Below are 910,329 nucleotides of genomic sequence, written 5' to 3'. Positions count from 1 at the left end.
TCCCCCAAGAGCGGGAAATGCCCGGCCTCCAGCACCTGGGCGGCGCACTGCTCCATGGCCTCGACATTGCGCGCCAGCAACAGCGGATCGTCGCCGGTGCCGGAACGGTAGGGGCCGGCCACCAGCACCGTCAGGCTGCGAGGCTTGAGCACATGCAACTGCAGGTACTGCAGGAGCATGATGGTCTTGCCGTCGGCGATCTCGCCGCTCTTGATCATGTCCAGGGCCTGGTCGATATCCAGCTCCAGGACTTCGATGTCCTCGCCTTCGTGCTCCAGCCCGCCGCCCTCATCGATGCGGTCTTCGGCCTGGTAATGGCCGATGAAGAAATGCACCCGTTCGGTCACCGAGCCCGGACTCATGAACGCGTCGAAGACCTTCTGCACCTCGCCCACCCGGCAACCGGTTTCCTCTTGCGCTTCCTGGCGGATGCGCACTTCCGGGCTGGCGTTGTCCAGCAGCCCGGCGGCCGTCTCGATCAGGTAACCGCTGTGGTCGTTGACGAAGGCCGGCATGCGGAACTGCCGGGTCAGCAGCACCGTGCGCCGTTCCAGGTTGTACAGCAGGATCGTCGCACCATTGCCGCGGTCGTAGACCTCACGCTCCTGGGCCTGCCAGCTGCCGTCGCGGCGGCGCAGTTCGAAGCTGTATTTCTTCAGCACGTACCAGTTGTCGGAGAGGGTCTTCTCGGCGGTGATGCGGATGGTTTCCTCGCTCATGGCTGCTCCTGAGTGTGTAGGCCGGCGGGGCGAAACCCCGACAATTGTTCCAGCAACTGCACCCGGTAGGCCGGGGTCAGGGCGAACCCGCCCGCCACCTGGTGCAGATGACCGTCCGCCAGCCGCGCGCGGAACCAGTCGCGGATGAAATCCGGGGCGTAGCCGCCGGTGCTGAAGCCCTTGGCGAAGGCGATCATGTCCTGATAGACCTCCAGGTAGGCCTCTTGGCTGGGGACCGGGTAGCGGTTCTGGTACAGCCAGAACTGCAGGTCGTACAGCAGGTGCGACAGCGGGTCGGCGTGCAACGCAAAGTAGCGTTTGTCCTGGACGATGCGCAGGGCGATCTGGCGGATCAGCGGCCCCAGGTCAGGCACGTCCGGGCAGTGTTCAAGCAGCTCCTGCAGCAGCGGCGAGAACGGAGCGCTGGCGACCGTGTCCAGGTCGTCGAGGTAATCCTGCTCGGAGGTGTCATACACCTCCCAGGACACCAGACTGCGGACAAAGGCCTCGAAGTTCGGCGCCAGGACAGTCACCTCGTAGTCGCCCTCCTGGTCCACGTGCACCACCCGGGGTTCCCCCTCGGGGCCGCACTCGCGGTAGTCCAACGCGATCATGTCATGCCCTGCGGAGGGGCAATTGCAGATGTACACCCCCAGGTCCGGGTAGCCCCACTCCTCGATCATGAAGCGGCTGCCCAGGTCGCCGCCCAGGGAGTAGCGGCTGTCGCGACCGATGCTCAGGAAACTGTCGATCGCGCAGTGGTCCTCGGCCCAGGAGGTGCCCTGCTCCGTGGGGCAACAGCACAGGTGCGGGCAGCCACCGTTGTAACGCTGCATGAACGCCACATAGGACGGCGGCAGCCGATAGCCCAGCTGGGCTTGCAGCTCGGCGATCAGGGCGGCGCTCGCCGGTGGCTGGTTGATCTTGCGGCTGCTGTCGTGGTCCCAGAACGCGTCCAGGTCGATATCGTGGGGGAAGTTGCTCATCCGATGCATCCGTTGCGGTTGAAGGTCGGCCTGTGCCAAAAGCTGCACAGGCTACCGCAATCCTGCCTCAGAGCCACCAGCGCAGAAGGAAAAAGAACCCCATGCTCAGCAGCATGCTGACCAGGGTATTGCGGGTGTAGATCACCAGCACGATGGCCACCAGGGAGCTCGAAAGGTAGGGATTGTCCCAGTGCAGGTTCAACTGCTGATCGGGCATGAACACGATCGGCCCGCAGATCGCCGTGAGCATGCCCGGCACGGCAAAACCGAGGAACTGCCGCGCGTTGCTGCTCAGGCGCAGCGGCAGGCGCGGTTCGAGAAACACGTAGCGATTGAGAAAGACCAGCAGGCCCATGCCGAAAATCACTGCCCAGACCATCATGCGCGCCCCCGATACAGCTTGTTGCAGACAAAACCCGCACTCATCCCCGCCAGCCCCGACAGCACCAGGGCCGAGCCCCAGTGCCAGTAGCTGAACAGCACCGAGCAGAACAGCGACACCGCGACACAGACCACGGTGGGCACATTGCGCACCAGCGGCGTGATCAGGGCGATGAAGGTGGCGGCGATGGAAAAATCCAGGCCCAGGTGTTCCAGGCCGGGAATGCTCTTGCCCAGCACGATGCCCAGCAGGGTGAACAGGTTCCAGGCCACGTAGAAGGTCAGGCCCACGCCCAGGGCGTACCAGCGGTCGAACTGCTGCTTGTCGTGGGCGCTGGTCAAGGCGAACAGCTCGTCGGTGAGCAGAAAGCCCAGGCCCACCCGCCAGCGCCCGGGCAAGGGCGAGATCACCGAGCGCATGCTCATGCCGTAGAGCAGGTGCTGGGAGGTCAGCAGCAGCGTGGTCAACAGGATCGAGAAGATCCCCGCCCCGCCCTTGAGCATGCCGATGGCCACCAGTTGCGCGGCACCGGCGAAGACGATGCTCGACAGCCCCTGGCCCTGCAGCGGCGTGAGATTGGCCTCGATGGCCATGGAACCGGCCAGCAGCCCCCAGGGCGCGGTGGCCAGGGACAGCGGCATGATGGCAATGGCACCGCGGATAAACGCGGCGCGGGGCAGAAGAACGCTGGACATAACACCCTGCACACAGATGACGGACGCTGACTGTGCCAGCTGGTACGGCGCCTGACTTGAACGATCTTGCGCAATTGCCCACCGCCGCGCTTTTTTTGCAACCACCAAGTAACGCAGGAGCGAGCTTGCTCGCGATGCACTCAAGAACGCCGCGTTGCCCCCGTGAACGCGGCGTTTTCGTTGACCACCATCGCGAGCAAGCTCGCTCCCACCCTTGATCAAGCGCCCGGACTGATCAGGCTGGCGGCGCGAACCGCAGCGGCCGCTGGCTTGCCAGCGAAGGCGTCTCCAAGACCAGCACAAGACCTGCGGGCCTCTTCGCCAGCAAGCTGGCTCCTACGGGAAACAGGGGGATGCAAACGACAACGCCCCTCACGAGGGAGGGGCGCTGGCTGATGCTACGAGCGGATTACAGCTGGATCAGGTTGCTGATCTTCACGTCCGGATCGACGTCGGCTTCGTAGTCGACCCCTTCGATCTCGAAACCGAACAGGCGCAGGAACTCATGCTTGTAACCGACGAAATCGGTCATTTCGTAGAGGTTCTCGCTGGTGACCTGGTCCCACAGCTGCTTGACCCGATCCTGGACTTCGGGTTGCAGTTCCTTGTAGTCGGCACGCAGGCGGCCTTCCTGGTCGATCACCGGCTCGCTGTTGTACAGGCTGTCCTTGTACAGGCCGTAGACCTGCTCGATGCAACCTTCGTGGCTGCCCTGCTCCTTCATCACCTTGAACAGCAGCGACAGGTACAGCGGCATGATCGGGATCGCCGAGCTGGCCTGGGTGACCACGGCCTTGAGCACCGACACCCGAGCGTCGCCGCCCAGGTCGGCCAGTTGCTGGCGCATGCCGATGACTTTCTGGTCCAGGTCCTTCTTGGCTTCGCCAATCGAACCGTTCCAGTAGATGTCGTGGGTCAGCTTCTCGCCCAGGTAGGTAAAGGCGGTGGTTTTCGCGCCTTCGGCCAGGACACCGGCGTCGTGCAGGGCGTCGATCCACATCTGCCAGTCTTCGCCGCCCATCACCGCCACGGTGCCGTCGATCTCTTCCTGGGTCGCCGGTTGCAGGGTGGTTTCCTTGACGATTTCCTTGTCGGTGTCGACACCGCGCAGGGTCACGGACTTGCCCAGGGGCTTGAGGGTCGAGCTCAGCACTTCACCGGTCTTGGGGTGGGTGCGGCGCGGGGCGGCCAGGCTGTAGACCACCAGGTCGATCTTGCCCAGGTCGCGCTTGATGGTTTCGATGGTTTCGGCCTTGACCGCGTCGGAGAAGGCGTCACCGTTGATGCTCTTGGCGTACAGGCCCTTTTCTTCGGCGAACTTGTGGAACGCCGCGGTGTTGTACCAGCCGGCGGTGCCCAGCTTGCCGTCAACGCTGCCGCGCTCGAAGAACACGCCCAGGGTGTTGGCACCGCAGCCAAAGGCGGCGGTGATCCGCGCGGCCAGGCCGTAGCCGGTGGAGGCGCCGAGTACCAGTACGTTCTTCGGCCCTGCGTCGATGGCGCCCTGCTGGGTGACGTAATCGATCTGCTGCTTGACGTTGGCTTCGCAACCCACCGGATGGGTCGTCACACAGATAAAGCCGCGAACGCGGGGTTTGATGACCATTCACAATCTCCCAATTTCAATGTGCCAGGCGCCGGTAACGGCGGCGGCAGTGTCACTTGCTAAGGTCGTAGACGCTCACAATGGCTTCGCGTCACCAACTGATGGAATTTGCCCGGCAGGCCGAGGCTTGGCGCCCCCGTGCCGGCACCCTCGGGGCGACATCCAGGCGGCCAGGGCCGAGACTCTAGCAGCTGCACCGGCAGGCTTGTGCATCCACTCGGCGAAATTTCTGCAGCCACGTTCATCAACAGATGATGAAGTCCGGCCGGCCTGTGCTTCAGGGCATCCTGTCCAGCGGCAGTTGCTGGCCCTGGCTGCGCGCCTCGTACCAGCGCTGTACCACGTCCGGCAGGCGCTGCTTCCACGCAGGCTCGGTGGTGTAGTAGCGCACCCGCACTTCATCGGCGGGGCCCACCACTGCCAGCAGCGCGACCCACAACTCACCCTGGGCACCGCGCACGAAAATCGCCGCATGGGTGGTAGCCAGCCCCTGCAGCCACATATCGGTGACCTCGGCGCCCGGAAGCTCGGCCGAGGTGTCCTGGGAGAACACCGAGCCGCTGTCGAGCAGGGTCTGGTAATCCTGTTGCAGCAGCTTGCGGGCTCGCTGGTCTTCTGCCTCGGTACGCACCAGCGCGGTGGACAGCAAATCGTACTGGTTCTCCAGGATTTGCCGGGAGGCCACATAGAGTCCGTCGTAATACACCCCCGAACCGGCGCCGCAGGCATAGGCATCGCCCTCCTGGGTCACCTGCAACAGACCGTTGCGCGGGGTGAAGCGCAGCTTGCAGCCCTCGACGCCGTAGCGGGCTTCACCGTCCTTGAGCTGCAGCTTGCCCGCCAGCGCACCGGAATTGGCGCCGCCCATGTCCGACAGGTCGAAGCTCAGACGATCCTCGCCGCTGCGCCGGATCACCAGCTCACCGCCGTAGAACGGGCTGACCGAGACCCGCTGCCAGGTGCCCTGCCAGCTGAACGGGATGTTCACATAGCGCAGCACCGTCAGCCGGCTCAGGTATTGGCTGCGCAGACAGCCCAGATCGGCCTGGCACTGGTCGCGCTGCTTGAGCCATTCACGCTGGCCCAGGCGCAGCGCCTTGGGGTCCTTGGCCTCGGCCAGGGCGGCCGTCCAGGCCTTGCCCAACCGGCTGTCCAGCCCGGCGGTATAGGGGTCGGCGCAGATGGCCTTCTCACTGGCACTGGCGGCCTTGGCGCAGTCGAAACTGCTGGCCTGGGCGCCCTGGCCACAGGCCAGCAGCGCCAGCAGCAAGCCACTGGCTCGCAGGGGATGAACAAGGGGGGCGAACATGGGTCGATTCCATTCAACGAAGGCCGCGCCAGGATACCTGCAGCAGAGCCATCTGCCGACGACAAAATCGCCCCGGCATGGCCCGCCAAGGCACGCGGCAGGCCCGCAGTTTTAGCGCGACAGGCGGCAACCAGTCGTACTAAGCTCTGGTTTTTATCCCCCAAGGGCACTGCATGAAATGGATGCTGCAGGCACTGTTGCCGCTGTTGAGCCTCACCGCTCAAGCCGGTGAGTTGCGCATGCTGACCGACAACCACCCGCCGCTGCACTTTCAGCAGGGCCCGCACATGACGGGCTTCGCAGTGGAGGTGGTGCAAGCCCTGGCGCAACGCACCGGCGACCCGGTGCAGGTGCAGCAACGCCCGATGCTGCGCGCCCTGCGCGATGCCAGCGAGGACGCCGACACCGCGGTGTTTACCATCCTGCGCACCCAGGAGCGTGAATCCCGCTACCAATGGGTCGGCCCGCTGATGCGCACCGAAACCGCGCTGTACACCCGCAGCGGCGACACTCCGCCGATCAGCGACCTGAGCCAGGCCCAGGGCCAGATCGCCGTACCGCGCAAATGGCTGGTCTACAGCTACCTCAAGCAGCAGGGCCTGGACAACCTGTGGGGCGTCGACAGCCCGGAAATCATGATGCGCCTGCTGCAGATCGGCCGCGTGCAGTACGTGGTCGCCGACACCATGAGCGTCAGTACCTTCGCCAGCAATGTGGGCCTGCCCTTCGAACAGTTGCGCTACCAAATGCCGCTGATGCACCAGGACGCCTACATCGCCTTCTCGCCCAAGGTCGATGCAGCCCAGGTGGCCCGCTGGCAGCGGGCCCTGGACGCGATGAAAGACGATGGCAGCCTGCAAGCGTTCATGCAGCGCTGGCATATCGATCGCACGCCCCCACAGGTGGGTGAATTCAAGCCATGACCCGCCTTGTCCAATGGAGCGCCATGCCCCATCAACTGGCACTCAACTGCCCGCAATGCGGGGCCCAGGCGCGCTTCGACTTCGTCGTCTCCAGGCCCATCGCGCGCAAGGTCGATGTGCCGTTCTTCGCCGCCCATCCACTGCTGGACTATCGGCAAGAGCAGGACAGCTGCGGGCACTACCGTCACTACGCCCTGTACTTTCCCGGCCTGCACGGCGACCCGACTCACAGCCTGGGTCCGCTGCCCGAAGGCTACCTGGCCAGCCACTGGCAGTGTTCACCCTACTGGTATCGCGATCACGGCCTGGACCTGGGCTCGCTGGCCTGCGAACACTGCCGGTACTCAGCGCGTCACACGCTCAACTGGCCGAGCGAGGCCTATTTTTCCGTGGCCTACAAAGGCCAGATGCTCTGGGCCTTCAACCGCGAGTCGGCGCTGGCCCTGCACGACTACCTGGAGTCAGCGCAACGCGATCCCGGCGGCTATCCCTGGCGCAGCTTCCTGCTGCACATCCCGGGGGCCTTCAAGCACCGCAAGGCGCGCCAACCGCTGACCCGCCTACTTAAACGACTGCTGATGCCGGGCTGAGCCCCGCGCCAAGGAATGTTCCATGCCGACCTTTACCCCTGCCCGCCCGCTGCATCGCCTCCATTGCGCCGGCTGCGGCTGGCACCTGGCGATACTCGGCCAGAGCGAGGCCAGCGTGCGCAAATGCCCCTGGTGCGGCAGCCATGAATTCAGCGACCAGCCCCCCAGCCGCAGCGGCGCCGGGCAGGTCCTGCAATGCAAACACCATGGCCCGGTGGTGGTGCAGGTGCTTGACGACAACATCGACAGCCAGGACTTTCTCGACAATCTGTATTGCCCGTTCTGCCCCTGACCCGTAACGAACTGGCTCGCTGATTCTGCGAAGCGTTTTCTGACGCGCACACGGCACTAAATCTCGTCCACGGCAGCTACATTCGCTACTATGGCGTGCCGATTTCTGCCTTTGCCGACCCGCCAAACCGGAGCTTCAATGCCTACCCCCAAGGACCTTGCCAGCGACAGCGGCGCGCCGATGATTCCCGAGCAGCGCCGCGAGCAGATCCTGCGCCAGTTGCGCAAGCATCAGGTGCTCAGCGTGCATCAGTTGATGGAGATGTTCGACTGCTCGCACATGACCGTGCGCCGGGATATCGCCCTGCTGGAACAGGAAGGCCGCGCCCACTCAGTGACCGGCGGCGTGCGCATCGCCAGCCAGTTGCACAGCGAGCCCAGCCACCAGTCCAAGGCGGTGGTGGAACTGCCGCAGAAGCAGGCCATGGCCAAGCTCGCGGCGGGCCTGTTGCACGCGGACATGACGGTCTACCTGGACGCCGGCACCAGCACCCTGGAGATCGTGCCCTACATCAAGGCGCTGTCGGGGATGACCGTGATCACCAACGATTTCGGCGTGGCCCAGGCCTTGATGGAGGCGCCCCAAGTCACGGTGATTCACACCGGTGGCCAGTTGGATCACTCCAACCATTCCTGTGTCGGCGGGCTGGCGGTGGCCACCCTGCGTCAGGTGGTGACGGACATCGCCTTTATCTCCACCAGTTCCTGGGACCTGCGCCGGGGCATCACCACGCCCTCGGCATTGAAGGTCGAGGTCAAGCAGGTGGCGATGCAGTCGGCGACCCAGGCGGTGCTGGTGGCCAGCAGCTCCAAGTACGGCACCTTCGGCATGTACAAGATCGCCGAGCTAGAGCAGTTCGACATCATCATCAGCGACGCCGCCCTGGCCCCGGCGGCAGCGGACGGGATTCGCAAGCACGGGGTGGAATTGCTGCTGCCGGCACAATCCTGAGTCAGCGGTAACCCCCAACACGTGCAATCCGTGGCGACGGCGCGTGCTCCCGCGCGTCTGCGCAGCAGACGCAATGCCTGATGCCCCTCAACGCCTGAAAGGTTGCGCCGTCCGGGTTTGGGGCGGCTGCGCCGCCCAGCGGGAGCAAGCTCCCTCGCCACCCAGAGCGTGCATGGCCGCTAGCGGGGTTTCTCGGTTTCGGCCATGAACTGCCCCAGCTCGCGGGCGTAGAACCGGGCCATGCCGGTGGTGCCATGCCCGCGGGTTTCGGCGCTGGCGGGAATCAACAGCAGGCGAGCATCTTTCACTTGCTTGAGCGCCGCTTGCAGGGTGCCGGTTTCCGGCGGGTTGCGCTCATCGTCCGCCGAGTTGATCACCAGCACCGGGGCCTGGATCCGGCCCAGGCCCGGCGCGGCGTTGTAGTCCGCCGAGGACTGCCACTGGTAGATAAAGTCGTTGGCATCGGCGCTCTGTGGCGCCTTGAGGCGCTCATCCACCAGCTTGTCGGCCTGGGCCCGGGTCGGCGCCAGCGCCTGATAGGCCAGTGTGCCGCCGCTGGTGCCGGTGGCGAACAGGGCGTTGGCCAGGCGCAGGGACGGCGGCTGGACCCGATAGTTGCCGTTGTCCCAGGCCGGATCCTGCTTGATCGACTCCACCAGCAGGCGGCGCATCATCCAGTTGCGCGACGCCATCTCGGTGGGCTGAGAGGCCATGGGCACCAGGGCGTCCATCATCTGCGGCCAGTTCTGGCCCCAGAGCCAGGTCTGCATGCCGCCCATGGAATTGCCGATGATCAGCCGCAGGTGCTTGATCCCCAGCCCCTCGGTGACCAAGCGGTACTGGGCCTGGACCATGTCGTCGTAGTTGTACTGGGGAAAGCGCGCACGCAGGCCATCGGAAGGCTTGCTCGACTGGCCGACACCAATGCCGTCGGTGGCAATGATGTAGTACTTGCTCGCGTCCAGAGGCTGCCCCGGGCCGAACAGTTCACCGCCAAAATCCTTGCTCAGCAGGTCGCTGGCCGGCCGGTAGGTGCCGTGCAGGTAGAGGATCGCCGGGTGCTTGGGGTTGCCCAGGGTGATGTAGTGCAGTTTCAGGTTGGCCAGCTGTTCGCCGTTGTGAAAGGTGAATTGCGGGGCGACCCAATCGCCCTCGGTGGCCGGCGGCAAGCTCGCGGCCACGGCCAGGGACATACCACCCAGGGACAGAATCAGGCCGAACGCGGCCCGGCAGACAAGACGCTGCATGAAAAAACTCCTGTGTTTATCGCTACGAATCATCGCAAGCCGTTCGTGGCCTGCGTACCCTCTGTAGCCGCTGCCGCAGGCTGCGCAAGGCACCGCAGGGGCCTCGGCGGTCGCGGAATCGCTGCGAGCCTGCGGCTCGTTCGCAGCCTTCGGCAGCGGCTACATAAAGCGATGCGCGAAGGCCCGCAGGGGCCTCGGCGGCCGGGGAATCGCTGCGAGCCTACGGCTCGTTCGCAGCCTTCGGCAGCGGCTACATAAAGCGATGCCCGCAGGGCCTTGCGCGACGTTCCCCAGATGCCTTTTCCTGCGCAACCTGCAGCAGCGGCTACACCGCCGAGCCTTGGCACGCCTGCCAGTCGCGCAGCCATTGCAGGCCGGCGGAGGTGTCGCCACGCGGGCGGTATTCGCAACCGACCCAGCCGTCATAGCCGAGCTCGTCCATCAATTGGAACAGGTAGGGATAGTTCAACTCGCCAAGGTCTGGCTCGTGACGATCCGGCACCCCGGCGATCTGGATATGGCCGATGCCCGGCAGATCCCGCCGCAGTTTTACCGCCAGGTCGCCTTCGACGATCTGGCAGTGGTAGCAGTCGAACTGCACCTTGAGGTTGGCCGCACCCACTTCCTTGCAGAGGGCCTGGGCCTGGTCCTGGCGATTGAGGAAGAACCCCGGCATGTCCCGGGTGTTGATCGGCTCCAGCAGCACGGTGACTCCGACCTTGGCCGCCTGGGTCGCGGCGTGGGCCAGGTTCTCCAGGTACACCCCGTGATGCCGGGCGCGGTCGCTTTCCGACGGCAGCAGGCCGGCCATCACGTGGATCCGTGAATTGCCCAGCACCGCAGCGTACTCCAGGGCCTTGTCGAAACCCTGGCGGAACTCCTGCTCGCGTCCGGGCAGGGAGACGATGCCCCGCTCCCCCGCCGCCCAGTCACCGGGCGGCGCGTTGAACAGGGCCTGCTGCAGGCCGTTATCGTCCAGGCGCTGTTTCAGTTGCGCGGGGCTGTAGTCGTAGGGAAACAGGTATTCCACCGCGCTGAAACCATCGGCCGCCGCAGCGGAAAACCGCTCAAGGAAGTCATGTTGCGGGTAGAGCATGCTGAGGTTGGCAGCAAAACGAGGCATGGGAACTCCTGGGACAAAGGGTCAGACAAACGGCCAGATCAGCAGGGTAATACAGAACCCCAAGGTGCCGAGCAAGGTGGTAATCACGGTCCAGGTGCGCAGGCCATCGGCGACGTTGAGCCCGGCCAGCTTGGTGAAGATCCAGTACCCGGCGTCGTTGATATGGGACATGGCCAGCCCGCCACCGCCCATGGCCAGGCACAGCAGGGCCATGTGGTTGGGGCTCAGGTTAAGGGTGGCGATCAGCGGCGCGATGATCCCGGCCGTGGTCACCAGGGCCACGGTGGTGGAGCCCTGCACGGCGCGCAGCAGCATGGTCAGCAAGAAGCCCAGGGCCAGGACCGGCAGCCCGGTGGTGCGCAGCAGGTCGGAGACCACCGCGCCGATCCCGGTGTCCACCAGGACCTTGCCGAACACCCCGCCGGCACCAGCGATCAGGATCACCATGGCCACGCCGGGCAGCGCCGAGCCGATCACATCGGACACCTGGCTGCGGCTCCAGCCACGGCGCGAGCCCAGCAGCCAGGCACAGAGCAAGGTGTCCAGCAGCAGCGCCACCAGCGGCGCACCCAGTACCGTGAGCACCCCGCGCAGGGCGGACTCCACCGGCAGCAACGAGGTGGCCAGGGTGCCCAGCAGGATCAGCACGATGGGCAGCAGGATCAGGCCGACGATCAGGCCGAACCCCGGTGGTGGCGCCGGCGGCAGTTTCGCCGCCAGGCTGCCGGTGGATTCCTCCAGGCCCATATGGGCCACGGCCGCCACCGCTTGCGGGCTGGCCGGCTGTGCGGCGCCGTTGTTCCAGGCCGCGAGGTCTTCATTGGTGACGTGCGGGCCATAGACTTCGGCGCGGATGTCGTCGGTCATCGGGTAGTTGCGCCGGGTCATGCGCCCCGCCACGCGGTAGCCGACGTAGCACAGCAGCGCGGTCAGCGGCAGGCCGAACATCAGCACCCGACCCAGGTCCGCCCCCAGCTGGCTGGCCGCCGCCACCGCGCCCGGATGGGGCGGCAGGAAGGCGTGCACGGTGAGCAGCGCGGCGCACATCGGCAAGGCGAACACCAGCAGCGGCTTGCGCGCACTGCGGGCCACGCCGTAGGCCAGCGGCATGAGGATGATCACCCCGACTTCGAAGAACACCGGCACGCCGATGATGAAGCCGGCCATGGTCAGGGCCAGGGGCGTGCGGCGGTTGCCGAAGCGCTCGATCAGGGTCTTGGCCAGGGCCTCGGCACCGCCGGACAGCTCGATGATGCGGCCGATCATGGCGCCCAGGGCGATGATGATGGCGATGTGGCCAAGGGTCTTGCCCATGCCGCCTTCGATGGTGGCCACCAGTTCCGCCGGTTTCACCCCGGCCACCAGCGCCACCAGGATGCTCACCAGCATCAGCGCGACAAAGGGCTGGAACTTGTACTTGAGCACCAGAAACAGCAGCAGGGCGATACCGGCCCCGGCGGTGATCATCAGAATCAGCGGGCTCATTGGCCAAGCCCTCCACATAGTGGCTGGCAGGTGTGGCAGGTGACGCTGGAACCCGTAAAGCACATGCAGTCATTCATCTCGGGAAGTCCTGTTGTTATTGTTTTTACCGGCAAGCCGCTCCCCACGGGAGTCCTGTCAAGGCTCCCGGGGACAGGCTTGCATCAAGCGTTGGCAGTCGTGCTGCGTTTACCAGGCGGCGCCGAAGGCGTCCCGCAGTTCATCCAGCGCGGTCTGGTCCAGAGGCGCCGGGCGCGGCTGGGTGAGCAACCACAGGCGCGCGGTTTCCTCCAGCTCCTCCAGGGCGTAGCTGGCCTTGGACACGCTGCTTTCCCAGACCACCGGGCCGAGGCGTTCGAGCATCACCCCGCGCACCCGGTTGGCCAGTTGCGCCACCTGCTCGGCGACCTTGGGCGAACCCGGACGCTGGTAGCCGATCAGTGGAATGTGCCCGACCTTCATCACCTGATACGGGGTCAGCGGTGGCAGGATGTCGTCGTCGCGCCAGACCCCGGCCAGGGTCAATGCCACCAGATGGGTGGAATGGGTGTGCACCACACCGCCCACCCCCGGATTGCGGTCATACACCTGGCGATGCAGGGCCAGGGTCTTGGACGGCTTGTCGCCGCTGACCCACTCCCCCGCCAGGTTGACCTTGGCAATCGCCGCCGGATCGAGGCGCCCGAGGCAGACGTCGGTGGGGGTGATCAGCCAACCATCGTCGAGCCGCGCGCTGATGTTGCCGGCGCTGCCCACGGTGTAGCCGCGCTGATACAGGCTGCGGCCGACGTCGCAGATTTCTTCGCGCAGAGCGTTTTCCCGGCTCATGGCTGACCTCCGGCCAGTTGGCCCAGGGCCTTGCTGAAAAAGTCGCGACCGCCGAAGTTGCCGGACTTCAGGGCCAGGGCCAGGGGCTCGCCGCCGCTACTGACCGTGGCCGGCACTCCGGGGTCGATCTGCGCACCGATCTGCAACAGGCGCACGCCCAGGGCCTTGACCACCGCCCCCGAGGTTTCGCCACCGGCCACCACGAAGCGGCGCACGCCGTTATCCCGCAGGCCCCGGGCGATCTCGCCCAGGGCGTTCTCCACCAGGGCCCCGGCGCGCTCCACGCCCAATTGCCGCTGCACCGCCTTGACCTGCTCGGGGGTGCTGGTGGCGTAGATCAGCACGGTGTCCTGCTGGGCCTGGACAAAGGCCAGGGCCTGGGCCACCACCGGTTCACCGGCCGCCAGGGCCAGGGGATCGATGCGTAGGGCTGGGCGCTCGGCTTCCAGCCAGGCGTCCACCTGGGCATTGGTCGCCGCCGAGGCACTGCCGGCCAGCACCACTTCGCCACCGGCCACCGGCGGCAGGCTCGCGGCGTCCAGGTCCCGCAGCTTGCCGGCGCGGCGGAAGTTCTCCGGCAGGCCCAGGGCCAGCCCGGAACCGCCGGTCAACAGCGGCAGGTCGGCGCAGGCCGCGCCGAGGGTATAGAGGTCGGCATCGGACAGCGCATCGGCAATCGCCATGGCGACGCCCTTGCCCCGCAGTTCGGCGATCTTCGCCCGCACCGCGTCCACGCCCTGGGCGACGCTGTCGTAACGCAGCAGGCCCACCGGCAGCACAGTCTGCGCTTGCAGCACCCGCACCAGGTTGGCGTCGGTCATCGGCGTCAGCGGGTGATGCTGCATGCCGGACTCGTTGAGCAACTGGTCCTGGACGAACAGGTGGCCACGGAAAATCGTCCGGCCGTTCTCCGGAAACGCCGGGCAAGCCAGGGTGAAATCGCTGCCCAGGGCCTTGAGCAAGGCCTCGCTGACCTGACCGATATTGCCCGCCGCGGTGGAGTCGAAGGTCGAGCAGTACTTGAAGAAGATCTGTTCGCAGCCCTGCTCGCGCAGCCAGTGCAGGGCCGCCAGGGATTCGGCCACCGCCTCGCCCACCGGCGTGGTGCGGGACTTCAGGGCGATCACCACGGCGTCGGCGTCCAGGCCGGCGGCCACTTCGGCGCTGGGAATGCCAATGCTCTGCACCGTGCGCATGCCGCCGCGCACCAGCATGTTGGCCAGGTCGGTGGCGCCGGTGAAGTCATCGGCGATGCAACCCAGCAACGGGCGTGGAGTGGAAGTCGTCATCACAGGCTCCTCAAACGGCATCAGGCTTGGCCACGGGCAGCTCGATGCCCGGGAAGATCTTGATCACCGCCGAGTCGTCCTCGCGGCCGAAACCGGCGCTGGAGGCCTGCATGAACATCTGGTGCGCGGTGGCCGACAGCGGCAGCGGGAACTTGCTGGCCCGAGCGGTATCCAGCACCAGGCCCAGGTCCTTGACGAAGATGTCCACTGCGGACAACGGCGTGTAGTCGGCCTTGAGGATATGCGGCACGCGGTTCTCGAACATCCACGAGTTACCGGCGCTGTGGGTGATCACCTCGTACAGGGCATCGGCGTCCACCCCTTCGCGCAGGCCCAGGGCCATGGCTTCGGCGGAGGCGGCAATGTGCACCCCGGCCAGCAACTGGTTGATGATCTTGACCTTGGAGCCCAGCCCATGGGCATCCCCCAGGCGATAGACCTTGCCGGCCATGCCCGCAAGGATCGCCTCGGCCTTGGCGTAAGCGGCCGCCGGGCCGGAGGTCATCATGGTCATCTCGCCGGCGGCAGCCTTGGCCGCGCCCCCGGAGATCGGTGCATCCAGATAGAGCAAGCCCAGGGCCTCCAGGCGCTGGCCCAGGTCCACGGCGTAGGTCGGGGCCACGGTGGCGCAACCGATCACCAGGCTGCCGGGGCGCAATGCCGCGACCGCCCCGCCCTCGCCAAACAGCACGCTCTCGGTCTGCTCGGCATTGACCACCACGGTGATGATCACCTCGCACTGCTCTGCCAGCTGGGCGGCCGAGGCGCAGGCCACGCCGCCTTCGGCGGCGAACTGCTCGGTGACGGCGGCACGCACGTCACAGGCATGCACCTTGAAACCGCTGCGCAGCAACGACCGGGCGATGCCCAGGCCCATGGCGCCAAGACCGATGACACCGACATTGTTGTTATTCATGGGGGACTCCAGTGAAAGACCACGGCCGGACCACGCCAGACAGGCGACGGCCAGCAACCGGGGAAGGCAGGGAAACCCGGGCAGCGGGCCCGGCAGACGAAGGTGAACAGGCAGCAACAGGCACTGCGCCCGAATGGGCAGCGTGGCGGCACAGGGCACCCTGGGCGGGTGCGCTGGAAGGCAGGAGCGAATCGATCATCGTGGCCATCCTGTTGCTGTTGTTATCAGGTTGAACGTTGGCTGTGAACGATCATCCACCAATGAACGGATTATGTGAAGATATTTTTCAATCTAACATTTTTTAACATCGCCATTCCCCGCCGCCCCGCCCCGGCTGCGTGACCGCCACTGGTCGGAACGACGCGGTCCGGGCGCCGCGGACTGCTACAACCATTCACAGCCCTGATCTGGATCAGCATTGAGCGCAGGATCCTGGCCGAGGCTCAGGACAGGTGAAGGCGGACTGGTGGTAGCACCCTTCATCGCAACCCCGTTGACGCCCCCCATGACCAGGGGCTCAATGGCCCATCTGGTTATGCTTGGACAAGGATGATTCAACATGGCAAAGATCGAAGTTCTATCGGGCGATTTTCTGCAAGGCGCCGGCGAGTACCGGCACGGCACCTTCAGGCTCAAGACGGTATTCAACAGCTCCGGTGTCGAGGTCAAGGCGTCGGCGTTCAAGAGCCTGGAGATCGCCACTGAAAGCCCCGTCGCCAACAAGGACGCCTTCGGTTATGGCGTGGCCGGCGCCATGCTGCTGGGGCCGGTAGGCGCCATTGCCGGTTACCTGATGGCGGGGACGGAAAACGAAGTGACCTTCATCGGCACCCTCAAGGATGGCCGGCAACTGATGGCCGCCACCGACAGCGACACGTACAAGGACATCTCCCGGCACGTGTTGAATTGATCATCGGCAAAGTTATATCAAGTGCTCATGTCATCCGGTCTCTGGCATGAGCACTTTTTCATTACCCCTCGTTATATAAGCCCGGCTGTTGCAGCACTAAACTTAGTCTCTTAGCTGAACCTCACCTGAAACTTCATCGCCAAATACTCTTTCAAGACAATTTGACCTTGACTCCCGGGACCCTCCTGAGTAAATTGCGCGGGCCGGTCAAACCGGCCTTTTTTCAACTCACTAAAGAAGCCAATGGACACAGTATCTAGACGCTGTCTGGTCACTGCCGCTGCGCAGCGCCAGGCACCCCTGAACAATGACGGGACTCGACTCCGCGGTCGGGTAAGCTGCGCTAGGGCTTGACGCTCCAACGTAACTTGCCTCCCCGGAACCAGTCCGGTCACGAGGCAAAAGTTATGCACTTCACATCTTCCGTACTGCCAGGCGTACGCGCCTTCGCTGCGACCATGCGGGTCCGGCTGTGCCGTGAGCCCAAGGTTCTGGCGCGCTCCCCCTTCTCCTCTTGCGTGCCCACCGCCAGCACCGCCCTGCGGGCCAATTGGCGCGTCTGCCCGATGACCGGCCAGCTCCAGCAACGCTGGAGCCTGGACGACAGCCAGGACCCGCAGAGTCGGGGCGCAGCCCTGCTGCGGCAGGCCGGACTGATCTTCGGCCTGTACCTCGGGGCGCGCACTTCCGCCTGATTCGACGGTCATTCACCGTTGTTTACCCACGAACTTTCAAGTTTGAAGTTCGACGGTTTCTTATTGCCTGTTAGTTAACTAATTCTGTTGGAGAAAGTTATGGAAGAGGCCAGTAGTAGGTTCGCTGTCCATTCAACTTCACTGTTTGGACAGCGAACGTTAAAACCTGAAAAACGCCAAGATCCTAATCGATCGCCAACCTGCGATTCGACATACTTTCGCTCGTCTTTAATTAGTTGAGTTGTCGGTGTGTCGTGTCGCAGTCAGGCGGCAGGAGCACACGCAATGACTGTAAAAACCGCAACTTCCCGCAACACCAGCGCCAGCCGCGACAGCAACAAACTGTCGATGCGCGCCGCCCGCGAAGCCCAGAACGGCCTGGCCGTGACCCTGGCCAACGTCAACTCCAGCACCGCCGGCCTGACTGAACTGGACGCCGAAGGCCGCCTGCAACGCGACGGCCACAACGAAGTCGCCCACGACCGTCCGCCTCACGCCCTGGTGCAATTGCTGCAAGCCTTCAACAACCCCTTCATCTATGTGCTGATGACCCTGACCGGTATCAGTTTCTTCACCGACTTCTGGCTGCCGCTGCAAGCCGGCGAAGAAACTGATCTGACCGGCGTGATCATCGTCCTGGTGATGGTGCTGGCCAGCGGCCTGATGCGCTTCTGGCAGGAACACCGTTCGGCCAAGGCCGCCGAAGCCCTCAAGGCCATGGTCCGCACCACCGCTGCGGTGCTGCGCCGCGAGCAGATGGGCATGCAGGCCCGGGTTCGCGAAGTCCCCATGCGCGAGCTGGTGGTGGGCGACATCATCCAGCTGTCGGCCGGCGACATGATCCCGGCGGACATCCGCCTGATCGAATCCCGCGACCTGTTCATCAGCCAGGCGGTGCTCACCGGCGAAGCCCTGCCGGTGGAGAAATACGACACCCTGGGCGCCGTGCAGGAAAAATCCGCCCAGGCCCTGGCCGCCGACCAGCAGGACCTGCTGGACCTGCCGAACATCTGCTTCATGGGCACCAACGTGGTCAGCGGCACCGCCACCGCGGTGGTGGTGGCCACCGGCGAGCGCACCTACTTCGGTTCCCTGGCCCGTTCCATCGTCGGCTCGCGCTCGCAGACCGCCTTCGACCGTGGGGTCAACAGCGTCAGCTGGCTGCTGATCCGCTTCATGCTGGTGATGGTGCCCATCGTCCTGCTGATCAACGGCTTCACCAAGGGCGACTGGGCCGATGCCTTCATGTTCGCCCTGGCGGTGGCGGTCGGCCTGACCCCGGAAATGCTGCCAATGATCGTCAGCGCCAACCTGGCCAAGGGCGCCGCGGCCATGGCCAAGCGCAAGGTGGTGGTCAAGCGCCTCAACGCGATCCAGAACTTCGGCGCCATGGACGTGCTGTGCACCGACAAGACCGGCACCCTGACCCAGGACCGGATCATCCTCGAACACCACGTCGACATCAGCGGCAGCCGCTGCGACGCGGTGCTGCAACTGGCCTGGCTCAACAGCCACCACCAGAGCGGCATGAAGAACCTGATGGACCGCGCCGTGGTCGCCTTCGCCGAGGGCAACCCGCACTTCACCCCGCCCGCCGCCTGGCGCAAGGTCGATGAACTGCCCTTCGACTTCGTCCGTCGGCGTCTGTCGGTGATCCTCGCCGACGCCCGTGGCGACCACCTTTTGGTGTGCAAGGGCGCGGTGGAAGAGATGCTCGAAACCGCCACCCGGGTCCGCCAGGACGGCATCGTCGTGAGCCTCGACGCCGAGCGCCGCGCCGCCCTGCTGCAACTGGCCGAGGACTACAACCGCGACGGCTTCCGCGTGCTGCTGCTGGGCACCCGGGACCTGCCCAAGAGCCAGACCCGCAACCAGTACAGCGCCAGCGATGAGCGCGAGCTGGTGATCGAAGGCTTCCTGACCTTCCTCGATCCGCCCAAGGAAACCGCCGGCCCGGCCATCGCCGCCCTGCGTGACAACGGCGTGACGGTCAAGGTGCTGACCGGCGACAACCCCATCGTCACCGCGAAGATCTGCCGCGAGGTGGGCCTGGAAGCGGGCGAGCCGCTGCTGGGTCGCGACATCGAGCACATGGATGACCAGGTGCTCGGGCGCCTGGTGGAAGAACGCACGGTGTTCGCCAAGCTCACCCCGCTGCAGAAGTCCCGGGTGCTCAAGGCCCTGCAGGCCAACGGCCACACCGTGGGCTTCCTCGGCGACGGCATCAACGACGCCCCGGCCCTGCGCGATGCCGACGTCGGCATCTCGGTGGACAGCGGCACCGACATCGCCAAGGAATCGGCGGACATCATCCTCCTGGAAAAGAGCCTGATGGTGCTGGAAGAAGGGGTGATCAAGGGCCGCGAGACCTTCGGCAACATCATGAAGTACCTGAACATGACCGCCAGCTCCAACTTCGGCAACGTGTTCTCGGTGCTGGTGGCCAGTGCCTTCATCCCCTTCCTGCCGATGCTGGCGATCCACCTGCTGCTGCAGAACCTGATGTACGACTTCTCCCAGCTGGCCCTGCCCTGGGACAAGATGGACAAGGAATACCTGGCCAAGCCGCGCAAGTGGGACGCCAACAACATCGGGCGCTTCATGCTGTGGATCGGGCCGACCTCGTCGATCTTCGACATCACCACCTTCGCCCTGATGTGGTACGTGTTCGCCGCCAACAGCGTGGAAATGGCCGCCCTGTTCCAGTCCGGCTGGTTCATCGAGGGGCTGCTGTCCCAGACCCTGGTGGTGCACATGCTGCGCACCCGCAAGATCCCGTTCATCCAGAGCACCGCGGCCCTGCCGGTGATGCTGGCCACGGGACTGGTGATGGCCCTGGGGATCTACGTGCCCTTCTCGCCCCTGGGCAGCATGGTCGGCCTGGTGCCGCTGCCGTGGGAATACTTCCCGTGGCTGGTGGGCACCCTGCTCAGCTACTGCGTGGTCGCCCAGACCATGAAGACCCTGTACATCCGCCGCTTCAAGCAGTGGTTCTAAGGGCCTGGTTCTAAGGGCGTGAGCCCGGCGCGGCCGCCCTCGGACGGCCACGCCCGATACACCTGACCAACGATGCCACCGTCGGCGCGGCCAGCGCCCTGCCGACGGCGACGCTGTTCGCCCGAAAGGAGCATCGCCATGTATCTCAAGCCTTTTTCCATGGTGCAACGCGGCCTCCAGGCCCTGCTGGTCTGCTGCCTGTGCACCAGCGCCCGCCTGCTCACCCGCGTGAGCATCCGGCTGTATGTCCGCGGCCTGCTGAGCGCGGTCGAAATTCGTTTTCTGCTGGGTTTTAGCGCCACCCTCACCCGCGCCTCGCTGCGGGTGGCGATCGCCTGAACCCGTCACCGACCCGGGAGCACACTCATGTCGGGCACCACACTTCTGATCAACCTGGCCGGGGCCATCGCCCTGCTGCTCTGGGGCTCGCAGATGATTTCCGGATCCCTGCTGCGCGGCTTCGGCAGCCCGCTGCGGCACTGGCTCGGACAACACCTGAACAACCGCTGGCTGGCGCTGCTGTGCGGCGTCGGCATCACCGGCGTGCTGCAAAGCAGCACCGCGGTGAGCCTGATGGCCAGCTCCTTTACCGCCGCCGGCACCCTGGGCCTGGCCCCGGCGCTGGCGGTCATGCTCGGGGCCAATATCGGCTCGACCCTGGTGGTCCAGCTGCTCAGCCTCGACCTCTCGCTGCTGGCCCCGGTGCTGCTGCTGACGGGTTTCCTGACCTTGCGCCTGCGGGACGACTCGCGCTTTGAAAGCATCGGCTGCGCCCTGATCGGCCTGGGCCTGATGCTGCTGGCCCTGGGCATGCTCGGCGCGACCCTCGGCGCGGTGGAAAGCACCCCGGTGTTCCAGCTGGTGATGACCAGCCTCGACGGCGACCTGCTGCTGGCGCTGCTGGTGGCCATGCTGCTGACCTGGATGTGCCACTCCAGCGTCGCGGTGGTGCTGCTGATCGCCTCCCTGGCCGGCACCGGCCTGCTGTCGCCGGCCACCAGCATGGCCCTGGTGCTGGGGGTCAACCTCGGCGGCACCCTGCCATCCCTGCTCAGCGCCAGCGGCAACGTGGCCCGGCGCCTGCCCCTGGGCAACCTGCTGGTGCGCCTGCTGGGCGTGGTCCTGGTGCTGCCGTGGATCACCGCCCTGGCCCGCCTGGAGGCGCTGCAAGCCCTGGCACCGGAGTTGCTGGTGGTCTACCTGCACAGCGCCTTCAGCCTGGTCCTGGCCCTGCTGTTCATCGGCTTCACCCAGCCCCTGGGCAAACTGCTGACCCGGCTGCTACCGGCCCCCGCCCCGGTCACCGACCCGGGCATGCCGCTGTACCTGGATCAGGCCGGCCTGGAAGTGGCCAACATCGGCCTGGCCAACGCCGCCCGCGAAGCCCTGCGCATGGCCGACATGCTCTCGGGCATGCTCGACCGGGTGCTGCAGCTGTTTCGCACCTCAAGCATCGCCCATGCCGAGCAGGTGCGGCACATCGACCAGTCCCTGGACCTGCTCAGCGCGGCGATCCGCGCCTATCTGGCGGACGTCGGCAAGGAAGGCATCAGCGACCAGGACGCCGACCGCTCCCAGGAGATCCTGCTGCTGGTGATCAACCTGGAGCACGCCGGCGACATCCTCGCCACCAGCCTGGCGCAACTGGCGGTGCGCCGCCTGCGCCGAGGCGAAGCCTTCTCCGAGTTCGAGCTGGGCACCCTGTACCCGCTGCACCAGGAGCTGCTGGACAGCCTGAGCCTGGCCATCACCGTGTTCCTGCGCGAAGACCTGCCCACCGCCCACCAGTTGCTGGCACGCAAGGAAAACGTGCGGCGCCTGGAAGCCGCCGCCGGCCGCGAGCACTTTCGCCAACTGCGCGAAGACCAGAGCGCCTGGGCCGAGTCCGGGGACATCTTCCAGCGCCTGCTGCGGGACTACCGCCGGGTCCACCATCACATCGCCGCCCTGGCCTACCCGGCCCTGGAGCGCGCCGGTGAGCGCGACATCGAGCACGGCTACCTCAGCGAGCCCCTGGCCGAAGCGCCCGGCGCCGAGCACCCCGTGACCGGGCTCAAGGAGGACAGCCCATGCGCGTCCTGATCTGCGCCGGCCGCTACTACGCCGACAGCCGCCTGTGCCGCCGGGTCCTGGAAGCCTTCCAGCGCCTGCACGAAGTGCGGGTGGTGATCCACGGCGGCAGCCAGTTCCTCGGTGCCCATATCGAGGACTGGGCCCGGGAAACCGGGGCCCACATCGTCCGCTACCCGCCCAACTGGCAACTGCACGGCAAACACGCCGAGCGCCTGCGCAACAGCTTCATGCTGGCCGACAGCCGCCCGGACATCGTCCTCGCCCTGCCCGGCGGGGAAGACACCGAAGAGCTGCTGGCCCAGGCCCGGGTCCGCGGCATCCAGACCCTATCGGTGGACGCCCAGTAAACACCCCACGCAGCACCCACCCGCGCCGGCTCAACAGCGAAGCGATCCGGCGCCCAACAGAACGAGACCTGCCATGTCCAAGCACCGCCCACATCGCTCCTCGCGTTGCGCCTCCTGGGGCCACACCCTGCCTGCCGCGAAAAGCCGCATGCTCAAACGCAACCTGCTGTTCCTCGCCCTCACCGCCGGGGCCACCGCGACCCTGGCCCTGTGCTCCAAGGCCCAGGCCGCCGGCGGCGCCTACGTGGTGGATGACGGCGCCATCAACGCCCCCGGGGAATGCAATGTCGATGTCTGGTACCAGAGCACCCGGCACCAGGGCTCCAGCCACAACAGCGTGATTGCCCCGGCCTGCACCTTCAGCCAACTGCCCTGGGTACAAGTGGGAGCCGCGGTACAGCGCCAGCAGGCTGACGGCCAGGGCGAAACCCAGGTCAGCCCCCAGCTCAAGATCGCCCTGCTAGACCGCGCGGACCTGGGCCTGCAACTGGCCCTGGCCGGCTCCGCCCACTGGGCCCTGAACCGCCACCACAGCTTCGACGGCGGCGACCTCGCCCTGCCCCTGACCTTCAGCGCCAGCGACCGCCTGCGGCTAAACCTGAATGCCGGCTGGACCCACGCCTACGACGATGGCGAGCAGAACCACCGCTGGACCTGGGGCAGTGGTGTGGAATACGACCTCATGCCGAGCCTGACCCTGATTGCCGAGCGCTACGGCCAGCGCGGCGGCGAACAAGGCTGGCAGGCTGGCCCACGCCTGCACGTGGGCCAGCACCTTGACCTGGACCTGATCCTGGGCAAGCACCTGACCGAAGCCCGCGACCGCTGGCTGACCACCGGCGCAACCCTGCGCTTCTGAGCGCCCCTAGAATCACCGCCCCTGTAGCCGCTGCTGAGCCTGCGAAGCTGCGCAAAGGCCCAAAGGGCCTTGCCTGGCGATCTTGGGCAGCCTCAAGATCCCCGCGTCTCCTGCGGAGCCGTTCGCAGCCTGTGGCAGCGGCTACACGAAACGCGGCGAATCCTGTAGCCGCTGCTGAGCCTTAGCGAGGCTGCGCAAAGGCCCGCAGGGCCTTGCCTGACGATCGCCTGCCAAACCTCTATCGATCTTGAGAACCCTGCGTCTCCTGCGGAGACGTTCGCAGCCTGCGGCAGCGGCTACACGAAACGCAGCGAATCCTGTAGCCGCTGCTGAGCCACGGCGAAGCTGCGCAAAGGCCCGCAGGGCCTTGCCTGACGATCGCCTGCCAAACCTCTATCGTTCTTGAGAACCCTGCGTCCCTGCGGGCCGTTCGCAGCCTGCGGCAGCGGCTACAGGGGCAGTGGATGCAGGGAGTCGTCGAATTGGTCCAGGCGCGGGAAGACCAGGGGTTGGTCGTTCGCCAGGTGCTGCAGGCGTTGACGGTAGCTGTGCAGGAAGGCTTCTCGGGCTTCCTGGCTGATGTAGGGCACATGCCAGGCCACGAACGGTTCCAGCACCTCGCACCCGACATAGGCCAAGGTACCCCGCAGCAGCGGGCGCAGCATGTCCTGCAGCGGTCCATGGATCGCGCCTTCGCCAAACATGTGCTCGCGTCCGCCCAGGGTCAGGGTCACCAGGGCTTTCTTGCCCGCCAGCCCGCCCTGGTCATAGAAGCGCTTGCCGCCATAACACACCCCCGACACCAGCACCCGGTCGATCCAGCCCTTGAGCATGGCCGGCACCGAGAACCAGAACACCGGGAAGTTGAGGATCAACAGGTCGGCCCACAGCAGCTTGTCCAGCTCGCCCTGGATGTCGGCGGCAATGCTCTGGTTCTTCACCCCCAGGCGTTGCTCCAGGGCGTACACCAGGTACTCCGGATTATCCCGGGCGGCAAAGTCGGCGGCGCTGGCCACCGGGTTCCAGTTCATCGCGTACAGGTCGCTGACCTGCACCTGGTGCCCCTGGGCCTCCAGGGTGCTGCGGGCCTGGTCGCGCAAGGCGGCGGTGAAGGATTGCGGTTCGGGGTGGGCGTGAACGATCAGTACCTTCATGAAGACTCCTCAAACGGTGGGCAAAGTGGCGGGGGCAACGCGGCGGCTCAGGCAGTGTTCGGCGCACAGGGCAATGCGCCGGCAGGCTTCGCGCAAGTCCTCCGGCTGCAGCACCAGTCCCAGGCGGATATGCCCGGCGGCGCTGGGGCCGAAGGCTTCGCCGGCCAGCACCGAAACGCCCTGCTCGTCCAGCAGGCGTTCGCTGAAAGCCTGGGCGCTGAGCCCGGTGGCGCGGATGTCGACCATGACGAACATGCCGCCATCCGGCTTCAGCGGCCGGGCGCCGGGGCAATCGGCCAGACAGTCGCAGACCAGATCCCGGCGCTGGCGATAGGCCTCGGCCATCTCCCGCAACTGTGGCAAGGGTTGCTCCAGGGCCACGATGGCCGCGTCCTGGATGAATTCCGGCGAGCCGTAGAGCATGCACAGGGCGAGGTTTTCCAGGTGCGCGGCCAGGGCCGTCGGCGCCACCACCCAGCCCAGGCGCCAGCCGGTCATGGCGTGGGACTTGGACAGACTGTTGAGGGTCGCGGTGCGCTCGGCCATGCCCGGCAAGCTGGCCGGGCTGACATGTTCGCCCTCGTACAGCAGCTCGCTGTAGACCTCGTCGCAGATCAGCCACAGGTCATGCTCGATGCACAGCGCCGCCAGGGCTTCCCAGGTGGCCCGGGGGATGCTGGCCCCCGTGGGGTTGTGCGGGCTGTTGAGCACCAGGGCCCGGGTCTTGCCGGTGATGCGTGCGGCCACCGCCTCGGGCTGCACCCGAAAACCGTCCTCGGCCCGCACCGGCAGCGGCACCACCTGGGCATTGCAGGCGCCGAACACCGCTTCATAGGTGACGTACATCGGCTCGGCCACGATCACCTCGTCGCCCGGGTCCAGCAGGCACTGGGCCACGCTGTACAGCGCGCACTGGGCACCGGCCAGCACCACCACTTGCTCGGCCTCCACTAGTTGCCCGCTGCGCTGCTGATGGCGCCGGGCAATGGCCTCGCGCAAGGCGCGCTTGCCGCGCACATCGGCGTAATGGGTGTGGCCGGCCTGCAGGCTGTCGATGGCCGCCTGGACGATGGGTTGCGGCGTGTCGAAATCCGGGTCGCCCACCGACAGCAACCAGACCTCTTCGCCACGTTCGCGTTTGGCCAGGGCCCGGTAATGAATGTCCCAGGCGGCGGCGCCGTCTCCGGCAATACGTTGGGTCAGTTGAGAAAAGCGCATGCTCAGGCTCCAGGCAAAAAGGGATGGTCAGCGCGCACAGGCGTGCTTGAGTTCGATCAGGCTCAGGCCATTGCGGGCAAAGCCGTCGCGCAGTGCCTGCTGCAACTCGTCGAGGCTGGCGGGTTGGCTGACGCTGCAACCGAAGGCTCGGGCCAGGGCGGCAAAATCCGGGTTGCGCGGCAGCACGCCAATGGGCTCGATGTTCAGATCCAGCATGTCGTCGCGGATCTGCCCCAGGGCATCGTTGTTCCACAGCAAGACCACCAGCGGGCTGTCCAGCTCCTCCACCGCCGTGGCCAGCTCCTGCACCGTGTAGAGAAAACCGCCGTCGCCCACCAGCACCAGCCCCGGACGCTCGGGGGCACCGAGCTTGGCGCCGATGCCCGCCGGCAAGCCGTAGCCGAGGGTGCCGTAGCCGGTGGGGTGCAGCCAGCTGCGGGTGGCCCGGCTGGGGTACAGGTAGTTGCCGCTGTAGGCCAGCTGGGTCATGTCGCTGGCGATAAAGCCGTGTTCCGGCAGCTCGGCGGCAATGCGCTGCAGGATCGAACGGTGGATCTGTTGCAAGGGCCCCTGCCCGTTCTGCACCGCCTGACGCAGATCGGCCACCGCGTGAATCGCCGCCCCGGCTTCGGCCGGTGTGGGTGGCAAGGCCTGCAGCAAGGCGTCCAGAGTGGCGCGGGCATCGCCGTGCAAAGCCACCGCGCACGGATAGAAGTCATTGAACTTGCGCGGGTCGATGTCCAGGCGCAGCAGCTCGCCTTTGAGCGGCAAGCGTTCGCGCCAGTAGTCGGTGTCGGCCATCTCGGTGCCCACCGCCAGCACCACATCGGCCTGGCTGATCATCTGCCAGCCGGGCTCCACGCACAGGGTCGACCCGGCATTGAGCGGTGCCTCGTCCGGCAGCAGGCCCTTGCCGGCGACGCTGCTGAAAAACACCGCGCCCAGGCGTGTGCTCAAGGCCCGCAACTGCTCGGCCGCGTGCAGCGCACCGCCGCCGGCAATGATCATCGGCCGCTTGGCATTGCGCAGTGCGTCTGCCGCCTGCTGGATATCTGCCGCCGCGGCCGGGCCACGGGCGGGACGCCGGCGCACCTCGCCGGTCCAGTCCCGGGCGACCCTGGCCGCCAGCACATCCAGGGGCACGCTGATGTGCACCGGGCGCGGGCGCTCGCTGTCGAACACGGCAAAGGCCCGGGCGATCAGCTCCGGCAGGTCTTCCGGGCTCAGGGCCAGGGCCGAGAAGGCGGTGATAGGCGCGGTGATGGCGCGCTGGTCCTGGGTTTCATGCAGCGAGCCCCAGCCCTTGCCCAGGCTGGCGCTGTGGTTGACGCTGGAAATCACCAGCAGCGGAATCGAGTCGGCATAAGCCTGGCCAATGGGCGTTGCGACGTTGGTCACCCCCGGGCCGCTGATGACGAAACACACCCCGGGCTTGCCACTGACCCGGGCGTAACCGTCGGCCATGAAGCCCGCGCCCTGCTCATGCCGGGTCAGCACATGGCGAACGCCGCTGCCGGGCAGGCCGCGATACAGCTCCAGGGTGTGCACCCCGGGAATGCCGAACACCGTGTCGACGCCGTAGCCGGCCAGCAGGCGCACCAGGGCCTGGCCACCGGTCAAGGTCTGATCGTGCATGTCTCTCTCCTCAAGCCTGGCCAAGGCGAATCAACGCATCGACCGCGACGGTGCCCTGGGCACCGACCAACAATGGGTTCACATCCAGTTCCAGCAGTTGCCCGGCGTGTTCGCAGGCGTAGTCCGCCACCGCGCCGATGGCCGCCACCAGGGCATCGAGATCGGCCAGCGGGCGACCGCGAAAGCCTTGCAGCAAGGCGGCGCTGCGCAGGCTGAGCACGGCCTGGCGGATCGCCCCTTCGGTGGTGGGCAGCAGCAGGCTGCGGCTGTCCTTGAGCAATTCCACCAGCACCCCGCCAGCACCGATCACCAGGGCCAGGCCGAAGTCGTTCTCGCGCTTGATGCCAACAATCAGCTCCGCCAGGGGCGGCGCGGCCATGGGCTCCAGCAGCACCCGCTCAAAGGCCACGCCCGGCGCATGCTCGGCCACCCGCGTGCGCATCAGGCGCAGGGCTGCGCCCAGGGCTTCAGGATCCTTGAGATTGAGGGCCACCGCCCCGGCCTCGGTCTTGTGCGGCAACTGCGCGCTGACCGCCTTGAGCACCAGCGGATAACCGACCGCAGCCGCCGCGCTCAGGGCCTGCTCAGGGCTGCTCAGCACCCCGTCCGGGATGCTCAGGCCGAAGCCGCGCAAGGCCTGCTTGGACTGCCACTCGTCCAGCAGCACCCCGGCACCGGGCAGGGCCTGCGGGCACAGCGGCACCAGGGCCGATTCACCCAGGGCCAGCAACGCTGGACGCCGCTGTTGATAGGCGACGATCCGGCCCCAGGCCGCCAGGCCGTCCTCCACCCCTTGCAAGGCGGGAATGCCATGGGCATGCAGACGCTCGCGGGCGCTGGCCGGCAGCAGCTCGGGAAAGGCCGAGGTGACAAAACCGCGCTGGCCGTGGCGTTGCAGCGCGGCGCAGAACAGCTCCAGCAGCAGGTCGCATTCCTTGCGCTCGCCGGTGAACTCGGCCGGGTAATCCAGCACCAGCATGGCGCTGTCGGCCTCGGTACGCAGGGCCGTGTCGAGCATGGCTTGCAAGGCCTGGGCGTCGCCCCAGATGGCGGTGGTGAAATCCAGCGGGTTGACCAGATTGGCGTAACCCGGCAGCACCCGGGCCAGCTCGGCGCATTGCCCGGCCGCAAGCTTGGGCAGCTGCAGGCCGTTGCGTTCGGCGTAGTCGGCGATCAGCCCGGCATCGCCCCCGGAACAGGCCAGGGCCATCAGCTGCGGCCCGGCCGGCAACTGCCCGCAGGAGGCGGCCTTCAAGGTCTCGACAAAACTCACCGGGCCGCTGACCCGGATCACCCCCAGGCGCTGGAACAGTGCGTCGTACAGCGCGTCCGATCCCGACAGCGAACTGGTGTGACTCAAGGCCAGCTCGGCGCCGATCTGCGACACCCCGGTCTTCAGGGCGATGATCGGAATGCCCTTCTCCAGGGCCTTGTGCGCCGCCCGGGCAAACCCTGGCACATTCTTCAGGCCTTCCAGGTGCAGGCCGATGGCGGTGACCCGGGGTTCGTCCAGCAGCACGTCCATCAGCTCGGCAATGCCCAGCTGCGCCTGATTGCCCACCGAGGCCATGTAGGCCACCGGCAGCGAGCGGTCGCTCATGGACAGGTTGTAGGCAAAGTTGCCGCTCTGGGTCAGCACCGCCACGCCCCGCTCCACCGGCTTGCCACCATGGGCCACCGGCCACAGCGCGGCGCTGTGCAGGTAGTCCAGCAGGCCGTAGCAGTTGGGGCCCAGCAGCGCCATGTCGCCGGCGGCCGCAAGCAGTTGCCGTTGCAGGGCCTGGCCCTGGGCGCCGGTTTCGGCAAAGCCCGAGGCGTAGCAGATCGCCCCGCCCGCGCCCTTGGCCGCCAGTTCCTCGACGCAAGTCAGGGTCAGCTCACGGTTGGTGGCGACGAACACCGCGTCCGGGCCGCAGGGCAGTTGGTCGATGCTGGCCACGCAGGGCACGCCATCGAGCTCGGCATGTTGCGGGTTGACCAGCCACATGGGCCCGGCAAACCCGCCTTCGGCGCAGCGCTTGAGGGCCCGGGCCATGCTGCGCCCGCCGACAAAGGCCAGATGCCGGGGCGCCAGCAGGCGCTTGAGGTTGTCACGAAGAGTCTGGGACATGACGGCAGTTCTCCAGGGCGCTCAGCGCATCAGCGGCCGCAGCAGTTCACGGGAAATGATGTGGCGCTGGATCTCCGACGTGCCTTCCCAGATGCGCTCGATCCGCGCGTTGCGCCAGATGCGTTCCACCGGGCCTTCGTCCATCAAACCCATGCCGCCGTAGATCTGCACCGCCTCGTCGGCCACCCGGCCCAGCACTTCACTGGCGAACAGCTTGGCCATCCCGGCCTCGCCGTCGGTCATGCTGCCCTGGTCCATCTTCCACGCGGTGTGCAGGGTCAGCAGCTCAGCGGCGCGGATCTGCGTGGCCATGTCCGCCAGCTTGAACGACACCCCCTGGTAACTGCCGATGGCCTGGCCGAACTGCTTGCGATCCGCCGCCCATTGCAGGGAGGCGTCCAGGGCGCGCTGCGCCTGCCCGACGCAGTTGGCCGCCACCATCACCCGCCCGGCGGTGAGCCAGGCGTTGGCCACTTCCCAGCCCTTGCCCACCTCCCCCAGCACCTTGTTGGCCGGCACCCGGCAGTCGTCGAAGAACATCTCGAAGGTGTGGTAGCCCCGGTTGCTCACGCACTTGGGGCCACGGCGGATGGTCAGGCCCGGGGTGTCGCGGTCCACCAGGAACGCGGTCACCGCGTTGCGCTGGCGGCCGTTGTGCTCATAGGTGCCGGTGACCGCAAAGACAATGGCGAAATCCGCATGCCCGGCGTGGCTGATGAAGTGCTTGCTGCCGTTGAGCACGAAGTCGCCGCCATCGCGCACGGCGCGGGTCTTGATCGCATTGGCATCGGAACCGGCGCCGGGCTCGGTCAGCGCAAAGCAGTCAACCTTGCGCCCCTGCACGCAGGGCAGCAGGTAATCGCCGATCTGCGAGCCGGTACAGGCCATGAGGATTTTCGACGGCCGGGCAACGAACACATGCAAGGCCCAGGAACACTTGGCCAGCTCGCGCTCGATCAGCGCCTGGGACAGGTAATCCAGGCCACCGCCGCCCACCTCCTCCGGCATGTTGAAGGCATAGAAACCGGCGGCGATGGCCTTGCTGCGGATCTCCCCGGCGAGGTCGGCGCTGACCTCATCGGCGCGGTCCACCGCCTCTTCGTGGGGCAGCAACTCCTTGCTGACAAAACTGCGAACCGCGTCCACCAGCATTTCTTGTTCTTGGCTGAGTTGGAAATTCATGGCGCTACCTGTGAGTGAGTGACGGTGCAAAAAACCAGTGATCGGGCAGGACGGCCTGCCGAAAAACTCCTTCCCGTAGGAGCCGGCCTGCTGGCGAACAGGCCCTTGAATAAGGCGCTGTTCTTGCGGGCGCCTTCGCCGGCAAGCCGGCTCCTACAAAATGGGCGCATGGCCCTGGGGCCCTTTCGCCGGCAAACGGAGCGCCGCCCGGCCGCTCCTACATGCCCTGGAAACGTGGCGGGCGTTTTTCCGTGGCGGCGCGCAGGGCTTCGGCGCCATCGGCACTGCGCCCGCACAGCAGGCCGGCGGCCAGCTCGGCCGCCAACTGCTGCGGCAAGCTGCGCTCGGCTCCCTGGCGGATCAGCTTCTTGGTCTGGGCAAAGGCAAAGGTCGGGCCTGCCGCCAAGCGCGCCGCCAACTCGCCGACGTTGCCGATCAGTTGCTCGTCGGCGCACACCTCACCGACCAACCCGGCGGCCAGGGCCCGTTCGGCGCTCCACAACTCATCGAGAAACAGCAGGCGCTTGGCCTGTTCACTGCCGATCAGGCGCGGCAAGTGCCAGCTGGCCCCGGCATCCGGCGAGTAGGCCATGCTGGTGTAGCCGGCCTTGAACCGCGCCGACTGCGCCGCCACCCGCAGATCGCAGCACAGACTCAAGTCCATGCCCGCGCCCACCGCAGTGCCGTTGATGGCGGCGACGGTGGGTTTGTCCAGGCTGTGCAGGCGGGTCATCAAGGCGTGGGCGGTTTCGGTCCAGCCGTAGCTTTCCAGGGCGCCGCGGGCTTCGGCTTCGGCCCACTCCGCCAGATCGGCCCCGGCGCAGAAACTGCGGCCGCTGCCGGTGAGTACCACGGCTCGGACGCTGGGGTCGCTGTTGCAGGTGTCCAGCAGGCTGTGCAGCGCTTTGAGGGTCGGGATGTCCAGGGCGTTGCGTTGCGCCGGGCGGTTGAGGGTGATCCAGGCTACGCCGGCTTCGATCCGGCTGAGCAGCGACGATGAAAGGGTCATGGGCGTCCTCGAATTATTGTGGTTGGCGTGAGGGGGTGGCTTGAGGGTGATACTAAACGAGTGTTCAACAAGGCGGCAATTGGGGGGCTTGAGGGGAGTTTTGGTCGATTTTTTGAAGTATCCCTTTGTTTTTATTAGGTAAAAATCTGGGCACTGGGGGTTGTTGCGTGGGGGTTGTTACAACTTCGAACAAGCCTCGACAAAAGTGCGAGCGGGGAGTTTTTTGTGGTGAGGGAGCTTGCTCCCGCTCGGGTGGGTGGCGGCCGTAAACCTGAGGGGGCGGTCTGATTGGTGGGCATATCCGTTGCTGCGGGTGCGGCGGCTTATGGTTTCGCTTTTACAGCGGGGGTTGGGTACATATCCGTTCCTGCGGGTGCGGCCGCTTACGGTTCCGCTCTTACAGCGGCTCACTTTTGAAGAGCGCAAAAGTAAGCAAAACGCTCTGCCCCTCCACTCGGTGCCTCGCTTAGGCTCGGCATGCCCTCACTCCGGCATTGATCCGTGGGCCGCCGCCACCGGCCATCCATGGCCGGGTGGCGGCTAACCCGGCATCCCTGCCGGGTTACCCACGGATCAATGCCTGCGTTCGGCCATCGTGTTTAAGGGGGCAGGAAGATCAAAAACCAGATCAAGATCAACATCTGACGGCGGCCTACCGGCCGACCTGTTTCATTGCCGTTCGCGTTACATGTAGCCGCTGCCGCAGGCTGCGACCGGCTCCGCAGGAGACGCTAAACCTGCCTCCCCAATGTTCCTGAACCACCGCGCCGCCTGGTTTTGCGAGCGCGAGCGCTCGTTCGCAGCCTGCGGCAGCGGCTACAGGGAACCGGCCTGCGCACCTTGGCTTTAGCTTTGGCTTTGGCTTTGGCTTTTGATCTTCCGGCCCCTTCCCAGCAGGCCGAGCGTAGGCGTTGCGTAGGGGGCAGCTCGGCAGGGATGCCGAGCTAGCCGCCGCCCGGCCATGGATGGCCGGTTGGCGGCGGGCCCCCGGAGCAATGCCGGAGAGAGGGAACCCCGAGCCCCAGCGAGGGGCCGTATGGAGGGGCAAGCGTTTTTGCTTACTTTTTTGGCGTTTGAAAAAAGTAAGTCGCCGTAAGGGCGAAACCCTAAGTGGCCGTAACCGCAGCAACGGATATGTACACAGCCCACCGCTGTAAGAGCGAAACCCTAAGCAGCCATAACCGCAGCAACGGATATGCCCCCCCACTCCCCGCCATAAAAGCAAAACCACCAGCGGCCACACCCGCAGGAATGGATATGTACCCCGCCTCTCTAGCCGCAAAGGCCAGCAAAGGCGTCCGCCCAGGCGCCGCATGTCTCCCGCCCCCCTTCGCCGGCAAGCCGGCTCCTACACGGCGGCGGCAGGTTGCAGTTGGCGTTTACGCTGCATCAGGTAATAAGCGCCATAGCACAGAGCAATAAACCCCGACCCCCAATACAACGACGGCCGCTGGGTTTCATCCAGCGCCAAAAACACAAACAACGAGCTGCACAGCACGATGCACAACAACGGCACCAGCGGAAACCAGGGCGCGCGGTACTTGAGCTGCTCCAGTTGCCCCCCATCACGCAGGAACTGGCGACGAAAGCGGTACTGGGCCAGGGCAATCACGATCCAGGTCACAGTGCCAGCCATGCCGCTCACGGCCATCAGCACCATGAACAGGGTGTCGGCTGCGATAAAGCTGGTCATCAGCGAGATCAGGGCAAAGCACAGAGTGATGAACAGGGCCCGCAGGGGCACCCCCTGTTTGCTCAGGGGCGACAGGGCCTTGGGCGCCATGCCGGATTTGGACATGGCCCAGAGGATGCGCGTCGAGGCATACAACCCGGAGTTGCCCACCGAAAGAATCGCCGTGAGGATCACGAAGTTCATCAGGTCGGCGGCATAGGGAATGCCCACCATGTCGAACACCTGGACGAAGGGGCTTTCCACCAGCCCGGCCTGCTGCCAGGGAATGATCGCCGCCAGCACCATCACTGCCAGGACGTAGAAGATCAGCACCCGGAACACCACGTTGCGCACGGCCCGCGGGATGCTTTTTTCCGGCTGGTCGGTTTCCCCGGCGGCCACGCCCATGATCTCGCAGCCCTGGAAGGCGTAGACCACGGTCATCATCACCGCGAACACCGCCGGCAGGCCGTTGGGGAACAGGGAGTCGCCCTTGAGGTTGTCGAACATCGGCGCCGGGGCGCCGCTGGGCAGGTCGATGACGCCGAAGATCACCAGCGCGCCGACCACAATGAAGCTCAGGATCGCCAGCACCTTGACCCCGGCAAACCAGTATTCGGCCTCGCCAAAGGCGCGGGTGGCCAGGGCGTTGATGCCGAACAGCAAGGCCACGAACAGCGCCGACCAGTACCAGATCGGCACGTCGGGGAACCAGCGCTGCATCAGCATGCCGGCGGCGGTGAACTCCAGGCCCACGGTGGTGGCCCAGCTCATCCAGTAGACCCAGCCGATCATGAAGCCGGTGGCCGGGCCGATGTATTTGGTGGCGTGGGCCTGGAACGAACCGGACACCGGCATCTGCACCGACAGCTCGCCGAGGCAGACCATCACCAGGTACATCAGGAACCCGGCCACCAGATACGAGAGGATCGCCCCCCAGGGCCCGCCCTGGTTGATGGTGACCCCGGAGCCCATGAACAGCCCGGTGCCGATCACCCCGCCCAGGGACAGCATGAAAATGTGCCGGCTCTTCAGCGAGCGCGTCAGGTGTATGCCTTTACGTTCAGTGGTGGTTGTCATGGCGCACCTCAGCAGTCAGTGAGGCGCAGGGCGCGGGTCGAGGGGGTGCAGCGGGAGGCGGAAGCAGCTTGCAGGCGTTTCATTATTATTATCTCCAATAAGCTTCGAAGACCGCGGCGGGCGCGGCTCAAGCGATTATTGGAAAGCCATGTAAGTTCGGATTGAACGCCAGGATCGAAGATGTAAAAAGTCGTAAGGATTTTGTACGTCAGGCCGCCAACAGCTGTTGCAGCAAGGCCCGGGACTGCTGCCAGGACGCTTGCAAATCTGCCGCCAGGGCCGCCAGCGTCGGGCGATCGGCCTGCTCTGCCGCAGCTTCCAGCTGGCGCAATACCTGGGCCAGGGCGCAGAAGCCCAGGGAGTCGGCGCTGCCCGCCAGGCGATGGGCCAGGTGCAGGACTTCGGTGCAGTCTTCGGCGGCCAGGGCGTCGGCCAGCCGTGGTCGTTGCTGATCCAGGGCATCGGCCAGGACCTGGAGCAGGCTGTGCAATTTCTGCTCGCCCAGCAGGCTGCGATGGGTGTCCAGCACGCCCTGATCGAGCAAGCCTTGCCGGGTGTCGGCCGGCGGCACCTGGACCTGCCCGGCCAGCACCTGCCGCAGGCTGGCCAGCTGCAACGGCTTGCCGAGAATGCCCTGCATGCCGGCGTGCAGATAACCGCGCACCAGGGACGGCTGCACGCTGGCGGTGAGGGCGAAGATTCGCGCCTGCCGATTGGGCCCGGGGCGGCGGCGGATTTCCCGACACAGCTCGACCCCACTGATGCCGGGCAGGTGCACATCCAGCAGCAACAGGTCGAAGGCTTGCTGCCGGCACAGGGTCAGGGCCGCCTCGCCGTCTTGCGCCAGCCACACCTGATGGCCGTCACGCTCGAGCAGGCCGCTGGCCACTTCGCGGTTCAGGGCCACGTCCTCCACCACCAGGATGTTCAAAGCCTGCATCGGCAACTCAAGCGCGGGTACCAACAAGGGTTCCTGGCCGATGCCCAACGCCAGCTCGAACCAGAAACAACTGCCCTGCCCCAGCTCGCTGTCCACACCGATGCGCCCGTCCAGTTGCTGCAGCAGGTGCTTGCAGATGGCCAATCCCAGGCCGGTGCCGCCATAGCGCCGGGTCACCTCGTCACTGGCCTGGACGAAACGCTCGAAGATCTTCTCGCGCATCGACGCGGCAATGCCGATGCCGTTGTCGCGCACGCAGCAGCGCAGGCGCTGGCCCTCGGCGCTGCTGTGCAGCACCTGCACCTCGACCCGCACCCAGCCGTCTTCGGTAAAGCGAATGGCGTTGGCCAGCAGGTTGCTCAGCACCTGGCGCAGGTACTGCTCGGCGCCCTGCTGACGCGGCGCCAGTTGTTCGTCGATGTGCAATTCCAGGCGGGTGCGGTTGGCCTCGGCACGGGGCTGCAACAGGGTGGTGACTTCTTCCAGCAACTGACGCAGGGAGAAGTCCCGCAGTTCCGGGCGGCTTTCGCCCTCTTCCAACCGGGCAAAGGACAGCACTTGGTTGAGGATGCTCAGCAGGCCCTCCCCGGCCTGGTGCAAGGCCTGCAAGCGCTGGCGGTCCTGCTGATCCAAAGGCGCCTGACGCAGCAGTTCGGCCATGCCGAGGATGCCGTTCAACGGGGTGCGCAGTTCATGGCTCATGGTCGCCAGAAAGCGCGACTTGGCCAGGTTCGCGGCTTCGGCCTCGTCCTTGGCGTGCATCAGGCTGGCGGTGCGGCGCTGGACCATTTTCTGCAATTCGTCGCGCTTGTCCTGCAAGGCCAATCGGTCGGCTTCGCGGCGCTGCACATCGTCGAGCACTGCCCGGCGCATGTCGTCCAGGGCCCGGGCCACGGTGTCGATCTCGTCGCCGCCGGGGCGCTGGCGCTTGTCCAGGTGCAGGGGCTCATGCAGCTCGCCGGCCGCCACGCGCCGGGCGAAGTCGGCCATCACTTGCAGGTGCCGGGTCACCAGCCGGTAGAACAAACCGGACAAGGCCACCGCCAGCCCGCAGAGAAACACGCTCATCCACAACAGGCTGGCCAGCCCGGTGGCGTACAGGCGCCGGTACACCGCCCCCAGATCGGTGCTGACCTGCAATTCGCCCAACTGGCGCAAGGGCCCGGACGGCGGTTGATAGCTCAAGGGAAAACGCTCCACCCGCAACGGCCCGATCAGCTCGGTGCTGCCCTGCTGCAAGTCGAAATCGTTGCTGATCAGGTGCACCCGGGCCACGTCGGAAAAGTCCACCAGCCCCTGCAACTGCACGGTCAGTTGCTCCTGGTTGAGGTCCCACAAGTTGCGTTCCAGGCTGCCCAGGTAACCGGCGCGGATCAGCTCCATGCGGCTGTCGATCTCGCGCATTTCCCGGCGGTATTCGAAGTACAGCTGCACGCTGCTGGCGAGCACGGTGAAGCACAGGCTGAACAGCAAAATAAACAGCAGCAGGCGGCGCAACAGGCCGGCGGAACGCAGCCGGATCATGGCGCCGTTCCCCGTTGCGCCTTGAGCATGGCGCGGTAGTCGTCCTGGCTTTGCGCCAGCCAGCGCTGCACCGCGCCGCTGTCCACCTGCTGCTGCAACCGCGCGTCGATCTCGGCCATGCGCGGCGCCAGGGGCGAATGGCGCGACACCGCCAGGCGCAGGTAGTCGACGCTCACCGCCTGGGGCAAGGCGACTATGTCCTCGGCCCCCGGCAGTTGCTCGATAAACAGCTGCCCGGTGCGCCGTTCATGGGGGATGAAATCGATGCGCTGGCGGATCAGCTTGCCGAAGTTCTGCTGGCTACTGGAGACCCATTCGATGTTGCCGTGCTGCACCACTTCGCGGTCGAAATCCTGGCCGTAGCTCTCGCCGAACAGCAGGCCGCCGCGATAGGCGCGCAAGTCCTGCAAGTGGTTGAAACGCGGGAGCTGGCGGCGGTTGACGAACAGCGCGACTTCTTCGCGCAGCACCGGCACCTGGGAAAACAGCAGGTCCTGCTGGCGCTGGCTGGTGCTGTAGGCCAGCACCACATCCACCCGGCCGGCGGCGGCGTCCAGCAGGCAGCGCTTCCAGTTGCCCAGCACCACCACCTGCACCTGATACCCCAGGTCCCCCAGCACCTGACGCACCAGGGTCGGCGCCAGCCCGCGCACCTGCTGGCCGTCGCTCCAGGAAATCGGCGGGTACACCGGGTAGTCGCAATAGCGCAGCACGGGTTGGGGTTCAGCGAACGTCGGGCCGGCCAGCAGGATCAAGCACAGGCTCAGGCACAGGTTCAGTGCGCGACGCAGCAATTCAGGCGGCCACGCTGGCGGTGAACAGGTAACCGGCACCGTGGATGGTGATGATCAGCTCCGGCTCGGCCGGGTCGTCGTGCAGCTTGCGCCGCAGGCGGCCCACCAGCACGTCGATGGAACGGTCGCTGGGCACCCATTCGCGGTTGCGGATCTGGTCCATCAACTGGTCGCGGCTCAGGGTGTGGCCGCTGTTGCGCAGGAACACGCTGAGCAACTGGTACTCGCCGTGGGTCAGCAGGGTTTCGCCGCCGCGCGGGTCGATCAGCCGACGGCGGTCGGTGTCCAGGGCCCAGTCGGCGAACTGCTTGACCGGACTCGGGCAGCCGGCCTGGGGCTGGGACTGGCGCGCATGGCGTACCCGGCGCACCAGGTTCTTGGCTCGCGACACCAGCTCGCGGGGGTTGAGGGGTTTGATCACGTAGTCGTCGGCGCCGCATTCCAGGCCGACGATGCGGTCGATGTCGTCGTTGCGCCCGGTGATCAGGATGATCCCCACTTCCGAACGCACCCGCAGTTCCCGGGTCAGGGTCAGGCCGTCCTTGCCCGGCAGACGGATGTCCAGCATCAGCAGGTCCACCGTGTGCTGGCCGAGAAAGCTCTCCGCCTGCTCCGCGGTGGCGGCGCAATGCACGTCGTAGCCTTCCTGAGAGAGATAAGCCTGAAGCAGTTCGCGAATCAGCGGATCGTCGTCGACGATCAAAACCCGAGGAGTCATCGCCTGTTTCCTGATTATTTTTATTGGAAAAGGAACCCTGTGCGCAGCAGCCTAGCCATTACTGAACAACCGATCAACAGCCCTATGTCGGCCTGACGAAACCGCGCCCCCGGCTGGCCAGCAGCCCCTCGACCCAGGCTTCGCAGATCTGCACGCCCTGCTGCGGGCTGAAGGTCCCGGGGTTGAGCCCGGACTCCAGCCACAGGCCGTCGAGCAAGGCGCTGAGGCTGATGGCCGCCAGGTCGGCGTCGAAGCGTTCCCAGCCCTGCTCCCCGGCCAGCCGGGTCAGCAGGCTGGCCAGCTCGTTGCGGTACTCGCCGTAGGAATGTTCATGGGCCAGATTGATCGCCTCGGCGGTCTTCACCGCGCCCCAGAACGCCAGCCAGGCGTCCAGCAGCTTCGGGTCCAGCAGTTCGGCGCAGAACGAGGCGCGAAAGAACGCCGACAACCGCTCCCGGGGATCGGGGGCGGCCTGCTCCATGGCCTCGCGCAGCAGGTTCATGACCCGCCCAGTGACCGCCCGATAGGCCTGGGCCACCAACTCGTCCTTGCCGGCGTAGTGGTGACTGATCAGCCCCACCGACACCCCGGCCTCGGCGGAAATCTTGCGGATCGACGCGCCCTGAAAACCGTGGCGCTTGAGGCACGTCAGGGTCGCCTCGATCAGCTCGGCCTTGCGCAGGTCGGGTTCCAGACGGGAAAAGCGCGCTTCCTGGCTCATGGGGCGGGTTCCTTGGACAGTGGCGGGAAATTGAAACTGAACGACTGTACAACAGGCCTTTCGTGGCGATCCAGCGTTTGTGTGACCGCCCAAGCCGCATCGCTTCCTGTAGCCGCTGCCGCAGGCTGCGCACGGCCCGTAGGGACGCAACGATCTTGAAGACGACACAGGTTCGGCTGGAGATCGTCAAGCAAGGCCCTGCGGGCCTTTTCGCAGCTTCGCCAAGGCTCAGCAGCGGCTACACATGACAAAGCCGGGAGCACCGTGACAAAGACAACAAACGGCGCGGTCCCTGTAGCCGCTGCCGCAAGCTGCGCACGGCCCGCAGGGACGCAACGATCGTGAAGACGACACAAGTTCGGCTGGCGATCGCCAAGCAAGGCCCTGCGGGCCTTTTCGCAGCTTCGCCATGGCTCAGCAGCGGCTACACATGACAAAGCCGGGAGCACCGTGACAAACACAACAAACGGCGCGGTCCCTGTAGCCGCTGCCGCAGGCTGCGCACGGCCCGCAGGGACGCAACGATCTTGAAGACGACACAAGTTCGGCTGGCGATCGCCAAGCAAGGCCCTGCGGGCCTTTTCGCAGCTTCGCCAGGGCTCAGCAGCGGCTACAGGTAGATACAAACCCAGGTGTGGTCAGGCGCGGTAGTCGGGGGCGATACGCTCCAGCAGGCGCAGCAACGCTGCCCAGGCCAGTTGCATGGCGTCCGGGTCGTTGAGTTCGCCTTCCTGCAGTGGCCGGCCCGGGTCGTTGAATTGGCGTTCGGTGTGGGCGCAGACCGCGTCCGGCGGCAGGACGATCTCCCCCGCCGCCTGGGCCGCCAGCTGGATCTCGCAGGCTTTCTCCAGGTAGTACATGCGCAAAAACGCCTGGCTTACGGTTTCGCCCACGGTGAGCAGGCCATGGTTGCGCAGCATCAGCACGCTCTTGTCGCCCAGATCAGCCACCAGTCGTTGCTGTTCGCCCAGGTCCAGGGCTACGCCTTCGTAGTCGTGGTAGGCCACGCGGCCATAGAACTCCATGGAGATCTGGTTCACCGGCAGCAAGCCGCATTTGAGCGCCGCCACCGCGCAACCGGCCTTGGTGTGGGTGTGCAGCACGCATTGGGCGTCTTCGCGGGCGCCGTGAATGGCGCTGTGAATCACGAAACCCGCCGGGTTCACCGGGTACGGCGACGGCTCCACCGCCTCGCCATTGAGGTCGATCTTCACCAGGTTGGAGGCGGTGATTTCCTCGAACATCAGGCCGTAGGGGTTGATCAGAAAGTGATGCTCGGGCCCGGGCAGGCGCACCGAAATGTGGGTGAAGATCAGGTCGGTCATGCGAAAGTGCGCGATCAGCCGGTAGCAGGCCGCCAGCTCTTGCCGCAGGCGCTGTTCGGTGGCGCTGCGCTCGGCGTTGGCGTGGGGGCTGGGAGCGATATTGTTCATTGTTGGAGTCCTCCAGGCGGGTGGGTGGGGCAATCTGGGCGGGCAAACAATAGGACCGGACGCCCGCAGGCGTCCAGCCCGGTGCGCTTACTTGCTGGCCCAGGCGTTGAAGCGCTCTTCCAGCTCTTCGCCATGATCGACCCAGAACTCCACGTTCATTGCCAGGGCGTCCTTGAGGTTCTGTTCCGAGGTCGGCACCCACTGCGCCAGGGCCGGGTCGAGCTTGGCCGCGGCCAGGGTGTTGGTCGGGCCATAGGGGATCTGCTTGACGTAGTCGACCTGGACCTCGGGGCGGTTGGCGAAGGCAATGAAACGCTTGGCCTGATCCACGTGTTTCGAGCCCTTGATGATCGCCCAGTAGTCCATGCCGTACAGGCTGCCGGGCCAGACCACCGCCAGCGGCGCGCCGGCCTGGGCGGCCACGGCGATGCGGCCGCTGTAGGTGGAGGTCATCACCACATCACCGGCGGCCAGCCACTGCCCCGGCTGGGCCCCGGCTTCCCACCACTGGATGTAGGGCTTGAGTTCGGTCAGCTTGGCGAAGGCCCGCTCCACCCCTTGCGGCGTGGCCAGGACCTGGTACACGTCCTCGACCTTGACCCCGTCGGCCATCAGCGCGAACTCCAGGTTGTACACCGCGCGCTTGCGCAGGCCGCGCTTGCCGGGGAACTGCTTGACGTCCCAGAAATCCGCCCAGGACGCCGGGGCCTTGGCCAGCTTGTTGCGGTCGTAGGCGATGGCCACGCTCCACACCAGCACCGCCGAACCGCAGGGCTGGGCGGCGTCGGCAATCAACTGCTCGGCACGGCCCAGGGCCTTCCAGTCCAGGGGCTCGTACATGCCCTCCTCGCAGCCGCGCATCAGGTCCGGGCCTTCGATCTGCACCAGGTCCCAATCGACGTTGCCGGTGTCGACCATGACCTTGATCCGGGCCATTTCGCCGTTGTATTCGCTCTGGATCAGCTTGCTGCCATCGGCCTTGCTGAAGGGTTGGAACAACGCCACGTCCTGGGCTTTTTGTCCGGCTCCGCCGTACGCCACGACCACCATGTCGGGGGCTGCCTGGGCAGTGCCCTGGCCCAGGGACAAACCCAGGGCCAGGCTCAGAGCCAGGAAAGAACAACCGTGCTTGCGGGTGAGCGCTTTCATCTGTGAATCCTCGTCGCGGTGCCACACCGGCAGGCGCCGGCACGGCCCTTTTTTATTGTTGTGAGGTTCGCGCCAAAAGCGGGCGCAAACCAAAGCTACGGCAAGCCTTAGTAAAAAAACAAGTTGATTTTTTACTGGCGGTAAATTTTGATAGGTCAACAATAACAACGCCAAGGCTGTGCTCCCCTGCCCTTGGCCCGCCTGGAGTCACCGCAATGACCAGCGCCTTCCCGCACCTGTTCGCACCCTTGCAGATCCGTGGCAAACGCCTGAAGAACCGCATCATGTCCAGCGGCCACGACACCTCGATGCCCACCGACAACCTGGTCAACGAACAGCTGATTGCCTACCACCGCGCCCGGGCCGAAGGCGGCGTCGGCCTGATCGTGCTGCAGGTGGCCGGGGTCCACGACAGCGCGCGCTACACCAGCCACGTGCTGATGGCCACCGACGACGCCTGCATCGACGGCTACCGACGCCTGGCGGAAACCTGCCACGCCCACGGCACCGTGGTGCTGTCGCAGATCTTCCACCCGGGGCGGGAAATCATGGAGTCCGCCGACGGCCTGCTGGCGGTGGCCTACGCCCCTTCGGCGGTGCCCAACGAACGCTTCCGGGTCATGCCCCGGGCCCTGGACCAGGCCATGATCGACGAGATCATCCAGGGCTACGCCGACGCCGCCCGGCGCCTGCATCAGGCCGGCCTGGACGGCGTGGAACTGGTGGCCAGCCACGGCTACCTGCCGGCGCAGTTCATCAACCCGCGGGTCAACCGCCGCACCGACGGCTACAACGGCGAGCTGGAACAGCGCCTGCGCTTTATCCGGGAAATCCTCGACGCCATGCGCGCCAGCACCGATGCCGAGTTCATCATCGGCCTGCGCATTTCCGCCGACGAACGCGACCCCGAAGGCCTCACCGAAGACGAATCCCTGGCCGCCGTGCAATTGCTGCAAGGGCAACTGGACTACGTGCACATCGTCGCTGGCACCTCCGCCTCCCTCGGCGGCGCGGTGCACATAGTCCCCCCCATGGCGGTGGAAGCGGCTTATCTGGCCCGGGAAGCCGGCACCTTCAAGGCCGGGCTGTCGATACCGCTGTTCGTCACCGGACGCATCAACCAGCCCCAGGAAGCCGAGGCCATCATCGCCAAGGGCCAGGCCGATGTGTGCGGCATGACCCGCGCGCTGATCTGCGACCCGCAGATGCCCAACAAGAGCGAGCGCGGCCACAGCGATGACGTGCGCGCCTGCATCGCCTGCAACCAGGCGTGCATCGGCCACTTCCACAAGGGCCTGCCGATCTCCTGCATCCAGCACCCGGAAACCGGCCGCGAACTGCTCTACGGCCAGCCCAAGCCCAGCGCCCGCGGCAAACGCATCCTGGTGGTGGGCGGCGGCCCGGCCGGGATGAAAGCCGCTGCGGTGGCCGCGCAACGCGGCCACCGCGTCACCCTCTACGAAGCCAGCGCGCAACTGGGCGGCCAGATCCAACTGGCGCAACTGCTGCCCCGGCGCAGCGAATTCGGCGGCGCCAGCACCAACCTGCAACGGGAAATGCAACTGGCCGGTGTCGAAGTGGTGCGCAACACCCGAGTCGACCGCGCCCTGATCGAGCGCGAAAACCCCGACCACGTGATCATCGCCACCGGCGCCCAACCCTACTGGCCGAACTTCGAACGCGGCGGCGAGCTGCAAGTGGTGGACGCCTGGCAAGTACTGCGCGATGAAGTGCAACTGGGCCGCAGCGTGGTGGTGGCCGACTGGCGCTGCGACTGGATCGGCCCCGGCATCGCCGAGCGCCTGGTGCGCGCCGGGCACCAGGTGCAACTGGCGGTCAACGGCACCCACTGCGGCGAAAGCCTGCCGCTGTACGTGCGCGACCAGATGGCCGGCGAACTGCACAAACTGGCGATCCCCATCATTCCCTACGCCCGCCTCTACGGCTGCGACGACAGCACCGTCTACCTGCAACACACCGCCAGCGGCGAACCCATGCTGCTGGAGAACGTCGACAGCCTGGTGCTGTGCCAAGGCCACCAATCCGTGGACGACCTCGGCCAACAACTCAAAGGCCTGGTGCCCTTCCAACGCATCGGCGACTGCCTGGCACCGCGCACCGTGGAAGAAGCCATCCATGAAGGCTTGAAAGTCGCCTGGGCGCTTTGAGGCTGCTTTATACTCCAGGGCTTTTGCAGGACGGGTGCCCGGACGCGCCCGCCTTCCAGGCCTGGAGCCCGCCATGAATCAAAGCAGCAAGACGCCGCCCGAGCCCGGCAGCGACAACCAAGCCCCTGGCGGCCCACAGTTTCTTGGCACCCGCATCCGCGGCCTGCGCAAACGCCGCGGCCTGACCCTGAGTGAACTGGCCCAGCAGAGCGAACTCACCGCCGGCTACATCAGCCAACTGGAACGCAACCTCGCCTACCCCTCCATCCCCGCCCTGTTCAACATCGCCCGCAGCCTGGGCGTGACCATCCAATGGTTCTTCGCCAGCGAAACCCAGACCGCGCCCGAGGATCAGGGCTATGTCGTGCGCAAGAAACAGCGGCTGCAGGTGAATTATGAAAACGGGATTATTGATCAGCTGTTGACCCCGCAACCGACCCGGCAGCTGGAGTTTTTGCACTCACGCTTTCCGCCGGGGACGTACAGCAAGGAGAGTTACAGCCATGAGGGCGAGGAAGCCGGGTATGTGCTGTCGGGGAGCTTTGAGCTGTGGGTGGGGGAACGGTATTTTCAGTTGAGTGAGGGGGATAGCTTTAGTTTCTCCAGCCAGGAACCGCATAAGTATGGGAATCCTGGGGAGGAGGATGCGGTGGTGTTGTGGGTGATTACGCCGCCGACGTTTTGAGGGAGCGACTGAGCGGAAGCGCAATGCACCGCTCTTTCGTTTACTGAAAACTAGCTGTCACGGACTGGGAAGTAGAACTGCTGCCGCAACCACTCGCTGAACTGGGCCTCGGTCAGTGGAGCGGGTTGCTCGCCCATTTCATTCCAGACGCAGTTAATCATGTGTTCTCAGTCTCGGGCGACTTCCATGAGTGGCGCTGCTGCTCCCCAGAAGCGTCCGGCCTCCAGCGTTGCCCTGACTCGACCGTTTAGTTCAGCGAGGGTGGTGGCGCCTCCCAGGTAACGCCGCCCGGCTTCTAGCAATTTTCTGAATTTGGTGATTTCAACATCCATGCTTGCTTCCTTAAACAGTGCTTAGTTAAAAAGCATTTGGATTGGCGTAGAGGATGTCTGCTCTTCTGCTGCCACTTCAGCCAGTGGGCTAGCATGTTCGTGCGCATTACTGAATTTTGCTTCCGGCTAAAAGACGCCCCTTATGACAACACATTGCGCAACACTCGCAACTGCACACAATAGATCACCCTAGGAGACACATCAGATGATATATGTGAAAAGTAGCGCGATCACATCACACCGTAGACAGTAAACAGCCAGAGCCTGTTAGATCTGACTGTTTAATTGTGCTCGATCACGCCACAATGGATAGCTTTATCTTCTCCTTTTCGCTAACGCTTTGCATACTTGTAACCAACTCCAGCACCTTATTGATATTTTTGTGAAAGTCTGACGTATGTAGTTCAGCTGTCATAAAGTCCAAAGAGCTTACGAGCAGTGCAGGAACTACAGGCGAACCTCCGTGAATTGAATAGTTTTCCGAGTGAAAGTGCCGCGTTCTCTCTTGAGTGTCGCTAGTTGGATTGATAATGACTAGTGCTACAGTTTGCTGATGCCCGGTAACCTTATCATGTATGCCGTGAACATATTTCATTGTCAAAGCTGGAAGATGATCTAAAAATGCTTTTTCATTCCCTGTATATTTAGCATCAATAATTATTGACAACGTTTTACGACCGGGCGCTTCTACTTGAATCACTAAGTCTGGACTACGGCGTGCATGAGGCCCTGTAGTTCCTCGCTTACCAATACTGAAATCAACAAGCGGCTCCGAACGGTATTTAAATTTTTGGAGTTTAGATCCAGTCCACGCCTCACTGTTTATCAGTTGCGCACTTGACGAATTATGATGACCGTGAGTCCAATAAGACGGTTCATAAAGCAAATTTATCGTTAGCTCACGGAAAGCATAGCTAAACTTCGAAATATTATCCGTGATCTCGTTGATCGCACTACGAGTGCTATCTTCAATTGAAATAAAATGCTCTATTTTTTCTCTAACAACAAACAAGCAATAATACTCAAACAACTTAGGCACTGAAGTAATAGAAAGCAACTCATCATTCACATCCCAGCTTGGTTTTCCAAAGCGCATAAATTCAATCATGCGCACAAATATCTCTCTGTAAGCAGGATTGGATTTCGCCTTTGGTGTAAGTTGTGGGACCCCAAGATAAAGTACACTGACAGGTATCAGCTTTTTTAATTTTGCCAGTATCGCGCCTAAGCGGAGATCAAGATCTGAACAACGTTGAATTTTGTTTTTGTTTATTATTGCAGAGTATTTATTGATTTGAGTAAAAAAGGATGCATAACCTTTCGGCGGCTCTTTATCTTGAACATGCTTTCGTGATTTCATTGAATCGAGAATAGCTTTCACTGCTCGCTTTAATAAAACCACATATCCATGCACGACTCTATTCTCATAGCAGTCACTACTAGTAGTTACGTATGTTTCTAGAATCTTATTAGCATTAAAGTGAACATCATCAATCTCAAAGAAAGACGAGAGCTGGTCATCTGTTTGATAGACTTCACTGGTATTGTCGTTAATCCAACAAATTGTCGAATCATCAGGGACTGAGTGTTCGTTTGGAACGACTAGGCGAGTTTGCGCTCTAGATTTTACGATCGGACTCTTAAATAGAGCTCTTGTAACTCGTTCCAGGTCTTTAGTGCTTTTCTCTATTCTATCTAAGTACTGGCTATCTGAACGACCTTCATCGCCTATAAAGCCGGCCCTAAGCCGAGTTACACGGAACACGCTCGCAATAAGATTGGAATCTTGCGAACTAAGAAAACTGATCATAGCGTCGACGCGCGATGCATTCTCATTCTTTGCAAGAACCTCGATTTCTTGATACTCAATGAGTTCCTTACTACCTGAAGGTACAATTGATGAATATTCAGATATAGGATGCGATATTTCAAAGTCTTCAATAAGAAGATCTAATGAAGCAAGGCCATAGTAGTTTTGAAAAAAGCAATGGTGTCTATATTCACCTAAGCCTGGCGACCACTCATATATCCAGCTCTCACCTTCTTGCCTTCGACCTGTAGCGTACATTTGTATTTCATGGAGAACTAGCTTAACTCTAGCTTCCCGATCAAGAGTCGCTGTAAACTTTATGACGTCATCTTCACGTATTTGGGGCCGTGAAGTAGCTTCGTCTGAAGCTATGTTCAATATCGCCTGTTCACCCTTTCGGGTACCAGACAGGAATTCAAGTTTAAGCACGATCAAGACCCTCAGAAAAATGAGTATGATTCTGTCAGCTCATCGCCTTGCTCGATAATATTTCCGAGAAGATTACGTGATATTTCATAATTGTAATCCCCTAGCTTCTGATGAAGCTGAACCAACTTATCTCTATAGCCTTTTCCGTACCCATTTATTATTGGGAGTATGTGCTGCGCAATGGCAAAGTCCATGGCTTGGTACCTTTGAAACAGCAGCTCATTCGCAGTTTTACAATATTTATGAATCGATTGAATTTTTCGTGGGCTTATATGTATCGGCGCTGTTCGATTGTGCCCAGACGAAAGCGTTGTGATTATAGATTTTAAGTTATTGTCTTCAGCATCACTTAAAGCAAATGTAATGTCATTTGGATTGAAAGCTTTGTGAAGAGAGCTGTACGGTACTGAGCCAGCAAATAACGATTCAAATTCATTAGCAGTTGGCAGAGAGAACTGGCAGTGAGTTAGAGATATCACTGGCGCTCTATCAAGCAATCTTGGTGACAAACGCTCAGTAGTTTCATCACTATTAATTGTAGCGATGAAACGCAAGCTCTTCGGTATCGTTAAGTACTGATGTTCCGAGCCTTGAATTCCCAAATTTATTCTATTGTCGCTATTGTTGAAGGTATCACTTAATGTTAGGAAATCGCTCCAGTAATGTTCAATGCTAGACAGATTAGCTTCATCAAGCAGCACCATATTCAGGAGATCGTTAGATAACTCGCCACTCTCAACTTCTGCTGCACGCATGAACTCATACAATCCAGAGCGCGAAGGCTGGTATATGTTTTTTAAACCGTTCCAGAACCCGATCAAATCTCGGTTAGACACCCATCCTTTTCCGACAGGGATGTTGAGAAATCTATTTAATTGTTCGGAGTCAGAGTTATCTGGATTGATCAGCCCCATATGCTTTGCCAATCTAGTGACTGTAGATGTCTTACCCGTTCCAGGAGGACCAGCCAGAACAGTTAAAAACGATTGCATAACAGTTATAACAAGATTACCAACTTCGTCAAAATTAAACTGCCGACCATCATCACCTTCAAGGTGCTTTTTGAGGCATTCGATATAGTCTCCCCGAGCATTATCATCTAATTCTTTTGCCGCTATCTTGGGAAAATATGGTTTTATTTTCGGATTATAAGTGGTTTTTTGCCCACTTAGAATTTGACTGATAGTTTTGTGCTCTAACATTACTATACTTAAGTCAGGAGACGAAAGCTTTGCCATCTGTCTTTCGACTAACTTTTCGAGATCATAATTTGTGCGCTCAAGTTCGGATATTTGTTTCTTTCTATCCTCCAGAGTGAATTGAATATGTTGTATTTCTTTTGGCAACTTTAATGTTTCGGTGAGCTGGGAAAACTCTAACTTTATTGCATCCACCCCACTCTGCAAATCCTCCTTGAATTTTTCTAATTGGCGTATTTCTTCTTTTAGCTCCTCCTGCCCCTTCAATGAGTCCTCTTTAATTTGAGCAGCTGTTTTTTTCTTGATTTCTTCAATTTCCTGCTCCGAAATCCTTCTTTGATTTAGTACTTTGTTCTCTTCTAGCTTTAACTCCTGTTTTCTTTGCTCAATCTCAGAAGAAAGCTTTGAAAGCTCAAGATCATTCCTTTCTTTTTGTTCCTCCAGCCTCTTCCTTAGCTCTTCAGCCTTATCCTTTAAGAGGATATCTCTATTTTGCCTAACAAAATTTTCTAGAAACTCTCTCCCATTTTGTGTGTTATTTAAATAGCCATCAATAACTTCAAGACCGACACCCTCGGAGCTAAGGTAACTATCTAGAATTTCTTTGAGGCGATTAAGCCTGTCGTTATTTTCAACTGCTTTATTAGTCTTCTTGTAAGCTTCTACTGCAGCTTTCAGCTTGCCTGCCTCTGTTCTGGAGAGACTATTTTTATCATTTTTTCCAAAACCATTCTTTGTATAATAAGTTATAAGACCCGAATCTGAAATATAGTCTTGCACATCGTGCTCAACATGCTTTGCACGCTCAAGTGAAGATAGGTAGCTCCGTGTAACTCCATTTAGTTTTGTAGTTATTATCAATCCGCTTGAAGACAAGTCACCTTCTGTAAACTGTGCAATGTTATGTGTTTGCAATGAGAGTGGTGTGTTAGTGAGTACTGGTGAGACACTCCATGCGGAACCATTGTGTTGCGCGGTAAATGGGCCACTTATAAATCCTCCGTTCCGGATCATAAAGTGTGTATTGTTAAGCCCGGAATTCGGAATTGACTCTACTGAGCCCGTGCTTATATCAGGCATCACCATGTCAATAATAGGCAGATATGAACTTTTCTCAAGCGGCCTAATCAAGTTACTAAATGATATATATCTCTGCTTACTTGTTGTGGTTTTCCAATCATCTTTATCTGTCTCACTCCACGCAGTTATTACAAATAACTCATCTTCCCTGTAGCTGTCGTCAATCTTTGCCTGATATTCATCTGCAATGAAAATTTTATTTCCATTTTCGAACTCTTCTGAATACACCTCTCTAGGAGGTTTCCCATCCTCTTCAATTATTAGCGGTATAACTACTCCAGTATTACCTTGAAAATGAGAGTGGGATTTTACTGCAATTAATCTAGACATATACATCCTGTATTTTTGTTTATATTTCTTACTTCTGGGTACTTATATCTCGTGTAGCATCAGATCACAGCCATAGAGATACCAAAAAGCCATCACGCGATTTGCTCATCTTACTTCCCTTGTGCCGAAAGGGGAATCCGGGTCAGGTAGGGGTGAGGAGGTAATCTCTTGAGTCTGTGAACGACTTAGGTTCGCAGATTGCGAATGACTTCTATTAGCCCCTCTAGTCATAAAAACGCCGCTTATCAATCAGCAATAAGCAGCGCTCCTAGTCACCTCGTACCATATTGACTTAACTCAGCCCCCTATCTCACTCCCACCTCCCCCCAATCCCAACCCCACATCATCAATCACCGCCTTCCCCATCTCCGCCAAAAAATACGCAGCCCACGCATACCGCTCCCCCTGTTCTTCCATAGCTGCATCCAGTGCAAGTTTCTTGGCGTAGTACAACAGCGTCGAAGCCTGCTCCAGCGCCTGCTGCAAAGGCACATCCGCATTGACGCGAAACAACGTTAGTTCAGGATCGGCGCATTGGCCAAAGGTGACAAAACCTTGGGTTTTGATGGAGTTTGAATGGCTCACCGTGCACCTCCCGCCAAGGTCTGGCAGCAGAGGTTTTTGAGCGGAGGAAGGCGAAAGGAACGGCAGCAAACTTCACACAGATTACCGGCAGACATGATTGAAACTCCCTGATCAACAATGTGCCTGCATCTGATCGGGTTCTCAGGCCCGGTCGCTGATTTTGCAGCGACCGCAGCAGACTAGGCGGCTGTTCGCGTTGAGGCAATGGCTAAACCGTCGCCGGTTATGTCCAGGGCTTTGGCGCGCAGGTATGCTCGGCACGTTATTGCAGATAAGGATATCCAGCCCCCCATGACCGCCTGCGAACAGCTCCACCGCAATGGCTATACCCTGCTGCGCCAAGCCATCCCGCTCGACTGGCTGGCGGACCTGCGCGCCACCTTCGATGCCGGGGTAAAGCCGTCGGATCAATGGCCTGTGCCCCGAGGCTGGGACTGGCGCCATTCGCAGTTGGATACGGATGCACAGGTGCAGGCCCTGTGCCGCTTGCCCCAGGTGCTGGCCGTGGTGGGCGAGTTGATCGGCGAGCGTTTCTATCTGTCCCAGGTGGAGGGCCGTGAGCCCGTGGCCGGGGGTGGTCATCAGGTGTTGCACCGTGACTTGTCGGTGCAACGGCCGGGGGATGTGGTCAATGCCATCGTCTATCTCGACGACTATGGGCCGCACAACGGGGCGACGCGTCTGGTTCCCGGCAGTCATCGCCCCGGTGCGCAGGAGCCGCCGTTCGACTTCGCCGATGAATCCCGCGCGGTGCAGCTGTCCGGTGCTGCGGGGGACATTCTGCTGTTCGATGTCGATCTGGTGCACGGGGCCTGCCGCAACCCCAGTGGCGCGCGCCGGCGTTCGCTGCTGATCAGTTATTCTGCCGAGTCGCTGTACGCCAGCCAGCAGCAAACCGCGAGCCTGCGCAATATTCAGATGGACACCCGCGAGCGCTTCGATCCCAAGGATTTGCCCTCGTGGGCTGAGGGCCCGCCCCCTGTCTTATGAACTCTGGATGATCAGGGCCCCGGCCATCAGGTCTTCGTCATCAATGCCTTGCTTCAATAGCAGATAGCCGGTTCCGCCGACCAAAATGCCCTTGTGCCCTGGAGCGGCCCTGTTCAGCCGGGAGTTGTTGATCTGCAGCACATAGTTCAAGCCTGGGCGTGTCTCTTGCCCCTGAATCCAGGCGGGTATTCCGGCGATCTTGGCCAGGCCGTTTTCGTCGCTGTCCTGCCCCGGATTTTCAATCACTGCGATTCGCCGCGCCGGGGTGATGGGCTGTCCGTAACCATCCACCTGTCGCGCCGCGGGCCTGTAGGCCAGCACCTTGCCGCCCTCTTGCATGGCCTGCTCGATGTAGGTGTCGCTGACGATTGAGTAAGGCGTAAACAGCGAAATCACCAGCTCGTCATTCAATTGCATGCCGGCAAGGTATCGATTGATAACGCTGGCCGGCAGGCTGGCAAGGTGCAGCAAGGGGGCGCCCGTCGAGTCGGTGGGCCAAGGGATGGACTCAGGCAGGTAGGGGTTGCCGCCGAGGTAGGCGGAGTCCTGGTCGGGGTCTTCGGGCAAAAACACTAGTTCGTTAAACAGGGGCTGTTCCTCTCAGGTGTGTCGTTGCCCAGGTAGTTGCGTGGGCGCGGGTCTTGGGGCTGCTTTCAGTCCGCAAGGCGGCTGGCCAGACGTTGCAGTGCCTGGGCCAGTTCCAGGGCCTGTTCTGCCGTCAGTTCCACGGGGTCGTTGTGTTCGGTGCAGGCCTTGAGATGAATGGCACTGCCCTACTCTCTCCATAGGCGCACGGCGCCCTCGCTGCTCTCGACATAATCCGTTGTGCGCTCAGCCGGCATGTTCATTCACCTTGTGCGTAGGCGCTGGCCAGTTCCAGCAGGCGGGTGAAGTCGGCGATGGCGAAATACAGGTCATCGCGGGTGTCGCCGTCCCAGTCTTCGACGGCTTCCCTGTCTGCCTTGAGTGAGGCGATGCGGGTTTTGATCTCGGCGATTTCCGCCGCGCCGCACTGGGTGGCGATGGCCTCCCAGCGTTCCTGGGGAATGTTTTGCTGGACCGACAGCCCGGCTTGGGCTTGGGCGATCAGTGCGGTGAGTTGGCTCATAGGGGTATTCGTCCTGAAAATGCAGCCTTTGAATCGGGGCGCGATCGCGGGCTGGAATGTGCAGAGGCGCAGCTTGTGCGTCAGGCGCTTTGAGGTGGGTCACTTTATCGGTAAGCGTCTGGGCAACACATCTTCCTGACCCCGACGCCAAAGGCGATGGTGTACACCTCAATTTAAGTGGACACCCTCTCTAGCCTTTTAAGCGGGTCTTTCCATGCAGCCACAACGCCGTTCCTATTCCAAATCCTTCAAGGCCCAGGTTGTCCAAGAATGCGCCCAACCCGGCGCTTCGATTGCCAGCGTCGTGCAGAAGCACAGTATGCGTCTGGCCGTCCCATCCTGATGGCATTGTCAAGGCATGAACAACCTTCAGAGAGCTGTGGGACACCTTAATTGGCTCTGTAGAATATGGTGCATTGGGTGGAGGGAATTTTTAACATGCTTTTACTTTTGAGTCTTCGTGACGTTATCGAAGCCCTTGCGACCTGTGATAGCAATAACGATGTCTGGAGCCGCTATTCATGGGTCTATGTCAAGGACGGGGCACCGCTGATCGAAGCTCGCTTTTACCTTTCTTCGCCCGAGGAAGAATCGAATAGCGTACCCGGCGAGAACGGTGAGCAAATGCCGGCCTTTGCCGTAGCACACGGCCTTTCGTATTGCCTTGAAGCTGCCGACTTTGTAGATGTACTGAGCGTACAGAAGCGTCAGCAGCCGCTCTCACAACTTGAGGACTATGCCGCTGCGCTTGAACACTACGCCGAGCGAGACGCCTTTCTAGATCGGGGTGAGTTCTACAGTGGTCGGTGCGTGGATCAACAGCCGTTGCCAGGCATTTCACGCGACTTTTTTCCCGAATACGATCTTCAGCTGGATACGTGTCCGGCTGATCGCATCCGAGATGCTGCGCGCGTCATCGCTAAATTGCTGCACATAAGTGTGGCTGATGCTCTCGCGCGTTGCAGGAGGCTGCCGGTGATTCTAGGGGAACGCACCGACTCACAGGGGCGCGTGCGGATTGAGACACAATTCATCGCTCTTTCGTTGCCGCTGCAAATAACGACACACAGGCCCCTTGCCTGGCTTCCCGGAGTTGATCCGTAAGAAGTCGATGAACGCGTACCGCCACTGCCTATGCGTTGCCAGGGTAAACCCAACACCAAGGCCTGAAGTTGCTCGGTATTCAACTCGAGTTCAGGGCCTTGGCGAATGCCTGGCCAGTGGAACTTGCCTTGGTTCAATCGGCGAGCAGCCAGCCAGATGCCAAACCCATCATGCACCAGCACTTTCATGCGATTGGCGCGGCGGTTAGCAAACAGATAAGCACAGTGCGGTTGCGCCGCACCGAACACGGCAACCACCCGGGCCAGCGCAGTTTCAGTTCCGGCGCGCATGTACATGGGCTCGATAGCCGGGCAGTGCTGACCGGCTATGGGCGGATAGCGAACCTCAACGGCTCGCTTTTAACGTTTCAAGCATCGCCTCGGCGGCCAGGCTGTGGACTTTGCGGGTCGGGTGCCACTCATCCCAGTAGTAATGGCTATCCGGATCCGCACACACGGGTTTGACGTCCGGGTAGGTGGCTTGGCACGGGGTATCCAGATCCTTCAGGCCCGCCACCTCGGGTGCCGCGCGAAGCGCGTTGCTGAAGGCCAGGTGGTCGAAGTAACCAATGCTCACGTGATGGGCATTAGCCAGTGTTGCCAGCACGGCGGGCAGTTTTTGTTCGAGTATCTGCTGGTATTGCGTTGCGTTCTTGACTTGATTGCCCTGCACCACAGCCGGCACATGGCTCAAATCCGTGGTCCCCACCACCAGCACGTGTTTCGCCCCTGCTGCGATCAGCGTCTCGGTGCTCTTCTGTATGTTCGCCACGCTGTTCTGGCCAAGCACGTCAATCGTTTCTGGGTGCGAGAAGTCGGCCCACTCAAAAAAATCGTTGGCTGAGACGAAAATGAAATACAGCGCATCCGGATCCGCTTTGTGTGTTTTAGCGGCTTTCAGGTGATCGGCGATTTGGCCGAAAACCCCAGTGTCGCGAGAGGGCTGCATCCAGGCGTAGTAGTTGCCGTTGCCGCTTTTGGCGCCGCCAATGGCGTAGTCGGTCAAGGAGATTTTCAAGGCCTGCGCCAAGTGCTCGACCGCGGTGGGACCATTGCTCCAGCGTCCCTGCCAATACAACGAACCGGGTAGCGCCTGTGCATCTTTGACCTTCTGCGCGGCCATTGTTCGAGTGAAGGCTTCACCCGCACCGTTGTCGGAGTAGCTGTCACCGAAAGCATAGAGATGATCGTAGCCAGGGCCGCCAAAGGCGGTTGATGCAGTCATTGTCATTAGAGCGACCAAGCACGCGCGTCGAATCATCGAAAGTCTCCCAGGTGGTCGTCCTAGACTACCGCTGGCGACGTTTTGCCTTGCCACGGTTGCGACCTGTATTTAGCCGGGGGCGCAAAGAGTGTGCACGAAGGCCTTTTTTATCCCGCCTGTTGCCTCGGGTGCTTGGCAGCGCCGCACGGGTCGGCTTCAATGAGCGCCCCTTTTTATGTTCAGGAGCTAGAAGGATGCAGCTTTATTACCGTTGGGCGGCCGCATGGGTCATGGCGTGGGTACTGGGAATCGGGCTGGCCCAGGCCGAGGAACGGCCACAGGTGGCGGACAAGATCCTGGCCTACACCGGGCCGCACGGGGTGAAGGTCTGGACCTTGCGCATCGGTGAGCGCAGCGCCAATCAGGCGTTGGTGCAGGTGGAAGACGCCGACCATGACTGGAACATGCGCATTCAGAAAATGAACGTGGAGCAAACCGACCGCGACACCCGTTACTTCACTCAGATGGACGGGCAGAAGTTCGTGGTGCTGCTGCTTCAGGAAGGCTATGGCGAGCTGCATCTGCCGGGTGAGGCCAAGCCGCTGAAGGTGGGTTATGACAGCAACCTGTCCAGCTATGGCGATGCCCAGGCGTTTCTCAATGAGTACCTCAAGGCGCAGTAAAGCGTCTGGCGGCCGCGACCGCTCTGCAACAACGCCTCCCTAGGGAGGCGTTGTCGTTTTACTCGGTGTGCCCCCCTCTCAACGCAGATCAAACCGGTCCAGGCTCATGACGCTGAGGACCCGCCCCCCCTTTCTTATGAACTCTGGATGATCAGGACCCCGGCCATCAGGTCTTCGTCATCAATGCCTTGCTTCAATAGCAGATAGCCGGTTCCGCCGACCAAAATGCCCTTGTGCCCTGGAGCGGCCCTGTTCAGCCGGGAGTTGTTGATCTGCAGCACATAGTTCAAGCCTGGGCGTGTCTCTTGACCCTGAATCCAGGCGGGTATTCCGGCGATCTTGGCCAGGCCGTTTTCGTCGCTGTCCTGACCCGGATTTTCAATCACTGCGATTCGCCGCGCCGGGGTGATGGGCTGTCCGTAACCATCCACCTGTCGCGCCGCGGGCCTGTAGGCCAGCACCTTGCCGCCCTCTTGCATGGCCTGCTCGATGTAGGTGTCGCTGACGATTGAGTAAGGCGTAAACAGCGAAACCACCAGCTCCTCATTTAATTGCATGCCGGCAAGGTATCGATTGATAACGCTGGCCGGCAGGCTGGCAAGGTGCAGCAAGGGCGCGCCCATCGAGTCGGTGGGCCACGGGATGGACTCAGGCAGGTAGGGGTTGCCGCCGAGGTAGGCGGAGCCCTGGTCGGGGCCTTCGGGCAAAAACACTAGTTCGTTAAACAGGGGCTGTTCCTCTCAGGTGTGCCGTTGCCTAGATGGTTGCGTGGGCGCACGGCGCCCTCGCTGCTCTCGACATAATCCGTTGTGCGCTCAGCCGGCAGGTTCATTCACCTTGTGCGTGGGCGGTGGCCAGTTCCAGCAGGCGGGTAAAATCAGCGATGGCGAAGTACAGGTCATCCCGGGTGTCGCCGTCCCAGTCTTCCACCGCTTCGCGGGCGGCCTTGAGTGAGGCGATGCGGGTTTTGATTTCGGCGATTTCCTCGGCGCCGCACTGGGTGGCGATGGCCTCCCAGCGTTCCTGGGGAATGTCTTGCTGGACCGATAGCCCGGCTTTGGCTTGGGCAATCAGTGCTGTCAATTGGCTCATGGGGGTTGTTCCTCAAGGGGCTGGGGTGCGCCTGCGCTAGCCTTCCGCGCCGGGCGGATGGCCAAAGTGGGCCTTGTAGGCGTGGTTGAAATTGGCCGGGTTGGCGTAGCCCAGGCGGTAGGCGATCTGCGCCACGTGCCATTTGCGCTGGCGCAACAGGGTGCGCGCCAGCTCCATGCGTTGGCGCCGCACATACTGCAGCATCGACTGGCCGAATACCTGGGCAAAGGCGCGGCGCAGGGTGGTCTCCCCTACCCCCAGTTGCTGGGCCAACGCCTGGCTGCCGGGCGGGTCCAGCAGGTGGGCGTCGAGCTGGCGGCGGGCTTCGTGGGCCAGGTCCAGTTGCCCGCGCACCGTGGGCGCCGCAGGGCGCTGGCCCTGGAGGTGCACCGCCAGTTCCACCAGCACCGCCAGGCTCAGGCTTTCCTGGTGCAGGCGTTGCAGGGCGCCCTGGTACGGCGCTTGGTAGAGCCGCTCCAGCAAGCTGCCCAGCGCCCGGCAGCGTTGAAACTGGCGAAAGCGGATGCCGTCGTCCAGCAGGCTAAGCAAGGGCTGCAGCGTCGGGTCTTCCTCGGCCAGTTCCCGCAAATAGCTGCCGGCGATGCGCAGGCCGGCCATGCGGGCGTGGCTGCCGGCGGGCATCTGGTCCAGCGCTTCCATGGTCTCGCTCAGGCCCAGGGCCTGAGGCGCGCCGGGGGTGTAGTGGTGGAGCTGGCCGTCGATCCGGTGCTGCCATTGCCCGGCCAGCACCTGGACGATGCACAGGCTGTCGGGCAACACCTTGTGGATGCGCAGCGGATCGGGGAATTGCAGGTTGCAGTCGAAGTACTGCAAGTGCGGGCGCACGGTACGGGCGCGATAGTGGCCGACGGCGCTGCCCATCACCCGCCGGGCACTGGGGTCGAACACCCCGGCGCGGGCCAGGCCAACCGGCCGGTCGAAGCAGAATTGTGTATCGAGGTAGGGGTTCCAGCATTCCATCGGCAAAGCGGGTCCATGGGTGGGGTTGCTACGGCGGCCAATGGTAACTCACTCACACTTTGCGCAGCGGTGGTTGTGAGCGTCGGAATTTTTCTTGTGAATGACGGCCAAAGCGCTTGGCAGGGCCGCAGGTGCCGACTTCAATGAGCGGCTTTTTCAGATGTCAGGAGTTTGAACCATGCAGTTTTATTGCAAATGGACGGCCGTGTGGGCCATGGCGCTGGCCCTGGGAAGCGGTCTGGTCCAGGCCGATGAGCGGCCCCAGGTGGCGGATAAACTGGCGGCCTATGTCGGCCAGCAGGGGGTGAAGGTCTGGACCTTGCGCATCGGTGAGCGCAGTGAGCATCAGGCCCTGGTGCAGGTGGCGGACGTGGATCACGACTGGAACTTGCGCATCCAGAAAATGGCCGTGGAAAAGACCGCAAAGGATACCCGCTACGCCACGACCGTCGACGGGCAGAAATTCGTGGTGCTGGTGCTCCAGGAGGGTTGGGGCGAGCTGTACCTGCCGGGTGAAGCCGCGCCGGTGCGGGTGCGCTATGACGAGAACCTGTCGAGCCAGGGTGATGCCCAGGCGTTCCTTACCGACTACCTCAAGGCCCGGTGAGCCCTGGGGGAGCGCCGGCACCCAGGCGCTCGACCGCTTTGTTTTCTGTGAATCAAGGACTTGTTTATGACTTCATCGCTGCAACCCGATGCATCTCGCGACGCTCAGCGCGAACAGGTGATCACCCAGCTCCAGCAGGTGATCCAGCGTGTGCCCGAGCAGAGCGAATTCACCAATACGCGCCGTTATCAGGTGCTGGGGCCGCTGTTCACCCTGATTTCCCTGGCGATGCTGGCCTGGGGCATCCACCAGGGCAAGACCGGCATGCTGCTGTGCGGGCTGTTTCTGACCGCCTTGTTCGCCCTGGTGACCTGGCAGCATCGCCACGCTGGCCAGCATGCCTTCATGCGCTTGACCCGACGCCAGCTGTTCGTGGATTCCCTGAGTGCACCGGTCAACCTGACGGACGTGGTGGATGTCCATGTCAAGGATGAGGGGCTGCTGACCCTGCAGCAGCTGACCCTGCGCCCGGGCTGCCCACTGCCGACCCACAGGCCCGTGCGCCAGGTGTTCGGCAACCAGGCCATGGCGTTCCACAGCCCCGAACCCCACATTCGCATTCATTCCGCCGGCTTGATGAGCGCGGGGCGCAAACTGGCCATCGATGACATCGCCGCGCTTCTGGATGCCTACTGCCAGGCGGCTAATGCACAACAGCAGCTGGATGAGTTGCAAGGCCGTGGATAACGCCGAAAAAGAAGCCTTGCTGCTGCAACTGCAGGCCGATGCAGATGGCCCCCAGCGCCGTTGCGAGATTCGTGAGCGCTCTCTTGGGCAAGCAGTCATGCTGGCCCTGCTTTCCCTGCTGCTGGTGCTGGTGGGCGGTTGGCTGGCCAGCCTGCCTTCGGCCTGGCAGTTGCGCTCTGCCCAGCTGTGGTTCTGGCTGCCCGGGGCGCTGATGCTGGGCGCCGGGCTTGTGGGCCTGGCGGCGGCCGAAGCCCTGCGTCGGCGGCATGGCCAGCAGGTGCTGGCGCTGACCCCCGACACCCTGCAGTTCGCCAATGCGCCCGAACCCACTCCCTGGGTATGTTTCGATGGTTTCGAACTGGAGCAGCGCCACCTGAGCCTGGGGCTGGTGTTCTCGGTGATGGCCGGTAGCCGTGCACCGACCCTGGCGCCGGCCTGCTTCAAATCCCTGGCCGCGCCCCACGCCTGGCCGGTGGCCGCCGGCATGCGCGTGCGCTTGTGGCTGTTCAACCCGATGCTCGATGGCCAGCGCCTGGATTTCCAAGCCCTGACCGACCTGCTCTACGCCTACCTGAATGCGGCCCAGGCCCGCAGCACCCTGGGCCAGCTGTTCCCGGAGGTGCAACGGGTGGGTGCCGGGCAGTAGCCGGGCCATGAAAAACGCCTCCCTAGGGAGGCGTTGTCGTATTACCCGGTTTGCTCCCCTTTTAGCGCAGATCGAACCGATCCAGGTTCATCACCTTGTCCCAGGCGGCGACAAAGTCCTTCACGAACTTCTCTCCCGCATCCGCCGCTGCATACACCTCGGCCAAAGCCCGCAGTTGCGAGTTGGAGCCCAGCAGCAGGTCGACCCGGGTGCCGCTCCATTTGTATTGCCCGGTGGCGCGGTCGCGGCCCTCGTACAGCTCGCGGGCCTCGGACTGGGGTTTCCATTGGGTGGCCATGTCCAGCAGGTTGACGAAGAAGTCGTTGCTCAAGGTGCCCGGGCGCGCGGTGAACACGCCGTGGGGCGCTTGCCCGACGTTGGCCCCCAGCACCCGCAGGCCGCCCAGCAGCACAGTCAGTTGCGGGGCGGTGAGGGTCAGCAGTTGCGCCTTGTCTATCAGCAGGGCTTCGGCGGTGACGCCGCTGACCGGCTTGAGGTAGTTGCGAAAGCCATCGGCCACGGGCTCCAGCACGGCGAAGGAGTCGACGTCGGTCTGTTCCTGGCTGGCGTCCATGCGCCCCGGGGCGAAGGGTACGCTGATGCTGTAGCCGGCATTGTTTGCCGCCAACTCCACCGCCGCGCAGCCGCCGAGGACGATCAGGTCGGCCAGGGACACGCGTTTGCCAGTGCTTTGCGCGCTGTTGAAGGCGCTCTGCACCGCTTCCAGGGCGCGCAGCACCTGGGCCAGTTGCTGCGGTTGGTTGACCTCCCAGTCTTTTTGCGGGGCCAGGCGAATCCGGGCGCCGTTGGCGCCGCCGCGCTTGTCCGAGCCGCGGAAGGTCGAGGCCGAGGCCCAAGCGGTGGACACCAGTTGCGCCACGGACAGGCCGGAATTGAGGATCTGGCCCTTGAGCTGCTGGATGTCCTGGGCGTCGATCAGTGGATGGTTCACGGCCGGAATCGGGTCTTGCCAGATCAGTTCTTCGGCCGGCACTTCCGGGCCCAGGTAGCGGGCGCGCGGGCCCATGTCGCGGTGGGTGAGTTTGAACCAGGCGCGGGAGAAGGCGTCGGCCAGTTGCTCGGGGTGCTGGTGGAAGCGCCGGGAGATGGCCTCGTAAGCCGGGTCGAAACGCAGCGCCAGATCGGTGGTGAGCATCGACGGCGTGCGGCGTCGGCTCGGGTCGTGAGGGTCGGGCACGCTGTCGGCCCCGGCGCCGGCTTTGGGTTGCCATTGGTGGGCGCCGGCGGGGCTGGTGGTCAGCTCCCATTCGAAGCCGAACAGGTGGTCGAAGAAGTCGTTGCTCCAGCGGGTCGGGGTGGTGGTCCAGATCACTTCCAGGCCGCTGGTGATGGCGTCGCCACCAACGCCCGTGCCGAAGCTGCTGCGCCAGCCCAGGCCCTGCTCTTCCAGGCCGGCGGCTTCCGGTTCCGGGCCGACGTGGGTCGCAGGGCCGGCGCCGTGGGTCTTGCCGAAGGTGTGGCCGCCGGCGATCAGGGCCACGGTTTCTTCGTCGTTCATGGCCATGCGGGCGAAGGTTTCGCGGATGTCCCGGGCCGCGGCCAGGGGGTCGGGGTTGCCGTTGGGGCCTTCCGGGTTGACGTAGATCAGGCCCATCTGCACCGCCCCCAGGGGGTTCTCCAGCTCGCGGTCGCCGCTGTAGCGCTGGTCGCCAAGCCAGGTGGTTTCGCTGCCCCAGTAGACGTGGTCGTCCGGCTCCCAGACGTCCTGGCGGCCACCGCCGAAGCCGAAGGTTTTAAAACCCATGGATTCCAGGGCGACGTTGCCGGTGAGGATGATCAGGTCGGCCCAGGAGAGCTTGCGTCCGTATTTCTGCTTGATCGGCCAGATCAGCCGCCGCGCCTTGTCCAGGCTGACGTTGTCCGGCCAGCTGTTGAGCGGGGCGAAGCGCTGCTGCCCACCCCCGGCGCCACCGCGGCCATCGGCGATGCGGTAGGTGCCGGCGCTGTGCCAGGCCATGCGGATGAACAGCGGGCCGTAGTGGCCAAAATCCGCCGGCCACCAGGGTTGGGAGTCGGTCATCAAGGCCAGCAGGTCGCGCTTCACCGCGGCCAGGTCCAGGGTCTTGAATTCGGCGGCGTAGTCGAAGTCCTCGGCCATCGGGTCGGACAGCTGCGAGTGCTGGTGGAGGATCTTCAGGTTCAGTTGGCCGGGCCACCAGTCACGGTTGCTGGTGCCTTCGCCGGCGGTGTGTTTGAACGGGCACTTGGATTCATTGGACATGGATCACTCCTTCGGTCATCGAAAACCTGCCGCTCGACGTTGGCCCCGGGTTGGACAACCGTGTGAAAAGCGTAGTGAAGGACAAGCGAAGGTAAAAATAGCTTCGCTTGATGACCCTGCCAGAAAAAAACCATGACCCGTGCCAGGCCCCAAGCGGGCGCCCTGCCCCCTGCCGGAGCCTGTTCATCCTTTTGCGAGTGCTGCCCGGGCATGCTCAACGGCGCCTGAGCCAGGCACCGCGATCGTGAACCGCCGCTCAGTCCTGGGCGTCGAGGCGGCGCCGGGTGTCGGCATCGATCTGCTGGCGCAGGGCCTGGAACAACGGGCTGGCGTCGGTGTAGCGGCGGCCGTAATCGAGGTTGAAGCCGTAGTCGAAATCCGCCGGGTTCTGGCCCTGGGTGTGTTGCAGCAGGGTTTCCAGCTTGTCCAGGGCCTTGACCGCGCGCGCCTCGGTGCTGGCGGCGCCTTCGTATTCATCCCACAGCTCCAGCAGACGCTGGCGGGCCGGGGCGTCCAGGGCCCGGGCGAGGTATTGCAGGTCGTCGCGTTCCTGTTGGCTCTTGTCCGGGTGGGCGGCCTGGGCCACCGCCGGGATGTCGCCATGGATGGCTTCCCCCAGGTCGTGGACGATGCACAGTTTCAGCACCCGCAGCAGGTCCAGGTCCCCCAGTTGGTCTTCGAACAGCAGCGCCATCAGGCACAGGCGCCAGCTGTGCTCGGCGGTGCTTTCCTGGCGGCCGCTGGAGGTGTGGGCGCTGCGCAGCACGTCCTTGAGTTTTTCCGCTTCACGGAGAAAGTCGAGACGGCCGCTGAGAAGTTCGGGGGTCATGGACAAGCCTGCTGCACGTGAATGGGCCCGCGCCGTGGGCCGGCGGGCGAAGGCTTGCCAGACTAGCCAGCGGGCAGCAACCGGTCCACGGATAAAATATGCGTGGCGTGCCTCGACAAGCGCGTCAGAGGGTTTCCACCAGCCGCACGGCGTTGCCGTCGGACAGGTTGAGGCGGGTCCAGCGGCACTGGCTGGGGGCGATGGGCACGATGGCCGAATCGTTGTGGCCGCTGAAGAACTCCAGGGACGGCGGCGCCAGCACTGCGCGCCAGCCCAGGTCATCCAGGGCGGCTTCCTTGCGCACGATTTCCTCGGTGCAAAAGCCCCACAGCGATTGGCCCAGCAGCTCGCTCAAGGGCACGCCGAACTGTGCGGCGCGGGTCGGCGAACAGGCCAGCAGGCGGTGGGTCAGGTCGCACACCAGGTGCACGGCGCGCGGGCTGTCATTCACCAGCCGCGCCAGGGCCTGATCGGCAGCGGCGCTGAGGTTGGCCGCCAGCAGGTGCTCCAGGCGCGCACGCTCCGCCGGCTCCATGGCTTGCCGGCCGTTTTCCCAGCGGGAAATGCTCGACTGCGCCACACCGAACAGATCGGCGGCGTGCTGCTGCTTGACCCGGTGCAACAGGCGCCAGCGCCTGAGGGCCAGGCCCAGATGGGGTGAGGTGAACAGGGCTGCGGACATGGCGTGAGCGATGCAAGTCAAGGGGCTGGCAGTTTCGCAGCCACAGCCCTTGGCGGGCAACCGGTGCTGACCAACGCCATTGGCCCGGCGCGTCACAAGTTGCTGGACAGCGCGGCCAAAGCCCCGAAAAATCAGCGCCTTTGCCCCGCCCGTCACGGGCCGGGTGTCTGTGCCAAGGAGTTCGGCCCAATGCTCAATGTCTTGTTTGTCTGCAGCCAGAACAAGCTGCGCAGCCCCACCGCCGAGCAGGTGTTTGCCGACTGGCCGGGGATCCACACCGCCTCCGCCGGACTCAATCACGATGCCGAAGTGCCCCTGGGCCCGGAGCTGGTGCAATGGGCCGGGCTGATTGTGGTGATGGAAACCCGCCACCGGGAAAAACTGCGCAAGCGCTTCAAGGCGCAGTTGAACAACCAGCAGATCGTGTGCCTGAACATCCCCGATGATTACGACTTCATGGACCCGGAGTTGATCCAGTTGCTGCGGCAGAAGGTGCCGCAGTTTCTTCGCGATGGCGGCGCGGCTCGCTGATATGCCTTTGGCATTCAGGGCCCCGCCTGAGCGGCGGCTGGAGCTGCGCAAGACCCCATCGGCTGGCGAGCCTGCGGCTCGTTCGCAGCCTTCGGCAGCGGCTACACGAAGCGGATGCTAGCGCTGGCGTCACGGGCTCCTCTGTAGCCGCTGCCGCAAGCTGCGCAAGGCACCGCAGGGGCCTCGGCGGTTGCGAGATCGCTGGCGAGCCTGCGGCTCGTTCGCAGCCTTCGGCAGCGGCTACACGAGGCGGATGCAGGCGCTGGCATCACGGGTACCCCTGTAGCCGCTGCCGCAGGCTGCGCAAGGCACCGCAGGGGCCTCGGCGGTAGTGAGATCGCTGGCGAGCCTGTGGCTCGTTCGCAGCCTTCGGCAGCGGCTACATGAGGCGGATGCGGGCGGGGTCAGGCGCGGTGTGCGGCGCCAAGGGCGGCGGTCAGTTCGGGGGAGGCGTTGTACAGCGGGGTGCTGCCCTGTAGCAGAATCTGCGCGCTGCGCCGGTAGGCGGCGCCGTCGATCAGTAGCTCCCCGGCCACCTGTCGGACATTGATCAGGGTCTCCAGCACTCCGGCGGGGTTTTCAATCGCCAGCGGGTATTCGCCCTTCCCTTCACCTATTGCCGGTGCCCGCGCCAACAGGGCATGGGCCATGGTGCCTTCGGCCAGGCAGGCCGCCGCCAGGCAGCAGCCGCCGGACACCGCCAGGGACGGGTGGGCGTTCTGTGGGGTGAAGTAGCGAGTGGCGATATCACCGCCTTGCCGCGCCGGGCTGACGATGCAGATCTTGGGGATGGTTTCGCTGCGCCGCAGGTCGTCGGCGCTCATCAAACGGCCATCGCGCTGGCGCAGGCCCATGCGCAACCCGCCCAGCACCATCAGCTCCAGCAGGCGCGCCTTGAACTGTGGGTCGGCGTCCAGTTCAGCCGGGCTCTCCTGCCCGGTCTTGCCCAGGTCCGCCGCGCGCAGGATGACCATGGGCACCGCCACATCGATGCAGGTGGCGGCAATCCCGTCCAGCAGGTCAACCCGTTGCCCGCTGGGAAACAGCGCGCCGGTCTTGGCCCCCACCGGCTTGTCGAGAAACAGGTCGACCCCGGGAAACACCCCGTTGACCCCGGGAATCCGCGTGTCGCTCAGCAGCCGACCGTCGCGCAGGCTCAGGCGCGCATACATCGTGGTCTGGGTGTTGCTGTTGTAGATCTCGATCTGCCCGCCGCCCTCCCCGGGCTGCAGCCAGCCGCGCTGCAGGGCATACAGCGGCAATGCCGCGGACATGTTGCCGCAGTTGACGCTCCAGTCGATGGCGCTCTTGCCCGCCGCCAGTTGCGCCAGGGTGCTGATCATCCGCGTCTCGCCGGGGCGGCGTTCGACGATGAACACTTTGTTGCTGGTGGGCCCGCCGCGGCCCAGGCCGGTGATCTGGGTATTGCCCGGCCACTCGCCGTGCAGGGGCACGCCCATCAGGTGGCGCAGCAGTTCTTCCACCAGGGCTTCGTCCCGGGGCAGCGCTTCGCGGGCCAGGATCAGCCCGGTGGAGGTGCCGCCACGGGCGTGGCACACGGGGAACTCAGGGATAGCAGCGGGCTTTGGCAGATCGGGCATGGCGGGCGCCTCCACGGTGGGCGAAAGGGGCGGCCCCCGCTCGGGCGGGCGACGGGCCGCAGCGCCGCATGATAAACCCTGGCGGCGGGTCCCGGGGCGCCAGCTTGGCGCGCGGCGCTCGCCTGATGCGGCGCTTGCTCACCGTCCCCGAGCACCGTATTTTCTAGCGCCGCCCGGTGGCTCCTGTCCGCGCGAGGGTTCAACCCACCGCCCATGGACCCGGAGCGATGCCATGCCTCAAGCCCCCCAACAACTGCTGTTCCTGCCCGGCGCCTCGGGCAATCGTCAATTCTGGCAACCCCTGGCCGCGCAGCTGCGCCATCCGGCGCGGCAGGTGCACCTGGGCTGGCCGGGCTTCGGCGACACCCCGCCACAGCCAGACGTGCAGGGCATGGACGATCTGCTGGACCTGGTGCTGCAGCGCATCGACCGGCCCACTGCTCTGGTGGCCCAGTCCATGGGCGGCATCCTCGCGGTGCGGGCGGCCCTGGCGCGGCCGGAGCTGATCACCCATCTGGTGTTGAGCGTCACCTCCGGTGGCGTGGACATGGGCGAGCTGGGCGCTACGGACTGGCGTGGCGACTATGCCGCGGCCTACCCGCAGTTGCCCCGCTGGTTCATCGATGACCACAGCGATCTCGGTCCGCGCCTGGGGGAACTGGGCATGCCGGTGTTGCTGCTGTGGGGCGACTGCGACCCCATCAGCCCGGTGGCGGTGGGCCAGCGTCTGGCCAGCCTGCTGCCACAGGCCTGCCTGCGCATCGTGCCCGGGGCCGACCATGACCTGGGCCTGAGCCACGCGGCCCAGGTCGCCCCCTGGCTCGATCGGCACTTGAACGGCGAGTCGATCGGCGCCGCCTAGCCGCGGCCGGCACCGCTCGTCTTGCGCCGCGTTTTTTTGCCAGCGGCCATTTGACTAAGCGTATCGAGGATCTAGATTCCACTCGCGACTGCATGCCAGTGCACCGCGCCCGCTGCCCGTTCGTCCAGGCCCCGAGCGCCGATGCCCAGCAGCCGCGCCATGGAAAACCGATGCAGGCTTGCCTGGGCATTCCAGGCGTCTAACGCGACAGCAGGGAGCTGGACATGAACGACAACATTGTGGACATCCTCATCACCATCGATGTGGACACCATCCTTGAAAGTGCCGAAAAGGGACTCTTCAAACTCAGCCAGGACGCTTCCAACCCTTCCCAGCTTTACAACATCTACGACGGCAACGACCGACTCTCGGACCTGGTGGTCTACATGGTGGTGCGGCGCAGCAATGCCGATGGCGCCGACGGCGGATCCGAGCTGGCGGTCAACCTGCGTCAGGGCGACCAGTTGCGCTGGCGCGCCACCAGCCTGTCCAAGGGCCTGTACTACTCGGTGATCCTCTACCAGTACACCCAGACCCACCCGCCGCTGAGCGAGGACCCCAACCCCTACCTGACCAACGTGGTGCCGACGGTGCTGCCGAGCACACCACTGCCCATCATCAACCGGGACAACCCCGCCGGTCAGCCGATCCCGCAGAACGTCAAGACCTTCTACTGGCAGGCCGACGCCACCCGCGTCTGCACCCGGGTCACCTACACCTGGTCCTTCATGATCGTCGACCGTGACAACACGGTGCTGGGCTACTGCTCCTGGGACCCGTACTTCTCGATCCGCTAAGTCCGCCGCGAAGCACCCTCTCCCTGCCCGGCCAGGGAGAGGATGCACGGGCCCTCTTGCCCTACCCCCGGCCCTGCCACTATTTTTGTCCGTCCCGCCCCAGCAGCGTTCCAGTCATTTGCGCGACTCCCGATGCAGTGGGCCCCACCCCCATGCCCTATTGGAGAGTTTATGGATCTCGCCACCCTGAGCCTGTTCATCCCCGCCTGCTTTGCCCTGAACATGGCCCCCGGCCCGAACAACCTGCTGTCGGTGAGCAACGCCACCCGCTACGGCTATCGCCACTCCTGCCTGGCGGGTGCCGGCCGGCTGCTGGCGTTCGCCGCCATGATCGCCCTGGCCGCCGCCGGCCTGGCGGTGGTCCTGCAAACCTCGGAGCTGTTGTTCCATGGGATCAAGATCCTCGGCGCAGGCTATCTGCTGTACCTGGCCTGGCAACTGTGGCGGGCCCATCCCGGCACTGAAGCGAGCGAGGACAGCGCCCGCGTCGGCCTCTGGGCCCTGGCCCGCCAGGAGTTCCTGGTGGCGGCGGGCAACCCCAAGGCGATCCTGATCTTCACCGCCTTCCTGCCGCAATTCGTCGATCCGGCGCAGTCGATGGGCCCGCAGTTCCTGATCCTGGGGGCGCTGTTCCTGGGGCTGGAGTGGATCGCCATCTGCGCCTACGCTTACATGGGCCTGCACATGCGCCGCTGGCTCGCCGACCCCCGGGGCAAGCGCCTGTTCAATCGCGGCTGTGCGCTGCTGTTGTCAGGGGCGGCGTCGGTGCTGCTGATGGCGCGTCGCGGCTAGAGGATCGTCCCTTCAGTCGGACGGGTACAGCCCATGGATGAGGGGTTCTAGGCATTTTGCTCGGTGCGAGGGCAGGATTAAATCCTATCCAGCCGGAGAAAGTCCCCATGCGTAGCACTCAGCAATTGAGCATCACGCTGCCAAACCAGAGGGCCAACGCGGTGAAGGCCAAAGTCGCGACTGGTGAATATGCCAGCGAAAGTGAAGTCATACGCGATGGCCTGCGGGCATTGATGGCCCGTGATCGAGCCGTGGAAAGCTGGCTCACCGGCCAGGTGGCAACCGCCTACGATGCCTTGAAAGCGGACGCTTCACACACACTCAGTGCCGATCAGGTCCGTGCTCGGTTGTCAGCAGAGCACCAGAACGCCCGCAACAAACTGGAATGACGCACACCGTCGAATTTGCTCCAGAAGCTCTGGAGCAGCTAACCGCGCTTTATCGCTATATGGCCACGGCAGCCTCGCCAGACATTGCCCAACGCTATACCGACGCCATCGTGAGCCGCGGCTCCCGTAGGCGAATGAACACGCCCCGCACTCAAAACACCCGGAACGTCGGCGTCTTGATGGCGGTCGAGGCCCGCCGCCGATGCCCGCCCGCGACAGGATCGAAGGCGCCCATCTGATGGCGCTTGAGGGCGGCAAATAGCTGCAAGCGGGCGCGATGCAACAGCACGCGAACATGACTGCGCGAAATACCCAACTGCCCGCCGATGGCCTCAAGCGCGTGGCCCTGGCGCTCACGGGACAACAAGACCCGGCGTTGCAACAGCGGCAGGCTGCTCAGTGTCTGCTCCAGGCAGCCACGCAGTTGCTCGGCGCACAGCAAGGCTTCCGGGCTGTCTTCGTGCCACTCCAGCGGCGGCGCCCAGTCACCCTCCTCGGCGAAGCGCTGCTCACCCGCCTGGGCCGGCCGCACGAAGCGACCCGCCTCGCGACGGTTCTGCACGTAGCAGCCCTTGGCCGCGTTGGCGGTGATGGTCAGCATCCAGGTCTTGAGGCTGGAGCGGCACTGGAAGCCGCCAAGGTTGTGCACAATCGCCAGCCAGGCGTCCTGCACCACGTCATCGACGTGCCGCTGCCCGACAATCGCCAGGGCCACCGAGCGCATGGCGCCCTGATGCTGTCTGACCAGTTCGCGAAAGGCCCGCTGCTCGCCGGCCAGCAGGCGCGGCAATAACTGCAAGTCGTCGCTGACGGCGGTCAGCGGCAGGTGCTGCAAAGATTCCATGTCGAGGATCTCCATGCTCATCAGCTCGCCCCCTTTACCGCCGAGGCAACAATCCTACGAACAAGCCTAGGAAACGGATGCACACTCGTGCATATATTTCTCTGCGCGCCGCGTCCGGCTCGCTATGATGGTTTCCCATGAGCCCCAGCCCCGCCCTTCGCCAACCCTGTCCGCCCGGCGCCTGCATCTGCGAGCGCGAGCAGTTGCTGGACACCCCCGGAGCCGACCTGCGCATCCTCTTGCTCACGCGCCAGGAGGAAAAGCGCCTGCTCCAACGCCTGGAAAACCTCAAGGACCTGGCGGACCTGGAACACATGCAACGCCAGATGCTGGAGAAACTCGGCATCCGGGTGCAGATCACTCCCAGCGACAACGAAGTGCGCAGCATGCGCGGCATCGCCATTTCCCTGGGCGAGTTGCCCGGGCTGTGCCGCAAGACCCGGCAAGCGATTCCGGCCGCCATTCGCCGGGCCATGGAGAACCGCCCGGAAATCGCCTACCGCCTGCTGGACGCCCAGGACCTGCTGCGCGGCACCTGAACCCCGCTCGTTCAGGCCTCGCGCTAGCCGCTTGAGGCTTGCAGCCTGGCCCGTGAACCCGGAAACTTGCCGCTGCTTTTTCCAGGACTCCCCTCATGCAAAACACCCCACTGAACGCCGCCGACTTCGAACTGATCGAAGACACCCTGCTCAAGTACGGCGACGACCACTCGGTGCTCAATCCCTGCGAGCTGGACGGTTACTTCACCGCGCTGGTGTCGGGCCCGGCTCAAGTCGATATCGCCGAATGGTTCCCGGGTATCTGGGGCGGCGAAAACCCGGCCTGGGAAACCCCGGAGGAATGCCGGCAGTTCATCGACCTGTGCGTGCGCCACATCAACACCCTGGCCGTGCAATTGACCCAGGCCCCGCAAGCCTTCAAGGCGCGCTTCGAACACACCGAGCACCAGGGCCAGGACCTGCTGCTGGCCGAAGAATGGTGCTTCGGCTACCTGCGCGGCGTGGCCGTGGGCAACTGGCCGGAGATGCCGGCGCCGCAGGTTCAGGCGCTGCAGTTGATCATCGACTGCGCCGAACAGGACAACTTCGAACTGCCGGCCGACCTGAACCTGGAGCAGCATCGCCAGCAAGTGGCGGCCATCGAACCGGCCGCGCGCACGCTGCATGCCTACTGGGCGGCGCAGCGCTGAAATAAACCGCGCCCCATGAAAAACGCCGCGGGCTCTGATCGGAGCCCGCGGCGTTTTTTGTCTGTGCCCGGCAAGCGGCGCGAGGCCTACAGCAATTTGCGCTGCACCGCCTCATCCAGGGTGCTGCGGGCCAGTTGCTGGACCACGTCGCGGGTGTCCGCCTGGAAGGGAATGGCGACGATCAGCAGCAATTGCATCCAGGTGCGCACCGATTCGCTCTTGCGAATCCGCCCCAGCTCCTTGCCGTCCTTGTCCTTGAACACCGTCTCCAGGGTGAAGGTGTTCTTCGCCGTGGACGGAATCACGAAGAAGGTGGCGCCGGTGATGATGGCCGAGGCCATGCTGAACTGTTCGTTGTTGTACAGGGTGGCTTCGGCGTACAGGTCCGATTCGACCTTGTCGGTGCTGACCCGGGCAAAGCGCCCGGACTGGCGGTAGGCATCGGCCACCACGGTTTCCCAGGCGGCTGCCGGAGCGCCGGCGGCGGCATTGGCCGGGCCACCGTTGACCTGGTACATGGCGGTGGTGCGGACAAAGGCGCTGGGCTTTTGTTCGGCGGTCTGTGCCGCCGGCGGCCAGCTGCCGACAGCGCTCAGTTCGTGTTGCGAGTAGGACACGCAGCCGCTCAGCAGCAGCGCCGCGAGCACCAGGGTGTGCTTGATGAAACCCGACATGGGACTCTCCTTAGTGTTGCGCCAAGCGGGCAGTGGCGTTGTCCAGCAACTTGGTAACCAGTTCGTTCAGCTGTTTGGCGCCCTGGGTCGGGGCCCAGTACTCGCGGCCATACAGGCCGACGTTGCGCTCGAACTTGAGCTGCTCCTTGGCACTGGCCAGTTCCTTGCCGTTGCGGTCGACGATCGACAGGTCGCCGGCCAGGTCGAAGGTATCGACGTAGATCGGACCGTTGACCCAGATCCACACGGTCAGGGTCAGCAAGGCCCCGGGCAGGTAGCCCGGATGGGGCGCGCGGTGGCCCTTGAGGGAGGTCATGTTGAATTTCAGCACCACGTCTTCCTCGCCCAGGCGGGTGGGGAATTCGCTGAGCTGGCGGAAGTAACCGGCGCTCTTGACGTAGGGAGTCAGCTGGGCCGTGAGGGAACGGCTGATGGCGGTGCGCGTGGCGTCGTCGATACCGCTGGCGGTAACTTGCACATCGGCAATTTGCGCAGTGCGCGGGCTGCTGATGGGTGCAGGATGCAACGGCGCGCCCAGCGGGCCGGTGACGTGGTAGGAGACACAGCCGGTCAGCGCCAGGGTGGCGATGAGGGCGGCGGCCCCGAGCAGGGTTCTGAACACGAAATATCCTTATTGAAAGACAAACAGCACCAACGTCTCGACCCCGGCGCCCAGAACTTTAGGAAAACCGCGCATTGCGTCGAGCGGCACTGGCCCGCTTGCGGCCCCTATTGATAGCCCTCTTCATGGGCCTGGAGCAGATTGAACAAGTGCTCCTGGGGCATCGCGCAGTCCTGCAACGGTTCGGGCGCAACCCCGTTCCACTCCTCATCGGGGTCGCTTTCGACAATCAGCAGCGGCACCTGGGCGCTGTTGAAGAAGGCGAGGATGTCGCGCAGTTCCTGCTCGCGCTGCACATGGTCGTTGTGAAACAGCTTGGCGCTGTAGAAGAAGCCCTCGGCGCCACGGCGCAGATAGCCCTGGGCAACGCTCAGGGACAGGCCCAGGCGCTGATGGAGAAACTTGACCAGCGCCAGGCTGGTGGTGGGCGTCGCCGTGGCGAGGCTGATGCGGGACATGACAGGCTCCTTGAAAAACCGCGGGCAATGACAGCGTGTCTACTCGGGGCGCCACAAGTCGAGCCCTTGCACATGACGCTCGATGTCGTCCATGTCGTCCTCCCCCAGGGTGTGGTCGAAGGGTTCGCTGAGGATCCTGCGCACCCGGGCCAGACGCTGGGTGACCTGCTGGTTGTCGATAAAATCGGTGGTGGCGCGCCGGTAGTCAGCCACGGGCTTGTCCCTGTAGTAGGCGCCCATCTTGTGCAGCGAGATCAACACGAACTCCAGTTCCGCCAGGGCCTCCAGGGCCTGCTCGCCCGAAAGGCTGAGGGTGCGGTTGCTTTCCAGCATCGAATACTTCCTTGGTTCTCAATCATTGGACAGACCGCCGCCACCTGGGTAGCGTGCGGCGCACACTTGAATCCGACAGGCCCCCAAACATGCTGATCAGGGACTTTCAAAACAGCGATATGCAAGCGTTGCTGGCGCTCTGGCTGGACGCCTCGATCCAGGCCCATCACTTTATCGATCCCGACTTCTGGCGCTCCAAGGTCGAGGACATGCGCCAGCTCTACCTGCCCCATGCCCAGACCCGAGTGGCCGAACGCGACGGCCAGCTCCTGGGCTTCTACTGCCTGCATGAGGATCAGCTGGCGGCGATTTTCGTCGCGGTGCCGCACCAGGGCCAGGGCGTGGGCACACAGCTGCTGGCCGATGCCCGCCAGCGGCGCTCACGCCTTGAGCTGGCGGTGTATGCCGCCAACCTGCCGAGCATCGGCTTTTACCGCCAGCAGGGTTTCCAGGTGATCGGCGATGGCATCGATCCCCACACCGCACAGGCCGAACTGATCATGGCCTGGCCGCAATGAAGGACCTGGCTCACGGCGCCTTGGCCGGAGCCAGCTTGAGCCGTGTCGGGTCGATGGCGCAGACCATGTTGCGCAACTCGCCCAGCAATGACTGGCGGGGAAACGCCGCCCATTGCGCCTGATCGGCCTTGCGCGTGACCTCCACGCCCTGGGCGAACGGCTCGGAGAAGTACACCCGGCCGAACTGCGCCGACTCATCCTTCTCGCAGTTGATCACCCGGGTCGCCCGCGAGCTGTGGATCGGCGGCTTGCCAGCGCCCAGCTCGGTAGGCTTGGCGTAGTTGTTGACCAGATAGAACTGCCGCAGGTTCGGGTTGTTCTGGTAGAGGGCCAGCGAGTTGGCGGCAAAGTAGGTGGCCAGTTCCGGGCTTTCCAGCACCTTGAACATGCCGTCCGGACGCTGCGGCGCCGGGGCCTGGCTGCCCGAATGCGCGCAACCGGCAAGCACGAGCGCCGCGCTCAAGCCCAGCAGCTTGTTCATCGGCCCGCTCCCTGGGCCAGGTCCGGCCGCTCCTGGTCGAGCAATGCCTGATCGACCGTGCCCTGCAGCGAGCAGAGCAGGCGGGTCTTGCCGTCTTCGTCGCTGAGCATGAGGATCTTTTCCGCGGAACCCGGCGCCGGAGCGATGCCCGAGGCGGCGGCCGGGTTGTCCTGCCAGGGCGCCGTGGCGTTGAGTTTGATCTGTGGCCGGGAGATGAAGTACTCACCGGCTTCCTGCCAGCCGGCCTGGGGCAGCGCGGCCATCACCGCGGCGCGGCTGGCATCGATGTCGAAGCCCCAGAAGTGGAAGCTGCCCTGCTCGCCCAGGTCGAACTGACGGTCGTAGTAGCCGGTCAGGCGCAGGCCGCCATCCCTCAACGGGCGAGAAAACGCCTGCGCTGCCGTGGCGCTGTTCAGGCGGTCGGTGACCGGCACCCAGGCGATGCCCTGGCGCTGATTCTCGGCCAGCTTGACCACCTGCCCGAGTTCGCCGCGCTGCTGATACAGGGCCTTGAAGAAACCCGGCTGGCAGTCCAGCAGGCTCTCGCTGAGGCTGGCGGCCTGGGCAGCGCCGGCACTCAGTCCCAGGAGCAGGGCCAACAGCGATGAGGTGGCAAGGCGGGGCAAGGGGCGCGTCCGGTGCATGGTCTGGAACATCCTGAGCAGGCGAAAAAAACGCGACTCTACCTGCGCAGGCCGTGCCGAGACAAATCCGCTTGCAGGCGCCCGGCCTGCGCCGCAGAGCGGCGGCGCCGCCTCAGAGGAAAATGCTGCCCTTGAGGTACAAGGCGCCGTAGCCGCTGATGATCACCCGCCCGTTGTCCAGCACCTGACACTCCAGCTGACCCTTGCGCGCCCCGCCCTGCTGCGCCCGTAACTGGTGCTTGCCCAGGCGCTCGGCCCAGTAAGGCGCCAGGGAGGTATGGGCGGAACCGGTGACCGGGTCTTCATTGACCCCGACCCGCGGGCCGAACCAGCGCGAGACGAAATCGAACGCCCGGGACGGTGCCGTCACGGCGATGCCGCGCACATCGAACGCGGCCAGTGCGGCGAAATCAGGCTTGAGCGCCTCCACCAGAGCTTCGTCGTCCACCACCAGCAGATAGTCGTCGGTGCGGTACAGGGCCTCGGCCGCGGTCAGGCCCAGGGCTTGCAGCAGGGCCGCAGGAATCGCCACGGCCTCGGGCTGCTTGGCGGGAAAGTCCATGGACAGCAGGCCGCCCTCGCGGCTCACCCGCAACTCGCCGCTGCGGGTGGCAAAGCGCAGCACGTCGCGGCGCTCGCCCAGTTGCTCGAACAGCACCCAGGCCGCCGCCAGGGTGGCGTGCCCGCACAGGTCGACTTCCACCGTGGGGGTGAACCAGCGCAGTTCGAAGACCTCGCCCCGGGGCACGAAATAGGCGGTTTCCGACAGGTTGTTCTCCAGGGCGATGCGCTGCAGCACCGCGTCCGGCAACCAGGCGTCCAGGGGGCACACCGCCGCCGGGTTGCCACCAAAGACATGGGAGGTAAAGGCATCCACTTGAAAGATATCGAGCTGCATCGCGGTCATTCCTCGGCGCCTTCGGCGCGGATCTGTTCCAGGTAGTTGTAGACGGTGTAGCGGGTCACCCCGAGGGCCGCGGCGGCCTTCTCGATCCCGCCCTTGACGATGAACACCCCGCGCTCCTGCATCTGGCGCACGGCCTCCAGCTTGTGCGACTTGCTCATGCGCGTCGCGCTTGCCGGGCAGGCGCCCTGGATGATCTGCGCCAGCAACTGTTCCATGTCGGGGGCTTCGTCGCGGCGCGGCGCAGGGGCGCTGCCCAGGCCCAGCAACTGGCCCAGGCAGGCGTGGGCGGCGGCGATGCCGCTCAGGTCGCTGTTGCTGCACAGGCTGGCGAAAGGCTGCCCGCTGCGGTCGCGAAAGATCACCGTGGAGCTGCGCAGCTCGCGGCCGTCCGGGGCCAGGGTCGGGTAGTTCTCCAGTACCAGCGGGGTGCTGGCGGAGCGGTCCTGCAGGGCGCGCAGCACGGCGGCAAAGCCCAGGTCCCGGCGCGGCCCGCCCAGCACCGGATCACCCACTCGGCGCCCGGTGACATGGCCGTTGGCGATGGCGACGATCGACGACTCCGGGCGATCAAGGTCATGCAGGACGATTTCCACATGCTGGCCCACCACGCCGGCGAGCATCTGCAAGGTGCTGCCCAGCACCTGCAGGACCAGCTGGCGCTCGGCAAGAAGGGTATCGGAAGGCACGTTCATCGGTGTTTACCAAACTGGGCGGCCGGGAAAAATATCAACACACCGTTGAATATTCAACTTTTAGTTGATTGCACTGCCCTGCCCGGTCAGCCGATTGCGGCAATTGCAGCGCCCGGGACATTGCGGCAATATTCGCAAATGTAAAACATTCTCATTAAATACTTTCCTTCAAGTGCCCCCCATGACCCCCACCCTGCTCCTCGTGGAAGACGACGCCCGACTGCGCGACGATCTGCACCGGCATTTCCACCAGCGCGGCTTTGCCGTCACCCCTTGCAGCGACGGCCGCCAGGGCTTGGCCGCGGTGCGTGCCGGCCACTTCGACCTGGTGCTGCTGGACATCATGCTGCCGGGCATGGACGGCCTGGCCCTGCTGGAAACCCTGCGCCGGGAACAGGGCTCGCCGGTGATGCTGATGTCGGCCCTGGGCGCCGAGCAGGACCGCATCACCGGCTTTACCCGGGGCGCCGACGACTACCTGCCCAAGCCTTTCAGCCTGGCCGAGCTGGATGCCCGCGCCGACGCCCTGCTGCGGCGCATGGCCCGGGTACAACAACCGTCGGCCACCCATCTGGACCGGCTGCTGAGCTTCGACGAACACGCCCAGGACGTGCTGCTCCAGGGCCGCGCCGCGGGCCTCACCGGTTCCGAATACCGGCTGCTGGTGACCCTGCGCGAACACCCCGGGGAAACCCTGAGCAAGCCCTTTCTCTATCAGCACGTACTGCACCGCCTCTATACCCGCCTGGATCGCGGGCTGGATGTGCACGTGTGCAACCTGCGGCGCAAGCTCGCCGAGCTCGGGGTGCAGCACCTGCAGATCCAGGCGGTGCGCGGCGCCGGCTACATCCTGGTGGAAGCGGAGCGCCATTGATGCGCCGTCATCCCCTGCTGTGGAAACTGGCCGGTCTGCAGATCGGCTTCTGCCTGCTGCTGACCTGGATCATCTGGACCTGGGGCCTGTCGGCCGAGCGCAGCACCTACTTCCTCGACCCCGCCGATCGCCAGTACCTGGCCCGCTACGCGCAGCAGGCCGAGGCCGCCTGGCAACAGGGTGGCGCGGCGGCAGTGGATGCCTTCGAACAACGCCTGGCGGCCGAGGAGCACACCTGGGTCGCGGTGCTTGGCGCGCGCCTGCAACGCCTGGGCAGCACCCCGCTGAGTGCCGAGGACGCCAGCCACCTGACCTTCATGCGCAAGCTCGACTGGCCCATGAGCCGGCGCCTGCAGGACGAGCTGCCCTACGTCAGCATCGAATTTCCCGAGCACCCGGAACAGGGCCGGCTGGTGCTGCAATTGCCCGAGCGCCTGCTGCCCGGCGGCCTGACGCCCTGGACCCACCTGCTCAGCCATGGCGTGGTGCCGACCCTGCTGGCCGCCCTGCTCGGCCTGTTGCTCTATCGCCACCTGGTGCTGCCCCTGAACCGCCTGCGCGACCGCGCCGATGCCTTGCGCGCCGACCACCTGGACAGCCAGGGGCTGGGCACGCCGCTGGTGAAGCGCCACGACGAGCTGGGGGAGCTGGCCCTGGCCTTCGAGCACATGGCCGAGCGCCTGCGCCAGAGCCTGGCCCAGCAGCGCCTGCTGCTGCGCACCTTGTCCCACGAGTTGCGCACGCCCCTGGCGCGGCTGCGCATCGCCCATGACAGCCACTTGCCGCCGGAGCAGTTGCGCCAGCGCCTGGACCGGGAAATCGCCGACATGCAGCGCCTGCTGGAAGACACCCTGGACCTGGCCTGGCTCGACACCGAACGCCCGCAACTGCCCACCGAAGCGGTGCAGGTGCTGTCGATCTGGGAAGCCCTGCGCGAGGACGCCTGCTTCGAAAGCGGCTGGCAGGCCGAGCGCCTGCCCTGTCTGCTGGGCCCCGACTGCCGGGTCCAGGTGCACCTGGACAGCATCGCCCAGGCCCTGGAAAACCTGCTGCGCAATGCCATTCGCTTTTCCCCCGCCGATGGCCGGGTGAGCCTGCGCGGCTGGCGCGAAGGCGCCTGCTGGCACCTGTGCCTGGAAGACCAGGGGCCGGGGGTCGCCGAGCAGGACCTGCAACGGATGTTCCAGCCCTACCAGCGCCTGGACTCGGCCCAGGGCGAAGGGTTCGGCCTGGGCCTGGCCATCGCCCGGCGCGCCGTGGAGCTGCACCAGGGGCGGATCTGGGCCAGCAATGGCAACCCCGGGTTGTGCCTGCACCTGCTGCTGCCCGCCGCCTAGGCCCGCGACCTGGAAGTGTTTAGAAAGTTAATGCGCTTTACTCGCAAATAGCAGTCATTATCATTCGTGATCTTCTGTTTCTGCCTCTGTCCCGGAGATCACCGATGTCCATGCCTTCGCTGCGTCCTTTCGCCCCCTTCCTGCTGTCCGGCTGCTGCCTGCTCAGCCATGCCGTGCAGGCCGCCAATGCAGGCGCTACCCAGCCGGTCCTGGAGCTGGAACCGCAGAATGTCATCGCCACCGCCAAGGAAGAAACCAAGCAGGCTCCCGGGGTCTCGGTGATCACCGCCGAGGACATCCAGAAACGTCCGCCGGCCAACGACCTGTCGCAGATCATCCGCACCATGCCCGGGGTCAACCTCACCGGTAACTCCACCAGCGGCCAGCGCGGCAACAACCGGCAGATCGACATCCGTGGCATGGGCCCGGAAAACACCCTGATCCTGGTGGACGGCAAGCCGGTGGGCAGCCGCAACTCGGTGCGCTACGGCTGGCGTGGCGAGCGCGACAGCCGCGGCGACACCAACTGGGTGCCGGCCGATCAGGTGGAACGCATCGAAGTGATCCGTGGCCCGGCGGCGGCCCGCTACGGCAACGGCGCCGCCGGCGGGGTGATCAACATCATCACCAAGCAGGCCGGCGCCCAGCCCCACGGCAACGTCACGCTCTACAGCTCGTTCCCCAGCCACAAGGACGAAGGCGCGACCCAGCGCGCCAGCTTCGGCCTCAACGGCCCGCTGACCGACACCTTGAGCTATCGGCTCTACGGCAATGTGGCCAAGACCGATGCCGACGACGCCGACATCAACGCCGGCCATGAATCCCTGCGCACCGGCAACCAGGTCGGCACCCTGCCCGCCGGCCGCGAAGGCGTGCGCAACAAGGACCTCAACGGCCTCTTGAGCTGGCAACTGACCCCGGACCAGAGCCTGGACTTCGAAGCCGGCTTCAGCCGCCAGGGCAACCTCTACACCGGCGATACCCAGAACACCAACAGCAACAGCACGGTGAAAAACCTGCTGGGCCACGAGACCAACCGCAGCTACCGCCAGACCTATGCCCTGACCCATCGCGGCGAATGGGACTTCGGCAGCTCCATGGCCTACCTGCAATACGAGAAGACCCGCAACACGCGGATCAACGAAGGCCTGGCCGGCGGCACCGAAGGCATCTTCAGCAACAGCGAGTTCTACACCGCGGTGCTGCGCGACCTGACCGCCCACGGCGAAGTCAACCTGCCGCTGCACACAGGCTTCGAGCAGACCCTGACCCTGGGCAGCGAATGGTCGCAGCAAAAACTCGACGACCCCAGCGCCAACACCCAGAGCACCAGCGAAGGCGGCGCGGTCAGCGGCCTGAGCAGCAGCAACCGCAGTACCCAATCCAGCGCGCAGATCTTCTCGCTGTTCGCCGAGGACAACATCGAACTGCGCCCGGGGACCATGCTCACCCCGGGCCTGCGTTTGGACCATCACAGCATCGTCGGCGACAACTGGAGCCCATCGCTCAACCTGTCCCACGCCCTGAGCGACACCCTGACCCTCAAGGCCGGCATCGCCCGGGCCTACAAGGCGCCGAACCTGTACCAGCTCAACGCCGACTACCTGCTCTACAGCCGCGGCCAGGGCTGCTATGGCCAGAGCACCAGCTGCTACCTGCAGGGCAACGACCGGCTCAAGGCGGAAACCAGCGTCAACAAGGAACTGGGCCTGGAGTACAAGGCCGACGGCTGGGTCGCCGGCCTGACCTACTTTCGCAACGACTACAAGAACAAGGTGGAATCCGGCCTGGCCCCGGTGAGCCGGGCCAGCGGCGGCAGCGGCGCCTACCGCAACGCGGCGATCTACCAGTGGGAAAACGTGCCCAAGGCCCTGGTGGAAGGCCTGGAAGGCACCCTGACCATTCCCCTGGCCAGCCAACTGACCTGGAACAACAACTTCACCTACATGCTGCAATCGAAGAACAAGCAGACCGGCGACTACCTCTCGGTGACCCCGCGCTACACCCTCAACTCGATGCTCGACTGGCAGGCCACCCAGGACCTGTCGCTGCAGGCCAGCGTGGCCTGGTACGGCCAGCAGACGCCGAAGAAGTACGACTACCACGGCGACCGGGTCACCGGCAGCGCCACCCAGCAACTGGCGCCCTACGCCATTGCCGGGGTCAGCGGCACCTACGCCCTGACCCGCCACCTGAGCGTCACCGCCGGGGTCGACAACCTGTTCGACAAACGCCTGTTCCGTGAAGGCAATGCCCAGGGCGTGAACAACATCGCCGGGGCCGGCGCCGCCACCTACAACGAACCCGGGCGCACCCTGTACACCAGCCTGAGCGCATCGTTCTGAACCAATAACGAGAAAGCCTGATGAGCACTTTTTTTCTGCCCCTGGCCCTGGCCCTAACCCTGGCCTGGAACCTGGCGGGAGCGGCGCTGGCCGCCCCCGCCCCGGACCAGCCCATGGACCGCAGCCTGCTGCAGCGCCAGGACCTGCCCTATCGCTTCAGCAGCCTGCAACTGGATTCCGCCGACGGCCAGCGCCACTACCAGCTGTGGATCGGCCAGCCGTTGCAGGCGCCGCCGCCCCAGGGCTACCCGGTGCTGTGGATGCTCGATGGCAACGCCGCCCTCGGCGCTCTGGACCCCGAGCAGCTCAAGCGCCTGGACCGGGGCCCGGCGCCGCTGCTGGTGGCGGTGGGGTACCAGACCCCGCTGCGCATCGAGCGCAACGCCCGCACCTACGATTACACCCCGCAGCAGCCGGGCCTGGCGCAGCAGCAAGACCCGCTGACCGGGCAGCCTAGCGGCGGCGCCGAGGCCTTCCTGCAGGTGTTGCGCGAGCGCATGCGCCCGGCCGTGGCGGCGAAGGCGCCGATCGACCCGGCGCAGCAGACCCTGTGGGGCCATTCCTATGGCGGCCTGCTGGTGTTGCAGGCGTTGTTCGCCCGGCCCCAGGAGTTTCGTCACTACGCCGCCGCGAGTCCTTCGCTGTGGTGGGGCGACGGCCTGATCCTGACTCAGGCCCAGGGCCTGGCCGGGCGCCTTCACGGCCAGCGTGCACAACTGTTGCTGATGCGTGGCGGCGCCGAGCCGGGCAACCCGCGTCAGCCAGCGGGGCCCGAGGCCGACCAGCGCGCCCGCCAGTTGCAGGCGCAACTGGCCCAGGTGCCGGGATTGACACTGGACTACCACAGCTTCGAAAAACTCGGCCATGGCGAAACCCTGGCGGCGTCGCTGCACTACGTGCTGCAGCGGCTCTATCTGCCGACGACCAAGGACTGAAAACCCTGCGCCCGGGTGCAAGGCCCGGGCGCCGAGTTCCAGCGCAAGAGACGGGGTGCAAGCCTTGGGACGGCGGGCTAATCTGCCGCTCGCCCCCCCTTGCCCCGGATCGCCAATGCCCACCTGCCCCGCCACTCGTTTTCTTGCCGCACTGGATGCCGACTGGGCCGCACTGATCGCCGTCGTCGGTCCCTGCCTGCACCAGCCCCGCCCGGAGCGCGAGCCTTATCAGGCGCTGGTGCGCGCGGTGGCCTACCAGCAACTGCATGCCCGCGCCGGCGACGCGATACTCGGCCGCCTGCGCGCCTTGTTTCCCGGGCAGGCCTTCCCCACGCCCCGGCAACTGGCCGATGCCAGCCTGGAGAACCTGCGCGGCTGCGGCTTCTCCGCACGCAAGGTGGCGACCCTGCACGGCATCGCCCAGGCCACCCTCGACGGCCGCGTCCCCGATGCCGCCAGCGCCCGCGGCCTGGACGATGAACAGCTGATAGAGCGCCTGACCCAACTGCCCGGCATTGGCCGCTGGACCGTGGAGATGCTGTTGATCTACAGCCTTGAGCGCGAGGACATCTTGCCGGTGGACGACTTTGGCGTACGCGAAGGCTACCGCCGCCTCAAGGGCCTGGAGCAACCGCCCAGCCCCCGCCAGCTGCGCCAGATCGGCCAGGCCTGGAGCCCCTGGCGCACCACCGCCGCCTGGTACCTGTGGCGCGTGCCGCCCCGCCAACCGTAACCCTGTAGCCGCTGCCGCAGGCTGCGAAAAGCCCCGAAGGGGCTTCAGGGGCCTCAAGAACGGCGCCTGCTTCGCAGTCGTTCGCAGCCTGCGGCAGCGGCTACAGATAGCCAGTGCAGCCAGTGCCTTGTTTACATGCCTAGCCAGTTGGGCAAGGCCAGGGAGAATCAGGGGGACGTAAGTCACCAGGATCAGAAACAGCAGCACCTTGGCGCGGTCGCGCAGCCTCATGTCGCGGTACACGAACAGCGCGACTCAGGCCGAGTACACCAGCATGACGATCGACGGCGGAATCAGGATGCCCCGGGGGCCGGCGTTGCAGATGATCTCGGCGCCGAATGCCTTGGGGTAGCCTGAGCGCACCCTGCCCGCCACGACAATCGAGCCCACCGTCGCCACCGTGGCCGGCGACGAACCGGACAACGCAGCGCACAGCATGCAGGCCGGCACCGCGACAATCGCCAGGCCGCCACGGATGTACCCGACGCCAGCGCCGGCGAGGGGGCAATTGAACCGCAGGCGCGGAACCCCTAAAGTCACGCCCCTCGATATCAATCCGAGGTCAACGATGACCGCACTGCGCCTGACGACCCTGCACACCACCCAAGCGGTGCTGGACGCCTTCCGCGGCAGCGAGGTGTCCGCCGAGGTGCTGCTGGAAGGCAGCGGCATCCAGTTGGCGGACCTGGAGCTGCCCAACAGCCTGATCAACATCAGCCAGGAAATGCGCGTGTTCAGCAACGCCGTGGCCTTTCGCCAGGACCTGGGGCTGGTGCTGGGACGCAACCTGCACATCAGTGCCTACGGCATGTTCGGCCTGACCCTGCTGACCAGCGCCACCCTGCGTGAAGGCTGGTCCCTGGCGCTGCGCTACCCCTTGCTGCTGGGCACCTTCTTCCACCTCGACCTGCAGATCCGCGACGGCCTGGCCTGGCTCACCGCCGACCAGTACAGCGAAACCGAGCTTGAGGTGTTCAACACCGACTTCTGCATGTCGTCCTACCGGGTTACCTGCCAGGACCTGCTGGGCTGCAAGCTGCCGCTGCGCGAGGTGCACCTCAAGCACCCGCCGCAACCCTATCTGGACAGCTACGAGCAGGCGTTCAATTGCCCGGTGCAGTTCAATGCCGGACACAACGCCATCGGTTTCGACCTGGAATGGCTGGACCGGCGCCTGCCCCTGGCGGACCTGGTGACCCAGAACGACATGCTGCAACGCTGCATCCGCCTCAACGAGGAGCTCAGCGCGCGGCCGACCTGGATCGATCAGGTGCGGCGCATCCTCAATGAACAGCTGCACGCGGTGCCGGACTTCGACAGCCTGGCGCGCCAGGTGCATTGCTCCCCGAGCACCCTGCGCCGGCGCCTGCGGGCCCAGGACACCAGCTATCAGCAGTTGCTCGATGAGCTGCGCTACGCCCGGGCGCAACAGTTGCTGGGCCAGCACAGCCTGCCCATCTACCGCATCGCCGAAGCCCTGGGCTTCAAGGAGACGGCCAGTTTCCGCCATGCCTTCCAACGCTGGAGCGGCGTCGCGCCCGGACGCTTCCGGCAACTGGCCGGCCAGCTCGGTCCGCTCTCGGACCAGGCGCAAGATTGACGCTAAATATCCCCTATTGACCGTTGCCAACATTCTCTCAGGGGCCCATCCGGCCAAGAATGACTCCCCCGGAAGGTCCCGCTTATTTCAGACATGGAGTTGTCAGATGAAATTGCTGCATACCGCCCTCACCCGCCTGGCCCTGAGCTGCTCCCTGAGCGCCCTGGCCCTGAGCGCCAGCTTCAGCGCCCACGCCGCCCCCGAGCGCACGGTGAACATCTTCAACTGGTCGGAGTACATCGCTCCCAACACCATCAAGGATTTCCAGGCCAGCACCGGGATCAAGGTCAAGTACGACATCTTCGAAAGCAACGAAGTGCTGGAAGCCAAGCTGCTGACCGGCAACAGCGGCTATGACGTGGTGGTGCCTTCCAGCGGTTTCGTCAGCAAGCAGATCGCCGCGGGGGCGTTCCAGCCCCTGGACCGCGCGCAACTGCCGAACTGGAAGAACCTCGACTCGGCGGTGATGAAGCTGCTGGCCCAGAGCGATCCGGGCAACCGCTACGTGATTCCCTACATGTGGGGCACCAACCTGATCGGCTACAACCGCGACAAGGTCCAGGAACTGCTGGGCAGCGAGGCGCCAGTCAACAGCTGGGACCTGGTGTTCAAGGAAGAGAACCTGAAGAAGCTCAGCCAGTGCGGCGTGACCTTCCTCGACTCGCCGGCCGAAATGCTGCCTCTGGCCCTGCACTACCTGGGCCTGGACCCCAACAGCCAGAACCCCGAGGACTACCGCAAGGCCGAGGCCCTGCTGCTCAAGCTGCGTCCTTACGTGCGCTACTTCCACAGCGCCAAGTGGATGGGCGACATCGCCAACGGCAACATCTGCGTGGCCGTGGGCTACTCCGGCGGCTTCCTGCAGGCGGCCAACCGCTCCAACGAGGCCAAGAACGGCGTGCACATCGAAATGCGCATTCCCAAGGAAGGCACCCTGGTGTGGTTCGACACCGTGGCCATTCCCGCCGGCGCCAAGCACGTGGACACCGCCCACGCGGTCCTCAATTACCTGATGGAGCCCAAGGTCATCGCCTCCATCAGCAACTATGTCGGCTACCCCAATGGCATCACCGACTCCAAACCCTTCATCCAGCAGTCGCTGCTGGACAACCCGGACCTGTTCCCCAGCGCCGCGACCATGACCCGCCTGTTTCCCCTGGCACCGCTGCCGGCCAAGGCCGAACGCGTCCGCACCCGCACCTGGGTCAAGGTCACCAGTGGCCGCTGAGTCACTCACCGCGAAGGCTTGCCGGAGCGCCGCCCAGCGCGTTCCTGCAGCCCTTCCATGCCGTGGCGCAGCCTGCGCCCGGCGTGCCTGAACCCAGAGTCGAATATGTCGTTACCCAATTCCCGTCACGTGGCCCTGCACCAGCTGTCGATCGAGGCGCTGCTGCAAGGCTTCGCCAGCTTGCAGTTCACCCCGGTGGACCTGCTGCAGGCCGTCCTGGCACAGATCGAGCGCCACGAGCCGCAGCTCAACGCCCTGTGTGAACGCCAGGATCAGGCCGCGCTGCTGGCCGCCCAGGCGTCCACCGCGCGCTGGGCCGCCGGGCAGCCGCTGGGCCGGCTCGACGGCATTCCGATTCTGGTCAAGGACAACCACGACATTCGCGGCTGGCGCACCCGCAACGGCTCCAGAGCCCTGGCCGAGCGTGCGGCGCTGCCCCACGACTCATCCCTGGTGGCACGCCTGCGCGAGGCCGGGGCGATCTTCATCGCCAAGACCACCCTGCCCGAGCTGGGCAGCACGCCGCTGACCGACAGCCCCCTGACCGGAGTCACCCGCAACCCGTGGAACCTGGCCCTGCATGCCGGTGGCAGCAGTGGCGGCAGCACCGCGGGGGTCGCCGCCGGCTATGCCCCGGCGGCCACCGGCAACGATGCCGCCGGATCGATCCGCACCCCGTCGAGCTTCTGCGGGGTCATAGGTTTCAAGCCCAGCCACGGGCTGGTGTCCGCCTGCCCGAGCATCGACCCCGGCGGCATGCCGGCCGAAGGGCCGATTGCCCGCCACGTGCGCGACATCGCCTTGCTGATGGAACTCATGAGCCAGCATGAACCCGGCGAACCCTTTGCCTGGTCCCATGGCCCGACGGATTTTCTCGCTGCCATCGAGGACGGTGTCAGCGGCCTGCGCATCGCCTTCAGCGCCGACCTGGGCTACGCCGCCCACGTCGACCCGCAGATCGCCGCGGCCTGCCTGAGCGCCGCCCAGCTGCTGCAACAGGCCGGCGCGACCCTGGTCCTGGCCTCGCCAGACATCGGCAACCCGGCGCCGAACTACCTGCGGGCCTGGCCGGTGGAAGTGGCGTGCGCGGTGACCCAGGAAATACCCGGGGAAAACCGCCACCTGGTCGGCGACTTTCTGCAGCAGGCTCAGGTCCGGGCACGCCAGCTCAACGCCCTGGACTACGCCTGCGCGGTGCAGGAACGGCATCAGGTAGCCCAGCGACTGCACGGGTTTCTCGGTGAATACGACCTGCTGCTGACCCCCACCGCGGTGGTCGAGCCGTTCGCCGTGGAGCGCCAGATGCCGCCGGACTGGCCGGAACACGTCAGCGCCATGTGGCAGCCGACCACCTTTCCCTTCAATTTCAGCCGCCAGCCGGCGCTGAGCATGCCCTGCGGCCTGAGCGCCGCCGGCCTGCCCATGGGCCTGCAGATCGTCGCCCGCTTCGGCCGCGACGCTCTGGTCCTGCGGGCCGCCCGGGCCCTGGAAAAACTGCTGCCTGCGGGAGTGTTCAGCCACCCCGCCGGGCTGCTCGACGCCCCCGGGCGCGAATTGCACTGAACAACCCGCTGACGCAGCAACAGCGCGTCGCTTTACGGACAAGGAGGTGGACCATGGACTCTTCAAGCAGTTGGTATCAAGACACCCAATTCGACCATGACATTTACGTGATGATCATCCGCGAGCCCAGCTCACCGAGCCTGTGTGCCCACCAGTCCGGCCCCAGCTTCAGCTACGTGGGACGCCTCACCGGCCATGGCCAGCACCCGTGCTTTTCCGTGCACTTTGCCTGCCCGCCCTACGGCAACGACTACACCAGCACCGAAGCCGCGCTGCAGGCCGGCCTGGCCCATGGCCGCGCGCTGATCGAACACTGGCGCACCCGGGGCAGCAAACCGCCGGCGCGCAACGCCGAAGTGGCCCTCTCCAGCTACAACAGTTGAATGCCTTGCAGGCCCCCGGCTGAGGAGCCGGGCCTGTCAGTCCGCCGCCAGTGAGTTCAGGTAGTGCATGGCCTGGCGGTACTTTTCCAGGCGCCGGAGGTCTTCGGCGCCCGGTTCGGGAATTCGCGACAGGTCGCTGTTATCCGCCAGGTCCGCAAGCTTGACCCGGCGAGCCAGGGGATTGGCCGCCGCGCGCCGGATGAAGGCCGGGTAATCCTCCCCCTCGACCTTGGTCAAGGCCGACAGCGCCGCCAGCACCGCCGCGGAAAAACCTTCGCCGCGCAGTTGCTCCAGGGTCACCGCGCTGTCCTCCAGCACATCGTGCAGCACCGCGACAATGCGCTCCTCGGGCCGCTGCAGACCCAGCATGACCCGCAGCGGATGCAGGATGTAGGGCGCACCGCCCTTGTCGACCTGCCCGGCATGGGCCTGGGCGGCGATGGCGATCGCCCGCTCCAGGCTGCTCATGAGCCGGTACCGCGGCAGGGAGAATGCACAAAGACCTGGGGCATGGCGGACCTCGAACGAAAAAATCGACCGCGCCATGATACCCCCCGGGCCGCGTACCAGGGCGAGCCCGCTCGGGTATCCGCGCAACCGGCCATTGATGCCGGGCCATGACCGATGATCGCCGGCCACCACGCGACTGCAGCAGACATTGATGTCGATCAAGCGCCCGGATCGGCGCCGGGTTAAAGCTTGGGGCAATTGCTTGTCCTTTGCCTTTCCGGAGACTTGATCATGTCCAGCACTGCTCTCGATATCCTCGCCCAACCGCCCTTTCCGGCCCAGCAAGGCCAATACTGGATCGACGCCCTGAGTGACGGCAGCCATGTGCTGATCCGCCCGCTGCGCCCCCAGGACCGGGATCGGGAAAAGGCCTTTATCGAAAACCTCTCCCCCGTCACCCGGCACCAGCGCTTTCTCGGTGAGGTCAAGGAAGTCGGCGATCAGTTGCTGGATCAGCTGATGGACGTCGGCACCCCGCAACGGGTGGCCTACGTGGCCCTGGTCCACGACAACGGCGAACTGCGGGAAATCGGCATCAGTCGCTATGCCCAGGTCGACGACCAGCCCTGGCGCTGCGAGTTCGCCGTGACCATTGCCGACCAATGGCAAGGCAAGGGCCTCGGCGCGCTGCTGATGCAGCACCTGATCGACGAAGCCCGCGCCAATGGCTTCCAGCAACTGTATTCGGTGGACAGCGCCGCCAACTACAGCATGCGCCGCCTGGCCAAACAGCTGGGCATGCGCAGCAGCATCGACCCTGACGATGCGACCCAGGTGATCCACAGCCTGGCCCTGTAACCGCCCACGCACCGCGCCTCGGCTTGAGGCGCGGTGCGCCGCTTAACACTCTTTGACAGTTTCCCGACAAAGCTGCCAAAGACTCCGCAAACGCCCTTCCCTAGCATCCGCCCATCGAATTTCCGGTCGGTTGCGGTATGTCTCCCAAACTTCTTCACCTGCCATTGCTGGGCGTGCTCCTGGGCAGCCTGGGCTGCAATGGCCAACCCCCTGCGCCGCCGACCATCGGCCGCGGCGACTACGCCAGCATCATCGGTTACCTGAAGCAGTACATCCCCCGGGAAATGGCCGAGCATCGGGTGCCGGGGCTGTCCATCGCCCTGGTGGACGGTCAGGAGCTGATCTGGGCGCGGGGTTTCGGTTTTGCCGACCAGGCCCGCGGCCTGCAAGTGACGGAAAACACCGCGTTTCGGGCCGGGGCCCTGTCGCAGTTGCTGACCGCCACCGCCGTCATGCAGCTGGTGGAACAGGGCCGCCTGCAACTGGACGCGCCCCTGCAGGACAGCCTGCGGGAATTCTACGTCCGCTCGCGCTTTCACCAGGACCAGAACGTCGCCGACCAGGCCGTGACCCTGCGCCGTCTGCTCAGCCACCAGTCCGGCCTGCCCACCGAATACCTGCGCGACCGTTACACCACCCAGCCCCTGGGCGAGCTGCCGGGCAAGGTCAGCGGCGTCTGGCTGACCCATTGCCCCGGCACCCAGACCGCCTACTCCAACCTGGGCTACGCCCTGTTGGGCGCGGCGATCGAGCGCAGCAGCGGTCTGGACTTCGAGCGCCAGTTGCAGAAAAGCCTGCTGCGCCCGCTGGGCATGAGCCAGTCGAGCTTCCTCGGCACCAGCCAGGCCCAGCCCTACCGCGCCCGGGGCTATGTCGACGGGGTCGGCAGCGCCGACGAACCGCTGCGCGACCTGTCCGCCACAGGCCTGTGGAGTAGCCCGCGGGACCTGAGCCGCTTTGTGCGGATGCTGTTTGCCCAGGGCCACTACAAGGACCGCCAGGTGCTGTCCCCGGCCTCGATCAGGGAAATGGGGCGGGCGCAGAACAACGGCAACCCGCTGGATTTCGATTGCCAGGTGGGCCTGGGCTGGTACCTCTCGCCCTGTGGCGAGGAGTGGGTCCGCCCGGGGATCCGCACCTGGCAGCACAGCGCGGTGGGCAGCGACTTCCAGGCCCGGGTCAGTGTGCTGCCGGAGCAGCAGCTGGCAGTGATCGTGATGAGCAATTCCGGCTCCGGTGAGGCCGTGGCCAAGCCGCTGGTGCCCAAGGTGCTGCGCATGCTGCTGCAGGCCCACGGTGCCCCCGCGGGCCAGAAGCGCGACGGCGCCCAGCCCCAGGAGCGGGTCACCGCGCGGCGCCGGGTTCCGGAAGCCGCCGACCGCCAGCACCTGGCGGGTTTCTATGCCACCGCCTGGGGCGTATTGCGCATTCGTGATCAGGACCAGCGGCTGTTCGGCGAACTGGCCGGCAAGCGCTTCGAACTGCTGCGCGACGAACAAGGCTGGCTGCGGGCCCAGAAAAAATTCCTCGGCGTATGGCTGCAGGACCTGGGTGACCTCGGCCGGGTGCAGCTGGACCTGGTGAACGTCCAGGGGCGCCGGGTGTTCACCGCCCGGCGTCACGGCCAGCTGCTGGCCATGGGCGAACGCGTCGATCCGGTTCCCCTGCCCGACAACTGGCTGGCCACGGTGGGCACCTACCAGGCCCTCAACGAGGACTCGGCCGCCCCCATCAGCGACATCAGCATCGCCGTGGAAGACGGCTTCCTGATGATCCGCAGCCTGCAACAGGGCCGCGTGCTCACCGATTACATCTTGGCCCCGCTGGACAACGCCCACGCCGTCATCGCCGGCCAGGGCCCGGGCCTGGGCGATACGGTGCGCCGCCAGATCAATGGCATCAGCGTCCTGGGCTACTCATTCAAGCGTTCCTACACCCACCACTACCTGAGGTTCTAAAGCCGTATGAAAACCCTGAAACGCACCACCTCCGTCACCCTCCTGGCCGGCACCCTGGGTTTGATCGGGGCGTCCCCCGCCTTGCACGCCGAGGACTGGAAGTTCAGCGTGCGCGGTGGTGCGGCCAGCGTGCCGCGCTACAGCGGCAGTGACGAACGCAGCATCGCGCCGATTCTCGGCGGCGAGATCGTCAGCCCCTACGGCTTCTTCCTGAGTACCGAAACGGGCCTGGGCTGGGGCAACGAATGGGGCGGCCTGTCCTTCAGCACCTGGGTCGGCGCCAGTGACGAGCGACGCGACAAGAACCACATGGGCCAGGGCTCCAAGCGCCTCAAGGGCATGGGCGAAATCAAGTCCCGGGCCCAGTTCGGCGCTCACCTGGGCTACGACCTGGGGCCGTTCGAGCTGGGGGCCACCGTGACTCACGCGCAGAAGAAAAATGACGATCGCGACACCGGCTCGGCCTACAGCCTGCTGCAACTGAGCATCGCCAGCACCCTGTACGAGGGCAGCCTGGGCAGCCTCGACGCCAGCCTCAGTAGCCTGTACGGCAACGCCGACTACATGCAGACCTGGTATGGCGTGAGCAGCACCCAGGCAGCCAACAGCCGCTTCAGCGCTTACCGCGCCAAGGGCGGCCTGGTGAGCAGCGGCGGCGACCTGACCTGGAGCCTGCCGCTCAATGAGCAGACCAAGCTCTCGACCCAGCTGTCGATGCAGTACCTGAGCAAGGAAGCCGGCAACAGCCCGATCGTCGACCGGCGCCTGCAGACGGTGCTGGGCACCCAGATCGAATACAGCTTTTGAGCTTCAAGCGGCAAGCTGCAAGCGGTGGCGTTTGGCTTGCCGCTTGTAGCTTGCCGCTTGCAGCTGCCTTCAATCCACATGCGCCCAGGTCATGCGGAACGAAGCCCCGCCCCATTCCGAATCCAGCACCTCGACCTTGCCGCCATGCCACTGACAGACCCGGCGCACCAGCGCCAGGCCCAGGCCGAAACCGCCGGTGCGCCGGTCACGACTGGCATCGAGGCGGGAAAACGGTTCGAAGATCTTTTCCCGCCCGTCCACCGGCACTCCGGGACCGTCATCGTTGACCCGCACTTCGTAGCCCTGCTCCAGGCGTACCAGGGACACCTCCACTCGCCGGTCGGCGTAGCGGATGGCATTGCGCAGCAGGTTGATCACCGCCCGGGCCATGAAGCGCGGCTCGATGCGCACGTAGTCCACCTGGCAGCAGCGGATCAGCAGCTGCACCCCGGCGGCCTCGGCCTCCAGGGCCACGCTGCCGACCACGCTGTCGAGCCAGTTCTGGGCCTGGATGTCTTCGCGACTGATCGAGGCCGCGCCGTGCTCCAGGCTGGCATAGGACAGCAGCTCGGAGACCATTTCCTCCAGTTCGCCAAGGTCGGCGTACATGTCGGCGATCAGTTCGCGGTTTTCATCCGGATCGGGCTGCTGCTGCAACTGGTCCAGCTCGAAGGACAACCGGGCAATGGGCGTGCGCAACTCGTGGGACACCGCATTGGTCAACTCGCGCTGATTGGCGATCAGGCCCTCGATGCGCGCCGCCATGCGGTTGAAGTGCTGGGCCAGGTCGCGGATGTTCGAGCGCCGTGACAGGTGCAGACGGGTGCTCAGGTCATTGCCGCCAAAGCGCTCGGCGGCCAGGCGCAGGCGCTCCAGGTCGCGCCAGTGCGGACGGACCCAGAAGTACAGGACGATGGCCAGCAAGGTGCCGAGCAAGGCATAGGCGGCGATGTTGTAGAGCAGGGTCAGCGGCGGGTCTTCCGGCAGCTTGATGCTCAGCAGCTGGGAGCCGCCGTCGATGCTGGAGATGAACTGGTTGAAATCATCCCGGACCACCAGCTGGTTGGAGCTCAGCAGCGCCCGCTCGCGCTCGTTGAGGTCCAGCTCGCCGGCCTGCACCAGCTTGAGCGCCAGCCCGTAATGGGGCTTGAGCAACTCCAACTGGTGCTTGCGTCCGGCCTCGTCGAAGGGCCGCAGTTGCTCACTGAGGCTGTAGGCCGGCCCGCGCACCGCGTCGCGGTTGTAGGCCTCGATCAGGTCGACCGCCAGGTAATTGAGGAAGATGTGTTGCACCGCGGTCATGGCCCCGGCAAAGCCAAGGGCCAGGAACAGGTAAAGCCCCAGAAACAGCCGCAGCATTCAAGCCTCCCAGGCGAATGGATTGAACAGGTAGCCCTTGCCCCACACGGTCTTGATGCACACCGGCTCGCGCGGATTGTCCTTGAGCTTGCCGCGCAACTTGCTGATGTAGACGTCGACGCTGCGGTTCAGGCCGTCGAACTCGATGCCGCGCATGCGATTGAGAATGTCATCCCGGGACAGGGTCTTGCCCGCCGCGCTGGCCAGCAGCCACAGCAGCTCGAACTCCATGGTGGTCAGTTCGATCGGATCGCCGGACAGGCGCACCTCGCGACTGCTGCGGTCGATGCTCAGCACGCCGAACTCCAGGGCGCCGCGCGAGGCGCTCGACTCCGGCACCTGGCGCCGTTGCAGGGCTCGCAGGCGCGCCAGCAGCACCGCCGGCTTGATGGGTTTGATCACGTAATCGTCGGCGCCGGATTCCAGGCCGAGGATGTGGTCCAGATCGTCTTCCTTGGCGGTGAGGATGACGATCGGGGTATCGGCCATGGCGCGGATTTCCCGGCACACGTGCAGGCCGCTCTGACCCGGCAACATCAGGTCGAGCACCACCAGTTTCGGTTTGAATTCGAGATACGCCGCCAAGGCCACATCGCCCCGGTGCACCGTCAACACTTCAAAGCCATGCTGGGACAGGAAATTGGCAATCAGCCCGGCGAGCTTCTCGTCATCTTCCACCAGCAGGACCTTGCCAAGCCCCAGGTTATCCATACCTACCCGTTCGCGAACGCAGAGTTTTGAGTGCGCGCATTATAGAGGGGCCAAGGTTAAAAAAAGGCTAAGGCCGCAGCAAAACCGGGGGCTTATCGCGGTTTTGCGCAAAGTTTCATTCTTTTAAGAGTTTTTAACAATTTGCCCCTGCTTTTACACAAGGGCAGTGCCTTACCAGGCCGGCACGCCACTGTGGAAGCGGAACTCCGGGTCCGGGGACTCGATCAGTTCCTGCTCGGCAGCCCGCACCTTGTCGATCACCTGGGCGATATCCTTGGCGTCGCCGTACTGATAGGCCAGCTTCAGGTAGCCCTGGTAGTGCCGGGCCTCGCTTTTGAGCAGGCCGAAGTAGAACTTGCCCAGTTCTTCGTCCAGGTGCGGCACCAGGGCTTCGAAGCGCTCACAACTGCGGGCTTCGATGAAGGCGCCGACCACCAGGGTGTCCACCAGCTTCACCGGCTCGTGGCTGCGCACCACCTTGCGCAGGCCGGAGGCATAGCGCCCGGCGTGCAACTGGCGCAGTTCGACCTTGCGTCTCTTCATCAGGCGCATGACCTGCTCGTGGTGCACCAGCTCTTCCCGGGCCAGGCGCGACATCATGTTGATCAGGTCGACATGGGAGTGGTACTTGGCGATCAGGCTCAGGGCGGTGCTGGCGGCCTTGAACTCGCAGTTCTTGTGGTCGATCAGCAGGGTTTCCTGATCGGCCAGGGCCGCCTGGACCCAGGCGTCGGGGGTCCGACAGCCGAGGAAGTCATGAATTTCCGGGAGGTTCATCGGCGCATTTCCGAACAATCCGCCAGCGCAAGGCGAGCAATGGCGGCACTATCAGTGATCGATAACATGAGGCTCACGAGACAAATAAGGCTTCACAGCGAAAGGCTGGCGATTATACCGGCCACGCCGCAGACCACCAGCGGCCGCGCTTGATATGCATCAACATGCGGCGCGGGCCCCAGCATCTATAGTTGTGCACGCCAGGGTCTGTTCCCGCTTGGTGACGAGCCGCGTTGCCGGGCCAAACGGGAACAGACCCTAGCCGTTCATCCCTCTCCTGGAGACCCGATCATGCAAAGTATCCGCAGCATCCTGGTGGTCATCGATCCCACGCCTGGCGAAAGTCTCGCCCTCAAGCGCGCCAAGCTGATTGCCGGGGTCACCCAGGCCCATCTGCACCTGCTGGTCTGCGACAGGAAGCACGAGCATTCGGCGCTGCTCAGCGTGCTCAAGAGCAGCCTGATCAGCGAAGGCTACAGCGTCACCACCGAGCAGGCGTGGAACGAGAGCCTGCATGAAACCATCATCGACGTGCAGCAAGCCGAAGGCTGCGGCCTGGTGATCAAGCAGCACGTTCATGAAAACCCGCTGAAGAAGGTCCTGCTGACCCCGGCGGACTGGAAGCTGCTGCGCTACTGCCCGACCCCGGTGCTGCTGGTCAAGACCGCCACCCCCTGGGCCGGCGGCGTGGTCATGGCGGCCATCGACGTTGGCAACATGGACGGCGAGCACCGCACGCTGCATGCCAGCATCGTCGACCATGGCTTCGACATCGCCAGCCTGGCCAAGGCCCATCTGCACGTGATCAGCGCCCACCCGTCACCGATGCTCTCGGCCGCCGATCCGGTGTTCCAGCTCAAGGAAACCATCGAGAAGCGCTATCGCGAAGCGTGCAAGGCGTTCCAGGCCGAGTTCGAGATCGACGACGCTCACCTGCACATCGAGGAAGGTCCGGCGGATGTGCTGATTCCCCATATGGCCCACAAGCTGGGGGCCGTGCTGACCATCATCGGCACCGTGGCCCGCACCGGGCTGTCGGGGGCCTTGATCGGCAACACCGCCGAGGTGGTGCTCGACTCCCTGGACAGCGACGTGCTGGTGCTCAAGCCGGCGGACATCATGGATCACCTGGAAGAAATGGCGGCCAAGGCCTGAGCCCTCCTCCCACCTGCAGCAGCCCGCTTGCTGGCGAACAGGCCCACCGCCTTCGCTGGCAAGCCAACCCCGACAGAACCATTGGCGAGTGACTCAGCCCAGCGCGTCCTTGAGAAAACCGGGGGCGATGTAGCGCTGGTAATGGGCTTCTGACAGGAGGAAGAATTCCCGATCGATGGCGTCGCGCAACTCCGGCAGGCCCCAGTCGCGGAACTCCGGCAACAGCACCATGCCGTAGGCGTCGAGCTGGTTGATCACCCGCGCGCCCCGGGCAATCAGCTGGTAGGCCCAGCAATACTCGGACTGGTGCGGCACGAAACGGATCTTGCGCTGTTCCAGCTGCCCGCGCAGGCGCGCCGGGTCGAAGACTTCCAGCTTGGCCGCCATCACCTGCACCAATAGTTGCTCAAGACGCAGCCAGACCGCGCGTTTCTCCTCTTCGTTGTAACCATTCCAGTTGATCACTTCGTGGTGGAAACGCTTGCAGCCACGGCACACCAGATCGCCGTAGACAGTGGAGCAGAGGCCGACGCAGGGGGTCTTGATGGTCTGATTGGGCATAGATAGACAGCACGCGCAAAAGCAAAACAGGCCGGCATGTTAGCCCTTTGTCTAAGATTGATCACCCCTCAAACTTTAATACGCCAACTTACGTTGAGACTTTTTTTGCCGTAGAATCAGCCAGCCTTTTTAGGCGCCAATGTCCGTTTGAAGCTGTTTTCAAAGCGTCACGAGCACAGTCGTTCCTTCAGAGCGGTGTTGGCGAGGGGTTTTTCCAGCGGGGAAAAATCCAGCGCCAACCCTCATCAGCTCCCCGTTCTGCAGGCGTAAAACTTTGAAAGCAGCTTCTGTAAGGAATTGTCGGTAATTCTGGCTAAGTGGCCCACAACGCCACGCAGCGCATGAGTACGGCAATTTCGGGATGAGCGTCCCGGACACCCATTTGGGACCACTGATGAGGGTAATAACTGTGCTTGAAGCCTACCGCAAACATATCGAAGAGCGCGCAGCACTGGGTATCGTTCCCCAGCCGCTTAACGCCGAACAAACTGCAGGCCTGGTCGAGCTGCTGAAGAATCCCCCGGCTGGCGAAGAAGCTTTCCTCGTTGACCTGATCACCAATCGCGTTCCACCAGGAGTCGACGAAGCCGCCTACGTCAAGGCCGGTTTCCTCTCCGCTCTGGCCAAAGGTGAAGCCACCTCTCCCCTGATCGACAAGAAGCGCGCCGTTGAACTGCTGGGCACCATGCAGGGCGGCTACAACATCGTGACCCTGGTGGACCTGCTGGACAACGCCGAGCTGGCGCCAGTGGCTGCCGCTCAACTCAAGCACACCCTGTTGATGTTCGACGCTTTCCACGATGTCGCGGAAAAAGCCAAGAACGGCAACGTTCACGCCCAGGCCGTGCTGCAATCCTGGGCCGACGGCGAGTGGTTCAAGAACCGCCCGGTACTGGCCGACAAGATCAGCCTGCGGGTGTTCAAGGTCACCGGCGAAACCAACACCGACGACCTCTCCCCGGCACCTGACGCCTGGTCCCGCCCGGACATCCCGCTGCACGCCCTGGCCATGCTGAAAATGGCCCGTGACGGCATCGTGCCGGACGTGCAAGGCTCCATCGGCCCGATGAAACAGATCGAGCAGATGCGCAACGACGGCTTCCCGATCGCCTACGTCGGCGACGTGGTCGGCACCGGTTCGTCGCGTAAATCGGCCACCAACTCGGTTCTGTGGTTCTTCGGCGACGACGTTCCTTACGTGCCGAACAAGCGTGCCGGCGGCTTCTGCTTCGGCAGCAAGATCGCTCCAATCTTCTACAACACCATGGAAGACGCCGGCGCCCTGCCGATCGAATTCGACGTGTCGAAGATGAACATGGGCGACGTGATCGACCTGTACCCGCACGCTGGCAAAGTCACCAAGCACAACAGCGACGAAGTCCTGGCCACCTTCGAAATGAAGACCCCAGTGCTGCTCGACGAAGTTCGTGCCGGCGGCCGTATCCCGCTGATCATCGGCCGCGGCCTGACCGAGAAGGCTCGCGCCGAGCTGGGTCTGCCACCGTCCGACCTGTTCAAGAAGCCTGAAGCCCCGGCTGAAAGCACCAAGGGTTTCACCCTGGCGCAGAAAATGGTCGGCAAGGCTTGCGGCGTGACTGGCGTTCGCCCAGGCACCTACTGCGAACCGAAGATGACCACCGTCGGCTCCCAGGACACCACCGGTCCAATGACCCGTGACGAACTGAAGGACCTGGCTTGCCTGGGCTTCTCCACCGACCTGGTGATGCAGTCGTTCTGCCACACCGCGGCCTATCCGAAGCCGATCGACGTCACCACTCACCACACCCTGCCCGACTTCATCATGACCCGTGGCGGCGTGTCCCTGCGTCCGGGCGACGGCATCATCCACAGCTGGCTGAACCGCATGCTGCTGCCGGACACTGTCGGCACCGGTGGTGACTCCCACACCCGTTTCCCGATCGGCATCTCGTTCCCGGCCGGTTCCGGCCTGGTGGCCTTCGCCGCCGCCACTGGCGTCATGCCACTGGACATGCCGGAATCGATCCTGGTTCGCTTCAAGGGCAAGCTGCAGCCTGGCGTCACCCTGCGTGACCTGGTCCACGCCATCCCTTACTACGCGATCCAGAAAGGCCTGCTGACCGTCGAGAAGAAAGGCAAGAAGAACGCCTTCTCCGGCCGCATCCTGGAGATCGAAGGTCTGGAAACCCTGACCGTCGAGCAAGCCTTCGAACTGTCCGACGCCTCGGCCGAACGTTCGGCAGCCGGTTGCACCATCAAGCTGTCCAAAGAGTCGATCGCCGAGTACCTGAAGTCCAACATCACCCTGCTGCGCTGGATGATCGGCGAAGGCTACGGCGATGCCCGTACCCTGGAGCGTCGCGCTCAAGCGATGGAAGCCTGGCTGGCCAACCCAGAACTGCTGGAAGCCGACAAGGACGCCGAGTACGCCGAAGTCATCGAGATCGACCTTGCCGACGTCAAGGAGCCTGTGCTCTGCGCGCCGAACGACCCGGACGACGCTCGCCTGCTGTCCAGCGTCGCTGGCCAGAAGATCGACGAAGTGTTCATCGGCTCCTGCATGACCAACATCGGTCACTTCCGCGCGGCCGGTAAGCTGCTGGACCAGGTCAAGGGCCAGCTGCCAACCCGTCTGTGGCTGTCGCCGCCGACCAAGATGGACGCTCACCAACTGACCGAAGAAGGCTACTACGGCATCTACGGCAAGGCTGGCGCGCGCATGGAAATGCCGGGCTGCTCGCTGTGCATGGGTAACCAGGCACGTGTAGAGCCGAACTCGACCGTGGTGTCGACTTCGACCCGTAACTTCCCGAACCGTCTGGGCGATGGCGCCAACGTCTACCTGGCTTCGGCCGAGCTGGCGTCGGTGGCTTCGATCCTGGGTCGCCTGCCGACCGTCGAGGAGTACATGGAATACGCCGGCAAGATCGACAGCATGGCAGCGGACGTGTACCGCTACCTGAGCTTCGACCAGATCGCCGAGTTCCGTGAAGCGGCCGCCAACGCCAACATCCCGGTGGTGCAAGCCTAAGGTTGTAGCGTTGTAAAAAAGAACGCCGCGTATTCCACGATACGCGGCGTTTTTTTATGCCCTTGGCCGGTGCTGACGCCCCTGCCGGCTATTGCGCCCTGCGCTCCGGCGCCACAGGCCGGACGCGATACGCGAAGGCGCCAAGACTCAATGCCAGAGTCCCGCCTGGGCCTGACCGCTCCAGCCCTGCAGGCTTTCCTGCAGGGTGTCGTCGACACTGGTGCCACTGAGCAACACCTGATACCCGACACTCGATGGCAAGGCCGCCAGGGCATCCTTGGCCCTGTGCTTGAGCCGGGCCAGGGCCAGATGCTTGTGCTCCAGGCTGACCTGGCGGAAGAACGCGTCCAGGGCTTCGATGCTGGTCCCGTCCAGGTCCGGCGACTCTTCCAGGCTGAGGATGACGGTGTGAATCGGCGCCTGCACCTGGCGGATCAGGCGCAAGGCACCGCCCAGGATGCGCTCGGCGTTGGCGAAGAACAGCGCCTCCCCCGGTCGCAGGATCAGCACGCCCGGCACTTGCCGCGCCTGGGGATGGCGGTTCAGGTCGACAAAGTCATGACCGCTGCCCAGTTGGCCGAGGATCTGGATATCCGCCGCCGACAGCTGGCGCAGCATCAGCAGAATGCTTACCCCCACCGACAGCAACAGACCGTCCAGCACCCCCAGCACCAGCACCGCGGCGACCGCGCAGATCACCAGGAAGCGATCCCGGCGCCAGATGAAGTAGCGCCCCAGAGGCTGCAGGCTCAGGCCATGGCCCAGGGCATACATGACGATCGCCGCCAGCACCGGCTCCGGAGTCAGCGCGATGTAGGGCAATACCGTCAGCACGATCAGCAGCATCACCGCCGCCGCGGTCAGCCCCGCCAACCGCGAGCGCGCCCCGGCCGCCTCGTTGGCGGAAGTCGCCGAGTAGCCGGCACCGGCCGGCATGCCGTGAAACAGCCCCGACACCAGGTTGGCGGCGCCCAGGGCCAGCAGGTCACGGTTGGACGACACCCGGTCGCCATGCTTGAGGGCCAGGGCACTGATGGAGCCGTAGGATTCGGCGTAGAGGATCATCACCAGGGCAAAGGCCAGCTCCCCCAGGCGCAGCCAGTCGGCAAAGGGCAGGTCCGGCAGGCTCGGCACCTCCAGCTTGAGCTCGATGACACCGATCAGCGCCACCCCGTGGGACGGCAGGTCGAGCCATTGTCCGGCGCCAATGCCAATCACCACCGCCACCAGCCCGCCGGGCACGTAGGGAATCCGCGAACAGATCGCCAGCACCAGCAAGGCCAGGGCCGCCACCGCCACGCCCGCCCAGTTCCACTGCGGCCATTGCTCGAGCAACTGCGGCAGGAAGCGCACCAGGTTGCCGGTGCTCAAGTGCACCCCGACCACGGTGGCGAACTGCTTGAGGATGATGGTCACCGCCAGGCCGAAGGCAAAACCGCGCAACACCGGCTTGGCAATGAACGCGGTGACGCCGCCCAGGCGAAACAGCCCCGCCAGGATAAAGAACGCCCCGGTGAGCAGCACCAGGGCGAACCCCAGGCTCAGGCGCAGTTGCGCATCGCCATCGGACAGCGACAGGGTCGCCGCTGCCAGCACCGCCGCCGACGACGAGGTGGCCGATACGATGGCAAAGCGGCTGGTGCCGAACAGGCCGTAGCACAACAACCCGGCGAACAGGGCAATGACCCCGGCCTGGGGCGGCAAGGCGGCGATGCTGGAATAGGCCACCGCTTCGGGCAGCAACAGGCCGGCGATGGACAAGCCGGCCAGCAGGTCGCGGCTGCGCCGCGGTGCGAGAGTGGCAGCGAGCTGCCCTGGATCAGTCGACAATCTGGCCCACCCATCCTGGCAAGTAACGTGCGTCCTGGCTGCGCGCCAGTTTCAGGGCCCGGGCCTGAACCTTGGCCCCCAGCTTGCCCAGCGCCTCGCGGTCGAGGCGCCGGCGAAAAAAGTCCGCCCAGAGAAATTCGCTGAACGGCGTGGTGTCCTTGGCAAAACCGCCGGCGCGCCGCAACAGGCCGGCCAGGCTGCGATAGGGATCATCCTGCAGGTCGAGGAGGCGCGCGGGAATCTGCTCGAAAGCGCGCCGCACGCCCTGGGCATCATAAGGATGAGCCCATTGGTTGAACGCCATCACCTCCCAGAAACTGCCCGCGTCGACAAAGGACAGGTCCTTGAGCACCAGCAACGGCACCTCCTTTACCTGTTCCTGCAGCAGGGCCATGCCGAAGTGATGATGGTCGACGATGTAATAGCGCTGCCGAGGGCCCAGCACGCAGGGGAACCAGTGATCCTCCAGGGCTGCCGCCCGCGCCTTGCGCTTGAGCTGCTGCCACATCCGGCGCTTGGCCTCGACTTCGGCCAGGCCCACCGTGAGTTGGGTCGGGTGCAGCGTATCCAGGCGGGCGCGAATCAACTGCGGGTGAGCACGGGCCATGCAATGACTCCAGACAGGCACAAAATCGTCAGCTTAGACCTTTATTCAAGGCCGCAGACGATCACGGTCAATGCCTTGAACGACAACGCCGCCGATGCTGTGAAGCAACGGCGGCGTTGTCTGTCGAAGCGGGCTTGAGCCCTCCCTTTCGCCGGCACGCCGGCTCCTACCGGGAGGGCGCCGCGGCACTCAGGAGAGCAGCGAGTACACCAGGGCGGTAATCGCCACCAGGCCCACCAGGGTCACGAACACGTTGGACGCCTGGCCGCGATAGCGGGCCATGGCCGGCACCTTGCGAATGGCGTACATCGGCATCAGGAACAGGATCGCCGCGATGACCGGGCCACCGAGGGTTTCGATCATCCCCAGGATGCTCGGGTTGAGGGTCGCCACCGCCCAGCAGATCACCAGCATGAACGCCGCGGTCACGCGGTCCAGGGCCTTGGCCCCGGGACGCCGGCCGCTCTTGACGATCAGCCCCTTGAGGCCTTCGCTGGCACCGATGTAGTGCCCCAGGAACGACTTGGCAATGGCCACGAAGGCAATCAGCGGCGCGGCGAAGGCGATGGTCGGGTTGCTGAAGTGGTTGGCCAGGTAGGACAGGATCGACAGGTTCTGCGCCTTGGCTTCCGCCAGTTGCGCCGGCGACAGGGTCAGCACGCAGCTGAAGACGAAGAACAGCACCATGGCCACCATCAGCAGGTGGGCGCGGGACAGGATCTGCGAACTGCGCTCTTCGGCGTGCAGGCCGTAGCGACGCTTCTGGTCCACGGCAAAGGCCGAGATGATCGGCGAATGGTTGAACGAGAACACCATGACCGGGATCGCCAGCCACAGGGTGTGCAGGAAGGCCGAAGGTGCCGGCACGTCACTGGCGGTGGCGAGGATGCCGCCGTTCCAGTGGGGAATCAGGAACACCGCGAGGAACCCCAGGGCAACGATGAACGGGTAGACCATCAGGCTCATGGCCTTGACGATCACCTGCTCGCCGCAGCGCACCACGGCCAGCAGGCCGAGGATCAGCACCAGGGACAGGATCGCCCGCGGCGGCGGCGCGATGTGCAGCTGGTGCTCCATGAAGCTGCCGACGGTATTGGTCAGGGCCACGCTGTAGATCAGCAGGATGGGGAAGATGGCAAAGAAGTACAGCAAGGTGATCAGGGCACCGGCCTTGATCCCGAAATGCTCCTCCACCACCTCGGTGATGTCCGCGCCATCGCGACCGGACAGCACGAAGCGGGTCAGGCCGCGGTGTGCAAAGAAGGTCATGGGGAACGCCAGCAGCGCCAGGATCAGCAGCGGCCAGAAGCCGCCGAGGCCGGCATTGATGGGCAGAAACAGGGTACCGGCACCGATGGCGGTACCAAACAGGCCCAGCATCCAGGTGGTGTCTTGGCGGTTCCAGCTGCTCAGGGTCGCTGGGGCCGCCGTTTCAAAGCGTTGATCAACGCTGTTGGCCTGATCATTCATCCGGTGGGATCTCCACATTCCGGTCATTTGCCATTCGGTCAGGGCGCGTCGGAGTACCCGACAGACAGAACCCCGACCGAAACAGAGGGGGCGCGATTGTCCGGGATTCCGCAGGCGCTGCATAGACTCAGCTGAGGAACGGTTTGTGCGCTGCAGATATTTTTTTACTGGATGGCGAAGCGTCTGGCCCGGCCCTCTCGCGCCCCCACCCGGGTCCCGAAAGAGCGCTTTTGCCAGCGCCGGGGTCCGCCGGGGCGATGCAGGTTCGATGAATCCGCTCGCCGACGAGGCGGCCCCCGCGGGGTTGCGTTGACAGGGCTCACGGACAGACGGCATGATCGGACCCCATGAATATCTACGCGCTCAACCCTACCTCTACCACCACGACTGCTTCCGGCGGGTCGTGTGGTGGCTGTGCAGGGTAAGGCAAGCACAGTAAAACCAAGGCCCCGCCAGCAATGGACGGGGCCTTTTGTTTCTCCGTCCAACTGGCACTACAAGGAGAGACAAGATGCCTTTATCCAACGCCAAGCGTGCCCTGCTGGTCATCGACATGCAGGTCGGCCTGTTCAACGGACCGGACAAGCCCTACAAGCGCGAACAGACCCTGGAAAACATCAATCAGCTGATCCGCCGCGCCCGCCAGGCCGGGGCGCCGATCTTCGCCGTGCGCCATACCGGTCCTGCCGACTCGCCGATCGCCGCCGGCAGCCCGTTCTGGCAACTGCTGCCGACCCTGGAAGTGGATGAAGAGCTGGACTGCGTGCTGGACAAGACCCGCCCCAGCTGCTTTGTCGGCACCGGGCTGGCCGAGCGCCTGCAGGAGGCCCAGGTCCAGGAGCTGGTGATCGTCGGCATGAAGACCCAGTACTGCGTCGACGCCACTTGCCGCGCCGCCGGCGACCTGGGGTTTGCCGCGCTGCTGGTGGAAGACGCCCACACCTGCATGGACACTCCCGTGCTGGGGGCGAAAAAAATCATCGCCCACCATAACGCCACCCTGAACGGCCCCTTCGTGCGCCTGATCAAGACCCCTGACGTGAGCTTCTGATTCAAAGCGCTTCCGCCACTGCCCCGGGGACGCCGATGTGCGCGTTCGGCCCCGGGAACAGTGCCGGCCGATTGCCAAAATCCCCTGCAACCCCCACCCTTGAGCCCTCGCCCCTGCCCGTATGGAACCCTCCATGAGCGCCACGACGATCGCCGGCTGCCTGCTCTACAGCCTTGATCCACCTGCCCTCGCCCGCTTCTATGCCGAACTGCTGGGCTGGCCCATCACCGAACAGCAAGCCGATGACCAGCAACTGGCCCACCAGGGCTTCGAGCTGACCCTGGTTCAGGTGCCGCCAGCGATTGCTGCGCGCATCGTCCTCCAGGAACCGCCGCTGCCCCGCAGCGATTGCGCCTGCAAGCCGCTGTTCCAGGTGGACGACCTGGCCCGGGCCCGGCAACGCGCTGCCAAGGCCGGTGGTTGGGTGTACGAGGCCGAGCGCGAATGGCAATTCAAGAACGCCCGGGCCTGCGACGGCATCGACCCGCAAGGCAACCTCTTTCAATTGCGCCAACCCCTGCCCCACTAACCCACGAGGAGTACGCCATGCGCGCCACCGTCCTGGTCCTGGTTGAAAACGTCAACGCCTACCTGCCGCACCTCGAAGACCTGGGTTTCAAGCTGATCCTGGCGCCCACTGCGCAAGCCCGGGCCCAGGCGATCCGGGACCACGCCGGGCAGATCGACGCCGTGCTGACCCGCGGCCCCCTGGGCCTGACCGGGGCGGAGATCGCCGCCCTGCCCCGGTTGCAGATCATCTGCGTGATCGGCGCCGGCTATGAACAGGTCGACCTGCAAGCGGCGAGCAACCGCGGGATCGCCGTGACCAATGGCGCCGGGGTCAACGCGCCCTCGGTGGCCGATCATGCCCTGGCCCTGCTGCTGGCCCTGGTGCGCGGCATTCCCCAGGCCGATGCCGCGGTGCGCCAGGGCCAGTGGCCAAAAGTCATGCGCCCGTCCCTGGCCGGCATGCGCCTGGGCATCCTCGGCCTGGGTGCCGTGGGCCAGGCCATTGCCCGGCGCTGCGCCCTGGGGTTCGACATGCCGGTGAGTTATCACAGCCGCCAGCCCCGCGCGGACCAGCCTTATCGCTTCTGCCCGACCCTGGTGGAACTGGCCCGCGACGTGGATGTGCTGGTGATCGCCACCCCCGGCTGCGCCGAGACCCGGCACCTGGTGGACCATCAGGTGCTGGAGGCACTGGGCCCCGAGGGCTTTGTGGTGAACATCGCCCGGGCCAGCGTGGTGGATACCCACGCCTTGCTCCAGGCCCTGCAGCAGCGGCGGATTGCCGGGGCCGCCTTGGATGTGTTCGACGACGAGCCCCAGGTCCCGGACGCCTTCAAGGTTCTCGACAACGTCGTCCTCACGCCCCACGTCGCCGGCCTGTCGCCCCAGGCCAGCCGCGACACCGTGGAGAGGGTCGGCCACAACCTGCAGGCCCACTTCGCAGGCCGGCCGCTGCTGACCCCACTGGTCCTGCCGCCCGCGAACTGACACCGCCCCGAGCAGCGCCTATGCTCCCCCGCTGGCGGGTGTGGGAGCTGGACGCGATCTACCCGCCCGCCTCGACCGCCCTTGCTCCTGCGGGATTGGCGGCCGGGCGAGGCAAATTCAAACGCTTGTATCAAAAGCAATGATTGTCCGGCAACACGCGCACCTATAAAGGCCCGCGGCGATTGTGAGCGGCCGGTAGGCGCATTAGATTAGCCAATAATCTCTGGCCTCCAGAATAAGCAGAAGGGATAAGCATGGCGCTTACAGACCAGTCCACCCGTACTCGCTCCGGCGAGGAACTTGACGCCAACCTGATCGATCCGTACCTCAAGGCCCACATCCCCGGCCTCAGCGGCACGCCGCGGATCAGCCAGTTCCCGGGCGGGGCTTCGAACCTCACTTACCTGCTGGAATACCCTGACCAGGAGTTCGTCCTGCGGCGCCCGCCGTTCGGCCACAAGGCCAAGTCGGCCCACGACATGGGCCGCGAGTTCCGCATTCTCAACCAGCTCAGGGACGGCTTCCCCTACTGCCCCAAGGCGTACGTGCATTGCACCGACGAGTCGCTGATCGGCGCCGAGTTCTATGTCATGGAACGGGTCAAGGGCATCATCCTGCGCTCCGACCTGCCGGCGGAGCTGGGCCTGGACGCCGGCCAGACCGAGGCCCTGTGCAAGAGCTTCATCGACCGCTTCGTCGAACTGCACCGGGTCGACTACAACGCCTGCGGCCTCGGCGACCTGGGCCGCCCCGAAGGCTATGTGCAGCGCCAGATCAAGGGCTGGAGCGAGCGCTACGAGAAGGCCCTGACCCCGGATGCCCCGCACTGGGACACCGTCAAGGCCTGGCTCAACGAGAAGATGCCCGCCGACCACCCGACCTCGAGCATCGTCCATAACGACTACCGCTTCGACAACGTGATCCTCGACCCCAACAACCCGATGCAGATCATCGGCGTGCTGGACTGGGAGCTGACCACCCTGGGCGATCCGCTGATGGACCTGGGCAACAGCCTGGCCTACTGGATCGAAGCCGCCGACCCGGCGCCGGTGCAACTGATGCGGCGCCAGCCGAGCAACGCCCCGGGCATGCTCACCCGCCGGCAATTCGTCGACTACTACGCCGAGCGCTCGGGCATCGAGATCGGCAATTTCGACTTCTACTACACCTACGGCCTGTTCCGCCTGGCCGGCATCGTGCAGCAGATCTACTACCGCTTCTACCACGGCCAGACCCAGGACAAACGCTTCGCGCAGTTCATTCACATGAACAAGCTGCTGGAGCAGATGAGCCTGCAGGTCATCGACAAATCCAGCCTCTGACCGCGCCCCGGCGCTCGACAACCCAACCAGGGAAAAACCATGTCCAAGACTCAGTTGTTCGACCTCGACGGCAAGATCGCTTTCGTTTCCGGCGCCAGCCGCGGCATCGGTGAGGCCATTGCCAAGTTGCTGGCCCAGCAAGGGGCCCATGTGATCGTGTCGAGCCGCAAGCTCGACGGTTGCCAGCACGTCGCCGACGCAATCATCGCCGCTGGCGGCAAGGCCACCGCGATCGCCTGCCACATCGGCGAAATGGAGCAGATCAGCCAGGTCTTCGCCGGCATCCGCGAGCAGTTCGGGCGCCTGGACATCCTGGTCAACAACGCCGCCACCAACCCGCAGTTCTGCAACGTCCTGGACACGGACCTCGGGGCTTTCCAGAAGACCGTCGACGTCAACATCCGCGGCTACTTCTTCATGTCGGTGGAAGCCGGCAAGCTGATGCGCGAGAACGGCGGCGGCAGCATCATCAACGTGGCCTCGATCAACGGCATCTCGCCGGGGATCTTCCAGGGCATCTACTCGGTGACCAAGGCCGCGGTGATCAACATGACCAAGGTCTTCGCCAAGGAGTGCGCGCCGTTCGGCATCCGCTGCAACGCCCTGCTGCCGGGCCTGACCGACACCAAGTTCGCCTCGGCGCTGGTGAAGAACGACGCCATCCTCAAGACCGCCCTGGCGCAGATCCCCCTCAAGCGCGTGGCCGACCCCAGCGAAATGGCCGGCGCGGTGCTGTACCTGGCCAGCGACGCCTCCAGCTACACCACCGGTGTTGCGCTGAACGTGGACGGCGGCTTCCTCTCCTGAGGCCTGCTTGCATCTCCAGACAGGCAGCCCCCGGGCTGCCTTTTTCTTGTCCTGCGGGCGCTGACTGGCCAACGAACAGCCACTTGAACCCGGCGCTCGCCTCACGACGCCTTTTGCCGGCCAGCCGGCGCCTGCAGGGCCGCCTCGAAATTTTAATTCCAGCAATTGCAATTAAAGAATATTTATTCCATAACTAGCACTCCCTAGAACAATAATTCTGCAGGAGCGGTTATGGACGAACTTGGCATTGGCTTGATCGGCACCGGCTTCATGGGCCGGGCCCACGCCCTGGCGTTTCGCAGCGTCGGCGCGGTGTTCGAACTGCCGGTGCGCCTGCACCTGGCCGCCCTGGCCGATGCCGATGCGCAGCGCGCCGAACACTGCGCCGGCGCCTGGGGCTTTGCCCGGGCCCATAGCGACTGGCAAGGATTGATCGCCGATCCCCGGGTCAATCTGGTGGCCATCACCACCCCCAACCATTTGCATTTCCCCATGGCCATGGCGGCACTGGCGGCGGGCAAGGCGGTGTACTGCGAAAAACCCCTGGCGGTCAGCGTCGAGCAGGCCCGGCAGATGCACCACGCGGCCCAGGCCGCCGCAGTGGTGACCCGGGTCGGCTACAACTACCAGCACAACCCGATGATCGTCCTCGCCCGGCAACTGATCGGCCAGGGTGAGCTGGGGCAGTTGGTAAGCTTCCAGGGCGAGTTCAGCGAAGACTTCATGGCCGACCCGGATTCGCCCTGGTCCTGGCGTTGCGACCCGCAGCACGCCGGTGGCGCCCTGGCGGACCTGGGCAGCCACCTGCTGGCCATGGCGCGCTTTCTCATGGGGCCGGTGCAGGCGGTGTGCGCCGACACCCAGACCGTGCACCGGCAACGCCCTGTTCACAGCGCCAGCCAGCAACGTCGCGGCATAGAAGTCGACGATCAAGCCCACGCCCTGCTGCGCTTTGCCAATGGCGCCCGAGGCTGCGTGAGCAGCAGTTGGATCAAGCACGGCTACAAGAACCACCTGAGCTTCGAGATCAGCGGCACCCTGGGCACCCTGGCCTTCGACCAGGAACGGCTCAACGAACTGCGCCTGTACCGGGTCGGACAGAAAGGCTTCCAGCGCCTGCTGGCAGGGCCCGACCTGCCCGGCTACGCCGCCTTCAGCCCGGCCCCCGGGCATCAACTGGGCTACAACGAACTCAAGACCCTGGAGGTTCACGAACTGATCATGGCCCTTTGCGGCCAGGGCCGAGACGGCACGGATTTCGCTGAAGCCTGGGAAATTGAACGCCTGGCCGCGGCAATCCGCACCGCCGCCCAGGAACAGCGCTGGGTCCCCCTCCTGTAGCCGCTGCTGAGCCCGCGAAGCTGCGCACAGGCCCAAAGGGCCTTGCCTGACGATCGCCCGCCGATCTTGGCCGGCCTCAAGATCCCCGCGTCTCCTGCGGAGCCGTTCGCAGCCTGCGGCAGCGGCTACACCCCCCGATCGGCATTGCCTGTAGCCGCTGCTGAGCCACGGCGAAGCTGCGCAAAGGTCCGCAGGACCTTGCCTGACGATCGCCCGCCGATCTTGGCCGGCCTCAAGATCCCCGCGTCTCCTGCGGAGCCGTTCGCAGCCTGCGGCAGCGGCTACACAACCCCGATCGACATTGCCTGTAGCCGCTGCTGAGCCACGGCGAAGCTGCGCAAAGGTCCGCAGGACCTTGCTTGGCAGTCGCCCGTAGCACCCGCAGCAGCCTTTAGTGCGCCGCGGCCCTGCGGGCCGTTCGCAGCCTGCGGCAGCGGCTACAAGGGCAATGCGGCCAGGCGCGCGGCCAGGGCCTTGGCTTGCAGGGCGACGTCGGTGACCGCGGTGCTTTCCCACCACAGGCCGCGCAACGGCGGGCCCAGGGCAAACAGGCGCGCGGATGCCTGGCCCCGGGCATCGTGCACGGCGCCGTCCGCCGTGGCGCTGATGCCCAGGGCCAGCGGACCGGGGGTGACCAGGCCGCGAGCCAGCAGTTGCTGCGGCAAGGGCCGCGCCACCCGGCGCCAGTCGTATTCGATGCCGCTGGAGTTGATCAGGGCATCGCCCGGTACGCGCACGCTGTCCGGGCTGCCGCGATAGCGCAGGCGGATCGCCAGGCGGCCGTCGGCGCCCGCCTCCAGCCCCTGGTAGCACGCGGCATGCACCCGCAACCGGCCTTGCTCCTGCAGGCGCGCCACCAGCGCCGCGCTCAAGGGCGGCGAGCGATGGTGATGGCTCTCCCACCAGGGCCGCACATGACGCACGAACTGGCGTTTCTGCGCTTCGCTGGCCTGGCTCCACAAGCGCCCGATATGGGCCCGCACCGTGTCCAGCGGCGCTTGCCAGTCGATGCCCCGGGCCTGCGCCGCCTGGCACTGGCGCCGCAGCGCCCGGAACAACTGCCGGGGGCTGCGCAGGCTCGGGTCGGCGGCGAGAAAATCCTCCCAGGCCGGCGGCTGGCGACGCACGTGCGGCAGCAGCCCATGGCGGGAGAACACTTCGATCGGCCCGCGATGCCCGGCCTGCTCCAGGGACACCACGGCGTCGACCATGGTCAGCCCGGAGCCAATGATCAGCACCGTCGCCCGGGGATCGAGGCGGGCCATGGCGGCCACGTCCCAGGGGTCCAGCGCGGCGGCGTTGAGGCCGCTGGACCGGGTCTGTGGCGTGCGCGCCGCGGGGAACATGCCCGTGGCCAGCACCGCCCGCGCGCCCCGCAGTTGCCGGCCATCGGCCAGGGTCAGGAGCACGCCGTCAGGTTCGATTTCCAGGTCCACCGCTTCGCCCTGCACATGGCTCACCGAGGAGCCCTGCCCCCGGCCCTGCGCTTGCGCCTCGGCCAGCCGCTGCTGGACATAGACGCCAAACAGTCCGCGGGGCGGAAACAGTTCGCTGACCGGCACATGCTGGCGATCCGACTCGGGCCAGCCGCCCTCGGCAATGTGCCGGGTCAGCCACTGGGTCAGGTCATCAGCGTTGTCCGGGTCGACGCTCATGCGCGCGGCGTTGCCGTTCAGGGTGTGCCCCAGCTCCACGGCGCTGTAGGCCTCGCCACGCCCCAGTTCGTTGCGCGGCTCGATCACCAGGATCCGCCGCCGGCCCGGCCGGCGCAGCAATTGCGCGGCCAGCAAGGCGCCACTCAGGCCTCCGCCGACAATCAGAATGTCCGCATCAGGGTCGGCCGGGATGGTCGGTGGGGTGTGGTTCTGGCTCATGGCATGCTCGCGGTCAGTGTTTGCCCAGGTAGAAATCCTGCAGATCGCCCCGGGCCAGCAACTGCTCGGCGGTGCCGGACAGGGCCACCCGTCCGTTGTCCAGCAGGCAGGCGTGGGACGCGTACTTGAGCGCCAGATTAATGCTTTGCTCGGCGATCAGAAAACTCACCCCCGCCTCGCGATTGAGCTGGGCGACGATCTGAAAAATCTCCTGGACGATGATAGGCGCCAAGCCCATGGAAGGTTCGTCCAGCAGTACCAAAGTAGGATGGGTCATCAACGCCCGGCCGATGGCCAGCATCTGCTGCTCACCACCCGAGGTCAGGCCGGCACGCACCCGGCGCTTGGTCAGCAGCCGCGGAAACCAGTGGTAGATGCGCTCCAGATCCTCGGCCAGCTGCCGACGGCCAAGGCCGCGGACAAAGCCGCCACTGCGCAGGTTGTCCTCCACGGTCAGCTGGCCGAACACGTGCCGCCCCTCCAGCACATGGACCATGCCCTGGCGCACCCGGCGGCTGGGGTCGACCCCGGCCAGGTCCTGCCCGGCGAAGCGGATGCTGCCCCGCCCCAGCTGGGCCCGCTCGGCCCGGCCCAGGCCGGAGATGGCCTTGAGGGTGGTGCTCTTGCCGGCGCCATTGGCCCCCAGCAAGGCGACGATCGCCCCCCGGGGCACGTCCAGGGACACCCCGGCCACCCCGAGGATGGCGCCGTCGTAGATCACCTCGATGTCCTGCACCTGCAACAGGTGCTCGGCCGCGGTGGCCGTGGCGCTGTGGCTCATGCTTCAGTCATCCCCGTTGCAGGTGCGTGGCGTCAGTTGCTTTTCCTTGGCGAAGGCCGCGGCCTTCTCGTCGATCAGCGGCCGCAGCAGCGCGCGGTCGGCGGCGATCCAGTCGCTGATCAGGGTCCAGTTGGCCCCGTCCCATTGCTGCACCCGGGCCGCGCCGCCGCCTTCGTGATCGCGGCACGACAGCTTGAGGTTCTGCATCAGCCCCAGGTAACCCATGTCCTTGAGCCGGGCGTTGTCGATGTTCAGGTGCTCCAGGCCCCAGCGCCCTTCTTCGCCGTTGAGCGGGCGTTTGCCGAACTTGCCCTGGGCGGTGCGGATCGCCTCCACCGCCACCGCGGCGTTCACCAGCCCGGAGTTGTAGTACACGCTGCCGAAGTTCTTCAGGTCCTTGAGGTCGCTCTTGCCGGTATCGAGGATGTACTGCTTCAGGCGCTTGTGGATCTCGAAGTCGCTGCCCGCCGGGTAGGGTGTCAGCGCCAGGTAGCCCTTGGCGGCGACCCCGGCCGGCAGCACGTCCTCGCTGGAACTGGCCCAGATGTCGCCGATGATGTGATCCACCGGGAAGCCGAAGCGCGCCGCGGTCTTGACCGCCACCGGGGTCGACACGCCCCAGGTGCGCAGGAACACCCAGTCCGGGTTCTGCTGGCGGATCTGCCGCCATTGCGCCGATTGCTCGTTGCCCGGGTCGGCCACCGGGATCTGGATGTTCTCGAAGCCGTATTTTTCCGCCAGCAGCTTGAGCGGCCCGAGGGTTTCCCGGCCATAGGCGGAGTCGTGATAGACCGTGGCGATCTTCTTGCCCTTGAGCTTGTCGAACCCACCCTCGCGCTGGGCGATGTAGTTCACCAGGGTCGAGGCCTCGCTGTAGAAGGTCAGCATCACCGGGAAGTTGTAGGGGAACACCGTGCCATCGGTGGCTTCGGTACGCCCGTAGCCCAGGGTAATGAGCGGGATCTTGTCCACCTCGGCTCGCTCGCTCAGGGCATAGGCCGCCGGCGCTCCGTTGGGCTGATAGACCGCCACCGGCGCGCCGTCCAGGCCCTTCTTGAAGCGCTCGTAGCACTCGATGCCCTTCTCCGCGGTCCATTCGGTCTCGCATTCCTGCCACACCAGCTTGACCCCGTTGATCCCGCCTTCCACCTGATTGATGTAGTTCAGGTAGTCGATCATCCCGGCCCACACCTGCACCCCGCTGGAGGCATAGGCCCCGACCCGGTAGGTGGCCAGGGGGAAGAACTGCTGGTCCGGCGCGGCCTGGGCCTGCGGGGTCAGCGCCGCGGACAGCAGCAAGGCCGCACTGGCCAGGGAAGCTTTCAAGGATGCACGCATGTTGTCTCTCTAGGTCTTGAGTGGAATTTCAGAAACGCAGCGGCCAGTGCCGCAGGCGCTCGCGCAGGTTGCTCAGCAGGCGGATCAGGCCCTCGGGCTCCTTGATCAGGAACAGGATGATCAGCACGCCAAAGATGATTTTCTGCAGGTTCTGCAATTGCCCGGCGTCCACCGCCCCGCCCAGCAGCCACTGCCCGGCGTGGCTGAGGAAGATCGGCAGCAGGCTGATGAAGGCCGCGCCGACGAAGTTGCCGGCCACGCTGCCCATGCCGCCGATAATGATGATGAAGAGGATCTGGAACGAACGATTGATATCGAAGCTGCTGGCGCTGGCGGTGCCCAGGTAGGCGAAGGCCCACAGCGCCCCGGCGATGCCCAGGTAGAACGAGCTGACGGCAAAGGCCTGGCGCTTGTAGCGGGCCACCGGGATGCCGATCACCGCGGCCGCGGTGTCCATGTCGCGGATCGCCATCCAGTTGCGCCCGACCTGGCTTTGCACCAGGTTCTGCGCCACCCGGGTCAGCAGCAGGACCACCACCAGGGTCAACAGGTAGCGCCCGGTCGGGGTATTGAGGTCATGCCCCCACAGGCTCAACTGCGGCGCCGAGATGGTGCCCGAGGAGCCGTAGTTGTAAAACCAGGGAAACTTGACGAACAGCCACTCCAGGAAGAACTGCGCCGCCAGGGTGGTGACCATCAGGTAGAAGCCCTTGATCCGCGAGCTGGGCAGGCCGAACAGCCAGCCCACCAGGGCACTGATCAGGCCCCCGCCGAGCAGCGCCACGGGCAGCCCCAGCTCTGGCAGGCGCAGCACGAAGCCGTAGGTGGCAAAGGCTCCGACCGCCATGAAGCCGGCGGCGCCCACCGAGGTCTGGCCGGTGTAGCCGGTCAGCAGGTTGAGCCCGAGCCCGGCCAGGGACAGCACCAGGAAGGGAATCAGGATCGCGTTGAGCCAATAGTCGTTGGCAACCAGGGGCACCACGCCGCAGGTCAACAGCAACAGGCCGCTCAGGCCCAGGGGCAGACGGCGCTGGACCAGCAGCAGCGGCGCGGTTTGCCGGGTCAGGGGGATGGACATCAATTCACACTCGCTCGATGGCCCGCTCGCCGAACAGGCCGGCGGGACGGATGTAGAGGAAGGCCAGGGCCAGGACATAGGCGAACCAGGGGGTGATGCCGCCGCCGATCAGCGGGCCGATATAGACCTCCGCCAGGTTCTCGGCGGCACCGACAATCAGGCCCCCGGCAATCGCCCCGCCGATGGAGGTGAAGCCGCCGATGATCAGCACCGGCAGCGCCTTGAGCACCACCAGCGACAGCGAGAACTGCACCCCCTGGCGCGCGCCCCAGAGCAGCCCGGCCACCAGCCCCACGACCCCGGCCACGGCCCAGACGATCTGCCAGATGCGGTTGAGGTTGATGCCGATGGACAGCGCCGCCGTGGTGTCGTCGGCCACCGCCCGCAGGGAGATGCCGATGCGGGTCTTGTTGAACAGCAGTGCCAGCACCGTCACCAGCACCAGGGCGGCCGCGGCGGCGATCAGGTCGAACTGGCTGACCATCAACGGCCCGAGGAACAGCGGCACGTCGTCGATGCCCAGGTCCAGGGCGCGCACCTGGGAGCCCATCAGTCCCTGGGCCAGGCCCTCGATGATGAACGACAGGCCCAGGGTGGCCATGAACAGGGTGATCTGCGAGCGATTGACCAGGGGCCGCAGCACCAGGCGCTCGATCAGCCAGGCACCGATGATCATCACCAGCACCGTCAGCAGCAGCGCCAGGGCGAAGGGCACGCCCTGGTCGTGCAGGCTGACGAAGGTCAGGGCGGCGAACAGCAGCATCGCGCCCTGGGCGAAATTGAACACGCCGCTGGCCTTGTAGATCAGCACGAAGCCGATGGCCACCAGGGAGTACAGGGTCCCGGCCAGCAGGCCGCCGAGCAGGGTTTCGAGGAAGAAGTTCATCAGTGCACCACCCCCAGGTAGGCGGCGATCACGTCGGGATTGGCCTGGACTTCGGCCGGTGTGCCATCGCCCACCTTGCGCCCGTAGTCCAGGACCACCACGTGGTGGCACAGCTCCATGACCACCCCCATGTCGTGCTCGATCAACACCACGGTAGTGCCCAGGTCACGATTGATGTCAGCGATGAAGCCGGCCATTTCCTGCTTTTCCTCGGCGTTCATGCCCGCCAGGGGTTCGTCCAGCAACAGCAGGCTGGGCCCGGCGATCAGCGCCCGCCCCAGCTCCACGCGCTTTTGCAGGCCGTAGGACAGGTTGCCCACCGGGACATCCCGCAGTGCCTGCAAATCGAGAAACTGCAGGATGCCCTGGGCCAGTTGGCGGAAGGTCGCGGCCTCGCGCCGGGCCCGGGGCAAGCCCAGGGCCTGCTCGATCAGGTAGGTGCGCGAATGCCGCGACAGGCCGGTGAGCAGGTTGTCGATCACGCTCATCTTCTTGAACAGCGCATTGTTCTGGAACGTCCGGCCAATGCCACGGCGAGCGGCGCTCAGCGGGTCGATGCGCGAATAGCTCTGGCGGTCGAAGACAATCGCCCCGCTGTCGAAGCGATAGACCCCGTTGAGCAGGTTGAGCAATGAGCTCTTGCCGGCGCCGTTGGGTCCGATCAGGCCGCAGATTTCGCCACGGCGCACGTCGAACGACAGCTGGTTGATGGCCTTGACCCCCTTGAACGACAGGGACACGGCGCGCACTTGCAGGATGGGTTCGCTGGGGCTCATGCAATGTTCCGTTTGAATTCGGCGATCCAGGCCGGGGTTGAGGGGTGAGCATGCGACGGCGCCGGCTGCCAGATGAACTGCAGGCGGGCAAAGCCCAGCAACCGGCGCACCCGTTGCTTGAGCAGCCGGGGCAGTGGCCGGCGAGGATGGGCGATGACCCACTCGCACAGGCGCCGGCGCCAGCTGCCGGGAGGCGCCAGGCGGCTTTCGATTTCGTCCGCCAGCTGCTGCAGGCGCGGCGGCGACAGCAGCAGGCCGCTGGGCGCCACGTCGCGGCGGTCGCGACTGGCGGATGCCGCGGTTTCGGGGAAGGCCAGGCTGTGGCCGCTGTTCAGCCAGTGCTCCAGCAACACCTGCAGACCCGCCGCCCATTGCGTGCCCTCTTCGCTCCACAGCTGCTCGGCAGTGGCCGGATGGCGCCAATAGAGCTGGCGCTGGGGCGCTTCGCTGGGGCCGAGCAAGTCGGCAAAGCACAGCAGCGGCTGGCGCACCCCGGCGGGCAGGCGCGGCAAGGCTTGCCCGGCGATCAAAAGCCCCGGGGCCGGGCCCTGGTCCCCGGCGGCCACCCAGGCCAGGACCTGGCGCCGCGAGTGGACGAAGGCGTGGCTCGGCTGCAGGCGCCAAAGCGCCTGGCGCAGGGCCTCGGGCGCCAGCTCCGGGTCGAGGCTGAGCACCTCGGCGCCCAGGCTCCGGGCAGCCAGGGCCAGCAGCAACAGGTCCGGCTCGAACGGCCCGCTCAGGGCCAGCCGGGACTGCGAGTCGAGGCCTTGCTGGCGCAGGCCGTCGGCCAGACGCTCGACATCGCGCAGGGCATCGATCCAGCGCCAGGCGTACCAATGGCCGTGGCGCTTGTGGCGCAGGGCATTGTCCAACGGCCGGGCCTGGGCCCAGTGCCGCAACTGTTCCAGGGCACCGCTCAACTGCAAGCGGTCCTCGGGGGCTGACGCATCCGTGGTGGGCGGACGCTTGAGTTCATGCACGCTCATGAATTGACCTCGACAACTTGGCAAACGCGTGCGGTGGTCCGCTGGCTGGAAATAAACGGGGCTGGCCCTGGGACGCAGGTCGTGCGGGCCTCTTCGCTGGCAAGCCAGCTCCTACCGGAATTGGGCGGCTCCCTGGTAGGAGCCGGCTTGCCGGCGAAGGCGTTGCTGAATCCGACGCCTGTCTTGCGGGCCCTTTCGCTGGCAAGCCAGCTCCTACCGGAATTGGACGGCTCCCTGGTAGGAGCCGGCTTGCCGGCGAAGGCGTTGCTGAATCCGACGCCTGTCTTGCGGGCCCTTTCGCTGGCGAGCCAGCTCCTACAGGGGTTGGGTCAGGCGCGGGCGCGTTGCGCGGGTGTTTGGCGTTGCTCGCCCAGGTTGCGCCAGGCGTTGCCCGGGTGGCTTTCGGGCAGGCGCGGGCCGGCGCCGAAGAGTTTTTCCCGCAGGGTGCCGGGGGCGTATTCGGTCTTGTACACCCCGCGTTTCTGCAGCTCCGGGACCAGCAGATCAACCGCGTCGATAAAGGTTTCGTGGGTCAGGGCGTAGGCCAGGTTGAAGCCGTCGACATCCGTCTCCTCGACCCACTCCTGGAGCAGGTCGGCCACGGTTTCCGGGCTGCCGACGAACAACGGGCCAAAGCCGCCGATGCCGACCCAGTCGGCCAGTTCGTGGGGGGTCCAGACCTTGTTCGGGTCCGCCGTGGAGAAGGCTTCCACCGCCGACTGGATGGCGTTGGTGTGCACGTGCTTGAGGGGCTCGTCAGGCTTGAAGCGACTGAAGTCGATACCGGTCCAGCCGGAAATCAGCGCCATGGCGCCCTCGTAGCTGACCCAGGACTTGTATTCCTCAAACTTGGCCTTGGCCAGGGCGTCGGTCTCGCCGAGGATCACCGTCTGCAGGTTGAAGATCAGGATCTTCGACGGGTCGCGCCCGGCCTCGGCCGCGCGGCGGCGGATGTCGGCCACGGTCTTTTTCAGCAGCACCTTGGACGGCGCGGCGACGAACACGCATTCGGCGTGCTCGGCGGCGAACTGCTTGCCGCGGCTGGACGCCCCGGCCTGGTAGAGCACCGGGGTGCGCTGCGGCGACGGCTCGCACAGGTGGATGCCCGGCACCTGGAAGTGTTTGCCGACGTGGCGGATCTCGTGGATCTTGCTCGGGTCGCTGAAGATCCGCCGCTCGCGGTCACGCAGCACCGCCCCCTCCTCCCAACTGCCTTCCCAGAGCTTGTAGCAGACCTCCAGGTATTCCTCGGCGTAGTCGTAGCGCGCATCGTGTTCGGTCTGGGCCTGCTGACCGATGTTCTTCGCCCCGCTCTCCAGGTAGGAGGTGACGATGTTCCAGCCGGCACGGCCTTTCGTCAGGTGATCGAGGGTCGAAAGGCGCCGGGCAAAGGGGTACGGATGCTCGAACGACAGCGAGGCGGTGAGGCCGAAGCCCAGGTGTTCGGTGACCAGGGCCATGGGCGGGATCAGTTGCAGCGGATCATTGACCGGCACCTGGGCCGCCTGGCGGATCGCCGCCTCGCCATTGCCGTTGTAGACGTCGTAGATGCCCAGCACATCGGCGATGAACAGCCCGTCGAACTTGCCCTTTTCGAGGATCCTGGCCAGGTCGGTCCAGTACTCCAGGTCCTTGTACTGCCAGGAGCGGTCCCGGGGGTGGGCCCAGAGTCCCGGCGACTGGTGTCCGACGCAGTTCATGTCGAAGGCATTGAGGCGGATTTCACGGGACATCACACAGCACTCCTGAAACCTTGAGGTAGCACGCCGTTGAGGCGGTAGTTGCCGACCAATTGATACTTCCAGCGCAACGGGTCATGCAGGGCCGGGGGCTGGGGGCTGCGCTGGCCGGTGAGTTCGAACTCGGCGTTGCTCGCCGCCAGCAGGGCTTCGCCGGCGGCAATCGCCGCCTCGGCCAAGGCGACGGTGACTTCGGCCGGTTCCTGGCCTTGTTGCAGGCGCTGCCGGGCCCGCTCGTGCAGGGCAGCGGCCACCTCGATGCGGATCTGCAGGTCGCCGAAGCGGCTGATGACATAGGGGTCGTCACTGGCCTTGCTCAGGCCGCTGCCGGACCAGGGCCGGGCTTGCTGGCGAACGAATTCCAGGGTCCGCTGCAACAGGTCGCGGGCCCGTTGCAGCTGCTCGCCGCTGGCGGCCAGGGCAGCCTGGGGGCTGTCGGGTTGGGTCAATGCGTTCATGGCGGTGTCCTTTCAGTTCCAGGCGTGACGGGGCGGCTTGACGCCGTTGAGCAGGAAGTTGCCGATCAGGTGGTATTTCCAGCGCGCCGGATCGTGCAGGGTGTGGGTGCGGGCGTTGCGCCAGTGGCGGTCGAGGTTGTACTTGGCCGACACCGAGCGGGTGCCGGCCAGCTCGAACAGTTTGCTGGCGGCGAGCAAGGCGTTTTCCGCCGACAGCACCTTGGCCTGGGCCACCACCAGGGAGGCCTGGGCGACGCTGTCTTCGCTGGGGCTGGCCAGGGCCTGATCAACCGCCTCGGCGGCCTTGACCAGGATCGCCTCGGTGCCGTGCACCCGCCATTCCAGGTCGCCGATGGCGGCGATGGTGAACGGGTCCTGCCAGCCGTGATCCAGGCCGCTGTCGATCCACGGCCGCGATTGCCGGGCGTAATGCTTGGCGTCTTCCAGGGCGGCGACGGCGATGCCGGTGTCCACCGCGGCCTGGATGATCTGCGAGATCGGGCCGTCGGCGGTGGGTTGGTCGAAGGCCCGGTGGGCCGGGATCACCGCGCTGCGCGGCACCTGCACCGCCTTGAGGCTGACCCCGCCGCTGGCGGTGGTGCGCTGGCCGAAGCCGTCCCAGCTGTCGATCACCGTGAGGCCGGGGTTGTCGCGCTCGATAAAGGCAATGTGCGCCTGGTTGTGCTCGTCCACCGCCACCGTCGGCACGATGTGGGCGAACAAGGCGCCGGTGCAGTAGAACTTCTCGCCGTCGATCTGCGCCTGCTCGCCGCTGAAGCGGATCCGGGTTTCAAAAGCGCCGACATGCTTGCTGCCGGCTTCGGAAAAGGCATTGCCGAAACGGTAGCCCTGCAACACCTTGGCGAAGTAGTGCTGCTTCTGCTCTTCGCTGGCGGTCTGCAACAGGATGTCCACCACCCCGAGGTGGTTCTGCGGCAGCTGGCCCAGGGACGGATCGGCGGCGGAGATGATCTTGATCACTTCGGTCAAGGTCACATAGGACACCCCGGCGCCGCCGTAGGCCCGGGGAATGGTGATGCCCCACAGGCCGCTGGCGGAGAACTGGTCCAGCTCGGCCCGCGGCAGGCGCCGTTCGCGGTCGCGCACCGCGGCCTCCACGGCAAAGCGCTGGGCCAGGTCCCGGGCGACACTGATGGCCTCGGCATCGCTGCGGATCAGGTGGGCATTGGGTAAGGGTTGGGCTGGGGCTGTCATGGGCCGACTCCACGTCCTGAAGATCAAGATGAACACCGCTCGGGCGCTCGCTATCAGGACAATTGCAGGAGTCGTGCCTAAATATAAAAACCTTTTATTTCAATGACTTGATGACACTTCCAAAGAAAAGGCATCAACTGAAAACAGGCAAAATGTCCAACCGCTGTTGGCTGGCCAACAGTGGCCGGCACGCCAGGGCGATCAGTACACCACGTTGCGCACGAAGCGCGTGGCCAGGGGGCCGTCGTTGCGATAGCCGTGGGGCACGTGACTGGCGAACATGAAGAAATCACCGCTTTCCAGGCGCCGCTCGGCGTCGCCGAAGAACAGCGTCAGGCAGCCCTGGAAGACATAGATCTGCTCGCTCCAGCCGACGGTGTCGCACTCGGAGTGATAGACCTCGCCGGGCTCCAGTTGCCACTCCCAGAGTTCCACTTCACGGCTGGCCTCGGCCTTGGCCAGGAACAGCGCCTTGCTCCCGGGGATGACGCCGGCCCAGGCCAGCTCGTTGATGCGGCTCGGGTCCCGGGAATCCGGGGCCTGGATCAGGTCGCTGAACGCCACGTTCAAGGCCTCGGCGACCCGGTCCAGGGTGCCGAGACTGACGTTCTTCTCCCCGGCCTCGATGGCCACCAGCATCCGCCGGCTGACGGCGGATTTTTCTGCCAGGGCGCTCTGGCTCAGGCCTGCGGCATGGCGCAGGCGTCGCACGTTGAGGCTGACATGTTGCAGGACCGAAGCCCGTTGGACGTTATCTTTGTGCACTATATTGCTCGCTCTCCGGGCCTGCGCAGTATACTGCCCAGCTTCCGGCGCATTGTGCGTCCCCCCTCAGGTAGCACGCAAGGCCATGACTTCAACGCCCTCCCGCGCAATGCGCTTCCCACTCAGCAGGGCCGAAGCGGTGCTGGTGCTGATCACCATGATCTGGGGCGGCACCTTCCTGCTGGTGCAGCACGCCATGAGCGTCAGCGGACCGATGTTTTTCGTCGGCCTGCGCTTCGCCGCGGCGGCGTGCATCGTCGCCCTGTTTTCACTGCGCCACCTGCGCGGGCTGACCCTATTCGAACTGCGCGCCGGGACCTTCATCGGCACCGCCATCATGCTCGGCTACGGCCTACAGACGGTGGGCCTGCAAAGCATTCCCAGCAGCCAGTCAGCATTTATCACGGCCCTGTATGTGCCCTTCGTGCCGCTGCTGCAGTGGCTGTTCATGGGCAAGCGCCCGGGGTTGCTGCCGAGCCTGGGCATCATGCTGGCCTTTACCGGCCTGATGCTGCTGTCCGGCCCCAATGGCGCGTCGCTGGACTTCAGCCCCGGGGAGATCGCCACCCTGATCAGCACCGTGGCGATTGCCGCGGAAATCATCCTAATCAGCAGCTTCGCCGGGCGGGTGGATGTGCGCCGGGTGACGGTGGTGCAACTGGCGGTCACCTCGCTGCTGGCCTTTGCCATGGTGCTGCCGACCGGCGAGGCGCTGCCGGAGTTTTCCTGGCTGCTGCTGGCCAGCGCCCTGGGGCTGGGGGCGGCCAGCGCGGCGATCCAGGTGGCGATGAACTGGGCACAGAAAAGCGTCTCGCCGACCCGCGCCACCCTGATCTATGCCGGTGAGCCGGTGTGGGCCGGGATTGTCGGGCGGATCGCCGGGGAACGTTTGCCGGGGCTGGCGCTGCTGGGGGGCGCCTTGATCGTGCTGGCGGTGATCATCAGCGAATGGAAGCCCAAGGGCCGGGCCACGCCGGCATTGACCGACCAGACAGCGGACGGTGTGTAGGAGACGGCTTGCCGGCGAAAACGGTCTTGCGGGCCTCTTCGCTGGCAAGCCAGCGCCTACGATTGGCAGGGATATCGCAGGGACATGTAGGAGCCGGCTGCCGGCGAAAGCGATCCGGCAGGTTCCCTCGCTGGCAAGCCAGCGCCTAGAACACGGGGTCGCCGGGGGCGTAGAGCCAGGTCGGGGCGGTCAGCGAACCCCGGTGCTTGGGCTCAAGCCGTACCGGGTCATGCTCGGGCGTACCGTGGAAGTAGAAATAGGCGTGGTAGAGCGCATGACCCTCGGCCAGCGCGCGGTCGAAGTAAAGCACCGTGCCCGGCGGCAGCCGGTAGCTGGACTCATCGCCCAACGGCCCTTCGATGATCAGCGCCTGGCGGGTCTGGAGCATGTCGGGACGCTGGAGGTAATGCTCCAGGCCAATGCCCAGCGCCGCACCGAAGGCGGTGAACAGTAAAGCGAAACATCCGCGTCGAATCATCCGACCCATGGTCGTTCCTTGTATGAGGTGCACCGTTATCCATCCTTGCTGCAGGTTGACCTGGGCAGGGCGTTGGCCTTGCAGCACCCGGTGAGCGGGCGCATCCGGCATTTGTCTCCTACCTTTGAAAGCGCATGTAACATTTCTTAGGGGGGCCGAGCCGCCCATGGCGGTTGGTGATCGGGGGCCTGGCACGTATTATGCGTCATACTTTTCCGCAGATTAGAAGCCTATGTCCCTGATAGTTCTACTGCTTCTGCCATTCATTGGCAGCTGTCTGGCGGCCCTGCTGCCGCACAACGCACGTAACACGGAATCTCTGCTGGCTGGCCTGGTGGCACTCATTGGCACCATCCAGGTGGCGTTGCTGTACCCGCAGATCGCCGACGGCGGGATTATCCGTGAGGAATATACCTGGCTGCCAAGCCTGGGCCTGAACTTCGTGCTGCGCCTGGACGGCTTCGCCTGGCTGTTCTCGTTGCTGGTGCTGGGCATCGGCAGCCTGGTGGCGCTGTATGCGCGCTACTACATGTCGCCGGAAGATCCGGTGCCGCGCTTCTTCGCCTTCTTCCTGGCGTTCATGGGGGCCATGCTGGGCCTGGTGATCTCCGGCAACCTGATCCAGATGGTGTTCTTCTGGGAGCTCACCAGCCTGTTCTCGTTCCTGCTGATCGGCTACTGGCACCACCGCTCCGACGCCCGCCGCGGCGCCTACATGGCCTTGATGGTCACCGGTGCCGGGGGCTTGTGCCTGCTGGCGGGGGTCATGCTGCTCGGCCATGTGGTCGGCAGCTACGACCTGGATCAGGTGCTAGCTGCCGGAGACAAGATCCGCGCCCACGCGCTCTACCCGATCCTGTTGCCATTGATCCTGCTGGGCGCCCTGAGCAAGAGCGCGCAGTTTCCCTTCCACTTCTGGCTGCCCCACGCCATGGCGGCGCCAACACCGGTTTCGGCCTACCTGCACTCGGCGACCATGGTCAAGGCCGGGGTGTTTCTCCTGGCCCGCCTGTGGCCGTCGTTGTCCGGCACCGAAGAATGGTTCTACATCGTCAGCGGCGCCGGGGCCTGCACCCTGGTGCTGGGCGCCTACTGCGCGATGTTCCAGAACGACCTCAAGGGCCTGCTGGCCTACTCCACCATCAGCCACCTGGGGCTGATCACCCTGCTGCTGGGCCTCAACAGCCCCCTGGCGGCGGTGGCCGCGGTGTTCCACATTCTCAACCACGCCACCTTCAAGGCGTCCTTGTTCATGGCCGCCGGGATCATCGACCACGAGAGCGGCAGCCGCGATATCCGCAAGCTCAACGGCCTGATCAAGCTGATGCCCTACACCGCGACCCTGGCCATGGTGGCCAGCGCCTCCATGGCCGGGGTGCCGCTGCTCAACGGCTTCCTGTCCAAGGAGATGTTCTTCGCCGAGACGGTGTTCATCAATTCCAGCGCCTGGGTGGAAATCGCCCTGCCGGTGATCGCCACCATCGCCGGCACCTTCAGCGTCGCCTACGCCCTGCGCTTTACCGTGGACGTGTTCTTCGGCGAGCCGGCCACCGACCTGCCGCACACGCCCCATGAGCCGCCCCGCTGGATGCGCGCACCGGTGGAGCTGCTGGTGTTCACCTGCCTGCTGGTGGGCATGTTCCCGGCGCAGATCATCGGGCCGCTGCTGGCCGCTGCCGCGCGGCCGGTGGTGGGCGGCACCCTGCCCGAGTACAGCCTGGCCATCTGGCACGGCCTCAATGCGCCGATGATCATGAGCCTGATCGCCATGTCCTGCGGCATCGTGCTCTACCTGTTGCTGCACAAGCCGCTGGTGGCGGGGCGTTTCCCCTACCCGCCGGTGGTGGGCCGTCTCAACGGCAAGCTGTTGTTCGAACGCAGCCTGGTGGGCATGACCCGCCTGGCCCGGCGTCTGGAGCGGCGGCTGAGCACCAAGCGCCTGCAGACCCAGCTGTTCCTGCTGATTCTGGCGGCGGTGATCACCGGTATGATTCCCATGCTCTACAGCCAGCTGACCTGGGGCGACCGGCCGAAGATCCCCGGCTCCATCGTCTTCGTGACCTTCTGGCTGCTGGCCATCGCCTGTGCCCTGGGCGCCGCCTGGCAGGCCAAGTATCACCGTCTCGCGGCCCTGACCATGGTCAGCGTCTGCGGGCTGATGACCTGCGTGACCTTCGTCTGGTTCTCGGCGCCGGACCTGGCCCTGACCCAGCTGGTGGTGGAAGTGGTGACCACGGTGCTGATCCTCCTTGGCCTGCGCTGGCTGCCGCGGCGGATCGAAGAAGTCTCGCCGCTGCCCAGCAGCCTGCCCAAGGCGCGCATCCGCCGCCTGCGCGACCTGAGCCTGTCGATCGCCGTCGGCCTGGGCATGGCGGTGCTGTCCTACGCCATGCTGACCCGCCCCACGCCCAACGATATTTCCTCGTTCTACCTCAGCCGCGCCCTGCCTGAAGGCGGCGGCACCAACGTGGTCAACGTGACCCTGGTGGACTTCCGCAGCTTCGACACCCTGGGCGAGATCACCGTGCTGGCAGCCGTGGCCCTGACCGTGTTCGCCCTGCTGCGTCGCTTCCGCCCGCCCAAGGAGAGCATGCAGTTGCCGGCGCAACAGCGCCTGCTGGCCCCGGACGTGGTCACCGATCTGGTCAACCCGCGCCAGGCCAGCGACACCGCCCTGGGCTTCATGATGGTGCCGGCGGTGCTGGTGCGCCTGCTGCTGCCGATCGCCCTGGTGGTGTCCTTCTACCTGTTCATGCGCGGGCACAACCTGCCGGGTGGCGGTTTCGTCGCCGGGCTGGTGATGTCGGTGGCCTTCATCCTCCAGTACATGGTGGCCGGCACCCAGTGGGTCGAGGCGCAGATGAGCCTGCGGCCGCTGCGCTGGATGGGCACCGGCCTGCTGTTCGCCCTGGCCACCGGCCTCGGCGCCCTGGCCTGGGGCTACCCGTTCCTCACCACCCACACGGTGCACGTGGACCTGCCGCTGTTCGGTGATATCCATGTCGCCAGCGCCCTGTTCTTCGACATTGGCGTGTACGCGGTGGTGCTGGGCGCGACCCTGCTGATCCTCACCGCCCTGGCGCACCAGTCGGTGCGGGCCCACAAGCCAGCCAGCCAGTCCAAATCCCTGATCAAGAGCGGAGCCGCCTGATGGAAGAAGTCATCGCAATCGCCATTGGGGTCCTCGCCGCTTCCGGAGTCTGGCTGGTCCTGCGCCCGCGGACCTTCCAGGTGGTGATGGGCCTGTGCCTGCTGTCCTACGCGGTCAACCTGTTCATCTTCAGCATGGGCAGCCTGTTCATCGGCAAGGAGCCGATCGTCAAGGACGGCGTGCCCCAGGACCTGCTGCACTACACCGACCCGCTGCCCCAGGCCCTGGTGCTCACCGCCATCGTCATCAGCTTCGCCATGACCGCGCTGTTTCTGGTGGTGCTCCTGGCGTCCCGGGGCCTGACCGGCACTGACCACGTCGACGGCCGGGAGCCCAAGGAATGAGTTCGTTGTCGCACCTGATCGTCGCCCCCATCCTCCTGCCGCTGCTGACCGCGGCCATCATGTTGCTGCTGGGGGAAAAACACCGTCCGCTCAAGGCCCGGATCAACCTGCTCTCCAGCCTGCTGGGCCTGGGCCTGGCCTGCTACCTGCTGTACTGGACCCAGGCCCAGGGCGCCACCGGTTCCTTCGGCGTGTACCTGCCCAGCAACTGGCAGGTGCCGTTCGGCATCGCCCTGGTGGTGGATCGCCTGTCGGCGCTGATGATGGTGCTCACCGGAATCATCGGGGTCAGCGCGCTGCTGTTCGCCATGGCCCGCTGGGACGGCGCCGGGGCCAGCTTTCATGCGTTGTTCCAGATCCAGCTGATGGGCCTGTACGGCGCCTTCCTCACCGCCGACCTGTTCAACCTGTTCGTGTTCTTCGAAGTGCTGCTGGCGGCCTCCTACGGCCTGATGCTGCACGGCTCGGGCCGGGCGCGGGTGTCCTCGGGGCTGCACTACATCACCATCAACCTGCTGGCCTCGTCGCTGTTCCTGATCGGCACGGCAATGATCTACGGGGTCACCGGGACCCTGAACATGGCCGACCTGGCGATGAAGATCCCGCTGGTGCCGGAAGCCGACCGCGGCCTGCTGCACGCCGGCACGGCGATCCTGGCCATCGCCTTCCTGGCCAAGGCCGGGATGTGGCCGCTGAACTTCTGGCTGGTGCCGGCCTATTCCTCGGCCAGCGCCCCGGTGGCGGCACTGTTCGCCATCATGACCAAGGTCGGGATCTACACCGTGCTGCGCCTGTGGACCCTGCTGTTTTCCGGGCAGGCCGGGGCCTCGGCCTACTTCGGCAACCAGTGGCTGATCTACGGCGGCATGGCGACGATCTTCTGCGCGGCCCTGGCGATTCTTCCGGCCCAGCGCCTGGAGCGCATGGCCAGCCTGAGCATCCTGGTGTCGGCGGGCATCCTGATCGCGGTGATCGGCTTCGCCCAGCCGGCCCTTACCGGCGCGGCGCTGTTCTACCTGTTCAGCTCGACCCTGGCGCTGTGCGCGCTGTTCCTCCTGGCGGAACTGATCGAGCGCTCGCGTTCGGCGGTGGAAGTGCCCCTGGAAGACGAAGGCGAAATCCTCCCGCGGCCCATGGAAGGCCTCCCCCCTCCCCGGGGCAGCAACCTCGACGACGAACAGCAAGTGGTGGTCGGCCAGGTGATCCCATGGACCATGGCCTTCCTCGGCCTGAGCTTCATTGCCTGCGCCCTGCTGATCATCGGCATGCCGCCGCTGTCGGGCTTTATCGGCAAGCTCAACCTGATCGCCGCCCTGCTCAACCCCACGGGTCTGGGAAGCAGCGACACGCCGATCCCGCTGGCGGGCTGGTGTTTCCTGGCGTTGCTGATCCTCTCCGGCCTGGCCTCGCTGATCGCCTTTGCGCGCCTGGGCATCCAGCGCTTCTGGAGCCCGGAGGAGCGACCTTCACCGGTGTTGCGGCGTCTGGAATGCGTGCCGATCGTGGCGTTGCTGGGGCTCTGCGTGCTGCTCAGCTTCAAGGCCGAGCCGCTGCTGCGCTTCACCCAGGCCACGGCCGACAGCCTCAATCATCCGGAGCACTATGTGATGGCGGTACTGGGCACCCGCACCGTGCTCAGCCCCGAGTCCAAGGCCGCGGCAGCGACGGAGGTGCAACCATGAAGCGCCTGTTCCCCGCTCCCTTCCTGTCCCTGGCGCTGTGGCTGCTGTGGCTGGTGCTGAACCTGTCCGTCAGCCCCGGCAATCTGCTGCTGGGGGCCATCCTGGGCTTTCTCGCGCCGCTGCTGATGCGCCCGCTGCGGCCGTTGCCGATCCGTATCCGCCGCCCCGGCACCATCCTGCGCCTGCTGCTGCGGGTTGGCTGCGACGTGGTGGTGTCGAACCTGATCGTGGCCTGGGGCGTGCTCAACGAAGGGCGCCGCCCGGTGCGTTCGGCCTTCGTCAAGATTCCCCTGGACCTGCGGGACGCCAATGGCCTGGCGGCGCTGTCCACCATTACCACGGTGGTGCCGGGCACGGTCTGGTCCGAGCTGTCGCTGGACCGCAGCATTCTCTTGCTGCACGTCTTCGATCTGCAGGATGAAGCGCAATTCATCCAGCACTTCAAGGTGACCTACGAGCGCCCGCTGATGGAGATTTTCGAATGAGCGTGCTGTTGACCAACGCGATCCTGCTGAGCCTGTTCCTGTTTTCCCTGGCCATGGTCCTGACCCTGGTGCGCCTGTTCAAGGGGCCCTCGGCCCAGGATCGGGTTCTGGCCCTGGACTACCTGTACATCCTGGCGATGCTGATGATGCTGGTGCTGGGCATCCGCTACGCCAGCGACACCTACTTCGAGGCGGCGCTGCTGATCGCCCTGTTCGGCTTTGTCGGCTCCTTCGCCCTGGCCAAATTCCTTCTGCGCGGCGAGGTGATCGAATGAACAGCCTGGAACAACTGCCCCTCTGGGTGGAAGTGCTGGTGGCCCTGTTGCTGGTGATCAGCAGCCTGTTCGCCCTGATCGGCGCCCTGGGCATCCTGCGCATGAAAAGCTACTTCCAGCGCATGCATCCACCGGCGCTGGCCTCGACCATGGGCTCCTGGACCGTGGCCCTGGCCTCGATCCTGTACTTTTCGGCGCTCAAGTCCGGGCCGGTGCTGCACGCCTGGCTGATCCCGATCCTGCTGGCGATCACGGTGCCGGTGACCACCCTGCTGCTGGCCCGGGCGGCGCTGTTCCGCAAGCGCATGGCCGGCGATGACGTACCGGCAGAGGTGAGCAGCAAACGCAACGAAAGCGGCAACTGAGCACACCACTCCATGTAGGAGCCGGCTTGCCGGCGAAGAGGCCGTTGCGCCTTGCAGCGAATCGGCTGGCGCCTTCGCTGGCAAGCCAGCGCCTACACAAGCCAGCGCCCACAGTGGGCTGGCTGGCCCTTCAGGCCCAGGCCAGCACCAGCAGCCCCGCCCCCAGCACCACGCACAAGGGTGAGTAGAACAGGGTGTCGAGACGGGCGAACTTCGAGTCGCGCACTTGCTTGAAGAACCCCACCAGTTCGGAGTCGCCAATGGCCCGGGCGAACATCAGCAGGGCAATGGCGCTGATCACCCATTGCAGGGACGGATGGGTCACGCTGGGCAGGTAGAGCCCGACCCGCAGGCACACCAGCATGGCCACCAGCAGCAGCCCCACCGCCACCAGCAACGTGGCCAGCGCCGGAGGGCGGAAGGCCGGCTGGCTCTGCCCGGGAAGCGGCCCCGGGACTTCGGGAATCACCGCGCCGCTGCCACGCTTGCCGCCGGCGGCCCAGTACAGATGGATCAGGCTGATGAACAGGAAAGTCCCGGACATTCCCTGTGCGAGCAGAAGATTCATGTTCAGACGTCCTTGTAAAAAATTCGTAAAGAGAATGGACTCGATTTCAGGTTTTTGTAAGTACGTTCGTCGCCTGCGATGGTAAAGTGCCGCCCCATGAAATTGACCCGCGCCGACCGCTCGCTCGTTGCCTGGATGCTTTATTGCTGCGTCCTGTTCAACGTGTTCGCCTGCAGCATCGGTCACGGGCAGATGCTCGGCATGCAGCTCAACGGCATTGGCGGGCAGTTCTGCAGCATCGATTCCGAAACCCGGGCGCCGTCGCAGCAACCGGCCGACCAGGACTCCCTGCCGACCCTGTCCAAGGCCTTCGGTTGCCCGCTGTGCTCCAGCGGCGGCATGGGCCCGGCGCTCAACTCCAGCCTCAATCTGGCGCTGTTGCCGCAACCCCAGGCGCCGCCGCTGGCCCGCCAGCTCCAGCCCCCTCTCCCGACCCGCTTCACCTGGCCCGCCGCCCATCCCCGGGCGCCGCCCTACGCCTGATTCCTGCTGGTGCTCAACCCGCCCACTGCGCTGCTGCGTGGCGCGTTCTGCTGGGCTTTTTTCCTAGTCAAGAATTCAGGATTCACCCATGAAACAGCTTCCTTTGCTGGCGAGCCTGCTGGCCTGCCTGTCCGTCAACGCCTGGGGCCAATCCGCCCTGGAACTGGCCCCCACCACCGTCAACGCCGAGGGCACGGACGTCGAGCCCGGCCTGAACCTGGAGCAGTCCAGCGGCATGGCCTCGCGCCTGGGCCTGAGCCTGCGGGAAACCCCGGCCTCGGTGGCCGTGGCCAGCCGCCAGGACCTGGAGCGCCGCGGCGCCCGGACCTTCCAGGACGCCGCCAATGCCCTGCCCGGGGTCAACGCCAGCGCGCCGCCGGGGTTCGGCGGTTTTGTCTCCTACCGCGGCTTCACCAGCAGTCAGATCACCCAGATGTTCAACGGCATCAATGTCGCCACCGGCCTGGCGCGGCCGGTGGACGCCTGGATCTATGACCGGGTGGAACTGGTGGGCGGGCCCTCGTCGCTGATCAATGGCGCCGGCTCCGTGGGCGGCTCACTGAACTACGTGACCAAGCTGGCGGACCGCCGCGAACAGGCGGCCGAGGGCCTGCTCGGCTACGGCAGCTACGACACCACGCAAACCGCTTTCGGGGTCAATCACGCCCTCAGCCCGGCCGGCGCCGAGGTGCAGCACTACGCACGCCTGGATGTCAGCCACAACACCAGCAACGGCTACATCGACCGCCAGGAGCGGGACGCCTGGAGCCTGGCCTTTTCGCTGCTCAGCGACCTGACCCCGGACCTGTCCCACACCCTGGCCGTGGAATACCAGGACGAACACGAAGACAGCCCCTACTGGGGCACCCCGGTGCGCAACCCCAAGGCCGGCGAGCTGAAGATCGACAAGCACAACCGCTTCAACAACTACAACGTCGCCGACGGCCTGTATGAGCAGCGCACCGTGTGGCTGCGCTCGATCATCGACTACCGGATCAACCCCAGCACCAGCCTGCGCAACACCCTCTATCACCTGGACAGCCAGCGCGACTACCGCAACCTGGAAACCTACCAGTACAACGCCGACAACAGCCGGGTGAACCGCTCCACCGCCTACCTGGTGCGGCACCAGGGCCAGCAGGACGGCAACCAGTTCGAACTGCGCCATGACGATCAACTGTTCGGCCTCGACACCACCTGGTCCGGGGGCTTCGAGTACAAGGTCAACAGCACCACCAACTCACCGTGGAACGTGCCGGCCAGCAACAGCGTCGACCCGGACAACTTCCAGCCGGGGTACTTCTATGACCTCAAGGGCACCCGCCAGGGCTGGGCCAAGGACAAGACCAACCAGGTCACCACCCGCGCCCTGTTCATCGAGAACCGCCTGGCCCTGACCGATGAACTGTCCCTGCTCAGCGGCTTGCGCTATGACGCCATCGACCTGGACGTGACCAACCACCGGGCGCTCACCGCCAGCAACCCGCGCCACCTCAAGCGTAACTGGGAGCCGGTCACCGGGCGCCTGGGGCTGACCTGGCAGTTCTTGCCCAGCGCCAACGTCTACGTGCAATACAGCACCGCCGCCGAACAGCCCAGCGGCACCCAGAACTTCGAGGTATCCACCGGCAAGCAATGGGAAGTGGGCAGCAAGTTCGACTACCTGGACGGACGCGGCTCCGCGACCCTGGCCGCGTACCGTATCGAACGCAAGGACTTTGCCGTCACCGATCCCCTGGACCCGGCCAACAGCATTCCCGTGGGCCAGCAGACCTCCAGGGGCATCGAACTGGCCAACTCGCTGCGGGTCACGCCCAAGCTGCTGGCGGAAGCCAACTTCGCCTGGGTCGAAGCCGAATATGACGAGTTCAACGAGAAGATTGCCAGCGGCGCGGTGGTCTCGCGCCAGGGCAACACCCCGACCAACGTCCCGGCGCGGGTAGCCAACCTGTGGTTGACCTATGACCTGGCCCCGAGCTGGCAGACCGGTGTCGACGCGCGCTACGTGGCCTCGGTGTACGCCGACAACGCCAACACCTTGCGGATGCCCGCCTACACCCTGTACGGCAGCTTCCTGCGCTATCGGGTCGACAGCCACACCGCGGTCACCGGCCGGGTCCGCAACCTGACCAACGAGGTCTACGGCCAGTTCGCCCATGTCTCCCCGGCTTACTACCTGGGCACCCCGCGCACCTTCGAACTGGCGGTGCAGACCCGCTTCTGACCCGCCTTGGGGGCCTCTTCGCCGGCAAGCGGCGCCTACGGGAACATCGCGCGGTGTCAGGGCGAGCGTAGGTGCTGGCTTGCCAGCGAAGGCGTCGCCATGGACGGTGCAAGGCCTGCGGGCCCTTTCGCCGGCAAGGCGGCGCCTACAACAGGGCAGCGGTGACTTTGGCGGCGACGTCCTGGGGCACCCAGTTGCGCCACAGATCAGGATGCTGCTTGAGAAAGGCCCGGGCCGCGTCCCGCGGCGTGCTGTGGTTTTCGCTCATCTGCGCCAGGGCCTGGTTGAGGGGCTCGATGGGCAGCTCGACCTGGCTGAAGAAGCTCACCAACTGCGGGTACCGCTTGTGGAATGGCGCAGACACGCCGATGGACAGTTTCGAGGCCAGGGAACGGCTCGGACGCGGGTTGGGGTTACTGGCGTCGGTCAGGGTCTTCCAGGCTTCGGCATCAAAGGGCGGCTCTTGCAGCTGGACCAGTTTGAAGCGCCCCAGCAGCGGCGTCGGTGACCAGTAGTAGAACAGGATCGGTTTGCCCCGACGGATCGAGGAGGTGATCTCCGCATCCAGGGCCGCTCCGGAGCCGCTGCGGAAGTTCACGTAGCTGTCCTCCAGACCATAGGCCTTGAGCTTTTGCTGGTTGACGATCTCCGAGGTCCAGCCGATCGGGCTGTTGAGGAAGCGGCCCTTGCCCGGCGTTTCCGGATCCTTGAACACGTCCTTGTAGCGGGCCAGATCCGCGACGCTGCGCAACTCCGGCGCCAGCGGCTTGAGGCCTCTGGCCGGATCGCCCTTGATCACGTACTCCGGCACCCACCAGCCTTCGGTGGCGCCCTTGACCGTATCCCCCAGGGCAATCACCTTGCCCTCGGCCTCAGCCTTGACCCACACCGGGCTGCGCCCGGCCCACTCTTCGCCGATCACCTGGATATCGTTGCTGGCCAGGGCGGTTTCCAGGGTGATGGTGGTGCCCGGCAGGGTGTCGGTGGGCAAGCCGTAACCGCTCTCCACCACGATGCGCAGGATCTCGGTGATCAGGCTGCCGCTTTCCCAGTTCAGGTCGGCGAAGTGAATCGGCTCGGCGGCCACGGCCGACGGCAACGGGTTCAAGCCGGCCAGGATCAGCAGGCCGCTGGCCAGCAGCGCTCGGAAGCCTTTCATGGGTTACACCTCTCGGAGTCGGGACCAGGGCCAAAAGGGACAAGCTGCACGAATGCGCGCGGCCCCTGAAGCATTGAGTCAACTGACTGTAGTAGAGGTTCCGTATTTTCCACCGGAGGCGATGCCGGGATCGGCCATCAAGGGTCCGCCGGCTCCTGCAAGCGCTGCAACTCGCGGCGCACCATGCTGGCGTAGGCCGCCGGACGCAGGTGATACAGCTCGCCGGCCACCCAGTTCAGCCAGGCGCCCTGCAAGCGGGGCTTTTCGGCGAACAGGCGCCGTGCCTCTTCGGCGGCGGCCTGTTGATGCTGGCGATGAAATTCGGCGCGGCCCTGGCTCATCACTCGCTGGCCTTGAAACTCACCAGCTCGCCCTTGCGGAATTTGGCGGCCTTGGCGGTGACGGCCTTGAGGGTCTTGGTCAGGCCTTCCTGCAATTGCTCGTTGGCGGCAAAGAGCGTCACCACCGAATGCCCTTCCTTGAAGACGATTCCCTGCCCCAGGGGACTGCTGACAAAGGCATAGTCGCCCAGGCCATAGACGGTGAGCTTGATCTCGCGAAAGCGGATCTCCAGCTTGCCGCCTTCCCGGCTGGGCAGCACGGCGGCGCGAAAATGATCGCCGACCTTGAGCTCCAGGCGTGGCTTGTCGTCCACCACCAGCGCCGTCTCGGTATCGATCTCGGCGACGTAGAAGCCTTCAGCGGATTGTTCGGTGATGTAGACAAAACGAGACTGGAACTGCTTGACCAACTTTGCGCGCAAATCACCCAACACGAACAACGCATGCATTTCAAGATTACTTACTGCCAAGGAACACTCCCCGATACTCAAAAGGGTGCCGCCCGAGAAAAAAGGACAGCACAAAAAACCGCCATGACGGCGTGATCACCCCAATCAGTTACCCAAAAAACACTCAAATGCAGCGGGTACTCCAGGCCACGGCGTTGGCGCCGGCGCTGAGCAACGGGCATTTCGCCGAAGCATCAGGCACAGGTCGAAGGCTGTAGGAGTAGGCTCTGACACCCCGAAAAGTGTGGCGGCGAATTATCTGGGGCGGGTACTGAAACAGGCCGGAAAGCCGGATATACCCTGAGATTGAATCCCCGGATCGGCAGCCACTTCGGGTTGCAGAGGCAATTCTAGAGCAACTTTGTGCATTTCGACCATTTAAAGCGAGCAATCCATGGCTGCCCGGCCGTTCATTAGTACAAAGACTAATGTTGCACACCAGTCGGTAATCTTGCCCGGAGTCGTCCACGCAGGCCCGGCATTCTAACCAGTAATACTCTGGTGCAGTGACGCGGATTGGCAGATTTAAGCGTCAGAAAGTTCAGTTAAGAGCTTCAGAACATTCGTTACCTAAAACCGCAATGACATAACTCAGCCCGTCACAACCCAACAACTGCCATACTCCGCCGCTGGTTGAGCGACCGCGGTACGGGCGCTCAAGCACTCACTCATCTCCAAGGGAAGGCTAGAAGTGACCGAACTAGATATTGGCGAGTTTTTCATTCGTGGCGAGTGCAGAGAAGTCGAAGGCGAATTCCAGGCCGTGATTGCCATGCGCGCCAAACCTCCACTGACTCAGATCACCTTCCACCAGGTGGAACGGGACCGCTGGTTCAAGACCTCGGAAGAAGCCCTGGCCGCTGCCAAGGCCTCGGCCAAGGCCCTCAAGCTGGCCATTGACCAGGGCGCCCTGAACGCCTGATCCCCCCTCTTCGCGCGAACCCACCCGCCGCCCTCGCCGCCCAGGCTCAGGGCGGCGACGGGAGCCCAACGACCCCGCCTCGAACCCCGGCGCCCGGCCAAGCTTCAGGCCGAGTGCCTGAACCCCTGGCGCGCCCCCTGGACCGCCGCCAGTTGCGCCTGCCATGCCTGCCGGCACTCCTCGGCCTCGGCCCGACTGGCAAACGCGGTGCCTCGCTGCTCGCCATTGACCAGCACCACCCAGCACGCCTTGCGCCCCTGGGCCCGCAGCGAAGCGGGAACGCCACTGCCAATCATCACTGCCACATCGACTTTGCTGTGCATGGAGCACCTCGCGGAATTAGTTAGCTCCCTAACGATGTCGAGATACTAATCACTTCCTGGCCTGTGTAACAGCCCCAATCTGCACAGCAGCGTTACCCCACGAGTAACAATCAGCCCCTCAAGACGTGCGCCGGGGGGTTGTCTGCTCGGGTTTGTAGCCCAGGCGCAGGCCGCCCCAATGCCGCCCCTGAACCATGATCGGCACCGACAGGTCATGCATCAGCTCGCCGGTATCGCGGGTGTAGGTCTGCAGCAACAACGGCTGCTGATGACTGCCGCAACGGATGCCGGTGCGGTCGGCGAACTTGCGCTTGCTGCGGTTGTGCAGGTTGTCCACCTGGGGATCGCCGGTCAGCGGCTGGGAGAAAATCTTGTTGTGGGTCGGTACGTAGCCTTCCTGGGTGCAGGCGATGGCGAACACCAGGCCGTCGTGGCGCGGCAGCAGGGATTCCTGGATCGGCGGCAGCACCTGGTCGGTGTAGCGGTCGAAGCGGGTCTGGTACTTGGGTGGGTGGGTATTGGCGATCAACTGATAATGGCGGTCGAACAAGTCATCGAGGCTGATGCGGTTCTGCGCCAGGTCGGTCTCGAACTGCTCGGCGATGCGCCGCGCGCCCTCGCGGGCCAGGTCGTAGATACGCTGGTGGTAGTCGTCCAGGCCCACCGCCGCCAGACGCTCGCTGATGGTCTCCGCCTGCCCTTCCATCTGCACCGCGGCCTCGGCCAGGCTGCGGGTCTGCTGGTCGCTGATGGCCAGGTCGCTGCGCATCTGCTCCACGGCGTGAAACAGGCTGTCGAGCTGTTCGCGATTGGTTTCGGCGCCCCGGGCGATCTCGCTGACCTGCTCCTCCACTCCCGCTGCCAGCCGCGCGATGTTGTCCAGATGCCGACCGGTGTGTTCCACCTGCTCCACTCCCAGGTTCAGGTCGTCGGACAGCTGGCGGATCTGCTCCACCACATCGCTGGTGCGCTGCTGGATATCGGCCACCATCACCCCGACCTCGTCGGTGGCCGTGGCGGTACGTCCGGCCAGCCCGCGCACCTCGTCGGCGACCACGGCAAAGCCCCGCCCGTGCTCGCCGGCCCGGGCCGCTTCGATGGCCGCGTTGAGGGCCAGCAGATTGGTCTGGCTGGCGATGGACTGGATCACCAGGGTCACCCGCTGGATCTCTTCGCTGCGCTGGCTCAAGGCCTCGATCAGCTCGCGGCTACCGTTGGCCCGCTGGCTCAGGGAGTGCATGCGGCTGATGGACTCGCCCAGCACCGTGCGCCCTTCGGCACTGCTGGCGTGGGCTTCGCTGGCGGCGCCCAGGGCCTGCTGGCTGAGCTGCGAGGTGACCTGTTCGGTCTTGATCATCACCTCGGCATTGCCAACGATGCGCGCCGCCGCATCGAGCTGGGACTGCAGCCGGCCTGCCAACTGGGTCACCGAATAGGCCACGCCCGCTGCGGACAGCGCGTTATGGGTGGTGCTGTAGGACAGATCGCGGGTCAGCGCCGACAGCTCATTGTCCGTTGCCACCGGCACCTCGGAGGCCTTGCGCGAGCGCAGCCGGGGCATCCAGATCACCAGCACCGCCAGCGGCAGGCACAGGTAAAGCGGCCAGTCGCCCAGGGCCTGGCCGGCGAACAGGCCCATCAGCGCTGCACTCTGCAACGATGGAAGCCACCAGCGGGCGGCGGTTTCGGGTGTTGCCAGCGACTGCGCGCCCGGCGCCGCTAGAGATCCATCTCTTGACATCTTGATCACCCCACATCGTTCTAATTGTTTGCGGCATTAGACGCCACTATAAGGCCATTAACCATGGTCCCTTAGTAGGAAGAAGAGCAGCGGCAAGCAGCAAGCTTCAAGCCGCAAGCGGCATGTGCGAGGCATTATTCAGAGTCTGCAGAGGCGGATGTTGCAGTAGATCAAGGGAAGTGGAGGCTGGGACATTGTGGCGGGGGCGCTGGCTCGCGCCCCAGTGCGCAGCGCTGGCTAGGCTGCGCACCCGGAGGCAAGGATGCACTTGAAACGCTTGCGGCTTGAAGCTGCAAGCTTGCGGCTGCTTTTAAGCCTGACGCTGATGCTTGTCGATCTGCTCGTGGCGTTCTTGGGCTTCGATGCAGTATTTGGTGGTCGGGCTGATCAGCAGGCGCTTGAGGCCAATGGGCTCGCCGCTGTCGTCGCACCAGCCGAAGGTGTCGTCACTGATCCGGCCCAGGGCCTGCTCCAGTTGCGGCAGCATGCGCTGATCGCGATCAATGGCGTTGACCAGCCAGGTGCGCTCTTCTTCGACGGAAGCGGCGTCGGCCGGGTCAGCCGGGGTGTCCAGGCTTTCAATGGCGATCCGGTTCTGTTCGATGCGCTCGTGGGTTTCCACCTTCATGGCTTGCAACAGGTCGCTGAAAAAAGCGTGCTGCTCGGCATTCATGTAGTCATCCGCCGGCATGGCCAGCAACTTTTCCTTGGTCATTGATTTCTCTATAAAAAATACGTGCATTAAGGCGAATTCAAACTGTTTCCGGTTGACCCGTCAGGTCATCAGAAAGGCGCCATACCTTCCAAGCGCCACCCGGCACTCAATTTACGAGGGGCGGCAGTCTAAGGCCGGTTTGAGGGCGCAGCAACTGAAATGACAGCGAATCTGTCCGACAAAGCGCACAAAGCCCGTAATCACGGGCTTTGCTGGCGCTTATCGGAGTGTGTTTATAACAAAAAATTCCATAAGCACCGCCCTTTTAGAAGACAAACGGCAGTACCGGACGGCGGATTCAAGCTTTTTACCCCTCCTTTCTTCCCCCCCGCAGGAGCCGGCTTGCCGGCGAACAGGCCAGCAAGCGTTGCATCGGTGTGTGGGCACCTGCGCTGGCCGGCCAGCGCCGACAACGGGCGCTGGATCAGCGCTTGAGCTTGCGCTTGTTGCGGTACTGGTCGATGACCACCGCCACCACGATGATCAGGCCCTTGATGATGTCCTGGATGTAGGCATCCACGCCGACAAAGGTGAAGCCGCTGGCCATGACCCCGAGGATCAGCGCACCGATCACCGTACCGGTGATGCGCCCCACCCCGCCGGCCAGGCTGGTGCCGCCGATCACCGCCGCGGCGATCGCGTCCAGCTCGTAGGACATGCCCATCCCCGCCTGCCCGGTGGCGGCCCGCGCCGAGGCCACCACCCCAGCCAGCCCGGCCAGCAGCCCGGCGATGCTGTAGACGATCACCAGATGCCGCTTGACGTTGATTCCCGAGGTGCGCGCCGCCTGCATGTTGCCGCCGATGGCGTAGGTGTACTTGCCATACTTGGTGTAGCGCAGGGCGATGTGGAAGATCACCGCCACCACCAGGAAGATGATCACCGGCATGGCCCCGTGACCGATGGCGGTGTAGGAATCCGAGAGCATGCTCACCGGCTGGCCTTCGGTGTAGTAGCGGGCCAGGCCACGGGCCGACACCATCATGCCGAGGGTAGCGATAAAGGGCGGAATGCCGGTGATGGCGATGATGCTGCCGTTGATCGCCCCCGCCAGCAGGCCCACCCCCAGCCCGGCCACCACGGGTATCCACACCGGCAGGTCGGTCAGGGACGGGAACACCGCCCGGGCAAAGTCCGAGGTCTGCGCCAGGCTGGCAGCGATCATCGCCGACAGCGCCAGCACCGAGCCCGAGGACAGGTCGATACCGGTGGTGATGATCACCTGGGTCACGCCGATGGCCAGCAGGCCGATGATCGACACCTGCAGGATCATCAGCACCAGGCGCTGGGAGTTCAGCAGGAAGCTCTGGTCACGAACGATCCAGCCGAACAGCTCGAACACCAGGCCGATGCCGATCAGCACCAAAAAAATACTCAGTTCGGTGGGAAAGCGCCGGCGCGCTCTGGCGGGCGCCACGGCCGGTTTGTTTTCAGACATCACGTTCATAACCACTCACCTTTGTTATCGCCTGACCGTGGCGCCTCAGCGCGCCGCCGGTTGCCATCGATTGAAGAATCAGTGCACCAGCGACATTCCGGACGCCAGTTGCATCACCCGTTCCTGGGTCGCTTCGCTGCGGTCGAGAATGCCCATCAGCTCACCTTCGTGCATGACCATGACCCGGTCGCTCATGCCCAGGACTTCCGGCAGTTCCGAAGAAATCATGATCACCGCCATGCCCTCGCTGGCGAGGAAGGCGATCAGGCGGTAGATCTCGGCCTTGGCCCCGACGTCGATGCCCCGGGTCGGCTCGTCGAGAATCAGGATCCGCGGGTTGGTCATCAGCCAGCGCGCCAGCAGCGCCTTCTGCTGATTGCCCCCGGACAAGGTGTCGATACATTGCTCCAGGGACGGGGTCTTGACCCGCAGCTTCCTGCACATGTCCTCGCACAGGGCACGCAGGGCCTTCTGCTGGACAAAACCGCCGCCGGCGTAGTGCGGCAGTACCGCCACTTCCATGTTTTCCAGGACCGACAGGCAGGGGAACAGGCCGCTGAGCTTGCGATCCTCGGTGAGCAGGGCAAAGCCCTTCTCGATCGCCCGGTGCGGGTCGCTGATGCGCAGGGGCTGGCCGTCGAGGTGAATCTCGCCGGCGTCACTGGGGGTGATGCCGAACAGGGTTTCGGCGACATTGGTCCGGCCCGAGCCCATCAGCCCGGCGATGCCGAGGATCTCCCCGGCGTGCAGGTCGAAGGACACGCCGTCGAACACCCCGTCCAGGCGCAGGTCGCGGACCTTGAGCAGCAGGTCGCCAATGGGTTTCTCGCGTTGGGGAAACAGCTGGCTCAGCTCGCGCCCCACCATCATCGAGATCAGGCTGTCGCCGTCCAGGCTGTCGGCCCGTTGCAGGCCGATGTAGGCGCCATCGCGGAACACCGCCACCTCATCGGCGATGGCGAACACTTCGTTCATCTTGTGGGTGATGTAGATGATGCCCTTACCCTGGGCCTTGAGGTCGGCAATGATCGAGAACAGGTGCGCCACCTCCTTGTCGGTGATGGCCGAAGTCGGCTCATCCATGATCAGCACGTCGGAGTCGTAGGACACCGCCTTGGCGATCTCCACCATCTGCCGCTCGGCGATGCTCAGGTTGCCCACCTGTTCCTCCGGGTCCAGGTCGATGCGCAGGCGCGCCAGCAAGGCGGCGGTGCAGCGGTGCATTTCGCGGTGATCGATCAGGCGCAGGCCGTTGAGCTGCTCGCGGCCGATCCAGATGTTCTCGGCGATGCTCATGTGCGGCATCAGGTTGAGTTCCTGGTGGATCATGGCGATGCCCGATTGCAGGGCCTGCAGGGGCGTGTCGAAGACCACCGGCCGGCCCTTGAGGCGCAGTTCACCGGCATCCGGCTGATAGATGCCGGCGATGATCTTCATCAGGGTCGACTTGCCGGCGCCGTTCTCGCCCATCAGCGCCAGCACCGTTCCCGGGCGTACCCGCAGTTGCACATCGGACAGGGCCACCACACCGGGAAAGCCCTTGCTGACGTTGATCACCTCCAGCAGGTAAGGCTCCTGGGTCGCCGGGGTGGCAGGCTGGACGGCGGCCAGCGGGGTGCTTGAGGCAGTCGCGCAAGAGAACATGATCAGCTACTCCATCGGCGCGGCGGCCCGGGGCCGCCCCGCTACTTTATTGTTGTGATGTAACAGCCCTTGGCAAAGGCGCGGCGTTACTTGAACTGGTCGATGTTTTGCGGGGTGATCAGGCGATAGGGAATCCACACGGCCGGCTCCACCGGCTCATGCTTGATCATCTTCACCGCCGTATCGATGGAGCCGTCCGCCTGGCCCTTGGCGTCCTGGAACACCGAGATCGCCAGGTCGCCCTTCTTCACCGCACGCAGGCCGTCGGGGGTGCCGTCGACCCCGGCGATCAGCACACTGCCCTTCTCGACCCCGGCCTGCTTCAGCGCCATGGCGGCACCAATGGCCATTTCATCGTTGTTGGACACCACCGCATCGAACTTGCGGCCCTGGGTCAGCCAGTCGTTGACCAGGGTCATGCCCTTGTCCCGCAGCCAGACCCCGGTCTGTTCCTGATCGACCTTGATCCCCGGGTAGCGGGTCAGCACCTCCTTGACCCCCTTGGTGCGGTTGGCGGTGGAGTTGTTCGCCAGATCGCCCAGCAGGATCACGATGTCGCCCTTGCCGCCCATTTTTTCGGCCAGGTACTGCATCTGCATCTTGCCGGCCTCCAGGTCGTCGGAGGCCACGGTGACCACGCCCTTGGGCAGGTTCAGGTCATCCGGGCGACGGTTGACGTACACCAGGGGGATGCCGGCCTTGACCGCGGCCTCGGTGATTTTGCGGGTGGCCGCGGTGTCCACCGGGTTGACCACGATGGCGTCGACTTTCTGGCTGATGAAGTTCTCGACCTGGCTCAACTGCTTGACCACGTCGCTGCGGGCGTCCTCGAACTGCAGCTTGACCCCGTCGGGCAGGGACTTGGCTTTCTGGTCCATCGACTCGCGCAGGTAGGTCAGCCAGGTGTCATCGAACTGCGACATGCTCACGCCGATCTTGATGTCGGCCAGCGCCGCCCCGCTGGTCAGCAGCAGCGACAGCGCGAGCGAGGCAAAACGGATCTTGGTGTTCATAACAGGTCTTTCTCCACATTCTTGTAGGTTTTATGGATAAAGCGCAGAACGACTCAGAGCGGCAGGCGCACCACCGGCGCGCCGGGAACGCAGCACAGCAACGCACCGTTGCGCTCTACGCAGAGAAAGCCGAGGCAGGTCAGGACAATGGCGCAGCGGCGGGCCCGAGGGGTCACAGCGGCGGGCGCAGAGGAGAAGCGGAACGCTGAAGCGACAGCGAGGACAGCGGATTTGAAGGTTTTCATCGACGGTACCTGTTTGTTTTTGTGGGTCGGTGCACACCGCGCTCAAAGCCTGTTCGAGGGGTTTGCAACCTAGCTAGTCGGCAACCTGGAAATGACTTTATTGGAAAATAATTTCTATATCAACTCATTTTAGAATTTTATTCTAAATCGGTTTTCCCCCCGGAAAACCGCTGCTGCACGACGGCTGCACGCCCAAGACCTGCGCTTGATGCAAGGCCTCCTTGGCCGGCCAGCCGGCTTGCCAGCGAAAGCGCCCTGCAAGGGTTGCTTCGCCGGCAAGGCTGGAGCTCAGGCGTAGAAGCCGGGACGCTCTGGCAGCTCGATCTTGACGATCTGGCCGCTGTTCTGCGCTTCGATACAGGCGTCGGCCGCCACGGCGGCAGCAAAGCCGTCCCAGGCCGAAGGCCCGCCCACCCGACCGCCGCGCACGCCGTCGATAAAGGCCTGCAGCTCGACGTCATAGGCGGCGATAAAACGCTCCTTCCAGTCCATCAGGATGGCGTTGGACAGCTTGGCTTGGCTGCGCAACTGCACCTGGGACGGCTCCGGCAATCTGGCGATGCCGCTCTCCCCCACCACTTCGCACTGGATGTCGTAGCCGTACTGGCAGTTGACGAAGACCTCGACGTCGATCCGCGTGCCACGGGCGGTTTCCAGCAGCACGATCTGCGGGTCGCGCAAATGGGCCAGGGCCTTGCTGGTCTTGCGCGGGAACACCACCTGCACCGACACATAGTCGTCGGCCAGCAGCCAGCGCAGCACGTCCAGCTCATGGATCAGGGTGTCAGTGATGGCCATGTCGGTCTTGTAGTTCTCCCCCACCCGCGGGTTGCGGTGGGCGCAGTGCAGCATCAGCGGCTCGCCGATCTGCCCGCTGTCGATCACCGCCTTCAAGGCCTGGTAGCCGGCATCGTAGGGGCGCATGAAGCCCACCTGCACCAGGCGCTTGCCGTGGGCGATTTCAGCCTCGACGATGCGCCGGCAACCGGCGGCGGTCACCGCCAGGGGCTTTTCACAGAACACCGGCTTGCCCGCGGCAATCGCCGCCAGCACGAACTCCTCGTGGCTCGGCCCCCAGGAGGTGACCAGCACTGCCTCGACGTCCGCCGCCTTGATCAGCGCGTGGCCGTCCGGGTAGACCTCGGCAGTGAGTTTGAGGTCGCTGACCACCTTGGCCGCCGACGCCAGGTTGATGTCGGTGACCGCCACCACCTGGCTGCCCAGCAGGGTCTGGCTGCACCGACGGATGTGATCCTGGCCGATGGCCCCGGTGCCGATAACGCCAAGTTTCAAAGACATGCAGATACTCCTGTTGTTGTTCGTTGCAGAGCGATCAGTACTGCCGGGCCTGGGCCAGGCGTTCATTGAGGGTCTTGGCCGCCGCATCGGTGCGCGCGCTGGTGGACACCTGGGCCACGCCCACCCGCCACCAGGACAGGTAGCTGTGGATCATGGTCTTGGGCAGGACCTTGATGTCGATCAGGGTCGATACCGTCTGGGTCCGGGCATCGGCCAGGGCCGCCAGCAACTGCTCCTCGTTGCTGACCTTGTAGGTCTTGCAGCCGTAGGCCGCGGCGCTCATGGCGAAGTCCACCGGCACAAAGCCGCCGTCGAGCTTGCCGCTCGAAGGGTTGCGGTAGCGGAACTCGGTGCCGAAGCTGTCCATGCCGTGGCCCATCTGCAGGTTGTTGATGCAGCCGAAGGTCATGTTGTCCAGCAGCACCACGTTGATCTTGCGCCGCTCCTGGATCGAGGTGACCAGTTCCGAATGCAGCATCAGGTAGGAACCGTCGCCCACCAGGGCGTACACCTCGCGATCCGGCTCGGCAAGCTTGACCCCCAGGGCCGCGTTGACCTCGTAGCCCATGCACGAATAGCCGTATTCCACGTGGTAGCTGTTGACCGCCCTGCTGCGCCAGCTGCGCTGCAGGTCGCCGGGCAGGCTGCCGGCGGCGGCAACGATGATGCCGTCCTCGGGCAAGGCCTGGTTGAGCAGCCCGAGCACCCGGCTCTGGGTCAGGCAGGAGCCGGTCAGTTCGATGAATTCGCGCAGCACCGCCGGGTCCAGGTGGTCGTTGATTTCCGGCACGAAGCCCTGGTCCTGGTATTGCAGCTGGTAGAGCCGGTCGACCTCGGCCTCCAGTTGCGCCCGGGCCTCGCCGATCTGCCCGCCCCAGGCTGCCCGGTAACCGCTGCGGCCCAGGGTTTCGCCCAGGGCCTGCAAACCGGCCTGGGCATCGGCCAGCAGTTGCACGCCCTCCATTTTCAGGCTGTCGCCAGGGCAGACATTGAGGTTGAGAAATTGCACCTCCGGGTGCTGGAACAGCCATTTCGACGAGGTGGTGAAGTCGCTGTAGCGGGTGCCGACGCCAATGATCAGGTCGGCTTCCCGGGCCAGCAGGTTGGCCGCCAGGCAACCGGTTTCGCCGATCCCGCCAACGTTCAGCGGGTGCTCGGAAACCACCGCGCTCTTGCCCGCCTGGGTTTCCGCGAAGGGAATGCCGAAGCGTTCGGCAAAGGCCTGCAAGGCCCGGTTGGCCCCGGAGTACTTGACCCCGCCGCCGCAGATGATCAGCGGCTTGCGCTTGCCCTCGAACAGCGCCAGGGCATCGCTGAGCATGGCCTCGGTGGCCGGGCGGCGGTCGATGCGGTGCACCCGCCGGGCGAGAAAGGCGTCCGGGTAATCGTAGGCTTCGCCCTGCACGTCCTGGGGCAATGCCAGGGTCACGGCGCCGGTCTGCGCCGGGTCGGTGAGCACGCGCATGGCGTGGATCGCCGCGCTCATCAGTTGCTCGGGGCGGTTGATCCGGTCCCAGTATTGGCTCACGGCCTTGAAGGCATCGTTGGTGCTGATGCTCAGGTCATGGAACTGCTCGATCTGCTGCAGCACCGGGTCCGGCTGGCGGCTGGCGTAGACGTCCCCCGGCAGCAGCAGCAACGGAATGCGGTTGGCGCTGGCGGTGGCCGCCGCGGTCAGCATGTTGGCCGCGCCGGGGCCCACCGAGGAGGTGCAGGCGTAGATCTTGCGCCGCAGGTGCTGCTTGGCGAAACCGATGGCGGCGTGGGCCATGCCCTGCTCGTTGCGGCCCTGGTGCACCAGCAGCTCGCCACTGTCCTGCTCCAGGGCCTGGCCCAGGCCGAGCACGTTGCCGTGGCCGAAAATGGTGAAGACCCCGGCGATGAACTTGCTCTGGACCCCATCCACCTCGACGTATTGGTTATCGAGGAATTTCACCAGGGCCTGGGCCATGGTCAAGCGTGTCGTACTCATGGTTTGCACCTTATTCATGATGTGAAGCCAACGGCCCTGCCAATACTCCCGTAGGAGCTGGCTTGCCAGCGAAAGCACCTTCGAGACTTGCCCCCCTGTGGGGCCCCTTCGCCGGCAAGCCGGCTCCTACATGAGGGCGGCGTCAAGTCAGGGATTGCTGCAGGTGGGCCATGCTCGCCCCAATCGCCTGCTGGATGTCCGCCAGCCCGTGCACGCTCTCGGCAAAGGGCTCGAAGGACAGGTAGCCGCTGTAGCCATTGCTGCGCAAGGTATCGATCTGCGCCGCATTGCCAAGGATGTCCGCCTCGCCCACCAGCACCCGATGGCCGTCGCGAATGCGGTTGAGCGGCGCCTGGCGATCCTCGACCCCGGAGATGTGCACCAGCCCGGTCAGCTCGGGGAAGAACTCATGCTCGCCGGCCAGGTGGTGGTGGAAGGTGTCGTGCACCAGGCGCAACACATCCAGGCCGCCGATGGCGCGGATCGCCTCCACCGCCGTGCGCTTGTGGCGCAGCGCGCATTCCTCAAAGCCCAGGGGCTCGATCAACCCCAGCAGGCCGTGCTCCCGCAGGATCGGCGCCAGTTCGCTCAGGGCCGTGCGCAACGCGCTGCTGCGCTGGGCCTCGCCGCGCGGGTCGGCAGGGTCATTGAGCGGGCACAGCACCAGCCCCTCGGCGCCGCAGGCACGGGCATAGGCGGCCAGTTTCAGGGCCTGCCGGCGACGCTCGTCGTTCCACACATCGAAGGGGTACAGGGCGTTGATCGACAACACCTTGAGCCCCTGGGCCGCGCACAACTGGCGGACCCGTTCGGGCGGCGTGCCGTCCTCGATTTCCACGCCCGCAAGGTCATTGCGGATCTCAATGGCATCGACCTTCAGCGTGCGCGCCAGGTCGATGAACTGCGGCAGTGACAAACCCGGTGCAACCATACGATTCAGGGCGAAACGCAGGGGCTGGCTCATTCTTCTTGTTCTCCCAAATCCATACCGTCGAGGCAGTTACTTGGCGGTCGGCATGCTGAATTCCGGGCCCTTGGCGATGCTCTCGGGCCAGCGCTGCATCACGCTCTTGTAGCGGCTGTAGAAACGCAGGCCTTCCTCGCCGTAGGCATGGTGATCGCCGAACAGCGAACGCTTCCAGCCACCGAAGGAATGCCAGGCCATGGGCACCGGAATCGGCACGTTGATGCCCACCATGCCGACCTTGATGCTGCGGGCAAAGGCCCGGGCCACGCCGCCGTCGCGGGTGAAGCAGGACACGCCGTTGCCGAATTCATGGGCGTTGATCAGCGCCACCGCGCTGGCAAAGTCGGGCACCCGCACAATGCCCAGCACCGGCCCGAAGATTTCCTGCTGGTAGATGCTCATTTCGGGAGTGACCTGGTCGAACAGGGTGGCGCCGACAAAAAAGCCCTGCTCCGCCCCCGGCACCTTGAAGCCGCGTCCGTCCACCAGCAGCTGTGCGCCCTGGGCCACGCCCTGGTCGATAAAGCCTTCAACCCGGGCCTTGTGCTCGGCGGTCACCAGCGGCCCCATGTCGCTGTCGCCCTGCAAGCCGTTGCCGACCTTGAGCTGGTCGATGCGCGGCAGCAGCCTGGCGATCAATTCGTCGGCCACCTCGCCCACCGCCACGGCGATGGAGATGGCCATGCAGCGCTCGCCGGCCGAGCCGTAGGCCGCGCCGATCAGCGCGTCGGCGGCCTGCTCCAGGTCGGCGTCAGGCATCACGATCATGTGGTTCTTGGCCCCACCCAGGGCCTGCACGCGTTTGCCTCGGGCGCTGGCCTGCTGGTGGATGTACTCGGCAATCGGCGTCGAACCGACAAAGGAAATCGCCTCGATGTCCGGGTGCTGGAGCAAGCCGTCCACCGCGCTCTTGTCGCCCTGGACCACGTTGAACACCCCTTCGGGCAAGCCGGCTTCGGTCAACAGGCGCGCCAGCAGCAGGCTGGCGGACGGGTCGCGCTCGGACGGCTTGAGGATGAAGCAGTTACCGGCGATCAGGGCGAGGGGGATCATCCACAGCGGCACCATCACCGGGAAGTTGAACGGCGTCACCCCGGCGCACACACCCAGGGGCTGGCGCAGGTTCCAGTTGTCGATGCCGCCGCCGATGTTGTCGCTGAAATCGGTTTTCAGCAGGCTCGGTGCGCCACAGGCGTACTCGACGATCTCGATGCCGCGGGTCACTTCGCCCATGGCGTCGGCCAGCACCTTGCCGTGCTCGCGGGTGATGATCTGCGCCAGCTCCTGGTGGTGCCGATCCAGCAGTTCCTTGAACTTGAACATCACCCGCGCACGGCGCAGGGAGGACTGTTCGGACCAGGCCGGGAACGCCTTCAGCGCCGACGCCACCGCCGCGTCCACGGTCTGCTGGGCGGCCAGCGCCACGCGGGCCTGGACCGCGCCCGTGGCCGGGTTGAACACCGGGCTGAAACGCTCGCCGGCGTCCTGCACCTGGCCGTCGATGTAATGGCCGATTACCGGGGTGTCGCTCATTGTTCTTGTTCTCCGTGATGGGTTCGGTCGAGGCTCAAGGTTCGAGCGGCTTACAGATCCAGCAGCCAGCTGTGCTGCGGGTCGTTATGGAACTGCCAGACCCGCTTGGGCCCGGCCATGACGTTCAGGTAATAGGACTCGTAGCCGTAAGGCACGCTGACCGGGTGATAGCCCTTGGGCACCACCACCAGATCGTTGTTTTCCACGGCCATGGCCTGGTCAATGCTGCGGTCGTCGGTGTAGACCCGCTGGAACACGAAGCCCTGGGGCGGGTTGACCTGGTGGTAATAGGTTTCCTCCAGAAAGCTCTGGTGCGGCAGGTCATCGGTGTCGTGCTTGTGCGGCGGGTAGCTGGAGGAATGCCCGGACGGTGTGCGCACCTCCACCACCAGCAGGGAATGGGCCGGCTCGCTGTCGGGCAGGATGTCGCACACATAGCGGGTATTGGCGCCCTTGCCGCGCACGCTGCGCTTGCACTGCTCAGGGCGAATCAGCCGCGGGCCGGGGCTGCCCTCAAGGGCGCCCGGGGCGGCGCAGACCGCGATCTGCACGTCGCTCAAGGCGCTGACCCGGGCCTGGCTGCCCGGCGGCAGATAGACGGCAAAGGGCGACTTGTCCTCGAACACCGATTGCCGGTCGCCCAGGTTGGACCACTGGAAGGCGCCCTGGGGCGACTCGCCCTGCACGTCGATGCGGCCGCTGAGCAGCACCAGGCACAGCTCCTGGTCTCCGGCCCTGAGCGGCAGGCTGTCCCCCAGGCTCAGGCGGTAGGCACTGAACCCCACGTACGCCAGGGCGCCCTCCGGCAGCTGGACCAGGGTCCGGCCCTGGGTCGCGCTTTTAACCAGCAGATTCATTGGCCTGTCCTCGTAGATGGCACTGCGGCGTCCAGCAGCGCCCGCAGGGTGTCATAGCCTTTTTTCGCGTAGACGTAGCTCGGCGCCACGGCCGGGTCCTGCTCGGCTTCCACCACCAGCCAGCCTTGGTAGCCCGCCTGCAGCAGCACGTCGAGCAAGGCGGCGAAGTCGATGTCGCCATCGCCGGGCACGGTGAAGGTGCCGTTGACGATGCAGTCCGGAAAGCTCCACAGGTTGTTGCGCGCCAGTTGCACCACCGCTTTGCGCACGTCCTTGAAATGCACGTGGCAGACCCGGCGCACATGCTTGCGCAGCACCTCAAGGGGCTCGCCGCCGCCCATGTAGCAATGGCCCGAATCGAACAGCAGGCCGACTTCCTCGCCGCTCAGGCGCATCAGCTGGTCGATGTCCGCCGGCGATTCGACATAGGCGCCCATGTGGTGGTGATAAGCCAGGCGCACGCCCTGGGACAGGGTGAAACGCGCCAGCGTCGTGAGTTTGTCGGCGTAGTCCTGCCAGGCCTGGGCGCTGTGGAAGCGCGGGCGCTCGACCAGACGCACCGGCGAGCCCTGGATCGAGTCGGCCACTTCGCCGTAGACCAGCACCGAGGCGCCGTTGTGCTTGAGCAGCTCGACGTGGCCGGCGATGGCGTCGATTTCCTCGGCCGCCGAGCGCCGGGCCAGGCGCCCGGAATACCAGCCCGACACCAGCGCCAGATCATAGGGGCGCAACACCGCGGCCACGCCCTGGGCGTCCTTGGGGAATTTGCCGTTGAGTTCAAAGCCTTGGTAACCGATGTCGCGGCCTTCGCTGAGTGCGGTGCTCAGGGGCGTTTCACCACCCAGGGCCGGCAGGTCGTCGTTGCTCCAGGAGATCGGGTTGATGCCAATTCGGATCGCGGGCATGGCTGCACCTTTTGTTGTTGTTCATGAAAGCGTGGAGTACGGCCTCGCACTCGTAAGAGCTGGCTTGCCAGCGAAGGCTCCGGCGAGCCTGGCACCAGGCTCAAGACCCTCTTCGCCGGCAAGCCGGCTGCTAAAGTGAGCGGGCGCTGCGCCAGGCGTTGATCAGTTGTTCGAAGGTGCCCTGCACTTGGTGGATCAGGGTGGCGTCGTCGATCTCCCCCGCCAGCCACGCACGGCTGGGCTCCTGGAAGATCGTGCGGCCCACGGCAAACCCGCGGCAGGTGCGGCTGTCGGCGGCTTGGCGAAAGCCCTCGGCGAGGGCCTCGGCCGAGGCATTCAGGCCCAGCAGCACCACGCCACGGCAATACGGGTCGCGTTCCTGGATCAGCTCGTCGAGCTTTTTCCATTCTTCGGCCGACTGCGCCTCGATCTTCCACCACGCGGGGTAGATACCCAGGTTGTACAGGCGCTTGAGGCTGCGGTAGAGCACCTCGGGATGGGCGCCGGGCAGGTCCTTGGGCGGGATGATTTCCAGCAGCAGTTCATGCCCGCTGACCTGGGACGCCTGGTACAGCCCACGGATCTGCGCTTCCTGCTCCAGGCGCAGCAGGGGTTCGTCGTCCGGGTGAAATTGCACCAGGCACTTGATGATCTGCTCCTGGGGCCAGGCGATCAGGTTGCTGCCCACCGAGCGCCCGTGCTCGAAGGCCAGGGGCCGCGAGCCCTGGACTTCCACCGGCCGTGCCACCCACCAGCCGCGCCCGGTGGCGGCGTTCAGCGCCTCCTGGCCAAAACGCTGGTCGGCCAGCAGGCCGACATCGGCCTCGATGCCCCGGCGCCGCAGGTCGGCTTCGACCCGTTGCACCGCCTCTATGAAGAGCTGCTTGAGCTGAGCGATGGCCTTGAGCTCGCGACCGCTGTGCTGCGCCAGTTCCACCAGTTGCCCACGGTGGTCGAAGGCGAAGACGAACAATTGCTTCCAGGCCTTGCGCGGCACGCTGACCTGATGCAGGCGTTGCAGGACCGAATCCTGGTCGGGACGGGTAATCGGCACCGGGCTGCTGAACAGGTAGTCCAGTTCGGCCCGGGTCGGCATCGCCGGGGCGCAGGCATGGCGCGACACCACCAGGCCGCCGCAGGCGTTGGCCAACTGGCAGCAGCGCTCATCGCTGGCCTCTTCCAGCCAGCCACTGAGGAAACCGGACATGAAGGCATCGCCGGCGCCCAACACGTTGAGCACCTCCACCCGCACACCGGGATAGATCGCCCCGTCCTCCAGGCGCGGCGGAATCTCGCCGTGGATCACCGTGCAGCCTTGCGGGCCGAGCTTGACCACCAGGGTCGCGGCGCTCAGGGAGCGCACGGTGCGCAGGGCCGTCAGCAGGTCGTCGCTGCCACCGGCAATCAGGAACTCCTCCTCGGTGCCGACGATCAGGTCGAAACGCCCCAGGATGCCCTGCACATGCTGGCTGACCTGCTGGTCGGCAACGAACCGGGTCTCGCCGTCGGCCTTGCCCGCCAGGCCCCAAAGCACCGGCCGGTAGTCGATGTCCAGGACCCGCCGGACCCCGTGCTTCTCGGCGTAGTCCAGGGCCTGGAGGCTGGCCTGGTAGACGCCGTCGGTGGAGAAATGGGTGCCGGTGATCAGCAGGGCCTTGCTGGAGGCAATGAAGGTTTCGTCGATGTCGGCGGCGCACAGCGCCATGTCCGCGCAGTTCTCGCGGTAGAACACCAGGGGGAAGGTTTCGCGGTCCTTGAGGCCCAGCAGGACCAGGGCTGTGAGGCGCTGCGGATCGACCTTGACCGCGCTGACGTCGCAGCCTTCGCGCGCCAGCGACTCCAGCAGGAAGCGCCCCATGTGATCGTCGCCGACCCGGCTCAGCATCGCCGACTTGAGGCCCAGGCGCGCGGTGCCGAAGGCGATGTTCGCCGACGAGCCGCCCAGGTACTTGGCAAAGCTGCTGACGTCCTCCAACCGCGCCCCGACCTGCTGCGCATAAAGGTCGACGCCCAGGCGTCCGAGGCAGATCAGATCCAATTGACGCCCACTGGCAAAACGAGTCTGGCCCATGCTGGCTCCTGTTATTTTTATCAGCCTGCGCTCGCCGCCGTGACCGGTCGCCGAACACTCTTGGTGGATGCAGACTAAAACGTCTCCGGACCTCAATCAATATTTTTTCTATATATTTTTTACATGGAATATATTTTCCATTAAACTTTTTCAAGCCTGAGCCAGACGCCCTGCATCGTTTCAGCAAAGCCCCGGCCGGCACCGGCCCGAAGATTTTATGGGGCCCTACCCTGTAGACTGCCGGCTGCCCACCTATTGTCAGGGGACGGCTCTCCAGCCTGCCCATCAGTACACGCCAGAAGGATTTTCTATGTCCCGCACCGATCAGCCGGCCCTGGCCGAGAGCACGCCCGAGAGCGACCTCGTCAGCCCCCCGATCAATGCCGAGCGCCTGCTGCAACTGATCACCGAGGAATACGAGAGCCTGCCCCGCCAGCTCAAGCGCATTGCCAGCTACATGAGCCAGCAGAGCGACCGGATCATGGTCGACCGCATCAGCGACATTGCCCGGGAGTGCGAGGTCCATCCTTCGGCCATCGTGCGCTTTTCCCAGCGTTTCGGTTTCAGCGGCTTCAGTGAAATGCAGGCGCTGTTTCGCGAGGCCTACACCCACAAGGCCACGCCGGTGCAGAACTACCAGCAGCGCATCCGCAGCATGATCGCCAACAAGTCGCAGAAGGCCAGCGGCGGCGATCTGGCCCGGGAGTGCGTCAACGCCACGCTCTCGGGAATCGAGCGCCTGGGCCTGGAGCTGGACGACGCGGCCTTCGAGCAGGCGGTGGAGCTGGTGGTCAATGCCGACAACATCTACGTGGTGGGAGTGCGCCGCTCCTTCGCCGTGGCCGACTACCTGGTGTACAACCTGCAGCACACCAACAAGCGCATCCACCTGGTGTCGGGCCTGGGCGGCAGCTACCGCGAGCAGATGCGCAGCATCCGTCCCAACGACCTGGTGATCGCCATCAGCTTCACCCCCTACGCCAAGGAAACCCAGCACTGCCTGCGCATTGCCCAGCACAACCAGGCCCAGACCCTGATCATCACCGACAGCACCCTGTCACCCCTGGCCAAGCGCGCCAACAGCGTGCTGCTGGTCAACGAAGGCAGCTCCTTCGCCTTCCGCTCGCTGAGCGCCACCCTGTGCCTGTGCCAGGCGCTGTTCATCGCCGTGGCCTATCGCCTGGAACTGAAGATGGACGAGATTCACGAACAGGGCGGCTTCGACGACTAGCCCGAAGCCGGCCCATGGCTATGGGCCTGCAGGGCATCGGGCACGCCCCGGCGTTGCAGGCCGCCCTGCTCGACCCAGCCCAGGGTCTGGCGATACGCCCGCTGCAGCAGCGCGTCGGTCTGGTTGAAGTCGAACACCGATACCCCCAGCGGGCACAGGGGGTCGACCACATGGATCGCCACCCGCGGCGCATAGAGTTCGATGTCGCGCACCAGCTGGCGCATGCTCAACAGGTTCAAGGTGTGCAGGGCCAGGGCCAGCATCCCCGACGGCGGCGCCGGGCAGGCGCAACCGAAACCGGTGGGCAGGACAATCACCCGAGTGGCCCCCAGGCCCACCGCGGCGGCAATCGGCGTATTGCTCGCGACCCCGCCATCCACCAGCAGCTTGTCGCCGATGCGCACCCAGGGAAACACCAGGGGAATTGCCGCGCTGGCCAGCAGCGCCTGCTCGGTGTCGCCACTGGAGAGCACTTCCTGGGCCCCCGTCAGCAGGTTGGTGGTGACGATATGCAGCGCCAGCTGGCTGTCTTCGATACGCGCGACCGGCAACGCCCGACGCACCAGCCGAGACAGGGCCGTGGACGGCAGCAGGCAGCCGCGATGGCGTAGCAGGCCCAACATGCTGTCGAACCAGGAAAACGGAAACACGTCGCCCTTGCGCAAGCCGCGCCAGAAGTCCGCCAGCTCGGCCACGCCCCGGGCATCGGGCCGCGCGGCGAAGTAGGCGCCATTGATGGCGCCCACCGAGGCCCCCACCACCAGATCGAACTCCAGCCCCAGCTCCACCAGGGCTTGCAGCATGCCGACCTGGACCGCCCCGAGGCTGCCGCCCCCGGAAAGCACCAGCGCGGTTCTGTCCTGACCCATGACCGACCTCCCGCGCCGTTGTCGACGCCCTAGAAGCTCAGCATAGTCGCCTGCCAACCACCGGCAGCAACCGCCCCAGCGGCCCTACTCGTAGATCTTGCCGCAGTACAGGAACACCGCGAAACGCCGCCAGGGCGAGGCCTGCGCCAACCCCTGGGTGGCGCCCATGCCGGTGGCTTCGGCCCAGGCCTGGGCGCCATCGAGAAAGTCCTCGATGGAATGATTCTGCCAACTGTCGCGGTGCTGCAACTGACGGCGGTCGTCAAGCAGCGTCTGGACGAAGTCGAGGAAGCTCTGCTCGTCATTCACCTGCTGCAAGCGTTGTTCAAGGTCCATGGCCTGCTCCGTTGATTCAGGACACCGCCTGCAAAGCCAGGCCCTTGCGCAGCAGCTCCTTGCGCAGGATCGGCCGGGCCAGGCAATGCACGCCGTCCTGGGCGCTGCACTCTAGCAACCGCTCAAGCTTGCGGGCACTGCCCGGGCTGCCGGTCAGCAGGTAGCTTTTGCCTTCGCTGAGGCTGATCAGGTTCAGCAGCCAATCATCGCCCCACTGCCCCAGCACCTGCTCGATCAGGCTGCGCTGGCGTGCCAGCAGGTCCTCGCCATTCCACAGGGTCAGCTGGGCAAAGCGCCGCGGCAGGTTGCTGGACGCTTCAAGCACCTTCAAATCCTTGAGCAGGGCCTGGGGCAACTGCGCTTCGATCTGCTGCTGGCATTGCTGGAAATACGCTTCGGGCCACTGGGGCCCCAGGCCGGCATGGGCGGCCAGGGCGGCATAGGCCTGGCGGTCGGCCGCAGTACAGCTGCCGCCGCTGAAGTTCAGGGTGTTGTCGAGGATGCCCGCCGCCAGCAGTTGCGCACTGTCGCGGCTGATCCGCGGCAGCAGGCCGGCGTCGCGCCAGCGCTCATAGACCTGAGTGCAGGCGGCGCCGATCGGGCGGATATCCGCGTATTTGCCCAGGCGCTCGTCCCAGAACGCCTCGAACCCCGGGTGATGGTCGATGACCTCCACCACCCGCGCGAGGTCCACCAGCGGGTCCAGGTGCAGGTGGTTGGAAATGTCCACCAGCACGAACTGGTCGGCGCCCTCGGGGACGTGGCTGTCCAGGCCCTTGAGGCGGTCTCTGAAGCCTTGGGGAATGCTCTCGTTGAGCGGCGCGCTGCTCAGGGCCCGGGCCGGGCGCCCGCTGAGATTGAGCAGTTCGGCGTAGGCGATGCAACCGGCGTAGGCGTCGATATCCAGATAGGCCGCGCCGGCGGTGACAATGATCATGACGTCCGTGTAATCCACAAAGGCCGAAGGCCGGGGCGCCGAGGATGCCCGAGCCACATGACAGGCAGATGACAGCCCAGGCTCAGCGCGCTTGCACTTGTTCTTGCGCTTGCCGCGCCGCGGCCACCAGCAGCGCCGCCAGCCGCGATCCGCTGAAACGGATCTGCGCCAGGCTCAGGGCCGCGTAGCCGATGATCACCGCCGCCGGCCGGCGCGCCACCTGACAGTGCTCGGCCAGCCCCTGCAGCAGCAGGCCCTGCTCGGCGGCGCGCTGGCGAAAGCGCGTCTCGTCGCTGCCCGATGGCAGCTCCAGGAGCAGGTGCAGCCCGGCCTGCTGGCCGCTGATGCGGTAGCAGCCCGGCGCCTCCCGAGCGAGGATCGCCAGCAGCAGGTCGCGGCGTTCCTGATAGGCCTGACGCGCCGCCCGCAGGTTACGCAGGAAGGCGCCGCTGGCGATGTAGTCGGCCAGGGCCATCTGCTCGATCACCCCGACCGAGCGCCCGGTGCTCTGCAAGGTCGCCAACAAGCGCGGGCGCAGGCTGTCGGGCAGCAGCATGAAGCCCACCCGCAAGCCGGCGAACAGGGTCTTGTTGAAGCTGCCGCAATAGATCACCCGGTCGTCCCGGTCCAGCGACTTGAGGGCCGCCAGCGGCGCGCTCTGGTAGTTGAACTCGCTGTCGTAGTCATCCTCCACCACCCAGGCCTGGCTGTGCCGCGCCCATTCCAGCAGGGCCAGGCGCCGCGACACCGGCAGGGTCATGCCCAGGGGCGCCTGGTGAGCCGGGGTCACGTAGACCAGGCGTGCATCGCGGTGCTCTTGCAGGCGCGCGGTGTCGATGCCCTCCTCCTGCAGCGGGATCGGCACCAGGCGCGCCCCGGCCAGGGCAAACAGATCCTTGGCCGAGAGGTAGCCGGGGTCTTCCAGGCACACCTTGTCACCCGGGCGCAGCAGGCTGCGGGCCAGCAGGTCGAGGCCATGGCGGATGCCGGTGGTGATCATCACTTGCCCGGCATGGCAGACGATGCCCCGGTGCTGCCCCAGGTACTCGGCGATCTGCTGGCGCAGCGCCGGCAGCCCGCCGGGGTCGGCGTCGCACAGCGACTGCGCCGAGGCACTGCCCAGGGCCCGGGTCAGGGAGCGGGTCCAGTGCGGCAGGGGAAACAGCGCCGGGTCGGCCAGCCGCGCAACAAAGGGCTGGCCGGCACGCACGCCCAGCGGCGGGTACGGCGGTTCAAGGTCACCGGCGGCGGGCGCGGCAACCGCCGCCGGGGCGCTCAGGTAAAGATCCGGCACCACCGCGCAGACCCGGGTCCCGGAACCGCTGGCGCGGCTCACGTAGCCTTCGCTGCGCAGGCGGTCGAAAACCACTTCCAGGGTGCCCCGGGACAGGCCCCAGCGCTGGGCCAGGGTGCGCGTGGAGGGCAAGCGGCAGCCGGCCGGCAGGCGTTTTTCCAGGATCGCCTGGCGTAACGCGGCGTAGGCACTGTCCTGCTTGCCCTGAGCGCCCTCCATGGGCAGCGGCAGGTCGAGGGGCACGGGGTGTTTTCCACGGCTCATAGTGGTCCAGTCGAATGGGCTCTAAACGGTGCTCGGCATTAAACCATAAAGACCTTAATTTCAGCGCCGTACCCACTTGCCCCGAGCCCGCCATGCCCCCGCTTGCCGACGCCCCGCCCCGCTCCATTGCTGTTGCACGCCCCCTCGCCCCCTGGCTCTGGACCCTGTTGCTGCTGGTGGTGGTCTGCCTGCCGCGGATCAGCATCGACCTGTACCTGCCGGCGCTGCCGGCCATGGCCGACCAACTGCGGGCCAGCGATGCGCAACTGCAACTGACCCTGAGCCTGTACATGCTCGGCTACGCCCTGTCGATGCTGCTGGGCGGGCCGCTGTGCGACCGTTATGGCCGGCGCCCGGTGCTGCTGGCGGGCACCGCGCTGTTCCTGCTGGCCAGCCTGGCCTGCATGCTCGCCGCCAGCGTCGAGGTGCTGATGGTCGCCCGCCTGCTGCAGGCGTTGGGCGGTTGCTGCGGCACCCTGATCGGCCGGGTCATGGTCCGCGACCGCTGCGCCCCCGAAGAGCAGCCGCGCCTGCTCGGGCTGCTGTCCATGGGCATTGCCCTGTCGCCGATGCTGGCGCCGCCGCTGGGCAGCCTGATCGACCACCTGCTGGGCTGGCGCGGGCTGTTCCTGTGCCTGAGCCTGGTGGCCGCGGCGGCCTGGCTGCTGATGTACAAACGGCTTGCCGAAACCCGCCCGGCGCAGCTCGCCCCGGTGCCTGGCAAACACCTGCCGCGCCTGTACCTGCGCCTGCTGGGCGAGCGCTATTTCATGCGCTATTCCCTGGCCATCGGCTGCCTGTACTGCACCTATTTCCCTTTCATCCTGCAATCGTCGGCACTGTTGCAGCGCCAGCTGGGGCTGTCACCCACGGCCTACGCCCTGGTATTCGCCGCCACCGTGGCCGGCTACCTGCTGGGTTCGCGGCTGTTCCAGCGCCTGGGCGCGCGCCACGGCGCCGACCGTCTGATAGCCCGGGCCTGCCTGTTGAACCTGGCGGGCGCCGGCCTGTTGCTGTTCGCTCGCAGCCTGTGGCCCGACAGCCTGTGGGCGATCGTCCTGCCGATGCTGCCGCTGATGTTCTCGGTGGGCCTGGCGATACCCGCCTGCCAGCTGGCGATCCTGCAACCCTATGCGGCGGTGGCGGGCACCGCTTCGGGGCTGTTCTTCTTTATCCAGATGGCCCTGACCGCCGGCTGCGGCTTGCTTGCCAGCCTGCTGGCGAACCACCCGGCCGGCTCGCTGCAGGCCCTGACCGGCCTGTCCAGCCTCGCCCTGGGCCTGGTCTGGTGGTGCCTGCGACCACGGCAGCCCTAGCACCTGTGGTAACGCGACGCGCAACCTGCCGGTCGCCGATTACCTGCCTGGCTGTAGCCGCTCTGAGCCCGCGAAGCTGCGCAAAGGTCCGCAGGACCTTGCCTGACGATCGCCCGCCAAACTCGCAGCGGCCTCAAGAACGCTGCGGCCCTTCGTGCCGTTCGCAGCCTGCGGCAGCGGCTACACACCCTCCCGATCGGCATTGGCCTGTAGCCGCTGCTGAGCCCGCGAAGCTGCGCAAAGGTCCGCAGGACCTTGCCTGACGATCGCCCGCCGATCTTGGCCGGCCTCAAGATCCCCGCGTCTCCTGCGGAGCCGTTCGCAGCCTGCGGCAGCGGCTACACAACCCCGATCGGCATTGCCTGTAGCCGCTGCTGAGCCACGGCGAAGCTGCGAAAAGGTCCGCAGGACCTTGCTTGACGATCGCCAGCCAAACTCGCAGCGGCCTCAAAGGCACCGCGGCCCTTCGTGCCGTTCGCAGCCTGCGGCAGCGGCTACACCTATCCCCGATCGGCATTGGCCCGTAGCCGCTGCCGAGCCATGACAAGGAGCTGGGCAAGGCCGATTCAATGCCGCTACATTAGCCGCGCCGTTCCCATCCGTTGCGCCGTGCAAGACAAGGAAATACGTGATGAAACTCATTGGAATGCTCGATTCACCCTATGTGCGCCGCGTCGCCATCAGCCTCAAATGCATGGGCCTGCCCTTCGAGCACCACTCGATCTCGGTGTTCAGCACCTTCGAGCAGTTCAAGGCCATCAACCCGGTGGTCAAGGCGCCAAGCCTGGTCTGCGACGGGGGTGAAGTGCTGATGGATTCGAGCCTGATCCTCGACTACCTGGAAACCCTGGCCGGCCCGCAAAGGAGCCTGATGCCCGCGACCCTGCCGGAGCGTTTGCATGAGTTGCGCCTGATCGGCCTGGCCCTGGCGGCCTGTGAGAAGTCGGTGCAGATCGTCTACGAACGAAAGCTGCGTCCGGCGGAGAAACAGCACGGCCCCTGGCTGGAGCGGATCGGCGGCCAATTGCAGGCCGCCTATGCCGAGTTGGAGCACGAGTTGCAGAAGCAGCCGCTGCCCCGGGATGGAACCCTGAGCCAGGCCGGCATCAGCCTGGCGGTGGCCTGGAGTTTCAGCCAGATGATGCTGGCGGACCAGTTCGGCCCCGAGCAGTTCCCGGCGGTGCGCAGTTTTGCCGAATACGCCGAACAGCTGCCGGTGTTCCTCGACACCCCCGCCACCTGACCCACACAGCGCCATCACCGTAGCCGGCTTGCTGGTGAAGAGCCCCCTGAGCCGTGCAGCGCTCCTGGACACGCTTTCGCTGGCAAGCCAGCTCCTACGCAAGTCCAACAGACCCTGCCGACCGTAGGAGCCGGCTTGCCGGCGAAGAGGCCCGCGAGCCCTGCAGCGCTCCTGGAAACGCTTTCGCTGGCAAGCCAGCTCCTACGCAAGTCCAACAGATCCTGCAGACCGTAGGAGCCGGCTTGCTGGCGAAGAGCCCCCTGAGCCGTGCAGCGCTCCTGGAAACGCTTTCGCTGGCAAGCCAGCTCCTACGCAAGTCCAACAGACCCTGCCGACCGTAGGAGCCGGCTTGCCGGCGAAGAGGCCCGCGAGCCGTGCAGCGCTCCTGGAAACGCTTTCGCTGGCAAGCCAGCTCCTACGCAAGTCCAACAGATCCTCGTGGGGATCTGTCAGGCCGGCTCGGGCTGTTTTTTCACCGGGGCGGTGGCGAAACGCCGGGCCAGGAACGGGGTGATGTCCAGCGGCAGGGTTTCGTCGTTCACCAGTTTGTCCAGCAGCACGCCGGTGATCGCCGACGTCAGGATGCCGGTGCGGAAGTGCCCGCAGGCATTGAGGTAGCCCTCGACCCCGTCCATCGGCCCAAGAATCGGCAGTTCATCCGGCGAGCCCGGGCGCAGGCCGGCCCAGCAGCGCTTGAGGTTGACCTGGGCCAGCTCGGGAATGCAGCGCACCGCCCCCTGCACCAGACCGTTGATTTCCGGGTAGGTGGTGCTGACGTCGAAGCCCTTGTCCTCGGTGGTGCTGCCAATCAGGATCTCGCCGTTGTCCTTCTGCGCCATGTAGCAGTCGCTGGTGGTCAGGCAGCCATTGAGCAGCTTGGGCATGCGCTCGGTGAGGAGGATCTGGCCCTTCACCGGCTTCACCGGAATCTCCACCCCGGTGGCCTGCAGGCTCAGCTCGGCGGCCCAGGCACCGGCGGCGTTGATCAGGGTCGAGCAATGGAACAGCCCGGCCTCGGCGGTCTGCACCCCGCTGACCCGGTTGCCGTGGTGCAGGACGCCGGTGACGTTGGTGTTGAAGTACACATCCACCCCGTTCTGCCGTGCACCTTCGGTGTAGGCATCGGTCAGGCGGAACGGGTTGACCTGGTGATCGCAGAGGAACTCCAGGGCGCCCTGGGCTTCGTGGCTGACATTGGGTTCCGCGGCGCGCAGGGCCGCCTGGTCGAGCCAGCGCACCTGATCGGACAGGTGCGGGATGCAACCGACAATGTGCTCGGCGTACAGCCGGTCTTCATCGTCATAGATGACGAACTTGAGCCCGGTCTGTTCGAACTTGAAGTCCATGCCGTGCAGGCCGATCAGCTCGCGGTGCAGGCGCGGGTAGATCTCGTTGGACTGCAGGGCGAAGTCGAAGAACGACTGCGGCAGGATATGCGGGGTGCTGGAATCCACCACCACCGCCGAGCCCTGGGCCTCGCGCTTGCGGTTGGCCGACATCATGCGAAAGAAGATCACCCCGCAGCCCAGGCCCACCGACTCGCCGATGGCCCACAGGCCGCCGGCCGAGGCACGACTGGCGTTGCCCGGACGCTTGGCGTCGATCAGCGCCACCTTGAGGTTCTTGCGCTTGGACAGCTGGTAGGCGCAGGACGCCCCAATCACGCCGCCACCGGCGATCACCACGTCGTAGTACTTACTCATGTTCGGGGACCTCCTGGTCGGGTGCGGCAAAGGCGGAAAACGGAATCGGGTCCAGCGGGAAGCGCGGGCGAATCCAGCCCACGTCCTTGCGTCCGGTGGCCTGGCGCAGGCGGTCGCTGCAGTAGCCGACGCACATCCGCCCCTGGCAGTCGCCCATGCTCACGCGAGTGCGCATTTTCAGGCTGGCCATGTCCTGTACCCCCTGGGCCAGGGCACGCTCGATATCGTTGCGGGTGGTGTGCTCGCAACGGCAAATCACCGTGTCGCCCTTGGGCAGTTCTATCTGCCCGGTGCCACGCGCGGTATAGCGGTCCACCGCACCGCGAAAGCGCAGGATCGAGGCCAGTTTGCGCTCGTAGCCCTGGCGCCGCTGCAGGGCCGCTTCGTTATCCAGGACATTGCGCTGCATGAGGATCGACAGCGCGGCGATGCGACCGCTGAGCATGGCCGCTTCACCGCCGCGGATCCCGCCCATGTCGCCCGCCAGATGAATGTGCGGCTCGCTGCTCTGCTGCCAGGCATTGGCGTGGGCCCGCAGGTAGCCGTCGTCGCTGAAGCCGTGGTCCAGGCCCATCTGCTGGCTCAGCTGGGTGCGTGGGATGAAGCCGTAGCCCACCGCCAGGGTCTGGGCCGCGATGCGCTGGGCCTTGGACAGGTCCGGCTGCCAATCGGCGGAATAAGGGGCAACCGTGACCACGCTCAGGGCGTCCTGCCCCTGGGCCTCCACCACGCCCCAGCCATAGCGCAGGCTGATGCCGTGGAGCTTGAGGTAGGCCAGCATGCTCAGGCCGTCGAGGAACAGTTGCGGCTTGTTCAGCATGGCCAGGCTCTGCTTGGCGATCTTGCTCAGGGCACTGGCCTCGTAGACCCCGGCCACCCGCACGCCCGAGGCATGCAGCTGGCAGGCCACCAGTGGCAGCAGCGGCCCGGTGCCGGCGATCACCACCGGCCCCTGCGGCTTGACCACCCCGCTCTTGATCTGCAATTGCAGGCCGCCCAGCAACTTGACCCCCGGCAGGGTCCAGCCGGGAAACGGCACGCTGCGCTCATGGCAACCGGCGGCCAGGAGCAGTTGCGAGTAGTCCACCTGCTGCACCTGCTCTTCGGCGTCCAGCAGCATCAGGCTGTTATGGCCTTCGGCGCCGATCACCCGGCTGTTGAGGCGCACCTCGATCATTTGTTCGTGGTCGGAAAAATCACCGTGCAGCTTGGCCAGCATTTCGCAGTAGCGCGGCCCCAGGTAATCCAGTTGCACGCCATCGCGCAGCGGCCCGCGATAGACCACCCCGCCCAGGCGCGAGGCCTCTTCGATCAGGGTGCTGCGCACCCCGTGCTCGGCCAGTTCGATGGCCGCTGCCATGCCCGCCGGCCCGCCGCCGACGATCACCGGGTTCAGGCTCATAGGCTGGGCTCCGTTTCAGTGATGCGGTTGCTCAGGGTCTGCACCTGCATCCCCGGCTTGACCAGGGTCTGGCAGGCGCGGCGCTTGTGGCGGCCGTCGATCTGCACCAGGCAGCAATGGCACACGCCCATGCCGCAGTAGGCACCGACCAACTGCCCGTGATCGTTGCGCGCCACCTGGCGCAGGCCGGTGGCCTGGATCACGCTGAGGACTGTTTCACCCAGGGCGGCAGTGACCGGCTGGCCATTGAGACTGATGGTCATGTCCGCATGCTGCAGCGGCTGAATATCAAAGTTGCGGTCTATCTGACGCATTGCGGTTCATCCGTGAGAAGTGAGTGGAGTTGCCGGCATCCTGCCGCTCAGAGTCCTGGCGCGAGGACGTGGCAACACCGCGGTTCCGATAACGCTGTCAGAACCGAGCGCGGGCCAATCTAGTACTTTTGTCCGACAGGAATATTGATCTGGGCCAAGCAAACTGCCGCAGTGCCCCAACACGTCGCGCCTGCGCTTGCGCGGTGGGGCCCGGGGCACAAAAAAGCCGCTGCCGGTACAAGCCGGCAGCGGCGCGTGAACAACGGGTCACCCCGCGTCGCGGGGGGCGCTTAGTGCATGAAGAGGGCGATCAGAATGATCACCGGGATCGGTACACCGAGAAACCACAACAGTAATGAGCGCATGACAAGTCTCCTGGATCAGTGAACGGGGGTGGGAGCCACGGTGCGCGGTTGCACAGGGCTTTCAAGCCAGAGCACCGCATCCCGGCGCCGGCCGCCGAAGGTGGCGGCCAGACTGGCGAAGAACGCCCCACACAGCAGGGCAACGAACATCCACAACGACGACCAGGCGGCTATCCTGGCGGCGCTGTCGGCGGCTTCCCGGGCCGCCTGCTTGGCTTCATGCAGCGCCTGCTGGGTCTTGGCGAACACCTCGTCCACCCGGCGCTCGGCCTCGGCCCGCGTCAGGTTGGTACGCTGGGCCACCAGTTGCGCCAGGTAGCTGCGGTCGTCGGATGACAACTGGCCATCGTTGCTCAAGGTGCGCACGAAGATCCGCGACACCGTGCCCCGGGCCGCATCCTCAGTGACCGCCACCGGGCGATCGTCACGCAACAGGCTGTCGACGAAATAGCCGTACTCGTCCGGGGAACCCTGGGCAGCGGCATGGCCGGCCACCTGGGTGGCGGCACCAGCGGCCGCGGAAGCGACCTGGGCCCCGGCCTGCACGCCACCGCCAATGACGCTGGTGACCGAGCCCACCACCAGGGTCGCGGTGACCAGGGTCGCCACCGCCCAGGCCAGGAAGCCGTGGGCGGTGTCACGGAAATACACTTCATCGCCATGCAGGTTGGCCCACTTCACCCGCAAGCGTCCGGCGATATAGCCGCCCAACCCGGCGGCGAGAATCTGCGTCAGGGCCAGCCAGACAATGCTGGAAATGCCCAAGCCCTTGGCACTGATGCCGTTGCCGGCCCAGGGCGAAACCGCGGAGAAGCCAAGGCCGAAGCCCAGCAGCAAGAGGATCAGGGACAAGGCCGCGGCCGCCGCCGCGCCGGCGAAGATCGCCGCCCAGGACACGCCCGAGTGATGACTCGAAGCGTCCTCGGTGGCCAGCAGGTGTTCAGAGGGTCTGTTCATTGTTGTTCTGCTCCAGGCAGGAAAGAGACTGTTGCACGTCACGAAGGGACAGAAAGGACAGGTGCAGTCAGCGTGCCAGCAGCAGGAGTCTTATAAACACATGTATTTCAATGACTTGCGATTAGTCATCGGGCCTGGATCGTGCAATTTGCCGCTCCGGGGGTTTTATGGCGGGCGTTCTGCACGGCGTGCGCCTCAGCCGCGCTTGCTCAGGTAGAACACCCGGCCGCGGCTGTAGCACCAGTGCACCAGCAGCCCAAGGCCCCATAGCGCCAGCAGCAGGTTGGCCGCCAGGGTCAATTGCGCGATGCCCTGCCCCCACAGGATAAAGAGCGGCAATGCCAGCCAGGCTGAACGGCGAAAACCCAGCAGGCGCATGATGCCCGGCACGATCACCGCCATCAGGGCAATGACCAGCACGTCCAGGCCGCGATACCCCAGCATCCAGCGCGCATAACGGGGATCGGCGGCATAGGCCTCCAGGTAGCCTGGCAGGCGCAACGCCAGGTCCACGGCCAGACTCAACAGCAGGCTAGCCACCAGCAGCCACAGCAGCCCTTTGAAACGTGATGCGTATTTCATTGCACAACACCTTGATACGAAGAAGCTCAATCGGGGCTTCAATGCCGCTTGTAGCTTTTATTGCCACTGGGGGTCAGGCAATAGACCCCGCCCCGTGGACCGGTGCAGAAGCTACCGCTGCCGCAGGTGCAACCCTGGGTATCACGCAGCAGTGGCTCGGCACGAGGGGTGGAGGAACGCTGGCCGAACATCAGCGCGCAGTTTTTCTTCGAGGCGCTGATGGAGCCGTCATTGCACAGGAACAGCTCGCCATCGCAGCGGGCGATGCCGCCTTTCTTTCCGGAACAGGGCTGATTGGCCGCCTGGGCCGCCGCGCTGCACAGCAGCATCAGGCACACCGCGAAAAAGGGCTTCCAGCCGCCCCGGGTCAGGGCTCTCATGGTGACGCCTCCTGGCAAAAAGTGGCCGGATAATATCAAGCTTCAGCGCCCCTGACCCGCAGGACACCGACGAGCCCCGCGCCTGGATGAAAGTTTTTTTAGAATCCCGCCAGCGGTTTCTTGGCAAAATGCCCGCCTGTGTCACGAACCGCCAAGCAGGTAACACCTATGACCCGCATTCTGACCATCGAAGACGACGCCGTGACGGCCCGGGAGATCGTCGCCGAACTGAGCAGCCACGGCCTAGACGTGGACTGGGTGGACAATGGCCGCGAAGGCCTGGTACGCGCCGTGAGCGGCGACTACGACCTGATCACCCTGGACCGCATGCTGCCGGAGCTGGACGGCCTGGCCATCGTCACCACCCTGCGCACCATCGGTGTGTCGACGCCGATCCTGATGATCAGCGCCCTCTCCGACGTCGACGAACGGGTGCGCGGCCTGCGGGCCGGCGGCGACGACTACCTGACCAAGCCCTTCGCCTCCGACGAGATGGCGGCCCGGGTCGAGGTGCTGCTGCGGCGCAAGAACACGGTCAAGGATTTCGCCACCAGCCTGCGGGTGGCCGACCTGGAGCTGAACCTGATCAGTCGCGAGGCGACCCGCGCCGACCAGTTGCTGAGCCTGCTGCCCACCGAGTACAAGCTGCTGGAATTCCTCATGCGCAACACCGGGCAGATCCTCTCGCGGATGATGATTTTCGAAGAGGTCTGGGGCTATCACTTCGACCCGGGGACCAACCTGATCGACGTGCACATCGGCCGCCTGCGCAAGAAGATCGACCCGCCTGGCATGACTCCGTTGATCCGCACCGTGCGAGGCTCGGGTTATGTCATTGCTGAACCCCTCTAAGGGCTGGCGCTCCTCCAGCAGCCGCCTGCTGGCGCTGTACAGCACGCTGTTCGTGGCCTGGAGCTGCATCCTCATGGGGGTGCTGTACTACGAGGTGTCCACCTACCTGGACAGCCTGGCCAAGCACTCGCTGATGCAGCGCCAGCACCTGTTCGCCCGCTTCGAAGGCGAGCAGCTGGTGGAAGCCCTGGCCACCAGCATGACCTTCGACATGCGCGCCATCGACGCCTATGGCCTGTTCGACGAGCAGCGTCGGCCCTTGAGCGGGCCAATCCGGCAGATCCCCGACGACCTGCCCCTGGACGGCCAGATCCACGAGTTGAAGAACTGCATCGACTCCGACGACACGAGCCTGCCCCGGGACAGCTGCGACGCGGTGGCCACCCACACCCGCGACGGCCGCTGGCTGGTGCTGGTGCGCGACAACGGCTCGCTGTTCGCGGTGACCCGGATCATTCTCCACGCGCTGCTGTGGGGCATCTCCCTGACCATCATTCCCGGCGCCGCCGGCTGGCACCTGCTACGCCGCCGTCCGCTGCGGCGCATCCGCCAGATCCAGGCCAGCGCCGAAGCCATAGTCGCCGGCGACCTGACCCGGCGCCTGCCGCTGTCGGACCGGCGCGACGAACTGGACATGCTGGCGGCCATCGTCAACGCCATGCTCGAACGCATCGAGCGGCTGATGCATGAGGTCAAGGGCGTGTGCGACAACATCGCCCACGACCTGCGCACCCCGCTGACCCGCCTGCGGGCCCAGCTCTACCGCCTGCAGCAACAGGCCGAGGAAGGCTCGCCCCAGGCCCTGCAGATGGACCAGTTGCTGGCCGAGGCCGACACCCTGATGGCGCGCTTTCGCGGGTTGCTGCGCATCTCCGAACTGGAGGACCAGCAACGGCGCTCGGGCTTCCTCGAACTCGATCCGCTGCCGCTGCTTCAGGAGCTGTACGACTTCTACCTGCCCCTGGCCGAGGAAGGCCGCCTGACCCTGCAGCTCGACGTGCCGGCCAGCCTGCCCCGGCTGATCGGCGACCGCGCCCTGCTGTTCGAGGCCCTGGCCAACCTGCTGAGCAACTCGATCAAGTTCACCCCGCCGGGCGGCGAAGTGATACTGCGCGGCCTCGACGACGGCGGCAGCCCGCGCCTGGAAGTGCTGGACTCAGGCCCCGGCATTCCCCCGGCGGAACGGGCGGCGGTGTTCCGGCGCTTCTACCGGGTCGACGAAAGCAACGCCCAGGGCGGCTTTGGCCTGGGCCTGTCGATCGTTGCGGCGATTGTCAGCCTGCACGGCTTCAAGCTCGAAGTGGGCAGCAGCGAACGCGGCGGCGCGCGCCTGAGCCTGGATTGCCGGCCAAGCCTGATCGCCGACCACTGACCCACCCCATCCCTGTAGCCGCCGCTGAGCCCGCGAAGCTGCGAAAAGGTCCGCAGGACCTTGCCTGGCGATTTCCCGACGAACCTCCAGCGGGCTTCAACTCGCCGCGTCTCCTGAGGCAGAGTGCCGCCCAAAGCGTTCGCAGCCTTCGGCAGCGGCTACAGGTGGCCCAGGGAGTTGCTGTCCAGCTCGTAGAGCAACTCGTCAATGAGCCGCAATACGTCGGCCTCGCTCTGCAGGGACTTGATGCGCAACCCGCTGACCACCAGATCGACCCGGCCGCTGTCGGGCTCGAACACCCGCAGGGTCAGGGTGCCGTCGCCGGCATGGCTGAAACTGCAGGCCAGGGGCGCCAGGCGCTGTTCGATACAGGCGCGCCATTGGGCCTGGGTGAGCACCGCCGGTGCCTGATCGGTCACGGTGCCCTTGCTCTGTTCATCACCCATGCGGGCTGTCCTTGTGCTGTGGTTGTGCTCTGCCACAGCCCCATTGACCGGACCTGTGGCGGCTCCAAGGGTAGAAAACACCCACCACGCAAAGAAGGCGCATTTGCACGGGTTGCCCTGGTGCATATGCACCAGTTCAGCGTCCCCGACTGCCGACCGTGCCGACGAACAGCCCGCGCTCCCGGGCCCAGACGATGGCTTCGCCCCGGCTGTGCACCCCGAGCTTGGAATACAGGGTGGCGACGTGGTTGCGCACGGTGTTGGGCGCCAGCTTCAACTGGGCGGCAATCTCTTTGTCTGCCAATCCCTGATAGATCAACCCCAGCACTTCCCGCTCGCGGGCCGTCAGGTCGGCAGAGGACACCCCAGGCGTGTCCCGGGCCTTGGGGCTTCTCACGTTGGCCAGCTTTTCGATCAGGGTTCGGCTGAACCAGGAGGCGTCGCGCATCACTTCCTCGATGGCGCCCACCAGCTCCAGTTCGGAGCGCTTGCGCTCGGTGATGTCCATCAGCACCAGCAGGTAACAGGGGCTGTCCTGGATAAGCACGGTGTCGGCGTAGGCCACGCAATCGATCAGCCCGGCGTTCTTCTGGCGCACCTTGAGGTCCAGGCCATCGACGTTGCCGGCCTTCTCCAGTTGACTGAACAGCTGGCTGGCCGCCGCGGCTTCGGCGATGAAGCCGATGGCCTCGACGTTCTTGCCCAGCAGTTCCTCGCTGCTGTAGCCGCAGGTGTTGAGAAAGGCCTCGTTGACGTCGACGATCTGCTGCTCGGCGCTGCACACCAGGGTCGGCACCGGGGTCAGGCGAAACGACTTGGCAAAACGCTCCTCGCTCTGGCGCAGGGCAATCTCGATCCTGCGCCGTGGCTCCAGGTCCATGAAGGAAAACAGCATGCAGTCTTCATCGTTGATGTCCAGGGGCTGGCCGGCGACGATCACCAGCTTGCTGCCGCCGTCCGGCAGGCGCAGCTCGGCCTGCATCTGCGGGATGGTCGCGCCCTGGCCCAGGCGCTCGATGGCCAGGTCCTTGTGCTCGGCGTCCTCCAGCACATCCAGCTCGTACACCGAACGGCCGATCACCTGGTCCCGGGCATAGCCGGTCATTTCCAGGAAGCCCTGGTTGACCTTGATGTAGCGCAAGTCGCCGAGGCGGCAGATCACCGCTGGCGCCGGGTTGGCGTTGAAGGTCTTCTCGAAGCGCTGCTCGGCGCCAGCCCAATCGCTGGCATCGCTGAGGATCAGCACCAGGGATTCCGGCGCGCCGCTGCGATCAGTGAGGATCATACTGCGCACCCGGTGCACCCAGTGCCGGGGTTCGCCGTCGATCTCGGCCTGTACCTCGACCACCACGTCGCTGAAGGTTTCCCCGGCGGCCACCCGATTGATGGGATAGGCCTCCAGGGCCAGGGGGTGATTGTTGCGGTAGCGCAAGGCATAGCGCCGGGCGTACTCGCGGACATTGGCCCCCAGCTCGCCGACCTCGCTCACTCCATGCATGGCCAGCGCCGCCTCATTGGCCCAGAGCAGGCTGCGGGCCTGGTCGGTTTCGATCAGGATCACCCCGTCGGACAGACCGGCGATGATCTGCTGCAACTGGCGGCGATTGGTTTCGGTAGCAAGGACGGCCTGGCTCATGGCATCTCCGGAAAAAGGGCGATGAAGCTACGACCACGCTCGTTCGCCATCGTGCCCCGGGCGCACTGGAGCACTCGGGCACCAGGCGTTAAGCTGCTGCGCCCGGTTCCGCCCATTCATCTGGAGTCAAGCATGATCACCATCCGTGAAGCCGACAGCCGCGATATCCAGGCGCTCAAGGCCATAGGTTGTGCCACCTACCGCGAGCACTTCGCGGCGATCTGGAGCGCTGCCGGCATGCAGCAGTTTCTCGACCAGGACTTCTCCGACGCCCACCTGCAAGCGTCCCTGGCCGCCCGGGACCGGCACCTGTGGCTGCTGGCCCTGGACCCGCAGCAGCAGCCCATGGGCTTTGCCAAGCTCAACTGGGGGCGGCCGGTTCCGGGCAGCGACCGCTGCGGGGCCGAGTTGCAGAAGATCTACCTGCTCAAGTCCCAGGCCGGCCAGGGCCATGGCCGGCGCCTGCTGGAGCAGGTGCTGCAACGGGCCAGCGCCGCCGGGGAATCCTGCCTGTGGCTGGACGTGCTCAAGAGCAACAGCGGCGCCCGGCGCTTTTATGAAAGCGCCGGGCTGCGACAGATCGGTGAAGTGCCCTTCAGCACCGACCTGGAACAGATCGGCATGTGGGTGATGGCCTGCGACCTGCCGCTGCCCCGGCCACCGGCCGAGGCTTGAACCCGGCTGCGGCCGTCCGCCCGGCGGCTACAGGCCCAGGGCCTTGAGGCGCCGGTACAGCGTGCGTTCGCTCAGGCCCAGGGCCTTGGCCAGTTCGCTGCGCGAGCCGTCGAAGACTTCCAGGGCATGGGCCAGTTGCTCCAGGTCCTTGCCGGCCCGGCGCCGGGTCACCGGGACCGGGGCCTGGGGACGGCGCAGTTCCGCCGGCAGGTCCTGCAGGCGGATCACCCCGTCATCGCTGAACAAGCGCGCCCGTTCGAGGATGTTGCGCAGCTCGCGGATATTGCCCGGGTAGGTGTACAGCTGCAGCTGTTCCAGGGCCTGGGGATCGACTCGCGGCACCACCCCGGGATCGAGGCGGCGCAGCAGGCTGTCGATCAGCAGCGGCAGGTCGTCGCTGCGTTCGCGCAGCGCCGGCAGGCGGATCGGGAAGGCGCTGATGCGGTAGTACAGGTCCTGGCGGAAGCTGCCGGCGGCGACCATTTCCTTGAGCGGCTTGTGGGTGGCCGCCACCAGGCGAAAATCCGAGTGCACGGTGCGCAGGCTGCCCACTGGGCGGAAGCTGCCGGACTCGATCAGGCGCAGCAGCTTGACCTGCATGGCCAGGGGCACCTCGCCGATTTCATCGAGAAACAGGGTGCCGCCGTGGGCCGCTTCCGCCAGGCCGATCTTGCGTTGCAGGGCGCCGGTAAAGGCGCCCTTTTCATAGCCGAACAGTTCGCTTTCCAGCAGGGTTTCGGTGAGCCCGGTGCAGTCCACCACCACCAGCGGCCCGCTGGCCCTGGGGCTGCCGTCGTGCAGGGCCCGGGCGAACAGCTCCTTGCCGGTGCCGGACTCGCCCTGCAACAACACCGGGATCGGCGCCGGAGCCGCCCGCTGCAAGGCGCTCAGGGCTTCATTGAAGGCCGGCGAGCGTCCCACCAGGCCTTTCTGCTGGGGCTGCACCGAAGCCACCGCCACCGAACTCAAGCGCTCGACGTAGGCCACCACGGTGCCGGCCTCGCCGATGATCGGCCGCAGTTCCACGTCCACGTGCTCCGGGCCGCGAGGCGTGTGATGGATGTGCAGCATGCGCTCCGGCACCCGGCTGTCATGGGCCTTGCGCATCGGGCAATGCTCGCCGGCCTGATCGCAGGGCACGGCGAACTGGTGGGAGACGCGGTAGCACTTGGCGCCGACGTGGGGCTTGCCGGCCACGCCGAACTGACGCTGGTAGGCGGTGTTGGCGGCGATGATGTTGTAGTCGGTGTCGAGCACGATGGTCGGTTGCGGATCGTGTTCGAGGTAGGACACCAGGGCAGACATGGACGGCTGGGCAAGGTCGGTGGCGATCAGGGACATGGGCAACTCCGGGGCAGTGGCGGCAGCTTAAAGCACGCCGCGGCTTTCTGCCATTTTCTGCCACAAACTGCCAAACCACTGCCAAATGACGTTGGCAGTCGCGGCACAAAACGCCTGATGGCAGCCTCTGCGGCCTTCTACTTCAATGAACAGGTGGCCAATCCGGGTGTTTGAGGTTGGCACGTTTATTGACAGTCCAAGGGACGAGCGACAGCGCAGACTGTCCTCACCTTCATTGCCTGGAGTGCCCCATGATCATCAGCGACACGCTGCGTGTAGAAGCCTTTTTCGACAGTCAGACCTGGACCATCAGCTACCTGGTGATGGACCAGGCCAGCCGCCGCTGCGCGCTGATCGACAGCGTGCTGGACTACGACCCGAAATCCGGCCGCACCCGCACCGAGTCCGCCGACCGCCTGATCGCCCGGGTGCGCGAGCTGGACGCCCGTGTCGACTGGATCCTGGAAACCCACGTGCACGCCGATCACCTGTCCGCCGCGGCCTACCTCAAGGACCAGCTGGGGGCCCGGGTGGCCATCGGCAATCAGATCACCCGGGTGCAGAAAGTCTTCGGCGCACTGTTCAACGAGGCCCCGAGCTTTGCCCGCGACGGCAGCCAGTTCGACGTGCTGCTGGAAGACGGCGCCGAATTCGCCATCGGCGGCCTCGGCGCCCGCGCCCTGCACACCCCGGGGCACACCCCGGCCTGCATGACCTACCTGGTGCAGGTCGGCGATGAGTGCGTGGCCTTTGTCGGCGACACCCTGTTCATGCCCGACTACGGCACCGCCCGCTGCGACTTCCCCGGGGCCGACGCGCGGACCCTGTACCGCTCCATCGGCAAGATCCTCGCCCTGCCCCCGCAAACCCGGCTGTTCATGTGCCACGACTACCTGCCCAACGGCCGCGAGCTGCAGTACATGACCACCGTTGCCGAGCAGCGCGCCAACAACATCCACATCCATCAGGGCGTCGACGAAGACAGCTTCGTGAAGATGCGCGAAGCCCGTGACGCGACCCTGGACATGCCGGTGCTGATCCTGCCTTCGGTGCAGGTCAACATGCGCAGCGGGCAGTTTCCCGAGCCCGAAGACAACGGCGTGAGCTACCTGAAGATTCCCCTGAACACCCTATAACGATTAACGACTCCACACGGAGACCTTGCCATGCGTCCCTTCAACCCGGCCCTGCGCCCCGTCGACGGCAGCCACCAGGTGCTGATCGTCGGTGGCGGTGCCGCCGGCATCGCCGTTGCCGCCAGCCTCTTGACCCGCGATCCGCACCTGGACGTGGCCCTTATCGACCCCGCCCAGCACCACTATTACCAGCCCGGCTGGACCCTGGTGGGCGCCGGGGTATTCAGCGCCGCGTCCACCGAACGGACCATGGCCGAGCTGATTCCCCAGGGCGTCAAGTGGATCCAGCGCGCGGTCAGCCAGTTCGAACCGCAACACAATGCCCTGGTGCTGGACAACGGCCACGTGCTGGCCTACGACCAGTTGATCGTCTGCCCCGGGCTCAAGCTCGACTGGGCGGCCATCGACGGCCTGCCCCAGGCCCTGGGCAACCACGGCGTGACCTCCAACTACCGCTACGACCTGGCGCCCTACACCTGGCAACAGGTGCAGCAGCTGCAACAGGGCGAGGCGCTGTTCAGCCAACCGCCGATGCCGATCAAGTGCGCCGGCGCGCCGCAGAAAGCCATGTACCTGTCCTGCGACCACTGGCGGCGCCACGGTCGCCTGGGGGCGATCAAGCCGCGTTTCCTGAATGCCGGCGGCGTGCTGTTCGGCGTGGCCGACTATGTGCCGGCGCTGATGGAATACGTGAAGAAATACGCCATCGAGCTGGATTTCGGCCACAACCTGATGGCGGTGAACGGCCCGGCGCAGCGCGCGACCTTCGTCCGCACCCTGGCCGACGGCCGCCAGGAAACCCTGGAGCGCGCCTTCGACCTGCTGCACGTGGTGCCGCCGCAATGCGCCCCGGATTTCATCCGCCACAGCCCGCTGGCGGACGCCGCCGGCTGGATCGACGTCGATCCCCACAGCCTGCGCCACAGGCGTTTCGTCAACATCCACGGCCTGGGCGACGCCACCAATACCAGCAACGCCAAGACCGCCGCCGCGGCGCGCAAGCAGGCGCCGGTGGTGGCCAACAACGTGCTGGTGGCCCTCAAGCGCCTGACCCGGCTGGCCGCCTATGACGGCTACGGCTCCTGCCCGCTGACCGTGGAGCGGGGCAAGATCGTCCTCGCCGAATTCACCTACGGCGGCAAGCTGGCACCGAGCTTTCCGCGCTGGCTGCTGGACGGCCGCCAGCCGACCCGCCGCGCCTGGTGGCTGAAGGAACGGATTCTGCCGCCGCTGTACTGGCGCGGCATGCTCAAGGGCCATGAATGGCTGGCGCAACCGACCCAGGCCACGGACACCCCGAAGACATGAATGAACACAGTCTTTTGGGCGCTGGGCTGGGGGCGGTCATTGGCGCGATCCTGGCGCTGACGGGAGCCGGCGGCGGCATCCTCGCGGTGCCATTGCTGGTGTTCGGCCTGGGCTTGAGCATGGTCGAGGCCGCCCCTATCGGCCTGCTGGCGGTGGGTCTGGCCGCCAGCGTCGGCGCGGTGCTGGGCCTGCGCCAGGGCATCGTGCGCTACCGTGCGGCGGGGTTTGTCGCCAGCATCGGCATCCTCATGGCGCCGCTGGGGCTGTGGCTGGCCCACCGCCTGCCCAACCTGCCCCTGGCCCTGCTGTTTTCCCTGGTGCTGCTGTATGCCTGCGGACGTATCCTGCGCAAGGCCAGCCTGGAATTGAAACAGGGCCGGGCGGCGCCGCGCCCGGCTTTCCTGCCCTGCGTGCTCAACCCGGCCCAGGGCCGCCTGCGCTGGACCCTGCCCTGCGCCCGGGCACTGACCTTCACCGGCATGCTCTCGGGGCTGCTGTCGGGGTTGCTCGGCGTGGGCGGCGGCTTCGTGATCATCCCGGCCCTGAGCCGCTACACCAACCTGGACAGCAAGAGTATCGTCGCCACCTCCTTGGCGGTGATTGCCCTGGTGTCCCTGGGCAGCGTGGTGACCGCCAGCCTCAGCGGGGTGATGCACTGGGCGGTGGGCGCACCCTTTGCCCTGGGCGCGGTAGTGGGCCTGGTGCTGGGCCGTCAGGTGGCCAGCCACCTGGCCGGGCCGCGCCTGCAACAACTGTTCGCCGTCACCGGCATGCTGGCGGCGCTGCTGCTGGCGGGCGGGGCCCTGGGCTGGCTGTCCCATTGAAGTCCTTGCGCCGGCCAGCCGGCTGCCACAACAACAGTTACACGGCAGCTGTCGCCGCTGGCTTGCCAGCGAAGGCGTCGCCACCGACGCCGCGCTTCCAAGGTGGAACAACAGGACCATGCAGAGGAAATCCCCATGCTCTTTGATGCCGTACATTTCACCCCGGGCTCGGCCCTGGCCGGAGGCGCGCTGATCGGCCTGGCGGCCGGGCTGTTGATCGTCGCCAACGGGCGCATCGCCGGAATCAGCGGCCTGCTCGGCAGCCTGCTGCAACCGGGCAGCGACGGCTGGGGCGAAAAAGCCCTGTTCATCCTCGGGCTGTTGCTGGCGCCCCTGCTCTGGGGCCTGTTTCACGCCCTGCCGGTGGCCGAGTTCCAGGGCGGCCTGCTCGGCCTGATCGGCGCCGGCCTGCTGGTGGGCATCGGCACCCGCTATGGCGCCGGTTGCACCAGCGGCCACGGGGTCTGCGGCATTTCCCGGCTGTCGCCACGCTCGCTCGTCGCCACCCTGTGCTTCATGGGCACCGGCTTCGCCACGGTCTGGGTATTGCGCCACGGACTGGGGCTGCTGCCATGAGAAAACTCAGCGCATTTTTTGCCGGCCTGCTGTTCGGCATCGGCCTGCTGCTGGCAGGCATGGCCAATCCGGCCAAGGTCCTGGGCTTTCTCGACCTGGCCGGCCGCTGGGATCCGTCCCTGGCGCTGGTGATGCTCGGCGCCATCGCCGTGGCCTGGTGGCCTTTCCATTGGGCCATGGGCCGCTCGCGCTCGCTGCTCGGGGCGCCCATGCAGATCCCCGCCAAGCGCAATGTCGATCGACGCCTGATCGGCGGCAGCCTGCTGTTCGGCATCGGCTGGGGCATAGCCGGGATCTGCCCGGGACCGGCCCTGGTGCTGTTGCCGGGGGGCCACTGGCAAGCCTGGGTGTTCGTCCTGGCCATGCTCCTGGGCATGCTGCTGTTCCAGCGCCTGGAGGCCCGTCGGCAGCCCTGAACAGCACTGCTACGAGGGAAACCACCGGGGAAATATTGGCCTCTGCCGAACCAGCGCTTAGGTGGCGACCATGACCTGGACCCATGCCCCACCAGGAGTGCGCCATGTCCACCGCCCAGTCCCTTGAACTCTGTTTCTGGCACAAGATCGGCCGCTACGCCTCGCGCATCGGCCGGGCCCTGATCCAGAAAGCCCTGTGGCTCTACTACGCCGCGCAACGACCGCAAACCCCGATCTGGGCCAAGACCACCATCTACGCCGCCCTGGGTTACTTCGTGCTGCCGCTGGACCTGATCCCCGACCTGATTCCCGGGGCCGGGTACGTGGATGACCTCGGCCTGTTGACCGGCTCGGTGGTGACGGTGGCCGCCCACATCAACGCCGAGGTCCGGGAGCAAGCCAGCGCACGCCTGGCCGACTGGTTCGGCAGTGAGCCGCAATGAACCGGAGGGCGGCGCCTGGGTGCGCACTCGACTCACCAGGGCGCTGCGGCAGCCCGGCCAGAGTCGCCGCCCGGCTCACCGCGCCTGCGTGTCCAGGGCATAGAACTCCTGCAGCTTGGCCTGCAGCAGTTGTTTGTCCGGCAACTGGGTCCGGTACTCGGCGATCAACGCCGGAGACAGCGAACGGTTGAGGGCATATTCCACCACCTCGTCTTCCTTGCTGGCACACAGCAGCACGCCCAGGGCCGGTTTTTCGTGGGGTTTGCGCACCTGACGATCCAGGGCCTTCAGGTAGAAGCCCAGCTTGCCCAGGTACTCCGGTTCGAAGCGCCCGACCTTGAGTTCAACGGCCACCAGGCAATTCAACCCACGATGGAACAGCAGCAGATCCAGGACGAAATCGCGCCCGCCAACCTGCAAGGGGTAGCCCGAAGCGACAAAGCAGAAGTCGCGGCCCATCTCGATCAGAAAATCCTTGAGTTGACGCACCAGCCCCTGATGCAGATCGGCCTCGTCATGCCCCGGGGGCAGGTCGAGAAACTCCACCATGTAGGCATCCTTGAAGACCTTCAGGGCCTCGGGACGGGCCTGTTTCAAGGTGGCCGTGGCATTGGCCGGGTGGCTCAGCGTGCGTTCGAACAGCGCGGATTTGATCTGCCGTTCCAACTCGCGCCTCGACCAGTGCTCCTGGATCGCCAAGCGCAGGTAGAACTCACGCTCACGTGGCCCTTTGCTCTGCCCCATCACCACCAGATGGTGGCTCCAGGACAATTGTCGCACCAGTGGTGCGACTTTCTCGTCATCGCGATAGGCCTCATAAAACTGCCGCATGCGAAACAGGTTGGCCCGGGTAAACCCCCGCAGCCCCGGCTGCTGCCGCGCCAGGTAATCGGCCAATTGCTGGACCACGCCATCACCCCATTCCGCCGCCTCGAGCTTGCGGCTGATATAGGCCCCGACCTGCCAATACAGCTCCACCAGTTCAGTGTTCACCGCCCGCACCGCCCGTTGCCGCGCGGCGCTGATCATATGCGCCACTTCGCCAAATGCCACATCGGTGGGGTTAATTGCCGCTTCAGCCTTTTGCTTCATAACGCACGCCCGCTTGCTGGGAGACAGGCCCCCATGATCCCGTGGCTCGCCATGGGCCTGAAGTCAGGCCTGTCTCTTTGTGTTGAGCGAAACGTCCTGATTTGCGCGCGTTAAACAGCCCCGTCAGCCGGGCATGCAACTGAAGTCGTGGGTGCTGGCCACCTGCTTGCCCTGGGCGTCATACAAGCGCGCCGACACCTCGCTGCCCAGGCTCGACTCCACCAGTTTGTAATGCTCGCCGGCCTTGAAGCCGCTGTAGCTGAGATGGCCGTTGCAGTCTTGCTGGTTGGAATCACCGACACTCTCTTCAAACAGGGTCACGTCCAGGCGATGAGTGCCGGGCTTGACCTGAAAATAACGCCCGTCGTCGACCTTGTGCCCATCCACCCGTTCGGCCATCAGGTCGTTGGAACCCTCTTCCTGCAAGCCGATCCAGGCCTCGCTGGGGTCGGGCTGGGGCATGGGGCCAGCGCAGGCAGAAAGCAGGCACACCAGGCCCAGGGCAGGAATCAGCAGCAGCGGTTTAAATGTCATGACGCAGTACCTCGACAGTCGAAAAAAGGCGTTTACAGGCAACTGAACGGCTGGCTCCGGGCCACTGGCCGGCCCTGGGCATCCACCAGGGCGGCGCTCACGTCCTGGCCCTGGCTCGACTCCAGCAGTTGGTAATGCCCGCCCGCCTTGAACCCTGCGTAGTCCAGGCGTCCCAGGCACTCGGGCTGCGCCGAGTTGCCGTTGGCCCCTTGCAACAGGGCCATCTGCAAGCGGTGCTGGCCCGGGCTGACCTGGAAGTAGCGGCCATCATTCAGGCGCTTGCCGTCGACGCTGTCGGCCAGCAAATCGTTGGGCGACTCCGCGGAAAGATCGATCCAGGCCTGCTGCGGATCGGCCTTGGGCACGGGCCCGGCACAGGCCGAGAGCAGGCACGCCAGGCCCAGGCCCGGCAGCAGCAACAGCGGTTTGAGGGACATGAAAAAAACCTCGCAAGTGACAGAAACAGGTGCGACGCCGGCCGGAAAAAATCGGCTGCGTCGATGGTCATCAAGCTTGTCGAGGCCCGGGCGCGAGAACAAATGAATCCACATGAAAGGAAATTCAGGCCTTACCTAAAACTTCCTTCACCTGGCTGAAAGCCGCGTGTTAGGTGGGTCGCTGCAGGCTGCCGAGGTTTGCAATCCCACTCCCTCGGAGGTTTTCGGCATGCTCGGGCTGGTCAAGACCGCACTGCTCAAGCCCTACACGTTCATCGTGCTGGCGATATTCATCTGCATCATCGGGCCCCTGGCGGCCCTGCGTACCCCCACCGACGTGTTTCCCGACATCGGCATCCCGGTGGTGGCGGTGGTCTGGCAGTACAACGGCCTGTCGCCGGACGCCATGGCCGGCCGGGTGATCTACACCTACGAGCGTTCCCTGAGCACCACGGTCAACGACATTGAGCACATCGAATCGCAGTCGCTGCCGGGCATGGGCATCGTCAAGATCTTCTTCCAGCCCGGGGTCGATATCCGCACCGCCAACGCCCAGGTGACAGCGGTGTCACAAACCGTGCTCAAGCAGATGCCGCCGGGCATCACCCCGCCGCTGATCCTCAACTACAGCGCCTCGACGGTGCCGATCCTGCAGCTGGCGTTTTCCAGCCCGACCCTGTCGGAGGCGAAGATCCGCGACCTGGTGCAGAACAACATCCGCCTGCCCCTGAGCTCGCTACCGGGGCTGGCCATGCCCACGCCCATGGGCGGCAAGCAGCGCCAGATCACCCTCGACCTGGACCCGCAAGCCCTGGCCGCCAAGGGCCTGTCGGCCCAGGACGTGGGCAATGCCCTGGCGGCGCAGAACCAGATCATCCCGGTGGGCACCGCCAAGCTCGGCGGCGATGAATACACAGTGCTGCTGAACAACAGCCCGACCGCCATCGACGAGCTCAACGACCTGCCGATCAAGACCGTGGACGGTGCGCTGATCACCATCGGCCAGGTGGCCCACGTGCGCGACGGCTCGCCGCCGCAGACCAATATCGTGCGGGTCGACGGACGCCGCGCGGTGCTGATGCCAGCGCTGAAGAACGGCAACATCTCCACCCTGTCGATCGTCGACGGCATCCGCCAGATGCTGCCGCGGATCAACGAAACCCTGCCGCCGGCGCTGAAGACTTCGCTGCTGGGGGACGCCTCGGTGTTCGTCAAGCAATCGGTGGGCAGCGTGGCCCGGGAAGGCATCATCGCCGCCCTGCTGACCAGCGCGATGATCCTGCTGTTCCTCGGTAGCTGGCGCTCGACATTGATCATCGCCGCCTCGATTCCCCTGGCGGTGCTTTCCGCGATTGCCCTGCTGGCGCTCAGCGGCCAGACCCTCAACGTCATGACCCTGGGCGGCCTGGCCCTGGCGGTGGGGATCCTGGTGGACGACGCCACGGTGACCATCGAAAACATCAACTGGCACCTGGAACAGGGCAAGGCGGTGAAGCAGGCGATCCTCGACGGCGCCAAGCAGATCGTCGGCCCGGCCTTCGTCTCGCTGCTGTGCATCTGCATCGTCTTCGTGCCGATGTTCCTGCTGCAGGGCATCGCCGGTTACCTGTTCCGGCCCATGGCCCTGGCGGTGATCTTCGCCATGGCCAGCTCGTTCATCCTTTCTCGGACCCTGGTGCCCACACTGGCCCTGTACCTGCTCAAGCCCCACGCGCCGGAAGCCGGGCCCGGGCATCACCCGGAAGACGCCTTCATCAACCACCACGAAGGCGAACAGCACGCCAAGCCGCGCAGCGCCCTGGTGCGCGGGCTGCTGGCCTTGCAGCAGGGTTTCGAGGCGCGCTTCTCCAACGTGCGCGACACCTACCACGGCCTGCTGCACCTGGCCCTGGGCCGGCGCAAGACCTTCGTCCTCGGCTTCCTGGCCTGCGTACTGGCCTCCTTCGCCCTGCTGCCGAGCCTGGGCCAGGACTTCTTCCCCGCCACCGACGCCGGGGCCCTGGCCCTGCACGTGCGCCTGCCCCTGGGCACGCGGATCGAGGAAAGCGCGGCGGCCTTCGACCGCATCGAAGCGCGGATTCGCGAAGTGATCCCGGCCGAGCAACTGGACAGCATCATCGACAACATCGGCATCCCCTTGAGCGGCATCGACATGGCCTACAGCAACAGCGGCACCATCGGCCCCCAGGATGGCGATATCCAGGTCACCCTCAAGCCCGGCCACGCGCCCAGCGCCGACTACGTGAAACAGCTGCGCGAAGCACTGCCGGAAAGCTTCCCCGGCAGTCAGTTCGCCTTCCTGCCAGCGGACATCAGCAGCCAGATCCTCAACTTCGGCGCCCCGGCCCCGCTGGACGTGAAAATCTCCGGGCCCAACGCCGAAGCCAACCGCGCCTTCGCCCTGGAACTGCAACGGCGCCTGCAACATGTACCGGGCATCGCCGACCTGCGCATCCAGCAGTCCACCGGCTACCCGTCCTTGCAGGTCAAGGTCGACCGCCTGCGGGCCAACGGCCTGGGCATCACCGAGCGCGACGTGACCAACAGCATGGTGGCCTCGCTCGCCGGCAGCTCCCAGGTGGCGCCAACCTTCTGGCTCAACCCGAAGAACGGCGTGTCCTACTCCATCGTCGCCGCCACCCCGCAGTACCGCCTGGACAGCCTGCCGGCCCTGGAGGCGCTGCCGGTCACCGGCAGCAACGGCCAGTCGCAGATCCTCGGCGGCCTGGCGGACATCTCCCGGGTCGAGAGCCCGGCGGTGGTCAGCCACTACAACATCCAGCCCACCCTGGACCTGTACGCCAACGTGCAGGGGCGCGACCTCGGCGCCGTGGCCCACGACATGCAAAAGGTCCTGGACGACGCCGCGGCCCTGCGGCCCAAGGGCGCCACGGTCAGCCTGCACGGGCAGATCGACGCCCTGCACGAAGCCTTCAGCGGCCTGAGCCTGGGCCTGCTGGGGGCGGTGGTGCTGATCTACCTGCTGATCGTGGTCAACTTCCAGTCCTGGGTCGATCCGTTCGTGATCATCACCGCCCTGCCGGCGGCCCTGGCCGGGATCGTCTGGATGCTGTTCCTGAGCGGCACCTCGCTGTCGGTGCCGGCGCTGACCGGGGCCATCCTGTGCATGGGGGTGGCTACCGCCAACTCGATCCTGGTGGTGAGCTTCTGCCGCGAGCGCCTGGCGGCACATGGCGACGCCCTCAAGGCCGCCCTGGAAGCCGGCTACACACGCTTTCGCCCGGTGTGCATGACCGCCCTGGCGATGATCATCGGCATGCTGCCCCTGGCCCTGTCCGAGGAACAGAACGCGCCCCTGGGCCGCGCGGTGATCGGCGGGCTGCTGCTCGCCACCGTCGCCACCCTGATCTTTGTCCCCGTGGTCTTCAGCCTGGTCCACGGCCGTCACCCCCAATCCGCTGTCGTTGGAGAAAACACCCATGTCGCCTGATCACACCCCTTCGCGCAAACGCCTGATGCTCCTGGGCATCGGCGGCCTGAGCCTGGCCGCGCTGCTGGTCGCCAGCGGCCTGGCGGCGCGCACCCGGCATGAACGGGCCGTGGTCGCCTGGACCGAAACCGCCGCCGTGCCGCAGGTGCTGGTGTTCCAGCCGCAGCACAACCTGCTGGGCGACACCCTGCGCCTGCCGGCGCACCTGGAAGCCTGGAGCAAGGCGCCGATCCACGCCCGGGTCAGCGGCTACCTCAAGGACTGGAGCCAGGACATCGGCGCCAAGGTAGCCGCCGGGCAGGTACTGGCCCATATCGACAGCCCCGACCTGGACCAGCAAGTGGCCCAGGCCCGGGCGCGGATGATCCAGCAGCAGGCCAATGCAAGGCTGGCGCAGACCACCGCCGAGCGCTGGCAGCACCTTTTGGCCAGCCACTCGGTGTCGCGCCAGGAGGCCGATGAAAAAAGCTCCAACGCCGCCGCGGCCAAGGCCAATGCCCAGGCAGCCGCCGCCGACTACGCACGGCTCACGGCGCTGGAAGACTACAAGACCATTCGCGCGCCCTTCGCCGGCACCATCACCGCCCGCCACACCGACATCGGCCAGTTGATCAAGGCCGACAACGACAGCGACCCGGAGCTGTTCGACCTGGCGGACACCCACAAGCTACGGCTCTACGTGCCGATTCCGCAGAACTACGCCAGCGTGATCCGCCCCGGCCTGCAAGCGCAACTGACCGTGCCCGAGCACCCGGGCCAGCACTTCAGCGCGCAACTGGTGGGCGACTCCACCGCCATCGACCCGCGCTCCGGCACCCTGCTGGCGCAGTTCGTCGCCGCCAACCCCGACGGCGCATTGCTGCCCGGCGACTATGCCGAAGCCACCCTGGCGATCCCTGCCGACACCCACGGCGTGAGCATCCCCGCCAGCGCGCTGATCTTCCGTGCCCAGGGCACCCAAGTGGCGGTGATCGACAGTGCCAAACGCGTGCACCTGCGCAGCATCCATATTGGCCTGGACCTGGGGGAACGGCTGGTGATCGACCAGGGCCTGCAAGCCAGCGATCACGTCATCGACAACCCGCCAGACGCCCTGCGCGAAGGTGACCTGGTGCAACTGGCCGACGCCGGAGGTGAGCATGCGCCCAAGGCTTAAGCCCCTCGCCGCCCTGCTGGTGCTGGCCCTGCACGGCTGCTCCCTGGCGCCCCATTACCAGGTGCCGGCCATCGACCTGCCGGCGCACTACCGCGAACAGAGCAGCGACGGCCCCTGGCACCCGGCCGCCGCGCCCCAGAGCCTCGCCGAGCACTGGTGGCGGCTGTACCAGGACCCGCAGTTGAATGACCTGCAACAACGCCTGCTTCGAGCCAACCCGGATCTGGCGGCGGCCCTGGCCCACTACGACGGCGCCCAGGCCTACGCCAGCCAACTGCATGCTGGGCTGTTCCCGCAGATCAGCGCCAGCGCCCAGCCGTTGCGCCAGCGCCAGTCGGACAGCCGCCCCCTGCGCGGCAGCACGCAACCGTCGATCTACAACAGCAACAGCGCCGGTTTTGCCCTGAGCTTCGACCTCGACCTCTGGGGCCGGATTCGCAATCAAGCCGCAGCCGGCGATGCCCAGGCCCAGGCCTCCGGCGACGACCTGGCGGCGGCGCGCCTGAGCCTGCAAAAACAGCTGGCGAGCCTGTATGTGCAACTCAACGGCCTGGATGCCCAGAGCCGGATCCTGAGCCGTTCCCTGGAGGATTACGCCCAGGCCCTGCAACTGACCCGCGACCGCTATCAGGGGCAGATCGCCTCGGAACTGGACCTGACCCGGGCCCAGAGCCAACTGGCCAGCGCCGAGGCGGAACTGGACGAAGTGCGCGCCCAGCGCAACCTCACCGAACATGCGATTGGCGAACTGGTGGGGGAACCGGCCAGCCGCTTCAGCCTGGCGCCCTCTTCGCAACTGCTGAGCCTGCCGAGTATTCCCCAGCAACTGCCCAGCACCCTGCTGCAACGCCGACCCGACATTGCCGCCGCCGAACGCCGGGTGTACGCCGCCAATGCCGGCATCGGCATCGCCCGCGCCGCCTGGTACCCGGATTTCAGCCTGACCGGCATGCTCGGCGGGCAGACCCAGGGCGTGGGCAACCTGCTGTCGGCGGGCAATCGCTATTGGGCCCTGGGCCCCCTGATGAACCTGCCGATCTTCGATGGCGGGCGGCTGAGCGCCAATGAGCGCCAGGCCCATGCCGAGTTCGAAGAAGCCGCCGCCCATTACCGTGGGCAAGTGCTGCGAGCGGTTCGGGAGGTGGAGGACAACCTCGGGCAACTGCGGGACTTGCACCAGGAAGCGCTGGATCAGCAGGCAGCGGTGAATGCGGCGCTGCATACCCAGACCTTGGCCATGAACAGCTATCAGGCCGGGGCGGTGAGTTACCTGGATGTGGTGACGGCGCAGACTGCAGCCTTGCAGGCACAACGGGGGTTGCAGGCGCTGCAGACCCGGGAGTTGCAGGCCAGTGTGGGGTTGGTGGTGGCGTTAGGCGGAGGGTGGAACGGTGGGGCTTGAAACCTGAAGCGCAAACCTTGTGGCGAGGGAGCTTGCTCCCGCTCGACTGCGTAGCGGTCGTGAAATCTGTGTTCGCTATTTGTCGGGAGTCCATATCCGTTGCTGCGGTAACGGCGGCTTATGGTTTCGCTCTTACAGCGAGTCACTTTGGAAAAGCCGGAATCTCGACCCAGCCCAAAGTCACCAAAGGCTTCTGCCCCTCCACTCGGAGCCTCGCCTAGCGAGGCATGCTCGAGCTCCGGCCATCGTGTCTCAGGGGGCAGGAAGATCAACATCTGACGGCGGCCTACCGGCCGACCTTGTTTCATTTGTCCTTCACAGGGCGATGCTGCTCTTGGGATGGTCGAAGGTCCTGCGGACCTTGTCGCAGCTTCGCAGGCTCAGCAGCGGCTACAGAACGCACATACTCTGTAGCCGCTGCCGCAGGCTGCGAACGGCTCAGCAGGAGACGCTAAACCTGCATCCCCAATGCTCCTGGCATACCGCGCCGCCTGGTTTTGCGAGCGCGAGCGCTCGTTCGCAGCCTTCGGCAGCGGCTACAAGGAGCCGGCCTGCGCACCTTGGCTTTGGCTTTTGATCTTGATCTTGATCTTCCGGCCCCTTCCCAGCAGGCCGAGCGTAGGCGTTGCATAGGGGGCAGCTCGGCATGGATGCCGAGCTAGCCGCCACCCGGCCAGGGCCCCCGGAGCAATTCCGAAGCGAGGGAACCCCGAGCCCCAGCGAGGGGCCGTATGGAGGGGCAAGCCCTTTTGGTTCCTTTTTGCTGGGCCGGCACTCCGGCGTTTGACAAAAGGGACTCGCCGTAAGGGCGAAACCCTAAGTGGCCATGACCGCAGCAACGAATATGTACCCCGTCAACCTCGCCACAAAGACAAAACCGCCAGCCGCTACACCCGCAGCAACGGATATGCCCCCCAGCAAAACCAGCCACCAACACCACGAAACAAGCGCTCAAACATCTCCCCAACCACCCTGTTGCAGCGCTATGACGTCGCTCCTATAGTCCCCACTCGCAACCCAATCCGCGAGCGACCTTGGCCGGTCGAATATAGGAACGCATCGACTATCAAACCATCATTGCAGTCGCTTTTTGCGCCAGTGATCGAGGGACATGACGGTGATGCGCGGGACACCTTCTGGTGCACTGCTGTCCTGTCTCCGGCCAGTCTTTCCGCGTACTACCGCCCTACTCCTCCCAATCGGCGAAAAAGGTGACTGCTCTGAAAAAGGAGCCGCAGCTATGACTGACCATCACCTCCCTCGCTTCACCCCCATCGACACCCACGACAGCGAACACCCGGTGTTCTACCTCGACACCCAAGCCCCCTTGAGCGACCTGGCCAGCAGCGCCACTCACCGTTTCACCGTGGTCCGCGACCTGATGGACAGCCTCTCCACCCTGGGGCTGAAAGACATCAGCGATTGCGACCTGACCCGCATCACCCGTGGCGTGCACCTGCTGACACGAGAAGGCTGCGCGGTGTTGGAAGTGATTCAGTGGCGGGTCGCGTAGCAACCCTATTCGCGGACCTGTGGCGAGGGAGCTTGCTCCCGATTGGGCCGCAACCCCATACATCCTGATGCACCGCGTCATCAGGGTTTGGGGCCGCTGCGCAGCCCAGCGGGAGCAAGCTCCCTCGCCACGAAGAGCAGGTAGCAACTAAGACTCCAAGCTTGCGGCTTGCGGCTTTTAGATGTGGCAACTGCTCAGGCCATTCTTCTCTAGGTAACGCTGGTGCGCTTCATCCGCCAGTTCGAAGCGGCCCAGGGGCACGATCACCGTGGCCACGGGTTTGTTGAGGCGTCCGGAGTCTTGCAGGGCGGTCTTGGCCGCCCTCGCCTGTTCGGCCTGTTCGGCAGTGGTGTGGAAGATCGCCGAGCGATATTTCACCCCGCCATGTTCGCCCTGGCGATCCACCGAGGTGGGATCGTGCAGGCCCCAGAAGTGTTCGATCAGGGTCGAATACGCCAGCACCTGCGGATCGAAATCCACCTGCACCACTTCAATTTGCAAGGCTTCATCCGCCGCTTCCAAGGCGTAGCCGACGCGGCTGTCCACTACTCCAGGCAGCGCCCGGAACGCGGCTTCCGCACCCCAGAAGCAGCCGGCACCAAAGGTCGCCTGTTCGAGGCTGTTCACCGGCGCCCCACTCATTGCGCCACTCCCACTTTTTCGCCGCTGGCGCCCAGCCAGCCATCAACGATCTGCGGGTGCGCGGCGACCCATTCCTTGGCCGCCTGCGCCGCCGGTTGCTGTTCCTTTTCGATCTTGAGGATCAGGTCGTTCAAGGCCTGGGGTTCGATGCTGAAGTTCTCCAGGAACGCGGCGATCCGTGGTGCGCGTTTTTGCAAAGCGCTGGACGCCAGGACATACACCCGGGCATCCGGGTAGGCGCAGGTGATCTTGCTCTTGCTCAGCCAGTCGGCGTCCACCGTGGGGCTGATGAATTTCCAGCAGCCGTCGGCCTTGTACAGCGGGTCGCCCTTCTTGTTGTCCTGGGCGTAGCCGTCGAACGCCGGTTCATCCAGGCGGCGCAGGTCGAAGGCGGAGAAGATCCAGTCCGGGGTGTAGGCGTAGAACACCACGCCGCGCTGGGCCTTGTAGGCCGCGGCGAGCTTGGCGTAGGTCACCGAGGCTTCGGTGGACACCGATTCGAATTTATCGGCAAAGCCAAAATCCTTGGCCTTGATCTGGCCGATGTAGGTGGACTCCCAGCCCGCCGGGCCCACCAGCAGTTGGGCCTTGCCGCCGCCCAGGGGTTCGAAGAGTTTCGCCACTTCGGGCTTTTGCAGGTCGTAGACCGACTTCACGCCGTATTTATCTTGCAGGTAACCTGGAATGTAGAAGCCTTGCACCCCCAGGTACGGCTGCTTGTTGGGCACCAGGGAGCGGGTGCCGCCGGTGACGTACTTGGCCCAGGCGGCGGACTGGTTGGGCAGCCAGATGTCGGTCAGCACGTCCACCGAGCCGTCGCCCTTGGCGGCAGCAGCAAACAGCACCGGTACGTCACCGGCGAGGTAGGAAACGTCGCCGTCGAGGCGGCTCTTGATCACTTCGCCGAGGATGTTCTGGATGGCGATGGCGCCGGTCCAGTTCTGTTCGCCAATGACGATCTTGTCCTTGGCCAGCACCGGCAGGGACAGACCCAACAACAGCGCAGCGGCGCCAAGGGTACGGGTAAACGACTTGTTCAAGGGACACCTCATGATTGATGCAATGTGCGATCCCGCTGGCGCAGGGTCGCTTGAATGATTCGATCGGGAATCAGCGCGCAGAACACGATCGCGGCACCGGCCAACATGCCCTCACCGCCCTTGATGTTGCGCAGCGCGGTCATCACGTCGTAGCCCAGGCCACCGGCGCCGATCAGCGCCGCCACCACCACCATCGACAGGCTCATCACCAGGGTCTGGTTGATCCCCAGCAGCAAGGAACCCGCGGCCAGGGGCAGCTCGACCTTGGTCAGGATCTGCCACGGCGTGGCGCCGTGGGCCAGGGCGGCTTCGACGGCGGTCTTGGGCACTTCCTGAATCCCCAGGGCGGTAAGGCGGATCATCGGCGCCAGGGCGAAGATCACCGTGGCGATCACCGCCGGGGTCTTGCCCACCGAGAAGAACGCCACCGCCGGGATCAGGTACACGAAGGTCGGCAGGGTCTGCATCACGTCCAGCAAGGGAGTGATCAGGCGCCGGGCCAGGGCGCGCTTGGCCAGGAGGATGCCGGCGGGCACGCCGATCAACAGCGAGATCAGCACCGAGGAACCCACCAGGGCCAGGGTGGCGATGGTCCGTTCCCAGAAGCCGAACAGGCCGATGTAGAGCAAGGCCGCGGCGCTGGTCAGGGCCAGGGCGGCGCCGGCGCTGCGCCAGGCCAGCAGCACCAGGGCCAGGGCCGGCACCGGCCAGGGCAGCCAGCCCAGCAGGTTTTCGATGCTTTCGATCACCGTGCGCACGGCGACTATCACGCCGACAAAGCTGCTTTCAAAGGTGACCTGGGACCAGCCGATCAACTGGTCGATGGCCGCCGCGGTGCCCAGCAGCACTTGGCGGTCGGCGGGAAACTGCAGCCAGGGGCCAGAGGCATCGGCGGCCAGTACCCGCCACAGCACCAGGGCCTGGGACAGCAGCAACACCAGCCACGGCAGGCGCCAGTCGGAGCGGCCCAGGCGGCTGGGACGGCGGGCCAGGGTCACACTCAACAGGCGGCTGGACAGCAAGCCGATGAGCGCCAAGGCGACCCAGGCGAAACCGGCCGTGGCCAGCCCCTGCCCCAAGGCTGCGGCGGCGCCCAGCTCCAGGGCAAAGCCCAGCCAGTACAGGCTACCGCGACCGCTGGCGGCCAGGGCCGCGGGCCCCAGCAGCAAGGCCTGGGCCAGGGACAATCCGGGGCTGACCGGGGCCGGAGCCGGGGTCGTCGCGCGCGGGTGCGGGGCAATCGCCGCCACCGCAGGTGCAGCGCTGCGGGCGCCGTGCTCCTGGAAGAAGTCCGCCACTTCGGCATCCGCCGGCTGCTCCAGCAGTTCGGCGGGGGTGCCCAGTTGAATCAGCTGGCCGTGGCGCAATACGGCAATGCGGTCCGCCAGGCGCAGGGCTTCGGCCGGGTCGTGGGTCACCAGCAAGGTGGTGATGCCGCGCTCGCGTACCACCCGCAGAAAGTGGCTTTGCAGATCCCGGCGAATGGTCGGGTCCAGGGCGCTGAAGGGTTCGTCCATCAGCAGGATGTCCGGCTCGCTGACCAGCGCCCGGGCCAGCCCGACCCGCTGCTGCATGCCTCCGGACAGCTCATGGGGATAGTGCTCGCCCCAGCCGTCAAGGCCCATGGCCTGCAGTTGCACATCCGCTGCGGCGTGACGCAGGGCCTCGGGCTCGCCGCGCAGTTCCAGAGGCAAGGCGACGTTGTCGCGCACGCTGCGATGGGGCAGCAGGCCGAAGTGCTGGAAGACCATGCCGATGCGCCGGGAACGCAGGGTACGTAGCGCCTGGGCCGAGAGTTGGCTGATGGCCGAACCATCGATCAGCACCTCGCCACTGCTGGGCTCGATCAGCCGGTTGATATGCCGCAGCAAGGTGGACTTGCCGCTGCCGGAGGTGCCCATCAGGCACAGCACTTCGCCACGGCGCACCTTGAGGCTGACCTGCTGCACCGCTGGCGGCGCGCTCTGGCCACGGCGACGGGTGTAGTGCTTGGTCAGGTTGCGCAACTCCAGCACCACGTCGGCGGGACTCGGTGGCGTGGCGGCTGAGGCTGAGACGGCGAAAGCCTCTTGGGGGTGAACGGCAGACACGGGAACTCCTGACGCCGGGCGCGGGATGGCCTAACCGGCGGTGAACAAGAAAAAAGGGGGGGACCTGTTCGCCGGCAAGCCGGCTCCTACAACGGCATCGCGTGGTGCATGTAGGAGCTGGCTTGCCAGCGAAGGCAATCTAACCAGCGATCACAACTTCTTGGGGCTCCACAACTGCACGGCCCGGGCATCCACCGGCTTGGGCAAGAGTTTTTCCTGGTAGAAGGCATCGGCGATTTTCTGCTGCTCGCCCAGGGCGTCGGGCTTGACCGCTTCCACCTGGTAGGTGCGGCGGCTGTTGGCCAGCTCTACCGTCGGCACGTCCAGGTTGCCCCACAGCGGGCCCAGCAGTTTGGCCGCCTCGCTCGGGTGTGCCTTGACCCAGGCGCCGGTCTTCTGCAACTCGGCGAACACCTGGTTCAGCACCTCGGGATGGGCCTTGGCGTAGTCATTGGAGGCCAGGTAATAGCGGCGGTAACTGGCCAGCCCCTGGCCGTCGTGCAGCACCCGCGCGCCCTGCTGGCGCTGGGCGCTGGCGACGAAGGGCTCCCAGGTGACCCAGGCATCGACCTTAGCGGTTTCCAGGGCCGCGCGGCCATCGGCCGGGGTCAGGTACACCGGCTGGATATCGGCGAAGCTCAAGCCCGCTTCGCGCAAGGCGGCGATCAGCAGGTAATGGCTGCCGGCGGCCTTGGTCACGGCAATGCGCTTGCCCTTGAGGTCGGCCAGGGATTTGAGCGGCGAATCCTTGGGGATGACGATGGACTGGGCCGCCGGCGATGGGGTTTCCGTGGCGAAATAGGTCAGTTGGGCCCCGGCGGCCTGGGCGAAGACCGGCACCGTGTCGGCGACATCGGCGCTGATGTCGACGTTGCCCACGTTCAGCGACTCCGCCAGCGGCAGGCCACTGGTGAACTCGTGCCAGGTGATGTTGACGCCCTGCCCCGCCAGTTGTTTTTCCAGGGTACCCTGGGCCTTGAGCAGCGCCAGCAGGGTCGAGGATTTCTGGTAGCCGATGCGCAGGTCGGTATCGGCCTGGGCATTGAGGGCCATGCCCAGCGCCAGACCGGCCAGGGCGGTAATCGACAAGCTACGACGCAAAGCAAAGGGCAGGCGCATGGGGGCGAACCTTCTCGGAGACAGGACAGTCGCTAAAAGCTAATCGATCTAATAAATCGAAAATAAATACTTTTTAGGAATTAGCTTAGGTTCGTGCGACCGACCACCCCTAACGGTCACAAGGCTTGGAACCGCCGAACTCGGTTTTGCGCAGGCAGAAGAAGCCGTTTTTCTTCAAGGTCAGCGGTGCCACGGCGCAAGGCAGCACGGCCTGATTGACCTCGATCGACACCCGCTCGCCCTGCAACTCGCGCTCGTCCAGCCGCAGCTCGCAACTGCCCGCCTGGTCACCTGCCGCGTAGCCGATATGGCTGATCACCCGGTTGTCCAGTTTGATCACCAGGGGGTTCTGCGCCGCCGAACAGGCCGAGAGGCTGGGGTGGCGGGCGTTGATGCTCAGATGGTTGTCATCGCCGGTGGCCGCCGGGACCAGGGGGATGAACAGCAGCGACATCAGGTGGTGGGACGGCGCGGAGGTCAGCTTCACATACAGCGGCTCGGGGCCGCAGGCCAGCTTGAACGAGGTGCCCTGGTCATAGCTTCCCTTGCTGGCGTCCTGCCAACCGCCGAGGCTGTCGGCCTTCCAGTCGTGGCCCCATTTGTAATCGATACAACCCCCCAGGCTCAGAGCCAGGGCCAGACAAAGCGCCATCCTGTGCATAGTCGACATCCCGTGCGAAAAGTTCGCCAGTGTACGCCAGCCGAGCACCTGACGATGCGCCTTGCCGGCGAAGGCGTCGGCGGCCCACCTCTGGCGGGCCCCTTCGCCGGCAGGCCGACTCCTAAGGTTGGCGCTGGGCGATGGATTGGGAGGCGGCGAGCATGGCCCGCAGCAGCACGGCGCAGCCGGCGGCCAGGTCGTCGGGGTCGGCGTTTTCGATTTCGTTGTGGCTGATGCCGCCTTCGCAGGGCACGAAGATCATCCCCGCCGGGCCCAGCTCGGCGACGAAGATCGCGTCGTGTCCGGCGCCGCTGACGATGTCCATGTGGGACAGACCCAAGCCCTGCGCGGCTCCGCGCACGGCGTCGACACACACCGGGTCGAAGTACAGCGGCGGGAAGTCCGCGGTGGGGGTCAGTTCGAAACTCAGGCCGTGCTCTTCGCAGGTGTTGTCGATCACCTGGCGCACCTCGGCAATCATCGAATCCAGGCGCTCCGGCTCCAGGTGGCGGAAGTCCAGGGTCATGCGCACCTCCCCCGGAATCACGTTGCGCGAGCCCGGGTAGGCTTGCAGGCAGCCGACGGTGCCGCAGGCGTGGGGCTGGTGCCCCAGGGCCGCACGGTTGACCGCGGCCACCACCGCGGCAGCGCCCACCAGGGCGTCCTTGCGCAGGTGCATGGGGGTCGGGCCGGCGTGGGCTTCGACACCCCGCAGCTTGAGGTCGAACCACTTCTGGCCGAGGGCGCCCAGCACCACACCGATGGTCTTGCGCTCGTCTTCCAGGATCGGGCCTTGCTCGATGTGCGCCTCGAAATAGGCACCCACCGGGTGCCCGCTGACCGGGCGCGTGCCGGCGTAGCCGATGGCGTTCAGCGCCTCGCCGACGCTGATGCCCTCGGCGTCGGTCTTGGCCAGGGTGTCTTGCAGGGTGAATTTCTCGGCGAACACCCCGGAGCCCATCATGCACGGCGGGAAGCGCGAGCCTTCTTCGTTGGTCCACACCACCACTTCCAGGGGCGCCTCGGTCTCCAGCTTGAGGTCATTGAGGGTGCGCAGCACTTCCACCCCGGCCAGCACGCCAAAGCAGCCGTCGAACTTGCCGCCGGTGGGCTGGGTGTCGATATGGCTGCCGGTCATCACCGGTGGCAACTGCGGATTGCGCCCGGGGCGGCGGGCGAAGATGTTGCCGATGCCGTCCACCGTGACCGTGCAACCGGCCTCCTCGCACCACTTCACGAACAGGTCGCGGGCCTGGCGATCGAGGTCGGTCAGGGCCAGACGGCAGACCCCGCCCTTGACCGTGGCACCGAGCTGGGCCAGTTGCATGAGCGACTGCCACAGGCGGTCGCGGTTGATGTGCAGGTGACTGGATTGCAGAACCTCGACAGCAGCGTTCATGGTGATCCCCTCAGGCTTTATCTGGTTGTGGTTGACGAGATCGGGCTCGTCTTGAGTCTCGCGGTTTTCGGTGCTCACCTGCAGGAGCGAGCTTGCTCGCGATTAGCCAGCAGACGTTACGCAATCCCCAGAGAGACAGGGTTGTTTGTACGTTCATCGCGAGCAAGCTCGCTCCTACAGGGTCGGGGTCTTGACGGTCGCCACCTGCGGGCTGCGCAGGCTGCACAGGCCGTAGTAGATCAAGCCGCCCAGGGCCGAGCCGGTGAACCAGCCGTAGCTGTAGAACCAGTTGAAGGCGCTGCTGCCCAGGGACATCAGGGTCAGGGCCACCGGCACGCCAAAGGCGATGAAACCGTGCCAGTTCCACGCCGGGTAGACGTCGTCGCGGTACAGGCCGGCCAGGTCCAGGCGCTGTTTCTTGATGATGAAATAGTCCACCACCATGATCCCGGCGATCGGCCCCAGCAGGCTGGAGTAGCCCAGCAGCCAGTTGGAATACACGGTCTCCAGGCTGACGTCGGAAATCAGCAGGCCGAGCTTTTTCAGCAGTTCGTGGCCCATCAGCGCCAGCCCCACCAGGCCGGTGAGGATCACCGCGGTGGTGCGACCGATCAGCTTGGGCGCCAGGTTCTGGAAGTCGTTGGTGGGCGAGACGATGTTGGCCGCGGTGTTGGTGGACAAGGTGGCGATGATGATCAGCGCCATGGCCAGGGCCACCCAGCCCGGGCTCTGGATGTGGCCGATCAGGCTCACCGGATCGGAGACGGTGACGCCCACCAACTTCACCGAGGCGGCGGTCATCACCACCCCCAGGGCGGCGAACAGGAACATGGTCAGCGGCAGGCCGAAGATCTGCCCGAGGATCTGGTCCTTCTGGCTCTTCGCGTAGCGGCTGAAGTCGGGAATGTTCAGCGACAGGGTGGCCCAGAAGCCGACCATCGCCGTGAGCCCGGCCATGAAGTAACCCGTGACGCTGGCGCCCTCGGGACGCTTGGGCGCGATTGCCAGCAACTCAGTCAGCGACACGCTGGGCAAGGCCCACACCAGCAGGCCGATGCCCACTGCCACCAGCAGTGGCGCAGACAATGTTTCCAGCCACTTGATCGACTCGGCGCCGCGCAGCACCACCCACAGGTTGAGGGTCCAGAAGATCATGAAGCCGATCACCTCGCCGGTGCCACCCAGGGCCTTCCAGCCCTCGAAGATCGAGCCCAGGAACAGGTGGATCGCCAACCCGCCGAACATCGTCTGGATGCCGAACCAGCCGCAAGCCACCAGGGCACGGATCAGGCACGGCACGTTGGAGCCGATGATGCCGAACGACGAGCGCAGCAGCACCGGAAACGGGATGCCGTACTTGGTGCCGGCAAAGGCGTTGAGGGTCAGGGGAATCAGCACCACGATATTGGCCAGGAGGATCGCCAGCAGCGCCTCGCCGACGCTGAGGCCGAAGTAGGCGGTGAGCACCCCGCCCAGGGTGTAGGTGGGCACGCAGATCGACATGCCGATCCACAGCGCGGTGATGTGCCATTTGTTCCAGGTGCGCTCCTGGACCTTGGTCGGTGCGATGTCGTGGTTGTAACGGGGGCTGTCGAGTACGTCGCTGCCGGCGTCCAGCTCGTACAAGCCGGCGCGCTCGGTCACCTGGGATCTGATCTGTTGCATGGCCGCTCCACTGTTCTTTTGATTATTTTGCTCATCAGGCCAGCGCACCCAGGAACAGTGCGCCGGACGATGGCCGGAGAACTTACGACTTCCGCCCTCCTGGCCAGCGATCTGCGGCGGCACTCAATAACGATGCCAACTACTGCCGGGTACGCGACTGCACAGTGTGCGGAATCCATGTAAACAACTGATGTGATTCAGTTTTATTCAGTCAACTTTGAAGCCTTCGGTTAGTTGCCGGTTCACTCAGGCCGGGTGTTTGGCAAGTTGTCCGTTCGATCAGGTCCCAAAGCGGTGCACGTTTATTTTCTTAGTTGTCTTCTGCTCTTCGCAGCGCCTCCTCAAACGGCTGATTTGACATAGGAAATCTCGACTATTTTTCGATCCTGTCAAGTGCGTCAAAATGGTGATGGCGCGCACCATTTTGCGGATTTTGATTTTTATTCGTTTATTTTCAATGAGTTATAACTAATATAAGCTTATAAAAAATAATCTTGCTGTTTCTTTGAACTGCGACTAGCTTCTAATCCTGACACCGCTGACAGGATTGTTAATTTATCAGCGCGTTCAATAAAAAAGTTAGAACCGGCACCAGCCGGTCATGCCTGCGAGGAACTCGGAATGTCTCTGTTGATCCGTGGCGCCACCGTTATTACCCATGATGAAAGTTACAAGGCCGATGTGTTCTGCGCAGACGGCGTGATTCGCGCCATCGGTCAAAATCTGGATATTCCCGCCGGCTGTGAAGTACTCGACGGCAGCGGCCAATACCTGATGCCCGGCGGCATCGACCCCCATACCCACATGCAACTGCCCTTCATGGGCACCGTGGCCAGCGAAGACTTCTTCAGCGGCACCGCGGCGGGTCTTGCAGGCGGCACCACCTCGATCATCGACTTCGTGATTCCCAACCCCCAGCAGTCGCTGCTGGAGGCCTTCCACCAATGGCGCGGCTGGGCCAAGAAATCCGCCAGCGACTACGGCTTCCACGTGGCCATCACCTGGTGGAGCGAACAGGTGCGCGAGGAAATGGCCGAACTGGTGCAGCATCACGGCATCAACAGCTTCAAGCACTTCATGGCCTACAAGAACGCCATCATGGCCGCCGACGACACCCTGGTGGCCAGCTTCGAGCGCTGCCTGGAGCTGGGGGCGGTGCCCACGGTGCACGCGGAAAACGGCGAGCTGGTGTACCACCTGCAACGCAAGCTGCTGGCCCAGGGCATCACCGGGCCGGAAGCCCACCCGCTGTCACGGCCCTCGCAGGTGGAAGGCGAAGCCGCCAGCCGGGCGATCCGTATTGCCGAGACCCTGGGCACGCCGCTGTACCTGGTGCACATCTCGACCAAAGAGGCGCTGGACGAAATCACCTACGCCCGCAGCAAGGGCCAACCGGTCTACGGTGAAGTGCTGGCCGGCCACCTGCTGCTGGACGACAGCGTGTACCGCGACCCGGACTGGCAGACCGCCGCCGGTTACGTGATGAGCCCCCCCTTCCGCCCTCGTGGCCACCAGGAAGCGCTGTGGCACGGCCTGCAATCGGGCAACCTGCACACCACCGCCACCGACCACTGCTGTTTCTGCGCCGAGCAGAAAGCCGCCGGCCGCGACGACTTCAGCAAGATCCCCAACGGCACCGCCGGCATCGAGGACCGCATGGCCGTGCTCTGGGATGAGGGGGTGAATACCGGGCGCCTGTCGATGCAGGAGTTTGTGGCCCTGACCTCCACCCACACCGCGAAGATCTTCAACCTCTACCCGCGCAAGGGCGCGATCCGCGTCGGTGCCGATGCCGACCTGGTGCTCTGGGACCCCAACGGCAGCCGCACCATCTCCGCCAAGACCCACCACCAGCAGGTGGACTTCAACATCTTCGAAGGCAAGACCGTGCGCGGCGTGCCCAGCCACACCATCAGCCAGGGCAAGCTGGTGTGGGCCGACGGCGACCTGCGAGCCGAACGCGGCGCCGGGCGCTACATCGAACGCCCGGCCTACCCGGCGGTGTTCGACCTCTTGAGCAAGCGTGCCGAGCGGCACAAACCGACCGCCGTCAAACGCTGACCCCGGAATGCCCCAATGCCAATCCACGCTCTGTCACGCTCTGTGTAGCCGCTGCCGCAGGCTGCGAACGAGCGGCACGCTCGCGGCGCTCTTGAGGCCAGCAGAGGGTTGGCAGGAGACCGTCAAGCAAGGCCCTGCGGGCCTTTTCGCAGCCTCGCAGGCTCGGCAGCGGCTACAGGGATTGCGGGGATCAGGGCTTCGTGTAGCCGCTGCCGCAGGCTGCGAACGAGCGGCACGCTCGCGGCGCTCGCGAGGCCAGCAGAGGATTGGCGGGAGACCGTCAAGCAAGGCCCTGCGGGCCTTTTCGCAGCCTCGCAGGCTCGGCAGCGGCTACAGGGATTGCGGCGATCAGGGCTTCGTGTAGCCGCTGCCGCAGGCTGCGAACGAGCGGCACGCTCGCGGCGCTCTTGAGGCCAATAGAGGGTTGGCGGGAGATCGCCAGGCAAGGCCCTGCGGGCCTTTTCGCAGCCTCGCAGGCTCGGCAGCGGCTACAAGACGGCAGGACAGCAGGACAGCTAGCAGTTTCGTGAACACCCATGCCCGTCAGAGGCAGATGAAAAACCGTGAGGCCAAAACCGTGATCAAGACCTTGAACCACTTGCCCCACCCGACCCTGGACGGCGCCACCCTCGCCGGTCATTTCAGCGATCTGGCGCCACCGCTCAACGCCCGCCAAGCCCATCTGGAAGCCTCGCGCTGCCTGTATTGCTACGACGCGCCCTGCGTCAACGCCTGCCCCAGCGAGATCGACATTCCTTCGTTCATCCGCAATATCCACACCGACAACGTCCAGGGCGCAGCGCAGAAGATTCTCTCGGCCAATATCCTCGGCGGCAGTTGCGCCCGGGTCTGCCCCACCGAGATCCTCTGCCAGCAGGCCTGCGTGCGCAACAACGCCCAGGAATGCGCGCCGGTGCTGATCGGCCTGCTGCAGCGCTATGCCCTGGACAACGCGCACTTCACCGAGCACCCGTTCCAGCGCGCCGCGCCCACCGGCAAGCGCATCGCCGTGGTCGGCGCCGGCCCGGCGGGCTTGTCCTGCGCCCACCGCTGCGCCCTGCACGGTCATGAGGTGGTGGTGTTCGAAGCCCGGGAAAAAGCCGGTGGCCTCAACGAATACGGGATCGCCAAGTACAAGCTGGTGGATGACTTCGCTCAGCAGGAGCTGGAGTTCCTGCTGGGCATTGGCGGCATCGAGATCCGCCACGGGCACAAACTCGGCGACAACCTGAGCCTGACCCAACTGCATCAGGAGTTCGATGCGGTGTTTCTCGGCCTCGGGCTGGCCACCAGCAAGCAGCTGGGGCTGGAGCATGAAGACGCCCCCGGGCTGCTGGCCGCCACCGACTACATCCGCGAGCTGCGCCAGGCCGACGACCTCAGCCAACTGCCCCTGGCCGACCGCTGCATCGTCCTCGGCGCCGGCAACACCGCCATCGACATGGCGGTGCAGATGGCCCGCCTCGGCGCCCGGGACGTCAACCTGGTGTACCGCCGGGGCGTCGAGGACATGGGCGCCACCGGGCACGAACAGGAGATCGCCAAGGCCAATCAGGTGCGCCTGCTGACCTGGGCCGCACCGCAACAGGTGCTGCTGGATGATCAGGGCCGGGTGCGCGGCATGCGCTTCGCTCGCACCCGAATGCTGGAGGGACGTTTGCAACACACCGGGGAAACCTTCGAGCTGGCGGCCGACGCGATCTTCAAGGCCATCGGCCAGTCGTTCGACGACTGCGCCCTGGCCGATCCTCTGGCGCGGGAACTGCAGCGTTGCGGGGAACGTATCCAGGTGGACGAACAACTGCGCACCAGCATTCCCGGGGTCTACGCCGGCGGCGATTGCGTCAGCCTCGGCCAGGACCTGACGGTGCAGGCGGTACAACACGGCAAGCTGGCCGCAGAAGCCATGCATGCCCAACTCATGCTCAATGTGGAGGCTGCGTAAATGGCCGATCTATCGATTGTCTTTGCCGGTATCAAGGCGCCCAACCCGTTCTGGCTGGCCTCTGCACCGCCCACCGACAAGGCCTACAACGTGGTCCGTGCCTTCGAGGCCGGCTGGGGCGGCGTGGTCTGGAAAACCCTGGGCGAGGACCCGGCGGCGGTCAACGTGTCGTCGCGTTATTCCGCGCATTTCGGACCGAACCGCGAGGTCATGGGCATCAACAACATCGAGCTGATCACCGACCGCTCCCTGGAGATCAACCTCAAGGAAATCACCCAGGTGAAGAAGGACTGGCCAGACCGGGCGCTGATCGTGTCGCTGATGGTGCCCTGCGTCGAGGAATCCTGGAAAGCCATCCTGCCCCTGGTGGAAGCCACCGGCGCTGACGGCATCGAGCTGAACTTCGGCTGCCCCCACGGCATGCCGGAACGCGGCATGGGCGCGGCGGTGGGCCAGGTGCCGGAGTACGTCGAGCAGGTGACCCGCTGGTGCAAGACCTACTGCTCGCTGCCGGTGATCGTCAAGCTGACGCCCAACATCACCGACATCCGCATGGCCGCCCGCGCCGCCCATCGCGGCGGAGCGGATGCGGTGTCGCTGATCAACACCATCAACTCCATCACCAGCGTCGACCTGGAGCGCATGGTGGCCCACCCAATGGTGGGCAGCCAGAGCACCCACGGCGGCTACTGCGGCTCGGCGGTCAAGCCGATTGCCCTGAACATGGTGGCCGAGATTGCCCGTGACCCGCAGACCCGCGGCCTGCCGATCTGCGGCATTGGCGGCATCGGCAGCTGGCGCGATGCGGCGGAGTTCGTGGCCTTGGGCTGCGGTGCGGTGCAAGTGTGCACGGCGGCGATGCTGCATGGCTTTCGCATCGTCGACGAGATGAAGGACGGCCTGTCGCGGTGGATGGACAGCCAGGGCTACCACAGCCTGCAGGACTTCTCCGGGCGCGCGGTGGGCAACACCACCGACTGGAAGTACCTGGACATCAACTATCAGGTGATCGCAAAAATTGACCAGGAAGCGTGCATCGGTTGCGGCCGTTGTCATATCGCCTGCGAAGACACCTCACATCAGGCAATTGCCAGCATCCGCCAGGCCGACGGCACCCACACCTATCAAGTGATCGACGACGAATGCGTGGGCTGCAACCTGTGCCAGATCACCTGCCCGGTGCAGGACTGCATCGAAATGGTGCCCCAGGACACCGGCAAACCCTTCCTCGACTGGCAGCACGACCCGCGCAACCCCTATGGAGAAGCAGCTGCAAGCGGCAAGTTTTAAGCCGCAAGTCGCAAGCTTCAAGCTCCTGGCTTGAAGCTTGCCTCTGCTTGCAGCTTGCAGCTGCTTCTATGGTTCGAGGCCAATGCCGCGCAGGATGACGCTGGTGACAGTCTGCACCGCGCGTTCGAATTGCAGGTCCGACAGCGGCTGGTGGTCGTTGAGGATCATCACCTGGTGGTCGAAGTCGGCGTAATGCTGGGTCGAGGCCCAGATCATGTACAGCAGGCTGGAAGGTTCCACCGGTAGGATCCGCCCGTCTTCGACCCATTGGCGGATCTTGGCTTCCTTCATCTTCGCCCAGTCGTACAGGCTGGCATCCAGCGCCGCGCCCAGGGTCGGCGCGCCATGGATGATTTCGTTGGCCCAGACCTTGGAGCCATAGGGCCGGCTGCGCGAGTGCTGCATCTTGGCGCGGATGTAGCTGCTGAGCACCACCCGCGGGTCGTCGAACATCTCGAAGCACAGGGCGTCCTGTTTCCACACGTCCAGCAGGTCCATGAGCACGGCGCTGTACAGCTCGTTCTTGGTGCTGAAGTAGTAATGCAGGTTGGAACGCGGCAGTTGCACTTCTTCGGCGATGTCGGCCATGGCGGTCCCGGCATAGCCTTTTTCAGCGAAGATTTTCTCGGCCGCCAGGAGGATCTTTTCCACGTTGCTGCGACGAATCTCGATCTTGTGATTGCCCATGAGGGCTCCTACGAAAACAGTCTGCGGCAAGACTAGCATTCGCCCGAGTCTTGCGGGGGCTGTCAGGGCCGCGACATTGCGCGCCGCCGATGGGTCTTTCGCCGCCCGGCCGGATTGAGTAGGATCGGCCTCCCGCTCATTTGCAGCAGCCACTGCGGTGCTCCGTCCAGGCGTTAACTCGCGACACGGGCATACAGGTCTCTGCCCGAATGCCGGCCCTGCCCCACCGCCGGCCATCTGTCCTGTTACTGATGGAACACACTCATGACGATTCGCCCTCGCGTCGCTGCGGACGACGCCCTGCTGACCGCGCTCTGGGAGCGTTCGGTACGCGCCACCCATGACTTCATTGCTGAAGACGACATCCAGCGCCTGTACCCGCTGGTACGCGACAGCTACCTGCCGGCCCTTGAGACCTGGGTCTTCGAAAACCCCGACGCCAGCCCCGCAGGCTTTATCGCCACCAGCGACAACACCGTACAGATGCTGTTCATCGAACCGGCCCAACGGGGCCAGGGCATCGGTCGAACGCTTCTGGATCACGTTCGCCGTCCCGGCCTCAAGGTCGACGTCAATGAACAGAACCCACAGGCCCACGGTTTCTATCGTCACTACGGCTTCGTCGACTGCGGCCGCTCGGAAACCGATGGCGAAGGCCGGCCGTTTCCGATCATCCACATGCAGTTGCGCGATCGTTGAGCCCCTGCCCTCTACATAAAGGTAACCCTCTCATGTCACTGAAAAACCTGTTCACCACCACCGCCCTGCTCGCCTCGCTGCTGGGCGCCTCCTCGGTATTCGCCCACGCCCATCTGAAAAGCTCGAACCCGGCGGCCGACAGCAGCGTGGTTGCGCCCAACGAACTGCGCCTGATGTTCAGCGAAGGCGTGGAAGCGGCCTTCACTCAAGTGACGATCAGCAAGGACGGTGCGCCCCTCGAAGTGAAAAGCCTGGCCACCGAAGGCGCGGACAAGAAGACCCTGATCGTCACCCCGGCCGCCACGCCGCTGCGTGCCGGCAAGTACCAGGTGCAATGGCACGTGGTGTCGGTGGACACCCACAAGAGCGAAGGCAGCTACAGCTTCAAGGTGAGCCCGTAAGCCGTGGCGTCATGGCTGGTGCTGTGCCGCTTCGTGCACTTTGCGGTGGTGCTGATCCTGGTGGGTGCCTGGGTGTTTCGCCCGCTGTTGCTGGGCCGTGATTCAGCACAGAACGGCCATGGCGCCGTGCATCGACAGCTCGATCGGCTCAGCCGCTGGCTGACGCTGATCGGCCTTTGCAGCGGCCTGTGCTGGCTGTTGCTGATCACCGCCAGCATGGCCGGCTCCTGGTCAGCGGCGCTGGACCCGGCGACCGTGCAATTGGTGCTGGGCAAGACCTTCTTCGGTCAGGTCTGGACCTGGCACCTGCTGCTCAATCTGCTGTTGCTGGGGCTGCTACTGACGCCGCTGGGTCGGCGCCTGCCGCTGCAACTGGGGCTCGGTGCCCTGCTCCTGGCCACCCTGGCTCCGGTGGGTCACGGCGCCATGCTCGATGGGCTGCAGGGGCAGATGCTGATCCTCAATCAGATCGTGCATTTAAGCTGTGTCGCCATCTGGTTGGGGGGCTTGCTGGTGTTGTTGCTGGTGTTGCGGCAACCCGCGGGGCTGTCTGTCGAGCCCTTGTTGAGGCGCTTCAGCGGCGTGGGTTATGGCCTGGTCAGCGGCTTGCTGCTAACCGGCCTGATCAACGTGCGAGTGCTCACCGGGCAATGGTGGCCGACGCCATTGTTCAGCGGCTTTGCCCTGATCCTGCTGATCAAGGTGCTGCTGGTGGCGGGCATGCTCGGGCTGGCGCTGTTCAACCGCTTGAGGACTCAAGGTTGCGACCAGCGCCTGGGGACCTTGCGCAGCAGCGTGCTGGTGGAGTGGTTGCTGGGCGTGGCGGCGGTGGCCGCTGTGTCGTTGCTGGGCACCTTGCCGCCGATGCAGGCGGCATAGCCTCCCGCGCAACGCGCCCCCTGTAGCCGCTGCCGCAGGCTGCGAAAAGGTCCGCAGGACCTTCAGCGATCTCAAGGCCTCCCCCTCCTGGTCTGGAGCATTGCGGTGGAGCGCCATCCTTGGCGTCTGCTGCGCAGCCGGTCGCAGCCTGCGGCAGCGGCTACAGAGGATCCGCGGCAAGAGGGGTCAAGGCGTGACGGAGGTGTCGATGCTGACCACCACCGATAACCCCGGCCGCAACCGCTCCAACTCCGGCTGATCCGGGTCGACGCTGATGCGCACCGGGACGCGCTGGGCAATCTTGACGAAGTTGCCGGTGGCGTTGTCGGCCTGCAACAAGGCGAATTCGGAACCGGTGGCCGGGGAAATCCGCTGCACCTTGCCGGTGAATCTGCGGTGGTTCAGGGCGTCCACGGTGAAGCTCACCGGCTGCCCGACCCGGACGTTGTCCATCTGGGTTTCCTTCATGTTGGCAATCACCCACAACTGGTTCGGCACCAGGGCCATCAGTTGCGCGCCGGAGTTGACGTAGGCCCCCAGGCGCACGCCGATCTGCCCCAGCTGGCCATCCCGCGGGGCGAGGATGCGGGTGTTGGACAGGTCGATGCGCGCCAGTTCCACCGCGGCCTCGGCGCTGGCCACCGCCGCTTCCAGGGAGCCGCGGTTGACGATCACGCTCTGCAGGTCCTGGCGGGCGATGTCCAGTTGCGCCTGGGCCTGAGCCACCGCGGCCTGGGTCTGGGCATTGGCCGCGCGGGTCACGTCCAGCTCACGCTGGGACACCGAACCGTCGGCGATCAGCGCCTGGTTGCGTTGCAGGTCGGCTGTGCTCTTGCGCGCCTGGGCCTGGCTGTCGACCAGGGCGGCCTGGCGCAGCTTGATCGTGGCTTCGGCGCTGTTGCGCTGCTGCAGGGCGTTGGCCAGGGCGGCCTTCTGCACCGCCAGTTGCGCCAGGGACTGGTCCAGGCGCTGGCGGTAGATGCGGTCGTCGAGACGCACCAGCAGGTCGCCGGCCTTGACCTGCTGGAAGTCCTGCACCGGCACTTCGAACACATAACCGCTGAGCTGCGGGCCGATGATGGTCACCTGCCCCCGCACCAGGGCGTTCTCGGTGCTTTCGATAGCGCTGGAGAACGGCGGCAGCTGCCAGGCGTAGAGCACGATCAGCACGCCGACGATGGCAATGGCGGCAAAGCCCAGGGACGAGAGGACGCGCACCGCCAGCGGGCGCGGCTCGGTGGCGGGCATGCTCGGCGGGCCGCCGGACTCCGGAGTCGAGGCGATGGCGTTGGTGGTGGGGTTGACGGTTTCGCTCATGAACTTGGGGCACCACTTTGTTGAACGGGAGCCGTGGGCGCGACCGCTCGGGTCGTGCTCATCAGCCACAGGCTGCGGATGAAGATCCAGAGCATGGTCAGCACGGCAATCACCGCGATCAGCATGAATACATCGTTATAGGCCAGCACGTTGGCCTCGCGGGTAGCGGCGCTGGCCAGGCTGCGAATGCCTTGCAGGGTGCGCAGGTCCGGGTCGGCGATGACCTTGCCGTAGGCCACGCCGCCGCTCTGCACCCGGGCCAGGACCTGGGGATCGAGCAGGGTCAACTGCTCGACGATATGGCTGGAATGGTACTTCTCGCGCACGATCTGGAAGGTCCCGAGCAAGGCCGAGCCGATCAGCCCGCCGAGGTTCTGGCAGATGCCGAACAGCACTGAGAAACTCACCAGGTTGCGCGGATTGGTCAGCACGTTGCGGGTGCCCAGGACCATGGTCGGGCCGAGAAAGAAGGTGCCGCCGAAGGCCAGCAGGAACTGGCTCAGGTACATGTTGGCCGGGCGCGTGAGGTTGCTGGAGAAGCTGTCCATCACCGAGCCCACGGCCATCAGCGCCAGGGAAATCACCAGCGGCATCAGCAGGTGCGCCGGGTTGATGGTCAGGGCGCTGGTGGCCAGCCCGGCGACGCTGCCCAGCAGCATCACCCCGTAGAGCAGGCGCATCTGCTCGCTGCTCATGTTCAGCGCCTGGAGAAAACCCACGGCGCCGGTGGACTGCTCGGACAACACCATGCGAATCAGGATCACCGCCAGCCCCAGGCGGATCATCGCCCCGCTGCCCAGCCAGCGGGTCATCAGCATCGGGTTGCTGCGGTTATGTTCGATGCACAGCCCGGCCAGGATCAGCACGATGGAGCCGGCGCTGGCGTAGCCGATCCACGGCGCTTCCAGCCACCAGTCGATGCGCCCCAGCGATAGCACCGCGCACAGCAGGGCAACGCCTGTGGCCAGCAAAGCGAAGGTCAGGAAGTCGAGTTTCTCGAAGGTGCGAAAACGGTCCCCCGGCGGCAGCTTGAGCAGAAACACGCAGCCCAGGGAGGTCAGCGCCAGGCCCAGTTCGAACAGGTACAGGCCGCGCCATTCGGCGATCTGCAGCAGGTCCTCGGAAAACAGCCGGGCCAGGGGCAAGGCCAGCTGCGAAGTGCCGAGCCCCAGCACCAGGGCCTTGAGCCGCCATTTCGCCGGAAAGGCCTGGACCATGTAGTACAGGCCCAGGGAACTGAGCGCGGCGCCGACCATGCCGTGGGCCGCGCGCACGGCGATGGCCGAACTCAGGTCGTTGACGAACAGGTGGCCGAAGGTCACCAGGGCGTAGAGCACCAGGAACACTTCGGTGAAGGCACGCAGGCCGAACTGCTGGCGAAACTTCACCAGCAGCAGGTTCATCGACACGTTGGTCATCACGTAGGCGGCCGGCAGCCAGGCCATTTCCGCGGTGGTCGCCCCCAGCGCCCCTTGCAGGTACGGCAGGTTGGCGATCACCAGCGAGTTGCCCAGGCCGCCGGTAATCGCCACCAGCAAACCCACCAGGGCGTAGGCCAGGCGCTTGTGGCGGGGATGCAGCGGTGTCGAGGGCGATCCGGGCAGGCTGGGCTTTTCGTGGGGCTGCCAGTTGCGCGGGGCGTAGTGATCCATGCCGTGACCTTGTGCTGTGCCGAGCGCTGTTGCAGCGCCGGGCGATGTTCCCGGTGGTCCGGCAGTGTGCCGGAAAATCCCGCGATCCAGGCAGCAGCGCTGCCCACCGGATGAATTTTATTTTATGGCGCTGGCGCCGGTGGCATTTTTTCGCAATCCTGCCCTCGCTGGCGCCCGGCGAAGCGGGCGTCGCCTGCCCTCGCCCACCGGAGCTCGCATGCCGCTGAACCTTCTAAACATGCCGCTGAACTTTCTCAAGATGCACGCCAATGGCGACGACTTCGTGCTGATCGATGCCCGTGGCCGCGACAACCCGATCAGCGCCGAACGGGCCCGGGCCCTGGGGGATCGTCGGCGCGGCATCGGTTTCAATCAGTTGGTGGTGCTGGGCGATTGCCAGGAGAGCGCGGCGCAACTGACCTTCTTCAATGCCGATGGTTCCAGCCTGGCTACCTGCGGCAGCGCGACTCGCGGCGCCGCCGACCTGCTGCTGAACGAAAGCGGGGCCACCTCGGTGCTGGTGAAAACCGCCCGCGGTCTGCAGCACTGCCTGCGCCTTGAGGATCAGTCGGTGTCCGTGGAGATGGGCCTGCCCTCATTCGACTGGCAGGCCATCCCCCTGGCTCGGAAGCTGGACAGCCTGCACCTGCCGCTGCCGGGAACGCCGGCGGCGTGCAGCATGGGCAATCCCCATTGCAGTTTTTTCGTCGAGGATCTGCAACCGCTGGACCTTGCCACGCTGGGTCCAAGGATCGAGAACGACCCGCTGTTCCCAGACAAGACCAATGTGCATGTGATCCAGGTGCTGGACCGGCACACCATCCGCTTGCGCATCTGGGAGCGCAACGGTGCCATTCCCCTGGGCTCCGGCTCCTGTTCCTGCGCCGCGGCGGTCAATGGCATCCGCCGTGGCTTGCTGGACAGCCCGGTGCGGGTACTGTGCGACGGTGGGCCGGTGACGGTGAGCTGGGACGGCCAGGGCAAGGTGCGCCTGGCCGGCAGTGTGACCCGGGTGTTCAGCGGGTCACTGTGAAGGGCTCTACATCCAGCCCAGCCACTTCCACCAGGTCAGGGCGAACACCAGCATCAGCAGGTAGCCGATCAGCGTCACCAGCAGCCCGACCTTGGCGAACTGCCGGGCATTGAAGGTCTCGGTACCCAGGCAGACCATGTTCTGCGGCGCGTTGATCGGCAGGATGAAACCGTAGCTGACGACAAAGCCCAGGAGCATGGTCATGCCCAGGCGGCTGAACTCGCCCGGTAGGGTCTGCAGCACGGCGATCAGGATCGGCAGCAAGGCCGAGGTCAGGGCCGTGGCACTGGCGAACCCCAGGTGAATGAGAATCAGGAACGCCGCGAGAATCGCGAACACCGCCAAAGGCCCGACCTGGTCCAGCCCGGTATGGGCCACCACCTGCCCGCCCAGCCATTGCCCGGCCTGGGTGCTGAGCAGCGCCGAACCGAGGCTGATGCCGACCCCGAAGACGATCACCGTGCCCCAGGGAATGCGCGACTGCACGTCCTTCCAGGTCATGATGCCGACTCGCGGCAACAGCAGGATGACCAGGCCGGCGTAGGTGGTGGTCGTGGTGTCGAAGGGATGCAGCTTGCCTTCGGTGGACCAGGCCAGGAGCAGCAGCAGGGACACCGCCAGCAGGCGCTTCTGCGGCCCGGTCATGGGCCCGATGTCCACCAGGGACTGGGCCACCGCTTCCTTGCCGCCGGGGATGCTGTCGGTTTCCGGCGGCAGCAGTTTGAGCACCAGCCACAGCAGCACCAGGGACATGATCACCGCCCAGGGCGCGCCGGCGATCAGCCAGTCGAGCCAGGCCACGCGCTGGCCGAGCATCTTGTCCATGAAGCCCACGGTCAGCAGGTTCTGCGCCGCGGCGGTCTGGATCCCGACGTTCCAGATGCTGGTGCCCTGGGCCACGACGATCATCAGCCCGGCGGCGATATTGGAGCGCTTGTCGACGCCGAAGGCGGCAATCACCCCCATCATGATCGGCACCACGCAGGCACTGCGCGCCGTGGCGCTGGGCACCAGCAGGCTGAGGAGGATGGTCACGGCGATGGCGCCGAGGAGGATGCGTCGGGTGCTGGTGCCGACCCGGGTCAGGGTCACCAGGGCGATGCGCCGGTCGAGGCCGGTGTGGGTCATGGCGGCGGCGATGAACAAAGCGCCGGCCACCAGGGCCAGGGCCGAGTTGGAAAACCCGGTGAGGGCCAGGCTGATGGCCGCCGAGCTGCCATAGAGTTGGGTCGGGTCCTGCAGGGTCGGCGCGGTGCCGATCAGGAAGGCCATCAGCGCGGTGATCATGATGGCGCTGGCCTCGTAGGACACCGCCTCGCTGATCCACACCACCACGGCAAATGCCAGGATCGCCAGCATCCGCTGGCCGGCCACCGGCAGGTCGGCGGGCAACGGCAACAGCAGCACGGCGACCAGCGCCAGTACGCCGATCAACAGCCCGACGGGCAAGCGCGCCCGAGCCTCGGAGGTTTGACTGACAGGGGAGTTCATGTGCGGGGTATTCCTTCTCCGGTTGGGCCTGTGCAGCATGCCGGTTTCTGCGGCAAACGGCCTTGATAGAGGTCAAGTCGGGCGGCCCGCGAGCCCTCTAGACTGCCGCAAAGACGCCTGCACAAGCACCTCGCCCGCACTGATCGAATGCCTGAGAAATCCAAAAAAAAAGAAGCACTCTTTTACATTTCTACAGATTTTTCACTTCAATGAGATCAGATTGGCATCAGGGCGACAGGGAGTCGAAGTATCAGTCGTATCACTCCAAAAAAGCAGGTGCCTTATGGTGACAAGAAACATGAAACTGACCTTGCGAGCGCTGCTCAGCTTCGGCTCGATCTGCGTTTTACTGGTAGGCCTGGGAGGGTTGTCCCTGTGGAAGATGGGACAGATCCATGATGCCGCGATCGACCTGCAAACCAACTGGCTGCCCAGCGTGCGACAAGCCACGCTGATCGAATCCAGCACCCTGCGCCTGCGTCTGGAAACGCTGCATTTCATCACCGAGAACAACGGCGAGAAAACCGCTTCGCGGGCACGTCTCGATGCCCTCAAGGACAACCTGAACCAGGCCATCAAGGACTATGCCGTGCTGGTTTCCAGCCCTCAGGAACAAGACATCTACGAGCGCGTGCGCAGTGGCGCCCAAGCCTATCTGGACAAGTTCGCGGTGCTGATGGAGAGCAGCAAGACCAGCACTTCGGAGGAAGCGGTCAACTATGCCAACCAGGTCACGGTGCCCCTGGCCAACACCCTGCAGACCAGCATCGATGAGCTGATCAAGCTCAACGAACGTGGCGCCGCCCAATCAGGCACCGACGCCGGAGCCCAGTTCAGCACCGGGCTGACCGTGACCAGCGTGATCATCGTCCTGGCCATCGTGCTCACCGCGCTGATCGCCCTGTTCTTCACCCGCAGCATCATCCTGCCGGTGCAGACCCTGCTGGCGACCACGCGAAAAATCGCCGAGGGCGATCTGCGCACCCAGGTGGAAGTCAGCGGCCAGGACGAACTCACCGAGCTGCAGACCGCCACCCGGGCCATGCTCGACAGCCTGAAGTCGACCATCCGCCACATTGCCGATTCCTCCACTCAACTGGCCTCGGCCGCTGAGGAAATGAGCGCCATCACCCGCGAGTCCAACGCCGGCATCCAGCAGCAGAGCATGGAGACCGAACAGGCCGCCACCGCGGTCAACGAGATGACCGCCGCCGTTGAGGAAGTGGCGCGCAACGCGGTGTCCGCCTCGCAATCGACCCAGGAATCCGAGCGCTCCGCCGGGCTGGGCAAAGAGCGGGTCGAGCAGACCATCCACTCCATCGAGAAGCTCACCGGCACGGTGGAAAACACCCGGGTGGAAATGGCCGGCCTGGCGCAACAGGCCCAGGACATCACCAAGGTCCTGGACGTGATCCGCGCCATTGCCGAGCAGACCAACCTGCTGGCCCTGAACGCCGCCATCGAGGCCGCCCGGGCCGGCGAGCAAGGCCGCGGCTTTGCCGTGGTGGCCGATGAAGTGCGCGCCCTGGCCCACCGCACCCAGCTTTCGACCCAGGAAATCGAGCAGATGATCCAGGGCATCCAGAGCGGGTCGAACAAAGCCATGCTGTCCATGCAACAGAGCAGCGAGGACGCCAGCCAGACCCTGGCCATCGCCCATGAAGCCGGCTCGGCCATCGGCCACATCACCCAGGCCATCAGCCACATCAACGAACGCAACCTGATGATCGCCACCGCCTCGGAGGAACAGGCCCAGGTGGCGCGCTCGGTGGATCAGAACCTGATGAGCATCCGCGACCTGTCGGTGCAGAGCTCGTCCGCCGCCAGCCAGACCTCCATCGCCAGCAGTGAACTGTCGAACCTGGCGATGGGTCTGAACAAGCTGGTGGCACGCTTCTCCCTGTGAGACGGGCCCAAGCCCGTATAGAAGTCAGGTAGAACAAGCGCTGGCGTGCTTCGCCGCTGATCGGTTCGGCAGGAACCTTTCAGCGGCGACCAGCCGGTGCCCTGAAATGGAGTGCTGGTCATGCTGAAACAAATCTCCATCCACCAGCTGCAAATGGGCATGTACATCCATCAATTCTGTGGTTCCTGGCTGGACCACTCGTTCTGGAAAGCCGGCTTCGTCCTCGACAGCCGTGACGACCTGCAACGCCTGCAACGCTCCAACCTGAGCAGCCTGTGGATCGACACCGCCAAGGGTCGCGACCTGCCCGAAGCCAGTTCGACGCCAGCGCCAGGCGCCCCGCCACTGCCACCGCTACAACCGGCCAGCACGAGCACACCCCGGGTGAGCATGGACGAGGAAGTCCAACGCGCGATCAAGCTCTGCGCCGAATCGCGCAAGGCGGTGATGGCGATGTTCCAGGAAGTGCGCATGGGCCAGGCCCTGGAGATGCAGCAAGCCGAGGAACTGGTGGTGCAGATGGGCGAGTCACTGCTGCGCCATCCCGATGCGCTGATCAGCCTGGCGCGCCTGAAGAGCTCCGATGACTACACCTACATGCATTCAGTGGCGGTGTGCGCGCTGATGCTGGCCACCGCCCGCCAGCTGGGCCTGTCGGAGGACTACATCCGCCTGGCGGGGATTGCCGGGCTGCTGCATGACGTGGGCAAGCTGACCATCCCCGACAGCATCCTCAACAAGCCGCAAAAACTCTCGGACAGCGAATTCGAACAGGTCAAGTTGCACCCCGAAGCCGGTGGCGCGATCCTGCGGCAAAGTCCTGACGTGGATGCGCTGGTGCTCGATGTGTGCCTGCATCACCACGAGAAAGCCGACGGCTCCGGCTATCCGCACCGGCTGGCGGGCAACCAGATCAGCCTGTTCGCGCAGATGGGCGCGGTGTGCGATGTGTACGACGCGGTGACCTCCAATCGCCCCTACAACCGAGGCTGGGACCCGGCCGAGGCGATCCAGCGCATGTCCACCTGGAAAGGCCACTTCGACCAGCGGGTGTTCCAGGCCTTCGTCAAGAGCGTGGGCATCTATCCGGTGGGCGCCCTGGTGCGCCTGGAAAGCGGACGCCTGGCGGTGGTGATCGAACAGAACCCCAAGTCGTTGCTCACGCCCAAGGTCCGGGTGTTCTTCTCCACCCGCTCCAACCTGCCCCTGGAGCAAAGCGTGGTCGACCTGGCCAAGGTCCAGGGCCAGGAGCGCATCCTGGCCCGCGAAGCCCCGCAAGACTGGGAGTTCAAGAACCTGGAGCGGCTCTGGAACCCGCTCCCGGCCTGAACCTCAGGTACCCAGGGTCAGGCCGTTGGCCGGCAGCGGCAGCGCGGTCTTGTAGCGCACCTGCTTGAGGGCGAAGCTGGAGCGGATGTTGGCCACCCCGGGCACCTTGGTCAGAAAGTCCATCATGAAGCGTTCCAGGGACTGGATGGTCGGCACCAGCACCCGGATCAGGTAATCCGGGTCGCCGGCCATCAGGTAGCACTCCATGACTTCCGGACGATCGGCAATGGCCTCTTCGAAGTGCTGCAAGGCCTCCTCCACCTGCTTCTCCAGGCTGACGTGAATGAACACGTTGACGTGCAGCCCCAAGAGGTCGGCATCCAGCAGGGTCACCTGCTCGCGAATCAGTCCCAACTCCTCCATGGCCTTGACCCGGTTGAAGCACGGCGTGGGCGAAAGATTCACCGAACGGGCCAGGTCGGCGTTGGTGATGCGGGCATTCTCCTGAAGACTGTTGAGAATGCCGATGTCGGTACGGTCCAGTTTACGCATGAGATAAAACAACCTTTTTTTTATGTTTATGCAGATTTTTTATCTGCAAATGATCTCAAGCGCAATGAAACAGAGATAAATATTCTCCTTCGCCCGGCCTATGATGTTTGTAGGACAAGATTTCTTTTACCCAGAGAATGACTGTCAGCTAGCGCGCCCAATTACAAGAAATCCACAAGATCGAGCGTAGAAAGCCATGACCACCGCGTATGAACCGCTACGCCTGCACGTTCCCGAACCCTCGGGCCGTCCCGGCTGCAAGACCGACTTCACCTACCTGCGTCTGAACGATGCCGGCCTGGCCCGCAAACCCCCTATCGATATCGAACCTGCCGAATGCGCCGACCTGGCCCGCGGCCTGATTCGCGTGCTCGACGACCAAGGCAACGCCCTGGGCGACTGGGCCGCGGACATGCCGCTGGAGATCCTGCGCAAGGGCATGCGCGCCATGCTCAAGACGCGGATCTTCGACAACCGCATGGTGGTCGCCCAACGGCAGAAGAAGATGTCCTTCTACATGCAGAGCCTGGGCGAGGAAGCCATTGGCAGCGCCCAGGCCCTGGCCCTGAACATCGACGACATGTGCTTCCCCACCTACCGCCAGCAGAGCATCCTGATGGCCCGGGAAGTGCCGCTGGTGGAAATGATCTGCCAACTGCTGTCCAACGAGCGCGATCCGCTCAAGGGGCGCCAGCTGCCGATCATGTACTCGGTGAAGGAATCCGGCTTTTTCACCATCTCCGGCAACCTGGCGACCCAGTTCGTGCAGGGCGTGGGCTGGGGCATGGCCTCGGCGATCAAGGGCGATACCAAGATCGCCTCGGCCTGGATCGGCGACGGCGCCACCGCCGAGTCGGACTTCCACACCGCCCTGACCTTCGCCCACGTGTACCGCGCGCCGGTGATCCTCAACGTGGTCAACAACCAGTGGGCCATCTCCACCTTCCAGGCGATTGCCGGCGGTGAAGCCACCACCTTCGCCGGACGCGGCGTGGGCTGCGGCATCGCCTCCCTGCGGGTCGACGGCAACGACTTCCTCGCGGTCTACGCCGCCTCGCGCTGGGCCGCCGAACGCGCCCGGCGCAATCTCGGGCCGACCCTGATCGAGTGGGTCACCTACCGCGCCGGCCCGCACTCCACCTCCGACGACCCGTCGAAATACCGTCCGGCCGACGACTGGAGCCACTTCCCCCTGGGCGACCCGATTGCCCGCCTCAAGCAGCACCTGATCAAGATCGGCCAGTGGTCCGAAGAGGAACACGCCGCGGTCAGCGCCGAGCTCGAAGCCCAGGTGATTGCCGCGCAGAAGGAAGCCGAGCAGTACGGCACCCTCGCCGGCGGCCAGATCCCCAGCGCCGCGACCATGTTCGAGGACGTCTACAAGGACATGCCCGAGCACCTGAAACGTCAACGCCAGGAACTGGGGGTCTGACATGAACGATCACAACAACAATATCCAGCTGGAAACCGCCATGACCACCACCACCATGACCATGATCCAGGCCCTGCGCTCGGCCATGGATGTGATGCTCGAGCGTGACGACAACGTGGTGGTGTTCGGCCAGGACGTCGGCTACTTCGGCGGCGTGTTCCGCTGCACCGAGGGCCTGCAGGCCAAGTACGGCACCTCGCGGGTGTTCGACGCGCCGATCTCGGAAAGCGGCATCGTCGGCGCGGCCATCGGCATGGGCGCCTACGGCCTGCGTCCGGTGGCGGAAATCCAGTTCGCCGACTACGTCTACCCCGCCTCGGACCAGATCATTTCCGAAGCCGCGCGCCTGCGCTATCGCTCCGCCGGCCAGTTCACCGCGCCGATGACCCTGCGCATGCCCTGCGGCGGCGGCATCTATGGCGGCCAGACCCACAGCCAGAGCATCGAGGCGATGTTCACCCAGGTCTGCGGCCTGCGCACCGTGATGCCCTCCAACCCCTACGACGCCAAGGGCCTGCTGATCGCCTCCATCGAAAACGATGACCCGGTGATCTTTCTCGAACCCAAGCGCCTGTACAACGGCCCGTTCGATGGCCACCACGATCGCCCGGTAACGCCGTGGTCGAAACACCCGGCGGCCCAGGTGCCGGACGGCTACTACAAGGTGCCGCTGGACGTGGCGGCCATCGCCCGTCCGGGCAAGGACGTCACCGTCCTCACCTACGGCACCACCGTCTATGTGTCGCAAGTGGCGGCCGAGGAAACCGGCATTGACGCCGAGGTCATCGACCTGCGCAGCCTGTGGCCCCTGGACCTGGACACCATCGTCAAGTCGGTGAAGAAGACCGGCCGTTGCGTGGTGGTGCACGAAGCCACCCGTACCTGCGGCTTCGGCGCCGAGCTGGTGTCGCTGGTGCAGGAGCACTGCTTCCACCACCTGGAAGCCCCGATCGAGCGCGTCACCGGTTGGGATACGCCGTATCCCCACGCGCAGGAGTGGGCATATTTCCCAGGGCCGTCCCGAGTGGGCGCGGCGCTGCAACGGGTCATGGAGGTCTGAATGGGCACGCACGTTATCAAGATGCCGGACATCGGCGAAGGCATCGCGGAAGTGGAACTGGCGCAATGGCACGTAAAAGTCGGCGACCAGGTAGTGGAAGACCAGGTCCTGGCGGACGTGATGACCGACAAGGCGATGGTCGATATCCCCTCCCCGGTGCACGGCACGGTCATTTCCCTGGGGGGCGAACCCGGTGAAGTGATGGCGGTGGGCAGCATCCTCATCAGCATCGAAGTCGAAGGCGCGGGCAACCTCAAGGAATCCGCCCAGGCCGCCGCGCCGGCGCAACAAGCGCCGGCCGCTATTAATAAGCCGGCTGCCGCGCCAGTGGCCGAAGCCCCCAAGGCGGAACAAGCCGTCGTCAGCCAAACAGCCGCCTGCCGCCCTGCGCCCCAGGCGCCGGTGGCGCGCCAGGCCGACGAACGCCCCCTGGCCTCGCCTGCGGTGCGCAAGCACGCCCTGGACCTGGGCATCCAGCTGCGCCTGGTGCAAGGCAGCGGCCCGGCCGGGCGCATCCTGCACGAAGACCTGGAGGCCTACCTGGCCCAGGACAGCCAGCCGCTCAAGGGCTATTCGGCCCCGGGCGCCGGCTATGCCGAACGCCACGACGAAGAGCAGATCCAGGTGATTGGCATGCGCCGCAAGATCGCCCAGCGCATGCAGGAATCCAAGCACCGCGCCGCGCACTTCAGCTATGTCGAGGAAGTGGACGTCACCGCCCTGGAAGAGCTGCGCATCCACCTCAATGAAAAACACGGCGCCAGCCGCGGCAAGCTGACCCTGCTGCCATTCCTGGTGCGGGCCATGGTCGTCGCCCTGCGCGACTTCCCGCAGATCAACGCCCGCTACGACGACGAAGCCCAGGTCATCACCCGCCACGGCGCGGTGCATGTCGGGGTCGCCACCCAGAGCGACGTCGGCCTGATGGTGCCGGTGGTACGTCACGCCGAAGCCCGCAGCCTGTGGGGCAACGCCGAGGAAATCTCGCGCCTGGCCAAGGCGGCCCGCAGCGGCAAGGCGGCCCGGGATGAACTGTCCGGCTCCACCATCACCCTCACCAGCCTCGGCGCCCTGGGCGGGATTGTCAGCACCCCGGTGCTGAACCTGCCGGAAGTGGCGATTGTCGGGGTCAACCGCATCGTCGAGCGGCCGATGGTGATCAAGGGCCAGATCGTGATCCGCAAGATGATGAACCTTTCCAGCTCCTTCGATCACCGGGTGGTCGACGGCATGGACGCTGCGCAATTCATCCAGGCCATTCGCGGCCTGCTCGAACAACCCGCCACGCTGTTTGTGGACTGACTTTCAGAGGAGCAGGCATGCAACAGACTCTCAACACCCAACTGCTGATCATCGGCGGCGGGCCTGGCGGTTACGTGGCGGCGATCCGTGCTGGCCAGCTGGGCATTTCCACCATCCTGGTGGAAGGCCAGGCCCTGGGCGGCACCTGCCTGAACATCGGCTGCATCCCGTCCAAGGCGCTGATTCATGTGGCCGAGCAGTTCCACCAGACCCGCCACCACAGCCAGGGCTCGGCCCTGGGCATCGAAGTGGCGGCGCCAACCCTGAACATCGGCAAGAGCGTGGAATGGAAGGACGGCATCGTCGACCGCCTGACCACCGGGGTCGCCGCGCTGCTGAAGAAAAACAAGGTCCAGGTGATTCACGGCTGGGCCAGGGTCATCGACGGCAAGACCGTGGAGATCGAAGGCGCCGAGACTCGCATCCACTGCGAGCACCTGTTGCTGGCCACCGGTTCGAAGAGCGTCAACCTGCCGATGCTGCCCATCGGCGGGCCGATCATCTCCTCCACCGAGGCCCTGGCGCCCAAGACCCTGCCCAAGCGCCTGACCGTGGTCGGCGGCGGCTACATCGGCCTGGAACTGGGCATTGCCTACCGCAAGCTCGGGGTCGAGGTCAGCGTGGTCGAGGCCCAGGAACGCATCCTGCCGGCCTATGACGCCGAACTGACCCAGCCGGTGCTCGAATCGGTGAAGCACTTGGGCATCAAGCTCTACCTCAAGCACAGCGTGCTGGGCTTCGATGCCGCCAGCAGCAGCCTGCAGGTGCGCGAGCCCAACGGCGACACCCTGAACCTGGCCACCGACCAGGTGCTGGTGGCGGTGGGTCGCAAACCCAACACCCAGGGCTGGAACCTGGAAAGCCTGAACCTGGACATGAACGGCGCGGCGATCAAGATCGACCACCGCTGCCAGACCAGCATGCGCAACGTCTGGGCCATCGGTGACCTCAGCGGCGAACCCATGCTCGCGCACCGGGCCATGGCCCAGGGCGAGATGGTCGCCGAGCTGATCGCCGGCAAGCACCGCGAGTTCAACCCGGCGGCGATCCCGGCGGTGTGTTTCACCGACCCGGAACTGGTGGTGGTGGGCAAGACTCCGGACGAGGCCCGCGCTGCCGGGCTGGATTGCATCGTCAGCAGCTTCCCGTTCGCGGCCAATGGCCGGGCCATGACCCTGGAAGCCAAAAGCGGTTTCGTGCGGGTGGTGGCCCGAAGTGACAATCACCTGATTGTCGGCTGGCAGGCGGTGGGGGTCGGGGTGTCCGAATTGTCCACGGCGTTTGGCCAATCCCTGGAAATGGGCGCGCGCCTGGAAGACATCGGCGGCACCATCCACGCCCACCCGACCCTGGGTGAAGCGGTCCAGGAAGCGGCGCTGCGGGCCTTGGGCCACGCCCTGCACCTGTAACCATTCAAGGGGCACACAGGACAGCGCCCAGGTAGGAGCGAGCTTGCTCGCGAAAGAGCTGGCGGGGATAGCCAAGCGTTCGCGCCGGGACCTTCGCGAGCAAGCTCGCTCCTACAGGGGGTATGGGGCTGTTATGGAGGAAGCTTCATGAGCAGGCCAAGTTTTTTGCGCACCCTCCCATCGTCCGGGATGCGGTGCGCCCCCGGAATGCAGTATTGTTGTGCCCATCCAAAAAAACGTCAGAAGCCTTGAGCCGTTCCGACGGTTGTTAAGCGATAGAGGGTGTCATGGGTAACGAAAGCATCAATTGGGACAAGCTGGGTTTTGACTACATCAAGACAGACAAGCGCTATCTGTCGCACTGGCGTAACGGCGAGTGGGACGCAGGCACCCTGACCGAAGACAACGTGCTGCACATCAGCGAGGGCTCCACCGCCCTGCACTACGGTCAGCAATGCTTCGAAGGCCTCAAGGCCTACCGCTGCAAGGACGGCTCGATCAACCTGTTCCGTCCTGACCAGAACGCCGCGCGCATGCAGCGCAGCTGCGCCCGCCTGCTGATGCCGCAGGTGTCCACCGAACAGTTCATCGAAGCCTGCAAGGCCGTGGTCAAGGCCAACGAGCGCTTCATTCCGCCGTACGGCACCGGCGGCGCGCTGTACCTGCGTCCGTTCGTGATCGGCGTGGGTGACAACATCGGCGTGCGCACCGCGCCCGAGTTCATCTTCTCGATCTTCGCCATCCCGGTCGGCGCCTACTTCAAGGGCGGCCTGACCCCACACAACTTCCTGATCTCCAGCTACGACCGCGCGGCCCCGCAAGGCACCGGCGCGGCCAAGGTCGGTGGCAACTACGCTGCCAGCCTGATGCCCGGCTCCCAGGCCAAGAAAGCCAGCTTCGCCGACTGCATTTACCTCGACCCGCTGACCCACAGCAAGATCGAGGAAGTCGGTTCGGCGAACTTCTTCGGCATCACTCACGATGACAAATTCGTCACCCCCAACTCGCCATCGGTGCTGCCAGGTATCACCCGCCTGTCGCTGATCGAGCTGGCCAAGACCCGCCTGGGCCTGGAAGTGGTCGAAGGCGACGTGTTCATCGACAAGCTCTCGGACTTCAAGGAAGCCGGCGCCTGCGGCACCGCCGCGGTGATCACCCCGATCGGCGGCATCCAGTACCAGGACAAGCTGCACGTGTTCTACAGCGAAAAAGACGTCGGCCCGATCACCCAGAAGCTCTACAAAGAGCTGACCGGCGTGCAGACCGGCGACGTGGAAGCGCCAGCGGGCTGGATCGTCAAGGTCTGATTCGCCCCCTGCTGCACCCCAGCCCGCCCCTGCTTGCCAGCGGCGGGCTTTTTCATGCCTGGAGACTGCAGGATGCCTGCCGAAGGCGGGGCTCCCCCCTCAGAGGCTGATACCGAACGACATCAGCACCTGTTGCGTTCCATCCACCACCAGCAGTGCAGCCCGGGACGCCATCAAGGTGTAGAGAAAACTCGTGATCAGCACACAGAGTTCGAACCAGACGAACATCGGCCAGTCGCTGGCTCGCAGCGGTCGCCCCTGCATGAGCCACTCCATTCGATTGCGTGGCAGGTGATAAACAAGTTCAAAAATCTTCAGCTCGCGAAACTGCTTGATCACCGCGTGTATCACCCCCATCGCAGTGACTATCGCGATACACCAGAACACAACGAACTCAACCCCTTTGTTCCCGTACCCGCCAAGACTGACTGTCTGTTGAAAAAAGGCGAGGCCGACCCCCGATACCACAGGCCCAACTACCCAGGCGTAAATCACCAACCCCAGGCTGGCCATGGCCACACCACTGGCAAAGACACTGATGCGAACCACCCAGGCCAGGAACCCTGGGGAAAACTTCGAATAGGCCCTCTGGGTCTCGATCACCAGCAAGGGGATCAGCATGGTCAGCACTCCAACCGCGATGTCCACGACTTTGAACCCGGTCTTGGGCAGCAGCAGCGCCGCCAGGAAGGTCACGCCGCGGCTGCCCACCCGCCACATCATCTTGGCGTCGTCAGTCACTGCCTTCGACCAGAACTCCTCGGTAATGCCCTTGCCGTCATCCACACCGTCATCCATTGACTGCCTGCCTCATTGTTCAAAGCCGCGCATTGCCAGGGAAGGCCCTGGCGTCTGCCCAGCGCTATCACTGCGCACCTGAGCGATCCGCTTGCCTGGCCGCGCTGCCACCTGGCTGGCCTGGCCGTCGCGCTGCTTGCCGTGGCGCGCTTCGCTGATCAGCGCCGGAATCAGCGGCCCCTCCGGCAGGTGCTTCCAGAACCGGGTCGGCAAATGCCCCTGCATGACCCTGGGGTTGAGCCGCGCCGGGTTGAAGATGTGGCTGTAATAGGCCAGCCACAGCTCACTCCCGGGGTCGTCGCCGGCCTGGGCCAGTTGCTGCCAGCCACGGGGGCAATGGCGCTGGTGGTGCAGTTGCTCGCCATCGAAGTACACCCCGTCCCGGGGCGTGGCAATCATCCAGCGGTGGCGCCCCATGCGTCCGATGAAGTGCCGGCTGGCGTGGGCCAGGATGTCGTGGGCCGGCTCGTGCCAGGCCACGTATTCGGGTTGCTCGGCCAGGCGCGAGCGGCCCTCGGGCAGCCGGACAAATCGCACGAAGGCATGCAGGTGATGGGCCTCGCGGTCCACCTGCTTGATCCGCCGCTGCAACTCGCTGCCCAGTTGATCGCCGCTGAGCATGGCCGTGCGGTCGCCATGGCTGACCCGCCACAGCACCTCGTAGAGCAGGCTCCAGCGCTGCTCGCCGCGGTAGCAGGCGGCTCGCTGCAACAGCTCCAGCAGGGCCTGGGGAATGCGCGCGCGAAAGGGCCCCGGCTGTTCGGGGCAGCTCTCGTCGCTGGCGAACAGGTCGGCCTCCCGGGTCCCGGCCCAGCTGACCCGGCTCGGGTCGATGGAGTGGCTGAGCAGCCAGCGTGCCTGCTGGCGCCAGGTGTCGAACAAGTCGTCGCAATCCAGGCTGATCATCCCCAGAGCCCCATCTGCTGCGGTTGCGGCCGGTCCCGCAGTTGCTGATAGAGCAGCGCGCTGCTGGTTTCCGCCTGCTGCGGGTGATAGTCGCTAGTGATGAAGAACGGCTTGGCCTTGCTCAGCACGCAGCGCATGCGCGCCAGGTCCTCGAAGCGGATGCGCCGCTCGCGGCGCAGTTCCACCAGGCGCTGGGTGGTGCGCAGGCCGATCCCCGGAATACGCGAGATCAGCGCCGGTTCGGCGCGGTTCAGGTCCAGGGGAAACAGGCTGCGGTTATCCAGGGCCCAGGCCAGCTTGGGGTCGATATCCAGGGCCAAGTGCCCCGGTCCCTTGAAGAGTTCGTTGGCGCTGAAGCCATAGCCGCGCAGCAGGAAGTCGGCCTGGTACAGGCGGTGCTCGCGCATCAGCGGCGGCGCGGCCAGGGGCACGCTTTTCGGGCTGTCGGGAATCGGGCTGAACGCCGAGTAATAGACCCGGCGCAGGCGGAAGTTGCCGTACAGCGACTCGGCGCTGTGGAGGATGGTGCTGTCATCGGTGTCGTCGGCACCGACGATCATCTGGGTGCTCTGCCCGGCGGGGGCGAAACGCGGCGCCCGGGGTTCGTTGAGCACGGTCTGCTCGCCGGTATAGATGGTGCCCATGGCCTGCTTGATCGAGCCCAGGTGTTTTTCCGGGGCCAGGGCCTTGAGGCCCTGGTCGGTGGGCAATTCGACATTGACGCTGAGGCGGTCGGCATAGCGCCCGGCTTGCTCGATCAGCAGCGGGTCGGCGTCGGGGATGGTCTTGAGGTGGATGTAGCCGCGAAACTCGTGCTCCTCGCGCAGCAGCCGGGCCACCCGCACCAGTTGCTCCATGGTGTAGTCCGCCGAGCGGATGATGCCGGAGCTGAGGAACAGCCCGCTGACGCAATTGCGCCGGTAGAAATCCAGGGTCAGGCGCACCACTTCCTCGGGGCTGAAGCGTGCCCGGGGCACATCGCTGGAGCGGCGGTTGACGCAGTACTGGCAGTCATACAGGCAGAAGTTGGTCAGCAGCACCTTGAGCAGCGAGACGCAACGCCCGTCCGGCGTGTAGCTGTGGCAGATGCCCATGCCATTGCTCGAGCCCAACCCGCTTCGGCCTTCCGAGCTGCGCTTGGGCGCGCCGCTGCTGGCGCAGGAAGCGTCGTACTTGGCGGCGTCGGCGAGGATGCTCAGCTTGTCGATCAATTGCATGGCAAGGCCCTGATACTGTTTTTATATACAGTACAGAGTACCACCCCGGGCCCACAAGGGACTTGGCAGGTAGACGTCGAAAAAAATCTCGGCACAGCCCGCCGGCCACCAGCAACCAGGGCAGAAAGCCCCTAAGATACGCCCCCGCTTCCCCCTCCCTTTGGAAAGGACCCCGTCCATGCACCGTTTCTATCGTTTCTGCCTGCTTGGCGCCGTATGGCTGTCGACCTTCGCGGCCAGCGCCGCGCCAGTGGACCCGGCCCTGGTCGAGGGGATTTCCGCCAAGGTCCAGGCCCGGCAAGACTGGCAAGCCCAGGCCAGGCAATGCCCCAGCGACAACATGCCGGCCAGGACCGCGACACGGGCCACGCAGGCCAACCGCTGCGAAACCCCGGAGCAGCTGGGCGCCTGCCTGCAGCGCTGCGAAGCCGGCGACGGCAACGATTGCTACTGGCTGGCCACCACCCTGCAACAGGCCAAAGGCCCCGCCGCAGGCTATGAACCGCTGTACCAGCGCGCCTGCAGCCTGGGGCTGGTTTCCGGGTGCACCAACCGCGCCGCCGGCATGCTCACCGCCGACGCCGACAACCAGGCTACCCGGCACTGTGCGGTGCAGACTTTCAACAAGGCCTGTGAGCTGAATGATCCCTGGGCCTGCACCATGTACGGCTTCCACCTGAGCCGGGGCATCGGCGTAGCGCCCGACGCCGACCTGGCGCTGAAGGTGCTGGATAAATCCTGCAAGTACGGCCCCGCCGACCCGGCCTGCAGCGGCGCTCGCCAGTTGCAGGAAGAAATCCGCGAGGCCATTCGCGCGGCGCGGCCCTGACAGCGTTCGGGGGATGCTTTCGCCGGCCAGTCGGCTGCTGCGCAACGCGTGCCGGCGAACCCTCCCTCAAAAGTACTTCAGCCACCCCAGGTCGCGACGCCGTGCCTTGAGCCGGGCAAAGGCCCGCACCGGCGGGTAGAGCAGCACCGCCAGCAGCGGCGTGATCAGCCACAGCCAGCCCAGCGAGTCGAAGCCGAAGTAGGCCCCCTGGTTGCGCCCCAGCAGCGCCACGGCCAGCAGGTACAGGCCCTTGAGCACATACAGGTGCAGCAGGTAGAAGAACATCGGCGCGCCGCCAAACACCCCGAGCACCGCGACCCAGCGGCGTGCCTGGCAGCGCTCCAGGGCGCGCAGCACCAGCAGCCCCACACCCAGGGTCAGGGCGATGAACAGCAGCGACGGTGGGTACTTGGTGATGTTGAAAAAGCTCATCAGCGTTTGCAGGCCGCTGTCGCCACTGACCCAGGGCCGCTCGCCATAACCGTTGAGCAGGCGCAGCAGGACAAACCCCGCCAGCGCCGCCAGCCCGCCCAGCAGCAACCGCCGCTGACGCCGCGCGCTATCGGCCTCGGCGGCAAACCACGGCCCCAGCCCATAGCCCAGGCCAATCACGCCGATCCACGGCAACAGCGGATAGGAGGTGCGCACGCGCAAGGCATCGCCGAACTCGATCCAGCCCCGGTCGTGCAGGATCGCCCAAGGCACGTGCAGCGCCTCGCCCGCGGCGAAATGCACGCCATCGAGCAGGTTGTGCCCGCCGATCAGCAGCAGGCTCAGCACCAGCAGCACCACGCGCGGCAACCACAGCAGCGCCGACAGCGCCAGCATGCTCAGGCCGATGACCCAGATCACCTGCAGGTAGATCACGCTCGGCGGCACCTGCCCGGTCCAGGCGAAGTTCACCAGGGTCAGTTCCAGCAGCACCAGGAACAAGCCGCGCTTGAACAGGAAGGCACTGGCCTCGGCCCGATTGCCGTGCTTGTGGGCGAACAGGCTGGCCGAGAGCCCGGTCAGCAGCACGAAGACCGGCGCACACAGGTGCGCCAGGGTGCGGCTGAAAAACAGCCCGGGCTCGGTGGTGGCCACGTCCATGGGATCGCTGACCTGCCGGTGCAGGAAGAAGGTTTCGCGGACGTGGTCCAGGAGCATGAACAGCATCACCAGGCCGCGCAGCGCGTCGATGCTCAACAAGCGCGCGCCGAGGCGCACGGAAGGATGGGCTGAAGAAGTCATAGGGAGGGATCGCAGCGTCAGGTTCAGAGAGTGGGCGTCAGCTTGGCTAAGCGGGACAATCGGCTGTTACTTTATAACATCAACGATTGATCCGAAACCTTGTCCGCAACCGCTGCTGCGGGCACGACACGCTCAAGACCGCGGGCGAGCCGACGCCAGCCGCGGCCAGTGGGCCTAGCCTCAGGCGCGTGGCCCGCTCCCGGGCAGGCTCGCCGGCGCGGCAGCGACCTGGGTGTTGCGCTTGAGCCGCTGGCGCAGCCACTCGTAGCCGCTGACCGTGACGATGCCCGCCAGCACCAGCAGCGCGCCAACGATGAAGTTGGCCTCCAGGGGTTCATGCAGCAGCCAGACGCCGAAGCCGATGCCGAACAGCGGGGTCATGAACGACAGCACCCCGAGCCGCGAGGCCTGGTAGCGACGCAACAGGGTGAACCAGATCAGGAAGCTGGCAAACGACACCACCAGCACCTGGAACCCCAGGCTGGCGATCACCAGCGGGGTGAAACGGATACTGGTCTGGCCGAACAGCAACGCCGCCAGGCCGAGCCAGACAAAGGCCCCCAGCAGCTGATATTGCAGGGTCCGGGTGGTGGGGCTGGAGGCCAGCCGCGAACAGCGCACCACCACCGTGGTGGCGCCCCAGGCAACCCCGCCGAGCACCCCGAGAAAATCCCCCAGCAGCACATTGCTGCCGCCGCCGTGGCCGGCCGGGGATGGTCCGCTGAAGGCCACGACGATGCCGCCAAAGGCCACGCCAATACCCAGCCATTGCGCGGGCTTGAGGCGCTCGGAAGGCATCAGCCAGTGCAGCCCGAGGGCGGCGAAGATCGGCGCGGTGTAGAGGAAGATCGCCATGTGCGAGGCCGTGGTGTGACGCAGGCCCTCGCCCACCAGAAGAAACTCCAGGGCAAACAGCCCGCCCACCAGCAGGCCCGGGCGCCAGTGGCCATCGCCCAGCCCCAGGCGTTCGCCGCGCCAGCGCATCAGCAGGCCCACCAGCAACGCGGCGCCGCCGGAGCGCAGGGCGATCTGCAGGATCGGCGCGATGTCCGCGGCGGTGGCCTTGAGCGCCACCTGCTGCAGGCCCCAGATCGCGCACAGGCCGAGCATCAGGCCAGCGGCGGTGGCGTCCAGGGGTTGGCGAGTGGCCATGGCGAATCCTTCATCGAGCAAAAGTGATGAAGGATTGTCCGCCTGACAGTTTTCCTAGATATAGTTCTATTCCGCCAGCCCATAACACTTATCCGCCAACCGGTGCCCGCCGTGAACAAAGCCGCGCAACAACTGCACCTGCCGCCGTTCAGCGAAGCGCTGCCGGCGCCGATCTTCTTTCGTGCGGCCAACCTGCCGGCCCATGCCACCTACCCGCGCCACCGCCACCCCTGGGGCGAGTTCGTCTATGCCTACAGCGGGGTGATGGAAATCGAGCTGGGCGACCACCATTACCTGGCGCCGCCGCAATACGGCATCTGGCTGCCACCGGATGTCGAGCACATGGGCTTCAACCGCCACGAGGCCTGCCACTGCTCGCTGTACCTGGCGCCCGAGCTGTGCACCGCCCTGCCCGCCCGACACTGCGCCCTGAGCCTCAGCCCGCTGGTCCTGGCCTTGCTCGACGACCTGCGCCAGGCGCCGCCGGGGCTGCCCCAGAGCGCCGAACAACAGCGCCTGCTGCAAGTGCTGGTGGACAAGCTGGGGCATGCCTCCTGCGCCGGCAGCTACCTGCCCTCTTCCGACGACCCGTTGCTGGGACCGGTGCTGCGTACCCTCAAGGCCAACCCCGGCGACCCGCGCTCATTGCCGCAACTGGCCCACGCCGCCAATACCAGCGAACGCACGCTGATGCGCCGCAGCCAGCGCGAGCTGGGCATGTCGCTGATCGAGTGGCGCCAGCGGCTCAAGGTGGTGCAGGCCCTGGCCCTGCTGGAACAGGGCCAGACCGTGGAAAGCATCGGCCTGGACCTGGGCTACAGCAGCGCCTCGGCCTTCATCAGCATGTTCCGGCGCATGATGGGCACCACCCCGGACGAATACCGTCGCCAGTGCATGGGCCGCGACTGACCCCGGACAGCCGCCTATTGATGCTGGACCTGCACCATGGAACTGACCTGCACCTGCGCGTGCATCTGTTCCGCCCCGCCGCCGCGGCGCATGCCGCGCACCGGGCAGGCATCCAGGTAATCCAGGCCCACCGCCAGTTTCAGGTGGCGCTCGGGGCGGGTCAGGCGGTTGGTCACGTCGAAGCTGTACCAGCCGTCGTCGAGCCAGGCTTCGGCCCAGGCATGACTGGCCAGATGGCTGGCGTCTTCGGTGCACAAGTAGCCGGACACATAGCGCGCGGGAATCCCCAGGCTACGGGCACAGGCCAGGAACGCGTGGGTATGGTCCTGGCAGACCCCGGCGCCGCCGGCAAAGGCCTGGGCGGCGGTACTGCCGACCCCGGTGGCGCCGGGACGGTAAGGCATGTGCTCGGCCAGGGCGTGCATCAGCTCGGTCAGCGCGGCGCGGTCGCGGCCTGCGCCGCAGTGCTGCCGGGCAAAGTCGCAGAGGGCCGCGTCGGCCGCGCTCAAGTGGCTTGTGCGCAGGAACGGCAGCGGCGACTGGCTGTCGCCTTCCACCTCGCGGCTCTCGTCGATCTGCACTTCGCCGAAGGCGGTGAGGATGATCGCGCCGTGAGGCTCGTCGAGGGTCATGACGTGCAGGATGTTGCCGTAGGGATCGCGCTGGGCGCGGACCCGGCGTGGCAGTTCCAGCTGCCACTGCAGGACCTGCTGGCGCTGGCTGTCCTGGGGCGTCAGGCGCAGGAACTGGATGCTGGTGCAGACTTCGTCGGCGTAGCTGTAGGTCGTGTCGTGGCGAATGGACAGTTTCATACCACCTCCAGATAGGATTCGTGCACGGTCTGCCCCAGGTGACGGATCTGCCCGATGCAATCGGTCAGCCACTGGTGCAGGCCGGAGTCGAGAATCTCGTCGATCCCGGTGTAGCGCAGGCGCGCATTGAGTTCGGCGGCCAGGCGCTGGGCCGGGCGGCCGTTGTCCCCCGGCAAGGTGGCCAGGAGCTGGTCCAGCTCCTCGACACAGGCCAGCAGGGAGCGCGGCACATCGGCGCGCAGCAGCAACATCTCGGACACCTGCTCGGCCCCCGGGGCATTGCGGTAGATCTCGTTGAACGCCTCGAACGACGACAGGGCGCGGAGCAAGGCGCTCCACTGGTAGTAGCCCCGGGCCGAATCGTCGCTGACCTCCTCGGACTCCTCGCCGAACATTTCGTAGCGCGCATCCAGCAGGCGCAGGGTGTTGTCGGCGCGCTCGATGAAGGTCCCAAGGCGAATGAAACGGTAGGCATCGTTGCGCATGATGGTGCCGGCGGTGGCGCCGCGGAACAGGTGCGAACGCTCCTTGACCCAGTCACAGAATTGGCTGATGCCGTAGCGCCCCAGGCCGTTGGCGGCGATGTTGCGCATCTCCAGCCAGGTGGCGTTCATGTTCTCCCACATGTCGGCGGTGATCCGCCCGCGCACCGCGTGAGCATTGCTGCGCGCGGCCCGTAGGCAGCAGTAGATGCTGCCGGGATTGGTTTCGTCGAGGGCAAAGAAGTGCAGCATGCGCTCGCTGTTGAGTTCACCGTAGCGCTGGTTGTAGTCGTCCAGGGTGCCGGCGGCGAGCAGAGACATGGACAGTTCGGCATGGCCGTCGCCGCGCCCGGCCTGGGGCATCAGCGACAGCGAGTAACTGACTTCGAGCATGCGCGCCAGGTTCTCGGCACGCTCCAGGTAGCGGGACATCCAGTACAGGTCCGCAGCGGTTCTTGAGAGCATGGTTCAGTCCTCCACTACCCAGGTGTCTTTGGTGCCGCCGCCCTGGGACGAGTTCACCACCAGCGAGCCCTCGCGCAGGGCGACGCGGGTCAGGCCACCGGGCACCAGGCGGGTTTCCCGGCCGGACAGGACGAACGGCCGCAGGTCGATGTGCCGCGGCGCGATGCCGTTTTCGACGAAGGTCGGACAGGTGGACAGCGACAGGGTCGGCTGGGCGATGTAGGCCTCGGGACGGGCCTTGAGCCGGGCGCGGAATTCCTCGATCTGGGCCGCGGTGGCCGCCGGGCCCACCAGCATGCCGTAGCCGCCGGAACCCTGGGTTTCCTTGACCACCAGATCCGGCAGGTTGGCCAGCACATGGGACAGTTCGGCGGGGTTGCGGCACTGCCAGGTGGGCACGTTCTTGAGGATCGGCTCCTCGCTCAGGTAGAAGCGGATCATCTCGTCCACGTAGGGGTAGATCGATTTGTCGTCGGCGACCCCGGTGCCCACGGCGTTGGCCAGCACCACATTGCCGCAGCGGTAGGCGGCGATCAGCCCGGGCACGCCGAGCATGGAGTCGGGGTTGAACGACAGCGGATCGAGAAAGGCGTCGTCCAGCCGGCGATAGATCACATCCACCGCCTGGGCCCCGGCCGTGGTGCGCATGAACACCCGGTCGTCACGCACGAACAGGTCGGCCCCTTCCACCAGTTCCACGCCCATCTCCCGGGCCAGGAACGCATGTTCGAAATAGGCGCTGTTGAAGCGTCCCGGGGTCAGCACCACCACCGTGGGATTGTCCAGGGGGCTGGCGCTTTTCAGGGTTTCGAGCAGCAGGTTGGGGTAATGGTCGATGGGCGCGATGCGCTGGGCGGCGAACAGCTCGGGAAACAGGCGCATCATCATCTTGCGGTCTTCGAGCATGTAGCTCACGCCGCTGGGGGTGCGCAGGTTGTCTTCCAGCACGTAGTAGCTGCCGTCGCCGTCGCGCACCAGGTCCACCCCGGCGATATGGGCGTAGATGCCGCGGTGCAGGTTCAGGCCCTGCATGGCCACCTGATAGCCCTCGTTGGCCAGCACCTGTTCGGCGGGAATGATGCCCTCCTTGATGATCCGCTGGCCCTGATAGATATCGGCCAGGAACAGGTTCAGCGCCTGGACCCGCTGCACGCAGCCGCGTTCCACGGTGCGCCACTCGCTGGCCTTGATGCTGCGGGGAATGATGTCGAAGGGAATCAGGCGCTCGGTGCCCTGCTCGTCGCCGTACAGGGTGAACGTGATGCCGGCGCGATGGAACAGCAGATCGGCTTCGCGCCGCCGCTGGTCCAGAAGCTCCAGGGGGGTGTCCGCCAGCCAACGGGCGAACGCTGCGTAATGGGGTCGACACGTGCCGCTGGCAGCGTACATTTCATCGAAAAAAGCGCGGGACATAGCCAACTCCTTGCCGTGATGCAAACGGCTTCTTATCTGAACCCTGTGTGTACCTAACCCGGCTTTGCCCTGGCAGGGAGCAGCGCTCCCTGACCGTGAAAACACCTCCTGAGTGCTGTGCGGGGCGGCCCTTGCCGCCCTGGTAAGACAGCGGTAGCAATCGCTATGCCGCAAATGCGCAAACAGCGGGCAAAGCGCCGCCCCAGGCCATAAATGCACTCAATGCGACATTTAATTTCATAAAAGTGACTTGTCCGCCCTGAACAGGCCGGCCTTGAACCTGTTCAAGACCGATCGGGCGGCACCAGGGGTGACGGATGCGGGCAGAATCGGTGCAGAAAGCCCGACAGCGGAATTTTTTGCCCCGTTATCGGGAGTTTTTCACCCAGTGCTGCTCACAGCGGCCAGTAGCGCCCCCTGAGCAATGACTGTAGCTGCACCAATGAGGTTCACAGACAAAAATCGGCACGGCGCAGCCGGGCCTCAGGAGCGCGCCGCCACCTTGGCCAGAATCACCGCCACCGCCTGCTCCGGCGACAGCCGAGAGCTGTCCAGGCGCAGGGGCGGCGAAGCCCAGGCCTGATACTCGTGGCTCTGCACCGACTGCCAGTCGGGCGCTTGCAGGCCCGGCACATCCAGCTGCCGGGTTTCGACCCGCCGGCGATGCTCCAGCGGATCGCTGCAGAACACCTCGATGTCCAGCAGCTCGACGCCCAGCCTGTCCGCCAGCCGACGCCAGGCTTGACGGCTTTCGGCCAGCGGATTGACGCAGTCCGCCAGCACGCGGTTGCCCAGGGCCAGATTGGCCTCGGCCAGTTGCAGGGCGATCTGGTAGCCGCCCTTGCCCACCTCGGGCAGGCCGGCGTCGCGCAGGCCCTGCTCGATGCTGTCGATGCGCAGGTAGGTGGCGCCCAGGTGCGGCACCAGGGTACGGGCGATGGTGGTCTTGCCGGAGCCCGGCAAGCCGCTGAAGACGATAAGCATGCAAGCACCTGCCTGAATCAAGGGACCCACAGCTTCGACACAATGGCCGCCCGCGTCCAGCGCCGTTTCCACAGGCGCCAGCCGGCGGCCTCAGGGCGTCTGTTGCGACACCGACACCGGCGCCCTGCGCGGCCAGGCCAGCAACTGGGCTTGCGCCATCGGCCGGGCATACCAGTAGCCCTGGCCCAGCAGGCAGCCCATTTCCAGCAGCAGGCGCCGTTCGAGCTGGGTTTCCACCCCTTCCACCACCAGGCACATCTCCAGGCTGCTGGCCAACGCCAGGGACGCCCCCACCACCGCGCGGCAGCGCGGCTGACGCACCAGTTCGCGGACGAAATGCGCGTCGAGCTTGATCTGGTTGAACGGCAGCTCGCACAGGCGCTGCAAGGAGGAATAGCCGGCGCCGAAGTCGTCGATGGCCAGGTTGCACTTCATCATGCGCAGACGCACCAGGTTCTCCAGGCTGATGGCCGGAGCCTGCACCAGGCCGACCTCGGTGATTTCAAAGCTCAGCAAATGCGGCGGCACCTGATGCCGTTCGATGGCCTGGCGGATATGCCCGACGATGTCGCTGCTGGCCAGTTGCCGGGGCATCAGGTTGAACGCCAGCTCCAGCTCCTCTCCCTGATCCAGCAGCCGGCGCTGCAACGCCATGCTCTGGTCGAGCTGCTGATGAAACACCCGGTCCAGCAGGCCTTCGGCCTCCAGTTCAGCGAGAAACGCCGCCGGCGCCAGCACGCCGCGCTGCGGATGGAGCCAGCGCACCAGCACCTCGGCGCCACTGCAGGTGGCCTGTTGCAGATCGAACTTGGGCTGGTAGTAGGACACGAACTGCCCCTGCTCCACGCCCCGGAGCAGCTCTTCGCGATTCACCGGCTCGAAGTGCCGGGGCGGCGGCGCGGGCAGCGGTGACTGGTGGCGCTGTTGATAGAGTTCGAGCATCGCCTGCAGGGCCGCCAGTTCCGCCGGCTTGCCCACATCCCCCAGCACGATCAGCCCTTGCAGGCTGATCATCTGCAACACCGCGCGCCGCAGGTCGGGTTCGATCAGGCTGTAGAGAATCACCGCCCGCACCAATTGTTCCGCGCTGGCCCGGCGCAGGAATTCCAGGCCGTCCATGCCCGCCATCTGCAGGTCGCAGAGAACGATGTCCGCCGCGCCGCGTGTGCGCAACAGCTCCAGGGCACCGGTTCCGTCGGACGCCGCCAGGGGAGCCACCACCCCCAGGCGCTGCAACTGCTCCAGGACCAGCAACTGCTGCACTGGATGATCTTCCAGAACCAATATCTTCAGGGTATTCAAGCGCGGCTCCAGGCTCAGCGGCGACGACCGGGGGGCTGCCGATGGTGCGGCCGCCGGCACCATTCAGGCCAACCGACGGCCTGCACACGGGAAACGTACGGATAGCAACAAGCGTATCGCTAACCGCAAGCCGGTCAAGGCGCCGACCAGACCTTCGGTCCGCCCGTATCAGCGCGCTTGCCCGAGCCTGCGCAACCCGGGAAAATAGCCGCGTTTGCCGCCGTTCCTTGATCTATATTTACGTCCAGCATTGGCGCTCAGCTGTTGTCCGGCTGATGACGCAGCCTGCCGCTTCCCTCTTCGATCCACCCTTGTGCCGTTCCTCGATCAGGAGCCCCGATGCTTCGTTTTATCCTGCCCATGCTGATGGCGCTGACATGCCTGCCGGCCATGAGCGACACCACGCCCCTTTTGCAGTTGCTCAATTATGAATCCCCCCATCACCACCAACTGTCCCTGACCAGCGATGACTGGCAATGGCTGCGCAACAAGCGCGAACTGGTGCTGGGCACCGCGCAGCAAAACCTGCCGCCTTTGGAAATGGTCAACGAAGCCAAGGAGTACGAAGGCGTTACCGCCGACTACATCGGCCTGCTGGCCGACGCTCTGGGGGTGAAGATCAGCATCCGCGCCTATGAAACCCGCGAGCAGGTGTTCAATGCCCTGGCCAGGGGCGAGATCGACTTGATGGGCAGCGTCACCCAGGACGAGGCGCGGCAACGGCAACTGCTGCTCAGCCAGAGCTATCTGGTCAATCGCCCGACCCTGGTCGCCCGCCAAGGCGACTCGCCGTCGCTCAAGGGCGGCTTGCAGGGACGCCGCCTGGCCATCTCCCAGGACACCATCAGCCTGCCCTCGGCCCAGGCGATGTACCCCCAGGCGCGGATCGAAACCTATGGCACTGCGGATGCGGCCATGGCCGCCGTGGCCTTCGGCGATGCCGACGTGCTGCTCAGCGATGCCGTCTCGGCGCAGTTCCTGATCTCGCGCAACTACAGCGACTACCTGCGGATCATCTACAGCGGCCCGGCCAGCATCTCCGGCTTCGCCTTCGCGGTGAACCCGGACAACCGGCAACTGCAGCATTTGCTCGACGCTGCCCTGCGCGCGATCCACAGGGAGCAGGACATCAGCATCCGCAATCGCTGGGGCGACCGCCTGCTGCTGAGCATGGAAAAAACCAGCCTCACCCCCGAGGAACAGCGCTGGATCGAAAAGAACCCGGTGGTGCGCATCGGCATCCACCGCTACCTGCCGCCGATGTCCTACTTCGACGCCGACGGCAATTACCTGGGGATTACCGCCGACCTGCTGGCGATGCTGGAGGCCAAGACCGGGCTGACCTTCGAAATCACCACGCTGCCCAGCTTCAAGGACCTCAACGACGCCGTGCGCGAGGGTCGGGTGCAGATGGTCGCCGATCGGGCCCGCAACCCCGAGCGCGAAACCTACCTGCGGTTCTCCCGCCCCTACCTGGTCGGGCCCTACATGCTGATCACCCGCGACGCCGCCGACGCGCCGAAAAGCCTGGAAGACATGGCCGGCAAGACCCTGCTGATCGGCAGCGGTCACGCCCTGGTGGCCCTGCTGCGCCAGCGCTACCCCCAGATCCGCATCAAGGAAGTGCAGACCAACTTCGAAGCCCTGTCCCTGCTTCGAGACCACAAGGCCGACGCCGCCGTGCAGGCGGAAATCGCCGTCAGCTTCAACCTGCCGCGAATCAGGGAAGACCAGCTCAAGGTCCGCTCGGCCCTCAACCTGCCCCTGCTCAACGAGTCCCTTGCGGTGCGCCGCGACCAGCCGGAACTGTTCAGCATCATCGACAAGTCCCTGCGCAGCATTTCTCCGGACGCCATCACCGAGCTCAACAATCGCTGGCGCTCCAAGGCGGCCGTCGCGCCCCCTTCCTGGCGCGACTATCGCTCGACTCTCTACCTGGCCGGCGCCGCGTCGATCGTGCTGCTGCTGATTGCCCTGGCCTGGGGCTACGCCATGCGCCGCCAGGTCAGCCAGCGCGAACGGGCCGAGCATGCCCTCAACGACCAGTTGCGCTTCATGGACGCGCTGATCAACGGCACGCCCAACCCGATCTACGTGCGCGACCGCGAGCGGCGCCTGGTGATCTGCAACGACAGCTACCTCAAGACCATGGGCACCGATCGCCAGAGCGTGCTGGGCAGCAACCTCGAACAGCTGGCGGTGCCCGAGGCCGGGCTGTTCGCCACCGACTTCCAGAGCATCCTCGACGGCGGCCCGCCGCTGCTGATCGACCGCACGGTGCACATCCGCGGCCAGCAGATGCAGATCTACCACTGGATGCTGCCCTACCGCGATGCCCAGGGCGAAATCCTCGGCATCATCGGTGGCTGGCTGGACATCAGCGAACGCCAGCAACTGTTGAGTGAACTGACCCAGGCCAAGAACGACGCCGACAAGGCCAACCGGGCCAAGACCACCTTCCTGGCCACCATGAGCCACGAGATCCGCACCCCCATGAGCGCGGTGATCGGCATGCTCGAACTGGCCCTCAAGCGCGCCGACCAGGGGCAGCTCGACCGCCCTTCGATCGAGGTGGCCTACAGTTCGGCCCTGGGCCTGCTGGAACTGATCGGCGACATCCTGGACATCGCCCGGATCGAAAGCGGGCGCCTGAGCCTGAGCCCCGAGCGGGCCAATCTGCGGGACCTGGTGGAATCGGTGTTCCGGGTCTTCGATGGCCTGGCCCGACAGAAGGGCCTGCGCCTGGAACTGGACCTGGACGGCGGCGCCAGCGGCGACGTGCTGGTCGACCCGCTGCGCTTCAAGCAGATCCTCTCGAACCTGGTGAGCAACGCCATCAAGTTCACCGAGCGCGGCACCGTGCAGATCCGCCTGCAGGCCGAGCGCGACGACCCGCAGACCCTGCCCCTGCTGCTGACGGTCCGGGACACCGGCATCGGCATCGAACCCGAGGACCAGCAACTGCTGTTCCAGCCCTTCAGCCAGGTGCCCGGACAGCATCAGAACGCCCGTTCGGGCACCGGCCTGGGGCTGGTGATCTGCCGCACGCTGTGCGAGATGATGGGCGGCCAGTTGAGCCTGCAAAGCCAGCCCGGGGTCGGCACCCTGGCCCGGGTCCAGCTGCAGTTGAGCCGACTCGAGCCGCTGCCGGATACCCCGCCGCCGCTGACGCCGGACACCCAGCCGCTGGCCGCCAGGGCCGCGCTGCACATCCTGGTGGTGGACGACAGCCAGGCCAACCGCCAGCTGCTCTGCGAACAACTGCGCTTTCTCGACTACAGCCTGAGCCAGGCGCAAAACGGCGCCGACGCCTACAAGCTGTGGCTGCGGGAAACCTTCGATGTGGTGATCACCGACTGCAACATGCCGGTGATGAACGGCTACGACCTGACCCGGCAGATTCGCCTTGCCGAGCAGATCCAGGGACGGCCGCCGGTGCAGATCTTCGGATTCACCGCCAATGTCCAACCCGAAGAACAGCAACGCTGCCTGGACGCCGGCATGAACGGCTGCATCTTCAAGCCCATCGCCCTGCCCGAACTGGATCGGCGCCTGCGCCAGTTGCAGGCCCTGCCGCGCACCCAGCTGAAAAGCACCAGCCAGCGTTTCGACATCCAGCAACTGGACCACCTCACCGGCGGCAACCCCGCCTCCATCCAGCGAGTGCTCAAGGGCCTGCAGCAGAGCAACCGACAGGACCTGAAACAGATCCGCGAACAGCTCGCCGGTTCCGACAGCAAGGGGGTGGCCGATCTGGCCCACCGCATCCATGGCGCGGCGCGGATCATCAAGGCCCAGGCCCTGATCGATGAATGCGAGTACCTGGAAAAGGCCTGCCGCGAAGGCGCCAATGCCGATCAGATCAAGGCGGCCTTGACGCGCCTGGAGCAGGCCATGCTCGGGCTCGACGGCGACCTGCTGGAGGCCCTGGAACCCGATTGAACGGCCCATGCGGCGCCCGGGCGAGCCCCGGCCGCCGCATCCTCATGGGGCTCAGCCCCCCAGTTGCTGCAGCTCCCGGCTGGCCGAGGCCGACAGTGGCCGCGACGGCTGGATCAGCGGCATGCCAAAACGCTTGCTGATGTAGCGCCCGCCGGTGCCGGTCAGGGTCAAGGCACGGCTGTCCAGGTCGCGGATCAGCCATTTGCGCTCCAGCAATACCCGCAGCACGGCAGCGCCCAGGGCGCCCCCCAGGTGCGGACGGCGCATGCTCCAGTCCAGGCACGAGCAGGCAACGCGCCGACGCAGGGCGCGAAGCTCGGCCACCTCGATGCCCAGGCCGCGGAAGAACTCGACGCCGCTGTCGCTGACCTGGTACTCCTCGCCCTCCCCGGCCGCCAGCAACCAGCCGGCTTCGAGCATCCGGTCGTGCAGCTGCACCCCCAGGGTGCCCGCCAGGTGGTCGTAGCAGGTGCGGGCGAACTGCAGGCGGTCCGGGGTGCGTGGGGTGAAGGTACTGCCCTGGCCGATCACCATCAGCGCCTCCAGGGCCTGGGCCACCAGGGGATCGCCGAGGTCGTAGTAACGGTGCCGCCCCTGGACCTGCACCCGCAGCAAACCGGCGTCCTTGAGCTTGGCCAGGTGGGCGCTGGCGGTGGAGGTACTGACCTGGGCGATCGCCGCCAGTTCGGTGCTGGTGCGGGCGTGGCCGTCCATCAGGGCACAGAGCATCCGGGTCCGGGCCGGCTCGGCGATGGCCGCCGCCACGTTGGATAGCCCAAGGTCGTTCTGCACTACATTCATATTTCGCTCCATGACGAATCGTGTCTTCGAAAGGCAGAGGATAGTAGCAACCTGGATATCTGCCCAACAAAGAGAAAAATCATGGACCCGATCAGCGCCGCTACCCATTTCGACCCCTACGACTTTTACTACGCCCGCCTGCGTGCCCGGGGCGGCCTGACCTACGATTCGGCCCTCGGACTGTGGGTGGCCAGCAGTGCCGCGGCGGTCGCCGCGGTGCTCAACCACCCGGCCTGCCGGGTCCGGCCGCTGCAGGAGCCGGTGCCCCGGGCCATCGCCGGACGGCCCGCAGGGCAAGTGTTTGCCCGCCTGATGCGCATGAACGACGGCCCGCGCCACGGCTGTCCGCGACAGGCCATGGCCCCTGGGCTGCAGGCACTGGGCGGGATCGACCTGATGCCCTGGCTGGCCCGATGGCGCCCGGCCCTTCGCGCCCCGCAGTGCGCCGCCGACCTGCAACGCTGGCAGTGGTGCCTGCCGGTGGCCCTGCTGGCAGCCCTGCTGGGGGTGCCCGCCGCGCAATGCGAAGAACTGGCCCGACGCACCGGCGAGTTCGTCGCCTGCTTCTCGCCCCTGAGCACGGAACCACAGTTGCAGGCTGCCGACTCGGCGGCGCAAGCCTTGCTCCGACAGATGCAGGCCGTGCTCGACAACCCGCAACCCGGCCCGCTGCTGAGAACGATCCTTGAGCGCAGCAACGGGCTGGCCCCCGAGGACCTGCAGGCCAACCTGGTGGGCCTGCTGGCGCAAACCCACGACGCCTGCGCCGGGCTGCTCGGCAACAGCCTGCTGGCCTTGCTGGCGGACCCGGCCCTGGCCCGGCGCCTGCAGCACGACCCCCGGCAGTTGCAGGACTGGCTGCTGCAACTGCAGCGCCTGGACCCGCCGGTGCAGAACACCCGCCGCTTCGTGGCCGAGCCTTGCACCCTGCACGGTGTCGACCTGCAAGCCGGGGATAGCGTGCTGGTGCTGCTGGCCGCGGCCAATCACGACCCGGCCTTGTGCGCGATCACCGGCAGCGATCCGGCGCGGCAGGGCTTCAGCTTTGGCGCCGGTGCCCACCGCTGCCCGGGGCGGGACCTGGCCTTGAACATCGTCCACAGCCTGCTGCGCACCCTGCTGCAACCACCGGGCCTGGACGCGCTGGCCCTGCAGTGGCAGTACCGGGCCTCGGTCAATGGCCGCCTGCCCCAGTTCAGCGACGCACCGGGCAGCCGGCCAATGGACTGGCAGCCAGCGGACGCTTGAGGTAAAAAGTGCCCCCTCTGCCGACGCCGCTATTGGAAAAAGGAAGGATCATGCTGTTTGTGGTGATGCTCGGGGGCAAGCACCCCAAAGCGACAATCGAAGTCCACGACGTCCAATTCGTGGTCGCCGACCGCCTTGAGTCGGCCTACGCGCAACTGCGCGAGGCCTGGTTCGGCAGCCCGGCGGGCCTGCATATCGATTCGTGGATGCAGGTCGACGGCGTCGAGGAATACAAGGTCGAGTTCAGCCCCCTGGCCCCCGGGCCGGGCGCGCCGCGCCTGTACTTCCTCAACCTGGGCGGCTACGAGGCGGCAACCTTCGGCGAGGCCCACCGCTACCTGCTGGTGGTGGCCAGAGACAAGACCGAAGCCAAGGCCAAGGGCAAGCGGCAGATGCTGGCCCACTGGCACAAATCCCACACCGACGCCCTGCTCGACGTCGACGACTGCCTGCCGATCGACCTGCTGCAAGGGCGCTATGTGCACCTGGTGCCAGGGCCGCACCAGGGCATCGAACAACGCAACGACTACATCATCCTCAACTGACGTCATGCCGGCCGGTCAGCGCTGCCCGGGGCCCGGTAGTGCACGCCTAGATCGCTGATATCCGTGACCTGGCTCAGCAGGAATGTGCGCAACCGGGCAATGCGCTCCTGGCTCGGGCTGTCGCGCAGCCACACCAGGTAGTAGCCGTCTCCTGACGCCACCGCGCTGGGGAACGGCAGGCTGATCCGACCGCCGCGTATGTCCTGCGCCACCAGGTGCAGGTCACCGATCGACAGACCGTGCCCGGCCATGGCGGCGCTGATCGCCTGGTCCAGGGTGTCGAAGACCGTGCCGCGCTCCAGCCGCAGCGGCTCCAGCAGTGCCCGCTCCTCAAGCGCCTGGGCCTGCAGCCAGCGGCGCCAGTCGCGGCGGTCCGCCGACGGGTGGATCAGCTCCGCGTCCCTGAGCCGCTCGAGGGGCCAGGGCGCGCCGTCCGCAGCCTGCGGCGGGCCGATGGGAATCAGCCACTCATCGAACAGCTTGCAGGCCTCGACCCCGTCGCCGAAGTGGCCGTTGCCCAGCAGAATCGCGCAGTCGTAGGGCTCGGCGTAGAAGTCCACGTGATCGAAATCCATCCACACACTGGCCAGTTGCACCGCCAGCTCCGGCTGCTCGCCCTTGAGCGTCTGCAGAACCCGCAGCAGCCAGCGCATGGTCAGGGTCGAGGGCGCCTTGAGACGCAACTGGCCGCGGCTGGCCCGCAGCGGCAGGCAGGCATCCTCGATGATCCGGAAACCGACCTTGAGCTCCCGGGCCAGGCGCTCCCCGGCCTCGGTGAGCTGCAGCCGCGGGCCGTGGCGCTGGAACAGACGGCAACCGAACTGGCTTTCCAGGGTACGGATATGCCGGCTGATGGCGCTCTGGGTCAGGGACAGCGCCTCGGCGGCACGGGTGAAGGAGCAGGAACGGGCGGCCACTTCAAAGGCACGCAAGGCGTAGAGCGGCGGCAGGGGCTCGACCATCGACAGGCACTCATGATGATAAAAAATCATAGTAGCTCACAGCTTTTTGCGTTTTTCAACGCCGGGCAAAGGCGCCAAGCTGCGCGCTCTCGAATAGAGCAGGAGGCCTGCACCGTGGATCTTAACCTGTCGTTATTGTTGGCCTATGCCCTCAGCGTGCTGATGCTGGTGGCCACCCCGGGACCGGTGGTGGCGCTGATTGTCACCACCAGCCTGCATGCCGGACCGCGCCAGGCGCTGCTCACCGCCCTGGGCACCCATGCCGCCTCATTGCTCCTGGCGCTGCTGGCGGTGCTGATGCTGACCACCGGCCTGGCGCTGGATCCGCGCCTGATCAGCGGGTTCAGCCTGCTGGGTTGCGGCTTTATCGGCTGGCTGGCGTTGCAAGGCCTGCGGGAGGCCGCAGGCCCGCAAACTGCAGCGGCCACAGCGCCGACCACCCCGGGCCGGCGCGGCCTGGCCAATGGGTTCCTGCTGGGCATCAGCAACCCCAAGGACATCATTTTCTTTGTCTCGTTCTTCCCCCAGTTCATCCAGGTCAGTCGCTCCTTCGAGCGCAGCGCGCTGCTGCTGACGCTGGTCTGGGTGGTGATCGACTTTGCCGTGCTGGGGGCCTATATCCTGATGGCGCGCCAGGGGTTCTCACTCAAGTACAAGCGCCAGGTGACCGGCCTGTCGAGCCTGATGCTGCTGGCGGTGGCCGTGGTGGGGCTGGTGTATTCGGTGCTGGAACTGTACCGCTGAGGCGCCCGGCCAGCGGCCTCGGAGGCTGCGCAGTTCGAAGGGCAAGTGCGCCAGCCCGGGCACCGCGGCCAGGCGGTCATCACGGGTGTCGAGCAACACCGCCGCGCTGGAGTTGATCAGCGCATGGGACCTGCGGGCAATCAGCAGCGCGCCGACCCTTCCCATCACCGGGTCGAGCCAGACCCAGCCCCGGTAGCGCCCGCCCAGCAGCGCGACAATGGCCAGCACCGAGGTCAGGGCCTCGGCAAAGGCCACCGTGGTGGGCTGCAACAGCCGCACCAGCGACTCGCCAGCAATCCCCAGGGTTGCCCCCCCCGGCAGCCGCCGCATGAGCGGACGCCACAGAAAAAACTGCTCTGCAGCCGATAGCGTGGATTAACATAGCCCCGTGCCATCAACCCTCAGGACTCCCCCTTCCATGCTGTCCAGAATCTCATGATTGCTGTCTGGTCCCTGCTGTGCCTGACCCTGTTGCTGGCCCTGCTGACGCTGTGGTTGCTGCGCCGTGAGCGCCGCGCCCAGGCCCAGTTGCGGGCCTATCGCCAACGGGTCGAGGGCCTGCCCGACGATGCCGAGCGCTTCAAGCGCAGCCAGTACTTCGCACGCATCGGCACCTGGGACTGGGAAGTCGACACCCAGCGCCTGTACTGGTCGGAAGCCATCTACGGCATGTTCGGCTTCAAGGTCGGCGAAGTGGTGCCCTCCTACGAACTGTTCTGCTCCTGTGTGCACCCCGAGGACCGGGAACGGGTGCGCGCCGGCGAATTGCGCTGCCTGGAAACCGGCGAGAACCATGACGAGGAATACCGCGTGGTGTGGCCCGACGGCAGCATCCACTGGCTGCGCGAGACCGGCAACGTGGTGAAGAACGTGCACGACACCACCATCAAGATGCTCGGCGTGGTGCGCGACATCACCGATGAAAAAGTCTCCACCAGCCAGTTGCAGCAACTGGCCCACTTCGATCCGCTGACCGGCCTGCCCAACCGCCTGATGCTGGAACAGCGCCTGTCCCGGGCCCTGGAGCAGGCGCGGCACAATCAGACCCGGGTGGCCCTGGTGTTCGTCGACCTCAACGGCTTCAAGGCCATCAACGACCAGTACGGCCACGCCGCCGGGGACCGGGTGCTGAGCGCCACGGCCCAGCGCCTGCAAGGCATCCTGCGCAGCAGCGACACCGTGGCGCGGATCGGCGGTGACGAATTCGTGGTGATTCTGGAGGGACTGTCCCCGGGGCTCGACCTGACGGAAGAAGCCCGGCGCATCGGCGAAAAGATCTTCAGCCAGCTATCGCCCCCGGTGGAGGTGGACAGCCAGCGCCACAGCATCGGCAGCAGCCTGGGGGTGGCGGTGTTTCCCGACCATGCCGGGCGCATGGACCAGTTGCTGCACATCGCCGACCTGGCGATGTACGAAGCCAAGCGCAGCGGCAACAACCAGTACCGCCTGGGGCAGTGATACCCGCCAACCCGGCCTAGGCATCGGCGTCGAGCAGGCGCTCGCGCAAAAACACCAGGGCCGCCTGGAACAGCGGGTGCCATTGGGCCGACGGCGGGCTGGCCAGGGCGTGCCAGAAGAATTCGAAGTGATGGCCGCCGTCATCCGCGGTGAAGTGAGTCCAGCTCTCGGGCAGCGGCGCCGGCACCCGGCACTCATGGAAAGCCCACACCTGGCCGGCAAACCCCGAGTGCCAGAGGCCGAGAAAACGGCTTTCCTCGGCCTCGACGCCCGCTTCTTCCGCCAGCTCGCGGACCGCCGCAGCGGCCGTCGACTCTCCCGCCTCCACCGTGCCCTTGACCAGTTGCAGGCCGGCCAGCGGATGGCGAAAGGCCAAGACCTCAAGCTCGGTGGTGTAGCGCAGCAGCACCGGGCAAGCCTTGTTGGCGGGTGTCGAGGGTGCGGCTGAGGTGTGCGCCGGCCCCTCAGTCGTCACGGGTCAGCACTTCGAGCAACTCGATCTCGAAGATCAGGTTCGAGTTGGGCGGGATCGAGCCCATGCTGCGCTCGCCGTACCCCAGGTGCGCCGGCACCAGCAGCTTGCGCTTGCCGCCCACCTGCATGCCCATCAGGCCCTGGTCCCACCCCTTGATCACCCGCCCGGTGCCGATCACGCACTGGAACGGCTTGCCGCGATCGTAGGAGGAATCGAAGCTGCTGCCGTCCTCCAGAAAGCCCCGGTACTGGGTGGTGATCAGGGCCCCCTTGACCACCGCCTTGCCGTCGCCCAGCTGGATATCGATCACCTGTAATTGGTCACTCATGCTTCACTCCCGTTCAAACATTGCCCCGACACGGGACTGCGGCGCGCTTTTTCGCAGAATTGCCGCGCCTTGGCAATCACTGCGGCGCCCCCGGCCCGGGCTGCAGCTGAATGCGCGTGTCGGTGCCGAGCAGCATTTCGCCGAGCGCCGCCCGGACCTCCTCGACGCTGGCCAGCCCGGCGTCCCAGCTGATGTCCAGGCCGGGCAGGCCCCGGCACCAGTCCAGGGTGCTGGAGAACTGCAGGGTCAAGCGCCCCGGGGCCAATTGCAGCTGCTCGATGCCGCCATAGCCGGCCACGCCCTGCCCGCCCAGCTCGACGTAATAGGTGTCCATGCCCAGTTGCCGATCCTGCTCGTCGAAGCATTCGGCACGCTGCAACAGCAGGTAGTGCTCGGGCTGCTGCCCATCGTCGGCAAAACCCAGGATCTGCACGTCGTCCTCGGTATAGGCACTGTAGGTGTTGGCATGAAATTTCAAGTTCATCGGTCCTTGTTCCCTGGCGCGGTCACTGGCGCAACAGCCCGCTTTCATAATCCAGCCAATCCTGGTCAACGCACGCCTGCAGGTACTCCAGCACGCTGTCCAACGGCACCGAGGCCGGTACGTTGACCGCGAAGAAGGCCTGGCTCATGCCCTCCCAGCGACAACCCAGGGCGTTGATCCGCTCCAGCACCTCCGGGATCCGCTCCCGGCCGGCCTTGAAGAACACCACCCGCAAGGTGCTGTTGCCACTGCTGCGCCCCACCTGCCTGAACCATTTCAGGCCATCGGCCTCGACCTGGACGGCCACCTCGTCGTCATAACAGACGTCCTGGGAATAGAAAGGAAGATTGGCGATCCGGTACAGGCCGTCCGGCTGCTGCTCAGCCCAGACCCCTTCGCTGGCAACCGGTGGGTAATCGTCGACCACCGTCAACCTGAGCATGATCTTGTCCATCGCCTGTCCCTGGTTCATCGAATGAAAGGCGCCCCCTCGACCTTGAAGCCGGAGCGCCGCGCGCTTTTTCGCAGAATTGCCGGCCCAGGGCAATCCCTGATTGGCTACTTGAGCAAAGCGCTGTCACGGCCCGGGACGTTTCCGTTACCATGGCCGCCCCCACGCCTCACCCCGATAAGGACATCCCATGGCCACCGCCGATATCGTCGCCCTGGTGCTGCTCGCCGTTCTGGCGCTGTACCTGGTCAGTCTCTACAACCGTCTGACGACCCGGCGCAATCGCCTGCGCAATGCCTTCGCCCAGATCGAAGTGCAACTCAAGCGCCGCTACGACCTGATCCCCAACCTGCTGGAAACCGTCAAGGGCTACCTGCAGCACGAGCGCCAGACCCTGACCGCCCTGGCCGAGGCCCGCAACAGCGCCCGGGACAGCCTGCAAGCGGCCGCCGCGCAACCCGGCGACAGCGCGCGCATTGCCCGCCTGGGCCAGGACCAGGGTGCCCTGGACCAAGTCCTCGACCGCCTGCACCTGAGCCTGGAAGCCTACCCGGAACTCAAGGCCTCGCAGAACATGGCGCAGCTCAGCGAAGAACTGACCAGCACCGAGAACAAGGTCGCCTACGCGCGCCAGGCCTTCAACGACGCCGTGACCGACTACAACCTGTGCAAGCAGCAAGTGCCGGCGCTGTTTTTCGCCGGGCTGTTCGGCCATCGCGCCGATGCCGCGCTGCTGCAATTCGCCGACAGCGCGCAGATCCAGGACGCCAGCAAAGTGTCGTTCCAATAACCCCGCCGCCTGCCCCCGGAAACTTGCATGAAGTTCTTTCAACACCAGGCCCGTGCCCGGCGCCACACCCTCAAACTGCTGCTGTTGATGACCCTGGCGGTGACCACCCTGGTCAGCCTCAGCAGCCTGGGGCTGGGCCTGTTATGGCGCGAGCTGAGCCAGGAGTACGGCCAGCCCAAGGTGCTGAACTGGGCCGTGGTCGCGGTCGTGGCACTGCTCATGCTGCTGGTGGTGGTGCTGGGCAGTTGGTACAAGACCTGGCGCCTGCGGGCCGGCGGCAAGGTGATCGCCGAGCACCTGGGCGGACGCCTGATCAACGACTCGCCGCGGGGCAACGAGGAACAGCGCCTGCTCAATATCGTCGAGGAAATGGCCCTGGCCTCGGGTGCCACCTTGCCGGCGGTGTATGTACTGCCGGAAGACGCGATCAATGCCTTCGCCGCCGGACTGACCCCGGAGCAGGCGGTGCTCGGAATCACTCGCGGTGCCCTCGTCCATCTGGACCGCGACGAATTGCAGGGCTTGGTCGCCCATGAGTTCAGCCACATTTACAACGGTGACATGCGCCTCAACACCCGGCTGCTGGCGGTGATCCACGGCCTGCTGGTGTTCAGCCTGGCGGGCATCGCGGTGCTGCGCCAGGCCGAAAAGCAACACCTGGGCAACGACCGCCACCGCTTCTTCTGGCAGATCGTGTTTGCCGTGCTGGGCCTGGCCCTGCTGATTTTCGGCTCCCTGGGGAGCCTGCTGGGCAACCTGATCAAGGCCGCCATCTGCCGTCAGCGCGAGTTTCTCGCCGACGCCTCGGCGGTGCAGTTCACCCGCAACCCCCAGGGCATTGCCGGGGCCCTGAAAAAGATCGGCGACAGCAGCGCCGGCTCACGCCTGCGGGCCTTCGCCGCCGCCCAGTACAGCCACCTGTATTTCCATCAGGGAGTGAAACTGCGCCTGGAACGCCTGTTCGCCACCCACCCGCCGCTGGCCGCACGCATCCAGCGCCTGGATCCGCAGTGGGATGGGCGCTTCAAGCCGTTGTAGATGCGTTACCAGAGGGCGATGTCGTAAGTGATGTAGAGGCGGTTGCTGTCGCGTCCACGGGAGTAGTCGGAGCGATACACGTAGTTGCGCAGCTTCACCCCCAGCCCCTTGAACGAGCCCTGCTGGAGCACGTAGGCCAGTTCGCTGTCGCGCTCCCACTCATCGACGCGGGTATTGGACTTGCCGTCATTGCCGCTCAGGTAGCGCGAGCTGAAGGTCAGGCCGGGGACACCCAGGCTGGCAAAGTTGTAGCCATAGCCGAGCATCCAGGTCCTCTCGCCCTCCTCGATGAACTTGCCGATGCCGGCGTTACTGAAGGAGTAGACCGTGGCGCCGCTGATATAGGGCAAGCCGGCATCGCCACTCAGGCGCTGATAGCCGCCGCCAAGGGAATGCCCGGCAATCGCGTAGGTCAGCTGGCCGCTGAACATGCGGTTGGCGATCTTGCCGTCGAACGCCGCGCCTGAATCGGCGCTGCGGAAGTAGCGCAGATCGCTGGTCAAGGTCCCCTGCCTCAGCGCCAGGTCATGTTGCAGGCCGACAAAATCCTGCCGATAGAAGTTTTCGAGCTCGCCATGGAAATAGCTCAGGCGCAGGGTCTTGCTCCATTTGTATTCGCCCCCGCCGTAGCGGAAGTCCCCGGACTGGCCGCCGCTGTAGCCGTCGGGCACCAGCCCCACGCTGTCGGTGGAATCCCGCAGTTTGAAGCGCTGCAGATAACCGCCGGTCAAGCTCAGGCCGTCGATATCGGTGCTGGTGAGCTGGGTGCCCTGATAGGTCTGCGGCAACAGACGGGCATCGTTGTAGACCAGCACCGGGGTCTTGGGCAGCAAGGTGCCGTACTTGAGGGTGGTCTTGGCCAGCCGCACCTTGGCCGTGGCGCCGGCACTGGCAAATTCGCTCGCGGCGCGACCGTCGTCGTGCACCGGCAGCAGCCCCGTGCCACTGCGGCCCTTGCCGGAATCGAGCCGAACCCCCAGCAGCCCCAGGGCATCGACCCCGAACCCCAGGGTGCCCGGGGTGAATCCGGACTGATAGTCCAGCAGGAAGCCTTGAGCCCACTCGGTGCGCTCGCTCTTGGCCGTGCGCGCGGCCTTGGCGCTGAGGCCGTGTTCGTCGCGGAAGTTCTCGTTGAAATAGACGTTGCGCAGTTGCAGCTTGAGGCTGCTGTCGTCGATGAAGTCAGCGGCCTGGAGCCCGGCCACGGGTGGCAGGCTCAAGCAGGAAAATACCGTTGCGCGAATCAGCAAATGGCTCATGTCGTACTTCTCGTTGTTGTTATTCAAGGCGCAGTTCGCCAAGCGCCCCGCCAGCAGGCGCGCCCGGCTACAAAAGAGGGTTTCGAGGCAATCAGACGAACAGGGTCAGGGCCCCGGTCAGCAAGGCCAGGGCGGTAATGACCAGGGAGGTCAGCACGGCCCACTTCACCGTGGCTTTCTGGAAGTCGCCGATGTCGCGGTCCACCATGCCCACCAGCAGCAAGGTCGAGGCCACCAGCGGGCTCATCAGGTGCACCGGCTGACCGAGGATCGAGGCACGGGCGATTTCCAGGGGAGAAATGCCATAGGCCGCCGCCGCGTTGGCCAGGATCGGCACCACGCCGAAGTAGTAGGCGTCGTTGGACAGGACGAAGGTCAACGGCATGCTGGTCAGCGCCACCACCAGCGGGAACAGGTGGCCCCAGGACGGCGGGATCCAGTCCACCAGGGTCTGCGCCAGGGCGTCGACCATCTTGGTGCCGGAGAAAATGCCGGCGAAGATCCCCGCGGCGAACACCAGCAGCACCACGGTCATGGCGTTGCCCGAGTGGGCCAGAATGCGCTCTTTCTGAATATCCAGCTGCGGGTAGTTGATCATCAAGGCCAGGACAAAACCGATCAGGAACAACACCGCCGAGTGCATCAGGCCCAGCACCAGCGCGGTCATCACCGCCATCACCAGCAGCAGGTTGACGTAGGCCAGCTTGGGCCGCTTGTGCGGGGTGTCTTCGAGAATCGCCTTGATGTAGCAGTCGCCACCGCCGCTTTGCAGCTGGGTATTGCCGATGCGCTTGCGTTCGGCCCGGCCCAGCAGGTAGGCGGTGAACACCACCCAGGCGGCGCCACCGATCATGGTCGGCAGCAGCGGCACGAAGTACTCGCCGGCATCCAGGCCCAGGGCGGCGATGGCGCGCGTGGCCGGCCCGCCCCAGGGGGTCATGCCGCTCATGATGCTCAAGGACAGCATGGAGATGGTGGCGAGGATCATCGGGTTCATGCCGATGCGCTTGTACAGCGGCAGCATGGCCGCGCAAGTGATCATGTAGGTGGTGGTGCCGTCACCGTCCAGGGCCACCACCAGCGACAGCAGCGCGGTGCCCATGGCGATCTTGGTCGGATCGCCATTGACCCGCTTGAGAATCTTGCGGATCAGCGGGTCGAACAGCCCCGAATCGATCATCAAGCCGAAGAACAGAATGGCGAACAGCAACAGCGCCGCCGACGGCGCGACCATTTTCAGGCCGTCGAGCATCATCTTGCCGGTGGTGCCGGCAAACCCGCCGAGCACCGCGAAGACGATGGGCACCAGCGTCAACGCCACGATGGGCGACAGGCGCTTGGTCATGATCAGGAAGGTGAAGACCACCACCATGGCGAGGCCGAGTAAAGCGAGCATAAGTCGATTCTCTTGTTTTTATGATGAGCGTGGCCGACGCGCGGGCGCACGGCCACCCGAGCACCGGACGCCCCGATCAAGGGCGCCCGGCACAGGTGTTGAGTCGGTACTTGGGGTGAAGCGGTGCGGCCTGGCGGGTCTAGCCGAGCTTGTTCGCCAGCGCGCTCGCCGGGGTGTCGTCGGCAGCAGCGGCCTGGGCCGCAAGGGGCTGGCCATCGAGCGTGCGCAACAGCACCTGGCGGTCGCAGGCCTGCTCCGAAATGGCGATCACCACGGTTGCCACGGCGTTGCTGGCCAGGCTGGTCAGGGCCCGGGCCTCGGACATGAAGCGATCGATGCCGATCAGCAACGCCAGGCCGGCCAGGGGGATGTCATGAATCACCGTCAGGGTCGAGGCCAGGGCCACGAAACCGCTGCCGGTCACTCCGGCGGCGCCCTTGGACGACAGCAGCATGATCGCCAGCATGGTGACCACCTGCCCGGCGCTCAGGTCGATGTTGCACGCCTGGGCAATGAAGATCGCCGCCAGGGACAGGTAGATCGCCGTGCCGTCGAGGTTGAACGAATAGCCGGTGGGCAGCACCAGCCCCACCACGCTCTTGCGGCAGCCCAGGGCCTGGAGTTTTTCCAGCATGCGCGGCATCACCGGCTCCGTGGACGAGGTGCCAAGCACCACCAGGAACTCTTCGCGCAGGTAGCGCAGCAGCTTCCACAGGCTGAAGCCGTTGGCCCGGCAAATGCCCCCCAGGACCACGCAGACAAAGAAGCCGCAGGCGACATACAGGGTCATGATCAGTTTGGCCAGGGCGCCCAGGGAGGTGATGCCGTACTGGCCCACGGTAAAGGCCAGGGCCCCGAAGGCGCCGACGGGGGCAAAACGCATCAGGTAGGAAAAAATCTTGAACACCATCTGCGAGGCCGACTCCAGTACCTCCAGCACCGGCTTGCCACGCTCGCCCAGGGACGACAGGGCAAACCCGCACAGCACCGCGATAAACAGCACCGGCAGGACCTCGCCCTTGTTGAAGGCGCCGATGAAGGTCTCGGGGATGATGTGCATGAAGAATTCCACCACCCCCAGCTTGGCCGCCGACTCGGTGTACTGGGACAGGCCCTGGGTGTTCAGCCGGGTGGGGTCGATGTTCATCCCCGCGCCGGGCTGGAACAGGTAGACCGCCGCCAGGCCGATGAACAGGCTGATCAGCGTCAGGCCCAGGAACAGCAGCATGGTCTTGCTCAGCAGCCGCCCCAGGGAACGCTTGTCGCTCATGCCGGCGATGCCGGTGACGATGGTGCAGAACACCACGGGAGCGATCATCATTTTGATCAGCTTGATGAAGGCGTCGCCCAGCGGCTTCAAGGCAATGGCTTGCTGGGCCCAGAAGTGCCCCACCAGTACCCCGAGGCACACCGCGCAGAGGATCTGGAAGTAGAGCGATTTAACAACTTTCATGGCATCACCCATTTTTAGAATTGTACTGATGCAACCAGGATCGACAGCGCGTCGACTAACCGGCTAGACGTTGTGCAGCAGGCGCGTAGACATACCCGGAAAACAACCGGCGAGCGGTGCGGACCACCGAGGCGCGGATGGTCTCGGGGCTGGTTCCGCTGTAGGACAATACGACATCTATCGCCCCGCTGGGGTGTTCGATTCGAACCTGATGCAGACGCGGTTCACTGATCCCGCCGAGCATCTCGGCCACCACGCTGCCGGCGGTGACACAGGCGGTAGCCAGGCCGATGGAGCCGGTGATGGCCAGGGCCCGATGGCAGTTGTGGGGCATGAAATAGCGCACCGCCAGGGTGCCCCCCGCCCGGGCCGGGGACACCAGCACCGGCTTGGGAATCACCTTGTCGCTGACATCCCCCAGGCCCATGGCCAGGCCGGCCTTGAGCCGCAGGCTCTCCAGGCGCTGGAGAAAGTCCGTATCGGCGTCCAGTTCGGCGGGGCTTTCATCGCCGCGCTTGCCCAGGCAGGCCGCCTGCACCAGCACCATGGGCATGGCCATGTCGATGCAGGTCACGGCAATGCCGTCGATCAGGTCCTGAGGCTGGCCGGTGGGGAACAACTGGCCGGTCTTGCTCCCGGCGGCATCGAGAAAGGTCAGGGCCACCGGCGCCGCGCTGCCCGGCACGCCGTCGATGGTGGTGTCGCCTTCGTAGCTGACCTTGCCATCGGGGGTCTGGACCTGGGCATGGACCAGGGTGCCGGTGTTGAGGTTGCGGATCCGCACCTGGGTCTGAGCCCCCGTGGCCTTGACCAGCCCCTGCTCGATCGCGAAAGGCCCGACAGCGCACAGCATGTTGCCGCAGTTGGGCGCGGTATCGACCCGCCGCTGGGACACCATGACCTGGACGAACAGGTAATCGACATCCGCCTCCGGGTGCAGCGACGGACTGACGATCGCCACCTTGCTGGTTTGCGGGCTGCCACCGCCGATGCCGTCGATTTCCAGCTCATGGCCGGAGCCCATCAGGTTGAGCAACAGCTCATCACGCTCGGACACGGCCACCGGCAGATCCCAGGCCAGAAAAAACGGCCCTTTGGAGGTGCCGCCGCGCATCAACACACAAGGAATTCGTTGCATGAACACTGACTCTTGTTGATCAATCGAGGTAATTGATGTTCTGGGCACAAGAGTGTCAGGGATTAAAATGTGTTTCCAATGCAAAGATCAGAGAGATTATTGCGTTTGGCGCATGAGTTAAATATCGTGTCCGCCAGCGCCCCACCCGACTCCCGCCTTGAGTAGCCCCCATGGAATATGAGCTTCAGGACATCAGATCTTTCGTGAAAATCGCCGAACTGGGGAGTTTCCACGAAGCAGCCGACGCCTTGCACCTGTCCCAACCGGCCCTGAGCCGGCGCATGAAAAAGCTCGAAGAGGGGCTGGGCACCGCCCTCCTCGATCGCACCACACGCAAGGTCAGCCTGACCAGCGTCGGCCGCGACTTCCTGCCCAAGGCCCGCCGCCTGCTGGACGACTTCGACGATTCGATCCTCAACATCCGTGAGCTGGCGGAACGGCAGATCGGTCAGGTGACCCTGGCCTGCATCCCCACGGCGGCGTTCTACTTCCTGCCGTCGGTGATCCGCCTGTACAACCAGCGCTACCCGAAAATCCGCATCCGTCTGCTCGACCTCAGTGCCAACGAGGGCCTTGAAGCGGTGCTGCGCGGCGAAGCGGACTTCGGCATCAACATGATGAGCGGCCAGCACCCGGACATCGAGTTCGTGCCACTGGTCAACGAGCCCTTTGTCCTGGCCTGCCGGCGCGACCACGAACTGGCCGAGCGCAGCTCGGTGACCTGGTCGGAACTGAGCGACTACCGCTTGATCGGCGTCGGCCGCCTGAGCGGCAACCGCATGCTGTTGGACCACGCCCTGTCCGGCTTGAGCTGGCGGCCCCAGTGGTTCTACGAGGTGCAGCACCTGTCCACTTCACTGGGCATGGTGGAAGCCGGGCTCGGGGTGTCGGCCATGCCCAGCCTGGCCATGCCCGCCGCCGATCACCCGACCCTGGTCAGCGTTCCGCTGACCGAGCCGGTGGTCAACCGCACCCTGGGCCTGGTGTACCGCCGCGGCGCATCGCTGTCGCCGGCGGCGGAAAAATTTGTGGCGATCCTATTGGAGCAGTGGCCACATTGACCGGCACACCCCGGCAACGCCCCCCATACTCCAACGTGCCTTGAAGGGCGCACCGCCAGTCTCAGGACATCCACGCCGTTTTTATCCGGGCGCAGACTGGCGACACCCGTGCGCTCATCGTCACCGGTGAGCCCTTGTCATCACCTGTGCCCCGTTTTCCCTGGAGTCCCCCCGATGCCCCATGAAGGCAACCTGCTACAAGCCGCCGTCGTGTTCCTCTGCGCCGCCGTGCTCATCGTGCCCCTGGCCAAGCGCCTGCAACTGGGGGCCGTGCTCGGCTACCTGCTGGCCGGGGTGCTGATCGGCCCGTCGGTGCTGGGGCTGGTGGGCAACCCGCAAAGCGTCAGTCACATCTCCGAGCTGGGGGTGGTGCTGTTGCTGTTCATCATCGGCCTGGAGCTGTCGCCCAAGCGCCTGTGGGTGATGCGCAAGGCGGTGTTCGGCGTCGGCCTGGCCCAGGTGCTGTTGACCGGCACGGTGATCGGCGTGGTGGCCCTGTTTCTGTTCGGTCAATCGCTGAACAGCGCCATCGTGCTGGGCCTGGGGCTGGCCCTGTCATCCACCGCCCTGGGTCTGCAGAGCCTGGCCGAGCGCAAGGAGCTGAACAGCCCCCACGGGCGCATGGCCTTCGCCATCCTGCTGTTCCAGGACATCGCCGCCATTCCGCTGATCGCCATGGTCCCGGTGCTGGCCGGCAACGACCACCACACCAGCAGCGCCGAGGACCTGCGCCACGGCCTGCAAGTGCTGGGCAGCATCGCCGTGGTGGTGGTGGGCGGACGTTACCTGCTGCGTCCGGTGTTTCGCATCGTGGCGCGCACCCGCTTGCCGGAAGTGTCCACCGCCACCGCCCTGCTGGTGGTGATCGGCACCGCCTGGCTGATGGATCTGGTGGGCGTGTCCATGGCCCTCGGCGCCTTCCTCGCCGGCCTGCTGCTGGCCGACTCCGAGTACCGCCACGAGCTGGAAGCGCAGATCGAACCCTTCAAGGGCCTGCTGCTGGGGCTGTTCTTCATCAGCGTCGGCATGGGCGCCAATATCGGCCTGCTGCTCAGCGCGCCCATCGCGGTGCTGGGCCTGACCCTGCTGCTGATCGGCCTCAAGCTGCCGCTGCTGTACGTGGTCGGCCGGCTGGCCGGCGAGCTCAATCGCGAGAGCGCGCTGCGCCTGGGCGTGGTGCTGGCGGCCGGCGGTGAATTCGCCTTCGTGGTGTTCAAGATCGGCCGCGACCAGGGCCTGTTCGAGGCCCGCCTGCACGACCTGCTGGTGCTCACCATCACCCTGTCCATGGCCCTCACGCCCCTGCTGTTGCTGGCCTGTTCGCGCTGGCTCAAGCCCAAGGCCAAGCCGCTGGAAATGCCCGCCGAGTACCGTCAGATCGATGCCGACAGCCCGCGGGTGGTGATCGCCGGCATGGGCCGCATGGGGCAGATCGTGGCGCGTATCCTGCGGGCGCAGAAAATCCCCTTCGTCGCCCTGGACACCTCGGTGGACACCATCGAACTGATCCGCAGTTTTGGCGGCATGCCGGTGTTCTACGGCGACCCCATGCGCCCGGAAATCCTCAGTGCGGCCAAGGTCGGCACCGCGGAGTACTTCGTGATTGCCACCGACGACCCGGAGACCAACATCAAGACCGCCGAGCAGGTGCGCAAGCTCTACCCGCACCTGAAGATCATCGCCCGGGCGCGCAACCGCCAGCACGTGCACCGGCTGGTGGACCTGGAGGCCCAGGCCGTGCGGGAAACCTACTACTCGAGCCTGGAAATGAGCCGTCGCACCCTGGTCGGCCTGGGGCTGAGCCAGGCCCAGGCCGACTCGCGAATCCAGCGCTTCACCCAGCACGACGAACAGCTGCTGGCGGCCCAGCACGCGGTCTACGACGACGCCGCCAAGGTCCTGCAAAGCGCCCAGGAAGCCCGCGCCGAACTGGCCCGGCTGTTCGAGGCCGACGAGCAGGAAGAACAGCTCGAAAGCCCGCTGCCGCCGATGCGCTGACGCAGCGCTCCCTTCGCTGGCAAGCCAGCTCCTACACCTGCGGCACGCACACTCCGTAGGAGCCGGCTTGCCGGCGAAGGCGGCCTCGAGGACGCCGGCAAATGCTCTGAAGGACGCAAGGACACACCATTCCCTCCAGCGACTACCGTCAGGTTCTGTCAGGAGGGGTTGTGTACAGTGAGCGCCGCCTCGCCTTTGAATGGATACGCCCCATGAGCTCCACCCAAGAGAACGCCCCGGCCCTCAAGGAAATCTTCAACCAGCAACGCCTGGAGCACATCGCCGACGCCATGTTCGCGGTGCACCCGGCCTTCGACCGCCAGCGCTTCCTGCAACTGGCCGGCCACAACCTCGCCGAGCTGTCGTTGATGCAGCGCCTGGCCCGGGTCAGCGACAGCCTGCATCAGGTGCTGGAGCTGGACTACCCCACCAGCCTGGCATTGCTGCGGGCCCTGGCGCCGCGCCTGAACAGCCGCTTCGTGTGCATCTTCCTGCCGCATTACGTGGCCAGCCATGGCCTGCATGACTTCGAGTTGTCGATGGCGGCATTGAAGTACTTCACCGGCTTCGGCTCCTCGGAATTCGCCGTGCGGCATTTCCTGCGCCAGGATTGCGCCCGCACCCTGGCCCAGATGCAGGAATGGGCCGGCGACCCGGATGAACACGTGCGCCGCCTGGCCAGCGAGGGCAGTCGCCCGCGGCTGCCCTGGTCGTTTCGCCTGGAACAGCTGCAGGCCGACCCGCAGCTGGCGGCGCCGATTCTCGAACGCCTGAGGAGCGACCCCAGCCTGTACGTGCGCAAGTCGGTGGCCAACCACCTCAACGACATCACCAAGGACCATCCGCAGTGGGTCATGCAGCGCCTGGAAGGCTGGCCCCTGGATAATCCCCACAGCGCCTGGATCGCCCGCCATGCCCTGCGCAGCCTGATCAAGCAGGGCGAGCGCCGGGCCCTGGCGATCATCGGCGCCGGGGCCCGGGCCGAGGTCGACGTCAGGCGCTTTCAGGTCACTCCCGGGCAGTTGCGCCTGGGCGAACGCCTCAATCTGTCCCTGACCCTGGCTTCCACCAGCCCCCGCGACCAGCGCCTGGTGGTGGATTACGCCATCGACTACGTCAAGGCCTCCGGCGCCACGGCGAGCAAGGTGTTCAAGCTCAAGACCTTCACCCTGCCCGCCCTGACCCAGGTGGACCTGGGCCGCAGCCAGCCGATCCGTGAGCTGACCACCCGGCGCCATTATCCGGGGCGCCATGGCGTGCAGTTGCTGGTCAACGGCGAACCCGTGGCCAGCGCGCATTTCGAGCTGTCGATCCCCTGAGGGCCCCCGCCGACTAGCGGCCCGGCAGCATGCGCTTGAGGGTGTTGTCGCCCACCCAGTAGTGGTGGAACAGCCCGGCCGCGGCGTGCAGGCCGATCAGCCAGTAGCCGGCGTTGCCCAGTTGTTCGTGCCAGTGCTTGAAGAAACGCGCCTGGTCCGGGTCCACGGGCACCGGCGCAGCCGGCAGGAAGAACTCGAAGTAAGGCACCGGCTTGCCCGCCGCCGAGAGCATCAGCCAGGCCAGCAGCGGCGTGGCGATCATCAGGCCATACAAAATCAGGTGCATCAGGTGCGACAGCCCGGTCTGCCAGGCCGCCGGCGCCGGGGAAATCGCCGGCCGTGGTTGCAGGCGCGCCAGCAGGCGAATCCACACCAGGGCAAAGATGCTGATGCCGAACAGGCTGTGCAGTCCTAAAAACAGGCCCCGGGCCGTGCTGCCCCGGGGCATCAGGCCCTTGAGTTCGATACAGGCGTAGACGCCGACGAACAGCGCCAGCATCAGCCAGTGCATCAGGATCGACAGTCGCGCGTAACGCAGCGGTGCGGTTTCAGCAGTCATACACAGTCCTCACGGTGGTTCGGGACGCCCGAGTCGTTCAGGTCGTCGCAGGGCCCGTGCAACGCCTTTCGCTGCCCGGGTGCGCCACCTTGCCGGGCCAGCCTTAAGGCAACCTGAAGAGCGCAGAACTGTCTCTTTGCCATCTTCAGATTGGCTTAAGAAAGCCTGCCGATACTCCTCCCCAACACGCCCCGGGAGGCTCTATATCAATGCCTGGCTTCGACTGGAACATCCATCTGCCGCTGCATTTCGGGCGCGACTGCGCCCCACCCCTGACCCTGGACCGCAGCCTGCCCGGGGACGGGCAGCGAGCACTTTTCGAAACCTACGTCAGCCAGCGCTTTCGCCAGGTTCACGGCGCCGATATCCGTCAATTCATGCCCGAGCTGTTCGGCCTCAGCGATCTCCAGGGCGCGCTGTGCGCCGTGGCCGGGGTGCGCCTGGCCAAGGCTGGCCCGCTGTTTCTGGAACGCTACCTGGACGAGCCCATCGAGGACCTGATCAACCTCGCCGCACAACGCCCGGTGGAACGCCAGGGCGTGGTGGAAGTGGGCAACCTGGCGGCCAGCGACACCGGCAGCGCGCGGCTGTCGATCATCGCCATCACCTGGCTGCTGGCCATGGGTGACCTGGAATGGGTGGCGTTCACCGGCAACGTCGGCCTGGTCAACAGTTTCCATCGCCTGGGCCTGCGCCCCCTGACCCTGTGCGCGGCCGACCCCGAGCGCCTGGGTGAAGACCGTCATCACTGGGGCAGCTATTACCAGAGCCAGCCAGCCGTGCATGTGGGCAGTATCCGCGCGGGGTTCATCCATTTGCGCAACATGGGGATGTTCAACCGCCTGGGCCTGCCGCTGTCGTTCGAGGAGAGCAGTCATGTCGCTTGAAGTGCAGCGTTTCAAGGAAGCGCTTCGCCAACACGCCGAACAAAAGACCGTGCATATCGCGCTGTGGGGCGACCGCCTGCGCCTGGACTACGCCACCCTCTACGCCGAGGTGATCTACCGCCAGCAACGCCTGCGCGATGAACAGGTGCAGGTCGTGGCGCTGGCCCTGGACAACGGCCCGGAACTGCTGCTGTGGGATCTGGCCGCGCTGTTCGAGGGCCTGGCCTGCCTGACCCTGCCACCGTTCTTCACCGACGCCCAGCGCCTGCATTGCCTGGAACACAGCCGCGCCGAACTGCTGGTGGCCGAAGACGGCCAGGACGCGGCGCTGCAAGCCGCCGGCTACCAGCGCCAGGGCGAGTTCTGGCGCCGGCGCTTCGACGGGCCGTCGATCATGCCCCCGGGCACCGCGAAACTGACCTTCACCTCCGGCACCACCGGCACCCCCAAGGGCGTATGCCTGGGCGCCGACAGCCTGCTGCGGGTGGCCCGGGAGCTGGAGCAGGCCAGTCATTCCAGCAATCCGCGCCATCACCTGGCGCTGCTGCCGCTGGGGATTCTTCTGGAAAACCTGGGCTGCTACGCCGCGCTCTACGCCGGGGCCACCCTCAGCCTGCCCAGCCAGAAGACCCTGGGCATCCAGGGCGCCAGCGGCGTCGACGCGCCGACCCTGCTCGGCTGCCTGGCCCAGCGCCAGGCCGAGAGCCTGATCCTGGTGCCACAGTTGCTGCTGTTGCTGGTGGCCGCCGCCGAGCAGCGCCAGTTCAACCCCGCCCACCTGCGTTTCGCCGCGGTCGGCGGGGCCAAGGTGTCCCTGGAGCTGCTGCAACGGGCCCAACGCCTGGGCCTGCCGGTCTACGAAGGCTACGGGCTGTCGGAATGCGCCTCGGTGGTGTGCCTCAATCGTCCCGGGGCACATCGTCCGGGCAGCGTCGGCCAGCCCTTGCCCCATGTCCGGGTGCATCTGGCGGCCGATGGCGAGGTACTGATCGAGGGCTCGGTGCTGCTGGGCTACCTGGGGCAGACCGCGACGACCGATGGCTGGTGGCACAGCGGTGATATCGGCGAGTTCGACAGCGACGGCTACCTCTACCTCAAGGGCCGCAAGAAGCATCAGTTCGTCACCAGCTACGGGCGCAACGTCAACCCCGAATGGGTCGAGGCCGAACTGACCCAGCGCAGCCACATTGCCCAGGCCTTCGTCTACGGCGAGGCCCAGCCCCGCAACCACGCCCTGCTCTGGCCCCACCGCGCGGACTGCAGCGACAGCCAGCTGGCCGCCGCCGTGGCCCAGGCCAACGAGGCCTTGCCCGACTACGCCCAGGTCCATCACTGGACCCGCCTGCAACAGCCCTTCACCCCGGCCAACGGCCTGCTGACCGCCAACGGCCGGCCTCGTCGCGAGGCCATCGTCGAACACTATCGCGACCTGCTCTGCCCGACTGTTCACTCCGAGGAATCATCGTCATGAGTTTTTTTGACCAACTGCAAGCGGCCACCGCCCAGGAGCGGGAGCAACTGTTCAACCTGCCGATCATTCGTGAAGCCCTGGCGGGCCAGGTCAGCCTTGAGGGCTACCGGGCCTTCCTGGTCCAGGCCTACTACCACGTGCGCCACACCGTGCCGCTGATGATGGCTTGCGGCGCCCGCCTGCCCGAGCGCCTGGAATGGCTGCGCGGCGCGGTGTGCGAGTACATCGAGGACGAGTACGGCCACGAACAATGGGTGCTCAACGACATCGTCGCCTGCGGCGGCGAGCGCCTGGCGGTGCGCGACGGTCAGCCCTGCCTGGCCATCGAACTGATGGTGAGCTTTCTCTACGACCTGATCGCCCGCGGCAACCCGGTGGGCCTGTTCGGCATGGTCAACGTGCTGGAAGGCACCAGCATCGCCCTGGCCACCCTGGCCGCCGGCAGCATACGGGAGACGCTGCAACTGCCGCAGAGCGCGTTCAGCTACCTGGCGTCCCACGGCGCCCTGGACATCGAACACATGCAGACCTACCGGCGCCTGATGGATCGTCTCGACGATCCTTCCGACCAGGCCGCAGTGATCCATGCCTCGAAGGTGGTCTACCACCTGTACAGCGAGATGTTCCGTGGTCTGCCACGTGTCGGGGAGAGCGCCCATGCGTCTGCCTGAAACCCGCGCGGTGCTCACCGGCGCCAGTGGCGGCATCGGCCTGGCCATCACCGAGGCCCTGTGCGCCAGTGGTGCCCGGGTGCTGGCCGTGGCCCGGCACAAGGAGCCCCTGGCCCACCTGCTGGCGCGCTACCCCGACCAGCTGTGCTGGGTCTCGGCGGAGCTGACCTTCCTCAGCGACCGACGCAAGGTGCTGCTGGCCGCCGAGGCCATCGGCGGGGTCAACCTGTTGATCAACGCCGCCGGAATCAACCACTTCGCCATGCTCGAACAGCTCGACGATGCCGAGATCAACGCCATGCTGGCGGTCAACATCGGCGCGCCGATGTGCCTGACCCGCCTGCTGCTGCCCCTGCTGCAACAGGCTCCCAGCGCCATGGTGGTCAACGTCGGCTCCACCTACGGCTCCATCGGCTACCCCGGCTACGCCGCCTACTGCGCCAGCAAGTTCGCCCTGCGCGGTTTTTCCGAGGCCCTGCGCCGGGAGCTGGCGGACACCCGGGTCAACGTGCTCTATGTGGCGCCGCGCGCCACCCGCACCAGCATGAACAGCCCCGCGGCCCAGGCCTTGAACGATGCCTTGAAAAGCAATGTCGACGATCCGCAGACAGTGGCCAATGCGGTGCTGCACGCCATCGCCGGCGACCACCGCGAGTTGTACCTGGGCTGGCCGGAACGTTTCTTTGTCCGCCTCAACAGCCTGCTGCCGAATCTGGTGGATCGCGGCCTGCGCAAACACCTGCCGCTGATCCGGCGGCTGAGCATCCGTTCCGAACGGGAGCACGAGGAACCATGAAAACCCTGATCAGTGCATTGTTGCTGGGCTGTCTGAGCCTGCCCGCCTGGGCCCTGGATGCCGCCGACCAGCAGCGTCTGAACGGTATCCAGCAAGGCTGGGCGCACATTCAGTACCAACTGCCGGCCGAGCAGCGGGCGGCGGCCTTTGAACAACTGGCCACGCAAACCCGGGCCTTTACCCAGGAGCGTCCCGCGCTGGCGGAGGCCTGGATCTGGTCGGGCATCGTCACCAGCAGTTGGGCCGGCGCCCAGGGCGGACTCGGCGCCCTGAGCAAGGCCAAGGCGGCCAAGGCCGACCTGGAACTGGCCCTGGGCCTGGACCCCAAGGCCCTGCAAGGTTCCGCCTACACCAGCCTCGCCGCGCTGTATGATCGCGTTCCCGGCTGGCCCATCGGTTTCGGCGACGCCGACAAGGCCGAGGAGTTGCTCCGGCAAGCCTTGCAGCAGAACCCCGAGGGCCTGGATAGTCTGTACTTCTGGGGTGACCACCTGTATCGCCAGGGCCGCTACGGCGAAGCCCGGGTCGCCTTGCTCAAGGCCCTGCAGGCGCCGCCGCGCCCCGGTCGGGAAGTGGCCGACCAGGGCCGGCGCGAAGAGATCCGGGCCTTGCTGGCCGAGGTGGGCAAGAAAATCAGATGACCGGAACAGGACAGGAGTCGATGTGCGCTTACTACTGATCGAGGATGACCAGCCCCTGGGCGAAGGTATCCACCAGGCCTTGACCCGCGAAGGCTACACCGTGGACTGGCTCAGGGACGGCAACAGCGCGCTGCATGCGCTGCTCAGCGAAACCTTCGACCTGGCCCTGCTCGATCTGGGCCTGCCGCGCCTGGACGGCCTGCAAGTGCTCAAGCGCCTGCGCGACAGCGGCTCGACCCTGCCGGTGCTGATTCTCACCGCCCGGGATGCCACCGAGGATCGCATCGCCGGCCTCGACGCCGGCGCCGACGACTACCTGATCAAGCCCTTCGACCTGGACGAACTCAAGGCCCGGCTGCGGGCCCTGCTGCGACGCAGCGCCGGCCGCGCCCGGGTGCTGATTGAGCATGCCGGCATCAGCCTCGATCCGGGCACCCAGCAGGTGCATTACCACGGCGAGCCGGTGGCCCTGACGCCCAAGGAATACCAGCTGCTCTACGAACTGCTCTCGCCGCCGGGCCGGGTGATGACCCGCGACCGCCTGCTGCAACTGCTCTACGGCTGGAATGAAGAGGCCGAGAGCAACACCCTGGAAGTGCACATCCACCATTTGCGCAAGAAGTTTTCCGCCGACCTGATCCGCACCATTCGCGGGGTGGGTTACCTGGTGGAGGAGCGTCGATGAATTCGATCCGCCAGCGCACCCTGACCCTGATCATCGGTCTGCTGTTCGCCGGCCTGCTGATTCTGACCAGCTTCAACCTGCACGACAGCAACCATGAGATCGACGAAGTCTACGACGCCCAGTTGGCGCAACATGCCCGGCTGCTTTTGGGCATCATGCGCATGCCCAGCAGCATCGATCAGGCCCAGCTGTATCACGCCTTCAACCTGGCCCTGAGCCAGGCCATGCCCCAGGTCGACGGTCACCCTTACGAAAGCAAGATCGCCTTCCAGGTATGGAACCGCAAAGGCAACCTGCTGGTGCGCACCACCAGCGCCCCGGTCCTGGCGCTACAGCCGCTGGCGCCAGGGTTCGGCAATGAACAGGACGGCAACCACCATCAGTGGCGCACCTTCACCCTGGACGATCCGGACTCAGGCCTGCGGATCTGGGTCGGCGAGCGGGTCGATGTGCGCAGCGACCTGGTCAGCCGCATCATGCGCCACACACTGTGGCCCAACGTCCTGGGCAGCCTGTTGCTGGCCGTGATCATCTGGCTGGCCATCGGCTGGGGCCTGCGCCCCCTGGCCAATATGGCCGCGACCCTGCGGGCGCGCCCCAGCGGTTCCCTGGAACCCTTGCACCTGGAACCCCTGCCCAGGGAGCTGGAACCCATGCAGGCCGCCCTCAACCGCATGCTGACGCAGATTCAGGAGCTGCTGGGGCGCGAGCGACGCTTCATTGCCGACGCCGCCCATGAGCTGCGCACGCCCCTGGCAGTGTTGCGGGTGCACGCGCAGAACCTGCTGCAAGCCGGCACCGAGCAGGAGCGCCGGGCCTCCCTGGAATCGCTGATCCTCGGCGTCGACCGCGCCGGGCGCCTGGTCAACCAGCTGCTGACCATGGCCCGCCTGGAACCCAAGGCGCAGGTGCCCAGCGAACAGCTCATCGACCTGGCCCACACCGTGCGCGACAGCCTGGTGCAGTTGACGCCATGGTTGCTGAACCAGGGCCTGGAACTGTCGTTCGACGTGGACGAACGCGCCTACCCGATCCGCGCGGAAGCGGCCTCCATCGATATCGCCCTGAACAACCTGATCAGCAACGCGGTGAACTTTTCGCCGGCCAATGGCGTGATCAACGTGCGCCTGGCCGAGGTCGGCGAGCACTTCGAACTCAGCGTCGAGGACCAGGGCCCGGGCATCGACGAAAGCCAGCGCGAGCGCTTGTTCGAGCGTTTCTACAGTCGCGGTAACGTCAACGGCGCCGGCCTTGGGCTGACCATCGTCAGCGTCATCGCCCGCCACCTGGGCGGCCGGATCAGCCTCGACAACCTGCCCCAGGGCGGCCTGCGCGCGACCTTGTCGATTCCCTGCCATCAACCGCTGCGGCTGGGCAGTGCCTGGACGGCGCGCCGCGAGCCATAGCCCATGGGCGGGCGCCAGGACTGAACGCTCAGTCCGGCGTGGCCTTCGCGGACAGCGCGATCAAGTGCTCGCTGCAGCCGAAGCCGCCTACCGCATCGTCGTACCAGGACACTTCCACCACCGCAATGCAGCCGTCATAGGACTGCCCCACCGGCGTGCCGTCGGCCTTGAACACTCGCAGGTAGCCGCCAACGCTGTACCGCGAGCTGTCGCCATCACCGGGCATGGTCATGGTGGGAATCCAGGTGCGCCAGCTGAACAGGCGGTACTTCTGGTAGTAAAAGGCCTGATCGGGACTGTAGTTGCGGCCCTGATACGGCGTGCCGTAGTAGAACGAACCGTAGGCCTGATACGCCAGGAACACCGCCAGTGCGGAGCCCAGAATGAGTTTGATTTTTTGCATCGAGAGGGTCGTTCCTTTTACCCGTGGGGTCTTCAAGAGGGGGCCGGTCCAGCAGGCGCAGGCAGGCCTGGACAATCGCCTTGAGCAGCGTCGGGCATGGTCCTCAACGGCGGCGCTCAAAGCGCCGGCATTCTAGAGCAATAGCGGCGCAAAAGAGAGCTGGGATTCCTGCGCTGCAAGGGCTGCCTGGCGCATGGGATCGACGGCAGGCCGGCTCGTTGACAAGCGCCGTGGCAACGCCGACCATCTGCCGCCGTCAGCACTGGCGGATGCCTGGATCGAGGAGTGGCAAGGGTGAAAAGGATGAGCGTATTGCTGTTATCACTGGCCGCTGCCTGCAGCGCGGCCCAGGCCACCAGTGAAGTCGACGCTGCCCGCCAATCCCTGAAGAACTACGGCCTGGCCAACTGCCTGGCCGCGCGCTTCGAGGAACCCTCGGCCATGCGTCAGGACGTCGGCCACGCCGTCGGCATGTACGGCGTGCTGGGGATAGGCCTGTACAACGTGCTGCAGAACGAAGACACCCTGGAAACCCTGCACAACCCCTACACCGCCACCACCGACTACGTGGCACAAGCCTATGAACAGGCCTCGGGGAGCAGCAAATACAGCCGCGACAAGGTGGTGCTGCATGCTTGCCTTGAGGTCTACAACTCCCGGGCCTTCGATGAGTTCATCCAGACCCAGGACCGCTACGTCCGGCCTGGCGGCTAAGGCAGCGAGCGAGCCTGGTGCATGTCGCAAAGACGTTGTTCGAGGTCGAATCCAGCCTGTCGCCCCGGCGCCAGCTGTCCATACTCAAGGGCCCATTCCCCGGTAATGGAAGACCCCCGTGAACCTGCCATCGGTCCTGTCTGAGAACACCCCGCTCCTGGTCAACCCGCTGCGTCTGGAGCAGGACGACTTGCGGCACTTTCAAGAGCGCGGCTTCATCAAGTTGCGCCAACTGCTGACCCCGACAGCCATCGAGCACCTGGGTGAACTGGTCGACAGCCAACTGCGCCCCTGCCGCACCAGCGCCCCCGCCCATGGCGACGGCTTCAGTCGCCTGACCCACCAGCTGGGGCAGATCGGCATCCTCGAACGCCTCTACCGGCAACCGGCCTTCACCCAGGTGCTGACCCGCCTCACGGGCTGCCGGCTGATCGTCAGCGAGGCCCAGAGCTTCGAGCTGCAAACTGGTCGCTCGGGCTTTGCCTGGCACTACGACTCGCTGAACTTTCGCTACATCCGCCCCCAGGACCCGGCCTTCAGCCTGTGGCTGCCGTTGCAGCCGATCCGCCCCGAGCAGCAGGGTGGCGGCATGGCCTGGGTGCCGCTGTCGCGGTGCTCGGCCCAGGCGAACTTCCAGTTCTCGCGCCTGCTGGCCGAAAAGCTGGCCCGGGGCGAGGCGATCGAGGATTTTTCCGCACACCTGCGCCAGACCTACTGCACCCCGGGACTGCTCACCGACAGTTTCGAACAGCAGCGCATCGAAGACAGCTTCGATCCCGGCGACGCCCTGCTGTTCAGCAAATACCTCTGGCACCGCTCCAGCCCCCTGCTGCCCGGCGACCTGCAACGGCGCCAGGCGGTGAGCCTGCGCCTGCTGGACTGGCGCGCGCGCCTCGACCCGCTGCTGCAGGAAGGCGAAACCCGCAGCGCCGGCGGCCTTGGCATGGGTCGTGAAGGCGGCCCGCTGAACCCGGTGTCCTATGGCTCGCGTTTCGTCGATATCCAGCCCGGGGCGCCGATCCGCAGCTCGGCCCATTGCGGGCCGATTCTCTGAGCCAGGCTAGGACTGGGGGCCCAGCAACACCTGCTGCTGGGCCGCGCACAACTCCATCAGGTAGTCCCAGACCACCCGCAGCCGCACCGACTTGTGCAGCTCGCGGCGAGTGCTGATCCAGTAGGCGCGCTGGATGCTCTCGGCCGGCAACAGCGGCACCAGCTGCGGGTCGGCGGCGGCCATGTAGCACGGCAGCACGGCGATCCCCAGGCCGGAACGGGCCGCCTCTTGCTGGGCGATGACGCTGGTGCTGTGGAACACCACTTGCGGGTTGCGGCAGAACTGGTTGAGGAACATCAGCTCCTGGCTGAACAGCAGGTCGTCGACGTAGCCGATCCAGGCGTGGCGCCCCAGATCTTCGCGACTGCGCAGCGGCGGCGCGCGGTCCAGGTAGCTCGGGCTGGCGTACAGCGCCAGGCGGTAGTCAGTGAGCTTGCGGGTCACCAGCATGTCGGCGCTGGGGCGTTCCAGGTGAATGCTGATCTCCGCCTCGCGGTTGAGAATGCTGACAAAGCGCGGCACCGCCACCAGTTCCACCTCCAGCCCCGGATAGCGCTCGAACAGCGCGGACATGCGCCCGGCGAGAAACTTCACCCCCAGGCCTTCGGTGACCCCCACGCGGATCTTGCCCAGGGGCGCGCTGGACTGGGTGATTTCTTCCTGCACCAGCAAGGCGACGTTTTCCATGGCCTCGGCGTGCTTGAGCAGCGCCTCGCCGGCCGGGGTCAGTTCATAGCCCTGGGCATGCTGGACGAACAGCGCGGTGCCCAGGGCCTTCTCCACCGCCTCGATATGCCGGGCCACCGTGGCGTGGGTGGTGTTCAGCCGCCGCGCCGCGGTGAGCAGGCGCCCGCTGCGTTGCAGTTCGAGAAAGTAGCGCAGGTCGTTCCAGTCGAACATGGAAAATCCTTATCGATGTCGAGGTTGGCGGCTGTTAGAAAACGCACAGCGGGTGGGCAAAAACTAACATTCTTTTGACGAAAGCTAACAACTAGGATGAGGCAACAAGAATCAGAACAAGAAGAGGTCATGGATGCTTCCCGCCTTTGACGCCTACGACTACATCGTGGTCGGCGCCGGTCCCGCCGGCTGTCTGCTGGCCAATCGCCTGTCGGCCAATCCCCAGCACCGGGTGCTGCTGCTGGAAGCCGGCGGCCGCGACAACTACCCCTGGATCCACATTCCCGTGGGCTACCTGTTCTGCATCGGCAACCCGCGTACCGACTGGTGCTTCAAGACCGAGGCCGAACCGGGCCTCCAGGGCCGCAGCTTGAGCTACCCGCGGGGCAAGGTGCTGGGCGGCTGCTCATCGATCAACGGCATGATCTACATGCGCGGCCAGGCCGCCGACTACGACGGCTGGGCCGCCGCAGGCAACCCGGGCTGGAGCTGGCAGGATGTGCTGCCGCTGTTCAAGAAAAGCGAAAACCACTTTGCCGGGGGCAGCGAGTTGCACGGCGCCGCCGGCGAATGGCGGGTCGAGCGCCAGCGCCTGTCGTGGCCGATCCTCGATGCCTTCCGCACTGCTGCGCAGCAGAGCGGCATCGGCAACATCGACGACTTCAACGGCGGCGACAACGAAGGCTGCGGCTACTTCCAGGTCAACCAGAAGGCCGGGGTGCGCTGGAACGCCGCCAAGGCCTTTCTCAAGCCGATCGCCCAGCGCCCCAACCTGGTGGTGCTGACCGGGGTCGAGGTGCAGCGGCTGATCCTTGAGGACGGCCGCGCCACGGCGGTACACGCCAGCTGCCAGGGGCGCCTGGAGCAGTTCAAGGCGCGCCGCGAGATCATTCTCTGCGCCGGCGCCATCGGCTCGCCAAGCATCCTGCAGCGCTCGGGCATTGGTCCGGCGCCGCTCCTGCAACGCTTGGGGGTAGGCGTCAGCCATGCCCTGCCCGGGGTCGGCGAAAACCTTCAGGACCACCTGCAACTGCGCTTGATCTACCAGCTGGAAAACGCCCGCACCCTGAACCAGATCGCCGGCAGCCTGTGGGGCAAGATGGGCATGGGCCTGCGCTACCTGTATGACCGCAGCGGCCCGCTGTCCATGGCCCCGAGCCAGCTGGGCGCCTTCGCCCGCTCGGCCCCGGAGCAGACCCGGGCCAACCTCGAATACCACGTGCAGCCGCTGTCCCTGGAGCGCTTCGGCGAGCCCTTGCACAGCTTCCCGGCCTTTACCGCCTCGGTCTGCGACCTGCGCCCGCAGAGCCGGGGCCGGGTCGAGATCCGCTCGGTGGACGCTGGCGCTGCGCCGTTGATCCAGCCCAACTACCTGAGCCATCCCGAGGACCTGCGGATCGCCGCCGACGCCATCCGCCTGACCCGGCGCATCGTCGGCGCACCGGCCCTGCAGCCGTTCAAACCCTGCGAATACCTGCCGGGGCCGCAACTGCAAACCGAAGAGCAACTGCATGAAGCGGCGGCGCGGATCGGCACCACCATCTTCCACCCGGTGGGCACCTGCCGCATGGGCAGCGACGCCCACGCCGTGGTGGACGCGCAGCTGCGGGTGCACGGCATTCCCGGGCTGCGCATTGCCGATGCCTCGATCATGCCGCGCATCACCTCGGGCAATACCTGCTCGCCGACCCTGATGATCGCCGAGAAGGCCGCCGAACTGATCCTCGCCAGCGTCCCCAGGAGTACCGTCCAGCACAAGCAACCCGCCACCCCGGCATGACCGTAGGAACAGATGCACCTGAGTAGGAGCTGGCTTGCCGGCGAAGGCGCCTCCAAGGCCGGCACCTGGCTCAAGGGCCTCTTCGCTGGCAAGCCAGCTCCTACGCAATAGCGGTAACAGTTGCACCCGATGTAGGGGCCGCTTCGCTGGCAAGCCAGCTCCTACGGTCGGCAGGGAAACGAAGGCTTAACGCGCGCGCGGTAAGCCCGCAACAACGGCGCCGGTCACGGCGTCGGCAGTGGAACAACAACAATAATCACTGTAAGGAAGCCCCCCATGTCAGAACACGTACAGCCCCTGAACCCCACCCTGCAGGACACCACCGCCCAAGGCGGGCAGAAGGTCATCTTCGCCTCGTCCCTCGGCACGGTGTTCGAGTGGTACGACTTCTTTCTCTATGGCGCCCTGGCGGCGGTGATCAGCAAGCAGTTCTTCGCCGGGGTCAATGACACCACGGCGTTCATCTTCGCCTTGATGGCCTTCGCCGCCGGCTTCGTCGTGCGACCGTTCGGTGCCCTGGTGTTCGGGCGCCTGGGGGACATGATCGGGCGCAAGTACACCTTCCTCGCCACCATCGTCCTCATGGGCATGGCGACCTTCGCCGTGGGCCTGCTGCCCAACTACGCCAGCATCGGCATCGCCGCGCCAATCATCCTGGTGGCCCTGCGCATGCTCCAGGGCCTGGCCCTGGGCGGTGAGTACGGTGGCGCCGCGACCTATGTCGCCGAGCACGCGCCCCAGGGCAAGCGTGGCTTGCACACCAGCTGGATCCAGTCCACCGCGACCCTGGGCCTGCTGCTGTCGCTGCTGGTGGTGCTGGCCTGCCGTTACTTCACTGGCGATCAGTTCGAGGTCTGGGGCTGGCGCTTGCCGTTCCTGCTGTCCATCGTCCTGCTGGGCATCTCCACCTGGATCCGCATGAGCCTGCACGAGTCGCCAGCCTTCCTGAAAATGAAAGAGGAAGGCCGCGCCAGCAAGGCACCGATCCGCGAGTCCTTCGGCAAATGGGAGAACCTCAAGGTGGTGCTGATCGCCCTGTTCAGCATCAACGCCGGGCAGGCGGTGACCTTCTATGCCGCGCAGTTCTACGTGTTGTTCTTCCTGACCCAGTTCCTCAAGATGGACCCGGCCCTGGCCAACAGCCTGCTGATCATCAGCGTGGTGATCGGCGCGCCGATGTTCATCTTCTTCGGCTGGCTCTCGGACAAGGTCGGCCGCAAGCCGGTGCTGATGCTCGGCCTGTTGCTGGCCACGCTGCTGTACTTCCCGATCTTCAAGGCCCTGGCCCACTACGCCAACCCGGCCATCGACCAGGCCAGCCGCCAGGCGCCGATCAGCGTCAGCGCCGACCCGGCCACCTGCACCTTCCAGTTCGACCCGGTGGGCAAGGCGCGCTTCGACAGCCCCTGCGACAAGGTCAAGACCTTCCTGGTGAAACAGGGTCTGCCCTACAGCAGCGTCGCCGCCCCGGCCGGTAGCCCGGTGCAGGTCAGCGTCGGCGAGGTGAAGATCGACGGCTTCGACGAAGCGGCCCTGCGCGGCGCGGTGACCCTGGCCGGCTATCCGCAGCAGGCCGATACCCAGAACGTCAACAAGCCCATGGTGGTGGTGCTGATCGTGGCGCTGATCCTGATTGCCGCCATGTGCTACGGGCCGCTGGCGGCGCTGATGGTGGAACTGTTTCCGACGCGGATCCGCTACACCTCGATGTCCCTGCCCTACCACATCGGCAACGGCTGGTTCGGTGGTTTCCTGCCGACCGTGTCCTTTGCCCTGGTGGTCTACACCGGCGACATCTTCTATGGCCTGTGGTACCCGGTGCTGATTACCGGGGTCAGCCTGGTGGTGGGGTTGTTGTGCCTGCGGGAAACCCGCGATGTGGACATCAACCATGGCTGATGGCCAAGCCCGCTCCGCCGCTGGCCTGGCTTTCGGGCTGATGCTGAGGAACTGATGGTCGGTGCATGGCCAGGCGGCCCGGAACAGCCCCCCGGAGCACAGGAATGCGGGCTTCGACGGGCCGCCGCAATCCTGCCGGGTGTCGCTGTCCAGCGGGTTGAGGCGGGCCAGCATGTCGCTGCCCCGGTCGGCCCGCGCCCTGGGCAACAGGCACAGGTGTAGAGCGGCTTGAATAAAGCCCCGGGTTGCGCCACTGTCTCGGCACTTTTTCCGGCGGAGTCCGAACATGCTGTTGATCTTTCCCACGGTGCTGGCCCTGGCCTTGATCCTGATGTTGTGGCGCCGTCAGAACGCCCTCCAGGCCTTGCGCCGGGAAGCCCATATCCGCAATTTCACCCTGCCGCCCAGGCTGTTCGAACCGCTGCGCACCCAGCATCCGCACCTGAGCCTCAAGGACTGCCAACTGGTGGCCCAGGGCTTGCGCCAGTTCTTCCTGGCCTACCTCAAGGGCGGCCAGCACTACGTGTCGATGCCATCCCAGGTGGTGGACGACCTGTGGCACGAGTTCATCCTGCATACCCGGGATTATCAGCAGTTCTGCGACAAGGCCTTCGGCCAGTTCCTCCATCACACTCCCGCCGCGGTGCTCGGCCAGAACGCTGCGCGCAAAAGCGACAACGGCCTGCGTCGGGTCTGGCGTCTGGCCTGCCTGGAAGAAAACATCAACCCTGCCCAGCCCAGCCGCCTGCCGCTGCTGTTCGCCCTGGATGCCAAGCTGAAAATCGCTCGGGGCTTTCACTACGTCGCTGACTGCCAGTCCCTGCGGCGTCTGACGGACAACGCCACCACGGCTGCCGTGGTGCACTGCGGCAGCGAGCTGTACAGCAGTTCCTTCGACAGCGACTCCTCCAGCAGTGGCAGCGACAGTGACGGCTCGCGTTTCGGCGGCGACGGGGACAGTGGCGGCAGCGATGGCGGCGGGGGCGACAGCAGCGGTTGCGGGGGCGGCGGTTGTGGCGGCGGGGGCGGCGACTGATCACCCGTGGGCCAGCGCCACCGACAGCCAGGTGGCCGAGGCAATGTCCTGGCGCTGTGATTTGCCTGGCGCGGGCGCAGACCAGGAGGCTTGCCTGAGCGTTGAGCGAAACCGACACAGGCACACGGGCTGGGCGCGATGCCCAGCACCCACATCAGAGCGCGCGGGCGTGAAAAAAACCGGGCGTTAGAACAAGCGGATCGCCAGTCCGAAAACGCTCGCCCCATACCATGACTTCTTCTTGCGACGGCAACAGCATGGGGCGTAATCGATACCCTTTGAGCAGGGCCTCGACGCCTTGAGCAAAATCATGCCCAACAAAAAGCATTATGGGCGCGACCAATCCGTTCGAGAACAAACGGCCTTGGCTATCCAGCCAGAGCTGTGCATGACCATGATGTACATCACCCAGGCAAACAAAGTGGGTGTGCAGCGCTTCTTGCCAGCCATGTACTTGTTCATCGGGGCACGCAGGACACCCAAACTCTATGTCACTAGAGGCACACTCCGCCCCCGCGCCGGTATGCCCTACGGTCAATTCGCCAAATGCTTGCAGGATGCGAAATGCCGGATGTGCGCGGGGTACGTGACTATCAACCACAACGGCCCTGCCAGGGGCCCACCCGGCATCTCTGAAAAACGGCTCTATGTTCGGAGTAAGGAGGTTCATGCGGCGAAGATAATCAAAGTGCAGGAAAACCGCAAAAGCCCTGTATACGGCCCCTGCCGGAAGGCTATCAGCTGCTCTGCGCGTCAAGTCGACATCCACGACTATCGACGGCCAGCCAATGCCTGCCTCGATCAAACCTGCCCAGGACCGGGGAAAACAAGGGGAAGAGTGATGTGGAAGCGGCGCATCGCGCGCCGCTCCACTGTTTCCGATCAATCAGGCGATGATGTCGGTGACAGCCGCCTGGCCCACGGTGCCCACGGCGAAGTCCACCGCGCCATGACCGGTGAGGTCGATCATCAGGCTGGTCTGGTTGGTTTCGGCGAAGTAGGTGAGGATCGCATCGCCCGCGTGGCCGGTGAAGCCGCTGACGAAGTTCAGGGTGGCGCCGGTGGAGGCAAACAGGCCGCTGAGGTCGATCTTGTCCTCGCCACTGGCGAAATCCATGATCCAGTCCGGGGCGTCGAAGGTCGAATCTGAAGCTGCGCCGAACACGAAGGTGTCGGCCCCTGCCCCGCCCCACAGCGTATCGCCACCGCCACCGCCGTAGAGGATGTCGTTGCCGGCACCGCCTTCGAGGATGTTCGCCGCAGCGTTGCCGATCAGCAGGTCATTGCCCGAACCGCCGATGGCGTTTTCCACGGTCACGCCGTGGGCGATGGAGACGTTGCCCACCAGGCCGCCAACGTCGGAGAAGCCGCCCTGGTTGAGGTTGATCTTCTGGTTCTGGCTGAAGCCGGAGAAGTCCAGGGTGTCATTGCCGCCGCCGTCCCACACCGCGAACACCAGTTTGTCGGCATTGGAGTGGGCACTGTAGAAATCCCGCCCGGTGTTGGAGTTGAAGCCGTACACCGTGTCGTCCGCGCGGGTTTCAAGGTTGGCGCCATAGAGCTTCTGCACCGCGACGATATCGTCGAGCAACGGTGCCGAAGCATAGGCGCCGCTGCCGTCCTTGCTGAAGTTCTGCCCGGTGTTGCCCTCGCTCCAGTAGCTCATCAGGCTGTAGCCGCGGGTGTCCTGGGCGTAGGTGACATCGTTGTAGGTGGGGTTGCCGTTGCCGGCGTTGTACACACCCGGGTGGGACAGGCCCAGGGTGTGGCCGATCTCGTGGGTCAGGGTCTGACGGCCGTAGTTGCCGTTGCCCGGGGTTTCGTTGACCCGATACTGGTCGTTGATCAGGTACCAGGACTGGCCATCGTAGCTGCCGCCGGACGGCAGGTAGGCGAAGGCTGCGCCGCCGGTGCTGACGTTGTAGTTGCCGAAGGTCATGTGACCATCGCCACCCTTGGCGGCCTCGCTGAAGGTGACGTTGGCCACGTCCGACCAGGACTGCAGGGACAACAGCGCCTGGGCCTTCTGCAAGGCGCTGAACTCGCTGAAGCTGCCCAGGGCCGGGTTGTAGTTGGCCGGCTTTTCAGTGAGGAAACTGTAGGTCAGGTCGATCTTGCCGTCGCCATTCTGGTCATGCCAGGACAGGCCCTTGCGCAGGATCGAATCCGCCGCCTGGTCGGCGGTGAAGGATGGCTTGCCGTTCACCAGCGCGCTGCCACCGCGGTCATACAGGTGGCTGAAGGTCTGGACCTGCAGGTAGGCACTGCTGGCCGCTGCACCGGGAATGATCGCGTTTTCGTTGATTTGCGAGAGTGTCTTCGACATTGCTACGTCCTTGTTCAAGACAAAAATTTTCCGATAGAACAGCCACGACCCCGCCCGCGAGATCGTCCTATCACTCGCCCGTTGAGGCGCAGAAAAACTGACACAATCGTCAACTTCCAGTCCACGATTTTCTTTGTCTGACAATCGTCCGAAAGCGCTCTGGCTCGGGGTCGATTTTCCACTCGCGCGCCGCTCCGGCAGCGGATAGGCTAAGCAGCGATCGGAGGCAGAAAATGCTCACACCAAGCGCTGCCCCGCCGCTGTTCCATGAGGAGTCCGCTATGCGCAAAATCCTGCTGCTGGGCACTTTGATGATCTTCGCCGGCGCTGCCCACGCCGAAGGCATTCCGCTGTTCAACGTCTCCTGCCCGGGCAATCTGGCGGTCAGCGCCGACCAGGGCGGACCGATTTACATCAACGGCAAGGCGGTCAAGAACAGCGCCGTGGATGACCGGCATTTCCAGGTCAAGACCGCTGAAATCACCCTGGCCATCAGCGTCGAAGACGACGATTCGGTGACCGTGAAGTACACCGACAAGCATGGCGCCAGTGGCCTGTGCGAAGCGGTGGACGATTGAGCCGCCCTTAGTCTTTTCTCCCTCAACCACAAGAGCCGAGCATGCACATCAGCGCACTCCCCTTCGCCACCACCGACTGGTCGACGATCGAACCCACCGAGCATCGCGGCGAAACCGGCAGCGCGTTCTGGCGCACCCGGCAGTTCGGCGCGATCCGCGTGCGCATGGTCGAATACACCCCGGGCTACCTGGCCGACCACTGGTGCTCCAAGGGCCACATCCTGCTGTGCCTGGAAGGCGAACTGCACACCGAACTGGAGGACGGCCGGCGCTTCGTGCTGACCCCGGGCATGAGCTATCAGGTGGCGGACAACGCCGAGCCGCACCGCTCATCTACTGCGCGGGGGGCCAAGTTGTTCGTGGTGGATTGAGGCGCTTCAGAACAGGCCCATCTGGCCACCCACCAGGGTGCTGAAATCGTCCTGGACAAAGGGCAGGATGGCGTCTGCCACCGGTTGCAATTGCCGGGTCAGGTAGTGCTCGTAGTCGATGGCGGCGCGGCGGTTTTCCAGGGGCTCGGGACCGGCCAGGGTAATCACGTAGCTGATCCAGCCGCCGTTCTGGTACTGCAACGGCCGGCCCTGCTCGCGGTTGTAGTCATCGGCCAGGCGCGCGGCGCGGACATGGGGCGGCACGTTGCGCTCGTAGTCATCCAGCGGCCGGCGCAGGCGCTTGCGGTAAATCAGCAAATCATCCAGTTGCCCGGCCAGGGTGCGGTGCACGTAGTCGCGCACATAGTCCTGATAGGGCTGGCGGTGGAAGATCCGCCGGTACAGCTCCTGCTGGAATTCCCGGGCCAGGGGCGACCAGTCGGTGCGCACGGTTTCCAGGCCCTTGTAGACCATCTCCTGGCGGCCATCGGCGCGCTGCACCAGCCCGGCGTAACGCTTCTTGCTGCCCTCCTCGGCGCCGCGGATGGTGGGCATCAGAAAGCGCTTGTAGTGGGTTTCGAACTGCAACTCCAGGGCGCTTTCCAGGCCGTACTCTTGCTGCAGGTGCTCGCGCCACCACTGGTTGACGTGGGCCACCAGGGCACGGCCGATCGACGCCGCCTGCTCCTCGTCATGCAGGCTGCCGAGCCAGACGAAAGTCGAGTCGGTATCGCCATAAATCACCTGATGCCCCTGGGCTTCGATCAACTGCCGGGTGCGGGCCATGATCTCGTGGCCGCGCAAGGTGATGGAGGACGCCAGGCGCGGGTCGAAAAAACGACAACCGCTGGAACCCAGCACCCCGTAGAAGGCGTTCATAATGATCTTCAACGCCTGGGACAGCGGCGCATTGTGCTCGCGCTTGGCTACCTCGCGGCCCTCGGCGACCCGGGTCACGATCGAGGGCAGGCAATGCCGGGTGCGGGAAAAACGCGCGCCGCGAAAGCCCGCCACCGAATGCTGCTCGTCCGGTTGGCGCAGGCCTTCCACCAGACCCACCGGGTCGATCAGGAAGCTGCGGATGATCGACGGGTACAGGCTCTTGTAGTCCAGCACCAGCACCGACTCGTAGAACCCGGGCCGCGAATCCATGACAAAGCCGCCGGGGCTGGCCTGGGGCGGCAGTTCGCCGAGGTTGGGCGCGACGAAGCCCTGGCGATGCATCAGCGGCATGTACAGGTGGGTGAAAGCGGCCACCGAACCGCCACTGCGGTCGGCGGGTAGCCCGGTGACGGTGGCCCGCTCCAGCAGAAAGGTCAGCAGCTCGGTCTTGGCGAAGATCCGCGTCACCAGTTCGCAGTCCTTGAGGTTGTAGCGGGCCAGGGCCGGCTTGTCCTCGGCGAACATGCGGTTGATTTCGTCCATGCGCTGGTAGGGGTTGTCGATCGACTTGCCCTCCCCCAGCAGCGTCTGGGCGACGTTTTCCAGGCTGAAGGACGGGAAGCTCCAGGTCGCCGAACGCAACGCTTCGATGCCGTCGATGATCAAGCGGCCGGCGGCCGAGGCGAAATAGTGGGTACGGCTGCCGTGCTCGCGCCACTGCATTTCCTCGCCGCCACGTCCCAGGCGCAGCGGTACCGCCAGGCGCCGGGCATGCTCGTGGAGCACCCGCAGGTCGAACTGCACCAGGTTCCAGCCAATGATCGCGTCCGGGTCGTGCTCGGCCAGCCATTGGTTGAGTTTCTCCAGCAACTGCTCGCGGCTGGCGCAGAACTCCAGGTCGAAATCCACCGCGCTGTCGTCTTCCCGGGCCTTGCCGAGCATGTACACCTGGCGCTGGCCGCAGCCTTCCAGGGCGATGGAATAGAGCTCGCCGCGTTCGCTGGTCTCGATGTCCAGGGACACCAGCTTGAGGGTTGGGCGGTAGTCCGGCGCCGGCTTCATCTGCGCTTCCAGCAGCAGACCGTCGGGCCCTGGCAGGCCGCCGAAAGACACCGGCGCGGTGATGAAACGCTCCATCAGGTAGCGCTCGGGCGGCCGCACATCGGCCTCGAACACCTCGACGCCGGCGCGGCGCAGGGTCTTGTCCAGTCGCATCAGCTGATTGTGTTGCGGGCAGTACAGGCCCAGCACCGGGCGCTGATGGAAGTCCCGCAGTTGCAGGGGGCGCAGCTCGACATCCGGGTCGTCCGCCAGCAAGCGTTCGGCCTGAGGACGCTGCACCGCCGGGATAAAGGCTACGGAAGTCTGCAACGGCAAGCGGAGCCGCCGCGGCCCCTGATCGGTGGCCAGCCAGAGTTCGACTTCCGTGCCTGACGGCGTATCGCGCCAGTGCCGGGTCAGGACGAAGCCTTGTTGTACATCCACCGCTGCAACCTCAGAGCCGTTTCAAGGCGCCGATTCTACCTGTCCCGGGCGGCGATAGGGTGTCTGGATGATGGCTTTGACGCTTTTGTCAGACAATATGTAGTGCTTGAAAATTTTCACTACAAAACCGTTGACGCGAAGATTTCGCCCTTGCATGATGCAGACGTCTCCCCGATCGGGGGACGAGGCAAAGGTGTTATGAGCAAGCTCGTCTGACCGCCGAGCTGTGACCCGGATGTGTACTGCCCACAAGGCAGATTGATGAAACTGACCTGGCATTGATCGTCCAGTACAAGGACCGGAAGCCGGCGAAAACTCTTCAAGATGCTTGTGGCCGATGGTGGGAATGTCGGCAGCTTCATCCAGGTTTACGCTGCTTCTCTTCGTTGTGACGCTATTGCGTAGCAGTTAATCAAGGCAACTACACGCATCAGGCTCTGGGCCTTATCTGTATCCGACAGACACCCTCTGTCGCCCTGTTTCCGGTATCAGGGTTCAACTTACCGACGTAGCAAGATGAATTAGCGAATCAACTTAGATAGATCGATAAATGGTCAAGGGGGCTACAAATGAATCTTAATAATCAACCCACTATTGATGAATTGGCACGCATGTTCGCCGCACAGAAAGACAGCCACGACAGCCACATTCTGTGGATTGCCAAGTCGGGCCAAGTGCACATCGACTGCCTGTCGCCCCATAGCCATGAAGCAGAGTTCGACCAGAACAACCGGGAGCTGGCAGCCCGCCTGAAGATGTACCGCCGCGGCCAGGGCTACGTCGGCAAGAAAGCCGCCGCCGACAAGGACTTCATCGGCCGGGTACTGGAGACCCTGAAAGCCGAATGGCAATCACTGCGGGACAAATCGGAAGTTCGGGTTATTGATCGGTTTTGTTGAGCAGTTCGGTTAATTTTCTGAAAACTAATTAGTTGTTCCAACAATAAAAAGGGCGCTCTTAAAGAGCGCCCTTTTTTATTGAACTCAATGTGTAGGAGCCGGCTTGCCGGCGAAAGCATCCTGAAGATCCCTATCGCCGGCAAGCCGGCTCCTACAGGTCAGAACGCAAAACACGAACACCCAAACGCCCCCCAGAACCCCTGGAAGTCACTCACCGGCACATTCGACATACGCGCCTTCTGGTGCCCGTGGGCATGCACCGCGCAGGGTCCGCTGCACTGGTGCACCTGGTTCTGCAGCGGTGCGTTGGGCTTCCAATGCCCCGGCACCTTGGCCACCGGCGACCAGTCCGGGGTCACCGGCAGGCTCGGCGGGGCCAGTTTGGCGAAGTCGCCGGCCGCGTGGACCACCTTGCCGTCCACCACGGTCAGCAGGGATTCGATCCACTTGATCGCCTCTTCCTCGACGCTGAAGTAGTCCGCCGACAGGGCCACCAGGTCCGCCAGTTGCCCGACCTTGATCTGGCCTTTCTTGCCCTGTTCCGAAGAGAACCAGGCGCTGCCGTGGGTATACAGTTCCAGCGCGGTGTCGCGGCTCAAGCCCTGGGGATACAGCTCCAGCCCACCAACCGTGCGACCGCTGACCATCCAGTACAAGGAGGTCCAGGGGTTGTAGCTGGACACCCGGGTGGCGTCGGTGCCGGCACCCACCGGAATGCCTTCGGCGAGCATGCGCTGGATCGGCGGGGTCATCTCGGCGGCCTTGGCGCCGTAGCGTTCGACGAAGTACTCGCCCTGGAAGGCCATGCGGTCCTGGATCGCGATGCCGCCGCCCAGGGCCCGTACCCGCTCGATGTTTTTCGGGCTGATGGTTTCCGCATGATCGAAGAACCACGGCAAGCCGTTGAATGGGATGTCGCGGTCGACCTTTTCGAAGACGTCGAGCATCCGCGAGATGGATTCGTCGTAGGTGGCGTGCAGGCGAAACGGCCAGCGCTGCTCCACCAGGTGGCGCACCACCGGTTCCAGCTCCTGCTCCATGGTCTGCGGCAGATCGGGGCGCGGTTCGAGGAAGTCCTCGAAGTCGGCGGCGGAGAACACCAGCATCTCCCCTGCCCCGTTGTGCCGCAGGAAGTCGTCGCCCTGACCGTAGGTGACACTGGACGTCCAGTGCTTGAAGTCGGCCAGTTCTTCCTTGGGCTTCTGGGTGAACAGGTTGTAGGCGATGCGCACGGTCAGTTGCTGCTCAGCCGCCAGCTGGTTGATCACCTGATAGTCATCCGGGTAGTTCTGGAAGCCGCCGCCGGCATCGATGGCACTGGTGACCCCCAGGCGGTTGAGCTCGCGCATGAACTGGCGGGTCGAGTTGACCTGATATTCCAGTGGCAGCTTGGGCCCCTTGGCCAGGGTCGCATACAGAATCATCGCGTTGGGCCGGGCGATCAGCATGCCGGTGGGGTTGCCATTGCCATCGCGGACAATCTCGCCGCCGGGCGGGTTCGGCGTGTTGCGGTCGTAGCCCACCACCCGCAGCGCGGCACGGTTGAGCAAGGCGCGGTCATACAGGTGCAGGACGAATACCGGGGTGTCCGGCGCCGCCTGGTTCAGTTCCTCCAGGGTCGGCATGCGCTTCTCGGCGAACTGGAATTCGTTCCAGCCGCCCACCACCCGTACCCACTGCGGCGCCGGGGTGCGCAGGGCCTGTTCCTTGAGCAGGCGCAGGGCATCGGCCAGGGACGGCACGCCCTCCCAGCGCAGTTCCAGGTTGTAGTTGAGTCCCCCGCGGATCAGGTGCAAGTGCGAGTCGTTGAGCCCGGGGATCACCGTGCGCCCCATCAGGTCGATGACCTGGGTGCCGGCACCGCGCAGGGCCATGGCCTGGGCGTCATTGCCCACGGCAATGAAGCGCCCGTCCTTGATCGCCACCGCGCTGGCCCGGGGCCGGGCCCGGTCCACGGTGTGCAGGCGGCCGTTGAACAGAATCAGATCCGCAATTGCATCGGGTTTCATGGCATTGCTCCAAACGAAGGTCGGGAAGGAATCAGGCCGCGCTGCGCGGTTGCAGCCAGCGGCGGAACAGGCGCGTGACCCGGGGCATGAAGACGTAGACCACCAGCAGCACGATGCTCAGGGTGATCAGCACCGTGGCCGGCACATAGCCACCAAGCCAGGGCAGCAGGGCAAACACCGGCTTCCACAACTGCGGCACCAGGAAGCTCAGCGGCAGGATCACCAGGAAGGTCACGCAGGCCTGCTTCCAGCGTGGCGGTGGCGTTGGCGCCGCGCTGTCCTGGGGGGTGAACCAGAATTCGCGATCGGCGTTGATTTCGGTCTGGTCGCCATCGGCCAGCAGGTGCTGGGCCTGCTCTACCAGCTCGCGGCGGTCGGCGGAATCCAGCCAGTTCTGCAACTGCTCGGTGCTGGCAAAGCGCAGCACGCTGGTGAACAGCCCGAGACCGCCGCTGTGGCCGCGGACCACGTCGATGCCCAGGTGTCCCGGGTAGCTGCGGGCCTTGGCGATGATCTGCCGCAGCCAGGTTTCATAGGCCTGTTCCTGGCCCTGCTTGATCCGGTGGCGCACCAGCAGGGTCACGACACCATCGGTGAGTTCGATGTTCATCAGAAGGCTCCAGGGTCCGGGAGGAGATGGCATCGGGGGCAGCCCGGCTGCCCCCGCGCTTCACAGTTAAGCTCAAGGTTGCTGGATGAACGTCAGCAGATCGTGGTTGAGACGCTCCTTGTGGGTGTCGGTCAAGCCGTGGGGCGCGCCGGGATAGACCAGCAGTCGGGCGTTGGCGATCAGCTTGGCCGACGCCCGGCCCGCAGCGTCGATGGGCACGATCTGATCATCGTCGCCATGCACCACCAGGGTCGGGATATCGAAGCGCTTCAGGTCTTCGGTGAAGTCGGTTTCGGAGAACGCCTTGATGCAGTCATAGGCATTCTTGTGCCCGGCCTGCATGCCCTGCAGCCAGAAGCTGTCGATCATGCCCTGGGACACCTTGGCCCCCGGACGGTTGAAGCCGAAGAACGGGCCACTGGCAATGTCCTTGTACAGCTGCGAACGGTCGGCCACGGCGCCGGCGCGGATGCCGTCGAACACCTCCAGCGGCAGGCCCCCGGGGTTGGTTGCGGTCTTGAGCATCAGCGGCGGCACCGCCGAGATCAGCCCGGCCTTGGCCAGGCGCCCGGTGCCATGGCGGCCGATGTAACGCGCCACTTCGCCACCGCCGGTGGAGAACCCCAGGAGCACCGCGTCCTGCAGGTCCAGATGCTCGATCAACTGCGCCAGGTCGTCGGCGTAGGTATCCATGTCATTGCCGTCCCAGGGCTGGCTGGAGCGTCCATGGCCGCGCCGGTCGTGGGCGATGACGCGGTAGCCATGCTCGGCCAGGAACAGCATCTGCGACTCCCAGCTGTCGGCGCTCAGGGGCCAGCCGTGGCTGAAGACCACGGGCTGACCGCTGCCCCAGTCCTTGTAATAGAGTTCGGTGCCGTCGCGAGTGATGAAGGTGCTCATGTCAAATGTCCTTATGTTCGAGAGATCAACACCGGACACCGACGGCATCCGGTACATCAGGTCCTGGCCTTTTCTCCGGCAAGCCGGCTCCTACAGCTGACGTTGCGGGGCCTTGTGCACCATGCTGTAGGCGTAGTCCACGCCCATACCGTAGGCGCCGCTGTGCTCCAGCACCAGGCCCATGACCGCGTCGTAGGTGTCCTTGTGCGCCCAGTCGCGCTGGTATTCCAGCAGCACCTGTTGCCAGGTCACCGGCACCGCGCCGGCCTGGATCATCCGCTGCACGGCCATGTCGTGGGCTTCCTGGCTGGTGCCGCCGGAGGCATCGGTGACGATGTACACCTCATAACCTTCGGCCAGGGCTTCCAGGGCCGGGAAAGTCAGGCAGACCTCGGTCCACAGCGCCGCCATCACCAGTTTCTTGCGCCCGGTGGCCTTCACCGCCTCCACCAGCTTGCGGTCTTCCCAGGAGTTCATCGAGGTGCGTTCGATGGGCTGCTGACCGGGGAACACCGCCAGCAGTTCCGGCCAGATGTAGCCGCTGAAGCTTTCGGTTTCCACCGAGGTGAGGATGCTCGGCACGTTGAAGATCTTGGCCGCCTTGGCCAGGGCCACGGTGTTGTTCTTCAGGGTCTGGCGATCGATCGATTGCACGCCGAAGGCCATCTGCGGCTGGTGGTCGATGAGGATCAGGGCGGAGTTGGCGGGGTTGAGCAATTCACGAATGGACATGGGGCGTTCCTTTTGCAGTCAGAGAGTGAGGGTCGAACATGACCGGCTGATGGCGCTGCTTGCGCCCCGTTGCGTCCGGCTTGGTGGCTAATTTAGGCCTTGTCCGAAATCGGAACAATTCCCTAAAATCGGGAATCATTGATTCCAAATAAGGGACAATCATGGACCGCATCCAATGCATGCGCGCTTTCGTCGTCACCGTTGATGAGAATGGCTTTGCCGCCGCCGCCCGGGCCATGGACGTGCCCCGCTCCAAGGTCAGCAAACAGATCCAGGCCCTGGAAGAGGCCATTGGCGTGCAACTGCTGCAGCGCACCACCCGCAGCCTGCACCTGACCGAAGCCGGCGCCGAGTACTACGAAAACGCCCGGGAGGTGCTGGCGGCCCTGGACGAGGCCGAACAACGGGCCCGGGACGGCGTCGCCGAACTGCGCGGCGTGTTGCGGGTCAACGCGCCGATGTCCTTCGGCCTGCGCCGGCTCGGGCCGCTGGTGCCGCTGTTCCATGAACAGCACCCGCTGATCGAGTTGCAGCTGGTGCTCAGCGACCAGCAGGTGGATCCGGTGCGCGGCGGTTTCGACGTCACCCTGCGCATCGCCAGCCTGCCGGATTCGTCGATGGTGGCCCGGCAGCTGGCGCCGGCGCCGCGGATCATGGTGGCCGCGCCCAGCTACCTGGCCCGGGCCGGAGTGCCCGGTCATCCCAAGGACCTGAGCAGCCACCAGTGCCTGAACTACGGCTACCTGCAAAGCGGCGTCAGCCTGCAATTGAACAACGGCAGCGACACCCAGCGGGTGCACGTCACCGGGCCGCTGCACGCCAACAACGGCGACCTGCTGGCCCAGGCCGCCGAGGCCGGCATGGGCATCGCCCTGCTGCCGGACTTCATCGTCGAAGACGCCCTGGCGGCCGGACGCCTGGTGCCGGTGCTGTGTGAATGGCAGGCGCCGCCCATCAGCATCAACGTGGTCTACCCCTCGGCGCGGCGGGTGCCACAGAAGACTCGGGTGTTTATCGACTTTCTGGTGGAGCACCTGACGGAAAAAACCGTGGCCTGAGCCAGCTGACAGACGTGCGCCTTCGCCCGCAAGCGGGCTCCTACACTCAGAGAAGTGTTCCCGGAATAGGCGCAGCTCATCATGAAAATCCCCCCCAGGCTGGCCGTCTCCAGCCTTCTCGGCGCCCTCGCCTACCTGGGCCTGGCGATCTGGGGCATTGGCGGTTTCGCCACCTTCTTCGGCCATCCACAGTTGACCCTGATCACCCTCGCCACCCTGCTGATGGTGGTCGCTTCGCTGTCCAGCGAGGTCAACCTGAGCAGCGGCGTGCGGGAAGATCAGGGCAACCGTTGGGTGCTGCCGGTGTTCGGGGTGATCGGCCTGTTGAGCGGCTTTGTCCCGGCTTACAGCGACCGCATGGATTTCTGCACTTTCGGCGGCGAAGGCCTGCGCTGGCTCGGCGCCTTGCTGTTCATCCTCGGCGGTGTGCTGCGCCTGTGGCCGGTGTTCATCCTCGGCCGGCGCTTCAGCGGCTTGGTGGCGATCCAGCCCGGTCACCAGTTGGTGGTAGACGGCCTCTATCGCCACCTGCGCAACCCCAGTTACCTGGGTTTGCTGGTGAACGCCGTGGGCTGGGCCCTGGCGTTTCGCTCGGGGCTGGGGCTGCTGCTGGCGGCGCTGACCCTGATTCCGCTGATCGCGCGGATTCATGCCGAGGAAGCCCTGTTGCTGGAGCATTTCGGCCAGGCGTATGAAGATTATTGCGCCCGTAGCTGGCGCCTGCTGCCCGGTGTCTACTGAAGCGCTGTAAAAAAAATCAGACACTTCTGCCGATAAGGACGCACCGCTCTAGCACGCGCCTCTGCCCATGGTTGAGGGGCGCTCGCCAGGGGCCTTGGGCCCTTTACCCCCCTTACATTGGCTGGCGGATTCTTGCAGTATTGATCCGCCCTGAGCCTGCGGCGCCCTGTATTCGCCCTGCCAGTGCCCGGTTCCTATCAAGAATAATCACCACGAACTCGACAGCGAGATCACCCGGCGATGTGCCCCCTGAGCCCGTATCACGGATTCGACAGATCAGCTCCCGCGCCCCTGCACTGTGGCCGCGGTGGTGATGTCGACGCTCGGCTCTCGCTGCCCCGCTCACGCCCCATCACGCCTCATGAGGTTCATGAGGACCGCGCCGCCGTTATCGGCTTGTACTTGCTGGACAGGTCCTGCCCATGAAGCTTCTGGTCAACCTGCCCATGGCCCTGTGCCGCTCCCGTCTGCGCCACTCCTCACGTCCTCCGGATCACTCGCCTGCGGCCTGATCGCGCGCCCCTGCGCGTAACGCCCCAGAACTGATTTCTACCCTTGCAACCGAGCCGTGCGCGGCGTCGTTGCAGGACCTGAAAACCTGCGCGCCCCAATGGCGCAAGCGAGAATCCGATGAAATTTGCCGCCCTCGATGAAGCCCGTGACTTCCTGGCCGCCCACCCCGATATCGACATGATCGAGCTGTTCATCCTCGACGCCAACGGCGTGCCCCGAGGCAAACTGCTGCACCGCGAAGAACTGCTGGCGGTGTATGAAAGCGGCCGGCCGCTGCCCAGCACCATCCTCGGTCTGACCCTCAATGGCGACGACGTCGAGAACTCCGGCCTGGTGTGGGACGTCGGCGATATCGACTGCCGCGCCTACCCACTGGCCGGCAGCCTGGTACGCCTGCCCTGGCGGCAGATCCCCACTGCCGCGGTGCAGGTCAGCATGCACCCGCAAGAGGGCATGCCCGCCAGCATCGCCGACCCGCGCCACCTGCTGATCAAGGTCATCGACGGGCTCAAGGCCGAGGGTTACCACCCGGTAATGGCCTGCGAACTGGAGTTCTACCTGCTGGACGCCAAGCGTGACGGCAACGGCCGACCACAACCGGCCCTGGACGCCGACGGCGGGCGCCCGCGCAGCACCCAGGTCTATGGCCTGCGCGAGCTGGAGCAGATCGAGCCGTTCCTCGCCGACCTCTACGCCGCCTGCAAACTGCAAGGCATACCAGCGCGCACGGCGATCTCCGAATACGCCCCGGGGCAGGTGGAAATCACCCTGGAGCACGGCGATGCCCTGCAGGCCATGGACCAGGCCGTGCGCTACAAGCGCCTGGTCAAGGCCGTGGCCCACAAGCACGGGATGCAGGCCACCTTCATGGCCAAGCCGTTCGATCACCTGGCCGGCACCGGCATGCACATGCACGTGAGCATTGCCGATGCGGCGGGCCGCAACCTGTTCGCCTCCGAGAATCCGGCCGGCACCCCGCTGCTGCGGGAGGCCGTGGGCGGCATGCTCGCGTCCCTGCTCGACTCCCTGCTGCTGTTCTGCCCCAACGCCAACTCCTACCGGCGCTTCCAGGCCAACAGCTACGCGCCCCTGGCCCCCACCTGGGGCGTCGACAATCGCACCGTGAGCCTGCGGGTGCCCGGCGGCCCGGCCAACAGCCGGCACATCGAACACCGCATCTGCGGTGCCGACGCCAACCCCTATCTCGCGGCAGCGGCGATTCTCGCCGGGGTGCATCGCGGCCTGCGGGAACACCTCGATCCGGGGGATCCGGTAGAGGGCAACGGCTATGCCCAGGCCACCGAGTTGCTGCCCACCGACTGGCTGACCTCGCTGACCGCTCTGGAGCAATCGGCCTGGGCCCGAGATGCCCTGGGCAGTGAGTTCCTCGGGGTGTACCTGGCGGTCAAGCGCGCCGAATACCGCCAGTTCATGGCCGAAGTCGGCGAGCAGGACTGGCGCTGGTACCTGACCCAGGCCTGAGCCCCCAGTGACGATCTGCGCGCCTGGCCAGGCAGGCGGCCTTGCCGAACCTGAGCCGGGCCCGCCAGATCACCGCCCCCTACCCCTCCCGGTCGCCGCCAGGCCACCCGGTTGATTGTCTACGAGGAATTGCCCATGAACGCCGCCTTCGACCCGCGGACCCCGGCAGCCGAGCGCTGCCCCAGCTACTACAGCGCCACCCTGAACCAGGAAACTCACTACCCGACCCTGCAAGGCACCCATCAAGCGGATGTGGTGATCATCGGCGGCGGCTTCACCGGCGTCGCCAGCGCGGTGGAACTGGCCGAACGTGGCCTCAAGGTGGCCGTCGTCGAAAGCCACAAGATCGGCTGGGGCGCCAGTGGGCGCAACGGCGGACAGGTCACCGGCAGCCTTTCCGGCGACGAGGCCATGCGCAAGCAGATGGGCCGCAGCCTCGGCAAGGAAGTCGACGACTTCATCTGGAACCTGCGCTGGCGCGGGCACCGGATCATCCAGCAGCGGGTGCAAAAGTACGCCATCGCCTGTGACCTCAAGCACGGCCATCTGCACGCCGCCTACAAGCCCAGCCACCTGCCGGGCCTGCGCGCCGACTACGAAGAAGCGGTGCGCCGCGGCATGGGCGACGAAGTCAGCCTGCTGGACCGGGCCCAGGTCCGCGAACTGCTGGAGAGCGACCTCTATCACGGCGCGATCAAGAACACCCGCAACCTGCACCTGCACCCGCTGAACCTGTGCCTCGGCGAAGCCCGGGCTGCCGAAAGCCTGGGAGCGCTGATCTTCGAACACAGCCAGGTGCTGGAAATCGTCCACGGTGAGCGCCCGGCAGTCATCACCGCCCAGGGCCGCATCGACGCCAAGCAGGTGCTGCTGGCCGGCGACGTCTACCACAAGCTGGAGCCGAAAAAACTCAAGGGCAAGATCTTCCCGGCCATGGGCGGCATCGTCACCACCGAGCCGTTGGGCGACCTGGCCAGGCGCCTGAACCCGGAGGATCTGGCGGTCTACGACTGCCGCTTCGTGCTCGACTACTACCGCATGACCGCCGATGGCCGCCTGCTGTTTGGTGGCGGCGCCAACTACAGCGGCAAGGATTCGCGGGACATCGCCGGCGAACTGCGCCCGTGCATCGAGCGCACCTTCCCGGCGCTCAAGGGCGTGGGGATCGATTTCCAGTGGAGCTGCGCCATGGGCATCGTGATCAACCGCATCCCCCAGTTGGGCAAGCTTTCGGACAACGTCTGGTACTGCCAGGGCTACTCCGGGCACGGCGTGGCCACCAGCCACATCATGGGCGAGATCATGGCCGAAGCCCTGACCGGCCACCTCGGCCACTACGACACCTTCGCCGCCTGCCAACACATCCGCGTGCCCCTCGGCGACCAGTTGGGCAACCCGATGCTCGCGGCGGGCATGTGGTACTACCAGATGCTGGAGAAACTGCGCTGAGGGTTCGGTCAATAGGCCCCCCCTCTGGTCATTGTCAGTGGCCGCAACTACCCAAAGCCCAACCGATTCCGTACCATCGCGCCGCTCACGAGCGGCGCCAGGGAAGGCCATGTACAGACACTCATGCCTCCCTCCCTGCCTGCGCCTTGTCCAAAGTCACTTTCAGGGTTCCCCATGTTCCGCGTACTCAAGGCTTCGTCCTTGCTGCTGGCCACCAGCATAGTTTCTGGCTGCATCAGCCAACCCGCCGCCATCGTCAGCGCCCCTCTGCAACCCGCAGCCAACGAACCCACGACCTATCTGGTGGGCGCTATTGGCCCGCAGTACCTGGGCGGCGGCGGTGCCGCCACCAACCTGCGCCTGCTGATTCGCAAGCGCGGCTCAATCAATGGCGCCGCGGCACTCTGGGAGGGCGACCCACGGCCAACGCCTGAGGACATCCATGAACCCCGCGCAGCCGGCAGTGTATTTGTCATGCCGCTCAAACCGGGTGATTACGAGTTCTACAACTTCCAATTCTGGTCCATGGTCTACACCCCGGGGCTCGGCTCACGACTGCAATCCCAGGAAGCGCGCGAAGAGTTCGTATTGCCGCTGCGCCTGGAGGCGGGCAAGGCGTATTACATCGGCGAGTTTCGCTCGGTCTGCAGCCAAGTGACCCAGTGCTTCTTTGCCTGGAGCAATCAGATGCCCCGTGACGCCGTGATTGCCCAGCGCCAGGTGCCGGGGCTGCCGGAGCTGCAATGGATGCCGCTGGATCTGGACAAGGCCAAGCCCTTCATCCTTCCCGTCGACAAGCAAACCAGCCCAGCCAACGCCACTGCGGAGATTCATCCATGAAATCCTGCCTGACCCTTTGCGCCCTTCTGCTGCTCGCGGGCTGCACAGCAACCGACACCTTGCCGGACCGTCCGCTGACGGATGGCCAAGCCTATTTGATGCCCCTGCATGTGATGGTCGATGACCCATTACGCGCCGCTGAGTTACGTAACGCCTTGCGTGCCACCGGGGTGTTCGCAGATGTCCAGACCGGCGCCGGACAAGCTGGCGACTACAGCGCCCGTATTCAGTTCAAGTCCGAGCGGGACATGCCGCCAATGCCGTTGATCTTCCTCAGTGCAGCCACTCTGTTCCTGATGCCGCTCTCCAATGGCATCGACACCCACACCGACATCAGCCTGCTGCACGAGGGCAAGCTCCTCAAGCGCTACAGCTATCGCAACCTGACGCATAAATACACCTGGTTGCTGGATCAAGGCGGTGAAATGCAAGAACAGAATATCCAGCGCATCGCCCGCGCCTTTGCTGGCGATCTGCGTCAGGATCAACTGTTGCCAACCGCGAGTCAGGCCCAATGAACCCCATAGGTTTGACCACCCTGCTGTGCAGCGCACTGATCATCACCGGTTGTGGCACCCGAATGGCACCGCTGGACTACCGCAGTCAACATCCCTATGTACCGCTGACCCTGGACCTGGGCCCGGTGAAAAGTCGCTTCGACGAACAGGAGCAACGGGAAACCATCGCCGCCCTGCGTCAAACCGGAGCCTTCTCCTTTCTCGATGGTGGCTACAGCCGCAGCGGCTACCGCCTGCTGATCAGCGAGCCAGGCGGCAAGAGCGCGGGGTTGCTTGGCGCGTTGAATGCCATCACCCTGCTGACCTTCCCCATGCCCTACTCCTACCAGAGCAACTTGCGCGGCAGCCTGCTCAAGGACGGCCAACTGCTCAAGACCTACGACTACCGTCGTGAAGGCTATAGCGTAGCGGCCTGGTATGTTCCGCCGGTGCAGGTCGAAAGCCGCAGACAGATGCTCGATGAACTGCTGCATGACTTGGAAAAGGACCGTTTGATTCCTCAGGAGAACCCACGCTGATGACTGCCAGCCTGTACCGGGGCGGCTGCCTGTGCGGGCAGATTCGCTTCGAGGCCCGAGGGCCTGCCGCCAATCCCCATACCTGCTCGTGCAAACTGTGCCAGCGCCACAGCGGCGCCCTGACCCTGGCCTGGGTCGAGTTCCCCAGCACCCAGGTGACCTGGACCGGCCCCGCCGGCGCTCCGGCGACCTTCAGGTCTTCGGACTATTCGAGCCGGGCCTTCTGCCGGGCCTGCGGCAGCTCCCTGGGGGCCATCGATGATCAACCGACCATTGCCTTGCTCCTGGGCTGCTTCGACGACAACCGCGCCCCGGCCCTGATGCCAACCCACCATTCGTTCAGCGATCGCTGGCCAGACGGCTGGCAGCCTACGTCGCAACCGCCGCTCAACGCCGGGCAACAACCCGTTGCTCCAGAAGCTGAACAGGCTCTGGATAGCGCTGCGCCAACCCAATACAAAGGCCCACCGCATGAGTGAAACACCCCTGCACCGTGACAGCCCCCTCGCCTCGAACGTCTGGACCTGGTACGGCCAGGACGAGTACCGAAAGATCATCCTGCTGGGAGAGCTGGGCCCGGCCCTGGAGTTCCTGGCATCGGAGGCCGACCGCCAGCGCACGGAGGTCGGCTGCTGCGCCGAGTGTGGCCTGTGGTCCAACCACCTGGATTATCTCGAGGGCTTCGTGAAGCACTTTCCGGCGTACCTGGCACCCACTCTGCACCCGCGCCTGCAAGCCCTGTTGAGCGGCTGTGAAGCGCTGTGCCGAGAGGCCTACGGGGTAACGCTGGAGGACAACGGCTTCAAACACCCGCAGTGGCTGCCCCTGCGCCAGGAAGCGCGTGAGCTGCTGGGCATGCTGGGTTGGCAGGACGTGCGCGAGCATATGCCCGAGCTGATTGAAGAATGCCGGGCGAGCTTGAGGAAATGGCCGGATTGAAGGGCGGGTGGCCGCGCTTGGCAGTCGCGGTTGTTCGCTGGCAAGCCAGCTCCTACGGCCGGGGGTGATGGAGTAGGAGCCGGCTTGCCGGCGAAGGCGTCGGCTCAGGCGGGACTGCGGGGCAAGGCGCGTTTGTGAGCGGTGCGCCGGTAGGCGCTTTCAATCAGTTGGCGCACGCTATCGGGCACCGTTTGGCCCATCAGGTAGGCATCGATTTCTTCGTAGCTGCAACCGTAAGCCGTTTCGTCCAGCTTGCCCGGAGCCAGTTCCTCCAGGTCCGCGGTGGGCGCCTTGTGCACCAGATGGCCTGGCGCGCCGAGGGCATCGGCCAGCAGCCGCACCTGGGTCTTGGTCAGGCCCGACAACGGGGCCAGGTCGCAGGCGCCGTCGCCATACTTGGTGAAGAAGCCCATCAGGGCCTCGGCAGCGTGGTCGGTGCCCACCACCAGGCCATTGCTGAAGTTGGCCACGGCGTACTGCGCGATCATCCGCGCCCGGGCCTTGACGTTGCCCTTGGCAAAGTCCGTGAGGGCCGCTGAAGGCTGCAAGCCGTCGATCCGCACCTGGCTCATCAGGCCGTCGACGCTGTCGGCAATGTTGCAGGTACTGACGGCATCGGCACCGATGAAGTCCAGGGACGCCTGGGCATCGCTTTCGTCCGCCTGGTTCTTGTAGGGCAGGCGCATGGCGATGAAGCGGGCCTCATGCCCTGCCCCGCGCAGTTGCTCCACCGCCAGTTGGCACAGGCGGCCGGCGGTCAGGGAGTCGACTCCGCCGCTGATGCCCAGCACCAGGGTGCCGCACCCGGACTCGCGCAGCACCTGCTGGATAAAGTCCACGCGCCGGGCGATCTCGGCGGCCTCGCCACCGCGCACCAGTTGCCGGTCGACGCCCAGTTCCCGGGCGATACGTTCTTGGGTTGGGTTGCTCATGTCAGGCCTCCAGGGGCGAGTGGGCAAGATCGACGTTGAACACCTGGGCCGCGTAGCGCAGGAACGACGGGTCTTCGCAGACGTTCTTGATCGGGTCGTCGGAGAACTTCACCACCGGCTCGCCATGCACCCGCACCAGCTTCATCACGATGCTCAGCGGCTCGACGCCTTCGACGTCGCAAGCCAGGCTGGTGCCCATGCCGAAACCGAACCGGGCCTGGCCGCGCACGTGGCGCAGGATCGGCAGGCATTTCTCGAAGTTCAGGCCGTCGGAGAACATCAGGTCCTTGGTTCGCGGGTCGATGCCCAGTTCGCGGTAGCGGGCCAGGACCTTGTCGGCCCAGAGCAGCGGATCCCCGGAATCCTGGCGCAGGCCGTCGTAGAGCTTGGCGAAGTACAGGTCGAAATCCTTGAGGAAGAAGTCGGTGCTGATGCAGTCGGTCAAGGCGATGCCCAGGCGTCCGCGGTACTCGTGCACCCAATTCTCCAGGGCCGCATTCTGGCTCTCCCGCAGCCGTCCCAGTTGCTGGTGCACCATCAGCCACTGGTGGGCCATGGTGCCGATCAGCGGCAGGTCGAACTCATAGGCCAGGTGGGCATTGCTGGTGCCGACGAAGACCCCGGGAAAGTCGCTGCGCATGATCTTCACCACTTCGCGCTGGGCCTTGAACGACAGGCGCCGGCGGGTGGAAAAATCCGAGACGCGGAACTCGGCGAGTTCGTCGCGGCTGGCGTTTTTCTCCAGCCATTCGAACTTCTGGTAGAGCCGGCGGGTGACGTCCTCCAGCTCCACCTCGGGGTATTTATCGCGGTTGCGCAGCTCGCTGACCATGGCCAGTACCGGCTGTTCGAACATGATGCAGTGCAGCATCGGGCCACGGACGCGGATGCTCAGCTGGCCATCGACGGCGGCCACGTGGATGTAGCGCAGGTTGAAGCGGAACAGGCCGAGAAACTGCTCGAAATCCGGGGTCAGGTATTCGCGGAAGCGCTTGTTGAACAGAAAGCGCTGTTCGCCTTCGCGCATCTGCAGGCCGGCGAGTTTTTCCAGCTCCTGGCGGATCTCGGGGATCAGGTGCACCAGGGACTCTTTGGAGCGCACGATGAACTGGTATTCCACGTCGACATTGGGGTGCTGGTGCAGCACCGCCTGCATCATGGTGAAGGTGTAGTAGTCGGTGTCCAGCAGGCTCTGAATCACGCCGTTGTTACGGTCGAATGCACTTTCCATGATGACTCCTCAAGCCTTGGCCAGTCTGGCGGTTTCTTCGCGGGTCGCGGCAACCGTGATGCCCGCTTGTTGCATGTCGGCGATGGCCCGGGTGGCGCCCTCGGCGCTGATGGCCCGGCACGCCGGCAGGTGGATGATCACCCTGAAGCCGGCGGCGGCCAGCTGCAGCGCGGTGGTCTTGACGCAGAAATCCAGGGCCAGGCCGCCGACGATGACCTGTTGCACGCCCTGGCTGTTGAGGTACTCGATGACCCCGGTGGACAGCTTGCCGTGCAGGTCGTGGTAGCAGGCACCGTAGGGGTGCAGGTCCGGCTCCACGCCCTTCCACACGAAGTAGTCGTAGTCATAGGGCGTGGGCAATTCATCCAGCAGGGTGAAGCCTGCGGTGCCCGGCACGCAGTGGCTGACCCAGGTCAGGTCGGCATGTTCCAGGCCGGTGGGCTGAAGCATCTGTTGATGCCCGGCCACCACCCAGGGCGCCTGGGGGCTGTGGGCATCCTTGCTGCCAATGCGCAGGCTGGCCAGGGTCGCCATGAAATTCAGTTCGCCACCGATGCGGTCGCCTTCGGCCACGGGCAGCTCGTCCGGGCACAGCGGGGTGAAGCTCTTTTGCGCATCGACATCGAAGGAAGCGGTCTTCATCGTTTGGCTGTTCATGCTGGGTCTCTCCTCTGCATGGAGCACAAAGTACATGTCATGTACTTTCATGGCAAGCCCCAACGCATTTTATTTTTATCCTTCTGCTAAAACGCACTGATAAAGCCAGCTGAAAAAGAAGATGTTCCACAGGCAAAAGCGATGATAAGGTACACGTCATGTACCAAACGAGGAAAAGCAGATGTTTGAACTGGCCCTCTATGGCGGTGCCTTCAACCCGCCCCACGCCGGACACGCCCAGGTGATGCTCGAAGCCGCGCGCCATGCCCGCCGGGTCCTGGTAGTCCCGAGCTTCCACCACCCGGATGGCAAGCGCATGGCCGATTTCGAGCAACGGGCCAACTGGTTGCAGGCGATCACCACGCACTTGCAGCCCGAGTGCCAGGCCGAGCTGGCGGTCAGCCGCCTGGAGCGGCAGCTGGCCCTGGCCGACCCGGGTCCGGTCTACAGCTTCACCCTGCTGCAACGCCTGGCCGACGACCTGGCCCTGGATGGCAAGCGCATCGCCCTGGTGGTGGGTGAAGACGTGGCGCGGCAGTTGCCCAGGTTCCATCGCGGCGAAGAATTGCTGCAACGCTTTTCCATCCTCTGCATCGAGGAACAGCCCGGAGTGCGCAGCAGCGTGTTGCGCCAGTGCCTGGCCCGGGGCGAAACACCGCCCAAGCAGTGGCTGGCACCGGGCCTGAATCCGCTAAACTACGGCCTCTACGCCGTCCACGGAAGTTGATATGCAAGACCGCCCCCCCCTCCCCAGCGCCTACCTGCACACCATCGACCTGTGCCTGTTGCGCTACAACCGCGAGCGCTGCGAGCTGGAAATCCTCCTTCACCAACGGGACAGCGAGCCATTTGCCGGACACTGGGCGCTGCCGGGCATCGTGGTCAACGGCGATGTCGAGGACCGCAGCCTGAATGACGCCGTGGAACGCCTGCGCCGTTCGAGCAAGGTCGACATGCCCCTGGCCTGGCTGGAACAGGTGGGCACCGTGGGCGACGCCTTCCGCGACCCGCGCTGCTGGTCGTCCTCGACCTTCTACCTGGGGATCGTCAGCGACCCGGTGCAGCCGGGCCCGCAGCAGGGTTTCTTTGCCCTCGGCGAGGTGGCCAGCGGCGCCTTCAAACTGCCGTTCGACCACAACAGCCTGGTGGCCCAGACCAGGGAGCGGCTGTTTTCCAAATCCCTGTACAGCAGCCTGCCGCTGATGTTTCTCGGCCAGGAATTCAGCGCCCCCGAGGCGGTGAGTATCTTCTCCCGGGTGCTGCAACGGCCGGTGCTCAAGACCAGCATCCGCCAGCGCCTGCTGAAGATGAGCGAAGCCGGTTACCTGCAGGAAACCGGGCGCAAGAAAAGCGGCGATGGTGGCCGCCCGCAAGCCACGGTGGAAAGCCTCAAGCCCACCGAGCTGTACCTGTTCGATCGTTGTTTCCTGGAGTAATAACGCCCATGAGTTCCACCCCCGACAACCAATGCCTGCTGCAAACCCCCTACTTCAAGGTGGTCCGCGAAAACGGCTACTTCATCATCAAGGAAGCCCAGGCGATCAACGGCGTGGTGGCCGTGCCGACCCTGGCCGATGGCCGGCTGATGCTGGTCGAGCTCAAGCGCCGGGCCATTGGCGGCCAGTCCATCGAGTTTCCCCGGGGCGCCATCGATGCCGGGGAAAGCGCCTGTGACGCCGCGGTCCGGGAGCTGCTGGAAGAAACCGGCCGGCAGGCTTCGTCCGTGCGCCAGCTGGGCTTGCTGCACAGCAATACCTCACTGATCGCCAGCGCGGTGGCGGTGTGTCAGGTACAGGTCACCGAGCAGCAGAGCGCCGCCACCGACGGCGAGGTGGACCATGTGCTGTGGGTCAGCCGCCAGGAGCTGCTGGCCATGATCGCCGCCGGCCGGATCACCGACGCTCATACCTTGTCCGCAGCGATGATGCTGCTGGCCGCCGAGTCGGCCTGACGCCCCCATTTTTCCAGGGCGAAATCGACGAAGCTGCGCAGCTTGGGCAGGCGGTAGCGGTCCTGGGCATACAGCAGGTGCATGGTCCGAAACGGCAACTGATAGTCCTGCAGCACCGGCACTAACCGGCCCTGCTGCAGGTCCTCCTCCACCAGCGCGTCGGGCATCATCACCAGCCCCAGGCCGCCCCGGGCCGCGCGGTGCAGGCCGGACGAGGTATTGGTCAGCAACGAGCCGGACACCGGAATCAGCACATCGCCCTCGGGCCCGCGCAAGGGCCAGCGGGTGGCGGTGGAACTCCACTCGTCACCGGCCGGGTAGGCGAACGCCAGGCAGTTGTGATGCTGCAGGTCTTCCGGGACTTGCGGGGTGCCGCAGCGCTCCAGGTACTCCGGCGCGGCGCAGATGGTCAGGGTGTAATCCTGCAGCCGCCGGGCGATCAGCGCCGAGGTGTCCAGGTTGCCCAGGCGCACGGCCACGTCAAAAGCGCCATCACTCAGATCGAAGCGCTGGTTGGCCAGGGTCAGTTCCACCTTGACCTGCGGGCAGCGCTGCTGGAACTCGCTCAAGGCCGGCGCCAGGCGCTCGGTGCCAAAGGTCAGCGGCGCGGTGATGCGCAAGGTCCCGGAAGGCTCGCCCTGGGCCTGCTCCGCCAGGCGCTCGGAGTCCGCCACCAACCCCAGCACCGCCAGACAGCGCTGGTAGTAATCAGTGCCGAACTCGGTCAGGCGCTGGCGTCGCGTGGTGCGGTTGAGCAGGCGCACCCCAAGGCGCTGCTCCAAAGCCCGCAGATGATTGCCGACCATGGTGGTGGACAAACCGCACTCACGGGCCGCAGCGGTCATGTTCCCCGCCTCCACCACCTTGACGTACACCGACATCGCCTGGAACAGATCCATTATCAACCCTGACTTCAAGATGATTAAAGAATTGCCGAGTTTATCTAGCCTGAGTGACTAACGATACTGGCCGCACACCCCAACAAGATGGAGTCGCCCGCCATGACCGCCGCCTGCCTGATGAGCACCTACCAGCCCCTGGCCCTGAGCTTCTGCAAGGGTTTGGGCAGTCGACTTTGGGACCAGGCCGGTCGCGAGTACCTGGACGCCATCGCCGGGGTCGCGGTAACGGCCATCGGCCACGCACACCCCAAACTGGTCAAGGCCATCAGCGAACAGGCCGGCCTGTTGCTGCACAGTTCCAACCTGTACGACATCCACTGGCAGCAACAGCTGGCCACCCGACTGACCGCGCTGGCCGGGATGGACCGGGCCTTTTTCAACAACTCGGGCGCCGAAGCCAACGAAACCGCGCTCAAGCTGGCGCGGCTGCACGGCTGGCACAGGGGCATCGAACAGCCCCTGGTGGTGGTCATGGAGGACGCCTTCCATGGCCGCACCCTGGGTACCCTGGCGGCCAGCGACGGGCCCGCCGTGCGCCTGAACTATGGCCAGTTGCCAGGGGATTTTCTCCGGGTGCCCTTCGCTGACCTCAAGGCGCTGCAGGCCGTCGTTGCCGAGCACGGCCCACGCATCTGCGCAGTGTTGCTGGAGCCGATCCAGGGCGAGAGCGGCATCCGGCTGGCGCCCGCCGGCTACCTCAAGGCCCTGCGCGAGCTGTGCACCCGGCGCAACTGGCTGCTGATGCTGGACGAGATCCAGAGCGGTGTCGGCCGTACCGGACGCTGGTTCGCCTGTCAGCACGAAGGCGTGGTGCCGGATGTGATGACCCTGGCCAAGGGCCTGGGCAACGGCATTCCCATCGGCGCCTGCCTGGCCCGGGGCAAGGCCGCGCAACTCTTCACCCCCGGCAGCCACGGCAGCACCTTTGGCGGCAACCCCCTGGCCTGTCGGGCGGCGTGCACCGTGCTGGAGATCATCGAGGAGCAAAATCTGCTGGCCAATGCCGAGCGCCAGGGTGCGCTGCTGTTGCGGCGCCTGCGGGAGGAGTTGCAGGGCCATGCCCAGGTCCTGGAGATTCGCGGGCAGGGTCTGATGGTTGGCATCGAGTTGCGCAACACACCGCGGGACCTGGTGCAGATCGCCGCGAGGGATCACGCTTTGCTGATCAATGTCACCCGCGGCAAGACCATTCGCCTGCTGCCGCCGCTGGTGATCGATGAAGCTGAAGTGGAGCAGATCGTTCAGGGCCTGCGGCAGCTCCTCAACGCTGCTTGAACGACACCGGAGCGCGGCCCGGGCCCGCCCCGGTGCCCCGGATCAATCGTCCAGGGCCTTGGGAGCGGCGGCGGGCTTGGCCGCTTTACTGGCTTTGGCGTTGGCCGGCTTGGCTTCGGGCTCGGGAGCCGGGGCCGGTGCAGCGGCCTGTTTCTCCGCGGCGGGCAACTGATCGACGGCCGTGAAGACCTCCTTGAGTTCAATCGCCCCGGAGTGCTCCAGCTTCTTCTCACCGTCCTTGCCCACCAGGATCACCTTGGTCTGCGCCCCGGCTCCAAGCTTGAGGCTGCGGATCAGGGCCATGGTGGATTGCGGGTCGATGTCCTTGCCATCGCGCTGGCCGATGGTGTTGATCACGGTGTACAGGACCATGTTGCGTTCGTTAAAGGCTTGACGGGTTGCCGGCTCTTCCAGGGACTTTTTCAGGCTGACCAGGGTCGGGTCGACGGTGCTGGGGGCGATCACGATCAATGGCCGTGATTTGCCCAGGTCCTGAGTCAGTGGGCCATCGTTGTCGGCAGCCAGGACAGGGCCGGCGACAGCGAGCAGAGTAGCGAGGGTCAATGACCGAATGAACATGCGTCTCTCCTTATGTTTTCCACGCAGTAATGATTGCGCATTGCGGGAAAAGGTCCAGGCCGGGACTCAAAATCTGACATTTTTCTGCGCCGCGGCCCAGGCGTGCGCCGCCATCGCCGCCAGACGGCGCAGAATCCGGGCTGCGGCGTTTTTGACCTCGAACCGGACGGCCTGGCGCGTAAGGTTTTGTTGCATATACAGGGCCGCGACCGGGCTGCCCGCGCAATGGCGCGGGCAAACGTCGAGCGCCTTGGAGCAAGGCGCGGATCCAGTACCCTTCATGCCCACCCCCTATGGCGAGCGCCCAGGCCAGGCTGTCACATGGCCCTTGAATCCACTGAACAATGACCTGGAACAAACAACTCAATTAGCCGCCACTTGTTCTGCCGACGCTCGTCGAACTATAGTGCGGCGCGGCACGGACAGCCCTGCGACACACTGGTTAAAGCGACAACTCACCACATTCCCGAACACTATCCCGCCACGGATTTTTTCGAATGAGTGTCCGACCCCGATGATTCCCCTCCTCGTCTGCGATGACTCGAGCATGGCCCGAAACCAGGTGCTGCGGACCCTGCCCAGCGAGTGGCAGGTTTCCGTGACCCAGGCCTGCAACGGTCGCGAGGGCCTGGAGGCGCTGCGCCGGGGCTTGGGCAAGGTGGCACTGCTGGACCTGACCATGCCGGTCATGGACGGTTATCAGGTCCTGAGCGCCGTGCAGGAAGAAGGCATCGACGCGCAGATCATCGTCATCTCCGGCGATGTCCAGGAAGAAGCGGTGCGCCGCACCCGCGAGCTGGGCGCCCTGGCCTTTCTCAAGAAACCCTTCGATCCCCAGCAGTTGCGCGCCCTGCTCAAGCAACTGCAACTGCTGGACAGTCCGCCTCTCAAGCATCCGATAGCGCCCTCGCCGGCTCCTGTGGTGACCTTTCGCGACGCCTTCCGGGAAACCGTCAACGTCTCCATGGGCTACGCCGCGGCGCTGATCGCCAAGGTGCTGGATGTGTTCGTGCACCTGCCGATTCCCCACGTCAACGTGCTGGAAGCCGGGGAGCTGCAGATGCTCCTGGCGGACGCCAATCGTGCCCGGCAATTGACCGCCATCTGCCAGGGCTACATCGGCAGCGGCATCGCCGGCGAAGCCTTGCTGATGTTCTACGACTCGGAAGTGGCGGACATCGCCCAACTGATGGAACAAGGCACCGATCCCTACCAGGAAATGGAAGTGCTGATCGACCTCTCCAGCGTGTTGATCGGCGCGTGCCTGAGCAGCATCGCCGAACAGCTGGACGTGTTCTTTTCCGTGGGCCACCCCCAGGTGCTGGGGGAACACACCACCATCGACGAATTGATCGTGCTCAATCAGCAGCGCTGGAAAAAGACCCAGGCGGTGGAAATCAGCTACAGCCTGGAGGAACAGAACATCCACTTCGACCTGTTGCTGCTGTTCACCGAGGACTCCATGCCCCTGCTGGAACAGAAACTCGCCTACCTGATGAGTTGAGCCATGCCCAAACGAATGGATTTCAGTGAGCTGCACTGGTTGCTGGCGGTGGTCCAGAGCATTGACGTGGGGATCGTGGTGCTCGACCTCCAATGCCAGGTCCAGGTGTGGAACAGCTTTATGGAGAACCGTTCCGGCGTGCCCTCCAAACAGGCCATCGACCAGTCGTTCTTCGCGCTGTTCCCCGAGGTCGAACGGCCCTGGTTCCGCCGCAAGCTGAGTCGCGTGGTGGCCCTGGGCACCCCGGCCTTCACCATCTGGAAACAACGGCCGTACCTGGTGCACTTCAAGAACTACCAACCGATCACCGGCCAGGGCGAGTTCATGTACCAGAACACCACCCTGCTGCCGCTGCGTTCGTCCAACAGCGAGATCCACCACGTCTGCCTGGTGATCTACGACGTCACCGACGTGGCGATCAACAGCCTGGCGCTGCAGCAGGCCAACCGGCAGTTGCAGCACCTGTCGCGCATCGATCACCTGACCCAGCTGTTCAACCGCGGTCACTGGGAACAGCGCCTGGCGTTCGAGTACAGCCGCCACGGCAGCGCCATCGCCCTGCTGATGCTGGACATCGACCACTTCAAGTCGATCAACGATCGCCATGGGCACCAGGCCGGGGACGCGGTGATCCAGCGTGTCTCGCAACTGATCCACGCGCACGTGCGCGACAGCGATGTGGCCGGGCGTTACGGCGGCGAAGAGTTCGCCATCCTCCTGCCCCACACCGACCTGACCGGGGCCCAGACCCTGGCGGAGCGCCTGCGCCAGTCGGTGGAGCAGCAGGAGGTGATCCACAACGGCCAGGCCATCGCCTTCACCATCAGCCTGGGCATCGCCTGCCTCGACCGACCGGCCCGCGATCACCGCTGCCTGATCGAATGGGCAGACCAGGCGCTGTACGCCTCCAAGCACGCCGGGCGCAATCGGGTCAGCACCTACGCACCTTGAACAGCGGCACTCGGGCGCCTTGAGCAGGGGCACTCAGGCCCCTTGAAAAAAAACCGCCACCAAGGGATAAACTGCGCGCTTTTCCGGTCAATCCCCCGGTCTGCTACGCCTTTTCCAGCGCCACAAGGAGTCCCGTGCGCATGTCCCAGTCGAATTCGAACCTCTCCCCGCAAGAGCAATGGCAGAAAGCCGTGCTGAGCTATGCCCGCGACATCAACCACTATGTCGAAACCGGCACCCGCGAGGGCTGGAAGGGCTTGAAGGAGCCGAACATGCCCGATACCGAGCACCTGTTGCAGGACTGGCAAGCGGCCCTGGAAGCGAGCAATCAGCGCCCCCATGATGAGGCCGCGCGCCAGGCCTTCCGCCAGGACTGGCCGCCGGCGCACTTCCCACTGACGCCGCGCCTGGAAAGCCAGGGGCGGATGATCCCGACCCTGGCCCTGTTGCCGGACGGCAGCCTGCTGGCCCGCATCGGTGCGCCCTACGAGGCCGGCTTTGTGGTGCATATCGACGATGCACGGATCGAGACCCTGGAGCAGGTGGAATGCTTCGGCATGTGCCCGCAACGGCGTTATTTCGCCTGGGGCCGGGCTGACGGCATCCAGCTCACCGATGGCTGGAATGGCCCGCAGGTGGCGAGCTTCCCCTGGCCCGATCCCCACGCGAACCTGCCTGCGGGCGTGGAGCTTGAAGACACCGGACGCCCCGCTCCCTCCAGCCTGATTCCCTTCCCCGACGGGCGCCGGGTGCTGCTGGTGAGCGCCGACGGTATCTTCGTTCTGGCTGCCGAGGGCGCCACCCGCCTGCTGCGCAGCCTTGAGGATATCCAGCAGGACCTGGCCGAAGGCGTCGCCTCCGAGGACCTGAGCATTGGCCTGTGCATGGAACATGGCGCGGTGTCGCCCGACGGCCAATGGATCGCCGTGGGCGAACAATGCGGCATGCACCTGGTGTTCGATGCCCAGTTGCAGCGGGTCGCGCAGATCGGCCCCGCCAGCGAGTACCCGCACTTCGCGCACTTCAACTCACGCGGCGATAGCCTGCTGCTCAACGCCTGCCACTTCTATGGCGGCGCCAGCCTGGGGGTGGCGGTGGCCGACCTGCCGGGGCTGAGCACCGACTTCTACAGCGACGACCCGCGCACCCCAGTGCTGGAGGAAGGCGCCCGGGTATACGCCGCAGCTTCACGGGGCGACGAGTTCATCATCGGCGACGCCTACGGCTACCTGCGGGCTTTCAGTGAAACCGGCGAGCAGCGCTGGCAGCACTACATCGGCTCGACCCTCACCGCCATGGACATCAGCCCCGATGGCAAGACCCTGGTGGCCGCGACCTATGCCGGAATCATCGTCAAGATCGCCCTGGAGGGCGGGCGCCCGGACTGGCAGATCGGCACCGGCGAACACCATGAACTGCGGCGCTGGCTGTTCTGGAAGGACTTCGCCAAGCCCCTGCTGTGGTAAGGCGGCGTTAAACCGGCGGGCGCGAGAAACTCACCTGCATCTGCAGGTGATCCGCGTCGTCGATTGCCCGCAGGTACTCCTCCACGCTGACCTCGCCGGCACTGGACCGGGCGCCCGCTGCCGGTACATGGCCGGCCAGCAGCTTGTGCACCACCGCCACTGCCGCGCAGCTGGGGATCTCCGGGCCGTGGTCGTGGGTCGCGGTCAGCTGGGCGTTCATCGTCAGGGGCTGGCCATCCAGCCCCAGGCCATGGACGTCGACATACAGGGCGCTGAGGCCGTCGCCAAAACCTTCGAACCAGGTGCCGCAGCGATGCAGGCGCGCCGCCCAGGGCGCCGGGTCGCGCACCAGCCCGAGCTTCACGGCCTGAGCCAGCAAGGCGTTGGCCAGCCCGGCGACCTTCAGCCCGGCACCGGCCTTGAAGCTCAGGGTGTGGGCGCCGTAACGCTCGGCGAACAAGTCCAGGTCCGGCACATCGACATTGGCCACCAGGCGCCTGCCCAGTCCCGGCAACTTGCGCAGGGTCAGGCCCTGCCAGCCGATCACCGGGTGCGGCCGGCCATCCTTGAGTTGCAGGATCGGCCGACCGGCATAGGCCAGCACGCCCTGGATGGTGGACAGGCCGGGCATTTTCGCCGAGGAGGAAATGCCGTGCTCGATGCGCTCGATGCGGGAAAAATGCCCGCGATGCTCATCGATGATCGCCGCCGACAGGGTCGGCACCGAGCTGCAACCGCTGAGCACCGTCACCCCGGCGGCTCGGGCCGCCTCATCCAGCGTGCCAATGCCGCGCACGAACTGGCGGCAGTCGGCCAGGTCGCAGTAGTTGACCCCGGCCTCGATGCAGCCCTGGGCCACCGCGTAGGACTGGCCCTGGAACGGCCCTCCGGTGTGGATCACCCAATGCACGTCCAGGGCCTTGAGCGCCGGCGCCCACTGCGGGCCCATGGCATCGCCGCACCAACCTTCACAGGGCTGTCCACCCTCGGCTTGCAGCGCCTGAACCTTGGCCGCGAGCTTGCGTGGGTCGCGCCCGGAAATCAGCAGATGCACCCCGGGCGTACGGATCAGATAGCGGCAGACGATGCTGCCGAAATTGCCATAACCACCGACCACCAACACCCTGAGCGTCATTACCTGCATCCTTGAACCAAGCCATTGCGCAGCTGCCAAGCTGCCATTCGAGGCGCGGCAGCTTGGTTGATTTGCCAGCGCTCGACAAGTACCCGAACAACGCCAATCCGCGCCTGAAGCCCCCTCGGCAGGCATCCGTAATATTCAGTTGGAAAAAAATTGCCAATGCCGGTCCGGCATAATGCTATGCAAATTCCTCATCAACTACGGCCTTGCAGCGTGATAGCCTCGTCCTGCTATGTCGGCCTCGCATAACAAACCTGCCGGTTCGCGCAACCGAGCGGGATAAAGACGCCTTGCTACCCACCTTGTTTCATCTTCATCTGCCCAACTAACGTTTCGCTGCGAGCCGCTCTTTCCCCGGCTCGCCAAGGGAACTGATTGCAAAATTTGACTCGACCTCAAGGTCGATCTCTCGATCCTATCTCGGAGCTGTTATGTCCAGGCTTTCCCATCAAGATTTGCGCCGCGGTTTCCGTGAACTGATCGCCTCCTCGTCCTGCTACCACACCGCTTCCGTGTTTGACCCGATGTCCGCCCGCATCGCCGCCGACCTGGGTTTTGAAGTGGGCATCCTCGGAGGCTCCGTGGCCTCGCTGCAGGTTCTGGCAGCCCCCGACTTCGCCCTGATCACCCTCAGCGAATTCGCCGAGCAGGCCACCCGAATCGGCCGCGTGGCCCAGCTGCCGGTGATCGCCGACGCCGACCACGGCTACGGCAACGCGCTGAACGTGATGCGCACCGTGGTGGAACTGGAACGGGCCGGCATCGCCGCGCTGACCATCGAAGACACCCTGCTGCCGGCGCAGTTCGGGCGCAAATCCACCGACCTGATTTCCGTGGCCGAAGGCGTCGGCAAGATCCGCGCCGCCCTGGAAGCCCGGGTCGACACCGAGCTGGCGATCATCGCCCGGACCAACGCCGGCATCCTCCCGGTGCAGGAAATCATCAGCCGTACCCAGCAGTACCAGCGCGCGGGCGCCGACGCCATCTGCATGGTCGGCATCCGCGATTTCGAGCAACTGGAACAGATCTCCGAGCACCTGAGCGTACCGCTGATGCTGGTGACCTACGGCAACCCGGCACTGCGCGACGATGCACGCCTGGCCGAGCTGGGGGTGAAAATCGCGGTGGACGGCCACGCCGCCTACTTCGCCGCGATCAAGGCCACCTACGACTGCCTGCGCGAGCAGCGGCAGATCTTCACCCAGGCCTCGGACCTGAGTGCCACCGAGCTGGCCCATACCTACACCCAGCCCGAGGACTACATCGTCTGGGCCAAGGAGTTCATGAGCGTCAAGGAGTAACACCGGCGATTGGCCGGGGTGAGGCGCAACGCCTCAACCCTGGGCCGATTTCAACGCGCCTTCCACGCAGTCGAGGATCTGCCCGATGGTCCAGGGCTTGCGGATGAAGGTCACCGGATAGCGCACCCCGGAACTCTCGGGGGTCTCGAAACCCGACATCACCACGATCGGCAGCGACGGCCAGCGTTCCGCGCACAGGTTGCTCAGGCTGGCGCCATTGAGCGTGCCGGGCATGCTGATATCGGTCAGCATCAGGATCACGTGCGCAGCATGCGCCTGCAGAAAGTCCCAGGCTCGATCGGCGCTGTCCATGGCCTGGGTGGCAAATCCCTCGTCCTGCAGAATCTCGCACAGGAACTCCAGCACCGTCGGTTCGTCCTCCACCACCAGGATCAAGCGAGAGGTGGCGTCGGGGCTGACGGACGAGGCTGGGCACATGGGGCTGACACTCCCTGGAAGGTTGAGAATTGCGCGGACAGGACCGCTGACAAGAGTTATGAGCGGCGGTGCGAGGATAAATTCACTCCTGATGCGTGCGCCGTGATTTTTTCGGACAGGTCCGAGCGGGGCCGCGATAATGCAGGCCCGATAACAACGCAACCACAAAGAGCGGTCACCCATGGAGTTCGATCCCCAATACCTGGCCCGGGCCCGGCATCTGGTGGTGTTCACCGGCGCCGGAGTCTCGGCGGAAAGTGGCATCCCGACCTTTCGCGACGCCCTGAGCGGCCTCTGGGAGCAGTTCGACCCGGCACAGCTGGCCACGCCACAGGCCTTCCGTGCCGACCCGGCGCTGGTCTGGGGCTGGTATGAAGGGCGGCGCCTGAAAGTGCTCGAAGCCCAACCCAACCCGGCGCACCTGGCCATAGCCGAACTGGCGCGACGGGTGCCGCGCCTGACCCTGATCACCCAGAACGTCGACGACCTGCACGAGCGCGCCGGCAGCCCTTCGGTGCTGCACCTGCATGGCAGCCTGCACACGCCGATCTGCTTTGCCTGCCAGCGCCCGTGGCGCGGCGAACCGGCCGCCCCGGTGCTCGCGGAACACGGCAGCCGCCTGGAGCCACCGCGCTGCAGCGGCTGCAACGGCAAGATCCGCCCTGGCGTGGTGTGGTTCGGCGAAGCGCTGCCGCCCGCCGTGCTCAAGGCCGCATTCAAGGCCGCCGAGGACTGCGATCTGCTGTTGTCGGTGGGGACCTCGGGGCTGGTGCAGCCGGCGGCGCAGATCCCCCAACTGGCCCTGCAACAGGGGGCCAGGGTGGTGCACATCAATCCCCAGCCCCAAGAGTGCCGCTCGCCCCAGGAGTACAGCCTGACGGGCCCGGCCGGCCAGCTTCTGCCGCAACTCGTGCAGCGGGCCTTCGCCTGATTCACCGGGCGTGGCCGGGCGGATCGTCATTTTTCCCGCCAAAACGGCCCGGCATGAGGTAGATTCAAGCAGCGACCAACCTCGCAACGACGTTTGCTTTCTTGCCCTGCCGCTGGAAACCAAGCCCCGTACCGGTGGCTCGTTCACTGCCCCGCCGTTTTTTCGCCACTGACCGCACCTGGCGCGGTGGCGCCGATTTCAGGAAATGGATTAATGCCGCAAAGACACGTGATCAATGCTTCGGTAAGCCCGAAAGGCAGCCTGGAGACCCTCTCGCAACGTGAAGTGCAACAACTCAGCGCCGCCGGCTCCGGCAGCATCTACACCCTGTTCCGCCAGTGCGCCCTGGCCATTCTCAATACCGGCGCCCACGTCGACAACGCCAAGACCATCCTCGACGCCTACCACGACTTCGAAGTGCGCATTCACCAGCAGGACCGCGGTGTGCGCCTGGAACTGCTCAATGCTCCGGCCGACGCCTTCGTCGACGGCGAGATGATCGCCAGCACCCGGGAAATGCTCTTCAGCGCCCTGCGCGACATCGTCTACACCGAGAACGAACTGGACAGCCAGCGCATCGACCTGGAGAGCTCCCAGGGCATCACCGACTATGTCTTCCACCTGCTGCGCAACGCCCGCACCCTGCGCCCCGGCGTCGAGCCGAAAATGGTGGTGTGCTGGGGCGGTCACTCGATCAATACCGAGGAATACAAGTACACCAAGAAGGTCGGCCATGAGCTGGGCCTGCGCAAACTGGACATCTGCACCGGCTGCGGCCCGGGCGTGATGAAAGGCCCGATGAAAGGCGCCACCATCGCCCATGCCAAGCAGCGCATGAGCGGCAGCCGCTACCTGGGCCTGACCGAACCGGGGATCATCGCCGCCGAGGCCCCCAACCCGATCGTCAACGAGCTGGTGATTCTGCCGGACATCGAGAAGCGCCTGGAGGCCTTCGTCCGCGTCGGCCACGGCATCATCATCTTCCCGGGGGGCGCCGGCACCGCCGAGGAGTTCCTCTACCTGCTGGGCATCCTCATGCACCCGGACAACCGCGACCTGCCGTTCCCGGTGATCCTCACCGGCCCGCGCAGCGCCGCGCCGTATCTGGAACAGCTCAACGCCTTTGTCCTGGCCACCCTGGGCGAAGCGGCGCAGCAGCACTACCAGATCATCATCGACAACCCGGCGGAGGTCGCCCGGCAGATGACCGAGGGGCTCAAGACCGTCAAGCAGTTCCGCCGCGAACGCAACGACGCCTTCCATTTCAACTGGCTGCTGAAAATCGACGAGGGCTTCCAGCGCCCCTTCGATCCGACCCACGAGAACATGGCCAACCTGCAACTGAACCACGCCCTGCCACCCCACGAACTGGCGGCCAACCTGCGCCGCGCGTTCTCCGGCATCGTCGCCGGCAACGTCAAGGACCAGGGCATCCGCCTGATCGAACAGAAAGGCCCGTACAGCATCCACGGTGACCCGGCGATCATGCAGCCCCTGGACCAACTGCTCAAAGCCTTCGTCGAGCAGCACCGCATGAAGCTGCCCGGCGGCGCCGCCTATGTGCCGTGCTACCGCGTGGTGAGCTGATCCGGCGACGCCTTTGACGGCCCCACGACGCCGCGCTCCTTTCCCGGGAGCGCGGCGTTTTTTTTGCCCCGCTGGAGCCCGTGCCCTCAGCCATGGCCGTACCGCGCGGCCTCCCTCCCTGCCCGCAACACCGTTGGCCGAAAACAACGCGCCGGTTTGACAGCCTCCCTGGCGCTATGGAATAGTTTTTCAACAAAACGGAACAGCATTCCATTTTTTATAATTTTTGCTAAAAAAGGCCTGTCATCTTGAGTGAAGCCCCTGCTGCCCTCCTTTCCCCCCTGGACTGTGACCTGCTGGTAATCGGCTCCGGCGCAGCCGGCCTGGCCTGCGCGGTGACCGCCGCCTGGCACGGCCTGCAAGTGATAGTGGTGGAAAAGGATTCCACTTTCGGCGGTGCCAGTGCCTGGTCCGGTGGCTGGATGTGGGTGCCCGGCAACCCCCTGGCCCGCCGCGCCGGCATTGATGAAGACCCGCAGCAACCGCGCACCTACCTCAGGCATGAGCTGGGCGAACGCTATGACGCCGCGCGCATCGATGCCTTGCTGGATAACGGGCCGCAGATGGTGGCCTTCTTCGAGCAGCACACGGCCCTGCAATTCGTCGATGGCAATGGCATCCCCGACATCCACGGCCAGGTGCCCGGCGCCGGGATCGAGGGCCACCAGGTGATTGCCGCGCCCTATGACGCGCGGGCCATCGGCCCCTTGCTGAAACGCCTGCGCAAGACCCTGCGGGAAACCTCGTTCATGGGCATGCCGATCATGGCCGGTGCCGATCTCGGGGCCTTTCTCAGCATGACCCGTTCGTTCAAGTCGCTGCTGCATGTCGCCAAGCGTTTCAGCCGTCACCTGCGGGACCTGGCGCTGCACGGCCGGGCCATGCACCTGGTGAACGGCGTGGCGCTGATCGGCCGGCTGGCCAAGTCCGCCGAGCAATTGGGGGTCACCCTCATGGAATCCGCGCCGGCCCGCTCGCTCCTGCAGGATCGACACGGGGTGCACGGCGCCCTGGTGGACACGCCCCAAGGCCGGCGGGAAATCCGCGCCCGGCGTGGCGTGATGCTGGCCGCCGGCGGGTTTGCCAATGACCCGGCCCGGCGCCAGGCGCTGTTTCCCCGGGCACCAGGCGTCGATCAGCATCTGGCGCTGCCCCCGTTGAGCTGTTCCGGGGATGGCATCCGCCTCGGTGAAGCCGCCGGCGCGGTGCTGGCCACGGACCTCGCCAGCCCGGTGGCCTGGGCCCCGGTATCGCGGGTGCGCCATGCCGACGGCAGTGTCGGACACTTTCCCCACATCATCGACCGGGCCAAGCCCGGATTGATCGGCGTGCTGGCCAACGGCAAGCGCTTCGTCAACGAGGCCGACGGTTACTACGACTACACCGCCGCCATGGTCGAGAAGGTGCCGGCCGGCGAGGAAGTGGCCTCCTGGCTGATCTGCGACCATCGCTTCCAGCGCCGCTACGGCCTGGGTTATGCCCGCCCCTTCCCGCTCCCCGTTGGCCCACTGGTGCGCAGCGGCTACCTGCGGCGGGCCGACTCCATCGCGGCCCTGGCCGGCCAATGCGGCATCGACCCACAAGCGCTGGAGGCCACGGTGCAGCACTTCAACCAGCACGCCCGCCACGGCCAGGACCCGGAATTCGGCCGCGGCTCGACCCCCTACAACCGCAAGCAGGGCGACGCCCTGTACCCCGGCCCCAACCCTTGCGTGGCGCCCATCGAACAGGGGCCGTTCTACGCGGTGAAGGTGCTGCCCGGCAGCTTCGGCACCTTTGCCGGGCTCAAGACCAATGCCCAGGCCCAGGTGCTGGATCAGGCCGGCGCGGCGATCCCCGGGCTGTATGCGGCGGGCACCGACATGGCCAGCGTGATGGGCGGGTTCTATCCCTCCGGCGGCATCAACCTGGGCCCGGCCATGACCTTCGGCTACATCGCCGGGCGCCATGCGGCCGGGGTCGATGCCTATGAAGCGGCACTGCCTCCGGTCGCCGTGGCCAGTCCCCGCTGAGCCACCACGGCGCGCTCAGGGCAAGCGGCCGCCAGCCGGGTCCTCACCCGCCACGGGGGCCTGCAACTGGCTTTCGATCTGCCGGCCGAGGTAATACACACCAGCCATGACCCCATGCTCGGGGTCATGCAGTTGCCGGGACCAGGCCTGGTCGAAGGCCGCCCCCAGGTCCCGCCGGGTCTGGGCCTGCAAGCCTTCCCGGTCATGGTCCTGGACCAGAGCCCGGACTCCGGCCACCCCCACCGAGATCAACGCACCGGCCACCCGCCCCACCGCCGCCGCCACCGCACCGGCGACCCCGCGGGTGGCGAACTGGGCCTGGAGTTTGTCGCTGGTCACCTGTGCCACCTGGGCCACCCCGGGGGCCGGCGAGTCGCGCTCGACCGCCGCTGCTCCGCGAAGCTGCTGCAACAACGGTCCGTAGGCGGGCAAGCGGGCGATGGGCTCGACCCGCAGCAGCTGGGTCAAGGAGGCGCGCTGTTCGGCGGCCGGCCCCAGGTCGATGGCCAGGACCTGCCCCAGGTGCTGGTCCAGCTGCGGCGCCGGCAGCTGGTAGCGGTGGCCGATCTGCGCCAGTTGCTGGCGCAGCAACTGCACATAGAACTCCATGGCCTCGCCGGCGATCTCGTCGGCATCGATCTCCAGCGCCACCGGCGCCAGCACCCGCTCCTGGTACTGCTCCTGCAGGTAGGCGGCCAGGCGCCTGGAGGCTTGCCCGGTATCGCCCCGATTGTTCAGTGAATACCAGCCGACCTTCAGCGACAGCCATTCCTGGGTCCAGTAACCGCTGAACCAGGGAATGAACTGTTCGTCGGTCTGCTGGTAGACCCGGGTGCGCCAGTGCTCCATGGAGCCCTGGGCGTAGACTTCGGCCTGGGCGGTGGCGCTACGGGAAGCCTCAAGCAGCTCGCTGTTGACCGAACGCCAAGTGGCCGGGCTGACCGCGGTCGGCACCGCAGGCGCGGGCGGGCGCTGGGCGCAGCCGGCGAGCGCCAGCAACAGCGCCAGCAGCCAATGGCGCCAGCAGAGCATCGATCGCCGCAAGGCAAGTTCCTCCCGCATTAGCCGCGCCAGCCTCCACAGAGCGCCATGGCGTTCCCGCAGTATAGGTAGCCTCGCGACAGTGGCCGCAAGCCGTGCCCCTCACCTCGCACCGGGCTTTTTCCTGCCCTGTGAAGAAACACTGCCAGCCCCCGCTCTCCCCCGGTATATTGCCCCCCGGCGCTCGCGCCACGGACCCGCCCCTCGCCAAGGAACCCTCATGCTCTACCGCATCGCCGCCGACAGCCTGGTGCTGTTTCACCTGTCATTTATCGTCTTCGTACTCCTGGGCGGCCTGCTGGTGCTGCGTTATCCGCGGCTGATGCTGCTGCACCTGCCGGCCGCGGCCTGGGGCGTGGCAGTGGAAGTGCTGCACCTGGAATGCCCGCTGACCCGCTGGGAAAACCTGCTGCGCCATGCCGCCGGCCAGGACGGCTACGGCGCCGGGTTCATCGAGCACTACCTGATACCGCTGATCTACCCCGCCGGCCTGACCCCCGGCATCCAGCTGTGGCTGGGCAGCCTGGTGCTGCTGGTCAACCTTTCGGTCTATGTCTATCTGAGCCGGCGCTGGGCTCGCAGCCGCCACGCCTGAACCGGCGCTGCCGGCCTGCGGCAAGGCGCAAGTGTGCGGCCCGTTTGCGCCCCTGGGCCGCCCGCGAGCTGATCCGCCCAATGGCGGCGCAGCACCGGCTGCTGTTGTCTGACGCAACGGGCACGGGCCCTGGCGACCTAGCCCGGCTCAAGCTCGGCCAGGCGTGCGCAAGCCCGGGTCAGGACCTGCCAGGTGCTGTCGTCGGCGGGGATCAGGTGCTCGATGCGCAATGAAGCCACGGTGATGTCCTGAGGCATGCCGAAGGTGGTGAAGGTGGAAAGAAAACGCAGCTCGCCCTGGGGCCCGCGGACCCGGGTCAGCAGCAACGGCGCGGCCAGTTGCGGAGCGGGGGTTGATTGCCCCGGACACGGCAGGCTCGCCAGCAAGGTCGCGAGCCCCGGCTCCCCCGCGGCCTCCCGCGCGGCCCGTTGCCAGGCCACCTGGCGGATCTCCTCGGCGTTGATCAGGCAGTCGCCGAATCCGCCGGGCGCCAACAGGGTCGTCAACAGATTGAAACCCTCCTCGAGCGCCTGCAACGGCAACCCCAACAGCTGAAACAGGGCCGTGGTGGCGTGGTTCGCCGCCCGCACCTGCCAGAGGCTGTCGATGACAATGGCCGGCGCCGGGTTGTTGGCCTTGAGCAGGTGCATCAGGGCCATGCGCACCGGTTCCAGCCCTGGATCGTCCAACGCCAGGGCGGCGTAGCGTGGTGCGTAGCCGGCGGCGAGCAACACCCGGTTGCGGGTGTGCAGCGGGGTGTCCAGGGTGCTCAGCAGGCTGTGCAGCAACTGCGCGCTGGGTTGCGCGCGACCGGTCTCGACGCAGCTCAGGTGGCGCTGCGACATGCCGGCCTGCAATGCCAGCTCCAGCTGGCTCAAGCGCGCCTGCTGACGCAACTGGCGCAACCACTGGCCCACGGACAGCGAGTCGACGGCGGCAGGTGCAAGGGTTTCGAACATGCTTCGGGTCATCCTGTACGGGGCGGTCAGCGCAGCGACTTGAAATAGATCAGCTCGGGATCCCCCGGATCGAGGTTCTCCACCACCCCGCTGGGCTGGAAACCGGCCTTGGCAATCAGTGCCTGAGCCGCGCGGTTGGAGCGGTTGGTGGAGATGAACAGTTTGTCGCTCAGGCAGGCCTGCTGCGCCGCCGCCAGCAACCGCAGGGCCACGCCCTGGCGCTGCTGATCGGCGGCCACCACCACCAGCGAGACGAAACCGTGGTCGAAAAAATCATGGCTCAGCAGCACGTAGCCCAGCACCCGGGCGCCCTGCACCTCGACCCAGCACTGGCCCTGCTCGACGGCCCACTGCAGCGCCCGGCCCCGCTCGGGATGGGCACTGGCATAGGCATCGAAGCCGAGCATGGCCGGCACATCCTCGGGCCGGGCCTTGCGGATCATCCGCTGTGCAGTCGGGTCGGGGGACTGTTCGCTCATCACTGCTCGCTCCTTGAAGGTGATCGTCATACGGGCGCATCTGACAGGATCGGCCGCCCTGCTGTCTATGACCTGTGAGGTCATTGAGTGACGACGGGCCTGCCACTTAGCCTGTTGGCCTGTCGCCGTTCAAGGAGTTTCACCGTGAAAAACACCCTCTGGACGCTCTGTCTGGCCCTGTTCGCCGGGCATGAGCTGGATGCCGTGGCCCAGTCCGAGTGGCGCCTGCTGTATGGCTTGCGCCACCTCGATCCGGCGCTGGGGCAGGCATTGTTCATCGCCCTGCACGTCCCCCTGGTGGTCGCGCTGATCGGGCTCACCGGGCATTCGCGTCCCGCCGTGCGCCGCAGCAGCCGGCGACTGCTGGCCGGATTCGCCGTGGTCCACGCCGGGCTGCACTTCAACCTGCGCGAGCATCCGCTGTATCGGTTCGAGTCGCCGCTGTCCCAGGCGTTGATCTTCGCTTGCGCTGGCGCCGGGCTGCTCTACCTGCTGGTCGACCTGGGCCGGCGCGACCGCCAGGCCGCCCTCCCGCTCACGGACTGATCGAGGACTTCAGCATGCACCGCCCCTACCCGGCACTCCTGGCCCTGCTGGCCTTCAGCGGCTACACCCTGTTCACCCTGCTCCAGGCCGAGCAGTCGCTGCTGCAATTCGGTGTGCAACTGCTGTCGCGGCCCGACACCGCGCAAGTGGTGATCGACCTGTACCTGATGGCGCTGCTGGCCTCGGCCTGGATGCTCAACGACGCCCGCCGCCGCGGCCGCTCCGTCCGCTCGGTGCTGCCCTATCTGCTGCTGACCGCCGTGTTCGTTTCCATCGGACCGCTGCTGTACCTCGTGGTCCAGGGTTGGCGTCGCCCTTCAGCGCTGCCGGGCCGGAGACGCTGAAGCCCCGGCCACCCGCGGATCGGTATCCAGGCCGGGTGACGAATGATCCTGTGGGCCCTCCGAACCGACCCAGCGCCTGGCCCGTGCCGGCGGGATTGAACGGCACCCCCCATCGGCGGCGCGAGGATGGCCCATGATTCATGGACAGCCCTCGAGAGGACAGCCGCGGCCGCCCCAGGCTCCGATCGCTCCAACGCGGCCATGCACTGCAAGAGCGGTTGCCGAACCCCGGCACGGCCAGGCCTGAGATCCAGGGCGTTCAGAGCCGTTGCCCTCAGACCAGGAGGCCGTTCGAAGTGTGGCGACTTGCTCGCCAAGCGTCGTCCAGGTCAACCACTCGGTTGAACAACCATTGATGCAAGTCATGAACCAAGTCCGTTCAAAGATACAGTATCGGGCCCTTTATTTTTTGCACTACTTGAACATCACCCGCACTAAACCCTCAACTAAGCAACATTAAAAATAAATTCAATAGACGGCCTTGCGCTGCAAACTTTCTGTGCTAGAAATATGTGCTTCCTCCAACTAGTGCAACTGAGGAAGGCTTGCCAGCCATTGACAACGAGCGTCTTTCAACGACAGAAGTTCGCTCTTGGCATGCAATTAACGAGTGTTTTCGCTCACCCCGTCATCGTTACGGATGAACATTTCAAACAAGGATGTTGTATGAAAATTGTAGGACTTTCAGGAATTCTTCCTTCGCGAATCGTTACTAACCAGGATGTTCTTGATCTGGTTGAAGAACACTCGAAAAACACCTTTCAGGATGACTTGCCCAAGACCCTGAAGACCATCGGAAAACTGCTCGACAAGAGCGGCATCGAAACCCGGCATTGGTTGGCCGCCGGAGAAAAACCGATGGACCTGATGACCGCAGCCTTTGACTCGGCATTGGCCCAGGCCAATATCAACAAGGCCGACCTGGACTTGTTGATCTATCCCAACGTTACCCGGGGCTTCATCGAGCCGGCCAACAGCACCTTCATGGCCAAGGCCCTGGGCCTGAACTGCAGGAACTTCGACGTGGTCGACGCCTGCAACGGCTGGGTGACCGCCATGGATGTGATCAACAGCAAGATGGAAGCCGGAGAGATACGCTACGCGGCCATTATCAACATGGAATTCGGCATGTCTGACGGCGGGCCGGTGATGCCGAAGAACTTCTCTTTGCAGTCTCCGTCGGAATTGGCGTACAAGTTCCCAAGTTTCACCATCGGTGAGGCGGCAACAGTCACCATTCTCAGCAATGAGTCGCCTGGAAACTTCAAGTTCTCTTATATCAACCGCCCCGATCTCAGCGACTTGTCGACCATTTCCCTGCCGGACTGGAAGCTGTTTTGCAATGAAGAAGATACTCCGCGCATTGCACCGACCGGCGGGCAGTATCAGTTCAACTCCTACGCGGCTGCCTTGCATGAAGATGGTCGCAATGAAGCCATAAAAGTGTTCAACATGCATAAGGTCAGCGGCGCGGACATCCATAAAGTGTTCATTCATACCGGCTCGCCAAAAATGTGGGAACACATTGGTGAACTGATCGGCATTGATCACAAGTTGCATCATGTCGGGCATAAAACCGGCAATATCATTACGGCGTCCATTCCCTATGGAATTTACGACGCCATCAGCCGGGGCAACGCTGAGCAAGACCAGTTCTGCATGGGCTGGGCGGGAAGTGGCGGGATGGTCTTTTCTGCCCTTTCGTTCCGGTTGTAAGGCGCCACGGCCAGCCTCTCGATCGGGGGGGTGACGCGGCTGAACCTCGCTGCCCCCCCTGATCAGTTCGCCAGATACGCCTCGCGCGACGTGCCGCTGCCCTGCGGCACGTCGCGCATTGCATCCCGCCCGCCGCGCTTGCCTGTCAGATCAGGCGCTGGATCTGCTTGTGGCGCCAGACCAGCTTGAAGTAGCAGACCTGCAGCACCAGCATGCTCAGGTAGGCCACCGGGAAGGCCATCCACACCCCTTGCAGGCCGAAGTGCGCATCCAGCAGATAGGCCGCCGGCACCTGCACCCCGAGGATGCAGAAGATCGAGATCGCCACCGGCATCAGCACCGTGCCGCTGGCGCGCATGATGCCGCCCACCACCGCCTGGAAGCCGAACACCAGGATGCTCCAGAGCATGATGTGCAACAGATGCCCGGCCTGTACCAGGGCCGTCGGATCGATGATGAACAACCCCAGCAGCCAGTGGGAAATCAGGTAGCCGAGCAACACCAGGGCGCCGGTCAGGCACAGGTTGATCGCCAGCCCGGTGCGCAGGATCGGACTGATGCGCTCCAGGCGTCCGGCACCGATGGCCTGGGCCCCGAGGATCGACGCGGTGATGGCGATCGACAGCGCCGGAAACTGCACATAGTTGACGATCTGGGTCACCGCGCCATAGGCCGCCGTGGCCTGGGAGCCGTGGCGGTTGACCAGGGCCAGGATCACCAGTTCGGACAGCGAGATCACCACCATCTGCACCCCGGTGGGCAGGCCGATGCGCAGCACTTTGCCGAGGATTGCCCGGTCCAGCTTCATCGCCGCGAACAGCGCCCGGTCCGGCGCCAGCGGGTGTGCCCGGCCGCTCAGGCGCCAGACCAGAAAGCCCATGGCCAGGATATTGCCCACCAGCCCGGCGAACGCCGCGCTCTGGATGCCCATCGGTGGCAACCCCAGCCAGCCGCGAATCAGCGCCGGGGTCAGCAGCAGGCCCACCAGGGTCGAGACGATCAGCGCCAGCAATGGCGACAGGGTGTCACTGACACCGCGCAGCAACTGAGTGAAGAGCACGAACACCAGCAGCAACGGCATAATCAGCATCATCACCCGGGCGTAGCCCACCGCATCGTCCAGCACATCCACCGGTGTCCCCAGGCCCTGCAAGGCCGGTCGGGCGAACAGCATGCCCAGCACCGCCCCCAACAGCCCGATCAGCGCGCCGAGCAACAGCGTGCTGCCGGCCACCGCCTTGACCGTGCCCGGCTCCCGGGCGCCCCAGGCCTGGCCGATCAGCACCGAGGCTCCCGCCCCCAGGCCGATCACCAGGGCAATGAAGAAGAACACGATGGGAAACATCCCCGATACCGCGGCCAGCGCCTGGGTCCCCAGCATCTGACCGATGTAGATGCCGTTGAGGGTGCCGGAAAACGACTGCAGGAAGTTCGACAGCACCATGGGCAAGAGGAAGATCAGGTACACCTGCCAGAGCGGGCGCTGAGCGGGAATGGACATGGAACAGGCAACCTCGGATCAAGACGACAAAGGGCCGCGAAGAACCTCCGCAGCGCGGAGCTCGCGTCGGTCATGGACAGTGCTGCGAAGAAGGCCGCGCGGGGTATTCCGGCAGTGCGGCGGCCTGAGGTTTATATCAGCGGTTGACCTCGACTACCACCCGCCCGCGCACCTGGCCCTCAAGCGGCTCGGGGCCGGGCGCTCCCCGGCCTGCACCCGCCCCAGGGTGCAGGCGTGGCAGCCCCTGCCCTGCGGCGTTACCATTGCCCGCCGCTCCCCCTCACCGAATGGATTCCCGACCGTGTCCCACCTCCTGGAAAAAGCTGCCGCACGTGGCGATCTCATTGCACTCAACCGCCTGCTGGACGCTGGCGCGGACCTTGAATGGCAGCACAAGAGCACCGGGCGCACGGCCCTGCTGGCCGCCACTATCGCCGGCCACTCGGCCGCCGTGGCACTGCTGCTGGAGCGCCGCGCGAATGTGCAGCAGCCGTGCAAGGCCCTGGGCTACAGCCCGCTGGCCTGGGCCGCGAGCCAGGGCGACCTGGCCTGTGCCGAGCTGCTGATTGCCCATGGCGCCGCACTCGAACAAGCCTCCCCCGAGCTGCGACGCACGGCCCTGATGAACGCCGCCCAGGCCGGCCACGAAGCGATGGTGGCCTTGCTGCTGAACGCTGGCGCCGATCCCCGGCCGCTGGACTTTCAGCAGCGCAACGCCTGGTCCCTGGCCCAAGAAAAGTCCCATGCCCGGATCATGCAACTGCTCGAACAGGCCGGCGCTGGAGCGCCACCGCCCCCCACGCCCGCCCCTCACCTGACCTGGCCGGAGCCGCCGGAGGATGGCGACTGCAGTGTCGACCCGGTCACTCAGGTGCGCGCCTATACCCTGGCCGTGGCCGCCTGGGAACAACGTGGCAATGCCGCGGGCCACGAAGCGCTCGATTCCGGCTTCTGGGCCGAACCGCAACAGCTCATCGAACGCTTCTGCACCCAGCGCCCGCGGGCCTATCCGCGTGCGTCCTACGGTTTTCCCACGACCTATTCGCCCGCCGATGAACTGCTCGGCTGCGAACGGCTCAAGCCCGCCCAGGCTGAAGTGCTGATCCGCGACCCGGCCATTCGGGCGCTGTGCTACGAACACCGTTTCCTGCTCAAGCAGGTCGCCGGGCAATGGCGGATCGACAGCGTCAAACGCCGCCTGGCCGGCACCCAGAAATGGGCAAACGCCCCTCTCTGATGAAAAACTCGGCGACGAGGACTTCAACGACGAAGGCCACCCCTTTGCCCTGGCCTGCTAGCAGGGCCGGGACAACAGCCGCTTTGCCTGCGAGCAGCGTCTACCGGGTGGAAAACAGCTGGCACAACCATGACCGGCCGACCGCGGTGATGGACCGGCGGCCGGCCGCAGTCCATCCACCGCGCACAGCGGGCCAGGCTCGTGGTTGGCGGATATCGCCCCGCCCGTGGTTAAATGCCGCCCCCGAAAAATGACCGGCCCTGCTGATGACACCTCTCGCCCTCGCCACCCTCAACCAGCACTTGCTGACCGCCCTGGCCGCCGCGCCCACCGAAACCCGGCGCCTGTTCCATGGCCGCGGCCGTTGCTGGCCGGGGCTGGAGCAACTGACCGTGGACTGGTTGCAGGGCGTGCTGCTGGTGTCGCTGTTCAAGGAGCCCGAGGCCGGGCAACTGGCCGCCTTGCAGCAACTGCTGACCGACCTGGGCTCGACCCCGCAATGGGCCGCCAGCGGCGCCCGCAGCCTGATGCTGCAACACCGCTACCTGCCCGACAGCCGTGGCGAATGGCTGCTGGGCGAGGCGATTGACAGCTGCACCATCACCGAGGAAGGCCTGCGCTACCAGGTGGACCTGGGCAGCAAGCAGAACAACGGGCTGTTTCTCGACATGCGCTATGGACGCAACTGGGTGCGGGCCAACGCCCAGGGCAAGAACGTCCTGAACCTGTTTGCCTACACCTGCGGCTTTTCCGTGGCGGCGATTGCCGGTGGTGCCGAGCGAGTGGTGAACCTCGACATGTCCCGGGCGGCCCTGAGCCGTGGTCGCGACAACCATCGGCTCAACGGCCACGACACTGGCCGGGTGAGTTTCCTCGGGCATGACCTGTTCAAGTCCTGGAGCAAGGTCAAGCAAGGGGGGCCCTATGACCTGGTGATCATTGACCCGCCGTCGTTCCAGAAAGGCAGCTTTGTCCTCGGCAAGGACTATGCGCGGGTGCTGCGGCGCTTGCCGGAACTGCTGACGGCCAATGGTTGCGTATTGGCGTGCATGAATGACCCGGCGTTCAGCGTGGACTTTCTCCTGGAGGGGATGGCAGAAGCGGCGCCGGGGTTGCGCTTTGAACAGCGACTGGAGAATCCGCCGGAGTTTCCGGATGCCGATCCGCAGTGCGGGCTCAAGGCGCTGGTGTTTCGTCAGGGGCAATAGGGAGGTATTGGGCGGCAGGGGGTTTTGTCTTTGTGGCTCGGTTGATCGGGTACATATCCGTTGCTGCGGTCACGGCCACTTAGGGTTTCGCTCTTACAGCGAGTCACTTTGGAAAGAGCCCAAAGTAACCAAAGGCTCTTGCCCCTCCACTCGGTGCCTCGCCTAGGCTCGGCATGCCCGAACTCCGGCATTGATCCGTGGGCCGCCGCAATGGGCCATCCATGGCCCAGTGCGGCTAACCCGGCGTCCTGCCGGGTTACCCACGGCTCAATGCCTGCGTTCGGCCATCGTGTTTAAGGGGGCAGGAAGATCAAAAACCAGATCAAGATCAACATCTGACGGCGGCCTACCGGCCGACCTGTTTCATTGCCGTTCGCGTTACATGTAGCCGCTGCCGCAGGCTGCGACCGGCTCCGCAGGAGACGCTAAACCTGCCTCCCCAATGTTCCTGAACCACCGCGCCGCCTGGTTTTGCGAGCGCGAGCGCTCGTTCGCAGCCTTCGGCAGCGGCTACAAGGAGCCGGCCTGCGCACCTTGGCTTTTGATCTTGATCTTGATCTTCAGGCCCCTTCCCAGCAGGCCGAGCGCAGGCGTTGCGTAGGGGGCAGCTCGGCAGGGATGCCGAGCTAGCCGCCACCCGGCCATGGATGGCCGGTTGGCGGCGGGCCCCCGGAGCAATGCCGAAGCGAGGGAACCCCGAGCCCCAGCGAGGGGCCGTATGGAGGGGCAAGCGTTTTTGCTTACTTTTTTGGCGTTTGAAAAAAGTAAGTCGCCGTAAGGGCGAAACCCTAAGTGGCCGCACCCGCAGCAACGGATATGTACACCGTCCCACTCGCTGCAAGAGCGAAACCGCCAGCCGCCGTTACTGCAGCAACGGATATGTACTCCCCCCTAACACCAGCCACCAGCCCCCCCCCGCCTTACAACTCCATCCGATACTCAATAACCCCCGGCTTGTACGCCACCCAGTCATACAACCGCTGCGCCCGCTCGTTGCTTTCCTGGGTATGCCAATACAACCGCCCACACTGCCGTTCCCGGGCCAACGCCTGCACCCACTCGATCAGCAGTTTCCCCGCCCCGCTGCCGCGAATCGACGGGGCCACGTACAGGTCTTCCAGGTAGCAGAAGTCGCTGACGGCCCAGGTCGAGCGATGCACCACCAGGTTGACGAAGCCGATCACTTCATCGCCCTGTACCGCCACAGCCGAATACATCGGTTCCTGCGTATCAAGGAAACGCTCGAACGTAGTGCGACTGACCTCTTCGCTCAGCGTCACCTGATAGAAATCCTGATAGGCCAGCCACAGCGGCAGCCATTGCTGGTAATCCCCTGGCTGAATCGCCCGTACCGTCACCGCAGGTTGTTGATCGCTCATTGCGCGCTCCTCTTGATCATCCACACCGGGATCGGCCCCGGTCATTGAAGAGCGCGCAGGTTAATGCCTGAGTGGCGGGTTTGATCAGGCCAATTCACTGACCATTGCCAGACCACTTCATGGACTGCCTCAAACCTCGGGCAGTTGATGGGTCACGCAGTGGATCCCGCCTCCGCCTGCCGCGATGGCGTCGATGTCCAGTGCGATGATCTGTCGCCCGGGGTACAGGCTGGCGAGCAGGCTGTGGGCCTTGGCGTCGGCTGCCCGGTCGCCGAACTGTGGGGCGATCACCGCGCCGTTGATCACGAAGTAGTTGATGTAGCCCGCGGCGAAATCCGGGTTATCGCGGCTGAAGCGGTTCTGTCGCGGGTTCAGTGGTGGCGACAGGGTGTGCACCTGCAGCGCACGGCCGTCGGCGTCGCGGGCGGATCGGAGGATCTCCAGGTGCTTGAGGGTCACCTGGTGGTCGTAGGATTCGCGGTCGTTGTCCAGGTTGGCCACCACCACCCCCGGTTTGACGAAGCGGGCGTAGAAGTCGACGTGGGCGTCGGTGATGTCGTGGCCCTTGATCCCCGGCAGCCAGATGATCTTGCGCAGGCCGAGGCAAGCCTTGAGTTCCTCTTCGACCTCGGCCTTGCTCCAGCCAGGGTTGCGGTTGTCATTGATCCAGCTGCTTTCGGTCATGATCCCGGTGCCGTGCCCGTCCACTTCGATGCCGCCGCCCTCGCCCACCAGTTCGCTGCGCCAGTAGCGGGCACCGGCGGCGTCGGCCATCTGCCGCGCCAGTCGGGCGTCCTTGGCGTGGCGCTGTTTGTTGCCCCAGCCATTGAAGTTGAAATCCACCGCGCCCAATCCGCCTTGGGCATCAACGACGAAGTTGGCGCCGATGTCGCGCATCCAGATGTCGTCCAGCTCGGTGCTGACAAAGGTGATGTTGTGCGAGCCGCAGAGTTGCTCCGCCAGGCCGCGCTCCTGCGCGCGGCAGAACAGGGTCAGCGGTTGATAGGCGGCAATCGCCCGGGCAATGCGCCCCTGGGCTTGCTGCACGTCGCCGGTGAAATCCTCCCAGATGGCGTCCTGGGCGCCGAAGGCCATGAAGGCCCGCTGCTGGGGCTCGCCTTCATCGGGCAGGTAGGCGTTGTCCTGCTCGCGGGCCCGGACACTGCGCGGCCCCAGGCCGAGGGTGGTCATGGCGGCGACACCGGCCAGCAGCGAGGCCTGTTTGATCAGTTGACGTCGAGTGGGCATTGGGCGGTTCTCTTGTCGAAGGTTCTGCATGAAAGGGTTCGGGGGCGACGCGGGCCTTCGCCGACAGAGCGGCTCCTACCAGGCAGTGTAGGAGCCGGCTTGTCGGCGAAGCGCACGGCGCCCGGTCAGTGGCGGGCAGCGGTGGCCGTCTTGAACTGGGTCCAGGTGCGCATGCGCGCCCGCATGTCGGCCTGAGGGATGTCGCGGCCGGGAATCAGGCGTTCGAAGGTGGCGTCATCCGGGTAGATATCCGGGTTGTTGCGCATCTGCGGATCCACCGCCGGCCGCGCCTTGGCATTGGCCGTGGGGTAGCCGGTGAAGTTGCTGATGGCCGCCATGTTCTCTGGCCGCGTGACAAAGTTGATGAAGGCATAGGCGTACTCCGGGTGCCGGGCATCCTTGGGGATCGCCAGGGTGTCCATCCACACCGTGGTGCCCTCCCGGGGAATGCGGTACTGGAATTCGACCGATTTGCCCGCCGCATCGACAGCGCGCTGGGCCTGGGTCATGTCGCCGCTGTAGCCCAGGGACAGGCACAGGTTGCCGTTGACCAGGTCGGTCACCGGCTGCGACTGAAACTTGCGGATATACGGTCGCAGCTTGCCCAGCAGTTCGCTGGCCGCCTGCAGATCCTCCGGCCGGGCACTGCGCGGGTCGCGCCCCAGGTAGTTGAGCGCCACCGCCAGCACTTCGTCCGGCGAATCGATCAGCGAGATCCCGCAATCGGCAAAGCGCGCCGCCAGCTCCGGCTTGAACAGCAGGTCCAGGCTGTTGACCGGCGCATCGGGCAGGCGCTGGGCGATCTGCCGGGCGTTGTAGGTCAGGCCGATGGTGCCCCAGGTATAGGGCACCGTGGCCTGGCTGGCGCGCGGGTACTGGGCCCGCAGGCGCTTGAGGCCGGGCTCGATGTCGTCCTGCCCGGTCAGCTTGCTCGGGTCCAGCTGCTGCAGGCTGCCAGCACGCATCAGGCGCTCGGCCACGGTATCGCCGGGGAAGATCAGGTCGTAGCCGCTGCCGCCGGTCATCAGCTTGGCCTCCAGCACCTCGCTGCCTTCCATCACGTCGTAGATCACCTTGATTCCGGTTTCGGCGGTGAAGCGCGCCAGGGTGTCCGCGGCGAAATAGTCGGCCCAGTTGTACAGGCGCAGGGTCTTGTCCTCGGGGTCGGCCTGGGCCTGGAGCGCGGCCAGGGTCAGGGCCAGCACGATGGCGCAATGGCGTTTGCCGCGCTTGCCTATGGTTCGCATGTCATGCCTCCCGGCCGTTCCAGCGTGAATGAAGGTGTTGCCCGTCAAGACTCAGCAGCGGCCCGTACATCTCGGGCCGGCGGTCGCGGAAGATGCCCCAGGTGCGGCGCTCCTCGGCCATGGCCGCCAGGTCCAGGGGCTGCAACAGGACCCCGCTGCTATCGCGGTCGGCCTCGGCCAGGAGCCGGCCCTTGTGGTCGCAGATAAACGACGAGCCGTAGAAATCCATGTGCAAGGTCGGGTCGCTGGTTGCCACTTCATGGCCGACGCGGTTGGCCGCCACCACCGGCAGCAGGTTGGCCGCGGCATGCCCGCGCATGGTCATCTGCCAGTGGTCCCGCGAGTCCAGGCCGGCGCTGCCCGGCTCACTGCCGATGGCAGTGGGAAACAGCAACACTTCGGCGCCCTGCAAGGCCAGGCAGCGGGCGGTCTCGGGGAACCACTGGTCCCAGCAGATGCCGATGCCCAGTCGGCCGAAGGCCGTGTCCCAGACCCGGAAACCGCTGTCGCCGGGGCTGAAGTACTCCTTCTCCTGATACCCCACGGCGTTGGGAATATGGGTCTTGCGGTACACCCCCAGCAGGCGGCCGTCGGCATCGGCGACGCTCAGGGAATTGAAATAGGCGGTGCCGGCCCGCTCGAACCAGCTCAGGGGCAACACCACCCCCAGCTCCCCGGCCAGGGCGGCGAAACGCTGGAGCACCTGGCTCTGGGCATATTCCTCGGCCAGCGCCAGGTGGCGGTGCTGCTGCTCGATGCAGAAGTACGGGGTGGCGAACAGCTCTTGCAGGAGGATCACCTGGGCACCGCGGGCCGCCGCCTCGCGCACCAGCTGTTCGGCGCGTTCGAGGTTGCCCGGCAGGTTCCAGGTGCAGGGCATCTGGGTGGTGGCGACGATCAACCGGCTCATGCCTGCACCTCCAGCGGCCACTGCGGCTGCTGCTGGGTGATGCAATGCACGCCACCGCCGCCATGGGCCAGATGGTTGATCCGCACCGGCACCACTTGCCGCCCGGGGAAGGCCCGGGCCAGCACCTGGGCCGCTTCCTCGTCGGCGGCGATGCCATAGGCCGGCATGATCACCGCGCCATTGGCCAGGTAGAAGTTGGTGTAGGAGGCGCAGAACACCTCGGCCTGGCTGTTGACCGCGGCACTGGCCTCGAACAGCTCGATCAGTTCGAAACGGCGGCCCCGGGCATCCCGGGCCAGCTCCAGCGCGCGGCGGTTCTCTCGCACCACTTCGGCGTAGACCGAGTCCTGATCGCGGGTCGCGTCCACCAGCAAGACGCCCGGGCGAGCGAAGGCACAGATCCCGTCGACATGGCCGTCCGTCATGTCGCCGGTGACATGGTCCGGGTCCCCCGGCAGCCAGATGGTCTTCTGCACCCCCAGCAGGCGCTGGAAGATCGCCTCGATCTCGGCCTTGCTCAGGCCCGGGTTGCGATTGCGGTTGAGCAGCACCGATTCGGTGGTGATCAGGGTGCCCTCGCCGTCCACGTGGATGGCCCCGCCTTCATTGGCCAGGGGCGTACCGAAACAGTCCAGCCCCAGATCGTCGAGCAGGCGCCGGGCCAGGCTGCGGTCCAGGTCGTGGGCCGATTTGTCGCCCCAGGCATTGAAGCGCCAGCTGACGCCGGCCAGCCCCTGCTGCGGATGGACGATAAAGGTCGGGCCGGAGTCGCGGCACCAGCTGTCGTTCACCGGTTGCACGACCAGTTGGATATTGCCGGCGCACAGCGCTCGGGCGCTGTCCAGGGCGGCCGGGTCCACCACCAGCTTCACCGGTTCGAAGCGCGCAATGGCATTGGCCACCCGGGCGAAATCCGCTTGCACCTCGGCCAGGGTCACGCCCCAGACCGACTCCCACAAACCCTGGTTGTGTGGCCAGACCATCCAGGTCGCGGCGTGGGTAACCCACTCGGCCGGCATCCTCCAGGCGGGGTATTGAGTGTCATTGCTGAGCATGAGCCTTGAACCTCTCAAGTAAGGTTTTGTTATCAATCGAACAACGCTGTCGATCCTTGGCGCCCATGCTATGGCTTTGAAAAAACGGCAACAAACGATAGATTTAGCCCATTTCTGATTAGCAGGGCTTATCAATCATGTTGAAACACTGGCCTCCACTGAACGCCCTGCGCGGCTTCGAAGCCGCTGCACGCCTGGGCAGTTTTCACCAGGCAGCGCAGGAGCTGCACCTCACGCAATCGGCCATCAGCCAACAGATCCGCAGCCTGGAAAGCTATCTCGAACAACCGCTGTTCTACCGCAGCGGGCGCAGCGTCACCCTCACCGACGCCGGGCACGACCTGCGCAGCACCACCCAGTCGCTGCTGCAACAGCTGGCGGTGGGCATCCGCCGCCTGGAGCAGTACCGCAAGCCCAACCAACTGGTGGTCAACACCAGCCCGGCCTTCGCCCGCCACTGGCTGCTGCCGCGCCTGGGGGAATTCCATCGCCTGCACCCGGAAGTCGACCTGTGGCTGTTCACCAGCTTCGAACCGCCGGACATGAGCACCCAGACCATCGACCTGACCCTGCGCGACGACCTGAGCGCCCAGGCCGAATGCAGCTACCTGGAGCTGTACAGCGATCGCCTGTACCCGGCCTGCCACCCCAGCCTGCTGGCACAGCCCGAGGCGCTGCGCACCACCTTGCATGGCGAGCGGGAGATGGACTGGAGCCACTGGCTGGTGGAAGGCGGCGCCGACATTGGCCAGCGCAGCAACGGCCTGAATTTCTCCGACCCGGGCCTGTTGCTGGACGCCGCCTGCGCAGGCCACGGCATTGCCCTGGTCAGCCAGCTGCTGACCCAGCAGGCCCGGGCCCAGGGCTTGCTGGCACCGTTGTGCGAACAGAGCGTACGCGGCCCGACCTGGGCCTGGCTGATTCACCGCGACAGCGAAGGCAGCCCGCTGACCCGCAGCTTCTGCGAGTGGCTGCTGGGCGCCTTGCAAGCCCCGGCCGAGCCATGAGCGGCGGCTGCAAAACCGCTTTGCATTTCTGCCGCTAACCCCACGCGAGGCAGCGCCTTAAGCTGGCGCCGGTGCAATCCGCATCGCCTTCCCGGAGCCGCCCGTGCCCCCGATCCACGACATCAACTGGCCGTTGTGGCTGTCCACCATGCTGCCCATGGCCCTGAGCGCCGGGCCCGGCAACCTGATGGTGGCCAGCTCCGGCGCCCGCAGCGGCGTGCGCCGCTCGCTGCGCTTTATCCTCGGCCTCGACCTGACTTACTGGCTGCTGGCCCTGCTGGTGGGGCTGGGGCTGTATCACAGCCTGGCGGCGCAGCCGCAATGGCTGTGGAGCCTGCGGGTGGCCGGCAGCCTGTACATTTTCTGGCGCGGCCTGCGCCTGTTGCTGCGCTCGCGGGGCTTGTCAGCCGCGTCGGACGCGCCCCTGGGCTTTCGCGATGGCGTGCTGTTGCAACTGGGCAATGTGCAGGGCCTGGTGATGCTGCTGGTGATGTTCTCGACCTTCAGTCCCGGCACCGACGCCGGCAGCGCCGTGGTGCTGGTGCTCAGCGCCGCGCTGATCGCGGTCAACCTGTTCGGCCACCTGCTCTGGGCCAGCCTGGGCTCCAGCCTGCAGGTGCTGCTACGGGACCGACCGAGCTTGCTGGTGGCGCAGAATGCCCTGTTCGGCTTGCTGCTGATGGCGGTGGCCATGTGGATCTTCCTGCGCGGCGCCTAGTGCGCCAGCGGCCCTTCAGCCGGCCTGCAGCCCGTGACGCAGCAGCAGCTCGCAGAGAAACCTCGCCACCTGCTCGACCCGCTCCTGGCCCTGGGTCGCCTGGTTGCGCAACAGCCAGATGTCCGCGCGGTGAACCGGGGTCTGGGGCAGCACCCGACGCAGGCCCAAGGGCTCTGCGATATAGGCCGGCAAGGCGGCAATCCCCAGCCCTGCCTGCACTGCCTTGAGCTGCGCCTCCAGGTTGCCGGTGCGCATCCACAGCGGCTGGCCGCCGCTGAGCTGATCCAGCCAGCGGGCCAGGGGCAGGTGTTCCAGGGCCTGGTTCCAGCCGATCAGCGAATGCTGGCCCAGGTCCGCCGGTTTCTCGGGGCAGCCATGGACCGAGGCATAACCCGGGGAACAGAACAACGCCTGGGTCAGCTCGCCGACCCGACGCAGGGTGAAGTTGCCGGCCTCCGGCCGCTGCAGGCGCAGCAGCAGATCGCTGTGGCTCTGGGTGAGCTTGACCGAGCGCGCGGCATTGACGAAGTCGAAGCTGATCTGCGGGTGCTGCACGCGAAACTGCGCCAGCGCGGGAATGATCAGGTGGCTGCCCATCAGTTCCGGGCAGTCGATGCGCACCACCCCCGCCATGCGCGCACCGGGCTGGGACATCTGCCGCGTCATCAGCTGGAAGCGCTCTTCGGCCTCCAGGGCCATGGGCAGCAAGGCCTGGCCGGCCTCGGTGAGGAAATAGCCCTGGGTGGTCTTCATGAACAACAGGGTGTTCAAGGCCTGCTCCAGCACCAGGATCTTGCGTGAAACCGTCGAGGCGGACACCTTCAGCGCCTGCCCGGCGTCGGTGATGTTGTTGGCATTGGCCACAGCGATGAAAAACCGCAGATCGTCCCAGTTCACGTTTACCTGCCCTATCCCTGAAAACCCAGGCCCGGGATCTTATGCGATATCGCCAACGCGGCGGTCAGACTTTTCTCAGGTAAAGTGCCCCAGATCTTTACTGCCCACGGATCGGGAACCTCTCATGCTGGAACTGCACACCCCCCGCCTTCACCTGCGCCCCTTGGCCCCCCATGACTGGGCGTTGTTCCTGAACCTGCACAGCGACCCGGACAACCTGCGCTATGTCTGCGATCCGCTGTCCCGGGCCCAGATCGAGGAGCGCTTCACCTCACGCCTGCCCCGCTGGGACCTCGACTCGACACACTGGCTGTGCCTGGTGATCCGTGATCGCGAGTGCGGCGAGGAGCTGGGCCTCACCGGCCTGCGCATCAGCGACAGGGACGCCGCCGAAGCCGAGGTCGGCTACCTGCTGGCGCGCCATCACCAAGGCCGGGGCGTGGCCGCAGAGTCGCTGCGCGGGCTGATGGAGTACGCCCGCCAGGGCCTGGGCATCAAGCGCCTGGTGGCCACCGTCACCGACGGCAATGCGGCCTCCTGCCAGGTCCTGGAAAAGTGCGGCTTTGTCTTCCTGCGCCGCGACGAAGGCGCGTTCCGCCAGGGCGGCGAAGACTTCGACGACCTGATATTCAGCTGCCCGCTGACAGCCTGAACCCGGATTTGCCAGCGCGGCCCCACCCTCGCAGCGTGGTTTTTTCTTGACAGTGAAAAATCTCAACGGCTATTGTCTGACAACCTGACTGCCACGGTTTTTCCTTCCCATGCTCGAACTCCAGCGACCTGACTCCCTCGTTGTCCGCGTGGTCAATGCGATCCGCAGCGAGATCGACTCCGGCCGCCTGGCGCCCGAATCGCGCCTGCCGACCGAGCAGCAGTTGGCCGAGCAGTTGAACGTCAGCCGTTCGGTGATTCGCGAAGCCATCGCCCAGCTCAAGGCCGACGGCGTGCTGATCGCCCGGCGTGGCCTGGGTTCGTATATTTCCAAGACCCCGGCCGGCACCGTGTTCCGTTTCCCCCAGGGCAACGGGCGCTTGCCAGACCTGGCGCAGATGTTCGAGATGCGCCTGTGGATCGAAACCCAGGCGGCGTCGATCGCCGCCCAGCGCCGGGACGCCACCGACCTGCAACGGATGCAGCAGGCGCTGCAGGAAATGCACGACAAGCGCAGTGATTTCGAAGCCGCAGGGTTGGCCGACGTGGAGTTCCACCGGGCCATCGCCGAGGCCAGCAAGAACGACTACTTCGTGGCCTTCCATGATTTTCTGCGCAGCCAGCTGACCAGTGCCCGCAAGGCCGCCTGGGAGAACTCGGCGCTGCGCCAGGTCGGCGGTTCCGCCGATGCCACCCAGGAACACCAGGCGCTGTACCAGGCGATTGCCGCCGGTGACCGCCAGGCCGCGGCCGGTTGCGCCGACGCCCACTTGCGCGCTGCGGCCAAGCGCCTCGGCCTGGAGTTGCCCACTACGAATTAAGCACAGCGGCACGCTTGAGGCTTCAAGCGTCGCGCCGCGAGGTTTTGTCGGATTAGTTAGTCTGACAACCTGATAACCAGACCAAAACAGATTAGAGCCAAGGTATCCAAGAACAATGACTTACGACTTTTGCATCATCGGCGGCGGCATCGTCGGCCTGGCCACGGCCATGGAGATCCTCAAGCGCCAGCCCGGCGCTTCGCTGGTGATCCTGGAAAAGGAAAACGTCCTGGCCAAGCACCAGACCGGGCACAACAGCGGGGTGATCCACGCCGGCATCTACTACGCGCCGGGCAGCCTCAAGGCCGACCTGTGCAAGCGCGGGGCCGAGGCCACCAAGCAGTTCTGCCGCGAGCACGGGATCAAGTTCGAGGTCTGCGGCAAGGTGCTGGTAGCGTCCAATGCCCTGGAGATGGAACGCATGGAGGCCCTGTACCAGCGCTCGCAACAGAACGGCCTGAAGGTCGAGCGCCTGGATGCCGAGCAACTGCGCCAGCGCGAACCGAACATCGTCGGCCTCGGCGGGCTGTTCCTCGACGCCACCGGCATCGTCGACTACCGCGAAGTCTGCGAAACCATGGCCCGGGTGATCCGCCGCGAGGGCGGCGAGATCTGCCTCAGCCAGACCGTCACCGCGATCCAGGAAAGCGCCGACAGCGTCACCGTCAGCAGCCACGGCGGCAGCTGGCGGGCGAAGAAGCTGGTGGCCTGCGCCGGCCTGCAATCGGACCGCCTGGCGGTGATGGCCGGGGTGAAGATCGACCACCAGATCATCCCCTTCCGCGGCGAATACTTCCGCCTGCCGGCGGCGAAGAACAACATCGTCAATCACCTGATCTACCCGATTCCCGACCCGGAGCTGCCGTTCCTCGGCGTGCACCTGACCCGCATGATCGATGGCAGTGTCACCGTCGGCCCCAACGCGGTACTGGGCCTGGGCCGGGAGAACTACCGGAAGTTCTCCATCAACTGGCGCGACGTGGCGCAGTACGCCAGCTTCCCCGGGTTCTGGAAAACCATCTGGCAGAACCTGGGCTCCGGCACCACCGAGATGAAGAACTCGCTGTTCAAGTCCGGTTACCTGGAGCAGTGCCGCAAGTACTGCCCGTCCCTGCAAGTGGAGGACCTGCTGCCCTATGAAGCGGGGATCCGCGCCCAGGCGGTGATGCGTGATGGCAGCCTGGTGCACGACTTCCTGTTCGCCGAAACCCCGCGCATGTTGCACGTGTGCAACGCGCCCTCGCCCGCCGCCACCTCGGCGATTCCCATTGGTTCGATGATTGCCGACCGGATTTTCCAGGCCACCTGAAACACAGCGCGTCACGCCTTTGCGGTGCAGCGCCCAGGCCCTGCCCAGCGCGTCACGTGTCGCCGAAACAGCCCGCGGCCGCCCTTGGGGCGCGTCGCGCAAGGCTCGCGTCAACTCGACAATAAATACAATGATTCATGAGGAAGTACGGAAATGAGCGCAGTTGAAACCAGCAGTACTGCAGCGGAAACCCCACAACAGACCCAGAAACGCCTGCGCAAGGTCGCGGCGGCCACCATCTTCGGCTCGATGCTGGAGTGGTACGACTTCTACCTCTACGCGACCATGGCGGCCATCGTCTTCTCGAAGATCTTCTTCGATAACAGCAACCCGAAAAGCGCCACGCTGATGGCCTTCTCGACCTTTGCCATCGGCTTCATCGCCCGGCCCTTCGGCGGCATCCTGTTCGGCTACCTGGGGGACAAGTTCGGCCGCAAGCAGGTGCTGGTGCTGACCTTCTGCCTGATGGGCGTGTGCACCGCGCTGATCGGCCTGATTCCCAGCTACGCCTCGATCGGCATCTGGGCGCCGATCCTGCTGGTGGCGATCCGCATCATCCAGGGCCTGGGCGCCGGTGCCGAACTGTCCGGCGCGGCGGTTACCTCCTATGAACACGCCAGCGAAGGCAAGCGCGGCAGCCAGGGCGCCTGGCCGGCACTGGGGCTGAACCTGGGCCTGCTGCTGTCGTCGCTGACCATCTACCTGCTGACCATCAACGGCAACGAGTTCCTGCTGGCCGGCGGCTGGCGCATTCCGTTCGTCTGCAGCATCGTCCTGGTGGCGGTGGGCCTGTGGGTGCGCAACAGCATTCCGGAAACCCCGGAGTTCAAGGAACTGAGCAAGGAAAGCCAGAAGGCCAAGCCCTCGCCGCTCAAGGCGCTGTTCAAGAACGACCTCAAGGGCCTGGCAGTGGTGTTCTTCGTCGCCATTGGCTACAACGCCCTGAGCTACATCTTCAAGACCTTCTCCCTGGCCTACCTGACCCAGTACAAGAACGTCGATGTGCACGTCACCTCGCTGTCGGTGACCATCGCCAGCCTGATCGCCATCGTCGCCGTGCCGTTCTTCGGCTGGCTGTGCGACAAGTGGAGCAGCAAGGCGGTGCTGATCCTCGGCGGGGTGTTCTCGGTGCTGTTCGCCTACCCGTTCCTGGCCCTGCTCAACACCGGTGAAAGCCTGATGATCTACATTGCCATCGGCGTCGGCACCGGCATCCTGGCGCCGATGATGTTCGCGCCCCAGGGCTCGTTCCTCAGCCGCCAGTTCCCGACCGCCACCCGCTCTTCGGGCTTTGGCACCGGGCGCGAAATCGGCACCGCGATTGCCGGCGGCCTGGCGCCGCTGGGGGCTCTGTCCCTGGTCACCGCCTCGGCCACCCACTCCACCGACGGCGTGGTGATCATCCTCGCGGTTGCCGCCGTGCTGGTGGTGGTGTTTGCCCTGTGCGACCAGGGCCGCAAGCACTCGGCATTCAAGAACTGACGCAGTGTTGAACCTCCACAGCGCCCCTGGCGGCCTGTGGAGACTCTGCTAAGGTGGCCGCTGCATTCGAATCACGGGCCACCCCATGCAATCTTGCAACGCATTCGGCGTCGATGCCGATGGCTTGATCACCCTCCCTGCCGAACCCCCTCTGCAGCCCGAATACCTCGGTGTGCTCGACGACCTCTGCGCCCGCTTGCACGCCCCGGCCAGCCCGCCGCTGCACAGCCTCTACCTGTATGGCAGCGTCGCCCAGGGCACAGCCAGGCCCGGGGTCTCCGACCTGGACCTGTGCCTCATCCTGCAACACCCCGCCACCCCGCAGCAGCTGCGCCACCTGGAGCAGCTGCGCCAGGCGCTGCAAGCGCGGCACCCCCGGGTGTCGAAGATCGACTTCGACATCGGCCACCTGGCCCAGGTGCTGGCCGCGGAAAACCTCGACAGCTGGGGCTATTGGCTCAAGCATCATTGCCGCTACCTGTCCGGCGAGGACCTGCGCCGGCGCTTTGCGCCCTTCAGGCCCAGCCGGGAGATTGCCCTGGCAGTGAACGGCGACTTCCAGAGGGTGCTCGACGACTACGCCGAGCGCATCGAGGGCGAGCGCCAGCCCGCGCAAATCCTGCGCCTGCAACGCGAGGCATCCCGCAAACTGATTCGCGCCACCCACCTGTTGCGCGCAGAACAGGAGCCGAGCTGGCCTCACAGCCTGGATGAACATGTGCGGTTGTTCGTGCAGCGTTACCCCGACATGGCCGTGCCCATTGCCGAGTTCCGCCAGACCGCCGAAGCCGGGGCCGCCGCCTGCGGCAGATGGTGCAGTGGATGGCCGCAGAGCACATCCGGCCGCGAGCCAGGAACTAGCACGGGGACCGACCACGCCCCGGCCATTGCTGCATGCCGCGAACAGGCCCGCGCCGCCCTGCCTGCCCTGTTGCCAGCCACCCTGGAACGGGTCAGGCCAGCAGCACCTCGATCCCCAGCTGCCGATAGCCCTGGATATCCGCCTCAGGCACTTCCTGCTCGGTGATCAGCCGCTGCAAGCGCTGGCACGGCACCACCACAAAGGGCTCCATGGCGCCCAGCTTGTCGGCGGTGGTCACGGCGATGACTTCGGCGGCGCTGTCGAACATCGCCTGCTTGATCGGCACTTCATCGAAATGCAGGGAGCTGATGCCGATCTCCGGGTGAATCGCACAGACCCCGGTGAACATCAGGTCGGCCTTGATCCCCTGGATCATCCGCAGTGCTTCATGACCGCTGGCGGACAGGGTGGCCGGGTTGAGCTGGCCGCCCACGAGAATCACCTTGACCCCGGGGTATTCGGCCAGGGCCACGGCAATCATTGGCGAAGCAGTGACCGCGGTCAGGCGGATGTCGGCCGGCAGGGACTGGGCGATGTGCAAGGTGGTGGAACCGGAATCGAACAGCACCGTCTGGCCGTCTTTCACCCATTGCACGGCAAACTGCGCCAGACGCAGTTTCGCCTCGCTGGTTTCGCCGACCCGCGTGAAGTAGTCCTTGCCGCTGTCCTTGGGACGCGGCAGCGCGCCGCCGTGGACCCGCTGCACCAGGCCGGCCGCATCCAGCTCGGCAAGATCGCGGCGGATGGTGTCTTCGGACACCGCGAAGTGCCGGCTCAGCTCGGCGGCCAGGACCTTGCCGTCGCGCTCCAGGAGCAGGAGGATTTTCTGCCGGCGCACCGAAGGCAGTTCGGCGTGATGCTGCTGATCTTGCATGTTATTGCCCGCTTTTGCGTGTTTTTGCGAGATTAGCCAAGCCCTCTGCCGAACACAAGCGGGCGCGATCAGGGAATCAGTTGAGGCGGCCGTGCGTTGTACAGCGCGGCCTCGCCCAAGCGCTCGCGTACCAGCGCCTGGGCTTGCCGGGTCATCTGGTCCAGATGCCGGTCGCGCTTTTTCTCCGCTTCCAGCATGGCCTTGCGCCCGTGCTGGGCCAGCAGGTAGGTGTGGATCTGCCGCACTTCCAGCGATTGGTAGATCGGCGCCACGTCCAGCACCGCCAGCAGGCCGTCGCTGCCATGGTCTTGGGTATTCATCAGCACCTGCGGGCCGCGAGCACTCAGCAGTTGAAAGCCCAGGGCCTCGAAGCACGCCACTTTGGCCACGTGGCAGGCCAGCTCGGCATGGGGGTAACGCGCGCGCATGGCCTCCAGCATCTGCCGGGCAATGCCCTGGCGCCGATGGCTTTGCAGCACCGCCATGTAGGCCACGGCACAGGCCCGGGGGTCGTCCTTGAGCGGCAGGTACAGGGTGAAACCCAGTACCTTTTCAGGGTCCTGAGTGTCGGTGGCCACCACCAGCTCTACCGCGATCCCCCGGGAGCCGTCCATGGCCTGCAGGTACAGGTGCACCTCGTAGCCGACGCCGTACTGGTACAGGTTGTACAGCGGGTTGCTGGGGGCGATGGCCACCGCGCTGATGTCGCTGATGTAGTCCACCACCATCTGCTGGATCTGGCTCTGGATGGCTTCGGGCGGCGGGGCTTGGAACAGGGTGATGCTGGACATCGAGGCGGTGACTCCGAGGATGGGGGCATGCCCGGGCATGGCGGGCGGCGCCATGATAACCCGCTGCGGGCCGCTCAGGCGCACAGCCACGCCGGTGCGGCGGGCACGCGGGGTCGTCGAACAGGCAGGCAATGGATTGAGGAGGCTGCGGATGCCGGCCGGGCCGGCAGGTTGCGCGCCCCTCTTGGGGGCGGCGCAACCGGCACAGGAGACGGCGGCACGCTGGCCGCCGCAGTGCCCCGCCCGACGAACGCGGGCGGGGCCGAGGCTTACAGCGCCATGTCGGCCGCTGGGTTGCTCTCGGGCTTGGCCATGCTGGCCGGAGCCTGAGGCGCTGCACCTTTCACCGCAGGTGGCGGGGTCAGTTGCAGCACTTCGGCGGTGTAGGCCCACTCTTTGGCCACACGCTCGGGGCTGTCGTTCAGGGCGGTGCCGTAGCTCGGTACGATCTGCTTCAGCTTCTCTTGCCAGGCTGGCGTCGCGACCTGGTCCTTGAAGACTTTCTGCAGCACGCTGAGCATGATCGGCGCGGCGGTCGAGGCACCTGGGGAAGCGCCCAGCAGACCGGCGATGCTGCCGTCCTGGGAAGCGACGATCTCGGTGCCCAGTTTCAGCACGCCGCCCTTCTCTTCGTCACGCTTGATGATCTGCACGCGCTGACCGGCCTGCCACAGGCGCCAGTCTTCTTTCTTGGCGTTGGGGAAGTATTCCTTCAGGGCGTTGAAGCGGTCGTCATCCGAGAGCATCAGCTGGCCGGCCAGGTATTCCACCAACGGGTACTGTTCGATGCCGACTTTGGTCATCGGCCAGAAGTTGTGGGTGGTGGTGCTGGTCAGCAGGTCGAAGTACGAACCTTCCTTGAGGAACTTGGTGGAGAAGGTGGCGAATGGGCCAAACAGGATCACTCGCTTGCCGTCCAGCACGCGGGTGTCCAGGTGCGGAACCGACATCGGCGGTGCGCCCACCGAAGCCTTGCCGTAGGCCTTGGCCAGATGCTGCTCGGCCACGGTGGCGTTATCGGTCACCAGGAACGAGCCACCCACCGGGAAGCCGGCGTATTCGTTGGCTTCAGGAATGCCCGACTTCTGCAGCAGGTGCAGGGCACCGCCGCCGGCACCGATGAACACGAACTTGGCGTCGGTCTCGGTTTTCGAACCGTCCTTGAGGTTCTTGTAGGTCACGCGCCACGAGCCGTCTTCATTGCGCTCGATGTCCTGCACTTCGCTGGACAGCTTGAGGGCAAAGTTCGGCTGGGCCTGCAGGTGGGCAACGAACTGGCGAGTGATCTCGCCGAAGTTGACGTCGGTGCCGATCGGGGTCCAGGTCGCAGCGATCTTCTGCGCCGGATCACGACCTTCCATCATCAGTGGCACCCACTTCTTGATCTGCTCGGCGTCTTCGGAGTACTGCATGCCGCTGAACAGCGGGCTGGCCTGCAGGGCCTCGTAGCGAGCCTTGAGGAACTTGATGTTGTCATCGCCCCAGACAAAGCTCATGTGCGGCGTGGAGTTGATGAACGAACGCGGGTTCTTCAGCACGCCGTTCTTGACCTGCCAGGACCAGAACTGCCGGGAAATCTGGAACGCTTCGTTGATCTCGATGGCCTTGGCGATCTCGATCTTGCCGTCCTTGCCTTCCGGGGTGTAGTTCAGCTCGGCCAAAGCGGAGTGACCCGTACCGGCGTTGTTCCAGCCGTTGGAGCTTTCTTCAGCCACGCCATCCAGGCGCTCGACCATCTCCATCGACCAATCCGGCTGCAGCTCATTGAGCCAGACCCCAAGGGTCGAACTCATGATGCCGCCACCGATCAGCAGCACATCCACTTTCTTCGGCTCAGCCGCGTGCGCGGTCGTGAGGCCTATCGACATCGCCAGCCCGATCAGGGCCGTGTTCACTTTCTTCAACATTCTGTAGTACCTACGATAGAACGCCATCCGCCGCCCCATCCTCGATCCTGCGCACTCGGCACCTGGCGAAACAGGCATTTCGCAGGCCCTGGACACACGCATTCATAAAGAACTGGAGGGTGGGCACACAAGGCCGACGAGACTGGCTCGACCTCAGTTTTATATCGCTCGGGCGCTGACTTCTTGTCGTTTTTGGCTTCAGCTACTTGAGTGACACTTGTTTCTCAGGACACATCACGGGACATCGCCTGCCGGCTGCGAAGCCCCACTCCTTTCACCGGCACCGGCCTCGGCACGACGCACAATGCCGGCGCCCGTCACACGGGGCCAGCAGGAAAAGAAGGGTCGGGTTCAACCAAAGGAGGTAAACGAACACTGCCTGACATTGCATTCGGCAGGTTTGCCCGGACACTCCCGCCCGCTTGCAAGGACCCGATCAGGCCACTTGAAGCAAAGCATGGGGGAGGTATTTCCGCACAAACGATGAACCGATTCAGCGCAAGAATATCATTACGGCATCAGCCTGTCTTGGCCGGAGCGGCTGCCCTGGGCCCCGGACAAACCGCGACCCACTACGACACCCGCCGCAATCAATGCGTCACAACGACGCTGGCCGATCAGCGCGCCACAGCACTGCGCTGCGCCTTGGCGAGCAGCGATGGGGCGGGCATCATGAGCCCCCGCACCACCTGCCAGACCATCGTCAAGGACAAGAAGAACAACCATGCACGAGACATCCCTGCAAGACACCACCGCCCCCGAGGGCGTGTGCTTCGGCTGCGGCAGCCGCAACCACCACGGCCTGCACATCAAGAGCCACTGGCACGCAGACGGCGTGCATGTGATCGCCGAGCACCTGCCGCAATCCCAGTACTGCGGCTGGCCGGACCTGGTCTATGGCGGTCTGATCGCCATGCTGGTGGACTGCCATTCCAACTGGACCGCCATGGCCTATCACTACCGCCACGAGCAGCGTGAACCGGGCAGCCTGCCACGCATCGACTGCGTGACCGGCAACCTGGGCATCAAGTTCATCAAGCCCACGCCCATGGGCGTGCCGCTGACCCTGCGGGCCCGGGTCGACGGCGAGGTGGGCCGCAAGAGCCGGGTGATCTGCGAGGTGTACGCCGACGATGTGCTGACCGCCATCGGCGATTCGATCTTCGTCCGGGTCGATACCTCGCAGCTCGCGGCGGCGGCCCACGGCCGCGACGCCTGAGACCGGGAGCCTGAACTACTGGCCGTTGCCCGGGGACAGGTACCGGTACCCCGCCGCCCGGGCGAAATCCGCCAGATGCCACAAGGTACCGTTGGCGCCCCAGGTGCCATCGGGCACCTCGTCCAAGAGGATCGAGGTCATCAGCACCCGCCCGTCCTCTGCCGACCGGCACGCCGCCAGGGCCTGATGCAAGCCGGCGACATAGGCCTGGCGCCGGGCGCTATCGAGCACGCCGACGGGCACCTTGACCTGAATCAGGCAAGGCAGCGCCTGGGCCCCGAGATCGGCGCCGCCACAACGCCAGGTGCCCGCGGCCAGCTCCTCCAGCAAGACCCAGCACAAAGCCCGCTGACGTGGGTCCTCGCCGATCTGCTCGACGTCCAGCGCCACTTGCGTCACCTCATGCAGGATCCGCTCGCGCTGCTGGGCATTGAAGGCGCCCTGGGGAATCTTGATCAGGATGTTGGGCATCGCTATCACCACTCGAAGAAAAATGAGCCGCTATTGAGCCCCCTGCCCGGCTTGGCCAACAGCGACCGATTCGACATCTTTCGTGCATAATCGGCCAATGAACGATTTCACTGTCCTGCTGCTTCCCGGTGCCTTTGCCTCCAGCGTCGCCCTGACCTTGGACATGCTGTCCTGCGCCGCCCTGCTGGCTCCGCGCCTGGGACTGGGCGCGCCGCGCTGGCGGGTCTGTGCGCTGCAGGCAGGCCAGGTGCGCCTGGGGCAAGGCTTGCTGCTGGACGTCGAGGCCCTGGACGCCACGGCCGACGACCGCTCCTGCTGGATTCTGCCGGGGCTGGGCCTCGACACCCCGGAGGCCATCGCCCAGCGCCTGCAGCATGCGGAGGTGGCCCCCGTGCTCCAGGCCCTGCGCCAACACGTGCACAGCGGTGCGGAAGTCGCGGCCTCCTGTTCCGCGGTGTTCCTGCTGCAAGCCGCCGGGCTGTTGCACGGGCGCCGGGTGACCACCTCCTGGTGGCTGGCGCCGCTGCTGCAGGAGTGGGTCGCCGACTGCCGCGTGGACCCGGATCAGATGGTCATCGTCGATCCGCCGCTGACCACCGCCGGTGCAGCCATCGGCCAGTCCGACCTGATGTTGCACTTGTTGCGCAGGCGCTTCTCCCCGGCCCTGGCGGACGCCGTGGGACAGGTGCTGCTGATTGATCGGCGCCAGTTGCAAGCGCCTTGTCCGGTCCCGGCGATGATGGCTCAGGGCAACGCCCTGATCGCTCGTCTCACCGCCCATATCGAATCCTGTCTGCCCAGGCTGCCCAGCGTCGGCGAACTGGCGGCGCAGTTCGGCATGTCCGAACGCACCCTGGGCCGTCAGGTGCGCAAGGCCACCGGCCACAGCAGCTTGCGCTTGATCCAGCGCGTGCAATTGAACCGCGCCCGGGCGCTGCTGCAGAACAGCAAGTACTCGGTGGAAAGCGTCGCCGAACAGGTGGGCTATCAGGACGCCACCGCCCTGCGCCGGCTGATGCGCAAGCTGCTCAACGCCACGCCGCGACAACTGCGCTGAACACACCGAGCTACTGCCTCCCCGCAACCTTTGTTACATTGCCCGCCCCCTTCCCCTGACAGGAAATCAGCCCTGACCATGGACATTCAGGAAATCCAGCGCCAGTTGGCCAAGCCGGCACTGCAATTGATCCCCGGCGGCTTTCGCCCGACCCACAGCGACGAGGAAAGCTGGCTGGGCCGGGTCTTTCTGTTTCGCGAGGATGAAGAGCTGCCGCGCAACAGTGCCGGAGAAACCCTGCTGCCGTTCGCCCAGTTCTACCTGCCGGCCCTGCCCTGGCACAGCCCGCTGCTGGACGGCGTGCGGGTGCTCACGGTGTTCGTCGCCAACCCCTTCCCCGAGCCCCTAGAACCCATGGGCGAGCGCTGGCTGATTCGCGAATACCGTGCCGAGGATGTCCTGGTGCGCAAGGAGCTGTCGGCCCCGGGAGCCTTTCTCAAACCCTTCCCGGTCAAGGCCCAGGCCGTGCCCGAGGACTATCCGCTGTGGGACGGCGGTGGCGTGCCGGAAGACCTGGAGCGGGAAATCCTCGAACTGGAGCGTTCCGGGCAGATCGAGTGCTACTACGACTTGGTGAGCCATTGCTATCAGCACAAGCTCGGGGGCTACCCATCGTTCTGCCAGTCGGGGATCGATGCCGGGGACGGTTTCGAGTTCGTGATGCAGATTTCCTCCGACGCCAAGATCAACCTCAACGTGGTGGACAGCGGCAGCCTGATGTTCTGGAAGCACCCCGGCAGCGGCGAATGGGCGCTGTACTACGACTTCCATTGAGGCCCCCCGGCTAACACCGATTTCATCCGCCGGCGGATGAAATGCCCCGGCGCCGGGTGCATCATGGGCGCTGTCCATTTTCCGGGAGACTTGCATGCCCATGCGCTCATTGCTCTTGCCCGCCGCCGTCCTGTCGTTGGGCGTGCTGGCGGCCACTGGCGCCGCCGCCGACGACCAGTCGCAACTGATCGAGTCGATCAACGCCTACCGCAGCCAGCCACAACGCTGCGCCAACCAGGCCTCCTCGGAGCTGCCGCCACTGACCGGCGACCCGCGGTTGATCCTGCCGGTGGAAAATGTCGGCGACCTGCAGCAGGCCCTGGCACGGGCGGCCTACCCCATGGTCAACGTGCAGGCCATCAGCCTCTCCGGACCACGGAACGCCCAGGCGGCGATGCAGGCGGTGCGCGAGAGCTTCTGCCAGGTAGTGCTGGACCCGCAGTTCGTCGACATCGGCGTCAATCGCCAGGCCAACCAGTGGCGCATTGTGCTTGCCCGGCCGCTGCTGTCCGCGCGTCTCGGCGATTGGCAAGCCGAGGGCCAGCAATTGCTGGCCCAGATCAACACGGCCCGCAGCCAGCCGCGGCAATGCGGCGAGCAGCACTTCACCGCCACCGCGCCGCTGGCCTGGAACGCCACCCTGGGCAGCACCGCCGAAGCCCACAGCCGGGCCATGGCCAACCAGAACTACTTCGACCACAAGGACCACGACGGCCGCACCCCGGGCGACCGCGCGGAACTGGCAGGCTATGCCGGCCAGCAGGTGGGCGAGAACATCGCCGCCGGCCAGGACACGGTGCGCAAGGTGCTGGACGGCTGGCTGGCCAGCCCCGGGCATTGCGCCAACCTGATGAACCCGGCCTACCGCGAACTGGGCGCGGCCTACGCGGTGGACCCGAAAAGCGACGCCGGGATCTACTGGACCGCGATGTTCGGCGCGCCCTGAGGCCTCGGGCGCGGCGCCCGGCCGGCAGACACTGGCCGTCGACCGCGCTCACACCGGCCCCAAAATGCAAACGCCCCGATCAATCGGGGCGTTTTAGCTGGCGACAAGCACCTGGCTAGCGATTGGTCGCCACCTGACCGGCTTCCCCCTGGCTCACCAGGGCCTTGAGCGATGCATCGAATTGCTTCAGCGCGTCGACCTGCAGTTCGGTCTGCTGATTGATCTGCGCGGCAATCTCCGGCGCCGCCTTGCCGCGAACCCAGACCGACGGCAGCACCTTGGCCTGGATGCCTTCGGCCTGCCCGATGTATTGCAGGTTGGCGTCATAGAACTTGGCGATAAACCGCGCTTCCACCTTGCTGTTGCCCTTGGTCACCAGCTGGTTGTAGGTGTCGAGCATCACCACCGCATCGGGGCGAGCCTGGACCAGCGCATCGAGGCTGTCATACAGCGTCACGCTGGCGAAGTGTTTCTGCAACGACGCCATCAACCAGTTGATCGCCCGCTGCGGATCGGAGCTGTCGACAAAGGCGGCACTGATGCGCGGGTCGAGCCCGGCATTTTTTGCCCCGTTCAGCGCCACCGAGTGGTAGTGCTCCAGGTATTCCAGGGTATTGAGGGTGTTTTCGCTGTACAGCACCCCGACCGACTGGGCGTGCCGCAGATCGGCCCCGCTGTCGGCCATGGGCAGGAAGTGGCAGGAGGCGTCATCAGCGCCCTGGCTGGCCGCAGAAGCCCCGGTTCCCGCGATCAAAAGCACCACAAGGGTCACTAAAGTCGAGATTCTCATCGGGTATTTCCTTCTGCAGCAAGCACGGTGTAAGCGCTATCTTCCTCCTTTGCCAGAAAAACGGAACCTGCACTTTTTGATGATAACTATCGATTGCAGCAATGATTGACAATCGGCCCGGATGCGCCACCACAGCTGCCCAGCCGATCGCGAGCGAAGATCGCAAAACCCTGTTTTTTTGGCTTACAGCTCGCCACCACCCCGATAGAATCAAGCCCCCTTTTTCTGCAAGACGAGTCCGTTCCATGGATGCTCACTCGATACTGACCTACACCCTGGTAGCGGCGATCGCCATTGCCAGCCCCGGCCCCGCCACCCTGGTGGCGCTGCACAACAGCGTGGCCTACGGCGCCAAGTCCACCCTCTGGTCATCCCTGGGCAATATCAGCGGGCTGTTCTGCATGTCCGCCGCTGCCATGCTTGGCCTCGGCGCGCTGATCGCCAGTTCCGAGTGGGTCTTCAATGCGGTGAAAATCGTCGGCGCCGGCTATCTGTTCTACCTCGGTGCCAAGCAGCTGTTCAGCAAAAGCCAGCTGCTGAGTGCGAGCAGCGCCGGCGACGGCAAGCTCGCCCCGCCACCCCGCCTCAAGCTGTTCAAGTCGGCCTTCCTGACCGCCGCCACCAACCCCAAGGCGACGATCTTCTTCACCGCGCTGTTCCCGCAGTTCATCGATCAGCACGCCGCGCTGTTGCCGCAGTTCTTCATCCTGACCCTGATCTTCATGGCCCTGTCGCTGATCTCTCTCAGCGTCTACGCCGTGCTCGCGTCCCGAGCCAAGGGCGTGCTGACCCGGCCGGCCCTGTCCAAGTGGGTCAATCGCGTGGTGGGTTCGACCTTCATCTTCTTCGGCACCACCATCCTGGCCATGCGTCGGCAAACGGCTTAGGCAACCAGACGCCATGCACATCGACCTGTTGAATGAGGCGATGCTCGGTCACTGGGAAAGCGCTGTCGGCGTGATGCAATGTGAATTGCAGTTCGGCAGCCGCCTGATCTACGTCCAGCATCCGGGCAACGAGCCGCCCCGGCGTCGGCTCGCGATGGCGCAGCAACAGGTACAGGCCGCCTGGGACGACATCCCCCAGGCCCTGGCCTTTGCCGAGCAATGGTGTGAACCGGCCATACGCCAGGTCTGGCAGCTGTATCGGCAAGGCACCCTGGGGTGCCCGCCGCTGGAGGTCTACTCGATTCATTTCGAGCTCGACAGCCCCTGTCCGTCCTACAGCATCTCCCTGAACCCGGATTTCGACTGGGACGCCAGCGTGATGGTGGTAGACGAACTGGGACAGGAGCAGCGGGTGCCTCTGGCCGAATATGAACCTGAGGCCGAGTTCTGGCTGAGTGTCAGGCGTCTCGGCGCCGGGCACTTCCAGCACCTGGCCTGAGCCCTGCGCCTCAGCCCTTCTTTTTCTGCAAGGCCTTGAGCCGCGCACTGGCCCGCTGCACCGCGGCCATCTTTTCCGGGCGCTTCATGCGCTTCCATTTGCGGATGTCGTCCTTGGTCCGCCCGCAACTCAGGCACAGGTCGCCACTGAGCTGGCACAGGGCGATGCAGGGGTTGTCGATTTCCTTGGCCATGGCTCAACCCCGTCCCGGGCGCAGGCGCTTCAGGCGTTGCGCCCAGTCGCCGCCATTGATCCGCCGGCATTGTTCCTCGCTGTCGAAGAACACATGGGCCGCCAACGACTCAAGGTGCACATCGGCCTCGCCCAGGGCGCGGGCTGTCAGTTCAATCATCCGTGAGCCCTGGCCCGCCGCCAGGGCCTGCTCCTTGTGGGCCTGGGTATCGAAGATCCAGGCCACCACCAGGCTCGCCGGAAAGGCGGCGTAATTCACGTCGTGGGTCAACCAGGAAAAACCGACGATCTCTGCCTTGGCGGCCTCACAGGCTTCGGTCAGGGTGGCGGCCAGCTGGCGTTCCATGGCGGCTTGCCGGCGTTTGTCGAGTGGCATGAAGGACCTTGAGCAAGGGAAAAAAGGCCGCACAAGATACCTCAAACCCGCCATCCGCGGCGGCGCGTCGCACTTGGGCTAGCGCCTACAGAACCTTGCTGCCCAGGGCACTGGACAGCACCTCGTCATGCCCGTAGATGTCCGGCGCATACAGCAACTGCCCATGGCTGTCGGCCTGCACCGTCCAGTAGCTGAGCAGGATCGGCACCGGCTTGGCCAGACGGAACTCATGGGTCAGGCCGGTGGCCAACAGGTCGTTGGTGCGTAGCCGTTCCGCCGGGCTCAGCAGCCAGTCGCGCAGTTGCAGGGCCTGTTCGACCCGCACGCAGCCTGAGCTGAAGGCCCGCGGTCCCTTGCTGAACAGGGCCTGACTCGGGGTGTCATGCAGGTACACCGAGAACGGGTTGGGGAAACGGATGGCGATGCGGCCCAGGGGGTTGCGCGGCCCCGCACCCTGGCGCAGGAGAATATTGCCCGGGCGCTCCCAGTCGATGTCCTCGGCGGCCAGGGGCTGGCCATTGGCGTCCAGCACCTGCAGGTTCTGGCGGTTGAGGAAGCCCTGGTCACGGCGGATCTCCGGCAGCTTGTCTTCCTTGAGGATGGTCGGCGGCACGGTCCAGGTGGGGTTCAGGGTCAGGCGCGTGACCTGGGATTTCAACAGCGGGGTCTGGCGCTCGGCGCGGCCGACCTGGGTGCGGGTCTGCCAGACCACCGCGTCGTCCTTGTAGAAGGTCAACTGCGCCGCGGCGACATTGACCAGCACGATGTTCGGTTCGAAATCCTGGGCCAGCCAGCGCAGGCGTTCAAGGTTGATGCGCAGTTGCTCGCGGCGCTGGGACGGGCTGACGTTGAGCTCCTTGAGGGTGCCCGCGCCGATCACCCCATCGGCCTGCAGCGAGTGACTGAGCTGGAAGTTTTTCACTGCGCTCACCAGCTCACTGCTGTAGGTATTATCCGCACTGACCTGCGGGCTCGGCAGCAGGCCGCCGCGGTACAGGCGCAGGGCCAGGTCGGGGACGCGCTTGTCCTGCATGTCCGGACGCAGCAACGGGCCACCGGCCACCGCCTGCCATTGCGGCAAGGGTTGCTGGCGGCGCTGGGCATAGGCCTGGCGCAGGTTGCGGTACTGCTCAAGGTTGGGCCGCGCCTGTTCAAAGGCCGTGGCCAGATGCTCGACGCCCGGCACGGCCATCGCCAGCAGCGCCGCCTGGCGATCCTCAGGCAGCGGCTGGGCTCGCCACAACGGCTCGAAGCGGGCTTGGGACAGGCGTCCGTAATGCAGGTCCTGCAAGGCTTGCAGGTACTGCTGGCTGATCTCGATGTCGTGACACGGGTCGGCCGCCGGGCTGCTCGACGGCAGGTGGTAACGGCCAGGGTCCAGGCCGTCGTCCACCAGTTGCGCCAGCTGTGCCTGCAGGTCGGACACACGTCCTTCGACGCTCCACACCGGCTGCTCGCCCTGCTGCTGGTAGAAACCCAGCAACAGCTGTTGCTGGGCCAGATTCGCGTGCGTGGCCAGGGCCGGACAAGCCACCGCCAGTTGCGTCAGTGCCAGTTGCATCGGGCTCGCCGGCAGCGGCGCCTGCTCCCCGGCCAGCGCGACCAATGGCGCAGCGAGCAAGCACAGGCTCAAGTAACATGCGTGTTTTTTGAACAACTGCTTTACTCCAATCCGTGGCCGCCAGCTTGACGGCCAATCGTTACGGCAGATGGGGAAGTCAATCAGGCCAGGGCCTTGAATATATAGACCAGCCTGCCGGGGGAACGACAGGACGTCAGGAGCCAAAGTGACCATGGGGATGCACTATACATGTTGACCTTCTTGTGCCGATTCTGCCTGGCGGCCATTGCCCTGGGCGCCATTTGCAGTCCTTCCTTCGCCGCCAACAAACCCCGCCCCGCCGCCAGCCCCGCGCTGTACACCAGCCTCGCCCACGCCGCACCGGAACTCAATCCCCAGGCCCTGAAAAGTGCCCTCAGCGCCATGCAATGCGCAGTCGCCAGCGGCGCTCGCCAGGCCCGGCACCTGGCGGTGATCGACTACTCGCAACCGTCCACCGCACGACGCCTATGGATCTTCGACCTGCGCAGCAAGAAACTGGTGCTGCGCGACCTGGTGGCCCACGGCCAGAAGTCCGGGGAAAACTTCGCCACCCAGTTCTCCAACCGCCTGGGCAGCTACCAGTCCAGCCTGGGCCTGTTCCGCACCCAGGAGAGCTACGAAGGCAGCCACGGCTACTCGCTGCGCATGGACGGACTGGAGCCCGGTTTCAACGACCGCGCCCGCGACCGCGACATCGTGATCCATGCCGCCGACTACGTGAACCCCCTGTGGAGCCAGCGCCAGGGCCGCATCGGCCGCAGCCAGGGCTGCCCGGCGGTACGCCCGCAAGTGGCGCGCCAGGTGATAGACAAGCTCAAGGATGGCCAGTTCATGTTCTCCTGGTACCCGGACCAGCGCTGGCTGAAATCCTCGGCCTACCTCAACTGCCAGCCGCGCCAGGTGGCGAGCATCCTCAGTGCCAATGGCGGCTGAACAAAGGCGCTGAGCGCGGCGGCCAGCCCGCTGCCGGGTTGCGCCGAGCGCCGGCGACGAGATACCGTTGCCGACCTGGAACGCCACCTCGCTCGAGCCGGACCTCATGCCTTCAGCGCCCTCCCTGCTTATCCATCATCCCGGACCACGCCCGGCCTTCTACCGAGTCGCCGAACACCTGTGGGGCGCCGGTTGCAATGTGGACTCCGATGGCGACAGCAGAACCCCCGACGACGAGCAGTGGACCGAGCTGACCCTGATACTGCGCGCCTCCCCCGAGCAACGCCTGGACATCGACCCGCTGTCCCGGGAGCCCCTGGTCTTGCTGATCCGCGCTTCTGCAGCGGACCTGGGCGCCAGGGCCGCGCACTTCATCCAGTCGGTGGCAGGCGGCACCCTCCAGGCACACATCACGGACCGATAAGGACCGGGCCCTGCCCTCTGGCAATAGCCCTCCTTCCCCCACAGGCAGCGCTTTTATGAATCCACCCGAGATCGACTTTTTTCCCGACTTCATCGCCGACCCGCAGCGGTTGTTCAACCACCTCAAGCAGGACGTGCAATGGGACGAGCGCATGCGTGCCCGCAAGACCGCCAGCTTCGGCGCGCCCTATGACTACTCGCAGATCACCTACCCGGCAGTGCCGATGCCCGAGGCCCTGGCACAGCTGTGCGAGCCGATCGAGCAACGACTGGGCTTTCGTCCCAACAATTGCCTGCTCAACTTCTACCCGGACGGGCAGTCCTCCATGGGCTTTCATTCCGACGCCAACGAACAGCTGGTGGAAGGCACCGGGGTGGTGATCGTCTCCCTGGGCCACCCGCGGGCCATGGTGTTCCGACACAAGGAAAGCGCTGCCACCTTCGACTACACACTGGCCAGCGGCTCGCTGCTGCACATGTCCGACGAGTTGCAAAAACACTGGCTGCACGCGATTCCCAAGGCGCCAGGTGCAGGCGAACGCATCAGCCTGTCGTTTCGCCTGCTCAAGGTGCAATAGTGCTGGACGCGGTCAGGACCGACCCTTGACTCGCGCCCGCCCCCATCGACAATGCCCGCCTGTGCCCACCGCTCTCCAAGAGGCCCCATGCAGTTGCTTCCCTGGTCCTATCCGTGCCCCGAAGGCTTCACCCTGCGCGGCTTGCGCTCCGAACCTTCGGGCAAACCCTTGCTGCACTTTCTCCACGGCAACGGCTTCTGCTCCATGGCCTATCGTCCGCTGCTGGCCTTGCTGGCCGAGTCCTTCGACTTGTGGCTCAGCGATGTCCAGGGCCATGGCGACAGTGACCATGGCGGCCCGTTTCGTGGCTGGAACCGCACTGCGCAGCTGGCCGCCGAGGCGTTCGAGGCCGGGCGCGGGGCCTACGCCGACGTGCCGTGCTACGCCGTCGGCCACAGTTTTGGCGGGGTGCTCACCAGCCTGATCCTGGCCGAACGCCCCCAGCTGTTTCGCAAGGCCGTGCTGCTGGATCCGGTGATCTTCAGCCCGTCGATGATCAGTTCCCTGAGGCTGCTGTCGGCCCTGGGCCTCAATCGCCGCCACAGCCTGGCGCGCAAGGCCGCCGCTCGACGCCAGCACTGGCCGGACCGCGCCGCGGCCAGGGCCAGCCTGGCCAACCGGGGAATCTTCAAGGGCTGGAGCGAAGACGCCCTGAACGCCTATGTCGAGCACGCGCTGAAGGACGACGGTCAGGGCGTGGCACTCAAATGCGCTCCCGAGCGCGAGGTGGACATCTTCAGCAGCTTCCCCCGGCACCTGTGGCGCTCCCTGCGCCAGGTGCAGACCCCGAGCCTGGTGATCCACGGTCGCGACAGCTACCCCTACGTGGCCCGTTCGGTGAAGCGCTGGGCAACTCTCAATCGCCACCTGAGCACGCAGGTCATCGAGGGCCAGCACTGCTTCATGCAAGTCGACCCGGCAGCCAGCGCTCGAGCCATCCTCGGGTTTGTGCACCACGAAGGCCGCTGAAAACCCCGCCGCAGGCCCCCAGAATAGATGTCACCGTGATATCATTGCCCGGTTTCCCAGACCGGGCCGTGCATCCCGATCACCCCGGAACCCCTGGACAAGGCGCCGCCCAGACGCGCCTGCCACCCCGCCTTGTGTGCAAAAGACCGACGGCGCCATGGAGCCTGCTCCAACGCGCGCCGCATTGATGCAAACCGCGATGCCTGTCGCCGGTTGTACTTTTTGCCGCCACAAGGAACACAGTCATGCTCTTGAGAACGATGAACATTTCCCGCCGTGCAGGGTTCAGCTTCGCCCTGATCGCCCTGCTGGCACTGGGCCTGGGGGGGTTCTCATTGCTGGAAATGCAGCGCATGAACCAGCAATCCCTTGAGGTCGACCAGAACTGGCAGCCATCCATCGTTGCCGCCAACGCCCTGGCCCTGACCAGCACCCAGATCCGCACCATCACCCTGCGCATGCTGGTGGTCCGTGACAACAACGATGTCCAGGCGCTGCTCAAGCGCGTCGGCGAGCTCGACGAGCAGCTCGCCCACCAGCAAGGCGTCTACGAAAAACTGATCACTGAGGCCGAGGAGCGCAGCGCCTATGAACGCTTTCTCGGCGCCAAGGCGGCCTACAGCAAGGACCAGCACCGGGTGGTGGAACTGGTGCGCCAGGGGCAGAAGGAAGCCGCCATCGATGTCGTCGACGCCGGCCCGTACCTGGCCAACGCCGACACCATGCTCAAAGAGCTGCTCCAGATCATCGACACCAACACCCGGGGGGGCGTCGCCGCGGCCGAACACACCAGTGAGGTGTTCCATGGCGCCATCGGCATGGTCGCGCTGATCATGCTGGTCGTGGTGACCCTGACCATCGCCCTGGCCCTGCTGCTGACCCGCAGCATCGTGCGGCCCCTGGGCCAGGCCGTGGCCGTGGCGGAAACCATCGCCAACGGCGACCTCGGCCAGAGCATCACGGTCAGTGGCAAGGACGAACCGGCGCGCCTGCTGCAAGCCCTGCAGACCATGCAGGCCAGCCTGCGCGGCACCCTGCAACGCATTGCCGACTCCTCCAACCAGCTGGCGTCGGCCGCTGAAGAACTGCACGCGGTCACCGAGCACTCCAGCCAGACCCTGCACCAGCAGAGCAATGAAGTGGAACAGGCCGCCACCGCCGTCAACGAAATGACCGCGGCGGTGGAAGAAGTGGCGCGCAACGCCGTGAGCACCTCGCAAGCCTCCCAGGAAACCGACCGCACCGCCCACCACGGCCGCGAACAGGTGCAGCACACCGTGGACTCCATCGGCCAACTGGCGACGGACGTGACCCAGACCTGTGAACAGGTCGAGCACCTGGCGGTGGACGTGCGCAATATCGGTCAGGTCCTGGAAGTGATCCGTTCGATCGCCGAGCAGACCAACCTGCTGGCCCTCAATGCCGCCATCGAAGCTGCCCGGGCCGGGGACGCCGGACGCGGCTTTGCCGTGGTCGCCGACGAAGTGCGGGCCCTGGCCCATCGCACCCAGCAGTCGACCCAGGAAATCGAAAGCATGATCAACACCATCGAGGAAGGCACCGAGGGCGCGGTCAGCGCCATGCGCAACAGCAACGAGCGGGCACACCTGACCCTGGAGGCGGCCCGCGCCTCTGGGCTGGCCCTGGACCAGATCACCCAGGCCATCACCATGATCAACGAGCGCAATCTGGTGATCGCCAGCGCCAGCGAAGAACAGGCCCAGGTGGCCCGGGAAGTGGATCGCAACCTGATCAATATCCGCGACCTCTCGACCCAGACCTCGGCCGGGGCCAACCAGAGCAACGCCGCCAGCCAGGAGCTGTCGCGCCTGGCAGTGGACCTCAACGCCCTGGTGAATCAGTTCAAGCTCTGAAAAGGCCGCTGCAAGCTTCGAGCGGCAAGCTTCAAGTTCAAAGCTTGCCGCTTCAGAACGCGTAGCGGCCAATCACTTGCCGGACCTTGGCCAGGGCCAGGCCCAGATCGGCCATGTCCACCGAGCCCAACGCCAGGCGAATGGCGTGGGGCACCGGCCCGGCGCCGACGAAGGGCTCGGCGGTGGACACCGAGACGTTCTCCCGCAGCAGTGCCATGACCACCTGATCGGCCCGGACCTCCTCGGGCAACGGCAGCCAGAGGAAGTAGGCGTTCGGATGGCTGACGTAGGCCAGCCCGGTCATGACCTCCCGAGCCAGGGCCTGACGGGCCCTGGCATCCTCGCGTTTTTCCTGCTCCAGCCGCGCCACGGTGCCATCCTCGATCCAGGCGCAGGCCAGGGCAGTCATCACCCCCGGAGTGTTCCAGGTGGTGGCACGGATCGCGCGCTCGATCGGCGGCACCCACTGCAGGGGCGCCACCACGTAACCGACCCGCAGGCCGGTGGCCACGTTCTTCGAAAACCCCGAGACGTACACCGTGAGATCCGGCGCCAGGGCGGCCAGGGGCGGCGGCGGGCTGGGCGCCAGGAAGGCGTAGGCGGCGTCTTCGATGATCAGCAGCCCATGGGCCCGGGCAAGCGCCACCAGCCGCTGGCGCCAGGCCAGGTCCAGCACCCAGCCCATGGGGTTGTGCAGGGTGGGCATGGCATACACCGCGCGCACCCGCCGCCGTCGGCACAGCGCTTGAAGACCGTCGAGGTCCGGGCCCTGGTCGCCCAGGGGAATGGCCACCAGCTCCAGCCCATGGGCCTCGGCCACCACCTTGAACCCGGGGTAGGTCAAGGCATCCACCGCCACCACGTCGCCGGGCTTGAGCAGCGCCATCACCGTGGTCGCCAGGCCGTGCTGGGCGCCACTGACCATCAACACCTGCTCGCCCGCAACCGTCAGCCCGCAACCGGCCAGGTAGCGGGCCAGCGTCGCCCGTTCATGGGCGCGCCCGGCGTGCGGCTGGTAGCGCAGCAAGGCTTCCAGATCGCCAGCCAAGGCCAACTGGCGCAAGGCGTTGCGCAGCAACTCCGCCTGCCCGGGCAGCGCCGGGTAGTTGAAGTTCAGGTCCAGCGTGCCCGGCGTGGCGACCGGCTGATCCACCCCCTGCCCTGGAGGCAGGGCGGTTTCCCGAACATAGGTGCCGCGTCCGGCTTCGCCGCTGACCAGGCCCATGGCTTCCAGCTCGGCATAGACCCGGGACGCGGTGACCAGCGCCAGCCCCTCCCGCGCCGCCAGTTGGCGATGGGTGGGCAGGCGAGTGCCCGGGGCCAGTACCCCGGCGCGGATGTCGGCGGCAAAGGCATCCACCAGTTGCTTGTAGCGAGCACGGGCCATAGGGCGCTGTATCCATGACAATTTTTTGATTGTGCTGATCTTCGATCCTAGGATGCCTTCGACACAAGCTCCGCCGCCGCGGCCCCTCATCTGATGAGCACTCCCTCAATGGCACGAACATCGAACCTGCAATCACCCGCCCTGCAATCCTCCGCCAGCGGCTGGCTCAACGGCTTTATCGGGGTGCTGATCTTCAGCGGCTCGCTGCCGGCAACCCGGGTCGCGGTGCTGGAGTTCGAGCCGTTGTTCCTCACCGTGGTCCGCGCCAGCCTCGCCGGGGTTCTGGCCCTGTGTCTCCTGCTGCTGTTCAAGGAAAGGCGCCCGAGCCCGGGGCAACTGCTGCCCCTGGGTATCGTCGCCCTGGGGGTGGTCCTGGGCTTTCCGCTGCTGACCGCCCTGGCCCTGCAATACGTGACCTCGGCCCACTCCATCGTGTTTCTTGGCCTGCTGCCTCTGGCCACCGCCGTGTTTGGAGTGTTGCGTGGCGGCGAGCGACCGCGCCCGGTGTTCTGGCTGTTTTCCCTGCTGGGCAGCCTGCTGGTGGTGGGCTACGCCCTGTCCCAGGGCCTCACGGCCTCGCCGCGGGGCGATGCGCTGATGCTCCTGGCGGTGCTGGTCTGCGGCCTGGGCTATGCCGAAGGCGCCAAGCTGTCGCGGACCCTGGGCGGCTGGCAGGTGATCTGCTGGGCCCTGGTGCTGTCATTGCCGATCATGACCGCGCTGACCCTGTTCAGCGCCCCGCCCGACTTCGGCGGCATCAGCCTGCCGGCATGGTTCAGCCTGGGCTACGTCTCGCTGTTCAGCATGCTGATCGGGTTTGTCTTCTGGTACCGCGGCCTGGCTCAAGGCGGGATCGCCGCCGTCGGCCAGCTGCAGTTGCTGCAGCCGTTCTTCGGTCTGGCCCTGGCCGCCGGCCTGCTGCACGAACAGGTCAGCCTGGGCATGCTCGGGGTCACTCTGGCGGTGATCCTCTGCGTGGCCGGGGCAAAGCGTTGGGCCAAGTGACAGAAACGACAGTGGCAGGCTCAAGAGGCCTGCCACTGCTTGCGCCTTACCTGGCGACGGGTGCTGCAAACGGCTTGGGGTCTAGGTCGGAGAGATAGTGGCAAGCGCACCGATTGCGATGGTCAAGGCTAAAAATCCAAACAAGAAAAACGCCATCTTAGTCATCAGGCCTCCTGAACAGTAGGTGTGCGGTGCAGCGAGCCCGGTTTCCAGCCGGGAGGCCGGACGGGCGCGCCATTTTCAAACCTCGGCTGTTCTGATAACAGACGCAGATACGCGAGAAAAATACGGATCAGAAGCATCTTCCCGCTCTCGCTCGCCCATCCCCGAGCGCCTGCGTGACCCTAGCGCCGGGCCAGCTTGTAACGCACGCAATCCTCGTAGAAGCTTTTGCGCAGGGCCTCGGGCCTGATCCGCGAGGCACTGTCGTAGGTCTGCTCGGTGATCCCCAGGGCCATCATGCGCATCCAGCCCTTGCTGAACTTGTAGGTCTGGATCTTCTGCCGCGCCGCGTACAGCGACACCCCGGACAACTTCAGCTCCTGAGCCCGGGCAGCAGTGCCAGCGCCCCAACTGCAAACATAACGGTCATTGGCCTGCAGCTCTCTGGCCTGGGCCATCCCGGCCCCGCCCAGCAGGGCGCAGGAAGTCAGCGTTATCAACACATGGCGCATTTATCGGTCACCTAACCACCTGAAAATAAAGTGATTTTGCCGATACCTCGGCCAGTGCGGGGCCAGCAGATTGCCTTATCGATCAAGGCAAAGTGCCTGCCACTGCTGGCCAGTCATGCGGTACAGGCGCACCGGTCGTTGATGAAACTCGATCTCGCGGAACGCGCTGAAGCCGGCCTTCTGCGCTACCCGCAGGGAGGCGCCGTGGTCCGGCTCGATGATCACCACGACGGATGCCAAAGGCCACTGGCAAAAGACCCACCGCAGCACACCCCGGGCCGCCTCCACCGCCAGCCCCCGATTCCAGAAGCGCGTGGCCAGGCGATACCCCAGGTTGAGCTCTTGCACCTCGCCCACCTGTTCCGGACTGACGCCGCAGAACCCTGCCAACTCGCCACTGGACTTCTCCACCAGGGCCCAGGGGCCCGTGCCCCGTTCGGCATAGCACTCCAGACACCAGTCGATGAACTGGCCGGTGGCCTGCTCGTCGCAGACCCCGCGCAGGGAGTACTGCATCACCAGGGGATCACTGAGAATCGCGGTCAGTGCGGGTAAATCGTCCCGGGTCAGAGGACGCCCGATCAGGCGCGGGGTTTCGAATAAAGGCATCCTGTGCTCCCTGGATTGTGCTTGGCCGGCTCAGTATTCCAGAAGGGAATGCACGGATAAAAATCGCGCATTTTATTTATCGCCCGGGATCTCTTAGCGTGTCCGTTCCCCCATTGGAGATCCCGCCGTGACCGACGCCCGTCCACGCCTGTACGTCGATGCCCAGTTCACCAGCCCCTATGCCCTGTCAGTGTTCGTGGCGTTGCGGGAAAAAGGCATCGACTTCGAACTCATCCCCCTTGACCTCGATGCCGGTGAGAATCGCGCCCCGGACTATGCCCGGCTGTCCCAGACCCAGCGGGTGCCGACCCTGGTGCATGACGGCTTTGCCCTGTCCGAATCCTCGGCCATCACCGAATACCTGGAGGAGCTGTTCCCCGAAATACCCGTCTATCCCCAAGATCGACAACAGCGAGCCAAGGCCCGCCAGGTCCAGGCCTGGCTGCGTAGCGATTTGCTGCCGATCCGCCAGGAGCGCTCGACCCTGGTGGTGTTCTATGGCTGCAAGGGCGAACCTCTGTCGCCACCCGCCCAAGCGGCGGTGGCCAAGCTGATCGATACGGCGCAAGCGCTGTTGGCGCAGGGTCGTGACTGTCTGTTCGGCCAGTGGTCGATTGCCGATGTCGACCTGGCGCTGATGCTCAACCGGCTGATTCTCAACGGTGACCCGATGCCGGCGCGCCTGGTGGACTATGCCCGCCGCCAATGGCAGCACCCGGCGGTGCAGGAATGGCTGCAACTGCCACGCCCGGCGCTGTAGCCGCCAGCGGCTGAAGGTGTCGGCAACGCGGTAGACGGCAAACACCCTCCCGGCCAGCCGGGAGGGTGCATGGAACGATGCGACAGGCGCCTCAGGAGGCCAGCAACGGCCGCTGGTCATAGTTCTTGGCATAGGCGTTCTCTACGCCGGGAAGAATTTCCACTATCGAGAAGTAGCGATCCCAGAACGGCGTTTCCCGCAGTTCTTCCACCAACAGCTCATAGGCGTGATGGCTGCTGGCCTGCCACCACCAGAGATCGGTGACCCGGGCCGAATAGAACTCGATATCGAAAAAGCGCATGGACACCTCTGCCGAGTGCTTCTGCAGAATCGGCTCCATCTGGGTACGCATCAGATGAAAGCGCTCCTCGACGGAGAATCCCAGCCACTCCGGGGTGGTCTTGACCAGCATGAATACGCTGAGCACGGCGACAGACATAGTGTTGACTCCTGACGAACAAAGGGTTGAGAGATAGGATTTGCCCCAGCAGAATACGAGTCATCACTCACCTTTCAAACTCGCATTGGCGCCATGTCAAAACACCCTGTCGCTCCCCCCTTGAACCCGCGTAAAGCCCCGAGTCAGCGTCGTTCGGCGCACACCGTCGAGGCCATTCTGGAAGCCGCTGCTCGCATTCTGGAAACCCAGGGGCTCACTGCCTGCTCCACCAATGCCGTGGCGCAACGGGCCGGGGTCAGCATCGGCTCGCTGTATCAGTACTTTCCCAATCGTGATGCCCTGACCGTGGCTCTGATCGAGCGCGAGACCGCGCAACTGCTGCGCGACATCCAGGCGGCCAGCGATCTCAGCGGCGCCCTGGAGCGCATCCGCGCCATGGTCCAGGCCGCGGTGGCCCACCAGTTGCGCCGGCCGGAACTGGCCCGGGTCATCGATTTCGAGGAACGGCGGCTGCCGTTGCAGGAGCGCCATCAGCGAGTGGCCCAGGTCATTCATCAAGCCCTGGTCGAGGCCTTGCAACTGGCCGATGCGCCATGGGTGCTCGATGACGTGACCACGGTGGCCCATGACCTGTTCGCCCTGACCCACGGCATGATTGACGCCGCGGGTGAGCGAGGTGAAACCGATGCCCTGAACCTGGAGCACCGGGTCATGCGCGCCATCCGCGGCTACCTGGCGCTGAGCGGGGAATGATCCGCCGGTGCGGCGCAGGCCTCTTCGGCCGACCTGGACCGACCAACAGATGCCGGGCAAAGCCGGTGCCGGCCAGGGACAGGCATGCCAGGAACGCAGGCAATCCCGGTCGATCGCAGCCTCGCCAGCGGCAACGGACAACGCCAGAAAAGTACCCGTGCGCCGATCCGGCTGGTATGGTGCGCCCCTTGGAAATACACCGCCCGACCCTGAGGAACCTGACCTTGAGCAGTGAAGCAAAAATGACCGGTGACCTGTTCGAAGTCGACAAGCGCCTGGCCCTCAAGCCCATCGTCGACTTCAACAGCTACCTGCGCGCCGCCTTCGCCGACGGCCCCTGCACCTGTGGCCGCTGCGTCGCCAGCCAGGGTGACGAAACAGGCTACGAGCACCCGCACAGCTTCAACTTTGCCGGCAAGGTAGCCAACCGCCGCTTCGCCACCACCGCCGGCAGCGACGTGCTGCTGGCCCTGAAGAAGGCCTGGCTGTCCTTCACCAAGGCCGAACTGCCCAGCAGCGGCGACCTCGACCTGACGACCGTGAAAGAGTTCGTCGAACCCGAGCTGCACAAACGGCTGCTCCCCTTGTTCGTCGCCAGTGGCCTGGTTCAAGACGTGGATGGCCAGTTGCAGATTCAGGCGCAAGTGGCGGCTTGATACGGACCAGTACTGTGCCGGGCCGCTCCACGGTGCAAAGCGGCGTAAGATGATGCACCAATAGGACTGCCCAGCGTCATCAGGAGCGAGGAATGGATTCCAACCTGCCAATCGCCGATCAAGAGGCCCTGGTTCCCCACTATCAGGGCTGTCTGTACTTCCTGCCCCTGACCACCGTCTTCGACCTGCTCCACATGTCGACCTTGCAACGGAATCTGTATGAACAGGCGCATCGGCCTGGCTGGCTGACCTGGAAAACCTTCAGTAAATGGTTTACTGGCTGTCAGCTCATAAGGGACATGCGCCCAACCCAGAAGCTCAAACTGGAAAAGATGCTGCAAGGCCGTCCCGCGCTGACACAACTGCAGCAAGAGATTCGGCACAAGGATGCGCTATGGCGCCCCTACGCTGAATGGTCGGGTTTGATGGGAAGCCCGCTCTTCAACAGCAAACAATGTGTGGACTATTGGAAAGACAAACTCGAGACAGAGTGGCACCTGGCGTGCAAGCTGCTGCCTTGCGCCTCAAGCGGCGCGGCAAAACTGGCACTGCTGGCCGACTCCACCTTGGCCGAAGACCTGGGCACGCCGAGTTCAAGGGCGCGGATCAAGGCATTGCTGGCAAGCAAACTCGACGATCAGGCGCTGACCAGTCATGCCGACTTTATGCATACGAGACTGGCGGATTGCGTCGCCACATTGCTGCGTTTTGCAGCCTGGCTGACCGCCGATGCCGTGGTGTTGAACGGGGATCTGATGCAGTTGAGCAGCATGGAGGATTCCCAGCCACTGGTACGCTGGCTGCCAAGACTGACGTCTACCCCATCGGAGTGGAGCAACCCCCTCGACGACTGTATTAAACATTTCGGCCGGCTAGCGGGATGTTCTGACACAGCAGCCCTTGGCGAACTCTGGGCACAGCATGAGTACCATCAGGGCAAAGTCCGGGACATCACCTCCAAACAGCGCCTGCTGCGTGATTGGATCAACGGCGGCAAAGGCCGGCCTAACCTCACCAGCGTGCGCTCACTCGCCGAGGCAGTCGCGATAAGGGCTGCCGCCTTGCAAGGCATAGCCGATTACCAGGGAGGGAGTGAAATCGATGCCCTGCGGCAAATGCTGCACTTCGCCGAGACAACACGTTTTCTGCAGAAAGAGATGCTACGGCTGGGGCTGCCTGCGCAACTGATCGGCGAAGTATTCTCCACCTATCCGCAGGAGTACCGCAAAGCGCTCATGGTTCTGGGTCATCCCCTGCCCTGAAGGAAAGGGCCGGCATAACTCCGGCCCCAAAGCCTTGGTCATTGAGGTTTCGACGGTGACTGGTTGGGATTCAGTTGCTTGCCACGATTGCCCTGGCCTTTGTCATAGATGGGGTTGGTACCTGGGGTGCCCTTGTTGGAGTTCTGGATATCCCCTCGGGCATCCCGGGGGCGTTTCCCACTGCCCGTAACCGCACTGCCTTCCCCCCGTGAACTCCGGTAGGCAGGGTTGTTAGGGTTCAGTTGATTGGCCCGGTTGTCGCGGTTTTGCTGATTCATGATGTATGTCCTTGAGTGAGTTGCCTGGCTGATCTTGAAGATCGAGCACAGGATCAACCCCAAGCCTGAAAACACCGAGGAATTGGCGAGGAAGAAAGTCGCCACCGCCATTCGGTCCCAGCCGAGGCTCACAGCCAGCGCCGCACGCGCTGTCGATAGTCCGCAAAATCAGCGCCAAACAACTGCTCGAGCGCCCGTTCTTCGGGAGCGATCTGCAAACGGTTCATGTACAGGACAAAGCCCAGGACGCCCGGCAGCACCAGGGGCGAGGCCAGGTACAGCCCCCAGGCCAGCAACCACAGGGCAAAGCCGACATACATCGGGTTGCGGGTGTAGCGGTAGATGCCCGACGTGACCAACGCTGAGGCCGCTTCGGGTTTCAAGGGGTTGACCGTGGTCCGGGCACGCCGGAACGAGATTCCGCCCGCCAGGACGAACAGCAGCCCCGCCCCGACCACAGGCAGCGCCAACAACAGGCGTGTGCTCCAGGCCAGGTCAAGTCCCGGCAGCCCTAGCGATGCGCCGCCCATCAGCCCGCCGAACGCCAGCGCGACCAGCGGTGGCGGAACCCTGTTTTCCAGTGCCTGCATCATGCTTCTTCCCTCGAAATGCTGCGCAATCGCCAAGCGGCGGATCCCTGGCCTCAGGGGTTGTCCATCGCCCGGCACCTCCTACCCTCGCTCAATGATGCAACAGCAAATGCCTTGCAAACCGGCACTGCCCACTTGAGCATCAGCGCGCAGTTGTACATCCTCCGGGCTTCGACTTGATAGCCCGGCACCAGCTTGAGCCCCCGACCGAACAGGTTGTAGCAGCGCCGGCCCCGACACTCTGGAAACCCTCAGCATGCAAATCCCCCATCAAGGCAGCTGCCTGTGCGGCGCGGTGACTTATCAAGTATCCGGCGCGTTGAAAGCCGTCGCCCACTGCCACTGCCGCAAGTGCCAGAAAGGCCACGCCGCGGCCTTTGCCTCCTACGCCAGCACGCCGCGCGCGAATCTGCACGTCAGCGACTCCGGCGCCGCCCTCAAGGGCTATGAGTCCTCCCCTGGCGTGCTGCGCCAGTTCTGCTGCCACTGTGGCTCATCACTGTTCTGGCAAGATGCCCGAGGCGAATACGCCGAGTGGATTTCAATCGCCATCGCCACCCTGGATACGCCCTTCACAGCGCCCAAGCAGAAGCACCACTGCGTGGCAATGAAGGCCAGCTGGCATGCCATCACCGATCACTACCCGCAACTGCCCTGACCCCGGGCGCAGCCGTGCCCCTGACCTGAAGGATTGCCCAACAGATGAGCCAGCACTGGTGCTACGTATGGCTACTGCCGCTGCTGGAAAGCCCCTATGAGTCGGTAGCGGCCAACCTGCCCGGCGCCCTGGCCGAGCTGGATATCAAGCACCCGCTGCCCCAGGCGGTCGAGCTGCGCCAGTTGCTGCTGACCGCCCTGGAGTCCGACTCGGAATACTGGGCGCAACGTGCCGTGACATGGCTGGAGGCAGGCTTTCCACTGGATCGCGAGCTGTGCGAAACCCTGCTGCATCAGGTTTCTCGAAAACGCTTCAGCCAATCCATCCGACACCGGCTGACGCCCCTGGGCAAGCGCTGGCTGCGTCAGCACCGTCCGACAAACTGAATACCACCGCGCCCGGCGCCGCTAGCGCGCCGCCAGGTCCTTGGGTTTGTAGAACAGGAAATTGCCGATTTCAGTGGTCTTGATGTAGCTCTTGGCCCACTGCGGTGAAACGCTGCGGTCGTGAAAGTACAGGGCGCCGCCGGTGCGGTCCTTGAGCTGCTGATTCAGCGCCTTGCGCGCAATCTCCTTGGCCAGGCTATAACGCCCCTCCTCTTGCACCTGGTCGGGACGGCCATCGCACCACCAGGAGAACTGGCAGGGACTTTTTTCCGAGCCTTGCTTGACCACTTCGCACAGGGTAGACGGAAAACCCTCATGACCCAGGCGGTTCAGGACCACATCGGCCACCGCTTCCATATCGGCAGACTCCCCTCCTTTGGCTTCCCAATACAGGGTCCGCGACAGACAGGTGATGGCATCGTCCACCGGTGCCTGTCCGGCGGGATCCACAGCCTGGACTTCCGTCCTGGTGATGGGGGCCGCCTGGGGCTCGGCCTTGGGACTCTCTTTGTCCGCGACCTTCTGCTCCAGGACCTGAGCCTTGTTCTTGGCGACTTCCTGGACCGCAGGTTGCGGCTCGGCGGCCAGGAGCTGGGCGATGTAGAGCATCAAACCGTAGCAGGTAAGCCTTGCAATGAAGTGCATGATCGACTCTTCCAACAAGTCATGGACCCTGGGTCAACGCCAGCCCTGAGCCTTCAAGCGACAGAGCCGCGCACCGTGGCCGGCGCATGGGCACGTCGGCGACAAGCGACGGGTCATGAGAGGGCCATATCGAGTCGACCATGGCGCCACCAAAACATTCCCTCGAAAAATGCTCACCGGGCCAGGGACGCTGGACCTCGACGCAGCGCCCCGGCTGATCACCTAGAACTTGTAGCCCAACCCCACCATGTACACGAACGGGTCGACATCCACGTTGACCTTGGAGCGCACCCCGAGCTGGCTGTTGTTCACATAGGCATCGGTGTTGATGTCGATGTAGCGCATCTGCGCATTGAGCATCAGCCGGTCGCTGAGCATGTAGTCCATGCCCACTTGTGCCGCCCAGCCCCAGGAATTGCCGGCGCGGAAGTTGTCGAAACCGGCGGCGGAAGCCCGGCTGCCGACCTTTTCATCGTAGATCCAGGTGTAGTTGAGCCCCGCCCCCACATAGGGCTGGAACGCCGATTTGCTGTGCATCGGGTAGTACAGCAGGCTCAGGGTCGGTGGCAGGTGCTTGAGGGAGCCAAGCTTGCCATCGGCGATACCGCCGGCGGTGCCGCTGAGGCTCACGTTGTGTTCAAAGGGGGTCGCCGCCAGCAGTTCCACCGCCAGATGGTTGGTCAGCATGTAGGCGAAGTTCAGGCCCAATTGGGTATCGCTGCCCAGGCTGGCCTTGCCGCCCAGGCTGGTGCCGGCCAGGGCGCCGCGATCGACCTTGACACTGGAGCTGCTCTCGCGCGGGTCCACCGTCACCGCGCCGGCACGGACAATAATGTCGCCGGCCTCGAAGGCCTGGGCCGTGGAAACGGCCAGGGCAGACAACAGCAGGCTGGTACTCAGAAGGGTCAATTTACGCATGCATCACTCCACTACTCGAACAACGGCCAACCCGCCAGTCGTGATCACGGCGGGCTGTGCCAGGGAGGCTCGAGTATCGAGAAGCGGGTACGCGCGCACATCTGCCGAATGACATAGGCCGTGGCCAATCAGCCCGGGGATGCATTGCGAGGTGTTTCGTGGCGCCAGGCCAGGAGCAGGCGCCACAGGGCAAGCGAGCCTGTTTTGGCTCAGTCGAGCAACCCGGCGTTCTTCAGCAACTCGCCCAGCCCCTGGGGAACCAGCGGCGAGCCTTCGCTAAAGCTGCGGCTGTCATGCCAGCGGGCAACGAACGGGGCGCCGTCGCTTTCCCGGGCATCGAGATGGGCGCGCTGGTAAACCCTCGGATCGTCGAAGCGGGCGTCGTAGACCTGGACGATTTCATGGCCGGGTTTGCCGGCGAACGTGAACAGGCTTTCCAGGGTGCCGATCAGGCGCAGGTTGCTGATCGACTGTCCCAATTCCTCCTGCACCTCGCGGACAATCGCCCGGGCACTGTGCTCGCCGAAATCGATACCGCCGCCCAGCGGCCGGAACAGCGTCTGTTGCGTGTCGGCATCAACGAACTGATTGACCAGGATCTTGCCCTGGTGGTGGAAGACACACAGCGCGAGCGCGCGAATACGGGGTTCAGACACGGGATAAAGTCCATTTGCCGGTACGAGGCGCGGCATTAGAACACAGCGCAGCGAGCATCAACCAAGGTAAAAATACTTCACCGCCAACGCCGGCACCTCCTCCATCGCCGACCACAGCTGCTCGTCCAGCTCGCCGCTGATCAACTCATGCTGCTCGTCGCTCAGCAGCTCGGGAAGGTCCCACAACCGCTGCAGTGGCGGGTGATGTTCAAGAGGTCCGAGCAACTGCCGCTGGCGGCTGACCAGCCTGCGGGTGTTGCGCGCACCGATGGCCGCCAGGGTGTCCAGCGCCAGCTCACAGGTCTGCTCGCCCCAATTGCAGAAGAACTGCAGGAAGCCGCCGTTGTAACCGTCCGCCTCCAGGCGCCAGAGCGCGACGATGGCTTGATCGTCCGCCGACAACCGGTCGAGCTGCCACTCCACGGCCTGCAAGCGCGCCATGGACTCATTGCACAGGTGCTCCCAAATCCAATCGATGGCCTCGACGCTGACACCCGACTCTGCCAACTGCGGCCAGGACACCCGACGCCCTCGGTGCTCGATCTGAAAGTCCACCCGCTGCTCGGGCGTGGCCTCTTGCAGGAATCGGTAGCGACTCAACGGCTGCCGCAGGTGCAGGCCATCGGCCCAGCCGAGGCAGAGCATTTCGGCGTCGAAGCTGACATGGGTGATGGGGCTGAGGTTCATCGAGCAGATCCTTGCATAAAGAGGGTCAATGGCGCTGGGCCGGCGGATTACTCGCCAGCGGCCACGGGGCGCCGCGGGCCCATGCCGTTGAGCAGCGAGAACAGCACCCCGGCCAGCAGCCCGAGCAGCAGGAACGGAAAGATCCCCCGGTTGAACAAGGGGACCCAGTAGTCCAGCCCCGAGGCCCCCTTCAGTGATCCGGCGAACAATCCCGGGGCCCCGGACAGCAGCCAGATCAACAGGCCACTGAGCCCGCCACCGATTACATGGCGCCAGCCGGTGGCAAGGAAACGGTCCACCAGCCACAGCATCGGCCAGCTGACCAGCATCGAGAGCCACGCGCCGATCAGCGCCCCGAGCGAGAAAACCGCCAGGCTTTGCTCCCCCTTCGGATAGAGCGTCACCGCCACCCCGCCCAGGGTCAGCGCCCCTGACAGCGGCACGGCCAGAACCCGCCACCCTTGCCGCGCCCGCCCATGAAGCGGCACAGACAGTTGCTCGATACCGCGGATCAGCAGGCTGTACAGACCGCCCAGGAGCAACCCGCCGGCCAGCGGCAACAGCAACAACTGCGTCCACGAGGTGCGCACCAGCAAGGTAGCGACCAGACTCAGGATCAGGCCAAGCCACAGGTAGCGCGTCCTGGCTTGCGGCCAGCGCCGGTCCATCCACAGCAACAGGGGAATGCCCAGGACCATGGCAATCACGCTGCCAAACAGAAACCCGGAAAACAGCTGCGTACCATTCCAGCCCTTGATCAGGCCCTTGGTCACGGCATAGACCAGACCGGCGCATGCCGGCAGTGCAAACAATCGGAGTTCGGCATTAGGCCGCATTGGGTTCCACCTGGGTTGGCAGCGGGTGCCGGATTGAATAATGGAGCGTTTCTACACAACTGCGGCGGACTAATCCACTGCTGGAAAAAACCTGCGCCACCTTGAGCGGGGTAATGGCTTCTTGCGCACTATCGGGTTATACAACGGGTCGAAAATTCATCCGCCCCCTCAACGTAAAGCCCCCAGCGATGCTTTCAGCCCAACAAGCCTGTGCCCTGGTGCTCGCCATGCATGACGGCATGATCAACGATGGAAAGCCCGAGCGTTTTGTCATTCAGTCCTGCGAGCTCTGCCCCCAGGGGGCTTACTGGGTGATCCGCTGCCGCGCTCCTGCTAGCGCTCCGGCGCAGGTTGCGATGAGCAGGCGTTGACCAACGCGATCATGTCATCGCGAACGACGCCGATGCTTGAACTGCATTTGAAAGAGTAAACAGGCCCATGAAAATCTACCTCGACGACGAACGCCAGACCCCGCCCGGCTGGATTCGCACCTACTGGCCGGACGAAGTCATCGCGCTGCTCAAAGACGGCGGCGTCGAACAGATCAGCCTCGACCACGACCTCGGAGATGACGCGCGCGGCACCGGTTACGACGTGATCCTGTGGATCGAAGAAGCGGTGGCGCTGCAGGGGTTCTGTCCGCCGCAGATTCATATCCACTCGGCCAATGCCTCCGCCGTGGAAAAGATGCGCGCGGGGGTGCAAGCGATCAATCGGCTGGCCCGCGACAACGGATGCCGCCAACCCACCGACAACAGAGGCCACTGAGCCCATGAGCGGCAACCTGTACGGATACATCCACTGCCTTGACCCTTCGCCGGCCGCCGAAGCGCACAATCGCGCGGTTCTGCACAGCCTGCCAGTGACCGGGGCGCAGATCACCAGGGCGCTTTTCAGCCTCCTGCCCCACAGCCGGGGGCATTGCTACTACGGGCATATGCTGCACTTCGCCTGCGCCCCCAAAGGCAGTTATGACTTCGAGGATTCGTGGCTGGCCGAATACGAAGCCCTGCTGGAGCGCTTGTTCTGGGACAGCTCGGAAGTGGTGCATACCTATTGCGGCGAACGTCGGACCTGGGACTCCAGTAAAACCCAAGGGCTCGCACCACCAACAGGCTTGCAGATCAGCCAGCGGAAGGTCTTTCCCTCCTACCACCACCTGGAGCCCGTCGAGGACAGCGATGTAGCGACGCCGGGCCACCGCTGAAGGTGCCAGCACCGGCTTGATTGTCACGCCACGCAGTTACACAACATGCGCGGCGAGCGGCGCCGGGCTGGACCAATCGGCCCTCAACAAGCCGTACTGCACCAGATCATGATGAGCTCCCAGCCAATACCCCGCCTGGCGGGAAAGCCCTTCGCGAACAAACACCATCCGCTCCAGCAACCTAAGGCTCGCCAGGTTCTGCGGGTGCACCTGGGCCTCGATCCGATTCAACGCCATGCGGGCAAAGCCCCAGTCGAGGATGGCCTCCAGCGCCTCGGTCATCACCCCCTGCCCTTGCGCTGCACGCGCCAGCTCGAAACCGATGGCGCAGCTGCGCCACTGGCGGTTCCATTTGAACAGGCCACAGGTGCCCAGCAGGCCGGGATCGGACTGGCGCTCGATGCCCCAGCGAACGCCCGGGTTGGGCAAGCTCCGCCAACCGGCGAACAGTGCCAGCAATTGCTCGGCCTGCCGGTCATCCGTGATGGGGTCGGTGCCGAACCACTGCATGGCCTCGGCATCGCTGTGAATCGCGAACAACGCCGGGACATCGGCCGGGCACAGTTCCCTGAGGATCAGGCGTGGGGTACGGATAACCGGAAAGTCGCTCATATCGACACCCGCCCTAGCCTGCCAAGCGCTTGCCCAGGATGAGCGCATACTCGCCCTTGATCGGCTCAAAGCCGTACTTGTGCTCCAGGCGCTTGACGATGAAGTGCCCGCGGGCCATGTCCTGATAGAAGTCGGTGAACAGCGCATTGATGGTGGCGCCGGTAAAGGCGCCGATCACCGGCACTGCCTGGGCCGCGAACTTGCTGGAAATGGTCACGCCGTAACGGCTGGCGACCTTCTCGATCAACAGCGCCAGCCACTTGCCCACCTGCCCCGGAGACAGCCTGCCGGCCGCCCCGGCGCCTTGCCGGGCGGCAATGGCCGCCAGCTCCTTGGACAATTGCTGCATGGCCTGGGTGGTGAAGCTGCGGGTGATGTAATAGCCGGTCTCGGTGGCGTCGTCGGCCTGGCTGTTGCCGCCCATGGCGAACACTTCGATGCACGCCTGCTTGGTGGCGAAGTCCTCCAGGTCGAAGCCTTCGCTGCGGGCCACATCGGCCACCGAGCGCATCATGATGGTGGTGGAAATGGGCAGCTCGACGAACAGCGCGACAAACCCGAAAGCGCCGCCCACCGCGCCGGAAGTGGCGGCATAGACTTTGTGCAAGAGCGTCGAGGCCTGTTTTTTCGGGGTGTTCTCCAGGCTCCACAGCGCGGCATCGGCCGAGGTATGCAGCGCAGCCACCACCGCGCCGTTGATCTTTGCGGACACCCAATTGGGCAAGGCCTTGACCGCGCTTTCAATCGGCGAGCCGAGCAGGCCGGACAGGCGCGCGGTCAATGAAGGGGATTCCAGCAGGCTGACCGCCCGCTTCAGGTCCTGATAATCCTCGGGACTGTCTTTGATGCTCACCGGCTTCTCCATGGGCTGCGACCTACTGCGCCCGGGAAGCATAAACCGCTTGCCGCTCAGATCACGACAAGATTCATCCTGCCGAGGCGCCCCCACGCAGCTGACGCTTCATGGGGGCGCCGAGGTGGAGCCGATCAATCCTGCAACCAGACCCGCACCTGAGGCTGCGCGCCTTCGATGAACACCAGGCTGGCCACCTGCCCCGCCTCGATCAGGTCCTGACGGGCCCATTGCAGGGACTCCAGCAGCGGCGCGTGCTGCACCAGCTCAACGCGCGCCACTGCGGCCTTCATCGACTGCCGGGCATCGGACTTGGCCTTGCGAATGGCCGCCAGCGCGGCACTGACCGCCTCCAGCAACGGCTCGACATAGTCCTCGGCCACCTGCGCCTCGGGCCACGGGGCCCGGTGCACCGAACCCGGCTGCCAGCAACGCCAGACCTCCTCACAGACAAAGGGCAGAAACGGCGCGAACAAACGTTGCAGGACACTCAAGGCCGCCGCCAGGGCGTTGCGCGCCGAGTGGCCCTCGGGGCGATAGGCGCGGCGTTTGACCAGCTCGACATAGTCATCGCAGAACCACCAGAAGAAGCCCTCGATGCCAATCAGCGCGCTGCTGTAGTCGTAGCCCTCCAGCGCCGCCTCGGCGGCGGCGGTGACCGCTCCCAGGCGTTGCAGCATGGCCTGGTCCAGCCGCTGCTCGACCGGTCCCTGCGGGTCGCCCGGCACGCCGAATACCAGCTTCGACAGGTTGAACAACTTCAGCGCCAGGCGCCGGCCGATCTTCATCTGCTGCTCTTCGAAGGCGGTGTCGCTGCCCGGGCGCCCGAGGGCCGCCCAATAGCGCACGGCATCGCTGCCGTATTGCTCCAGCAAGCCCTGGGGCGTGACCACATTGCCACGGGACTTGGACATCTTCTTGCGGTCCGGATCGAGGATCCAGCCCGACAGCGCCACATGCTTCCAGGGCACCGCGGCCGCCTCGAAGTGGCTGCGCACCAGGGTCGAGAACAGCCAGGTGCGGATGATGTCGTGGCCCTGGGGGCGCAGGTCCATGGGGTAGACCCGGGCAAACAGGTCGTGGTCCTCCTCCCAGCCGGCGGCGATCTGCGGGGTCAGGGAGCTGGTGGCCCAGGTGTCCATGATGTCCCGCTCGCCGATAAAGCCATGGGGCTGGCCGCGTTGCTCGGGGCGGTAGCCCGCTGGCGTGTCCAGGGTCGGGTCCACCGGCAGCGAGGCTTCATCTGCCAGGATCGGCCTGTCGTAGTCCGCTTCGCCCTGGGCATCCAGGGGATACCAGAACGGAAGCGGCACGCCGAACACCCGCTGGCGGCTGATCAGCCAGTCGCCATTGAGGCCGCCGACCCAATGCTCGTAGCGGCTGCGCATGAACGGCGGATGCCACTCCAGGGCCTGGCCGCGACCGAGCAACTGCTGGCGCAGTTCAGCGCTGCGCCCACCGTTGCGCAGGTACCACTGGCGCGTGGCGACGATCTCCAGGGGCTGGTCGCCCTTCTCGAAAAACTTCACCCCGTGACGGATCGGCCGTGGCTCGCCCAGCAAGGCGCCGCATTCGCGCAACAACGCCAGCAACGTCTTGCGCGCCTGGGGCAGGCTGCGCCCGGCCAGCGCTTGATAGGCCTGGCGCGCGGCCGGAGTGGCCAGCCAGTCGGGAACCTGGGCCAGCAGCCGACCGTCCGCGCCGATGATCGAGCGGGTCGGCAGTTGCAGTTCGCGCCACCAGAGCACATCGGTCAGGTCGCCAAAGGTACAGACCATCGCCAGCCCGCTGCCCTTCTGCGGGTCGGCCAGGGCGTGGGCCAGCAACGGCACCTCGACCTCGAACAGCGGCGAGCGCAGGTGCTGGCCGAAGCGCCCCTGGTAACGCGGATCGTCCGGATGCGCCACCAGCGCCACACAGGCCGCGAGCAATTCGGGACGGGTGGTGGCAATGCTCAGGTCCGGTCCCTCGATGCCTTCAAAGCGCAGGTCGTGATAGGCCCCGGCCACCTCCCGCTCCTCCAGCTCGGCCTGGGCCACGGCGGTCTGGAAGGTCAGGTCCCACAGGCAGGGCGCCTGCTGGCTGTAGAGCTCGCCGCGCCGGTAGTTGCGCAGCAAGGCGCGCTGGCTGACCCGTTGCGCACGCTCATCGATGGTGGCGTAGGTCAGGCCCCAGTCCACCGACAGGCCCAGTTGTATGAACAAGCGGCGAAAGGCCTGCTCGTCGACGGCGGTCAACTGGTGGCACAGCTCGACAAAGTTGCGCCGGCTGACCGGCGCATAGTCGGCGCGGCGCTCGGCGACCCGGGCCGGTGGCTGCAACTGCGGCTGGTAAGGCGCCAGGGGCTCGCAGCGCACGCCGTAGTAGTTCTCGACCCGGCGTTCGGTGGGCAAACCGTTGTCGTCCCAGCCCATGGGATAGAACACGGCCTTGCCGCGCATGCGTTGGAAGCGCGCGATGATATCGGTGTGGGTGTAGCTGAACACATGGCCGACGTGCAACGAGCCCGAGGCCGTGGGTGGCGGTGTGTCGATGGAGTAGACCGCGTCCCGGGTGGCACTGCGATCGAAGGCGTAGGTGCCCTCTTCCAGCCAGCGCTGGGACCAGCGTGTTTCGAGGTGTTCAAGCGAGGGTGTGGCGATGGGGCAAAGCGTTGCGGTTACACGTTTAACGGTGACATAGCATCCTCCTGTTATCACCCGGTGGCGCCGCAAAGGTCGGCGCCGAGGGGAAAATTTATAGAGGATTGCGCGGCATTAGTAAATCGCCCGGGCGCGGCTTTTTGCATTGCGCCTCAATCGAACTGCAGTTGCGCAGCCCATGCCGGGTACTGGGTCTGCAGGCGCCGCAGGCATTGTTCCATCAGCCGCGCATCGTCCGGCAAGCGTCGGGAGAGGCTGTGCCAGCCGCTGATGCGCAACTGCAGCGGCATCTCCACCAGCCCGGAAATGGCATCCCAGAAGGCATCCCAGTTGCAGCCATACCACTGGGGCAAGCCCAAGGCATCGCGCAAGGCCAGGTGCAGCTCACGGGCCGTGACCAGGTCGCGTACATCGATTTCCAGCAACTGCGGGCGAGTCATGTTGCGTGCCTCTGCTCAGGTTCATCGGCCGCCAGCATACCCGATGCCGGAGCCCATCCTGGCAGGCGTTGATGCAGCGCAGGCAGCAGCGGCCAATCGCTGGCACACTCCGGGCTTTCGCCGCACAGGAACAACGATCATGGCGATTCCCCAGGACAAGGAACAACTGCTCAAGGCCATCGACAGCCACTTCAATGCCTTGAGCCGGGTGCTGGATCAAGTGCCCCCGGCGCGGGTCGACGAACGCAGCCTGGAAGGCCACGTCAAGGGCACGCAGATCAGCGTCTCCGAGCTGGTGGCCTACCTGCTGGGCTGGAACGAGCGGGTACTGGACTGGCTGGAAAAGGACCTGGCCGGCCTGCCCATGGCCTTTCCGGCTGTCGGCTTCAAGTGGAACCAGCTGGGCCCGCTCGCGCAGAAGTTCTACCGCGACTATGCCGCCATGGCCTACCCGCAAAAGCGCCAACGCCTCGACGCGGCCAAGCAACGAATCGTCAGCCTGATCCGGCAGCGTGACAATGCCGCGCTCTATCAATGCCCCTGGTACGCAAAGTGGACCCTGGGCCGGATGATCCAGCTCAATACCGCCGCGCCCTACGCCAACGCCCGCGGACGCTTGCGCCGCTGGCTCAAGCAGCACAGCGCCCCATGACCGCAGCGGCGCCACCGGGCGCGCTGACTGCGCGCGCCCCTGTGCAACACGGGCTCGACCGTCAGCATCGGCGTCTGCCGCCGGTGCCGTCCCCGGCGGAGCAAAGGCCTGGGCACGTCCCGCGCCGAGGCCCGGCGGCGGCCCATGCCGCCGGCGAATTCATGGCTGCCGCGCCGCCAGTTCCTGGCTGGTGTACTGCTGGGTCTTGCTGTCGTAGACGTAGGTCAGGTTATCGGCCGCGGCCAGCGAGCGGATTTTACCCGGGCCCTGGAAGGTGGTGCCGCTGACCTTGACCTGCACCTGCGGCAACGGCCCCTGGCCGGCAACAAAATTCAACTCGCCGTCGCTGCCGATACAGGGCATTACCGCGCCCTCGTCACAAGCGGCGGAGTTGTCCTCGCCGGTGCGCACCTGCCCCAGATAGGACCAGACCCAGCCATCGTCTTCCGGCTTCTTGTTCGGGTTGAACAGCAACATCGTGTAGCCCTTGGTCACCACGCCGTCGTCGAACGTGGCGGTGGGCACTGCCAGCAACAGCCGGCCATCGGCGGTGCGGTGCTGCACGGCCTGGCGCTTGCTGTCCACTTCCTCGGGTTTTTCCCGGCCGCCGAAGAAACCGATCTTGCGTTCGATGCTGCGGATGGAATAGGCCGGCGTCTGGCCCGGGTGGGTGAGTTCGAAGGTCGCATCCGCCAGCCGGACCTGGACCTCGGGCGCGGCAAAGTCCTCGCCCTGGCGGGCCGCGCTGTCCCGGGTGTGCCAGACAAAGGTGGCGTAGTAGTGCTTGCCGTCCAAGTCCAGCTCCTGGCCGTACCAGAAGGTCGCGGTGACGCCGTCCTGGAGTTCCACTTCCTCATCCTGGTCGGGCACCTCGACGTTCTGCATCACCGCCAGCACCGCACCGGGGGGAATCGGCGCCGGCCCGGCCTGGGCCAGCAACGGCAACGCAAGGGCCAAGCCGGCCACGCCCCAACCCGCCAACGTCTTGCCCAGGCTATCGCCCAGACCTTTCCCGAATCTGCATTTCATCAATCGCACGTCCCTGTAGAGTCCGAAAATACCGCCGGCCAGACCGGCCGCGGATGGCACAACGTGGCGATCATATAGACCCGGTTTCGCCAGCCACAAGTGTCGACCGCCTGAACGGTCAGCCCCTGATCCCGGCCGCAACCCAACAGCCGTCCCCGCGACGCTTGCACAACACATATGATTTTCCGTATATTTGCGCCTCCATATATACGAGCTTCGTTCCATGATCACGCCCCCGGAGGTCTTCAAGAGCCTTGCCGACGAAACCCGCGCCCGCGCTACCCTGCTGATCGCCAACCAGGGTGAACTGTGTGTCTGCGAGTTGATGTGCGCCCTCGACGACAGCCAGCCAAAGATCAGCCGTCATCTCGCCCAATTGCGCAGCAGCGGCCTGCTGCTCGACCGGCGCCAGGGGCAATGGGTCTATTACCGCCTCAACCCGCAGTTGCCGGCCTGGGTCGGGGAAATCCTGCAAGTGACCTTCCGGGCCAACAGCGACTGGCTGCGCGACAACGCCTTGCGCCTGCAGCACATGGAGGGACGCCCGGTCCGCGCCGCCTGCTGCTGATAGCGCAAACCCGTGAGTCTTGAGCCTTTGACATCCGCCCACAGCGCAAGGAATACCCCATGCGAGTCCTGTTCATGTGCACAGCCAATAGTTGCCGCAGCATCCTCTGCGAAGCCCTGTTCAACCACCTGGCACCCCAGGGTTTCCAGGCCCTGAGTTCCGGCAGTTTTCCCAGGGGGCAGGTACTGCCCCGCAGCCTGCATGCCCTGGAGCAGGCCGGTATCGCCACCGACGGCCTGTACAGCAAGGGCAACGACGCCTTCGCCGACAACCCGCCCGACATCGTGATCACCGTCTGCGACAAGGCCGCGGGCGAAGCCTGCCCGGTGTTCTTCGGCCCGGCGCTCAAGGCCCACTGGAACCTGGAAGATCCGTCCGCGATCAGCGCCGACGAAGCCACCGTCGAGGCGGCCTTCCGCGCCACCCTGGCGCACATCGAGCGACGCTGCAAAGCCTTCCTCGACCTGCCCCTGAACCGCCTCGGCCGTGAGCAACTGCAGCACGAGCTGGACCGCATCGGCACTCTGTGAGTCGGAGGACACATGTCAGAACAACTGCCCAACCTTGACCTCTCGCTGCTGGATGGCGAACTCGCCAGGCCCGAGCACAAGCCCCGCATCCTGCTGCTGTATGGCTCGACCCGCGCACGCTCGTTCAGTCGCCTGCTGGTCGAAGAAGCCGCGCGCCTGCTGCAGCACCTGGGTGCCGAGACCCGGCTCTTCAATCCATCCGGACTGCCACTGCCCGACGACGCCTCGGTGGAGCACCCCAAGGTCCAGGAACTGCGGGAGTTGGTGCAATGGTCCGAAGGCCAGGTCTGGTGCTCGCCGGAACGCCATGGCGCGATGTCGGCGGTGTTCAAGGCACAGATCGACTGGATCCCCCTGGAACTCGGCGCCGTGCGCCCGACCCAGGGCAAGACCCTGGCGGTGATGCAGGTGTGCGGCGGCTCACAGTCGTTCAACGTGGTCAACCAGTTGCGGGTACTGGGCCGCTGGATGCGCATGTTCACCATCCCCAATCAATCCTCGGTGGCGAAGGCCTACATGGAGTTCGACGAGGACGGCCGGATGAAACCCTCGGCCTACTACGACCGGGTCGTGGACGTGATGGAGGAGCTGGTGAAATTCACTCTCCTGCTACGCAACCAGCAGGCCTTCCTGGTGGATCGCTACTCCGAGCGCAAGGAAAGTGCCGAGCAACTGATGGCCCGGGTCAACCAGCGCTCGCTCTGAGGGCACGGTCCACGCGCCAGCTCGCGTGTCTCGCAAGCCGCGGGCCAGGTGAAGAATCGGGTCAAGCCAGCAGTTCGCTGATCCAGCGCACCTGGCGGCCCAGGTCCTGCACCTTCGCATCCGGTACGGCCTGCGCTCGGGTAAAGCTCTCCAGGGTGCGCTGTTTCAGGCGCAATAGACGCTGCCACTTGGCCAGGAATGCCGGGCTGCGGGTCTGCATCTGCAACGGGCCGAAGTACAGTTCCCGGGCGCTGTACTGCACCGGCGTGGCGCGTTCGGCGACGATGATCTCGTAGTCGAAGCGGTTCTCGCGCAACACTTCTTCGGCCAGGATCCGGTAGCCATGCTCCATCAGCCATTGACGCAGCGGCTGCTCGCCGCCGTTGGGTTGCAGGATCAGGCGCTCCGCGCCGCTCAAGCGCGCCTGGCCGCGATCCAGGATGTCCCGGATGGTTTCGCCGCCCATGCCGCAGAGGCTGATCGCGGTGATCCCGTCCGCGGCCTCGATCGCCGCCAGACCATCGGCCAGGCGCACGCTGATCTGCTGCTCCCTGCCACTCTCGAGCACCGCGCGCCGGGCCGAACGGAATGGCGTCAACGCCACCTCGCCGGCCACCGCCGCGACGATGGTGCCGCGGCTGATCAACGCCAATGGCAAGTAACCGTGATCCGAGCCGATGTCGGCCAGGCGCGCCCCGTTCGGCACATGCGCCGCCACACGCGCCAGGCGCATGGACAATGTCTGTTGCTTCAACTGCTGCCCCTTTTCACCACCAAGGTCCGGCACTCGGGCCGGATCGGGGGGCGATTCTGGCGGGCAATGCCAGGCATTTCAAATTTATGCGACCAGGGCCGGCGGGCGGGCCCTACTGCGCTTGCGCAAATGGCCCAAGGGTGCAAGCCGCGCCGATCACAATCCCCTGGCACGAATGCGCCGAGGCGTGGCCCAGGGCGTGGGCGACGGCCCGGCCGAACGCTAGGTCGTGGCGCCGTGCCGCATGATCCGTCCGTCATAACCACAGCTGATCCAGCGACCGCGGCCGCTGGGCAGCACATCGGTGGCAAAGTTGTCGTGCGAGCCGATGACCACCGCCTGCCGCGATGGCAGCTGCCAGCGCCTGACCAAGCCATCCTCGCCACAGCTCAGCAGCACCTGCCGCGCCTCGAAGCGCACGCGCCGCACCGCCCCGTCATGGGCGGCAAAGCGCTCCGTGAGCGTCAATGTCTGGCCGGACGCCAGCAGGTGCAGCGCGCCGTCAAGGTCACCCGCGGCCAAGGTGACGCGGCCGTCGGCGTCGATCCAGCTGGCCAGCGTCCGCAGGGGACGGCCCAGATCGATCACTTGCACGCAGTCCCGCTGTTCGGCTTGCCACAGCTTGACCGTTCCGTCTTCCGAGGCGGTGGCGAAAGCGCCGTTGCCCAACGGCGCGATCGCCCAGACCCAAGAGGCGTGGGCCTGATGCTCGTTTGCCGCGCCGGATGCCAGGTTCCACAGCGTCACGCGGCCGTCGGCGGCGCCGCTGACCAGACGGCCACAGGCCAGCCGCGCACAGCACAGCACCGCCGAAGCCGAGGTGCCGATCAGCGTCGAGGTTCCGGTCGCCAACGACCAGCGCCGAATCGTCCGGTCCCGCGAATGCGACACCAGTTCGCCAGGCGCCGTCTCCAGCAAGCCGAGGATGGATTGGCTGTGGCCGTCGAGCCGGCCCTGGTACTCGCCCTCGCGGGTCCACAGGCGGATGCTGGCGTCGCGCCCGGCGCTTGCAAAACCCCGTTCGCCAAGGCTGGCAAGCGCCCAGACGTATCCTTGGTGACCGGGCTGGAAGGGACCGTCGATCGACTCAGGATGCTGCGGCTCGTACATCAGGTCACTGCGCATGAGGTATTTCCGGCCCGAGTCCACTGGGGCCCCCGCGTGCCAGAGCCCGTGATCAAACAGAATCAGGCTGCCCTTGCGGGGTTGCAGGCGCAGCATGGCATCGCGGCCCGACATGGCCGCGGAGCGTCCCTGGAAGAACAGCGTCTCACCGCCACTGAAGGCATCGTCGTTGAGATAGACCATGAAGGTCAGGCGCGACTGAGCGCACTGGCGATGGTGGACACCGTCCTGGTGAGCGCGGAACTGGGTGCCGGGCCGGTAGCGGCAAAAGCGCAGCCGTTCATTGACGCCGACCATGCGCCAGCCCTCTTCGTCCATCACCGCACCAAGTCCCGTCGCCGGGGACAAGCACTGGCGCAGGCGCGTGAACAGCCGCCGGGCCAGGGCCGGATCGTCCGCCACGATGCGGTCGTTGTCGCGGTAGGAGGACGGATAGTCGGACACTGCGCTGGCGAACCCGAGCTTCTCCGTGGCGGCCACCAGGGCATCGCACTCGCTTGCCGAAAGAAACCCGTGCACCAGGACGCACCGCACGGCCTCACCCAGAGGTCGCTCGACCACAACCGAGGACGCCTCGGGGCTCGCCACCAGTATTTCAGCCAGGGAATTCATCGTGATTCTCCAAAGTTGGTCCAGCGACCAATATTTGCAACGCTAGGGTGCGACGCCGTCGATGTCAATGCTAAGCTGGTCGCACGACCAATATTGGAGGATCACATGGCACGCCGCTCGAACACCGATGAAAGACGCGGCCAGATCGTGGCGGCACTCCAGGCCGTCATGGCCAGGGCCGGCTACGCCGGGGCCACCATCGCCGCCATCGCCCGGCACGCGGAACTCACCCCCGGCCTCGTGCACTACCACTTCAGGGACAAGCGCGAAATCCTGGTGGCCCTGGTCGACTCGCTGGCCGGCTACGCCCAGCAGCGCTACGAGACCCGGGCCGCGGCAGCCGAAACAGCCGGGCAACGGCTCCAGGCCTACATCGCAGCACACCTTGCCTACGGCTCCGACGCCCAGCCCGACGCAGTTGCCGCCTGGGTGATGATCGGCGAGCAGTCGGTGCACGATCCTGATGTGCGCGAGGTCTATCAGGCGGCGCTAGCGGCACAGATGAAGTTGCTCAAAGGCCTGCTGCGACAGTGCTACGCCGAACGCGGACGCCGCGTCCGCCAACTCGATGCCCTGGTGGCAGGCATCACCTGCTTCATCCAGGGAGCGTTCACCCTGTCCACCACGGCGCGGCCGCTGCTGCCGACGGCCTTCGCCGCACCGACGCTGATCGACTGGGTGGAACGCTACATGGATGGGCAAGAGCAACGATGACGACCACGCCAGCAAGGAGGGGGAAGAATGCAGTGTCCAGATTGTGAACAAGGTGTCGTGACCAAGGTTCAAGTGCGGGCAACGCAGGAGGTCCTGCATGTTTGCCAAGAGTGCGAGTCGCTCTGGCTCACCGCCGAGGACATTGGCACCGAGCCTTTCAACAGTTTCACTTCCTACATGGAGGAGCTGGGTTTACCGCCGCTCTGGAGCTCGCTGTATGTCCTTGAGCCAGAAAAGATCAGCAGTCCTCAGGCACGGAAATACCTGCGCTCGGTCGGGGCGATCCAATCAAGGCGGCCATAGCGCAACCGCCACACTCAGAAACCCCGGGGGCAGAAGGCCAACGGGCGCACCCAAGCCAAAAACATCGGAGCCAAAGATGATTTACCAACTCTGGATGGAGCCGGATGACGGCCAGGCATTCTGCCCGGGCGGCCCGCAGGGAAACAGCGCACGCCAACTGCTTCACCCGGACGCCAAGCTTGTGTGGGAAGTTGAAGCCCACAACCACTTCGACGCCATGACCCGGTACTACGCGTACATGGAGTGGGGCGAATACAAGAGCGACCTTGCCGAACCGGAGCAAAAGTAGTGAGCGGCATCGAACAGAGCGTCGGCCCAGGCGACGCGCTGCACCACAGGCCGCAACGCCGCCCTGGGCAACAGCGGTGCCCAGGGGCGGATAATCCGCAGCGTTCCTGCTTGTTTTCGAAGAGCGCAGGTTGCTCGGCAATGAGTGAATGTTAGGCTTGGCGGTCTTGATATTCAGCGGACGCACGAGTTGTTGCGCCTTCACCCGCTTGCAGGAAGATCATGGACATTCGATTGACGCAAACCAGGGACTGGATGCTGTTGAAGCTGGTTCGTCTCGCGGCACTTCAGGACACCCCCACCGCCTTTGGCGTGAGTTACCAGGCCGCTGCCCACTACAGTGACCAGCAGTGGCAGGACCGCGCCTCGTCAACCGCTACCCAATTCTGGCTGGCCTTCAACGACCAGCAGCCGGTGGGAATGATCGGCGCCGCAGTCAGTGGTGCGAACCGCTACAACTTGATCGGCATGTGGGTGGCCCCCGAGGCACGGGGCAGCGGCGTGGCCGCGAAGCTGGTCGAGGCGGTGAAATCCCGTGGGCGAGACCAGGGCCATGAGTGCGTGTATCTGGACGTCGCCCCCGAAAACACCCGAGCCGTTCACTTCTATCTGAAGCAGGGATTTTCCTTCATCGATGAATGGGAACCCCTGGCAAGCCATCCCCATATCAAGGTGCAGACCATGCTCTGCCCTCTCTAGAACTGACCCGGCGGCGCCTCTGCTGGCCAGGGGCGTGCTCCGCCCGAGAACAGAGAGCGTCGCGCAAGTCGGCCAGATAAAAGTCCATCGGGCTCAAGCGGACGGATCAGCTCTGAGTGACAACCGCAGCGTCGTCATTGGACCCGGTGGCCAGCTTCGCCCGATCAGCCTTGCTGATGTACTTGGACTTTTTTGCGGAGCCCGTTTGGCGCTGGCCTTCTTGGCGTGAGCCTTCAATAGCTGCTGGATTTTTTTACGGCGATTCATGTGGGGCTACCCGGCTTTTTAAGTACAGGAATGATTTCAGCCGCCACTCGCCGGGGCTGGTAACTCTTTGCCGATCCCGCGAATGATCCTTTGCGCCCTTGCTCAGCGATGCCCGTTGCGTCAACCACCGCCCCTTCGGTGGGAGGCGGCAGCTGAACGTCACGCTTAACTCCCGATGGCCATCGCGAGCACACCCAGCAGTAGGCAGGCGCTGGCCACGATGGTCAGTCGCAAACGCATCGGCAGGTACCAGGCCGGTAGGTGCATGACCTGCGAGAGCTGCCGGTCATGCCACCCGTGCGCCAAGAATCCGCCAATCAATAACAGCCCGCCCCATGACAGCGGCAGCAAGGTGGCGACCCAGCCCATCAGCGCAGGGACGATGCTCCAAATAAAGCGTGTGTGACGCTGCTGCGCGTTCATGCCGGGAGCGATCATGGCAAAGCCCCAATGCAGGGCTCCGACAAAACTCAGGATCACCGCCCCGTAACTGACCAGGGCCTGGCACCACAACAGCCGCTGTCCGTGCGCAACCACGGCCAGCAACGCCAGCCCGAGAAACGGCAGCAAACCGCCATAACCCAGCAGGACAACAGGCTTGGGTGGCGATACAGAAGACAAAAGGTTCATCTGGATTCCTCTCAATCAGGGCACTGAAAACTGTAGCCGCAAAAGCGCCCTCTGAATGGCCATCGCGTTGACTCACCGCAACCGGCAGGCCACTGCCGGCCCCTCAGAACTTCGCCTGCATCCCCACCCGCAGCGTGCGCCCCGGCGCCGGCATGAAGCTCTGCGCCAGCGGGTCCAGGTAGTAGCGATCCGTGAGGTTTTGCAGCGATACGTTGAGGCTGGCGTGTTCCTGCAGCTTGTAGTTGAGGAACAGATCGACCAGCGCCACTTCGCGGTAGTTCAGCTGCGGCGTGGTGGCGCCGGTCTGCCAGGGCTTGTCGGCGGTGACGGTGGGCCCCGAGGTGTAGGTAATCCGCGTGCCGAGGGTCAGGCTCTGGTCGAAGAAGCGCAGGCCGGTGGTCAGGTTGCCGGCAAAGCGCGGCGGGTTCTGGGTGTTGGTGTAGGACCCCATGAAGCTGCCCGGGGTGCAGTCCGGGGTGTCGGCGGTTTTCCGGTAGGGGTTGCTGGTGGCCCGCAGGGTGGCGGCGAAGGCCGCGTCGCAGGTTTCGGTCTTCAGGTAGTAGGTAGACGACAGGTCGGCAAACACCCGCCCGGCATCGTAGTGGGTTTGCAGTTCCAGGCCGCGGGTGGTGTAGCTGTCGGTGTTGCTAAAGCGCATCAGGCCCCACAGGCCCGGGCTCGGGTCGTAGTAGCGGGTGATGTAGTTTTTGATGCTGTTGTTGAAGTAAGCGAGCTTGATCGCCGCCGAATCGTCATCCACCAACAGCCCCTTGTGCAAGGTGCTGGCGCCGATCTCCCAGTTGCTTGAGCGCTCGGGCTTCAGGCCCTTGCCCGGCGTGGTCTGCTGCACGCCGTAGCCGGTTTCGAACAGCGAAGGCATGCGAAAGCCCTGGGTGTAGGAGGCATAGACAAAGGTGTCTGGCAGCACTTCGAGATTGATGCCGAACGCCGGGGCAAAGGCGCCACCGCTGTTGCTGTCCTTGCCGGAATAGTTGTAGCCGGTGACCACCCGATCCACTTGCGAATCCCCCACCTCGGTATCGGTGGCACCGTACTGGTTATAGGGCGTGCCCTCGAACGGGTAGTTGGTGTTGTTGAAGACAATGCCGTTGTTCAAGCGTGGGTCGGTGGCATCGGTGTAGCGCCCGTTCTGGTCCGGGAACCACATCAGGTAGCCATAGTCGCCGGGCCTGGAGACGGTCACGTACCTGTGTTCGCGCTCCTCTCTGCGCGCCGTGGCATTGGCCACATGGTCCTTGCTGCGATAGTGGGTGTAACGACCGCCGCCCCACAGCGTCAGGCGCTCCACCGGCTGGTATTCCAGCTTGCCGTTGAGGCTGAACTCCTGCCGCGAGCCCTCGCGCAAGCTGCGGTTGGCATTGATGTCGTCCTGGGTGGTGACCACGCCTTTCTGCGGACGCAGTTCTTCCAGCTGGAACGAGCCGCCCAGGTCCAGCTTCAAGTCGCCGTAGTCGGTGCTAAAGCGCGAAGTATTGGCCAGCCCGCCGCCCGTGCGGCGGTTGGCCTGGCGGGCCCAGGAACGGTCCGTGCGATAGGCCTGGGACGCCGGTGCCGACCAGGCGCTCAGTTGGCTGGTCTGCGCATCGGTCAGCCACAGGTCGGCAGTCAGGTCCAGCAGCGGGTTGTCCGCGGGCAGGTAGTTGTAGCGTGCGGTGTAGGTGTCGATCTGGGTGTGGCCCAGGGGGTACTGGTAGATGCCGCCGGTGCCGAACCGGAAGATGTCCGAGGGCATGATCTCGCCGATGCGCCCGTCATAGCGTCGGTAGCCGAGGTCGAAGCGGTGGCCGTCCGCTGGGCGCAGGGTGGTCTTGAGCAGCCACGATTGGGTCTTCGACGAGGAGTTCAGCACCTCTTCCCCGGCGTTGTAGGTGGTGGCGACACTGGTCTGTTCATCGCCGTAGCGGTCAAAGGTGCGGTAGCGATCCTGGCCCTTCTTGCCGGCGAAATAGTTGCCCTGGTTGCGCTGGGCGTAGGCCGCCACCACATCGAACACGTCATGGCGGTAGGCAAACGCGGCACTGCCGGACTCCGCGTCCGAGCCGAACAGCCCGCCACGGCTCTGGTGCGGTTCCGTGTACAGGTCCTCGGTCCTGGAGTGGGGGTCGCGACGGGCCGGTGCCACGCCGTTGTTCCACAGGTCGCCCTTGAGCCGCAGGCCGACCTGCTGACCGTCCTTGAGGATGTCGTCGACGCCAAGGGTGCGCATCTTGACCGTGCCGCCGATGGCGCTGGAGGTCAGGCTCGGGCCCTTGTCGATGGCGATGTCGCTGATCATGTCCGGGTCGATGTAGCTGCGTTGCTGGGTGCCGGCATAACCGCGATAGACATCCAGGGCCTGTTGCGAGCCGTCCACCGTCACCGCCACCCGGCTCTGGCCCTGGATGCCGCGAATGTTCACATCCAGGCCGCCGCCATTGCGGCTGTCGCCGACCTGCACCCCGGGCTGGCCCTTGAGCACGTCGCCCACCGACACCACGCCAAAGCGCTGCAGGTCGTCGGCGGAGATGTACACCGACGAACGCGGCGCCCGGTACACCTCCTCCTCGTCAGGGTTCTCGCCCTTGATCTTCTGCGTCGGCAGCGACACCGCATCAGAGCGCAGGCGCAAGGCATAGCCGCCGTCGGCCTGGCGCACGTAGCCCAGGCCGGTGCCCGCCAGCAGGCGGTTGAGGCCCGCTTCGGCATTGAAATCACCTTGCAGGCCCTGGCTGGTCTTGCCCGCCGTAAGCAGTGCACTGCCGGCCAGGCTGATCCCCGCCTCGGCGCCAAAACGCGACAGCACCTGGTCCAGGGGACCGGCGCCGATGCTGTAGTGACGTTCGCCGGCCGCCAGCGCCATCTCGCTGTAGAGCGGTTGCAGGCTGAGCAACAGCAGGCCGAAGGTTTGGGTACGCAAGACACGAGCGGGGAAAATCATGCAAGGCTCCTAGGGATCGAAACCCACCGGTGCCGGTGGGCAATACCTGAAGGCCAAGCCAGATCGAAAAAACTATCGCGTCGCTGAAAAAAAATCTTCAGGCCGGCACCACCGTCACCCAATAACGGGTCCTGCGCTCGATGCGCACCGGCAGGGTATTGGCCACCAGGGCCAGGGCGGCATCGGTGTCGTCGAGCTGGAAACTGCCGGTCACGCGCAAGGCCGCCACGGCGTCGCTGCACCGCAAGAAGCCCGGGCGATAGCGCGAAAGCTCTGCCAGCAACTGATCCAGGCGCATGCGCTCGGCGGGCAGGATGCCGCGCATCCAGGCCTGGGCCAGCAACACATCAATGGCACTCGGCCGCCCGACTCCCCGGCCATCGACCCGGGTTTGCCATCCGGCCGGCAAGGCCAGCGGCGTCGGCTGCTGCCGGGCGCTGATCTGCACCAGGCCGCGCAACACCGTCACCAGAGTGCCCTGGCGATCATGGCGCACCAGCAGATGGGCGCCGCGGCTGTACAACACGGCATCCGGCGTTTGCAGTTGCAGCGACGCCGATGCCGGCGGGGTATCCAGGGCCAGCTCGCCCTCGATCAACTGCACGCTGCGCTGTCCTGCACTCAAGTCCAGATTCACCGCACTGGCGGTGTTCAGCCACAGCGAACCGCCGCCCGCCAGGGCCCAACGCCGGCGCTCGCCGATGCCGGTGCGATAACGGGCCAGGGCCGAACGCACCAGGGTGGAATCCGCCCCCTGCCAGGAGAGGCCACCCAGCAGCCCCAGCGCCAACAGGCACTTGAGCACCTGCCGCCGCCGTTGCGGATAGGCACCCGCCGCCTGCAAGGCCCGACGCGCCGTGGCATCGGCCAACAGATCGGCCCCCGGCTGCAACATCAGCGGCAGGCGGCTGACCCGCTGCCAGGCGTGCTCATGCTCGGCACTGGCCTCGCGCCACTGCTGCAAGGCCTGATGGTCCGCGGCGCTCATCAGCCCGGACTGCATCCGCACCAGCCAATCAATGGCGCTGTCCCGCACCCGGGGATCGACCGCGACGCCACTCATTCAAACAGGCTCGCGTAGCAGACGCTGAACGCCTTGCCCATGGCCCGCTGCACCTGGGCCACGGTCAGGCCCAACTGCGCGGCGATCTGCGGATAGGTCAAGCCATCGAGCTGGGACAGAAAGAAGATCTGCCGCACCCGCGACGACAGCCCCACCAGCAGCGAATCCAGCTGCAACAGGGTCTCGATCATCAGATGCCGCTCCTCCGGCGAAGGCTCCTCCCCCGCCGGCCGTGCCGCCAGCGCCTCCAGGTAAGCCCGCTCGATGGCCTGACGACGCCAGCGGTTGATCAACAGACCATTGGCGATGGTGGCCAGAAACGCCATGGGCTGGCGCAGCTCACGCACATCTTCCTGGGAGCGCAGCACGCGGATGAAGGTGTCGTGCGCCAAATCCTCGGCATCGGCGCTATGCCCCAGGCGCCGATGCAACCAGCCGCGCAGCCAGCCGTGGTGGTTCGCATACAGCTGGGCGACGGGCGAGGAAAGGCTGTGGTTGGGCATGAGAGATTCGCACTAATGATAATGCTTCTCATTTTATGATCCGCCGACACCCCTTGTACAGCGCGGCAAACTCACAACGGCGGCAACGCCACAGGCTCTGCGCCAGGGTCAAGGCACGCGGAGTCGGGCGCCAGGCCGGCGCTTGAGCGCGTTGGCCGGGTGGCCCGTCAGCTCTTTCGGCTGGGCACGACGAGTCAGGAAGTCTGGCGGTCGATGTCGCGGCGAAGCACCACGGCGGTGGTGATGTCCTCCACCGATTCGTGACTGGCCACGGCATCCCGGACACGGTTCAGATCATCGATGGTGCGTGATTCGATCTCGATCACCAGGTCCAGCTGGCCACTGACCGAAGAAATGCGGCGCACCTGCGAATGCTGGGCCAAAAGGTCGAGCAGGCTGATGGCCGGTGTGCGTTTCAGGCACACCAGGAACATGGCGCGAATCACGTTGGCGTCGATTTCGCCAATGTCCGCCCGGTAGCCTCTGATCACGCCATTGCGTTCAAGGTTGCTGACGCGTTCGCTGGTGGCACTCCTGGACAGCCCGATTCTCGCGGCCAGAGCCTTCAGGGCGATCCGCGCCTCTTTAGAAAGAATGTCGAGTATTTCCCGATCTTTCACGTCCAGGTCGCGCATTGAAACTCCTCACATTGACTGCCGATTTTGTGCCGGTCGATTCCGACAATATGCAGGTCAAAGCCGACCGCATACCTACTGCCCTTGAAGATTTCGCATGCCAAGCTAACTGAAAAAAATAACTTGGAAAACCACTACCATGACTGACCTTTCCCACCCCACCCCGCAGTTTTCGCCCCGCGATGCCGAACACCTGGCCGAACAGCTTTTCAATGTCAGCGCGAGCGCCTCGCCTCTGGATGGCGAGCGAGACTGCAACTACCGGTTGAAGACCGCCAGCGATGCGGGATGGATCCTGAAGGTCGTCAACGCCAGCGAGCCGCGCATTGAAAGCGAGCTGCAGGCCGCCCTCCTCAGCCACCTGGCCAGCACCTGCCCCGAGCTGGCCGTACCACAGCTGAAAAAGACCCTTGCCGGTGATTGCCTCGCCTCGGCCGTGGCGCCCTGCGGCGCAACCCACGCGGTGCGCCTGGTGAGCTGGTTGCCCGGCACACCGCTGGCCGAAGTTCCGCGCACCTTCGAACTGATGCGCCACCTGGGCCAGTCGTTCGCCGACATGGACCTTGCCCTGCAGGGCTTCATGCATCCCGGCGCGGTGCGCGACCTGGACTGGGACCTGCGGCACGCCGGGCGTTCGCGAGCCCGCCTGCACTTCATCAAGGACCCCGGCAGACGAGGGATTGCGCAGCGCTTCATTGAGACGTTCGAACAACAGGTGGCACCGACGCTGGCGCGGCTGCGCGCCCAGGTCATTCACAACGACGGCAATGACTGGAACATCCTCGTCGACCCACAGAACCACCAGCAGGTCTCGGGCATCATCGATTTTGGCGATGCCGTGCACACGGTGCTGATTGCCGAAGTCGCCATCACCTGCGCCTACGCCATTCTCGACACGCCAGACCCCATCGGCGCGGCGGCCGCCCTCACCGGCGCTTTCCACGAGCGCTACCCGTTGCAGCCGCAAGAGCTGGATGTGCTGTTCAATCTGATTGCCATGCGCCTGGTGATCAGCGTCACCTTGTCGGCCTCGCGCCACGAACAGACCCAGGACAACCCCTACCTGGCCATCAGCGAAGCCCCGGCCTGGCGCCTGCTGGAAAAGATGGATCGCATGAATCCGCGCCTGGCCACGGCAATCCTGCGCAAAGCCTGCGGTTATGACGCCATAGAAGGTGCCGGGGCGATTCGCCGCTGGGTGGATGAAAACCGCCAGTCCTTTGCAGAGATCGTGCATCCCTCGGCGGCGACCCTGAACAAGGCCATTGTGCCGTTCGCCGATGCCGCCCACGAAATGACCATCGCTTCCGCCGCGCAGCGACCGGCAGAAGCGACGAAATGGTGGAACGATTTTTCCGCCGAGCATCAAGTGCCGCTGGGCATCGGCCCCTGGGGCGAAGCCAGGACCATCTACACCGACAGCGCCTTTGAATCGCGCTTCATTGAAGGACAGCGCCGGATCATCCACCTGGGTGTCGACTTGATCATGCCGGCCGGAACGCCGCTGTACACGCCGCTTGCCGGTGTGGTGCAGAGCGTCGAGGTCGAGCCTGAACCACTGGGCTATGGCGGTTTGATCATGCTCAAGCACTCGCCTGAAGGCTGCCCGCCCTTCCTGACCCTGTGGGGGCACATGGCCCACGAAGCGCTGACCCGCCTCAAGCCCGGCGACCACCTGGCCGCTGGCGCGCTGGTGGGCTACATGGGCGCGGACACGGAAAATGGCGGCTGGCTGCCCCATGTGCATTTCCAGATGTCCACCGACACCCAGTTGAAGGCCAGCGAGTTCATCGGCGTCGGTGAGTGCGCCTATCTTGAGGTGTGGGCCGACCTGTTCCCGGATGCTTCGACCCTGGCCGGAATTCCTCCGGAAACCTATAGCCAGGAAGGCAGGAGCAAAGCGCAGATCGTGGCCAAGCGTAAACAACTGCTGCTGCCCAACTTGTCGATTTCCTACTCGGACCCGATCAAGTTCGTGCGCGGCGATGGGGTCTGGTTGATCGACAACTTCGGCCGGGCCTATCTGGACTGCTTCAACAACGTCTGCCATCTCGGCCACTGCCATCCCGATGTGGTGCAGGCCCTTGCCCACCAGGCTTCACGCCTGAACACCAACACCCGCTACCTGCACGACAACATCGTGGAATACGCCGAGCGGCTCACCGCAACATTGCCCAAGGGCCTGGCCGTCGCCTCCTTCGGCTGTTCCGGCAGTGAAGCCAACAGCCTGATGCTGCGCATGGCGCGCAATCACACCGGGCGCAACGACGCCATCGTGCTGGATTGGGCCTACCACGGCACCACCCAGGAGCTGATTGACCTGAGCCCCTACAAGTACAAGCGCAAGGCCGGTAAGGGCCGTGCAGAGCACGTATTCGAGGCGGCCGTGCCGGACGTTTATCGCGCAGCGGATGACTGGCCATTCGAGGAGTTGGGCAAGCGTTTTGCGCAGAGTGTCGCCGAGCAGATCGACAGCATGCGCCAGCAGGGCCGGGCCCCGGCGTTCTTTTTGGCGGAGTCGATTCCCAGTGTCGCCGGGCAGCTGTTTTTCCCGGAAAACTACTTGCAGGAGGTCTATGCCATGGTTCGCGCCGAGGGCGGGCTGTGCCTGGCCGATGAGGTCCAGGTCGGCTTTGGCCGGGTGGGCAGCCACTGGTGGGCCTTTGAAACCCAGGGCGTGGTGCCTGATGCGGTGTCCATGGGCAAGCCCATTGGCAACGGCCACCCGATGTCGGCGGTGGTAACCAGCCGCGAAATAGCCGACAGCTTCAACAACGGCATGGAGTACTTCAATACCTTCGCCGGCAGCCCGGTTTCATGTGCCGTGGGGCTCAGCGTTCTCGATGTGATTGAGCGCGACAACCTGAAACTCAACGCACTGACGGTGGGCAACTACCTGCTCGACGGCTTTCGCACACTGCAGCAACGCTACGCGGTCATTGGCGATGTACGCGGGTTGGGGCTGTTTCTCGGGATCGAGCTGGTCACCGATCGCCAGAGCAAGGCTCCGGCCACGCAACTGGCGAAAAAGGTTGCCGATGGCGCCCGGGAGCGTGGCGTCCTGATCGGCACCGAAGGCCCCCATGACAACGTGTTGAAAATGCGCCCGTCGATGATTTTCAGCCACAAGAACGCCGACTTGCTGCTGGAGGTGCTGGACGAAAGCTTCAAGGCAGCCCTGCAGTAGAGTGCCGGGATCGGCGCACGAGTGACAGCCTGCGTGCCTGGCCGACATAGTGTCGGCCAACTCCGGCAATGTGTCCGGCTGGCGGACACCTTGCCGGGTGCTTTCCAGAACGGCCTATGCAAAGCTTTTCCCGAGGCCTGGGTGAAGAGCCCAAAAAACAATAATTAATAATTCTTCAAAGGTGCCATCCAATGCTAACCAGAACGCTCAAGTGTCTGTTTGCTGCATCCACCGTCGCGGCCGCGGCGCTCCTGTGCCCTTTAGCCGCTCAGGCTGATGACTTGCAATCGATCCAGGCATCCAAAGAGATTCGCATCGCCATGAGCGGGCAGTACTCGCCCTTCAGCTTTGCCAACGAGCAGAACCAGATCGTCGGCTTCGACGCCTCCATCAGCGAAGCCCTGGCCCAACGGCTCGGGGTGAAAGTCAGCATCGTCACCACCCCCTTCGACGGGATCATTGCCGGGCTCCTGGCAAAAAAATACGACGCCATCATCGCCTCCATGACCATTACCCCGGAGCGCCAAAAGGCCGTGGACTTCGTCGGCCCCTACTACCACGCCGGCCGCACCATCGTGGTGAAAGAAGACTCCCCGATCAACAGCCTGGATGACCTGAAGGAGGTGAAGGTGGGCGTCACCCTGGGCGATGCCCACGACAAATGGGCCAGGGCGCGGGGCAACCTGAAGGTGAAAACCTATAAAGGGCTTCCCGAGATGCTGGTCGACCTGGACGCCGGGCGCCTCGACGCGCTGGTGATGGACAGCGTTCCGGTGCTGGTGGCCGTCAAGGAAACCGGGCAGAAAGTGCGCATCATCACCCCACCCCAACAGGATGGCGGCATCGAAGGCATGGGCATTGCGCTGCGCAAGAACAACCCCGAACTCAAGGCCGCGATGCAGCAGGCGCTGAACGACATGCTGGCCGATGGCAGCTACGAAAAGATCTCGATGCAGTGGATTGGCAAGGACATTCGCTGACTCATCTGCAGCCTGGCTCGACCTGGGGTCGGGCCAGTCAGTCCGACTTTTCCGAGCCTTCCCATGGATCTGACACTTATACAGCGCACCCTGCCGTTCTTTCTGGAGGCGGCCTGGGTCACGGTGCACGTTTCGCTGCTGGCGCTGCTGCTGGGCTTGTTGGTGGCGGTGGTGCTGGTGGCAGCCCGGCTGTCCGGCTTCTTCATGCTTCGCTGCCTGGCCCGGGTCTACATCAGCGTTTTTCGTGGCACCCCCTGCCTGGTCCAGCTGTTCCTTCTCTACTTTGGCGGCCCGCAGATCGGCCTTGAGCTGGAACCGTTGTCCGCCGGCGTCATCGGCCTGGGCCTGAACATCGCGGCCTACATGGCCGAATCCATTCGTGGCGCAATCAGCAACGTGGACCCCGGCCAGGTCGAGGCGGCGCGTTCAATCGGTTTCGGCAAGGGCCAGACCCTGTGGCTGATTACCCTCCCGCAAACCGCCAAGTTGATGATCAGGCCACTGGGGGTCAATGCGGTCGCGCTGATCAAAGGCTCGGCCCTGGTGTCGACCATCTCCGTGGTCGAGCTTTCCTATACCGCGCAGCGTTTCATCAGCTCCACGTACAAGCCATTCGAGATCTTCACGGTGTCGGCCATTTTGTACATCGCCATGGTCTACACGGTCAGGCTGATGGTGGACCTCCTCGATAAACGCTTCGCGGCCAAGTGAGACGCCCCCATGCCAAGCCTCGACCTGAGTATCGTGACACCCTATTCCGAACTGCTGGCCACCGGGCTCTGGTGGACCCTCGTCCTGTTCCTCAGCGCCAGTGTGTTGAGCCTGATGGCCGGCATCGCCTTTGCCCTGATCGTGCTCTACACCCCGAAACTGGTCTCCCTGCCCATACGTTTCCTGACCTGGCTACTGATGGGCACGCCCCTGCTGCTGCAGCTGTACGTGATCTATTACGGCCTGGTGCAAGTGGGGATCGATATCCCGGCCCTCGCGGCCGGCATCATCGGCCTGAGCCTGCATTTTGCGGTCTACAACGCCGACGTGATTCGTGCCGGAGTCCTGTCGGTCGACCCCGGGCAGATTGAAGGCGCGCGCTCCATTGGCCTGAGCCGCAGCCAGGCGCAACGCTACGTGGTGGTGCCACAGGCACTGCGCAATACCCTGGCCCCGCTGGGCAACAACCTGATCGTCCTGCTCAAGGACACCTCCCTGGTGTCGATCATCGGCATTGCCGAGCTGGTCTACAGCGCCCAGCGCGCCGTGAGCGAAACCTACAGCCCGTTCGAATTCTATCTGGCCGTCGCGGTGATCTATTACGCGGTCAATCTTGTTCTGGAAGCCGGCCTGCACCTTCTTGAAAATAAGGTAGAGATGTCACGATGACCACAGAAAAGCTCATGGTTGAAGTCAAGGGCGCGCGCAAGGCGTATGGCGCCCTAGAAGTGCTCAAAGGCATCGATCTGTCTGTCTCGCGCGGACAGATCATCGCCATCATCGGCCCCAGCGGTTCGGGTAAAAGCACCCTGCTGCGCTCCATCAACCACCTGGAAGTGCTGAACGAGGGGGAGATCTGGCTGGAGGGCGAACACGTCAACCGGCCCTTGAAAGGTCGCGCATTCGAACAGCACATCAACAGCGTGCGCCAGCAGATGGGCATGGTGTTCCAGCACTTCAATCTGTTCCCCCACCTGACCGTGCATGAAAACATCGCCCTCGGGCCGATCAAGCTCAAAGGGCTGAACAAAGCCGCGGCCCGTGAGCTGGCCATGGAGTACTTGTCCAAGGTGGGCCTGGCCAGCAAGTTCGACGAGTACCCCTCTCGCCTGTCCGGCGGACAGAAACAGCGCGTGGCCATTGCCCGGGCCCTGGCGATGCGCCCCAAGGTCATGCTGTTCGATGAAGCCACCTCGGCGCTGGACCCGGAGCTGGTGGAAGAGGTCAACCAGGTGATGAAACAACTGGCCGCCGAGCACATGACCATGTTGATCGTCACCCACGAAATGCGCTTTGCCGGTGAAGTGGCGGACCGGATCATCTTCATGGACGGCGGCGTGGTGGTCGAGGAAGGCGCGCCACAGCAGATCCTGCAAAACCCGACCCACGAACGCACCCGGTCGTTCCTGAAAAAGCATTTGCACGCCTAGCAAGGCTGCGCTCGCGCGGGCCGCAGGTGCTGTTGCATCACACGCAGCAGCGCTGCCTTGGCAGCCAGGGGGCCCCGCCCCCTACGCGCCATCATTCGTAGCTCAGGGTGAAGGTCAATGAAGCCGCCAACTGCCCCTTGCCGATGCTGCGTTCGCTCAGGGCATCGGGAAGCGCCTTGAGGTAGGCAAGAAAGGTGACCGACTGCTTGCCGTCCTGGCTGACCCGGCCAATGGAATGCGTGCGTCCCAGGGGCAAGGGCTGCGTCGCTGCATCCTCCAGGCCAATCACCAGGCCTTGCGGACTGCCGCTGTCGAGCTCCAGAAAGCCCGGTATCTGCGGACTTTCATGGCCGCTCAAGGTCGCCTTGACCTCGGTCCTGCCGGCGCTGGCATCACAGTCGATCAGGTTCAGGACAACGGCCTTGCTCGCGGTCCTGCCGTCGCGATAGAGCTCCTGAAGGCCCACATCCTCGAAGTCCAGCGTCCGGGTTTCCGAGCCAGGCTCCAGGGTACAGGTCTGATCCATCAGCTGGCCGCTGAAAAAGACGTTGTCGGCCGCCACTGCCGGGGCGCTGAAACCATCCGCCAGCCAGGCACAACACAGGCACAGACAGCCGTTGAGCAATTGCTTCATGACTTCACCTAATACAGCTCGACCAGCAACAGTCCGGAGGCATTGAACTCGCTCAACGCAAGCTGCGCTCCCACCTTCTTCACCGGCACCGCCTCGAATGCCGGAGGTTTCTGCAAACTGTCGAGGCTGATCTGCCGAGGTTCGTTGAGGACCAGTTCCCGCTCCCCCAGCAACAGCTTGATGGCCAAGCCATTGACCGAGGTGCGCAGCAACGCCGGGTTGAAATCCGCCACCGAGCCCTTGAAGGTCAGGCGCATCTTCCAGGTCGAGTCTTGCGATACCAGCCCCGGACACTTGATCTGATAGGGAATCGGCTGACGATAGTGCTCGCCATCGATCTTGCGCAGCTGCACGTTGCCGAACGACACCCTGATCGGCGCGTCCTTGTCGCTGACCGTGCATTGAGGAGGCGCGATCAATACCCCGAAGAACGCCATATCCGCCGCCGCCCGGCCCAAACCCGGCAACCCGAGCAGCAAGAGGCCGCAGACCAGAGCCTGGCACCCGCCTTTCCTTCGCCACCAGCGTTCCATGAACACCTCCGCCCCCCTGCCCTTGCCGGCCCCCAGCTGCGCTCCCGTCCCGGGCCGCGCTGCCAACCTTGCGCCCAGCCACCGAGCCAGGGGCACAACGATCCCGAGCGCGCCCGATGGCCTCAAGCCAGCCTCAGCTCGCATCGGCCACCGGCCTGGCCACGCACTGCCCCGCCGTGCAGCGGAATTCCAGTTGCGGCCGACCGCCGAAATCGTTGACGTACGTCAGCACTGGCGCGTTGCCCAGGGTCCGGGCGCTGACGCTCAGCGCCTGGCGCCCCCAGGGCGCCAGCATCACCGGCTGGAAGTCTGGAACGGATGCGCCGCCCACGCGGACCTGGGCATCAACCAGGGTCACGTAGTAGGCCGTCGGGTTATGGGCTACGTAGCGCTCCCCTTCGCGGGACAGCGTCAGTTGCTCCTGCCAGGGAAGCTGATTCTGTCCGCTGTCCCTGACGATGGCCTCGGGACGATAGAACAGCTTGATCCGCGTCTGCAGGGCAATCTGCAAGGCGTTGGGCTTGTCGGTGCGCGGCGGAATCTCACGCAAGTTGAAGTAGAACAGCGACTCCCGGTCCTGGGGCAACTGCCCTGCCTGTGCCAGCTTCCGGATCCTCACCTGACTCCGGGATCCGGCTTCGAGCCGTTGCACCGGAGGCAGCACGGCCAAGGGGCCGCTGATCTTCTCCTCCTTGTCGTTTTCGAGCCAGGCCTGGGCCAGGTACGGCAGTTGGGGATTCTGGTTGCTGATGCCCACGCTCACCGATTTCTCGCTGCCATTGAAGATGATTCGGGTACGGTCCAGGGCGATGGCAGCGTGTACCGACTCCAGAGTCAACAGGCTCAGGCCGATGACAAGCAGGCTTTTTTTCAGGTCGAACCATGGCATGGAGGCCACTCCTTATAACTTGTTGCTGGGGGATTGGGTTTCGTGGACCGCTACAGGCCCGCAGACAAATTGCACTTGCTGGTCATCCGCGCTGACCTGCTCCGTCAGGATGAAATCGCATTGGGCCTTGCCGTCCCACTGCACTGACATCAGGTCACCGACCTGCATGCCACTGAGGTAAACCAGGCCATCCTCGCCAATGATTCCGGTTTCCTGGCCCCGCGCGTTGTACACGCCGCTGCCAAAGGGCGGCGTGGTCGCGTCGGGCAGGACGATGCGGACCATGCCCTTGCTCCCGGAAACGATGTCGAAACGGCGATAGCCAATCGCCCCCTCGGTCAGCGTGGCCTGGGCCACCGAGCGCCCGGCTTCCACATCGTCAGCCAGTTGATCCAGGTTGATGCTTGCCTGATTGCGGTAGTAGCTGTTCATGTCAGCCACCACCGCCTTGCCGAAGCGATTGGAATAGGTGCTGGCGCCATTGCCCCGCACCGGCACCCCGGCCACGCCATTGGTATCGAGCAGCAGGCGGGTGCCGCCCAGGGTGGTGATCCGGTGCAGCGCCGCCCCTTCGGCGGTCAGGGTCGCCCCGCCCTGCACTGACAGACCGGCGGAACGATAACGTCCGGCCTGATAGCTGGCGCTGGCGGTGACATCGGCCAGGCTGCCCTCGTGGTTCAGGTAGCCGCTGGCCGTGTTGCCCTCGCTGGCGGTGCCGGCGCTGAGCATGTAGCTGTTGCGCTCATCCGGACGGTCGTAATAGCCCAAGTTGTGGCCGCTGCTGCCACGGTTGAGCGTGGCGTTGTAACTGAGAGAGCCGCTGTCGCCCCAGGGAAGGCTCAGCGAGACATAGGCGCCTTCATCGACCGCGCCATGGCTCTGGCTGCGATAGGCGGTCAGCGACAGGCCCAGGTTCTTCAGCCCGCCCAGGTTGAAATAACGAGACAGCGACAGGCTGTAGCGGTCGCTCGGCGCATTGTTCCAGTAGGTCTGGTGGTTGTAGTTGAGGTACAGGCTCAGGTTCTGGTCACGAAAACTCTTGCTCAGTGTCGCGGTGTACATTTCCTTGCTCTGATTGTTCAGCCGACCACGGCGACGGGCCTCGATAAAGTCGTTCATGGTCATGAAGTCTTCCTCGGAGAAGCGATAACCGGCGAACGTCACCTGGCTGTCGTAATCCTCGAAGCGCTTCGAATAGCTGGCGCGATAGGACTTGCCCTGGCGCTGGCCGATTTCAGCCAGGCGGGCATTGGATTGAGTCACGTCAACCGCCAGGGCGCCGAAGGCCATCAGGTCACGACCCACGCCCACGGCCAGCGCGCGATAGTCCCGCGCCCCCAGGCCTCCGCCGTACAGCGACCAGCCATTGCTCACGCCCCAGGAAAATTCGCCGCTGGCGAATTCCGGACCATCGGGCTCGTGCTCCCAGTCCGAAGGCCGGCCGGCGGACACTTTGTAGCGCACCGTGCCGGGGCGGCTGAGGTAGGGAATGCTCGCCGTGTCCAGCTGGAATTCCTGAACGCTGCCGTCCTGCTCCTCAATGCGCACATCCAGCTTGCCGCTCACCGCATCGCTCAGGTCCTGGATGCGAAAGGGCCCCGCCGGCACTTGGGTGTCATACAGAATGCGCCCCTGCTGCGTGACCAGCACCCGCGCATTGGTCCGCGCCACGCCACTGACTTCCGGCGCATAGCCACGCAGGTTGGGGGGCAGCATGTTGTCGCTGGTGGCCAGACTGGCACCGGTGTAGCGCACGCTGCCGAACAGGTTGGAGTCCAGGTAGTTTTCTCCCAGGCTGAGGTGGGCGCGCAACTCGGGAATCGCCCGTGAGGCGTAGTAGCGGCTCCAGGCGAATTGCCGCTGGCCAGGCTTGCCGGAGGTCTTGTGCATCTGCCCTTGCCAATCGGCCCGCAGGCGCCAGGCGCCGAGGTTGAAACCGGTCGTGCCGTTACCCGTCAACTGCTTGTCGCTGGCCTGAGGCCCGGCGTAATCCGTGGTCTGGGCATTGAGGTTGTAGTCAAATAAAAATCCGCCAATGCCCTCATCCCAGCGCGAAGGCGGGTCCCAGTTGCTTGCGCTGTATTCAAGGGCGTCCTGGGGAATGTTCAGGTACAAGGCAGAGGCGCCCAGGTCGCCACGCACCGTCATGCCGGGAATGCTGCTGATATCCAGACAATTGCCTTGGTGCCACCAGGCAAGTTGCTTGATCCGCTGTTTTTTCAGACCCAACTGCGCCACCAGTTCGGGAGAGATGCAGGCCACACTGCCCTTGGGGTCATCTTCCGGCGCCAAGTAGTTCACGACCGTTTCCGGCAACGAATCGCGATTCACATGAACGACCAGGCTGTATTGCCCCGGCAAAATGAAGTTAGCCTTGGCAAACAAGCCGAGATCGAGATTCTGTTGATCCTTGAGATCAAGCACGTCCGTATTGAACTGAAACTCTTCGGCGGCACTGGCCAAGCTGGCCATGCACCACAATGTAGTGAAGACCCATACCCGGTGTTGAACCACGTGATTAACTTCCCTTACAACGACAACAACTTCTTTCGTCCGCTTCCTCAAGCCAGCAAACAGCATCGGTCGACCACTGTGCCCAACACTGTCACGAACGAAATCTGAGAGGTCTGAAGGCAACATGAGAGTGCTGAGTACGGATTAACAAGCGTCATGTTCGAGCGCCACGGCAGTGCATGGCCTATCACGTCGAAACAATGAAAATCCGAGAGGACTGGCGGCGACCCCATCGAGAGAAGATCGGCAGTGCGCCTGGAATACGCACACTTGCGTATCCAGGCCGCACCTCACGCAACGTTACTGATAAGCCAGGGTAAAGTTGGCGACGGTATCAAAGGTACCGGCTACCACAGTGGCTGGTTTCGGCTCCCCACCCTCGGTTTCAGGGGCCAGCATGTCGCCTTGCAGGTAGGCGGTGAAGTTCAGTGCGCTTTCACCGTCGGACAGGTTCTGCGGATCGGAAGCGGCACCCAGCTTGATCAGCGAGCCGTTGCGATCAGCGATCGCCAGGCTCGCACCCTTCGCAGTGCCACCCTGGAAGCCCAGGAGATCAGGGTTGGCGGCCGAAGGCGCGCCGGTGAAGGTCACGGTGGCACTTTTCAGCGAGCCCAGGTCGCAGCCGTTGAGCTTGATGGAAAACGGCTTCAAAGCGGACTTCCCGCCATTTTTCAGAGCGCTGTTGGAGATGGAGTCGAACTCCACGACTTGCTCCAAAGAACCGCTGGAAATCGAGCATGGAGAGTCATTGATATTGCCCTTGAAATTGACCTTTCCACCGCCCTGGCCCGCCGCCATGGCCAACACCGAAGTACCACCGAGTACAACTGCCGCTATAGTTGCCGCCATTTTGCTGAATTTCATTTTAGAATCCCTACTAGTACACATTTAATATATCGGCACTACGCATCACCTGGACAAACTACAAGGCAATATCCATGGTATGCCACTTGTCGACCAGACCGCAGCCAACTAGTAAGTGCCGAGAACAAGTATATTCACCAAGCAAAAAAATTAAGATAAGAAAGGTTCGATAAGGGCGTGGGAAAATTCCCAACCAACTTATAGCTTGTCTTAGCACATGTAACAATTGAATCGAAACACACTAAAAAAACACGCGACACCCAGAGAAATTCAGCCCAAGTGCCGCTTGAAAAACATCTTTCAAACTAAGAGCTAGTATTCTGTAAGAGTCAGAATGCCATATCCGGAGTGAGAGCCGGTCAATATGGGTTTTGAAGTTTTCTGTGGCATCACCTGAATTTCAACCTGCCCATCAGTTGCCAGACCATTCATAAATGTTTGCTCAAATGGCATTATCCGAATATAGTGATTATTACTTGAAAGAGCAAAAAACGCCAAGTCAATCCCTGGATTTGAAGTGGCCAGCGCATTGTTTTTTTCTCCGGGACTGCCTATCAGACCAATAGCCAATTTTGCTGGATCAAGCTGGCCAGAGTCACAACGAAGAATCAATTTACTATACGCATTATAACCATGGACTATATTATTAACCGCAATACTATCAACCTTGCTGCTATCAATTTGGTTCTTCATTCTTAGCATCAAGAATTGTTGACCATTATTAAGATCACATGTAGCGGGAACGGACAGAAGGGTCGGCGCCTTCAACGACAGCGTGTATAACGGTTGAGTGCTCCACTGCCCTGGTTGCGAGTAGCGAAAGAACGAAAAGAGCTCGCCGGGTGGAAGATACACTGCCCCGCTGAGTGCCTTGCGTCGAAGGCGGAAAGTGACTTTGCCCTGGTTGCCGGCGTTTGCCCAGCGCAACGGCGTGACGCCATCACCGGAAGGCCCGGCGGTGGCGCCCGCATTGAATGCGTCCTTGAAGGGGATGAAGCTTTCCGGCGCACTATTGCCGGTTACGAATATTTTCATATCGACGTCTTCGGTCAATCTGAAGAATTCATTATCAACCGGGGACAAGGTCTGACTCAGCTCAGCCTTGAAATAGCTGGCCTTCTGCTCACCACTATTGGAGTAGCACCAACCGTTATAGTCACTGGGAATGGTTTGATAGGTGGTTTCATACAGCGCGCCCTTTTCATTGGACGTAAAAGCGCCGTTCTTTATTTCAATGCTCAGCTGATTATGGCCCCAACAGGCACCGTCCGGCGTTCCAGGGGGCACAGGCTCAGCCCAGGCCTTGAGCGAAAGAAATGTTGCCGCAAGAGCCCACCGCAACATCGACGGGCAAAGGCTGATCTTGCTTCTTTTATCCAGAGTGGAAATAGCCACAGGGCGCTTACTCCTGAGTAATAACTAGCACGGCACCGGTAGCAAAGGCGCCTGCTTTCAAAACGCTGCCAGGCTTCGCATCCAGCACAGCCTCCAGCGTCGGAGGAGAGGCGTAGTTCACCGAGAACTCTCTGTTGAGGGGGTGTTGCTTGCCATCTACCAGAAAGCGCACGCCAAGATTGCTGAGATTGGTCCACAACACGTCAGAGCTGAAACCGGAAGTACCGACAAACTTCAACTTGAGTGCGGGTGACTGGGAGGAGTTCCTGCAACTGATCCGATAAGGAATTTTTCGCGCACCCTCACGACCATTGACAGCGTCAGTCTTGACCTCGGCAAAATCTATTCTTGTTTGAAGAATATTGACGCTGCAGTTGGCGGGCTCGAAAACTTCAAAGTGCACAAGTACATACAGCCCACCTGGAGTTGCGGCCTGTACGTTTCCCGTCATCGACAGAGCAGACAGACCGATCAGCGCCCCTCCAATCAGACTGACCCGTCTCATGAACGAGTAGCGTTTTTCATGACGGTGCACGAGTCCTCCCGGCAGTCGAAACTGAGTTGCCCACGCCCACCAAAATCATTGATGTAGACCAATGCTGGCTGCTGAACGCCCGGCGCGATCCTGCCTTCAAGGCGATGCGCGCTATAGGGCGGTATTTCCATGGGCTTGAAGTCCGCAACAGGCGATGCCCCGGACGCATCATTGAAGGCCTCGATGATGGTCACATGATAGGGAGTGGCATTGTTAAGCTGAAAACGCCCGCTCTCTTGCCTGGACAAGGTCAAGGCGGACAGCCAGGGACTGGTGATGCCGACGTTGAGCGGGCGTATTCTTTGCGGCCGATAAATGACTTTTATCCGCCGTTGCAGAGCGATCTGAATGCCTTCTTGGCCTTCACTGCGCGGCGGGACTTCACGCACATTGAGATAAAACAATGTTTCGCGGTCCTGGGGCAGATCGGCCACCCGTGGCAGCACCCGTATGTTCAACTGATTGCCCTGCATCGCCTCCAATCGCTGAATTGGCGGCAAGGCAACCACTGGCGAGCGTTCAGGCTTGTGCCCTTGCGCATCCTCGATCCAGGACTGGGCCAGATAAGGGCTATGGGGGGAACGGTTATGCACCATCACCACGGCACGGGTCTGCGGCGCCTGAATGATGACCCGCGAACTGCCGAGCGCCAGAGCTGCGATCGCCTGCGCCTGAAAAAGAGCAAAAAATAACGCAATGAACGTGCGTGGTTTAATCATGATAAAAGTTGCAGTCAAGTTTCTTGATACCGACAAAGTCTATTAAACAGGCAAGGCCTTTATCATTGCGAAATTTCCTACACAACTAAGGAAAGTCTCTGCAACAACTCGGTAACTTGCTTAACAAGATGCACAGCCACCCGGCCGTTCAAACTGAGCGGCCGAGTATCAGCATTGCCGCTTTGCCATCTTTCAGGGAATCAGCCCATGGCGCTTGGCGAACTCCGCCAGGCCGACTTGCGAGCCCAGACCGAGCTTCTGCAACAAGCGAGCCTTGTAGGTACTGACGGTCTTGTTGCTGAGAAACAGCTTTTCGCTGATGGCCTTGTTGGAATATCCCTGAGCCAGATACTGCAGCACGATCATTTCCCGATCGGTCAGCGAGCCAATCAGCTCGGTCTCGGACAACTGCTCGGCCGCCGACCTGGACACATCGGTCACCTGGGAAGGATAAAAGGTGTAGCCGGCCAGCACCGCGTTCAGGGCCACCACCAGATTGCTCAGGTCTTCTTCCTTGTTGACGAAGCCTCGAGCGCCAAGCTGGATGCAGCGTTTGCAAAAGCTCTCGACAGACTGCGATGTCAGCACCAATACCTCGGTGGGCAAACCCAGTGCCTTGATCCGGGACAGCACCTTGAGACCATCGAGTTTGGGAATGCCGATATCCAGAATCACCACATCCGGAACATGCTCACGCACCAGCTCTAGCGCATCCAGCCCGTTATCGGTTTCGCCCACCACCTGCATCTCGTGCTTTTCCAGCAGAACCTTCACCGCCAGTCGAACGACGGGATGATCATCCACTATTAATACGCTGTGCATAAATGTCATTTCACCTTAGAACTTGCCGCCGGGCAGCCATTGCGAGCGGGGCAAATTCCCCGGAATCGACCCGAGTTACAAGTGCTGATTGATGATCATTGAAAAAATCAGATGCTCTGATTTTTCAGTAGGAAATTTCCCACAAGCCATGAAGATGCATCTAATAGACCCACCCCAAATGGCTTAAGCAAGATACCCAACGGATAAACGACGCGAGCCAGCAATGCAGCACCTGAACGTTCTAGTTGTGGAAGATGAACCCCTGCAACGCCTGGTCACCCTCACCGCATTAAGGAAAGTGATACCGGGACAGATTCATGAAGCCAGCAGTGGCAGTCAGGCACTGGCGCTGCTGGAAAGTTGTGAAGCCATGGACATTGCCATCTGCGACTTGAAGATGCCCGGCATGGACGGCCTGGCCTTCCTTCGTCTCGCCAGTCACAGCGGCAAACTGCGCTCGGTCATCCTTTGCAGCCAGATTGATCTGGCGCTGCGCAACACCGCCGTGGCCATGATCAAGCGCCTGGGCCTGGATTATCTTGGAAGCCTGGGCAAACCCTTCAACCTGGAGCGTCTGACCACGTTGCTGAACCGATACCAGTCCCTACGCCATGATCTGGCCAGCCCGCTCAAGCGCATTGCGCTGCCGAGCCTGAGTGATGTGGTGCGCGGCCTGGACAACGGTGAGTTCGAGCCCTACTACCAACCCAAGGTCACCCTCGATACCGCAATCCTGCAAGGCGCCGAAACCCTGGCGCGCTGGAACCACCCTCAACTGGGCGTGCTGCCGCCGTCACACTTCCTGAACATCATGGAAGAGCACAACCTGCTGGATCGACTGTTCTGGCAATTGTTCGATCAAGGCCTGGCCCTGCGTCGCAAACTGGCGAGAAAGAACCTTGCGCTGAACTTTTCCTTCAACTTGCACCCTTCGCAACTGTCCTCCCCGACGCTGACTGAGTCGGTCACTTCCTTGTTGACGCTCTGCCAGGTGCCTTCAAGTTGCATCACCTTTGAAATCAGCGAAACCTGCGTGATGGAGGCGTCTGCCTACAGCCTGGAAAACCTGGTGCGCCTACGGCTGATGGGCTGCGGTCTGGCCATGGACGACTTCGGCGCCGGCTTCGCTTCCCTGCAGCGCCTCTGCGAACTGCCCGTCAACCAAATCAAGCTGGACGGCAACTTCGTGCGCAAGATGAATCATCACCCGGCAAGCCACGCCATCATCCGCCATACCCTGGCCCTGGGGAGCGCCCTGGGAATGAAAGTGATCATCGAAGGAGTGGAAACCCATGAGCAGCAAGAGCAACTGGTGAAGTTGGGGGGCTCGCTTGCCCAGGGTTTTCTATTTGCCCGTCCCATGCCGGAAAGCCACTTCATCGCCTATTGCAACAAGCACTCGAATACCCCGCCAACGACTTAAATTGATAGGCCAAAGCAAGCAGTGCCAGCTACTATTTTCACCCTGTGCCTCCAGAGCTTTCGCCTCAACCAAGCCTCCCCCATTGTTTGAAGACACCATGCCCTTACGACTTATATGGCTACTTATCTGCTGGGTGAGCATCGCGCCTCAGACGGCAGCGGCCCAAGCCCCGCTATTGCCCAATACTCTGTACAGCGCGGTGCGTCTCGATCACCGCGAGCTGGTACTTGAACAAGAGGACTGGCACTGGCTGCGTCAAAAGTCGGAGTTGAAAATCGGCGTGGTCGTACAAGAGTCGCCCCCCTTCAATGTCGACTACAACGACAGTCACTACGAAGGCATTACGGCGGACGTCAGTTCATTGATCGGGCAGATGCTCGGAGTCGGCATCACGGTGGTTCCCTTCGCCACCCGCGAACAGGCCCTACAGGCGCTGCAGGCCTCCTCCATCGACTTGATGGGCAGCTACAACGGCCCCGGGCAATCCAGCGATGCGCTCAGGTTCACCCAACCGTTCGCCGATGGGCGGCTGGCCTTGTTCAAGCGCAACGACGAGTTGCGCCAGTCCCCGGCAAACCTGGCCGGGCTGCGAGTCTCCGTGGTCAAGGAACACAGCGACGAAGCGCAGTCGCGCTTTCCTCGTGCCCACCTGATGATCTATCCCACCCACAACGAAGCCCTGGCCGCTGCTGCATTCGGTCACGCCGACATGTACCTGGACGATGTACTCAGCGCCTACTTCCAGATCAATCGCTCTTACTACGGTTTTCTCAAATTCGAGCGCTTCGTTGACTTGGCGACGGGTGGCTATGGCTATGCGATCAACAAGGACAACGCCCGTCTTCAGCGCATCCTTGACCGCAGCATCGAGGCCATCGGCAAGGAAAAACTGAACAATCTGAGTCAGCGCTGGGTTGGCAGCGGTTTCGTGCCCACCGGCGAAAAGATTGTGCTGACCCCAGAAGAATCACGCTGGATCGAGCGTCACCCGGTGATACGCCTGATCATCAACGATGACCTGGCTCCCGCGGCATTCTTCGACGCCAACGGGGTGTTCTCCGGAGTCGCGGCCGAATTGCTGGAGATCATCTCGCAGCGCACCGGCCTGCATTTCCAGGTGACGGTGCGCAACGGCAGCTATCCGCAACAGATTGAAGCCATGAGCAACGGCGAGGCGGACATGGCCATCATGACGGCCAGCCCGCAACGCGAGGACAAGCTACGTTTCACCCGGCCCTTCTTGACCAGTCCCTTTGTCCTGATCACCCCCAGTGGCATGCAGGACCAGGTGCTGACAGCAGAGGATCTGGCAGGCAAGCGTATTGCCGTGCCATCAGGTCACGTGACCCTGCAACATCTGCGCGACCTCTATCCGCGCACGCAACTGATCGAGGCCAGTGCTTCCCTGGATGCCATGAACAAGGTCTATGACGGCAGCGCCGATGCCGCCGTGGTGTCGTTGCCGGCCGCTCGCTACTACATTGTCCGCCTGTTTCACAATCGCCTGAGCATCGCCGACCTGATCCACACCAATCGGGCAACCGCCAGCTTTGCCCTGCGCCGCAGCGACTCGGAGCTGCAGTCCATACTCGACAAGGCCCTGCTCAGTCTTCCGGCGGACGATCTGAACGCCATCGCCAACCACTGGCGCTCACCACCGGGCATGAGTGGCGAAACCTGGCGCGACTATGCGCTGCTGATCGCCGAAATCATCGCCGCCGCGGCACTCCTGCTGGTGCTGACCCTGACCTGGGCCTTCTATCTGCGACGTCGGGTCAAGGCCGAGAAAACCCTGAACGACCAGTTGCGCTTCATCGAGGCCCTGGCCGAAAACATGCCTCCGGTTCTCTACATACGTGACATGGACGGCAACATGCTCTCGTGCAACCGCAGCTACCTGCAGAGTGTCGGCCTGAGCGCCGACCAGGTTCTGCACAAATCCGTGCAACAGCTGCCCGAGGAGCATTTCTCGGCCCAGTCCGACCTGCATCACAGCTACCTGCAAGCGGTGCGCGACGGCCAGACCATCAGCTCGGTGTACCAGGTCAAATTGCAGGGCAAGGAGGTCTGGATCGATCACTGGATCCAACCCTTCCAGGACAGCAATGGCGTCACCAAAGGCGTTATCTGCGGCTGGCTGGACATCACCAAACATCGCCATCTGGTCCAGGAGTTGAAAGAGGCGAAGAACCTGGCCGACCAGGCCAGTCGCACCAAGACCACGTTCCTGGCCACCATGAGTCATGAAATCCGCACCCCCATGAACGCGATCATCGGCATTCTGGAACTGGCGCTCAAACGGGCCGACAGCGACCGGATTGAGCGCTCCAGCATCGAAATTGCCTACAGCTCTGCCAAGAGCCTGCTGGACCTGATTGGCGATATTCTCGACATCGCCCGCATCGAGTCGGGGCGCCTGAGCCTTTCACCCAAACGCGCCAACCTGCGCGAGCTGGTGGAATCAACAGCCCGAGTGTTCGAAGGCCTGGCGCGACAGAAATGCCTGAGCCTGATCCTCGAAATCGACTCCAGCATCAATTGCGATGTGCTGGTAGACGGCATGCGCTTCAAGCAGATTCTTTCCAACCTGTTGAGCAACGCCATCAAGTTCACCGAGTCCGGTTTCATCAAGGTGAGCATCACCGGCGATCTGCTGGAGCAGTCGTTGCTGCAGGTCAAACTGCGGGTCGAAGACTCGGGAATAGGCATCTCTGCGAGCAACCAGCAGCGCCTGTTCCAACCTTTTGCCCAGGTCGAGCGCAATGTGCTCAATACCGAAGGCACCGGCCTGGGACTGGTGATCTGTCGCTCCCTGTGCGAAATGATGGGCGGCACTGTGACGATGAACAGCACCCTGGGCCAGGGCACCCAGGTGGAAGTGGATCTTCGCCTTCAAGCGCTGGAGCGCCTGGCCGCCGCCGAACCTGTGCCTAACCTTCAGCGACGGCAGATGTACCGCCTGCAGATTCTGGTGGTGGACGATCACCCGGTGAACCGTCAGGTCCTGGGACAGCAACTGGCGTTTCTCGGGCACGACGTAATCGAAGCGAAGAATGGACAGGAGGCACTCAAGCTCTGGCGCGAGCACGCCTTTGACCTGATCATCACCGACTGCCACATGCCCGTCATGAACGGTGCCGAACTGGCCCGCTCGATTCGTCAGGATGAACGCGACAGCCATCACGAACCGATCGTGATCATCGGCCTGACCGCCGACGCCCAGCCCGAGGAAGTGGAGCGTTGCATCCTGGCCGGAATGAATGACTGCCTGATCAAGCCCATCAGCCTGGATGAACTGGAAGCGCGCCTGTTGGCCCTGGGTCAGGTCGAGGAAGAGGAACGCGCGCCCCTGCCGCCGGAAGAACGCGTCAGCAGCCAATCCCCACAGGTATTCGACCTGGAGTCCCTGCATACCCTGGTGGGCAGCGAGCCGACCATGCTGCAACACATCCTCAGTGAACTGCTCAGCAACAATCGCACCGACCTGCAGACCCTGGAGACACTGCTCCGCGACCAAGCAACAGCGGAGCTGTCCGAGTTGGCGCATCGCATCAAGGGGGCTGCGCGAGTCGTCAAGGGCGAGCAACTGGTGGAGAGCTGCCGGCAATTGGAAGATGCCTGTCAGAGCCCCGACCTGAACATGCCCCTGGTGAGCGACTGTGTTGAGCAGGTTAAACAGGCCATCGTGACCCTTGAACAGCAGCTGCTTGAGCAGTACGACGGATCGGCACCACTTGCCGGGTGATATCGAGGAGAACGCACGGACTGCCCCGCTTCAGCGGGGCCAAGGTGATTTTCAAAGGCGCTGAACGGTGCTGACCGCGCCAGTGAGTCGACCGCTGCAATGGCAGCAGGCTCGGCCGGCTTGGTGGCCAGGTTTGACTCATTGATCGCGGATTACAAGATGCCCGGTAGCCCCTCAAGAACATAAGCCGCCCCCACTATTGTCCAACCTGCATTGTGTATTAGTCCGGGGTTGTGTTTTGAGCCTTGCGATTAAAACTTCTTATGAACCGATTGCACTATCTTTGTAGTTCTGGCCTAAGTAATGCTGGAGAGATTCTCTCCAGCCATTATTATCTGAGCCCGACAAAAAAACAGAGAATGGCTTAGCTGCGCCCTCCAAGGAATCGATTAAAACTACTAATAAAATCTTTCCTCAGACCCGGCAATATTTTTTTCAGGATCAAAAAGTAAAGATAGATAGGGGTTGGACAATCGCCCTCCTCTTCCCAAACCTCCTCTGTACCATAGCAATAGAGCACACCTCGGATGAAATTTGCAAAATCTTCATCTTCCTTGCGACTTTGCTGCTCCATTTTCCAGAGATCGACAGTGAGCTTCTTTCGAAGTACCTCATCACTTTCGATACGCTCGCGCAAGATGGCCTCTTTCAAAAACGGCACCAACTTTTCCAACTTGCTGGCAGCAATAGATTTTAATTCACCTCTTTGGATAAGACCCATTAGATAACTAGCGTACTCACGCGCCATCTCGCCATAAGAAACATTCGCATCAAGCAACTGCCCCTCCAGATCATCAAACTCTTTAACTTCTATACTATCAATCATTGTGTGGCTCCATCTTCCATTTCTAGCCTACTCATAACTTGTTTACATGACTTACAGAATGCTTCAAAACGCCATCATTCCTGTGCGTCGTTGATCTGCCACCTTTAGTTAGAGCCTTCAACTCATCGACTGTCTTAACGTTGTATTTTTTCGTAATATTGCTAAGGGCGATTCAGCCCAGCAGCCGGAAGTGGACAACGACCGGCTGCGACACTGCCGTCTCCACTCTCAACCCACGCCCCCCAAAAAAAATACGCCCAAAGGATGGAGATGAAACTCTGGCCCCTCCATGCAAGCACGCGCCGGCCATGGTACGTAAAGCTGCTCTGGATACCGCTGCTGTTTGGGCTGGTCACGCATTGGGACTTCGCGTTGCCAAGGCTGAATGTTCACTACTCCCAAGCCGGCCGGGATGAGCTCAGGTACATCTGGAATGTCCAGGATCGGATTGATAAAGGAGGAATGCTTCCCGGAGGCGGCGCAACCGATCATGGCGTGCTCTTCCCCGACGACGAGTTCTTCATGGAATTTTCCTGGTGGAGCAAGAACACGGGGCGTAATCACTGCATCAGCATCACCCCGCAATGGCCCCATACCCATATCTACCTGAACGCCGACGGCGACATCGACAGGCGAGAAAAGAGCGGAACCGATGTGCAGCGGTTGGCGGAGTGTCGATGGGATCGGGCCAAACCTTAGGTCTCCACTACGGCCAGAGCCCTGTGGTAACCAGCACGACCTCCGCTTCCGGCTTGAGCACACAGGAAAGGTGCTGGTTCGGCAGGCCTGTTGCTGTCGACCGCGCATGACGCACTGCTGCGGGGCTACGCCGATGGCTGGATGCGGGCCGCTCAGCTGGAAGCGTCGTTCAACCGCTGCAGCGCAAGTTGCTCGGCAGCACTGGCTTCGAGCTTGGCACGCTCTTCGTCCAGATACCGATAGATGCTTTGGAAGTTGGCGATTTTCTGTTTGATTTCGGCCATCTTTTTTTCAATGAGCTTGGCGCCCTCGGCACAGTCGATCAGCTTGTTGCGCTGCGCATCGAGAATCTCGCCTATTTCCCCCAGGGAAAACCCCATGCTTTGCGCGCGCTGGATAAAGTCCAGGTCCTGCAGCGTTTGCGCGGTGTAAACACGATAGTTGTTCGTTCGTCGCTGCGGTGCGATCAGGCCGATTTGCTCGTAGTAACGCAGCGTATGGCGGCTGGCGCCGCTGCGGGCCTCGATTTCACCAATTTTCATGAAAACACCACTTGACCATAGAGTTGGGTCGATAGTTTACGCTTGGTTTCTCACCTTCAACAAGGAACAGGGAAATGAGCGTGGAGTGCTTTGTCACCGGGGGTACCGGCTTCATCGGTCAACATTTGCTGGCACACCTGAGTGCAAAAGGTCACACCGTTCGGGTGTTGATGCGTCGCCCGGAGCGACTCGCGGCACTGCGGGAGCAAGTCGACCATTTGGGCGGCTGCGCCTCCCGGATATTGGCCGTGGCCGGCGATCTGGAACGGGATCAGCTCGGGCTGAGTCCTGCCGACCGAGAAGCGCTGAGGCACGCCAGAGTCGTCTTCCACCTGGGTGCCCACTTCGCCTGGGGGCTTACCTTGGAACAGTCTCGTGCGGTGAACGTGGAAGGAGCCAAGCGCGTGGCGCTGCTGGCGGCTGAGCAAAACAGCCGGTTGGTGATGATCGGCGGCTACATGCTGCAAAATCATGAACACCTGCGACGCATCGGCATCGATCCTCACCATCCGCAGCGGACCGATTGGCCTGCGCTTTACCGGCATGTCGGTGGTTACGAGGCGAGCAAGCTGGAAGCGCATTTTGTGACCCTGGAGACCATGTCCGCCAAGGGCGGAGAGCTGACCGTTGTCCACCCCGCGACAGTATGTGGCCACAGCCGCACGGGGCATATTCTCGACGGCCAGCCGCTGGTGGCGCTGATACGCAACCTGGTGCAGGGAAAGCTCACGGCCGTGCCCGGTACCGCCAGGCACTGGCTGCCATTGGTCACCGTGGACTACCTGGTGGAGCTGATGACGGCGAGTGCTTTTGATCCAGCCATGGCGGGCCAGGAACTGCTGGCGCTGGATGCGCAAACGCCCAACTTGCGAGAAATGTTGGTGCAGGTGGCACAACCTTTGGGCTTGAAGTCTCCCAAGCATCACGTTTCGCTCCGACTGCTGAAGTGGCTACTGAGCATTCCTCCTGTCGCGCGATTCATGAATACCCAGCCCGAAGCCTTGGACTTCATCCAGACCACTCGTTTTGATACCGCAGCCGTCGAGCAATTTGCCAGCAGGCATGGCATAGCCAAACCGGATATACGTCAGTCGTTGCAGCACACTGCAACCTTCGTCAACGCTCATTGCCTCGCCAAGGGCCAGGCCGGCTGACTGTCCCTTCGGGGCGACACCGGTTGGAGGAGCTTTCCTCGGCTCAGTGATGAGGGCTGATCAACTGGCGAGCGCAACCAGGGTGCTTGCATTCGGCTCTTGTCGGGGCGTGTGGATCCCGTAGAGGGAGTACTCAGTGCATAATCGCCTGCGGCGTGGAGAGCTCGTTTGCCGGACAGCCCATTGCCTCGGCCATCCACTTGGGCAGGACTTTACCGCGCTGCCCGGAAGTGAACGTCCACCTGATCCAGCCACGTTCTCCAGCCTTGCTTGCGGGCATTTCAAGAAGGTCGACAACCTCCTGCCGAGGGAGCGAGCTTATGCCCCGATCACGGCCGGGATGGCTGGGATCTTCGTCCACTCAAACTGTGCGCCGTCGATGCGGGCGGCATTCTATCGAACAACCATTCAGCGACAGGGATCGTCATCGATGCAATCCACTTTCAGCAAAGGCGTCATGTTTGCACTCTGTGCTGCGGCACTGAACGCAACGATCGGTGTACTCAGCAAAGTCCTCATGAATAATGGTTTCACCGCGAGCAGCGTCGCTGTCATCAAGACCCTACTGGGTTGCGTGCTGCTGTCGATCTTGCTGTTTTTCCTCAAGCGCCCGACGAAATCGAGCCAATGGGTCCAGGCGGCTATCTGCGCCTTCCTTGGCATCTTTGTGCTGTTCCATTTCGAAACCTCCGCCTATCGACACTACGCGGCGGCAGGTGTGGTGGTGGTTCTGATGGCAAGTGCTTCCATTTCCTCGATCATTCTGGGGCGCATTTTTCTCAGGGATCCCATCACCGCGAATGCCACCGTTGGCGCTGCACTGGCCATCGCCGGGATCTCGGTGATATTCGGCGGCGACCTGCAGCAGGGCTTTACCCTGGAAGGTGCGGCGCTTGCCTCCATGGCCGGCTGCGGCTATGGGGCCTTTTCGGTTGCCATGAAGCGCATGGGGGTGTCAGGAGGACTGCATTTCACCCGCCAATTGTTGTTCTTCGGCGGCCTGTACCTGCTGATGCCGGCGGCGGCCGACGGCTTCACGCTGGGCGAACTGTCGCCACTGGCGATCGCCGCCTTGCTGGCGCTGGCCACGCTACCGACAATCCTGGGCTTCTTCTGCACCACCAAGGCCATCGAGTACCTCAAGCCATCCCAAGTGCAAGCGCTGGAGTTGACCGAGCCACTGTTCGCCGCGCTGCTGGCGTTTGTGGCGCTCAATGAAGTTCCCCGTGAAAGCCTGTATGCGGGCGCGGCACTGATCATCCTCGGTCTGTGCTTCTCCAATGAACTGATTCGCTTGGGCAGCAAAGCCTCGGTGCCTTCTGTCGAATGAGCTATTTGCGGGCCCTGATGGCTTTGGCGGCCGGTGACCTTGAACGGATGGGTCGCGGCTTGCCGGATACCCGGTATTTCCTCGAGAAAATGCACCAGGCCTCAACTCTTTCTCCATGGCCGGTACACAGAGAAATCAGCAAGCCGCCCAAAGAACACAGCAGCAACGCCTGCTAAACTCCCGTCCCCCAACCCACTTGAAGATGACCAAAGACTCTGGTCGCCGATTGAAAGGACTCTCCCATGAACAAGCTGATCCTTAGCCTTTTTGCCTCAACACTGGCCCTGTCCGTTGACGTTGCCCATGCCGCCTCCGTGGCCGAAGTCTTCACCGGCGAGATGCTGGGCACCAATCAGCGGTACTTTGAATCCGTCGCCGGAATCCCTCGAGAGTCCTTCGGCGATGAGCACAGCTTCAAAGTCCAGGGCTGCAACATCACCGCCACCATAGAAGGCGGCAAAGTCAGCAAACTGCGCATGGAACTGACGCCCAAATGCCAGGCCGACCTGACCCAGTTCGTCGACACCTTCGCTCCTGCTCCCGGCAAGCCGCTCACCGTCGGCGCGTTCACCGAATCGTCCGGTGGTGGCCTGAGCTACAGCGCCAGTTGCCTGAGCATGTGCGGCAACGCCGCCGACCCTTCCGTCTATGCCCACTGGGAAGGCCCCCGTGCCATAGGTTTCAGAGAGGTACTGCTGGAGGTGGTCCTGGCCTCGGATCCCGCGCTCGACGCCGCCAACCAGTGGGAAGCGCAGATGCGCAAAGCTGAGGGCGAAGACTACGTGATGGAGACTCGCTTCAACTGCGACCAGAAATACGACGCCGTCGCGCAGAAGGCCTTTGAGAAGGTGCAGGTCAACGCGGTCACCATCGGCACCGGGCTCAAGGCTTCCGGCTGCTGAGATCGACGATAGAGGCAAAACAGCGGGCACCGCGCGTTTTTTTGCAAGCGCCCCGCTCAAGTAAAAAGGCGACACACTGCGTCGCCTTTTTTCGTATCGGCACAACTCAGTCGCGGTGACTCAGGATCAACCTGACATAGCCAATGAATAGCCCACAATAAATATCGGACAGCTCACAGCCAGGGAAAGCTCAGGATGCGTCATTTGATAATTAACAGATTGGTTGTTATCTGCTTTGCCATGGTGGGCTCCGGCTGCACAACATATACGTCCACGCCGCCAATCAATGAACACCTCGAACCCAAAACAAAAGAAACCATCTCCCACTTCACTTATGAAACCAACTCTCCATGGAAAAACAGTCGTTTAGGAAAGAGCGCATACGAGGCGACGCGAAAAATCATTCCAAATGCACAAGACAATAGTTCAAAGCTCACACCCTCACTCACCCCTGAATTAGAAATAAAAGTCTCAGAGTATTCATTCGGAGGAGCTTGCACACAAGATTACTTAACAGGCTTAAGTCTTGGCCTGATTCCTAGCTGGTGTACCAGACCAGATCTATTCACCTTCGACTTCACACTGAATAACAACCACGGCGTTTGCAGACAGAAAACCTACTCAATAAGTGCAACGTCATTTTCACACCTGACAGCAATTCCATTTGCCCTGCTCAGCACCGAGAATCAACCATTAACTATTTATCAGGCTGCGTTAAAAGATTTCCTTCAGGAAGGTCAATGTACAACGCGCTAACGAGTTCTGTTCGATCAGGGAGAGGGGAACCATTTGCAGCTTCTTCCGCGGAAAAAGCACATCTCATAGACCCTTTTCCCGATCTTCTCCCCTACCAGTCCCTTGCAGTGCTGCCGGCGTAAGTCCCCCCTACTGCCTTTAAACCACTGGCCAAGACTCCGCCCCCATAGGATCGATGCAATGCTTTACCCCGCATAAAGCTTTATCAACTTTATACCTGCAGCACATATACATGCCCCAACAATTAAAAAAATAACGCTCAACTGCAAAAAAACAAACTTCTTCCTGAGTGATATTGGAAGCCCATTCAAATCTTCAAGACTCACACCTCCATATTTGAGATAAAAACCAGGAAAGGCAACGATTCCTGATATACCTCCTATCAACAGCAATTTACCCAAAGCCCCTCCATGCCTGAGTGGCGCGCGACTCATAATTGCCGTGCAGTTTTTAAGAAGACCTAGTATTTCGTCCATTCTCGTATATGCCAAACGTAGACATAAGTAGATCCAAACAAACATACCTAGAATAAATACCCCACCCAGCAGCGCTAAAGCCTTGTGTAAAAAATCGATAAAAATCATTGAACCATCTCGTATATTACTTCACCCGTTTGCTCTCCCAAGGCCCCAATAGCTGCGCCACCGGCATAAGACCCAGCCCCAACTACTGCAAGTCCGCATACAACTGTAGCAATCCCCCCTGTTGGAACTCCCAGAGCTACACACATAGCTCCAGCCGTTCCCCCCGACAAGTAGCCAGCAACCACGGCACTTCCACCAACGGCACCAAGAAAGCCTCCACCTTCCGTCAATCTCACCCGTTCACAAGCTTCAAGATCGCCAGCCGTACACACCTCCTGAACCTTCATGTATGAAGCACCTCCCCCAAGCCCAATCCCCAACCATCCTCCGTACTTCACGTACTTCACGTACTTCGCAGCCCTCGCCACACCCTGCATATTCGTCGCATACCCCGGTATCTGCCCCGGCGCACCTGTCAGCTTCCAGTGATGCACCAGACTGCGGCTGGAAATCCCCAGCGCCGTTTTTAACTTGGGATGCTCGGGAAAGCCGATCCCCTTGCGGGTAAAGGCAGTCAACCGAGTATCCAACTGCGCCAGCAACCTTTTGCGCTCGGCAAAAAACTCGGCAGAACGCAAATGCCCGTGTTGCTGAAAAGTACGCTGATGCAAGCTCTCGATCTCCCCCAGCGAAGCCTTCACGTTCTCCAGGTTCTTGGCGAAGATCGCGGCGCCGACGCCCAGAGCGGTCGATCCCTGGAAGGCAAAGGGCTACAGCAAGTCAATGGCGTCAATGATGAGTGCGCTGTCAGTTGCATTTTTACCCTTGATGTACGCGAACTGCTGAATAGGCTGAATGGAATGATGTGGGTTATAAACTAGCTCGCCGGAGAGTTTGTCCACAGACCGCACTTAAACCCTCCCCCGAACAACTCAGATACTCAGCTCTATTAATTTTATCGCTCCGGCAGATATAAGCAGTCCCGCAATGAGTCCGCGCCCAACCCACTGCAATACGGCAAACCTGTTCTTCAAGTTCTGCGGAAAACTATCGAGATCCTCCACACTGACACCGCCATTCTTAAGATATACACGTGGAAAAGTTACGATAGACGTCACCCCCCCGACCAACAACAACCTTGCCCAAGGACCGCCCTGCTTAAGCGGAGCCAGGTTCATGACGGCAGAACAATGCTTGAGACGCTCAAGAAACTCATCGACCTGGGTATATCCCCAATACAGGCAGACGCCCATCCAAACGAAAATCCCCGATAGAGCCACGGCGCCCAGAAGGACAGAAAATTCATACACTGTACTGACTAGGTTCATTTCTGCATCTCATAGATCCGCTCTCCTACCTTTTCTCCCACCAGACTACTTGCAGTGCCAGCAGCATAAGAACCAACCCCTACTACTATTAGTCCACAAACCAGAGCTCCGGCACCCAGGGTAGGAACTCCTAACCCCACACAAACGGAACTTGCAACAGAACCCGTCAATATCGTGCCCGCCGCCATACCACCACCGACAGCCCCAATAAAACTGCCTCCCTCTGTCAATCTCACCCGCTCACAAGCCTCAACATTGCCCGCCGTACACACCTCCTGAACCTTCAAATACGAAGCTCCCCCTCCCAGCCCGATACCCAGCCAGCCCAAGCGCTTCACATACTGAGACGCCTTGACCACACCCTGCATATTCGTCGCATACCCCGGTATCTGCCCCGGCGCACCTGCCAGCTTCCAGTGATGCACCAGGCTGCGACTGGAAATCCCCAGCGCCGTTTTCAACTTGGGATGCTCGGGAAAGCCGATCCCCTTGCGGGTAAAGGCAGTCAGCCGAGTATCCAACTGCGACAGCAACCTTTTGCGTTCGGCAAAAAACTCGGCAGAACGCAAATGCCCATGCCGCTCAAAGGTACGTTTATGTAGGCTCTCGATATCCCGCAGCGAGGCTTTCACGTCCTCCAGGTTCTTGGCGAAGATCGCGGCGCCGACGCCCAGTGCGGTCGATCCCTGGGAGGCAAAGGACTCCAGCAGATCACGATGGCGCGCCAGGAAACTGGCCTCTTCATCGCTCATCGGTTCCAGTGCCGCGTTGACCTTCTCCGCCGCCTCCATCAGCCAGGCCTCCTCACGGGTGCACTGGACGTTGGCCGGATCACTGAGAACGATCAACTGCCCCGGCTTGGCGTAGTCGCCGAGCTGCGGGTTGAGGCGGCGAAACTTTTCCAGCACCGCGCTATCGGGCGTGGCGAAGAGTATGGACTCCAGTGCCGAGCGGGACATGGGCTGCTCGACGATATGAAACCCCGGCTCGACGCCCTCCTGCAGGGCCGCCGTAGAGGCAGCCAACGGGCTGACCAGCGCATTGGCCGCCTGGGCTTTTTCCGTCAGCGCCGGATCGGCCAGCAGCGTGGCCATGCGCGACTCATCCACCGAGCCATCGGCGCGGATGGCGCCCAACGTGGCGAAGTTGACGATGGCGGCGCCCTCGGCAGGCGCGAAAAGCGAGCCGCCGAAGGTATCGCCAGAGCCGCTGACGATGCTGCCGCCATGGCTGGTGAGGCTGCCCACATGGGCCAAGGGCCGGCCATTGACCAGCACAGACGGAAATCCTGTGGTAATCACCGCGCCGCAGCCACAGACATCACCGACCCGGGCCGCGCCCATGCCGTTAATGGTGACGTTGCTGGAAGCGGTAACGATGGGCGTGGTGCCGTGCCCCGGCAATGGGCAGACATGGCTGTCGCCCAGGCGAGAAGAAGCGATCATTTGGCATCCTGCGCTATGAGTGAAAAAGCCTCCCATCCGGGAGACAGGGGACCGTAGCGCAGGAGTTCGGGCAGGGCCTTAAGGAGATTCTCAAAACGCGGCGAGTGGCGCTGAGGGGCGGCGGCTGAGGCAAGATAACGAACCCAGAGCCGATCCCTTGAAAGTGCCCCCGCAGACCAAGACGCTTGGGTGGCGTAAGACGCAGAAAGCTTGAAGATTAAAGACCCACGAAACCACATTGACCTTCACGAGAGAAAACAGGCACTACATGGAAGACATCTCCGATTTTACCGAAGCCGAATTCATTTCCTTCGTGAAAAACATACGAACCGTCAACAAGAGCGGGACGGACGATGAGCTAGGCGAATTGCTTGAAAGGTTCAGCAAGCTCGCCGGCCATCCAGATGGCTACGACCTGATTTTCCACCCTGAGCCCGGCGCGGATAACTCCGCCGAGGGGGTGACCAGAGCCGTGAAGGAATGGCGCAAAGCTCAGGGACTGCCGGGACTCAAGAACGGCTGATTGAATTCACCGCCAGAACCTGTAGCGACTCAACGAGTATCTTCGCCACATTGAAAAACGGCGATTAACTCTTTGAAATTGATAGATAAAATCAATTTTTTTGGGCTCTTGAAGTTTTGCTTCTGGCACATACCTAGGTTCTTGCGCGGTGCCGAATGCGGGCCGCGCCTCAAATCACTTGGAGAAACCTCAGGAGATTTTGCAATGGCTACTACCCTTTCGTTGGCCCCACTTTTCCGCCACTCGGTCGGCTTTGACCGTTTCAACGACCTTTTTGAATCGGCGCTTCGCAGTGAGGCCGGTACTTCCTATCCTCCGCACAACGTCGAAAAGCACGGTGATGACCACTACCGGATCGTGATCGCGGTAGCAGGCCTGGCCGAAGAGGATTTGGACATTCAGGTTGAAAAAGGTGTGTTGACCGTCACCGGTGACAAGCGAGAAAGCGACGGAGCTGTCACTTACCTGCATCAAGGTATCGCACAGCGGGCATTCCGGCTGTCGTTCCGCTTGATGGATCACATCGAGGTGGAGGGTGCGAAGCTCACCAACGGTCTGCTGAGCATTGACCTGCTCAGGGTTGTTCCGGAGGAAGCGAAGCCTAAACGCATCATGATCGGGGGAGCTGAGGCTGCTGATTCGAAGCCGGTCAGCGAACAGTAACCGGCATGGAGAGGCGCTCTACGGAGCGCCTCCTTTTTTTGTCGGGTACCGAGTCCCGCCATTATTGCGAGCGCTCCTCGATGAAGGGGCGAATCACCCCGGCAAGTATGCCGATGCCCTGATCAATGTCTTCAGCCGAAAGGCCCGTTATAGCCCAGGATCAAGGCTGCGCCTCTTGCGGATTTCCTCGATGTGGCATGCCATTCATTAAGACGTTGCTGGAAGCAGAAACGATAGGAGTGGTGCCGTACCCCGGCAGCGGGCAGACATGGCTATCGCCCAGGCGAGAGGAAGAGATCATCCGGCATCTCCTACGCTCTGGGTAAAAGGGCCTCCCATCCGGGAGATAGGGGACGCTAACGCAGGAGTTCGAAGCAGGCCCTAAAGTGATTCTTAAGAGTCAGCGAGCGCATCTGAGGCCAACGGCAGAGGTAGGACAACGGACGCAGAGCTGATCGCTGGAGCGCGACCGGTCCAAGCAAAAAGGCGACGCATTGCGTCGCCTTTTTTGTTACTTCATTACTCCACCAGGGCTCAGGCAGGATCAGCCTGCCTCAAGGTTCTATCACCCAAGGTACGCAGCAGATCGAAGCCATCACTGAGCAACAGGCCGATAGCAAAGCGGATCTGTGAGAGGTCCTGCGGACCAGAAGCGCAGTCAAGGATTTCCAGCAGGTTGCGGGCTGCGCCGATGCGTTGCTGAGCGCAGGTATACAGATCGGTCCACGAGGCGTTGGCGTCCAGGTAGAGGACGGGATGGTCTGTGTCGTTGCGAGTGAGCGGGATGGGGTTGCAGACGTGCGAGCTAGTCATTGAGTTGTACCTTCCTTAGTTTGATTGACTGCCACTTTTCGCCGCGAAACGAATAAGGGTGGCAGCTGTGCGCGGGTTCGCGGACCGGAAACTAAGAAACCGGCACACCCGAAGGTGTCCCACACACAGCCGCCATAGCACGATGCCAGGCAGCAAAAAGCGCCTACATAGTGATGGGCGCTTTGTGCGCTTAGTTTTTCCAGACCGCGACGTCCGGTCGCCGATGTGCGGCGACGGGGCGAACTATAGAAGCATTGATTCGGAGGGGCAAGGCGGTTGACACATAGATCTCGCTTTTATCATTTCAGTATTTTGCTTGCCAAATCGCAGCGAAAAATTCTCTCTAGAAAGAGATCGATAGACGAAAGCATGGCATTTTGATAGCTTCAGAACGAAGCCGAGTTTGAAAACTATCGCTGCCCTCTTAGAAGACTCTACTCAAACGAAACAAGTATAAAACTTAACCTCTAAAAGCTGAAAAACACGACCCATAAAAATTTAGAAACTTAAATTCACACACTCTAAAACAGCAAAAATTTACTCAAAAGAAAACTTATAGATTCATCAGGCAAAGGAGCCGCCAGTGAACATAGTTGAGTTTGCAAAAATAGCAGAATCTCTTCGACAATACCGCAGAGCAGAGCTGAAAGACTTTGAAAATGAAGTTGGGGAACGACCAGTAGACCAACTTTATGTAGACCCCCTACCTGGAGATGCTGTCCTAACATCTATTCTATCCGGAAATACTACATTTTTACTGGGACGAAAAGGAACAGGGAAAAGCACTGTCTTTGCCAAAGCACAGTCAACCTTACGTGAAAAAAATAACATAATCTCTGTATATCTTGACGTCAAGTCAATATGCGACGTACTGACGCTAGCAGAAATAAGTGAGAAGAACGCTGAAGACTCTGGAATCTCTATTCCAGCATACAAAGCTCACTTACTACGAAAAACCATGCTAGCCAAAGTAATCTCCGAACTTCTAAAAGAAGTTAGCGAAGCTTGCGAAAGTATGTCTTTATGGGACCGCTGGACAGGTCAAAAGAAACAATTTATAGAACTTAAAGAAAACCTTTCCCAACTAGCAAATAAAGTGAAAAGCACCAAACTCGAGAAGGATGAAGTTCCAATCCTTCAGAGAATCAGTAAAAAAATGCGAGTCCAGCAGCAAGCAAAACGAGGAATAAAAACTACAGACAAGCTAAAGTCCGGCATTAAAGCTGGCCTTAAGGATCTTTCGCTCTCTGGCGAAGGCGAGCTTACCTCAACAGAGTTTGATGACGCACTAGACGACTCGGAACTTTACGACGAGTACTCTGATGTAGTCCTTAAATCCTTCCCTTTTGATGACATACTAACAGAAATACAGACAATGCTTGGTGAAGCCAAGCTGAATAGACTAGTAGTCTTTTTTGATGACTTTTCAGAGCTAAATTTTCTAGACCAGCGACTCTTTGTTGATGTAATTCTGTCACCGCTAAACAACGCTAGTAAAGAGTCGGTAAAACTAAAAATCGCAGGATATCCAGGGCGAGTCTACTACGGCCGTATTGACCCCAGCAAAACAGATACAATTGCATTGGACTTTGTTGATCTTTATGAGGCAAATGAAATCCAAGACATGGAGAAAGCTGCCACTGACTATGCATCTCGGCTATTACACACAAGATTTAAGGTTTTCGGTTTAAAGATAGAGGATTACTTCGACACAAGTTCAAACTCTATAGAGGAGTATATGGGCCTTATGTTCAGAGCCTCCTTTAACGTCCCTCGAATAATGGGACATATTTTGCACCACTGCTACTTGGACAAGATCTCCAAACGACAAAAAATCACAGGACAGTCAATCAGGCTCGCTTCAAAAAAGTATTATGAAGGAACAACTCTAAAATATTTTGAGAAGCTGAATAGGTATGCTCTCGAACCATTTGAAAACAAAATGGACAGACATAACCAGAAAACTCTTCTTGATCACCTTGTACTAGAAGCCAGGTCTGTGAGAAAGAAAATTACAGACGGAGAAATTGGAGGAAAATATTTCAGTGAGCTTGGCAGCAACTTACCAATAAGTCACTTCACCGTTTCCCCTGAGCTGGAAGATATATTTTCATCTCTAGAGTCAAACTTTTTTTTATCGAGATACAAAAACACCCGCGACAAGGACAGTAAGCACGTAATAGTCTATGCGTTCTTCATGGGATTAACGGAAAGTGAAAGAATGGCATGGGGCTACCCAGACGGAAGACAATATAGGAACTATTTTGTCCAACGCTGCTTTGACTTCAGCCATGCCGTGCATGACTATCTTGCATCAAGCCAAACTATACGGTGTGCAAACTGTGAGCACTGCCATCCTATGGAGGACAAGAAGAGCATCGAAAGATTTGGGTGGAGATGCCCTGAGTGCTTTGAGGGTATATGTGCTGTAGTTAGTCTATCTGATGACTTCAAAAATGAAGTAGACAACTTAAACAAAGACATAATGCTTGAACCTGTAGAGATAGAAATAATTACCGTCTTGAAAGATGAAGGGCACAAAATGCCAGCGGGTGAAATTGCCGCACTATTAGATGTAACACATCAACTAGTTGGAAGGCGTACAGGAAAGCTTCAAGAAATGGGGCTCGTAGACAAGGTGATTGATGAAAAAGACGGGAGACGAAAAAGCAGTTTAACGGACCGCTGCGAGCGAACTTATTTCGAAATGGAAAAATCATAAAAAATAAATTAAAAATCCTAATTACCCGTTGGAGGCTAGCGCCTCCAACCTCCCCTCCTACCCAAAGCCACCACTCTGAAAGCTAAAACCCATCAAAATGACCTATACAGACAAGCATTATTTAATAGCTTTCGAAAAAAACGAAGCCTGAAAAACAATAAACCCAAAGCTTTACAAGCTTGCTTAGATTCATAAAAATTTACCTCTCCAGCATAAACCCCATAGCCGCCACAAACCCGTACAATTCAAATTTCACGTACTCAATCGCCCCCTCCAAAACCGGCTCCAGCTAAAAAAACAATAATCAATCGAGTCAGCAACAAACTAAGAGCCATAGCTAAACTCTCGAAAAAATCGTTGGTGAAAAATCTAGAGATCTCCCCAAGAGATGAAAAACGATTGCGATCAAAAGTTCGCCGGCGTATTCGCACTAATAATCTCTGCCTCATCCTGGCCAATGTTGCGAAAGCTATGAGGCAAGGTGGTCGGAAAGTAATAGCCATCCCCCGGATTCAACACACTCACCTGCCCATCCACCGTCAACTCCACAGTGCCGCGAACAACCAGCCCGCACTCCTCGCCTTCGCTGTGCACGATGGCTTCTTCGCCGGAGCTGGCGCCGGGGGCGTATTGCTCGCGCAGAAAGCGCATCTGCCGGTTGGCCACCGGGGCGCCGATCATCAGCAGGCGCAGGCCGTCGCGACCGAGGTCGGGCTGTTCGTTGGCGCGGAACACGTATTGGTGCTCGCGGGGCGGTTGGTCGAAGGTGAAGAAGTCGGCCAGGGACATGGGGATGCCTTCCAGCAGCTTTTTCAGGGAGCTGACGGAGGGGCTGACGCGGTTCTGTTCGATCAGGGAGATGGTGGCATTGGTGACGCCACTGCGACGTGCCAGCTCGCGCTGGGAGAGTTTGTAGCTTTCGCGAACGAGTTTGAGTCGGGTGCCCGTGTCCATAACAGCCTTATGCGAGAAGTACTTAAGGGTATTTTTGCGGCGGTTGGGTCGCGAATGTCGCGATTTGGCTGCCCTGGAGCCTGAAAAGGCGGCTATTTAAACATGTTTGACAGGCAAGCTGTAAAGACTGGCGATGAGGGGTGCCGCGGGGGAAATGTGGGCGCTGTCGGGGGCGTCGGGAGGTCCTGCGGACCTCGTCGCAGCCTGCGGCAGCGGCTACAGAGTGGGGCTGTAGCCGCTACGTGCATTTAGATGCCGAAGCGGTCGCGCAGGGCGTAGTACGCGGCGCCCATGGCGGTCAGCGGGGCCTGGAAGGTGCGCCCGCCAATCATCGGCAGGTGTGGCAGGGAGGCGAAGGCGTTGAAGCGTTCGGCGTCGCCGCGGATCATTTCGGCAATCAGCTTGCCGGCCAGGTGCGAACAGGTGACGCCGTGGCCGCTGTAGCCCTGCATGTAGTAGGCGTTCTTTTCGATCCGGCCGAATTGCGGCATGCGCGACATGGTCAGCAGGAAGTTGCCGGTCCAGCGGTAGTCGATCTTCACGTCCTTGAGCTGGGGGAAGGTCTTGAGGATCTTCGGCCGGATCAACTGGTCGATGTCGTCCGGTTCCCGGGCGCCGTAGACCACGCCACCGCCGTACAGCAGGCGGTTGTCGCCGGTCAGGCGGAAGTAGTCCAGCAGGTAGTTGCAGTCTTCCACGCAGTAGTTGTTGGCGATCAGGCTGCGGGCCAGTTGCTCCGGCAGTGGCTCGGTGACCACGATCTGCGAGCCGCAGGGCATGCTCTTGCGGGTCACTCGTGGATCGAGGTCTTGCTGCAGGTAGGCGTTGCCGGCGATCAGCAGGTACTTGGCGCGCACCACGCCCTTGGCGGTGCGCACCACGTTGGGTTCGCCGTAGGTGATTTCCACCGCCGCCGACTGTTCGAAGATCTTGCCGCCCAGGCCGATGATGGCGCTGGCTTCGCCCAGGGCCAGGTTCAGCGGGTGGATGTGGCCGCCCTGCATGTCCAGCAAGCCGCCGATGTAGTTCCTGGTGCCGACTTCGCGGTCGATCTGCGCCTTGTCGAGCAGTTTCAGGTTGTGGTTGCCCAGGCGTTCCCAGTTGCGTTTCTGTTCCGCCAGGCCCTTGAGCTGCTTGTTGTTCAGGGCAGCGAAGATGCCGCCGGGGCGGTAGTCGCACTGGATGTCGTAATGCTGGATGCGCTGGCGAATGATGTCGGCGCCTTCGAAGATCATGCTGCCGAGCACTTCGGCGCTTTTTTCGCCGTAGCGTTCTTCGATCACGTCTACGTCGCGGCTGTAGGAGTTGACCAGTTGCCCGCCGTTGCGCCCGCTGGCGCCGAAGCCGACCTTGGCCGCTTCGAGCACGGTGACGCTGTAGCCCGCTTCCGCCAGGAACAAGGCCGAGGACAGGCCGGTGTAGCCGGCGCCGATCACGCAGACGTCGCACTCCACCAACTCTTCCAGTTGCGGGTAGTCGGTGGTCTGGTTGCGGGTCGCCGCGTAGTAGCTGTTCACGTAGGTTTGCATGAGAAATTCCCCAGCGGGTACGGGCCCAGGCCCGCCGCCGCTGTTGTTATAAGAGTTAGAGCTTGATCCAGGTCGCTTTGAGCTCGGTGTATTTGTCGAAGGCGTGCAACGACTTGTCGCGGCCGTTGCCGGACTGCTTGAAGCCGCCGAACGGCGCGGTCATGTCGCCGCCGTCGTACTGGTTGACCCACACGCTGCCGGCCCGCAGGCCACGGGCGAAGCGGTGGGCGCGGCTGAGGTCGGCGGTCCAGACCCCGGCCGCCAGGCCGAAGATGCTGTCGTTGGCGATCTGCAACGCTTCTTCTTCGGTATCGAAGCTGATCACCGACAGCACCGGGCCGAAGATCTCCTCCCGGGCGATGGTCATGGCGTTGGTCACACCGTCGAAGATCGTCGGCTCGACATACAGGCCGCCGCTGCTTTCCAGGGCACGGACGCCGCCGGCCAGCAGTTGCCCGCCCTGCTCCTTGCCGATGTCGATATAGCGCAGCACGTTGTCCAACTGGCGCTGGTCCACCACCGCGCCAACCCGGGTTTGCGGGTCGAGGGCATGGCCCGGTTTCCAGCCCTTGAGGGCCTCCACCAGCAGCGGGATGAACTGCTCGCGGATCGAGCGCTGCACCAGCAGGCGCGAGCCGGCGGTGCAGACTTCGCCCTGGTTGAAGGCGATGGCCGCGGCCGCCGCTTCGGCCGCTGCGCGCAAGTCCGGGGCGTCGGCAAACACCACGTTGGGGCTCTTGCCACCGGCCTCCAGCCACACCCGCTTCATGTTGCTTTCGCCGGAATACACCAGCAGTTGCTTGCCTACGGCGGTGGAGCCGGTGAAGGCCAGCACGTCCACGTCCATGTGCAGGGCCAGGGCCTTGCCCACGGTGTGACCGTAACCCGGCAGGACGTTGAACACGCCCTTGGGGATGCCGGCGTCCAGGGCCAGCTGGGCGATGCGGATCGCGGTCAGCGGCGACTTTTCCGACGGCTTGAGGATGAACGAGTTGCCCATCGCCAGGGCCGGGGCGAACTTCCAGCTGGCCATGATCAGCGGGAAGTTCCACGGCACGATGGCCGCCACCACGCCCGCCGGCTCCCGGGTCACCAGGCCCAGCTGGTCGTGGGGCGTGGCCGCCACTTCGTCGTAGAGTTTGTCGATGGCTTCGGCGTTCCAGCGAATGGCGTTGGCCGTGGCCGGAATGTCGATGGCCATGGAGTCGCCAATCGGCTTGCCCATGTCCAGGGTTTCCAGGAGCGCCAGTTCTTCCTGGTGCGCCAGGATCAGCTCGGCGAAGCGAATCAGGATGCGCTTGCGCTCGGCCGGGGCCTTGCCCGACCAGACGCCACTGTTGAACGCCTGGCGCGCCACCGCCACCGCACGATCGGCATCGGCCTGATCGGTGCTGGCGACGTTGGCCAGGAAGCGCCCGTCCACCGGGCTCAGGCATTCAAAGGTGGCGCCACTGGCGGCGGCGCAGTACTGGCCGTCGATAAAGGCACGGCCTTCGAGGCTGAGGGACTGGAAGTGCTGCTCCCAGTCGCTGCGGGATTTAGTCATGGCAAATACTCAAGGCAGGACGTGACACGGCCATCAGACCGTGTGCAGGTACCAGTTGTATTCCAGGTCGGAGATGGAGTTTTCGAACTCCGCCAACTCGCTTTCCTTACAGGCGACAAAGACGTCGATGTACATCGGGTCGATGTACTTGGCCATCACTTCGCTGTCGTCCAGTACGCGCAGGGCGTCCCGCAGGTTGGTCGGCAGGCTCGGCTCGCTCTGTTCGTAGGCGTTGCCTTCCATCGCCGGGCCCGGCTCGATCTTGTTGGTCAGGCCGTGATGGATGCCTGACAGCACCGAGGCCATCAGCAGGTACGGGTTGGCGTCGGCACCGGCGACCCGGTGTTCGATGCGCACCGAGTCCGCCGAACCGGTCGGCACGCGCACGGCCACGGTGCGGTTGTCGACGCCCCAGGTCGGCGAGTTGGGCACGTAGAACTGCGCGCCGAAACGCCGGTAGGAGTTGACGTTGGGGCACAGGAAGGCCATCTGCTCGGGCAGGGTTTGCAGCACGCCGCCGATGGCGTGACGCAGGGCTTCGTTGGTTTCCGGGTCTTCGCTGGCGAAGATGTTGTTGCCCTGCTTGTCGAGGATCGAAATGTGCACGTGCAGGCCGTTGCCCGCCTGGCCCGGGTAGGGCTTGGCCATGAAGGTGGTGTCCATTTCATGGTCGTAGGCGATGTTCTTCACCAGGCGCTTGAGCAGCACCGCGTAGTCGCAGGCTTTGATCGGGTCGCTGACGTGGTGCAGGTTGACCTCGAACTGCGCCGGGGCGCTTTCCTTGACGATGGCGTCGGCCGGGATGCCCTGCTCTTTCGCGCCTTCGAGGATGTCCTGCAGGCAGTCCACGTATTCGTCCAGATCGTCGATCAGGTAGACCTGGGTCGACTGCGGACGCTTGCCGGAAATCGGCGAGCGCGGCGACTGCGGACGGCCGTTCACGTTGTCCTGGTCGATCAGGTAGAACTCCAGCTCGAAGGCGGCGCAGATGGTCAGGCCCAGCGCGTCGAACTTGCTCACCACCTGGCGCAGCACTTCGCGCGGGTCGGCGAAGAATGGCTGGCCCTCGATCTCGTGCATGGTCATCAGCAGTTGCGCGGTGGGGCGCTTCTGCCAGGGTTCAACGCTCAGGGTGCCGGGGATCGGGTAGCAGATGCGGTCGGCGTCGCCGATGTCCAGGCCCAGGCCGGTGCTTTCCACCGTGGAGCCGTTGATATCCAGGGCAAACAGCGAGGCTGGCAGGTTGATGCCCTTCTCGTAGACCTTGTGCAGCGCGGTGCGCTCGATGCGCTTGCCGCGCACCACACCGTTCATGTCTGCAATCAGCAGATCGACGTAGAGAACCTCGGGGTGTTTTTTCAGGAAGGCGTTGGCTTCATTGAGCTGAATGGCACGCGGGGGGACCGACATGATGCACCTATTGTGTTAATTATTATGTTCACTGCTGTGACACGCCAGCAGTCAACCCGAAAGAAAAACCGGAGTCAATAGCCAACAGCGGCGGCTTTTCGTCAATTATTTTGCTCCACTGGAGACAAATAACCGGCGCAATCCGCGCCGTCTGCGGGTTTCGGACGAGTAACGTTTAGAATTTTTTACATGGAAGTTGTTAATTAAAATCAACGAGGATAAGCTCTGGAAAAACTCGTTCCAGCGTGAATTTCGAGGTGATAAAAATGGCATTCAAGCCATTGATCGGCGTTACTGCGTGCGTCAAAGAGATCGGCCTGCACCCCTACCACGTCAGCGGCGACAAGTACTTGCGTGCTGTCAGCGTCGCGGCCGAGGGCCTGCCCCTGATCATTCCTTCCCTGGCGGATCTGATCGATATCGACGATCTGCTGCACAACATGGACGGGCTGCTGTTCACCGGCTCGCCGTCCAATGTCGAACCCTTCCATTACCAGGGCACGCCCAGCGCACCGGGCACCGCCCATGACCCGCAGCGCGATGCCACCACCCTGCCCCTGCTGCGCGCGGCGATTGCCGCCGGCGTGCCGGTGCTCGGCATCTGCCGCGGCTTCCAGGAAATGAACGTGGCCTTCGGTGGCAGCCTGCACCAGAAGGTGCATGAACTGCCGGGCTACATGGACCACCGCGAAGCCGACGACCCGCGCATCGAAGTGCAGTACGCCCCGGCGCACCCGGTGGCGATCCAGCCCGGCGGCGTGTTCGAGGCCATGGGCCTGGCCGGCGAGATCCAGGTCAACTCGATCCATAGCCAGGGCGTCGACCGCCTGGCCCCCGGCCTGCGGGTCGAGGCCGTGGCCCCGGATGGCCTGATCGAGGCGCTGTCGGTGGAACACAGCGCAGCCTTTGCCTTCGGCGTGCAGTGGCACCCGGAATGGCAGGTGCTGTCGAACCCGGCCTACCTGCGGATCTTCCAGGCCTTTGGCGACGCCTGCCGGCAACGGGCCGCGCAACGCCGCTAACCGGCAAACCCCGGCCGCTGCGGCGGCCTTCCAGGCATTCAACGAGATTCACCACGCCCTGCCCCACGGCGAGCGCGCCTGTGCGCGCCCGACGTCCGGCGTGAGCAACACACGGCAAGACCACAACAACAAATAGCGTCAGGCCGCCAGGAAGGCAGCGCCGAATCAGCCCGCACCCCTTGCGGGCTGGCAATCAACCTTTAGGCCCGGCCGAATTGGCCAGGCTGCTGACACCTGTTGGGAGTTTCACATGGCAAACGCCTCCAGCACTTACCGCAAGGCCCTCGAAGGCACCCCGAGCCCGCAGAAGGTCCTGGTCAAGATCGACCGGGTGACCAAGAAGTTCGATGAAACCGTGGCCGTGGACGATGTGTCCCTGGAGATCCACCAGGGCGAGATCTTTGCCCTGCTGGGCGGTTCCGGCTCCGGCAAATCCACCCTGCTGCGCATGCTCGCCGGCTTCGAACGCCCCACCGAAGGCCGCATCCTGCTGGATGGCGTGGACATCACCGACATGCCGCCCTATGAGCGGCCGATCAACATGATGTTCCAGTCCTACGCCCTGTTCCCGCACATGACCGTGGCCCAGAACATCGCCTTCGGCCTCAAGCAGGACCGCCTGCCGCCCGCCGAGATCGAGGCCCGGGTCGAGGAAATGCTCAAGCTGGTGCACATGACCCAGTACGCCCGGCGCAAGCCGCACCAGCTGTCCGGTGGCCAGCGCCAGCGGGTGGCCCTGGCCCGCTCCCTGGCCAAGCGCCCCAAGCTGCTCTTGCTGGACGAACCCATGGGCGCCCTGGACAAGAAGCTGCGCTCGCAGATGCAGCTGGAACTGGTGGAAATCATCGAACGCGTGGGCGTGACCTGCGTGATGGTGACCCACGACCAGGAAGAGGCCATGACCATGGCCCAGCGCATCGCCATCATGCACCTGGGCTGGATCGCCCAGACCGGCAGCCCGGTGGACATCTACGAGGCGCCGGTCAGCCGCCTGGTGTGCGAGTTCATCGGCAACGTCAACGCCTTCGACGGCACCGTCACCGAAGACCTGGAAGGCTACGCCATCATCGACTGCCCGGACCTTGAGCAGCAGATCTATGTCGGCCACGGGGTCAGCACCTCGGTACAGGACAAGTCGGTGACCTACGCGATTCGCCCGGAAAAGATGCTGGTCACCACCCTCAAGCCCGACGCCCGCTACAACTGGTCCAAAGGCAAGGTGCACGACATCGCCTACCTGGGCGGCCACTCGGTGTTCTACGTCGAGCTGCCCGGCGGCAAGATCGTCCAGTCGTTCATGGCCAACGCCGAGCGCCGTGGCGCGCGGCCGACCTGGGACGACCAGGTCTACGTCTGGTGGGAAGACGACAGCGGCGTGGTGCTGCGGGCATGAGGACTTCGAGCATGAGCACTGTCAATCAGAAACTGTTCCGCATGCTGCCCAGCGGTCGCAAGCTGGTGATCGGCGTTCCTTTCCTCTGGCTGTTCCTGTTCTTCATGCTGCCGTTCTTTTTGGTGATGAAGATCAGCTTCTCGGAAGCGGCCCTGGCGATCCCGCCCTACTCGGAGATCTACAGCTACGCCGAACAGAAATTCCAGCTGCTGCTGAACCTGGGCAACTACGCCATGCTGGCCGGCGACGAGCTGTACTTCTCGGCCTACCTGGGGTCGCTGAAGGTGGCGCTGCTGAGCACCCTGATGTGCCTGGTGGTGGGTTTCCCCATGGCCTACGCCATCTCCAAGGCCAGCAAGGAAGCGCAGAACGTCTTGCTGCTGCTGATCATGATGCCGACCTGGACCGCGATCCTGATCCGCGTCTATGCCTGGATGGGCATCCTCAGCAACAACGGCCTGCTCAACAGCTTCCTGCTGTGGACCGGGCTGATCAGCCAGCCGCTGGAAATCCTCAACACCAACACCGCCGTCTATATCGGCGTGGTCTACGCCTACCTGCCGTTCATGGTGCTGCCGCTGTACGCCAACCTGGTCAAGCATGACCAGAGCCTGCTGGAAGCCGCGTCGGACCTGGGGTCGAGCAACTTCAACAACTTCTGGAAGATCACCGTGCCCCTGGCCAAGAACGGCATCATTGCCGGTTGCATGCTGGTGTTCATTCCCGTGGTCGGCGAGTTCGTGATTCCGGAACTCCTGGGCGGCCCGGAAACCCTGATGATCGGCCGCGTGCTGTGGCAGGAATTCTTCAACAACCGTGACTGGCCGGTGGCCTCCGCCCTGGCGGTGGTGATGCTGGCGATCCTGATTATTCCGATCCTGCTGTTCAACCGCAGCCAGGCCAAAGAGATGGAGGCACGGGCATGAAACGCTTCGAATTTTCCAAACTGATGCTGGTGCTGGGCCTGCTGTTCATCTACCTGCCGATGCTGATCCTGGTGATCTACTCGTTCAACGCCTCCAAGCTGGTGACGGTGTGGGGCGGCTGGTCAATCAAGTGGTACGTCGGCCTGCTGGACAACCAGCAGTTGATGGGCTCGGTGGCCCGCTCCCTGGAGATCGCCTGCTACACCGCCGTGGCGGCGGTGGCCCTGGGCACCCTGGCGGCCTTCGTGCTGACCCGGGTCACCCGCTTCAAGGGCCGCACCCTGTTCGGCGGCCTGGTCACCGCACCGCTGGTGATGCCCGAGGTGATCACCGGCCTGTCGCTGTTGCTGCTGTTCGTGGCCATGGCGCAATTGATCGGCTGGCCCATGGAACGCGGCATCGTCACCATCTGGATCGCCCACACCACATTCTGCGCCGCCTACGTGGCCGTGGTAGTCTCCGCGCGCCTGCGGGAGCTGGACCTGTCCATCGAAGAAGCGGCCATGGACCTGGGAGCGCGACCGTTCAAGGTGTTCTTCCTGATCACCATTCCGATGATCGCGCCGTCACTGGCGGCCGGCGGCATGATGTCCTTTGCCCTGTCCCTGGATGACCTGGTGCTGGCCAGCTTCGTTTCCGGCCCGGGTTCCACCACCTTGCCGATGGAAGTGTTCTCGGCGGTGCGCCTGGGGGTCAAACCCGAGATCAACGCCGTGGCCAGCCTGATCCTGCTGGCGGTGTCCCTGGTGACCTTCCTGGTCTGGTACTTCGGCCGTCGCGCCGAAGCGGCCCGCAAGCGGGCGATCCAGGAAGCCATGGACTTCACCGCCAACGAATCCTGGCAGCCACCGGCGGCGAAAAAACCTGCGGTACCCGCGCCGGCGACGGCCTGACGGCCTCTTCGCCAGCCAGCTGGCTCCTACAGATAACCCAAACCTGTAGGAGCCAGCTTGCTGGCGAAAAAGGCTCACCCGAACCCCCGAGTTGCAAACGCAGCAATCTGCACAATAAGAAATGGAGTTGTAGTAATGAAAATGCCTGGCAGGACACTGTTCGCCAAAACCCTGCTCTCAGTGTCCTTGATGGGCGCACTGTTGACCGGCGCTCAAGCCAACGACAAAGTGCTGCGCGTCTACAACTGGTCGGACTACATCGCCCCGGACACCCTGAAAAAGTTCGAGGCCGAAACCGGCATCCATGTCACCTACGACGTCTTCGACAGCAACGAAACCCTGGAAGCCCGCCTGCTCACCGGCAAGTCCGGCTACGACATCGTGGTGCCGTCCAACAGTTTCCTGGCCAAGCAGATCAAGGCCGGGGTCTACCAGGAACTGGACAAGTCCAAGCTGCCCAACTGGAAGAACCTCAACCCGGTGCTGCTCAAGAACGCCTCCGCCAGCGACCCGGGCAACGCCCACGCCTTCCCCTACATGTGGGGCTCGATCGGCATCGGCTACAACCCGGACAAGGTCAAGGCGGCCCTGGGCACTGATGCCCCGATCAACTCCTGGGACCTGCTGTTCAAGCCGGAGAACGCCGAGAAGCTCAAGGCCTGCGGCATCAGCTTCCTCGACTCGCCCACCGAAATGCTCCCCGCCGCCCTGCACTACCTGGGCTACCCGGTGACCAGCAAGGACAAGGCGCAGATCCTCGAAGCCCAGGAACTGTTCATGAAGATCCGGCCTTCGGTGACCTACTTCCATTCCTCCAAGTACATCTCGGACCTGGCCAACGGCAACATCTGCGTGGCCGTGGGTTACTCCGGCGACGTACTGCAAGCCCGTTCCCGCGCCGAAGAGGCCGGCAACAAGGAGAAGGTCGCGTTCAGCATTCCCAAGGAAGGCGCCGGCAGCTTCTACGACATGATGGCCATCCCCAAGGACGCCACCAACGTCGACAACGCCTACCTGTTCATGAACTTCCTGATGCGCGCGGACATCATCGCCGAGGTCACCAACAGCCTCGGCTACAGCAACGCCAACGCCGCGGCCACGCCACTGGTGGACGAAGCGATCCGCAACGACCCGGCGTCCTACCCGCCACAAGAGGTACTGGCCACCCTCTACGCGGTGCCGGACCAGCCGATTGCCATCCAGCGCGTGATGAACCGCGGCTGGACCAGGATCAAGCTGGGTAAATGATCCAAGGTGCCCGCCGCGGGCGGGCACGGCTGCCCTTTTTCCGTTCATGTCGCGCCTTACCACCGCGACACTCCTGCGAACGGCTTCACCCGGCTCCCTCGGTTGGGGTGAATCCTTGGCGCCTTCGGGCGCCTTTTTTGCGTTCTCTGTAGCCGCTGCCGCAGGCTGCGAACGGCTTGGGCGGCAGACCGATGCAGCAAACGCAGCGATCCTGAAGACAGCAGAGGGGCCTGCGCCCCCTGTCGCAGCCTCGCTGACGCTCGACAGCGGCTACACCCTGTAGCCGCTGCCGCAGGCTGCGAACGGCTCGGGCGGCATATCGACGCAGCAAACGCAGTGATCCTGAAGACAGCAGAGGGGTCTGCGACCCCTGTCGCAGCCACAGGCTGTTCCCCGCTGCTGGAAGTGGTATTTTTTGCCGCTTCTGGCGTGGCTGATCGGCATACAGCCCCAGCCGCCAGTTCTACAGGGAGCCGTATCGATGAAAACCGCTGTTCACCCTTGCCCACTGCCCAGTGACTCCAGCATCGCTGCCCTGGCCCCGGGGGCGAGCTTCATCGACTGTCGCCGCACCCTGGCCGAGGACCCCGAGCGCAGCGCCATGCGCCACCTGCTGTGCCTGATGAGCCAGACCCCGGCCTGGATCGACCGCATGATGGGCCTGCGCAACCGCGTGGTGCAGCTGTTCGGTCTCAAGGACCTGGGGCGCCTGACCCGCATCGACCTGGCGCGCCCTGACGAGGATTACCAGCCCGGCGACCGGGTCGGCATCTTCACCCTGATCTCCCAAAGCCCCGACGAAGTGCTGGTGGTAGACCGCGACAAGCACCTGGACGTGCACCTGTCGCTCAACCTCCAGCCCCTGACCGCCGAGGGCCTGCGCCCGGTGGTGCTGAGCACCGTGGTGCATCCGCACAACCGCCTGGGGCGCCTGTACATGCTGCCGGTGGCGCCGTTCCACCGGATCATCGCGCCCATGACCCTGGCCACGATCAACCGTCGCTGAGCCGCCACCCTTCAAGGATCTTGCCGTGCAGACACCCGAATTCGATGTTGTCGTCGTAGGCCTGGGCGCCATGGGTGCCGCCACCCTCTATCAACTGGCCAAGCGCGGGGTCAAGGTGGCGGGCATCGACCGCTTCGCCCCGCCCCATGATCAGGGCTCCAGCCACGGCGACACGCGCATCACCCGCCAGGCGGTGGGCGAAGGCGCGGCCTACGTGCCCCTGGCGATCCGTTCGCAAGAGATCTGGCGCGAACTGGAAGCCGAACTGGACGTGGCGCTGTTCGAGCAGTGCGGGGTGCTGGTGATGACCGCCAGCACCGATCCGCAGCGCCCGGCGCAGGACCGGGACTTCACCGACAACAGCATCGCGCTGGCCCGACACTACGGCATCGAGCACCAGGTACTTGATGCCGCCGAGATCCGCCGGCGCTTTCCGCAGTTCGCCCCGTTGGCCGACAGCGCCCGGGGCTACTTCGAACCCGGCGGCGGTTTTGTCCGCCCGGAACGCTGCATCGACGCGCAACTGACCCGGGCCCGGCAACTGGGGGCGACCCTGATCACCGGCCAGACCGTGCAGGAGCTCAAGTCCGACGCCGAGGGTGTGGACGTCATCAGCACCGGTTCGCGAATTCGCGCCCGGCAGGTGATCGTCAGCGCCGGCATGTGGTCGGCGCAGCTGCTCGGCGCGCCCTTCGACGCCCTGCTGCAGGTCTGCCGCCAGCAGCTGTACTGGTTCCGCCTCGATGAGCCGCAACACTACCCGGCCCGCTCGCCGAGCTTCATCCTCCACAGCGCCGACGACGTCGACACCTGCTATGGCTTCCCGCCGATTCCCGGCGAAGGCAGCGTGAAAATCGCCACCGAGCAATACAGCGTCAGCAGCCAGCCGGACAGCCTCGACCGCCAACCCAGCCACGCCGATGCCCAGCGCCTGTTCCGCGAGCTGGTGGCCCCGCATATCGCCGGTCTGGCGCCGGAGCTGGTGAAGGCCAGCGTCTGCGCCTACACCGTGACCCCGGATTCGGGCTTCATCATCGACCGTCACCCGCGCCTGGCCAACGTCACCGTGGTCAGCGCCTGCTCCGGCCATGGCTTCAAGCACTCGGCGGCGATTGGCGAAGCCTTGGCCCAGTTGCAGGTGGACGGCCGCAGCGAAATCGACCTGCAGAGTTTCTCCCTGCAACGCTTCCACTGACGGCCACGGCCCCGTTATCGAGGCCGCGATGAAAAAAAATCCCCGGGCTGACGTTTTTCGCCGTTTATCTGCCGTTTTCAGCCTTGCCGGTTGGTCGAGTCTCTACGATTCTTTAGAAACCCCTCAGGGCGGCACATCGCCGCCCCACGTAGAACCCTCGGAGCGCCCCATGAAGAGCGTCGCAGAACTGCTGAAACTCAAGGCCAAGCACAACCAGCAAGTGCACACCATCGCCCCGCACCAGATGGTCCTGGAAGCGCTGATGCTGATGGCCGAAAAAAACGTCGGTGCCCTGCCGGTGATGGAGAACGGTGCAGTGGTCGGGGTCATCAGCGAACGAGACTACGCGCGCAAGCTGGTACTGCACGGGCGCTCATCGGTGGGCACCCCGGTCAGCGCCATCATGAGTTCACCGGTGATCACCGTGGACTCGCACCAGAACGTGGAAACCTGCATGAGCATCATGACCGACCACCACCTGCGCCACCTGCCGGTGGTGGAGAACGGCCAGTTGCTGGGGTTGCTGTCGATCGGCGACCTGGTCAAGGAAGCGATTGCCGAACAGGCCGACCTGATCCGCCAGCTGGAGCAATACATTCGCGGCGAGTAAGCCCGCAAACCTTGCACCGCCCCAAACGGCCCCTTCGCTGGCCAGCCAGCTCCTACAGACGCCCGCTCAGCGGCAGCGCATTACGTAGGAGCCGGCTTGCCGGCGAACAGACCCGCAAGCCTTGCACCGATCCAACCGACGCCTTCGCCGGCCAGCCGACGCCTACAGACGCCCGCTCAGCGGCAGCACATTGCGTAGGAGCCGGCTTGCCGGCGAACAGACCCACAAGCCTTGCACAGATCCAACCGACGCCTTCGTTGGCCAGCCAGCGCCTACAGACACCCGCTCAGCGGCAGCGCATTGCGTAGGAGCCGGCTTGCCGGCGAACAGACCCGCAAGCCTTGCACCGATCCAACCGGCGCCTTCGTTGGCCAGCCGACGCCTACAGACGCCCGCTCAGCGGCAGCACATTGCGTAGGAGCCGGCTTGCCGGCGAACAGACCCACAAGCCTTGCACCGATCCAACCGGCGCCTTCGTCGGCCAGCCAACGCCTAAAAACGCCCGCTCAGCGGCAGCACATTGCGTAGGAGCCGGCTTGCCGGCGAACAGACCCGCAAGCCTTGCACCGATCCAACCGGCGTCTTCGTTGGCAAGTCAGCGACTACGATTGGCTCGGCCTCTCCAGGGGAAAGTGCACGCGCACTTCGAAGCCGTCGTCGCGGCCGCTGGCCGGTGAGGCTAGGTGCAGCTGGCCGCCGACGCCGTGGACGATGCTCTGGGCAATCGCCAGGCCCAGGCCCGAACCGCTGGTTTCGCTGTTGCCACGCACAAAGCGCTCGGTCAGGCGCTGCAGTACCTCCGCCGGCACCCGCGGCCCGCCATTGATCACCCGCAAGCAACCGTCGGCGCCGAGGCTGACCTCTACCGGCTGCGCCGGATCGCCGTATTTCAGGGCGTTCTCGATCAGGTTGCGCAGCAGGATGCCAAAGGCGTCCGGATCGATGGCGGTGCACACCCGGGCCGCCTCCGGCAACTGCAGGTTGATCCTCGCCGCCGCGCCGCGATTCCACTCCTCCACGCCATGGGCCAGCAACGGAATCAGGTCCTCGGGGGTTTGCGAGAGCAGCCCGCCGCCTTCGGCCTTGGCCAATTGCATGAGTTTTTCCGAGAGCCTGGCCAGTTCCCGCAGGGCGTTCTCGATCTTCGCCGCCCGCACCTGCAACGGCCCCTGCGGCGCTTCCTGGCGCAGGCGCTGGATCTGCGCCAGGGTCGCGGCCAGGGGCGTGCGCAGTTCATGGGCGCTGTTGGCGGTGAAGCTGCGTTCCGCTTCCAGGGCTTTGCGCAAGCGCTCCAGCAGATGATTGACCGCTTCGGCCAGGGGATCGATTTCCGCCGGCAGGCGCGCCACCTGGATCGGCGACAGATCGCCCACGCCGCGCGACTCCACCGCGCGCCGGTAAGCCAGCACGCTGCGCAGGCTGATGCGCACGAACAGCCAGGTGCCCAGCAGGCTGATGGGAATCAGCCCGAGCAGGGGCAGCAACAGGGCCAGCAACGCCTCCCGCGAGGCTTCGCGGCGGTGGGCCAGGGGCTCGGCGATTTCGATGACGATCGAGCCGTTCTCGATGCTGGCGCTGTACAGGCGGTATTTGTCCGTGGTGCTGAAGCCGGGGCTCGGGCGGTGGCTGAAGATCTTCAGCTTGGCGTCGTGGGAGCGCATGAGGATCCGCCCGTCGGCGTCGCGCACCAGGTAGGTCAGGTACTCGCTGTCCATCTTCAGGGTCGTCACGTGCCGCGCCCGGCGCGGCCCGCGACGGTTGCCGATCTCCAGCGCGGCCAGGGGCAGGATGCGCTGGGCGGTGGCTTCCAGGGCGCTGTCGAAGGTTTCGTCCAGCTCGTGCTGGACCACCAGCCAGGTGCCGGCGGTAGCCCCGAGCCAGAGCAGGGTCATGCCCAGGGTCAGGCCCAGGCTCAGGCGTTTCTGCAGGCTGATGGGACGCTTCATGCGGGCATCAGCCGATAGCCCATGCCACGCACGGTTTCAATCAGTTCGCGGCCGAGCTTCTTGCGCAGGCGGCTGACGTAGACCTCGATGGTGTTGCTCTCGATTTCCGCGCCGAAGGCATACAGCCGCTCCTCCAGCTGGGACTTGGAGAGCAAGGCGCTGGGGCGCTGGACAAAGGCCTCGAACACCGCCCATTCGCGGGCGGTGAGGTCGATGATGCTGCCGTCGCGCTGCACGGTACGGGCGTTCAGGTCCACCTGCAGCTCGCCGAGGCGGATCTGCGGGTTGGGGTTGCCGCTGTAGCGCCGGGCCACCGCGGCGACCCGCGCCGACAGCTCGAACAGGTCGAAGGGCTTGACCAGGTAGTCGTCGGCGCCGGCATTGAGCCCGGCGATGCGCTCGGAGATCTGGTCCTGGGCGGTGAGGATGATCACCGGGGTCACGTCGCCGGCGCCGCGACGCTGGCGCAGGAATTCCAGGCCGCGCCCGTCGGGCAGCATCAGATCCAGCAGGATCAGGTCGTAGGGCGTGCTGGCGACGCTGGCCCGGGCCTGCTCCAGGCGCTGCACCCAATCCACGGCGTGGCCATCGTCGGCAATCTGCTCGCGCACCGCGTCCCCCAGCCCTGCCGCATCCTCGACCAATAACACCCGCATCGACGCTCTCCTGTACCTGTGTGGTGCTGCACCTTAACCGCTGAACCTGACGCGAATCTGAAGACGCCGCCGGCCTGATCAGGGTAGCCAGTGTCGCGCCCGCGGGATGCGAGGCAGATCAGCAAAAGCCCGAGTCGCCGAGAGCACCACGACCTGAAGTTTTTTCCCGGCCTTCAGGTTGCTGTCAGCTAGACGGCCCAGGCTGCGGCCACATTCAGCAAAAAGGACAGCCTCATGAACAAGCTCCTGATCGCCGGGTGCCTCACCGCGGCCCTGGCCCTGCCGACACTGGCCCAGGCCCGTGAAGTGACCCTGACCACCCAGCTCAAGCCCTACAGCGGCAACGGCGCGTACCTGGCGATCTACCTCACCGACGCCAGCGGCGCCTACCAGAAGACCCTGTGGGTGGCCGGCAAGAAGGCCAAGTACTACAAGCACCTGTCAGGGTGGGCCCGCAGTGGCGGCGCGGCTGCCGGCCAGTACGACGGCGTCACCGGCGCCAGCGTCGGCAGCGGCGAGACCCTGACGGTCAGCGCCGACCTGGCGGACAGCCTGATCGACGCCGGGTATCAGATCCGCATCGACAGCGCTGTGGAAGACCAGCGCGATGTCCGCGCCGACGTGGTCCTGCCCCTGACCCTCAAGGGCAGCGGGCAACCCGCCAGTGGCAGCACCTACGTGCAGTCCCTGCGCTACGACCTGTAGACCCTGCGCCCCGAGGAGGCCCGACCATGTTGCGCTCGTTGCACTCAATCCCCGGACTGCTGGCCGCCCTGCTGGTGATGCTGCTGGCCATCAGCGGCGCGACCCTGGCGCTGAACCCGGCCCTGGAACGCCTGCAGGCGCCACCGGCGGCGGCTGAAGTCAGCGTCGCGCAGCTGGCCGGGCGCGTGGCCGGCCAGCTCAGTGGGATCGAGCAGATCCGCCGCACGCCCTCCGGCACGCTGATCGTCTACCACCGCGAGCATGGCCAGACCCTGGCCAGCCGCGTCGATCCGCGGACCGGCGCGGTACTGGCGCCCTACACACCCTCGGCCTTTGCCCGCTGGGTCAAGGAGCTGCACCGTTCGCTGTTGCTCGACACCACGGGGCATGTGGTGGCGGCCCTGGGCGCCCTGGCGATGCTGTTGCTGGCGGCGTCCGGCGCGCTGCTGCTGGCCCGCCGCGCCGGTGGCTGGAGCAAGCTGCTGCGGCCGTTGCGCGGCAGTTTCAGCCAGCGCTGGCACGCCGAGGTGGGACGCCTGACGCTCCTTGGCCTGCTGCTGTCGGCCTTGAGCGGGCTGTACCTGTCGGCCGGCACCTTGGGCCTGATCGCCGACGACGCCCAGAACCAGCCCGCCCTGCTGGCCGCGATCAGCGCTGGCCCGGCCTTGCCGGTGGCGAGTCTCTCGGCGTTGCAGGCCGTGGACCTCAAGGATCTGCGCGAGCTGGTCTACCCCGACCCTGACAGCCCTGGGGATCTGTTCAGCCTGCACACCCGCAGCGGCCAAGGTTATGTCGATCCGGCCAGCGGTGCCCTGCTGGCCTTCCAGCCCGAGGGCGCAATGCAGCAGGTTTCCGGGTTCATCTATCAACTGCACACCGGCGAAGGCCTGTGGTGGCTGGGCCTGCTGCTGGGCGTCAGCGCCCTGGGGGTGCCGCTGATGAGCCTCACCGGCCTGTGGCTGTGGTGGCGCCGGCGTCGCGACGCGGTGGCGATCGACGACAACTGCCCGGCCGACGCCGCCGACTGCGTGATCCTGGTGGGCAGCGAAAGCAACGGCACCTGGGGCTTTGCCCGGACCCTGCAGCAGGCCCTGGTGGCGGCAGGACGCCGGGTCCACAGCGCGCCGATGAACCAGCTGCGCAACGACTACCCCAAGGCCCGCCAGTTACTGATCCTCACCGCCACCCACGGCGACGGCGATGCCCCGGCCTCGGCCCAGGGCTTTCTCACACGCCTGCAACAACGGCCGCTGGCGCCCGACCTGGCGTATGCCGTGCTGGGCTTTGGCGACCGGCAGTTCCCGCGTTTCTGCGGCTTTGCCGAACAGGTGCAGAACGCCCTGGACGCCGGCGCGGCGCAGTGCCTGCTGCCCCTGGAAACCATCGATCGCCAGTCGCCCCAGGCGTTTCAGCGCTGGGGCCAAGCCCTGGGCCGGGCCTTGGGCCTGCCCCTGGACCTGCAGCATCAGGCCCACGCCCTACCCTGCCACCAGTGGCAACTGGTGGAGTCGGTGGCCTATGGCGATCAGGTCCAGGCGCCGACGCGGATCCTGCGCTTCAAGGCCGCCGACGGCAGCGGACAGCCGTTGCCCGAGTTCCAGGCCGGCGACCTGGTGGGCATCTTGCCCCCCGGCACGGCCCAGCCCCGCTTCTATTCCCTGGCCAGCAGCCGCGCCGACGGGGTGCTGGAGATCTGCGTGCGCAAGCACCCGGGGGGCCTGTGCTCGGGCTTTCTCCATGAGCTGCACGCAGGCGCGCGAATCCAAGGTTTCATCCAGCCCAATCCGCAGTTTCGTCCGCTCAAAGGCGCGCAGCCGGTGATCCTGATCGGTGCCGGCACCGGCATCGGCCCTCTGGCGGGGTTCATCCGCGGCAACCGGGCCCGGCAGCCGATGCACCTGTATTGGGGCGGGCGTCACCCGGCCTCGGATTTTCTCTACGAGCCGGAACTCAAGGGCTATCTGGCGGACCGGCGCCTGACCGCCCTGCGCGCGGCCTTCTCCCAGGCCCAGGAGCGCGGCTACGTGCAGGACCGGCTGCTGGCCGATGCCCTGGCGCTGCGCCGGCTGGTGGAAAAAGGCGCCCAGGTGCTGGTCTGCGGCAGCCGGGAGATGGCCAAGGGCGTGATGCAGGCCCTGGACGAAGTGCTGGCCCCGCTCAACCTCAGCGTACTGACCCTCAAGGCCCAAGGACGTTACCGTGAAGATGTCTACTGAAACCGCCGCACTGCAGCGCTACAGCCTCAACGGCCCGACCATGGGCAGCCGCTACAGCGCGCTGTTCTACGCCGCCCCGGGCTTCGCCACCCAGGACCTCGGCGAGCGCCTGGCCCAGGCCGTGGCCAGGGTCGAGCAGCAGATGTCGGGCTGGAACCCCCAGTCCGATCTCAACCGCCTCAACGCCGCGCCCCGGCACCGCTGGATCAGCGTGCCGCGGGAGCTGATGCAGGTCATCAGCACCGCGCTGCGGGTCAGCGAGCAATCGCGCGGCGCCTTCGAGATTGGCGTGGGGGAGCTGGTGCGCAACTGGGGCTTTGGCCCCGCGCCGCGGACCCTGGAACCTGCGGCCTTGTGTGAACTGAGCCGGCAGCGCCGCCACTGTGCCGGCAGCGCCCTGGTGCTGGAACCCAGGCGCCACCGCCTGCGCAAGCGCGGCCCACTGCGCCTGGACCTCAACGGCATTGCCAAGGGCTTTGGCGTCGACGAACTGGCCCGGGCCCTGGACGCCTCGTGCATCCGCGACTATCTGGTGGGGATCGACGGCGAAATGCGCGCCCGGGGCCGCAAGCCCGGGGGCCAGCCCTGGAGCGTGGCCGTGGAGAAACCCCTGCGCGGGGAACGCCAGGTCATGGGGGTGATGGAGCTGGAAGATGCAGCCATCGCCACCTCCGGCGACTACCGTCAGTGGGTGGACATCGCCGGACAGTCCTACGCTCATACCCTGGACCCGACGACTGGCGAACCCCTGCGCAATCGTCTGGCCTCGGTCAGCGTGGTGGCCGGCAGTTGCATGCTGGCCGATGCCTGGGCCACCGCGCTGCTGGTGCTGGGCGAAATCGAAGGGCCACGGCTGGCCCAGGAGCGCGGTATGGATGCCTTGTTTGTGATCCGCGACGCGGGGCAGTTGCGGGAAGTGTCTATTGTGGGTGGGCAGTTGCAGGCCGACATCGAGGCCCGTTGAAGCCCGGGCCCACCCGACAAATTGTTCAGTGCCCTCCACCTGAGTCCATGGCCGATGAAATTCATGCACCGACACCGCGAACTGCACCGTAACGACCGTATTGGCTGGCTGCGCGCCGCCGTCCTGGGGGCCAACGATGGCATTGTCTCCACCGCCAGCCTGCTGATCGGCGTGGCCGCGGCCAGCGCCAGCCACGGCACGCTGCTGGTCACCGGCATGGCCGGGCTGGTGGCGGGGGCCATGTCGATGGCCGCCGGAGAATACGTGTCCGTGCACTCCCAGGCCGATACCGAACAGGCCGACCTGGCCCGGGAACGCGCCGAACTGGCCAGCGATCACCAGGCCGAACTCAACGAGCTGGCCCACATCTATCAGAGCCGCGGCGTCAACCCGGAACTGTCCCGCCAGGTGGCGGTGCAACTGATGGCCCACGATGCCCTGGGGGCTCACGCCCGCGACGAACTGGGTATCAGCGAGGCCCTGGCGGCCAAGCCGCTGCAGGCGGCCCTGGCCTCGGCGGCCAGCTTCGTGGTGGGCGCGGCGCTGCCGCTGGCGGTGACCTTCATCGCCCCGACCCACAGCGTGGTGCCGTGGATTGCCGGCATGTCCCTGGTGTTCCTCGGTGGCCTGGGAGCCGTGGCGGCCAACGCCGGCGGCGCCAGGGTGCTGGCGGGGGCCTGGCGCGTGACCCTCTGGGGCGCCCTGGCCATGGGCCTCACCGCCGCCGTGGGCAGCGTGTTCGGCACCGTGGTCTGAGCGTAGGCGAACGGGTCCGAACGCCATGCACCGCCCGTAGGGCCGCCTTCGCTGGCAAGCCAGCTCCTACGGTCGCCCTGACACCGCACGATATTCCCGTAGGAGCCGGCTTGCCAGCGAAAGGGCCCGCAAGCCTTGCACCGTCCATGGCAACGCCCTCGCTGGCAAGCCAGCTCCTACGGTCGCCCTGACACCGCGCGATATTCCCGTAGGAGCCGGCTTGCCGGCGAAAGGACCCGCAAGCCTTGCACCGTCCATGGCAACGCTTTCGCTGGTAAGCCAGCTCCTACGGTCGCCCTGACACCGCGCGATATTCCCGTGGGAGCCGGCTTGCCGGCGAAAGGGCCCGCAAGCCTTGCACCGTCCATGGCAACGCTTTCGCTGGCAAGCCAGCTCCTACGGTCGCCCTGACACCGCGCGATATTCCCGTAGGAGCCGGCTTGCCGGCGAACAGGCCCGCAAACCTTGCATCGCCCATACGGTCATCTGCGCTTCTGAGCTGATCCGTAGACGGCGGCTTTTTAACACCCTGAAATAGTAAATCCCGCCATCATCAGACTCGGCCGCAGCCGCAATAAGACACCTGAATACGGGCCTTCAGCCCGGTCTTGAGCCTATCCAGGCCAATTCTCAGGCCGCCTTGAAATAAATTCCCACCACTAATAAGAAACGTCTGAGCTGTCGCTCTTGTTACCATTGCGCACATTTGCGTGAAGCTTTGATGACAGGCAGGTTATTTGTGAAGTTGATCCGTCGTTGCCTACAACACCCTCTTGCTCCCCTGTGCACCTTGTTCGGCCTGCTGTTGCTGGTGCCGATGGGCGCGCGCCTGGCCCTGGGCTGGTCCCACCCGCTGGGCTATCTGTCGGACCTGGCCAGCGCCAGCCTGCTGACCCTGCTGCTGTATCGCCGCCGCTGGTGGCTGGCGCTGCCGGTGCTGCTGGTCTGGGCACTCCTGACCCTGGTCAGCGCCGAGCTGGTGAGCGCCGTGGGGCGCATGCCCAACCTCGCCGACCTGCATTACCTGGTGGATCCGCAATTTGTCGGCAACTCCACCGGCGGCGGCCTGACCCACCCCGAGCTGGGGCTGACCCTGCTGCTGGGGCTGGTGCTGTGGCTGGTGGTCCAGCGCAGCAGTCGCGGGGTGCGACGCCCGGCCCTGCCACGGGCGCTGTGGGCCCTGCCGCTGGGGCTGCTCCTGGTCCATGGCACCACCCAGTACCTGAAACCCAGCGAAGCCGACCAGTGGCAGCTGTTCAACCTGCCCCACCAGGCCCTGGCCACCGCCACCGGCCAGGCGCAGATGCGCATCGAAGACTGGCTGCAAGGCGATGTCGCCGACGTGCCGCCGGTGATGACCGGCCTGACCCGGCTGGACCTTGAAGGCCAACCCCTGCTGCCCAGCGCCGGTCGCGCGCGCAACGTGCTGCTGATTACCCTGGAAGGCATTCCCGGGGCCTATATCCGCACCAACCGCGAAGCCCTGAACAGCCGCTACCAGGAAGACCTGATGCCCAAGCTCAGCGCCTGGGCCGAGCGCGGCATGAACACCCCGGACTACGTGCTGCACAGCCACCAGACCATCCGCGGCCTGTACGCCATGCTTTGCGGCGACTACGACAAGCTCGACAACGGCACCCCCAAGGGCGTCGAGATGCTCACCCAGAGCCAGCGCAACCAGGCCTGCCTGCCGGCGCAGATGCACAAGTTCGGTTTCAACACCCACTACCTGCAGGGCGCCGGCCTGCGCTTCATGGCCAAGGACAAGATCATGCCGCACATCGGCTTTGATTCGACCCATGGCCTGGAGTGGTTCAAGAACGACAACTACCTGGAATTCCCCTGGGGCAAGGACGACAAGGCCTTCTTCGAAGGCGCCCTGAGCTACGTGGACCAGTTGAAGAAGAAAAAACAGCCATGGATGCTCACCCTGCTGACCGTCGGCACCCACCAGCCCTACTCCGCGCCCGAGGACTACCTGGAGCGCTATGACACGCCCAAGCAGGCGGCGGTCGGTTACCTGGACGACGCCATCGACCAGTTCCTCACGGGGCTGGAGCGCAAGGGCGTGCTCAAGGACACCCTGGTGATCATCACCTCCGACGAGTCCCACGGCATCGACGGCGTGCGCCTGGCCTCGTCCTGGGGCTTCAACCTGATGCTGGCCCCGGACCAGGACCTGCTGCCCCATCTCAAGTCCGGGACCTACGGCCACGTCGACCTCAGCGCCTCGGTGCTCGACTACTTCGGCCTGCCGGTGCCTGCCAGCCTCAGCGGTCGCTCGTTGTTCCGCGACTATGCCCAGGGCCGGGAAATCATGTCCTACACCAACGGCAAGCTGCGTTACCACGACGGCCAGGGCACCTTCACCGAGTGCGACTTCCAGCAGCGCTGCCGCTACTACTCAAGCACCGGTTTCATCGCCGACAGCGCCAGCCTGCAGGGCCAGTACGGCGGTCAACGGGCGCGGCAGATCAGCGCCCGGGCCACGCACCTGGACCGCAGCCTGCTGCAGTCGCCGCTGAACCAGCACTATCAGTTCGGCAGCCCGGCAATCATCCCGCTCAAGGCGCAGATCAAGGATGACTGGGCCGACAACCTGATCGGCGCCCAGTACCTGGAAATGCCCAAGGGCTCGCAGACGCGGGTGCGCTTCACCGTGCGCTCCGCCGACCCGCAGCAGAACGCCTACATCCTGCTCAAGGGCAAGGAGCTGGAGCAGGATGTACCCCTAGGCCTGCCGGAAGAAATGCTGGTGACGCCCGACCAGCCACTGCAGATGGACTTCAGCTTCGACAACCCGCAAACCCGCAAGGCCTTCTCCTTCCACCTGCTGGGCTATGGCCTGGGCGCAGTGGAAGTCAGCGATTTCAGCGTGATCACCGAGTTGCCGGGGCAGACCGAGAGCGTCGAGCCCGAGGACGACAGCAACGCCCACTCCAGCTGAGCCCCGCCGAGCATCGAGCGGCGCCCTTTCGGGTGACGCTCGATGCCCCCTTCTACACGCCCCGCAAAAATATTTTCTTGTACATGAAACTTTTTTTGTACAGGAAAAGTCGGACCGTTGATGTCATTTGAACATCATTGAGCTATCACGCTGCCTCGTCGAGACACAGCCCTGTGAAGCATTCAGTCAACGGTTTAGGAGCGGTCCTTCCTATGTTTTCCAATCTGAGCATTTCGCAAAAGCTCTATGCCGGTTTCGGCGTCGTCCTGCTGATCCTCCTGCTGCTGGTGCTGGCGGCCCTGCGCGGCTTCGATCAAGTCAGCAGCAGTGTCAAAAGCAACATCCACAGCTACGAGGTCCTGAGCCAGTCCGACGCCTTGCTGCGCAGCCTGATCAATGTCGAGACCGGCATGCGCGGTTATGCCCTGACCGGCCGCGACAGCTTCCTCGAACCCCTGGAGCAAGGCGAGAAAGCCTTTGCCGAGGACTACGCGCGGATCAAGAACAGCACCGCCGACAATCCCGAGCAGCAGGTGCGCCTGGAACGACTCAAGGCCCTGCATGACCAGTGGCTGCGCGACGACGTCCAGGCCAACCTGGCCCTGCGCCGGGCGATCAACGCCGGCAGCCAGCCGGCCACCGCCATGGCCGAACAGATCAGCGCCGGTCGCGACAAGGCCAAGATGGACGCCATGCGCCAGCTCACCGATGAATTGCGCGACGCGGAAAAAAGCCTGCAGGACGCCCGCAGCCAGGCCATGGACGACGCCAAGGCCTCTGCCCTGGCCATCCTGATCGGCGGCGGCTTGCTGGCGGCGGTGCTGGCGATGCTGGTCGCCTGGTCGCTGTCCAGCACCCTGGTCGGGCGCCTACGCCAGGCGGTGGACGTGGCCAAGGCCATCGCCGCCGGCCGTCTGGACAGCAGCATCAGCGCCAGCGGGCGTGATGAGGTGAGCAACCTGCTGCACGCTTTCGCCGCCATGCAGGAGCGCCTGCGGAGCATGATCAGCCAGATCAAGCAGGGGGCCGACCAGTTGGTCAGCGCCTCCCAGAGCATTTCCAGCGCCTCGTTGCAGCTCTCGGCCTCGGCCCAGGAGCAGTCCCACTCGGCCTCCTCCATGGCGGCCACGGTGGAAGAACTGACCGTGAGCATCAACCACGTGGCGGACAACGCCGGGGATGCCCACGCCCTGTCCAGCGAGTCCGGGCGCCAGTCCGAGGAAGGCGGCAGCGTGATCCAGGACACCCTGGGCAGCATGCGCCTGATCGCCGAGACGGTGCAGGCCTCGGCCTCCCAGATCGGTGAACTGGGCCAGCACGCCGAGCAGATCTCCAGCATCGTCGGGGTGATCAAGGGCATTGCCGAGCAGACCAACCTGCTGGCCCTGAACGCGGCCATCGAAGCCGCCCGGGCCGGGGAACAGGGGCGCGGCTTCGCCGTGGTCGCCGATGAGGTGCGCCTGCTGGCCCAGCGCACGGCCAACTCGACCCAGGAAATCACCGAAATGGTCGGCAAGATCCAGCTGGGCACCCGAGAGGCGGTGAGCAGCATGGACGTGGGGGTCAATCAGGTGAAAAGCGGCGTCGAACTGGCCCAGCAGGCCGGTGAGGCCATCGTCAATATCCGCACCTCGTCCGGCAACGTGGTGCGAGTGGTGGACCAGATTTCCCTGGCCCTGCGGGAGCAGACCGCCGCCAGTCAGGATGTGGCGCGCAATGTCGAGCGCATCGCCCAGATGTCCCAGCAGAACAGCCAGGCGGTGGAGGAAACCACCGAGACAGCCCGCTCCCTGCAGCAACTGGCGCAGAACCTGGAACAGCAGGTAAGTGTGTTCAGGCTCTAGGACTGGCACTGGCACTGCCCGACTCAAGCGCTCGGGCACGCACCAGCATCAGACTCAGCCCCGCACCCAGCAGCAGGACCGCGATCAGCATCAGCCAGGCGCTGGCAAAATCCGCCGCGCCCTGCTGCACGGCGCCGAATAGCACCGGCCCCAGGGCGAACCCGGCGAAGAAGCCTGCCGAGAGCAGACCCGAGGCGCAGGCCGGGCTGCCAAAGGCCGGATCGCGCAGCAGCATGCTCATGGCGATGGCGTTGGTGGCCACGGCGCTCAGGCCCATGCCCAGAGCGCCGAACCACAAGGGCCAGTGCGCCTGAGGCGTGGCCTGGGCAGTCACCGCCAGGGCCAGGCTGGCCAGGAGCATCAGCGTCAGCAGCAGCCAGGACTCCTCGGCCATGCGGGCCGCCAATGGCGTCAGCAGGGTTCGGGCCAGGATGCCCATGACCCCGAACCCGGCGACCATGGCCCCGGTCTCGCCGACCGTCACTCCTTGGCGGGCCGCGAATACCCCAAGAAAGGTCACGAAGGACGAAAGCACCAGGCCGACACACAGCTGCACGCTGAGCAGCAGCGTCAGCCGTGAATTGGGCCGGGGAATCGTCAGGCTCACGGCCTTGCCCACGGCGCTGCCCGGCGCCACCCTGGGCCCCCACAGGGCCAGCAGCAATGTCGGCACAAGCAGGCAGGCCAGGGCTGCGCGCCAGCCCAGGGACCCGGCCAGAGGCGGCAGCAACAGGCCGGCGATCAGCGCGGACAACTGCACCCCGGACTGTTTCAGCCCCACCACCGCGGCCTTGCTGCGGGCCTCGACACACTCGGCCACCAGCAGTTGGGTCACCGGGTTGGCCAGGGCCTGGGCCACTCCGCAGATCGCCAGGGCCAGCAGCGCCCCGGCAAAGCCCGGCAAGCTGACCAGCAGGCCATACCCCGCCAGGGTCGCCCAGAACAGCAAGGCCAGGCCCCGGCGGATGCCGAGTCGGCTGGCCAGCGGCCCCGCCCACAGGGACAGCAATGCCGCCAGGCCAAAGGCGCTGGTCAGCAGCCAGCCCAGCCAGTGGGGCGCAATCCCAAGATCGACGATCAGCAGAGGCCCGAGGGCGCCGATGGCATAGAAGATCAGCATCGGCAGGCCCATGGCACACACCAGCACCGTACGCAGCCAGAGCCCCCGGGGACTGGCGTTTTTCAAGCTCTGAGGGTTCATCCCTTGCTCCGTGGCAGGTGGCGCGCCGCCGGGTGACGACGCTCACCCCTGCTTGGGAAACAGCTTACTTTCTAGCGAGAATGCTTATCATGCGTGTTCATATGGGAAACGGATCCATTCCCATGGCAAACGCAGAACATCCATTGCAGGAGCGCGAACATGGCCGTTGCACCCGGTTCTTCCCAGTCCTATCGCGTGCCGTGCAACGCACCACGCGAGCACCGCCAGGCCCCGGGCGGCGGGTCACGCCAGCAGTTGCCCCAGGCCCTGGGCGATTGCTACAGCGACAGCCTGCCCCTGGCCCAGGACCTGACCCTGGTGCGCTCGCGCTACCACCCCAATCGCCCCTTGATCGAAGAGGCCAGCAGTTGCCACGCCGGCCGTCTACTGGTGATCACCTGTGCCCTGCAAGGCACCTCGGGCTACCTCGACGCCAAGGGTTCGAGCCTGGTGTTTCGCGCCGGGCACACCAGCGTCAGCGCCTTCCAGGCCAGCCGCGGCGAACGCCGTTATGGCGCCAATGAAACAGTGGAGCAACTGCGCCTGCTGGTGGGCGAAACCCTGCTCCAGCAGTACCTGGGCCCCACCCGGGCTCGCCAGTTGCTGGGCCAGGACGCCGTGCAATTGCTGGCCTGCGGGCCCACCTCCCGGGCCAGCGCCGGCCATCTCAGTGCCCTGGCCCAACCCTGGGGCCGGCAGCAGCCAGCGACGCTGGAGTTGCACATTCACGCCCTGAGCCTGCTGTCCCTGCAATTGCAGGCCCTGGCCCCCGCCCCTGTCGCCCCGGGCCGGCGCCTGAAGGCCGCCGATCTTGAACGGCTGCAGCGGGTACGCGACCTGATGTTCGAGCAGATGCACCAGCCCTTGAGCGTGGCCTATCTGTGCGCCGCTGTGGGGCTGAACGAGTTCAAGCTCAAGCAGGGCCTGCGCGAGCACTACCACACCACGCCGCAGCGCATGCTCCTGGAAATCCGCATGGGCCATGCCCACCGCCTGTTGGAAGGCGGCTGCCAGGTGGCCCAGGCGGCCTATCAGGTGGGCTACCGCTTTCCCGGCAACTTCAGCGCGGCCTTTACCCGGTTCTATGGCAAGTCACCCAAGTCGGTGTTCGGCCCCCGGCGCTGAACCACGGGTAAGACACTGGCGCCGCGAAGGCTTTGCGTCTATTTCTGGTAGGCGTCCCTGGTCACTGGAAACGAGTGCAGCCCATGATCGACCGCCCTACTGCCCCACCGCTCGAACAACTCGCCGCCGCCATGCACGGCAAGCCGTTCATGGTCCTTACCGGCGCCGGCATCAGCACCCCGTCGGGCATCCCCGACTACCGCGACAACGACGGCGTGCGCCGCGGCAAGCAGCCGATGATGTACCAGGAGTTCCTCGGCCAGGCCGAAGCCCGGCGCCGCTACTGGGCCCGGGCCATGCTCGGCTGGCCGCGCATCCGCCAGGCCCGGCCGAATGCTGCGCACCAGGCGTTGGCGCAATTGCAGGCGGCAGGAAGCATCGCCGGGGTGATCACCCAGAATGTCGACACCCTGCACGATCAGGCCGGCAGCCTGGACGTCATCGAGCTGCACGGCAGCCTGCACCGGGTGCTGTGCCTGGACTGCGGCCAACGCAGCCAGCGCGATGCCATCCAGCAGCAGTTGCAGGCACTCAATCCGTACCTGGCCGGGGTCGACGCGGTGCAGGCACCGGATGGCGACACCCTGCTGGACCCGGCCTTCGAGGAACGCTTCCAGGTGCCCCGCTGCCCCTACTGCGACGGCGACCGCTTGAAGCCCGACGTGGTGTTCTTCGGCGAGAACGTGGCCCAGATCACCGCCGCCCGGGCCTTGAATGCGGTGCACGAGGCCGCCGGCCTGCTGGTGGTGGGCTCATCGCTGATGGCCTACTCGGCGTTTCGCCTGTGCCGCGCCGTGGCTGACCAGGGCAAGCCGCTGCTGGCCATCAACTTCGGCAAGACCCGCGCCGACGAGTTGCTGGACCTCAAGTTCGGCGAGCCCTGTGACCAGCTCCTGCCGCTCCTGGCCGAGCGCCTGCTGGGTTGAATCAGGCAGCGCCCAGGCGCTCACCGAGGTTCTCCTGGCGCAGGATGTCGAACAGCGCCTGGGCCGCGGTGGACAGCTCTTCCCCAGGCTTGGTCAGGATACCGATGGCCCGCTCCACCACCGGGTCGTCCAGGGTCAGGCAGTGTCCGCCCAACTCGCGCATGTGCTGGGCACACAGGGCCGGCACGGCACTGACACCCAGGCCGCTGGCGACCATGCGCCCCACGGTCGCCAACTGATGGCTTTCGAATTCCACCGGCAACTGCACGCCCCGGGCCCGCAGGTGGTCTTCGAGCATCACCCGCACCGTGGACGGCCGCTGCAGGGTGATAAAGGGCTCCTGCAGCAAGGTCCGCCAGTCGATGCGGCTGCGCTGCGCCAGGGGCGAATCCTGGGGCACCACGGCCACGAAACGGTCGACGTACAGCGGGGTGAACAGCAGGGAGCTGCTGTCCTGAGGCTCGAAGGCCACCCCCAGCTCCACCTCGCGGTCGCGGACCATCTCCAGCACCTGCTCGTTGACCACGTCGTTGACCGTGACGTTGACCTGGGGGTAACGGGCGCGAAAGTGCTTGAGGATCGGCGGCAGCAGGTTGCCGGCAAAGGACGGCATGGCCGCCACCGTGACCCGCCCGCGCTGCAGGGTGAAACGCTGGCGCAGCTCGTCCTCGGCGTTGTCCCAATCGGCGATCAGCCGTCGCGCCAGGGGCAGCAGCGCCTCGCCTTCCGGGGTCAGGGCCACATTGCGCGTATTGCGCGTGAACAGGCGCCCGCCCAGCCCTTCTTCCAGGGCCTTGATGGTCAGGCTCAGGGCCGACTGCGACAGGTGCAAGCGCTCACAGGCCAGGGCAAAGCTCAAACTGTGGGCCACCGCCAGAAAGGCCCGTATCTGTTTAACCGTCATCTCTCATCCTCGGGAGGGCAGCGGCAAGCTATAAGCTTCAAGCCGCAAGCTTGTAGCCTGGAGCTTGCAGCTTGCAGCTTGCAGCTTGCAGCTGATTATGCTGCTTTTAAAATCAATCAACCTTAAAAATCAACTTAACAAATCAATCCCGCAGCGCAACACTGATCCGCAAACGGCTGGCCAGCCGCCAACGAACAAGAAAGAGGATGGTGCAAATGGCAGGTTTCGATAAGCGTGTGGCGTCCTACGAGGAAGCCCTGGAAGGTCTGCAAGACGGCATGACCGTGATCGCCGGCGGCTTCGGCCTGTGCGGTATCCCCGAGAACCTGATCGCCGAGATCAAGCGCCGCGGCACCCGCGACCTGACGGTGGTGTCGAACAACTGCGGGGTCGACGGTTTCGGCCTGGGGGTGCTGCTGGAAGACCGCCAGATCAGCAAGGTGGTCGCTTCCTATGTGGGTGAAAACGCCCTGTTCGAGAAACAGCTGCTCAGCGGCGAGATCGAAGTGGTGCTGACCCCCCAAGGCACCCTGGCGGAAAAAATGCGCGCTGGCGGCGCCGGCATCCCGGCCTTCTTCACCGCCACCGGCGTCGGCACCCCGGTGGCCGAAGGCAAGGAAACCCGTGAATTCAAGGGCCGCACCTACCTGATGGAAGAGTCCATCACCGGTGACTTCGCCATCGTCAAGGGCTGGAAGGCCGACCATTTCGGCAACGTGATCTATCGCCACACCGCACAGAACTTCAACCCCCTGGCGGCCACCGCCGGCAAGATCACCGTGGTCGAAGTGGAAGAAATCGTCGAGCCGGGCGAGCTGGACCCGACGCAGATCCACACCCCCGGCATCTACGTCGACCGGGTCATCTGCGGCACCTTCGAGAAGCGCATCGAACAGCGCACCGTGCGCAAGTGATCGCCCTTCCCCAGCCCGACTAACAAGGACAACCAAAATGGCTCTTACCCGCGAACAAATGGCTCAGCGCGTCGCCCGCGAACTGCAGGACGGCTTCTACGTCAACCTCGGCATCGGCATCCCGACCCTGGTGGCCAACTACATCCCCGAAGGCATGGAAGTCATGCTGCAGTCGGAAAACGGCCTGCTCGGCATGGGCGCCTTCCCTACCGAAGACCAGGTCGACGCCGACATGATCAACGCCGGCAAGCAGACGGTCACCGCGCGCATCGGCGCCTCGATCTTCTCTTCCGCCGAATCCTTCGCGATGATCCGCGGCGGGCATATCGACCTCACCGTGCTCGGCGCCTTCGAGGTGGACGTGCAGGGCAACATCGCCTCGTGGATGATCCCCGGCAAGCTGGTCAAGGGCATGGGCGGCGCCATGGACCTGGTGGCCGGTGCCGAGAACATCATCGTGACCATGACCCACGCCTCGAAAGACGGCGAATCCAAGCTGCTGAACCGCTGCAGCCTGCCGCTGACCGGCGCCCAGTGCATCAAGCGCGTGCTCACCGACCTGGCCTACCTGGAGATCGAGAACGGCGCCTTCATCCTCAAGGAGCGCGCCCCCGGGGTCAGCGTCGAGGAAATCGTCAGCAAGACCGCCGGCAAGCTGATCGTGCCGGACCACGTGCCTGAAATGCAGTTCGCCTGAGGAGCCCCAACATGCAAGACGTCGTCATCGTTGCCGCCACCCGTACCGCCGTGGGCAGTTTCCAGGGCTCCCTGGCGGGCATTCCCGCCGTTGACCTGGGCGCCGCGGTGATCCGCCAGCTGCTGGCCCAGACCGGCATCGACCCGGCCCAGGTCGACGAAGTGATCATGGGCCAGGTGCTCACCGCCGGCGCCGGGCAGAACCCCGCGCGCCAGGCCGCGATCAAGGCCGGCCTGCCCCACGCCGTGCCCGCCATGACCCTGAACAAGGTCTGCGGCTCGGGCCTCAAGGCCCTGCACCTGGCCGCCCAGGCCATCCGCTGCGGCGATGCCGAGGTGATGATCGCCGGCGGCCAGGAAAACATGAGCCTGTCCAACTACGTGCTGCCCGGCGCCCGCACCGGCCTGCGCATGGGCCACAGCCCGATGATCGATACCATGATCAGCGACGGCCTGTGGGACGCCTTCAACGACTACCACATGGGCATCACCGCCGAGAACCTGGTGGACAAATACGCCATCAGCCGTGAAGCCCAGGACGCCTTCGCCGCCGCGTCCCAGCAAAAAGCCGTGGCCGCCATCGAGGCCGGGCGTTTTGTCGACGAGATCACCCCGATCCTGATTCCCCAGCGCAAGGGCGAGCCGCTGAGCTTCGCCACCGACGAACAACCGCGCCCCGGCACCACCGCCGAGGCCCTGGCCAAGCTCAAGCCGGCGTTCAAGAAAGACGGCACGGTGACCGCCGGCAACGCCTCGTCGCTGAACGATGGCGCCGCCGCAGTGCTGCTGATGAGCGCCAGCAAGGCTCGCGCCCTGGGCCTGCCGGTACTGGCCCGGATCGCCGCCTACGCCAACGCCGGGGTCGACCCGGCGATCATGGGCATCGGCCCGGTGTCGGCCACCCGCCGCTGCCTGGACAAGGCCGGCTGGACCCTGGACCAGCTGGACCTGATCGAAGCCAACGAAGCCTTCGCCGCGCAATCGCTGTCGGTCGGCAAGGAGCTGGAATGGGATGCGAGCAAGGTCAACGTCAACGGCGGCGCGATTGCCATCGGCCACCCGATTGGCGCGTCGGGCTGCCGGGTGCTGGTGACCCTGCTGCATGAAATGCTCAAGCGCGATGCCAAGAAAGGCCTGGCGACCCTGTGCATCGGCGGCGGCCAGGGCGTGGCACTGGCCATCGAACGCTAACGCTTCCTCCGTGGCGAGGGAGCTTGCTCCCTCCCACACCAGAGGCGCTGTTGCAGTTACAGCGCTTGCACCAGCCTGCTCAACTGCTCATCCAGACGCCCCGCCTCGCCCCGCAACGACTCGCAGAACCCCTCGACAAAACTCGATGACGGCCGGTAATCCGGGCGGATCAGCATCACCCGGTACGGCACCGAAAACTCCAGCGGCCGGATCGCCAGACCGCGCCCGACCTCCTCCATGGCGCTCAAGGGGTTGATGATCGATACCCCGAGTGTCTGCCGCACCATGGCGCACACCGAGGCGGCGTTGGTGGTTTCCACCACCACCCGGCGATCGACCCCGGCCTGGCGAAAGTGCTCGTCCAGGGTCTGCCGGTAGATATCCAGGCCCGAGAGGTTGATGAAGTCCTGGCCGCGAAAGTCCTCCAGCGCCAGCCGTGGCTTGGCCAGCAGCGGATGGTGGTCGGCGAGGATGCAGACCATGTCGGCGCAGAACAGCAACTCGCCCTGGGTGCCCCGGGGCAGGTGCTCGCTTTCGGTCAGGCCCAAGTCATGGCGCTGGGCGCTGAGGGATTCTTCCAGCAGCGGCGACTCCTGGGCGGTGATGCTCAGGCCGATCCCCGGATGCTGTTGCAAAAAGCGCTTGCACACTCGGGGCAGTAGGGTCTGGGAGAACAGCGGCAGGCAGCTCAGGCTCAACTGGCCGTGTTCGAAACGGCGGATCGACTGGGCCACGCTGTTGATCCGCTCCAGCCCCACATAGGCCCGCTCCACTTCTTCCAGCAACAGCAGGGCCTGGGCCGTGGGCAGCAGGCGCCCGCCTTCGCGGTCGAACAGGCGCAGCCCGGAAAGGCTTTCCAGCCGCGCCAGTTCGCGGCTGACCGTGGGTTGCGAGGTAAACAGCAAGCGTGCAGCACCGGTGACGCTGCCGGCCTGCATGATGGCGCGGAAGACTTCGATATGGCGCAGGGAGATGTCCATCAACAGAGGCTCGTTCGATCAACCAGTCCATATCAAATATGAATCAACCAACAAAGAATAGATATTTTATTGAATAGCCAATCATCGGCATGCTGCAACCACTCTCACTGACCACAGATTGCAATCGCCATGGCCATACCCTTCGCCCCCGCTCAACTCGCTGCCGCCGCCCGTCAATATGGCACTCCGCTGTGGTGCTACGACGCCGCCACCATCCAGGCGCGCATCGCCCAATTGCAGGCCTTCGACGTGGTGCGCTACGCCCAGAAGGCCTCGTCCAACCTGCACCTGCTGCGCCTGATCCGCGAAGCCGGGGTGCGGGTCGATGCCGTCTCCCTGGGGGAAATCGAGCGTGCCCTGCTGGCCGGCTTCAGCCCGGTGGAGGCCGGTATCGTCTTCACCTGCGACCTGTTCGACGAGGCCACCCTCAAGCGCGTGGTGGAGCTGCAAGTGGAAGTCAACGCCGGCTCGATCGACATGCTGCGCCAGCTCGGGGAGCAGTCCCCGGGGCATCGGGTGTGGCTGCGGATCAACCCGGGCTTCGGCCACGGTCACAGCCGCAAGACCAACACCGGCGGCGAGAACAGCAAGCACGGCATCTGGCACGACCAGGTCGGCGAGGCCCTGGCGGTGATCCGCCAACACGGCCTCCACCTGGTGGGCCTGCACATGCACATCGGCTCCGGGGTCGATTACGACCACCTGGAGCAAGTGGGCGCGGCCATGGTGACGGCGGTGAAATCCCTGGACCACGACATCGAGGCCTTTTCCATCGGCGGCGGCCTGTCTACCCCCTACCGCGACGGTGACACCCCGGTGGACGTGCAGCGCTACGCCAATGCCTGGAAGGTCGCGCGCCAGGAGATCGAGGCCTACCTGGGCCACGGCGTGCGCATGGAGATCGAACCCGGGCGCTTCCTGGTGGCCGAGGCCGGCTGCCTGGTCAGCGAAGTGCGGGTGGTGAAAACCGCCGGCCAGCACCACTTCGTGCTGGTGGACACCGGTTTCAACGACCTGATGCGCCCGGCCATGTACGGCGCCTACCACGGCATGAGCCTGCTGGACGCCGCCGGCCAGGCGGTGGACCGCCCGCAGCAACTGACCGTGGTCGGCGGTCCGCTGTGCGAGTCCGGCGACATCTTCACCCAGGATGACGAATGCCTGACCCCGCGCCTGCTGCCCCAGGCCCGGGTTGGCGACCTGCTGGTGCTGCACGACACCGGCGCCTACGGCGCCAGCATGTCCTCCAACTACAACAGCCGGCCGCTGCTGCCGGAAGTGCTGTTCGCCAACGGCCAGCCACGGCTGATTCGCCGGCGCCAGCCCCTGGCGGACCTGCTGGCGCTGGAACTGGGGCTGTAACGCCCCGCTACCAGGGCTCCAGCTGCAGCCGTTGCGGCTGGTTGTCCACGCTGTCGTCCTGCTTGCGGGTCACCAGTGGCTCGCCGTCGGCACCGTAGAACTGCACCACCAGTTGAGCGTGATCGGGTTTCACGTCCAGGCGGGCAAAGTTGTCCGCCTGGGTGAAGGCCCAGGTGTGGTAGTCCATGGTCTGCGTACCGTCGAAGAGCGCAAAGCTATCGGGCGTCTGCGGTGCCGTCGAGTCGTGCACGTACCCGGCCGGATCGCCGTCGGCAAAGGGAAAGGGCCAGTAGAACGCCGACGAGGTGACCGCGAAGCACTTCAACCCCTGACCCGCGGCGCTGAACTGCAAGCGGGAAATGTTCGAGCAGTGAATGTCCCCGGAAAGGAACACCACGTTCTGCACCTGATGCTCGACCAGGGTTTCCAGCACGGTGCGGCGCGTGGTGGGGAAAGCCGACCAGGCGTCACTGTCGTTCTTGTGGCGCACGGCATCAGGGTCTGTGCCCACGGTATCCACACCGTTGGGCACGAAGACGCTGGAAGTGACCACGAACTTGGGCACGTTGCCCCGATCCTCCTGCATGTGCCGCAGCCAGGCACACAGCCGGTCGAGCTGACCCGGTTCGCTGGGGTGCAGCGAGGGACGGCCCAGCAGGTGGTTGTCGTCCAGGGCGTCCGGCACATCGTCGAGAAAGCGCTGGGTCCGGGTGTCGAGGACGAAGAACGGGTAGTGGCCACAGGAGAAGTCATAGAACAGCTGGTTGGTCTGCAACTGCTGCAGGTACTTGTCGTCACCGGTCATGGCCCGGCCATGGACATAGCTGTCGGCGAAGCGTGGCCCATGACTCCACTGGTAGCTCATGTAGGCGCCCATGGCGAGGTTGAACAGCAGGCGCTTGTCACGGTCCTTGCGGATCCGATCCTGGGTCCAGTTGTCCTCGATCTCGTGGTCGTCAAGGATCATGTAGGTGGGCATGTGGGCCAGCAGTTGGCGGATGTTCGGTGAGCCAAAGGCGCTGTGGTAGCGCTCCTCGAACTCCTCGAAGGTGTCCGCCAGCCCCACCGGCACCAGGCGGTTGAACAGGTCGGCGTAGATCTGGTCGCCGACCATCAGCACCATCTGCGCATCGGCGTGTTCGCTCTGCATCGGCCCGAAGATCGTGTCGGAGTTCTTGCGTTTCCACAGCAGCCCCGGGTAGCGGCAGGAGCCCAGCAGGAAGCTCAGGGCCGATGCCTGGCCGGGCACCGCACTGGCCCGAGTGGTGAACTCGGCCTCGACGTACATCTTGTCGGCCCCGCTGCGGTTCAAGTCATTGGCCCAGGCCCCGGGATCGGGCAGGCGCTGCACCACCGACTCGCTGGACACGTCGTCATCGTTGTTGCCGGCGTCATCGACGTTGAGCGAGGCCATGCGCACCCGGTAACGGGTGCCCGGCGTCAGCACAAAGGGCTTGAGCTGCTTGCGCGCGGCCTCGTTGCCCCACAGGCTGGTGTCGACCCCGAGATTGAAGGTGCCGGTGCGGTGGTACTCACGCCGCAAGCGAAAGTAGAAGATGTTGTCCGCCGCGACCCGGCCGTTGCTGCTCACCACGCCAATGACGCCGATGGTACGGATGTCCTCCGCCACGCCCTTCTCGTCCAGGGCATCGGACGCGGCGATCCATAAACGGCAAGAAGTGTCGGTGGTGTGCCCGACGATCGGGCCTAAGGAAGGAGTACGAAGGGTGCTCACGATGACCTGCTCCTTGGTGGGGGTGTGCAGGCAAAGCCTAGCTCGGGCGCGGCGCCCGACAAGCGTCGTCGAGCCGCCCTGACAGCCGGTCGGAGCAGGCGATGGCCAGGGCCGACAGGGTCAGCAGCGCCGCCACGCCGTAGGTCCAGTGCATGCCGCTGACGACCGCCTCGACGCTGGCCCCAGCAGCGGTTGGCGCTCGCGCCACCCAGGCGAACAACGCCCCCATGGCGGCCACGCCGCTGATCAGCCCGAGATGGCGCGACAGGCTCAGCAAGCCTGCCGTCAATCCCCGCTGCGCAGGCGCTGCATCGAGCATCACCAGGCTGTTGTTGGCCGCCTGGAACAGCGCATAGCCGGCGGTGACCAGGGCGATGGGCAGCAGGTAACCCGCCAGCCCCAGATGGCTGGGCAACAGGGCCAGCAGGCTGCAGCCGGCGAACAGTCCCAGCAACCCCAGGCGGCACAGTGGGCGAGCGCCGTAGCGATCCACCAGGCGCCCGGCGGGCACTCCGGCGAGGGCCGCCACCAGCGGTCCCAGGGACAGGCACAGCCCCACCCGGGCGGGGTCCAGACCCAGCCCGCGGGACAGATAGAAAGGCCCGACCACCAGGGTGGTCATGATCACCGTGGACACCAGCAGGCTGCCGATCAGGCCGCTGCGCAAGACCGGTCGGCGCAGCAGGGCCGGCTGCAACAGCGGCGCAGCGGCCCGGCGCTCGACCCGCATCAGCAGCCCGCCTCCCAGCGCCGCCACCAGCAGCAGCCCCAGGTTCTGTACAGCCCAGGGCCGTTCGCCCAAGGTCAGGGCCAGGGCATAGGCCCCCAGGCTCAGGGCCAGGAGCACGGTGCCGGCCAGGTCGAAGCCGGCGACCGAGGCTGACCGGCGATCCCGCGGCAGACTGCGCCAGGCCAGCCCCAGCGCCAGCAGTCCCAACGGCACATTGACCAGAAACATCCAGCGCCAGCCGCCACCGGCCAGCAACAGACCGCCCAGGGACGGGCCCAGGGTGGTGCCCAGGGCCGACAGGCTGCCCAACAGGCCCATGGCCGCACCGGTGCGCGCCTTGGGCAAGGCATCCCCCACCAGGGCCATGCTCAAGGCCAGCATCAGCGCCGCCCCCAGCCCCTGCAGGGCTCGGCCCGCCAGCAGCCAACCCAGGCCGGGGGCCAGCGCGCAGCCCAGGGAAGCCAGGGTGAACAGGACGATCCCGCCCAGCAGCAGGCGCCGTCGCCCCAGCAGGTCGCCCAGGCGCCCGGCGCCGGCAATCAGGCTGGTCATCACCAACAGGTAGGCGAGGACGATCCACTGCACCTGCTGGAAGGAGGCGGCGAACACCTCGGCCAGCGCCGGCAGCGCGGCATTGGCAATGCTGCTGTCCAGCGACGGCATCAGCATCGTCAGCGACAGGCTGGCCAGGGCCAGGCGCGCCCGGGGCTCAAGCGCGGGAAGATTGGATTCGGGACGGGACATTGCACGGACTCCTTCAAGGCATTGCCCGGCAGCCTATGCCCCGGCCCGAGCAGGCGGAAGACGCAGCAATTGCACTGAATGAATGCACGTAACGCCATGTCAGCGAGCGCCCTGTGCTAGATTCCGCCCATGTCGACACCCGATCTGAATCTGCTCGTCACCCTGGATGCGCTCCTCAGCGAAGGCAGCGTGGCGCGCGCTGCCCAGCGCCTGCAACTGAGCCCTTCGGCCATGAGCCGGGCCCTGTCGCGCCTGCGCCAGGTCACCGGCGATCCCTTGCTGGTGCGCGCCGGACGCGGGCTGGTGCCCACGCCCCGGGCCCTGGAACTGCGCCAGCAGGTCGGGCCGCTGGTGGAGCAGGCCCTGATGGCGCTGCGCCCGGCCCGGCAGATCGACCTCGGGCAGCTGCAACGCACCTTCACCCTGCGCAGCCGCGACGGCTTCGTCGAGAACTTCGGCCCGGCGCTGATCTGCCGCCTGCAGCAGCAGGCACCCGGCGTGCGGGTGCATTTCGTGCCCAAGCTCGATCGCGACAGCCAGCCCCTGCGCGAGGCCAGCGTCGATCTGGAAACCGCGGTGATCGCCAGCGACACCAGCCCCGAGTTGCGCACCCGGGCGCTGTTCCGCGATCGCTTTATCGGCGTGGTGCGCAGCGGTCATCCCCTGAGCCGCGGCCCGGTGAGCCTGGACCGCTACCTGGCCGGCCAGCACATCCTGGTGTCCCATCAGGGCCATGACCACGGCCGCCTGGACGAAGCCCTGCAGGCCCTGGGCCGGCAGCGGCAGATCATCACCCTGGTCAGCGGTTTTTCCGCGGCCCTGGCCCTGGCCCGGGGTTCGGACCTGATCGCCATGGTGCCCGAGCACCACACCCGTCATCTGCGAGCCGGCCTGCACAGTTTCAGCCTGCCGGTGGCGCTGCCGGAGATGACGGTGTCCCTGCTCTGGCACCCGCGCATGGAGGCCGACCCGGCCCATCGCTGGCTGCGCCAGTGCGTGCACGAAATCTGCAGCGCTGCCGCGACCACTCTCGGCGACACCCAGTAGCGCTGACCCACCCTGAACTGCGAGCCCCTGCAATGCCTTCCTCCTCACCCGCTGTACCGGCTGCTCCCCTCAAATACCTGCCGGCCATCGCCGCCCTGCTCTGGGGCCTGTCGCTGGCAGCCGGCCGGGCGCTGCCGCAGTGGGACTATTTCCTGGAGAACTTCGCCGCCTACTGGCTGCCCCAGGGGCTGATTCTCGGACTGCTGCTGGCCACCCGCCCTACCCCGGCGCTGTTCACCGGCGTGGCGCTGGCCCTGGCGGCGCACCTGCAGCTGTTCTGCCTGTGGATCACCTCCCCGATCGACAGCATGGGCTGGCTGTTCTACCTGTTCGATTTTCCGGGTGCGCTGATCGGCGCCGCCATTGCCCGCTTCCTGGCCGCGCACAGGGCCGCGGGCAAACCGCTGGTAAGCGGGCTGCTGGGGTTTGGCGGGGTGGCCTTGGGGCTGTTGCTGAACTTTCAGCTGGTGCTGTTCAGCCAACACTGAATCGGGGCGACGACAGCGCCCCGCAGAGGGAGTTGAAACTCACCCGGACCGCCGGCGGCCCGGGTGAGTGAGTCTTCAGCTGTGGCCCTGGCTCAGGTGCGACAAGCGCCCGGACAGGGCCTGCATGGCCTCGCTGACCTTGTCCAGGGCCTGGGCGTCCCGGGCGTTGTCCTCGCTGATGCCGTGGATGCGCACCGCCAGTTCGTTGATCTCCTGGGTCACATGGCTCTGCTGCTGCGCGGCCACGGCGATCTGCTGCGCGCGCTGGGAAATATCGTCGAAGCTGGTGACCGTGCTCGACAGGGCATCCGAGGCTCCGGACGCCTCGCCCACCGCTTCGCGGGTACGCGATTCACCGGCCTGGATCGCCTGCACCGCCTGGCGTGAGGCCTGCTGCAGGTCGCTGATCATGCCGCTGATCTCGTTGGCCGAGGTCTGGGTCCGACCGGCCAGGGTCCGCACTTCATCCGCCACCACGGCAAAGCCGCGGCCCTGCTCGCCGGCCCGGGCCGCCTCGATGGCGGCGTTGAGGGCCAGCAGGTTGGTCTGCTCGGAGATGGCCTTGATCACGTCCAGCACCGCGCCGACCTGCTGGCTGTCCTGCTCCAGGCGCTGGATCACCGCCGCCGCCTCGGCCATTTCCGTGGATAACTGCTGGATCGACTGACTGTTGGCCGCGACCCGCTGCTGGCCATCCTGCACCACCACCAGGGACTGGCGGGCGGTGTCGGCGCAGTTGTTGGTGTTCTGCGCCACTTCCAGGGCACTGGAGGACATCTGGGTAATGGCCGTGGCCAACTGGGTGTTTTCCTGGCGCTGCTGCTCGGCGCGCTGGGCCAGGGTGCCGCTCAACTCGCCCAGGCGCCCGGCCTCGTTCTGCAGCTGCCGGGCTTCGCTGGCGATCTTCTGCAGCATCTGCCGCAACTGTCCGGCGTAGCGGTTGACCGCGCCGCGCAAGGCGCCGATCTCATCGGCCCGCGCCACGTGCAGTTCGGCGTTGTCGCTGGCCTGGCCACTGCCCAGGGCATCGATCTGCCGGGTGGTTTCTTCCAGCTGGGCAATCAACCGGTGGCCGCCCAGCCAGGCGAAGAACAACAGCAGGGCCAGCAATGGCAGGAGAAACACCAGGATCTCGGTGGTCATGGCCCGGGCCAGGCCGGTGACCTTCTGCTCCGGGGTCACCAGGCCGATGGTCCAGCCACTGCCGGGCATGCTGAACAGACTGACCCGCGCCGCTTCCTGCAGCCGACCATCCTGCTCAAGGTCCAGGCTGCGCACCTGGCCGGGGCTGCCCGCGGCCCTGCCCAGGGCCTCGGCCACCGGACGGAGCCAGGGCTGCTGTTTGCTCAGGGCCTCGAAGCTGAACATCTGCCCGTCGGCACCGGCCTGGGCCTCGGGGAAATACAGCACGTTGCCGGCCTGATCCAGGGCGAAGGCATAACCGCCGGTGACCGCGCCCTGCTCCTTGAGGAAACGCGCCAGGTCATCCAGGCGCAGGTCGACGGTGGCAACCCCGGCAAAGCGGCCATCCTGGCGATACGGCACGCTGCAGGTGGTCATCGGCACCCGGGTCACCGGGTCCTGATAGGCCTCGGACCACAGGCAGCGCCCGGGCGCGCTGTTGCGGGCGCCGGTGTACCAGGCTTCATGGTGATAGCCGGCGCTGCCGGCGGCGTTGTAGTCATCGGAGAACGCCAGGGGCCCGGCGTCGCTGCGAGCCCAGAAGAAGCTGCGGCGCTCGACGCCCGCCGCGAAGGCATCGGGCTCCGGCCAGATGCCGCCGCCGGCAATCGCCTTGTCGCCTTCATGGTCGATCACCTTGGGCAAGGTGGCCATGAACAACGCCTGCTCCTTGGGCAGCCCTTCCACCAGGTGGGCCATGCTGGCGGTCACGCCCTCGATCCCCGCCAACTGCAAGGCCAGTTGGCGGACGATGGCGCTGCCGGTCTGTTCGATCAATGCCGAGCTCGCCTCCACCACTCTGGGCTGCCCCCGCAGGGTCATCACGGCAAAAACCGCCAACGCCGTGAACAGCAACAGCAACACACTGCCGAGGGTCAAACGATGAGACAGACGAACCGGTAGCAAGGCCATGACGAACTCCATATCAATAGGCATTCAGAGCTTATCGACCAGGAGCATGGATCACTTGAGCAAAGAGTGACGCAGGTCACACAATCCGCCGCTGACTCAGCGACGGCGCTCGACCTTTCAGTCCTGCTTGCCGCTCATGTAGCGCGGGAAGTTCTCGATGTAATCGTTGAGGTTCTCTTCGAGCATCAGGCGGAACTCCTCCAGGAAATAGTCCACTGCCTGCTGCTTGGCCGCTGTCAGTTCCTCGGCATTGCGGCAACCGCAGGCGCTGACCCAGGCACTGAAGCGCGCGTTGGCGTACATCAGCGACGCACTGGCCTTGCCGCGGCTGCTGTCGGCGATATGGGAGTTGGTCAACTCGATGATGGCGTCGGCGCGGTTGTAGAAATCCTGATCCGGTTCGTTGGCCACGGGGCGTTCCTCTTGCTGGCTAGGGAAAATAAGGCGCCGGAGTATAAGAGTTTTACGCTCGTATACCGATGACTTTCACTCTCGCCGGCAAAGCGGCCCAAGAGCCCGGCCTCGTCTCCGGGGCGCCTCACCGGACAAGCGCTGCGAAGAACTGCGCCCGGCGCAGCGGCGCGCTACGGCTGCGCCAGGGCCCGCAGGTGTGCGGCCAGCAAGGCTTCGCTGCACCCCTGGGAGCGCACCACGCAGTTATCCGCCGCCTGCAGCGCTTGCTGCACATAGGCCTCGCCCTGCCGATGATCACCTGCAAGGATGGCCGCCAATGCCTGGCAGCGCGGCCGCAACCAGGGCGTAAACCAGTCGACATCGGCACTCATCGACAGGCCCTTGAGCAGCCCGGCGTCGCGCTGCAGGTAGGCCCGGCTGAAACCCAGCTCGCCACGCAACAGCTCGATCAGGCCGCTCATGCCGGTCAACTCCCCGGCCCGGGCGGCAAGCAGCTGGTCCAGCTCCTGCTCCATCTGCAGAACCCCGGACCAGTCGCCCTGGTCCTGCCTTGCATTGAGCCGGTAGCCGAAGGCAACCAGAGGGCCGGGCATGGCGCCCTGGGCCAGCAGGTCGAGGTCCCGGGCCGGCAGTTGCGCGCTGGGCACCCCGGCCACGGTCAGGGCCAGCAGACGCGCCTGGGCCAGCTCCGGACGTTGATCGTCGCGGTGCAGGTACCACCCCAGCGCCAACATGCCGTCGCTGGGCAATACCTGCCAGGCCGGCAGCAGATTACCCACCCCCAGCACCAGATTGATGATGGCAAAGGCCAAAGCCAGGGCCCCGGGCACCCCTTGCCAGTACAGCCCGAGCGCCAGGGCCATGCCCGCCACCAGCAGATTCAGCAGCGGCCCGCCGAGGGCCATCAGCATCCATTGCCGACGCAACGGCCGTTGCAGGTTGCTCGCCGCCATCACATAGCCCCCCAGGCGATTGCGCTTGAGCTGCGGCGACCAGCGCAGGCGCCAGCCGCGGCGCAACACCTGCACCTCCACCGCGGCGATCCGCGCCTGCAACACCGGCATCCCGCAGCAGCGGGCTCCCAGGTAGTGCCCGCCCTCATGCACCATCACGCCGATGATCATCAGCAGCGAGGCCAGGAAGACCGCCAGAAAGGGCTGCCACTCGGACTTGATGGTGAACCCCAGTAACAGCGCGGCGAGAAAAAAGCCGCCGAGCACCACCAGGTGCTGCACCAGCGTCAGCAGTTTGTTCAAGGCCTTGAGCCAGCTGTTGCGATCCATTGCGTACTTCTCCGAACGTGAAGCCGGGCATTATCCGGCAACGCCGCCCCCCGTGGGAGACGGTGTGCCAGCGAAGCAGCCCTTGAGTCCTGCGGCGATGTCAGGGCCGCTTCCACGGGCAAGCCAGCTCCTGAGGGATGAGGAGCGCCGGGCAATGCCGGCCCCGATGGCGATCAGGTGGCGGACTCATTGCCGTGGCGGGCCAGACACTCGACCCGCAGCGCCTGCGCATTGCCCGTCTGTGTCTGGATGCGCACCGGCAGGAACGCCTCGATCACGCGGATATTGCTTTCCAGGTGCTCGGTCATGCGCGGCGTGGTGAAACTGCCGCCGCCGGCCAGGGCCATGGGCAGCAACAGTTGATCGGCCAGGTGCTCGGCCACCGCGGCGCCGGAATCCAACCAGTCCCGAGCCTGATCGATGGCAAGGTCAGCGACCTTCTCCGCCCGCAGGCTGTTCTGACCGAAGCCGCAAAACAGCTCGGTCAGGTGTTCAAAGGTGTACTCCAGCAACAGCACATTGCCCGGGCCGTATTGTTCATCCAGCTGCACCGGGGTGAGGTGCTCCCGTGGCAGTTCCAGGCGATTGTGCACCCGGCGCAACTCGCGCTCCGCCACATGCTCGGGCAGGCCCGCGCTCAGCGCCCAGGCCCGACGCCCCAGCAGTGCGCCACGCGCCTCCAGGTGCAGGGGCTGCAACACCGAAGGCTGGACAAAGGCCTCCAGCTCACCACCGCCGGCCGGGACAAAACCGTGGCGCAGCAGTTGCAGCTCGACCCGCCCGCCCATGCGCCGCAGTAACGGCAGCCAGGCCTGCTGGAGAAAATCCACCGGTGGCGCCAGGGGGTTGTGGGTGCCGCCACTGATGCTCACGCGGCTGGGCTGCGGCGCGTACAACAAGGCCGGCAGCAGGGTCTGCAGCACCAGGGTGCAACTGCCAGCGGTGCCGATGGCGAAGCGGTAGTCGCCGCCACGGATCGGCCCCGGCTCGAAGGTCAGGGCCTGGGAGCCGAGTTCGACCCCCGAGGTCTTGGCGCCGCACACCTGGGCCGCCGCCTGCACCGCCGTCAGGTGCTGGCGCAGCAGCCCCGGGCGGCTGCGCCGGGCACGAATATTATGGATACGCAGGGTCTTGCCGCTAAGCATCGATAAGCTCAAGGCGCTGCGCAGTACCTGGCCGCCGCCGATGGCGCCGTCCAGTTCGATGACTTCCTGTTTCATTTCATTCCTCAGGCGTAGTGCCGGACCGTTTCCCGCAGGTAGGCGTCCAGCAACGCATTGTCTTCATGGGTGCGCGCCAGTTTCGGCACCGGGCGTTCCAGCTCGGCGGCGATAAAGGCGTGCAGTGCCGGGCGTCGCGGCCCGTAGGCGGACTCCTCGGCGCTGCGTTTCAAGGCCAGCAGCTCGGCCACTTCGTCCAGCAGCGGTGGGTGGTCGACCGTGGTCAGCAGGTCGGCGAAGGTCATCGGCGGTCGGCCGCGGCCTTGATCGATCCAGCGCACCGCGAGCAAGGGCCGTAGTACGTAGAAGTACTTCTTGAAACGCACGCTGTCGCCTTGCAGGTAACCGCGAAAGTTCTTCTTGGCCATCGACAGATAATGATTGCGCGCCGCCGGCGGGCTGTAGAACGCCTCCGCCAGCTCCCGCAAGCGCGCGGTGGCGGCCGCTTCGCTGCGATACACCAGGGGCGAATCCAGCCATTCCAGCAGGGTCGGGTTGGACTTGCGCAACAGCCCGAGGGTCTTGCGCAGTTCCCAGCCGCTGATGTCCAGCTCGTCGTCCAGGGGACGTTCGATCACGTCGCGCCCGGCCTCCACCTGGATGAACCATTCGGGCTTTTCCACGTAGACGAAACGCACGTCGTAATCACTGTCGGTGGAGGCAAAGCCCCAGGCCCGACTGCCGGATTCGCAGGCGTACAGCACCTGCACATTGCGCTCGCGCTCGATCCGCGCCAGCTCGGCCAATACCCGCTCACGCATGGCGCTGCTCAGGGGATGACGCTCCAGGTGTTCCATGATCCTTTTTCCTTGTTCAATCGGTGGCGCTGGCAGCCAGCACACTCAGGGTCCGACGCACGGGGTTCCACACCGTCAGGCACCAGACGCCCCACCACTCCAGGCCTTCGTCGAAATAGTCACTCCAGGGCTGCAGGTGCGGGCCCATGTCCGGCGCCTGACAGTCCAGTTCCAGGTTGCCTACCCAGTTGATCACCTGGGGCTGCTGTTCGGGGTCCAGCCCCAGCAGGTCCAGCCATTGGCCGTACACCTGCCGCGCCTGCTCGGCGCCGCCGGGGAAATGCAGCCCGTATGGCGGCTGGCGAAACGCCCGGTACAAGGCCAGCTCCTGCTGCTCCAGGTTTTCGCAGACCAACTGCCGGACCTGCTCCTGACTGAGCGCCTCGGGCACCGCCCGCTCCTGCTCCCAGCGCATCGACGTCAGGCCGACGTCGGCGTAGCGCGGGTCCTGGCGCAGTTGCTCCCAGCGCTCGCGGCGTTCGGCCATCAAGTGCTGGTAGAGGTGCTGCAAGCCCTGGCGATGCAGGGCTTGATCCACCACCGCCTCGGGTTCGACCGCCAGCAGCACAAAATCGAAGACGCAATACACCTCCTTCAGTTGCTGGCGTAGCGCGCGGCAGTGTTCATCTTCTATTCGGGTCAACAGTGGCCGCGGCTGCATAAAGGCGCTCTCCATTTTTCAAAGCAGGCGCTGGGCTGTACCTGCGGGCAATTCACCGGCTGCCTCCATGGCCTGCAAGCGCTGCAGCATGGCTTCGCGCAGCGGCTTGGGGGTGACCGGGTCGAACATCCCGTAGCGGCTATCGCACCAGTGCGCCAGGGTCTGGCGCCAATAGGCGGCTTCGCTGCCGCCCTGCCCCAGGCGCCACAGCAGGTACTCCAGCTGGCGCCAGCCCGGCTTGAGGGCCAGCAGGGCCCAGCGCCGCGCCTTCGGCAGGTCGTGCCAGTGCTGGTCCAGACGCTGTTCCAGGGCTTCGTCGAACACCGCCCAGGGTTGCTCGTGCAACAGGCCCAGGGCGCAGTTGAAGACCTTGTCCGAGGCGTCGTCCAGGGCCGCCAGTTGCTCGGCCATGCCACGCTCGCCCAGGGTCTGCAGGGCCAGCAGGCGCACACTCGGCGCCGGCGAGGCCAAGGCCTGGCGCACCATGACATCGGCCATGGGCTCCTGCAGTTCCTTGACCAACCCCAACAGCCCCAGCCAAGCGCGCTTGTTCCGTGGTGCCGGCTGTTGCAGCCGTTGCAGCAACACCTCGCGCGGGTCCAGCCCATGACGGGGCGCGGCCCAATGGGCCAGGCAACGCAAGGCCCCCGAAGGGTCCAGCAATGCCTGACTCAGATACTCGCGAGGATCGGCCAGCAACGGCAGCAGCAAGCGCAGCGCCTTGACCCGCACACTGGCACCGCAGCTGTGCATCACCTCTTCCAGCAGGGGCACGGCCTGCCCGGCAGGCAGCTCGGCGCAGGCATCCACGGCCATCTGCCGCACGCTGACTTCGCTGTGGCGCAAAGCCCGGGCCAGCAGCGCTGCCCGATCCTGCGCCCCTTCGAGCAACAGCTCGAAGACAAAGCGCGCGGCCTTGCCCCGGCAATCGCCAAAGGCGTCTTCAACTTCTTCGCGTACCTGGGCCAGTTGCAACACCGAACGCGCCCGTTCCAGGGTCGCGCCGTGGTCGGCGCGTTGCTTGCCGGCCAGGGCCAGCAGCGGCTTCAGGCTTTGCAACAGCAGCTCGGCGCGCTCTGGCGCCAGATACCCCTCGACCGCCGCGGCGGCCTCCAGGCGCACCTGGGGCACCCAATCGTTGAGGCGCTCCAGCAAGGCCGCCAAGGCCTCGGCCGAAGGCAGCGCGGCCAGGTGGCGCACCGCCGCCTGACGCACGAAACCGTTGCCAAAGCGGCTCAGTTCCAGCCAGGCGCTGTGCCGATCCAATTCGTCCATCACCTCCCGCACGCGGCGGGCTTCGTAGTCGCTCAGCTGGTAATGCCAGCCGGGCGGCGCCGCTATCAAGGCGTCCATGTCGTCCATTGTTCTACCCCTTAACGCACACCACCTGACGCAGGGTGTGCAGCACTTCCACCAGCTCGCGCTGGGCGTGCATCACTTGGTCGATGTCCTTGTAGGCCATCGGGATTTCGTCGATCACCGCTTCGTCCTTACGGCACTCCACATGAGCGGTCGCGCGGATCTGGTCGGCCAGGGTGAAGGTGTTCTTGGCCTTGGTGCGGCTCATGGTACGCCCCGCGCCGTGGCTGCAGGAGCAGAACGCCTCCTCGTTACCCAGCCCGCGAACGATGAAGCTCTTGGCCCCCATCGACCCCGGAATGATCCCCAGCTCGCCCTTCTTCGCCGACACCGCGCCCTTGCGGGTCACCAGCACCTCTTCACCGAAGTGGCGCTCCTTCTGCACGTAGTTGTGGTGGCAGTTGACGGCCTCCAGCGCCACCTCGAAGGGCTTGCTGATCACCTTGCGGGTGGCCTGGATCACCAGTTGCATCATCAGCTCACGGTTCTGCCGGGCGAAATCCTGGGCCCAGGCCACGGCTTCCACGTAATCGTCGAAGTGTTGGCTGCCTTCCTCGAAGTAGGCCAGGTCACGATCCGGCAGGTTGGCGATATGTTGACGCATATCGGCCTGTGCCAGATGAATGAACAGGTTGCCGATGGCGTTACCTACGCCACGGGAACCGCTGTGCAGCATGAACCAGACCCGGTTGGCTTCATCCAGGCAAACCTCGATGAAGTGGTTACCGCCGCCGAGGGTTCCCAGGTGCTGGCGGTTGTTGCTGTTGGCCAGGGCCGGGTACTTATCGGTGATCGCCTTGAAGCGCGGGTGCAGCGCAGCCCAGGCCTGGTCGGTCTGCTGCGGCACATCACCCCAGGCGCCCTTATCGCGACCGCTACGGGGCGAAGTACGACCGTGAGGCACCGCGGCCTCGATGGCGCTACGCAATCCGGCCAGGTTATCCGGCAGGTCCGAGGCGGTCAGCGAAGTACGGGCGGCGATCATTCCGCAACCAATATCCACCCCGACCGCGGCCGGGATGATCGCGCCTACGGTGGGGATCACGCTACCGATGGTCGACCCCTTACCCAGGTGCACGTCGGGCATCACTGCCAGGTGCTTGAAGATGAACGGCATCTTCGCGGTGTTCATCAATTGCTGGCGGGCTTCGTTTTCCACGGGCACGCCCTGGGTCCACATCTTGATCGGCTTGCCGTTGGCCACTTCCAGCAGTTGGTAGGTTTTGTGTTCCATGTCGTTGACTCTTTTTCCTGTGGCCGCTGATTCAGCCTTGTTCATTAGGGTGTGTAGGAGCCGGGGGCGCAGAAGACGATCTCAAGGGTCTCTTCGCTGGCAAGCCAGCTCCTACGGAATTTCGGTGTTCGGTACAGACGGCGACAAGTGAAGGTGGAACATGCAGCGCGCTCTGCCTCTGAGCTAGCACCTTGCGGTGAACGGGACTCGAACCCGCGACCTCGCTGTCCTGTAGTTCCACCGGCATTCGCCGGGTCAATCGGTGCAGGCCAGGCCTGCGGGCAGCGACAAGGGAACAGGCACATTTGCTCTACCGACTGAGCTACAGCCTTGCGGCTGGCGGGGCTCGAACCCGCGACAAAATGTAGTACCCGTGGCATTCGCTGCCATCCCGCCGAGGCGGGAAAAAAGATGCGACGACAAGAGTCGATGGAACAATGCGTTCGTGTTCTGACCATTGAACCACGGCGCCGTTTTCCAGCACCGGCGGGAATCGAACCCGCATCCCGAACCTGGGATGTAGTTCCATCCGCATTCGTCGCAAAAACTGCAAAAAAGGTGGCACGACAAAAGTAGTGACTGATGGCCGGATTCGAACCGGCTTAACCAGGATGTACAGCCACTGGCATTCGTGCCCTCACCGGCCCTGACAAAAGTTGCTGAGACGCCTTTGGATGTAGTCACAGCGGCATTCAGGGCCAATGATCAAAAAATCTGTGGTGTGCACCGGCTGGCCGGCGCACGGTTTATCTCATGTTCCAGCGATCAGAGCGGCATCGCCTCGATTGCCTTGACCCAGTGCTGCGCACCGTAGTTGCCCGCAGTGAACTGCTCGATCACATCGAACACCGCATCACTGAAGCCGCCGACGTTGAGGATGTCCTCGCGGTCTGGCGCCTGGGTCGTGGCGCCGGGTTGCATATCGATGCACACCAGCTTCGCCTGCGGGTTGATGGCCCGGATCCGCTCCCACTGGCGCATCGTTTCCGTAGCGCCGTGGCGCCGCGCATCGATCCACGACTCGTTGTCCGAGACCAGGATCAGGGTGTCCACGCGGCTCTTGGCGTTGGCTAACTGCGCCAGGGGCGCCGAGCAGTTGGTCCCGCCTCCGCCGATGTTGGCCAGCTTCTGTGCATTGCTCATCACGCTGTCCCGCGGGTTGAGGTGGATGTTCACCACACCCCGCTCGAACGGCATGACCCGCGCCGCCGGCTGCTTGCGCAACACCGCCGCCGCCACCAGTGCCGCCACATCGATGCAACGCACCGCGGTGGTGGCGCCCTGGCGATAGCCGGTGACCGGGCTGTGCATCGAGCCCGAGACATCCGGGCAGACCACCACGTGGCCCGCCAGCGCCGGCACGTTGGCCAGGGACAGCTCCAGGGCATCCTGCAGCGCCTCGCGGACCGCTTGCGGCACGTCCTCGCCGGCCATGCGGTAGGCCGCCAGCAACTGGTACGGGTAGACCCGGGCCTTGGCCACTTCACCGGCATCCGCCAGCCGCGCCGCCACGTACTCGCTGCAACCCGGCACCTGGAACGCGCCGTGGCGCGCCAGGGTGTTGAGGTTCATGCGCAGCCCCTGCCAGCCCATGTTGCGGGCCTGTGCCGCCCATTGTCCGGCGCTCAGGGTCTCGTTGCCGAGCAACTGGAACGGCACCTGCGGCACTTCCTGTGTCGCCCCGCTGCGAAACGCCAGCAGGTCGCGGGTCAGCTCAGGCAACGCCTGCACATCCACCGGCTTGCCGATCACCCAGGCAAAGAAGGCTTCGCGCCAGGCATCGCTTGGCTTGGGGTGAACCATCTTCAGCACGTCCGCCAGGGACGGCTTGGTGCCGATCGAAGCCTGCAACAGCTGACGCTCGCTGGCCGTGTTCAACCAGTTCTGCACCAGGCGCTTGGGCTGCGACCCCAGGGATTTGCGCCCGGTCACGCCGCTGCGCAGGATCTGCACGAAGTTGCGCAGCATCTTGCCGTTGTCCACCACCTGGGCGAACAGCTCCGGCACCAGGGCCGAGCGTTGCGCGGTCAGCGCCGCCAGCAGCAGCGCCGGCATGTCCTTCATATGGCCTTGCTGCCGAGCGTAACGGGCGGCCTGGGCGACGAAGCGGCTGTCCAACTCGCTCACCAGTTGCAGCACCGCGTCCAGCTGGCCTTCAGGCGAGGTGTAGAAGGTCGAGTTCAGGCAACCGGTGACCGCCAGCTGGGCCAGGCGATGCTTGGCGTTGTAGGCATAGGCCGGTGCCTTGGAAGCGTTCAGGGTGGTGCTCGCTGGCGCTTTTGCCTGTTGGGTGTTGAACAGCTGGAAGTTGGCCATCTTGGCGTCTCGCTCTGTTGTCTCGTTCGTTGCCAGATACATTGCAGCCGCTGTGCCAGGTTTTATTTTTCCAGCAAATTATTTTTTAACTTATTGATTTATAACGGTTTTATTTTTATTCTCTTTTTCACTGGCCATTCGACAAGACAAACGCCTCGATATTTTTATATCTTTGCCTATCGCTTTTTATCTTCAGGTATAAACATGTCGAGCAAGCCCACGGTCGCCATCGGTTTTATCGGTTCCACCCTCGATCGCGTCGGCAAGGGCGCCAATCGCTGGAGCCATTGGCGGCCCACGGTCGGTCTGTGCCAGCAGCAGGACGTGCTGATCCAGCGCCTGGAACTGATCCACGGCCTGGACGCCCGGGATGTCAGCCTGGCCGAACGGGTGGCCAACGACGTGCGCCAGGTGTCGCCGGAAACCGAAGTGCGCCTGCACCCCATGGGCCTGAACAACCCCTGGGACTTCGAGGAGGTCTACGCCGCCCTGCACGACTTCACCAGCGCCTACCCGTTCGACACCGAGCGCGAGGATTACCTGGTGCACATCACCACTGGCACCCACGTGGCGCAGATCTGCTGGTTCCTGCTGACCGAGGCGCGCTACCTCCCTGCCCGACTGATCCAGACCTCGCCGGCCCGGCGCCGCGACCCCAGCGAACACGCCACCGGCACCCACGCGCTGATCGACCTCGACTTGTCGCGCTACGACCGCATCGCCTCGCGTTTTGCCCACAGGCGCCTGGAAGGCCTGGCTTTCCTCAAGTCCGGGATCGCCACCCGCAACCCGGCGTTCAACCGCTCCATCGAGCAGATCGAACGGGTCGCGGTGCGCTCCAAGGCACCGATGCTGCTGATCGGCCCCACCGGTGCCGGCAAGTCGTTCCTGGCCCGGCGCATCTATGAACTCAAGCGTGGGCGGCATCAGGTGCAGGGGCGTTTTGTCGAGGTCAACTGCGCCACCCTGCGCGGCGACGGTGCCATGTCGGCGCTGTTCGGGCATATCAAGGGCGCCTTCACCGGCGCCCAGAACGCCCGGGAGGGCCTGCTGCGGGCGGCCCACAGCGGCATGCTGTTTCTTGATGAAATCGGCGAGCTGGGGCTGGACGAACAAGCGATGCTGCTCAAGGCCATCGAGGAAAAACGCTTCTTCCCCATGGGCGCGGACCAGGAGGTGCAGAGCGACTTCCTGATCATCGCCGGCACCCACCGCGACCTGCGCGACCGGGTGGCCCAGGGCCTGTTCCGCGAAGACCTGTATGCGCGGATCAACCTCTGGACCTTCAACCTGCCGGGGCTGGCCGGGCGCCGCGAAGACATCGAGCCGAACATCGACTTCGAGCTGGAGCGCCACGCCCGGGAGCAAGGGCAACTGGTGCGTTTCAACCTGGAGGCGCGGCGCCGCTACCTGGCCTTCGCCAGCTCCAGCGAAGCGGCGTGGCTGGGCAACTTCCGCGAGCTGTCGGCATCCATCACCCGCATGGCCACCCTGGCCGACAGCGGACGCATCGACCAGGCCCAGGTCGAAGAGGAAATCCAGCGCCTGCGCCACGCCTGGGGCCTGGAAAATGCCGAGGATGAACTGCAGCAACTGTTGGGCGCCGAGGTAGAGCTGGACCTGTTCGACCGCCTGCAGCTCAAGGCGGTGATTGCCGAATGCCGTCGCGCCGACAGCCTCTCGGACGCCGGGCGTCGGCTGTTCGGCGTATCGCGCCAGGGCAAGGCCAACCCCAACGACGCCGACCGCCTGCGCAAATACCTGGCGCGCTTCGGCCTGGACTGGAAGCAGCTGTAGCCGCTGCCGCAGGCTGCGCACGGCCCGTAGGGACGCAGGGTTCTCAAGATCGATAGCGGTTTGGCTGGCGATCGCCAAGCAAGGTCCTGCGGACCTTTGCGCAGCCTCGCTGACGCTCGGCAGCAGCTACAAGGCCCATGCCGATCCGGTATTTGTGTAGCCGCTGCCGCAGGCTGCGAACGGCCCGCAGGGACGCAGGGTTCTCAAGATCGATAGCGGTTTGGCTGGCGATCGCCAGGCAAGGTCCTGCGGACCGTTGCGCAGCTTCGCCATGGCTCAGCAGCGGCTACAGGCCAATGCCGATCCAGGATTTATGTAGCCGCTGCCGCAGGCTGCGAACGGCCCGTAGGGACGCAGGTCTCTCAGGATCGATAGAGGTTTGGCTGGCGATCGCCAAGCAAGGTCCTGCGGACCTTTGCGCAGCCTCGCTGACGCTCGGCAGCGGCTACAGTCCAATGACAATCCGGGATTTGTGTAGCCGCTGCCGCAGGCTGCGAACGGCCCGCAGGGACGCAGGGTTCTCAAGATCAATAGCGGTTTGGCTGGCGATCGCCAAGCAAGGTCCTGCGGACCTTTACGCAGCTTCGCAGGCTCAGCAGCGGCTACAGGGCTGCGGTTGGGACGGCGAAGACGCCGCTGGCCCGGGCCACTTCACGCTCGCCGACTCGCAGCACCACGGTGGCAAAGGCCATCTGCCGGCCGCGCTTGGCATGCTCCAGGCGCACCTCGATCCATTCCCCGACCTGCACCGCCCCCAGGTAGTCGAGGGTCATGCTGGCGGTGATCAGCGGCAACGGCGGCTCGCTGGAGAACGCCATGGCGTAGCCCATGCCGATGTCCGCCAGGGTGGCGATGATGCCGCCATGCACCGTGCCCCGGCCGTTGGCATGGCGGGTGTCGGCGCGCAGGCCGAGGCACAGTTCACGGCCACTGCCACGCCCATAGACCGGGCCGATCAGCTCCAGCAGCGGGCTGTTGCGAGGCCAGGGACTGAAGCCCGGGGGGATGTCCGATTCGCTCATGAGGTTCTCCTTGAACCGCTGGGTAACGAGGGTTGCACAGGGCGACAGGTGTAGCCCTGATTGACCAAGGTGCCCATGAGCATCAGCCAGGCAAATGGATGAAAATAAGTTGCGCCGCGATCGTGGTGATCCCGGGAACAGCGGTAAGATGCGCGCCTGCGCCCTAGCCGCAGTTTCAAGTACTCAAGGAGCCTCCATGCAACATCAGGACGATCACCCTGCCATCCGCCGTCGACTGGCCTTTGCCCTCTTCGGCGCCCTGGCCCTCAGTGCCTGTTCCCCCAGTGATCACAACAGCTCCGCGGTGGCCCTCGGCGGCGCCCAGGGCAAGGCTGGCGCCCTGCTGGCCTACGAGCACGAACTGACCCTGTCCCTGCCCGCCGAACAGATCGGCCCGCACCTGGAACAAACCCGCGAGTCCTGCGAAAAGGCCCAGTTCGGCGCCTGCAACATCCTGCTTCTGGAGCAGAGCAAGTACCGCGCTCGGGTGGTGTTGCGAATCGCCCCGGACGGTGTCGAACCCATCGTCAAGCAGGCGTCCGAAGGGGCCGAACTGGGCGAGCGGGTCACCAGCGCCGAAGACCTGGCCGACGCCGTGGCCGATGTGCAACGCCAGCAACAGCGACTCAAGGCCCAGCAACAGCGCCTGGATGAACTGGCGGCGCGCAAGGACATCAGCGTCAGCGACCTGATCGCCCTGAGCAAGGAGCAGGCAGGCATCGAGAATGACCTGCAGGCCCTGGCCCAGACAGCTGCCGGACACCAGCGTCGCCTGGACACCAACCGCCTGACCCTGAACTTCCTGCCCAGTGACGGCGCAGAACGCGGTTCAAGCCTCAAGCGCGCCCTGCGCGACCTGCCGGACAACCTGGCCGAGGGCACTGCCGCAGCCCTGGAGAAAGGCAGCCAGGCCCTGCCCTTCGTGATCCTGGCCTTCCCGCTGGCACTGCTGTGGGTCTGGCTGTGGCGCAAGTTCGTGCGTCGCCGCCCCTGAGTTTTGCGGCACCCTTGCGGGCGCCTTCGCTGGCAAGCCAGCTCCTACGGTTAGCCCACACACCGCGCAAGGCCCCGTAGGAGCCGGCTCTCCGGCAAAGAGGCCGGCGAATCCTGCAGCGCTCCCAACGGCGCCTTCGCTGGCCAGCCAGCGCCTACGACTGGGGTTGCAGCGCCAGTTGCAGGCGCTCCAGGCCGATGCCGAATCCGGCACCTTCGCGGTAGGCGCCGGCACCTACCACTTGCTGTTGCGCACCCAACTGCGGGCAACGCACCTCGAAACCTTCGCCATTGAGGTAGTAGGTCAGGCCGCGCTTGACCCCGAGGTTGAGCTCGTACTCCAGGCCCAGGGCATCCAGAAAGCCAACGCACAGTTCCCGCGCGCGCTCCAGCGCCTGCAAGGGTTTGGGCCCCAGTATCTCCAGGCCCAACTGGGTGAATTCTCGATACCGCCCGGCTTGCGGCCGTTCATAGCGATAACAGCGAGCGACGTAGAAAAAGATCGCCTGCTCCCGTCCTGCCAACAGCTCGCGGGCGGTTTCCTGGAACAGTGCAGTGGCTTCCGGAATCAGGCAGCACGGCCGTCCGGCCTTGTCGTTGAAGGCCCACATCTGGCCGATGACTTCACTGCCGCCGGCCTTTTCGATAAAGGTGTCCTGGCCCCACAGCGCCGGGACTATGACTTCTTCAGCACCCGCTTCGATGAAGCCAGCTCCGGAAGCGCTCTTCCAGGGTGCGTAGGGCGGCAGCTTGCGGGCCGGTGATCATTCGAGTGCCACGGAGCATGGTCATGGGTGTTTCCTCTTGGTTTTTGACAGGCAATAAAAAAGGCGCCTTGTCGGGCGCCTTTGGTTTTTTTCATCGTTGGTCAGTGATCGCAGTGTCTGGATGACTGACCGCTCGACGCGCACACGCGACCACGGCCCCGAAGCTGAGGTCGATGGTGATGCAGGCGGGAGTCGAGGCGGAAAAAATTCATGGCGCATCCTGCCACGCGACCCAAGTGCCTGACAAGCCGCCCAATCATCCGGCACTCGCCGACGAAGAGGCCTGAGGGTCCTGCTGCGCTCTCAAGGACGCCTTCGCTGGCAAGCCAGCGCCTACGGCAGACAGGAACACCTCAGCGCCCAATCGTAGGAGCCGGCTTGCCGGCGAACAGGACCGCAAGCCTCGCATCGCCCTGACGGACGCCTTCGCTGGCAAGCCAGCGCCTACGGCAGGCAGGAACACCTCAGCGCCCAATCGTAGGAGCCGGCTTGCCGGCGAACAGGACCGCAAGCCTTGCATCGCCCTGACGGACGCCTTCGCTGGCAAGCCAGCTCTTACGGCAGGCAGGAACACCTCAGCACCCAATCGTAGAAGCCGGCTTGCCGGCGAACAGGACCGCAAGCCTTGCATAGCCCTGACGGACGCCTTCGCTGGCAAGCCAGCGCCTACGGCAGGCAGGAACATCTCAGCGCCCAACCGTAGGAGCCGGCTTGCCGGCGAACAGGACCGCAAGCCTTGCATCACCCTGACGGACGCCTTCGCTGGCAAGCCAGCTCCTACGACGGGCAGGCCCTTGGGGTTACAGCGGCCGTTGCAGGCAACGCTGGTAGCGTTCATCCACGCGCTTGGCGAACCAGGCGGTGGTCAACTGGCGGGTGATCTTCGGGCTCTTGAGTTCGATGCCCGGCAACTGCTGGCGTGGCACGGGCCGGCCGGCGGCTCGATCGGCCAGGGCAAACACCTGGCGGTACAGCTCGGTCTGGGCGAAGTCCTGGCGGTCGCCCTGTTCCATCTGCTCACGGATCTGCGGGTTGCGCAGCCCCAGTTGCTTGCCCAGGGTGCGCACCGCCAGTTCGGTACTGCCGGGCAGGAGCGAGTCGTAACGGATCAGGTCGCCGTCCAGGGCCAACTTGATCCCGCTGAGGCGGCTGACCGCAGCCTGGAAGGCAGCGTTGCGGCTGGCGTACCAGCCGGCGTTGAAGTCGGCGAAGCGGTACAGCGGTTGCGGGTAGTCCACCGGGTAGCCCAAAAGGTGGGCGATGCCGAAGTACAGGCCGCCACGGCGACTGAAGACTTCATGGCGAATGGTGCCCTGCACCGGATAGGGATAGCCCTGAGCATGCTGCTGGGCAAACTCGATGCTGACCTGCATCGGCCCGCCGGTGTGCACCGGGTTGAAACGGCCGAACAGGGTCTGGCCCAGGGGCACCTGGCCGATGAAGTCGTCGAAGATCGCGCTCAGCTCCTTCTCGCTGCGGGCCCGGGCCAGGCGCTGGCTGTAGGACTGGCCGTCCGCGCCGCGCACTTGCAGGGCGGCGCTGACCAGCAACGCCGGCACATGCACCTTGGCCGCGCGGCGGTCGATTTCCTCCCGGGCAATGCGTCCCAGGCCCGGCACCGTCGGGTCGACCTGGAAGGTCGATTCCTGCTCGGTCACCGCCAGCACCGCGCACAGGTTGCTCGGGCTCGGTTCCAACCCCTGGGCGCTGAAGGCCACCTGGATGTCCCGGGCCCAGCCCTGGCGGTCGCCGACATGGGCCGGCAGCAGGCGCAGGATCCGCGCCTGGGTCTGCTCCGGGGTCAGCGTCGGTGCCTGGGGGCCACGTGGGCTGGCGCAACCGGCCAGCAGCGACAGGCCCAGGCAGCAACTGAGAAGACGAGAGGAAATCATGGGACTCCGCAAGATGGCTGGACGAGGGCCGTGCAAGTAAAGCAGCGGCTGGGGCGTTCGACCAAAGAATGCGAGCGCTGTTCCCGCCACGCCCTGTAGCCGCTGCCGCAGGCTGCGAAAGGCTGCGGACCCTGAGGCCTCTGCGTGATCGACGGGAAATCGCCAGGCAAGGTCCTGCGGACCTTCGCGCAGCTTCGCAGGCTCAGCAGCGGCTACGGCCAATGCCGATCCGGGGTTTGTGCCACCGCTGCCGCAGGCTGCGAAAGGCTTCGGACCCTGAGGCCTCTGCGTGATCGACGGGAAATCGCCAGGCAAGGTGCGCAGCTTCGCAGGCTCAGCAGCGGCTACAGGCTAAAATCCTTCTATTGGCGGTGTGGCTGGGTGTACTTTGATGACCCCGCCCTCAATGGAGTGACACCCGGATGTTGACCCTGGATTTTCTGCTTACCAGCCTGATTGTCGTGCTGATTCCCGGCAGCGGCGTGATCCTGACCATTTCCACCGCCCTGGTGGCCGGCAAGCGCGCCAGCCTGTTCACCGCCATCGGCTGCACCGCCGGGATCGTCCCGCACCTGCTGGCCTCGATCCTCGGCCTGTCGGCGATCCTGCACACCAGCGCCCTGGCCTTCCAGGGCCTGAAGTTCGCCGGGGTCGCCTATCTGCTCTACCTGGCCTACGCCACCTGGCGTGATCGCTCGGCCTTTGCGGTGGACAGCAAGGCGGTGAGCCACGGCGCCGGCGCGCTGATGCTCAAGGCCTGCCTGCTGAACATCCTCAACCCCAAGCTGACCATTTTCTTCCTGGCCTTCCTGCCCCAGTTCATCGCCCACGACGGCAGCGACCCGATCCCGCAGATGCTGCTCCTGAGCGGCGTGTTCATGGCCATGACCTTCTTCGTGTTCGTGCTCTACGGCCTGCTGGCCAATCTGTTCCGTACCGCGGTGATCGAGTCGCCCAAGGTGCAGAACTGGTTGCGCGGCAGCTTTGCCGCAAGCTTCGCGGGACTGGGCCTGAACCTGGCCTTCGCCCAGCGTTGACCCCGCGGCAGGCGCCGCCCGCAGTCCGATGCATAACGTTGATCTCTTAGCGAGGGCAAACACATGAACTGCAGCGACGTACTGATCATCGGCGCCGGCCCCACCGGCCTGGTGCTGGCGCTCTGGCTGCGCCGGCAGGGGATCAAGGTACGGATCATCGACAAGACCCTCGGCCCGGGCACCACCTCCCGGGCCCTGGCGGTGCAGGCCCGGACCCTGGAGCTGTACCGCCAGCTGGACCTGACCCAGGCCATCGTCGAACGCGGCCACCACGTGCCGGCGGTCAACCTCTGGGTCCGCGGCGAACGGGCCGCACAACTGCCGTTCAACGCCATCGGCGAAGACCTGACGCCCTACCCCTTCCTGCAGATCTTTCCCCAGGACGAACACGAGCAGCTGCTGATCGAGCGCCTGGCGCTGCTGGGGGTGGAGGTCGAACGGGGCACCGAACTGCTGGCCTTCACCGACCACGGCCACCTGATCAACGCCCGCCTGCGCGGCCCCGACGGCCGCGAGGAACACTGCCAGGCCTTCTACCTGGCCGGCTGCGACGGCGCCCGCTCCACGGTGCGCAAGACCCTGGGCAGCGGCTTTCCCGGCGGCACCTACCAGCAGGTGTTCTATGTCGCCGATGTCGAGGCCAGCGGCCCGAGCATCGACGGCCAGTTGCACGTGGACCTGGACGACGCCGACTTTCTCGCGGTGTTTCCCCTGGCCCACAGCGGCCGCGCGCGGCTGATCGGCACGGTGCGCGACGAACGGGCCGAACACCCGGAAAACCTGCGTTTCGAAGACGTCAGCCAGCGCGCCATGCGCCAGCTCAAGGTCGAGGTGAACCAGGTCAACTGGTTCTCCACCTACAAGGTGCATCACCGGGTGGCCGAGCAGTTTCGCTGCGGCCGGGTATTCCTGCTGGGGGACGCCGCCCATGTGCACAGCCCGGCCGGCGGCCAGGGCATGAACACCGGGATCGGCGACGCCATCAACCTGGCCTGGAAACTGGCGGCGGTGCTCAGCGGCCAGAGCGCCGAAAGCCTGCTGGACAGCTATGAGATCGAACGCATGGAGTTTGCCCGGCGCCTGGTGGCCACCACCGACCGGGTGTTCAGCTTCGCCACCGCCGATGGCCCGGTCGCCTACCTGGTACGCACCCGCCTGGCGCCCCTGCTGCTGCCGAAGATCGCCGCCTTTGACAGTGCCCGGGAATTTCTCTTTCGCACCGTGTCGCAGATCACCCTCAACTACCGGGGCATGCCCCTAAGCGCCGGTGGCGTCGGCCCAGTGCACGGCGGCGACCGCCTGCCCTGGGTCCGCGACGGCGAGCACGACAACTTCGACAGCCTCGATCACCTGGGCTGGCAGGTGCACGTCTACGGCGTCACCAGCAACGCGGTACAGGACTGGTGCGCCGAACACCGGGTGCCGTTGCGCCTCTTCGACTGGCGCCCGGCCCACGCCCACGCGGGGCTGGCGCGCAACGCCCTGTACCTGCTGCGCCCGGACACCTACGTGGCCCTGGCCGAACGTTCGGCCGATCCGCGGGTGCTGGAGCGTTATTTCCGCGAGCGCGAGATCTCCCCGCAGAACAGCCCGGCCGCCCTCAAACCGCGCTGATCCGCGCTCGGCGCACTGCGCAGCCGGGGCCGGGCATCGGGTTGCACATGCATAGGCGCCGCCCTCCCCCCCCCTAGCCGCGGTTGCGACGGGTCATGGCTCCGCTCGACGCCGCACCGCCCAAGGCCTGAAGCGAGCGCGCAGAAAGCCTGCCCGAGCGCCAGGGCCCTTAGAAATCGGCCTTGACCGACAGGGTGAAGTTGCGCGGGTCGCCGTAGAAGTTGCCGAAGCCTTCGGTGCCGATGGTGGTGTAGTAGCGCTTGTCCAGCAGGTTGTTGCCGTTGAGCGCCAGGGACCAGGTGTCGTCGATGCGATAGCCGATGCGCCCGTTCCAGATCGCATAGCCGGCCTGGCTGATGTGCTTGCCGCTGGTGGGCGAGACCCGGTAGTTGTCGCTTTGCGCGTTGACCCCAGCCCCCACATTGAAGCGCTCCAGGGCACCGCCCAGTTGGTAGTCGCCCCACACCCGCAGCAGGTGCCGCGGCACGTAGGAGTTGAACGACTGGCCGTTCTTGCTGCTGTCGGCATCCTCCAGGGTCTTGGTCTGGGTGTAGGTGTAGCCGGCCAGCAGTTGCAGGCGTTCGATCACCTCACCGCTGACTTCGGCCTCAAAGCCCTGGGCACGGACCTTGCCCGAGTTCAGCGAGCAGGTGCTGTCCGGGCAGGCCGGATCGTCCTGCTGCGCATCCTCCTGAATCGTGCGGAACAGGCTGAAGGCGCTGTTCAGGCGACCGTCAAACCACTCGCCCTTGATCCCCGCTTCGTAGCTCTTGCCCACCAGCGGCTTGAGAGACGCACCGTCCAGGGTCCGATAGCTGCCCTGAGGGGTGAAGATGCTGGAGTAGCTGGCGTAGACCGTGAGGTTGTCGTTGAGGTCGTACAGCACCCCGGCGAACGGCGTGACCTCGCCGGTTTCCTTGGAACGGGCGCTGCTGGGGGTGCGGGTGTCGCGCCAGTAGGCCACGGCATCGTTCTGCGACTTGTACCAACTGACCCGGCTGCCCATGACCAGGGTCAGCGGGTCGGCGAGTTTCAGGCGCAGGGTGGAATACAGCCCCTGCTGCTGGATCCGCAGATCAGAGGGGCCGCCCCGGGTGGAATTGCTTTCGTAGTAGCTGGCATCGGGCTTGGGCAGGTGGTGATCGGGGTCCAGCACGTTCTGCCGCTGCGGCAAGCCGGCCACGGCGTAGAAGTCGTCCTTGATCGAGCGGCTGGCGTTGGCACCGACGACCAGTTCGTGCTCCCGGCCAAAGGCCTGGAAGCGGCCGTCGACATAGGCGTCAAAGCCGTAGTCCACCTGATCGTAGTCATAGGTGCTGCCCAGCATCAGGGTGCTGGAACGGTTGGCCCCCACCGGCACCGAACCGCTGGGGAAGGCGTACTCGATGTCCTGGGTGTTGCGGCTGTAGACCCCGGCCACCTTCAGCGCCCAGTCGTCGTTGAGTTGCTGCTTGAGGTCGGCGAAATAGGTCGCGCGCTTGCTGCGCGAGTTGTTCCAGGCGGTGTTCAGGCAGGTGGAACGGCCGAGCTTGAGGTCGCTGCCGTCGCTGTAGCGCGGCAGGCCGCCCCAGCACGGGCGCGAGTCGACGTCTTCATAGGCCATGCCCAGGCCCAGGGTGGTGGCGTCGCTGAGGTCGAAGTCCAGGGCGCCGTAGTAGACCTGATCCTTGCGCTCGCCCAGGTCGTAGAAATACTGCCGGGTCTGCTGGGTGACCACTGCCCGGCCACGGACGGTGCCGGCATCGTTCAACGGCCCGCCGGTGTCCACCTGGGCCCGGTAGTTGTCCCAACTGCCGGCGGACATCGTCAGCTCGGTGTGGGGCGTGGCCTGGCCGCGCTTGCGCACGAAGTTCACCGAGCCGGCGGTGCCGCCCGCGCCCTTGAGCATGCCGGCGGCGCCGCGCAAGATCTCCACCCGGTCATAGAAGGCCATGTCGCTGCTGAAGCTGTCGGCCTGCACGTAGCTGCTGCCCATGTCCAGGGGCACGCCGTCGTACTGATACTGGCCGGTCATGCGAAAGCCCCGGGAATAGAAATACTTGCCGCCCATGGGCGAGTCGTAGAGGGTGATGCCCGGGGTCTTTTCCATCACCTGGTCGATGGTGTTGAGGTTCTGGTCGTCGAGCATCTTGCGGGTGATCACGGTCACCGACTGCGGGGTTTCCTTCAGCGAGTGCTGGCCCTTGCCGATGGTCACCGCGCCGGTGGTGTAGGAACCGGAATACTCGGTGGTGGCCCCCAGCTCCTGGCCCTGCACCTGGGTGGTGCCCAGCTCCAGGGTGCCATTGCCCTTGGGCACGGGGCGCAGCACGTAGCTGCCGTTGCTCTGGGGTTCGGCCTGCCAGCCACTGCCGGCGAGAATCCGCGCAAAGCCTTCCTGCACCCCGTAATCCCCCTGGAGCCCCGCCGAACGCTGGCCGGCGGTCTGTCGCGCGTCGAAGGAAATCGCCGCCCCAGCAGCGCTGGCGTAGCGGCTCAGCACCTCGGTCAGATCCCCTGGGGCAATGTCGAAGCGGCGCACGGCGCTCTGCTCGCTGGCCGCCAGCGCGGTCAACGGCAACAGCGTCGCCCCGTAAACCGCCAGTGCACCCCAGAGCCCGAGCTTGATTGCCCGGGCCAACGTCGACTTGTGAACATCAGACATGCTTTGCCTTCCCCGCTAACGAAAATGAATCCACTGGGGGATAAGCCGGACCAGGGCTGGCCAACCTGCAAGGATCACGAAATTTTTTTCCGACGCTTCAGCCCAGGCGGCTGTCGGAGACCCGCACCCAGTAACGGGTATAGCGCTTGATCTGCAGCGAGAAACCGCTTTCCAACGCCGCCAGGGCACGGTCGGTGTCGTCGATGGGGAAGGCCCCGGAGATCTTCAGCCCGGCGATCTGCGGATCGCACTGCAGCACCCCGCGCCGGTAGCGCGACAGGTCGGCCAGCAAGTCCCCCAGGGGCCGGTCGATGGCGATGATGCTGCCCTGGCGCCAGGCGCCCACCGAAGCATCGTTGGGCCGCAGCGCGGCAAAGCCCCGGCCGCTGAACGCCAGTTGCTGGCCGGCCTCGACCCGACGCGGCGCGCTGCCATCGCCCAGGCTGACCTGCACCGCGTGCTCCAGCACCGCCACCTGCTCCTCGCGCTCGTCGCTGCGCAGCACGAAGCGCGTGCCCAGGGCCAGCACCTCGGCGTGTCGGGTCTGTACCCGGAACGGCCGCTGCAGCGGGTCGGCACCGGTGCTCACCAGCATCTCGCCCCACAGCAGCTGGACCTTGCGCTGCTGGCCGTCGAACTGCACGTTGATCGAGGTGTTGGTATTGAGCAGCAGCGAACTGCCATCCGCCAGGCGCACTTGTCGGCGCTCGCCGATCTGCGTCCGGTAGTCCGCCAGCAACTGCTGGGCGCTGTCGCTGCGCCAGCCCAGCCAGCCCAGGGAACCGGCCGAGGCCAGCACCACCAGGTTGCGCATCAGCTCGCGGCGCGAACGCCCGGCCCCGCGCAAGGTCGAGCCGGCCAGGCCGCCGGGCAGCGCCGAGATCTGCTCGCCCAACTGCTGCATGCGCTCCCAGGCCTGGCGGTGCAAGGGGTCGGCGGCCAGCCACTCGCGCCAGGCCGCCTGCTCCTGCTCGGAGGCGCTGCCGGAACGCAATTGCGCGTACCAGCGCGCCGCGCCGCTGATGGCCTGACGCTCGGCGACGCTCAGTTGCAGGCCGGCAAAGCTCATGACAGCTGCATCCGCATCTGCATCAGGCAGCAGTGCTCCATGGCCTTGGCCATGTAGTTGCTCACACTGCGCACGGAAATCTGCAGGCGCTCGGCGATCTGCTCGTAGGTCAGGCCGTCGCACTGGGACAGCAGGAAGGCCTGCTTGACCTTGGGCCCCAGGCCATCCAGCAGACGGTCGATTTCCATCAGCGCCTGGAACAATACGCTCTGCTCCTCCGGCGACGGGTGCTCGCCCTCGGGCACCCGGGCCAGGGCTTCGAGGTAGGCCTGCTCCAGGGAGCGGCGGCGAAACAGATCGATCAGCAAGCCCCGGGCAATGCGCGACAGGTAGGGCCGCGGCTCACGGATGTCCTGTGCGTTGCGGGCCTTGAGCACCCGCACGAAGGTGTCCTGAGCCAGGTCGGCGGCATCGAAGCCATTGCCCAGGCGCTGGCGCAGCCAGCCCTGCAACCAGCCATGGTGATGGGTGTAGAGATCGGTGACGGCGCAGCGCAGGGATAAGTCGTCGGCGGGCATGACAGTAAGGATTCATATTTGATAATGAATCGCATTGTCATGTAGAGGCGGAAGTCTTGGCAATAGCCACGAACGCCGGGCGGCGTTCGTGGAGGGACGGTTTGGCCGGGTTCGGGATCAGATCCCGGCCAGGGCCAGGTCCATGGCGAAGTAGGTGAAGATCAGGTCGGCGCCGGCGCGCTTGATCGAACCCAGGCTTTCACGCACCACCCGCTGCTCGTCGATGGCCCCGGCCTGGGCGCCGAACTTGATCATCGCGTACTCACCGCTGACCTGGTACGCCGCCACCGGCAGGCGCGAGGCCTCGCGGATGTCGCGGATGATGTCCAGGTAGGCCCCGGCGGGCTTGACCATCAGCGAGTCGGCGCCTTCCTGCTCGTCCAGCAGGGACTCGCGCACCGCTTCGCGGCGGTTCATCGGGTTCATCTGGTAGCTCTTGCGGTCGCCCTTGAGCGCGCTGCCACCGGCCTCGCGGAACGGGCCGTAGAGCGCCGAAGCGAACTTGGTGGAATAGGCCATGATCGGCGTCTGGGTGAACCCAGCGGCGTCCAGGGCGCGGCGGATGGCCTGGACCTGACCGTCCATGGCCGCCGACGGCGCGATCACGTCGGCGCCGGCACGGGCCGCGGCCACCGCCTGCTTGCCGAGGTTGATCAGGGTCTGGTCGTTGTCCACTTCATGGCCGTGCATCACGCCACAGTGGCCGTGCTCGGTGTATTCGCAGAAGCAGGTGTCGGACATCACGATCATCTCCGGCACCGCGTCCTTGGCGATGCGCGACATGCGCGACACCAGGCCGTTTTCCTTCCAGGTATCGCTGCCGTCGCAGTCCAGGTGGTGCGACACACCGAAAGTCATCACCGACTTGATCCCGGCGCGGGCGTAACGCTCGATCTCCCCGGCCAGCTTGGATTCGGGAATGCGCATCACCCCGGGCATGCTCTTGATCGGCACGAAATCGTCGATTTCCTCCTCGACGAAAATCGGCAGCACCAGGTCATTGAGGGTGAATTCGGTTTCCTGGAACAGACTGCGCAGTTGTTCGGAGCGACGCAGGCGACGGGGACGGGCTTCTGGGAACTGGCTGGACATGATTTTTCCTAAGGCTGAGCGCGGGACAACACGAGCGATGGCGAAAAAAGGCTGAAAGCTTATGCCCAGAGCCGCCGTGGTACAAACCCGCACGGCTCAAGAGAGTCTTGCGAATCTGCTAACAATCAGCGCCAGGCCCGCTATTCATGGGCTTGGCGAGGGCCCGCGCAGGCCGGCCTGCGACCATCTGACGCAAGACAGAGGAGCAGCAACAAGCAACAAGCAACAAGCAACAAGCAACAAGCAACAAGCAACAAGCAACAAGCAACAAGCTTCGAGCGGCAAGCGGCAAGCGGCAAGTGGCAACTGCGCCGGGCTGGGCTTGGAGCTGGAAACTTGCCGCGGCTTCACCCCGCGAGAAACTTGCCTTCAATACAGGTGACGGCAGAGCCGCCGATCCACACCTCATCGCCCACCTGCTCCACATCGATGGACCCAGCGCGGCCCATGCTCAGGCCCTGGCTGACCCGATAGCGCGACGGCGCCTGCCCGGTCCCCAGCAGCCACTGGGCGATCCCGGCATTGAGGCTGCCGGTGGCCGGGTCTTCGGGCATGCCGTCGCCGGCGATAAAGGCCCGCACCTCGAACTGCGCCTCGGTGTCATCGCGCTCGGGGTCACAGGGCGCGATCACCCCTACAGCCAGACCGATCAGTGCCGGGTAGTCCGGTTGCAGATCCAGCACCTGCTGGCGCTCACCGAGCATCACCGCCAGCCAGCCGGCGCCGTTGTCGACCCACTGCGCCTGGACGATATCCCCGGCTTTCAGGCCCAGGCCACGGCCTACCTGCTCCAGCACCTCGGGCTCCACCGGGCCGGACTTGAGCAGCGGCGGCGCGAGAAAGGCCAACTTTTCGCCCTGACGACGAATGCGCACCAGACCGACTTCACACTCCTGAATGATCTCCTCGCCCTGGGGCACCCCACCGGCTTCGAGCCAGGCATGGCAACTGCCCAGGGTCGGGTGACCGGCAAACGGCAGCTCCTGGAGGGTGGTGAAGATCCGCAGACGGTAGTCGGCGCGGGGGTCGCGGGGCTTGAGCAGGAAGGTGGTTTCGCTGAGGTTGGTCCAGGTGGCGAACGCGGCCATGCGTTCGTCACTGAGATTGTCGGCGTCGAACACAACGGCCAGGGGGTTGCCCTTGAGGGGGGTGGAGCTGAAGACGTCGATTTGTTTGAAGTTCAGGGCGGGCATTTAGAGGGAGCCTGGGGTCGGTGGGGGGCTGGGGGTGAAGTGTACATATTCGTTGCTGCGGGTGTGGCGGTTGGTGGTTTCGCTCTTACAGCGGTGGGCTGTGTACATATCCGCTGCTGCGGTCAGGGCTACTTGGGGTTCCGCTCTTACAGCGAGTGGGAGGGGGTACATATCCATTCCTGCGGTCACGGCCACTGGCGGTTTCGCTCTTACAGCGAGTCACTTTGAAAAGCCCAAAGTAACCAAAGGCTCCTGCCCCTCCACTCGGTGCCTCGCCTAGGCTCGGCATGCCCTCACTCCGGCATTGATCCGTGGGCCGCCGCAATGGGCCATCCATGGCCCAGTGCGGCTAACCCGGCATCCCTGCCGGGTTACCCACGGCTCAATGCCTGCGTTCGGCCATCGTGTCTAAGGGGGCAGGAAGATCAAAAGCAAGATCAAAAGCAGAATCTGACGGCGGCCTGTTTCATTGCCGTTCGCGTTAATGTAGCCGCTGCCGAAGGCTGCGACCGGCTCCGCAGGAGACGCTAAACCTGCCTCCCCGATATTCCTGACCTATCGCGCCGCCTGGTTTTGCGAGCGCGAGCGCTCGTTCGCAGCCTGCGGCAGCGGCTACAGGGAACCAGCATGCGCACCTTGGCGTTGGCTTTTGATCTTGATCTTGATCTTCCGGCCCCTTCCCAGCAGGCCGAGCGTAGGCGTTGCGTAGGGGGCAGCTCGGCATGGATGCCGAGCTAGCCGCCGCCCGGCCATGAATGGCCGGTTGGCGGCGGGCCCCCGGAGCAATGCCGGAGCTCGGGCACCCCGAGCCCCAGCGAGGGGCCGTATGGAGGGGCAAGACTTTTTGCTTACTTTTGTGTCGTTTGACAAAAGTGAGTCGCCGTAAGGGCGAAACCCTAAGTGGCCGTGACCGCAGCACCGGATATGTACCCCGTCCCACTCGCTACAAGAGCAAACCCCTAAGTAGCCACACCCGCAACACCGAAGATGCCCCCCTTCGCGCCCCCCTAAAAAAACACCTCAAACCACCTTGGGAATCTCCAACCCACGAATCACCGCCGGCCGCGCCACAAACTTGGCCAGCACCCGCTGCACATCGGGGAAACTGTCGATCCCCACCAACCCACCCGCCTCATAAAACCCGATCAAATTGCGAATCCACGGAAAGGTCGCAATATCGGCAATGGTGTAGCGCTCGCCCATGATCCACTCGCGCCCCTTCAGGTGCTTGTCCAACACCCCCAGCAATCGCTTGGCCTCATTCACGTAACGCTCCAGCGGCCGCTTGTCCTCGTAGTCCTTGCCGGCGAATTTGTGGAAGAACCCCACCTGCCCGAACATCGGCCCGATGCCGCCCATCTGGAACATCAGCCACTGGATGGTTTCAAAACGCGCCGCCGATTCCTGGGCCAGCAGTTGCCCGCTCTTGTCCGCCAGGTAGATCAGGATCGCCCCCGACTCGAACAGCGCCAGGGGCCGGTCGCCCGGGCCGTGGGGGTCGAGAATCGCCGGGATCTTGTTGTTCGGGCTGACGCTGAGGAACTCAGGGGTCATCTGGTCCTGGGTCTCGAAGCTGACCCGGTGCGCTTCGTACGGCAGGCCGATCTCTTCGAGCATGATCGAGACCTTGACCCCGTTGGGGGTCGGCAACGAGTACAGCTGAATCCACTCGGGGAATTGCGCAGGCCATTTCTGGGTAACGGCAAAGGCGGAAAGATCGCTCATGACAGGCTTCCAGTCTCAATCAAAGGGGGCGACGCCACAGAGGGGCAACGGCGGGAGATTATCCGCCGGGCTTTCTTAAATCGGCAACATGCGGCGCTTAAGCTGCGGGCAATCGAACCAAATGCCGTTCAGGGACTCAGAAACCACGGCCGCGACAGGCCACGTTCGATGACAGGGAACACCGGTTTGTCAGCCGCGCCCCATTGCCCCGAAGAATCGCCACGCCATGAAACTGCTCCGCCGCCTTGCCCGCTCCTTCAAGCACCGCCGCTACCTGCCGCTGCCCGCCCTGTTGCTGGGCAGTGCCCTGTGCCTGTCGCTGGAGTCCAGCGTCAGCCGCGCGCAACCGGTGGACGGCACCCAGACCCTGGTGTTCCTGCGCCATGCGGAAAAGCCCGCCGGCGGCCTCGGCCAGCTCAACTGCCAGGGCCTGAACCGGGCCCTGGACCTGGCCACGTTGCTGCCGGAAAAATTCGGCAAGGCGCAGTACGTGTTCGCCGCCGACCCGACGCGCAATGTCGAGGAAGGCGAGCTGGACAACTCCTACAGCTACATCCGCCCCCTGATGACCATCAGCCCCAGCGCCATCAAGCTCGGCCTGCCGGTGAACATCGATTTTGCCGCCAACGACACCAGCGACCTGGCGGACGAGCTGCTGCACGACCGCTACCACAACGCGATCATCTACACCGCCTGGTCCCACGGTTACCTGCCGGAGCTGATCAACAAGGTCGCCGAAGAGGCCGTGGGCCAGAAGCGCCCGATCACCGAGGACTGGGCCTCCAGCGACTTCGACTCGCTGTACGTGCTGACCCTGACCTGGCGCAACGGCAAGGCCAGCCTGCACAGCCAGAGCTACAAGCAGGGCCTGGACGGCGGCGAGCAGGATTGCCCGAGCTGATCAGCCCAGGGCGTCGAGCAACCGGTACCAGGCAATCCCCGCCCCCAGGTAGAGGCGTTGCAGGCCATGCAGCGGAATCGGCCGCACGGGCGTGAGCGGAAACGGAAAGGCCTGCCCCGCTCCCGTCAGCCGCGCCGCCAGGTGCTTGCCCAGCAGGGTCGACAAGGCAATGCCGCGCCCGTTATAGCCCAGCAGGATCGACAGCCCCGGCGCCGGTTCGTGCAACTGCGGCAGAAAGCTCGGGGTCAGGGCCACGCGCCCGCTCCAGCGGTACTCGATGGGGGTGCCCGCCAACTGGGGAAACAGGTTCAGCAACGAGCGCTCCAGATGGTTCCAATCGGCATCCCGGCGCGGTTCGGAAAACGGTCCGCGCCCGCCCAGCAGCAGGCGCCCCTGGGCGTCCTGCTTGAAATACAGCAGCAGGCGCCGGGCATCGGAACACACCTCGCCGCCCGGCAGGATGCTCTGGCGCAGCTCGGCGGGCAGTGGCCGGGTGGCGATGATGAAACTGTTGGCGGCGATCACCGTCTGGCGCAGCCCCGGCCACAGGTCGTCGGTGTAGCCATTGGTGGCCAGCAGCACCTTCGGGGCGCGCACCCGCGCGCCACAGTCGGTTTCCAGGGTCCAGCGCCCGCCGTCGCGCTGCAGTTGCCGGACCCGGCTCTGGCCGTGAATGCTCACCCCCAGCCCCATCGCCACCCGGGCCAGCCCCCGGGCATAGTTCAGCGGGTGCAGGCTGCCGGCCCGAGGGTCGACCCAGCCACCCAGGTATTGCGGGCTGCCGATGCGCTGGCTCACCGCCGCCTTGTCCAGCAACTCCACGGCCACGCCGCGCTGGCGCCACTGCTCGGCGCGCTGCTCCAGGGTGCGCATCGCCGCGCCGGAAAACGCCGGCTGAATCCAGCCCTTGCGCGTGGCGTCGCAGCGAATGCGGTGTTCCTTGATCAGCTCGAACACTTCATCGGCCGCCGAGCCCACGGCTTCGATCAGCGCCTCTCCCCGCACCTGGCCGAATTTGGCCAGCAGTTGCTCGGGGTCGAACTTGAGCCCGGGGATCACCTGCCCGCCATTGCGCCCGGAGGCGCCCCAGCCGGGCTCGCCGGCATCCAGTACACAGACACGGGCACCGCTCTGGGCCAGGCGCAGGGCACTCACCAGCCCGGTGTAGCCGGCGCCGACAATCGCCACATCGACCTCCCGGTCCTCGGTCAGCGCCGGGGTGTGCTCGGCCGGCATGGCCGTGGCCGCCCACAGCGAGGGCGGCATGCGCAGAGGCTGGGACGCACTCATGCCTGCACCTCCGCACCCTGGTTGAGCAGGCGCCGCAGGAAGTCCTGGGTGCGCGGGTGGCTCGGGGTGCTGAGCACGGTGCGCGCCGGCCCGGCCTCGACGATGCGCCCGCTGTGAAGGAAGCACACCTGGTCCGCCACGTCCTGGGCAAAACCCATTTCATGGGTGACCACGATCATGGTCATGCCTTCGTCGGCCAGCTTGCGCATCACCGCCAGCACCTCGCCCACCAGTTCCGGGTCCAGCGCTGAAGTGGGCTCGTCGAAGAGAATCGCCTCCGGGTCCATGGCCAGTGCCCGGGCAATCGCCACCCGTTGCTGCTGTCCGCCGGAGAGCTCGTCCGGGTAGGCGTGCATGCGATGGGCCAGGCCGACCTTTTCCAGCAGGGCCTCGGCCCGCAGGCGTGCTTGCCGGGGGTCCTGCTTCTTGACGTAGATCGGCCCCTCGGTGACGTTCTGCAACGCCGTGCGATGGGGGAACAGGTTGAAGCGCTGGAACACCATGGCCACCCGGGTACGCAGCTCGTGGATGCTCTTGGCCTGCCGCTCGACCCGCGCCCCGCTCACCAGGATGTCGCCCTGCTCGTAGCTTTCCAGGCCGTTGATACAGCGCAGCAGGGTCGACTTGCCGGACCCCGAGGGGCCGATCAGGCACACCACCTCGCCGCTGCGCACCTCAAGGTCGATGCCTTCGAGCACCGCCACGTTGCCAAAGCTCTTGTGTACGCCCTTGATCTGGATCATGGCTTTCTCCGGGTGCTGATGCGCGCCTCCAGGCGGCGCAGGGCAAAGGACAGCGGCAGGCTCAGGGCCAGGTAGAGCAAGGCCACCAGGGTGTAGACGGTCATGTTCTCGAAGGTCGAGGACGCAATCAGTTGCCCGGCCCGGGTCATCTCGGCCACGGTGATGGTGGACACCAGGGACGAATCCTTGAGCATCATCACCAGGGTGTTGCCGTAGGGCGGCAAGGCGATGCGCAGGGCCTGGGGCAGCACCACCCGACGCATGATCATCGGCCCGCGCATGCCGATGGATTCGGCGGCCTCGATCTGCCCCTGGTGAATGGCCTGGATGCCGGCGCGGAAGTTTTCCGCCTGGTACGCCGAGTAGGCGATGCCCAGGCCGATCACCCCGGCCTGCATGGCGGTGAGCTGGATGCCGAAATCCGGCAGTACGAAGTAGATGTAAAACAGCTGGACGATGATCGGCAGCCCGCGAATGACGTTGACCACGCCGATGGCGAACAACGCCACCGAGCGCACCTTGGACACCATCATCAAGGCGAAGACCAGGCCGATCAGCGAACTGAGCACGAATGAGCCAACGGTGACCTGCAGGGTGACCACTGCGCCTTTCAATAGAATGGGCAGGAAGTCCAGAGCGTTCTGGAGAAACATGGAGAGACCCGTTTAATCAGCAAGAAAGGGACCCGGGCCAGGTGCCGGGCCGCGACTGGATCAGTTGAGCTTCCAGCGCTCGATGATGCGCTCCAGGGTGCCGTCGGCCTTGATCGCGGCGATCCCGCGATTGACCTCGGCCAGGGTCTGGGCATCGCCCTTGCGCACGATCAGGCACACATCGCCCATGACCACCGGCTGGTAGCCCTTGACCAGCCGCACCTTGTTCTGGGTGCCCTGGGCCAGTTGGTAGGCGAGGATCGGCCGGTCGGCGAAACCGGCCTTGATCCGCCCCAGGGCCAGGTCGCGCATCAGGTCGGGAATCGAGTCGTAGCCGCGTACTTCCTTGAAGATCCCGCGCTTGTTCAGCTCGTCGATAAACACCGTGCCGACCTGGGCGCCGACGGTTTCCCCGGCCAGGTCCTCCATGCGGCGGTAGTCGCCGGTGTCGTCGGCCTTGACGATCAGGCCCTCGCCGTAGCTGAACACCGGGTCGGAGTACTGCACCACTTTCTCGCGCACCGGGGTGCGCAGCATGGCGGCGGAGATGATGTCGATCTTGTTCGAGGTCAGGGACGGGATCAGTGCGGCGAAGGTGGTCTGCTGGATGTCCACGGCGAAACCGCCAGCCTTGCCCACGGCCCGGGCGGCATCGATCATCATGCCCTCGATGCTCTGGCTCTTGACGTCAAGAAAGGTGAAGGGAATGCCGGTGGCGGTGGCCCCGACCTTGTACAGCGGCTCGGCCTGGACCGACAGCGAGAGGCCCAGGGCACAACAGAGTGCGAATACAGCGGGCGCAAGGACACGAGTGCGGGTATGCATGGCGAATCTCCCATTGGACGGTTTTATTGTTTGAAGTCCGTGATGGATAGCCTCTGGTGTGGAAGGCAGGAGGCATGGACCCGACTATAAACAATTTACAAAAATCGTAAAGAGATTTATAAATATCGAATACCGATATTCAAAACATGAAATAGCCAGACAGGACTGTCATGAGCGATAACAACAATTCCCTATTCAACCAGTCGCTGGAGAAAGGCCTGGCAGTGCTGCGGGCCTTCAACGCCGCGCAACGAACCATGAACCTGGCGGAAATCGCCGCGGCCGCCGACATCAACAAGAGCTCGGCGCAGCGCATGATTCACACCCTGGAACAGCTGGGCTACGTGCGTAAGCACCCGCAGACCAAACGCTTCCAGCTGACTCCGCGGGTGATGGAGATCGGCTACAACTACCTGGCTGCCGACACCCTGGTGGACGTGGCCAACCCGTTCCTCGCCGAACTGGCGCAGATCACCGGAGAAACCACCAACCTCACCGAGCCCGATGGCCTGGACATGGTCTATGTGGCGCGCTTCGTGGCGCCCAAGTTCATCCCCATCCACATGCCCATCGGCAGCCGCATCCCCATGTACTGCACCGGCTCCGGGCGCGCCTACCTCAGCGCCCTGCCCGCCGCCGAGGCCACACAGATCCTCGAAGCCAGCGAGCGCAAGGCTCATACCCGGCACACCCTGACCGAGCTTGCGGATATCCAGCGCGAGATCGAGCTCACCCAGCGCCGCGGCTACGCCCTGAACCCGGAGGAACTGTTCCTGGGGGACATGAGCATTGCCGCACCGATCCTCGGCAGCCAGGGCCTGCCGGTGGCCGCCGTGCACGTGGTGGTGCCCAGCAGCCGCTGGACCCTGGAAGAAGCCGAACGCAAGCTCGCGCCTTCAGTGATCGAATGCGCCCGGGCCATCCGCACCTCGATTCGCACCCTCTGAAAATCGCTCCCCTGTGGCCGCTGCCGCAGGCTGCGAATGGCCCGTAGGGACGCGGCGCTCTCAAGACCGACAGAGCTCCGACGGGAGATCGCCAAGCAAGGCCCTGCGGGCCTTCGCGCAGCCTCGCTGACGCTCGGCAGCGGCTACAGTCCAATGCCGATCCGAGAGTGTTGTAGCCGCTGCCGCAGGCTGCGAACGGCCCGTAGGGACGCGGCGTTCTCAAGACCGACAGAGCTCCGACGGGAGATCGCCAAGCAAGGCCCTGCGGGCCTTTGCGCAGCCTCGCTGACGCTCGGCAGCGGCTACAGTCCAATGCCGATCCGAGAGTGGTGTAGCCGCTGCCGCAGGCTGCGAACGGCCCGTAGGGACGCGGCGTTCTCAAGACCGACAGAGCTCCGACGGGAGATCGCCAAGCAAGGCCCTGCGGGCCTTCGCGCAGCCTCGCTGACGCTCGGCAGCGGCTACAGCCCAATGCCGGGCGAGATCGGTTCGCGGCGCACCGGCGCCAGCGGCTACAATTCGCGCTTATTGTCTTGTGCGGAATTCCCTTCATGTCCAACCTCGCCCCCACCCAGCCCACCCGCGGCTGGGCGTTCTGGTGCAAACCCCTGCTGTTCCTGCTGGTGGCCGCCATCGGCCTGTATTACGTGAAGTGGTCGCCCTACTACCTCAAGGCCTTTGTCGCCGCCGACAGCCACAGCATCGGCGCGTCGATCCTCAACGATCAGCAAAGCTCGCCCTGGAGCGCCGCCCTGGCCTATTCCCAGGTGTACTTCCTGGCCATCTGGAAAGCCGCGGCGCTGGCGGTGATCTTGGGCTCGCTGTTGCAGGTGCTGATTCCCCGGGACTGGCTGCTGCGCCTGTTCGGCCGCGCCGGCTTCGGCTCGACCCTGCGCGGCGGGCTGTTCGCCTTGCCGGGCATGATGTGTTCCTGCTGCGCCGCCCCGGTAGCCGCTGGCCTGCGGCGGCAGAAGGTTTCGGTGGGCGCGGCCCTGGCGTTCTGGATCGCCAACCCGGTGCTCAACCCGGCGACCCTGGTGTTCATGGGCTTTGTTTTAGGCTGGGGGTTCTCCGCCCTGCGCCTGGTGGCGGGCATCGTCCTGGTGCTGGGCGTGTCGCTGGTGGCGCAGCGGGTCGCCGGCCCCGAGCAACTGCCGGAAGCCGCGGTGGATGCGGTGGTGGAAGCCAGCACGGTGAACGAGCAGCCGTTCCTCAGCCGCTGGGGCAAGACCCTGTGGCAACTGTTCTGGAGCACCATTCCGATCTATGTGCTGGCAGTACTGGTGTTGGGCGCGGCGCGGGTCTGGCTGTTCCCGCACATTGACGGTGCCATGAGCGACAGCCTGTGGTGGCTGGTGCCCCTGGCGATTGCCGGGACCCTGTTCGTGATCCCTACGGCGGCAGAGATTCCCATCGTCCAGACCATGATGACCCTGGGCCTGGGCACCGGGCCGGCGGTGGCGCTGTTAATGACTCTGCCGAGCATCAGCCTGCCGTCGCTGCTGATGCTGCGCAAAGACTTCGATGCCAGGGTGCTGGTGACCGTGGCCGTGCTGACCATGCTGGTGGGGATTGTCTGCGGATTGATTGGTGCGGTGTTGTTGTAGAGCCCTGGTTATCGTCTTGAAACACATTGATCAGGGAATGCCGCTCCAGAAACCAGAGTTTTCGCTTTGTTTTGTAAGGCTTGTCCGAGAGAATCGCCAACGCCTTTGAGCGGCTTGTGCCCTGGGTGTTCGTCAGGCAGTCTCCCCCGGTCGCTGCACCATCAGCGGCTCGGATGTGGAAGTCCGGAAGGGTCATAGGTACAACGCTTCAACGCGCCTGCCGACGCTTTGCGCCTGCGGATACGTGTTATGGCGGCCATGCGTGGGGCACCTTCGGGTGCGCCGGGTTTTGGGTACCAAAAGACTCCCCGGTCTTCCACACCCACGCACGGCTGCCACCCTCTCGTGTGGAAGCGAGACCGGCGGCTCTACTTAACCTTAGAGTCGTAGGTACCCCAATGAAAAAGCTCGTCCCCGATCCACCCCGCCCCCTGCGCGATCCCGAGCTGGATCGCGCCAACGCCAACCTGCTCGCCGCGCTGAAACCTACCCAGGCACGCCCGTTCGGCCTGCGCGATGCCCAGGGCAATGCCCTGTTCAGCGTGCAAGCCGGGGTCAACGCCGAACAGGCCTTGAGGCACGTCGCCCTGCTGCTCAAGTGCGCCGAGGAGGTGTCCGATGAAATCACCGAGCGCGCCAGCGGCATCGAGCGTGGCCTGATCTGGTCCATGGTGCATTCCGTGGAAATGGCCCGGGCCGTGGTCGAGGCCTTGCTCGACCGTCCACGCCCTGCCGGCTGAGGCCCGCGCACACCGCGCGCTCAGGTGCTGTGAGCGCGCGGATCATTGAGCGCTAGCGCGAGGGCGACTGGCGCTGGCGCAGGTAATCGAGCACCGCGCCGTGCTCGCCGCTGAACTCGATCCGCGCGCCCTTGCTCTCGCGTTGGTAGGCGTACATCGGATCGTAGTACTCGCCGAGCAAGCCTTCGATCCAGGCCCGGTGCCGTTCCACATCGCCGCTGCGGGCCTGTTCCGCCAGCGCCGCTTCCATCAGCAGGAACAGGCGCTGGTGACGCTCGCCCCCCAGGCGCTTGTGGATCTTGTTCAGGCTCTCCAGCAGGCGTTCGGCAAACAGGGCAAACCCTTCCTCGCCATGCACGGCCACGAACTCGGCGCTGAGGTTGACCACGTAATCGTCAAGGATGCGCTGTACCCGGCTGTCGAGGCGGTCTTCCAGCCAGACCATGGGCAGGCCCTGCATGCTCTGGTACAGCGGCAGCGGCAAGGCGCAGCTGCCGATCATGCGGTTTTCGTCTTCCAGGACAAAGCTCTGCACGCCGCGCTCACGCTTTTTCAGCAGGTCCACCGCCAGGCGGTTTTCGAAGTCGATGTTGCTCGGCTGCCCGGTGGCGCGGCGGCCGAAGCTGGAGCCGCGGTGGTTGGCGTGGCCTTCCAGGTCCAGGGCGTTGTCCAGCTGGCCCAGCACTTCGGTCTTGCCGGTGCCGGTCATGCCCCCCAACAGGACGAAATCACACTGCTGCAACGCCTGCTCGGTAGTGTCCAAAAGGAAGGTCCGCATGGCCTTGTAGCCGCCGCCGACCCGCGGGTAGTCGATGCCCGCTTCCCTGAGCCACTGCTGGACGATCTGCGAGCGCAGGCCGCCACGGAAGCAGTACAGCAGGCCGTTGGGGTGAGCCCGGGCGAAATCGGCCCAGGCCTGGACGCGCTGTTGCTTGATATCGCCGGACACCAGCTGATGACCCAGGACAATCGCCGCCTGCTGGCCCTGCTGCTTGTAGCAGGTGCCGACCCGCTGGCGTTCCTGGTCGGTCATCAGCGGCAGGTTGAGCACCCCGGGAAAGGCGCCCTTGGTGAATTCGATCGGCGCCCGGGTGTCCATCATCGGCCGGTCGTTGAGGAAGATCTCGCGGTAGTCGGTGCAGTCCAGAGGCATCAGAACACCTCGACCGCGTGGCTCTGTCGCTCCACCAGTTCACCGATGGGCGCCAGTTCCAGGCCCAGCTCCGCCGCCAGGGCGAGGAACTCGGCATTGCCTTCAGGCGTCACCGCCACCAGCAGGCCGCCGCTGGTCTGCGGGTCGCAGAGCACGCGCTTGTGCAGCTCCTGGACCCGGCCAATCTTCTCGGCGTAGCTGCTGTAGTTGCGCAAGGTGCCGCCGGGCACGCAGCCCTGATCCAGGTAGTACTCAACCCCTGGCAGGCGTGGCACGCGGTCGTAATGGATCTGTGCGGTGAGGCCGCTGCCATCGGCCATTTCCACCAGGTGCCCGAGCAGGCCGAAACCGGTGACGTCGGTCATCGCGGTCACCCCTTCGAGCTTGCCGAAACGGCTGCCGGGCTTGTTCAGGGTGCACATCCAGTCGCGGGCCAGGCCGATGTCGGCGTCGCGCAACTTGCCCTTTTTCTCGGCGGTGGTGAGCACGCCGATCCCCAGGGGCTTGGTCAGGTACAGCAGGCAGCCGGCGGTGGCGGTGTCGTTGCGTTTCATGAAGCGCTTTTCCACCAGCCCGGTCACCGCCAGGCCGAAGATCGGCTCCGGTGCGTCGATGGAATGGCCGCCCGCCAGGGGAATGCCCGCCGCGTCGCACACGGCGCGGCCGCCGCGGATCACTTCCCGGGCGATTTCCGGGGCCAGCACGTTCACCGGCCAGCCAAGAATGGCGATGGCCATCAGCGGGTCGCCGCCCATGGCGTAGATATCGCTGATGGCGTTGGTGGCGGCGATGCGGCCGAAGTCGAAGGGGTCGTCGACGATGGGCATGAAAAAGTCGGTGGTGGAGACCACGCCGCGCTCTTCGTCGATGGCGTAGACCGCCGCGTCATCGCGCGAAGCGTTGCCGACCCACAGCTTGGGGTCGAGGTTCTGCGCCCCGCTGCCGGCCAGGATCACCTCCAGTACCTGGGGGGAAATCTTGCAGCCGCAGCCGGCTCCGTGGCTGTACTGGGTCAGGCGAATCGGCTCGCTCATGGGGCACCTCGTCAAGTTCGGGACGCAGGATTCTAGCAGAGGGGGTCAGGCCCCGGGCCGGGGCGTGCCCTGGTGGAACAGCATCTGCCAGCGCCCTTCGCGGCAGCGCCACAGCGAACTGCGCCAGGCGCTGCCGGCCGCGCGCCCGCCGGCTGCGGCGTTATGGCACAGGTAGGTGACCTGGGCCAGGTCGGCCGCCAGAGGCTGCAACGAGAACTCGCTGATGCTGCGCTCGATGAAGTCCTGCTGGGGCAGGCTTTGCAGCACCTGGGCCTTGTTCCAGCGTCCGCCGCTGGCGCCGAACTCGAGAAAGTCGTCGGCCAGCAAGGCGTCCAGCAACTGGCGATCGGCACGCACTTCGGCTTGTTGCAACTGGCGTTCGAGCATCAACAGGTGGTCGGACAATTCCATGGTCACTCCCGAGGCGGCGGATCAGTGGCGCACTCTAGCATCCGCGCCCAGCCCCTCAAGGCAGGACACCTGCGGTAGCGCATGAACCAAGCAAATGGGCCGGGCTTTGGTTAGGCTTGCAGCGCCCTGCCCGGGGCACGCTTGTCCTCACCCCAACAAAAGCGCCACCCCGCCCCTCAGCCGAGGCCCGGGCAAGACGCTGAAGGAGTCCGCCATGAAATTCACCACCCAGTCCATCGCCCGCAAGCTCAAGTTCCACCAGTTGGTGGTGTTCGAGCAGGTGCTGCAAAGCGGCTCGCTGGTGCGCGCCTCCCAGGCGCTGAACCTGACTCAGCCGGCGGTGACCAAGATCATTCACGAGCTGGAGTCCTACTTCGAGGCGCCGTTGCTGGTGCGCAGCAACCGCGGGGTGACCGCCACCGAGCTGGGCCAGGTGGTGGTGCAACGGGCCAAGTCGCTGCTGGCAGAACTGCGCGCCCTGACCGATGAGGTCAACGCCTTCCAGGAAGGCACCTCGGGGCAGGTGGTGGTCGGCACCCTGATCTCGGCCTCGACCTCGCTGCTGCCCCGGGCCATCCAGTTGCTCAAGCAGCGCGCGCCGGGGGTGCTGGTGTCATTGCGGGTCGGGCAGATGGACCAGCTGTTTCCAGCGCTGGCGGTGGGCGATGTGGATCTGGTGGTGGGCCGGGTGCCGGACGACTGGCACCGGCGCAGCGAGTCGCTGGAAGTCGACGTGCTGTATCGCGAGGACCTGAGCATCGTCGCCGGCGTCCATCACCCGCTGCACCAGCAGACGCCGGTCAGCCTGGCACATCTGCACGCCTACCCCTGGGTGCTGCCGACCCGCGACTCGCTGCTGCGGCGCACCGCCGACCGGCTGTTCGCCGACAACGGTCTATCGACGCCGGACAATGTTGCCGAGTCGCTGTCGATCCTCACCAACATCACCCTGATGCAGGATCAGCGCACCGTGGCCCTGATGCCCTACGAGGCCTCGTTGCAGTTCATCCAGGCCGGCATGCTCCAGGCGTTCGATCTGGGGACGCCGCTGCAGTTCGGCGACATCGGTTGCTTCTACGCCGCCCAGCGCCATCTGGGTCCGGCGGCCCGGCTGTTTCGCGAATGCCTGGACCTGGCCCGGGCAGAGACCGCCAACGGGGAAGCGCCGATCCAGGCCTTGTCCTGATATTCCAATTGTTAATAGTTAGCGGCCGATCTTTGATTATTCACTAATACCAGGCCTTCCTACACTCGCCCCGAAACCCATGTTTCGGAGGTTCAAGTGTCCACAGTCCTGCTGCGTCATTTCATCGACGGCGAGTTCGTCGCCAGCCCCGCGACCTTTGCCAATGTCTCCCCCGTCGACGGCCGTGTGCTGAGCCAGGTCTGCGAGGCCGACCGGCCCCTGGTGGACCGCGCCGTGGCGGCGGCCAAGGCGGCGCAGTCCGGCCCCTGGGCCGATTACAGTGCCAGCCAGCGCGCCGACCTGCTGCTGCGGATTGCCGAAGGTATCGAGGCCCGTTTCGAGGCGTTCGTCGCCGCCGAAGTCGCCGACACCGGGCGCCCGGTGCAGCAGGCACGGACCCTGGACGTGGCCCGCGCGGTGCAGAATTTCCGCACCTTCGCCGAGTTGCTGCGCCAGTCCGGCGGCGAAATCTTCGAGATGCGCGGCGCCGACGGCAATGACGTGTTCAGCTACAGCGTGCGCAAGCCCCACGGCGTGGTGGCAATCATCTCGCCGTGGAACCTGCCATTGCTGCTGCTCACCTGGAAAGTCGCCCCGGCCCTGGCCTGTGGCAACTCGGTGGTGGTCAAGCCCTCCGAAGACACCCCCTCCAGCGCCACCCTGCTGGCCGAAGTGATGCGCGACGCTGGGGTGCCGGCCGGCGTGTTCAATCTGCTGCACGGCTTCGGGCCGAACTCGGCCGGGGAATTCCTCACCGCCCATCGCGAGGTCGACGCCATCACCTTCACCGGCGAATCCCGTACCGGCGCCACCATCATGAAAGCCGCCGCCGAAGGTGTGCGCGAGGTGTCCTTCGAGCTGGGCGGCAAGAACGCCGCGGTGGTGTTCGCCGACTGCGATTTCGACGCCGCGGTGGCCGGGGTGCTGCGCTCCAGCTTCACCAACTCGGGCCAGGTGTGCCTGTGCTCGGAGCGGGTCTACGTCGAGCGGCCGATCTACCAGCGCTTCGTCGCCGCCCTCAAGGCCGGCGCCGAACAGTTGAAGATCGGCTACCCCGATGAAGACGGGGTGAACATGGGCTCGCTGATTTCCCACAAGCACCGGGACAAGGTCCTGGGCTACTTCCAACTGGCCCTGGAGGAAGGCGCGACCCTGGTCAGCGGCGGCGGCATTCCGCAGTTCGGCGATGCCCGGGACCAGGGCGCCTACGTCCAGCCGACGATCTGGACCGACCTGCCGGAGCACGCCCGCTGCCTGCGCGAAGAGGTGTTCGGCCCGGTCTGCCACATCGCCCCGTTCGACACCGAGGACGAAGTGCTGCGCCGGGTCAACGACAGCGCCTATGGCCTGGCCACGGCCTTGTGGACCCGCGATCTGAAGCGCGCCCATCAGCTGTCGCGGCGCTTCCGTGTGGGCATGGTCTGGGTCAACACCTGGTTCCTGCGCGACCTGCGCACGCCGTTCGGCGGCACAAGGCTTTCGGGCGTGGGGCGCGAAGGCGGCCGCCATTCCCTGGATTTCTACTCCGAGATCACCACCATCTGCGTCAACCCTTGAGGGGCACCCCGACATGCATGCAGACCTGATTGAAGCGGCGCACCAGCTGCGCCAGGCCCAGCTCAACGGCCAGCCCTGCGCCCCGGTGCGCGAGCTGATCGCCCAGGCCCGGGCCGCACAACCCCACAGTTCACTGGCCGACCTGGCCTACCAGGTGCAGCGCTACAACAACCTGGCCGCCATGGATGCCGGACGCCGCCCGGTGGGCCACAAGATCGGCCTGACCTCCCACGCCGTGCAACGGCAGTTGGGGGTGGAGCAGCCGGACTTCGGCCAGCTGTTCGCCGACATGGCCCGCGGCGACGACCAGCCCATCGCCTGGAGCGACACCTGCCAGCCCAAGGTCGAGGCCGAGATCGCCCTGGTGCTGGAACGCGACCTGCCCCACGAGCGGCACACCCTGGCCGACCTGATCCGCGCCACGGCCTTCGCCCTGCCGGCCATCGAGATTGTCGGCAGCCGCATCGCCCAGTGGGACATCCAGCTGAGCGACACCATCGCCGACAACGCCTCCAGCGGGCTGTTCGTGCTCGGCAGCCGGCCGGTGCCATTGCAACAGCTGGACCTGGTGCGCTGCGGCATGAGCCTGACCCGTGGTGGCGAGCCGGTGTCGGTGGGCGCCGGCGCCGCCTGCCTGGGCAACCCGCTGAACGCCGCCCTGTGGCTGGCCGACACCCTGGCCCGCCTGGGCACGCCGCTGCGGGCCGGCGACATCCTCCTCACCGGCGCCCTCGGGCCCATGGTCGCGGTGCAACCGGGAGATCGCTTCAGCGCACACATCCAGGGCCTGGGCAGCGTCAGCGCCAGTTTCGCCAGAACCCAATGAACCGGAGCCACTCATGAACCCAACCCTCAAGGCCGCGATCATCGGCTCGGGCAATATCGGCACCGACCTGATGCTGAAAATCCTCCGCCAGGGGCAGCACCTGAGCCTCAGCGCCATGGTCGGCATCGACCCGGCCTCCGACGGCCTGGAGCGGGCCCGGCGCCTGGGCGTGGCCACCACCCACGAAGGCGTCGAAGGCCTGCTGCGCATGCCCGAGTTCGCCGCCATCGACATCGTTTTCGACGCCACCTCGGCCAGCGCCCACCGGCACCATGAGGCGCTGCTGCGCCAGGCCAAGCCGGGCATCCGCCTGATCGACCTGACCCCGGCGGCCATCGGCCCCTACTGCATTCCGGTGGTCAACCTGGAGCAACACCTGAACAGCCTCAACCTGAACATGGTCACCTGCGGCGGCCAGGCGACCATTCCCATGGTGGCCGCGGTGTCGCGGGTGGCCCAGGTGCACTACGCCGAGATCGTCGCCTCGATTGCCAGCAAGTCCGCCGGCCCCGGCACCCGGGCCAATATCGACGAGTTCACCGAAACCACCCGCCACGCCATCGAAACCCTCGGCGGCGCCACCCGGGGCAAGGCGATCATCGTCATGAACCCGGCCGAACCGCCGCTGATCATGCGCGACACGGTGCTGATGCTGTCGGCCGCCGCCGATCAGCGGGAGGTCGCCGCCTCCATCGGCGAGATGGCCGCGGCGGTGCAGGCCTATGTGCCCGGTTACCGGCTCAAGCAGCAGGTGCAGTTCGAGCCGATTCCGGCCTCGGCGCCGCTGCTGATCCCGGGCCTGGGGCGTTTTTGCGGGCTCAAGACCTCGGTGTTCCTGGAGGTCGAAGGCGCCGCCCATTACCTGCCCCCCTACGCCGGCAACCTCGACATCATGACCTGCGCCGCGCTGGCCACCGCCGAGCGCATGGCCCAGTCGCTGCTCAACCGCTGAAGGAGCTTCGCCATGACCTCCACCTCCGGCAACAAGCTCTACATTTCCGACGTGACCCTGCGTGACGGCATGCACGCCATCCGCCACCAGTACAGCCTGGATCAGGTCCAGGCCATCGCCCGGGCCCTGGACGCGGCCCGGGTCGACAGCATTGAAGTGGCCCACGGCGACGGCCTGCAGGGCTCCAGCTTCAACTACGGCTTCGGCGCCCACACCGACCTGGAATGGATCGAAGCCGCGGCCGATGTGCTCGAACACGCGCGCATCGCCACCCTGCTGCTGCCCGGCATCGGCACCGTGCATGACCTCAAGGCCGCCTACCGGGCCGGCGCCCGAGTGGTGCGGGTGGCCACCCATTGCACCGAGGCCGATGTCTCGCGCCAGCACATCGAATGCGCCCGGGAGCTGGGCATGGACACCGTGGGTTTTCTGATGATGAGCCACATGACCAGCCCGGAAAATCTCGCCGTCCAGGCGCAGAAGATGGAAAGCTACGGCGCCACCTGCATCTACGTGGTGGACTCCGGCGGCGCGATGAACATGCAGGACATCCGCCTGCGCTTCAGGGCGCTGAAGGCCGTGCTCAAGCCAGACACCGCCACCGGCATGCACGCCCACCACAACCTCGGCCTGGGGGTGGCCAACTCCCTGGTGGCGGTGGAAGAAGGCTGCCAGCGCATCGACGCCAGCCTCGCCGGCATGGGCGCCGGGGCCGGCAATGCGCCGCTGGAAGTGTTCATCGCCGCCGCCGACAAGCTGGGCTGGAACCACGGCACCGACCTCTATCGCCTGATGGACGCCGCCGACGACCTGGTGCGCCCGCTGCAAGACCGGCCGGTGCGGGTCGACCGCGAAACCCTGGCCCTGGGCTACGCCGGGGTCTACTCCAGCTTCCTGCGCCACGCCGAACTGGCTGCTCACAAGTACGGCCTGAAAACCGTCGACATCCTGGTCGAGCTCGGCCGCCGGCGCATGGTCGGTGGCCAGGAAGACATGATCGTCGACGTCGCCCTCGACCTGCTCGCTGCCCGGGAGTCCCGCCCATGAACCTCGATCTTGCCCCCATTGCCAGCGCCCTGGATCAGGCCGCGCGCAACGCTCGCGCCCTGCCCCAGTTCAGCCGGCACACGCCCTTCAACCTGGAGCAGGCCTACCAGATCCAGCGCGCTTCCATGGCCCACCGCTACGCCGATGGCGAACGCATGATCGGCCTCAAGCTGGGCTTCACCAGCCGCGCCAAGATGCTGCAGATGGGCGTCGACAGCCTGATCTGGGGCTGGCTCACCGACGCCATGCTGGAAGAGGACGGCGGCCTGCTGAACCTGGATCGCTACATCCACCCCCGGGCCGAACCGGAGCTGTGCTTTCTCACCCGGCGCGCCATCGACCGGCCACTGACCCAGCTCGAAGCCGTGGACTACCTGGAGGCCGTGGCCCCGGCCATCGAGATCATCGACTCGCGCTACGAGGCGTTCAAATTCAGCCTCGAAGACGTGGTGGCGGACAACTGTTCCTCGGCCGGGCTGGTGGTTGGCCCCTGGTCCCGGGATTTTGCCACCCTGGCCAACGCCGGGGTGCTGATGCGCCTGGACGGTGCCCTGGTGGAGGCCGGTTCGACTGCGGCGATCCTCGGCCATCCGCTGCGCAGCCTGGTGCACGCCTCGCACCTGCTGGCCCGGGCCGAGATCAGCCTGCCCGCCGGCAGCCTGATCATGGCCGGCGCCGCCACCGCCGCCGTAGCCCTGACACCCGGCGCGCAGCTGTCGGTGGAGATCAATGGCTACGGCGAATGCGCCTTCACCTGCACCCGCCAGGCACAGGGAGAAGGCTCATGACCGTCAATCGCGCCACCCTGGTGCCGGGCAAGGCCAAGCCCCGGGGCCGCTTCCCCCACATCAAGCGTGCCGGCGACCTGCTGTTCATCTCCGGCACCAGCTCGCGGCGTCCGGACAACAGCTTCGACGGCGTCGAAGTGGACGAACTGGGCACCACCTGCCTGGACATTCGCGCCCAGACCCGGGCAGTGATCGAGAACATCCGCGATATCCTCGCCAGCGAAAACGCCGGGCTGCAGGACCTGGTGGACATCAGCGCCTTCCTGGTGGATATGAACGATTTCGGCCCCTACAACCAGGTCTACGCCGAGTACTTCGACGAACAGGGGCCGACCCGCACCACCGTGGCCGTGCATCAGTTGCCACACCCGCACCTGCGCATCGAAATCAAGGCCGTGGCCTACGCCCCGCTCAATCGCCGAGAACAATAACAATGGACAAGCACCACTACAGCGCGCCGCTGAACTTCAACCGTTGGCTGGATGAACACGCCCATCTGCTGCAACCGCCGGTGGGCAACCGTCAGGTGTGGCAGGACGCCGACTTCATGGTCACCGTGGTCGGCGGCCCCAACCAGCGCACCGACTTTCACGACGACCCCATGGAAGAGTTCTTCTATCAGTTCAAGGGCAATGCCTACCTGAACATCTGGGACCGCGGCCGCTACGAACGCATCGACCTGCGCGAGGGCGACATCTACCTGATGGCGCCCCACGTCATCCATTCCCCGCAACGCCCAGAGCCCGGCAGCCTGTGCCTGGTGGTGGAGCGCCAGCGGCCCGTGGGCCTGCTGGACGCCCTACAATGGTCCTGCGCCCGCTGCGGCACGCTGATCCAGCGCTATGAAATGCAGCTGCAGAGCATCGTCAACGACCTGCCGCCGGTCTACGAAGAGTTCTACGCCACCAGCCAGGAGCAGCGGCGTTGCAGCGGCTGCGGCGAAATCCATCCGGGCCGCGACTGGCAGACCTGGCACCACACCCTCAAGGCGGCGACCCCCTTATGAAAATCGACATGCATTCGCACTTCTTCCCCGACATCAGCCAGGCCGAGGCCGCACGCCTAGACCCGGTGCGCGCGCCCTGGCTGCACAAGGACGGCGCCCGGGGCCAGATCATGGTCGGCGACAAAGCCTTTCGTCCGGTGCACGACGTGCTCTGGGACCCGGCGCGACGTGTCGAGCACCTGGACGAGCAAGGCCTGGACCTGCAGATCATGTGCGCCACGCCGGTGATGTTCGCCTACGACGCGCCCATCGAACGGGCCCTGCCCTGGGCCCAGTTGATGAACGATCGGGCCATGGCCATGACCGCCGGCCACGAACGCCGGCTCAAGGTCCTGGCCCAAGTGCCACTGCAGGACCTGGACGCCGCCTGCGCCGAAGCCAGCCGGGCCCAGGCCATCGGCCACGTCGGCGTGCAGATCGGCAACCACGTGGGCAATCACGACCTGGACCACGATCATCTGGTGACCTTTCTCGATCACTGCGCCCGTAACCAGATCCCGGTGCTGGTGCACCCCTGGGACATGATGGGCGGCGAGCGCATGCGCAAGTGGATGCTGCCGTGGCTGGTGGCGATGCCGGCGGAAACCCAGCTGGGGATTCTGTCGCTGATCCTCTCCGGGGCGTTCGAGCGGCTGCCCGAATCCCTGCGCATCTGCTTCGCCCACGGCGGTGGCGGCTTTGCCTTTCTCCTGGGCCGGGTGGACAACGCCTGGCGTCACCGCGACATCGTCCGCGAAGACTGCCCGCAGTTGCCGTCCAGCTACGTCAAGCGCTTCTTTGTCGACTCGGCGGTGTTCGACCCCGGCGCCCTGAAACTGCTGGTGGAAGTGATGGGCAGTGAACGGGTGATGCTGGGTTCGGACTCGCCCTTCCCCCTCGGCGAACAGCGTATCGGCAGCGGCATCGTCGACCACCCGACCCTGGCCGAAGCCGACAAGACACGCCTGCTCGGCAGCAACGCCCAGGCCTTTTTCAACCTGTACTGAGTGCCCGCACTCGGCCCCCCATCCCCCTCGCTGCACCCGTCACCGTGGTCATCCGGCGGGCACCCCATGCCCGCCTCGAACAAAACCTATAAGGAGCCACCCATGTACGAGCGAACGCAACACCTGAGCGAGCTCATCGACCGCAGTCCATTGTCACCCCTGCAAATGCGGGTGCTATTGCTGTGCTTCCTGATCGTGCTGCTGGACGGTTTCGACACGGCCGCCATCGGCTACATCGCCCCGGAGCTGATCCAGCACTGGAACATCGAGCGGGCACAACTGGCCCCGGCCTTTGGCGCCGGGTTGTTCGGCATGCTCCTGGGCAGCTTCTGCTTCGGTCCCCTGGCCGATCGCCACGGACGCAAGGCCGTGCTGCTGACCTGCGTGGCGATCTTCGGCCTGGGCACCCTGGCTTCGGCCCTCTCGCCCAACATCGAAGTGCTGAGCCTGCTGCGCTTTGTCACCGGCATCGGCCTGGGCGGCGTGCTGCCCAACTGCATCACCCTCAGCTCGGAATACTCCCCGGCGCGGCGGCGCATGCTGCTGGTGACCCTGAGCTATTCCGGCTTCACCCTGGGCCTGGCTCTGGGGGGCGCGGTGGCCGGCGAACTGCTGCCCCGGGTAGGCTGGCAGGGCCTGCTGCTGATCGGCGGCCTGGCGCCCCTGCTGCTGTTGCCGGTGCTGTACCTGGCGCTGCCGGAATCGGTGTGCTTCATGGCCAACAGCCCGCGCCACACTGCCACCTTGCGCCGCATCATCACCCGCATCAGCGGCCAATCCGACTGGGAACGGGTACGACTGGTGGGCGATAGCGGCGAGACCGGCGCACGCTCGCCGCTTTCAGCGTTGTTCAGCCCCGGCCAACTGGCCCGCACCCTGCTGCTGTGGCTGACGTTCTTCTGCTGCCTGTTCGTGTTCTACCTGCTGACCAACTGGCTGCCCACGGTGCTGCGGGCCAGCGGCTACGACACCGGCGGCGCGGCACGGATCAGCGCCATGATCCCCTTTGGCGGCGTACTCGGCGGCATCGCCATGGCCCTGCTGATGGACCGCATCGGCGCCCTGCGCATCCTGCCCTGGCTGTGCCTGATCGCCGCCTGCGCCCTGGCCCTCACCGGCAGCCAACTGCACAGCGCCGCCGGCACCCTGGCGATCGTGTTCCTGGCCGGCTTCAGCCTCACCGGCGCCCTGAACAACCTCAGCGTGGTCGCCGCCACCCTCTACCCCACCGCCTCCCGGGCCACCGGCGTGGCCTGGGCCCTGGCGGCCGGCCGCGCCGGCTCCATCGTCGGCTCGCTGCTTGGTGGCTGGCTGTTCAACCACGCTGGGGGCCTGGAAAATTTCTTTATGTGGATTGCCATCCCGGTGCTGCTGGCCGCGCTGGCGCTGGGGCTGATGAGCCGCGCTCGGCACACAGCGAACACTGAGGCTGATGCAGCGGCTTGAATGAACAGTGCTCGCGTTTTTTTTGCCCAGCCACGCGCTGATGTGGATATCCACGGCTAGCGCTCGGCACAGAAATCGCGATACTGCGCGGCGGCACGCCAGTTGGACACTGGCGTGCCGTCCAATCAAATACTGACTGACAAGGCCTGGACCATGAGCAGCCAAAAAACCACCGTGGGCGACATCGTGCTGATCCCCATTGCCGAAGGCTTCAGGCCGGCCAAGGTGCTGTACGTCTCGCAACGCTATAAAGACACGATCCTGCTGGGCCTCTATGCAACCTGCGTCAGTGCCCAGCAACTGCCCGAGCCGCTTGCCGACACCTTTGCCCTGCTGCTCTATACCTCCAAGGCACCTGTGCAAAAGCAGCGCTGGCCCCGTGTAGGCCACGAAGCCCTGCGAGAAAGCCAGACCCGACTCGACCTGCGGGTGGTCGCCGGAGAGCTTTGGCAAGGTGATGAACATTTGGGTGTGGCCTCGGCAGAACAGTGCAAAACCCTGCCTGAGATGCTGATCATGGGGGCTGGCCTGGTAGAGAAAAAAGCCGCGGCAATCCGCTAGGTTTTGTACAAAAAGCCTTGATACTCGGTGATGCTGCGTTGAAAACGCTCTCGCGCGAGTCCGATCGGAGTGCTCATTTACACCCCGTAAACTGCGCTTCTTCGAGCGTTTTCGCCTTGCCTGAGCTTCGTCTCAAATCCTTTCGTACAGAGCCAGGGCACAAGCGGTGGCAACCACCGCCGGAAAGACCAAGGCGTTGCCCCTTGCGAGTTAACGCCATGGTGCTTGCTGCCCTGCCTTCAAAAGATATCGATCGGGTAATCGGTAATCAGCCGGAACTCATCGATATTGCCCTCGCCCTGCGCCACATTGGCCCGGTGCCAGGTCTGGCGCAGGCGAAAGCTCAGGTCCTTGAGCGGGCCGTTCTGCACCACATAGCGCGCTTCGAAGTTGATCTCGCGGTGCACGCCATCCCGGCCATACATCCCGACGTAGGCGCTGCCTGCCGGAGTGTGCGTGCCGTCGATGCCGGAGCCGCGCAGGTAGCGGGTCATCAGGTTCCAGCCGGGCATGCCGTAGCCGGCCAATGACAGGTCGTAGCGCAGTTGCCAGGAGCGTTCGTTGGGGCCGTTGAAGTCCGAGTACTGCACCGAGTTGGGCAGGTAGATCGAGGCGCCCTGGTCGCGGCCATTGCGGCCGTTGCGGTCCAGGTCGCCCACGCCCAGGTAGTCGAACGGGGTGTTGCCGTCGACGTTCTGCAGCGCCAGGGTCAGGCGGTGGGCGCCCAGGCCATAGAACACCGAGGCGCCCAGGGTGGTGTTGTCGATGGCGCCGGCTCTGGCCCGGCCGGTGTCGAGGGTGCGGTAGAGGTTCAGGTCGAAACCGGCCTGTCGGCCCTGCCCCAGGTCGGTACGGCCATTGAGGTTGGCGTAGTACTGGTTCCAGATGTCGGCGAAACGCGCCGCATAGAAGCTGGCGCCCAGGTCCGGGGTGAACCGGTACTGGCCGCCCAGGTAGTCCACCGAGGGGGTGGTGACGCCGGCATAGAAGGCCCAGAGATCGCCGTTGCTGTTGGTGGTGACGTGACCGGTGGCCGAGGTGAAATGCCCGGCCTGCAGCTTGAGTTTGTCCAGTTCCTGGCTGTCCAGGGCAAAGCCGGTGGCGGTTTCCGGAATCAGCCGGTTGTGGCCGACGGCGAACACCGGGGTGTCCACCGACTGTTCGCCGAAACGCAGCACGCTGTTGGAAACCTTCAATTTCAGCGCGGCCCCGGCCTTGGAATATTCGTCCGCCGGCTTGCCGTTGTCGTGAATCGGCAGGTTGTAGGTGCCGGTCTTGCCCCCGGAGGCATCCAGCTTGAGCCCGAGGGTGGCGAAGGCATCCACGCCGACGCCGACCGTGCCCTGAGTGAACCCGGATTCGAAGCGGCCGATAAAGCCCTGGGTCCAGTCCTTGCGGTCGGCACGGCCGTCCTGGACGCTGCGGTTGAGGTAGTAGTTGCGGGCTTGGATGCGCAGATGGCTGTCCTCGATGAAACCGGCCGACTCCTCCTCGGCACCGTGGACGGTCCAGGGCAGGCAACCCAGCAGCGGCAACAGCAAAAGCGGTGAACGGCGCATTACGTCAGACATGGCAAAACCCTTGTGGATTATTGTTTTTGTAGAAGTGGCGACAGGGATCGGCAGGGGTCCAAAGGTCCCGTAGGAGCCGGCAAGCCGGCGAAAGCGATCACACGGACCGCTTCGCCGACCAGACGGCTCCCGCGAACGGGGTGGTCCGGGACTCAGGGTTGGATCGGCAGCGGCTTGGGCGCCGCGGCGTCCAGCGGGCGCTTGCCGCGAAAGCGCAGGTAGTAGATGAGCAGGATCAGCGCCAGGAACGGCAGCCCGCAGACCAGGGTCAGGAAGAACTGCTCGGTGAACAGCGTGGTGATCATCACCGCCAGCATCAGCAACAGCCCTCCCAGGCTGGTCCAGGGGTAACCCCAGAGCTTGAACGCCAGGGGTTCGGGGCCCTGTTGCCGGCGAAAGAACAGGTGGGTGAGGAAGATCCCGGCCCAGGTGAACATGGCGCCGAACATGGCGATCGACATCATCAGGGTGAAGGCCTGGTCGGCGTAGGCCAGGTACAGCAAGGTGGCCAGGGCAATCCCCAGGGACGACAGCAGCAGCGCCGCCAGGGGCACGCCGTTGCGGCTCAGGCGCCCGAACAGCGCCGGAGCCTGGCCGGCCCGGGACAGGCTGAACATCAGGCGCGTGGTGATGTACAGCTGGCTGTTCATCGCCGACAGCGCCGCCACCAGGATCACCGCATTGATCACCCCGCCGGCATAGGGAATGCCGGTGGCCGCCATGACCATGACGAAGGGGCTTTCGCCACCGGTGTTGCGGCTTCAGGGCACGATGGCCAGGACCAGGGCGATGGTCAGCAGGTAGAACACCACCAGGCGCACCACGGTGATGCGAAAGGCCCGGGTCACCGCACGTTCCGGGTCCTTGGCCTCGCCCGCGGCCACGGCGATCATCTCGATGCTCAAGTAACTGAAGAAGGCCACGATCACCGCCACCCAGGTGCCCCAGGCGCCATGGGGAAAGAAGCCGCCGTCGTTGCTGTAGTTGGCAAAACCGATGCCCGAGCCGGGCGTCGCGCCGTACACCACCCAGGCCCCGAGCAGGATGAACACCAGGATGGCGCACAGCTTGAGCAGCGAGAACACATACTCGATGCCGCCGAACACCTTGACGCTGAAGGCGTTGGCCAGGATCAGCGCCAGGGAGAAACCCAGCATCCAGTAACCGCCGGGGACGTCCGGGTACCAGTACTTCATGTACATCGCCGCGGCGGTGATTTCCGTGCCCACGGCAAACACGATGGAGGCCCAGTAGGCGTAGCGGATGGCAAAGCCGAACCAGGGCGCCACATAGAATTCGGCGAACGAACCGAACGAGCCGGACGTCGGATGGCGCACGGTCATTTCCGCCAGACAGCCCATCAGCAGCAGCGCGATCACCGCGCCGATGGCGTAGCTCACCAGCACGCTGGGGCCGGCAAAGCCGATGGCGAAACTGCTGCCCAGGAACAGCCCGGTGCCGATCGCCCCGCCGATGGCGATCATCGACAGCTGGCCGCTGCTCAGGCTTTGCTTGAGTCCTTGTTCACGGTCTGCCACTTGTTTGAAGGTGCGTATTGTTTTTGTCATGACACTCTTGCTCCAAGGCTGGGCACGGGGTTCAGGTCACCGCTTTGCGGGCCAGGAACTGCGGCTGGTTCCACTCCTCGCTGACGAGGATCTCCCGCAGCGCGCCGACGCAGGCCCAGATGTCTTCAAAGCGGTTGTACAGCGGGGCAAAACCGAAACGCAGGAGGTCCGGCGCGCGGAAGTCGCCGACGATGCCCCGGGCGATCAGGGCCTGCATCACCGGGTAGGCCTGGGGGTGGCTCAGCGACACCTGGCTGCCGCGCTGCTCGGCATCGCGCGGGGTCTGCAACTGCACGCCCAACCCGGCCAGTTGCTCGTCACACAGGCGGATGAACAGCTCGGACAAGGCCAGGCTCTTGCTGCGCAAGGCGTGCAGGTCGACGCCGTCGAACACCTCCAGCGCCGCTTCCAGGGCCAGCACACCCAACTGGGGCGCGGTACCCACCAGCATCCGGTCGAGGCTCGGGTGCGGCTGGTAGTCATGGCTGAAATCGAAGGGCTTGGCGTGCCCGTGCCAACCGGTCAGCGGCTGGCGCACTTGGGCGATGTGACGCTCGGCGACAAACACAAAGGCCGGCGCGCCGGGGCCGCCATTGAGGTACTTGTAGCCGCAGCCCACGGCGAAATCCGCGCCGGCCGCGTTCAGCTCCACTGGCATGGCACCGGCCGAGTGGCACAGGTCCCAGACCACCAGCACACCCAGCTCATGGGCCCGCGCGGTGATCGCCGCCATGTCGTAGCGGCGGCCGGTCTTGTAGTTGACGTGAGTCAGGGAGAGGATCGCCACCTGGTCGCTGAGGGCGTCGAGGATCTGCTCCGGGTCAACGCACTGCAGCCGGCAGCCGGTCAGCTCCGCGACGCCCTGGGCGATGTACACGTCGGTGGGAAAGTTGCCGTTTTCCGCCAGGATCACCCGGCGCGACGGCTGCATGCGCAGGGCCGCCACCAGCACCTTGAACAGGTTGATCGAGGTGGAATCGGCCACTATCACTTCGTGCCCCTGGGCCCCGATCAGTCCGGCGATGCGCGCCCCGGTGCGCTGCGGCGCGGGGTACCAGTCGGCGTCGTTCCAGGAGTTGATCAGGCCCTGGGCCCACTCCACCTTGAGCACCTGCTCCAGGCGCGCCGGCACGTGGGCCGGCATCGCCCCCAGGGAGTTGCCGTCGAGGTAGACCTTGTGTTGCGGCAAGGTAAAACGCTGGCGACAGAAGGCCAGCGGGTCGGACTGATCCAACAGCTGGATCTGCTCCCGGGTACAGGGCGCAAAATGGTGCATGACGATCCCTCGGTGTCGATGGTTGGGGCGCCGGGGCCGCAGCAAACGGCCGCCAGCGAGTCCGGATCCTAGCCAGGGTCGTCATTACTGGATAATAGAAAATACCGCCCTTTGTATTCCCATAGGTAATAGCCAATCCGATTCGCTCCCCAGGTTCTGACGGGGCTGCGCCCTGCTGTCCTCACCCCGGGGCCGCACTCACCACGCCCCGCCTTTCCCGGGCTGTTCGGAACTTTTGCATTCAAGGGTTATTTCAACTTGGTACGCCCTATGCAAACGTTTGCGAGTGGTAATTTTGTGGGTGTTCGCCAATTTCCACCGCGGAGAGCGAACACCAGGGACTTCACACAACGGGAACAGGGACTTTCATGCACAACCCTCTGCGACGCCACGCGGCCCGCCGCGCCTTGGCCGTTTCGATATGGCTGGCCAGCGTTACCGGACTACCCAGCGCCTTGGCCCAGCCCCCCGCCGCCCCCATGGACGACTCCGCCCAGGGCGAAAGCCTGAGCGCCGATGTGCAACCGGGCAAAAAAGGCGCCTACCTGTCCGACTGGTACAACCAGGACCTGATGCTGATCGGCAGCAAGGACATCAGCTTCGGCCCGCGCCCGGCGGACGACGTCTACCTGGAGTACGAATACTTCGGGCGCAAGGGTCCCTTCGAGCTGTACGGCTACATCGACCTGCCGAAGATCCTCGACATCGGCAACAGCCACGACAAGGGCATCTGGGACCACGGCTCGCCGCTGTTCATGGAGCACGAACCGCGGATCTCCATCGATTACCTGGCCGGCCGCAGCCTGGCCATCGGCCCGTTCAAGGAGTGGTATGTGGCCTTCGACTGGATCTACGACCACGGCAGCCGCACCGCCAACCGCGCCAACACCCTGTACAGCGGCCTGGGCACCGACATCGACACCCATTCGCGGGTCAACCTCTCGGCCAACTTCTACGGCCGCTACCAGTGGGAAAACTACGGCGCCAGCAACGAATATTCCTGGGACGGCTACCGCGCCCAGCTGAAATACATCGTGCCCATCGACACCTTCAGCAACGGCGCCTCGCTGACCTACATCGGCTTCACCAATTTCGATTTCGGCTCCGACCTGCACCAGGACAACCCGGCGCGCACCGCCAATGCCACGGTGGCCACCAACGTGCTGCTGTACGCCTTCACTCACCTGCGCTTCACCCTGGTGGGCCGCTACTTCCACAACGGCGGCAACTGGGAGGACGGCAGCGTGCTGAATTTTGGCGATGGCGAGTTTCGCGCCCGCTCCAACGGCTGGGGCTATTACGCGGGGGTCGGGTATCAGTTCTAGAGGCAGCGGCAAGCTTTGAGCGGCAAGCGGCAAGCGCCGTCTGTTTGTAGCTTGAGGCTTGTAGCTTGAGGCTTGATATTTCTGAAGATGAAGGAGGTTGTATGCGTGGGATTAAAACCGTTTCGTGGGTCTTGGGTTTGAGCGCGCTGATGGTCAGCGGGGCCTGGGCCGGCGAGGCACCAATCAGGCCCAAGGTGGTGCTGATCAGCATGTTCGCGCCGGAAGCGCAGCACTGGATCGAGCGCCTGGAGCTCAAGCGCGAGATCCGCGTGCCGGGGCTGGCGGCGGAGTATCCGGTCATTCGTTGCAACGACCGGGAGGTGTGCCTGTTGACCACCGGCATGGGCCAGACCAATGCCGCGGCGTCGACCCTGGCCCTGGCCCTGTCGCCGAAGTTCGACCTGCGCAAAAGCTATTTCCTGATTGCCGGGATCGCCGGCATCAGCCCGCACCACGGCACCATCGGCACCGCCGCCTGGGCTCATTACCTGGTGGAGTTCGGCACCCAGTGGGAAATCGACTCCCGGGATGCGCCCAAGGACTGGCCCACCGGCTACCTGGGGATCAACACCAAGGGGCCGAACGAAAAACCGCCCCTGGACTACAAGACCGAGGTCTTTGAGCTGAACCCGAAACTGCAAGCCAAGGCCTTCGCCCTGAGCCAGCGGGTGAGCTTGAGCGAAAGCCCGCAATCGGCGGCCTGGCGCCTGAAATACCCCAAGGCCCCGGCCAACCAGCCGCCGGTGGTGACCCGCTGCGACACCCTGGCCGGCAACACCTGGTTTTCCGGCACTCGCCTCAGCGAACGGGCCGAGGTCTGGACCCGCCTGCTGACCGACAACAAAGGCACCTACTGCACCACCCAGCAGGAAGACAACTCCACCTACGAAGCCTTGCTGCGGGCCAGCCGCGAGGGCCTGGTGGACATCCAGCGTCTGGCGGTACTGCGCGCCGGCTCCGACTTCGACCGCCCGGCGCCGGGGGCCAGTGAAGTGGACAACCTGCTCAAGTACGCCGACCAGGGCGGCTTTGTCCCGGCCCTGGAGAACCTCTACCGGGCCGGCAATCCGCTGGTGCAGGACATTCTCAACAACTGGTCGGCCTGGGAAACAGGCGTCCCCGAAGCCTGACCACCCACCCCCCAAACCCGTAGGAGCCGGCTTGCCGGCGAAGGCGCTCTCAGGGGCCTCTTCGCTGGCAAGCCAGCTCCTACGGGGCGCAGCTGCAGCGTGGGCGCTCAGGGGATGAGGATGACTTTCTCGCCACGCCCCTGGTTCACTTCGGCGTAGCGCTCCAGCCCCTGCTCCAGGGGTGATTCGACCAAGCCTTCCGGCAGCGGCAGCAGGCCTTCATCGAAGTAGCGGCCGAACTGCTCCAGCATCGCCGCGCACGCCTCTACGCCATACAACAGCGAGTTGATCCCCACCACCGAGCCGCCCTTGCGGTACAGGGCCAGGGCCGGCAGTTGCACATGCCCGTCCACCGGCGCAGCAATGATGGCGATGCGGCCAAAGGTGGCCAGGGCCGGCACTGCCGCCGGCAGCCAGAAGCCGGTGGTGTCGAAGATCACCTCGGCGCCGTCGGCATACACCTCGGCCACCTGGGCCGCCAGGGTTTCCGGCTGTTGCAGGTGCAGGGTCGGATAGCCCAGCGTTTCAAGTGCCTGGACCTGCTCGGCCCGCCGCGCCGCCGCCAGCACCCGGGCCCCGCGCACCTTGGCCAGGGCCAGGGCCGCCGTGGCCACTGCACCGCCGCCGATCACCAGCAGCCGCGTACCGGCCGTCACGCCGCTGCGCTCCAGGGCATCCCAGGCGGTGGTGTACGGCACCCCGAGGCTCGCGGCCTGGGCAAAGCTCAGGTGCCGTGGCTTGCGGGCCACGCCCTGGGCGGACAGCACCACGTACTGGGCATGGCTGCCGTCGGCGAAAAAACCCAGCTCCTTGCCGGTGCCCCAGACCTCCTGGCCGATCAGCTCGGCCGGCCCCTGCTCCACCACCCCGGCGAAATCCCGCCCGGGAATCCGCGGCAGCGTGGTGTAGGGAAAGCGTCCGAGCACGTTCTTCACGTCGCTGGGGTTGAGGCCAGCGGCCTGGATGCGCACCAGCACCTGGCCGGCGCCCGGCAGCGGCGTGGGAAGGTCCACCACGTGCAGGGCAGCGAGGTCGCCGGTAGCGGAAAATTGCAGTGCTTTCATCGTCGGTTCCATGGGTCAGGGGTAAAAAAAGCGCGTGTTCAGGACAGCCAACTGCTCAACAGCTGGCGCCCCAGCGGCCACAACTGCTCACCGCCGAGCATGCCCAGCAGGCCCACCAGGGCAATCGCCGGCGGCGCCGGGGAACGCACCTGCAAGGCGCCGTAAAGCAGGCCGACCAGCAGGCCGGCGGCCAGGGAGATCAGGTAATTCATGTGGCGCTCCAGAAGCCGTGGCGTCCGTGCCGGGGTGATGTGGCGTGTGCGACAAAGTCTAGGTGGCGAGCGCTAGCGGCATCGGCCAAGTGCTTCAGGATTTCGGCCAAGACCGTAACCTGTAGCCGCTGCCGCAGGCTGCGAACGGGCCCGAAGGGCACGCTGGGCGGCCGCCGCGTTGTTTCAGTGAAGGATGATGGGCCTTTGCGCCGACGGCGTCGGCGGGCGCAGCCTCGCAGGCTCGTCAGCGGCTACAAGGTTGCCGAGGGCTCGCGGTTTGTGTAGCCGCTGCCGCAGGCTGCGAACGGGACCGAAGGGCACGCTGGGCAGGCGCCGCTACCCCAGGTTGGCGCTGGCGTACTGGGAAGGTGCGACACCCAGTTCGCGACGGAACATGTCGCTGAAGCTGCTGGGGGAATAGCCCAGTTCGAGGGCAATGCGGCTCACCGGTACCCCCTGGATCAGCTCCGCGGCAGCGGTGGCCAGTTGCACCTGGCGCCGCCATTCGGCAAAGCCCAGGCCCAACTGTTCCTTGAACAGCCGCGCCAGGGTGCGCACGCTGGCCCCTGCCGCGTCGGCGTGCTGTTCAAAGGAAATGGCCAGGGACGGTGCCGCCATCACCGCTTGGCACAGGCTGCTCAGGCGCCGGTCGGAAGCGTCCGGCAGGGCGATCTTCAGCAGCGAGCGGCGGGCCCGTTGCAGCTCCAGCAAAGCCAGCGCGACCAGCGCCTCGTAGTACTCCGGCTGCGGCGGGTCGAGCTCCACCAGGCGCACGATCAGCTCCCGCAGCAGGTTGTCCACCTGCAGCACCTGGACGCTGGGGTCCAGGGTCGCCGCCAGGGACGGACGCAAGTAGATATTGCGCATCTGCAAGTCGCTGACCACGCGAATCCCGTGCCGTACCCCGGGCGGCAGCCACACGGCCCGCTGCGGCGGCACTACCAGGGCCTCGGTGGGCGTCTCGACCCACATCACTCCGCTCATGGCGTACAGCAACTGGCCCCAGGCGTGTTCGTGGGGCTCGATGAACAACCCGCGCGGATAGGTGCGAGCCAGGGGTTGCACGGGGATCGCGGGATCGCTCAGATCGGGAGGGGTGGCCAGGGCCATGACAAGCTCGCAACGGGTCGGCGGGGGCCCATGGTAACCAGCGTCTGCAGCGCCCGCCAGCCGCCGGAAAGCGCACCGGGAACAGGCAGCTTTCAGGGGCCCGGCGGCATCGCCCCGGCCTTGGGCCGGTCCACGCCCGGGCAACGACCGTTGGCGCCAGAGTCGGACAATCAAAGTGAATTTTTTGGTGCCCGCAGGATCACTCAAGAATCACAGGGAGGAAGAACGGCTCTATGAACAACGCAAAACTTTTCGTCATCGAATACACCCTTCACGGCGCGCCCAAGTCCTTCATCATCCGCCAGGACAAGATGGACAACGCCGAGGCCTGGCACTGGGCCAGTTGCGATGCCGGTGTCGGACGCATCGGCCGCTTCGGCCGGGAACGGGTAAAGAAAACCAGCAAGCCCATGGCCGAGAAGTTCGGCATCGAGAACGTCACCTGGCGCCCTTCGGTCTAGGCGCCGCCGATGCGGGTGGGGCCCTGTGGCTCCACCCGCCCTGCCCGCTTCAGCCGTGGGCGCCCTTGGCGCATTTGCAGCCGTCGGTGGAGGCACAAGGTTCACCGTGGGCGTGGTGATCGGCGCACGCCTGACAGCAGTAGTGCTTACCGTGACGGACAATCGGGTGGGCGCCGAGCTTGCAGGTGCAAGCCGGACAGGCACAGGTTTCATTGGACATGGCTGGGTTCCTCTTTCGGATGAGACTCGATCAGCGCAGCACCTGAAACGGCAGCGCACAGCGCAGGGTTCGAGTACTTGGAAAGGTTAGGTCAATCCGCTGCGCTTACCCGGCCACAAGCGACTAAAGTGGTGCAGCCAGCGCCAGCGCAGACGGACGGACACCAGACCCGCTGATAGCGCTGTCGCGACCTGATAAAAATCACTCAAGGTCCTTCGCCGCCATGACCATGCTCTACGACGAACGCCTCGACGGCGCCCTGCCCGAGGTCGACCGCCAGGCCCTGATCCAGGTGCTGCGCCAACAGCTTCCGGAGCTCGAGCTGCTGGACCAGGAGCAGCAGCTCAAGCCCTACGAGTGCGATGGCCTCAGCGCCTACCGCAGCACGCCGATGCTGGTGGCCCTGCCCCGGCACCTGGACCAGGTGCAGCGCATCCTGCAGATCTGCCATGCGCACCGCGTGCCGGTGGTGGCCCGGGGCGCCGGCACCGGCCTGTCCGGCGGCGCCCTGCCCCTGGAGAACGGCCTGTTGCTGGTGATGGCGCGCTTCAAGGACATCCTGCAGATCGACCCCGCCGCGCGTTGTGCCAGGCTCCAGCCCGGGGTGCGCAACCTGGCCATCTCCCAGGCCGCCGCGCCCTTCGGCCTGTACTACGCCCCCGACCCGTCTTCGCAGATCGCCTGTTCGATTGGCGGCAACGTCGCGGAAAACGCCGGCGGCGTGCACTGCCTGAAATACGGCCTGACCGTGCACAACCTGCTCAAGGTCCAGATGCTCAGCGTCGAGGGCCAGCCCCTGACCCTGGGCAGCGACGCCCTAGATTCGCCGGGCTTCGACCTGCTGGCGCTGTTCACCGGCTCCGAGGGCCTGCTGGGGGTGATCACCGAAGTCACGGTCAAGCTGCTGCCCAAGCCGCAGATCGCCAAGGTGCTGCTGGCGGCCTTCGATTCGGTGGAAGCCGCCGGCCGCGCCGTGGCCGAGATCATTGCCGCAGGGATCATCCCCGGCGGCCTGGAGATGATGGACAACCTGGCGATCCGCGCCGCCGAGGACTTCATCCACGCCGGCTACCCGGTGGACGCCGAAGCCATCCTGCTGTGCGAACTGGACGGGGTTGAGGCTGATGTGCATGACGACTGCGAGCGGGTGCGCCAGGTGCTGGAACGCGCCGGCGCCAGCGAGGTGCGCCTGGCCCGCGACGAAGCCGAGCGCGTGCGCTTCTGGGCCGGGCGCAAGAACGCCTTCCCGGCGGTGGGGCGCCTGGCGCCGGACTACTACTGCATGGACGGCACCATTCCCCGCCGGCAGTTGCCGGGGGTGCTGCGGGGCATCGCCCGCCTGGCCGAGGAGCACCAGCTGCGGGTGGCCAATGTGTTCCATGCCGGCGACGGCAACATGCACCCGCTGATCCTGTTCGACGCCAACCAGCCCGGCGAGCTGCAACGGGCCGAGGCCCTGGGCGGCAAGATCCTCGAACTGTGCGTGGCGGTGGGTGGCAGCATCACCGGCGAACACGGCGTGGGCCGGGAAAAAATCAACCAGATGTGCGCCCAGTTCAACCACCACGAACTGCACCTGTTCCACGCCATCAAGGCGGCCTTCGACCCCGGCGGCCTGCTCAACCCCGGGAAGAACATCCCGACCCTGCAACGCTGCGCGGAATTCGGCGCCATGCACATCCATCACGGGCAACTGCCCTTCCCCGAACTGGAGCGGTTCTGATGAGCACGGACAGCGATTTCGATGCCACCGAGGCGTGGCTGGAACAGGTGCGCGACGCCCTGCAGAGCCATACGCCGCTGCGCATCCAGGGCTCCAACAGCAAGGCCTTTCTCGGCCGCGAGTGCGCCGGGGAAATCCTCGACACCCGCAGCCATCGCGGCATCGTCAGCTATGACCCCACGGAGCTGGTGATCAGTGCCCGGGCCGGCACTCCGCTCAGTGAATTGCACGCCACCCTGGACGCCGCCGGGCAGATGCTGCCCTGCGAGCCGCCGTCCTTCGGCGCCGGCGCGACCCTGGGCGGCATGCTCGCCAGTGGCCTGTCCGGGCCGCGTCGACCCTGGGCCGGCGCGGTACGGGATTTCGTCCTCGGCACCCGGATCATCAGCGGCGGCGGCCAGCACCTGCGCTTTGGCGGCGAGGTGATGAAGAACGTCGCCGGTTACGACCTGTCGCGGCTGATGGCCGGCAGCTTCGGCTGCCTGGGGCTGATCACCGAAGTCTCGTTGAAGGTCCTGCCCAAGCCCCGGCAATGCCTGAGCCTGAGCCTGGAAATGGACCGCCGGCGCGCCCTCGCGCAACTGGCCGAATGGGGCCAGCAGCCCTTGCCGATCAGCGCCGCCTGCCATGACGGCGAGCGCCTGCACCTGCGCCTGGAAGGCGGCGAAGGCTCGGTGGCGGCGGCCCATGAGCGCCTGGGCGGCGAGCCTCTGGATTCGGGCTACTGGAGCCAGCTCAATGAACAGCAGCTGGACTTCTTCAACCCCGGCCTGCCGCTGTGGCGCCTGTCGCTGCCGCACAACACGCCGCTGCTGGCACTGCCCGGCGAACAACTGCTGGACTGGGGCGGCGCCCAGCGCTGGCTGAAGACCGAGGCCACGGCCGCCGAGATCCGCGCCGCCGTCAGCGCCGTCGGCGGCCACGCCAGCTGCTACAGCCACGGCCTGCAGGACAGCCCGTTCCAGCCCCTGGCGCCGACCCTGCTGCATTACCACCAGCGGCTCAAGGCGCAGCTGGACCCGCAAGGGATCTTCAACCCCGGCCGACTCTACGCGGAGTTCTAGACCATGCAGACCACCCTCAGCCCCGAGGCCCGGCAACTGCCCCGGGCCGCCGAAGCCGAGCGCATCCTGCGCAACTGCGTGCATTGCGGCTTCTGCAACGCCACCTGCCCCACCTACCAGTTGCTGGGCGACGAGCTGAACGGCCCGCGGGGGCGCATCTACCTGATCAAGCAGGTGCTCGAAGGCGCCCCGGCCACCGCCCAGGCCCAGCAGCACCTGGACCGCTGCCTGTCGTGCCGCAACTGCGAGAGCACCTGCCCGTCCGGGGTCGACTACCACAACCTGCTGGACATCGGCCGCGCCGTGGTCGATGCCGCCCTGCCCCGGCCCGTCGGCCAGCAGCTGCTGCGCCGCGGGCTGCGAGCCCTTAGCGCCAACCCGCGGCTGTTCAAGGCCCTGATCAACAGCGGCAGCCGCCTGCGTCCGCTGCTGCCCCAGGCGCTGCAGGACAAGCTGCCGCGCCAGTTGCCCAGCGCCAAGCCGCGCCCCGCCCCGCGCCATTCGCGGCGCGTGCTGTTACTCGAAGGCTGCGTGCAGCCGGGGTTGTCGCCCAACACCAATGCCGCGGCGGCGCGGGTCCTGGATCGCCTGGGCATCAGCGTGCAGCCGGTCGCCGAGGCCGGCTGCTGCGGCGCCGTGGACTATCACCTGGACGCCCAGGTAGCCGGCCTGCGGCGCGCCCGACGCAACATCGACGCCTGGTGGCCGCACCTGCAACAGGGCGCCGAGGCGATCATCCAGACCGCCAGCGGCTGTGGCGCCTTCATCAAGGAGTACCAGCAGCTGCTGGCCCACGACCCGGCCTACCGCGACAAGGCCCGGCAGGTCAGCGCCCTGGCCCGGGACCTGGTGGAGGTGCTGCACAACGAACCCGTGGAACAGCTCGGCGCCCACAGCGAACAGCGTCTGGCCTTCCATTGCCCCTGTACCCTGCAGCACGCGCAGAAGCTCGGCGGCGCCGTGGAAAGCCTGCTGCAGCGCCTGGGCTTCAACCTCACCGCGGTGCCCGACAGCCACCTGTGCTGCGGCTCGGCGGGCACCTATTCACTGACCCAGCCGGCGCTGGCGCGGCAACTGCGGGACGACAAGCTGCGGGCCCTGGAAAGCGGCGGGCCGGAGCTTATCGTCACCGCCAATATCGGCTGCCAGACCCACCTCGATGGCGCCGGCCGCACCCCGGTCCGCCACTGGATCGAAGTGCTGGAGGATTCGCTTCGCTCATAAGCTGCAAGCCGCCAGCTTCAAGCTTCAAGCTTGCGGCTTGCGGCTTATGGCTTATGGCTTATGGCTTATGGCCGCGCATTGCTGCGGTACATGAACAGCAGCGCCAGGGCCAGGCACAGCATTGCCAGCAGGCGGCTGGAGGACAGCTCGATGGCCGGGTTGCCGAACCAGCCGAAGTTGTCGATCAGCATGCCCATGCCCAACTGCCCGAGAATCACCGCCACCGTGGCCACCGCGGTGCCCACCCGCGGCACCGCGCCGACCATCACCAGCATGTAGACCACGCCGAACAGCGCGCCGGTCAGTTGCCATTTCGGCGCCTGAAGCAACGTCATGGCCTGGGGCGGCTGGAAAAACACGATCAACAGACCGGTGATCAAGGCGCCCACGGCAAAGGTCAGCAGGCTGCTGCGCAGCACCCCGACGCTTTCTCCCAGGCGGCCATTGATCGCCGCCTGCACACTGAGCACCGCACCCGCAGCCACCACCAGCACCAACAATAGAATCAGGTTCATGTTCAACCTCGGGCAATCAGGATCAGGGCCACGACAATCAGCACCAGGGCCAGCCAGCGTTCGCCATTGACCGGCTTGCGTGCGCTGCCGAACCAGCCGTAATGGTCGATCAGCACGCTCTTGCCCACTTGCCCTGAGAGGATCGCGATCATGGTCATGGCAATACCGATATGGGGCGTGGCCAGGGTCAGCACCACCACGTAGATCGGCCCCAGCACCCCGCCGAGCAGCTGCCAGCGCGGCAGCTGGCTCAGGGCCGGCCCCGGCTGCGGGCCGCTGAACAACAACAGCAGCAACAGCAGCGCCGCGCCCACGCCGAAGATGCTCAGGGTGGCCCACAGATGCCCGACCTGGGCGCCCAGCGGGCCGAGCAAGCCGGCCTCCACCGACAGGCCCATGCCGGCCAGGATCACCAGCGGCAACAGTATCAGGCGCTGCCAGCCGGCAGCGGGCGCGGCGCCCGCCATCGGCTTCGGCAGCGGTGTATCTAGAGCTTCAGAGGACATGCGACACCTGCTCGACATCAAGGAATGGCCGGCATTATCGATTGCACGAGCTTTGCGATAAATGCCAGCATGCCGACAACTCTTTTGCGCAAAACGCACAGCAGGACGCTCCCATGCAAGGCTTCAACGATCTCGGTTTCAAGGCCCTGCGCCTGTTCATCGCGGTGCTCGACCAGGGCAGTTTCTCGTCCGTGGCACGCCGCGAGGGGCTGGCGCCCTCGTCCATCTCGCGGCAGATCCAGCTGATGGAACAGGCCCTGGGCCAGCAGTTGCTCTATCGCCACACCCGCGCCGTCAGCCCCACCGAGGCCGGGCGCCTGCTGGGCCATCATGCGCGGCGGGTGCTGGCGCAGTGGGAAGAAGCCGAACAGGCGCTGCAGGAACAGCAGGACGAACCGGCCGGGCTGGTGCGGATCAACGCCCCGGTGGTGTTCGGCCAGCGTCACCTGTCGCCCTGGCTTGGCGAGCTGCTGGGCCGCTACCCCAAGCTGCAACTGGAGATCCAGCAGACCGACAACTACATCGACCCCTTGCAGGACGGCACCGACCTGCTGTTTCGCATCGGCACCCTGGAAGACTCCTCGATGCAGGCCCGCCTGCTGGCCCCGCAGCGCTACCGGGTGGCGGCCAGCCCGGCCTACCTGGCCCGGCATGGCACACCGCACCACCCGCAGCAGCTGCACCAGCACCAGTGCCTGGCCTACAAGGGCGAAACCGGCCAGCAACGCTGGTTCTTCCGCCAGGGCCGGGGCGACTGGACGCCCTACAGCGTCAAGGGCCCGCTGACCGGCAACCACGCCGACACCCTGACCCAGGCCGCCGAACAGGGCCTGGGGCTGGTGATGTTTCCTTCCTGGCTGATTGGCGAGGCCCTGCACCAGGGCCGTCTGGTGGCGCTGTTCGAAGGCTTCGAAGTGGCCACCAGCCTCGAACCGCAACAGATCGCCGCCCTGTGGCCCGGTAGCCGACGGCTGTCAGTGAAAGTGCGCACCGTGATCGACTTCTTCGTCGAGAAATTCGGCCCGGAGCCCTATTGGGATCGCTAGCGCCACCGCCACCCGCGCACCCGCCCCGTAACCGTAGGAGCTGGCTTGCCAGCGAAGGCGTCGGCAAGACCTGCACAAGACTCAGCGGCCTCTTCGCCGGCAAGCCGGCTCCTACAAGACCATCGCATTCCCCCGTAGGAGCTGGCTTGCCAGCGAAGGCGTCGGCAAGACCTGCACAAGACTCAGCGGCCTCTTCGCCGGCAAGCCGGCTCCTACAAGACCATCGCATTCCCCCGTAGGAGCTGGCTTGCCAGCGAAGGCGTCGGCAAGACCTGCACAAGACTCAGCGGCCCCTTCGCCGGCAAGCCGGCTCCTACAGGACCATCGCATTCCCACGTAGGAGCTGGCTTGCCAGCGAAAGCGTCGGCAAGACCTGCACAAGACTCAGCGGCCTCTTCGCCGGCAAGCCGGGCTCCTACAGGAAGAGTTGGGCAATCAGCCAGGCGTTGGCGGCGCTGATGATGGCAAACAGGCTCCAGGCGAGGATCCGGGTTGGCCAGCGGTTGACGAATTCGCCCATCAGGCGCCGGTCGTTGGTCATGCGGATCAGCGGGTACAGGGCGAACGGCAACTGCAGGCTGAGCACCACCTGGCTCAGCACCAGCAACTGGCCCACGGCGCCGTCGCCCAGCAGCCAGACACCGATGAACGCCGGGATCAGCGCCAGCCCGCGGGTGATCAGGCGCCGTTGCCAGCAGGGAATCCGCAGGTTCAGGTAACCCTCCATGATCACCTGCCCGGCAATGGTCCCGGTGAAGGTCGAGCTCTGCCCCGAGGCCAGCAGCGCCACGCCGAACAGCACGCTGGCCAGGGCCCCGCCCACCAGCGGATCGAGCAGATGGTAGGCATCCTGGATCTCCACCACGTCGCTGTGGCCGGTGTTGTGGAAGGCCGCGGCGGCGAGGATCAGGATCGCCGCGTTCACCAGCAGCGCCAGGGCCAGGGAGCCGATGGTGTCGATGCGCGCCAGCTTGATGGCGTCGGCGCGGCTGGCCCGGTCCTGGCCGATCAAGCGGGTCTGCACCACCGAGGTGTGCAGGTAGAGGTTGTGGGGCATCACCGTGGCGCCGAGGATGCCAATCGCCAGGTACAGCGGTGCGGCGTCGCTGATGGCCGAGAGCGACGGGGTGAAGCCCCGGGCCACGTCCGGCCAATAGGGTTTGATCAGCAGCAGTTCAATGAAGAAACACACGCCGATGGTCGCCACCAGCGCCAGCATGATCGCCTCCAGCCGGCGAAAACCGCGGTTCTGCAAGGCCAGCACCAGCAAGGTGTCAAAGGCGGTGATGACGATCCCGGTGCTCAGCGACACCCCCAGCAACAGGTGGAACGCCAGGGCGCAGCCCAGCACTTCGGCAAGGTCGGTGGCGATGATCGACACCTCGGCCGCCAGCCATTGGGCCCGGGCCGAACGGCGGCTGTAGCGCTCCCGGCACAGCTGCGCCAGATCGCGCCCCGTGGCAATGCCCAGGCGCGAGCACAGGCATTGCACCGCCATGCCGGCCAGGCTCGCCAGCAGCACCACGAACAGCAGGTTGTAGCCATAGCGCGAGCCGGCCTCGATGGCCGTGGCCCAGTTGCCGGGGTCCATGTAGCCGATGGAGATCAGCAGCCCGGGGCCGGCAAAGCGCAGCAGGCGCTTGAACAACGAGGCACGGGGATCGACGGATACGGAACCCGCCACTTCCGGCGGACAAAAGGGCGCTGTGGCGATTTTCGGCAGGCTGAATTTCACGGGGATTTCCACGACGGATTGGAGCAAGAGCCCAGCTTAGAGGTTTCAGCCCGGGCACCCAAGCCTGAATATTGACCTTGAAGGGGCGTATGCTGCTGCCTTTGCAGCGCCTGGCGGCCCCTGCCGCAGGCTTCGATAGCACGCCCAAGGTGGCCCCCGTGAACAGCCCTGCGACCGATCCCCGCCCCGACACCCTGCCCCCCTTCCTGCACCCCGGCGACCGGGTCCTGCTGTTCGACGGGGTGTGCAAGCTGTGCAATGCCTCGGTGCAGTTCGTGATCCGCCACGACCGCCAGCGGCGGATCAAGCTGGCGTCGATGCAATCGCCCCAGGGCCAGGCCTTGCTGAAGTGGTTCGGCCAGCCCACGGATCAGTTCGACACGGTGCTGCTGATCGAAGACCGAGGCCTGTCCCAACGTTCCGAGGCCTTTATCCGCCTGATGGCACAACTGCCCACACCCTGGCGCTGGCTGCGCCTGCTGCGCTGGATCCCGCGGCCGCTGCGGGACTGGGCCTACGACCGGATCGCTGGCAATCGCTACCGCTGGTTCGGCCGGAATGAGGTGTGCCTGCTGCCGAGACCCGAGCATCGCGGACGCTTTCTCGACGACCCGTCCTGAGGCACGGGTCGAGCGCCGTCAGTTGGGCTGGCGGCGGAAGAACAGGCTGACCTGCCCCAGCTCGAAGCCGAACTTGGTCATGTAGGAGCGATTGGCCAGGGTGTTTTCGTCCAACAGGTACATCCAGTCGTCGAAGTGCACCTGGTAGGTCTTGCCGTCCACCGGCAGGTTGAGCACGTAGCGCCAGCGCAGGGCATTGCCGGACACCTCGCCCAGGGCCTCGCCGACCACATCGTCGGCGGTGCCGCGCCACAGTCCAGGCCCCGCCGGGACCAGGGTCCAGACCCGGGTCTGGCGGGTGCCGTCGCTGTAGGTGAAGTCCTCGTGCATGATGAATTTCTCGCCCTCGCTGCGGCTGTCGATCTGCACATGGAAGCGTTTGATCACCTCGCCGGAGCGCTTCTGAAACAGGCCCCAGGCCTCGACCCGGCCAGTGAAGAACTGGCGCAGTTCCAGCTCGGGTTTCTGCTCGCGGTACTGCTTGACGTCGGTGTCGCTGCAGGCGACCAGGCCCAGGCACAGCAACAGCAGGTATTTCTTGAACATGGCACATCTCCTGTGCTGCGCCGGCTATTGGCCCAGCAGTTGTGCGCGCAGCTGCGGATTGCGCGTGCGCGGGTCGAGCCAGATGGCGAAGAACGCGCGGGCGAAGGCCTCGTCCTCCACCCTGTACTGCAAGTGCTGGTCGACAAAGAACTCCACCCCGCGTCCCGGCAGAAACACCCCGGTGATGCGCTGGCCCGGTTCGACATCGACGAAGGCACGCTGCATCTGCGCCTGCCAATCCTTGAGTTGCGCCGGGCTGACCGCGCTGCCGGACAAGCGTTGGATCTCGTCGAGGCTGGTCTGCACCAGCTCGTCGCGGCGGATCGTGCGCCGATAGGTCAGCTCCAGGGCGAAGGGGCTGTCGTCCGTCAGCGGCAACGCCCTGCCCCAGAGCCGCGCGTGGTAGACCTTGAAGCCGAACCAGCTGAACTCGCCACTGCCCAGCAGCCGGGCCTCGGGCAGCGACGCCTGCCAGTCGGCGCTGGCCGTGGCGCTGAGCAGCACCAGCAGCCACAACCAGCGCCTCAACGGAACACGTCCGGCGCGGTTCATTCAGGAACGCCTGGGCAGCAATTGGAGAAACTCCTGGCGGGTGCTGCTGCAGTCGCGAAAGGCCCCGAGCATCACCGAGGTGTTCATCATGGAGTTCTGCTTCTCCACCCCGCGCATCATCATGCACATGTGCCGCGCCTGGATGACCACCGCCACCCCGGCGGCCCGGGTCACTTCCTGGATCGCCTCGGCGATCTGCCGGGTGAGGTTCTCCTGGATCTGCAGGCGCCGCGCGTACATGTCGACGATCCGCGCCACCTTGGACAGCCCCAGCACCTTGCCGGTGGGGATGTAAGCCACATGGGCCTGACCGATGAAGGGCAGCAGGTGGTGTTCGCACAGGGAATACAGCTCGATGTCCTGGACAATCACCATCTCGTCGCTGCTGGAGCTGAACAGCGCGCCGTTGACCAACTCGTCAAGGCGGGTGTCGTAACCGTGACACAGATAGCGCAAGGCCTTTGCCGCCCGCTGCGGGGTGTCCCGCAGGCCCTCGCGCGAGGGGTCTTCACCCAAGCCCTGGAGAATGCCGTGAAAGTGCTGAGAAAGAGGATCGTGCATGGCGCATGGGTTCCGAAAAGCTGGCGAGGCGGGCAATTCCTTGCACGTGCCAAGGAAAAAAAAGAGCCCCGAGGTGGCCGACCACACAACTGACCCAGCCCCGGTTCCACCCGGGCCTGACCTCGGAGCCCCAAAAGCGTGAAGAGCGAGCGACTGCTCCTGAAAGGACTGAGCAGGCATCGGCACATTTCACCCTTAAAAACCTATACGACAAATTAATTTTTGTACAATTTTTATCGATAAAAAACGCCTTAAACGCCTTAATACTTGTACAAAACAGCATTTAATCGATTCAAAAGCTTTTCGCTGTACAAGAAAAAGCGACGCCGCACTTCACTCCCGACCGCCTCCCTGCCAGCAGATACGCGCCAAATGCCGCGCTGGATGCTAGCGTGGCGCACCGTTCATCCACTGAGTGCACGCATGCTGCTGTTAAAACTGCTGACGGTTCCCGGATTCCTCTGGTTGATCTCCCTGGCGAGCAGGCGCTGGGGACCGAATGTCGCCGGCTGGCTGGCGGGGTTTCCGGTGGTGGTGGGACCGATCCTGCTGTTTCTGGCGCTGGAGCAAGGCACGGCCTTCGCCACCCACGCGGCGGGGGCCGCCCTCTCGGCGTTGCTGGCGATGATCGCCTTCAGCGTCGCCTACACCCATGCCGCACAGCGTCTTTCCTGGCCCGGGGCCCTGGCCGTGGCCACGCTGGTCTGGGCCGTGCTGGCCGCAGCCATTACCCAGGTGCCGGCCTCACTGGGCTTGTCCGTGGCCTGCGCCGCCAGCGCCCTGCTCCTGGCGCCGCGCCTGTTTCCCCGGGTGAGCGCTGTGCCCGCCGCCCCCGCGCAGCGCTCCGACAAACTGCCTTACCGGATGCTTGCCGGGGCCTTGCTGACCCTGGCGGTCACCCTGCTGGCCAGCACCGTTGGCGAACGCTGGAGCGGCATGCTCGCGGTGTTTCCGGTGCTCGGCAGCGTGCTGGCGGTGTTCTCCCACCAGAGCCACGGCGTGGCCTTCACCACCGTGCTGTTGCGCTCCTTGACCACCGGCCTGTATTCCTTTGCGGCGTTCTGCCTGGTACTGGCCCTGGCCCTGCCCGCGGTGGGAATGCTCGCCTTTGGATTGGCAGTGGCGGTGTCGATGCTGGTGCTGGGTTTGAGCAAGCGCCTGTTGGCGCGAAACACGATCGGTAGCGTTGCCAGGCAACATCATTGAAGCGCAAATAAACCGGCATAAGGCCTCGGTATTCAGAGACTGGCGCCGAACTCGAGCACTCATGCATCATGCGTTGTCTGTCTTATGGAAGAGCGTGATGAGCAACATAGAAACCCCAAAGGCTTCATTGGCCTTGCGATCCTACTCCGGCCAGGTTGAGCTGCATGACCACGATTATCACCAGATCGTGCTGCCGCAATCTGGCGCCATGGAGATAGAGGTCGATGGCCGTGGCGGCAAAGTCGACTGGAGCCAGGGCGTGATCATCCCGGCAGGTTGCCCTCATACCTTTTCCGCCAGCACCGCCAACACTTTCCTGGTTCTTGATGTACCGCTTTCATCGCCCCGTACCCAAAAGTTCGAAGCTGAAACCATCAAGCGACTCAACGAAAAAAGCTTCTTTCCGGTAAGACCGGAGATTCGCCACCTGCTTGACTACGCAACCCGCAGCGTTCCATTGCTGACCAACTCACCTGAGGTGGCTCAATCCTGGAGTACCTTGCTGATGTCGGCCCTGGTCCAGCCCCACAGCCACACCCCTGACCACGGACAATTCACCCTGGCACGGGCCCTGACCCATATCGAAAACAACCTGGACACTCATCTGACCGCCTCTGAAATAGCCCGAATTTCAGGCACCAGCGAACGACGCTTGTACATACTCTTCGAGCAGCACCTGAAAACCACGCCTTTTGCCCATATCACCCGCCTGCGCCTGGACCTGGCCATGGACCTGCTACGCGACACACGACTGTCGATCACGGAGATTGCCCATCGAGTGGGTTATGCCGATCAGAGCGCCTTGAATCACGCACTGAAAAAGAACCGCAACCTGACCCCCGCATCAGCCCGAAGGTGCATCAGAACCGGCTGAAAACGTGCAGCCTGGAACAAGTATTAGGCAGCACACGCCAATACCCGACCGATCGTCCTTCCTATCATCCCCGCTTCGAAACGCTCATCGGGCGGGACCCATGACACAAGCAACGACGCCTACCAAAACGCTCTCGGCCTCAAGATCCGCCGCCTCGGCAACCGCCATTGGGGTGATTGCCGTGTTTCTGTGGTCCTGCCTGGCCTTGCTCACCACCCTGACGTCAGGCATCCCGCCTTTTGAGTTGCTGGCTTTGAGCTTTGCCGTAGCCTTTCTGGCCAGCCTGTTCATTCTCGGGCTGCGCGGTGCTGAGGGCTTTCAAGGCTGGCGTCAGCCATGGAAGGTGTGGGCCACAGGCTTTCTGGGAATCTTCGGCTATCACGCGCTGTATTTCTTCGCCCTCAAGGCCGCCCCCCCGGCCGAGGCCAGCCTGATTGCCTACCTCTGGCCCCTGCTGATCGTCTTGCTGGCCGGTGTCAGTGGCGGCCAGCGACTGCGCCCGCGACAACTGCTGGGAGCACTCCTGGGGCTCGCCGGTACGGCGTTCATCATGCAGCAACGCTCACAGTCCGGCGTGGCCAGCATGCCGATCGCTGGCTATGCGGCTGCCTTGCTCTGTGCCTTGGTCTGGTCGGGTTACTCGGTGATCAATCGACGCTTCAGCAACGTTCCCAGCAGCATCATCGGGGCAATCTGCGGCCTGGTGGCCGTGGCCGGAGCGCTTTGTCACCTGGCGTTCGAAACCACGGTTCAGCCTGACTACGGGCAATGGGCGGCGATCATCGGCCTCGGGCTGGGCCCGGTTGGCCTGGCATTCTTTGCATGGGATCACGCGACCAAACACGGCAACCTGGCGAGTCTCGGCGCTCTTTCCTATCTCGCCCCACTGTTTTCCACCCTGTTGCTGATCCTGGTCGGCCAAACCCACGCCAACCCGATCCTGCTCATACCGGCGCTACTCATCATCGCTGGAGCGGTGATCGCTACCTCACGTCGACGCACCTCCGGCGCCTGATTCTCTGTACCAACAAGGAACTCAAAAAATGCATCTGATTGCCTCCCAAGGGGCTGAGAGGCTCGATCGTACCGGCCCGTTTTTTTCGGTAGCCCCCACCAGAGCGACCCTGCAGCATCTGGGGCTCCCCTCCCGAACGACCAGCCATAGCGCCACACGCCGCCGCTCCCATGGCGAAGCCCCAAGAGTGCTGTTATTCGTTCCGCCCTACACGCGCTTGGTCGAACCGGCACCGAAAGACAGCGCATTCACCCAAATCGGCATCGATACCTTTGAGGTGATGAAGCGTGCAGGTACTCCCATCGGCCTGCTGCGTATCGCCACAGTGGCCAGGCGCGCGGGGTACGACGTACAGATCATCGACGCCCCCTTCGCTGGCTGGGAACAGGAGTCTCCCCTGGTGCAAGTCGATCAGGGACACTTGCTGCGCTACGGCCTGAGCGATGAGCAGATGCGCACCATCATCGAGACTGCGCAGCCCGATATCGTCGGTATCCAGTGCAACTACACCGTGCAATGGGGTAACGCTCGGGCGCTGGCGGATCTGGTCAAGTCCATCGATCCCAACCTGGTACTGGTGACTGGAGGCGCGCACTCCAGCGGCGATTGGCAGAACGCGCTGCTGGACTCGGCATTTGATTTTGTCCTGATCAATGAGGCCGACCGTGCCTTTACCCTGTTGCTCGACGCCTTGAGCCATGGCGGCGCCGACATTCATGCAGTTCCGGGGGTTGCCTATCGTGGCCAGCAGGGACAACTGGTTCGCCCTTCGCGCAAATCCAACTACTTGAGCATTGTGCCTAGCCGCCAGGGTCTGGAGGAGCGTCTCGGGGTCATGCCCTTGCCCGACTTCAGTTTCCTGAACATGAACCACTATCTGCAGCCCTATCACTCCTCTGGCGCTCGGGTGCACAAACACGGCGCCTGGGCGCAGATCTTCTCCACCATCGGCTGCAACGTGAACTGCAACTTCTGCTACATCCCCAAGATCAACGGCCCATGGCGTGCCTTGGGACTGGATTGGTTCGACCTGCACCTGGCGGATCTGGTCAATCAGGGCGTGACCGAGGTACTGATCGAGGACGACCATCTGATGCACGATCCGCTGTACGCCATGGAAGTGGGGCGCCTGCTGAAAAAGCACAACTTGCCCTGGGTCGAAGAAGGTGGCCTGAGCCTGTTCAATCTGGTGCTGCTGCACAAAGGCGAGCGTTTCCTCGCTGAGCTGGATGATCAGGAACTGAAAAATCCGCAGTACCGCAACGTCATCGCCGCGATCAAGGGCGGACTGACAGCCCGGCAGTTCATCCGCTCGATTGCCGAAAACGGCTGCTACAACATTTACCTTGCGGTGGAAAGTGCCAACGAGGAAAGCCTGATCAACTCCAACAAGTCGCGCTTCAACGCCATTCAGCAAGCTACCTTTGAACTCATCGAGATATTCACTGAGCACGGCATTCAAGTCACTGGCGGTTTCATGCTGGGTTTTGTCAATCCGCCCGCCACTGCGGGCGCCAAGCCCTTTATCGAAAGCCTGGAATTGATCGAAAGAACCACCGACTACGCGGTGAGCCTAATGGGCGCAGGCATGGCCTATGCAAACCCGTTTATCGTGACCCCGATTCCTGGCACCGCCATGTGGGAATACCAGCAGCAATATGTGGTACGTCACTACGACAATGGCTGGTCCCACGAAAAAGCCACGATGGCAACCGAGCTCTGGAGCGCGGAGGACATCGAAAAGGCCAGGCTGGAGCTTTTAGTCCGCGCCAACGGTGCAGATCGAGTCAAAGAGATGGTTCGGCGCGGCACATGGCCGGTCGATACGTAACCAGCCCAGCGAGAAGTCGAGGCCCGATTGCCACTCTTCGGTGTCTTATGAACCTCAAGAACCGAAACAGCTGGCGGTCATTGGTCCACCACGAAAAATCCTTCTGGAGCCTTCTGTGACGACCATGGGATGATGCGCCCCCCCCTGATCCCATGCCCGGAGATTGTGCATGTCATCCTTCGCTAGAAAAGCCCTGGTCCTGGTGTTCGCCGCGGTGGCGGGCTTCGGTGCGCTGAACGCGCTCGCGGCCGGCAAGTCCACGGCCAAGCAGGCGCCCGGGGAAAAGGTCTCGATGCTTGGCGGCAAGCTGGCCTTCACCCTGCCCAAGGGCTTCAGCGCCTCGGCCCTGCCGGCCGGCAGCGAGGCCGATGGCACCGCGGGCGCCAGCGGCACTTTGTATTCCAACGCCACCACCCGCACCGTGGTGATCGCCGCGCAGAACAACATTCCCAATGCGGCCCAGGTCAAGGACAACGACAGCGCCTTTCTCGATGCCGCGGTCAGCAGTTTTCTCTCGCAACAGGCCGCCGCCCTGCCGGACTTCAGCAAGCAGAGTGAAAAGAGCATGACCCTCAAGGGCCTGGGGGTGCGGCAGATCGACAGCACCGCGACCCAGGGCGGCGGCCAGACCCTGAACTCGACCCTGATCGCCGGTTCCGGCTCGCGCATGGCGGTGGTGCAGGTGATTTCCCGGGCCGCCGACAAGGCCGGCCATGCAGCGCTGATGAAGCAGATCCTCGGTCAGTAAAACCCGCTTCGGCTCAGGGGTTGAGCCCCTGCAGCCAAGCCTTGAGGTCTTCGATCTCGGCTTCGCTGATGCTGTGCCCCAATCCCGGGTAGGCATGGAACTGCGGTTGCAGCGAGGCTCCACGGAGCAGGCGATTGGCCTGCTCCCCGTCGCTGTAGGGCAGGCGCCGATCGTCGGTGCCGTGGCCGATGAAGATGCCCAGGCGCTGCAGGTCCGGGCTGTCTTTCACCTGGCCGGCCAGCAGCGGCAGGATCTTCCCGCTCAGGGCGGCAATGCCGCGCACCGACTGCGGATGACGCAGCCCCACTTCATAGGCCATGACCGCGCCCTGGCTGAACCCCACCAGCACCACCTTGTCCGGCTGGGTGTGATACTTGGCCACCGCGCCGCGGACAAACTGGCCAATCAGCTCGGCGCTGCCGGCCAGTTCCTCGGTCACGCCGTCATAGGCGCCCTGGCCCTTGCGCTGGAACCACTGGTAACTGCCCTGCTCCAGGGTCTGCGGCGCCCTGGCCGAAAGGTAGGTGTAGGTCGTCGGCAGGCGCTCATGCAGGCCGAACAGGTCGGCCTCGTTGCTGCCGTAGCCATGCAGGAAGATCACCAGCGGCTGGTTGCGGGTGTCCGCGGGGGCCTGCTCCAGGTAGCGCAACGGCAGATCGTCGCGCAGCGTCGGTTCGGCGTGGGCCAGGGGCGCGGCCAAGGCGAGCAATAGCGCCAGGTTGCGGATCATGTGCGGCTCCTTGTGCTTGAGGGATGGTCAGAAAATCAGTGCCGGAGCCTAGCATCGCCGGGCCCGCAGGTTCATCTGTCGGGCAGCGCCAGCCCCCGCCAGGCCAAAGGCAGCAGCACCAGCACCGCCAGCCCGAACCCCACCTGGGACAGGTAGAAGGTTTCCAGCCACTGGCCGTGGGCCGCCACATAAAAGCTGTTGTGCACGACATCCAGCACGATGATCGCCAGGGTCAGCAGCAACCCCCAGCGCGGGCGCAGCCACAGCAGCAACGCCGCCAGCGGGTCGAAAAAGCTCAGGGAACCCCAGAACGCCCGGCTGGCCAGGGGCGTGTCGACGCCATAGCCATAGTCCCAGAGCAACCCGTGGTCCATTGCGGCGCTCAGGTGATTGAAGGTGGCCGCCAGCAGGCACAGGGCGAACAGCAGGCGGATAGACTGGGACACTCGCGACACGGACACCTCTAGTGCAGGAACCGGCTAGCCGGCGAAGGGCACGCTGGCGCGTCGAGGGCTAACCCACCGCCGCTTTCCCTGGCCAGCCAGTGCCCGTGCCTCATCGGCCTCGCCCCTGGCGGCTCAGTCGTTGATCAGTTTGCCGGCGCGAATCGCCTCGCGGCCGGCCACCTTGGCCAACCAGATGCCCGGCTGGGTGTAGCGTCCGCGGTCCAGGGCAAAGAGCACGCCGCTGGTGCCGGCCCGCACGGTGCTGACGGTGTCGTGCAGCGGGTCGACCACTTCGAACAGGGCATCGCCGCGCTCCACCCACTCGCCGGCCTCGCGCAGGAAGCTGACCACGCCATGGTGCGGGGCAAACAGGTATTCGGTGCCTTCGAAGGGCATGCCTTCGCAGCACCGTTGCGGCGCGGCGGGCCAGTCGCCGCTGATCAGGCCCTGTTCGGCGAGAAAGCCGAGGATGGCCTCGGCATTGGCCCGGGCCTGCTCGACCCGGGTGTCGCCCATGCTGCCCAGCTCCAGGGTGGTGGCCAGGTTGGCCGGGGGAATGGCCGCCCGGGGAAAATCCCGAGCCAGGCGCAGCCAGGGCGCGGAACAGGACTCGTCGAAGGAGCTGCCGCCGGAGTCTTCACAGAGCAGCGCCACCCCGGCCTTGAGCCGCGCCGCCAGGGACTGCCACTGCGGCCAGTGCTGGGGCAAGGCGTAGAGGTGGATCGCCGCTTCGAAATCGCAGTGCAGATCCAGGGTGATATCGGCGTCACAGGCATGGCGCAGCAGCAATCGGTGCAAGGCCTCCAGTTGCGAGGCCGGCGGCGGCAGTTCGTCCAGCACCTGGAGCATGGCGCCGCGGATCAAGGCGATATTGGCGCTGGCATCGCTGCCCAGCTGCTTGCCGATCAGGTCGCCCACCGGGCCGCTGAGCTCGACGAAGGCGCGGTTGAAGTTCTTGCCGCTGCCCAGTTCGAAACGCCCCAGGTGGCTGCCCTGCACCTGCTGATCCAGGCCGATGGGGTTGGCCACCGGAACCAACTCGATCACCCCCTCAAGGCGGCCCTGGCGTTCCAGCTCGGCCAGACGCTGCTTGAGCTCCCAGGCGGTGCGCATGCCCGGCAATTCATCGGCGTGCAGGCTGGCCTGGATGTACACCTTGCGCGTGCCGCTGCCAAAGCGGAACACGCTGAGCTGGCGCTGGGTGCCCAGGTGGCCCCAGGGCAGGGAATGGTCGATGCGTTGCATGCTGGCTCCAGGGTTCAAGAAAAAGCGCGGTGCAGAATAAAACAGCCGCGCAGAAAAAAGGTGGCGACCGAGTTGCGGCCGCCACCTTTTTTTACCTCATGTATCGAGCCGACGGCTTACTCGCCGTAGACGTCGAAATCGAAGTACTTGTCTTGCACTTGCTTGTACTTGCCGTTGGCGCGGATCTCGGTGATGGCGCTGTTGAATTTCTCCGCCAGCTCCTTGTCGCCCTTGCGCACGGCAATGCCGGCACCGCCACCGAAGTACTTCGGATCGTTGTACTCGGGACCGACGAAGGCGAAGCCCTTGCCGGCGTCGGTTTTCAGGAAGCCGTCATTGAGGTTGACCGAGTCGGCCAGCAGCGCATCGACACGACCGGAGACCATGTCCAGGTTGGCTTCCTGCTGGGAGCCGTAGCGCACCAGGTCGATGCCCGCCGGCACCAGCACTTCGGTGGCGAAGCGGTCGTGGGTACTGGCACGCAGCACGCCGACTTTCTTGCCCTTGAGCTCGGTCAGCGGGTCCTTGATGGCGGTGCCGGCCTTCATCACGAAGCGCGCCGGGGTGTGGTAGTACTTGATGGTGAAATCGACGTTCTTCTTGCGGTCGTCGGTGATGGTCATGGACGACAGGATGGCGTCGATCTTCTTCACCTTCAGCGCCGGGATCAGGCCATCGAACTCCTGCTCGACCCAGGTGCATTTGACTTTCATCTGCTCGCACAGGGCGTCGCCCAGGTCCACGTCGAAACCGGTGAGCTTGCCGTCGGGGGTCTTCATCGAGAACGGCGGGTAGCCGGCTTCGATGCCGATACGGATCGGCTTGGCCTCGTCGGCCGAAGCGGTGAAGGAAAACAGCGACAGTGCCAGGGCACCAAACAGCGCAAACTTGTTCATTTATAACTCCAGGAGACGGAGACTTTTATTGGCTGGTTTCGATTATGGGCAAATCGAAGTGGCCAGCAGTCTAGAGCGGCTCTGAAGCGGCAAATTGTGTTTATGCGACAAATACTTACAAAAACCCTGCGCCTGCGTTCCCGTGCCTCTGCCAGCGCCCCGACACCGTGCATTTTCGTTGAACAACCCGACATTCGCCGCACAACGGTGCATGTTCACCGCCACATCCCGCCGTCGAAGCAGGCGCGATGAGCGCACGCCACGGCCCTTCGCCGGCAACGCTGGGCACCGCCCGCTGTAGCGGTCGCCGGCTTGGCGGCTTGGCGGCTTGGCGGCTTGGCGGCTTGGCGGCCCAGGATGCGCTGCCAGGCCGGCGACTAGGGCTCCGGTTTACGCAGCAGGTAGGTGTCCATGATCCAGCCATGGGTCTCCCGCGCCTGGCGCCGGACCCGCTGGATCTGGTCGGCGACCTCGTCGAGCCGCCCGGAAATGAGGATCTCGTCCGCGGTGCCCAGGTAGGCGCCCCAGTAGATGTCCAGATCCTGATTGCGCAGTTGGCAATAGGCATCCTCGGCATCCAGCATCACCACCCGGCTGTCGGCCGTTCCGGCCTGCCCCGCCGCCAGACGGCGGCCGGTGGTGATTTCCAGTGAGCGGCCGATGCGGCTGAGCGGCACCTTGTGCTGGGCAGCCAGGGCCTGGACGCTGGTGATGCCGGGGATCACCTGATAGTCGAACTGCGCCGCGCCACTGGCCAGGATCTGCTCCAGGATGCGCAGAGTGCTGTCATACAGTCCGGGATCGCCCCAGACCAGGAAGGCCCCGGTCTGCCCCGGTTCCAGTTCCTCGTTGATCAGGCGTTCGAAGATCCGCTGCTTGTCACGGTTCAGCGCCTGCACGCTGGCCGGGTAGTCCACGTCGCCACGCTGACGCTCGGGCGTCTGTGCTTCGACGAAGCGATAAGGGCGCTCGGTGAGGTAGCGTTGGCACAGCTCGCGGCGCAGATCGAGCAGTGAATCCTTGCTCGGGCCCTTGTCCATCAGAAACACCAGGTCGCAGCGGTTCAGCGCCTTGATCGCCTGGATGGTGATGAAATCGGGGTTGCCGGCACCGATGCCGATGACCAGAAGGGTTTTCATGGGGTCGGGTTCTCGCTGTTGAGCCTGGGGACAGTATGGGCGGTGCGGCGCGACCGAGAAATGCGCCGCCGGGCCCGGTGCTCAGTCACGGCCATCCAGGCGCAGGCGCCAGCGCCCGGCGTGGCTCAGGTCGAGGCGGCCCAAAGGCTCGATGTCCAGCAGGTTGAAACTGCTCAGGGGCGCCTGCAGCACCTGGAGCATGGCGGCGCGGATCACCATGGGATGGGTCACTGCCAGCCAGTGCCCGGGTTGCTGGGCCATCTGCTCCAGCCACTGCGCCACGCGCCGGCACAATTGGACCCGCGATTCTCCCCCCGGCGGCGCGCACTGCGGGTCTTCGAGCCAGGCCTGCAAGGCCTGGGGCTCTCGCGCTTGCAATTCGGCAAGGCGCAGCCCCTGCCAGGCGCCGAAACCACAGTCGCGCAGGGCCTCCTGCACCTGCGGTGCGGCGCTGAACAACGCAGCGGTCTGCCGGGTGCGCTGCTCCGGTCCGCAGAGCACCCGCAGCCCGGGCTTGAAGGCTGCCGCCCGACTCAGGGCCTGGGCCTGCCAGTCGATGTCCAGGGCTTCGTCCAGGGGCAGGCGCGCCTGCTTCTGGGCGGCGGTACGGGCATGGCAGATCAGGGTCAGGCGGGTGGCCGGCAATGGGGCAATCTCGACACAGGACAAGCGGGGTTGAAGCGGGGTTGTAGCACGATGACCGGGGAAAAAACCAACGGCGAACACTGGAAAGCTCTCATAAAAATCAAGAATAAACTCCCCCCAAAAAAAGAATCAGCTGATAGGCCACCCAGGCACCGCAATCTTATCCTCCAGCCCTCCTCCACGTTTCGATCCAACCAGGCACCTAGACAACCATGCACAGCGGTATCTGGGAGCACCTCTCCCTCGACCTGGCGCTCAACACGTCGCTCCTGCCGATCATCCTCCTGCAATACGTGGCCATGGTAGGGATCTTCAGCACCCTGCTGATGCTGCGCGAGGACGCCCAGCGCCTGATCCAGTCGAAGAAAGTGCTGCTGGGGTCGATCCTCGGTGCCAGCAACGTCGCGTTGATCGCCCTGGCCTCGCAGTTCATGCAAGCCCCGATGAAAGTGTTCCTGAGCAACGACATGCTGTTTCTTGCCGGCTTGCTGGGCGGCTGGTGGGGCGGCCTGACCTGCCTGGCACTGGTGGCGCTGGCGCGCTTCTGGATTGCCGGCGCCGAACTGTTTGCCGAAGCCCTGTTCAGTTTCAGCATAATGACCCTGGGCGGCGTACTGCTGCATCGCTGGTTCGAGTCGCGCAACCTGCGGTCCCTGCGCCTCAAGGACATGACCCCGGTGGTGCTGATGCGGATCGGCGCGGCCATTGTGCCGATACAGCTGATCGACTGGTTCGGCAGCGTCGATTCCGCCGTCACCGCACAGTTGCTGTCCCTGCGCATCAGTTCGACCCTGCTCTCCCTGCCGCTGATCATCCTGATCCTCGCCATGCTGCGCCGCGAGACCCGCTACCAGCAGGCGCAGCAGCGTCTGCTGCAACAGGCGCTGACCGATTCGACCACGCAACTGCCCAATCGCCGGGCCCTGAGCATCTACCTGGAACGACTGCTGCAGCGCAACGGGCACAGGCTCGGGCAGCACACCCTGCTGGTGATCAAGATCGGCAACCTCAAGGATCTGGTGGCCATCCACGGTCACGACTGGACCGATCAGTTGCTGGTCGGTCTGGCGCAGCAGTTCAGGGACGGAGCGGCCCGGCATGTCCTGCAGGCCGCCACCGAGCCCAGCCCCTTCATGTTTTCCGACCTGAGCCTGGCCCTGGCCCTGCCGGACTGCTCCATCCACCAGGTCGAGGAGTCGGCGCTGCTGGCCACCCTGCAGATGACCCTGCAGGCCAGCCTGCCCGGCGACGGCGGGCTGTCGCCCACACTGCAGTTCTGCGTGATCGATGCCTGCGCCGGCGGCAGCCCCAACATCACCTTGCGCAACATCAGCCTGGCGCTGGAGGACAGCCGCCAGCCGGTGCGCTACCTGCACCAGTCGCTGATCGAACAGGCCCAGAACAACGAACGCATCCGCCAGCAACTGCTGGAATGGGTCCGCTCCAACCACCCGCCTCTGCACTACCAGCCGAAGTTCTGCCTGAGCCGGCGCACGGTGATCGGCGCCGAAGCGCTGCTGCGGGCCCGGGATGAAAAGGGTGAGAGCATTTCCCCGCTGCTGATTCTGGAGGTGATTCGCCATCACGACCTGCTGCATGCCTTCGAATGGGCGACCATCGAAACGGTGATCCGCGATGCCCGGCGCTACATCGACGCCGGCTTGCCGGGGCCCCTGGCGGTGAACGTCTCGGCCTCGACCCTGAGCGATGCCAACTTTGCCGTGCTGCTGATACGGCGCCTCAAGGAGAGCGGCCTGCCCGGCCACCGCCTGGCCCTGGAACTGACCGAAAACACCCTGCTGCAGGACACCCGCCAAGTGGCCCACAACATGCTCCTGCTCAAGGACCACGGCGTGACCCTGTCCCTGGATGACTTTGGCACCGGCTATTCGGCGCTGAGCATTCTGGCCAAATACCCCTTTGCGGAAGTGAAGATCGACCACTCGATGATCTCGCTGCTGCATTACGAACGGATGCGCACCGCGGTCACCATCGCCCAGGAAAGCGCCCGCCTGTACCAGGCGACGCTGACCGCCGAAGGGGTCGAGACCCAGGAGCAGATCGATATCCTGCGGAGCATTGGCATTGGCTGTGCCCAGGGGTATTTCTTCTCGCCGGCGGTGCCTCTGGAACAATTGATTGAACTGGGGATCGAGTGTGAGCGCGGGCAGGGTGAAAGGTGGGGGCAGTGATGGGGGGGGTGCCTTTTGCGCAGGTGGGATGGGGGGGCATATCCGTTGCTGCGGGTGCGGCCACCTGGGGGGCGCTCTTTCAGCTAGTGGGACGGGGTACATATCCGTTGCTGCGGGTGCGGCTACTTAGGGTTTCGCTCTTACAGCGAGTGGGACGGGGTACATATCCGTTGCTGCGGTCACGGCCACTTAGGGTTTCGCTCTTACAGCGAGTCACTTTGAAACCCGGAATGCCGGCCAGCCCAAAGTAACCAAAGGCTCCTGCCCCTCCACTCGGTGCCTCGCATAGCGAGGCATGCCCGAACGCAGGCATTGATCCGTGGGCCGCCGCAATGGGCCATCCATGGCCCAGTGCGGCTAACCCGGCGTCCTGCCGGGTTAGCCACGGCTCAATGCCTGCGTTCGGCCATCGTGTCTAAAGGGGCAGGAAGATCAAAAGCCAGATCAAAAACAAAATCTGAATGCGGCCTGCCGGCCAACCTGTTTCATCGCCGTTCGCATTACATGTAGCCGCTGCCGCAGGCTGCGAACGGCTCCGTAGGAGACGCTAAACCTGCATACCCACTGTTCCTGAACCACCGCGCCGCCTGGTTTTGCGAGCGCTAGCGCTCGTTCGCAGCCTGCGGCAGCGGCTACAAGGAACCAGCCTGCGCACCTGGGTTTTGGCGTTGGCTTTTGATCTTGATCTTGATCTTCAGGCCCCTTCCCAGCAGGCCGAGCGCAGGCGTTGCGTAGGGGGCAGCTCGGCAGGGATGCCGAGCTAGCCGCCGCCCGGCCATGGATGGCCGGTTGGCGGCGGGCCCCCGGAGCAATGCCGGAGCTCGGGCACCCCGAGCCTCAGCGAGGGGCCGTATGGAGGGGCAAGACTTTTTGCTTACTTTTGTGTCGTTTGACAAAAGTGAGTCGCCGTAAGGGCGAAACCCTAAGTAGCCGCACCCGCAGCAACGGATATGTACCCCGTGGCACAGCCCCCTAAAGACGAAACCACCAGCAGCCACACCCTCAGCAACGGATGTACCCCCCATCCCACCCACTGCAAGAGCGCCCCACTGCCCCAACCCCCTGCCCCCTGCCCCCTGCCCCCAACCACGCCCCATTTCAGGGCATTTTGCTATCAAGCAACTTTTCACTAGACATGTAGCGTCCATTACATAAATATCAATTTCACCTTTTCATGAAATAAAACCGACATCACATTCCAAGGCACCCGATGCCCTCTCTCAAAGACCTGATCACCGACTCGGCCCTCGACCTGACACCCGCGGAGCGCAAGGTGGTGCGTGCGCTGCTCGACCACTACCCGCGCAACGGCCTGGGGCCGATGTCGCGCCTGGCGGAACACGCCGGGGTCAGTGACCCGACCATAGTGCGGCTGGTGAAGAAGCTCGGTTTCAGCGGCTACGGCGAGTTCCAGGAAGCCCTGCTCAGTGACATGGACGACCGCCTGCGGTCCCCCAGCACCCTGCTCCGCCCCCGGGCGCAAGTGGCCCAGGGCGACACCTGGGGCCGCTACCTGGCGGACAGCCAGCGCGCCCTGCAGGACACCCAGGCCCTGACCCAGCCCGAAGACGTGCGCGTCCTCGTGGACTGGCTGCAGGACAGCCGCCACGCGGTGTACTGCTTCGGTGGACGCTTCAGCAGCTTCCTCGCCCACTACCTGCTCAACCACCTGCGCCTGATGCGCCCCGGCTGCCTGTTGCTGGAGGACAATGCACAACTGCCGGACCGTCTGTTCGATATCCAGCGCCAGGACCTGGTGCTGCTGTTCGACTACCGCCGCTATCAGTCCCAGGCCCTGCGGGTGGCCAGCGCGGCCAAGGCGCGCCATGCCCGGGTGGTGCTGTTCACCGACATCTACGCCTCGCCGCTGCGCGAGCTGGCCGACCTGATCATCAGCGCCCCGGTGGAGTCCCTGTCGCCATTCGACACCCTGGTGCCGGCGCTGGCCCAGGTCGAGGCGCTGATCGCCTGCCTGACCCCGCGCAGCGCCCATCTTGATCAACGCCTGGAGGGTATCGATGCCCTGCGGGCGCAATTCGATACCCATGTGCTGGAGGAAAAATAAGGATGTTCAGCCTGCCCCACCGTTCGCCCCGGGACCTGCCCTTCGTTGTCGATCACACCGCCCTGCTGCTGGTGGACATGCAGCGGGCGTGGCTGGAGCCGCAGTTCGACCCGCACTTGCAGGAGCCCGAGGGCCAAGCCTTTTTGCAGCGCGCCCGGCAACAGGTGATTCCCAACCAGCAACGCCTCCTGGCCGCGGTACGCGAAGCGCGGCAGAACGTGCTGCACACCCTTATCGAAAGCCTGACCGCCGACGGCCGTGACCGCTCCCTGGATCACAAGCTGTCGAACATGCACCTGCCCAAGGGCAGCCCCCAGGCGGCAATCATCGACGAGCTGACGCCGGTGGAAAACGAGATTGTCCTGCCCAAGACCTCCTCCGGGGTGTTCAACTCCACCAACATCGACTACGTGCTGCGCAACCTGGAAACCCGCCACCTGATCGTCGCCGGGATCGTCACCGACCAGTGCGTGGACATGGCGGTGCGCGACGCCGCCGACCGCGGCTACCTGGTGACCCTGGTGGAGGACGCCTGCGCCACCTACAGCGATGCCCGGCACCAGGCCTGCCTCAACGCGATCAAGGGCTACTGCTGGATCACCGACACCGACACCGTGCTCGGCCGCCTGCGGGAGATCCGCGGATGAGCCGCGGCCAGGGCATCGAGGCCCTGACGCCCGTGGCCATGACCAGCATCGTCACCACCGACCTGATCGGCGTCACCCGGGGCCGTTCCTTTCCCAGCGACGAGCTGGAGCGCTACCGCCTCGGCGGCTGCGGCTGGGTGCCGGCCAACAGCGCGCTGACGCCCCAGGACCTGATCGCCGAGGACAACCCCTGGGGCGCCTACGGCGACCTGCGGCTGATTCCCGACCTGGACAGCCGGGTCACTGTCGGTGCCGGACCGGATGCCACGGCCGCGCCCCTGGACTTCATTCACGCCGACATCTGCGAGACCGATGGCCGGCCCTGGGCCGCCTGCCCGCGCACCCTGCTGCGCAACGAGGTGGCACGTTACCGTGAACTGGGCATCCAGATCACCGCCGCCTTCGAGCACGAGTTCAACCTCGACAGCGGCAGCGCTCAGCGCGAGCACCTGGCCTTCTCCCTGGAGGCCCAGCGCCAGGGCGCGGCCTTCGGTGGCTGGTTGCTGTCGGCATTGCGCGCGGCCGGGGTCGAGCCGGAAATGTTCCTCCCCGAATACGGCAAGCAGCAATACGAGATCACCTGCCGCCCGACCCAAGGCCTGGCCGCCGCCGACCGCGCGGTGAACGTGCGCGAGATCACCCGGGAAATTGCCCGGCAGTTGGGGCAGCGGGTCAGCTTCGCCCCCAAGACCGCCGCCGACGCGGTGTGCAACGGCGTGCACCTGCACCTGAGCCTGCAGGACCTGGACGGCACCCCGCTGCTCTACGATCCCCAGGCGGTCAGCGGTGACGACCTGTCGCGGCTGGGCCAGCACTGGGCCGCTGGGGTGCTCAAGCACCTGCCGGCGCTGTGCGCCTTTACCGCGCCGACGCCCTTGTCCTACGAGCGCCTGCAGCCCCATCACTGGAGCGCCTCCTACGCTTGCCTGGGCCTGCGCAACCGCGAAGCCTCTCTGCGCATCTGCCCCACCGTGGACATCGGCGGCAAGCCACTGGCGCCGCAGTACAACCTGGAGTTCCGTGCCCTGGACGCCACCGCCTCGCCACACCTGGCCATGGCGGTGATCCTGATCGCCGGACGCCTGGGCATTGAACAGAAGCTGGCGCTGAACGCGGTGACCGACAAGGTCCCCGATGAGCTGAGCGCCGAACAGCGCCTGGCCAGCGGCATCGTGCCCCTGCCGGGCAGCCTGCCCCAGGCCCTGGATTACCTGCGCAGCAACACGGAGTTGCTGCAGGCTCTGCCGGAACCGCTGCTGAGCACCTACTTCGCCGTCAAACAAAAGGAAGTGTCCCTGACCGAGCACCTGACCGCTGCCGAACTCTGTGAGCACTATGGACACCTGTACTAAATCCGCCGAGCACGGTTTCTACACCGAGCCGGCCTACCGCCTGCTGCGGGAAGACTCCGAGCATCCGCTGATCCTGGTGTGCGAGCACGCCAGCCACTACATTCCACCGCCCCTGCACGACCTGGGCCTGGACAAGGTGGCGGCCCGCGAGCACATCGCCTGGGACCCGGGCGCCCTGGAACTGGCCCAGAGCCTGTCCCAGGCCCTGGGCGCGACCCTGATCGCGGCCAACTATTCGCGCCTGCTGATCGACCTCAACCGGCCGCGCCACGCCCCCGACAGCATCCCGCTGCAGAGCGAGATCTATCAGGTGCCGGGCAACCAGCACCTGGACGAGGCGACCCGCGAATACCGCCGCCAGCAGCTGTTCACGCCGTTTCACCAGCGTCTGCAGCGCATCATCGACCGGCGCCTGGCCGCCGGCCGCGAAGTGCGGGTGGTGGGGATCCACAGCTTCACGCCGATCTACTACAGCCAGCCGCGCTCGCTGGAAGTCGGCGTGCTGTATGGCAACGCCACCGCCTACGCCGCGCGAATACTGGAAGGTTTGTGGACCCTGCCGATAAAGGTGGCGGGCAACCAGCCTTATGAAATCGACCCCTTGAGCGACATGACCGTGCCGGTGCACGGTGATGCCCGGGGCCTGGAATCGGTGCTGATCGAGGTGCGCAACGATCTGCTGCGCAGCCCCGAGGCCGTGCAGTGCTGGAGCGACCGCCTGGCACCGCTGCTGTAACCCGGATAGCAAGAGGATTGAACGCAACCAAGACCGTTTGCCGGACGGCAACGACAACAAGAAAACAAGCTGTGGTGTGTCTTTAACCCTGCCAGGTTCAAACACAAGCCGGCGCACGAGGTGTCCATGACGACCCTCGGCGCCGACTTCGTCCACTTACATTGGCTACAAGGAGAACCGCTTCATGGAGATTGAAGAATTCGGCTACAAACAGGAACTCAAGCGCGGGCTGAGCCTGCGTGACCTGGTGGTCTACGGGATGATTTTCATGATCCCGATCGCCCCGTTCGGGGTCTACGGCTACGTCAACCAGGAAGCCCCGGGCATGGTGCCCCTGGCGTACATCATCGGCATGGTGGCGATGGTCTTCACCGCCCTGAGCTACGGCGCCATGGCCCGCGCCTTTCCCATTGCCGGCTCGGTGTATTCCTACGCCCAGCGCGGCCTCAACCCGCATGTCGGCTTTCTCGCCGGCTGGCTGATGCTGCTGGACTACCTGCTGATCCCGCCGCTGCTCTACGTCTATGCCGCCATGGCGCTCAACCACCTGTACCCGGAAGTGCCCAAGGTCGGCTTCATCCTGGCGTTCCTGGTCAGCGCCACCTTCGTCAACCTGCGGGGCATCACCTTTACCGCGCGGATGAACATCCTGTTCCTGCTGGCGCAGCTGGTGGTCCTGGGGATCTTCCTTTTCTACGCCTGGAACGCCCTGCACGGGGGTGCCGGCAACGGCCAGCTGACCCTGGCGCCGCTGTACAGCCCGGACCACTTCCACTTCGGCATGCTGATGCAGGGCGTGTCGATCGCGGTGCTGTCGTTCCTCGGCTTCGACGCCATCTCGACGCTCGCCGAAGAGGTCAAGGGCGATCCCGGCCGCAGCGTCGGTCGCGCCGCGCTGATCACCCTGGTGGTGATGGGCGCGATCTTCGTGGTGCAGACCTGGATCGCCACGGACCTGGCCGCCGGCATGGGCTTCAAGTCCGCCGACACCGCCTTCTACGAGATCGCCGAACTGGCCGCCGGCAGCTGGCTGGCGACCCTCACCGGGGTGGCCACGGCGCTGGCCTGGGGCGTGGCGGTGGCCATCACCTCGCAAGCCGCGGTGTCGCGCCTGCTGTTCGGCATGGCGCGGGACGGCAAGCTGCCCAAGGTGCTGGCCAAGGTGCACCCGAAACACAACACCCCGCACATCAGCATCTACCTGGTGGCGGTGCTGTCGCTGCTGATCTGCTACCTGTTCATCAACTCGGTGGACACCCTGACGTCGCTGGTCAACTTCGGCGCCCTGAGTGGCTTCATGCTGCTGCACATCACGGTGATCAACTTCTACTGGCGCCGGCAGAAGTCCGGCCAGGTGATCCGCCACCTGATCTGCCCGGTGATCGGCTTCGTGATCGTCTGCGCCATCATGTACAACATGGGCGTGGACGCGCAGAAACTCGGCGCCATCTGGATCCTCGCCGGGCTGGTCTACCTGTTCCTTTTGAACAAGCTGGGCAGCGCCGCGGCCCTGCCCGATCCGCTCAAGCCATAAGCCCCCAGCGCGGCGCCGGATGGCGTAGCGCGCCCCCGAGAGCCGCCGTCAAGAGCGGCCCGGGGACCGGCCGCCGGATGCCGCGGCCGTGCAACTGCGTGGTCATCGACAGTGATGTCTGGCCGATGTTCGCCCCGGGCGAACGGCCCTTGATACAGGAGTACACCCATGCTGGCCTTGCGTCCGGTGGCGTTATCCGATCTGCCTCAATTGCTGCGTCTGGCCGGCGCACGCCTGCTGGGCGTGACTTCGCTGGTGGATGACGAAACCTGCCTGCGGGAGAAGATCCTCGACTCCCTGGCGTCCTTCGCCAAGGTCGAGGCCCGCCAGGGTCCGGAAAACTACTTTCTAGTGCTCGAGGACCAGGACAGCGGCCAACTGCACGGCTGCTCGGACATCCTCGCCACCGCCGGCTTTGCCACGCCCTTCTACAGCCTGCGCAACCGCCCCTTCATCAGCAGCTCGCGAGAGCTGAACATCGAACACGCCGTGCCGACCCTGTCGCTGTGCCAGGACCTCAGTGAACAGACCCTGCTGCGCAGCTTCCATGTCGATCCGGCGCTGGCGGGCACGCCCCAGGCGCAACTGACCTCCCGCGCGCGCCTGCTGTTCATCGCCGCGCATCCCTGGCGCTTTGCCGACAGTTGCATCAGCGAGATCGTCGGCTACAGCGACGCCGCCGGCCAATCGCCCTTCTGGGCAGCGGTGGGCCAACACTTCTTCGACCTGCCCTATGTCGAGGCCGAACGCCTGTGCGCCTTGCAGGGCCGCGGCTTTCTCGCCGAACTCATGCCCCAGTACCCGCTGTACATCCCGATGCTGCCGCAGCCGGCCCAGGACTGCATCGGACGCATTCACCCAGCAGCCCGGGAGGCCTGCGACATCCTCGTCGACGAAGGCTTCGCGCCCACCCAGTACGTCGACCTGTTCGATGCCGGCCCGACCCTGCAGGCCCGCAACAACCAGCTACGCTCGATCATTCAGAGCCGGGTCGCGGTCAGTTACCTGAGCCCGCAGAGCGGCCAGGGCCGCTACTGGCTGCTGAGCAACGACCGGCTGCAGGGCTTTCGCGCGATTGTCGTGCCCCTCGACGAAGCCCCAGGCGACGTGGTCGGCCTGGATCACTCGATGTTCCAGGCCCTGCAATTGACACCGGGCGAGCCGGTGCGCGGGGTGGCGTTATGAGCCGACCCCGGTTTTACCGCTGCCCCCGGCAGCGCCAAGGAGCGGTGCCATGATCGTCCGTCCGGTGCGCGTCAGCGATCTGCAAGCGCTGCTGAAGCTGCTGCAGGGCAGCTGTCGCGAGTTGAACAACCTCTCCACCGATCCCGAGCGCCTGGCTCATCGGCTGCGCTGGGCCCAGCGCACCTTCGCCAACCAGGTGGAACGGGCCGATGCCGACTACCTGTTCGTGCTCGAGGACGACGACCAGCAAGTGATCGGCGTCTGTGCCCTGAGCGGCGCCATCGGCCTGCGCGAGCCCAGCTACAACTATCGGCTGGGCATCACCCGCGGCCGCGCCCCGGAGCTGGGCATCGACAAAGAGATTCCGACCCTGTTCCTGTGCAACGAGATGACCGGGCAATCCCTGCTCTGCTCGCTGTACCTGCGCCACGACCAGCGCCAGGGCTACACCGGGCGCCTGCTGTCCACCGCGCGCCTGCTGTTCGTCGCCGAATACCCGCAGCTGTTCGGCGACAAACTGGTGGCCGAGCTGCGGGGCCAGCTCGACAGCCAGGGCCGTTCGCCGTTCTGGGACAGCCTGGGGCGGCACTTCTTCAAGATGGACTTCCAGCAGGCCAATCGCCTGTCCAGCCAGGGCGGCAAGTCCTTCATCTCCGAACTCATGCCGCGCCAGCCGCTGTACACCTGCCTGCTCAGCCCCGACGCCCAGGCCGCCATCGGCCAGGCCCACCACAGCACCGAACAGGCGGTGAGCATCCTGCGGGACGAAGGCTTCAACCATCAGGGCTGCATCGACATCTTCGACGGCGGGCCGCTGATCGAGGCCGAGGTGACGAAGATCCGCAGCGTGCGTGAAAGCCAGACCCTGCCCCTGCTGGTGGGCACTCCGGACGCGCAGGCGCCGATGTGGCTGATCCACAACCGGCGCCTGGAGAACTGCCGCATCACCGCCGCTCCCGGGCGTCTGGTGTCCGGTTGCCTGCTGGTGGACCGCCTGACCGCCAAGCGCCTGCAATTGCAGCCCGGCGACACCGTCAGGGCGGTGCAAGCTGCAAGCTCCAAGCGGCAAGCTCCAAGCAACAGCTTCTAGATCGCAGCTTTTATCTTGCAGCTTGCCGCTTGGAGCTCGCCGCTTTGCTGCGTAACATGCCGTCCAGTTTCAGGTGCCTCATGCCGCCGTGCATGAGGTGAAACGGGAAACCGGTGCGCCCCTTCAGGGCTAGTCCGGTGCTGCCCCCGCAACGGTAAGCGAGTGCTGCATTCAACACGCCACTGTACCCAAGGTATGGGAAGGCGAATGCCGCCACACTCGTCAGCCCGGAGACCGGCCTGAAACCTGTGTTTGGCAATCCTGCGGTGGGCGGGCATGGGCCGGTAAGGTCGCGTGCCCGTGGCCGATACCTTCTCCTGCGTGCTTCCCGAAGACACTTTCGAGAAGACCAAAAATGACAACACCTGACACCTTCCGCGTGCGCCCCTTGGCCACGCGTCGCCGCACGCCATGCGGCGCCTTGCTCGGCTGCCTGTTCAGCCCCCTGCTGCTGGCGGACGACACGCCGCTGACACTGGAGCCGCAGTCGATTTCTGCCCCTTCGGTGGAGTCCACCGCCGTGGCTGAAATGGCCCGCTACGGCAGCAAGCTGGAGATCATCGATCGCCAGCAGATCGAACGCGCCGGCCCCAGCAGCGACATCACCCGGGTCCTGCAGATGTACGTGCCCGGGCTATACGTGGCGCCCAAGAATGGCCCGTTCGACTACGGCACCTATTCCCTGCTGGGGGGGCGCAACGACGACACCCTGATCCTGCTGGACGGCGTGCGCCTGAACAACCGCCTGTACGGCGGCCTGTACTTGGACACCCTGCCGGCCAACGCCATCGAGCGCATCGAGGTGCTCAAGGGCGGCCAGAGCCTGCTGTTCGGCACCCAGGCGGTGTCCGGGGTGATCAACATCGTCACCCGCAGCCCGCAGACCCGCGACGTCTCCGGCGAGGTCAACCTGGGCCTGGACAGCTTCATGGGCAGAAGCGGCGATGCCCGCGCCGAACGCATCGTCAGCAACGGCCTGGGCGACCTGGGCCTCTTGGCCTATGTCAGCCACAACGTCTCCGACGGCTACCAGCCATTTCGCAACAGCGCCTACAGCCCCAGCACCCGGGACAAGAAACGCGGCTATGAAGTGACCACCTTCGGCGCCAAGGCGATCCAGGGCTTTGCCGACGACTCGCGGCTGGAGCTGTTCTACCAGTACAGCGACGCCAACCTGGATTTCGCCCGCCCGCTGAACAACAAGAAGACCACCAACGACCGCATCCAGCAGATCGCCACCGCGACCTTCGAGCAGCGCCTGGACCAGCGCTTCAGCTACTTCGTCAAAGGCCACGTCAACGACTGGGACACCCGCTACACCCGCATCAACAGCACCACCAGCGGCGCCACCCAGGTGATCAACCACAACGACTACTGGGGCTTCACCGACTGGGGTCTGCAGGCCGAGGGCAAGGCCGAACTGGACGGCGGCCATGTGCTGGTGTTCGGCAGCGACAACCAGTGGTTCAAGGGCCAGGACGACGTGCTCAAGATCGACGACAACAGCGCCCAGGCCAACGCCCTCTACGCCCAGTTGCGCCCGGTCGTGGCAGCCCTGCCCGACTGGCACCCGAGCATCGGCGTGCGGCACGAGAAGATCAGCGGCGGCGAAAGCGCCACGGTGGGCATGCTCACCTCGCTGTATGACCTCTCACCCCACTGGCAACTGCGCGGCCAGTTCGGCAGTGCCTTCAAGCTGCCCAACGCCGAGCAACTGTTCGCCAATGAGGAGGATGAAAAGGGCAACCGCCAGCTCAAGCCGGAAAAGAGCGTGAATGCCGAGCTGGGCCTGGACTACAAGGGCAGCCTGCTGGCCGGCGACTTCAACGCCAGCGGCACGCTGTTCCAGCGCAAGATCGACGACCTGATCGCCCTCGACGGCATCGACTGGGTCAATGGCGACGGACGGATCAAGGTCCGCGGCATCGAGGTCGATGGGCGCTGGCAGTTCAGCCCGCAATGGACCCTCTCGGCGGACATGACCCGCAACCTGGTTCAGTCGCGCAACGGCGTGACCCTGAGCAACATCCCCGGCTTCTTTGCCCGCTCGCGGCTGGGCTTCGAGTCCCTGGACCGTATGTGGGGCGTGGGCGGGGCAATCCGCTACATCGGCCAGATCGACAGCCCTAAGCAGATCGACTACGGCCACTACTCGGTGGTCGACGCCGATGCCTATCGCTACCTCGACCCGGCCCAGCAGCATCGCCTGAGCCTGCTGGTGGAAAACCTCTTCGACCGCGACTACAGCACCAGCATCGCCAGCAACAACCCGCGGGTGGATAACCTGGGGCGCCCCTTGACCACCGAGCTGCGCTACACCTACCGCTTCTGAGGACGACGACCATGCACAAGGATTATCAACGCGTGCTGTTCGTCGGCCCCGGCCTGAACAGCGGGGCCCTGGGCGAGGCGTTTCGCCGCGAGCTTGCGCTGCTGCGGGGCATTGACGCCGGCACCCGGGTGATCGACACCCTGGACGGCTTCGACAGCCTCTGGGCCGCCATTGACGAGCCCTTGCACGAGAACGGCGCGGCGCTGCTGGTGGTGGACCTGGAGCCCAGCTCCGACAGCGCCTACCTGGATTGGCTGCGCGACGAACTGGGGCGCCTGGCCCGCGCCCACCCGCAAGCGCCGCAACTGTGGGTCACCGCCCAGGCCCTGGGCCGCCGCGGCCTGGACGCGGCCCTGGCCTGCGCCAGCATCGACCAGCGCGAGCGCCATCTGCCCTGCGACAAGGTCAACGCGGTGCCCAGCGACCCGGACTGGTCGCGGGTGCCGCCCCATGCCCGCCAGGTGTTCCTCTGCACCGGCCCGCGCTGCGTGCGGCGCGGCGCCCTGGCGTTATGGAAAACCCTGCGCCGAGAACTGCTGCGCCTGGAGCACATGGAGACACCCGGTGGCGTGCTGCTGACCCGTACCGCCTGCCAGTTCCCCTGCAACCTGGGGCCAGTGTTGACGGTGCACCCGGATGGCTGCTGGTACCGGGTCGCCGATGACGCCCAGGTGCTGCGCCTGGTGCAGGAACACCTACTGGCAGGCGCGCCGGTGGCGGACCTGCTGATTCCCTCGCCTTACGCAGGCGCGACAGATGCCTAGAACGACCACCATCGCCCCGCTGCTCGGCCTCCTGCTCGGTCTGGCCGGCACGCCAGCCCTGGCGACCCCCTATGAAAACTGCGGCCAGCGCTGGGAGATCGCCGCGCCGCCCCAACGCATCGTCGCCCTCAACCAGCACAGCGCCGACCTGCTGCTGGCCCTGGGCGCCGGGCCGTCGCTGATCGGCGTGGCCTACCTGGACGACGATGCCGGCGCCGACGGGCACTACCACGGCATACCGGTGATCGCCCGGCAATATCCCTCGGCAGAGGTGCTCTACAGCCTCAAGCCCGACCTGGTGGTGGGCGGCTTTGCCTCGGCGTTCCCCGAGTCCTTCAGTTCCCGGCAGCGCCTGGGTGCTATCGGCGTGGCCAGCTACCTGCTGGAGTCGGCCTGCGCCGGGCACAACGAGGACTACTTCGGGCATATCCGTCACGACCTGCTGACCCTGGGCCGGCTGTTGCGCCAGGACGCCCGGGCCGCGCAACTGATCGCCGAGCAGCAGGCCGACCTCGATGCGGCGGCGGCCCTGTATCAGGGGCGCGACAGGCCTGCGGTGTTCTACCTCGACAGCGAGGTCAACGGCCTGGCCAGCCAGGGGCGGCGCGGTTTTGTCGGGGTATTGCTGCAGGCCGCCGGCGCGCGCAACAGCTTCGCTGCCATCGACCGCCCGCGCCTGACGGTCGACAGCGAAACCCTGCTGAGCAACGACCCGGACGTGCTGCTCCTGGCGGACGCCCTGTGGTCACCGGCCACGCGCAAACGCCAGCTGCTGCAGCGTGACCCGGTGCTGTCGCGGCTGCGGGCGGTGCGCGAGGACCGGCTGATCGACATCCCCTTCAGCCAACTGGTGCCGGGCATCGCCAGCGGCCGCAGCGCCCTGGAGCTGGCCCGGCGCCTGCACCCCGCCCCGTAGGCGCCGGCTTGCCGGCGAAGCGAGCACCGCCAACCCCGCGACGCGCCACCCGACGCCTTCGCGGGCAAGCCCGCTCCAACAAGCCGGCTTGCCGGCGAACGGAACAGCGCCAATCACACGGCTTACCTGCCGACGCTTTCGCCGGCAAGCCCGACAAGAGGCAGGTATTACAGAGGATTCAACACCCTGCGCGATGGCTGTTCCGGCCGATGGCAGTTGACGTTGTTGCGACCGCCGCTCTTGGCCACGTACAAGGCCTGATCGGCATCGTTGAGCCAGTCCATGGCTTCGCCATGCCCGGGACTGAAGGCCGCCAGGCCAATGCTCAGGCTGACCTGCAAGGCCGGGCTCTGTTCATCCCCCAGGCTCGCAAAACGTCCGCGCAAGGCCTCCATCCGTTCGGCGGCCTGCTCCAGGGGCACATCCGGGAGGATCACGCAGAACTCATCGCCGCCATAACGCCCGGCCTGATCGCTGGCCCGCAGGTTCTGCCTGAGAATCTTGCTCAACTGGCGCAGCACCCCATCCCCGGCCACATGGCCGTAGGTGTCGTTGATGGCCTTGAAGTGATCGATGTCAATCAGGGCGATGGCGCCGCCGCGCCCCTGGCGCGTGCAGCGCTGGAACTCGATTTCCAGCTGGTCCTTCCAGGCCCCGTGATTGAGCAGCCCGGTCAGGCTGTCGGTGCGACTCAGGGCCAGCAGCTCGCGCTTGTGCCGCCCCAGGGTGGCCGCCTGGCGGTAGCAGATGTAACCCAGGGTCATGGGGTACAGGGTCAGCATCGGCAGACAGGCGTACAGCTGCAGCGGCGTGGTCTGGGCGACGAAGGACAGGCCGAACAGCCACAGGCCCAGGCCAACGCCCAGGGCCTGGGCCAGGCTGCCGGCGAGAAAGAAGCGCACCCCGCCCAGGGCGATGTTGTTCATCGCCATCATCCCCAGGGTGGTGGCCAGCGGCAGCGGATTGAAGTGCATGGCCGCGACCCAGAACCCGCCGAGCAAGGAGTCCACCAGCAGGTTGCGGTACTCGGCGCGAAACGGCACCCGCGACCAGCGCGCCCACTGATAGGCCAGGTGCGGCCAGACCAAGGCGTTGCACAGCATCAGCCCCCAGACCCAGGGCGCCGGTTGCAGCGGCCACATCCCGGCGGCCACGCACAGCAAGCCCAGGCTCAGGCCCAGAATCCGCGATTTATACAGCCTCCTGGCCAATGACAGTCCCTTTCCTCTGGTGTACTGCGCAGGGGCCAAGTTGCCTCCGTCCAGCGATGGGAAAGATGCGCGAGCGATAGCGGCGGGATCGACCGGTGCAAGTCTAGACACACGGTTTCAAAACGCCATCAGTGTACACAGCCTGCCCGCTCCGGTCGGGCCCGCTGAGCGGGAATCTGCCAGCCCGCCCCGACAGGCGCTGCGAGCCAGCGGCCCCATGCATTCGTTTGCAGAATGAAGTTCAGAGGAAACTTCGTTTGTCAGCCCCGGCACCGGCCAGCAGAATCGAGGCCGATCCGTACCTCTCTCGCTTCGATATCCACTGCCACGGGAACCCTGTCCATGAGCAACCAGCGCTTCGTCAGTCCTGACCTGATCCGCCAGGGATTTTCCCGGGCGATGTCGGATATGTACCGCGAGGAGGTGCCGCTCTACGGCGCCCTGATGACCCTGGTGGCCCAGGTCAATGCCCAGGTCCTGGAGCAGCAGCCGGCGATCGCCCAACACCTGCAGCGCAGCGGCGAACTGCAGCGCCTGGACCTGGAGCGCCACGGCGCCATCCGCGTCGGCACCGCCGCGGAGCTGGCGACCCTGGCCCGGTTGTTTGCGGTGATGGGCATGCAGCCGGTGGGCTACTACGACCTGACCCCGGCCGGGGTGCCGGTGCATTCCACGGCCTTTCGCGCGGTCCACGAAGAAGCCCTGCAGGTCAGCCCGTTCCGGGTCTTCACCTCGCTGCTGCGCCTGGAACTGATCGACAACCTCGAACTGCGAGGCTTTGCCCAACAGGTGCTGGCCCAGCGCCAGATCTTCACCCCCAAGGTGCTGGAGCTGATTGAACAGGCCCAGGCCGAAGGCGGACTGGATGAAAACGACGCCCAGCGCTTTATACAGGAAGCCCTGGAAACCTTCCGCTGGCACCACCACGCCACGGTGACCGCCGCCCAGTACGCCAGCCTCAGCGCCCAGCACCGGCTGATCGCCGACGTGGTGGCGTTCAAGGGCCCGCACATCAATCACCTGACCCCACGCACCCTGGACATCGATGAAGTGCAACGGCTGATGCCCGCGCACGGCATCACCCCCAAGGCGGTGATCGAGGGCCCGCCGCGCCGGGACTGCCCGATCCTGCTGCGCCAGACCAGTTTCAAGGCCCTGGAGGAACCCGTGGCCTTCAGCGACCAGACCGACACCCAGGGCAGCCACAGCGCGCGTTTTGGCGAGATCGAACAGCGCGGCGCGGCGCTGACTCCCAAGGGCCGCGAGCTCTACGACCGCCTGCTGAACGCCGCCCGCGACGCCCTTGGCGACTTCCCCAACGAAGCCAACGCCCAGCGCTACAACCAGCTGATGCAAGAGCACTTCAGGGCGTTTCCCGACAGCCACCCGGCCATGCGCGAACAGGGCCTGGCGTACTTTCGCTACTTCGTCAGCGAACCCGGGCTCGCGGCCCGCGCCGAGCCCCAGCGCCCCACCACCCTGCCGGCCCTGCTGGCAGCCGGCCACCTGGGCTTCGAGCCCCTGGTCTATGAGGATTTCCTGCCGGTGAGCGCCGCCGGGATCTTCCAGTCCAACCTGGGTGACGACAGCCAGAGCCACTACGCCGAGCACTCCAACCGCCAGGCCTTTGAAAACGCCCTGGGCCGCGCCACCCTCGACGAGCTGCAGCTGTACGCCCAGACCCAGCAACGCTCCCTGGAGCAGTGCGCCGCCACCCTCGGTCTGCCGACGCTGTAAGCCGCGCCCGGCATCGACCCCGGGGTCGATGCCGCCCTCCTCCCTGCGCGTTCGCCCATGGTCACGGACCCGCCGCGGCGTTATTCTGCCGCCATTTGCGCCCCTCCGGCGGCGCGCCACCACCAGGGATGGACACGGCGAATGAGATTCGCGATCGGCCTGTTTTTATGCGCGGCACTCTGCAATGCACTCACCACCCACGCCGCAGAAACCGTCAACGACATCACCCAGCTCAACCCCATCGTGGTCGATCAGGTGGTGCGCCCCACCACCCTGGAGCAGATCGTCAAGCAGGTGGCCGAGCACCCCGGGCCCATCGCCATCGGCGGCGGGCGCTACAGCATGGGCGGCCAGACCGCCACCGAGCACGCCCTGCAGATCGACATGCGCGGCTTCAACCAAGTGCTCGACTTCTCCAAAGAGCGCAAGGAAATCACCGTGCAGCCGGGCATCACCTGGCGCGCCGTGCAGGACTACATCGACCCCCACGACCTGTCCGTGAGCATCATGCAGAGCTACGCCAACTTCACCGTCGGAGGCGCCCTGAGCGTCAACGCCCATGGCCGCTACATCGGCTACGGCCCGCTGGTGAGCTCGGTGAAAGCCATCAAGCTGGTGCTGGCCGACGGCCAAGTGGTGGACGCCAGCCCGCAGCACAACAGTGAGCTGTTCTACGGCGCCATCGGCGGCTACGGCGGCCTGGGGGTGATCGTCCAAGCCACCCTGCAACTGAGCGACAACGTGCGCCTGCTGCGCAGCGTCGACGAAATGCCCCTCGGCGACTACCGGCGCTACTTCCAGACCCAGATCCACAACAACCCCAAGGTCATCCTGCACAACGCGGTGCTCTACCCCGACCGGTACCAGACCCTGCGCGCGGTGTCCTACAGCCAGACCGAGCTGCCGGTCACGGTCAAGGAACGCCTCACGCCCCTGGACCAGAACTACTGGAAAGAACAGAAGGCCCTGAAAGTGGTGAGCCAGTGGCCCGGCGGCAAGACCCTGCGCCAGGAAGTGATCGACCCCCTGGTGCTGAAGAAACCGCAAGTGTCCTGGCGCAACCACGAAGCCAGCCTCGACGTGCGCGAACTGGAACCCGAGTCCCGGGCCCAGCGCACCTACGTGCTGCAGGAATACTTCGTGCCCCCCGACCAGTTGGAAAGCTTCATCCAGGAGATGGGCGCGACCCTGCGGGCGCACAAGGTCAACGTGATCAACCTGTCGATCCGCCACGCCAAGACCGACCCCGGCACCCTACTGGCCTGGGCCAAGACCGAAGTCTTCGCCCTGGTGCTGTACTACCAGCAGAGCACCGCGCCGGAGGAACGCAAGGAAGTCGGCGAATGGACCCGCGCCCTGGTGGACAGCGCCATCCAGCACGGCGGCAGCTATTACCTGCCGTACCAGATCCACGCCACGGCGCAGCAGTTTCGCGCGGCCTATCCACGGGCCGGGGAGTTTCTCGCGTTGAAAGCCCGGGTCGATCCGCAGAACAAGTTCCGCAATAAGTTGTGGGATGCGTATGGGGTGGGGGCGCGGCCTTGAGCGCTTGAGTGCAAGCACGCTGTTCAATCATCAGCCGCGTCCAGGGTAGAAGCCTGCAAACACAAGGCGTCATACAATAGCGCGCCAACGCCGTTGCAGCGGATCACCCTGCCCCGCTATCCTTCGCCCGCCGCTGCATAATCAGCGGCCGGGCCTGGAAACCCGCAAGTGCAAAAGGCGCTACAGCAGCGCCCAGACCATCAACTGCAGGCGCTTTTTTTGTGCCTGCGTTCTTGTGTCATGGCGGCTGTACGTGGGAGACCTTCGGGTCTGCCGGGTTCCTTTTGCCTCGGTTTTCCAGCCCGCGTACAGCTGCCACCCCTTCGCCTGGAAACGAAAACGGCAGCGTCTTCTAGCAAAAGGAGCCACGCCATGTACGTATTCCATCGACACCAACCTCAGCACCCGCAGCAAACCGCCGGAGGTGCCCAATGACCTTCTCCGTCAAAACCCTCGGCATCGTCACCTTCGCCCCCTGCGGTGACAAAGACCAAAGCCTGTTCAAGGTCAACCCGGACATACCCGTGGGCGAAGCCCTGGAACATGCGTCCAACCTGTTCTATTACGCCAAGAAACTCATGCTGGATGCGGCCCTGGAGCCTCAAGGCGAGCGCTACGCCTGGCCGGCCTACTACCTGTGCGAAATGGGCAAGGCGGTGGTGGATGATCTGTCCCAGGCACTGTTGCCCGAGGCCAACCCCCAGTAAGGCACGCGCCTGATTCCTCCCTCAAAGGGCGGCCCCGGGAGTGCCGCCCCTTCAGGTTATCCATCGCTATACCTGCTTCCCGGACGATTTCAGATTGCCCACCTGCTCGGCCAGCAGGTCTTGCCAGCCAGCCGGCTGCCCCTGATCGTTGGCGCTCGCCAATAGCCCGGCAAGTCGGGCGTCCTCCTTGTCCTGCGCCGCTTGTGCCGCTTGTGCCGCTTCCGGCGCTTGGTGGGCCACCAGGATTTTCTGCAGCTCCGGGGTGGTGGCGGTGTTGGCGTTCAAGGGTGGCGGAGGCGGCATCGCCGCGACCAGGGCGACCACATCCCCCGGGGATTGAGTGAAGGCCCGCAGCCCATCCAGATTGCTCAGCATCGGCAAGGCCAGACCGGTCAGCGGGTCGAAAGCGCTGACTTGCGGCGAACCCGGCACCCCGACCTTGCCCGCCAGCACCGGCCGCGCCAAAGACGGCAGGAACAGGCCGAGCAACATGCGCGGGTCCTTCTTCTTGATGCTCAGGCCGACACTGGCCAGCGCCAGTCCCACCCCCACCACCCGGCCCGCGGTGGCCAGCAGCGACAGCTCCTTGTTCGACTCGTTGTCAAAATGCACCAGGCGAATGCGGAAGTAATCGGTGAACGGCTCGCGAGGGCCCAGCGCCGAGGTGTTCATGAACCAGGCGCGAGAGTCGTGGATCTGCTCGTCGAACAGCGCCACCAGGTCTTCCTTGCCCGATTTGGGCGTGTTGGGTGCACTGAACAACTCCCGGTAAAGCTCGGTGCCTTTATCGTGCAGGTAGGCATACTCCTTGGCCTCGTCTTCCTCGTTGACCAGGAACACCGTGCCGCCCAGCAGCAAATCCAGAACGCCGCCGACCTTCATGCTGTCGTCGAGCAGTCCCCACTCTTGCTTGTAGTCATGACGAAACTCGTCGGCGGCGCCTTTGAGTTGCTGGTGATCCAGGGGCGGGTCGAAGACTTTTTCCCTGCGCATGCCTTTGGCCTTTTCCTCACCACCGACGATCTGCACATGGCGCTGGTACTCCTTCTCCTGTGCCTCGGTGTAAGTCGGTACCGGTTTGCCTTTGGCGGCGGCCTTGGTTTCGGCATCATTGCGCGCCTGGATCGCCTCCCAGGCCTCGACCTCGGCCTTGGGCATATCCGGCGGAGCATTCTGATAGAACGGCTGCCTTTCCACCCCTCCGGCATAACGGTCGATGCGCCAACCGGTGATCAGCGCCTGTTGCCACTCGATCATGTCTTCCAGGGTGCCGGTGTGTTGAGCGGCGTCGGCTTGCCAGGCGTTGAAGCGTTTGATGAGTTCGTCGGAGACGTTGAACTCTTCTAACGTTTCACCACTCATTTTCCTCCACTTCTCATGAATTCCTTCCCGATATGCAGCTTGTGGCACTTGCAAAGGCGCCCCAGCCGAAAACGCTTCTGCATACAGATGCTGTAAAGGGATTTGCGATAACAAATGCTCGGTACCGGCAACCGCCTTGCCCTGATCCCCAGGCGCGTAACCACCGCCGACATCCGAGTGCACGCCGGGGTAAAGATATTCGACTGTGCCACTTCGGTAACTGGAGGGCTGAGTCGTATCGCGCTGGCCGCTGGCGTTTTTCGGTCGGCGCCGGATCGAGTCCAATGGGAAACTGGCGCGCTGTTCATGGGCCGACACCAAGTGCACGCAACGCTTGAGAAAGTGACAGTCCTCAGGAATGGAAGTGTCCATGCAGGTAGCAGACTCTTCATCAGGTAAACGCATGGTGCCATCAGCCCAATCCATATGCCCGGCGGTAAAGGGAAAACTGTCGGCGATACCCACTGCCGCCACCGTGTCACAGATACCGAGGAACTCAATGGAGATCGGCAGCCCGGCAAAGCGATACTCCACTGCGCCATCGCTGCCTTGGCAACGGGTCAGGGTTTGCAGCCAATTGGCAAAAGTTCGGGCTTGTGCAGCGCCTCTGGAGAAGCCATAGACATATAGGCGCATGGCCAAGATATGGGGTTTTTCCCCGACTTCTCTTCGCTGATCTAATAGCTTTTTCAGGTCATTCATATACGGACGCATGGCGGCTTCACGTTTCTTTTCGCCGTTTTCCAGTAGACCTAAAGTTGCCACGTTGCCATACCAACAAGTAGCCATGTCCTCCACCAGAGACTGGGTTTCGGTCACTGAAAGAAGTTTTTGTTTCGGTATTGCATCCTTTAACGCTGCTATTAGTCGAGTCAGGCCCCAGTTGATTCGGTTTTCACCACCACTGGCAGCTATCAGCCCCATATCGGTAGGTACCATTTCCTTAACATCCGGAAACACCGTACCCACGCCCGGACTGTAATACCTGAAATAACCATTCTCCCGAGTAGCATCATCCGATCCTAGACTCGCATGATAAAGCCGAGCCATATTGCTACACGAAGATGGGCTCGAAGCGCTGTCAGCCTCGTTGTTATTATTAGTCCCATCGAACGCCAATGTAATATGTAAAGTCTTACAGCAAGGTGTTCCGCTGTATGCATCGCCCCTCGCCTGTACGATTTTACGCTGCTGCTCACCGAATGCGAATTCATCAAATTTTTGTCTTCGGATATTTTCAGAGAGCTGTTTTGGAGCATCAGGCAGAAGCCGATCCAACGGAAAATCCGGAGCAATCAACGTAGAAACGGAACAGCTTTTCATATTAAAATTTATTTTGGACATACATTAGGTTCCTCCATTTTAATAGGATACCTGTAAGGATAGTCAGGATCATCTCTCCGCAAATTATCGGCAGAAACACGAACTTTGTCACACGGCAAAAAATGAACTTTCAAAGATCCCGCGATGGAATACTGGGGAATTTCCACAACTACCTTATGTCGTGAATACCCTTTTTTATGCTCCGCCATACGTTTAGTCCAAGCATCTGAAAACTGACGTTCTGGCCACTCCCCATAAGCGTATGGATCCGGATCTTTTTCCCATTCAACAACAGCTCTCAACCCTGGTTTCCAATAACGCGGAACAACACCACAGCAAACTTCACTACCACCGCCCTGATGCGGTCCCAAGTTCGGCCCACCCGCCCCATTCACCGAAAAGCGATTGATCGCCGCCGAAGTATGGTTATAACCCGTCACCGGTGCCGACAACATCTTCGACTCAGACTGACAAGCGCTTGCAGTCAACATACCTGCGGCCAACAAGCACACACGAACAACATTCAAGACACCAAATAAACCACCCACTAAACCCTTCCTCATCATTAGCCCTAACATACTTCTGGCTCCTCCATTTTCATTGGATAATTGTAGGGATAACCAGGGTATCCTGGAGAGGTTCCAGCAGCGGTTACACGTACCTGATCGCAAGGTAAAAAATGAACTCTCAAGTCGCCCGGACTATCGTACCGGGGAATTTCCACAACAGCTTTGTGACGCGAATACCGTTGTTTCTCCCTTGCCATTCGCTTATTCCAAGCGTCAGAATATGGGCGCTCTGGCCATTTCCCATAAGAATATGGATCGGGATCTTTTTCCCATTCAACAATGGCTCTTAATCCTGGAACCCAATGACGAGGAACAACGCCACAGCAAACTTGGCTACCCCCACCTTGATACGCACCCAAGTTCGGCCCACCAGCCCCATTAACCGAAAACCGATTAATCGCTGCCGAGGTATGGTTATAGCCAGTCACCGGCGCCGATAACATCTTCGACTCAGACTGACAAGCGCTTGCAGCCAACAGACCGGCGACCAACAAGCATCCACGAACAACACTTAAGACACCAAATAAACCGCTCGCAAAAAACTTCTCCATAATTAGCCCTAACATACTTCAGGCTCCTCCATTTTCATTGGATAGTTGTAGGGATAACGCGGATCCACTACCTTGATGTTGTCCGCAGAAACGCGCACTTGGTCGCAGGGAAGAAAATGGACCTTTAAGGTTCCGGCCACGGTATACCGAGGAATTTCTACAATCACTTTATGTCTAGAGTAATTGGCGGCATGACGCTCATAATCCTTATTATCAAATTGACCATACTGGTCTCGTTTAATATAACCGCGAGGATCCGGATCTTTTTCCCACTCAACAATGGCTCTCAACCCTGGAACCCAATAACGAGGAACAACACCACAGCAAACTTGGCTACCACCCCCCTGATGCGGCCCCAAGTTCGGCCCACCTGCCCCATTCACCGAAAACCGATTGATCGCCGCCGAAGTATGGTTGTACCCCATCACCGGGGCGCTCAGCATCGGGGACTGGCTCCGACAGGCTGTGACCAGCAACACGGCACTCAACCACCCGGCCAATGACACTGCGGTCTTCCAACTCCGCGTTTTGCACATCCACTTCATGGCATCCCCCTCCCCTACTCATCCACCACAAACGGCGAGTTATCCAACAGCCATTGGCGAATAAACGCCTGCCGCTCGTGGGGCTCTTGAAGCCCTTGCTGGCAGGCCGCAATCTGGCTGTGGAACAGGTGGCGCATCAGGCCTTCCTCGCGGCTCAGGCCGTAGTGCTGCGGGGTGGCGCTGTGCTCGCGGCGGTGCCCGTCGGCATCGGCCCAAGCCTTCAGGCTGGTGACCTGCGCGGGGTCGAACAGGAAGCCTTCCGCCGTTGGGGCGTCGCTGTGTCGGGAGTAGTGCCCCAACAGCTGCTGTGCCCGGTGGTCGCGGTCGAGCCAGTGCCAGGCGATCACCGGGCCATGCAGGACGCGGCCCTGGGCCGGGGTCAGGGCTTCGCTCACAGGTAGGAACACGCGCGGGTCGTAGTAGCGCAGCACCCCTTGTTCGCGGCCCTGGTTCCACTGCACCTGGGTGCAGCGACTGAGGTGGGCGGCCAGGGCGTCGAAGGGCCAGGGGCTGAGCAGCGCCAGTACGTGCTGGGTGCAGTCGACGGCGCTGAGAAAAGCCTTCAGCCAGGTCTGGTGCCGCAGCTTCAGCCGCAATAGCAACGGGCCGGCGTCGGCAATGCTCGCTTCCGGGGTGTGGTCGAACAGCTTGGCCAGTTGCGGGCCTTCGGTCAGGGTCGCCAGTTCCGCTAGCAGCGGGTAGTCGAGGCTGGTGGCATCGATCAGCAGGTCGAGGTGCTCGTGCTCCAGTCGCTGTACCTGTTGCCACAGCAGTTCGTGCCACAGGGGATTGCTCGTGTACATGGCGGGCTCCTCTAGCGTGCTTCCAGCGCTTGGTTGTTGGCCTTGGCCCGGGCCAGGCACTCCTTGCACACCGGCGGCGGGTTGGGCGCGGCGACCTGGGGCAAGGCTCCCGGTACATCCCGATCCGCCGCCCCCGGCTGCAACGGCGCCTTGATGGCGATCCCGCTGCCACTGCCCGGGGCGCCGCCGGCGTTCTGTTTCACCAGCGGTCCGACGATCGTCACGCCGCCGGGGTCGAGCTTGATAAAGCTGCCGCCGGCCTTGAGGGTCATTTCCAGGGCCGCTTCGATGACGATCTTGTCCCCGGCCTTGAGGTGGATTTCCTGGCCGGCCTGGGTCAGTTGCGCCACGCCGAGCTTGATGTGCTGGGTGTCGCCCACGGTGAGGTGGTCGTCGGCGCGGATTTCGGTCTTGCGCGCGCCGTGGGTGGTGCGGTGTTCCTCGGCCTTGAATTCGCTGTAGGCGTTTTGCTCCACGCTGTCGTGACGTTGGTGGCCGATGCGGATCTTCTGATCGTGCTGGATGTTCTGGTCCCAGTCGCGCTGGGCGTGGACGAAGATCTGTTCGGCGCCCTTCTTGTCTTCGATGCGCAGTTCGTTGAAACCGCCGCCACCCGGCGAGCTCAGGGTCTTGAAGACGCTGCGGGTCTTGTGCGCTGGCAGCGCGTAGGGCACTTCGTGTTCCTTGTGGTACAGGCAGCCGCTGACCAGGGGCTGGTCGGGGTCGCCTTCGAGAAAGCTCACCAGCACTTCCATGCCGATGCGCGGGATGACGAGGGCGCCGTAGCGGTCGCCGGCCCAGCCGGAGGCCACACGCAGCCAGCAACTGCTCTTGTCGTCGCCCTGGCCCTCGCGGTCCCAATGAAACTGCACCTTGACCCGGCCGTACTGATCGCAGTGGATCTCCTCCCCCGCCGGGCCGGTGACCACCGCGGTCTGGCTGCCCAGCACCTGGGGCTTGGGGTGCTTGAGCGGCGGTCGGTAGAACACGTCCCAGGGGGTGGCCAGAAAGCGGTTGCGGTAGCCCTGCTGGAAGCCGTCCTCGGCCCGGGTATCGCTGGTGATGGACTCTTCCAGCACCTGGGGCTGCTTGCCTTCGTGGGTCACCTGGGTCAGCAGCCAGAGGTCGTTCCATTCCCGGCGCGGGTGCTCGGACAATTGCAGAAAATGCCCGCTGACCAGCCGTGGGTCATCGCCCCAGCCCCCGGCCTGCCGATAGTCGGCGCGGTGGCGTTCCAGGGCGCGCTGGCTGAGCAACTTGCCCCGGGCACGGTCAGTGAAGCGTCCAGGGTAGTCATAGTCCTCCAGGTCCGGTTCCGGGTTTCGGGCCTCGGGCCGGTAGGCGGCCTCCAGTTGCAGGCGCGGCTTTTCAAAGTCGTAATCGCGGCGGCTGGTGCGGCGGGTGCGCGACTCCAGGCGCACTTCGAAGCCCTTGATCACCGGCTCGTCGGCCACCAATCCGCTGCCGCGCACATAGGCGGTGGGCCGGCCGAGCTTGGGGAACGCGGTCTGATTGTCGGCAAACACCAGCAGGTGGCCGCCACGACTGTGCTGGAAGTGGTAATGCAGGCCTTCCTCTTCGCACAGACGCTGGATGAAGTGCAGGTCGCTCTCGTCGTACTGCACGCAGTAGTCGCGCTCCGGGCACGGATGCTCGATCTGGAACCGATAGGCGTCGGCGAGGATGCCGTGCTCTTCGAGAATCGCGGCGATGATGCTCGGCACCGCCCGTTGCTGGAAGATCCGCTGGTTGATGCGGTGGCGCAGGTAGTCCAGGCGTGGCACCAGGGACAGCTGGTAATGGGTCAGGCGCTGGCCGGAGTCGCCCTGGGCCACGCGCCGGATCTGGCCATGAATGCCATGGCCCTGGGGATCGAAGGCGAGAAAGGCCTGCTTGTGCAGCAGCCCTTCCAGGTCCAGGGCCGGGTTGTCGCTGACCAGTTGCAGGTCAAAGCGAAAGGGTTGGCTGATGCCTTCGGTGCCCTTGAATCCCAGCACCTGCAAGTCATTGGCAAAGTCTTCGACGCTCAGGCTGAAGTGGGTTTCACTGGCCGAGTTGAACATGTGCTGCTCCTTGTTCGCTGTTCATGGTTCATGCCGCTGCAACCAGCCGCCCAGCCAGCCGCCCCTGGGGGCAAAGGCATCCCGCAGTTCCTCGACGCCGATGGCCCGCTCCGCGGCATTCAGCGCCAGGGCCGTGCGCAGCGCCGGCCAGCAGTACTCCGGCAGTTGGCGCGGGCGTTGCAGTTGCAGGTCCAGCTGCTGGTCCCGGGCCTGGGTCGAGGGCAGGCGGCGATAAGGGTGCTTGCCGCTGACCAGTTCGTGGATCACGCAGGCCACGGCGAACAGATCCGCCGCTGCCGACAGCGGCGCGCCTTCCAGCAGCTCCGGGGCGGCGTAGCTGGGAGTCCAGGCGGCGAAACGCTGGCGGTTGAGCCCTGGCAGGCCCGGCAACCGACCCTGGGCGGCGCGGCTCAGACCGAAGTCGAACAGGCGCAGGCCGTCATCGCCGAGCATCAGGTTGCCGGGCTTGAGGTCGCCGTGCAGCACCCCGCGGCCATGGCAGTAAGCCAGGGCCTCCAGCAATGCCAGAATCACCTCCCGCGACTGCGCCCAGGGCAACCCCAGGGGCCACTGGCAGAGCAGTTGGTCCAGGGGCATGCCGCGCAGCTGTTCCATGGTGATAAAGGCGCAGGCATGCCCGGTGTCCACGTCGAAGCCGTGCACCCGCACGATGTGCCGATGGTGCAGGCGCCGGGTCAGGGCGAATTCGCCGTAGAGCAAGGCGCTGGCATCCGGCGCATCGGCGAAGGCTTCGCTGAGCAGCTTCACCGCCACATAAGGTTCCGGGTCGCCGAACTGTTCATGCAGCAGGTCCCGGGCGCGGTACACCACGCCCATGCCGCCGGCCCCCAGCAAGCGCTCCAGCCGGTAGCGTCCGGCCAGCACCTGGGGCAGCCCGCCCTGGGGGTCGAGCGCCTTGAGCGGCGGGCCGATCGGCAAGCGCCGTTTGCCGCCACCCCGGGCCTTGCCGCGCCCCTTGGAGCCTTTGCCGCGCCCCTTGACCGGCCGCGGCTGCGTTGCCGCAGCCGCCACCACCCGGGTCAGTTCGCCCGGCGCCGGCGAGGGTGAATGCGGGTGAAACAGCGGCAGGTTCATTGGCGCACCACCACCGCGGTCAGGTTGTCCCGCGCCGCGCCGTCCAGGGCGTCCTCGAACAAACGCTGCAAGGCCACTTGCGGCGCCGCCAGGCTCAAGGCACGGCACAAGGCGTTGCGAGTCAACTCCTGGTACAGGCCGTCGCTGCACAGCAGGAACACGTCGTCGGGATAGACCTGCAGCTCCAGCACTTCCAGGCTCAGACGCTCGCTGGCGCCCACCGCCCGGGTCAGGGCGTTGGCCGCCGGGTGCGAGCGGGCCTGTTCGACGCTCATCTGCTGCTCGTCGATGAGTTTCTGCATCAGCGAATGATCCCGCGACAGCTGGTACAGGCGCTGCTCGCGCCACAGGTAGCAGCGGCTGTCACCGGCCCAGACGCAGGCGGCGCGATCGCCCTGCAGCAACAGCGCGACCACGGTGCTGCCCATGATGCTGTCGCGCCGTCCGGCGGTAACCGTCAGTTCCTGGCCCAGGCGCCGGTTGAGCCAGTGCAGGCACTGGCGCACGCCGGCCAGGCGGGCCTCGAAGCTGTCCTCGGTCGGCAGCTCGGCGAGGCTGCTGACGATCAGCCGGCTGGCGATGTCGCCGCCCTGGTGCCCGCCCATGCCGTCGGCCACCACCCACAGGCCGCGCTCCGGGCAGTCGAGAAAGGCATCCTCGTTGCGCCGGCGAACCTTGCCCGGGTCGGTACGGGCCGCGCTGCGCCAGGTCCCGGCAGCGTTCATCAGAGCTGCACCGGCAGGCGGAAGCTGCGCAGCACGCCCATGTCGAAGGGGTTGGGGGTGCGCTGGCTGTGCAGCAGGTAATTGGCTCGCAATCCGCCCAGGTCGGCCTTGATCACCATCACGTCGCGTCCGCTCAGGTATTCGTTCTGCATCAGGTCGAACAGGCGGAACAGCGACCAGGGACCGCTGTTCTTCTCGATACCGATGGGCCGGCCGGCGAGTTTTTCCAGGACCAGGCTGGTGCGGCCGTTTTCCGCATCGGTGGGCCATTTGAAGGCCATGGGCACGATCGGACCATGGCGGTACTCGATCTGCTGGTCGCCGAAGCGGAACTCGGCGCGGCTGACGCTGGGGTCCAGGGTGTAGGGTTCCAGGCGGAACTGCACCTGGGGCTCGGCCGGGTTCTCGGCGAAGAAGCTCTGGCGGATGACCTGGGCCGCGGCCATCTGGTCCAGGTAGACCCGGGACACCGGCAGGCTGTAGCCGTCGATGTTGCGCAGCCGGTAATTGCCCGGATCGCCCACCACGAAGGGCCGCAGGTAGGTGTCGAAGAAGCGCTCGGCCAGGCCCTGGGCCTTGAAGAACTCGCGGAAGTCGCCGATGGCCACCTCGCTGCTGCTGTGGGCATCGAACGGATAGCGCTGCTTGATGGCCTTGCCGTAGAAGCCGTAGAGCTCGCCCTGATAGCGCTGGTTGAGGTACTGGTACGCGTCGTTGAGCACCAGGCGCCAGGTGTCCTCGGCCAGCAGGTTGAACCAGGCGCTGACCGGCCGCGGCAGGCGCCCGGAGCTGGTGCGCAGGGTGCTCAGGGCATCGCGCTGGCCACTCATGCGGGTCTTGGCCATTTCAAAGGCCGCCTGCTCGGGATTGCCGGAGCGGGCCAGAAACGCCAGTTGCAGCTGCAGTTCGTTGAGCGCCTGCAGGGCCGGGGCCAGGTCCGCGGTGGGGCCGTTATTGTCGTCGAGCAAACGGTGCAGCGGCTCGAAGCGGCTTTGCAGGGATTTGCGCGCGGTGTCCGGGAGTTTTTTCAGCAACCCGTCCTTGGCCTTGCCCGCAGCTGCCGCCGCGACCTTGCCCAAGGCGCCGCCACCGACCAGCTGGTCGGCGGCCTCGCTCAGCTCTGCGGCGGGCTCGGCCAGCACCGGAAAGCGCGTGTTCTCGCGCACTTCCACCAGCAGTTGCAGGATCGGCGAGTTGGCCGAGGTCAGGCCGGCCACTTGCTCGGCCCCTTCGCTGGCATCGTTGATCGGCTGCAGGGCCACCCGGCCCACCGCCTCGCCCCAGTGGTTGGCGTAGTCGCGAAAGTACAGTTGCTCCAGCTTGACCATCAGTTGGCGCAGGTCCATGCCGCTGATGTCGCTGCCCTCCCCCAGCACCCAGTTGTCCTGGAGGATGTCGCTCACCAGGCTGGCGCCCTGGATCGAGAAATACTGCTGATAGCCCTGCTGGGTGTAGAAGCCCGGGATCACATAATCGGCGCCCAGCAGCAGGTGGCCCTGGGGCCCCAGGTGCTGGCTCAGGCGATAGTCCGGCAGGCTCCGGGCCTGCTCGCGCAGCACCCGGTAGATCACGTCGGCCAGCGACTCGCTGCGCAGCACCTGGCGAGCCTGGGCCACCAGCGGCTCATTGAGCGGGTAGCTGAAGGGTTGCTGCAACAGGCGCTCGAAGTGGCGGTTGAGGCCGTTCTGCACCGCGCTGTTGCCGGGGTAGCGCCGCGACCAGTCGGCCGCCACCCAGTCCCGCAGCCAACTGGGGTCGCGGCGCTCCTTGAGGTTGAGCATCAGGTAGGCGCGCAGGCTGTTGAGCAGGCGCTCGCGGTCCTTGAGGTTGCTGCGGATCTGCCCTTCGAGCATCTGCGCCACCTTCGGCAGCAGCTGCTCTTGCAGCTCGCGCTCATAGGCGGCGCGCAGCAGCGGGTTGCTGGCCTCGCCCTGGTACAGACCGCCGCGCTCATGCAGCGACACCTGGCCCTTGGGCGGGAACACCCGGGTCGCCTGGTCGCTCAGGTCCAGGCTCTTGAGCGCGGCCATGGCGTCGCTCCGGTCACTCAGGGTGGCGCGTTGCTGGGTCCATTCCCGGGCCAGTTCGCGCAGTTGCTCCAGGCGTCCATGGTTGGCGGAAAAACCACTGGCCCATACCAGCCCGAACAGCCCCAGGGAACCCAGCGCCCCCACATAGAGGGCGCGCTGGCCCCAATCGATGCGCCGGCGCTCGCCCTTCTCCAGGCCCGCCAGTTCGGCTTCGGGGAAGATCACCTGACTGAGCAGGTGATGAATGAATCGCGCCCGCCCGCTGTGCAGGTTCGGCAACAGGCTGCTCGGCAGGCCCAGGTTGGCGCCGATCCCGGCCGTGTCGGGGTCCAGTGACTGGCTCAGGTGCGGCGCGCTGGTGAGGTAGAAACCACGCAACAGGCTGGCGCGCTGGTAGCGGTTGCCAGTGAAGGCCATGTCGACGAACAGGCACAGGCGCTCGCCGATCAGTCCCAGCTGGTGCGGAAAATCCAGTATCCGCCCGCGACGCTGAGTGTCGCGCTCCTGGTGCATGCGCATGATCATCTGGCTGTTGAGGCGCCGCAGCAGGTCTTCGAATTCATCGCGCAGCACCGCCACATCGGTGCCGTCCTGCTCGCGACGGAAGCTGACACCCAGCACCTGTTCGCTCTCTTCACGGCTCAGTTGATCGAAGAACTCGTCGAACCCCAGCAGTTGGTCGGCCTTGCTCAGCACCAGGTACACCGGCACCTCCACATGCAGTTTTTGCCGCACTTCCTGCAGGCGACTGCGCACCTGGCGCGCGAAAAGCTCCAGGGCCTGTTCGTCGCCGCCCTGCAACACGTCCACCGGCAGGGCCAGGAGCACGCCATTGAGCGGCCGATTGCGCCGACGGCTGCGCAGCAGGCCGAGCAAGGTGCTCCAGGCGTGGCTGTCGGCCTCGGGATCGGGCTGGGTCAGGTAACGCCCGGCGGTATCGATCAGCACCCCGTGTTCAGCGAAGTACCAGTCGCAGTGGGCACTGCCCTGGGTGTCGCGGGTCAGCTTGCGATCAATGCGATTGAGGGGAAATTCCAGCCCGGAAAAATCCAGCAGGCTGGTCTTGCCGGCGCCCTTGGGCCCGAGCAGCAGGTACCAGGGCAGGTCCTGGCGCCAGCGCTCGCTGCGGCCGCGATACAGGCTGGAAGTCTTGAGGGTGCGCAGCGCTTCCCTGAAGCGACTGCGCAGCTCTTTCTCCTCGTCATCCATGCGTTGTTCGCGCTCCAGGCTCTGCCGGCCTTCCTCGCTGTCCTCCAGGGCGGTCTTGCGCACCCCGGCGCGCCAGTTGACGAACACCATGCTCAGGCCCCAGATCAGGCACAAGCCGCTGATGGTCAACAGCCGCGCGGTGGTGCTGGCCCAGAACCGATAGTCATCCACCGCCAGCAAGGGCCCGACGAACCACACCAGCAACGCCATCAACAGCACCAGTACCAGGGTCCAGACCCAGGTCCTGGCGAGGAACAGACCGACTTTCTTCAACAGAGTCTTCATCACAGTTTCCCGTCTTGCGGCGCACTCACGGACGCCGCCGAATCAAGCTGACGATAAGGTTGCAACACGCTCTCGCGCTGCTGCGCCAGAACCCAGGCAAACCCGGAATACATCACCGCCAGGCTCACCAGGGTGGACAGCGCCACCGTCCACCAGGGCACGATCCGCACCAGGTCCGGGCGCTGATCGCCAAAGCCCTGCCACTGCGGCGACAACTCCCGGGGCACGTCGCCGCGCAACTGGCGGATCTGCCGATACAGGGCATCGCGGATGCCTTCCAGCTCCAGCATGCCGCGGGGCGCGACCCGGTACTTGCCCTCGAACCCCAGGGACAGGCACAGGTAGATGAGCTCCAGCATCGGCAGGTGGCGCAGCGGATTGCGGGTCAGTTGCTCCAGCAGCTGAAAGACCTTTTCACCGCCGAAGGTCTCGTTGTGAAAGCTGCTCAGCAGGCTCATCTGCGACCATTGGCTCTCATTGCCCCAGGGGGTGCTCACCACCGCCTCGTCCGCCACCGTGCACAGCACATAGCGGGCGCTGCGCACCTGGCCGGCCTCGGCACCGTCGTGCAGCGCCCGGGCCTCGAACCGCCGGATGGCGGCGCTCAGTTGCTGGTTGAGCGCGCCCAGGTCTTCGCGCACCACGCTGTGCTTGAGCCGCACCACTTCCGAAAGCAGCTCGGACGCCGCGGCCACCAGGGCGTTGAGGCTGACGTTGAAGGCCTGGGCCGGTTGCAGGCGCGCGGCATAGATCATCCGCTGCTCCAGTTGCTCGATACGCGGCGGCGCGACGGAGTCCGTCAGCGGGCCGCTGCCGGCGTGGGGCTCGTGGCGATCGACGAGGACGGTCTTGTCGTCCTGCGGGTATTCACTGTCCTTGGTCATGGCAGTCAGTTCCTGATGGCCCAGAATTTCAGCTCAAGCTCGGAGAACTCCCCGGAAACGTGGAAGGCAAAGCCCCCGGAGCGTTCCAGTTGGGTCAGCTCCTGGGGGCTGAATTCGAGGATGAAATAGGTCTTGCTGGAGTGGAACGGGATCTGGCGCGGCGCCACCGAGAGCGGTTTGACCTTGATCCCCGGCAGGTGCAGGTTGACCAGTTGGCGGATGTTCTCCACCGGGCCGACCTTGAGGTGCGCCGGCAGGCGATGACGCAGCTCTTCGGCGTCGCAGTTGGCGCTGGCGGCCAGGACGAAGGAGGCCGACTCCAGCAACGAGTGATCGTGCAGGGCCGCCACCAGGATGCCGTACTGGCGCTCCTGCAAGGCCAGCTCCATGGCGTGCTGCTCCAGGACCATGGACAGCACCTGGCGGATGGCGTCCATCAGGCTGCGAAAACTCGCCCCCTGGTCGCTGTGCTGGTAGCGGGTGTCCAGGCGCGGGCGCTTGCTCTCGCTGGAGAAGGTCGACAGGTCGCCCAGCATGCCGAGCAAGGTGCGATACAGCTCCTCCGGGTGCACCTGCTCCAGGTCCAGGTAGTGGCGCAGCACCACTTCGCTGCGGTTGATCAGCTGCAGCATCATGAAATCGCCGACCTCGGCACCACCGACCTTGCCATTGGAGCGGATGCGCTCGGCGATGGTGTCGCCACGGTGGGCGAGCATACTGATCACCTCCTTCAGGCACGACAGCAGGTAGGCCGAGGCGTGGGTCTGGATGAAGGTCGGGAAGAACTCCTGATCGAGGTTGATCACCCCTTCGGCGTTGCTGCCCTGCACCTCGCAGACCTTGAGCTTGACGTAGGCCTGGTCGCTTTGCTGCTCCCCCAGCAACAGGCGGAAGTCCGGTCGCCCGCAGCTGATCTGGCTGCTGGAGTCGTCGTCGGCATTGGAGTCGGCGATCTGCGCTTCGTAGGTGATGTAGCGCGCCAGCACATCGGACTGCTCGGCGCGCCGGGCTTCGATGTGGTTGCCGGTGACCAGGGGCAGCGCCAGGTACACCGAGGTCTTGCCGGTGTTGGCCGGCACGTCCAGGGCCAGGGGCTCGCTGCTCTCTCCCAGGGCGAACAGGCTGCCGTCCGGCAGGATCCCCGAGGCCCGGCTGATCACCAGCTTGCCCATGTTCAGGTACTGCAGGTCGATCTCCAGGCCGAGAAAGCCCCAGGTGTAGCTGCCCAGCAGCTGGGTGCGGGTCTTGAGCTGATGGTCGAAATAGCGGTCGTTGTGCTGGAAGTGCTGGGGCCGCAGCAACATGCCTTCCTGCCAGATGACTTTATGTTCGTTCATGGCTGTTCATCCGCCCGGGCCAGAGGTTGCAGACGGTTGCGAATGCCCGCCTGGTCGAGGATCAGCTCACTGCGGGTGACCTCCATCGCGGTGATCGGAATCACATAGCGCCAGCGGGTTTCCGGCAGGTCGCGGTAGGCCGCCAACACCCCGACATAACGGCTGTCACGCTCGACGCTGAGCTTGAGCTCCAGGCTCTGCCCGGGGCGCAGTTCCAGTTCCTCGCTGGCCACCAGGTCCGGGTCCAGGGACTCCTTGGCCCGCTCGTAGAGGCTGAAGAAATCGGCGTTTTCAAAGGCCACCGGGTGCTTGAGCTCCAGCAGCCGCACCACGATGGGCGACGGCCGGCCGTTGAGGTCGGGGTTCAACTGGTCACTGGCGCTGAGCCTGAGGTCGAGCTTGGTCAGGCTCGAATACGGCGACATCGAGGCGCAGGCGCCGAGCAGCGACAGCGCCAGCAGGGTCGCGGCGCGCATCAACAAAACCTTGCAGCGAAGCATGGGGATCATCCTTGGTGAGCGTGGGTGTTGAGGGTGGAAATCAGCCGGTGCTGCTCCTCGTAGGCCTGGGCAAAGTCCCGGGCCAGCAGGCGTTCGCTCCAGTCGTCGTCCAGGCGCAGGTTCTGGTGGTAGCGGGTATAGGCCCGCCAGTGACGCCCGGCGGTGGCCAGCCAGGGGCGCTTGCCGTCGCGCTCGAAACGCAGGGTCAACTGCTGCGGCGAGAAGTGCTCCAGGGTGCTGCGCAGTGCGGCCCGGCTGGCGGCGAGCAAGGCCACCTGATGCGCCTGCAAATCGCCGAAGGCCCGGGCAATGGCCTGGGGCCCGGACAACTGCCCGGGCTTGTCGTCCAGCAGCAGCCGCTCAAGGGCCTCGCTGGCGTTCGGGGCAAAGCGCAGCGGGTTCTTGCCGGCGCTCTGGACCTGGGTCTGCCCCAGGCGCAGTTCGTTCTTCAGTTCGCTACGGGTGCGCAGGCTCTGCTGCAAGCTGGCAACACTCTGCTTGAGCAGGCGCGCCGCCTTGAGCGCCAGGGCCTCCCGGGCCGGCGGATCGAGGTCCTTGAGTTCAACGCCCAGGGCCTCGGCAAACTGCTCCCAGAACGACTCCCCAGGGCCCTGGAGCGGCGACACCGGGCTCGCTGGCGGGAGCGGCGTGGGCGCCACCAGCTCGGGCACCAGCAGGTGCTCGGTGTCGATCCGTGCGTAGTCGGCGAAGGGCTCCAGGGCCTGGGGCGGGCTGTCGAGCAGCGCCAGAGGATCGTCCGTCAGCTCGCCCTGCTCCTCCATCGCCAGGGCCTTGAGCGGGTCCGGATCGAGAAAGGCGTCATCGGGAATGATGCTGCCCGCGGCCAGCGGCCGGCCGACGTCCAGCGCCAGGGGCGCGCTCGCCGGCATCAGCCGCGCGCGCATCACGAAGCCCCCCAGCACATAGGTGCTGCCCTGCTCGATGCGCAACGGCGTGCCCTTGGGCAGGCGCGCGCCGCTGTCCTTGAGGACGATGCCGTTGCTGCTGGTATCGGTGAGGAAGAACGCACCGTCCCGATAGCTGACCTGCGCGTGGTGGTTGGACAGGTGCCGCTGGCGGTCGGGAATCACCCAATGGCAATCGGCGCCGCGGCCGATCCGTCCCCCGCCCTGCCCGAAGGTCTTGCTGACGCTTGCGGCCGGCAGGCGCTGAGGGCTGTCGAGCATTTCAAAAACCAGTTCCATGGTGCTGCTCCTTGCGCTCACTTGCCGCGGTTGACCGTCTGCGGGTCACCTAGCGGGCGGTAGCTGGGGTCATTGAATTTGTAATTGCCGCTGCAAGCGCCCAGGTGGCCGAAAACCACCAGCAACAGCAGGACAAGGGGCCAGGGACGAACGGACATCAGCGGTTCTCCGGATCAAGGTAAGGGGCGCGGCGCCCAAGCAATCGGGCGCCGCCGGTCAGCGACAAGCACAGCCACAGCGCGCTCATGAGCAGGACGCCTCGGGTTCCAGGGGCTGGATCTGCAAGCGCGCCAGGCGGTAATGCAGGGCCCGCCGCGACATGCCCAGCTCGCGGGCGGCGTGGGTGCGATTGCCGCCGTGCTTGTGCAGGCACTCCAGCAACAGGCCGCGCTCGATCTGCTCCATGCGCAGCCGCAGGTTCAGGGTCGGCGAGCCCTCCGGCGCCGCGCGCTGCAGCAGCAAGTGCTCGGGCAGCAGCTCGCGGCCTTCGCACAGCAGCACCGCCCGCTCCACCAGGCCCTTGAGCTCGCGCACGTTGCCGGGAAAGGCGTAGCCGCCAAGCAGTTGCAGCGCCGAGTCGGCCCACTGCAGCGCTTCGCGCTGGAGAAAGGTGCAGGTCTTGTCGCAGAAGTAGCGCGCCAGTTGCGCCACATCCCCCGCACGCTGGCGCAGGGGTGGCAGTTCGATGGGGAACTGGCCAAGGCGGTAATAGAGGTCCTCGCGAAACTCGCCGCTGCTCACCAGGGTCGGCAAGTCGCGGTGGGTGGCAGCGATGATGCGCACATCGATCTGGCGCGGCTCGTTGCTGCCCAAGGGGCGGATTTCGCTTTCCTGCAACACCCGCAGCAACTTGGCCTGCAGCACCAGCGGCATGTCGCCGATTTCATCCAGCAGCAGCGTGCCGCCCTGCGCCGCCTCGAACAGGCCGATGCGATCGCTGTCGGCGCCGGTGAACGCGCCTTTGCGATAGCCGAACAATTCGCTCTCCAGCAAGTGCTCGGGCAAAGCCGCGCAGTTCTGCACGATAAAGGGCCGCGAGCGGCGCGGACCGTAATCGTGGATGGCCCGCGCCACCACCTCCTTGCCGGTGCCGGTCTCGCCCTGGAGCAGCACCGTGTAGGGGCTGTGCAGCACCTTGCTGATCAGCTGGCAGGTCTGGCGCATGGCCGGGCTGCTACCGATCAGCCCGTAGTCGCCGGCCCGGCGCGGGGCCTCGGGCTCGGTCGGCAGCGTGGCCGCCGCGCGCCGCCAGTGTTGCCGCAGGCTGCGCTGGGCCAGCAGGAAGCTGCCCGACAGGCGCAACGAGCCGGCGAATCCCTGCAACCGGGCAGGCCCGCGGCTGGCGCACAGCAGCAGCCCTTGCACCGCACCCTGGGGGCTGGCCAGGGGCACGCACAGCAGCGAGCGCCAGGCACCGCCCGCCTCCGGCAGGAAGTCGGTCTGGTACAGGCCACTGCCCAGGTCGGCGAGGAACAGCACGCGGTCCTGGCACAGTGAGAACTGCAACAGCTGCTCGCCGTTGTAGTCCGCCGGCAGCTCGGCCACTGGCCGCGGCCGTGTGGCGTCGCTCAGGCACTCGGCGCAGAGCTCCAGGCGGGTGTGGGTGGCGTCCAACAGGTACAGCTGGGTCAACTGGCAACCGCTGAGCCGGGCGACGGCAGCCACGAAGTCCGCCAGCAGGCTGGCCTCGTCGCCGCTCCGGGCCAGCTCGCAGTACATCCCCAGCAGGGATTCGGCATAGGCCAGCGGTTGGGCAATCTGGGTAAACATCCGGGTGCCCTCAAGCAAACTCGCAGACCACGCCGCCGTCGCCATCCACCGTGGCGTGCACCTGCACGAGGGACTCGCCGCTGGCCATGGCCTGCAGCAAACGATCGGCCACCCGGGGCAGCAGATGCGCTTCCAGCAGGTGATCGATCAGCCGTGCACCGCTGTCGCTCTGCCCGCAGCGCCGGGCCAGTTGCGTCACCAACTGCTGGCAATGGCTGAACTGCAAGTGCCGGCGCGCCAGGCGCTGGCCCAGGCGCTGCAGCTTGATCTCGATCAGTTCCCGCAGCACCGCAGCGTCCACCGGGTAGAACGGCACCACCCGCATGCGGGCCAGCAGCGCCGGCTTGAAGTGGGCGCTGAGGACCGGGCGGATCGCCCGCTCCAGGTCCTCAGTGCTGGGACGCTGCGAGCCCTGGCACAGGGCGTCGATGCGTTCGCTGGCGAGGTTCGAGGTCATCAGGATCAGGGTGTTGCGAAAATCGATCGCGCGCCCTTCGCCATCGTTGGCCAGGCCCTTGTCGAAGATCTGGTAGAACAGGTTGAGCACGTCCGGATCGGCCTTCTCCACCTCGTCCAGCAGCACCACCGAATAGGGTTTCTGGCGTACCGCTTCGGTGAGCATGCCGCCCTCGCCGTAACCGACGTAACCCGGCGGCGCGCCGATCAGCCGCGAGAGGCTGTGTTTCTCCTGAAACTCGGACATGTTGATGGTGGTCAGGAAGCGCTCGCCGCCGTACAGCAGGTCCGCCAGGGCCAGGGCGGTTTCGGTCTTGCCGACACCGCTGGGGCCCACCAGCAGGAACACCCCCACCGGCGCGTCGGGCTGGTTCAGGCCCGCGGCGACCGCGCGCATGCAACGGTCGAGGGCCTGCACCGCCTGTTCCTGGCCGCGGATCCGCGCCCGCAGATCGTCGGCGAAACTGGCGACCCGGGCGTTGTGCTCCCGGGCCAGTTGCTCCTGGGGCACACCGGTCCAGGCGCTGATCACTTGCGCCACCAACCGCGGGCACACCTCGAAACTCACCAGGCGCTCCTCGGCCTGGGCGTTGCTGAGCGCGCCGTGGACCGCCACCAGTTCGGCCTGCAACGCCTGCAGGTGCGCCTGCGGCTCGCTGTCCCGAGCATCGTCAGCCGGCGCTTGCCGGTCCTCGGAAGTGGCCACCAGCGCTTCCCGCGCCTGGGCCAACTCCTGGCGCAGGGCGAGCAGGCGCTCGGCCTGCTGGCGCTGCTCGATCCAGCGCTGCTCCAGGGCCAGTTGCTCGCGCTCGGCATCCTGCAAGCGTTGCTCCAGACGCTGCAAAGCCTCTTGGTCGATGTCCAGCCCGGCCTCGGCATCGCGGCGCAGGGCCTGGCGCTGGCGAGCGCCTTCCGCCAGTTCGGCGCGCAAGCGTTCCAGGCTTTGCGGCGCCGCGGCGAGGCTGATGCGCACCCGGGCGCAGGCGGTATCCAGGACGTCGACAGCCTTGTCCGGCAACTGCCGACCCGCCAGGTAGCGGGCCGACAACTGCGCTGCCGCCACAACCGCGTCATCGCGCAGGTAAATGCCGTGGCTCTTTTCATAGATCGGGGCCAGGCCGCGCAGGATGGTCACCGCCTCGTCGACGCTGGGTTCATGCAACTGCACCGGCTGGAAACGCCGGGCCAGGGCCGGGTCCTTTTCGAAGTATTTCTTGTACTCGCTCCAGGTGGTGGCGGCGATGGTGCGCAGCTCGCCCCGGGCCAGGGCCGGCTTGAGCAGGTTGGCGGCGTCGCCACCGCCGGCGTTGCCACCGGCCCCGATCAGGGTATGGGCCTCGTCGATGAACACGATGATCGGCTGAGGCGCGGCCTTGACCTCATCGATCACCCCTTTGAGCCGGCGCTCGAACTCGCCCTTGACGCTGGCCCCGGCCTGCAGCAAGCCCATGTCCAGGACCAGCAACTCGACGCCCTGCAACGCCTGGGGCACTTCACCGGCGGCAATGCGCGACGCCAGCCCCTCCACCACCGCGGTCTTGCCGACCCCGGCTTCGCCGACAATGATCGGGTTGTTCTTGCGCCGCCGGGCGAGGATATCCACCATCTGGCGCAGCGCTTCATCGCGGCACAGTACCGGGTCGAGCCGGCCGTCCCGGGCCTGCTGGGTGAGGTTATGGGTAAAGCGCTGCAACAGCGATTCGCCGCCGGCCAGCGGCTGGCCCGGGGCCCCGGGATCCCCCTGCTGGGCCAGGGCGAAGTCCTTCAGGCGCTGGCTGTTGAGCCGCGCCAGCAACGGCTGGTAGCGGCTGCCGGCATAGCGCAGCGGGTTGCGCAGCAAGGCCAGGAGCAACGCCGCCTGCTGCACCTGGGTCTGTCCCAGTTCCAGGCTGGCCACCAGCAAGGCATCCTGCAGCCATTGCACCAGCTCCGGCGCAAACACCGGGTTGCGTGAAGCGCTGTGCTCGGTACCCGGTTGCAGCACCGCCACCAGCTCGGCGGCCTCGATCCCGGCATCCTGCAGGGCCCGGGCGAGCAGCCCCTGGGGCCGCTCCAGCAGTTCCAGCAGCAGGTCCTCCACCAGGATCTTGCTGCCGCCACGGGCCACGCAACGCTCGGCGCAGCGCTCCAGGTCGCGGCGGGTATCGGCATCCAGTGCCTGGATCAGTTGTTGCAAATCGACGTTGATCATCGGTCTCGTCCTTAATGAGAGAGGCTGCCCAGGGTCACCACGCCATCGGCGCGTTCACGTCCCAGCCAGCTGGTCCAGCCCAGGCGGCAAGCGTTCTGCTCGCCGATGCACAGTTCACGGATTTCCTCCTGGCGCAGTACCAGGCGGATGTCGTAGTCCAACGGGTCGCGCAAGGTGAAGCGCACCAGGGCGCAAAGCGGTTGATAGCCGAAGCCAATCGGCAGGAATTCATGGAAGCGCTGCCAGTCGAGCTCGCGGATGTGGATGCGGAACTTGCCGCTGCGATCGCGCACCCGCTCCCCCAGCACCAGGTCCTCGCCGAGCACGCTGTTGCCCAGGCCCAGGCGGTTGCGCTGCTCGTCGAGAATCTGCACCCGACGCTCGATGCACTGCTCGATCACCAGCTGCGCATGCTTGAAGTAGTAACGCAGCACCGCCTCGATCAGCGCCGCCGAGTGGGCCCGCAGGCTCAAGAGCCCGAGGTAGGGCAGCAGGCGTTTCCAGTTCAGTTCCCGGGCCTGGCGAATCTCCACGCCGCCCAGGCCGATCAAGGCGAACAACTGGCTGGAGAACGGATCCAGGGCACCGCTGGAGAAGCTCGCGCGATAGCGGTACTTGCGCCAGATCGGCAGCATCAGCCGTTGCAGGCGATGGTGGAACAGATCGAGAAAATGCCGGGTCGGGTTGCCCTCCTCGGTGTCGCCCAGGGCCTGCTCGCCATAGAAGGCCGGCAGCGGCGAGCCGGAGCCGAACAGGCCGATCAGGTTCAGGCGCAGGCGCGCATGCAACAGTCCGTGCTCTTCGAAGAACTCCACGCGATCGACATCGCTGCCGGGAAATCCCAGGCTCGGGTTGGCCTGGAACTCCAGCTGATCGTAGAGCTCGTCGTCGTTCATCTGGGGGTGAGCATCGCGCAGTCGATCGACCACCAGCATCACCGCCTGGAACAGCGAGTACTCCCGTATGCCCCGGGACAACTCGCTCAAAGCAGGGGCTGCAAGCCCATGCGTGGCGTCCATTGGTACACCTCTCCTTGTGTACTGTTTACCCGCAGCTCGTGGTACGAATTGAGGCTGGCGTAAAGAGCGAAAAACTCGTTGAGCACGGAAGCGAAAATGAACAGGTCGCCTTCACCGATATAGCCTTGCGGGTCGATGGTCAGCTCGGTGCGCAGGCCCCGCAGCGGCAGGCCGCGGTGCAGGCGGTCGACGTGTTCGTGACGAATCGACTTGAGCCCCCCCAGCAAACGTTTGCTGACCCGCTCGGCGTGCTGGTCGTAGTAGCGCGGCAGGTCGTAGGTTTCGAGAATCACCTTGAGCGCATCGACGTTGGCCAGGGACAGGTAGTTGAGGGACATGTTGCTGATCAGCTTCCACAGGAAGTCGCGACTCAGCGGCGGCGCGTAGCTGGACGTGGCCGCGGTGATGTTGCGAAAGCGCAGAAAGTCCGGGGTGTCCTCGCAAGGCTGATCGATGTCGCCGAGCTTGAGCTGACGGGGCAGGTTCTGGTTGGTGCAGGTCAGCTCGATGGACAGGGTTTCCTGGGCCTCGGTGTGGCGGATGGCGAAGCTCAGGTAGGTGTCCAGGCCATCGTGGAGCAGGGATGAACGCTGGCGGATGCTGTAGTGCGGACGGCTCTGGGGCACGTCGAAACTGGGGTCGTGCTCGAAGGACTCGAACGGCACATAGTCCTGGTAGCCCACCCCGCCCGGCGCCCAGCCGGTGACTGAATCCACCGAGAACACCCCGCAGTTTTCCAGGTCGTATTCCGCCGGCAGCAGCAGGTACTCGTCCTGCTTGCCGTCGAGGCGGATCGGCAGCGCGTCGTGCTTGAACAGATTGACGATGGGCGTGCAGTACAGCTTGACGTTGTCCAGGGTCGGCCGCAGACGCTGGATACCGCTCTTGCGGATATCGAAGCGCAGCTCCAGGCCGCACACCTGCTTGAGGCTGTCCTCCGGCAGCGTCCGCAACACCTCCAGGCCGCCGAGGTCGACAAACAGGAACTTGTCCTGGAAGGAGAAATACTCCTGCAGGTAGCGGTAGCCGCGGAAGGTGTTCAGCGGATAGGGAATCAACGCCTCTTCCTCGGCAAAGCCCACCGGCTGCACCTTGTTGCCCGGGATCTGCAACGCCAGCGGATCGCCGTTGGCTGCGCGCAACGGCTCGCCACTGGCACGCAGCGGCACCAGCTCGATCCCGGCCAGGTTGCGCAACAGGCTCAGGTAGAGCATCTGGCTGATGTAGCGCTCACCGGCCAGATGCAGGCGCAGGCGCCCCAGCTCCAACTCGCCCAGATGCCCGTCGCAGGTCATCTCCAGGCGCAAACTGAGCAAGGCCCCGTCGCCCTTGACCGAATAGGTCAGCCCGTCCAGCGCCAGGGGCAGCACTTCGGTGGGGTAGCAGGTACGGAACCGGCAGTGCACCTCGTTGATCGGCCGGCTTTCCACCGGCGTGTCCCGAGGCACGCCGACCGCCGGCCCCGAACGTTGCAACGGATCGAACTGCAGGATGCTGAACGCCGGCAACGGCCGCATGTAGTTGGGCCACAACAGATGCATCAACGAATGGCTGAGCTCCGGCAACTCGTCATCGAGCTTCTGCCGCAAACGCCCGGTGAGAAAGGCAAAGCCCTCCAGCAACCGCTCCACATCCGGGTCCCGCCCGGCCTGCCCGAGAAACGGAGCCAGGGCCGGACTACGCTCGGCGAAACGCCGCCCCAACTGGCGCAGCGCGGTCAGTTCGCTTTGGTAGTAGTGGTTGAAGGACATGGTTTACCTGCCTGGGGTGAGTGAAATGGGCGAACAATGGAAACTTCTTAGTTCAGGGTTGTGTTTGAGTACTCGTTGTTAGGTGGCAAACAGTTGTTCCAGGGCTGCACGCAGAACTATTGCGGCAATACTCAAAGAACCACCCCGCACGCAGCTGCCTGAATCAAGCTCCTTTTTCAAGAGTCAGATCATCACCTGCATTACCCAGTAGTAAAAAAGCGGTTAGCAACATGCATACGGGCGCCCATAGCATGATCTTGAAATACTTTGCGCAAGCCATTTCAAGCCTCTATCGTTTCTTACGACTTCAAGAGAATCTCGCCCGAATCAAAACTCCTGCTTAACGACACTCCGTGACAGTCCACCCCTCCCAGCCCTCGGACCCAGGATATAACGCGGAAGCACCATTAAATTCCGGAGCAATATTTTCACTTCCTTCTCTCATCCATAAATACCATTCCGACGTTCTAAGCATCTCCCCCTCCTTGGTATAAACCCGATAAAAATTCTTGCTGCTGAACAATGCAAAAACGCGCCCAACCAACCCCATCGATCGATATTCCGGGATATATGTTGCTATGTAGCATTTACCCGACTCGTTCCAATCCTTCACTCTGGGCTGAGCCAGCCACGCACCTCTTAACTTGAGCCCTAGGGTGAGCAACAGTAGAAGCACAACTACCGAAACAATGAAAACCACTAACCCTCTTTTAGTTTTCAGCATGACTCACTCTATGAAAGCCCTCTCTGAATACCAAAATCCTCAACGACACTCTGTAACCGTCCAGTACTCCCAACCCTCAGTTCCCGGGTAAAGCACAGTAGCGCCAGAAAATTCGGGGGCAACCTGCTCATTTCCCTCCCTCATCCAGAAAAACCATTCGGATGTCCTAAGCAGTTCATCATCTTTGGTATAGACACGATAAAAATACCGACTACTCAATAACTCCAGCCCCCATATCTATATCAGGCTGTGAAATAGAACGAGCCAGCATGCCGTGCAACGGTACATATGACACGCCAATTGCAACATAGAAAAAACGCTTACTGCGGAACGGACATTCATTCCCTTCAAGCTCCTTGCCTGCTATCGCATCCTTGGGCCGAAACCAAAAAAGCACCCAACCTAATTTTTAAAATGGGTATAAGGCGTATTACTTACAAATATATTCATCCCGTGCTCTTCCCATTCCGGCATGGAAATAACAAACAGCTTTTTCTGCCAATCAAACTTTATCCAGTAAATCCCGACCTCATGATCATTTTCAAATACCCGCATATCCAAAGACTGCGTGTCATACAAAGGTGTGCGGTAGACTGTTTCAGGCGCCCGTGTATCAATTACTCGAAGATAAGCCATTCTCCGCAGAAAAAAAATTCCATCGACACGCACATTCTCCATTATGAATCGGCCTGACGGACTTACCTGCGTAGTACTCGCGGGATAACCGAGCATTACATTGACGATGTATATCAATGCCGCACCCAACACAATAGCTACTAGAGCTGCCCGACGAAGCCATTTACTCCGAAGCAAATTCATCATTGTGCCCCACCGCCAGCATCTGTCTCAGTTAAAAATGCGAAAAAAATAATACACATGCTGTATTTTCCGCACACGAACGTTCATCCCCATAATGCAATAACAACAAGAGGGACACTCTCATATAAAACATCTGAAAAAACCTGAAAATCGCCGCCCTTGCCTGTTCGTCGTCTATAGGCAACAAAATGCGAATTATTAACATAGAAATAACGCGCTTCAGCAATTTCCTTGTACATACGATCCGCAGCAGCGTCTCCAGGCGCTTGCATCGCTAAAGCACCCTGGGCCTCTGCCAGGCCAATATTGGTAGCGTTTGCAGCGAATGCTCCTTCAATGCCATCAAAATTCCAAAAACCCAGAGGCTGACTAAAAAAACTGTTAGGGGCGTCATTAAAGTCATAGGCATCCTCAACATAAAAGCCTATGCGACTTACTAAAAGCCGTACCTTATCCTTGGTGACAGCAACCTCTCCCTCGGGGAAGACTCGGATATTAAAATCAGCCAAGGCTGCCCTTAACTCGTTTACCTCATCGACCAATGCAAAATTTACCGATCGAGTATTGCAGTAACCAAAATTTTCTACCGATCTCGCCTCCCCGTTAAACTGAAACGGGTATACACCAGGAGTCCGACCCTTGAATTTCGGCAATATTTTTTCCCGCATCTGCTCTTGAGCTGGCCCATTATTCCAAGCCGCTCGCAGAACATTCAGTACCTTATTGGCGCGTTCAAACTTGACAAGCCAATTCATCTTGACAATTGAACTATCGAAATAGGGTGCTGGAGCAAGGGCAATATGTTCCTTGACTTCGTTCGACATTGCGCCATCTATCGTCGACCACGGTTTGCCATCAAACCAGTACTGCATCAAGTCGGCAGCGACATTCCAATTCATTTTTCTCATGGCCGCTGGAATATCACTCACTCCGAAAAGACGAATTGCCAAGGTCTTTTCGGCCTTTTGACTCGCAGGACTCAAACTGGATGTCGCTACTATTTCCATCACCTAGCCCCCCATTTGCGTGCAAGAGCGGGATCGCCGCCGATTCTTCTTCAACACCCTCGACCACGGTCAAGCAATCACCACTTCACGCTGCCGTTGAATAATCAGTTCATACGTCTCAGCGTCCGAAGATGATATTTTTTCGGTCTTGCCGTCTGCTCCAGTCACGCCACTGAAGATCTTTCCAGTCGCCGTTTTGACGGTGTAGGCAATTCCCGCCAGTGGTTTCCCAGTCTTCTGGCACTCAATCACATAGTGTTCGCTGAACGGCCAATTGATCTGCACCGGCAACGGCGCCACAAACGGTGCCGGGACATGGGTATCGCCAATGATCACCGTCCCTGATCCGCCTATCACCGTGTTGCCATGACTGCCCAGCGACCCCAGGGTGGCGGCTGGCCGACCATTGATGAACACGGTGCTGCTCAAGGCGCCGCTCAGGGCACCGCCACAGGCCGACACGTCACCTTGGCGAGCCGCCGGCAAGCCGTCGAACAGCACATCCGCCGAGCCACTGGCGATGGGATTGACCCCATGCCCGGGAATCGGACAGGCCGTTGGGTCGCTGAGCCGTGCCGCAGGTTTTCCAGACATCCTTGTTCACTCCTTACTTGACCCGTACCTGCCCGCTGCCATCCAGCCGCGCGGCAAAGCTCACCTGGCGCCTGACCCCTTCCACCTCCAGCAGGCCTTCGATGCTGAAGGCCAGCTTGAGGGGATCGTGGTCCCGGGGCAGTGGCTTGACTCGCACGTTGGATAGCCTGGGCTCGTAGGTCTCGATAAAGCCTTCGATGGCCTCTCGCGCCTGACTCAACGCGTCGTGCAGGCTCAGGCGCATGTCGTTGAGATCCGGCAGCCCGTAGTCGGACAGTGTCTGCACACTGCCCGCCCGGGTGCTGAGCATCTTCGCCAGATGGGCAGCCACCGACGCCATGGCGGCCACTTCGCGACTCCAGCCGACGCGTTGTTCGGCCTCGCCACCGAGGCGTTCGAAAAGGCTGCCGTATCGACGCATGGCTCGGCTCCTGCCCTATTCCTTGTCCAGCTTGCCCACCAGCGACAGGGTGAAGTCCGCCCCCATGTACTTGAAATGCGGCCGCACGTTGAGGCTGACCCGGTACCAGCCCGGTTCGCCCTCGACGTCGCTGACGATGATCTGCGCCGCACGCAGCGGACGCCGGCCACGCACTTCGCTGCTGGGGTTCTCCTGGTCGGCCACGTACTGGCGGATCCACTTGTTGAGTTCCAGCTCCAGGTCGGTGCGCTCCTTCCAGGACCCTAGTTGCTCGCGCTGCAGCACCTTCAGGTAATGGGCCAGGCGGTTGACGATCATCATGTAGGGCAGCTGGGTGCCGAGCTTGTAGTTGAGCTCCGCGGCCTTGCCCTCGGCGCTGATGCCGAAGAACTTGGGTTTCTGTACCGAACTGGCGGAGAAGAACGCGGCGTTATCGCTGCCCTTGCGCATGGTCAGGGAGATGAAGCCCTCCTCCGCCAGCTCGTACTCGCGCCGGTCGGATACCAGGACCTCGGTGGGGATCTTGGTTTCGATCTCGCCCATGCTCTCGAAGTGGTGCAGGGGCAGGTCCTCCACCGCGCCGCCGCTCTGCGGGCCGATGATGTTCGGGCACCAGCGGAACTTGGCGAAGCTGTCGGTCAGGCGGGTGCCGAAGGCGTAGGCGGTGTTGCCCCACAGGTAGTCTTCGTGACTGTTGGCAACGTTTTCCTTGTAGACGAAGGATTTCACCGGGTTTTCTTCCGGATCGTAAGGATTGCGCAGCAGGAAACGCGGCAGGGTCAGGCCGATGTAGCGCGCATCCTCGGACTGGCGGAAGCTCTGCCACTTGGCAAATTGCGGGCCTTCGAAGTGGTCCTTCAGGTCCTTGAGGTCCGGCAGCCCGGTAAAGCTTTCCAGGCCGAAGAACTTCGGCCCCGCCGCGGCAATGAACGGCGCGTGGGACATGCAGGCCACGCTGGACACGTACTGCATCAGCTTCACGTCCGGCGAGCTGGGGGACATGAAGTAGTTGGCGATGATGGCCCCCACCGGCTGGCCACCGAACTGGCCGTATTCAGCGGTGTAGATATGTTTGTAGAGGCCGGCCTGCATCACTTCCGGAGAGTCCTCGAAGTCGTCCAGCAGGTCCTGCTTGGAGACGTTGAGGATCTCGATCTTGATGTTCTCGCGGAAATTGGTCCGATCCACCAGCAACTGCAGACCACGCCAGGCCGACTCCAGCGACTGGAAGTCGGGATGGTGGAGGATCTCGTCCATCTGCTGGCTGAGCTTGGCGTCGATCTCGGCAATCATCCGATCGACCATGGCCTTCTTAACCGGCTCGCCGCTGTTCTGCGGTTTCAGCAACTCTTCGATAAAGGCCGAGACCCCGCGCTTGGCGATGTCATAGGCCTCGTCATCCGGGGTCAGGCGCGTCTCGGCAATGATGCTGTCGAGGATGCTGTATTCACTGCTGTCCTGGTGCTTCTGCTGTGCGGCACTGCTACTCATGTTCTAGCTTCCTTGGCGGTTGAGGGCTCAGTCTTGCAGGGCGGGGGCGGCGTTCAGACCCAGTTCACCCAGGACCCGGTCCCGGGACTGGTCATCGGCCAGCACGCCTTCGATGGCTTTGCGAAAGGCCGGCGCGTTGCCCAACGGTCCCTTGAGCGCCACCAGGGCGTCGCGCAGTTCCATGAGTTTCTTCAGCTCCGGAACCTGCTCCACCAGGCTTGCGGGATTGAAGTCCTTCATCGAATCAACCCGCAGCTGCACCGCCAGCTCGTCGCTGCCGCCGTCGTCCTGCAGGCGATTGGGCACGCTCAGGGTCAGGCGCAGTTCCTGCTTGGCCAGGACCTCGTCAAAGGTCATCTTGTCGATGCTGATGGGTTTGCGATCCTCGACCTTGCGCTCGTCCAGGCGCTGGGTGTAATCGCCGATCGCCAGCAGTTTCAACGGCAGTTCGATCTCTTCCTGGGCGCCGCCGGTGGCGGGCTTGAACGTGACGTTGATCCGTTCCTTGGGGGCTACAGAGCCTTCTTTGGCCATGACACTTCTCCTTGGGTTGTTGGCCCTGGGGCCTATTCGAGTACCACCTCGAGATCGAGATGGCACAGCCTGCGATAAACCTCTTCCTTGCGTTCGCGCACCGCGTGGTTTTGCGGCAACAGCTCGCAGCAGTTGTGCAGCAGCTGCAGTACCTCCAGCGCCAGCTGCGGCTCCCAGGCCTGCAGGCCCGAGTGCTGCAGCTGCTGGTCGAGAGTCTCCAGCTGGGTCTTGGCCAGTTCGTACTTCTTGGCCGTGAAGCACAGGCGCGCCAGGCTCAACTGCCAGAAGAACCGCACCCGCCCACCCTGGGCGTTCTGCAGTCCCTGCTTGAGCACCTGCACCGCGGCCTTGAGGCCGTCCTTGCGCAGGATCGGCAGCACCTCCTCCAGGGCCTCTTCCCAGGCCGGCAGGTGGCTGTCCGCTTCGACCTTGCGCGGCACGTCGGCACTTTGCAGATGGGGCAGGACCTGGGCGCTGATCCAGGCGCGGGTGGCCGGATCGGCAAAGGCCACGCCGTCATGGAAACGCAGCTCGATCAGCCCGGGCAGGCGTTGCAGCAGCAAGGCGAAATGGAACTCCACCTCGCGCATGGCCGACTCGGCATTGAGCTCCTGCAGGCACTCCCAGACCATGCGCTGACCGTCGAACCAGAACGGCGCCCGGGCCAGACTCGCTTCCAGCTCCACCAGCAGATCGGCGTACTGGCCCTGGGCGAAACGTTCCTGGTAATGACGCAGCTTGTCCGCCGGCAGCCCGCGCAAGGCAGTGACCTGCTCGGCATTGCGCTCGGGCACCGCATCGATGGCCAGCCACATCAGGGTGCGATTGAGGCGCAGGGCCCGTTGATCGGTGGCCTTCTGCCGCAGCCACCAGGCGCACAGCGGCCGGGCGTTGTCCTGCTGGGCACGCAGGGCCTTGTGCGCATCCTTTTCGTTATCGATGGGTGAACCGGGGGTGAACAGCTGCGCCGCCGCCTGCTTGACCTGAGCCACCACGCTGCCCACGGCGCCGGGTTCCGGCTGCTGGTCTGCGGCCCGGGTGACCATGCCCTGCAGACGCCGGCAGATGGGCAGCAGCAAGGGCGCTTCGTCCCCCAGGTGCCCGGTCAGGATGCCGTCCAGCCCCTGGATCTGCTCCACCAGGCGGCGGAACAGCGGCAACTGCTCCTTGATCGGCACATCGTCGTCGAGGGCTTCCTGCAGGCGCGGCACCAGCCAGGCGACCGCCGCGGCACGGGTGCGCGGCTTGGCCGGATGCACCTGCTCCCAATGGTGTTCGCACAGGTGGCGCAACAGCCCCAGGCCCGCCAGCAGGCCTGGGAAAGACTCACGCTGATGCAGGGCCCAGGTCAGCCAGGCGGCGACCCGCAGATCCTTGGATTGATGACGCAACAGCGCTTCGCTTTGCTCCTGGACCTTCAGCCAGTCGATCTGACCGTTGGCATGCAGCGACTGGGCTTTGCCCAGCTCGTTTTCCAGGGCTTCGTACTCGTTGGAGAAGCGTACGTCTTCGCCGGCGAAACTGTGCTCGTGCACAGGGGACTGGGCGAGTTTGAGGTGATGGGAATACAACTTGCGGGAGTAGCTCATGGCTGGCCACTTTCCATGCCCGCCACGCCGCTCAGACAAAAGCGCTGATTACGCTCTTTGAAGAAAAGTCTGACAAAGGTGGGAAACAAAGTGCGCACTGGAACTACCGGATATCCATTCAGGTGGCAAAACCCTAACGGAACACCCCAGGCAAAAATATAGGATATTTCTTATATAGATTGATAAACCTCTAGTACAAATATGTTTAAGTTCTTATGCGCAACTTCTTGCACAGTTGTATTCGGTTTTATGCAACAAGTGGTATTAATCGCGCCGCCCCGCCTGGCTCGCTCACCCCTGCCGCACCGAGCGCCGTCAATGGGCCGCCGACTTATCCGCGCTCAGCACTTTGCGCAATTGCAGGTAGATCACCCCATCGCCGTCGAAGGCGAGTACTTCATTGGCACTCAAAGTTTCACCGTCGCGCCCTTCATATTTAAGCCAGCCCTCATCCCACAACTGACCACTTTCATAACGCACCTGCACAAAGTAATAAGGCGGCTCGGCGCGGGTGATTTCAATGTAATGCCCACCATCGGCCGCGCCCTGCCACTGGGCATTGGGGTGCTCGGCCAGCCCACGGGCCGGCGCCTTGGTGAAGTCCATCAAGGCCACGTAAAGTGCAATCAGCACCAGCGCCAGCCCGCCCATCGCCATCAGAAAACGCTTCAACCAGATCAATCCCTAATCTCCAGCACATGGCCCATTCACCGGCGGCCCGGTCGGGCCGGGGGGCATTCTGTGCCCCTGCCGTGCAACAGCGCAATAAAAAGCCTCGAGCAACTTGCCAGGCGCTGCCGCTCCCTGCAGCCTTGTCGCCTGACCGGTCCATGGACCGCGCGCCCTTGCCTCTCGACAACGGAAACACCTGACATGCGCATCACTCTCACCGCCCTCCACAGCGACCCGTCGTCAGCATTGTGGGTCGACTTCAGCTGTGCTTTCGGTGAAGGCCGGGGCCAATGGCTGGGAGCCCCGCCCCAGGTTGCCCAGGAGCACGAGGTGGAGCTGAGTCTGGAGGATGAGTTCCGCTGGCAGCACAACCTGTGGGCCGGCACCGGGCCTGAGCCGCGAATGGCTCGGGACAAGGACGGACTGCACATCACCGGGCAATTGCTCCAGGTGGACGAGGACGGTGGCGCGGCCCTGGCCATGGGCGCCTCCATCGTCCTGCTGAGCGTGCAGGGACGCACCCCGCCACGGCCGGGATTCGTCAGCCTGCTGGCCCGTCAGGTGAGTCTGCAACCGCTGGCACTTTGAGCGTCGCTCGGGCGAAACCGAAGAAGGCGCAAGCAAGGAAGGATGAAGCAGGAACATCGCCGAGCGCGACAGGGAAGGTGTCCGCCCAGTGCTCTGGCCTTGGCAATCCATGCACCGGTAAAGAGCCCTTGCACCGGGCGAACGCTTGGCATTCTAGTGCAACTACCCGGGAATGTCCGTGGGCCGAATCTGAATAAAACTGCAGCGATCGGCACTGCCACCCGCCGCGCCGACACGAGCCGGCCACCCTCAATAGCCGGTCATCTCCAGATAGCCGCTGCCGCCGTGGCTGCCCTCCAGTGTGACCGGCCCTTCCCAGTAGGGAATGCTCAGTTGCATCCAGGACTGGGGATTCAAGGCCCGGGTCCTGATGTCCAGCCCCTTGTCGGGGATGCTCAATTGCCAGGCGATCGGCAGGCGCCGTCCCTCGACCAGGGCAGTGTCCAGCGCCGTCATGCGGATCTGCTCCCGTCCCAGGCTCTGGGTGCTGCCGTCGGCATTGATCCAGGTGCCAGTGATATAGGGCGCGTGACCGTCCTGCCGGACCCGGAACAGCATCAGCCGCTCGCCGCTGTCCAGATGCAGGGAAAACCAGTCCCAACCGCTCTGGTCGGCCGCCAGGGGCTGGCTGCTCCACTCCCGGTCGAGCCAGGCCGGGCCGCTGACCTCGTAACGCTGGCCATCGATCTGCAACTGGCCCGTGGCCTGGAAAAACGGCTGGCTGTAGTAATAGGACGCCTGCCCCTGATCGGATTTGCGGCTGTAGCCACCCTCGCCCTGCAGCACCAGGGGCCGGCTGCTGGACAGTTGCAACCGATAGGCAAACCCCGGTCCGCTGGCCTGCACCTGCATCCGTGCCAGGGGATTGTCGCCGCCGGACAGACTGTCGAAGCGCCAGTCATCGATCCAGGCCTGGAACGGCTGCGCCGTGACCCCGGCCTGCCCCACCCCGCCCCGGGCATAACGCTCGGCGGCATGATGGCTGCTGGCCGAAGTGGCCGCCGCGTGCCCCAGCCAGACCAGCGGCGCACTCCAGCCGGGCTGCTCCGGCGCGGCGCGCAAGGCGCTGCGAAACAGCGTCCACTGCACACCGAAGCGTCGCCCCTCCGCGTCCTTGAGGTCGGCGGTGAGGTACCACCACTCGATGCGAAAACCGTCGTGGGGACCATGATCGGCAGGAAAGCTGAACCTGCGCCCCGGCAGCACCGGGGCGAAGGCCGCGGCCTCATTGCCCAGCCCGGCAAACCCCTGGGGCGCCGCGGCGTCCTGGTCGCAACCGGCCAAGGACAACACCAGCCACAGCGCAAGCAGGCCGCGGCACACGGGCTCAGTCTTCATGGGCAAAGCTCCTCAGCAGATCCGCCGGTTGCGCACGGTACAGGCGAAGCAGCGGCCAGGCCGAAGCCAGCAGGGTCGCCAGCATCGCCAGCCCCAGCAATTGCAGCAACTGCCCGGGAAACACCCGCAACGGCAGGCGCCAGCCAAAGGCCTGGACGTTGATCACGCTGTCCAGGCACCAGGCCAGGACGATGCCCAAGGGCAGCGCCAGGACCAGGGTGAGCAAGGCCAGCAGCCAGGTCTGGGCCAGGTTCAGCAGCAGCAACTGACGCCGCCCCACACCCAGGGCCCAGAGTGGCGCCAACTGGCCCAGGCGGCTCTGGCTCTGGGTCAGCAGGCTGATGAACAACGCCACCCCGGACACCCCCAGGGTCAGGCTGTTGAGGGCCGCGGTGGCGGCAAAGGTGCGCTCGAAGACCTGTTGCGACCAGCCCTTGAGCCGGGCCTGATCGATGACCCGACTGTCATCCAGGTGAAATTGCCGTTGCATCTCGCCGATCAGCGCCGGCACCGCCGCTGGCGCAAGGCGCAGGTTGAAACGGTTTGGCGTCAGGTCCGGCCAGTGCCGCAGCAGGTGCTCGACGTTCACTAGCAGGTGCCCCCGGGGATTGCCGTAATCGGCGTAGATCCCCACCACCTGCGGTGCCCACTGCCCTTGCGGCACCGGCAGTTCCAGGCGATCGCCGACCCGCAGCCTGAGCCGCCGGGCCAACTGCTCGCTGAGCATCAGGCTGTCCTGGCTCGCCAATTGCGCCCAGGGATCGGCGCCCGCCGCCTCCAGCAACGGCCAGTGCTCACGGTAGCTGTCATGCTCAACCACCCCGTACAGGTCCGCCGGCCAGCCCTGGATCTGCAACGTCACTTGCCAGCTGGGCAACAGCGCCGTCACCTGGGGCTGCTGCGCCAGCCAGTCGCGCAGTTGCCGGGCCTGCTCGGGGGATTGCGGATTGACGTAGAGCTCGGCGCTCAAGCGCTGCTCCAGCCAGTCAGTGAAGGTCTGGCGAAAACCGGCGGTCATGCTGCCGGCGCCGATGTTCGCCGCCAGGGCCAGGAGCAAGGCCATCAAGGCCAGGCTCAGGGCTGGCAACTGCTGCCGGCAATCGGCGAGAAACCACTGCGCCAACACCCCGCGACTGCGCCCCAGCAAACCGCCCAGCACCGCATTGAGCAGCACCGGCAGGCCCAGGGCGGCCGCCAGCAGCAAGGCCGCCATCAGCACGAACCCACTGCCCAGACTGTCGCCCCAGCGCCACGCCAGCAGCGCCACCAGCAAGGCCAGGCAAGCGATCCAACCCTGGCGCCGCAACCAGCGAGCATGGGCCTGGTGCCAGGCCTGGGGATTGGCCAGGGCCAGCAGCGGCAGGCGCGCCGCCCGCAGCAGGCTGGCGCCACCGGCCAGCAAGGCGCCCAACAGACTCAGGCCGATACCGCTGAACCACCACCCGGGACTCAGGCTCAACTGCCCCGCCACTTGCGCGCCGTACAAGCCCCGCAGGCTGGCGGCCACGTCCGGCAGCAACACACCGGCCAGCAGGTAGCCGCTGACCACCCCCGCCACTCCGCCCAGCAGCGCCAAGCCGCCCAGTTCGACGCTCAGGCAGAGGATCAGCACGCGCGCACTGACCCCGCAGGCCCGCAAGGTGCGCAGCAAGCCACGCCGCTGTTCCAGGGCCAGGCCGATGGCGGCATGCACGATAAACAGCCCGACCACAAAGGACAGGAACCCCAGGGCATCCAGGTTCAGGTGAAAGCTCTCGGTCAGGCGCGCCAGATCGCTCTGTGCCTGCCCCTGGCGCAACACCAGTTGCCCCCTCAGGGCCTCGGGCAACGGCGGCGCACTGGCGGCAAACGCCTTGGGCAGCAACAGCCGGCTCAACTGCCCGGGCTGACCCAGCACCTGCTGGGCAAAGCCGATGTCCATCAACAACACGCCCGGGGCCATGTCCGCCTGCACCCGCAGCGGCGGCAAGCGCTGGCCGTTGAGTGCCGAGGGTTGCTCGCCCGGTTGCCAGCCCAGGCTGGCCAGGGTCTGCGGCGCCACCCAGGTCACCCCCGGCGGGCTGATGAATTCGACCCTCTGCTGCAGCGCCAGCGTCTGCCCGGCCACCGCAGCACCGGCAGGCAGCGACAACGGCTCGATGCCCAGCACTTGCAGGGACAGGTCGTCATGTCCCGGCACCTGCAGGCGCCCCTGCAGCACCGGCGACACCGGCCAGCCGGCACGACGCAGGTCGACGAACCACTGCTGGGCGACACTGGCTCCACTGGGGCTGCTCAGGCTGGCCTGGGGCTCGCCGCCGATCAGCTGGCTGGCCCGCGCATAACTGTCCCGGGCCTGACTGTTGAGGGCCAGCACGCCGGTCAACAGGCTGGTGGCCAGCCACAGCCCGGTGAGCACGCTGAAGAACTGCACCGGATGCTGGCGCCAATGACTCAGCAACGCCTGCAGGGCCGTCACCAAGACCCGCATCTCAACCCCCGACCGGGTCGGCCAGACGGCCGCGATGCAGCACCACCGTCTGTTGCAGGCGGCTGGCCACCCGCTGGCTGTGGGTGACCATCAACAGGCTGGTGGGGCTGTCGGCCAACAGTTCCAGGAGCAAATCCAGCACCTCGTCGCTGGTGGCCTCGTCGAGGCTGCCGGTGGGTTCGTCCGCCAGCAGCAACCCGGGTTTCGCCGCCAGGGCCCGGCCCAGGGCAACCCGTTGCTGCTGGCCGCCGGAGAGCTGCTCCGGATAGCGCCGCAGCAGGTCCCCCAGGCCCAGGCGCGCCACCAGCTGCGCCTGCCACAGCGGATCGAGGCGCCCGGCCAGGCGCGCCTGGAAGCTCAGGTTGTCTTCCACCCGCAGGCTGCTGATCAGGTTGAACTGCTGGAACACCAGGCCCACTTCAGTGCGTCGCCAGTCGGCGCGCTGGCCCTCGGTCATCTGCTCCAGGTGCTGCCCGCCGATGCGGATGCTGCCGGCGTCGACCCGGTCGAGCCCGGCGATCAGGTGCAGCAAGGTGCTCTTGCCACTGCCCGACTCGCCCATCAGCGCCAGGCTGCTGCCGTGCCGCAGCTGCAGGTCCACGCCCTGCAGCACCGCCAGCGGGCCTTGGGGCGTGGGGTAACTCTTGAAGACGCCTTGTACCTGCAGCATGGGCTGATTCGTCCGAGTAGAGAGGGAGCCAAGGATAGCCTGAGCAGCACCGCCCCTATCAGCCCGTGCCGGTGAAATATAGTATTGCGCCACTTTCTTCATGGCAGGACGCACAGATGAACTACACCCAGGCCCAATTGAAGTACCGGCTGCAGATTGGCGCAGGCGCATTGATGTTCACCGGCGCACTGATCTCCACGCTGTTCTCCACCCTGAAAATGCTCCACTGGCGCCTGGACAGCTACACCGCCATGGCGAGCACCATCAACCGCCCGATTCAGCAGTTCACCCTGATGGTCTCGGAAAACACCCGGGCCCTGGACTGGTTCTGGGACAACAGCCCGACCCCCGACTTCCTGCGCCTGAGCAACGCCGCGCACTGGAAGTTCCTGCTGATCTACCTGCTGATCTTCGTCGGCGCCGCCCTGTTCGCCTCGGGCCGGACGCTGATGCGCAAGGTCGAGGCCGTGGAACCGCTGATCGAGGCCCAGCTCAACGCCCCGGTCGAGGACGGCGTGCCCGCCAGGACCCTGCAACAGCTGGAGGAGTCGACCCGGGTGGAGCCCGCGCCAGCGTTCTTCAGCCAGACCCGCCTGCTGGTGGTCTGGCCCCTGGGCGGCGCCGCGGTCTACCTGGGCCTACTGTGGATGCTGGGCATCATCTGAGCCCGGCGCCGGCTGATCGAGCAGCGCCTCGGCCACCGGGTACTTGACCAGCACCCGGTTGCGATACAGGCACTCCTGGCGCAGCAGCTGGGCGTCCTGGCCCTTGGTGCGAATGTCGCGCCAGATCTGGTTCTCCCGGTACACCCGGGCGCCCTCGCGCACAAAGCGATGGGCCCGCTGGTAGACGTGATAGCGATACTCCCGCGGCCGCTCGCAGAGCAGCTCGCCCTCCAGTTGCTGCGCGCCGACCAGCAGCTTGAGCTGCAAGGTCTGCGGCCCGGGGTTGTACAGCACCAGATCGATGTAGTTGTAGAAGATCGCAGCGCCGGAACCGAAGGGCAGCACCCGGCCCTCGTCGGGGAACGGGTCGAAGCTGTGGTTGGCCCGCTCCACCACCTCAAGCGGCGAATGCAGCGCCATCCAGTGAATCAGGTTGCTCAGTTGGCAGATGCCACCGCCGATGCCGCTGCGGGCCTCGCCGAACGACAGCTCCATGCCTTCGACAAAACCGCGCCGGCGACTGGGCCGGCCCACCAGCTTGCAGAAGGAAAAATACTCGCCGGGGGCGATGCGCACGCCATCGATGCAGGCCACCGCCAGCTTGAGGTTGATCACCTTGTTGTGCTGCAGCGCCAGGTCGCAGTCACCCAGGGTGCGGATCAGTTTCGAGGTGTGCTTGATCAGCCGATGGGGCAAGCGCGGGCTGCCGGCCTCGGGCCGGGCGTAACGGCGCCCGGAACAGCGCCAGGCCAGGTGGCGCATCAGGCGCTTCTGGCGCACCCGCAGCCAGTACAGCAGCGGGTGATACGAGGACAGGGGTTTCATCGATGGGTCAACGGCGGCCCGGCGCGCTGGCGCAGGAGCCGGCTTCGTCCTTGAAAAAAAGAGCGGCATCTTAGCCGCAAGCCTGCCCCCACGCCAGAAGCCCCGCACCCGAGCGCCCCCTCCTCGGATGCCCCATGGAACCGGCCCGGCCCTAGCCCAGCAACTGGCTGAGCACGGCCCGCAGCTTGCCCGGCTTCACCGGCTTGTTGAGCAACGGCGCGCCCAGTTGCTGCAAGGCCCGGCGACACTGGTCGCTGCGGTCGGCGGTGATGATCACCGCCGGCAGCGGCTGCTGGAAGTGCTCGCGCAACTGCTGCACCACCTGGCACCCGGTGACCCCGTGATCCAGGTGAAAATCCGCCAGGATCAGCTCCGGCGCCCGACCCTGAAGCACCGCCAGGGCCGCCGCCTGATCGGTGGCGGTGAGCACTTCGCAGCCCCACTGCCCGAGCAGCGCGGCCATGCTCTCAAGGATGCTCAGCTCGTTGTCCAGCACCAGCAGACGCCGCCCCGGCAGCGGGTTGCCGGTGCCCGGCTGCGGTGCCTGCAAACTGATGGGCAATGGCACCCGGTCCGCCAGGGGCACCTCGATACTGAACCGCGAGCCCCGCCCCGGCCGCGACTGCACCTGCACCCGGTAACCGAGAATCTTGGCGATGCGCTCGACGATCGCCAGCCCCAGGCCCACCCCTTTGCGATCGGCGGCACGGCCCACGTCCAGCTGATTGAATTCGAGGAAGATCGATTCCAGGCGGTCGGCGGCAATGCCGCGCCCGGTGTCCCACACCTCCAGCCGCAGCTGATCGCCGCGACGCCGCGCCGCCAGCAGGATGCTGCCGCGCTCGGTGTAGCGGCAGGCATTGCTGAGGAAGTTGCGCAGAATCCGCGTCATCAGCCGCAGGTCGGTGAACAGGGCAAAGTCGCCAAAGCGCACCCGCAGCTCCAGGCCCGCCGCCTCGGCCACCGACTGGAACTCCGAGACCAGCGGCGCGAGCAACTCATCCAGGCGATAGACCGCAGGGTCCGGCTTGACCGCCGCCTGGTCGAGCTTGGAGATGTCCAGCAGATCGGTGAGCAGGTCCTCGGCGCCTTCCAGGGCCTGGTGGGTGCGCTCCACCAGCAGTTGCTCGGCCGCCGGCAGGCGCCGCTCGCGCAAGGTGGAGATCAGCAGGCGCGCGGCATTCAAGGGTTGCAGCAGGTCGTGGCTGGCGGCGGCCAGGTACTTGTCCTTGCTGCGATTGGCCGCCTCGGCGGCGTCCCGGGCCTCGCGCAGGTCGCGCTCGATGCGCTCGCGCCGGGCGATCTGCTGTTGCAGGTTGCGGTTGGCCTCCAGCAGCTCATCGGTGCGCGCCGCCACGCGCTGCTCCAACTGGTCGTTGAGCTGTTCCAGGCGCTGCTGGGCCAGCTTGCGTTCGGTGATGTCGGCGACAAAACCTTCCACCAGCCCGTCCTGGTCGGGCTTGAGCAGCAGGTTCATCAACACGTCGATACTGCTGCCGTCCTTGCGCCGCAACTGGGTTTCATAACCCAACAGGCTGCGCTGGCGCTGCAGCTGCTCGCCGATGGCGGCCAGTTCCGCGGCGCCGCCCACGAACAGATTGCCCGCCAGGTCGGCCAGGGAGAACAGCACTTCCTGCGGGTCCTGATAGCCCAGCATGCGCGCCAGGGCCGGGTTGGCCGCGCGCAGGCCGGCCTGCAGGCTGGCCTGGAAGATCCCGTGCACCGCGTGCTCGAACAGCCACTTGTAGCGGTTGCGCTCGGTTTCCAGGTCTTCCAGGCGCGCCGCCAGTTCCGGGTAGTGACTCTTGCGCGCCGAGTGATTGCCCAGCCCCAAAAGCCCGGCCAAGGCCCGTTGCTGTTCGTCAGAGGGCCTCGCCATACACCACCTCGACATCACGCTGGCTGGATTCGCGAGGGTTGGTGAGGATGCACGGATCGTCCATCGCATGCTGCGAGAGGAACGGAATGTCGCTGCTGCTGACCCCATGCAGGCTCAGGGTTTCGTGGAAACCGATGGCGTGCTTGAGGGCGATCAGGTGCTCCACCAGGCGCCCGCAGATCTGCCGCTGGTTGAGCCCGCGACAGTCGATGCCGAAGGTCTCGGCAATCACCTTGAAGCGCTCCGGCGCCGAGCTGTAGTTGAAGGCCACCACATGCTCCACCAGCACCGCGTTGCACAGCCCGTGAGGCAGGTCGAGAAAGCCCCCCAGGCTGTGGGACATGGCATGCACCGCGCCGAGAATCGCGTTGGAGAACGCCAGCCCGGCCTGCATGCTGCCGAGCATGATCTGCTCGCGCAGGGCGATGTCGCCGGGGTTGGCGATCATCTGCACCAGGTTGCCGTTGATCAGCCGCATGGCTTCCAGGGCATGGGGATCGGTGAGCGGCCCGTGGCCGGTGGAAACAAAGGCCTCGATGGCATGCACCAGGGCGTCGATGCCGGTGCAGGCAGAAAGAAACGGGTCCATGCCCAGGGTGGTTTCCGGGTCGATCAGCGACACATCCGGCACCACCGCCTTGCTGACGATGGAGAACTTCATCCGCTCCTGCTGGTTGGAGATGATCACGAACTGCGAGACGTCCGCCGAGGTGCCGGCGGTGGTGGGAATCATGATCAAGGGCGGGCTCGGCACGCGGATCATGTCCACCCCTTCGAACTCCAGGATGCTGCGCCCGTGGGCCACCACGATGCCGATGCCCTTGCCGCAGTCCATGGGGCTGCCGCCGCCGACGGCGACGATCACATCGCAGGCGTTTTCGCGGTAGACCTCGGCGCCCTGCATCACCTCCTCCACCCGCGGGTTGGGCGACACCTGGCTGTACAGGCAATAGTCGACACCCTGGGCCTGGAGACTGGCCTCGACATCGGCGACCCAACCGGCGGCAATCACCCCGGGGTCGCTGACCACCAGGACCTTGCGCGCGCCGAAGGTCTTCGCATAGTTGCCGACGTTATGCCGGCAACCGGCACCAAAGATGATTTCCGGAGACACGAACTTGCGCAGCAGACTGAGATTCTGGCTCATGACGGAAGCCTGTTTTCTTATTGTTCTGAAAGGAGAACGCCAGCCTAAAGCATCCGTTGCTGAAAGCAATCAGACCATCGGCGGACTTCGCAGCCTCGCAGGCCCTGTAGCCGCTGCCGCAGGCTGCGAACGGCACGAAGGGCCGCAGCGTTCTTGAGGCCGCTGCGGTTTTTGTGGGCGCTGGCGCGGGCATGGTCCTGCGGACCTTTGCGCAGCTTCGCCGTGGCTAACGGCACGAAGGGCCGCAGCGTTCTTGAGGCCGCTGCGGGTTTGGCGGGAGATCGTCAGGCAAGGCTCAGCAGCGGCTACAGGGCTACAGGGCCAGTGCCGATCCGAGGTTGTGTAGCCGCTGCCGCAGGCTGCGAACGGCACGAAGGGCCGCAGCGCCCTTGAGGCCGCTGCGGGTTTGGCGGGGATCGCCAGGCAAGGTCCTGCGGACCTTTGCGCAGCTTCGCCGTGGCTCAGCAGCGGCTACAGGGCCAGTATCGATCCGAGGTTGGTGTAGCCGCTGCCGCAGGCTGCGAACGGCACGAAGGGCCGCAGCGTTCTTGAGGCCGCTGCGGGTTTGGCGGGAGATCGTCAGGCAAGGCCCTGCGGGCCTTTGCGCAGCCTCGCAGGCTCGGCAGCGGCTACAGGGACCGGGTGGCGTCAGAGATGGATGTCCAGGCCGTCATGCGCCACTTCGATGCCGCGGCGGGTCAGCTCGGCGCGCTCGGCGGAGTCTTCGTCGAGGATCGGGTTGGTGTTGTTGATGTGGATCAGCACCTTGCGCGCCCGGGGAAAGCGGTCCAGCACCTCGAGCATGCCGCCGGGGCCGCTTTGCGCCAGGTGGCCCATCTCGCTGCCCAGCTTGTCGCCGACGCCACAGACGCGCATTTCATCGTCGCGCCACAGGGTGCCGTCCACCAGCAGGCAGTCGGCGCGGTCCATCCATTCCAGCAGGGCCTCATCCACCTGCCCCAGCCCCGGGGCATAGAACAGGCTGGCGCCGCTGCGCCGGTCCTCGATGAACAGGCCGATGTTGTCCCCCGGGTGCGGGTTGCCACGGTGGGGCGAATACGGCGGCGCGCTGCTGCGCAGGGCAATAGCCCGCAAGGCGAGGTCTGGGCAGGCCGGCAGGCTGAATTCGCGGCCATCGAGGTGGATGGGCTGCCACTGCAAGCCGCCGTTCCAGTGGCTGAGCATGTTGAACAGGGGGAGGCCGCTGCACAGGTCCTGATGGACCATCTCGGTGCACCAGACCTGATGCGGGCAGCCTTCGCGCAGGCTGAGCAGGCCGGTGCAGTGGTCGATCTGGCTGTCCAGCAGGATCACCCCGGCCAGGGCGGTGTCGCGCAAATGCCGGGCCGGTTGCAGCACCGGGAAGGACTCCAGCTGTGCGCGAATATCCGGCGAGGCGTTGCACAGGATCCAGTCGTTGCCGTGGTCGCTCAAGGCGATGGACGACTGGGTACGGCGCTGGGCGCGCAGGCTGCCGTCGCGCACCCCGGCGCAGTTGCGGCAGTTGCAGTTCCACTGGGGAAAACCACCGCCCGCCGCGGAACCGAGAATGCGGATATGCATGACGTGCTCCTGAAGGGCAAAAGACTCCGGCCAACACCAGGAGCGGCCGGAGCGGGACGGCTCAGCGGTTGGCGAAGTACATGGTCACTTCAAAGCCGATGCGCAGGTCGGTGTACGCGGGTTTATGCCACATGGGGTCAATCCTCTTGTTGTGCCGGACGATTCCGGTAGAGGCATTAATGCACGGGGCGCGCGGCGGCCGAATGCTACTTTGGGACGAGCCGGCGGGGTGCGTTGGTAGGGGCTGGGCGCACGTGTAGCCGCTGCCGCAGGCTGCGAACGGCACGAAGGGCCGCAGCGTTTTTGAGGCCGCTGCGGGTTTGGCGGGGGATCGTCAGGCAAGGCCCTGCGGGCCTTTGCGCAGCCTCGCCGAGGCTCGGCAGCGGCTACAGGGCCGGTGTCGATCCGAGGTTGGTGTAGCCGCTGCCGCAGGCTGCGAACGGCACGAAGGGCCGCGGCGTTCTTGAGGCCGCTACGGGTTTGGCGGGGGATCGCCAGGCAAGGCCCTGCGGGCCTTTGCGCAGCTTCGCCGGGGCTCAGCAGCGGCTACAGGGCCGGTGTCGATCCGAGGTTGGTGTAGCCGCTGCCGCAGGCTGCGAACGGCACGAAGGGCCGCAGCGTTCTTGAGGCCGCTACGGGTTTGGCGGGAGATCGCCAGGCAAGGCCCTGCGGGCCTTTGCGCAGCCTCGCCGGGGCTCGGCAGCGGCTACAGGATGGCGCAAGTTGAGGGGATCGGGGTCTCTAAAAAAACGGCGCGACGTCCACCCAAGACGTCGCGCCGTTGCCACACAAAGCGGGGCAGCACCCAACTACCCCGCCCTTTCTTGCCCTTAGAAGAAGCCCAGGGGGTTGATGTCGTAGCTCACCAGCAGGTTCTTGGTCTGCTGGTAGTGGTCGAGCATCATTTTGTGGGTCTCACGGCCCACGCCGGATTTCTTGTAGCCACCGAACGCGGCATGCGCCGGGTACAGGTGGTAGCAGTTGGTCCACACCCGACCGGCCTTGATCGCCCGGCCCATGCGGTAGGCGCGGTTGATGTCGCGGGTCCACAGCCCGGCGCCCAGGCCGAACTCGCTGTCGTTGGCAATCGCCAGGGCTTCGGCTTCGTCCTTGAAGGTGGTCACGCCCACCACCGGGCCGAAGATTTCTTCCTGGAACACGCGCATCTTGTTGTGGCCCTTGAGCAGGGTCGGCTGGATGTAATAGCCGCTGGACAGGTCGCCTTCCAGGCGCTCGGCGGCGCCACCGGTGAGCAGCTCGGCGCCCTCCTCCTGGGCAATCTGCAGGTAGGAGAGGATCTTCTCGTACTGCTGCTGCGATGCCTGGGCGCCGACCATGGTCTCGGTGTCCAGCGGGTTGCCGCGCTTGATCTTGACGATCTTCTTCATCACCTCGGCCATGAACGGCTCGTAGATCGACTCCTGCACCAGGGCGCGGGACGGGCAGGTGCAGACTTCACCCTGGTTGAAGAACGCCAGCACCAGGCCTTCGGCGGCCTTTTCGATGAACTTGGGCTCGGCCTGCATGATGTCTTCGAAGAAGATGTTCGGCGACTTGCCGCCCAGTTCCACGGTGGACGGAATGATGTTCTCGGCGGCGCATTTCATGATGTGCGAGCCCACCGGGGTCGAGCCGGTGAAGGCGATCTTGGCGATGCGCTTGCTGGTGGCCAGGGCCTCGCCGGCTTCGCGGCCGAAACCCTGGACGATGTTCAGCACGCCGGCCGGCAGCAGGTCGGCGATCAGCTCGGCGAAGATCATGATCGACAGCGGGGTCTGCTCGGCGGGCTTGAGCACCACGCAGTTGCCGGCGGCCAGGGCCGGGGCCAGTTTCCAGGCGGCCATCAGCAGCGGGAAGTTCCACGGGATGATCTGCCCGACCACGCCCAAAGGTTCGTGGAAATGGTAGGCGGTGGTCAGTTCGTTGATCTCCGCGGCGCCGCCTTCCTGGGCACGGATGCACCCGGCGAAGTAACGGAAGTGGTCGGCGGCCAGGGGCACGTCGGCGTTGAGGGTTTCGCGCACCGCCTTGCCGTTGTCCCAGGTCTCGCTGACCGCGAGGATCTCCAGGTTCTGCTCGATGCGGTCGGCGATCTTCAGCAGCACCAGCGAACGGTCCTGGGCGCTGGTCTTGCCCCAGGCATCGGCGGCGGCATGGGCGGCGTCCAGGGCCTTGTCGATATCGGCGGCGCTGGAACGGGGGAATTCGGCGATCACTTCGCCGTTCACCGGCGAGGTGTTGGTGAAGTACTGGCCTTCCACCGGCGGCACGAACTGGCCGCCGATGAAATTGCCGTAGCGTGGCTTGAAGGACACGACGGCGCCTGGGGTTCCGGGTTGTGCGTAGATCATGCTGAGCCTCTGCTGGTCGAGGCCTGTCCGACGACAGGCGATGGACCGATGGTAGAGAGCCTCGGGTGCCGGACGAATGCATCGTTGGCAGGGGGGCTCTCGTCATTTGGTCGTAGGTTGATTGCCCTGTGCGGGAGCCGGCTTGCCGATGAAGGCGCTCTTGCGGGCCTCTTCGCCAGCAAGCTGGCTCCTACGGTCGGCAGGGATATCCCGGGCTTTGTAGGAGCCGGCTTGCCGGCGAAAGCGGTCGTGCGGGCGCCTTCGCCAGCAAGCTGGCTCCTACGATTAGCGTTTGCTCACCAGGTCCTTGGGCAGCTTGAAGGTCCAGAGCATGCCGCCCTGGTTGAAGTCCTTGACCCGCTTGGCCACTTCGCCGCCCCACAGCGGCACCGCGCCGCCCCAGCCGGAGAGCACCGAGACGTACTGCTCGCCGTCCATTTCCCAGGTCACGGGCGAGCCCAGGACTCCGGAGCCGGTCTGGAATTCCCAGACCTTTTCGCCGGTCTTGGCGTTGAACGCCTGGAGGAAGCCTTCAGGCGTGCCGGTGAACACCAGGTTGCCCTTGGTGGTCAGCACCCCGCCCCACAGCGGCGCGAAGTTCTTGTGGCGCCAGACTTCCTTGCCGCTGATGGGGTCGATGGCCCGCAGCACGCCGATGTAGTCCTCGTTCAGCGGCTTGATGGTGAAGCCCGCGCCGAGGAACGCCGCGCCCTTCTTGTAGGCGATGCCTTCGTTCCAGATGTCCATCCCCCACTCGTTGGACGGCACATAGAACAGCCCGGTGTCGCGGTTGTAGGCCATGGGCATCCAGTTCTTGGCGCCGAGGAAGGCCGGGGCGACAAACACCGAACTGCCCTTGGCTTCGCTGCCCGGGGCGCCGGGACGGCTGGCCTCGTTGTAGATCGGCCGGCCGTTCTTATCCAGGCCGGTGGCCCAGGTGATCTTGTCGACAAAGGGGAAACCGCGGATGAACTTGCCGTTGGTGCGATCGAGCACGTAGAAGAAGCCGTTGCGGTCGGCGGTAGCGGCGGCCTTGATCTCCTTGCCGCCCTCCTTGTAGTTGAAGGAGATCAGCTCGTTGACGCCGTCGAAGTCCCAGCCGTCGTGGGGGGTGCTCTGGAAGTGCCACTTGATGGTGCCGTCGTCCGGGTTCAGGGCCAGGCGCGACGAGGAATACAGGTTGTCGCCAGGGCGCAGGTGGGAGTTCCACGGCGCCGGGTTGCCGGTGCCGAACAGCAGCAGGTTGGTTTCCGGGTCGTAGTAGCCGCCGAGCCACGGCGCCGCGCCGCCGGTCTTCCACAGATCGCCCGGCCAGGTCTTGCCCGCCTCGCCGCCGGAGATGCCGTTCTCGATGGCCTTGCCGTCCTTGTACACATAGCCCATGTGGCCTTCCACGGTGGGGCGCATCCACAGCAGCTCGCCGTTTTTCGGGTCGTAGGCCTGGATCTTGCCGACCACCCCGAACTCGCCGCCGGCGACCCCGGTGATCAGCTTGCCGTTGACGATCATCGGCGCCGCGCTGATGGAGTAACCCTCCTTGTGGTCGGCGACCTTCTTGCTCCACACCACCTTGCCGGTGTCCTTGTTCAGGGCCACCAGCTTGGCGTCCAGGGTGCCGAAGAACACCAGGTCGCCGTACAGCGCCACGCCGCGGTTGATCACGTCGCAGCACGGGCGGATGTCATCCGGCAGGCGCGCGTCGTACTGCCAGAGCTTCTTGCCGGTACGCGCATCCACCGCGAACACCCGCGAGTAGGAGCCGGTCATGTACATCACCCCGTCCTTGATCAGCGGCTGGGCCTGCTGACCGCGCTGCTTCTCGCCGCCGAAGGAGAAGGCCCAGACCGGCCGCAGCTCCTTGACGTTATCGACGTTGAGCAGGTCCAGCGGGCTGTAGCGCTGGCCCTGGACACCCAGGCCGTTGGTGACGATCTGCTGCGGGTTCTTCGGGTCCTGGAGGATCTCTTCATCGGTGACGGCGGCCAGGGCCGCGCTGGACAGCAGCATGGCGCTGAGCACCAGGCTCACGGCGAAAAAGGGACGACGTGGGGGTTGGGTCATGACGGCTACCTCGGCGGTTATTGTTGTTCCCGGGAAATTTTCCCGGTCTGCCGGGAATTCTTGGTCCCGGCCTGTTTGCCAACAATTGCCCGCAGTGCGGAGTTTTCTAGTTCCTTGGTACTGGAGGGGCAGAGGCAAGCTTCAAGCAACAAGCGGCAAGCAGGCGCCATGCCCCCGCACTGTAGCAGCTGGCTTGCCAGCGAAGGGGCCGGCAAGATCGCCTTCGCCGGCAAGCCGGCTCCTACAAGGCTCCACGCGATGTACCTGCCTACCGTAGGAGCTGGCTTGCCAGCGAAGAGGCCCGCAAGATCGCCTTCGCCGGCAAGCCGGCTCCTACAAGGCTCCACGCGATGTATCTGCCTATCGTAGGAGCTGGCTTGCCAGCGAAGAGGCCCGCAAGATCGCCTTCGCCGGCAAGCCGGCTCCTACAAGGCTCCACGCGATGTACCTGCCTACCGTAGGAGCTGGCTTGCCAGCGAAGAAGCCCGCAAGACCGCCTTCGCCGGCAGGCCGGCTCCTACAAGGCTCCACGCGATGTACCTGCCTCCCGTAGGAGCTGGCTTGCCAGCGAAGAGGCCCGCAAGACCGCCATCGCCGGCAAGCCGGCTCCTACAAGGCTCCACGCGATGTACCTGCCTCCCGTAGGAGCTGGCTTGCCAGCGAAGGGGCCCGCAAGACCGCCATCGCCGGCAAGCCCCCACAAGATCCCTCGCCACAAGGGTCAGTGATCGTCGATACGCTGCAGGCGCTGGCGCTCGTAACGCGGGTACAGGTGGCTGACGCTGCGGATCAGCTCGTAGCGGGTCAGGCTGATGCCGGCAAAACGCTCGGGGATCGGGCGGCGGATCATCTCACTCATGTCATCGCCCCGGGCCGCGCCGTCGCGCATCAGCTCATCGAGCCAACTCAGGTAGTCGCGCATCTGGGCAAAGGGCGCCGCATCGCTGGCCAGCGGCCCGTGCCCGGGAACGATCAGCTTCCACGGCAGGGCCTGCAAGGTGTCCAGGTCCTTGAGCCAGACACCGAGCCCCGGGCTGTTGGGGGTGGTCAGCGCCCGCTCGTAGAACACCAGGTCACCGGCAAACAGCACCCCGGTGTTCTCATCGAGAATCGCCAGGTCGGCACCGGTGTGCCCACTCAAACTGAGCAGGCGCAAGCGATGCCCGCCTACCTCAAGCACCCCGGGCTCCAGCACCCGGGTCGGCAGCACCACCTCGGTGCCGCGCATCCAGTCGCCGACCATGCGGTACAGGTTCTCGGCCATGGCGTCCCCCTGCTGGCGCAGCAGGTCGGCTGTGCCGGCCAGGGCGCCGATGGGCACATCGCCAAAGGCCTGATTGCCCAGCACATGGTCGGGATGATGGTGGGTCAACAGCAGCTGGATCACCGGCTTGTCGGTGGTGGCGGCAATCGCCCGGCGCAAGGCTTCGCCGTAGCGTTTCGACGGCCCGCTGTCGATCACCACCACCCCGCTGTCGGTGACGATGAACCCGGTGTTGACGATGTTGCCGCCGTTGGCCTTGGCGAAATTGTCGGTGCTGCCTTCCAGCAGCCAGGTGCCCGCGGCAATCTGCCGGGGCTTGAGTTGATAGTCCAGGTCGGCCCGGGCCGGCAGGCCCAGGCATAGCAGCAACAGCAGGATCCAACGCATGGTGCGCCTCGGCTCGGGTGGGTCAAAGGATGCGCTCAGGGCAGCTTGGCCTCGAACTGGTTGCCGCTGTTGTCGCGCAACAGCAAGCGGGTCTGCCCCGTCCCCTGGATGTCGAACCCCAGGTTGGGGTTTTCGCTGACCGCCGGGAACAGTTCGAGGCTGGCCAGAAGCTGATCGTTCGGGTCGCGCAGTTCGGCGTGGTTGAGAAAGAACTCGGGGATGCCGCTGACCAGGCCGTTGTCCATCGGGTGGGACACTTGCAGGCGCAGACGGCTGGCATCACCCCGGGGGTAACGCCCGCCCAGCACCTCGCCGATGTGCTCTTCCCAGCCCGGCTGGGTGCGCACCACGCTGGGGGCGGTGCAGCCGCCACCGGCGGCATCGATCAGGGTCGAGCCCACGTGCCACAGGCCGTCGCGGGTCTGCACCGCGGCGCGCAGCGGCGTGGCCTGCTCGATGCGGATGCGGATCGACAGCCAGGGCAGCACCCGCTCCCCCGGCACGAAATCGACAATGCGCGGCAAGGGGTTGAGCTCGGCCCAGGCGAGGATGCGCACCACGTCGCCGCTGAAGGCCCGGGCGTCGATCTCCAGCGGCACCTGTCGCGCATCCTCGGCAAAGGGCGGCGCCAGCAGCTTGACCCGGTCATCGAAGACGAACGCGGCATCGCCCAGCAATTGCTTGTGGTAGAAGGCCCACATCACCGAGGGCACCGGGTCCGCGCCCGGGGCCTGGGGATCGGCGGCCAGCGCCGGGGTCGCCAAGGGCAGCCAGCACGCCAGCAGACAGGTCGCTCGCCAGTTCATCGCAGCTCCTATTGATACATCTCCGGGACCTCGTAACGCAGGCCATAACGGGCGTACAGCGCCTGCAGGCGACCGTCGCGGATCAGCCCTTCCAGGGCCTCCTCCACGGCATAGGCCAGCTGGCGGTTGCTTTCATGCACCGCCATGCCGATCTCCCATACCTGCTTGCCCATGTTCGGGTAGGCGTTTTCCGCCAGGGCCAGCTGCGGGTCGGCGGCCTGGTGCAACTGCCAGTCGATCTCGCCGCGCATGGCCATCACCGCGTCCACCTGCCCGGCCCGCAAGGCACCGAAGGCCTGCTGCACGCTGGGGTAATGATGGGTCTTGGCACTGAGCATGCCGTTGAACACCGAGGTCAGGTAGAACGAGGGCACGCTGTCCACCTCGACCCCGATCGGGTGCTCCTGGAAAACCGCGACGCTGGCCACCGAGTCCAGCCGGCGGCGGTCGAACGCCACCTGCCAGCGCTCCTCCTGATAGGGGCCGAACATCACCACGTGATCGTTGGCCAGCTCCCCCAGTTCGTTGCGCTTTTGCGCGTAGTCGTGGTCGTAGGGCACGCGCATCATCAGGTCGGCCAACTGCTGGTGGCGCAGCGGGCTGCCGCGCCAGATGTAATCCCGCAAGTCGTCGTCGAGCTTCTCCCCAGGGGGCGCCCAGATCAGTTGCAGGCGCACCCCCAGGGTCTCGGCCAGGGCTTGCGCCAGCTCGACGTCGACGCCCCGGGGCTGGCCCTGGTCCTCGAAGCTGTAGGGGGCAAAATCCTGGTACACCGCCACCTTCAGCTCACCGGAGGCGATCATCGTGTCGTAGTTGCGCACCCCGGCCTGCGCCGCCGCGCAGCACAGCAGCAAGCCACTGAGAAACAGCGCCAGGCGGCCCATGGCAATCACTCCTCGACGCGCACGCTGTCCAGGTAGGTGCGCACCGCCCACAGGGCTTCCTGGCTCAGGTAGTCGGCCATCTTCGGCATGTACACCCGGCCATCGCGCACCGCGCCGTGGCGCACCCGCTCGACGAACCATTCATCCCCGGCTTCACCGGCATCGAGCATGCGCAGGTCTGGAGCGATACCGCCGGACTTGGCTTCCAGGCCATGGCAGGCGGCGCAGTTCTGGTTGTAGGCCGAGGCACCGATTTCCACTGCCTTGTCGTGCTCGGGCGAGGTGCGGTACGGGTTGACCGAAGCCCAGCCGTCGCCATCGACGCTCACCCCGGCGTCCTTGATCGGCGTCAGGCCCTTGGTTTCCACCGCCTGGGGCACCACGTTGCCATGAGCCCATACAGCACCGGTGGCCAAGGCACCGGTCAGCAGCCCTACCGCGAGCAAGGCGTTGCGTTTTGTTGTCATTGTTATGCCCTCAAGATTGCACGCAAGACCTCGCTACAGAGGCCATGGCGCCATCTTAGAAACAGCCGGCGGACGGCCGTATGCTGCTTTGGTGGTCGCGCCCTACTCCCTTGGTAGTAGGGCTTGTGGCGCGGGCCTAAATCAGGTGCCGCCCGGGAACTATTCCCGGCAAGGGCGGGACTTTTTCCGTATCTCAACACCCGCCCCGGGGCAGACCCTAGTCAGGCCAAAACCTCCACTGGGAACTGCAACCATGACAATAAGATCGCTACCCGCCCTTTCCCCCCTGAGCCTTGCCGTCCAGGCCCTGCTGCTGGCCGGCAGCCTGTCCCTGGGCACGGCGGCCACAGCGGCCACCACCCCGGCGGCACCTGCCAGCAAGAACGTCACCTGGGAAGACATCGCCAACGACCACCTGACCACCCAGGACGTGCTGCAGTACGGCATGGGCACCAACGCCCAGCGCTGGAGCCCCCTGGCCCAGGTCAACGACAAGAACGTGTTCAAGCTGACCCCGGCCTGGTCCTACTCCTTCGGCGACGAGAAGCAGCGCGGCCAGGAATCCCAGGCCATCGTCAGCGACGGCGTGGTCTACGTCACCGGCTCCTACTCGCGGGTGTTCGCCCTCGACGCCAAGACCGGCAAGCGCCTGTGGACCTACAACCACCGCCTGCCGGACAACATTCGCCCGTGCTGCGACGTGGTCAACCGCGGCGCGGCGATCTACGGCGACAAGATCTACTTCGGCACCCTCGACGCCCGGGTCATCGCCCTGGACAAGAACACCGGCAAGGTGGTGTGGAACAAGAAGTTCGGCGACCACAGCGCCGGCTACACCATGACCGGCGCCCCGGTGCTGATCAAGGACAAGACCAGCGGCAAGGTGCTGCTGATCCACGGCAGCTCCGGCGATGAATTCGGCGTGGTCGGCCAGTTGTTCGCCCGCGACCCGGACACCGGCGAAGAGGTGTGGATGCGGCCCTTCGTCGAAGGCCACATGGGCCGCCTCAACGGCAAGGACAGCACCCCCACCGGCGACGTCAAGGCACCGTCCTGGCCCGATGACAAGACCACCGAAACCGGCAAGGTCGAAGCCTGGAGCCACGGCGGCGGCGCCCCTTGGCAGAGCGCCAGCTTCGATGCCGAAACCAACACCATCATCGTCGGCGCCGGCAACCCCGGGCCGTGGAACACCTGGGCGCGGACCTCGAAAGACGGCAACCCCCACGACTACGACAGCCTCTACACCTCGGGTCAGGTCGGCGTCGACCCGAGCACCGGCGAAGTGAAGTGGTTCTACCAGCACACGCCGAACGACGCCTGGGACTTCTCCGGCAACAACGAACTGGTGCTGTTCGACTACAAGGGCAAGGACGGCAAGGTGGTCAAGGCCACCGGCCACGCCGACCGCAACGGTTTCTTCTACGTGGTGGACCGCAACAACGGCAAACTGCAGAACGCCTTCCCCTTCGTCGACAACATCACCTGGGCCAGCCACATCGACCTCAAGACCGGCCGCCCCGTAGAGAATCCCGGCCAGCGTCCGGCCAAGCCGCTGCCGGGTGAAACCAAGGGCAAGCCGGTGGAAGTCTCGCCGCCGTTCCTGGGGGGCAAGAACTGGAACCCCATGGCCTACAGCCAGGACACCGGGCTGTTCTACATCCCCGGCAACCAGTGGAAGGAGGAGTACTGGACCGAGGAAGTGAACTACAAGAAAGGCTCGGCCTACCTGGGGATGGGCTTCCGTATCAAGCGCATGTACGACGACCACGTCGGCACCCTGCGCGCCATGGACCCCACCACCGGCAAGCTGGTGTGGGAACACAAGGAACACCTGCCGCTGTGGGCCGGCGTCCTGGCGACCAAGGGCAACCTGGTGTTCACCGGCACCGGCGACGGCTTCTTCAAGGCCTTCGATGCCAAGACCGGCAAGGAGCTGTGGAAATTCCAGACCGGCAGCGGCATCGTCTCGCCGCCCATCACCTGGGAACAGGATGGCGAGCAGTACATCGGCGTGACCGTGGGCTACGGCGGCGCGGTGCCGCTGTGGGGTGGCGACATGGCCGAACTGACCAAGCCGGTGGCCCAAGGCGGTTCGTTCTGGGTGTTCAAGATCCCGAGCTGGGATAACAAGACCGCCCAGCGCTGACCGACTGGTGGCGAGGCGCTGGCGCCCGCTGGGCCGCGCAGTGGCCCCGAACCCTGCCCACGCGATAGCTCAGGCCTACCGCGTGGGCCGGGTTCACGACGGCTACGCCCCCGGGGCGCCGGCCGGTCCAGCGGGCGCCAGCGCCCTCGCCCCACCCGCCTTCACTCCCGCCTGGAGAACCGCACCATGAACTACCTGCCCCTGGTCCTGCTGTTGGGCCTGTCTCCCGCCTTTGCGGTGAACGTCGACGACGACGGCAACGATGTACCCCTGACCATCAATGGCTGCCTGATTGCCGAATCCAGCCAATGCCCGGGCGCCAACCTGCGCGGCGCCAACCTGGCCAACCAGGACCTGCGCAAGATGAACCTGGCCGGCGCCGACCTCTCCGGCGCCGACCTGCGCCATGCCCAGCTGGACCTGGCCAATCTGGAAAAAGCCCGCCTGCAAGGCGCCAACCTGACCCGCGCCAGCCTGCAACAGAGCAACCTGCGGCTGGCGGACTTCAGCGACGCCAAGCTGATGGCGATCCAGGGCTGGGGCCTGTTTGCCCAGGGCGCGCAATTCGAGAACGCCAACCTCAGCGCGGCCTACCTGCAATTTGCCCGGCTGTCCGGGGCCAAGCTGCACCGGGCCAACCTGCAAGCGGCGGACCTGGAGATGGCCTGGTTGAGCAAGGCGGATCTGCAAGGGGCCAATCTGAGCGAGGCCAATCTGCAGGAAGCCAAACTGGGCGAAAGCAATCTGGAACGCGCCGATTTGCGCGGGGCGCGGCAGCATTATGGGAATTTTCAGGATGCCAATATGGAGGGGTGCCAGGGGTGTCCGGGGACGTGGGATAAGTAGGGGGTTGGGGGCATAGCCGGTGCTGGGGGTATGGCCTCTGGTGGTTTCGCTTTTACAGCGGGGGTTGGGTACATATCCGTTGCTGCGGGTGCGGCCACTTAGGGTTTCGCTCTTACAGCGACTCACTTTTGAAAAGCGCAAAAGTAAGCAAAACGCTTCTGCCCCTCCACTCGGTGCCTCGCATAGCGAGGCATGCCCGAACTCCGGCATTGATCCGTGGGCCGCCGCAATGGGCCATCCATGGCCCAGTGCGGCTAACCCGGCGTCCTGCCGGGTTACCCACGGCTCAATGCCTGCGTTCGGCCATCGTGTCTAAGGGGGCAGGAAGATCAAAAACCAGATCAAGATCAACATCTGACGGCGGCCTACCGGCCGACCTGTTTCATTGCCGTTCGCGTTACATGTAGCCGCTGCCGCAGGCTGCGACCGGCTCCGCAGGAGACGCTAAACCTGCCTCCCCGATATTCCTGACCTATCGCGCCGCCTGGTTTTGCGAGCGCGAGCGCTCGTTCGCAGCCTTCGGCAGCGGCTACAAGGAGCCGGCCTGCGCAACTTGGCTTTTGATCTTGATCTTGATCTTCAGGCCCCTTCCCAGCCGGCCGAGCGCAGGCGTTGCGTAGGGGGCAGCTCGGCATGGATGCCGAGCTAGCCGCCACCCGGCCATGGATGGCCGGTTGGTGGCGGGCCCCCGGAGCAATGCCGGAGAGAGGGAACCCCGAGCCCCAGCGAGGGGCCCATGGAGGGGCAAGCGTTTTTGGTTCCTTTTTGCTGGGCCGGCACTCCGGCGTTTGTAAAAAGGGACTCGCCGTAAGGGCGAAACCCTAAGTGGCCGCACCCGCAGCAACGGATATGTACTCCATCCCAATCTCCGTAGTCAGGGCGAAACCGCCATAACCTCTGCAACGGATACGCCCTCAATCCCCTAGCCCCAACTGCCCCCCCTCACCCCGCCACCCGCACCACCCCCATATCAATCCCCAAATGCACCAACTCCGCATGGGAGCTGACCTGCAGCTTGCTCTTGAGCAAGGTCAAATGGTTCGACACAGTCTTGGCGCTGATGCACAGCTGCTCGGCAATCACCCGCGCCGGGGTGCCCTTGGCCAGCATCACGAAGATCTCCAGCTCGCGCTGGGTCATGCTCTGCAAGCGCGGGTCGCTGGCGTTCTGCGCCGGGGTGCAGGCCAGTTGGGTGGCCAGGGGCTGTTCGATGTAGGCGTGTCCGGCCAGCACCCGGTGCACCGCTTCGATCAGCACCTGGGGTGCGGAGTTCTTGGTCAGGTAGCCCGAGGCACCGGCCTCCAGGGCCTGGCGCACCAGGGGCAGTTCGTCGTGCATGCTGAAAAACAGCACCCGCAGTTGCGGCAGGCGCTGGCGCAGGCGGCGGGTGGTCTCCAGGCCGCTGATGCCCGGCAGGCCGAAATCCATGATCACCAGGTTCGGCACTTCTTCAGCGACCCGGGTCAGGGCTTCTTCGCCGCTGGCCGCTTCGCGCACCTGCATCGCCGGCAATACCGCGCGCAGCAGGCTGGCGTAACCCTGGCGAACCACGGCGTGGTCATCCACCAACAAGATGTTCATCAGGCCTCCACGGGCATGTTCAGGGGCATGTTCAAGGCCAGCGCCCAACCGGCGCCGGGACGGCTGAGGATGTGCAGTTCGCCCCCCAGGCTGCGGGCCCGTTCGGCCATCGAGTGCAGGCCGACGCCGGGGCGCTGGGGCTGGCGTGCGCCGCATCCGTTGTCGCGCACCAGCAGGCGTAGGCCCCGGGCGCTGCGTTGCAGGCGCACCCGCACCTGGCTGGCGCCGGCGTGCCGCGCGACGTTGGTCAGCGCCTCTTGCAGCAGACGGTAGAGGTGGGTCTTGCTGGCGTCGGGCAACGCCGGCAGGTCGGCGCCGACCCGCAATTGGCAGTCGATGCCCTGGCTGTCCTGCCATTGGCTCACCAGCAGGCCGAAGGCTTCGGCCAGCGGCAGGTGCTGCAGCACCACCGGGTACAGGTCCTGCACCAGGGCGCGAAAGCCCTGCTGCAAGCGTTCGCAATTGAGTTCCAGGGCCTGGGCCGTGTGTTCCACCACCGTGGGCTGGCCGCTGACCATGCGCAGCAGGCAAACCTGGGCGCGGATGCCCGCCAGGTATTGCCCGAGGTCGTCGTGCAGGGTCTGCGCCAGGTAGGTGCGTTCGCGCTCCTGCACCGCCAGCAGGGCCTGGGTCAGTTGCGCGTTGTCGGCCCGGGTCTGCTCCAGGGTCGCGGTCATGCGGTTGAAGTGTCCGGCCAGTTGTCGCGCTTCCGGCAGGCCGGCCTCGCGCAGGCGCACCGCCAGTTGCCCGCCGGACACCTGCTGCAAGGCCCGCAGCAAATCATCCAGCAAGCCCATGCCCCGACGTACTGCCCAGCGGATGGTCAGCAGGCTCAAAAGCAGGGCCAGGCCGCACAGGCTCAACAGCTGTTGCAGGGAATCCCAGACTTCATCGATCTCATCCCGCGCGTCCACGGCGATCAGCACCCGGCGGCCGTCGCCCAGGTCCAGTTCGCGGGCGCTGTGGCGGCGGTCGCTGAACAGCTGGCGGCCAAGCCAGGCGTCCAGCCCGGCCTGCTCGGGCATGCGCGCCGCCTCGTCCGGCCCCAGCCAGTGCACCCGCACATGGCGCAGGCTCTGGGTGAGATGCGGTTGCAGGCCCGCCGGGTTGCGCTCGGCGCTGTCGCTCAAGTACTCCACCACCGCTTCGGCGGACTGCAGTTCACGCTCGACATCGGCCACCGCCTGATGCAGCAGCAAGCCGGCGCAGGCCAGGGTCACCACGGCAAAGAACACCGTGACCCACAGGTTGATCCGCCACAGCGCCGACATGCCTAGCGCCCCGGAACCAGCGGCACCGCCAGGGGCACGACCGGGCGCGGGCCGTGCAGGCGATCGACGCCGATCAGGCTGAGGATCAGCAGCAAGGGCAGGAGCAGCACTTTGATGATGCGCATGGGCGTCGCTCTCAAGGTTCGGGCTCAGGGTTCGGGGCAGATTCAGGCCAGGATCGAGGCCGCTGGGACCATGCTAAGACCGCCGCGCCCGCGCCGGGTTACTACCTTGGTACTGCCCGGGCGCTACTTTCTGCATATTTCCCCGCCCCGACGCTGTTCCTATGCTGGCGCCACCTGCCGTGGAGCGCCCTATGCACAAGCCTGCCCCGCTTATCCCGACTTGCCTGCTGGTGCTGGCCTCGCTCCTGCTGCCCCTGAGCGCCAGCCAGGCCAGCGAGGAACCCTTGCAGGTGCGCATCGGCTACCTGGGCTATCGCCCCGACCCCGGCCCGCTGCTGTCCAACATCATCCCCGAGCCCGCCGACGCCGGTCTGCAAGGCGCCCAGTTGGCGATTGTCGACAGCAACAGCACCGGGCGCTTTCTCAAGCAGCAGTTCCAGCTCGACAGCGCCAGCGTCGACAGCCCCGAGGCACTGCTGCAAGCCGCCAGGGCCCAGCACGACCAGGGCCTGCGGCTGTTCGTGGTGAATGCCCCGGCGGCCAGCCTGCGGGAGTTGTCGGCGGCCCTGCCCGACAGCCTCTTGTTCAACGCCGGCAGCCCCGACGATGCCCTGCGCAGCAGCCAGTGCCTGGGCAACGTGCTGCACAGCCTGCCCGGCCGGGCGATGCTGGCCGACGCCCTGGTGCAGTTCATGGTGCTGCGCAAATGGCAGCGGGCCTTGCTCATCGTCGGCCAGACCGAAGACGACCGCGCCTACGCCGACGCCTTGCGCCGGGCCATGCAGCGCTTCGGCCTGAAGATCGTCGCCGAGAAAGCCTGGAGCTTCGACAACGACCAGCGCCGCAGCGCCCAGGCCGACATGCCGCTGTTCACCCAGACCGCCGAATACGACGTGGTGCTGGTGGCCGACGAGCGCGGCGATTTCGGCGAATACCTGCCCTACCAGACCTGGTACCCGCGCCCGGTGGCCGGCACCCAGGGCCTGACCCCCACCGGCTGGCACAAGAGCGTCGAGACCTTCGGCGCCGCGCAATTGCAAAAACGCTTCGAAGCCCAGGCCGGGCGCTGGATGAACGACCGCGACTTCGCCGCCTGGATGGCCGTGCGCAGCGTCGCCAGCGCCGTGAGCAAACTGCGCCAGGCCGACCCGCGGGCCTTGCAGGCGCTGCTGCTCAGCGATCAGCTGCCGCTGGACGGCTTCAAGGGCCGCAAGCTCAGCTACCGGCCGTGGAACGGCGAACTGCGCCAACCGATTCCCCTGGTGCAACCCCGAGCCCTGGTCAGCACCTCGCCCCAGGACGGTTTCCTGCACCCCTTCAACGAAATGGACAGCCTGGGCTACGACCGCCCCGAAGTAACCTGCCGCTACCCCTGATCCGATCACCACAACAACAAGGAATCCGCCATGCGCCGCCCTCTTCTCTGCCGCTCTGCCCTCTGCGCGGCCCTGCTGCTCGCTGCCGGGCACGCCATGGCCGCCACGGCCTGGGTCTCCAACGAAAAGGACAACAGCCTGAGCCTGATCGACCTGCAGACCCTGGAAGTCACCCAGACCCTGCCGGTGGGCCAGCGCCCGCGCGGGCTGCTGCTGTCCCATGACAACAAGCTGCTGTACATCTGCGCCAGCGATTCGGACCGGGTCCAGGTGATGGACGTGGCCACCCGCAAGATCATCAAGGAGCTGCCGTCCGGCAAGGACCCCGAGCAGTTCGCCCTGCACCCCAACAACCGCTGGCTGTACGTGTCCAACGAGGACGATGCGCTGGTCACGGTGATCGACACCGAGACCGCCAAGGTCCTCGGCCAGATCAACGTCGGGGTCGAGCCCGAGGGCATGGCGGTGAGCCCTGATGGCAAGTGGGCGGTCAACACCAGCGAAACCACCAACATGCTGCACTGGATCGACACCAGCACCCAGACCCTGGCCGACAGCACCCTGGTGGACCAGCGCCCGCGCTTCGTCGAGTTCAACCAGGACGGCTCAAGGCTTTGGGCCTCGGCGGAAATCGGCGGCACCGTGACCATCCTCGACGTGGCCACGCGCCAGGTGCTCAAGACCCTGAACTTCAAGATCAAGGGCGTGCACCCGGACAAGGTGCAGCCGGTGGGCATCAAGCTCAGCGCCGACGGCAAGTACGCCTTCGTCGCCCTGGGCCCGGCCAACCATGTGGCGGTGATCGACGCCAAGACCTACGAGATCCTCGACTACCTGCTGGTGGGGCGGCGGGTCTGGCAGCTGGCATTCACCCCGGACCAGAGCCAGCTGCTGGCCACCAACGGGGTCAGCGGCGATGTCTCGGTGATCGATGTCAACAGCCTCAAGGTGCTCAAGTCGGTGAAGGTCGGGCGCTATCCCTGGGGCGTGGTGGTGACCCCATGAACGCTTTGGAGGTCAGCCAGCTGAGCTTCGCCTACGGCCCGCGCCAGGCCCTCGATCAGGTCAGCCTGAGCCTGGCTCCCGGGCGCTTTGCTGCCCTGCTGGGGCCCAACGGCGCCGGCAAGTCGACCCTGATCGCCCTGCTCACAAGGCTCTACGACCTGCAGCAGGGCGACATCCGCGTCGGCGGCTGCTCCCTGCGCAACGCCGCCCGGGCCGCCCTGCGCCAGCTCGGCGTGGTGTTCCAGCAAAGCACCCTGGACCTGGACCTGAGCGTTGAGCAGAACCTGCACTACCACGCCGCGCTGCACGGTTTGTCGCGGCGCCAGGGCCAGGCGCGGATCGACGCCGAACTGGCGCGCCAGGGCCTCACCGAACGGCGCCGGGAGAGCGTGCGCGCCCTCAATGGCGGCCACCGCCGGCGGGTGGAAATCGCCCGCGCCCTGCTGCATGAACCGCGCCTGCTGCTGCTCGATGAAGCCAGCGCCGGCCTCGACCCGGCCAGCCGCCTGGCCCTCAACCGACACATTCGCCAGCTGTGCCAGGAGCAGCGCCTGAGCGTGCTGTGGACCACCCACCTGCTGGATGAAGTGCAGGCCGACGACCAGTTGCTGATCCTGCATCAGGGGCGCCTGGTGGCCAGTGGCGTGGCCAGCGCCATCAGCCAGCAACAGGGCGGCGATCTGAGCACGGCCTTCGCCCGCCTGACCCAGAATCCCCAGCCGCGCCCGGCGCCGATCGGAGAACCACTCGCATGAACGCCTACTGGCAGTGCCTGCGCGGCATCGTGCTGCGCGAATGGCTGCGCTTCGTGCTGCAGCGCACACGCTTTCTCAGCGCCCTGGTGCGGCCTCTGCTGTGGCTGCTGGTGTTCGCCGCCGGCTTTCGCGCGGCCCTGGGCATCGCCATCATCGAGCCCTACAGCACCTACATTCCCTACGAGGTCTACATCGTCCCGGGGCTGGCCTGCATGATCCTGCTGTTCAACGGCATGCAGGGCTCGCTGTCGATGGTCTACGACCGGGAAATGGGTAGCATGCGCGTGCTGCTCACCAGTCCCCTGCCCCGGGCCTTCCTGCTGGCCAGCAAGCTGCTGGCCACCTCGCTGATCTCGCTGCTGCAGGTCTACGCCTTCCTCGCCGTGGCCTGGCTGTATGGCGTGCAGCCGCCGGCCATGGGCCTGCTGGCGGCGCTGCCGGCGTTGCTGCTGGTGGCCCTGATGCTCAGCGCCCTGGGGTTGCTGCTGTCCAACGCCATCCGCCAACTGGAGAACTTTGCCGGGGTGATGAACTTCGTGATCTTCCCGCTGTTCTTCCTGTCCTCGGCGCTGTACCCGCTGTGGAAGATGCTCGAAGCCAGCCCCTGGCTGTACTGGCTGTGCGCCCTCAACCCCTTCACCCACGCCGTGGAGCTGGTGCGCTTCGCCCTGTATCAACGCCTCAACCTCCTGGCCCTGGCGGTGTGCCTGGGCCTGACCCTGGTGTTCTCCCTGCTGGCGGTACTGACCTTCAACCCGCAACACGCCGCCCTGCGCAAAAGCACCGCCTAAACATCTCCAGATAAAGAGCCTCTGTAGCCGCTGCCGAGCCTTGGGCGAGGCTGCGACAAGGGCCGCAGGACCTTCCAGCGATACAAAGACCGGCACACAGCTGTGAAGAGAACCCGGTGGACTGTCCTGCTGGACCGCGTCGGCAGGTCTGGCGTCTCCTCCGTCGGAATGCCGCCCAAGCCGTTCGCAGCCTGCGGCAGCGGCTACAGACAACTACAAGAGCGTCACCCAGCCAGGACCTACGACTTTGGTACTGCTTTTGCTGTCGATGGTCGCATTCACAAATGCACCCGCGCTGGCATGTAATGGGCGCATAACAAGAAGGACAACCCCCTTATGCCCCGTGCCCTGCAGACCCTGGCCCTGCTGTCCCTGAGCCTGACCCTGGGAATGGCCCAGGCCGAGACGCCGCTGTTTTCCGCCGACGGCTATCGCACCAGCCTCTACCGCAGCCCGACGCCCACGCAGATCGAGGTCGCGCAGATCATCGACACCCAGGGTTTGCAGGCCCTGCTCCAGGCGCAACCCAAACCCCTGCTGATCGACGTCTATCGCCGGCAATGGCTGCAAGGCCGCTTCATCGACAGCGAGCCCCACGCCAACCTGCCCGGCAGCCACTGGCTGGCCAATACCGGCGACGGCGAGCTGAGCCCCGAGTGGCAAGGCTACTTCAGCCGCTACCTGCAGCAGCTCAGCGCCGGCAACCTGCAACGACCGCTGGTCTTTTATTGCCGCGCCGATTGCTGGCTGAGCTGGAACGCGGTAAAACGCGCCGCAGCCCTGGGCTATACCTCCCTCTACTGGTATCGCGACGGCCTGGACGCCTGGGAGGCCGCCGGCTTGCCCGTGGTGGCGGCCCAGCCGGAAGCCTTTCCCTGAAGCCGCCAGCGCGCCCCCGCACAATCACAATAACGAGGTGAAAGGCCATGTATAAAATTCTGATAGCCGACGATCACCCACTGTTTCGCGAAGCCATTCACAACGTCATCAGCGACGGATTTCCCGGCAGCGAGGTGATGGAAACCGCCGACCTGGACAGCGCCCTGGCCCTGACCCAGGAGCACGACGACCTCGACCTGATCCTGCTGGACCTGAACATGCCTGGCATGCACGGCCTCAACGGCCTGATCACCCTGCGCAACGAAGCGCCGACCATTCCGGTGGTGATCGTCTCCGCCGAGCAGGACAAGCAAATCGTCCTCCAGGCCATCACCTACGGCGCCGTCGGCTTCATCACCAAATCCTCGGCGCGCTCGCAGATGACCGAGGCCATCGAACAGATCCTCAACGGCAACGTGTACCTGCCGCCGGACATCATCCGCACCCAGAAAAGCCAGCCGGGACGCCGCAGCAGCGAGACCCCGAGCTTCCCCCCGGAACTGCTCCAGGCCCTGACCCGCAAACAGCTCCTGGTGCTGGAACGCATGACCAAGGGCGAGTCCAACAAACAGATCGCCTACACCCTGGACATTGCCGAAACCACAGTGAAGGCCCACGTCTCGGCGATCCTGCGCAAGCTCAACGTGCACAACCGGGTGCAAGCAATCCTCAGTGCCGGGGATATCGATTTCGGCGCCTACCTGCGCCGCTAACCCCTGTAGCCGCTGCCGAGCCTTCGGCGAGGCTGCGACAAGGGCCGAAGGCCCTTCCAGCGATTCTGAAGACCGGCGCATCCATCGCGACCAACCCCGTGGCGGTGAATCGGGGCACGCGGGTTGTTCTGGCGGACCGCGTTGCCAGGGTTGGCGTCTCCTGCGGAGCCGGGCGCAGCCTGCGGCAGCGGCTACAGGGGGGGCGTCAGCAGGTGGCTGATGGCGGTCTTGAGTTTCATCGGGCGCACCGGTTTGTGCATCAGGGTGTGGCCCAGCTGCCGCAGTTGCTGTTTGAGGTCGTTGCTGTAGTTGGCGGTGATCATCATCGCCGGGATCGCCAGGGCACGGCGGGCGTTGATCCGGGCCACGGCGTCGATGCCGTTCTGCTGGTGGTCCAGGTGGTAGTCGGCAATCAGCAGGTCGGCGTCGGCGCGGTAGTCGTCGACCTGGCGCGCCAGGTCTTCTTCGGACAAGGCGGTGATCACCTGGCAGCCCCAGCCTTCGAGCAGGGTGCGCATGCCGGCGCAGATCGCCGCGTCGTTATCCAGCACCCAGATCCGCGCGCCGTGCAAACGCTCCAGCAGCGCGTCGCCCAGCTCCGGGCGCGGCGCCGGCAAGGGCGCGCTGGCGCTGATCGGCACCTGCACGCTGAACACCGAGCCACGTCCCGGCCAGGAGCGCACGCCGATGCGGTGGCCGAGGATCCCGGCAATCTTCTCGACGATGGCCAGCCCCAGGCCCAGGCCGCGATCCTGGTCCGGGCGCTGTTCTTCGCCGCGCTTGAATTCCTGGAAGATTTCTTCCAGGCGTTCGGCGGCGATGCCCATGCCACTGTCCCAGACTTCGATCGACAGCCAGTGCCCCTGGCGCCGGCAGCCCAGCACCACCCGGCCCTGACGGGTGTAGCGGATGGCGTTGCTCAGCAGGTTGCGAAGGATTCGCGCCAGCAGCTGGATGTCGCTGCGCACCAGGGCCGAGCAGGCCACGAAGTGCAGTTCCAGGCCTTCGCTGCGGGCCACCTGGGCGTACTCGGCGGCAAGGTTTTCCAACAGTTCGCTCAAGGCGAAAGGCGCGATATCGGCCTTGATCACCCCGGCGTCGAGCTTGGAGATGTCCACCAGGGTGCCCAGCAGGTTCTCCACGTCTTCCAGGGAGTTGCTGACATTGCGCACCAGGGCGCTGCTGGCCTGGGGGTCGCGGCGCTCCAGCAAGGCGCTGGTGAACAGCCGCGCGGCGTTCAGGGGTTGCAGCAGGTCATGGCTGACCGCGGCGAGGAACTTGGTCTTCGACAGGTTGGCCCGCTCGGCCTCGCTCTTGGCCTCGCGCAGCCGCGACTCGACCCGGCTGCGCTCTTCGATCTCGCGCAGCAGCTGCTGGTTGAGGGTGGTCAGTTCGGCGGTGCGTTCGCGCACCCGCAGTTCCAGGTTCTGGTAGGCCTGATGCAAGGCCTCGGCGGTGCGCCGGCGTTCGGTGATGTCGCGGATCAGCACGAAGATCCCCACCACTTCGCCATTGGCCAGGCGGTTGGGCACGTAGGAGCGCAGCATGTAGCGCTCCTGGTTGTTGACGTTGGTTTCGGCGAATTCGAAGGTCACGCTCTCCCCCGCCAGGGCCCGCTCCACATAGCTTTCCAGGCGCTGGTAGTGCTGTTCGCTGTGCACCTCGCGCAGGCTCTGGCCGAGCATCACGCCCCGGGGCCAGCAGTACCACTCCTCGTAGACCTTGTTGGTGAACTCGTACACCAGGTCGGCATTCAGGTAGGCGATCAGCGCCGGCACATGGTCGGTGATCAGGCGAATCCAGCGTTCGCTCTCGCTCAGGGCCTCGGCGTGCTGGTAGCGCTCGGTGATGTCGGTGAAGGTGTTGACGAAACCGCCGGTGGGTAGCGGATGGGTGCGGATCTCCAGGACCCGGCCGTCGCTCAAACGTTGCTCACACTCGTGGATCACCCGGCCATTGCCGTCGCGGCTGGCGGGGGTCAGCAGGCTCAGCTCACTGTCGCCGATGACTTCGGCAAACAAGCGGTGCGCGGCCACCGGGGCCAACCCGCTGAGCTCCAGGAAGCGCCGGTTCCACAGTTCGAGAATGCCCTCGGCGCTGACCATGGCCACGCCCTGGGACAGGTTGTCCACCGCCCGTTGCAGCAGGTGGGACTTTTGCGCCACCGCCTGCTCCCGGCGCAGGGTTTCGCTGTGCTTGACCTCGGTGATGTCGGTGAACAGGATCACCCGCCCGCCCTCCCGGGTCGGCCGTTCGCTGACCTGCAGCCAGCGGCCGTTGTGCAGGCGATACAGCGGTTGTTCGTCGGCGCCGCTGCGCGGTTCCTCGCTGAACAGCCCGGTGCTGGTCATCAGTCGGCGCACTTCCGACAGGCGCATGCCGGCCATGATCCGCACCCGGCCGTGGGTCCAGAAGGCGCGAAAGCGGCTGTTGAACAGGACGATGCGCTGCTCCTGATCGAACAGCACGAAGGCGTCGGAAATGCTCTCGATGGCGTCGATCAGGTGCTGGTGAGCCGTCTCGGCCCGCAGCCGCGCCTCGCTGAGCAGATGGTTGCCGGCCTTGAGCTCGGCCATGGCCTGGTTCAGGGCGTCGGTGCGTTCGCGCACCTGCTCGGCCAGCACCACCGAATGCTGGAACGCCGCATAAGGGTCGTTGCCGCGGGTGATGCCGGATTCGACCCGTTCGATCAGCGCCTCGTTGATCCGCCGCAGCTTGCGGTTCTCGCGCTGCAGGCAGTCGAGCTGCGCTTGCAGCTCAGCGGCGGGCCGGAGTTCGACTGCGGGCAATGGCGACCCCGGTGAAGGTCTGGTTGATGTGCATGCCATTGAACTGTTCTCCGTAGGTGTTGAAACCCATCACCCGTTGATCCCGCAAAAAGGCCCCGATCTCATCCAGGCTGCCGCGATCCTCCAGCTCCAGGCGACGCAAAAAGCAGTCGCAGCCGATGGTCAGCAACAGGCTGCCCAGGCGCTGCTGCAAGCCGTCGAACAGCTGTTGCAGGTTGGGCAGCAAAGGGCCGGGGGTCATGGCGGTGAGGACGATGCCGTTCTCCACCGCGCAGTAGAAACTCAGGCTCAGGTCCGGGTGCACCTGCTGCACCGCGCGCACGTAGTAGTGCTGGTTGATGCGCACCGCCAGCGGGTGGGCGGCGAACACCCGATGGTCGAGCTGCGCCAGGGGCACGCCGATCAACCGTGCGTACTCCTCGGCGGCTGGTTCCGCGTTCAGTTCATAGACCCGGCGCGAGGCGCTGTCGGCGCCGGTGACCACCAGTTTTTCTTCCCGGGGCTGGATGTGGTGGGTGGTGAACACCTCGAAATCCAGCCAGGTGTTGACCAGCACCACCACCGCCGCGCCGCTGTGGAACTCGCCGCCGTAATACACGTGGGTGTGGGTCAGGTAGTTGTCATCGCCGGCCGAACCGCCGAAATGCGGAATGTCCCCCAGGGCCGCGCTGAGGGCGGCCAGGACCATTTCTTCGCGGCTCGACAGGCCGTCCAGCAGGGTCAGGGCGAAGCTGTTGCCCTTGATCGGCGCCAGGGTGTTGCTGCGGCAACGGCCCACCAGGCGTTCGACCATCTGCTGGGCGTCGATCAGGCTGAAGTGCTCCATCTGGTCGATCAGCTCGGCGGCGATGGAAAAGTGCCGGTGATCGAAGCCGATGGCGGTTACGCAATTGCGCCCGTAGCCCAGAGGGGTGATTTCCCCGGCGCTGGTGCAACCCACCAGGGGGATGCCGCCAAAGCTCTGTTGCAGGGCCGGGCCGAGGGTGTGCAGGGGGTATTCGGCGGAACAGAAAAACAGCACGAAGCCCAGGTGCGGATGCAGCAACTGGCTGGCCAGGTCCTGAGCCACCTGCTGCGGATCGACGGCCTGGGACATGGCACTGACCACGCCCTCGCTCTGGGCTTGCTGCATCGTCGCCTCCGGCGCCGGTTGTCTGAGCAATGAGTGTACGAAGCCGGCCCCGGGGCACGAATGCTACTTGGGTAGCGGGTAGCCGGTTCCATGGGCGTAGGAGCTGGCTTGCCAGCGAAGGCGTCATCCGGGCTGGTGCAAGGCTTGAGGGCCGCTTCGCCGGCAAGCCGGCTCCTACGGGGAAGGCGCCAATGCGGAAAATAGGCGGGGAATGCGCGGCGCGACCTCCGTAGGAGCTGGCTTGCCAGCGAAGGCGTCATCCGGGCTGGTGCAAGGCTTGAGGGCCTCTTCGCCGGCAAGCCGGCTCCTACAGGAAATGCGCCAATGCGGAAAATAGGCGGGGAATGCACGGCGCGACCTCCGTAGGAGCTGGCTTGCCAGCGAAGGCGTCATCCGGGCTGGTGCAAGGCTTGAGGGCCTCTTCGCCGGCAAGCCGGCTCCTACGGGGAAGGCGCCAATGCGGAAAATAGGCGGGGAATGCGCGGCGCGACCTCCGTAGGAGCTGGCTTGCCAGCGAAGGCGTCATCCGGGCTGGTGCAAGGCTTGAGGGCCTCTTCGCCGGCAAGCCGGCTCCTACGGGACATGCGGGAGATATGGGGAATGGAGGGGGCGCCGGCCCGGGCGCGATGCGCACGCCAGGGCCGGCGCTGGGGTTACCAGGTCAGCACCGCACCCACGGCGAAGGTGTCGGTGTTTTCGTTTTGCGCATTGGTGTGATGACCGTCGATCTCGAACTGGTTGTACTCGGCCACCAGCTTGAGGTTGTCGTTGATGTCGTGGAACAGCGCCACGCCCCGGGTCTGGTAATCGGCGCCGCTGCCGACCACGCCATTGCCGTCGTCCTTGGTCTTGCCGTAGGACAGTGCCAGGCGGTTCTTGCCCAGTTTGTACGAGCCCTGCAGCAGGTAGCCTTTGCTGTCGACATTGCGCAAGGTGGCTTCGCCGGCATTGTTGGTGAAGAACGGGTTGATGCCCTTGGCCTGGAACCCGGAACCGGTCAGGGACAGGCCGCCCATCTTGGCCTGCAGGCCATAGCCCAGGCCCTTGGACGTCACCGACTGCACGTTGGGGTCGGTGTTGTCGGAAGTCTGGTAGCTGCCGTTGAGCCAGCTGTAGAACTTGGCCCCGCCCAGGTCGAACTGGTAGGTGATCTCGCTCTCGGTGCGCGGGTTCTTCTGGTAGGCCTTGCCCAGGGCGCTGCTGTCGTTGGTGTCCACCGGGTCGAGGATGCCCACCGCCACCCGCAGGCCGTCCATCAGCGGGCTGCGGTAAGTGATCTGCGACGACGGAAAGGGATAGGGATAACCGCTGCCGATGTTGCCGAACGACACCCCGCCGCCGTCCACCAATCCCAGGCTGTCGCTGACCTGGCCGTACCCGGCGAGCATTTCATCGAGCAGGATGTTGGAGCGGGCGAACAGGCCGAAGTCCTTACCGATCAGCACCTCGCCCCACTCCGGGTTGGCCACGGTGCCGTAGAACTGGCGCACGTCGATGGCGGTGTCGGTGCCGTTGGTTTCGCTGTCGTTGATGGTCACCCAGAACGAGGCCCGGGCGCCGAGCTTGAGGTCGTCCACCTGTTTGCCCATGTTGAAGCCGAGGTAGTTGGGCAGAAAGCCCATCTTCACCCGCGCCTGGCGGCGGTCGTACTGCTCGCCGGAGCGGTCGACCTTGCTGTTGACGTAGAAGGCGTTGATGTAGCCGTCGGTGGAAAAGGTGGTCTGGTCCTTGTCGTACAGCATGATCTCGGCTTCGGCGACAGTGCCCAGGCCAAGGGTCGACAGGCCGACGAGCAGGGCCGGAATCAGAGGGTACTGGCAGTTCTTATTGTTATGCATGGCGCGCTCCGCAAACGGGGGACGAAATGTCGGAGGCGATTATCGAAAGGGCCCCAGGGCACTGACAGGCTGCCTTGGAGGCAGATTGCCAGTGCTTTGGAGGGGCTGGCAGGGAGCGGCAAATCTGATCCACGACCGGACCGCTACCGGGCCCACTACCTGGAGTAACACCAAGGGCTCATGGCCCCGGGTGCGAAGGGATGAAGTCCTTAAGTCGTCGGCCGTTCAGTCGTCGCCCGTCTTATCGTCGCCCGCGAGCGCGCGCAGCCGCGCCAGCTCGGCGGCGGCCAGGGGAATGCCGTGCTCCAGCGATTTGGCCCGGGTGCGGTAGCGCCGGTCGCCGGGCATACGCTCCAGGCCCACGGCCTGCATCTGCCGCACCAGCTCGCCGCTGCGCTGGGCAAAATGCCCGCCGCCCAGGTGGCTGGGGTCGATGACGATCAGCAGTTGTCCGGTCCACGGCGTTTGCGCCCCGGGGTGTTGCGACCAGTCGAACTCGAAGGAGAAGTTGCCGCCAGTCAGCGCCGCCGCCAGCAGCTCCACCATCATCGACAGCGCCGAGCCCTTGTGCCCGCCAAAGGGCAGCAAGGCGCCGCCGTCGAGAATCGCTGCCGGATCGCAAGTGGGCTGGCCGTCGCGGTCCACCCCCATGCCCGGTGGCAGCTGCTGGCCCTGGCGCTTGGCGATCTGCACATCACCGTGGGCGATGGCGCTGGTGGCCAGGTCGAAGACGATGGGCTCGGCGCCCTCGCGGGGGGCGGCGAAGGCAATCGGGTTGGTGCCGAACAGCGGGCGCTGGGCGCCATGGGGCACCACGCAGGTCATGCTGTTGACCAGGCTCAGGGCCACCAGGCCTTCTTCGGCGAAGGGCTCGACATCCGGCCACAGCGCCGCGAAGTGGTGGGAATTGCGAATCGCCAGCACCGCGATCCCGGCGCTGCGGGCCTTGCTCAGCAGCAGCGCGCGGGCCGCGGCCAGGGCCGGCTGGGCAAAGCCGCCGCCGGCGTCCACCGCCACCACGCCGGGGGCCACATCCTCCACTTGCGGCACGGCCTGACCGTTGACCCAGCCACTGGCCAGGGACGACAGGTAACCGGGGATGCGGAACACCCCGTGGCTGTGGGAGCCGTCACGCTCGGCGCGGGCGCAGTTGTCGGCCAGCACCCGGGCCACCTCGGCAGAGGTGCCGTGGCGAAGAAAAATCCGTTGCAGCAAGTCGGTCAAGGCCGGCAGGTCGAGGTACTCGGCATCAGCCTGCGCCACGGTCGCGTGGTTCGCGTCGGTCATTGCAGCTCCATTGGAATTGTTATTGGAAGGGGCCTGACTATCGCGTCACGCCAGTTAACTGTCAAATGTTGACTTCATGACAGAAAACCTTCATTTTCCGTTTCCAGCGGTCAATAAAAACAAGGAGCGGCCATGAGCCAGCCCATCAAACAACGCCTTGAAAGCAGCTTGTCCAGCGCCACCGCGTCGGGCCGGGCGATTGCCAGCTACATGCTGGCCAACCTCTACGAGCTGCCCTTCCAGACCGCCGCCGACATCGCCGAAAAACTCGGCGTCAGCGAATCCAGCGTCGGCCGGTTCTGCCGCGCCATCGGCTACAGCCATTTCAAGGATCTGAAAAACGACCTGAAGAACGACCTCGGCGAAGGCCCGTGGCTGGTGGGCGACCGCCTGCAGGAATTTCGCCAGCAGCCCAACCCGGCGGCCCAGGGCCTGCCGCGCAGTTTCGAGCTGGAAGTGGCGGCGCTGGTCAAGGTCTACGAATACAGCCTGACGCCGGCCTGGCAGACCGTGGTCCAGCGCCTGGCCAGCCGGCGCCGGGTGTACGTGGCGGGGTTCCAGACCGAGCGCGGCATCGCCGCCTCCATGGTCCACCTGCTGCAATACCTGCGCGACGGCGTGCACCTGGTGGACGGCTCTGCCGGGCATTTCGCCGACGTACTGCTCAGCCCCGCCGAAGACTGCGCCCTGGTGGTGTTCGAGGCCCGGCGCTATTCGCGCCACGCCCTGACCCTGTGCCACAAGGCCCGCGAGGCGGGGATTCCGGTGACCCTGGTCACCGACACCTTCTGCGACTGGGCCGAGCAGAACGCCGACGAGGTGTTCCGCGTGCCCACCGAGTTCAACCTGTTCTGGGAATCCACCGCGGCCATGCTGTCGCTGGTTCACCTCTTGATCAACGAGGTGTGCAAGCACCTGGGCCCCGAGGTGGAAAAACGCCTGGAAGCCACGGCCGCCCTGCATAACGAATTTGTTGGCTACACATCGTCCACCCGCGCAAAACAATAAATAACCGAGGTGCTCCATGAACAACGTCGTCCGCTTCGCCAGTGCCTGCGCCCTGGTCTTCGCCGCCTCCGCGGCCCAGGCCGAAACCCTGAAGATCGCCACCGAAGGCGCCTACCCGCCCTTCAACTACGTGGACTCCAACAACCAGCTGCACGGCTTCGACGTGGACATCGCCAACGCCCTGTGCAAGCAGATGCAGGTCGAGTGCCAGATCGTCGCCCAGGACTGGGAAGGCATCATCCCGGCGCTGCTGGCGAAGAAATACGACGCCGTGGTGGCCTCGATGATCGCCACCGACGAGCGCAAGAAAAAGATCGCCTTCAGCAACCACTACTACCGCACCCCGCTGTCGGTAGCCGTGGCCAAGGACTCGGACATCACCGACGCCCAGACCAACTTCAAGGGCCGCACCGTGGGCGCCCAGGCCTCCTCGACCCAGGCCATCTACGCCGAGGACCACTACGGCCCGGCCGGCGCCGACGTGAAGTTCTACCCGACCCTGGACGAAGCCAACAGCGACCTGGCCGCCGGACGCGTGGACGGGGTGATTGCCGACAAATTCCCACTGCTGGCGTGGGCCGAAAGCGCCGGCAAGGACTGCTGCAAGATCATCGGTGACGTCAACGGCACCACCGCCGACGCTTCCATCGCCGTGCGCAAGGAAGACAACGCCCTGCGCGAGCGCCTGAACAAGGCCCTGGACGCGATCGTCGCCGACGGCACCTACAAGCAGATCTCCAGCCGCTACTTCGCCTTCGACATCTACTGACCGCCCGCCTTTGCCGCTGCCGTTGCCCCCGCGTTCCCCCGAGCGCGGCGGCGCCCTGCACGGTTCAATCCTCCAGAGGGTTCGCGCATGTTCGAACAGCTGTCACTCCTGTCCTTCGCCAGCGGCGGCTGGGGCTCGGCCCTGCTTGCCGGGGCCCTGGTGACCATCGCCCTGGCCTTGGCCTGCGTGCCCATCGGCCTGCCCCTGGGCTTGCTGGTAGCCCTGGCCGCACGCTCGAAAAACCGCTGGGCGCGGGCCTGGGCCACGACCTTTTCCACGGTGTTTCGCGGCCTGCCGGAGCTGTTGACCCTGCTGATCATCTACTACGGCTGCCAGATCGCCGCGCAGAAGATCCTCGGCGCCCTGGGCTACCCCGGTGAAGTGGCGATCAACACCTTTGTCGCCGCGATGATCGCCTTCAGCCTGGTGTTCGCCGCCTTCTCCAGCGAGATCTGGCTGGCCGCGTTCAAGACCCTGCCCAAGGGCCAGTACGAAGCCGCCAGCGCCCTGAGCCTGTCGCGGCGCACCACCTTCAGCCGGGTGCTGCTGCCGCAACTGACGCGCATCGCCCTGCCGGGGCTTTCCAACAACTGGCTGTCGCTGCTCAAGGACACCTCGCTGGTGTCGACCATTTCCCTGGTGGACCTGATGCGCCAGACCAACCTCGCGGTCAGCGTGACCAAGGAACCCATGCTGTTCTACAGCGTGGCCTGCTTGGGCTACCTGTTCTTCTCGGCGCTGTCGGGGCACCTGTTCAGCTTTCTTGAACGGCGCTTCAACCGTGCGCAACGGAGCCTGCAACCATGAGCCTGGATGACCTGCTGAACCTGTTCCTCAACCAGGACCTGCTGGAACGCTACGGCCCGCGCTTTATCGACGGCCTGCTGGTGACCGCCAAGCTGGTGGCGATTTCCTTCAGCCTGGGCGCGCTGCTCGGCCTGCTGATCGCCCTTGGGCGGTTGTCCAGCAATCAGTTCCTGCGGCGCTTCACCGGGGCTTATGTGTACTTCTTTCGCGGCTCGCCGCTGCTGGCCCAGCTGTTCATGCTGTATTACGGCCTGGGCTCGTTCAAAGGCTTCTGGCAGGACGTGGGCCTGTGGTGGTTCTTCCGCGACGCGTGGTTCTGCACCCTGCTGGCCTTCACCCTGAACACCGCCGCCTACCAGGCGGAGATCCTGCGCGGCAGCCTGCTGGCCGTGGCCCAGGGCCAGCGCGAAGCCTGCAAGGCCCTGAGCCTGTCGCGCTGGACCGCGTTTCGCAAAGTGATCCTGCCGCAGTCGCTGCTGATCGCCATCGGGCCTCTGGGCAACGAGCTGATCCTGATGATCAAGGCCAGCGCCATTGCCTCCCTGGTGACCATCTACGACCTGATGGGGGTGACCAAACTGGCCTTCTCCCGCAGCTTCGATTTCCAGATCTACCTGTGGGCCGCGGTGCTCTACCTGCTGATCGTCGAAGTGGTACGGCGCAGCCTCAAATACCTGGAAGGCCGCCTGGGCCGGCACCTGAACTGAACCCTTTAGCGGGCCGCCGCGCGGCCCCTGTCATAAGGACCCAAACATGCATTGCCAAACCCTCGTTCTGGGCGCCGGAATCGTCGGCGTCAGCAGCGCCCTGCACCTGCAGGCCCGCGGCCGCCAAGTGGTGCTGCTGGACCGTCAGCCCCCGGGCAACGGCACCAGCCACGGCAACGCCGGGCTGATCGAACGCGCCAGCGTGATTCCCTACGCCTTCCCCCGGGAAGTGACCAAGCTGGTGCGCTACGGCCTCAACCAACAATCAGACGTGCGCTACAGCCTGCGCCACCTGCCCAAGGCCGGCCCCTGGCTGCTGCAATACTGGCGCCACTCCTCGCCCAAGGGCCTGGCCGCCGCCACCCGCGCCATGCTGCCGCTGATCGAACGCTGCGTCACCGAACACCTGGCCCTGGCCCGCCCGGCCAACATGCTGGAGCTGATCGCCGACGGCGGCTGGCTCGAAGCCTTCAACGACCAGCAAGCCTTCGACTTCGCCCAGCGCGCCGCCGCCGACCTGCGGGACTACGAACTCAACTACCGGGTACTGGACCGCGCCGAACTCTTGGCCCTGGAACCCGGCCTGCACCCCGACATCGTGGGCGGCCTGCACTGGCTCGACCCCAAGACCGTGAGCGACCCCGGCGGCCTGACCCGCGGCTACGCCGAACTGTTCAAGCAACGCGACGGCCAATTCGTCATCGGCGATGCCCTGACCCTGACCCAGATCGAAGGCGGCTGGCAGGTGCAGAGCGAACTCGGCCCGATCACCGCCCAGGAAGTGGTGGTCGCCCTGGGCCCGCAAGCCAGCGGGATCTTCGAGCCCCTGGGCTACCGCATTCCCCTGGCGATCAAGCGCGGCTACCACATGCACTACGCCGCCCTGCCCGGCACCCGCCTGCAGCACCCGATCCTCGACCCGGTGGGCGGCTACGTCCTGGCACCGATGGTGGGCGGCATCCGTCTGACCACCGGCATCGAATTCGCCGACCGCGACGACCCGATCAACGAAATCCAACTGCGCCGCTGCGAAGCCCTGGCCCGCAGCTTCTACCCCCTGGGCGAACGCCTCGACGCCGAACCCTGGCTGGGCCGCCGCCCGTGCCTGCCGGACATGTGCCCGGTGATCGGCCCCGCCCCGCGCCACCCCGGCCTGTGGTTCAACTTCGGCCACGCCCACCACGGCCTGACCCTGGGCCCGGTGAGCGGCCAACTGCTGGCGCAGATGATCACCGGCGAAACCCCGTTCACCGACCCCACCCCTTACCGCGCCGAGCGCTTCAACTGACCGACGGAGAACCGCCATGCAGACCCAGACCGCCCCGCTTCCCGCCGCATCCGAAGCGCCTGCCCGCCCCGCTGCCGACCCACGCGAAGTGGCGATCGATATTGCCGGGTTGAACAAGTTCTACGGTGCTTTCCATGTACTGCACGACATCGACCTCAAAGTGCGCCAGGGCGAACGCATCGTACTTTGCGGGCCTTCGGGCTCCGGCAAATCCACACTGATCCGCTGCATCAACCGCCTGGAGATTGCCGAAAAAGGCCGCATCCTGGTGGACCGCACCGACCTCTCGCAAAACACCCGCGAAGCCGCCCAGGTGCGTAGCCAAGTGGGCATGGTGTTCCAGCACTTCAACCTGTTCCCGCACATGAGCGTACTGGACAACTGCACCCTGGCGCCGATGACCGTGCGCGGGTTATCGCGGAAAAAGGCTGAAGAACTGGCCCGGGGGTTTCTGGCCAAGGTGGGGATTGAGAATCAGGCGGATAAGTATCCGAGCCAGCTTTCAGGTGGGCAGCAACAGCGCGTGGCGATTGCTAGGGCGTTGTGTATGGAGCCGAAGATTATGTTGTTTGATGAACCGACCTCGGCGCTGGACCCGGAGATGGTGAGTGAGGTGTTGGATGTGATGGTGAAGCTCGCTGGGAGTGGGATGACGATGTTGTGCGTGACCCATGAGATGGGGTTTGCGCGGCAGGTGGCGGAGCGGGTGTTGTTTTTGGATGGGGGGCGGATTGTTGAAGACGCTCCGCCGGAGGAGTTTTTTGGGGCGCCGAAGAGTGAGAGGGCTAAGGCGTTTCTTGCGCAGATTGTGCATTGAGATCGGATTGAGTTTTGAAAAGTTCGTACTAGGCTATGGAGTTATGCCGCCACGCTCCCGATCATAGAGCAACTTATACACGCAAGATAAGGACATCCAATTGAGTATTGACACTGGCTTTTTCGCCTATGCATCTTATCCTGCCGATATCGGACAGGTAATTGAAAGCGCCATAGAAAGTGTTGACAAGTACAATAAATCCATATCGATACGCACTTGGAAAGCACTTGATATCGCAGGACACTTTATTGCCGGAGAAGTATTAGGCGGAATTGATAATGCAGATTTCTTTCTGGCCGACATATCAGTCTTAAACTTCAACGTGACATATGAAATTGGTTATGCAATCGGCAGTTCAAAAAGAGTTCTATTAGTTAAAAACAGAAGTTTGGCACCTCAAGGGGCAAAAATATCCGACATCGGAATATTTGATACCTTAGGATATCGAGAGTATCAGAACTCCGCTGAACTAATTAGCATCACAAATGGTTCAAACTTCACAAAACCTATTGAAATATCCAGCATTCCAAACACTAAAGCCCCAATCTACTTATTAGACACTCCATTTAAAACGGATTGGTCGACCAGAATAATTTCCAGAATAAAGAAAGCGGGTTATACGTTTAGAAATTTTGATCCGAATGAGATGCCACGACTCTCTGCCTATGATGCAATTTCTCAAGTTTCACAATCACACGGGATAGTCGTCCCTCTTCTGTCTTCGAATTCTGCAGGATTTCAAATACACAACCTCCGAGCAGCATTCATCGCAGGTTTAGCTGACGGGATGGGAAAAGCACTTTGCATTTTGCAGTCTGGTGATGATCCAGTTCCTCTGGACTATAGAGACTTTGTTCACGTTACCTACCATCCTGACGATGTTAACCAAGCTATTGAACTTTTCGCCAGCGAAGTAACTCAGGCTTTCCAGAAGCTTGAACCAAGTAACTCAAAGCAAGAGCGATCATTTTTAAAGAAATTAAATCTTGGTGCTACATCCGCAGAAAACGAAATGCGTGACCTAGAAAAATACTATTTAGAAACCGATCAATTTCTGAAATCTTTAAGAGGCGAAGCACATCTCGTAGTAGGGCGAAAAGGCTCTGGAAAATCTGCAATTTTTTTACAGATCAGAGACAATGAGCGTGATAAAAACAGGAACAAAAATATTGTTCTCGACCTGAAGCCAGACGGTTACAAACTAATAAAATTCAAAGAAAAAATACTAAACTTTCTTGAAGAAGGAACATATCAACATACCGTAACTGCTTTTTGGGAGTATGTACTTTTACTTGAGATCTGTTACAAAATTCTAGAAAAAGATAAAACCAGACACATTCATGACCATCACCTTTACGCGGGTTATCGTGAGCTATCAGAGCTATTCCATGCAGAAGGATATGATTACCAAGGAGACTTCTCCGAGCGCATGTCGGTACTAATGGAAAGAATATACTCAGAATACCAATCAAAATTTGGAGAAGCAGACAACGTAAGCCTTACATCTTCCCAGGTTACAGAGCTAATATATAAGCACGACGTGAGACAACTAAAAATAAAGCTTGGAAGCTACTTAGAAAACAAAGAACTTTTATGGCTACTCTTTGATAACATTGACAATGGATGGCCAACAACTGGCCTTCAACATGAAGACCTCCTGATAGTCAGGGCTTTAATTGAGGCAACGAGAAAGATAGAACGACAATTCAGCCGATCACACCTCAGTGTAAAGACCGTTGTTTTTTTAAGAAATGATGTTTATGAGCTACTAGTAAAGGAAACATCTGACCGAGGAAAAGAAGCTAGCGTAGTGCTTGACTGGACAGATGCCGACTTACTTCGGGAGCTTGTTCGATTACGCATTATTTCAAATGGTCTCGATAGCGAGCTGGACTTTAAGGCTGCTTGGCTAAAGGTTTTCACCAGCCATTTCAAAGGGGAGGAAACCTCACAATACTTAATCGATCGTTCACTCATGCGCCCACGTTTTTTGCTAAATCTAATTAATCACTGCAAAAGTTTTGCAATCAATTTAAATCATGAACAGGTAGAAAGCGCGGACATTGAGAAAGGAGTAGCAGCTTACTCTTCCGACTTACTTCGAGACATTGGATATGAATTAAGAGATATTTCTCAAGAGACTGAAAGCGTGCTTTATGCGTTTATAACCTCTCGTTCCGACCTTAGTGAGATTGACGTTATAAATATACTAGTAGATTCTGGGCTTGATCAACAGCAATCTGCTAATGTCATGGATCTTTTGCTATGGTACGGTTTCCTAGGACTCAGAATAAACTCCGAAGAACCAAAATTCATCTATGACTTTAACTACAACAAAGCTCTAATGGATGGAGTGAAGAAAAAATCTACCCAGACAGTTACCTTCGTCATTAACCAAGCATTTTGGCCAGCACTAATGATCGAGCAATAGTCTAAAAGACATAAAAGCCTTTCATGAATCTTCCACCTGCTTAAAGATATAAATAAATGTACACCTTCGCTACTTCATAGCTTCACCTCAAGCCCACCAATGAAAATTGATAAATTTAAACAACTCTAAGAGTTAGAGCAGAAACACATTAAATCGCAAAATAAAACATACTACTCACGGCAATTTCAATTATATAAAAATACCTATAACCATTCATTTTCTAGCGTCATTGGAGACTGAGGCCTATATACCCAGCTTGCGCGGTCACCCCCGCAAACGCTGCCGATGGTTGCTTGCGGATAAAGGCTATGACGCCGAAACATTGCATCGCTACTGCGATCGGTATCGGATGCAGCCTGTGATTCCTCTGCGCAGCATGAAGCGCAAACCTAAGCCGGGGCTGCCGAGACTGTTTGATCGTCCCAAGTACCGACAGCACAATATCATCGAGCGTATGTTTGGCTGGCTGAAGGAGAACCGTCGCACCGTTACGCGTTTCGAAAAGTTATGCAGCTATGGTCTCGCTGGCCTACGCCATGCGGTGTTTACGACAATACTTTTCGTACAGAGCCTAGATATATTACCTCCGGTGAGTTAGAAAGAGACAACTGAACAAGTTTTCTTATACCGCTCTGACTGTCCCTTGGATGACGAAGTGCTTAAAAACTGCCCCATACAAAGCTCAGATTCCAATTCAGATTAAAATCTGAAAAAATTAAAATCAAATATAAGGAAATAGCGATGTCATCAATAGAGCAAAAAGTAATTAGTGAAGCAGCAAAGCCGGGATTGGAGCTAATAGGCGCAGCGCTATCTCCGACTGTTGAGAAGGTCAGAAAATGGGCTACAGAAAAAGAACTAAAAGGAAAGCTTAATAGCGACTCGCTCTCCCTTACAATGGAGCGCTATCTAATAAAACTTTCAGAGCGTGTAAGAGAGATAACTTCCATTACGTTTCCTCAGCTAAAGCTGGATATATATGAAGCGTACGAACCTCTTTTCATGGTACGAAACACCCACTTCGACACAGCCGACAACTTAATTACCGCAGACGAACTCGTGTCTTCCCCGCCGAGGCCTACTATTATCGTTGATGGCGCAGGAATGGGAAAGAGTACCTTCTCAAAATTTATTGTTGCAAAGCTATTATTCAAATCCGACCGAATTCCAATACTTTTTGATCTTAGAAAAGTAGATCCTAAGCTACACATCACAGACAACATCGTGACTGAGCTTGATTTTCCTGACGAAAAATTTGACAGGAAGCTTTTCTATAGACTTTTGAAATTAGGTAAATTTTTCGTAATACTCGACGGCTTTGACGAGATCCCGATTGCTCACCAGCATTTGCTGGCAAATCAAATTCAAGAAATATCAGTAAAAGGCGGAGACAATGCGATCATCATTACAACACGCCCACAAGAAATAGTCCCAGATTTGATCAATGCAACCTCTTTGAAGTTTGCTCCCTTCACCCTAGAGCAAGCATTATCTCTACTAAATAGATACGATAAAATCTCGAAACTAGATATCGGAGAGAGACTTAGTCGAGAAGTATCTAGCATTCCCTCCAAGTTTATCCAAAGCCCACTTTTAGTATCATTACTATATAGAACTTACGGAGTAAACAATTCAATCGCAGATAAAATCTCGACATTTTACGATGAGATATATCATGCTCTGTACAAAGGACACGATTTAATTAATAAAAACGGATACGCCCGGGAGAAAAAATCAGGTCTTGGATTCGAAGATTTCAGAAAACTGCTTCGAGCCCTATGTCATTATATGATGCTTAGAACGAAGACCTCATTTGAAAGCCTGAGCGAAGCTGACAGTTTCATCAATAACGCGGCCAAGATTAGCCTTGCAACACCTAGTTCGACATCAAGCTTCTTAGATGATCTCTTTGTCGCAGTCCCTCTTATGCAACGAGACGGCACAGAGTATAAATTTTTCCACAAAACACTATTAGAATATTTTGCCGCAGAATACATAATATTTAACGAGTCCAGCCTGCGCTTACTTAACAAAATATTTGAAAGCCCATTAGCTCCGTCTTTTGCTAAGGTTTTCGAGTTTTTAAATGATATGAATCCGTTACTTTTTGAGTCTGTTATTACTCAAAAATTTGCACTTGAGGCGAAAACCCTGACTATCAGTGAAAACGAGCAAATCAATGCTGTCAGCACCTGCCAATTTGCTTATAAGTTTAAAATCGGGCTTTGGGCTATCGAAGAAAACTCAGAGCCATTCGAAGATGAGGACGGGACCCAAGTTCTTATCCTTTCAAGCGACATACATGACAGAGGTGAACTAGCTTCAACCTGCTGGAGAGAAGGAACGCTTAATGGCATTCGATTTTATCTCGCTCTGTCATATGAAGACAAACATGAAAATCTACACAAATCGGCTTGGGAAGCTATAAGTTCAGAATTCACCACTGAACTCAATCATTATAGGAAAGAGTATATTTTTGACGGATTAGAAAAAATAATACCAACAGAAAAGTGGGTCACTCCGACAACCAAGATTGTAAAAAGCCTACACTCAGAAAACATCGCTATCAAAGATCTATTCTTAGCGGCCCTTGAAGATCGCTCCTTTAACGAAGCAGCAGGGGTTCGCGTGTTGAACTTTACAAAAATTGACAATCTTCTTGCGAAAATAAAATCAAGATCCAGCCTGGACATTGCAATGGAAGATTTCCTTTAAGCAACGCTTATCAAGCTAAAGCCTTTAGAGCGCTCAACCCTAGAGGCTTCAATTAAGCATCGACTAATGCTGTATTTCAATTCAATAAGAGCTCATCTGTAACACAATAAAATATTTTTCATATATTTAACAATTACACACCTATAAACAATTAAATTTGGTACAAAAAATATTTCGAAAACACCGCATGGAACGAGCCTAAGAGACTACCGCGACATGGTTGTTCGGGAGCTTATCGAAGCGTTGCGCGATACGGCGACTCTCTTTAAGCCACCACAACCAATTTTTGAAGCACGGATATGCTTTCGAATGGCCGCAATGGGTCGTAAATAGCCACTCACCAATAGATGCCTCTGACCATAAACTGTCTCTCTACAAAGCAAGGCGCAATTCAAAATGGAATTACACACCTCCCGTAGCCACTGCTACCGCCGTGACACACTGCCTCAAACATCCCCACCAACACACAGTTGCACCTCACGCGCGCGCCCCCTATAGTTCGCCCTCGCGGCAAAATCCGCGAACGACCTTGGCCGGTCGAATTACAACGACGCATCAGCGTCCAAAACACCATTGCAGACGCTTTTTTTGTGCCTGCGATTCTGTGTTATGGCGGCTGTGTGCGGGACACCTTCGGGTGTGCCGGTGTCGTTGTAGCCGGTCGGCCAACCCTCGCACAGCTGCCACCCTCCATTTGCTTGGCCGCAAACGGTGGAAGCTCTACAACGAGTAACGACCATGGACGATCAATCGATTTCCCGCTTCTCCCCCGTCGACACCCACGACGCCAACCAAGCCGTTTTCTATCTCGACACCCAAGCCTCCCTGAGCGATCTGGCCAGCAGTGCGGCCCATCGTTTCACCGTGGTACGGGATCTGATGGACACGCTGTCCACGCTTAACCTGAAAGACATTGCCGACTGCGACCTGACGCGGGTCACCCGAGGGGTGCATCTGCTCACCCGGGAGGGTTGCGCGGTGCTGGAGGTGATTCAGTGGCGAACAGCGCAAGAGCCCTGAACGCCATTGAGCTCAACAAGCGCGTAAAACGCGCTTGGCTTTGCCCCAGCCATTGATCTGCTTTGGCTTTGGCCTTTGATCTTGCTTTGGCTTTTGATCTGCCTGCCCCTTCAGGAGGCCGAACGCAGGCGTTGCGTAGGGGGCAGCTCGGCATGGATGCCGAGCTAGCCGCCATCAGGCCATGGATGGCCTGTGGCGGCGTGCCCCCGGAGCAATGCCGAAGTGAGGGAACGCCGAGCCTAGGCGAGGCGCCGGATGCGGGGGCAGGAGCGTTTTGCTTACTTTTGCGCTCTTCAAAAGTGAGTCGCCGTAAGGGCGAAACCCTAAGCAGCCGTAACCGCAGCAACGGATATGTCCACAGAACCGTATGCAGCCAGGTGAAAAGCATCGACAGGTTTGGCGAGGACTGCGTCCTCGTGCGCAGCCTCGCTGCGCTCGACAGCGGCTACAGGTTTCGAATGATGAGAGGCGGTGATCAACAAGCAGCTCATTCAACCGCGACACGGTACTCATCAACTACCCTCGCCCCTTTAACCTTGGGCCCATAGCCAGGGCCCTATTTGCAGCTATGCGCATGAGTATCGAAAGTAACGCAGCGTCACCGAGCACCAAGGCTTTTCGCACAAAGCCTAGGGAAAGCGGACGCTCGGTCCAGAGGCCGCTGCCGACATGACCGCGTTACGCACGGGCAAAGGGGCTTGCTCGGGATGTTGCTGCAAAAAATGCTTGATCGCTTGATCCTGGCGATCCACCACGCATACGTTCACGTTAGGGCTAGGGACGGTGCATTCGCCAAGCGCGAGGGCCCCGCAGTTCAATACGCCGTACACCGCAGCCGGTTGCGCGACGGCCGAGCAGCCGTAGACCATCTCGCCAAGGTAATTGAGCTGCCCTTGGGTGACGGTAAAACGCAGCGGTTTGGAGTAAGCCCCCATGGCCCCGCGACGGTGACCCAGGCGGCTCACTTCATAGTCACCGGCAGGTAGCCATGCCGAGTAGTCATCCTTGGGTCCCCAGCCATAAGTCTTGCCGCTCTTGATATCGCGAAACTCAAGGTAGGTTCCGTAGGGGCCGCCTTCCAGCAGCGCGCCGACCACTAGGCCCGCGTTTTGCGCGTTGTATACGGGTGAATTCAAGGCCATTTCAGCTGGCATTGACGAACAACCAGCCAGTAATCCAATCAGGCCAATTGCAAAGATGTTGCGCGAGCCAAACATTCCGCTACCTCGGTGGGAGACAAAGAAAATCCCCAGAAAATTCAGGGACGACAGGCGCGCTGGACGGCGGCGACTGCCTTCTTTAGCATGATGGCCTTTCGCCCACTCGAGCATCAAGGACGATCTATCAACATGTTCTGTTTTTCCCAATGGCGCGTGCGTGGCGCTGTAAGCATTGCCGCGCTGGTACTTGGCGGGTGCAGTTTCAATGGCACCTACCCGGACGCCAGTGCCCCCGATGCGGCGAAGCTGCGCTTTATCAGCAGCAGTGACAGCTCGACGCTCGACTTGTTCGATGCCGAACACTGCGGCGGCCAAACCACGGGGCTGCTCAATAACCTGTTCAGCGCCAATACCCGGCGACGGGCAGACATGAGTGCCGCTGCACCCGAGGATGCCAAGGCCTACTTGGAAGTGCGGCTGCAACCGGGCCATGAGCTATTCGCGCGAGCCAATACCTTGAGCACCGGCAGCGTGTGCACCGTGGGTTTCAACTTCACCCCGCAGAGCGGCGGCGAGTACGAAGCGGACTTCCGCAAAGTAGGTCGCACTTGCCAGGTCACCCTTAGCCGTCTGCGCCAGATCGATGGCAAGACTGTGCGCACGCCGATCGTGCTGACCAACAAAGGCCTGCCCGCCTGCGCCGGCCACAACCCTATTTTCCCTAAGCCCACCGAAGCACAACCGCAGTCAGCGGAGCGTGCAGCGCTGATCGCGCAGATCGTCGACGCGAGTGTCATCGCGAAAATGAAGCCCGACGCCGACGATTCCCCTTCGGTCCAGAAAACACTGCTCGACAGATCCGTAGCGGAACGTAAACAGCGCCTCGACTTCAGCCTGCCCGATGCCTATTGGACTGAATATCAGCAGAACCTGGAGCAGTTCTCCAATGAGATGAGGGGCACCAAGGCCCGTTCATTGCAGTTGTACAAGGACTACTACACCAACCGTCTGGGCCAGCTCGACACCCCTGCGATCAAGGAACTTTTGCCCAACAGCGAAGCGGCCGACCGTAGCAAGGCAATGTCGACCAATAATGAAATGCTGGAGTACTACTACCGAGCCCAGCAAGCACTGCTGAAGGAAACACTGAGCGCACATCAGGCACGCATGGCCGATCTGGATCAGCGCTTTGAGGTGTGCAAGCGTTTTGCGGCCTGCTGGCAACGTTGAAGCGGAGTGCGGCTTGAAAATACTGGCCGACGCACGTATGCCGCCTTCGCCCTGAGCAGGGGGCAGCTGGGCATGGATGGCCTGTGGCGGCGTGCCCCCGGAGCAATGCCGGAGTGAGGTAACGCCGAGCCTAGGCGAGGCGCCGGATGCTGGGGCAGGAGCCCTTTGCTTACTTTGGGGCTTTTCCAAAGTGAGTCGCTGTAAGAGCGAAACCCTAAGCAGCCGTGACCGCAGCAACGGATATGTCCACAGAACCGTATGCAGCCAGATGAAAAGCATCGGCAGGTTTGGCGAGGACTGCGTCCTCGTGCGCAGCCTCGCTGCGCTCGACAGCGGCTACAGGTTTCGACGGCCAAATAGCTGCATCACCTGACTGCATTGAGACGACCAGTTACACCACAGTTCCAATCACGGGCTAGCTCTCTTTTGCTCCCTCTACTCAACCGAAAATGATGAGAAGTAAAATGACAACTTATTATCTTCAAGATCGACCAACTGATAACGCATCCGGTCAAAACCCGAATCCAACTGACTCACGGTCATATGCATCAACTGAGTCAATCCGCCACCAATATCACGGGACGCAAAATGACTGATATCAATAAATCTGATACACACGACATCAGCCCCTGTCTTTTCAGAGTCCGAAATTGATAGAGATAAATCATAAGCCACACCATCTTCGTTCAACTGAATACTAATGGCATGCAAGCAGTTGTGAGCGACGAGCAACTCATTCAGCCGCAGAACCCTAATCATTATTCTTCACTATCTCTTTTCCCTAGGGAACATAGGTGGCGCTTTTGGCGATGACAACGCCTTTGTCCAAATCGCACCACACTCATTTCGAACACGAGCAAACCTGCTCTAACTTAAACTCTTTATCAACGCAGCCTTGCAAGCTTCCACTGCATATCTGGCGCACAAATACTACTCAATACCCCTGAAAACCTTTCAATAAGCATATCTATATTTTTCTCATACCTATGAGGCAACAAGCTAAGCACATCCTCTAGTTCACAACATTCAAGTACAAGATCGCAAATAACAGAAGAGACACCTTTATCTCTTAAGACCTTCTCAGTTCTCGGTGTAAAAAGAATTTGCTCAGCCTCCTCTAGCGACATCAAGCCAGAGCGAACCGAAGTTAACAAACCAATGGACAGTGCAGAAATGACCCTGCAAACTTCATCAGCCCCAAAAACCTCTACAATCAACGAAAAATCTTTCATCAAAGCATTACTCCTTTAGTTCTACCACCTCGTCCTATTGCAATCATATTTTTACACCGAGCAACTTACCACCTTCACTTTTAAAATACTGCACCGATAGCTTCTTCCCATTCAAAAAACCATCATTATAATCCTTCAGCCATTTGCCGGGCTCTACAGCGGGAAAAACTTGACCGTCGCTACTACTTAGGTTTTGTACGAAAAGTAGGTATAGACCGGTGATAGCCAGCCGCTGGCTGAAGCAGACAGGTTTTTAGGTCACTCGAAAGATCAGAATCAAGGTCGGCAAGAATAGGTCAGTGATCGTACTAGGGTAAATTAAGAACCACGCCGCAAACTGGGGTTCTTCAATTTCAAGTACCAGACAAAATCAGAACGACAACATCTGAGAAAATATTATTAAAGCTCTTTTTGATGACTCAACAACATCAACCCATTCAAGCTTCGTCAAGTACTCCGCATCTGTAAGACAAGTCCCATACTTATCAAAAACCCTGTCAATACTGTTAACAACATCAGAAATCGCTGCAACTTCGCTTTCCCCTCTCAGCACAATTCCAATCCAAGAGCGAGGATCGTTTGCCAAATCAGTGTCATCGTATAAAAAATGAACAGCATAATTAAACTCATCATAACCTATATCAGGGTTCGCTCTAGATACCCAAGCGTTGTATTGATAATCAACACTGGACAACCCCTCCAAGTAAGAGATCAGTTCCTCTCTCATCGCGGGATATTCTATTTTGGACAGTTCGAACTTCTCCATTTTTCATACTCAATTAACAGAACACAAACCTTCCCTGCACACTGACTAATAAACCCGATAACACCCCCTACAACCCAACAACAACGCAATCCACTTACCGATCTAACTGATTGATATGAAACCCATCCTTATAGATACGAACACTGCACCCTTTGACTTTTAAGCCTCACCATCAAAAGCCAGTATTTCTCATTCAGCAATATCTACCAAAACCTCTGAAACCTAAGAATCCTAGCAAAACGCAGCCTGTTGAAAATTCGCACAAACAGAAAGGGGCGGTACAAAGCAGCTCCATTTCAACCTTGATATCTAACTAAAAGCACAGTATCCGCCCAGCTCAAAAAACACATTCCACCAAACTCAGCAAACACTTTCACAATCTAACAGAAAGATACTCCTCACTCTCCAAGAGAGTATAAACGTCTTTCTTGCAATCAAAATACACATGAGCATCATCATATATCACTCGCCCTCCGAAAGCCTTCCCTATCGCACAAGCAACTGCCACCGAAAACAACATATTTTCTTTGGAGCTCCTTGTAACTTCAGCAACAATAGGTAAATCCACCTCTGAAACCTCTCTCGAATCTTCAGGAAGCCTCATAAAACCAATCCAACAAAGAGGCTCCTGTTCTTGATCATGCACAAAGACAAAACTATCAATCAATTCCCCCCCACCGCCGAGACTCACACCGACCCTTAATTGACCTGCCTCTAAAAAAAAACCAGAAAGGAAGGTAAGCAGCTCTCTTAGGAGGCTTTGAAAGTTTGGGACTTCTTTGATCGGAACAAATAAACCAGATGACATCACTCCCACCCTTTATATTGAGAAACTCGACCAGAGGATATATTCATCCAGCCATCCTGAGTTTTTATATAAATATTACTCACCGTCCCTTCACCAACAACATTTGAGACTGGGGACCCCGACTTAAAGTGACTTAACATTTTCTCCATGGACACTCCTGTACTAGCTGCATCAATATACAAATCCCCCTTATACCCAGCTTTAGCCATGTCTTCAGCGCCACTAAGAATATTTCTTCTAACCGAATTTATACTAGTCCCTTTGATTGTCTTAAGTTGAACAGGAACACCATCAAGCCAGCCATCAATGCCCGCAAAACTAGGTGTATCAGCCCCCTTAAATTGACCTCCTCTAAAGGAAACGATATCAGATGCCTGTTTAAACTCGTGTTCCTCTAAAGCCCCCCTAACTACAGAGCCTTTCTTTCCTGAAGGTAATGCCAACGTAAAATTAGCATCGTTAGCCGCTGGCTTATCAATACCTACAACCTTAGTTTCCCCTGAGACTAGATTCTTCGCGGTCTCTTTTGCAGCTGGCTTCACCGGATGACTATAGGGCATTCCCGCCTCGGCATCCGTCATCGCACTGGTCGAATTAGGATTCTTGGCGGCTTGCCCCGCACCACCAGTTCCTTTTGCCGCAAGCTCATCCACAGCCTTGGCGACAGGTACACCTGTTGGCGTCGCCCTCACCAATCCTTGCAGGTAGTTACCAAAGCTACGAATCCCATTGCCAAGATTGATGACCGCCAGTACCAAGCTCGCCTTAGCCTCAACACCAAGCCTATACCGCTCAGACTCCGTCTCAGTGTACAAATCGCCAACTATGTGAGGAGCTCTGCTGAACATAAAGCCGTCAACAAAAGCGATTGCTTCAGGCTTGGCGTTCTCTATCCCCTTTCCATGCTCCCCCTCTACACGCATGGCAAAAACGATGTCGTCGACCGTCAACTTGCTGAAATCAATGCCCATGTCGCATAGCAGTGGGTTTTCGCGACATTGGTCCAGCGCTTGCTGGGCCATCTGTTTCGCCGCAGGTTCATGCAGGTCATGGTTGTACTGAGTGGCGCCTTTGGCGATGGCAACGCCTTTGTCCAAATCGCCGTCGACTGCCGCAGCCGCTACCAAGCCGGTAAGTTGCGATAGAACCAGCCTCAGCTCTTTGTTATCCCGGCCCAGGTCGCCCATCGAGCTCACCATGACTTCATTGAGCCCTGCTGCCGCTGCGCCTGTCTTGAAGTCACTGCCCGTCAGCTCAGCCAACAAGCCACCCATGATCGCGTGAGCAACCACTTTTTGGACGCTTGCATCTGGAAAATGAATGGCGTTGTCACCAATCCAGTTGAAGCCGGAGGCCATGGCCATTTGGCCGGCCTCGCCCATCAAGGCTGCACTGAAGTTGCTGCCGAAACTGCCTCCCCCAATGGCCGAGGACACTCCGCTCGAGATAAGCGCTCGCCCAACGGTACGAGTCGCCGCATCAGACGCATTACTCCAACGGAAGATATCTTTGGAGGAGTTCGCCGCACCTACCGCAGCACCATCCGTGGGTTGAATACCCTGTGTGGCCGAGCCCGCGCCATCGGCTGCCGTGAACCATTTGTCGTCGGCGTAATCAAGAAAGCCAGCAGTGAATCCCGCAATCGCAGCGTTCTTCAGACTCCCCGTACTGAACGTATCTTTCACCGCCAGACCAAGGTTGCCCTTGTTATCAATGGTGCTAGTGACCGCGGTCGTGCTCAGGCTGGCAGCAACTGCCAGGTTTGACCCGCTCAACCCCAAACCAGCGGGGCCGAGGATGAAAGACATCAGAATAGCGATGGCAATCTTGGCGCCAGCGCCGAGGCCAGAAGACTCGTACTTGAAGCTGTCGTGAATTTCTTTGACTTGGCGCCAATCGATATCACCACGGGCCTCCGCCTGCTTCATCCAAGCCAGGTTGGGGTCCGCTTGCACCATCGCATCGATGGTTTGGCTAACGCTCTGTTGATCGACCTGCTTGATATCGATACGAATGCCTTCGGCAGCTTTGATCACCAGCTTGCCTTGAGCAATCAGGGCGCTTTGCCGCAGGGTCTCATCGGTTTTCCCTTCGCCCTTCATCTTGTACCAAGCCAAATCGCCCTTGCTCTTGGTATGGCTCTCGTCGTGGAAGTCCTTCACGCCCTCGAACACGATGCGGCCACCGCTGTCCAGCGTCAGGTCCTTACCGCTGTCCAGGGTTGCCACTTGGTAACGCTGGTCCCCGCCGCTCTTGAGCGTGAGATCGCCGCCCGTCTTGATTTCACTGCCGACGTTAGTGTGCTGCGTCACTTCATCGCGTTTCGCCGCGTTGCTCCCCCAACTGCCTTTTTTGCTCATGTCGTAGAGGGAGTAGTCGCGGTTGAGTTCAGCCATCAAATTCAACTGCTTACCGGCCACCAGATAGGCCTCGTTACCGGCGTTGATTTTGCTGGCGACCATCGTCAGGTCTTGCAGCGCCGCAACCTTTACATCACCACCGGCCTCAATCGTCGTGCCCTGCTGGCGAACATGGTCTTCTTCCTGCTTGATCTTCTTGCCGCTGCGCTTATAGCGGTACTCACTTGATTCTTCGTTGGCAGCCGCAAGGAGGCTCACATCCTTGCCCGATAAATTGACGTCGCCGCCTGCCTTGACATGGCTGGCAACCATCGTCAAATCGTTCGTCGCCACAACATCAAGATTCCCACCGACCTTGATCTCACTGGCATGCTGCACCGTCTGGCTCTGCGCCCAGAAATGCCGTTTGTCCTGGCGCGTCGAGCCGGTTTCCTCGCGAGCCGCCGCAATCACCACGTCGTTACCCGCGCTCAGCTCAGCGTTCTTGCCTGCGGTAATGGCCCCGCCGACATTCAGCAAGTCCCGCGCTGCATGCATCGTCAGGTTGTTCTCGGCCTCAACCCGCGCGGCGCTATCGACGACTGCCGTCTTGGAGCTGAAGCCCTTCCCACTGTTTTCAATCGTGGTGATGGTCCGGTCATTGCGGATATCCCCAGTCAAGGTGCTCAGGTCAACATCCTTACCCTTGAGGATGCCGCCTTGCATGTTCACCAGGTCCTTGCCCGCCACCAGCTTCAGCTTTTCACCGGCCTGCGCGAGCCGCGTATTGACGAGGTTGTTCCCCGCTGCTGCCGAAAGGTTTTCGCTGGCGCGCAACGTGCCGGAGTTCTTCAAATCCGCACCGGCAATCAAGGTGACGTCCTTGCCCTGAATCAACGCCCCATCCGCCGTCAGGCGGTTGTTCGCCTGGGCCATGTACAGCACGGGGACCAGCACGTGCTGGCCATTGATCACCTGGTCTTCCATCCAGACGATGTCATGGGTCAGTGCGGCGACTTGCTGCGAGGTCAAGGTCACGCCAACGGAGAGGTTGAGCTGGTCCTTGGTGGCGATGGCGTTGTTCATCAGGTACTTGAACATGCCTTCGTCGGTGGTCTGGCCGGCGATAAAGCGCTGACCTGTGCGCGCGGTGACGGCTTGTTGAATCAGGCGTTGTTCATAGAGGCCATCGCCCAGGCGCTTCCAGCTGGTTTCAGGGTCGTAGCCCAGCTTGCCCAGCAGGTAGTCCGAGCTCATGAACTGCTTGAGATCGGTGAAGGCAGAGTTGGTTTCGACCAGGTATTTGGGGCCGACGAACACCCGGCTGGCGTCCGAGCCCTGGATGTTGGCTTGGCTCAGGTCCTGGCTGTTTTTGGCAACAGCGGCGCTGTCGACCACGTGAAACAACCCGTTCGTACCGCTCGGCAGGGCGAAGCCCGGCATGCTGGTCGGGTTGACTTGTTGCTGTGCCAGGTCCGGTGGCAGTTGCGGGTTCAGCACCACCACGGCGGGCTTGGTCACGGTCGTGGCGCCGCCCTTGTCCGCGACGGGCGTAGGCGGCGTGAACTGCACGATGCTGCTGTTTTCCAGCTGCTGGGTCGCCTGGATGCTGATATTGCCGCCCGCCTGGATCACCGAGGCAATGGGATCGCCCGGGGTCACGGTGGTGGTGTCGCCCACCAGGTTGAAAGAGTTGAGCGCGCCCACCGGCAATACCTTGGGGTTGGGCTGAGCGTTGTAGGGGTAGATCCAGTTGGCGCGGAAGCGCTCATCCGTACCGTCGGTAACGCGGCCGGTGTTCCAGGTGCGTGTGCGTGTGCTGGTACCGGTGGTAGCGCCGATGTTGGCGAAGTTGTCGGCGGTGATCAGCAGATCCGCGCCCGAGGCCATGGTGCTGTATTTATTCAGCACGCTGGATCCATCGACGGTCAGCTTGGCCCCACTTTGGATAGATGAGCTGGCCGAATCTGTCGCCACTACACTTTTGGAGACTTCGTTGGCAATGTAATCGACGTTGTGGTGGTCACCGCTGCAGTCGTAGCACCTCACACTCAGGCTGCCCGACACCAGTTGGTCGACAGTGCTGAACACGTCCTTGCGGTTGATTACGCTGTCGCTGCGCACCAGCACATCGTTGGCGGCTTCGATATGGCTGGAGATGTTTTCCAGTAACGCACTGCGGGCCACGCCGTCGCGGGCCATCATGCTCAGGCCGCCGAGGCTGTAGATGTCGGCGTAGTAGTTGGTCAGGTTCTTGAAGCGCAGCGCCATGTCGGTGCCGCTGAAGATCAGACCGTGATCGTTGCGCACCGCCTCGGCGTTCAGATCAACCTTGCCGGCGCCGCCGAGGGTGCCGGTGTTGGTGACATTGGCGGCGGTCAGGGAGAACGCTCCGCCGCTGGTGATGCGTCCGGCATTGGTCCAGCTGTCGCCCTTGCCGGTGAAGCGTTGGCTGGCGGCAAGTTTGCCGGTGGCTGCCTGGTTGAGCTGGCCTACGGTGACATTCAGCACATCAGCCTGAACATCCGTGCTGTTGTCCCAGGTGGCGGCGTCGACGGTCAGCGTGCCGGCAGTGGCGACACTTCCGCCGATATTGCTGAACTTCGCCAGATCGACCGCAAAAGTGCCTGTGCCGACGTGACGGACATTGCCGTCGGTGTTCTTGAAGCTGGCCATGCGCAGGGACACGTCATGGTTGGCGGCTTCGATCATGCCGCGCTGATTATCCAGCAACTGCGCACTGGCTACGCTGGCGGTGCCTTGTTGACCGAGGGAGCGCAATTTGCCGTTCTGGTTGTTGATGGACGCGGCGTCAATCAGCAAAGCGCTGGCGCCTTCGACCAGGCCAGATTGGTTGTTCAGTTCGCCGGTCAGGCCGAAATCGATGGCATCTGCGGCAGCTCGGCCTTGGCTGTTGTTGAGATGGGTAGCGCTTACGTTCAGGGCTTGCTTGGCCAGCAATGCACCGTTCTGGTTGTCGAGGATCGTGCTGGTGATCTGGGTATCGCCGCTCAGGGCAGCAATCTGGCCGCCATTGTTCAGTAGCGATTGTTGCGCGCCCAGGTTGATCGAATGGGCCTGGATCAGCCCCGCTTCGTCAGCTGCGGTGAGCGATTTCCCGTTATCCAGCACGGTCGCCGAAGTGGCCTTGAGCTTGCCCGCAACACTGGCCAATACACCGCCACGGTTATCAACGTTGTGGGCTTCGATGGTGAGGTTTTCGGTCTGGGTGATGACGCTGCCATCTTGGTTATTCAGCCCTGCGCCCAAGGTCGCGGTGATGCCGCTCTGGCTGAGCAGGCTGCCCGTGGTGTTGTCCACCGCACCGCCGTTGATGGTCAGGCCCTGCTGGGTGCTGATGATGCCTTTGCCGGTGTTGATCAGTTGCTGATGGGCAGTGAGGCCCATGGCATTGACGGAGGCAATGTATCCGTCAAGGCTGTTGTCGATCGTGTCAGCGGTCAGACTGAGCTGGCCTTGGCTGATCAGTTTGCCGCCTTGCTGGTTGAAGACTCTGGCGGTGGCGCGGATGTCACCCTGACTGGTGATCTGACCCTTAGCGTTTTCGACGGTGGTGCCCGTCAGGGTCAGCGCGCTTTTAGTGGTGATCTTACCGCTGCTGTTGTCGAGGCTGACCACGTCCAGGGCAAGGGTATCCTGGCTGCTGATGACCCCGTTGGTGTTCTGCACCGCGGCTGCTTTCAAGGTCTGCTCACCGGCGCTGGCGAGGGTACCGTTGTCGCGGTTATTGAGCCGACCACCGAGAGTAGTGTTGAGCGTGCCCTGACTGGTCAGGGTGCCGCTGCGATTGTCGATGTCCTGGGCGTTGAGGTTCATCCCGGTGTTCGCCGACAGCGTGCCGGCGCGGTTGTCGAGGGTCTCGCTGACGGTTGCCTTGAGGTCGCGACTGGCGATGACGCTCTGGCCACGGTTGTCGATGCTCTTGGCGGTGAGGGTCACATCACCGCTCTGGTTGCGGGTGCTTTGCGGGGTGACACCGGCCTCGATCAAGCCAAGGTTGTTGAGCTGACCGTCGCTGGTCAGCTTGACGCTGTCCTGAGCGGCGATGGAATGACGGTTGGTCTGTGTGCCTTGGGTGGTGGCTTCGACACGGGTACCGGCATAGATCGCGCCCTGGGCGTCCAGGCTTTTGGCATTGATGACAACCGCTTGCGCCGCCGTGGCCTGCGCCAGGCTCAAGTGACCATTGGCATCCAACTGCATATCGCCACCACTGGCGAGCATGTTGCCGTCAAGCTTTACGCCGACACCGGCTTCACTGCTGACTAGCTTGATCGCCCCGGCGTACATGCCGCCCAGAGCCGAGGAGTCGATGGCCAGTTGAGGAGCCGTCGCCGGGTCGGTGGCACGCGCAGTAGCCTTCAGGGTCTTGGCATCAACATCATTGGCGCCGGCAATGATTGTCAGGTTCTTGGCCTGAATTTCGGCATTGAGCTTGGCTGAGCGGGTAATGATTTCGAAGCGGTCGATGTTGTTGGTATTGAGCCTGCCCCCTTCAATAACAACGCTGCCCTGATCCACCTGATACCGCTGAAGCTGGCCGTTTTCGAGCACAGGCTTGCCGGTGGTCAACGTCGCTTGCGGGGTGTTGATAAAGCCGCAGCCGTTGCAGGTAATGCCATACGGGTTGGCCACGATCACATGGGCCGACTGCCCCGCCACTTCGGTAAAACCGCGCAGTTGGCTGGGGCTACCGCCGTTGACCTCGTTGAGGATCACCCTGGCAGCCGTACCGTTGAGATTCTGGTTGCCGAGGATGATCCCGCCCAACTGCGTGGACTGAGTGCGGCTGGTGGCGTTGTTGAGGATCACTCCCTGTTGGCCGACGTTGTAATCGCTGAACTGGTTATGCGACAGCCCGCTGCCATTGGGTGCGCTGATGTTGACGATAGGCACGCCATTCGCCGCCTGATCCAGGCTGGTGCCCGGCGCGCTGACCACAATCCCCTCCGCCTGCACCAGCAACGGTTGCCAGAACATGACGTTCGCCAAAACAAACGCCAACCCGCGTTTGGGCAAGCCCATGAAGTGGGAGCGGCTTTTCAGGGATGCAGAAGGTTGGCGCGCAAGGAAGGCGAGCTGTTGAACGTCCATGTCATGTCTCGATGCCCAAGGGCGGTAAAAATTTAGAGAAAGAAATCCAGGCGGAAATAGATCGGCGCTTCACGCTCAGTGATCGGCGCCGGTCGTTCCAAAGAGTGGGCAAAGGTCACGGTAGCGGCGACGTTCTGGCCACGTGCAAACAGCTCCACCGAGTTGCTGGTCATGCGCCCGTGCTGTTCGGCGTTATAGCGATCGCGGCGGATCACGCCCTGGTCATACCCCAGGCTGGTGCCGTACTCGCTGAACACCGGCTGCATCCAGTCCCAGGTCACCGGGCGGCTCCAGCGCAGGTCATTGCGCCAGTAACCGCCGCTGTCACCAGCCAGGCTTTGATCCTTGTAGCCGCGAATCGACGACTGCCCACCCAGGCTCATGCGCTGAGGGCTGAACAGAACATCTTCGCTGCGCTGGCCGGTCATCAGACTGCTGAAACTGAACGACTCGCCCCACAGCTTGAACGGGTACAGGTAGCTCAGGGTCGCGGTGTATTTGCGATAGCGCGCATCGGCCTGGCCGGGGCGTGGGTTGTGATTGGCCTGGGCGTCGAACGCACCGATGCCGTCCTGCATGCCCAAGTCGATGTTGAGGAATGAGCCTCCAATGCGGCGGCCATGGTTAATGCCGAACTGGGCTTCGCTGAGACGGTTGCTGCTCAACGCGAGCTTGCTGTCCTCGATGAAGTTGTTGGTGCGCAGGTACGCCACGCCGGTGCTGAGGGATGTTTTGCTCAGGGCATCGCGATGGATCACGCGCTCCAGGCGCAACTGATGATTTTGGCTGTCGCCCGATTGCTTGAAATTGAAACCGCTGGCCTGGGCCAAGGAGCGATATTCGGTTTCGCTGTAGGTGTAATTGAGGTTCCACCAGCCGAACGGCAGGCTGTAGTTGAGCATCGAGTTGCTCGAGTTTTTTTTGTGATCGCTTAGCGCATCGTGGCCGCCCCGCAGCGAGAGTTGATCAGCCAGGCCGAGAGGGTTATCCCAATCCAGACTGGCACCCCACTGCTGCTCTCCCGTGCTGCGCTGGCCACCGTTGTGGCGCGACAGGCCAACGCGCCAGGGCTTTTGTGGGGTATTTTTGACCAGCACTTCGCTGCCGCCAACGGCTTTGCCCGGTGCCAATTCCATCTGCGCCTGGTTGGAAGGCAAGCGGTTCAGTTGATCAACCATCTGCTCAACTTCCCGCAGATTGAGCAGATCGCCCGTTTTGCCAGGGAAGCTCATAAACAGCTGGCGGTCGGTGACACCACTGTTTTCTGCGCCCTTCATTCCCTCCAATCGACCCTCGACCACCTGCACCTTCAAGTTGCCGCTGGAAAGGTCTTGCTGTGGCAAGTACGCACGGCTGGTGACCAACCCTTTGGTCATGTATTGGTCGGTGATGACCTTGAGCAATTCATTGAGCTGGGGCACACCGAGGCATTGGCCGATGTAAGGCTTGAGCAAGTTGCTGCGCTCGCGCTCGGACAAGGCATCGGCACCACTGAGGTCGACGGTTTTGATGGTGAAGCAACGAGTGTCGGTGGGCGCCGCCTGCTGGCTAGGCGCTACGACTTTTCCGGGCAGGTCCTTGAGTTCTTCAAGGCGACGTTGTTGCTCTTCGAGCAAGCGATCCTGGCGGTCCCGGATCAGGTCGGTGACGCCTGGAGCATTCTGCAGGGGCGCGGACTCGGCCATCCCGACGGTGCCCAGGCAAAAAAAAGCGGACAGCAGGCTGAGCCTGGTCCGACGTACCAAACGCCACATTTCTAGATCCCTCTACATGGCCTTGTGCCATTAAACGGCGGCGATCTTAGGTTGGCGTTTTAATGACGTCAATTAAACGTATTGATTTATTTCAATCTTGGTACAAGCGCTATCACTTTTGCGCTCGTCGACAGTGAGTGGCCGTCAAGGCAAAACGGCCAACAGCCCGCTTCTCACCCAACAACCCGCCCCAACCGCTCCGCCACACTCTCCGCCTGCTCCGCACTGCCCACATTGGTAAACCCCATCACCAACCCCTGCCTACTCCCGTCCCCCAGATACCACTGCGACAGCGGCTCCACCGCAATCCCCACCTCCCGAGCCCGCCGGGCAATCTGCACATCGTCCCCCTCCCCCAGTCCAGCCACCACATGCATGCCCCCCGCCTGCGGGTCTATCTGCAAACGCCCACCCACCTGCTGGTGCAACGCCTCCACCAGCCATTGCCGCCGACGCGCATACAAGCCACGCATTTTGTTCAGGTGCCGGGCAAAGTGCCCCTCGCTGAGAAAGGCCGCGACCGTCGCTTGCAGCAGGTGCGGGCAGTGGTTGTGCAAACGATCCGCCTGGCGGGCGAACGCTGGGGTCTGTTCGGCGGGCACCACCAGGTAGGCCAGGCGCAGCCCTGGAAACAGCACTTTGCTGAAGGTGCCGGTGTAGAGCACGCGGCCCTGCTGGTCGAGGCTCTTGAGGGCCGGCAAGGGCTTGCCCTGGTAGCGGTATTCGCTGTCGTAGTCGTCCTCGATGATCCAGCTGCCTTGGCGGTTGGCCCAGTCCAGCAGGGCCAGGCGCCGTGGCAGGGACAGCGACACCCCCAGCGGGCTCTGGTGGGTCGGGGTGACCACGGCAAAGCCGGCCTCTGGGGCGCGGGCGATGCCTTGGGCGACGTCCAGGCCCTGATCGTCCACGGGCACCGGCACCAACTGCGCGCCGGCTTCCAGCAGTGCGTTCCTGGCCATGAAGTAGCCGGGCTCCTCCAGCCAGCAGGTGGCGCCTGGGCGCATCAGGGTGTGGCTGATCAGGTCGAGGCAGGCGCGGTAGCCGGCGCAGACGAAAATCTGCTCCGGGTGGCAGGTGATGCCCCGGGAAATCCCCAGGTAGGAGGCAATGGCCGCCCGCAACGGGGCGTAGCCGCGCGCGTCCGGGTAGACCAGACCTTCGACGCCCGCCTGGCGCAGTTGCCGGCCCGCCAGGCGGGTCCAGAGTTTGCGCGGAAAGGCGTCCAGCGCTGGCAGGCCCATTTGCAGTGCCAGGGGCGACATGCCGGCATGGGTGGCTTGGTGGGTCGTTGCTGCCACCGGGGCGCGCTGCACGGGCGCACAAATCGGCGCCAGTTGCGGGGTGACAATGGTCCCGGCGGCCCCGCGAGCAATCAGGTAACCCTCGCCTATCAGCAGTTGATAGGCGGCTTCCACGGTGCCCCGCGCCAGGTTGAGCTCCGCGGCCAAGGCGCGAACCGCCGGCACGCGGTCCCCCGGACGCAGGCGGCCATCGGCGATGGACTCGCGAAACCGCTGGTACAGCTGGCGATAGATCGGCGCCGTCTGGCTGCGGTCCAATTCGAAAGGAAGGATCATGGCCTAGTCATTTATGCATTTTTTGGCCCTGTAGCTTAAGCCATCGGCCTTCTACAGTGGGTCATCTCTTTGCAGCGGATGACGGACATGCCCTACACCCTTCAACACCTCGATAGCGAGGCGGCCCTGGCGGCCAGTTTCGACGTGATGCGTGTCTTGCGCCCGCACCTCACCCACCCGGCGGCCTATGTCGCCCAAGTGGCCCGGCAAACCGAACAGGGCTACCGCTTGCTCGCCGCGTGGGACGCCGAGCGCATCGTCGGCCTGGCCGGTTACCGCGAGCTGGAAAACCTGCTCTACGGGCGCTTCATCTACGTCGATGACCTGGTGGTGAGCCCGGAGCTGCAGCGCAGCGGCCTGGGAGCGCGGCTGTTGAGTGCGGTGCGGGATGAGGCCGTGCAGCGTCAATGCGATCACTTCGTGCTGGATACCGGCCTGCATATGCCCCTGGCCCAGCGCTTCTATTTCCGCCAGGGGTTGCTGGCCCGCGGCATGCACTTCACCCAGCGGCTTCGCGGTGGGGAGCCGGCATGAACACTGTCCTGTTGATCAACGCCAGCCCCCATGGCCAGGTTTCCCAGGGGCACCGGCTGGCACTGGAGCTGCTGAGCTCCCTGCGCCAACGCTATCCGCAGCTCGAACTGGTCGAGCGCGATCTGGGGGCGCAGCCGTTGCCACCGCTGGGCCTGGACTACGCCCACGCCCTGACCACCGCCACGCCTTTCGACGCGCCGTTGTTCGAGGTGTCCGAAGGGCTGATTCGTGAGTTGGAGCGCTGCGATGTGCTGCTGATTGCCACACCCATGCACAACTTCACCCTGCCGGCGGCGCTCAAGCTGTGGATCGACTACGTGCTGCGCATTCACCGCACCTTCAGCTCCGGCCCGGAGGGCAAGGTCGGCCTGCTCAAGGACCGCCCCGTGCATGTGCTGGTGAGTTCCGGCGGCTTTCACCAGGGCCCGCGGGCACGCCAACCGGACTTTCTCACGCCTTACCTGCGCCAGGTGCTGAACACCCTTGGCCTGTTCGACCTGCAGTTCACTTATCTGCAGGGCTTGGTGTTCGGCGACGAAGCGGTGCGCGCAACCCTCGACGAGGCCCGCAGCGCACTGTCCTTGCAGCCCCTGTTCAGCCCCCTCGTTTGTGCCTGATCACTTTTTTCTACAGCGGAGTTTCACCATGAGCCAACTCAGACTGCCCTTTGCCACTTTGTCGCCGGCCGCCTATCAAGGCCTGCTCGCCACCAACACCGCCCTGGCCGCCAGCCCCCTGGGCCTGCCCTTGCTGGAGCTGGTGTATTTGCGCGTGTCGCAGATCAACGGCTGCTCGTTCTGCCTGGGCAAGCACTCACAGACCCTGCGTGAATGTGGAGTCGCCCAGGACAAACTGGATTGCCTCGCCGGCTGGCGCGTCAGCGAACTGTTCAACGACCGCGAGCGCGCCGCCCTGGACTGGGCCGAAACCCTCACCTACGTCCACGACAAGGGCGCGCCGGACTCACTGTACGAACCGCTGAAAGCGCACTTTAGCGAGGTTGAAATTTCCGACCTGACCTTGGCCGTGTCCTTGATGAACGCCTTTAACCGGCTGGCGGTGGGCATGAAGCTCTGAGAGTGAGGTCGCCGTTGACGGTGTTGGCTTTGCTTTGGACTTTGGCTCTTGATCTTCCTGCCCCTTCAGAAGGTCAAGCGCAGGTATTACGCAGGCGTCAGCCAGGGCGATGGATGGCTTGCGGGCCAATTCGCCGGCAAGCCGGCTCCTACGAAAGCGCGTACAACGCGCTTGGGCTTTTGATCTTGATCTTGCTTTTGATCTTTCTGCCCCTTCAGGAGGCCGAGCGCAGGCGTTGCGTAGGGGGCAGCTCGGCATGGATGCCGAGCTAGCCGCCCCAGGCCATGGATGGCCTGTGGCGGCGGGCCCCCGGAGCAATGCCGGAGCGAGGGAACGCCGAGCCTAGGCGAGGCGCCGGATGCGGGGGCAGGAGCGTTTTGCTTACTTTTGCGCTTTTCAAAAGTGAGTCGCTGTAAGAGCGAAACCGCCAGCCGCCGCACCCGCAGCAACGGATATGTAAACCAGCCGCCCCCAACTGCACTCGGTAAGAAGGTGCCTGCGCGTCATCGTTGGCGAGCTTCGCTGGCAAGCCAGCTCCTACAGGGGATCGGTTGCAGGTGGGCGATATCAGGTCGGTCGTGGGGTCGCCGTTTGGCACCCCCTCTCTTTATCCGAGGAAAGCTCCGGTGGCGCCGGCATCGGCCAATGCAAACAGCAGTTCCTCCAGCGCTTCCGCTGGAACCGACCCCAAGTCAACCTTGAACCTGTACCCCTCCTCGGTTGCTTCCGGGTCCGACACAAAATGCACCACCCCTTGCAGCCCTTCTTCGGTCGGCCGGTTCTCATCTTCGCCATCGAACCACTCAAAGAACCACCCCCGAATAACCTCGCATGCCTGTTCCAGGCTCAACCCCCGCACCTCCAGCGGCAACCAGTCCCAGCCAAAGGGCGAGATCCCCACCGCCATCTGCTCGATCGCAAACCTCACAGGCTCAAAACCCAGCTCAGCTTCGGCATCGACCTGCACCGGCTCCCCGCTCTCGCCCGCGATCACATCCACCCGACAAGGCGTGCCCATGGCCCCCTCAACCGCCAGCGAACCATCGCTGTTGCGGTACGCGGGCTCGACATGCGCCGCCCCTTCTGCGGCAACACGCGCCAGGGTTTCAACATAGGGTTTACGAATGGCGACAAGCAGTTCGCTGACGGTCATGGATCTGATGACTTCCTTGGCATGAACCCGCCGATGGATCGGCCTTCGACGGGGGGAGATGGGTGACTGAAAATCCGCGGCCATAGTGCAGTGGCGGCAACGGCACGTCCATGAAAAACCGAGGGCACTTTCATGTTGCCTGGGACCGCCCAGCACACCGGCCCCTGCTGAACGACACCCCTTGATACATAACTCCAGACACACAATTCAACCTGCGTTATCATGCGCCTGGAGTTATAAAGCGCCTCTCACCCCGACAAGGAGATGGAGGTGCAAAGCAGACAGTTGATCAAGGAGCTTGAAGCCGCGGGATGGGTGCTGGAGCGAGTCACTGGCAGCCATCATCTGTTCCAGCATCCCTACAGGCCCGACACCGTTCCAGTGCCTCACCCGAAGAAGGATCTGCCCCGGGGAACGGTCAGGGCCATCAGGAAACTGGCCGGGCTGCTTTAGCTCCCATCATTCTTCGCACCTGTATTGAGGAAATCCCCGTGCAATATCCCATCTGCATCGAGTGGGGCGACGAACACACCGCCACCGGCATCCAGATTCCCGACATCCCCGGCGCCGTCACCGCCGGCGACACCTTCGAGGCCGCCTACAGCGCCGCCATCGAGATTGCCCACGTCATGCTCGAAGAACGGGCCCGAGCCGGGCAGGCCATTCCCCTGCCCTCGCCCACCAGCAAACACCGCACCCACCCCGATTTCGCGGGCATGGGCTGGGGCATGCTGGAGATCGACATCACGCCTTACCTGGGCAAGACCGAGAAGGTCAACGTGACCTTGCCGGGGTATGTGATTCAGCAGATCGACCGCTTTGTCCGCGAGCACAACATCAAGAGCCGCTCGTCCTTCCTGGCCGATGCGGCAATGGAAAAGCTCGGGCGCTAAACACAGGCTCAAGCGGGGAACAGGGCCAATGCAGAACGCCGTCAGGTTGGAGAGTCGCCCTCAGGCCGCCTGCCGTCAGATGTTGAGTTGATCCGGCCCTGGTTTTGGTTTTGGTTTTGGCTTTTGATCTTCCTGCCCCTTTAGACACGATGGCCGAACGCAGGCAGTGAGCCGTGGGTAACCCGGCAGGACGCCGGGTTAGCCGCCATCCGGCCAGGGACGGCCGGTGGCGGCGGCCCACGGATCAATGCCGGAGTTCGGGCATGCCTCGCTATGCGAGGCACCGAGTGGAGGGGCAGGAGCCATTTGGTGACTTTGGGCTGGGCCGGCATTCCGGCTTTTCCAAAGTGACTCGCGGTAAGAGCGAAACCATAAGTGGCCGTAACCGCAGCAACGGATAGGTACGCAGAACCCTATGCAGCCAGGTGAAAAGCATCGGCAGTTTTGGCGAGGACTGCGTCCTCGTGCGCAGCCTCGCTGCGCTCGACAGCGGCTACAGGTTTCGACGGTCAGGGCATAAGGAAACTGCTTGCTTTTGCGCTGTTCAAAAGTGAGTCGCTGTAAGAGCGAAACCGCCAGCGGCCCTGGCCGCAGCAACGGATATGTCCCCCACCCCGCGCCCTCATTGACAAGCTTCGCTGGCAAGCCAGCTCCTACGGAGGAACCAGACCACCGTAGGGCAAAAAACCGCGCTCAAACCTTGAACCGTGCCACCAGCCGGTTCAACTCGATCGCCAGATTGGCCATCTCCCCACAGGCACTGGCCGTCTGGCTGGCCCCCGCCGAGCTCTGGATCGACAACTCACGAATGCTGGTCAGGTTCTGGTCCGCCTCGCGGGCCACCTGGGCCTGCTCTTCCGAGGCGGTGGCGATCAGCAGGTTGCGTTCGTTGATCTGGGTGATCGCCTGGGCAATCTGCTTGAGCGACACATCGGCGTTCTGCGCCACCGAAATCGAGCTGTTGGCCATCTCCGCGCTGACATTCATGGCACTCACCGCCTGGGTCGAATCGGCCTGGATCGCGCTGATCATCTGCTCGATTTCCTGGGTCGACTGCTGGGTGCGGTGGGCCAGGGCCCGCACTTCATCGGCCACCACCGCAAAACCCCGGCCCTGCTCACCGGCGCGGGCGGCTTCGATGGCCGCGTTGAGGGCCAGCAGGTTGGTCTGCTCGGCAATCGCGCGAATCACTTCCACCACTTTGCTGATGTCCTGGGCCCTGCCGGACAGCGCCTTGACCTGCTCGCCGGTGCTGGCCACGTTGCCGGCCAGGCCTTCGATGGCCTTCAGGGTCTGGGCCACGTTCTCGATGCCGGAGCGGGTGAACTCCATGGACTCGCGGGACGACTGCGCGGCCGCTTCGGCGTTGCGTGCCACCTCGTCCACCGCGGCGCTCATTTCGGTCACCGCGGTGGCTGCCTGGCTGACTTCGTCGTTCTGCCGCACCAGCCCGCGGCTGGCGTCTTCGGTCACCGCGGTCATTTCCTCCGAGGCCGAGGCCAGCTGGGTCGAAGAGTCGGCGATGTGGGCGATGGTTTCCCGCAGGTTGCTCTGCATCTTGGCCAGGGCGGCCAGCAGGCGACCGGCTTCATCGCGGCCATTGACCCCGATCTCCCGGGACAGGTCGCTGCCGGCGATGCGCTCGGCCACCGCCAGGGCATCGCCGATGGGCGCGGTGATGCTGCGGGTCAGCACGGTGGCCAGCACCACGGTGAGCACCACCGTCACCCCCATCAACACCAGCACCAGCGTCAGGCCGCTGTTGTACACCGACGAAGCGGTGATCCCCGCCTGCCTGGCGCCTTCGTCATTGAAGTCCGAGAGCTTGTCCATCTTCTCCTGCATGGCGTTGGTCATGGGGCTGATGCGGGTGTTGATCAAGGTGATGGCCGCGGCGTTGTCACCGCTGCGCAGCAGCGGCTCCAGCTCGTCCACCAGCTTGAAATAGGCCTGCACATCGGTCGCCACCGCCTGGTACAGCTCACGCTCCGCCGGCCCGGTGATCAGGGGGACGTACTGGCTGATGGTGTTCTGCAGGGTGCTTCGGTAACCGCTCAAGGAGGCGATGCGGGTCTGGCGTTGTTGTTCGTCGGTGGTCACGGTGATGCGGATGCTTTCCAGGCGCAGGCGCAAGATGCCGGTCTTCATCTTGCCGATCTCGCGGATGCTGGCCATCCAGTTGGTCTCGACATCCTGCTCGGAGTCTCGCAGCTTGCCCATTTGCAGCACCGCGACCATGCCCAGGGCGAACACCACCAGGACAATGAGCGAGAAAAAGGCGGCAGACCTTGGTGCAAGATTCATTGTCCTGACGTTCATGGTTTATCTCTCTAATAGAATGGTCGGTACTTCCCTGCTGTCATTCCACGCTATCGACTGAGTGTCAGAGAGCTGCAAACAAGCCGACGACTGGGGTAGCGGCCCACTCGGCACGGCAACGTCGATACTCACTCGGGTCAATCCAGGCCTGTCGGGATTGCAGGCCACACTCCGTCCTCCTGCGCCCACGAACCGCCTCCCGGGCGGGTGAGCATCAGTTAAGTCGAATAACGCGGCCCGCGCCGTCTCGATGCTTCGGGGCAATGGCACCTGGAGCCCGGCGTCTATCCACCGGGGGGCCTAACAAGCCATAGCAGATGATGGCATTTTGTCACTGCCGTCGATCCGACCGCTCTTGAAAACCGCTCGGCCAGGTTGCGCCTGGACGGGGCAAAAACCGACTGCCCACTGAAGAATCCAGCCGCTACGGCATACAATCCCGCCCTCAACCGCCTGAAGGATCAGCCATGTCCATCACCAACCCAACAGTCATCGATATCTGGGCGATCCCCAAATCCGCGCCCGACAGCCTGCTGTTGATCATGGTCGACCCTCTCGAATGGGGTGACGAAGCGGCGCACAGCGAGCACCTGCTCCTGCTGCAGGAGAAGATCAACACCTACATCACCTTTATCGAAAGTGAGGAGATCTACCGCGAAATTCCCGATGCCCGCGGCAAGCAGCTGATGATCCGGGTCCTGGGTTTGCACGAGCTGCCCGAGCAGGTCGATTGGTTTTTCAAACGCATTGGCGAGCTCCTCAACGAGCGCGGCATCGGCTTTGATTTCGAGCTGAAAGTGACCGAACAGGCTCCCGGCCTGTAGCCCGCCAGCTGCGCGCTGCCCCTCGGTCGAGCAGCGCGCAGCACCACCTTATGCCGGCAGGATCAGCGCCCGATTAAGCGCAATAAAATCCACATGCCGCTCATGGGAAAAGCCCTCGATCACCTCTTGCAGGTGCACATGCTCCAGGCCATCGGCCGCCATGTCAGTTGCAGCCTTGATCAGGAACTCACCCAGCGCCCTGAGCGTGTCCGGCTCGGCGAGAATCGAGATCTCGTCCAGCTGGATGCTCTGCTCACTGCCCACCGCGGTTCCCTGAACGCTAAAGCGTTTCAACGTTTCCAAAGGTCGAACTCCTGTACCCGTAGGTCATGCTCAAATCGAGGTCATGAGCAAGGTTTGACCCATCCCCACTACTGCAAGGGCACATAAATATCCGTCAGCCACTGCTCCAGTGGGGTCTGCGGATAAATACTCAGGTATTCAAAGAACATCGGCTGATCCCGCAGTTCCTCGCCACTGCCCGGCAGCCAATCGCGGTAGATCGGGTAGACGCTTTCACCGATGTGATCCGGCGAGCCCACATGCCGCACCACCGCATAGCGGCCACCGGCAATCTGCATCTGGCCAATACCCACCTCATTGGCCACCACCGCCTCATGAATCTCGCCGCAGATGGCAAAGCGGAATTCCTGCGGCGCCGTGGTATCGGGGTTGTTGAAGGGAATGCCAAAACTGCGACTCGATGCCACCGGCGACTGCCCGCTCTGCATCCGCCAATCGATAAACCTGCGCACGCTTTCATTGACCAGCTCGGCAGGCCCGCAGTGCTCCAGCGCTGCAACCCGGGTGTCGGCAAAGTCCACGATTCGTACCTGCATGATGATGCTCCTGGAAAAATGAGGGATGGCAAATACCGCATTCCAGACCTGCCAGTTCGGCTGCTTCCTGAACGCACTCGGGCTCATGCCGAACGCCCGCCTGAACGCCCTGGAAAACGCCTCGGGGCTTTCGAAACCAGCGCCGAGCGCGGCCTCCAGCACCGAGTAGTCCGCCCGGGACACCAGGCGATGGGCCGCACCGCGCAAGCGCATCAGTTGCACATAACGTGCAACCGGCACGCCGACGAAGGCGGTGAATTGCCGATGGAAGTGAAACTCGGAGAAGTTCGCCACCCGGCTCAACGTCCTCACCGACAGATCGCCTTCAAGGTTCTCATTGATGTAGGCCAGTACCGCGTTGAAGCGTTTGGCGTAGGCGGCGTTGATCGACAGGTCAGGCACTGGGCAAAGGCTCCGGGAATAACGGTAGGCACAGGATCGGCTATCCCGGCAGGCACGCGCCTAGCCGCTCTTGCTCAAGGTGCACCCGGGTGGTTCGTGGCAGCCGCCCGGGGAAAGGCCTTGAATCACCCCGCGCCGTGATTGTCCTCATCATTCGACAGCAAGCCAATGGCCTGGCGCGCCAGCAACACAAAGGCGCTCCTGTTTGATAACGGCAGCGGCGCCGACCGAGCAGCCGCTTGACCTCACTGGCCGCTACCACACACCAGGCCGCTCGCATGATGGTTTATGGCGTCGCCGCCAAAGAACGGATATTTTGCAGCCCCCCGTTCAGCGGGAGCATTACTCACACCTCAACACAAGGAGTTGCAATGGGCATCTCGCTCCCCCTCTGGCTCATTCTCACGGCGATGACCGCTTACGCGGCCAGTACACGTGGGCGCTCGGGGCCAAGATGGTTTGCAATCGGGCTGTTCTTTCCGGGTGTCGCCCTGCTTGCCCTGTGGTTGATGCCCCGGCTGGCAAAGACCGGCGTTGACGCGCTGGTGCATGAAGATCTGCGCCCTTGTCCTGCCTGCGGCCAGGACATCAAGGCCAACGCCTCACGATGCAAGCGCTGCGGCGCCGACGTGGAGCCTATCGCCTTGAGGGATCGCAGCGGATGGGTGGCCCGCATCACCCCGCAAACCGATGAAGACTTTGCGCGCATGGCGGCCCAGATGGGGCTCATCGATATACCCACGGTTCTCGATGAACCAACGCACCTTTTTGCCGGCCCCTTCGAAGAAAAGGCCGAGGCACAGAACACCCTCAACTACCTGAAGTCCGAGCATGGCCTGGAGGGGCTGGTGACCTGGCGCTCAGTGACCCGGTAAATGAAATGCTTGCAAGCCGACCTCGTTAAGGATCAGACGTGTCCATCACCAATCCAAAAGTCATCGATTTCTGGGCAATTCCCAAAGACCCGCCCGACAGCCTGTTGCTGGTGATGACCGACCACCTCGAATGGGGCAGCAAGGCGGAACAAGGCGAACACCTGCTCTTGCTGCAAGAGAAAATCAACAGCTACATCGCCTTCATCGAAGGTGGCCAGATCTACACCGAGATTCCCGGCGCCTATGGCAAGTACCCGATCATCCAGGTCGTAGGCTTGTATGAACTGCCCGCGCAGGCCGAGTACTTCATGGCCCGCGTGACCGAAACCCTGAATGAGGTGGGCATTGGCTTCAAGTTCGAACTCAGGGCCGACGAGCGGATTCGCAACATGTAGCTAGGCCGAGCAATGCGCTGCCTCAGGCAGGCTTGATCAGCGCCCGGTTGAGGGCAATCACATCCACATGCGCCTGGTGCGAGAAGTGCTCGATCACGTCTTGCAGGTGCACGTGCTCCAGGCCATCGGCCGCCATGTCAGTTGCAGCCTTGATCAGGAACTCACCCAGCGCCCTGAGCGTGTCCGGCTCGGCGAGAATCGAGATCTCGTCCAGCTGGATGCGCTGGTCACTGCCCACCGCGGTTCCCTGAACGGTGAATGTCTTCAGCTTTTTCAAAGGTTGAATGCCTGTACCCGTGGATCATTGTTGAGGGGGCCCGTCTGCAGCGAAAATCAGCACCTGCGGCCAAGGCGTTGGCCCTACTGCACCGGCAAGAAATTCATCAGCAACAGGCTCTGCGCATAATTGAACCCCACCCGCCGATAGCGCTCATCCAGAATCTGCGTCAGCAGATCCAGGCGCGCCACGATCTTGCCAAACTCCACGGCAAAACTCAGGTTGCTGCCCTCCTCGGAAATCTCGTTGGAGAACAGCAACAGCACGCCATTGGCATCCTGGCGCTGGCTCAGCAGCCAGGTGGCCTTCTCGATGTTGCGCGCGGCGTTGCTGATGAACTGCGGGTCGATGCTGTCGGTCATGTAGAACTCGGTCCGCCCGCCGTGGGCGGTCACCAGCATGCTGCCGATGGCATAGATAAAGGCGCCGACCCGATCCCCCTCAAACTCCGGGCTCAACGAGTAACTCAGGGCCGCCAGGTCACGGCGATCTCCCAGGGCCGGCAGTGGCTGGCGCTTTTCGATGGCATTGCGGATCTCGCGCTGGGCCGTGGTGCCATCAGGGAAACCCGACTTGCGCCACTGGCTAGGATTGCGCAGGTAGAGCTTGCCCATCAGCAGGTACAGGCTCTGCAGGTTGTCGCGCATGCCGATGGTGGCCATGCGATCGACACTGGTCTGGAAGAATTCGTCAGGCTTGCCTTCACGGAACTGTTTGGCCAGGTCGCGGCCTTGCTGCTGGGTGCAGGCGGTGGCGCCAAGCATCAGCAGCGCCACCAGGAACAGGCGCGCAAAGCGGGTTTGCATCATGCAAGAAGAGGGAGCGTAGGCCATCGGCACCGGGTCGAAATTCACGGGCTGCGGCGGGGATCGGCGCGGCCAGGCCTGGTGATAGAACGCAAAACTGTAAAAAAGTGCGATGGCCGCCGCCGGCCATCGCCAAAGAGCGCCCCTTAAGGGCGTCGCAACTGACCGGGAGACACGATGATCTTGACGTTGTGTTCCTTGTTGTTGACCAGCTCCTCGAAGCCCTGGCCGACGATCTCTTCCAGCTGGATGCGTCCGGTCACCAGCGGCGCAATGTCCAGCCGGCCATCGGCGATAAAGGCGATCACATCGGCGAATTCACCGTTGTAGGCCAGGGCCCCGAGCACCTGTTTCTCGGTGGCCACCAGTTCGAAGAAGTTGAACTCGCTGGGCTCTTCGAAAATCCCCACCAGCACGCATTTGCCGGCCTTGCGGATCAGGTCGATGGCCAGCTTGGCGGTGTGCTTGTTGCCGATGCACTCGAAGCTGACATCGGCCCCCAGCCCGCCGGTCAAGCGCTTGACCTCGGCCAGGGCGTCGCATTCCTTGGGGTCGAGCACGTGGGTGGCGCCCACCTCCAGGGCCTTGGCCTTGCGCGCGCCGGACATTTCCAGGGCGATCACCTGGGCCGCGCCGGCGGCCTTGGCGCACATGATGGTGCACAGGCCGATGGTGCCGGCGCCGACCACCACCACGTTCTGCCCCAGCAGGCTGCCGGCCTTTTTCACCGCGTGCATGCCCACCGCCAGCGGCTCGATCAAGGCCCCGGCCTCGGCGGGAAAGTTCTCCGGCAAGGCGTACAGCAGGTTGGCCGGCACGTTGACCAATTCGGCGAAGGCGCCGTTGTTCATCAGCCCGGTAAAGGCCAGGTTCTCGCAGATGTTGTACAGGCCGTGGGTGCAGTAGTAGCAGGTGCCACAGTGCTGGCAGGCGTCGGCGGCCACCGGCTGGCCGACACTGAACCCCTGGACCCCTTCGCCCAGGGCGACGATCTCGCCGCAGAACTCGTGGCCGAGGATGCACTGGCCTTTGATCCCGGTCAGCGGGTGCGGCGCGTCCACCGGAATGAACACCGGCCCGGCCACGTATTCGTGCAGGTCGGAACCGCAGATGCCGCACCAGTCGACACGGATCTGCACCCAGCCGGCGGGCGGCGCGTCGGGCAGCGGTACGTCTTCGACGCGGATATCGTGGCGGCCGTGCCAGACCGCGGCGCGCATGCTCGGAACGGATTTGAGGGAAACACTCATCTTGGCTTCTCCATATTCTTGTAGAGCTGCGACGGCCCCCTGGCCGCCGCAGCACACCTCAGTGCTGGCGGATAAAGTCGAGGATCAGGCGGTTGACCTGCTCCGCCGCTTCCATCTGCAGCATGTGCCCCTGCCCCGGCAGCACCTCGATCTGCGCCTTGAGATCGGCGCTGTGGCTCACCGGGATGATTCGGTCGTCGCTGCCCCAGATCACCAGCACCGGCTGCGCGCCGTCCTGCACCACCGGGCGCAGGTCGGCCTGCTGGCGGCCGTCGGCGAACAGCGTGCCGGCCAACTGTCCAAGGGCCGCCTGGACCCCTTCCAGGCGCTTGTACTTGAGCATGTCGTCGAGCATCTGCCGGTTCACCAGTTCGGCGTTGGAGAACAGCTGCACCAGTTGCGGCTTCAGCGCATTGCGGTTGCTGGCCTCGACAAAGCCTTGCAGGTAGTCGCCGTTGATCTCAGCGCCCAGCCCGGCGCTGCCGATCAGGGTCAAGGTGCGCACGCGCTCCGGCGCCAGCCGCGCGGTGTTGAGGGACACCGCGCCGCCCATGGAGTGGCCCACCAGATGGGCCACGGGAATCTCCAGGTGATCCAGCAGCGCCAGCAGCACCTCGCTCAACTCGTCCAGGTCGCCCCGTTGCAGGGCCTTGGCCGATTCGCCGTGGCCCGGCAGGTCGAGGGCGATCACCCGGCGCCCGGCGGCCAGGGCCTCGTGGTTGAACAGCCAGTTGTTGAGGTCGCCGCCAAAGCCGTGCACCAGCAGCAGCGGCGTGCCACCTTCGCCGCGCTCGAAATAGCGGATCAGGCGGCCGCCCAGTTCGACCTTCTGCGGCGCCGGGCCGCTGTCTTCGTCGGCGCTGTCGCCAGGCACGAAGCTGGCCTGGAACTGCGCGATCACCGCGTCGATCTCGGCGTCGTTGGCCTCGCCTTCGACCACGATGCCCAGCAGCGCGCCCACTGCCAGGGTCTCGTCCTGGCGGGCGATCTGCCGGCGCAGGACACCGGAGAACGGCGCCTCGACGCTGCTGGAGATCTTGTCGGTCTCCACGTCCAGCACTTCATCGCCCTTGCTGATGCTCTGGCCTTCTTCCTTGAGCCAGGCATCGACCCGGCCCTCGGTCATCGACAGGCCCCACTTGGGCATGGTCAGGGTATGGATCTGGCTCATCAGCGGCTCCACTCGATCACGGTAAGCACGGCTTGTTCGATCTTCGCCGCGTCGGGGATGTACAGGTCTTCCAGGGCGTCGGAGAACGGCACTGGGGTGTGGGGCGCGGTGACCATTTCGATCGGTGCCTTCAGCGACGCGAAGGCTTTCTGCGCCACCAGCGCCGAGATGTCGGTGGCCATGGAGCAGCGCGGGTTGGCTTCGTCGATCACCACCAGGCGCCCGGTCTTCTCCACGCTTTCCAGGATGCTTTCTTCGTCCAGCGGGCTGGTGGTGCGCAGGTCGATGACTTCGCAATCGATGCCGCGCCCGGCCAGGCTGCGCGCCGCGTCCAGGGCGGTGTTCACCGTGCGCCCGTAGGACACCAGGGTCACGTCCTTGCCGTCACGCAGGAAGTTGGCCTCGCCGAAGGGAATCGCGTAGGACTCCTCCGGCACGTCGCCCTGCAGGCTGTAGAGCATTTTGTGCTCGCAGAAGATCACCGGGTCGTTGTCGCGGATCGCCTGGATCAGCAGGCCCTTGGCGTCGTAGGGCGACGACGGGCAGACCACTTTCAGCCCGGGGATGTGGGTCCACAGCGAGGTGAGCATCTGCGAGTGCTGGGCTGCGGCGCGCAGGCCGGCGCCGACCATGGTGCGGATCACCAGCGGGGTCTGGGCCTTGCCGCCGAACATGTAGCGAAACTTCGCCGCCTGGTTGAGGATCTGGTCCAGGCAGCAGCCGGCGAAGTCGACGAACATCAGCTCGCACACCGGGCGCACGCCACGGGTGGCGGCGCCGACCGCGGCACCGACGTAGCCGATCTCCGACAACGGGGTGTCCAGCACCCGCCCGGGGAATTGATGGTAGAGGCCTTTGGTCACCCCGAGGACACCGCCCCAGGCGTCGTTGTCGCCGGGGGCACCGGCACCGCCCGCCACGTCTTCACCCATGATGAACACGCTGGGGTCGCGGCGCATTTCCTGGGCCAGGGCTTCGTTGATGGCCTGCTGATAACTGATTTTTCTCGCCATGATGGTGATCTCTTGTTGTTCTGTGGGGCGTTATGGGTAGGCGACGTAAACGTCGCTGAGCAGGTCGGCGGGGCTCGGCTTGGGATCGGACTTGGCCTTGCGCACCGCGTCTTCGATCAGCGCGTCCACGTCGGCATCGATCTGGTCCAGCTGGCTGGCCTGCACCAGGCCCGAACGGGTGGTGCGCTCGCGGAACTGCATCAGGCAGTCGTTGTGCTCGCGGTAATGCTTGACCTCGTCGGGGGCGCGATAGGTCTGGGCGTCGCCCTCGAAGTGGCCGTAGTAGCGGGTCAGCTTGACCTCGATCAGCGACGGCCCCTCCCCGGCCCGGGCCCGTTCCACGGCGGCGCCGGCGGCTTCGTGCACGGCAAAGAAATCAAAACCGTCCACCGTTACCCCGGGCATGCCGAAGCCGGCGGCGCGGTCGGCGATGTGATCGCACGCCACCGACCAGTTGGAGGCCGTGGCCTCGGCGTAGCCGTTGTTCTCGGCGATGAACAGGCACGGCAGGTTCCATACCGAGGCCATGTTCATGGCCTCGAACACCGCGCCTTCGTTGGAGCCGCCGTCGCCGAAGAACACCACCGACACACCGTCGGTGCCTTGCAGCCGGGCGGCCAGGGCCGCGCCCACCACCAGCGGCGCCCCGGCACCGACGATGCCGTTGGCGCCGAGCATGCCCTTCTCGAAATCGGCGATGTGCATGGAGCCGCCCTTGCCCTGGCAGACCCCGGTCTTCTTGCCGTAGATCTCCGCCATCATCCCGTAGACGTCCACGCCCTTGGCGATGCAATGGCCGTGGCCGCGGTGGTTGGAGGCGATGCAGTCGTCGTCGCGCAGGTGGGCCATGACTCCGGCGGCGGAGGCTTCTTCCCCGGCATAGAGGTGGACGAAACCGGGGATCTCGCCGGTGGCGAATTCCACGTGCAGGCGTTCTTCGAATGCGCGGATGGTGCGCATCACCCGGTAGGCGTGGAGCAACTGGTCAGTGGTCAGGGGTGTCGACATTTTTATTCTCCAGGGTGTCTTCGGACTGAAGGTTCACGGGGTGTTGCCGGTGATGGCGGTCGATGGCCAGCAGGCGCTGGCGCGCCGCGTGGGCCAGGACCGCGTTGACGTCGATGCTCAGCGGGCCGCCGGCATCCAGGGTGACCGTGGGCCGGTCGTGGGGGTTGAATTCGATCTCGCGCTCGCCATCCAGGGCCAGGGTGCCGGCGCTCAGGCACAAGGGCTGGGGCACCTCGGGTTGCAGGTAGCCGGCCTCCAGCACGCCGCAGCCCTGCAGCAGGCCGGGGGCCAGGGGCACCAGCAGCGCTTCGGGGGAGTGCGGGTCCAGGCGCATCCAGGCGCCGTGGGGGTCCTGGCGGGTCACCGGCAGCCACAACCCGCAGAGCGCGGAAATGCCGATGGACTGGGGTTCGGCGAAGGTCACGAAGACCTGGGCCAGGTCGCTGCCACGGCTGATGGCCCGGGCGCCGACAAAGGCCAGGGGCGACACCGCCACGTCCACCAGGGCCACTTCGCACAGGCCTCGGGCCGGCTCGCGCACCAGCAGGCGCTTGTTGCGCCGCAGGGCGATGTCGGCCGGCACCCGGCCGCTGGCGTAGAGCCCCCCGGCCAGCCCGGCGCTGGTGGCTTCGCGCAGTTCCGGAAAGGCGTTGTTGGTGCCGGTGGACAGGGTCAGCAGCGGGATGTCGCCAACCTCGGCGGCCACCGCCTTGTGGGTGCCGTCGCCGCCAAGCACGGCGATCAGCGCCACCCCGCGCTCGGCCATCCAGCGCGCGGCCTGGCGGGTGTCCTCGACGCTCTGGCGCAGGGTCAGGTCGAGGAACTCCAGGGCCGGCCAGTGCTGCTCCCGGGCCTGGCGGCTGCGGCTGTTCTTCTGCACCGCGGCGGCGATGCCGGTCATGTCGGTGGGCATCAGCACCTGCTCGATGCCGGTGGCGCCAAAGGCCGCCAGCAGACGCTGGATTACCGAGACCTTGTCGGTGCTGGAGAACAGCCCGGCGTTGGCGGTGAGGCGGCGCACATCACGGCCCGAAGCCGGGTTGGCGATGATGCCAACGGTCAGGGGGCGGCGGTTCATGGGCTCACCGCGGGCGGAGCACAGGCAGGAGAAAACATTGGGCACCTCGTTCTTATTCTTCGATGGGCCAGTCGACGCGGGTTGCCGGGGACTGGTTGCCAAGGGCCAGAGCAAGGCCGGTGCCAGTTGTCGGAAAATCTCTGCAAAACGCCGTTCCAGAGCGGCTGACAGGCTTGCTGCGACGCGTTGAAGCCAGCCACCCGTGAGACGTCGCATGTCAGGCTGCACGGGGCCTGGGCGAGACCTTGAGACGTTGCGTCTCACTGCCGTCCCGGCGGCGTTCGGTGCTTGTCCAGGGCGGCGGATCGGCGCTTAATGCGCCGACAACGATAAGAAGCTGCAACCGGAGGCCTTCATGCTTTCCGCACATTCCAAAGCCCATGTGGACTGCGTCAGCCGGGTCCTGAAGAACGCCGCGCACCTGCCCCAGGCGCCGGTGCCGAGCCTGATCCTCGACTCCTGGCGGCGCTCCATGGAGCAGCACCAGTTGGACCCCGGTTCGCTGCAGGGGCCGCGCATCCTCTCGGAAAACGTGCTCAAGGAATGCCGCGAGCGCTCCGAGCTGTTCCTGCGCATCGCCAGCGAAGAAGTGGCGCGCCTGCATGGCCGGGTGCGCGACGCCGACTACTGCGTGCTGCTCACCGACGCCCAGGGCCAGACCATCGACTACCGGGTGGAATCCACCCTGCGCAACGACTGCCGCAAGGCCGGGCTGTACCTGGGCACCTGCTGGTCGGAGGGTGAAGAAGGCACCTGCGGCGTGGCCGCGGTGCTCACCGCGCGCACGCCGATCACCGTGCACAAGCGCGATCATTTTCGTGCCGCCTTCATCGGCCTGACCTGCTCCGCCGCCCCGGTGTTCGATCCCCAGGGCGAGCTGCTGGGGGTGCTGGACGTGTCGGCGGTGCGCTCCCCGGATGACCGCCGTTCCCAGCACCTGATCCGGCAGATGGTGGTGCAGAGCGCCCGGGAGATCGAACAGGCGTTCTTCATGAACAGCGCCCAGGGCTACTGGGTGCTGCGGGCCCATGCCAGCCCGGGTTATGTCGACAGCCAGCCGGACTACCTGCTGGCCTGGGACGACGACGGCTGCCTGCGGGCCCTGAACCCGGCAGCGCGCCACTACCTGCTGCGCCGCTATGGCCAGTTGCCGCAGCACATCGCCCAGGTGTTCGACCCGCAACTGTTGCAACGCGCCCGGGACGAGGTCCTGTGCCCGCTGTCCGCCGAGCTGCATGGCCGCTTGCAGGCGCCGCGCCGTCCCCAGAGTCGCCCGCGCCTGAGCCTGGCCGGCGAGTCGCTGGACCCGCGGGTGGAACAGAGCCTGCGCCTGGCGGTGCGGGTCAAGGACCGGCATTTGCCGGTGCTGATCCAGGGCGAGACCGGTTCCGGCAAGGAAGTCTTCGCCCGCCAATTGCACCAGGCCAGCCAGCGCCGGGACCGGCCCTTTGTCGCGGTGAACTGCGCGGCGATTCCCGAGAACCTGATCGAGAGCGAGCTGTTTGGCTATGTCGCCGGAGCCTTTACCGGTGCGTCGAGCAAGGGCATGCAGGGGCTGCTGCAACAGGCCGATGGCGGCACCCTGTTCCTCGATGAGATTGGCGACATGCCCCTGGCCTTGCAGACGCGCCTGCTGCGGGTGCTGGCCGAGGGTGAAGTGGCACCGCTGGGGGCCGCGCAACGCAAGGCGGTGGATATCCAGGTGATCTGCGCCACCCACCGCGACCTGGAAGCCCTGGTGGCCGAGGGCAGCTTTCGCGAAGACCTGTATTTCCGCCTCGGTGGCGCGCGCTTTCAGCTGCCGCCGCTGCGCGAACGCAGCGACCGGCTGGCACTGATCACCCAGATAGTCGAAGAGGAGTCCAAGCGCTGCGGCGCGCCGGTGCAACTGGGCAATGCGGCGTTGGAATGCCTGCTGGGCTACCGCTGGCCGGGCAACGTGCGGCAACTGCGCCACGTGCTGCGCTACGCCTGCGCCGTGTGCGAAGGGCCGCTGATCCAACTGCATGACTTGCCCGAACAACTGCGCGGCACATCAGCCGAAGGCGCCCTGCCCGCCCAGGAAAGCGCCACCAGCCCCGAACGCCAGGCCCTGCTGGATGCCCTGGTGCGCCACCGCTGGAAACCCGTGGCGGCGGCCAAGGCCCTGGGCATCTCCCGCGCCACCCTGTACCGCCGCGTGCAGCAGCACGGCATCCAGATGCCCGGCCGCAGCCCGGTCTAACCCCAATGAAAACCTGTAGCCGCTGCTGAGCCTGCGAAGCTGCGCAAAGGCCCGCAGGGCCTTGCCTGGCGACCTCCCGCCGAATCTTCAGCGCCTTGGAAGTCCCCCGCGTCTCCTGCGGAGCCGTGCGCAGCCTGCGGCAGCGGCTACAAGAACCGCCCCTGCGATCCCTGCGCTCTGTGTAGCCGCTGCTGAGCCTTGGCGAAGCTGCGCAAAGGCCCGCAGGGCCTTGCCTGGCGATCTCCCGCCAAATCTTCAGCGCCTTCAAAATCCCCGCGTCTCCTGCGGAGCCGTGCGCAGCCTGCGGCAGCGGCTACAGGAACCGCCCCTGCGCCCCCCCTGCGGTCTGTGTAGCCGCTGCTGAGCCTTGGCGAAGCTGCGCAAAGGCCCGCAGGGCCTTGCTTGGCGATCTCCCGGCGAATCTTCAGCGCCTTCAAATTCCCCGCGTCTCCTGCGGAGCCGTTCGCAGCCTGCGGCAGCGGCTACAGGACGCGTCCCTGCGATCCCTGCGGTCTGTGTAGCCGCTGCTGAGCCTTGGCGAAGCTGCGCAAAGGCCCGCAGGACCTTGCCTGGCGATCTCCAGTCGAATCTTCAGCGTCTGAGAAGTCCCCCGCGTCTCCTGCGGAGCCGTGCGCAGCCTGCGGCAGCGGCTAAAGGGTGGGGTTGAGGCGGGCGCGGTAGCGTCCGGGGCTTTCGCCGGTCCATTTCTTGAACGCGCGGTGGAAGGCGCTGGGCTCCTGGAAGCCGGTCAGTTCGGCAATCTCGCTGATGCTGACGTGGGTGCGGCGCAGCAGTTCGACGGCGACGCCGCGACGCACTTCGTCCTTGATCTCCTGATAGGAGCCGCCCTCGCGCTCCAGGCGCCGGCGCAGGGTGCTGGCGCTCATCTGCACTTCGCGGGCGAAGGCTTCCAGGGTCGGCCACTGGCTGTAGTGGCTGCCCCGCAGGCGTTGGTGCACCTGGCGGGTCAGGCCGTGCTGGTTGCGAAAACGGATCACCAGCCATTGCGGGGCGCTGCGCAGGAAGACCTTGAGCGAGGCCAGGTCCTGGACCACCGGCAGGCGCAGGAAGCGGCTGGCGAATTCGATCTCGGTGCGCCCGGCGTTCCAGCTCAGGTTGCTGCCCCACAGCAGCGCATCGTCGCTGAGGCTCAGGCGGGAATGGCGAAAGTCGGCGCGGTCGATGGGGATCCGCCGCCCGCCCAGCCAGCACAGCAGGCTGATGATCAGCACCAGCAGGGTTTCTTCGGCGTAGTGGCCGCGCAGCGGGTCGGCGCAGTGGCTTTCAACGCTGATCACCGCGCGCTTGCCGCGCACGCTGAGGTGGGCGCCGACGTCCCGTAAAAACAGGCCAAAGTTGTTCAGGCACTGGCGCAGGGCCTTCTCCAGGTTGGGTTCCTGGATCAGTCCGCGGCAGATCAGGGCAAAGGCCCCCGGCGGCATGCCACGGGAGTCGAGCTGGAAGAATTCGTCCTGCAATTCGCGGATCTGGATCAGCCACAGGGCGGCAAAGGCGCTGCCGGGCACCCGCGCCCGAGGCTGGTCGAGCAGCGCCGGGTCGATGCCGGCCTCCCTCAGTACCGCCGCCAGCCGCTGCGGCTGCTCACGCAGGGCGTGGGTCATCACCCGGACAAAGTAGACCGCGACCGAATCCGTTTCACGCATGTAGAGGCTGTGCTCCCGTAGCAGGACCTATGGCAAAAAACGCCAGCACCCTTGACCGCTTTCGGCATAGGCCGGCCACCGTGTGCGGCTCTAGACTCGCGCTGGATAACGCGCTGGGCAAGGCAACCGCGCCATGCTCCGCGAAGGCCATGAACAAAGGAAGAGCTGAAGATGAATCTTGCGAATATCGGGGTGATCGGCGCCGGCACCATGGGCAACGGCATTGCCCAGGTCTGCGCCCAGGCGGGCTTCGACGTGACCCTGCTGGACATCGCCCAGGGCGCCCTGGAAAAGGCCCTGGCCACCATCGGCAAGAACCTCGACCGGCAGGTGAGCAAGGGCACCCTGAGCGAAGGCGACAAGCTCGCCGCCTTGGGTCGGATCCGCATCAGCACCGACTACAGTGCGCTCAAGGACGCGCAGCTGGTGATCGAAGCCGCCACCGAGAACCTCGACCTCAAGCTCAAGGTGTTGCAGCAAATCGCCGCCCAGGTCAGCGCCGAGTGCGTGATCGCCTCCAACACCTCGTCGCTGTCGATCACCCAACTGGCCGCCAGCGTCAGCGCGCCGGAGCGTTTCATCGGCCTGCATTTTTTCAACCCGGTGCCGGTGATGGGCCTGATCGAGGTGATCCGCGGCCTGCAGACCAGCGACGCGACCCACGCGTTGGCCATGAATATGGCCGAGCGCCTGGGCAAGACCGCGATCACCGCCGGCAACCGCCCGGGTTTTGTGGTCAACCGCATCCTGGTGCCGATGATCAACGAGGCGATCCTGGTGTTCCAGGAAGGCCTGGCCAGCGCCGAGGACATCGACGCCGGCATGCGCCTGGGCTGCAACCAGCCGATCGGCCCGCTGGCCCTGGCCGACCTGATCGGCCTGGACACCCTGCTGGCGATCCTCGAAGCCTTCTACGACGGCTTCAACGACAGCAAGTACCGCCCCGCGCCGCTGCTCAAGGAAATGGTTGCCGCCGGTTACCTGGGGCGCAAGACCGGTCGGGGTTTCCATCACTATGGCTGAGCGCTGCTCACGCTTTGCCGAAAGCCGCGACAAGGCCCTGGAGCTGTTCGCCAGCAAGGGCTTCGGCCAGGTCGGCATGCGTGAGCTGGCGAGCCATCTGGGGCTGACCCCGGGCTCGCTGTACCACCATTACCCGAGCAAGCAGCACCTGCTGCTGGACCTGATCGAAGAGTTCTTCGATGAGCTGCACAGCACCCTCAAGCGCCTGCAACGGCGCAAGTTGCAGGGCGACTGCCTGCCGGCGCTGATTCGCGCCCACCTGAAGCTGCACCGGGAATTGCCGCGGCATTTTCGCCTGGTGGAACGTGACAGCGGCTGCCTCAATCCCGACCAGCAGGTGCGGGTCGGGCAATTGCGCGAGCGTTATGAGCAACAGCTGCTGCAACTGCTGGGCACCCCGCCCAGCCTTGGCCCGCAAGCCCAGCGCGCCGCCGCCCATGCCCTGGCCAACCTGCTCAACAGCGCCCCCAGCTGGTTCAGCGAGCAACCGCTGGCCGAGCGTGAACGTGAGGCGCTGCTGGAAAACCTGCTCAGCGGCGCCATCGAGCGCCTGCTGGGTGGCGCGCCGCTGCACAGCGCGGTGGCCTGAGCCTCAGCGCAGTTGCAGCGGGTCCACCAGGCCGGCGGCAATCGCCATGCCCACCAGTTGCGGCAGGTGCTCGGCCTGCATGCGCTTCATCACCCGTGAGCGATACAGGTCGATGGTCTTGATGCTGACCCCCAGCTGTTCGGCGATCTCGCGGTTGCTGTAGCCCTGCACCAGGGGCAGCAGCACGTCCTTCTCCCGCGGCGTCAGGCTCTCCAGCAGCGCCTGCACCCGGGCCTGCCCGGCGCTCTGGCTCTGATGACGGTCGGCGCGGCTCAGGGCCTGCTGCACGCTGTCCAGCAGCAGCTGTTCGTTGTAGGGCTTCTCGATGAAATCCACCGCGCCGGCCTTGAAGGCACGGACCACGATGGGCACGTCGGCGTGGCCGCTGACAAAGATCAGCGGCAGGTGGATATCGCGCTGGCGCAGCTCTTCCTGGACATTCAGGCCGCCCATGCCGGGCATGCGCACATCCAGCAGCACGCAGGCATTGAGGCTGGGGTCGCAGTGTTCGAGAAACTCCCGGCCGCTGGTGAAGGGCACGGCCTTGAGCCCCACCGACTCCAGGAGCCAGACCGTGGAGTCGAGCATGCCCGGGTCGTCGTCGACCACGTACACCAGCTGCTGCGCCTCACTTGTCATTGCCTTGCTCCTGTCGTTGCGGGGGAAGTTGCCTGGGAAGTTGCCGGGGGGTCGGCCGGGGCGCTGGCCGGCAGCCGGCAGCACATGCGCAGGCCCACCGCCTGGGGGTGGGCCTGCAAGTCGCCGCCAAAGCCCTCGACGATGCTGCGGCTCATGGACAGCCCGAGCCCCAGGCCGTTGGCCTTGCTGGTGTAGAACGGGGTGAACAGCTGCGGCAGTTGCTCGGCACAGACCCCGGGGCCCTGGTCGCTGACGCTGATCTGCACCCCGCCTTCGCTCCTCGCCTCGGCCGCCAGGACAATGTGCGAGCCCTGCTGCCCATGCACTTCGCGATTGGCTTCGATGGCGTTGCGCAGCAGGTTCAGCAGCACCTGCTCCAGCAGCACCCGATCGGCGTACACCGGCGGCAGATTATCCGCCAGGTGCAAGTCGATCGTCACCTGGCTGGCCTGGGCTTCCCAGGCACACAGGCGCACGGTTTCCCGGGCCACCTCGGCGAGGTCCAGGGCCTGCACCCGGCGCCCGCCCTTGCGCAGGAAGGCCCGCAGGCGCTTGATCACTTCGGCGGCGTGGGTCGCCTGTTCGGCGATTCGCTCCAGGCCCTGGGCGACCTTGTGCGCGGCTTCGGGCTGGGTGTCCAGGGCTTGCAGGTAACGTTGGCTGGCATTGGCGTAATTGACCACTGCGGCCAGGGGCTGGTTGATCTCATGGGCGATGCCCGAGGCCAGTTCGCCCAGGGTCACCAGCCGCGCGCTGTGGGCCAGTTCGTCCTGGTGATGGCGCTGCTGGGCCTCGCGCAGTTCGCGCTCGCTCTGGTCGTGGGCCACCAGGGAATAGAAGCGCTCGCCACTGGCCGCGCGGTGGGCCAGGAGCATCAGCGACACCGGCACCGAGGCGCCGCCGGCCGGCGGTTGCAGGCGCGCCTCGATGCTCCAGCGGCCGCTGCGCTCGGCGCGCTCCCAGCCCTCGCGCTGCAGGCTGTCCAGCACGTGCGCGCTGAGTATCGAGGCCAGGCCGGGCATCGCCTGATCGGCCGCCAGCCCCAGGGTGCGCCGCGCCGCCGGGTTGAGGTAGGTCACCGCGCCGCCGGGCTGGATGAACAGCACCGGGTCGGGGTTGGCCTCTACCACTTCGGCCAGGCGCCGTTTGTTCTCCTCGGCCTGGACCCGGGCGGTGATGTCCCGGGACACCGCCACCACTTCCACCACGGTGCCGGTGTAGGTGTCGCGGATGCCCCGGCAGGCGGTTTCGAACCACAGGTAATGACCGTCGCGATGGCGGATGCGGTAGGTCATGGTGTGGTAGCCGTCCTGCTCCAGGGCGTCGCGGGTGCGCTGCATCAGCCCGGCCAGGCCCTGGCTGTGGAACAGGCTGCGGGCCAGCAGGCCGCGCAGTTGTTCGGGCCAGTAGCCCAACAGGGTCCAGGACGCCGGCGAGGCATCGAGGAAGCGGCCGTCCGGGGTGTGCCGGGAAATCAGGTCGGTGGTGTTCTCGGTGATCAGCCGGTACAGGCGCCGGGCCCGGGCCGAGTCGCGCTCGGCCTGGACCTGGGCGGTGGCCTCCTGACAGCGCGCCAGCACCCGCTGGTGCAGGGGGTCGGGAATGAAGCTCCAGAGCAGGATGCGTTCGCCCCACTGGGCCTCCACCTGTTCGATGGCACGCTGCTGCTCCAGGCAGGCGCGCACCAGGGCCGCATGGTTGATCGGCAGCAGGGCCGCGAGATCGCCAGTGGCCGCATCGTCCAGCCACTGGCGCAGTGCCGGGTTGAGGTCCAGCGGCTGCGCCCGGGCGTCCAGCAGCAGGCTCGGCTGCGGGTCGTGGCCCAGCCAGGGCGAGTCCGGCAACTGGCCTTGGCGCTGTAGCTGCAACCAGCGGCTCAGGTGGGTGGAGGTGGGCATGGTCGATCAACCTGTGGGTGGCAACAGCGATTTTCTCAATATAGTAAAACTACTATACAACTCAGGTAGTACTTCCATATCAATCGACAAACAGTATATAAAAGACCCCGGATAAGTCACCGAGCTTTCGCTGGGTGTGCTGTGTACCTGTAAGGAACGCCTGATAAGGATCGCCTGGCCCGTAGGAGCTGGCTTGCCAGCGAAGGGGCCCGTGAGAGCGCTTTCGCCGGCAAGCCAGCTCCTACGGGCCAGGGTGTTCTTGAGATCGCCTTCGCCGGCGAGCCGGCTCCTGCAGTGGGTGTCCCTCAGGTACACAGCACGCGCCACCCAAGCCTCGGCCAATAGAGCTAATAATCAGCCACCGGGTACCCGAACCATGTCCATCTACGAGCAAGGCCTCGCGCCGTCTGCCGTCAACCATATCGCCCTCTCCCCCTTGAGCTTCATCGAACGCACCGCTGCGGTTTACCCCGAGTATCCGGCGGTGATCCACGGTTCGATCCGCCGCACCTGGGCCCAGACCTACAGCCGCTGCCGGCGCCTGGCTTCGGCCCTGGCCGGGCGCGGCATCGGCAAGAACGACACCGTGGCGGTGATGCTGCCGAACATCCCGGCGATGCTCGAAGCGCATTTTGGCGTGCCGATGATCGGCGCCGTGCTCAATGCCCTCAACGTGCGCCTGGACGCCGAGGCCATCGCCTTCATGCTGGCCCACGGCGAGGCCAAGGTGCTGATCGCCGACCGCGAGTTCCACGGGGTGATCCACGCGGCCGTGGCCATGCTCGATCACCCGCCGCTGGTGATCGATGTCGACGATCCGGAATACGGCGAAGGCCAGGCGGTCAGCGACCTGGACTACGAGGCTTTTCTCGCCGAGGGCGACCCGGAGTACCCCTGGCAGTGGCCGGAAGACGAATGGCAGGCCATTGCCCTGAACTACACCTCGGGCACCACCGGCAACCCCAAGGGCGTGGTCTATCACCACCGCGGCGCCTACCTCAATTCCCTGGGCAACCAGATGATCTGGGCCATGGGCAACCACCCGGTGTACCTCTGGACCCTGCCGATGTTCCACTGCAACGGCTGGTGCTACCCGTGGATCGTCACCGCCCTGGGCGGGGTGCATGTGTTCCTGCGCCGGGTCGATCCGCAGAAGATCCTCAACCTGATCCGCGAGCACCAGATCACCCACCTGTGCGGCGCGCCCATCGTGCTCAATGCCCTGGTGAACATGCCGGAATCGGCCAAGGCGGCCATCGACCACCCGGTCAACGCCATGGTCGCCGGGGCCGCGCCACCGGCCAAGGTGATCGGCGCCGTGGAGGAGATGGGCATCAAGGTCACCCACGTCTACGGCCTGACCGAGGTCTATGGCCCAGTGACCCTGTGTGCCTGGCACGCCGCCTGGGACGAGCTGCCGCTGGAGCAGCGGGCGCAGATCAAGTCACGCCAGGGCGTGCGCTACCCGACCCTGGAAGGGCTGATGGTGGCTGATCCGAAAACCCTCGAACCCACGCCCCGGGACGGCCAGACCATCGGCGAGATCTTCATGCGCGGCAACACCGTGATGAAGGGCTACCTGAAGAACCCCAGCGCCACCGCCGAAGCCTTCGAGGGCGGCTGGTTCCATACCGGCGACCTGGGGGTGACCCACCCGGACGGCTATATCGAAATCCGCGACCGGCTCAAGGACATCATCATTTCCGGCGGCGAGAACATCTCCACCATTGAGCTGGAAGGTGTGCTCTATCGCCACCCGGCGGTGCTGGAAGCGGCGGTGGTGGCCCGGCCCGACGAAAAATGGGGCGAAACCCCCTGCGCCTTCATCACCCTCAAGGCCGATCACCAGGACGTGGGCGAAGCCGAGATCATCGCTTTCTGCCGCGAACACCTGGCGGGCTTCAAGGTGCCGCGTACCGTGGTCTTCAGCACCTTGCCCAAGACCTCCACCGGCAAGATCCAGAAGTTCGTCCTGCGCGACCTGGCGAAAAACCTCTAGCCTGAATACACCGACCCAGCCCCCGTAGGAGCTGGCTTGCCAGCGAAGGCGCTCTCACCGGCCCATCCCTCGTAGGCGCTGCCCGGGCGGCGCTCCGCTTGCCAGCGAAGGCGTCGGCCAGGGCGATGCATGGCTTGCGGGCCTCTTCGCCGGCAAGCCGGCTCCTACAAGGGGGCGGGCTTGGCGTTTTCGATTCATGCGGCCACGGCCGCTCAACCTCCCCTTTTGCCCGAGGTTCCTGCAATGCCCGAATTCAATGCTCCGCTGCGCGATATGCGCTTTGTCCTGCATGAAGTGTTCAACGCACCCAAGCTCTGGGCGCGCCTGCCGGCCCTGGCCGACACCGTGGACGCCGACACCGCCGACGCGATTCTCGAAGAAGCGGCCAAGGTCACCGGCAATCTGATCGCCCCGCTCAACCGCAGCGGCGACGAGGAAGGCGCCAGCTGGCACGCCGGGCAGGTGCGCACCCCGGCCGGCTTCAAGGAGGCCTACCGCACCTACATCGAGGGCGGCTGGGTCGGCCTGAGCGGCAACCCGGCCTACGGCGGCATGGGCATGCCGAAGATGCTCGCGGTGCAGTTCGAAGAGATGCTGTACGCCGCCAATTCCAGTTTCGCCCTGTATTCGGCCCTGAGTTCCGGGGCCTGCCTGGCCATCGACGCCCACGCCAGCGAGGAGCTCAAGCAGCGCTACCTGCCACCGATGTACGAAGGCCGCTGGGCCGGTTCCATGTGCCTGACCGAGGCCCACGCCGGCACCGACCTGGGGATCATCCGCACCCGCGCCGAACCCCAGGCCGACGGCAGCTACCGGATCAGCGGCAGCAAGATCTTCATCACCGGCGGCGAGCAGGACCTGACCGAGAACATCATCCACCTGGTGCTGGCCAAGCTGCCGGACGCCCCGGCCGGGCCCAAGGGCATCTCGCTGTTCCTGGTACCGAAGATCCATGTCGACGCCCACGGCCACCTCGGCGCGGCCAACGCGGTGAGCTGCGGCTCCATCGAACACAAGATGGGCATCAAGGCCTCGGCCACCTGCGTGCTGAACTTCGACGGCGCCAGCGGCTGGCTGATCGGCGAGGCCAACAAGGGCCTGGCGGCGATGTTCACCATGATGAACTACGAGCGCCTGTCCATCGGCATCCAGGGCATCGGCTGCGCCGAGAACTCCTACCAGAACGCCCGCACCTACGCCCGCGAACGCATCCAGAGCCGCTCCCCGGCCGGCCCGGTGGCCAAGGACAAGATCGCCGACCCGATCATTGTCCACCCCGATGTGCGGCGCATGCTGCTGACCATGAAGGCCATGACCGAAGGCGGCCGGGCCTTCGCCAGCTACGTCGGCCAGCAGCTGGACCTGGCCAAGTTCGCCGACCAGCCCCATGAGCGGCACAACGCCGAAGCCCTGGTGGCGCTGCTGACCCCGGTGGCCAAGGCGTTCTTCACCGACACCGGGCTGGACAGCTGCGTGCTCGGCCAGCAGATCTTCGGCGGCCACGGCTACATTCGCGAATGGGGCCAGGAGCAACTGGTGCGCGATGTGCGCATCGCGCAGATCTACGAAGGCACCAACGGCATCCAGGCCCTGGACCTGTTGGGGCGCAAGGTGGTGGGCAACGGCGGCGTGGCCCTGCGCCTGTTCACCGGCGAGATCCGCGACTATGCCTACCTGCCCGGCGCCGCCTACGCCGCCGAGCTGCTGGACGCGGTGCAGCGCCTGGAAGACCTCAGCGACTGGTTGCGCGAGCAGGCGGCGCAGAACCCCAACGCGGTGGGCAGCGCCTGCGTCGAGTACCTGCAGCTGTTCGGCTACGTGGCCTACGCCTACCTGTGGGCGCGCATGGCCCAGGTGGCCGAGCACCAGCGCTCCGAGGACGACGGCTTCTATGGCGCCAAGCTGGCCACCGCGCGGTTCTATTTCAGCCGCCTGCTGCCGCGCATCCTCAGCCTGGAGCAGAGCATTCGCGCCGGCAGTTCCTCCTTGTTCGGCCTGGACGCCGAGCACTTCTGAGCATCCGGGCAGGGCGCCTGCCGCCCTGCCCCGACTCCAGCGCCAAGCTCAGGCAACAGCACACCCCACGGATGCAAAACCTCAAGCGGCCCGGCATACTTCGCACCCGGACACCGCCCAAGGAAGAAACGTGTTGGCCCCCGCCCTGATCGTCGCCAGCTCAGCCATCGTGCTGCTGCTGGGCAGCCTGCACCTGATCTACACCTTCGCCACCGACAAATTCCAGCCCCGTGATCCGGCCCTGGCCGAACGCATGCGCCAGGTGTCGCCAATGATCACCGGCCAGACCAGCCTGTGGCGTGCCTGGGTCGGCTTCAATGCCAGCCATAGCCTGGGAGCGATGTTGTTCGGCCTGGTCTATGGCTACCTGGCCTGGCTGCACCCGGCCCTGCTGCTGGAAGCCCGCGGCCTGTTGCTGATCGGCCTGGGCTTTCTCGCCAGCCTGTGGCTGCTGGCGATCCGTTACTGGTTCCGTATTCCCCTGGCGGGCATCAGCCTCGCCCTGGTGCTGTTCGCCGCAGGAACTACGCTGCTTTTCAGCTGACGGGTACCCGTTGCCCAACCGCTCCAGCCCTGCCCGACCTGAATAAATTCCGGAGTTCACATGGAACGTCAAACCCCCAACGAAGGCGCCGCCGCCCTGCGTCAACCCGGCAAACGCCCCTGGTATATCTACCTGATGGCGATCTGGGCCCTGATCGGCATCGGCGGCCCTCTGAGCCAGCTAGCGCGAAGGGTGTTCGCCGATGAGCCGCTGCTGTTGCAAGTCAGTTCGGTGCTGATCCTCGGCGGCGTACTGCTGCTGATCATCAACCTGATCAAGCTGAAACCGCAGTACATCGTGGCCTTTGGCGTGCTCTGCTGCCTGGAAGTGGGCCTGCAGCTGTTCGGCATCATCGACCGCCTGTACAGCGGCGACACCCTGGCCCACGCCGCGCTGTTGCTGATCTATCTGGTTCCGGCACTGGCCTTTGCCCTGCTGGCCCTGCGCACGAAACTGCTGAGCCGGGCCAGTGAGTACCGCCAATCGGTCGACCTGCAGAACCGAATCGCCTTTGCGATGAAACACAACAAACGCTGAACCTGCCGGCCTGGCGCCCAGTGGCGCCGGGCCGGATACCCGCTGCCCAATCGAGTCCCTTCATGTCCCGTCTGTACACCCTCTGTTCCTGGCTCTACCTGCCGCTGTGCTGGATCGCCGTGGCCGCGCCGACGGCCAGCATGATCCATTGCAACCTGAACCTGATCGTGCCCCGGGAGGTCGGCGGCACCTTGTTCGGCGGCTCCATGGGCTTTGTGATGTACCTGGGCGGCTGGGCCCTCAGCGTCCTGGGCCTGGTGCTGGCGCTGCTGACCCGGGTGCCCGGCGCGCGTCTGGCCTGGATCGTCGCCGGGCTGGCGCAGTTGCTGCTGGGCCTGTGGTGGCGGATCAACTACCCGGATGATTTCGACGGCAACCTGCTCTTCAGCATCCAGCCCCGGGAGCTGGACTATGTGATGGTCTTCGGCTTTGCCCTGGTCTACAGCGGCGTCTACCTGTTGCGTCAGCAACGGCTCAAGCCGCGTCCACCCGCCACTGGCAATCGGCTGTTGCTGCGCACCCTGTGGGCCCTGGTGCTGGGGGCGGCCTTCATCCTTCCACCGCTGCTGGCCATCACCCGCAAGCCACTGCCCTACTGCGCCTTCGACCGGGCCGGCAATCAGTTGAGCGTATGCCTGGGCCCGGGCACCCGGGTGATTGTCGACTGAATAGCCCCCTGACTTCATTCCTCCTTTTCTTGACCTTGATGAGTGTGCCCATGTCTCGCCTGTTTACCCTGTGGTTGTGGCTGTACCGCCCCCTGTGCTGGATCGTCGTCGCCATCCCGCTGTCGGTGATGCTGTTGTGCGACGTGCAAATGATGCAACCGCGGGATGTCAGCGGCACGCTGTTCGGCGGCGCCATGGGTTTTCAGTTGTACCTGTTTGCCTGGGTGCTGTGCCTGATCGGCCTGGTCCTGGCCCTGCTGACCCGGATGCCCGGCGCGCGCCTGGCGTGGCTGCTGGCCGGGCTCGTGCCCTTGCTGCTGGGGGCCTGGTGGCGGCTCACCTACCCGGATGATGAAGATGGCAGCCGCTCCTTCAGCCCCCAGGACTGGGAACTGGACTACATGATGGGCATCGTGTGCCTGTTCGTTATCAGCGGCCTGTACTTCTACTGGCGCCGACGCCTCGTCTCACGGCCCGCCGCCACCAGCGCCGATGTGCTGTTTCTGCAAACCCTGTGGGCGCTGGTCCTGGCGGCGGCGTTCATCCTGCCGCCGCTGAGCTTCATCAAGCAGCAATCCCTGCCCCGCTGCGCGTTCAACAAGGCCGGGGAGCAATTGACCGTGTGCCTGAGCGATGATCCGAACGAGCCGGTCATTGTCGACTGACCCGGCGTTTGCAGCAGCCCGGACAGAAAAAAGCCCCGATCGGTCCGGGGCTTTTTTCTGTCGGCTGCTATCGATGCGGGGTGGCCGGTGATGCCCTGCGCACCGGCAAGGCGGCGGCGAAAGCCATGGCCTCTTCCCGGGTGCCGAAGCTGGCGAGCCGATCACCCGCCGTACAGACCTTCCAGGGCCCGTGGTTGACGCTCAATACCTGATAACCGTTGATCTGCAGCTTGTTCAGCAGCGGCGTACTCATGGACACCTCCCTTGTTCTCCGCGTGCCTGGGGCTTGGGCGTTTTACCTTACACCCGCAGAACCCTCCGGCGACGGCCGCATGTCGGCGCGACGCGCTCATTTCCTCAGGTTGGCCAGAGGGTCGTAGGCTCGCGAGCGCTTGCGCCGGTGCTCGGGTTCCGGCTGATCCAGGGGCGCCCTGGCCGGCCCCACCGGATCGATCTGGGGATCGGCGACGTCTGGCGAATCGGGGTCGAAACCCGGGTCGTGGTGATTCGAGGCGTGCTCGGACGAGCGCGGCCCCGTGGGGGTCTTGGTAGCCATGGTCAGCTCCTGTGCTAGCCCGCAAAAGGACGGGGACAACCGTTGGATCGCGATCCGTTCCCAGGGTGCCGGCCAGCGGACCAATGGCCACCGGCAAATTGCATTGCACGGCGCCGCGTCGCAGGATGACGCCCTGATCCACAACCGCTGAAAAGGAAGTGCTGATGACGATTCGTGCCGTGGTTTTCGATTTTGGTGGCGTGCTGTTCGACTGGAGCCCGCACCACCTGTACCGCCAACTGATCCCCGACGACCAGCGTCGCCAGTGGTTCCTCGACACCGTCTGCACCCAGGCCTGGAACACCCAGCAGGACGCCGGCCGGCCCCTGGCCGAAGCCACCCGCAGCCTGGTGGCCGAGCATCCCGAGCATGCGCCGTTGATCGAGGCCTATTACGGACGCTGGCCGGAGATGCTCAAGGGGCCACTGGACGAAGGCGTGGCCCTGCTGGAGGAACTGCACCAGGCGCAGGTGCCGCTGTTCGGGTTGACCAACTGGTCCCAGGAAACCTTTCCCTATGCCTGGGAGCACTACCCGTTCTTGCAGAAGTTTCGCGACATCGTGGTGTCGGGGCAGGAGCGGCAGATCAAGCCGGATGCCGAGATCTATCACACGGCCTTGGGGCGCATTCGCGCGCATGTGCCGGGGGTTGCGCCTGAGGAGCTGGTGTTCATTGATGACCATGCGCCAAATATCGTCGCGGCCAGGGCGTTGGGGTGGCGGGCGATTCATCATGTGGCCGCGGGGGAGACGCGGCGGCAGTTGGGGGAGTTGGGGGTGGTTTGAGGTTTTTTTTTTGGGGGGGGGTGGAGTGTGCGTATCCGTTGTTGCGGTGTGCTGTGTACATATCCGTTGCTGCGGTCACGGCCACTTATGGTTTCGCTCGTACAGCGACTCACTTTTGAAAATCCGGAATGCCGGCCCAGACAAAAGTAAGCAAAACGCTTCTGCCCCTCCACTTGGTGCCTCGCATAGCGAGGCATGCCCGAACTCCGGCATTGATCCGTGGGCCGCCGCAATGGACCATCCATGGCCCAGTGCGGCTAACCCGGCGTCCTGCCGGGTTACCCACGGATCAATGCCTGCGTTCGGCCATCGTGTCTAAGGGGGCAGGAAGATCAAAAGCCAGATCAAAAGCAAAGGCAAAATCTGACGGCGGCCTTACGGCCGGCCTGAAGATGGATTGTGCACACGCCCCTCCGTAGGAGCTGGCTTGCCAGCGAAGGCGTCCGCCAGGGCGCTGCATGTCTTGCGGGCCTACTCGCCGGCAAGCCGGCTCCTACGGACAGCGCGTAAACGCGCTTGGCTTTTGATCTTCAGGCCCCTTCCCAGCAGGCCGAGCGCAGGCGTTGCGTAGGGGGCAGCTCGGCATGGATGCCGAGCCAGCCGCCACCCGGCCATGGATGGCCGGTTGGCGGCGGGCCCCCGGAGCAATGCCGGAGCTCGGGCACCCCGAGCCCCAGCGAGGGGCCGTATGGAGGGGCAAGACTTTTTGCTTACTTTTGTGTCGTTTGACAAAAGTGAGTCGCCGTAAGGGTGAAACCCTAAGTGGCCATGACCGCAGCAACGGATATGTACACCGCCCACCGCTGTAAGAGCGAAACCCTAAGCCACCGTGACCGCAGCAACGAATATGTACCCCGCCCCACTCGCCGCAAGATCGAAACCCCAAGCCACCGTTACCGCAGCAACGGACATGTACCCCACCCACCGCTGCAAAAGCGAAACCGCCAGCCCCCCCCTCTATCGCCATCCGCACTCACCTCCCCCTTGCATATCGCCCTTTGGAATTTCCACAAAATCAACCCCTTACCCCCGGGAATCCACCCGTCGGAAACCCACAAAATCAATGTGCCATTACCCCGCCAACTCCCCCCGCGCTGCTTAACTGCAAGGGCTGCCAAGTACCGCAGCCCCCCCTAAACCCCACGGAAGGCACACACCATGAACCCCACCTCGCAACACACGGTTGTTCCCTACGGAGTCGCGATCCAGTCGGCCATCGCCGAAGGCCAGCTACCCCAGATGAAAGCCCTGCTGGCCAAGCGCGATCCGAAGGGCGACGAACCCAAGGATCTGAAAAGCGCCTACGAGCGGCTGGCCAAGGAAGTCGCCCGGCTGGAGCAGCACTGATCGCTGTTTCCCCGTCATTGAATGGAGGCAAAGCATATGTCCGGTTCCAATTCCCACGCCGAAGGTCTGTTCCCCCTGAGCTATCGCATCGGTACCGATAAGCCCGGGGCGCCCAGTCTGATTCTCAACCTGCTGGTCTACACCCCCGACCACAGTGTCCGCGGCGGTTCGACCATCACCCAGGCGCTCAACCCACCACCCGACCTGCACAGCGATGTCTGGGGTCAGTACACCTACCTCACGGTCATGCACCCCACTACCAGCAAGATCCTCATCACCGCCCAGGGCAATCAGGGCGGCCCCAGCTCCAACGCCATCATCACCTTCAAGCTGCACCTGGTGGTCGGCGACGACTGGAAGGAAGGCATCGCCAACTACCAGTACTTCAACGGCCACGACTGGGTTTCGGTCAATCAGGCCCCCGCCCGCCTGCAGGAGACGGTGCAGTCCAGCAGCCTGTCGACGCCAGAGCACTCGGGCCACTACAGCGCGGTGAACAGCACCAGCGCCGCGCTGTACGGCGGGCCGATCCACGGCGCCATCGCCAGCGGCGATCTGGCCCAGATGAAGAACCTGCATCGGGTGGCCACCCAGCAACTGGAGCAGCTGCCGCTGATCCGCACCGCGCTGGACGCCGCCAAGGCCGAGATCAAGAAGCAGGAACGCCGCTGATCAAGGCCATTCATCGCACCTGATGCCTTCTATCCAGATAAGGAGTTGCAGCATGACAATCGGACTGTTCCATACCCGCATCATCGTCGCCAATCCTGTGATCGGAGCGCCGGTGCTGACCCTCGACCTGCTGGTCAACACCCCGCAGAAAAGAGTCAGCGGCGTGGCCCGGATCACCCAGAGCACCTCGCCACCGCTGCAGTTCCGGGCGGATGTCTGGGGCGACTACTCCCAGGTCAAGCTCGATCCGTCCAGCGAGGGCCACATCATCCTCAGCCTGGCCGGCAACCCCAGCGGTCCCACCAGCCAGATCGCCGAGACGTTCCATCTGCAGGGCATCCTCGGCCTCGACTGGGCCAGCGGCTTCGCCAGCTACAAGTACCAGTACCAGGGGCATTGGCACGTGGTGCAACACGCCGCCGTGAGCCAGGCACCGGTGGAGCAGAAACAAGGCGAACGCGCAGTCCAGGCCGGCCAGCCCGCCATGCATCCCCACCCGCTGTACGCGGTGGCGCTGCAGGAGGCCCAGACCAGCGGCGACCTGGCGCGGCTCAAGGCGCTGGTGGCCCAGGGCGAGCAGCAGCTGGCCAACAGTGAAAACCTGAGCCAGGCGGTGCAGCAGCTGCAGGCGGAAATCAGCCGCCTGGAGCGCCGCTGAGTCCAGGCCAGCGGGGCCGGCCGTCAGCGGACGGCCCCGACTTGGGCCAAACCGATCGCGCCCGTACCGCACACCCGAGGCGCGCCTGTTTCGATGGCTTGCTGCCGCGCACCGCTGGGTGCGCAAGGATCTTTCATGTCAGACCGTCTCCCTGCCCGCTACCTCAGCGAAAACGACCTCAAGCGCTATGTGCCGGTGCACGTGGTCTGGGAAATCACCCTCGCCTGCGACCTCAAGTGCCTGCACTGCGGCTCCCGCGCCGGGCACCGGCGCCCCGGGGAACTGAGCACCGAGGAATGCCTGGCGGTGATCGATTCACTGGCCGCCCTGGGCACCCGGGAAATCACCCTGATCGGTGGCGAAGCCTATTTGCGCAAGGACTGGACGCGACTGATCCAGGCCATCCACGACCACGGCATGTACGTGGCGATCCAGACCGGCGGTCGCAACCTGACCCCGGCCAAGATGCAGGCCGCGGTGGACGCCGGGCTCGATGGCGTCGGCGTGTCCCTGGACGGCCTGGCGCCGCTGCACGACGCGGTGCGCAATGTGCCGGGCTCGTTCGACAAGGCCCTGGACACCCTGCGCCGGGCCAAGCAGGCCGGGCTGAAGATCAGCGTCAACACGCAGATCGGCGCCGCCACCCTGCCCGACCTGCCAGCCCTGATGGACCTGATCATCGACGCCGGCGCCAAGCACTGGCAGATCCAGCTGACGGTGGCCATGGGCAACGCCGTGGATCACCCGGAACTGCTGATGCAGCCCTACCAGCTGCTGGAGGTCATGCCGCTGCTGGCGCGCCTGTACCGCGAAGGCAATGAGCGCGGCCTGCTGATGAACATCGGCAACAACATCGGCTACTACGGCCCCTACGAACACATGTGGCGCGGCTTCGGCGACGACCGGGTGCACTGGACCGGCTGCGCCGCCGGGCAGACAGTGCTGGCCCTGGAGGCCGACGGCACGGTCAAGGGCTGCCCGTCCCTAGCCACCGTGGGCTTCTCCGGCGGCAACGTGCGCAACATGAGCCTGCACGACATCTGGCACTACAGCGAAGGCATTCATTTCGGCCGCCTGCGCTCGGTGGACGATCTGTGGGGCTATTGCCGCAGCTGCTACTACAACGACGTCTGCCGCGGCGGCTGCACCTGGACCTCGCACTCACTGCTGGGCAAGCCGGGCAACAACCCCTATTGCCACTACCGGGCCCTGGACCTGCAGAAAAAAGGCCTGCGCGAGCGCATCGTCAAACTCGAAGACGCCGGCCCGGCGTCCTTCTCCGTGGGCCGCTTCGACCTGATCACCGAGCGCATCGACACCGGCGAAGCCGTGGCCAGCGTCAGCGACAGCGGTCAGGTGATCAAGCTGGCCTGGGTCAACCAGGGCCAGGCAGCCCCCGCCGAAGGCCGCATTCCGCCGCGCCTGGCCCTGTGTCGCAGTTGCCTGGAGTACATCCACGCCGTCGAGACCACCTGCCCGCACTGCCACGCCGATGTCGCCGCCGCCGAAGCCCGGCACCAGGAGGACCGGCTGCGCCAGCAGGCCCTGATCAACACCCTGCACCAGTTGCTGGGCCTGCCCCCGGAGCAGCCGCGCCTGTAATCGCCGCCCGTTGCGCCGCCGCCCCCCGACGCGGCGGCGCTGATATCGATGCCGCCGCCCTGGCGCGGACGTTGCCCGCCGTCCACTGCGCAAGATTTTGCGCCTATCATCGAACAGCCGGCAGAACCCTGTACTAGGATACGAGGCGATCCTTTGTCGATCGGAACCAGAACGGAGATCAATCAGCGATACCCGAACTCGTTGCTATAACGCTGTCCTGCCACACCTTCACATTCATGGATGAAATGATGAACGCACAAGTATTGTTTCCACGCATCGGCAAGGTCATTGCCAGCACCGGCAGCCGCCATTTTCCGCGCATGCTCCACGACCTGATCCTCACCCAACTGCCGGTGGACGCCACCCACATCACTCGACTGCCGGTGGACCCGCACCAGTCGCCCGAGCACAGCGAGCAGCCGCAGCTGCAGAGCCACTACCCGCTGCACAGCGACGCCCACTGCGGCGACGAGCCGCTGTTGCAGGCCGGTTTTCCCGAGCCGGCCGGCACGCCCGAGGCCCGGCAACTGCCGCCGCGCCGCGAGGGTTGCGCCGAGACGGCACAACTGCACCTGACCGGCCGCAAGGATGCCTACCATTACGTGCTCTCGGTGTACCGCAGCAATCAGGCCGAGAGTTTCTCGCCCCAGGAGCGCCTGCTGCTGGAGGACTTCTCGCCCCTGCTGTTGCCAATGGTGGAAAAGCACATCAGCGCCCTGCAGCCCCAGGCCGCCTCCACAGAGCAGGACGGCGCCACCCTCGAAGGCCTTCAAACCCTGCGCCTGCGCTTTACCGAGCGTCTGGCGCAGTCCGGGCTGAGCCTGTCCAACCGTGAGTTGGAAGTCTGTGTCGGGCTGCTGGCCGGGCGCACCGCGCCGCAACTGGCCGAACAGCTCAGGCTCAAGGTCAACACCGTCGAGAGCTACCTGAAACGCGCCGCCATCAAGCTGGGCATCAGTGGCCGCCATTCGCTGCTGCGCTGGATGTACTCGCCCCAGCCCTGAGCCGCGTCCCCAGGCCCTGGCGCGGCCTGTGTGTCCCGGTTTTCCCCTACAGACGCACAGAGCTCGCCCGGGCTTAAATCCAATGCCGGGAACCGCTACAGGTTCAAGGAGCCTCTGCCACGGACCGTCGTGGCAGTCGCGTTTCGAGCAGCGATTCGTCTCGATCAAGGATGATATGGATATGAATCAGACCCGCAGTATCGCCAACATGCCAACCTCGCATTTCTACTTCGAGCTGGGGCAGTTGATCTCCAGCACCGGCCATGCCCGCTTCGCCAAGGACATGCTGCAACTGGTGAACCAGCTGGTGCCGGTGAACCAGTTGCAGCTCAGTGAATGGACCCTCGACGAATGCCAGGCCAGTTCCCTGGAGATCACCCTGCTGGGACGCGCCGGGTTGCAGGATGACCTGCCCCTGCCGGAGCCCCCGCGACGCCATGACCCGCTGCTGCAAAAGATGCTGGAAATGGACGACTCGCTGCTGATTCAAATGAATGCCCAGGGCAGCCCCGCTCGCCCGACCCCGCACCAGTGCCACCTGGTGTCGCGCAAAGCCAGCCGGCGCTGTGTCATCGCCCTCTACCGCGATCCCGCCCAGGGCGGCTTCACCCTCAGCGAACTGTCGTTTCTCAAGAGCCTGTCGGCGACCCTGCTGCCGCTGCTGGAACGCCACGCCCAGTTGCATCGGCAACAGGCGCTCAAGCACCTGCGCAACTGGAGCCTGCGACCTCTGGACGCGCGTCGGCAGACGCCGCTGCAACGGGAGTTCGACGAGCGCCTGTCACTGGGAGACATCAACCTCTCGGCCCGGGAGAAAGAGGTCTGCCTGGGGCTGCTGACCGGGGGCACGGTGCCGGAAATGGCCCAGCGCCTGAGCGTCAAGAACAGCTCCGTGGAAACCTACCTCAAGCGCGCCGCCGCCAAGCTCGGGGTCAGCGGCCGCCACGGGCTGGCCAAATGGATGGTGGGCGCCTGAGAGCAGCCCCAGGTCGCAGGTTCCGGGCCAGCAGCCTCCTCCCGCAGGGCACCTCCTCCGTCCTCGGCTGACCGCTGCCGCGCCACCGGCCAGCGGCTTGCGCAGCCCCGGCTCAGGGCCGTGCCTCGGCGCGGTCCTGCGCGGTGACTGAGGTGAGGCGCGCCAGGCGCGGCGCCAGCCAGCGCTTCAGGTCGTCCATGCAACTGAAGACCACCGGCACCAGCACCAGGCTCAGCAGGGTCGAGGTGATCAGCCCGCCGATCACCGCCACCGCCATGGGGGCGCGGAACCCGGCGTCGGCGCCGCTGCTGAGCAGCGCCGGCACCATGCCCGCGACCATGGCAATGGTGGTCATGATGATCGGCCGGGCGCGCTCGGCCCCCGACTGGATCAGGGCCTGGTGCCGGGGCATGCCAAGGCGACGCTTCTCGAGGGTGAATTCCACCATCAGGATCGAGTTCTTGGTGACGATGCCCATCAGCATCAGCAGGCCGATGACCACCGGCATGTCGATGGCGGCGCCGTACAGCAACAGGCCGCCAATCGCCCCGCCGACGGACAACGGCAGTGCGCTGAGGATGGTCAAGGGCTGCAGGAAATCGCGGAACAGCAGCACCAGCACGGCGAACACCATCATGATGCCCAGGCCCATGACCACGCCGAACTTGTCGAACATTTCATTCATGTATTCGGCATCGCCGTACTCGACACGGCGCACGCCGTCGGGCAACTGCTGCAGCGCCGGCAACTGGCCGATGGCTTCCAGGGCCGTGCCCAGGGTGATCCCGGCCAGATCGGCATCCACCGACACCCGGCGCAACCGGGAGAAGCGCTCGATCCGCGCCGGCCCGCTGCCATAGCCGATATCGGCCACCGCGCTGAGGGGCAGCACCGTCCCCCTGTCGGTGCTGACGCCGAGGTTGCTCAGGGCATTCAGGTCGCCCTGCTCGATGGCCGGCAGCAGCACCCGGATCGGCACCTGGCGGTCATGGAAATTGAAGCGCGCCGAACTGGCGTTGATTTCGCCCACGGTGGCGATCCGCGCCACGCTGCCGATGGCCTGGGCACTGACCCCGGCCCGGGCCGCTTCGTCCACCCGCGGCTGGATCAGCAGCTCCGGACGCGGCAGCGGCTCGTTGACCTGGACGTTGGCGATGCCCTGGAGCGCCCGCATGTCGCGTTGCACGGCATGGGCGGCGCGGCTCAACGCCGGCCCGTCGGGCCCCACCAGGATGATCGAGATATCCCGCGCCGCGGTTTCACCACGAAAGGCGTAGCGCAGGTCGGCAAAGCCGTTGAGCAGCGGCCGCAGGGACTGTTCGAAGGCCTTCTGGCTGAGCTCGCGCTGGTCCGCCGGGAGCAATCGCACCAGCAGTTGGCCGGTGGCCACGTCGGTGGCCCCGGAGGCATCCTCGCCGCCGGCGGTGACGAACACCGAGAGCACCTCGGGCCGCTGGCGAATCTGCCGGGCCATGTCGGCCAGCACCTTGTCGGTCCGCACCAAGGGCGTGCCGGGCGGCAGGGAGACGTCGATGCGCGACAGGCTGAGGTCATTCACCGGCATGAACCCCGAAGGCAACAGCGGCACCAGGGCGAACGAGCCGACCAAAAACAGCCCGGCCAGCCCCAGGCTCAGGCGCCGGTGCCGCAGCGCCCACTCCAGCAGCTTCAGGTAGCGCCCCAGCAGGCCGCCGGGCGCCATCGGCCGCGGCTCATGGCCCGCACCCGGGGCCTTGGGCTTGAGCAGATAGGCCGCCATCAACGGCGTGACCAGGCGCGCCACCAGCAGCGAAGCCAGCACCGCCGCCGAGACGGTGATGCCGAACGGGGTGAAGTACTGGCCGATGAAGCCACCGATGAAACTCACTGGCAGGAACACCGCGACCAGGGTGGCGGTGATCGCCACCACGGCAAAGCCGATGGCGTCGCTGGCGTCGATGGCCGCCTGGTAGGGACGCTTGCCCTGGTCCAGATGCCGTTCGATGTTCTCGATCTCGACGATGGCATCGTCCACCAGGATGCCGATCACCAGGGTCAGGGCCAGCAGGGTGATGCTGTTCAGCGAATAGCCGAACCCGGCCATGACGGCGAAGGTCGGCAGGATCGACAGCGGCAGGGCAATGGCCGCCACCAGGGTGGCGCGCCAGCTTCGGAGGAACACCAGGACCACCAGGACGGTCAGCAGCGCGCCTTCGACCAGGGTCATGATCGCCGCGTCGTAACTGGCCAGGGTGTAGTCCACCGAAGAGGAGATCTGGCGGATCTCCAGGTCCGGGCGCTGTTGCTGCAGGCGCTGGATGACCGCCTCGACGCCGGCCGCCACCCGGGTGTCGCTGGAGCCCTTGGCGCGAAACACCGCGAAGCCCACCACTTCCTCGCCGTCCAGACGCGCCTGGGAACGGGCCTGGCTGGCGCCGTCATGCACCCGGGCCAGCTCCCCCAGGCGCGCCCAGCGCCCCTCGCCCAGGGCAATCGGGGTCTGGCTCAGGGCCTCCACCGTCAGGGCGCTGCCCAGGGTGCGGATCGACTGTTCGCTGTGGCCCAGCCGGGTCCGCCCGCCGGGCACGTTGATATTGCTCTGCACCAGTTGGCCGTTGACCTGCTCGGCGGTGAGGCCCAGGGCTTGCAGGCGCTCGGCCATGAGTTCGACCTTGACCTCGCGCTCAACCCCACCCAGGCGCTGCACCTTCTGCACCCCGGGCACCGCCAGCAGTTCGCGGCTGAGCTGGTCGTCGACGAACCAGGAAAGCTCCACCAGGCTTCGCGTGGTGCCCTTCACGGCGTAGTTGAGGATGGCCCCGCCCTCGACGTCGATGCGGGTGATCATCGGTTCCTCGATGGTCTGCGGCAGGTCGGCGCGGATCAGCGCGATGGCGTCGCGGATGTCGTTGGCGGCGCGCCCGGGATCGACTCCGAGCTGGAACTCCACGGTGGTCACCGAGATGCCGTCGGCCACCGTGGAGGTGATATGGCGGATGCCGGCCAGGCCGGACACCGCGCGTTCGACCCGCAGGGTCACCGCGTGTTCGAGTTCGGTGGGGGCCGCGCCGACCTGGGACACCAGCACCGTGATCACCGGGAACTCGACCCGCGGGTTGGCGTTGATCGGCAACTGCAGAAAGGACAACCAGCCGCCCACACTGAGCACCAGGAACAGCACCAGGGTCGGAATCGGTCGGCGGATCGCCCAGGAGGACAGGCGCAGGCTCATGGTTCCAGCTCCTCGTCTTCAGCCGGCCGGACCCGGTCGCCCTCACGCACGAAGGCCGAGGCCCGGGCCACCACTCGCTCGCCTTCCGCCAGCCCGGACAGCACTTGCACCTGGATGCCGTCACGCCGGCCGACGCGAACCTGCCGCAGACTGGCCTTGCCCTCCGGGTCCAGCACCACCACCGCGGCCTGTTCGTCACTGGTGAACGTCAGGGCGCGCTGCGGCAGCACCAGGCTCGGGCCCTGGGCCGGCAGTTCCAGGCTACTGGTGGCAAAACTGCCGGCGCGCAGCTCGGGGTCGGCCGCCAGGGTAATGCGTACCCGACCGCGACGGCTCGCGGGGTCGACTTTCGCCGCCAGCAGGCGCACCTGGCCTTGCACCGGGGTCGGCAGGCCCGTTACCTGGACCGCCAGCCGGGTGCCGACCTGCAAGGCGCGCAGGGCGCTTTCAGTCACCTCGCCGTCCAGCTCCAGGCGGTTGTCGCGGATCAGCCGGAACAGCGGCTCGGAACCGGCGAGGGCGCCAACCCGGGCATGCCGTTCGGACACCACGCCGGCCACCGGCGCTCGCAGCGTGGCTTTCTGGCGTTGCGTCCGGGCGTCCGCCAGTTGCGCCCGGGCCTGGGCCTGCTCGGCCCGGGCCGCCGCCAGGGCAGCCTGGGTGGCGCGGGCCTGGGCCCGTTGCTGGTCGACTTGCTGGGCGCTGGCGGCACCGATGCCGCCCAGTTGTTCCAGGCGCTGATGGCTGGTCCGGGCCTCGACGCTCAACGCCTGCTGCTGACCAATCAACGCCGTCGCTCGCTCCAGCGCGGCCTCGGCCTGGTGCACCTGAGCATCCAGGTTGTGGGTTTCCAGCTCGGCGAGGACCTGCCCGGCACTGACCCGGTCGCCCTCCTCCACCCGGACCGAGGCCAGGCGCTGATCCTGCAGGGCGGTGCCGACGGCAATCTCTTCCTGGGGCACCAGGGTGCCGCTGATGAAGATGCGCTGCCCGACATTGCCGGTACGGACCTGCACGCTGCTGACTTTCAGCGCGGGCGGTGGTTCCTGGCCGTGGCTTGCCGGCAACTGGGTCTGCGGCAACCACAGGGCCAGCAGCGTGCCCACCAGGGTCAGCAGCGTCACCAGCAACAGCCTGGGGGTATGTTTGGCCAGGCGCCGCAAGCGCTGGCTGCGACATTGCTCGGGAGTGGGATCGATCGAGTTCATGTGTCGGGTACTCAAGGATTCATCGGCGCCCGGAACACGGGCACGCTGCCCCGGAGCCGGCAAGCGGCCCGAGACGCCATGACGCAAGCAGGGCAACGGCCACAGAGCCGTTGCAAGGTGGCAGTCAGCCGGGTTCGGGCTGCTGGGGACGCAGGAAGCGACGAATGATCAGGCGCAGCATCGGCTGGTGGGCCAGGGCCTGGAAATCCGCCTCCATCACCACCCGGGCGATGGCGCCTTCCGTCAGCGCCAGCAGCCACACCGCGGCCATGTCCGGGTCCAGCTGCGGGTCGATCTGACCGGCGGCCATGCCGCGCCGGAGCAAGGCCGCCAGGTCGGCCTTGACCCGCGCTTCGTTGGCGGCGAACAAGGCCCCCATCTGCGGGTTGCGGGTGGCCTCGGCCGCCACCTCGATACTGATCCGCGCGTGCAGCGGCTCGCTGCAGGCCTGCATCATCGCCAGGGCGATGTGCTCGACGGCGTCCAGGGCGTCCTCGGCTGCGTCCCACTGGGAGAACAGGCGCGTCATGGCCTTGCGGTCTTCCTCGGCGATTGCGGCAATGATCGCCGCCTTGCTCGGAAAGTAATGGAACAGGTTGCCCGGGCTCATGCCGGCGGCCGCGCAGATCTGCGCGGTACGGGTGGCGTGAAAGCCGTTCCGGGCGAAGCAGGTCAGCGCCGCGTCGAGGATCTGCTGGCGCCGGGCTTCCATCTTGTAGGGGTCTACCGTTCTCATTGCCCACCCTGGCGCCACAGGCCTTGCCGGCGCGATTCATAGACTGACTGATCGATCCAGTATTGAGCCGCAGTCCGGTCACTGTCCGAAGCCGTCGAAGCGCTTCAGTGCCGGTACATGCCGCGATCACAGGCTAGCGCGAGGGTTTTCCGAGAGCTGTAAATCTGTGTGAAAAATAGTGCAGGACTGCATAAGGCAACCAGCCGGGTTCGGCGGGACGCGGAGCGGATGCCGGAGCAATGCCTGGAGGGGATAGGAGCCAACCCGGCCAGCCAGGGGCAGTAGGCGGTACAACTAAGGCCGGGCGGGCGGATGCCGCGATGTTGCAGCCCGCCCTGACCAGGCACCGCCATGTTGCGGTTCACTGTGATACCTGGCCGGGCGAACGGGGGCCATTCTAGGCATCGGTCCGAACCGCGTATGTAAGAAAATTCTTATTCCTCAACGGCCTGAATCCCCTGCCCCACCAAGACGAAACAGGCCATTTTCAAGAACGCCGCGATCAACGGGTGCCCGGCACCAGATCGAGAATCTCGTCGATGCCCAGGCAACGGGGCTCCACCTCCAGGGTCCTTCCGTGTTCAAGGATGCCCACCGCCACATCGCGCATGGCCATGTAGGCGCTGCGCAACATGTGGTTGGCGTAGATCACCGCGTTGAAGCCGGCCCCTTCCAGCTCGTCGAAACTCAGGTGGGCATAGCTGGTCGGCACGCAGATCAGCGGCACCCGCGGGCAGTGGCGGCGGAACAGCCTGGCGAACTCGAGGATCTCCAGGCCGTCCTTTTTCCGGCTGTGAATCATGATCCCGTCGGCGCCGGCGGCGACATAGGCCAGGCAGCGTTCGATGGCGTCGTCCATGCCCTTGTCGAGGATCAGGCTTTCACAGCGGGCGATGATCAGCAGGTCCTCGTGGCTGCGACTGCTGCAGCCGACGCGGATCTTGTCGCAGAACTCCTCGATGGAGTCCTGAAGCTGGCTCACGGCGTTGCCGAACAGCGAGTTCTTCTTCAGCCCGCACTTGTCCTCTATGACCACCGCCGACACCCCGGCCCGATCGAGCATCTTCACGTGGATCGCGAAATGCTCGGCCTTGCCGCCGGTGTCGCCGTCGAAAATCATCGGCAGCGAACAGACATCGAAGATCTCGCGAATGCCGTGCAAGCGATTGCTCGGCGAGAGGATCTCGATGTCCGGCAGGCCCTTGTGGGTCGAGTCGGTCAGGGAGCTGGACCAGATGGCGTCATAGCTCAGGCTGGGCCCGGTCCCGCGCTCCAGTCGGGATTGTTGGGCCAGCAGCGCCGAGATCGGGCTGTGGGCTTCAAGCACCCGCAGACAGCGCTTGCGGCGCAGCAACTGGCTGAGGTTGGTTCGGCGAATATCAGCGTCCTGCATGGGATTCACGCGCCTCTTGTGGTTGGGGAACTCCGGGTTCGCGGCGGCCGGGCCGCCTCAGGGGTGGGTCATGTCGAGGGCCACCACGTAACGGTCGAAATCCGCGGCCGAGACGTAGCCCAGCTGTTGCGCCACTTCCCGCAGGGACTTGCCCTGATGGTGGGCGGTCTTGGCGATGATGGCCGCCTTGTCGTAGCCGATGTGGCGGTTGAGGGCGGTCACCAGCATCAGGTTCTTCTCGATGTTGGCCTCGATCCGCGCCCGATTCGGCTCGATGCCCAGCGCGCAGTGGTCGTTGAAGGCACGGCAGGACTCGGCCAGCAAGGTGATGCTTTCCAGCACGTTGTGCACCATCACCGGTTTGTAGACGTTGAGCTGGAAGTTGCCCTGGCTGCCGGCGAAGGCCACGCAGGCGTCGTTGCCGAAGACCTGGGTGCAGACCATGGTCAGCGCCTCGCACTGGGTCGGGTTGACCTTGCCCGGCATGATCGAGGAGCCCGGCTCGTTCTCGGGAATATCGATCTCGCCGATGCCGCAGCGCGGGCCGCTGGCCAGCCAGCGCACATCGTTGGCGATCTTCATCAGGGCCATGGCCAGGGTGCGGATCGCCGCCGAGGTGTTGACCAGCGCGTCGTGGGCCGACAGGGCGAAGAACTTGTTGCTGCACGACTTGAACGGGTAGCCGGTGAGCTCGGCGATGACCCGTGCGCACTCGTCGCCGAACTGCGGATGGGAGTTGAGCCCGGTGCCCACCGCCGTGCCGCCGATGGCCAGGTCATAGAGGCCGCCGAGGTTGAGCTGGATGGCGCCCAGGGCGTAGTCGATCTGCTCGACCCAGCCGCCAATCTCCTGGCCGAGGGTGATCGGCGTGGCGTCCTGCAGGTGGGTACGGCCGACCTTGACCACGTCGCGGAACTGCTCGGCCTTGTCGGCCAGGGTGTCGCGCAGGACCGCCACCCCCGGCAGCAGGGTTTCGTGGATCTCGCTGACCACCACCATGTACATGGCCGTGGGAAAGGTGTCGTTGGACGACTGCCCACGGTTGACGTGGTCGTTGGGGTGGATGGGTTTCTTGCTGCCCAGTTCGCCACCGAGCATCTCGATCGCCCGGTTGGCGATCACTTCGTTGGCGTTCATGTTGGACTGGGTGCCGGAGCCGGTCTGGAACACCACCAGCGGGAAATGATCGTCCAGTTGCCCGCTGATGACTTCGTCCGCGGCCTTGACGATCGGCAGGGCGATGGCTTCCGGCAGTTCGCCGAGCGTGAGGTTGGCCAGGGCCGCGGCCTTCTTCAGGATGCCCAGGGAGCGGATCATCGGCGCGCCCCACTGGAAGCGCGAACGGCCGATGGGGAAGTTGTGGATGGAACGCTCGGTCTGGGCGCCCCAGTAGCGGTTGGACGGTACGGCGATGGTCCCCATCGAGTCGGATTCATGACGCATGTTCAAGGTGCTCCAGTGGTAGGCGCAAAGCGCAATCAGGTCGGGGTTGCCGGGCAGGCGCGTCCTGCCCGGCGTGGTGCAGGGGCGCCCTACTCCTTGAGTACGGAGGCCATTTTTTCCAGGTGCGCGCAGGCCCGCACCACGTACTCGTCGGACAGCGCGGCGATGCGCCGGTAGTCGATCTGCTGGCCGGTGGCCTGGGTGTAGAGCCGCAGGGCCTCGGTGGCGTGGCGGAAGTGCCGGGCCTCGACAGCGCCGCAGTGAACGCTGAGGAAGCCGGCGATGCGGTTGGCCTCCCCCGCCGGATGCCCGCAGGACTCGCGCAGCCAGTTCTTCCACAGCGGGGTCATGAGGTTGTATTCGCCGGTGTTGAACAGCTCGGTCAGGGCCATCATCTCCAGGGCCTCCACCAGGTTCGGTGCCAGGGGGCGCTTCTGCCCGACCCAGGTGGAGAACTCCTTGGTGATGGGGTTCAGGTACTTGTCCTGCAGGCGCCAGTTGTCCGAGCCGCAGATGGCCGAGGCCATGCGGTGATAGAGCTTGGAGTGATGGGGATGGCCATGCATTTCGCCGAGGCCGACGTCCTCGACGATGATCTCGCCACAGTGCCGGGCGGCCGCCAGCAGCTTGAGCTTGTTGTCATCGCCGGGCAGCTCCGCGGACTCCTGCAGCAGCCGCACGATGATGCTCGACACCGCATGGGCGGCGCCGTCGGGGCTGCGCCAGCCGCAGAAAAAGGTGCACAGCGAATCCACGGACCAGCGGCGGGAGGTCATGCGCTGGTAGGTCAGGCAATAACCGTCCAACAGGCCGGGGTTGTTTTCAAAGCCGGTGAGCAGGGCTTCCACCAGATTCCGATCCTCGACATCCACCAGTGCCTGATGCACATAGCCGATGAACGCCTCGCGGGAACTCTCCATGTTTCTCTCCTGTAGTGACTCTTGGGTTCACGGACAACAAGCCAGGCGTCGCCACCCCGGGCCTCTGGACGGGCTCGGGAACCGGAACAACGCGGTGGCAGATGCGGGTGACGGCAGCGCTAATCCATGACGATCGCCGACATGAACTGGGCGAAGCGGCTCAGGCCTTCGATCAGCTCCTGGTACTCGACGGCGTAGGAAATGCGGATGCAGTGAGGGTCGCCACAACCGGAACCGGGGACCACGGCAATGTGCGCCTCGGTCAGCAGCAGGTCGGCGAGGTGGTCGACGTCGCGGATCGGCTGGCCGCGGTAGTAGCCGCCCAGGCGCGACGCGATGTCGATGTACAGGTAGAACGCCCCTTCCGGCGGCGCATAGCGGATGCCTTCCAGGCGATCCAGGTAGGTACGCGCGGCGTGCAGTTGTCGCTGCAGGAACGGATTGACCTGGTCGGCGAACTGCGTCGAGTCGGCATTCAAGGTATTGAGCGCGGCGTATTGCGACAGGCTGCTGGGGTTGGAGGTGGTGTGGCCCTGGAGGTTGTGCATGGCCGCGATCACCGGCGCCGGGGCGCAGGCGTAGCCGACCCGCCAGCCGGTCACCGCCTGGCTCTTGGAGAAGGAATCGATCAGCACGGTCTGGGCCTTCAGCGCCGGGAACAGCGCCAGGATGTTGTGGTGCTCGTGGGGTTCGCGCACCAGGCCGCGATAGCACTCGTCGAACATCACCCACAGCCCGCGCTCGAAGGCCAGCTGGGCGATCGCCAGCAGTTGCTCCCGTTGATAGACAGTACCGGTGGGGTTGTTCGGGGTGTTGATGACGATCATCCGCGTGCGTTCGCTCAGCGCCCCCTGCACCGCTTCCAGGGTCAGCCGGTAGTCGTCGTCGCGGGTCTGCACCAGCACCGGGGTGGCGCCCGCCAGGCGGATCTGGGTGGGAAAGGTTTCCCAGTACGGGCTGGGCACTATCACCTCGTCACCGGGGTTGAGCAGCACCATGCAGGCGTTGTACAGGGCCTGCTTGGCCCCGGCGGTCACCGCCACTTCATTGGCCGCGAAGGTCACGCCGGTGCGCTGGCTGACCCGCTGGGCGAGCTTCTCCCGCAGCGCCGGCAGGCCGATGGGCGGGGTGTAGCGATTGCGCGCGTTTTCAATGGCTTCGATGGCCCCGGTGCGCATGTCCTGGCAGGCATCGAAGGACAGTTCACCGGCGGCGAAATTGATCACCTTGACCCCGCTTTCCTTCAGGGCGTTGGCTTTGCTGCGCATGCTGGATGTGCCCGGCGCGCTGAGGCCGAGGGCACGGTTGGACAAAGACAAGCGGCTTGCAGTGGCTTCGCTGTTATTCATGTTGTTACCTGCGAAAACGATCTGGAAGCAAGGTGCCCCGGAGTCGGGAAAACACCTTGCACAGCCCACCTGGCCAAGGCCCCCAGCCAGGTCTTCTTACATTCTGATGACAGTCGCAAACACCGGCCAATACCGTTTGCGTCGTGATTGATACTGGAAAAGTAAGAACTATCCGAAGGCGCCGCGAGCCGCGCACAGAATGCATCAGGCCCGGGCAGAACAGCCCCGGGCCTGATGGTTTATGGCTCGACAACAGTCTTCAGGCGGCGCCGGAGACTGACCTCGCGTCGGCGTCCATGCCCCGCTGCACGTACCAGGACAGGGGCAGGGTCAGCAGCAGCGTGGCGGACAGGGCCATCACCGCCAGGGGAATCCCGGTGACGTCACCCAGGCCGCCGAACAGCACCGGAGCCAGGGCCCCGCCGCCGATGGTGCCGGTGTAGAACAGCGAGAACGCCTGCTCGCGCTTGCCGGCACCGGCCAGGTCCGGCACCGCGCCGTACAGCACCGAGGACGTGCCATTCAGGGCCAGGCCCAGCAGCGGCAACATCAGCATCAGGCCGGCATAGGGCAGGAACACCGCCAGCACGATCAGGCTGGCGGTGGTGAACTCGGTGATCCACACGGTTTTCATCATGCCGATGCGCGCGCCGAGGTAACCGCACAGCAACTTGCCGAAGGCGCCGCCGACGAACAGCAGGGTCAGGGCCAGGCCGATACCGGCGGTGCCGGCGCCCTTGGCCTTGAGCAGGAACGGCAGGAAGGTCAGAAAGCCCATGCGCACCGCGCTGTCCAGGGTGCCGGTGAGGATCAGCGCGCGCAGCCCGCTGGCCGAGCCCTGGCCCTTGACCGTCTTGGGCGCTTTCTCGCTGATGGCCTTGGTCACGGCCCGGGAGGGAATCAGCCACCACAGCAGCACCGCGGCGGCCAGTCCCAGAAGGCCGATCAGGGTGACGCTGGCGCGCCAGCTGATCAGGGTCAGCAACAGGCCCACCAGGCCCGGGACCAGGGTCTTGCCGATATCCCCGGCGAAGTTGTACTGGGACAGGGCCTCCTTGACCCCGCCGCCGGCTTCATGGGTATCGGTGATCAGCGAGGAGGCCAGCGGGTGCTGGGTACTGGCCCCCAGGCCACCGAGCAGCAGGGCCAGGAGCAGCACGCCCAGGCCTCCGGCCTGCCCCGCCAACAGGTAGGCCAGCCCGGCCAGGGCGGTGCCGCCCACCAGCAGGCGCTCACGCCCCCAGCGCCGCGCGGCGCGACTGGCCAGCAGCTGGAAGCCGGCCATCATTCCGGAATAGACCCCGCGCAGCAGGCCGATCTGGGCATAGCTCATGGCGAACTGCGCCTGCCAGATCGGCAGCAGCACGTAGATCACGTCAGTCAGGCCGTCATGCACCGCATGGGCGCTGCAACCGGCGAACAGGGAGCGACGACGCACGCTGGCATCCGTCATCGGCGCGGCCTCCAGGGAGGCGCTGTGTTTCAGATCATTCATCGTCGGCCAGGTTGCAAGGAGGGAAAGGAAGCGGATCAGTCACAGGATAGGCAAGCCGGAGCCGGCCACAAGCCCCGCTTGCGGGGCCGGGCCGGCGACCCTCAGCGCAGCGCCTGGGCGCAGTCGCGCATCACCCGGGCCTTGCGCTGCAGGTATTCGGCGAAGATGTCCCGCGCGGCCTGCGGGTCGACCTGCACCTGCATGGCCTCGACGAACTCGTTGACCGCCGCCACGGCATGGGCGAAGTGGTTGCTCTCGGTGCCGCCGGTGTGCACGGTGACCCAGGCCACGGTGGTCCGGGCCTTCTCCGCCGGCACGCCCATGTCGCGGACGAACCACTGCTTGTACAGCGGGTGGATGTACTCCACTTCGCCGTGGGTATAGACCTCGTGGACCAGGGTGGTCAGCAAGCCTTGCAGCAGGTCCCGGTCGCGCAGGCGGCGGAAGTCGGTCCAGTCCTTGAACGCCTGCGCCGAAGGCAGGCAGTTTTCCTTGAGCAGCCACTGATCGTCACCGCAGATGGGCGTGGCCATGTTGTAGAACAGGTCCGAGTGCAGGGTGTTGCCCAGCGCGCCCAGGTCCTCGTCGGTGATCCGCTGCAGGCTGCCGCAGGCCCGGTAGAGGCCCTCGGCGGCTTCCGAACCCTGCTCGGAACGGGCCAGCAAGGTGATGCGGTTGGCCAGGCCGGAGACGCTGGTGGCGGAGTTGTTGGTCTTCGACCAGCTGGCGAAGAACTTGCGCAACACCGCAGGCGGGTGGCGGCGCGAGGTGAGTTTCTCGAAAGCATTCTCGATGTCCACCAGAGCGTTTTCCTCGCTCCAGAAGGCTTCGAACAGGGCATGCTTCAAGACACTGGCCGGCATGTCGTTCAACACAGGTTCGACGATCTTCAGCAATTGGCTCTGCCGGGTCAGTACGTTATTCATGGTCACCTCACGTATTCCTTGTTGGATGATGAATCAAGCGGGTTGAGCGACCGCATGGCGGCCGGCGTTTCGGGTTTGAGGGGCTTCCAGCCGCCCCAGGCGATCAACAGCGACAGCAACTGGAAGACCACGATCAACGCCACGCAGCCCGGCCAGCCCCAGTGACTCCAGAGCAAGGCCGGGATCACGGCGCCGAAACTGCCTCCCAGGTAATAGAACGTCAGGTACAGCCCCACCGCGCCGGCCTTGTTGTGGCCAGCGGTGGCGGTGGTAAAGGAGTTGGCCGCGGCCTGGGCCAGGAACACCCCGGTGGAGCTCAGGGCCAGGCCCAGTACGATCAGCCATAGCGACGGCAGCAGGGTCAGGGCCGAACCGCAGACCCCGAGCAGGGCCGCGGCGACCAGCAGCTCGGCCTGGGGCCGGGACCGGCTCAGGCGGCCGGCAATCGGGATCACCACCAGCGCCAGGAGGAATACGCTGTAGATCGCCCCCAGGGCGGCGGCCCCCAGGTCGAACGGCGGCAGGCTGAGGTAAAGCCCGGCGTAGGTGAAGGTGGCGACTTGCGAGAACAGCACGCAAAAGCCCACGCCGTAAGCCGCCAGCAACGGCCGGCTGCACAGTTCGCGCAGGGCGCCCAGGCGGCTCGGCCGGCTTCTGGCAACCGGCGACGGGTTGGCCGGCAGCAGGTAGTGAATGGCCACGCCGATCAGCAGGCTCAGACCCGCCAGCAGGGCGAAGGCCTCGCGCCAGCCGACGTATTCGGTCATGAAGCCGGTGACGAAACGTCCGGCGAACCCGCCCAGCACGGTGCCGGCCACATACAGGCTGGTGACTTCGGTGACGGTGCCGCCACTCCAGCGATCACCGATGTAGGCCACGCTGGTGGCGAACACCACCGGGATCAGCATGCCTTCGATGAAGCGCCAGACCAGCAACTGGGCAAAGCTGCCGGCACAGGCCGCGAGCAGCGCCGGCAGCGCCAGCAACAGGGACGCCAGGACAATCACCGAGCGCTGCTGGAACCGGCCGGTGAACCGACTGACGAAGGGCGCGGTGATGGCCACCGCCAGAGTGGTCACGGTAATGCTCCAGCCGGCCTCCCTGATGCTCACCGCAAAGCTCTGGGAGAACTCCTGGAGAATCCCCTGGGTGGCATACAGGTTGAGAAAAGCCGCACAGCCACACAAAAACAGGGCAATGCGAGCACAATGCTGGCGCGAGTTCATGAAACCTCTCGTTTTCTGACGAAAGGCCTTTATAAAATACGCCGCCGATCCAAGACCAATACCGATTTACGACCGATCAATACCCAGGGAACCGGATGCTCGATCTACGCAGATTGCGTTACTTTTTGACCGTCGCCGAAGAGCTGCACTTTGGCCGCGCCGCCCTGCGCCTGCACCTTGCGCAACCACCGCTGACGCGGCAGATTTCGGCGCTGGAAGCCGAGCTCGGGTTTCGCCTGTTCGATCGCACCAGCCGCACCGTCAGCCTCACCGCCCAGGGCCGGCACTTCCTGCCTTATGCCCGGGCGGTGCTGGAGCAGGTGGACCTGACCCAGGTCATGGCCGGCAAGCTGGCCAAGGGTTGCGCCGGACAGCTGGCCCTGGGCTACGCCAGCTCCATCGCCCTGTCGGACCTGTTCAGCCAGGCGATCCAGGCCTTCGCCCAGCGTTTTCCCGACGTGCAACTGACCCTAGTCGAAGGCGCCTCGGTCAGCCAGTGGTCGCAGATTGTCGACGGGCGGATCGATATCGGCATGGGCCGGATGCGGCCGCCCTGCGAACAGAGCGAAATCCAGGCCCTGTCCCTGGGAGACGAACCCCTGGTGGCGGCCATCTCCAGCGACAGCCCCCTGGCCGCCCAGGATCAGGTGACCCTGGCCGAGCTCAGCGAGCATCCGTTGATTCTGTTTCCCGCCGACTACGGCTCGGGGCTCAACGAAGCAATCGAACAACTCTACCGGCGCAACAGCCTGCCTCTGCGCCCCGGCCCCAGCGGTCGGCAGATCACCTCGATCATCGCCCTGGTGGCGGCCGGCCAGGGCATTGCCCTGGTGCCGCGCTGCACCCAGACCCTGGCCAAAAAGGGCGTGACCTACCGCCCGCTGACGGACCCCGGCGCCACCGCGCAACTGTTGGTACTGACCCGCAGGCAGGGGCGCAGCCAACTGGTGGAAGCCTTCATGGGGGTGCTCGACGAACTGCTGCAGGCGCAGCCGGAGACGGCCGGGCGCTAGTCCGGGCGCGCCGGGCCCCGGGCGGCCCCGAACCACATCGGCCGCATGACTGGCGCTCGGCGCCGGCCAACGCGCCACAGGCCAGCGGGCCGCTATCCGCCCCCGCTAGCGGCAGACCACCCGGGCCTCTGCCCTCCCCTGGGCAATCATCAGGTCGTTGCCGTTGGCGTCGTTGCCGACAAACTCATTGCTCTGGGCATACACCTGCCGATAGGCCTGGCCGTCGTAACGGTAGTAACTCAGGTATTGCTCCCCGGCACTGACCCGGGCCTGGGTCATCAGGTCCGGCAGGCCGTTGCAGGTGGTTGTCAGCACCGCCATCGGGCCGTCTTCGACCGCCAGCAGCGGCTCGGGAGGCGTCTTGCGCGCCAGGAACAGCCATTGATCCGAATTGACCTGATTGCCGCTCAGACCACAGCTGACCAGCAGCAACGGGCCCTGGGGGCCGCGGCAGGTCTGGGCATTGACCTCGCTCTCGGCACAGGTCGCGCTGATGGCCCTGGCGGCGTCGGCCCCCAGCAGCGCCAGTGCCTTGCTGGCGGGCGTCTCCCGCGGGTCGGCGCTGCACAGCCCCTTGCCGCTGGGCCATTGCCGCCGGGCACCGAGGTACAGCGGCGCCAGAACGGCAATCACCCGATCCAGCTCCCGCGCCAGGCACTGCGTATCCCGGCAGCGACCGATGGCCCGCTGCTGCCGGGCGATCTGCTCGTCGAGCTGCCACGGGGTGTAGACCACCGCGAGAGTGGCGTGCTGAAGAAACCGTGCCTTGAACAGCTTCTCCACCAGGGCCCCATCCTCGCAGGTGCCCGCCGGCAGGGCCTGGCGCGCTTCCACGGCGCTGCGCTGCGCGGTCTCGTCGTCCGCGAACCCCAGCGCGTCGATATCCGCACAAGGCTTGAGCAACAACTGCGAGGAGAGGTAACCGCCAGTGGCTTGCTCACTGTGCGGTATCAGCCGCTTGCCGTCGGCCCAGGCCGGTGCGGCCAGCGCCAGCGCCCAGGCCAACAACATCATGTTGCGTTTCATTGCGGCATTACCGTCCATTGATTTGACAAGCGCCTTGGCGCGGCTTGGACCGGCCCCGCGGCCGGGTGCCCGATGCAACGGCGAGTGGCGGCTAGAGGCGCGTCAGCCGGGCAGCGAAGCGCCACCATCGAGTGTGCGAGCCAGGTCCAGGTGCGTGGCGAAGCATTCGCCGACATCGATCATCGCGCGGTGGCTGTGCTGGACCGAACCCTCCCGAGTCCAGAGAAACGGGTAGAAGGAAAAGCACTGATCGGCACTCAATGCCTGCACCTCAGCCTGCCAGCCATCCCAACGCAGGTCCTGGTAGAAAACGGCCAACTGGTCGCTCAGGGCCCAGGCGAGAAAGTCGCTGTAGCCCACCTCCAACGGCTCCCATTGCAGCGTATCGGGCGCCCAGTAGTACATCGCCCCCACATCAGCGCCCAGGCCGCCACCGTTGATGGCAAAGAACCCTCCTACGGCGTCATCAGCCACCAGCAAGTCCCCCTGTACGCGACCCTCATTCCAATCGGCAAGATTGCGCGACAAGTGCCCATGCCCCGAACCCAGCACCCGCAGCCAGCCGTGATCGATCAACAGCCCGCCGGTTTCGTAGGCCATCGCTCCCAAGGTTGATCGAGTCGTGACTTGCAGCGCAGACAGCACCCTGGCGTTTGCGCTGGATGGGGGCAGTAGCTGATGGTCCAGACGGGTTTCTTCCAGCATCGTCTTGATCAAAGGCAACGCAGAATCGCCGCTGTTTATCAGATCTTCCAAGCTTCTCATCGACCGTTCCCTGGAAAAAGGAACGGATTATATCCACCTGGATGCTAGTGCGGAGCGGGTCATTGCGCTGGGTTGTCGACCCGTCGCCAGCGCCTGGTGCCGATCTGCCCGCTCTCCTCGGCGGGCAGCCGTGCAAAGCATTTTTTGAAACCTTTCATCACTGCCCGGAATTGCCTGAAACTGCTTCAGGCGCTTGTTCAACTGCCTTTGGCGGTTTTGCGCCAACTGCCTCCGGCGCTTTTGGAGACTGCACAGGCACTTGCTCCTGCAAGACCCTGGCGCTCTTGCGCTGCTCCTGGGCTTCAATCCAGTAAGGCAGCGTCACCATCATCACCTTGATGGCCTCAAGCCCAGCCATCCCGCCCGCCAAGTGGACGGGTTGCTTGTCGACATCTTTCATCGCCAGTTTTTGCTGCTGGCGCTCTTGCGCCCTCACCTGCCGCAGATTCTCCCGGTAGTCCTTGTAGTCAAGCGAGTAAGGCAACGTCGCAAGTAGAAGGTTTGCAGAAGGCCAACCCGCAATCACAAGCATCAAGAGGCAGGCGACGAACATAGGCATACGACCACGAAAACGCAGGATCAACATTGAGATCGACATGAAACACAAGGTATAGAGCTGGAACGGAACGAGAAGAATGGCCAGGGATTCGCAAATTTCCCAATGGCACAAGACCCACAACGTCATTAACACCGATCACTCTCCATCATCTGAACACCACGGACATCCAGAGACTGCCGGGCGGGCTGTTGCACCCAGCAGCAAGCATCAGTACGCCTCTCAAAGGGCAGGTACTGGATTCTGAACGTTGTGCATAAACGACCGATCATTCCTTTTGATCTCCTTGCAATGGGCCGCGGATCTTAGCGCATCTGCAAAGCAGGCATCGGGCAGCTTGCAGCGCAAGACGCTCGTGAAGGCTGCACAGAGATGACACTCAACGTCAGAACTCCTTTAGCAGCTTGCCCTGGCGTCTACCACGCGGCGCGCCCGGTCGCACCGCTGCGGTTGCCCACGATCCCAATGCAGCGCAAATCTGCCCACCGAAAGCCAAAACAGGCACAACCACAAGATCCGTGGACCCAGGTTGAACACTCAAAGGGGCCAGGAAGGCTTCTGATGGAATGATGAAGAGACGCGGGGATGACATGGACCCAGGGCGCAATCGTTGCACCTGTAGCCAAAGACCGGAAAGGATGATCAGAAAAGCGCGCGGATGCGCGATGGAGAAGGTAACGAGAAACGGCCGGAGGTCATCAGCCTGAAATCTTCGGCCCGGAGGCAGTTCCAGACCTGAACATCAGAGAAATCATCTGATCGCCTTGCGCGGATTTTGCGCATTCCCAAACGAAAAAAGAGATCAAGCCGCTAGGTGCTTGATCTCTCTTTGAAATATGGTCGGGACGGAGTGATTCGAACACTCGACCCCTAGCACCCCATGCTAGTGCGCTACCGGACTGCGCTACGCCCCGACTAGGCGTGAAACCTGTTTCACTTCTCAGGAAACGTTGAGGAATATACCGCAAGCTTTTGAAAAGTGGAAGTATTTAAAACAGAGAATTACTTCTTAAGCACCACAAGCACATCTTCCAATTCGGAAATCATCTGACGGATCAGTTGCTTGTACTGGGTGGTGTCGTCTTTGGCCTCATCACCGGAAAGGCGCAAGCGTGCACCACCGATGGTGAATCCCTGATCGTAGAGCAGCGCGCGGATCTGCCGGATCATCAGCACATCCTGACGCTGATAATACCGGCGATTTCCGCGGCGCTTGACAGGGTTGAGTTGAGGAAACTCCTGCTCCCAATAACGCAGCACATGCGGTTTGACCGCACAGAGCTCGCTGACTTCACCGATGGTGAAGTAGCGTTTACCCGGGATCACCGGGAGCTCGTCGTTATGACTTGGTTCCAGCATATGCCTCAACTCGGGCCTTCAACTTCTGCCCTGGACGAAAGGTGACCACACGGCGAGCCGTGATCGGGATTTCTTCACCCGTTTTCGGGTTGCGGCCAGGACGCTGGCGTTTATCCCGAAGGTCGAAGTTACCGAAACCGGACAATTTGACCTGTTCGTTATCTTCGAGAGCATGCCTGATTTCTTCAAAGAACAGCTCGACCAATTCCTTGGCCTCGCGTTTATTCAGGCCTAGCTCTTCGTAGAGACGTTCGGCCATTTCAGCTTTCGTCAGAGCCCCCATACGTCACTTCCTTAACGTGGCGTTCAACCTTTGTTCGAGCGAGGTGAGGATATTTTGCGTCGTGGAGTTCACCTCATCGTCATTAAGAGTGCGCGATGGATGCTGCCAGGTCAAGCCGACGGCAAGGCTTTTTCTATGCGGATCAATGCCTTTACCCTGGTACACGTCAAATAGCCTGAGGTCTGTCAGCCATTCACCTGCATTTTCACGGATTACGTCCAGAACGGCGCTCGCCGCAACATCACGATCTGCCAGCAACGCCAGATCTCGACGCACTTCTGGGAAGCGGGACAACTCGTGGAACTTCGGCAAACGCCCCTGAGCCACTTCACTCAGAACCAGCTCAAACACATAAACCGGACGGTCAAGGCCGAGGGTCTTTGCCAACTCTGGGTGAATCGCCCCCAAATAGCCGATCTCGCGACCATCGCGCTCGATACGCGCAGTCTGGCCAGGATGCAGCGCTGGATGCTTGCCCGGAACGAAAGTGAATGTATCCAGAGCCCCTGCAATCCCCAACACGGCCTCAACGTCCGCCTTGACGTCAAAGAAGTCCACGACATCGCGGCCTTGTGCCCAGCCTTCAGGCAAGCGACTGCCACAAACGACGCCCGCAAGCATTGGCTGCTGCTTCAACCCCTCCAACTGGCCAACGAAACGCAAGCCGCTTTCAAACAAGCGGACACGATCCTGTTGACGGTTCAAGTTGTGCTGAAGTGCCTTGACGAGCCCAGGCCACAAGGAAGAACGCATGGCCGCCATGTCGGCCGAAATCGGGTTCGCCAGCAGTAGCGGTTCGACACCCGGATTGAACAGTTCAAAGAGTTTTGGATCGATGAAGCTGTAAGTGATCGCTTCCTGGTAGCCACGAGCAACCAACAAACGCCGCAATGCGGGCAGATCACCTTGCGCTTCCGCCTTGGCCTGAGGAGCCAGGCGAGCCTGCGGATAGCGAACCGGCAGACGGTTGTAACCATAGAGACGCGCCAACTCTTCGATCAAGTCGACTTCAAGACTGATATCGAAACGATGGCTCGGCACTTCAACACGCCATTGCCCTGCTCCATCGGCAGTCACTGCCAGGCCAAGCCCGGTGAGCAGACGCTCAACCTCAGAACCATCCATCGCCATGCCCAACATCTGGGTAATGCGTTCAGCGCGCAAGGTCACAGGCGCTACAGACGGCAAGTGCTGCTCACTGACTGTTTCAATGATCGGGCCGGCGTCACCGCCAGTGATCTCCAGCAGCAGACCGGTCGCACGCTCCATAGCTTCGCGAGCCAGCTGCCAATCCACACCGCGCTCATAGCGATGGGATGCATCTGTGTGCAGACCATAGGAACGAGCCTTCCCGGCAACTGCGATCTGGTCGAAGAACGCGCTTTCCAGGAATACATCACGTGTGTTGGCGGTGACGCCACTGTGCTCACCCCCCATCACACCGGCGATTGCCAGGGCGCGGGTATGGTCAGCGATCACCAGGGTATCGCTACGCAGTGTCACTTCCTGGCCATCGAGAAGTACCAGCTTCTCGCCCTCTTCTGCCATGCGCACGCGAATGCCACCGTTGATCTCAGCGAGATCAAAAGCATGCAACGGCTGCCCCAGCTCAAGCATCACATAGTTGGTGATGTCCACCGCAGCATCGATGCTGCGTACATCGGCGCGACGCAGGCGCTCAACCATCCACAGTGGGGTCGGCTTGGAAAGATCGACGTTACGGATGACCCGGCCCAAGTAGCGTGGACAGGCGGCCGGAGCCAGGACTTCCACAGGGCGAACTTCCTCATGGGCGGCAGCAACTGCTTTCACTTCAGGGCGCTGGACTTTCGCCGCGTACAGCGCGCCGACCTCGCGGGCCAAGCCGGCCAGGGACAGGCAGTCACCGCGGTTTGGCGTCAGATCAACCTCGATACTGGCATCGTCAAGATTCAGGTAGGCACGAATGTCTTCCCCCACCGGTGCATCAGCCGGCAACTCCATCAGACCGTCATTGCCTTCGCCGATCTGCAGTTCTGCCTGCGAACACAACATGCCGTTGGACTCAACGCCACGCAGCTTGGCTTTCTTGATCTTGAAGTCGCCCGGCAGCTCGGCGCCAATCATCGCAAATGGGATCTTCAGCCCTGGACGCACGTTGGGTGCGCCGCAGACCACCTGGAAGGTTTCCGCGCCATTGCTGACCTGGCACACACGCAGCTTGTCGGCATCCGGGTGCTGCTCGGTGCTCAACACCTCACCCACCACTACCCCACTGAAATCTCCGGCGGCTGGCGTTACGCTATCAACCTCAAGACCGGCCATCGACAGACGAGCAACCAACTCGTCGCGACTTACTTGCGGGCTAACCCAGCCACGCAACCATTGTTCACTGAATTTCATCCTGCTCTCCTAATAGATTCGTTACGGACGCGCGACTAGCGAAATTGCGCAAGGAACCGCAAGTCGTTGTCGAAGAACAGGCGCAAGTCATTGACACCGTAACGCAGCATGGCCAGACGCTCGGCGCCCATGCCGAAGGCAAAGCCCTGGAACTCTTCCGGGTCGATCCCGGACATACGCAGCACGTTCGGGTGAACCATGCCGCAACCCATCACCTCCAGCCAGCCAGTCTGCTTGCAGACACGGCAGCCTTTACCGCTGCACATCACGCATTCCATATCAACTTCAGCGGAAGGCTCGGTGAACGGGAAGTAGGAAGGACGGAAACGTACGGCCAGTTCTTTTTCAAAGAACACCCGCAAGAACTCTTCAATGGTGCCTTTCAGGTCGGCGAAGTTGATATCGCGGTCGACCAGCAGGCCTTCGACCTGGTGGAACATTGGTGAGTGGGTGATATCGGAGTCGCTACGATACACACGGCCCGGGCAGACGATGCGAATCGGCGGCTGCTGCGATTCCATGGTGCGGACCTGTACCGGCGAGGTGTGGGTGCGCAACAACATGTTCGCATTGAAATAGAAGGTGTCATGCATCGACCGGGCCGGGTGATGGCCTGGGATGTTGAGCGCCTCAAAGTTGTGATAGTCGTCTTCGACCTCAGGGCCTTCGGCAATGCCATAGCCGATATGGGTGAAGAACTGTTCGATACGTTCCAGGGTCCGTGTAATCGGGTGCAGACCACCGGAGGTCTGGCCACGGCCCGGCAGGGTTACGTCAATGCATTCGGCGGCGAGCTTGGCGCTGAGTTCCGCCTCCTCGAAAGCGGCTTTGCGCGCATTGAGAACCTCTGTCACACGCTCCTTGGCCACGTTGATCAGCGCACCGACTTGCGGGCGCTCTTCGGCAGGGAGATTGCCCAGGGTCTTCATCACCTGAGTCAGCTCGCCCTTCTTGCCAAGGAAGTGAACCCGGATCTGCTCCAGGGCATTGATGTCTTCAGCGTGTTGCACGGCCTCAAGTGCTTGAGAAACCAGCGCATCCAGGTTTTCCATGTACAGACTCCAGATACAAAATAGGGGAAGAGCTTGAAGGCTCTTCCCCTATTTATGACGTTTAACACCAGAGCCCACGATAGGTGAGCCCGGATGACTGTCGGGGGTACTTAAGCCAAGGTGGCTTTAGCTTTCTCGACAATCGCAGCAAACGCCGCTTTTTCGTTCACTGCCAGATCAGCCAGAACCTTACGGTCGATCTCGATGGACGCCTTTTTCAGGCCAGCGATCAAACGGCTGTAAGACAGACCGTTGGTACGAGCACCAGCGTTGATACGAGCGATCCACAGAGCGCGGAACTGACGTTTTTTCTGACGACGGTCACGGTAGGCGTATTGGCCTGCCTTGATTACCGCTTGCTTGGCAACACGGAATACGCGCGAGCGAGCGCCGTAGTAGCCTTTAGCAAGTTTCAGAATTTTTTTGTGACGTTTACGGGCAATGACGCCACGCTTTACACGAGCCATGAGTTACTTCCTCTATTCTTGATCCAAAAATTAACGAAGGCGCAGCATGCGCTCGACTTTTGCCACGTCAGACGGATGCAGCAAGCTGCTACCGCGCAGTTGACGCTTACGCTTGGTCGACATTTTGGTCAGGATGTGGCTCTTGAAAGCGTGCTTGTGCTTGATACCGTTAGCAGTTTTCAGAAACCGCTTAGCAGCACCACTTTTGGTTTTCATCTTTGGCATGTTCGGATACTCCGCATTCAGTTGATAAACATAATCAGAAGGCCTGCCGTGCCCTGTTGATTACTTCTTCTTTTTCGGGGCGATGACCATGATCAGCTGGCGTCCTTCCATCTTAGGATGCTGTTCGACCGAACCGTACTCTTGCAGGTCAGCTTCAACCCGCTTGAGGAGTTCCATCCCCAGCTCCTGGTGGGCCATCTCACGGCCGCGGAATCGCAAGGATACCTTGGCCCTGTCCCCGTCACTCAGGAAACGTACCAGGTTGCGCAGTTTTACCTGGTAATCCCCTTCCTCCGTCCCTGGACGAAACTTGATTTCTTTAACCTGAATCTGCTTCTGGTTCTTCTTCGCAGCGGCAATCTGCTTCTTCTTCTCGAAGATCGACTTGCCGTAATCCATCACCCGGCAAACAGGTGGGACTGCGTCGGCGGAAATTTCCACCAGATCCAGCTTGGCTTCTTCAGCTATACGAAGCGCTTCATCAATCGAGACGATGCCAATCTGCTCGCCGTCAGCGCCAATTAACCGAACCTCGCGTGCCGAGATATTCTCGTTGATCGGGGCTTTCGGTGCAGCTCGTTTATCTTGTCTCATATCACGCTTAATAATAATTACTCCGAATCTTGGCGACCACGCCGGGAAACCGCTTGTGCGAGGAACGCCGAGAATTGGTCCACAGGCATCGAGCCCAGGTCTTCACCTTCACGGGTACGCACAGCGACAGTCTGCATCTCGACCTCCCGATCTCCAATAACCAAGAGATAGGGAACCTTGAGCAAAGTATGCTCGCGGATTTTAAAGCCGATCTTTTCATTTCTCAAGTCGGACTTGGCACGAAATCCGCTTTGATTGAGTGTTTTTTCCACTTCGAGGGCAAAATCTGCCTGTTTATCAGTGATATTCATCACCACGGCCTGAGTCGGAGCCAGCCACGCAGGGAACGCACCCTCGTAATGCTCGATCAGAATCCCGACAAAACGCTCGAAGGAACCGAGGATAGCCCGGTGCAACATCACCGGATGCTTGCGGCTATTGTCTTCGGAAACGTATTCAGCGCCCAAACGAATAGGCAGGTTGAAGTCAAGCTGCAAGGTACCGCACTGCCAGACGCGCCCCAAGCAGTCCTTCAACGAAAATTCGATCTTCGGACCGTAGAACGCACCCTCACCCGGCTGCAGATCGTACGGCAAGCCTGCGCTATCCAAAGCGGCAGCCAAGGCATTTTCCGCGCGATCCCACAAGTCATCGGAACCCACGCGTTTTTCAGGACGAGTGGAAAGCTTCATTTCGATGTCTTTAAAGCCGAAGTCGGCATAGACATCCATGGTCAGCTTGATGAAAGCAGCAGACTCGGCCTGCATCTGATCTTCGGTACAGAAGATGTGCGCATCGTCCTGAGTGAAGCCCCGCACGCGCATGATGCCGTGCAACGCACCTGACGGCTCGTTACGGTGGCAGGCTCCGAATTCGGCCAGGCGCATCGGCAGCTCGCGGTAGCTCTTCAACCCCTGATTGAACACCTGCACATGGCAGGGGCAGTTCATTGGCTTGATCGCGTAGTCGCGGCTTTCCGACTCGGTGGTGAACATGTTCTCGGAATAGTTGGCCCAGTGTCCGGACTTTTCCCAAAGGCTACGATCGACCACTTGGGGCGTCTTGATTTCCAGGTAGCCGTTTTCACGCTGCACCTTGCGCATGTACTGCTCAAGCACCTGGTACAGAGTCCAGCCATTGGGATGCCAGAACACCATGCCCGGCGCTTCTTCCTGGGTATGGAACAGGCCCAGGCGCTTACCGATCTTGCGATGGTCGCGCTTCTCGGCCTCCTCGATACGCTGGATGTAGGCGGCGAGCTGCTTCTTGTCCGCCCAGGCAGTACCGTAGACCCGCTGCAACTGCTCGTTCTTGGCGTCACCACGCCAGTAGGCGCCCGAAAGCTTGGTCAGCTTGAAGGATTTCAGGAAGCGCGTGTTCGGCACATGCGGGCCGCGGCACATGTCGACATATTCTTCGTGATAGTACAGGCCCATTGCCTGCTCATTCGGCATGTCCTCCACCAGGCGCAACTTGTAGTCTTCGCCGCGGGATTTGAACACTTCGATGACTTCGGCTCGCGGCGTAACCTTCTTGATCACGTCGTAGTCTTTCTCGATCAACTGCTGCATGCGCTGCTCGATGGCAGCCATGTCCTCAGGAGTGAAAGGCCGTTCGTAAGCGATGTCGTAATAGAAGCCTTCATCGATGACCGGACCGATGACCATCTTGGCAGTCGGGTACAACTGCTTGACCGCATGCCCCACCAAGTGAGCGCAAGAGTGGCGAATGATCTCCAGCCCCTCTTCGTCCTTTGGCGTGATGATTTGCAGGGTTGCATCGCTGTCGATCACATCACAGGCGTCGACGAGCTTGCCGTTGACCTTGCCGGCCAAGGTGGCCTTGGCCAAACCGGCACCGATGGATGCGGCGACCTCAGCTACGGAAACCGGGTGATCGAATGAACGTTGACTGCCGTCGGGAAGAGTAATAGTGGGCATGGCGCCTCCTCTCCTAGTGGTGACCCCTACCAAAGGTCACGTGGGTTGGGATGAGCCAGTACGCGATTCAGTCCAGCCGTTCTGTAACAAACGCCTGCCTCACAGTGGCAAGAGCCTTGCGGCCAACCGGGAAACCGAACCAGAGTGACTGGGGTTCACATCAAAAATTAATGAGGCATAGACTGCGAGGGAAGTGAGATACCCAAAGCTTGAAAACACCCAAGCCGAGCATGCTAGCACAGATAAATCCCAGCATCGCGCGGCATGTTTCACGCTAGCCCCTTTCCAGCCTTTTGTTGGCAGGAAAGTGAACTTGCGATGTACGCCGAGCCTCAAATACATCGAGAATCGTCGTCCTAGCCATCGACCTCAGGAGAACCCGCCCCATGCGCCTCAACCAACTGCTCGCCCTCGCCGCCCCGCTTGCCCTGCTTCTGCCGTTGAGCGCCCAGGCTGCCTGGCCTGCCGGAGCTCGCGCCGATTACATGAAGGACTGCACCGCCGCAGCCAGCCAAAACATCGATGCCAAAAGCGCCGAGAAGCACTGCGCCTGCGGTGCAGACAAGCTGAATGAAAAATTCACCACCGAAGAAATCAAGGAGCTGATGAGCAAAACCAAGCAACCCAGCGCAGAACTCAGAACCCGAGCGCTGGACGCCATCGCCGCTTGCCGAGTGGTCAAATAACTCGCACGCGCCGGAAATAGGCCGTGTCCCGACTATTCAACGAGCTTGAAACGCGGCTTTTTTCACAATTTACACAGCTTTTACGGGTTTTTTTATCACCATTTGTTTTCCGCAAAAGCCGCTTAAACCGCGGCCTGCAGCCAACTTGGAGAGCAAAATACAGCGGCACACCAGGCAAAGAACTCCTACAGGGGGCTCCCAAGTCGAACATTTCGACTATGATAGCTCGGTGTGCCCAGTTGGCCTGAGCAGCACAGTACTACTGAAAATATATGTTTCTTGGAGATACACCATGTCTAATCGCCAAACCGGCACCGTAAAATGGTTCAACGATGAAAAAGGCTTCGGCTTCATCACTCCTCAAGGTGGCGGTGACGACCTGTTCGTACACTTCAAAGCTATTGAAAGCGACGGTTTCAAAAGCCTGAAAGAAGGCCAAACCGTTTCCTTCGTGGCTGAGAAAGGCCAAAAGGGTATGCAAGCTGCACAAGTTCGTCCTGAGTAATTTCTCAGCGAGCTAAAAAAACCCCGTACATGTGACGGGGTTTTTTGTGGGCGGGTAAAAAGCTACTCAGCCACAATTGACCCGATTCACCACCAGGCTAGCGTCCGTGTTGAGGTTCAAGCGGTCGGAGCGGTATTCCAGCGTGATCATGTCGTTAGGCTTGAGGAAGCGCGCATATTGCGCCCCAGAACGACTGCGAGCCTGCTCCAGCAGCTCTGGAGAAGCCTTCTTACCGATGGCGAATTCGGCAGCCGATGCTTCACAACGCGTGTGCCCGGACTCAGAGGCCACAGGTTCCTTTGTCGACCCGGCGGTGCTGCATCCACTGAGGACAACGGCGGCCAACAAGGTTCCGAATGAAGCGAGCTTCCAAGGCATGAAGCCTCCTTTTCAAAATTAAGCAGAGTTCGTGCGACAGTCGATTTCACGTTTGGTTTCAAAAACCAATGGCCTTTTGCCCTGCCCCACGGCTGGCGGACAAGTCTGCCTCAGCCATCGCCCCACTTTCACAGGACAATCGTCACTGAATATGAACGGCACTCAATAGATGTCGATATAGTCAAACGCCGGCTTCGGCCAGTTCTGCTTGAGCGCATTGAAGATCTGCATCACCCAGACCTCATCGCTGGCCGCCACGTTGCCGACGTAACCGGATCCCGCCGCCCAGGTTTCCAGGCGAAACAATAGGCCCTCGATCTCGGCACCACCCACTACCCCCGAAGAGATGTAAGCAATTCCGCCCTTGGTGACACGCAACTGGGTATGCACGCTGTCACTGGCCGAAGCCAGAAGCTGACGCACCGCCTCCAGGGTCAGGGCATCAGGCTGGTTCAAATCGATTTGCACGGTGGCTTCCTTGAGCGCAGGAAAAGCGCCAGTGTCGCACAGCACCTGCCTGATGCCTAAGTCGCAGTGCCAAACACCCGGCAACATGCTTAACTCTGCGCCGTAGCAAACACCAGCCCAGGTCCGGACCTGAGGCCCGCCTTATCCGAATTCGTGAGACCTTCATGGCAACCGTGAGTATTGACGCCGACATCAAAGCCAAATGGCCCCAGGGCCAGTGCTCCTATAGCCCGGGAAGCCCGGAAGAGTTGGCAATCATTGGCATAGATCTGCTGGTCAAGGAGCTGGGAACCCAGTCCGCGCGTGCATTCATCGCGCAGGTATTCGAGAAGTACCCTGCCGACCACCTGGGCGCCCAGGCCCCGGAACGGGAATAGAGCCCCGCAGGTCACGCCTGCGGGGCGCGACTTACTTGAGACGGGCCAGACGCTCGGTGAGCAGATCGAAGAAGCCCTGAGCATCGCCATTCTCAACCCAGAACACGTTCTTTTCCTGCTTCAGGCCGTCGTACCAGTCGACGATGGTCTGGCCGAAGGTCGGCCCTTCGCGACTGTCGATGACCATGTTGGCCTGGCGCCCGGTGAACAACTCGGGTTTCAGGAGGTAGGCGATCACGGTAGCGTCATGCACCGGGCCACCTGGAATCCCGTAGTGCTCCATATCCCCCTTGACGTACTCGTTGAGGATATCCCCCACCACTTTGCTGGCATTGTTGTTCAGGGCCGCGATTTTCTGCAGCCGCGCGTCACTGGTCAGCACCTTGTGAGTCACATCCAGGGGCAGGTAGGTCAACTTGACGCCACTCTTGAGCACCACTTCAGCGGCCTGCGGGTCGGCGAACAGGTTGAACTCGGCCACCGGCGTGATGTTGCCGCCGTTGAAATGCGCACCGCCCATGACCACCACTTCCTTGATGCCCTGGGTGATGTCCGGAGCCTGGATCAGCGCCAGCGCCAGGTTGGTCTGCGGACCGAGCATGGCGATGGTGATGCTGTGAGGCTTGGCCGCGCGCAGGGTGTCGATCAGGTAGTTGACCGCATTGCCCTTGGCCAGCGGCGCCTTGGGCTCATGCACGGTCACCCCGGAGATGCCCTCCTTGCCGTGGATATTCTCGGCGTAGATCGGCGTGCGCAGCAGCGGCTTGGGCGCTCCTGCATAGACCGGCACTTCATCACGCCCCGCCCACTCACGAGCCAGTCGGGCATTGCGCGAGGTCTTGTCCAGGCGCACGTTGCCCGCCACCGTGGTCAAGGCACGGATGTGCAGCTCTTCGGGCGAAGCCAGGGCGAACAGCAGGGCCACCACATCGTCGGCCCCCGGATCGGTATCGATGATCAGATCGATTTTTTCCGCCGCCTGAGCGCCGGTAGCAGTGAGCAGAGACAAAAGCAGCAGACTCCGGAACCAGTGATTGAATAGCTGAGCATAGCGGTGCATGGCGCACTCCTTGTGCTGGGTATGAAAAGGCCTAGAAGGTCACCCCGGCAACCAGGGCGATGTTGCAATAGGGCTGGCACTCTCCCGTGCGGACCACCGCCCGGGCCTGTCGACAGAGCACCTTGAAATCCTCATGACTGAGCAGTTTGCGCGCCCCCAGCTGGCCACCGAGGTTCAGCTCATCGAGCCCCGACAGAGGCTGCGGCCGCTTGAGCAGAATCTCCTCGGCCAGCACATGACTCTCCACCTGCATCTCACTGAGCAGCACCTTCAGCGTGCCGAGAAAATCGGGAACGCCATGGGTCAGGGCCAGGTCGATCAACTCGACGCCCGGAGGAACGGGTAAACCGGCATCACCGATCACCACGATGTCGCCGTGCCCCAGGGAGGCGATCAAGCGTGACAGGGCAATGTTGAGCAAAGGGGTCTTTTTCATGAGGGAACAAACGCCTGAACGTCGGACAGCGTGGGAATGGAAGGTTGTGCGCCAGCCCGGGTCACCGACAACGCCGCGGCGGCCTGACCAAAGCGGATCGCTTCGACCTCGCTCTTGCCGGCAGCCAGGGCCGCGGCAAAACCACCGACAAAGGTATCCCCCGCGGCCGTGGTGTCGACGGCCTTGACCTTGGGTGCCGGGAAATACTCACAGCTGCGGCCATCGGCAAACAGCGCGCCCTGCGCGCCCAAGGTAATGATGACCTTGCCGGCGCCGGCGGCGATCAAGCGCCCGGCCGCCGCCTCGGCGCTCTCCAGAGAGTCCACGGTCACCCCGCTGAGTGCCGAGGCTTCGCTTTCATTGGGAATCAGGTAATCGATCGAGCCATACCACTGGCCCGGAAGCGGCGCGCTGGCCGGCGCCGGATTGAGAATCACTGTCTTGCCCAGCTCGCGCCCGCGCTTGAGCGTGTAGCCCACCGTCGCCATGGGTACTTCCAACTGACAGATGATCACCTCGGCCTCCTGCAGCACCCGATCGAATCCTGCGACCTTCTCGGGACTGAGCAGACCATTGCCGCCAGCGACAATGACAATGGCGTTCTGACTGCTGTCATCGACCACGATCAGGGCCACGCCGCTGGAGCCCTCGACCACGCTGACGGCCTGGCAATCGATCTGCTCGGCGAGCAAGGCGCCACGCAGTTGCTCGCCATAGGCGTCATCGCCGACACAGCCGACCATCGAGACCTGCGCCCCGAGCCGGGCCGCGGCCACCGCCTGATTGGCCCCCTTGCCACCGGACACCGTGGCGAAGGACTTGCCAATCAGCGTCTCGCCCCCACGGGGCAGGCGCTCGGCCCGGGTAACCAGGTCCATATTGAGGCTTCCCACTACCACTACTTTTGCTGGCATACATCGATACTCAATCATTTGGGTTCAGCGGTATTCGGCAAAGGCGCCGCCAAGCGGCGCCGTCGATTCCCGCAAGACAATATTCGGCGTCACGATGCGCTGGTCGACCGGCAACTCCCGCGAGGCGATCCGGCGCAGCAGCAACTCTGCCGCGGTCTCGCCCAACTGCAGGATCGACTGGCCGACCGTAGTCAGCGCCGGGTAGACATAGCGACTCATGAGAATGTCGTCGAAGCCAATCACCGAGAGCTGGCCGGGCACGCGGATATTGCGCTCCGCAGCCGCCCGCAACACGCCGATACCCATCATGTCGTTGCCGGCGAAGATCGCGCTGGGCCGGTTCGGGCTATCGAGCAGTTGCGCCGCCGCGAGATAACCGCCAGTGCTGCTGAAATCACTCTCCAGAAGGCGCGAGGCAGGGACTGCAACCCCCGCCTCGCCCAACGCCTGATGAAAACCCGCCAGACGCAACTGCGCCACGCTGGTCTGGGCCGGCCCGCCAATGCAGGCTATGTCACGATGCCCCAGGTCCAACAGGTGCCGGGTTGCCAGGTAGGCACCGTATTGGTGATCGATGCGCACCAGGTCGGCATCCACGCCCTCCAGCCCGCGGTCGACGATCACCATCGGCGTGCGCACCCCGGCCAGGCCCTGGGCCAGGCCGCTGTCGCCTCCGGCGGAGGTCACGATCAAGCCGTCGATGCGTTTTTCCAGCAACACCCGCAGGTAGTTGCGCTGCTTCTCCGGGTTGTCGTCGGAGTTGCAGAGAATCACGCAATAACCGTTGCGCTCGCAGTAGTCCTCGATCCCCCGCGCCAGCTCGGCGAAGTACGGGTTGAGGCTGTTGGGCACCAACAGGCCGATGGTCGCCGTGGTCTTGGCCTTGAGGGAGCGGGCCACCGCACTGGGCACGTAGTCCAGGCGCTTGATCGCCGCCTCGACCTTGACCCGTACCTCTTCACTGACCGGGCGCGTCTTGTTCAGTACATGGGACACCGTGGTGTAGGAAATCCCCGCCAGCGCCGCCACATCCTTGATTGTTGCCATGAATCAAACCCGCCGATTGGCGCGCTGGCTGCGATAGGTGTCCAGCACCACGGCAATCACGATGACTGCACCGGTGATGATGCGCTTGGTCGGTTCGGATGCGCCGATTTGCGCCAGGCCTGCAGCCAGCACGGAAATAATCAAGACGCCGAAGAAGGTGCTGATCACCGAACCGCGTCCGCCCATCAGGCTGGTGCCGCCGATCACCACCGCGGCGATGACCTGCAACTCCAGACCGGAGCCCGCATTCGGATCCGCCGCTTCCAGGCGAGAAATTTGAAACAGTGCGGCGATGCCCGCCAACAATCCCATCAGGCTGAACACCAGGATCTTGTAGGGCTTGGGGTTGATCCCCGCCAGGCGCACCGCCTCTTCGTTGGTACCGATACCGATCAGGTAGCGGCCGAACACCGTGCGCGTCAGCACCGCCTGGGCCAGAAAGATAATCAGCAGGGCAATGATAAACGACGGCGAAATGCCGAAGGCAATCGGATTCGACAGCCAGGCAAAGGCGTCGCCGATATAAGCCGTGCGCGAGCCGGTCATCTGGTAGGCCACGCCCCGGGCCATTTCCAGCACGCCCAGGGAAACGATGAACGACGGAATGCGCCAGGCCACAGTGATCGATCCGGTGACGGTTCCCGCCAGCGCCGCACACGCCATGCCCAGCAACGCCGCAGGCACCACGCTCCATCCCCAGCCGAGGATCGCCACACTGACCGTCGAGGCGGCCAGGGCCAGCACCGAGCCGACGGACAAATCGATGCCGCCGATGATCAGAACAAAGGTCATGCCCACCGCCAGCACCATCAGGTCGGGAATCTGGTTGGCCAGGGTGCTGAAAGTGTCATAGGAGAGGAAGTGGCTGCTGAGCAGGGAGAACAGGACGATCATCCCCAACAAGGCCCCCGCCAGCCCCAGGTAAGTGCCGAGGCCGTAGTAATGGCCGCCTCGCTTGCCGCTTGCAGGTGCAGTTTTCATGGTGCATTCCTAGGCGCCGCTTCATTGAGCAGCGCATCTCGTTTCTGATAGCCGGCAAAAGCGGCGGCAAGCAATTCGTCCTGGGTCCAGCTGTCACGCTCGAAGGTGTCGATCAGACGTCCCGCAGACAGCACGCCGATCCGGTCGCAGATCAGCATCAACTCGCGCAAGTCGCTGGACACCACCACCAGAGCCTTGCCCTGGCGGGTCAACTCGCCCAACAAACCGTAGATATCGAACTTGGCTCCGACATCGATGCCGCGTGTGGGCTCGTCGAACAGCAGCACCGAACAGTCACGCTCCAGCCAACGACCGATCACCACTTTCTGCTGGTTGCCACCGGACAGTTCGCTGACGGGTTGCGCCGGGCTGGAACTGCGGATACGCATCGCGTCGATCTGCCGCTGGGCCAGCTGTTCCTCGTCCTGGCCACTGACCAGGCCGCGGCGGGAAATGGCCGGCATGTTGCCCAGGGCGATGTTGGCGCTGATCGACTGGGTCAGCAGCAGGCCTTCACCCTTGCGATCCTCGGTAATCAGGGCGATACCGTTGGCCACGGCATCCACCGGCGAGCGAATGCTCACGGGCCGCGCCGGGGTCCCCAGGGCGATGCTGCCGCTGTCGGCCAGGTCGGCGCCGAAGATCAGGCGCAGCAGCTCGGTACGCCCTGCCCCGATCAGCCCGGAAATGCCGAAGATCTCGCCACTGCGCACCTCAAACGACACATCGCGGACCTTGTCCGAACGGCAGAGGTTGCTCACGGTCAGCGCCGGAGCGCCGATCTTGCGCTCGCCCAGATCGATATGCTCGCCCAGCTCGCGCCCCACCATCAGGTTCACCAGCTGTTCGCTGTTGTAGTTGGCCATGGGTTCGACACAGACCAGGCAACCATCGCGCAATACGGCAATGCGCTGGGCGACCCGGGCCAGCTCTTCCAGGCGATGGGAGATATAGATGATCGATACGCCCCGGGCCTGCAGACGAGCGATCTGCTCAAAAAGCATCTCCACCTCGCGAGCCGTGAGCATGGCCGTGGGCTCATCGAGAATCAGCACATGGCAGTCGCCGATCAGGTTGCGCGCAATCTCCACCATTTGCTGGTGACCGATGCCCAACTCACCCACCAGGGTGTCGGGATCGATGGCGTCCAGGCCGACCTGGGCCATGGCCTCGATCGCCGCCTTGCGCAGTTGCTTGCGGCTGATCCAGCCGCCGTTACTGGGCAGGTTGTCGAGAAACAGGTTTTCGGCCACCGACAGGGTTGGCAGCAAGTTGAGCTCCTGCATGACCATGCGGACACCCAGGTCCTCGGCCTGGGTGCGGCTCGCGGGGCGATAGTCCTGCCCGTTGAACTGCATGTGCCCGGTGGTCGGACTGACCAGGCCACCGATAATCTTCGACAGGGTGCTCTTGCCGGCACCGTTTTCCCCGGTCAGGGCCAGCACCTCCCCGCGCAGCAGCGTCAGGTCGATGCCGGTCAATACCGGTTGTGCATAGGTCTTGCCGATACCGCTGACCGAAAGGACAGCGTTCGCAGCGGAAACTGACATAGGAAACTCTCCATGCGCTCACCCTTGCGGGTGAGCGCCGTTGTGCCGTCGCAACGACTACTTGGTGACCAGCTCAACCGGAGTTTCGATCACGCCATTGGCACCACTGTCGACCTTCTCGCCCTTGAGGATCTTCAGCGCCGTCTCGATACCGAACACCGCCTGCTTGGCGGCGAACTGATCGGCAGTGGCCAGGACCCGGCCATCCTTGAGCATCGGCTTGATGGCGTTGATATTGTCGTAGCCCACCACCTGGACCTTGCCCGCCTTGCCGGCGGCCCGCACAGCGGACACAGCCCCTACCGCCATGCTGTCGTTGCCGGCCAGCAATGCCTTGAGATTCGGATACTCGCTGAGCATGGCCGAGGCGACGCGGTTGCCGGCGTCTATCTCCCAATCGCCCGATTGCAGCGACACCACCTTGATCTGCGCGGCCTCCATTGCGTCCTTGAAGCCGGCGGTGCGCTGTTGCGCGTTGGTGGTGGTGGAGACGCCTTCGATGATCCCGACTTCATCCCCGGCCTTGAGCTGCTTGGCCAGGTACTCGCCCACCAGGCGTGCGCCCTTGCGGTTGTCGGGCCCGACGAAAGGCACGCTGAGGTTCTTGCTCTTGAGCACCCCGGGATCGAGCTGGTTATCGATGTTGATCACCGTGATCCCGGCGTCCACCGCCTTCTTGATCACCGGCACCATCGCCTTGGAGTCGGCGGGCGCGATCACCAGGGCGTTGACCTTGGAAACAATCATCTGCTCGACGATACGGATCTGGTTGGCGGTATCGGTTTCGTCCTTGATGCCGTTGGACACCAGGTCGAAATCGCCGGAGTGCTCTTTCTGATAAGCCTTGGCTCCGTCTTCCATGGTCAGGAAGAACTCGTTGGCCAGGGATTTCATGACCAGGGCGACCTTGGGTTTCTGCGGGGTGTCGGCCAGAGCCGAAGAGAGAGGAAGGGCGGCGGATGCAGCGGCCAGAACGGCGACAGCGAGTAGACGTCCAGCAAAGGGCAGCTTCATGGGTTCACTCCGATCTTATGATTATTGTGAGCAGCGTTCGCCCGGCGGGGCCACCAGGTTTCCAGCGGCGCTGGCCGGCGCCATGCCGCGGAAAGATAGACGATCATCGCTTCCCGAGCACCGCGCAAACGTTTGCGTAAAACGAACTATGCGAACCTCGCCAGAGTTTGTCAACGCTGTTCAAAGTGCGATCAGAGAGAGTGGGCAGCCATCCGCAGCCGGCCGCTTGGAGAAAGACCTGCCCGGGAAAATGCGCCCGGACAGGCTGATGGTTCAGGCGGTGGTATTCACCAGGCCACCGGAGGAGGACGACTCCTTGGCCAACTCCCGCACCAGGTTGCCCGAGACCTCTGCCAAGGCACCGTTGGTTTCGGCGATCTGCCCTTGAATGGCCATGACTGTCGTCTGCTTGGCCTCGGGGGTTGGGTAGTTGGCGGCCTGGGCGGCAGCCAGTTGCTGTTGCTGCTCCCGAAGTTGCTGCTGCAGTTCCTGCATGCGCTTTAGCAGCATCTTGACCACGATGCTGTGGTTGTCTTCGCTTGAGCCTTCGCTTTCAGACTGTTCGGCCTGCTTGCTGGAACCGACCCGCAAAGCGCCCGACTCGTCGGTGCCCAGCGCACTAGACGCCTGCTCGGCGGTGGCGTCGCTCAATGCATCGATGGTTGCGGGGGTCTTACCATTGATCAGAATGGCTCCTGCCCCTGGAAATCCGACTGACAGTGACATGGGAACTCCTGGTGAAAAATCCTAGAAGGATCATCGACCGCCGCAGAACATTCTTTAATGAAAGTGCAAGAAGCCGCGCCAGGACCGGCGACGAGCACTTTCGGATTGCCGAACACGGCGCTGCACAAATGTTCGGAAACCCGGACGCCGCCTGACTCAATGCGACCATAAACAGAAATAAAATTGATATAAATCAGTAACTTAAAATACTTATCCGACCAAGGTAGTGCTGGTACAGATCCTGCTCAACCCTCGCTGCCTCGGCGCAAACAGATCTGCCGCCGTGGTGTTTCTAGATGAACCTGCATCAGCACCGTCTCACTACTAGAGAGAAAATAATGAAATCTGCCTTCAAATCCTTCGCCCCGGGCGCTTTGGCCCTCCTCCTGCTTCTGCCTGCCGCCCTGCAGGCCAAAGAAGCTGAAACCCAGCAGAAACTCGCCAACGTCGTGGTCCTCGCCACCGGCGGCACTATCGCCGGTGCCGGCGCCAGCGCAGCCAACAGCGCCACCTATCAGGCGGCCAAGGTCGGCATCGAGCAACTGATCGCCGGCATCCCGGAATTGAACCAGCTGGCCAACGTGCGTGGCGAGCAGGTCATGCAGATCGCCTCGGAAAGCATCACCAACGAAAACCTGCTGCAACTGGGTCGCCGCGTTGCCGAACTGGCCGACAGCAAGGACGTTGATGGCATCGTCATCACCCACGGCACCGACACCCTGGAAGAAACCGCCTACTTCCTCAACCTGGTGGAAAAGACCGACAAGCCAATCGTAGTGGTCGGCTCCATGCGCCCAGGCACCGCGATGTCGGCCGACGGCATGCTCAACCTGTACAACGCCGTCGCCGTCGCCGGTAGCAAGAATGCTCGTGGCAAAGGCGTACTGGTGACCATGAACGACGAAATCCAGTCCGGTCGCGATGTCAGCAAGATGATCAACATCAAGACTGAAGCCTTCAAGAGCCCATGGGGCCCGCTGGGCATGGTGGTGGAAGGCAAATCCTACTGGTTCCGCCTGCCGGCCAAGCGCCACACCATGGATTCGGAATTCGACATCAAGAACATCAAGAGCCTGCCTGACGTAGAAATCGCCTACGGCTACGGCAACGTCAGCGACACCGCCTACAAGGCCCTGGCCCAGGGCGGCGCCAAAGCCATCATCCACGCCGGCACCGGCAATGGCTCGGTGTCTTCCCGTGTGGTCCCTGCCCTGCAGGAACTGCGCAAGAACGGTGTACAGATCATTCGTTCTTCCCACGTCAATGCCGGTGGTTTCGTGCTGCGCAACGCCGAACAGCCTGACGACAAGTACGACTGGGTCGTGGCTCATGACCTGAACCCGCAGAAAGCCCGCATCCTGGCCATGGTCGCCCTGACCAAGACTCAGGACAGCAAGGAACTGCAACGCATGTTCTGGGAATACTGACAGAACCCCGCTCGACCGGCCCCGGTCGAGCGGTTTTGCAACCACTCGCCCGCCCGGGCGGGTGGTCCCGATACCGCCTCCTTCCTCCCAGTAAAAATATCTGCCCGCCTCATGAGACAAATGCGCAAAGCGTTGTCAGAGGAACTTCTTGAATTTTAAGCAGTTGCGAAATGTCTTACAGTTAAATACTGTATGCACGTACAGCTTAATAAGGAATGTTCCGTGGCCAACACTCAAACACCCCTCAGCTCCTACGAACGCCTGGGTGTACGCATCCAGAAAATCATCAACTCCCCCACCGCACAGAAAGCCAAGGCCGCGCTGATCTTCCGCCTCGCCGACGAACCTCAGGACGAGTGGGAGCGCCTGCTGGAAGAAATCGCCGAAAACGACAACGTCACCCTCGCCTATCGCGACGATGGCGGCGTGCAGATTTTCTGGGTTGTGCCGAAGGAAGACTGAGTCAATGAGTGTTCGTTGTTTTGCCCTGCTGTTGCTGTTTCTCGCCTGTACCGCCCAAGCCGATGCGCCCCGTACCTTCAGCGAAGCCAAGAAAGTCGCCTGGAAGCTCTATGCCCCCCAATCCACCGAGTTCTATTGCGGCTGCAAGTACACCGGCAATCGGGTGAACCTGGCAGCCTGCGGCTATGTACCGCGCAAGAACGCCAAGCGCGCCGAACGCATCGAATGGGAACACATAGTGCCGGCCTGGCAGATCGGCCATCAGCGTCAGTGCTGGCAGCAAGGCGGACGCAAGAATTGCACGCGCACCGATGCGGTCTATCAGCGCGCCGAAGCCGACCTGCACAACCTGGTACCGAGCATTGGCGAAGTGAATGGCGACCGCAGCAATTTCAGCTTCGGCTGGCTGCCGGAGCAATCGGGCCAGTACGGTTCGTGCCTGACCCAGGTCGACTTCAAGGCCAAGAAGGTCATGCCCCGGCCTTCGATTCGCGGCATGATCGCCCGCACCTACTTCTACATGAGCAAGCAGTACGGCCTGCGCCTGTCCAAGCAGGACCGACAGCTCTTCGAAGCCTGGAACAAGACCTACCCGGTGCAAGACTGGGAACGCCAGCGCAATCAGAGCGTGGCCTGCGTCATGGGGCGCGGCAATGAATTCGTCGGCGCGGTCAACCTCAAGGCCTGTGGCTGAAAGCAGATCGCCCGCTGAACGCGGGCGATCCTGGATCCTGTGCAAACAGGTTTATTGCGCGGCTTGATGCTCGATGACAGTGACGTCGATATCGCGCTTCTTGGCCTTGACCAGCTTTTCAATCACTTCATTCTTCTTGGCCTCGGCTTCGGCCTGGGAAGCAAACGGGCCGACCACCACCAGGCGCTTGCCCTCAACGGTCACCACGTTGGAAATGATCCCGTGCTCGATCAGCCAGCCGGTCAGATCGCTTACCGCCTGAGGCAACTCGCTGCCCACCAGCACATCCCACTGCGGTGCACTGGAGGCCTGAACCGGTTGAACCTGCGCTGCCGCGGTCTTGTTCGCTTCGACCCGTTTGCCTTCGCCGCATCCGGCCAAGGCCAACACCGCCATCATCATCGCTACTGTGCGCACAACCCACCCCTAGAAAGTCTGAGGCGGCGATTTTAGCACTCCAGCCACGAGAGACCTCGTCACAAAATCAGGCCGAAACAGGAAGAATGATATTTATTGCCTCTGTATAGTTGCGCCTTGGGAATTAATAGATCGTCTGCGCGTCAGAAAGAGGCACCCACTCAGTGGAACTTCGCACTAATCTATACCTAAGACCGACCTCTGCACTGTTTGAATCTGGTGCCCTACAAAGCTATCAAGGAGAAGATCATGCTGATACTCACCCGCAAAGTCGGTGAAAGCATAAACATCGGTGACGACATTACGATCACCATTCTCGGCGTCAGCGGCCAACAGGTCCGCATCGGAATCAACGCGCCAAAAAATGTCGCGGTACACCGTGAAGAAATCTATCAACGCATTCAGGCCGGACTCACTGCCCCGGACAAGCGCGAAACCCCTTGAACACAATCAGCACCCGCTCCTCGCCTGCACCCCAAGGCTGGTGTGGCGCGTGCCTTGTTCAACCCGAGCTTCTCCCACAGAACCTTCGCCTGTCCTCAATGGATAGCGGCCACAGCAGATTCCCGCGCACCGGATGTTCGTCACCCACTGACTAACGCCCCTTTCTGGCATCCCATCCTACCGCTGCCTCCCGGCACGCGGCGCCGCAGCAATGCAGGCGTCGCCCCCGGGCACAGCGGTCAGGCGCCTGCTGACGGCTCCACCGGCTTGAACCCCAAGTCCTCGGTAAACCGCAGCAGGTAGCCATCAGGATCCTGCACCAGCAGGTTCAATTCACCATGCAGCAACTCATCATGGCGATACCAGCATTCCTGGATGTCCCTGCGCAAGGCGATACCGGCCTGCTTCAGCGACGCCGCCAGCTGGCGAATATCCGGGCACTCGATGGACAGGTTCATGCCGCGACCAAAGGGTGCCTGCAAGGGACCTACCCGCCACTCCGACTCCTCCCGGTCATCCTGTTCCAGCATCAATTGCCCGCCGTTGAATGAAAGAAAGGCAAAGAAATGTTCGGGACGCTGATACTCCACCTTGAAACCCAGGGTATCGCGGTAAAAAGACAGGCTGCGCTCCAGATGACTGACCAGCATTTCCGGAACCAGGTTATTCATTTGAAACATCGCGGGCTTTCCTTGCTCATGTAATCGAGCCGCGAGCCTACTACCAAGCCAAGCCCAAAAGCAGCATCGCTTACCAATGATTACAACTGAGCCAAGCTCACGCGGGGCAACAGACCGGCGGCGATGACCCGCACCAGCGTCTGCGCAGGCGTGATACCAACCAACGAGGCAACCCGAGCAGCCCCGGAAAAACCCAAAAAGCGGCCCGCATTCGGATCGACAACATCCGCGCGGACCGCCCCATCATGCCCTCAGGCACTGACCTCTAGATCTCAAGCATGACGCTCCAGCAGCACCTTGCTCCACAGCGTGAATGCCACGGAAGGCGTCCACCCCGGGTTGGAGGTGTGCTCCTGAAGGCAGAGATAGCGATTGCCCTCATAAGTCACGCCCTCCTCCCTCCTATAGCGCTGGCTGGTACGCCACTCGGGAAAGCTCGGGTCGACCACGCCTCCCGCGGTCCTGACACTCAGGCTGCGACTGGGCAAGGATTCCCGGCCCTGAGTGTCTGTGGCCGTGACGAAGTAGCTGTACTGAGTATCCGCATTCAGCCCCTTGTCCTCATAGGCCGCAGTCGCGGTCTTGCCCACCGCATTGCCATCGCGGTACAGGGTATAGAACTCCACCGGTCGCCGGCCGCCGGAAGCCCCCCAACTCAAGCTGACACTGCTGCGAGTGGTCCCCTGCACCAGCAGATTGCCCGGCGCCCCGGGCCTCTCCGGCTCGCCGCCATCGCCATGGATCAACGGCGCATAACGGTTGCGGAACTCCCAGTCGTAATGCACGCCCTGCCGATTGATTCCGGCATCCCAGTTCACCGACCAGGTCATCAAGCCCTTGATGGCGTGCCCACTCTCCTGCAAACGCTTGAACGCATTGTTCAACGCCGCAGGCTCGATGACATAACCGGTGGCTGCCGCATCGACGTTGCTCGGCAAACCGATCACCAGCTTGTCCGCGGCAATCCGGGTGTAGCCACGGGTACCCGAGGCCAGGCTGTCGGTCAGGTAGAACAGAAAGTCCTCCTTCATTGCGTCGTTGTTCTGGGCGATCCACGCCCCCTGCCCGCCATTGGCCTCCTGTACCCAGAGCCCATCGCCCCCCTGGTTGTAATACTGCGGCGCGACAAAGTCGTAGTAGCCCTCCAGGGCCTGCAGGTACGCCACGTATTTGCCATTGCTGGTCAGGTACGGAAACTCGGGCGCCATGCTGATGATGAAGTGCTTGCCCTGGCCGGCGTAATGATCCTTCACCAGCTTCAGCGCGGCCGGCAACACGCTCTTGTTGTCAGCGAAGTCGATAGCGCTCTGCTCCAGATCGATATCCAGGCCATCGAAACCGTAAGTCTCGACCAGGCGGATGATCTCGCTGGCCAGGGGTTGCTCGTTGCCCTTGTGCAATTCGATATGCGCATCGGCACCGCCCAGGGAGATCAGCACCGCCCGCCCCTGGCTGTTGAGCACGCCCACCTGACGCCGGAACTCTTCATCCGACAGGTTGTAAGGCTTGAACGTAGGAATGCCGTGCCCCTTCATGAAGGCTACCGCCACCACGTTATATTCCTTGGGCACATCCAACAGATTGAGATTGGCAAACTGTCCCTGCTGGTAACCATCAGCGGGACCGGCGGCCCAGTTGTGCCAGAAGCCCATGAGGATCTTCTTGCCGGCAATGCTCGGCATTAGGGATGCGGCATCCGCGGGCTGACTCTTGATCGATGTGAAGTCGATTTTATTCATGTTCTAATCCTTGAGAACGGATAAATAACTTTGCAAGCCTGCAACTTACTTGAAGTCCAGATCAAACGCCTGATAGAACCCATTGCCGGTATTGGCAACTATCCACACCAACACCACAACATGATGGCCTTTCTTGTTTTTCGGCAGTACAACTTCATGATGGGTCTTGGCCTTGAGCACCGAACCAAACTTGTCGAACGGGACTTCAGTATAAAAGTCCTGATAAAAAGCCTGGGGCTCCAGTTGTGCACGGCTGATACGCTGCTTCGGGTCCCAGCCATCTTTGGTGATGAACCAGCTGTAACCACGGGTGACGTGAGGCGCGGTGTATTCCCACTGCACGCGAAAGACCTGACCCGGATCGACACTGAGCAGCGGCCAGTTGAATGCACGGTTGAGCTTCTTCGACATCTCATCGTTGGTGAAGTTGATGCAGTCGCGCTCATCAACCTTGCCACCGCTGAGAATATGGCCGTCTGCGGGTGGTACGGCGCTTGCCACATCGCTGTCGTAGGGTTTCGGGAAGGGACCGGCGACCAGGGACGGGAAGTTTTTCCCCCCTTCCATCTCATTCACCTGCCAGGTCCCCAGCAGCCCCAGTTCCACCGCGACCGAGCCACGACTGGAAGGCGACACGATGCGACCATGTTTAAGTTGAGCTTGTGGCTTATTCATATCTTTCACTCCATTGATTAATTAAGTTCGCTCCTCGTTGAGCACCTTTAACTTAGCGCACTTTTATCGACTTGTTTCACGCACCCGCAAACTAACCAATCAGGACAATATGCAAAAGCCGGCGCCAGCCCTATTAAACCCTGGACTTTCCGATTTGAACTGACAACTTGAAGAGTCAATGTATTACACGCTTTTCTACAGCAGGACTTGTTCTTTCACTTTATGAAAAACCCCAAACAGCCCAACTAACACCGAAAAAGCGCCCAGCAGAAAAAACAAACCCGGCCATTGCCGGGTTCGTCCTGAAAAACACCTGAAGCCATCCATTGTCTATAGGCAGGTTGCCAACGCCGCGAGACGGCGCTTCGAGACCGCGCTGTCCTCGACTGCGTAGTAGTGAACGGCGGTTCCAGAAGGCTCGACCTTGATGTCCACGAAGGATTCGGCGGCGCGGGTATACACCGTGTAGCCACCGCCCTTGCCCGGCTGCAGATAAGCCGCAGCATCAACACCGAAAACCGCTTCATCCTGCCAGGCGAACTGTACGCACTGCGCCACCAGTTGATCGGCCTTGGCCGAGCTCAGGGTTTTGTTGGGCGTTCTGGCCCGAGCGTCGTCCATGATGGAACCCGCACAGCCGGCCAACAAAACCGCAACCATCACCGCCATCAACACCCGCATGCTGCCACCTCGTCCATAAAACGCGAGAGTATCGCTCAGGCGACAGAAAAAAGGCGTCAGACAGAAGAAAAAACCTACTGCAAGGCAAGCGCCATCCTGACCGCCCTCAACCAAGGCCTGCAGCAACGGCCTCGCTCTCCCAGGCCATGGCTTTAACGGCCCCGCCACAAGGGCCGGCGTTGTTTATTCGGGACTCCCCATTGTCATGGTCCAGCCGAAGGTTTAACCTTCGCGCCCCTTCCCACACTTTTGCCAAGGAGATCCACCATGCAACAGCTGATCACCCCTTGCAGGACGTGCCTGGTTTAAACGCTGTATCCGCTACCCGCTAGCGCCTTCGCTTAATCCCGCTTCGTCCTGCCACTACCTGACTATTTTTTTCCAATCAGGAATTGGACATGGACACTTGCATCCGTCATTTGTCGAACGGCGTCTCACTGATCGCCTCAGACACCACCTGGATCGAAGATAAAGCGCTCCAACAACTGCAAACCACCGCTCAACTGCCCGGCATGCGCCAGGTGGTCGGCATGCCGGACCTGCACCCAGGCCGAGGCTACCCCGTGGGAGCAGCATTCTTTTCCACCGAGATGGCCTACCCGGCCCTGGTGGGCAACGACATCGGCTGCGGCATGACGCTGTGGCAAACCGACCTCTCCAGCAGCCGCCTCAACCTCGACAAGCTGGAGAAGAAAATCGGCAACATCGACCTCCCTCTGGATGAACAGTGGGATGAAGAGCGAGCGCAGTTGGGACTGCCCATCAACGGTCATGAACACTCACTGGGCACCATCGGTGGCGGCAATCACTTCGCCGAGCTGCAACAGCTCGATCAGGTGTACGACGCCAGCGCCCTGCAGGCCCTGGAGCTGAATCCCAAAGCCTTGTTGCTGCTGGTGCATAGCGGCTCCCGGGGCCTGGGAGAAGCCATCCTGCGGCGTCATGTGGACCAGCACGGGCACAACGGCCTGGTAATGGCCAGTGCCGCCGGCGCCCAGTACTTGCAAGAGCACGACGCCGCCCTGCGCTTCGCCGAGGCCAACCGGCGATTGATCGCCGAACGCCTGCTGTACAACCTGCGGGCCAAGGGACGCTCGATACTGGACATCAACCACAACCTGGTATCGCCAGCCAATGTCGACGGTGTTACGGGCTGGCTGCATCGCAAGGGCGCTACGCCGTCGGACCAGGGGCCGGTGGTCATCCCAGGCTCCAGGGGCGACTACAGCTATCTGGTTCATCCGATACCGGCCACTGCCAGCCTCTACTCCCTGGCCCACGGCGCCGGGCGCAAATGGCTGCGCAGCGATTGCAAGGGCAGGCTGGCGGCGCGCTTCAGCTTCGACCAGCTCAAGCGCACTCAACTGGGCAGCCGGGTGATCTGCGAAGACCGCGGATTGATGTACGAGGAAGCCCCCGAAGCCTACAAGAGCATCGACAGCGTGGTCGGCAGCCTGAGGGATGCCGGCCTGGTGCAGATCATCGCGCGGCTCAAGCCGGTGCTGACCTACAAACGCCGGGGGTGCTGCTGATGCTGCTGTTACAGCTGTCTTCCGCTCAAGGACCCGTCGAGTGCGAACTGGCGGTGACCAGGGCCCTGCAACTCTTGTATCGCGAAGCCGAGGCACAAAACGTGCGCGCCAGCCTCGTCGAGCAGGTGGCCGGCCAGGGCCGCGGCACCTGCAGGTCGGTACTGGTCAGCCTTGATGGGGAACAGGCTGCGGGACTGGCCGAACGCTGGACCGGCACCCTGCTCTGGACCTGCAAGAGCCCTTATCGCCCCGGACACAAACGCAAGAACTGGTATTTCGCCGGCCAACTGTTCAAGGCTCAAGAGGACAGCATGGACAGCGCCATCCGCTTTGAAGCCATGCGTGCATCAGGTCCGGGCGGGCAACACGTGAACACCACGGACTCCGCGGTGCGCGCCACACACCTGGCCAGTGGCATCAGCGTGAAAGTGCAGTCAGAACGCAGCCAGCACGACAACAAGCGCGTTGCGCGCCTACTGATTCTGCAACGCCTGGCTGAACGGCAACAGCAATCTGCCGAGGCGCTGCGCCTGCAACGCCGCGATGCCCACCATCGCGTGGAGCGCGGCAACCCGGTGCGCAGCTTCCACGGCGACAGGTTCACTCCTCAGAACTGATCATCCCTCCCCGGAGAGTCGTGCCTGACCACGACTCCCAGGCGCGGAACTGACGAGCACAGCGCTGAAAAGACCAGAGCGCACGTAAAAGATCTTCAACCCGCCCGGTAACCGACGCCGCAGCAGGACGGGCGCTTGCAACAGCGCCAACGACAAACAGCAGAACCTTTGAAGGCGACGACCAACAGGAGTATGAGCAACCCGAGCTCCAACGCTTCGAGAGCGGCCGATAATCAACGGCATAGAAACGGGTGGATCAACCCACAGGACAATCCACAAACGCCAGGATGGGCGCTGCATGAAAAGGCCTCTCAGAATGCACCGAAGGAACTGATGCGACGAGCAGCCAGCAACATCGCCAAGCCGCTGATCAAGAATGGATAGGCGTTCTGCCAAATGCCCTGACGCTTCATCCCCAACCCGGCCTGCGCCCTCAAACTGCCTTCACCATCATCAGCGCCATAAGAGGAAGACCGGAAGTGCAGCGAGGCACTGAACGGGTTTGCGGCGCCGTAAAAAACGCACAAAACAAAAAAGGGGTTCACCTCTCGATGAACCCCTTTTAGACCGCCCAGCAGAGCGGATTTTGTTTGGTAGGCGCGATTGGACTCGAACCAACGACCCCCACCATGTCAAGGTGGTGCTCTAACCAACTGAGCTACGTGCCTGCTGTGAGGCGGCATTCTACGGAATTCCAAAGGGGTGTCAACACCTTTTTTGCAGCTAAGCCTATGAATATGCGAATTTTTTAATTTCGGCGCCCGGAAGAAGTTTTTCCTTCTGTCTGGTAGCGCTTTTACAACTCAGGTAGCATCGACGCACTCGTAAAATATATTAAACACATGAGGTCGCAGGATGGCGCATATTCCCTACCCACAGTCCTACTACGCCGCATCCGCCAATGCAGCTCCGGAACGCCCGCTGCTGCAAGGCGAAGTGGAAACCGATATCTGCGTGATCGGTGCGGGTTACACCGGTCTGTCCAGCGCCCTGTTTCTCCTGGAAAACGGCTTTCGCGTAACAGTGCTGGAAGCTGCCAAGGTCGGCTTTGGTGCCTCCGGGCGCAATGGCGGACAGATCGTCAACAGCTATAGCCGCGACATCGACGTGATCGAGCGCAGTGTCGGACCCAAGCAAGCACAACTGTTGGGACAAATGGCGTTCGAGGGCGGCCGGATCATTCGCGAGCGGGTAGCCAAGTACCAGATCCAGTGCGACCTGAAAGACGGCGGCGTGTTCGCTGCACTGACCAGCAAGCAGATGGGCCACCTGGAGTCGCAGAAGCGCCTGTGGGAGCGCTACGGCCACACTCAACTGGAATTGCTGGACGAGCGACGGATTCGCGAAGTCGTGGCTTGTGATCAATACAAGGGCGGCATGCTCGACATGAGCGGCGGCCACATCCACCCGCTGAACCTGGCACTGGGCGAAGCGGCGGCCGTAGAATCCCTGGGTGGCACCATCTATGAACAATCCCCGGCAGTACGCATCGAGCGTGGGGCCAATCCCGTCGTCCATACTCCACAGGGTAAAGTCCGCGCCAAGTTCATCATCGTCGCCGGCAACGCCTACCTGGGCAATCTGATCCCGGAACTGGCCGCCAAATCCATGCCTTGCGGCACTCAGGTGATCACTACCGAGCCCCTGGGCGACGAACTGGCAGCCAGCCTGCTCCCTCAGGACTACTGCGTCGAAGACTGCAACTACCTGCTGGACTATTACCGCCTCAGCGGCGACAAGCGCCTGATTTTCGGCGGCGGCGTGGTCTACGGCGCTCGCGACCCGGCCAACATCGAAGCGATCATCCGACCGAAGATGCTCAAGGCGTTCCCGCAACTGAAAAACGTCAAGATCGACTACGCCTGGACCGGCAACTTCCTGCTGACCTTGTCGCGCCTGCCCCAGGTGGGCCGCCTGGGCGACAACATCTACTACTCCCAAGGCTGCAGCGGCCACGGCGTGACCTATACCCACTTGGCGGGCAAAGTGCTGGCCGAAGCCTTGCGCGGCCAGGCAGAGCGCTTTGACGCTTTCGCCGACCTGCCCCACTACCCCTTCCCTGGCGGTCAGCTGCTGCGCACGCCATTCACCGCCCTGGGCGCCTGGTACTACAGCCTTCGCGACAAGCTTGGCTTCTGATAGCCCGAGTTTTTCGCAGCCACAAAAAAACCGCCGAACAGGCGGTTTTTTATGCTCAAACAACAGGTATTGCAAAAAGGCAAATTCCGAAAACAAAAAACCCCGGTCTTTCGACCAGGGCCTTTGCTATCGATGCGAATCAAGTCTGTAGCCTGCTTCGTTGCTTCAAGGCGTTCAGTGGTCCTTGAGGCTGATATGGCGCAGCGGACGGGACTCGAACCCGCGACCCCCGGCGTGACAGGCCGGTATTCTAACCGACTGAACTACCGCTGCGTATCGCTTGGACTTGCGTCCATGTGAATCGTTTAAATCGTCTGAAAGAAGAGCTTCGAGGCTTTTCGATCTCAAACCAGGCGAGCCTGGCTTGGAAAATATGGCGCAGCGGACGGGACTCGAACCCGCGACCCCCGGCGTGACAGGCCGGTATTCTAACCGACTGAACTACCGCTGCGCGTCGGTTGGAGGCTTCCGTGGAAGCTTCCGTCTTTCTTGCGAAAGACACTCAGGAATGGTGGGTGATGACGGGATCGAACCGCCGACCCTCTGCTTGTAAGGCAGATGCTCTCCCGGCTGAGCTAATCACCCTTTGCTTCGCTGAGGCCGCGAAATTTACGCAGGTAACGAAGCTAAGTCAATAGCAGGCTTGAAGTTTTTTTAAAAAACAGCGGAAGCGCCCAACTGTCAGCTGCAAGAAAAAAGCGGCTGGCACGCAACCGCACTACCCACTTGCCGCTTAAAGCCTGGCGCAGCCCTAGGCCTGATAAATCATTTTCTTGGTCATGCCACCGTCCACCACAAACTCCTGGCCGGTGACAAAACCCGAATTACGCGACAGCAGCCAGGCCACCATGGACGCCACATCCTCCACCGTCCCTACCCTGCCCGCAGGATGCTGGGCGTGATCGGCATCGGATAAGGGCTCGGCACGCCGCACCGCGGGATCACGCGCGTCGATCCAGCCAGGGCTCACGGCATTGACCCGGATCTCCGGCCCCAGACTGATGGCCAGGGCATGGGTCAGGGCCAACAGACCGCCCTTGCTGGCCGCATAGGCTTCGCTATCGGGCTCCGATTGCCGAGCCCGGGTCGACGCCAGATTGACGATGGAACCGCCATGGGCGCGCAGATACGGCGCGCAATGCTTGGCCAGCAGCATGGGACCACCGAGATTCACCGCCAGCACCCGATTCCAGTAAGCCAGATCCAGGCTTTCCAAAGTGATGTTGTGCGGATCAGCCACCGCGGCGTTGCACACCAGAGCGTCCAGGCGCCCGAACTGCCCCAGCACCTCGGCCACGCCCTGCGCCACCTGCTCCTCATCCGCTACATCCATGGTGATGAACCAGGCATTCTCGCCCATCACCCTGGACACCTTGGAGCCGCGCTCCCGATCCACATCGGTCAGCACCACCTGCCAGCCTTCGCTGATCAGCCAGGCAGCGATGCCCAGGCCAATGCCCCGTGCCGCACCAGTCACCAGCGCAACACGTCCGTTGCCGCCACCCTGAGGCGTGGACAACTCGATCACAAGGCTGCCAACCCACGAGCCAGGTCGGCCTGCAGATCAGCCACGTCCTCCAGGCCGACCGCAATACGGATCAGACTGTCGCGAATACCGGCCGCCTCACGTTCCTGCGGCGCCAGGCGGCCGTGGGATGTGGTGCTCGGATGGGTGATGGTGGTTTTGCTGTCACCCAGGTTGGCGGTGATCGAAATCAGCCGAGTGGCATCGATAAAGCGCCAGGCGCCCTCTTTGCCACCCTTGACCTCGAAGCTCACCACCGCACCGAAACCACGCTGCTGACGCTTGGCCAGTTCGTGTTGCGGGTGGCTGGCAAGACCGGCGTAGTGCACCTTCTCGACACCGTCCTGCTGCTCAAGCCACTGCGCCAGGGCCAGAGCATTGGCACAGTGGGCACGCATCCGCAGACTCAGGGTTTCCAGGCCCTTAAGGAAGATCCAGGCATTGAACGGACTCAGGGTCGGCCCCGCAGTGCGCAGAAAGCCCACCACTTCTTTCATCTGCTGGCTGCGTCCAGCGACCACGCCCCCCATGCAACGACCCTGGCCGTCGATGAACTTGGTGGCCGAATGCACCACCACGTCCGCGCCCAGCTTCAAGGGTTGCTGCAGGGCCGGGGTGCAGAAGCAGTTGTCGACCACCAGCATCGCACCCTTGGCATGCGCCAGTTCAGCCAAGGCGGCGATATCCACCAGCTCGGCCAGCGGATTGGAGGGGGATTCGACAAACAGCAGCTTGGTGTTGCTCTTGACCGCCGCATCCCACCCGGACAGGTCCGCCAGGGGCACGTAATCGACTTCAACACCAAAACGCTTGAAGTACTTCTCGAACAAGCTGATGGTCGAGCCGAACACGCTGCGCGATACCAGTACGTGATCGCCGGCACTGCACAGACTCATGACCACCGAGAGAATGGCCGCCATGCCGGTGGCCGTGGCGACCGCCTGTTCAGCGCCTTCCAGCGCCGCGATGCGCTCTTCGAACGAGCGCACCGTAGGGTTGGTGTAACGCGAATAGACGTTGCCCGGCACTTCGCCGGCGAACCGTGCAGCCGCGTCGGCGGCTGTACGGAACACATAGCTGGACGTGAAGAACATCGGATCACCGTGCTCGCCTTCCGGCGAACGGTGCTGGCCGGCGCGCACCGCCAGGGTATCGAACGCTACGCCTTCAAGGTCGCTGTCCAGCCGACCGGCATCCCAATCCTGACTCATGCCGCCTACTCCTAATGTCTTCTTAAATGCTCTGGATCAGTTGTTGTACAGATCGATGATGGCGCTGACCGCCTGGGTCTTGGCCTTGGACGCATCGTTGCGAGCGTTCTCGATCTTGTTCAGATAGGCCTCGTCGACGTCGCCGGTGACGTACTTGCCGTCGAACACCGCGCAGTCGAAGTTCTCGATCTTGATCTTGCCGCCACCGACCGCCTCGATCAGGTCCGGCAGGTCCTGATAGATCAGCCAGTCAGCGCCGATCAGGTCAGCCACGTCCTGGGTCGAGCGATTGTGAGCAATCAACTCGTGGGCGCTAGGCATGTCGATGCCGTAGACGTTCGGGTAACGAACTGCCGGAGCCGCCGAGCAGAAGTAGACGTTCTTCGCGCCGGCTTCACGGGCCATCTGGATGATCTGCTTGCAGGTGGTCCCGCGAACGATGGAGTCGTCCACCAGCATCACGTTCTTGCCGCGGAACTCCAGCTCAATGGCATTGAGCTTCTGGCGCACGGATTTTTTCCGCGCTGCCTGGCCCGGCATGATGAAGGTACGGCCGATGTAGCGGTTCTTGACGAAACCTTCGCGGAACTTGACCCCCAGGTGGTTGGCCAGCTCCAGCGCGGCGGTACGGCTGGTGTCGGGAATCGGAATCACCACGTCGATATCGTGCTGCGGACGCTCGCGCAGGATCTTCTCGGCCAGCTTCTCGCCCATGCGCAGCCGCGCCTTGTACACCGAGACACCGTCGATGATCGAGTCGGGACGGGCCAGGTAGACGTGTTCGAAGATGCATGGAGTGAGCTGCGGATTGGTCGCGCACTGGCGGGTGTAGAGCTTGCCTTCTTCAGTGATGTAGACCGCTTCGCCCGGAGCCAGGTCGCGAATCAGGGTAAAGCCCAATACATCCAGGGAAACGCTTTCCGAGGCGATCATGTATTCCACGCCCTCGTCGGTATGACGCTGGCCGAAAACGATCGGGCGGATGCCGTGGGGATCACGGAAACCGACGATGCCGTAACCGGTGATCATGGCCACCACCGCGTAACCACCGACGCAACGGTTGTGCACGTCAGTCACCGCAGCAAACACGTCTTCCTCGGTCGGTTGCAGCTTGCCGCGCTGGGCCAGCTCGTGAGCGAACACGTTGAGCAACACTTCGGAGTCGGAGTTGGTGTTGACGTGGCGCAGGTCGGACTCGTAGATCTCCTTGGCCAATTGTTCAACATTGGTCAGGTTGCCGTTGTGCGCCAGGGTGATGCCATAAGGCGAGTTGACGTAGAACGGCTGGGCCTCGGCCGAGGTCGAGCTGCCCGCGGTTGGATAACGCACATGACCGATACCCATGTGACCCACCAGGCGCTGCATGTGCCTTTGCTGGAACACATCACGCACCAGGCCATTGTCCTTGCGCAGGAATAACCGGCCATCATGGCTGGTCACGATACCGGCAGCGTCCTGGCCGCGGTGCTGGAGGACGGTTAGCGCGTCATACAGCGCCTGATTGACGTTCGACTTACCGACGATACCGACGATGCCACACATGCGACGCAACCCCTACTTAATGAAACTGAACTGAACCCATCTTACTGAGGCGTTTTGGCCGGTAAGAGGTGCTCCTTGAACGGTATTTCAGCGGGTACGCTGATACCGCTGGCCAGCCACTGACTGCTCCACCCCAGGATGAGGTTCTTGGACCAGTCTGCAACCAATAGAAATTGTGGCACCAGCCGCGACTGCTGCCACCAGGAATCCTGCTGTACCGGCCCCAGGCTCAAGAGCCCGACTGCCACGACCACCAGCAGCGCGCCACGCGCCGCGCCGAAGGCCATGCCGAGGAATCGATCGGTCCCGGAGAGGCCGGTGACGCGAATCAATTCGCCGATGAGATAGTTGACCATTGCCCCCACCAGCAAGGTGGCGACAAACATGATTGCGCAGCCCGCGATCACGCGAGCCGAGGGAGTTTCGATATAACCGCCGAGGTACTCGGACAGTGAGCCACCAAACATCCAGGCAACGACTCCTGCGATGATCCAGGTAAGCAACGACAAGGCTTCTTTGACGAAACCGCGGCTCAAGCTGATCAAAGCGGAGATGGCGATTATTGCAACGATCGCCCAGTCAACCCAGGTAAATGGCACAGTGCAGCCTACAGACGGATAAGGCGGCGCATTTTAACAGAGCGCTTGGCTGTCGGTAAGCTGCGATTCACTGTGCTTTTGAAATCAGCCAGATAGCCTCAGCCACGCTCCGGCTGGAAGCGCACCACAAACCCCTTGAGGTTGTGCTGACGACCCAACAGGTCACGCAGACGATCAGCCTCGGCCCGCTCGATCAGCGGCCCGACGAATACCCGGTTCTTGCCTTCGGCGGAACGGATATATGCGTTATAGCCTTGACTGCGCAGGGTTTTCTGCAGGTTTTCCGCACCTTCCCGGCTCGACAGGCTGGCCAGCTGCACCGACCAGCTGATAGACAGGCCATTGGCATCGATCCGGCTCTGACTGGTGTCAGGCTTGGCGGCGGCAATCGGCTGGGCTGGCGCCGGGGTCGGCGCAGGCGCAGGCGCAGGCGCAGGCTTTGGCACCGGTTTGCTCGCCACTGCAGGCGCCGGAGCCACCGCCGGCGCACTCGGGGCAATCGGCATGGAAGGCGCAACCTGCTGCACCACCGGCTCCTCGACAGGCACCGGCTCCTGAGGCAAGGCCTTGGGCTCGGGAACCACCACCGGCTCAACCTGAACCTGCGGCATGGCCGAGGCCTGCGGCACAGGTGGCGCCTCAACTGCTACGTGGCGCTGCTCATCCTCGCGCGAAAACAGCATCGGCAGGAAGATCACGGCCAAGGCCACCAACACCAGTGCTCCAACCATTCGCTGCTTGTAGACGTTATCCAGCATTGCCATGTGCAGCTTCCTCCGTGGAGCGCCGGGCGAGCCACTCAAGCGCCTCGGCGACACAATAAAAAGATCCGAACAGCAGAATTTCATCATCCGCGGTCGCTTGCGCGCATTGCGCTTCCAATGCCGCTGCAACACTGGCGTAGGACGCTACCGAAGCGCCAAGGCTCTCCAGCGCGACCTGCAGATCCTGCGCCGGGCGCGCCCTGGGCGAATCCAGCGGTGCCACCGCCCAGCTCTGGACCGAAGACTGCAGACACCCCACCACCCCCGGCAGATCCTTGTCCGCCAGCAGGCCAAATACCGCCAGGCGCCGACCGTTCAGCGGTCGACGTGCCAGGCGCTCGGCCAGATACTGCGCGGCGTGGGGGTTGTGCCCCACATCCAGCAGCAGGTTCAGGCGCTTGCCCTGCCATTCGATCTGCCGACGATCCAGACGACCGGTCACCCGGGTCTGCTGCAGAGCCGCGCCAATCTGCTCAGGCTGCCAGGGCAACCCGGTAAGCAGGTAAGCCTGCAAGGCCAGTGCCGCGTTCTCCATGGGCAGATCGAGCAGCGGCAGATCCCGCAGCTCGACCTGATGACCCTGGGCATCCAGACCGCGCCACTGCCAATGCTCTTCGGTCAGCGCCAGATCGAAATCCCGCCCCCGAAGGAAAAACGGACACCCCAGCTCCCGCGCCTTATCCAGCAGCGGTTGTGGCGGATTCAGGTCGCCACACAACGCGGGTGCACCGGCACGAAAGATCCCGGCCTTCTCAAAGGCCACCGACTCCCGGGAGTCCCCCAGGTACTCGATATGATCGACACCAATGCTGGTCACCAGCGCCAGGTCGGCATCCACCAGATTGACCGCATCCAGGCGCCCGCCCAGACCAACCTCCAGCACCACCGCATCCAGCGCCGCCCGCTGGAACAGCCAGAACGCCGCCAGCGTGCCCATTTCGAAATAGGTCAGGGAAGTGTCACCGCGTCCCGCCTCTACCGCCGCAAAGGCTTCACACAGCTGCTGATCGGAAGCCTCAAGACCATTGATCTGCACCCGCTCGTTGTAACGCAGCAGGTGCGGTGAGCTGTAGACCCCTACCTGCAAGCCCTGGGCTCGCAGCAGGGAGGCGACAAAGGCACAGGTAGAACCCTTGCCGTTGGTTCCGGTGACCGTGATCACCCGAGGCGCCGGCTTGCCCAGCCCCATCCGGGCCACTACCTGTTGCGAGCGCTCCAGCCCCATGTCGATGGCTGAAGGGTGCAACTGCTCAAGGTAGGCGAGCCAATCGCCCAGGGTGCGCTGGGTCATAGGTTTGCTGGAGCCGGCGGAACCACAATAGGTTCAACGGGTGCCGCGACAAACTCGGGCGTCGGCAGCCCCATCAGTTGAGCCAGCAGGTTGCCCAGACGCGGACGCAACTCCTGACGGGAAATGATCATGTCGATCGCCCCATGCTCCAGGAGGAACTCACTGCGCTGGAAGCCCTCGGGCAGTTTTTCCCGCACGGTCTGCTCGATGACCCGCGGACCGGCAAAGCCCACCAGGGCCTTGGGCTCGGCGACAATCACGTCACCCAGCATGGCCAGGCTGGCGGATACCCCGCCGTAGACCGGGTCGGTCAGCACGGAGACGAAGGGAATGCCCTCTTCGCGCAGGCGCGCCAGCACCGCGGACGTCTTGGCCATCTGCATCAGGGAAATCAGCGCTTCCTGCATCCGCGCACCACCGGAGGCGGAGAAGCAGATCATCGGGCAACGGTTTTCCAGGGCGTAGTTGGCCGCACGAACGAAACGCTCGCCGACGATCGCCCCCATGGAGCCGCCCATGAAGGAGAACTCAAAGGCCGAGACCACCACCGGCATGCCCAGCAGGGTGCCGCTCATGGAAATCAGCGCGTCCTTCTCGCCAGTCTGCTTCTGTGCCGCGGTCAGGCGGTCCTTGTACTTCTTGCCGTCACGAAACTTCAGGCGATCCACTGGCTCCAGATCGGCGCCCAGCTCGGCACGCCCCTCGGCATCCAGGAAGATGTCGATGCGCGCCCGCGCGCCGATACGCATGTGGTGATTGCACTTGGGGCAAACATCCAGGGTCTTTTCCAGCTCCGGACGATAAAGCACCGCCTCGCAGGACGGGCACTTGTGCCACAGACCTTCAGGCACCGAGCTTTTCTTCACCTCGGAACGCATGATCGAAGGGATCAGTTTGTCTACTAACCAGTTGCTCATGCTTTCTTTCTCCAGTACCGGCGGCCCGAACGCTCTGGTTCGCAACCCCGCGTATGCCCTTGAGCTAAATTCATGTGTGCGGCGATGTTCACTTCGCTACCGCGGTCAGCACCGGGCTCGACCTGCCTGCAACGAAACGTTCCTCAGCCATCCCGACAACCCGCAATAGAGCGGTTGCCACTCGATTCCGGCCTCGCCTGAAGGCGACGCCTGCCTGTTTTGTACAGTGGTGTTATGGACGGCGGCAGACTGCCAGCCGTCACATCGACTCACTGCTGCGACGCACGGCCTGCATAAATGCCCGGATCTTGGCCGGATCCTTGATGCCCTTGCCCTGCTCGACTCCGCCGCTGACATCCACCGCATAAGGACGAACCTGGGCAATGGCCTGGGCAACGTTCTCCGCACTGAGGCCGCCGGCCAGGATGATCGGCTTGCTCACTTCCCGAGGAACCAGTGACCAGTCAAAAGCCTCGCCAGTTCCCCCCGGCACGCCCTCGACATAGGTATCCAGCAGAATTCCGCTGGCCTGCGGATACGCCAGGCAGGCCGCGGCAATATCATCTCCGGCCTTGACCCGCAGCGCCTTGATATAGGGACGGTGATAGCCGGCGCAATCGGACGCCGACTCATCGCCGTGAAACTGCAGCAGATCCAGCGGTACGGCATCGAGGATCTCCCCCAGCTCGCAACGACTGGCATTGACGAACAGCCCGACCGTGGTCACGAACGGCGGCAAGGCGGCAATGATCGCGCGCGCCTGTTGCACCGACACCGCCCGCGGACTTTTGGCATAGAACACCAGACCAATGGCGTCAGCCCCCGCCTCCACGGCCGCCAACGCGTCTTCTATGCGGGTAATCCCGCAAATCTTGCTGCGAACAGCTGACATGTCGTGTGAACCTCGGGGGCAAATTCGGAAAGTTCCGGATGGTAGCAAATGCTTTTCCGGGCGTCAGCCGTCAAGTTCAGGCCAACCGGTAAGGAAATGTGGCCCGATGTAGCGCTCTGGCAGCGCAAACTCGTCCTTGTACTCGACCTGAACCAGGTACAGGCCAAAAGGATGGGCGGTGACCCCGCCCGCGCGGCGAACCCGACTCTCCAGTACTTCCCGCGCCCACTCCACCGGGCGCTCGCCGGCACCAATGGTCATCAAGACCCCGGCAATATTGCGCACCATGTGATGCAGGAAGGCACTGGCACGAATGTCCAGGACGATCATCTTGCCGTGCCGGGTCACCCGCAGGTGATGAATCTCCTTGATCGGCGACTTGGCCTGGCACTGCCCCGCCCGAAAGGCACTGAAATCATGGGTGCCTAACAGAAACTGTGCGGCCTGGGCCATGCGCTCGGTATCCAGGGGGCGATGATTCCAGGTGACCTCTTCATTGAGATGAGCCGGACGGATCTGATCGTTGTAGATCACATAGCGATAACGCCGGGCTATGGCCTTGAACCGCGCATGGAAATGCGCGGGCATTTCCTGAGCCCAACTGACGCTGATGTCATGGGGCAGGTTGATATTGGCCCCCATGACCCATGCCTTCATCGAACGCACGGCCTGGGTGTCGAAATGCACCACCTGACCGCAGGCATGTACACCGGCATCAGTGCGCCCCGCACAGGACACCAGCACGGGAGAGTCCGCGACTCTGGATAAGGCTTTCTCCAGAGTTTCCTGGACGCTGGGCACCCCCGTGGCCTGACGCTGCCAACCGCGATAGCGCGACCCCTTGTATTCAACACCCAGAGCAATGCGGGAAAAGCCTTCGGCTGCCATTTCGGCTGCCGGGTTATCTATATTTGCCAAGAACTTACAGCCTGCTGATATGCGCAAAGGCGCTCATTATAAGGCCGCCGGGGGCAGACGCCATGCACCGCCACGGTTTAGTTGAAGATTGAGCGCATCGACCGCCATTTCATCGCCCTCCTCGCTCAACACCGGACAAAGAGAGCAACGCCACGCCCGAGCAAAGCGCTCCGATTCGAACAGCCCAAAAAACGGCACCAACAAAAACGGCAGCCTCATCGGCTGCCGTTCTGGTCAAGCGGTATTGGCTTCAGGCCAGTCGCGCCAGCATTTCCTGGGCTTCACTCTTCTGCCCTTCACTGCCTTCGCTGAGCACTTCGCCAAGGATGTCCCGCGCGCCATCGTTGTCTCCCATATCGATATAGGCCTGAGCCAGATCGAGCTTGGTAGCCACTTCATCGCTGCCGGACAGGAAGTCGAAGTCGGCCTCTTCAGGCGCCGCCGCTGCATCTTCAGCCGTGAAACTCGGTACGGCCGGCTCAGGCTGATCCAGACTCTGAGCCAGACGATCCAGCTCGGCATTGACATCATCCAGCTCGGAAGCGAACGCATCCTTGGGCTCGGCGGCCGCATCCATCTCATCGGCCAGGGACAGATCGAAATCCGCCGACAAGTCCAGATCATCCAGAGCCGCCTCCGTAACCGTAGGCACATCGCCGGCCGGCACATCCTTGAGATCATCCTCAAGGCTCAGCAGGAAATCTTCATCGTTCTGGGTCGCCGCGGGCAGATCAGCCCCCAGGTCCAGATCGAAGTCCCCCAGATCATCCAGGCTTTCCTGAGCGGCGGTCTGCTGCTCCAGGACCGAACCGAAACTCAGGTCGTCATCCAGCGGGAAGTCTTCCAGCTCGATCGCAGGCTCGGACGCCACGACCGCAGGCGAAGCCGCCTCAAGATCGTCCAGGCTCAGGTCGAAATCCGCATCCAGCCCCTCGACAGGCGCCGCAGGCTCAGGGGTTTGCGGCTCGTCCAGCAGCTCCTTGACGTACTGGGCATCCAGCTCAGCCGCCACCGCAGCCGCAGCCAGACCGGCCGTTGCAGCCACTGCGACCATCGCCGGGAAACGGCTTTTGAGTTGCTCGACCTGGGCATGGTTATCGCCATTGGCCACCAGTTGCCGCTCCTCGGCGACAAAGGCGCTGCGATCACCCTGATGCGCGTAGACCTCCATCAACTTGAGGCGCAGATCACTGCGCTGCGGCTCCAGCTTGACTGCCTCTTCAAGCAGCGCAGCGGCCTGGTTCAGACGACCGGCGTCGATATGATTCTGTGCCTGGCCCAGCACGTCCGTGGCCCGCTCCACCGGTGCCGCCGGGATGGGTGCCACCACCGGAGCTGGAGCTGGAGCTGGAGCTGGAGCTGGAGCTGGAGCTGGGGCTGGGGCTGGGGCTGGGGCTGGGGCTGGAGCCAGCTTGACGCTGGGTGGTGGAACTTCAAGGCCTTCGAAACTGCCTTCCGGCAATTCCAGCTCCTCGGTGAAGTCATTGCTTTCCTCGGACAAGGCCCGCGCCATGCGCAGGTGCTTTTCCGCTTCCTGCTGGGCCTTGCGGCGACGGGCAAGCAACAGCAACAGCAACAGCACGGCCGCTACCGCACCGCCGCCTACCAGTCCCAGCAGGATCGGATTGGTCAGCAGATCGCCATATTTGTCTTCGTCGGTCTTGGCCAGCTCATCCACTGCCGGAACGGCAGCCGGTTCACTGACTGGCGCCGCAGGAGCCACTGGCGCCACCACCGGGGCCGCAGCCTCAGGTTTGGCCACCAGCTCGGCCGGCATCGCCGGTACAGGCTGAGCAGCCGGCGCCGCACCCTCGGCCTGCAGCTTGGCCAACTGGTTGTTCTTCAGTTCGATCAGACGCTGCAGCTTGTCCAGCTGGCTCTGCAGATCCGCCATGCGTTCCTTGAGCTCGGCGTTGTCGCGACGGGTCGCGTCGAGACTTTCCTGGGTCACCGCCAGCTTGTTGTTCAGCGCCTTGCTGTCGCCTGCCGCCCCCTTGCCCCGCGCCTTGCCACTTTCTGCCGAGACCAGGCTCAAGTTGTCCTTGGTATTGACCTGCTTGGGTGCCTTGTCGGCACCGGCACGACGGGTGGCATCCACCTGCTGCTGACTGCGGGCCCCGGCCCGACGCCCCTGGCGCCAGGCCGCGTTTTGCGCAGCCACCTCGGCAATGGCCTTGGGCTGTGCCAATGCAGTGCTCTGCACTACGTCAGGCAGACGCAGGACCCTGCCAGCCTTCAGTCGATTGATGTTGCCGTCGATAAAGGCATCCGGGTTCAACGCCTGGATCGCGAGCATGGTTTGCTGGATCGAGGCGCCATTGCGATTCTTCGCGGCGATTTCCCACAGCGTGTCACGGGCCGCAGTGGTGTATTGCGCAGGCTTGCTGACCTTGTTGCCACGGGTAACCGGGGCATTCACCGCGGGACCTGCGACCGGAGCAACCTGGGCAGCAGCGGCGGCTTGCGGGGAAAACTTCGAAGGATCCAGCAGCACGCTGTAATCGCGCAACAGGCGGCCGTTGGGCCACATCACCTGCACCAGGAACTTGACCATCGGCTCAGACAGCGGCTGACTCGAAGTCACCCGCAGCACACTCTTGCCGCCGGGATTGAGAACGGGGGTAAAACTCAGGTCATTGAGAAAGGCCTGGCGATCGACGCCGGCCTTGGCGAACTCTTCTGCCGGGGCCAGGCTGGGCACCACTTCAGCGGCAGTCAGGTCCTTGATATCGAGCAATTCGATTTCGGCTACCAAAGGCTGGTTCAGACTCGACTTCAGGGTCAGCTCCCCAAGCCCAAGCGCCTGCGCCATACCGGAGGACAGCGCCGAGGCGGCCGCTATTGCTAACACCAGTTTGCGAACTTGAACCATAGCCTCATCCTTTGTTTGAACTTTCCTCGGCCAGCGAGAAGGTTTTGTAGCGGCTGCCATAAGGCACTGCGCGGAGGCCACGACCACCACGCGGGATTATTTTCTGCATGCCCCGGGAGCACCTGACGGCCACTCACCTCCAGCAACTTGCCAAGCATAGCGCCCGGCTAGATTCATTCTGCAAATTGTTGCCAAGTATCTTTTACAGCAGGTCTTTTATCAACAATTCAGCCAGCTGCACAGCGTTCAAGGCCGCACCTTTGCGGACGTTGTCCGAGGTCAGCCACAGATTCAGTTCCGTCGCATCATCGATGCCGGAACGAACCCGCCCCACATAGACTACGTCCTGGCCCACGGCGTCACCCACAGCGGTGGGATAATCACCGGCTTCCACCAATTCCAGGCCCGGAGCGGCCTCCAGCGCCGCGTTTACCGCCGCCAGATCGACATCGGCGCCCGACTGCAGAGTCACGCTATAGCTATCGCCAAAAAACACCGGCGCTTGAATGCAAGTGACAGAAATCTTTAATAAAGGCTGCCCCAGCACTTCACGCAGTTCCCTGACCAGACGCTTTTCCAGCAGGGTATGGCCCTGGGCATCCGGCGCGCCAACCTGAGCCAGAAGATTGAAGGCCACCTGGCGGTCGAAGAAGCGCGGCTCCAGTGGACGTACATTCAACAACTCGGCAGTTTGTCGAGCCAGTTCGCTGACCGCCTCACGCCCCTGGCTGGAGATGGCCAAGCTGGCGGTCAGGCTCACCCGCTGGATGTCCAGCAAGCCCTGCAAAGGCGCCAGAGCCACTGCCAAAGCGGTGGCCGCGGGACTGGGACTGCTCAGTTGCACGGGCTTGCTCAAACCGGCCAACACCTGGGCGTTGGCCTCAGGCACGACATTGGGCGCCTGGGCCGACGGCAAGGCGCCGGCAAGGTCGATCACTGCGCAGTTGGCCGCGGTGGCACGGGGCGCGAAGCTCAGGGTGACCGCTGGACCTGCGGCAAAAAATGCCAGTTGCACCTTGCTGAAATCGAATTCGTCGACCTCACGCACACGCACGTTCTTGCCGCGAAACGGCACCGAATGACCGGCCGACTCGCTGCTGGCCAGCAGGTGCAGGTTGGCAATCGGGAAATCGCGTTCTTCGAGTACCTGCACCAGGGTTTCGCCAACGGTACCGGTGGCACCGATCACGGCAATATCAAAGGATGGAGTCATGGCGCTACCTCAGGTGAAACGGGGGAGCGGCACTTTACCCGGCACGGGGTGACGAGGCAATTCGCGAGGGCCAGCGGCAGGAACGGGCCTCTTCGCCGGCCAGCCTGCCCCTGCGAAGGCAAGCATAAAAAAACCCGCGCCCTGGTTCGGGCGCGGGTTCTTTCAGCCACTCAGCGGATCAACGCTCCAGAAGGATCCGCAGCATGCGCCGCAGCGGCTCAGCCGCGCCCCACAGCAACTGGTCGCCCACGGTGAAGGCACCGAGGAACTGCGATCCCATGTTCAGCTTGCGCAGACGGCCAACCGGGATATTCAGGGTGCCGGTGACCTTGGTCGGGCTCAGCTCCTGCATGCTGATGTCACGCTGGTTCGGCACCAGCTTGACCCAGGGGTTGTGCTGGCTGATCAGCCCTTCGATATCGGCGATCGGCACGTCCTTGTTGAGCTTGATGGTCAGCGCCTGGCTGTGGCAGCGCATGGCGCCGATACGCACGCAGATGCCGTCCACCGGAATCGGGTTCTTGAAGCGGCCGAGGATCTTGTTGGTTTCGGCCTGGGCCTTCCACTCTTCGCGGCTCTGGCCGTTGGGCAGTTCCTTGTCGATCCACGGAATCAGGCTGCCGGCCAGCGGCACGCCAAAGTTCTCGGTCGGGTAGGCATCGCTGCGCATGACCTCGGCTACCTTGCGGTCGATATCGAGGATGGCGCTGGCCGGGTTCGCCAGGTCATCGGCAACGGCCGCGTGAGTCGCGCCCATCTGCTTGATCAGCTCACGCATGTTCTGCGCGCCGGCACCGGAGGCCGCCTGGTAGGTCATGGCGCTCATCCACTCCACCAGGCCGGCTTCGAACAGGCCGCCCAGGCCCATCAGCATCAGGCTGACGGTGCAGTTGCCGCCGATGTAGTTCTTGGTCCCGGCATCCAACTGCTGGTCGATGACCTTGCGGTTCACCGGGTCGAGGATGATCACCGCGTCATCCTGCATGCGCAGGCTGGATGCGGCGTCGATCCAGTAGCCCTGCCAGCCGGCTTCGCGCAGCTTGGGGAAGACTTCACTGGTGTAGTCGCCACCCTGGCAGGTCAGAATCACGTCGAGGGTTTTCAACTCTTCAATGCTGTAGGCGTCCTTCAGCGGAGCAATATCCTTGCCCACCGACGGCCCTTGGCCACCGACATTGGAAGTGGTGAAAAACACCGGTTCAATAAGATCGAAGTCCTGCTCTTCCAGCATCCGCTGCATGAGCACGGAACCGACCATACCGCGCCAACCGATCAGACCTACACGTTTCATCGCAACTACACCTTTACAAAAGTGGGCCACTGTCTATGCAGTGGGCCCGAAAGATTACAGATTCCGCAGCGCGGCGACTACTGCATCGCCCATTTCCTGCGTACCGACTTTGGTGCAACCGGCCGACCAGATGTCCCCGGTGCGCAAACCCTGATCCAGCACCCGGCTCACCGCCTGCTCGATGGCGTCCGCCGCCTCGGTCAGGTTGAAGCTGTAGCGCAGCATCATCGACACCGAGAGGATGGTCGCCAGCGGGTTGGCAATGCCCTGCCCGGCGATGTCCGGCGCCGAACCGTGGCACGGCTCGTACATGCCCTTGTTGTTGGCGTCCAGGGACGCCGACGGCAGCATGCCGATGGAACCGGTGAGCATCGAGGCTTCATCGGAAAGAATGTCGCCGAACATGTTGTCGGTGACGATCACGTCGAACTGCTTCGGCGCACGCACCAGTTGCATGGCGGCGTTGTCGACATACATATGGCTCAGCTCGACATCCGGGTAGTCCTGGGCGACTTGCTCGACCACTTCACGCCACAGCTGGCTGGAGGCCAGGACGTTGGCCTTGTCCACCGAGCACAGCTTCTTGCCGCGCACACGGGCCATGTCGAAGCCGACCCGGGCGATGCGACGGATTTCACTCTCGCTGTAAGGCAGGGTGTCGTAGGACTGGCGCTCGCCGTTTTCCAGCTCGCGGGTGCCACGAGGGGCGCCAAAGTAAATGCCGCCGGTCAGCTCGCGAACGATGAGGATGTCCAGGCCGGAAACGATCTCCGGCTTCAGGCTAGAGGCATCCGCCAGTTGCGGGTAGAGAATCGCCGGACGCAGGTTGCCGAACAGGCCCAGTTGCGCGCGGATCTTCAACAGGCCGCGCTCAGGGCGAATATCGCGCTCGATCTTGTCCCATTTCGGCCCACCCACCGCACCCAGCAACACCGCATCGGCGGCACGGGCACGATCCAGGGTTTCGTCAGCCAGAGGCACGCCATGCTTGTCGATGGCCGCGCCACCAATCACATCGTGGCTCAGCTCGAAGCCCAGGCCGTACTTGTCGTTGGCCAACTCCAGCACCTTGACCGCCTCGGCCATGATTTCCGGACCAATGCCATCACCTGGGAGAATCAGAATCTGCTTGCTCATGCGTTCCTCGTTTGCTCTGTCGGCCGGCCCCTGGGCGCAACCGGAAAAGTTCTATCGCTCGGCCCACAGCACCAGTACATCTGTACTGAACGAACCATCGGCCTCAATCTCAAAATATTCGCGCACTTCGTTGCCCATCGCCTGCTGCAGCTCGCGGATCGCCACCCGCAGCGGCTCGGGGGTGCGCATGCGTTCGACCCAGGAGTGGTACTCCAGGCGCAGTCTTTGCCGAGCGGTGCTGCGGGTGTGCAACCCGGCCTCGCTGACCTGGCGCAGCCATTCACCCGCCGAATAATCGCGTACATGACTGGTGTCACGCAGCACTTCGACGCTTTGCAGGTAAGTGTCCAGCAGCGGACTACCCGGCGACAAGACATCGATGAACGCCGCCACGCCACCGGGCTTGAGCACCCGGCGCACTTCCCGCAGGGCCAGGCCCAGGTCGCTCCAGTGGTGAGCCGAGTAGCGACTGAAGACAAAATCGAACTCACCGTCGGCAAACGGCAAGCGTTCGGCAGCCCCTTTCACGCTGCGGATGTTGTGCAGATTACGCTCCTGGGCGGCTGCCGACACCACATCCAGCATCTGCTGGGAGAGGTCGTAGGCCACCACTTCCCTGACCAACGGCGCGACATGGAAGCTGACATGGCCGGCACCGCACCCCAGGTCGAGGACCCGCGCCTGCTCCTGGCCCGCCACCTCGGCCTGTAGCAGGGCGAATTCGGCGCCTTGAGCGTGTACAGCGCTGCTCAGGTAGGCCGAAGCCTGTTCACCAAATTGCTTCTGTACTACCTGGCTGTGGGCGTTGCTGGTCATGGCACGATCCTTCTGGACAAGGGAAACAGCGTTCGCTGGCAAGCCAGCTCCTGCAAGGCCGGCACCTGCGCAATTTCGCAGGCACCGGCATGCCGGCGGTCAGGCGTCGCGAAACAACCAGGGCTGGCTGGCCCGGTGCTTGGCTTCAAAGGCGGCGATGGCGTCGCCGTCCTGCAAGGTCAGGCCGATATCGTCAAGACCGTTGAGCAGGCAGTGCTTGCGGAAGGCATCGATCTCGAACTTCAGCACCTTGCCGTCAGGACGGGTCACGGTTTGCGCCTCAAGGTCGATATGCAACTGGTAACCCGGGGTGGCTTCGACCTGCTGAAACAGTTCATCGACTTCCGCATCGCTGAGGATGATCGGCAACAAGCCGTTCTTGAAGCTGTTGTTGAAGAAGATGTCGGCATAGCTCGGGGCGATGATGCTGCGAAAACCGTACTCTTCCAGCGCCCACGGCGCGTGCTCGCGACTGGAGCCGCAACCGAAGTTCTCCCGCGCCAGCAACACGCTGGCACCTTGGTAACGCTCGGCGTTGAGAACGAAATCCTTGTTCAACGGACGCTTGGAGTTGTCCTGGTACGGCTGCCCCACATCCAGGTAACGCCACTCGTCGAACAGGTTGGGGCCGAAGCCGGTGCGCTTGATCGACTTGAGGAACTGCTTGGGGATGATCTGGTCGGTGTCGACGTTGGCACGATCCAAAGGCGCGACCAAACCATTGTGCTGAGTGAAAGCTTTCATGCTGCGCTCCTTAGATCAATTCACGGACGTCGACGAAACGACCGCTGACAGCGGCGGCGGCGGCCATGGCCGGACTCACCAGGTGGGTACGCCCACCCGCGCCCTGACGCCCTTCGAAGTTGCGGTTCGAGGTGGAAGCGCAATGCTCACCGGACTCCAAGCGGTCCGGGTTCATCGCCAGGCACATCGAGCAGCCCGGCTCGCGCCATTCGAAACCGGCCTCGAGGAAGATCTTGTCCAGGCCTTCCGATTCGGCCTGGGCCTTCACCAGGCCCGAGCCCGGCACCACGATCGCCTGCTTGATGGTGGAAGCCACTTTGCGGCCCTTGGCGATGACCGCGGCGGCGCGCAGGTCTTCGATCCGCGAGTTGGTGCAGGAGCCGATGAACACCCGGTCCAGCTGAATGTCGGTGATTGCCTGGTTGGCGCTCAAGCCCATGTATTTCAAGGCGCGGACGATGGAGTCGCGCTTGACCAGGTCCATTTCCTGGGCCGGATCCGGCACCCGCTGATCCACGGCCAGGACCATTTCCGGCGAGGTGCCCCAGCTGACCTGCGGCTTGATCTGCGCCGCGTCGAGCTCGACCACGGTGTCGAATTTGGCGTCGGCATCCGACACCAGATCCTTCCAGGCTTCGACCGCCAAGTCCCATTCGGCGCCTTTGGGGGCGAACGGACGGCCCTTGACGTAGGCCACGGTCTTGTCATCCGCCGCCACCAGGCCGACACGGGCACCGGCTTCGATGGACATGTTGCAGATGGTCATGCGGCCTTCGATGGACAGGTCGCGAATCGCGCTGCCGGCGAACTCGATGGCGTGCCCGTTGCCACCGGCGGTGCCGATCTTGCCGATAACCGCCAGAACGATGTCCTTGGCGGTCACGCCGAAAGGCAAGGTGCCTTCCACGCGCACCAGCATGTTCTTCATTTTCTTGGCCACCAGGCACTGGGTGGCGAGCACGTGCTCCACCTCGGAGGTGCCGATACCGTGGGCCAGCGCGCCGAACGCGCCATGGGTCGAGGTATGGGAGTCGCCGCAGACCACGGTCATGCCCGGCAAGGTGGCGCCCTGCTCCGGACCGATCACGTGGACGATACCCTGGCGCACGTCGTTCATCTTGAATTCGACAATGCCGTATTCGTCACAGTTGTCATCGAGGGTCTGCACCTGCAGACGGGAAACCTGGTCGGCAATCGCTTCGATCCCGCCCTTGCGCTCGGGGGTGGTCGGTACGTTGTGGTCCGGGGTGGCGATGTTGGCATCGATGCGCCAAGGCTTGCGCCCGGCCAGACGCAGGCCTTCGAAAGCTTGTGGCGAGGTCACTTCGTGGATGATGTGACGATCGATATAGATCAGCGCCGAACCATCGTCGCGCTGCTTGACCAAATGCGAATCCCAGAGCTTGTCGTAAAGCGTCTTACCGGCCATCGGACCATTCCTCATCAGCTTGTTTCTATGCCCCGGGCCCTGATCGCGAGCCGATCAATAACCCCTTGGCTTGTGAGGCTGATGCTATGGCGTTAGATTAAATAACTCAAATTCATATTTTTCATGCTTTGGATAACCAACTGGAATACAACCATGGACCTGGCCAACCTCAACGCCTTTATTGCCATTGCCGAAACCGGCAGCTTTTCCGGCGCCGGTGAACGCCTGCACCTGACCCAGCCCGCCATCAGCAAACGCATCGCCGGCCTGGAGCAGCAGCTCAATGTGCGGCTGTTCGACCGCCTGGGCCGGGAAATCGGCCTGACCGAGGCCGGACGCGCCCTGCTGCCCCGGGCCTATCAGATCATCAACGTACTGGACGACACCCGCCGCGCCCTGACCAACCTCAACGGCGAAGTCAGCGGCCGCCTGACCCTGGCCACCAGCCATCACATCGGCCTGCATCGCCTGCCGCCGCTGTTGCGGGCCTTTACCCGGCGCTACCCGCAAGTGGCGCTGGACATTCAATTCCTCGATTCAGAGGTGGCCTACGAGGAAATCCTCCATGGCCGGGCCGAGCTGGCAGTGATCACCCTGGCGCCAGAGCCCCACAGCCTGATCAGGGCCAGCGCCGTCTGGGACGACCCGCTGGACTTCGTTGCCGCCCCGGAGCATCCGTTGGTCAGCAATGGCCAGGTCAGCCTGGCGGACATCGCCCTGCATCCGGCGGTATTTCCCGGCGGCAACACCTTTACTCACCACATCGTCCAACGCCTGTTCGAGGCCCAGGGCCTGACACCGAACATCGCGATGAGCACTAACTATCTGGAAACTATAAAGATGATGGTGTCCATCGGCCTGGCCTGGAGCGTGCTGCCGCGCACCATGCTCGATGATCAGGTGGCGCGCATCCCTTTACCGGGCATACAACTGCGACGCCAGCTAGGCTATATCCTGCACACCGAACGGACGCTGTCGAACGCTGCGCGGGCTTTCATGGCCCTACTGGATGCACAAGTCGATTGGCCAGGGAACCCGGCATAGCTTTTCCGGGTAGTGCCCGTGCCACGCCGCACCGCCATGAGTTCCTCGCGTAAAACGAATGACTCAGCTCAAGGCCTGACCCCCATGCCAAAACCCGCTGATCGTATTCCACCCATGCCGCGCATCCATGCCATCGACCCAAAGGAGTCGGAGCAAAGCTGGGAAAGCGCGCCACAACTGCTTGCCGCCCTCAATGGTGCTCGATTGGGGGCCTGGTATTGGGATATTGAAAGCGGGCAGATCAGCTGGTCCCGGGGCACCCAGGCGCTGTTTGGCTTCGACCCGCGCCAGCCGCTGCCGGAGAACCTCGAATACCTTGACCTGTTGCCCATCGAGGACCGGGCCAGGACAGTGCGCGCCTTTCATTCGGTGCTGGCGGGCGCCCCGCTGGAACACGCCATGCACCACCGCATTCGCTGGCCCGATGGCAGCCTGCACTGGCTGGAGATCAACGGCAGCGTACTGCCGGACAAGCACGGCAAACCCCGCATGATCGGGGTGATCCGCGAGATCACCCACCAGCGCCAACGCGAGGAAGCCCTCAGCAACTCGGAAAAGCGCTTCGCCACCCTGTTTCACCTGTGCCCCAATACGGTGCTGCTGACTCGCCTGGAAGATGGCCTGATCAGTGAGGCCAACCAGTACTTCGAAAGCCAGTTCGGCTGGCCCGCCGAACATGTGATCGGCCGTACCACTCTGGAGATCGGCCTGTGGGTCAATCCCGAGCAGCGCGCCCAACTGATCAAGGCCGTCCAGAAGAAAGGCCAGGCCGCGAGCCTCGAAGTGCAGTTCCGCGCCAGCAACGGCCAGATCCACGACGGCATCCTCAGCGCGCAGAAGATCGAACTGGAAGGCAAGCCCTACCTGCTCAGCACCTTTCTCGACACCAGCGAGCGCAAAAGGGCTGAACAGGCGCTCAAGGACAGCCAGGAACGCCTCGACCTGGCCCTGGACTCGGCACAACTGGGCACCTGGGACTGGCACATTCCCAGCGGCATGCTGTACGGCTCTGCGCGGGCCGCGCAATTGCACGGCCTGGCCCCGGCGCCCTTCCACGAATCCTTCGAGGCCTTTTTCGAGGGCGTACCCACCGAAGAGCGCGACAGCATGCGCGATGCCTATCGCAGCCTGCGCGAAGGCCCGGCGGGCAACTACCAGCTGACCTACCGGGTGCAGCTGGCGGACGGCAGCTCGCGCTACCTCGAAAGCCGCGCCCGCCTCTATCGCGACGACTCGGGCAATCCCCTGCGCATGGCCGGGACGCTGCTGGACATCACCGAGCAGGTGGAGCGCGAACAGCGCCTGATCACCTCCGAGGAGAAATTCGCCAGTCTGTTCCAGGTCAGCCCGGACCCCATCTGCCTGACCCTGCTGGAAACCGGCCAGTTCATCGAGATCAATTCAAGCTTCACCCAGACCTTTGGCTGGACCCAGGACGACGTGATCAACCGCAGCGCCGAGCAGATCGGCTTCTGGGAGGATCCTGCCCCGCGCCTGCGGCGGATCGAGCAGGTGATTCGCGAACAGGCGCTGAACAACGTGGCGGTGATGGTCAACCACAAGGACGGCCATTCGCTGACCTGCATCATTTCCAGCCGCCTGATTACCGTCGACAAACAGCCGTGCATCGTCACCACGCTGCGGGACATCACCCAGCAGCAGCGCTCCGAGGCCGCCCTCAAGGCCAGCGAGGAGAAGTTCGCCAAAGCCTTCCACTCCAGCCCCGACGCCATCACCATCACCGAGCGCGAGACCGGCCGCTATCTGGAGGTCAACGACGGCTTCTGCCGCCTGACCGGCTACCGCACCGATGAAGTGCTCGGCCACACCATGTACCAGGTCGGCATCTGGGCCGAAGAAGGCCAGCTCGCCACGCTGCTGGCGGAACTCAGACTCAAGGGGCGCGTGCACCACCTGGAAATGCTCGGGCGAAACAAGCGCGGGGAAATCCTCACCCTGGAGGTGTCGGTGGAGCCGATCATCCTCAACGAAACCCCCTGCCTGCTGCTCACCGCCCGGGATGTCAGCCTGCTGAAGAATGCCCAGGCGCAGATCCGCCATCTGGCCTACCACGACCCGTTGACCAACCTGCCCAACCGCGCCCTGTTGATGGACCGCCTGAGCCAGCAGATCGCCCTGCTCAAGCGCCACAACCTGCGGGGCGCCCTATTGTTCCTCGACCTGGACCACTTCAAGCACATCAACGATTCCCTCGGCCACCCGGTGGGCGACACCGTGCTGAAGATCATCACTGCCAGGCTGGAAGCCAGCGTGCGCATGGAGGACACCGTGGCGCGCCTGGGCGGCGATGAATTCGTGGTGCTGCTCAGCGGCCTGGAAGGCTCGCGTAACGAGGTCAGCGAACAGGTACGGCACCTGGCGGGAACCCTGCGCGAACTGCTGTCGGAACCGATGTTCCTCGACGGCCAGCGCCTGCAGGTCACCCCCAGTATCGGCGTGGCGCTGATTCCCGATCACGGCTCGACCCCCACCGACCTGCTCAAGCGCGCCGACATCGCCCTTTACCGGGCCAAGGACTCCGGGCGCAACACCACGCAGATGTATCACAACACCATGCAGAAGGCCGCCAGCGAGCGCCTGCGCATGGAAACCGACCTGCGCCTGGCCCTGTCCCGCGGCGAATTCAGCGTGCACTTCCAACCCCAGGTCGACGCCCGCGACAACCGCATCGTCGGCGCCGAGGCCCTGGTGCGCTGGCAGCACCCGGAACTGGGCGCCCAATCACCGACCGAATTCATCAAGGTGCTGGAGGACAGCGGCCTGATCCTTGAAGTCGGCACCTGGATTCTCGATGAAGCCTGCCTGGCCTTCAGCCAACTGATGGAAGAGGGTCTGGTGGATCCTTATCACTTCAGCCTGTGCGTCAACATCAGTCCGCGCCAATTCCGCCAGACCGACTTTGTCGAGAAAATCGAACACAGCCTGACCGAGTACGCTTTGCCCTCATCGCTGCTCAAGCTGGAAATCACCGAGGGCATCGTGATCCAGAACCTGGACGACACCATCAGCAAGATGCGCCGCCTGAAAAAGCTCGGCGTCAGCTTCGCCATGGATGACTTCGGCACCGGTTATTCGTCCCTGACCTACCTCAAGCGCCTGCCGGTGGACACCCTGAAGATCGACCAGTCCTTCGTCCGCGACGCCACCCATGACCCCAACGATGCGGAAATCATCCGCGCCATCGTCGCCATGGCCCGCAGCCTGAACCTGAAGGTCATCGCCGAAGGCGTGGAAACCCCGCAGCAACTGGAGTTCCTCCAGGGGCTGGAATGCCATCTGTACCAGGGCTACCTGCACAGCCGGCCGCTGCCCCTCGGCGAATTCAAGAAACTGCTGAAATGACGGGCACGAAAAAGGGCGCCACCAGGGCGCCCTTTTTTTGCAGCGGTCTTAGTGTTGCAGAGCCGGCTGCTGCGCACCGTTGATCGGGATGCGCTTTGGCTTGGCCTCTTCCGGCACAACCCGCAGCAGGTCGATGTTCAACAGACCGTTGCTCAGGGCCGCGGCCTTGACCTCGATATGGTCGGCCAGGCGGAAGGACAGCTTGAATGCACGCTGGGCAATGCCCTGGTGCAGGTAGGTGACACTTTCATTGGCATCACGCTTGCCACCGCTCACGGTCAACACGCCTTTCTCCACTTGCAGTTCCAGGTCTTCTTCCTGGAAACCGGCAGCCGCGATGACGATGCGGTATTGGTCGTCGGCGTGTTTTTCTACGTTGTAGGGTGGATAGCTGCTGCCCGGCTCATTGCGCAACGCCGATTCGAACAGGTCGTTGAAACGGTCGAAGCCAACAGAGGAACGGAACAGTGGAGCCAGGGAAAATGCAGTACTCATGGGTCTATCTCCTGATATTTCAGCGAGTGGTTATCTCCGCGACCCGAATTCGGCGTCGCGTACCCAAGAGATAGGGATCGGCCCAGGCATTTCAAGAGCCCCTTTTTGAATTTTTTTACGCCGCCTCGCTGCGCGGTACACCCAGCAGGCGCCCCACCTGGTCCAGGTCGGTTTCCCGGCGCAGAGCGGTAAACAACTCCACCGCCTCCGGGTAGTTGCGGGTCAGCATGGCCAGCCACTGCTTGAGCCGCCCCGGCGCCGAACGCGGCGTCAATTGCACCACCACCTGGGCCCAGAAGTCCTGGAGCAGGGGCTGCAGATCGGCCCAGGACATGGCCACCACCTCTTCGCCCGCCCGGGCAGCGGCGATCTGTCGTGCCAGGTCCGGACGCGACACCAAGCCTCGGCCGAGCATGATGTCCTCGACACCACTGATCTCCCGGCAGCGCCGCCAATCCTCGACGCTCCAGATATCACCGTTGGCGAACACCGGCACCTTGACCACCTCCTGGACCCGGGGAATCCACTCCCAGTGAGCCGGCGGCTTGTAGCCATCGACCTTGGTCCGGGCGTGAACCACGATATGCTCGGCACCGCCCTCGGCCAACGCGGTCGCACACACCAGCGAGCCGTCCGGACTGTCGAAACCCAGCCGCATTTTTGCCGTGACCGGAATGTGCGCCGGCACCGCGCGCCGCACATGCTCGACGATCTGGTTCAGCAGCTCGGGCTCCTTGAGCAGTACCGCGCCGCCCCGGGACTTGTTTACGGTCTTGGCCGGGCAACCGAAGTTCAAATCGATGACCTCGCTGCCCAGCTCACAGGCCAGCGCGGCGTTCTCGGCCAGACACACCGGATCCGAACCCAGCAACTGCACGCGCAACGGCACACCGGCAGCGGTATGCGCACCGTGCAGCAACTCGGGAGCGAGCTTGTGGAAATAGGCAGGCGTCAGCAGACGGTCGTTGACGCGGATGAACTCGGTGACACACCAGTCGATCCCGCCAACACGAGTCAACACATCCCGCAGAATGTTGTCGACCAACCCTTCCATGGGCGCCAGGGCAATTTGCATGAAACACACTCAACGAAAAAACGGGCGAAAAAACGTGCGCCAGTTTACTGGGTTTCGCCCTTGAGCAGGAGTTTTGTAGGGGCCTGTAGGTCGCGAGCGAGCCTTGGTGGACGCCTTCGTTACGCTACGGGCACAGACAGGCGTCAGGCGCCTTGCAGGGCCGGGCCGTAGCCTTCGAGGAACTCGGCGGGCATGCGCTTGGGTTTGCCGCTGGACAGCTCGATGCAGACGAAGGTGGTCTGAGCCCGCAACAAGGTGCCGCCATCGCTCGGGCGAACCAACTGGAAACGCCGGGTCATCTTCAGACGCTGATCCCAATCGACGATCCAGGTGGCCAGTTGCAACTCATCCCCTTCGTAAGCCGCAGCCAGGTAGTCGATCTCGTGTCGCACCACGGCCATCGCCCGATCCAACCGGCGATACTCCGCCAGGTCCAGCCCCAGGCGCTGGGAGTGCCGCCAGGCACAACGCTCCAGCCACGAGACATAAACCGCGTTGTTGGCGTGCCCCAGTCCATCGATATCCTCGGCCGCCACCTGCAGATCGATGACGAATGGCGTTGCCAGATCCCAACTCATGCCCGACTCCCGGTCAGATTTTTGACCGGGGCAGTGTAACGGATGCTCAGGCGGATTGGCGCGCTTGCAGATGACGCCCCGCGACCAGAGCAATCACCGCTTCGACCACCCGCGGATCGGCCAGCACCCGCTGATGACCGCCCTCGCTCAAGCGCAACAGGCGACTGTCGAACCAGGCTTGATGGATCAGCTCCGACTCCTTGACCGGCACGAAGCGATCATCCTCCGCGTGAACGATCAGGCCAGGCATGTCCAGTTGATACTGGGCCACATCCAGGCTTGCCGCGCGCATGCCGACCTCTTTCTCCACCTGACGAATAAAGGCCGAACGCGCCCTGGGCGGCAAGCCCATGTATCGGGCGAAACCTCGCAATACGCCAAGGATGCGGGCGGGCGCGGCAATGCTGACCAGGGTTTCGCTACGCAGCCCCAATTGCACCGCGAGCATGGCGCTGGCACCCCCCATGGAATGGCCGATCACTGCACGCAACGGCGGCAACTCTGCTGCGGCCTCCAACATCGCTCGGGCGAACAGCACCACATTGGCCTCATCCCCCGGAGAGCGACCATGGGCCGGCCCCTCCAGCGCCACCGCGGTATAACCGGCCGCCACCAGCGCCTCGATCAGGCTGGCGAACTGGGTGGGTCGCCCTTCCCAGCCATGCATCAGCATGACCGTTGGCCCCTGCCCCCAACGCAAGGCAGAAAGCCCAAAGCGCAGGGTCAGTCGCTCGGCGCGCTCCAGCAGCGGCAGCTCCCATTCCCGCGGCGGCAGCTCGCGAGGCGTCATGAACAGCTGGCGCATCCGATTCGCCGCCCATTGAGGCGCCACCCAGCCAAGGGTGCCATTGACGCCACGAATCCAGCTCAATCCGTTCATCTCTCGCTACCTCGCAACCGAACTTCAGGTCATTGAATTGCCGACTTGGCGGCACGCAACAAACGATCGGACAACTCCCCCGGGCCCAGGGCCCGCGCCAGGGATAGCCCTCCCACCATCAACGCCATGTCCGCCAGGGCCTTGTCCGTGTCCTCCGGGCAAGTGGCCAACTGCGCCACCATCAACTCCATGTGTTCAGTCAAGGCCTTGCGGAAACTCTCGGGCAAGCGCCCAAATTCGCCCACGGACGCCGGAATCGGGCAGGCCTGCTCCGTGGAGTCGCGATGCTTGCGCGACAGGTAGAAAGCCGCCGTCAGCGCCCTGCGCTCCTCGCCACTGAGGCTTGAGTCCATCTCGTCGAGCAAGCCGCGACGATGGGAGAGCAATTGGGTGAAGGCTTCGAGCATCAACGCATCCTTGCTCTCAAAGTGCGCATAGAAGCCGCCCACGGTCAGCCCGGCCGCGCCCATGACTTCCCCCACACTGGGCTCTGCCGGGCCCCGCTGAATCAGCGCGGAACTGGCGGCCTGGAGAATGCGTTCGCGGGTTTGAGCTTTTTTGTCGTTCATCGTTGCCTCCGAATATTACGGAAAAAATATTATACTCATAATAATTTTCCGCAAGTCGCCAGTGTGACCATCGGTCAGAAGTACAGGTTCAGGAAGAAAGCGGGAGCTGGCTGGGCGCCAGAAAAACAAAAGGGCCATTCAATAATTGAATGACCCTTAAAAATCCCGCAGAGCGGGTAATCGTGGCGTCCCCTAGGGGACTCGAACCCCTGTTACCGCCGTGAAAGGGCGGTGTCCTAGGCCACTAGACGAAGGGGACACAAACCTTCTGACAGCTGACCAGCGCTGAGTACTGGTCGATTCAAGGCCGGTGTGGCCAGACCTTGAACTGTAAAAATTGGTGGAGCTAGACGGGATCGAACCGTCGACCTCTTGCATGCCATGCAAGCGCTCTCCCAGCTGAGCTATAGCCCCGGATTTTCGCCTCGCGGCGCAGCGACATCTTGCAACATCGCTTGTGTGAAACTGGCGTCCCCTAGGGGACTCGAACCCCTGTTACCGCCGTGAAAGGGCGGTGTCCTAGGCCACTAGACGAAGGGGACACAAACCCTTCTAAACAACTGATCGGCGCTGAGTACCGATCGATTCAAGGCCAGTGTGGCCAAACCTTGAACTGTAAATTGGTGGAGCTAGACGGGATCGAACCGTCGACCTCTTGCATGCCATGCAAGCGCTCTCCCAGCTGAGCTATAGCCCCGGATTTTCGCCTCGCGGCGCAGCGATATCTTGCAACATCGCTTGTGTGAAACTGGCGTCCCCTAGGGGACTCGAACCCCTGTTACCGCCGTGAAAGGGCGGTGTCCTAGGCCACTAGACGAAGGGGACGCAAACCCTTCTATACAACTGACCAGTGCTGAGTACTGGTCGATTCAAGGCCGGTGTGGCCAGGCCTTGAACTGTAAATTGGTGGAGCTAGACGGGATCGAACCGTCGACCTCTTGCATGCCATGCAAGCGCTCTCCCAGCTGAGCTATAGCCCCTCGTCGGTGAGGACGGGGCGAATCTTAAGGGGGGATCTGAAGGCTGTCAATTTTTTTTCCGCTTTTTGAAAAAAAATTTGCCGGGATAACAACCACTTACCGCCCCGCCCCGAAAACCCTGGCTTTTGCGGCCTTGTCGACCCGCATCAACCACCGCAAAAGGTTCGTTACAGGCCGACAGAAAACGCCAAGGGCGACGATCAAACCGTCTGCGCCTGGATTTCAAGCGTAGCCGAAAAGATCGCCGCCCTTGGCGCAACCGTCCTGCAAAGGCGCCTTAGCCGATGGCGCCCAGCAGTTTTTCCCATTCCTTGTTCTCTTTCTTCGACACACCACCGAGCAGATCGATGGCCTGACGCAGACGGAAACGCGTCAGGTCCGGCCCCAGAATCTCCATGGCATCGAGTACCGATACCGAACTGGCCTGGCCAGTGATGGCCGCGAACATCAGCGGCATGGCGTCGCGCAGCTTCAGTTCCAGGGATTCAACCACTGCCTGAATAGTCGCGGTGATGCTGTCTTTCTCCCACTGACGCAGGCTTTCGAGCTTCCACAGGATCAACTGCATCAGCTGCCGCACCTGATCACCCGAAAGTTTCTTGGATTCGAACAACTTGGCATCCGGGGTCACGCCACCCGCGAAGAAGAAGCCGGCCAACGGTGCGATCTGGCTGAAGGTCTCGACCCGGCCCTGCACATGGGGCGCGATCTTCATCAGGTACTCGGGGTTCAGCGCCCAGGTCTGGACCCGGCTGGCGAACTCTTCCACCGGCAGATCCCGCAGCCACTGACCATTGAGCCAGGACAGCTTCTCGATATCGAAGATCGGCCCACCCAGGGATACCCGCGACAGGTCGAAGTTATCGACCATTTCCTGCAACGAGAACTTCTCGCGCTCGTCCGGCATCGACCAGCCCATGCGGCCCAGGTAGTTGAGCATGGCCTCGGGCATGAAGCCCATGCGCTCGTAGAAGGTCACCGAGGTCGGGTTCTTGCGCTTGGACAGCTTGCTCTTGTCCGGGTTGCGCAGCAGCGGCATGTAACACAGCTGTGGCTGCTCCCAACCGAAGTACTCGTACAGCAGGATCAGTTTCGGCGCCGAAGGCAGCCATTCCTCACCACGCAGCACGTGGGTGATGCCCATCAGGTGGTCATCGACCACGTTGGCCAGGAAGTAGGTCGGCAGGCCGTCGGTCTTCATCAGCACTTGCATGTCCATGCGATCCCACGGGATCTCGACGTCGCCACGCAACATGTCCGGCACCACGCAGACGCCTTCGGTCGGCACCTTCATGCGGATCACGTGGGGCTCACCGGCCGCCAGGCGCCGGGCCACTTCTTCCTTGGACAACAGCAGCGCACGGCCGTCATAACGCGGGGTTTCGCCACGAGCCATCTGCTCGGCACGCATCTGGTCCAGCTCTTCGGCGGTGCAGAAGCACGGGAAGGCGTGGCCCAGGTCCACCAGTTGCTGGGCGTACTTCTGGTAGATGTCACCGCGCTCGCTCTGGCGATACGGGCCGTGAGGGCCGCCGACATCCGGGCCTTCGCTCCAATTGATGCCCAACCAGCGCAAGGCGTCGAAGATCTGCTGCTCGGACTCGCGAGTCGAGCGCAACTGATCGGTGTCTTCGATACGCAGAATGAACTCACCGCCATGCTGCTTGGCAAAGCAGTAGTTGAACAAAGCGATGTAAGCGGTACCTACGTGGGGGTCCCCGGTAGGCGATGGCGCGATGCGCGTGCGAACGGTGGTCATGGCTGGTCTCGAACAGATAGAAAAACGAGGAATAAAACAGGGGGCGAATGGTAACAGGCGACACCAGCACCGCTCCAGTGAGGAGGGCATTTAAGCCAAGGTTGCGACTACAGGCCGCTGCCAGCCCGCTGAATGGCCAATAATCAACAAGCGGCATTTACCACCCAGTGGCTATATGCCAGATTCGCCGGCTGATAGATTTCCTTACACTTTTCTCGACTACAGTCTGCCCATGCCTGCCCAACTCAAGCGTCGCCTGTTTGTTTTCCTGTCTCTGGTCCTGCTGATCGCCCTGGGACTGCTTGCCCATTGGTGGTTCCACGGCCGTTTTTATGAAACCACCGACAACGCCTACGTCCAGGGCGAAATCACCCGGGTTTCCAGCCAACTCAGCGCACGGATTGAAGAAGTGCGCGTGCAGGACAACCAACACGTAGAGCAAGGCCAATTGCTGATACGCCTGGAAGGTCAGGACTTCCAGCTGGCGGTGGACCGCGCCCAGGCCGCCCTCGCCACCCGCGAGGCCGAACGCCTGCAGGCCCAGAGCAAACTGACCCAACAAGCCAGCCTGATCGCCGCCAGCCAGGCCCAGGTGGCATCGAGCCAGGCCAGCCTCGGTCGCTCGCAGATCGACCTGTCCCGGGCCCAGACCCTGCGCAAGCCCGGTTATGTCTCCGAAGAACGGGTCACTACCCTTTCCGCCGACAACCACATCGCCCGCTCCCAAGTAGCCAAGGCTGAAGCCGACCTGCAAGGCCAGCGCCAACAGGTCAACGCCCTGAACGCCGAGATCAAGCGCCTCGACGCACAGATTGCCAATGCCCGGGCCGACCTGGCCCAGGCGCAATTGAACCTGAGCCGCAGCGAAATCCACGCCCCCATCAGCGGCATCATCGGCCAGCGTGCAGCGCGCAACGGCCAGGTGGTACAGGCCGGCGCCTACCTGCTGTCGATCGTTCCGGACCAGGACATCTGGGTTCAGGCCAACTTCAAGGAGACTCAGATCGGTCACATGCAACCCGGACAACAGGCCGAGCTGACCTTCGACGCCTACGGCGACACCCCGATCCAGGCCCGGGTCGACAGCCTATTCGCCGCGTCCGGCGCACAGTTCAGCCTGCTGCCACCGGACAACGCCACTGGCAACTTCACCAAGGTGGTACAACGCATTCCGGTAAAGCTGACCTTCGCCCCCGACAATCCCCTACAGGGCAAGATCCGTCCGGGCATGTCGGTCACGGTCAAAGTGAACGTCAAAGACCCTGTCGATGGCCGGTGATCAACTGCTGCGCCCGCTGGCGGAGCCCAGCCGACGCGACTGGATAGCGGTCATGAGCGCCATGCTCGGCGCCTTCATGGCGGTGCTCGACATCCAGATCACCAACTCCTCGCTGAAGGACATCCAGGGCGCCCTCTCCGCCACCCTTGAGGAAGGCTCGTGGATCTCCACCTCCTACCTGGTGGCGGAGATCATCATGATCCCCCTCACCGCCTGGCTGGTGCAGCTGCTCTCGGCCCGGCGGCTGGCGACCTGGGTTTCGGTGGGTTTCCTGATCGCCTCCCTGCTCTGCTCCATGGCCTGGAGCCTGGAAAGCATGATCGTGTTCCGCGCCCTGCAGGGCTTTACCGGCGGCGCGCTGATTCCCCTGGCATTCACCCTGACCCTGATCAAGCTCCCCGAGCACCACCGGGCCAAGGGCATGGCCATGTTCGCCATGACCGCCACCTTCGCCCCCTCCATCGGCCCGACCCTGGGCGGCTGGCTGACGGAAAACTGGGGCTGGGAATACATCTTCTATATCAACGTGCCGCCGGGCCTGCTGATGATCGCCGGCCTGCTGTACGGCCTGGAAAAGAAGGAAGCCCACTGGGAACTGCTCAAAAGCACCGACTACACCGGTATCCTGACCCTCGGCCTGGGCCTGGGCTGCCTGCAGGTGTTTCTTGAAGAGGGCCACCGCAAGGACTGGCTGGAGTCGAACCTGATCGTGACCCTGGGCAGCATCGCCCTGGTCAGCCTGATCACCTTCGTCATCGTCCAGGTCTCCAAGCCCAATCCACTGATCAACCTGGGCATCCTGCGCAATCGCAACTTCGGCCTGTCGAGCATTTCCAGCCTGGGCATGGGGGTTGGCCTGTATGGCTCGATCTACCTGCTGCCGCTGTACCTGGCGCAGATCCAGAACTACAACGCCCTGCAGATCGGCGAAGTGATCATGTGGATGGGGATACCGCAGCTGTTCCTGATTCCGCTGGTGCCCAAGCTGATGCAGTTCATCTCGCCCAAATGGCTATGCGCCCTGGGGTTCGGCCTGTTCGGGCTGGCGAGTTTCTCGTCAGGCGTGCTCAATCCGGACTTCGCCGGACCGCAGTTCAACCAGACCCAGATCATCCGCGCCCTGGGCCAGCCGCTGATCATGGTCACCATCTCGCTGATCGCTACGGCTTACATACAGCCCCAGGACGCGGGCTCGGCGTCGAGCCTGTTCAACATCCTGCGCAACCTGGGAGGCGCCATCGGCATCGCCTTGCTGGCGACCCTGCTGGATGCCCGGACCAAGACCTATTTCGACTACCTGCGTGAAGCGCTGGTGCCCAGCAACCCGCAGGTGGCGGAACGCCTGGCGACCCTCACCGACAAGTTCGGCAGCGAGTCCGCGGCCCTTGGCAAGCTCAGCGAGATCACCCACCAGCAGGCGCAGATCATGGCCTACAACGACGCCTTCCATTTTGTCGGCATCGCCCTGGGCATCAGCATGCTGGCGGTACTTTTGACCAAGGCCCTGCCCAAGGGCTTGAAGGCAGGAGAAGCCCACTGACCCACGAATTGCCTGTAGGAGCTGGCTTGCCAGCGAATAGGCTCCCAACCCTTGCACAGGATTTGAGGGCCTCTTCGCCGGCAAGCCGGCTCCTACGAGGGATCGAGCGTCGTTAGACGGTCAGCAAGCGCTCGCGCAGCTTGGTGATTTCGTCGCGCATCTGTGCCGCGGCCTCGAACTCCAGGTCGCGGGCCAACTGGTACATCTTCTCTTCGAGCTGACGGATGCGCTTGCTGATTTCGCTCGGCGAACGCAATTCGTTTTCGTAGCGGGCACTTTCCTCGGCCGCCTTGGCCATGCCCTTGCGCTTCTTGCTGCGCGAGCCCGGTACGGTGGCGCCTTCCATGATGTCGGCAACGTCCTTGAACACCCCTTTGGGGGTGATGCCGTTGGCCAGGTTGAAGGCGATCTGCTTGTCGCGCCGACGTTCGGTTTCGCCAATCGCCCGCTCCATGGAGCCAGTGATGCGGTCGGCATAGAGAATCGCCCGGCCATTGAGGTTGCGCGCAGCCCGACCGATGGTCTGGATCAATGAGCGCTCGGAGCGCAGGAAGCCTTCCTTGTCGGCGTCGAGAATCGCCACCAGGGACACTTCCGGCATGTCCAGGCCTTCACGCAACAGGTTGATCCCCACCAGCACGTCGAAAGTGCCCAGGCGCAGGTCGCGGATGATTTCCACCCGTTCCACGGTGTCGATGTCCGAGTGCAGGTAGCGCACGCGCACGCCGTGGTCGGCCAGGTAATCGGTCAGGTCCTCGGCCATGCGCTTGGTCAGGGTAGTGACCAGCACCCGCTCCTCCAGCGCCACGCGCTTGGTAATTTCCGACAGCAGGTCGTCCACCTGGGTCAGGGCCGGGCGCACTTCCACTTGCGGGTCCACCAGGCCGGTGGGGCGCACCACCTGCTCCACCACGCGCCCGGCGTGTTCCGCCTCGTAGTTGCCCGGAGTAGCGGAGACAAAGATGGTCTGCGGGCTGACCCCTTCCCACTCGTCGAAGCGCATCGGCCGGTTATCCAGCGCCGACGGCAGACGGAAGCCGTACTCCACCAGGGTTTCCTTGCGCGAACGGTCGCCCTTATACATGGCGCCGACCTGGGGCACGCTGACGTGGGATTCGTCGATCACCAACAGCGCGTCCGCCGGCAGGTAGTCGTACAAGGTGGGCGGCGCGGCCCCGGCGGGACGGCCCGAGAGATAGCGCGAGTAGTTTTCGATACCGTTGCAGTAGCCCAGCTCGAGGATCATCTCCAGGTCAAAACGGGTGCGTTGCTCCAGGCGCTGGGCTTCTACCAGCTTGTTGTTGGAGCGCAGGTATTCCAGACGCTCCTGCAGCTCCACCTTGATGCCCTCGATCGCATCCAGCAGGGTTTCCCGTGGCGTCACATAGTGGCTCTTGGGATAGAAGGTGAAACGCGGCAGCTTGCGGATCACTTCGCCGGTCAGCGGGTCGAAGGCGCTGATGCTTTCCACCTCGTCGTCGAACAGCTCGATGCGGATCGCCTCAAGGTCGGATTCCGCCGGATAGATGTCGATCACGTCTCCCCGCACGCGGAAGGTGGCACGGGCAAAGTCCATGTCGTTGCGGGTGTATTGCAGGTCCGCCAGGCGGCGCAGCAAGGCACGCTGGTCGAGCTTGTCGCCGCGGTCCACGTGCAGAACCATTTTCAGGTAGGTTTCCGGGCTGCCCAGGCCATAGATGCAGGACACCGTCGTGACGATGATCGCGTCCTTGCGCTCCAGCAGCGCCTTGGTCGCCGACAGGCGCATCTGCTCGATGTGGTCGTTGATCGAGGCATCCTTCTCGATAAAGGTATCCGAGGACGGCACATAGGCTTCGGGCTGGTAGTAGTCGTAGTAGGAAACGAAGTACTCCACCGCGTTGTTCGGGAAGAACGCCTTGAACTCACCGTACAACTGGGCTGCCAGGGTCTTGTTCGGCGCCAGTACCAGGGTTGGGCGCTGCACCTGAGCGATGACGTTGGCGATGCTGAAGGTCTTGCCCGAGCCGGTCACGCCGAGCAGGGTCTGGTGGGCCAGTCCGGCCTCGATGCCTTCGACCAGCAGGCGGATGGCTTCCGGCTGGTCGCCGGCGGGCTGGAAGCGAGTGACTAGCTGGAATTCGGACATATCTACCTCTGGGATCGTTCATGCGCGGCCATACCGTACAGGAACGAGAAACACCGCGTACGACCCATGTCGCCGAGGAAAAAAACCGGAATGAGCTGGATGTGGAGGCAGATACCACGGCTTTCAAGGTAAAGGTCTTACACCCGTTAACACCCGGAAGGTTGCAATAAGACTAACGGTCGAAAAATAAAGCGAAAAACTTGTCGCAAAAGGTCAATCGGCTGTCGCCCCCCGCGATGATGGCCTCTATACTAGCTCCCCGTTTGTGCACCGCTCTAGTGCATTCGGCTGGAGCGCGACACGTCCCTCCACACTCCATTCAGAGCCGCCGTAAAAATGAGCCTGTTCTCCGCTGTCGAAATGGCACCACGCGATCCAATCCTGGGCCTCAACGAAGCATTCAACGCCGACACCCGTACCAACAAGGTCAACCTTGGAGTGGGCGTGTACTGCAACGAGGAGGGACGCATTCCACTCCTGCGCGCCGTTGTCGAAGCCGAGACAATTCGCGCCGCTCAACACGCTTCCCGTGGCTACCTGCCGATCGACGGCATTGCCGCCTACGACCAGGCGGTACAAAAGCTGCTGTTCGGCAACGACTCGCCACTGCTGGCCGCTGGCCGCGTGGTCACCACCCAGGCCGTTGGCGGTACTGGCGCCCTGAAAATCGGTGCCGACTTCCTCAAGCAACTGCTGCCCAACGCCGTGGTCGCCATCAGCGATCCGAGCTGGGAAAACCACCGCGCACTGTTTGAAACAGCCGGTTTCCCAGTGCAGAACTACCGCTACTACGACGCCGCCACCCACGACGTGAACCGTGCCGGCCTGCTGGAAGACCTCAACGCCCTGCCAGCCCAGTCGATCGTGGTGCTGCACGCCTGCTGCCACAACCCGACCGGTGTCGACCTGAGCCCGCAGGACTGGAAAAACGTCCTGGAAGTGGTCAAGGCGAAAAACCTCGTGCCATTCCTCGACATGGCCTACCAGGGCTTCGGCGACGGCATCGATGAAGACGCCGCGGCCGTGCGCCTGTTCGCCGAGTCGGGCCTGACCTTCTTCGTTTCCAGCTCGTTCTCCAAGTCGTTCTCGCTGTACGGCGAGCGCGTTGGCGCCCTGTCCATCGTCAGCAGCTCCAAGGAGGAAAGCGCTCGCGTGCTGTCCCAGGTCAAGCGCGTGATCCGCACCAACTACTCCAACCCGCCGACTCACGGTGCAACCATCGTCGCCGCGGTGCTGAACAACCCGGAACTGCGCGCCCAGTGGGAGCAGGAACTGGCGGAAATGCGCCTGCGGATTCGCGGCATGCGCACCCAGATGGTCGACTTGCTGGCCAAAGGCGCCCCTGAGCACGACTTCAGCTTCGTCGGTCGCCAGCGCGGCATGTTCTCCTACTCCGGCCTGACCGTCGAGCAAGTGACCCGCCTGCGCAACGAGTTCGGCATCTACGCCCTGGACACCGGCCGCATCTGCGTTGCCGCGCTGAACCAGAGCAACATCGAGGCAGTGACCAAGGCCATCCTCCAGGTGATCTGATCCGCACCCGTAGTAAAAAAAGGGAAGCCAGCCGGCTTCCCTTTTTTGTGGGCGCTCAGCTATTGCCCGGCCCTGCACCCTCTAGACTGTGACCTTGTTTCCCCTGCTGATCGAGAAACCGATGAAAAACGATGACCTGCGGGCCGACCGCGACGAACTTGAGCACTATCTGCCCCGCTCGCAGAAACGCGAGAAGAGCCTGGTACTGCAAATTGCCCTCGGCGTGTTTCTCGGCGGGCTGGCCCTGTGGCTGGTGCAACTGGCGGCCACGTCACTGATGGCCAAACTGATGCTCGGCAGCCTGACCTTCGGCGGTTGAGCTGCCTCAGCCCGTCAGTTCAGCCAAGCGTTGACTGGCGGCATCATCAAACGCCACGTACAACGCCTCGGCCACCTGGCTCTTGATGGCCTTGGCGCTTTCCAGCCCGAGGACAAAACCTTCGGCCTTGCCGCCGGCACGCTGCAGATCGGGCGCCGACCCGGCCTGGGTGATGGCGTCCAACAGCTTGCTGGCCTGAGGCCCTACCCCTTTGGGCAGGCTGATCTGCTCGATGCTCATGACAGTACCCCGCAGCAAGGCGGGAACAACCGGGAAGGAACCTGGGATAAATCGAAGCGGATCATAAAGGCTTACCTGTGCGACTGGAGGCCGGTAGCGCGTGAAACCACTTCCGGGCAGCCATGGTAGCCCCTATCGGCTCACGTATCGGCCCGCCAGCCGATAAAACCCTCGAAGTCATGCCGGCAGTTGATTCAGATTCGCGCCGTGCTTAAAAAAATCTCCCAAGCTTGTTGACTTCCCTTTTTGAATCAGTAAGATACGGCGCATTCCGCGATAGCTCAGTTGGTAGAGCAAGTGACTGTTAATCACTGGGTCCCTGGTTCGAGTCCAGGTCGTGGAGCCATCTTCCTGCACTGATTTGCCTCACACCCAACAAGAGCGCCCTGCTCTTGCGGCAAATCAGACCAAGCGCATACCCCCTGTTAGTTTCCCGACCCGCATGTCAGTCCGGCATGCGGGAAAAGTGCGTTGCCGGACCGAATGTGTCATGCCAAGGTCTGGTTGCCTTGGCGCAATGGCCTGACGTAGGCTGTGCGCCTACTTTTCCGGCCAGTCAGACCACGATGTTCCTGCCAGCACAGTCCCCGTGCCTCTCCCCTTCGATGAGCCCTTCGGCAACCCTGGCCGTTGCCCAGCATGATTGCGCGATCAACCGTCGACGCCGCAGCGTCCTGTTCGCCTTCACCTTCTCCCCGCACCAGGGACGTCGCTAACCGCGATTGAGCCCGGTGCCGCCGGCCGAATCTGGCTGACCAGCAAAGACGTCTCGAAGTGCCCCCACTTCATTGAGCGCTTCGCCTGCAGCCGGCCCCGAAGCCAAGGGCCCAGGCCCGGCTATCGCCTATATCTCGGCGGATGCTGTCACGCGGCATCCGCAACACCTGTATTTTTTCAGCGCCTGAAGTTGCCGGCGCAGGTCTTGAACATGAACAAAGCCTTGTTAGCCGCCCTGATCCTGGGCATTTCCATTGTCGGCCTGAGCATAGGTTCCACGGTGCCGATCCTTGCCCTGCGCCTGTATCAGGCCGGCGCTTCGAACAACCAGATCGGCATCATGTCGGCACTGCCCGCGGCGGGCATGATGCTCTCGGCCTTTCTGGTCAATGCCCTGGGCCAGCGCCTGACCCGACGCCAGATCTATCTGCTGTGCTTCAGCCTCTGCGCGCTGAGCGTGGCCGCCCTGGAACTGCCCGACGCCAGTCTCTACAGCCTGGGCCTGGCCCGGGTCGCCATGGGACTGGGTGCCGGGCTGATCATCATTCTCGGGGAAACCTGGGTCAATGAAATGGCCGAGGACACCAGTCGCGGACGACTGGTGGCGGTCTACACCACTTGCTTCACTTTCTTCCAACTGCTGGGCCCTGGGCTGGTGTCTTTGCTCGGCACCGAGGGGCCGGCGGTACTGGAGATCGTCAGCGTCGGCTACGCCATCGCGATTGCCGTAGTCTGGCTGACCCTGCCCCAGGCAGACGCCTCAGACGTCCATGAGCAAAGCCGGAGCTTCTCGGTTCTGGGCTTTATCCGCATCGCCCCGGCCTTGTGCGTGGGCATCCTGTTCTTCGCCTTTTTCGACAGCGTGGTGCTGTCGCTGTTTCCGGTGTACGCAGCCGGCCACGGCTACAGCATCAAGCTGGCGGCGCTGATGGTGACCATCATTCTCCTGGGGGATACGGCGTTCCAGTTTCCCCTGGGCTGGCTCTCGGACAAGCTGGGACGCCCCGGCATCTACCTGGGTTGCGGCTGCATCGCCCTGCTGATCGGCCTGTGCCTGCCACTGCTGATGAGCGCCCCCGGCCTGCTCTGGCCGAGCCTGGTCATCCTGGGAGCGGCGGCAGGCGGTATCTACACCCTGGCCATCGTGCTGATCGGTCAATCCTTCAGCGGCGCGGACCTGGTCACCGCCAATGCCAGTGCCGGCCTGCTCTGGGGCATCGGCAGCCTGCTCGGCCCTCTACTCAGTGGCGCGGCCATGAGCGGTGGCAGCTATGGCCTGCCCCTGACCCTGTCGGTGGCCGCTGCGGTGGTCGTGGGGTTTGCCGTGTCCCTGGTGCGCCAGGAGCAACTCGACAACGTTGCGCAATAGCAGGACGGTCCTCTGCCGACGCGGCCCTGGTCATTCCCAGGCCGCGTTTTTGTCATTACCATCGCGCCCTTCGAATCCCCCCCAACGGATAATCCTGCAATGGACCGAGCCCTGCGCCTCCTGCCTCTGTGTGGACTGCTGTCACTTCTGCCGCTGCCGGCCATGGCCAGCCCGCCGGTGGATTGCGCCGCCCTGAGTGACAACGCCTCCCTGGAGGCCGGCCAATACCGCCCGCCCCTGGAGGCCAAGGTCATCGGTGAAGGACGGCTGCACTTGCACAGCGGACCAGACGCCGCCTGCATCAACAAGAAACTCTATGTGATCCCTGGCGACGGCCTGACGGTGTACGCCTCCAGCGACAGTGGCTGGGCCCAGATCATGTACATCGCCAAGGACGGCGAGGACTACAGCGGCTGGGTCGAGGAAAAGCGCCTGCAACTGGGCAGTCATTACGGCGGCCCACAACTTCCCGGCGAGGTCACGACCTTTATCCAGCGCCACGAGGATTGCCTGCACTTTGCCGGCGAGGAGGCCTACGACGAAGAGCGCCGGGCCGAACTGGAGAAGGCCGTCAATGAAGTCTGCGTCGGCCACGATCGCCAACTCGCCGCCCTGCGCAGCCAGTACCAGGACAACCCGGAGGTCCTGCAGGCCCTGGAGCCCCTGGAAAACCTCGAATAACCACGCCTCGATAAAAAACGGCGCCTTCAGGGCGCCATTTCTTCATGCCGCGACACTGGCACTCAATGCGTGACCTCGGCACTGCCGCGGGCATGGCTTGGCGCAGAACCGTCTCCGGGCTGCGGCGATGACTGGCCGGCAACCTCAGCCACCAGCGGAACCTCATTGCCTTCGGCATCGTGCAGCTTGCCGCCGCTGAAATAGTCCCCTTCACGCAACGCAGCAATGTCCTGGAAGCGCAGGCTGCGCTCGGTGCCGGCAACGAACACCGACTGCTGGTCGGAGTTGCCTGCAGTGAAGTGGTTGAACGCCAGGTTGAGCACAATCGCCATGATCGCCGAGGAGCTGATGCCCGAATGGAAGATCGTCGCGAACCAGCTGGGGAAATGGTCGTAGAAGCTTGGTGCGGCAATCGGGATCATGCCGAAGCCGATCGAGGTGGCAACGATGATCAGGTTCATGTTGTTGCGGTAGTCGACCTTGGACAAGGTGCGGATGCCACTGGCAGCCACAGTGCCGAACAGGACGATACCGGCCCCGCCCAGCACCGAGGTCGGCACCGCGGCAATCACCCGCCCCATGAACGGCAGCAGACCGAGAACCACCAGGAACAGCCCGCCAGTGGCGACCACGAACCGGCTCTTGATCCCGGTGACCGCCACCAGCCCGACGTTCTGGGCAAAGGCGCTCTGAGTGAAGGAGCCGAAGATCGGCGCGATCATGCTCGACAGCATGTCGGCACGCAGGCCGTCGCCCAAACGCTTGGAGTCGACTTTGGTGTGGATGATTTCACCTACCGCAAGGATATCCGCCGAGGTTTCCACCAGCGTCACCATGACCACGATGCACATCGACAGGATCGCCGCGACATGGAAGGTCGGCATGCCGAAATGGAAAGGCGTGGGCAGCCCGAACATCGGCCCCTGGGTGACGCCGGAAAAGTCCGCCATGCCCAGGAACACCGCGACCACGGTGCCGATGATCATGGCCAGGAGAATCGACAGCCGGGAAATCGCCGCACTGCCGATCTTGCTCAGCAGCAGCACCAGGGCCAGCGTCAGGGCCGCCAGGCCGATGTTCGACATGCTGCCAAAGTCCGCCGCGCGACTGTTGCCGCCCATGGCCCAGCGCGCCGCGACCGGCATCAGCGTCAGGCCGATGGTGGTGATGACAATGCCGGTCACCAGAGGAGGAAAGAACTTGGTGATCCGGGAGAACACCGGGGTGATCAGCAGACCGATCAGCGAGGCGGCGATCACGGCCCCGAGCACCGACTGGAAGCCGCCTTCCCCGGTACTGGTGACAATCGCCACCATGGTTGAAACACCCGCAAAGGACACCCCTTGCACCAGCGGCAGCTTGCAACCGAAAAACGGCACGCCGAGGGTTTGCAGCAAGGTAGCCAGCCCCCCCGCGAACAACGAGGCCGCAATCAGCAGGCCGATCTCCGCCGGCGACAGACCGGCCGCCTGGCCGATGATCAAGGGCACTGCAACGATACCGCCGTACATGGTCAGCACGTGTTGCAGGCCATAAGCCATATTCGCGCCAATACCCAAATTTTCATCTTCGGGCCGTTGCTGTGAAACCTGGGGCGTATTCATGGTGTGGGGTTCCCTGTTTTTGTTATGCGCACACTGTATGCAACATCCAAGACAACTGTCCATAGGATTGTATACAGTTTGACCTTCATGATTTCCGCCGACCCCGTCAACGGACAACCCGCGCAAAGCCCTCGACCCTCGCCCCTCCACTCGCCTGAAAAGCCGCCCCAGAGCCGTCGCTCGACTCAGCGCCGGCCAGGAGCGGCGCCCGCTCGCAGGTTTTTTCAAGCCGTTCCAGGGATTGAAAAACAGCATGAAAAAAGCCGATCCGCTGACCGGATCGGCTCGGGCCTCGCACCCGAGGAACAATTACTGGGCCGGAACCCGGATCTTGTACACATTGGGTGCGACACGAACCCACTGATCACTGACCAGTGGATAGACCTTGGTCCGCGCCGACAGGCGCAGCAATTGCGAGTTGATGGTGGCCAGGGTCTTGACGTTGCCATCACGCGTGTAGCTCAGCATGTTGTCCCGCAGATTGACGATGGTGTTCCAGGTGTCCGCGTTGTTGATGATGTACTGGGCGTTGCGCTCAAACGCCTCGCCCGGGTCATCATTGCGGCCGTTTGGCCCGAGGAACAGGTTCCACGGCATCCAGGTGTAGAAACCGTGGAAGGTGTCCCAGCCCAGGGGCCGTGGCGGCACGCCGGCGTTGGCCCGCACCACGCCACGGCCGATCTCTTCAAGCAGGGTCTTGGCCTGGTCGTAGTCGGCCTGTACCGCCGGGGTGACATTGACCTGGTTGTCCCGTCCATAGCTGGGCAAGCGCCCGCCAAAACCGTCCCAGAACCCTTTCAGCTCCTTGAGGTGCCCGCGCTGCACCACGGACATGTAGAAATCCCGCAGTTGGTTGTAGGCAATGATGTGATGGCGACTGACCGGGACGGTGTACGCCGCGCCAACACCGGAAGCCGTGAGATCGGCGTTGTAGTTGTTCGACGGTGGATAGGGTGAGCCGGCACGGGCGTCCATGCTCAGGTTGTAGTTGCCGTCGGGATTGGGTACGGCGTAGCTGGCGCTGGAACACAGGCCGAGCACGACCAGCAGGGCTGCGAGCAGCCCTGCCTGGAATCGCCTCAGCGCGGCACCAGTGCTGTCGAACAGGCTTGAACGGGGTGTTTTGTGCATGATTCTCTCCTTGAGAAATGACCGGCTTGCCGGTGAAGTCTAAGGAGCAGGACCCTGCATATTTAACCGGGAATCGATTCCGCAGCGGCCCTGGCGGGCACCGTAAAGCCGGGAAAGTCAGGACTCGAGCAATTGCCCGATCACCCGCGGCAACTCGGGATGGTTGGGCAGACGCAAGGCGAACTCGTCCTGCAGCAGGCTCATCAGTTCCCCGGCCTCGGTGATCTCCCGTCGCTCGCTGGGCTGTCCCATGCGATGCAGGGCGTAGCTGCCGTTGTTCAGCGTGCGGCGCACCCCCGGCCCTATCAGCGCCACCTTCAGTTGGCCAAGAAAGGGTGAATCCGGGTGGGTGGAGACATACCAGTTGCCCATCTCGTAATCCACGTCGCCCTGCACCTGCAGATCGAAGACATAGAGAGCCCGCCATTGCTCCGCGACCTTGGCGCGCAGGGTGTAACTGCCCTCGCGCCAGGTGATGCAATAGGGCTCATGGGGCGTGGCCTGCTCTGCCTCGGTGTCCAGCAGCAAAGGCGTGGTGGGTACCATGCCGCCAAAGCCGACGTCGGCGATGTAGCGTTGCCCGTCCAGATGCAACAGGGTCAGCCGATGGCTGCGAGCGGTGAGCGCATCCTCCGGCCCTCCCATCACCACCCGCCCGGTGATGCCCCGGGCCTCGTAGCCCAAGTGTTGCAGCAATGCCAGGAAGCTCTGGTTGAGCTCGTAGCAGTAGCCGCCGCGGCCCTCGTGGAGAATCTTGCGCTCCACGGATGCCAGATCGATGGGCACCGGCACCCGCAACAGGGTCGAAAGGCTTTCGAAGGCAAAACGACAGACATGACGCCATTGCAGCTCCCGCAGGCTTTCCAGGGTCGGCGCCGGGGGGCGCAGGTAACCGAGTTGCTGCAGGTACAGGTCAAAGTTCATCAGGTGCGGCTGGCTCATGCACAAATCCTTGAAATGAGGGTCGCCCAGGGCCACAACCAACCCTGGTAGGTCGGGGTTATGTATAAGCCAGAAGCGGGGAATCCAGACAATGAATTCGCTCGATATTTTTTATTGCTTTGGCCGTGGACTGGCCCTTGCCAGGCGCCTGGAACGCCCCTGTAATAGGCCCCCTTGGTGAGGCTGCGCAGCTTCTTCAACACCACCATGCCCTTGCACACATGGCCCCAGTGACGACACTCCGCCAGCACCTGCAACAACGCCTCAACCGATCCTGAACCCTCAATCCAGCCCCGTTTACAAGGATGTAGCCATGCCGGTCGATTTCACTCTACGCCACGCTGAGCGCGGGGATGCGCTGTGCATCAGCGGCCTGGCCACCCAGGTCTTTCTCGACACCTACGCCACCGATGGCATGCGCAGCGACCTGGCCGAGGAGGCCCTGAGCGTCTACGCCCCGGAGCAGTTCCGCCAGCGCCTCGAAGATCCCGCCAGGACCCTCTTGCTGGCTGAGCGCAACGGGCACCTGCTGGGGTTCGCCGAACTCAGCCGCCAGGCCCGAGCGCCGCTCCCCGAGTTATCCGATGCCGTGGAACTGGTGCGCCTCTACGTGCAACGTCACGCTCACCGGCAAGGCGTTGGCCAGGCGCTTCTGCAACAGGTGGAAAGCCTGGTGAAAAACAGCGATACCCCCTGCCTGTGGCTCGCCGTGTGGTCAGAGAACCACCGGGCACAGGCCTTTTATCAGGCCCAGGGATATGCCTGCGTCGGCCACACCGCCTACGAGTTTGCGGGCAACGCCTACGCCAATCAGGTGTTCTGCAAGCGTTTCTAGCCCCCTCAACGATCGGAGCGCTGCAAGAGCTCCCCGGCGCGCTCCGCTGGCAAGGCCATGATACGGTTGCGGCCCATGGCCTTGGCCTGGTAGAGCGCCTCGTCCGCGCGCTCGATAAACATCTCGATACTGTCGCGCCCGGTGGGCACGAAGGAATAACAGCCCAGGCTGACCGTCACGCACCCCACCGGGGACCCGGAATGGGCAATGTCGCGTTGCATGACACTGCAGCGAATCTGCTCGGCCATGGCCAGCGCGCCATGGATATCGGTATCGGGCAGCAACACCGCAAACTCTTCACCGCCGTAGCGCACAGCCAGATCGGCCTTGCGCTGGCAGCAGCCCTTCAGGGCCTGGGCCACTTCCATCAGGCAGTGATCGCCCGCCACATGGCCATAGGTATCGTTGTAGCGCTTGAAATAATCGATATCGACCATGATCAGGCTCAACGGGCTGTGTTGCCGGGCACCCCGGCCGAACTCGATCATCAGGGAGCGCTCGAACAAACGTCGATTGGCCAGGCCGGTGAGGCTGTCATGGGTGGCGATCACCTCCAGCGCCTCCTGGGCATTGCGCAGGTCCGTCTCGATCCGCTCGTTGTTGCGCACCTGACTGACGAACACCCAACCGAACAGCCCCACCCCCAACAGCACCAGAGCGACGATGGCCGAGGATTGATAGGCCGAGGCGTACCAGCCCCTGAGAATCGAATCCTTGGAGTTTGCCGCGGCCACCACCAGCGGATAGGCCTGCAACTGGCGATAGCCGTACAGGCGTGTCACCCCATCGACGATCGAGGTGATCATGGCATTGCCGGAAGTGGCCTCGGGCAGGTACTTGCTGAAGATCTCGCCGCGGGACAGGGACGCGCCGATCTGCCGCTCCTCGAATGGCCGCCGCGCAATCAGGGTGCCATCGGACAGGGCCAGGAACATCGCGCCCTGCTCATCGATATTGAAGCTTTTGAAGAACTGATCGAAGTACGCCAGCTTGATACCGGCCATCAGCACGCCCTGGAAATTGCCGTCCCGGTCATTGATCCGGCGCGAGATGGGGATGATCCACTCACCGTTGGCGCGACTGCGAATCGCCGGGCTGATATGAGCCTGCAGCGAGACGTTCTGCTGGTGAAAGCGGAAGTAGTCGCGATCGGCAACATCCTTGCCGTGGGGCGAATCGTTGAACGAACTGACCACCCACTGGCCTTGCTTGTCGTAGAGAAAGACCCCGCTCAACTGGGTCAGGGCCTGTACCCTCCGGGCAAAGATCTGCTGCAGGCGCGGGCGCTGCCGGGGCCCGTCCCCCAGGGCCTGGATCCACTCGGACAGGCTCATCAACACCAGGTCGGCCTCCATGAAGGTGTCCTCGGCCTGCTGGGCAATGGCCCGGGTCAGGTTGGTGGAGTTGACCTCGGCCTGAGCCAGGTCATGACGCCAGGACTGCTCCAACTGCAGGAACAGCAAACCGCACAGGCACAGGAATACCGTGGCAATGAAGGCGACCGCGGCCTTGAGCAGCGGCAGACGCTTGAGGTTGCCACCGGGGGCATGCTGAGGATCGTAGATGGGGACAGGCAATAGTGTCTTCCTGACGGGAAAGGCCTTTGCAACAAGGCACATCCCTGATTGTTTTCGAGACTGGCGCAACGGCCAGCACCCTGCGAAGCATCATTTGCGTGACGTTTGAACACAGGCAAGGCTCCGACGCAAGTGCATGTAGCCTGCCCCACGCTGGGGTTATCGGCCGCAAAGGGCGATGCATGAAGCGCGCAACCGATCAAAAAAGTCGCAAAAACTCCATCGCCTCATGCATTCCTGGTCTATACACAACTCATAAAAACAGCCCGCTGTACCCTGTCCTCCCATTCATCAGAACCTCTTGGTCATACACAGGCAGCGCTGGAAATCGAGTTACCAAGGAGTGGAAGTTGATTGGTAGTCACCCGTTGAGTCGCTTCATGTTCAAGCCCTGGCGCCATCGAGAACTGCTGTTGGCCCTGATCGAGCGTGAAGTGGCGGGCCGCTATCGCGGCTCGATCGCCGGCCTGATGTGGTCCTTCCTCAATCCCCTGCTGATGCTGCTGGTCTACACCTTCGTTTTCAGCGTGCTGTTCAAGGTGCGCTGGGAAACCGGCAGCGACTCGAAACCCCAGTTCGCCCTGCTGGTGTTCACCGGCATGCTGGTCTTCAACCTGTTTTCCGAATGCCTGGTCCAAGCCCCGGGACTGATCCTGAACCACGCCAATTACGTGAAGAAGGTGGTGTTTCCCCTGCAGATCCTGCCCTGCGTGATGCTCGGAGCAGTGCTGTTCCAGACCCTGGTGAGCTTTGTCGTCTGGCTGATCTTTCACCTGCTGGTCTTCGGCCTGCCGCCACTCACCACCCTGCTGTTTCCCCTGGTCATGCTGCCTCTGGTGCTGTTGACCCTGGGGCTGTCATGGCTGCTGTCCGCCCTCGGGGTCTACCTGCGGGACATCGGCCAGGTCATCGGCGTACTGATGTCGGCTCTGATGCTGCTGTCGGGAGTCTTCTATCCGGTGAGTGCCCTGCCGGCCACCTACCAGCACTGGCTGTACATGAACCCGCTGACCCTGGTGATCGAGTCTTCCCGCGACGTACTGATCTGGGGGGTGGTGCCCGATTTCGGTCCATGGCTGGGGCAACTGACGGTGGCAGGCATCGTGGCCATTCTGGGTCGACTGTGGTTCGAGAAGAGCCGCCAGGGGTTTGCCGATGTGCTCTGAACTGGCGATCAGGACTCAGGGCCTGGGCAAGTGCTATCAGATCTACGACCAGCCACGGGATCGCTTGCTGCAATTGTTCCGGCCTCGCGGCAAACAGCGCTATCGCGAGTTCTGGGCATTAAAGGACGTGTCGCTGGACATTCGCAAAGGCGAGGCCCTGGGCATCATCGGGCGCAACGGCAGTGGCAAATCGACCTTGCTGCAACTGATTTGCGGCACCCTTGGCGCCACCACCGGCAGCCTGTCGAGCCACGGCCGTATCGCCGCCCTCCTGGAGCTGGGTTCTGGCTTCAACCCGGAGTTCAGCGGCCGCGAGAACGTCTACCTCAACGGCGCGGTACTGGGCCTGAAACGCGCGGAAATCGACGCGCGCTTCGACGAAATCACCGCCTTTGCCGGAATCGGCGAGTTCATCGATCGGCCCACCAAGACCTATTCCAGCGGCATGCTGGTGCGCCTGGCATTCGCTGTCTCGGTGTGCGTAGAACCGGACATACTGATTGTCGATGAGGCCTTGGCCGTCGGCGACGCCTCGTTCCAGTTCAAGTGCCTGGAGCGGCTCGACTGCCTGACTCGGCAAGGCATGACGCTGCTGTTCGTGTCCCATGACATGAGCATGGTCAAGCGCTTCTGCACCCGTGCCCTGTACCTGCGCGACGGTGAAATCCGCGCCAGCGGAGCGCCGGAAACCATCGCTGAACTCTATCTGCTGGACATGCGCGACGAGCAGCGCCGCCGAGCCAGTGCCGGGGCGATCCAGGTCAACGCCAAGACCCCGCTCAACCCGGAACGCGGCATGGCCTTCGGCACTGCTGAAGGACGGATCACCTCGGCGGTATTCAGCAGCACCGGGGCGTTGTATTCGAGCTTCGTGCATGGCGACGTGATTGAAATCGCCATCGACACTCTGGTCAGCGACAGCGTCACCCGCCCCAACATCAGCCTGACCATCCAGGAAGCCCGGCTGCTGGTGGTCAGCGGAATCAATACGCCCCTGCACAGCGATGTATCCGAGGCTGGCTGGCGACGCGCCTCGGTCCGCTTGCGCTTCGCCGCCAACCTCGCGGCCGGGCGCTATCACATCACGCTAAAGCTGATGGATGGCGAGACCGAGGAGACCTCCCAACTGATTGAAAAACAGGTGGCCCTATTGGCCTTCGACACCTTGCCGGGCCACAAGCACTTTTTGGGGATCGTCGACATGCACATCGAAGACGTCACGGCGAAGCGGCAAACAAGCCCGCTGACCGAGGAACGCTCATGAGCGACAAGACGTGGCAGGTGGCGATTTTCGGCACCTTTGACGTGGCCAACTACGGGGATCTGTTGTTTCCCCTCATTGCCGAGGCGGAATTGCGCAGGCGCCTGGGCGCAGTCCGCCTGCACGCCTTCTCCTATCACCCGCGCACCGCACCGCAGTGGCCCTACGACGTCACCTCGGTCAGCGAGTTGCCCCAACTGATCGGGACTCTGGACGGGGTGCTGATAGGCGGCGGCTTCATTATTCGTTTCGACAAGATGGTCGCCCCTGGGTACTACCCACCAACCCCACAGATCCACCACCCCACGGGCTATTGGCTGACACCGGCGTTGCTCGCCCTGCAACACAATGTGCCGTTGATCTGGAATGCTCCCGGCATGCACTGCAACAAGGTTCCATCCTGGGCTGTGCCCCTGGTCAAGCTGACCCTGGAGCTCAGTCCCCATGTGCAAGTACGTGACACACCCTCCCAAACCGCCCTGTCAGCCTTGAGCGACCAGGCCAGCGTCGAGGTGCTGCCAGACACCGCGTTCGGCCTGCACAACCTCATCGACCTGCAGCAGCCCAGCCCCGAATACCGCCAGTTGTGCGAACAGGCTGGCTTGAACGGAGCCTATCTGGTGGTGCATGCGATTACCGGTCTGGAGAGCTTTCTGCAACTGTGGAAGACCCATTCAGCCCTGTTCGCCCAGTGGCAATTGCTGCTGTTGCCCATAGGCCCGGTGCTTGGAGATCACGAATCGATTCTCGGCGAAGACCTGCCAAGGGCCGTGAGCCTGCCTACCTGGCCGGAGCCGCTATTGCTGGCCGAGATTCTAGGCCATGCCCAAGGCGTAATCGGCCACAGCTATCACCTGGCGATTACCGCGCTGTCCCTTGGGGTGCCGATTTTCAGCTCGGCCAACTTGGATCAGGGCAAGTACACCGCCCTGCAGGACTATCAGGGCATCTACCCTCTGCACGCTGTTCGAGAGATCGAGCCCCAATGGTTTCTGGAGCGACTGGTCCGACGCACGCCCTGCCCTCGCCTCATCGAGGCCCGAGAACAGTTGCACCGCCATTGGGATCGAGTGGCCCAGCTTATCGCCCAGGGCCGTCGCCCGACCCGCCAGGCACTGGACCAATTCTGTCAGACATTGCCAGGGCTCCTGGAGGAAACCCACCAGGACTGGCGGCAAGAGTGCCTGGATAAGCAAACGGAGCTGGATGAGCTGCGCATGCAGTTTGAGCGATTGAAACAGCAACAACAGCAGCAAGCGCAACTCATGGAGCAGACCTGCGGCGAACTCGAACGAATGTATCGCTCCAGCTCCTTTCGCATCACCGCGCCACTGCGGTTCTTGCGACGTCACGTTAATCACCTATTGGGAAGATGAACAGAATGCTAGATCTGACCATGCTCACCAAACGGCCGCTGCACAATCAGCCTTTTCGCTGGGGGCAGATCAATGATCTGTACTCGGCGCAAGACGCCGCCGCCCTGGCAACGACCTACCCTCATGACGCCTTCAAGCGGGTGTATGGGTATGGCGGCGAAAAAGACTATGAGTACCAGGCACGCCAATTGGTGGAAATGGGCACCGGGCGCATTGTCCACCCAGAGGGCCTGAGTCCCGCATGGCGCGAACTCGCGGCCGAACTGAGCTCAGAGGCCTATCGCCTGGCAATGTCGAGACTGACCGATATGGACCTGCGGACAGCTCCGATGGAGATCAATGTATTTCACTATGGCCCACAGGCTTGCCTGGGCCCTCACCCCGACCTGAGCGACAAGCTGGTCACCCACATCCTGTATTTCAACGAATCCTGGAACATCAGCGATGGCGGCTGCCTGAACATCCTCGGCTCGGCGGATCCCGCGGACGTGGTGGCGGTGATCCCACCCCTGGTAGGTCACTCAGCCGTCCTGGTGCGCGCCGACCATTCATGGCACGCCGTATCGAAGGTAGTGGACAACTGCCGGACTTCACGCCGCAGCATGACCGTGACCTTCTACCGTGCAGGCTCTCTGAGTTCGATGTGGCCAGCCGCGGACCAGACCCCGCTGCATGACTATGAAGGGCCTCATGACTGAACCTTACGCAGGCACAACCAACTGCAACATCACCCGACAGGAAGCCTGGAATGTCGCTCCCTGATCCCTCGGTGCTGTTCAGGCCACTGCGCAAACTCTATCGGAGACTGCCACTGCCTTATGCTCTGCGAGCCTTGCTGGGCCGAATCTATCGTCGGATAGGGTCACCGGTACGCCGAGCCATACAACAACGCATACTGGCCAACAGCCTGTTTCGGCCTCCCCATTGCCTCTTGCAGGAGTCACTGGACAGCCTTCCGGACTATCTATTCTGGGGCGTCATCGACTGGGACTTCCGCCACCAGCGCCCACAGCACTTGGCCGAGCAATTGAGCCTTGGCGGGCGTCGGGTGTTCTACATCTCGAGTACTTTGCAGGACGACCCACGCGCCGGCTTTGCACTGCGCCCTCTTGATCAGAGCGGGCGTCTGTTCGAAGTACGACTCTTTGCCCGAACCGCTCCGATCATTTACCACAGAGCACCGGATGCAACACTGACCTGCCAACTACGGCGCAGCATCGGTGAACTCCTGAGCTGGGCGAACGCACCCCGGGTGGTATCGCTGATCCAGCACCCCTTCTGGACACCTGTGGCCGTGGTACTGCCCAACAGCCGGGTGGTCTATGACTGCATGGATCTGCATCAGGGGTTTGGCAACAATGCCGTGGAGTTGCAGGACCTGGAACGCAACCTTGTCGGCGCGGCCGATCTCACCTTGTTTGCCTCGGCATGGCTTGAACAGCATTGGCACCGACAGGTCCCGAAAACACCCGCCCAGCAATGGGCGGTACTACGCAATGCGGCTGACTTCGACTATTTTTCCAAGCCTGCACAACACCCTTATCAGGCTCCTGACGAAGGCCCGGTCATCGGCTACTACGGGGCGCTGGCCCATTGGTTCGACGTGGAACTGCTAGCCGCCATCGCCGAGGCCTTCCCCCACTGCACCGTCCTGCTGATTGGCACGGATACCGCGCGCATAGGCGCACGCCTGCGACACCACGCCAACGTCAGGCTCATCGGCGAAGTGCCGTATCGGCAGCTTTCGGCCTACCTGCAAGCGTTCGACGTGGGCATCCTGCCGTTCCGGATCGAGGCACTGACCCTGGCCACCAATCCGGTCAAGGTTTACGAGTACCTGAGTGCCGGTAAACCGGTGGTGACGGTGGATCTCCCCGAACTGCACGAGTTCAAGCAACAGGTCACCATCGCCAGAGACCGGCCCGCCTTCATCGACGCCATCGCCCGGGCGTTGCATGAACCCGCAAGCAGCGCCGAGTCTCGACAGCGCCAGGCTTTCGCAGCGCAGCAGACCTGGCAACACAGGGTGCAGGCCCTGCTCCCCCTGACCGAAGGCACTCAACAACAGCCACGGGTGAGCGTGATCGTGGTGACCTATAACAACCTGGCCTTCACCCGTGACTGCCTGGCGAGCCTGACCGCCGACCCTCAGGGACTACCGCTGGAAATCATTGTCGTGGACAACGGCTCCAGCGACGGCAGCGTCGAATTCCTCCAACACTGGGCCGCAAGCTGCGGACAGACGCTGATCCTCAACAGCAGCAATCGAGGTTTCGCCGCCGCCAACAACCAGGGCCTGGCTCGGGCCAGGGGCGAGTTCCTGGTACTGCTCAACAATGACACGCAGGTCACTGCCGGCTGGGCGCAGACCTTGCGTCGCCACTTGCAACGCAACCCCGGGCTCGGACTGATTGGAGCGGTGACCAACAACATCGGCAACGAGGCGAAGATCGACATCCACTATCAGGACTCGCAAGAGATGGCCATCCGCGCCCGCCAGTACACCTGGCGCCACGCCGGGCTGCTCGTGCCCTGCGCCACTCTCGGTTTTTTTGCAGTGATGATGCCCAGGTCGACCTATGAGCGTGTCGGTCCCCTGGACGAAGCCTTCGGCCTGGGCTTCTTCGAGGATGATGACTATTGCCGCCGCGTCGAGCAGGCGGGGTTGTCCTGTGCCTTCGCCGAAGACGTGTTCATTCATCACCACCTTTCAGCATCCTTCGCACAGATGCCCGGCAAGCAGCGCCAACTGTTGTTCGAGCGCAACAAGGCCCTCTATGAAGCCAAATGGGGCCGTCCCTGGATTCCTCACGTTGCCCGGGAGAAGCCATGAGACTGGTCTATCTGTCACCGGTCAGTTGGCACAGTTTCACGCAGCGACCGCACGAACTGGTCCGGCAATTCCATATCGCGACCCGGGCCCCAGTGTTGTGGATCGATCCCTACCCCACTCGCCTGCCGGTGCCGGGAGATCTGTTGCGACGACGCCCGCTCAGCACCGACCATGAGCCTCTGCCCGACTGGCTGACCCTGATCCGTCCCCGGGCGCTGCCAATAGACCCCCTGCCCGGCTCGGGGTGGTTGAACCGCCTGCTCTGGCAGGGCCTGATACAACAAGTCAGACAATTCGCCCAGGGCCCCACCCAACTGGGGATTGGCAAACCCTCGCGACTGGCCCTGCAACTGCTGCAAGAACCGCTATTTGCCGGCAGCTTCTATGACGCCATGGACAACGTTCCGGCGTTCTACAACGGCTGGTCACGGCGCGCCATGCACCAGCGCCAGCACGAAACCGCCAGGGCCGTGACCTCGACTCTGACCTCCTGCTCGACCCTGCAGCACTACTGGCTGCAGCAGCAGGTCAATACACGACTGCTGCTCAATGGCTGTGCCAGCGAGCGGCTGCCCGGCCTGCCACTGACTCGGTCCAGGAGCAATTCTGCGCGTCCCGTATTCGGCTATATCGGTACCCTCGCCAAATGGTTCGATTGGGATGTTGTGCTCACCCTGGCCAGCGCCTTTCCTGAGGCCGAGATACGCCTGATCGGTCCCCGGCACGGCCCTTATCCCGCCGCCCTGCCCAGCAATATCCGGTGCTTTCCGACACTTCCCCACGAGGCGGCCCTGCACGCCATGACCGAATTCGACGTCGGTCTGATTCCGTTCAAACGCGATGACATCACCCGCTACGTCGACCCGATCAAGTACTACGAGTACCGGGCCCTGGGTTTGCCGGTGGTGAGCACGGCATTCGGCGAAATGAGCACCAGACGCGATATTCGAGGCGTGTTCCTCTGCGATGGCCTTGCCGACATTCCGCGGGCCATCCACCAGGCGTTGGCGTTCAGCGAACCGCTGGCCGAAACTCTGAAGTTCCGCGAGGCCAACTCCTGGGCACAACGCTTCGAGGTGGCGCATGCCGCAATCCTGTGACGTGGTGGTGGTCAACTACAACGCCGGCCTTCTGCTGCAAGACTGCGTGCTATCGGTACTAGCCCAGGGCGTCAATCGACTGGTGCTGGTGGACAACGCCTCCCACGATGACAGCCTGGAACGGGTCGCGACCCGGTTCAGTGCTGATGAGCGCCTGATCATCCTGCGCAATTCAACCAACACCGGCTTTGCCGCCGCCTGCAATCTGGGCGCCAGGCACTGCGAACAGACGCACATCCTGTTCCTGAACCCCGACACCGTGTTGCAGCCAGGGGCGCTGCAAGAAATGATCGACGTCCTGCGACACACCGCTGATCTGGGTATGGCCGGCGGCCTGCTGTGCAATTTCGACGGCAGTGAACAACCCGGGGGACGCCGGGTCTTTCCCACGCCACGGCGAGCAGTGGTTCGCGCCCTCAACCTGTCGGGCCTGGCCCGGCTATCGCCGCGGCTGTTCTCCGACTACCTCCTGCACCGCGAGCCCCTGCCTCTGCATCCGACACTCGTAGAAGCCATTTCCGGCGCCTGCATGCTGGTCAAGCGCACAGCCCTGGACAGCGTTGGCGGCTGGGACGAAGGCTATTTCCTGCACTGCGAGGACCTGGACCTGTGCATGCGTTTTCGTCAGGCAGGCTGGAAGGTCTGCTTCGTACCACAGGCAAGGATCTTTCATACCTGGGGCGCCTGCAGTCGCACACGCCCGGTGTTCGTCGAGTGGCACAAACACCGTGGAATGATTCGCTTCTATGGCAAGTTCTTTCGACATGACTACCCGAGACTGATGTCCTGGGGGGTATCGGCGGGAGTTTGGGTACGGTTTGGCCTTGTTGTGGTGTATCACTGGGGGATGCAGTTGGGCCGAGCGTTTGGGCAAACTCGTTGGCAATGAACCCACTCCGCGGGGCTATCACTCCTGTTTCCAGACAAGGAACACACCGCAAGCATCGTGGCAGCCGGACATCTGTGCCTGTGGCTGAACCACTAGCACTGATCGCGACGAAGCCCTCCATGTCGTTACAGGCCCGCGTGAAGAAAAGGCAGAGACTCAAGGCATACGCAAATGCCTGCAGTCCTGCCATGGACTGGTGACATGGCGCTCCGGAATGAGATGGCAAGCAACCTCAATCGCACGCCCCCGACACAAACAACCTCAACGGCCGGTTTTCGGGCGAAGGTTTGAGTCTCTTGGTAAACTCGCGCCCATAGCAAACCACACTTGACTGTACCGAATAGCCGACGCGGCCATCGGTGCGTTGGCGCCCCTGATCATGACAATCGCCTGGTGATACAAGCGCAAAGCCATTGCCGCTTGAACCAACGCCCTTCAGAAAGCGCCCACTTATCCCCTAGAACACGCCTTAAACACGTAGAGCAAAATGGTCCAGAATTCAGCTACAGCCCCAGTAAACTCAAGCCCTACGCTGTCCCGGCGGTTTAGCGTTGCCCCCATGATGGATTGGACGGACCGCCACTGCCGCTACTTCTTGCGCCTGTTGTCCAAGCACACCCTGCTCTATACCGAAATGGTCACCACCGGTGCGCTGCTCAATGGTGATCATGAGCGTTTTCTGCGCTACCACCAGAGCGAGCATCCGTTGGCGCTGCAATTGGGGGGCAGTACTCCGGGGGATCTGGCGGCCTGTGCACGAATGGCCCAGGAACATGGCTATGACGAGGTCAACCTGAATGTCGGCTGCCCTAGCGATCGGGTGCAGAACAATATGATCGGCGCCTGCCTGATGGGGCACCCGGCACTGGTGGCCGATTGCGTAAAGGCCATGCGCGATGCGGTGTCGATTCCAGTGACGGTCAAACATCGGATCGGCATCAACGGCCGTGACAGTTATGCCGAGCTGTGTGATTTCGTCGGCCAGGTCCATGAGGCTGGTTGCAACAGTTTTACCGTGCATGCGCGCATTGCGATCCTTGAGGGGCTGTCGCCCAAGGAAAACCGGGATATTCCGCCGCTGCGCTACGATGTGGCTGCGCAATTGAAGGCGGACTTCCCGCAGTTGGAGGTGATACTCAACGGCGGCATCAAGACCCTGGAGGCCTGCCATGAGCATCTACAGACCTTTGACGGGGTGATGTTGGGACGTGAGGCGTATCACAATCCCTACCTGCTGGCCCAGGTGGACCAACAGCTGTTCGGCAGCGGCGCGCCGGTGATTTCCCGTGCCGAGGCGCTGGCGCAATTGCGGCCCTATATCGCCGAACATCTGGCAAGCGGCGGCGCCATGCATCACATCACTCGCCATGTACTGGGACTGGGGACCGGCTTCCCCGGAGCACGCAAGTTCCGCCAGTTGTTGTCGGTGGATATCCACAAGACCCAGGACCCATTGGGCCTGCTGGATCAGGCCGGGCAACTGCTTGAGGGACGTTAACCGTCAACCGGATTGAACCTGATGCGGCTTTTGATATCTGAATAACCTGAAATCTGTCCCGCATTCAGACAGCTGTTTTCAGGTCGCCGCCCCCGGCGGCACCACAAGCCTTTCGCGCCCTTGAGCGCCTGCCAGCGCTCGGGTAATGTCACCAGACCCATAGGACAGAGCACGCTCATGACTTCCAAGCTGGAACAACTGAAGAAAATCACCACCGTGGTGGCCGATACCGGCGACTTCGAGGCCATTGCCCGGGTCAAACCGGTGGACGCCACTACCAACCCCTCGCTGCTGCTCAAGGCCGCGGCCATTCCTGGCTATGCCGATCTGCTGAACGCCTGCGTCAGCGATTGCAAAGGCGATGTCGGCCTGGCCAGCGATCGTTTTGGCGTAGCGGTAGGCCAAGAGATCCTCAAGGTCATTCCCGGCCGCATTTCCACCGAAGTGGATGCCCGCCTGTCGTTCGACACCGAGGCCATGCTCAAGCGTGCCCATCGCCTGATCGAACTCTATGAGAAAGCTGGTGTGGGTCGCGACCGGGTACTGATCAAGATCGCCTCCACCTGGGAAGGCATCCGCGCCGCCGAGCAACTGGAGCGCGAAGGCATCCAGACCAACCTGACCTTGCTGTTCTCCTTCGCCCAGGCCGTTGCCTGCGCCGAAGCAGGCGTGTTCCTGATCTCGCCATTCGTGGGACGGATCTACGACTGGTACAAGAAAGCCACCGGCAACGATTACCTCGGCGCCGACGATCCTGGCGTGCAGTCGGTTACCCGCATCTACAACTACTACAAGGCCAATGACTACAAGACCGTGGTCATGGGCGCCAGCTTCCGCAACCTGAACCAGATCGAGCAACTGGCTGGCTGCGATCGCCTGACCATCAGCCCGGACCTGATCGAGAAGCTGGCCGCCGACACTGGCAAGCTGGAGCGCAAGTTGAGTCCGAGCAAGACCGGTGAGGCCCGTCAGAGCCTGAACGAAGCGCAGTTCCGCTGGGCTTCCAACGAAGACGCCATGGCCACCGAAAAACTGGCCGAGGGCATTCGCCAGTTCGCCCGCGACCAGGAGAAGCTCGAAGCCCTGCTGGCAGCCAAGTTCTGATAGCTTCGCAGCAATGCAAAAAGGGCGAACCCTCACAGGTTCGCCCTTTTTTCATGCGCGAGCGCCTCAGTCGATCAATGACGCTCCAAAGCGTTCACCAGATCATGGAACGCTTCGCGATTGGAGTCATTGAGGCCCATGAGGATCTTGTGCGCCTCCAGGACCTTGATCCGCACCACTTCCTCGGATTGGTCCTGGGACGGCAAGTCGGTCAGGCATTCCGGGCAAGGTATCGGACGATCGACGATGTTGAACACCTGATCAAAGCCCATGGACTGCAACAGCCGGGTAATGTCTTCGTGGGTGGTGACGACAGTGGGCAACAGACCGACTTTTTGCCGTGACAGGATCGACAGCTTGGCCAGCAGGCCCAGGGTGGTGCTGTCGATGCTACGGGTTTCGGTGAGATCGATGACGATCGCCGAAAAATTCAGCGCAGTGAAAATCCGCTCAATAGTCGCATCCAGCGCCGAACACAGGGTCAGGCGCACTTCACCGATGAACTTCAGGACGAAGGTGCCATCCTGCTCGGCGAACTGGATTCTACCGGTACTCATTAAAGGTTCCTGCTCAACACTAACAGGGCGATATCATCCGGCATCTCCCCTAGCGTGGCCAATCCAAAAACTTGCCGCAGACCATCCAGGCTGCCGCCCGCCGCTCTCACCCGTTCGGGCAAGGCCGCTTCTTTTTCTTTGAGTGTAGGCTCGGACAAAAGGTCCAGAATCCCATCGGACATCAGCGTCAGGCTGAACACCGGCGGCAACTCCAGAACATGGTCCTCATAGGTCGCCTCGTTGAACAGGCCCACCGGCAAACCACGCCCTTCCAGATAACGCACACTGTCCGGGGTGTACAACACCGGCAACGGCAAATGCCCGCCAATGCTATAGGTCAACAAACCGGTCTCCTCGTCGATGACTCCACCGACCATCGTGACGTGTTTGCCCAGCTTACAGCTGATCAGGCCACGGTTGATATGGCCCAGCACTTCCGAAGGCTTGAATTCCGGCAAGGTGCCGTTGCGCTTGGATTCGAACAACAGCCGCGTGGTCATGAACTTCAACAGCACGGTGACAAAGGCTGATGAGGCGCCATGACCGGAAACATCCGCCAGATAGAAGGCGACGCGACGCTCATCGACACGGAAGTAGTCGACGAAATCCCCCGACAGGTACAGCGACGGGATGATCTGGTGCGCAAAATTGAATTCGTCGATCGACCAGGGGCTGGTGGGCAGCATGTTCATCTGCACTTGGCGACCGGCATTCTGGTCTTCCTGAAGCAAATTGAGGCTTGCTTCAAGTTCGCGATTAGCGGCTTCGAGCTTTTCCCGATAACGCTGGTTTTCCAGGAGCAGGCGCGCTCGATCAAGGGCCCGGCGCACAGAGTGCTCGAGCACGGCCAGATCTTCCAGCGGCTTGATCAGGTAGTCAGCCGCCCCCAGACGAAGTGCTTCGACTGCATCGTTCATCACGCCCGCGCCCGAAACCACAATCACCGGGGTTTGCGGAGACTGCTCGGTTACTTGACGGATCAGTTCGAGACCGCCCATCTGCGGCATGCGCAGATCGCAGATCACCAGATCGGGATGGTCGTGCTGGAATACCTGAAGACCCTGCTGGCCGTTGGCAGCCTGCAGTACGCTGAAGCCACTGTCTTCCAAATAGGCCGCGAGACTTGCGCGTACTACTTCGTCGTCATCGATTATCAGCAGCGTGGCACTGGTTTTTTGCATGTGGGCAAACGGCGCCAGAATTAGGTTGGCGTAGCTGGCTTGGCCTGGGGCCTGGCGCACGCTACTGGATTCGCTTTCTAGCCACTCTGGAAATGCAGCCAGGACCTTCAGCCCTGCACGCCCGCCTACCAGAGGTGCCCTTCTAAGGCGCAGACGGTACTCCCATCCGCGGGGCGTTTCAAGCTCATGCCGATGGTCGCCTGACGTCTTTACATCGCAAATCACCGGGAGTTATAAAAACCGCCAAAACCGCAACTCAATCGCAGGATGGAACCCATGAATCAAAACCAGCGTGACTACAGTGAAAAGCGCGATTACATCCGGATGCGGGTGGATGCCGAGGTCACGCTAATCCACCAGGGACAGGTGATTGAAGCGGTCTGTATCGACCTTTCCAGCAGCGGCATGCAGGTTCAGGCGCCCCGCTCATTCCAGGTCGGTGATCGCTTGAGCGTGCGTATCGACTCCGAACATGCAGCCTTGAGAGGACTGGAAGCAGAGACCGAAGTGGTCTGGGTCAATGGGCTGGAGGGAGGCGGTCAGAAACTTGGGCTTACAATCCTTAAAATGAAGTAAAAATCTAACCCATGAAAAAGGCGGCCCAATGGCCGCCTTTTTAGTTGCTACCGGACAGCTGCTTGATCAGAAATCGTCTTCGACCTTACCGTCCTTGACCTTGAATTCACGATTCTGCAGGTAGGCATTACGAATGAACGTGTACTTGTCGCCACGTATCAGCTTGTCCGCGGACAGCAGACTGGCACGGGTATCGATGATGTCCACGCCAATAGTGGTGTTACGCGCAGGAATATCATTCATGTAGCGATAGGGTTCGGTGTAGCTGTCCACATACTTGGCTGGCGCGTCACGCAAGGTGCTTGGGCCCAGGAACGGCAGCATCACGTAAGGGCCGCTGCCCAAGCCCCAGTAACCGAGGGTCTGGCCGAAATCTTCATCGTTGCGCTGCAGGCCCATCTTGGTGCCAACGTCAAAAAAACCCGCGACTCCCAGGGTGGTGTTCATCAACAGGCGCGCCGTATCCACACCGGCTGCACGCGGCTTGGCCTGAAGGATGTCGTTGGCCAGGTTGCCGACGTCACCGAGGTTGCGGAACATGTTGTGGATGCCGTCTTCAAGAAACTGCGGCGTGACTGCCTGGTAGCCCTGGGCCAATGGCTTCAGGGCATAAGTGTCGAGGGTATCGTTGAAGGTGAAGATGGGACGGTTGATGCTCTCCCACGGATCCTCTTCAGCCGCCTGGGCGACCAGGGGAGCCAGCGTCACACCGGCACTCATACATAGCGGAACTAGATAACGGCTCCAGCGCATAGCAGGAAACTCCTTGGGTTGTTCTCTCTTGGGGCTATGCCCTGAGGTTAGGCTCGGGAGTATAAATCGGATACGCCGGTTTAGGCAGCATCACTGCAATCAGGCTGAACGCGCCGGACCGCCAGTACCGCTCACGTTCACCCGACTGTCACCTGCATGTCATCTTGTCCCGCTAGCCTCGCCGGGTATTTCAAGGACGTTGATATGCCCCAAGCCGACGCCTCACCCCAGATTGCCACGCCCTTGACCGCCGTACTATTCGGCCTCAGCGGCTGCCTGGTGGATTTTGGTGCTCATACGCGCCTGCACAGCTCCAACAGGCCGGGCCCGGAACAGGCCCAAGCCACACCGGGCGCCCTGGCAACCCTGCAGCACCTGCAACAGCAAGGCATTCCCTGCGCATGGCTGGAGCAGCTACCGCCTGCCAGTACCCGCGAGCTAGCCGCAGCCCTGCCGGATTGGATCAAGCCCTCCCCTGCCGTCCCCGCTCACTGGCCTGCACCCGATGCCTGCTGGCAGGCGCTGATGTCGCTCAAGGTGTCGCGCCTTGATGGCTGCGTGCTGGTCAGCGGCGAACCACTGCTGCTGCAGTCGGGGCTCAACGCCGGCCTCTGGACCATAGGCCTGGCCTCCTGTGGCTCGCTGTGCGGCATGACGCCCAGCGAATGGCGGGCACTGAGCCAACAGGAGCGCGAGTTCAAACGGGGCAAGGCCACGGTGCAGCTGTTCGGCCTGGGCGTGCACTCGGTGATTGACCACCTGGGGGAATTGCAGACCTGCCTGGCGGACATCGAACACCGTCGACTCAAGGGTGAAAAGCCCTGACATAAGCCTGTTGATCAGGATCATGCACAGCGCCTGGTAGTGGATTACTCTAAGCCGTGGGCATGGATCTTTGCTTCAATCGCGCGGTCCATCCCTGTGCCTATCAATGAAGGGAGAACGCCATGCCTGCCCGCGAACTGCAAGAACAACTCGATACCCTGCGCGAGCAATTGGAGCAGAACCCACCGCTTTCGGAAGCCGAGCGCGCCAACCTGCATGACCTGATGCAGCAGATCGAGCTGCAACTCAAGCTGGAGACCAGCACCCATGACGCCAGCCTCGCTGACGGCGTCAATCTGGCGGTGGAGCGTTTCGAGCTGGAACACCCGGCCATCGCCGGAACCCTGCGCAACATCGTCCAGACCCTGGGCAACATCGGCATCTGAGCAGCGCCCAATAACACCCTCCCCTTGAAACCAAAGCCCCGCACGGTGTGCGGGGCTTCTGTTTACTGGCGAACCAGTCGCTGATTGGCGAAATCCGCCGTTTCAGTGCTGCGGTACGGGTTGATATCCAGCCCGCCACGACGCACGTATCGCGCGTAGACAGTGAGCTTTTCCGGCTTGAGCAGACGTTGCAGGTCCAGGAAAATCCGCTCCACGCACTGCTCATGGAAATCCGAGTGCTGACGGAAGCTCACCAGATAGGCCAGCAGGCTGGCGTGATCCAGGGCCGCTCCCCGGTACTCCACCACCACGCTGCCCCAATCCGGCTGGCTGGTCACCGGGCAGTTGGACTTGAGCAGATGGCTGTGCACGCTTTCCTCAACCACTCGCGAGGCATCACACCGCAGCAGCTCCGGACGCGGATGCTCATAGCTGTCGACGCTGATGTCCAGGTCGTCGATGCACACCCCTGGCAGAGCCACCACACCTTCCGCCTCGACCTCACCCAGGCTGCGGATACGCACAGCCACCGGCTTGCCTGCCGCGGCGGAAAGGTCCTCGCGCAAGGTCGCTTCAAGCGCCGCCCGATCGACGAACGGCGTCTGGTTCAGCGAATTGAGGTAGAGCTTGAAGGACTTGGACTCGATGATATTCGGCGAATCCGCAGGAATACTGAACTCACCGATGGCCACCACCGGCTTACCCGACGGCAGCAGCCAGGACAACTCGAAGCAATTCCAGAAATCCACACCTTTATAAGGCAGGGTATCGGCGCTCAAGCCCAGCTCGGCCCATTTCGCCGCCCGAGGAATCGGGAACAGCAGGGACGGAGTGTATGTGGAGACGTATTCACTGGACTTGCCCAGCGGCGAATGTTCGGCTGCGGGATGCATGGCGGAAACCTGACTGAAGAATCAGCGGATTCTACCAGCCTTTGCTCCCGCCTTTGAGCCCCCGACCCTCAGGGAGTGACCGTCAGCTTGCCGACCATCCCGGCTTGATAGTGCCCGGGAATGTTGCAGGCGAACTCCAGGCTGCCGCTCTTGGTAAAGGTCCAGGTCAACTCGGCCTGCTTGCCCGGCTCCACCAGCACGCTGTTGGGATCATCATGCTGCATTCCATGCTCCATGCCGGCCATCGAGCCGTGCCCCATGGCAGAGTGATCCATCGCCTGCATCGCGGTGGGCGTGAGCATCCCGCTTTGCTGCATCTTGAGCATTTCCTGCTGGTGCTCGGCATGCATTGCCGCATCACCCAGGTTGAACTCGTGCAGCAACTGGCCCTTGTTGATCAACACAAAACGCACGGTTTCGCCCGCCTTGACCGCCAGAGCCTTGGGACTGAACGACATATCGCCCATCACCACCTCGACGGTGCGGGTGGCCGTGGCTGCCGCTGCCGGCCGCCCAAAATCATAGGACCCCGCCGGCGAGGCCCAGAGCGGCGCACTCAACAACATCAGGCAGCCGCCGAGAATCGAGCGGCTTCGCAACAGCAGATTTTGCGCTTTCATTATCAGACTCCAAAAACCGGTTTGAGCATATGGCACACTCTGGCGAGCCACCGCTGCCAGTCAGCTGACAGCCAGATTACAACTTTGTCAGCTTGACCTGCCCGGCCTCCCTGCACGGTATAAAGCCCGGGTTCCATAAGCCATGAGTCGCGCCATGAAACTGCTGATCGTCGAAGACCAACCGAAAACCGGCCACTACCTGCGCCAGGGCCTGAGCGAAGCCGGCTTCAATGTCGAACTGGTGGCCGATGGCGACACCGGCCAGCACCTGGCGCTGACCGGGGACTACGCCCTGCTGATTCTCGACGTGATGCTCCCAGGGCGCGACGGCTGGCAGATCCTTCAGGCGGTACGCGGTGCCGGCCTGGAAATCCCGGTGCTGTTCCTGACCGCCCGAGATGCCGTGGAAGACCGGGTGCATGGCCTGGAGCTGGGGGCCGACGACTACCTGGTCAAGCCCTTCGCCTTCTCCGAACTGCTGGCCCGGGTCCGCAGCCTGCTGCGGCGCGGCAGCAGCGGCGCCCAGGAAACCGCCCTGCAACTGGCGGACCTGCGCCTGGACCTGATCCGCCGTCGGGTGGAACGCGGTGGCCAACGCATCGACCTGACCGCCAAGGAGTTCGCCCTGCTGGAGATGCTCCTGCGGCGCCAGGGCGAAGTGCTGCCCAAATCGCTGATCGCCTCCCAAGTCTGGGACATGAATTTCGACAGCGACACCAACGTCATCGAAGTGGCAATCCGCCGTCTGCGCCTGAAGGTCGATGACGACTACCCGAACAAGCTGATCCACACGGTGCGCGGCATGGGCTATGTGCTCGAAGAGCGCCAGGCCTGATGCGCCGCCTGTCGCTGAGCGGACGCCTGGCGCTGCTGTTCGCCGCCTGCACCGCGGCGGTGTCGCTGGTGGCCGGCGTACTGTTCAGCCGGGCCAGCGAGGCCCACTTCATCGAACTGGACCAGCAATTGCTGGACAGCAAACTGATCGCCCTGCGCAGTGTGCTGCAGGATGTCCAGCAGGCCGCGGACTTCCCCCGGCTGCAGGGCCGACTGCACCACGAACTGAGCCGGCAGCCGGACCTGGCGTTGCGGATCCACGGCGCCGACGGCCAACTCTGGTTCGACAGCGCCCCCGGCCTGCCCGCCGCCCCGGCAGACACCAAGGGCCTGCACAGCCTGAGCCGGGGCGACGCCGCCTACCGAGTCTACGAAGTAGCGCTGAGGCCCGAGCGCAGCGACTCGCCGCAACTGACCTTGCTGCTGGACATCACCCACCATCAGCACTTCCTGCAGCGCATGCAGTACCTGATCTGGCTCACCGTTGGCCTGTCGGCCCTGGCCACTGCCCTGCTGGGCGCCTGGGCGGCCCGCAGCGGCCTGCGGCCATTGCGGCGCATGAGCGCGGTGGCCGCCGGCGTATCGGCCAACTCCCTGACCCAACGCTTGCCCCAGGAACAGATGCCCGCCGAACTGGCTGAACTGGCCAGCAGTTTCAACGCCATGCTCGCGCGCCTCGAAGAGTCGTTCCAGCGCCTCTCGGCGTTTTCCGCCGACATTGCTCATGAACTGCGCACGCCGCTGTCAAACCTGCTGACCCACACCCAGGTCACCCTGACCCGACCCAGGCCGCTTGAGGATTACCGCGAAGCCCTGCACAGCAACCTCGAAGAACTGCAGTGGATGGCGCAATTGGTCAACGACATGCTCTATCTGGCCAAGGCCGACCACGGCCTGCTGAACCCCAGGCGCGAAGCGCTGGAGCTGGCTCAGGAGATCGACATGCTGCTGGAGTTCTATGCGCCGCTGGCCGAAGACGTCCAGGTCGAACTGACCCGCGAAGGCCATGCCGGCTTTGCCGGCGACCGCAGCATGCTGCGCCGCGCGCTGTCCAATCTGCTGGACAACGCCCTGCGTTTCACCCCGGCCGGAGGCTCGATCAAGGTGCGGATCGACGACAGCGCCCAGTACGTCAGCCTGAGTGTCGAGAACAGCGGCGAAGGCATTGCCCAAGAGGCCCTGCCACGCCTGTTCGACCGTTTCTACCGGGCGGACCCGGCGCGGCGCGAAGGCAGCAGCGAACATGCGGGATTGGGACTGGCGATCACGCAATCGATCATTCGCGCCCATGGCGGGCAGATTCGTTGCGAATCGGCGCTCGGTTGGACGCGCTTTGTGATCGAGTTGCCGAAAAGAGATTGAGGGCCTGTTCGCCGGCAAGCCGGCTCCTACACTCATCAGGCAGGAGCCGGCTTGCCGGCGACAGCGAATATCAGGAGTAGCGCAAGGCGTGGGCCGGCTCGACCTTGGATGCGCGCCAGGCTGGATACACGGTGGCCAGGAAGCTCAGGACAAAGCCGGCGCCGCAGATCAAGGCGACATCGCCGCCCTGCAACTCGGAAGGCAGGTTGCTGACGAAATACACGTCGGAGCTGAAGATCTGCTGACCGCTGATCCGCTCCAGCCAACCCACCAGTTCGCTGACGTTCAACGCCGCAATCACCCCCAGCACCCCGCCGATCAGGGTGCCGACAATCCCGATCACCGTGCCCTGGACCATGAAGATCGCCATCACCTGCCGCGGTGTGGCGCCGATGGTACGCAGGATCGCGATATCCGCGCCCTTGTCGTTCACCACCATGATCAGGGTGGCGATGATGTTGAACGCCGCCACTGCAACGATCATCAGCAACAGCAGGCCGATCATGGTCTTTTCCATCTTCATCGCGCTGAACAGGCTGCCCTGGGTGTGGGTCCAGTCATCGGCGCGGAAATCCGCGCCCAGGCCCTTGGCGATGTCCGCCGAAACCTGCGGCGCGGCATACAGGTCCTTGACCGCCAGGCGCACGCTCTGCACCTGGTTCGGCTGCCAGTGCTGCATCTCGGCGGCATCGGCCACGTGGATCAGGCCCATGGAACCATCCAGCTCGGCACCGACCTTGAACACACCGACAACGTTGAGACGCTGCATGCGCGGGGTAATGCCTCCTGGCGCGCTACTCACCTCAGGCACGATCAGGGTCAGTTTGTCGCCGACATTCAAGCGAAAACGCCGGGCGGTGATCTCGCCAATGACCACACCGAACTCACCGGGCTTCAGGTCCTGCAGGCTGCCCTGGACAATGTGCTGGGTGACGATGGAGACCTTGCCTTCCTGAGCCGGGTCGATGCCGCTGATCTGGATCGGTTGCATCGCGCCCTTGTAGGAGAGCATGCCTTCCATCTCGGTGAAGGGCACTGCCGCGGTAACTTCCGGGTTCTTCAGGGCCGCTGCGGCCACCGGCTGCCAGTCGTCGATGGGCTTGACCCCGACGATGGTGGCGTGCGGCACCATGCCGAGAATCCGCGAACTCATCTCCCGCTGGAAGCCGTTCATCACCGACAGCACCACGATCATCGCCAGCACGCCCAGGGCGAGGCCGATCATCGAGGTCATGGAAATGAACGAGACAAAACGATTGCGCCGCTTGGCGCGGGTGTAGCGCGTGCCGATAAAGATCGATAAGGGTCTGAACATGGGCAAGGCACCCTGGAAAAATTAATGACCCGGCGTCGGCGGGCCAGCCGCCAACGCCGCGTGCGGCCGCATCAGATGGCGACCAGGTGACCTTCTTGCAGGTGCAGGACGCGGTCCATCTGCCGGGCCAGGTTCATGTCGTGGGTCACCACCAGGAAGGCGGTACGCATCGACGTGCTGAGTTCCAGCATCAAGTCCTGAATCCCCTGGGCGGTGTGCGAGTCGAGGTTGCCGGTGGGCTCGTCGAGCATCACCAGCCCCGGCTTGTTCACCAGGGCCCGGGCAATGGCCACCCGCTGGCGCTCGCCGCCGGACAGTTCGGCCGGTTTGTGTTCCAGGCGATGGCCAAGGCCGACCCGCTCCAGCAGCGCGGTCGCACGCTGACGAGCTTCGGGAATCGGTGTCCGGCCGATCAGCAGCGGCATGCAGACGTTCTCCAGCGCGGTGAACTCCGGCAACAGGTGGTGGAACTGGTAGACGAAGCCCAGGGCGCGATTGCGCAACTGACCGCGAGCCTTCTCGCCCAGGGCCGAGAGCTCCTCGCCAGCCAGCCAGACGCTGCCCTTGGACGGCGTATCCAGGCCGCCCAGCAAGTTGAGCAAGGTACTCTTGCCGGAGCCGGACGTACCGACGATGGCCACTCGCTCCCCCGGATGCAGTTCCAGTTGCAGGCCGGACAGGACCACCACCGATTCCGGGCCTTCCTCGTAGGACTTGCCCAGGTCACGGCAGCTCAGGATTGCTTTTTCACTCATGCCCAACTCACTCATAACGTAGCGCCTCTGCAGGCTGGGTGCGCGCCGCACGCCAGGCTGGATACAGGGTGGCGAGGAAACTCAGGACCAATGCCGCGCCGCAGACCATCAACACGTCCTCGGCCATCAGTTGCGACGGCAGGTAGTCGATGAAGTACACGTCGGCATTCAGGAATTTATGGCCAATCAGGCCTTCGAGGGCGGAGATCGCGGCACTGACATTCAACGCTGCGAGCATCCCCAGCACCGCGCCGATCAGGGTGCCGACCACGCCGATCACCGTGCCCTGGACCATGAAGATCGCCATGATGGTGCCCGGAGTGGCACCCAGGGTACGGAGGATGGCGATGTCGCCCTTCTTGTCGTTCACCACCATCACCAGGGTCGAGATGATGTTGAACGCGGCCACCGCGACGATCAGCAGCAACAACAGGCCGATCATGGCTTTTTCCATGCGGATGGCCTGGTACAGGTTGCCGTGGGTACGGGTCCAGTCGCGGGCGTAGAAATGGTTCTCCCCCAGCTGCTGGGCAATTTCCCAAGCGGTGCGCGGGGCCTGGAACAGGTCGTCGAACTTCAGCCGCAGGCCCTGGACCTGATCCGGCTTCCAGCGGTGCAGGCGGCCCAGGTCTTCCAGGTTGGTCAGGCCCAGGTAGCCGTCGATCTCGCCCGCGCCGACGTGGAAGATGCCCACCACGGTGAAGCGCTTCATGCGCGGGAACATGCCGGCCGGGGTCACCGTAACTTCCGGCGCGACGAAGGTCAGCTTGTCGCCGAGGCCGACGCCCAGCTTGGCGGCCGCCTTGTCGCCGATGACGATGCCGAAACTGCCGGGCGCCAGCGCATCCAGCTGCCCCTGCTGCATGAAGTGGTCGATGATCGACACCTGCCGTTCCTGCGCGGGGTCGATGGCATTGAGCAGCACTTTCTGCACCTGGCCGTTGTTGGTCAGCAGCCCCTGCATCTGAGTGAATGGCGCCACTGCCAGCACTTTCGGGTTCTGCCTGACCTTGTCGGCCAGGCTTTGCCAGTCGCTGATGGGCTCGCCGGACTCGATGGTGGCGTGGGGCACCATGCCCAGCACGCGGGTGCGCATTTCATGATCGAAGCCGTTCATCACCGACAGCACCACGATCATCACGATCACGCCAAGGGCGAGTCCGATCATCGAGGTCAGGGAAATGAATGACACAAAATGATTGCGACGCTTTGCACGGGTATAACGCGTGCCGATAAAAGCAAACAGAGGTCTGAACATGTCGGGGCTTGTGCAGAGGAAAAGAAGACGTCCTTGTGGCGGGGCCTGGTAAGCAGCTTTACACTCAGACCACTGCCTCTACCATGGGTTCGCCATGTCGACATTAGATGAAGAAGATCGCCGCGAATACTACCGTATCGAGGACGCGATCGCACTGGAAATTAGCCCCTTGTCCGCCCACGACGCGGCGAGCAAGGAAGTGTTGCAGGATGAGTCCCCGCTGTTCAATCTGCTCAGCGAACTGCACCTGAGCGAATTCGAATCCCAGCACCTGCTGCGCCAGGTCAGCGAGCGGGATCGCACCCTGGCCAGCTACCTCAAGGCCATGAACAAACGCATCGACCTGCTCAGCCAAGTGGTGGCGCAGACCGTATTCGGCAAGTTCGGCGAACCACAGCGGGTGATCCTTTCCGAGGGTGGCATCGAGTTCAACCACCACCTGAGCTACGCCAAGGGCAGCCACCTGGCCGTGAAACTGCTGCTGATGCCCCAGGCCCTGGGCCTGCTGCTGCGGGCCAAGGTCATCCACTGCGAGCCCCAGAGTTTCGGTACCTTCGAGATCGGCACCGAATTCGAAGCATTGACCGACGCCCAACGCCAGCTGCTGGCACGCTATATCCTGCAAAAACAGGCCCAGCAACGCCGCCAGGCCCGGGAGCAGAGCGACCCCGCCGCCGGTTGAGCAACACGCCCGCCCCACCTCTTGTGAAACAACATCCGTGAAGGAGCAATTGTGACCCTGATCTATGGCCATCGCGGCGCTAAAGGCGAAGCACCGGAAAACACCCTGACCAGCTTTCAGGAATGTCTCAAGCACGGCGTGCGCCGTTGCGAGCTCGACCTGCACCTGTCCATGGACGGCGAGTTGATGGTGATTCACGACCCGACCCTCAAGCGCACCACCGACCGGCGCGGCAAGGTGGTGGAGCATTCCGCCGCCGAGCTGGTGACCTACGACGCGCGCAAGGGCGGCCCGGGCTGGGTCAGCCCCTGCCCCATTCCACGCCTTGAAGAGCTGTTCGAGAAATGCGACTTCGAGCACTGGCAGCTGGAAGTCAAGAGCGCCTCACGCACCCGCGCCGCTACGACGGTGCTGGCGATTCGGGAAATGGCCCAACGCTTCGGCCTGCTGGACAAGGTCACCGTGACCTCAAGCTCGCGGGAAGTGCTGAAAGCGGCGGTCGAACTGACCCCGGACCTGTCTCGCGGACTGGTCGCCGAGTACGCCTGGCTCGACCCGTTGAAGGTCGCCCAGAGCTACGGCTGCGAGATTCTTGCGCTGAACTGGACCCTGTGCACCCCGGAGCGACTGCAAAGGGCGCAGCGTCAGGGCCTGCATGTGTCGGTGTGGACGGTCAACGAGCCCGCGCTGATGCGCAGGCTCGCCGACTTCGGCGTAGATAGCCTGATTACAGACTTTCCCGGTTTGGCCAGCGCCACTCTCGAGAATTACTGAAATCGGTCTCCCCGGCCGGCTCAGGCCACCGGCCGGAGCCGCTCAAAAAAGCCGGTTGAGGCCGTCGTATGCCGCTACCCGATAGGCTTCGGCCATGGTCGGGTAGTTGAAGGTGGTGTTGACGAAGTACTTCAGGGTGTTGTGCTCACCCGGCTGACTCATGATCGCCTGGCCGATGTGGACGATCTCCGAAGCCTGGTAGCCGAAGCAGTGCACGCCGAGGACTTCCAGGGTTTCCCGGTGGAACAGAATCTTCAGCATGCCTTGCGGCTCGCCGGCGATCTGCGCGCGGGCCATGCCCTTGAAGAACGCCTTGCCCACTTCATAGGGCACCTTGGCCTGGGTCAGTTCCTGCTCGTTCTTGCCGATCGAGCTGATCTCCGGAATGGTGTAGATCCCGGTCGGCACGTCGTTGACGAAGCGCCAGCTGCCATTGTCGACAATGCTGCCGGCGGCGGAGCGACCCTGGTCATGGGCGGCACTGGCCAGGCTTGGCCAGCCGATCACGTCACCGGCACCGTAGATGTTCGGTACGCAGGTACGGTAGTTCTCGTCGACCTCGATCTGGCCGCGGCTGTTGACCTTGACCCCGATGTTCTCCATGCCCAGCTTGTCGGTGTTGCCGGTCCGGCCGTTGCACCAGAGCAAGGCGTCGGCCTTGATCTTCTTGCCGGATTTCAAGTGCAGGATCACCCCGTTGTCGACGCCTTCAACCCGGTCGTATTCCTCGTTGTGACGCACGGTGATGTTGTTGTTGCTGAAGTGGTAGCTCAGGGCCTGGGAAATCTCCGAGTCCAGGAAGCTCAGCAACTGGCCACGGTTGTCCACCAGCTCCACCAGCACCCCCAGACCACTGAAGATCGAGGCGTATTCGCAGCCGATGACCCCAGCGCCGTAGACGATGAGTTTGCGCGGGGTATGGCCGAGGCTGAGGATGGTGTCGCTATCGTAGATACGCGGGTGGCTGAAATCGATGTCCGCCGGGCGATAGGGGCGCGAGCCGGTGGCGATGATGATGTGCTTGGCGACCAGCTTTTCCACCACGCCGTTGGCGCAGACCACTTCCACGGTCTGCTCGTCGGCGAAGCTGCCAGTGCCGAAGAACACGTCGACCCGGTTGCGAGCGTAGTAGCCGGTGCGCGAAGCCACTTGCTTGGAGATGACCTTCTCGGCGCTCTTGAGCACGTCCGGGAAGGAGAACCAGCGCGGCTCGCCGATGGCCCGGAACATCGGGTTGGTGTTGAACTGCATGATCTGCCGGACCGAGTGACGCAGGGCCTTGGACGGAATGGTACCCAGGTGGGTGCAGTTGCCGCCGACCTGGCGACGGCTATCGACCATCGCCACTTTGCGTCCTGCTTTCGCGGCGTTCATCGCCGCACCTTCTCCAGCGGGGCCCGAGCCCAGCACCACTACGTCGTAGTTGTAGACAGCCATGCGTACTCCTCAGAACAGGCCGAGATGCCCTTCTGGCATCTCCGGCTAAATCATGCCGCGGCCAGCGGCATGAAGGATCAATTTGGCTCGGTTACGAACCCGGGCACAGTCTATAGAAGCGTCAACGCCGCGCACATTAACCCTTGGTCGCGTCGTAGGCTACTTTTGCCTGCACTACAGCGTTCGTGAAGCGTGCCGGTTTATTGTTTTGCCCCCGCCGACAACGCATCGAAGGCCGGGTTGCTGCGTGTGACGAAGCCTGTATCGGCACGCATCACAAAAAATGCGGCGATCCGATGTTTTTCCGCGTACTCCCAACCGGCCTCGGGACCGAGAATCAGCAACAGCGTCGACAGACCATCGGCCATGAGCGCCGAAGGATGAATCACCGTCACCGACGCCAGCCTGTGGTTTATGGGCCTGCCAATTCGCGCGTCGAAGGTGTGGGAGTAGCGCCGCCCATCCTGCTCGAAGTAGTTACGGTAGTCGCCGGAGGTGGATACACCATAACCATCCAGCGCCAACACCCGCTGGGCCACTTGCCGGTCATCCCGGGGCTCTTCCAGGGCGACGCGCCAAGGTGAGCCGTCCGGCTTGCGCCCCACCGCCTTGAGTTCGCCGGTGGCCTCAGCCAGGAAACTGTCGACCCCCAATTGCACCAGCCGGGCAGCAATACGATCCACGGCATAGCCGGCGGCGATGCTGTTGAAATCCACCTCCACTGCCGCGTCCTTGCACAACTGCCAAGCGTCGATATGCAGGTGGCCATGCCCGACCCGCTGCCGCACTTGCGCCAGCGCCGGGGCGCTCGGCACCTTCTCCTCGCGTCCCTGGGGACCAAAGCCCCAGAGATTGAGCAGCGGCTCCACGGTCAGATCAAAGGCGCCATCACTGTCACGAGACAACTGCTCCCCCACACGCACCAACCGCAGTACCGGCTCGGGCATCGGCTGACAGCTGTTGGCCGGCAAATCGTTGAAGCGCTCGATATCCGAGTCAGCGCGATAGGTGGACATCTGCCGATCGACCTCGGCGAGAATGCCCTCGACTTCGCTCTTGACCCGAGACGCCGTCGGGCCATTGGCGTGCCGCACATACTGCACCGAATAGGTACTGCCCATGGTCGGCCCGGAAACACTCTCCACGCGCTCGCCCCCACAACCGGCCAACAGCGCTGTCGCCGCCCACAACCCGGCGCCCCGCCAGAAATGGCTTGCCCACACAATCCACTCTCCCAATCAAGTGCCCCGCAGGGCCACGTCACGATGCAAAACGCCATTATGTGACAGACGACGGCCGCCCACCCACCCGGAGCCCCGTCTTGCTCACGGCCAGAACCCCGTTCCAGAGCCTTCGCGGCCCAACCAAGAGATTTAGTTGCCTGACAGCCTTCATACACATATCGTTACAAAACTGTTCAGCGTGCAGCCTCGTGCCCCGACTTTGCAGTAAGGGACGCATAACGACCAGGGATTGCTAACAAGACAGCCAAAGTGAGTGAAAAAAATGTCCACGACCACGGGCAAAGGCAAGGCGATCTTTCGCGTTGTCAGCGGCAACTTCCTCGAGATGTTCGACTTCATGGTCTACGGCTTCTACGCCACGGCAATCGCCAAGACCTTCTTCCCTGCCGACAGTGCCTTCGCCTCGCTGATGCTGTCCCTGGCCACCTTCGGCGCCGGCTTCCTGATGCGCCCCCTGGGGGCGATCTTCCTCGGCGCCTACATTGACCGCCACGGTCGTCGCCAGGGCCTGATCATCACCCTGGCGCTGATGGCCGCAGGCACCGTGCTGATCGCCTGCGTGCCGGGCTACGCCACCCTCGGCGTGGCCGCGCCCCTGCTGGTGTTACTGGGCCGGCTGCTGCAAGGCTTCTCCGCGGGCGTCGAACTGGGTGGGGTATCGGTGTACCTGGCCGAAATCTCCACTCCGGGCCGCAAGGGCTTCTTCGTCAGCTGGCAGTCGGCCAGCCAACAGGCGGCGGTGGTGTTCGCCGGCTTGCTGGGTGTGGGCCTGAACCACTGGCTGAGCCCCGAGCAGATGGGTGACTGGGGCTGGCGCGTGCCGTTCCTGGTGGGCTGCATGATTGTTCCGGCGATCTTCATCATCCGCCGCTCCCTGGAGGAAACCCCGGAGTTCCAGGCCCGCAAGCATCGCCCTTCGCTGCAGGAGATCGTCCGCTCCATCGGTCAGAACTTCGGGATCGTCATCGCCGGCATGGCCCTGGTGGTCATGACCACCGTGTCCTTCTACCTGATCACCGCCTACACCCCGACCTTCGGCAAAGCCGAGCTGCACCTGTCGGATTTCGACGCCCTGCTGGTGACCGTGTGCATCGGCCTGTCGAACTTCTTCTGGCTGCCGGTGATGGGCGCGCTGTCGGACAAGGTCGGGCGCAAGCCGCTGCTGCTGGGCGCGACCATCCTGGCAATCTTCACCGCTTACCCGGCGCTGTCCTGGCTGGTGGCCAACCCCAGCTTCAGTCACCTGCTGATCGTCGAGCTGTGGCTGTCCTTCCTCTATGGCTCGTATAACGGCGCCATGGTGGTGGCCCTGACCGAGATCATGCCGGTGGAAGTGCGCACCACGGGCTTCTCCCTGGCCTACAGCCTGGCGACCGCAACCTTCGGCGGCTTCACCCCGGCGGCCTGTACCTACCTGATCCACGTCCTGGGCAACCAGGCAGCTCCGGGCATCTGGCTCAGCGGCGCGGCGGTGCTGGGACTGATCGCCACCCTGGTGCTATTCCGTGGCAACCGCCACGAACTGCGTACCGCGCAGGCGGCTGGCGGCGCCTGAGACAAAGCGTCGCCGGCAAGCCGGTGCCGCCCCGGCTGACCGGCGAAAGCCACAAACAAAAACGCCCGACGAGTCGGGGCGTTTTTGTTTCAGCTATCGCTTAGCGTGGGAACGCTGGCGGGTTGACCCCGGCCATGTCTTCCATCACGCGCACGACCTGGCAGCTGTAACCGAACTCGTTGTCGTACCAGACATACAGAACAACGCGGTTGTCCTGAACGATGGTGGCTTCAGCGTCGACCACACCGGCGTGGCGCGAACCGACGAAGTCGGTGGAGACCACTTCCTGCGAATTGACGAAGTCGATCTGCTTGTGCAGGTCGGAGTGCAGCGCCATGTAGCGCAGGTACTCGTTCATCTCTTCACGGGTGGCGGCTTTCTCAAGGTTCAGGTTGAGAATGGCCATCGACACGTTTGGCGTTGGAACGCGGATCGCGTTGCCGGTCAGCTTGCCGGCCAGCTCAGGCAGGGCCTTGGCAGCAGCAGTGGCAGCACCGGTTTCGGTGATGACCATGTTCAGCGCGGCGCTACGGCCACGGCGATCGCCCTTGTGGAAGTTGTCGATCAGGTTCTGGTCGTTGGTGTACGAGTGAACGGTTTCGACGTGACCGTTGATGATGCCGAACTTGTCATTCACAGCCTTGAGCACCGGCACGATGGCGTTGGTGGTGCAGGAAGCGGCGGACACGATCTTGTCTTCAGCGGTGATTTCGTTGTGGTTGATACCGTGAACGATGTTCTTCAGCTTGCCTTTGCCAGGCGCAGTCAGAACCACGCGGTCGATACCCGGGCAGGCCAGGTGCTGGCCCAGGCCGTCGGCGTCACGCCATACACCAGTGTTGTCCACCAGCAGCGCGTTCTTGATCCCGTACTGGGTGTAGTCCACCTCGGTCGGGTTCTTCGCGTAGATCACCTGGATCAGGTTGCCGTTGGCAGTGATGGTGTTGTTTTCTTCGTCGATGGTGATGGTGCCGTTGAACGAACCGTGTACCGAGTCGCGACGCAGCAGGCTGGCGCGCTTGGTCAGGTCGTTTTCGGCGCCTTTGCGCACCACGATGGCCCGCAGGCGCAGGCCGTCGCCGCCACCGGTTTTCTCGATCAGGATGCGCGCCAGCAGGCGGCCGATACGACCGAAGCCGTACAGGACAACGTCAGTGCCTTTGCGGGCCGAAGCGTTTTGCTGGCCAACCACGTCAGCCATTTCTTCACGCACGAACTGCTCGGCGCTGCGGCCATTGCCTTCGTTGCGGAATTTGAACGCCAACTTGCCCAGGTCTACCGAAGCCGCGCCGAGCTTGAGCTCGCTCATGGCCTTGAGCAGTGGGAATGTTTCGTGGACGGAGAGTTCGCTGTCGTCGGAGGAGCGATGGCGAGCAAAGCGATGAGCCTTGAGAATCGCGATGACAGACTGGTTGATCAGGCTGCGGCCATAGATCGAGCTCACCACATTGTTATTGCGGTAGAGCTGACCGATAAGCGGAATCATCGCTTCTGCGAGTGCTTCACGGTCGATCCATTCACCAAGACACTGGTCGGGCTTCTGAGTCACGGGAACCTTCCACATGTAGGGGCAGAAAAAAGGGGCTACATTATGCCGCCCTGTTCTTGTCGTAGCAATGCGCGCCTGTCGTGCGGAACGTAACAAAAAGCCCTTGCAAAAAAACACCACTGTGCTGGAGGCCAGTAAAACCGCGGCTTCCAGCAGCGTCAATTTTTTGGACAGCTCTACAGGCTGTCTGTAACCCTCCGTAACACCAGCCGGATTCGGCACTACATTTGCGCCCAAAAAGCACATTTTGTTGTCATAGCCACTACATTTGCCCGGACCGGCGTAATAGACGCATCAGCCACTGACAGTGGCCACCCGGGGCCGTTACAATTACCGACTTTCGTCGCAACGCTTGGAGCTTGACCGTCCGTGCCCGTCCTGCGTCTACCGCTACTCCCCGCCGCCGCCGGTAAACAGCATTGGGGCAACCTGCCCGGTGCCGCCCTGAGCCTGGCCATCGCCGAAGCCGCCAGCGCTGCCAAGCGCTTTACCCTCCTGCTGACCGCCGACAGCCAAAGCGCTGACCGGCTGGAACAGGAGCTGAGCTTCTTCGCCCCGGACTTGCCGGTGCTGCATTTCCCCGATTGGGAAACCCTGCCCTACGACCTGTTCTCGCCGCACCAGGACATCATTTCCCAGCGCATCGCCAGCCTCTACCGGCTGCCGGAGCTGGAGCACGGCGTGCTGGTGGTGCCGATCACCACCGCCCTGCATCGCCTGGCGCCAACCCAGTTCCTGCTGGGCAGCAGCCTGGTGCTGGATGTCGGCCAGAAGCTCGATGTGGAACAGATGCGCACGCGTCTGGAGGCCAGCGGCTACCGCTACGTCGACACGGTCTACGAGCACGGCGAATTCACCGTGCGCGGCGCGCTGATCGACCTGTTCCCCATGGGCAGCAAGCTGCCGTACCGCATCGATCTGTTCGACGACGAAATCGAAACCCTGCGCACCTTCGACCCGGAGAACCAGCGCTCCATCGACAAGGTCGACTCGGTGCGCCTGCTGCCGGCCAAGGAATTCCCCCTGCAGAAAGAAGCGGTAACCCGTTTCAAGGCACGCTTTCGCGAACGCTTCGACGTGGACTTCCGCCGCTGCCCGATCTTCCAGGACCTGAGCAGCGGGATTACCCCGGCCGGTATCGAGTACTACCTGCCGCTGTTCTTCGAAGAGACCTCGACCCTGTTCGACTACCTGCCCCAGGACACCCAGGTGTTCTCCCTGCCGGGCATCGAACAGGCCGCGGAAAACTTCTGGAACGATGTACGCAACCGTTACGAAGAACGCCGCGTCGACCCTTCGCGCCCGCTCCTGCCGCCGGCCGAACTGTTCCTGCCGGTAGAAGACTGCTTCGCCCGCCTGAAGAACTGGCCACGGGTGGTGGCCAGCCAGCAGGACATCGAAACCGGCGTCGGTCGCGAGCGCTTTCCGGCCCACGAACTGCCCAACCTGGCCATCGAAGCCAAGGCCAACCAGCCGCTGGCGGCGCTCTCGGGCTTCCTCGACGAGTTCCCCGGCCGGGTGCTGTTCACCGCCGAATCCGCCGGCCGCCGGGAAGTGCTGCTGGAGTTGCTGGAACGCCTCAAGCTGCGCCCCAAGACCGTCGACAGCTGGCCGGACTTCGTCGCCAGCAAGGAACGCCTGGCGATCACCATCGCGCCCCTGGACGAAGGCCTGGTGCTGGACGATCCAGCCCTGGCCCTGGTGGCCGAGAGCCCACTGTTCGGCCAGCGGGTGATGCAGCGCCGGCGTCGGGAAAAACGCGCCGACGCCAATAACGATGCAGTGATCAAGAACCTCACCGAGCTGCGTGAAGGCGCGCCGGTGGTGCACATCGACCACGGTGTCGGCCGCTACCTGGGCCTGGCGACCCTGGAGATCGACAACCAGGCCGCCGAGTTCCTGACCCTGGAGTACGCCGAGGGCGCCAAGCTCTACGTGCCCGTGGCCAACCTGCACCTGATCGCCCGCTACACCGGCAGCGACGACGCCCTGGCGCCGTTGCACCGCCTGGGCTCGGAAGCCTGGCAGAAAGCCAAGCGCAAGGCCGCCGAGCAAGTCCGCGATGTGGCCGCCGAGCTGCTGGACATCTATGCCCGCCGCGCCGCCCGCGAAGGCTACGCGTTCGCCGATCCGAAGGCCGACTACGCCACCTTCAGCGCCGGCTTCCCCTTCGAGGAAACCCCGGACCAGCAGAGCACCATCGAAGCGGTGCGCGAGGACATGCTCTCGGGCAAGCCGATGGACCGCCTGGTGTGCGGCGACGTCGGCTTCGGCAAGACCGAAGTGGCCATGCGCGCCGCGTTCATTGCGGTCCACGGCGGCAAGCAGGTGGCGATCCTGGTGCCCACCACCCTGCTCGCCCAACAGCACTACAACAGCTTCCGCGACCGCTTCGCCGACTGGCCGGTGACCGTGGAAGTGATGAGCCGCTTCAAGTCGGCCAAGGAAGTGAACGCCGCGGTGGCGGACCTGGCCGAAGGCAAGATCGACATCGTCATCGGCACCCACAAGCTGTTGCAGGACGATGTGAAGATCAAGAACCTGGGGCTGGTGATCATCGACGAAGAACACCGTTTCGGCGTGCGCCAGAAAGAACAGCTCAAGGCCCTGCGCAGCGAAGTCGACATCCTCACCCTGACCGCCACGCCGATCCCGCGGACCCTGAACATGGCAGTCTCGGGCATGCGCGACCTGTCGATCATCGCCACCCCGCCGGCCCGCCGCCTGTCGGTGCGGACCTTCGTCATGGAGCAGAACAAGAGCACGGTCAAAGAGGCCCTGCTGCGCGAACTGCTGCGTGGCGGCCAGGTGTACTACCTGCACAACGACGTGAAGACCATCGAGAAATGCGCCGCCGAGCTGGCCGAACTGGTGCCCGAAGCCCGGATCGGCATCGGCCACGGGCAGATGCGCGAACGCGAACTCGAACAGGTGATGAGCGACTTCTACCACAAGCGCTTCAACGTGCTGATCGCCTCGACCATCATCGAGACCGGGATCGACGTGCCCAGCGCCAACACCATCATCATCGAGCGCGCCGACAAGTTCGGCCTGGCCCAACTGCACCAGTTGCGCGGCCGGGTCGGACGCAGCCACCACCAGGCCTACGCGTACCTCTTGACGCCACCGCGCCAGCAGATCACCCCGGACGCGGAAAAGCGCCTGGAAGCCATCGCCAATACCCAGGACCTGGGGGCCGGCTTTGTCCTGGCCACCAACGACTTGGAGATCCGCGGCGCCGGCGAACTGCTGGGCGACGGCCAGAGCGGGCAGATCCAGGCGGTGGGCTTCACCCTTTATATGGAGATGCTCGAGCGCGCGGTAAAAGCCATCCGCAAGGGCGAACAGCCGAACCTCGACCAGCCCCTGGGCGGCGGGCCGGAAATCAACCTGCGCCTGCCGGCGCTGATTCCCGAGGACTACCTGCCGGATGTGCACGCGCGCCTGATTCTCTACAAGCGCATCGCCTCCGCCACCGACGAAGACGGCCTGAAGGACCTGCAGGTGGAAATGATCGACCGCTTCGGCCTGCTGCCCGAGCCGACCAAGAACCTGATCCGCCTGACCCTGCTGAAGCTCCAGGCCGAGACCCTGGGGATCAAGAAGGTCGATGGCGGCCCGCAAGGCGGGCGTATCGAATTCGCCGCGGACACTCCGGTAGACCCCTTGGCGCTGATCAAGCTGATCCAGAGCCAACCCAAACGCTACAAATTCGAAGGCGCAACCCTGTTCAAGTTCATGGTGCCGATGGAGCGCCCGGAAGAGCGCTTTAATACATTGGAGGCACTGTTTGAACGCCTCACCCCGAAAACTGCTTGAAGGACGCCCCATGCGCCTGTTCCGCTCCCTGACCCTGCTCCTGACCCTGGTCGCGCCCATGGCGTTTGCCGACGACCTGTATCAGGTGGAAATGATCCTTGTCCGGCAGAACGCCGAGCCGCAGATCCTCAGCCGCGCCGCTCCCGAAGACTGGGCCGCCGGCGCTCAACACCTGAGCCCCGACAGCCAGCGCACGCCCGCCCTGGGCGGGATCGTCGACAAGCTCAACGCCAGTGGCAACTACAGCGTGCTGCTGCACAAGGCCTGGCAGCAGACCCTGGGGGAAACCCCGGTCAAGGTGGCCCTCAGCGACGGTCCGGAACAGTTCGGCCAGTTCCCCATCGAAGGCACCCTGAACCTCAAGCTCGGGCGCTTCACCGATGTCGACGCGGACTTCTGGATCAACCAGATCGACAGCAATGGCCTGGTCACCCGCAGCGAACGCCTGAAACAGCAGAGCCACACCAAGAACGGCCAGCTCAACTACCTGGACAACGGCCATCTGGCCCTGCTGATCAAGATCACCTCGCTCACCGCACCGGCACCCCGCCCCGCTCCAACTGAAATACCGGACTGATCGAAGTCCCTATGAGCCCGCCCCTGACCAAACCCCTGGCCCCGTCCTGGGTCAACCGCTTCAAGGAACAAACCTTGGAGCGCGGCCGGCGTTATGCCCTGGAAAAGCGCGTGCGCATCGTCAGCGCCGCAGACAGCGCTATCACCGCCAGTTGCGAGGGTTCCAGTGGCAATGTCTACCGACAGAGCATCAACTTGCGCGAGTCGAGCAAGGGCAGCCTGCTGCTGATCGACACCCATTGCACCTGCCCGGTACGCAGCAACTGCAAACATGTGGTCGCCGTCTTGCTGCAAGTGGAAGAAACCCTGGCCTACCCGGCGGCAGCCAAGGACGCCGAGCTGCTGGAGAAACTCTCTGCCGTGCTCGACAGCCGTCGCCCCGCCGCCCTGCCCCAGGTGCTGCTGGAGGACGTGCGTCCAGTACCGCGCCTGTGGCTGGCCAGCATCGAGTTCAGTGCCTTCGAACCGCGCAACGGCAAGATGCAGCGCTACATCCAGCACCGCGCCGCGCTGTCGTTCAACTACGGGGGCGAGTACGTCAGCGGCCCGAAGAATGCCGATGTGATCATCCGCCAGGAACACCAGAGCCTGCGCATCAAGCGCCAGCCAGAACTGGAGCAAGGCTGGCGCGAACAGTTGCGCAGCCTGGGCTTCAAGATCGCCACCCGGCAGAGCAAGGCCCTGCCGGAAAGCGCCGGCGAACTGTTCGAGATGGTCAACGACAGCGCCTGGCTGACCTTCACCCTCAATGAACTGCCCAAACTGCGCAGCCAGGGCTGGGAACTGCAGATCGACGATGGCTTCGGCTTCGACCTGACCGCAGTGGACGACTGGTATGCCAGCGTCGACGAAGCCCCCGGGCGCGACTGGTTCGACCTGGAACTGGGGATCATCGTCAATGGCGAACGCCTGAGCCTGCTGCCGATCCTGCTCAACCTGATGCGCTCCCACACCGAGATCCTCAACCCTGAACGCCTGGCCAAGCGCCGCGACGACGAGCTGATCCTGGTGAACATTCCCCACCGCCCCAACTCCTTGCACGGCCCGCTGCAAGTGGCGCTGCCCTATGGGCGCCTGAAGCCGGTGCTGGCCACTCTGGGGGAGTTCTACCTGCAAGAGCCCGGCGAAACCACCCTGCGCCTGAGCAGCGCCGACGCCACCCGCCTCAACCCGCTGCAGGACCTGCCGCTGCTCTGGGAAGGTGGCGAGCATATCCGCACCTTTGCCCAGCGCCTGCGCGACATCAAGGACTACTCGGCGCCGGTGCCAGAAGGGTTGAATGCCACCCTGCGCCCCTATCAGCAGGAAGGCTTGAGCTGGATGCAGTCCCTGCGCCAACTGGAAGTGGGCGGCATCCTCGCCGATGACATGGGCCTGGGCAAAACCCTGCAGACCCTGGCACACATCCTCAGCGAGAAGAATGCCGGGCGCCTGGACCGGCCGTGCATGGTGGTGATGCCCACCAGCCTGATTCCCAACTGGCTGGACGAGGCGGCGCACTTCACCCCGCAACTCAAGGTTCTGGCGCTGTATGGCGCGGGGCGCAAGAAACACTTCGCGCAACTGGCCGACTACGACCTGCTGCTGACCACCTACGCGCTGCTGCCCAAGGACGTCGAACTGCTGGCCGCGCAACCCTTGCACGTGCTGATTCTCGATGAGGCGCAGTACATCAAGAACCCGTCGAGCAAGGCCGCCCAGGCCGCTCGCGAACTCAATGCCCGGCAGCGCCTGTGCCTGTCCGGCACGCCTTTGGAAAACCATCTGGGGGAGCTCTGGTCACTGTTTCACTTCCTGTTGCCGGGCTGGCTTGGCGATGCCAAGAGCTTCAACCGCGACTACCGGGTGCCGATCGAAAAGCACGCCAGCGACGTGCGCCTGCAACACCTCAACGGTCGGATCAAACCCTTCCTGCTGCGCCGCACCAAGGAGCAAGTGGCCACTGAGCTGCCGCCCAAGACCGAGATCATCCACTGGGTCGAACTCAACGAGGCGCAACGGGACGTCTACGAAACCATGCGCCTGGCCATGGACAAGAAAGTCCGCGACGAAATCACCCGCAAGGGCGTGGCCCGCAGCCAGATCATCATCCTCGAAGCCCTGCTCAAACTGCGCCAGGTGTGCTGCGACCTGCGCCTGGTCAATGACTCGCCACCGGCGCGCGGCAGCTCCTCGGGCAAGCTGGACAGCCTGATGGAGATGCTCGAGGAGCTGTTTGAGGAAGGTCGACGCATTCTGCTGTTTTCCCAGTTCACCTCGATGCTGAGCCTGATCGAGGCCGAACTGAAACGACGCAACGTTGCCTACGCCCTGCTCACCGGCCAGACCCGGGATCGGCGCACGCCGGTGCGGGATTTCCAGAGCGGCAAGCTGCAGATCTTCCTGATCAGCCTCAAGGCCGGCGGCGTAGGCCTCAACCTGACCGAGGCCGACACCGTGATCCACTACGATCCGTGGTGGAACCCGGCGACCGAGAGCCAGGCCACCGATCGCGCCTACCGCATTGGCCAGGAAAAGCCGGTATTCGTCTACAAGCTGATCGCCCGCGGCACTGTGGAAGAGAAGATCCAGCACCTGCAACAGGAGAAATCGGACCTGGCGGCAGGCGTGCTGGACGGGCGCACGGCCGGCGACTGGAAGCTGCAGAGCGAAGACATCGAAGCCCTGTTCGCGCCCTTGCCGGACAAGAAAACCGGCCGCTGAGGCCGGTCAATGCACGGGCACCGGGCAACATGCGGTGCCGTGCCATACCACCTCAATCGATCAACTGCGCGGCCTTCAGCGCTTCAAGAGCCGCGAGCCAGCGCGGGTCCTGCTTGTATTCGAGATTGGCGAACGCCTGGCCGCGCATCCGGGCCAGACGTGGCGACGGCTGCACCTTCAGGCGCTGGGCGGCGCTCAGGGCCAGCTCGGCCGCGGCGCGATCGTTGCACACCAGCCCCATGTCACAACCGGCCGCCAGGGCCGCCTCGATCCGGCTTGCCGCATCGCCGACGACATGGGCGCCGGCCATGGACAGGTCGTCGCTGAAGATGACCCCGTCGAACTGCAACTCGCCACGCAGGATGTCCTGCAGCCAGCGTCGGGAGAAACCGGCCGGCTGCGAGTCGACCTGCGGATAGATCACATGGGCCGGCATCACTGCCGCCAACTGCTTGCTCAAGCGGGCGAACGGCAGCAGGTCCTTGGCGCGGATCTCGTCCAGGCTGCGCTCGTCATTGGGAATCGCCACATGGGAGTCGGCCTCGGCCCAGCCATGCCCGGGGAAATGCTTGCCGGTGGCCGCCATCCCGGCGCTGTTCATGCCGCGGATAAAGGCACCGGCCAACAGCGCCGCGCGCTCCGGATCGCCCTCGAAAGCCCGGCTGCCCACCACCGCGCTGCGCTGGTGATCCAGATCCAGGACCGGGGCAAAGCTCAGGTCCAGGCCCACTGCCAGGACCTCGGTGGCCATGATCCAGCCACACTGTTCGGCCAGGTACTCGGCATTCGGGTTGTCGGCCAGGGCACGCATCGCCGGCAGACGGACAAAGCCCTGACGCAATCGCTGCACCCGGCCACCTTCCTGATCCACCGCCAGCAGCAGGTCCGGGCGGATCGCCCGGATCGCCGCGCTCAGTTCGCGCACCTGGCGTGGGTGCTCGATATTCCGAGCAAAAATGATCAGCCCGCCCACCTGCGGCTGACGCAGGAGTTGGCGATCTTCAGCCGTCAGCCAGGTACCGGCGACGTCCACCATCAAGGAGCCTTGCAGGCCAGCGGTCATAGAAATTCCTTAAGCACTACGATGCCTTCCAGGCAACGCCGACGAGGCCACACCCACAGGGATGCAGCCGGGGCAAGCAGCGTCGGCACAAGGAAGGCACGGGGATATGAAACGAGAATCGGCATGGGCGGCTAGCTTAGCGGATGTAAGCAGTCGCGCCCACCCGTGGGATCACGCCTTGGCAGCTGCCGGAGCGGTTTTGCTGCGCGGCTTGAGCTGGGCGCTGGCCATGGCTTCGTCGGTGACGCCAGTTTCGGCACGCATGCCGGCGGCGAGGAAAGGCACCATCAAGCGCATCACCTGTTCGATGGAGGTGTTGACCCCGAAATCGGTTTCGGCAATCGCCCGCAACGCCTTGATTCCGGACATGCTGAACGCCGCGGCACCCAGCATGAAATGCACGCGCCAGAACAATTCGATGGGCGGAATACGTGGCGCCGCCTCGTTGACCAGTAGCATGTAGCGGCGAAACACCTTGCCGTACATGTCTTCCAGATAACGCCGCAGATGCCCCTGGCTCTGGCTGAAAGCCAGCCCCAGCAAACGCATGAAAATCGACAGGTCGTTGCCGCTGCGTGGCTGCACCACCAACGCCTGCTCGACCAAGATCTCCAGTAGTTCTTCCAGGCTCGGCTTGCTGTCCGGCTTGGACTGACGCCGCTCCAGTTCACGATCGAGACTGACGCAGAACGGCCCGAGGAAGCGCGAGAACACCGCCTGGATCAGGGCCTTTTTGGAACCGAAATGATAGTTGACCGCTGCCAGGTTGACCCCGGCCTTGCTGGTAATCAGCCGCAACGAGGTTTCGGCAAAACCTTTTTCCGCGAACAACTGCTCGGCAGCATCGAGAATGCGTTCAACGGTTTCCGACTGGGCCATGGCTACTCCGCCTGACAAACACTTGTTTGAAACATACGTTTCAGGCTCATCAATGTCAAGTCCGCGCGCCCCTGCGAAGGCCGTCCGGCGCGCTATTTAATCATACCTGCCGCGGTCTGTAGCCAGCCTTGAGTGCTGGATTGCTACCCCGCAATGACAACCGCCCGGCTGACCACGGCAAATGGAGCATTGCCAAGCGACGTTCACTGTATATAATCCCAGTCACTGTATAAAAAGACAGAGCGATCGACATGCTAAAACTGACGCCACGCCAAGCTGAGATTCTGGCTTTTATCAAACGCTGCCTTGAAGACAACGGCTATCCGCCCACCCGCGCCGAGATCGCCCAGGAGCTGGGTTTCAAGTCGCCCAACGCCGCCGAAGAACACCTCAAGGCCCTGGCCCGCAAAGGCGCCATCGAGATGACCCCTGGAGCCTCTCGCGGCATCCGCATCCCGGGCTTCGAAGCCAAGCCCGACGACACGCTGCCCATCATCGGCCGCGTTGCCGCTGGCGCCCCCATCCTCGCCCAGCAGCACATTGAAGAATCCTGCAACATCAACCCGACCTTCTTCCATCCGCGCGCCGACTACCTGCTTCGGGTCAACGGCATGAGCATGAAGGACATCGGCATCTTCGACGGTGACCTGCTGGCAGTGCATACCACCCGCGAGGCCCGCAACGGCCAGGTGGTGGTGGCACGCATCGGCGATGAAGTCACGGTCAAGCGCTTCAAGCGCGAAGGCAGCAAAGTCTGGCTGATCGCCGAAAACCCTGATTTCGCCCCCATCGAAGTCAACCTGAAAGATCAGGAGCTGGTGATCGAAGGCTTGAGTGTCGGCGTCATTCGCCGCTAAAGGAGGCTCCATGCAGTTCCCCCATACACCACAGCAAGCCCAACTGCCGTTGTTTGAAGCGTTCCTGGCCCAGCCATTGGCGCCTGCGCTCAAAGAAGTGGCCGAGTCGCCCTGGAATAAAGATCCAGAGGCTTTCAGCGAACTGTCGTTACGCGGCGCCGCCGGGAACTGCCTGAACCTCCTGGCACCCATCCTCAGAGAGTTGAGCCAGGAGCAGGACGCCCGGTGGCTGACCTTGATCGCCCCACCCTCAAGCCTGACCCAAAGCTGGCTGCGGGATGCCGGCCTGAATCGCGAACGCATCCTGCTGCTTCACCCCCGAGGCTCTCAGAGCCCACAGCAACTGGCTTGCGAGGCCCTGCGCCTGGGGCGCAGCCACACAGTGGTCAGTTGGCTGAACCCATTGAGCACTAGCGCACGGCAACAGTTGATCAGCGCCGCACGCACGGGCGATGCGCAAAGCCTGAATATTCGCCTGGGATAAACACCGGGAAGTCACTACACAATGCGCTTGAAAAGCACGAGGCTTCTCCAGGATTGAGAAGCCGAGAAAAATATGACGAACAACCGGAAGAAAACCGATAAACGGGCTTAGTGAAGAACCCGCGGACCGTCTTCCTTGTCGATTTCACCCTCCACCAGGCGTCCGGCCATCTGCACACCGACGCTCAACATGGCCTTGGCCACCTCGACATGCTGACCTTGCAAAAAGGCTTTGGCATCCTCGGAGAAATCCAAAGTAACCAGAGAACCCTCGTCCTCAGCTCTGCGCAGCTCAATACGGCCGTCTGGCAACTCGACAATTTCTAGAAAGGACGTTGGCATAAAGGTCTGGTCTCCACGAAAGGCGGGGATTATATCAGTCATCACCCCCGCCCCGCTCAGGATCTTGCACCAGACGTGGCGCTGCTCAACAGGCACGAGCCCCTGCTCCCTTCAAGAAATGCGGCACTCCATCCTTCAAAACACCGTGCCAGCCCGCCTCAGAAATTCGGCTTGTATTCAAAACCCGCCGAAGCCTGGCTGTCGGAAAATGGCGTGATCAGCGACTTGTTCAAGCTCAACCGATTAACCAAGGAACCGGGGAACATCTGAATGGAGTTGTTGAAATGCTCCACATTCAGGTTGAACAGAGTGATGGCTCCACCGATATTGCCTTCCTGCTCGGCAACCTCACGCATCAGGTTGCTCAACAGGGTGGCGGACTTGAGATCCGGATAGGCCTCAAACGCCAGGTTCAAGCCCCCCAACAGGGCTTTGCTGCCCTCGTCGACCGACTTCAACGCATCGCCATCGGCAGCAGATGGCAAGCTGCCAATGGCGCTACGCAAGCCAACGATCTTCTCCAGCAGTTGGCTCTCATACGCCTGAAAACCGGCCACTTGCGGTTCCAGCAGATCCAGCACCTTGATTCGCTGCCGCTGGTAGGTCAGCACGTCCGACCAGGCCCGCTGGGCGCGGTTGTGTGCGCTGACGATCTTGTTGTAGTGCACATAGGCCAGAACGCCCAAGGCGATCGCAATGACCAACAACAACTCCATACCCTATTGCTCCATCTCATCAACGACCTTCATCGGAAGGTCGAAATTGTTGTCATGCAATTCCGCCAGTTCATGCACCAGCGCCAGCACCGGAAACAGACCCGGCAACTCCAGCCCCTGCTTGATATTGGCGTAGAAGCCCGATAAGTCCTCGAAGGTTCCAGGATCCTTATAGGCCATGACCTCGGCGTCATCGAAGCTCAGGCACAGACGCCCCTCATTGGAAAATTCCAGGTTCACCTTCTTCAGCCGCCGGCACAGCCTCAGCAAAAAAGCCAGGGTGGTAGGGGTCGCGAACTTGGCACAGGCCAGCTCACTGTCACCGGTAAAAATGAAGTTTCTGTTGAAGTCATCAGAAGTGGTCTCGAAGACTTTACGCTTTGTACGCTTTTTCTTCGGCAGATCACTGCACACCATCACGCCCGTGACCCAGGGAAAATCCACCACCAGGCTGAAACGATCGAAGCTCTCGTAAACCCGTTCACTTTCGCCATCGGATTTGGATTTGTAGTGGGAATTCACATAACGCAAGTGGTGAAAGACAAAGGGCAACTGATGGCGCGCACCCTGGTAGGTTCCCCCGGCGGAGTCCACGATGCGGCGGCTGTCGTTACCGCGCTCATAGTCCTCGAACTCGCCGCTCAGTTGCGTGAAACGCTCTTCAGCTGTTCCACCCGGGTCCGAAAGGCCATTACTGAGGAATGAACATCGACGAGCGATCCTCTTAGGCAACTCATCAACAGCGGCTTTACGACTCATCCAGATGATCAGACCGGCAACGCCTAAACACGCCGCGATGAACCACATCACCACCACGCCTGCCATGGCCGGGATCGCCGCAACAATCGCCAGCATCACCAGCACCAGGGGCTGGGCATGATCGAACTTCAAGCCGCCCTTGAAGGATTGGAGCCTGCCGATGACCTGCAACAGGTCGTCGTTGGTCCTGGCCCGCGCCACCTCGGCGTCGCAAGTGGCCAACAACCGGACCAGCTCGGCATCATGCTTGAGAAACTGCATCACTCTTCCTTGATCAATTCGCTGGAGTCCACAACCTGTGGGACGACAGCAGCAACAGCATGACCGTCGTGCTGCCAGGCCAGTCGCTCTATCAACCCCAACAGCGGATACAGCTTCGGCAACTCGATGCCCGCCTCGATCCGCTCACGAAAGACCGTCAGATCACTCAACGCCCCCGGATCGGCATGGGCCATGATGTCTTCGTTGTTGAAGCTCAGGCAGAGCCGTCCCTGGCCAGAGAACTCCAGATTGACCCCATGAAGCTGACGCGAAAGTTCCAGCAGCAGGTCCAGCGTCGCAGGCGTGGCGAAGCGTTCACAAGAGGCCGGGTCGTTGCCGCGCAGCACAAAGGTCTGATTGAAATCCTCGCGATCGGTCTTGAAGGGCTGACCCGACAGCTGTAATTCCAGGGGGCTGGATCGAAGTGCAATCTCTCTCACCCAGGGAAAATCCACCACCAGACTGTAGCGCTGGTAGTTCGTGTAAACCGTCTTGAGGTCTCCACCGGCCCCGCGCTCCCAACTGGAGATCACATATCGAAGCTGGTGATACTCGAATGCCAGCGAATGTCGCTCTCCTCGATACACTCCCTGGAGCGAGTCCAGGATACGGCGCCGCTCACTCTCGCTGCCCCGACGGTAATCGGTGAACTCATTGTCCAGTCTCTTCAGGCGCCAGTCGGCGCTACTGTCGAATTCCCTCAAGTCATTGCCAAGCATCATGCACTTGCGGGTAATGCTCGCCGCCAGATCGGTCGATACCCCAGAGATACCTTTGCTGACCCGATAGCTGAAGAAACACAGAGCCACAAACACCCAGAACATCCCACCCATGCCGTCCATCAGCAACGCAGCCGCAAGCGAAGCAAACGCCAGCACCAGAAGCGTGATTGACTGCGCATGATCGAACGCCAGGCCGCCGGGGAATACCTCCAGCCGGTCAAGCACCTCAAGCAGGTCCGCATTGGACTGAGCGTTGATGACTCGCATCTGGCAATCGCCCAGCAGGCGTACCAGCGCCTGGTCACGCAAGAAGAACAACATGCATCTTCCTTGATCAATTGAAGGCGCCGCCCATCAGGCGACGCTCAGGCTCAACACTCGTTCAAGCCATCTCGAAAACGAATGGCCAGAGCCTTGAGATTCTGCCGCCAGCTCTCCAGTTCTTCCCGACTCAGTTCCGGCGCCGGCTCCGGCTCGTCCAGATTAACCGCCACAATCAGCGGCTGGGTCACGTCCCCCTTGGGCTTGTGCGGCGCTCGCGGCGGTTGAAACAGCTCGTTGTAAGCGGACAACAGTTGCGCCAGCCAGGTCTGTGGACTCTGCGCCAGCTCCAGCAGTTCCGCCAGTTCGGGAATGGCAATGCTGTCCAGCACCTCACGATTAAGGATCTGCTCGACCCGGGCAGCACTGGCCTGTGGCAGACGGTAGAACCCGGCGATCTCGTGGCATAGCCCCAGCAAGGCACCGTAGAGATGGAACAGCACCGACTCGCGCCCCGCCTGGACCAGCGCCTGGGCATTCATCGCCCGCCCCTCTTCGGCCCGAGCCAGGGCTTCGAGCGCCAGGCCGGCAAAGTAGATTTTCTGATTGGTACGGGTATAGAGCTCGTGGGCCATGTAGGCAGCCTCCACTACAAGAAGAGAACCAGATGCGGATGGCACAGTTTCAAGGATCACTCCCGCGCACCGCAAGGCAAAAGAAAGGCCGCATGACTCCCGGCGGAATCATGCGGCCCTGTACGGCGCCAATGCGAGGAGCAAGCCCCTCGACACAATCAGTGCCTAGCGCTTGTCTTCGACCTTCCAGGTGCCGCCGTCGTAGAACGCGCGCCAGCCGGTAGGCTTGCCATCAACCTCGGTCTGCACGTACTGCTCCTTGGTCTTGCGGCTATAGCGCACCACCGCAGGACGCCCCTCTGGGTCCTTCTTCGGTGCTTCGCAGAGGAAGTGGTACTTCGGATCAATCTCGTCCTTGTGCGGGATCAACTCCAGCACCAACGGCGCCCGGGTTTCACGGTTTTTCGGGAACTGGCTGGCAGCCAGGAACAGGCCCGAAGCACCGTCGCGCAGGATGTAGGTGTCGTTGACCTTCTCGCATTTCAGCTCAGGCATCTTCACCGGATCCATCTTCGGCGGCGCCGCATCACCGCTTTTCAGCAGCTTGCGGGTGTTCTTGCAAGTGGCGTTGGTGCAACCGAAGAACTTGCCGAAACGACCGGTCTTGAGCTGCATCTCGCTGCCGCACTTGTCACATTCCAGGCTCGGGCCCTCGTAGCCCTTGATCCGGTAGCTGCCCTCTTCGATCTCGTAGCCGGCGCAATCCGGGTTGTTGCCGCAGATGTGCAGCTTGCGCTTTTCATCCAGCAGGTAAGCGTCCATCGCCGTGCTGCAGATCGGGCAACGGTGCTTGCCACGCAGTACCAGGGATTCGGATTCGCCCTCGTCGTCCGCGGCGATCTCGTCGCCCGGCACCAGGTTGACGGTGGCCTTGCAACGCTCCTTGGGTGGCAGGCTATAGCCCGAGCAACCGAGGAATACACCAGTGGAGGCGGTGCGAATCTGCATCGGCCGACCGCAGGTCAGGCATGGAATATCTGTCATGACCGGCTGGTTGGCGCGCATGCCGCTTTCGGCGCCCTCGGCCACTTCGAGTTTCTTCTTGAAGTCGCCGTAGAACTCGTCAAGGACGTTCTTCCAGTCGCGCTCGCCCTGGGCCACGTCATCGAGGTTCTCTTCCATGCCGGCGGTGAAGCCGTAGTCCATGAGATTGGAGAAGCTTTCAGAGAGACGTTCGGTGACGATGTCACCCATCTTTTCCGAATAGAACCGACGGTTGTGCAGGGTTACGTAGCCGCGATCCTGAATGGTCGAAATGATCGCCGCATAGGTCGAAGGACGACCGATGCCGCGTTTTTCCATTTCCTTCACCAGGCTGGCTTCGGAATAGCGCGCTGGCGGCTTGGTGAAGTGCTGGCTTGGGTCGAGCTTGATCAACTTCAGCACTTCGCCCTGGGCCATGTCCGGCAGCACATCGTCATCACCTGGCTTGCTGATCTGCGGCATGACCCGGGTGTAGCCGTCGAACTTGAGGATGCGGCCCTTGGCGCGCAGCTCGAAGTCCCCAGCGGCCACGCTGACGGTGGTGGACAGGTATTGCGCCGGCAGCATCTGGCAGGCGACGAACTGGCGCCAGATCAGCTCGTAGAGCCGCTCGGCGTCACGTTCCATGCCCGACAGCTTGCTTGGGTGGGTGTTGACGTCGGACGGACGAATCGCTTCGTGCGCCTCCTGGGCCCCTTCCTTGCTGCTGTAGACGTTGGGCGAGGCCGGCAGGTACTTGTTGCCGAACTCGTCTTCGATATAGGTCCGCGCCATCGCCACGGCATCAGCCGAGAGGTTGGTGGAGTCGGTACGCATGTAGGTGATGTAGCCGGCTTCATACAGACGCTGGGCCATCATCATGGTCTTCTTCACCCCGAAGCCCAGGCGGTTGCTCGCGGCCTGCTGCAGGGTGGAGGTGATAAATGGCGCTGACGGCTTGCTGCTGGTGGGTTTGTCTTCACGCTTGGCGACGCTGTAGGCCGAAGCCTTGAGCTTCTCCAGGGCAGCCATGGCCTGGGTTTCGTTGAGCGGCTTGAAGGCTTCACCGTTCTCGCGAGCCACTTCGAAGCGCACCTTCGAGCCCTTGGCAGTGCCCAGGTCGGCGTGGACTTCCCAGTACTCTTCCGGAATGAAGGCGCGAATCTCACGCTCGCGCTCCACCACCAGCTTCACGGCTACCGACTGCACACGACCGGCGGACAGGCCACGGGCAATCTTCGCCCACAGCAACGGGGAGACCATGTAGCCCACCACACGGTCAAGAAAGCGCCGGGCCTGCTGAGCGTTGACCCGATGAATGTCCAGCTCGCCCGGCTGGGAGAAGGCTTCCTGGATCGCCTTCTTGGTGATTTCGTTGAACACCACGCGCTTGTAGCGGCTGTCATCACCGCCGATGGCTTCCCGCAGGTGCCAGGCGATGGCCTCCCCTTCGCGGTCCAAGTCCGTTGCGAGATAGATGGTGTCGGCATCCTTGGCAAGGCGGCGCAGCTCTTCGATGACCTTTTCCTTGCCAGGAAGGATTTCGTACTTGGCCTTCCAGCCGTGCTCGGGGTCGACGCCCATGCGCGACACCAGCTGCTTGCGCGCTTTTTCCTTCGGCGACAGGGCCGCAGTTTCGCCCGCAGCGGCCTTGCCACGCTTGGCGGCCGGCTCTTTGGCGGCACTGGCCGAACCGCTGGTGGGCAGGTCTCGGATATGGCCGATACTCGACTTCACCACGTATTGGTTGCCCAAGTACTTGTTGATGGTCTTGGCCTTAGCCGGGGATTCCACAATGACCAGCGATTTGCCCATGGATCGGAAAATTCCTGAATTCGAGAAGAGAAAGGCGGTTGGCGCCTGACGCGGCCCCGCTATATATAGTGGCAACAAGGTGAGGTCAAGCGCAGGGTACTGCGCGACCGGCACTTATGCCGGTGAAAAAAGACTGGGTTCGGCCTGCACCAAAGCAAAGCGTGGGACCTGCTCGCCGTCAACTTCGACCGACTCCAGGAACATGCTCAAGGGGCGTACCCAAAAACCGTAATCCCCATACAGGGCTTGATAGAACACCACTTCTTCTTCCGTTTCCGAGTGCCGCGCCACGCTGAAAACGCGGTACTGCGGCCCCTTGTAATGCTGATAGAGCCCGGGTTGTAACTGCATGCTCTGGCCCTCGTGCAATTCTTTTCAAAATAAAAACAAATAAATCCGCAGAAAAACAAAAACCGGGGCACAGGGCCCCGGCTTCCATCCACCCAACGCTTAAACGCGTTCGAAGACGGTCGAGATGCCCTGGCCAAGGCCGATGCACATGGTGGACACACCGAAGGTGCCGCCATTCTGCTTCATGACGTTGAGCAGGGTCCCGGAGATACGTGCACCGGAGCAACCGAACGGGTGACCCAGGGCGATCGCGCCGCCGTGCAGGTTAACCTTCTCGTTCATCTTGTCGAGCACTTTCAGATCTTTCAGCACTGGCAGGGCCTGTGCGGCGAAAGCTTCGTTGAGCTCGAAGAAGTCGATGTCGTTGATGCCCAGGCCTGCGCGCTTCAGGGCTTTCTGCGTGGCCGGTACTGGACCATAGCCCATGATCGCCGGATCCACACCCGCCACGGCCATGGAACGGATCACCGCCATCGGCTGAATACCCAGATCCTGAGCCCGCTGGGCCGACATCACGATCATGCACGAGGCACCGTCGGTGATCTGCGACGAAGTACCGGCAGTCACGGTACCGCCCTTGGGGTTGAACGCCGGCTTCAAGGCCGCCAGGCTTTCCAGGGTGGTTTCGGGACGAATGGTTTCGTCGTAGTCGAACAGTTTCAGGAAACCGTTCTCGTCATAGCCCTGCATCGGGATGATTTCGTCCTTGAACTTGCCTTCCACGGTCGCCTTGTGGGCGAGCTGGTGGGAACGCAAGCCAAAGGCGTCCTGCTGTTCGCGGGTAATGCCATGCATCTTGCCCAGCATTTCGGCAGTCAGGCCCATCATGCCCGAGGCTTTCGCCGCGTACAGGGACATGTGCGGGTTCGGATCGACACCGTGCATCATGCTCACGTGGCCCATGTGCTCGACGCCGCCCACGACGAATACGTCACCGTTGCCGGTCATGATCGCCTGCGCTGCAGTGTGCAGCGCACTCATGGACGAACCGCACAGACGGCTGACGGTCTGGCCAGCCGAAGTATGGGGGATCTGGGTCATCAGCGACGCCATGCGCGCGATGTTCCAGCCTTGTTCCAGAGTCTGGTTGACGCAGCCCCAGATCACGTCCTCGACTTCCGCCGGGTCGACCTTGGTGTTGCGCTCCAGCAGTTTGCTGATCAGGTGCGCCGACATGTCTTCGGCGCGGGTGTTGCGGTGCATGCCGCCCTTGGAGCGGCCCATCGGAGTACGACCGAAGTCGACAATCACGACGTCTCTAGGATTCAAGCTCATATGTTCACTCTCGCTCTAGTGTGGGCGCTTAACCGAAGAAGCTCTGGCCGTTCTTGGCCATTTCACGCAGCTTCGCGGTCGGGTGGTACAGCGCGCCCAGATCGGCGTACTGGTCGGCCAGGGCAACGAACTGGGCAACACCGATGGAATCGATGTAGCGCAGCGCACCGCCACGGAATGGAGGGAAACCAATGCCGTAGACCAGGCCCATGTCCGCTTCGGCAGCGGTTTCGACGATGCCGTCTTCCAGGCAACGAACGGTTTCCAGGCACAGCGGGATCATCATCCAGTTGATGATGTCTTCGTCGGTGACTTCACGCTGCTCGTAGACAATCGGCTTGAGCACTTCCAGTACCGATGGATCGGCAACCTTCTTCTGCTTGCCCTTCTTGTCGGTTTCGTAGGCGTAGAAACCCTTGCCGTTCTTCTGTCCCAGGCGCTTGGCCTCATAAAGCACGTCCACGGCCGAGCGGCGGTCGTCCTTCATGCGATCCGGGAAACCTTCAGCCATGACGTCGCGACCGTGGTGGCCGGTGTCGATACCGACCACGTCCATCAGGTACGCCGGGCCCATTGGCCAGCCGAATTTTTCCATGATCTTGTCGATGCGTACGAAATCCACACCGGCGCTGACCAGCTTGGCGAAGCCGCCGAAATACGGGAACAGCACGCGGTTGACCAAAAAGCCCGGGCAGTCGTTGACCACGATCGGGTTCTTGCCCATTTTCTTGGCGTAGGCAACGGTGGTGGCAACGGCCAGCTCGCTGGACTTCTCGCCACGGATCACTTCCACCAGCGGCATCATGTGCACCGGGTTGAAGAAGTGCATGCCGACGAAGTTTTCCGGACGCTTGAGGGCCTTGGCCAGCAGGCTGATGGAAATGGTCGAGGTGTTGGACGCCAGGATGGTGTCTTCCTTGACCTGAGCTTCCACTTCGGCCAGCACGATCTGCTTGACCTTGGGGTTCTCGACCACGGCTTCGACCACCAGGTCGACGTTGCCGAAATCGCCGTAGGACAGGGTCGGACGAATGCCGTTGAGCACTTCAGCCATCTTCGCGGCGGTCATGCGACCCTTGTCAACGCGGCCCACCAGCAGTTTCGCGGCTTCCGCCAGACCCTGCTCGATACCGTGCTCGTTGATGTCCTTCATCAGGATCGGCGTGCCTTTGGACGCCGACTGGTAGGCGATGCCGCCCCCCATGATGCCGGCGCCGAGTACGGCGGCCTGCTTCACGTCCTTGGCGATTTCGTCGTAGGCCTTGGCCTTTCTCTTCAATTCCTGGTCGTTGAGGAACAGACCGATCAGGCTTTGTGCGGCCGAAGTCTTGGCCAGTTTGACGAAACCGGCTGCTTCCACTTCCAGGGCTTTGTCGCGACCGAAGTTGGCCGCTTTCTGGATGGTCTTGATCGCTTCGACCGGTGCCGGGTAGTTCGGGCCGGCCTGGCCAGCCACGAAGCCCTTGGCGGTTTCGAACGCCATCATCTGCTCAATGGCGTTGAGCTTGAGTTTTTCCAGCTTCGGCTGACGCTTGGCCTTGTAGTCGAACTCGCCGGAAATGGCGCGCTTGACCAGGGCCAGAGCGGCATCCTTGAGTTTCTCGGGTGCAACCACAGCATCCACGGCACCGACTTTCAGCGCGTCTTCGGCACGGTTTTCCTTGCCGGCGGCGATCCACTCGATGGCGTTGTCGGCACCGATCAGGCGCGGCAGGCGCACAGTACCGCCGAAGCCCGGGTAGATGCCCAGCTTGACTTCCGGCAGACCGATCTTGGCGCTGGCGGCCATGACGCGGTAATCCGCTGCCAGGCACATTTCCAGGCCGCCCCCCAGGGCGATGCCATTGATCGCGGCAACGGTCGGCACATTGAGGTCTTCGAAATCGCTGAAGATCTTGTTGGCTTCGAGGTTGCCAGCCACCAGCTCGGCATCCGGCAGCTTGAAGTTATCGACAAACTCGGTGATGTCGGCGCCGACGATGAACACGTCCTTGCCACTGCTGACGATCACGCCCTTGATCGAAGCATCTGCCTTGATGGTGTCAACAGCCTGACGCAGTTCGTTCAGGGTTAGACGGTTGAACTTGTTGACGGACTCACCCTTGAGGTCGAAATTCAATTCGACGATGCCACTTTCAAGAGCCTTAACCGTGATGGCTTTACCTTCGTAAATCATCAACTGATCTCCACGATATGGAAGCTGAACAGTACACGTCGGACGCTGACTTCTGGCTTGGCACTAACGTCACCGTCGATGCTAACGCCATTCCGCCAGGCACACCCGCCAACGCGATAGTCGGGATTCTGTACAGAGCCGCCTGCGATGCAAACGCTCATTTCATACGCCCGTTTGATTTGGGTACGCCACATTCAGGGAAAATCCGCCAATTGTCAATCGTACAAAACACTGTTTGAAACGCGACTTTGCGGTCACTTCATCGCTCCCCGGACCTTCAACACGGCCCCGCATTCAAGGCCATTCATAGGATCAATATTTAGAAAAATCGCCCTAAATCCCCCGACCTCAAGGAGCAAGTACGACTAAGCTGGGGATATATCTGAAGAAATGACCAGAAAACATTTATCGAATAAAGCCACTGCCCAGACAGCAAAAAGCCACCCGAAGGTGGCTCCAACCCGATTACCGGCCTGCCTGGCCATCCCGCCCGATGTTGAGTCGGGCTTTTTATTGCCCAGCGCCCAGCCCCACCCTGCCCCGGACGCGCTCCTCGAAGGCCTCAGGCCAAGGCCTTGAGCACCGAGGCGATGTTCTCCAGGACACTGACCTCGCCACGCTCGTTCCAGTACAGGGCAATCAGCTGCTTGTCCGCTTCAACCTTGAACACCCCGGACGGCAACGTCTGCAGGCGCTGGAGCAGCAGCTCGTCGACACAAGGCTCACGCCATTGATTGACCCAGCAACCGGGAGCTGTCTGCCAGTAACTCCAGCAGGCCGATTGCGCGCTACGCCGCGGGCGGTGGTACTGCGGGCACGGATTGGGGGGCTCCTGTCCCAGCCAATGTGGCCACTCCTGAGGCGCCAGCTGCATGGCCAGGCCCATGCGCCGCGCCTCCATGCGCAGGGCGATCAGGCCGCTCTGGCGGCGCGAGGGACGCAACCACGCCAGCGGACTCAGAACCACCGCAAGGATTGACACCACTATCCAGACCGTCATATCAGTACTCTCGATTTTTTGATGAGCGGGGCCTGGGCAAAACCAACCCGCTTGAAAGCAGCCATACTTGAAGCTATTGCAATCCTCAGGAGGAGCGCCTCATGTCCTACCACCATATTCTGGTCGCCGTAGATCTAACCGAAGAGTGCGATCCTGTTATCCACCGCGCTCGCGAGCTGTCGGTGAGCAATGGGGCCAAGCTGTCCCTGGTGCATATCGTCGAACCCATGGCCATGGCCTTCGGCGGCGATGTCCCCATGGACCTTTCGCAACTGCAGCAGCAACAGTTCGACCAGGCTCGGGAGCGCCTGGATCGACTGATCCACAAGTACCCGGAGCTGACCAAGGAATACAGCCACCTGACCTACGGACAGCCACGCCAGGAGATTCACCACCTGGCCAAGGAGCAGGAATGCGACCTGATCGTGGTCGGCAGCCATGGCCGCCACGGCCTGGCGCTGTTACTGGGCTCCACCGCCAATGACGTTCTCCACGGCGCGCCTTGTGACGTGCTGGCGGTGCACCTGGTCAAGCGCTGAATACCGCCACCGGCACGCCAGCGGCCTCGACAAAAAGCCCGACTCTGAAGTCGGGCTTTTTTTATTGCTCAGCGGTCATTCAGGCATCCAGCTCGGCCCAGCGCTCGACCATCTGCTCCAACTCGGCATTCAACTGCTCCAGCCGGGCGATGACCGCAGCGGTTTCCGCCACCGGGCGCTGATAGAAACCGGCATCGGCCATTTCCGCCTCGACCCCGGCAATCTGCTGCTCCATCGCTTCGATCTGCCCCGGCAACGCCTCAAGCTCGCGTTGCAACTTGTAGCTGAGCTTCTTCTTCGCCGCCGGAGCCTCCTGCGCGGGGGCCGGCGCCGCGGCTTGTACCGGCGCCACCACGGCGGAATTCAGCTCGGCCTTGCCGGACTTGTTCTCGGTCACGCCCAGCAACCGCGGCGAACCGCCCTGACGCAGCCAATCCTGATAACCGCCAACGTACTCGCGAACCTTGCCCTCGCCTTCAAAGACCAGGGTGCTGGTCACCACGTTGTCGAGGAACGCCCGGTCGTGGCTGACCATCAGTACCGTGCCCTGGAAAGTCAGCAGCACTTCCTCCAAAAGCTCGAGGGTTTCCACATCCAGGTCGTTGGTCGGCTCGTCGAGCACCAGCAGGTTGGCCGGCTTGCTGAACAACTTGGCCAGCAACAGACGGGCACGCTCACCGCCGGACAGCGCCTTGACTGGCGTACGGGCACGTTGCGGGCTGAACAGGAAATCACCCAGGTAGCTGAGCACGTGACGGCTCTGGCCATCGATCTCGATGAAGTCGCGACCTTCGGCGACGTTGTCGATCACGGTCTTTTCCAGGTCCAACTGGTGGCGCAACTGGTCGAAGTAGGCCACGTCGATCCGTGTACCCTCTTCCACCTTGCCGCTGCTGGGAACCAGGCCACCGAGCATCAGCTTGAGCAAGGTGGTCTTGCCGGTGCCGTTGGCGCCCAGAAGGCCGATACGGTCGCCGCGCTGCAGGACCATGGAGAAGTCCTTGACCAGGAACGGACCATCCGGGTGAGCGAAGCTGACGTTCTCCAGCACCATCACCTGCTTGCCGGACTTGTCTGCGGTTTCCAGCTGAATATTGGCCTTGCCGGTACGCTCGCGGCGCTCACTGCGCTCCACGCGCAGCGCCTTGAGCGCACGCACGCGGCCTTCGTTACGGGTACGCCGGGCCTTGATGCCCTGGCGAATCCACACTTCTTCCTGGGCCAGGCGCTTGTCGAACAGCGCGTTGGCGGTTTCTTCCGCCGCCAGCATGGCTTCCTTGTGCACCAGGAAGCTGGCGTAGTCGCCGTTCCAGTCGATCAGGCCACCGCGATCCAGTTCGAGAATGCGAGTGGCCAGGTTCTGCAGGAAGGAACGGTCGTGGGTAATAAAGAGGACCGCGCCCTGGAAATCCTTCAGCGCCTCTTCCAGCCAGGCAATGGCGCCGATGTCCAGGTGGTTGGTCGGCTCGTCGAGCAGCAGCAGGTCCGGCTCGGACACCAGGGCCTGGGCCAGCAGCACGCGACGACGCCAGCCGCCGGACAACTCGGCGAGGGTCTTGTCGGCGGGCAGTTGCAGACGGCTCAGGGTGCTGTCCACCAGTTGCTGCAGGCGCCAGCCGTCACGGGCTTCGAGGTCGTGCTGGACGTGCATCAGTTTTTCCAGATCGGCGTCGGTGACGATGTTCTGGCTCAGGTGGTGGTACTGGGCCAGCAGCTCGCCGACACCGTCCAGGCCCTGGGCAACCACGTCGAACACGGTCCGCTCGTCGGCCACCGGCAATTCCTGGGGCAACTCGCCGATCTTCAGACCGGGTGCGCGCCATACGGAGCCGTCGTCGGGCTTCTGATCGCCCTTGACCAGCTTCATCATGCTGGATTTGCCAGTACCGTTACGGCCGATGATGCACACCCGCTCACCACGGGCGATCTGCCAGGACACCTTGTCCAACAACGGCATGGCGCCGAAAGCAAGGGACACATCGCTGAATTTGAGCAGGGTCATGTTCTTCTCCAAAAACCGGGCGCGCATTCTACCTGACTTGAGCCCGCAGAAGGCCGGCTATTTCGCCGCCGGCCACCCCTGAGGCACTTTTGTTGCCAACTGATGCCAAGGGTTCGGCAAAGCTTTCACCGGTTGCTGGCAAAAGGCTAAGCTAGTGAGCAATCAGTGTTGGCCTTGTCGGCACTTGTCATGATTTCTCTGCCCGGATGTCTCATGCGCAGTCGCCTTTTCAGTGTTTTATCTTGCCTGCTTCTCACCGCCGCAGCCGTCCAATCCGCCCAGGCGGCAGACCTGACTCTACAACGCCAGTATTACGATGAAGCCAAGCGCGCCCTGGCCAAGGGTGATTCCGGCCCCTACTTCCGTTACGCCGATGCGCTGCGTGACTACCCGCTGGAACCCTACCTGGCCTATGACGAGCTGACTGCCCGGCTGAAATCCGCCAGCAACGCCGAGATCGAGAAATTCCTCGCCGAACATGGCGATCTGCCCCAGGCCAACTGGATGAAACTGCGCTGGTTACGCTGGCTGGCCGAACGCGGCGATTGGGCGACCTTCACCAAGTACTACGACCCGAAACTCAATTTCACCGAGCTGGACTGCCTCAACGGCCAGTACCAGTTGGGACACAATCTCAAGGCCGAAGGCTACGCCGCCACCGAAAAGCTCTGGCTGACCGGCAAATCCCAACCGGCCGCCTGTGACGCCTTGTTCGCGCAATGGGCCGCCGAAGGCCAACTGACCGAACAGAAACGCTGGCAACGGGCCAAACTGGCGGCCGAAGCCCGCAACTATCCTCTGGCCAACAGCCTGGTGAAGAGCATGACCAGCCTGGCGCCTCAGGGTCGCCTGCTGGTCGATGTGGCGCAAAAACCCGAATTGCTGAGCCAGCCCTCGCGCTTCCAGCCGGCCGATGAGGCCATGTCCGATGTGGTCGGCCTCGGCCTGCGCCGACTGGCACGCCAGGACCCTGACAAGGCAATGGCCCTGCTGGACGGCTATGCCAGCAGCATGCACTTCTCCCGCGACGAAAAAGTGGCGATTGCCCGCGAAATCGGCCTGACCCTGGCCCGGCGCTTCGACAGCCGCGCCCTGGACGTGATGACCAAGTACGACCCGGAGCTGCGCGACAACACCGTGTCCGAATGGCGCCTGCGCCTGCTGTTGCGCCTGGCACGCTGGGAGGATGCCTATCAGTTGACCCGCAAGCTGCCTCAGGACCTGGCCAGCACCAACCGCTGGCGCTACTGGCAGGCTCGCAGCCTGGAGCTGGCCCAGCCGCAAAACCCTCAGGCCCAGGCGCTGTTCAAGGGGTTGGCCCGGGAGCGGGACTTCTATGGCTTCCTCGCCGCCGATCACGCCAAGGCCCCCTATCAGCTGAACAACCAACCGCTGATGCTGAGCCAGGCGGTCATCAACAAAGTCCGTAATACCCCGGGCGTGCGTCGCGCCCTGGAGTTTCATGCCCGAGGCCAGATCGTCGACGGGCGCCGCGAGTGGTACCACGTCAGCCGACACTTCAACCGCGACGAAATGGTGGCCCAGGCCAGGCTGGCCTACGACCTGAAGTGGTACTTCCCGGCCATCCGCACCATCAGCCAGGCTCAATACTGGGATGACCTGGACATCCGTTTCCCAATGGCTCACCGCGACACCCTGGTGCGCGAAGCCAAGGTCCGCGGCCTGCATTCCAGCTGGGTGTTCGCCATCACCCGCCAGGAAAGCGCCTTCATGGACGACGCCCGCTCCCACGTCGGCGCCAGCGGCCTGATGCAACTGATGCCCGGCACCGCCAAGGAAACCGCGCGCAAGTTCAGCATCCCCCTGGCCTCGCCCCAGCAAGTGCTGGACCCGGACAAGAACATCCAGCTGGGCGCCGCCTACCTGAGCCAGGTGCACAGCCAGTTCAACGGCAACCGGGTGCTGGCCTCCGCGGCCTACAACGCGGGTCCCGGGCGGGTGCGCCAATGGCTCAAGGGCGCCGATCACCTGAGTTTCGATGTGTGGGTGGAAAGCATCCCCTTCGACGAAACCCGCCAGTACGTACAGAACGTGCTGTCGTACTCGGTGATCTATGGGCAGAAGCTCAATTCACCGCAGCCGCTGGTGGACTGGCATGAGCGCTACTTCGACGACCAGTGACCCCACCCCTCCACAAGCCCGCAACGATGCGGGCTTTTTATTGGGCCAGCTCCTGGCTCGCCCGCGAAGAAACCGTCGAACTGGGCGCCAGCCTTTTGGACGCTTTCGCCGGCAAGCCGGCTCCTACACCGCTGCCTGAGGGCCGTCGCTGAATTGCAGGGCCGCCAGGCGCGCATAGAGCGGACTGTTGGCGATCAGTTGCTGATGAGTACCCACCGCCACCAGCTTGCCCTGATCCATGACCGCAATGCGGTCGGCATTCTTCACCGTAGCCAGGCGATGGGCGATCACCAGAGTGGTGCGGTCCTTCATCAGGCTGGGCAAAGCCTGCTGAATCAGATGCTCGCTCTGCGCGTCCAGGGCGCTGGTGGCTTCATCCAGCAACAGGATCGGTGCGTCCACCAACAATGCCCGGGCGATTGCCAGGCGTTGCCGCTGGCCGCCGGAGAGCCCCAAGCCGCCATCTCCCAGATGGGTCCGGTAGCCATCGGGCATCTGCTCGATGAACTCGTGGGCATAGGCGATCTTCGCCGCGTCCTGAACCTCGGCCAGGGTCGCGTCAGACCTACCGTAGCGGATGTTCTCTTCGATGCTGCCGTAGAACAGCGCCGGGTTCTGCGACACCAGGGCAAAGCAGCGGCGCAGATCCTGCGGGTCGAGCTGGGTCAGGGGGACGCCGTCCAGCAGGATCCGTCCCCGCTGTGGATCGTAGAAACGCAGCAACAGGTCATAGAGAGTGGATTTGCCTGCGCCCGAAGGCCCCACCAGCGCCAGGGTTTCCCCGGCCCGCACCGTCAGAGTCAAACCGTCGACGGCATAGCGATCCGGTCGCGACGGGTAGGCGAACCCCAGGTCCTCCAGTTGCAGCTCACCACGCACCCGCGCCGGCAGGCTCACCAGCCCGCTGTCGGGCGGTTGGATGCGGCTGTCCGCCCGCAGCAATTCGGCAATGCGTTCCGCCGCCCCCGCGGCCCGCTGCAACTCGCCAATCACCTCACTCAAGGTGCCGAAGGCACTGCCGACGATCAGGCTGTAGAAGACGAACGCTGCCAGCTCACCGCCGGAAATGCGCCCGGCAATGACATCCATGCCGCCGACCCAGAGCATCACGCCCACCGCCCCCAGGACCAGGACGATCACCAGGGTAATCAGCCAGGCACGCTGGACGATGCGCTTGCGCGCCGTATCGAAGGCATCCTCCACTGTCACGGCGAAACGCTGCTCGTCCTGGGCCTGGTGGTTATAGGCCTGGACCGTCTTGATCTGGCCGAGGGTTTCCGAGACGTAGCTGCCAACATCGGCGATCCGGTCCTGGCTCAGGCGCGACAGGCTGCGGACCCGGCGACCGAAAATCAGAATCGGCGCCAGCACCAGCGGCAAGGCCACCACCACGATACTGGTGAGCTTGGGGTTGGTGACAAACAGCAAGACAATGCCCCCCAGCACCATCAGCGCATTGCGCAGGAACAACGACAGCGAGGAGCCGATCACCGACTGCAGCAAGGTGGTGTCCGCCGTCAGCCGCGACTGGATCTCCGAACTGCGGTTGTTCTCGTAAAAGCCGGGGTGCAGGTAGATCAGGTGATTGAACACCTGGCGCCTGATGTCCGCCACACAGCGCTCGCCGATCCACGACACCAGGTAGAAACGCACAAAGGTGCCCACCGCCAGGGCCAGGACCAGCAGCAGGAACAAGCCAATGGACTGATTGAGCAAATGCGGCGACTGGGTCATGAAGCCCTGGTCCACCAACAGCCGGATGCCCTGCCCCATGGACAAGGTGATGCCGGCAGTGACAATCAACGCCAGCAAGGCGCCCAGCGCCTGCCAACGGTAGGGAGCAATGAAGCGGTTGGCCAGATGCAGCGCCCGGCGGTGACGAGAAGAGAGCATGCAGTTCATCCATTGACGCGCCGGCGACTGATCCGCTGCAGCGGCGGCAACGAGATGAATTCGCGGGAACTTTGCTAAATCACAATGAGTCAGGTTGATTATGACCGCTGACACTAGAGCCTAGAGATTATCGGTCTAATCTGTGGCTGGCACTCCCTGGACATTTCTGGTGGAGTGAAGTGGCCGGGCCAGTCCTGGTGGCGGTCTGTAACAGCTTGGTCACCCGGCCATTCTAAAGTAAGCACACAACCTGATGAGGAGACAGGCCATGTCCTTGCAACACAGCAGCAATGACAAGATTCAAGTGATCCGTACCCAGCCGAACCAGTCTCTAGGGTGTGCCATCATCGACGCTCAGGGTCGCGAAGTACCTATTACTGAAGACATGATCCAGAACGCCTGCCGCGAACTGGAAAAGCGACTGGTCAAGCCTGCTCGGCAAGATTGACACACAGCCTCACGTCCTCTTGACCCGGCCTTATGGCCGGGTTTTTTATGCCCGCGCCCTGGGCTGCGAACGGGTTCAGACTTGGCTGGCACCCAGGGCCCTGACGATCCGGCTCAGCACCGGCGACTCCCCTTGAATCCGCACTTGCAGGCCATCAACTTCGCGGCGCTCCGGGTAATGCTTGCGCAAGCCATCGAAGGCACTGCGCTGCCGGGCGACATCGTCCACCAGGCTGCGGCGCAAATCCGCATCATCACGGCGCGGGTCGTACACCGCCCGACAGATCATCGCCAAGGCCCAGGCCGGGTCGGCATTGGCATTGAGGCTCACCTGCGGCACCCAGGGCGCCGGCAGCAAGCTGGCCAGGCTGACCTGTTCGGCCTGCCCGAGGAAGCGGCAATAAGCCTGGTAGATCTGTGCCGTGCCACGCTGCTTGCCGTCCAGGCTGTAACCGGCGATATGGGGCGTGGCCAGCACGCACAGGTCCGCCAGTTCGCGGTCCACGGTCGGCTCCTCTTCCCAGACATCCAGCACCGCCTGCAAATCCTCACGCTCAAGCAGGACTTCACGCAGCGCCCGGTTATCCACCACCGGACCGCGGGCGGCATTGATCAGCCAGGTGCCCTGCTTGAGCCGGTCCAGGCGCTGCCGGTCCAGCAGGTGCCAGGTGGCATGCTCGCCGTGGCGGGTCAGCGGGGTATGCAGGCTGATGACGTCACAACGCTCGATCAACTGCTCCAGGCTGACATAGTCGCCGCCTTCTGCCGCCTGGCGTTGCGGATCACAGACCAGCACCTGCCAACCCAGGCCGCGCAGGACCTTGATCAGGCGCCCGCCAACTTCACCGGCCCCCACCACGCCATAACAGCGTTGCGCCAGGTCCGCCCCTTCGATCTCGGCCAGGGTCAACAGGCTGCCCAGCACATAGTCCACCACGCCCCGGGCATTGCAGCCCGGGGCACTGGACCAACTGATCCCGGCTTGCTGGAAGTAGTCCAGGTCCAGGTGATCGGTGCCAATGGTGCAGGTGCCGACAAAACGTACCGGACTGCCTTCCAGCAGTTGACGATCGACCTGGGTCACCGAGCGCACCAGCAGCACATCGGCCTGCTCCACGGCCGCCCGATCGATGGCGCGCCCGGGGAAGCGCCGAATCTCGCCAAAGCCGGCAAAGAACTCGTCAATCAGGGGAATATTTTCGTCGGCAACAATCAACATGGCAGGCTCCTCGTGCGGAGCCGCAGTGTAGGCGCAGATGCCAGGGCGAGCCAGCACCGCTTGAAGTCCAGCGCCCGTTTGCAGCGCAGACGCCCTTACAAATCCACAACACTGGATTTTTTCCTGACCACCATGTCAACGAGTAGACTGTCGCGTCCTGCGCAACACACCTATGGACGCTCCGCCCCGTGAATTCCGTGACCGACACCCCTTCCAACACCGCCATCAGCCGCCCTGCCCGGGTCGGCCGTGAACTGCGGGACCTGCTGCAACTGGCCCTGCCCATCATGATTGCCCAGGTGGCCACCACCGCCATGGGCTTTGTCGACGCCGTGATGGCCGGCCGGGTCAGCTCGCGGGACCTGGCGGCCGTGGCCCTGGGCAACTCGATCTGGATTCCGGTGTTCCTGCTGATGACCGGCACCCTGCTGGCCACCACGCCCAAGGTGGCCCAGCGCTTTGGCGCCGGCAAGCTGCACGAGATCGGCCCGGTGGTACGCCAGGCCCTGTGGCTGGCCGTGGTGGCCGGGATCTCGGCGACCCTGATGCTGGTCAGCGCCGAACCGATCCTGCACCTGATGAACGTCGATCCCGAACTGATCAAGCCCTGCATGGGCTATCTGCACGGCATCGCCAGCGGCCTGCCGGCGGTGGCGCTGTACTACGTGCTGCGCTGCCTGAGCGACGGCCTGGGGCGCACGGTGCCGAGCATGGTCATCGGCCTGTGTGGCCTGGCCCTGAACATCCCCATCAACTACATCTTCATCTATGGCCACTTCGGCGTGCCGGCCATGGGTGGCGTGGGCTGTGGCTGGGCCACGGCCATCGTCATGTGGGCCATGATGCTGGGCATGGCCGGCTGGATTGGCTGGGCGCAGGCCTATCGCAAGATCCAGCTGTTCAGCCAGTTCGATTGGCCGCAAGGGGCAGTGATCGGTCGCCTGCTCAGCGTCGGCCTGCCCATCGGTATCGCAGTATTCGCCGAGTCGAGCATCTTCGCGGTGATCGCCCTGTTGATCGGCAGCCTGGGAGCCACGGTGGTGGCCGGACACCAGATCGCCCTCAACGTCAGCGCCCTGATGTTCATGATCCCCTACTCCCTGGCCATGGCCGTGACCGTGCGGGTCGGCCAGTCCCTGGGACGCCAGCAGCCGCGTGACGCACGCTTCAGCGCCGGGGTCGGCATGGGGGCGGCCCTGGCTTATGCCTGCCTGTCGGCGAGCCTGATGTTTCTGCTGCGCGACCCCATCGCCTCGATCTACACCAACGACCCGCTGGTGATCCAGGTCGCCTCGATGCTCATCGTCTACTCGGCGCTGTTCCAGTTCTCCGACGGCATCCAGGTCACCGCCGCCGGCGCACTGCGGGGCTATCAGGACACCCGGGTGACCATGATCCTGACCCTGTTCGCTTATTGGGGGATTGGCTTGCCGGTCGGCTACGCCCTGGGCCTGACCGACTGGTTCGGCCCGGCGCGTGGACCGAGCGGCTTGTGGGAAGGCTTGATTGCCGGCTTGACCTGCGCCGCGCTGATGCTGCTGATCCGCCTGACCCGCAGCGCGCGCAAGCAGATCCGCATCAGCCGTTCGGCCGGTTAGTCGAGCTTCTTGCGAATCCAGTAGAGATAGGTCCCGGCCTCTTCCTGCTGCGCCACCAGTTCGTGGTCGAGAAACACACAGAACTTGGGAATGTCACGGCGGGTGGAGGGGTCGGTGGCGATCACTTTCAACAGCCCGCCTGCCGGCAGGTCACGGATGTGCTGGTGCAGCATCATCACCGGCTCGGGGCAATTGAGGCCGGTGGCGTCAAGGGTGCCGTCGACCGGCGTATCGATGATTTGACTCATGGTTCACTCCTGAAACAGGCGGGCATTGTCGCGCAATGGCGCCATAGGGTCATCTGTTGCCGTCGTTCCACGGCCCCGGTCCTGCCGTAGGAGCTGGCTTGCCAGCGAAGGCATACTCACGCCTTGCACAGCTGTGGGGCCTTTTTCGCCGGCCAGCCGGCTCCTACCTGGAAGCGGGCGGTGTTGCGGGTACTACGCCGACTTGGGCTTTTTCACATCCAGGCGCCGCAGGTGGCAGGTCACTTCCTCGCGGTCGTGATACAGCTGCTTGCAGCCAATCGCCACGCGAATCCCCCGGGCCTTGAAGCCTTCTTCGATCCGCTCCAGCAGACGCTTCACTTCGGCGTAACGCTGCTTCATCGGCAGCTTCAGGTTGACCACTGCTTCGCGGCAATGGCCCTCCCCGATCCAGGTTTCCAGCAGCGCCGCGTTGCGCGCCGGCTTCTCGACGATGTCGCAGACCATCCAGTCCACCGGCTGCCGTGGCTTGAAGGTAAAGCCGTCCGCCATCAAGTGCTGCACTAGGCCGGTATCCATCAGGCTTTCGGCCATCGGACCATTGTCGACGGCAGTCACCAGCATGCCGCGATTGACCAGTTGCCAGGTCCAGCCTCCCGGCGCCGCCCCCAGGTCAACCCCGGTCATGTCGCTGTGCAGGCGCTCGTCCCATTGATCACGGGGGATGAAGTGATGCCAGGCCTCTTCCAGCTTCAGGGTCGAGCGGCTCGGCGCTTCCCGGGGGAATTTCAGCCGCGGTATGCCCATCGGCCACATGGCCGAGTTACCGGCATCCGCCAGGCCGACAAAGACCTCGCGACCGCTCTTGAAGGTGAGCAACAAGCGTGGCTTGGCGGCATCCTCCACCAGCTTGCCGGCGGCGCTCAGGGCCTTGCGCAGCGGTCCTTCGAACTTCTTGCAGAAGTTAGACAGCTCCTTGCCGTCATTGGTATCCACCACTTCCAGCCACAGGCTGCCACACTGGGGAAAAGCGGCCAGATAGGCCAGGATCACGCTGATGCGGTCGGTTTCCGGCAACTCGATGAAGCCGCCACGGGCCCACTGCCGGGGAAAGATCAGTTCCGAGAAGCGCAACCCCTGCATCAGGCGCTGGGCGCCGTCGTCCTCGGTGCAGATGAACTCGGCGCAGGCGCTGCTGGGTTTGGCCTTGGCGTAGCCGGCGACATTCAAGCGAGCAGCGTGATCGGCGATCTCGGAGCAGACCTCGCCCTCGAAACCGGGCCGGCAGTGGATAAACAGGGTGTTCATTGAATCTCCTGGGCAAATGGCGACGAATCGATGCGCAAACCTGCCCTGTAGCAAAGCCTGTCACGAAAACCGGCGCATCATAACCGAGTTCGGAACCTTGGACTTGCGCCAGCAGTCCAGTGATTAGCCATAAGCCCCAAACAGAGCTAGGTTAACTCTCTGTCCGTATCACAGGCCCGTAGCCGTGCGGGCCACAAGGAGTCATTCAATGCCATCCCTCGATAGCCTGAAAACCCTTAAGACCCTGAAGGTCGATGACAAGACCTATCACTATTTCAGCCTGCCGGACGCCGCCAAAAGCCTGGGCGATATCGATGCCCTGCCCATGTCGCTGAAAGTCCTGCTGGAAAACCTGCTGCGCTGGGAAGACGACAAGACCGTCACCGGCGCCGACCTCAAGGCCCTCGCCGCCTGGCTCAAGGAGCGCCGCTCCGACCGCGAGATCCAATACCGCCCGGCCCGGGTGCTGATGCAGGACTTCACCGGCGTGCCGGCGGTGGTCGACCTGGCCGCCATGCGTGCCGCCATGGCCAAGGCCGGCGGCGACCCGCAGCGGATCAATCCGCTGTCGCCGGTGGACCTGGTGATCGACCACTCGGTGATGGTGGACAAGTTCGCCAGCAGCAGCGCCTTCGAACAGAACGTCGACATCGAGATGCAGCGCAACGGCGAACGCTACGCCTTCCTGCGCTGGGGCCAGAGCGCCTTCGACAACTTCAGCGTGGTGCCGCCGGGCACCGGCATCTGCCATCAGGTCAACCTGGAATACCTGGGGCGCACGGTCTGGACCAAGGACGAGGACGGCCGCACCTACGCCTTCCCCGATACCTTGGTGGGCACCGACTCGCACACCACCATGATCAATGGCCTCGGGGTGCTGGGCTGGGGCGTGGGCGGCATCGAGGCAGAAGCGGCGATGCTCGGCCAGCCGGTGTCGATGCTGATTCCGGAAGTCATCGGCTTCAAGCTCACCGGCAAGCTCAAGGAAGGCATCACCGCCACCGACCTGGTGCTGACGGTGACCCAGATGCTGCGCAAGAAGGGCGTGGTGGGCAAATTCGTCGAGTTCTATGGCGATGGCCTGGCCGACCTGCCCCTGGCGGACCGCGCCACCATCGCCAACATGGCACCGGAATACGGCGCCACCTGCGGTTTCTTCCCGGTGGACGACATCACCCTGGATTACCTGCGCCTGTCCGGGCGCCCTGCCGAGCTGGTGAAGCTGGTAGAAGCCTACAGCAAGGCCCAGGGCCTGTGGCGCCTGCCGGGCAAGGAGCCGGTATTCACCGACAGCCTGGCCCTGGACATGGGCAGCGTCGAAGCCAGCCTCGCCGGACCGAAACGGCCGCAGGACCGGGTGGCACTGCCCAACGTGGCCCAGGCTTTCAGCGACTTCCTCGACCTGCAGTTCAAACCCACCAGCAAGGAAGAAGGCCGCCTGGAAAGCGAGGGCGGCGGCGGTGTCGCCGTGGGCAACGCCGATCTGGTGGGCGAAGCCGATTACCTGGATGCAGGCCAGACCTATCGCCTGAAAAACGGCGCGGTGGTGATCGCCGCCATCACCTCCTGCACCAACACCTCCAACCCCAGCGTGATGATGGCCGCCGGACTGGTGGCAAAGAAAGCCGTGGAAAAGGGCCTGCAACGCAAGCCCTGGGTCAAGAGCTCCCTGGCTCCTGGCTCCAAGGTGGTGACCGACTACTACAAGGCCGCGGGCCTGACGCAATACCTGGACCAGCTGGGCTTCGACCTGGTGGGTTATGGCTGCACCACCTGCATCGGCAACTCCGGACCGCTGCAGGAGCCGATCGAAAAAGCCATTCAGCAGGCCGATCTCACCGTGGCTTCGGTGCTGTCGGGCAACCGCAACTTCGAGGGCCGGGTCCATCCTCTGGTCAAAACCAACTGGCTGGCCTCGCCGCCGCTGGTGGTGGCCTATGCCCTGGCCGGTACGGTGCGCATCGACCTCAGCAGCGAGCCCCTGGGGCACGGCAAGGACGGCCAGCCGGTGTACCTGCGGGACATCTGGCCCAGCAGCCGGGAAATCGCCGACGCCGTAGCCCAGGTCAACACCCGGATGTTCCACAAGGAATACGCCGAAGTGTTTGCCGGTGATGCGCAGTGGCAAGCCATCGAAGTGCCGCAAGCGGCCACCTATGTCTGGCAGGACGACTCGACCTATATCCAGCACCCGCCATTCTTCGATGACATTGCCGGCCCGCTGCCGCAGATCACCGATGTCAGCGGCGCCCGGGTCCTGGCCCTGCTGGGGGACTCGGTGACCACCGACCACATCTCCCCCGCCGGCAATATCAAGGCCGACAGCCCGGCCGGCCGCTACCTGCGGGACAAGGGCGTGGAACCGCGGGACTTCAACTCCTACGGCTCACGGCGTGGCAACCACGAAGTGATGATGCGCGGCACCTTCGCCAACATCCGCATCCGCAACGAAATGCTCGGCGGCGAGGAAGGTGGCAACACCTTGTACATTCCCACCGGCGAGAAGCTGGCGATCTATGACGCAGCCATGCGCTACCAGGCCGACGGCACGCCGCTGGTAGTGATCGCCGGCCAGGAGTACGGCACCGGCTCCAGCCGCGACTGGGCGGCCAAGGGCACCAACCTGCTGGGGGTCAAGGCGGTGATCGCCGAAAGTTTCGAACGGATTCACCGCTCCAACCTGGTGGGCATGGGGGTCTTGCCCTTGCAGTTCAAGCTGGATCAGAACCGCAAGAGCCTGAAGCTCACCGGCAAGGAAACCCTGGACATCCTCGGTCTGAGCGATGTGGAACTGACACCGCGGATGAACCTGCCCCTGGTCATCACCCGCGAAGATGGCAGCCAGGAGAAAATCGAGGTGCTGTGCCGCATCGATACCTTGAATGAAGTGGAGTACTTCAAGTCCGGAGGGATCCTGCACTACGTGTTGCGGCAATTGATTGCATCCTGATCCGCCACGAAAACAGACACCGCCTACGGGCGGTGTTTTTCGTCGGGCTGTCGAACAAAACGCAGCTGGTTATACTTGCCGCCCGCCGGAACTGACCCACCGGTCGCAAAAACGACTACAGATCCGGCGCTGTACGACGTCTCTGCAATACCCATTCTTCGCAACAAGGATTCCACATGACCGCTCTGCCATGGATGTATCTGGCACTCCTTTCTATTGGCTACGCACTGGCCCTGAGCTATGGCCAATTGGGACTGCTGGCTGCCCTTTCGATCCTCCTTCTGCTCTGTGCCGGCCTTGCCGTGCGCCAGCAACGCAGCCGGGTCGGCCAATATCTGGGCCACGGCCTGTTCGTGGTGCTCGCCCTGGCCCTGGCCATGCACTGGCTGCCCGGCTTCTACAACGGCCGGGCCATCGACCCGCAACGTTTTACCGATGATGCCGTGCCGTTTTCCATGTACCTGAACCAGGACAAGCCGCTGATCGGTTTCTGGCTGCTGCTGGTGTGCCCGTGGATCGTTGGCCGACGCTCGTTGCGCCTGTCGCTGTATGCCACCGCCGTGGCCCTGACCCTGTGCGCCGTGGCTGCGCTGGGTGGCGCACTGCTGCTGGGGATCATCAGCTGGGCCCCGAAATGGCCGGATCAGGCCTGGCTGTGGGTGCTCAACAACCTGCTGCTGGTGACCCTGGTGGAGGAAGCGCTGTTCCGTGGCTATATCCAGGGCGGTCTTAGCCGACGCTTCAAGGCGCTGCCCTACGGCGAGAACCTGGCGCTGCTGTGCGCAGCCCTGCTGTTCGGCCTGGTCCACCTGGGCGCGGGGTGGCAATGGACCCTACTGGCGGGCATCGCCGGGGTCGGCTACGGTCTGGCCTATCGTTTTGGCGGCCTGAGCGCGGCGATTGCCACTCACTTCGGTCTCAATCTGCTGCATTTCGGCTTGTTCACCTATCCGATGCTGGCCGGATAAGCGGCCGGTTATTTAGCCAAACCAGTACTTCAGAAGTATTGACTGCCAAGGAAGAAGGTCAATGATTAGCCCCTCGCCAACGCCTGCTGAAACCCGCAGGCGTTTTTTGCAAGCGACACATTCTGCCAATAAGACCCAGAGCCGATTATTGAAAAATAATTTCAATAATCGGTTGAAGCGGCCGACAACCCATCAAAGCCTTGCGGATTGAAAAACCATGCGTAATAACCAGCCTGTCACTCAGCGCGAACGTACCTTCCCGGCTCAACAACGGTTGATTTCCACCACCGACGCCAAAGGCGTGATCACCTACTGCAACGACGCCTTTGTCGAGATCAGTGGGTTCTCCCGTGAAGAACTGGTTCGCGCACCGCACAACCTGGTACGTCACCCCGATGTGCCGGCGGCGGTGTTTGCGCACATGTGGGGCACCTTGAAACAAGGCTTGCCATGGATGGGCATCGTCAAGAACCGCTGCAAGACCGGCGACCACTACTGGGTCAACGCCTATGTAACGCCGGTGTTCGAAGGCAACCAGGTGGTGGGCTACGAGTCGGTACGGGTCAAACCCACCGCCGAGCAGGTACGCCGCGCCGAAGCCCTCTACCAACGCATCAACACCGGCAAGTCGGCCATTCCCAAGCGTGACAAGTGGTTACCGGTGCTGCAGGACTGGCTGCCGTTCATTCTGGTCAGCCAACTGAGCTTCATGATCGGCGCCTGGCTCAACTCCCATTGGGGCTTTGCCCTGGCTGCGGCGCTCTCGGTACCGCTGGGCCTGCTGGGCCTGAGCTGGCAGCAACGCGGCCTCAAGCGCCTGTTGCGCCTGGCCGAGCAGACCACTTCCGACCCGCTGATTGCCCAGATGTACACCGACAGCCGCGGCGCCCAGGCACGCCTGGAAATGTCGATCCTGAGCCAGGAAGCGCGCCTGAAGACCTGCCTGACCCGCCTGCAGGACACCGCCGAGCACCTCAACGAGCAGGCTCGCCAGTCCGATACCCTGGCCCACAACAGCTCCAGCGGCCTGGAACGTCAGCGGGTCGAGACCGAGCAAGTGGCCACCGCAGTCAACCAGATGGCCGCCACCACCCAGGAAGTGGCCAGCCACGTGCAACGCACCGCCGACGCCACCCAGGAAGCCAATCGCCTCACCGGTCGTGGCCGGGACATCGCCGGGGAAACCCGTGAAGCCATCCAGCGCCTGTCGGTGGTGGTGGGCGAAACCGGCCTGACCGTGACCCAGCTGGCCAAGGACAGCGACGAGATCGGCGGCGTGGTGGACGTGATCAAGGGCATCGCCGACCAGACCAACCTGCTGGCATTGAACGCGGCCATCGAAGCGGCACGCGCCGGAGAAATGGGTCGCGGCTTTGCCGTGGTCGCCGATGAAGTGCGTCAGTTGGCCCAGCGCACCAGCGAGTCCACCGGGCAGATCCACACCCTGATCGCCAAGCTGCAGCAAACCGCCGCCACTGCCGTGCAGACCATGGACGCCGGTCATCGCCAGGCCGAAGAAGGCGTGGCCCGAGTCCTGGAAGCCGACCAGGCGCTGGTGGGCATCAGCGAAGCGGTCGCCAATATCACCGACATGACCACCCAGATCGCTGCCGCCACCGAAGAGCAAAGCTCGGTGGCCGAAGAGATCAGCCGCAATATCAGCACCATCGCGCAACTGGCGGACCAGACTTCGGAGCAGGCCCAGCACTCGGCCGCACTCAGCGAAGCCCTGACCCTCACCGCACACACCCAGTACTCGCTGGTGGAGCGTTTCAACCGTTAAGCCCGCCCGGGTTGGCGAGAAAAACCGCAAGCTCCGGCTTGCGGTTTTTTTATGCCCGCAAACCCGCCCAACGACCGTGGGAGCGAGCTTGCTCGCGATAAGTCTTCAGAGGTTCGAGGGCCGGGTTCGCGAGCAAGCTCGCTCCTACAGGATCAGGCCAGTGTTTGCAGGAACGCCGCGACCTTTGCCGCCGCAGACTCCAGATGCTGCTCATGGGTGAAGCCTGAGGCCTTCAGGGGCTTGAGATCGTGATCAGCGGCCGCCAGCCAGTACAGCTCGATACTGGGCGCCAGCGAGTAGGCTTCGACCGCCTGGCGATTGCCCAGGGCGTCACGCTCGCCCTGCACGATCAGGCTCGGCGTCGCCAGTTCGGCCAGGTGCACAACCCGCGGCTTCTCCGGCTTGCCCGCCGCATAGAAGGGATAACCCAGGCACACCAGGGCGTCGGCCGCCAGTTCGTCGGCCAGCAGGCTGGCCATGCGCCCGCCCATGGACTTGCCGCCCAGCGCCAGGACCCCAGTGACATAAGGTCGCACCAGAGCATGCACCTCACGCCAGCATTCCAGGAGTTTGCTCGCCGGGTTGGGCGGCCGCTTGCCGCCGTCCAGGCGCCGCTGGGCCATGTAGGGAAACTCGAAGCGCAAGACGTTCACCCCATGCCCGGCAAGGCGTGCAGCGATGTCGTTCATGAACCCGCTGTCCATCGGCGCGCCGGCACCGTGGGCCAGGATCAGCGTCGGTGCTTCCAACGGGTCGGCAACAGCGGCGACCTCCCATAACCAGCCGCGCTCCTGCACGCACTGCGCCCATTGATCCCCGTCAATACTGGCCTTGTGCTCATTGCTCATGCTTGCCTCGCTTTTAGTCTGCCTATAACTCCAGACGAAGTGAGCGCGCCTTGCCGTGCGCAGTCGCTTTCACTTCAGCTGAACCGTGGATGGGGAACCATGAACACTTCTATCAGTACCGCCTACAACTACAAGGTGGTCCGCCAATTCGCCATTATGACGGTGGTGTGGGGCATCGTCGGCATGGGGCTCGGGGTTTTTCTCGCTGCCCAGTTGGTCTGGCCTGAACTCAACTTCGACCTACCGTGGACCAGCTTCGGCCGTCTACGTCCGTTGCACACCAACGCCGTGATCTTCGCCTTTGGTGGCTGCGCGCTGTTTGCCAGCTCGTTCTACTCGGTGCAACGCACCTGCCAGACTCAGCTGTTCGCGCCGAAAATCGCCGCGTTCTGCTTCTGGGGCTGGCAACTGGTCATCCTCCTGGCGGCCATCAGCCTGCCATTGGGCTACACCAGCTCCAAGGAATACGCCGAACTGGAATGGCCGATCGATATCCTGATCACCATTGTCTGGGTGGCCTACGCCATCGTATTCTTCGGCACCCTGATGCAGCGCAAGACCAAGCACATCTATGTGGGTAACTGGTTCTTCGGCGCCTTCATCATCACCGTGGCCATCCTGCACATCGTCAACAACCTGGAACTGCCGGTCAGCTTCACCAAGTCCTACTCGGTGTATGCCGGTGCGACCGATGCGATGGTGCAATGGTGGTACGGCCACAACGCCGTGGGCTTCTTCCTGACCGCGGGCTTCCTGGGGATGATGTACTACTTCGTACCCAAGCAGGCCGAGCGTCCGGTGTACTCCTACCGCTTGTCCATCGTGCACTTCTGGGCATTGATCACCCTGTACATCTGGGCCGGTCCGCACCACTTGCACTACACCGCGCTGCCGGACTGGGCTCAGTCGCTGGGCATGGTGATGTCACTGGTACTGCTGGCGCCAAGCTGGGGCGGTATGATCAACGGCATGATGACCCTCTCGGGCGCCTGGCATAAGCTGCGCAGCGACCCGATCCTGCGCTTCCTGGTGGTGTCCCTGGCGTTCTACGGCATGTCGACCTTCGAAGGTCCGATGATGGCGATCAAGACCGTCAACGCCCTCTCGCACTACACCGACTGGACCATCGGCCACGTACACGCCGGCGCTCTGGGCTGGGTAGCGATGATCTCCATCGGCGCCCTGTACCACCTGATCCCGAAAGTCTTCGGCCGCGAGCAGATGTACAGCGTCGGCCTGATCAATACCCACTTCTGGCTCGCCACCATCGGCACCGTGCTCTACATCGCCTCGATGTGGGTCAACGGTATCGCCCAGGGCCTGATGTGGCGTGCGGTCAACGAAGACGGCACCCTCACCTACTCCTTCGTCGAAACCCTGGTGGCCAGCCACCCAGGCTTCATCGTGCGACTGGTCGGTGGTGCGATCTTCCTCAGCGGCATGTTCCTGATGGCTTACAACACCTGGCGCACCGTGCGTGCCGCAGTGCCAGCCGAAGTCAACGCCGCTGCGCAGATGGCCTGAGGAGTCCGCAATGAAACACGAAACGATTGAAAAAAACGTCGGCCTGCTGATGCTGCTGATGGTCTTCGCGGTGAGCATCGGCGGTCTGACCCAGATCGTCCCGCTGTTCTTCCAGGACGTCACCAACAAGCCGGTGGAAGGCATGAAGCCCTACACCGCGCTGCAACTGGAAGGCCGCGACATCTACATCCGCGAAGGCTGCGTACAGTGCCACTCGCAGATGATCCGTCCGTTCCGCGCCGAAACCGAACGTTATGGCCACTACTCGGTGGCCGGTGAGAGCGTCTGGGACCATCCGTTCCTGTGGGGCTCCAAGCGTACCGGTCCGGACCTGGCCCGAGTGGGCGGCCGCTACTCCGATGACTGGCACCGCGCGCACCTGTACAACCCGCGCAACGTCGTGCCCGAGTCGAAGATGCCGGCTTATCCGTGGCTGGTGAACGCTCCGGTGGATAGCAGCCATACCGAAACCAAGCTCAAGGTCATGCGCACCCTGGGTGTGCCGTACACCGACGAAGACATCGCCGGCGCTACCGCCACGCTCAAGGGCAAGACCGAGATGGACGCCCTGGTGTCCTACCTGCAAGTGCTTGGCACTGCGATCAAGAGCAAGAGGTGAGCCATGGGTTTTGAACTCGATAGCGGCATGATCCGCGGGCTCGGGACCCTGGTGGTGATGATCGCCTTCGTCGGCCTGTCGATCTGGGTGTTCAACTCAAAACGCAATCCCGAGTTTGCCCAGGCACGCCTGCTGCCCTTCGCCGACGACCCGATGCCGGGTACGGCACCGGCCGGCAACACAACTGATGACGCTCAACCTCAAGAGCCTGCAACAAGGAGCATTCGGCCATGACCACCTTCTGGAGTACGTGGATCTGCGTACTGACCATCGGCAGCCTGATCGGCCTGACCTGGCTGCTGGTCGGCACCCGCAAGGGTGAAACCAAGGGCAGCGTGGACCAGACCATGGGCCACGCCTTCGATGGCATCGAGGAGTACGACAACCCCCTGCCGCAATGGTGGTTCCTGCTGTTCGCCGGGACCCTGGTGTTTTCCGTGGGCTACCTGATCCTCTACCCGGGTCTGGGTAACTGGAAAGGCATCCTGCCGGGCTATGAAGACGGCTGGACCCAGACCAAGGAATGGGAAAAGGAAATGGCCAAGGCCGACGTGAAGTTTGGGCCGATCTTCGCCAAATTCGCGGCCATGCCCGTGAAAGAAGTAGCCAAGGACCCGCAAGCACTGAAGATGGGCGGACGCCTGTTCGCGTCCAACTGCTCGGTGTGCCACGGCTCTGACGCCAAGGGTGCCTTCGGCTTCCCCAACCTGGCAGACGACAACTGGCGCTGGGGCGGCAGTGCCGACACCATCAAGGCCACCATCATGGGCGGCCGCATGGCGGCCATGCCAGCCTGGGGTGACGTGCTCAAGGAAGCAGGCGTGAAGAACGTAGCGGCTTATGTCCGTCACGAACTGGCCGGCCTGCCCCTGCCTGCCGACAGCGATGCCGACCTGGTAGCCGGACAGCAAGCGTTCAGCACCACCTGCGTAGCCTGCCACGGCGCCAACGGCAAGGGCACCCAGATCATGGGCGCGCCCGACCTGACCCAGCCGGCCGGCTTCATCTACGGCACCAGCCTCGCGCAACTGCAACAGACCATCCGTCATGGTCGCCAGGGCCACATGCCAGCGCAGAGCGAATTGCTCGGCAATGACAAGGTGCAACTGCTGGCCGCCTACGTGTACAGCCTGTCCCACAACAGCAGCAACAAGCCACAAGCTGAAAGCGACAAGTAAGGGATCAACGGCAAGCTGCGAGATTTCACTTGCAGCTTGCCGCTTGAAACTTTCCCCCCCGCCTCTTTGCGACCAAGTGTCGCACCCTCTCTCCCCCCTTCGTTTGCACTCATCCGATTCAGGTCTAAGCTTGCCCCGATGGGGACTGGCAAGGGCTGGTCACAGGCCAACGGTATCCGTGACGTTCGAAGCTTCTGCTCGATGACAGGCCGCAAAGGCTGGTTTATACCGGCTGTCGACTCGCTTACCGCCTGTCAGCTGATCCATCAGCTTCCACACACCCGGTTACAACCAACCTGACACCCCCCGAATCCTGTCCACTGCGACAGTCTGTCCGAGGGCATTTTTTTGTCCCTACTCGGCATAGGGAAAGGCCGCAGAATCAGGCATGGAACGCATTGACCCAGGTCATGGCGCGTTGCAATGACCCCCTGCTTTCTCCATACTTGCGGCCGATTTTTATCCCTAATAAAACACCCAAACCGTGGAACCTTAGAATGAGCACAGCAATCAGTCCGACTGCTTATAACTATAAGGTAGTCCGCCAGTTCGCCATCATGACGGTGGTCTGGGGGATCCTTGGCATGGGGCTCGGTGTCTTCATCGCGTCGCAACTGGTCTGGCCGGAGTTGAACTTCGGTCTGCCATGGACGACCTTTGGACGCCTGCGCCCGCTGCACACCAACCTGGTGATCTTCGCCTTCGGTGGATGTGCATTGTTTGCCACCTCTTACTATGTCGTGCAGCGAACCTGCCAGACGCGACTGATTTCCGACAGCCTCGCGGCCTTCACCTTCTGGGGCTGGCAAGCGGTGATCGTCGGCGCGATCGTGACCCTGCCCCTGGGTTACACCACCACCAAGGAATACGCCGAACTGGAATGGCCCCTGGCTATCCTGCTGGCGATCGTCTGGGTCACCTACGGCCTGGTGTTCTTTGGCACCATCACCAAGCGCAAGACCAAGCACATCTATGTCGGTAACTGGTTCTACGGTGCCTTCATCGTGGTGACCGCGATGCTGCACATCGTCAACCACGCTTCCCTGCCGGTCAGCTTCTTCAAGTCCTACTCGGCCTACGCCGGTGCGACTGACGCGATGATCCAGTGGTGGTACGGCCACAACGCCGTGGGCTTCTTCCTGACCACCGGTTTCCTGGGGATGATGTACTACTTCGTACCCAAGCAGGCCGAGCGTCCGATCTACTCGTATCGCCTGTCCATCGTGCACTTCTGGGCGCTGATCACCCTGTACATCTGGGCCGGTCCGCACCACCTGCACTACACCGCGCTGCCGGACTGGGCCCAGTCCCTGGGCATGGCCATGTCGATCATCCTGCTGGCTCCGAGCTGGGGCGGCATGATCAACGGCATGATGACCCTGTCGGGCGCCTGGCATAAGCTGCGCACCGACCCGATCCTGCGGTTCCTGGTGGTGTCCCTGGCGTTCTACGGCATGTCGACCTTCGAAGGTCCGATGATGGCGATCAAGACCGTCAACTCGCTGTCCCACTACACCGACTGGACCATCGGCCACGTACACGCCGGCGCTCTGGGCTGGGTAGCGATGATCTCCATCGGCGCCCTGTACCACCTGATCCCGAAAGTCTTCGGTCGTCAGCAGATGCACAGCATCGGCCTGATCAACACCCACTTCTGGCTGGCTACCATCGGTACCGTGCTGTACATCGCCTCGATGTGGGTCAACGGCATTACCCAGGGCCTGATGTGGCGCGCCATCAACGACGACGGCACCCTCACCTACTCCTTCGTCGAAGCGCTGCAAGCCAGCCACCCGGGCTTCATCGTCCGTGCTCTGGGCGGTGCGTTCTTCGCCACCGGCATGCTGATCATGGCGTACAACGTGTTCCGCACCGTTCGCGCCTCGAACCCGGCTGAAGCTGAAGCCGCCGCTCAGATCGCTGTAGTTGGAGCTCACTGATGAAGCACGAAGTAGTCGAGAAGAACATTGGCCTGCTGGCCTTCTTCATGGTCATCGCCGTCAGCATCGGCGGCCTGACCCAGATCGTCCCGCTGTTCTTCCAGGACGTCACCAACAAGCCGGTGGAAGGCATGAAGCCGCGCACCGCGCTGGAACTGGAAGGCCGCGACGTGTACATCGCCAACGGCTGTGTCGGCTGCCACTCGCAGATGATCCGTCCGTTCCGCGCCGAAACCGAACGTTATGGTCACTACTCGGTGGCTGGTGAAAGCGTCTGGGACCACCCGTTCCTGTGGGGCTCCAAGCGTACCGGTCCGGACCTGGCCCGAGTGGGCGGTCGTTACTCCGATGACTGGCAGCGTGCGCACTTGTACAACCCGCGCAACGTCGTCCCCGAGTCGAAGATGCCGGCTTATCCGTTCCTCGTAGAAAACAAGCTCGACGGCAAAGACACCGCGAAGAAAATGGAAGTCTTGCGCACGCTCGGCGTCCCTTACACCGACGAAGACATCGCCGGCGCCAAGGATGCTGTGAAGGGCAAAACCGAAATGGACGCGCTGGTGGCCTATCTGCAAGGCCTGGGCACCATCATCAAAAGCAAACGGTGATCTAGATGGATATCGGGATGATTCGTGGCCTGGGCACCCTTGTTGTGATGGTGGCCTTCATCGGTTTGGCGCTCTGGGTGTTCAGCCCCAAGCGCAAGTCCGAGTTTGAAGACGCAACCTTGCTGCCGTTCGCGGATGATCCCGACGCCATCAAGCACGTCGAGCAAGCTTCTAGGAGTAACAAAGAATGACTACGTTCTGGAGTCTGTACGTCACAGTCCTCAGTCTGGGTACCATCTTCGCCCTGACCTGGCTGCTGCTGTCGACCCGCAAGGGCCAGCGCGCCGAGCAGACCGACGAGACGGTCGGCCACTCCTTCGACGGGATCGAGGAGTACGACAACCCGCTGCCGAAATGGTGGTTCATGCTGTTCGTCGGCACCATCGTCTTCGCCCTGGGTTACCTGGTGCTGTACCCGGGCCTGGGCAACTGGAAAGGCGTCCTGCCGGGCTACAACTACCTCGATAACGAGAAGCAGACCCCGTTCGCCAACGGCCAGTCCGGCTGGACCGGCGTGCACGAGTGGGAAAAGGAAATGGCCAAGTCGGACGCCAAGTTCGGTCCGATCTTCGCCAAGTACGCTGCCATGCCTATCGAGGAAGTCGCCAAGGACCCGCAAGCCCTGAAAATGGGCGGTCGCCTGTTCGCTTCCAACTGCTCGGTCTGCCACGGCTCCGACGCCAAGGGCGCCTACGGCTTCCCCAACCTGACCGACGCCGACTGGCGCTGGGGCGGCGAGCCGGAAACCATCAAGGCCACCATCATGGGCGGTCGCCACGCGGTGATGCCGGCCTGGCTGGACGTGATCAAGGAGCAAGGCGTCAGCGACGTTGCCGCCTATGTCCTGACCAACCTTGATGGCCGCAAGCTGCCGGAAGGCATCAAGGCCGACCCGGTCAATGGGCAGAAGCTGTTCGCCGCCAACTGTGCGGTCTGCCACGGTCCGGAAGGCAAAGGCACCCCAGCGATGGGCGCGCCTAACCTGACCCACCCGGCAGCCTTCATCTACGGTTCGAGCTTTGCGCAACTGCAGCAGACCATTCGTTACGGCCGCCAGGGCGTAATGCCTGCGCAGGAACAACTGCAAGGCAACGACAAGGTTCACCTGCTGGCCGCTTATGTCTACAGCCTGTCCCACGGTGACAAGCAGGCCGACGCCGAGTAAGACCGACGCCTGAAAGCAACACCCGACGGCCCCGCCAATGAGAATTGGCGGGGCCGTTTTGTTTACGCCTTACATCGGTTTGCCCCGGCAGAAGATTGCTCCTGGCAGCAACCAGGTAGTAACGCTCCTACATTGAGTGCTTCAAGCAGGTGCCCAGCATGAACATCACCACCCTTTCCAGCCGCGAGTTCAATCAGGACACAAGCGGTGCCAAAAAAGCCGCGCTTACAGGCCCGGTCATCATCACTGACCGTGGCAGACCGACCCATGTATTGCTAGGCATTGAGGCGTACCAGAAACTCAGTGGCCTGAACCTGAGCATCGTCGAGATGCTGGCGATGTCGGAAGCCAAAGACATCGAGTTCACCACGGAGCGCGCAGTGATCACTCCACGCGAAACAGATCTGTCCTGATGTTCCTGCTCGACACCCACGTCATCTCCGAGCTGCGCAAACCCAAGGCCAATCATGGGGCCAAGGCCTGGGCCCATGGCATCGCGACCACCAGCCTGTTTCTCTCGGCGATCACGGTGCCAGGGCTGGAAACGGACATTCTGCAGGTGGGGCGGCGCGACCCGGATCAGGGCACCCTACTGCGCAACTGGCTGGAGCGCCGGGCTCTTCCCGCCTTCGCCGGCCGCATCCTGGCCATCGACAGTGCCGTGGCCTTGCGCTGCGCCCAACTGCATGTCCCGGACCGCAGCAATGAATGCGCTGCACTGATTGCCGCAACCGCCCTGGTCCATGGCTTGACCATGGTTACCCGCAACGTGAAGGACTTCGAGACCTGTGGCGTACGCCTGCTCAACCCATGGAAGAATTGAACGGCGCGACGTGCAAAAGGGTCCATAATCCACAAGTCAATTGATTCAAGTCATTACACCATCAGTTGATTTCCCCCAACGCGACCAAAGGTCGCACCCTTGCGCTAGAGCTACAGGCGTATCATTGCGCCACTGCAACACCTCTTTTGACCGCGGTCGGCACGTACTGACCGAGGCATTTTTCCACTGCCGTGGGATGCAATGATGAGCAACCAGATTCCCGTACAAGACGTTACCCCGCCTGCCAAAAACGCGACCAACAGCGTCGATCTCTACGCCTCCAGGGAAAAAATCTACACCCGCGCCTTCACTGGCCTGTTCCGCAACCTGCGCATGCTCGGCGGCGCCGGATTGTTCCTGCTGTACTTCGGTACCGTCTGGCTCAACTGGGGCGGCCACCAGGCCGTCTGGTGGAACCTGCCAGAGCGCAAGTTCTTCATTTTCGGTGCCACGTTCTGGCCCCAGGACTTCATTCTGCTCTCGGGCCTGCTGATCATTGCCGCCTTCGGCCTGTTCTTCATCACCGTCTATGCGGGACGTATCTGGTGCGGCTACACCTGCCCGCAGAGCGTCTGGACCTGGATCTTCATGTGGTGCGAAAAGGTCACCGAAGGCGACCGCAACCAGCGGATCAAGCTGGACAAGGCGCCCATGAGCGCCAACAAGTTCCTGCGCAAGCTGAGCAAGCACAGCCTCTGGCTGCTGATCGGTTTCGTCACCGGCATGACCTTCGTCGGCTATTTCTCGCCGATCCGCGAACTGGTCATCGACTTCTTCACCGGCCAGGCCGATGGCTGGTCGTATTTCTGGGTCGGTTTCTTCACCCTGGCCACCTACGGCAACGCCGGCTGGCTGCGCGAACAAGTGTGCATCTACATGTGCCCCTACGCGCGCTTCCAGAGCGTGATGTTCGACAAGGACACCCTGATCGTCTCCTACGACCCGCGCCGTGGCGAAAGCCGTGGTCCACGCAAGAAAGGCGCCGACTACAAGGCTCAGGGCCTGGGCGACTGCATCGACTGCACCATGTGCGTCCAGGTCTGCCCGACCGGCATCGACATCCGCGACGGCCTGCAGATCGAATGCATCGGCTGCGCCGCCTGCATCGACGCCTGCGACAGCATCATGGACAAGATGGACTACCCCCGCGGGCTCATCAGCTACACCACCGAGCACAACCTCTCCGGGCAGAAAACCCATAAACTGCGCCCACGCCTGATTGGCTACGCCCTGGTGCTGCTGGCCATGATCAGCCTGCTGATCAGCGCATTCTTCATGCGCTCGCTGGTGGGTTTCGACGTCAGCAAGGACCGCGTGCTGTACCGCGAAAACGCCGAAGGGCGGATCGAGAACGTCTACAGCCTGAAGATCATGAACAAGGACCAGCGCGATCACACTTATGTGCTTGACGCAGCCGGCCTGCCGGATCTGAAACTGCAGGGCAAACGCGAAATCCACGTGGCGGCCGGCGATATCGTCAGCATGCCGGTGGAGCTGTCGATTGCTCCGGATCACCTGCCCTCGACCACCAACGAGGTGAAGTTCATCCTTGAGGATGCCGACGACAGCAGCGTCCACGTTGAAGCCAAGAGCCGATTCATCGGCCCACAAATCCGTTAAGAGCCAAGAGAAGTGATCATGCCCGCAGCTACCGCCACCAGCCCCTGGTACAAACACCTCTGGCCCTGGATCATCATTGGCATTCTCGCCTGTTCGGTGACCCTGACCCTGTCCATGGTGACCATTGCCGTGAACAACCCGGACAACCTGGTCAACGACAACTACTACGAGGCCGGCAAGGGCATCAACCGCTCCCTGGATCGCGAGCTGCTGGCCCAGACCCTGAAGATGCGCGCCAGCGTGCATCTGGACGAGCTGACGGGCGAAGTGGAGCTGCGCCTGAGCGGCGACAGCCAGCCCAAGACCCTGGAGCTGAACCTGATTTCGCCGACCCAGCCGGAGAAAGACCGCAAGATCACCCTGGCCCGCAGCGAAAGCGAACACGGTCGCTACATCGGCCAGTTGAACGACCAGGTCGAAGGCCGACGCTTCGTCGAGTTGCTGGGCGTCGAAGGCGACAAGACCTGGCGCATGTTCGAAGAGGAACAGGTCAGCCACGACAAGGACCTGCTGCTGGGTGACGAGCCGCTGCAAGGCGCGGAAGACCTGAACTGATTCACCCCCGTCATCCATCGCCGGTCCGCCGCCTCCGACCCTTTTTCCAGGACTGGAGTCGAGCGGCCGGCGATGAGTTTTTCCCCGACCACAAAGATCGCCGATGACCACGCCACTGCCCTGCTACCACTGCGCCCTGCCGGTTCCCGCCGGCAGCCGGTTCACCGCCGTCGTGCTCGGCGAATCCCGGGAGTTCTGCTGTCCGGGCTGCCAGGCAGTGGCCGAGGCCATAGTCGCCGGCGGTCTGGAGCACTACTACAGCCATCGCAGCGAAGCCTCGGCCAACCCCGAAGCCCTGCCCGTGCAGTTGATTGACGAGCTGGCACTGTACGACCGTGCCGATGTGCAACAGCCTTTCGTCCGTCACCAGGGCGAACTGGCCGAAACCACCCTGCTCATGGAAGGCATCAGTTGCGCCGCTTGCGGCTGGCTGATCGAAAAACACCTGCGCAGCCTGCCGGCCGTGGCCGAGGCCCGTCTCAACCTGTCCAACCACCGCCTGCACGTGCGCTGGGCCGACAGCCAACTCCCGCTGAGCCAGGTGCTCAGCGAACTGCGTCACATCGGCTACGCGGCCCACCCCTACCAGCCGGACCGCGCCTCCGAACAACTGGCCAGCGAGAACCGCCTGGCCCTGCGCCAGCTGGGGGTTGCCGGGCTGCTGTGGTTCCAGGCAATGATGGCAACCATGGCCACTTGGCCGGAATTCAATATCGACCTGAGTCCGGAACTGCACACCATCCTGCGCTGGGTCGCGCTGTTCCTCACCACCCCGATCGTCTTCTACAGCTGCGCGCCCTTCTTCAAAGGCGCCATGCGCGACTTGCGCACCCGTCACCTGACCATGGATGTCTCGGTATCCCTGGCCATAGGCGGGGCCTACCTGGCGGGAATCTGGACCGCCATCAGCGGTGTCGGCGAACTGTACTTCGACGCTGTCGGCATGTTCGCCCTGTTCCTCCTCGCCGGCCGCTACCTGGAACGTCGGGCCCGGGAACGCACCGCAGCGGCCACCGCGCAGCTGGTCAACCTGTTGCCTGCCTCCTGCCTGCGCCTGGGCCAGGACGGCCAGAGTGAACGCATCCTGCTCACCGAACTGCGCCTGGGCGACCGGGTGCTGGTGCACCCCGGTGCGGTGCTGCCGGCCGACGGCAAGATCCTCGATGGCCAGTCGAGCATCGACGAATCCCTGCTCACCGGCGAGTACCTGCCACAGCCACGCAGCCTGGGAGATAGCGTCACTGCCGGCACCCTGAACGTCGAAGGCGCGCTGACGGTGGAGGTTCAGGCCCTGGGCCAGGACACCCGGCTGTCCGCCATCGTCCGCCTGCTGGACCGGGCCCAGGCGGAAAAACCCCGGCTGGCCGAAGTGGCCGACCGTGCGGCCCAGTGGTTCCTGTTGTTCTCGCTGATCGCGGCTGCGGCCATCGGCCTGCTGTGGTGGCAACTGGACGCCTCGCGAGCCTTCTGGATCGTCCTGGCCATGCTGGTCGCCACCTGCCCTTGCGCGCTGTCCCTGGCCACCCCGACCGCCCTGACCGCCGCCACTGGCACCTTGCACAAGCTTGGCCTGCTGCTGACTCGCGGCCACGTGCTGGAAGGCTTGAACCAGATCGACACAGTGATTTTCGACAAGACCGGCACCCTGACCGAGGGACGCCTGGCATTGCGCGCCATCCGCCCCCTGGGGCGCTTGTCCAGCGATGACTGCCTGAGTCTCGCTGCCGCCCTGGAGAACCGCTCCGAACATCCGATCGCCCGAGCCTTCGGCCGCGCCCCGGTGGCCGCGCAAGACGTCACCAGCAGCCCGGGCCTGGGCCTGGAAGGCCTGGTGGGCGAACAGCGCCTGCGCATCGGCCAGCCGACCTTCGTCTGCGAACTCAGCGGCTGCCCGGTGCCGAGCATGCCCGACGAAGCCGGGCAGTGGCTGTTGCTGGGGGACAGCCAGGGCGCCCTCGCCTGGCTGGTGCTCGATGACCGGCTGCGCAGCGACGCCCCCGCGCTCCTGGCCGCCTGCAAGGCTCGCGGCTGGCATACCCTGCTGCTGTCCGGAGACAGCTCGCCGATGGTCGCCAGCGTCGCGGCCGAGCTGCAGATCGATGAGGCCCGGGGCGGTCTGCGTCCGGACGACAAACTGCAGGTATTGCAACAACTGCATCAACAGGGCCGCAAAGTGTTGATGCTCGGCGATGGCGTCAACGACGTCCCGGTGCTGGCCGCCGCCGATATCAGCGTCGCCATGGGGTCGGCCACCGACCTGGCCAAGACCAGCGCCGATGCGGTGCTCCTGTCCAATCGCCTGGACGCGCTGGTGCAGGCCTTCAGCCTGGCGCGCCGGACCCGCCGGGTGATTATCGAGAACCTGCTCTGGGCCGGACTGTACAATGGCCTGATGCTGCCGTTCGCCGCCCTCGGCTGGATCACCCCGGTGTGGGCCGCGGTCGGCATGTCCATCAGTTCACTGACCGTGGTGCTCAATGCCCTGCGCCTGACCCGCATGCCGCGGTCGGCCGCCAGTGCCTGCACCCCCGAACCCCGCCCGTTGCCGGCCTGAGCCGCCGGGCCTGGAGTCCAGATGCCAGCTCTTTACGTGATGATCCCGGCCGCGCTGCTAATCGTGGCCATCGCCATCTACATCTTCTTCTGGGCCGTGGACAGCGGTCAGTACGACGACCTCGACGGTCCGGCCCACAGCATCCTGTTCGACGATCAGGACCCCAGCCACACCGCCGCGGTGGACGAAGCCAAGGGCCAGCCCGACGCCCCCACCGAAGCCACCCGCAAAACGGAACCACCCCATGCTTGAACTGGCGCCCCTGCTGGTTTCGGCAGTGATACTCGGCCTGCTGGGCGGCGGTCACTGCCTGGGCATGTGCGGCGGCCTGATGGGCGCCCTGACCCTGGCGATCCCCCGGGAGCAGCGCAGCCGGCGGTTTCGCCTGTTGCTGGCCTACAACCTGGGCCGCGTCCTCAGCTACGCCCTGGCCGGCCTGTTGCTGGGCCTGGCCGGCTGGGCGGTGGCCAACAGCCCGGTCGCGCTGTTCATGCGGATACTGGCCGGGCTGCTGCTGATCGCCATGGGCCTGTACCTCGCCGGGTGGTGGAGCGGCCTGACCCGCATCGAAGGGCTTGGCAAAGGGCTATGGCGGCATATCCAGCCAGTGGCCAGTCGTTTGTTGCCGGTTTCCAGCCTGCCTCGTGCATTGCTCCTGGGGGCGCTGTGGGGCTGGCTGCCTTGCGGCCTGGTGTACAGCACCCTGCTGTGGTCGGCGAGCCAGGGCAATGCCTTCGACAGTGCCCTGTTGATGCTGGCCTTCGGCCTGGGCACCTGGCCGGTCCTGCTGGCCACCGGCCTGGCGGCGGAACGGGTCACGGCCCTGTTGCGTCGACGCAGCGTGCGCCTGACCGGCGGCCTGCTGGTCATCCTCTTCGGCCTCTGGACCTTGCCCGGCCCTCACCAGCACTGGCTGATGGGCCACTGACCCCGGGGCACTGCCCGGCAACCGGGCCCACACGCCCCGCCGGCGCTAGCCCGGCAGCTCCCGAACACCCTTGATACAAGTCAAGATGGCCGCGCCCCTAACCTCCTAGACTCGCGAACACTGCCAGCCTATCCGGGGGAATTCCCGCATGCTCGACGCCATTCGTTGGGACACAGATCTGATCCGCCGCTATGACCTGGCGGGACCGCGCTACACCTCGTACCCGACCGCCGTGCAATTCAACAGCCAGGTCGGTGCCTTTGATCTGCTGCACGCCCTGCGTGACAGCCGCAAGGCCCAGCGCCCGCTGTCGCTGTACGTGCACATCCCGTTCTGCGCCAACATCTGCTACTACTGCGCCTGCAACAAGGTCATCACCAAGGATCGCAGCCGGGCCCTGCCCTACCTGCAACGCCTGGAACAGGAGATGCAACTGATCGCCTGCCACCTGGCGCCCAACCAGCGGGTCGAGCAGCTGCATTTCGGCGGCGGCACCCCGACCTTTCTCAATCACGACGAGTTGCGCCAGCTGATGGCGTTGCTGCGCAAGCATTTCAACCTGCTCGAGGATGACTCCGGCGACTACGGCATCGAGATCGACCCTCGTGAAGCGGACTGGTCGACCATGGGGCTGCTGCGAGAGCTGGGCTTCAACCGGGTGAGCATCGGTCTACAGGACCTGGACCCGGCGGTGCAGCGCGCCGTCAACCGCCTGCAGAGCCTGGAGGAAACCCGAGCGGTGATCGAAGCGGCTCGCACGCTGCAATTTCGCTCCATCAACATCGACCTGATCTACGGCCTGCCCAAGCAGACCGCGGAACACTTTGCCCGCACCGTGGAAGAAGTCATCAGCCTGCAGCCCGACCGGCTCTCGGTGTTCAACTACGCCCACCTGCCCGAGCGCTTCATGCCGCAACGACGGATCAACGGCAGCGAGCTGCCGGCGCCGGCGGAGAAACTGGAAATGCTGCAACGCACCATCGAGCAACTGACCGCCGCCGGTTATCGCTACATCGGCATGGATCATTTCGCCCTTCCCGATGATGAATTGGCGATCGCCCAGGAAGAATCGACCCTGCAGCGCAACTTCCAGGGATACACCACCCACGGTCATTGCGACCTGATCGGCTTGGGCGTTTCCGCGATCAGCCAGATCGGTGATCTCTATTGCCAGAACAGCAGTGATCTGACGCACTATCAAAATGCTTTGGCAGGCGCACAACTGGCCACTAGTCGCGGCCTGGTCTGTAATGCCGACGACCGTCTGCGCCGTGAAGTTATTCAACAACTGATCTGCAACTTTAGTCTTAAATTCGAGGACATAGAGCAAGCCTTCAATATCGACTTTCGCGGCTATTTCAATGAACTATGGCCAGACTTGCAGGAAATGGACGACGATGGACTGATTCAACTAAGCCCCGAGGCCATTACCGTACTTCCGGCGGGACGCCTGTTGGTGCGTTCGGTATGCATGATCTTCGATGCCTACCTGGGGCAGCAGAATCGCCAGCGTTTTTCCCGGGTCATTTAGGATTTCATGAGCAAAGCAGAGGCTTTCACCACCTGCTCGGGACTCAAGCCGGCCTCCCTCATCGCCTTGGCCAATGAGGCGTTGGCGGTCAGCAATCCGCTGTTGAGGGCCGCCAGGGCCGATTGCAGGCTACCGATCCTGGCCTTGGCCTCCTCCGGCCCCAGGTGCTTGTCGGCCATGACGGCCTGAAGCTGGGCCAGCTTTTCAGCAATCTGTTGTTGCAATTTTCTGATCATTTTGAGGAGCTGTTGAATATTTTCGGGCAGGCCACTTTCCTCGATGTCACTGTCATCGCCCGCAGCACTGGAGGATTTCTTCAGTCCGGCCCCCGACAGCGACACTTTGACGCCCTCTCCAACCATAGGTTCTGCAACTAACGGCGAACCCCTTAGTTCATCCGCATCGTTGCTTTTCGAAGATTCAGAAAGTGGCTGCAAGTTATTGCTGCCATTAGTAATACCGCCAACAAAGGACATAGTTGCGGCGCTCCAAGTTGTTTTCGTTAACAGGTTATCGACCCACAAAAGGATTGCTTTACGACTCACAGTTAATACGGCACGGACTGGCCGGAACCTCCTCCCGTGAGTTACCCTTACGGCTTATGTGTGTTTTCCCACAAGGATTCTAGAATGTCCGAGCCAGTTAAACTGCGCGCTCATAACCAGGCCCATTGCAAGGATTGCAGCCTGGCCCCTCTGTGCCTGCCACTTTCCTTGAATTTGGAAGACATGGACGCGCTGGACGAAATCGTCAAACGTGGCCGCCCATTGAAAAAAGGCGAATTTCTGTTCCGTCAGGGTGACGGCTTCGACTCGGTGTATGCCGTGCGTTCGGGCGCCCTGAAAACCTTCAGCCTCAGCGACAGCGGCGAAGAGCAGATCACCGGTTTCCACCTGCCCAGCGAGCTGGTGGGGCTGTCCGGCATGGACACCGAAAGCCATCCGGTTTCGGCCCAGGCCCTGGAAACCACTTCGGTGTGTGAAATCCCCTTCGAACGTCTCGACGAACTGGCCCTGCAACTGCCGCAACTGCGCCGCCAGTTGATGCGCGTCATGAGTCGGGAAATCCGTGACGACCAGCAGATGATGCTGCTGCTGTCGAAAAAGACCGCCGACGAACGCATTGCCACCTTCCTGGTCAACCTGTCGGCCCGGTTCCGCGCTCGCGGCTTCTCGGCCAACCAGTTCCGCCTGAGCATGTCGCGCAATGAAATCGGCAACTACCTGGGCCTGGCGGTGGAAACCGTGTCCCGGGTGTTCACCCGGTTCCAGCAGAACGAACTGATTGCCGCCGAAGGCAAGGAAGTGCACATCCTCGATCCGATCCAGCTGTGCGCCCTGGCCGGGGGCTCGGTGGAAGGCTGATCCACGGTGCTCGCGACTGAGCCAAGCCGCTCGGTCGCGGCTATACTGGCGCGGCCCAAATTGCCCGCCAGGACACCCGCAGATGGCCTTCGACTCCTTTGACATCAAATCCCTGATCCGCCCCGTCATCGACTTCCCGAAACCCGGGGTGATCTTTCGTGACATCACTCCCCTGTTCCAGTCTCCCCGGGCCCTGCGCCTGGTGGCCGACAGTTTCGCCCAGCGTTATGTCGAAGAAGACTTCAGCCACATCGGCGCCATGGATGCCCGAGGCTTCCTGATCGGCTCGATCATCGCCTACCAGTTGAACAAACCCCTGATTCTGTTCCGCAAACAGGGCAAGCTTCCGGCCGATGTACTGGCCGAGGGTTACCAGACCGAGTACGGCGAAGCCTTCCTTGAAGTGCATGCCGACAGCCTGTGCGAAGGCGACTCGGTGTTGATGTTCGATGACCTGATCGCCACCGGCGGCACCCTGATCGCCGCCGCCAACCTGGTACGACGCATGGGCGCGAAAATCTACGAGGCCGCCGCCATTATCGACCTGCCGGAACTGGGAGGCTCGCAGAAGCTGGAAGACATGGGCATCCCGACGTTCTGCCTGACCCAGTTCTCCCTGAGCGAACGCTAGAGCCCCATCTGCTTGCTGATGATTTCGTTCATCACTTCGCGGGTGCCGCCGCCAATGGAGAGGATGCGGTTATCCCGGTACAGGCGCTCCACCAGACTGTCGCGCATGTAGCCCATGCCGCCGAGTATCTGCACCGCATCGTGGGTGATGCGGTCGGCGGTGTCGGTGGCGAAGTTCTTGGCCATGGAAATCTCCTTGATCACGCTTTTGCCGGCAGCCATCTGTGCGGCCTGGCGATAGGTGAACTCCCGGGACACCTCCAGGGCCGTGGCCATCTCCGCCAGACGATGCTTGAGCACCTGGAACCTGGCGATGGGCTTGCCGAACGCCTCGCGCTCCCGGGCCCACTTCAGGCTCTCCTCCAGCGCCATCTGCGCGGTCATGTTGGCCATCAGCGCCAGGGCCAGGCGCTCGCTCTGGAAGTTGCCCATGATGCAGGCGAAGCCCATGTTCTGGGCACCGATCAGGTTGCCCACCGGCACCCGACAATCGTCGAAAAACAGCTCGGCGGTGTCCGAAGCCCACCAGCCCATCTTTTTCAACTGCCGGCCCACCGTGAAACCGGGACTGCCCTTCTCGATCAGCAGCAGGCTGATGCCGCCATAGCCCGGTTCTCCGGTACGCACCGCGACGGTGTAGTAATCGGCGCGCACGCCACTGGTGATGAAGGTCTTGCTGCCGCTGACCCGATAATGATCGCCGTCGCGCACGGCGCGGGTCTGCAGGTTGGCCACGTCCGACCCGCCACTGGGCTCGGTCACCGCCAGCGCGCAGATCTTCTCTCCGGACAGCACCTGGGGCACAACCCGCTCACGCACTTCGGGGCGGGCCCATTTGACGATCGGCGGCAGGCCGATATCCAGCGACCCCAGCCCTGCCACCAGGCCGCCGGAACCGCTGCGCATCAACTCTTCGCTGGCGGCGATCTTGGCGAACAGATCACCTTCGTGACTGCCGCCCAGGGCTTCGGGATAGCCGATGCCGAGAATCCCGGCGGCACCGGCCTTGAGATACAGCTCACGGGGAAAGCTTTCAGCCTCCTCCCACTGTTGGATCTCGGGGAGAATTTCGCGCTCGACGAAGCGTCGCACGCTGTCGCGGACCAACTGGTGGCTGGGGTCGAAGTATTCCTGGCAGGCAGACATCGGCAAGCTCCTCTGAAGGGTCGAGGGAACTTACCAAGCGCTTGCTTGGTTTTCAAGGCGATCCGTATCTCCGCCCCCGCCCGGTACGCCGGCGCCGGCCCACCAACGCTACAGGGCTATGGGTTTGCGACCGGCAAAGGAGTGAGCAAGGGTGCCGCCATCCACCAGCTCCAGCTCGCCACCCAGCGGTACGCCATGGGCGATGCGCGAAGTGATCAGGCCTTTGTTGGTCAGCAGCTGGGCAATGTAGTGGGCCGTAGCTTCGCCCTCCACCGTGGGGTTGGTGGCCAGGATGACCTCGGTAAAGCTGCCCTGCTCCTCGATCCGCGCCAGCAACTGCGGAATGCCGATGGCTTCCGGCCCCAGGCCATCCAGAGGCGACAAGTGGCCTTTGAGCACGAAGTAACGACCGCGATAGCCGGTCTGCTCCACCGCATAGACATCCATCGGACCTTCCACCACGCACAGCAGCGTGTCATCACGGCGTGGATCGGCACATTGCGGGCACAGTTCGTCTTCGGTCAGGGTCCGGCATTGACGGCAGTGCCCGACCCCTTCCATGGCCTGGCTCAGGGCCTGGGCCAGGCGCAAGCCGCCACTGCGATCACGCTCGAGCAGTTGCAAGGCCATGCGCTGGGCGGTTTTCTGACCCACGCCCGGCAAAGTGCGCAGGGCGTCGATCAGTTGGCGAATCAGGGGGCTGAAGCTCATGGGCAAAGGTCCGACAAAACGACGAGACGCGGTTTATACCCGCGCCTCGGGATAGCGTCAAATGCTCGCGTCCGGCGCAACCTTGACCACCAGCTTGCCGAAGTTGCGCCCCTCCAACAGACCGATGAAGGCTTCAGGGGCCTGCTCCAGGCCCTGCACCACGTCCTCCTTGAACTTGACCTTGCCTTCACGCACCCAGGGCGCCATGGCCTTGATGAATTCCGGGTGGCGGTCGCCGTAGTCGTCGAAAACGATAAAGCCCTGCATCCGCACCCGCTTGGTCAACAAGGTGCGCTGCAACAGCGGCAGGCGATCCGGCCCCGGTGGCAGCTCCTGGGCGTTGTACTGGGCTATCAGCCCGCACAGGGGAATGCGTGCCCGGGGATTGAGCAGGGGGACTACCGCATCGAATACCTGGCCGCCGACGTTCTCGAAATAGATGTCCACCCCCTTGAAGCAAGCCTGGGCCAGTTCGTCGGCAAAATCCGCACGCTTGTGATCGACACAGGCGTCGAAGCCCAGTTCTTCAACCACATACCGGCATTTCTCGGCGCCACCCGCCACACCTACCACCCGCAGCCCCTTGAGCTTGGCCACCTGCCCCACCACCGAGCCCACGGCGCCGGAGGCCGCGGCCACCACCAGCGTTTCCCCGGCCTGGGGCTGGCCGATGTCCATCAACCCCATGTAAGCCGTCATCCCAGGCATGCCCAGCACGCCCAGGGCCATGGAGGGACTGGGCAGGCCGGAAGGCACGGGAATCAGGTTGCGGCCATCACTGATGCAGTGGCTCTGCCAGCCGGTGGCGCCCACCACCAGATCGCCTTCCTGAAACTTCGGATTCAGCGAGCGCTCGACCCGACTCACCGCGCCACCGGTCATGACCTCATCGATTTCCACCGGTGCGGCATAGGACGGCGCGTCGCTCATGCGTCCACGCATGTAGGGGTCCAGGGACAGGTAGAGGGTCTTGAGCAGAACCTGGCCGTCGGCCAGCTCCGGCAAGGCCACCCGTTCCAGGCGGAAGTTCTCCGGGACCGGCGCGCCCTGAGGGCGCGAGACCAGCACCACGCGCTGGTTGAGGGTCAATGTTTGCGGCATCACAGACACTCCTGTTTCGAGGATGGAAGAGGACGGTATAGGGTGCAGACCCCGAAGGGACAATGACGTTCGATCTTTCCAACCAGGGGATGCCTGCACAGCGGGGCTGATCGACGGCACAAAAAAGCCAGGCTCGAGGCCTGGCTTGTGTGCGTCCATCCGAAGCGCCGGGGCGAATCAGAACGGCAGCTTCATGCCTGGAGGCAGTTGCATGCCGGCGGTCATGCCGGACATTTTTTCCTGGCTGTTGGACTCGATCTTGCGCACGGCGTCGTTGACCGCCGCGGCAAACAGGTCTTCCAGCACTTCACGGTCATCTTCGCTGACGCCTTCGAGCAGGCTCGGGTCGATGCTCACGCGCTTGATGTCATGACGGCCGGTCATGACCACAGTGACCATGTCGCCGCCGGCCTTGCCGGTGACTTCAGCGTTGGCCAGTTCTTCCTGCATCTTGGCCATTTTTTCCTGCATCTGCTGTGCCTGCTTCATCAGGCCGGCCATGCCACCTTTCATCATGGGAATTACCTCAAAGTACGGGGATGGAAACAGCGCCCGGCCCGCGGCCCGGCGCCCTTTAAGCAATCAACCCTGCGCGGCCGGGGCCTCGACAGGTTCAATAGTATCGTGGCGCACCAAGGCGCCGAACTCCTGGACCATCTGCTGGATGAACGGATCACCGTGGATCGAATCCTCCGCCTCGCGCTGACGGTCGGCGCGGCGCCGTGAAGCCGCCTGGGCCGGGGTTTCCTGCTCGGGCTTGATCAGCTCGATGGCCAGGTTGAGGGTGCGGCCATGGTACTGGTTCAACGCGTCGTTGAGACGACGCTGCTGAGTGGCGTTGAACAGGGCGCTATGGGCCGGGTCCAGGTGCAGCAGCCAATTGTCGCCATCCACAGCCATCAGGGTGCAGTTGGCGGCGATGCTACCGGTCATGCCGGAAATCGGCAGCTTGGGAAACAGTTCCAGCCACTCCAGGGCCAGGCCGGTGGCCGGCTTGGCGGCGGGCTCCGGCTCGGGTTCCGGGGCCGGTTCGGCGGCGTGCTCGCTGGCCAGTTCGTCGAGGTAGCTGTAGGCCGAATCCATGTCCGGCTCGATGTAGTCCTCGTCCAGGGGCGGTTCGTCGTCCAGGTCGATTCCCGGTGTGGCGGCATCGACCTCGGCCACACTCGGCTCGGGCACCGGCGCACTGACCCACTCCGGCGCGTCCGGCACCACGCTGTCCGGCGCAGGAGTCGGCATCGGCGTCAGCTCGGGCTGTTCGGCAACCACGTCCAGCAGCGGCTCCACAGCGGCCTGCTGCTCCGCCGGCGGCTCTACCGGATCATTCCAAGGCAGGTCGATCACTTCTTCAGCGACCGCCGGCTCTGGTTCAACGACCAGCGCTTGGACCACCTCCGGCACGACAGGTGCTGGAGCGGCCGCCGGCGCTGGAACGGGCGCGGCAGCCGCAACCGGCGCGCTGGCAATCGGCGCAACGGCAGCCACAGGCACAGCAGGAGCTGGTGCCGCCACGGCTTGGGCGGAATCAACTGTGGCCTGGCTGATCCCCACTGGCTTTAGCGGCTGTCTCGGCGCATCCGCCGTATCCGCCGGGCGGAAGGCCAGCATCCGCAGCAGGACCATCTCGAAGCCCCCCCGCGGATCCGGCGCCAAGGGCAGGTCGCGGCGGCCGATCAGGCCCATCTGGTAATAGAACTGCACGTCTTCGGCCGGCAGCGCCTGGGCCAGGGCCAGCACCCGATCGCGGTCGCCATGACCGTTGTCGACCCCTTCCGGCAGGGCCTGGGCGATCGCTACCCGGTGCAGCACGTTGAGAATTTCCGAGAGTACGCCGTTCCAGTCCGGACCTTGCTCCGCCAGATGACGTACCGCTTCCAGCAGCGCCTTGGCATCGCCATTGATCAAGGCATGCAGCACGTCGTAGACCTGGCCATGATCGAGGGTGCCGAGCATGGCCCGCACATCGGCGGCCATGACCTTGCCCTCACCGAAGGCGATGGCCTGGTCGGTCAGGCTCATGGCGTCGCGCATCGAGCCGTCGGCGGCGCGGCCCAGCAGCCACAGCGCATCGTCCTCGAACGGCACGTTCTCCACGCCCAGCACATGACTGAGGTGCTCCACCACCCGTTCGGGGGTCATGTTTTTCAGGGAAAACTGCAGGCAGCGCGACAGGATGGTCGCCGGCAGCTTCTGCGGATCGGTGGTCGCCAGGATGAACTTGACGTAGGGCGGCGGCTCTTCGAGGGTCTTGAGCAACGCGTTGAACGAGTGACTGGAGAGCATGTGCACTTCGTCGATCAGGTAGACCTTGAAGCGCCCGCGGCTCGGTGCGTACTGCACGTTGTCCAGCAGTTCACGGGTGTCCTCGACCTTGGTCCGGCTCGCGGCGTCGATCTCGATCAGGTCGACGAAACGCCCCTCATCGATCTCGCAGCACACCGAGCAGGTGCCGCACGGCGTGGAAGTGATGCCTGTTTCACAGTTCAGGCATTTGGCAATGATCCGCGCGATGGTGGTCTTGCCCACCCCGCGGGTGCCGGTAAACAGATAGGCGTGGTGCAGCCGCTGGCTGTCCAAGGCATTGATCAGAGCCTTGAGCACATGGGTCTGGCCGACCATTTCGCGGAACGAGCGCGGACGCCATTTACGTGCAAGAACCTGATAACTCATCGAAAACCGTCGCAACTGGAAAGCGGAAGCCGGTAATGCTAGCGGAGCAAGGGCGAAATTGCATCCGGCGCGCTTGTCTAATCTGTCTAAGCTGCATTTTGCCAAGGATGGCTCGGCCGTTTGAACCGTGGGAGACCGTATGCGTTTGACTTGGGGCGCCCTGCTGCTGTTGAGCGCCAGCCTGGAAGCCGCCGAAGCGCCTTTGCGCTTTGTGATTGCCGACAGCTGGGCCATGCCGACCATCGAGATCGAGGACGAGCAACCCACCGCCGGCATCCTTTACGACACCATGAACAGCCTGGCCCGCCACCTGGGTACCCGCGCCGAGTTTCACGTCCTGGCCCGGGCCCGGGTACAGAACGCCATGGCCCAGGGCGAGGTGGACGTACGCTGCTTCGCCGCCCAGGCCTGGCTGCCGAACCTGTCCGGGGACTATCTGTGGAGCGTGCCGCTGTTCGTGCAACGCAACCTGCTGGTGAGCGACCGCCCGCATCCGACACCGCTCAATCCCCAGGACTTGCCCACCCAGCACATTGGCACCGTGCTGAGCTACACCTACACCTCCCTGCAAGCGCTGTTCGACAGTGCCCGGCTGATTCGTGACGATGCGCGCAACGAGGAGCAGGTCCTGCAAAAACTCCAGGTCGGGCGCTATCACTACGCAATCGCCAGCCAATGGACCCTGGACTGGTTCAACCAGACCCAGGCCTCCGGCAAACCGCTGTACCGCGTCGCCCTGCTGCAGGAGCAGGCCGTGAGCTGCTACGTGCGTAACGACCCGGCGGTGCCGGCCCGGCGCATCCTGCGCGCCCTGCTGCAGATGAAAATGTCCGGGGAAATCGACGCCATCGTCCAGCGCTACGTCGAACCGCCCTCCAGCGCCAGCACCTACGACGCCGCCGCGCCCTGAACTTCGCCCTGGCGCCATGCCTGCGGGGGCTGGAAAGCGCCCACCCACTGCAGCACCGCATCGGCCGGCATGGGCTCGGCGATGAAGTCGCCCTGAGCCACCTCGCACCCCAGCTCCATCAAGCGCTCTCCGTGGGCCAGGCTTTCCAGGCCCTCGGCCACCACTTGCCGACCAAAGGCCCGGGCCAGCCCTATCAGGGCCTGGATCAGCGCCTGATCGTCCTGGTCGTGCAGCATGTCGCGGACAAACAGACGATCGATCTTGATGGTCTGGGTGCGCAGGCGCTTGAGGTAACTGAGGGACGAATGCCCGGTGCCGAAGTGCCCCAGGGAGAACTGCACGCCCAGGGCCTGACAGGCATCGAGGCAATCGCTGACCCGCTGGATGTTCTCGATGGCCGCCGACTCAACAATCTCCAGCTCCAGCAACACCGGCGAAACCTGCGGGTATCGTTCGAGCATCTCCTTGAGCCGCTCGACAAAATCCGGGCGCTGGAAATGCCGGGCCGCGACGTTCAGGCTCACCGACCAGCCATGGCCTGCCGCCTGCCAGTCCTGCAGGCGCGTCATCACCTGATCCATGACCCATTCGCCAATATCGACGATCAGGTCAGTCTCCTCCACCTGAGGCAGAAACTCGTGGGAGCCGAGCATGCCCCGTTGCGGGTGCTGCCAGCGCAGCATCGCCTCGAAGCCCACCACCGCGCCGCTGCGCATGTTGACCTTGGGCTGGAAGTACAGCTGCAACTCACCGGCGTTCAGCGCCTGGCGCACCTGTTCGACGGTCTGGTAGGTGACCATGACCTCACGATCCCGCAACACATCGAACAGATGGAAACGGTTGCGCCCGCTCTGCTTGGCCACGTACATGGCCTGATCGGCATGGCGCAGCAGGGTGTCGGCGTCGTGGTTATCGTTGGGAAACAGGGTCACGCCGATGCTGGCAAAGACATTGATGTCCTTGCCCTGGATCGAATAGGGCTGGGAGATGGTGGCCAGCACCCGTTGCAACGCCGCACGCAGCTCCAGCATGTCGCGCACATAGCGCAGGATCAGCACGAACTCGTCGCCGGCCAGACGCGCCACCACATCGTCGCCACGAATGATCGAACGCAGACGCGCCGCCACTTCCACCAGCAGCAAATCGCCACAGGCGTGCCCGTAGCCATCGTTGACGGCCTTGAAGCCATCGAGGTCAAGCATGCACACCGCCAGGGGGATGTCCTCACGGCGGGAGAACTCCAGGGCCTGATGCAACAGGTCGGAAAGAAAGGCCCGGTTGGGCAGGCCGGTGAGCACGTCATGTCCGACCCGCCATTGCAGCGAATGCAGCAACTGGCGCTTTTCGCTGACATCGAAGCGAATCGACACGTAGCGCATCACCTTGCCGGAACGCTGATCCATCAGGGGCACCATGGTGCTGTCGACCCAGTACAGGCTGCCATCCTTGGCCCGGTTACAGATCTCGCCCTTCCACACCCGGCCCTGGGAGATGGTCTGCCACAGCTCGTTGAAGAACTCCGGCGGGTGCAGCCCCGAGCTGAGCATCCGGTGGTTGGCCCCGATCAGCTCATCCCGGCTGTAGCCCGAGATCTGGCAGAATAGGTCATTGACATAGGTGATGCTGCCGCCGAGATCAGTCTCGGAGAAGATGGCGGCGGCATCGACGGCCCTGCGATATTTCTCATCCATGAGTCGAGATCACTGTCGCTAGCGGTTGAACCGCTCGACCAGGGCACGCAGCCCGGAAGAGATGTTTTCCAGCTCGGTGCCGCGGACCACCCCGGCGCTGGCGTTATTGGCGGTGCGCTGCACCGTGGCGGCGACGCGGTTGATCTGTTCGGACACCGACTCGGCCACATGGGATTGCTCCTGGGAGGCCGCCGCCATCTGCTGGCTCATGTCGGTGATGCGCTCCACCGCAGCGCCGATGCCATGCAGGGCCTGTTGCGCCTGCAACACCTGCTGCACACCCTGCTCCGCCTCTTCGATGCCGAGGTTGGCGATCTGCACCGCCTCGTCGGCACCGGCCCGCAGGCTCTGGATGATGCCCTGGATCTGCTGGGTCGATTGCCGGGTCTTGCCCGCCAGGGCCCGCACTTCATCGGCTACCACGGCAAACCCCCGTCCCTGCTCGCCGGCTCGTGCGGCTTCGATGGCAGCGTTCAGGGCCAGCAGGTTGGTCTGGTCGGCAATCGCCTGGATCATGCTCGCCGCCACCATGATGTCCTGGGTCTGCCCGGCCAGGTCGCCCACCGCCTGGTTGATCTGGGTGACCGTGCGAGCCAGCAACTGGATGGCATCCCGGGAAGAACCCGCCACCTGGCTGCCTTCCCGGGCCAGGAGGTTGGCGGTGTGAGCCTCGCTGGCGGTGTGCTGCACGTGCTCGGCAACCTCGGTGATCGAGGCGGCCATCTGGGTCATGGCGGCGGCCGTCATGTCGGTCTCGGCCCTCTGCTCCAGCAGGGCGGTCTCGGTGCGGCTGGACAGCTGGCTGGAGTCGGTGGCAGCCGTGGCCATCTGCCGGGCCAGATCGCTGAGGCGCGTCAGGGCAGTTTTCAGCCGCGCCTCCTCACTGATCAGGATCATCTGTAATTGCCCCGCCGGCCCCAGCGCTTCGCTGTAGGCCAGGGCACAGATCGGATCGGCGAAGGTATTCGGGGTGCTGCTGAGGATGTGCTTGAGCTGCTGTCGCAAACGGCGCTGGGCCGACAGTCCGACGGCGATGAAACCGGCGACGGTCAGGCCCTGGGCCGCGAGCGTTGGCAGCCAGCTGAACGCGCCCAGGCACGCCACTGCCAGGGCCGCCGGCAACAGCAATGGCCGGGCTCCGGCCTCCAGCCGACGCCAAGCGCTGACCGGCGACTTGTTGGCGCGCATGCGGGCATACAAGGCTTCGGCACGACTGACCTGCTCCCGGGTCGGCTTGACCCGGACCGACTCGTAGCCCACCAGTCGCCCGTCCTCCAGAATCGGCGTGACATAGGCGCTGACCCAATAGAAATTGCCGTTCTTGCAGCGGTTCTTCACCACCCCCATCCAGCTCTGACCGGCCTTCAGATACCTCCACATCGACTCGAACACCGCCGCAGGCATGTCCGGGTGGCGCACCAGGTTGTGGGTGCTGCCGATCAGTTCGGCCTGGCTGAAACCGCTCATTGCAGCGAACTCGGCATTGCAATAGGTGATATGGCTGCTGGTATCGGTGGCGGATATGAGCCGCTGCTGGTCGGGAAAGGTCTGCTCAACAGAGTTGACCGGCAAATTGAGACGCACTTTAGAACTCCATAGACAGCCTGCGATCAACAGTACCGGGAGGCCGGCAGCAGGCTGATTCGCGATGTACTTTCCTGGCGGTACGACTCAATCGGAAGGTTCGCCCTGATTGCAGCCGTACAGCGGTTTGCGCGGCAGATGACCGTCGATTCGACGAGGATCAACTAGGATCAGATAAGGCGTCAGGTGGGGACGGCGGACGGAGCGTTGGCGGGATTTACGAGACGTTCGAGCCTCTGCCAAGCCCTCGGTTTAGGTGAACAAGGGAAATGCAATGATTTCTTGTTTCATAAACCTGCCTGCTGAAACTAGATCACCAAATACCTGTCCGAAGCGCCGATTCTACGAAATGCATCACATTTTGCAAAGCAAGGTGATGAACCATGGTGTTGTCTAATGCCAATATTTATCGTTAAGTTCTTGATTCTAAATGGGAATTGAGCGATGCAAATTTCAAGTTTGGGTGCAGCCATCAAGCGTTATCGAAAGGTAGCGGGGCTTACTCAGGCTGAACTAGGTGAAAAAACCGGTTTTGACCCAAAAACCATCAGCCGCTTCGAAACCGGCACCTACACTCCCAGCGTTGAAGCTCTATTTCTGCTAGCCGAAGTACTGGGAGTGAAGCTGAAAGCCTTCTTCGCCGATCTGGGCGATGAAGAGGAACAGCGGGCTTATTTGTTCGGTGTCATTCACAAAGCCACCCCTAAGGATCTGGGAAAGCTGATAGCAGCGGTAGACCAGGCCTTGTCCAAGCCTTGAGCCCCGCAACAAATCAATCGGAAGAGGCCTGCTTATCGAACCCGACAAGCCGGCCTCTTTGTCCATTCACGACTCCTGACAGGATCTGACAGACCCGGCACATAAGCTTGTGCCCACAGCACACAGCCCTTTGGAGTCGTCATGACCAGCAACACCTACTTCCTGCTTTATGTAGACAGCCCGGCCATCAGCGCGCAGTTCTACAGTCGCCTGCTGGACAAGCAACCGGTGGAATCCTCCCCCACCTTCGCGCTGTTCATCCTCGACTCGGGGATCAAACTCGGCCTGTGGTCGCGCCACACGGTCGAGCCCAGCGCCCAGGCGACCGGCGGTGGCGGCGAACTAGGCTGGGCCTTGGACAGCCGCGAAGCCGTGGACGACCTGCACCGCCACTGGCAGAGCCTGGGCCTGACCATCGCCCAGCCACCCACCCAGATGGATTTCGGCTACACCCTGCTGGCCCTCGATCCGGACGGACACCGCCTGCGCGTGCTCTATCTCAGCGCCAACTGAACTTGCCTGCGTCACCACCCCACAGAGAGAGCGGCGCTGCCACCAGCGCCCTCCTCGCTCCTGTTTTGAAATAAATAGAAACGTCTCATTGAGCCTCCAGGCACTCATCGCTATCCTCCCCGCCGACTTGTCACAATTTGTAAGGGAATACGATGAAGTACCTGCGTCTATTACTGGCGATGGCCATCCTCTGTGCCACGCCATTCTTTGCCTGCGCCGCCACACCGAGCCAAGGCAAGGACAGCGAACCCCAGACAGCCGAACAGTTTCTCGCCTCGCTCTCGCCACGCCATGGCCAGGTCAAGCTGCCCGGGGATATCGCCAGCCTCGACCTGAGCCAGGAGTTTTACTACCTCAACCCCAAGGACACCGAGAAACTGCTCACCGAAGGCTGGGGCAACCCGCCCGGCTTCACCACCCTGGGCATGATCGTGCCCAGCGCCGTCAGCCCGCTGTCCGCCGAAGGCTGGGGCGTGATCATCAGCTACAAGAATGATGGGCACATCTCCGACGACGACGCGGCGAAGATCGACTATCAGGACCTGCTCAAGCAAATGCAGGAAGCCGACGAGCAAGACAACAAGCAGCGCAAGGAACAGGGCTATGGCGCCATCCACCTGCTGGGCTGGGCCGAGCAGCCCAGCTATGACGCCCAGACCCACAAAATGTACTGGGCCCGCGAACTCAAGGCCGAAGGCGCCGAGAGCAACACCCTGAACTACAGCATCCGCGTGCTGGGTCGCGAAGGCGTGCTGGAGCTCAATGCGGTCGCCTCCATGGACGACCTGGCCACCATCAAGCGCGAGATCCCCAAGGTGCTGGCCTTCACCAACTTCACCGACGGCAACCGCTACGCCGACTACAACCCAAGCACCGACAAGCTGGCGTCCTACGGTCTGGCCGCGCTGGTGGCCGGGGGCCTGGCCAGCAAGGCCGGGTTGTTTGCCAAGCTGGGGGTACTGCTCCTGGCCGGCAAGAAATTCATTGTCATCGGCGTCCTCGCCCTGGCCGCATTCGTCGGCCGGCTGTTCAAGAAAAAAGGCTGATCCCCGAGCGCAACGCCCCTGCCTGACGGGGCGTTGCACCTCACGAATCACCCAGCTTCACCCGCCCACCCCGCTCCAGCCCAGGCAGGATCCTCGATCGCCCGAGACGCCATTGCCGCCAGCGCCCCTCCAACTGCATCGCCATCACGCTACCCAGCACCACCGCCGCCCCCAGCAGCACGGCAGACTGCACCACCTCCCCCAGCACCGTCGCCGCCAGCAACATCGCCACTGGCGGTATCAGGTACAGGGCCATCGACGCCCGACTGACCTCCACCCGCGCCAGCACATAGGCCCAGGCCAGATACGCCAGCGCACTGGGAAACAGCCCCAGCAACAGCACCGCCAGATTCACCCGCCACGGCGCCTGGACGACCTCCCGCGCCAATCCCGGCGCATACACCGACAACAACAAGGTGCCGCCCCAGACCATGTAGCACACGGTGGTCAGCACCCCGTAACGCCCGGACAGACGCCGCTGCAAGACGAAGTACAGCCCCCAGGAAAAAGCCGCCAGCAACACCAGCAACCCGCGGGGCTCGATCGACCCCAGCCCCTTGTCGGCCACAACCACCAGCACGGCACCAAACAACCCCAGCACCACGCAGCCCCAGCGCCAGGCACTGACCGCCTCCCTGAGCCAGAAGCAGGCGATCAGCGTGCCAAATAACGGCGCCGTCTGTGCCAGCACGCTGGAAGCGCCGGCACTCAAGCCCTGCTGACCATAATTGAGGCTGACGTGATGCAGGGCGATGGCAAAGAACCCCAGCACCAGCAGCCCGGGCAAATCGCGCCAACGTGGCAGGGATATTTTCAGCACCACAGCCATCGCGGCCATCAACAGCGAGGCAACCAGGAAACGCAACAACGCCAGATGCCCGGGACTGTAGCCCTCAAGGCCAATGTGAATGCCCACCGGCGAATAGGCCCAGCACAAAATCACCGCAGCGGTAGCCAGCAACAGTTTGAATCCTGATGAATGTTTCACGGCACAGGCGCCCGGACAGAGAGAGGAAACCCAGTCTCTCGCCCTCCACAACTCACCACAACTGACCGATACTGAGGCCATTCCTCACTGGAAATGAGCAATGGAACTGAGCCAACTGAAAATGCTGAACGCCGTGGCCCGCACCGGCAGCATCGCCCGCGCCGCCGAACAACTGCATTGCGTGCCCTCCAACATCACCAACCGCCTCAAGCAGCTGGAAAGCGAACTGGGCACCCCGCTGTTCACCCGGGTCGGGCGCGGCCTGAAGATCAGCGCCGCTGGAGAAATATTCTTAGGCTACAGCGAACGCATTCTGGCGCTGGTCGATGAGGCCAAGCGCGCGGTGGACGACCAGGCAGAGCCCAGCGGCCTGCTGCGCCTGGGCGCCATCGAGTCCTGTGCTGGCGGGCGCCTGCCACCGCTGCTGGCGCAATATCACCGACGCTACCCCAAGGTGAGCGTGGAACTGGTGACCGGCACCTGGTCGCAGCTCTTTACAGAGCTGCAACACCAGCGCATCGACGGCGCCTTGGTGGCCATCGACACCTTGCCACCCAGGCTCAAGCAAACAGTGCTCTACCACGAGCCCCTGGTACTGATTTCCAGTGCCGGCAGCGCTCCCATCCACAGCGCCAGCGATCTGCTGGGGCAAAACCTGTTCATGTGGCCGCAGGGCTGCCCCTATCGCCGCGCCCTGGAGAACTGGCTGGCCAGGCACGGCCTGAACCTGCCCATTACCGGGTACGCCAGCTGGGGCACCATCATCGGCTGCGTCAGTGTCGGGGCCGGCGTGTCGCTGATTCCGGAGGGCGTATTGGAACGCTATGCACAGTCGGCGACCCTGAACATCCAGCGTTTTAGCGACCTGCTACCGGTGGACAACCGCTTCGTCTGGCATCAGGACGTACAGCGACATAACGCGCGGGATGCGTTTGCCCGGCTGTTGCAGGAGCATCTGGGAGCATGACGGCCGCCTCGTCGAACCAGCGAGCGTTTCGGCACAATCCTCGAGCGCCACGGCACAGCACCCGGGTCTGCCCGCCCATAGACTGGCCCTTCATTCCCACCAGCCAGACCAACCCGCCATGAACAACCGCCTTTTTCTTAGCGCACTGTCCTTGAGCCTGAGCCTTGGCGCCCAAGCCGCCGAGTTCAGCATCAGCAGTCACGACATCCGCGATGGCCAGCCCTTGAGTCAACGGGAAGTATTCCGCGGCTTCGGCTGCAAAGGAGACAACACCTCTCCTGAACTGTCCTGGAAAAATGCTCCGCCGGGCACCCGCAGCTTTGCCATCACCGTCTATGATCCGGACGCCCCCACCGGCAGCGGCTGGTGGCACTGGACCCTGGTCAACCTCCCCAGCACCACCCAGGGCCTGCCCAGGGGCGCCGGCAGCCCCAGCGGCGAACTGCTGCCGCCGGGAGCCGTCCAGGGACGCACCGATTACGGCCAACCCGGCTTTGGTGGCGCTTGCCCGCCAACGGGCGACAAACCTCATCGTTACCAGTTCACCGTCTGGGCGCTGAAGGTGGATAAACTGCCCCTCGACACCCAGGCCAGCGGAGCGATGGTGGGCTACATGCTCAACGCCAACGCACTGGCCAAGACCACACTGACCGCCACCTACGGACGCTGACGATGAACGCACCGGCTGGCCTGCAGCATCACGAAAGCCGTATCGACGCTTGCGTCATCCGTGCCAGGCAAGCCCACGCCCTGCAACGAGTACCGATTTTCGTCAGCGCCCTGTGCCGGGTGCGCCAGGGCGAAAAACGCATGGCCTGGGACGATCGCGAAATGCGCGTGGGCGGCCAGCACCTGATCCTGCTGCCGGCCGGGCGCGAAGTGGGCATCAGCAACTCTCCAGGGGCGCAAGGCCACTACATCGCCGATGTCGTGACCTTCCCCGCCCCGGCCTTGCGCGCGTTCAGCCTGCGCTACCACCCACAGATCGTCGCCCGCCCCGGACGCAGCGGCGCAGACCTGTGCGTCCCCCTGGAGCGACACACGGCCCAGACCTGGGACAACCTCCTGCAATGCATCGCCAGCGATGCGCCGGATGCCCTGCGCAACCACTACGGCGAGGCGGTGCTGCTGGCCCTGGCCCTTGGCGGCTGGGCCGGCCCTTTGTTGCTGGACCGTCACGACCCACTGTGCGAACGGGTGCAGCAGGTCCTCATGAGCAATCCGGCGCGGGACTGGACCGTCGCCTGCGTCGCCGAGCGCCTGAACCTCGGGGCTTCGACATTGCGCCGCCAGCTGGCGAACGAGAACGACAGCTTCAGCAACATTCTCGAAAACGTCAGGCTGGGCATGGCCCTGCAATGGCTGCAAACCACGCCACGCCCAATCGGCGAAATCGCCGCAGCCAGCGGCTACGCCTCGGCTTCTCGCTTTGCCGTGCGCTTTCGCAAGCATTACGGGCTGTCGCCCCGAGAGTTGCGCGCCGCGATCTAGCCCTGGCGCGCCATCACGGCATCGATGAAGGGAGCCTTCTGCGCGAGATACTCGCCAATCCCCCCGCGATTGTCGGCTTCAAGCGCCAGCTTCAGATCCTGGTATTGCTGGCGCAAATCGCTGTCTTGCCGCAGCAGATCGCGAAAAACCAGCATGCGCCCGATCTGCTCATGACCACAGATGCAGACATGCACTTTATGGGTGCGCACGCCCTCGACATCGCGGCGGTAAAAGTGATGCCCCGGGGATAGATTGCTGCCTCGGACATAGCCCAGGGTCGCCATGAAGGCATTGCGCGCCGCCTCATCCCGATGCTCCACGACCACCAGCAAAAGATCGATTTCCGGCTTGGCCGCCAGCCCCGGAACAGCCGTGCTGCCCACGTGATGAACAGCCATCAGCTCGTCGCCGAAGCCCTGGACGATGCGGGCTCGCTCGGCACTGAAGGCCGCAGGCCAGTGATTCTCGTAAGCACAGATTTTACTGGTCAGCGCCATTGGCACTCCGTCCCTGGTAGAAAAAGCGCGAGAGCTTAACCGCGATAGGCATTGGCGTACCACAGCTACGCCGCCGGAGTATTCATGAGGAACGCGAGACGCACGACGATTCGCCCGCCTTAGACCGGCTTGCGGGACAACAACAGATAGAAGAGGAGAAATCGACACGGCTGTCTCACGCCTTGTACCACCGCGTGGCAAAGGGTGAAAAACCGTTAAGAATCAATCGCTTGAAAGATTGGAGGCAACCCCACCAGCCACACCCCGGCACACAATGTTCCCGCTGTGGCTGCTTCCTTCCGGATCTGACCAGGTTCACGGGTAATCGTTGCGGGGGGACCGATGGGGTCACCATAACGACGTTCGCCTGTCGGCGAGCCGCGCCATTGTACCTATCTGAGTCGAACTTACAACCGCTCGTTGCAGATTAAAAAATCCGATGAGCTTCAAGCACTTGGATGTGTTCGGGGATACAAGCGCCATCCAACCGCCGCTACCGCCGAAGCACGCCGGTTCACGGGGCAGGCGCCGCGCCGGATCAGGTACATCGCCCTGGCAAGCTCGCTCCTACGGGACGGGGGGGATCATCCATCCAGGGACAACACTTCTTCGGCGCGACCGCCTTCCTGCTGGATCACCAGGTGGATGAAGTGCAATTTGCCGATCACCGCCGGCGGCAGGATAAAGGGATAGAAATCCGGCTGTCCCATGCTGCGGGACAGTTCATTGAGCATGCCCGCCAGTTCGATCCAGGCATTGACGAAGGCCAGGAACGCCGGACCGCCGGGATGCTGCGGGTCGTAAAGACTGCTCAGGGGAAACGGCTGGTAATCGAGATCGACGTCTCGGGCACTCATGCCAAAGCCCAGGGCCGTATCCACCGCGTCCATCATGTGCAGGTAGTGAGCCCAGGTTTCCGCCCAGTCTTCCCAGGGATGCATGGTGGCGTAGGCGCTGATGTGGCTTTGCTGCCAATCACTCGGTGCGCCTTGCTGATAGTGGCGCTCCAGGGCCTGGGCATAGCTGCCGCGCTCATCGCCGAACAGGCGGCGAAACGGCTGCAGCCAGGGGCTGTCGGCAATCAGCCGATCCCAATAGTAGTGCCCCACTTCATGTCGGAAGTGCCCGAGCAGGGTGCGATAGGGCTCACGCATCTGCGTTCGCACCTGTTCGCGATGGGCATCGTCGGCCTCCTTGATATCCAGGGTGATCAGGCCACCGGCGTGCCCGGTCATGGGCGCCCTGCCCTGGAGATCGACACCGATAAAATCGAAGGCCAGGCCCCGCTCTTCATCGTCACTCTTGGGCAGCAGTTGCAGCCCCAGGGCAAGCAACTGCGCCACCAGGCGACGCTTGGCGATTTCCACCTTGCGCCAGCGCTCAGGGTTCTCGGGGACGGACAGGTCGGGAATGGTGCGATTCAAGCGGCAGGCGATGCACAGGCTGCCCGTCAGGTGCGCGGGCAGCAGCCAGTTACAGGCCGCCGCCGTATGCAGATTGGCGCAGCGCTTGAACGCGCCGGCCTCGGGCCTGGCATCGAGCACCCAGGTTTGCGCCACAGGTCCCGGCCGCAGGGAAGACAAGCTGCCCAATTGCGGCGCATAACCGAGCACGGCCGCACAGGCCAGGCATTGGCTGTTGCGAAAGAACAGCGACTGCCCGCAGCGACAGGCCCAGAGCTTGCCGCTGCGTGAACGATCACCGACAAAGGGCGCGGCGATGCGGGAACTGAGCTGCTCGAAGAAACGGTACATGGCGCATCCTCCGTGGGGCCTGCCAAGACTAGATCATCCTGGCGGCCCCATCGTTCCCTCGGCCCGGCAGGAGCCCGCCGGCCGGTTTGCCATCACTGGCAGGTCGGCGGCCACGCATCACGCAGGGAGGGGGACGCCATGCTCACTGAGAAAGGCCACGAAGGCAGCTTCGTCCAGAACCTTGAGCCCCAGCTCATTGGCCTTGGCCAGCTTGGAGCCGGCGCCGGGTCCTGCCACCACGCAGTGGGTTTTCGCCGACACGGACCCTGCCACCTTGGCCCCCAGGCTTTCCAGCTTTTCCTTGGCCACATCGCGACTCATCAGCTCCAACGAGCCGGTGAGCACCCAGGTCTTGCCAGCCAGAGGCAGGCCTTCGACCACTTTCTTCTCACTCAGCCAGTGCATGCCAAACGCCGTGAGCTGGTCTTCAATGGCCCGGGCCAATTGGGCATTGGCCGGGTTGTCGAAGAACTCGCGCACCGCCTTGGCCTGCTTCTCCGGCAAGGCCTGGCGCATGTCCAGCCAGTCCGCGTCGATCACGCCCTGCAGGGAGCCGAACTTGTCCGCCAGCTTCTGCGCGGCTCCTGGGCCCACCGAGGGGATATTGAGCTTGTCGAGCATGCCGCCCAGGGTGGTACTGGCGGCGAACTCGGCCCCGAGCTCGCCCTGATCCTGCAGCTGCAGGCCACATTGGTCCGCGGCCAGCAAGGCACCGATCACCTGGCGGTTATGGCTGTCCTGGAAAAAGCTGTGGATCTCGTGAGCCACCTCCAGCCCCACATCCGGCAGGTAGGTCAGGACCTGCGGCAAGGCCTGCTGGACACGCTCCAGGGTGCCCAGGGAGCGCGCCAGGACCTTGGCCGTTTCCTCGCCGACATCGGGAATGCCCAGGGCATAGATGAACCGTGCCAGGGCCGGACGCTTGCTGTCCTCGATGGCCTTGAGCAGCTTGTTGCTGGAGACTTCGGCGAAGCCTTCCAGGTCGATGATCTGTTCGTACTTGAGCTGGTAAAGATCCGCGGGCGAAGCAATGAGCTGTTCGTCCACCAGTTGCTCGATGGTCTTGTCCCCCAGGCCTTCGATGTCCATGGCGCGACGGGAGACAAAGTGAATGATCGCCTGCTTGAGCTGGGCGCCGCAGGCCAGGCGACCGACACAGCGATACACCGCGCCCTCGCTCACGGTTTCCCGCCCCTTGCTGCGCTTGACCAGTTGGGTGCGCTCGACATGTGAACCACAGACCGGGCAGCTTTCGGGAATCTGCACCGGCCGGGCGTCCTGCGGACGGCGCTCGACGACCACCTGCACCACTTGCGGGATCACATCGCCGGCACGGCGGATGATCACCGTGTCGCCGATCATCAGCCCCAGCCGCGCCACTTCATCCATGTTGTGCAAGGTGGCGTTGGACACCGTCACGCCCGCCACTTTCACCGGCTTCAGACGGGCTACCGGGGTAACCGCACCGGTGCGGCCGACCTGGAACTCCACATCCAGCAGCTCGGTCAGCTCTTCCATGGCCGGAAACTTGTGGGCAATAGCCCAGCGCGGCTCGCGGGCACGGAAGCCCAGCTCGCGCTGGGAGGCGATGCTGTTGACCTTGAACACCACGCCGTCGATTTCATAGGCCAGCGCGTTGCGGCGGTCGCCGATTTCACGGTAGTAATCCAGGCACTCGTCGATGCCCTTGGCCAGACGCAACTCGCGGCTGATGGGCAACCCCCACTGCTTGAGCTGCTGCAGATTGCCGATGTGGGTGTCGGCGATGTCGGCGCTGACCTGGCCCAGACCGTAGCAGCAGAATTCCAGGGGCCGACTGGCGGTGATCTTCGAGTCCAGCTGACGCAGGCTGCCCGCAGCGGCGTTGCGCGGGTTGGCGAAGGTCTTGCCGCCCGAAGCCAGTTGCGCCTCGTTCAATCGCTCGAAGCCGGCCTTGGACATGAAGACCTCACCCCGCACTTCCAGGGTCGCCGGCCAACCGCTGCCTTGCAGCTTGAGCGGGATGTTGCGCACGGTACGTACGTTGACACTGATGTCTTCGCCCGTGGTGCCGTCGCCACGGGTGGCACCGCGCACCAGCACGCCGTCCTGGTACAACAGGCTCACCGCCAGGCCATCGAGCTTGGGCTCGCAGCTGTACTCCACTGCGGCGCCAGCACCGAACAGGTCGCCCGCCGGCAGGTCCAGCCCCTCGACGACCCGACGATCGAATTCGCGCATGTCGACTTCTTCGAAGGCGTTGCCCAGGCTGAGCATGGGGATCTCATGGCGTACCTGGGTGAAGGCCGAGAGCGCCGCACTGCCGACCCGCTGGGTTGGAGAATCGCTGGTGACCAGCTCTGGATGCTCGGCCTCCAGGGCCTTGAGCTCGTGGTACAGGCGGTCGTACTCGGCGTCCGGAATGCTCGGTTCGTCCAGTACGTGGTAGCGGTAGTTGTGTTGATCCAGCTCGGCGCGCAGCTCAAGAATGCGGGTTTCAGCGGCGGTCATGGGGTTCTCTCATAAAGCAAAAGAGCAGCCTAGGCTGCTCGATCTGAAATGGGGGGCGTGGGCCTCGCTGGCAAGCCAGCGCCTGTACAAGCCAGCTCCTGAGGAAGGAGCTGGCTGTTGAAGCTTAGCGCTTTTGGGTCAGAGCGCGACGTTCGAACTCGACGATGCGCTGACGGTAGTGCTCGATGGTCTGGGCAGTCAGAACGCTGCGCTGATCATCCTTGAGCTCGCCATTGAGCTCCTGGGACAGCTTGCGCGCCGCGGCCACCATCACATCGAACGCCTGTTTCGGGTGACGCGGGCCTGGCAAGCCGAGGAAGAAGCTCACTGCCGGGGTGCTGAAGTGGTCGATATCGTCCAGGTCGAACACCCCCGGCTTGACGGCGTTGGCCATGGAGAACAGCACTTCACCGTTGCCTGCCATGCTTTCGTGACGATGGAAAATATCCATCTCGCCAAACCGCAGGCCGCTTTCGAGGATGTTCTGCAGCAACGCCGGGCCCTTGAAACCGGCGGCATCACGGCAGATCACGCTGATCACCAGCACCTCTTCGGCTTGCGGCTGCTCTTTGTCGCCGTGACTGGCCGCCTTGTTGCCTTCCTCAGCCGGGAAGTCATCGTCGCGACTGCTGAAGCTTGGGCCGTTGTCCAGGTCCAGATCCAGGTTGAGGTCGCCCTGGTGAGGCTCGCCGCCACGCTTGCCGCGCTTGGAAGACGAACTCTCCCGAGGCTCGCGGGCCGGCATGCTCACCGACGGCAGGTCATGCTCGTCCAGTTGTGGCTCTTTATGAGTATCCAGCACCCGGGGCGGACCCAGGAGTTCGGCACTGCCTTCGTCATCCGGCAGGTTGGACAGACTTCGATCAAGACGGAACTTCAACTTCCCCTTGCCGCCGCGCATACGCCGCCAGCCATCAAAAAGAATACCGGCGATAACAATAATGCCGATGACGATCAGCCACTCGCGCAGACCGATTTCCATGTAATCCCGTGCCTCTATGAAAAATGCTGAAAAATAAGGGGTTTACAATCTGCAAACCGCTTTAAAACGTGGCGCCAACTCTATGTTCTGAATGGCGTTTTGCCCACGCATAGGAAAAATTGACATTAAACTAGCACGACCAAAGGCAACTTTACACCGTCTGTCGCAACGGTTACGGCCAATATGCCGGCTGGTCAGGTTGGCAAAAGGGAAAATTCCCCGACTTGCCCCCAACTAGCGCCTCAGTCGCACGGACTCAAGCGTCCACCATCGCCATCGCCTCCTCGACATCCACGGCTACCAGGCGCGAACATCCGGGTTCGTGCATCGTCACACCCATTAACTGATCAGCCATTTCCATAGCGATCTTGTTGTGGGTGATATAGATGAACTGCACTGTCTGCGACATTTCTTTAACCAATCTTGCGTAGCGTCCAACGTTAGCGTCATCCAGCGGGGCGTCAACTTCGTCGAGCATGCAGAACGGCGCCGGATTCAACTTGAAGATGGCAAATACCAGGGCCAATGCAGTCAATGCCTTTTCGCCACCCGAGAGCAAATGAATGGTGCTGTTCTTCTTCCCCGGAGGACGAGCCATGATCGTTACCCCTGTATCGAGTAGATCTTCGCCCGTCAGTTCCAAATAAGCGCTGCCACCACCGAAAACTTTTGGAAAGAGTGCCTGCAGACCGCCGTTGATCTGATCAAAGGTATCTTTGAAGCGATTACGGGTTTCCTTGTCGATCTTGCGGATCACGTTTTCCAGGGTTTCCAGGGCCTCCACCAGGTCAGCATCCTGGGCATCCAGATAGCGCTTGCGCTCGGACTGCTGCTGGTATTCGTCGATGGCCGCGAGGTTGATCGCGCCCAGGCGCTGGATCCGCGCGGCAATACGCTCCAGTTCCTCTTCGGCGGCCTGTTCGCTGGCTTCTGCGGTCAGGGTCGCCAGCACGCCGTCGAGGTCATAGCCATCAGCCAGTAGCTGCTCCTGCAAGGTCTTGCGGCGCACGGTCAGGGCTTGCCACTCCATGCGCTGTTGTTCCAGCTGGCCGCGAATCAGCTGCGATTGCTGCTCGGCCTGGTTGCGGCGCTTCTCGGCGTCACGCAGCTCGCGGTCGGCATCTTCCAGGGCGATCTGCGCAGTCTTGAGTTCGACATCCACGGTCATGCGCTTTTCCAGCAGCTCTTCGAGCTTGAGACGCAACTCCTCCAGAGGCGCCTCCCCCTCCTCCAGATTGAGGCTGAGCTGCTCGCGCTTTTCGGTCAGGCGCTCGGATTGCAACTCCAGGCGCTCCAGAGCCTGACGAGTGGAATCGTGCTGGGCCTTGAGGGAGCCCATGCGGACTGCCAGTTGATGAGCGTGATCCTTGTGCTGGCGCGCCTCCTGGCGCACCCGATCAAGGCGCTCGCGCAGGCTGTCGCGCTGGGCCAGCAGCAGCTCACGCTGCTCGGTATCCAGGGCCATGCTGTCGAGGGCTTCCTGCAACTGCAGGCGCGCCTCGCCGACCTGTTCGTGCTCCAGCTCACGCTGCTCACCCAGCTCGACCAGTTCTTCATCAAGACGGGTGCGCCGCAGGTTCAGTTGTTCGGCCTTGGCCTTGCCGGCGGACAGCTTGGCTTTCAATTCACCCTGCTGGCGGGCTTCGTCCTGCAACAGGCGGCGCAGATGTTCACGACCGTTCTCCTGCTGACGCTGCTGGGCCCGCAGGTTGAGCAACTGGCTTTCCAGGGCCTCGACACTGGCTTCGCGCTCATCGCGCTCCAGAGTCAGTTGCTGGATTTCCTGGCCCCGCGCCAACACGCCACTTTCCGCTTCGCTGGCGCGACGCACCCGCAAAAAATGCCGGCCAACCCAGTAGCCATCACGGCTGATCAGACTCTGTCCGGCACTCAGTTGCCCACGCAAGGCCAGGGCCTGTTCCAGGCTGTCCACCGGCTTGACCTGGCCCAGCCAGGGCGCCAGATCGACCTGGGATTCAACCTTGTCCAGCAGGCTGCCAGGCATGCGCGAAACATCCCCTTGCAGGCTCAGCAGACGCAGATCGCCCTGCTGAAAACCGGCCAGATCGATACCGGAAAAATCGTCCACCAACACCGCTTGCAGATCGGCGCCTAGCACGGTTTCCACCGCCAGTTCCCAACCCGGTTCCACGTGCATGCCATCGGCCAGGCGCGGACGCTCGGCCAACTGCTGCTCGCGCAACCATTGCGCGGTACCGGTGCCCGGGTCGAGTGCCGCTTGCTGCAAGGCCTCCAGGGAAGCCAGGCGACCATTGAGCCGCTGCAGTTCACCCTGGGCCTGCTGCTGAGCCTGGGTGGCCTGCTGCAATTGCTGACGCAGCTGTTCCAGGCGCTCGACCTGTGACTCTTCGCTGGCCTGCAGGTCTTCCAGGGTCGCTTCGCTGGCGGCCAGTTGCTCGTTGAGTTCGAGAATCGCCGCATCTTCCGGGTCCGCCGAGAGCAGCTCGCGCTCCTCGGCCAGACGCCGCTGACGCTCGGACAGGCGCTCCATGCTGCCTTCGAGCTGCTGGATGCGCGACTGCTGCACTTCAGCCTGGCGTCGCGGCTCGGCGGAACTCAGGTTGAAGGCGTCCCACTGCTCCTGCCAGCCGTGCATGGTGGTTTCGGCTTCTTCCAGGGTCGCGGCCGCCTCCTCGGCAGCGGCGGCGGTGACTTCCTGCTCGGGTTCGAGCATGGCCAGCTCTTCCCCCAGGGTCGCCAGCAAGGTGCGGTCGTGGCCCAGGTGGGACTCGGTCTCCAGGCGCGCGCGCTCGGCTTCCTTGAGGTCGTCCTGCAACTGCCGCAGACGCTGCTGCCCATGCTGGATGCTCTGCTCGACCCGGGCGATATCGCCGCCCACCGAATAGAAGCGCCCCTGCACCAGATTGAAGCGTTCGGACAGTTCGTGATGCCCATCGCGAAAGCGCTCAATGGCGGCATCGGCGTTGCGCTGCTCGGCCACCAGCGCCTCGAAGCTGACTTCCTGGCTGCCGATCACCGACTCGCGCTGGCCCACCTGCTCATTCAATGCCTGCCAGCGCAGGGCCGACAGCTGCGCCTTGAGCTGACGCTCCTCGGCCTTGTATTCCTGATACTTCTCGGCGGCCTGGGCCTGGCGATGCAAGCGTTCGAGCTGGCGCTCCAGCTCTTCGCGCAGGTCGGTCAGACGGGCGAGGTTCTCGTGGGTGCGGCGGATGCGGTTTTCCGTTTCGCGCCGACGCTCCTTGTACTTGGAGATCCCTGCGGCTTCTTCGATGAAGTTGCGCAGGTCCTCGGGCTTGGCCTCGATCAGCTTGGAGATCATGCCCTGCTCGATGATCGAGTAGCTGCGCGGCCCCAGGCCGGTGCCAAGGAAGATATCGGTGATGTCCCGACGGCGGCACTTGGCGCCGTTGAGGAAATAGCTGTTCTGGCTGTCGCGGGTCACCTTGCGGCGGATGGAGATTTCCGCATAGGCCGCGTACTCCCCCACCAGGGTGCCGTCGGAGTTGTCGAACACCAGTTCGATGCTGGCCTGGCTCACCGGCTTGCGGCTGGTGGAGCCGTTGAAGATGACGTCGGTCATCGACTCGCCGCGCAGGTTCTTCGCCGAACTCTCGCCCATCACCCAGCGCACGGCGTCGATGATGTTCGACTTGCCGCAGCCATTGGGCCCGACCACCGCCGCCATGTTACTGGGGAAGTTCACCGTGGTCGGATCGACGAAGGACTTGAATCCCGCCAGCTTGATGCACTTGAGTCGCACGTTTACGCATCCGCCAACGCAGACACCACCAGATCGCTGCTGCGCTGGGCGTAGGCCGTCAACACCTGGCGGATCTCCGGCAGATCACGAGCCAGTACCGCAGCCAGCAACTGTTCGAACAGCGCCAGGTACTCGCTCATCGAAGCCTTGCGCTGCTCCAGTGCCAGGTAATAGGCCCGGCTCATCGCCGGCTGCAGGTTCTCGACGGTTTCCTGCAGGTACGGGTTGTTAGCAAAGGGATAGGCCGCCCGCATCACGCTGAAGCTGTCTTCAACGAAGGCGCGGATGTCCTGGCGCTCGTAGGCACTCTCCAGACGCTGCTGGATCTGCAGGAACGGCGCCATGTCGCTCTGCTGCACCCAGCCGCTGGCCACGGAATTGCCCAGCAGGATGTACAGCTCGCTCATCAGGGTGCACAGGCTGCGGACCTTGTGCTCGGTGAGCTCGGTCACATGCGCGCCGCGACGCGGCAGGATGGCGATCAGATGGCGACGCTCGAGAATCAGCAAGGCCTCGCGGACCGAACCACGGCTGACATTGAGGGCCAAGGTGACCTTCTGTTCCTGAATACGCTCCCCAGGCTTGAGATCCCCGCGAATGATACGTTCGGCGAGGTGGTGAGCAATCTGCTCGGCGAGGCTGTCCGGCGCCTTGAACGTCATGGTTTTCCTTCAAAATCTTTAAACGGCACAAGCGGCGAAGTGTAGCGCAATTGCTACATCATCGCGGAGTGCCTCGACAGGGGAATTTGGCATGAAACAAGCAGAAGGATGTCAATCAAGGGGTTTCTCGAATGCCGTTCATACTTGGAATGTTGAGCATGGAAAATTCCTGACCTGAAAGTCAGAAAATCATTGACCGAAAAGTCAGACATGACTAAATTCGGCTCAGTTCGCTTAACAACAATAAAGAGTCTGCGAGGCCTTCCGTGATCCAGTTTTTATTCAACCAGGAACTCCGTAGCGAGCACGCCCTGGACCCGAACCTCACCGTGCTCAACTACCTGCGCGAGCACCTGGGCAAATCCGGCACCAAGGAAGGCTGCGCCAGCGGCGACTGCGGCGCCTGCACCGTGGTGGTGGGCGAGTTGCAGACGGATGCGCAAGGCCGCGAAAGCATCCGCTATCGCAGCCTCAACTCGTGCCTGACCTTCGTCTCCTCCCTGCACGGCAAGCAACTGATCAGCGTCGAGGGCCTCAAGCACCAGGGGCAACTGCACAGCGTGCAGCAGGCCATGGTCGACTGCCACGGCTCGCAATGCGGCTTCTGTACCCCGGGCTTCGTCATGTCGCTGTTCGCCCTGCAAAAAAACAGCAGCCAGCCCGACGCCCACAAGGCCCATGAAGCCCTGGCCGGCAACCTGTGCCGCTGCACCGGCTACCGGCCGATCCTCGCTGCCGCCGAGCAGGCCTGCTGCGGCGGGCAGAGCGACCAGTTCGACGCGCACCAGGCCGAGACCATCAGCCGCCTCAAGGCCATCGCCCCCAAGGACACCGGCGAGCTCAACAGCGGCGACAAGCGCTGCCTGGTGCCGTTGACCGTAGCCGACCTGGCCGACCTCTACGACGCCTATCCACAAGCGCGGTTGCTGGCCGGCGGCACCGACCTGGCCCTGGAAGTGACCCAGTTCCACCGCACCCTGCCGGTGATGATCTACGTCGGCAACATTGCCGAGATGAAGCGCATCGAACGCTTTGACGATCGTCTGGAAATCGGCGCCGCCACCGCCCTCACCGACTGCTACGACGCCTTGTGTGCCGAATACCCGGACTTCGGCGAATTGCTGCAACGCTTCGCCTCGCTGCAGATCCGCAACCAGGGCACCCTGGGCGGCAATATCGGCAACGCCTCGCCCATCGGCGACTCGCCGCCGCTGCTGATTGCCCTCGGCGCGCAGATCGTTCTGTGCAAGGGCGAAGTGCGGCGCACCCTGGCCCTGGAAGACTATTTCATCGACTACCGGGTCACCGCCCGCCAGGAAAGCGAATTCATCGAGAAGATCATCGTGCCCCGGGCCAGCGCCGAGCGACTGTTCCGCGCCTACAAGGTGTCCAAGCGCCTGGACGATGATATTTCCGCGGTCTGCGCCGCCTTCAACCTGCGCATCGACAACGGCGTGGTCAGCGATGCGCGCATCGCCTTCGGCGGCATGGCGGCCATTCCCAAGCGCGCCCGTAGCTGTGAAGCGGCGCTGCTGGGCGCGCCCTGGAACCAGACCACGGTCGAACGCGCCTGTGCCGCGCTGGCGCAGGATTTCACACCGCTTTCGGACTTTCGAGCAAGCAAGGAATACCGCCTGTTGAGCGCACAGAACCTGCTGCGCAAATACTTCATCGAACTGCAAACACCGCACATCGAAACCCGGGTGACCGCTCATGTCTAATCATCACAAGGTCGAGAAGACTCAAGCCGAACTGACCGCCCTGTTTCAACAGGACCTGAGCACCGGCGTCGGCCGCAGCGTCAAGCACGACAGTGCCGACAAGCACGTGTCCGGTGAGGCCGTGTACATCGATGACCGCCTGGAATTCCCCAATCAGTTGCACGTCTACGCGCGGCTGTCTGACCGGGCTCACGCCAAGGTCATCAGCATCGACACCGGCCCCTGCTACGCCTTCGAGGGCGTGCGCATCGCCATAACCCACGAAGACATTCCCGGCCTCAAGGACATCGGTCCGCTGCTGCCCGGCGACCCGCTGCTGGCCATCGATACCGTGCAGTTCGTCGGTCAGCCGGTGCTGGCGGTTGCCGCCCGTGACCTGGAAACCGCGCGCAAGGCGGCCATGGCCGCGATCATCGAGTACGAGGACCTGGAGCCGGTACTGGATGTGGTGGAAGCCCTGCGCAAGCGCCACTTCGTGCTGGACAGCCACACCCATCAGCGCGGCGACTCGGCCGGCGCCCTGGCCAGCGCCGAACACCGTATCCAGGGCACCCTGCATATCGGCGGCCAGGAGCATTTCTACCTGGAAACCCAGATTTCCTCGGTCATGCCCACCGAGGACGGCGGCATGATCGTCTACTGCTCGACCCAGAACCCCACCGAAGTACAGAAGCTGGTGGCGGAAGTGCTCGACGTGTCGATGAACAAGATCGTGGTCGACATGCGTCGCATGGGCGGTGGTTTCGGTGGCAAGGAAACCCAGGCCGCCAGCCCCGCCTGCCTGTGCGCGGTGATTGCCCGCCTCACCGGCCAGCCGACCAAGATGCGCCTGCCGCGGGTCGAAGACATGCTGATGACCGGCAAGCGCCACCCCTTCTACATCGAATACGACGTGGGCTTCGACAGCCACGGGCGCCTGCACGGCATCCAGCTGGAACTGGCCGGCAACTGCGGCTGCTCGCCGGACCTCTCGGCGTCCATCGTCGACCGGGCGATGTTTCACGCCGACAACGCCTACTACCTGGGCGACGCCACCATCAACGGCCATCGCTGCAAGACCAACACCGCGTCAAACACCGCCTACCGCGGCTTCGGCGGCCCGCAAGGCATGGTCGCCATCGAGGAAGTGATGGACGCCATCGCCCGCCACCTGCACCTGGACCCGCTGGCGGTGCGCAAGGCCAACTACTACGGCAAGACCGAACGCAACGTCACCCACTACTACCAGACCGTCGAGCACAACATGCTCGAGGAAATGACCGCCGAACTGGAAGCCAGCAGCCAGTACGCGGAACGCCGCGAAGCCATCCGCCTGTACAACGCCAATAGCCCGATCCTGAAAAAGGGCCTGGCGCTGACCCCGGTGAAGTTCGGCATCTCCTTCACCGCCAGCTTCCTCAATCAGGCCGGAGCGCTGATCCACGTCTACACCGACGGCAGCATCCACCTGAACCACGGCGGCACGGAAATGGGCCAGGGCCTGAACACCAAGGTGGCGCAAGTGGTGGCCGAAGTGTTCCAGGTGGACATCGGGCGGGTACAGATCACCGCCACCAACACCGACAAGGTGCCCAACACCTCGCCCACCGCCGCGTCCAGTGGCGCCGACCTCAACGGCAAGGCCGCGCAGAATGCCGCGCAGACCATCAAGAACCGCCTGGTGGAATTCGCCGCGCGCAAGTATCAGGTCAGCGAGGAAGACGTGGAGTTCCACAACGGCCACGTGCGGGTTCGCGAGCAAATCCTGACCTTCGAGGAACTGATCCAGCAGGCCTATTTCGCCCAGGTGTCGCTGTCCAGCACCGGCTTCTACAAGACCCCGAAGATCTACTACGACCGCGCCCAGGCCCGGGGCCGGCCGTTCTACTACTACGCCTTCGGCGCCGCCTGTGCCGAAGTGATCGTCGATACCCTGACCGGCGAGTACAAGATGCTGCGCACCGACATCCTGCATGACGTCGGCGCCTCGCTGAACCCGGCCATCGACATCGGCCAGGTCGAGGGCGGCTACATCCAGGGCATGGGCTGGCTGACCACCGAGGAGCTGGTGTGGAACGCCAAGGGCAAGCTGATGACCTGCGGCCCGGCCAGCTACAAGATCCCGGCGGTGGCGGACATGCCTGCGGACCTGCGGGTCAAGCTGGTGGAAAACCGCAAGAACCCGGAAGACACGGTGTTCCACTCCAAGGCCGTGGGCGAACCGCCGTTCATGCTCGGTATCGCCGCCTGGTGCGCGATCAAGGACGCGGTGGCCAGCCTCGGCGACTACCGTCACCAGCCCCAGATCGATGCACCGGCGACTCCCGAGCGGGTGTTGTGGGGCTGCGAGCAGATGCGCCGCTTGCAGGTGAGCAGGGGCACGGATCAGCACGTCGAGCTGGCACCGCTGTAATGGCCGCCGCGGGCCGGCCCGCTCCTGCAACAGCCGTGGGAGCGGGCCTGCCGGCAAAAGACTCGGACAGACCACCAAGATGTCGAGGTGAACATGTACAACTGGATCAGCGCCCTCGCCGACCTGCAGACCCAGGGAGAGCCCTGCGTGCTGGTGACCATCATCGAAGAACTCGGTTCGACGCCGCGTAACGCCGGCTCGAAGATGGTCGTCAGCGCCACTCGGGCGTTCGACACCATCGGCGGCGGCCACCTGGAATACAAGGCCATGCAGATCGCCCGGGAGATGCTCGCCGCCGGCAAGCAGGCCACCCACCTGGAGCGCTTCAGCCTTGGCGCCAGCCTTGGCCAATGCTGCGGCGGTGCCACGGTGCTGCTGTTCGAGCCCATGGGCCAGGTACAGGCGCAGATCGCCGTATTCGGCGCCGGACACGTCGGCCGCGCCCTGGTGCCGCTACTGGCGAGCCTGCCCTGCCGGGTGCGCTGGATCGATTCCCGGGAACAGGAGTTCCCGGAACAGATTCCCCCGGGCGTGCACAAGATCGTCAGCGAAGAGCCGGTGGAAGAAATCGACAACCTGCCTCCTGGCAGCTACTGCATCGTCATGACCCATAATCACCAACTGGACCTGGAGCTGACCGCCGCCCTGCTCAAGCGCAACGACTTTGCCTATTTCGGCCTGATCGGCTCGAAGACCAAACGGGTCAAGTTCGAGCATCGCCTGCGCGACCGCGGTTTCGACGCCGCCACCCTGCAACGCATGCGCTGCCCGATGGGCCTGGGCGAAGTCAAAGGCAAGTTGCCTGTGGAAATCGCCATCTCCATCGCCGGTGAGATCATCGCCACCTATAACGCCCATTTCGGCCAGCCCAGCGCCAGCGCCGAACCCATTGCCAAACTGCTGCCGGCTTCGCGCCGCAGTCAGGCTTCGAACTGAAACGCCACACACCGAGAATCCCCATGCCTTTAACTCGCAAAGCCTACCGAGCCGCCATCCTGCACAGCATCGCCGACCCGGCCGAAGTCGGCATCGAAGCCTCCTACGAGTATTTCGAAGACGGCCTGCTGGTGGTCGAGGACGGCCGGATCAGCGCCCTCGGCCACGCCAGCGAACTGCTGGCCAACCTGCCCGCCCAGGTGCAGGTCGAGCACTATCCGGATGCCCTGATCACCCCCGGCTTCATCGACACCCATATCCACCTGCCCCAGACCGGCATGGTCGGTGCCTACGGCGAGCAACTGCTGGACTGGCTGAACACCTACACCTTCCCCTGCGAAAGCCAGTTCGCCGACCAGGCCCACGCCGATGAAGTGGCGGACATCTTCATCAAGGAACTGCTGCGCAACGGCACCACCACCGCCCTGGTGTTCGGCAGCGTGCACCCGCAGTCGGTCAACGCGTTCTTCGAAGCCGCCGAGAAACTCGACCTGCGGATGATCGCCGGCAAAGTGATGATGGACCGCAACGCCCCGGACTACCTGACCGACACCGCCGAATCCGGCTACCAGGAAAGCAAGGCGCTGATCGAGCGCTGGCACGGCAAGGGCCGCCTGCACTACGCCGTCACTCCACGCTTCGCGCCGACCAGTACCCCGGAGCAACTGACCCTGGCCGGCCAGTTGCTGACCGAGTACCCCAACCTCTACATGCAGACCCACATCAGTGAAAACCTGCAGGAAATCGAATGGGTCAAGGCACTGTTCCCGGAGCGCAAGGGCTACCTCGACGTCTACGACCACTACCAGTTGCTGGGTGAGCGTTCGGTGTTCGCCCACGGCGTGCACCTGTGCGACGAGGAATGCGCTCGCCTGGCGCAGACCGGCTCGGCCGTGGCCTTCTGCCCGACCTCGAACTTCTTCCTCGGCAGCGGCCTGTTCAACCTGCCGATGGCGGAAAAGCACAAGCTCAACGTCGGCCTGGGCACCGACGTCGGTGGCGGCACCAGCTTCTCGCTGCTGCAGACCCTCAACGAGGCCTACAAGGTCATGCAACTGCAAGGCGCGCGCCTGAGCCCGTTCAAGTCGCTGTACCTGGCAACCCTGGGCGGCGCCCGGGCCCTGCGCCTGGAGGACAAGATCGGCACCCTGCACCCGGGCACCGACGCTGACTTCGTGGTCCTCGATTACCACGCCACACCGCTGCTCAGCTACCGCCTGAAGCAAGCCAAGAGCATCGCCGAAACCCTGTTCGTGCTGATGACCCTGGGGGATGATCGCACCGTGCTGCAGACCTACGCCGCTGGCCGGCAGGTGCACCAGCGCTAACCTTGCGAAAACGAAAATCCCCCGTTCGACAGCGTCGCACGGGGGATTTTTTGTCTGCACCCTGAAGCGGGTTGCACGGAACCTAGAAGGTCACTTCCAGGTTCAGGGTGGGCGCCGAGGTCCGCGTGCCACGTCCGCCGTCCACCCCGAACTTGTTATGCCAGTACTCGTAGCCAACCCCCAGGTACAGGTTGGGCTTGACGTTCTTGCCCGGCAGCACGGCCACCATCAGCGAACTGCGCAGCAGGGTTTCCGGAGCGGTGTCGCGGTAGTTGTAGTCGTGGCCCTTTTCCCCGGTGTAGTTGATGAAACCCTGGAACTTGGCCGCGTGGCTGCCGACTTCGAAAGGTCGCATCCAGGCCAGGTTGAGCAGGTAGGTGTCATCGAAGGTGTGGTCCGGATCCTTGGCCCCGGGAATCCCCGAATGGTTGTTTTCCTTGTAGTACAGCAAGCTCAGGTCAAGGACGCCGACGGTGTTGAACTTGAGGGTCGGACCGAAGACCAGGGCGCGCTTCTTCGCCGATCCCAGGTTGTTGTTGCGGCTGGCGTCAAACCCCAGGGTCAGCGCGTAGTCCTTGATCAGACCGGTGCCCAGAGGCGTATCCAGGACCCGGGAGGCAAAGAGCTGGTGACGGTAGACACCGTAGACTTCGCTGCTGCCCTTGTCGGTGCCCTTGCGCGGATCGTCGCTATCGGAAAGCAGCACGTCCAGGTGCAGGTAGTTGCTGCCGTACTGGTAGCCGCTGGCGTGGGTGAAGCTGTAGATGCGCTTGCTGATGTAGTGCGGGTTGTTCGGATTGGTGAACTCCTTGCCGTACCGAAAGCCGACGCTGTTGTTCATCCACTCCAGGGCGGCCGCTTCCCCTGCTCCGATCAACGTCATCAGCAGGGTTGCGCCTTGTAATGCCTTTTTCATTTTTATTATGTCCTGTGGCGGTGTGGCGTTAGGCAGCTTCGCTGGCTGCCGACCGCACGCAGTATCGGCACAAGCGCCATAGGGCCCAAAGAACAGAATATCGACCAGGGCGCTGCCAAAACGGCAACAGCGCCTGTAACCATGGACTCAGAGCACCGGCTGGCCAAAGACCCGCTCGGCCCGTTCACGAATGGCGATCTCTTCGCTGAGCAGATGGGCCAGCGCCTCCACCGCGCTGGGCAGTTCGCGCCCGCTGCGGGCGTAGAGTCCCAGGTCGCTGTAGATCCCGCCCTGATCGCTCAGGGGGATGTGCACCAGTTCGCCCTTGCTCAGATCGGCTTCCACCCCGACCCGGGTCTGGAACGCCACGCCCATGTTGTGCCGGGCCATCTGCCGCGCCAGTTCCATGGAGTTGCTCTGCAACGGCGGCTTATCCAGCAGCCCCAGGCGCTTGTGCAACGGCGCCAGCAGGTGATGGATCGACAGCTCGCTCTTGGCCAGGATCAGGCCGTGCTCGGCACAGGTGGCGAAGTTGACGCTGCCCCGCTCGGCCAGGGGATGGTCGGGACTGACCAGGGCCCCCAGGCGAAAATGCCCGACACTCAACGGGCGAATCTCCGGGGCGCGGGGCAAGGCGAAGGCCAGGCCCAGGTCGGCACGACTGTTGATCAAGGCCAGGGGAATCGATTGCGACCCCTGGACCGTGACGCCGATGGTCACCTGCGGATAATGCTCGCGCATGCGCTTGAGCACCGAGGGCAGCAGGTCCACGGTGGCGCCTTCCACGGTGGCGATCTCGACGTGCCCGCTGCGCAAGCCACGCAGGGCGTCGAACTCCAGGCGCACCCGCTCCAGGTCCTGCAACACCAGATTGACGTGGCGACTGAGGATCTCCCCGGCCAGGGTCAGGCGCAGGCCACCGGGCAAGCGCTCGAACAGCGGCGCCCCGATTTCGTCCTCGATCTTCAGAATCTGCCGGTTCACCGCCGAAGACGCGACATTCAGGCGCCGGGCCGCCTCGCGAATCGAATGGCAGCGCCGCACCATGTCGAAGTAATGGATGGCGGAGGAATGAATACGTAGCGTTCTGCCGCTCATGCCGCAGGCTCCTTGCGCAGGACCAGAGGCGCACGGACTCGCCTGCCATGCGCATTGAAGCAGGCACTGTATACAATACTTGCACAAAGTTAAAACAATCTGCCGGACGCGCCGGCAAACCTGAGGCCAAACAAAAATCCCCCCGCTGCGCGAGCCACGCGGCGGGGGATTTTCAGAGCGGATCCAGGCTTACAGCTTGGCGCTGGGCCGTCCCGGCTTCTTGGTCTGCAGCAGGTGCGAGAACACCGCGTGCAGGTCGTCCGAGGCGCTTTCCTCGTCGAGATTGAGCTTGCTGTCGATGTGATCCATGTGATGCATCATCAGGTTCACCGCCAGCTCGCCATCCCGGGCTTCGATGGCGTCGATCAGTTGAGTGTGCTCATCGTAGGAACAATGGGAGCGGTTGCCACTTTCATACTGGGCGATGATCAGCGAGGTCTGGGACACCAGGCTGCGCTGGAAGCTGATCAGCGGTGCATTCTTCGCCGCCTCGGCCAGCTTCAGGTGGAACTCCCCGGACAGGCGGATGCCGGCGCCACGATCACCCCGGGAAAAGCTGTCGCGTTCCTCGTTGACCATCTGCCGCAACTCCAGCAGTTGCTCGGCGGTGGCATGCTGCACCGCCAGCTCGGTGATGGCCCGCTCCACCAGGCGCCGGGCGAGGAATACCTGACGGGCTTCCTCGACACTCGGGCTGGCAACCACCGCCCCACGATTGGGCCGCAGCAGCACCACGCCCTCATGGGCCAGGCGCGACAGGGCGCGACGGATGATGGTCCGGCTGACTCCGAATATTTCTCCCAACGCCTCCTCGCTCAACTTGGTGCCGGGCGCCAGGCGCTGCTCGAGGATGGCCTCAAAGATGTGCGCGTAGACAATATCGTCCTGGGTTCCGCTGCGACCGGCTTTGCCTGCTCGCGGTTGTTTCTTGAGAGGTTGCAACTGTTCGTTCATGGGCACTCGGGTCGGGAGGACTGCGGCGATTTCGGCGTGACTGTAATACGTCACGGTGGGTCGCTGGCAAGTATCGCGTTAAAACAGGGACACATTGTACACAACCACTGGGGATCATTAGTAAAAAGTGTTAATGGCCCCCACACTCTTTCAGCGACTGTACGGCTATTTGTAGTCACGGCTGTATTGCAATGCAAAGTTGCTTTTAAGTTTAGGCTTGAACCCTGAACCCCTTCACCGGCCCATTGCTCGCGCATGATTCGAGCGATGTTCGCTGGACGTGGGTTTTGTGTCTTTCAAGAACAAGGAATAGCAGTAATGTCCGACGCCACACCCGCGCAATTACGCCCCCTGGCGGACACTTCGCCCTCAGCCATCGTGGCCGGTTTCATCGCCATGATGACCGGCTACACCAGTTCGCTGGTGCTGATGTTCCAGGCCGGACAAGCCGCCGGCCTGACCAGCGGTCAGATTTCTTCGTGGATCTGGGCCATTTCCATTGGCATGGCGATCTGCAGCATCGGCCTGTCCCTGCGCTATCGCACCCCGATCACCATTGCCTGGTCGACACCGGGCGCGGCCCTGCTGATCACCAGCCTGTCCGGCGTCACCTACGGCGAAGCCATCGGCGCCTACATCACCTGTGCCGTGCTGGTTACCCTGTGCGGGCTCACCGGCAGCTTCGAGCGCCTGGTGAAAAAGATCCCGGCTTCCCTGGCAGCGGCCCTGCTGGCGGGGATCCTGTTCAAGATCGGCAGCGAGATTTTCGTCGCCGCCCAGCACCGCACCGGCCTGGTCCTGGGGATGTTCTTCACCTACCTGGTGGTCAAGCGCCTGTCGCCGCGCTACGCGGTGCTGGCCGCGCTGCTGATCGGCACGGCCCTGTCGGGCGCCATGGGCCTGCTGGACTTCAGCGGCTTTCACCTGGAAGTGGCGACACCGGTCTGGACCACGCCACACTTCTCCCTGGCGGCCACCATCAGCATCGGCATTCCCCTGTTCGTGGTAGCCATGACCTCGCAGAACATGCCCGGGATCGCCGTACTGCGGGCCGACGGCTACAAGGTTCCGGCCTCGCCGCTGATCACCGCCACCGGCTTTGCCTCGCTGCTGCTGGCGCCATTCGGCTCCCATGGCATCAACCTGGCGGCCATCAGCGCCGCCATCTGCACCGGGCCCCACGCCCATGAAGATCACGGCAAGCGCTACACCGCGGCGGTGTGGTGCGGGATTTTCTACGGCATTGCCGGGGTCTTTGGCGCCACCCTGGCCGCGCTGTTCGCGGCCCTGCCCAAGGAGCTGGTGCTGTCCATCGCCGCCCTGGCACTGTTCGGCTCGATCATCAACGGCTTGAGCATCGCCATGAGTGAAGTGAAGGAGCGCGAGGCCGCGTTGATCACCTTCATGGTCACGGCCTCGGGGCTGACGCTGTTTTCCATTGGCTCGGCGTTCTGGGGAATTGTCGCCGGGGTGATCACCTTGATGATTCTGAATTGGCGCAGTGCCTGAAGGGCTTTGCCGGCCAATAGCGCCCACGACGAAACCCGGGGCTGGCCCGTGGCAGTGGCGAGAAACACAAGGGAAAATTCGACAGGCCGCCCAAGCAGGACAGCAACGCATGAGCGGCCCGGACGGGCCGCTCATGCATGACATCACGCGACTGGGTTGATCGCGTTGTCCGGGTACCAGACGTCCAGCAGCGGGCTGACTTCAACGTTGGTCAGCTCGGTGCGTGCCTTGAGCCAGGCTTCAACGGTGGCGCGCTGCTCTTCGCTCACGGAACCGCGCTTGCTCAGGCAAACCAGACCGAAGTCGTCGCCGCCTACATAGCCCAGGCCGTTGGCTTCCATCGCTTCTTTGAGGAATGCGTCGAGGAAAGCGTCAATAGCTTCGTCAGCCAGATCTTCTTTGAAATCCAGGTTCAGCTCAAAACCCAGCTCCTGAAATTCATCTACGCAGAGTTTTTTGCGCAGACGGCGGGAACGGTTAGTGGCCATGGAACAATCCTCATAAGTAATAACGGGCGGCACTTTACCAGTTTAGGCGGGCGATTGCCTGACTCTATGAGGACGCGGTCGTGCCATTGGTAAAAAAAATACCGCCCCGGCGGGCCGTGGCACGGCACAAGCCACTATACCTTGGGGCATAATGCCGACACTTTCATGACCACTGAGGGATTTTATCTGCATGCCCTCGCCTTTTTTCCCCTCGACTGCAGGGTTCAATTTCATATGATCAAATCGTTGCGTCCTCTTCTGCTGGCCAGTGTTTTCCTCCCCCTGGCCTTCCCCGCCTCCGCGGCCCCGGTCAACACCACCCTGACACCCAAGGTTCAACAAGCCCTCAAGGCCAGCAAACTCCCGGACAACGCCCTGTCGCTGGTGATGATTCCGCTGAACGGCCCGGGCACCCCGACGATTTTCAACGCCGATGTATCCGTCAACCCGGCCTCCACCATGAAGCTGGTCACCACCTACGCGGCCCTGGAAATGCTCGGCCCGACCCACCAGTGGAAGACCGAGTTCTACACCGACGGCACCCTCAGCGGCGGCATTCTCAATGGCAACCTGTACCTCAAAGGCGGCGGCGACCCCAAGCTGAACATGGAAAAGCTCTGGCTTTTGATGCGCGACCTGCGAGCCAATGGCGTGCAGCAAGTCACCGGCGACCTGGTGCTGGATCGCAACTACTTCGTGCAACCGCAACTGCCGGAATTCAATGACGACGGCAATGACGAGAACAAACCCTTCCTGGTCAAGCCCGATGCGCTGATGGTCAACCTCAAGGCCCTGCGCTTTGTCGCCCGCAACGATTCCGGGCGCGTACTGGTGTCGGTGGAGCCGCCGATCGCCAAGATCCGCATCGACAATCAGGTCAAGGCGGTCAACACCAAGCAATGCACCGGTGACGTGCGCTACAACCCGGTCACCCAGGCCGATGGCAGCGTGATCGTCACCGTCGGTGGCCAGTTGGGCGATGGCTGCAGCTCCCAGACCTACCTGTCGCTGCTGGACCACGCCACCTACACCGCCGGCGCGGTGCGGGCGATCTGGAGCGAACTGGGCGGCAGCATCCAGGGCCAGGACCGCCTGGCGGTGGTGCCCAAGGACGCCAAGGTGCTGGCCCGGGCCTTCTCTCCGGACCTGGCGGAAATCATCCGCGACATCAACAAGTACAGTAACAACACCATGGCCCAGCAGTTGTTCCTGAGCCTGGGAGCCAAGTACCGCAATGAAGCCGATGGCGATGACGCCAAGGCCGCCCAGCGCGTGGTGCGCCAGTGGCTGGCGAAGAAAGGCATCACCGCGCCGCACCTGGTGATGGAGAACGGCTCCGGCCTGTCCCGTGCCGAACGGGTCAGCGCCCGGGAAATGGCCGGCCTGCTGCAAGCGGCGTGGAAGAGTCCCTACGCCGCCGAGTTCATCAGTTCGATGCCGATTGCCGGCATGGACGGCACCATGCGCAAGCGCCTCAAGCGCACCGCCATGTCCGGTGAAGCCCACATCAAGACCGGCACCCTGAACACCGTCCGCGCCATTGCCGGCTACAGCCGCGATGACAACGGCAACACCTGGGCGGTGGTTGCCATCCTCAACGATCCACGGCCGTTCGGTGCCTCTTCGGTGCTGGATCAGGTGCTGCTGGATCTGTATCGCCAGCCCAAACTGGCCACCAGCGCTTCGCCGCTGTAACGCCCCGGGCCGACGGCGGCGGCCCCGCGTCGCCGTCGCCGTTCAGGGAAACTCGGCCTGAACCCGGTCGCGGCCGGCCTGCTTGGCGGCATAGACCCCGGAGTCGGCCCGCAACAGCAAGCCATCGGCCCCCTCGCCCTCACGCCAGCTGGCGATACCGAAACTGGCGGTGACCCTGCCCACCGGCGCGATCGGCGAACTGCGCAAGCCTTGCCACAGCTCCTGGGCCAGGATCAGCGCCTGGCGGGCGCTGGTGTCCGGGCACAGAACCATGAACTCCTCGCCCCCCAGACGGCAGAACACATCGGTGCGTCGCAGCCGCCGGCCAATGCGCTCGCACAGCCCGCGCAGCACCTGGTCCCCCACGCCGTGGCCGTACTGGTCGTTGATCCGCTTGAAGTGGTCGACATCCAGCATGATCACCGCCATTTCGCCGCCACCCCGCTCCAAGCGCTGCATTTCGCTCTGCAACTGCTCCTGGAAATAGCGCCGGTTGTGAATTCCGGTCAGCGAATCGGTGACCGACAAGGCCCGCAGTTCTTCCTCGACCCGCTTGAGATCGGAGATATCCGAGATATAGCCGTGCCATAGAACCCCACCACCACTCAGGCTTTCCGGGGTCGCCGCCCCGCGCATCCAGCGCAGTCCCCGTTGCGGCAGGCAGACCCGGTATTCCTCGCGCCATGGACTCAACTGCTGGGCGGAAATCCGGATCGACTCGCGTACCCGTTGCACATCCTCGGGATGGATCCGCCCAAACACCGCCTCGGCATCCTCCTGCAGCAACTGCGGCTCGATCTCGTAGATCTCGCGAATGCCATCGCTGGCGTAGGTAAAGCTGGCATGGCCATCGGCGTCCAGCTTGAACTGATAGATGCCGCCAGGAACATGGGCACTGAGCCTGTTCAGCAACCGGTCCCTGGCCGCCAGGGCTTCATGCACCCGCTTACGCTCGGTGATATCGATGCAGATCGCCAGGTGGCCGATCCACAGCCCCTGATCGTCCAGCACCGGGGTCGCCAGCATGTTCACTTGCAGGTGGCTGCCGTCGCGTCGCACCAGGGTCCATTCCCGGGCCTCATGCCCACCGGCCATGCCCTCTTCCACCAGCATCGCCCGGGACACCTCGATCGGCTTGCCATAGCGCTGGCTGAGGCTATGGGCCCATGCTTCCAGCTCCTGGGGCAGGTGCAGGCTTTCCAGGGTCAAGTGGCCCACCGCCTCGCTGCTGCGGTAACCCAGCATCTGCTCGGCGCCGGCGTTGAAGGTGCTGATGACCCCGCGCAAGTCGGTGGCGATGATCGCCACCTGGGTGGCGGCATTGAGCACGCTGCGCAACTGACTGTGGGTCCCGCGCAGTTCCTGCTCGCGACTGCGCAGCTCACCGGTGCGCTGTTCGACCAGGGCCAGGGCCCGTTGCCGCTGACTCACCAACACGTAGAGCAAGGCGCTGAGCAGCAGGCTGAGCAAGCTGCCGAGGATCACCAGGCTGGTCAATGAAGAATGATTGGCATGCAGGAACGCCGCGCTGGGGCGGATTTCCACTTGATAATCCCGATCCGCCAGCCGCAGCAGACGGCTGGCACTCAGGTGACTGGTGACCGGCAGGTTGTTCGATTCATACAGCACCTCATGCTGGCCCTCGGCGGACAGATCGAGAATTCGCACCGATAGGTTGTCACTGGCCGAGGCCGGCAAGCCGTCCGCCACCAGTTGCCGCAGGCTGATCACCGCCAGCACATAGCCGTAGGGCCTGCCCTGGGGCGATGGGTCATCCAGGGCGCGCCTGACCGGCGCCGCCAGCAGCACCCCGCGGGCATAGGCCGGATCCACCGCCACCAGATGCATCGGCGGCGAAACTGCCAGGCCATTGAGCACCCGGGCACGCTCCAGCGTGGCCCGACGCAGCGGCTGGGCCAGCAGGTCATACCCCAGGGGCGAGCCCAAGGGGCTCTGGGTCTGGCTGTAGAGCACCGGCGCGTACTCATCCTGGTCACCGGCCGGCTCCATCTGCCCCGCCGCGTTCAGTTGCACGATGGCAAATCCCGGCTGTCCCTCACGGCGCACCGCCTGCTCGAAATCCGCCCGCTGGGCACGACTGATCAGCGGCGCAAAGGCATAGGCCTGGGTACGACGCAGCAGAGGCTTGGCGTATCCCTCGAAGTCCTGGCGAGTCACATGATCGGAATTGACAAAGAAACGCCGCAAACCGTCCAGGCGTTGCTCCTGGTCTTGAAAGCGCTCTTCGATGCGGCTGTAGCGTTCGCTGACCAGCAACTGAAAGCGCTGGCGCAACTGCTGCTTGTTCAGGTTGTAGGTGGACCAGGCCAAGAGTCCGGTGAGAATGCTGCCCGCGAGCAACACCAGCACCGCCACCAGCCAGGCCGAGACCTCTTCACTAATGAAACCCAGGATTTTCGGGCGTACCACATGCAACGGCATAAGTAGAACTCATCACGCCAGCGAGTTTGGGTGTCATCCGGATCAAGTGAGAGTTATAGCCATTAGCCATTAATTTGACCAGCGCTAAACAGCCTCCAAAGCCCGAAAAATCGGGCCTTGGGGGACTTATCCGGCCATCAGCGGGCGGTGATTTTCCAGGCCCGGTGAATCTTGCTGTTGCGGGCAAAATCCGGGTCGATGGTTTTTGCCGTGATCTCTTCGACCTGATAACGCGTCGCGAGGTTCTCATCCAACTGGAACTTGCGGAAGTTGTTGGAGAAGTACAGCACGCCACCCGGGGCCAGGCGCGCCATGGCCAGGTCCAGCAACTGCACCTGGTCGCGCTGCACGTCGAACACCCCTTCCATGCGCTTGGAGTTGGAGAAGGTCGGCGGGTCGATGAAGATCAGGTCGAACTCGTCGCGGCAGCTGTCCAGCCAGGCCATCACGTCGCCCTGCTCCAGGCGGTTCTTGTCGGAGAAACCGTTGAGCGAGAAGTTGCGTCGCGCCCAGTCCAGGTAGGTTTTCGACAGGTCGACACTGGTGGTGCTGCGCGCCCCGCCCTTGGCCGCATGCACGCTGGCCGTGGCGGTGTAGCAGAACAGATTGAGGAAGCGCTTGCCGGCGGCCTCCTGCTGAATCCGCATGCGCATCGGCCGGTGATCGAGGAACAGCCCGGTATCCAGGTAGTCGGTGAGGTTCACCAGCAGCTTGACCCCGCCTTCGCGGACTTCGGTGAACTGGCCCTGGGCACTCTGGCGCTCGTATTGCTTGGTGCCGCTCTGACGCTCGCGACGCTTGATCACCACCCGGCTCTTGTCCACGTTCAGCGCCTGGGGAATCGCCGCCAGGGCATCGAACAGACGGGCCTGGGCCTTCTCCGGGTCCACCGACTTGGGCGCCGCGTATTCCTGCACATGCACCCAGTCCTGATACAGATCGATGGCCAGGGAGTACTCCGGCATGTCGGCATCGTAGACCCGGTAGCACTCGACGCCTTCGCGCTTGGCCCATTTGCCCAGCTGCTTGAGGTTCTTCTGCAAGCGGTTGGCGAACATCTGCCCGCCTTCGCTCAAGCGTGCCTGTTCGACCACCGGGGCCGGAGCCGGTGCCGGCTTGATCGGATTGCCATTCTTGTTGAACTGGCGCACTGGTGCCTCGTCCGCGGCGGCCTGGGCCTGCTCGCGTTCCACCTGACGCTGTTCGGCGGTGCGCCGCTCGCCGGTGACGAACTGATCCGGCAGGACCTTGATCAGCAACAGCTTGCACGGCAAGGCGCCGTTCCAGAACGAGTACTGCTTGTGGCTGCGGATGCCCATGCGCTTGCCCAGGTCCGGAGCGCCGGTGAACACCGCCGCCTCCCAGTTGAGACAGGCCTGACGCAGGCGTTCACCGAGGTTCTGGTAGAGGTACAGCAGGCTGGCTTCATCACCCAGGCGCTCGCCGTAGGGCGGGTTGCAGATCACCAGGCCTTTCTGGTTCTGGTCCGGACGCGGTTCGAAGGTGCCGACTTCACCCTGATAGATCTTGATCCAATCGCTCAGGCCGGCACGCTCGACGTTGTTGCGACCCGGCTGGATCAGGCGCGGATCGGCCTCATAACCACGGATCCACAACGGCGGCCTGGCCAGGCCGGCCTGGGCCCGGGCCAGCGCTTCGTCATGCAGCTTGCGCCACAGCGCCGGCACGTGGCCGAGCCAGGCGGTGAAGCCCCACTGCTCGCGCTTGAGGTTGGGCGCGATGTCGGCGGCGATCATCGCGGCTTCCACCAGGAAGGTGCCGACACCGCACATCGGGTCGGCCAGGGCGCCGCCCTGGGCGGCAATACGTGGCCAGCCGGCACGGATCAGGATCGCCGCCGCCAGGTTTTCCTTGAGCGGCGCGGCGCCTTGCTGCAGACGATAGCCACGCTGGTGCAGGCTGTGGCCGGACAGGTCCAGGGAGAGAATGGCTTCGCCGCGATCCAGGCGCAGGTGGATGCGCAGGTCCGGGTTGAGCTTGTCCACCGAAGGACGCTCGCCGGTCGGGGTGCGCAGTTTGTCGACGATGGCGTCCTTGACCTTCAAGGCGCCGAAGTGGGTGTTGTCGATCCCCGAACCATGGCCGCTGAATTCCACCGCCAGGGTGCCGTCAGCCAGCATGTGGTCCTGCCAGTCGACATCCAGCACGCCGTGGTAGAGGTCCTCGGCATCCTTCATCGGGAAGCGCTTGAGCACCAGCAGCACCCGGTTGGCCAGGCGCGACCACAGGCACAGGCG

The 910,329-nt window shown here is 63.9% G+C and carries 828 protein-coding genes, 12 tRNA genes, 1 other RNA gene, 16 pseudogenes and 1 riboswitch (2 of these 858 cut by a window edge); of the genes and pseudogenes, 385 read left to right on the top strand and 472 right to left on the bottom strand.

The window, feature by feature from the left end; all coding sequences use genetic code 11:
* From nudK to POS17_RS13505, 6 genes are all read right to left on the bottom strand, one after another.
* Positions 1–719 carry the 5' portion of a GDP-mannose pyrophosphatase NudK gene (nudK, locus tag POS17_RS13530; protein WP_060839025.1) on the bottom strand. It extends 241 nt beyond the left edge of the window, so 719 of the gene's 960 nt are visible here — the first part of the coding sequence; it begins with the start codon at positions 717–719; its stop codon lies beyond the left edge, outside the window.
* Positions 716–1,705, bottom strand: coding sequence for an SMI1/KNR4 family protein (locus POS17_RS13525; protein ID WP_060839024.1), 990 nt, complete (start codon positions 1,703–1,705; stop codon positions 716–718). The genes nudK and POS17_RS13525 overlap by 4 nt, the downstream gene beginning before the upstream one ends.
* 67 nt (positions 1,706–1,772) lie before the next feature.
* Positions 1,773–2,084, bottom strand: coding sequence for an AzlD domain-containing protein (locus tag POS17_RS13520; RefSeq protein WP_164990737.1), 312 nt, complete (start codon positions 2,082–2,084; stop codon positions 1,773–1,775).
* The gene (locus POS17_RS13515; protein WP_060839022.1) at positions 2,084–2,782 is read right to left on the bottom strand and encodes an AzlC family ABC transporter permease; all 699 of its coding nucleotides are present in this window, start codon (positions 2,780–2,782) and stop codon (positions 2,084–2,086) included. Before POS17_RS13515 ends, POS17_RS13520 begins: the two co-directional genes overlap by 1 nt.
* 409 nt (positions 2,783–3,191) lie before the next feature.
* On the bottom strand, positions 3,192–4,388 hold the full coding sequence (gene fabV, locus POS17_RS13510) for an enoyl-ACP reductase FabV (RefSeq protein ID WP_060839021.1): 1,197 nt from the start codon (positions 4,386–4,388) through the stop codon (positions 3,192–3,194).
* Between the two features lie 277 nt (positions 4,389–4,665).
* Positions 4,666–5,697: a lysozyme inhibitor LprI family protein gene (locus tag POS17_RS13505; protein WP_060839020.1), complete on the bottom strand. Its 1,032-nt coding sequence runs from the start codon at positions 5,695–5,697 to the stop codon at positions 4,666–4,668.
* 173 nt (positions 5,698–5,870) lie between these two features.
* Between POS17_RS13505 and POS17_RS13500 the strand changes: the two genes are divergently transcribed.
* From POS17_RS13500 to POS17_RS13485, 4 genes are all read left to right on the top strand, one after another.
* Positions 5,871–6,620, top strand: coding sequence for a substrate-binding periplasmic protein (locus POS17_RS13500; protein ID WP_060839019.1), 750 nt, complete (start codon positions 5,871–5,873; stop codon positions 6,618–6,620).
* Entirely contained in the window at positions 6,617–7,210 is a 594-nt protein-coding gene (locus POS17_RS32305) for a hypothetical protein (RefSeq protein ID WP_060839018.1), read from the top strand. Before POS17_RS13500 ends, POS17_RS32305 begins: the two co-directional genes overlap by 4 nt.
* A 22-nt stretch (positions 7,211–7,232) precedes the next feature.
* Positions 7,233–7,502 carry a hypothetical protein gene (locus POS17_RS13490; protein ID WP_060839017.1) on the top strand — a complete coding sequence of 90 codons (270 nt, stop codon included), beginning with the start codon at positions 7,233–7,235 and terminating at the stop codon, positions 7,500–7,502.
* Between the two features lie 138 nt (positions 7,503–7,640).
* A complete protein-coding gene (locus POS17_RS13485; RefSeq protein WP_060839016.1) occupies positions 7,641–8,453 on the top strand; it encodes a DeoR/GlpR family DNA-binding transcription regulator in 813 nt (270 codons plus the stop codon).
* Positions 8,454–8,632: 179 nt separating this feature from the next.
* On the opposite strand, the gene POS17_RS13480 is transcribed toward POS17_RS13485, so the two are convergent.
* The 6 genes from POS17_RS13480 to ltnD all read right to left on the bottom strand — a co-directional run bounded on the left by POS17_RS13480 (position 8,633) and on the right by ltnD (position 15,338).
* Positions 8,633–9,700, bottom strand: a complete 1,068-nt coding sequence (locus POS17_RS13480) for an alpha/beta fold hydrolase (protein ID WP_060839015.1) — start codon at positions 9,698–9,700, stop codon at positions 8,633–8,635.
* 325 nt (positions 9,701–10,025) lie between these two features.
* On the bottom strand, positions 10,026–10,823 hold the full coding sequence (gene otnI / locus POS17_RS13475) for a 2-oxo-tetronate isomerase (protein WP_060839014.1): 798 nt from the start codon (positions 10,821–10,823) through the stop codon (positions 10,026–10,028).
* Between the two features lie 21 nt (positions 10,824–10,844).
* Positions 10,845–12,308, bottom strand: coding sequence for a GntT/GntP/DsdX family permease (locus POS17_RS13470; RefSeq protein WP_060839013.1), 1,464 nt, complete (start codon positions 12,306–12,308; stop codon positions 10,845–10,847).
* Between the two features lie 186 nt (positions 12,309–12,494).
* Positions 12,495–13,133, bottom strand: a complete 639-nt coding sequence (gene otnC / locus POS17_RS13465; protein ID WP_060839012.1) for a 3-oxo-tetronate 4-phosphate decarboxylase — start codon at positions 13,131–13,133, stop codon at positions 12,495–12,497.
* A complete protein-coding gene (gene otnK, locus POS17_RS13460) occupies positions 13,130–14,422 on the bottom strand; it encodes a 3-oxo-tetronate kinase (RefSeq protein ID WP_060839011.1) in 1,293 nt (430 codons plus the stop codon). Before otnK ends, otnC begins: the two co-directional genes overlap by 4 nt.
* A gap of 10 nt (positions 14,423–14,432) precedes the next feature.
* Positions 14,433–15,338 carry an L-threonate dehydrogenase gene (ltnD, locus tag POS17_RS13455; protein ID WP_060839010.1) on the bottom strand — a complete coding sequence of 302 codons (906 nt, stop codon included), beginning with the start codon at positions 15,336–15,338 and terminating at the stop codon, positions 14,433–14,435.
* A gap of 559 nt (positions 15,339–15,897) precedes the next feature.
* Between ltnD and POS17_RS13450 the strand changes: the two genes are divergently transcribed.
* The 7 genes from POS17_RS13450 (at position 15,898) to POS17_RS13415 (ending at position 23,219) form a co-directional block, all read left to right on the top strand.
* Complete coding sequence (locus POS17_RS13450) at positions 15,898–16,248, top strand: hypothetical protein (protein WP_060839009.1); 351 nt, start codon at positions 15,898–15,900, stop codon at positions 16,246–16,248.
* Positions 16,249–16,655: 407 nt separating this feature from the next.
* A complete protein-coding gene (locus tag POS17_RS13440) occupies positions 16,656–16,943 on the top strand; it encodes a hypothetical protein (protein ID WP_060839007.1) in 288 nt (95 codons plus the stop codon).
* A gap of 285 nt (positions 16,944–17,228) precedes the next feature.
* Positions 17,229–19,940, top strand: coding sequence for a magnesium-translocating P-type ATPase (gene mgtA, locus POS17_RS13435; RefSeq protein ID WP_060839006.1), 2,712 nt, complete (start codon positions 17,229–17,231; stop codon positions 19,938–19,940).
* 138 nt (positions 19,941–20,078) lie between these two features.
* Positions 20,079–20,279, top strand: a complete 201-nt coding sequence (locus POS17_RS13430) for a hypothetical protein (protein ID WP_060839005.1) — start codon at positions 20,079–20,081, stop codon at positions 20,277–20,279.
* 27 nt (positions 20,280–20,306) lie between these two features.
* A complete protein-coding gene (locus tag POS17_RS13425) occupies positions 20,307–22,022 on the top strand; it encodes a Na/Pi cotransporter family protein (protein ID WP_060839004.1) in 1,716 nt (571 codons plus the stop codon).
* Positions 22,010–22,360: a DUF2493 domain-containing protein gene (locus POS17_RS13420; RefSeq protein WP_060839003.1), complete on the top strand. Its 351-nt coding sequence runs from the start codon at positions 22,010–22,012 to the stop codon at positions 22,358–22,360. The genes POS17_RS13425 and POS17_RS13420 overlap by 13 nt, the downstream gene beginning before the upstream one ends.
* A gap of 73 nt (positions 22,361–22,433) precedes the next feature.
* Positions 22,434–23,219: a hypothetical protein gene (locus POS17_RS13415; protein WP_060839002.1), complete on the top strand. Its 786-nt coding sequence runs from the start codon at positions 22,434–22,436 to the stop codon at positions 23,217–23,219.
* Between the two features lie 449 nt (positions 23,220–23,668).
* Here the strand turns inward: POS17_RS13415 and POS17_RS13410 are convergent, their stop codons facing one another.
* From POS17_RS13410 to POS17_RS13350, 13 genes are all read right to left on the bottom strand, one after another.
* Positions 23,669–24,373 carry an NAD(P)H-dependent oxidoreductase gene (locus tag POS17_RS13410; protein WP_060839001.1) on the bottom strand — a complete coding sequence of 235 codons (705 nt, stop codon included), beginning with the start codon at positions 24,371–24,373 and terminating at the stop codon, positions 23,669–23,671.
* A gap of 9 nt (positions 24,374–24,382) precedes the next feature.
* Positions 24,383–25,591 carry a pyridoxal phosphate-dependent aminotransferase gene (locus tag POS17_RS13405; protein ID WP_060839000.1) on the bottom strand — a complete coding sequence of 403 codons (1,209 nt, stop codon included), beginning with the start codon at positions 25,589–25,591 and terminating at the stop codon, positions 24,383–24,385.
* A 27-nt stretch (positions 25,592–25,618) separates the two neighbouring features.
* Positions 25,619–27,226 carry a 5-guanidino-2-oxopentanoate decarboxylase gene (locus POS17_RS13400; RefSeq protein ID WP_060838999.1) on the bottom strand — a complete coding sequence of 536 codons (1,608 nt, stop codon included), beginning with the start codon at positions 27,224–27,226 and terminating at the stop codon, positions 25,619–25,621.
* Between the two features lie 10 nt (positions 27,227–27,236).
* Positions 27,237–29,336, bottom strand: a complete 2,100-nt coding sequence (locus tag POS17_RS13395) for an acetate--CoA ligase family protein (RefSeq protein WP_060838998.1) — start codon at positions 29,334–29,336, stop codon at positions 27,237–27,239.
* A 21-nt stretch (positions 29,337–29,357) separates the two neighbouring features.
* A complete protein-coding gene (locus POS17_RS13390) occupies positions 29,358–30,518 on the bottom strand; it encodes an acyl-CoA dehydrogenase family protein (protein ID WP_060838997.1) in 1,161 nt (386 codons plus the stop codon).
* Between the two features lie 217 nt (positions 30,519–30,735).
* Entirely contained in the window at positions 30,736–31,527 is a 792-nt protein-coding gene (locus tag POS17_RS13385; protein ID WP_060838996.1) for an enoyl-CoA hydratase/isomerase family protein, read from the bottom strand.
* Positions 31,528–32,875: 1,348 nt separating this feature from the next.
* Positions 32,876–34,279, bottom strand: coding sequence for an amino acid permease (locus POS17_RS13380; RefSeq protein WP_060838995.1), 1,404 nt, complete (start codon positions 34,277–34,279; stop codon positions 32,876–32,878).
* 208 nt (positions 34,280–34,487) lie between these two features.
* Positions 34,488–36,743: a hybrid sensor histidine kinase/response regulator gene (locus POS17_RS13375; protein WP_060838994.1), complete on the bottom strand. Its 2,256-nt coding sequence runs from the start codon at positions 36,741–36,743 to the stop codon at positions 34,488–34,490.
* On the bottom strand, positions 36,740–37,537 hold the full coding sequence (locus tag POS17_RS13370) for a substrate-binding periplasmic protein (RefSeq protein ID WP_060838993.1): 798 nt from the start codon (positions 37,535–37,537) through the stop codon (positions 36,740–36,742). Before POS17_RS13370 ends, POS17_RS13375 begins: the two co-directional genes overlap by 4 nt.
* 1 nt (position 37,538) lies before the next feature.
* On the bottom strand, positions 37,539–38,255 hold the full coding sequence (locus POS17_RS13365) for a response regulator (protein WP_060838992.1): 717 nt from the start codon (positions 38,253–38,255) through the stop codon (positions 37,539–37,541).
* 82 nt (positions 38,256–38,337) lie between these two features.
* Positions 38,338–38,976, bottom strand: coding sequence for a TetR family transcriptional regulator C-terminal domain-containing protein (locus POS17_RS13360; RefSeq protein ID WP_060838991.1), 639 nt, complete (start codon positions 38,974–38,976; stop codon positions 38,338–38,340).
* A 638-nt stretch (positions 38,977–39,614) separates the two neighbouring features.
* Positions 39,615–40,409 carry a class II aldolase/adducin family protein gene (locus tag POS17_RS13355; RefSeq protein ID WP_060838990.1) on the bottom strand — a complete coding sequence of 265 codons (795 nt, stop codon included), beginning with the start codon at positions 40,407–40,409 and terminating at the stop codon, positions 39,615–39,617.
* Positions 40,410–40,496: 87 nt separating this feature from the next.
* Positions 40,497–41,558: an ABC transporter substrate-binding protein gene (locus POS17_RS13350; protein WP_060838989.1), complete on the bottom strand. Its 1,062-nt coding sequence runs from the start codon at positions 41,556–41,558 to the stop codon at positions 40,497–40,499.
* A gap of 215 nt (positions 41,559–41,773) precedes the next feature.
* On the opposite strand from POS17_RS13350, the gene POS17_RS13345 reads away from it, so the two are divergent.
* Both POS17_RS13345 and POS17_RS13340 read left to right on the top strand, forming a co-directional pair.
* Positions 41,774–43,726, top strand: a complete 1,953-nt coding sequence (locus POS17_RS13345; RefSeq protein ID WP_060838988.1) for an oxidoreductase — start codon at positions 41,774–41,776, stop codon at positions 43,724–43,726.
* A 73-nt stretch (positions 43,727–43,799) separates the two neighbouring features.
* Positions 43,800–44,411 (top strand): cupin domain-containing protein, encoded by a 612-nt coding sequence (locus POS17_RS13340; protein WP_060838987.1) that lies wholly within the window; start codon positions 43,800–43,802, stop codon positions 44,409–44,411.
* A gap of 167 nt (positions 44,412–44,578) precedes the next feature.
* On the opposite strand, the gene POS17_RS32050 is transcribed toward POS17_RS13340, so the two are convergent.
* The 4 genes from POS17_RS32050 to POS17_RS13330 form a co-directional block, all read right to left on the bottom strand.
* Positions 44,579–44,743: a hypothetical protein gene (locus tag POS17_RS32050; RefSeq protein WP_159426421.1), complete on the bottom strand. Its 165-nt coding sequence runs from the start codon at positions 44,741–44,743 to the stop codon at positions 44,579–44,581.
* A 295-nt stretch (positions 44,744–45,038) separates the two neighbouring features.
* Positions 45,039–46,982 (bottom strand): DUF2357 domain-containing protein, encoded by a 1,944-nt coding sequence (locus POS17_RS31710; RefSeq protein ID WP_148654957.1) that lies wholly within the window; start codon positions 46,980–46,982, stop codon positions 45,039–45,041.
* An 11-nt stretch (positions 46,983–46,993) separates the two neighbouring features.
* Entirely contained in the window at positions 46,994–49,591 is a 2,598-nt protein-coding gene (locus POS17_RS31705) for a hypothetical protein (protein ID WP_148654956.1), read from the bottom strand.
* Positions 49,592–49,888: 297 nt separating this feature from the next.
* A complete protein-coding gene (locus POS17_RS13330; RefSeq protein ID WP_060838985.1) occupies positions 49,889–50,176 on the bottom strand; it encodes a DUF3077 domain-containing protein in 288 nt (95 codons plus the stop codon).
* 291 nt (positions 50,177–50,467) lie between these two features.
* On the opposite strand from POS17_RS13330, the gene POS17_RS13325 reads away from it, so the two are divergent.
* Complete coding sequence (locus POS17_RS13325) at positions 50,468–51,166, top strand: phytanoyl-CoA dioxygenase family protein (RefSeq protein ID WP_060838984.1); 699 nt, start codon at positions 50,468–50,470, stop codon at positions 51,164–51,166.
* Here the strand turns inward: POS17_RS13325 and POS17_RS31700 are convergent.
* Both POS17_RS31700 and POS17_RS13315 read right to left on the bottom strand, forming a co-directional pair.
* Entirely contained in the window at positions 51,161–51,733 is a 573-nt protein-coding gene (locus POS17_RS31700) for a DUF1963 domain-containing protein (RefSeq protein WP_197662858.1), read from the bottom strand. The two genes, POS17_RS13325 and POS17_RS31700, sit on opposite strands and share 6 nt — an antisense overlap.
* A 277-nt stretch (positions 51,734–52,010) precedes the next feature.
* Positions 52,011–52,274 (bottom strand): hypothetical protein, encoded by a 264-nt coding sequence (locus POS17_RS13315; protein WP_060838983.1) that lies wholly within the window; start codon positions 52,272–52,274, stop codon positions 52,011–52,013.
* 214 nt (positions 52,275–52,488) lie between these two features.
* Between POS17_RS13315 and POS17_RS32700 the strand changes: the two genes are divergently transcribed.
* Positions 52,489–52,617, top strand: coding sequence for a transposase (locus POS17_RS32700; protein ID WP_148654954.1), 129 nt, complete (start codon positions 52,489–52,491; stop codon positions 52,615–52,617).
* 95 nt (positions 52,618–52,712) lie between these two features.
* The gene (locus POS17_RS32300) at positions 52,713–53,378 is read left to right on the top strand and encodes a DUF7716 domain-containing protein (RefSeq protein ID WP_060838982.1); all 666 of its coding nucleotides are present in this window, start codon (positions 52,713–52,715) and stop codon (positions 53,376–53,378) included.
* A 41-nt stretch (positions 53,379–53,419) separates the two neighbouring features.
* On the opposite strand, the pseudogene tnpB reads toward POS17_RS32300, so the two are convergent.
* Both tnpB and POS17_RS13305 read right to left on the bottom strand, forming a co-directional pair.
* A pseudogene (gene tnpB, locus POS17_RS32295) lies at positions 53,420–53,674 on the bottom strand (IS66 family insertion sequence element accessory protein TnpB); the annotation flags it as partial.
* A gap of 49 nt (positions 53,675–53,723) precedes the next feature.
* Entirely contained in the window at positions 53,724–54,638 is a 915-nt protein-coding gene (locus tag POS17_RS13305) for an SGNH/GDSL hydrolase family protein (RefSeq protein ID WP_060838981.1), read from the bottom strand.
* A gap of 197 nt (positions 54,639–54,835) precedes the next feature.
* Here POS17_RS13305 and POS17_RS13300 point away from each other — a divergent pair, with 197 nt between their 5' ends.
* The gene (locus tag POS17_RS13300; protein ID WP_060838980.1) at positions 54,836–55,264 is read left to right on the top strand and encodes a hypothetical protein; all 429 of its coding nucleotides are present in this window, start codon (positions 54,836–54,838) and stop codon (positions 55,262–55,264) included.
* A 134-nt stretch (positions 55,265–55,398) separates the two neighbouring features.
* On the opposite strand, the gene POS17_RS32045 is transcribed toward POS17_RS13300, so the two are convergent.
* From POS17_RS32045 to POS17_RS13285, 3 genes are all read right to left on the bottom strand, one after another.
* Entirely contained in the window at positions 55,399–55,971 is a 573-nt protein-coding gene (locus POS17_RS32045) for a DUF1963 domain-containing protein (RefSeq protein WP_197662857.1), read from the bottom strand.
* Between the two features lie 121 nt (positions 55,972–56,092).
* A complete protein-coding gene (locus POS17_RS13290) occupies positions 56,093–56,356 on the bottom strand; it encodes a hypothetical protein (protein WP_060838979.1) in 264 nt (87 codons plus the stop codon).
* Positions 56,357–56,392: 36 nt separating this feature from the next.
* Entirely contained in the window at positions 56,393–57,337 is a 945-nt protein-coding gene (locus POS17_RS13285) for a helix-turn-helix transcriptional regulator (RefSeq protein ID WP_060838978.1), read from the bottom strand.
* Between the two features lie 178 nt (positions 57,338–57,515).
* On the opposite strand from POS17_RS13285, the gene POS17_RS13280 reads away from it, so the two are divergent.
* The 3 genes from POS17_RS13280 (at position 57,516) to POS17_RS13270 (ending at position 59,277) form a co-directional block, all read left to right on the top strand.
* Entirely contained in the window at positions 57,516–57,944 is a 429-nt protein-coding gene (locus POS17_RS13280) for a hypothetical protein (RefSeq protein ID WP_060838977.1), read from the top strand.
* A 66-nt stretch (positions 57,945–58,010) separates the two neighbouring features.
* Positions 58,011–58,631 carry a hypothetical protein gene (locus tag POS17_RS13275; RefSeq protein ID WP_060838976.1) on the top strand — a complete coding sequence of 207 codons (621 nt, stop codon included), beginning with the start codon at positions 58,011–58,013 and terminating at the stop codon, positions 58,629–58,631.
* Positions 58,624–59,277 (top strand): hypothetical protein, encoded by a 654-nt coding sequence (locus POS17_RS13270; RefSeq protein WP_231979031.1) that lies wholly within the window; start codon positions 58,624–58,626, stop codon positions 59,275–59,277. Before POS17_RS13275 ends, POS17_RS13270 begins: the two co-directional genes overlap by 8 nt.
* Positions 59,278–59,338: 61 nt before the next feature.
* On the opposite strand, the gene katG is transcribed toward POS17_RS13270, so the two are convergent.
* From katG to POS17_RS13255, 3 genes are all read right to left on the bottom strand, one after another.
* The gene (gene katG, locus POS17_RS13265; RefSeq protein WP_060838974.1) at positions 59,339–61,519 is read right to left on the bottom strand and encodes a catalase/peroxidase HPI; all 2,181 of its coding nucleotides are present in this window, start codon (positions 61,517–61,519) and stop codon (positions 59,339–59,341) included.
* Positions 61,520–61,775: 256 nt separating this feature from the next.
* On the bottom strand, positions 61,776–62,348 hold the full coding sequence (locus tag POS17_RS13260; protein ID WP_060838973.1) for an HD domain-containing protein: 573 nt from the start codon (positions 62,346–62,348) through the stop codon (positions 61,776–61,778).
* 124 nt (positions 62,349–62,472) lie between these two features.
* Entirely contained in the window at positions 62,473–63,030 is a 558-nt protein-coding gene (locus POS17_RS13255) for a helix-turn-helix domain-containing protein (RefSeq protein WP_060838972.1), read from the bottom strand.
* Positions 63,031–63,219: 189 nt separating this feature from the next.
* Between POS17_RS13255 and POS17_RS13250 the strand changes: the two genes are divergently transcribed.
* Entirely contained in the window at positions 63,220–63,561 is a 342-nt protein-coding gene (locus POS17_RS13250; protein ID WP_060838971.1) for a low molecular weight protein tyrosine phosphatase family protein, read from the top strand.
* A 404-nt stretch (positions 63,562–63,965) separates the two neighbouring features.
* Here the strand turns inward: POS17_RS13250 and POS17_RS13245 are convergent, their stop codons facing one another.
* Entirely contained in the window at positions 63,966–65,162 is a 1,197-nt protein-coding gene (locus tag POS17_RS13245; RefSeq protein WP_060838970.1) for a PrpF domain-containing protein, read from the bottom strand.
* A gap of 232 nt (positions 65,163–65,394) precedes the next feature.
* On the opposite strand from POS17_RS13245, the gene POS17_RS13240 reads away from it, so the two are divergent.
* The 4 genes from POS17_RS13240 (at position 65,395) to POS17_RS13225 (ending at position 68,002) form a co-directional block, all read left to right on the top strand.
* On the top strand, positions 65,395–66,024 hold the full coding sequence (locus POS17_RS13240) for an alpha/beta fold hydrolase (protein WP_060838969.1): 630 nt from the start codon (positions 65,395–65,397) through the stop codon (positions 66,022–66,024).
* A 224-nt stretch (positions 66,025–66,248) separates the two neighbouring features.
* The gene (locus POS17_RS13235; protein WP_060838968.1) at positions 66,249–66,821 is read left to right on the top strand and encodes an AidA/PixA family protein; all 573 of its coding nucleotides are present in this window, start codon (positions 66,249–66,251) and stop codon (positions 66,819–66,821) included.
* Positions 66,822–66,992: 171 nt separating this feature from the next.
* Positions 66,993–67,613: a LysE family translocator gene (locus POS17_RS13230; protein WP_060838967.1), complete on the top strand. Its 621-nt coding sequence runs from the start codon at positions 66,993–66,995 to the stop codon at positions 67,611–67,613.
* A 107-nt stretch (positions 67,614–67,720) separates the two neighbouring features.
* Positions 67,721–68,002 (top strand): ribbon-helix-helix domain-containing protein, encoded by a 282-nt coding sequence (locus tag POS17_RS13225; protein ID WP_060838966.1) that lies wholly within the window; start codon positions 67,721–67,723, stop codon positions 68,000–68,002.
* Positions 68,003–68,153: 151 nt separating this feature from the next.
* On the opposite strand, the gene POS17_RS13220 is transcribed toward POS17_RS13225, so the two are convergent.
* Positions 68,154–68,867, bottom strand: coding sequence for an RNA polymerase sigma factor (locus tag POS17_RS13220; RefSeq protein WP_430523229.1), 714 nt, complete (start codon positions 68,865–68,867; stop codon positions 68,154–68,156).
* A 116-nt stretch (positions 68,868–68,983) separates the two neighbouring features.
* Here POS17_RS13220 and POS17_RS13215 point away from each other — a divergent pair, with 116 nt between their 5' ends.
* Complete coding sequence (locus POS17_RS13215) at positions 68,984–69,385, top strand: hypothetical protein (RefSeq protein ID WP_060838965.1); 402 nt, start codon at positions 68,984–68,986, stop codon at positions 69,383–69,385.
* Between the two features lie 95 nt (positions 69,386–69,480).
* Entirely contained in the window at positions 69,481–70,035 is a 555-nt protein-coding gene (locus POS17_RS13210; protein WP_060838964.1) for a UPF0149 family protein, read from the top strand.
* Between the two features lie 86 nt (positions 70,036–70,121).
* Here the strand turns inward: POS17_RS13210 and POS17_RS13205 are convergent, their stop codons facing one another.
* From POS17_RS13205 to POS17_RS13190, 4 genes are all read right to left on the bottom strand, one after another.
* A complete protein-coding gene (locus POS17_RS13205) occupies positions 70,122–70,709 on the bottom strand; it encodes a hypothetical protein (protein WP_060838963.1) in 588 nt (195 codons plus the stop codon).
* Positions 70,710–70,719: 10 nt separating this feature from the next.
* Positions 70,720–71,331, bottom strand: a complete 612-nt coding sequence (locus POS17_RS13200) for a hypothetical protein (RefSeq protein ID WP_060838962.1) — start codon at positions 71,329–71,331, stop codon at positions 70,720–70,722.
* A 107-nt stretch (positions 71,332–71,438) separates the two neighbouring features.
* Positions 71,439–71,789 carry a hypothetical protein gene (locus POS17_RS13195; RefSeq protein ID WP_060838961.1) on the bottom strand — a complete coding sequence of 117 codons (351 nt, stop codon included), beginning with the start codon at positions 71,787–71,789 and terminating at the stop codon, positions 71,439–71,441.
* A 39-nt stretch (positions 71,790–71,828) separates the two neighbouring features.
* The gene (locus tag POS17_RS13190) at positions 71,829–72,122 is read right to left on the bottom strand and encodes a hypothetical protein (protein WP_060838960.1); all 294 of its coding nucleotides are present in this window, start codon (positions 72,120–72,122) and stop codon (positions 71,829–71,831) included.
* Between the two features lie 89 nt (positions 72,123–72,211).
* Between POS17_RS13190 and POS17_RS13185 the strand changes: the two genes are divergently transcribed.
* Positions 72,212–72,640 carry an N-acetyltransferase gene (locus POS17_RS13185; protein ID WP_173655894.1) on the top strand — a complete coding sequence of 143 codons (429 nt, stop codon included), beginning with the start codon at positions 72,212–72,214 and terminating at the stop codon, positions 72,638–72,640.
* A gap of 10 nt (positions 72,641–72,650) precedes the next feature.
* Here POS17_RS13185 and POS17_RS13180 read toward each other — a convergent pair whose 3' ends face one another.
* From POS17_RS13180 to POS17_RS13165, 4 genes are all read right to left on the bottom strand, one after another.
* Positions 72,651–73,121 (bottom strand): surface-adhesin E family protein, encoded by a 471-nt coding sequence (locus POS17_RS13180; protein ID WP_060838959.1) that lies wholly within the window; start codon positions 73,119–73,121, stop codon positions 72,651–72,653.
* The gene (locus POS17_RS13175) at positions 73,118–73,765 is read right to left on the bottom strand and encodes a hypothetical protein (RefSeq protein WP_060838958.1); all 648 of its coding nucleotides are present in this window, start codon (positions 73,763–73,765) and stop codon (positions 73,118–73,120) included. The genes POS17_RS13180 and POS17_RS13175 overlap by 4 nt, the downstream gene beginning before the upstream one ends.
* A 112-nt stretch (positions 73,766–73,877) precedes the next feature.
* Positions 73,878–74,663 (bottom strand): PhzF family phenazine biosynthesis protein, encoded by a 786-nt coding sequence (locus tag POS17_RS13170; RefSeq protein WP_060841930.1) that lies wholly within the window; start codon positions 74,661–74,663, stop codon positions 73,878–73,880.
* Between the two features lie 5 nt (positions 74,664–74,668).
* The gene (locus POS17_RS13165) at positions 74,669–75,364 is read right to left on the bottom strand and encodes a helix-turn-helix transcriptional regulator (protein ID WP_060838957.1); all 696 of its coding nucleotides are present in this window, start codon (positions 75,362–75,364) and stop codon (positions 74,669–74,671) included.
* 181 nt (positions 75,365–75,545) lie between these two features.
* Here POS17_RS13165 and POS17_RS13160 point away from each other — a divergent pair, with 181 nt between their 5' ends.
* The 5 genes from POS17_RS13160 to POS17_RS13140 all read left to right on the top strand — a co-directional run bounded on the left by POS17_RS13160 (position 75,546) and on the right by POS17_RS13140 (position 81,588).
* Positions 75,546–76,238 carry a response regulator transcription factor gene (locus POS17_RS13160; RefSeq protein ID WP_060838956.1) on the top strand — a complete coding sequence of 231 codons (693 nt, stop codon included), beginning with the start codon at positions 75,546–75,548 and terminating at the stop codon, positions 76,236–76,238.
* Positions 76,238–77,575: a HAMP domain-containing sensor histidine kinase gene (locus POS17_RS13155; protein WP_060838955.1), complete on the top strand. Its 1,338-nt coding sequence runs from the start codon at positions 76,238–76,240 to the stop codon at positions 77,573–77,575. The genes POS17_RS13160 and POS17_RS13155 overlap by 1 nt, the downstream gene beginning before the upstream one ends.
* 110 nt (positions 77,576–77,685) lie before the next feature.
* Complete coding sequence (locus POS17_RS13150; protein WP_442963169.1) at positions 77,686–79,920, top strand: TonB-dependent siderophore receptor; 2,235 nt, start codon at positions 77,686–77,688, stop codon at positions 79,918–79,920.
* A 20-nt stretch (positions 79,921–79,940) separates the two neighbouring features.
* Entirely contained in the window at positions 79,941–80,855 is a 915-nt protein-coding gene (locus POS17_RS13145) for an alpha/beta hydrolase (RefSeq protein ID WP_060838953.1), read from the top strand.
* Between the two features lie 115 nt (positions 80,856–80,970).
* A complete protein-coding gene (locus POS17_RS13140) occupies positions 80,971–81,588 on the top strand; it encodes a DNA-3-methyladenine glycosylase family protein (protein ID WP_060838952.1) in 618 nt (205 codons plus the stop codon).
* 258 nt (positions 81,589–81,846) lie between these two features.
* Here POS17_RS13140 and POS17_RS31685 read toward each other — a convergent pair.
* Positions 81,847–82,086: pseudogene (locus POS17_RS31685) on the bottom strand (TRAP transporter large permease subunit); the annotation flags it as partial.
* A 70-nt stretch (positions 82,087–82,156) separates the two neighbouring features.
* Here POS17_RS31685 and POS17_RS13130 point away from each other — a divergent pair.
* From POS17_RS13130 to POS17_RS13115, 4 genes are all read left to right on the top strand, one after another.
* Complete coding sequence (locus POS17_RS13130; protein ID WP_060838950.1) at positions 82,157–83,188, top strand: AraC family transcriptional regulator; 1,032 nt, start codon at positions 82,157–82,159, stop codon at positions 83,186–83,188.
* Positions 83,189–83,294: 106 nt separating this feature from the next.
* Positions 83,295–84,416: a polyamine ABC transporter substrate-binding protein gene (locus POS17_RS13125; protein WP_060838949.1), complete on the top strand. Its 1,122-nt coding sequence runs from the start codon at positions 83,295–83,297 to the stop codon at positions 84,414–84,416.
* A gap of 105 nt (positions 84,417–84,521) precedes the next feature.
* Entirely contained in the window at positions 84,522–85,979 is a 1,458-nt protein-coding gene (locus POS17_RS13120) for an amidase (protein ID WP_060838948.1), read from the top strand.
* 53 nt (positions 85,980–86,032) lie between these two features.
* Positions 86,033–86,362: a hypothetical protein gene (locus tag POS17_RS13115; protein WP_060838947.1), complete on the top strand. Its 330-nt coding sequence runs from the start codon at positions 86,033–86,035 to the stop codon at positions 86,360–86,362.
* A gap of 36 nt (positions 86,363–86,398) precedes the next feature.
* On the opposite strand, the gene POS17_RS13110 is transcribed toward POS17_RS13115, so the two are convergent.
* Complete coding sequence (locus POS17_RS13110) at positions 86,399–86,830, bottom strand: HD domain-containing protein (protein WP_060838946.1); 432 nt, start codon at positions 86,828–86,830, stop codon at positions 86,399–86,401.
* 273 nt (positions 86,831–87,103) lie between these two features.
* Between POS17_RS13110 and POS17_RS13105 the strand changes: the two genes are divergently transcribed.
* The 3 genes from POS17_RS13105 (at position 87,104) to POS17_RS13095 (ending at position 90,435) form a co-directional block, all read left to right on the top strand.
* On the top strand, positions 87,104–87,670 hold the full coding sequence (locus POS17_RS13105) for a GNAT family N-acetyltransferase (protein ID WP_060838945.1): 567 nt from the start codon (positions 87,104–87,106) through the stop codon (positions 87,668–87,670).
* A gap of 137 nt (positions 87,671–87,807) precedes the next feature.
* Positions 87,808–89,628 (top strand): serine hydrolase domain-containing protein, encoded by a 1,821-nt coding sequence (locus tag POS17_RS13100; RefSeq protein ID WP_060838944.1) that lies wholly within the window; start codon positions 87,808–87,810, stop codon positions 89,626–89,628.
* A 6-nt stretch (positions 89,629–89,634) separates the two neighbouring features.
* Positions 89,635–90,435: a MipA/OmpV family protein gene (locus tag POS17_RS13095; protein WP_060838943.1), complete on the top strand. Its 801-nt coding sequence runs from the start codon at positions 89,635–89,637 to the stop codon at positions 90,433–90,435.
* 69 nt (positions 90,436–90,504) lie between these two features.
* On the opposite strand, the gene POS17_RS13090 is transcribed toward POS17_RS13095, so the two are convergent.
* From POS17_RS13090 to POS17_RS13080, 3 genes are all read right to left on the bottom strand, one after another.
* Positions 90,505–91,794: an ATP-binding protein gene (locus tag POS17_RS13090; protein ID WP_060838942.1), complete on the bottom strand. Its 1,290-nt coding sequence runs from the start codon at positions 91,792–91,794 to the stop codon at positions 90,505–90,507.
* Positions 91,795–92,505: a winged helix-turn-helix domain-containing protein gene (locus POS17_RS13085; RefSeq protein WP_060838941.1), complete on the bottom strand. Its 711-nt coding sequence runs from the start codon at positions 92,503–92,505 to the stop codon at positions 91,795–91,797.
* 171 nt (positions 92,506–92,676) lie between these two features.
* A complete protein-coding gene (locus POS17_RS13080) occupies positions 92,677–93,282 on the bottom strand; it encodes a tRNA-(ms[2]io[6]A)-hydroxylase (protein WP_060838940.1) in 606 nt (201 codons plus the stop codon).
* A gap of 291 nt (positions 93,283–93,573) precedes the next feature.
* On the opposite strand from POS17_RS13080, the gene POS17_RS13075 reads away from it, so the two are divergent.
* Entirely contained in the window at positions 93,574–94,437 is an 864-nt protein-coding gene (locus POS17_RS13075) for a universal stress protein (RefSeq protein ID WP_060838939.1), read from the top strand.
* 93 nt (positions 94,438–94,530) lie between these two features.
* Here POS17_RS13075 and POS17_RS13070 read toward each other — a convergent pair whose 3' ends face one another.
* Positions 94,531–94,998 (bottom strand): DUF1289 domain-containing protein, encoded by a 468-nt coding sequence (locus POS17_RS13070; RefSeq protein ID WP_060838938.1) that lies wholly within the window; start codon positions 94,996–94,998, stop codon positions 94,531–94,533.
* 409 nt (positions 94,999–95,407) lie between these two features.
* Between POS17_RS13070 and acnB the strand changes: the two genes are divergently transcribed.
* Entirely contained in the window at positions 95,408–98,008 is a 2,601-nt protein-coding gene (gene acnB / locus POS17_RS13065; protein WP_060838937.1) for a bifunctional aconitate hydratase 2/2-methylisocitrate dehydratase, read from the top strand.
* Positions 98,009–98,155: 147 nt separating this feature from the next.
* Here acnB and POS17_RS13060 read toward each other — a convergent pair whose 3' ends face one another.
* The 3 genes from POS17_RS13060 to POS17_RS13050 form a co-directional block, all read right to left on the bottom strand.
* A complete protein-coding gene (locus tag POS17_RS13060; RefSeq protein ID WP_060838936.1) occupies positions 98,156–99,838 on the bottom strand; it encodes a SulP family inorganic anion transporter in 1,683 nt (560 codons plus the stop codon).
* Entirely contained in the window at positions 99,828–100,445 is a 618-nt protein-coding gene (locus POS17_RS13055; protein WP_060838935.1) for a ParB-like protein, read from the bottom strand. The genes POS17_RS13060 and POS17_RS13055 overlap by 11 nt, the downstream gene beginning before the upstream one ends.
* 189 nt (positions 100,446–100,634) lie before the next feature.
* Complete coding sequence (locus tag POS17_RS13050; protein ID WP_060838934.1) at positions 100,635–101,915, bottom strand: serine/threonine transporter; 1,281 nt, start codon at positions 101,913–101,915, stop codon at positions 100,635–100,637.
* Positions 101,916–102,426: 511 nt separating this feature from the next.
* Here POS17_RS13050 and POS17_RS13045 point away from each other — a divergent pair.
* The 6 genes from POS17_RS13045 to POS17_RS13020 all read left to right on the top strand — a co-directional run bounded on the left by POS17_RS13045 (position 102,427) and on the right by POS17_RS13020 (position 107,933).
* On the top strand, positions 102,427–102,966 hold the full coding sequence (locus tag POS17_RS13045) for a cysteine hydrolase family protein (protein WP_060838933.1): 540 nt from the start codon (positions 102,427–102,429) through the stop codon (positions 102,964–102,966).
* 133 nt (positions 102,967–103,099) lie between these two features.
* Entirely contained in the window at positions 103,100–103,495 is a 396-nt protein-coding gene (locus tag POS17_RS13040) for a VOC family protein (protein ID WP_060838932.1), read from the top strand.
* A 17-nt stretch (positions 103,496–103,512) separates the two neighbouring features.
* The gene (locus POS17_RS13035; protein ID WP_060838931.1) at positions 103,513–104,463 is read left to right on the top strand and encodes a 2-hydroxyacid dehydrogenase; all 951 of its coding nucleotides are present in this window, start codon (positions 103,513–103,515) and stop codon (positions 104,461–104,463) included.
* A gap of 254 nt (positions 104,464–104,717) precedes the next feature.
* Positions 104,718–105,785 (top strand): phosphotransferase family protein, encoded by a 1,068-nt coding sequence (locus POS17_RS13030; protein WP_060838930.1) that lies wholly within the window; start codon positions 104,718–104,720, stop codon positions 105,783–105,785.
* A gap of 39 nt (positions 105,786–105,824) precedes the next feature.
* Positions 105,825–106,592 (top strand): SDR family oxidoreductase, encoded by a 768-nt coding sequence (locus POS17_RS13025; RefSeq protein WP_060838929.1) that lies wholly within the window; start codon positions 105,825–105,827, stop codon positions 106,590–106,592.
* A gap of 231 nt (positions 106,593–106,823) precedes the next feature.
* A complete protein-coding gene (locus tag POS17_RS13020) occupies positions 106,824–107,933 on the top strand; it encodes a Gfo/Idh/MocA family protein (protein WP_060838928.1) in 1,110 nt (369 codons plus the stop codon).
* 437 nt (positions 107,934–108,370) lie between these two features.
* On the opposite strand, the gene POS17_RS13015 is transcribed toward POS17_RS13020, so the two are convergent.
* The 11 genes from POS17_RS13015 to POS17_RS12965 all read right to left on the bottom strand — a co-directional run bounded on the left by POS17_RS13015 (position 108,371) and on the right by POS17_RS12965 (position 119,829).
* On the bottom strand, positions 108,371–109,807 hold the full coding sequence (locus POS17_RS13015; protein ID WP_060838927.1) for an FAD/NAD(P)-binding protein: 1,437 nt from the start codon (positions 109,805–109,807) through the stop codon (positions 108,371–108,373).
* Between the two features lie 13 nt (positions 109,808–109,820).
* Positions 109,821–110,588, bottom strand: coding sequence for an ABC transporter ATP-binding protein (locus POS17_RS13010; RefSeq protein ID WP_060838926.1), 768 nt, complete (start codon positions 110,586–110,588; stop codon positions 109,821–109,823).
* A 3-nt stretch (positions 110,589–110,591) separates the two neighbouring features.
* Positions 110,592–111,926 (bottom strand): ABC transporter substrate-binding protein, encoded by a 1,335-nt coding sequence (locus POS17_RS13005; protein WP_060838925.1) that lies wholly within the window; start codon positions 111,924–111,926, stop codon positions 110,592–110,594.
* Positions 111,927–111,954: 28 nt separating this feature from the next.
* Positions 111,955–113,004: a branched-chain amino acid ABC transporter permease gene (locus POS17_RS13000; RefSeq protein ID WP_060841929.1), complete on the bottom strand. Its 1,050-nt coding sequence runs from the start codon at positions 113,002–113,004 to the stop codon at positions 111,955–111,957.
* A gap of 4 nt (positions 113,005–113,008) precedes the next feature.
* The gene (locus POS17_RS12995) at positions 113,009–113,890 is read right to left on the bottom strand and encodes a branched-chain amino acid ABC transporter permease (RefSeq protein ID WP_060838924.1); all 882 of its coding nucleotides are present in this window, start codon (positions 113,888–113,890) and stop codon (positions 113,009–113,011) included.
* Entirely contained in the window at positions 113,890–114,666 is a 777-nt protein-coding gene (locus POS17_RS12990) for an ABC transporter ATP-binding protein (protein ID WP_060838923.1), read from the bottom strand. The genes POS17_RS12995 and POS17_RS12990 overlap by 1 nt, the downstream gene beginning before the upstream one ends.
* On the bottom strand, positions 114,663–115,652 hold the full coding sequence (locus POS17_RS12985) for an AMP-binding protein (RefSeq protein ID WP_060838922.1): 990 nt from the start codon (positions 115,650–115,652) through the stop codon (positions 114,663–114,665). Before POS17_RS12985 ends, POS17_RS12990 begins: the two co-directional genes overlap by 4 nt.
* A 329-nt stretch (positions 115,653–115,981) precedes the next feature.
* The gene (locus tag POS17_RS12980; protein ID WP_060838921.1) at positions 115,982–117,385 is read right to left on the bottom strand and encodes an LLM class flavin-dependent oxidoreductase; all 1,404 of its coding nucleotides are present in this window, start codon (positions 117,383–117,385) and stop codon (positions 115,982–115,984) included.
* On the bottom strand, positions 117,385–117,849 hold the full coding sequence (locus tag POS17_RS12975) for an acyl-CoA dehydrogenase (protein WP_060838920.1): 465 nt from the start codon (positions 117,847–117,849) through the stop codon (positions 117,385–117,387). Before POS17_RS12975 ends, POS17_RS12980 begins: the two co-directional genes overlap by 1 nt.
* A gap of 12 nt (positions 117,850–117,861) precedes the next feature.
* Complete coding sequence (locus POS17_RS12970; protein ID WP_060838919.1) at positions 117,862–119,064, bottom strand: SfnB family sulfur acquisition oxidoreductase; 1,203 nt, start codon at positions 119,062–119,064, stop codon at positions 117,862–117,864.
* A gap of 201 nt (positions 119,065–119,265) precedes the next feature.
* The gene (locus POS17_RS12965) at positions 119,266–119,829 is read right to left on the bottom strand and encodes a helix-turn-helix domain-containing protein (protein WP_060838918.1); all 564 of its coding nucleotides are present in this window, start codon (positions 119,827–119,829) and stop codon (positions 119,266–119,268) included.
* Between POS17_RS12965 and POS17_RS12960 the strand changes: the two are divergent.
* Positions 119,824–120,838: pseudogene (locus POS17_RS12960) on the top strand (DMT family transporter). The gene POS17_RS12965 and the pseudogene POS17_RS12960 sit on opposite strands and share 6 nt — an antisense overlap.
* A gap of 145 nt (positions 120,839–120,983) precedes the next feature.
* Here the strand turns inward: POS17_RS12960 and POS17_RS12955 are convergent.
* Positions 120,984–121,325, bottom strand: coding sequence for a hypothetical protein (locus tag POS17_RS12955; protein WP_060838916.1), 342 nt, complete (start codon positions 121,323–121,325; stop codon positions 120,984–120,986).
* A gap of 223 nt (positions 121,326–121,548) precedes the next feature.
* On the opposite strand from POS17_RS12955, the gene POS17_RS12950 reads away from it, so the two are divergent.
* Genes POS17_RS12950 through POS17_RS12925 form a run of 6 tightly spaced genes read left to right on the top strand, consistent with a single transcriptional unit; the run spans position 121,549 to position 127,618 of the window.
* Entirely contained in the window at positions 121,549–124,467 is a 2,919-nt protein-coding gene (locus POS17_RS12950; protein WP_060838915.1) for a monovalent cation/H+ antiporter subunit A, read from the top strand.
* The gene (locus tag POS17_RS12945; RefSeq protein WP_011060906.1) at positions 124,467–124,811 is read left to right on the top strand and encodes a Na+/H+ antiporter subunit C; all 345 of its coding nucleotides are present in this window, start codon (positions 124,467–124,469) and stop codon (positions 124,809–124,811) included. Before POS17_RS12950 ends, POS17_RS12945 begins: the two co-directional genes overlap by 1 nt.
* Positions 124,808–126,493, top strand: coding sequence for a monovalent cation/H+ antiporter subunit D (locus POS17_RS12940; RefSeq protein WP_060838914.1), 1,686 nt, complete (start codon positions 124,808–124,810; stop codon positions 126,491–126,493). Before POS17_RS12945 ends, POS17_RS12940 begins: the two co-directional genes overlap by 4 nt.
* On the top strand, positions 126,490–126,978 hold the full coding sequence (locus POS17_RS12935; RefSeq protein ID WP_060838913.1) for a Na+/H+ antiporter subunit E: 489 nt from the start codon (positions 126,490–126,492) through the stop codon (positions 126,976–126,978). Before POS17_RS12940 ends, POS17_RS12935 begins: the two co-directional genes overlap by 4 nt.
* Positions 126,975–127,253, top strand: a complete 279-nt coding sequence (locus POS17_RS12930; protein WP_016962858.1) for a K+/H+ antiporter subunit F — start codon at positions 126,975–126,977, stop codon at positions 127,251–127,253. The genes POS17_RS12935 and POS17_RS12930 overlap by 4 nt, the downstream gene beginning before the upstream one ends.
* Complete coding sequence (locus POS17_RS12925) at positions 127,250–127,618, top strand: Na+/H+ antiporter subunit G (protein ID WP_060838912.1); 369 nt, start codon at positions 127,250–127,252, stop codon at positions 127,616–127,618. Before POS17_RS12930 ends, POS17_RS12925 begins: the two co-directional genes overlap by 4 nt.
* 130 nt (positions 127,619–127,748) lie before the next feature.
* On the opposite strand, the gene POS17_RS12920 is transcribed toward POS17_RS12925, so the two are convergent.
* A complete protein-coding gene (locus POS17_RS12920; protein WP_060838911.1) occupies positions 127,749–128,186 on the bottom strand; it encodes a DUF3995 domain-containing protein in 438 nt (145 codons plus the stop codon).
* Between the two features lie 96 nt (positions 128,187–128,282).
* Between POS17_RS12920 and POS17_RS12915 the strand changes: the two genes are divergently transcribed.
* Complete coding sequence (locus POS17_RS12915; protein WP_173655893.1) at positions 128,283–128,669, top strand: DUF2946 domain-containing protein; 387 nt, start codon at positions 128,283–128,285, stop codon at positions 128,667–128,669.
* A gap of 88 nt (positions 128,670–128,757) precedes the next feature.
* Positions 128,758–130,893: a TonB-dependent receptor gene (locus tag POS17_RS12910; RefSeq protein WP_060838909.1), complete on the top strand. Its 2,136-nt coding sequence runs from the start codon at positions 128,758–128,760 to the stop codon at positions 130,891–130,893.
* 145 nt (positions 130,894–131,038) lie between these two features.
* Here POS17_RS12910 and POS17_RS12905 read toward each other — a convergent pair whose 3' ends face one another.
* The 3 genes from POS17_RS12905 to POS17_RS12895 form a co-directional block, all read right to left on the bottom strand.
* On the bottom strand, positions 131,039–132,052 hold the full coding sequence (locus POS17_RS12905; protein ID WP_060838908.1) for an ABC transporter substrate-binding protein: 1,014 nt from the start codon (positions 132,050–132,052) through the stop codon (positions 131,039–131,041).
* Between the two features lie 137 nt (positions 132,053–132,189).
* Positions 132,190–132,393 carry a hypothetical protein gene (locus POS17_RS12900; protein WP_016962864.1) on the bottom strand — a complete coding sequence of 68 codons (204 nt, stop codon included), beginning with the start codon at positions 132,391–132,393 and terminating at the stop codon, positions 132,190–132,192.
* Positions 132,393–132,863, bottom strand: coding sequence for a hypothetical protein (locus POS17_RS12895; protein ID WP_082729236.1), 471 nt, complete (start codon positions 132,861–132,863; stop codon positions 132,393–132,395). The genes POS17_RS12900 and POS17_RS12895 overlap by 1 nt, the downstream gene beginning before the upstream one ends.
* A gap of 670 nt (positions 132,864–133,533) precedes the next feature.
* On the opposite strand from POS17_RS12895, the gene POS17_RS12890 reads away from it, so the two are divergent.
* Positions 133,534–133,764, top strand: a complete 231-nt coding sequence (locus POS17_RS12890; protein ID WP_060838906.1) for a hypothetical protein — start codon at positions 133,534–133,536, stop codon at positions 133,762–133,764.
* Positions 133,765–133,868: 104 nt separating this feature from the next.
* Here POS17_RS12890 and POS17_RS12885 read toward each other — a convergent pair whose 3' ends face one another.
* The 14 genes from POS17_RS12885 to POS17_RS12825 all read right to left on the bottom strand — a co-directional run bounded on the left by POS17_RS12885 (position 133,869) and on the right by POS17_RS12825 (position 150,487).
* A complete protein-coding gene (locus POS17_RS12885) occupies positions 133,869–134,087 on the bottom strand; it encodes a hypothetical protein (protein WP_060838905.1) in 219 nt (72 codons plus the stop codon).
* A 118-nt stretch (positions 134,088–134,205) separates the two neighbouring features.
* Positions 134,206–135,444, bottom strand: a complete 1,239-nt coding sequence (locus POS17_RS12880; RefSeq protein ID WP_442963168.1) for a methyl-accepting chemotaxis protein — start codon at positions 135,442–135,444, stop codon at positions 134,206–134,208.
* A 694-nt stretch (positions 135,445–136,138) separates the two neighbouring features.
* On the bottom strand, positions 136,139–136,543 hold the full coding sequence (locus POS17_RS12875; protein ID WP_016962869.1) for a TraR/DksA family transcriptional regulator: 405 nt from the start codon (positions 136,541–136,543) through the stop codon (positions 136,139–136,141).
* A 424-nt stretch (positions 136,544–136,967) separates the two neighbouring features.
* The gene (locus POS17_RS12870) at positions 136,968–137,990 is read right to left on the bottom strand and encodes an ABC transporter permease (RefSeq protein ID WP_060838904.1); all 1,023 of its coding nucleotides are present in this window, start codon (positions 137,988–137,990) and stop codon (positions 136,968–136,970) included.
* Between the two features lie 69 nt (positions 137,991–138,059).
* Positions 138,060–139,625 carry a sugar ABC transporter ATP-binding protein gene (locus POS17_RS12865; RefSeq protein ID WP_060838903.1) on the bottom strand — a complete coding sequence of 522 codons (1,566 nt, stop codon included), beginning with the start codon at positions 139,623–139,625 and terminating at the stop codon, positions 138,060–138,062.
* A gap of 86 nt (positions 139,626–139,711) precedes the next feature.
* A complete protein-coding gene (locus POS17_RS12860) occupies positions 139,712–140,638 on the bottom strand; it encodes a sugar ABC transporter substrate-binding protein (RefSeq protein WP_060838902.1) in 927 nt (308 codons plus the stop codon).
* A 53-nt stretch (positions 140,639–140,691) separates the two neighbouring features.
* The gene (locus POS17_RS30945) at positions 140,692–140,883 is read right to left on the bottom strand and encodes a hypothetical protein (RefSeq protein ID WP_082729861.1); all 192 of its coding nucleotides are present in this window, start codon (positions 140,881–140,883) and stop codon (positions 140,692–140,694) included.
* 288 nt (positions 140,884–141,171) lie between these two features.
* Positions 141,172–142,182, bottom strand: coding sequence for a Gfo/Idh/MocA family protein (locus tag POS17_RS12855; RefSeq protein ID WP_060838901.1), 1,011 nt, complete (start codon positions 142,180–142,182; stop codon positions 141,172–141,174).
* Positions 142,183–142,216: 34 nt separating this feature from the next.
* Entirely contained in the window at positions 142,217–144,154 is a 1,938-nt protein-coding gene (gene iolD, locus POS17_RS12850) for a 3D-(3,5/4)-trihydroxycyclohexane-1,2-dione acylhydrolase (decyclizing) (protein WP_060838900.1), read from the bottom strand.
* A gap of 142 nt (positions 144,155–144,296) precedes the next feature.
* Entirely contained in the window at positions 144,297–145,118 is an 822-nt protein-coding gene (locus POS17_RS12845; RefSeq protein WP_060838899.1) for a TIM barrel protein, read from the bottom strand.
* Between the two features lie 36 nt (positions 145,119–145,154).
* The gene (locus tag POS17_RS12840) at positions 145,155–146,654 is read right to left on the bottom strand and encodes a CoA-acylating methylmalonate-semialdehyde dehydrogenase (RefSeq protein WP_060838898.1); all 1,500 of its coding nucleotides are present in this window, start codon (positions 146,652–146,654) and stop codon (positions 145,155–145,157) included.
* Between the two features lie 50 nt (positions 146,655–146,704).
* Positions 146,705–147,511, bottom strand: a complete 807-nt coding sequence (iolB, locus tag POS17_RS12835) for a 5-deoxy-glucuronate isomerase (RefSeq protein ID WP_060838897.1) — start codon at positions 147,509–147,511, stop codon at positions 146,705–146,707.
* A complete protein-coding gene (gene iolE / locus POS17_RS12830; RefSeq protein WP_060838896.1) occupies positions 147,508–148,416 on the bottom strand; it encodes a myo-inosose-2 dehydratase in 909 nt (302 codons plus the stop codon). The genes iolB and iolE overlap by 4 nt, the downstream gene beginning before the upstream one ends.
* 130 nt (positions 148,417–148,546) lie before the next feature.
* A complete protein-coding gene (locus POS17_RS12825; protein WP_060838895.1) occupies positions 148,547–150,487 on the bottom strand; it encodes a bifunctional 5-dehydro-2-deoxygluconokinase/5-dehydro-2-deoxyphosphogluconate aldolase in 1,941 nt (646 codons plus the stop codon).
* Between the two features lie 310 nt (positions 150,488–150,797).
* Between POS17_RS12825 and POS17_RS12820 the strand changes: the two genes are divergently transcribed.
* Positions 150,798–151,718 carry a MurR/RpiR family transcriptional regulator gene (locus POS17_RS12820; protein ID WP_060838894.1) on the top strand — a complete coding sequence of 307 codons (921 nt, stop codon included), beginning with the start codon at positions 150,798–150,800 and terminating at the stop codon, positions 151,716–151,718.
* On the opposite strand, the gene POS17_RS12815 is transcribed toward POS17_RS12820, so the two are convergent.
* From POS17_RS12815 to pdxR (POS17_RS12800), 4 genes are all read right to left on the bottom strand, one after another.
* Positions 151,715–152,587, bottom strand: a complete 873-nt coding sequence (locus POS17_RS12815) for a patatin-like phospholipase family protein (RefSeq protein ID WP_060838893.1) — start codon at positions 152,585–152,587, stop codon at positions 151,715–151,717. The two genes, POS17_RS12820 and POS17_RS12815, sit on opposite strands and share 4 nt — an antisense overlap.
* 84 nt (positions 152,588–152,671) lie before the next feature.
* Positions 152,672–152,923: a DUF7660 family protein gene (locus POS17_RS12810; RefSeq protein ID WP_060838892.1), complete on the bottom strand. Its 252-nt coding sequence runs from the start codon at positions 152,921–152,923 to the stop codon at positions 152,672–152,674.
* A gap of 16 nt (positions 152,924–152,939) precedes the next feature.
* Complete coding sequence (locus POS17_RS12805) at positions 152,940–153,860, bottom strand: DHH family phosphoesterase (RefSeq protein WP_060838891.1); 921 nt, start codon at positions 153,858–153,860, stop codon at positions 152,940–152,942.
* 82 nt (positions 153,861–153,942) lie between these two features.
* Complete coding sequence (pdxR, locus tag POS17_RS12800; protein ID WP_060838890.1) at positions 153,943–155,418, bottom strand: MocR-like pyridoxine biosynthesis transcription factor PdxR; 1,476 nt, start codon at positions 155,416–155,418, stop codon at positions 153,943–153,945.
* 92 nt (positions 155,419–155,510) lie between these two features.
* On the opposite strand from pdxR (POS17_RS12800), the gene POS17_RS12795 reads away from it, so the two are divergent.
* Positions 155,511–156,734: a multidrug effflux MFS transporter gene (locus POS17_RS12795; protein ID WP_060838889.1), complete on the top strand. Its 1,224-nt coding sequence runs from the start codon at positions 155,511–155,513 to the stop codon at positions 156,732–156,734.
* A gap of 631 nt (positions 156,735–157,365) precedes the next feature.
* Positions 157,366–157,977, top strand: coding sequence for a glutathione S-transferase (locus tag POS17_RS12790; RefSeq protein WP_060838888.1), 612 nt, complete (start codon positions 157,366–157,368; stop codon positions 157,975–157,977).
* Between the two features lie 449 nt (positions 157,978–158,426).
* Here POS17_RS12790 and hcnC read toward each other — a convergent pair whose 3' ends face one another.
* From hcnC to POS17_RS12760, 6 genes are all read right to left on the bottom strand, one after another.
* Complete coding sequence (hcnC, locus tag POS17_RS12785) at positions 158,427–159,680, bottom strand: cyanide-forming glycine dehydrogenase subunit HcnC (RefSeq protein ID WP_060838887.1); 1,254 nt, start codon at positions 159,678–159,680, stop codon at positions 158,427–158,429.
* Complete coding sequence (gene hcnB, locus POS17_RS12780; protein ID WP_060838886.1) at positions 159,673–161,082, bottom strand: cyanide-forming glycine dehydrogenase subunit HcnB; 1,410 nt, start codon at positions 161,080–161,082, stop codon at positions 159,673–159,675. Before hcnB ends, hcnC begins: the two co-directional genes overlap by 8 nt.
* A complete protein-coding gene (gene hcnA, locus POS17_RS12775; protein WP_047303914.1) occupies positions 161,079–161,396 on the bottom strand; it encodes a cyanide-forming glycine dehydrogenase subunit HcnA in 318 nt (105 codons plus the stop codon). The genes hcnB and hcnA overlap by 4 nt, the downstream gene beginning before the upstream one ends.
* A 380-nt stretch (positions 161,397–161,776) precedes the next feature.
* Positions 161,777–162,718: a hypothetical protein gene (locus POS17_RS12770; protein ID WP_060838885.1), complete on the bottom strand. Its 942-nt coding sequence runs from the start codon at positions 162,716–162,718 to the stop codon at positions 161,777–161,779.
* 195 nt (positions 162,719–162,913) lie between these two features.
* The gene (locus tag POS17_RS12765; protein WP_060838884.1) at positions 162,914–163,300 is read right to left on the bottom strand and encodes a hypothetical protein; all 387 of its coding nucleotides are present in this window, start codon (positions 163,298–163,300) and stop codon (positions 162,914–162,916) included.
* Positions 163,301–163,338: 38 nt separating this feature from the next.
* Positions 163,339–163,680: a hypothetical protein gene (locus tag POS17_RS12760; protein WP_060838883.1), complete on the bottom strand. Its 342-nt coding sequence runs from the start codon at positions 163,678–163,680 to the stop codon at positions 163,339–163,341.
* Between the two features lie 168 nt (positions 163,681–163,848).
* Between POS17_RS12760 and POS17_RS12755 the strand changes: the two genes are divergently transcribed.
* Both POS17_RS12755 and POS17_RS12750 read left to right on the top strand, forming a co-directional pair.
* Positions 163,849–164,532, top strand: coding sequence for a response regulator transcription factor (locus POS17_RS12755; protein WP_060838882.1), 684 nt, complete (start codon positions 163,849–163,851; stop codon positions 164,530–164,532).
* Positions 164,510–165,904, top strand: a complete 1,395-nt coding sequence (locus POS17_RS12750; protein ID WP_060838881.1) for a sensor histidine kinase — start codon at positions 164,510–164,512, stop codon at positions 165,902–165,904. The genes POS17_RS12755 and POS17_RS12750 overlap by 23 nt, the downstream gene beginning before the upstream one ends.
* A 158-nt stretch (positions 165,905–166,062) precedes the next feature.
* Here the strand turns inward: POS17_RS12750 and POS17_RS12745 are convergent, their stop codons facing one another.
* Positions 166,063–166,350 carry a DUF1652 domain-containing protein gene (locus POS17_RS12745; protein WP_060838880.1) on the bottom strand — a complete coding sequence of 96 codons (288 nt, stop codon included), beginning with the start codon at positions 166,348–166,350 and terminating at the stop codon, positions 166,063–166,065.
* A gap of 136 nt (positions 166,351–166,486) precedes the next feature.
* Positions 166,487–167,986: a helix-turn-helix transcriptional regulator gene (locus tag POS17_RS12740; RefSeq protein ID WP_060838879.1), complete on the bottom strand. Its 1,500-nt coding sequence runs from the start codon at positions 167,984–167,986 to the stop codon at positions 166,487–166,489.
* A gap of 132 nt (positions 167,987–168,118) precedes the next feature.
* Here POS17_RS12740 and POS17_RS12735 point away from each other — a divergent pair, with 132 nt between their 5' ends.
* The gene (locus POS17_RS12735) at positions 168,119–168,661 is read left to right on the top strand and encodes a GNAT family N-acetyltransferase (RefSeq protein ID WP_060838878.1); all 543 of its coding nucleotides are present in this window, start codon (positions 168,119–168,121) and stop codon (positions 168,659–168,661) included.
* 27 nt (positions 168,662–168,688) lie between these two features.
* On the opposite strand, the gene POS17_RS12730 is transcribed toward POS17_RS12735, so the two are convergent.
* Entirely contained in the window at positions 168,689–170,002 is a 1,314-nt protein-coding gene (locus tag POS17_RS12730) for a sigma-54 interaction domain-containing protein (RefSeq protein ID WP_060838877.1), read from the bottom strand.
* Positions 170,003–170,253: 251 nt separating this feature from the next.
* Here POS17_RS12730 and POS17_RS12725 point away from each other — a divergent pair, with 251 nt between their 5' ends.
* The 6 genes from POS17_RS12725 to POS17_RS12700 all read left to right on the top strand — a co-directional run bounded on the left by POS17_RS12725 (position 170,254) and on the right by POS17_RS12700 (position 174,705).
* A complete protein-coding gene (locus POS17_RS12725; RefSeq protein WP_060838876.1) occupies positions 170,254–171,138 on the top strand; it encodes an MBL fold metallo-hydrolase in 885 nt (294 codons plus the stop codon).
* Positions 171,139–171,168: 30 nt separating this feature from the next.
* The gene (locus tag POS17_RS12720) at positions 171,169–172,446 is read left to right on the top strand and encodes an NAD(P)/FAD-dependent oxidoreductase (protein ID WP_060838875.1); all 1,278 of its coding nucleotides are present in this window, start codon (positions 171,169–171,171) and stop codon (positions 172,444–172,446) included.
* On the top strand, positions 172,443–173,270 hold the full coding sequence (locus POS17_RS12715; RefSeq protein WP_060838874.1) for a sulfite exporter TauE/SafE family protein: 828 nt from the start codon (positions 172,443–172,445) through the stop codon (positions 173,268–173,270). Before POS17_RS12720 ends, POS17_RS12715 begins: the two co-directional genes overlap by 4 nt.
* Before the next feature lie 48 nt (positions 173,271–173,318).
* Positions 173,319–173,846 carry a YeeE/YedE family protein gene (locus tag POS17_RS12710; RefSeq protein WP_331711837.1) on the top strand — a complete coding sequence of 176 codons (528 nt, stop codon included), beginning with the start codon at positions 173,319–173,321 and terminating at the stop codon, positions 173,844–173,846.
* Positions 173,843–174,262 (top strand): DUF6691 family protein, encoded by a 420-nt coding sequence (locus POS17_RS12705; RefSeq protein ID WP_060838872.1) that lies wholly within the window; start codon positions 173,843–173,845, stop codon positions 174,260–174,262. Before POS17_RS12710 ends, POS17_RS12705 begins: the two co-directional genes overlap by 4 nt.
* A gap of 104 nt (positions 174,263–174,366) precedes the next feature.
* Positions 174,367–174,705: a YkvA family protein gene (locus POS17_RS12700; RefSeq protein ID WP_060838871.1), complete on the top strand. Its 339-nt coding sequence runs from the start codon at positions 174,367–174,369 to the stop codon at positions 174,703–174,705.
* Positions 174,706–174,780: 75 nt separating this feature from the next.
* On the opposite strand, the gene POS17_RS12695 is transcribed toward POS17_RS12700, so the two are convergent.
* The 3 genes from POS17_RS12695 to POS17_RS12685 form a co-directional block, all read right to left on the bottom strand.
* Positions 174,781–175,797: a PDDEXK nuclease domain-containing protein gene (locus tag POS17_RS12695; protein WP_060838870.1), complete on the bottom strand. Its 1,017-nt coding sequence runs from the start codon at positions 175,795–175,797 to the stop codon at positions 174,781–174,783.
* 123 nt (positions 175,798–175,920) lie between these two features.
* The gene (locus POS17_RS12690) at positions 175,921–176,331 is read right to left on the bottom strand and encodes a PA0061/PA0062 family lipoprotein (RefSeq protein WP_060838869.1); all 411 of its coding nucleotides are present in this window, start codon (positions 176,329–176,331) and stop codon (positions 175,921–175,923) included.
* Positions 176,332–176,363: 32 nt separating this feature from the next.
* A complete protein-coding gene (locus tag POS17_RS12685; RefSeq protein WP_060838868.1) occupies positions 176,364–176,768 on the bottom strand; it encodes a PA0061/PA0062 family lipoprotein in 405 nt (134 codons plus the stop codon).
* A 229-nt stretch (positions 176,769–176,997) separates the two neighbouring features.
* Here POS17_RS12685 and POS17_RS12680 point away from each other — a divergent pair, with 229 nt between their 5' ends.
* From POS17_RS12680 to POS17_RS12665, 4 genes are all read left to right on the top strand, one after another.
* On the top strand, positions 176,998–180,219 hold the full coding sequence (locus POS17_RS12680) for an efflux RND transporter permease subunit (protein ID WP_060838867.1): 3,222 nt from the start codon (positions 176,998–177,000) through the stop codon (positions 180,217–180,219).
* Positions 180,209–181,375 (top strand): efflux RND transporter periplasmic adaptor subunit, encoded by a 1,167-nt coding sequence (locus tag POS17_RS12675; RefSeq protein ID WP_060838866.1) that lies wholly within the window; start codon positions 180,209–180,211, stop codon positions 181,373–181,375. The genes POS17_RS12680 and POS17_RS12675 overlap by 11 nt, the downstream gene beginning before the upstream one ends.
* Complete coding sequence (locus POS17_RS12670) at positions 181,359–182,777, top strand: efflux transporter outer membrane subunit (protein WP_060838865.1); 1,419 nt, start codon at positions 181,359–181,361, stop codon at positions 182,775–182,777. Before POS17_RS12675 ends, POS17_RS12670 begins: the two co-directional genes overlap by 17 nt.
* 1,240 nt (positions 182,778–184,017) lie before the next feature.
* Entirely contained in the window at positions 184,018–184,290 is a 273-nt protein-coding gene (locus POS17_RS12665) for a hypothetical protein (protein ID WP_060838864.1), read from the top strand.
* Between the two features lie 177 nt (positions 184,291–184,467).
* Here the strand turns inward: POS17_RS12665 and msrA are convergent, their stop codons facing one another.
* The 7 genes from msrA to POS17_RS12630 all read right to left on the bottom strand — a co-directional run bounded on the left by msrA (position 184,468) and on the right by POS17_RS12630 (position 192,906).
* Complete coding sequence (msrA, locus tag POS17_RS12660; RefSeq protein ID WP_430523210.1) at positions 184,468–184,932, bottom strand: peptide-methionine (S)-S-oxide reductase MsrA; 465 nt, start codon at positions 184,930–184,932, stop codon at positions 184,468–184,470.
* A complete protein-coding gene (locus POS17_RS12655) occupies positions 184,929–185,984 on the bottom strand; it encodes an ABC transporter substrate-binding protein (RefSeq protein WP_041117702.1) in 1,056 nt (351 codons plus the stop codon). The genes msrA and POS17_RS12655 overlap by 4 nt, the downstream gene beginning before the upstream one ends.
* Positions 185,981–188,062 (bottom strand): ATP-binding cassette domain-containing protein, encoded by a 2,082-nt coding sequence (locus POS17_RS12650; protein WP_060838863.1) that lies wholly within the window; start codon positions 188,060–188,062, stop codon positions 185,981–185,983. Before POS17_RS12650 ends, POS17_RS12655 begins: the two co-directional genes overlap by 4 nt.
* Before the next feature lie 150 nt (positions 188,063–188,212).
* Positions 188,213–189,181, bottom strand: a complete 969-nt coding sequence (locus POS17_RS12645; RefSeq protein ID WP_060838862.1) for an aliphatic sulfonate ABC transporter substrate-binding protein — start codon at positions 189,179–189,181, stop codon at positions 188,213–188,215.
* Between the two features lie 109 nt (positions 189,182–189,290).
* Positions 189,291–189,842, bottom strand: a complete 552-nt coding sequence (locus tag POS17_RS12640; protein WP_231979030.1) for a hypothetical protein — start codon at positions 189,840–189,842, stop codon at positions 189,291–189,293.
* A gap of 121 nt (positions 189,843–189,963) precedes the next feature.
* Complete coding sequence (locus POS17_RS12635) at positions 189,964–191,241, bottom strand: Zn-dependent hydrolase (protein ID WP_060838861.1); 1,278 nt, start codon at positions 191,239–191,241, stop codon at positions 189,964–189,966.
* Positions 191,242–191,415: 174 nt separating this feature from the next.
* Entirely contained in the window at positions 191,416–192,906 is a 1,491-nt protein-coding gene (locus POS17_RS12630) for an NCS1 family nucleobase:cation symporter-1 (protein ID WP_060838860.1), read from the bottom strand.
* Positions 192,907–193,527: 621 nt separating this feature from the next.
* On the opposite strand from POS17_RS12630, the gene hydA reads away from it, so the two are divergent.
* From hydA to preA, 3 genes are all read left to right on the top strand, one after another.
* Entirely contained in the window at positions 193,528–194,967 is a 1,440-nt protein-coding gene (gene hydA / locus POS17_RS12625) for a dihydropyrimidinase (RefSeq protein WP_060838859.1), read from the top strand.
* Positions 194,968–195,544: 577 nt separating this feature from the next.
* Positions 195,545–196,912 (top strand): NAD(P)-dependent oxidoreductase, encoded by a 1,368-nt coding sequence (locus POS17_RS12620; protein WP_060841925.1) that lies wholly within the window; start codon positions 195,545–195,547, stop codon positions 196,910–196,912.
* Positions 196,913–198,202 (top strand): NAD-dependent dihydropyrimidine dehydrogenase subunit PreA, encoded by a 1,290-nt coding sequence (preA, locus tag POS17_RS12615; RefSeq protein ID WP_060838858.1) that lies wholly within the window; start codon positions 196,913–196,915, stop codon positions 198,200–198,202.
* Between the two features lie 66 nt (positions 198,203–198,268).
* Here the strand turns inward: preA and POS17_RS12610 are convergent, their stop codons facing one another.
* Positions 198,269–198,889, bottom strand: coding sequence for a TetR/AcrR family transcriptional regulator (locus tag POS17_RS12610; protein WP_060838857.1), 621 nt, complete (start codon positions 198,887–198,889; stop codon positions 198,269–198,271).
* A gap of 264 nt (positions 198,890–199,153) precedes the next feature.
* On the opposite strand from POS17_RS12610, the gene POS17_RS12605 reads away from it, so the two are divergent.
* From POS17_RS12605 to copD, 3 genes are read left to right on the top strand one after another with little or no spacing between them, the layout of a single operon-like run.
* The gene (locus POS17_RS12605; RefSeq protein WP_060838856.1) at positions 199,154–199,588 is read left to right on the top strand and encodes a GNAT family N-acetyltransferase; all 435 of its coding nucleotides are present in this window, start codon (positions 199,154–199,156) and stop codon (positions 199,586–199,588) included.
* A gap of 32 nt (positions 199,589–199,620) precedes the next feature.
* Entirely contained in the window at positions 199,621–199,989 is a 369-nt protein-coding gene (gene copC, locus POS17_RS12600; RefSeq protein WP_060838855.1) for a copper homeostasis periplasmic binding protein CopC, read from the top strand.
* 3 nt (positions 199,990–199,992) lie between these two features.
* Positions 199,993–200,868: a copper homeostasis membrane protein CopD gene (gene copD, locus POS17_RS12595; RefSeq protein WP_060838854.1), complete on the top strand. Its 876-nt coding sequence runs from the start codon at positions 199,993–199,995 to the stop codon at positions 200,866–200,868.
* Between the two features lie 186 nt (positions 200,869–201,054).
* On the opposite strand, the gene POS17_RS12590 is transcribed toward copD, so the two are convergent.
* Positions 201,055–202,185: an HlyD family secretion protein gene (locus POS17_RS12590; RefSeq protein WP_060838853.1), complete on the bottom strand. Its 1,131-nt coding sequence runs from the start codon at positions 202,183–202,185 to the stop codon at positions 201,055–201,057.
* Positions 202,182–203,837, bottom strand: coding sequence for an MFS transporter (locus POS17_RS12585; protein WP_060838852.1), 1,656 nt, complete (start codon positions 203,835–203,837; stop codon positions 202,182–202,184). Before POS17_RS12585 ends, POS17_RS12590 begins: the two co-directional genes overlap by 4 nt.
* Before the next feature lie 238 nt (positions 203,838–204,075).
* Between POS17_RS12585 and dapF the strand changes: the two genes are divergently transcribed.
* Positions 204,076–204,870 (top strand): diaminopimelate epimerase, encoded by a 795-nt coding sequence (gene dapF, locus POS17_RS12580; protein ID WP_060841924.1) that lies wholly within the window; start codon positions 204,076–204,078, stop codon positions 204,868–204,870.
* A gap of 6 nt (positions 204,871–204,876) precedes the next feature.
* Here the strand turns inward: dapF and POS17_RS12575 are convergent, their stop codons facing one another.
* Positions 204,877–206,361, bottom strand: coding sequence for a DASS family sodium-coupled anion symporter (locus tag POS17_RS12575; RefSeq protein ID WP_060838851.1), 1,485 nt, complete (start codon positions 206,359–206,361; stop codon positions 204,877–204,879).
* Here POS17_RS12575 and POS17_RS12570 point away from each other — a divergent pair.
* Both POS17_RS12570 and POS17_RS12565 read left to right on the top strand, forming a co-directional pair.
* Positions 206,360–208,267 (top strand): methyl-accepting chemotaxis protein, encoded by a 1,908-nt coding sequence (locus tag POS17_RS12570; RefSeq protein WP_442963162.1) that lies wholly within the window; start codon positions 206,360–206,362, stop codon positions 208,265–208,267. The two genes, POS17_RS12575 and POS17_RS12570, sit on opposite strands and share 2 nt — an antisense overlap.
* 120 nt (positions 208,268–208,387) lie before the next feature.
* Positions 208,388–209,596, top strand: coding sequence for an HD-GYP domain-containing protein (locus POS17_RS12565; RefSeq protein WP_060838849.1), 1,209 nt, complete (start codon positions 208,388–208,390; stop codon positions 209,594–209,596).
* Between the two features lie 3 nt (positions 209,597–209,599).
* Here the strand turns inward: POS17_RS12565 and bkdR are convergent, their stop codons facing one another.
* Entirely contained in the window at positions 209,600–210,088 is a 489-nt protein-coding gene (gene bkdR / locus POS17_RS12560) for a Bkd operon transcriptional regulator BkdR (protein WP_060838848.1), read from the bottom strand.
* A 196-nt stretch (positions 210,089–210,284) separates the two neighbouring features.
* Between bkdR and POS17_RS12555 the strand changes: the two genes are divergently transcribed.
* The 5 genes from POS17_RS12555 (at position 210,285) to POS17_RS12535 (ending at position 216,598) form a co-directional block, all read left to right on the top strand.
* Entirely contained in the window at positions 210,285–211,520 is a 1,236-nt protein-coding gene (locus tag POS17_RS12555; RefSeq protein WP_060838847.1) for a 3-methyl-2-oxobutanoate dehydrogenase (2-methylpropanoyl-transferring) subunit alpha, read from the top strand.
* A 1-nt stretch (position 211,521) separates the two neighbouring features.
* The gene (locus POS17_RS12550) at positions 211,522–212,580 is read left to right on the top strand and encodes an alpha-ketoacid dehydrogenase subunit beta (protein ID WP_047303847.1); all 1,059 of its coding nucleotides are present in this window, start codon (positions 211,522–211,524) and stop codon (positions 212,578–212,580) included.
* Positions 212,581–213,882: a dihydrolipoamide acetyltransferase family protein gene (locus POS17_RS12545; RefSeq protein WP_060838846.1), complete on the top strand. Its 1,302-nt coding sequence runs from the start codon at positions 212,581–212,583 to the stop codon at positions 213,880–213,882.
* A 17-nt stretch (positions 213,883–213,899) separates the two neighbouring features.
* Complete coding sequence (gene lpdA, locus POS17_RS12540; RefSeq protein WP_060838845.1) at positions 213,900–215,291, top strand: dihydrolipoyl dehydrogenase; 1,392 nt, start codon at positions 213,900–213,902, stop codon at positions 215,289–215,291.
* Positions 215,292–215,578: 287 nt separating this feature from the next.
* Entirely contained in the window at positions 215,579–216,598 is a 1,020-nt protein-coding gene (locus POS17_RS12535) for a branched-chain amino acid aminotransferase (RefSeq protein WP_015635266.1), read from the top strand.
* 99 nt (positions 216,599–216,697) lie between these two features.
* Here POS17_RS12535 and POS17_RS12530 read toward each other — a convergent pair whose 3' ends face one another.
* Genes POS17_RS12530 through POS17_RS12520 form a run of 3 tightly spaced genes read right to left on the bottom strand, consistent with a single transcriptional unit; the run spans position 216,698 to position 219,519 of the window.
* Entirely contained in the window at positions 216,698–217,396 is a 699-nt protein-coding gene (locus POS17_RS12530; RefSeq protein WP_060838844.1) for a hypothetical protein, read from the bottom strand.
* Between the two features lie 12 nt (positions 217,397–217,408).
* Complete coding sequence (locus POS17_RS12525) at positions 217,409–218,302, bottom strand: TIGR03915 family putative DNA repair protein (RefSeq protein ID WP_060838843.1); 894 nt, start codon at positions 218,300–218,302, stop codon at positions 217,409–217,411.
* Positions 218,299–219,519 (bottom strand): putative DNA modification/repair radical SAM protein, encoded by a 1,221-nt coding sequence (locus POS17_RS12520; RefSeq protein WP_060838842.1) that lies wholly within the window; start codon positions 219,517–219,519, stop codon positions 218,299–218,301. The genes POS17_RS12525 and POS17_RS12520 overlap by 4 nt, the downstream gene beginning before the upstream one ends.
* A gap of 178 nt (positions 219,520–219,697) precedes the next feature.
* Between POS17_RS12520 and POS17_RS12515 the strand changes: the two genes are divergently transcribed.
* Positions 219,698–220,348 carry a sel1 repeat family protein gene (locus tag POS17_RS12515; protein ID WP_060838841.1) on the top strand — a complete coding sequence of 217 codons (651 nt, stop codon included), beginning with the start codon at positions 219,698–219,700 and terminating at the stop codon, positions 220,346–220,348.
* 66 nt (positions 220,349–220,414) lie between these two features.
* On the opposite strand, the gene POS17_RS12510 is transcribed toward POS17_RS12515, so the two are convergent.
* Both POS17_RS12510 and POS17_RS12505 read right to left on the bottom strand, forming a co-directional pair.
* The gene (locus POS17_RS12510; protein ID WP_060838840.1) at positions 220,415–221,581 is read right to left on the bottom strand and encodes a DUF1624 domain-containing protein; all 1,167 of its coding nucleotides are present in this window, start codon (positions 221,579–221,581) and stop codon (positions 220,415–220,417) included.
* Between the two features lie 180 nt (positions 221,582–221,761).
* Positions 221,762–222,733, bottom strand: a complete 972-nt coding sequence (locus tag POS17_RS12505) for a DMT family transporter (RefSeq protein WP_060838839.1) — start codon at positions 222,731–222,733, stop codon at positions 221,762–221,764.
* Between the two features lie 111 nt (positions 222,734–222,844).
* Here POS17_RS12505 and POS17_RS12500 point away from each other — a divergent pair, with 111 nt between their 5' ends.
* Complete coding sequence (locus POS17_RS12500; RefSeq protein WP_060838838.1) at positions 222,845–223,642, top strand: AraC family transcriptional regulator; 798 nt, start codon at positions 222,845–222,847, stop codon at positions 223,640–223,642.
* A 14-nt stretch (positions 223,643–223,656) separates the two neighbouring features.
* Here POS17_RS12500 and POS17_RS12495 read toward each other — a convergent pair whose 3' ends face one another.
* The 5 genes from POS17_RS12495 to POS17_RS12475 all read right to left on the bottom strand — a co-directional run bounded on the left by POS17_RS12495 (position 223,657) and on the right by POS17_RS12475 (position 229,100).
* Positions 223,657–224,454, bottom strand: a complete 798-nt coding sequence (locus tag POS17_RS12495; RefSeq protein ID WP_060838837.1) for a transglutaminase family protein — start codon at positions 224,452–224,454, stop codon at positions 223,657–223,659.
* Complete coding sequence (locus POS17_RS12490) at positions 224,451–225,401, bottom strand: alpha-E domain-containing protein (RefSeq protein ID WP_060838836.1); 951 nt, start codon at positions 225,399–225,401, stop codon at positions 224,451–224,453. Before POS17_RS12490 ends, POS17_RS12495 begins: the two co-directional genes overlap by 4 nt.
* A 3-nt stretch (positions 225,402–225,404) precedes the next feature.
* On the bottom strand, positions 225,405–226,814 hold the full coding sequence (locus tag POS17_RS12485; protein ID WP_060838835.1) for a circularly permuted type 2 ATP-grasp protein: 1,410 nt from the start codon (positions 226,812–226,814) through the stop codon (positions 225,405–225,407).
* A 483-nt stretch (positions 226,815–227,297) separates the two neighbouring features.
* Positions 227,298–227,798, bottom strand: coding sequence for an AAA family ATPase (locus tag POS17_RS12480; protein WP_060838834.1), 501 nt, complete (start codon positions 227,796–227,798; stop codon positions 227,298–227,300).
* Positions 227,799–227,888: 90 nt separating this feature from the next.
* Positions 227,889–229,100 carry an EAL domain-containing response regulator gene (locus POS17_RS12475; protein WP_060838833.1) on the bottom strand — a complete coding sequence of 404 codons (1,212 nt, stop codon included), beginning with the start codon at positions 229,098–229,100 and terminating at the stop codon, positions 227,889–227,891.
* Positions 229,101–229,439: 339 nt separating this feature from the next.
* Here POS17_RS12475 and POS17_RS12470 point away from each other — a divergent pair, with 339 nt between their 5' ends.
* The gene (locus tag POS17_RS12470; protein WP_060838832.1) at positions 229,440–233,042 is read left to right on the top strand and encodes a transporter substrate-binding domain-containing protein; all 3,603 of its coding nucleotides are present in this window, start codon (positions 229,440–229,442) and stop codon (positions 233,040–233,042) included.
* Between the two features lie 51 nt (positions 233,043–233,093).
* Here the strand turns inward: POS17_RS12470 and POS17_RS12465 are convergent, their stop codons facing one another.
* On the bottom strand, positions 233,094–233,843 hold the full coding sequence (locus POS17_RS12465; protein WP_060838831.1) for an ArsR/SmtB family transcription factor: 750 nt from the start codon (positions 233,841–233,843) through the stop codon (positions 233,094–233,096).
* A gap of 81 nt (positions 233,844–233,924) precedes the next feature.
* On the opposite strand from POS17_RS12465, the gene POS17_RS12460 reads away from it, so the two are divergent.
* Entirely contained in the window at positions 233,925–235,091 is a 1,167-nt protein-coding gene (locus POS17_RS12460) for an oxidoreductase (protein WP_060838830.1), read from the top strand.
* 50 nt (positions 235,092–235,141) lie between these two features.
* Positions 235,142–235,636, top strand: coding sequence for a DUF1543 domain-containing protein (locus tag POS17_RS12455; RefSeq protein ID WP_060838829.1), 495 nt, complete (start codon positions 235,142–235,144; stop codon positions 235,634–235,636).
* A 2-nt stretch (positions 235,637–235,638) separates the two neighbouring features.
* On the opposite strand, the gene POS17_RS12450 is transcribed toward POS17_RS12455, so the two are convergent.
* Complete coding sequence (locus POS17_RS12450) at positions 235,639–236,598, bottom strand: LysR substrate-binding domain-containing protein (protein ID WP_148655002.1); 960 nt, start codon at positions 236,596–236,598, stop codon at positions 235,639–235,641.
* A 162-nt stretch (positions 236,599–236,760) separates the two neighbouring features.
* Between POS17_RS12450 and POS17_RS12445 the strand changes: the two genes are divergently transcribed.
* The gene (locus tag POS17_RS12445; protein WP_060841923.1) at positions 236,761–237,342 is read left to right on the top strand and encodes a LysE family translocator; all 582 of its coding nucleotides are present in this window, start codon (positions 236,761–236,763) and stop codon (positions 237,340–237,342) included.
* Between the two features lie 66 nt (positions 237,343–237,408).
* Here the strand turns inward: POS17_RS12445 and POS17_RS32695 are convergent.
* Positions 237,409–237,657: pseudogene (locus POS17_RS32695) on the bottom strand (cation transporter); the annotation flags it as partial.
* A gap of 120 nt (positions 237,658–237,777) precedes the next feature.
* Between POS17_RS32695 and POS17_RS12435 the strand changes: the two are divergent.
* The gene (locus POS17_RS12435; RefSeq protein ID WP_060838826.1) at positions 237,778–238,800 is read left to right on the top strand and encodes a sensor domain-containing diguanylate cyclase; all 1,023 of its coding nucleotides are present in this window, start codon (positions 237,778–237,780) and stop codon (positions 238,798–238,800) included.
* A 16-nt stretch (positions 238,801–238,816) separates the two neighbouring features.
* On the opposite strand, the gene POS17_RS12430 is transcribed toward POS17_RS12435, so the two are convergent.
* The 4 genes from POS17_RS12430 to POS17_RS12415 all read right to left on the bottom strand — a co-directional run bounded on the left by POS17_RS12430 (position 238,817) and on the right by POS17_RS12415 (position 240,529).
* Complete coding sequence (locus POS17_RS12430; RefSeq protein WP_060838825.1) at positions 238,817–239,275, bottom strand: NUDIX hydrolase; 459 nt, start codon at positions 239,273–239,275, stop codon at positions 238,817–238,819.
* The gene (locus POS17_RS12425) at positions 239,265–239,603 is read right to left on the bottom strand and encodes an FKBP-type peptidyl-prolyl cis-trans isomerase (protein ID WP_060838824.1); all 339 of its coding nucleotides are present in this window, start codon (positions 239,601–239,603) and stop codon (positions 239,265–239,267) included. The genes POS17_RS12430 and POS17_RS12425 overlap by 11 nt, the downstream gene beginning before the upstream one ends.
* Before the next feature lie 76 nt (positions 239,604–239,679).
* Positions 239,680–240,087 (bottom strand): Imm10 family immunity protein, encoded by a 408-nt coding sequence (locus POS17_RS12420; protein ID WP_060838823.1) that lies wholly within the window; start codon positions 240,085–240,087, stop codon positions 239,680–239,682.
* Positions 240,088–240,109: 22 nt separating this feature from the next.
* Positions 240,110–240,529, bottom strand: a complete 420-nt coding sequence (locus POS17_RS12415) for a DUF4265 domain-containing protein (protein ID WP_231979029.1) — start codon at positions 240,527–240,529, stop codon at positions 240,110–240,112.
* Positions 240,530–240,728: 199 nt separating this feature from the next.
* Between POS17_RS12415 and POS17_RS12410 the strand changes: the two genes are divergently transcribed.
* Entirely contained in the window at positions 240,729–241,328 is a 600-nt protein-coding gene (locus tag POS17_RS12410; protein ID WP_060838821.1) for a LemA family protein, read from the top strand.
* A 27-nt stretch (positions 241,329–241,355) separates the two neighbouring features.
* Entirely contained in the window at positions 241,356–242,366 is a 1,011-nt protein-coding gene (locus POS17_RS12405; RefSeq protein ID WP_060838820.1) for a M48 family metallopeptidase, read from the top strand.
* Between the two features lie 5 nt (positions 242,367–242,371).
* Here the strand turns inward: POS17_RS12405 and POS17_RS12400 are convergent, their stop codons facing one another.
* The 4 genes from POS17_RS12400 to POS17_RS12385 form a co-directional block, all read right to left on the bottom strand.
* Positions 242,372–243,625 (bottom strand): OprD family porin, encoded by a 1,254-nt coding sequence (locus tag POS17_RS12400; RefSeq protein ID WP_060838819.1) that lies wholly within the window; start codon positions 243,623–243,625, stop codon positions 242,372–242,374.
* A 91-nt stretch (positions 243,626–243,716) separates the two neighbouring features.
* Entirely contained in the window at positions 243,717–245,021 is a 1,305-nt protein-coding gene (locus POS17_RS12395; RefSeq protein WP_041117598.1) for a CitMHS family transporter, read from the bottom strand.
* Positions 245,022–245,160: 139 nt separating this feature from the next.
* Positions 245,161–246,486 (bottom strand): C4-dicarboxylate transporter DctA, encoded by a 1,326-nt coding sequence (gene dctA, locus POS17_RS12390; RefSeq protein ID WP_060838818.1) that lies wholly within the window; start codon positions 246,484–246,486, stop codon positions 245,161–245,163.
* A 43-nt stretch (positions 246,487–246,529) separates the two neighbouring features.
* Positions 246,530–247,612, bottom strand: a complete 1,083-nt coding sequence (locus POS17_RS12385) for a 4-oxalomesaconate tautomerase (RefSeq protein ID WP_060838817.1) — start codon at positions 247,610–247,612, stop codon at positions 246,530–246,532.
* A gap of 170 nt (positions 247,613–247,782) precedes the next feature.
* On the opposite strand from POS17_RS12385, the gene POS17_RS12380 reads away from it, so the two are divergent.
* The 3 genes from POS17_RS12380 to POS17_RS12370 all read left to right on the top strand — a co-directional run bounded on the left by POS17_RS12380 (position 247,783) and on the right by POS17_RS12370 (position 251,990).
* On the top strand, positions 247,783–248,673 hold the full coding sequence (locus POS17_RS12380) for a LysR family transcriptional regulator (protein ID WP_016966118.1): 891 nt from the start codon (positions 247,783–247,785) through the stop codon (positions 248,671–248,673).
* Between the two features lie 174 nt (positions 248,674–248,847).
* Positions 248,848–250,671: a monovalent cation:proton antiporter-2 (CPA2) family protein gene (locus tag POS17_RS12375; RefSeq protein ID WP_060838816.1), complete on the top strand. Its 1,824-nt coding sequence runs from the start codon at positions 248,848–248,850 to the stop codon at positions 250,669–250,671.
* A gap of 212 nt (positions 250,672–250,883) precedes the next feature.
* A complete protein-coding gene (locus tag POS17_RS12370) occupies positions 250,884–251,990 on the top strand; it encodes a DNA alkylation repair protein (RefSeq protein WP_060838815.1) in 1,107 nt (368 codons plus the stop codon).
* Between the two features lie 13 nt (positions 251,991–252,003).
* Here the strand turns inward: POS17_RS12370 and POS17_RS12365 are convergent, their stop codons facing one another.
* On the bottom strand, positions 252,004–252,549 hold the full coding sequence (locus POS17_RS12365) for a cytochrome b (protein WP_060838814.1): 546 nt from the start codon (positions 252,547–252,549) through the stop codon (positions 252,004–252,006).
* Between the two features lie 209 nt (positions 252,550–252,758).
* Here POS17_RS12365 and POS17_RS12360 point away from each other — a divergent pair, with 209 nt between their 5' ends.
* From POS17_RS12360 to POS17_RS12330, 7 genes are read left to right on the top strand one after another with little or no spacing between them, the layout of a single operon-like run.
* Entirely contained in the window at positions 252,759–253,436 is a 678-nt protein-coding gene (locus POS17_RS12360; protein WP_060838813.1) for a thermostable hemolysin, read from the top strand.
* Complete coding sequence (locus POS17_RS12355) at positions 253,426–254,907, top strand: AMP-binding protein (protein WP_060838812.1); 1,482 nt, start codon at positions 253,426–253,428, stop codon at positions 254,905–254,907. Before POS17_RS12360 ends, POS17_RS12355 begins: the two co-directional genes overlap by 11 nt.
* Complete coding sequence (locus tag POS17_RS12350; protein WP_060838811.1) at positions 254,904–255,578, top strand: TenA family transcriptional regulator; 675 nt, start codon at positions 254,904–254,906, stop codon at positions 255,576–255,578. Before POS17_RS12355 ends, POS17_RS12350 begins: the two co-directional genes overlap by 4 nt.
* Positions 255,565–256,374: an SDR family oxidoreductase gene (locus POS17_RS12345; protein ID WP_060838810.1), complete on the top strand. Its 810-nt coding sequence runs from the start codon at positions 255,565–255,567 to the stop codon at positions 256,372–256,374. Before POS17_RS12350 ends, POS17_RS12345 begins: the two co-directional genes overlap by 14 nt.
* Positions 256,371–257,015 (top strand): tetratricopeptide repeat protein, encoded by a 645-nt coding sequence (locus tag POS17_RS12340; RefSeq protein ID WP_060838809.1) that lies wholly within the window; start codon positions 256,371–256,373, stop codon positions 257,013–257,015. The genes POS17_RS12345 and POS17_RS12340 overlap by 4 nt, the downstream gene beginning before the upstream one ends.
* A 22-nt stretch (positions 257,016–257,037) precedes the next feature.
* The gene (locus tag POS17_RS12335) at positions 257,038–257,700 is read left to right on the top strand and encodes a response regulator (RefSeq protein WP_060838808.1); all 663 of its coding nucleotides are present in this window, start codon (positions 257,038–257,040) and stop codon (positions 257,698–257,700) included.
* The gene (locus POS17_RS12330; RefSeq protein WP_060838807.1) at positions 257,697–259,106 is read left to right on the top strand and encodes an ATP-binding protein; all 1,410 of its coding nucleotides are present in this window, start codon (positions 257,697–257,699) and stop codon (positions 259,104–259,106) included. The genes POS17_RS12335 and POS17_RS12330 overlap by 4 nt, the downstream gene beginning before the upstream one ends.
* 28 nt (positions 259,107–259,134) lie before the next feature.
* On the opposite strand, the gene POS17_RS12325 is transcribed toward POS17_RS12330, so the two are convergent.
* The gene (locus POS17_RS12325; RefSeq protein WP_060838806.1) at positions 259,135–259,509 is read right to left on the bottom strand and encodes a hypothetical protein; all 375 of its coding nucleotides are present in this window, start codon (positions 259,507–259,509) and stop codon (positions 259,135–259,137) included.
* Between the two features lie 303 nt (positions 259,510–259,812).
* Here POS17_RS12325 and POS17_RS12320 point away from each other — a divergent pair, with 303 nt between their 5' ends.
* Together POS17_RS12320 and POS17_RS12315 are read left to right on the top strand one after the other, a co-directional pair.
* A complete protein-coding gene (locus tag POS17_RS12320; protein ID WP_231979028.1) occupies positions 259,813–260,223 on the top strand; it encodes a hypothetical protein in 411 nt (136 codons plus the stop codon).
* Positions 260,224–260,341: 118 nt separating this feature from the next.
* On the top strand, positions 260,342–261,277 hold the full coding sequence (locus POS17_RS12315) for a phytanoyl-CoA dioxygenase family protein (RefSeq protein WP_060838804.1): 936 nt from the start codon (positions 260,342–260,344) through the stop codon (positions 261,275–261,277).
* 6 nt (positions 261,278–261,283) lie between these two features.
* Here POS17_RS12315 and POS17_RS12310 read toward each other — a convergent pair whose 3' ends face one another.
* Positions 261,284–262,177 carry a LysR family transcriptional regulator gene (locus tag POS17_RS12310; protein ID WP_060838803.1) on the bottom strand — a complete coding sequence of 298 codons (894 nt, stop codon included), beginning with the start codon at positions 262,175–262,177 and terminating at the stop codon, positions 261,284–261,286.
* 133 nt (positions 262,178–262,310) lie between these two features.
* On the opposite strand from POS17_RS12310, the gene POS17_RS12305 reads away from it, so the two are divergent.
* On the top strand, positions 262,311–263,957 hold the full coding sequence (locus POS17_RS12305) for a GMC family oxidoreductase (RefSeq protein ID WP_060838802.1): 1,647 nt from the start codon (positions 262,311–262,313) through the stop codon (positions 263,955–263,957).
* Positions 263,958–264,233: 276 nt separating this feature from the next.
* Positions 264,234–265,856 (top strand): MFS transporter, encoded by a 1,623-nt coding sequence (locus tag POS17_RS12300; RefSeq protein ID WP_060838801.1) that lies wholly within the window; start codon positions 264,234–264,236, stop codon positions 265,854–265,856.
* A gap of 24 nt (positions 265,857–265,880) precedes the next feature.
* Here the strand turns inward: POS17_RS12300 and POS17_RS32690 are convergent.
* Positions 265,881–266,030: pseudogene (locus tag POS17_RS32690) on the bottom strand (DUF2599 domain-containing protein); the annotation flags it as partial.
* Positions 266,031–266,142: 112 nt separating this feature from the next.
* Between POS17_RS32690 and POS17_RS12295 the strand changes: the two are divergent.
* Positions 266,143–266,892: a glycine-rich domain-containing protein gene (locus POS17_RS12295; protein ID WP_060838800.1), complete on the top strand. Its 750-nt coding sequence runs from the start codon at positions 266,143–266,145 to the stop codon at positions 266,890–266,892.
* Positions 266,893–267,046: 154 nt separating this feature from the next.
* On the opposite strand, the gene POS17_RS30935 is transcribed toward POS17_RS12295, so the two are convergent.
* Positions 267,047–267,649: an SUKH-3 domain-containing protein gene (locus POS17_RS30935; protein WP_129405577.1), complete on the bottom strand. Its 603-nt coding sequence runs from the start codon at positions 267,647–267,649 to the stop codon at positions 267,047–267,049.
* A gap of 129 nt (positions 267,650–267,778) precedes the next feature.
* A complete protein-coding gene (locus tag POS17_RS12290; protein WP_060838799.1) occupies positions 267,779–269,218 on the bottom strand; it encodes a serralysin family metalloprotease in 1,440 nt (479 codons plus the stop codon).
* Positions 269,219–269,499: 281 nt separating this feature from the next.
* Here POS17_RS12290 and POS17_RS12285 point away from each other — a divergent pair, with 281 nt between their 5' ends.
* Positions 269,500–269,796 carry a hypothetical protein gene (locus POS17_RS12285; RefSeq protein WP_016968706.1) on the top strand — a complete coding sequence of 99 codons (297 nt, stop codon included), beginning with the start codon at positions 269,500–269,502 and terminating at the stop codon, positions 269,794–269,796.
* Positions 269,797–269,837: 41 nt separating this feature from the next.
* Complete coding sequence (locus POS17_RS12280) at positions 269,838–270,167, top strand: DHCW motif cupin fold protein (protein WP_060838798.1); 330 nt, start codon at positions 269,838–269,840, stop codon at positions 270,165–270,167.
* 6 nt (positions 270,168–270,173) lie between these two features.
* On the opposite strand, the gene POS17_RS12275 is transcribed toward POS17_RS12280, so the two are convergent.
* Positions 270,174–272,534, bottom strand: a complete 2,361-nt coding sequence (locus tag POS17_RS12275) for a DNA polymerase II (RefSeq protein ID WP_060838797.1) — start codon at positions 272,532–272,534, stop codon at positions 270,174–270,176.
* Positions 272,535–273,103: 569 nt separating this feature from the next.
* Here POS17_RS12275 and POS17_RS12270 point away from each other — a divergent pair.
* A complete protein-coding gene (locus POS17_RS12270; protein ID WP_041117563.1) occupies positions 273,104–273,433 on the top strand; it encodes a hypothetical protein in 330 nt (109 codons plus the stop codon).
* Between the two features lie 158 nt (positions 273,434–273,591).
* Here the strand turns inward: POS17_RS12270 and POS17_RS12265 are convergent, their stop codons facing one another.
* The 4 genes from POS17_RS12265 to POS17_RS12250 form a co-directional block, all read right to left on the bottom strand.
* The gene (locus tag POS17_RS12265) at positions 273,592–275,442 is read right to left on the bottom strand and encodes an amidohydrolase (RefSeq protein WP_060838796.1); all 1,851 of its coding nucleotides are present in this window, start codon (positions 275,440–275,442) and stop codon (positions 273,592–273,594) included.
* A gap of 31 nt (positions 275,443–275,473) precedes the next feature.
* Positions 275,474–276,052 carry an antibiotic biosynthesis monooxygenase gene (locus POS17_RS12260; protein ID WP_060838795.1) on the bottom strand — a complete coding sequence of 193 codons (579 nt, stop codon included), beginning with the start codon at positions 276,050–276,052 and terminating at the stop codon, positions 275,474–275,476.
* A 72-nt stretch (positions 276,053–276,124) separates the two neighbouring features.
* Positions 276,125–276,952, bottom strand: a complete 828-nt coding sequence (locus POS17_RS12255; RefSeq protein WP_060838794.1) for an alpha/beta fold hydrolase — start codon at positions 276,950–276,952, stop codon at positions 276,125–276,127.
* Positions 276,953–277,042: 90 nt separating this feature from the next.
* Positions 277,043–277,684, bottom strand: a complete 642-nt coding sequence (locus tag POS17_RS12250; RefSeq protein WP_060838793.1) for a hydrolase — start codon at positions 277,682–277,684, stop codon at positions 277,043–277,045.
* Between the two features lie 161 nt (positions 277,685–277,845).
* Here POS17_RS12250 and POS17_RS12245 point away from each other — a divergent pair, with 161 nt between their 5' ends.
* The 9 genes and pseudogenes from POS17_RS12245 to POS17_RS12205 all read left to right on the top strand — a co-directional run bounded on the left by POS17_RS12245 (position 277,846) and on the right by POS17_RS12205 (position 285,742).
* Positions 277,846–278,742, top strand: a complete 897-nt coding sequence (locus tag POS17_RS12245; RefSeq protein ID WP_060838792.1) for a LysR family transcriptional regulator — start codon at positions 277,846–277,848, stop codon at positions 278,740–278,742.
* Positions 278,743–278,823: 81 nt separating this feature from the next.
* On the top strand, positions 278,824–279,483 hold the full coding sequence (locus POS17_RS12240) for a methyltransferase family protein (protein ID WP_060838791.1): 660 nt from the start codon (positions 278,824–278,826) through the stop codon (positions 279,481–279,483).
* A 630-nt stretch (positions 279,484–280,113) separates the two neighbouring features.
* Positions 280,114–281,478: a glutamine synthetase family protein gene (locus tag POS17_RS12235; RefSeq protein ID WP_060838790.1), complete on the top strand. Its 1,365-nt coding sequence runs from the start codon at positions 280,114–280,116 to the stop codon at positions 281,476–281,478.
* A gap of 135 nt (positions 281,479–281,613) precedes the next feature.
* Complete coding sequence (locus tag POS17_RS12230; RefSeq protein WP_060838789.1) at positions 281,614–282,927, top strand: NAD(P)/FAD-dependent oxidoreductase; 1,314 nt, start codon at positions 281,614–281,616, stop codon at positions 282,925–282,927.
* 174 nt (positions 282,928–283,101) lie between these two features.
* Positions 283,102–283,767, top strand: a complete 666-nt coding sequence (locus tag POS17_RS12225) for a hypothetical protein (protein WP_015635215.1) — start codon at positions 283,102–283,104, stop codon at positions 283,765–283,767.
* Complete coding sequence (locus POS17_RS12220) at positions 283,764–284,285, top strand: hypothetical protein (protein ID WP_060838788.1); 522 nt, start codon at positions 283,764–283,766, stop codon at positions 284,283–284,285. Before POS17_RS12225 ends, POS17_RS12220 begins: the two co-directional genes overlap by 4 nt.
* Positions 284,282–284,803: a hypothetical protein gene (locus POS17_RS12215; RefSeq protein ID WP_060838787.1), complete on the top strand. Its 522-nt coding sequence runs from the start codon at positions 284,282–284,284 to the stop codon at positions 284,801–284,803. Before POS17_RS12220 ends, POS17_RS12215 begins: the two co-directional genes overlap by 4 nt.
* Positions 284,803–285,204: pseudogene (locus tag POS17_RS12210) on the top strand (GFA family protein); the annotation flags it as partial. The gene POS17_RS12215 and the pseudogene POS17_RS12210, both read left to right, overlap by 1 nt.
* A 70-nt stretch (positions 285,205–285,274) precedes the next feature.
* Positions 285,275–285,742: a hypothetical protein gene (locus tag POS17_RS12205; RefSeq protein WP_060838786.1), complete on the top strand. Its 468-nt coding sequence runs from the start codon at positions 285,275–285,277 to the stop codon at positions 285,740–285,742.
* 104 nt (positions 285,743–285,846) lie between these two features.
* Here POS17_RS12205 and nadE read toward each other — a convergent pair whose 3' ends face one another.
* The 3 genes from nadE to POS17_RS12190 are packed head-to-tail and all read right to left on the bottom strand — an operon-like array spanning position 285,847 to position 288,562.
* Positions 285,847–286,674: an ammonia-dependent NAD(+) synthetase gene (nadE, locus tag POS17_RS12200; RefSeq protein ID WP_060838785.1), complete on the bottom strand. Its 828-nt coding sequence runs from the start codon at positions 286,672–286,674 to the stop codon at positions 285,847–285,849.
* 1 nt (position 286,675) lies between these two features.
* Positions 286,676–287,905 carry a nicotinate phosphoribosyltransferase gene (gene pncB / locus POS17_RS12195; RefSeq protein ID WP_060838784.1) on the bottom strand — a complete coding sequence of 410 codons (1,230 nt, stop codon included), beginning with the start codon at positions 287,903–287,905 and terminating at the stop codon, positions 286,676–286,678.
* 9 nt (positions 287,906–287,914) lie between these two features.
* Positions 287,915–288,562 carry a nicotinamidase gene (locus POS17_RS12190; RefSeq protein ID WP_060838783.1) on the bottom strand — a complete coding sequence of 216 codons (648 nt, stop codon included), beginning with the start codon at positions 288,560–288,562 and terminating at the stop codon, positions 287,915–287,917.
* Positions 288,563–288,743: 181 nt separating this feature from the next.
* Here POS17_RS12190 and POS17_RS12185 point away from each other — a divergent pair, with 181 nt between their 5' ends.
* Genes POS17_RS12185 through POS17_RS12175 form a run of 3 tightly spaced genes read left to right on the top strand, consistent with a single transcriptional unit; the run spans position 288,744 to position 290,513 of the window.
* Positions 288,744–289,289 (top strand): adenylyltransferase/cytidyltransferase family protein, encoded by a 546-nt coding sequence (locus tag POS17_RS12185; RefSeq protein ID WP_060838782.1) that lies wholly within the window; start codon positions 288,744–288,746, stop codon positions 289,287–289,289.
* A gap of 1 nt (position 289,290) precedes the next feature.
* Positions 289,291–289,998: an NUDIX hydrolase gene (locus POS17_RS12180; RefSeq protein WP_060838781.1), complete on the top strand. Its 708-nt coding sequence runs from the start codon at positions 289,291–289,293 to the stop codon at positions 289,996–289,998.
* An 8-nt stretch (positions 289,999–290,006) separates the two neighbouring features.
* Complete coding sequence (locus POS17_RS12175) at positions 290,007–290,513, top strand: NUDIX hydrolase (RefSeq protein WP_060838780.1); 507 nt, start codon at positions 290,007–290,009, stop codon at positions 290,511–290,513.
* Here POS17_RS12175 and POS17_RS12170 read toward each other — a convergent pair.
* Complete coding sequence (locus tag POS17_RS12170; protein ID WP_060838779.1) at positions 290,465–291,412, bottom strand: LysR family transcriptional regulator; 948 nt, start codon at positions 291,410–291,412, stop codon at positions 290,465–290,467. The genes POS17_RS12175 and POS17_RS12170 overlap by 49 nt on opposite strands.
* A gap of 102 nt (positions 291,413–291,514) precedes the next feature.
* On the opposite strand from POS17_RS12170, the gene POS17_RS12165 reads away from it, so the two are divergent.
* On the top strand, positions 291,515–292,690 hold the full coding sequence (locus POS17_RS12165; protein WP_060838778.1) for an aspartate aminotransferase family protein: 1,176 nt from the start codon (positions 291,515–291,517) through the stop codon (positions 292,688–292,690).
* A 42-nt stretch (positions 292,691–292,732) separates the two neighbouring features.
* Here POS17_RS12165 and POS17_RS12160 read toward each other — a convergent pair whose 3' ends face one another.
* Positions 292,733–293,269 carry a DUF4174 domain-containing protein gene (locus tag POS17_RS12160; protein WP_060838777.1) on the bottom strand — a complete coding sequence of 179 codons (537 nt, stop codon included), beginning with the start codon at positions 293,267–293,269 and terminating at the stop codon, positions 292,733–292,735.
* A gap of 66 nt (positions 293,270–293,335) precedes the next feature.
* Complete coding sequence (locus tag POS17_RS12155; protein ID WP_060838776.1) at positions 293,336–293,551, bottom strand: hypothetical protein; 216 nt, start codon at positions 293,549–293,551, stop codon at positions 293,336–293,338.
* 232 nt (positions 293,552–293,783) lie between these two features.
* On the opposite strand from POS17_RS12155, the gene POS17_RS12150 reads away from it, so the two are divergent.
* The 3 genes from POS17_RS12150 to POS17_RS12140 all read left to right on the top strand — a co-directional run bounded on the left by POS17_RS12150 (position 293,784) and on the right by POS17_RS12140 (position 297,190).
* Complete coding sequence (locus tag POS17_RS12150; protein ID WP_060838775.1) at positions 293,784–294,773, top strand: response regulator; 990 nt, start codon at positions 293,784–293,786, stop codon at positions 294,771–294,773.
* A gap of 3 nt (positions 294,774–294,776) precedes the next feature.
* The gene (locus tag POS17_RS12145) at positions 294,777–295,724 is read left to right on the top strand and encodes a sensor domain-containing diguanylate cyclase (RefSeq protein ID WP_060838774.1); all 948 of its coding nucleotides are present in this window, start codon (positions 294,777–294,779) and stop codon (positions 295,722–295,724) included.
* Positions 295,725–295,864: 140 nt separating this feature from the next.
* On the top strand, positions 295,865–297,190 hold the full coding sequence (locus tag POS17_RS12140; protein WP_060838773.1) for a YncE family protein: 1,326 nt from the start codon (positions 295,865–295,867) through the stop codon (positions 297,188–297,190).
* Between the two features lie 7 nt (positions 297,191–297,197).
* Here POS17_RS12140 and POS17_RS12135 read toward each other — a convergent pair whose 3' ends face one another.
* Complete coding sequence (locus POS17_RS12135; protein WP_060838772.1) at positions 297,198–298,325, bottom strand: saccharopine dehydrogenase family protein; 1,128 nt, start codon at positions 298,323–298,325, stop codon at positions 297,198–297,200.
* A 437-nt stretch (positions 298,326–298,762) separates the two neighbouring features.
* Here POS17_RS12135 and POS17_RS12130 point away from each other — a divergent pair, with 437 nt between their 5' ends.
* Positions 298,763–299,632: an isocitrate lyase/PEP mutase family protein gene (locus POS17_RS12130; RefSeq protein WP_060838771.1), complete on the top strand. Its 870-nt coding sequence runs from the start codon at positions 298,763–298,765 to the stop codon at positions 299,630–299,632.
* Positions 299,633–299,665: 33 nt separating this feature from the next.
* Here POS17_RS12130 and POS17_RS12125 read toward each other — a convergent pair whose 3' ends face one another.
* A complete protein-coding gene (locus tag POS17_RS12125; RefSeq protein WP_060838770.1) occupies positions 299,666–300,070 on the bottom strand; it encodes a response regulator in 405 nt (134 codons plus the stop codon).
* A gap of 181 nt (positions 300,071–300,251) precedes the next feature.
* Between POS17_RS12125 and POS17_RS12120 the strand changes: the two genes are divergently transcribed.
* From POS17_RS12120 to POS17_RS12110, 3 genes are all read left to right on the top strand, one after another.
* Positions 300,252–301,001 carry an SIR2 family NAD-dependent protein deacylase gene (locus POS17_RS12120; protein WP_060838769.1) on the top strand — a complete coding sequence of 250 codons (750 nt, stop codon included), beginning with the start codon at positions 300,252–300,254 and terminating at the stop codon, positions 300,999–301,001.
* Positions 301,002–301,214: 213 nt separating this feature from the next.
* The gene (gene ppnN, locus POS17_RS12115; RefSeq protein WP_060838768.1) at positions 301,215–302,588 is read left to right on the top strand and encodes a nucleotide 5'-monophosphate nucleosidase PpnN; all 1,374 of its coding nucleotides are present in this window, start codon (positions 301,215–301,217) and stop codon (positions 302,586–302,588) included.
* A 248-nt stretch (positions 302,589–302,836) separates the two neighbouring features.
* Positions 302,837–304,600 (top strand): FAD-dependent oxidoreductase, encoded by a 1,764-nt coding sequence (locus POS17_RS12110; protein ID WP_060838767.1) that lies wholly within the window; start codon positions 302,837–302,839, stop codon positions 304,598–304,600.
* 15 nt (positions 304,601–304,615) lie between these two features.
* Here POS17_RS12110 and POS17_RS12105 read toward each other — a convergent pair whose 3' ends face one another.
* Positions 304,616–305,644 (bottom strand): hypothetical protein, encoded by a 1,029-nt coding sequence (locus tag POS17_RS12105; protein ID WP_231979027.1) that lies wholly within the window; start codon positions 305,642–305,644, stop codon positions 304,616–304,618.
* A 217-nt stretch (positions 305,645–305,861) separates the two neighbouring features.
* Here POS17_RS12105 and POS17_RS12100 point away from each other — a divergent pair, with 217 nt between their 5' ends.
* Positions 305,862–306,236, top strand: coding sequence for a DUF2784 domain-containing protein (locus POS17_RS12100; RefSeq protein WP_060838765.1), 375 nt, complete (start codon positions 305,862–305,864; stop codon positions 306,234–306,236).
* 137 nt (positions 306,237–306,373) lie between these two features.
* Here POS17_RS12100 and POS17_RS12095 read toward each other — a convergent pair whose 3' ends face one another.
* Positions 306,374–307,195, bottom strand: coding sequence for a helix-turn-helix domain-containing protein (locus POS17_RS12095; protein ID WP_060838764.1), 822 nt, complete (start codon positions 307,193–307,195; stop codon positions 306,374–306,376).
* Positions 307,196–307,221: 26 nt separating this feature from the next.
* Positions 307,222–307,674: a GNAT family N-acetyltransferase gene (locus tag POS17_RS12090; RefSeq protein ID WP_060838763.1), complete on the bottom strand. Its 453-nt coding sequence runs from the start codon at positions 307,672–307,674 to the stop codon at positions 307,222–307,224.
* Positions 307,675–307,818: 144 nt separating this feature from the next.
* Here POS17_RS12090 and POS17_RS12085 point away from each other — a divergent pair, with 144 nt between their 5' ends.
* From POS17_RS12085 to POS17_RS12075, 3 genes are all read left to right on the top strand, one after another.
* Positions 307,819–308,220, top strand: coding sequence for a DUF6713 family protein (locus POS17_RS12085; RefSeq protein ID WP_060838762.1), 402 nt, complete (start codon positions 307,819–307,821; stop codon positions 308,218–308,220).
* 14 nt (positions 308,221–308,234) lie between these two features.
* A complete protein-coding gene (locus tag POS17_RS12080; RefSeq protein ID WP_060838761.1) occupies positions 308,235–308,564 on the top strand; it encodes a DUF2834 domain-containing protein in 330 nt (109 codons plus the stop codon).
* A 666-nt stretch (positions 308,565–309,230) separates the two neighbouring features.
* On the top strand, positions 309,231–310,280 hold the full coding sequence (locus POS17_RS12075; RefSeq protein WP_060838760.1) for a 3-oxoacyl-[acyl-carrier-protein] synthase III C-terminal domain-containing protein: 1,050 nt from the start codon (positions 309,231–309,233) through the stop codon (positions 310,278–310,280).
* A 145-nt stretch (positions 310,281–310,425) separates the two neighbouring features.
* On the opposite strand, the gene POS17_RS12070 is transcribed toward POS17_RS12075, so the two are convergent.
* Complete coding sequence (locus tag POS17_RS12070; protein WP_060838759.1) at positions 310,426–311,781, bottom strand: MATE family efflux transporter; 1,356 nt, start codon at positions 311,779–311,781, stop codon at positions 310,426–310,428.
* Between the two features lie 301 nt (positions 311,782–312,082).
* Here POS17_RS12070 and POS17_RS12065 point away from each other — a divergent pair, with 301 nt between their 5' ends.
* The gene (locus POS17_RS12065; protein ID WP_060838758.1) at positions 312,083–313,018 is read left to right on the top strand and encodes an ankyrin repeat domain-containing protein; all 936 of its coding nucleotides are present in this window, start codon (positions 312,083–312,085) and stop codon (positions 313,016–313,018) included.
* A 266-nt stretch (positions 313,019–313,284) separates the two neighbouring features.
* Positions 313,285–314,226, top strand: a complete 942-nt coding sequence (locus POS17_RS12060) for a class I SAM-dependent methyltransferase (RefSeq protein ID WP_060838757.1) — start codon at positions 313,285–313,287, stop codon at positions 314,224–314,226.
* A gap of 920 nt (positions 314,227–315,146) precedes the next feature.
* Here POS17_RS12060 and POS17_RS12055 read toward each other — a convergent pair.
* The 5 genes from POS17_RS12055 to POS17_RS12035 all read right to left on the bottom strand — a co-directional run bounded on the left by POS17_RS12055 (position 315,147) and on the right by POS17_RS12035 (position 320,065).
* Positions 315,147–315,605, bottom strand: coding sequence for a GNAT family N-acetyltransferase (locus tag POS17_RS12055; protein WP_060838756.1), 459 nt, complete (start codon positions 315,603–315,605; stop codon positions 315,147–315,149).
* A gap of 129 nt (positions 315,606–315,734) precedes the next feature.
* On the bottom strand, positions 315,735–316,853 hold the full coding sequence (locus POS17_RS12050; RefSeq protein ID WP_060838755.1) for an agmatine deiminase family protein: 1,119 nt from the start codon (positions 316,851–316,853) through the stop codon (positions 315,735–315,737).
* A gap of 125 nt (positions 316,854–316,978) precedes the next feature.
* Positions 316,979–318,100 (bottom strand): extracellular solute-binding protein, encoded by a 1,122-nt coding sequence (locus POS17_RS12045; protein WP_082729858.1) that lies wholly within the window; start codon positions 318,098–318,100, stop codon positions 316,979–316,981.
* Position 318,101: 1 nt separating this feature from the next.
* Complete coding sequence (gene aguB, locus POS17_RS12040) at positions 318,102–319,010, bottom strand: N-carbamoylputrescine amidase (RefSeq protein ID WP_060838754.1); 909 nt, start codon at positions 319,008–319,010, stop codon at positions 318,102–318,104.
* Positions 319,007–320,065, bottom strand: a complete 1,059-nt coding sequence (locus tag POS17_RS12035) for an agmatine deiminase family protein (protein ID WP_060838753.1) — start codon at positions 320,063–320,065, stop codon at positions 319,007–319,009. The genes aguB and POS17_RS12035 overlap by 4 nt, the downstream gene beginning before the upstream one ends.
* Before the next feature lie 137 nt (positions 320,066–320,202).
* Here POS17_RS12035 and POS17_RS12030 point away from each other — a divergent pair, with 137 nt between their 5' ends.
* Together POS17_RS12030 and POS17_RS12025 are read left to right on the top strand one after the other, a co-directional pair.
* A complete protein-coding gene (locus POS17_RS12030; RefSeq protein ID WP_060838752.1) occupies positions 320,203–321,072 on the top strand; it encodes a LysR family transcriptional regulator in 870 nt (289 codons plus the stop codon).
* A gap of 103 nt (positions 321,073–321,175) precedes the next feature.
* A complete protein-coding gene (locus POS17_RS12025) occupies positions 321,176–321,790 on the top strand; it encodes a LysE family translocator (RefSeq protein WP_060838751.1) in 615 nt (204 codons plus the stop codon).
* Positions 321,791–321,805: 15 nt separating this feature from the next.
* On the opposite strand, the gene POS17_RS12020 is transcribed toward POS17_RS12025, so the two are convergent.
* Positions 321,806–322,687 carry a LysR family transcriptional regulator gene (locus tag POS17_RS12020; RefSeq protein ID WP_060838750.1) on the bottom strand — a complete coding sequence of 294 codons (882 nt, stop codon included), beginning with the start codon at positions 322,685–322,687 and terminating at the stop codon, positions 321,806–321,808.
* A 124-nt stretch (positions 322,688–322,811) separates the two neighbouring features.
* On the opposite strand from POS17_RS12020, the gene POS17_RS12015 reads away from it, so the two are divergent.
* The 5 genes from POS17_RS12015 to POS17_RS30920 all read left to right on the top strand — a co-directional run bounded on the left by POS17_RS12015 (position 322,812) and on the right by POS17_RS30920 (position 327,977).
* Complete coding sequence (locus POS17_RS12015) at positions 322,812–323,339, top strand: GNAT family N-acetyltransferase (protein WP_060838749.1); 528 nt, start codon at positions 322,812–322,814, stop codon at positions 323,337–323,339.
* A 109-nt stretch (positions 323,340–323,448) separates the two neighbouring features.
* Entirely contained in the window at positions 323,449–324,159 is a 711-nt protein-coding gene (locus POS17_RS12010) for a FadR/GntR family transcriptional regulator (protein WP_060838748.1), read from the top strand.
* Positions 324,160–324,274: 115 nt separating this feature from the next.
* The gene (gene lhgO, locus POS17_RS12005; protein ID WP_060838747.1) at positions 324,275–325,468 is read left to right on the top strand and encodes an L-2-hydroxyglutarate oxidase; all 1,194 of its coding nucleotides are present in this window, start codon (positions 324,275–324,277) and stop codon (positions 325,466–325,468) included.
* A gap of 153 nt (positions 325,469–325,621) precedes the next feature.
* The gene (locus POS17_RS12000) at positions 325,622–326,950 is read left to right on the top strand and encodes an MFS transporter (protein WP_060838746.1); all 1,329 of its coding nucleotides are present in this window, start codon (positions 325,622–325,624) and stop codon (positions 326,948–326,950) included.
* Between the two features lie 85 nt (positions 326,951–327,035).
* Positions 327,036–327,977: a nucleotidyltransferase domain-containing protein gene (locus POS17_RS30920; protein WP_082729857.1), complete on the top strand. Its 942-nt coding sequence runs from the start codon at positions 327,036–327,038 to the stop codon at positions 327,975–327,977.
* Here POS17_RS30920 and POS17_RS11990 read toward each other — a convergent pair.
* From POS17_RS11990 to mqo, 3 genes are all read right to left on the bottom strand, one after another.
* Positions 327,904–328,686 (bottom strand): DeoR/GlpR family DNA-binding transcription regulator, encoded by a 783-nt coding sequence (locus POS17_RS11990; RefSeq protein WP_060838744.1) that lies wholly within the window; start codon positions 328,684–328,686, stop codon positions 327,904–327,906. The genes POS17_RS30920 and POS17_RS11990 overlap by 74 nt on opposite strands.
* A gap of 68 nt (positions 328,687–328,754) precedes the next feature.
* Positions 328,755–329,477 carry a GNAT family N-acetyltransferase gene (locus POS17_RS11985; protein ID WP_060841921.1) on the bottom strand — a complete coding sequence of 241 codons (723 nt, stop codon included), beginning with the start codon at positions 329,475–329,477 and terminating at the stop codon, positions 328,755–328,757.
* Positions 329,478–329,746: 269 nt separating this feature from the next.
* The gene (mqo, locus tag POS17_RS11980) at positions 329,747–331,384 is read right to left on the bottom strand and encodes a malate dehydrogenase (quinone) (RefSeq protein ID WP_060838743.1); all 1,638 of its coding nucleotides are present in this window, start codon (positions 331,382–331,384) and stop codon (positions 329,747–329,749) included.
* A 724-nt stretch (positions 331,385–332,108) separates the two neighbouring features.
* Here mqo and POS17_RS11975 point away from each other — a divergent pair.
* Complete coding sequence (locus tag POS17_RS11975; RefSeq protein ID WP_060838742.1) at positions 332,109–332,603, top strand: PaaI family thioesterase; 495 nt, start codon at positions 332,109–332,111, stop codon at positions 332,601–332,603.
* 15 nt (positions 332,604–332,618) lie between these two features.
* On the opposite strand, the gene POS17_RS11970 is transcribed toward POS17_RS11975, so the two are convergent.
* A complete protein-coding gene (locus tag POS17_RS11970; RefSeq protein ID WP_060838741.1) occupies positions 332,619–333,074 on the bottom strand; it encodes a tautomerase family protein in 456 nt (151 codons plus the stop codon).
* A 97-nt stretch (positions 333,075–333,171) separates the two neighbouring features.
* Here POS17_RS11970 and POS17_RS11965 point away from each other — a divergent pair, with 97 nt between their 5' ends.
* The 3 genes from POS17_RS11965 (at position 333,172) to POS17_RS11955 (ending at position 335,851) form a co-directional block, all read left to right on the top strand.
* Positions 333,172–334,131 (top strand): GlxA family transcriptional regulator, encoded by a 960-nt coding sequence (locus POS17_RS11965; protein ID WP_060838740.1) that lies wholly within the window; start codon positions 333,172–333,174, stop codon positions 334,129–334,131.
* A 78-nt stretch (positions 334,132–334,209) separates the two neighbouring features.
* Complete coding sequence (locus POS17_RS11960; RefSeq protein WP_060838739.1) at positions 334,210–334,905, top strand: DUF1963 domain-containing protein; 696 nt, start codon at positions 334,210–334,212, stop codon at positions 334,903–334,905.
* A 100-nt stretch (positions 334,906–335,005) separates the two neighbouring features.
* A complete protein-coding gene (locus tag POS17_RS11955; protein WP_375136242.1) occupies positions 335,006–335,851 on the top strand; it encodes a CAP domain-containing protein in 846 nt (281 codons plus the stop codon).
* Positions 335,852–335,966: 115 nt separating this feature from the next.
* Here POS17_RS11955 and POS17_RS11950 read toward each other — a convergent pair whose 3' ends face one another.
* Positions 335,967–336,641 carry a hypothetical protein gene (locus POS17_RS11950; protein WP_060838737.1) on the bottom strand — a complete coding sequence of 225 codons (675 nt, stop codon included), beginning with the start codon at positions 336,639–336,641 and terminating at the stop codon, positions 335,967–335,969.
* 245 nt (positions 336,642–336,886) lie between these two features.
* On the opposite strand from POS17_RS11950, the gene POS17_RS11945 reads away from it, so the two are divergent.
* Together POS17_RS11945 and POS17_RS11940 are read left to right on the top strand one after the other, a co-directional pair.
* A complete protein-coding gene (locus POS17_RS11945) occupies positions 336,887–337,528 on the top strand; it encodes a LysE family translocator (RefSeq protein WP_060838736.1) in 642 nt (213 codons plus the stop codon).
* Between the two features lie 13 nt (positions 337,529–337,541).
* Positions 337,542–338,027, top strand: coding sequence for a hypothetical protein (locus POS17_RS11940; RefSeq protein WP_060838735.1), 486 nt, complete (start codon positions 337,542–337,544; stop codon positions 338,025–338,027).
* 10 nt (positions 338,028–338,037) lie between these two features.
* Here POS17_RS11940 and POS17_RS11935 read toward each other — a convergent pair whose 3' ends face one another.
* The 3 genes from POS17_RS11935 to POS17_RS11925 all read right to left on the bottom strand — a co-directional run bounded on the left by POS17_RS11935 (position 338,038) and on the right by POS17_RS11925 (position 340,252).
* Positions 338,038–338,220 (bottom strand): DUF1289 domain-containing protein, encoded by a 183-nt coding sequence (locus tag POS17_RS11935; protein ID WP_060838734.1) that lies wholly within the window; start codon positions 338,218–338,220, stop codon positions 338,038–338,040.
* A gap of 3 nt (positions 338,221–338,223) precedes the next feature.
* Positions 338,224–338,595 carry a hypothetical protein gene (locus POS17_RS11930; protein ID WP_060838733.1) on the bottom strand — a complete coding sequence of 124 codons (372 nt, stop codon included), beginning with the start codon at positions 338,593–338,595 and terminating at the stop codon, positions 338,224–338,226.
* Positions 338,596–338,680: 85 nt separating this feature from the next.
* The gene (locus POS17_RS11925; protein ID WP_060838732.1) at positions 338,681–340,252 is read right to left on the bottom strand and encodes a L,D-transpeptidase family protein; all 1,572 of its coding nucleotides are present in this window, start codon (positions 340,250–340,252) and stop codon (positions 338,681–338,683) included.
* 153 nt (positions 340,253–340,405) lie between these two features.
* Between POS17_RS11925 and POS17_RS11920 the strand changes: the two genes are divergently transcribed.
* The 6 genes and pseudogenes from POS17_RS11920 (at position 340,406) to POS17_RS32680 (ending at position 344,975) form a co-directional block, all read left to right on the top strand.
* A complete protein-coding gene (locus POS17_RS11920) occupies positions 340,406–341,131 on the top strand; it encodes a murein L,D-transpeptidase catalytic domain family protein (RefSeq protein ID WP_060838731.1) in 726 nt (241 codons plus the stop codon).
* A gap of 106 nt (positions 341,132–341,237) precedes the next feature.
* Positions 341,238–341,555: a hypothetical protein gene (locus POS17_RS11915; RefSeq protein WP_060841920.1), complete on the top strand. Its 318-nt coding sequence runs from the start codon at positions 341,238–341,240 to the stop codon at positions 341,553–341,555.
* 55 nt (positions 341,556–341,610) lie between these two features.
* On the top strand, positions 341,611–342,132 hold the full coding sequence (locus POS17_RS11910; protein ID WP_060838730.1) for an alpha-ketoglutarate-dependent dioxygenase AlkB family protein: 522 nt from the start codon (positions 341,611–341,613) through the stop codon (positions 342,130–342,132).
* Positions 342,133–342,219: 87 nt separating this feature from the next.
* Positions 342,220–343,101, top strand: a complete 882-nt coding sequence (locus tag POS17_RS11905; RefSeq protein ID WP_060838729.1) for an alpha/beta fold hydrolase — start codon at positions 342,220–342,222, stop codon at positions 343,099–343,101.
* A gap of 245 nt (positions 343,102–343,346) precedes the next feature.
* Positions 343,347–344,117 (top strand): annotated as a pseudogene (locus POS17_RS32685) (MCP four helix bundle domain-containing protein); the annotation flags it as partial.
* On the top strand, positions 344,112–344,975 hold the full coding sequence (locus POS17_RS32680) for a methyl-accepting chemotaxis protein (protein WP_414159969.1): 864 nt from the start codon (positions 344,112–344,114) through the stop codon (positions 344,973–344,975). The pseudogene POS17_RS32685 and the gene POS17_RS32680, both read left to right, overlap by 6 nt.
* Positions 344,976–345,027: 52 nt before the next feature.
* Here POS17_RS32680 and POS17_RS11895 read toward each other — a convergent pair whose 3' ends face one another.
* The gene (locus POS17_RS11895) at positions 345,028–346,362 is read right to left on the bottom strand and encodes an aminotransferase-like domain-containing protein (RefSeq protein WP_060838727.1); all 1,335 of its coding nucleotides are present in this window, start codon (positions 346,360–346,362) and stop codon (positions 345,028–345,030) included.
* Positions 346,363–346,470: 108 nt separating this feature from the next.
* Between POS17_RS11895 and POS17_RS11890 the strand changes: the two genes are divergently transcribed.
* Positions 346,471–347,367, top strand: a complete 897-nt coding sequence (locus tag POS17_RS11890; RefSeq protein ID WP_060838726.1) for a DMT family transporter — start codon at positions 346,471–346,473, stop codon at positions 347,365–347,367.
* A gap of 344 nt (positions 347,368–347,711) precedes the next feature.
* Here POS17_RS11890 and POS17_RS11885 read toward each other — a convergent pair whose 3' ends face one another.
* Positions 347,712–348,041: a hypothetical protein gene (locus POS17_RS11885; protein ID WP_060838725.1), complete on the bottom strand. Its 330-nt coding sequence runs from the start codon at positions 348,039–348,041 to the stop codon at positions 347,712–347,714.
* Positions 348,042–348,116: 75 nt separating this feature from the next.
* Positions 348,117–348,650, bottom strand: coding sequence for a GNAT family N-acetyltransferase (locus tag POS17_RS11880; RefSeq protein WP_060838724.1), 534 nt, complete (start codon positions 348,648–348,650; stop codon positions 348,117–348,119).
* 127 nt (positions 348,651–348,777) lie between these two features.
* Here POS17_RS11880 and yfcF point away from each other — a divergent pair, with 127 nt between their 5' ends.
* Entirely contained in the window at positions 348,778–349,410 is a 633-nt protein-coding gene (yfcF, locus tag POS17_RS11875) for a glutathione transferase (RefSeq protein ID WP_060838723.1), read from the top strand.
* Between the two features lie 91 nt (positions 349,411–349,501).
* Here yfcF and POS17_RS11870 read toward each other — a convergent pair whose 3' ends face one another.
* The gene (locus POS17_RS11870) at positions 349,502–349,849 is read right to left on the bottom strand and encodes a darcynin family protein (protein WP_060838722.1); all 348 of its coding nucleotides are present in this window, start codon (positions 349,847–349,849) and stop codon (positions 349,502–349,504) included.
* A gap of 93 nt (positions 349,850–349,942) precedes the next feature.
* On the opposite strand from POS17_RS11870, the gene POS17_RS11865 reads away from it, so the two are divergent.
* From POS17_RS11865 to POS17_RS11855, 3 genes are all read left to right on the top strand, one after another.
* The gene (locus POS17_RS11865; RefSeq protein ID WP_060838721.1) at positions 349,943–350,563 is read left to right on the top strand and encodes a TetR/AcrR family transcriptional regulator; all 621 of its coding nucleotides are present in this window, start codon (positions 349,943–349,945) and stop codon (positions 350,561–350,563) included.
* Positions 350,564–350,805: 242 nt separating this feature from the next.
* Positions 350,806–351,219, top strand: coding sequence for a hypothetical protein (locus POS17_RS11860; protein WP_442963167.1), 414 nt, complete (start codon positions 350,806–350,808; stop codon positions 351,217–351,219).
* A 92-nt stretch (positions 351,220–351,311) separates the two neighbouring features.
* Positions 351,312–352,481: a hypothetical protein gene (locus tag POS17_RS11855; protein WP_060838720.1), complete on the top strand. Its 1,170-nt coding sequence runs from the start codon at positions 351,312–351,314 to the stop codon at positions 352,479–352,481.
* 38 nt (positions 352,482–352,519) lie between these two features.
* On the opposite strand, the gene POS17_RS30915 is transcribed toward POS17_RS11855, so the two are convergent.
* A complete protein-coding gene (locus POS17_RS30915) occupies positions 352,520–352,759 on the bottom strand; it encodes a hypothetical protein (RefSeq protein WP_082729854.1) in 240 nt (79 codons plus the stop codon).
* 128 nt (positions 352,760–352,887) lie between these two features.
* Positions 352,888–353,349: a methyltransferase family protein gene (locus POS17_RS11850; RefSeq protein WP_060841918.1), complete on the bottom strand. Its 462-nt coding sequence runs from the start codon at positions 353,347–353,349 to the stop codon at positions 352,888–352,890.
* Positions 353,350–353,605: 256 nt separating this feature from the next.
* On the opposite strand from POS17_RS11850, the gene POS17_RS11845 reads away from it, so the two are divergent.
* A complete protein-coding gene (locus POS17_RS11845; protein ID WP_060838719.1) occupies positions 353,606–354,007 on the top strand; it encodes a GFA family protein in 402 nt (133 codons plus the stop codon).
* 44 nt (positions 354,008–354,051) lie between these two features.
* A complete protein-coding gene (locus POS17_RS11840; RefSeq protein ID WP_060838718.1) occupies positions 354,052–354,393 on the top strand; it encodes a hypothetical protein in 342 nt (113 codons plus the stop codon).
* A gap of 21 nt (positions 354,394–354,414) precedes the next feature.
* Here the strand turns inward: POS17_RS11840 and POS17_RS11835 are convergent, their stop codons facing one another.
* The 5 genes from POS17_RS11835 to POS17_RS11815 form a co-directional block, all read right to left on the bottom strand.
* Complete coding sequence (locus tag POS17_RS11835; protein ID WP_060838717.1) at positions 354,415–355,038, bottom strand: cell wall hydrolase; 624 nt, start codon at positions 355,036–355,038, stop codon at positions 354,415–354,417.
* Between the two features lie 222 nt (positions 355,039–355,260).
* Entirely contained in the window at positions 355,261–355,956 is a 696-nt protein-coding gene (locus POS17_RS11830; protein ID WP_060838716.1) for an OmpW/AlkL family protein, read from the bottom strand.
* A gap of 209 nt (positions 355,957–356,165) precedes the next feature.
* Positions 356,166–356,612: an NUDIX hydrolase gene (locus tag POS17_RS11825; RefSeq protein ID WP_173655892.1), complete on the bottom strand. Its 447-nt coding sequence runs from the start codon at positions 356,610–356,612 to the stop codon at positions 356,166–356,168.
* Between the two features lie 57 nt (positions 356,613–356,669).
* Positions 356,670–357,299 carry a DMP19 family protein gene (locus POS17_RS11820; protein WP_060838714.1) on the bottom strand — a complete coding sequence of 210 codons (630 nt, stop codon included), beginning with the start codon at positions 357,297–357,299 and terminating at the stop codon, positions 356,670–356,672.
* A 47-nt stretch (positions 357,300–357,346) separates the two neighbouring features.
* Complete coding sequence (locus tag POS17_RS11815) at positions 357,347–358,135, bottom strand: hypothetical protein (RefSeq protein WP_060838713.1); 789 nt, start codon at positions 358,133–358,135, stop codon at positions 357,347–357,349.
* Between the two features lie 438 nt (positions 358,136–358,573).
* On the opposite strand from POS17_RS11815, the gene POS17_RS11810 reads away from it, so the two are divergent.
* Together POS17_RS11810 and POS17_RS11805 are read left to right on the top strand one after the other, a co-directional pair.
* Entirely contained in the window at positions 358,574–358,903 is a 330-nt protein-coding gene (locus tag POS17_RS11810; RefSeq protein WP_060838712.1) for a cyclic-phosphate processing receiver domain-containing protein, read from the top strand.
* Positions 358,904–358,907: 4 nt separating this feature from the next.
* Positions 358,908–359,342, top strand: a complete 435-nt coding sequence (locus POS17_RS11805) for a hypothetical protein (RefSeq protein WP_060838711.1) — start codon at positions 358,908–358,910, stop codon at positions 359,340–359,342.
* A 36-nt stretch (positions 359,343–359,378) separates the two neighbouring features.
* Here the strand turns inward: POS17_RS11805 and POS17_RS11800 are convergent, their stop codons facing one another.
* The 4 genes from POS17_RS11800 to POS17_RS11785 all read right to left on the bottom strand — a co-directional run bounded on the left by POS17_RS11800 (position 359,379) and on the right by POS17_RS11785 (position 363,889).
* A complete protein-coding gene (locus POS17_RS11800; protein WP_060838710.1) occupies positions 359,379–359,954 on the bottom strand; it encodes a GNAT family N-acetyltransferase in 576 nt (191 codons plus the stop codon).
* 13 nt (positions 359,955–359,967) lie between these two features.
* Positions 359,968–360,819 (bottom strand): EcsC family protein, encoded by an 852-nt coding sequence (locus POS17_RS11795; protein WP_060838709.1) that lies wholly within the window; start codon positions 360,817–360,819, stop codon positions 359,968–359,970.
* A gap of 122 nt (positions 360,820–360,941) precedes the next feature.
* Positions 360,942–363,506: a valine--tRNA ligase gene (gene valS / locus POS17_RS11790; RefSeq protein WP_173655891.1), complete on the bottom strand. Its 2,565-nt coding sequence runs from the start codon at positions 363,504–363,506 to the stop codon at positions 360,942–360,944.
* Positions 363,507–363,601: 95 nt separating this feature from the next.
* Positions 363,602–363,889, bottom strand: coding sequence for a barstar family protein (locus POS17_RS11785; protein ID WP_060838708.1), 288 nt, complete (start codon positions 363,887–363,889; stop codon positions 363,602–363,604).
* Between the two features lie 139 nt (positions 363,890–364,028).
* On the opposite strand from POS17_RS11785, the gene POS17_RS11780 reads away from it, so the two are divergent.
* The gene (locus tag POS17_RS11780; RefSeq protein ID WP_060838707.1) at positions 364,029–364,541 is read left to right on the top strand and encodes a ClbS/DfsB family four-helix bundle protein; all 513 of its coding nucleotides are present in this window, start codon (positions 364,029–364,031) and stop codon (positions 364,539–364,541) included.
* Between the two features lie 159 nt (positions 364,542–364,700).
* Here the strand turns inward: POS17_RS11780 and POS17_RS11775 are convergent, their stop codons facing one another.
* Positions 364,701–365,570 (bottom strand): hypothetical protein, encoded by an 870-nt coding sequence (locus tag POS17_RS11775; RefSeq protein WP_060838706.1) that lies wholly within the window; start codon positions 365,568–365,570, stop codon positions 364,701–364,703.
* 223 nt (positions 365,571–365,793) lie between these two features.
* On the opposite strand from POS17_RS11775, the gene POS17_RS11770 reads away from it, so the two are divergent.
* Genes POS17_RS11770 through arsH form a run of 3 tightly spaced genes read left to right on the top strand, consistent with a single transcriptional unit; the run spans position 365,794 to position 367,373 of the window.
* Entirely contained in the window at positions 365,794–366,138 is a 345-nt protein-coding gene (locus tag POS17_RS11770; RefSeq protein ID WP_060838705.1) for a metalloregulator ArsR/SmtB family transcription factor, read from the top strand.
* 59 nt (positions 366,139–366,197) lie between these two features.
* The gene (locus POS17_RS11765; RefSeq protein WP_060838704.1) at positions 366,198–366,668 is read left to right on the top strand and encodes an arsenate reductase ArsC; all 471 of its coding nucleotides are present in this window, start codon (positions 366,198–366,200) and stop codon (positions 366,666–366,668) included.
* A 12-nt stretch (positions 366,669–366,680) separates the two neighbouring features.
* Positions 366,681–367,373, top strand: a complete 693-nt coding sequence (arsH, locus tag POS17_RS11760; protein WP_060838703.1) for an arsenical resistance protein ArsH — start codon at positions 366,681–366,683, stop codon at positions 367,371–367,373.
* 61 nt (positions 367,374–367,434) lie between these two features.
* On the opposite strand, the gene POS17_RS11755 is transcribed toward arsH, so the two are convergent.
* Positions 367,435–368,127, bottom strand: coding sequence for a tRNA (adenine(22)-N(1))-methyltransferase (locus POS17_RS11755; protein WP_060838702.1), 693 nt, complete (start codon positions 368,125–368,127; stop codon positions 367,435–367,437).
* A 222-nt stretch (positions 368,128–368,349) separates the two neighbouring features.
* Positions 368,350–369,864: a 2OG-Fe(II) oxygenase gene (locus POS17_RS11750; protein WP_060838701.1), complete on the bottom strand. Its 1,515-nt coding sequence runs from the start codon at positions 369,862–369,864 to the stop codon at positions 368,350–368,352.
* A 105-nt stretch (positions 369,865–369,969) separates the two neighbouring features.
* On the opposite strand from POS17_RS11750, the gene POS17_RS11745 reads away from it, so the two are divergent.
* The 3 genes from POS17_RS11745 (at position 369,970) to POS17_RS11730 (ending at position 371,868) form a co-directional block, all read left to right on the top strand.
* Entirely contained in the window at positions 369,970–370,578 is a 609-nt protein-coding gene (locus POS17_RS11745) for a TetR/AcrR family transcriptional regulator (protein WP_060838700.1), read from the top strand.
* Positions 370,579–370,957: 379 nt separating this feature from the next.
* The gene (locus POS17_RS11735) at positions 370,958–371,170 is read left to right on the top strand and encodes a hypothetical protein (protein ID WP_060838699.1); all 213 of its coding nucleotides are present in this window, start codon (positions 370,958–370,960) and stop codon (positions 371,168–371,170) included.
* 221 nt (positions 371,171–371,391) lie between these two features.
* Entirely contained in the window at positions 371,392–371,868 is a 477-nt protein-coding gene (locus POS17_RS11730; protein ID WP_173655890.1) for a GNAT family N-acetyltransferase, read from the top strand.
* Positions 371,869–371,974: 106 nt separating this feature from the next.
* On the opposite strand, the pseudogene POS17_RS30910 reads toward POS17_RS11730, so the two are convergent.
* The 6 genes and pseudogenes from POS17_RS30910 to POS17_RS11705 form a co-directional block, all read right to left on the bottom strand.
* A pseudogene (locus POS17_RS30910) lies at positions 371,975–372,135 on the bottom strand (DUF2986 domain-containing protein).
* A 165-nt stretch (positions 372,136–372,300) separates the two neighbouring features.
* Positions 372,301–372,765 carry a DUF3429 domain-containing protein gene (locus POS17_RS11725; protein WP_060838698.1) on the bottom strand — a complete coding sequence of 155 codons (465 nt, stop codon included), beginning with the start codon at positions 372,763–372,765 and terminating at the stop codon, positions 372,301–372,303.
* 103 nt (positions 372,766–372,868) lie between these two features.
* Positions 372,869–375,703 (bottom strand): TonB-dependent receptor, encoded by a 2,835-nt coding sequence (locus tag POS17_RS11720; protein ID WP_060838697.1) that lies wholly within the window; start codon positions 375,701–375,703, stop codon positions 372,869–372,871.
* A 97-nt stretch (positions 375,704–375,800) separates the two neighbouring features.
* Positions 375,801–376,766 carry a FecR domain-containing protein gene (locus POS17_RS11715; protein ID WP_060838696.1) on the bottom strand — a complete coding sequence of 322 codons (966 nt, stop codon included), beginning with the start codon at positions 376,764–376,766 and terminating at the stop codon, positions 375,801–375,803.
* Positions 376,763–377,269, bottom strand: coding sequence for a sigma-70 family RNA polymerase sigma factor (locus tag POS17_RS11710; protein ID WP_060838695.1), 507 nt, complete (start codon positions 377,267–377,269; stop codon positions 376,763–376,765). The genes POS17_RS11715 and POS17_RS11710 overlap by 4 nt, the downstream gene beginning before the upstream one ends.
* A gap of 194 nt (positions 377,270–377,463) precedes the next feature.
* Entirely contained in the window at positions 377,464–377,904 is a 441-nt protein-coding gene (locus POS17_RS11705; protein WP_060838694.1) for an Lrp/AsnC family transcriptional regulator, read from the bottom strand.
* 139 nt (positions 377,905–378,043) lie between these two features.
* Here POS17_RS11705 and POS17_RS11700 point away from each other — a divergent pair, with 139 nt between their 5' ends.
* The 5 genes from POS17_RS11700 (at position 378,044) to POS17_RS11680 (ending at position 384,212) form a co-directional block, all read left to right on the top strand.
* Entirely contained in the window at positions 378,044–381,091 is a 3,048-nt protein-coding gene (locus POS17_RS11700) for an aminotransferase class III-fold pyridoxal phosphate-dependent enzyme (RefSeq protein ID WP_060838693.1), read from the top strand.
* A gap of 191 nt (positions 381,092–381,282) precedes the next feature.
* Positions 381,283–382,071, top strand: a complete 789-nt coding sequence (locus tag POS17_RS11695) for an ABC transporter substrate-binding protein (RefSeq protein ID WP_060838692.1) — start codon at positions 381,283–381,285, stop codon at positions 382,069–382,071.
* 63 nt (positions 382,072–382,134) lie between these two features.
* Positions 382,135–382,782, top strand: coding sequence for an amino acid ABC transporter permease (locus POS17_RS11690; protein WP_060838691.1), 648 nt, complete (start codon positions 382,135–382,137; stop codon positions 382,780–382,782).
* Positions 382,783–382,791: 9 nt separating this feature from the next.
* On the top strand, positions 382,792–383,451 hold the full coding sequence (locus POS17_RS11685; protein ID WP_060838690.1) for an amino acid ABC transporter permease: 660 nt from the start codon (positions 382,792–382,794) through the stop codon (positions 383,449–383,451).
* Positions 383,448–384,212, top strand: a complete 765-nt coding sequence (locus POS17_RS11680) for an amino acid ABC transporter ATP-binding protein (RefSeq protein WP_060838689.1) — start codon at positions 383,448–383,450, stop codon at positions 384,210–384,212. Before POS17_RS11685 ends, POS17_RS11680 begins: the two co-directional genes overlap by 4 nt.
* A 91-nt stretch (positions 384,213–384,303) precedes the next feature.
* On the opposite strand, the gene POS17_RS11675 is transcribed toward POS17_RS11680, so the two are convergent.
* From POS17_RS11675 to POS17_RS11635, 9 genes are all read right to left on the bottom strand, one after another.
* Positions 384,304–384,846, bottom strand: coding sequence for a fimbrial protein (locus POS17_RS11675; RefSeq protein ID WP_060838688.1), 543 nt, complete (start codon positions 384,844–384,846; stop codon positions 384,304–384,306).
* Positions 384,847–384,854: 8 nt separating this feature from the next.
* Positions 384,855–385,379 carry a fimbrial protein gene (locus POS17_RS11670; protein WP_159426280.1) on the bottom strand — a complete coding sequence of 175 codons (525 nt, stop codon included), beginning with the start codon at positions 385,377–385,379 and terminating at the stop codon, positions 384,855–384,857.
* Between the two features lie 133 nt (positions 385,380–385,512).
* Positions 385,513–386,268: a fimbria/pilus periplasmic chaperone gene (locus POS17_RS11665; RefSeq protein WP_060838686.1), complete on the bottom strand. Its 756-nt coding sequence runs from the start codon at positions 386,266–386,268 to the stop codon at positions 385,513–385,515.
* Between the two features lie 12 nt (positions 386,269–386,280).
* Positions 386,281–388,782 (bottom strand): outer membrane usher protein, encoded by a 2,502-nt coding sequence (locus POS17_RS11660; RefSeq protein ID WP_442963161.1) that lies wholly within the window; start codon positions 388,780–388,782, stop codon positions 386,281–386,283.
* Between the two features lie 300 nt (positions 388,783–389,082).
* Positions 389,083–389,646 (bottom strand): fimbrial protein, encoded by a 564-nt coding sequence (locus POS17_RS11655; protein WP_060838684.1) that lies wholly within the window; start codon positions 389,644–389,646, stop codon positions 389,083–389,085.
* Between the two features lie 312 nt (positions 389,647–389,958).
* Positions 389,959–391,041: a hypothetical protein gene (locus tag POS17_RS11650; RefSeq protein WP_060838683.1), complete on the bottom strand. Its 1,083-nt coding sequence runs from the start codon at positions 391,039–391,041 to the stop codon at positions 389,959–389,961.
* A 7-nt stretch (positions 391,042–391,048) separates the two neighbouring features.
* Positions 391,049–391,576 (bottom strand): fimbrial protein, encoded by a 528-nt coding sequence (locus POS17_RS11645; protein WP_148654949.1) that lies wholly within the window; start codon positions 391,574–391,576, stop codon positions 391,049–391,051.
* The gene (locus POS17_RS11640; RefSeq protein ID WP_060838681.1) at positions 391,543–392,295 is read right to left on the bottom strand and encodes a fimbria/pilus periplasmic chaperone; all 753 of its coding nucleotides are present in this window, start codon (positions 392,293–392,295) and stop codon (positions 391,543–391,545) included. The genes POS17_RS11645 and POS17_RS11640 overlap by 34 nt, the downstream gene beginning before the upstream one ends.
* Positions 392,296–392,487: 192 nt before the next feature.
* Complete coding sequence (locus POS17_RS11635) at positions 392,488–393,117, bottom strand: response regulator transcription factor (RefSeq protein ID WP_060838680.1); 630 nt, start codon at positions 393,115–393,117, stop codon at positions 392,488–392,490.
* Between the two features lie 223 nt (positions 393,118–393,340).
* On the opposite strand from POS17_RS11635, the gene POS17_RS11630 reads away from it, so the two are divergent.
* Entirely contained in the window at positions 393,341–394,540 is a 1,200-nt protein-coding gene (locus POS17_RS11630) for an EAL domain-containing response regulator (RefSeq protein WP_060838679.1), read from the top strand.
* Positions 394,541–394,637: 97 nt separating this feature from the next.
* Positions 394,638–398,285 carry a transporter substrate-binding domain-containing protein gene (locus POS17_RS11625; protein ID WP_060838678.1) on the top strand — a complete coding sequence of 1,216 codons (3,648 nt, stop codon included), beginning with the start codon at positions 394,638–394,640 and terminating at the stop codon, positions 398,283–398,285.
* Positions 398,286–398,649: 364 nt separating this feature from the next.
* Here POS17_RS11625 and POS17_RS11620 read toward each other — a convergent pair whose 3' ends face one another.
* Positions 398,650–399,111, bottom strand: a complete 462-nt coding sequence (locus POS17_RS11620) for a hypothetical protein (protein ID WP_060838677.1) — start codon at positions 399,109–399,111, stop codon at positions 398,650–398,652.
* Between the two features lie 270 nt (positions 399,112–399,381).
* Between POS17_RS11620 and POS17_RS11615 the strand changes: the two genes are divergently transcribed.
* Complete coding sequence (locus POS17_RS11615; RefSeq protein ID WP_082729850.1) at positions 399,382–399,810, top strand: hypothetical protein; 429 nt, start codon at positions 399,382–399,384, stop codon at positions 399,808–399,810.
* Positions 399,811–399,962: 152 nt separating this feature from the next.
* On the opposite strand, the gene POS17_RS11610 is transcribed toward POS17_RS11615, so the two are convergent.
* Entirely contained in the window at positions 399,963–400,352 is a 390-nt protein-coding gene (locus POS17_RS11610) for a MerR family transcriptional regulator (RefSeq protein WP_060838676.1), read from the bottom strand.
* Between the two features lie 74 nt (positions 400,353–400,426).
* Here POS17_RS11610 and POS17_RS11605 point away from each other — a divergent pair, with 74 nt between their 5' ends.
* The 4 genes from POS17_RS11605 to POS17_RS30905 all read left to right on the top strand — a co-directional run bounded on the left by POS17_RS11605 (position 400,427) and on the right by POS17_RS30905 (position 404,494).
* On the top strand, positions 400,427–401,506 hold the full coding sequence (locus tag POS17_RS11605) for an SDR family oxidoreductase (protein WP_060838675.1): 1,080 nt from the start codon (positions 400,427–400,429) through the stop codon (positions 401,504–401,506).
* A 430-nt stretch (positions 401,507–401,936) separates the two neighbouring features.
* Positions 401,937–402,836 carry a DMT family transporter gene (locus POS17_RS11600; protein ID WP_060838674.1) on the top strand — a complete coding sequence of 300 codons (900 nt, stop codon included), beginning with the start codon at positions 401,937–401,939 and terminating at the stop codon, positions 402,834–402,836.
* Between the two features lie 242 nt (positions 402,837–403,078).
* Positions 403,079–403,738, top strand: coding sequence for a hypothetical protein (locus tag POS17_RS11595; protein ID WP_060838673.1), 660 nt, complete (start codon positions 403,079–403,081; stop codon positions 403,736–403,738).
* Between the two features lie 195 nt (positions 403,739–403,933).
* Positions 403,934–404,494 (top strand): hypothetical protein, encoded by a 561-nt coding sequence (locus POS17_RS30905; RefSeq protein ID WP_082729849.1) that lies wholly within the window; start codon positions 403,934–403,936, stop codon positions 404,492–404,494.
* 185 nt (positions 404,495–404,679) lie between these two features.
* Here POS17_RS30905 and POS17_RS30900 read toward each other — a convergent pair whose 3' ends face one another.
* The 5 genes and pseudogenes from POS17_RS30900 to POS17_RS11580 form a co-directional block, all read right to left on the bottom strand.
* A complete protein-coding gene (locus POS17_RS30900) occupies positions 404,680–405,078 on the bottom strand; it encodes a hypothetical protein (protein ID WP_082729848.1) in 399 nt (132 codons plus the stop codon).
* Positions 405,075–405,719, bottom strand: coding sequence for a hypothetical protein (locus POS17_RS30895; protein WP_177343214.1), 645 nt, complete (start codon positions 405,717–405,719; stop codon positions 405,075–405,077). The genes POS17_RS30900 and POS17_RS30895 overlap by 4 nt, the downstream gene beginning before the upstream one ends.
* Positions 405,720–405,791: 72 nt before the next feature.
* Positions 405,792–405,881 (bottom strand): annotated as a pseudogene (locus tag POS17_RS32675) (NYN domain-containing protein); the annotation flags it as partial.
* 69 nt (positions 405,882–405,950) lie between these two features.
* Positions 405,951–406,346: a hypothetical protein gene (locus tag POS17_RS11585; protein WP_060838671.1), complete on the bottom strand. Its 396-nt coding sequence runs from the start codon at positions 406,344–406,346 to the stop codon at positions 405,951–405,953.
* Entirely contained in the window at positions 406,343–407,791 is a 1,449-nt protein-coding gene (locus POS17_RS11580; RefSeq protein WP_060838670.1) for a PAAR domain-containing protein, read from the bottom strand. Before POS17_RS11580 ends, POS17_RS11585 begins: the two co-directional genes overlap by 4 nt.
* Before the next feature lie 268 nt (positions 407,792–408,059).
* Between POS17_RS11580 and POS17_RS11575 the strand changes: the two genes are divergently transcribed.
* Together POS17_RS11575 and POS17_RS11570 are read left to right on the top strand one after the other, a co-directional pair.
* Positions 408,060–408,314, top strand: coding sequence for a bacteriocin immunity protein (locus POS17_RS11575; RefSeq protein ID WP_060841914.1), 255 nt, complete (start codon positions 408,060–408,062; stop codon positions 408,312–408,314).
* Positions 408,315–408,518: 204 nt separating this feature from the next.
* Positions 408,519–408,977, top strand: a complete 459-nt coding sequence (locus POS17_RS11570; RefSeq protein ID WP_016968718.1) for an Hsp20 family protein — start codon at positions 408,519–408,521, stop codon at positions 408,975–408,977.
* 196 nt (positions 408,978–409,173) lie between these two features.
* On the opposite strand, the pseudogene POS17_RS32670 reads toward POS17_RS11570, so the two are convergent.
* Together POS17_RS32670 and POS17_RS11565 are read right to left on the bottom strand one after the other, a co-directional pair.
* A pseudogene (locus POS17_RS32670) lies at positions 409,174–409,278 on the bottom strand (PAAR domain-containing protein); the annotation flags it as partial.
* A gap of 233 nt (positions 409,279–409,511) precedes the next feature.
* A complete protein-coding gene (locus POS17_RS11565; RefSeq protein WP_060838669.1) occupies positions 409,512–409,790 on the bottom strand; it encodes a hypothetical protein in 279 nt (92 codons plus the stop codon).
* 583 nt (positions 409,791–410,373) lie between these two features.
* On the opposite strand from POS17_RS11565, the gene POS17_RS11560 reads away from it, so the two are divergent.
* A complete protein-coding gene (locus POS17_RS11560; RefSeq protein WP_060838668.1) occupies positions 410,374–412,512 on the top strand; it encodes a MarR family transcriptional regulator in 2,139 nt (712 codons plus the stop codon).
* Positions 412,513–412,917: 405 nt separating this feature from the next.
* Here the strand turns inward: POS17_RS11560 and POS17_RS11555 are convergent, their stop codons facing one another.
* The 4 genes from POS17_RS11555 to POS17_RS11540 form a co-directional block, all read right to left on the bottom strand.
* On the bottom strand, positions 412,918–413,466 hold the full coding sequence (locus POS17_RS11555) for a cupin domain-containing protein (protein WP_060838667.1): 549 nt from the start codon (positions 413,464–413,466) through the stop codon (positions 412,918–412,920).
* Positions 413,467–413,714: 248 nt separating this feature from the next.
* Positions 413,715–414,995 carry an NAD(P)/FAD-dependent oxidoreductase gene (locus POS17_RS11550; protein ID WP_060838666.1) on the bottom strand — a complete coding sequence of 427 codons (1,281 nt, stop codon included), beginning with the start codon at positions 414,993–414,995 and terminating at the stop codon, positions 413,715–413,717.
* Positions 414,996–415,050: 55 nt separating this feature from the next.
* Positions 415,051–416,541 carry an aldehyde dehydrogenase gene (locus POS17_RS11545; RefSeq protein ID WP_060838665.1) on the bottom strand — a complete coding sequence of 497 codons (1,491 nt, stop codon included), beginning with the start codon at positions 416,539–416,541 and terminating at the stop codon, positions 415,051–415,053.
* A gap of 33 nt (positions 416,542–416,574) precedes the next feature.
* Positions 416,575–417,951 (bottom strand): glutamine synthetase family protein, encoded by a 1,377-nt coding sequence (locus POS17_RS11540; protein ID WP_060838664.1) that lies wholly within the window; start codon positions 417,949–417,951, stop codon positions 416,575–416,577.
* 266 nt (positions 417,952–418,217) lie between these two features.
* Between POS17_RS11540 and POS17_RS11535 the strand changes: the two genes are divergently transcribed.
* From POS17_RS11535 to POS17_RS11500, 8 genes are all read left to right on the top strand, one after another.
* Positions 418,218–418,973 (top strand): gamma-glutamyl-gamma-aminobutyrate hydrolase family protein, encoded by a 756-nt coding sequence (locus POS17_RS11535; RefSeq protein WP_060838663.1) that lies wholly within the window; start codon positions 418,218–418,220, stop codon positions 418,971–418,973.
* Positions 418,974–419,223: 250 nt separating this feature from the next.
* Positions 419,224–420,366, top strand: a complete 1,143-nt coding sequence (gene potA / locus POS17_RS11530; protein WP_060838662.1) for a polyamine ABC transporter ATP-binding protein — start codon at positions 419,224–419,226, stop codon at positions 420,364–420,366.
* A 44-nt stretch (positions 420,367–420,410) separates the two neighbouring features.
* Positions 420,411–421,292, top strand: coding sequence for an ABC transporter permease subunit (locus POS17_RS11525; RefSeq protein WP_164990763.1), 882 nt, complete (start codon positions 420,411–420,413; stop codon positions 421,290–421,292).
* Positions 421,289–422,185, top strand: coding sequence for an ABC transporter permease subunit (locus POS17_RS11520; RefSeq protein ID WP_060838660.1), 897 nt, complete (start codon positions 421,289–421,291; stop codon positions 422,183–422,185). The genes POS17_RS11525 and POS17_RS11520 overlap by 4 nt, the downstream gene beginning before the upstream one ends.
* 141 nt (positions 422,186–422,326) lie before the next feature.
* Complete coding sequence (locus tag POS17_RS11515; protein WP_308811068.1) at positions 422,327–423,433, top strand: polyamine ABC transporter substrate-binding protein; 1,107 nt, start codon at positions 422,327–422,329, stop codon at positions 423,431–423,433.
* 481 nt (positions 423,434–423,914) lie between these two features.
* Positions 423,915–424,439, top strand: coding sequence for a DUF2867 domain-containing protein (locus POS17_RS11510; protein WP_060838658.1), 525 nt, complete (start codon positions 423,915–423,917; stop codon positions 424,437–424,439).
* A 25-nt stretch (positions 424,440–424,464) separates the two neighbouring features.
* Positions 424,465–425,634, top strand: a complete 1,170-nt coding sequence (gene solA, locus POS17_RS11505; protein ID WP_060838657.1) for an N-methyl-L-tryptophan oxidase — start codon at positions 424,465–424,467, stop codon at positions 425,632–425,634.
* A 169-nt stretch (positions 425,635–425,803) separates the two neighbouring features.
* A complete protein-coding gene (locus POS17_RS11500; RefSeq protein ID WP_060838656.1) occupies positions 425,804–426,244 on the top strand; it encodes a CBS domain-containing protein in 441 nt (146 codons plus the stop codon).
* Positions 426,245–426,846: 602 nt separating this feature from the next.
* On the opposite strand, the gene POS17_RS11495 is transcribed toward POS17_RS11500, so the two are convergent.
* Entirely contained in the window at positions 426,847–428,190 is a 1,344-nt protein-coding gene (locus POS17_RS11495) for a sensor histidine kinase (protein ID WP_060838655.1), read from the bottom strand.
* The gene (locus POS17_RS11490) at positions 428,187–428,846 is read right to left on the bottom strand and encodes a response regulator transcription factor (protein ID WP_060838654.1); all 660 of its coding nucleotides are present in this window, start codon (positions 428,844–428,846) and stop codon (positions 428,187–428,189) included. The genes POS17_RS11495 and POS17_RS11490 overlap by 4 nt, the downstream gene beginning before the upstream one ends.
* A 234-nt stretch (positions 428,847–429,080) precedes the next feature.
* Here POS17_RS11490 and POS17_RS11485 point away from each other — a divergent pair, with 234 nt between their 5' ends.
* The 6 genes from POS17_RS11485 (at position 429,081) to POS17_RS11460 (ending at position 438,278) form a co-directional block, all read left to right on the top strand.
* On the top strand, positions 429,081–429,551 hold the full coding sequence (locus tag POS17_RS11485) for a DUF2271 domain-containing protein (protein ID WP_060838653.1): 471 nt from the start codon (positions 429,081–429,083) through the stop codon (positions 429,549–429,551).
* 26 nt (positions 429,552–429,577) lie between these two features.
* Positions 429,578–431,767, top strand: coding sequence for a PepSY domain-containing protein (locus POS17_RS11480; protein ID WP_060838652.1), 2,190 nt, complete (start codon positions 429,578–429,580; stop codon positions 431,765–431,767).
* Positions 431,757–432,731 carry an FAD:protein FMN transferase gene (locus tag POS17_RS11475; RefSeq protein WP_060838651.1) on the top strand — a complete coding sequence of 325 codons (975 nt, stop codon included), beginning with the start codon at positions 431,757–431,759 and terminating at the stop codon, positions 432,729–432,731. The genes POS17_RS11480 and POS17_RS11475 overlap by 11 nt, the downstream gene beginning before the upstream one ends.
* A gap of 54 nt (positions 432,732–432,785) precedes the next feature.
* Positions 432,786–433,487 (top strand): VIT1/CCC1 transporter family protein, encoded by a 702-nt coding sequence (locus tag POS17_RS11470; RefSeq protein WP_060838650.1) that lies wholly within the window; start codon positions 432,786–432,788, stop codon positions 433,485–433,487.
* 721 nt (positions 433,488–434,208) lie between these two features.
* On the top strand, positions 434,209–436,434 hold the full coding sequence (locus POS17_RS11465; protein WP_060838649.1) for an LTA synthase family protein: 2,226 nt from the start codon (positions 434,209–434,211) through the stop codon (positions 436,432–436,434).
* Positions 436,435–436,646: 212 nt separating this feature from the next.
* Positions 436,647–438,278 (top strand): methyl-accepting chemotaxis protein, encoded by a 1,632-nt coding sequence (locus tag POS17_RS11460; RefSeq protein ID WP_060838648.1) that lies wholly within the window; start codon positions 436,647–436,649, stop codon positions 438,276–438,278.
* Here POS17_RS11460 and POS17_RS11455 read toward each other — a convergent pair.
* A complete protein-coding gene (locus tag POS17_RS11455) occupies positions 438,268–439,479 on the bottom strand; it encodes an MFS transporter (protein WP_060838647.1) in 1,212 nt (403 codons plus the stop codon). The two genes, POS17_RS11460 and POS17_RS11455, sit on opposite strands and share 11 nt — an antisense overlap.
* A gap of 159 nt (positions 439,480–439,638) precedes the next feature.
* Between POS17_RS11455 and POS17_RS11450 the strand changes: the two genes are divergently transcribed.
* Together POS17_RS11450 and POS17_RS11445 are read left to right on the top strand one after the other, a co-directional pair.
* Positions 439,639–440,604: a helix-turn-helix transcriptional regulator gene (locus POS17_RS11450; RefSeq protein WP_060838646.1), complete on the top strand. Its 966-nt coding sequence runs from the start codon at positions 439,639–439,641 to the stop codon at positions 440,602–440,604.
* Positions 440,605–440,687: 83 nt separating this feature from the next.
* On the top strand, positions 440,688–441,530 hold the full coding sequence (locus POS17_RS11445; RefSeq protein WP_060838645.1) for an NAD-dependent protein deacetylase: 843 nt from the start codon (positions 440,688–440,690) through the stop codon (positions 441,528–441,530).
* A gap of 1 nt (position 441,531) precedes the next feature.
* Here POS17_RS11445 and POS17_RS11440 read toward each other — a convergent pair whose 3' ends face one another.
* Positions 441,532–442,434 (bottom strand): LysR family transcriptional regulator, encoded by a 903-nt coding sequence (locus POS17_RS11440; protein ID WP_060838644.1) that lies wholly within the window; start codon positions 442,432–442,434, stop codon positions 441,532–441,534.
* A 215-nt stretch (positions 442,435–442,649) separates the two neighbouring features.
* Between POS17_RS11440 and POS17_RS11435 the strand changes: the two genes are divergently transcribed.
* The 3 genes from POS17_RS11435 to POS17_RS11425 are packed head-to-tail and all read left to right on the top strand — an operon-like array spanning position 442,650 to position 445,235.
* Positions 442,650–443,348: a CoA transferase subunit A gene (locus POS17_RS11435; protein ID WP_060841913.1), complete on the top strand. Its 699-nt coding sequence runs from the start codon at positions 442,650–442,652 to the stop codon at positions 443,346–443,348.
* 37 nt (positions 443,349–443,385) lie between these two features.
* A complete protein-coding gene (locus POS17_RS11430) occupies positions 443,386–444,045 on the top strand; it encodes a CoA transferase subunit B (RefSeq protein WP_060838643.1) in 660 nt (219 codons plus the stop codon).
* Positions 444,046–444,056: 11 nt separating this feature from the next.
* A complete protein-coding gene (locus tag POS17_RS11425) occupies positions 444,057–445,235 on the top strand; it encodes an acetyl-CoA C-acetyltransferase (RefSeq protein WP_060838642.1) in 1,179 nt (392 codons plus the stop codon).
* A gap of 56 nt (positions 445,236–445,291) precedes the next feature.
* Here POS17_RS11425 and POS17_RS11420 read toward each other — a convergent pair whose 3' ends face one another.
* Complete coding sequence (locus tag POS17_RS11420; protein ID WP_060838641.1) at positions 445,292–446,215, bottom strand: LysR family transcriptional regulator; 924 nt, start codon at positions 446,213–446,215, stop codon at positions 445,292–445,294.
* Between the two features lie 129 nt (positions 446,216–446,344).
* Here POS17_RS11420 and lysA point away from each other — a divergent pair, with 129 nt between their 5' ends.
* Entirely contained in the window at positions 446,345–447,577 is a 1,233-nt protein-coding gene (gene lysA / locus POS17_RS11415) for a diaminopimelate decarboxylase (RefSeq protein WP_060838640.1), read from the top strand.
* Positions 447,578–447,584: 7 nt separating this feature from the next.
* Here the strand turns inward: lysA and POS17_RS11410 are convergent, their stop codons facing one another.
* Both POS17_RS11410 and POS17_RS11405 read right to left on the bottom strand, forming a co-directional pair.
* Positions 447,585–449,312: an alkaline phosphatase D family protein gene (locus POS17_RS11410; RefSeq protein ID WP_060838639.1), complete on the bottom strand. Its 1,728-nt coding sequence runs from the start codon at positions 449,310–449,312 to the stop codon at positions 447,585–447,587.
* A gap of 37 nt (positions 449,313–449,349) precedes the next feature.
* On the bottom strand, positions 449,350–450,786 hold the full coding sequence (locus tag POS17_RS11405) for an MFS transporter (RefSeq protein ID WP_060838638.1): 1,437 nt from the start codon (positions 450,784–450,786) through the stop codon (positions 449,350–449,352).
* A gap of 129 nt (positions 450,787–450,915) precedes the next feature.
* On the opposite strand from POS17_RS11405, the gene POS17_RS11400 reads away from it, so the two are divergent.
* Together POS17_RS11400 and POS17_RS11395 are read left to right on the top strand one after the other, a co-directional pair.
* Positions 450,916–451,833: a LysR family transcriptional regulator gene (locus tag POS17_RS11400; RefSeq protein ID WP_060838637.1), complete on the top strand. Its 918-nt coding sequence runs from the start codon at positions 450,916–450,918 to the stop codon at positions 451,831–451,833.
* 32 nt (positions 451,834–451,865) lie between these two features.
* Positions 451,866–452,321 (top strand): hypothetical protein, encoded by a 456-nt coding sequence (locus tag POS17_RS11395; protein WP_060838636.1) that lies wholly within the window; start codon positions 451,866–451,868, stop codon positions 452,319–452,321.
* Positions 452,322–452,396: 75 nt separating this feature from the next.
* On the opposite strand, the pseudogene POS17_RS32665 reads toward POS17_RS11395, so the two are convergent.
* The 10 genes and pseudogenes from POS17_RS32665 to POS17_RS11350 form a co-directional block, all read right to left on the bottom strand.
* Positions 452,397–452,930, bottom strand: a pseudogene (locus POS17_RS32665) (methyl-accepting chemotaxis protein); the annotation flags it as partial.
* 588 nt (positions 452,931–453,518) lie between these two features.
* A pseudogene (locus tag POS17_RS32660) lies at positions 453,519–454,157 on the bottom strand (cache domain-containing protein); the annotation flags it as partial.
* A 375-nt stretch (positions 454,158–454,532) separates the two neighbouring features.
* On the bottom strand, positions 454,533–454,826 hold the full coding sequence (locus POS17_RS11385) for a DUF3144 domain-containing protein (protein WP_060838634.1): 294 nt from the start codon (positions 454,824–454,826) through the stop codon (positions 454,533–454,535).
* 173 nt (positions 454,827–454,999) lie between these two features.
* On the bottom strand, positions 455,000–456,112 hold the full coding sequence (locus POS17_RS11380; RefSeq protein ID WP_060838633.1) for a M50 family metallopeptidase: 1,113 nt from the start codon (positions 456,110–456,112) through the stop codon (positions 455,000–455,002).
* Positions 456,113–456,285: 173 nt separating this feature from the next.
* Positions 456,286–457,332, bottom strand: coding sequence for an RNA 3'-terminal phosphate cyclase (rtcA, locus tag POS17_RS11375; RefSeq protein WP_060838632.1), 1,047 nt, complete (start codon positions 457,330–457,332; stop codon positions 456,286–456,288).
* A gap of 8 nt (positions 457,333–457,340) precedes the next feature.
* Positions 457,341–458,129, bottom strand: a complete 789-nt coding sequence (locus tag POS17_RS11370) for a nucleotidyltransferase domain-containing protein (protein ID WP_060838631.1) — start codon at positions 458,127–458,129, stop codon at positions 457,341–457,343.
* A gap of 16 nt (positions 458,130–458,145) precedes the next feature.
* Positions 458,146–458,790, bottom strand: coding sequence for a hypothetical protein (locus tag POS17_RS11365; RefSeq protein WP_231979024.1), 645 nt, complete (start codon positions 458,788–458,790; stop codon positions 458,146–458,148).
* 18 nt (positions 458,791–458,808) lie between these two features.
* Complete coding sequence (locus POS17_RS11360) at positions 458,809–460,152, bottom strand: HEAT repeat domain-containing protein (protein WP_060838630.1); 1,344 nt, start codon at positions 460,150–460,152, stop codon at positions 458,809–458,811.
* A gap of 4 nt (positions 460,153–460,156) precedes the next feature.
* On the bottom strand, positions 460,157–461,383 hold the full coding sequence (locus POS17_RS11355; RefSeq protein WP_060838629.1) for an RtcB family protein: 1,227 nt from the start codon (positions 461,381–461,383) through the stop codon (positions 460,157–460,159).
* A 765-nt stretch (positions 461,384–462,148) separates the two neighbouring features.
* Entirely contained in the window at positions 462,149–463,699 is a 1,551-nt protein-coding gene (locus POS17_RS11350; RefSeq protein WP_060838628.1) for an RNA-binding protein, read from the bottom strand.
* A gap of 204 nt (positions 463,700–463,903) precedes the next feature.
* Between POS17_RS11350 and rtcR the strand changes: the two genes are divergently transcribed.
* Positions 463,904–465,496, top strand: coding sequence for an RNA repair transcriptional activator RtcR (gene rtcR, locus POS17_RS11345; protein ID WP_060838627.1), 1,593 nt, complete (start codon positions 463,904–463,906; stop codon positions 465,494–465,496).
* Between the two features lie 602 nt (positions 465,497–466,098).
* Here rtcR and POS17_RS11340 read toward each other — a convergent pair.
* Complete coding sequence (locus POS17_RS11340; RefSeq protein WP_060838626.1) at positions 466,099–466,518, bottom strand: PaaI family thioesterase; 420 nt, start codon at positions 466,516–466,518, stop codon at positions 466,099–466,101.
* 196 nt (positions 466,519–466,714) lie between these two features.
* On the opposite strand from POS17_RS11340, the gene POS17_RS11335 reads away from it, so the two are divergent.
* Positions 466,715–467,512 (top strand): DUF4349 domain-containing protein, encoded by a 798-nt coding sequence (locus POS17_RS11335; protein ID WP_060838625.1) that lies wholly within the window; start codon positions 466,715–466,717, stop codon positions 467,510–467,512.
* A gap of 154 nt (positions 467,513–467,666) precedes the next feature.
* On the opposite strand, the gene POS17_RS11330 is transcribed toward POS17_RS11335, so the two are convergent.
* Positions 467,667–468,260, bottom strand: coding sequence for an ATP phosphoribosyltransferase regulatory subunit (locus POS17_RS11330; protein WP_060838624.1), 594 nt, complete (start codon positions 468,258–468,260; stop codon positions 467,667–467,669).
* A gap of 818 nt (positions 468,261–469,078) precedes the next feature.
* Positions 469,079–470,170: a DUF1615 domain-containing protein gene (locus POS17_RS11325; RefSeq protein WP_060838623.1), complete on the bottom strand. Its 1,092-nt coding sequence runs from the start codon at positions 470,168–470,170 to the stop codon at positions 469,079–469,081.
* A gap of 422 nt (positions 470,171–470,592) precedes the next feature.
* On the opposite strand from POS17_RS11325, the gene POS17_RS11320 reads away from it, so the two are divergent.
* Both POS17_RS11320 and POS17_RS11315 read left to right on the top strand, forming a co-directional pair.
* Positions 470,593–471,207: a LysE family translocator gene (locus POS17_RS11320; RefSeq protein ID WP_060838622.1), complete on the top strand. Its 615-nt coding sequence runs from the start codon at positions 470,593–470,595 to the stop codon at positions 471,205–471,207.
* A 63-nt stretch (positions 471,208–471,270) separates the two neighbouring features.
* The gene (locus POS17_RS11315) at positions 471,271–472,821 is read left to right on the top strand and encodes an FAD-dependent oxidoreductase (protein WP_060838621.1); all 1,551 of its coding nucleotides are present in this window, start codon (positions 471,271–471,273) and stop codon (positions 472,819–472,821) included.
* A gap of 169 nt (positions 472,822–472,990) precedes the next feature.
* Here POS17_RS11315 and POS17_RS11310 read toward each other — a convergent pair whose 3' ends face one another.
* The 6 genes from POS17_RS11310 to POS17_RS11285 form a co-directional block, all read right to left on the bottom strand.
* Positions 472,991–475,465 (bottom strand): TonB-dependent siderophore receptor, encoded by a 2,475-nt coding sequence (locus POS17_RS11310; RefSeq protein ID WP_060838620.1) that lies wholly within the window; start codon positions 475,463–475,465, stop codon positions 472,991–472,993.
* Positions 475,466–475,562: 97 nt separating this feature from the next.
* Complete coding sequence (locus tag POS17_RS11305) at positions 475,563–476,534, bottom strand: FecR family protein (protein ID WP_060838619.1); 972 nt, start codon at positions 476,532–476,534, stop codon at positions 475,563–475,565.
* The gene (locus POS17_RS11300) at positions 476,531–477,052 is read right to left on the bottom strand and encodes a sigma-70 family RNA polymerase sigma factor (RefSeq protein ID WP_060838618.1); all 522 of its coding nucleotides are present in this window, start codon (positions 477,050–477,052) and stop codon (positions 476,531–476,533) included. The genes POS17_RS11305 and POS17_RS11300 overlap by 4 nt, the downstream gene beginning before the upstream one ends.
* A 117-nt stretch (positions 477,053–477,169) precedes the next feature.
* Positions 477,170–478,144: a porphobilinogen synthase gene (gene hemB / locus POS17_RS11295; protein WP_016962997.1), complete on the bottom strand. Its 975-nt coding sequence runs from the start codon at positions 478,142–478,144 to the stop codon at positions 477,170–477,172.
* A 347-nt stretch (positions 478,145–478,491) separates the two neighbouring features.
* Positions 478,492–479,337, bottom strand: coding sequence for a PhzF family phenazine biosynthesis protein (locus tag POS17_RS11290; protein WP_060838617.1), 846 nt, complete (start codon positions 479,335–479,337; stop codon positions 478,492–478,494).
* A gap of 1,020 nt (positions 479,338–480,357) precedes the next feature.
* Complete coding sequence (locus POS17_RS11285; RefSeq protein WP_060838616.1) at positions 480,358–481,062, bottom strand: glutathione binding-like protein; 705 nt, start codon at positions 481,060–481,062, stop codon at positions 480,358–480,360.
* A gap of 226 nt (positions 481,063–481,288) precedes the next feature.
* On the opposite strand from POS17_RS11285, the gene POS17_RS11280 reads away from it, so the two are divergent.
* A complete protein-coding gene (locus POS17_RS11280) occupies positions 481,289–481,963 on the top strand; it encodes a hypothetical protein (protein ID WP_060838615.1) in 675 nt (224 codons plus the stop codon).
* Here POS17_RS11280 and POS17_RS11275 read toward each other — a convergent pair whose 3' ends face one another.
* Genes POS17_RS11275 through POS17_RS11260 form a run of 4 tightly spaced genes read right to left on the bottom strand, consistent with a single transcriptional unit; the run spans position 481,964 to position 485,474 of the window.
* A complete protein-coding gene (locus POS17_RS11275; RefSeq protein WP_060838614.1) occupies positions 481,964–483,253 on the bottom strand; it encodes an NAD(P)/FAD-dependent oxidoreductase in 1,290 nt (429 codons plus the stop codon).
* On the bottom strand, positions 483,250–483,996 hold the full coding sequence (locus POS17_RS11270) for an amino acid ABC transporter ATP-binding protein (RefSeq protein WP_060838613.1): 747 nt from the start codon (positions 483,994–483,996) through the stop codon (positions 483,250–483,252). Before POS17_RS11270 ends, POS17_RS11275 begins: the two co-directional genes overlap by 4 nt.
* On the bottom strand, positions 483,993–484,649 hold the full coding sequence (locus tag POS17_RS11265; protein ID WP_011060581.1) for an amino acid ABC transporter permease: 657 nt from the start codon (positions 484,647–484,649) through the stop codon (positions 483,993–483,995). Before POS17_RS11265 ends, POS17_RS11270 begins: the two co-directional genes overlap by 4 nt.
* 60 nt (positions 484,650–484,709) lie before the next feature.
* Positions 484,710–485,474, bottom strand: coding sequence for an ABC transporter substrate-binding protein (locus tag POS17_RS11260; RefSeq protein ID WP_060838612.1), 765 nt, complete (start codon positions 485,472–485,474; stop codon positions 484,710–484,712).
* Positions 485,475–485,644: 170 nt separating this feature from the next.
* Between POS17_RS11260 and POS17_RS11255 the strand changes: the two genes are divergently transcribed.
* From POS17_RS11255 to POS17_RS11245, 3 genes are all read left to right on the top strand, one after another.
* Positions 485,645–486,421 carry an IclR family transcriptional regulator gene (locus POS17_RS11255; protein WP_060838611.1) on the top strand — a complete coding sequence of 259 codons (777 nt, stop codon included), beginning with the start codon at positions 485,645–485,647 and terminating at the stop codon, positions 486,419–486,421.
* Positions 486,422–486,972: 551 nt separating this feature from the next.
* Positions 486,973–488,028 (top strand): permease, encoded by a 1,056-nt coding sequence (locus POS17_RS11250; RefSeq protein WP_060838610.1) that lies wholly within the window; start codon positions 486,973–486,975, stop codon positions 488,026–488,028.
* A 398-nt stretch (positions 488,029–488,426) separates the two neighbouring features.
* Positions 488,427–488,768 carry a DUF3077 domain-containing protein gene (locus tag POS17_RS11245; RefSeq protein ID WP_060838609.1) on the top strand — a complete coding sequence of 114 codons (342 nt, stop codon included), beginning with the start codon at positions 488,427–488,429 and terminating at the stop codon, positions 488,766–488,768.
* A gap of 52 nt (positions 488,769–488,820) precedes the next feature.
* Here POS17_RS11245 and mnmH read toward each other — a convergent pair whose 3' ends face one another.
* Genes mnmH through POS17_RS11230 form a run of 3 tightly spaced genes read right to left on the bottom strand, consistent with a single transcriptional unit; the run spans position 488,821 to position 491,366 of the window.
* The gene (mnmH, locus tag POS17_RS11240; RefSeq protein ID WP_060838608.1) at positions 488,821–489,921 is read right to left on the bottom strand and encodes a tRNA 2-selenouridine(34) synthase MnmH; all 1,101 of its coding nucleotides are present in this window, start codon (positions 489,919–489,921) and stop codon (positions 488,821–488,823) included.
* Positions 489,921–490,955, bottom strand: coding sequence for a selenide, water dikinase SelD (selD, locus tag POS17_RS11235; protein ID WP_060838607.1), 1,035 nt, complete (start codon positions 490,953–490,955; stop codon positions 489,921–489,923). Before selD ends, mnmH begins: the two co-directional genes overlap by 1 nt.
* 45 nt (positions 490,956–491,000) lie before the next feature.
* Positions 491,001–491,366, bottom strand: a complete 366-nt coding sequence (locus tag POS17_RS11230; RefSeq protein ID WP_060838606.1) for a nuclear transport factor 2 family protein — start codon at positions 491,364–491,366, stop codon at positions 491,001–491,003.
* Between the two features lie 214 nt (positions 491,367–491,580).
* Between POS17_RS11230 and POS17_RS11225 the strand changes: the two genes are divergently transcribed.
* From POS17_RS11225 to POS17_RS11175, 11 genes are all read left to right on the top strand, one after another.
* Positions 491,581–492,552 (top strand): LysR substrate-binding domain-containing protein, encoded by a 972-nt coding sequence (locus tag POS17_RS11225; RefSeq protein WP_060838605.1) that lies wholly within the window; start codon positions 491,581–491,583, stop codon positions 492,550–492,552.
* 96 nt (positions 492,553–492,648) lie between these two features.
* Positions 492,649–494,109, top strand: a complete 1,461-nt coding sequence (locus tag POS17_RS11220; RefSeq protein ID WP_060838604.1) for a 2-hydroxymuconic semialdehyde dehydrogenase — start codon at positions 492,649–492,651, stop codon at positions 494,107–494,109.
* Positions 494,110–494,122: 13 nt separating this feature from the next.
* Positions 494,123–494,935, top strand: a complete 813-nt coding sequence (locus tag POS17_RS11215; RefSeq protein ID WP_060838603.1) for a 2-keto-4-pentenoate hydratase — start codon at positions 494,123–494,125, stop codon at positions 494,933–494,935.
* 13 nt (positions 494,936–494,948) lie between these two features.
* Positions 494,949–495,887: an acetaldehyde dehydrogenase (acetylating) gene (locus POS17_RS11210; protein ID WP_060838602.1), complete on the top strand. Its 939-nt coding sequence runs from the start codon at positions 494,949–494,951 to the stop codon at positions 495,885–495,887.
* A gap of 12 nt (positions 495,888–495,899) precedes the next feature.
* Positions 495,900–496,934, top strand: coding sequence for a 4-hydroxy-2-oxovalerate aldolase (gene dmpG / locus POS17_RS11205; RefSeq protein WP_060838601.1), 1,035 nt, complete (start codon positions 495,900–495,902; stop codon positions 496,932–496,934).
* Positions 496,931–497,722, top strand: coding sequence for a 2-keto-4-pentenoate hydratase (locus POS17_RS11200; RefSeq protein ID WP_060838600.1), 792 nt, complete (start codon positions 496,931–496,933; stop codon positions 497,720–497,722). Before dmpG ends, POS17_RS11200 begins: the two co-directional genes overlap by 4 nt.
* Positions 497,719–498,153, top strand: a complete 435-nt coding sequence (locus tag POS17_RS11195; protein ID WP_060838599.1) for a RidA family protein — start codon at positions 497,719–497,721, stop codon at positions 498,151–498,153. The genes POS17_RS11200 and POS17_RS11195 overlap by 4 nt, the downstream gene beginning before the upstream one ends.
* A 2-nt stretch (positions 498,154–498,155) precedes the next feature.
* The gene (locus tag POS17_RS11190) at positions 498,156–498,728 is read left to right on the top strand and encodes a 3-hydroxyanthranilate 3,4-dioxygenase (protein ID WP_060838598.1); all 573 of its coding nucleotides are present in this window, start codon (positions 498,156–498,158) and stop codon (positions 498,726–498,728) included.
* Complete coding sequence (locus POS17_RS11185) at positions 498,725–499,714, top strand: amidohydrolase family protein (protein ID WP_060838597.1); 990 nt, start codon at positions 498,725–498,727, stop codon at positions 499,712–499,714. The genes POS17_RS11190 and POS17_RS11185 overlap by 4 nt, the downstream gene beginning before the upstream one ends.
* 102 nt (positions 499,715–499,816) lie before the next feature.
* Positions 499,817–501,160, top strand: coding sequence for an MFS transporter (locus tag POS17_RS11180; protein WP_060838596.1), 1,344 nt, complete (start codon positions 499,817–499,819; stop codon positions 501,158–501,160).
* 102 nt (positions 501,161–501,262) lie between these two features.
* Positions 501,263–501,721 carry a hypothetical protein gene (locus POS17_RS11175; RefSeq protein WP_129406801.1) on the top strand — a complete coding sequence of 153 codons (459 nt, stop codon included), beginning with the start codon at positions 501,263–501,265 and terminating at the stop codon, positions 501,719–501,721.
* A gap of 239 nt (positions 501,722–501,960) precedes the next feature.
* Here the strand turns inward: POS17_RS11175 and POS17_RS11170 are convergent, their stop codons facing one another.
* The 3 genes and pseudogenes from POS17_RS11170 to kynU form a co-directional block, all read right to left on the bottom strand.
* A complete protein-coding gene (locus POS17_RS11170; protein ID WP_129406800.1) occupies positions 501,961–503,292 on the bottom strand; it encodes an OprD family porin in 1,332 nt (443 codons plus the stop codon).
* Positions 503,293–503,444: 152 nt separating this feature from the next.
* Positions 503,445–504,860 (bottom strand): annotated as a pseudogene (locus tag POS17_RS11165) (amino acid permease).
* A 31-nt stretch (positions 504,861–504,891) separates the two neighbouring features.
* Positions 504,892–506,136, bottom strand: a complete 1,245-nt coding sequence (kynU, locus tag POS17_RS11160) for a kynureninase (protein WP_060838593.1) — start codon at positions 506,134–506,136, stop codon at positions 504,892–504,894.
* A gap of 368 nt (positions 506,137–506,504) precedes the next feature.
* Between kynU and POS17_RS11155 the strand changes: the two genes are divergently transcribed.
* Positions 506,505–507,461 (top strand): nucleoside-specific channel-forming protein Tsx, encoded by a 957-nt coding sequence (locus tag POS17_RS11155; RefSeq protein WP_060838592.1) that lies wholly within the window; start codon positions 506,505–506,507, stop codon positions 507,459–507,461.
* 101 nt (positions 507,462–507,562) lie between these two features.
* Positions 507,563–508,591 carry a purine-nucleoside phosphorylase gene (locus tag POS17_RS11150; RefSeq protein WP_060838591.1) on the top strand — a complete coding sequence of 343 codons (1,029 nt, stop codon included), beginning with the start codon at positions 507,563–507,565 and terminating at the stop codon, positions 508,589–508,591.
* 107 nt (positions 508,592–508,698) lie between these two features.
* Here POS17_RS11150 and POS17_RS11145 read toward each other — a convergent pair whose 3' ends face one another.
* The 3 genes from POS17_RS11145 to POS17_RS11140 form a co-directional block, all read right to left on the bottom strand.
* Positions 508,699–509,655 carry a quinone oxidoreductase family protein gene (locus POS17_RS11145; RefSeq protein WP_060838590.1) on the bottom strand — a complete coding sequence of 319 codons (957 nt, stop codon included), beginning with the start codon at positions 509,653–509,655 and terminating at the stop codon, positions 508,699–508,701.
* Between the two features lie 38 nt (positions 509,656–509,693).
* Positions 509,694–509,867, bottom strand: a complete 174-nt coding sequence (locus tag POS17_RS30880; protein WP_016965498.1) for a DUF1427 family protein — start codon at positions 509,865–509,867, stop codon at positions 509,694–509,696.
* A gap of 336 nt (positions 509,868–510,203) precedes the next feature.
* Positions 510,204–510,977, bottom strand: a complete 774-nt coding sequence (locus POS17_RS11140) for an AraC family transcriptional regulator (protein WP_060838589.1) — start codon at positions 510,975–510,977, stop codon at positions 510,204–510,206.
* A gap of 233 nt (positions 510,978–511,210) precedes the next feature.
* Between POS17_RS11140 and POS17_RS11135 the strand changes: the two genes are divergently transcribed.
* On the top strand, positions 511,211–511,438 hold the full coding sequence (locus POS17_RS11135; RefSeq protein WP_060838588.1) for a DUF6555 family protein: 228 nt from the start codon (positions 511,211–511,213) through the stop codon (positions 511,436–511,438).
* 49 nt (positions 511,439–511,487) lie between these two features.
* On the opposite strand, the gene POS17_RS30875 is transcribed toward POS17_RS11135, so the two are convergent.
* Positions 511,488–511,658 carry a metallothionein gene (locus POS17_RS30875; protein WP_082729216.1) on the bottom strand — a complete coding sequence of 57 codons (171 nt, stop codon included), beginning with the start codon at positions 511,656–511,658 and terminating at the stop codon, positions 511,488–511,490.
* A gap of 223 nt (positions 511,659–511,881) precedes the next feature.
* Here POS17_RS30875 and glcD point away from each other — a divergent pair, with 223 nt between their 5' ends.
* From glcD to glcF, 3 genes are read left to right on the top strand one after another with little or no spacing between them, the layout of a single operon-like run.
* On the top strand, positions 511,882–513,381 hold the full coding sequence (glcD, locus tag POS17_RS11130) for a glycolate oxidase subunit GlcD (protein WP_060838587.1): 1,500 nt from the start codon (positions 511,882–511,884) through the stop codon (positions 513,379–513,381).
* Positions 513,381–514,445 carry a glycolate oxidase subunit GlcE gene (glcE, locus tag POS17_RS11125; protein WP_060838586.1) on the top strand — a complete coding sequence of 355 codons (1,065 nt, stop codon included), beginning with the start codon at positions 513,381–513,383 and terminating at the stop codon, positions 514,443–514,445. Before glcD ends, glcE begins: the two co-directional genes overlap by 1 nt.
* A 3-nt stretch (positions 514,446–514,448) precedes the next feature.
* On the top strand, positions 514,449–515,669 hold the full coding sequence (glcF, locus tag POS17_RS11120) for a glycolate oxidase subunit GlcF (protein ID WP_060838585.1): 1,221 nt from the start codon (positions 514,449–514,451) through the stop codon (positions 515,667–515,669).
* 65 nt (positions 515,670–515,734) lie between these two features.
* Here glcF and POS17_RS11115 read toward each other — a convergent pair whose 3' ends face one another.
* Positions 515,735–516,184, bottom strand: coding sequence for a DMT family transporter (locus POS17_RS11115; protein WP_060838584.1), 450 nt, complete (start codon positions 516,182–516,184; stop codon positions 515,735–515,737).
* 2 nt (positions 516,185–516,186) lie between these two features.
* Positions 516,187–516,651: a DMT family transporter gene (locus POS17_RS11110; RefSeq protein WP_060838583.1), complete on the bottom strand. Its 465-nt coding sequence runs from the start codon at positions 516,649–516,651 to the stop codon at positions 516,187–516,189.
* 152 nt (positions 516,652–516,803) lie between these two features.
* On the opposite strand from POS17_RS11110, the gene POS17_RS11105 reads away from it, so the two are divergent.
* Positions 516,804–517,736 carry a LysR family transcriptional regulator gene (locus tag POS17_RS11105; RefSeq protein ID WP_060838582.1) on the top strand — a complete coding sequence of 311 codons (933 nt, stop codon included), beginning with the start codon at positions 516,804–516,806 and terminating at the stop codon, positions 517,734–517,736.
* Between the two features lie 415 nt (positions 517,737–518,151).
* Here POS17_RS11105 and POS17_RS11100 read toward each other — a convergent pair whose 3' ends face one another.
* Positions 518,152–519,471 carry an Nramp family divalent metal transporter gene (locus POS17_RS11100; RefSeq protein WP_060838581.1) on the bottom strand — a complete coding sequence of 440 codons (1,320 nt, stop codon included), beginning with the start codon at positions 519,469–519,471 and terminating at the stop codon, positions 518,152–518,154.
* Between the two features lie 158 nt (positions 519,472–519,629).
* Here POS17_RS11100 and POS17_RS11095 point away from each other — a divergent pair, with 158 nt between their 5' ends.
* Positions 519,630–520,091 (top strand): thiol-disulfide oxidoreductase DCC family protein, encoded by a 462-nt coding sequence (locus POS17_RS11095; protein ID WP_060841911.1) that lies wholly within the window; start codon positions 519,630–519,632, stop codon positions 520,089–520,091.
* A gap of 18 nt (positions 520,092–520,109) precedes the next feature.
* On the opposite strand, the gene POS17_RS11090 is transcribed toward POS17_RS11095, so the two are convergent.
* From POS17_RS11090 to folE, 3 genes are read right to left on the bottom strand one after another with little or no spacing between them, the layout of a single operon-like run.
* A complete protein-coding gene (locus tag POS17_RS11090) occupies positions 520,110–520,637 on the bottom strand; it encodes a DUF3833 domain-containing protein (protein ID WP_060838580.1) in 528 nt (175 codons plus the stop codon).
* Between the two features lie 24 nt (positions 520,638–520,661).
* On the bottom strand, positions 520,662–521,189 hold the full coding sequence (locus tag POS17_RS11085; protein WP_060838579.1) for a chalcone isomerase family protein: 528 nt from the start codon (positions 521,187–521,189) through the stop codon (positions 520,662–520,664).
* Positions 521,190–521,750, bottom strand: coding sequence for a GTP cyclohydrolase I FolE (gene folE, locus POS17_RS11080; protein WP_060838578.1), 561 nt, complete (start codon positions 521,748–521,750; stop codon positions 521,190–521,192).
* Positions 521,751–522,173: 423 nt separating this feature from the next.
* Here folE and POS17_RS11075 point away from each other — a divergent pair, with 423 nt between their 5' ends.
* The 5 genes from POS17_RS11075 (at position 522,174) to POS17_RS11055 (ending at position 527,424) form a co-directional block, all read left to right on the top strand.
* Complete coding sequence (locus POS17_RS11075; RefSeq protein WP_060838577.1) at positions 522,174–522,956, top strand: hypothetical protein; 783 nt, start codon at positions 522,174–522,176, stop codon at positions 522,954–522,956.
* A 97-nt stretch (positions 522,957–523,053) separates the two neighbouring features.
* The gene (locus POS17_RS11070; protein WP_060838576.1) at positions 523,054–523,830 is read left to right on the top strand and encodes a helix-turn-helix domain-containing protein; all 777 of its coding nucleotides are present in this window, start codon (positions 523,054–523,056) and stop codon (positions 523,828–523,830) included.
* 100 nt (positions 523,831–523,930) lie between these two features.
* A complete protein-coding gene (gene yddG / locus POS17_RS11065; RefSeq protein ID WP_060838575.1) occupies positions 523,931–524,845 on the top strand; it encodes an aromatic amino acid exporter YddG in 915 nt (304 codons plus the stop codon).
* A gap of 280 nt (positions 524,846–525,125) precedes the next feature.
* Positions 525,126–526,676, top strand: coding sequence for a B12-binding domain-containing radical SAM protein (locus POS17_RS11060; protein ID WP_231979023.1), 1,551 nt, complete (start codon positions 525,126–525,128; stop codon positions 526,674–526,676).
* Between the two features lie 169 nt (positions 526,677–526,845).
* Positions 526,846–527,424, top strand: coding sequence for a hypothetical protein (locus POS17_RS11055; RefSeq protein WP_060838573.1), 579 nt, complete (start codon positions 526,846–526,848; stop codon positions 527,422–527,424).
* Positions 527,425–527,437: 13 nt separating this feature from the next.
* Here the strand turns inward: POS17_RS11055 and POS17_RS11050 are convergent, their stop codons facing one another.
* The 6 genes from POS17_RS11050 to POS17_RS11025 all read right to left on the bottom strand — a co-directional run bounded on the left by POS17_RS11050 (position 527,438) and on the right by POS17_RS11025 (position 532,525).
* Positions 527,438–528,154 carry an alpha/beta hydrolase gene (locus POS17_RS11050; RefSeq protein WP_060838572.1) on the bottom strand — a complete coding sequence of 239 codons (717 nt, stop codon included), beginning with the start codon at positions 528,152–528,154 and terminating at the stop codon, positions 527,438–527,440.
* Between the two features lie 71 nt (positions 528,155–528,225).
* Positions 528,226–528,615, bottom strand: coding sequence for a hypothetical protein (locus POS17_RS11045; protein WP_060838571.1), 390 nt, complete (start codon positions 528,613–528,615; stop codon positions 528,226–528,228).
* Between the two features lie 117 nt (positions 528,616–528,732).
* Entirely contained in the window at positions 528,733–529,845 is a 1,113-nt protein-coding gene (locus tag POS17_RS11040) for a succinylglutamate desuccinylase/aspartoacylase family protein (protein ID WP_060838570.1), read from the bottom strand.
* 116 nt (positions 529,846–529,961) lie between these two features.
* Positions 529,962–530,741 carry an ABC transporter substrate-binding protein gene (locus POS17_RS11035; RefSeq protein WP_060838569.1) on the bottom strand — a complete coding sequence of 260 codons (780 nt, stop codon included), beginning with the start codon at positions 530,739–530,741 and terminating at the stop codon, positions 529,962–529,964.
* Positions 530,742–531,118: 377 nt separating this feature from the next.
* Entirely contained in the window at positions 531,119–531,880 is a 762-nt protein-coding gene (gene cobF, locus POS17_RS11030) for a precorrin-6A synthase (deacetylating) (RefSeq protein WP_060838568.1), read from the bottom strand.
* An 81-nt stretch (positions 531,881–531,961) separates the two neighbouring features.
* Complete coding sequence (locus POS17_RS11025; RefSeq protein WP_060838567.1) at positions 531,962–532,525, bottom strand: histidine phosphatase family protein; 564 nt, start codon at positions 532,523–532,525, stop codon at positions 531,962–531,964.
* Between the two features lie 212 nt (positions 532,526–532,737).
* On the opposite strand from POS17_RS11025, the gene POS17_RS11020 reads away from it, so the two are divergent.
* From POS17_RS11020 to POS17_RS10970, 11 genes are all read left to right on the top strand, one after another.
* On the top strand, positions 532,738–534,717 hold the full coding sequence (locus POS17_RS11020) for a GGDEF domain-containing phosphodiesterase (RefSeq protein ID WP_060838566.1): 1,980 nt from the start codon (positions 532,738–532,740) through the stop codon (positions 534,715–534,717).
* 1,210 nt (positions 534,718–535,927) lie between these two features.
* On the top strand, positions 535,928–536,782 hold the full coding sequence (locus POS17_RS11015; protein ID WP_060838565.1) for a MurR/RpiR family transcriptional regulator: 855 nt from the start codon (positions 535,928–535,930) through the stop codon (positions 536,780–536,782).
* A 2-nt stretch (positions 536,783–536,784) separates the two neighbouring features.
* A complete protein-coding gene (locus tag POS17_RS11010) occupies positions 536,785–537,429 on the top strand; it encodes an isochorismatase family cysteine hydrolase (RefSeq protein WP_060838564.1) in 645 nt (214 codons plus the stop codon).
* Entirely contained in the window at positions 537,426–538,781 is a 1,356-nt protein-coding gene (locus tag POS17_RS11005; protein WP_060838563.1) for a glutamine synthetase family protein, read from the top strand. The genes POS17_RS11010 and POS17_RS11005 overlap by 4 nt, the downstream gene beginning before the upstream one ends.
* A complete protein-coding gene (locus tag POS17_RS11000) occupies positions 538,765–539,517 on the top strand; it encodes an N-formylglutamate amidohydrolase (protein WP_060838562.1) in 753 nt (250 codons plus the stop codon). Before POS17_RS11005 ends, POS17_RS11000 begins: the two co-directional genes overlap by 17 nt.
* 184 nt (positions 539,518–539,701) lie before the next feature.
* Positions 539,702–541,051 carry an APC family permease gene (locus POS17_RS10995; RefSeq protein WP_060838561.1) on the top strand — a complete coding sequence of 450 codons (1,350 nt, stop codon included), beginning with the start codon at positions 539,702–539,704 and terminating at the stop codon, positions 541,049–541,051.
* A 168-nt stretch (positions 541,052–541,219) separates the two neighbouring features.
* The gene (locus tag POS17_RS10990) at positions 541,220–542,236 is read left to right on the top strand and encodes an arginine N-succinyltransferase (RefSeq protein ID WP_060838560.1); all 1,017 of its coding nucleotides are present in this window, start codon (positions 541,220–541,222) and stop codon (positions 542,234–542,236) included.
* A gap of 49 nt (positions 542,237–542,285) precedes the next feature.
* Positions 542,286–543,326: an arginine N-succinyltransferase gene (locus POS17_RS10985; RefSeq protein WP_060838559.1), complete on the top strand. Its 1,041-nt coding sequence runs from the start codon at positions 542,286–542,288 to the stop codon at positions 543,324–543,326.
* Between the two features lie 54 nt (positions 543,327–543,380).
* Positions 543,381–543,583, top strand: a riboswitch (cobalamin riboswitch).
* Positions 543,584–543,681: 98 nt separating this feature from the next.
* Positions 543,682–545,658: a TonB-dependent receptor plug domain-containing protein gene (locus POS17_RS10980; protein ID WP_082729843.1), complete on the top strand. Its 1,977-nt coding sequence runs from the start codon at positions 543,682–543,684 to the stop codon at positions 545,656–545,658.
* Between the two features lie 11 nt (positions 545,659–545,669).
* Entirely contained in the window at positions 545,670–546,422 is a 753-nt protein-coding gene (locus POS17_RS10975) for a (2Fe-2S) ferredoxin domain-containing protein (RefSeq protein ID WP_060838557.1), read from the top strand.
* The gene (locus tag POS17_RS10970; protein WP_060838556.1) at positions 546,415–547,338 is read left to right on the top strand and encodes an ABC transporter substrate-binding protein; all 924 of its coding nucleotides are present in this window, start codon (positions 546,415–546,417) and stop codon (positions 547,336–547,338) included. Before POS17_RS10975 ends, POS17_RS10970 begins: the two co-directional genes overlap by 8 nt.
* 167 nt (positions 547,339–547,505) lie before the next feature.
* Here POS17_RS10970 and POS17_RS10965 read toward each other — a convergent pair whose 3' ends face one another.
* Positions 547,506–548,588, bottom strand: a complete 1,083-nt coding sequence (locus POS17_RS10965; protein ID WP_060838555.1) for a diguanylate cyclase — start codon at positions 548,586–548,588, stop codon at positions 547,506–547,508.
* Positions 548,589–548,891: 303 nt separating this feature from the next.
* On the opposite strand from POS17_RS10965, the gene hglS reads away from it, so the two are divergent.
* The 3 genes from hglS to POS17_RS10945 all read left to right on the top strand — a co-directional run bounded on the left by hglS (position 548,892) and on the right by POS17_RS10945 (position 552,538).
* Positions 548,892–550,286, top strand: a complete 1,395-nt coding sequence (gene hglS / locus POS17_RS10960) for a 2-oxoadipate dioxygenase/decarboxylase HglS (RefSeq protein ID WP_060838554.1) — start codon at positions 548,892–548,894, stop codon at positions 550,284–550,286.
* A 141-nt stretch (positions 550,287–550,427) separates the two neighbouring features.
* Positions 550,428–551,831 carry an FAD-binding oxidoreductase gene (locus POS17_RS10955; RefSeq protein ID WP_060838553.1) on the top strand — a complete coding sequence of 468 codons (1,404 nt, stop codon included), beginning with the start codon at positions 550,428–550,430 and terminating at the stop codon, positions 551,829–551,831.
* A gap of 431 nt (positions 551,832–552,262) precedes the next feature.
* Positions 552,263–552,538, top strand: a complete 276-nt coding sequence (locus tag POS17_RS10945; protein ID WP_060838551.1) for a DUF3077 domain-containing protein — start codon at positions 552,263–552,265, stop codon at positions 552,536–552,538.
* Between the two features lie 66 nt (positions 552,539–552,604).
* Here POS17_RS10945 and POS17_RS10940 read toward each other — a convergent pair whose 3' ends face one another.
* The 26 genes from POS17_RS10940 to POS17_RS10830 form a co-directional block, all read right to left on the bottom strand.
* Positions 552,605–555,244 carry a T6SS phospholipase effector Tle1-like catalytic domain-containing protein gene (locus POS17_RS10940; RefSeq protein ID WP_060838550.1) on the bottom strand — a complete coding sequence of 880 codons (2,640 nt, stop codon included), beginning with the start codon at positions 555,242–555,244 and terminating at the stop codon, positions 552,605–552,607.
* Positions 555,232–555,714, bottom strand: coding sequence for a DUF3304 domain-containing protein (locus POS17_RS30865; RefSeq protein WP_231979049.1), 483 nt, complete (start codon positions 555,712–555,714; stop codon positions 555,232–555,234). The genes POS17_RS10940 and POS17_RS30865 overlap by 13 nt, the downstream gene beginning before the upstream one ends.
* 80 nt (positions 555,715–555,794) lie before the next feature.
* The gene (locus POS17_RS30860) at positions 555,795–556,235 is read right to left on the bottom strand and encodes a DUF3304 domain-containing protein (RefSeq protein WP_414159976.1); all 441 of its coding nucleotides are present in this window, start codon (positions 556,233–556,235) and stop codon (positions 555,795–555,797) included.
* Positions 556,236–556,351: 116 nt separating this feature from the next.
* Positions 556,352–556,879, bottom strand: a complete 528-nt coding sequence (locus tag POS17_RS30855; protein WP_129406789.1) for a DUF3304 domain-containing protein — start codon at positions 556,877–556,879, stop codon at positions 556,352–556,354.
* 23 nt (positions 556,880–556,902) lie between these two features.
* Positions 556,903–557,691: a DUF4123 domain-containing protein gene (locus POS17_RS10935; protein WP_060838549.1), complete on the bottom strand. Its 789-nt coding sequence runs from the start codon at positions 557,689–557,691 to the stop codon at positions 556,903–556,905.
* An 11-nt stretch (positions 557,692–557,702) separates the two neighbouring features.
* Positions 557,703–559,754 carry a type VI secretion system Vgr family protein gene (tssI, locus tag POS17_RS10930; RefSeq protein ID WP_060838548.1) on the bottom strand — a complete coding sequence of 684 codons (2,052 nt, stop codon included), beginning with the start codon at positions 559,752–559,754 and terminating at the stop codon, positions 557,703–557,705.
* Between the two features lie 21 nt (positions 559,755–559,775).
* Positions 559,776–560,849, bottom strand: a complete 1,074-nt coding sequence (locus POS17_RS10925) for a serine/threonine-protein kinase (RefSeq protein WP_082729840.1) — start codon at positions 560,847–560,849, stop codon at positions 559,776–559,778.
* Entirely contained in the window at positions 560,846–561,574 is a 729-nt protein-coding gene (locus POS17_RS10920) for a PP2C family protein-serine/threonine phosphatase (RefSeq protein WP_060838547.1), read from the bottom strand. Before POS17_RS10920 ends, POS17_RS10925 begins: the two co-directional genes overlap by 4 nt.
* Complete coding sequence (tssM, locus tag POS17_RS10915; protein ID WP_060838546.1) at positions 561,574–565,098, bottom strand: type VI secretion system membrane subunit TssM; 3,525 nt, start codon at positions 565,096–565,098, stop codon at positions 561,574–561,576. The genes POS17_RS10920 and tssM overlap by 1 nt, the downstream gene beginning before the upstream one ends.
* Complete coding sequence (icmH, locus tag POS17_RS10910; protein ID WP_060838545.1) at positions 565,098–565,982, bottom strand: type IVB secretion system protein IcmH/DotU; 885 nt, start codon at positions 565,980–565,982, stop codon at positions 565,098–565,100. The genes tssM and icmH overlap by 1 nt, the downstream gene beginning before the upstream one ends.
* A 5-nt stretch (positions 565,983–565,987) precedes the next feature.
* On the bottom strand, positions 565,988–567,319 hold the full coding sequence (gene tssK / locus POS17_RS10905; RefSeq protein ID WP_016964839.1) for a type VI secretion system baseplate subunit TssK: 1,332 nt from the start codon (positions 567,317–567,319) through the stop codon (positions 565,988–565,990).
* A complete protein-coding gene (tssJ, locus tag POS17_RS10900) occupies positions 567,316–567,819 on the bottom strand; it encodes a type VI secretion system lipoprotein TssJ (RefSeq protein WP_060838544.1) in 504 nt (167 codons plus the stop codon). Before tssJ ends, tssK begins: the two co-directional genes overlap by 4 nt.
* 5 nt (positions 567,820–567,824) lie before the next feature.
* Complete coding sequence (tagH, locus tag POS17_RS10895; protein ID WP_060838543.1) at positions 567,825–569,024, bottom strand: type VI secretion system-associated FHA domain protein TagH; 1,200 nt, start codon at positions 569,022–569,024, stop codon at positions 567,825–567,827.
* A 17-nt stretch (positions 569,025–569,041) separates the two neighbouring features.
* The gene (locus tag POS17_RS10890) at positions 569,042–569,182 is read right to left on the bottom strand and encodes a hypothetical protein (RefSeq protein WP_047303353.1); all 141 of its coding nucleotides are present in this window, start codon (positions 569,180–569,182) and stop codon (positions 569,042–569,044) included.
* 85 nt (positions 569,183–569,267) lie between these two features.
* On the bottom strand, positions 569,268–570,794 hold the full coding sequence (locus POS17_RS10885; RefSeq protein ID WP_060838542.1) for a sigma-54 interaction domain-containing protein: 1,527 nt from the start codon (positions 570,792–570,794) through the stop codon (positions 569,268–569,270).
* Between the two features lie 10 nt (positions 570,795–570,804).
* Positions 570,805–573,441 carry a type VI secretion system ATPase TssH gene (gene tssH, locus POS17_RS10880; protein ID WP_060838541.1) on the bottom strand — a complete coding sequence of 879 codons (2,637 nt, stop codon included), beginning with the start codon at positions 573,439–573,441 and terminating at the stop codon, positions 570,805–570,807.
* Positions 573,442–573,452: 11 nt separating this feature from the next.
* The gene (gene tssG, locus POS17_RS10875) at positions 573,453–574,460 is read right to left on the bottom strand and encodes a type VI secretion system baseplate subunit TssG (protein ID WP_060838540.1); all 1,008 of its coding nucleotides are present in this window, start codon (positions 574,458–574,460) and stop codon (positions 573,453–573,455) included.
* Positions 574,424–576,211, bottom strand: coding sequence for a type VI secretion system baseplate subunit TssF (gene tssF / locus POS17_RS10870; RefSeq protein ID WP_060838539.1), 1,788 nt, complete (start codon positions 576,209–576,211; stop codon positions 574,424–574,426). Before tssF ends, tssG begins: the two co-directional genes overlap by 37 nt.
* Positions 576,212–577,337: 1,126 nt before the next feature.
* Positions 577,338–577,757, bottom strand: coding sequence for a hypothetical protein (locus POS17_RS31640; protein ID WP_129406783.1), 420 nt, complete (start codon positions 577,755–577,757; stop codon positions 577,338–577,340).
* 80 nt (positions 577,758–577,837) lie between these two features.
* Positions 577,838–578,761, bottom strand: coding sequence for a DUF6402 family protein (locus POS17_RS10860; protein ID WP_108542712.1), 924 nt, complete (start codon positions 578,759–578,761; stop codon positions 577,838–577,840).
* A 69-nt stretch (positions 578,762–578,830) separates the two neighbouring features.
* Positions 578,831–579,355, bottom strand: coding sequence for a PAAR domain-containing protein (locus POS17_RS10855; RefSeq protein WP_060838536.1), 525 nt, complete (start codon positions 579,353–579,355; stop codon positions 578,831–578,833).
* 13 nt (positions 579,356–579,368) lie between these two features.
* Complete coding sequence (gene tssE / locus POS17_RS10850) at positions 579,369–579,776, bottom strand: type VI secretion system baseplate subunit TssE (RefSeq protein ID WP_060838535.1); 408 nt, start codon at positions 579,774–579,776, stop codon at positions 579,369–579,371.
* Positions 579,777–579,791: 15 nt separating this feature from the next.
* A complete protein-coding gene (tssC, locus tag POS17_RS10845; protein WP_016965107.1) occupies positions 579,792–581,267 on the bottom strand; it encodes a type VI secretion system contractile sheath large subunit in 1,476 nt (491 codons plus the stop codon).
* Positions 581,268–581,294: 27 nt separating this feature from the next.
* Positions 581,295–581,801 (bottom strand): type VI secretion system contractile sheath small subunit, encoded by a 507-nt coding sequence (tssB, locus tag POS17_RS10840; protein WP_016965108.1) that lies wholly within the window; start codon positions 581,799–581,801, stop codon positions 581,295–581,297.
* Positions 581,802–581,833: 32 nt separating this feature from the next.
* Positions 581,834–583,390 (bottom strand): type VI secretion system protein TssA, encoded by a 1,557-nt coding sequence (gene tssA, locus POS17_RS10835; RefSeq protein ID WP_060838534.1) that lies wholly within the window; start codon positions 583,388–583,390, stop codon positions 581,834–581,836.
* 315 nt (positions 583,391–583,705) lie between these two features.
* Positions 583,706–584,062 (bottom strand): hypothetical protein, encoded by a 357-nt coding sequence (locus POS17_RS10830; RefSeq protein WP_231979021.1) that lies wholly within the window; start codon positions 584,060–584,062, stop codon positions 583,706–583,708.
* Between the two features lie 201 nt (positions 584,063–584,263).
* Between POS17_RS10830 and POS17_RS10825 the strand changes: the two genes are divergently transcribed.
* Entirely contained in the window at positions 584,264–584,650 is a 387-nt protein-coding gene (locus tag POS17_RS10825) for a hypothetical protein (protein ID WP_060838532.1), read from the top strand.
* 249 nt (positions 584,651–584,899) lie between these two features.
* Here the strand turns inward: POS17_RS10825 and POS17_RS10820 are convergent, their stop codons facing one another.
* From POS17_RS10820 to POS17_RS10810, 3 genes are read right to left on the bottom strand one after another with little or no spacing between them, the layout of a single operon-like run.
* Positions 584,900–585,988, bottom strand: coding sequence for a lipocalin-like domain-containing protein (locus POS17_RS10820; RefSeq protein WP_060838531.1), 1,089 nt, complete (start codon positions 585,986–585,988; stop codon positions 584,900–584,902).
* Positions 585,978–588,458, bottom strand: coding sequence for an ABC transporter permease (locus POS17_RS10815; protein ID WP_060838530.1), 2,481 nt, complete (start codon positions 588,456–588,458; stop codon positions 585,978–585,980). The genes POS17_RS10820 and POS17_RS10815 overlap by 11 nt, the downstream gene beginning before the upstream one ends.
* Before the next feature lies 1 nt (position 588,459).
* Complete coding sequence (locus POS17_RS10810) at positions 588,460–589,128, bottom strand: ABC transporter ATP-binding protein (protein ID WP_060838529.1); 669 nt, start codon at positions 589,126–589,128, stop codon at positions 588,460–588,462.
* Between the two features lie 116 nt (positions 589,129–589,244).
* Between POS17_RS10810 and POS17_RS10805 the strand changes: the two genes are divergently transcribed.
* The gene (locus POS17_RS10805) at positions 589,245–589,793 is read left to right on the top strand and encodes a YniB family protein (RefSeq protein WP_060838528.1); all 549 of its coding nucleotides are present in this window, start codon (positions 589,245–589,247) and stop codon (positions 589,791–589,793) included.
* Here the strand turns inward: POS17_RS10805 and POS17_RS10800 are convergent.
* From POS17_RS10800 to pedF, 11 genes are all read right to left on the bottom strand, one after another.
* Complete coding sequence (locus tag POS17_RS10800) at positions 589,767–590,618, bottom strand: VanW family protein (protein WP_060838527.1); 852 nt, start codon at positions 590,616–590,618, stop codon at positions 589,767–589,769. The genes POS17_RS10805 and POS17_RS10800 overlap by 27 nt on opposite strands.
* Positions 590,619–590,769: 151 nt before the next feature.
* On the bottom strand, positions 590,770–592,497 hold the full coding sequence (locus POS17_RS10795; protein WP_060838526.1) for a PAS domain-containing hybrid sensor histidine kinase/response regulator: 1,728 nt from the start codon (positions 592,495–592,497) through the stop codon (positions 590,770–590,772).
* Positions 592,481–593,644, bottom strand: coding sequence for an alcohol dehydrogenase-like regulatory protein ErcA (gene ercA / locus POS17_RS10790; protein ID WP_060838525.1), 1,164 nt, complete (start codon positions 593,642–593,644; stop codon positions 592,481–592,483). Before ercA ends, POS17_RS10795 begins: the two co-directional genes overlap by 17 nt.
* A 648-nt stretch (positions 593,645–594,292) precedes the next feature.
* The gene (gene pqqB / locus POS17_RS10785) at positions 594,293–595,207 is read right to left on the bottom strand and encodes a pyrroloquinoline quinone biosynthesis protein PqqB (RefSeq protein WP_060838524.1); all 915 of its coding nucleotides are present in this window, start codon (positions 595,205–595,207) and stop codon (positions 594,293–594,295) included.
* A 61-nt stretch (positions 595,208–595,268) separates the two neighbouring features.
* Positions 595,269–595,340, bottom strand: a complete 72-nt coding sequence (gene pqqA, locus POS17_RS30850; RefSeq protein ID WP_011060521.1) for a pyrroloquinoline quinone precursor peptide PqqA — start codon at positions 595,338–595,340, stop codon at positions 595,269–595,271.
* Positions 595,341–596,037: 697 nt separating this feature from the next.
* On the bottom strand, positions 596,038–597,558 hold the full coding sequence (exaC, locus tag POS17_RS10780; protein WP_060838523.1) for an acetaldehyde dehydrogenase ExaC: 1,521 nt from the start codon (positions 597,556–597,558) through the stop codon (positions 596,038–596,040).
* 285 nt (positions 597,559–597,843) lie between these two features.
* Positions 597,844–599,619: a PQQ-dependent alcohol dehydrogenase PedH gene (pedH, locus tag POS17_RS10775; protein WP_016967314.1), complete on the bottom strand. Its 1,776-nt coding sequence runs from the start codon at positions 599,617–599,619 to the stop codon at positions 597,844–597,846.
* A gap of 721 nt (positions 599,620–600,340) precedes the next feature.
* Positions 600,341–601,270, bottom strand: coding sequence for a quinoprotein relay system zinc metallohydrolase 1 (locus tag POS17_RS10770; protein WP_060838522.1), 930 nt, complete (start codon positions 601,268–601,270; stop codon positions 600,341–600,343).
* 35 nt (positions 601,271–601,305) lie between these two features.
* The gene (locus POS17_RS10765; protein WP_060838521.1) at positions 601,306–602,076 is read right to left on the bottom strand and encodes a quinoprotein dehydrogenase-associated SoxYZ-like carrier; all 771 of its coding nucleotides are present in this window, start codon (positions 602,074–602,076) and stop codon (positions 601,306–601,308) included.
* A gap of 8 nt (positions 602,077–602,084) precedes the next feature.
* Positions 602,085–602,960, bottom strand: a complete 876-nt coding sequence (locus POS17_RS10760) for a substrate-binding periplasmic protein (RefSeq protein WP_060838520.1) — start codon at positions 602,958–602,960, stop codon at positions 602,085–602,087.
* A gap of 5 nt (positions 602,961–602,965) precedes the next feature.
* Positions 602,966–603,427 (bottom strand): cytochrome c-550 PedF, encoded by a 462-nt coding sequence (pedF, locus tag POS17_RS10755; RefSeq protein WP_016967318.1) that lies wholly within the window; start codon positions 603,425–603,427, stop codon positions 602,966–602,968.
* Positions 603,428–603,680: 253 nt separating this feature from the next.
* Here pedF and exaA point away from each other — a divergent pair, with 253 nt between their 5' ends.
* Both exaA and POS17_RS10745 read left to right on the top strand, forming a co-directional pair.
* Complete coding sequence (gene exaA, locus POS17_RS10750; RefSeq protein ID WP_060838519.1) at positions 603,681–605,576, top strand: quinoprotein ethanol dehydrogenase; 1,896 nt, start codon at positions 603,681–603,683, stop codon at positions 605,574–605,576.
* Between the two features lie 186 nt (positions 605,577–605,762).
* Positions 605,763–606,422 (top strand): pentapeptide repeat-containing protein, encoded by a 660-nt coding sequence (locus POS17_RS10745; RefSeq protein WP_060838518.1) that lies wholly within the window; start codon positions 605,763–605,765, stop codon positions 606,420–606,422.
* Between the two features lie 942 nt (positions 606,423–607,364).
* On the opposite strand, the gene POS17_RS10740 is transcribed toward POS17_RS10745, so the two are convergent.
* From POS17_RS10740 to POS17_RS32435, 3 genes are read right to left on the bottom strand one after another with little or no spacing between them, the layout of a single operon-like run.
* Entirely contained in the window at positions 607,365–608,003 is a 639-nt protein-coding gene (locus POS17_RS10740; RefSeq protein ID WP_060838517.1) for a response regulator, read from the bottom strand.
* Positions 608,003–609,274 (bottom strand): sensor histidine kinase, encoded by a 1,272-nt coding sequence (locus tag POS17_RS10735; RefSeq protein ID WP_060838516.1) that lies wholly within the window; start codon positions 609,272–609,274, stop codon positions 608,003–608,005. The genes POS17_RS10740 and POS17_RS10735 overlap by 1 nt, the downstream gene beginning before the upstream one ends.
* 2 nt (positions 609,275–609,276) lie before the next feature.
* A complete protein-coding gene (locus POS17_RS32435; protein WP_019092738.1) occupies positions 609,277–609,399 on the bottom strand; it encodes a hypothetical protein in 123 nt (40 codons plus the stop codon).
* Between the two features lie 191 nt (positions 609,400–609,590).
* On the opposite strand from POS17_RS32435, the gene POS17_RS10730 reads away from it, so the two are divergent.
* From POS17_RS10730 to POS17_RS10705, 6 genes are all read left to right on the top strand, one after another.
* Positions 609,591–610,775 carry an ABC transporter substrate-binding protein gene (locus tag POS17_RS10730; RefSeq protein ID WP_060838515.1) on the top strand — a complete coding sequence of 395 codons (1,185 nt, stop codon included), beginning with the start codon at positions 609,591–609,593 and terminating at the stop codon, positions 610,773–610,775.
* A 30-nt stretch (positions 610,776–610,805) separates the two neighbouring features.
* Positions 610,806–611,780, top strand: a complete 975-nt coding sequence (locus tag POS17_RS10725; protein WP_060838514.1) for a YVTN family beta-propeller repeat protein — start codon at positions 610,806–610,808, stop codon at positions 611,778–611,780.
* Positions 611,777–612,535 (top strand): ABC transporter ATP-binding protein, encoded by a 759-nt coding sequence (locus POS17_RS10720; protein WP_060838513.1) that lies wholly within the window; start codon positions 611,777–611,779, stop codon positions 612,533–612,535. Before POS17_RS10725 ends, POS17_RS10720 begins: the two co-directional genes overlap by 4 nt.
* Positions 612,532–613,326 carry an ABC transporter permease gene (locus POS17_RS10715; protein WP_060838512.1) on the top strand — a complete coding sequence of 265 codons (795 nt, stop codon included), beginning with the start codon at positions 612,532–612,534 and terminating at the stop codon, positions 613,324–613,326. Before POS17_RS10720 ends, POS17_RS10715 begins: the two co-directional genes overlap by 4 nt.
* Before the next feature lie 336 nt (positions 613,327–613,662).
* On the top strand, positions 613,663–614,205 hold the full coding sequence (locus POS17_RS10710) for a PQQ-dependent catabolism-associated CXXCW motif protein (protein ID WP_060838511.1): 543 nt from the start codon (positions 613,663–613,665) through the stop codon (positions 614,203–614,205).
* A 47-nt stretch (positions 614,206–614,252) separates the two neighbouring features.
* Positions 614,253–614,918 carry a response regulator transcription factor gene (locus POS17_RS10705; RefSeq protein WP_011060504.1) on the top strand — a complete coding sequence of 222 codons (666 nt, stop codon included), beginning with the start codon at positions 614,253–614,255 and terminating at the stop codon, positions 614,916–614,918.
* Positions 614,919–615,109: 191 nt separating this feature from the next.
* On the opposite strand, the gene nahK is transcribed toward POS17_RS10705, so the two are convergent.
* From nahK to POS17_RS10685, 4 genes are all read right to left on the bottom strand, one after another.
* Positions 615,110–617,746, bottom strand: a complete 2,637-nt coding sequence (gene nahK, locus POS17_RS10700) for a hybrid sensor histidine kinase/response regulator NahK/ErcS' (protein ID WP_060838510.1) — start codon at positions 617,744–617,746, stop codon at positions 615,110–615,112.
* Positions 617,676–618,839 (bottom strand): nitric oxide-sensing protein NosP, encoded by a 1,164-nt coding sequence (gene nosP, locus POS17_RS10695; RefSeq protein WP_060838509.1) that lies wholly within the window; start codon positions 618,837–618,839, stop codon positions 617,676–617,678. Before nosP ends, nahK begins: the two co-directional genes overlap by 71 nt.
* Positions 618,840–619,492: 653 nt before the next feature.
* Complete coding sequence (locus tag POS17_RS10690; protein WP_060838508.1) at positions 619,493–620,677, bottom strand: porin; 1,185 nt, start codon at positions 620,675–620,677, stop codon at positions 619,493–619,495.
* Positions 620,678–620,902: 225 nt separating this feature from the next.
* Positions 620,903–621,964 carry an Ldh family oxidoreductase gene (locus POS17_RS10685; RefSeq protein ID WP_060838507.1) on the bottom strand — a complete coding sequence of 354 codons (1,062 nt, stop codon included), beginning with the start codon at positions 621,962–621,964 and terminating at the stop codon, positions 620,903–620,905.
* Between the two features lie 132 nt (positions 621,965–622,096).
* Between POS17_RS10685 and POS17_RS10680 the strand changes: the two genes are divergently transcribed.
* From POS17_RS10680 to POS17_RS10640, 10 genes and pseudogenes are all read left to right on the top strand, one after another.
* Positions 622,097–622,972 carry a MurR/RpiR family transcriptional regulator gene (locus tag POS17_RS10680; protein WP_060838506.1) on the top strand — a complete coding sequence of 292 codons (876 nt, stop codon included), beginning with the start codon at positions 622,097–622,099 and terminating at the stop codon, positions 622,970–622,972.
* Positions 622,973–622,988: 16 nt separating this feature from the next.
* Positions 622,989–623,741, top strand: a complete 753-nt coding sequence (locus POS17_RS10675; RefSeq protein WP_060838505.1) for a transporter substrate-binding domain-containing protein — start codon at positions 622,989–622,991, stop codon at positions 623,739–623,741.
* An 87-nt stretch (positions 623,742–623,828) separates the two neighbouring features.
* Entirely contained in the window at positions 623,829–624,548 is a 720-nt protein-coding gene (locus POS17_RS10670) for an ABC transporter permease (RefSeq protein WP_060838504.1), read from the top strand.
* Positions 624,545–625,255, top strand: a complete 711-nt coding sequence (locus POS17_RS10665) for an ABC transporter permease (protein ID WP_060838503.1) — start codon at positions 624,545–624,547, stop codon at positions 625,253–625,255. The genes POS17_RS10670 and POS17_RS10665 overlap by 4 nt, the downstream gene beginning before the upstream one ends.
* 46 nt (positions 625,256–625,301) lie before the next feature.
* Positions 625,302–626,543, top strand: a complete 1,242-nt coding sequence (locus tag POS17_RS10660) for an NAD(P)/FAD-dependent oxidoreductase (RefSeq protein WP_060838502.1) — start codon at positions 625,302–625,304, stop codon at positions 626,541–626,543.
* Between the two features lie 16 nt (positions 626,544–626,559).
* Complete coding sequence (locus POS17_RS10655; protein ID WP_060838501.1) at positions 626,560–627,360, top strand: amino acid ABC transporter ATP-binding protein; 801 nt, start codon at positions 626,560–626,562, stop codon at positions 627,358–627,360.
* A 100-nt stretch (positions 627,361–627,460) separates the two neighbouring features.
* On the top strand, positions 627,461–629,791 hold the full coding sequence (locus POS17_RS10650) for a P-loop ATPase, Sll1717 family (protein ID WP_060838500.1): 2,331 nt from the start codon (positions 627,461–627,463) through the stop codon (positions 629,789–629,791).
* 247 nt (positions 629,792–630,038) lie between these two features.
* Positions 630,039–630,366, top strand: a pseudogene (locus POS17_RS30840) (transposase); the annotation flags it as partial.
* A gap of 166 nt (positions 630,367–630,532) precedes the next feature.
* The gene (locus POS17_RS10645; protein WP_148654945.1) at positions 630,533–632,506 is read left to right on the top strand and encodes an NACHT domain-containing protein; all 1,974 of its coding nucleotides are present in this window, start codon (positions 630,533–630,535) and stop codon (positions 632,504–632,506) included.
* 738 nt (positions 632,507–633,244) lie between these two features.
* Complete coding sequence (locus POS17_RS10640; protein WP_011060492.1) at positions 633,245–633,526, top strand: hypothetical protein; 282 nt, start codon at positions 633,245–633,247, stop codon at positions 633,524–633,526.
* A 629-nt stretch (positions 633,527–634,155) separates the two neighbouring features.
* On the opposite strand, the gene POS17_RS10635 is transcribed toward POS17_RS10640, so the two are convergent.
* A complete protein-coding gene (locus tag POS17_RS10635) occupies positions 634,156–634,857 on the bottom strand; it encodes a hypothetical protein (RefSeq protein WP_231979020.1) in 702 nt (233 codons plus the stop codon).
* An 18-nt stretch (positions 634,858–634,875) separates the two neighbouring features.
* Here POS17_RS10635 and POS17_RS32285 point away from each other — a divergent pair, with 18 nt between their 5' ends.
* Positions 634,876–635,916: a hypothetical protein gene (locus tag POS17_RS32285; RefSeq protein ID WP_231979019.1), complete on the top strand. Its 1,041-nt coding sequence runs from the start codon at positions 634,876–634,878 to the stop codon at positions 635,914–635,916.
* A 435-nt stretch (positions 635,917–636,351) separates the two neighbouring features.
* Here the strand turns inward: POS17_RS32285 and POS17_RS10625 are convergent, their stop codons facing one another.
* The 7 genes from POS17_RS10625 to pdxR (POS17_RS10605) form a co-directional block, all read right to left on the bottom strand.
* Positions 636,352–636,675 carry a hypothetical protein gene (locus POS17_RS10625; protein ID WP_060838497.1) on the bottom strand — a complete coding sequence of 108 codons (324 nt, stop codon included), beginning with the start codon at positions 636,673–636,675 and terminating at the stop codon, positions 636,352–636,354.
* Positions 636,676–636,800: 125 nt separating this feature from the next.
* On the bottom strand, positions 636,801–637,148 hold the full coding sequence (locus tag POS17_RS30825) for a DUF3969 family protein (RefSeq protein WP_082729838.1): 348 nt from the start codon (positions 637,146–637,148) through the stop codon (positions 636,801–636,803).
* Between the two features lie 370 nt (positions 637,149–637,518).
* Positions 637,519–637,914 carry an SCO4402 family protein gene (locus POS17_RS10620; protein WP_060838496.1) on the bottom strand — a complete coding sequence of 132 codons (396 nt, stop codon included), beginning with the start codon at positions 637,912–637,914 and terminating at the stop codon, positions 637,519–637,521.
* A gap of 373 nt (positions 637,915–638,287) precedes the next feature.
* Complete coding sequence (locus POS17_RS32040; RefSeq protein WP_159426419.1) at positions 638,288–638,722, bottom strand: hypothetical protein; 435 nt, start codon at positions 638,720–638,722, stop codon at positions 638,288–638,290.
* Entirely contained in the window at positions 638,722–646,176 is a 7,455-nt protein-coding gene (locus POS17_RS10615; RefSeq protein ID WP_060838495.1) for a two-partner secretion domain-containing protein, read from the bottom strand. The genes POS17_RS32040 and POS17_RS10615 overlap by 1 nt, the downstream gene beginning before the upstream one ends.
* A gap of 32 nt (positions 646,177–646,208) precedes the next feature.
* Positions 646,209–647,930, bottom strand: coding sequence for a ShlB/FhaC/HecB family hemolysin secretion/activation protein (locus POS17_RS10610; protein ID WP_060838494.1), 1,722 nt, complete (start codon positions 647,928–647,930; stop codon positions 646,209–646,211).
* A 173-nt stretch (positions 647,931–648,103) separates the two neighbouring features.
* On the bottom strand, positions 648,104–649,507 hold the full coding sequence (gene pdxR / locus POS17_RS10605; protein ID WP_060838493.1) for a MocR-like pyridoxine biosynthesis transcription factor PdxR: 1,404 nt from the start codon (positions 649,505–649,507) through the stop codon (positions 648,104–648,106).
* 87 nt (positions 649,508–649,594) lie between these two features.
* On the opposite strand from pdxR (POS17_RS10605), the gene POS17_RS10600 reads away from it, so the two are divergent.
* The 3 genes from POS17_RS10600 to POS17_RS10590 are packed head-to-tail and all read left to right on the top strand — an operon-like array spanning position 649,595 to position 651,118.
* Positions 649,595–650,041 (top strand): GNAT family N-acetyltransferase, encoded by a 447-nt coding sequence (locus POS17_RS10600; RefSeq protein ID WP_060838492.1) that lies wholly within the window; start codon positions 649,595–649,597, stop codon positions 650,039–650,041.
* Entirely contained in the window at positions 650,038–650,658 is a 621-nt protein-coding gene (locus tag POS17_RS10595) for an FMN-dependent NADH-azoreductase (RefSeq protein WP_060838491.1), read from the top strand. Before POS17_RS10600 ends, POS17_RS10595 begins: the two co-directional genes overlap by 4 nt.
* 28 nt (positions 650,659–650,686) lie before the next feature.
* Positions 650,687–651,118 carry a carboxymuconolactone decarboxylase family protein gene (locus tag POS17_RS10590; protein ID WP_060838490.1) on the top strand — a complete coding sequence of 144 codons (432 nt, stop codon included), beginning with the start codon at positions 650,687–650,689 and terminating at the stop codon, positions 651,116–651,118.
* A 607-nt stretch (positions 651,119–651,725) separates the two neighbouring features.
* Here POS17_RS10590 and POS17_RS10585 read toward each other — a convergent pair.
* Positions 651,726–652,271: a hypothetical protein gene (locus tag POS17_RS10585; RefSeq protein ID WP_060838489.1), complete on the bottom strand. Its 546-nt coding sequence runs from the start codon at positions 652,269–652,271 to the stop codon at positions 651,726–651,728.
* Between the two features lie 270 nt (positions 652,272–652,541).
* Between POS17_RS10585 and POS17_RS10580 the strand changes: the two genes are divergently transcribed.
* Entirely contained in the window at positions 652,542–652,724 is a 183-nt protein-coding gene (locus POS17_RS10580; protein WP_047303281.1) for a type II toxin-antitoxin system HicA family toxin, read from the top strand.
* A 38-nt stretch (positions 652,725–652,762) separates the two neighbouring features.
* Positions 652,763–653,164 carry a type II toxin-antitoxin system HicB family antitoxin gene (locus POS17_RS10575; RefSeq protein ID WP_060838488.1) on the top strand — a complete coding sequence of 134 codons (402 nt, stop codon included), beginning with the start codon at positions 652,763–652,765 and terminating at the stop codon, positions 653,162–653,164.
* 693 nt (positions 653,165–653,857) lie between these two features.
* On the opposite strand, the gene POS17_RS32655 is transcribed toward POS17_RS10575, so the two are convergent.
* Entirely contained in the window at positions 653,858–654,646 is a 789-nt protein-coding gene (locus tag POS17_RS32655; RefSeq protein ID WP_375136281.1) for a methyl-accepting chemotaxis protein, read from the bottom strand.
* Between the two features lie 66 nt (positions 654,647–654,712).
* Positions 654,713–655,468 (bottom strand): annotated as a pseudogene (locus POS17_RS32650) (MCP four helix bundle domain-containing protein); the annotation flags it as partial.
* Between the two features lie 482 nt (positions 655,469–655,950).
* Here POS17_RS32650 and POS17_RS10565 point away from each other — a divergent pair.
* Positions 655,951–656,307 (top strand): DUF6572 domain-containing protein, encoded by a 357-nt coding sequence (locus POS17_RS10565; RefSeq protein ID WP_060838486.1) that lies wholly within the window; start codon positions 655,951–655,953, stop codon positions 656,305–656,307.
* Between the two features lie 48 nt (positions 656,308–656,355).
* Here the strand turns inward: POS17_RS10565 and POS17_RS10560 are convergent, their stop codons facing one another.
* Positions 656,356–656,610, bottom strand: coding sequence for an Imm32 family immunity protein (locus POS17_RS10560; RefSeq protein WP_060838485.1), 255 nt, complete (start codon positions 656,608–656,610; stop codon positions 656,356–656,358).
* 68 nt (positions 656,611–656,678) lie between these two features.
* Entirely contained in the window at positions 656,679–657,548 is an 870-nt protein-coding gene (locus POS17_RS10555) for an AraC family transcriptional regulator (RefSeq protein WP_060838484.1), read from the bottom strand.
* Positions 657,549–657,919: 371 nt separating this feature from the next.
* Between POS17_RS10555 and POS17_RS10550 the strand changes: the two genes are divergently transcribed.
* Positions 657,920–658,423, top strand: a complete 504-nt coding sequence (locus tag POS17_RS10550) for a zinc ribbon domain-containing protein (RefSeq protein ID WP_060838483.1) — start codon at positions 657,920–657,922, stop codon at positions 658,421–658,423.
* A gap of 38 nt (positions 658,424–658,461) precedes the next feature.
* Complete coding sequence (locus tag POS17_RS10545) at positions 658,462–658,818, top strand: DUF6572 domain-containing protein (RefSeq protein ID WP_060838482.1); 357 nt, start codon at positions 658,462–658,464, stop codon at positions 658,816–658,818.
* Between the two features lie 22 nt (positions 658,819–658,840).
* On the opposite strand, the gene POS17_RS10540 is transcribed toward POS17_RS10545, so the two are convergent.
* From POS17_RS10540 to POS17_RS10510, 7 genes and pseudogenes are all read right to left on the bottom strand, one after another.
* A complete protein-coding gene (locus tag POS17_RS10540) occupies positions 658,841–659,095 on the bottom strand; it encodes an Imm32 family immunity protein (protein WP_060838481.1) in 255 nt (84 codons plus the stop codon).
* 83 nt (positions 659,096–659,178) lie between these two features.
* Positions 659,179–659,904: a hypothetical protein gene (locus tag POS17_RS10535; RefSeq protein ID WP_060838480.1), complete on the bottom strand. Its 726-nt coding sequence runs from the start codon at positions 659,902–659,904 to the stop codon at positions 659,179–659,181.
* Between the two features lie 143 nt (positions 659,905–660,047).
* Positions 660,048–661,121: a 2,3-butanediol dehydrogenase gene (locus POS17_RS10530; protein ID WP_231979048.1), complete on the bottom strand. Its 1,074-nt coding sequence runs from the start codon at positions 661,119–661,121 to the stop codon at positions 660,048–660,050.
* Positions 661,122–661,209: 88 nt separating this feature from the next.
* On the bottom strand, positions 661,210–662,322 hold the full coding sequence (locus POS17_RS10525) for an acetoin dehydrogenase dihydrolipoyllysine-residue acetyltransferase subunit (RefSeq protein ID WP_060838478.1): 1,113 nt from the start codon (positions 662,320–662,322) through the stop codon (positions 661,210–661,212).
* Entirely contained in the window at positions 662,322–663,335 is a 1,014-nt protein-coding gene (locus POS17_RS10520; RefSeq protein WP_060838477.1) for an alpha-ketoacid dehydrogenase subunit beta, read from the bottom strand. Before POS17_RS10520 ends, POS17_RS10525 begins: the two co-directional genes overlap by 1 nt.
* A gap of 30 nt (positions 663,336–663,365) precedes the next feature.
* On the bottom strand, positions 663,366–664,343 hold the full coding sequence (locus POS17_RS10515; protein ID WP_060838476.1) for a thiamine pyrophosphate-dependent dehydrogenase E1 component subunit alpha: 978 nt from the start codon (positions 664,341–664,343) through the stop codon (positions 663,366–663,368).
* 2 nt (positions 664,344–664,345) lie between these two features.
* Positions 664,346–665,421, bottom strand: a pseudogene (locus POS17_RS10510) (ATP-NAD kinase family protein).
* Positions 665,422–665,776: 355 nt separating this feature from the next.
* Between POS17_RS10510 and POS17_RS10505 the strand changes: the two are divergent.
* Positions 665,777–667,645 (top strand): sigma-54-dependent Fis family transcriptional regulator, encoded by a 1,869-nt coding sequence (locus tag POS17_RS10505; protein ID WP_060838474.1) that lies wholly within the window; start codon positions 665,777–665,779, stop codon positions 667,643–667,645.
* A 650-nt stretch (positions 667,646–668,295) separates the two neighbouring features.
* On the opposite strand, the gene POS17_RS10500 is transcribed toward POS17_RS10505, so the two are convergent.
* Positions 668,296–669,309 carry an AraC family transcriptional regulator gene (locus tag POS17_RS10500; protein WP_060838473.1) on the bottom strand — a complete coding sequence of 338 codons (1,014 nt, stop codon included), beginning with the start codon at positions 669,307–669,309 and terminating at the stop codon, positions 668,296–668,298.
* Positions 669,310–669,480: 171 nt separating this feature from the next.
* Between POS17_RS10500 and POS17_RS10495 the strand changes: the two genes are divergently transcribed.
* Both POS17_RS10495 and POS17_RS10490 read left to right on the top strand, forming a co-directional pair.
* Complete coding sequence (locus tag POS17_RS10495; protein ID WP_060838472.1) at positions 669,481–670,332, top strand: 3-hydroxybutyryl-CoA dehydrogenase; 852 nt, start codon at positions 669,481–669,483, stop codon at positions 670,330–670,332.
* The gene (locus POS17_RS10490) at positions 670,325–670,921 is read left to right on the top strand and encodes a TetR/AcrR family transcriptional regulator (RefSeq protein ID WP_060838471.1); all 597 of its coding nucleotides are present in this window, start codon (positions 670,325–670,327) and stop codon (positions 670,919–670,921) included. Before POS17_RS10495 ends, POS17_RS10490 begins: the two co-directional genes overlap by 8 nt.
* 3 nt (positions 670,922–670,924) lie before the next feature.
* On the opposite strand, the gene POS17_RS10485 is transcribed toward POS17_RS10490, so the two are convergent.
* Entirely contained in the window at positions 670,925–671,560 is a 636-nt protein-coding gene (locus POS17_RS10485) for a response regulator transcription factor (protein ID WP_060838470.1), read from the bottom strand.
* On the bottom strand, positions 671,557–673,458 hold the full coding sequence (locus POS17_RS10480) for a PAS domain-containing sensor histidine kinase (protein ID WP_060838469.1): 1,902 nt from the start codon (positions 673,456–673,458) through the stop codon (positions 671,557–671,559). The genes POS17_RS10485 and POS17_RS10480 overlap by 4 nt, the downstream gene beginning before the upstream one ends.
* Before the next feature lie 376 nt (positions 673,459–673,834).
* On the opposite strand from POS17_RS10480, the gene POS17_RS10475 reads away from it, so the two are divergent.
* The 6 genes from POS17_RS10475 (at position 673,835) to POS17_RS10450 (ending at position 679,887) form a co-directional block, all read left to right on the top strand.
* On the top strand, positions 673,835–675,457 hold the full coding sequence (locus POS17_RS10475) for an acyl-CoA synthetase (protein WP_060838468.1): 1,623 nt from the start codon (positions 673,835–673,837) through the stop codon (positions 675,455–675,457).
* A gap of 243 nt (positions 675,458–675,700) precedes the next feature.
* The gene (locus POS17_RS10470) at positions 675,701–677,473 is read left to right on the top strand and encodes an acyl-CoA dehydrogenase C-terminal domain-containing protein (RefSeq protein WP_060838467.1); all 1,773 of its coding nucleotides are present in this window, start codon (positions 675,701–675,703) and stop codon (positions 677,471–677,473) included.
* Between the two features lie 130 nt (positions 677,474–677,603).
* The gene (locus POS17_RS10465) at positions 677,604–678,017 is read left to right on the top strand and encodes an LIC_13387 family protein (RefSeq protein ID WP_060838466.1); all 414 of its coding nucleotides are present in this window, start codon (positions 677,604–677,606) and stop codon (positions 678,015–678,017) included.
* A 60-nt stretch (positions 678,018–678,077) separates the two neighbouring features.
* The gene (locus tag POS17_RS10460; protein WP_060838465.1) at positions 678,078–678,554 is read left to right on the top strand and encodes a hypothetical protein; all 477 of its coding nucleotides are present in this window, start codon (positions 678,078–678,080) and stop codon (positions 678,552–678,554) included.
* A 62-nt stretch (positions 678,555–678,616) separates the two neighbouring features.
* The gene (locus POS17_RS10455) at positions 678,617–679,222 is read left to right on the top strand and encodes a hypothetical protein (protein ID WP_060838464.1); all 606 of its coding nucleotides are present in this window, start codon (positions 678,617–678,619) and stop codon (positions 679,220–679,222) included.
* A 50-nt stretch (positions 679,223–679,272) separates the two neighbouring features.
* Positions 679,273–679,887 carry a hypothetical protein gene (locus tag POS17_RS10450; protein ID WP_060838463.1) on the top strand — a complete coding sequence of 205 codons (615 nt, stop codon included), beginning with the start codon at positions 679,273–679,275 and terminating at the stop codon, positions 679,885–679,887.
* A 67-nt stretch (positions 679,888–679,954) separates the two neighbouring features.
* Here the strand turns inward: POS17_RS10450 and POS17_RS10445 are convergent, their stop codons facing one another.
* Both POS17_RS10445 and POS17_RS32145 read right to left on the bottom strand, forming a co-directional pair.
* Complete coding sequence (locus POS17_RS10445; RefSeq protein WP_060838462.1) at positions 679,955–680,140, bottom strand: hypothetical protein; 186 nt, start codon at positions 680,138–680,140, stop codon at positions 679,955–679,957.
* A gap of 96 nt (positions 680,141–680,236) precedes the next feature.
* The gene (locus POS17_RS32145; RefSeq protein ID WP_060838461.1) at positions 680,237–680,443 is read right to left on the bottom strand and encodes a DUF6021 family protein; all 207 of its coding nucleotides are present in this window, start codon (positions 680,441–680,443) and stop codon (positions 680,237–680,239) included.
* A 164-nt stretch (positions 680,444–680,607) separates the two neighbouring features.
* On the opposite strand from POS17_RS32145, the gene POS17_RS10435 reads away from it, so the two are divergent.
* The 7 genes from POS17_RS10435 to POS17_RS10405 all read left to right on the top strand — a co-directional run bounded on the left by POS17_RS10435 (position 680,608) and on the right by POS17_RS10405 (position 687,487).
* Positions 680,608–681,228 carry an HAD family hydrolase gene (locus POS17_RS10435; RefSeq protein ID WP_060838460.1) on the top strand — a complete coding sequence of 207 codons (621 nt, stop codon included), beginning with the start codon at positions 680,608–680,610 and terminating at the stop codon, positions 681,226–681,228.
* Between the two features lie 1,158 nt (positions 681,229–682,386).
* Positions 682,387–682,575 carry a DUF1843 domain-containing protein gene (locus tag POS17_RS10430; RefSeq protein ID WP_060838459.1) on the top strand — a complete coding sequence of 63 codons (189 nt, stop codon included), beginning with the start codon at positions 682,387–682,389 and terminating at the stop codon, positions 682,573–682,575.
* Positions 682,576–682,611: 36 nt separating this feature from the next.
* Entirely contained in the window at positions 682,612–683,247 is a 636-nt protein-coding gene (locus tag POS17_RS10425; protein ID WP_060838458.1) for a DUF1842 domain-containing protein, read from the top strand.
* Positions 683,248–683,299: 52 nt separating this feature from the next.
* Positions 683,300–683,905 carry a DUF1842 domain-containing protein gene (locus tag POS17_RS10420; protein ID WP_060838457.1) on the top strand — a complete coding sequence of 202 codons (606 nt, stop codon included), beginning with the start codon at positions 683,300–683,302 and terminating at the stop codon, positions 683,903–683,905.
* A gap of 135 nt (positions 683,906–684,040) precedes the next feature.
* Positions 684,041–685,507, top strand: coding sequence for a GDL motif peptide-associated radical SAM/SPASM maturase (locus POS17_RS10415; RefSeq protein ID WP_060838456.1), 1,467 nt, complete (start codon positions 684,041–684,043; stop codon positions 685,505–685,507).
* Positions 685,508–685,743: 236 nt separating this feature from the next.
* Entirely contained in the window at positions 685,744–686,511 is a 768-nt protein-coding gene (locus POS17_RS10410; protein ID WP_375136280.1) for a helix-turn-helix transcriptional regulator, read from the top strand.
* A gap of 181 nt (positions 686,512–686,692) precedes the next feature.
* Positions 686,693–687,487: a helix-turn-helix transcriptional regulator gene (locus POS17_RS10405; RefSeq protein ID WP_060838454.1), complete on the top strand. Its 795-nt coding sequence runs from the start codon at positions 686,693–686,695 to the stop codon at positions 687,485–687,487.
* Positions 687,488–687,599: 112 nt separating this feature from the next.
* Here POS17_RS10405 and POS17_RS10400 read toward each other — a convergent pair whose 3' ends face one another.
* From POS17_RS10400 to POS17_RS10355, 10 genes are all read right to left on the bottom strand, one after another.
* A complete protein-coding gene (locus POS17_RS10400) occupies positions 687,600–690,698 on the bottom strand; it encodes an efflux RND transporter permease subunit (protein ID WP_060838453.1) in 3,099 nt (1,032 codons plus the stop codon).
* Positions 690,695–691,906: an efflux RND transporter periplasmic adaptor subunit gene (locus tag POS17_RS10395; protein WP_060838452.1), complete on the bottom strand. Its 1,212-nt coding sequence runs from the start codon at positions 691,904–691,906 to the stop codon at positions 690,695–690,697. Before POS17_RS10395 ends, POS17_RS10400 begins: the two co-directional genes overlap by 4 nt.
* A 124-nt stretch (positions 691,907–692,030) precedes the next feature.
* The gene (locus tag POS17_RS10390; RefSeq protein ID WP_060838451.1) at positions 692,031–692,642 is read right to left on the bottom strand and encodes a TetR/AcrR family transcriptional regulator; all 612 of its coding nucleotides are present in this window, start codon (positions 692,640–692,642) and stop codon (positions 692,031–692,033) included.
* A 502-nt stretch (positions 692,643–693,144) separates the two neighbouring features.
* A complete protein-coding gene (gene aepX / locus POS17_RS10385) occupies positions 693,145–694,035 on the bottom strand; it encodes a phosphoenolpyruvate mutase (RefSeq protein ID WP_060838450.1) in 891 nt (296 codons plus the stop codon).
* Between the two features lie 57 nt (positions 694,036–694,092).
* Positions 694,093–695,478 (bottom strand): class II fumarate hydratase, encoded by a 1,386-nt coding sequence (gene fumC, locus POS17_RS10380; RefSeq protein WP_060838449.1) that lies wholly within the window; start codon positions 695,476–695,478, stop codon positions 694,093–694,095.
* 89 nt (positions 695,479–695,567) lie between these two features.
* A complete protein-coding gene (locus POS17_RS10375) occupies positions 695,568–696,398 on the bottom strand; it encodes a hypothetical protein (protein ID WP_060838448.1) in 831 nt (276 codons plus the stop codon).
* Between the two features lie 119 nt (positions 696,399–696,517).
* Positions 696,518–697,747 (bottom strand): pyridoxal phosphate-dependent aminotransferase, encoded by a 1,230-nt coding sequence (locus tag POS17_RS10370; RefSeq protein ID WP_060838447.1) that lies wholly within the window; start codon positions 697,745–697,747, stop codon positions 696,518–696,520.
* A 259-nt stretch (positions 697,748–698,006) separates the two neighbouring features.
* The gene (locus POS17_RS10365) at positions 698,007–699,242 is read right to left on the bottom strand and encodes an MFS transporter (protein ID WP_060838446.1); all 1,236 of its coding nucleotides are present in this window, start codon (positions 699,240–699,242) and stop codon (positions 698,007–698,009) included.
* Between the two features lie 101 nt (positions 699,243–699,343).
* A complete protein-coding gene (locus POS17_RS10360; protein ID WP_060838445.1) occupies positions 699,344–700,168 on the bottom strand; it encodes a hypothetical protein in 825 nt (274 codons plus the stop codon).
* Positions 700,169–700,170: 2 nt separating this feature from the next.
* On the bottom strand, positions 700,171–701,394 hold the full coding sequence (locus POS17_RS10355) for an MFS transporter (protein WP_060838444.1): 1,224 nt from the start codon (positions 701,392–701,394) through the stop codon (positions 700,171–700,173).
* 95 nt (positions 701,395–701,489) lie between these two features.
* On the opposite strand from POS17_RS10355, the gene POS17_RS10350 reads away from it, so the two are divergent.
* Complete coding sequence (locus POS17_RS10350; protein ID WP_060838443.1) at positions 701,490–702,407, top strand: LysR family transcriptional regulator; 918 nt, start codon at positions 701,490–701,492, stop codon at positions 702,405–702,407.
* 105 nt (positions 702,408–702,512) lie between these two features.
* On the opposite strand, the gene POS17_RS10345 is transcribed toward POS17_RS10350, so the two are convergent.
* The 12 genes from POS17_RS10345 to thrS form a co-directional block, all read right to left on the bottom strand.
* A complete protein-coding gene (locus POS17_RS10345) occupies positions 702,513–703,421 on the bottom strand; it encodes a hypothetical protein (protein ID WP_231979018.1) in 909 nt (302 codons plus the stop codon).
* A gap of 114 nt (positions 703,422–703,535) precedes the next feature.
* Complete coding sequence (locus tag POS17_RS10340; RefSeq protein WP_060838441.1) at positions 703,536–704,198, bottom strand: DUF2625 domain-containing protein; 663 nt, start codon at positions 704,196–704,198, stop codon at positions 703,536–703,538.
* A 157-nt stretch (positions 704,199–704,355) separates the two neighbouring features.
* Positions 704,356–704,889 (bottom strand): hypothetical protein, encoded by a 534-nt coding sequence (locus POS17_RS10335; RefSeq protein WP_129406657.1) that lies wholly within the window; start codon positions 704,887–704,889, stop codon positions 704,356–704,358.
* Positions 704,890–705,591: 702 nt separating this feature from the next.
* Positions 705,592–705,668: transfer RNA gene (locus POS17_RS10330), tRNA-Pro, on the bottom strand.
* A gap of 88 nt (positions 705,669–705,756) precedes the next feature.
* Positions 705,757–706,113, bottom strand: coding sequence for a MerR family transcriptional regulator (locus POS17_RS10325; RefSeq protein WP_007920509.1), 357 nt, complete (start codon positions 706,111–706,113; stop codon positions 705,757–705,759).
* A complete protein-coding gene (gene ihfA / locus POS17_RS10320) occupies positions 706,094–706,396 on the bottom strand; it encodes an integration host factor subunit alpha (RefSeq protein ID WP_002553164.1) in 303 nt (100 codons plus the stop codon). Before ihfA ends, POS17_RS10325 begins: the two co-directional genes overlap by 20 nt.
* A gap of 3 nt (positions 706,397–706,399) precedes the next feature.
* Positions 706,400–708,778, bottom strand: a complete 2,379-nt coding sequence (gene pheT / locus POS17_RS10315; protein WP_060838439.1) for a phenylalanine--tRNA ligase subunit beta — start codon at positions 708,776–708,778, stop codon at positions 706,400–706,402.
* Between the two features lie 35 nt (positions 708,779–708,813).
* Positions 708,814–709,830: a phenylalanine--tRNA ligase subunit alpha gene (pheS, locus tag POS17_RS10310; protein WP_011060419.1), complete on the bottom strand. Its 1,017-nt coding sequence runs from the start codon at positions 709,828–709,830 to the stop codon at positions 708,814–708,816.
* Positions 709,831–709,940: 110 nt separating this feature from the next.
* A complete protein-coding gene (gene rplT, locus POS17_RS30805) occupies positions 709,941–710,297 on the bottom strand; it encodes a 50S ribosomal protein L20 (protein WP_016963673.1) in 357 nt (118 codons plus the stop codon).
* A 30-nt stretch (positions 710,298–710,327) separates the two neighbouring features.
* Positions 710,328–710,522 carry a 50S ribosomal protein L35 gene (rpmI, locus tag POS17_RS30800; protein WP_002553160.1) on the bottom strand — a complete coding sequence of 65 codons (195 nt, stop codon included), beginning with the start codon at positions 710,520–710,522 and terminating at the stop codon, positions 710,328–710,330.
* A 60-nt stretch (positions 710,523–710,582) separates the two neighbouring features.
* The gene (infC, locus tag POS17_RS10300; protein WP_169893379.1) at positions 710,583–711,134 is read right to left on the bottom strand and encodes a translation initiation factor IF-3; all 552 of its coding nucleotides are present in this window, start codon (positions 711,132–711,134) and stop codon (positions 710,583–710,585) included.
* Entirely contained in the window at positions 711,134–713,056 is a 1,923-nt protein-coding gene (gene thrS / locus POS17_RS10295; protein ID WP_060838437.1) for a threonine--tRNA ligase, read from the bottom strand. Before thrS ends, infC begins: the two co-directional genes overlap by 1 nt.
* Before the next feature lie 386 nt (positions 713,057–713,442).
* Here thrS and POS17_RS10290 point away from each other — a divergent pair, with 386 nt between their 5' ends.
* Both POS17_RS10290 and POS17_RS10285 read left to right on the top strand, forming a co-directional pair.
* Positions 713,443–713,742 (top strand): hypothetical protein, encoded by a 300-nt coding sequence (locus POS17_RS10290; protein WP_060838436.1) that lies wholly within the window; start codon positions 713,443–713,445, stop codon positions 713,740–713,742.
* Positions 713,743–714,034: 292 nt separating this feature from the next.
* Positions 714,035–714,247 carry a cold-shock protein gene (locus POS17_RS10285; protein WP_003179963.1) on the top strand — a complete coding sequence of 71 codons (213 nt, stop codon included), beginning with the start codon at positions 714,035–714,037 and terminating at the stop codon, positions 714,245–714,247.
* Between the two features lie 66 nt (positions 714,248–714,313).
* Here the strand turns inward: POS17_RS10285 and POS17_RS10280 are convergent, their stop codons facing one another.
* Together POS17_RS10280 and POS17_RS10275 are read right to left on the bottom strand one after the other, a co-directional pair.
* Positions 714,314–714,625, bottom strand: coding sequence for an I78 family peptidase inhibitor (locus tag POS17_RS10280; protein WP_060838435.1), 312 nt, complete (start codon positions 714,623–714,625; stop codon positions 714,314–714,316).
* 162 nt (positions 714,626–714,787) lie between these two features.
* A complete protein-coding gene (locus POS17_RS10275) occupies positions 714,788–715,093 on the bottom strand; it encodes a hypothetical protein (protein WP_060838434.1) in 306 nt (101 codons plus the stop codon).
* A gap of 164 nt (positions 715,094–715,257) precedes the next feature.
* Between POS17_RS10275 and POS17_RS10270 the strand changes: the two genes are divergently transcribed.
* Positions 715,258–715,470 (top strand): hypothetical protein, encoded by a 213-nt coding sequence (locus POS17_RS10270; RefSeq protein ID WP_060838433.1) that lies wholly within the window; start codon positions 715,258–715,260, stop codon positions 715,468–715,470.
* Positions 715,471–715,501: 31 nt separating this feature from the next.
* Here POS17_RS10270 and POS17_RS10265 read toward each other — a convergent pair whose 3' ends face one another.
* The 8 genes from POS17_RS10265 to POS17_RS10230 form a co-directional block, all read right to left on the bottom strand.
* The gene (locus POS17_RS10265; RefSeq protein WP_060838432.1) at positions 715,502–716,530 is read right to left on the bottom strand and encodes a nucleoside hydrolase; all 1,029 of its coding nucleotides are present in this window, start codon (positions 716,528–716,530) and stop codon (positions 715,502–715,504) included.
* Positions 716,531–716,561: 31 nt separating this feature from the next.
* The gene (gene rbsD, locus POS17_RS10260; RefSeq protein WP_060838431.1) at positions 716,562–716,966 is read right to left on the bottom strand and encodes a D-ribose pyranase; all 405 of its coding nucleotides are present in this window, start codon (positions 716,964–716,966) and stop codon (positions 716,562–716,564) included.
* Positions 716,963–717,880, bottom strand: coding sequence for a ribokinase (gene rbsK, locus POS17_RS10255; RefSeq protein ID WP_060838430.1), 918 nt, complete (start codon positions 717,878–717,880; stop codon positions 716,963–716,965). Before rbsK ends, rbsD begins: the two co-directional genes overlap by 4 nt.
* 24 nt (positions 717,881–717,904) lie before the next feature.
* Positions 717,905–718,927, bottom strand: a complete 1,023-nt coding sequence (locus tag POS17_RS10250; RefSeq protein ID WP_060838429.1) for a LacI family DNA-binding transcriptional regulator — start codon at positions 718,925–718,927, stop codon at positions 717,905–717,907.
* A 3-nt stretch (positions 718,928–718,930) separates the two neighbouring features.
* Complete coding sequence (locus tag POS17_RS10245) at positions 718,931–719,908, bottom strand: ABC transporter permease (RefSeq protein ID WP_060838428.1); 978 nt, start codon at positions 719,906–719,908, stop codon at positions 718,931–718,933.
* Positions 719,905–721,458: a sugar ABC transporter ATP-binding protein gene (locus POS17_RS10240; protein ID WP_060838427.1), complete on the bottom strand. Its 1,554-nt coding sequence runs from the start codon at positions 721,456–721,458 to the stop codon at positions 719,905–719,907. Before POS17_RS10240 ends, POS17_RS10245 begins: the two co-directional genes overlap by 4 nt.
* 57 nt (positions 721,459–721,515) lie before the next feature.
* Complete coding sequence (locus POS17_RS10235; RefSeq protein WP_060838426.1) at positions 721,516–722,472, bottom strand: sugar ABC transporter substrate-binding protein; 957 nt, start codon at positions 722,470–722,472, stop codon at positions 721,516–721,518.
* Between the two features lie 273 nt (positions 722,473–722,745).
* Entirely contained in the window at positions 722,746–723,198 is a 453-nt protein-coding gene (locus POS17_RS10230; protein ID WP_060838425.1) for a hypothetical protein, read from the bottom strand.
* 338 nt (positions 723,199–723,536) lie between these two features.
* On the opposite strand from POS17_RS10230, the gene POS17_RS10225 reads away from it, so the two are divergent.
* The 3 genes from POS17_RS10225 (at position 723,537) to POS17_RS10215 (ending at position 725,781) form a co-directional block, all read left to right on the top strand.
* Entirely contained in the window at positions 723,537–724,625 is a 1,089-nt protein-coding gene (locus POS17_RS10225) for an asparaginase (RefSeq protein ID WP_047303134.1), read from the top strand.
* A gap of 192 nt (positions 724,626–724,817) precedes the next feature.
* On the top strand, positions 724,818–725,087 hold the full coding sequence (locus POS17_RS10220) for a DUF1654 domain-containing protein (RefSeq protein ID WP_060838424.1): 270 nt from the start codon (positions 724,818–724,820) through the stop codon (positions 725,085–725,087).
* Positions 725,088–725,091: 4 nt separating this feature from the next.
* Positions 725,092–725,781, top strand: coding sequence for an endonuclease (locus tag POS17_RS10215; RefSeq protein ID WP_016963688.1), 690 nt, complete (start codon positions 725,092–725,094; stop codon positions 725,779–725,781).
* Between the two features lie 51 nt (positions 725,782–725,832).
* On the opposite strand, the gene POS17_RS10210 is transcribed toward POS17_RS10215, so the two are convergent.
* On the bottom strand, positions 725,833–726,183 hold the full coding sequence (locus tag POS17_RS10210) for a hypothetical protein (protein ID WP_060838423.1): 351 nt from the start codon (positions 726,181–726,183) through the stop codon (positions 725,833–725,835).
* A 264-nt stretch (positions 726,184–726,447) separates the two neighbouring features.
* Between POS17_RS10210 and csrA the strand changes: the two genes are divergently transcribed.
* The gene (gene csrA, locus POS17_RS10205) at positions 726,448–726,642 is read left to right on the top strand and encodes a carbon storage regulator CsrA (protein WP_060838422.1); all 195 of its coding nucleotides are present in this window, start codon (positions 726,448–726,450) and stop codon (positions 726,640–726,642) included.
* 239 nt (positions 726,643–726,881) lie between these two features.
* On the opposite strand, the gene POS17_RS10200 is transcribed toward csrA, so the two are convergent.
* The 4 genes from POS17_RS10200 to POS17_RS10185 form a co-directional block, all read right to left on the bottom strand.
* Positions 726,882–727,322 (bottom strand): bleomycin resistance protein, encoded by a 441-nt coding sequence (locus tag POS17_RS10200; protein WP_060838421.1) that lies wholly within the window; start codon positions 727,320–727,322, stop codon positions 726,882–726,884.
* Between the two features lie 272 nt (positions 727,323–727,594).
* Positions 727,595–729,061: a carbohydrate-binding protein gene (locus POS17_RS10195; RefSeq protein ID WP_060838420.1), complete on the bottom strand. Its 1,467-nt coding sequence runs from the start codon at positions 729,059–729,061 to the stop codon at positions 727,595–727,597.
* A gap of 45 nt (positions 729,062–729,106) precedes the next feature.
* Positions 729,107–729,736 carry a lytic polysaccharide monooxygenase auxiliary activity family 9 protein gene (locus POS17_RS10190; protein ID WP_060838419.1) on the bottom strand — a complete coding sequence of 210 codons (630 nt, stop codon included), beginning with the start codon at positions 729,734–729,736 and terminating at the stop codon, positions 729,107–729,109.
* 330 nt (positions 729,737–730,066) lie between these two features.
* The gene (locus tag POS17_RS10185) at positions 730,067–730,417 is read right to left on the bottom strand and encodes a hypothetical protein (protein ID WP_060838418.1); all 351 of its coding nucleotides are present in this window, start codon (positions 730,415–730,417) and stop codon (positions 730,067–730,069) included.
* A gap of 398 nt (positions 730,418–730,815) precedes the next feature.
* On the opposite strand from POS17_RS10185, the gene POS17_RS10180 reads away from it, so the two are divergent.
* Together POS17_RS10180 and prfH are read left to right on the top strand one after the other, a co-directional pair.
* Entirely contained in the window at positions 730,816–731,949 is a 1,134-nt protein-coding gene (locus tag POS17_RS10180; protein ID WP_060838417.1) for an RNA ligase RtcB family protein, read from the top strand.
* Positions 731,949–732,566, top strand: a complete 618-nt coding sequence (gene prfH, locus POS17_RS10175; RefSeq protein WP_060841908.1) for a peptide chain release factor H — start codon at positions 731,949–731,951, stop codon at positions 732,564–732,566. The genes POS17_RS10180 and prfH overlap by 1 nt, the downstream gene beginning before the upstream one ends.
* A gap of 311 nt (positions 732,567–732,877) precedes the next feature.
* Here the strand turns inward: prfH and POS17_RS31605 are convergent, their stop codons facing one another.
* Entirely contained in the window at positions 732,878–733,111 is a 234-nt protein-coding gene (locus tag POS17_RS31605) for a hypothetical protein (RefSeq protein WP_129406665.1), read from the bottom strand.
* A 46-nt stretch (positions 733,112–733,157) separates the two neighbouring features.
* A tRNA-Val gene (locus POS17_RS10170) sits at positions 733,158–733,234 on the bottom strand.
* 187 nt (positions 733,235–733,421) lie between these two features.
* Between POS17_RS10170 and POS17_RS10165 the strand changes: the two genes are divergently transcribed.
* Positions 733,422–734,705 (top strand): NAD(P)/FAD-dependent oxidoreductase, encoded by a 1,284-nt coding sequence (locus POS17_RS10165; protein ID WP_060838416.1) that lies wholly within the window; start codon positions 733,422–733,424, stop codon positions 734,703–734,705.
* A gap of 196 nt (positions 734,706–734,901) precedes the next feature.
* On the opposite strand, the gene POS17_RS10160 is transcribed toward POS17_RS10165, so the two are convergent.
* The 19 genes from POS17_RS10160 to leuC all read right to left on the bottom strand — a co-directional run bounded on the left by POS17_RS10160 (position 734,902) and on the right by leuC (position 753,866).
* Positions 734,902–734,978: transfer RNA gene (locus POS17_RS10160), tRNA-Asp, on the bottom strand.
* 101 nt (positions 734,979–735,079) lie between these two features.
* Positions 735,080–735,156, bottom strand: a tRNA-Asp gene (locus POS17_RS10155).
* A 58-nt stretch (positions 735,157–735,214) separates the two neighbouring features.
* Positions 735,215–735,290, bottom strand: a tRNA-Val gene (locus POS17_RS10150).
* Positions 735,291–735,456: 166 nt separating this feature from the next.
* On the bottom strand, positions 735,457–736,233 hold the full coding sequence (locus POS17_RS10145) for an SDR family oxidoreductase (RefSeq protein WP_060838415.1): 777 nt from the start codon (positions 736,231–736,233) through the stop codon (positions 735,457–735,459).
* Positions 736,230–737,441: an O-succinylhomoserine sulfhydrylase gene (locus POS17_RS10140; protein WP_060838414.1), complete on the bottom strand. Its 1,212-nt coding sequence runs from the start codon at positions 737,439–737,441 to the stop codon at positions 736,230–736,232. The genes POS17_RS10145 and POS17_RS10140 overlap by 4 nt, the downstream gene beginning before the upstream one ends.
* Positions 737,442–737,477: 36 nt before the next feature.
* Positions 737,478–738,983, bottom strand: coding sequence for an amidophosphoribosyltransferase (purF, locus tag POS17_RS10135; RefSeq protein ID WP_060838413.1), 1,506 nt, complete (start codon positions 738,981–738,983; stop codon positions 737,478–737,480).
* A gap of 41 nt (positions 738,984–739,024) precedes the next feature.
* A complete protein-coding gene (locus POS17_RS10130) occupies positions 739,025–739,582 on the bottom strand; it encodes a CvpA family protein (protein ID WP_016968003.1) in 558 nt (185 codons plus the stop codon).
* 98 nt (positions 739,583–739,680) lie between these two features.
* Positions 739,681–740,346: an SPOR domain-containing protein gene (locus POS17_RS10125; protein ID WP_060838412.1), complete on the bottom strand. Its 666-nt coding sequence runs from the start codon at positions 740,344–740,346 to the stop codon at positions 739,681–739,683.
* On the bottom strand, positions 740,330–741,637 hold the full coding sequence (gene folC, locus POS17_RS10120; protein ID WP_060838411.1) for a bifunctional tetrahydrofolate synthase/dihydrofolate synthase: 1,308 nt from the start codon (positions 741,635–741,637) through the stop codon (positions 740,330–740,332). The genes POS17_RS10125 and folC overlap by 17 nt, the downstream gene beginning before the upstream one ends.
* The gene (gene accD, locus POS17_RS10115; protein WP_060838410.1) at positions 741,634–742,554 is read right to left on the bottom strand and encodes an acetyl-CoA carboxylase, carboxyltransferase subunit beta; all 921 of its coding nucleotides are present in this window, start codon (positions 742,552–742,554) and stop codon (positions 741,634–741,636) included. The genes folC and accD overlap by 4 nt, the downstream gene beginning before the upstream one ends.
* 259 nt (positions 742,555–742,813) lie before the next feature.
* Positions 742,814–743,446: a phosphoribosylanthranilate isomerase gene (locus tag POS17_RS10110; protein ID WP_060838409.1), complete on the bottom strand. Its 633-nt coding sequence runs from the start codon at positions 743,444–743,446 to the stop codon at positions 742,814–742,816.
* Positions 743,447–743,509: 63 nt separating this feature from the next.
* Positions 743,510–744,334 (bottom strand): tRNA pseudouridine(38-40) synthase TruA, encoded by an 825-nt coding sequence (truA, locus tag POS17_RS10105; protein WP_060838408.1) that lies wholly within the window; start codon positions 744,332–744,334, stop codon positions 743,510–743,512.
* A gap of 280 nt (positions 744,335–744,614) precedes the next feature.
* Positions 744,615–747,236 carry a FimV/HubP family polar landmark protein gene (locus POS17_RS10100; RefSeq protein ID WP_060838407.1) on the bottom strand — a complete coding sequence of 874 codons (2,622 nt, stop codon included), beginning with the start codon at positions 747,234–747,236 and terminating at the stop codon, positions 744,615–744,617.
* 202 nt (positions 747,237–747,438) lie between these two features.
* A complete protein-coding gene (locus POS17_RS10095) occupies positions 747,439–748,449 on the bottom strand; it encodes an aspartate-semialdehyde dehydrogenase (RefSeq protein ID WP_060838406.1) in 1,011 nt (336 codons plus the stop codon).
* A 178-nt stretch (positions 748,450–748,627) separates the two neighbouring features.
* Positions 748,628–749,740 carry an aspartate-semialdehyde dehydrogenase gene (asd, locus tag POS17_RS10090; protein WP_060838405.1) on the bottom strand — a complete coding sequence of 371 codons (1,113 nt, stop codon included), beginning with the start codon at positions 749,738–749,740 and terminating at the stop codon, positions 748,628–748,630.
* A gap of 54 nt (positions 749,741–749,794) precedes the next feature.
* Positions 749,795–750,877, bottom strand: coding sequence for a 3-isopropylmalate dehydrogenase (gene leuB, locus POS17_RS10085; RefSeq protein WP_060838404.1), 1,083 nt, complete (start codon positions 750,875–750,877; stop codon positions 749,795–749,797).
* A 51-nt stretch (positions 750,878–750,928) separates the two neighbouring features.
* The gene (locus POS17_RS10080) at positions 750,929–751,693 is read right to left on the bottom strand and encodes a class I SAM-dependent methyltransferase (RefSeq protein ID WP_060838403.1); all 765 of its coding nucleotides are present in this window, start codon (positions 751,691–751,693) and stop codon (positions 750,929–750,931) included.
* A gap of 99 nt (positions 751,694–751,792) precedes the next feature.
* Entirely contained in the window at positions 751,793–752,437 is a 645-nt protein-coding gene (gene leuD, locus POS17_RS10075) for a 3-isopropylmalate dehydratase small subunit (RefSeq protein ID WP_016967984.1), read from the bottom strand.
* A gap of 10 nt (positions 752,438–752,447) precedes the next feature.
* Positions 752,448–753,866, bottom strand: a complete 1,419-nt coding sequence (leuC, locus tag POS17_RS10070) for a 3-isopropylmalate dehydratase large subunit (RefSeq protein WP_060838402.1) — start codon at positions 753,864–753,866, stop codon at positions 752,448–752,450.
* A 153-nt stretch (positions 753,867–754,019) separates the two neighbouring features.
* Between leuC and POS17_RS10065 the strand changes: the two genes are divergently transcribed.
* Positions 754,020–754,910 carry a LysR family transcriptional regulator gene (locus tag POS17_RS10065; protein WP_060838401.1) on the top strand — a complete coding sequence of 297 codons (891 nt, stop codon included), beginning with the start codon at positions 754,020–754,022 and terminating at the stop codon, positions 754,908–754,910.
* 84 nt (positions 754,911–754,994) lie between these two features.
* Complete coding sequence (locus POS17_RS10060) at positions 754,995–758,273, top strand: EAL domain-containing protein (RefSeq protein ID WP_060838400.1); 3,279 nt, start codon at positions 754,995–754,997, stop codon at positions 758,271–758,273.
* A 48-nt stretch (positions 758,274–758,321) separates the two neighbouring features.
* Here the strand turns inward: POS17_RS10060 and POS17_RS10055 are convergent, their stop codons facing one another.
* The 12 genes from POS17_RS10055 to gltX all read right to left on the bottom strand — a co-directional run bounded on the left by POS17_RS10055 (position 758,322) and on the right by gltX (position 764,609).
* On the bottom strand, positions 758,322–758,768 hold the full coding sequence (locus POS17_RS10055) for an Hsp20 family protein (RefSeq protein WP_060838399.1): 447 nt from the start codon (positions 758,766–758,768) through the stop codon (positions 758,322–758,324).
* 115 nt (positions 758,769–758,883) lie between these two features.
* Positions 758,884–759,843, bottom strand: coding sequence for a tRNA dihydrouridine synthase (locus tag POS17_RS10050; RefSeq protein WP_060838398.1), 960 nt, complete (start codon positions 759,841–759,843; stop codon positions 758,884–758,886).
* Between the two features lie 143 nt (positions 759,844–759,986).
* Complete coding sequence (locus POS17_RS10045; RefSeq protein ID WP_060838397.1) at positions 759,987–760,421, bottom strand: acyl-CoA thioesterase; 435 nt, start codon at positions 760,419–760,421, stop codon at positions 759,987–759,989.
* Positions 760,422–760,467: 46 nt separating this feature from the next.
* Positions 760,468–761,301 carry an alpha/beta fold hydrolase gene (locus tag POS17_RS10040; protein ID WP_060838396.1) on the bottom strand — a complete coding sequence of 278 codons (834 nt, stop codon included), beginning with the start codon at positions 761,299–761,301 and terminating at the stop codon, positions 760,468–760,470.
* A 29-nt stretch (positions 761,302–761,330) separates the two neighbouring features.
* The gene (locus tag POS17_RS10035) at positions 761,331–761,870 is read right to left on the bottom strand and encodes a TetR/AcrR family transcriptional regulator (protein ID WP_060838395.1); all 540 of its coding nucleotides are present in this window, start codon (positions 761,868–761,870) and stop codon (positions 761,331–761,333) included.
* Between the two features lie 183 nt (positions 761,871–762,053).
* A tRNA-Glu gene (locus tag POS17_RS10030) sits at positions 762,054–762,129 on the bottom strand.
* Between the two features lie 79 nt (positions 762,130–762,208).
* Positions 762,209–762,284, bottom strand: a tRNA-Ala gene (locus tag POS17_RS10025).
* Between the two features lie 52 nt (positions 762,285–762,336).
* A tRNA-Glu gene (locus POS17_RS10020) sits at positions 762,337–762,412 on the bottom strand.
* A 79-nt stretch (positions 762,413–762,491) separates the two neighbouring features.
* A tRNA-Ala gene (locus POS17_RS10015) sits at positions 762,492–762,567 on the bottom strand.
* A 52-nt stretch (positions 762,568–762,619) separates the two neighbouring features.
* A tRNA-Glu gene (locus POS17_RS10010) sits at positions 762,620–762,695 on the bottom strand.
* Between the two features lie 79 nt (positions 762,696–762,774).
* Positions 762,775–762,850, bottom strand: a tRNA-Ala gene (locus tag POS17_RS10005).
* 277 nt (positions 762,851–763,127) lie between these two features.
* Positions 763,128–764,609: a glutamate--tRNA ligase gene (gene gltX, locus POS17_RS10000; RefSeq protein WP_016965547.1), complete on the bottom strand. Its 1,482-nt coding sequence runs from the start codon at positions 764,607–764,609 to the stop codon at positions 763,128–763,130.
* 232 nt (positions 764,610–764,841) lie between these two features.
* Between gltX and POS17_RS09995 the strand changes: the two genes are divergently transcribed.
* Together POS17_RS09995 and POS17_RS09990 are read left to right on the top strand one after the other, a co-directional pair.
* On the top strand, positions 764,842–765,888 hold the full coding sequence (locus POS17_RS09995) for an HlyD family secretion protein (protein ID WP_060838394.1): 1,047 nt from the start codon (positions 764,842–764,844) through the stop codon (positions 765,886–765,888).
* Positions 765,878–767,428, top strand: coding sequence for an MDR family MFS transporter (locus POS17_RS09990; RefSeq protein WP_060838393.1), 1,551 nt, complete (start codon positions 765,878–765,880; stop codon positions 767,426–767,428). The genes POS17_RS09995 and POS17_RS09990 overlap by 11 nt, the downstream gene beginning before the upstream one ends.
* A 112-nt stretch (positions 767,429–767,540) precedes the next feature.
* On the opposite strand, the gene uvrB is transcribed toward POS17_RS09990, so the two are convergent.
* Positions 767,541–769,556 (bottom strand): excinuclease ABC subunit UvrB, encoded by a 2,016-nt coding sequence (gene uvrB / locus POS17_RS09985; RefSeq protein WP_060838392.1) that lies wholly within the window; start codon positions 769,554–769,556, stop codon positions 767,541–767,543.
* A 336-nt stretch (positions 769,557–769,892) separates the two neighbouring features.
* On the opposite strand from uvrB, the gene POS17_RS09980 reads away from it, so the two are divergent.
* Both POS17_RS09980 and POS17_RS09975 read left to right on the top strand, forming a co-directional pair.
* Entirely contained in the window at positions 769,893–771,089 is a 1,197-nt protein-coding gene (locus POS17_RS09980; RefSeq protein WP_060838391.1) for an amino acid aminotransferase, read from the top strand.
* A gap of 121 nt (positions 771,090–771,210) precedes the next feature.
* On the top strand, positions 771,211–771,408 hold the full coding sequence (locus POS17_RS09975; protein ID WP_060841907.1) for a hypothetical protein: 198 nt from the start codon (positions 771,211–771,213) through the stop codon (positions 771,406–771,408).
* Between the two features lie 6 nt (positions 771,409–771,414).
* On the opposite strand, the gene POS17_RS09970 is transcribed toward POS17_RS09975, so the two are convergent.
* Positions 771,415–771,648, bottom strand: coding sequence for a hypothetical protein (locus tag POS17_RS09970; protein ID WP_060838390.1), 234 nt, complete (start codon positions 771,646–771,648; stop codon positions 771,415–771,417).
* A gap of 270 nt (positions 771,649–771,918) precedes the next feature.
* Between POS17_RS09970 and POS17_RS09965 the strand changes: the two genes are divergently transcribed.
* The 3 genes from POS17_RS09965 to POS17_RS09955 all read left to right on the top strand — a co-directional run bounded on the left by POS17_RS09965 (position 771,919) and on the right by POS17_RS09955 (position 774,415).
* Positions 771,919–771,994 (top strand) — tRNA-Asn (locus POS17_RS09965).
* A 582-nt stretch (positions 771,995–772,576) separates the two neighbouring features.
* Complete coding sequence (locus tag POS17_RS09960; RefSeq protein ID WP_060838389.1) at positions 772,577–773,734, top strand: MFS transporter; 1,158 nt, start codon at positions 772,577–772,579, stop codon at positions 773,732–773,734.
* A gap of 99 nt (positions 773,735–773,833) precedes the next feature.
* The gene (locus POS17_RS09955) at positions 773,834–774,415 is read left to right on the top strand and encodes an SH3 domain-containing protein (RefSeq protein WP_060838388.1); all 582 of its coding nucleotides are present in this window, start codon (positions 773,834–773,836) and stop codon (positions 774,413–774,415) included.
* 62 nt (positions 774,416–774,477) lie between these two features.
* Here POS17_RS09955 and POS17_RS09950 read toward each other — a convergent pair whose 3' ends face one another.
* From POS17_RS09950 to POS17_RS09940, 3 genes are all read right to left on the bottom strand, one after another.
* Positions 774,478–776,019, bottom strand: a complete 1,542-nt coding sequence (locus POS17_RS09950; protein ID WP_060838387.1) for a nucleobase:cation symporter-2 family protein — start codon at positions 776,017–776,019, stop codon at positions 774,478–774,480.
* Between the two features lie 309 nt (positions 776,020–776,328).
* Entirely contained in the window at positions 776,329–777,150 is an 822-nt protein-coding gene (locus tag POS17_RS09945; protein WP_060838386.1) for a hypothetical protein, read from the bottom strand.
* 117 nt (positions 777,151–777,267) lie between these two features.
* Positions 777,268–778,092: an arylamine N-acetyltransferase family protein gene (locus POS17_RS09940; RefSeq protein WP_060838385.1), complete on the bottom strand. Its 825-nt coding sequence runs from the start codon at positions 778,090–778,092 to the stop codon at positions 777,268–777,270.
* 313 nt (positions 778,093–778,405) lie between these two features.
* Between POS17_RS09940 and POS17_RS09935 the strand changes: the two genes are divergently transcribed.
* Positions 778,406–778,927, top strand: coding sequence for a GNAT family N-acetyltransferase (locus POS17_RS09935; protein WP_060838384.1), 522 nt, complete (start codon positions 778,406–778,408; stop codon positions 778,925–778,927).
* A 5-nt stretch (positions 778,928–778,932) separates the two neighbouring features.
* On the opposite strand, the gene POS17_RS09930 is transcribed toward POS17_RS09935, so the two are convergent.
* The gene (locus POS17_RS09930; RefSeq protein ID WP_060838383.1) at positions 778,933–780,504 is read right to left on the bottom strand and encodes a sensor domain-containing diguanylate cyclase; all 1,572 of its coding nucleotides are present in this window, start codon (positions 780,502–780,504) and stop codon (positions 778,933–778,935) included.
* Between the two features lie 350 nt (positions 780,505–780,854).
* On the opposite strand from POS17_RS09930, the gene POS17_RS09925 reads away from it, so the two are divergent.
* The 9 genes from POS17_RS09925 (at position 780,855) to tal (ending at position 791,731) form a co-directional block, all read left to right on the top strand.
* Entirely contained in the window at positions 780,855–781,670 is an 816-nt protein-coding gene (locus POS17_RS09925) for an ABC transporter permease (RefSeq protein ID WP_060838382.1), read from the top strand.
* Positions 781,660–782,934, top strand: coding sequence for an ABC transporter ATP-binding protein (locus POS17_RS09920; protein ID WP_060838381.1), 1,275 nt, complete (start codon positions 781,660–781,662; stop codon positions 782,932–782,934). The genes POS17_RS09925 and POS17_RS09920 overlap by 11 nt, the downstream gene beginning before the upstream one ends.
* On the top strand, positions 782,931–784,307 hold the full coding sequence (locus tag POS17_RS09915; RefSeq protein WP_060838380.1) for a polysaccharide pyruvyl transferase family protein: 1,377 nt from the start codon (positions 782,931–782,933) through the stop codon (positions 784,305–784,307). The genes POS17_RS09920 and POS17_RS09915 overlap by 4 nt, the downstream gene beginning before the upstream one ends.
* 5 nt (positions 784,308–784,312) lie before the next feature.
* Positions 784,313–785,005 carry a 2OG-Fe(II) oxygenase family protein gene (locus tag POS17_RS09910; RefSeq protein ID WP_060838379.1) on the top strand — a complete coding sequence of 231 codons (693 nt, stop codon included), beginning with the start codon at positions 784,313–784,315 and terminating at the stop codon, positions 785,003–785,005.
* A gap of 233 nt (positions 785,006–785,238) precedes the next feature.
* Complete coding sequence (locus tag POS17_RS09905; protein WP_231979017.1) at positions 785,239–787,140, top strand: glycosyltransferase; 1,902 nt, start codon at positions 785,239–785,241, stop codon at positions 787,138–787,140.
* Positions 787,137–788,240, top strand: a complete 1,104-nt coding sequence (locus POS17_RS09900; RefSeq protein ID WP_060838377.1) for a hypothetical protein — start codon at positions 787,137–787,139, stop codon at positions 788,238–788,240. The genes POS17_RS09905 and POS17_RS09900 overlap by 4 nt, the downstream gene beginning before the upstream one ends.
* Complete coding sequence (locus POS17_RS09895) at positions 788,224–789,129, top strand: glycosyltransferase family 2 protein (RefSeq protein WP_060838376.1); 906 nt, start codon at positions 788,224–788,226, stop codon at positions 789,127–789,129. The genes POS17_RS09900 and POS17_RS09895 overlap by 17 nt, the downstream gene beginning before the upstream one ends.
* 487 nt (positions 789,130–789,616) lie before the next feature.
* The gene (gene dusA, locus POS17_RS09890; RefSeq protein ID WP_060838375.1) at positions 789,617–790,627 is read left to right on the top strand and encodes a tRNA dihydrouridine(20/20a) synthase DusA; all 1,011 of its coding nucleotides are present in this window, start codon (positions 789,617–789,619) and stop codon (positions 790,625–790,627) included.
* A gap of 177 nt (positions 790,628–790,804) precedes the next feature.
* Positions 790,805–791,731, top strand: a complete 927-nt coding sequence (gene tal / locus POS17_RS09885) for a transaldolase (RefSeq protein ID WP_060838374.1) — start codon at positions 790,805–790,807, stop codon at positions 791,729–791,731.
* Positions 791,732–791,805: 74 nt separating this feature from the next.
* On the opposite strand, the gene rssC is transcribed toward tal, so the two are convergent.
* Both rssC and rssB read right to left on the bottom strand, forming a co-directional pair.
* A complete protein-coding gene (gene rssC, locus POS17_RS09880) occupies positions 791,806–792,288 on the bottom strand; it encodes an anti-sigma factor antagonist RssC (RefSeq protein WP_016968051.1) in 483 nt (160 codons plus the stop codon).
* Positions 792,288–793,469: a two-component system response regulator RssB gene (gene rssB, locus POS17_RS09875; protein ID WP_060841906.1), complete on the bottom strand. Its 1,182-nt coding sequence runs from the start codon at positions 793,467–793,469 to the stop codon at positions 792,288–792,290. Before rssB ends, rssC begins: the two co-directional genes overlap by 1 nt.
* 276 nt (positions 793,470–793,745) lie before the next feature.
* Here rssB and POS17_RS09870 point away from each other — a divergent pair, with 276 nt between their 5' ends.
* Positions 793,746–794,045: a PilZ domain-containing protein gene (locus tag POS17_RS09870; protein ID WP_060838373.1), complete on the top strand. Its 300-nt coding sequence runs from the start codon at positions 793,746–793,748 to the stop codon at positions 794,043–794,045.
* Between the two features lie 66 nt (positions 794,046–794,111).
* On the opposite strand, the gene POS17_RS09865 is transcribed toward POS17_RS09870, so the two are convergent.
* The gene (locus tag POS17_RS09865; RefSeq protein ID WP_060838372.1) at positions 794,112–794,798 is read right to left on the bottom strand and encodes an MlaA family lipoprotein; all 687 of its coding nucleotides are present in this window, start codon (positions 794,796–794,798) and stop codon (positions 794,112–794,114) included.
* A 204-nt stretch (positions 794,799–795,002) separates the two neighbouring features.
* Between POS17_RS09865 and POS17_RS09860 the strand changes: the two genes are divergently transcribed.
* Entirely contained in the window at positions 795,003–795,623 is a 621-nt protein-coding gene (locus POS17_RS09860; RefSeq protein ID WP_060838371.1) for a phosphatase, read from the top strand.
* 122 nt (positions 795,624–795,745) lie between these two features.
* On the top strand, positions 795,746–796,009 hold the full coding sequence (locus POS17_RS09855) for a DUF4404 family protein (RefSeq protein WP_016968042.1): 264 nt from the start codon (positions 795,746–795,748) through the stop codon (positions 796,007–796,009).
* A 62-nt stretch (positions 796,010–796,071) separates the two neighbouring features.
* Here the strand turns inward: POS17_RS09855 and queF are convergent, their stop codons facing one another.
* Both queF and copI read right to left on the bottom strand, forming a co-directional pair.
* Positions 796,072–796,902 carry an NADPH-dependent 7-cyano-7-deazaguanine reductase QueF gene (gene queF / locus POS17_RS09850; RefSeq protein ID WP_060838370.1) on the bottom strand — a complete coding sequence of 277 codons (831 nt, stop codon included), beginning with the start codon at positions 796,900–796,902 and terminating at the stop codon, positions 796,072–796,074.
* 68 nt (positions 796,903–796,970) lie between these two features.
* Positions 796,971–797,522 (bottom strand): copper-resistant cuproprotein CopI, encoded by a 552-nt coding sequence (copI, locus tag POS17_RS09845; protein WP_060838369.1) that lies wholly within the window; start codon positions 797,520–797,522, stop codon positions 796,971–796,973.
* A 154-nt stretch (positions 797,523–797,676) separates the two neighbouring features.
* Here copI and POS17_RS09840 point away from each other — a divergent pair, with 154 nt between their 5' ends.
* On the top strand, positions 797,677–798,357 hold the full coding sequence (locus tag POS17_RS09840; RefSeq protein WP_060838368.1) for a heavy metal response regulator transcription factor: 681 nt from the start codon (positions 797,677–797,679) through the stop codon (positions 798,355–798,357).
* Positions 798,357–799,718 carry a heavy metal sensor histidine kinase gene (locus POS17_RS09835; RefSeq protein WP_060838367.1) on the top strand — a complete coding sequence of 454 codons (1,362 nt, stop codon included), beginning with the start codon at positions 798,357–798,359 and terminating at the stop codon, positions 799,716–799,718. The genes POS17_RS09840 and POS17_RS09835 overlap by 1 nt, the downstream gene beginning before the upstream one ends.
* 70 nt (positions 799,719–799,788) lie before the next feature.
* Here POS17_RS09835 and POS17_RS09830 read toward each other — a convergent pair whose 3' ends face one another.
* The 3 genes from POS17_RS09830 to POS17_RS09820 all read right to left on the bottom strand — a co-directional run bounded on the left by POS17_RS09830 (position 799,789) and on the right by POS17_RS09820 (position 803,046).
* Positions 799,789–801,033 carry a lipoprotein-releasing ABC transporter permease subunit gene (locus POS17_RS09830; RefSeq protein WP_060838366.1) on the bottom strand — a complete coding sequence of 415 codons (1,245 nt, stop codon included), beginning with the start codon at positions 801,031–801,033 and terminating at the stop codon, positions 799,789–799,791.
* Positions 801,034–801,104: 71 nt separating this feature from the next.
* Positions 801,105–801,788 carry a lipoprotein-releasing ABC transporter ATP-binding protein LolD gene (gene lolD, locus POS17_RS09825; RefSeq protein WP_015634822.1) on the bottom strand — a complete coding sequence of 228 codons (684 nt, stop codon included), beginning with the start codon at positions 801,786–801,788 and terminating at the stop codon, positions 801,105–801,107.
* A gap of 7 nt (positions 801,789–801,795) precedes the next feature.
* Positions 801,796–803,046, bottom strand: coding sequence for a lipoprotein-releasing ABC transporter permease subunit (locus tag POS17_RS09820; RefSeq protein WP_060838365.1), 1,251 nt, complete (start codon positions 803,044–803,046; stop codon positions 801,796–801,798).
* 94 nt (positions 803,047–803,140) lie between these two features.
* Here POS17_RS09820 and POS17_RS09815 point away from each other — a divergent pair, with 94 nt between their 5' ends.
* Positions 803,141–803,728, top strand: a complete 588-nt coding sequence (locus POS17_RS09815) for a PilZ domain-containing protein (protein ID WP_060838364.1) — start codon at positions 803,141–803,143, stop codon at positions 803,726–803,728.
* 51 nt (positions 803,729–803,779) lie between these two features.
* Complete coding sequence (locus POS17_RS09810) at positions 803,780–804,502, top strand: glycerophosphodiester phosphodiesterase (protein ID WP_016967735.1); 723 nt, start codon at positions 803,780–803,782, stop codon at positions 804,500–804,502.
* A gap of 42 nt (positions 804,503–804,544) precedes the next feature.
* On the opposite strand, the gene sthA is transcribed toward POS17_RS09810, so the two are convergent.
* Complete coding sequence (gene sthA, locus POS17_RS09805; RefSeq protein WP_016967736.1) at positions 804,545–805,939, bottom strand: Si-specific NAD(P)(+) transhydrogenase; 1,395 nt, start codon at positions 805,937–805,939, stop codon at positions 804,545–804,547.
* A 200-nt stretch (positions 805,940–806,139) separates the two neighbouring features.
* Positions 806,140–807,060 carry an FAD:protein FMN transferase gene (locus tag POS17_RS09800; RefSeq protein ID WP_173655935.1) on the bottom strand — a complete coding sequence of 307 codons (921 nt, stop codon included), beginning with the start codon at positions 807,058–807,060 and terminating at the stop codon, positions 806,140–806,142.
* 385 nt (positions 807,061–807,445) lie between these two features.
* Between POS17_RS09800 and POS17_RS09795 the strand changes: the two genes are divergently transcribed.
* On the top strand, positions 807,446–808,738 hold the full coding sequence (locus tag POS17_RS09795) for an MFS transporter (protein ID WP_060838362.1): 1,293 nt from the start codon (positions 807,446–807,448) through the stop codon (positions 808,736–808,738).
* A gap of 100 nt (positions 808,739–808,838) precedes the next feature.
* Here the strand turns inward: POS17_RS09795 and POS17_RS09790 are convergent, their stop codons facing one another.
* Complete coding sequence (locus tag POS17_RS09790) at positions 808,839–810,302, bottom strand: glyceraldehyde-3-phosphate dehydrogenase (protein WP_016967095.1); 1,464 nt, start codon at positions 810,300–810,302, stop codon at positions 808,839–808,841.
* 354 nt (positions 810,303–810,656) lie between these two features.
* On the opposite strand from POS17_RS09790, the gene mfd reads away from it, so the two are divergent.
* Genes mfd through POS17_RS09775 form a run of 3 tightly spaced genes read left to right on the top strand, consistent with a single transcriptional unit; the run spans position 810,657 to position 817,385 of the window.
* Complete coding sequence (mfd, locus tag POS17_RS09785) at positions 810,657–814,106, top strand: transcription-repair coupling factor (RefSeq protein ID WP_016967096.1); 3,450 nt, start codon at positions 810,657–810,659, stop codon at positions 814,104–814,106.
* Positions 814,107–814,116: 10 nt separating this feature from the next.
* Positions 814,117–814,683, top strand: a complete 567-nt coding sequence (locus tag POS17_RS09780; protein WP_060838361.1) for a CsiV family protein — start codon at positions 814,117–814,119, stop codon at positions 814,681–814,683.
* Positions 814,684–814,694: 11 nt separating this feature from the next.
* Positions 814,695–817,385 carry a DEAD/DEAH box helicase gene (locus POS17_RS09775; protein ID WP_060838360.1) on the top strand — a complete coding sequence of 897 codons (2,691 nt, stop codon included), beginning with the start codon at positions 814,695–814,697 and terminating at the stop codon, positions 817,383–817,385.
* 52 nt (positions 817,386–817,437) lie between these two features.
* Here POS17_RS09775 and nagZ read toward each other — a convergent pair whose 3' ends face one another.
* Both nagZ and POS17_RS09765 read right to left on the bottom strand, forming a co-directional pair.
* A complete protein-coding gene (gene nagZ, locus POS17_RS09770; protein WP_173655934.1) occupies positions 817,438–818,436 on the bottom strand; it encodes a beta-N-acetylhexosaminidase in 999 nt (332 codons plus the stop codon).
* 183 nt (positions 818,437–818,619) lie between these two features.
* Positions 818,620–819,327 (bottom strand): TetR/AcrR family transcriptional regulator, encoded by a 708-nt coding sequence (locus POS17_RS09765; protein WP_060838358.1) that lies wholly within the window; start codon positions 819,325–819,327, stop codon positions 818,620–818,622.
* Positions 819,328–819,578: 251 nt separating this feature from the next.
* Between POS17_RS09765 and lexA the strand changes: the two genes are divergently transcribed.
* Both lexA and sulA read left to right on the top strand, forming a co-directional pair.
* Positions 819,579–820,184 carry a transcriptional repressor LexA gene (gene lexA, locus POS17_RS09760; protein ID WP_060838357.1) on the top strand — a complete coding sequence of 202 codons (606 nt, stop codon included), beginning with the start codon at positions 819,579–819,581 and terminating at the stop codon, positions 820,182–820,184.
* Between the two features lie 10 nt (positions 820,185–820,194).
* A complete protein-coding gene (gene sulA / locus POS17_RS09755; protein WP_060838356.1) occupies positions 820,195–820,668 on the top strand; it encodes an SOS-induced cell division inhibitor SulA in 474 nt (157 codons plus the stop codon).
* 107 nt (positions 820,669–820,775) lie between these two features.
* Here sulA and POS17_RS09750 read toward each other — a convergent pair whose 3' ends face one another.
* The 10 genes from POS17_RS09750 to POS17_RS09705 form a co-directional block, all read right to left on the bottom strand.
* A complete protein-coding gene (locus POS17_RS09750; protein ID WP_011060267.1) occupies positions 820,776–821,009 on the bottom strand; it encodes a hypothetical protein in 234 nt (77 codons plus the stop codon).
* A 158-nt stretch (positions 821,010–821,167) separates the two neighbouring features.
* The gene (locus POS17_RS09745) at positions 821,168–821,725 is read right to left on the bottom strand and encodes a LemA family protein (protein WP_060838355.1); all 558 of its coding nucleotides are present in this window, start codon (positions 821,723–821,725) and stop codon (positions 821,168–821,170) included.
* A 3-nt stretch (positions 821,726–821,728) separates the two neighbouring features.
* Positions 821,729–822,745 carry a hypothetical protein gene (locus tag POS17_RS09740; protein WP_060838354.1) on the bottom strand — a complete coding sequence of 339 codons (1,017 nt, stop codon included), beginning with the start codon at positions 822,743–822,745 and terminating at the stop codon, positions 821,729–821,731.
* Entirely contained in the window at positions 822,745–823,788 is a 1,044-nt protein-coding gene (locus POS17_RS09735; RefSeq protein ID WP_060838353.1) for a hypothetical protein, read from the bottom strand. The genes POS17_RS09740 and POS17_RS09735 overlap by 1 nt, the downstream gene beginning before the upstream one ends.
* A gap of 50 nt (positions 823,789–823,838) precedes the next feature.
* Positions 823,839–824,363, bottom strand: a complete 525-nt coding sequence (locus POS17_RS09730; protein WP_060838352.1) for a DUF6586 family protein — start codon at positions 824,361–824,363, stop codon at positions 823,839–823,841.
* Between the two features lie 165 nt (positions 824,364–824,528).
* Entirely contained in the window at positions 824,529–827,141 is a 2,613-nt protein-coding gene (gene topA, locus POS17_RS09725; RefSeq protein WP_060838351.1) for a type I DNA topoisomerase, read from the bottom strand.
* Positions 827,142–827,255: 114 nt separating this feature from the next.
* Entirely contained in the window at positions 827,256–827,492 is a 237-nt protein-coding gene (locus tag POS17_RS09720) for a DUF1653 domain-containing protein (protein ID WP_019093731.1), read from the bottom strand.
* Between the two features lie 99 nt (positions 827,493–827,591).
* Positions 827,592–828,767, bottom strand: a complete 1,176-nt coding sequence (gene fadA, locus POS17_RS09715; protein WP_016964860.1) for an acetyl-CoA C-acyltransferase FadA — start codon at positions 828,765–828,767, stop codon at positions 827,592–827,594.
* Between the two features lie 28 nt (positions 828,768–828,795).
* A complete protein-coding gene (gene fadB / locus POS17_RS09710; protein ID WP_060838350.1) occupies positions 828,796–830,943 on the bottom strand; it encodes a fatty acid oxidation complex subunit alpha FadB in 2,148 nt (715 codons plus the stop codon).
* A 562-nt stretch (positions 830,944–831,505) separates the two neighbouring features.
* Positions 831,506–831,943: a hypothetical protein gene (locus POS17_RS09705; protein WP_060838349.1), complete on the bottom strand. Its 438-nt coding sequence runs from the start codon at positions 831,941–831,943 to the stop codon at positions 831,506–831,508.
* Between the two features lie 101 nt (positions 831,944–832,044).
* On the opposite strand from POS17_RS09705, the gene POS17_RS09700 reads away from it, so the two are divergent.
* Positions 832,045–832,482 carry a universal stress protein gene (locus POS17_RS09700; RefSeq protein WP_016964862.1) on the top strand — a complete coding sequence of 146 codons (438 nt, stop codon included), beginning with the start codon at positions 832,045–832,047 and terminating at the stop codon, positions 832,480–832,482.
* A gap of 79 nt (positions 832,483–832,561) precedes the next feature.
* Here the strand turns inward: POS17_RS09700 and POS17_RS09695 are convergent, their stop codons facing one another.
* Positions 832,562–834,484, bottom strand: a complete 1,923-nt coding sequence (locus tag POS17_RS09695) for an ATP-binding cassette domain-containing protein (protein WP_060838348.1) — start codon at positions 834,482–834,484, stop codon at positions 832,562–832,564.
* Positions 834,485–834,697: 213 nt separating this feature from the next.
* Between POS17_RS09695 and POS17_RS09690 the strand changes: the two genes are divergently transcribed.
* Positions 834,698–836,626 carry a transglycosylase SLT domain-containing protein gene (locus tag POS17_RS09690; RefSeq protein ID WP_060838347.1) on the top strand — a complete coding sequence of 643 codons (1,929 nt, stop codon included), beginning with the start codon at positions 834,698–834,700 and terminating at the stop codon, positions 836,624–836,626.
* 123 nt (positions 836,627–836,749) lie between these two features.
* On the opposite strand, the gene POS17_RS09685 is transcribed toward POS17_RS09690, so the two are convergent.
* Positions 836,750–838,528: an ABC transporter transmembrane domain-containing protein gene (locus POS17_RS09685; protein WP_162492849.1), complete on the bottom strand. Its 1,779-nt coding sequence runs from the start codon at positions 838,526–838,528 to the stop codon at positions 836,750–836,752.
* A gap of 259 nt (positions 838,529–838,787) precedes the next feature.
* Between POS17_RS09685 and POS17_RS09680 the strand changes: the two genes are divergently transcribed.
* Complete coding sequence (locus POS17_RS09680) at positions 838,788–838,967, top strand: PA1571 family protein (protein WP_011060254.1); 180 nt, start codon at positions 838,788–838,790, stop codon at positions 838,965–838,967.
* Between the two features lie 75 nt (positions 838,968–839,042).
* On the opposite strand, the gene pdxB is transcribed toward POS17_RS09680, so the two are convergent.
* A complete protein-coding gene (pdxB, locus tag POS17_RS09675) occupies positions 839,043–840,185 on the bottom strand; it encodes a 4-phosphoerythronate dehydrogenase PdxB (protein ID WP_060838345.1) in 1,143 nt (380 codons plus the stop codon).
* Positions 840,186–840,373: 188 nt separating this feature from the next.
* Here pdxB and POS17_RS09670 point away from each other — a divergent pair, with 188 nt between their 5' ends.
* The gene (locus POS17_RS09670; RefSeq protein ID WP_060838344.1) at positions 840,374–841,783 is read left to right on the top strand and encodes an MATE family efflux transporter; all 1,410 of its coding nucleotides are present in this window, start codon (positions 840,374–840,376) and stop codon (positions 841,781–841,783) included.
* Here POS17_RS09670 and tusA read toward each other — a convergent pair.
* Both tusA and rlmM read right to left on the bottom strand, forming a co-directional pair.
* Positions 841,780–842,031, bottom strand: coding sequence for a sulfurtransferase TusA (gene tusA, locus POS17_RS09665; protein WP_047302965.1), 252 nt, complete (start codon positions 842,029–842,031; stop codon positions 841,780–841,782). The genes POS17_RS09670 and tusA overlap by 4 nt on opposite strands.
* A gap of 192 nt (positions 842,032–842,223) precedes the next feature.
* Positions 842,224–843,297: a 23S rRNA (cytidine(2498)-2'-O)-methyltransferase RlmM gene (rlmM, locus tag POS17_RS09660; protein WP_060838343.1), complete on the bottom strand. Its 1,074-nt coding sequence runs from the start codon at positions 843,295–843,297 to the stop codon at positions 842,224–842,226.
* A gap of 208 nt (positions 843,298–843,505) precedes the next feature.
* On the opposite strand from rlmM, the gene acnA reads away from it, so the two are divergent.
* The 3 genes from acnA to POS17_RS09645 all read left to right on the top strand — a co-directional run bounded on the left by acnA (position 843,506) and on the right by POS17_RS09645 (position 848,998).
* Entirely contained in the window at positions 843,506–846,247 is a 2,742-nt protein-coding gene (gene acnA / locus POS17_RS09655; protein ID WP_060838342.1) for an aconitate hydratase AcnA, read from the top strand.
* Between the two features lie 176 nt (positions 846,248–846,423).
* Complete coding sequence (locus tag POS17_RS09650; protein ID WP_060838341.1) at positions 846,424–847,215, top strand: CPBP family intramembrane glutamic endopeptidase; 792 nt, start codon at positions 846,424–846,426, stop codon at positions 847,213–847,215.
* Between the two features lie 217 nt (positions 847,216–847,432).
* A complete protein-coding gene (locus POS17_RS09645; RefSeq protein ID WP_060838340.1) occupies positions 847,433–848,998 on the top strand; it encodes a methyl-accepting chemotaxis protein in 1,566 nt (521 codons plus the stop codon).
* Positions 848,999–849,150: 152 nt separating this feature from the next.
* Here POS17_RS09645 and POS17_RS09640 read toward each other — a convergent pair whose 3' ends face one another.
* The gene (locus POS17_RS09640; RefSeq protein ID WP_060838339.1) at positions 849,151–849,846 is read right to left on the bottom strand and encodes an alpha/beta family hydrolase; all 696 of its coding nucleotides are present in this window, start codon (positions 849,844–849,846) and stop codon (positions 849,151–849,153) included.
* A gap of 99 nt (positions 849,847–849,945) precedes the next feature.
* Here POS17_RS09640 and ccoN (POS17_RS09635) point away from each other — a divergent pair, with 99 nt between their 5' ends.
* From ccoN (POS17_RS09635) to hemN, 16 genes are all read left to right on the top strand, one after another.
* Positions 849,946–851,370 (top strand): cytochrome-c oxidase, cbb3-type subunit I, encoded by a 1,425-nt coding sequence (gene ccoN, locus POS17_RS09635; RefSeq protein WP_047302957.1) that lies wholly within the window; start codon positions 849,946–849,948, stop codon positions 851,368–851,370.
* Between the two features lie 10 nt (positions 851,371–851,380).
* A complete protein-coding gene (gene ccoO / locus POS17_RS09630; protein WP_016967270.1) occupies positions 851,381–851,989 on the top strand; it encodes a cytochrome-c oxidase, cbb3-type subunit II in 609 nt (202 codons plus the stop codon).
* A gap of 3 nt (positions 851,990–851,992) precedes the next feature.
* Complete coding sequence (locus POS17_RS09625) at positions 851,993–852,223, top strand: cbb3-type cytochrome oxidase subunit 3 (protein WP_047336150.1); 231 nt, start codon at positions 851,993–851,995, stop codon at positions 852,221–852,223.
* Positions 852,220–853,167, top strand: a complete 948-nt coding sequence (gene ccoP, locus POS17_RS09620) for a cytochrome-c oxidase, cbb3-type subunit III (RefSeq protein WP_060838338.1) — start codon at positions 852,220–852,222, stop codon at positions 853,165–853,167. The genes POS17_RS09625 and ccoP (POS17_RS09620) overlap by 4 nt, the downstream gene beginning before the upstream one ends.
* Positions 853,168–853,664: 497 nt before the next feature.
* Complete coding sequence (gene ccoN / locus POS17_RS09615; protein ID WP_011060241.1) at positions 853,665–855,107, top strand: cytochrome-c oxidase, cbb3-type subunit I; 1,443 nt, start codon at positions 853,665–853,667, stop codon at positions 855,105–855,107.
* Positions 855,107–855,715 (top strand): cytochrome-c oxidase, cbb3-type subunit II, encoded by a 609-nt coding sequence (gene ccoO, locus POS17_RS09610; protein ID WP_011060240.1) that lies wholly within the window; start codon positions 855,107–855,109, stop codon positions 855,713–855,715. Before ccoN (POS17_RS09615) ends, ccoO (POS17_RS09610) begins: the two co-directional genes overlap by 1 nt.
* Before the next feature lie 5 nt (positions 855,716–855,720).
* A complete protein-coding gene (locus tag POS17_RS09605) occupies positions 855,721–855,906 on the top strand; it encodes a CcoQ/FixQ family Cbb3-type cytochrome c oxidase assembly chaperone (RefSeq protein WP_011060239.1) in 186 nt (61 codons plus the stop codon).
* Positions 855,903–856,880, top strand: coding sequence for a cytochrome-c oxidase, cbb3-type subunit III (gene ccoP, locus POS17_RS09600; protein ID WP_016966607.1), 978 nt, complete (start codon positions 855,903–855,905; stop codon positions 856,878–856,880). The genes POS17_RS09605 and ccoP (POS17_RS09600) overlap by 4 nt, the downstream gene beginning before the upstream one ends.
* A gap of 158 nt (positions 856,881–857,038) precedes the next feature.
* Positions 857,039–857,293, top strand: coding sequence for a type II toxin-antitoxin system Phd/YefM family antitoxin (locus tag POS17_RS09595; RefSeq protein ID WP_060838337.1), 255 nt, complete (start codon positions 857,039–857,041; stop codon positions 857,291–857,293).
* Entirely contained in the window at positions 857,293–857,703 is a 411-nt protein-coding gene (locus POS17_RS09590; protein WP_060838336.1) for a type II toxin-antitoxin system VapC family toxin, read from the top strand. Before POS17_RS09595 ends, POS17_RS09590 begins: the two co-directional genes overlap by 1 nt.
* 204 nt (positions 857,704–857,907) lie before the next feature.
* A complete protein-coding gene (gene ccoG, locus POS17_RS09585; RefSeq protein ID WP_060838335.1) occupies positions 857,908–859,323 on the top strand; it encodes a cytochrome c oxidase accessory protein CcoG in 1,416 nt (471 codons plus the stop codon).
* Between the two features lie 18 nt (positions 859,324–859,341).
* Entirely contained in the window at positions 859,342–859,878 is a 537-nt protein-coding gene (locus POS17_RS09580) for a FixH family protein (protein WP_060838334.1), read from the top strand.
* A gap of 103 nt (positions 859,879–859,981) precedes the next feature.
* Positions 859,982–862,432 (top strand): heavy metal translocating P-type ATPase, encoded by a 2,451-nt coding sequence (locus POS17_RS09575; protein ID WP_060838333.1) that lies wholly within the window; start codon positions 859,982–859,984, stop codon positions 862,430–862,432.
* Between the two features lie 21 nt (positions 862,433–862,453).
* Positions 862,454–862,684, top strand: a complete 231-nt coding sequence (ccoS, locus tag POS17_RS09570) for a cbb3-type cytochrome oxidase assembly protein CcoS (protein WP_060838332.1) — start codon at positions 862,454–862,456, stop codon at positions 862,682–862,684.
* A complete protein-coding gene (locus tag POS17_RS09565; protein WP_060838331.1) occupies positions 862,677–863,360 on the top strand; it encodes a sulfite exporter TauE/SafE family protein in 684 nt (227 codons plus the stop codon). Before ccoS ends, POS17_RS09565 begins: the two co-directional genes overlap by 8 nt.
* A gap of 148 nt (positions 863,361–863,508) precedes the next feature.
* Complete coding sequence (gene hemN / locus POS17_RS09560; RefSeq protein ID WP_060838330.1) at positions 863,509–864,891, top strand: oxygen-independent coproporphyrinogen III oxidase; 1,383 nt, start codon at positions 863,509–863,511, stop codon at positions 864,889–864,891.
* Here the strand turns inward: hemN and POS17_RS09555 are convergent.
* Complete coding sequence (locus POS17_RS09555) at positions 864,888–865,367, bottom strand: hypothetical protein (RefSeq protein WP_060838329.1); 480 nt, start codon at positions 865,365–865,367, stop codon at positions 864,888–864,890. The two genes, hemN and POS17_RS09555, sit on opposite strands and share 4 nt — an antisense overlap.
* 153 nt (positions 865,368–865,520) lie before the next feature.
* On the opposite strand from POS17_RS09555, the gene fnrA reads away from it, so the two are divergent.
* Positions 865,521–866,255, top strand: coding sequence for a Crp/Fnr family transcriptional regulator FnrA (gene fnrA, locus POS17_RS09550; protein WP_011060230.1), 735 nt, complete (start codon positions 865,521–865,523; stop codon positions 866,253–866,255).
* 82 nt (positions 866,256–866,337) lie between these two features.
* Positions 866,338–866,886 (top strand): adenine phosphoribosyltransferase, encoded by a 549-nt coding sequence (locus tag POS17_RS09545; protein WP_016966592.1) that lies wholly within the window; start codon positions 866,338–866,340, stop codon positions 866,884–866,886.
* On the opposite strand, the gene POS17_RS09540 is transcribed toward POS17_RS09545, so the two are convergent.
* The 5 genes from POS17_RS09540 to dnaX form a co-directional block, all read right to left on the bottom strand.
* Entirely contained in the window at positions 866,883–868,031 is a 1,149-nt protein-coding gene (locus POS17_RS09540) for an acyl-CoA dehydrogenase family protein (RefSeq protein ID WP_060838328.1), read from the bottom strand. The genes POS17_RS09545 and POS17_RS09540 overlap by 4 nt on opposite strands.
* Before the next feature lie 108 nt (positions 868,032–868,139).
* Positions 868,140–868,742: a recombination mediator RecR gene (gene recR / locus POS17_RS09535; RefSeq protein WP_016966588.1), complete on the bottom strand. Its 603-nt coding sequence runs from the start codon at positions 868,740–868,742 to the stop codon at positions 868,140–868,142.
* A 57-nt stretch (positions 868,743–868,799) separates the two neighbouring features.
* On the bottom strand, positions 868,800–869,843 hold the full coding sequence (locus POS17_RS09530) for an NADP-dependent oxidoreductase (RefSeq protein ID WP_060838327.1): 1,044 nt from the start codon (positions 869,841–869,843) through the stop codon (positions 868,800–868,802).
* 177 nt (positions 869,844–870,020) lie between these two features.
* On the bottom strand, positions 870,021–870,359 hold the full coding sequence (locus POS17_RS09525; RefSeq protein ID WP_015634779.1) for a YbaB/EbfC family nucleoid-associated protein: 339 nt from the start codon (positions 870,357–870,359) through the stop codon (positions 870,021–870,023).
* 66 nt (positions 870,360–870,425) lie between these two features.
* Positions 870,426–872,513 carry a DNA polymerase III subunit gamma/tau gene (gene dnaX / locus POS17_RS09520; protein ID WP_060838326.1) on the bottom strand — a complete coding sequence of 696 codons (2,088 nt, stop codon included), beginning with the start codon at positions 872,511–872,513 and terminating at the stop codon, positions 870,426–870,428.
* Positions 872,514–872,652: 139 nt separating this feature from the next.
* On the opposite strand from dnaX, the gene POS17_RS09515 reads away from it, so the two are divergent.
* Entirely contained in the window at positions 872,653–873,423 is a 771-nt protein-coding gene (locus tag POS17_RS09515; RefSeq protein WP_060838325.1) for a substrate-binding periplasmic protein, read from the top strand.
* On the opposite strand, the gene POS17_RS09510 is transcribed toward POS17_RS09515, so the two are convergent.
* Entirely contained in the window at positions 873,402–875,114 is a 1,713-nt protein-coding gene (locus POS17_RS09510) for a putative bifunctional diguanylate cyclase/phosphodiesterase (RefSeq protein ID WP_060838324.1), read from the bottom strand. The genes POS17_RS09515 and POS17_RS09510 overlap by 22 nt on opposite strands.
* Before the next feature lie 18 nt (positions 875,115–875,132).
* Positions 875,133–876,698 carry a methyl-accepting chemotaxis protein gene (locus tag POS17_RS09505; protein WP_060838323.1) on the bottom strand — a complete coding sequence of 522 codons (1,566 nt, stop codon included), beginning with the start codon at positions 876,696–876,698 and terminating at the stop codon, positions 875,133–875,135.
* Between the two features lie 444 nt (positions 876,699–877,142).
* Between POS17_RS09505 and POS17_RS30790 the strand changes: the two genes are divergently transcribed.
* The 3 genes from POS17_RS30790 (at position 877,143) to POS17_RS09490 (ending at position 879,016) form a co-directional block, all read left to right on the top strand.
* The gene (locus POS17_RS30790; RefSeq protein ID WP_011060220.1) at positions 877,143–877,457 is read left to right on the top strand and encodes a helix-turn-helix domain-containing protein; all 315 of its coding nucleotides are present in this window, start codon (positions 877,143–877,145) and stop codon (positions 877,455–877,457) included.
* Between the two features lie 141 nt (positions 877,458–877,598).
* Complete coding sequence (locus tag POS17_RS09495; RefSeq protein ID WP_060838321.1) at positions 877,599–877,970, top strand: VOC family protein; 372 nt, start codon at positions 877,599–877,601, stop codon at positions 877,968–877,970.
* Between the two features lie 152 nt (positions 877,971–878,122).
* Positions 878,123–879,016 (top strand): DUF2167 domain-containing protein, encoded by an 894-nt coding sequence (locus POS17_RS09490; protein ID WP_060838320.1) that lies wholly within the window; start codon positions 878,123–878,125, stop codon positions 879,014–879,016.
* Positions 879,017–879,056: 40 nt separating this feature from the next.
* Here POS17_RS09490 and POS17_RS09485 read toward each other — a convergent pair whose 3' ends face one another.
* On the bottom strand, positions 879,057–880,004 hold the full coding sequence (locus POS17_RS09485; protein WP_060838319.1) for a DMT family transporter: 948 nt from the start codon (positions 880,002–880,004) through the stop codon (positions 879,057–879,059).
* A gap of 100 nt (positions 880,005–880,104) precedes the next feature.
* On the opposite strand from POS17_RS09485, the gene POS17_RS09480 reads away from it, so the two are divergent.
* The 3 genes from POS17_RS09480 (at position 880,105) to POS17_RS09470 (ending at position 882,462) form a co-directional block, all read left to right on the top strand.
* Positions 880,105–880,971 carry a LysR family transcriptional regulator gene (locus POS17_RS09480; protein WP_060838318.1) on the top strand — a complete coding sequence of 289 codons (867 nt, stop codon included), beginning with the start codon at positions 880,105–880,107 and terminating at the stop codon, positions 880,969–880,971.
* Between the two features lie 118 nt (positions 880,972–881,089).
* Complete coding sequence (locus POS17_RS09475; RefSeq protein WP_060838317.1) at positions 881,090–881,641, top strand: kinase inhibitor; 552 nt, start codon at positions 881,090–881,092, stop codon at positions 881,639–881,641.
* A gap of 2 nt (positions 881,642–881,643) precedes the next feature.
* Complete coding sequence (locus tag POS17_RS09470) at positions 881,644–882,462, top strand: helix-turn-helix transcriptional regulator (RefSeq protein ID WP_060838316.1); 819 nt, start codon at positions 881,644–881,646, stop codon at positions 882,460–882,462.
* Here POS17_RS09470 and POS17_RS09465 read toward each other — a convergent pair.
* The 7 genes from POS17_RS09465 to POS17_RS09435 all read right to left on the bottom strand — a co-directional run bounded on the left by POS17_RS09465 (position 882,459) and on the right by POS17_RS09435 (position 892,592).
* On the bottom strand, positions 882,459–882,959 hold the full coding sequence (locus tag POS17_RS09465; protein WP_060838315.1) for a GrpB family protein: 501 nt from the start codon (positions 882,957–882,959) through the stop codon (positions 882,459–882,461). The genes POS17_RS09470 and POS17_RS09465 overlap by 4 nt on opposite strands.
* Positions 882,960–883,207: 248 nt before the next feature.
* Positions 883,208–883,304: signal recognition particle sRNA small type (ffs, locus tag POS17_RS09460), an RNA gene on the bottom strand.
* 239 nt (positions 883,305–883,543) lie between these two features.
* On the bottom strand, positions 883,544–884,713 hold the full coding sequence (locus tag POS17_RS09455; RefSeq protein ID WP_060838314.1) for a zinc-binding metallopeptidase family protein: 1,170 nt from the start codon (positions 884,711–884,713) through the stop codon (positions 883,544–883,546).
* A 117-nt stretch (positions 884,714–884,830) separates the two neighbouring features.
* A complete protein-coding gene (gene ligA, locus POS17_RS09450) occupies positions 884,831–887,203 on the bottom strand; it encodes an NAD-dependent DNA ligase LigA (RefSeq protein WP_060838313.1) in 2,373 nt (790 codons plus the stop codon).
* A 124-nt stretch (positions 887,204–887,327) separates the two neighbouring features.
* Positions 887,328–888,185 (bottom strand): cell division protein ZipA, encoded by an 858-nt coding sequence (zipA, locus tag POS17_RS09445; protein WP_060838312.1) that lies wholly within the window; start codon positions 888,183–888,185, stop codon positions 887,328–887,330.
* Between the two features lie 256 nt (positions 888,186–888,441).
* Positions 888,442–891,930 carry a chromosome segregation protein SMC gene (gene smc, locus POS17_RS09440; RefSeq protein ID WP_060838311.1) on the bottom strand — a complete coding sequence of 1,163 codons (3,489 nt, stop codon included), beginning with the start codon at positions 891,928–891,930 and terminating at the stop codon, positions 888,442–888,444.
* A 2-nt stretch (positions 891,931–891,932) separates the two neighbouring features.
* Complete coding sequence (locus tag POS17_RS09435; protein ID WP_060838310.1) at positions 891,933–892,592, bottom strand: GntR family transcriptional regulator; 660 nt, start codon at positions 892,590–892,592, stop codon at positions 891,933–891,935.
* 266 nt (positions 892,593–892,858) lie between these two features.
* Between POS17_RS09435 and xdhA the strand changes: the two genes are divergently transcribed.
* The 4 genes from xdhA (at position 892,859) to guaD (ending at position 898,969) form a co-directional block, all read left to right on the top strand.
* A complete protein-coding gene (xdhA, locus tag POS17_RS09430; RefSeq protein WP_060838309.1) occupies positions 892,859–894,313 on the top strand; it encodes a xanthine dehydrogenase small subunit in 1,455 nt (484 codons plus the stop codon).
* Complete coding sequence (gene xdhB / locus POS17_RS09425; protein ID WP_060838308.1) at positions 894,306–896,705, top strand: xanthine dehydrogenase molybdopterin binding subunit; 2,400 nt, start codon at positions 894,306–894,308, stop codon at positions 896,703–896,705. The genes xdhA and xdhB overlap by 8 nt, the downstream gene beginning before the upstream one ends.
* A 93-nt stretch (positions 896,706–896,798) precedes the next feature.
* A complete protein-coding gene (gene xdhC / locus POS17_RS09420) occupies positions 896,799–897,641 on the top strand; it encodes a xanthine dehydrogenase accessory protein XdhC (RefSeq protein WP_060838307.1) in 843 nt (280 codons plus the stop codon).
* Between the two features lie 23 nt (positions 897,642–897,664).
* Complete coding sequence (guaD, locus tag POS17_RS09415) at positions 897,665–898,969, top strand: guanine deaminase (RefSeq protein WP_060838306.1); 1,305 nt, start codon at positions 897,665–897,667, stop codon at positions 898,967–898,969.
* Between the two features lie 82 nt (positions 898,970–899,051).
* Here the strand turns inward: guaD and POS17_RS09410 are convergent, their stop codons facing one another.
* The 3 genes from POS17_RS09410 to POS17_RS09400 all read right to left on the bottom strand — a co-directional run bounded on the left by POS17_RS09410 (position 899,052) and on the right by POS17_RS09400 (position 901,937).
* Entirely contained in the window at positions 899,052–899,885 is an 834-nt protein-coding gene (locus tag POS17_RS09410) for a hypothetical protein (RefSeq protein ID WP_060838305.1), read from the bottom strand.
* A gap of 147 nt (positions 899,886–900,032) precedes the next feature.
* On the bottom strand, positions 900,033–900,983 hold the full coding sequence (locus POS17_RS09405; RefSeq protein WP_060838304.1) for a LysR family transcriptional regulator: 951 nt from the start codon (positions 900,981–900,983) through the stop codon (positions 900,033–900,035).
* A gap of 189 nt (positions 900,984–901,172) precedes the next feature.
* Positions 901,173–901,937 (bottom strand): GntR family transcriptional regulator, encoded by a 765-nt coding sequence (locus POS17_RS09400; RefSeq protein ID WP_011060203.1) that lies wholly within the window; start codon positions 901,935–901,937, stop codon positions 901,173–901,175.
* 318 nt (positions 901,938–902,255) lie between these two features.
* Between POS17_RS09400 and POS17_RS09395 the strand changes: the two genes are divergently transcribed.
* Complete coding sequence (locus POS17_RS09395; RefSeq protein WP_060838303.1) at positions 902,256–903,446, top strand: benzoate/H(+) symporter BenE family transporter; 1,191 nt, start codon at positions 902,256–902,258, stop codon at positions 903,444–903,446.
* 143 nt (positions 903,447–903,589) lie between these two features.
* Here the strand turns inward: POS17_RS09395 and POS17_RS09390 are convergent, their stop codons facing one another.
* Complete coding sequence (locus POS17_RS09390) at positions 903,590–903,934, bottom strand: YggL family protein (protein WP_047284881.1); 345 nt, start codon at positions 903,932–903,934, stop codon at positions 903,590–903,592.
* A 234-nt stretch (positions 903,935–904,168) separates the two neighbouring features.
* On the opposite strand from POS17_RS09390, the gene dacB reads away from it, so the two are divergent.
* Entirely contained in the window at positions 904,169–905,629 is a 1,461-nt protein-coding gene (gene dacB / locus POS17_RS09385; RefSeq protein ID WP_060838302.1) for a D-alanyl-D-alanine carboxypeptidase/D-alanyl-D-alanine endopeptidase, read from the top strand.
* A gap of 42 nt (positions 905,630–905,671) precedes the next feature.
* Here dacB and POS17_RS09380 read toward each other — a convergent pair whose 3' ends face one another.
* Both POS17_RS09380 and rlmKL read right to left on the bottom strand, forming a co-directional pair.
* Entirely contained in the window at positions 905,672–908,071 is a 2,400-nt protein-coding gene (locus POS17_RS09380) for a sensor domain-containing diguanylate cyclase (protein WP_060838301.1), read from the bottom strand.
* A 137-nt stretch (positions 908,072–908,208) separates the two neighbouring features.
* Positions 908,209–910,329: the 3' portion of a bifunctional 23S rRNA (guanine(2069)-N(7))-methyltransferase RlmK/23S rRNA (guanine(2445)-N(2))-methyltransferase RlmL gene (gene rlmKL / locus POS17_RS09375; protein WP_060838300.1), read on the bottom strand. 144 nt of this gene lie beyond the right edge of the window; the window shows 2,121 of its 2,265 coding nt (coding positions 145–2,265); its start codon lies off the right edge, out of view; it ends in the stop codon at positions 908,209–908,211.

It is taken from the genome of Pseudomonas sp. Os17 (genome assembly GCF_001547895.1).
Lineage (GTDB): Bacteria > Pseudomonadota > Gammaproteobacteria > Pseudomonadales > Pseudomonadaceae > Aquipseudomonas.
This window is presented reverse-complemented; position numbering and strand designations above follow the sequence as displayed.

Excerpts from the sequence above, each read along its gene's own strand:
- POS17_RS13525 (WP_060839024.1), bottom strand. The coding sequence starts at position 1,705 with ATGAGCAACTTCCCCCACGATATCGACCTGGACGCGTTCTGGGACCAC.
- POS17_RS13520 (WP_164990737.1), bottom strand. The coding sequence starts at position 2,084 with ATGGTCTGGGCAGTGATTTTCGGCATGGGCCTGCTGGTCTTTCTCAAT.
- POS17_RS13515 (WP_060839022.1), bottom strand. The coding sequence starts at position 2,782 with ATGTCCAGCGTTCTTCTGCCCCGCGCCGCGTTTATCCGCGGTGCCATT.
- fabV (WP_060839021.1), bottom strand. The coding sequence starts at position 4,388 with ATGGTCATCAAACCCCGCGTTCGCGGCTTTATCTGTGTGACGACCCAT.
- POS17_RS13505 (WP_060839020.1), bottom strand. The coding sequence starts at position 5,697 with ATGTTCGCCCCCCTTGTTCATCCCCTGCGAGCCAGTGGCTTGCTGCTG.
- POS17_RS13500 (WP_060839019.1), top strand. The coding sequence starts at position 5,871 with ATGAAATGGATGCTGCAGGCACTGTTGCCGCTGTTGAGCCTCACCGCT.
- POS17_RS32305 (WP_060839018.1), top strand. The coding sequence starts at position 6,617 with ATGACCCGCCTTGTCCAATGGAGCGCCATGCCCCATCAACTGGCACTC.
- POS17_RS13490 (WP_060839017.1), top strand. The coding sequence starts at position 7,233 with ATGCCGACCTTTACCCCTGCCCGCCCGCTGCATCGCCTCCATTGCGCC.
- POS17_RS13485 (WP_060839016.1), top strand. The coding sequence starts at position 7,641 with ATGCCTACCCCCAAGGACCTTGCCAGCGACAGCGGCGCGCCGATGATT.
- POS17_RS13480 (WP_060839015.1), bottom strand. The coding sequence starts at position 9,700 with ATGCAGCGTCTTGTCTGCCGGGCCGCGTTCGGCCTGATTCTGTCCCTG.
- otnI (WP_060839014.1), bottom strand. The coding sequence starts at position 10,823 with ATGCCTCGTTTTGCTGCCAACCTCAGCATGCTCTACCCGCAACATGAC.
- POS17_RS13470 (WP_060839013.1), bottom strand. The coding sequence starts at position 12,308 with ATGAGCCCGCTGATTCTGATGATCACCGCCGGGGCCGGTATCGCCCTG.
- otnC (WP_060839012.1), bottom strand. The coding sequence starts at position 13,133 with ATGAGCCGGGAAAACGCTCTGCGCGAAGAAATCTGCGACGTCGGCCGC.
- otnK (WP_060839011.1), bottom strand. The coding sequence starts at position 14,422 with ATGACGACTTCCACTCCACGCCCGTTGCTGGGTTGCATCGCCGATGAC.
- ltnD (WP_060839010.1), bottom strand. The coding sequence starts at position 15,338 with ATGAATAACAACAATGTCGGTGTCATCGGTCTTGGCGCCATGGGCCTG.
- POS17_RS13450 (WP_060839009.1), top strand. The coding sequence starts at position 15,898 with ATGGCAAAGATCGAAGTTCTATCGGGCGATTTTCTGCAAGGCGCCGGC.
- POS17_RS13440 (WP_060839007.1), top strand. The coding sequence starts at position 16,656 with ATGCACTTCACATCTTCCGTACTGCCAGGCGTACGCGCCTTCGCTGCG.
- mgtA (WP_060839006.1), top strand. The coding sequence starts at position 17,229 with ATGACTGTAAAAACCGCAACTTCCCGCAACACCAGCGCCAGCCGCGAC.
- POS17_RS13430 (WP_060839005.1), top strand. The coding sequence starts at position 20,079 with ATGTATCTCAAGCCTTTTTCCATGGTGCAACGCGGCCTCCAGGCCCTG.
- POS17_RS13425 (WP_060839004.1), top strand. The coding sequence starts at position 20,307 with ATGTCGGGCACCACACTTCTGATCAACCTGGCCGGGGCCATCGCCCTG.
- POS17_RS13420 (WP_060839003.1), top strand. The coding sequence starts at position 22,010 with ATGCGCGTCCTGATCTGCGCCGGCCGCTACTACGCCGACAGCCGCCTG.
- POS17_RS13415 (WP_060839002.1), top strand. The coding sequence starts at position 22,434 with ATGTCCAAGCACCGCCCACATCGCTCCTCGCGTTGCGCCTCCTGGGGC.
- POS17_RS13410 (WP_060839001.1), bottom strand. The coding sequence starts at position 24,373 with ATGAAGGTACTGATCGTTCACGCCCACCCCGAACCGCAATCCTTCACC.
- POS17_RS13405 (WP_060839000.1), bottom strand. The coding sequence starts at position 25,591 with ATGCGCTTTTCTCAACTGACCCAACGTATTGCCGGAGACGGCGCCGCC.
- POS17_RS13400 (WP_060838999.1), bottom strand. The coding sequence starts at position 27,226 with ATGCACGATCAGACCTTGACCGGTGGCCAGGCCCTGGTGCGCCTGCTG.
- POS17_RS13395 (WP_060838998.1), bottom strand. The coding sequence starts at position 29,336 with ATGTCCCAGACTCTTCGTGACAACCTCAAGCGCCTGCTGGCGCCCCGG.
- POS17_RS13390 (WP_060838997.1), bottom strand. The coding sequence starts at position 30,518 with ATGAATTTCCAACTCAGCCAAGAACAAGAAATGCTGGTGGACGCGGTT.
- POS17_RS13385 (WP_060838996.1), bottom strand. The coding sequence starts at position 31,527 with ATGACCCTTTCATCGTCGCTGCTCAGCCGGATCGAAGCCGGCGTAGCC.
- POS17_RS13380 (WP_060838995.1), bottom strand. The coding sequence starts at position 34,279 with ATGACAACCACCACTGAACGTAAAGGCATACACCTGACGCGCTCGCTG.
- POS17_RS13375 (WP_060838994.1), bottom strand. The coding sequence starts at position 36,743 with ATGATCCGGCTGCGTTCCGCCGGCCTGTTGCGCCGCCTGCTGCTGTTT.
- POS17_RS13365 (WP_060838992.1), bottom strand. The coding sequence starts at position 38,255 with ATGACTCCTCGGGTTTTGATCGTCGACGACGATCCGCTGATTCGCGAA.
- POS17_RS13360 (WP_060838991.1), bottom strand. The coding sequence starts at position 38,976 with ATGAGCCAGGAAGCGCGCTTTTCCCGTCTGGAACCCGACCTGCGCAAG.
- POS17_RS13355 (WP_060838990.1), bottom strand. The coding sequence starts at position 40,409 with ATGAACAATATCGCTCCCAGCCCCCACGCCAACGCCGAGCGCAGCGCC.
- POS17_RS13350 (WP_060838989.1), bottom strand. The coding sequence starts at position 41,558 with ATGAAAGCGCTCACCCGCAAGCACGGTTGTTCTTTCCTGGCTCTGAGC.
- POS17_RS13345 (WP_060838988.1), top strand. The coding sequence starts at position 41,774 with ATGACCAGCGCCTTCCCGCACCTGTTCGCACCCTTGCAGATCCGTGGC.
- POS17_RS13340 (WP_060838987.1), top strand. The coding sequence starts at position 43,800 with ATGAATCAAAGCAGCAAGACGCCGCCCGAGCCCGGCAGCGACAACCAA.
- POS17_RS32050 (WP_159426421.1), bottom strand. The coding sequence starts at position 44,743 with ATGGATGTTGAAATCACCAAATTCAGAAAATTGCTAGAAGCCGGGCGG.
- POS17_RS31705 (WP_148654956.1), bottom strand. The coding sequence starts at position 49,591 with ATGTCTAGATTAATTGCAGTAAAATCCCACTCTCATTTTCAAGGTAAT.
- POS17_RS13325 (WP_060838984.1), top strand. The coding sequence starts at position 50,468 with ATGACCGCCTGCGAACAGCTCCACCGCAATGGCTATACCCTGCTGCGC.
- POS17_RS13315 (WP_060838983.1), bottom strand. The coding sequence starts at position 52,274 with ATGAGCCAACTCACCGCACTGATCGCCCAAGCCCAAGCCGGGCTGTCG.
- POS17_RS32700 (WP_148654954.1), top strand. The coding sequence starts at position 52,489 with ATGCAGCCACAACGCCGTTCCTATTCCAAATCCTTCAAGGCCCAGGTT.
- POS17_RS32300 (WP_060838982.1), top strand. The coding sequence starts at position 52,713 with ATGCTTTTACTTTTGAGTCTTCGTGACGTTATCGAAGCCCTTGCGACC.
- POS17_RS13305 (WP_060838981.1), bottom strand. The coding sequence starts at position 54,638 with ATGATTCGACGCGCGTGCTTGGTCGCTCTAATGACAATGACTGCATCA.
- POS17_RS13300 (WP_060838980.1), top strand. The coding sequence starts at position 54,836 with ATGCAGCTTTATTACCGTTGGGCGGCCGCATGGGTCATGGCGTGGGTA.
- POS17_RS13290 (WP_060838979.1), bottom strand. The coding sequence starts at position 56,356 with ATGAGCCAATTGACAGCACTGATTGCCCAAGCCAAAGCCGGGCTATCG.
- POS17_RS13285 (WP_060838978.1), bottom strand. The coding sequence starts at position 57,337 with ATGGAATGCTGGAACCCCTACCTCGATACACAATTCTGCTTCGACCGG.
- POS17_RS13280 (WP_060838977.1), top strand. The coding sequence starts at position 57,516 with ATGCAGTTTTATTGCAAATGGACGGCCGTGTGGGCCATGGCGCTGGCC.
- POS17_RS13275 (WP_060838976.1), top strand. The coding sequence starts at position 58,011 with ATGACTTCATCGCTGCAACCCGATGCATCTCGCGACGCTCAGCGCGAA.
- katG (WP_060838974.1), bottom strand. The coding sequence starts at position 61,519 with ATGTCCAATGAATCCAAGTGCCCGTTCAAACACACCGCCGGCGAAGGC.
- POS17_RS13260 (WP_060838973.1), bottom strand. The coding sequence starts at position 62,348 with ATGACCCCCGAACTTCTCAGCGGCCGTCTCGACTTTCTCCGTGAAGCG.
- POS17_RS13255 (WP_060838972.1), bottom strand. The coding sequence starts at position 63,030 with ATGTCCGCAGCCCTGTTCACCTCACCCCATCTGGGCCTGGCCCTCAGG.
- POS17_RS13250 (WP_060838971.1), top strand. The coding sequence starts at position 63,220 with ATGCTCAATGTCTTGTTTGTCTGCAGCCAGAACAAGCTGCGCAGCCCC.
- POS17_RS13245 (WP_060838970.1), bottom strand. The coding sequence starts at position 65,162 with ATGCCCGATCTGCCAAAGCCCGCTGCTATCCCTGAGTTCCCCGTGTGC.
- POS17_RS13240 (WP_060838969.1), top strand. The coding sequence starts at position 65,395 with ATGCCTCAAGCCCCCCAACAACTGCTGTTCCTGCCCGGCGCCTCGGGC.
- POS17_RS13235 (WP_060838968.1), top strand. The coding sequence starts at position 66,249 with ATGAACGACAACATTGTGGACATCCTCATCACCATCGATGTGGACACC.
- POS17_RS13230 (WP_060838967.1), top strand. The coding sequence starts at position 66,993 with ATGGATCTCGCCACCCTGAGCCTGTTCATCCCCGCCTGCTTTGCCCTG.
- POS17_RS13225 (WP_060838966.1), top strand. The coding sequence starts at position 67,721 with ATGCGTAGCACTCAGCAATTGAGCATCACGCTGCCAAACCAGAGGGCC.
- POS17_RS13220 (WP_430523229.1), bottom strand. The coding sequence starts at position 68,867 with ATGAGCATGGAGATCCTCGACATGGAATCTTTGCAGCACCTGCCGCTG.
- POS17_RS13215 (WP_060838965.1), top strand. The coding sequence starts at position 68,984 with ATGAGCCCCAGCCCCGCCCTTCGCCAACCCTGTCCGCCCGGCGCCTGC.
- POS17_RS13210 (WP_060838964.1), top strand. The coding sequence starts at position 69,481 with ATGCAAAACACCCCACTGAACGCCGCCGACTTCGAACTGATCGAAGAC.
- POS17_RS13205 (WP_060838963.1), bottom strand. The coding sequence starts at position 70,709 with ATGTCGGGTTTCATCAAGCACACCCTGGTGCTCGCGGCGCTGCTGCTG.
- POS17_RS13195 (WP_060838961.1), bottom strand. The coding sequence starts at position 71,789 with ATGTCCCGCATCAGCCTCGCCACGGCGACGCCCACCACCAGCCTGGCG.
- POS17_RS13190 (WP_060838960.1), bottom strand. The coding sequence starts at position 72,122 with ATGCTGGAAAGCAACCGCACCCTCAGCCTTTCGGGCGAGCAGGCCCTG.
- POS17_RS13185 (WP_173655894.1), top strand. The coding sequence starts at position 72,212 with ATGCTGATCAGGGACTTTCAAAACAGCGATATGCAAGCGTTGCTGGCG.
- POS17_RS13180 (WP_060838959.1), bottom strand. The coding sequence starts at position 73,121 with ATGAACAAGCTGCTGGGCTTGAGCGCGGCGCTCGTGCTTGCCGGTTGC.
- POS17_RS13175 (WP_060838958.1), bottom strand. The coding sequence starts at position 73,765 with ATGCACCGGACGCGCCCCTTGCCCCGCCTTGCCACCTCATCGCTGTTG.
- POS17_RS13170 (WP_060841930.1), bottom strand. The coding sequence starts at position 74,663 with ATGCAGCTCGATATCTTTCAAGTGGATGCCTTTACCTCCCATGTCTTT.
- POS17_RS13165 (WP_060838957.1), bottom strand. The coding sequence starts at position 75,364 with ATGAACGTGCCTTCCGATACCCTTCTTGCCGAGCGCCAGCTGGTCCTG.
- POS17_RS13160 (WP_060838956.1), top strand. The coding sequence starts at position 75,546 with ATGACCCCCACCCTGCTCCTCGTGGAAGACGACGCCCGACTGCGCGAC.
- POS17_RS13155 (WP_060838955.1), top strand. The coding sequence starts at position 76,238 with ATGCGCCGTCATCCCCTGCTGTGGAAACTGGCCGGTCTGCAGATCGGC.
- POS17_RS13150 (WP_442963169.1), top strand. The coding sequence starts at position 77,686 with ATGCCTTCGCTGCGTCCTTTCGCCCCCTTCCTGCTGTCCGGCTGCTGC.
- POS17_RS13145 (WP_060838953.1), top strand. The coding sequence starts at position 79,941 with ATGAGCACTTTTTTTCTGCCCCTGGCCCTGGCCCTAACCCTGGCCTGG.
- POS17_RS13140 (WP_060838952.1), top strand. The coding sequence starts at position 80,971 with ATGCCCACCTGCCCCGCCACTCGTTTTCTTGCCGCACTGGATGCCGAC.
- POS17_RS13130 (WP_060838950.1), top strand. The coding sequence starts at position 82,157 with ATGACCGCACTGCGCCTGACGACCCTGCACACCACCCAAGCGGTGCTG.
- POS17_RS13125 (WP_060838949.1), top strand. The coding sequence starts at position 83,295 with ATGAAATTGCTGCATACCGCCCTCACCCGCCTGGCCCTGAGCTGCTCC.
- POS17_RS13120 (WP_060838948.1), top strand. The coding sequence starts at position 84,522 with ATGTCGTTACCCAATTCCCGTCACGTGGCCCTGCACCAGCTGTCGATC.
- POS17_RS13115 (WP_060838947.1), top strand. The coding sequence starts at position 86,033 with ATGGACTCTTCAAGCAGTTGGTATCAAGACACCCAATTCGACCATGAC.
- POS17_RS13110 (WP_060838946.1), bottom strand. The coding sequence starts at position 86,830 with ATGAGCAGCCTGGAGCGGGCGATCGCCATCGCCGCCCAGGCCCATGCC.
- POS17_RS13105 (WP_060838945.1), top strand. The coding sequence starts at position 87,104 with ATGTCCAGCACTGCTCTCGATATCCTCGCCCAACCGCCCTTTCCGGCC.
- POS17_RS13100 (WP_060838944.1), top strand. The coding sequence starts at position 87,808 with ATGTCTCCCAAACTTCTTCACCTGCCATTGCTGGGCGTGCTCCTGGGC.
- POS17_RS13095 (WP_060838943.1), top strand. The coding sequence starts at position 89,635 with ATGAAAACCCTGAAACGCACCACCTCCGTCACCCTCCTGGCCGGCACC.
- POS17_RS13090 (WP_060838942.1), bottom strand. The coding sequence starts at position 91,794 with ATGCTGCGGCTGTTTCTGGGGCTTTACCTGTTCCTGGCCCTTGGCTTT.
- POS17_RS13085 (WP_060838941.1), bottom strand. The coding sequence starts at position 92,505 with ATGGATAACCTGGGGCTTGGCAAGGTCCTGCTGGTGGAAGATGACGAG.
- POS17_RS13080 (WP_060838940.1), bottom strand. The coding sequence starts at position 93,282 with ATGAACCTCCCGGAAATTCATGACTTCCTCGGCTGTCGGACCCCCGAC.
- POS17_RS13075 (WP_060838939.1), top strand. The coding sequence starts at position 93,574 with ATGCAAAGTATCCGCAGCATCCTGGTGGTCATCGATCCCACGCCTGGC.
- POS17_RS13070 (WP_060838938.1), bottom strand. The coding sequence starts at position 94,998 with ATGCCCAATCAGACCATCAAGACCCCCTGCGTCGGCCTCTGCTCCACT.
- POS17_RS13055 (WP_060838935.1), bottom strand. The coding sequence starts at position 100,445 with ATGGCCCGTGCTCACCCGCAGTTGATTCGCGCCCGCCTGGATACGCTG.
- POS17_RS13050 (WP_060838934.1), bottom strand. The coding sequence starts at position 101,915 with ATGAATGATCAGGCCAACAGCGTTGATCAACGCTTTGAAACGGCGGCC.
- POS17_RS13045 (WP_060838933.1), top strand. The coding sequence starts at position 102,427 with ATGCCTTTATCCAACGCCAAGCGTGCCCTGCTGGTCATCGACATGCAG.
- POS17_RS13040 (WP_060838932.1), top strand. The coding sequence starts at position 103,100 with ATGAGCGCCACGACGATCGCCGGCTGCCTGCTCTACAGCCTTGATCCA.
- POS17_RS13035 (WP_060838931.1), top strand. The coding sequence starts at position 103,513 with ATGCGCGCCACCGTCCTGGTCCTGGTTGAAAACGTCAACGCCTACCTG.
- POS17_RS13030 (WP_060838930.1), top strand. The coding sequence starts at position 104,718 with ATGGCGCTTACAGACCAGTCCACCCGTACTCGCTCCGGCGAGGAACTT.
- POS17_RS13025 (WP_060838929.1), top strand. The coding sequence starts at position 105,825 with ATGTCCAAGACTCAGTTGTTCGACCTCGACGGCAAGATCGCTTTCGTT.
- POS17_RS13020 (WP_060838928.1), top strand. The coding sequence starts at position 106,824 with ATGGACGAACTTGGCATTGGCTTGATCGGCACCGGCTTCATGGGCCGG.
- POS17_RS13015 (WP_060838927.1), bottom strand. The coding sequence starts at position 109,807 with ATGAGCCAGAACCACACCCCACCGACCATCCCGGCCGACCCTGATGCG.
- POS17_RS13010 (WP_060838926.1), bottom strand. The coding sequence starts at position 110,588 with ATGAGCCACAGCGCCACGGCCACCGCGGCCGAGCACCTGTTGCAGGTG.
- POS17_RS13005 (WP_060838925.1), bottom strand. The coding sequence starts at position 111,926 with ATGCGTGCATCCTTGAAAGCTTCCCTGGCCAGTGCGGCCTTGCTGCTG.
- POS17_RS13000 (WP_060841929.1), bottom strand. The coding sequence starts at position 113,004 with ATGTCCATCCCCCTGACCCGGCAAACCGCGCCGCTGCTGCTGGTCCAG.
- POS17_RS12995 (WP_060838924.1), bottom strand. The coding sequence starts at position 113,890 with ATGAACTTCTTCCTCGAAACCCTGCTCGGCGGCCTGCTGGCCGGGACC.
- POS17_RS12990 (WP_060838923.1), bottom strand. The coding sequence starts at position 114,666 with ATGAGCCCCAGCGAACCCATCCTGCAAGTGCGCGCCGTGTCCCTGTCG.
- POS17_RS12985 (WP_060838922.1), bottom strand. The coding sequence starts at position 115,652 with ATGAGCGTGCATGAACTCAAGCGTCCGCCCACCACGGATGCGTCAGCC.
- POS17_RS12980 (WP_060838921.1), bottom strand. The coding sequence starts at position 117,385 with ATGTCCCGTGAAATCCGCCTCAATGCCTTCGACATGAACTGCGTCGGA.
- POS17_RS12975 (WP_060838920.1), bottom strand. The coding sequence starts at position 117,849 with ATGAACGCATTGACCCAACCCGACAGCCCCCAGGCTGCCCTGGCCGCC.
- POS17_RS12970 (WP_060838919.1), bottom strand. The coding sequence starts at position 119,064 with ATGACAGCCCCAGCCCAACCCTTACCCAATGCCCACCTGATCCGCAGC.
- POS17_RS12955 (WP_060838916.1), bottom strand. The coding sequence starts at position 121,325 with ATGGGTCGGATGATTCGACGCGGATGTTTCGCTTTACTGTTCACCGCC.
- POS17_RS12950 (WP_060838915.1), top strand. The coding sequence starts at position 121,549 with ATGTCCCTGATAGTTCTACTGCTTCTGCCATTCATTGGCAGCTGTCTG.
- POS17_RS12945 (WP_011060906.1), top strand. The coding sequence starts at position 124,467 with ATGGAAGAAGTCATCGCAATCGCCATTGGGGTCCTCGCCGCTTCCGGA.
- POS17_RS12940 (WP_060838914.1), top strand. The coding sequence starts at position 124,808 with ATGAGTTCGTTGTCGCACCTGATCGTCGCCCCCATCCTCCTGCCGCTG.
- POS17_RS12935 (WP_060838913.1), top strand. The coding sequence starts at position 126,490 with ATGAAGCGCCTGTTCCCCGCTCCCTTCCTGTCCCTGGCGCTGTGGCTG.
- POS17_RS12930 (WP_016962858.1), top strand. The coding sequence starts at position 126,975 with ATGAGCGTGCTGTTGACCAACGCGATCCTGCTGAGCCTGTTCCTGTTT.
- POS17_RS12925 (WP_060838912.1), top strand. The coding sequence starts at position 127,250 with ATGAACAGCCTGGAACAACTGCCCCTCTGGGTGGAAGTGCTGGTGGCC.
- POS17_RS12920 (WP_060838911.1), bottom strand. The coding sequence starts at position 128,186 with ATGAATCTTCTGCTCGCACAGGGAATGTCCGGGACTTTCCTGTTCATC.
- POS17_RS12915 (WP_173655893.1), top strand. The coding sequence starts at position 128,283 with ATGAAATTGACCCGCGCCGACCGCTCGCTCGTTGCCTGGATGCTTTAT.
- POS17_RS12910 (WP_060838909.1), top strand. The coding sequence starts at position 128,758 with ATGAAACAGCTTCCTTTGCTGGCGAGCCTGCTGGCCTGCCTGTCCGTC.
- POS17_RS12905 (WP_060838908.1), bottom strand. The coding sequence starts at position 132,052 with ATGAAAGGCTTCCGAGCGCTGCTGGCCAGCGGCCTGCTGATCCTGGCC.
- POS17_RS12900 (WP_016962864.1), bottom strand. The coding sequence starts at position 132,393 with ATGAGCCAGGGCCGCGCCGAATTTCATCGCCAGCATCAACAGGCCGCC.
- POS17_RS12885 (WP_060838905.1), bottom strand. The coding sequence starts at position 134,087 with ATGCACAGCAAAGTCGATGTGGCAGTGATGATTGGCAGTGGCGTTCCC.
- POS17_RS12880 (WP_442963168.1), bottom strand. The coding sequence starts at position 135,444 with ATGATCAAGACCGAACAGGTCACCTCGCAGCTCAGCCAGCAGGCCCTG.
- POS17_RS12875 (WP_016962869.1), bottom strand. The coding sequence starts at position 136,543 with ATGACCAAGGAAAAGTTGCTGGCCATGCCGGCGGATGACTACATGAAT.
- POS17_RS12870 (WP_060838904.1), bottom strand. The coding sequence starts at position 137,990 with ATGAACGTGATGTCTGAAAACAAACCGGCCGTGGCGCCCGCCAGAGCG.
- POS17_RS12865 (WP_060838903.1), bottom strand. The coding sequence starts at position 139,625 with ATGTTCTCTTGCGCGACTGCCTCAAGCACCCCGCTGGCCGCCGTCCAG.
- POS17_RS12860 (WP_060838902.1), bottom strand. The coding sequence starts at position 140,638 with ATGAACACCAAGATCCGTTTTGCCTCGCTCGCGCTGTCGCTGCTGCTG.
- POS17_RS30945 (WP_082729861.1), bottom strand. The coding sequence starts at position 140,883 with ATGAAAACCTTCAAATCCGCTGTCCTCGCTGTCGCTTCAGCGTTCCGC.
- POS17_RS12855 (WP_060838901.1), bottom strand. The coding sequence starts at position 142,182 with ATGTCTTTGAAACTTGGCGTTATCGGCACCGGGGCCATCGGCCAGGAT.
- iolD (WP_060838900.1), bottom strand. The coding sequence starts at position 144,154 with ATGAGTACGACACGCTTGACCATGGCCCAGGCCCTGGTGAAATTCCTC.
- POS17_RS12845 (WP_060838899.1), bottom strand. The coding sequence starts at position 145,118 with ATGAGCCAGCCCCTGCGTTTCGCCCTGAATCGTATGGTTGCACCGGGT.
- POS17_RS12840 (WP_060838898.1), bottom strand. The coding sequence starts at position 146,654 with ATGAGCGACACCCCGGTAATCGGCCATTACATCGACGGCCAGGTGCAG.
- iolB (WP_060838897.1), bottom strand. The coding sequence starts at position 147,511 with ATGAATCTGCTGGTTAAAAGCGCGACCCAGGGCCGGACCCTGGTCCAG.
- iolE (WP_060838896.1), bottom strand. The coding sequence starts at position 148,416 with ATGCCCGCGATCCGAATTGGCATCAACCCGATCTCCTGGAGCAACGAC.
- POS17_RS12825 (WP_060838895.1), bottom strand. The coding sequence starts at position 150,487 with ATGGGCCAGACTCGTTTTGCCAGTGGGCGTCAATTGGATCTGATCTGC.
- POS17_RS12820 (WP_060838894.1), top strand. The coding sequence starts at position 150,798 with ATGTCCCGCACCGATCAGCCGGCCCTGGCCGAGAGCACGCCCGAGAGC.
- POS17_RS12815 (WP_060838893.1), bottom strand. The coding sequence starts at position 152,587 with ATGGGTCAGGACAGAACCGCGCTGGTGCTTTCCGGGGGCGGCAGCCTC.
- POS17_RS12810 (WP_060838892.1), bottom strand. The coding sequence starts at position 152,923 with ATGGACCTTGAACAACGCTTGCAGCAGGTGAATGACGAGCAGAGCTTC.
- POS17_RS12805 (WP_060838891.1), bottom strand. The coding sequence starts at position 153,860 with ATGATCATTGTCACCGCCGGCGCGGCCTATCTGGATATCGACGCCTAC.
- pdxR (WP_060838890.1), bottom strand. The coding sequence starts at position 155,418 with ATGAGCCGTGGAAAACACCCCGTGCCCCTCGACCTGCCGCTGCCCATG.
- POS17_RS12795 (WP_060838889.1), top strand. The coding sequence starts at position 155,511 with ATGCCCCCGCTTGCCGACGCCCCGCCCCGCTCCATTGCTGTTGCACGC.
- POS17_RS12790 (WP_060838888.1), top strand. The coding sequence starts at position 157,366 with ATGAAACTCATTGGAATGCTCGATTCACCCTATGTGCGCCGCGTCGCC.
- hcnC (WP_060838887.1), bottom strand. The coding sequence starts at position 159,680 with ATGAGTAAGTACTACGACGTGGTGATCGCCGGTGGCGGCGTGATTGGG.
- hcnB (WP_060838886.1), bottom strand. The coding sequence starts at position 161,082 with ATGAGCCTGAACCCGGTGATCGTCGGCGGCGGGCCGGCGGGCATGGCA.
- hcnA (WP_047303914.1), bottom strand. The coding sequence starts at position 161,396 with ATGCGTCAGATAGACCGCAACTTTGATATTCAGCCGCTGCAGCATGCG.
- POS17_RS12770 (WP_060838885.1), bottom strand. The coding sequence starts at position 162,718 with ATGAACAGACCCTCTGAACACCTGCTGGCCACCGAGGACGCTTCGAGT.
- POS17_RS12765 (WP_060838884.1), bottom strand. The coding sequence starts at position 163,300 with ATGAAATACGCATCACGTTTCAAAGGGCTGCTGTGGCTGCTGGTGGCT.
- POS17_RS12760 (WP_060838883.1), bottom strand. The coding sequence starts at position 163,680 with ATGAGAGCCCTGACCCGGGGCGGCTGGAAGCCCTTTTTCGCGGTGTGC.
- POS17_RS12755 (WP_060838882.1), top strand. The coding sequence starts at position 163,849 with ATGACCCGCATTCTGACCATCGAAGACGACGCCGTGACGGCCCGGGAG.
- POS17_RS12750 (WP_060838881.1), top strand. The coding sequence starts at position 164,510 with ATGTCATTGCTGAACCCCTCTAAGGGCTGGCGCTCCTCCAGCAGCCGC.
- POS17_RS12745 (WP_060838880.1), bottom strand. The coding sequence starts at position 166,350 with ATGGGTGATGAACAGAGCAAGGGCACCGTGACCGATCAGGCACCGGCG.
- POS17_RS12740 (WP_060838879.1), bottom strand. The coding sequence starts at position 167,986 with ATGAGCCAGGCCGTCCTTGCTACCGAAACCAATCGCCGCCAGTTGCAG.
- POS17_RS12735 (WP_060838878.1), top strand. The coding sequence starts at position 168,119 with ATGATCACCATCCGTGAAGCCGACAGCCGCGATATCCAGGCGCTCAAG.
- POS17_RS12730 (WP_060838877.1), bottom strand. The coding sequence starts at position 170,002 with ATGTCCCTGATCGCCACCGACCTTGCCCAGCCGTCCATGTCTGCCCTG.
- POS17_RS12725 (WP_060838876.1), top strand. The coding sequence starts at position 170,254 with ATGATCATCAGCGACACGCTGCGTGTAGAAGCCTTTTTCGACAGTCAG.
- POS17_RS12720 (WP_060838875.1), top strand. The coding sequence starts at position 171,169 with ATGCGTCCCTTCAACCCGGCCCTGCGCCCCGTCGACGGCAGCCACCAG.
- POS17_RS12715 (WP_060838874.1), top strand. The coding sequence starts at position 172,443 with ATGAATGAACACAGTCTTTTGGGCGCTGGGCTGGGGGCGGTCATTGGC.
- POS17_RS12705 (WP_060838872.1), top strand. The coding sequence starts at position 173,843 with ATGAGAAAACTCAGCGCATTTTTTGCCGGCCTGCTGTTCGGCATCGGC.
- POS17_RS12700 (WP_060838871.1), top strand. The coding sequence starts at position 174,367 with ATGTCCACCGCCCAGTCCCTTGAACTCTGTTTCTGGCACAAGATCGGC.
- POS17_RS12695 (WP_060838870.1), bottom strand. The coding sequence starts at position 175,797 with ATGAAGCAAAAGGCTGAAGCGGCAATTAACCCCACCGATGTGGCATTT.
- POS17_RS12690 (WP_060838869.1), bottom strand. The coding sequence starts at position 176,331 with ATGACATTTAAACCGCTGCTGCTGATTCCTGCCCTGGGCCTGGTGTGC.
- POS17_RS12685 (WP_060838868.1), bottom strand. The coding sequence starts at position 176,768 with ATGTCCCTCAAACCGCTGTTGCTGCTGCCGGGCCTGGGCCTGGCGTGC.
- POS17_RS12680 (WP_060838867.1), top strand. The coding sequence starts at position 176,998 with ATGCTCGGGCTGGTCAAGACCGCACTGCTCAAGCCCTACACGTTCATC.
- POS17_RS12675 (WP_060838866.1), top strand. The coding sequence starts at position 180,209 with ATGTCGCCTGATCACACCCCTTCGCGCAAACGCCTGATGCTCCTGGGC.
- POS17_RS12670 (WP_060838865.1), top strand. The coding sequence starts at position 181,359 with ATGCGCCCAAGGCTTAAGCCCCTCGCCGCCCTGCTGGTGCTGGCCCTG.
- POS17_RS12665 (WP_060838864.1), top strand. The coding sequence starts at position 184,018 with ATGACTGACCATCACCTCCCTCGCTTCACCCCCATCGACACCCACGAC.
- msrA (WP_430523210.1), bottom strand. The coding sequence starts at position 184,932 with ATGAGTGGGGCGCCGGTGAACAGCCTCGAACAGGCGACCTTTGGTGCC.
- POS17_RS12655 (WP_041117702.1), bottom strand. The coding sequence starts at position 185,984 with ATGAGGTGTCCCTTGAACAAGTCGTTTACCCGTACCCTTGGCGCCGCT.
- POS17_RS12645 (WP_060838862.1), bottom strand. The coding sequence starts at position 189,181 with ATGCGCCTGCCCTTTGCTTTGCGTCGTAGCTTGTCGATTACCGCCCTG.
- POS17_RS12640 (WP_231979030.1), bottom strand. The coding sequence starts at position 189,842 with ATGCACAGGATGGCGCTTTGTCTGGCCCTGGCTCTGAGCCTGGGGGGT.
- POS17_RS12635 (WP_060838861.1), bottom strand. The coding sequence starts at position 191,241 with ATGAACGCTGCTGTCGAGGTTCTGCAATCCAGTCACCTGCACATCAAC.
- POS17_RS12630 (WP_060838860.1), bottom strand. The coding sequence starts at position 192,906 with ATGCAACAGATCAGATCCCAGGTGACCGAGCGCGCCGGCTTGTACGAG.
- hydA (WP_060838859.1), top strand. The coding sequence starts at position 193,528 with ATGTCTCTGTTGATCCGTGGCGCCACCGTTATTACCCATGATGAAAGT.
- preA (WP_060838858.1), top strand. The coding sequence starts at position 196,913 with ATGGCCGATCTATCGATTGTCTTTGCCGGTATCAAGGCGCCCAACCCG.
- POS17_RS12610 (WP_060838857.1), bottom strand. The coding sequence starts at position 198,889 with ATGGGCAATCACAAGATCGAGATTCGTCGCAGCAACGTGGAAAAGATC.
- POS17_RS12605 (WP_060838856.1), top strand. The coding sequence starts at position 199,154 with ATGACGATTCGCCCTCGCGTCGCTGCGGACGACGCCCTGCTGACCGCG.
- copC (WP_060838855.1), top strand. The coding sequence starts at position 199,621 with ATGTCACTGAAAAACCTGTTCACCACCACCGCCCTGCTCGCCTCGCTG.
- POS17_RS12590 (WP_060838853.1), bottom strand. The coding sequence starts at position 202,185 with ATGAGCGAAACCGTCAACCCCACCACCAACGCCATCGCCTCGACTCCG.
- POS17_RS12585 (WP_060838852.1), bottom strand. The coding sequence starts at position 203,837 with ATGGATCACTACGCCCCGCGCAACTGGCAGCCCCACGAAAAGCCCAGC.
- dapF (WP_060841924.1), top strand. The coding sequence starts at position 204,076 with ATGCCGCTGAACTTTCTCAAGATGCACGCCAATGGCGACGACTTCGTG.
- POS17_RS12570 (WP_442963162.1), top strand. The coding sequence starts at position 206,360 with ATGTGCGGGGTATTCCTTCTCCGGTTGGGCCTGTGCAGCATGCCGGTT.
- POS17_RS12575 (WP_060838851.1), bottom strand. The coding sequence starts at position 206,361 with ATGAACTCCCCTGTCAGTCAAACCTCCGAGGCTCGGGCGCGCTTGCCC.
- POS17_RS12565 (WP_060838849.1), top strand. The coding sequence starts at position 208,388 with ATGCTGAAACAAATCTCCATCCACCAGCTGCAAATGGGCATGTACATC.
- bkdR (WP_060838848.1), bottom strand. The coding sequence starts at position 210,088 with ATGCGTAAACTGGACCGTACCGACATCGGCATTCTCAACAGTCTTCAG.
- POS17_RS12555 (WP_060838847.1), top strand. The coding sequence starts at position 210,285 with ATGACCACCGCGTATGAACCGCTACGCCTGCACGTTCCCGAACCCTCG.
- POS17_RS12550 (WP_047303847.1), top strand. The coding sequence starts at position 211,522 with ATGAACGATCACAACAACAATATCCAGCTGGAAACCGCCATGACCACC.
- POS17_RS12545 (WP_060838846.1), top strand. The coding sequence starts at position 212,581 with ATGGGCACGCACGTTATCAAGATGCCGGACATCGGCGAAGGCATCGCG.
- lpdA (WP_060838845.1), top strand. The coding sequence starts at position 213,900 with ATGCAACAGACTCTCAACACCCAACTGCTGATCATCGGCGGCGGGCCT.
- POS17_RS12535 (WP_015635266.1), top strand. The coding sequence starts at position 215,579 with ATGGGTAACGAAAGCATCAATTGGGACAAGCTGGGTTTTGACTACATC.
- POS17_RS12530 (WP_060838844.1), bottom strand. The coding sequence starts at position 217,396 with ATGGATGACGGTGTGGATGACGGCAAGGGCATTACCGAGGAGTTCTGG.
- POS17_RS12525 (WP_060838843.1), bottom strand. The coding sequence starts at position 218,302 with ATGATCAGCCTGGATTGCGACGACTTGTTCGACACCTGGCGCCAGCAG.
- POS17_RS12520 (WP_060838842.1), bottom strand. The coding sequence starts at position 219,519 with ATGCAATTGATCGACAAGCTGAGCATCCTCGCCGACGCCGCCAAGTAC.
- POS17_RS12515 (WP_060838841.1), top strand. The coding sequence starts at position 219,698 with ATGCACCGTTTCTATCGTTTCTGCCTGCTTGGCGCCGTATGGCTGTCG.
- POS17_RS12510 (WP_060838840.1), bottom strand. The coding sequence starts at position 221,581 with ATGACTTCTTCAGCCCATCCTTCCGTGCGCCTCGGCGCGCGCTTGTTG.
- POS17_RS12505 (WP_060838839.1), bottom strand. The coding sequence starts at position 222,733 with ATGGCCACTCGCCAACCCCTGGACGCCACCGCCGCTGGCCTGATGCTC.
- POS17_RS12495 (WP_060838837.1), bottom strand. The coding sequence starts at position 224,454 with ATGAAACTGTCCATTCGCCACGACACGACCTACAGCTACGCCGACGAA.
- POS17_RS12490 (WP_060838836.1), bottom strand. The coding sequence starts at position 225,401 with ATGCTCTCAAGAACCGCTGCGGACCTGTACTGGATGTCCCGCTACCTG.
- POS17_RS12485 (WP_060838835.1), bottom strand. The coding sequence starts at position 226,814 with ATGTCCCGCGCTTTTTTCGATGAAATGTACGCTGCCAGCGGCACGTGT.
- POS17_RS12480 (WP_060838834.1), bottom strand. The coding sequence starts at position 227,798 with ATGCTTATCGTCTTCAGCGGCTTGCCGGGCTCCGGCAAGACCACCATC.
- POS17_RS12470 (WP_060838832.1), top strand. The coding sequence starts at position 229,440 with ATGCTTCGTTTTATCCTGCCCATGCTGATGGCGCTGACATGCCTGCCG.
- POS17_RS12465 (WP_060838831.1), bottom strand. The coding sequence starts at position 233,843 with ATGAATGTAGTGCAGAACGACCTTGGGCTATCCAACGTGGCGGCGGCC.
- POS17_RS12460 (WP_060838830.1), top strand. The coding sequence starts at position 233,925 with ATGGACCCGATCAGCGCCGCTACCCATTTCGACCCCTACGACTTTTAC.
- POS17_RS12455 (WP_060838829.1), top strand. The coding sequence starts at position 235,142 with ATGCTGTTTGTGGTGATGCTCGGGGGCAAGCACCCCAAAGCGACAATC.
- POS17_RS12450 (WP_148655002.1), bottom strand. The coding sequence starts at position 236,598 with ATGGTCGAGCCCCTGCCGCCGCTCTACGCCTTGCGTGCCTTTGAAGTG.
- POS17_RS12445 (WP_060841923.1), top strand. The coding sequence starts at position 236,761 with ATGCTGGTGGCCACCCCGGGACCGGTGGTGGCGCTGATTGTCACCACC.
- POS17_RS12435 (WP_060838826.1), top strand. The coding sequence starts at position 237,778 with ATGATTGCTGTCTGGTCCCTGCTGTGCCTGACCCTGTTGCTGGCCCTG.
- POS17_RS12425 (WP_060838824.1), bottom strand. The coding sequence starts at position 239,603 with ATGAGTGACCAATTACAGGTGATCGATATCCAGCTGGGCGACGGCAAG.
- POS17_RS12420 (WP_060838823.1), bottom strand. The coding sequence starts at position 240,087 with ATGAACTTGAAATTTCATGCCAACACCTACAGTGCCTATACCGAGGAC.
- POS17_RS12415 (WP_231979029.1), bottom strand. The coding sequence starts at position 240,529 with ATGCTCAGGTTGACGGTGGTCGACGATTACCCACCGGTTGCCAGCGAA.
- POS17_RS12410 (WP_060838821.1), top strand. The coding sequence starts at position 240,729 with ATGGCCACCGCCGATATCGTCGCCCTGGTGCTGCTCGCCGTTCTGGCG.
- POS17_RS12405 (WP_060838820.1), top strand. The coding sequence starts at position 241,356 with ATGAAGTTCTTTCAACACCAGGCCCGTGCCCGGCGCCACACCCTCAAA.
- POS17_RS12400 (WP_060838819.1), bottom strand. The coding sequence starts at position 243,625 with ATGAGCCATTTGCTGATTCGCGCAACGGTATTTTCCTGCTTGAGCCTG.
- POS17_RS12395 (WP_041117598.1), bottom strand. The coding sequence starts at position 245,021 with ATGCTCGCTTTACTCGGCCTCGCCATGGTGGTGGTCTTCACCTTCCTG.
- dctA (WP_060838818.1), bottom strand. The coding sequence starts at position 246,486 with ATGGGTGATGCCATGAAAGTTGTTAAATCGCTCTACTTCCAGATCCTC.
- POS17_RS12385 (WP_060838817.1), bottom strand. The coding sequence starts at position 247,612 with ATGCAACGAATTCCTTGTGTGTTGATGCGCGGCGGCACCTCCAAAGGG.
- POS17_RS12380 (WP_016966118.1), top strand. The coding sequence starts at position 247,783 with ATGGAATATGAGCTTCAGGACATCAGATCTTTCGTGAAAATCGCCGAA.
- POS17_RS12375 (WP_060838816.1), top strand. The coding sequence starts at position 248,848 with ATGCCCCATGAAGGCAACCTGCTACAAGCCGCCGTCGTGTTCCTCTGC.
- POS17_RS12370 (WP_060838815.1), top strand. The coding sequence starts at position 250,884 with ATGAGCTCCACCCAAGAGAACGCCCCGGCCCTCAAGGAAATCTTCAAC.
- POS17_RS12365 (WP_060838814.1), bottom strand. The coding sequence starts at position 252,549 with ATGACTGCTGAAACCGCACCGCTGCGTTACGCGCGACTGTCGATCCTG.
- POS17_RS12360 (WP_060838813.1), top strand. The coding sequence starts at position 252,759 with ATGCCTGGCTTCGACTGGAACATCCATCTGCCGCTGCATTTCGGGCGC.
- POS17_RS12355 (WP_060838812.1), top strand. The coding sequence starts at position 253,426 with ATGTCGCTTGAAGTGCAGCGTTTCAAGGAAGCGCTTCGCCAACACGCC.
- POS17_RS12350 (WP_060838811.1), top strand. The coding sequence starts at position 254,904 with ATGAGTTTTTTTGACCAACTGCAAGCGGCCACCGCCCAGGAGCGGGAG.
- POS17_RS12345 (WP_060838810.1), top strand. The coding sequence starts at position 255,565 with ATGCGTCTGCCTGAAACCCGCGCGGTGCTCACCGGCGCCAGTGGCGGC.
- POS17_RS12340 (WP_060838809.1), top strand. The coding sequence starts at position 256,371 with ATGAAAACCCTGATCAGTGCATTGTTGCTGGGCTGTCTGAGCCTGCCC.
- POS17_RS12330 (WP_060838807.1), top strand. The coding sequence starts at position 257,697 with ATGAATTCGATCCGCCAGCGCACCCTGACCCTGATCATCGGTCTGCTG.
- POS17_RS12325 (WP_060838806.1), bottom strand. The coding sequence starts at position 259,509 with ATGCAAAAAATCAAACTCATTCTGGGCTCCGCACTGGCGGTGTTCCTG.
- POS17_RS12320 (WP_231979028.1), top strand. The coding sequence starts at position 259,813 with ATGAGCGTATTGCTGTTATCACTGGCCGCTGCCTGCAGCGCGGCCCAG.
- POS17_RS12310 (WP_060838803.1), bottom strand. The coding sequence starts at position 262,177 with ATGTTCGACTGGAACGACCTGCGCTACTTTCTCGAACTGCAACGCAGC.
- POS17_RS12305 (WP_060838802.1), top strand. The coding sequence starts at position 262,311 with ATGCTTCCCGCCTTTGACGCCTACGACTACATCGTGGTCGGCGCCGGT.
- POS17_RS12300 (WP_060838801.1), top strand. The coding sequence starts at position 264,234 with ATGTCAGAACACGTACAGCCCCTGAACCCCACCCTGCAGGACACCACC.
- POS17_RS12295 (WP_060838800.1), top strand. The coding sequence starts at position 266,143 with ATGCTGTTGATCTTTCCCACGGTGCTGGCCCTGGCCTTGATCCTGATG.
- POS17_RS12290 (WP_060838799.1), bottom strand. The coding sequence starts at position 269,218 with ATGTCGAAGACACTCTCGCAAATCAACGAAAACGCGATCATTCCCGGT.
- POS17_RS12285 (WP_016968706.1), top strand. The coding sequence starts at position 269,500 with ATGCGCAAAATCCTGCTGCTGGGCACTTTGATGATCTTCGCCGGCGCT.
- POS17_RS12280 (WP_060838798.1), top strand. The coding sequence starts at position 269,838 with ATGCACATCAGCGCACTCCCCTTCGCCACCACCGACTGGTCGACGATC.
- POS17_RS12270 (WP_041117563.1), top strand. The coding sequence starts at position 273,104 with ATGAATCTTAATAATCAACCCACTATTGATGAATTGGCACGCATGTTC.
- POS17_RS12265 (WP_060838796.1), bottom strand. The coding sequence starts at position 275,442 with ATGAAACCCGATGCAATTGCGGATCTGATTCTGTTCAACGGCCGCCTG.
- POS17_RS12260 (WP_060838795.1), bottom strand. The coding sequence starts at position 276,052 with ATGAACATCGAACTCACCGATGGTGTCGTGACCCTGCTGGTGCGCCAC.
- POS17_RS12255 (WP_060838794.1), bottom strand. The coding sequence starts at position 276,952 with ATGAGCACCTTCATCACTCGCGACGGCACCGAACTCTATTACAAGGAC.
- POS17_RS12250 (WP_060838793.1), bottom strand. The coding sequence starts at position 277,684 with ATGTCCATTCGTGAATTGCTCAACCCCGCCAACTCCGCCCTGATCCTC.
- POS17_RS12245 (WP_060838792.1), top strand. The coding sequence starts at position 277,846 with ATGGACCGCATCCAATGCATGCGCGCTTTCGTCGTCACCGTTGATGAG.
- POS17_RS12240 (WP_060838791.1), top strand. The coding sequence starts at position 278,824 with ATGAAAATCCCCCCCAGGCTGGCCGTCTCCAGCCTTCTCGGCGCCCTC.
- POS17_RS12235 (WP_060838790.1), top strand. The coding sequence starts at position 280,114 with ATGAAATTTGCCGCCCTCGATGAAGCCCGTGACTTCCTGGCCGCCCAC.
- POS17_RS12230 (WP_060838789.1), top strand. The coding sequence starts at position 281,614 with ATGAACGCCGCCTTCGACCCGCGGACCCCGGCAGCCGAGCGCTGCCCC.
- POS17_RS12225 (WP_015635215.1), top strand. The coding sequence starts at position 283,102 with ATGTTCCGCGTACTCAAGGCTTCGTCCTTGCTGCTGGCCACCAGCATA.
- POS17_RS12220 (WP_060838788.1), top strand. The coding sequence starts at position 283,764 with ATGAAATCCTGCCTGACCCTTTGCGCCCTTCTGCTGCTCGCGGGCTGC.
- POS17_RS12215 (WP_060838787.1), top strand. The coding sequence starts at position 284,282 with ATGAACCCCATAGGTTTGACCACCCTGCTGTGCAGCGCACTGATCATC.
- POS17_RS12205 (WP_060838786.1), top strand. The coding sequence starts at position 285,275 with ATGAGTGAAACACCCCTGCACCGTGACAGCCCCCTCGCCTCGAACGTC.
- nadE (WP_060838785.1), bottom strand. The coding sequence starts at position 286,674 with ATGAGCAACCCAACCCAAGAACGTATCGCCCGGGAACTGGGCGTCGAC.
- pncB (WP_060838784.1), bottom strand. The coding sequence starts at position 287,905 with ATGGAAAGTGCATTCGACCGTAACAACGGCGTGATTCAGAGCCTGCTG.
- POS17_RS12190 (WP_060838783.1), bottom strand. The coding sequence starts at position 288,562 with ATGAACAGCCAAACGATGAAGACCGCTTCCTTCGATGTCGATGCGCAA.
- POS17_RS12185 (WP_060838782.1), top strand. The coding sequence starts at position 288,744 with ATGTTTGAACTGGCCCTCTATGGCGGTGCCTTCAACCCGCCCCACGCC.
- POS17_RS12180 (WP_060838781.1), top strand. The coding sequence starts at position 289,291 with ATGCAAGACCGCCCCCCCCTCCCCAGCGCCTACCTGCACACCATCGAC.
- POS17_RS12175 (WP_060838780.1), top strand. The coding sequence starts at position 290,007 with ATGAGTTCCACCCCCGACAACCAATGCCTGCTGCAAACCCCCTACTTC.
- POS17_RS12170 (WP_060838779.1), bottom strand. The coding sequence starts at position 291,412 with ATGGATCTGTTCCAGGCGATGTCGGTGTACGTCAAGGTGGTGGAGGCG.
- POS17_RS12165 (WP_060838778.1), top strand. The coding sequence starts at position 291,515 with ATGACCGCCGCCTGCCTGATGAGCACCTACCAGCCCCTGGCCCTGAGC.
- POS17_RS12160 (WP_060838777.1), bottom strand. The coding sequence starts at position 293,269 with ATGTTCATTCGGTCATTGACCCTCGCTACTCTGCTCGCTGTCGCCGGC.
- POS17_RS12155 (WP_060838776.1), bottom strand. The coding sequence starts at position 293,551 with ATGAAGGGTACTGGATCCGCGCCTTGCTCCAAGGCGCTCGACGTTTGC.
- POS17_RS12150 (WP_060838775.1), top strand. The coding sequence starts at position 293,784 with ATGATTCCCCTCCTCGTCTGCGATGACTCGAGCATGGCCCGAAACCAG.
- POS17_RS12145 (WP_060838774.1), top strand. The coding sequence starts at position 294,777 with ATGCCCAAACGAATGGATTTCAGTGAGCTGCACTGGTTGCTGGCGGTG.
- POS17_RS12140 (WP_060838773.1), top strand. The coding sequence starts at position 295,865 with ATGTCCCAGTCGAATTCGAACCTCTCCCCGCAAGAGCAATGGCAGAAA.
- POS17_RS12135 (WP_060838772.1), bottom strand. The coding sequence starts at position 298,325 with ATGACGCTCAGGGTGTTGGTGGTCGGTGGTTATGGCAATTTCGGCAGC.
- POS17_RS12130 (WP_060838771.1), top strand. The coding sequence starts at position 298,763 with ATGTCCAGGCTTTCCCATCAAGATTTGCGCCGCGGTTTCCGTGAACTG.
- POS17_RS12125 (WP_060838770.1), bottom strand. The coding sequence starts at position 300,070 with ATGTGCCCAGCCTCGTCCGTCAGCCCCGACGCCACCTCTCGCTTGATC.
- POS17_RS12120 (WP_060838769.1), top strand. The coding sequence starts at position 300,252 with ATGGAGTTCGATCCCCAATACCTGGCCCGGGCCCGGCATCTGGTGGTG.
- ppnN (WP_060838768.1), top strand. The coding sequence starts at position 301,215 with ATGCCGCAAAGACACGTGATCAATGCTTCGGTAAGCCCGAAAGGCAGC.
- POS17_RS12100 (WP_060838765.1), top strand. The coding sequence starts at position 305,862 with ATGCTCTACCGCATCGCCGCCGACAGCCTGGTGCTGTTTCACCTGTCA.
- POS17_RS12095 (WP_060838764.1), bottom strand. The coding sequence starts at position 307,195 with ATGTTCGAAACCCTTGCACCTGCCGCCGTCGACTCGCTGTCCGTGGGC.
- POS17_RS12090 (WP_060838763.1), bottom strand. The coding sequence starts at position 307,674 with ATGAGCGAACAGTCCCCCGACCCGACTGCACAGCGGATGATCCGCAAG.
- POS17_RS12080 (WP_060838761.1), top strand. The coding sequence starts at position 308,235 with ATGCACCGCCCCTACCCGGCACTCCTGGCCCTGCTGGCCTTCAGCGGC.
- POS17_RS12075 (WP_060838760.1), top strand. The coding sequence starts at position 309,231 with ATGAAAATTGTAGGACTTTCAGGAATTCTTCCTTCGCGAATCGTTACT.
- POS17_RS12070 (WP_060838759.1), bottom strand. The coding sequence starts at position 311,781 with ATGTCCATTCCCGCTCAGCGCCCGCTCTGGCAGGTGTACCTGATCTTC.
- POS17_RS12060 (WP_060838757.1), top strand. The coding sequence starts at position 313,285 with ATGACACCTCTCGCCCTCGCCACCCTCAACCAGCACTTGCTGACCGCC.
- POS17_RS12055 (WP_060838756.1), bottom strand. The coding sequence starts at position 315,605 with ATGAGCGATCAACAACCTGCGGTGACGGTACGGGCGATTCAGCCAGGG.
- POS17_RS12050 (WP_060838755.1), bottom strand. The coding sequence starts at position 316,853 with ATGCCCACTCGACGTCAACTGATCAAACAGGCCTCGCTGCTGGCCGGT.
- POS17_RS12045 (WP_082729858.1), bottom strand. The coding sequence starts at position 318,100 with ATGCGAACCATAGGCAAGCGCGGCAAACGCCATTGCGCCATCGTGCTG.
- aguB (WP_060838754.1), bottom strand. The coding sequence starts at position 319,010 with ATGAGCCGGTTGATCGTCGCCACCACCCAGATGCCCTGCACCTGGAAC.
- POS17_RS12035 (WP_060838753.1), bottom strand. The coding sequence starts at position 320,065 with ATGCTCAGCAATGACACTCAATACCCCGCCTGGAGGATGCCGGCCGAG.
- POS17_RS12030 (WP_060838752.1), top strand. The coding sequence starts at position 320,203 with ATGTTGAAACACTGGCCTCCACTGAACGCCCTGCGCGGCTTCGAAGCC.
- POS17_RS12015 (WP_060838749.1), top strand. The coding sequence starts at position 322,812 with ATGCTGGAACTGCACACCCCCCGCCTTCACCTGCGCCCCTTGGCCCCC.
- POS17_RS12010 (WP_060838748.1), top strand. The coding sequence starts at position 323,449 with ATGCTCGAACTCCAGCGACCTGACTCCCTCGTTGTCCGCGTGGTCAAT.
- lhgO (WP_060838747.1), top strand. The coding sequence starts at position 324,275 with ATGACTTACGACTTTTGCATCATCGGCGGCGGCATCGTCGGCCTGGCC.
- POS17_RS12000 (WP_060838746.1), top strand. The coding sequence starts at position 325,622 with ATGAGCGCAGTTGAAACCAGCAGTACTGCAGCGGAAACCCCACAACAG.
- POS17_RS30920 (WP_082729857.1), top strand. The coding sequence starts at position 327,036 with ATGCAATCTTGCAACGCATTCGGCGTCGATGCCGATGGCTTGATCACC.
- POS17_RS11990 (WP_060838744.1), bottom strand. The coding sequence starts at position 328,686 with ATGCAAGATCAGCAGCATCACGCCGAACTGCCTTCGGTGCGCCGGCAG.
- POS17_RS11985 (WP_060841921.1), bottom strand. The coding sequence starts at position 329,477 with ATGTCCAGCATCACCCTGTTCCAAGCCCCGCCGCCCGAAGCCATCCAG.
- mqo (WP_060838743.1), bottom strand. The coding sequence starts at position 331,384 with ATGTTGAAGAAAGTGAACACGGCCCTGATCGGGCTGGCGATGTCGATA.
- POS17_RS11975 (WP_060838742.1), top strand. The coding sequence starts at position 332,109 with ATGCACGAGACATCCCTGCAAGACACCACCGCCCCCGAGGGCGTGTGC.
- POS17_RS11970 (WP_060838741.1), bottom strand. The coding sequence starts at position 333,074 with ATGCCCAACATCCTGATCAAGATTCCCCAGGGCGCCTTCAATGCCCAG.
- POS17_RS11965 (WP_060838740.1), top strand. The coding sequence starts at position 333,172 with ATGAACGATTTCACTGTCCTGCTGCTTCCCGGTGCCTTTGCCTCCAGC.
- POS17_RS11960 (WP_060838739.1), top strand. The coding sequence starts at position 334,210 with ATGGACATTCAGGAAATCCAGCGCCAGTTGGCCAAGCCGGCACTGCAA.
- POS17_RS11955 (WP_375136242.1), top strand. The coding sequence starts at position 335,006 with ATGCGCTCATTGCTCTTGCCCGCCGCCGTCCTGTCGTTGGGCGTGCTG.
- POS17_RS11950 (WP_060838737.1), bottom strand. The coding sequence starts at position 336,641 with ATGAGAATCTCGACTTTAGTGACCCTTGTGGTGCTTTTGATCGCGGGA.
- POS17_RS11945 (WP_060838736.1), top strand. The coding sequence starts at position 336,887 with ATGGATGCTCACTCGATACTGACCTACACCCTGGTAGCGGCGATCGCC.
- POS17_RS11940 (WP_060838735.1), top strand. The coding sequence starts at position 337,542 with ATGCACATCGACCTGTTGAATGAGGCGATGCTCGGTCACTGGGAAAGC.
- POS17_RS11935 (WP_060838734.1), bottom strand. The coding sequence starts at position 338,220 with ATGGCCAAGGAAATCGACAACCCCTGCATCGCCCTGTGCCAGCTCAGT.
- POS17_RS11930 (WP_060838733.1), bottom strand. The coding sequence starts at position 338,595 with ATGCCACTCGACAAACGCCGGCAAGCCGCCATGGAACGCCAGCTGGCC.
- POS17_RS11920 (WP_060838731.1), top strand. The coding sequence starts at position 340,406 with ATGTTGACCTTCTTGTGCCGATTCTGCCTGGCGGCCATTGCCCTGGGC.
- POS17_RS11915 (WP_060841920.1), top strand. The coding sequence starts at position 341,238 with ATGCCTTCAGCGCCCTCCCTGCTTATCCATCATCCCGGACCACGCCCG.
- POS17_RS11910 (WP_060838730.1), top strand. The coding sequence starts at position 341,611 with ATGAATCCACCCGAGATCGACTTTTTTCCCGACTTCATCGCCGACCCG.
- POS17_RS11905 (WP_060838729.1), top strand. The coding sequence starts at position 342,220 with ATGCAGTTGCTTCCCTGGTCCTATCCGTGCCCCGAAGGCTTCACCCTG.
- POS17_RS32680 (WP_414159969.1), top strand. The coding sequence starts at position 344,112 with ATGCAGGCCAGCCTGCGCGGCACCCTGCAACGCATTGCCGACTCCTCC.
- POS17_RS11895 (WP_060838727.1), bottom strand. The coding sequence starts at position 346,362 with ATGGCCCGTGCTCGCTACAAGCAACTGGTGGATGCCTTTGCCGCCGAC.
- POS17_RS11890 (WP_060838726.1), top strand. The coding sequence starts at position 346,471 with ATGGCACGAACATCGAACCTGCAATCACCCGCCCTGCAATCCTCCGCC.
- POS17_RS11885 (WP_060838725.1), bottom strand. The coding sequence starts at position 348,041 with ATGCGCCATGTGTTGATAACGCTGACTTCCTGCGCCCTGCTGGGCGGG.
- POS17_RS11880 (WP_060838724.1), bottom strand. The coding sequence starts at position 348,650 with ATGCCTTTATTCGAAACCCCGCGCCTGATCGGGCGTCCTCTGACCCGG.
- POS17_RS11870 (WP_060838722.1), bottom strand. The coding sequence starts at position 349,849 with ATGTCTGTCGCCGTGCTCAGCGTATTCATGCTGGTCAAGACCACCCCG.
- POS17_RS11865 (WP_060838721.1), top strand. The coding sequence starts at position 349,943 with ATGTCAAAACACCCTGTCGCTCCCCCCTTGAACCCGCGTAAAGCCCCG.
- POS17_RS11860 (WP_442963167.1), top strand. The coding sequence starts at position 350,806 with ATGACCGGTGACCTGTTCGAAGTCGACAAGCGCCTGGCCCTCAAGCCC.
- POS17_RS11855 (WP_060838720.1), top strand. The coding sequence starts at position 351,312 with ATGGATTCCAACCTGCCAATCGCCGATCAAGAGGCCCTGGTTCCCCAC.
- POS17_RS30915 (WP_082729854.1), bottom strand. The coding sequence starts at position 352,759 with ATGAATCAGCAAAACCGCGACAACCGGGCCAATCAACTGAACCCTAAC.
- POS17_RS11850 (WP_060841918.1), bottom strand. The coding sequence starts at position 353,349 with ATGCAGGCACTGGAAAACAGGGTTCCGCCACCGCTGGTCGCGCTGGCG.
- POS17_RS11845 (WP_060838719.1), top strand. The coding sequence starts at position 353,606 with ATGCAAATCCCCCATCAAGGCAGCTGCCTGTGCGGCGCGGTGACTTAT.
- POS17_RS11840 (WP_060838718.1), top strand. The coding sequence starts at position 354,052 with ATGAGCCAGCACTGGTGCTACGTATGGCTACTGCCGCTGCTGGAAAGC.
- POS17_RS11835 (WP_060838717.1), bottom strand. The coding sequence starts at position 355,038 with ATGCACTTCATTGCAAGGCTTACCTGCTACGGTTTGATGCTCTACATC.
- POS17_RS11830 (WP_060838716.1), bottom strand. The coding sequence starts at position 355,956 with ATGCGTAAATTGACCCTTCTGAGTACCAGCCTGCTGTTGTCTGCCCTG.
- POS17_RS11820 (WP_060838714.1), bottom strand. The coding sequence starts at position 357,299 with ATGAACCTCAGCCCCATCACCCATGTCAGCTTCGACGCCGAAATGCTC.
- POS17_RS11815 (WP_060838713.1), bottom strand. The coding sequence starts at position 358,135 with ATGCGGCCTAATGCCGAACTCCGATTGTTTGCACTGCCGGCATGCGCC.
- POS17_RS11810 (WP_060838712.1), top strand. The coding sequence starts at position 358,574 with ATGAAAATCTACCTCGACGACGAACGCCAGACCCCGCCCGGCTGGATT.
- POS17_RS11805 (WP_060838711.1), top strand. The coding sequence starts at position 358,908 with ATGAGCGGCAACCTGTACGGATACATCCACTGCCTTGACCCTTCGCCG.
- POS17_RS11800 (WP_060838710.1), bottom strand. The coding sequence starts at position 359,954 with ATGAGCGACTTTCCGGTTATCCGTACCCCACGCCTGATCCTCAGGGAA.
- POS17_RS11795 (WP_060838709.1), bottom strand. The coding sequence starts at position 360,819 with ATGGAGAAGCCGGTGAGCATCAAAGACAGTCCCGAGGATTATCAGGAC.
- POS17_RS11785 (WP_060838708.1), bottom strand. The coding sequence starts at position 363,889 with ATGACTCGCCCGCAGTTGCTGGAAATCGATGTACGCGACCTGGTCACG.
- POS17_RS11780 (WP_060838707.1), top strand. The coding sequence starts at position 364,029 with ATGGCGATTCCCCAGGACAAGGAACAACTGCTCAAGGCCATCGACAGC.
- POS17_RS11775 (WP_060838706.1), bottom strand. The coding sequence starts at position 365,570 with ATGAAATGCAGATTCGGGAAAGGTCTGGGCGATAGCCTGGGCAAGACG.
- POS17_RS11770 (WP_060838705.1), top strand. The coding sequence starts at position 365,794 with ATGATCACGCCCCCGGAGGTCTTCAAGAGCCTTGCCGACGAAACCCGC.
- POS17_RS11765 (WP_060838704.1), top strand. The coding sequence starts at position 366,198 with ATGCGAGTCCTGTTCATGTGCACAGCCAATAGTTGCCGCAGCATCCTC.
- arsH (WP_060838703.1), top strand. The coding sequence starts at position 366,681 with ATGTCAGAACAACTGCCCAACCTTGACCTCTCGCTGCTGGATGGCGAA.
- POS17_RS11750 (WP_060838701.1), bottom strand. The coding sequence starts at position 369,864 with ATGAATTCCCTGGCTGAAATACTGGTGGCGAGCCCCGAGGCGTCCTCG.
- POS17_RS11745 (WP_060838700.1), top strand. The coding sequence starts at position 369,970 with ATGGCACGCCGCTCGAACACCGATGAAAGACGCGGCCAGATCGTGGCG.
- POS17_RS11735 (WP_060838699.1), top strand. The coding sequence starts at position 370,958 with ATGATTTACCAACTCTGGATGGAGCCGGATGACGGCCAGGCATTCTGC.
- POS17_RS11730 (WP_173655890.1), top strand. The coding sequence starts at position 371,392 with ATGGACATTCGATTGACGCAAACCAGGGACTGGATGCTGTTGAAGCTG.
- POS17_RS11725 (WP_060838698.1), bottom strand. The coding sequence starts at position 372,765 with ATGAACCTTTTGTCTTCTGTATCGCCACCCAAGCCTGTTGTCCTGCTG.
- POS17_RS11720 (WP_060838697.1), bottom strand. The coding sequence starts at position 375,703 with ATGATTTTCCCCGCTCGTGTCTTGCGTACCCAAACCTTCGGCCTGCTG.
- POS17_RS11715 (WP_060838696.1), bottom strand. The coding sequence starts at position 376,766 with ATGAGTGGCGTCGCGGTCGATCCCCGGGTGCGGGACAGCGCCATTGAT.
- POS17_RS11710 (WP_060838695.1), bottom strand. The coding sequence starts at position 377,269 with ATGCCCAACCACAGCCTTTCCTCGCCCGTCGCCCAGCTGTATGCGAAC.
- POS17_RS11705 (WP_060838694.1), bottom strand. The coding sequence starts at position 377,904 with ATGCGCGACCTGGACGTGAAAGATCGGGAAATACTCGACATTCTTTCT.
- POS17_RS11700 (WP_060838693.1), top strand. The coding sequence starts at position 378,044 with ATGACTGACCTTTCCCACCCCACCCCGCAGTTTTCGCCCCGCGATGCC.
- POS17_RS11695 (WP_060838692.1), top strand. The coding sequence starts at position 381,283 with ATGCTAACCAGAACGCTCAAGTGTCTGTTTGCTGCATCCACCGTCGCG.
- POS17_RS11690 (WP_060838691.1), top strand. The coding sequence starts at position 382,135 with ATGGATCTGACACTTATACAGCGCACCCTGCCGTTCTTTCTGGAGGCG.
- POS17_RS11685 (WP_060838690.1), top strand. The coding sequence starts at position 382,792 with ATGCCAAGCCTCGACCTGAGTATCGTGACACCCTATTCCGAACTGCTG.
- POS17_RS11680 (WP_060838689.1), top strand. The coding sequence starts at position 383,448 with ATGACCACAGAAAAGCTCATGGTTGAAGTCAAGGGCGCGCGCAAGGCG.
- POS17_RS11675 (WP_060838688.1), bottom strand. The coding sequence starts at position 384,846 with ATGAAGCAATTGCTCAACGGCTGTCTGTGCCTGTGTTGTGCCTGGCTG.
- POS17_RS11670 (WP_159426280.1), bottom strand. The coding sequence starts at position 385,379 with ATGGAACGCTGGTGGCGAAGGAAAGGCGGGTGCCAGGCTCTGGTCTGC.
- POS17_RS11665 (WP_060838686.1), bottom strand. The coding sequence starts at position 386,268 with ATGCCATGGTTCGACCTGAAAAAAAGCCTGCTTGTCATCGGCCTGAGC.
- POS17_RS11655 (WP_060838684.1), bottom strand. The coding sequence starts at position 389,646 with ATGAAATTCAGCAAAATGGCGGCAACTATAGCGGCAGTTGTACTCGGT.
- POS17_RS11640 (WP_060838681.1), bottom strand. The coding sequence starts at position 392,295 with ATGATTAAACCACGCACGTTCATTGCGTTATTTTTTGCTCTTTTTCAG.
- POS17_RS11635 (WP_060838680.1), bottom strand. The coding sequence starts at position 393,117 with ATGCACAGCGTATTAATAGTGGATGATCATCCCGTCGTTCGACTGGCG.
- POS17_RS11630 (WP_060838679.1), top strand. The coding sequence starts at position 393,341 with ATGCAGCACCTGAACGTTCTAGTTGTGGAAGATGAACCCCTGCAACGC.
- POS17_RS11625 (WP_060838678.1), top strand. The coding sequence starts at position 394,638 with ATGCCCTTACGACTTATATGGCTACTTATCTGCTGGGTGAGCATCGCG.
- POS17_RS11620 (WP_060838677.1), bottom strand. The coding sequence starts at position 399,111 with ATGATTGATAGTATAGAAGTTAAAGAGTTTGATGATCTGGAGGGGCAG.
- POS17_RS11615 (WP_082729850.1), top strand. The coding sequence starts at position 399,382 with ATGAAACTCTGGCCCCTCCATGCAAGCACGCGCCGGCCATGGTACGTA.
- POS17_RS11610 (WP_060838676.1), bottom strand. The coding sequence starts at position 400,352 with ATGAAAATTGGTGAAATCGAGGCCCGCAGCGGCGCCAGCCGCCATACG.
- POS17_RS11605 (WP_060838675.1), top strand. The coding sequence starts at position 400,427 with ATGAGCGTGGAGTGCTTTGTCACCGGGGGTACCGGCTTCATCGGTCAA.
- POS17_RS11600 (WP_060838674.1), top strand. The coding sequence starts at position 401,937 with ATGCAATCCACTTTCAGCAAAGGCGTCATGTTTGCACTCTGTGCTGCG.
- POS17_RS11595 (WP_060838673.1), top strand. The coding sequence starts at position 403,079 with ATGAACAAGCTGATCCTTAGCCTTTTTGCCTCAACACTGGCCCTGTCC.
- POS17_RS30905 (WP_082729849.1), top strand. The coding sequence starts at position 403,934 with ATGCGTCATTTGATAATTAACAGATTGGTTGTTATCTGCTTTGCCATG.
- POS17_RS30900 (WP_082729848.1), bottom strand. The coding sequence starts at position 405,078 with ATGATTTTTATCGATTTTTTACACAAGGCTTTAGCGCTGCTGGGTGGG.
- POS17_RS11585 (WP_060838671.1), bottom strand. The coding sequence starts at position 406,346 with ATGAACCTAGTCAGTACAGTGTATGAATTTTCTGTCCTTCTGGGCGCC.
- POS17_RS11580 (WP_060838670.1), bottom strand. The coding sequence starts at position 407,791 with ATGATCGCTTCTTCTCGCCTGGGCGACAGCCATGTCTGCCCATTGCCG.
- POS17_RS11575 (WP_060841914.1), top strand. The coding sequence starts at position 408,060 with ATGGAAGACATCTCCGATTTTACCGAAGCCGAATTCATTTCCTTCGTG.
- POS17_RS11570 (WP_016968718.1), top strand. The coding sequence starts at position 408,519 with ATGGCTACTACCCTTTCGTTGGCCCCACTTTTCCGCCACTCGGTCGGC.
- POS17_RS11565 (WP_060838669.1), bottom strand. The coding sequence starts at position 409,790 with ATGACTAGCTCGCACGTCTGCAACCCCATCCCGCTCACTCGCAACGAC.
- POS17_RS11555 (WP_060838667.1), bottom strand. The coding sequence starts at position 413,466 with ATGGACACGGGCACCCGACTCAAACTCGTTCGCGAAAGCTACAAACTC.
- POS17_RS11550 (WP_060838666.1), bottom strand. The coding sequence starts at position 414,995 with ATGCAAACCTACGTGAACAGCTACTACGCGGCGACCCGCAACCAGACC.
- POS17_RS11545 (WP_060838665.1), bottom strand. The coding sequence starts at position 416,541 with ATGACTAAATCCCGCAGCGACTGGGAGCAGCACTTCCAGTCCCTCAGC.
- POS17_RS11540 (WP_060838664.1), bottom strand. The coding sequence starts at position 417,951 with ATGTCGGTCCCCCCGCGTGCCATTCAGCTCAATGAAGCCAACGCCTTC.
- POS17_RS11535 (WP_060838663.1), top strand. The coding sequence starts at position 418,218 with ATGGCATTCAAGCCATTGATCGGCGTTACTGCGTGCGTCAAAGAGATC.
- potA (WP_060838662.1), top strand. The coding sequence starts at position 419,224 with ATGGCAAACGCCTCCAGCACTTACCGCAAGGCCCTCGAAGGCACCCCG.
- POS17_RS11520 (WP_060838660.1), top strand. The coding sequence starts at position 421,289 with ATGAAACGCTTCGAATTTTCCAAACTGATGCTGGTGCTGGGCCTGCTG.
- POS17_RS11515 (WP_308811068.1), top strand. The coding sequence starts at position 422,327 with ATGCCTGGCAGGACACTGTTCGCCAAAACCCTGCTCTCAGTGTCCTTG.
- POS17_RS11510 (WP_060838658.1), top strand. The coding sequence starts at position 423,915 with ATGAAAACCGCTGTTCACCCTTGCCCACTGCCCAGTGACTCCAGCATC.
- POS17_RS11500 (WP_060838656.1), top strand. The coding sequence starts at position 425,804 with ATGAAGAGCGTCGCAGAACTGCTGAAACTCAAGGCCAAGCACAACCAG.
- POS17_RS11495 (WP_060838655.1), bottom strand. The coding sequence starts at position 428,190 with ATGAAGCGTCCCATCAGCCTGCAGAAACGCCTGAGCCTGGGCCTGACC.
- POS17_RS11490 (WP_060838654.1), bottom strand. The coding sequence starts at position 428,846 with ATGCGGGTGTTATTGGTCGAGGATGCGGCAGGGCTGGGGGACGCGGTG.
- POS17_RS11485 (WP_060838653.1), top strand. The coding sequence starts at position 429,081 with ATGAACAAGCTCCTGATCGCCGGGTGCCTCACCGCGGCCCTGGCCCTG.
- POS17_RS11480 (WP_060838652.1), top strand. The coding sequence starts at position 429,578 with ATGTTGCGCTCGTTGCACTCAATCCCCGGACTGCTGGCCGCCCTGCTG.
- POS17_RS11475 (WP_060838651.1), top strand. The coding sequence starts at position 431,757 with ATGTCTACTGAAACCGCCGCACTGCAGCGCTACAGCCTCAACGGCCCG.
- POS17_RS11470 (WP_060838650.1), top strand. The coding sequence starts at position 432,786 with ATGAAATTCATGCACCGACACCGCGAACTGCACCGTAACGACCGTATT.
- POS17_RS11465 (WP_060838649.1), top strand. The coding sequence starts at position 434,209 with ATGACAGGCAGGTTATTTGTGAAGTTGATCCGTCGTTGCCTACAACAC.
- POS17_RS11460 (WP_060838648.1), top strand. The coding sequence starts at position 436,647 with ATGTTTTCCAATCTGAGCATTTCGCAAAAGCTCTATGCCGGTTTCGGC.
- POS17_RS11455 (WP_060838647.1), bottom strand. The coding sequence starts at position 439,479 with ATGAACCCTCAGAGCTTGAAAAACGCCAGTCCCCGGGGGCTCTGGCTG.
- POS17_RS11450 (WP_060838646.1), top strand. The coding sequence starts at position 439,639 with ATGGCCGTTGCACCCGGTTCTTCCCAGTCCTATCGCGTGCCGTGCAAC.
- POS17_RS11445 (WP_060838645.1), top strand. The coding sequence starts at position 440,688 with ATGATCGACCGCCCTACTGCCCCACCGCTCGAACAACTCGCCGCCGCC.
- POS17_RS11440 (WP_060838644.1), bottom strand. The coding sequence starts at position 442,434 with ATGACGGTTAAACAGATACGGGCCTTTCTGGCGGTGGCCCACAGTTTG.
- POS17_RS11435 (WP_060841913.1), top strand. The coding sequence starts at position 442,650 with ATGGCAGGTTTCGATAAGCGTGTGGCGTCCTACGAGGAAGCCCTGGAA.
- POS17_RS11430 (WP_060838643.1), top strand. The coding sequence starts at position 443,386 with ATGGCTCTTACCCGCGAACAAATGGCTCAGCGCGTCGCCCGCGAACTG.
- POS17_RS11425 (WP_060838642.1), top strand. The coding sequence starts at position 444,057 with ATGCAAGACGTCGTCATCGTTGCCGCCACCCGTACCGCCGTGGGCAGT.
- POS17_RS11420 (WP_060838641.1), bottom strand. The coding sequence starts at position 446,215 with ATGGACATCTCCCTGCGCCATATCGAAGTCTTCCGCGCCATCATGCAG.
- lysA (WP_060838640.1), top strand. The coding sequence starts at position 446,345 with ATGGCCATACCCTTCGCCCCCGCTCAACTCGCTGCCGCCGCCCGTCAA.
- POS17_RS11405 (WP_060838638.1), bottom strand. The coding sequence starts at position 450,786 with ATGTCCCGTCCCGAATCCAATCTTCCCGCGCTTGAGCCCCGGGCGCGC.
- POS17_RS11400 (WP_060838637.1), top strand. The coding sequence starts at position 450,916 with ATGTCGACACCCGATCTGAATCTGCTCGTCACCCTGGATGCGCTCCTC.
- POS17_RS11395 (WP_060838636.1), top strand. The coding sequence starts at position 451,866 with ATGCCTTCCTCCTCACCCGCTGTACCGGCTGCTCCCCTCAAATACCTG.
- POS17_RS11380 (WP_060838633.1), bottom strand. The coding sequence starts at position 456,112 with ATGGATCGCAACAGCTGGCTCAAGGCCTTGAACAAACTGCTGACGCTG.
- rtcA (WP_060838632.1), bottom strand. The coding sequence starts at position 457,332 with ATGAAACAGGAAGTCATCGAACTGGACGGCGCCATCGGCGGCGGCCAG.
- POS17_RS11370 (WP_060838631.1), bottom strand. The coding sequence starts at position 458,129 with ATGGAACACCTGGAGCGTCATCCCCTGAGCAGCGCCATGCGTGAGCGG.
- POS17_RS11365 (WP_231979024.1), bottom strand. The coding sequence starts at position 458,790 with ATGCAGCCGCGGCCACTGTTGACCCGAATAGAAGATGAACACTGCCGC.
- POS17_RS11360 (WP_060838630.1), bottom strand. The coding sequence starts at position 460,152 with ATGGACGACATGGACGCCTTGATAGCGGCGCCGCCCGGCTGGCATTAC.
- POS17_RS11355 (WP_060838629.1), bottom strand. The coding sequence starts at position 461,383 with ATGGAACACAAAACCTACCAACTGCTGGAAGTGGCCAACGGCAAGCCG.
- POS17_RS11350 (WP_060838628.1), bottom strand. The coding sequence starts at position 463,699 with ATGGCCAACTTCCAGCTGTTCAACACCCAACAGGCAAAAGCGCCAGCG.
- rtcR (WP_060838627.1), top strand. The coding sequence starts at position 463,904 with ATGTCGAGCAAGCCCACGGTCGCCATCGGTTTTATCGGTTCCACCCTC.
- POS17_RS11340 (WP_060838626.1), bottom strand. The coding sequence starts at position 466,518 with ATGAGCGAATCGGACATCCCCCCGGGCTTCAGTCCCTGGCCTCGCAAC.
- POS17_RS11335 (WP_060838625.1), top strand. The coding sequence starts at position 466,715 with ATGCAACATCAGGACGATCACCCTGCCATCCGCCGTCGACTGGCCTTT.
- POS17_RS11325 (WP_060838623.1), bottom strand. The coding sequence starts at position 470,170 with ATGATTTCCTCTCGTCTTCTCAGTTGCTGCCTGGGCCTGTCGCTGCTG.
- POS17_RS11320 (WP_060838622.1), top strand. The coding sequence starts at position 470,593 with ATGTTGACCCTGGATTTTCTGCTTACCAGCCTGATTGTCGTGCTGATT.
- POS17_RS11315 (WP_060838621.1), top strand. The coding sequence starts at position 471,271 with ATGAACTGCAGCGACGTACTGATCATCGGCGCCGGCCCCACCGGCCTG.
- POS17_RS11310 (WP_060838620.1), bottom strand. The coding sequence starts at position 475,465 with ATGTCTGATGTTCACAAGTCGACGTTGGCCCGGGCAATCAAGCTCGGG.
- POS17_RS11305 (WP_060838619.1), bottom strand. The coding sequence starts at position 476,534 with ATGAGCTTTGCCGGCCTGCAACTGAGCGTCGCCGAGCGTCAGGCCATC.
- POS17_RS11300 (WP_060838618.1), bottom strand. The coding sequence starts at position 477,052 with ATGCCCGCCGACGACTTATCCCTGCGCTGCGCCGTCACCGATCTCTAC.
- hemB (WP_016962997.1), bottom strand. The coding sequence starts at position 478,144 with ATGTCCAGCCAGTTCCCAGAAGCCCGTCCCCGTCGCCTGCGTCGCTCC.
- POS17_RS11290 (WP_060838617.1), bottom strand. The coding sequence starts at position 479,337 with ATGCCCGCCCTGAACTTCAAACAAATCGACGTCTTCAGCTCCACCCCC.
- POS17_RS11285 (WP_060838616.1), bottom strand. The coding sequence starts at position 481,062 with ATGAGCGATCTTTCCGCCTTTGCCGTTACCCAGAAATGGCCTGCGCAA.
- POS17_RS11280 (WP_060838615.1), top strand. The coding sequence starts at position 481,289 with ATGAAACTGCTCCGCCGCCTTGCCCGCTCCTTCAAGCACCGCCGCTAC.
- POS17_RS11275 (WP_060838614.1), bottom strand. The coding sequence starts at position 483,253 with ATGAGTGCGTCCCAGCCTCTGCGCATGCCGCCCTCGCTGTGGGCGGCC.
- POS17_RS11270 (WP_060838613.1), bottom strand. The coding sequence starts at position 483,996 with ATGATCCAGATCAAGGGCGTACACAAGAGCTTTGGCAACGTGGCGGTG.
- POS17_RS11265 (WP_011060581.1), bottom strand. The coding sequence starts at position 484,649 with ATGTTTCTCCAGAACGCTCTGGACTTCCTGCCCATTCTATTGAAAGGC.
- POS17_RS11260 (WP_060838612.1), bottom strand. The coding sequence starts at position 485,474 with ATGCATACCCGCACTCGTGTCCTTGCGCCCGCTGTATTCGCACTCTGT.
- POS17_RS11255 (WP_060838611.1), top strand. The coding sequence starts at position 485,645 with ATGAGCGATAACAACAATTCCCTATTCAACCAGTCGCTGGAGAAAGGC.
- POS17_RS11250 (WP_060838610.1), top strand. The coding sequence starts at position 486,973 with ATGTCCAACCTCGCCCCCACCCAGCCCACCCGCGGCTGGGCGTTCTGG.
- POS17_RS11245 (WP_060838609.1), top strand. The coding sequence starts at position 488,427 with ATGAAAAAGCTCGTCCCCGATCCACCCCGCCCCCTGCGCGATCCCGAG.
- mnmH (WP_060838608.1), bottom strand. The coding sequence starts at position 489,921 with ATGCCTCTGGACTGCACCGACTACCGCGAGATCTTCCTCAACGACCGG.
- selD (WP_060838607.1), bottom strand. The coding sequence starts at position 490,955 with ATGAGCGAGCCGATTCGCCTGACCCAGTACAGCCACGGAGCCGGCTGC.
- POS17_RS11230 (WP_060838606.1), bottom strand. The coding sequence starts at position 491,366 with ATGGAATTGTCCGACCACCTGTTGATGCTCGAACGCCAGTTGCAACAA.
- POS17_RS11225 (WP_060838605.1), top strand. The coding sequence starts at position 491,581 with ATGAAATTCACCACCCAGTCCATCGCCCGCAAGCTCAAGTTCCACCAG.
- POS17_RS11215 (WP_060838603.1), top strand. The coding sequence starts at position 494,123 with ATGCATGCAGACCTGATTGAAGCGGCGCACCAGCTGCGCCAGGCCCAG.
- POS17_RS11210 (WP_060838602.1), top strand. The coding sequence starts at position 494,949 with ATGAACCCAACCCTCAAGGCCGCGATCATCGGCTCGGGCAATATCGGC.
- dmpG (WP_060838601.1), top strand. The coding sequence starts at position 495,900 with ATGACCTCCACCTCCGGCAACAAGCTCTACATTTCCGACGTGACCCTG.
- POS17_RS11200 (WP_060838600.1), top strand. The coding sequence starts at position 496,931 with ATGAACCTCGATCTTGCCCCCATTGCCAGCGCCCTGGATCAGGCCGCG.
- POS17_RS11195 (WP_060838599.1), top strand. The coding sequence starts at position 497,719 with ATGACCGTCAATCGCGCCACCCTGGTGCCGGGCAAGGCCAAGCCCCGG.
- POS17_RS11190 (WP_060838598.1), top strand. The coding sequence starts at position 498,156 with ATGGACAAGCACCACTACAGCGCGCCGCTGAACTTCAACCGTTGGCTG.
- POS17_RS11185 (WP_060838597.1), top strand. The coding sequence starts at position 498,725 with ATGAAAATCGACATGCATTCGCACTTCTTCCCCGACATCAGCCAGGCC.
- POS17_RS11180 (WP_060838596.1), top strand. The coding sequence starts at position 499,817 with ATGTACGAGCGAACGCAACACCTGAGCGAGCTCATCGACCGCAGTCCA.
- POS17_RS11170 (WP_129406800.1), bottom strand. The coding sequence starts at position 503,292 with ATGTCTGACGTAATGCGCCGTTCACCGCTTTTGCTGTTGCCGCTGCTG.
- kynU (WP_060838593.1), bottom strand. The coding sequence starts at position 506,136 with ATGCACCATTTTGCGCCCTGTACCCGGGAGCAGATCCAGCTGTTGGAT.
- POS17_RS11155 (WP_060838592.1), top strand. The coding sequence starts at position 506,505 with ATGCACAACCCTCTGCGACGCCACGCGGCCCGCCGCGCCTTGGCCGTT.
- POS17_RS11150 (WP_060838591.1), top strand. The coding sequence starts at position 507,563 with ATGCGTGGGATTAAAACCGTTTCGTGGGTCTTGGGTTTGAGCGCGCTG.
- POS17_RS11145 (WP_060838590.1), bottom strand. The coding sequence starts at position 509,655 with ATGAAAGCACTGCAATTTTCCGCTACCGGCGACCTCGCTGCCCTGCAC.
- POS17_RS30880 (WP_016965498.1), bottom strand. The coding sequence starts at position 509,867 with ATGAATTACCTGATCTCCCTGGCCGCCGGCCTGCTGGTCGGCCTGCTT.
- POS17_RS11140 (WP_060838589.1), bottom strand. The coding sequence starts at position 510,977 with ATGGCCCTGGCCACCCCTCCCGATCTGAGCGATCCCGCGATCCCCGTG.
- POS17_RS11135 (WP_060838588.1), top strand. The coding sequence starts at position 511,211 with ATGAACAACGCAAAACTTTTCGTCATCGAATACACCCTTCACGGCGCG.
- POS17_RS30875 (WP_082729216.1), bottom strand. The coding sequence starts at position 511,658 with ATGTCCAATGAAACCTGTGCCTGTCCGGCTTGCACCTGCAAGCTCGGC.
- glcD (WP_060838587.1), top strand. The coding sequence starts at position 511,882 with ATGACCATGCTCTACGACGAACGCCTCGACGGCGCCCTGCCCGAGGTC.
- glcE (WP_060838586.1), top strand. The coding sequence starts at position 513,381 with ATGAGCACGGACAGCGATTTCGATGCCACCGAGGCGTGGCTGGAACAG.
- glcF (WP_060838585.1), top strand. The coding sequence starts at position 514,449 with ATGCAGACCACCCTCAGCCCCGAGGCCCGGCAACTGCCCCGGGCCGCC.
- POS17_RS11115 (WP_060838584.1), bottom strand. The coding sequence starts at position 516,184 with ATGAACCTGATTCTATTGTTGGTGCTGGTGGTGGCTGCGGGTGCGGTG.
- POS17_RS11110 (WP_060838583.1), bottom strand. The coding sequence starts at position 516,651 with ATGGCGGGCGCCGCGCCCGCTGCCGGCTGGCAGCGCCTGATACTGTTG.
- POS17_RS11105 (WP_060838582.1), top strand. The coding sequence starts at position 516,804 with ATGCAAGGCTTCAACGATCTCGGTTTCAAGGCCCTGCGCCTGTTCATC.
- POS17_RS11090 (WP_060838580.1), bottom strand. The coding sequence starts at position 520,637 with ATGTTCAAGAAATACCTGCTGTTGCTGTGCCTGGGCCTGGTCGCCTGC.
- POS17_RS11085 (WP_060838579.1), bottom strand. The coding sequence starts at position 521,189 with ATGAACCGCGCCGGACGTGTTCCGTTGAGGCGCTGGTTGTGGCTGCTG.
- folE (WP_060838578.1), bottom strand. The coding sequence starts at position 521,750 with ATGCACGATCCTCTTTCTCAGCACTTTCACGGCATTCTCCAGGGCTTG.
- POS17_RS11075 (WP_060838577.1), top strand. The coding sequence starts at position 522,174 with ATGCTGCTGTTAAAACTGCTGACGGTTCCCGGATTCCTCTGGTTGATC.
- POS17_RS11070 (WP_060838576.1), top strand. The coding sequence starts at position 523,054 with ATGAGCAACATAGAAACCCCAAAGGCTTCATTGGCCTTGCGATCCTAC.
- yddG (WP_060838575.1), top strand. The coding sequence starts at position 523,931 with ATGACACAAGCAACGACGCCTACCAAAACGCTCTCGGCCTCAAGATCC.
- POS17_RS11060 (WP_231979023.1), top strand. The coding sequence starts at position 525,126 with ATGAAGCGTGCAGGTACTCCCATCGGCCTGCTGCGTATCGCCACAGTG.
- POS17_RS11055 (WP_060838573.1), top strand. The coding sequence starts at position 526,846 with ATGTCATCCTTCGCTAGAAAAGCCCTGGTCCTGGTGTTCGCCGCGGTG.
- POS17_RS11050 (WP_060838572.1), bottom strand. The coding sequence starts at position 528,154 with ATGATCCGCAACCTGGCGCTATTGCTCGCCTTGGCCGCGCCCCTGGCC.
- POS17_RS11040 (WP_060838570.1), bottom strand. The coding sequence starts at position 529,845 with ATGCAACGCATCGACCATTCCCTGCCCTGGGGCCACCTGGGCACCCAG.
- POS17_RS11035 (WP_060838569.1), bottom strand. The coding sequence starts at position 530,741 with ATGAACAAGTTTGCGCTGTTTGGTGCCCTGGCACTGTCGCTGTTTTCC.
- cobF (WP_060838568.1), bottom strand. The coding sequence starts at position 531,880 with ATGAAAACCCTTCTGGTCATCGGCATCGGTGCCGGCAACCCCGATTTC.
- POS17_RS11020 (WP_060838566.1), top strand. The coding sequence starts at position 532,738 with ATGCACAGCGGTATCTGGGAGCACCTCTCCCTCGACCTGGCGCTCAAC.
- POS17_RS11015 (WP_060838565.1), top strand. The coding sequence starts at position 535,928 with ATGCCCTCTCTCAAAGACCTGATCACCGACTCGGCCCTCGACCTGACA.
- POS17_RS11010 (WP_060838564.1), top strand. The coding sequence starts at position 536,785 with ATGTTCAGCCTGCCCCACCGTTCGCCCCGGGACCTGCCCTTCGTTGTC.
- POS17_RS11005 (WP_060838563.1), top strand. The coding sequence starts at position 537,426 with ATGAGCCGCGGCCAGGGCATCGAGGCCCTGACGCCCGTGGCCATGACC.
- POS17_RS11000 (WP_060838562.1), top strand. The coding sequence starts at position 538,765 with ATGGACACCTGTACTAAATCCGCCGAGCACGGTTTCTACACCGAGCCG.
- POS17_RS10995 (WP_060838561.1), top strand. The coding sequence starts at position 539,702 with ATGGAGATTGAAGAATTCGGCTACAAACAGGAACTCAAGCGCGGGCTG.
- POS17_RS10990 (WP_060838560.1), top strand. The coding sequence starts at position 541,220 with ATGCTGGCCTTGCGTCCGGTGGCGTTATCCGATCTGCCTCAATTGCTG.
- POS17_RS10985 (WP_060838559.1), top strand. The coding sequence starts at position 542,286 with ATGATCGTCCGTCCGGTGCGCGTCAGCGATCTGCAAGCGCTGCTGAAG.
- POS17_RS10980 (WP_082729843.1), top strand. The coding sequence starts at position 543,682 with ATGACAACACCTGACACCTTCCGCGTGCGCCCCTTGGCCACGCGTCGC.
- POS17_RS10975 (WP_060838557.1), top strand. The coding sequence starts at position 545,670 with ATGCACAAGGATTATCAACGCGTGCTGTTCGTCGGCCCCGGCCTGAAC.
- POS17_RS10970 (WP_060838556.1), top strand. The coding sequence starts at position 546,415 with ATGCCTAGAACGACCACCATCGCCCCGCTGCTCGGCCTCCTGCTCGGT.
- hglS (WP_060838554.1), top strand. The coding sequence starts at position 548,892 with ATGAGCAACCAGCGCTTCGTCAGTCCTGACCTGATCCGCCAGGGATTT.
- POS17_RS10955 (WP_060838553.1), top strand. The coding sequence starts at position 550,428 with ATGAGATTCGCGATCGGCCTGTTTTTATGCGCGGCACTCTGCAATGCA.
- POS17_RS10945 (WP_060838551.1), top strand. The coding sequence starts at position 552,263 with ATGACCTTCTCCGTCAAAACCCTCGGCATCGTCACCTTCGCCCCCTGC.
- POS17_RS10940 (WP_060838550.1), bottom strand. The coding sequence starts at position 555,244 with ATGTCCAAAATAAATTTTAATATGAAAAGCTGTTCCGTTTCTACGTTG.
- POS17_RS30865 (WP_231979049.1), bottom strand. The coding sequence starts at position 555,714 with ATGTTGACTGCAAGCGCTTGTCAGTCTGAGTCGAAGATGTTGTCGGCA.
- POS17_RS30860 (WP_414159976.1), bottom strand. The coding sequence starts at position 556,235 with ATGTTATCGGCGCCGGTGACTGGCTATAACCATACCTCGGCAGCGATT.
- POS17_RS30855 (WP_129406789.1), bottom strand. The coding sequence starts at position 556,879 with ATGTGCAAAACGCGGAGTTGGAAGACCGCAGTGTCATTGGCCGGGTGG.
- POS17_RS10935 (WP_060838549.1), bottom strand. The coding sequence starts at position 557,691 with ATGTACACGAGCAATCCCCTGTGGCACGAACTGCTGTGGCAACAGGTA.
- tssI (WP_060838548.1), bottom strand. The coding sequence starts at position 559,754 with ATGTTCAACTCGGCCAGTGAAACCCACTTCAGCCTGAGCGTCGAAGAC.
- POS17_RS10925 (WP_082729840.1), bottom strand. The coding sequence starts at position 560,849 with ATGAACCTGCCGCTGTTTCACCCGCATTCACCCTCGCCGGCGCCGGGC.
- POS17_RS10920 (WP_060838547.1), bottom strand. The coding sequence starts at position 561,574 with ATGAACGCTGCCGGGACCTGGCGCAGCGCGGCCCGTACCGACCCGGGC.
- tssM (WP_060838546.1), bottom strand. The coding sequence starts at position 565,098 with ATGAAGACTCTGTTGAAGAAAGTCGGTCTGTTCCTCGCCAGGACCTGG.
- icmH (WP_060838545.1), bottom strand. The coding sequence starts at position 565,982 with ATGACCAAGGACAGTGAATACCCGCAGGACGACAAGACCGTCCTCGTC.
- tssK (WP_016964839.1), bottom strand. The coding sequence starts at position 567,319 with ATGAACGAACATAAAGTCATCTGGCAGGAAGGCATGTTGCTGCGGCCC.
- tssJ (WP_060838544.1), bottom strand. The coding sequence starts at position 567,819 with ATGCTTCGCTGCAAGGTTTTGTTGATGCGCGCCGCGACCCTGCTGGCG.
- tagH (WP_060838543.1), bottom strand. The coding sequence starts at position 569,024 with ATGGAACTGGTTTTTGAAATGCTCGACAGCCCTCAGCGCCTGCCGGCC.
- POS17_RS10890 (WP_047303353.1), bottom strand. The coding sequence starts at position 569,182 with ATGTCCGTTCGTCCCTGGCCCCTTGTCCTGCTGTTGCTGGTGGTTTTC.
- POS17_RS10885 (WP_060838542.1), bottom strand. The coding sequence starts at position 570,794 with ATGTTTACCCAGATTGCCCAACCGCTGGCCTATGCCGAATCCCTGCTG.
- tssH (WP_060838541.1), bottom strand. The coding sequence starts at position 573,441 with ATGATCAACGTCGATTTGCAACAACTGATCCAGGCACTGGATGCCGAT.
- tssG (WP_060838540.1), bottom strand. The coding sequence starts at position 574,460 with ATGGACGCCACGCATGGGCTTGCAGCCCCTGCTTTGAGCGAGTTGTCC.
- tssF (WP_060838539.1), bottom strand. The coding sequence starts at position 576,211 with ATGTCCTTCAACCACTACTACCAAAGCGAACTGACCGCGCTGCGCCAG.
- POS17_RS31640 (WP_129406783.1), bottom strand. The coding sequence starts at position 577,757 with ATGATGAATTTGCTTCGGAGTAAATGGCTTCGTCGGGCAGCTCTAGTA.
- POS17_RS10860 (WP_108542712.1), bottom strand. The coding sequence starts at position 578,761 with ATGGAAATAGTAGCGACATCCAGTTTGAGTCCTGCGAGTCAAAAGGCC.
- POS17_RS10855 (WP_060838536.1), bottom strand. The coding sequence starts at position 579,355 with ATGTCTGGAAAACCTGCGGCACGGCTCAGCGACCCAACGGCCTGTCCG.
- tssE (WP_060838535.1), bottom strand. The coding sequence starts at position 579,776 with ATGCGTCGATACGGCAGCCTTTTCGAACGCCTCGGTGGCGAGGCCGAA.
- tssC (WP_016965107.1), bottom strand. The coding sequence starts at position 581,267 with ATGAGTAGCAGTGCCGCACAGCAGAAGCACCAGGACAGCAGTGAATAC.
- tssB (WP_016965108.1), bottom strand. The coding sequence starts at position 581,801 with ATGGCCAAAGAAGGCTCTGTAGCCCCCAAGGAACGGATCAACGTCACG.
- tssA (WP_060838534.1), bottom strand. The coding sequence starts at position 583,390 with ATGAGCTACTCCCGCAAGTTGTATTCCCATCACCTCAAACTCGCCCAG.
- POS17_RS10825 (WP_060838532.1), top strand. The coding sequence starts at position 584,264 with ATGCGCATCACTCTCACCGCCCTCCACAGCGACCCGTCGTCAGCATTG.
- POS17_RS10820 (WP_060838531.1), bottom strand. The coding sequence starts at position 585,988 with ATGAAGACTGAGCCCGTGTGCCGCGGCCTGCTTGCGCTGTGGCTGGTG.
- POS17_RS10815 (WP_060838530.1), bottom strand. The coding sequence starts at position 588,458 with ATGCGGGTCTTGGTGACGGCCCTGCAGGCGTTGCTGAGTCATTGGCGC.
- POS17_RS10810 (WP_060838529.1), bottom strand. The coding sequence starts at position 589,128 with ATGCTGCAGGTACAAGGCGTCTTCAAGAGTTACCCCACGCCCCAAGGC.
- POS17_RS10805 (WP_060838528.1), top strand. The coding sequence starts at position 589,245 with ATGAACTACACCCAGGCCCAATTGAAGTACCGGCTGCAGATTGGCGCA.
- POS17_RS10800 (WP_060838527.1), bottom strand. The coding sequence starts at position 590,618 with ATGAAACCCCTGTCCTCGTATCACCCGCTGCTGTACTGGCTGCGGGTG.
- POS17_RS10795 (WP_060838526.1), bottom strand. The coding sequence starts at position 592,497 with ATGGCGAGGCCCTCTGACGAACAGCAACGGGCCTTGGCCGGGCTTTTG.
- ercA (WP_060838525.1), bottom strand. The coding sequence starts at position 593,644 with ATGAGCCAGAATCTCAGTCTGCTGCGCAAGTTCGTGTCTCCGGAAATC.
- pqqB (WP_060838524.1), bottom strand. The coding sequence starts at position 595,207 with ATGCATATCCGCATTCTCGGTTCCGCGGCGGGCGGTGGTTTTCCCCAG.
- exaC (WP_060838523.1), bottom strand. The coding sequence starts at position 597,558 with ATGATCTACGCACAACCCGGAACCCCAGGCGCCGTCGTGTCCTTCAAG.
- pedH (WP_016967314.1), bottom strand. The coding sequence starts at position 599,619 with ATGACCCAACCCCCACGTCGTCCCTTTTTCGCCGTGAGCCTGGTGCTC.
- POS17_RS10770 (WP_060838522.1), bottom strand. The coding sequence starts at position 601,270 with ATGCGTTGGATCCTGCTGTTGCTGCTATGCCTGGGCCTGCCGGCCCGG.
- POS17_RS10765 (WP_060838521.1), bottom strand. The coding sequence starts at position 602,076 with ATGAACTGGCGAGCGACCTGTCTGCTGGCGTGCTGGCTGCCCTTGGCG.
- POS17_RS10760 (WP_060838520.1), bottom strand. The coding sequence starts at position 602,960 with ATGGGCCGCCTGGCGCTGTTTCTCAGTGGCTTGCTGCTGTGCTGCGCG.
- pedF (WP_016967318.1), bottom strand. The coding sequence starts at position 603,427 with ATGACAACAAAACGCAACGCCTTGCTCGCGGTAGGGCTGCTGACCGGT.
- exaA (WP_060838519.1), top strand. The coding sequence starts at position 603,681 with ATGACAATAAGATCGCTACCCGCCCTTTCCCCCCTGAGCCTTGCCGTC.
- POS17_RS10745 (WP_060838518.1), top strand. The coding sequence starts at position 605,763 with ATGAACTACCTGCCCCTGGTCCTGCTGTTGGGCCTGTCTCCCGCCTTT.
- POS17_RS10740 (WP_060838517.1), bottom strand. The coding sequence starts at position 608,003 with ATGAACATCTTGTTGGTGGATGACCACGCCGTGGTTCGCCAGGGTTAC.
- POS17_RS10735 (WP_060838516.1), bottom strand. The coding sequence starts at position 609,274 with ATGTCGGCGCTGTGGCGGATCAACCTGTGGGTCACGGTGTTCTTTGCC.
- POS17_RS32435 (WP_019092738.1), bottom strand. The coding sequence starts at position 609,399 with ATGCGCATCATCAAAGTGCTGCTCCTGCCCTTGCTGCTGATCCTCAGC.
- POS17_RS10730 (WP_060838515.1), top strand. The coding sequence starts at position 609,591 with ATGCACAAGCCTGCCCCGCTTATCCCGACTTGCCTGCTGGTGCTGGCC.
- POS17_RS10725 (WP_060838514.1), top strand. The coding sequence starts at position 610,806 with ATGCGCCGCCCTCTTCTCTGCCGCTCTGCCCTCTGCGCGGCCCTGCTG.
- POS17_RS10720 (WP_060838513.1), top strand. The coding sequence starts at position 611,777 with ATGAACGCTTTGGAGGTCAGCCAGCTGAGCTTCGCCTACGGCCCGCGC.
- POS17_RS10715 (WP_060838512.1), top strand. The coding sequence starts at position 612,532 with ATGAACGCCTACTGGCAGTGCCTGCGCGGCATCGTGCTGCGCGAATGG.
- POS17_RS10710 (WP_060838511.1), top strand. The coding sequence starts at position 613,663 with ATGCCCCGTGCCCTGCAGACCCTGGCCCTGCTGTCCCTGAGCCTGACC.
- POS17_RS10705 (WP_011060504.1), top strand. The coding sequence starts at position 614,253 with ATGTATAAAATTCTGATAGCCGACGATCACCCACTGTTTCGCGAAGCC.
- nahK (WP_060838510.1), bottom strand. The coding sequence starts at position 617,746 with ATGGCATGCACATCAACCAGACCTTCACCGGGGTCGCCATTGCCCGCA.
- nosP (WP_060838509.1), bottom strand. The coding sequence starts at position 618,839 with ATGCAGCAAGCCCAGAGCGAGGGCGTGGTCAGTGCCATGTCCCAGGCC.
- POS17_RS10690 (WP_060838508.1), bottom strand. The coding sequence starts at position 620,677 with ATGCATAACAATAAGAACTGCCAGTACCCTCTGATTCCGGCCCTGCTC.
- POS17_RS10685 (WP_060838507.1), bottom strand. The coding sequence starts at position 621,964 with ATGACCGACGCGAACCACGCGACCGTGGCGCAGGCTGATGCCGAGTAC.
- POS17_RS10680 (WP_060838506.1), top strand. The coding sequence starts at position 622,097 with ATGAGCCAGCCCATCAAACAACGCCTTGAAAGCAGCTTGTCCAGCGCC.
- POS17_RS10675 (WP_060838505.1), top strand. The coding sequence starts at position 622,989 with ATGAACAACGTCGTCCGCTTCGCCAGTGCCTGCGCCCTGGTCTTCGCC.
- POS17_RS10670 (WP_060838504.1), top strand. The coding sequence starts at position 623,829 with ATGTTCGAACAGCTGTCACTCCTGTCCTTCGCCAGCGGCGGCTGGGGC.
- POS17_RS10665 (WP_060838503.1), top strand. The coding sequence starts at position 624,545 with ATGAGCCTGGATGACCTGCTGAACCTGTTCCTCAACCAGGACCTGCTG.
- POS17_RS10660 (WP_060838502.1), top strand. The coding sequence starts at position 625,302 with ATGCATTGCCAAACCCTCGTTCTGGGCGCCGGAATCGTCGGCGTCAGC.
- POS17_RS10655 (WP_060838501.1), top strand. The coding sequence starts at position 626,560 with ATGCAGACCCAGACCGCCCCGCTTCCCGCCGCATCCGAAGCGCCTGCC.
- POS17_RS10645 (WP_148654945.1), top strand. The coding sequence starts at position 630,533 with ATGTCATCAATAGAGCAAAAAGTAATTAGTGAAGCAGCAAAGCCGGGA.
- POS17_RS10640 (WP_011060492.1), top strand. The coding sequence starts at position 633,245 with ATGGACGATCAATCGATTTCCCGCTTCTCCCCCGTCGACACCCACGAC.
- POS17_RS10635 (WP_231979020.1), bottom strand. The coding sequence starts at position 634,857 with ATGCTCGAGTGGGCGAAAGGCCATCATGCTAAAGAAGGCAGTCGCCGC.
- POS17_RS32285 (WP_231979019.1), top strand. The coding sequence starts at position 634,876 with ATGTTCTGTTTTTCCCAATGGCGCGTGCGTGGCGCTGTAAGCATTGCC.
- POS17_RS10625 (WP_060838497.1), bottom strand. The coding sequence starts at position 636,675 with ATGATTAGGGTTCTGCGGCTGAATGAGTTGCTCGTCGCTCACAACTGC.
- POS17_RS30825 (WP_082729838.1), bottom strand. The coding sequence starts at position 637,148 with ATGAAAGATTTTTCGTTGATTGTAGAGGTTTTTGGGGCTGATGAAGTT.
- POS17_RS10620 (WP_060838496.1), bottom strand. The coding sequence starts at position 637,914 with ATGGAGAAGTTCGAACTGTCCAAAATAGAATATCCCGCGATGAGAGAG.
- POS17_RS32040 (WP_159426419.1), bottom strand. The coding sequence starts at position 638,722 with ATGTCATCTGGTTTATTTGTTCCGATCAAAGAAGTCCCAAACTTTCAA.
- POS17_RS10615 (WP_060838495.1), bottom strand. The coding sequence starts at position 646,176 with ATGGACGTTCAACAGCTCGCCTTCCTTGCGCGCCAACCTTCTGCATCC.
- POS17_RS10610 (WP_060838494.1), bottom strand. The coding sequence starts at position 647,930 with ATGTGGCGTTTGGTACGTCGGACCAGGCTCAGCCTGCTGTCCGCTTTT.
- pdxR (WP_060838493.1), bottom strand. The coding sequence starts at position 649,507 with ATGATCCTTCCTTTCGAATTGGACCGCAGCCAGACGGCGCCGATCTAT.
- POS17_RS10600 (WP_060838492.1), top strand. The coding sequence starts at position 649,595 with ATGCCCTACACCCTTCAACACCTCGATAGCGAGGCGGCCCTGGCGGCC.
- POS17_RS10595 (WP_060838491.1), top strand. The coding sequence starts at position 650,038 with ATGAACACTGTCCTGTTGATCAACGCCAGCCCCCATGGCCAGGTTTCC.
- POS17_RS10590 (WP_060838490.1), top strand. The coding sequence starts at position 650,687 with ATGAGCCAACTCAGACTGCCCTTTGCCACTTTGTCGCCGGCCGCCTAT.
- POS17_RS10585 (WP_060838489.1), bottom strand. The coding sequence starts at position 652,271 with ATGACCGTCAGCGAACTGCTTGTCGCCATTCGTAAACCCTATGTTGAA.
- POS17_RS32655 (WP_375136281.1), bottom strand. The coding sequence starts at position 654,646 with ATGACCGCGGTGACCGAAGACGCCAGCCGCGGGCTGGTGCGGCAGAAC.
- POS17_RS10565 (WP_060838486.1), top strand. The coding sequence starts at position 655,951 with ATGTCCATCACCAACCCAACAGTCATCGATATCTGGGCGATCCCCAAA.
- POS17_RS10550 (WP_060838483.1), top strand. The coding sequence starts at position 657,920 with ATGGGCATCTCGCTCCCCCTCTGGCTCATTCTCACGGCGATGACCGCT.
- POS17_RS10535 (WP_060838480.1), bottom strand. The coding sequence starts at position 659,904 with ATGATGCAAACCCGCTTTGCGCGCCTGTTCCTGGTGGCGCTGCTGATG.
- POS17_RS10530 (WP_231979048.1), bottom strand. The coding sequence starts at position 661,121 with ATGCGCGCCGCGGTCTGGCACGGCCGCCACGATATCCGCGTCGAAGAC.
- POS17_RS10525 (WP_060838478.1), bottom strand. The coding sequence starts at position 662,322 with ATGAGCCAGATCCATACCCTGACCATGCCCAAGTGGGGCCTGTCGATG.
- POS17_RS10520 (WP_060838477.1), bottom strand. The coding sequence starts at position 663,335 with ATGGCGAGAAAAATCAGTTATCAGCAGGCCATCAACGAAGCCCTGGCC.
- POS17_RS10515 (WP_060838476.1), bottom strand. The coding sequence starts at position 664,343 with ATGTCGACACCCCTGACCACTGACCAGTTGCTCCACGCCTACCGGGTG.
- POS17_RS10505 (WP_060838474.1), top strand. The coding sequence starts at position 665,777 with ATGCTTTCCGCACATTCCAAAGCCCATGTGGACTGCGTCAGCCGGGTC.
- POS17_RS10500 (WP_060838473.1), bottom strand. The coding sequence starts at position 669,309 with ATGCGTGAAACGGATTCGGTCGCGGTCTACTTTGTCCGGGTGATGACC.
- POS17_RS10495 (WP_060838472.1), top strand. The coding sequence starts at position 669,481 with ATGAATCTTGCGAATATCGGGGTGATCGGCGCCGGCACCATGGGCAAC.
- POS17_RS10490 (WP_060838471.1), top strand. The coding sequence starts at position 670,325 with ATGGCTGAGCGCTGCTCACGCTTTGCCGAAAGCCGCGACAAGGCCCTG.
- POS17_RS10485 (WP_060838470.1), bottom strand. The coding sequence starts at position 671,560 with ATGACAAGTGAGGCGCAGCAGCTGGTGTACGTGGTCGACGACGACCCG.
- POS17_RS10480 (WP_060838469.1), bottom strand. The coding sequence starts at position 673,458 with ATGCCCACCTCCACCCACCTGAGCCGCTGGTTGCAGCTACAGCGCCAA.
- POS17_RS10475 (WP_060838468.1), top strand. The coding sequence starts at position 673,835 with ATGTCCATCTACGAGCAAGGCCTCGCGCCGTCTGCCGTCAACCATATC.
- POS17_RS10470 (WP_060838467.1), top strand. The coding sequence starts at position 675,701 with ATGCCCGAATTCAATGCTCCGCTGCGCGATATGCGCTTTGTCCTGCAT.
- POS17_RS10460 (WP_060838465.1), top strand. The coding sequence starts at position 678,078 with ATGGAACGTCAAACCCCCAACGAAGGCGCCGCCGCCCTGCGTCAACCC.
- POS17_RS10455 (WP_060838464.1), top strand. The coding sequence starts at position 678,617 with ATGTCCCGTCTGTACACCCTCTGTTCCTGGCTCTACCTGCCGCTGTGC.
- POS17_RS10450 (WP_060838463.1), top strand. The coding sequence starts at position 679,273 with ATGTCTCGCCTGTTTACCCTGTGGTTGTGGCTGTACCGCCCCCTGTGC.
- POS17_RS10445 (WP_060838462.1), bottom strand. The coding sequence starts at position 680,140 with ATGAGTACGCCGCTGCTGAACAAGCTGCAGATCAACGGTTATCAGGTA.
- POS17_RS32145 (WP_060838461.1), bottom strand. The coding sequence starts at position 680,443 with ATGGCTACCAAGACCCCCACGGGGCCGCGCTCGTCCGAGCACGCCTCG.
- POS17_RS10435 (WP_060838460.1), top strand. The coding sequence starts at position 680,608 with ATGACGATTCGTGCCGTGGTTTTCGATTTTGGTGGCGTGCTGTTCGAC.
- POS17_RS10430 (WP_060838459.1), top strand. The coding sequence starts at position 682,387 with ATGAACCCCACCTCGCAACACACGGTTGTTCCCTACGGAGTCGCGATC.
- POS17_RS10425 (WP_060838458.1), top strand. The coding sequence starts at position 682,612 with ATGTCCGGTTCCAATTCCCACGCCGAAGGTCTGTTCCCCCTGAGCTAT.
- POS17_RS10420 (WP_060838457.1), top strand. The coding sequence starts at position 683,300 with ATGACAATCGGACTGTTCCATACCCGCATCATCGTCGCCAATCCTGTG.
- POS17_RS10415 (WP_060838456.1), top strand. The coding sequence starts at position 684,041 with ATGTCAGACCGTCTCCCTGCCCGCTACCTCAGCGAAAACGACCTCAAG.
- POS17_RS10410 (WP_375136280.1), top strand. The coding sequence starts at position 685,744 with ATGGATGAAATGATGAACGCACAAGTATTGTTTCCACGCATCGGCAAG.
- POS17_RS10405 (WP_060838454.1), top strand. The coding sequence starts at position 686,693 with ATGAATCAGACCCGCAGTATCGCCAACATGCCAACCTCGCATTTCTAC.
- POS17_RS10400 (WP_060838453.1), bottom strand. The coding sequence starts at position 690,698 with ATGAGCCTGCGCCTGTCCTCCTGGGCGATCCGCCGACCGATTCCGACC.
- POS17_RS10395 (WP_060838452.1), bottom strand. The coding sequence starts at position 691,906 with ATGAACTCGATCGATCCCACTCCCGAGCAATGTCGCAGCCAGCGCTTG.
- POS17_RS10390 (WP_060838451.1), bottom strand. The coding sequence starts at position 692,642 with ATGAGAACGGTAGACCCCTACAAGATGGAAGCCCGGCGCCAGCAGATC.
- aepX (WP_060838450.1), bottom strand. The coding sequence starts at position 694,035 with ATGCAGGACGCTGATATTCGCCGAACCAACCTCAGCCAGTTGCTGCGC.
- fumC (WP_060838449.1), bottom strand. The coding sequence starts at position 695,478 with ATGCGTCATGAATCCGACTCGATGGGGACCATCGCCGTACCGTCCAAC.
- POS17_RS10375 (WP_060838448.1), bottom strand. The coding sequence starts at position 696,398 with ATGGAGAGTTCCCGCGAGGCGTTCATCGGCTATGTGCATCAGGCACTG.
- POS17_RS10370 (WP_060838447.1), bottom strand. The coding sequence starts at position 697,747 with ATGAATAACAGCGAAGCCACTGCAAGCCGCTTGTCTTTGTCCAACCGT.
- POS17_RS10365 (WP_060838446.1), bottom strand. The coding sequence starts at position 699,242 with ATGAATGATCTGAAACACAGCGCCTCCCTGGAGGCCGCGCCGATGACG.
- POS17_RS10360 (WP_060838445.1), bottom strand. The coding sequence starts at position 700,168 with ATGAATAACGTACTGACCCGGCAGAGCCAATTGCTGAAGATCGTCGAA.
- POS17_RS10355 (WP_060838444.1), bottom strand. The coding sequence starts at position 701,394 with ATGAACTCGCGCCAGCATTGTGCTCGCATTGCCCTGTTTTTGTGTGGC.
- POS17_RS10350 (WP_060838443.1), top strand. The coding sequence starts at position 701,490 with ATGCTCGATCTACGCAGATTGCGTTACTTTTTGACCGTCGCCGAAGAG.
- POS17_RS10345 (WP_231979018.1), bottom strand. The coding sequence starts at position 703,421 with ATGATGTTGTTGGCCTGGGCGCTGGCGCTGGCCGCACCGGCCTGGGCC.
- POS17_RS10340 (WP_060838441.1), bottom strand. The coding sequence starts at position 704,198 with ATGAGAAGCTTGGAAGATCTGATAAACAGCGGCGATTCTGCGTTGCCT.
- POS17_RS10325 (WP_007920509.1), bottom strand. The coding sequence starts at position 706,113 with ATGCTGGAACCAAGTCATAACGACGAGCTCCCGGTGATCCCGGGTAAA.
- ihfA (WP_002553164.1), bottom strand. The coding sequence starts at position 706,396 with ATGGGGGCTCTGACGAAAGCTGAAATGGCCGAACGTCTCTACGAAGAG.
- pheT (WP_060838439.1), bottom strand. The coding sequence starts at position 708,778 with ATGAAATTCAGTGAACAATGGTTGCGTGGCTGGGTTAGCCCGCAAGTA.
- pheS (WP_011060419.1), bottom strand. The coding sequence starts at position 709,830 with ATGGAAAACCTGGATGCGCTGGTTTCTCAAGCACTTGAGGCCGTGCAA.
- rplT (WP_016963673.1), bottom strand. The coding sequence starts at position 710,297 with ATGGCTCGTGTAAAGCGTGGCGTCATTGCCCGTAAACGTCACAAAAAA.
- rpmI (WP_002553160.1), bottom strand. The coding sequence starts at position 710,522 with ATGCCAAAGATGAAAACCAAAAGTGGTGCTGCTAAGCGGTTTCTGAAA.
- thrS (WP_060838437.1), bottom strand. The coding sequence starts at position 713,056 with ATGCCCACTATTACTCTTCCCGACGGCAGTCAACGTTCATTCGATCAC.
- POS17_RS10290 (WP_060838436.1), top strand. The coding sequence starts at position 713,443 with ATGCGCCTCAACCAACTGCTCGCCCTCGCCGCCCCGCTTGCCCTGCTT.
- POS17_RS10285 (WP_003179963.1), top strand. The coding sequence starts at position 714,035 with ATGTCTAATCGCCAAACCGGCACCGTAAAATGGTTCAACGATGAAAAA.
- POS17_RS10280 (WP_060838435.1), bottom strand. The coding sequence starts at position 714,625 with ATGCCTTGGAAGCTCGCTTCATTCGGAACCTTGTTGGCCGCCGTTGTC.
- POS17_RS10270 (WP_060838433.1), top strand. The coding sequence starts at position 715,258 with ATGGCAACCGTGAGTATTGACGCCGACATCAAAGCCAAATGGCCCCAG.
- POS17_RS10265 (WP_060838432.1), bottom strand. The coding sequence starts at position 716,530 with ATGCACCGCTATGCTCAGCTATTCAATCACTGGTTCCGGAGTCTGCTG.
- rbsD (WP_060838431.1), bottom strand. The coding sequence starts at position 716,966 with ATGAAAAAGACCCCTTTGCTCAACATTGCCCTGTCACGCTTGATCGCC.
- rbsK (WP_060838430.1), bottom strand. The coding sequence starts at position 717,880 with ATGCCAGCAAAAGTAGTGGTAGTGGGAAGCCTCAATATGGACCTGGTT.
- POS17_RS10250 (WP_060838429.1), bottom strand. The coding sequence starts at position 718,927 with ATGGCAACAATCAAGGATGTGGCGGCGCTGGCGGGGATTTCCTACACC.
- POS17_RS10245 (WP_060838428.1), bottom strand. The coding sequence starts at position 719,908 with ATGAAAACTGCACCTGCAAGCGGCAAGCGAGGCGGCCATTACTACGGC.
- POS17_RS10240 (WP_060838427.1), bottom strand. The coding sequence starts at position 721,458 with ATGTCAGTTTCCGCTGCGAACGCTGTCCTTTCGGTCAGCGGTATCGGC.
- POS17_RS10235 (WP_060838426.1), bottom strand. The coding sequence starts at position 722,472 with ATGAAGCTGCCCTTTGCTGGACGTCTACTCGCTGTCGCCGTTCTGGCC.
- POS17_RS10230 (WP_060838425.1), bottom strand. The coding sequence starts at position 723,198 with ATGTCACTGTCAGTCGGATTTCCAGGGGCAGGAGCCATTCTGATCAAT.
- POS17_RS10225 (WP_047303134.1), top strand. The coding sequence starts at position 723,537 with ATGAAATCTGCCTTCAAATCCTTCGCCCCGGGCGCTTTGGCCCTCCTC.
- POS17_RS10220 (WP_060838424.1), top strand. The coding sequence starts at position 724,818 with ATGCACGTACAGCTTAATAAGGAATGTTCCGTGGCCAACACTCAAACA.
- POS17_RS10215 (WP_016963688.1), top strand. The coding sequence starts at position 725,092 with ATGAGTGTTCGTTGTTTTGCCCTGCTGTTGCTGTTTCTCGCCTGTACC.
- POS17_RS10210 (WP_060838423.1), bottom strand. The coding sequence starts at position 726,183 with ATGATGATGGCGGTGTTGGCCTTGGCCGGATGCGGCGAAGGCAAACGG.
- csrA (WP_060838422.1), top strand. The coding sequence starts at position 726,448 with ATGCTGATACTCACCCGCAAAGTCGGTGAAAGCATAAACATCGGTGAC.
- POS17_RS10200 (WP_060838421.1), bottom strand. The coding sequence starts at position 727,322 with ATGTTTCAAATGAATAACCTGGTTCCGGAAATGCTGGTCAGTCATCTG.
- POS17_RS10195 (WP_060838420.1), bottom strand. The coding sequence starts at position 729,061 with ATGAATAAAATCGACTTCACATCGATCAAGAGTCAGCCCGCGGATGCC.
- POS17_RS10190 (WP_060838419.1), bottom strand. The coding sequence starts at position 729,736 with ATGAATAAGCCACAAGCTCAACTTAAACATGGTCGCATCGTGTCGCCT.
- POS17_RS10185 (WP_060838418.1), bottom strand. The coding sequence starts at position 730,417 with ATGCGGGTGTTGATGGCGGTGATGGTTGCGGTTTTGTTGGCCGGCTGT.
- POS17_RS10180 (WP_060838417.1), top strand. The coding sequence starts at position 730,816 with ATGGACACTTGCATCCGTCATTTGTCGAACGGCGTCTCACTGATCGCC.
- prfH (WP_060841908.1), top strand. The coding sequence starts at position 731,949 with ATGCTGCTGTTACAGCTGTCTTCCGCTCAAGGACCCGTCGAGTGCGAA.
- POS17_RS10165 (WP_060838416.1), top strand. The coding sequence starts at position 733,422 with ATGGCGCATATTCCCTACCCACAGTCCTACTACGCCGCATCCGCCAAT.
- POS17_RS10140 (WP_060838414.1), bottom strand. The coding sequence starts at position 737,441 with ATGAGTCAGGATTGGGATGCCGGTCGGCTGGACAGCGACCTTGAAGGC.
- purF (WP_060838413.1), bottom strand. The coding sequence starts at position 738,983 with ATGTGTGGCATCGTCGGTATCGTCGGTAAGTCGAACGTCAATCAGGCG.
- POS17_RS10125 (WP_060838412.1), bottom strand. The coding sequence starts at position 740,346 with ATGGCAATGCTGGATAACGTCTACAAGCAGCGAATGGTTGGAGCACTG.
- folC (WP_060838411.1), bottom strand. The coding sequence starts at position 741,637 with ATGACCCAGCGCACCCTGGGCGATTGGCTCGCCTACCTTGAGCAGTTG.
- accD (WP_060838410.1), bottom strand. The coding sequence starts at position 742,554 with ATGAGCAACTGGTTAGTAGACAAACTGATCCCTTCGATCATGCGTTCC.
- POS17_RS10110 (WP_060838409.1), bottom strand. The coding sequence starts at position 743,446 with ATGTCAGCTGTTCGCAGCAAGATTTGCGGGATTACCCGCATAGAAGAC.
- truA (WP_060838408.1), bottom strand. The coding sequence starts at position 744,334 with ATGGCAGCCGAAGGCTTTTCCCGCATTGCTCTGGGTGTTGAATACAAG.
- POS17_RS10100 (WP_060838407.1), bottom strand. The coding sequence starts at position 747,236 with ATGGTTCAAGTTCGCAAACTGGTGTTAGCAATAGCGGCCGCCTCGGCG.
- POS17_RS10095 (WP_060838406.1), bottom strand. The coding sequence starts at position 748,449 with ATGACTCCATCCTTTGATATTGCCGTGATCGGTGCCACCGGTACCGTT.
- asd (WP_060838405.1), bottom strand. The coding sequence starts at position 749,740 with ATGAAACGTGTAGGTCTGATCGGTTGGCGCGGTATGGTCGGTTCCGTG.
- leuB (WP_060838404.1), bottom strand. The coding sequence starts at position 750,877 with ATGAGCAAGCAGATTCTGATTCTCCCAGGTGATGGCATTGGTCCGGAA.
- POS17_RS10080 (WP_060838403.1), bottom strand. The coding sequence starts at position 751,693 with ATGACCAGCAACGCCCACAGCCAGGTAGTACAGAAGCAATTTGGTGAA.
- leuD (WP_016967984.1), bottom strand. The coding sequence starts at position 752,437 with ATGAAAGCTTTCACTCAGCACAATGGTTTGGTCGCGCCTTTGGATCGT.
- leuC (WP_060838402.1), bottom strand. The coding sequence starts at position 753,866 with ATGGCCGGTAAGACGCTTTACGACAAGCTCTGGGATTCGCATTTGGTC.
- POS17_RS10065 (WP_060838401.1), top strand. The coding sequence starts at position 754,020 with ATGGACCTGGCCAACCTCAACGCCTTTATTGCCATTGCCGAAACCGGC.
- POS17_RS10060 (WP_060838400.1), top strand. The coding sequence starts at position 754,995 with ATGCCAAAACCCGCTGATCGTATTCCACCCATGCCGCGCATCCATGCC.
- POS17_RS10055 (WP_060838399.1), bottom strand. The coding sequence starts at position 758,768 with ATGAGTACTGCATTTTCCCTGGCTCCACTGTTCCGTTCCTCTGTTGGC.
- POS17_RS10050 (WP_060838398.1), bottom strand. The coding sequence starts at position 759,843 with ATGCAAATTGCCCTGGCGCCCATGGAAGGGTTGGTCGACAACATTCTG.
- POS17_RS10045 (WP_060838397.1), bottom strand. The coding sequence starts at position 760,421 with ATGAGTTGGGATCTGGCAACGCCATTCGTCATCGATCTGCAGGTGGCG.
- POS17_RS10040 (WP_060838396.1), bottom strand. The coding sequence starts at position 761,301 with ATGAACGGATTGAGCTGGATTCGTGGCGTCAATGGCACCCTTGGCTGG.
- POS17_RS10035 (WP_060838395.1), bottom strand. The coding sequence starts at position 761,870 with ATGAACGACAAAAAAGCTCAAACCCGCGAACGCATTCTCCAGGCCGCC.
- gltX (WP_016965547.1), bottom strand. The coding sequence starts at position 764,609 with ATGACCACCGTTCGCACGCGCATCGCGCCATCGCCTACCGGGGACCCC.
- POS17_RS09995 (WP_060838394.1), top strand. The coding sequence starts at position 764,842 with ATGCCTGCCCAACTCAAGCGTCGCCTGTTTGTTTTCCTGTCTCTGGTC.
- POS17_RS09990 (WP_060838393.1), top strand. The coding sequence starts at position 765,878 with ATGGCCGGTGATCAACTGCTGCGCCCGCTGGCGGAGCCCAGCCGACGC.
- uvrB (WP_060838392.1), bottom strand. The coding sequence starts at position 769,556 with ATGTCCGAATTCCAGCTAGTCACTCGCTTCCAGCCCGCCGGCGACCAG.
- POS17_RS09980 (WP_060838391.1), top strand. The coding sequence starts at position 769,893 with ATGAGCCTGTTCTCCGCTGTCGAAATGGCACCACGCGATCCAATCCTG.
- POS17_RS09975 (WP_060841907.1), top strand. The coding sequence starts at position 771,211 with ATGAAAAACGATGACCTGCGGGCCGACCGCGACGAACTTGAGCACTAT.
- POS17_RS09970 (WP_060838390.1), bottom strand. The coding sequence starts at position 771,648 with ATGAGCATCGAGCAGATCAGCCTGCCCAAAGGGGTAGGGCCTCAGGCC.
- POS17_RS09960 (WP_060838389.1), top strand. The coding sequence starts at position 772,577 with ATGAACAAAGCCTTGTTAGCCGCCCTGATCCTGGGCATTTCCATTGTC.
- POS17_RS09955 (WP_060838388.1), top strand. The coding sequence starts at position 773,834 with ATGGACCGAGCCCTGCGCCTCCTGCCTCTGTGTGGACTGCTGTCACTT.
- POS17_RS09950 (WP_060838387.1), bottom strand. The coding sequence starts at position 776,019 with ATGAATACGCCCCAGGTTTCACAGCAACGGCCCGAAGATGAAAATTTG.
- POS17_RS09945 (WP_060838386.1), bottom strand. The coding sequence starts at position 777,150 with ATGCACAAAACACCCCGTTCAAGCCTGTTCGACAGCACTGGTGCCGCG.
- POS17_RS09940 (WP_060838385.1), bottom strand. The coding sequence starts at position 778,092 with ATGAGCCAGCCGCACCTGATGAACTTTGACCTGTACCTGCAGCAACTC.
- POS17_RS09935 (WP_060838384.1), top strand. The coding sequence starts at position 778,406 with ATGCCGGTCGATTTCACTCTACGCCACGCTGAGCGCGGGGATGCGCTG.
- POS17_RS09920 (WP_060838381.1), top strand. The coding sequence starts at position 781,660 with ATGTGCTCTGAACTGGCGATCAGGACTCAGGGCCTGGGCAAGTGCTAT.
- POS17_RS09915 (WP_060838380.1), top strand. The coding sequence starts at position 782,931 with ATGAGCGACAAGACGTGGCAGGTGGCGATTTTCGGCACCTTTGACGTG.
- POS17_RS09910 (WP_060838379.1), top strand. The coding sequence starts at position 784,313 with ATGCTAGATCTGACCATGCTCACCAAACGGCCGCTGCACAATCAGCCT.
- POS17_RS09900 (WP_060838377.1), top strand. The coding sequence starts at position 787,137 with ATGAGACTGGTCTATCTGTCACCGGTCAGTTGGCACAGTTTCACGCAG.
- POS17_RS09895 (WP_060838376.1), top strand. The coding sequence starts at position 788,224 with ATGCCGCAATCCTGTGACGTGGTGGTGGTCAACTACAACGCCGGCCTT.
- dusA (WP_060838375.1), top strand. The coding sequence starts at position 789,617 with ATGGTCCAGAATTCAGCTACAGCCCCAGTAAACTCAAGCCCTACGCTG.
- tal (WP_060838374.1), top strand. The coding sequence starts at position 790,805 with ATGACTTCCAAGCTGGAACAACTGAAGAAAATCACCACCGTGGTGGCC.
- rssC (WP_016968051.1), bottom strand. The coding sequence starts at position 792,288 with ATGAGTACCGGTAGAATCCAGTTCGCCGAGCAGGATGGCACCTTCGTC.
- rssB (WP_060841906.1), bottom strand. The coding sequence starts at position 793,469 with ATGCAAAAAACCAGTGCCACGCTGCTGATAATCGATGACGACGAAGTA.
- POS17_RS09870 (WP_060838373.1), top strand. The coding sequence starts at position 793,746 with ATGAATCAAAACCAGCGTGACTACAGTGAAAAGCGCGATTACATCCGG.
- POS17_RS09865 (WP_060838372.1), bottom strand. The coding sequence starts at position 794,798 with ATGCGCTGGAGCCGTTATCTAGTTCCGCTATGTATGAGTGCCGGTGTG.
- POS17_RS09860 (WP_060838371.1), top strand. The coding sequence starts at position 795,003 with ATGCCCCAAGCCGACGCCTCACCCCAGATTGCCACGCCCTTGACCGCC.
- POS17_RS09855 (WP_016968042.1), top strand. The coding sequence starts at position 795,746 with ATGCCTGCCCGCGAACTGCAAGAACAACTCGATACCCTGCGCGAGCAA.
- queF (WP_060838370.1), bottom strand. The coding sequence starts at position 796,902 with ATGCATCCCGCAGCCGAACATTCGCCGCTGGGCAAGTCCAGTGAATAC.
- copI (WP_060838369.1), bottom strand. The coding sequence starts at position 797,522 with ATGAAAGCGCAAAATCTGCTGTTGCGAAGCCGCTCGATTCTCGGCGGC.
- POS17_RS09840 (WP_060838368.1), top strand. The coding sequence starts at position 797,677 with ATGAAACTGCTGATCGTCGAAGACCAACCGAAAACCGGCCACTACCTG.
- POS17_RS09835 (WP_060838367.1), top strand. The coding sequence starts at position 798,357 with ATGCGCCGCCTGTCGCTGAGCGGACGCCTGGCGCTGCTGTTCGCCGCC.
- POS17_RS09830 (WP_060838366.1), bottom strand. The coding sequence starts at position 801,033 with ATGTTCAGACCCTTATCGATCTTTATCGGCACGCGCTACACCCGCGCC.
- lolD (WP_015634822.1), bottom strand. The coding sequence starts at position 801,788 with ATGAGTGAAAAAGCAATCCTGAGCTGCCGTGACCTGGGCAAGTCCTAC.
- POS17_RS09820 (WP_060838365.1), bottom strand. The coding sequence starts at position 803,046 with ATGTTCAGACCTCTGTTTGCTTTTATCGGCACGCGTTATACCCGTGCA.
- POS17_RS09815 (WP_060838364.1), top strand. The coding sequence starts at position 803,141 with ATGTCGACATTAGATGAAGAAGATCGCCGCGAATACTACCGTATCGAG.
- sthA (WP_016967736.1), bottom strand. The coding sequence starts at position 805,939 with ATGGCTGTCTACAACTACGACGTAGTGGTGCTGGGCTCGGGCCCCGCT.
- POS17_RS09800 (WP_173655935.1), bottom strand. The coding sequence starts at position 807,060 with ATGGGCAGTACCTATTCGGTGCAGTATGTGCGGCACGCCAATGGCCCG.
- POS17_RS09795 (WP_060838362.1), top strand. The coding sequence starts at position 807,446 with ATGTCCACGACCACGGGCAAAGGCAAGGCGATCTTTCGCGTTGTCAGC.
- POS17_RS09790 (WP_016967095.1), bottom strand. The coding sequence starts at position 810,302 with ATGTGGAAGGTTCCCGTGACTCAGAAGCCCGACCAGTGTCTTGGTGAA.
- POS17_RS09780 (WP_060838361.1), top strand. The coding sequence starts at position 814,117 with ATGCGCCTGTTCCGCTCCCTGACCCTGCTCCTGACCCTGGTCGCGCCC.
- POS17_RS09775 (WP_060838360.1), top strand. The coding sequence starts at position 814,695 with ATGAGCCCGCCCCTGACCAAACCCCTGGCCCCGTCCTGGGTCAACCGC.
- POS17_RS09765 (WP_060838358.1), bottom strand. The coding sequence starts at position 819,327 with ATGGCCCAGTCGGAAACCGTTGAACGCATTCTCGATGCTGCCGAGCAG.
- lexA (WP_060838357.1), top strand. The coding sequence starts at position 819,579 with ATGCTAAAACTGACGCCACGCCAAGCTGAGATTCTGGCTTTTATCAAA.
- sulA (WP_060838356.1), top strand. The coding sequence starts at position 820,195 with ATGCAGTTCCCCCATACACCACAGCAAGCCCAACTGCCGTTGTTTGAA.
- POS17_RS09750 (WP_011060267.1), bottom strand. The coding sequence starts at position 821,009 with ATGCCAACGTCCTTTCTAGAAATTGTCGAGTTGCCAGACGGCCGTATT.
- POS17_RS09745 (WP_060838355.1), bottom strand. The coding sequence starts at position 821,725 with ATGGAGTTGTTGTTGGTCATTGCGATCGCCTTGGGCGTTCTGGCCTAT.
- POS17_RS09740 (WP_060838354.1), bottom strand. The coding sequence starts at position 822,745 with ATGCAGTTTCTCAAGCATGATGCCGAGCTGGTCCGGTTGTTGGCCACT.
- POS17_RS09735 (WP_060838353.1), bottom strand. The coding sequence starts at position 823,788 with ATGTTGTTCTTCTTGCGTGACCAGGCGCTGGTACGCCTGCTGGGCGAT.
- POS17_RS09730 (WP_060838352.1), bottom strand. The coding sequence starts at position 824,363 with ATGGCCCACGAGCTCTATACCCGTACCAATCAGAAAATCTACTTTGCC.
- topA (WP_060838351.1), bottom strand. The coding sequence starts at position 827,141 with ATGGGCAAATCGCTGGTCATTGTGGAATCCCCGGCTAAGGCCAAGACC.
- POS17_RS09720 (WP_019093731.1), bottom strand. The coding sequence starts at position 827,492 with ATGCAGTTACAACCCGGGCTCTATCAGCATTACAAGGGGCCGCAGTAC.
- fadA (WP_016964860.1), bottom strand. The coding sequence starts at position 828,767 with ATGAGCTTGAATCCTAGAGACGTCGTGATTGTCGACTTCGGTCGTACT.
- fadB (WP_060838350.1), bottom strand. The coding sequence starts at position 830,943 with ATGATTTACGAAGGTAAAGCCATCACGGTTAAGGCTCTTGAAAGTGGC.
- POS17_RS09705 (WP_060838349.1), bottom strand. The coding sequence starts at position 831,943 with ATGACGGTCTGGATAGTGGTGTCAATCCTTGCGGTGGTTCTGAGTCCG.
- POS17_RS09700 (WP_016964862.1), top strand. The coding sequence starts at position 832,045 with ATGTCCTACCACCATATTCTGGTCGCCGTAGATCTAACCGAAGAGTGC.
- POS17_RS09695 (WP_060838348.1), bottom strand. The coding sequence starts at position 834,484 with ATGACCCTGCTCAAATTCAGCGATGTGTCCCTTGCTTTCGGCGCCATG.
- POS17_RS09690 (WP_060838347.1), top strand. The coding sequence starts at position 834,698 with ATGCGCAGTCGCCTTTTCAGTGTTTTATCTTGCCTGCTTCTCACCGCC.
- POS17_RS09685 (WP_162492849.1), bottom strand. The coding sequence starts at position 838,528 with ATGAACTGCATGCTCTCTTCTCGTCACCGCCGGGCGCTGCATCTGGCC.
- POS17_RS09680 (WP_011060254.1), top strand. The coding sequence starts at position 838,788 with ATGTCCTTGCAACACAGCAGCAATGACAAGATTCAAGTGATCCGTACC.
- pdxB (WP_060838345.1), bottom strand. The coding sequence starts at position 840,185 with ATGTTGATTGTTGCCGACGAAAATATTCCCCTGATTGACGAGTTCTTT.
- tusA (WP_047302965.1), bottom strand. The coding sequence starts at position 842,031 with ATGAGTCAAATCATCGATACGCCGGTCGACGGCACCCTTGACGCCACC.
- rlmM (WP_060838343.1), bottom strand. The coding sequence starts at position 843,297 with ATGAACACCCTGTTTATCCACTGCCGGCCCGGTTTCGAGGGCGAGGTC.
- acnA (WP_060838342.1), top strand. The coding sequence starts at position 843,506 with ATGCCATCCCTCGATAGCCTGAAAACCCTTAAGACCCTGAAGGTCGAT.
- POS17_RS09650 (WP_060838341.1), top strand. The coding sequence starts at position 846,424 with ATGACCGCTCTGCCATGGATGTATCTGGCACTCCTTTCTATTGGCTAC.
- POS17_RS09645 (WP_060838340.1), top strand. The coding sequence starts at position 847,433 with ATGCGTAATAACCAGCCTGTCACTCAGCGCGAACGTACCTTCCCGGCT.
- POS17_RS09640 (WP_060838339.1), bottom strand. The coding sequence starts at position 849,846 with ATGAGCAATGAGCACAAGGCCAGTATTGACGGGGATCAATGGGCGCAG.
- ccoN (WP_047302957.1), top strand. The coding sequence starts at position 849,946 with ATGAACACTTCTATCAGTACCGCCTACAACTACAAGGTGGTCCGCCAA.
- ccoO (WP_016967270.1), top strand. The coding sequence starts at position 851,381 with ATGAAACACGAAACGATTGAAAAAAACGTCGGCCTGCTGATGCTGCTG.
- POS17_RS09625 (WP_047336150.1), top strand. The coding sequence starts at position 851,993 with ATGGGTTTTGAACTCGATAGCGGCATGATCCGCGGGCTCGGGACCCTG.
- ccoP (WP_060838338.1), top strand. The coding sequence starts at position 852,220 with ATGACCACCTTCTGGAGTACGTGGATCTGCGTACTGACCATCGGCAGC.
- ccoN (WP_011060241.1), top strand. The coding sequence starts at position 853,665 with ATGAGCACAGCAATCAGTCCGACTGCTTATAACTATAAGGTAGTCCGC.
- ccoO (WP_011060240.1), top strand. The coding sequence starts at position 855,107 with ATGAAGCACGAAGTAGTCGAGAAGAACATTGGCCTGCTGGCCTTCTTC.
- POS17_RS09605 (WP_011060239.1), top strand. The coding sequence starts at position 855,721 with ATGGATATCGGGATGATTCGTGGCCTGGGCACCCTTGTTGTGATGGTG.
- ccoP (WP_016966607.1), top strand. The coding sequence starts at position 855,903 with ATGACTACGTTCTGGAGTCTGTACGTCACAGTCCTCAGTCTGGGTACC.
- POS17_RS09595 (WP_060838337.1), top strand. The coding sequence starts at position 857,039 with ATGAACATCACCACCCTTTCCAGCCGCGAGTTCAATCAGGACACAAGC.
- POS17_RS09590 (WP_060838336.1), top strand. The coding sequence starts at position 857,293 with ATGTTCCTGCTCGACACCCACGTCATCTCCGAGCTGCGCAAACCCAAG.
- ccoG (WP_060838335.1), top strand. The coding sequence starts at position 857,908 with ATGAGCAACCAGATTCCCGTACAAGACGTTACCCCGCCTGCCAAAAAC.
- POS17_RS09580 (WP_060838334.1), top strand. The coding sequence starts at position 859,342 with ATGCCCGCAGCTACCGCCACCAGCCCCTGGTACAAACACCTCTGGCCC.
- POS17_RS09575 (WP_060838333.1), top strand. The coding sequence starts at position 859,982 with ATGACCACGCCACTGCCCTGCTACCACTGCGCCCTGCCGGTTCCCGCC.
- ccoS (WP_060838332.1), top strand. The coding sequence starts at position 862,454 with ATGCCAGCTCTTTACGTGATGATCCCGGCCGCGCTGCTAATCGTGGCC.
- POS17_RS09565 (WP_060838331.1), top strand. The coding sequence starts at position 862,677 with ATGCTTGAACTGGCGCCCCTGCTGGTTTCGGCAGTGATACTCGGCCTG.
- hemN (WP_060838330.1), top strand. The coding sequence starts at position 863,509 with ATGCTCGACGCCATTCGTTGGGACACAGATCTGATCCGCCGCTATGAC.
- POS17_RS09555 (WP_060838329.1), bottom strand. The coding sequence starts at position 865,367 with ATGTCCTTTGTTGGCGGTATTACTAATGGCAGCAATAACTTGCAGCCA.
- fnrA (WP_011060230.1), top strand. The coding sequence starts at position 865,521 with ATGTCCGAGCCAGTTAAACTGCGCGCTCATAACCAGGCCCATTGCAAG.
- POS17_RS09545 (WP_016966592.1), top strand. The coding sequence starts at position 866,338 with ATGGCCTTCGACTCCTTTGACATCAAATCCCTGATCCGCCCCGTCATC.
- POS17_RS09540 (WP_060838328.1), bottom strand. The coding sequence starts at position 868,031 with ATGTCTGCCTGCCAGGAATACTTCGACCCCAGCCACCAGTTGGTCCGC.
- recR (WP_016966588.1), bottom strand. The coding sequence starts at position 868,742 with ATGAGCTTCAGCCCCCTGATTCGCCAACTGATCGACGCCCTGCGCACT.
- POS17_RS09530 (WP_060838327.1), bottom strand. The coding sequence starts at position 869,843 with ATGCCGCAAACATTGACCCTCAACCAGCGCGTGGTGCTGGTCTCGCGC.
- POS17_RS09525 (WP_015634779.1), bottom strand. The coding sequence starts at position 870,359 with ATGATGAAAGGTGGCATGGCCGGCCTGATGAAGCAGGCACAGCAGATG.
- dnaX (WP_060838326.1), bottom strand. The coding sequence starts at position 872,513 with ATGAGTTATCAGGTTCTTGCACGTAAATGGCGTCCGCGCTCGTTCCGC.
- POS17_RS09515 (WP_060838325.1), top strand. The coding sequence starts at position 872,653 with ATGCGTTTGACTTGGGGCGCCCTGCTGCTGTTGAGCGCCAGCCTGGAA.
- POS17_RS09510 (WP_060838324.1), bottom strand. The coding sequence starts at position 875,114 with ATGGATGAGAAATATCGCAGGGCCGTCGATGCCGCCGCCATCTTCTCC.
- POS17_RS30790 (WP_011060220.1), top strand. The coding sequence starts at position 877,143 with ATGCAAATTTCAAGTTTGGGTGCAGCCATCAAGCGTTATCGAAAGGTA.
- POS17_RS09495 (WP_060838321.1), top strand. The coding sequence starts at position 877,599 with ATGACCAGCAACACCTACTTCCTGCTTTATGTAGACAGCCCGGCCATC.
- POS17_RS09490 (WP_060838320.1), top strand. The coding sequence starts at position 878,123 with ATGAAGTACCTGCGTCTATTACTGGCGATGGCCATCCTCTGTGCCACG.
- POS17_RS09480 (WP_060838318.1), top strand. The coding sequence starts at position 880,105 with ATGGAACTGAGCCAACTGAAAATGCTGAACGCCGTGGCCCGCACCGGC.
- POS17_RS09475 (WP_060838317.1), top strand. The coding sequence starts at position 881,090 with ATGAACAACCGCCTTTTTCTTAGCGCACTGTCCTTGAGCCTGAGCCTT.
- POS17_RS09470 (WP_060838316.1), top strand. The coding sequence starts at position 881,644 with ATGAACGCACCGGCTGGCCTGCAGCATCACGAAAGCCGTATCGACGCT.
- POS17_RS09465 (WP_060838315.1), bottom strand. The coding sequence starts at position 882,959 with ATGGCGCTGACCAGTAAAATCTGTGCTTACGAGAATCACTGGCCTGCG.
- POS17_RS09455 (WP_060838314.1), bottom strand. The coding sequence starts at position 884,713 with ATGTACCGTTTCTTCGAGCAGCTCAGTTCCCGCATCGCCGCGCCCTTT.
- ligA (WP_060838313.1), bottom strand. The coding sequence starts at position 887,203 with ATGACCGCCGCTGAAACCCGCATTCTTGAGCTGCGCGCCGAGCTGGAT.
- zipA (WP_060838312.1), bottom strand. The coding sequence starts at position 888,185 with ATGGAAATCGGTCTGCGCGAGTGGCTGATCGTCATCGGCATTATTGTT.
- POS17_RS09435 (WP_060838310.1), bottom strand. The coding sequence starts at position 892,592 with ATGACGTTCAAGGCGCCGGACAGCCTCGCCGAGCAGATTGCTCACCAC.
- xdhB (WP_060838308.1), top strand. The coding sequence starts at position 894,306 with ATGTCTAATCATCACAAGGTCGAGAAGACTCAAGCCGAACTGACCGCC.
- xdhC (WP_060838307.1), top strand. The coding sequence starts at position 896,799 with ATGTACAACTGGATCAGCGCCCTCGCCGACCTGCAGACCCAGGGAGAG.
- guaD (WP_060838306.1), top strand. The coding sequence starts at position 897,665 with ATGCCTTTAACTCGCAAAGCCTACCGAGCCGCCATCCTGCACAGCATC.
- POS17_RS09410 (WP_060838305.1), bottom strand. The coding sequence starts at position 899,885 with ATGAAAAAGGCATTACAAGGCGCAACCCTGCTGATGACGTTGATCGGA.
- POS17_RS09405 (WP_060838304.1), bottom strand. The coding sequence starts at position 900,983 with ATGAGCGGCAGAACGCTACGTATTCATTCCTCCGCCATCCATTACTTC.
- POS17_RS09400 (WP_011060203.1), bottom strand. The coding sequence starts at position 901,937 with ATGAACGAACAGTTGCAACCTCTCAAGAAACAACCGCGAGCAGGCAAA.
- POS17_RS09395 (WP_060838303.1), top strand. The coding sequence starts at position 902,256 with ATGTCCGACGCCACACCCGCGCAATTACGCCCCCTGGCGGACACTTCG.
- POS17_RS09390 (WP_047284881.1), bottom strand. The coding sequence starts at position 903,934 with ATGGCCACTAACCGTTCCCGCCGTCTGCGCAAAAAACTCTGCGTAGAT.
- dacB (WP_060838302.1), top strand. The coding sequence starts at position 904,169 with ATGATCAAATCGTTGCGTCCTCTTCTGCTGGCCAGTGTTTTCCTCCCC.
- POS17_RS09380 (WP_060838301.1), bottom strand. The coding sequence starts at position 908,071 with ATGCCGTTGCATGTGGTACGCCCGAAAATCCTGGGTTTCATTAGTGAA.